Genomic DNA, 922,746 nt, shown 5'->3' with positions numbered 1-922,746 from the left:
AGACTGTTTCATGCCTTTTACATCTTCTTTTACATTTTTCACTGTCTTTTTGGCATTCTCAACCGTTTTTTTGGCGCCATCGATATTAATTCCGATCAAAGTTTTTTTCAATCCCTGCTCAATTCCTTTCCAGAAAAGATTGAAGAACGATTTGGTAGGATCCCTCTCTACATTTTCTATCTGCACATCTTCAGGAAGCTTTCCTGAATCTGTTTTTACCAGAAGATTGGCAACGGCAGTTAAAAAACCTTTCTTTTCACGGTTGTTTTTATCCAGAATGGCAATTTTAAGATCTTTATGTTTCAGATTAAAACTTCCGTTCAATCCTCTTGGATCTCCTCTGAAATTGAACAGCATTTCCTGAATAGTTCCCGTTGCCGTTACATGAAGATAAGGACGGATAAAAGGATTGATTCCCTGCGCCGGAAGATTGGTGGTTCTTCCTGAAATAGCAAACACATCACGCTGATCGGCAACATCGAAATTCCAGTTTACGGAAAGCGGCGCAAGTTTCATAAAAGAACAGTCTATTTTTATGTCCACTCTTGTCGGCTTTCCTTTCATTTTGGCAGAGTTGAGGTTTTTAACATTCATATTAAAGTTGCTGAATGTCAGTTTTCCCGGTCCCGCACTTTCAGGCGTATCTTCTTCATACACGAGAACAGAGTTTCTAAGATTCAGATTATTGATTACCATCGGAATTTTTATAGAGCGTAGCAATCTCGAATACAAAGGTTTTTCTTTAGGATCGTCTTTCGGGATTTTACTTCTGAAAATATTGGCATCCGCAGACTCAATGGTTACATTAGAAGCGTTAATCGATTTATTGTCAGAAAACAGATTCCATGTTCCGTTTGCTGTAATCTGATTTACTTTAATATCGTATAAATCTCTTTCCACGGGAATCATTTTGATAAACTGGGATCTCGAAACGATAGGCTTCATCGCAAACTGAGAAAGCCGGATGTTATTTTTATCCACCTTCAAAGCGCCGGAAGTCATATGATAAAACTCCGTTTTGTAAGCGAAATTGCCTGAAGTCAGCGTATAGTTTTTTACATCAACCGCTATTCCTGAGTTGTCCGGCTTTGAGGTAAGCTGAATATCATTAATGGCTGCATTCAGTTTACTAAAACTCAAGGGCTGATTGTTTTTCTCATAGGTAATATCCGAATTTCTCAATACTACTTTTCTGATGATTACCGGAAACTGAATTCCACTGAGATTGGCTGATTTTTTTGCTGCCTGTACTTCTCCTGCTTTGATGCTTCCTTTCACCTGATCTACTAAAACATCTTTTACATCAAGATTCAGTTTTTTATCAACGGATTCCCATTTATTGATGTTGAAACCAATATAGTTTGCGACAAGATTCATTGAGGTTTTTCCTGCTGCTGAACCATTCGGAACTACAGAAATATTTCGGATTTCTCCTTTTTTCGGATTTAAAGTAAAGCTTTTTAAGTTAAAATCCTGATGATCGGAGTACAAAATATCCTGCGCTGAAAACTGAAAATCTTTATAGCCTACCGGAATAAGCTCTTCTCTTGTTTCTTTATCAAACTTCAGTTTATTGATGTTAAGATTTGCCTTTTTGGTATAGAGAAGCTGATCTCCGTTAGGTTTCATCACCTGAACAGTGGCGTTGTTCAATTTTATATCTTCGAGATCAATATCAAAATTAACTGGTTTTTTAGGCTTTACCGGAGCTGCATCTGTAGTGTAAATCTTAAAATCAGGATTATAAAAATTTGCGTTTGCCAGAGAAATTTTATTCTTTTTCAGAACAATATCTTCGAATTCCATTTTTTCGATATTAAACTGAAAAAGCTGCGTCTTCTTAGGATAATATTTTTTAAACTGCTCAAAAGTAACGAGTGGAGTGAGTTGAAACTGATCAATCGACATCTGTCCGTTTTTTGTTTCTATTTTATTGATTTCCAAAGCATACACATTATCAGGACGGAAGAAAAAATTACTTCCTTTAATGGTATACTGATCGAAAACGACAGGCAATTTATCTTCTACAGCTTCTTCCGTCATCTGAAGGTTTTCCACATACAGATTCAGATCCTGAACCGAAAAGAATTTCTGCTTCGTAAATCTGAAAATGCTGACATTTCCTTCATTAATTCTAATGTTGTCAAAACGTACCGGATTTCTTTTCTTTCCCGTTTTTGTATCAACCGGTTTCGCAAGAATAATATTCAGATTGGGTTTTGACAGGAGTAAATCCGAAGAACTGATCTGCTTGTTAAAGATGGCATCATAAATCCCGAAACGGCTTATCTTCAGGGTATCAATTGTTCCCTGAAGTCCGATAACATTAAAGTTTTGCGGATTTTTGCTGTTTACGGTAATCCCTGTGGAAAGAATATTTCCCGACACCAGATCCACATCCAGACTTTTGTAGGAAACTTTATAATCTGTATTGTTTTTTATGTACTGCGGAAGCCTTGTTTTCAGCCATATATTCAGTCCAAGATTTGCCAGTAAGATAACTGCAAACAGAATTCCGAGAGCAAGAAATAATTTTTTTACCCATCCTTTCATTTTTTGTGATTTGGTTTTAATTCAATATTCTATTAATTTTTAACAGTCAATTCAATTACATACCCTTCATGTCCTCTTACGTTAATAAACTCACCTCCGTCGAAACCTAAATACTGCCCTTTAATTCCTGTTAATTTCCCTGTATATTCAGGTCTTTTATCAAGGGTAAAAGAAGTTACTTTTTCAGGTTTTTCAAACGGATAATCGAATCTCCACAGATTTTCTCCTTCACTGTAGAACTTCTGGAAATCTTCAGGAAAATATTCTTTTATCTTCTGCTGAAAATCGGCAAGATCTATCTCGTCTTCAAAATCATCCTGAAGCATTTTCTTCCAGCTTGTTTTATCGGCAACATGCTGCTTCAAAGCAACTTCTATCATTCCTGCTTCATATCGGTTTTCTGTTCTGGCAATCGGCAGCGCAAATGTGGCACCCTGATCGATCCATCGTGTAGGAATCTGTGTATTTCTTGTAACTCCTACTTTTACTTCTCCGGTGTACGCAAGATAAACGGTATGTGGCTGTAACTGAATTTCCTTTTCTACATCCAAATCCCGTTCCGCAATTCCAAGATGCGCTGTGGAAAGTTCGGGACGAATGATGGTGTCGCTTGCATAAGGACTTTCAAAGAAGCAGTTTTTGCAGAAACCCATTCTGTAAATCGGTTTATTTTCGCCACAGTTTACGCATTGGTAACCTGTATGTTTTATGGTAAGTTCTTTTCCGAAAAGTTCATTCATGTGAATCAGATCACCGGAAAGATTGAGATAATATTGGATCGGCTCGTCGTGGAAGCTCGTCATCTTTAAAATTTGCCCTTGAAACTGCATTGTATTAAGTTTAAGTAAATATAAAAAAATTAAAATTTATTTGATTTTGTTCTCAGATTTCAGCAGATTGATTTCTGATTTTAAAGCATCAATCTGATTCTGGAGTTTTCTTACGTCCGGATTATTCATATTTTCAGAATGTGGCGAATATTGCCAGATTAAATGAATGTCTTTTACCAGATCATTATGTTCATCCAGCCTTTTTTTGCTGAGGGAAACGCTGTCATTCAGCACCGTAATTCTCAGAAAATTGCTTTCACCTTCTTTAAAAGGTTCATAATTGATGATGGCGAGTTCCGGATGATTTTCTCTGATCTTTCTGATGTAATTTTCAGACCGTTCTTTCAGTGTTTCTTTTTCCCATTTCTTTTTTGTGAGTAAAACACTCGGAAGCAGAATAACAACAGAAGCCAGACTTATAATTAATGAATTCTTTCTGTTCGCAGCTTTTCCTTTTTCCATGTAGTACTTCTGATAACCGAGTACGAGACTCAGAATCCACGTGCCTACCGCAATAAAAAAACAATTGATGAGGTAAAAATAAAATCCGCCCCAGAAATATTCCCAGTTTCCGTTAGCAATCCCGAATCCTGCTGTACAAAGCGGCGGAATACAGGCGGTAGAAACCGCAACTCCGGCAATTACTTTTATGGCTTCTTTTCTTACAATTCCTAGAAACCAAGCAAAACCGCCCAGCAAAGCCAGAGAACAGTCGAAAATAGTCGCTGTTTTAAAACTTTCCAGTTGGGATGTCTCAGAATGAAAAGGAGAAACAAGGAAATACAGCGTGGAAGAACAAAGGGCAACAATAATCATCAGAAGCCAGTTGAAAACGCCCAGCTTTATCAGATGTCTGTTTCCGATAGAAAATCCGAATGCAATTCCTACAACAGGTCCCATTAAAGGAGAAATCAGCATCGCTCCGATTACTGCAGCAGAACTGTTGATATTTAAACCGATGCAGGCAATTCCCATCGAGATCACCAGAAGCCAGAGATTGTGTCCGCGAAAGTAAATTCCCTCTTCAATTTCCTGAAAGGTAAATTCTTCCTCTTCTTCTTTGGGCAGGGTGAATAATTTTTGAAAATTAATCATTTATGATATTTATAGCAAAAGTATAAAAAGAGCATCCAAGTATTTTAATAAATTTGTGGAATTAAAAACCAACAAATGAATTATCTTATAACCGGAGGAAGCGGTTTCATAGGTTCCCATCTTGCTGAGCAATTATTGAAAAAAGGACATTCTGTCATAAACATTGACAATTTTGATGATTTCTACAGCTATCAGATAAAAATTCAAAATACTTTAGACGCTATTCAATATTTTTCGGATTTTGAATACTCCGGAAAAGATAATGATATTAAAAAACTAATTTCTCTTTCGCAATCAGAAAATTATAGACTGTATTATCAGGATATCCGCGATAAAAAAGGACTGGAAGCAATATTTACCCATCATAAAATAGACGCTGTTATTCACCTTGCTGCACTTGCGGGAGTGCGTCCATCCATAGAAAGACCTCTGGAATACGAAGAAGTAAACATCCGAGGAACCATGAATCTTTGGGAACTCTGTAAAGATTTCAATATTAATAAATTTGTCTGCGCTTCCTCATCAAGCGTTTACGGGAATAACGAAAAAATTCCTTTTTCTGAAACCGACAATGTAGACAATCCTATTTCTCCGTATGCAGCAACAAAAAAATGCGGTGAAATTTTAGGACACGTTTATCACGATTTATACAAAATAGATATGATCCAGCTCAGGTTTTTCACGGTTTACGGGCCCAGACAAAGACCTGATCTTGCCATTCACAAATTCACAAAATTAATTTCCGAAGATCAGGAAATCCCCTTCTACGGAGACGGAACCACCGCAAGAGATTATACTTATATTGATGATGTTGTTGACGGTATTTTAAAATCAATCCGCTATCTGGAAAATCATTCAGATGTTTATGAAATTGTTAATCTGGGCGAAAGCGAAGTAATTAATTTAAACGAAATGCTTTCCACCATCGAAAAGACGTTGGGAAAATCTGCCATCCGCAAAAATCTGCCAATGCAGCCCGGAGATGTCCTGAAAACCAATGCCGATATTACCAAAGCAAGGACATTAATTGGCTACAAACCTGACACAAACTTCCAAAATGGCATAAAAAAATTTGTGGAATGGTTTTTGAGAAAATGACCTCAGTAAGCCCGGGAAAGTACCTCAAACACTTTCTGAAGGCACACGGTGAACAAAATTTAACAAAAAGAATTGAAAATCAAGTATAAAAAAGCATATAATATAAGCTAATTTTATACTTTTGCAAAAAATTAAAAAATTATGTACTGGACATTAGAATTAGCTTCATACTTAAGTGACGCACCTTGGCCAATGACTAAAGCAGAGCTTATCGACTATGCAATCAGAACTGGTGCACCAATGGAAGTAGTGGAAAATCTTCAGGCTATCGAAGATGAAGGAGAAATTTATGACGCGATCGACGAGATCTGGAGCGATTATCCTACGGACGAAGATTATCTTTGGAACGAAGACGAATATTAATGAAAAGCATTAAGCTTTAGGCACTGCTTAGAGCTTTTTTGCCCTTTTTTATATATTATTTTTACACAATAAGTGTTATTTAAAACGCTTAAAGGATATCCTTTTAAGCATAAAGCAAAAAATTTATGAGTTTTTTAAACAAAGTTCTAAAAGGGTTTTTGGGAGACAAAAAAGCGCAGGACCTAAAAGAAGTAAAAAAAGTTGTAACAAAAATCAAAGCTGTTGAACCCGCTATTCAGCAATTGTCTGATGACGGTTTAAGAGATAAAACTGCTGAGTTTAAAGAAAATATTAAATCTGCAACCAGCAAAATCACAGCACAGATAGAACAGATCCAGGAGCAGATCAAAAATTCGAAAAACGTAGACGAAAAAGAAGCGCTTTTCTCGAAGATTGAGTCTCTGAAAAAAGAATCATACGAAATTGAAGAAAAAGTTCTGAGCCAGATTCTTCCTGAAGTTTTCGCTTTGGTGAAAGAAACAGCAAGAAGATGGGCGCAAAACGGAGAAATCCGCGTAACGGCTTCAGACTGGGACAGACAATTGGCTGCCGCAGGAAAAGATTTCGTGGAAATTCAGGGCGATCAGGCAGTCTGGAAAAACTCATGGGACGCTGCAGGAACTCCAGTAAACTGGGATATGGTACACTATGATGTACAGTTCATCGGTGGGGTAATTCTTCACAGCGGAAAAATTGCTGAGATGGCTACCGGAGAAGGTAAAACTTTGGTAGGTACGCTTCCAATTTTCTTAAATGCACTTCCGGGAAGAGGAGTTCACGTAGTAACGGTGAATGACTATCTTGCGAAAAGAGACTCGGCGTGGATGGGACCATTATACCAATTCCACGGAATGAGCATTGACTGTATCGATAATCACCAGCCAAACTCAGACGGAAGAAGAAAAGCATACAATTCAGATATTACCTACGGAACGAATAATGAATTTGGTTTCGATTATCTGAGAGACAACATGGTAACTTCACCTTCAGAACTGGTACAAAGAGAACTGAACTTTGCGATCGTGGATGAGGTAGACTCTGTATTGGTAGATGATGCAAGAACACCGTTAATTATTTCAGGTCCGGTTCCGCAGGGAGACAGACAGGAATTTGATGTTCTTAAACCTTCTATCGACAGAATTGTTGAAGTTCAGAAAAAAACAGTTTCCACTATATTTAATGAAGCGAAAAAATTAATCGCTGCCGGAAATACAAAAGAAGGAGGATTTAAATTGCTTCAGGCTTACAGAGGTCTTCCTAAGAGCAGACAATTAATTAAATTCTTATCGGAAAGCGGAAACCGTGCATTGCTTCAGAAAGTAGAAGCGCAGTATATGCAGGACAACAACCGCGATATGCCGATTGTAGATAAAGATCTTTACTTCGTTATTGAAGAAAAAAACAATCAGGTTGATCTTACAGACAAAGGTGTTGAATACATGTCTCAGGGAAACTCTGATCCTAATTTCTTCGTTCTTCCGGACATCGGAACTGAAATCGCAGAACTGGAAGCTAAGAATTTATCTAAAGAAGAAGAATTTGAAGCGAAAGAAAGACTTTTCTCCGATTTTGCAGAAAAATCTGAAAGAGTCCACACGATGAGCCAGTTGCTGAAAGCATACACATTATTTGAAAAAGATGATGAATATGTGGTTATTGACGGTGAAGTAAAAATCGTTGATGAACAAACAGGTCGTATCATGGAAGGAAGACGTTATTCAGACGGTCTTCACCAGGCGATCGAAGCGAAAGAAAATGTAAAAATCGAAGCTGCAACGCAGACTTTTGCAACCATTACTCTTCAGAATTATTTCCGTATGTACAATAAACTTGCGGGGATGACGGGTACTGCGGAAACAGAAGCAGGCGAGCTTTGGGAGATTTATAAATTAGATGTAGTGGTAATTCCTACCAACCGTCCGATTTTAAGACATGACAAACAGGATTTGGTTTACAAAACCAACAGAGAAAAATACAATGCTGTAATTGAAGAGGTTGAAAAACTGACGGCAGCAGGAAGACCTGTTCTGGTAGGTACAACTTCTGTTGAAATTTCACAGTTATTATCAAAAGCCCTTCAGTTACGAAAAATTCCTCATCAGGTTCTGAACGCGAAGCTTCACAAAAAAGAAGCGGAAATTGTTGCCGGAGCAGGACAGCCGGGTGTTGTAACCATTGCAACTAACATGGCAGGTCGTGGTACGGATATCAAGCTTTCCAAAGAAGTAAAAGAAGCGGGAGGCTTGGCAATCATCGGTACAGAAAGACACGATTCAAGACGTGTTGACAGACAGTTGAGAGGTAGAGCAGGAAGACAGGGAGATCCGGGAAGTTCTCAGTTCTATGTTTCTCTGGAAGATAACTTAATGCGTTTATTCGGTTCTGAAAGAATTGCAAAAATGATGGACAGAATGGGACATAAGGAAGGTGAAGTAATTCAGCATTCTATGATCTCAAAATCCATTGAAAGAGCGCAGAAAAAAGTAGAGGAAAACAACTTCGGAACAAGAAAGAGACTTCTTGAGTACGATGATGTAATGAACAAGCAGCGTGACGTTATTTATAAAAGAAGAAAGAACGCTTTGTTTGGAGATCACCTGAAGTACGACATCACCAATATGATCTTTGACGTGGCAAATTCTATCGCAGCAAAAGGGAAAGCGACAGGAAGCTATAAAGATTTCGAATACGAGATCATCAAAACATTTACGATGGAATCTCCGGTTTCTGAGAACGATTTTAAGAATAAAACGGTTCAGGATTTAACGAACATCTTATTCAAAGCAGCTCAGGAAGATTATCAGATGAAACTGAACTTACTGAAAGAAAAATCTTTCCCGATTATCGAGAATGTTTATCAGAATCAGGGTTCAATGTTCAGAATGATTCAGGTTCCGTTTACAGACGGTCATAAAACAATGACGATTGTAACCGATCTTAAAGAAGCTTATGAAACGCAGTGCGACAGCTTAATCAACGATTTTGAAAAGAACATTACGTTATCCATCATCGATGAAAACTGGAAGCTTCACCTTCGTGAAATGGACGATTTAAGAAGATCTTCTCAGGGAGCTGTTTACGAGCAGAAAGATCCATTGGTAATTTACAAGCAGGAATCTTTCCACTTATTCAGCGAAATGATTGATAAATTAAACAAAGAGATTATCTCATTCTTATACAAAGGTGAAATTCCTGCATAAGAATTATTAACCATACTTTAAAAACCGTTACAATTCAGTTTGTAGCGGTTTTTTGTTGCTCTCTCCTTTTGCTTTTATGACAAAAATCAATTTTATTATTTATTTAGAATAATTAAAAACAATATATTTGCATAAAAATTTAGGGTTTCATGAAAAATGTACTGATCTTTGCTTCGCTGTTAGGTTCTATGCTAACGTTTGCTCAGGAAAAAGATTCCATTAAAGGAAATGATATTGAAGAGGTAATTGTAAACGGAAAGTATTACAAGAAATATGTTGAAAAGGAAGGTTCTTCTTCTATACGTCTGGACGAAGAGTTAATCAAGATTCCTCAGAATGTTTCTATCATTACAAACAGAGCATTGGAAGATCAGCAGGTTACCACTTTGGGAGACGGTGTTCTTAGAAACGTTGCGGGAGCTCAACGATTAGAACACTGGGGAGATATGTACACCAGAGTAAATATGAGAGGTTCCAGAGCCGCAGCTTTCATGAATGGAGTAAATGTAACTTCAAACTGGGGACCGCTTAGCGAAGATATGTCGTATGTAGACCACATTGAATTTGTAAAAGGCCCATCCGGATTTTTAATGTCTAACGGAGAACCGAGCGGAATTTACAATATCGTTACCAAAAAACCGACAGGACAGTCTTTAAACGGTTCTGCAAGAGTAACTCTCGGAAGCTTTAATATGTACAGAGGAGAAGCCGATGTAGATACTAAAATTACAGATAAAGTGGCTTTCAGATTAAATTTAATGGCTCAGAATAAAAACAGTTTCAGAGACTATGAATTTAATGACAGATACATCATTAATCCTTCCTTGAAGGTAAATCTTACCGATAAAACTACTTTAACAGCAGAATATATTTACCAAAAAGCAAAAATGTCTGAAGTAGGTTCTGCCTACGTTTTCAGCTATGAAGGTTATGCCACAAAACCGGTTGAATACACCATGACCGATCCCGGAATTGCACCCACCAAAGTGGATAATAATACCGTAAATGTAAATCTTCAGCATAAATTTAACAGCAACTGGAAACTGACTTCACAGCTTACTTATGTGAATGAATATACCTTGGGAAGCGACATCTGGCCTTCTCAATTTTTACCGAATGGAGACATGATCAGAACGCTTTATTTCTGGGAAGCCAGCAATGTGATGAAATTCGGACAGGTATTTCTGAACGGTTATTTCAAAACAGGAGCTGTTTCGCATAAAATCCTGACAGGGCTTGATCTCGGATCTAAAAAATATTTGGCAGACTGGAATCAAAAACATAATATGGACACAGCCGCCAAACCTTTTAACATCAATTCCACAACATACAGCCCGCCTTCCAACGGATATGCACAGTTTGATACAAGCACTTCTCTGGAAAGCAGAGCAACTCCTTACGGAACTATTGAACAAAACTATACCGGATTGTATATTCAGGATGAATTAGGATTTTTTAATGATGCTTTAAGATTAACCCTTGCGGCGCGTTATACGAATGTGAAAGAAAATTCTTACGGAACCAAAGCAGAAGCAGACAAAATTACGCCGCGAATCGGAATAAGCTATTCGATTGATGACAATACTTCTGTCTATGGTTTATACGATCAGTCTTTCGTTCCTCAGGCAGGATTTTTCAGAACCGGAGGAATTCCTAAACCTATTACCGGAAACAATATGGAAGTGGGGGTAAAAAGAGACTGGTTCGGCGGAAAATGGAACACTACATTGTCTTTATACAACATCATCAAAAGAAATTCTACGGTTGCAGATCCTGCAAACAGCGCTCTTGAAAACTTTATCATTGATTTGGGTAAAACAAGAGTTCAGGGAATTGAATTTGATCTGAAAGGTGAAATCACAAGAGGATTTAACGCCATCTTCAACTATGCTTTCACGGAAAACAAAATCACAGAATCCAATGATCCTGTAAGCAATCCTGTAGGAATGAGAATTCCGGGCTATGCGAAACACACGATGAACGGATGGCTGAACTATACCTTTACACAGGGAACTCTGGAAGGTTTCGGGTTATCTTTTGGGGGAACCTATCTTGCAGACCGAAGCAGCTGGAACTGGGCAAATAGCGGAACGCAGAAAGACATGGACGATTATGTAAAATTCGATGCAGGACTTTCGTGGGAAAACACAAAATTCAGAGTCGGACTTAATGTCTTCAATGTTTTCAACAGGTATCTTTATTCGGGATCGCCATACGGAGCCTACTATTATTATCAGGCAGAAGCCCCGAGAAACTTCAGACTTTCTGTCGGATATAAATTTTAATTATCAATCATAAAAGTTAGCCTTTCCGGAGGCTGACTTTTCTTTCATTAAAAGTTTAATAAAAAATGAGGAAAAAGCATCATCACAAAAAAAAGCCAGATGCCTTTAAAAAATGGACGGGAAAACTGCATTTGTGGCTCGGTCTTGGAGTTGGATTTTTGATCTTCATTATTTCGATAACAGGAGCATTGTACGTTTTCAAGGATGAAATTGAAAATGCAACAAGAAAAGAAGTGATCTATCATAACGAGCAGAACATCGATCAGAAACAGATTCTTCCGATAAGAACACTGGAAAAAGCAGTGGTGGCGCAGGTAAAAGAAAAATATCCTGTGCATTGGGTGAATATTCCGATTGATAAAAAGATGTCTTACCTCTTTTACTGGTACGAACATGATCCGAAAGGCTGGAATTATTTTGATGAATTTCCCATCTATAAAGTAGCTTATGTAAATCCTTACAGCGGAAAGGTTTTGGGAACGTACGACGAGAAAAACGGATTTTTCCAGATCGTTAAAATGATCCACTGGAGTTTTCTCTTAAAGCAATCCTGGGGAACCTATGTTGTGGGAATTCCTGTCCTGATCTTTGTATTCATGCTGATTTCCGGAATCATTCTCTGGTGGCCTAAAAATAAAGCGGCAAGAAAACAGCGTTTCTCATTCAAATGGAAAAATGTAAAAAACTGGAAAAGAAAAAACTATGATCTTCACAATGTTTTAGGTTTTTACGCTTCCGTTTTCGCGCTAATCTTCTCCATAACCGGATTATTTTACGCCTTTCTATTCGTTCAGTCATCAATATATTTCATCTTTTCAGGAGGAAAAACCGCTTATCCCGACTTTTCATCCATCACAACAAAAGCACCGATTGAATGGAGAACCGAAGGAACTTTAGACAAAATAAGCAATACCGTTAAAGCAAAATATCCCGATTCCTATAATTTCTCTATTGATCTCGGACACGAACATATGGATGACCACGAACATCCGAATTTTGAAGTCTATGTAAAACACCTCTCCTATTCCTATCACAAAAGCAGCAGTTTAATCTTTGATGAAAACTCTGGAGAACTGCTTCACACGCACGATATGAAAGACAAAAATTTCGGCGAAAAAACAGTCGGAGCCAACTACGATATCCATGTCGGATCTATATTGGGACTTCCCACAAAGATCATTGCTTTTATTGTAAGTCTGATATGTGCCTCATTACCCGTTACAGGTTTTATGATCTGGTGGGGAAGAAGAAAAAAGAAAACCCCGAAAACAACATAATATTTTTTTTAAATAAATCTTTGGTTAATCGTCTCAGAATACAATCTTTTTTATAATTTTAACCTTTTAGAATTTTAGAATAGAATGTCATTAGTAGATTTGTCAAAAAACGTTGCGCTCGGAATTGATATTGGCGGAACGAACACAAAATTTGGAGTGGTAAACCACAGAGGCGAAGTTTTGGAAAAAGGTAACATCCGTACAGAAGCCTATCCTACAGTAGAAGAATATATTGACGCTTTATACGAGGCGGTCTATCCTCTGATCGAAAGCCACGGAAAAGATAAAAACTTCGATGGGATCGGTGTCGGTGCTCCCAATGCCAACTACTATACAGGAACCATAGAACAGGCTCCCAATCTTCCGTGGAAAGGAATCATCCCTTTTGCTGAACTGATGTCGGCAAAATTCGGGCTTCCGTGTACCATTACTAATGACGCGAATGCCGCAGCCATCGGAGAAATGCTTTTCGGCGCTGCAAGAGGCATGAAAGATTTCATCATGATTACTCTGGGAACAGGCGTTGGAAGCGGAATTGTTGCAGGAGGAAAACTCATCTACGGACACGACGGATTTGCCGGAGAGCTGGGACACACCATCGTAAAACCGGGCGGAAGAAAACACTGGAGCACGGGTTCTGAAGGCTGTCTTGAAGCGTACGCATCGGCAACAGGAATTGCGATTACCGCAAAAAAAATGAGAGCCGAATTTCCTGAATCTTTACTCAATCAGTATCCTGAAGAATCCATTAATTCTAAAACTGTTCACGAATGCGCTTTACAGGGCGATCCGATTTCTATTGAAGTGTTCCGGTATACCGGACAGAAACTGGGGGAAGCTTTAGCTAATTTTGTAATGTTCTCTTCTCCGGAAGCCATTCTTTTATTTGGCGGCGTCATAAAAGCAGGAGATTTTATTTTAAAACCTACGAAACTTCATATGGAAAGAAACTTACTTCCTATCTTCAGAAACAAGGTAAAATTGGTTTTCAGTGAACTGGACGAAGCGGATGCTGCTATTTTAGGCGCAAGTGCTTTGGTTTGGGAAAAATAACCGGAACATTTTGATTATCTGCGTCTGATTTCCATTAAACTTTTTAACGCAAAGTCTGCAAAGATTTTTAAATAATACAGGCATCCTTTTTTAAGGGTGCTTTTTTTGTTTTTATTTCATCTTTAGAGATGCTTCGACAGGCTCAGCATGACATCGCTGATACTAATCTCTACGAGCAACAATTTGCAGCACTGCCATCCTGAGCGCGAAGCAGTCGAAGGATTTCTATACTATCTCAATATCTTTATTAAATTATCTCGCAGATTGTTCTGATAATGCAGATTTTGGATTTTTATTTGATGAAAATACTTTTGAGAATTGTGTTTGAAAATATTTGTCTCGGCGCGACATTGCCAATATCAAGGACTTTATAAGCAACAATTTGCAGCGCTATCATCCTGAGCGCGAAGCAGTCGAAGGATCTCTACTCTACCTCAATACTATTATTAAAATTTTCACGCAGATTGTGCAGATAACGCAGATTTTCGGGCTTTTATTTGTGAAAACATTTGTGATGATTGTGTTTGAAAAAATTTGTCTCATCTATCATGACAATTTGAATTTTGAACGCCTGATTGAAAAACTTTTCCTTATTTTTGATAGGTTTTTTCTCCATCTCTCACAGGAGAAAACAAGAAATTACAATAATTAATTTATGGATAACAACAATTTAGAACAGATTACTTTCGGGGGCGGATGTTTTTGGTGTGTGGAAAGCTGTTTCAATATGCTGAAAGGAGTACAGTCTGCGGTTTCCGGATACTCGGGAGGTCACAAAGACCATCCTACGTATGAAGAGGTATCCACCGGAGAAACCGGACACGCGGAAGTGGTACAGATCACTTACGATCCTGCTGTTATTTCTTACGAACAGTTAATGGATGTTTTCTTTTTCCTTCACGATCCTACTCAGCTTAACAGACAGGGAAATGATATCGGAACGCAATACCGTTCTGTTATTTATTACAAAGACGAAGCGGAAAAGGCAAAAGCTGAAGCGGCAATTGAAAAATCCAAAGAATCCGGAAGATGGCAGGGAACCTATGTAACGGAAGTAACGAAATTCGATAAATTCTGGGCAGCGGAGCAGTATCATCAGGGATATTATAACGAAAACCCGACTCAGCCGTATTGCAGCGCTGTGGTAGGACCGAAAATTCAGAAGTTTAAAAAGCATTTCGGCGAATTGGGAATGCTGAATGAACAATAATTTATTGTTTATCCGTGATCTGTCATCGCAGAAAATTTAGCACAGACGATTTTTAATATCGCTAAACAGATAGCGTTAATATCATAGAATTCGGGCGGTTTCCAAAGGAAACCGCCCGAATTTCTGTTAGCTATTTATAGATTTTTTACCTATTCTTCTTCCAGTATAGCGTTTTTTCCGGCATATGTTTCAAGGATGTGTTCTGTAACATCTTTTAAGGCTTTTTCATTTTCAGGATGTTTTCCAAAACTCGTAAAAAATTCCACATGGTTTTTGCTTTTATCATACCAGACTTTTCCCATTGCATTGTCTACAGTAAGTGTATCTGGTCTCATAATCTTTTTCATATTGATAAATACAAAATCACGCATCGGTACAACCTCAGCACGAGAATGGACAGAACTGCTGTCTGTTGCCATGTATCGGTCTTTATCCCAATACATATAAGGTTTGTCTGTTGCAGGAGAGCCCCATCCCGACATCCAGCTAAGAGGTTTTGGCATCTTATTATTGGAAAAAACGACACCTCCTGTTGCCATTAATAAAACGAACGTCATTTCTAAAATACCTAAACCATTTTTCTTGATAATGTCTGATAATATAACGGTTGGAGTTACGTTAACAATTACTTGAAGAATTTTTTCGGATAATTCATTAAAGCTTAGTGACAATGTTTTTGAAGCATCATTATTTAAATTTACCCTATTGCAAAAATCTTTAAAGTTATCATATCCGATATATTTACTTAAATTATCCAAAGCGACATCATCAATGTTATAGTCTGTATTTTCCTCAACTAAACTTTTATAATATCTTACATAAGCCCGTTCTTCTCTTTCAAAACCATATCGCTCCTCAAAAAGAGAACTAAGGTATGATGAAATAGAAGTTTTATTTCCACGAGGGATCTCATTCTTGGCTGTTTCAAACACTGTATTTACCAAAAATCTTTTCTTCTCATACATAATTTTCAGGTATTAATTATTTGCTGTCCAAATTAGACAAAAATTGGACAGCAAATTTACGGTAATCCGTAAAAATCAAACATTTATGCATTTATGTGCTGTCCATCGTCTGTCCGTAGATTTCAGCAAATCTATCAGATATTTGTAAAAGAAATCAGGGACAAAAAAATAATTAAAAAGAAAAACAAAAAAACCTGATTTCAAAAATTACCAGATAAAACGGAAGAAAACTCCGGGTTGGGAAGCAGATGTTTCTCTTCCGTTTTTGAAGGTTCACTTCCCAAAAAAAATTTAAGAAGCGCTTCGAAAATTTTAACAGTGTACAGCTCGGGATTAACCTCCTGAGAGGAAGAAAATTTTTCAAACCCTTATAAAATTTTTAGGAAATGATCCAGATTATATTAATGCTATTAGGCTTAGCATTCGGGCAAAATAATGCCAATACTTCAGGTAACAATAACAGCAATGATAACGGACAGTCAACAACGCAATTGGCAGATCCGGGAACGGGAACCAATCCGGGAGACGGAGTCGATCCGGATGGACCGGGAAGCGGTGGACCAGTAGGCGGAAATACAGGACAAACTCCTCCTCCTTTCACAAATCCATAAAAATTTTTAGATAGGACAGATTGCATAAATCTGTCCTTTTTGTTACATTGCATTTAAAACTTAACCATTATGAAAAGAATAATTATATTAATAATTTTGTTTCTCATAACTTCTTGTAAGAAAGAAAACAATATTCAACAAATAAATACTTCAGTACTTACAACAAATCCTTTTCTGGAAAAAGCAAAACAATTCAAAGAGGAAAATCTTATTGATTCTGCTTTTTATTACTTTAATTTATCCAAAAATTCATTCTTAGAAGAAAATGACTCTTTAGGTGTGGGCAGATCTTTAGTCAATATGGCGATCATTCAAACAGATGAAGGAGATTATTTTGGTGGTTTAGAAACTTCCTTTGAAGCAAATAAATTTATCAAGTATAAAAAGGACAGTAATGTGTTGAGAACTCTTGCTGCTAATTACAACAACATAGGTATTGCTTCTAACTATCTAAAAAACAATGATGACGCTTATAAATATTATCTAAAAGCAATAAGAAATGCTGTCGATAAAAATATATATGTTTATTACAATAATATTGGTGATAATCTCATAACTCAAAGAAAATTTAATGAAGCCAAATATTATTTGGAAAAGGCAATGAATACAAGAGATAGTAGTGTATTAGCTAAAGTAATTAACAATCTCGCAAAAGTAAAATATTTAAGCAATGATAAATACAATCCTTTACCTGAACTAAATAGAGCTTTAGAAATTAGAAAAAAGAAAAATGACAGTTTCGGACAGAATTCAAGTTACGAAACCTTATCCACTTATTATTTGTTAAAAGATAAAAATATTTCTTTAAGCTATGCAAAGATGATGTTACAAAAAGCTATCGAAAATAAAAGTCTTGGTGATCAAATTTTAGCATTACAAAGAATTATTTCACTAGATCCTAAAAATTATTTAACAAATTTTCAAAAATTAAATTCAATAGTTGATAGTCTCCAAACAAAAAGAAATAGAGATAAAAATCAATTTGCAACTATTCGATATGATCTAGAAGGAGAAAGAGCTAAAGGAGAAAAACTAAAAGCAGATAATGAAGTTCAGCAAATAAAAAACAATGCAAAATTAGTTTTTTTAGCATCACTCTTAATTCTTGGCTTTATCTGGTACATAAAAAGACAAAAACAATTAAAACAGGAAAAAGAGCTCGAAGTCAAAAACACACAGCTTAAAATGTCGAAAAAAGTGCATGATGTGGTTGCGAATGGGATTTATCAGGTAATGGCAAAGATTGAAAATCAGGAAGATTTTGATCGTGAAAAAACTTTGGATGAACTGGAATTTGTCTATGAAAAATCCAGAAATCTTTCTTATGAAAAAGCGGGTGAAGAAAAAGAGTTCAGTCAGGAAATTTCAGAACTTATCGCATCCTTTAATAACGCAAGTGTAAAAACTTTTACAGCAGGAAACAGTTCCTCTGTCTGGACAAATATTTCTGCACCGGTAAAAGAAGAAATTTATCAGGTACTCCGTGAACTGATGGTTAACATGAAAAAGCACAGTAAGGCAAGTCATGTAGCCGTAAAATTTGAAAAAGCGGATCAAAATATAGAGATTCAGTATAAAGACAACGGGGTGGGAATTTCCGGAGACCTTATTTATAAAAACGGACTGCGCAATACGGCTTCCCGCATAGAAGGAATCGGCGGGAACATTACTTTTGAAACAAAAATTGAAAAAGGACTGAAGGTAAATATTTCCTTCCCTTCTTCATAACCGTTTTGTTATGTTCAGAAAAACTTTAATTGTTGAAGACCAGGAAGTAGCAAATCTGGGAATCATGAGTACCTTAGAAGAATTATTAATTCCGCGTTTCGATTTTGTAACATATTGTGACGAAGCTCTTCAAAGACTGAAAACTGCAGCCGCAGAAAATGCACCTTATGATCTGCTGATTGCGGATCTCTCTTTTAAAAAAGACCATATTGCACAGAAACTGAAAAACGGGCAGGAATTGATTTATGAAGCCAGAAAAATTCAGCCCGATCTTAAAGTGGTGGTTTTTTCGGTAGAAAGCCGATCGAAAATAATTGATGATCTTTATAAAACGTACCACATTAACGGATTTGTAAGCAAAGCAAGAAATGACGGAAAAGAACTTAAGAATACCATTAGAAAGGTATTTAAAGGGGAAACCGTGATGTCTCAGGATATTTTAAATGCGATCCGGAAGATTCCCCGTGATCTTGATGAGTACGACCTTAAACTTCTTGAGCTTCTTTCCAAAGGATGCAAACAGAACGAAATTCAGACTTATCTGAAAGAACATCGGATGGAACCATACAGCATCCGATCGATTGAAAAGAGGCTGAATGAACTCCGCGAAATCTTCTGTGCGAAAAACAATATCGAGATGATTGTAATTTGTAAAGATATTGGTCTGATTTAATTTAAAAATGAAAATCGACTGTTTTTCGTTATTTTACGTGAATCCGTAATGGAAGAATTATAATTGCATCTATTTTTGAGGTCTTAAACCTTTATATTTAATTAAACCTTGTAACCATGTTTAAAAAAATTTTAATAGCCGAAGATCATGAAAGCATCAATATTTCCGTACAGAAAACACTCGAGGATCTGAATATTCCCATAGTAGATTATGTATATTACTGTGATGATGCTATAGGAAAAATCCAAAAAGCTCTGCGGGAAAAGCAACCTTACGATTTGCTTATTACAGATCTTTATTATGAGGAAGATCATCACACCCAGACTCTTAAAGACGGTAAAGACCTCATCAAAAAAGCAAAGGAATTGCAGCCGGACCTTAAAGTCATTGTATTTTCGGCGGAACGTAAAAGCGGAGTGATCGAAAATCTTTTCTCAGACTACCAGATCAACGGATATGTACAGAAAGCCAGAAACGATTCCAAAGACCTGAAAAAATCTATCGCATCCGTTTATATAGGAGAAAACTACCTTTCTTTTGATCTGAAGCAGGAGATGAAAAAATTCAATAATTATGAATTTTCAGCCTATGATATTGTTATTGTCTCTCTACTTTCCAAAGGAGTACTGCAAAAAAATATTCCAACCCATCTTAAGGAAAAAAACATCAACCCGTCAAGTTTAAGCAGTGTCGAAAAAAGATTAAACAGCCTGAAAGAAGACCTCAGTGTTAAAAGCAATGAGCAATTGGTCGCATTTTGTAAAGACATCGGAATCATCTAAAAATATCAATCAAACAATACAGCCTTTCAATTTTGTTGAAAGGTTTTTTATTTTTTGCCCGTTTTACGGAAAGCCGTAAAAATTACTCATCAAAGCGTGATACTTTTGGAACAGAAAAACAACCACAATAATTATTATGAAAAGATATTACGTACACACAAAAGCTCAGGAAAACGGAGACCATGAAGTACATTATGAAGACTGTATCTTTCTTCCGAATCCGAATAACAGGAAATATTTAGGCATGTTTTACAGTTGTGAAAGCGCAGTAAAAGAAGCAAAAAAAGACTATGCAAAAGCGAATGGATGCAAAACATGCTCTAAAGAATGTCATACCACATAAAAATCAACACCCATGGGAAAATTCGTCATCACGCAAAGAGTAAACAAAGAGTATCAGTTTAATCTGAAAGCCGCAAACGGTGAAATTATTTTAACAAGCGAAGGCTACGTTCAGAAAGCTTCGTGTTTAAAGGGAATCGGATCTGTAAAAATTAACTCTCAGTACGATTTCAGATACGACAGAAGAATCGCTGTAAACCAAAAAGATTATTTCGTTCTGAAAGCAAGAAACGGCGAAATCATTGGGAAAAGTCAGCTTTACAGCACAAAATCCGGAATGGAAAACGGCATTGCTTCCGTAAAACTGAATGCTCCGGAAGCAGAAATTACAGATGAAACTTTAAAAAAATAAAATCATGGATCTTAAAATTAAACTGGAACAGCTTCACCAGAAAGTAATCGGGCTAAAAGACCAGATCGGAACAGAAGAAGCCACAAAAAATGCTTTTGTGATGCCTTTTATTCAGATTTTAGGATATGATATTTTCAATCCTACAGAAGTGGTTCCCGAACACGTTTGCGACATCGGAACCAAGAAAGGCGAAAAAGTAGATTATGTCATCAAAAACAATGATGAGCCTATTTTCATCATCGAATGCAAACACTGGAAAGAAAGTGCAGATGCCCACAATTCTCAGCTTCACCGGTATTATCACGTTTCCAAAACACGATTCGGCGTTTTAACGAACGGGATTGTTTACAATTTTTACACGGATCTGGAAAAGCCCAATATTATGGATGAAAAGCCGTTTTTCACGATCAATATTGAAGATCTGAAAGACAGTTCCATCAAAATTCTGGAAAGCTTCACCAAAAAAGACTACAATCTGGAAAGTATTCTGGATTCTGCGGAAGCTTTAAAATACATCAAAGCCATCAGAAAAGAATTCGAAAAAGAAATTGAAAATCCGTCCGATGAACTGGTAAAACTTCTTGTGAACCGTTTCTTCGAAAAGCCGTTAACAGCAAACCGAATGATCTCGTTTAAAGAATACGCCAAAAAAGCATTAACGACTTCTATTAATGAATCCATCAGTTTCAGGTTAAAATCTGCTTTAAGCATTAATGAACAGATCGAACAGCGCGAAGATGATGTAAAAACTTCGCAGCCCATCCATGAAACCAGCGAGTCTAAAATTGTAACCACAGAAGAAGAACTGGAAGGTTTCCAGATCGTAAAAGCCATTCTGCGGGAGAAAATACCTTCTTCAAGAATTGCTTACAGAGACACGTTGTCTTACTTCGGAATTTTACTCGACGACAACAACCGAAAACCGCTTTGCAGACTGCATTTTAATACCGCTAATAAATATCTGGAGATTTTCCACAACGGAAAAGATGCCGGAGAAAAAGTTTTATTAAACAGTCTGGACGAAATCTACAACTACAGAAATCAGCTTCATCAGACATTAGAAAATTATAATTAACCATGAAAAAACTAATACCCTTCATCATAATCGCCTTCGGTTCTTTTCTTTTAAACTCTTGCTTTAAAGCAAACGACAATATAGGACACGAAGGAAGATGTACAGGCTCTGCCAATTGTACAGCGTGTTCCAACTGTTCACGGTGCGGACACTGCAGCAGCGGCGGAACCTGCGGCGTTTGCGGCGGCGGCTCTTCAGAAAGTTATTCATCCGGCAGAAGTTCAGCAAAGAAAAGAAAAACTAAAAAGCATAAAACTTCCGATTCTTATACTTCTTCAAAAACAAAATCCAATAAACCTCCAAAAGTTTTTATTGATGAGGTAAACGTAGACCTTAGTTCCAACCGATACATTACCGGAATAGCAACCACCAATATTTACGAAAAGCCATCTATGAAATCTCCCGTTCTAGTAAGAGTTTACAAAAACGAAAAGCTGATTCCACTTTCCAAAGAAGGTTCATGGTACAAAATAAAAGTAAAATCTTCCGGGAAGAAAGGTTATGTTTTTTATAAAGATGTAAAATAACTAAAAACAAAATATCATCATGAACTTAAAAAAATTTTTAAATGAAGAACAAGATCCAAAAGCCGTCGAAAAGCTTTTAGGGAGAATTAACAGTCTGCTCACCTCGCAGGAAACTATGGAATACATTGCCGTTCAGAAAAAACCGGTACTCAATTTATCTCCGGACTGCATCGCGCTTACCAACAGAAGAATTATTTTCTGCAGACCCAAAAACTTTGGTTTGTCTATGGATTTTCAGGATTACAGCTGGGTAGATGTTGCAGACTGCCATATTAAAGAAGGGATTGTAGGTTCAACTTTTATGGTAAAAACAACACAACATTTTACCAATATGATGGATTACCTGCCTAAAAACCAAGCCCGAAAGCTATACCAGTTTGCGCAGGAAGTGGAAGAAAGAATGCGGGGTGTAAGAAGAGAAAAAAATCTTGAGACCTTAAGAGCTTCCGCAGGAGGGGTTACCGTAAATAATGCAACGCCCATTATTACACAGCCTCAGATGTTTCAGGAGGAGAAGAAACCTTTATTGATTGAAAATGAAGATCCTTTTGCTTTATTACAGAAACTGAAAGGACTAAAAGAAAGCGGAGTTATTTCTCCGGAAGAGTTTGAAACAAAGAAAAACGAAATTCTATCCCGAGTTTAAAAAAATTATGAAATCAAAATCTACCGCCGCCTTACTTGCTTTTTTCCTTGGAGGAATAGGCATCCACAGATTTTATCTGGGGCAGAACATTATGGGAATTCTTTACCTGTTATTTTGCTGGACTTTTATTCCTGTCATTATTTCCGTTATCGATTTTTTTGCATTTCTGTTCATGTCTGAAAGCCGTTTTAATTACAAATATAACCTTCGGACAGGATTTTAATAGTACAGCATATGAAACCATTTCTCACCTTCTGTGCGTTATGCTGTTTCATCGGTATCTTCAGACTTCCTATAGAATATTATACTTTTCTCAGAATCCTTGTTTCCGCAGGAGCTTTATTGGTTTTGTACAATACATTAACCTTTAAGCAGCATTACTTCAGTATAATTTTCCTTATCATCCTTATTCTTTTCAATCCTGTGCTTCCCATTTATCTGTTAAGGAAAAGTGTGTGGATTCCGATTGATGTTGTTACAGGAATTTTATTTCTGCTGATAGGTTTCGTGGAAAAAACCGAGCAGAAAAAGGAAGAAGAAATTACCGGGGAAACTTCACAGCCTTCAGTTCCCATCCATCAAAGAGCTGTATCCAGAGACCGAATTATTAATCCTAAAAAACCAAAGGAAGAAGACAATCATGGAAAATAACAACATTACGGAACATCTTAAAGCGCATTTCTTAAGGCTGTATCAAATGGCGATCTGTGATGATGATTTCAGTGCCCTTGAACTGAAAATGCTTTATAACTGCGCCGAAGAAAGAGGCATTTCATCAAAAAATTTAGACGAGATCCTTCTGAACCCTCTCAATATGAAGTCGCTGATTCCGCAGACAATCGAAGAAAAAATAGATTATCTGTACGATCTTACCGTTATGATCTGGGCAGACGGAATTGTTTCCCCGAATGAATATACCACGATGCAAAAGTACGTTCTGATGTTCGGGTTTATGGAAGAAAATGTAACCGCCATCGTAGATTACCTCATTGAAGCGATACGAACAGGAAAGCCTAAAAGTGAAATTTTATATGAACTCAAAAACTAACCATCATGGATACCACCAGTATAAAAAATTTATTTAAACTAAAATCTGTTCCCGCAGAACCCAAAGAAGAGCAGCTTCCGAAAACTGAAGTAAATACTGAGGAAGAGTCTTCCGAGGAAACACGCAAAAGAACCTACCACGAATCCGGCTATCGGGACAGTTCCCGAACCAGCGGAAACCATTCTACCCTTTCCATCTGTCTGGATGCCGTTTACTCGAAATTTCAGAATGAAGAAAAAGAAATGGTGGAAAAACAGCAACAGCTGAAAGAGTCTTATGTGAATGAACAGAAGAACCGCGAAACAGAAATTAAAGCACTCATTGTTTCGCAGGAAACCAAGGAAGAACAGCTGAAAATCAAAAACAGGGAAGTAGAAAGCCATCAGCAAACCATTGAAACCTTAAACTCAGAAATCATTGATCTTCCCAGAAATCCCGAAAAATACAATGTAAAAGCCACAAAAGGAGCTTCAGCAAAATTTATCATTGGTTTACTTCTTTTAATCCCGATAACTTTATATTTAGGAGTATTTTATATTTCAACCTCCTATTCTGCATTCTTTAAAGGTTTTGACGCAAAAAGCACTGTGATACAAAGTGTTTTTGATCCACAGGCATTAGCTAAAGCCTGGAATGATGGTTCAACCGAAGCTGCTTTTGTTGTTTTAATTCCTTTTGTATTTCTTGGATTAGGTTTTTTGATCCATATGTTTGGAGAGAATAAAACTACAGCCAATTATATCAAACTCGGTTTATTACTTATGGTGACTTTTATTTTTGATGTCATTTTAGCGTATGAAATTGAAAAAAAAATATATGATGTAGAAAAAACTTTTGATTCTCTTCCATTCGATCTTAAAATTGCTTTTACCAAAAATCAGTTTTGGGAAATTATCTTCGCAGGATTCATCGTGTACATTATCTGGGGACTCGTTTTCGACTTTGTAATGAAAGAGCACCGCGAAAAGGATAAGATTAAAAACGAACAGGAAATCAGACAGAAAAGAGTAGAATTTTTTCAGGAAAAAATTAATGTTTTAAAGAAAGAAATTGAAGAAATTCTTGCGGCTATCGGAAATATAAAAGAATCCATCATTAAAATAAGAGGAAGAATTGAGGAACTTCAGAATATTATCGACGGCGTAATTATTCCGACCAAAGATTACAAGCTGTATGCTTCGGAATATGTTCAGGGCTGGATCACGTTTATCGGAGAGAAAATTGCCGTTTCCAGAACGGAAAAACAGACCATGATTGATGAATGCATTTCTACGTATAATACCAATCTGGAAACTGTAGGAGCCAATTCGGACAATCAGAACCTTGTTTATTTATCATCCTTATAAATTACAGAATATGAAAAAAATATTTTATTTATTAATGATTATTTCTTTAGCTTCATGTTGCAAAGATAAAACAGGCAAAACTGAAGAGGGAACAAAAAATCCTGTTGTAGTTGATTCAAACAATATTAATGTCAGTATTTTAATTGATTTATCCGACAGAATCGATCCTAAAACGAACCCGAATCCCACAATGGAATATTTCCAGAGAGATACCGAGTACATCAAAGCGATTGAAAAAGGATTTTTAAACCACATCAAATCTAAAAAAATCATTACCTACGAAGATCAGATGCAGGTTTTCTTCAATCCGGAACCTTTAGATCCGAAAATGAATGAACTTACCAAAGAGCTGAAAGTTTCCTTTGATAAAAACACTCCCAGAAACTATTTTGATCAGGTGGATAAAAAATATTCGGAATTACCGACAACGATCTATCAGTCAGCGATAAAAGACGGAAATTATGTAGGTTCTGACATTTGGGAATTTTTTAAAAATAAAGTAAAAGATTACTGCATTAAAAACGACCACAGAAACATATTATTTATTCTTACCGACGGATATATGTACCATGAAAACACAAAATTTTCGGAAGGAAGCAAAACCTCTTATCTTACCGGCAAACTCATAAAAGCCAATCATCTTACGACTTCCAACTTTAAAGAAGTTATAGAAAAAAATAAATTCGGCTTTGTAAAAGCAAATGATAATCTGAACAATCTCGAAGTCATCGTCTTAGGAATCAATCCGGAAAAAGGAAATCCTTTCGAAGAAGCCGTCATCAAAGAATACTGGGAAAACTGGTTCAAAGAAATGAAGATTAAAAATTATCAGATCAAATCTGCGGATCTTCCTTCCAATTTGGAACCTATTATCTTAAAAGCCATTTCCGGAAAATAAAAATATTAGAGGCTGCATCACAACTCGTGAAAACAGCCTTTTTTTTATGTTTTTCTCGACCTTCTGTCTGAGAATGGTTTTTTTTACATACGATTCTCAACCCACATCATTGAGTTATAAGACTTCCTCCAACCGTTTTATTATACTTCTTATACTTTTTATTCTAGTCCGCTATGCTTTTATTTCGGTTCTCGGCATTTTTGCTTTAGCACAGTGTATTTTTAGTTTAGCGCAGTGTATTTTTATCATTGCTCACTGTATTTTTGTCATTGCTTACTCCATTTTTGTTATTACTCACTATGTTTTTGTTGTTGCTCACTATATTTTTATTGTTGCTCACTGTATTTTTGTCATTACTCACTACATTTTAGTTGTTGCTCATTATATTTTTATTCATGCACTGCATATTTTAGTGTACTACAGTTGATTTAAATAGTAAACTTATCTAAAGGTGCAAAAGATGGTAATACTTTAGTGGTTTAAGTTTAAAGCTTAAATGAAAGAAAAGAACACATAAGTTAAAAAAATCAAAGATTTTTCAATCAATTTTATCAAAAAGTCTGTTTAAACTTTTATTTAACCGCAAAAGGAACAAAAGATCTATTAAATTTTTTATTTAAAGTTGATCATTACAAATTAAAAAGAAAACAATAGTTTTTAAAAATCTTTGATTTTTATTCTTTTGAGTGCTTTAATTATCTTGGAAATTCGCTTTAACATCATCTTTTGTCCCTTTTGCGGTTAATTCTGAAATTAGTTTAAAGATAAAATCTTTGCGCTTTTTATAAAATATATATTCAGCTTCTTGCGTCTTGACGAAAAATCCAACAACAAAAAAGCGAAGAATCAATTCCTCGCTTTTCTTTATTTTCTGAGCATTTCCGTATGCGGAATGTCGTCTTCCAGATATTTTTTTCCCGTATCTTCAAACCCGAAATCTCCATAAAATTTCAGCAGGTAATCCTGCGCAGAAATCCTGATTTCAGAAGTCCGGAAACGGTTTTCGATCGTTTCAACCGCATATTGGATCAATTGCCTGCCTAAGTTTTTTCCTCTCGCCTTCTCTGTGGTTAAAACCCTTCCTATTGAAGCTTCATTATATTTTATACCCTTGTCGAAAATCCTGCAGTTCGCCAAAACTTCGCCGTCTTCTTCTGCCCAGATGTGAATTGCTTTCTGATCATAACCGTCTAAATCCGGATAAGGACAGTTCTGCTCCACCACAAAAACATCAATTCGGGCTTTTAAAACCGCATACAGTTCAGGAACCGTAAATTCGTCGAAGGTTTTTACTTTCCAGATAATATTACTCATCAAAGCTTACATTGTTATTGATCAAAAATTCATTGGTTTTCTGGATGAAACTTAAAATTTCATCACCACCCTCCTTCTTTTCTGCTGAGGTTACATATAATTCCGGCAGATCTTCCCATGTTTTATGAAGCTCTGCTTTATAATCCTCCACATTTTTAATCACAACATTCGGCTTTAGCTTATCTGCTTTTGTAAACACGATGGAAAACGGAACTCCGCTTTCACCGCACCATTGGATGAATTCCAGATCAATATTCTGAGGTTTATGTCTGGAATCTACCAAAACGAAAAGATTAACCAGATTTCTTCGGTTCAGAATATAATTCGTGATGAGCTTTTCAAAATCCTTTCTGATCGATTTCGAAACTTTTGCATATCCGTAACCCGGCAAATCCGTGAGATACCAGTTTTCGTTCACTAAGAAATGGTTGATAAGCTGGGTTTTTCCCGGAGTCTGAGATGTTTTCGCCAGATCTTTATGATTCATCATTGCATTGATGAGCGAAGACTTTCCTACATTTGATCTTCCGATGAAAGCATACTCAGGAAGATTCGGTTCCGGGCAATCCTGCCATTTTCCGCTGCTCTTTACAAATGTTGCTGTTTTAATAACCATTTTGTTGAATATTTTTAGAAAAACAAACCATTAAGAAAAGCTCTTAATGGTCATTTATATTGTAATTAAACTTTATCTTTTACCCAGTTATAAAGAATTTCATTAAATTCATCCGGCTTTTCCATCATCGCTGCGTGACCACAGTGATCGATCCAGAACAGGTCTGAATTCGGAATAAATTTATGCATATCTTCCGCCACCTCAGGAGGAGTTACATTATCCTGTTTTCCCCAGATCAGACAGGTTGGTGTTTTAATCTTTGGCAGATCATGCAGCATGTTGTGTTTGATGGCACTTCTCGCCAGCATCACCGTTTTTATCCCCTTCATTCTGTCATTTACCACGGCAAAAACTTCATCTACCAGATCTTCTGTAGCAATAGAAGGATCATAAAAAACCTCTTCTGTTTTCTTTCTTATATAGGAACGGTCATTCTTTCTCGGGAAACTGTCCCCGAAAGTTCTTTCGTAAAGCCCTGAACTTCCCGTAAGCACAAGATTTTTAATAAGATCCGGTCTGGACAGGGTAAGGATAAGCCCTACATGCCCTCCCATAGAATTGCCTACAATCGTTACCGGAGCTTCAATATGGGTTTCTATAAATTTGGCAATATATTTTGCTAAAGTCGTAAGATTAGTATTGAGTACCGGCAAATCGTAGATCGGCAGCTGAGGAACATATACTTTGAATCCCCTGTCTGAAAAAAAATCTACCATCTTATCGAAATTACTCAAACCACCCATTAACCCGTGCAACAGCACCAATGGATGTCCTTCCCCCGCTTCTACGAAAGTATATTTCTTTTCTTTTTTTGTACTAAATATCATAAAATGCCTTAATAAAGCCTTGCAAAAATACAAATTAAACCTCAAAAATATTTTGATTACCCTAATTTAAAATAAAAATAATATATCAAACTCTTTTTTAACTGTTTTTTTGAAAATCTATTTATTATGGCGTAAATAAGAGGTTTATCAACGTCCAACATATCAACCCATTACACCATCAAAATTAAATCTTTAATAAAACTTATTAACATTAAGGGAAAAAGTGGGAAAAAGTGGGAGATTTTAGAAATTATTATATAAATTTGTCCCAAATGAACAGTTTCATTGGAACATATGAGTGTAAAATTGACGACAAAGGCCGGTTAAAAGTTCCTTCCTCTTTAATTAAACAGATGGAAAACTTCGACGACAAGGCGTTTGTAGTCAAAAGATCTGTGTTCCAACCCTGTCTGGAAGTTTACCCCATGAATGCATGGAATAAAGTGATGGGCAAAATTAATAAACTGAACAGATTCATTAAAAAGAATGCTGATTTCATTAGAATGTTTACGGCAGGTGTAAAAATTGCGGAGCTGGATAACGCCGGAAGGTTACAGATTTCTAAAGACCTTACTGTTTTTGCAAATCTTCAGAAAGAGATTGTGATTACCAGTGCAGGAGAATTATTTGAGATCTGGGATAAGGACGATTACGAAAAAGTAATCTCCATCAGTGAAGACGATTTTGCGAATCTTGCCGAAGATGTAATGGGCACATTCGAAGAAGAATAACTGCGTTGTAAAAACGTAAAAAAACACAACTAAAACATGTATCATAACCCCGTTTTGCTGAAGCAGAGTGTTGATGATTTGGTGACGAATCCAGACGGAATATATGTGGACTGTACTTTTGGTGGCGGCGGCCATTCAAGAGAGATATTGAGCAGACTTTCGGATAAAGGAAAACTGTTCAGTTTCGATCAGGACTTGGACGCACTTAAAAATACAATTGATGACCCGAGATTTACGCTCATCAATCAGAATTTCAGGTTTCTGGAAAACTCCCTGTTGATTTACGGAGTTTCTCAGGTAGACGGAATTCTGGCAGATCTGGGTGTTTCCTCACATCAGTTTGATGAAGCCGAAAGAGGTTTTTCTACACGAAGCAATGCTCCGTTAGACATGAGAATGAACGTCATGCAGGGTCTTGATGCCAAAAGAGTGATTAACGATTACGATGAAGAGCAGCTTGCCGACATTTTTTATTATTACGGTGAATTGAGAGAAGCAAGAAAACTGGCAAGAGATATCGTTCATCACAGAAAAACAAAAAGTATTGATACAACAGAAGATCTGAAAAAACTCTTCAGTTATCTTCCGCCGCATAAAGTGAATAAATTTTATGCACAGTTGTTTCAGGCAATACGTATTGAAGTCAATCAGGAGCTGGAAGTTTTAAAAGAAATGCTTGTTCAGGCATACAACGTATTAAAACCCGAAGGGAGACTGGTGGTTATCTCTTACCATTCTTTAGAAGACAGACTGGTAAAAAGATTTTTGAAAAACGGAATGTTTGAGGGAGAACCCGAAAGAGACATTTACGGAAATTATAAAAAAGCATTCGAGCTGGTAAAGAGCAAAGCCATCATTCCCGATGATAAGGAGATTGAAGAAAACTCAAGAGCCAGAAGTGCTAAAATGAGAACAGGAATAAAAGTATAAAAGTGAATATGTGAATTGTGAATCGTCAATTTTAGTTCAATTCAGAAAACCTGACGATTACCACAAAGTGAATTCACTGCAAAACAAATTGACATTTAAATTGGCAAAAAGAACAACAAATCGTCCTCAGAAGAAATTAACTTTTATAGACATTATAAAAGGAAATTTCCTGAACCGTGATGAGATTAAAATACATTATAAGTATTTTCTGCTGTTGTTTGTATTGATGATGGCAATGATCTACAGCAATCACCTCGTCAATAAGAAAATTAAAATTGTTAACGCACTCAAAGAAGAAACAGAAGAATATAAATCGCGAAACGCTTACGCACAAAGTAAGCTGATCAAAGTAAAAATGGAATCGGAGCTGGGGAAAGAGGTTGCACGGGATTCTTTAATGACCCTCGAAAACCATCCTCATAAATTGCTAATAAAACTGGACAGTACAGATGCAAAAGCAAAATGAATACGACAACAAACGTAAAAAAACGTTACGATGGGGCTACCTCTTTGCAGTGGTGGCTTTGTGCGTGTTTGTAATGTTCCTTGCGCGCATCGTTATTCTTCAGAATACGAACGTTCAGGAAATTAAAGACGATTACATCAACAAAAACTATCGCGAAGCCACCCTGAAAGCAGCAAGAGGAAATCTTTTTGCTTCGGACGGCTCTATTCTGGCAACAACCGTCATGCGTTACGACATCTATCTGGATTTCAAAACGATGAAAGACACCATTTATACGAACAATATTGGTGCTTTAACAGATTCTCTCAGCAAAATGTTCGGAAAGCCAAGAGCAGAATTCAGAAAGAAATTTGATGAGCAGAGAAAAAAGAAAAATCAGTACTACACTTTGGTTAAAGGACTAGATTTTGACCAGTACGACAGAATCCGCAAATTTCCGATATTCAAAAAAGGCAAAAACAAAGGAGGTTTTATCGTAGACCGAAACTATAAAAGAGAATTGGCTACCTCAGAAATTGGAGCCGGAACCATCGGAATGGACGACGGCGTTCACACAGCAGGTCTTGAAGGCGCTTTCTCTAAATATTTAAGAGGAACAGACGGAAAAAGACTGGAGCAGAGAATCAATTCCTCCCAGTGGAAGCCGATTGATTACTGGAAAGTGCAGGAACCTGTTGACGGAGAAGATGTTTATACCACATTAGACCTTAGAATTCAGGATATTGCACATTCCGCTTTACAGAAACAACTCGTGAACTTCGAAGCAAAACACGGAACCGTGATTGTAATGGAAACCGAAACAGGAAAAGTCCGCGCCATGGTTAATTTAAGAAGAACTGACGATGGAGATTATGTAGATTCTTATAATTATGCCCTGAAAGACAACATAGAACCGGGTTCTACCTTTAAAACCATTTCACTTTTAGCAGCAATGGATGACGGTTTTATCGATGAAAATACAACTGTAAATGTAGGAAACGGAATCTGGGTATACGCAAAACAAAGGATTTCGGACGGTCACGGCGGCGGAACGTATGACATCAGTGATGTTCTGGCTAAATCCAGCAACGTAGGTTCTGCAAAATTAATTACAAAATATTACGCCGAAAAACCTCAGATTTTCTTAGATCATTTAAGAAGATGGAAGCTATTTGATAAAATGAATATTGAACTTCCGGGAATCACAAAACCAAAAATTTTAACTCCCGAAAGCAAAAGATGGAATGCCGCAACTCTCGCATCCATTGCCTACGGATATTCTACAAACATAAACCTGTTGCAGTTAGCCACTTTCTATAACGGAGTCGCAAACAACGGTAAAATGCTGAAGCCTTTATTTATTGATAAAATTATGAAGGATGGGAAAGTAATGTACACGGCAAAACCGGAAGTAATGGTCAACAAAATGGCATCCGAAAAAGCCATTAAAATGATGACCAATGCTTTAACAAAAGCTGTTGAAAAAGGAACGGCAAAAAGTATTTTCACACCAAATTTAAAAATGGCAGGAAAAACAGGAACCGCAAGGTTTGAATACTGGCTTCCTGGTCCGATGAAATACCGCTCGTCATTTGCAGGCTTCTATCCTGCTGATAATCCGAAATATACCTGTTATGTGATGATCAGCGAGCCGAATACATCAAAAGGGTTTTATGGAGCTACCGTTGCAGCACCGGTGTTTAAAGAAATTGCAGGAAAAACTTTCCTGAAAACCCCGCAGAATATTGAAAGAGAAATGCTTGTCGACAAAAAGGTAAACCTGAACAAAATGGTAGAACCTAACGTAAAAGTCGCAGTAAATAATAAACAGATGCCGAATGTTGTAGGACTGATCGGTAAAAATGTGATTCCACAGTTGGAAAACTTAGGCTACCGTGTAGATTTTAAGGGGGTGGGAAGAATTAAAGAACAGTTCCCGACAGAAGGCACAACCATAAGCAGAAACCAGAGAATTTATCTGTCTCTGCAGAATTAAAAAAAGAAAAGAACCCGAAGGGTTCAATATGAATAACCGTAAGTGAAACTTATGGAACAAATAAAGAGAAATGCAGTTAAATGATTTATTAAAAAGAATTCCGGTATTAGAAATTCATGGTGACGACAGCCGTGAAATTTCAGAATTGGTATTCGACAGCAGAAAGGTTACGGAAAACTCCTTGTACATCGCAATGAGAGGAACAGTTGTGGACGGACATTCATTTATTGCATCTTCGGTGGAAAAAGGAGCAACAGCAGTTGTTTGCGAAGAATTCCCAGAACATCTTGATGAAAATGCTACCTATATTAAAGTAAAAGATTCATCTAAAACTTTAGGTCATTTAGCGTCCAATTTCTACGGTAATCCTTCAGAAAAACTAAAATTAATCGGAGTAACAGGAACCAACGGAAAAACTTCTGTTTCTACCCTGCTTTTTGATGTATTTAAAAATTTAGGATATGATTCCGCTTTGCTTTCGACAGTTGAAATCAGAATCGGAGAAAAGATCATTCCGGCAACACACACCACGCCTGATGTTATTACCATCAATAAAATTTTAGCTCAGGCGGTTGAAGAAGGTTGCGAATTCGCTTTTATGGAAGTAAGCTCCCACGGAATTGCCCAAAACAGAATCGAGGGACTTCACTTTAAAATTGCCGGATTTACCAATCTTACCCATGATCATTTAGATTATCATAAAACTTTTGACGAATATCTGAAAACGAAAAAGAGATTTTTCGATCAGTTGGAAGATTCTGCGGTTGCCATCACCAATGTGGATGATAAGAACGGAAATGTCATGCTTCAGAACACAAAAGCTACAAAAAGGTCTTATGCTTTGAAGACAATGGCAGATTTTCACGGAAGATTACTGGAAGTAGATTTCAACGGAATGCTGCTGAATTTCAACGGAAAAGAATTCTGGACAACACTCACCGGAAAATTCAATGTCTACAACCTCTTATTGGTTTTCGGAATTGCTTCCGAGCTGGGTTTTGAATCAGACGAAATTTTACAGGCAATCAGCAAACTAAAAAGAGTGTCCGGAAGATTTGAGACCTTTAAATCAGACGGCGGAATTTTCTTCATCGTAGATTATGCACACACTCCGGATGCATTGGAAAACATTCTGGACAGCATTAATGATATTAGAACAAAAAACGAACGACTGATCACCGTTTTCGGATGCGGAGGCGACAGAGATCATTCAAAAAGACCTGAAATGGGAAATATTGCCACGAAAAAATCAACGTTGGCAATCATCACCTCAGACAATCCGAGAACAGAAGATCCGGCATCAATCATCAAAGAAATCGAAGCCGGTGTTGAACCTCAGAATTTCAGCAAATACACTTCCATTCCGGACAGAAAAGAAGCCATCAAAATGGCGATAAAGTTTGCAGAACCGAAAGATATCGTTCTCGTAGCCGGAAAAGGACACGAAACCTATCAGGAAATAAACGGCGTGAAACATCATTTTGACGACAAGGAAACGATTAATGAGCTGTGGCAGCTTATGAGTAAATAATATAAATGATTATTGATAATTGATTAATGATGGAAAATAATTACAATCAGATTTTTGCTCAAAGAACAAAAACTTTAGCAATAAATATAATCAATAGTTTATCAGACTTGCCGTATTCTGATAAAGTATCCGTAATCAGAAAGCAGATTTTTCGTTCAGTAAGTTCTGTAGCAGCCAATTACAGAGCAATGTGCAGAGCCAGATCAGATAAAGAGAAATATGCTAAAATTTGTATTGTCGTAGAAGAGGCAGACGAAACAGTATTTTGGCTGAAGTAATTCAGGAAGTTAATATAGCTTCAAAAATAATGAGAGATGAGCTTATGAATGAATCTTTGGAGATTCTTAAAGTAACATCAACTTATAAGAACAAATTAAAGAGTAAGATTATTTAATATCGGTTAGATATCAATCATCAATTATCAAATATCAATAATTAAGAAATGCTATACTACCTATACGAATATTTAACCAGCATGGGAATCCACGTTCCCGGATTAGGACTGTTGAAATACATCTCCTTCCGTGCAGGAATGGCGGTTCTGTTTTCTTTAACCATCGCTTTGGTGTATGGAAAAAGAATCATCAACTATCTGAGAGCAAAACAGATGGGAGAACTGGTGCGTGATCTTGGTCTGGACGGGCAGAAACAAAAAGAAGGTACTCCTACAATGGGAGGTCTTATCATCATTTTGGCAACGTTAATTCCCGTTTTGCTATTTACCAGAATTACAAACGTTTACATTGTTCTTCTGATTGTTTCCGTGATATGGATGGGTGCAATAGGCTTTTTGGATGATTATTTAAAAAAGATCAAAAAAAACAAAGACGGTTTAAGTGGTAAATTTAAAATTGTTGGACAGGTCGGATTGGGTTTAATCGTAGGAGTTACCATGTATTTTCATCCCGATATTACCGTAAAAAGAAAATATGCAGACGCAAAAGTGGTAAACAGAAATAATGTAGAGCAAAACTTTATGCCTACCGAAAAAATAACTGTTTCCACCGTTCCCTTTGCTAAAAATAACGAGTTCGATTACAGTGGAATTCTGTTTTGGATGAACGATAAAGACGCCCACGAATGGGCTTGGATTGTTTTTATTCCTATTGTGATTTTCATCGTAACGGCTGTTTCAAACGGAGCCAATATTACCGACGGAATTGATGGTCTTGCCGCAGGAACCAGTACCGTTATTTTATTAACGCTCGGCTTGTTTGCCTATCTTTCTGGAAACATCATTTTTGCTGATTATCTGAATATTATGTTCCTTCCCAACATGGGAGAAACCACCATATTCGTAGTCGCAATGGTAGGAGCCGTAATCGGATTCTTCTGGTACAACACCTATCCTGCTCAGGTTTTCATGGGCGATACCGGAAGTTTGATGTTAGGCGGAGTTATTGCCGTTTTAGCGATTATTTTAAGAAAAGAACTCATGATTCCTGTACTTTGCGGAATTTTCCTGATCGAAAATATTTCCGTGATGCTTCAGGTTGTCGTATTTAAATACAGAAAAAGAAAATTCGGGTTGGAATATGCCCAAAACAATAGACTATTCAGAATGTCCCCTTTACATCACCATTATCAGAAGGGAGGCTTTCATGAAAGTAAAATAGTGAACAGAATGATCATCATCGGAGTAATGTTGGCAATTGTATGTCTGATCACATTAAAAATGAGATAAATTTTGTAAAAAGTAAAAAGTATTGATGTAAAAAGACACCAGATACATTGTACGTTTTACATTTTACATTTTACAAAAGAATAAATATGAAAATAGTTGTTTTAGGAGGAGGAGAAAGTGGTTGCGGAGCTGCCTATCTGGCAAAAAAGAAAGGAATGGAAGTTTTTCTTTCCGATAAAGGAGCCATCAAGGATAACTACAGACAGTTTCTGAACGAGAATGGAATTGAATTCGAAGAAGGAAGCCACGATGAAGAAAGAATTTTAAATGCCGACTGGATTGTAAAAAGTCCGGGAATTCCGAAAAAGGCAGAAATGATTCAGAAAATTAACGAGAAAGGAATAAGACTTTCTTCTGAAATTGAATTTGCTTCGGAATTTACAGATGCCAAAATCATCGCCATCACAGGAAGCAACGGAAAAACAACAACAACGTCTCTCATCTACTACATCCTGAAAAACGACGGATTAAATGTAGGTTTAGGCGGAAATATCGGGTACAGCTTCGCAAAGCAGGTTGCCGATGAAAACCATGAATATTATGTTCTGGAAGTAAGCTCTTTCCAGTTGGACGATATTCAGAATTTCAGACCATATATTTCTTTATTGTTGAATTTGTCACAGGATCATCTGGATCAGTACAATTACAACTATGAAGAATATGCACTGGCTAAATTCAGAATAACGGAGAATCAGGAAAATGATAACTTCTTCATCTACAATAAAGATGATGAGATGAGCAAAAATATTCTTGAAAAATTAGAAATTAAAGCGAAAATGATTCCTTTCTCCACCAAAGAAAAACTGGAAGAAGGAGGTTTCATTAACGGCGAAACCATTGAGGTAAAACTGAAGGATACTTTTTCAATGAAACTTGATGAATTATCTCTTCTGGGAACTCACAATGTTGCCAACAGCTTAGCTGCGTCAATTGCCGGTAAAATATTGGAAATCAACAATGAAAGCATAAGGAATTCATTAATGACTTTTCAGGCGGTTGAACACAGACTGGAGCTTGTAACTGAAATAGCGGGTGTAAAATACATCAACGACAGCAAGGCAACCAATGTTAATGCAACGTATTACGCTTTAGAAAGTATGAAAACTCCGACCGTTTGGATCGTTGGAGGTTTAGATAAAGGTAATGACTATACTGAAATTGAAGAATTAGTCAAAAGAAAAGTAAAAGCAATCGTCTGCTTAGGAATTGATAATGAAAAGATTATCAACTTCTTTAAAGACAAAAAAGAATTTATTTACGACACGTCGAGCATGGAAAAAGCAGTGGAAATCTCAAAATCTCTCGCTGAAAAAGGAGATACGGTTTTACTGTCTCCGTGCTGTGCAAGTTTTGATTTATTCAAAAACTATGAAGACAGAGGTCATCAGTTTAAAGAGCAGGTATTAAAAGCCAATGGCAATTAGCCAAAAAGCCAACAGCATTATATATGAACGAACAAGACACAGAAAACAGATTTGAATTCCTGAAGGGCGATAAAGTACTTTGGATGGTCATTCTTGTGATCTCCATTTTCTCTATTTTCCCGGTTTATTCTGCAAGTTCGAATCTGGAATATATCGTCAACAACGGGACCACAACCGGTCACGTTATCAAACATATGTTCTTCGTAGTCTTAGGTTTGGGAATCATGAGAGTAGTCGGAATGGTAAAATACGAATACATCGGAAAACTCAGCAGCATCATGCTTGGTTTAATGGTTATTCTATTGATTGTCACCATGTTCACAGGACAGACCATTGACGGAGCCAGTGCTTCACGATGGCTGAAAATTCCCGGAACACCAATTTCATTCCAGCCGTCTTCCTTTGCTTTTTTAATGCTGATTATTTATCTGTGCAGATATTTAACCAAGAAAATAACGCGGGAACGACTTCCGATTGAGAATATCATGTACATCTTCGGTCCGATTCTGCTGGTTTTTGTTCTGGTGGCAAAAGACAATGGTTCAACCGCATTGATGATTTTAATGGTTTCCGTGATTGTGCTCGTCATCGGACAGTTACACTGGAAATATATTGCAGGATTTATTTCTGCATCATTCATCGCAATTGTTCTGTTTTTACTGGTGGCTTTAAACACCAACTTAATTGGAGGAAACCGTGTTCACACGTGGATGAGCCGTATTGAAACCTTTACATCAAGCAAAGCAAAAACTGCAGACGTAGATGACGAAAGTGTAAAAGCTAAAAATTATCAGGTGATGATGGCAAAAGCTGCCATCGTACACGGCGGAGTTACAGGAATGGGACCCGGAAAAAGTGCTTTAAAACAAATGCTTCCGCAGTCTGCCTCCGACTTTATTTTCGCCGTGATTGTAGAAGAATACGGAGTGATCGGAGCTGTTTTTCTGGTAAGTTTATATTTAATTATGATAATCCGTATCGTCATGATAGCCAGTAAGATGCCCGCTTTTTTCGGCTCTTTGCTCGTTCTCAGCCTCGGAGTAATGATTTTTATACAACTGTCTGTAAATATTGCAGTTGCTGTTAATTTAATCCCTGTAACAGGGCAACCGCTGCCTTTAATAAGTTACGGAGGAACCTCAATGTTGGTAACATATTTGCAGTTGGGAATTATTTTAAACATAAGCTCCAGAATTCAGATTTACGATGAAGAAGGAATGGGCAAAAAACAAAGCATAGCGGAGATTAACGACATTGCTTAAGACAAAAAAATTTATAAAAAAGATTTAAACAGAAATGAATAAACCATCAGCAGATAGCCAAAAACCAAAATCCATCCGTGTATTATTATCGGGAGGAGGAACAGGAGGACACATCTTTCCTGCTATTGCTATTGCGGACGAAATCAGAAAAAGATTTCCCGATGCTGAATTTTTGTTCATTGGAGCCAACGGAAAAATGGAAATGGAAAAAGTTCCGCAGGCGGGTTATAAAATCGAAGGAATTGATATTGCCGGAATCAACAGAGGAAATCTTCTGTCGAATTTAGGATTGCCTTTTAAAATACTAAAAAGTTTATCCAAATCGAAGAAGATCATTAAAAGTTTTGCTCCGGATTTTGCCGTGGGAACAGGAGGTTTTGCAAGCGGACCGGCTTTGTACGAGGCAAGTAAACTGGGAATTCCTATTTTTATTCAGGAACAGAATGCTCATGCAGGAGTTACGAATAAAATTTTAAGTAAAAAAGCAAAAGCCGTGTTTACCGCTTATCCGAAAGTGGAAGGATTTCCGGCTGAAAAAATAAAATTTCTGGGGAATCCAATTCGTGAGAATATCATTTCCGGAATGCAGGAAACCATTCAGGCAAAAGAAAAAATGGGCTTGGATAAAGATAAACTGACAATTTTATCTGTCGGAGGATCTTTAGGCTCAAGAACATTAAATAACGGATGGAAAGACAATCTGGAAAACCTTAAAGAAAAAGGTTACCAGTTGATCTGGCAAACCGGAAAGTTAGACTACAGCGAGTTGTCTTCCGACCTCCAGCTTCCAGCTTCCATCCAGCTCAAAGAATTCATCAAAGATATGGAAACTGCCTATTCTGCCGCAGATGTCATTGTTTCCAGAGCGGGTGCAATTGCCATTTCAGAGCTGGCGGTTGCACAGAAGCCGGTTTTATTGGTTCCTTTCCCTTTTGCAGCGGAAGACCATCAAACCAAAAACGCAATGAATCTGGTTGAAAAAAATGCAGCCCGAATGGTAAAAGACTCTGAGATGAAGGACAAATTCTGGAATACCCTTTCAGAAATATGCGAAAATGAAAAAGTAAGAAAAGAAATGTCTGAAAATCTGAAATATTTTGCCAAACCAAATGCAGCAAAAGAGATTGTAGACGAGATTTTTAAAGTGATAAAATAATGCCACACGAGCTTTCTACATATAGAAAATTCATTTACGAAGATGATGCTTTAGAATTAATAAAAATTCTGGAAGAGAATCATATTGCTTATGAATTGGCAAATAATTCTTCACAATTAGACTCCAGTTTTGGAGGCGATATAAATACAAAACAGTTTGAATTAAAAATTCAAAAAGACGATTTTAGTCAGGTAGAGAAATTAGAAGAAGATTTGGTTAAAAAAGAAATTGAAAACGTAGATCAAGACTATTACCTTTTTGATTCTTCTGATGAAGAACTGATTGAAATTGTAACAAAAAAAGAAGAATGGAACAAATTTGATTATTTACTCGCTCAAAAAATATTAAAACAAAGAGGAAAGGAAATTAGCCCGGAACTTTTAAATGTGATAAATAAACAAAGAATTAAAGATCTTTCAACTCAGGAAGAAAGTCCGACTTGGTTAATAATAATCGGATACACTTCTGCCTTTTTTGCAGGATTTTTAGGCGTATTTGTTGGAGCTTATTTAATATATTATAAAAAAGCTTTACCAAATGGTGATAGAATTTATGGCTTTGCTAAAAAAGACAGAAGCCACGGACAAAACATTCTAATTATCTCTGCAATAGCTTTTTTTGTATGGATTGGAATAAACTTTTTAGTTAAATTATAATAAATGAACAATTTAGAAACATATCAAAATTTTTACTTCGTTGGAATCGGGGGGATCGGGATGAGTGCTTTGGCGCGTTATTTCCATGCTTCGGGCAAAAAAGTTTCAGGCTATGATAAAACCAACACGAAACTTACTCAGACTTTAATGAGCGAGGGAATTGATATTGTTTTTGAAGATGTCATTGATGAAAAAATTACGTCGCTTCACAAAGAAGATACGTTAGTTATCTACACTCCGGCGATTAAAAAACTGGACATATTAGATTATTTCAATACCAATCAGTTTGAAGTATTAAAACGTGCAAAAGTTTTAGGATTGATTACGGAAAACACAGATTGCATTGCTGTTGCCGGAACTCACGGAAAGACAACGACTTCTACCTTGGTTTCACACCTGTGCAAAGAAGCAGATTTGCCTTTTTCATGTTTTCTGGGAGGAATTTCTGAGAATTTTAAGTCAAATTTCCTCTACAACGGCTCACAATATTCAGTTGTGGAAGCAGATGAATACGACAGAAGCTTTCTAAACCTTTCTCCGGATTGGGCAGTTATTACTTCCATCGATGCGGATCATCTGGATATTTACGGAGATAAAAATACCATTGAAGAAGGATTCAGACAGTTTGCAGCTTTGGTTCCTGAAGACAAACAGCTTTTTGTAAGAAAAGGAATTGAAATCGGAAGACCTCATCAAACCTACGCTGTAAACGAAGTGGCTGATTATTATTCAGATAACCTGAGAATGGAGCATGATAAAATTTATTTTGATTTCCATACGCCCAACGAAACGGTAAAAGATTTTGTCTGGGAAATTCCGGGAATTCACAACGTAGAAAATGCTACGGTTGCGTTGGCTATTTTAAACAATTTAAGAGTAGATTTCGAAACTCTGAAAAAAGCAATTGCCAATTTCAAAGGAATTAAAAGAAGATATACAAAACATATTTACGAAAACGGTAAAATCTACATCGACGATTATGCGCATCATCCGACAGAAATTAATGCCGTGATGGGTTCAATCCGGACGTTTTATCCTGAAAAGAAGTTATTGGTCGTTTTCCAACCTCATCTTTTCAGCAGAACAAGAGATTTTGCAGACGGATTCGCAGAAAGTTTAAGTAAAGCTGATGAACTGATTTTGCTTGATATTTATCCGGCAAGAGAACTTCAGGAAAATTTTGAAGGAATCACTTCCGATTGGCTGCTAGAAAAAGTTAATTTAGATAAAAAAGAAGTTTCAACATTAAGCGAAGCTTTCAGCAAAATAAAAGAAAAAGATTTTGACATCCTTCTTACAGTAGGGGCAGGAAATATAGACACACTGTATGATCCTGTTTGTGATTGGATAGAGAAAATTTAATTATTAAATATAACGCAACGGACACAAAGAATTTTTTGAAAACAAGGAAATTTGTTCGCAAAGGCGTTTCACTCAGCAAATGATAGCTGAAAATATCATTTCAGAGTAAATAAAACACACAATGACAGAAAATGAAATTTCAAACATTGTTTTTGATGCAGGGATGAAAGTGCACCGAAAACTGGGAATCGGACTTTATGAAAATGTTTATGAGCAATGTTTAATTCAAGAGTTAAAAAATAGCAGATTGTACATTGAAAGTCAAAAAGATATTAGTGTCAATTATGAAGGTTTAATTATTGAGAAAGCATTCAAAGTTGATTTATTAATTGAAAATAAAGTAATTATAGAAATAAAAGCAGTTCCGAAAATTAATAAATATCATTTTTTCCAAATTCTTAATTATTTAAGAATCACAGAAATGAAATTAGGGATGATTTTAAATTTTCATTCTACCTTATTTAAAGACGGAGTAAAAAGAGCAGTAAACAAATTATAAAAAATATTTTCGGCTATCATTTGCTGAGTGAAACGCCTTTGCGAACATAAAAATAAAAAGCAAGAATTTAAAGAAAACCCTTGCGCCCGTAGCGTTAAAAAAGCTAAAAAACAAAAATGAAAAATAAATACAGAATATTAAAAATTGCCATCACAGTAATCATCCTTGGATTCCTGTTGAGTTTCTCCTTGAAAAAATTCAGCGGACAGAAGATTACGGACAATAAAATTTCTGTGAAAATGAATGAAAAAACACCGGTTTACTTCATTGATGAAAAAGATATCCGGGAAATTGTAAAAAAGGAAAACCCTTCTGGAAAAGTCGGGGATCTTAATATTCCCGCGCTGGAAAAAAAGATCAACAATCTTCCGGCGGTAGACAGCGCAAATGTTTATTTAAACCTGAACGGAAAACTGAATTTAGACATCAAACAGAGGGTTCCCGTTTTCAGATTAAACAAAGAAGGCAGAGATTTTTATGTAGATGAAAAAGGAATAGAATTTCCGATCTCCAAAACCTATTCTCATCCTTGTATGTTGGTGACAGGAAATGTAAAAAAAGAAGAGTATGAAAAACTTGCCGAACTGGTTGAAAAAATAGACAAAGACGATTTTAGTAAAAAATACTTCATCGGAATATCCAAGGACCGAAATGGCGACTATAATCTTCTTACCAGTGAAGGAAATTACAAAGTAGAGATCGGGGATTTAGATAATATCGATTTTAAGGTTAAAGGATTTAAGGCATTTGTGGAAAAATATCTTGTCTATCAGGATCCTGAGAAATACAGTATGGTTTCCATTAAATATCAGAACCAGATTGTAACCACTCTTAATCCCAATTACAAAGAAAACGACAGTATTTTAAAAGCGGCGAACATAGAACTGGCAAAAGCTCCGGTTGCCGTCACCAAAAGTACCGAACCAAAGCCGAAAGCTGAAGTTAAAAAAGAAATTAAGAAAACGGGGAATCCTTCAAAACCGAAGCCAGCCCAAGCAAAAAAAACTGATAAACCAACGGCGTCAAAACCGAAAACTAAAGCAAAAGTTAAGATCGAATAAAATAAAAAAACATCAATATACATAGGCAAAAACCTATGATCCTTATTAAAACAGGAACTGAAAAACAAAAAAATCAAATCGGTATAAAAATGGAAAATCAAGAGTATTCAGTAGGTCTGGACATCGGGACAACAAAGATTGTTGCGATTGTCGGAAGGAGGAATGCACACGGGAAAATAGAAGTTCTCGGTGTAGGAAAGGCGAAAAGTCTTGGGGTTCACAAAGGTATTGTGAATAATATTTCGCAGACCATTAATTCAATCAAAGCTGCTGTGTCTGAGGCACAGTCCAGCGCAGGAGTTCCGATCCGTAAAGTTACGGTAGGAATTGCAGGAAAACACATCCGTTCTCTGCAGCACTCCGATTATATTATGCGTGAACATCCGGATAAATTCATCACAGACGACGACATTGAAGCATTAAAAGATCAGGTAAAAAAACTGGTGATGCTTCCTGGAGAAGAAATCATTCACGTTTTACCGCAGGAATACAAAGTAGATTCCGAAGGTGAAATTCAGGAACCGGTCGGGATGCACGGTAAGCGTTTAGAGGCCAACTTCCATGTGGTTGTAGGACAAATGGGAAGCATTCGCAATATCGCGAGATGCGTGAGAGAAGCAGGGCTTGAAATGGAAGCACTTACGCTGGAGCCTTTGGCATCCTCTGAAGCGGTTCTTACAAAAGAAGAAAAAGAGGCAGGAGTTGCTATTGTAGATATCGGAGGCGGTACTACAGACATTGCAATTTTTAAAGATAACATCATCCGTCATACCTGTGTAATCCCTTACGGAGGAGGAATCATTACGGAAGACATCAAAGAAGGCTGTTCGATCATTGAGAAACACGCGGAACAACTGAAAGTAAAATTCGGCTCTGCGGTTCCTGAGCTTGAAAAAGACAGTACTTATGTTACCATTCCGGGACTTCACGGAAGACCGGATAAAGAAATTTCTCTGAAAACTTTGGCACAGATCATCAATGCGAGAGTAGAGGAAATTCTGGAAATGGTAAATACAGAATTAAAGGCGTACGGAGCCTTTGAACAAAAGAAAAAACTGATTGCTGGAATCGTATTAACGGGTGGTGGATCCAACCTGAAACACCTTCGTCAGCTCGCCAATTATACAACAGGATTCGACAGCAGAATCGGATTTGCAAATGAGTATGTGGCGAATGATAAAAATCAGTATCTTAAAGGTCCCGAATTTGCGACTTCCATTGGTTTATTAATGGAAAGTTTAAAAATAAGGGATAAAAAGCTGAACACGGTGGAAGACACTCCTGTTTTGGAAAAAGAGCAGCCGGAAAATGCTGCTGCACAAGCTGCGATTGAAACTTCACAACCCACTCCGCAGGAAGTTGCGCCGATACAGGAACAACAGCCTAAAGAAGAACAGCATGAGAATAAAAAGGCGGCAAAACTCACTTTCGGGCAGTCGCTGATGGAAAAAGTAAAAAAATTCTTTGAAGAAGTAGAATAAAATATAAATGATAAAAGATCAGTGATAATTGATGATTTATTTTTAATTAAAACAAAATCATTATTCATTTATCGCTTATCAATTATAATTATTAAAAGAAACTAATTATGGAAAACATAGGTACACAAGGATTTTCATTTGATTTGCCAAAAGGAAATTCATCAATCATAAAAGTAATCGGTGTTGGAGGCGGTGGAAACAATGCGCTGAAACACATGTACGAAAAAGGTATTCACGGAGTGGATTTCGTGATTTGCAATACAGATGCCCAGACTTTAGATAACAATCCGGTTGCCAACAAGGTACAGCTGGGAACTACCATTACGGAAGGTCTTGGCGCAGGAGCCGATCCTGAAGTGGGAGAAAAATCTGCCATCGAAAGCATCGAAGATATTAAAGCTGCAATGGGACAGAATACCAAAATGGTTTTCATCACTGCCGGAATGGGTGGCGGTACAGGAACCGGAGCCGCTCCCGTTATTGCTAAAGTAGCCAAAGATATGGGAATCTTAACGGTAGGAATTGTTACCGTACCTTTCAGTTTTGAAGGGAAAAGAAGACTGGAACAGGCTGAAAACGGTCTTGATAAATTAAGAAATAACGTTGACTCATTAATCGTCATCAACAACGATAAATTAAGACAGCAATTCGGAAACCTTGGATTCAAGCAGGGATTCTCAAAAGCCGATGAAGTTTTAACAAACGCTGCCAAAGGAATGGCGGAAGTTATTACGGGTTACTTTGATGTTAACATTGACTTTAGAGATGCTAAATCTGTGCTTCAGAATTCTGGGACGGCTTTGATGTCTACAGGAATTGCTTCCGGTGAAAATAAAGCTGAAGAAGCGGTTAAAAAGGCGCTTGATTCTCCACTATTGAATGACAACAAAATTACAGGCGCGAAAAACGTTCTGTTATTGATCAGAAGTGGTGTGGAAGAAGTGACCATGGACGAAATCGGAGTAATCATGGATCATATCCAGAAAGAAGCAGGAAACACCGCAGATATTATTTTCGGGGTGGGAGCAGACGAAGAACTGGGAGATTCTGTAAGCGTTCTTGTAATCGCAACAGGTTTTTCTAACGATAACAAAAAATTTGCAGGACCTACAGAGAAAATTAAAATCAGCCTGAACGACAGTTTCGATACTCCAAAAGAGTCTCCTTTCAAAACCAGAGAGGAAAGACATTCTCACGCAGAGCAGGATTATGATTTCGGAGGTAAAAACCTTTTCAGATTGGACGACGAAGACCACGACCATCCACAGTTTGGGGTTACGTCTACTGAAAAAAAAATGACTATTGGCAACGAAGAGACTAAAACTGAAATAAAATTCTTTGATAAAGAGGAAGATACGGTTAATAACACTCAGGATTGGAGAAATGATGATGAACAGGAAGAATCTTTCAGCTTATTTACTTTAGATGAAGAAGCAGAAGATCCGAATGATCTGGAAATAGAATCTTTTAAGTTCGATTTTGATCATAAAAAAGAAGAACCACAGTCTAATACTGCTTTCAATAACACTTTTTCTGAAGAAAAACCTGTTGAATTCAGCTTCTTCGTGAATGAGCCTGTAAAAAATGAGCCTAAATCTGATTTCGGACAGCCAAAAGCAGAACTTGCAGCAGTCAACGAAGTGAATCAGCTTACAGAAGAGCCGTTTCAGAAAGTGGAACATTTCTTTCAGCATCTGAAAGAAGAACCTGTTGTTGAAAATAAAACAGAAACAGAAGCTCCGAAACCAGCGGAAGAAGAATTCACCTTCGTGAATAAAACCGTAGATCAGGAAAGAGTAATGGAAAGAAGAAACAAACTGAAGGAGTTCAATTCCCGTTACCAGAGTTTCGACAGCTCCAGCGAGTTTGAATCTGTGCCTGCATTCAAGAGAAAAAATATTTCCATTGAAGGAACCAATGCATCAGACCAGAATATCAACACATATTTGTCTGATAACAACGGAAATATGCAGATAAGAGAAAACAGATTTTTAAATAAAGATGTAGACTGAATTTAATTTGAAAATGTGGTCATTTGAGAATTTGAAAATTATACATTCTCGATTCTAAAATAATTACATTTTCAAATTGTCTCATTTTTCAAATTATCAAATTAAAACCATGAGTTTAGAAAATACAATAAACGAAGCTATAAAAACAGCAATGAGAGCCAAAGACAAAGTGGCTTTGGATTCTCTTCGTGCTGTAAAATCTCAGATATTACTGCTTAAAACGGAAGCGAGAGGAGCAGAAGTAAGCGCAGAACAGGAAATTGCTATTCTTCAGAGAATGGTAAAACAGCGTAAGGATTCTGCCGAACAGTTTACTGCACAGGGAAGAAATGATCTTGCCGAAGTAGAGGAAGCTCAGATGAAAGTGATTGAGCAGTTTTTGCCGAAACAGCTTTCAGCAGAAGAACTGGAGGCAGAAATGAAAAACATTATCGCTGAAACAGGCGCTGAATCTATGAAAGATTTAGGAAAGGTAATGGGAATTGCTTCAAAATCTTTAGCCGGAAAATCGGACGGAAAAAGCATTTCCGAGATGGCGAAAAAACTGCTTTCATAATTGCTGATTGCGGGTAATTTTTAGTTGAGTGGTCTTCTATCCATCAACTGGCAACCAAAAACCATCAGCTATTTTATAAGGATATTCAACCTTTGCATATCGATTTGATTAAAGAAGCCCGAAATTTTTCAGTTTCGGGCTTCATTTATTTTTTTCTGAGTGACATCAATTATTGCTCAAAATAAAAGCAAAAACTGAAAGAAAATAAATTGAGAGGGATCAGTGTAAATATTTTTTCATGGTCAACTGTTTTCAGAATCATTTCAAATTTAGTAATTATTTTTGATAATTAACATATTTAATTTAAAATTTTATAATTATTATTAAACTATTAACATTCAATTCATTTTGTTTTCCAAAACTACCGATAGTTTTTATATATTGATGAAACGTAAAGAATTGCTTAAATTTGTACTTTACAAAAAACAAAAATATGTATCCACAAGATTTAGTAATGCCGATGAAGGCTGAACTTACAGATAAAGGTTTTGAAGACCTGACCACTCCGGCTCAGGTAGAAGAAGCATTAAAACAATCAGGAACTACCCTTTTGGTCATCAATTCCGTATGCGGATGTGCTGCAGGAGCTGCAAGACCAGGAGTTGTATATTCTTTAACAGGAGACAAAAAACCTGATCATTTAACTACTGTTTTCGCAGGTTTCGATACAGAAGCTGTTGTTGAAGCGAGAAAACATTTAGCACCGTTCCCTCCAAGCTCGCCTTGCGTAGCATTGTTTAAAGACGGAGAACTGGTTCATATGCTGGAAAGACACCACATTGAAGGAAATCCTGCAGGAGCAATTGCTGCGAACCTTCAGGCTGCTTACGACGAGTATTGCTAGTAAATGAGCATTTCAGATATAAACCGTTACAATTTGTAGCGGTTTTTTTTATTTTATCATCATAAAAAAATTCTCTGAAAAATCAATTATTGTTATATTTGTTGGAATGGCAACGAAAGCACTTTTCAATACTGTAGTCAATTGGTTTATCCGGCAGAGGATAGATCAGATTCAGAATTTCATGAATCATCCTATTGAAACACAGAAAGGTATCTTATTTTCCCAGTTATTTCATGCAGAAGATACGGAGTATGGCAGAAAATACGGTTTTAATTCCATTTCGAGTTATCAGGACTTTAAAAACAAAGTTCCGGTCGTTACCTACGAAGAAATGGAGCCTTATATTGAAAAAGCAAGACAGGGACAGAAGGACGTAAGCTGGCCCGGTTACATCAAACATTTTGCAAAATCTTCGGGAACCACGAATGCCAAAAGCAAATTCATCCCGATTTCTGCGGAAAGCCTTGAATACTGCCACATGAAAGCCGGAAAAGATATGGTTTCCATTTATGCCAATAATCATCCGGAAAATCAGCTTTTTAATTATAAAAATTTACGTCTGGGCGGAAGTTCTGAACTCTACGCGGATTTTAATACCAAATTTGGCGATTTATCCGCTATTCTGATTGATAATCTTCCTTTCTGGGTAGAAGTAACCACCACTCCGAGTAAAAAGGTTTCTTTGATGGGAGAATGGGAAAGCAAACTCAGAGCCATTACGTCCGAAGTTAAAAATGAAGATGTAGGAAGTATTCTTGGAGTTCCGAGCTGGATGATGGTTCTCTTACAAAGGGTTCTGAAGGAAACTGATGTTCAGAATATTTCAGAACTGTGGCCGAATCTTGAAGTGTTTTTCCACGGAGGAATCAGCTTTAAGCCTTACAGAGAACAGTACAAACAGATTATAGGAAAAAATATCAATTACTATGAGATCTATAATGCTTCTGAAGGATTTTTCGGAATTCAGGACAGATCGAATAGTGATGAAATGCTTCTGATGCTCGATTACGGTATTTTTTATGAGTTTATTCCGATGGATCAGTTTCATTTTTCCAATCCGAAAGTCGTGAGCCTGGAAGATGTGGAAATCGGGAAAAATTATGCAATGGTGATTACGACAAACGGCGGATTGTGGAGATATCTCATTGGCGATACCGTTATTTTTACCTCAACCAATCCGTTCAGAATAAAAATTACGGGAAGAACGAAACATTACATTAATGCTTTTGGGGAGGAGTTGATGATTACCAATGTAGAATCTGCCCTTTCTAAAGCCTGTGAAGAAACCAATGCATCCGTTTCCGACTTTACAGGAGCTCCTGTTTTCATGAAAGAGAACGAAGGCGGAGCTCATGAGTGGATTTTTGAATTCCGCGAAAAGCCGGACAATTTAGAGCGTTTTATAGATGCTTTTGATAATCATCTTAAATCCATTAATTCTGACTACGAAGCCAAACGTTACAACAATATGACGCTGAAAAGACCGATTGTTCATATTGCAAAGCCCAATCTTTTTTATTGCTGGCTGGAATCCAAAGGCAAACTGGGCGGACAAAATAAGGTTCCCAGACTGAGCAATGACCGAGAATATATTGATCCCTTACTTGAACTGAACAAATAAAAAAACCGCAGAAAAACTGCGGTTTCGTTTTTTATAAGAAGATGTTTATTTGCTTAAATCCTCTTTTAATTTTTTAGCGCCTTCTTCAACTTTGGAAGCTCCTTTTGCTGCGGCACTTTTCACATCTTTTCCTACTTTATCAGCCCCTTCTTTGATGTCCTGTCCTGCTTTCTGAAGATCCTGTTTCGTTTTGTCTGCTGTTGCATCTATTTTATTTTTTGCATCTTCGGCAGCATTATCAATCTATTGTCCGGCAGCATCAATTTTAGCCTGAGTATTTTCTTTCACTTCATTAATTTTTGCCGAATCTACTCCGATTCCGTTTTCTGAAACAGTAGTGGTGGTGGTAATTGTAGATCCGTCCGGATTTTCAACAGTTTCGGTTTTTGATGTAGACTTTGTACATGATACAACTACTGCTGCAATCATCAGTACAGATAAAATGCTTTTTTTCATACTTTATAATTTTTTTTAAAACGTTTTTTGTGATTTATATTATGCAGATTTTACTTCCGCAGAAGGTTCAGAACTTTTCTTTTTCTCCTCGTCTGTTTTTTTCTTTTCTTCATCTGCTTTCTTTTTATTTTCTTTCTCAAGCTCCTCTTTCAGCTTCTTTTCCTGCTCCTGAATTTTCAGTGCTTCTTTTAATGAATCCTGATACTGTTTTGAAGATATCCTGATCTGCCTTGCTACATCTACAGAAACCGCGCCATTCGAAAAAGAATCGATTGCGGTGGTATCATAATTTGCTTTCGGACTGTCTGGAGGATAAAAATCTGCCGGTTCTTTTTTTGAACAGGACATTACAATTGCCGAGAAAATAATAGCTGCAAAAGATAAATTTTTCATGGAACTAATTTAACAGAAATTCTGCAATTACAGGATAATGATCCGATAATCTTACTGAATTATCTACTTTATAGCTTAAAGGAATAATTGATTTTGAACTGAAGATATAATCGATTCTCAACGGAACCTTATAATCATGAAAACTTGAGGAGCTTCCGTTTCCCGCCGCCAAGAAAGCATCCTGAAGATCTTTTCCCAGATTATAGTATTCATAAGAATTGGGAACAGAGTTGAAATCACCCGCCAGAATTACAGGATAGGGTGAAAGATCCACCGCTTTTCTTATTTTTTTGATCTGGTCTTCGTGTGCTTTAAAAGTAGGAATCATATGCGAGAGCAGGGTATTGATTTTCCCGCTTTCTTTTTTCAGTCCGTCGAACTGAAGCATGGATTTATGCAACCGGAAAGGTTCAAGATAAACATTAACAATTCTTACAATTTTTCCGTTGATATCTACATCCGCATAAAATGAATTACCTCGCGATTTATCCGTAATCAATTCTTCCTGTCTTACAATTTTATGCTTAGTTTTTAAAATAACAGAAGGGTATTTTACCAGATCCTGCCTCAAGGCACGATTGGTATCTTTTTCCTGAACCAGAATGATATCTGCATTCTGATCCTGGATATATTTCTTTACTTTATCCCAGCCAAAATCGCCGTATTTTACATTAAAAGTAATCACTTTTATATCTCTTATTGATTTCTGACTTTCTGTTTTCGGGGTAAAGTTGATCCATCTTCGGATAGGATTATAAAATAAAAATGTTCCCAAAACAAATGCAATGGCAATTTTTTCTTTTCTGAAAATCCAGATCAGTGTGAAAATAATATGTAATGAAATAAGATAGGGAAAACCCAGAGAAAGAAGATTGAGATTCCCAAGCAGGTTAGGCGGAACCCATGCGTTCCCCAATGTACACAGGAGTAATATACCAACAATAATATGGAAAAATAACAATACTTGACGCGGCTTCATGAAAACAGTCTAAGGATATAGTGCTTTTCAGCAAAAATCCTACCATAAGAGAAACATTAACTGTTTTTATAATTTAGTTTTGCAGTTTAAATGTCGCAATAACAGGATAATGGTCTGAAAGTTTCGCAGAACGGTCGACTTTATAACTTAACGGTTTAATGGATTTTGAAGCAAAAATATAATCGATCCTGATCGGGAATTTATAATCATGAAAACTGGTGGCACTTCCGCTTCCGGCTTTCATAAATGCATCTTCAAGATCTTTTGATAATTCGTAATACTCATAAGAATTGGGAACCGAATTAAAATCGCCTGCCAAAATCACAGGATAAGGCGAAGATTCAATACTTTCTTTGATGGGAGTAATCTGTTCCTGATGCACTTTAAAGGTCGGAATCAGTTTTCTGACAATACCTCTCAGCTTCTGCTCATCTTCATCACTATCACCATTCAGCTTTACCATACTTTTATCAAACCTGAAAGGCTGAAGATAAACATTAATGATCCGGTAGGTTTTTCCATTGATCTCAATATCTGTCTGCGTTGCATTGCCGTTTTCATAATCTCCAAGCAAATTTTTCTCAGCAATGACTTTGTGTTTTGTAAAAACGCTTGTAAGAAGGGTTTTGCTGCTTTGCCTCAGATCTTTAAAATCATATTTTTTATTAACCATCTCCTGGAACAGAACAACATCTGCATCCTGACTGTTGACGAAATCTTTAATATTTTCTTTTCCTAAAACACCGTTTTTAACGTTGAACGTGACAATTTTTAAATCTGCTTTTTCATTTTTGGGCTGAGAAAAATTAATCCATCGCAAAACAGGATTGAAAAAGAGCAGACCCGCAAAAAAAAAGACAAAAGCTCTTTTCTTCCAACTGATGATCCAGAAAATGGTAAGTAGAACGTAAGCAATAATCAATAAAGGAAAACCTAAAGAAAGTAAATTCAGCCAAGGAAATATTTTGGGTGAAACATACGCATTCATTAACATTCCGGATAATAAAATAAATATTCCGGTATGAAGGATGAGAAAAATAAGACGAAGAATTTTCAAGAGGTTTAATTAAATCTGTACAAATGCTTTCTCCAAATTCTTGCCAAAATAAAACCTACGATCGCTCCTCCTACGTGAGCCAGATGCGCAATTCCGCCTCCGTTTCCGGAAACTCCCAGATAAATAGAGCCAATAACAACGACCGGCAATACATATTTTACTTTCATAGGGATCGGAATAAACATAATTCCGATTTTTGCATCGGGATAAAGTGTAGCAAATGCTGCCACAACACCAAATATCGCTCCGGAAGCTCCCACCATTGGAGTTCCCATAATGCCATTCAGCTCTCCAACCAATTCCTGTTGTCGAAGTACAGCCTGAGAAGAACCTGAATATTGTACAGAGGAACCTGAAAGATATTCATTCAGATTAAATCCTAACTGCTGCAATTCGCTGGAAATCTGCTGAACCTCAACAAAATTCCACAGATTGAACAGGAAAAAGGCTCCCAAACCACTTAAAAAGTAAAGAATTAAATATTTTTTTTCTCCTAAGCTGTTTTCCAGTATAGGTCCGAAACTAAATAAAGTAAACATATTGAAAAGGATATGCATGAAGCTTCCATGCATAAACATATGTGTAACTATCTGCCAGGATTTGAAAAATGGCGAGAAGGGATAAAAAGCAGCAAGATATCCTACAAATCTATCCTGAAACAGCAAATTGGCTATAACAAATACAGCAACATTGATGATGATTATATTTCTCGTTACGGGAGGTATACTGTTAAACATAGCTTCTAAAATTTGTTTTTAAAATCATTAAACGGAACTTCGTAGAAACATCTTTTTCCGTTGGGTAAAAATTCCGGAAAGCCCAAAGCGGTAAAATCCTTGATAAGCTGCTCCGCATCTTTTTTGTATATAAAATCGAATCTTGATTTCGACTGCAGCTTACTCCACTGGTTCTGATAATACTGCATGAATTCTTCCTCAGATTTATACTCCAGAATTTCAAAAAGGTTTTCAAGGAACTTCATGACCTGCGTTTCTTTCAGTCCTTCCGGAACCGCATCTATTCTCAACACACTTTCGTGGGCAATGCTCATTTCAAAACCAAGCTCAGGAAGATATTTTTTAATGGAATTATATTTCGCTTTTTCAATCTCATTCATATGATATTCGAGAGAAAAGAGCAGAGCATGACCGTTGGTTGTTCCTTTTTTTACAGGTTTTGTATTTTCAGAAACCACAAGTCTGTGCATTCTTCCCAGATCGAGCATTAGTGTTTCATCCCCTTTGTTGAAAAGCCAGTATCCGTTTGGCAACCTCATCAGATCTTCATCAAAATCTTCATCCTCAAACAGATTGATCTTGGAAGGTTCTGCGGTAATATTCTGATGGTACATTTCCGTAAGGTTCTGAATTTCCGCCTGTGCAACTTCACGTTCTTCAATAAAAGGATTGTAGTCTTTATCTACGATGATTTCCGGCATTTTAAGCGTTGTTCCACCTCCACTGTTTCCTTTACTCGGGAACGTTTTGTGCATAATTTCATCAAAGTGAGGATCTTTTTCAAAATCCAGACTTGGCGAAACGTTATAAATTCCCAGAGAACGTTTAATGGTGGAACGCAACAGAGCAAAGATCAGATGTTCGTCTTCAAACTTTACTTCTGTTTTCTGCGGATGGATATTAACGTCTATTTTTTCAGGATCAATATCTAAGAAAAGAAAAAACGTAGGTACATAACCCGGCAACAATAATCCTTCAAAAGCTTCCTGAACGGCTTTATTGAAGTATGGGCTTTTAAAATATCTTCCGTTGACAAATAAAAACTGTTCGCCTCTTGTTTTTTTCGCTCCTTCCGGTTTGGCAACATACCCGTGAAGTTTACACCAGATAATATCTTCTTTGATGGGAATAAGCTGCGGCTGCAGTTTTCTTCCGAAAACATCCACAATACGCTGCATCTGGCTTCCTTTTCTTAATCTGAAAATAGGCTCATCATCATGAAAAAGGGAAAACTCAAGCGTTTCGTGCGCTAAAGCAACTCTTTGAAATTCGTCGATAACATGTCTGAATTCTACGTTGTTGTTTTTCAGAAACTTTCTTCTTGCCGGAACGTTGTAGAACAGGTTTTTAACCAGAAAATTAGAACCTTCAGCCGTCTGAACAGGATCCTGAAACTGGAAAACCCCGCCTTCGATGTAAATATTCGTTCCGATGGTAGCGTCTTTCTGTTTGGTTTTTAATTCCACCTGAGAAACAGCAGCAATCGAAGCCAGCGCTTCGCCACGGAAACCTTTGGTAGAGATTTTAAAAATATCTTCTGTCCCGCGGATTTTTGATGTGGCGTGTCTTTCGAAAGCCATTCTCGCATCTGTTTCAGACATTCCTTTTCCGTCGTCTACAACCTGAATCAGATTTTTTCCGGCATCCCGGATAATCAACTCAATTTTTGTGGCATCTGCATCGATGGCGTTTTCCAAAAGTTCTTTCACAATGGAAGCCGGTCTCTGCACTACTTCTCCTGCCGCAATTTGGTTGGCTACATGATCGGGTAAAAGCTGAATAATATCTGACATAAAAAACGTAAATCAACTTACAAAAATAGTCATTCAAAATAAGAATTAAAACTATAAACTTCTGAATTAAAATTAATTTATCAACATATCAACATTCCAGCCATCATCCGGATTCAGACAAATTGTCTCGTTATCGGGGTTTTCCTAAAAACACAATCCCCCAATTGCGTTATACAATTAGAGGATTGATTCACAGCTAGTTTACACAAAATTAATACTGATATTTATATCTCTTATTTAACATTGTCTGTTTAATCCGGCAAAGCTTTACAAAAAGTATTCAGAATGTTATCAAGAATTTTGATCTTTTACGCTAAGCTTCTGCCCATTTTATTCATCAAATACAAGCTTTCTTTTCTTGTCTCTCTTCTGCTCTTTAATCACCGGAATTCCGTGGATTTTATCATAAAAATACGCCATCAGATTCGGTTTCTTATAAATTTTGCTGTACCGGTATTTCGTATTGAAATGTCTGATATGAATTTTGTAAGCATCATAACCAATTACCACCAGCAAACACAGACTGATTACATAAAACACCCTGAACTCAAGATAATAGTAGGTTAATCCTGAAAAAACCGCACCCAAAACATAGGAAATCATGATGCTCATCAACAGTTTCGCTCTTGCTACCAGTTCGCCGTTTTTTCTGAATTTTTTCTGCGTAAACATGGAGAATAAAATCCCGAGATCGGTGGTTGTTCCTGTAAGGTGAGTGGTTTTTACCGAGAAATTAGAAATACTTGCCGTTAAACCATTCTGCAAACCTGTTGCGAATAACATTAAAGCGACCAGATATTCCGTTTCTTCCAGTGTTTTCCGGTAATAAAACTGTCCGTAGATTCCCACAAACAGTAAACAGGCAATTTCAAGAACCAAAGGCATTGCATGGGCGAAATATTTACTTTTCTGATTGAATGTAATCACAATAAAATTCGACACAAATCCTCCGAAAAAGAACAGGAAGATCCACATTCCCACCACCGCAACCTGCGACCAGTTTGCCTTGCTGATTTCCGCTGCAAGAATAGCATAATGCCCCGTTACATTGGAGGTAAAAGAGAGAAATATCAACAGAGAAGCAATGTTTATAGTACCCGCCGTAAAAGCAGTCAGCGTTCCCAGTCTGATGTTGTCTCCCAACGTTCTGCTGTTACTATAATTCCTTAGCATTTTTCTAAATTTTTAAAGTTCTTCGGTATTAAGCTTCCACAAAGATTTCCGCCAGTCTTCCTTTTTCCGGAAGGCTTTTGCGAACTTCAACTGAAATTTCCTGAGATTTCAAATCTTTACACTTTTTGATGTAAGGAATAAGATCGAACTTACTATTGCCACTGCTTTTAATAGATGAAGAATAGTACGCTTCTTCTATATTTTCCGCTTTCACATAATTATTGAATGTTCTCTGGAAACTGCCGGTGAAAATATCGCACACAATTTTATTGATTAAATGAGGATATTTATTTTTGATAATTTCATAGGCATCACAAAATTCCTGCGGTCTGATTTTATTAAAAATGGTACTTTTCGTATTGAAGAGAAGATCTCTGATGGAATCTCCCATATCATACCCCGAAACCAAAAGAATGTTATATTGATTCTGGTCTTCTGAAGCCTCTTTTTCTCTCATTACTTTTTTCAGAATGTTCAAAGATTCAAGAGAATAATCGGTGGCTATTAAAATCGTCTTGTTCATATTAATGAGATTTAGGTTTATATTTATCTTTTTTGATAATACAAAACTAAAACGACCAAATTAGAACGTCTTTGGAACGGAATTAAAATGTGATTAAAGAGATTAAAATACGATTAGAATCTGTTAAAAAGAATTAACAGTTTAAATGAAAAAGAGTGAAATTAACGATGATTATATTAGATCTCTTTTCCGTCTGTCTGCATACTGTAGAAATTCGGGAAACGCAACTGAACGGTCGTTCCTTGATTTTCGTGCGAGCTTACGATTAGTTCTCCACGATGTATTCTCACGATATTTCTTGCCAATGGAAGTCCGATTCCGTAGCCTTCATAATTTTTGGTGTTGGAAGCCCTGAAAAAAGGATCGTAAATTTTATTCATTTCCTGTCCGGGAATTCCGATGCCGCTGTCTTTTACAATAATGTAGACATCCGAATCCGTTGCTCCCAAAGAGACTTTAACCTGCTGAAAATTAGAATATTTACAGCCATTCTGGATAATATTCGCAACCGCAAGATGCAGCAACTGTTCGTTGCCCTGAACTTTCAGTTTTTTAGGATTGTCGGGCAACATACTGATATCGAGATAGATATTATTTCTGGAATCTATTCTTCTGAGGGTTTCAATGACATCCCAAAGCAACTGATCGATCCGCACTTTATCCATTTTCTGGATTTTGCCGTCAAATCCGGTCTGTGCGATCATTAGCAAAGCCTTGATTTTTTTGTCTAATTTTTCGGCTTCGTTCAGAATGATTCCTAAAGTTTCTTTATACTCTTCATTGGTTCTGGAAATCGAAAGTGCCACATCTGCTTCACCCATAATCGACGTTAACGGCGTTCTCAGCTCATGTGAAACATTTCCGATCAGGTGATTCTGGGTTTCAAAAGAGGTTTCGATGCGGTTCAGCATTCCGTTGAAAGTGTCGATGAGTTCGTTCAGTTCTTTATTATCGGGTTGTGGTTCCAGACGCAAATGAAGATTTTCGGAACTGATTTCCTTTACTTTTCCTGTAATTTTAAGGATGGGCTTGAATAATGTTTTGGATAAATAAAAAGAAAAGATCATACTGAAGAACAGCGAAAGAACGATGCAGGTAATCAAAGTTCTTTTTAAAAAACCGAGATAGTAAACCACATAATGGTTTTTGGCGGATGCGATGGCAATATAATTTTTATCATCATGCTTAAAAGTCTGCCCGATATAGTAAAATTCTTTGTCATTAAAATTCGCCTCGCCTTTTTTTACAATGCTTTTAAAAAAATAGTCCGGAATATGAACCTCATCCGAAATTTTCTTAAAGTTTGAGTCAGACGGAATTGCAAAAACATAATCCCGCTCCATCGGAAGCTCCTCATCGTTTAATCCGTTTAGAATGTAATTTTCCGGAAGATCCAGATTATCTTTGCCTTTTTCGATCTGAATAATGGTGGTGGTACGGATTTTCAAAAGCTCGTAAAATCTCTGATGCGAAAAGTTGACAATCGAAAAATACACCAATCCACTGAACAGCAATATGATGGCGGTAAAAACCAACATCAGAAGCACCATCGTTTTGGTCTGATTTGTGACAACTTTATTAAACATCTTTAAGATTTTTTCAGCACATATCCCATTCCTATTACTGTATGAATCAGCTTATTATCTTCCTGATTGTCGAGCTTCTTTCGCAAGTAATTTACATAAACATCCACAACATTGGTTCCCAGTTCATAATTCACGCCCCAAACCGCTTCTAAAACTTCTGTTCTCGAAATGACTTTTTCAGGATTGTTTAAAAAATACAAAAGCAGCTTGTATTCTGTTGAAGTAAGTGAAATTTCTTCGCCCGCGCGCGTAACTTTCTTGGTATAATCATTTAAAACCAAATCTGAAAACTGATACACATATTCATTATCTTGTTCGGTTTCATCCGTTTCCTGATGGTTCCCGTTATTACTCCTTCTCAGTAAAGATTTAATCCTTGCCACCAGTTCTATGAATTTAAATGGCTTTACGAGATAATCGTCCCCTCCGCTTTCCAAGCCCAAAACAATGTTCTCTGAAGTTCCCAAAGCGGTTAAGAAGAGAATCGGAACATTCTGATTGGTTTTCCGGATTTCTCTGCAGACTTCCAGCCCATTCATTTCCGGCAGCATAATATCTAGTATGACCAGATCAAAATCATTCGACTGCACCAATTGAACGCCGGTTTTACCGTCAAAAGCCACAGAAACTTCGTATCCGCTTTCCTGCAGCCCTTTTTTGATAAATGATACCACACTGGTTTCGTCTTCGATGAGGATTATTCTTTTCATTTGAAATTTGGAATTAGACAAAAATAGGGAAAAGATGGGAAATGAAATTTTGGATGTTTGAAAAAAAAGCTGCCTCAATTTTAAGACAGCCTCTTCGTACTAATTTAATTTTTCATGATTTTCTTAACCTTTATTATGTTCCTATTCGTTATTATTTTTAACAGATATTCACCTTTAATTAAGTCATTCGTATTAATTGTTTTCTGCAATAAGTTTCCTTGTTTGAGGAGTTTACCAGAAATATCATACAGCTCATAAGATTTCAGATCTTCCCCTTTAACCGTAATAAAGCTGTTAAAAGGATTTGGATATACATCTATGGTAATATCTGCTTTTATATCTGGATTTTTTCCGGAAGTATTTTTTGCTGTGCGATTTGTTGTTGCTGCAATTCCCGTATTAGAAGCTACTCCTAACAATTGTCCGAATTTTGATTCCTCTTTCACACATCTCACATTCATCGCATTCATCGGATGATTGATAAATGAATCATTCATTGATACAAGCTTTGACGAGGTAAGACTGTTTGTCAGAAACGCCATATTATAGGCAGTTCCATAAGAGTTGGCAGATCTTAATGTTGCTGTCCACACTCCTGAAATACCTAATTTCATAGCCACAGAAATGGCATCATTATTACTAAAGCCTCTCAATCCTGTTACAGGATAGTTTCCGATTTTATATTTCAGGTTCGGATTACTTGTATTAGCAGAATTACCAAACTGATATCCATAGACCGTGCTAGTATTTTTAACCGTATTGCCTAAATAATAAGGAACACCACCATTATAAATATCTGTTGGATTTTTAATCTCAAAATCCACTTCCTGTACAATCCCCATACTGTGAATTCTAAACGGATCTACTGATGCATTCTTTTTATAAAACCCATTATACCATGGAGAACTTCCTTTATTATCATCTAAATGATTCGGGTCATTAGGATCATTGTCCACTACTCCAATTGATGTATCCGGAACTCTCCATCCTCCCGGACAAGGATCAAATACAGACTTAGATGCAGCATGCCCCCATCTGTCCATCATTTGGTTAGGAGTAGAATACAACCAGTCTTGACCATAAAAAGAATTGAGACTTGACCGGTTTGTATATTTTGTACCCGGAACCATAAAAGCCAGAGGATTTTCTGAAGCATATTTCAGATTATTCATTATTTTTTCTGCCTTAGTAATTCCTACATTACCATAATCTGTATCTCTTCGCCTGATGTAAGTATTTTCATAGGCATTTCCCGTAAGTTCAGAAAACGATGATGGATATACATTTCCACTGGCATCAGGTCCTGATGAAGTCCAAATACTGTAATTTCCTGTAGCAGCCATTCCATTGGAGACAATTAGACCTGGAGTAATAAAGCTGGGTATAGGATCTTTTCTACCCCACTGATACTGCATTCCGCCAGAATTATTAATCATTGTTAATTCTGCCGGTGTTACAGATTCTGGATTAATAACATTCGGAAAAGCATCTGTAGCACCAAGATTTCTATCCATAAAGATATTTTTCATTGGCTGAGCTCCGGAATTTGTAAAATTAACATAATTGGCATTAGCAGGCAATAATACATCTTCTGTCTGATATGCAACTTCATCCACATTGGTATTGGTTACCCAGATATGCCAACTCCAGTAAGCAGGAGCAGAAACACTTCCGTTATGTAATGAAACTACTGCATTTCCTGATTGATCCGGAGCTACTTTTACCGAGATGTAGGCATCCTTTATATTTTCCTTGCTAGTCGGAGCATTAATTACTTTGATATTAGAGATTAAAGATCTGTTATCTGCCCAATAAACATTTACTTTAAGGCTACTGAAATCACGCATTCCATGATCTGAAAGGTATTGATTATAAACAGAGAACGCTTTACTAATCGGGATTTTTATTTCCCTTTCTGTAGCTGCTCTAGTAACTAAATATGTATTCGGATCTTTAAGTCCTTCCGTATAATTTACATTCGCTACATTAGTAAAGAAACTGGTCGGGAAATCATATCCTTTCGCATATTTATCTTCTACACAACGACACGCCATAGCTCCTGACAAGCCCATAGATTCATATGCATGGGTATAATATTTACCAATCATATTAGGATATAATGTAGCATCAGGTTTTGACGTAAATTGTCCAGCATCTCCATAAGCATAAAAAAAGTATGAATAAGGAGTGGATGAAGCAGCAACTGTAGCAGACTGAACAATAATTTCGTGAGGATCCTGATGATAAAAATCACCGGTAGAGCCTACTACATATTTGCCATTACCCGGATAAATTCCCATATTTCTTGGAAAACTTCCTGAATAGGTGTTTGTAAAATCTATACCTAAGTTATGATAAATTTTTACTCCGTTTAAAGCCTGATTAATTGTGGTTGGCTTAGTATTAACAAAAGATGCTAAATCATTGGCCGGGTTGCCGGAATCTCTTCCCCACGGAGAAAAAGTATTGCTAACTGTTGTTGCAAATGTATTGTTTATGTAAGATGGTACTCTCCAGTTATTCGGACAAGGATCATAGGAAGTTTTTGGTTTGTAGGTATTGACAGTACTTCCCGCTGTATTGGTAGCAAGCTGAGAATTATCTCCCCAAAGATCAGATTTCTTTCTTGTGGCATTATCAGCACCTATGTTTTGAACAAACCACGCATGTCCGGCTACTACATTTGTAAAAATAAGGTCTAAAGGATTATTTACAGAATATTTAATATTGCTATTAATGTCATTATAAGGTCTCTGCATACTTGTTATCTTGTCCGTTGTACCATTTCCCGTATAATCATACAAATGTTTTTTCGTACCTATAGTTCCACTAACCTCATATTTTGAGTTATCTTTATATTCAAAGGCCGGAAAAGGATCTTTTCTTCCCCACTGATACATTAAACCACCTGATTTATCCCAGTTATACCCTGTAAAATCTTTATTTGTAGCACCAAGATTCCTGTCCATCCACTTTGGAATAAATTTCTTTACAACCCCATTTTCTAAATAACTTGCTGTCTCTACACCCGCTCTAACATTTCCATAGGTTACACCATTTGATGGATCGTCTGTAACCCAAACATGCCAGCTCCAAACAATTTTATTATTAATTTTAAATGCTACTACAGCATTTCCTTCACCTTTTGCTTTATTTATCTCTACCTTGATTTTTGCATCCTCACCGGATCCTTCCATTGAGAGGCTATAATTTGAAGAGCGGATAAGACCGGCAACATCTTCCCAGTAAACCTCTGCTGTTGGTGTACCATTAAGGATTGTGGCATCATTCAGCAATCCATTCTGATCTTTCCACATTGCGTAGGCTTTCTTCACAGGAATATAAAATCCGTCATTATTAAGATTAGGATCAAAAATATAACTGTTGGGAGCTAATCGCCAATCTCTTACTGCTGTAACATCTATTTTCCCGTTTAATGTTATCTGTCCACATCCTCCATTTGTAGCGACAGAATAATTAAATGTACCTACAGCCGTTGGTGTTCCGCTAATTGTAAGAGTATTGTTATTTACAACTCCTGTAACTCCTGAAGGCAAACCATTTACAACTACACTTGCAGCATTACTAAATGTATAAATAATTGGTAGAATTTGTGTATTTACATCTACTGTCTGTGTATTAGATCCAGATGATAATATTAAAGCCACAGGAGAGTTTACCACCACATCTATTTTTGCTCTTGCACTCTCACAGCCATTTGCTGTCTGGCTGACATAGTAAGGAACAGTACCGGAGTTAGCAGTTGACGGCGTAGGTGCGGTCGCACTTGCTGTTCCTCCTGTAGATGCTGTATACCATAACAAGCCTGTTCCGGTTGCTGAAAGCGGAGAAGCCACTGCATTCTGACAATAACTAACAGGAGAATTTACTATCGGAGAATCAGGAGCAGCATTTACTATGACATCTATTTTTGCTCTTTCACTCTCACAACCATTTACTGTCTGGCTGACATAGTAAGAAACAGTACCGGAATTAGCAGTTGACGGCGTAGGTGCGGTCGCACTTGCTGTCCCTCCTGTAGATGTTGTATACCATAACAGACCCGTTCCGGTAGCTGAAAGTGGAGACGCAACAGCATTCTGACAATAACCAACAGGAGAATTTACCTGTGGTGAAGGGTTTGTACAGGATTGCGGAGTATAACTTACTAATCCCTGAGCATTCAGGGCATTGGTTACATTTCCATTATTCGTATATATTTTTACTTTTATAACGTATGTTCCTGCAGAAAGTGGCTTATTCAAAACTTCGGGACTTCTAGAGTTCAGCCAGCCTTTAGCTCCATCACTCATCCATGTAGTCTGTGTGATTAATTCTTCTGTATTTGGCGAAACATCTGTTTTTACGAGGTATGTCCAGTTCCGCACAAAGCTTAATGACCTAAAGTTAAGTGTAGCATTAACCGCACCATCGGGTATTGTAAAACTCTTGCTATAATAATAGTAATAGCCATCTCCAACAGCAGCCCAACCATCTTTATCAGTAATCCATCTGCTTTGTAAAGCTCCGTTAGTTATCGTTAAAGCAGCAAAAGACCATCCTGTATAAGTGTGTCTTGTTTTAGTATTTACGGCAGATGTTTCTCCCGGTCTTACAACAGACCAATCCGGATCGGTTACTGAAACTCCGTCGGTAACATCCGGTGGTGGTGCGTTCATCAGTGTACCGTCATCATTTTTTCCGGTACTTAAATCTATTGTTACGGTCTGGGATAGTAGAAATCCCTGCCATAACAATAATGATAACAGAAATAATTTAATTTTCATTTGTTATTTTTTAATTTGTACTACTCTTTTGAAGGATTTTCGTTTACTCCTGATGCAATATGTATTTCTAAATTTTCGGTGTTTATGCAGACAATGATCAATTTATCTATTATTCATATTTAAAAGATTATTCTTTATAAAAAACAGAATATTAATTCTGACTATGGTGAAATTTATATTCAAACTTATTTAAAGATTTGATTTTGTAAAATAAAATGTTCATCATATTTATAAATTTGGTATTCAATCCCATTAACAAGACAATAATTAAAATACTGAAATACAACCAATTAAAATAAAATCATTGTGGATTTTCTTTTTTGTTGAAAAAACTTATACTTCTTTAAGGATTATTAATTTTTAAGTAAATTTGGATAGAAAAAAACACATATGCTCTTAAAAAAAATACTCGTTATATTTTTTTTTATTTCTGTAAAAATTTATTCTCAAAGCCTAACTGATCTAAAAGATTCTCATGAGATCGACAGTTTAATAAAAAAAGATCAATGGGATCTCGTACATCACAAACTGAGTAACGAAAACATCAACTTCAAAAGGCTTTCAAAATATAATACAAAATATGATTTGCTGATTAGAATTGATTCAGCCTCTTCTTTATATGGAAAGGGGAAGTTTTCTGAGGCAGAAAAATCTGTATTCTCTTTTTTGGATTTACTTCAGAAAAACAAGAATAAAATCGCTTTTTCTTATTATGAAGCATTAAAACACATTGCAGTAACAAGACTTTTTTATATTGAAAAAAGAAAAGGAAATATAGCACTGGGACTAAGATATCTTAACAATTTAACCATAGGAATGAGTCCAGTATATAAAAAGAAACAATTAATCTTTTTTGCTGTAGCGTATATAGAGCTAAGAAATTATAAAAAGGGGATTGATCTTCTCAGTATACATTTAAATGATATTTATAATGATCGTGAGAACAGACTTTACACAAAGTTTCTGAAGGCAAAAGAAATTGCGGCGGCTTATAATACGAAAAGTGATGCTTTTATCAATTGGTACAAAGATACGGGAGCAATAAAATTTCTGGATTCCGCGGAACAAAACTATGAGAAAGCTTATCAGCTAATGAAAAATTCCGGGAATTTTTCAGCATATTCTAAAGCTCTTCACAGAAGTAGAAAAGCTCAAATCGCTTTACTCAAAAAAGAATATAACCTTTCGTTATCTCTTTTTAACGATTGCGAAAAAGATTCTGTTTTAATGAAGAAAAGTTTTTCTAAAGAAATAGTCTGGATTTCTAAAGCTGAAATATATACCAATCTTAAAAAAAGTGATTTAGCATTCAAATATCTTAGAAAATTAACCACTGATATTCAGGACTCCAAATGCTCATATGAAAACAAGCTTAAAGTCTATTATTTATTAAGTATCAATTATGAACGTAATGGTAATAATGAAATGGCATATAAGTATGCAAAACTGAGCTTATCAGAAATAAACAAAGAAAACGCTCAAAAAAATACCGGAAATTTTTTCATGGGGATTTATGAAAAAGAAGAGATCAAAAATATTTCCGAAGAAACACTCAAAAAGAATAATAAGAATTTATTTATATTTTTTGCATCATTAATTCTGATATCTACTCTTTTTTATATAATATATTATCAAAAAAGGAAGAATAAAGATGAGATTATTAAAAATAAGAATCTCTACAAAATCGGACTCAATACACAAAACGATGATTATCAAAAACCTCATACTCCTATAGAAAATGACACGGTTTCTAATATTCTCTTAAAACTTGACTCTTTAGAATTAAAAAAGAAATTTTTATCCAACAGCTTCAAACTTGCCAACGTTGCTAAACAAATGAATACCAACACTACGTATTTATCACAAATAATAAACCAGTATAAGGGCGTATCATTTTCTGAATATGTAAACAATCTTCGAATAAATTATATTTTAACAGAATTGGAAAAAAATCCTGTAATCCGTAAATACAATATTGAAGTAATATCTAAAGAAATAGGATATAAAAGCTGCACTACTTTCATTAATGCTTTTAAAAAAAGGGTACACATGACCCCCTCTGAATATATTAAGAAACTGGATAAAAAAAATCTTTAACAAATAAGGGAATATTTATAATTCCTCATCTTAAACCAAAAGATCTTTATAGAATCTTGGAAAAGCTGAAACAAAAAAAGCCTTGAAATTTATTTAATTTGAAGGCTTTTAATCTCATGCAGCACTTAAACCCGCGCGATGGCGCGACGAGAGACACATGATGTTAAATAAAAGAATTTAAACGCATTACTCTATTTTTTTTCATCAGATAATGTTCTTAAAAAACTTATGATGTCCCGCTTTTCTTTTTCAGTTAATTTCAAATTTTCAAAAGGCAAAGTCTGATATTTCAGCTTCATTCCAATACCATTTCCGCCGCCTAATCTGTAAAATTCTATTACTTCTTCCAATGTTTTATATACTCCATTGTGCATGTAAGGTGACGTTTTTTCAACATTTCTTACAGTTGGAGTTTTAAAAGAAAATTGGAGTTGTTCAATTTTATTTAATCCATATCTGCCTTCGTCATCATCAATAGCCGCATTTTTCCATGCGATATTTTCCGGAACACCGATAACTTCAGATTCGGAGTTGTTAAACCAGGGTGGAACAGTTCCGTTATAAACAGGAATAAAATGACAGGTTGCACATTTGGCTTTACCGGCAAATAAATTAAATCCGTTTTCTTCGCTTTCCGTAAGTGCTGCTTTGCCTGAAAAATATCGATCTATTTTGGCACTAAAGGGCATTAAACTTCTCACATAAGAAGCAATAGCATTTCTAATTTCATAGGGCGTTATTTCTTTTTTATCGGGAAAGGCTTTTTTAAATAACTGAACTAAATTTTTGTCTGTTGTAATTTTATCTTTAATTTCTTTCGGAGAAAGATTAAACTCATCCGGGTTTTTCATGACACTTTCAATTTGGTTTTCCAAATCTTGCGAACGCATATCATAAAAAAATGATTTTTGAAATGATGAATACAGCAATGTTGGTGAATTCCGCCTGATGTTGTTGCTATGAATATTAACTACCGAAGTCTTTTTGCCGTCTGTAAAAGCATATTCTGCATTATGACAGGTTGCACAGCTCATTTTATTGTTTCGTGATAAATTCACATCATTAAACAATATTTTTCCCAATGCTGTTTTTTCTACAGTTGATTTTGATGCTGCATATGGGGAAAATGCATCAGGATTGAGTTTTTTTCCCTGCATTAAATCGGATAAATGCCCATAAAATACTTTATTGTCTTTGAAATGTGGAGTCTGTTCAATAATAGTTTTAAATTCATGTTCAAAAGCAACGCTCATCGGCATTAAATGATTTTTTATAAATTCCAGTCTGTTAAAAGTATTAAAATCGCTGTTTTTATTAATGTATTGTCCCGCTTTTTCAAAGGATTCAATTAAACGGGGATTTATTTCCTGTTTATTGGTTTCACAATACAAAGTATAAAACTCTTCTATTCCTTTAATGCCATCTTTGGCTTCATTCATAGAATTAAATGCTACGGGAGAATCAAAACCTGTGACTCCCAAGGTTGCAATTCTAATGATTTGATGTTGCATCAATTCGTAAAAATGATGATTCTGAATGGGTAAATCTTTAAAATTCTGATGAACAAATTTTAAATCTGTCTTTAAAATATTAATCTGCTTTTTTAGTTCGTTTCTGTTTGTGGGATCATTGAAAATTATCTCTTCTATTACCTGAAAACCCGCTGCATCGTTTACAATATTATCATCTGTTTTGATTTCTGGTAGAGCGGGACCGTTTATTCTTCTTGAAAGACCTTGAAAATAGTACTCTACAAAGGGTTCTATTTCTTTGTATTCTTTCCTTGCTTTTTTAAAGTTTAAAATGAGCTCTTTTTGACTTCTCGTGCCTTCCAATTCTGTTAAAGTATTACTTAGTGTATCTATCTTTTTTAAAACAGTTGTTCTTAATTTGTTCTCAAAAGTCTGGTGTCCTTTATCTGTACATGAAAAAACAGCAGCTAAAAATAGCAGTATAATTATTGTTCTAAGCATTGTTTTACTTTTGTTAGTATAAATAAAAAACTTTCGCTTATTTAAATTGAGCGAAAGTTTTTCTAAAAAATAAATGATATTTTATCTGGGTACATTTTTCAGGATAAGCGTTTGTCCTCCTGCTTTATAAGGCTGAACTGAAATCGCTTTACTAGGATTTAAAAATTTATCTCCTTCTACCCAAGAGTGTGCATGTACATTGATGGTAAACGTACCGGGAACTCCTACTACATCAGAAATATCAACCATGGCACCGTGTTCCCAAAGACCATATTTAGTATCACTTGCAGGATTATACTTAGTTCCTAACATATCCGCATCTCTGTGTCTCATATCCATGAATACTTTTTTGGTTCCTGTTGCAATGTTATACTGCCATATCAATGAATTATGCGTTGCTTCCGGCCAATAAGAATCTCCATCTTCCTGAATATATACATAATTCTCTGTAACACACAGGTTATCCGGATTAATAATATCAGTCCCTTTTACGTTAGCTCCGGAAGGTGAAACATCCCCGTCCGCAATAATTTTTAGCGTTCCTTTAAGTGGATCATTGGCATCCAGTTTTAACTGATAAACTCTTCCCATATATGTTTTCTCGGTAGAACCACTTACACCGGTAGCTGTGAAATAAATCTCTCTGTTGTTAGTAACTGAACCTTTTCGGTAATCCAAATCTTCCACACGGGCAAACTGTATCGATTTAAGACTTGAATTTAGGTTTTCAATTTCAGTCCCTGTTAAGTTTTTGGCATTGGGTACCTCTACAAACTCTACAGGGTAATTGTTATTCCATGTCATTGAAGTTTCAATCTGGTTCAAATCCGTTCTTCTTAAAACATATAACTTACCATTATCCAAGTCTCCGACTGTGTTGGAAACATATAAGTAAACCTGTGCGTTGGAAGCATCTTCGCCAACAATAACCACCGTTTTTCCGGGGTAAGCATTTTTTGTTAGAGGGACATAGTTCTCAGCACTCATTTTTCCCATAGCTGGCTTCGTTCTTGTATTGTTTGATGGCATTGCGGCAGCTAAAGGATCAATTGCATGGCACATTGCATTCACATTAGACTCACCTGCCGTTAAAAACATTGGACCAAAACCATGAATTTCCGGAGTAGCCATAGAAGCAGAACAAAGTCTGAATCCACCACCATCAGAATTTACAATATATTCACCTTTGGTAATGTTTAGTTTTTTGTCTAAATACAATCTGGATACCGCCCATGTATTTTCGTGATTAGTCACCATTATGTAACCACTTCCATCTGGATTTTTAATGAAACCCTGACCGTCAGGAGCTCCACCATAAACCATATTTCCGGAGTTTGGAATAACATCTTCACTACTTACCAAAGTGTAAACCCCTACTCCTGAAAAATCAGATCCCATTTTAACAAAGGACGGAGTAACCGACCGGTTTTTGAATTCTATTGTTTCGTCCGGAGATGTTGTATTATCATCATCTTTACAAGCAAAAAAAACAGAGGCTGCAACAGATGAAGCTAATAAAACCAATACTGTACTTTTTCTCATCATAATTTCAGTTTAATTATTTTTGACAAAAGTATTGCTCGGTTATAAATTGAATATTAAAGTAATATCAATATATTATTACTAATGCTCCGAAAAATTATTTCATAATCAAGGATCTGTTTAAACAGGTTTTATAATAAATGTCTCAATTGTTAAAAATCTGAGCAGAACAAAAACACTTTTTAAAATATCATTTTTACCGTTTTATAATTTGTAAACAAATCATTCCGAAATCATCACATTACTTCCTTTCGTATGCGCATTCATATGTGGCGCGTAATAATTCTGGATCGTGGTAATTCCGTTTGAGAATATTCCGGATGCATTGGCGACATAATCGTATTCGAAAACATACTTCCCTTTCGGCATCTGTTCAATATAAAAATTCGTGGATGCATCTTTGGTCGACTGATAATAGCCCAAACCATTTTTCCACTGATACCCTGAAAGTACATCCAAAGGCTCAAATCCTGCGGCTCTCATGTCTTTGATGTGAATGAATTCCATCGGTCGGTCTGTATTTAAGATCATTCGTACCGTCACTTTATCGCCTATTTTCAATGGAGTTTCCGGAGTGATTTTCTGTAATTCTTCCCCGTTCACGGTTTTTACTTTTCTGTACAGTTCTTTGGTGACGGACAGGTAATTCTCGGAAGATTTGATCTTATCCAGATCTTCGTAATATTGCCAGAACAAACCTCCCTGAACAATTCCTGCGCCTGGTTTTGTGACGGTAACGGTGGCTAAATTCTTATCTAAAACATCCGATTTCACGGTAGATTTCACATAACCTGTTGCCTGAGTCTGTGGCTGAAGCTCTTTTCCGCCCCAAATAATGGTTGCTTTATCACTTTCCGCAGTCGTCCATGATTTTCCTGAATTTAAAATCGTAAAAATCACCTCTGAAGTTCCTCTTGAGCTTCCCCAGGAATTCACTTCTTTCTGCGTAATCAGCCAGATTTTCATGTCTTCAATGAACTTCTGATCGTTGGTTTTCAATTTATTAAATGCTTCCAATGCTCCTGCATGATTCACCACTTTCGAGCTGAACCAGCCCCAGTCATCAAGATTCTGTTTCCAGTACACCCCCTGTGTTTTTGAATCTACCGAAGTTTCTTTTAAATAATTTAATAATTTATCTGAAACCTCTTTTAAACCATAATCATTCATCAGTAAAGCGGCACGATGCAGTCCGAAGAAGGTAAAATGTGTAATTTTCATCGTTTTTACGTTCTGTTTTACCATGGATTTTAAAGTGGCTCCTTTTCCTTTTAACGGATACTGTTTTTCCCAGTAATTTCGGGTGTCGAGATACTCTAAAGTCCAGTTATTGATTACATTTTCTTTTCCCGCACTGAGCGAAGTCGAAGTGTATTGTTCAATTTCATTATCTGCGTATTTGATCAGGTTCGCTACCAATTCATTTTCTTCGGGATTTTGGTAATCTTTTACGTTATCTTTCAGCCAGACATTGATTTTCCCTAAATTTTTCAGAATGTACAATGATGTGGAATACGAACTCGGATAACCTTTATACCACGAAAATCCTCCATCCGGATTCTGCAGTTTCTCTAAATCTTCCCAATCCTGCTGAATTGAATTTTTCATTGAATTGACATCGAACAGCAAAGCCAGTTTCGACATCTGTTCTTCTTCATTTTTGCTTTCCAGAACCCAAGGTGTTTCTTCCAGTAACAACTGTTTCAGTTCCTGATTTTTTTCAAGACTGGAATTCAATAATCCTTTATTCTGATATTCTTCGAAAACGGTTTTCAGTTTCGGATTGGCTTTAAAGATTTCTGATGCCAAAACATCGGCAAACCATTTATTAAATACAACATCCGCTGAATTGTTCCGGTCATTTTTCAGGCTCGGAAGCGCAAACATGATTTCCCAAATCGGGTTGGTCGTGAGTTCCAGCGTATTGGAGACATTGGAAATCGTGGTTGAAGTCGCATTTTTAAGGTTTTCCAGTTCAAATGTTTTGGTTTCGCCTTCTTTTACAAAAACCGGAACCGCATCGGTTACGAGCATTCTGTTCGGTAGAACTGCAATTGCTTTTTGTTCCCCATCGGAATATTGTCCTGCTTTTGCCACCACTTTTAAAATAATAGATGAAACATTGTTTGGCACTTTTATTTTCCATGTCAAGGCTGAGTTTCCGTTTTCATTTAATTCAAAGTTCTGAATGCTTGAATTTAAACCAAACTGAGACGAAATATCTTCATTGGTGAAGGCATCCAGAATCTGCAAATCTGCTGAACCGCTTAATTTTTTATTGGTTAAGTTCGATAGTTTGGATTGAAGATTCAGTTCATCCCCTTCTCTTAAAAATCTTGGATAGTTTGGCGTTACCGAAAATTCTTTCTGCGTTACGACTTCTTTTTCCAGCGTTCCTGCTTTTGCGTCTTTCGTATGCGCCAAAAACATCAGTTTCCATTTTGTAAGTGCTTCCGGAGAAGTAAATCCAAAGCTTACATTGCCTTCGGAATCGGTTCTCAGATCCGGGTAGAAAAATGCGGTTTCGTTTAGGTTTTGGCGAACGGGGATATTGGTTAAAGTGTTTTCGTTTTCTAAAACCGAAATTTCGTCACCTTTCGCAATTTTATGATGTATTCTTTCTCCTTCGAGTTCGTTCAAAACTATGTCTCCGGAATATCCACATGCTCCGCCCAAAAATGTTAACCCTTCAGGAATATCTCCCTCATACCAATTGAAATATGGCGGTTCTATTGAAAAAGATCTTACATAAGGAACCTCTTTTGAAGCAAATCTCGCACTAAGATTATATTTAACTTTGTAAGACATTACTGCATAATACGGAACATAATGCCTTTTCCATTCGAAAGTATTTATAGAAAACTGATCTAAAGATCTGTCATACATTGTTGCCAAGATTTCTGCTGTCAAGCTGAGCTCAGTTGAAGCCTTTTTATTATTTTCTGTGATTTTGACTGTCCATTTTTCTTTAGAGCCCGGTTCAATCTTATCTCTGAAAACTATTGTTTCGATAGTAAGAGGATTTTCGTTTTCTTTTATTTTAAGAGTAATCTCACTATGCTGTACTTCATTGTAAGCAATGATCTGAAACTGAACATTAATTTCTGAAATATTTTTATTTTTAGGAACTTCAACAATATAGTTTAATACGCCATTTTTTAATTGTTTTATTTCAACTGTAGTGTTTCCCAGACAGTCCTGTAAAAAGATATATACCAAAGCATCCGGAATTGCAGAATATACGTAGATATTGGCTTTTTCACCCCTTAAAAATTCCTTCTTTGGATCTACAACATTCAAAAATACCCTTTCTTCTTTTAAGGAATTTTTATCCCAAACATTAAAGCGCTGAGATGTTTTGATCAACTCTTTATTCTGACTATCATAAAGTTTCAACTCATATCTCCCGACTTCTAATTTTCCTAAATCTAAATTGGCTGCCAATTGTTGGTTATCTGTTTTTGGATCATAGATTTTATCGAGAATCACTTTTTCTATTTGTCCCTCTTCCTTATATTCGTCCTCATCAAAATAGTCATGCGGAAACTTGGCTATAAACTCTTCTTTAGAAAATTGTGATAAATTCTGAATTTTATCTTCAAACATCTTTCTAAAAATCCTGTCTGGCGACTTCAGTTTGGAAAGTTTTATATGATATGGCTTTTCAACATCCTGATTATTATAATTTTTTGTTTCAACATTAATTTTTATATTTTCGTCTGTAAAAGCATCTTTAATTTCTTCGGCTTTGATGTAATAAGGAACTGAAGCCACATTTATTTCAACAGAAGCCGACTGTGTTTCTCCATTGATATCCGTAACAGACGCTTCAATTTTAAAACAGTCTACCTGAAGACCTTTTAAATATGTATTTTCTTCAAAAGTTACAGAAATCGTGAATTCCCCGTTCTCATCGGTTTTCACCTTTCCCAGTATAGAGTTTCCATAGTAACCGTAACTTTTTTTATAATGGCTGAAGAATTTCCAGCGGATATCATTCTCTGTAATTTCATAGTTTACAACTATATTACGGAGGGGAACATCTGAAAATGATATTGCTCTCCCCTTAAGTTCTACCGTTTGCCCATATTGATATTCTCCTTTTACTGGCTCGAAAGTAATCTCAAATTTCGGTCTTTTATATTCCTCTACAAGAAAAGTATGAAAACAGTCTGCTCCGTCCTCAATCATTAAAGCAAAGGTTCCGTTTAGTTTTCCTTTAGGCAGAACAAAGCTTCCGTGATAAGAACCGAATTCATTGGTCGTAAATTCCTGTGAAGAAATTTCCTCTTCGTTTCCATCGGTTAAAACTATTTTTTGTTTTATTCCTTCGACAGCCGATTCCGTTTCGTTTTCTATTTTAGTATTAATTACCTTAAAATAAACGGTTTGTCCCGGTCGGTAAATCGCTCTGTCGGTAAAAATCTGCGGTATGGTTTTATTAAGGATATCTCTTGTTTGCTCTTCTGAAAATTTTCTTCCCCATATATCCAGAATTTGAAAATCATTAGTTTTTGGATGATGGACAAGATATTTTCTATATGAATTATTTACATCTGACGGAATTTTAAAGATACCTTCATCATCCGTTTTGGCATTCAGTTTTACCAAATCCTGATCTCGAAGATATTCGAAAAAAACAATTTCCTCGTTAGAAATCGGTTTTCCATTTTCACTGTTTACCAACCTGAATGATTCCGGAAAATCATTTCCATCTTTATGATGGTAAATTATTTTATAATCGGATACTGTGAAAAAATAGTTTCTGACTGAATCGCTTTCAGCTAAATCTTTTGAAGAAAATTCTGCAACATATAATCCCGGAGATAAAGGTTTAATCTCCAGAGAAGTTTTCATCTCTTCATAAATTTCACAGTGAGGAAGTGTATAATGTTCTTTTCTGACAAGTGTTTTTTCAATTTCATGGTAATATTTTCCTTCGGAATAATAATCTCTTGTATGCTCAATAAAAGATTTAAAACCGCCTTTCACTTTATAAATATTCAGAATAAAATCAGAAGTATTGCGATATTCTGCTACTATATGAATCGGTTTATTGCTTTGTACCTGTTCTTCAAAATTCAGTCCCAATTTAGGACTGGTCATTAAATCTTCTTTGTATTGAATTTCTTGTAAAAACGGGGATTTTGGAAACTGTTTTTTTGCCTGATCTGCAATTTCAAGAGCTTCTCTGGATTTATCATCATTCCTGTATATTGTCATGATGTCCCGCATCATTAAAACTTTGTAATCTCCGTCAATATCAGATTTCAGAATAGTCTGCAACTGTTGCATTTTATTCAATTCTTTATCTAACGAACTGAGATAGAGCAATTTTTCGTGCATAAAATACAACTTCGAATTGCCCTCATTTTCATTAATCAATACATCGTAGATTGTAAGAATCTTATTTTCATTTTCTTTCAGTTTGTTCTTCGTAAAAAAAACATCGTCTGAGAGAAAATTAATTTTTCTCATTAAATACCAGTCATGCAAAGTTTTATAATAAGCAATATCTTCCTCATAACCTCTGAAAAGCTGCCTGTACTTTTCAGTTGAAATCTTTTTAAGAGATTCTTTTTTCAGGTCGTTTTTTCTGAAACTTTCGGATATATAGTTTTTAAAGTCAAGTACAGTCCATGTTTCAATTTGAGACAAATCCTGAGAATCTATATTGGTAAGATCTTCTCCTGAAAAACTTGCGTTGAAATAATCAAGAGCAAAAGTACTGACGAGAATTTCGTACAGTATTTTTTCTTCTTCTTGTAAGGACTCTTCCGAATCATGCACTTTCTGCAGAAAATGGGAAATTCTATTATTTTCGTTATCTTCAAAATAGCGAGCATAATGTATGCCTGCAAATTCATTTCTAAGAGAAATTATAAGCTGTACCACGTTGGCTTCCATCATATTATGTTTTTAATATTTTTATCGTTATTTAAGAAATTAAAATTAATCTGAATAATGAAAATGGAGAATCGTTTTCTTTTTTAAATCCCAAATTCATCTTTCTCCCAAATCCATAAATTTACGCTTGGTAATCCACAGTAAATGGCAATTTCAGGACGATTCAATTGTGATTCAAGATTAAGTTCTTTGGAATTATTCACTAATAAATTGACTTCCCTTAAATTAGGCAAAGTATTCAGCACCTTTACGTCTGTAACTTTTGTTTGGTATAAATCCAAGCGCTCTAATTTTTTTAATGCTTCTAATCCTGAAATATCATTTACCTCATAGCTTTCCAATAATGTTAACCATTTCAAATTGGGAAATTTCCAGATTTCTTTCAGATCAATTTTATTCTGAAGAGAAGATAAATCTAGTTTTTCAAGGGATGGTAAAGTTTCAATGGAAGACAAATTCTTAATTGCACTATTTCTCAAATCCAAAACTTTCAGCTTTTTCAGGGTTTTTAATTGCAGCTTCTTTATGTGTTCAAGCTTCAGAAATTCCAAATTAGGAAACTGGCTCAGCCCTTTCACCGCACAATCTTCATGACTGTAAAAACTCAATCTTTTCAGTGATTTCATTTTTGGAAGCATATTAATGTCACATTTCCCGTCACTGCTTATCTCCAAAGATTTTAAACGTTTTAAATGTTCAAATCCCGTACAATATAAATTTGATTCACTGTAGATATTTAAAAACTCCAAGTTTTTCAGATTTTCCAAATCGATAATCTTCTTTGTTTTTTCTATCCTTATTTCTAATTTTTTTAATTTTTTAAAAGTAAGAATAGATTCCACAGTCTGTAACGAAATATTGTAACCTATTTTTAAAGATTCCAGTCCTGTAAATTTTTCGATGGGATAGTTTGTGGGTTTATCCTGAGATTCATAAAACTCCAGCTCTTTCAGCTGTTTTTTTAGAGGAAACAGTTTTGAAAAAATTCGGGTATCTTTACTATCTTTTCCAAAACCGTTTAATTCAAAACTTGTCAAATTAGGAAAATGCTTAAAATAACTATGTTTTTTAATCGCTGAATCTCTAACCTCTACGCTCTGGATTTGTTTTGCAATGGATAAAAATGCATCCACATAAAACTTAGATTTATCAAATGTGAGATGATGCAACCTTTCAAATTTTTCCAGATTATCAATTTTTTTTCCTTTAAAATTGGTAAAATGTATATGATTAATATAATTTCTGATCCCTAATACATTTTTTAGATCGAGCTGCTTTTTATCTTTCACGAAAACAAAACAGGTAATTTTTTTATTAAAAGGATTTTCCAATTTCCTTATGTCTTCAACTATCGTATCATTATCGAATCCAATTTCTTCAAGCTCCTTAAGCTCAGAAATTCCTTCAAAATTTCCTATACGGCAGTTTACAAAATCAATATCCCCCACCGATTTTTTAAAGGGTATAAAAGAAATATCTTTAAACTGCGAGTCGGAAATGCTAATCCTGTAAATTGATTTTTCTTTTATTTTTCTTGGATGATAGGTGAAGGTTATTTTATCAAGATATAATACAGAAATTCCTTCTATATTGCTTATCTCCTGAATGTTTTCAATATGACAGTTTTCAATAGAAAAGCTATGGTGTCCTTTACTAACTGATGTAGGAAAGCAATTCAGCCCGCTTGCATCAAAATTCATATTAGAAAAATGAATTTCACTTGGAAAGTCTCTCGTTACCTCACAGTCATTGTTTGTGAACGTCACATTATCCAAATGAAAAGAATAACAATTCTCCAACTTCAATAATTCTGAAAAATTGGAAATGGTAGAATCGCTGACATACAATCTTCCTACATTCCTGATCCACGGCAAGATGATAGAAAAATCGTCAATTGTTAAATTTTTGAGATCTATTCTTGATCTTGCATAATCTTCCCAAGGTTCTTCCCCTAAAATTTCTTTTAATCTTTTATAAGCTTCTGATGTTTTATCTGTTTGATGATTTTCTTTCATTTTGAGTGGTTATTCTGTTTAAATATTAATCTTACTTTGCTTCTTACGGATCATTTAAATTCCAAATTCATCTTCTTTCCAGATGAAAAACATAACACTCGGCAATGCATAATAAGCTGCTATTTCGGGACGATCCAATTGTGCTTTGAGATTTAGTTTGTAATTTTTTACTGCCAAATTCACTTCTTTTAAATTCGGTAAAGTGTTCAGAACTTTCACATCTGTAACGTTGGTTTGGAATAAATCCAGACGCTCCAGCTTTTTTAAAGGCTCCAAACCGGAAATATCATCCAGTTCTTCACTTTCTAAAAATCCCAGCCATTTCAAATTCGGGAACTTATACATTTCCTTCAAATCAATATTATTCTGAATACATGATAAATCTAATTTTTCCAGAAATGGCATATTTCCAAAGGAAGAAAAATCTGTGATGTTACTGTTATACAAATCCAGAACCTTTAGCTTTTTCAAAGGTTTTAAATTCACCTTACCGACTCCTTGAAGGCTAAGAAATTCCAAATTGGGGAAACGGCTAAACCCTTTCATTTTAGAGTCATTTCCATACAAATTCAGCCTTTTTAAAGATTCTATTTTGGGAAGTGTTCTGAGATCGAACTTTTTATCATTGATGATCTTGAGAGATTTTAAACGTTTTAAATTTTCAAATCCTATAAACTTTGTCCTCGAATTAAAAATTAAAAACTCCAGCTTTTTCAGATGTCCCAAATCGAAGATCTGTTTGGTTTTTACAGTGCTTATTTTTAGCTTTTTCAATTTTTTCAACTGCATAATAGATTTTCCCGTTTTCGCAGAAATATCATAACCTAACTCTAAAGTTTCGAGTGAAGTAAATTGTCCGATGGGATAATCTGGAGCTTTCTTATCTATTTCATCGTGTTCATAAAAATCCAGACTCGTCAGCTGATCTTTTAACGGAAGTAATTTTGAGAAATTTTTTATCTCTTTACTCTCTCTAGAGAAACAGAGTGATTCAAAACTTTTCAAATTAACGAATGACCTGAAATAGTTATGTTTTTTAATCTCAGAATCTCTCATCTTCACTTTTTGAATCTGATTGGCAATAGGCAGAAAAGCATCGACATAAAATTCAGATTTATCAAATGAAAGAGTTTTAACCATTTCAAAATTTTCAAGATTCTTTATTTTTTTCGCTTTAAAATCGGTAAAGCTTAATTCATTAATATAATTTCTGAGTGAGACTGCATTTTTTAAACGAAATGGTTTTTCCGCCTTAATGAATTGACAGGTAATTTCTTTATTGAAAGGGTTTTCTAATTCTTCCTTGTTCTCAACAACCGTATCAGTAGTCATTTCAATTTCTTCAAGTTTTTCAAACTCTGAAATTCCGTTAAAACTTCCGATTCTACAGTTTTTAAACTCAATGTCTGTTACTGATTTTTTAAATGGTATAAAAGAAATATCTTCAAACTTGGAGTTGAAAATATGGATCATGTAGATTGATTTTTCTTTTACCTTGGTAGGGTTACAAGTAAAAGTTATACTGTCGAGATGTAGTGAATAAAGCCCTTTTATATTATTGATTTCCTGAATATTATCAATATGACAATTATTAATAAAAAGATGCTTATATCCTTTACCGGATGACGATATATGGAAACTGTTAAAACAACCTGCATCAAAGGTCATATTTGAAAATCGGATTTCATAAGGAAATCCTCTGTTTACATTACACTCGTTGTTTCTGAAAGTCACATTATCCAGAGTGAAACTGGAGCAACTATCTATTTTTAACAATTCGGAAAAATTGGCAATGGTACAGTTGGTAAGTTTTACTTTTGTTACTTTAACGAGGTACGGTAAAAACTTTGAAAAATCCTCAATATCGACGTCATTGAGATGTAAATATTGAAGTAAGTTATATTTTAAGTAATCTTCCGGTTTTATTCCTAAGATCTCCTCAATTTTCTGCGTTTCTTCATCAAGAACCGTTGATCTATTTATTTGATTCTCTGTATTTTCAGTACTCATCGTTTACATGTTTTTATGGTTATTATTTAATGAAAATTATTTTATTCAGCCCTTAAAACGTTTTAATAATCGCCTGATACATCTGCTTCAGCAATTGTATCAATTTCAAATTTTAATAAAAGGATCACATTTAGACCTGATCTTTATAATTTTTTAGCTCAATAGAATTCTGCAAATAAAGAATAAAAGGAAATAACAACAAAGCGGAAAAAGAAAATTTAACAACTATGGTATTGGATATATTATATCAGAGATTTTTGGACATAAAAAAAGCCCTCTTAAAAAGAGAGCTAAATCGCTGAAAATCAGCTTGTACCCCAGGCGGGACTTGAACCCGCACGCCAAAAGAGGCACAGGATTTTAAGTCCTGCGTGTCTACCAGTTCCACCACCAGGGCAGGCGTGGAGCGAAAAACGGGATTCGAACCCGCGACCCCAACCTTGGCAAGGTTGTGCTCTACCAGCTGAGCTATTTTCGCATACTGTGCGGATGAAGGGACTCGAACCCCCACGCCTCTCGGCACCAGATCCTAAGTCTGGCGTGGCTACCAATTACACCACATCCGCGTTGTTTATTAAAGAAAACTTATTTTTAAAAGAACTTGTTTCGTTTTGTCGTTTTCAGTGGTGCAAAGATAGGATAAATTCTTTTACCTCCAAACTTTTCAGGAAAAAAAATTAAAATTTTTACATTTTTTTTTTCACGTAGCCTTTATTACGATTGATTTTCTTACTTTTACAACGTTAATTAATATGATATGGAATTACAAGGAACGGTAAAGAAAATATTTGATGCTCAGACTTTTGCGAGCGGTTTCCAAAAGAGAGAAATGGTGATTCTGACGCAGGAGCAGTATCCACAACCGATAAACATAGAATTTTTGTCTGACAAGATTAGTTTATTGGATAATTTAAGAGAAGGAGAGAATGTAAAAGTAGGAATCAACATCAGAGGAAGAGAATGGGTTTCTCCACAGGGCGAAACAAAATACTTCAATTCCATTACAGGATGGAGAGTAGAAAAAGTATTCGATAATGCTTCAGAACCTACACAGGCAGCACCATCGCAGTCTGCTTCCCCGGTTTCTAACGAGAATCCTTTCGCAGATGACGAGGATGACGATCTGCCTTTCTAATACAATAGATAACACTGAAAATACAAATCCTGCTTTATCAAGTGGGATTTTTTTTGAAAATGGTTCGATTAGACGAAAACGAAATTTCATTTCCCGATCCGCAGGTTTATGACGGACATGAGGGCGTTATTGCTTTTGGCGGTGATCTTTCGATCGACAGGGTGTGGTTTGCCTATCAGCTCGGAATTTTCCCATGGTATAATCCTGATGAGGAAATTCTCTGGTGGTGTCCCGATCCGAGATTTGTGCTGTTTCCGAAAGAGATCAGAGTCTCAAAGTCGATGCGAAAAATTCTCAACAGGAATATTTTTACTTTTTCGGAGAATAAAAACTTCAGAGAGGTTATCAGAAACTGTCAGGAAATTAGCCGGAAAGGACAAACCGGAACATGGCTTTCGGATGAATTAATGGATGTTTTCATCAGGCTTCATGATTACGGACTGGCAAAAAGCATTGAAGTGTGGCGGGATGAAGAATTAGTCGGTGGTTTTTATGGTTTACAGATCGGAAATGTTTTCTGCGGCGAAAGTATGTTTGCCAAAGTAAGCAATGCTTCTAAAGCCGGATTTATTTATTTCGCTGAAAAATACCAGAACAGCATCGAACTTATTGACTGCCAGTCTCACACAGATCACCTTGAAAGTTTGGGAGCCAGAATGATTCCTAAAAAAGAGTTTTTAAAAATTTTATACGAAAACAATGAACGCAGATAAAGAAAAATGGATCCTCCTGATTGTACTCAGTATTATCTGGGGATCGTCATTTATTCTGATCAAAAAATCTCTGGAGCATTTCAGTCCTTATCAGGTGGGCGCTTTACGAGTACTTATTGCAGGAATTATTCTGATGCCTGTTGCAATTTCAAAATACAAGCTTTTTCCCAAGAAGCATTTAAAATGGCTGATTTTAGCGGCTTTTACGGGGAATTTTTTCCCGATGTTTCTGTTTCCGATTGCAGAGACAGAAGTAAGCAGCAGTATTGCGGGAATTATCAATTCTATGATGCCGATTTTCGTGATCATTGTGGGCGCTCTGATCTGGAAGTTTGAAACAACAAAGAAACAGCTTATCGGGACTTTAATTAGTTTCAGCGGAGTCTGTTTACTGGCTTTTGGCGGAGACGGAGAAGGCGGAAAATTTAAACTGATTCCTATTGTACTGCTTCTTCTGGCTACTTTTTGCTATGCTTTAAGTACAACAACGGTAAAATCCAAACTTATGGAAGTTTCGTCAACAGTTTTATCAGCTTTTGTGTTTGGATTTGTTTTATTTTTTCCTTCGTTAATTGCTTTAACATTTACCGGATTTTTCTCGACATTCAGTTTTGATGAAAGTAATCTGACGGGACTGTTTTTTGTAAGTCTTCTATCTATTTTCGGAACCGGATTAGCTATGATGATGAATTACCGCCTGTTAAAAGTTTCAACGCCATTATTTGCATCAACGGTAACTTTACTGATGCCTATTGTTGCAATCATCTGGGGAATTCTGGATGGCGAAAAGCTTTCGGTTTTACAGTTTGTGGGGGCAAGTATTATTATTGCCGGACTCATCTTTTTAAGGACAAAAACAAATGTTATCAAAAAATAAATCCTGCAGAAATGCAGGATTTGTATTGTGTCATCAGAAAATCAAATGACTAATTTTTCTTTTTAACTTTTGCCTTCGCTTTTTTAACCTCATCTTTAATGAAAGGATACTTTTTCTGCATATCCGTTACTAAAGAAGGATCAAGCTCCAGTGCATTCTGAAGAGATTCAACGCCTTTTTCCTGATCTTTAAGGTTGAAATAACAGTTGCTGAGCTGATAATACAATTCGGCTCTGTTATGTGATTTTAAAGCTTCTTTTAAAACGATGATCGCTTCCTCATATTCTCCCAAAAGCATTAAAACTTCCGAGTAAGCGTACCAGTTGTAGAATCTTGAAGGTTCCACATCCACCAGCTTTTTAAGACAGGAAAGACTTTCCTCGAACTTACCTGAATCAATGAACAGAAATGCTAATCTTTTCTGATAATCAAGGTTATTTTCGTTAAGATAGGTTGCTTCTCTTGCAAAGTGCAACGCTTCCGTCATTCCGCCCATTTCCTCGTAAAGATACGACTGCTCCATCATGGAAAGGTAGAACTGCGGATCTTCTCTTAAAGATTTCTGGAAAAAGTTTAAGGCAACGATAGGCTGCTTCAAAGCTTTATAACACAGCCCGATTTTATAGAAGGTAAATGCTTTGGTATATTCCAGTTCCAGCATCTCTTCGTAAACTTCAATTGCTTTTTTATACTGCCCTAAAGCTTCATAACAGGCTGCTTTATTGGCATAAACTCCTACAGAATTGGAGTTGATCGCCAGCAAATAATCGTATCCTTTTATTGCTTCTTCGTAATTTTTTCTGTTGAAGTAGAATTGTCCGTACTCGAACCACGCTACTTCAGAATAGGCAAATTCATCCAGATATTCATTCAGAAAGGCTATAGCTTCCTCACTCTTATTAAGATCTGCAAAGCACACCATGCAGTTTTCCAGCGAATATTCATCCGTAGGATCTTCTTTCAGTGCTTTTCTGTAGTGTTTAAGAGCGTTAAAAGGGTCTCCTAAATTAACATATTCGTCCGCAATAAAGTTGTGGAGGAAATTTTCTTCTTCCTTCAGCTCCAGTGCTTTTTTACAAATTTCTATGGATTTTTTAGGATTTCCTAAATTCGAATAATACTTTGCGTAGCATACCAAAAAGTCTGTGTTTTCCATTGAAGAACCTTTCAGCTCATCGATAAGGTCTTTCGCCGCATTATAATCTTCCCATTCTAAAAGAACTTCAAGTTTTTTAATCTTAATGTCCAAAGAATTGGGATGAAGCTTCAAACCGTAATTCACCGCCATATCGGCGTAATTAAAGTCTCCCAGCTCCAGGTAGTAAACAATGATGTCTTCCAATTCTTCTGTATCAAAGTAGAATTCATCATTATTTTCCATCATTTCTTCGAACTTCTTCACAAGTTCATTTCCAAAATACTCTTCCAATACTCACATCCTTCGTCGGCCAATGTCTGAATATGCTTACAAACCTCGACAAACTTTTTTAAATTAATATTACTTCTGAAATTTATGATTCAAAATGTATGCAAAGTTGCGAAATTTTTTTGACATTTATTTTCGTAAATTTCTATCTGAAAGATAGTAAAAAGATCATTATCATCAAAGAATTGTGGATAAAAAAGGAGGAGTTATTGTTAATTTAACATAATGATGAACGCTTTTTGCGAAGATTCAAATCTTCAATAATTTTTGAAGTTTTCAACTTTTAAACAAAAAAACGGAGCTAAGAAAGCTCCGCTGTTATTTCAAATTAAATTAAACTTTTAATTTTTGCGATGATATCGTCTCCTAATTTATCGGCTTCTTCCTGAGATTTTGCCTCTGTATAAATTCTGATGATCGGCTCTGTATTTGATTTTCTGAGGTGAACCCAGTTGTTTTCAAAATCGATTTTCACACCATCAACGGTAGAAACTTCTTCATTCTGATATTCTTTTTCCATTTTGGATAAAATATCATCTACATTGATTTCAGGCGTTAATTCGATTTTCTTTTTGCCCATGAAATAGCTTGGATAGCCTGCTCTCAGTTCGGAAACCGTTTTATTTTCTTTTGCTAAATGGGTTAAAAATAAAGCAACTCCAACTAAAGAATCTCTTCCGTAGTGAAGATCTGGATAAATAATTCCTCCGTTTCCTTCTCCTCCAATCACGGCATTTTTTTCCTTCATTAAGGTTACTACATTCACCTCTCCTACGGCACTGGCAAAATATTCGGAATTGTGGGTGTTTGCCACATCCCTTAAAGCACGGCTTGATGAAAGGTTGGAAATTGCCACTCCGTTTTTATTTTTCAGCAAATAGTCTGCAACGGCAACCAAAGTATATTCTTCACCAAACATTTCGCCTTTTTCATCGATTAAAGCCAGTCTGTCTACATCCGGATCAACAACGATTCCGAAATCTGCGCCTTCTTTTTTTACCAGCTCACAAATGTCTCCCAAATGTTCTTTTAACGGTTCCGGATTGTGCGGAAAATGACCGGTCGGTTCACAGTATAATTTTACCGTTTCGCAACCCAATTTATCCAAAAGCATCGGAATTGCAATTCCTCCAGTAGAATTAACCGCATCCAAAACCACTTTGAAATTTTTAGCTTTAATGGCTTCTGCATCTACCATCGGCAAGTCTAAAATCTGCTGAATATGAATATCAAAAGCATCTTCTCGTATCTCATATTTTCCCAAATCGTCCACTTCTGCATAATTGAAATCTTCGCTTTCTGCCAAAGCCAAAACCTCAGCTCCATTCTCTCCGCTGATGAATTCTCCTTTATCATTCAGCAATTTCAAAGCGTTCCACTGTTTCGGATTGTGGGAAGCGGTGAGAATAATTCCTCCGTCTGCTTTCAGTTCGGGAACCATAATTTCAACGGTGGGTGTTGTGGAAAGACCTAAATCTACTACGTTAATTCCAAGCCCCTGTAAAGTTGCCGTTACCAGAGAAGACACCATTTGTCCGGAGATTCTTGCATCTCTACCGATAACCAGGGTTAAATCTTTTTTATTTTTATTGTTCTGAAGCCAAGTTCCGAATGCGGAAGCAAATTTTACCACATCAAGCGGTGTTAAATTATCGTTTACTTTTCCGCCAATGGTTCCACGGATTCCTGAAATGCTTTTTATTAGTGACATTAAGTATGTTTTTATTTATATTCTTCTGAAACCATTTTTCCGACGTGGTTGAAATGGAATCTTTCGCAAAAATACAAATAAAACCTGTGAGTTGATTCTGAAAAATATTCCTGAATTTTTAAATAATCATTAAAAGTCATCTTATTTCAATCAAATATAATGAGGACTTATTATCTGATGAAATTACGGTAGAATGGAGAAAAGCACAACATCTTGATATCGGTTGTTTATTGAGATTGCTTCGTCATTTCATTCCTCGCAATGACAGAAAGTAATGATTATGGTAAAAAAGCTAGCCCCGATTGCAGCATTTGTCTGAGCTCATTTTAGATTTTCGGCGGCGGCTTTGCCGCCGCCGAAAATCTAAAATAGCGAGTGCGAAAAGCGGGAAACAGCTCCTGAAAAATTTATTCAAGATCTACGAACACCCACAATCTTTATCGCATCCGTTTCTTTTGGAACTGAACTTTTTCGGTGCGAAATTCTTTTTCAATATTCTGAATAAAGAGTAGCACGCGAATGCAACGATCAGTAAAACAATGATATATTGTAAAAGTAAGGAAGTATCCATTATTTTAAAATCTGATATACTATCATCGACACAAAATATGCCAAACCGGTCATCATAGCCACCTGTAAGCCAGTCCATTTCCAGCTTTTGGTTTCTCTGTAGACTACTGCAAGTGTAGAAACACACTGCATTGCAAATGCGTAAAATAAGAGGACGGAAACTCCGGTTGCAAAGCTGAAGACTTTCTCACCGTTCGGTTTTACGTCGCGTCTCATTTTATCGATTACTTTTACTTCGGGAGCATCATCTTCAAGACTGTACAGGGTAGACATGGTTCCCACGAACACTTCTCTTGCCACGAAACTTGTCAGAATTCCGACGCCCATTTTCCAGTCGTAGCCTAAAGGAGCAATTACCGGCTCAATTCCTTTTCCCATTTTGGCAAGGTAAGAATGATCCAGTTCCACATTGGTTGCCACGAACTGATCCGGCTTCTGTTTGGGTCCGAAATAGCTTAAAAACCAGATGATGATGCTCACAATGAAGATAATCTTTCCGGCTCCTGTAATGAATTCCCATACTTTGCCTAAAACCATTTTGAAATCATATGCAAAAAGTGGTTTTTTATAGGTCGGTAAATCCATCACAAGATAGGTTTTCCCTTTATTTTTGATAAATCTTTTGAGAATGGATGCGGAAAATAATGCGACTAAAAATCCTAACAGATACATTCCCATCAAGACCAAAGCCTTGTATTTTATTCCTAAAAATGTTCCGTCTGAAATAATAAGCCCGATAATGATGCTGTACACCGGAAGTCTCGCAGAACACGTCATAAAAGGTGTTACTAAAATGGTAAGCAGCCTTTCTTTTAAATTTTCTATATTTCTTGTTGAAATAACTGCGGGAATTGCACATGCCGTTCCCGAAACCAAAGGAACAATACTTTTACCATTCAGTCCGAAAGGTCTTAAAATACGGTCCATCAGGAAAACGACTCTTGCCATATATCCTGAATCTTCCAAAAGATAAAGGAAATACAGTAAAATTCCGATTTGTGGCGCAAAAACCACAATCCCGCCGATTCCCGGGATAATTCCGTTTGAAATTAATGAATTAAGCGGTCCTTCCGGTAAATGTTCTGAGGTGAAAGCGGTTAGCCATGAGAAGAAACTGTCGATCCAGTTCATCGGATATTCCGCTAAGAAAAATACACTCTGGAAAATGATTAATAAAATCAAAAGAAAAACGACGTATCCCCAGAATTTATGAACCAGTATTCTGTCTAGTTTTTCTGTTAAAAGTTCTTTGAACTGCGGTTTTTTAGAAATAACATCAGACAGAATTTTATCTGCAAACTGATATCTTCTTACCGTTTCCTGCACCTGCAGTCTTTTGGGAACCAGACTTTTGGAGTCCGGCTCGTTGATGAGTCCTACAATAGATTCCAGCTTCTCCAGATCTGTTCCCAGAGAAAGGCTCATCCACGCTTTATATTCGTTTTCAAATCCTTTGTGAAGAGATAGTTTTCTGATGAAATCTTTGTGCTCGGAAGGGGTTTCAAAAGAGATCTTTTCGGATGTTACGAATTGATTGTTGTAAACGGCTTCTTTTATTTCCTCAATCCCGATCTGTTCTTTAGCATTGGTCTCAAAAACTTTTATCCCTAAAGACTCAGATAATTTTTCAATATTGATGGTAATTCCTCTTCTTTCAGCCTGATCAATCTGATTAACCACCAGAATCATCGGAATTCCCAAATCCTGAATCTGCTGAAACAAAAGCAGTCCCCTTTTTAAGCTTAACGCTTCGAGAATGTAGATAACTCCGGCATAATTTTGCTGTTCATCAATAAGAAATTTAGAAAAAATAGCCTCATCTTCCGAACTTGGATAAATGCTGTAAGAACCCGGCAGATCGATGATTTCTACCTCTTCATTTTTGTAACTGTATGTTCCGGAATGGCTTGCTACGGTAACTCCTGCATAGTTTCCGGTCTTTTGCTTTTTATTGCTCAAAGCATTGAAAACCGTGGATTTTCCGACATTTGGATTCCCGACTAAAAGGATCTGTTTTTTGTGAGCGCTCTGCATTAATTCAATTCTTCAACAATGATATAATCTCCTTCTTCTTCACGAAGAGCAATACGGCTTTTTTCATCTCCAAATTCTACGTACATCGGACCTCGGAACGGAGCCTGATACAAAATTTTGAAGAAAGTTTCCGGAAGAAGCCCCATTTCAATGATCTTATTGGGCATTTTCAGGCTGTCGTTATCATACCCTACAATTTTTCCCAGTCTGTTTTTGGGAAATCCGCTCAACTTATGTAAATCCTTATGTTTCAAAGCCGATATTTTTGTACGTGCAAATATACGCTATTTAAATTTAATCTAAATAACGTGTGCTATGAAAAAAATCAACCCAAATGCATGAAAACATTTGGGTTGATTCAAATATAATTTAGTAAATATGAATGTTACTTTTTCTTTTTGTCTGTAGAAGCAGACTGGGTAAGCTCGATAGGATTGTTGTTGGCATTGAAGAAATCCTTATACATTTTTTCCTGCTTTTTCATCATATCTCCGATTGTCCCATCCATTCCCGGAATTGTTTTGGACATGATCTCCTGCGTCATCATTGGTCTTGCAGTAGCGAAAGGATCTTTCTTGAACTCGTTAAAGGTTTTTTCGAATTTTTCTCTCGGCATGTCGGTTACTTTTAAGCTCATGTTGGAAATTTTTTCTGCATAAGAAAGTTCTTCCCAGTTTGGCAATTTTCTGTTTCCCTGAAGCACCCATGAATAGTTTTTTGCATCATCTTCCACTTTCACGATCAGACCGGGAAGTCCTGAAAACTTATAAGGACCATCCTGAAATGGCAGTTCTGTAGTGAACCAAGCCGTCCATTTTCTTCCTCCGAATTCAGCCGTTGCTTTTTGTGCATTATAGGCTCCGATTTTTTCTTTTTCGTTAGAAATTTTCCAGTCGAATTTCGGAGTTTCCGTATATGCAATTCCCATTGGTGAAAATCCGCTTGCAATTCTTTCGATATACTGAATTTTCATATCAGGATATGTTTTCACCACTTTTTCTGAGAATTTCGGCATTCTGATAGACTTGGACATATCTTTAAATACTCCCGATTTCTGCATTGCTTCAATCTGAACTTTCATGATAGAATCCTGAGCAAGCATCGTATAATCTCTGTAAATTGATCTGTCTTTTACGATATCTAAAACCGTCATTACCTTTTCCAGTTTTGCAGAATCACTTTTCGGCTTGAAAGTAAGTTCATAAAAAAACCGGTTGGCAGTTTCTTTAGAGTCTTTGTCCTGTGCACTTACCAATACAAAAAATGCAACCAGAAACATTGAAAATAGTTTTTTCATTTTAAATAGAATGTTTATACAATTAGTTATCGGTTTCAGATTTTTGTTACAGATTTTTTTAATTTGTTGCTGAAGTTTCTTTTATCAAATAAAAAACCAGCCTTTGAAGACTGGTTTCCATTTTATTTAAAGTTGAATTTTACGGTAAACATGACCTGACTTGGACGAAGCTGAATTCTTGTGTAATTGGTATTTGTTGCATTAATTTCATACGTTTCAAATACCCTCTTATTTGCGATATTCATCCATTTCAATTCGAAATCGATTTTCTTTTTAGCCCATGTGAACTGATAAGAAAGATCATAGAATCCATTATTATATTTTGCATTAGCTGCATTAGTATTCACCTGATCCCAATTAAATCCAATAGTGTGGTTTTCTATAGGATAGAAGAAGAGTCCTAAATTATGGGTAAAACCTCTTCTTGCTGCATTGGAAACTACATCTCCCGTACTTGTCTGCTTTGTTCTGGAGAAACTTGCATTATAATCAATGCTCATCCAACTGAAATAGGTGTTGTTAAATTTTACTCCAAAAGACTGGCTGTTGTTCTTGTTCGTATAGGAAGCATTATCCAGGAAAGCGTCAGATTTTGCTGTATTATTACTGTAGCTAACAGAAGCATTTGTTTTGAATTTCGGGAAATATTTTCCTACTTCTACATTATATCCATTATTCAGAACATGATTATCCTGTTCCTTATACTGCATAATAGTATATCCTGCTTCGTTGATTGTAGGATTGGATATTAAGTTCCTCTTTGCATCAGAAAATCTGTAGTTAATGTTAAAGAACAAATTATTCAACGGATTTCTGTATTCGATTCTCGTTCCTGCAGATTTATTATTATTCTGAGGAATCGGATTGTTAATATCCATCGCACTGATTCCCGCTGGAGAAGTCATTAAAAATCCTGAATAAGCAGTGTTTATTTCACCAAAATTATTATTAACATTAGCATTTACGGAAGCTTTCCAGAAAGATGCAAATGTATACTGTGCAAAAATACTTGGTTCAAATGTCACTTTATTCACTTCTTTGGAAACCAGTCTTATCGGATCATCTGCTTTAATATTATTCGAGTTTACCGGGAAATTAGCATACAACATCCACGAATCGCTCTTATAATTCACCCCTAAACTTCCATAAGGTGTCGCTGTAGTATATTTCAAATCATTATTGTACTGTGAAGCTGGTGTAGGATTTGGGCTGGTAAAAGGATTTGTTATAATATTTGACAAACTCGAAACTAAATTAGTCGATTTAAAATTAAATCCAACTTCCGGAGTAAACGTCCATCCTTTTGTAGAAAAACCAATATTTGCAGAATGATTGGCTTCAAAAGTTTTAAGTCTTAAATTCTGACTTACAAAAGATGTAGATGTAGGAAGAAAACCGGGAATTGCCAGATAGGAAGCCGGTGAAACATCCAAAGTCTGTCTGTCTGTCTGGTAGCTGATGTACGATAATACATTTACCATTTTTTCTTTCCACGGAATAATGGTACTCAATGAGTTTTGGAAAGAAGTTGTAGGCGATTCTACTGCTTCATCTCCATGCGCTGTATAACTGCTTGCAGAACCTTTTACTGTTCTGTCAACAATCCCTCTGTCGGCGTTCCAATACTGAGAAAAGCTTGTCGTGTTTTTAAAGAATCCTTTTTTAGCGTTTTTAGTAAAAATTAATTCTCCTTTTGCCTTGTCTGTATAGAAATTATTGCGGATATTCTGTAATATTGTGGACGCTGGTCTTTTAGGCGTTGCAAAAAGATCCTGTTCATTATAAGATTCTCGTTCCACCGCATTGTTGGTATAATTGGCATTCGCTTTCAGCTCCCATTCTTTTTTCTTATCGATATTGGTAAGATAATTTGCAGATACATAATGAACGCTGTTCATGAGATATCTTTTTACCGGAAGATTCGGCGTACTTGCATTTTCTACATTCAGCCAGTCGTTTTGGGTTGCGTTGATTCTTCTTCCTTCAAATCTGTTTCCGAAAGACAGAATATTTCCTTCGTTTTCTACCTGTTCGCCATTATTGTTGGATTTGTAATTAACCACCCACTGACTTTTCTGTCCGAAGAACATCGGTGTAAGTTTTACATTCCATAGAAGCGGGCTTCCTCCAACTCCTACTTCTCCTCTCCCCGTCATCGTCACAGAATTCTTCAGCTTGATATTAATGGCTGCCTGATCGGAAGGAACCTTATCCTGTAAGATTTTTACCGGCTGGTGATTTTCCAGTACCTCAACTTTCTGTACCGCATCTTTCGGAAGCGAGTTGTTGATGGTTCCGTAACCACCTTCCATTAAGTCTTTTCCGTTAACGTAGAATTTATTGATTGCGTTCCCCTGATAAAGAATCGTTCCGTCTGTATTGACTTCAATTCCCGGCATTTTTTTCAAAACATCGGCTAATGTTCTGTCGCTTTTGCTGTCGAATGCCTTGAGATCGTAGGAAATGGTATCTCCTCTTGCCGTAACCATTTTTGTTTTAAGCTTCACCTCTTTAATTTCCGTTGCTTCGCCTTCCATTTTGAAGTTGAGCGTCTGATCGCTGTTGCTGATCTGCTTCGTTAAAGGCCGCTGGTTGAAAGCCTTTACTTTAAGGTCTACATTAGATTCTCCGGAAGTGAAGGTGACTTTGTATTCTCCTTTTGAGTTGGTAATTCCGTAGGCAAGAATAGCATCTTTTCCCGGCTCTTCCACCGTTACACTAGCACTCGGGATTCCCACTCCGTCTTCATCCGTGATCTTCCCCGAAACTGTTTTCTGTCCAAAAGCAATCACAGAGAAAAAAATCATCAGGAATAAAGATATTCTCTTTTTCATAATTTATTATTTGCTTAATTAGTTAATGGTTAAAGCGTTTTGTTACACGAGTATAAAGATTGCATTTATAGCAAAAAGTTAAAATCTTTTTATCACTACAAACATAGTGATATTTTTTTGATGTGTTGAAATTTATTTTTTAAAGTAAAGTTCCTTTCCTGATGAAAAATTTTCTATGCATTATGCTCTCAAATAGTATTTAATGAAAAGACCGAATTTTTGAAGTGTTTTATTATTAATTCTTTGGCTAATTGTATACATTTGTAAAAAACAATTTCATCTATGGGAGTAGGAACTAATCTTAAAAAGCTGAGAAGCAAAACAAAACTTTCTCAACAGGAAATTGCCGATATGTTGGGATTAGACAGAAATACATATACCAATTGGGAAAATGAAGCAACGGATATTAAGTCTCAATACATTCCGAAACTGGCTGAAATTTTTCAGGTGAAAATTCAAGACCTTTTTGATGATCAAAAAGACACGACATACAATAATCTTGAAAATGCTGATTTGAAAGACAATTCGATTGGTCAAAAAGATTTTCAACAGGGAATCATTATCAATATTACAGATTCTGAAGCAGCAAAAGTAATCAGTTCTCAGATTCAAGAACTGATAAAAAGTCTGAAAAAATAAGTCGGTTTTTTATCTGACATTTGTGTTTTGAGCCTTAGATTTTAAGGCTCTTTTTTTATTATTCAAAAGGTTTTAGCTCCAAAGGATTGTTGTACATTTTTTTCTTTTTATCAAATATTTCCTGAGTTTGCTTCCTCATCTCCTCATCCATTTGTGGGAATCCTGCAAGGGTAAATTCCATGTTATATCTTGCCTGAAGATAATTTTTTTTGTTCATTAATTTATAAGGGGAAAGATTAAATGTAAATTCATCAGAATTTTTTTCGACTTTTATTGCTGTAAAATGATAATCATCCCTTGTATCATACAATTCAAATATTAATCCGGGTAAACCTACAAATTTGTACGGTCCTAAAGATTGAGGATAATCTTTAGAAAAATACGCAATCCATCTTCTCCCAAACTTGTTTGTTGCTGCCATTTGACATTTAATTCCATTGATTATTTTTGTATCACTGTACAAAACCCATTGCAAAGGCTCACCTTCCTCATAACGAAATTTAGATTCCATTGTATTAGTAAAAACTGTAGTTTTATTATTAACTCTAATAATTCTTTCCCGAAAATAGTCACTAATTGCCCTTGTATCTATTCCCTTAGTTTCATATTGTCCCGTATCATTTAAATAATTTTGTGCCGCACCAAAATAATAATCCTGAGAGTTTCCTACTAAAACAAATTTTTGATTATGTTGATATTTTTCTCCCAATTGAAGTTTAGAATCATAAGTTACTTTTATAGTAGGATCAAATGCTACTTTTTGAGAAAAAATAACTGAAAAAATTGGTATAGCAAAAAATAAAAAAAATTTCTTCATATTGATAATATAGATATTGAAGATAGGCGGAATAATTCCGCCTACCAAATTAATTTAAGGATTAATAGTCACATCTGGTCGTACTCCACATTCTACTTCATTAACTGAAGCAATATAGCTTGCCATTTGACTATATGTCCAATTATCTGGAAAAGACGTGTAATGTTTCACACCACAAGTTGAATTCCAAACCGCCTGAACTCTCGCAAACGCCATAACGGAAATTCCGAACATGGCGCAAAATAAAATTTTCTTTTTCATAGAATTTTTTCTTTTAATTGTTAATAATAATTTTTCCCTAGCTATACAATTTTATCTAGAATAAATGTATAGTTCGGATGATGCATCATTATGACTTTAAAGAAATACATTCTGCAATCGTATCACAAAATGTTTCGCGAATTTCCATTTGTGTCATATCACAAAACTATGAATAATAATGTAAAACTATTGCATAAGAAAATCGGCAAATTAAGCCTTATTTTTTAGGCATGACAAAAAAAAATTTTATTTCAAAAATTAATAAAATTCATTAAAATTTATTTTGCGTTTTATAATTGGATACCTTTCATTGCTTTTTTTAGAATGAGATAGAAAAAATTCTATCTTTTCCCTTATATTATTCTCTTCAGGGCAAAAACCAGTTATAAATATTTTTTTATTTTAGCGGGAAGAAATGAATTTTTATTCATCAAATTGTGTTTTTACCCTGCAATTCTTTTTTGCAGGGTGTTTTTTTTAAAAAATTGTGCTTATAGAAATATTTCGCATTACTTTATCTTAGTCTAAATAGTTAAAAATGATTTGAATCATAGATTAAAAAAAGCTTAAATCTGTTAACATATATTTTTATTTAATAATTTTGTAACATTAAATTTTAAGAAATGGGAATTAATTTAAAGCCTATAGATATTGTAGATGACATTACTCAGGAAGAATTCATTGAAAAGTATCTGAAGCCGAGAAAACCTGTTGTCATTAAGAACATGGCAAGAAAATGGCCAGCGTACCAGAAATGGACCATGGAATACATGAAAGAAGTAGTAGGCGATGTGGAAGTTCCGTTGTACGACAGTTCGAAGGCTGATCCTGCAGCTCCCATTAATGCTTCTGCAGCCAAAATGAAATTCGGAGATTACATCGATCTTATCCAGAGAGAACCTACCGATCTTAGAATTTTCCTTTTTGACCCGATAAAATTTGCCCCGAAACTTCTTGAAGATTATATTTCTCCTAAAGAATTAATGGGAGGATTTCTGGACAAATATCCCAATATGTTTTTCGGAGGTAAAGGCTCTGTAACGTTCCTGCATTTCGATATTGATATGGCGCATATTTTCCATACCCACTTTAACGGAAGAAAGCATATTCTCCTTTTCGATTACAAATGGAAAGAGAGACTTTACCAGATTCCTTATGCAACGTATGCGTTGGAAGATTATGATATTGAAAATCCTGATTTTACAAAATTCCCTGCCTTAGACGGTGTAGAAGGTATTGAATGTTATCTTGAACACGGAGATACTTTGTTTATGCCAACCGGATGGTGGCACTGGATGAAATATCTGGACGGAAGTTTTTCTATCTCCCTTAGAGCCTGGGATAAATCCTGGGCAGTGAAGGCACATTCTTTATGGAATCTTACGGTACAGCGTAAATTTGATGACATCATGAAGAAAAACTTCAAGAAAAAATACATGGACTGGAAGGAAAAAGTGGCTGTAAAAAGAGCAGAAATCGCCCTGAAAAGAGGCTTACCAAGATAAAAAAAAGACGTTTCGGCTGAAACGTCTTTTTTATTGATTAAAATTACCTGATTATTTTCTCAATATTTCCTTTTGCACAGTTAAAAGCTTCTTCTGCTTCTTCGTAAAATATCTTCATTGAGATCTCAAACCCGCTTGCCATAAAAAAGGTAACGTGACCTTCAATATTGTAGCTCAAAAAGCCAATATGGTTTACATTAATTACCAATGGCTGCCCCATAACCTTTGCTCCTTCCAGTGCATTGGGCTTTTTAACATGGATAACGCTCGACGCTTTAACATAGATCAAACCGTCTGATGTTGTTTTAATTATATAACCCACAACCTATTTTTTTTGTAAAGGTATCAAATAAAATCACATGAAAAAATCCCCGAAAGATTCGGGGATTTAGTCAAAAGTATTAATATTTATAGTGATTGGTGTTTTTCCTTTAAAAAGTGATAAAAAATATTCCCGAATTGCTCCGGGAAATATTTTATATCCCTTATTTGTTTATTTTTTAATAGTTGCGTTTTAGTATTCAACTACTATGCCAAGAATATCAAAGAAATTAAAAAAAATATTTTTTTTGTTTTTGATACCTCATTAGAAGATTTACCCTGAAAACGGCATATTTTTAGATTAGCTCACTGTAACACACCAAAAAATATACATATGAAAGCAACTGCACAATCTGAAAACATCAATTCTCATTTTAACAGGGAAGTTGAACGTCAAAAAGCGCTTAAAGCACTTGAAAAAGCTAAGAGTATCAAAAGAAAAGTTGTTTTTCTTCCACAGGGAGCAACAGGAAATCTAAACTACAGAGATTCATTCTAAGTTTACTATCAAAAAAATAAGCTGCAAAAATTTTGCAGCTTATTTTTTATACTAGTTTTGTAAGTTCTTCTGCCAAAAGCTTTACCTGAAGCGGTCTTTTCTTTTTATCAACATCCAGCCTGTTGTAAAATCCGGTTTTCACGATCACCAGCTTTTTCTCGGGAATCATGATAATAAACTGCCCTAAAAAGCCATAAAAAAATCTGTAATGATGATCACTTTCATCATCTGCCCAGATTGTGTAGCAAAATGCATCGTTCTCTTTCGTGGGCGATAAAAGTTTTTCACAATATTCTTTGCTGATGAGCTGTTTTCCTTCCCACTCTCCTTTCTGCATAATGAATTGTCCGAGTTTTGCAAAATCTCTTGCTACGGCATGAATACAGCAGAATGCTTTTTCAACGCCTTTTTCGTCTATGCTCCATTTTGCATGAGATTCCATTCCCAAAGGCTGCCATATTTTTTCTGAAAGATAGGCTGCAAGATCTTTTCCTGTAGCTTCTCTTAACGCAAGACCTAATAATTGTGCTGCAACACTCTGGTATTCGTATTTTTCGCCCGGCCTTTCTTTAAAATCTATCCCAAAAGCCTGCTCCGCAAGATCGTCTACGAAATACTGTCTGGAATTCTCTGCGAAAGGATGATGGTATTCTTCTTCCCAATCCAATCCTGCCTGCATCGTCATCAAATGTTTAAAGGTGAGATATTTTCCGAAACGATTGTTTTTATATTGTGGAAAAACGGTGGAAATCAACTGGTTTTCAGATTCAATATATCCGTCATCTATCGCACAACCCGTTAAAACAGAAAGAACGCCCTTCGCCATTGAAAAGGAATTCATTAAAGAAGAAGCATCATGATCTTTCCAGTATTCTTCGTGCAGGAGTTTTCCGTCGTGAATTACCAGAAGAGAAGAAGCCCTTGTCTTTTTCAGCTCTTCCAAAACTCGTGCTGAAAGTTCTTTTTTATTGTAACTTATGTGTTTCTTCCATCGTTTCGGATGTCTGTTGTGAATAACCCGTGAAGGAAATTTTTCCTCATCATCTATTGAAGGAGTAAAAGGTCCTTTTTTTAAATTGATCGCTATAGCTTTAAAAATATATCCGTATCCCGAAAGAAAAACCACAGCAACAAATGCTGAAATTCCGGCGATACCTGCGGTTAGAAGTTTCCTCATAGTAAGTTTGAAAAATTGATGTTCAGATAAAATCTTAATAATCAACTATTCAAAGTATATGCCGCCAATTTTATGATTGGATTTTTTATTGTGCTGCATTATTAACAAGTAATTCTTCCATATTTCGGGTGACTTCGTTGCAGGAAAAACAGGCTTCTTTGCCATCCTGAGAAAACCATCTGCATTGCGAACGGATCGGACAAAATGATAATTCAGTATTTTTTGGAAAATTCAGATCCTGAACTTTTTTAGACAGAGAACATCTGGACTCTTCATGGTTCCATTGTCCGCATCCTTTTTCCACACATTTTCCGGTGAAACGGAATCGCTGTTCCAGATTTTCATTCTGCTCAATAAAATCTTCTGTAACGGTAAGAGGGGTTATAAACTGAACTCTTCCGTCTTTATTGACGACTCCGAAAAGCTGCGCCCCAACTTTTCCAACGTAGCTGGGACACATCTTTTTTGAAGAGTTAAAACTAGCCTCCATAAGCTTTTATCTGATTATGGATGTCTGTAACCTGCTTGGTAATATCAATTCCCGGCTTGAAAATAATGATTCCCCAAGGAAACCAGTCTTTCACTTTTAAGGGTTTAGTCAGTTCTCTGAAATTTCTGTGCGCGCCGAAAGCCTGTGTGTTGTCTACTTTAGAAAGTTCGGAAAGCACTACATTCTGAATTCCCTTGTCAATGTTTTTTAATTGTTCGTCGGTAAGGTCTACGCCTTCAAGAGAAACGAAAAATTGTTTTTTGGTTGCCATAATTGTCGTTTTTATTGGTTTTGTTTACCAAATTTCGATTTATAAAAATGAAATCCAGTCCGTAAAAACAACAATTTTACATGGGAAAAATACGGAATTTAAACACTGATTATCAATAAATTAAATCAATTTTCAAAATTTATAAGATTCTGTAAATCGGAAATTGTCTAAATGTTTTTTCTTCGAAATAGGGAGAATTTCTGTAGATCCAGTCGAGCTGGGCAGTTCCGTCGTCCGCAAATTTTTTATCGGCTGCTTTTCTGGCTTCGAATTTCTGTTTTAAATCTTTATCTTTTTTCAGCAATTCTGCGGCGGTATCTTCGAAAATATAAGCTGAATAATATTCTTTCTGGGCTAAAATACCGTCGAAGAAATTCCAGTTGAAAAAGGAATCCAGCGCTTCCGGTTCAAGGGTTTCAATAATATATTTTACACCTTCCTGATCGGTCGGAACGATATAATCTCCTGCTAAAAAAGCCATTTTTTTATCCGTTTTATCTACCGTTGTTTCGAAATGCAGATAATGTCCTTCATATGGATTTTTAACGGTTTTAAAATCATTGATTCTGTAAGATTCCACCGCAATGGTACTGTCTTTCTGAAGGGTCTTCATCTGAATTCTATTTCTTTTAAATTCCTCAATAACACGATATTGTGACTGTGGAATGACATAATATTTCGGAATGGTGATATAACCTGTAGGAACTGCAGTTGTAAACAGCCTGATGTTTTTTGTGAAAGGTTTGTTTCTGTCGTAATAGAGTCTCGGTTTTCCGGAAATTTCACTGGGTTTGTATTTTCCCTCAAAACCTTTAAAATCCATGGTCGTGTATTTTGCAGAATCTATTTTCCAGCGGATTCCGTACTGTTTTCCGGCTTGGTACTGTTTTAGATTTTCAATTCTGAGTTGTTTTATTTTCTGATAATCCTGATCTAAATTCTGAAGGTTCACCAACATATATTTGTACGTTGCATTCACTCTTTTGTCGTAAGGTTTCAGCATATGCGTTTCAGGAACGGTTCCCAGAGAATTAAACAGCGAGGTATATCCTGTAGAGTATCTCGGAGAATCTTCAAAAGAAGCAAAGCCAACTTCCGGAATATCGCCATGAATATTAACGTAAGGCGTACTTTCGTAACCCAGTTTTTTTAAGTCGTTTAAATTTTTAGCCTGATAGCTGTTGTAAAAATATTCGCCCAAAATATTTCCCAGACGTTCTTTAAAGGTAGAAATATAAGTAAATGTATATTGATAATCTGCTCCGTTACTTACGTGATTATCAATGAAAACATCCGGTTTCAGCCACTGATAAATTTCCTGAAAACTTCTGGCGTTTTTGGTATCTGCTTTAATGAAATCTCTGTTCAGGTCATAATTTCTGGCATTTCCTCTGAAACCATACTGTTCCGGACCGTTCTGGTTGGCTCTGGAAAATGATCCGCGATTGAGCATTCCGCTTACATTATACGCTGAAACGGCAGCAATAATGAAATTCTGCGGTGTTTTGATTTTCTGAGTTGCCAGATTTTTCATCAGCATCATGGTCGCATCAATTCCGTCTGGTTCGCCGGGATGAATTCCGTTATTGATGAATAAAACGGCTTTGGTTTTTCTTAATTTATCAAGGTCTTTTTCGGGAAAAGGGTTGTAAATGACCACATAAATTGCTTTTCCGTTGTCGTCTTCTCCTTTTTTAAGGTACTGAATGGTGTTGAAATTTTTAGCTAAATTCTGATAATAGCTGTTCATTTCATCATAAGTAACCGTCTGATTTCCATTTCCTTTTTCAAAAGGGGTCTGAAATTGAGTCTGGGCAAAGATGAATGAAGAAGTAAGCAGCAGGAAAAGATATTTCAGTTTCATTGGGTGGTATTTTGGACTTTAAAATTACTTAAAGTTTGTGAAACCTATTATTTTTAACGCAGAGACCGCAAAGATTTTATTAAAAAAATTTGAAAATATTCTTCATTCGCAAAGGCGTTTACTAAGCAAAGGTGTTTGTTACTTTCCAGAATTGTCATTCACTTTGCTGAATCTCATGAAGAAAGAATCTATCTCTGAATAAGCCTTTTTACTACGCTCGTAAAAATGCGGTTTATATTGTTAATGACATTACCAATGTGTATTTTGCTCCCGCTGATTTTGCTGATTGCGCTGATTTTAAGTATAAAAAATATCTTCCCAATTTAGAGAAGATATTTAGCGGTTTTTGGGTTTAACAGTATAGTTATTTCTGCCTTTTTCATTCGGATAAAGCTCCGGAAGGGGATCGCTTTGCCAGAATTCTTTGGAATCGACATCCATGATTGTTAATGCTCCGGTGAATGCGGCTCCGGTATCTATATTCCAGACATTCGCTTTGTTGATGGGCTCTTTACTTCCCAAATGCAGTGTAGGTGTATGACCAATGAAAATTTCATGATATAAAAGCAGCCTTTTCGGATAGAATTCGGAGTCTTTCGCCATAGTTTTATCCATTGCAACGGCTGTTTCCCACAATGTTCTGTCCCAACGGTAATTGCTGGAATACACTTCTTTTTCGGGACCGTGCATGGACGAATATCCTGCGTGAATAAACAGTCGGTTTTTATCGTCGACATAATAGTTTTTCATCCGCTGGAAAAATTCAAGATGAACTTCAAGTTCTTCCAAAGAGAAATCTGAATAGCTTTCTACCGTACTTTTTCCGCCATTGAAAAGCCATACATCTTCACTTTTGCCGAAAGCAAGCCAGTCTTCCGTCCATGCATCATGATTTCCTTTGATAAAAATACATTCCTGCTTTTCGGCAAGTTCAATTAAAAACTGAATGATCTGCGAAGATTCACTCCAGCCATCAACATAATCTCCGAGAAAAATCAGGGTGTCGTTTTCTGTAACAGTGGCTCTGTCCAAAACCTGCGTCAATGCTTTGAATCCTCCGTGAATGTCGCCTATTGCTAATGTTCTTTTCATATTTTATCTCCAAACACTAAATTCATATCTTATAAAATTTCGAAAACAAAATTTTTTAACTTCTTCAATACAGTTTTCCCCAGAAAAATTTTTAATGAAGAATTCTTTCAATTCCTCAAAAGATTTTAAGCCTTTCATTAATTTCAACTGAATCAGATTTAATCTATTTATTGTTAAATAATACTCATAATCAAAATTGCCCGTAATTTCCCTTACAACATCTCCACTTTCACATCCATAAATTACAATTTTATCTTCTATTGAAAAGGTAATTATAATATTAAAATGTTCTGTTTTTAAGCTGTATAATTCAAATTGGCAATCTTTCATTTATTTAAATCTGTTGTGATAATTCGGGCAGGATTCCACAATTTCCATTGCTTCAACTAATCTGCAATTCTTATGTTCAACAATAAAGTATAAAATACGTACGGTTCCCGCTCCTTTTCCAAATAATTCATTAACTTTTTCTTTTAAATCCTCTTTTTCAGGAGAAAAGTCTTTTACGGCTTCGTCAAATTCTTTAGCTGTCATTTCGAAATATATTCTGCATCCACAAAATCCGTAAGCCAGACTTTGTTTTCGGAAAGGTAGAATACGATTCCGTCTTCGTGCATTTTTCCGGTTGCAATGGTTAAAATGACTGGTTTTCCGTGACGCATTCCGACTTTGGTTGCGGTTTCTTTATCCTGACTTAGATGAACGTGCTGTCTGTTTCTCTTTTCAATTCCTTTTTCAAAGATGGATGCAAGATTGGTTTCTGCGGTTCCGTGGTAAAGAAATTCCGGTGGCTGTTGTGGTTTCAGCGCCAGATCAATATCAATTGAATGTCCCTGATTTGCTCGGATTCTGGTTTTATCCTCGTTTAAAATAAAGCGTTTTTTATCGTTGGTTTCCACCACCTCATCCAATTCTTCCAGTGTGAAAGCACGATTTTGTTTTGCACATTTTTCCTGTAGTTCTTCCACATCTGCCCATCCGTTTTCGTCTAAATTCAACCCGATAACTTCGGGTTTGTGTCTAAGCACCAAGCTTAGGTATTTGCTTATTCTTTTTTTATGTTGTTCGTTCATTTTATAAATCGTTAATTATATGTTGTTCTTTTATTTTGTGGATAAAGGATCCTAGCTTTTTATTAATTGCGTGATATTGAAAATAATCTTATTTTAAGGACTCATACATTTTTTTATCGTTATCTTTCACACCAGCCAGAATAGCATATTTTTCATATTTGATTGCATAATAATCTCTATCATTATTGTCGTTTTCAAGAGCGATATAATCATTTATATCTTTATCAATAATATTATATGACTGGAGCTGAAGCCTTAAAATATACCCTTCTTTTCCTTTATTTCTATTTTTATAAATTTTCAATAAACCATCAAAATCTTCTTCGTTCAAATCATTTACATTTTCGGCACCTTTGCTTTTGCAATAATTTTGAGTTAAAAGCTCTATTTCTTCATAATCTTCTTTTAGTTTTTGCTGAATTTCAGAGTTTATTTCACAGTTATTTAACTTTCTCCAAAAAGCATCTTCCAAATATCCCTCTCCCAGCTCTCCACCACTTGCAAAACTAATTTTACCATACTCTCTGATTGCTTTTTTAAAATTTTCATTTTGATTTCCATGAAAAAATAAATTCCTGAGATACATATTACTTCCAAAATGATTTCTTTCCGTTCTAAACTGTGTTAAAATTGTTTCATCTTGAATTTTACTAATTTTTTCAGCTCCGTAATCCTGAATTAAAAATTCTATTGCTTCATCTAATGTATTAATCGATGATGTTCTTTCTTTAATTGTATTATACTTTTGTGTTTTGGATTTTATATAGTCTTCAGTATTTAAATGATTGTTTTTTTCTAAAAATACACTAAACTCTTCGTTTAATTTAATGAAATAATCATCGGGAATAATCTTTCGGGATTTGGTTTCTAAAAAATACTCGAGTTTCTTTTCGTAAAATCTTTCCTCATCCTCAATACAATCAATTATAGTTTCATCAGAGAAGTTTTTAAAATTTTTTCCAAAAAAAACATCATTTATTTTAATCTTTCCTTTTATTCTGTTGTCTTCCGTTGCAAAACTTACAATAAATCCTATATAATTGTACTGCGGATTATTAATGTAGTTTTGAAGTGCGATTTCTTTAGATTTTTCTTCCGTATTTACAGAGCCCGTTTCTAGATCTTGAAATGAAAATTTTTGGAAATTGTTTTGGCCAAGAAAAATAATTTCCTTTTCTGTAACAACCTTATAAAGTATTTTATTTTTCATAATATTCCTTATCTAATTTATCACACAATTTCTCAATATCATCCTTTCTCGCCAAAACATCAACCCACTCTTTCGGAATACTTTCAAAACCATAATATATTCCGGCAATTCCGCCTGTGATGGCTCCGGTTGTGTCGGTATCTTCTCCCAGATTGACGGCTTTTAAAACAGCTTCAGCATAATTTACTGAATTCAGGAAACACCATAATGTGGCTTCCAGACTGTGAAGAACGTAGCCTCCTGAACTGATGGAATCTTCATGATATTCTGAAATATCATTCTTTAAAATCCTGTCAAAAAGCTGTATCTCCTTCAGGTTAAAGCCCTGAATTTCTGCAAATTGCAATACCGCTTTTTGAGTGTGATGATACGCTTCTTTTTTATCTTTTCCTTTGATTAATTCAATGGCAAAAATTACATAAACAAAGCAGGCAAACACTGAGCGAAAATGTCCGTGTGTGATTGAAGAAACTTCTTTTACTGTCTGATAGAGTTTTTCAATATTTTCTTCGTCTTTAAGGTAGAAAGCCAACGGAAGTGTTCTCATTAAAGAACCGTTTCCGTTATCTTCTTCGAAAATATTTCCCGAAAATTTTGCGCTTTCTCCTTTTATTAATCTTGCAACAGAATGCCTTGTTGTTCCGCCAATATCGAACAATCTTCCGTGAGCCGTCCAGTGTCCGTATTTTACCCACTTCACAAAGCTTTGTCCTATTTTTTCCAGATTATATCCTTTTGTTAGGTTTTCGGCAATACAAAGCGTTAACGAACTGTCGTCGCTCCATGTTCCTTTCGGCTGGTTCCACGATCCGAATTCACGCATATTTTCAACAGGAAACGCTTTTAAAGTTTCTCTGGTTTTAAATTCCACCGGAACGCCTAAAGCATCACCCACACAAACTCCGAAAATTCCGGCTTTTACGATATTTTCCACTACGCAAGATTTACCAGTTTGTCAAAAAGCAGTTTCATTCCCTGCGTTGCGGTTTCTTTCATGACAACGGCTCTCTGTCCGTACCCGAAACCTGTTTCGTTTGGGTTGATCACGATTAAAAGACAGTCATCCTTGATATCATGTAGCAATCCCGCTGCAGGATACACCTGTAAAGAAGTTCCGATTACCAAAAATATATCGGCTTCTTTTGCCATTTTCGTAGCTTCTCTCATCAGCGGAACGTCTTCTCCAAACCAAACAATAAATGGTCTTAACTGCGCTCCGTCTTCTGCTTTATCGCCGATGTTGATGTCATCTTTCTGCTCGTAAATCAGGTTTTTATTGCTGCATGAACAGGATTTGAATAACTCGCCGTGTAAATGTAAAATATTGGTTGAACCTGCTCTTTCATGCAGATCATCGATATTCTGGGTAATGATCTGAACTTCAAAATATTTTTCCAGTTCTGCCAATAATCGATGTGCATCATTCGGCTCTACTTCGTGAAGCTGTCTTCGTCTCTGGTTGTAAAATTCAAGAACCAAAGCTCTGTCTTTTCGCCATCCTTCCGGACTTGCCACATCTGTGATGCTATGATTTTCCCAAAGACCATCTCCGTCTCTGAAGGTTTTTATTCCGCTTTCGGCACTGATTCCGGCGCCGGTTAATATGGTTAGTTTTTTCATTTGTTTTAGTTTTTATTGTTTTTGTATTATTTTTAACGCAAAGACCACAAAGTTTTTTTTTACTACTAAACGTTTTTAGTTCGCAAAGCCGTTTCACTTAGCGAAGCTCACAAAAACTATTATTCTGTATTATTCTTTTAACAGTGTTCTGTAAATTTCCTCATTTTCATCATCAAAACAGACGAAAATAACTTTTTCAATGATCTCCGATGTAAAGTTTCTCACCTCATCTATGGCAATTTTTGCCGCCAATTCTTTTGGGAAGCGATAAATTCCTGTGCTGATGTTGGGAAAAGCGATGGTTTTCACATCCAGACTTTCTGCCAATTTCAATGAATTTATATAACAATTTGCCAATAATTTTGATCCTTTTTCTTCATCTCCGTTCCAGACCGGACCAACGGTATGAATGACGTATTTCGCAGGGAGATTTCCGCCGGTTGTAACGACTGCTTCTCCTGTTCTGCATTTGCCTTGTCGGTTTCGGATTTCTAAACACTCATCAAGAATCTTTTTTCCTCCTGCCCGATGAATGGCTCCGTCTACTCCGCCACCGCCCAATAAGGAAGAGTTGGCTGCGTTAACGATAGCGTCTGCTTCTATTTTGGTGATGTCTCCTTTTATTAATTCAATGTTCATAAAATTTGCTTTTTTTCCAATCCTCAACATTCTTTGTCCAATCCGGAATTGATGCTTCATCGCAGCTTAAAATACTTATCCCTCCTGCCATTGCGCAGGTTGTATCTCTGTCGCCTAACACTGAAACTGTATTCCAAAGACATTCTTCAATATTGTTCCGGTATCTCGAAAGCATCCAGAGTACAATCGGAACGGTGTCCTGAGCGGTCATTTTTATTCCGTTTCCTAATGTTTTGACCAATAACTCAATGCTTGGATTTCCGCCTAAATATAAGACTTTGTTCAGTTTACTTTTCATATCAGAATCCTTCAATTCAGACTGAATTTTCTGAATAAATTCCTGTTGATTCAACTGTATCAATCCTAATTTTTCCTGAATGACAAAAGCTGCAGCTAATGCAATAGCTTTTGTGCCTTCCATCGCTTCTTTGTTGGCATGGGTAACTTCACAGGACAGTTCTGCATTTGTTTTAAGCTGATCCAGATCATCATAAAAATAAGCTCCGATTACAGAAGCTCTCATCGCTCCTCCGTTTCCCATAGAACCCTGTCCTCCAAATTTTGAATAAGAAGCTTCTTTCCAGTTTTCACCATCCTTTACAGCTCTGAAATATTGATGCATTGAAGGTCCGTAACCTCGGTTAATATCAAAATAATAATTTTGGGTAAACTCTTCCGCCAGAAAATCCTGATTGATTTGTCCGAATTCTTCCAATGATTTGAAAACAGCAATTGCCATAATGGTATCATCCGTAAAATCCAGAGTGCTTTCAGGAATGATTCTTTGATGGATGAACGTTCTGATCATACTTTTTTCACCAAAGAAACTTTCGCCAAAAGCATCACCAATGGAAATCCCCGTAAGTGATTTTGAAGCGAGTAAGAGTTTATCTTTCATTATTTTAACCTTAATTTCTTATTCAAATCCTCATCATCAAACAACAACGGTTTTTCTTCCGGAAGAACTAAATTGTCTAAATCGTCTTTCAAAACAAACTGATGCTGTTCTTTAACAAAATCTGAAATATCTTCAATGAAAAGGAGGTCTTCTTTTGCAAAAGTTTTGATGAAATCATTTCTCAAACCAATCTGAATCGCTCTTCTTTCCAGTTTGTTTCCGAAAGGATCGTGATCCGGATCCCATTGCAGTCTCACAGAAGATTCTTTCACCTGATTTTGCCATTCTTCCCTTGAAATTTTTAATTTTTCATTGTATGAAGAATAGACTGCATTTTTCAGATAATTTTTAAATGCATCCATCTTCAAATGAATGGCGAGAACAGATTCCTGTCCTTCTTTTGTTCCCCAGCCGTTTCGGAACATCATCCAAAGGAAGTTGGGTTTTATCCAGGTCATTCTTTCTAAACTGAATCCACCTCCGAAATATTGATTTTTAACGGCAAATCTGCCTATTTCTTTCCGATACGACTGGTAGACAATAATTTTATCTTCATCGTACTGAGCCATAATGTGATAGCCTTTTTCCGGCCAATCCTGTAGCTGTTCTTTATATTTTTTTAATTTAAAATCCATTTTCATAATAATCTTCCTGTTCCTTTTCCCAGATAGTCCTATAATCTTCTGTTGGAAAATTGTATTGATTAATTAAAATATCCATATCAAAAGCTTCTGTCTGAGGAAATAATAAATAACCAATTATTTTATTTAATCTTTCAACAACAGTATCAATGTCCTGTATGCTGTCAAATACAATTTTTTCAGAAATTCTTCGTTCAAGAGAGGGAGAACCCATAATTTGTACTCCTCCGAAAAAACCTCTTACCAAATTCAGATAAGCATTTCTAAAATATATTATGCTTTCCAAAATTTCTTTAAGACTTTCTGTTTTAATATCTTTAATCTCATAGCCTGCTCTTATCGAAGATTTTATCATATCTGAAATTCCGTGAGCAAAACGATAATCTTTAAATTCATTAATAAATTCTAACTCATAAAAGTGTTTCAGGTCTTTGATCTGGATATTCAGATATGCAAAAACAGAACATATTCTCCTGAATCTTATCTGCTGAGAAAGTAAGAGCTTTGTAGGATCATTAAAATAAATATCCGATTTTTGATGTTCTAAAACATATTGAAAATCATACAGCAATTCTAAAATTTCTACCGTTATTTCTTCTCTTGTAATTTTCATGATATTTCTTCAAACGGCTTTATCATTTCCTCTTTTTTCGAGAGAATGGCAAAGACCACTCTTTTAAATTTATTTTTATACTTCCCAAGAAGATGCTTTTTGAATAATTCGGCAATTTCTTTCGGATCATTTTTGAAAACTCCGCACCCCCAAGCTCCTAAAATTAAGGTTTCATTTCCTTTGTTTAGAGCTAAAGCGAGCATTTTATCGGTTCTTACATCCATTGCTCCGAAAATTTCATCCGCTCTTTCTGGTTCCTGACGTTTCACAACGCCTGCGTTCACTGCGGGAGAGGTGATGAAATTGCAGAAAACAGGCTGATCCAGCAATTCTCCTTTATCTTTCCTGAAAACGGGAACTTTCGGGCTGTAAATCATCATATCTGTGTAAAAACACGATTCCATGGCACGGTGGGTTTCGTAATATTCCCAACCCTGAAGCAGACTGTCGTGAAGTCCGGAAGTTCTTGCCAGACTTTCTTCCTGCGCTTCTGCTCCGTTAATGAAACCGCCACCTGGATTTTTCGCTGATGCAAAATTCAGGCACATGAGTTTCTCCTGATCTTCTTCTGCGGCTAACTGTAAAATGGCTTTCAGGGAACTGCATCTCCAGACTTCAAACTGAGTCTCGAAGTGGGTTTCCGGAAGTTCGTTTTTTGTCATTTCCGACAGTTCTTCCGAGGAATACAAAACGGTTTCTTCAATACAGTTCTGCATTTCATTTTCTATACTGATTTTTTCGTTGTTTTCGTTGATATAATATTTTTTAGCTAAGATTTCCAGTGTATCTTTCGCCATTCCTTTATTTGTCATGGTTAGTTTTTTAATGTTTGCCAATAGATTTTCCAGTTCTTCATTTGCTGCTTTTTTGAAGTCTTTTCCCATGAAAACTTTCGTCACTTCAATCTTTCCGACAATTGCCTGATTAAATTCTTCCAGTTCTTCGGAAGGAATCCAGAGTTCGTTATGATTTCTTGCTCCTACGTTTTGTGCGGGATATTTACAGACGGTTTCTTCTATAACTTCAAACTTCGTTACAAAACCTAAATAATTCCCGGCTTTGTCCCGCGTGTTCCACTTTTCGGCAATTTCTGAGGCATAGTCTTCGTTTAAAACAGGATAGAAAATCGGCTGCCAGTTTAGTCGTGGAGGGAATTTTCTGTAATTGCTTTCGATGATTAAGAGCATTTCTTTTTCTCCGACGGGCCTGTATAAAGTTGTTGTTTTCATGTTATTTTTATTTTTTAACGCAAAGTCCGCAGAGTTTTTTGTTACTACTAAATGTTTTTAAGTTCGCAAAGGCGTTCTACTTAGCTAAGATCTCAGAGTTCTATTAAATTTATTATTTTTGATAATGATCTGTTTCATTAAACTTGAGCATTTGTTGCGTCGCATTTTAAATATTTTATTGTTTTCATGGTTTGTTTTAATTTTTTTAAACGCAAAGTCCGCAGAGGTTTTATTTACTACTAAACGTTTTTAAGTTCGCAAAGGCGTCCTACTTAGCTAAGATCTCAAAGATTTTTTGCCAAATTTTAAATAGTCAATTATTCGAAATCATAAACAAAAAAAGCCACATTGTTTTTCAGCAGTGTTCTTTCGATAATTGGCTCGATTTCTTCCCATTTTCCGCCTGCCAAACCGCAACCGATTCTTGGCATATGAACTGTCGCATTTAATTTTTTTGCTCCATCAGAAAGCTTTTCAAGGCATTTTTCAACGGCTTCATAACGAATCGGGGAAATTCCTTTTGAATTGGTTTTTATTTTATGCTGACCAATCATGTTGCAAATCCAAATATCTTCTTCAACCTGAACGGTCTGGATTTCTCCGAGATTAAAATTTTCAGCATCCTGAAACCATTTTCTATACTCGTTTTCCGGCTTTTTCCAACGATTTGAAATGGCTAAGACAAAACCTTTTCCCCAACCTCCGATGTCGTTGCAGATGTGTGCGATAATTTTGTTTCCTTCAGCTTGAGGGTTTGTTGCGTCGCCTTTTAAATATTTTATTGTTTTCATGGTTTTTTTTTAACGCAAAGTCCGCAAAGTTTTTTGTTACTACTAAATGTTTTTAAGTTCGCAAAGGCGTTCTACTCAGCTAAGATCTCAGAGTTTTATAATATGGAAATGATCTACTCCTTCAACTTGAGGGTTTGCTGCGTTGCATTTTAAATATTTTATTGTTTTCATGTTGTTTTTATTTTTTAACGCAAAGTCCGCTAAGATTTTATTTATCACTAACTGTTTTTAAGTTTGCAAAGGCGTTCTACTTAGCTAAGCTCTCAAAGATTTTTTCTACATAAGATTTCAAATTTCTGATAATACCTGATTTGTTGCGTTATCTTTATCTTTCAAATATATTATTGTTTTCATAGTTATTATTTATTTAAAACTAAAACGGCTTCATCGTCAGAAAGCCTGATTTCTGCTGTTGCTCCGCTGTTGAACTGTAGAAAATCCTGCTCAATTCCGTCACTAAATATAAAACCATTATTCGGCATTAGTGATTCGATGATTAATTTGTTTCCTTTTTTCAGTTTTCCGCTGCAGATATCGGTCTGCGTTCGGATGCTTTTGAAAGGTTCTCTTACTGCAAAATACAAATCTTCTTCATTCAGCTGCGGATATTTTAAAGCTGTTTCGCCTAAAATTCCGAACGCCATATTGAAAATGGAACTCAGCCAGCCTGTACTTCCTGTTTTTGTGGAAATAATGATTCCGCTGGAAGAGTGCATCTCTTCTTTTCCGTTCAGCATGATTTTATATCGTGCGGAAGAATGGGAAGAAATTCCTACAAATAAATCATTCACTGCCCGTAATTTTTGTCCGTCATTCAGTACGGCTTCAGCAAACTTCATTTTTTTTGAACTAAAATTTCTGTTCATCACAGCTTGTACTCCTTTTAAAAAGTTTTTTGCTGTGAAGGGAAGTAAAACGCCGTCATACCTTTCGGGATCGGGATTCACCGCAATGATGGGAATGTGTTTGGAATATTTGGCAACATTGGCTACCAAACCGTCCTGTCCGACCACCACAATCAAATTGTTTTCGGAGAAAATGTAGGAGGGAACAAACTCTCTTTCAATCACTTTATTTTTAATGATTTTGGAAAGCTGGGTCTGAACTTCCAGAAACGACTGACCGAATTTTTCGTGTTCATCCACATATTCCTGAAAATTTCCTCCGGAACTTTCAATATAAAACTTCGCCTGAGCCTGCGTGTTGAATCTTTCCACCAGAGACTCAAGGCGGGTTTTATTTTTAATAATGATGGCGTATTCTACTTTCATTTTTTTAATTATTCAGAAGTTTTTTTTTAACGCAAAGTCCGCAAAGTTTTTATTTTACTACTAAACTTTTTTAAGGTTCGCAAAGGCGCTCTGCTCAGCAAAGACGATAACCTATTTTGTCATTTTTTTGGAGACTGTTAACTGCTTCCAACTTCGCTCTTCCTTCTTCCAGCCTTTTACTTTTTCAAAATAGTATCCAACAAATCAGGACTTATATTCAGGTTTCCTATTTTCCCGGCGTTTTCTGCCAATTCTCTGAACGCTAAAGCGATGTTATTTCTCGCATCCTGTCTTCCGCTCAAAGCAGTGAGGACTTTCCAGTCGATTTCTTTGTAAGGCTTTAAGGAAGTTTCCAGAATATAACCTTGAGTCTCTGCTTCTTTTCTGTCGTTTTCCGTTTTTTGCTCGATCAGTTTTTTTCTCTGGTTTTCTACAGAAATATCGGCGGCAATTTTCATTTCACGAAGAATTCTGTTGTTTTCTTCCTGCTGAACTTCGGTTTCCATCCTTTTTTCTTCAATCTGCTTTTGCTTTTCTTCAACCGCAATTTCCGTATTCAGTTCAGATTCCTTGATCTTTCTTTCCTGTTCCACTGCAAAATTTCTTCTTTCATAAATCGCTTCATCGGCTTGCTGCTGGAGTTTTTCCCTTGTTTCCGTTTCCAGCGCTCTTGCCATTTCGGGAGTGGTCTGAACCGCTAAAATATTGGCTCCCAAAATTTCAATTCCCATGCTTTTAATGGATTCGGAATCGATTAATCCTTTCAGAATATGATCTTCAATCTGTTTGGCAGAACGGATAGCATCTTTTAAATTGAGCTGATGAATGAATGATGAAGTCGCTGTCTGTGCGAGATTGATGATTCTCTGGTTCAGCTTTTCAATGTCATTCTTTTTGTAAACTCCTTCTCCATCCACGGTAAAATCCAGCGTGTTGGAAAGAGCTTTCGGATCGGTCACTTTATAGCTGATCTGTCCCTGAATTTTCACGGTCTGATAATCGTTCGTGTTTTCATTAAAGATAAACGGCAGATCGTTACTTCCCAACGGAATCGCTACAATAGACGAATTGGGAGCGAAATAAAAGAACGATAAGCCTCTTCCTTCTCTGGCGATCTTTCCATTTTTAAAATGAAGAACGTACGTCATAGAATCAAATTTGATGTGTGTAAATCCAAACATAGCTTTATGATTTTTAGTGAAACAATTTGTTAATTTTCGTGTATTTTTTACGCAAATTATGGGTAAAATTTTTTACACTTTTATTTTATTCAGAGCAAAACACTTTTCGATATTTTTTAATGTTCCGCTTTTTCTTTTTTCATCGGTATTGAAATCAACCGCCAGAAAATGAGTGCATAGATCAATTCCAAAGGTATCTCTTTCATAATTTGAAGTAAAACCTCCGATAACTTTCCATTTTTCAGCTTTTGTTTTAAAAGAATTGGCAAAATATCTCGGTCTTCTTCCAACATGAAGAATGGTTACGTTCTCTGTTTTATCTTTTAAAAATTCCATCATTAACGTATCGGTTCCTGAAAAATCACCAATGATAAATTCACAATCATCAAGGCTGAATTTCTTTAACGGTTCAATATAAAACTGCTGAAACTTTTCCCAGGATACATTTCCGTTTCCTGAGACATATATCTTTTTCATTTTTAAATCTTTAAATACATTACATCTGTTCTTAAAACATACTTTTGTCCGCAGATCAGTGTTTTTCCTTCGTGTCTCAAAGGATGATAGAAAACCAATGCCGAACCTTTCTTCGGAGCTACAGTGAACAGATTTTCAAACTCTGTTTCTCCGCCTTCAAAATCGTCATTCAGATAGATTAAAAAAGTGTAAAAGCTTTTTTCATTCTCATTTCTGATGTAGCTTCCATCGTGATGCATTTTAAACTGCTGTCCCGGAGAATATTTATAAATTCTGAACATTTCATTAAAACCCGAAACTTCATAATTGTCATGAATCTGAGGAAGAAATTCAACTGCTCTTTCATAAAGATTTTCGGCTAAATTATTATCAAAAATCATCAATCTGTCGTTGTTTCGGATTCCTTTGTTCATGACTTGACGTCCTCTCATATTGATTTTTGCTTCCTCAAAGACTTTATCCTTCGTCATTTCAATATAATGATCGCATTCCTGATCGGAAAGGAAATTTTCTATTAAAAATATCTGAGGATGGAGTTCTTTTTTTTTCATGATTTCTAATTGGTTTACGGTTATTGTGTTTTTACCCTCTTAATTCGTCTCTTACTTCCATCAAAGCAAATCCTAATAAATTTTCACCATTCCATTTTGAAGGATCTTTTGCTTTTGCATTGGTTTCCAGCATTCCGATTCCCCAGATTTTGTCGTACGGACTTGCCTCAACTAAAATTCTATCGGCTGTTGAAAGCAGAAATTCTTTAAATTTTTCGTTTTGAGAAAACTTTAATAGATTTCCTTGTTTTACAATTTCATATTTATGCTCATCCCAAACTTGAGGATCAAAATTTCTGACTTTTCTGCCTAAACTTTTTGCCTGATTCGGAGTTTCTGATTTTAAAATTTGCTCTAAAATTTCATGATCATTAAATAATCTCGCTTTTCCGGCCATCATATAATGTTCTGCTGTTTTGTACATGATTCCGTTTTCTTCAAACTCAAAAGGAAACCACTGACTGAAGCAGGCTTTTGTAATTTCATCTTTCACGGTGTGTCCCCAAAAGAAAAGAAATTCTGGATTTTCTTTTTGATGAAATTTTTCGATGGTATTATTTAATGTATATTTCATGATTGCGTTATTTTTACACAAATTTAAAGGAATATGATTTTATCTTCCAAATTTATTTGTGTTATTTTTACGCTAAATATTTTAATTGATTGATTTTCAATGTTAAAAATTTATTTTATTGAAACACGAATGGCGCAAATTTTATTTATGCTTTAGATTTTGGCTAAAGCCGGTTTGAAATTATTTTATTTAAACACAAGGGGCACAAATGTTTTTCACAAAGGACACAAGTATTTATTGGTTTTATGTTTAGGCTAAAGCCAATTAAGATTTCTGAATTGAAAAATTATTTTATTTAAACACGAATGGCGCAAATGTTTTTCACAATGGACACTAGTATTTATTGGTTTTTATGTTTAGGCTAAAGCCAATTGAAATTTTATTGAAAGAACGGACTAAGTCCGTTTCTATTGATATTGATATTGGAATCGTAATTGACTTGGTAAGCTGATTTTTTTTAAACACAAATGGCACAAATGTTTTCGCAAATGGCGCAAATTTTTAATCAATTAATATAGAGGGTAAAATATATACACACTGTGTCATTCTAACGAAGGAAGAATCTATTATTGAGTTTAAAAACTCTTCATTCCGCTTCGCTTCATTCTGAATGACAGCGAACACAGAAAAGAATTTTTCGTGAAAATTCGTGTAAATATTTGTGCTTTTTGTGTTTAAGAAAAACTATTTGATTTCGAAATAAAATCCCTGCTCTTCGAGTTCCCTGTATTTTTCCTGATTGAAGGTGAAGAGTTTTCCGGGTCTTCCGCTGCCTTCTTTTTTAAGATTATTGGTTTCGTTAAGCAATCCGTAGCTCATGATCTTTTTGCGGAAATTACGGCGGTCTATTTCTTTTCCGATGATGGTTTTGTATAGGTTTTCAAGATCAGAAAAGGCAAATTCATCGTTTAAAAGATTAAAACCGATCGGCTGATACTGGATTTTCGTGCGAAGTCTTTTTAAGGCAATATCAATAATGGATTGATGATCAAAAGCCAGTTTAGGGAGCTGATTCACGCTGAACCATTGTGCATCTTCCGCATCAGAATCAGCAAACAACTCATGATAAGATGGATTGACAAGTCCTAAATAAGCAATAGAAACAACGCGGTTTCGGGGATCGCGGCCGACGTTTCCAAAAGTGTAAAGCTGCTCCAAAAAATCGGGCTTTATTCCTGCTTCTTCGTGGAGTTCGCGTTTTACGGCATCATCAAGGTTTTCATCATCCAAAACCAGACCTCCGGGAAGCGCCCAACCTCCTTTGAAGGGCTCAATATTTCTTTTAATGAGAAGGATCTGCAGATCTTTTTTATCAAAATATCCGAAAATTACTGCATCTACAGCCACTTTTATATCCTGTAATTTTTTTGGAGACTCCATTGTTTTAATTTGCGTTATGAATACACAAATTTACGAATTCATATCTTAAAAACAAAAATCCGCAGAAATAATCTGCGGATTTACTTTTATCTTTTGCCTTTTTACTTGGCTCTTTCACTAATCATTCAGCTTCAAAACAGCCATGAACGCCGATTGCGGTACTTCTACTCTACCAATCTGCTTCATTTTTTTCTTACCTTCTTTCTGCTTTTCCAAAAGTTTACGCTTTCTGGAAATATCTCCTCCGTAACATTTTGCGGTAACGTCTTTTCTTAACGCTTTAATGGTTTCTCTTGCAATAACTTTCGTTCCTAACGCTGCCTGAACGGCAATATCAAACTGCTGTCTCGGAATCAGCTCACGAAGTTTTTCACACATTTTTTTACCAATGTGATAGGCGTTTGAATCGTGAATCAATGAAGATAAAGCATCTACCATATCTCCATTGATCAGGATGTCCATTTTTACAAGCTTGGAAGCTCTGAAACCGATCGGATGATAATCGAATGAAGCATACCCTTTAGAAATGGATTTCAGCCTGTCGTAGAAGTCGAAAACCACCTCAGCCAAAGGCATATTGAAGATTAATTCTACTCTGTCTGATGTCAGGTAACTCTGGTTAACAATTTCTCCTCTTTTTTCGATACAAAGTGTCATAACAGAACCTACAAAATCTGATTTTGTGATGATAGAAGCTTTAATATAAGGTTCTTCTACTCTGTCCATCGTGGTAGGATCCATCATTTCCGAAGGGTTATTAATCATAATCGGAACTTCAGGTTCTTTTTTGGTATACCCGAAGTAAGATACGTTGGGAACCGTTGTAATCACGTTCATGTTGAACTCTCTGTCCAGTCTTTCCTGAACAATTTCCATGTGAAGCATTCCTAAGAACCCGCAACGGAAACCAAAACCAAGTGCAGCAGAGCTTTCAGGTTCGAAAACCAGAGAGGCATCATTCAGTCTTAATTTTTCAAGAGAGAATCTTAATTCTTCAAAATCTTCAGAGTCAATCGGATAAATTCCGGCAAAAACCATTGGTTTCACTTCCTCGAAACCTTCAATCGGTCCTGCTGCAGGTTTTTCAAAAGAGGTGATTGTATCACCTACTTTTACTTCTCTAGCATCTTTAATTCCGGAAACCAGATATCCTACATCTCCACATTCTACCGATTTCTTAGGAACCTGTTTCAATTTCAGTGTTCCCACCTCATCGGCTCCGTATTCTTTTCCGGTTGCGAAGAATTTAATTTTTTCGTTCTTAGAAATACTTCCGTTTACCACTTTGAAGTAAGCCTCAATTCCTCTGAACGGGTTATAAACCGAATCAAAGATCAAAGCCTGAAGCGGCGCATCCGGATCTCCTACCGGAGCCGGAATTCTTTCTACAATCTGCTCAAGCAAATGGTGAACTCCTTCTCCTGTTTTTCCGGAAACTCTTAAAACATCTTCATAGTCGCAACCGATCAGGTTCATGATTTCATCGGTTACTTCTTCAGGGTTTGCGGAAGGAAGATCAATTTTATTCAGAATAGGTATGATGGTTAAATCGTTTTCCAGTGCCAGATATAAATTACTAATCGTCTGTGCCTGAATACTCTGTGCTGCATCTACAATTAGAAGCGCTCCTTCGCAGGCAGCAATGGAACGGGAAACTTCGTAAGAAAAATCTACGTGTCCCGGTGTATCAATAAGGTTTAAAATATATTTTTCTCCTTTATATTCATAATCCATCTGGATCGCGTGGGATTTAATGGTAATTCCACGTTCTTTCTCCAAATCCATATCATCCAGTGTCTGAGACTGCAGTTCTCTCTGAGTCACCGTATTGGTATATTCCAAAAGACGATCCGCCAAAGTACTTTTACCGTGGTCGATGTGGGCGATTATGCAAAAATTTCGTATGTTTTTCATTTAAGAATCTTGTAATTTGCAAAGATAACAAAATGCAGGATAATTCCTTAGTCTTAATTTTGAAGAACAAAAATTTAATTCTGCCCTTTTTTAATTTCCAAAATTTACGAAATGCGGGATATCTGTTGTAAAGCCGTTCATTGGCAAAAGATTGTTCCGGTTGCTGTTGAAATCAAACAATGAATTATTGTCAAAAGGAACTTTTGGGTAATAGGTGAAGGAAATCTGAATCCGGTTGAATACCAGAAAAGGATTATTAATGAGAACTCCGATTCCTATTTTTGTATTAACGTTTGTTTTTAACAATTTTTCATCCGGTCCCGCCAACCAGCCTGCTGCAGCTGTTAAGTAAGGACTGAAATGAAAGTTTTTCCATGTTTTGTTTACGAAAAGCTGAAGCTGATATCGCAGAACGAGTTTTTTTGTCCCTATATAATCTGCACTGTACACCGGAAACTCATCACTGGAAGAAAGATTGATGCGGTCTCTGTAGGAATAGTTTTGCTGTGGATTTCCCAAAGCTAATGTGGGAGAAAAAAAGTGTCTCGCACTGGCAAACTTCCAATCCATAAGATTGGTAAAATAGGTGGCATCCAATCGGAAAGATTCGCGGTTTTGTCTTTCCTCATTGAAAAATTTCCCGAACTGTGCTTTCACACTGAAATATCCTATATTGGTAAAATCTCCGTGTGCTAAAGAAATTCCGGCATACGGAATGATTCTGTTGTTTCTGGACAAGCCTCCCGCTGTAAGGCTCGCCGAAGTTCCGTACGCAATATCTTCCGGAAGATCGTACTGAAAGATATTTTTCTGAACAGAAAATTTTCGCTGTATAAATCCTACAGACGCCAGAAAACTGCTGTAAGAGGTAAAATAATCGTACTTGTCTATTGCCGGATTATCCTTGTACTGATAATTTTGAAATCTTCCGATTAAAGCAATATTGCTGGAAACCTTTTCTGAAGATCTTGAGGCTATAGGAATCTGGTAACCTCCCCACAAATTCTGACTGTACACTTTAATCTGAGCTTCGGGAAAAGCTGTTTCGGATTCTATAGGCAGCAAAACGCGGCGCATGAAGTATTCAAAATTAAATCCTCCCGCCCATTGGGTTAATGGGGAGAAAAAATCGCGCGTTGCACTGAGACTTATTCTTTCATTTTTAGCAAAATCCCGCTCTCCCAGAATCTGTGCATTAATGTAGGAACCCCATAAATTGTATGCGGTGTAACTTCCGAGTAAATAATTCTGTTTTTCTTTAGAATCGTTACGGTAAAGAAAGCTTAAGTCATGCCCCAGTCCAAGAAAATTTTCTTCGGTAACGCCTAATCCGATTTTACTTCCGGAATAGCTTGCTCTGGGTTTCAGACTCCATGAATCCAGCACTTTTACGATAACATCTATAGAATCTCTGGTGGAAGTACTGTCAGAAATACTGATGTTTACTCTGTTGATAAAAGGCATTGTTCTCAGCAGACGTTCAGACTCGTAGATTTTCTGGGCATTGTATTCTTCTCCCTTTTGGAAAAGTAAATAATTGTTAACCGTGGAAATTCTTGTATTGGAATGAAGATGATTGGTAAACCAGTCGTACCATCTGGATTTCTCTTTTTTATCCCGAGAACCGTATCCGAAAGGATCTATGGTTTCTATTGTAATATTTCTGATGTATTTTCCGTCATATGTTTCCTGCGCTACTTTTTCGGTGGTTGTTTTTACGGAAACGGAATCTGCTTCTCTACGAAATATAAAGCGGTGAAGGAATTTTGTAAATTTTCTCTTATCTGAAAATTTTTCAATTTTGTAATAGATTGAATCCTTTTTTTCCTGTGCCTGAAAAAAGAAGAAACAATTAAAAATAAGAGCTAAAATTACGATAGACTTGTTCATTTACCTTCTGAAGTTGCAGTATTTTTTAGTATCAATTTATAAGCCAATAAAATTAAAATTTAATTTCGTTTCTACTTTCATAAACATTAGGACAAATCCGGACTGTTTTCAAAATAATTTTACTTTTTGATGTAAAAACTACAAATACGGAACATTCTCTTTGATGAATGAAGTATCGTTTCTTATTCCTTTCATTTATAAAAAGAGAAAAAGAGACGCGTTGTCTCTTTTTTATAAGCAATCTATTTATTTTTATCAAAGTTTGCAGGTAAAATATATTCTCCTGTTAGCATGTCTATTCCAACTCTGTAATATTTTGCATTCTGCTTTCTGATTCTTGAAATAGCCAGATCTATAACTGAGACAGCCAAAGCTGTTATTAAGCCTCCTCCTGCTGCTCCTGCTGCATAGTAATTGGTTTGTTCTGGAAATAATTCTTCCGCAGCGGCAGTGATAAAATATCCTTCTTCATCCTTTTCGATTTCTATAAGGCTTGTTGGTGTCTTTTTATAAGCGATTCCGTTATCTATTACGGCAAAATAATCTTTGAAATTATCATACCCGTCAATCCTTTTAACCCCCTTTATTTTACCTTCATTATTTTTTCTGACAATAAGTTCCAAATCTTTTTTCTGATCTACAAATGATCTGAAGTCCATATAAACTCCGTTCGTAAGAGAATCAGCTTTATAAATCGGCATTTTTTCCGTTATATTCTTTTCATAGTCTTCCAGTTCATTTTCGGCTATAGGATAGTTTAGAGCCTTTACATCGTAAGAATCATTAATAATATTGGATAATTCAGCAGATATTCTGGCAGCAATAGCTCTAGTAATATAGGCATGATCTCTCTGCATAAAGTCTTTGGAAATATTAAACTTTTTTAAAAAATAATATTTATCATTTCTTTTAAGAAAAGTAACCATTTTCATTTGCAGATGCCCCATTTGTGATCTTTCGGTTGGAATATCTTTTACTGCAAGTTCTTCGAGAATAAGATAATAATCCGTTTTTCCTGTTTCTTTATTATTTTCCGCAAACCACTCAGTAAATAATTTTTCAAGATCATCTTTTTCAAATTTTACTTCATAAGGATCTTTCCTGTGCGATACAATTCCAATAGTTTTATCTTTTCTCTTATCTAATAGAGTAAAAGATTTAGCAATATGATTTTTGTCTTTGATATTATTTTTAAGTTCTATATACTGAATTTTCTGTGCCGTTAGAAAGCACGAAAACATCAAAAATAGAATTATTTTTTTCATAGTTAAAAATTTCATTAAAAATAAAGTTTTAATTTAAAATTAAACAACCCTCACAAATAAATTGCAAGGGTCGTCCAATATTAAAAGCAAGTTTCCGACATTGGTAACCTGTTTTGAATCTGTAAAGTTATTTATCTTCTAATGATTAGATATGACCAAAATTCTTTTTATGGTAATTGATCAAAAATATCATTAAAATCGTACTCACCTGTCATCGGATCAATGTAAATTTCCTGAGGATTATGGCTCAGCTTATTCGGATTAAAAAGTAATGCATCTGCAATTGCGCCTGCCAATCCAAACATGATCCCTAATTTAATATCATATTGAGGCGGAAATAAACTGCTGGGTTTTGCGACGATATAAAATCCTTTTTCATTTTTTAACAGTTCCTGAAATCCGGAATAGGTATTTTTAAACGCTTTTCCGTTTTCTACATAGATAAACATTTTACGGGAAGGAATTTTCATCTTCTTTCCGTTTTCAGTTTTTACAGCCCTGTCTAATGTTCCATTTTCCCATCGCTCCAAAGTGTAACCTTCTTCCGGAGTCTGCCTGAAAAACGAATTGTAATCCAGATAGATTCCTTCTTTCAGGGTTTCATTTTTAAATGCAGGATAATTATTTACATAGCTTTGATAATTGGAAATATCATCCAAGGTAAGATCATATTTTGAAGGTTTGGATTTATGTGTTTTTTCAAGATACAAAGAAAAAAGATGATGCATATTTCTTACCATCGCATCAGCAACATCTCTGTGGCTGAACATAAATGTGGTGTCTTTTTTATACAGAAAATGATATTTATCTCCTTCCTTCACAAAACTTTGCAGGGAAAATTTCATGGTTCCGATGTTTTTCCTTTCGTACGTTTCTTTTACAGATAATTTAAGATCATTAAGAACTAATACAAAATCCTGCTTCCCTCCCTTCAGATTACTTTTACGGTACCATTCGGAAAGATCGTCTTCAGGACTGTTCTGAAACGAAACTTCTCTCATTTCTTTGCCATCTCCAAAAGGCAGAACCCCGATGGTTTTATCTTTTCTGTTATCAATAACAATTAATGTGTTGTAATCTCCTTCTCCATTATTAGGAATATCCCCTTTCAATTTTATTATTTCTTTATTCTGGGCAAAAGAAATAATCATAAGACAAGTCGTCACAAGTTGCAAAAATTTTTTCATCATTAAATTTTTTAAATTAAAATTATTCGGTAAAAATATATTCTCCGGTAAGCGGATCAATATAAATGGCAGACAGATTTTCAGGTTTATCTATTTCTGTTTTTCTGGAATCGAGTGCTGTCTTCTGTTCGGTTAGAAAACACGAAAACATCAAAAACAGAATTATCTTCTTCATCGTTAAAAATTTTCGCAAAAATATAGTTTTAATTTAAAATTAAACGACCCTCACAAATAAATTGCAAGGGTCGTCCAACATTAAAAAAATAAACTATTATGGGTTTTGTCTTGGTCTTAGAGCACTACCGCTGCCACTATTCCCAAAAGGTTTTCTTTCATTCATTTTATCTCTCATCATTCCTTCAGACTGAAAAAGTTTCAAAACTTTTTGGCAAGGTATTACCTTCTGCATTTTATCTGCATATTTTTTTCTGTTATCAAGCAGCTTCTGCCCTACTTCGAAACTCTGCTGAAGCTTGGCTTTCGCTTCTTCATCGGATAGATCTTCAGGATTAAAATCTGAATTGAACTGACTTTTTATCTGCTTTTGGCTTTCCAGATATTCATTATAAATATCGGTAAATTCATCTTTATCGTTAGGATCAATATCCAGATTTTCCATCACCATATTGTTTCTGAATTTCATCAGAAGTGCCTTTCTTTCCTCAGGAGAAAGATTATTGATGATCTCCTTTCTTTGCTTAGGATCCATCTTTTTCCAGTCATAATCTGTCCTTTGGGCATTCAGACCAAAACTATAGATAATAAAAAGCGTAAATAATATCTTTTTCATTTTCTTTTAATTATATAAGTCCAGATAAACATCCTGTGTAGAATTGCTTGCCAACTCCGATATTTCGGAATTTGAGAAAGAATCCAGATACTCGTTTATCTGAGCCTCATTTTGTTTCGAAACAGATGGTGAAGATTTTGGTTTCACTTCATCTGCTGTCTTAGCCGATTTTTCTTCTTTCGCTAAAGACTTATTATTATCCTGACTGCTATCTGTCTGATTATTATTTTCAACAGAAGTTAAATCCGATTTTAAGGTTTCGTAAGCAATCTGGCTCTCCGTTTTCGGTTCCTGAAGGTTTACAGCAATCTGCTCCTTTGCCGGATCGGCGGGATCTCCGTTATTGAAAACAAATGTCGCTCCAAAAACCAAAGCAATAGACGCCGCTGCTGCATATGCCCAGTTCAGTTTAAAAATCGGTGCTTTTTTAGCAGGCAGAATACTTTTCACAACGTTATCCTGAACGGTTTCAAATATATTTTCCGGAACGTTATAAATATTCTTACGTTCCAGTTGCTCAAGATCAAAATCATTGATCCCGCTCAATACCTTACCCTGAATATTTTCAAACAAATTTTCAGGGACTTTGTATATATTTTTGCGTTCCAATTTTTCCAGATCAAAATCTTTCATGCTGTTGTTTCTCAAAAATTATCTTTCGTAATTCTCTTTGATATATTCTTCTATCTTCTGTTTGGCATAATGATAATTTGTTTTTAATGTTCCTACCGACATATCCACAATTTTGGATATTTCTTCGTAAGGCAAATCATCATAATACCGCATCATAAATACCAGTTTCTGCTTTTCGGGCAGGCTTTGTATGGCATTCTGCAGCAAAATCTGTATTTCTTCCGCATCACCGTCTGTATTGTCTGCAATAAGATTCTGCATATGGTACTCCGGATCTTCATCCGTTTTCTGCATTTTTTTCAGTTTGTTCACCTGCTGCAACGCCTCATTGGTGGCGATTCTGTACAGCCATGTGTACAACTGGCTGTCATTTTTAAACTGATGAAAATTCTGATAAGCTTTAATAAAAGTTTCCTGCAAAGTATCCTGAGCAAGATCTCCGTCCACAATAATTCTTCTTATGTGCCAATACAATCTACTCTGATAAGCATCCATTAAGGCACGAACTCCTTTTTCCTGAGTTCGCGGATCTTGCATCAACGAAATAATCTCCGTGTCTTTAATCTTCATAGGATGCTTTCATTGTTTTGGATTACAAAAATAATTGAAAGTTAAATTACTCCTTCAATTTTTAGTCCAAATATCATAATTAAATATATGAATTATTTGAAATCTTTACCGTGTATTGCTTACTATAAGAAACTATATATTGGCAGAAATGCTTTATCAAAGGACATTTATTATTAAAATATTGATCTTTATAGTAAAAAACTACAGAAAAATATTTATTTTAAATCCCGATTCTCGAACGTTAAAATTAATTAATTCTGCTTTTAAGAATGAAGTTTCGTGTTTCAAATCACCGTAAAAACTTATATTTGTTTTATGCAAATTGTAATTATCGGTTCAGGAAATGTCGCCTATCATCTGGCAAAAGCATTTGTTGAGAATAACATTCCTCTGGCTCAGATTTTCGGAAGGAATGAAGAGGAGTTAAAAAAAATTTCAGAAGAATTAGAAATACCCTATTCAACTAAAATTTTAGTCGATTCAGATTTATACATCATTAGTGTAAGTGACAATTCTGTTGAAGAAGTTTCGAAAATGGTTACTAAAAAAGATAGTCTTGTAGTGCATACTTCCGGATCTTTACCTAAAGAAAGCCTGAAAGGCGACTACCGAAAAGCAAGTTTTTACCCTTTGCAGACCTTCTCAAAACTGAAAGAACTGGATTATTCTAAAATTCCGTTTTTCATCGAAACAGAAAACGAACAGGATAAAAAGTTACTTTTTGAAATTGCGTCCAAAATTTCAAAGAACGTCATGGAAAGTACCCATGAAAAAAGAAAGTATATTCATCTTACTGCAGTTTTTGCCTGCAATTTTGTAAATCATTTGTTTACAAGGGCTAAAGAGATTTCGGATTCGCAGGAAATTCCTTTTGATTATTTTTTACCGCTGATTGATGAAACTGTACAGAAAATTTACGAAATTGAGCCGCGATCTGCCCAGACAGGACCCGCAGTAAGAAATGACAAAAGAATACTGGAGCTTCACGAACAATTACTGCATGGGGAAAGCCTGGAAATTTATAAAACAATGAATCACTCAATTCAGAAAATGTATGAGTTATAAGGAGAAACTAAAAAATATCAAAGCGTTTGTATTCGATGTAGATGGTGTTTTCACCGACGGAAGCGTATATCTTATGCCCGGCGGAAATATGTGCAGGGTAATGAATGTTCTGGACGGATATGCTGTTGTAAAAGCATTAAAAAACAATTATCTGATCGGAGTAATTACCGGCGGGAACGATGAAATGGTAAAACACAGAATCAATTACCTTGGTATTGAAGATTATTATGCCAAATCTCACAACAAGATGGCAGATTTTGAAGATTTCAGAAAAAAACATCACCTTAAATACGATGAAATTTTAACAATGGGAGATGATCTTCCTGATCTTCAGATTCTGAAGAATTCTGCCATTTCTGCCTGTCCGGAAAATGCAGTACCCGAAATAAAAGCCATTTCCGATTATATTTCGCCCATCAAAGGAGGAAGCGGTGCTGTACGTGATGTAATTGAACAGGTGATGAAAGTTCAGGGAAACTGGCACGATGACGACGATACACAATCTACTTAATTTACTGTAAATGAAATTATTATTAGCCTCACAATCTCCGAGAAGAAAAGAACTTCTGGCAAGTTTAGGATTTGAATTTGAAGTCGTGAAAATTGATTGTGAAGAAATTGTTCCTGAGCACATTAAAGTAGGGGAGTCTGCTGCTTATTTATCTGAATTGAAAGCAAATACATTTCGAAGTCTTGAAAAAAATGAAGTCTTACTGACGGCAGATACCGTTGTAGCCATTGATGATCAGTTTTTGGGAAAACCACAGAATGAAGAAGAAGCAGGACAAATGCTAAAACTACTTTCCGGAAAAACCCATCAGGTTTACACAGGAATTACCATAAAAACCTCAGATAAAACCATCACGAAGACTGATGTTGCGGATGTGGAATTTGATGAAATCACAGATGGTGAAACAGACTATTATTTCCGGAATTACAAACCTTTCGATAAAGCAGGGAGCTACGGCATTCAGGAATGGCTCGGAATGGCAAAAATCAGAAAAATAACCGGAAGCTATTATACGATTATGGGACTTCCTACTCATTTGGTTTACAAAATTTTGAAAGAAATAGAACAAGTTTCCCCGTAAAATTTTATTATTTTTACAAAATCATCAATTCTACTGATAATAAAAAGTAGATTAGCGAGTTATATTTAATAATGAAAAAGAATATTTTATTCCTTTTGATACTCTGTATCGTTGCTTCATGCGCCACTAAGGTGAAAAAGCCGGAGCAGCGGTCTAAGTTTATGAAAGGATTTACCACATATTACAACACATTATTTAATGCAAAAGATGCTTTAAATAATGAGTTTGAGACCCGCGATAAAGGACATAAAGATAATTTTTATGCGCCTTATATTCCCATTCTTACCTATGAAGATCAGCCTTTGGGAAGTGATCTGGGACAGTCTGCTGCATTTGCAGAAAACTCCATGAAAATGGGAGAGATCAACCGTCCTCAGCAAAACAGCGATTCCCGCGGCGGCCGTACTCCGGGAATACCTTCAGGAATGCCCGGAAATCCGATGTCAGGTGGGCCGGGTTCAGCTACAGGAGAGCCGAGCCAGCCCGAACAAAAAGGAGCAACGACTCTGGAAATTGCAGAAGCAAAAGCTTTGAAAGCAATCAACAAATATTCCGTACTGAGACATGGAGAAGAGCAAAACAAACAGATTTTTGATGCGTATATGATTCTTGCACAGGCGAGAATTTACAGGGGAAAATCTCTTGAAGCACTTGATGCGCTTAATTATGTTTTTACGCACATGAAGGATGATAAAAGGCTTCCTTTAGCCAGAATTTATCAGGGTTTAGCGTATGATCAGATCAAAAATTACCATAAAGCTCATGAGACTTTTGCCAAATTAAAAGGGGATAAAATTTCCAAGCAATACGAAAAATTATTAAGCATTTATTACGCTGAATCTCTTTTGGATGCCGGAAAAAAAGAAGAAGCAGTAAAAGAGCTGGATAATGCTTTTGAACTGAACAGCAACAGAAAACTAAAGAGCAGAATTGCTTATCTGAGAGGTCAGGTTCTGGAAGGGCTTAACCAGAATGAGAAAGCCAGAGAAAGCTTTATGGCTGCTTATAAATACGCCAATGATTTTGAATTTGAGGTAAAATCCCAGATCGAAATTGCCAAAACCTTCAACGGAAACGGAGATTACAGCGGAGCAAGAAAATACCTTGAAGACATCAGTAAAAAAGGAACTTACGGATCGCGAAAGAATGAATTTTATTATGCTTTGGGACTCATGGCAAATAAAGCCGGAAAAAAAGAGGAAGCTCAGGAATTTTTCAGAAAATCTCTGAAAGAAAAAGTTTCCGACGGGCAGATCCGAGGTCTTACATACTATGAAATCGGGAAGGGATATCTGGATAAAAACGACTACATCGGAGCCGGAGCCTATTATGATTCTGCATTGGCGGTAATGACGTATGAACCTTCCAAGGTTCTTCTTACGGATCAGTCAACCTACATCAAAAAGATTTCAAAAAACTATTATCTGATCAAAAAGAACGACAGTATTCTTAATCTGGCAAAAATGTCTACCGATCAGAAAACAGATTTTTTCAATAAATACATTGCTAAAATCAAGGCAAAAGAAGAAAGAGAAGAACTGGAAAGAAAACGTGCAGAAAGAAGCAAAGGATTTGATACGGGAGATTATAATGCAACTTCCATATTTGCCAACAGCTCAAATTCTTTTGAAGATTTCGGAGTGGCAACCAAAGGATTTTATTTCAGTAATACAGGAATCGTTTCTAAAGGAACACAGACCTTTAAACAGACCTGGGGCGACAGAGCTTTGGTAGATAACTGGCGTTTTTCCAAGAAAATGGCTACTATTGAAGATTTAAAGAATGATGCTTTGGGAACTACTGCAGCACCAAATCCGAGACGTTTTGAACCGGCTTTTTACATAGAGCAGATTCCGACGGATGTTGCAAAACTGGATCAGCTGAAAAAGGACAGAGATACCGCTTCTCTAGGTTTGGGAATCATGTATCAGAATTATTTTACCAATACCCCTTTAGCTACAAAAACCCTGTATGATCTGGTGGATGTAAAACCTGAAGAAAAAGTAATGCTGCAGGCTTTATACGAGATTTTTGCCATGAATTATGAAAAAAATCCACAAGCTTCGGAAAGAGCAAAACAAATTCTTTTAAAGGATTATCCTTATACATCATACGCTGAATTTGCAAGAAATCCTAAGAGCAATTCTTTCGTAAAATCTTCTGCAGATGTAGAAAACCAGTATAAACAGGCATTTGCCTTATATGAATCTGAAAAGTTCGGGGAAAGTAAAGATCTTATTGACCGTACGATACAGCAAAATCCGAAAGATGCTTTAGTTCCGAAATTATATTTGCTGAATGCATTTAACTCAGGAAAATCGAGTGGGAAAGAGGTAATGATTCTCCAACTGGAACAGATTGCCCTGAATTACGGTAAAACTCCGGAAGGCGAGAAAGCCAAAGAAATGCTTAATTATCTGAAAAGTGATCTTAGCTTTCAGGCTACTGACAACAGAGGAAATTCGATCCCTCAAAATCCGGGGAATTCTGGAAGCAATATTCCTCAGCAACCGATGCAGCAGAATAATGAGATTGGCAAAACTCAGAAAATGCAGGGAAATAATTCCCAGAGCCAGCAAATGAACAATAATGGAAACGGTCCTCCAAAAAAACCGAATAATATGCCCGCCAATACAGTACCGGCAAAACCACAGTAAAAATAAAAAGCGAAGAACTACTCTTCGCTTTTATTTTTTTTCTTTACTCCATGAAAATCTTTGAGATAGAAAGGCTCAAAATAAGCAATGTCCTCAAATTCTTTCTGCTCTATTTTTGCAAGTGCTTTTTTTACTAAATATTTTGCAGAAGGATAGGAATTTTCATCAAATACGGCATTTGGAAGCTGTAAAATCTCTTTTGCTTTCTTGGCTCCGTCTCCTGCAAACAGTATTTTTTTATCTTTGAATTCTTCAAAAGATGTTTCATCTAAAATCTTAGCCTCTGTTGCAAAAATTTCTTTGCCTGTTTTCCCGTCATAAACGGCCGTATAAACCTCCATTCGTCTTGCATCAACTAAAGGTATTATCAAATCGTAGTTTTGATCTAAAAAAGGCTCTATGATACTTTCCATAGAATTTACTGCAATCAATGGAATTTTCAGTCCGTAGCAAAAGCCTTTTGCAGAAGCCGCACCAATTCTCAATCCGGTATAAGAACCGGGTCCTTTCCCAAGACAAACCGCTTCAATCTCCTTCATGGAAATTCCGGCTCCTTCCAAAGCCCATTCTACAAAAGTATGCAGACTTTCGGACTGTTTGTAGTTTTCAGAAACTTCTTCCGTTACACACAACAGTTTTTCATTATCGGAAATGGCAACAGAACAGTTTTTTGACGAGGTTTCGAGATATAGAATTTTCATTTTTCAAATTTAAAATCAACAACAAAATCCAAATTGATTGTTTCAGTGCAAATTTATGGCTTTATTTCCACACTTTGCCTGCTCCAGAGTTTCCATACCGATTTCTCTTTTTCCAGATTTCCAGCAATGCAAGAATCATTTCGAATTTCTGGCTTTTGTAGGTTCCTGAAACTTTTATTTTTCTTCTCAGTGAGCAGATATTTTTATCTTTTTTAAGCTCTGAAATTTCAATCTGTTCAATCTTATCATAAATGACTTTTTTCGAACTGAAATCTCTTTTAAAATCCGAATAGTTCTGAATCCATCCATTGGAATGCCCGAAAGAAACATTATCTTTGAACAAATCTAAAACTTTGGAATCGTTATTCTGTATCAGAGAATCAAGTTTTCTTGTCTGAAAAAGCAGTTGTTTTTCGTCTTTAGAATATTTCTGGGCATATCCGAAAATACAATAGAAACAGAGTAAGAAGGGTAAAAGTTTCATTTTGAAAAAACTCAGATTAAAGCTTTCTGTGGATGGTTCTTGGTTCTGCCTGAGCAGAAGGGTAGATCGTCATATCCGAAATACAGACGTGTTTCGGAGCATTGACGCAGTAAGCGATTGAATCTGCAATATCTTCAGCTTTCAGAGGTTCATAACCGGCGTAAACCGTTGCTGCTCTTTCGCTGTCTCCTTTAAATCTTACCATTGAAAAGTCTGTTTCTACCGCTCCCGGCTGAATATTTGTTACTTTAATTCCGAATTCCGTAAGTTCGATACGCATTCCTTCGGAAATAACATCTACTGCTTTCTTTGTAGCACAATAAACTACACCATTTGCATAAGTCTGTCTCGCAGCAACGGAACTGATGTTGACGATATGTCCTGAATTTCGTTCTTTCATTCCGGGAATAATCATTTTAGAAACATACAGAAGTCCTTTCACATTTCCGTCGATCATAGAATCCCAATCATCTGTTTTTCCGGCAAACAAAGGATCTAATCCATGAGCATTTCCGGCATTGTTAACTAAAACATCGATATTTTTCCATTCCGAAGGAAGAGAACTGATCGCTGTTTCCACTTCTTCCAGATTTCTGACATCGAATTTTAAACTAAATATTTCGGTATATTGTGAAAGTTCTTTTTTTACATTTTCCAGAACTTCCGACCTTCTTCCGCAGATAATTATTCTGTTTTCCTGTTTTGCCAGAAGTTCGGCGGTAGATTTTCCGATTCCGGATGTTGCTCCGGTAATTAATATTGTTTTCATTTTTACTTTTTATTTTTGAATTGTATTATGGTCTTTTAATCTTTTCATCAGAAGTGTATAGATCCAAAATTCAAACCATGGAATACACATTAAAAGCACCCAGATCAATAAAATTCCTTTTAAAATGGTCTTAAACTGCGATTTTAAAATCATTAAGAAGAGATTCTGAATTTTCTGAACGATGGATTTTTCAATATTTTCAGGGTTAAGTACCACAAGTTTTTCTGATATCGTATTAAACTCTCCATAAGAAAGCTCATTCGTAATACCTCCATTGGGAACGGAATCCAAAATTCCATATATAATGAATGAATAGATTTTATCTCCATACCGATTCACAAACATGGAAGCCATCCAGTTTTTTGGAAGATCTATCATATCATTTTTAATGTGGTATGCTTTCGCGATATCAATGACTTTAATCTTTGTGTTGTTATTTTTCTGACTGAGATCTTTAACAACTTTTCTGAGGTCTTCAATAAAAACTTTTTTAAACCTGTTGTCTTTAAAGATATAGTATGTACTGGAATTATAGACCTGCTCGGAAATGGAATAACTGTCTTTCTTTAATGCAGAATACACTCCACAAAATAATCCAATTTTTAAAGAAAAAACGATGTTGACAATAAAAATGGCAGGAATATAAAGTTTAACAAACCAGTTGTAGTATTTCTGGCTGCGCGATAAAGCTTTGTATTTTTTTAGGATGATGACCAGAAATGAACTTATCAGCAAACCTAAAACAAGGAAAAGGAAGCAGAAAAGAACAATTTTTAAAGGATAATTCTTTAAAACGTATCCTACAGCGTTGTATATTGTTTCCCAATGTATATTCTGCATACTCAGTTGGCGTCAAATGCTTCAAAAGCATCAGTGATATGTTCGATCATCAGATTTTTATTTTCGTCGGGAAGAACGGAAATGATATCAAATCGCACTTCCTGATTTTTATTGTATTCTTCCATGAAATAATTGGCAGCCGAAACAATCAACTTAATCTTTCGTTTGTTTACGGCTTCCTGTGGAAGATTAAACACATCGGTTGAACGCGCCTTTACTTCAACGACCACAATTAAACTATCTTTTTCGGCAACCAAATCCAGTTCTGCTTTCTGATACCGAAAGTTTCTTACCAGAATTTTGTAGCCGTTTTTCTGTAAATATTCAGCGGCCAATTCTTCTGCTTTTTTACCAAAATCGTTGTGATCTGCCATTACTTAAAAGATAATTTCTGTTTTCTTGAAATCCAAACCTCTTTATTTTTGCAATCCCAGTAAAATTGTGTTGTAGAAAGGCTAGACTGTTCGAGATTTGAATATAACGAAATTGTATCATCCAATTTATTTGCATCAATATGAATTAATTTATCAATTGTAAAACCTAAATTATTCTCTAATTTAAAGGTTTTATAATGTGTAAAATCAAATTTACTATCATCAAATAATTTCCCTGTGTCTCTATATTGATATAAAGTATAGTGTTGGTTTTTACAAGGACATTTCTCTGTATACTCTAACTTCAAATTTCTTTTAAAAAAGATAAAATATACACTCAAAGTTATCAGAAATAATATAAAGAGAATGCCTTTAATTATATTTTTATCCAAAATATTCATTTAGATGCTCTCTTCATTTTGTCCGTTTTAAAACTCAATCTTAGCCTTATTCTTAACCTCCAATCTCACATTTCCACCAATAATCAACGGTCTGTTGTCTTTGATATGTCCATTCGGGAAACCGAAAACTGTTGGGAACTCATACTTTGAAATTCTGTCGGTAATTAACTTGTAGGCAAATTCATCAAAGCTTTCTTCGTATTGTTTATTTTCTTTTTCATCGCCCATATTGGTCATTCCACCGATAATCAAACCAGAAATTTTATTAAAAACTCCGGCTAATTCAAGGCTCATAATCATTCTGTCGAGAGCATAAAAATTTTCGCCGATATCTTCAATGAAAAGAATTTTATCTTTAAAATCAAAGGAATATTTCGTTCCTAAAAGCGCATAAATCAAGGCTAAATTTCCACCGACCAACTGTCCTTCACCGTTTCCTTTTTTGTTGAACTGATGAGAGGAGAGGGTATATGTAAGAGATTTTCCTTTTAAGACATTAAAAATAAGATCGTAGCTTTCTTCGGTAACACCAAAGCTCGATGTTTTTACTGTCTGTCCATGAATCGATGCAAAACCTCTTTTCAGCAGATAACTCTGGATCACCGTATTGTCTGAATAGCCAATGTACCATTTCGGATTTTTGGCAAAGTTTTTAAGATTAAGCTCCTGAATGAGATGCTGACAACCGTAACCGCCTCTTGAAGCCCATACTGCAGAAATTTCGCTGTCGTTGAGTGCCCAGTTCATGTCTTTTAATCTTTCCTGCTCCGTTCCTGCGTAATTGTATCCGTTTGCATATTTCGTGTAAAGATGTTCTCCCAAAACGGGTTCGAAACCTTTACTTTTAATCATTTCGATTCCCTTTTCAAGCTGGGAAGATTCTACGGATCCTGCGGGAGAAATAATGGCTATTTTATCGCCTTTTTTCAGGGATTTGGGAAAGATTATTTTATTCATTTGTCTTTTTGTATTTTACTTCAGTTTTCTCTGCTTCTTCCAGTCTTTTATCAAACTGATTAAATTTCTTAAAGCTCTGCAAGAAAATAAAGAAACTGAATATGATGAGAATTCCGCCAACAATTCTTCTGATTCTGTTGGCTAATTTTTGGGTAAGTCTGTCGTGAAACTGCTTCGCAAGGAATATTTTTACCAGATCGATAAAGAGATACGTTCCGATGACGATTCCGATGTATAAAATGAAATTACTGGTATCCGGATACTGATTTCTCACCGAAATAACGGTGACAAGCCAAAAAAGGATGACTCCGACATTCAGAAGATTAAAGAAAAAACCGTTGACGAATGTTTTAAAATAGTTCTGATTGATGAATTTTTCTTCTCCGGGAATATGCATCTTGGTTTTGGTAACCATCATCACAATTCCATACACAAAGATCAGAATGGCGGTAATCCTGTAAAATCCGGGATGTTTATCAATAAGTGTTACAATATCTGCACTCGCATAATAAGCAGCCAAAATACACAGAAGATCTGCAGAAATAACGCCTAAATCCAGTGCTAAAGCATGTTTCGGACCTCTCGAAAAGCTGGTTTCAATTAAAAGGAAAAAAATCGGTCCTATAAAAACCAGACTCAGCATGAATCCTAAAACGATGGCAGATAATATAAGTTCAAACATTCAGTGGTGTTTTCAATGAAATAATTTCATCTATTTATACAAAGTTAGTTTTTATGTTGTAAAAAGCAAATATGAAAATGATTTGATGTTATTAAAAACAAAAGCCACTGTTAATAGTGGCTTAATAATTTATCTTATATTTTTAATACGGATCATTTAAACAATTTTCATTGTATTTGAATTCATAATCTGTTCTGATCTTTAAACCAAAAATACCCCTTTCAAAAGTATAAGTAATTTGATTTTTAAATAACATCCTTTTATAATCAATAAAGAAACTTCTTGTCATGTAAGAGTATTCATAAGCATTGTCACTTAAATAAATATAAGTTGTCTTTCCTTTTTGATGACTGCCTCTTCCTCCAACTTCAGCGATCATATTCTTAAAGCAATATGTTTCTTTCTGAGGATTCATTCCGGTTATATAATTAATCAGAAAAAAGGCATTTATGATCATTGGAAATGTGACTCCAAAGAAATAATTTTTACCTAAAGCTCCTATTCTGATAATATTTTTACTGATCAAAATATTACTTATAATAACCAGAATAATAATAATTCCTGCAAACCAATAAAAATTAAATACCGTTTTAAATATTACAGTAAATACCAAAATGGCATTAAGAATACTAAAAACAATATATTTATCAATTTTAGTCATTAATCAACAATCTTGAAATCCAATTGTTTTTGAATCAGATTTGCCTTTACCACTTTAATCTGAACCTGATCTCCCAACTGGTATTTTTTACCATGCCTGTTTCCGTACACAGCGTGGGTTTTTGCATCATAAGAGTAAGAATCGTCGGTTAAATCTCTTAATTTGATTAATCCTTCCGCACCGTTTTCCGGAATTTCTACCCAGAAACCGAATTCCGCAACACCCGAAATAACCCCGTTGAAAGTTTCTCCCAAATGTTTCTCCATAAATTTCACCTGCATGAATTTTATCGAATCTCTTTCCGCATCTGCTGCCAGTCTTTCCATATAACTGCAGTGTTTTGCTTTTTCTTCAAGATCTGCCTTGTTCGGAGATTTTCCGCCATCAAGATAATGCTGCAATAATCTGTGCGCAATTAAATCCGGATAACGACGGATAGGAGAGGTGAAGTGGCTGTAATAATCGAATCCCAATCCGTAGTGACCGATAGGTTCTGTAGAATAAACCGCCTTGCTCATGCTTCGCATCGCCAGAGTTTCGATCATATTTTCTTCGCCTTTACCTTTTACATCATGCAGTAATTTGTTTAAAGATTCTGCTACTTTTTTGGTATTTGCTAAGTCCATTTTATATCCGAAAGTCGAAACAAAATCTCTCAAAGATTCCAGTTTTGCAGGATCCGGATCGTCGTGAACCCTGTAAATAAAGGTATTCTGTGAAATTTCCCCTCTCTTGTTCAGAGAAACAAATTCCGATACTTTTTTGTTCGCCAACAGCATAAATTCTTCGATCAAATGATTGGAATCTTTGCTTATTTTAAAGTAAACTCCAACAGGCTCGTTGTTTTCATCCAGATTGAACCGTACTTCACTTCTGTCAAAAGTAATCGCTCCGTCTTTGATTCTTTTCTGACGCATGATTTTTGCCAGTTGATCCAAAACGAGGATTTCTTCTTTGAAATCACCGTCTTTTCCTTCAATTCTTTCCTGCGCTTCTTCGTACGTAAATCGTCTGTCTGAATGTATTACCGTTCTTCCGAACCACTGTTTTTTGATTTCAGCTTTGTCATTCAGCTCAAAAACGGCTGAAAAAGTAAATTTATCTTCGTGCGGACGAAGCGAACAGACATCATTACTTAAAACTTCCGGAAGCATCGGTACAACACGGTCTACCAGATATACTGAAGTCGCTCTCTGGTAAGCTTCATCATCCAGAATTGTTCCCGGAACCACATAATGCGAAACATCGGCAATATGAACTCCGATTTCCCAGTTTCCGTTGTCTAATTTTCTGATGGATAACGCATCATCAAAATCTTTTGCATCTTTCGGGTCGATGGTGAAAGTTGTAATTCCACGCATATCCCATCGCTTTGCAACTTCTTCTTCGTTAATGCTTCTGTCGATTTTATCCGCATCTCTTTCCACTTCTTCAGGGAATTCGTACGGCAGTCCGTATTCGGCAAGAATAGAGTGGATCTCCGTTTCATGCTCACCGGGAGCTCCTAAAACCTGGATAATTTCTCCTTCCGGATTTTTATCTCCCGGTCTCCATTCCGTCATTTTTACGATCACTTTATTGCCGTCTTCCGCACCTCCGAATTTAGGTTTTGGAACAAAAATATCGGTATTAATGGTCTTTTTATCACAAACCACAAAACCAAAATCTTTATGAGGAACGATCTGCAAAGTTCCCACGAATTCCGTTCTCGTTCTTTCCAGAACTTCAAGAACAGAGCCTTCCAGCTTTTTACCTTTGTAAGTGTAGGTTACAATTAATACTTTATCTCCCTGTAAAGCATCTTTTACATTCTTTGAGTGTATAAAAATATCATCTTCAAGACCTTCCACATTTACATAAGCATTACCGGACTGGTTGAAATCGATAATTCCTGTTAATGTTCCTTTAATATTAAGGTTAAGAACGTATTTTCCTTTTTCGGCTTCTTTTATTCTTTCGGCAGCCTGCAATCTGTGCAATGCCTGAATCACAAGTTCTCTCTGTCTCGGATTCTTATAATCTATTCCGTCTGCAATCTGCTTATAGTTGTAGACTTTCGTCGAATTTTCATTCATAAATCTAAGGATCAGTCTTCCGATTTCCTTTAGTTTATGTTCGTTTTTCTGACTTATATATTTTCTTTTTTTTGCCATTTTAATTTGTAATTAGTTAATTTTAATTCCGATCATTTCAATCAGAATGATTTAAAAATACCGAATAATCGTAAGATTTTTAAATCTTAAAGTTTAGTTTATTGGTAAAAACCCATCAATTTTCCTTCCATTTATTCTACAACGGAAGTTTTAGTTTTGTATAAATTTAATACAAATATGGAGAAGAGTGGAGAAAAACCTTTTAATAATGTGTTTTTAAATTTTCTACAGGCTTGTATGGAAATAATAGATGGTAATTTCTATTGGACGCTGCAAATATACAAAATAAAAAATAAATAAGGCTTGCAAATTGATTTACAAGCCTTTATACTTTTAGCAGAATGCAATTTTATCAACTCTGTTCTGATGTCTGCCTCCTTCAAAGTCTGTAGAAAGGAATTTTTCAGCAATTTCAATAGCCAATTCCTTTGATATGAATCTTGCAGGGATCGAAATCATATTGGCATCGTTGTGCTGTCTTGCCAAGGAAGCAATCTCCGGCATCCAGCAAAGAGCACAGCGAATCTTCTGATGTTTGTTGGCGGTGATCTGAACTCCATTTCCGCTTCCGCACAGCAAAATTCCCAGTTCATTTTCTCCGTTTTCAACCGACGTAGCTGCCGGATGTACAAAGTCCGGATAATCCACACTGTCTGTGGAAAACGTACCAAAATCCTGAATTTCAAATCGTTCAGAAAGATAGTTCTTAACAATCTCCTTGTATTCATAGCCTGCGTGGTCTGCAGCAATTGCTATTTTTCTTTTCATAATACTTGTATTAAGCCTTTAATAGATTTATTCCACACAAAGTTAAGTATAATGTGGATAAGTCTTAAATTTTTGGGAGTTAATTGTGAAAACGCTTGTGGGTAACTGTTGAAAAAAGTTCTAAAACTAAAGTTTCGTAACATTGAAAAATTTTGTAATGGAATTTTACTTTCATAGATCCGACATTTTTTTTCACAAAGTTATTGGGGAGAATTCTCAGGATTTTCCATAAAATATTTATTAATAATAGTAAATTCTGAAAGTTACCCACAATTGTTAATAACGATGTGAAATACTCTAATATCAATGGATTACAATGTATATAAGTTGTGAATTGGCTTAAAATTAAATGTGGTAAAGTATTTCATTAAAATTTATCCCCTAAACTAACAATACTCAACAACAGTATCATTTTTCTTTTTTTAAGAGAAAAGAAATTATGTTGATTGACGAATGATGAGTCTGCGGGAAACTTTTTGAAAACTTTTCAAAGCTTGAATCGTTCTGAAAATTTTAAAATCTTACATTTGTGAAACAAAATTTGAACGAAATGAATGAACTCGACCTGCCGGAAAAAATGAAGCCAATGGATTCTCAAAGTCGGTTCACTTTACCCGAAAAAATATAAAATGTACATATGAAAACAATCAATGATTTCAATTTCAATGAAAAGAAGGCGCTTGTAAGAGTGGATTTCAATGTTCCGAAGGACGACCAGCTTAAAGTAACAGACAATACGAGAATTGTTGCGGTAAAACCAACCGTAGATAAAATCCTTAAAGATGGCGGTTCTGTAATTTTAATGGCTCACTTGGGAAGACCAAAAGGAGAGGTTAAAGACGAATTTTCACTGAAACATATCGTAGACGAGGTTTCTGAGGTTTTAGGACAGGAAGTTAAGTTTGTGGACGAATGTGTTGGAGAAAAGGCTGAAAAGGCTGCTTCTGAGCTTAAGCCGGGAGAAATTCTTTTGTTGGAGAATCTGCGTTTTCATAACGAAGAGGAAAAAGGCGATGAAGCTTTTGCAGAACAGCTTTCTAAATTAGCAGATGCGTATGTAAATGATGCATTCGGGACAGCTCACAGAGCGCACGCTTCAACAGCGGTTATTGCTAAATTTTTCCCATCAACTAAATTTTTCGGTTTATTGATGGCTAAAGAGCTTCATGCGATTGATAAAGTATTAAAAAGTGGTGAAAGACCTGTTACAGCTATTCTTGGTGGTTCTAAAGTTTCAACTAAAATTACCATTATAGAAAATATTTTACCGGCAGTTGATAATTTAATCATCGGAGGAGGAATGGCGTTTACTTTCATTAAGGCTTTAGGCGGAAAGATCGGAACTTCATTAGTGGAAGAAGATAAGTTACCTTTAGCACTGGAGATTTTAGAAAAAGCGAAGGAACATAAAGTGAAAGTTTATCTTCCGTCTGATACAATAATTGCTGAAAGTTTCAGTAATGATGCCGACAGAAAAGAAGTAGATATTTATGAAATTCCTGAAGGTTGGATGGGACTGGATGCAGGTCCGAAATCTAGAGATCAGTTCAATGACGTATTGTTAAATTCCAGAACGATTCTTTGGAACGGACCGATCGGAGTTTTCGAAATGTCGAATTTTGCGGCAGGAACTGTTGCGTTGGGAGACAGTATTGCCGAAGCTACAAAATTGGGAGCTTTCTCTTTAGTTGGAGGAGGAGACAGTGTTGCGTTTGTGAAGCAATTCGGTTACGGAGAAAAAGTAAGTTATGTTTCTACCGGTGGAGGAGCGATGTTGGAAAGTCTGGAAGGTTTGGAACTTCCGGGTGTTGCTGCCATTAACAATTAAGAAAATTAATTTATATATTTTAAGTCCGCTGATTTTTCGGCGGACTTTTTATTTTTGCTCAACTTGAAATTTTTTTATTTGATCATGTGTTATTAATTTTACTACTTTTTAACGCAAAGTATCGCAAAGATTTTTTATATACCAGCTGTTTTTAAGTTCGCAAAGGCGTTTCACTCAGCGAAGAACTCAAAGTTTTTTTAATTATTATGAAAAAGAATTTTTTATTTTCAAATTTCAGTTTAGAATACGAAGAACAAATTAAAAATTTTCATTTTTGATTTATCAAAGAATAATTTGTCAAATTTTGAAAATTACCAGTAAATTGAAATTTCTAGAACTGACCAAAATTTTTACTGATTCATTTTTACTTAGTACTCGAATGTGCGTTATTTTCAAAATTAGTAAAAAATTCAAAAAATATAATGATGGATTGTATTGATCAAAATTTTCAATATTCTCAAATAGCTAAAAATTGAAATTTTTAAAATATTTTTGATTTTTCTCATTTTACATAAAATTCAAATTTGCTTTATGCGAAATGTGTTGGGGTAAAAAAAATAGAGTCAAATCTTGAGTTACTAACTTTTTACTAACAGATTTTAGAATTCTGGAGTGATTTTTCAAAAAATTTAGTTTTGTGAAAAATATATTCTGAAAATTTGACTCGGGTAGGGGAGTCGATAAAAAATAAAATCCCGGACAATTTCCCGGGATTTTGATTTTCATGGCTCAAATTCTGAAAAAATGACCTTCAGAAATGGCTTAAATTTCGATTTTCTACTTTTTTTCGATAATGTATATCAAACTTGAAAATTCGTTCGAAAAAAGGGCTTTTACGTTAGAAATCGTTCCGAAGATCGTTGCTTTTAGCCAAAACAGGGTTGATTTTTTATATTTTTCGCTTAGCATAGAGATGTAATAAGAATCTAAAATCAACGGTTTGATTTTTCTCATTTTCCAGTTTGGTTTTTTGGCAATCAGATTTTCCATGCCTTTTTTTGAAAAATGATAGATGTGTCTCGGAACATCATAAGCCGCCCAATATTCTTTATAATGTTTCGCATCGTAAGAAGTAGGATTGGGAACGGCAATAATTAATAGCCCTTTGTCTTTTAATTTACGGTTGAAAATTTCGAGCATCTCGTCCTGATTTTCGATATGTTCAAAAACATGCCATAAAGTAATTGCGTCCAGACTTTTATCTTCAATGGAATGAATATTATCTAAAATAGCAGCTTTTGAAATTTTATTCTGCGCTGCTTTTCTTGCATCTGCATCCGGTTCAAAACCGAAAGTTTCGAAATCATTTTCTATAAACTTTACAAATTCTCCGGCTCCGCAACCATAATCCAATACTTTTGATCCTTTGCTGATTCGGTCTAAAAGTATATTTTTTTTGTACTGCAAATTAAAGGACTGTAAAAATTTATACAGTTTTTCTTTGAGACTTCCGGAATCCTGATGATGGGAAATATAATCTTCACTTTCATAATATTTTGAAATATTGGATGGAATAGGGGAGGTCTTGAAAACTCCTTTGGTATCTGTTTCAATAATTTCAAAAATTTCCTGCGATAGAAAATGATCTTTTATTTTCATTTGATTTTTCTTTAAAATTAAAAATTAAGATATTCAGACCTTTGTATAAGCTCATAAATACCTTAATTTTGATTGTATTTTTATGAATGTTTCACGTGAAACATTTTCGTTTTAGCGTCCTAAATAGACCAACAAAACGTTAATATCTGCAGGCGAAACTCCGCTGATTCTTCCAGCCTGTGCAATTGTTTTTGGTTTTACATTCGTCATCTTCTGCTTTGCTTCTGCAGAAAGACTTGAGATTTTTGTATAATCGAAATCTTCCGGAATTTTTATGTTTTCCAGACGGTTTAGTTTGGCAACATTTTCTTTTTCTTTCTCAATATAGCCTCTGTACTTAATATTCACTTCTGCCTGTTCTCTTACTTCGTCATCAAATTTAGAAGAAACTTCGTTGATAAAGTCGATCTGATCCAGTTTTTCTAACGTCATATTCGGTCTTGTAAGAATCTGCGCTGCTCTGTAAGCCTGATCAACAGGACTGCTTTCGATCGTTTCCAGAATAGGATTAATTACTCCCGGCTTTAAAGAGGTTTCCCGAAGAAAGCTTTCAAGTTCTTCGCTCTGAGCGACTTTCTCATTCACTCTTTTTAAGCGTTCTTCTTTGGCTAAACCTAAATCAAAAGCTTTTTGCGTTAATCTAATGTCTGCGTTATCCTGTCTTAAAAGAAGTCTGTATTCTGCTCTTGAGGTAAACATCCTGTACGGTTCTTCTGTTCCTTTTGTGATAAGATCATCAATTAAAACTCCGATGTAAGCTTCGTCTCGATTAAGGATAAATTCATCCTGTTCTTTTACTTTGTTGTGAGCGTTAATTCCGGCAATAAGACCTTGTCCGGCTGCTTCTTCGTATCCCGTTGTCCCGTTGATCTGTCCCGCGAAGTACAAGTTATCAATTAATTTTGTCTCCAAAGTATGCTTCAATTGGGTAGGAGGGAAGTAGTCATATTCAATGGCATAGCCCGGACGGAATACCTTTACGTTTTCGAATCCCGGAATATGTTTCATTGCTTTGATCTGCACATCTTCAGGAAGGGAAGAACTGAAGCCGTTTACATAGATCTCTACTGTTTTCCAACCTTCAGGTTCTACAAACAACTGATGTCTGTTTCTCTCTGCAAAACGGTTGATCTTATCTTCAATACTCGGACAATATCTTGGTCCTAAACTCTGAATCGTACCATTGAACATTGGGCTTCTGTCGAAACCTTCACGTAAAATATCATGTACGGTTTCGTTGGTATAAACGATGTGACAGCTTAATTGTTTGGTTAATTTAGGGGTATCTAAATAGCTGAATTTTTGAGGATTTTCATCTCCTTTCTGTTCTTCCATTTTAGAATAATCAAGACTTCTTCCGTCTACGCGGGGTGGGGTACCGGTCTTCATTCTTCCTGCTTCAAAGCCTAAAGAAACGAGTTGTTCTGTAATTCCAAAAGCTCTTGGTTCGCCCATTCTTCCGCCTCCTAATTGTTTATCTCCAACGTGGATCAAACCATTAAGGAAAGTTCCGTTGGTAAGAACTACAGAACGTCCTTTTATCTCTATTCCTAATGACGTAACCACTCCGGCAACTTTATTATTTTCGATAATAAGCTGCTTTACCATGTCCTGAAAGAAATCAAGATTGGGTGTATTTTCTAAAGCCAAACGCCATTCTTCTGCGAAAAGCATTCTGTCGTTTTGTGTTCTTGGTGACCACATGGCAGGACCTTTGGAAAGATTCAGCATCTTGAACTGGATCGCAGATTTATCTGCTACAATTCCGGAATATCCTCCCATCGCATCGATCTCTCTTACGATCTGTCCTTTTGCAATTCCACCCATTGCAGGGTTGCAGCTCATCTGTCCGATGGTCTGCATATTCATTGTAATAAGCAACGTTTTTGAACCTAAATTTGCTGCTGCAGCGGCGGCTTCACATCCTGCGTGACCGGCACCGACTACGATTACATCATATATTTCTGAAATCATTTTTTTTGCTTGTTTTAAGCCTTAATTTTTACTCTTTTTTACAAATGTTTCACGTGAAACATTTGTAAATTTTATTGTCTTAAATCTGTTCTGTTGCGCTTTATTTAGCCCCGATCGCAGCATTTGTCTGAGCTCATTTTCTTTTGAAAAAAGAAAATAGCGAGTGCGGAGAGCGGGATTAAGCTCCTAAAAAAACTTAATGGTATTTTGCTAAATAATGATCTTCTTTTCCTCGCATCTGCAGTTCTTCTTCTTCTGTTTTATCTTTATATCCGCAAAGGTGCAGAATGCCGTGAGCCAAAACTCTCCGTAATTCTTCTTCGTAATTTCTGGATAGGGTAGAAGCGTTGTCTGAAATGCGCTGCAAAGATACAAAAATCTCGCCGCTTATGGTCTTCCCTTTTACATAGTCAAATGTAATGATATCAGTATAGTAGTCGTGCTGTAAATAATCCTGGTTTACCTTGAGTAAATATTCGTCGTCACAGAAAATATAATTGATCTCGCCCAACTTTTTTTCTTCTGAAAGAATAAGGTCTTCCAGCCATTTTTTGTATTCTGTGTTTACCGATTCGGGTAAGTTTTCGTAAAAAAATTGTATCATTTCGTAATTAAAACCAGTGTCCTAAAATAACACTGAATATGCCTTTTTGATTGTTTTTAAGTGAATGGCTGAAGTTGATTTTGATCTGCCCGAAAGGAGATTTGTATCCAGCCGTTAATCCTACTGAGCTGAAATTTAGTTTTACCGCATCCTCAAAAGTTATATCATTGGAAAGGTTGGCAAAAGAGAAATTTCCGCTCAGGAAATAGTTTTTATTGAATTTAAACTGAAGGTCGTTTGAAATTAAAACCACATTATTGCTGTTCAGCTGAGCAAAATAAAATCCTGAGAAGCTTCTGTAGTTTACGATATTCTGTTCAAAGATTCCGCCCAGTCTGTATTTGTAAAAGTCGGGAAGGTTTTCGCCGATGGTAATTCCTCCGTAAAGATTGAGTCTGTATGCAAACTGTTTTGAAATCGGAAGATTAATCCTGATATCTGCTTTTACCTGAACGAGTCTTTTTTCTACTTCCGATTTTAGTAGATCGATTACTTTTCCTTCTGCGTTAATATAAATTCCGCGGGTAGGGAAGTCTCTGTCGTTTTGGGTATCGCTTTTCAGAAATACGTACGGATTGAGAAATCTGCTGTATCTTTTATTGTCTCCGTTGAATTCCGCTTCGAAATAATCGTGACTGATTCCGCCGCCAATGGCAAATTTATCTTTCCAGATCGACTGAATATAAGCTTCATTTCTCAGCCATATCCATTTGTCGACTTCATTGTTATTGACATCTTTCAAATTAAAGCTCATTCCCGAAGAATAAATTCCGAAGCCCGGAATATATCCGTTATCAATAAAATAGTTTAAATAATATCGGGGTTTATCTCCCACAACAATGTCCAGCGAAAGATTTGAATTTCGAGATAAAAGTCGTTTTGCTGAATAGTTTAAAAGAAGTCCGGTTTTGAAAATTTCGTCGTAATGCAATCCGAATTTTAGAAAATGTCTTGCATCGTCTTCGGTAACGTAGAGCTTAAGGTAATTTGAATTGTTTCCGGAAATTATATCGTAATTGATGAATTTGTAATTGTTGGTGGCGACCAATTTATCAATCTGTTTATTGATGCTTCCGTAGGTTTGGAGAGAAGGGAGCCGCAGTCCCATTTTCCCTAAAACATAATTTTTACCGTAAATTCTGCTTCCTTCAATTTCGAGACTGTCGATTTTGTAGACATTGGAGTAAATAGGGCTCATTTGCTGTCTTATTCTGTCGAAAGGTCTCTTGGGTAGCTGATCGAGAATATCGACGTATTTTAAGCCTTCTACGTAGCCGCTGTCGAGAATTTTTTTCTTATCATCGTAGCTTGTGGCTGTCATGCCTGTTAAATTAGGTTTAATGTTGATATCGGTATATTGATATTGTCTTTTGGTATCTTTTTTAATTCCGAAATCAATGACCTGATTTAAGATGGCGATAATGCTGTTCAGATCTTCACGTTTGGAAAGATCCTGATTGAGATCTACCCCGATAACGATATCAATTCCTTTATCTTTTAAAGGTTTGGAAGGGTAGTTCACCGTCATCGCTCCATCAATATAAATACTGTCGTTAATTTTTACAGGATCCATGAGTGATGGAAATGCAGAACTTGCCATAATCGACTGTACCAGATCTCCTTTTTCAAAAATCTGCATATTGCCGCTTTCCAGATTGGTGGCGACACACATAAAAGGAATCGGGAGTTTTGAGAAATCATCGATGTTGGAAACATTTTTGAAAAGTTCCTTCAGCAGATAGACATTTTTCTGTCCGGAACTGATGGAAGAGGGCAGTGTAATTTTTCCGTTTTTAAGAGGAATAGACAAAAGATATTTGTCAACAGATTTATTAAAGAAAGTTGTTTCCTGTCGTTTTGCTTTGGGATTAGTGATTAAAGAATAGAAATCGGTGTCCATTACAATCTTTTCTATCTCTTTTCCGGAATATCCTGAAGCGTACAGTCCGCCGACAATGGCTCCCATACTTGTTCCTGCGATGTAATCTACTTTTACCCCGAGAGAATCCAGTATTTTAAGAACACCAACATGAGAAAATCCTTTAGCTCCGCCACCTGCGAGAGAAAGTCCTATCTTAGGATTTTTCGGGATTACGAGATCTTTCTTTACTTGAGAATGAATCATAATCAATTGAAAGGCAAATAAAATCATCAGGAGCTTTCTCATAGGCTAATCTTTTACATAAATCCGTTTCACGCGGGGCGAAATGGAGGTTAAAACTTCATAGGTTATTGTTTTGCAGTAGTCTGCGAATTCTTTTAAACTGGGTTTTGCGTTAAAAATGGTAACAGTATCGCCTTCCTTTACATTGGGGATATGATCTACGTTAATCATCATCATGTCCATACAGATGCTTCCTACAATCGGAGCAAGGGTTTTTTGGATTCCTACATTACCGACGTGGTTTCCGATTAATCTTGGGATTCCGTCTGCGTATCCTACAGGAATAGTGGCTATTTTCGTCTGATGATCTGTTTTAAATCTGCGGCTGTAACCAACTGATTCTCCGTTTTCTACCAAAGAAATTTGAGAGATTACCGTTTTAAAGCTTACCACAGATCTCAGCTGTTTCTGTATTTCACTATTTGGTGATTCTCCTAACATTCCGATTCCGATTCTTACCATATCATATTGATGATTGGTGTAATTGGTTATTCCTGAAGAATTTAAAATATGTCGGATAGGAGTGTACCCCAATTTTTCTATCAAATAGGTTGAGTTTTTTTCAAAAGTTTCAAGCTGATGGAATGTAAATTCTTTTTCATCCGGCAAATCTGAAGAAGAAAGATGGCTGAAAATACTTTGAACTTTTACATTCATTGAATTTAAAGTCTCACTTAACTGATCCAGTTCATTGCCTTTAAAACCAAGACGATGCATTCCTGTTTCCAGTTTGATGTGAATCGGATATTTTTTATCATATCCCGATTTCTGAACGGCTTCATAGAATAATTCCAGAACTCTGAAACTGTAAATTTCCGGTTCCAGATTATAGGTGATCACGGTTTCATAACTATGCTGTTCAGGATTCATAACCACAATAGGAACTGTGATTCCTTTTTTTCTGAGTTCTACGCCTTCATCAACGAAAGCGACTCCAAGATAATCTATGTGATGATGCTGTAAAAATTCTGAAATTTCATAACTTCCTAAGCCATAAGAATTTGCCTTTACCATCGCCATCATTTTTGTGGCTGGTTTTAATAAAGATTTATGGTAATTGATGTTATGAAGAATGGCATTCAAATTAATTTCTAAAACCGTATCATGTTTTCTGAGCTCAAGTAGATCTTTAAGTCTTTCGATCTCAAATTTTCTTGCCCCTTTTAATAGAATGATCTGATTTTCAATTTCTGTAAGGTGTTTACTTTCAATTAATTCCTGAGCATTGATAAAAGTAAAAGTTTTAGCTTTAAATAATTCACTAAATTTTGATATTTCATCACCGATCAGGAAAACAGAATCGAATTTCTGATCGTTTACAAGTTCTGAGACTTCTTCATACAGTTCTTTCGAATTGGAATTTACCCCTACAATATCTGTAAGAACCAGAGATTTTTTCGGTTTGTTGTATTCATTGAGAAATTGAAGCGCTGTTTTCAGAGAATCAAGATCAAGGTTAAAAGAATCGTTGATGACAATATTGTTCTCAATTCCTTCAATCGCTTCAAGTCTCATTTCAACAGCCTTTAAAGCGTTGATTTTTTCGACGATCTTTTCGTTTTCAATACCAAGTTCCTTTAAAACCGTTACAAGCGCCAAAGCATTCGTTAAAGTGGCTTCATCTCTCTGATGAACCGGAAAAGAAATTTCTTCGTCGAAATAATGTACCGTTACATCTTCGTTTTTCGAATTATTGTTTTTGAAGTAAACTTCGTTGTCTTCCTTAAACCCGTAAGAAATTAATTTTTTACTTGAATATAATTCTTTTATTTTTTTGTCAACCAAAGGATTATCTCCGTTATAAATAACCGTATCAGAGTGTTTGAATAATTTGATCTTTTCATCAATCAGCTCCTCTTCCGATTGGAAATTGGCAAGATGAGCAGTTCCGATGTGAGTGAGCAGACCAATCTGCGGATGGAAAATATTTTCGAGCTTTTCCATTTCGTCTGGCTTTGAAATGCCTACTTCAAAAATTCCTAATTGATGAGAATTATTAATCTGCAGCAGAGAAAGCGGAAGTCCGATCTGGGAATTGAAACTTTTCGGGCTTTTTACCGTTGGAAATTCATTCCACAGACATTGATACAGCCACTCTTTTAAAATCGTTTTTCCGTTACTTCCTGTAATTCCGATTGATTTTAAATGAGCATTTTCAAAATGAAATTTAGCTAATTTCTGAAGAAATTCAACCGAATTTTCAACAATGATCCACGTAATATTTTCAAACTGCGGATGATGATGTTCGGAAATGATGACATTTATTCCACGGTCGATAGCAGATTCAATGAACTTTTCTCCGGAATTTTTTGGAGTATTGATCGCTATAAACGCAGTATTTTTAGTAGAATAAATAATTCTGCTGTCGAAAGCGATATTCCTGATTATTATATTTTTGTCTCCAATAATCTTCGCATTGGTGATTTCTGCGATATGGTTTGTCGTGTAGTTCATAAACTACTTTTCTGTAATTAGGTTATAATTAGAATCAGGATTTCGGAAGTTATTAATCATATTTAAAAGATTTATTTGATTTCCTGAAATTTCATAAATGATAGAGTTGTGTTTCGTAATTAGTAATTTGTGAAACGCTGTGTCTTCATATTTCTGATGAATAAGATTTCCATTTTCAAGCAAAGAAATTTTTCTTTCTAAAATTTCATAAAAATCTTCCAAAACATCGAACCCCCAGTTTTCAATAAGAAAATCTTCTAGAATTTCTAAATCCGATTTGGCTCTATTTGTCCAAAAAATATTCATTTTTCTTTTTTGCAATTCTTTCCTTTGCTTCATTCATCACTGCCATATGTTCAGTTATCCGTCCGTTTTTTACGTCGTCTAAACCTTCCTGAATAGCATTGAGAATATCATCATGCGAAATTTTTTCCGGCTCTATAATTTCCGCAATCTTCAGCAATTCTTCCGGAAGAAATTTTTTCTCTTTCATTTTTCTGAAAAACGTAGGCTCGGAAATTCCGCTTTTCTCGATGATGTATTTCATTTTGAAAGGCGAATTTTTCAGAATCTCGTCAATAGAATTGCTGATCTTGATGTAATTTTTAATTTCTAATATCATTTTCTGATAGTTTTCACTATTAAATTTTAAACAAAATTAATAATAAATTTGATATTAAATCTCTTTTTTATTCAAAACTTCATCCACAAAAACTCTTCTGCTTACCGCATCGTAAGATTCTGTTTCTCCGAGTTCTACAAGATCTTTTCCTTCGGAAGTTCTCATAGAATAGTTGGCTAGATTTCCCGTTCTTCTGCAGATTGCGTGTACTTTTGTAACATATTCTGCAGTTGCCATCAGATTCGGCATCGGTCCGAAAGGTCTCCCGAGAAAATCCATATCCAGACCTGCAATAACCACTCTTATTCCGCCGTTTGCCAGTTGATTGGCTATATCCACAATGCTTTCATCAAAAAACTGTGCTTCATCAATTCCTACTACATGACAATTGGAAGCCAGCAAAAGAATTTCGCTGGGATTTTCTACCGCCGTGCTTCGGATTTTATTCTGATTGTGCGAAACCACATCTTCATCCGAATAGCGCGTATCCAGTTTTGGTTTAAAAATCTCCACATTCTGCCCTGCCATTTCAGCCCTTCTAAGCCTTCTGATCAACTCTTCGGTTTTTCCGGAAAACATTGAGCCACAAATAACTTCCATCCAACCACTTTGTTTGGAATGATTAATTGTATTTTCTAAAAACATTTGTTAAATTAGCCGTATATTTTTAAGATCAAAAGTAAGCAATTTTAACAAGATTCTTCTATGCAGAACATCCAAGATTTAAAGGAAAAGATTTTTTTTGAATCCAAGAATATCATTGGTATTCTGGATAAAATAAGCAACGTAGACGAACTTTCGTCAAAGCAGGATCTTGTGGAAGAGCTTGCCAACAGGATTTCGTTTCTCCGGCTGCTGGAAAAAAATATCGAGTATTTCGGAAGTGAAAATTCTTCGCTGATTTCAGAAAATAAAGAAAAATTTTCTTCACCTGCTCCTTTGCAGGAATCCCATGATTTCAGCAGTGAAGTAACAGAGGAGGAAGCTATTTTCAATAATGAGCTTAATGAAATTGACGGAAGCGAATCCGGAAATTATTCAAGTGAAGTGACTGAAGAAGAGGCAATTTTTAACAATCAATTAAATGAGATTGTAGAAGGTGAACTTCACGAAACTTTAATTAATTTTGCAGAAGAAAATTCGCAGGATGAAATTCAGAATGATCTGAAAGAGAATGAAGATGTTTTCAATGCTCAGTTAAACGAACTTGATGAATATGAAACTTCTGAAAACAGCGGAGCGGATCTGAATTTTGTGGATGAAGAAAGAATTCTGGCAAATTCTGAACCCGAAAATGATGAAGAAATCTCGGAAGAAATTTTTAATGACAGCAAAACGGAAGAAGAAGTTATCTTTAATCATCAGTTAAATGAAATTGATGAATTTGAAAACGAAATTTCGGACAATCGTGGAGATATTCTGAATGATTTTGATGAAGAAGAAAAAATTCAAAACAATTATCAGTATAAAAATGAAGAAGAATCTGAAAAAATCCCGAGTATTTTCGATGGGGAAGTTTTAGATGAAAATGAAGAAATTTTAGTGGAAGAAAATGATAATCAGTATTCTTCTCACACAATGATGGAACAGGGCGAATTGGCGACCGATACTTCAAATGCTGAAAACATCGTTAACGAAATTAAAAATGAAGCTTCTGTAGAAGAAAAACAGGAATCTTCAGTTTTAGCGGAAATTAATGACAGAAGAAAAATTGTTGAGATCAACAAACCTGTTTCTGAAGAGAAAGAACATTTAAAATCTGATGAAAGCTTTGAAAATCTCGAAGCCTATCATCATGATAAAAAGATAAAACTGGCCAATATCAAAGGTCTGAAAGCGGTACAGTCGCTTTTTGATGATGATCATCTTGAAAGAGATATGCCGGAAAAAGCAATTCCTGTTGAGAAAAAAGAAGAGACAGGAAGTATTTTAAAGACCAATATTCCAACCGATTTTATGGAAGCGGAAAAGAAAAAGCCTGAGTTTAAGCTTGATTTGAATGACAGGATTGCTTTCACAAAAACACTGTTCGGAGGAAGCCAGACAGAACTGAATGAAGTGGTGAATAACCTGAACAGTTTCAGAACACTGGAAGAAGCTAAAGAATATCTGAGCGATCTTTATTATGCCAAAAAATGGAATAAAGTGGACGAGTACGCGCAGAGACTTTGGATATTGGTGGAAAATAAATTTTTATAAACTAAATTTTGAGCGGAATCCTATATTTTGTTCCTACACCGATCGGGAACCTCGAAGATATGACCTACAGAGCGGTAAATGTACTGAAAGAGGTTGATTATATTTTATGTGAAGACACGAGAACTTCCGGAATTCTTTTAAAGCATTTCGAGATTTCCAAGCCTCTAAAATCTTATCATTTACACAACGAACATCAGACAACGGAAAAAGTAATTACAGACCTTAAAAGCGGTCAGAATATTGCCATTATTACCGATGCAGGAACTCCCGGAATCTCAGATCCGGGTTATTTGCTGGCAAAAGCAGGTTCCGATCATCATATTGAAATGATCTGTTTACCGGGAGCAACCGCTTTTGTTCCGGCTTTGGTGGTTTCGGGATTACCGAATAACGAATTTCTTTTTGTAGGATTTCTTCCTCAGAAAAAAGGCAGACAAACGAAGCTTAAACAGCTTGCAGAAGAGAAAAAAACAATCGTTTTATACGAAAGTCCGCATAAAATTAATACCACACTGGAGCAGATTAAAGAATTTTTCGGCGAAGAAACCAAGGTTAGCTTAAGCCGTGAGATTTCCAAAAAGTTCGAAGAAACCAAACGAGGAACAATTCTTGAACTCATTGAGTTTTCCAAAAGCAAAACGTTAAAAGGTGAGATTGTTCTCATCGTAAATAATTCAATTTAATTGAAAAATTTAATTTTCGTACTGCTTTCGTCGGTCTGTTTCGGGCAGACGGATCAGTATAAACAGATACTTTTAACAAAAAAAACAGGCAAAGAAGTCCGTTTCTATTCCAAAGGATACGGAATGATTTCTGATGCCAAAACCGGAAAATCTGGAATTGTAGATTCTCTGGGCAATATCACTTTTGAGTATCCTGCAAAAAGTGAAATTTCACATTTATGGAAAAACAGGTTTATTCTGAGGGTAAAAGCGGGAAATTCCAATGGAAAAACGGCGATTATTGATGCGAACGGAAAGGAAGTTATTCCGATGGATCTTTTCAAATTCAGAACCTGGGAAAATAAAGACAGGCTGATTTATTCAAAGAAAGGAAAGGAATGTGTTTACGATTTTAACGGAAAAGAAATTATTCCGTTCTCAGAAAAAATAGTTTTTGGAAGTGAGAACAGATTCTTTGTTAAAAATAACGGAGTCTGGCTGATTTATGATTTTGACGGAAAACAAATTTCAGACCGTCCTTTTACCGATGATCTTCGTTTCTACAAAAGCAGAACTTATCTTTCGAAAGGTGAAAAATCCGGAGAGGTTATTGATAATAATGGTAAAACCTTAAGTACGATTTCGGATCATAACGTGGACAATATCAATGCGTTTCCTTATTTGGTAACTTTGGATGTTTCTAAAAATAAATATGGTATTATTGATGAAAAAGAAAGCACCATTGCCGATGAAATATACGATCAGGCTTTTGTGGGCAGAGAATATATTTACCTTACCAAAGAAGATAAAGTAAGCATTTTTTCTAAGAGAGAAGGGAAGGTGTATGATCTTGATTATCATTATGTAAACCCTCTTTTTAATGGGTTGTTTAAAACCTCTCAGGATCAGAAAAATCCTAAAACTGCCGTTGTGCGTCTAAACGGAGAAGTTGTTTTTCCGAAGGAATATGACAGGGTAGAAGGATTGAGCATTGCAGGAGAAAAATATCTCTATCTGAGAAAAGACGATGAAGAGAAAATTCTGGATAAAAATTTAAAAAATATCCTGAATGACGATTACCAGATCGAAAAAATATTCCCCAATACATTGATTGTCAATAAAAACGAAACCTATTATACATTTTCACCAAAAACAGGAAATTATAAAGAATTAAAAGGATTTAAGGAAGTAAAACCTTTTGAACTTTATCCCACATTAGTCGGGAAAAACATAGACAATTTCTACGGGATGATGGATGAAAGCGGAAATGAAATTGTTCCTTTCGTCTATGATGACATCACCACTTTTTTAGGTGTTAATGAATTTGTGGTGAAAAAAGATAATAAATTCGGTGTTACCAACGACAAAAATGAACCTTTAACGGAAATTGTCTATGATAAGTTTTTTCCGGATAAAAAAGGCATCAGACTTACCAAAGGAAAAGAAACAGAATTCATTTATTTTACAGAACAAAAAGACAGAAGTTTTATCGATTAACTTATTTAAAGTGGCTTTATGACAAAAAACAGTCATAAATTTTCGCTAAAAAAGTGATTTAAAATGCATTGAATAACATTTTGTAATATCTTTGCGCACTGTTTTATTTCTGTAAAATTAAATGCTGTATATTAGCCAACTTTCAAAAGGCTAATACGTTATAAAGAAAAATAATTGTCATATATGAAACTATTAGAAGGAAAAGTAGCGCTAATTACGGGAGCTACACGAGGAATCGGAAAAGGAATTGCCGAAATGTACGCCGAACAGGGTGCAAAAGTAGCATTTACTTACGCCGGATCTGTAGAAAAAGCGAAGGAATTGGAAGCAGCTTTAAGTTCTGTAACTCAAATTAAAGGATATCAGTCTGATGCATCAGATTTTGATGCCGCTCAAACTTTAGTGGACGAAGTAATGGCTGAGTTTGGAAAAATTGATATTTTGGTAAATAACGCAGGAATTACGAAAGACAATCTGCTTTTGAGAATGTCGAAAGATGACTGGGATAAAGTAATTAAAGTAAATTTAGATTCTGTATTTAACCTTACCAAAGCGGTAATTAAGCCCATGATGAAGGCAAAAGCAGGATCAATCATCAACATGACTTCTGTAGTAGGGATCAGCGGAAATGCAGGACAGGCAAACTATGCAGCTTCCAAAGCAGGAGTTATCGGTTTCACTAAATCTGTAGCATTAGAATTAGGTTCCAGAAACATCCGTTGCAACGCAATTGCTCCGGGATTCATACAAACTGAAATGACGGATGCTTTAGATGACAAAGCAAAAGAAAAATGGAACGAAGCTATCCCGATGAAAAAACTGGGACAGACCAGAGATATTGCAAATGCATGCGTATTTTTAGGAAGTGAAATGTCTTCTTACGTTACAGGACAGACGTTAAACGTTGATGGAGGTCTTTTGACATAAAATATATGAAAACGGTACAGAATATTACCTTATTCTTGTCGGTTTTACTACTAATCGGTCTGGTTTACTTTTCTTTTTTTAATGTATATCAGACCGATGATTATATCTATTCCTATGGAACAAAAAAATTAGGATTTCTGGGGAATGTCTGCGATTTTTATATGCATTGGGGAGGAAGATATTTTGGCTATACCATTAATATGCTGAATCCTGTTTCTAAAGATCCGTTCAATATACTCCCGAAAATTTATCCCATATTTTTACTCAATTCATTTCTTGCAGTCGTCATTTTAAATTTCAGACTATATTTTAATTATATCTTTACAGAAGCACTAAAAAAGAGCCTGTTATTTTTCTTTATTTATACGGTTGGATTAATCAGTTTACCGGAACATTATTTTTGGATTACAGGATCTAATGTCTACTTTTTACCAGTTATTTTATCGGGTCTTTTACTCTTTTTTTACGGAAAGTTTCAGCAGTCACAAAAAAAACTGTTCTTCTTTTTAAGTGCTGTTGTCATTTTTATTCTGATGGGTGCAAATGAAATCATTGCGCTGCTTTTGTTAGGAGCATTGAGTTTTATATGCTTTGAAAAACCATCAAAAGAAAATAAAATTCTTTTAGCCATCGGAATTATCGGATTTCTTATCAGCTTTTTAGCTCCCGGAAACTTCAACAGAATGGTAAAATCTGATGATGCTTTTTATTGGATGTGGACGAAAAGAACCGCTTTTTTCACTTTTAATTTTGGCTATATTTTTATAAAAACAGTATTTCTTATTCCTTTATTTACTGCTTTGTTTTTTGAAGAACTTACTGCCTTAAAAAGTAAAGTGAAATTTACCAAAGCTTTCGTAATTTGTATGATTTCATTGCTTCCTTTAATGCTTTTAGGCTATCTGATCAATATTGTGGGAAGACAAAACGATAATATTGTCATCTTCTTTTTAGCTACCCTTTCTTTTCTTTTACTATACAAAAAGGAGAATTTAAAAAGACTTTGGTGGATCAGTTTGTTTGTCATCTTTCTGCCGGAAACAGATTTTTTCAGTCAGAGTTATTCAGGGTTTAATATAGATTACAACATGAATAATTTCGTTAAAGAAATTTTTGTAACCGATTTAAAAGAATATGATAAGGAAATAAGAGACAGAATTACAGTCATTCAGAATTCTAAAGAAGATTCTTTAAAAATTGATAAAATAAAAGAAGTTCCCAAAATCCTGTACTTTGATGAATTATCTTCCGCAAAAGAAGAGAAAAAGTACGTTAATGATCAGTTGGAAAAATTTTTCAGCAAGAAAAGCATTGTTGTAAAATAAGCGCTATTTTTCCTGAAAAACTTTATCATAAATAAGCTTTACCTGCAAATCTCCGAATCCGAAAATTCCCAGCTTCTCACGGAACTTTTCAAACACCTCACTAAAATCTGTTATACCGTTCAGGATTAAATTTTGAATAAAAACTTCAGGATTAATGTTTTGATAAGTTGCGATCAATTCAGGTAAAAAATGAAAGCAATCAGATTGAATTTCAGAAAGTTGCTTTAATTTATTTTGATGATTACTTTGATAAGCTTCCCATAAATTCAGCCCCAATTCAAGATCCTTTTGTTTAAATAAAACTCTTGAGGTTAATGTTTCTTCCAAATCAAAACGGTCAGAATCCGAAAACCCTTTCCATTGGCTTTCTTTCGATGATTTTGGAAAAATCCTGTAGATGTTGATATTTTTATCCTTCGGAATCAGCGTTAAGCAAAACCACATATTAACCTGACAAAAAAGATCATCTTCAAACCAAAGATGTACCTCAGAATCTTCCGGAATCTGCATTATTTTATTGAATTCTGAAACCACTTTACGGTAATAATTTTCTTTTGTATCACCATAATTTTCAGCAATAAATTCTGATCTTACTTTCCAGAAAACATCCAGATTTTCAGCCTGTAAAGAACCTGTAACTAAAGCTTCTCTACAAATAATCATCTCGCCGGAAATTGTTGTTTCCTTCAATTGTTCAGCGAGACAATCACCGTTTGTAATGTTAAATATTTTGTTCAATTGTTACTCTTTAAATATCTGATTTTCCTGCTCCTGTACTCTGATGAACGTAGTTCTTTTCGACAGCTCTTTCAGTTTTGAAGCCCCCACATAAGTACAGGTAGAACGAACGCCGCCTAAAATATCTTTTACCGTTTCCAGAACCGGACCTTTGTAAGCTACTTTTACGGTTTTTCCCTCCGAAGCACGGTATTCTGCAACACCTCCCGAATGTTTATCCATGGCTGTTTTTGAGCTCATTCCGTAAAAAAGTCTGTATTTTTTACCGTTTTCTTCCACCATTTCGCCACCGCTTTCATCGTGTCCTGCAAACATTCCGCCCAGCATCACAAAATCTGCACCGCCGCCAAAAGCTTTCGCCACATCTCCCGGAACTTTACAGCCGCCATCCGCGATAATATGACCTCCTAAACCATGTGCTGCATCAGAACATTCTATAATTGCCGAAAGTTGAGGATATCCCACTCCGGTTTTCACTCTCGTTGTACAAACCGAACCGGGACCAATCCCGACTTTAATGATATCTGCGCCGACTAAAATAAGCTCTTCCACCATTTCTCCGGTTACAACATTTCCCGCAATGATAATTTTATCCGGGAAATTTGCCCTTGCCTTCTTCACAAATTCCACAAAATGCTCAGAATAACCATTGGCTACATCAATGCAGAGAAACTCGATTTTAGGATGCAGATCGAGGATGGTTTTTATCTTTTCTTCGTCTGCTTTTCCGGTTCCCGTGCTTAATGCGATATACTGATAAATGTTTTCCGGCTGAGAATTTAAAAAATCTGACCATTCTTCCACGGAATAATGCTTATGAACCGCTGTGATGATTTTTTCTTTTGCCAGTTCCACCGCCATTTCAAATGTTCCCACTGTATCCATATTGGCAGCAATCACAGGAACGCCTTTCCATTTTTTTCGGGTGTGTTTAAAGGTAAATTCTCTTTCCAGATCAACTTCAGAACGGGATTTCAGGGTAGAACGTTTCGGACGGAACATTACATCCTTAAAACCCAGTTTAATATCATATTCTATTCTCATAATTCGGATAATTATTTTAATTAAATTTATGAAAAAGATTGATTCTAATCTTTATTTAAAAGGATTTTATAAATTATTTAATACAATTTGAACCTTTATTTAAAAGCTAACTAAATCATAAATACGATCAGAAAAATCGACATATGAAGCTGAAGCGTTAAGAAAATTACAATTTATTTCGTTAAAAAATTCCCACTGTTTGAAGCGCGGGGCAAATTTTTAATCAAAAGACCCCAATTGAATTCGCGCAAGTTTTGGGAATTTTAGGAATGAATTTTAATTTTTAGCATTCAGATTCAAAGTCTTGAACTTTTCGTTCTTTTGTTTCAAGACAAAAGAACCACATATAAAATTTAAAGAAATTCGAATAAGTTTTAATTAAAAACAATACTTTTGAAACCATGGAATTTCCTGTGACCTTTCACCTATTTGGTAAAACTATTCTCGCTCATCCGCTGTTTGAAGCGGCAGGAATTTTTATCGGAATGCGGTTTTATTTTTATCTAAAACAAAAATCGAAAGAGAAAATGTCTTTCAATACTTCGGCAGCTGTATTAATTGGCGCAACTGCGGGAGCATTAATCGGATCAAAATTAATTGGAAATCTCGAAAACCCCATCAGACTTTTAGAGCATTTTGATCTGAAAACCATCTGGACAAATAATACAATTGTTGGAGGATTGGCTTTTGGCTTAATTGGCGTTGAATGGGCAAAAAAAATTGTCGGGCATAAAGAAAGTACCGGAGATTTGATTGTCTATCCACTGATCTTAGCAATGATTATTGGCAGAATCGGCTGCTTTCTTACCGGAATTCATGAAGAAACATACGGAATTCCTACTGATTTTATTTTCGGAATGCATCTGGGAGACCAATTTCTCAGACATCCTGTGGCATTATATGAAATAGCGTTTCTCATTCTTTTATGGATCGTTTTAAAAGTTATCCAGAATACAAAAAAATATCCTTCAGGTTTCGTTTTTCAGTTGTTTATGGTCAGTTATTTTAGCTTCCGGCTGTTGCTGGACTTCATCAAGCCGAGAGTAGAAATTTTAGGAAATTTAGGAACCATACAGCTTGTTTGTATAGCTGTAATTTTCTATTATTTCTTAAAATTGAGAAAAACAAAATTTGTAACTTCACTTTAAATATCAAATCATGAAATTACTCACATTTCTTGAAGTCGGAGATCTTGGTGGTCTTGTTGTAATAATTATCGGGATTATTGTCTTTGTATTATTGATGATATCGCTTGTTGTTGCTGTAATTACAAAAGTTATTTACGAATGGAATAATGAAAGAAAATTTTCAACCGGTCAGTTTTGGATGACTGTTCTGATTTCCATGCTTGTTGGCGGATTGATCAGTGGTTTTGTTTGTGGTGGAATGTAAAAACAGTTAAGAATGGATTTGTTGATTTCAATAATAACAGCACTTTTTATATTCGGAGGAATTATTTTTGGGATTTCATACCTAGTGGGAAAAATTACCGAAGCTATTTTTCATTGGAAGAATGAAAATTTTTCAAAGAAACAATTTTGGCAGACTGTCACTATTTCCATGCTTATCTGTTTGATAATTAGTGGAATTATTTGCGGAGGAGTTTTATAAATTAAAAATTATTATGCCAGTAAGAAATTATACGTATTACGATTATACCATAAGTCTTTGTCCCGAATGTCTGAAAAGAGTGGGAGCAAAGATCATTATTGAAGATGAAGCAGTTTTTATGACGAAAAGATGTCCGGATCACGGATTTTTCAAAACTAAAATTGCTTCAGATGTTCAGTATTATAAAAACATCAGAAATTACAATAAAGCTTCTGAAATGCCCCATCATTTTGGAACCGATGTAGAATTTGGCTGTCCTTACGATTGTGGTTTATGCGTTGATCATGAGCAACATAGCTGCCTTTCCATTGTGGAAGTAACAGATCGGTGCAATCTTACCTGTCCCACCTGTTACGCAATGTCTTCACCGCATTACGGAAGCCACAGAAGTCTGGAGGAGATTGAAGTGATGTTTGATGTGATCGTTAAAAATGAAGGCGAGCCGGATGTCGTTCAGATCAGTGGAGGAGAGCCGACAATTCATCCGGAATTTTTCAAAATCATGGATATTGCGAAGTCGAAACCCATTAAACATTTAATGCTGAATACGAACGGGGTAAGAATTGCCAATGATCCCGGTTTTGCCGAAAAACTGGCAACGTACGCTCCGGAATTTGAAATTTACCTTCAGTTTGATTCCTTTAAACCGGAAGTTCTGGAAGATTTCAGAGGAAAAGATTTAACAGACGTACGAATGAAAGCTTTAGAGAAATTGAATGCTTTAAATCTTTCGACTACCCTCGTCATTGTTCTTCAGAAAGATAAAAATATTGACGAAATCGGAAAAATCATTGATTTTGCACTGAAACAGAAATGCGTCCGCGGAATTACTTTTCAGCCAGTAGAAATTGCAGGAAGAAACCGCGAAGATTCTGCTCATGAAAAAATTACTTTAACCGAAGTAAGACAGGAAATTCTCAATCAGTTTCCGCTGCTGAATTCGGACGATATCATTCCGGTTCCATGCAATCCGGATGCTTTGGCAATGGGATATATTCTGAAACTGGAAGGCGAAACGATTCCTTTAACACGATACATTAATCCTGCTGATTTACTGAACAATGAAACCCGGAATACCATTGTTTACGAACAGGATACCGGATTGCAGATGCAGCTTCTGGATATTTTCAGCACCGGAATTTCTGTAGATAAAGTAAAACCTAAAGTTAATCAGTTATTGTGCTGTCTTCCTGACGTTTCCGCACCCAATCTGGATTATGATAACCTGTTCAGAATCATCATCATGAACTTTATGGATGCGCATGATTTTGATGTCCGTGCTGTGAAAAAATCCTGTGTTCACATCGTAAATAAAGACCTGAAAATGATTCCTTTCGAAACTATGAATTTATTTTACCGCGATGATAAAAGCAAATATCTGGAGGAATTGAGGAAAGAGGATAGAGTTTTATTTTAAGACATTAAAGAATGAGATCAAGGATTAATATCGAATCATTCATGATCGTATATTTTTTAACGTTTTTATCTACAATAGTCTTTACTTTCATTATTATAGATGATTTTAGAAGTTTTAAGATATTATATATTCTGAGAGATATTTTTTTTGTTTCAGCATTGATTTTATTTTGGAATTTTTTCTTTAAAATTCATACAAAAATTATAATAACTGATGGTATGATTATCTGTAAAAAATTTTTTAAAACTGAAACAATTAAGATAGATGATCTAGATTTTTGTTTTGAAAAAAGGGAAAGAGCCAAATATCAGTCGTACAATGTTTTATATCTTGTTAAAGATAATAGAGTGGTAGAAAGAATTTCAAGTTTTGATTATTCCAATTATATTGATCTTAAAAAAGAACTTAATCTAACAGAATATCAATACATAAGATTTTCCGTCTTTGATATGATTAGAATTTTATTCGGTGTAAGAGTTTCTATTGCAAAAAATAAGGCGTAAAAAAAATTTACGCCTCAATATTTATGTTTAATCAAACTTCATCACTTCATTCAGCGTATTCATATACTCGTAAGCTGTAAGATCGAATTTCACCGGAACAATAGAAATATATCCGTTTGCCAAAGCGGTTTCATCAGCATCTTCAGATTCGTCCATATTGTTGAAATATCCGGTCAGCCAGTAATATTTTTTTCCGTGAGGATTTACCCTTTCATCAAAGCTTTCTTCCCATTTTGCGTGTGCCTGTTTGCAGACTTTCACCCCTTTTATTTCCTCTTTCGGAAGTTTCGGAATATTTACATTTAATACAATTCCTTTCGGCATAGGGTTTTCCAGAGTTCTTTTCACAATATTCTGAATGTATTCTTTTGCCTGCGTAAAATCGGCTTCCCAACTGAAATCCAGCAAAGAAAATCCGATAGCAGGAAGACTTTCCACACCCGCTTCTACCGCAGCAGACATCGTTCCCGAATAAATCACATTAATGGATGAGTTCGCTCCGTGGTTGATTCCTGAAACCACAATGTCCGGTCTTCGCGGAAGAATTTTATCAAGAGCCATTTTTACACAGTCAACAGGAGTTCCGCTGCAAGAAAAATCCTTTTGCGGACCGTCGAGATGTACTTCTTCGTAACTTAAAGTAGAGTTTATGGTAATCGCATGACCTTTACCGCTTTGCGGAGAATTGGGTGCTACAACAACTACTTCTCCGATTTCGTTCATAAAACTGATAAGATTTCTGATTCCCGGTGCTGTAATTCCGTCGTCATTCGTAACCAGAATAAGTGGTCTTTCCATATAAATTTTTTAATTGTAACAAATATACTATAAAAGACTTTCTGCGGAAAAAACTTTGGGTTTAAATATTTTGGAGTGTGAAATAATGGTTTTTGAATTTTTGAGCTTTTAAACCCTACTTTCAACAGTAAAAATTAAGATAAATCCTGATCTTAATAAAATTCCTTAAAAGTAACAGATATTTAGAAATAAGGTATTAAATTTGATAGTTTGTAACGGAGAATAAAAAATAACTACTTATTACAATACTTTTTTAAAATTAATAAAATACATTACAGATTTATGTGGAAAAATTTTAAGCTAAATAAATTTTTACTCCTAATTCCATTAACAAGTCTAATGTTTTGTTTCAACTCGCCAAAGAATGATGACGAAAAGATGCAGACGATAATGGTGAGCGTGAAAAATACACTTTCTTATTTGCATTACAGCCCAAAACCCATCAACGATGCCTATTCTAAAGATGTTTATAAGCATTATTTTGAGATGGTAGATCCGGGAAAAAGATATTTCATTCAATCGGATATGGATGAATTCGGGAAGCATGAAACGAAACTGGATGATTACATCAACCAGGGAGATCTTACTTTCTACAAACTTACCATCGACAGATTATACCAGAGAGTAAACGAGATCGATAAAATCACGCAGGATATTTTCAGCAAGCCGATTAATCTGGAAGAAGATGAAACGCTTATTTTAGAACCGAAAATGAAAAAAGTTCCTGCAAACAAGCAGGAGCAGTATAACGAGTGGAAAAAATTCATCAAATATAATATCCTTCAGGAAATAGAATCGATGAACAGCAAAGAAGAAGCTCAGAAAGAGAAAAAAGATTCTGTACAGAAATACAACCTGAAAGATACCATAAAATATCAGCCTCTTGCGCCGGATCAGAAGCTCAAAAAAGCAACCGATGAGGTGAAAGATCTTGTGAAAGAAACCTTTACGAGATTCAAAAAGAGAAAGAAAATGGACTGGTTTACCGTGTATATGAATGCCTATACGGAGGTTTTCGATCCGCACACCAACTATTATTCTCCAAAGGATAAAGAAGATTTTGATACCAATTTCACAGGAAAAGTAATCGGAATCGGAGCGATCATTCAGGAAAAGAAAGGAAATCTTTATTTGGGCGCTTTAACGATAGGCGCTCCGGCATGGAAATCCAAACAGCTTTCTGAAGGGGATAAAATCTTGAAAGTAAAATCTAAACCGAAAGAAGATGCAGTAAATGTCGTAGGAATGCTTTCTGATGAAGCCGTAAGACTCATCAGAGGAGAAAAAGGAACTCCGGTTACTTTAACGGTTCAGAAAAAAGACGGAACGATAAAAGATGTAACCATGATCCGTGAAGAAGTTGCCATTGAAGATACTTTCGCGAGAAGTATTATCGTAAACTCTCCGAACGGTAAAAAATACGGTTTCATTAATTTACCAAGCTTCAACGCAGATTTTGAAAATCCTAACGGAAGAAATGCTTCAGATGATATTAAAAATGAGATCATTAAGCTTAAAGCTCAGGGAATTGAAGGGATTGTTCTGGATCTTAGAAACAATGGAGGAGGTTCTTTAACGGAAGTTGGAGACATCATGGGACTTTTCATGCAGGCGGGACCGTATGTACAGGTAAAAGACGGAAACGGAAAAATTCAGACCTTAAAAAATAAAAATGAAACTCCGATCTGGACAGGACCATTGGTAATCATGCAGAACGAACTTTCTGCTTCAGCTTCTGAGATCTTAGCAGGAGTAATGCAGGATTACGGAAGAGCAATGATTATCGGTTCTCCGCAGTCTTTCGGAAAAGGAACCGTACAGACTTTTGTGGATCTGAACAGATTCTTAAATACAGAAGACGATTTCGGATCCTTAAAACTTACCATCCAGAAATTCTACAGAATTACAGGAGAATCTACCCAGAGAAAAGGAATTGTTTCAGACATTCAGATGAAAGATTTCTTTACCTATGCGGAGATTGGAGAAAGATATGACGATTATGCTTTGGCTTGGGATAAAATTCCTTCCACAAGTTTCCAGAAGCTTAATTATTTCAACATTCAGGCATTGGAAAAAGCAAGCAACGACAGAATGGCTAAAAATGCAAAATATCAGTTGTTGTTAGAATCTGCTCAGTGGAGAGAAAAACTGGATAAAGAGGAAACCATTACTTTAAATATCAATAAATTCAATGACGTAATGAAGCAGAGAAAAGCGCAGATCGAAAAATTCAAATCATTAACGAAATTTGAAAACGGTCTTCAGTTTACGATGTATCAGAACGAAATTGAAAGAGAGAAAAAAGACGAAGCTTTTAAGAAAAAATCTGAAATCTGGATCAAAAATCTTAAGAAAGATCTTTACCTTCAGGAAGCAATGAATATTATTGCAGATATGAGTGTAAAATCTTAATATTCAGACAAAATATAAAAAATACCGCTAACAAAAAGTAGCGGTATTTTTTATTGATAGAAGCGAAAAATTATTTAATCTCCAAACAACCCACTCTTCCTCCTGCATTACCGGTTGGCTGCGTATGAAAATCGTCTGCCGCGGCGTGAATAATCATTCCCTTTCCGATAATATTTTTAGACTCATCAGAACATCCGAGACACCATTTGTTGGTTTTAAAAGTCAGCGTTGCCACACCATCCTGATTGGCAACAAGATTTCCGATATCTCCCATGTGGAAATGCTCTGCACCCCATTTTCCGTGATCGTTTTTAGATGGATTCCAGTGTCCTCCCGTTGAAGTTCCGTCTGCTGCGGAGCAGTCTCCTTTTTCATGGATGTGTACTGCATGAATTCCAGGAGTAAGATTCGTAACATCCAGTTTCATAATAACTTCGTCTCCTTTTTGGGTGAATTTTGCCGTTCCGCCTGTTTGAGTGTTGCTCTTAGACAGAACCTGATACGTCTTTGTTGTTCCGCATGAAACCGCAAAAAACGCACATCCTGCCAATAATGCTAATGTTGTACCTTTCATTTTTAAATGATTTAAAGTGATTGTCGGATAAAGTTAGACAACATTTTTCAAAGCACATTACAATTCCTTTCTTTTTTCATCAATAGCAATAAAAGACAAATCATTTTCATCCGATGTCGATACCTTTGCAGGAAATGCTTTTAAATTGGAAGAATACAGAAAAAGAATGGTGAAAGCTATTCAGTACATTGATAACAATCTCAATACCGAGCTTTCCTTAGAAAAAGTTGCGGAAGTTGCAGCGTATTCTCCCTTTCATTTTCACAGGATTTTCCGACTGATAACCTATGAAACCCTTCAAAGCTATATCATCCGCAAAAGAATTGAAAAAAGCGCCTTTTATTTAGCCGTAAAAAAGAATATAAGCGTAAAAGATATTTATCTTGAACTGGGATTCTCCAGTCATTCTGCTTTCAATAAATCCTTTAAAAAGCATTACGGCAAATCTCCCTCAGAATTCAGAAAATCGGCTCCTGAAAAGTTTCATAAAATTCAATTAAAACAAAGCAAGAACGGACAAACGGATGCAGTTTTCCAACAATACATTTGCAATATGGAAAACCTGTTAAAATGGACCGCAATGAATTTAAAAATTAAAGTTACCGAACTTCCGGAAATGAATCTGGCAGCAGTAATGAGCCTTGGAATTGCTAATGTTGAATCCTCTTACAATACCTTAATAGATTGGGCAACAGAGAAAAAACTATTTCCCCGAGAGAATCTAAAAATGATTTCCGTTTATCACGACAGCTTTAAAGTGACCCCTCCCGATAAAGTAAGAATCCACGCCTGTATGCTCCTGCAGGAAAAGCAGCAGCAGCAGGAAGACCAGATTTTCCCTGAAACCCTTGAAGCCGGAAAATTCATAGTCGGAAGTGGAGAAGTCACCTTAAATGACTTTGAACAATGCTGGGTTTCCCTTTTTCTATGGATGAATGAAAACCATTATTCTGTAAGAAAAGCCTTTCCTTTTGAAATCTACCACACCAACTATAAAGAACATCCCGAAGGAAAAATGCTCGTCGATTTCTGCATTCCCATCAATTAAATTCAACGCAGTTTAATAATGTAAATAACCTCAGTTTGGGATAAGGAATAAGTTTAAATAATTGATTTATAGTATTATATTAATTTATCGCAAAGAAAAACAAAAGATTTTTTTACTTATTGAAAGTTGGTAAGCTAAATAAAGGCACTTCGTTTATTTAAAAAAGGCAAAAATGGTATTACTTTGATAAGTTTTACGCCTTTGTATATCTAAAAATCTGAATTCCTGATAATTGAATCTCTTTGTCTAACCTTGCGTTTAAGAAGACTTATCCCAAACTCAGTTTAAATAGTAGTAACATTCCCCTCCTTTGGAGGGGTGGCGAAAATTCAAAGAATTTTTGACGGGGTGGTCAATATATTTTCCTAAAATAAATCTTATCATCATAAAATCAAAAACAACCATTCAGATTCCAAAAACGACCACTCAGCAACAAAAATTTAAAAACAACCAAAATTCGTCATACTTTTGAATCGAAATAAAACAGCTATGAAAACAAAATTATTATTTCTTATCACTTTTTTATCATTTGCACTAAATTTCGCCCAAACCAGAATTTCGGGAAAAGTTACGTACAAAAATAGAGGAGTAGGAGAAGTAAATGTTACCCTGAAAAATACTTACGACGGAGCCACAACCGATTCCAACGGAAATTTCTCTTTTGAAACTTCAGAAAAAGGCAGCCGTGTTTTAGTTTTTACCCATCCGAAATACATTGATGTTGAAAAACCGATTGTGATTGAAAATCAGGAAGTTTCTGTAAATGCGGAACTGAAAGAGCAAATTAATGAAATTGATGCAGTAGTGGTTTCGGCAGGTTCTATCGAAGCAAGTGACAAAAAAAGATCAACAACATTACTTACGCCGATTGATATTTACACAACAGCCGGAGCGGACGGACAGATTACATCGGCATTAACGTATCTTCCCGGAGTTCAGAAAGTAGGCGAAACAGAAGGTCTTTTCATCCGTGGAGGAACAGGAACAGAATCCAAAATTTTCATGGATGGAATTTTAATCAATAATTACTTTTCCAATTCGGTTCCGGGAATTGCAGGAAGAGACCGTTTCAATACCTCTCTTTTCAAAGGCAATGTGTTCTCAAGCGGCGGATATTCTGCATTGTACGGTCAAGCTCTTTCGGGTGCGCTTATGCTGGAAAGTGTAGATCTTCCGGATCAGAGTTCTTACGATTTCGGTGTTTCTCCGATCTTTTTAAACGCCGGATTTCAGAGATTGGGAGATAATAAAAACTATTCTTACGGAGCTAGTCTTGGCTATTCCAACTTAAAGCTAATGCAGGAAATCTTCAATTTCAACACCAATTTTTCCGAAGCTCCACAAAGTGTAAACAGCGATCTGAATTTCAGATTTAAAACAAAATCAGGCGGATTTTTCAAATATTACGGAAAATACGATTCCAACAGAATGGCAGTAGAAACGCCGAGTCTGGAACCGGAAAATTATGACCAGTCTCTCGTAAAACTGAAAGGAAAAAACACCTATCATAATCTTTCTTTCAAGCAGAAATTCGGAAAATATTTACTGAATGCAGGAGCATCTTATTCCTATAATCAGTCAGACCTTGATTTTTCAACCCAAAAAGATGAAATCCAAACCGGAAGCACGAAACTTCTGAATGACGGAAATTATATCAATTTCAAGACCGTTTTAGAAAGAAAAATAAATAAAATCAGTGCGTTACGAGGAGGTTTTGAACTGAACAGTACCGGTGAAAAATTAAACTTTAACGATTTTGTAACGAAAAACTACAAAGACCTGATCTCTTCAGCTTTTGCCGAAACAGATTTAGGATTCAGCAACCAGTTGTCAGCAAAAATAGGAGTGAGAGCAGAGCATTCTTCCTATCTTGGAAAAAGCAATATTGCGCCTAGACTGGCTTTAGCTTATCGTCTTGCCAAAGACTGGACAACCTCATTCGCTTATGGAATTTTTTATCAGAATCCTGAAAGCAGATATATCAACGGTCCTGCAAACTTAGACTTCCAGAAGTCGCAGCATTATATCTTTCAGGTGCAGAGAACAACGGAAGGAAGAAGTCTGAGATTTGAAGCTTTTTACAAAAAATATGATGATCTTCTGAAGGTAAAAAACCTACAGTATATTGACGGACAGAACCAGTTTGTGCAGACAGCGGATAACAACAGCGGTTTTGGCTATGCAAAAGGACTGGAATTATTCTGGAGAGATAAAAAAACATTCGACAATATCGATTACTGGATCAGTTATTCATTCTTGGATTCAAAAAGAGATTTTATGAATTATCCGATGAGTTTAAAACCGAATTTCGCTTCCGAACACACCCTTTCCGCAGTAGCCAAAAGATTTGTTACGGAATGGAAAACAGGCTTCAATATTTCATACACCTACGCAAAAGGTCGCCCATATTACGACATCGCAACACAGGATGTGAATGGTGAACAGAAATATTTCGTAAGACATGAAGGAAGATTAAAAGATTATAATGCTTTAAATTTCAGCTTGAATTATCTTCCGAATTTAGGAAAGAAAGGTTCAAAAACATTTACGGTTCTGGTACTGAGTGTAACCAATATTTTAGGATCTAAAAATGTGTACGGCTACAATTTCTCAATGGACGGATCAAGAAGTTCTGCAGTAGTTCCTCCGGTAAATACCTTTGTTTTTGTAGGAGCCTTCATCAGCTTCGGAGTCGACAAAACGCAGGATGCCATTAATAATAATCTGTAAAAGTTATTTCAATTCAATTAAAAATATATCTTTATTCAAAACAAAAATTAATTTAAAAAAATTAGAAAACATGAAAAAATATCTGTTAACCTTTGCTTTAAGTCTGATCAGTTTAACCGCTTTTGCTCAGACAGATTATGAAAAAGTAATGTCTGATAAAATTGCCAAAATTGAAAACTGTAAATCTCTTGACGAATTCCAGACTCTTGCCAATGATTTCGACAGAATCGGAAAAAAAGAAACCAAAGAGTGGCTTCCTGCTTATTACGCTGCATTTGCGTACATCCAGAAAGGAAGAATGCTCATGAGAGACGGTAAAATGTCTGAGCTTTCTGCACAGGCAAATATCGCAGAAAAATATCTTGATCAGGCAGAAAGTATTGCCGGAAAAGACAATGCTGAAATTCACCTGTTGAGAAAAATGTCGTATTCCCTTAAAATGATGGAAAATCCTACGGAAAGATATATGACAGACGGAATGAAAGCCATGGAAGAATTGAGAAAAGCAGAAAGTCTGGATCCCGGAAACCCTAGAATTGCTTTAATAAAAGCCGAAGATACTTACTTCACTCCGGAACAGTTTGGCGGAAGCAAAACAAAAGGGAGGGAACAGTTTAAAGATGCTTTAGCAAAATTTACGACATACAGTCCAAAATCTAAAATCGCTCCGAACTGGGGAAAAGCAGAAGCCGAATATTTTATAAACGGAGCCGCGAAATAATGTAAAGTTAAGCTAAATATACGAAGGTTCAAATAAAGGACTAATTTAATAGTCCTTTATTTGAATAAGTTATATAAGAAAAATGCAGTGACAATGGCTGTTGTAAGAATTGTAAACATTGAATAATTAGTTGTTTTATTTATTGCTTTGCCAAGTTTATCAACATTACTGAAATCATCTAAAATATTTGCTTCCATTCTACTTTTCTCCATCATTTTATATTCAATAAATATTATAATACCTAAATTAATAATTGGAACTAAAATTAGTTCCATTGGAACATCATCTTTAATTTTAGCTATTGCAAAAAAACCTGCAATCATAATGTTATTGAAATTAAACAATTTATCATGTATTCTATCGAAATATTTTAGAACATCTCGAGTACCATCGTATGATGTCTTTTCTAAAGAAGCCATTGATTTATCTATATCCTTAAATATTTCATCAAGGTTTTGTCTCCGTTTTTCAAAATCTTCCATAAGTATTTTTTTTTGGTTTAAAGTTTAAAAACATCTTCATATTCAAATCAAATTCCACTAATTTAAGCACATATTTGACAATAATATCAAAATGAAAATAAAACCTTCTTCGCGGAAGGTTTTTTTCTGCCCTTCAGTCACAAAAAATAACGGTTCGGCTAAAAATAATTTTTAATACTTTAATTAAAGCCTAATTTTGAACCAAGAAAGCTCACAATGAAATACAAAAGCATTATTATATTACTCTGGATATCGCTGGCAACAACATTTTTCTTCTTTTTCGTTTTTAATGACGAAAAAACACTGGAAAATTTTGCCATTACCCTTTTGGTGTCCACAATGTACTCATTCGTTCTGGGAATTGGAAACGGCATCATCAACGATTTTCTCAACAGGAAATTTCCATGGTCCGAAACCACAAGGACGAGAGCGATTATAAGCATAGTCTCTATTCTTATTGCCAATACGGTTTTGGTGTATTTCTGCAATTATATGAATTTTGTGGTGATCCAGAAGGCAACAACTACAGAAGAATTCTTTTCTGGCAAATACAACGTTTCCAACTGGTTCATGATTAATATTGCCCTGCTCATTTCAGCTTTTCTTCATGCAAAAGGTTTTGTGGAGGAACTGAGAAAAACTTCAAAGAAAGAAGTTGTCGAGCAGAAGTTAATTGCCAAATCTGCCAATGCACAGTTTGAAAGTCTTAAAAACCAGTTAGATCCACATTTTTTATTCAATTCTCTGAATGTTTTAAGCTCATTAATTGATGAAAACCCGAAACAGGCGCAGAAGTTTACTGCCTCAATGTCAAAGATTTACAGATACGTTTTGGAGCAGAAAGACAAAGAACTGGTTACCGTAGAAGATGAGCTGGAATTTGCCAAAACCTATTGCGAATTGCTGAAAACACGATTCGAGGACAGCGTAGATTTTGATTTTGATGTAAAAAAAGAAGATTACCGAAGATTTGTCGTTCCGCTGTCTTTACAGCTTCTTCTGGAGAACTGCATCAAGCATAATTTTGCCACTTCTTCAAAACCTCTCATCATTAAAATTTTCTCTGAAAATGATACGTTGTGCATTGAAAATAATTTACAGGTAAGAGAGCAGATCAAAGAAAGTTCAGGGATCGGTCTTGCAAATATTGTACAGCGCTATTCTTTACTCACCAAAAGAAATGTTTTTATAGAAAAATCTGAAGATTACTTTAAAGTAAAACTTCCGGTACTTTCTTCTAAACCGGATGTTGTAAGTGAAATAGCCGAAACTAAAAATGAATCTTACGAACGTGCGCACAAACGGGTGAAAGAAATAAAAAGCTTCTACGGAAATCTCATTTCTTACTGCATTATCATTCCTTTTTTAATTATTTTAAATCTCATCACCAGTCCGGATCGTCTGTGGTTTTACTGGCCGATGTTAGGTTGGGGAATCGGGCTTGTTGCTCACGGAATGAGTGTTTTCGCTATTGGTAAAAGCTGGGAAGAAAGAAAGATCAGGGAAATTTTAGAAAAACAAAACAGAACATTAAAATAAGCATCATGGAACCGATAAGCAAAGATGATTTCAGATATAAAGAAGCGGAAAGACAGGTAAAAAGAATCAAAAGATTTTACTTTTCCGTCTTCATTTATATTGCGGTTAATATTTTCATTTTATATCTGAATTACACAGAATTAAAACCCAATGAATCTATTTTTCAGTTAAAATTTTTTGCGCTTCCATTTTTCTGGGGAATCGGAGTTGCCATTTCGGCAATGAGAACGTTTATTCCGAGTTTTATGCTTGGAAATAAATGGGAAGAAAGAAAAATTAAAGAACTGATGGAAAAGGAAAAAAACGGCAGATAAATTGTTCATCACTTCCAAATACCGTTTGATATGAAAACTTTACAGATTCTTTTTGCCATTTCTATGGCCGCATGGTTTTTAAGCGAATTTCTCTACAAAAACATCCTGAAATCCGGTGAAAAAGACAATAAAAAGGATAAATCTACTCTAAACCTGTTATGGATTGCCATTCCGCTTTCAATTGTAAGTGCCGTTGCGGTTTCTTACGTTATACGGTTTCCCATTTCTGATGAGGTCTGGATCTATTATTCAGGAGCCGTTCTGATATGGATCGGAATTATTTTAAGGTTCATCATCATTCGTTCTTTGGGAAAATATTTTACTGTTGACGTTACAATTAAAGAAGATCATAAAATTAAGAAAGAAGGGTTTTACAAATATCTCAGACATCCGTCTTACGCTTTTTCATTGCTTACTTCGTTGGGTTTGGGGTTGTATTTAAACAACTGGCTCTCATTGGCTTTGGCTTTTTTAATTCCCTTTATTGCATTCAGCTACAGAATGAATGTCGAAGAAAAGGCTTTAATCGAGCAGTTCGGAGAAGAATATCTTGATTACCGGAGAAAAACGAAAAAGCTGATTCCTTTTGTTTATTAAGTTACTTATTTACTGATTTTTAATCAACAAAATCAGGAAAGTTGTTTAAAGTAAAATGGTAGAAAACTCTATAGAGTTTTATCTGTGTAAACAGCATATTCGCAAGGCGTTCTGCGTTCCGTAGGAACGCTATCTTTAGAAAATTTATCGTATTTAAGATACCAATCCTATGGATTGATTGACGGATTTATTCTTATTTCTACACAGATTCTGCTCCTAAAGGAGCAAACACTTAACTCCATAATTAAAAATCCTTGCACTGTCATTTCGACGAAGGAGAAATCTAGTCAGTTTAACAATCATTTGATATAGAAATTGATTACAAATTCTAGCTAAAAAACACACTATACTTTCGCGGTATTCCTAACCAAACAACTAAAAACATAAAATCAAAAAATCCCGATTCTCCGTTGAGTCGGGATTTTTACAATTCAGGATGCATATTCTACGGTTCGGTCATTTAAAATTGATTTGTGGCTGTTTTCCGACCTACATTTGTCTCAACAAAAACAAACAATTAATCTTTAAAAATAAAAAATATGGAAACTTACACCAACAAAGAAGAATTAGCATACGAAAAAGCATCAAGAAGAGTAAAAGAACTGAAAGGATTTTACGGGAACCTTACTTCGTATTGCCTTGTGATTTCATTTTTAGCTGTGTTGAATCTTTTAACATCGCCACAATATCTTTGGTTTTTCTGGCCAATGTTAGGATGGGGATTAGGTCTTGCAGCGCACGCAGCCGGGACTTTCGGGATCGGAAGAGACTGGGAAGAAAGAAAGATCAAACAACTGATGGACGAAGAAAGAAAAAATACGAAATCTTTATAATCAGCATTCAATTTTAACTTTAAAAATAGATTATTATGAACTACAATCAGGCACAGGAAAGAGTAAACGATCTTAAAAAATTCTATAAAAGCCTTTTATGGTTTGGGATCGTGGCAGTAATTATTTTCGGAGACGATATTTTAGAAAAAGGAATATTTAATTTTTCATTGTGGAACGGATCAATCATTCTTACCATCTGGGGAATTATTTTAACCGTAAAAGCCGTAAAACTGTTCCTTCTGGACTCTGAATGGGAAAGAGAAGTGATGGAAAAAGAAATGAAAAAATCAAAAGAGCCGCTGAAGTTTTAATATTGGCAATTTTTGATTACTTTTATTTCGAAATTATAAAACTAAAACAGGAACTCAATGATCAAGACTGTTATTATCGAAGACGAAAAACCCGCTTCAAGGAAACTGGAGAGAATGCTTAACGAATTTCCTGAAATAGAGATCGTTGCGAAAATAGAATCCGTAGAAGAAGGAGTACAGTGGTTTTCGGAAAATGAACATCCGCAGCTCATCTTTTCAGACATTGTTCTGGGAGACGGTCTGTCTTTCGATATCTTCGAAAAAGTTCCGACAAAAGGATTTATCATTTACACGACAGCTTTTGATCAATATACCTTAAAAGCATTCAAACTGAACAGCATCGATTATCTTCTGAAGCCGATTTTAGATGAAGATCTTGCCGGAGCAATTGAGAAATTCAAATCATTTATTCCTTCAGATAATTCCGTCAATTCACAGGAAATTAAAGAGTTAATTAAAAAAGAAAAAAGTACGCTTTCCAGAATTCTGGTGAAGATAGGCTATAATCTGAAAATTGTACAGACACATGAAGTAAGTTGCTTTTTCAGCGAAAATAAAATTGTTTATTTGCAGACTCAGGAAAGAACGTATCCTTCGGATTTCACACTGGACGAACTGGAAGAGGTGTTGGATGAAAAGAAATTTTTCCGCGTAAACCGACAGTTTATTATTAGTTCAGATTTTATTAAAAACATCCACACTTCACCCAATTACAAGGTTGAACTTGAATTTCAGCCACAGGAAGAAATTACTGTCAGCCGCGACCGCGTAAAAGATTTTAAAGACTGGTTGGTAAGTTAAAACCCAAAACAAAAAACTTTAAACCCAAAAACTCAGATCTATCAACCATCAACTATGATCAACTACCTGTAATCAATACGGTTAGATTCCGTGTCTTCAAGCTGTTTGATAATTGATTTCGGGATTTCATCGCTGTCGATCGGGAAACTGATGGAGTCTGAAATAAAAGTTTTGCGGTCTGCTTTCTGAAAGATTTCAAACAGGGCAATCGGTTCCTGATTAAAACTGATACATGTACTTATAAAATGCAACTCATGGAGCTTATACTCTGGATTTTTCAGCTTTTCCTTGATGTCTTTTATTCTTGAGATAAAATGACGCTGCCGGATGAACGTATTGCTGTTCATGATGATAAAAACATAATCGGAATAGGCTGTTATTTTTCCAAAATATTTATGACGGTCACCGCCGCTTCTTTCGACGAAATATTCTCCGGACGTTTCAGATTTGTAGATTTCTGTCGCAGAACGCCAAATCCGGTCTTCTTTTGCCTGTAAAGGATTTTCCGGAAGATTTCTGTTGTAGGAATACCAACAGCCGACAAGACGATCCAGCAAAGCGGTGTTTGGCTTTACATTATTCATATCAATCCTCAGATCGTTAAAATTGAATGATTCTGTATTGGAATTGATAAAATCGATATAACTGGAATATCCCAAAACTTTTACGATTGTGCTTAATTTAGCAAGATTAGGCTTACTTAATACTGCATTTTCATTTTGATAATATTTCTTTAATTTGTTGATAATCAAATGCTCATAAAGGTAATTTGAACCTAAAAGATCCGGGCTTTTTTTACTGTTTTTCTCTGAATTTTCCTGGATAATCAGATCATTAAGTTCTGCAACGATGTAAGACCATTCGGTTTTGGAGACATGTTCCCAATGATGTTTTTTCAGAAAATGCAGAGCCAGAAAATTCATCAGTTTTTCTATGTGTAATAGATCTTCTTTTTTCATTTTTAATTTATAAGACTAATATAAGATAATTTTAAAACCAAATGAGACTATTGCAAGACTTTTATATCTCAACATCCAACGATATTTGAGTAGAAATTAAAAGTTAAAACAATGGAAACAAAAATTGTATTACAAAATGATCCTCTCTGGAACAGGCTTCAGGAATTCTCATTGGATGAATCTGCTGCCGATTTTCCTTTCTCAAAGAAACTGGCAAAAGAAGAAAACTGGACAGAAATATTTACCCGAAAAGCAATTGATGAATACAAAAAATTCGTTTATCTCTGCTGCAAACTTCCAAATGGTGCTTCGCCGAGCGAAATTATAGACAAAGTATGGCATATGCATCTCATTTACACGCAAAACTACTGGGAAGAATTCTGTCCGGAAGTTTTGCAGCAGAAACTGCATCATCAACCATCACAAGGCGGAGAAAGCGAAAATGAAAAACATAAAAGCTGGTTTGCGGAAACTTTAGAAAATTATGAGAAAATATTTGAGCAGGAACCGCCGAAAGATATCTGGAATCCGGTTCAAATTCCTTCGAAAAAAAGAAAAATATCTCCTTTTCTTAAAATTTGTCTTCTTTTAAGCAGCGCTTTTGTAATTTATTCCTGCACGGAAAAAAGCAGTGAAGGTTTTAGTATCTTCTTGAGCTTAATTTTCTTCTTTATCATTATTGTGGTGATTATAAAAGCATTCAGCAAAAGTAACGGACCGAATAAAGATAATAAAGATAACGGAAGCGACGGCGGCTTTTTTTACACCTGCGGAAGCGACAGTTCTCACGGTGACGGAGGTTCCGGTTGCGGCAGTTCCTGCGGCAGCAGTTGTGGAAGCGGATGCGGTGGATGCGGAGGTGGAGGAGATTAACCGAAATACAAAACACATGAAAAAAATCCTTATCCACACAATTCCGGTGCTCATAAGTCTGATCTGGCTTATTGCAATCAACCATACTTTAGATCCGATTTCTTTGAAAGGACACTATTTTCTCAAATTCTATTTCATTCTCGTCCTTGGATTTTATGCCTCTGTTTTTGCGCTGAAATTTTTTGGAGAAACCATTTCGAGAACAACTTTTTACTTCCTGATTTCTATATTTCTATTGGGAGTGGTAAAATTCGCCAGAGGAATTTTCTTAGGAAAACCAATCGGTTATTTAATGATGATTTTAATATTGGAAATTATTGTATCTGTGTTTCTTAATTTGTTTTATGTAAACCATAAAATGAAATAGAAATTGATGTTTTTTCAAACAAAAAACCCGAAACTAAAACGCTTCGGGATTATTATTTAGATAAGATTTATTTTAGGAAATAACTCCGCTTCCGATCAGCTCTTCGCTGATGTACCACGATGCAAACTGTCCTTCTGCAATGGCAGACTGCGGTTCTTCAAATTCCACATAGAATCCTTCTTCAAACTGATATAAAGTTGCTTTCTGCAATGGCTGTCTGTATCTGAATCTTGCCATTACTTCCATCGATTCTCCGTTTTTCAGTCTCAGATCTTCACGAACCCAGTGCAGTTCAGAATTATCAATTTTTAAGGCTCTTTTAAGCAGTCCCGGAAACTGATGTCCTTCTCCCACGAAAAGAATATTGTTTTCCATGTCTCTGGAGATGATAAAACAGCTTTCTTTGTGTCCGCCGATTCCAAGTCCTTTGCTTTGTCCGATCGTGAAAAACTGAGCTCCCTGATGTTTTCCGATAACTTTACCGTCAGTCTTTTTGTAATTGATTTTTCGACTGAGGTATTCCAATTCTTCCTGTTTTGACGAAAATTCAGGCATTTCTTCAGCAAAGAGGGGAGAATCTTTGAAAATTTCCACGATTTCACCTTCTTTCGGAACCAATTGCTGCTGTAAAAACTGCGGTAAACTTACTTTTCCGATAAAGCACAATCCCTGAGAATCTTTTTTGTCGGCCGTTACCAAGCCGATTTCTTTGGCGATTTCTCTAACCTGAGGTTTTGTAAGTTCCCCAATCGGAAATAATGCTTTAGAAAGCTGATCCTGACTTAGCTGACATAAGAAGTAGGACTGATCTTTATTGTTATCTTTTCCGGCAAGAAGATGGAAAATTTCCTTTCCGTTTTCATCGATCGTTGAATCTACTCTTGCATAATGTCCGGTTGCGACTTTATCTGCGCCCAGAGACATTGCCGTTTTCATAAAAACATCGAATTTTACTTCTCTGTTGCACAGAACATCAGGATTCGGAGTTCTTCCTTTCTGATATTCGTCGAACATATAATCTACGATTCTTTCCTTGTACAGATCGCTCATATCAATCACCTGAAACGGAATTCCAAGCTTTTGAGCCACCATTAAGGCATCATTGCTGTCCTCGATCCACGGACATTCATCTTCCAGCGTTACCGAAGCATCGTTCCAGTTTCTCATAAACAAAGCCACTACTTCATGACCTTGCTGTTGCAGCAGATACGCTGTAACACTGGAATCCACTCCTCCGGATAATCCTACTACTACTTTCATGTTATTTCAATTTTACGAAACTCTTAACGGGAGTTCTTAGTTTGACGCTGCAAAAATACAATTAAAAAGATTCGCAAAAAAGTGATAATTTTAGACATCGATAAAAACAATTTAAATATGAAAAAACTGATTATTTCTTTATGTGCTTTATGTTCAGGGTTATTTTTTTCTCAGGTTGCTGTAAATGCTTCTCCTGAAAATAATAATCGCTGGACTTTCGGAGGCGGAATCGGCTTTGGTTTTGGAAGCAACAATTACTTTAATCTTTCAGCGGCTCCAAGAGTGGGTTACCGACTTACGGAGGATCTTGAAGGCGGAGTTTTGGGAAGTGTTTCCTGGCAGAAATCAAATGCTTACAGTTCTACCATGTTTGGAGTTGGTCCTTTTCTGAATTATTATATTGCAAGAACCTTTTTTGTAAGTGCCAATTATCAGCATTATTTCATCAACTATAAAGATAAGTTCTATGATTTTAAAGCCAATGCGGATGAAGATGCCCTTTATCTTGGAGGAGGTTATATGCAGAGAATCGGGAATAATTCTTATCTACAATTAGGTTTGATGTATAATGTTTTATGGAAAGAAAATTCGAGTATTTTCTCCAGTGGTTTGGTTCCGAATGTAGGATTTGTGGTGGGGCTTTAGGAATAAATTTTTTCCAGAAGATCAACCAGAGCAATACCGTCTTTTAACAGAATGGCATTGTTCTCTTTTCCCTGTAAGAATTTGAAAATTTCCTGATACATTTCTTTAAGATTCTCTTCATTAGAAGTGGATGGAATTTCAAATTTATCCGGACAATCTGCAATATGCTGGAAAGTAATTTCATTGAAATATTGCCCTGATATTTTAAGAGTGCCTTTTTCTGCGATAATATTGAGCGAAGTCTCCTGATTTTTTTCAAAAACTGAAGTGGTGAAATTGACGGAAACCTTTGTTCCTGTTTTACCCTGAAGAATAAGTAGGGCAGTATCTTCAATTTCTGAGATATTAAAGTTTCTAAAAGAGGTTAAATCTCTGAAAAGAATAGTGAAATCGTCTTTAAAAACGTAACACAAAAGATCCAGAAGGTGAGAAAATTGAGTATATAAGATGCCGCCGTCCATATTCTTTTTTCCCTTCCAGGAATCTTTAATGTAATATTGCTCACCTCTGTTCCAAAAAGCGTTAAGCTGAATATTATATATTTTTCCTAGTTTTTTAGAATCTACAATTTCGCTTAGGAATAAAGTTACGGGTGAAAATCTGTTCTGCATCACCAGAAAAACATGGCTGTTATTTTGATGTGCAGCTTCTCGAAGAGTGGATGCCTGCTCCATATTAAACACAAACGGCTTTTCAATCAGTACGTTATATCCGTTTTCTAATAATGTTTTTGCATGCTGAAAATGCAGATGGTTTGGTGTCGCCACTACAACCAGATCTGTATGTAATTTTTCTTCCAGAAAATGCTCCAGAGAATGAAAGTGTGTTTTGGAGTGAGATTCTGCATGCGAATCTATTTCTGCATTAATGTGGATGTTGGAAATCTGCTCAAGAACCGCCTTATGCTTTTTTCCCATAAATCCTGTTCCTAATATAGAAATATTCATATTCTTCAATTGAGTTGTAAAAATAGTAAAAACTTAAGATTTACAAATGCTAAGAGTATGTTTAAATAAATTAAAAAAAAGCATCAGGAACTTTCCCGATGCTTTTTTATTATGATTAAATTATTTGCTTACGATTGAGAAGACTTTTCTGCGGCAGATTTTTTTGGCTTAGAGCTTTTTCCTGCCAAACCATCTTTTGCTTCATTCAGATCAAGAACTACCGTTTCTCCTTCTGTCAATTGTTTGTTTACCAGCATTTCTGCCAATAAATCTTCAATATATTTCTGGATCGCACGTTTTAATGGTCTTGCTCCAAAATCTTTATCCCATCCTTTTTCAGAAATAAAGTCTTTTGCTTCTTCAGTCAATTCTACTTTATATCCTAATTTTTCTAATCTTGAATACAATTTGTTTAGTTCAAGATCAATGATTTTCTTGATATCTTCTTTTTCAAGAGAATTAAAGATCACGATATCATCAATTCTGTTCAGGAATTCAGGCGAGAACGCTTTTTTAAGTGCATTTTCAATTGTACTTCTTGCTCTGGAATCCGTTGTTGATTTTTTCGCAGAAGTTCCAAATCCGACTCCATCACCGAAATCTTTAAGATCTCTGGTTCCAATATTGGAAGTGAGAATAATGATCGTATTTCTGAAATCGATCTTTCTTCCTAAACTGTCGGTTACGTGTCCTTCATCTAAGATCTGCAACAGGATATTGAATACATCCGGATGCGCTTTTTCAATCTCATCCAAAAGAACTACAGCATAAGGTTTTCTTCTTACCGCTTCGGTTAACTGTCCGCCTTCCTCATATCCTACGTATCCCGGAGGCGCACCCACCAATCTTGAAACGGCAAATTTCTCCATGTATTCACTCATATCGATTCTGATTAAAGATTCATCAGATTCGAAGAGTTCTCTTGCCATTACTTTAGCCAACTCGGTTTTACCAACTCCGGTTGTTCCTAAGAAGATAAAGGTTCCGATTGGACGGTTTGGATCTTTAAGACCGGCTCTGTTTCTTTGAATTGCTTTCACAACCTTTTTCACCGCGTCTTCCTGACCAATAACTTTTCCGTTCAGGTTTCCATCCATTCCGGCAAGTTTATCAAGCTCGTTTTTACCAACTTTCGTTACAGGAACACCGCTCATCATAGAAACCACTTCTGCTACATTCTCTTCTGTTACGGTTTCTTTTTTCTCTTTTACATCTTTGTCCCATTTATCCTGAGCAGAATTCAGTTCCATCTGAAGCCTTTCTTCTTCGTCTTTCAGTTTTCTTGCTTCCAGATAATCCTGCGCTTTTACTGCTTTTTGTTTTAATTCCTTAATTTCTTCGATTTTCTTTTCAAAATCTATAATTTCTGTAGGAACTTTCATGTTTTTAATATACACTCGAGATCCAGCTTCGTCCATCGCATCAATCGCTTTGTCCGGTAGGAAACGGTCTGTGATATATCTTGATGTAAGATTTACACACGCAGCAATTGCTTCAGGTGTATAAATTACATTATGATGCTCTTCGTATTTATCTTTGATCTGGTTTAAAATCTGAACGGTTTCATCAATAGAAGTAGGTTCCACCATTACTTTCTGAAATCTTCTTTCTAATGCGCCATCTTTTTCAATATACTGACGGTATTCATCAAGCGTTGTCGCTCCGATGCACTGAATTTCACCTCTCGCCAAAGCCGGTTTGAACATATTGGAAGCATCTAAGCTTCCTGTTGAACTACCTGCACCTACAATGGTGTGAAGCTCATCAATGAATAAGATAACATCTCTGTTTTTCTCCAGCTCCGTCATGATTGCCTTCATTCTCTCTTCAAACTGACCACGGTATTTTGTTCCCGCAACTAAACTTGCAAGGTCTAAAGTGATCACGCGTTTTCCGTACAGAACTCTGGAAACTTTTTTCTGCTGAATTCTTAAAGCCAGACCTTCCGCGATGGCAGATTTTCCAACTCCCGGTTCACCGATCAGTAAAGGATTATTTTTCTTTCTTCTTGAAAGAATCTGAGAAACTCTCTCAATTTCTTTTTCACGACCGATAACAGGATCCAGCTTTCCGTCTCTCGCCAGAGAAGTTAAATCTCTGCCGAAGTTATCCAAAGTAGGCGTTTTGCTTTTTGCAGAACCTAAGTTTCCTGTAGGCTTTCTCATCTGCTCAAAGTCCTCTCTTTCGTCATCGTCGTCGTAAGCACTCATCTGTGGTGCCTGTCCGGAATTTTTTAACATAGTCTGATATTCTTTTGAAACTCCTTCGTAATCAATATCATAAGCTCCTAATATTGTAGAAGTAGGGTCCTCATATTTATAAAGAATGCCTAAAAGCAGATGAACGGTATTAATTTCATTGCTTTTGTATTGTCTGCATTCAAGCTCAGCACGTTTAATGGCATGATCTGCCATTTTCGTGAAAGAAATATTGGTAACCTCCTCAGAAATAGGATTAAGACTTGCTGTATTTAAAGTTTCAATTTTTCTTCTGATTTGTGTAAGATCCGCATTAAGGTTTTGAAGGATTTCTTTTGCAGAGTTTTCTGTTTTTATAATACCTAAAAGTAGATGTTCTGTATTAAGAAATTCACTCTTGAGCCTTTTCGCTTCGCTCTTGCTTTGTTTGAACACCTGGCTCAAACCTTGTGAAAACTTATAATCCATAATATATCTCATTAGAATAAAAGCAACATTGCCATTTATTCATTATCTAAATTACAAATATTTTACCAAAAAGCAATAAATGACTTTATGGCAGAAAAAATTTTATTATCTTATTGAAAATGATTAAGTTTGTCCTCCCGAAATTTTTATTCATGAATTCTGATTTTGCTAGCTATATAGGATATTCTGCATCTGTTTTTATTGTATTGAGTTTCATCTTGAAAGATGTAAGAAAAATCAGGCTCGTAAATATGTTCGGCTGTATATGTTTTGTCATTTACGGAATATTTAGCGGGATGCTCTGGCCGGTAATTATTCCGAATGGACTTATCTGTTTTATTCAGATGTATTATCTAATATTTGGTAAGAAAAATTAATGAAGAAGAAAATAATAACCTCGGCATTCAGCAATCTTTATACGGATCAGAGAATAGAGAAAGTATGCAAAACCCTTTTCGACAGCGGGTATAATATAGAACTTATAGGGAATGACTGGGGAGGAAACGAAAAAATGGAGCGCCCGTATCCGTTTGAAAGAATAAAAATAAAATCTAAGACTTTAAAAACGGCATATTTTGAGTTTAACTGGAAGCTTTATAAGGAATTAAAGAAAAAAGCTGACAAAAATACAATTCTTCATGCCAATGATATAGATGCGCTTCTGCCAAATTATCTTATTTCAAAAAAATTAAATATTCCTTTGGTTTTTGATAGTCATGAAATTTTTACGGAAATGCCTGCAATACAGAATAAGCTTTCACAAAAGGTTTGGAGGGTATTGGAAAAAAGCATTGTGCCCAAAATTAAATTCATGATGACAGAGAGTGAAAGCTATGCCGAATGGTTTAAGGAAAAATATAAAGTAAATCCTGTTGTTGTAAGAAATATTCCAAGAGAAATTATTTCTACTCCCGAAATTCCGGAAAATAATCCTAAAATAATTCTTTATCAGGGAGCGGTTAACCAATCCCGCGGAATTGATAAGGTAATCGTTGCTATGCATTCTATTGAGAATGCTGTTCTCAAAATTGCCGGAGATGGTCCTAAAAAAAAGGAGTATGAAAATCTTGTCATAAAGGAAAAGCTTCAGGATAAAGTTGTGTTTCTTGGAAAGCTAAAGCCGGAAAATCTTAGAGAAGTAACAAAAACAGCAGATACAGGATTCAGTCTGGAAGAAAATAATGGGGTGAGTTATTACTATTCTCTTCCCAATAAAGTCTGCGATTATATACAATCCAGAGTACCGTTGGTGATGATCAATTTCCCTGAAATGCTTCGTATAAAAAAGCAGTTTGATATAGGTGAAGTTGTTACAGATCATGATCCGGAGAAAATAGCTGCGGCTTTGAATAAAGTTCTTGAAAGGGGACGCCTAAACTATAAAACTGAGCTTGAAAAAGCGGCAAAGGTATTTTGTTGGGAAAACGAGGAAACCAAAATCTTACAGCTTTTTGAAAAAGCTTCTCTTTAGATAACTCTACTAAGTTTGTCATCCTACAAGGATCTAAGCTTGATTCTTTTGAGACGGTTTATTCATATTATTTTATGTTTTTTCAGAAAGACAAATTTAGCTATGTCAAATATTTGATATTGATGACTTTAATTTTAGCCCCGATTGCCGCGACATCCTTTTTTGCATGGGAAAAGAACGGACAAAAAAGATACAGCAGAAAGCGGGAAGAGCTCCAAATAAATGAAGCATATTTTAAATTTGGCTATCTTTGCAGAAAGAAATCGGTTTACAATGACTATTAAAGAAAAACAGCAGGAAATCATCGACGAATTTGCTTTTCTTGAAGACTGGGAGCAGAAATACGAATATATTATCGATCTTGGAAAAGAGCTGAAAGGTCTTTCTGATGACAAGAAAACAGAAGAAAATCTGATCAAGGGCTGTCAGAGTAAAGTCTGGATTGATGCCGAATTTAAGGATGGAAAGCTGTTTTTTGAGGCAGATTCGGACGGGATTTTGCCGAAAGGTATTGTTTCGCTTCTGGTAAGCATTTACAGCGGTCATTCTACACAGGAAATTCTGGATTCTGATTTTGAGTTTATTTCTGAAATTGGCTTGCAGGAGTTTCTTTCTCCTTCCAGAGCCAATGGTTTAATGGCTATGACGAAGCAGATTAAATTTTACGCAGTCGCATATCAGCTGAAGTCTTAATCTGTGACACGAATTTTAGCATACCGTTTTTCTGCTTTTGGAGATGTTGCGATGACAGCTCCCGTCTTCCGTGAGTTTTTAGAGCAAAATCCGGATGTGGAAATTGTAATGGTTTCCCGAAAGAATTTTGAAGCTTTATTTGCTGATATTCCGAATGTTATATTCAAAGGAGTGAATCTTGATGACTATAAAGGAATATTCGGATTGAGACGTCTTGCCAATGAATTGATTAAAGAGTTTCATCCGGATCTTATTGCTAATCTCCATGATGTAATCCGCACGAAGATTCTGGATAAAATTTACAGAAGAAAAGGACTTAAAGTATTCAAAATCAATAAAGGCAAAGAAGAAAAAGAAGACCTTACGAATGTATGGAATTTAAATAAAGTTCAGCTTAAGAAAACCGTAGAACGTTATGCGGATGTTTTTCGGGAAATGGGCTTTAAAGTTGAACTTTCTCATAAATTGAGACCTATCTCTATTGAAAAATCTGGAATTGGATTTGCGCCCTTTGCTCAGCATCGCGGAAAAATGCTTCCGCTTGAAAAATCTTTTGAGTTGGCTAAAATTTTAGCACAAAAACAGACAGTATATTTTTTCGGAGGAGGAAAATCTGAAACCGAAACGCTGGAGCAGTGGGAGAGAGAAATCCCGAATACCTTCAGTTTAGCCGGAAAGTTGAGCCTTGAAGAGGAATTGCATAAAATTTCTCAGTTAGAATTGATGGTTTCCATGGATTCTGCAAACATGCACCTCGCTAGTCTTATGGGTACAAGATGCGTTTCCGTTTGGGGACAAACTCATCCTTTTGCAGGTTTTTTAGGTTTCGGACAAAGGGAAGAAGATGTGGTTCAGGTGAAAGACCTTACCTGCAGACCTTGTTCTGTTTTTGGGGATAAAGAATGCTATCGCGGAGACTGGGCTTGTCTTGAGGAGTTACATGTGCAGAAAATAGTGGAAAAGATTTTATAAATAGGGCCTTCCGATTCTGTGGAGGCTTTTTTTAATCAGTCTTACACAGAAGATATAAAAACAAAAAAGTCTCCCTTAAAAAAGAGAGATTTCTGTGGGTCCTGAGGGATTCGAGTTCTTTTAGTTTACATATTGATATGTAATGTCTTACAAGCTTTTCTTAATGAGGGTATGCCTAAAAGTATGCCTTTTTACTCTATAAGTATTTTTAAATATGGAAATGTGTTAGAGAAGTAAATCAGTCTAATTTCTCTACTAGCTGGAAAATAGATATTCCAATAAACTACCTTTCTGGTTATAAACTTGTGTATAATCATGCCATCAGGTAGGATTTCAAGGTTTATTCTTGTTGCCCTATCTGATAAAGCCTTATTTATTCTGTTATAGTAATGTTCTGATTTCTTGTCAAATTCTAGTGTTACAACTTCCAATATATCCCAAAAGAATATTAATTCTGTTCTATGAGGTGTAAAGTTTAGAAACTTCTTTATTTCACTTCCTACCCATAAATAGCTACAATAAGCATTATCAGGTATGCTGTCTGCAATACTCATTAGGTTTAATTCCCAGTTGTCGTATTGATATCCAATTCTAAATGGTATTCTTGGTTTCATAGTTGGTAAATAAAAAACCACCTGAAACAGATGGCTTAATATAAAATGGTTTAAAATAGTTTGATATCACTGAGTTATATTTATGATTTTATATGACAGGTAAGAGCCCTCTATTTTTTTCTTATTTAACAGTATTAAAATCCCATTTTCCTTAATCTTATCAGAAACATAGTAGAAGTCTTCAGGCTTGTTCATATCTTGCATAAGTAAAGCTCCCTTCTCCATTGTTTTTATATATCTTACTCCAAATCCTGTAGAACCTTCTGGCATTTGAAACAGGATATAATAACTCTTATAAAAGTCATCATATTCAATTGAAAGAACTTTTCCATAAGGTCTTTCAAATAGCACTTTTTTAGTTTTTGCATCCTGAGCTACTAAATAGATGTCACCTTTCATATAGGTGATTTTATCTGTTTGAGCTTTAATAACAATTGCAAGGAAAAACAATAATAGTAATGTAGCTTTTTTCATGGTATATATTTTTATGGAAGTTCTATTTTAGGAATTTTATATGAGTTTAGAAATTCTATTATCTCATCTGCATTAGCTTCTGTAAGTCCTACTTTATCATCTATTTGAAAGAAGTGCTTCTCTTGGATATCCAGTATATCATCTTCATCATCTATGATAACATAGTTTTCTAAACCTCCTTTTAAAGTTTTGTGATAATCTCTAATCCATTTAAGAATTTCAAGACCTCTCGGAGCTAGTTCAAATGTGTCTTTATAATGAAGTGATTCTGTAAAACTGATTATCTCAACATTCAGATTAACTTCTTTAAATAACTCATTAATTTCCTCTAAGTTTCTTATAAGTCTCCATGCAGAAGACAGGACTACTTTAGCACCAGTACTACTTATTATTCTGTTTAGCGCAATAACATTTCTTGGGTCAAAGTGAGAATTCTCTTTATGATGGGAATGTAGGCTCTTATTTTTGTAATACTCTGCATTATTTAAGACACCATCTATGTCAACGAAGATAATTTTCATGCATGTTTCTTTTTAATAATCATTCTGAATAGGAGATACAATATTCCAATAGCTCCTAGAGCAATTAATCCCCATTTTAAATACTTCTTTCTTTCATATTCCTTCTGCATTTGTTGAAGAGTTATATCATCAGGCATTTCATAAGGACTAAGCCCATTAGCTTCTGCCATTTCCTCATACTTTTTTGGAAAAGTCTTGATACTTTGAGAGGCACTGCCATAAAGCCCAGATTTATCCTCTCCATAGGTGTTAGGAGCTTCTGGTTTGTGTATATCTTCCTGACTCTCAGGCTCAGAAAATAAACTTTTTAGTTTGTCTTCTGATCTAGTACTTGACTTATTTTGACTTATATCTCCAATTTTTAGTATTCCATCATAATTTCTAAACCCTTTTATCTTACCATTCTTAAAAGTAACAGTAGCTATGCCTTCTTCTCCATATCTCCAAATCTCCTCTCCAAATTCCTCATAGACCTCTATAGAGGTAGGCTCATCTTGCACTTTCTTTACTTCCTGTTTAGTAGAACCTATATTGATATATTGTGCATACAGAGTATTGAAACTTGATAACAGAAGAATAAATAAAGGTATGTTTAAGATCTTTTTCATTGTTGAGTTTTTTGGTTGTTAATTTATCTTTTAATATTCCTTATGCCTTACGGGAATCCATAATATAATATTGTCATATATGGCATTAAATCACAAACATAATAATCTTTTCTTGACTTGCCAAATATGTCAAGTATGGAGAAGTCAGAATTATTAAAATCTGTGGGCAAAAAAATACAGGAAATAAGGAATAATAAGGGTTTAACCCAAGTTGAGCTAGTAGGAAAAATTGAAGGTGAAATTGATACTACCAATATTTCAAGAATAGAAGCAGGAAGAACCAATCCAACTCTTTTTACTCTTTACAGAATAGCAGAAGCTTTGGAAGTAAAACTTTCTGATCTGGTAGATATTGTCTTAATAGAAGAGTAGTTCTTTCAAAATTTGGCTATTATACTATATCTTGAAAAATAAGAAGAATGATATTTCTATAATATTAGAAGGAATTACATCTGTGATGCATTTGCTCTTTTATACAGTGACAAAGTGATAAAATATTGAAAGACTTTTTTAAAAGATTTTATATAGAAACTCCTTATACAACAATAGAATATGTTAGAAAACTCTCTGTTAATATTGTCACTTTATCACTTAATTTTAAAATGTAAATATTTTAAGATTAATATTTATAGTAGTCCTTCATCAGCAAAGCTGTAATAAGATTCCTTATTGATAATTAAATGGTCAAGTAATTTAATATCTAAAAATCCACATGCTGCTTTTAATTTACTTGTAATATCCATATCAGCTTTGCTTGGTTTCAAACCTGTACTGGGATGATTGTGAATTAGGATGATATGAGTTGAAACAGACTTTAATGCAACAGATAGAATTAACCTTATATCTACTATACTAGAAGATATACCTCCTTTTGATAAGCTATAAATACCTATAATTTTAAGTGCATTATTAAGAAACATAATTTTAACTTCTTCAAACATTTCAATTGTATCTATATTCCAATTATTGAGAGCTACTTTGTATGATATTTCACTAGTAGAAACTATAGTATCTATTATGTTAGGAGAATAGGAAACCTGTATTTCTGATATTTGATGATGTTCCATAAATAAAAAGAATTAAGTGGGGAATTATAGAATAAAAACTTCCAATCTCGTATTTACACTGTATAGCATAGAATACGATACTGGAAGTTTTATGTGATAAAGTTCTATTTTGAACTCTAAGATTAATCTGCTAATACATGATCATATTTTCCATTAGTAGAAAAAGCTTTTAAATCTACTTCAAAGTTGTCAGATGAAACCTCATTAGACTTTATTGAGCTAGAAGGAACACTACTTTCCAGAACATACACGAACCTGTGTTGCATAATAATGGATTCTCCTGTTTCTTTAATAACATACTCATAAGGCTCACATTTTTCTTTCTGAACACTGCCCTGAAGCTCAGTCCCAATTAAAGCCTTACAGGTTTCTTCATCAAATGTAGATGAAATGAAAGTCTTTTTGGCTGTAGCATAATATTGGTTGGTCTTTTGGCTTAATACCATTTCAATTCCTCCTTGAACTTCTAAAGCACAAAATGTTGTACCATCCTCTCTTTGTCTTGCTTTGTAGTTGATAATTCTTACCATTGTTTTTAAGTTTTTGAGTTAGATTTTCACCTTTCCTAAGAGATATGTTCAGATTCAACTATTGTTCTAGAAGAAATTTATAGTTTGCCTGAAACTTTATTTTCTATTAGAAAAGGGACGGGAGAGATTCCCTCAAACATAAGTACGGGGGCTTAGTTTTCAGGAGGAATGAGCTTTCGAATGGCTTTTTAAAATTTGAAATGTAAAAAATTTCTGTAAAAAGTGTATTTTTGATAAAATAACCATATCAATACTTTCAAATGAGTCTATTAGATAAATTCAAAATTGTTAAACCACGTGAAAATTCAGGTTCAATGGCATCTAATAGATTTGATTTCCAGAAGAACTGGGCAATATGTAAACTTATTGAATTACTTTCTAATGGCGATTCTGATTTCTTGTTAGCATTTGAATATCATGAGGATATCATATTACTTGATTCAAGTTCAAATCCTAGCCAGATAGATTTTTTTCAGATTAAAACAAAAAATAAAGGTGCTTATACACTAAATGAAATTTTGAAAAGGAAAAAACTCAAAACAGAAGATTCCGGTTCAATATTAGGAAAGCTCTTTATCAACAGAACAAATTTTAATGACGAAACAAATAGTTTAAATATTGTTTCAAACACTTCGTTCAAACCTAGTGGGATATCAAGTGGTACATTCTGTTGTAATCAGCTTAACGATAATGAGAAAAAAGAGATTGAGAAAAGTTTAGAATCTGAACTAGGAATTAGGTGGCTTGAGGAATTTTTAGATATTATTTTCTTCCACACTTCAGATTTAACAGTTAATCATCATAATGAAATCACGAAAGATAAGTTAAATAAACTTATAGAAAATAATTATTCATCAGATGTAAAGTTCAATCCTTCACTTGCTTATAGAACAATTTTTGATGAGGTTAATAGAAGAAATAATATTGAAAAAGATATTAACAGTTTTGAAGAATTAATTAAGTATAAAGCTATATCAAGGGAGGATTTTGAAAAAATGTTAAATATTGTAGTTTCTGTACCAAATAAATTAGAAATGTTAAAAACAAGAGTTTTCAACTCTTTAGATGCACTTGGAATAAATGTATTTCTACGTAAGAAATTAGTTGAAGCATGGAAAGATGCTGAAATTCAATACTTAACAATCAATAATGTTTTTTTCTTTAAATGTATAGAAATAATTAAAAACTCAATAGATACTAATTTGGAAAGTCTACAAGGAGATACTTTTGAAAGCTTAGAAATTATTTATACAGATATAACTTCTAACAAAACAATAAAGGAACAAAAAATATTTAATGAATACTTTTTGAAAGCTATCATTTTAAAAGAATTTTATGATGAGTAACAATTTTCACAAACTAATAAGAAACCTAAGAACCAGTAAATATGAAAAGATTAGTCTTCGAGGAGATTCAGATATTGTCTCACAGAGAAAGAAAAGCAATAAAAATACAATTCAACCCAAAAAAGACAATAATAAAGGGAGCTAATCAAGTTGGTAAGTCAAGTTTAATTAAAAGTATTTATTACACTTTAGGTGCAACACCAGTAAAATTAAATACAAACTGGACTAAAGCAGAGCCTATAACATATCTAAAAATGAAAATTGACACATTGTCAATTTCTGTATTGAGATATGATAAATCAAGGTATGTAGTTGTTGATGAAAATGGAACTGTTGTTTCACATAGTTTTAAAAGCCTTTCAGCATATCTAAACTCACTCTTTGATTTCAATTTATTTATATCTAATAGAAATGGTGAACCAGAAAATCCTCCAACTCCATATCTATTCCTGCCATTTTATATTGACCAAGATAAAAATTGGAATGACAGTTGGAATGCTTTTAATGGTCTACAACAATTTAGTAATTGGAAAAAACCTCTTTTGGACTATCATTCGGGTATAAGAGGTAATAAATATTATGAGACAAAAACTGAATTAGATGCAACTAAAATAGAGTTGGATGAAACTAAAAATGAGATTGAAACTTTAAATAAGATTCTGCGAGGAATAAAGGAAAAACTACATAATGATGATTTTAGTATTACTGTTGATGACTTCAGTAATGAAATCACAGAGCTTTTAGCAGAGTGTGAACTTCTAAAATCAGAGCAAAATAAGCTGAAGCAAAAGTTAACAGATTTATATAATCATAAATCAGTAATTGAATCTAGGATTGCAATTGTTGAAAATTCAATTAAAGAAACTCAAGCTGATTATAAGTTTGCACTAAATTATGTGGATGAATCTATTGATTGTCCAATGTGTGGGGCTCATTATGAAAACAACTTTAATGAAAGGTTTTCAATTGCTGAAGACCAAGAAAAATTAGAAGAGCTTCTTATAGAGTTAAAAAATGAACTACTTAAAGTCGGTGAAAATATTTCTAAGTATGATAAATCTTTTATAGAGAAAAAGATAGATTTTGAAAAAATTGAAGAAGCTTTAAATTCTAAAAAGGAAGAAATTAAACTTGCTGATATTATTGAAAATGAAGGAAAGAAAAAAGTCAATGAGATTTTCAAGAATGAACAAAATTTAGTTTATCAAAAGATTGGAAATGCTAGAACTAGATATGAGCTTTTAGAAAAACAACTTAAAGATATTAATAAAGAAGGAGAAAATAAAAAGCATAAAGTAATGCTATCTTACAGATCTAATCTTAAAAAATTTCTTGAAGAGCTAAATATTGATACAGAAAAAACCAATCCAACAGTTTTTGAGAGAATGGATGCTAAAATGAACGAGCAAGGAAGTAATCTACCTAGAGCCTTATTAGCATATTACTTTTCAATATTAAAAGTTATGAATAGCTACTCTACATCAACTTTTTGTCCAATAGTAATTGATTCCCCTAATCAGCAAGAACAAGATGGAGAAAACAGAAAGGCTATAATGAATTTTATCTATAATAATCAGCCTGAAAACTCTCAGCTTATTTTAGGTTTAGTAGATGATATTGACACCTCACTATTTGATGGAGACATTGTTATGTTAGAAGATGAAAAATACTCTTTATTAAAAGAAAAATATTATAAAGAGGTAAGTGACGAGCTTTCTCCAATTATTTTAGATGGAGTATTTAATGATTTACTTTGATATGAAGATATATCCACTCCAATTTGGAGTGGATTATCAACTCAAAAACCAATGATAATCAGAACTACCATTGAGTGTTTTCTGAATACCTTTTGAAAATTCAAAAGCATTCAGATTCCTATCTAAGAAAGTGTCTATATAACTGCTCTTATTAGCCTGTGTAAAGAGATTATACACATCCCAAAGATTAATCCTTCCATCCTCTTGCCTACAGAAATTCTTATCCTCATAATAATCCTTAGCCATAGCATTAATATGGCTATCATTAAAATTCAGCAGAGGAATATTCTGCTTCTCTACTTTAGGCAAATGCTGATATAACCTACTTCTACCAATAAGTTGAGCAAACTGATGTTCTGAAAGATAATCTTGGGTAAGTTCTTTCATTTCCATAAGATGAAGCTCTGCATTATAATTCTGCATAGTTTCTAATGCCTTAGTATATAAATCTTGTGAACTTCCAACTCTCATATCTTCAACAAAGCCATCACTACTTACACAGAGATTCATACAAACCTGATTTTGAAAACCTATAAAGAACTTAAACTTTTCCAAAGACTTCTTATTGTAAAGGTTTTCCAAGTTATAACTGCGTACTCCTCCAATAGTAAGAGAAAGGTCATTGCCATTTACAATATCAGTAATAGTGGGAACTTTAATAATGAAAGCCATTCTTTCATAGTAAATAGTCTTTTCATGCTCTAAAAGTTCTTTTACAGGCTTGTGGATTGCACTTGGAATTCTGCCTTTGATTTGGTGGGAAACTCTTATTTCAGGTTCTGTAATACTGTGATGAGGAAATACTTTCTGCACAGCACTTAAGACAACTTCAATAAATTCCTGATGCGCAATAGTTTTCTCATTGTCTTTAGAAAATACAGGAATAATACAATCATTCTGTAAGTGATGTAATGTAGCTTCTGATGTATTGGCTAGTATAAAAGGACTTGGCTCATTTTCTTTTCTTGCTTCTACAGCAGAAGAGACTACAGGATTAGGCATTAAAAAAGCCTGAACTGGTTCTTTAGATTCAGGCTTGGTTTTAATATCTAATTCATACTTGTCAATTCTATTCATTCTACTTGGGTAGATTACTTCTGCATCTTCAAAATCATCATCTAAGAAAATATCTCTGATTGGCTTCTTGGCTACATTCCTTAATTCTAAACCACCATCATTTTTTCCTATTATGTTAGTAGAATTTGAAATATCAAAAGCTTCTTCTAATGTAGCGGGTTTAATGTTGTTTTGAATGTCCATTTTGTGAAAAGTTATTTGGGTTAGTTAAATGAATAAGTATTGATTTCCTTGCTTCAAAATCTGGTTTTAAAGAGATGTGATATTGAGGAAATTGCTTATACAAGGCTAAGAGTTCACCTACAGAATTACAATTTTGAATAGCATTATAAACCTCTACCTCTGTAGCTTCTATCAGGTTAGGGGATTGTTGCTGATTAGAGTTATTATTAGGGTTACTTCCTGAATTACACCACTCTAAAATCATTTTACCTGTTTCAGGGGTAATAAGAAATTCAGGTTTATTCATAAATAATCCTGTCCTGTCTTTAGAAGCCTTAGCAAGATGATTTTCATTAATAAGCTCGAAGTTTATAGTTAGCTCATACTCAAAACCTTCTCTTGTTATTTCCTTAGTTCCATGTTTCACAACTTGGGTTTTACCATTACTCCCTATATCAAGGGAATAATCTATTTTCCTTCTAGTAGTTGTAATTATATGGCAGCTTGACTGCAATATCTTATTGATAAAGGCTTGATGTCTTGGTGTCACATTTGCCCAGTCTGTAAATCTTCCACCTAATTTCTCGTGAATTTCTAAACATCCTCCTGTACCATTCCATTCATGAGATGCACTATCAATAATTACAACTGAAATTCCTGATTTCTCACATAATTCAATAGCTTGAATATATCTTTCAGGACTATAAGGTGCTTGTAAGTCTAATACATTGTAATTACCTAAGTCAGAATACAGAGAAGCAGAAGAGTTTTCAGTGTCTATGACAGCTATTTTGCTCCAGTCATTTGTAATTCCATAGGCTAATTGTAAGGCAGAATAAGTCTTTCCAAAGCCTGATGCTCCTGATAAACCAAGTCTTAACTTGACTTGTTGTCTTTGTGATTGTTTTAATTGCATAATAAATAGTTTGTAAAAAAAATAGAGTCAAAACACAATTTGGCTATTAGCTTCAATTGTGCATGAATAGGGCAAAAACCCTTGAAAATGTCAAAAAAAAGCCTTATCTTCGCGAGGCAAAGCTAAGTCCCTAGCGGGCTTCCTCCTCTGAATTCGTGCGTTGCTAAATCAAAGATTTTTAAGATGGGGGAGATTTAAAAAGAACCCCCTATGTCTTAACCTGTAAATTGTAAGTTCCTTCTGGAACTATAGAATATAGATGTAATGAAAATGTCCACTTTTCGTATTGTATAATATTACTACTACGAAAAGTGGACATTTTTTAGAATAAATCTTCTAGATTGGAATATACTTTTAAATTATCTAAGTTGATATAATTTTTAATTTCTAGTAGATTTAATCTAGCATTAAAAGGAATTAACTTTATGGATCTTACTGGCTTAACATTCCTCCTTCTACCAAGAAAGTTTATTTTGGGATCAGCAACTCTTTCTTCTATATCAAGAAAGTCCTCTCTTAAGATGAAATAAAATGTTTTTAATTTGCTCTTCAAGGATTTACTTTCCTCAAATCTCCTTTTGAATTCAAAAACTCCAATTTCTAAGAGTTTATCAGCCTTATACAAGTTGAGTAATTTTCTAATTTTTGCAATGTCTTCTGTTGTAAAGAATTCTTCATAATAACTTGAAGGAATAAAATGATAAGAATCACCACCTCTTCTATACTCATTAAGGGATGTTATCATCTTTTCTCTGAAATAATTGAGTGTTTGATAGAACTCAACTCTGTTTTTATAAGAAATATCATCTATAGAGTCAATATCTAAGTCTTTGGTATGAGCTATTGCATCACTAAAGTAATCACCTCTTGAGTAATCCTCATCATATAAAGATTTTAATTTACCTTCTTTTAGCTTATTAGTAAAAAGTAAAAGTTGTAGTTCAAACTTCTTTGCTGGTGGTGTTCCTTCAACAATATTTTCAAAAGAATCTCCTCCTGCTTTCTTATAGAGTAGCTGATAATCCTTAAATAAGGATGTTTTAAAGTCATTATAAAAAAGTGAGAAATTAGTAAATGGAGCTAATGATAATGCATAGTCTTCCCCATAAAAATGATTGAGTACTGTGTTTAGCATCTCTTGGACTCTACCTTCCTCAAATTTTATAACTGGTCTAAAACTTATTTCTTGTAGTCTACAATTAATAAATTGATTAGTTAATGCACTATAAGTTAAATATGAGCTTATATCCCCTCCAAAGAAAGGAATTTCATTAGCAAGGAAATCTTCACCTGTTTCCAATTTAAACTCCTGAAAGGATGGGAAAAGGAGCCTTGGCAAAGTGTTACTTCTAGATAAGGAATCTATTGTTATAATCTCATCTTTTACATTTCCTTTTAGCTTATTCTCATAGAACTCTCTTAAAAGAAAATCTTGTCTATTTAATTTGATATATTTTACCTTGCTATCAGGAGCTTTGTAATGCTGAACTAGATTATAATACTGTTTAAAAACTTCCTTCTGTTCTGTTGTCATGCCAGAATGATCCAAACTGTCATAGTGAAAATGGTCTGGCTTAGGTAAAACAATATGTATTTCCCCCTTAGTTCTTTGCCTTGCTAATGCTTGGATTACAGAGTTAACACCTCCTGAAAAGATGCCATACTTATTTCTAAAAGGTAATCTGGTACTTCTAGAAGGGAATATTATTACAAATGCGTGATTGTCTTTTTTTATACTAACACCTGTTTTGAAATTGGTTCCTACATTACATTTCTCATCATCATATTGATTAGTAGGTTCAGTATTTTCTTCTCTTTGATTAGTATTCAGTTCAGAAGTACAATCTTTTATCTTTCCATAAGTATCTAGAAGTAACTTTCCAATTTCATCCTTTGGATTGATTAAGCTTTTAGCTAGGTTTTTAGAATAACATAGTATGTCAACATTTTTCTTACGGGTTATCAAGCTTTTAATTAAACTATCTATCTCTATGGTTTTAGAAGTAAAATTGTAAGCAGAAGAGTAGTATAAATGTAAAGTACTTTGTTTATCAACAAATCTCACTCTTTCAGACTCAATAATCTGAATTTTATAGTTTGTAAGTTCAGCTAAATATTCTATTACAACCTTAGAGGCTTCATTGTAAGTAGCACTTAGTATAAAATTCTTTTGAATCACATTTCTCCATTTCCATAAGTTGAATATATATTCTTGTTGAAAGTTATGATAGGAGTCATGTATTTCATCATAAATGAAAACAACCTTTATTCCTTCCTTTTCACAATGGGTTACGAGGGTATTTATATACTCTCTTTTGATATCAGAGTTTTTAAATCCATCTTCTCCTGGATTTCCTAATAAAGTGTTTGCTGTAACAACCTGAATTTCTCTTTTAGTATAGTCAATACCAGTGCTTCTTCCCAAGTTATCATAACTATAAATCTGATCAGCAGGAACTCCTGATTCCTCAATATCATCACAATACTGTTTAACTAAACTTACAAAAGGAGAAACAACAAAAACTAAATATCTTTCATTTGAGTCAAAGTACCTTTTTACAGTTTGAATTATAGCATATGATTTACCTTGTCCAACAGGAGCATTGATTACTACAGTGTTTTTATGTGCAAGTTCTAAATGGGTTTGTAAGGTATCATTTATATAGCCATTAGTATCAGGAGATATTAATATTTTGTCCCCTCCATTTTCAATTTCAAAATCAGTTCTTGGAACTCTTGTTCCCGAAGCATCTAAAGTAAACATGAAATCTTCAGGATTAATCTCTTTAAATTCTATAGGGAATGAATCAAATTGATTCAGCTTAGCATCTAGTAACATAATTGAAAATTAACTCTCTGTAAAAATACAAAGAGTTAATAATACATAATACTTATTTCAGCTTAGAATTTAACTTACTCATCTGTTCACCAATCTTCTTTTTAACCACCTTAGCATAATGTTGTTGAGTAATCCCTATCTCTGAATGCCCTAAAAGCTCACTCACAATTTCCATAGGAACATCATTGTAAAGTAGAATAGTGGAAGCGAAGGTTTTTCTTGCCAGATGATGAGTTAGATTTTTTGCTATACCAACAATCTCAGCTATCTCCTTTAAATAGGAGTTGAACTTCTGATTCGTAATTACAGGAAGGAGCTGTGTCTCTGTTCTATACTTGTCTAAAATACTTTCAGCTTTGGATAGTAAAGGAATGTCATAATCTCTTTTAGTCTTTTGCCTGTGAATATGAATCCACTTGTTACTGTCATAGCCTGTCTGAATATTACATGCCTTAAGATTTGCCATCTCTGTATATGCTAATCCTGTATAACAGCAGAAAATAAACATATCAGCAACTTGCTGTAATCTTTCAGAAGCAAACTGATACTTTTCTAACGCTTCCAGTTCCTCTTTAGATAAGAATACAACTTGTTTCTTAGGTTTCCTGTTCTTGTAGAGTAGGAAAGGGTCTTTAGCTAAATAATCCAGTCCTACAGCTAACTTTACTATCTGCTTAAACCTCTGTATGGTCTTATGAACTGTATTCTGTTTAAACTGCTTTTCAGCCTTAAGATAGAATTCAAACTCAGTAATAAATGCCATTGTCATGTCTTTCAGAAGATAATCTGATTTGTTGTACTGATACTTTATGAAAGACTTCACATGAGCTTGTGTCTGGTAGAACTTAGCTACAGATACTTGTGTGGTAGAAATACCTATCAGTTTTTCCTGTTTAGTAATATGGAGGTGAAATACTTCCATAATAGATTTTTCCTGCTTGATATTCTCACCTTTGTACTGTCTGTAAATATCATCTACATCAAAGTCCTTTTCCTGAACCTGAAGGAATAAAAAAGCCTGATTAATGTCTTGTTTAATCAGGCTGAGTTGTGTGTTGATTTGGTTGTTATCTGAATTAGGTGGATGTGCTTTTTGTTTTGAAGCTATCCAGTTATTAGGGTTAATAAATAGTCCTGTTGCAAACTCATATCTTTTTTTCTCATAAGTTATTCTACATCTAATAGAACACTTACCTAATGAATTTATTCTACTTTTTGCAATCAAGAATAGAATACTAATCTTATTAATGTTCATTGGTGTATAATTTAAAAATGTTGATGAATAGGAGGTTTATAATGCACACCTCAAGAAAATAATGCACACCTTTATGTATACCTTTAGTATGGTTAAAGAGAAATTTTTGAGAAGATAACTTCTGCAAGTTCTTACTTAGAGAAAAAAAGGCATACTTCACATATAGAAATAAAAAACTCCCTATTAAAGGGAGTTTAAGTGGGTCCTAAGGGATTCGAACCCCTGACCCTCTGGGTGTAAACCAGATGCTCTGAACCAACTGAGCTAAGAACCCGAATTTTTTTAAAAGGTTTCGTTTCCTTTTCTGTGGGTCCTGAGGGATTCGAACCCCCGACCCTCTGGGTGTAAACCAGATGCTCTGAACCAACTGAGCTAAGAACCCTCTTTATCGTTGTTTCCTCGATTAGAGTGGTGCAAATATACGACTTATTTAGAAATCTCCAAATTTTTTTCTAAAAATTCTCCCACTACAAAATTGCTTCCGCCGATAAAAATCATTTCTTCATTTGTACATTCCTCTTTTGCAGAAAGATACGCCTGTTGTACAGAATCGAAAATTTTGTAAAAAATTTTCGCATCAACCAGTAAATTTTCATAATCTTCAGGGTGTCTTCCGCGATGGATGGCTGGTTTTGCAAAATAAAACTGAGAATTGTCAGGTAAAATTTTCATGACGTCGTCTATTTTTTTGTCATTCACGAAGCCTAAAATAATATGTTTGCGCTTATCGATGGAATTTAATTGTGAAAAAACATATTCCAGACCTGCCTGATTGTGTCCTGTGTCGCAAATCGTCAATGGATTTTCTGAAAACTGGAACCATCGACCGATAAATCCTGTGTTTTGGTGAACATGAAGAAGTCCTTTTTCAATATTTTCATCGGAAATGGTGTAATTTAATTTTCTTAATTCATCAATTAAACATAAAACGACCTTAATGTTTTTCTCTTGATAATTTCCTTTTAAATCAGATTTTAAACCTGTTCTTAGCAGGGAAGCATCAACAAAAGTCGCATTTTCTTCATCAGCTTTATTTTTAATAATATTTTTTACGGCTTCGTTTTCATCTCCGGAAATAACAGGAACTCCCGCTTTTACGATTCCTGCTTTTTCTCCTGCAATTTCTTCAATGGTATCTCCTAAAATATTCTGATGATCCAGCTGTACATTTGTAATGGCTGAAACCAATGGCTTAATGATATTGGTAGAATCCAGTCTGCCTCCTAAACCGACTTCTATAATCGCAAAATCTACATTTTGCTGATAAAAATATTCGAAAGCCATGATCGTGGTAAATTCGAAAAAGGAAGGACGAATATTGTCAGGAAGACTTTTCAGTTTCCGGATGAAATTAAATACAAATTCCTTGTCGCAGTTTTTTCCGTTCACTTTAATTCGCTCTGTAAAATCAATGAGATGGGGAGAATTATACAGACCTATTTTATATCCCGATTGCTGCAGAACAGAAGCAAGCATATTACTGGAAGAACCCTTGCCGTTCGTTCCGCCAATGTGAATGCATTTTATTTTTTCCTGAGGATTTCCAAAAAAATCGCAAAGTTTTATAATATTGTCCAATCCCGGCTTGTAAGCTTTCTGCCCGTCTGTCTGATAATTAGGAGCCTGAACGAAAAGCCATTCTACCGCTTCCTGATACTGTTCGTTTGTCATGATACAAAATTCTCAAAAGTTTTTTAAAAAGAAATATTAAAACTGTAACTTTTTTATATTTACTTCGTCTAATAGGGAAAAATATATAGAGTATGAAAAAGGTTTTGACTATTATTTTGGGATTATCTTGTCTGGCTGTAAATGCCCAGAAAAAATGGTCTTTGAGAGAATGTGTGGATTATGCAACCAAACATAATCTTCAGGTGATCCAAAATGAATATTCGAAACAGTCTCAGGATCTGAATCTTAAAATTGCAAAGAAAAATTATCTTCCCTCTGTTTCCGGTTCTGTGGGGAACACGGTGAGTTTCGGGCAGACTTCTTTTGGTACGGGAAGTTTAAGAAACGACAGATTCAGTAACAGCGCAAATCTTGGCGCAGATATTTTGGTTTACAATAACGGAAGGCTTGAAAAAACCATCAGGAAAACAGAATTTGATGTTGAAGCCAGCCAATATGATATCGAAACCATTAAAAACGATATTTCTCTTCAGATTGCACAGCAGTATTTAACAACATTACTGAATAAAGAAATTGTAAAAATTTCTCAGGCAGCTGTTGAAAACGCTCAGAAGCAGTACGACAGATCAAAAATTACCACGGAGATCGGAACAACAGCACAAACGGTTTTAGCAGAAGCAGAAGCCGGACTGGCAAGAGAAAAACAAAACCTGAAAACAGCCGAAATTAATGTAGGAAGAAGCTTGTTTGCTTTAGCACAGCTTTTACAGCTTCAGGAATATAAAGATTTCGATGTAGAAGATGTAAATGTTTCAGATCAACTGGCTCCTCAGCTAAAATCAGTAGATGAGGTTTTAACGACAGCTTATGAAACGCAGCCACAGGTAAAAGCTGCAGAAAGCAGAATAAAAGCCGCAGAAGCACAGACAGAAGTTTCTAAAACCGCTTTTTGGCCAACTGTTACAGCAAGTGCAGGAATAGGATCTTTCTACAATAACCTTTTAAATACAGATAATGTAGGTTCCGCTCTTTTCTATGTGAAAGAGCAGGGATTCTTTTCTCAATATAAAGACAATTTCGGACAGCAGGCAGCCCTTTCTGTTAATATCCCGATCTTCAATAAAGGAATTACAAAACTTCAGGTAGAACAGTCTAAACTGAATGAAAGTCTGGCCAAAGTAACTTTGGAACAGCAGAAACAGACAGTAAGACAGAACGTTCAGAAAGCACAGTTTGATGTGGATGCGAATTATGAAATATATCTTTCATCACTTCAGGCTGAAAAAAGTACAAAACTTGCGCTGGAATTTGCAGATAAAAGTTATGCAGCGGGAAGATCTACGATTTATGACGTGAATGTTGCAAGAAACAACTACGCCAATGCACAGGGTTCCGTAGCGCAGGCAAAATATAATTATGTTTTCAGTCTTAAATTGTTGAATTTCTATGCCGGAATTCCATTAAGTTTGTAACATGTCTATTCAGTCATTAGAAAAATATTTACCACAAAATACACTTCAATATTTAAAGATATGGTTTGCAGACTATTATATTCATATAAAAGTCACACGCAACAGGAATTCCAAACTGGGAGATTATCGTAAACTTCCGGATCAATCTCATGAGATTACGATTAATTCCACATTGGTTCCACAATTATTTTTCTTTGTGTTAACCCATGAATTAGCGCATCTTATTGCTTTTGAAAAATATGGCAGAAGAATTTCTCCGCACGGAAACGAATGGAAACACACGTTCAGGCAGATGCTTTTGCAGAGTCTTGAAGTATATGAAGAAGATTTAAGACCCGTCATTGTTAAATTTTCGAAATCTCCGAAAGCCAATTTTATGGCAAGTCCGGAGCTGGTAAAATATTTTCATGCTGAAAAACAGGATGATACGCTTGTGTTTATTGAAACGCTTCAAAAAGGGGATTTCTTTATCTACCGAAATGAAAAATACCTTTTAGAAGGTCTAATTAAAAAAAACTATCTTTGTAAGAACTTGGCTACAGGAAGAAAGTATTCTTTCAAGCCTTTGGCGAGAGTAGAAAAATACACATAAGAATGTCAAAATCAAACAGATATTGCGTCATTATGGCAGGTGGAATCGGAAGCAGATTCTGGCCTATGAGTACGCAGAAATTTCCGAAACAGTTTCAGGATATTTTAGGAGTGGGACGCACCATGATTCAGCAGACCTATGACAGGATCAGCAGAATTATTCCTAATGAAAATATATTTGTTATAACGAATAAAGAATATGTAGAGCTTTCGCATCAGCAATTGCCGGAAATTCCGCAGGAAAATATTGTGGGAGAACCTCTGCTTAAAAATACGGCTCCGTGTAATCTTTACATGGCGAATAAAATTGCAGAAGCAGATCCGGAGGCAACTATGATTGTGCTTCCTGCAGATCATTTAATTTTAAAAGAAGAAACTTTTCTGAAAAAAGCAGAACTGGCTTTTGAAATTGCTGCAAAGAACGAATATCTCGTTACGTTAGGAATTACCCCTACAAGACCTGATACGGGATACGGATACATTCAGTTTGTGGATAAGCATGATTCTGATTATTATAAAGTAAAAACCTTTACGGAAAAACCGATTCTTGAGATTGCCAAAAGCTTTCTGGAAAGCGGCGATTTCCTTTGGAATGCGGGGATTTTTATCTGGAGCGTAAAAAGTATTCATCATGCTTTTGGAATGTATCTTCCGGAAATGACACAGCATTTTATGGCTTGCGAATATAATGCAGACAGTGAAAAAAGCTGTATTGAACTGATTTATCCTAAAGTCCAGAAAATATCCATTGATAACGGAATTTTAGAAAAAGCACAGAATGTTTATGTAATTCCGGCAGATTTAGGCTGGAGCGATCTGGGAACATGGACCTCCGTTTATGAAAATGCGGATAAAGACGAGAATCTGAATGCAGTAACCTCTAAACTGCCGATTCTTACCTACAATGCGAAAGGAAATGTAATCCGTATGAAGAATAACAATAAAGCAGTGGTTATCGATGGACTGGAAAATTACATCATTGTAGATACCGATAAAGCTCTTTTAATCTGTCCCAGAGATCATGATCAGCTGATAAAAGATTATGTTTTAGACCTTAAAAACCTGAAGAAAGGAGACAAATTCATGTAAAATAATTCCATGTTTTCCTCGTTCTGTAATTATGATAAAATTGATAAGAAAATTCTGGGTATTCGGTTTTTTGTTTTTGGGAACATTTTCTTACGCGCAGGAAAAGAAGCATTTTTCGAACGTTTCCAATATTTTGCAGAATATTATTCCGAATGTTAAAGCAACTTCCTGGCTTTTGATTCACAGAAGTTATGGCAAAGATCAAATCCTGAAACAGTCCGGAGAGCCAATTGATTATGTTTCCCCAGCGTCAGGATTTAATATAGGAATTGCAGAAGAGGATGAATTTTACTACATTGTTTATGTTTCGGGTGGAAAAACAGAATACGTTACCACTCTCGAAGGGCTTAAAAACTTTGTGGGAAAACCCGATGATATTCAGGATGCTGCCATTTCTGCGGCTACAGACGGTTATATTATTGATGAGGAATTCAGAGATATTGCGGCGAATTATTACGAAGATAAATCCAATTATTATCTGAATTTAGGAAAACTCACTTCAACAGAATGTCCGTATCAGAAAAAACACTTTACTTTAACCATCAGTAAATCAACAGGAGCGATTACGGAAGCTAAAGATAACGGTTCGTACATTGAGCTTTATAATAAAAAATGCACCAATAACCCAAGATTGCTGAAGATCGAGAAAAAAGAAGAACCCAAAGATGAGCCTAAAAAGAAACCCACAAGATCCACAAAACGGAAATAATTTTTACGAAACAGAACGTCTGATTCTTCGTCCGATGGCTTTGGAAGATGCGGAATTTATTCTGGACCTTTACAACCGTCCGAAATTCATTCAGTTTATCGGGGACCGTAATCTGAAAACCATTTCCGATGCGGAAGATTATATCAGAAACCGCTTTCTTCCTCAGATGGCAAGATTAGGCTATGGAAATTATTTAATGCTTACCAAAGAGGGAAATCATAAAATCGGAGGGGTAGGAATTTTCGAAAGGGAAGGATTGGATGTGGTAGACATCGGCTTTTCACTTTTAGATGAATTTGAAGGAAAAGGGTACGCTTATGAAGCTGCTTTAAAGATAAAATCAGTCGGAATGGATGATTTCGGATTGAAAAAGATTTCTGCCATTACAACAAAGGACAACTTTTCTTCTCAGAAATTAATTGAAAAGCTGGGGTTAAAATTTCAAAAATTCGTCACCATTCCCAACGATCCGGAAGAACTGATGTATTACGAAACAGAATAGGATAGTTTACGGTAATGTACTGAAAAATAGTTGGTGAAATTCAGGATATATTTTAATAAATTATGGATGTTAATCCGAAGAGGACAAAAGCACTGGTGGAGATCAACTTTTCAGCAATAGGATTAATGTTCAAAACGATAGTTTTAAGGTGAGGTTTCCCTCACCTTTTCGTTTATTATCGGATGAACCTTATGGCTAAAAAAACTCTATTTTTCGTTAGAAAAATAAATATACCATTTGATGAAATTGATTCGGTTTTTCAATGTGAGACCTCTGTGCAGGTCGAGATGATTTTTTAAATGGCTGAAATATCCCTCAATACCATTGGTTGTTTTAGGAATATTGGGATTTTCCAGATAATGAAACATATTGGGCAATGCCCGTTTTATAGTAAAATACGATCGTCTGATAAGCTTGTGGGTATACCAGTATCTTTCGGTTTCAAGATTAATTGTTTTTTCATTAATATAATCCTGATGTCTCAAATACCAGTCGTTGAGTTCATTTTTCCACCAGATTTTATCGTTTTGTGTTTTAATTTTCAGTAATAATAAAACGTGTTTTCGAAGTTCCTGACCGGCAATGTGTTTAGGAAACTTTGTGAGCCAGATCAGGCACATTCTCTGAATATGAACCAGACATCTCTGAGTAATGATGTCTCCATCAGATTTATTTATGGCTTTCAAAACGCTTTTATGTCCATCTGTAGTAATGCTTTCCAGCTTTACGCCCAGCCGTAAAAGATTGTTTAAATCTTCCCTGATTTCTTCATAATGTTCTCCATCGGTAAAACGGATAAGCTGTGTATATCCATCAAAATCATCCTGATAAGCAATTAAACAGAACTGAGCAAAATAAGTTGCATCCATTCTTAAATTCACCTTTTCCCGTTTGATGATCTTTAAGGTAGGAGACTGCTCTAAAATGGTATAAAATGTTTTCTGCAAAGTATCTTTCGAATAACCGCTGTCTCTGCAAAGCGTTTTGTAGGTCTGCCTTTCCAATACCCATTTTTTGAACCAGATAAAACGATTTTTAATTCTCTGCTCCGTTCTGTTTTGAGTAAATAAAATCCCGCAATTTTTACATTTAAATCTTTGCTTTCCCCCTTGTTTTCCCCAACGAATTACCTCCAGGCTTGAACAAGACCAACAACGTTTTTTTGCCATTTTTCAGACAAAGAAAAAGTTTTATGAAACACGTTTCATAAAACTTCCTCCAAGCAGCCTAACAATGAGGTTTTGATAGGATTCTACCAACTATTTTTCAGTATTATGCCGTTTTTACTTTAATTTAATCGCAAAAGCCACAAAAAAGATTCAACAGTTTTTAAAGATCTCTGATTTTTATTCTTTTGAGCCTTTTGCGATTAAATTAAAGATATTATTTAAAAACTATTTCAAAATCTGTGCAGCGTGATCTTTCGTTTTTACCTTATCGATAACTTCTGTACAGATTCCGTTTTCATCAAAAACAAAAGTGGTTCTTACAATTCCCATAAATTCTTTTCCCATGAATTTTTTCAGCTGCCAAACCCCAAATTTTTCAATAATATCACGCGTTTCATCGGCAATGATATCAAAAGGAAATTCAAATTTCTCACTGAATTTTTTCTGATTTTTTACAGGATCTGCACTTACCCCCAACAATTCAAATCCCTGTTTCTTCAGTTCAGAATAATTGTCTCTCAAATTACATGCTTCAGCAGTACATCCCGGCGTGTTTGCTTTCGGATAGAAAAAAACAACAAGTTTTTTACCGATCAGATTTTCAGAATGTACCGTTTCACCATCCTGATTTGTTCCTTCAAATTGAGGTAATTTATCTCCGACTTTCAACATAATGATTTATTTTTGTTCAAATTTAATGCTTCCATGACAAAAAAGCAAAGAGCTGAACTCGTACAGACTGAATTAGAAAAATTATATCCTGAAGTTCCCATTCCGTTGGATCATACCGATCCTTATACTTTAATGGTTGCTGTTGCACTTTCTGCACAGACAACCGATAAAAAGGTGAATCAGGTAACGCCTGAGCTTTTCGCGGTGGCAGGAACCCCACAAAGAATGGCAAAGCTGGAGGAATGTCAGATTAAAGAATTAATCAAAGAAATAGGACTCGCCAACACCAAAGCCAAAAACCTTAAAAGAATGGCAGAACTGCTGCTGGAAAGACACAATGGAGTAGTGCCGCAAACCTACGAAGAACTGGAAGCCCTTCCCGGAGTTGGTCATAAAACCGCATCCGTTGTGATGAGTCAGGGTTTCGGATTTCCTGCTTTTCCGGTAGATACCCATATCCACAGATTAATGACGCAGTGGAAACTGACTTCCGGAAAAAACGTAGTAGAAACCGAAAAAGACGCCAAAAAACTCTGGAAAGAAGAAGTCTGGAATAAACTTCATCTTCAGATTATTTTCTATGGAAGAGAATATTCTCCCGCACGCGGAAACGGAGCCAAAGATTTCATCACCAAAATGCTGTTCGAAAAATAAACAGTCTTTTCCGAAGCCTGAATTCCCCTCCTTTGGAGGGGTGGCGAAAATTCGGAAGAATTTTTGACGGGGTGGTTAAATAGATGAAGAAGCAAATCAATCCAGCAATCTCCGGTGATAATTAATCTGTCCCAGATGATAACTCAGATGCCCGAAAAGATGGATCAGGAAATATTCCGTCGTCATTCCATAGCCCAAAGGTTCAAGCGGATATTGCTTCTGGAGGTCTTCATCAGACAGCCTTTCAAGCGTAATCGTCACCGTTTCGATCGTCTTTTCAATCTGTTGAACTAATTCCGTTCTCGGAACATCTTTTAATGAAAATTCAAGCTCCCTGTTTCTTGCATACCCGGAATTTCCCAAAACAGCGCCCACAAAATGGCTGAGATTTCCCACAATATGTAATGTTAAATTCCCTGCAGAATTCGATATCTTCTCCTCTGTTTTCCAGAGGTTTGCTTCATCATCATAAGATTCAATCTCCTGTTTCAGTTTATTTAAATCCCTTAGGAATAGAGATGTTAGACTTACTGTCATAATTTTTCTTATTTAATTTTTGTTCTAAAATATCCTTTGAAATTTTTTGCAACTAATGAATCTATAGTCGTCTTATAGTCTATAAATCCATAAATGCTGTCATTTTTTTGAAACGGGTACTTATTAAGAACCAATTTCTGATAAACCGGATGAGAATTGATAAATTTAATTTCTCCTTTTAATGTTTTTGGGTCAATATCTTGAATTAAAAACTGATCATTAAAAATCTTTACCAAAACTCCGTTTCCAAAATATCCGTTATAATTATTAAGCCAGATATTGATGGTGTCTCCTTTGTATTCAGTTTTGCATTTATAATCTTCAAAACTGACTGATCTTGTATGATAGTACCCATCAGAAAAACTAGATATCTGTGAAATATAAGCGGTTCTTGTTGCACTTTCAACTTTTTCACTGTTAAATAATTTAAGCTCAGGATATTTTGAGAGAATTCTGAATGTATCGTTTTTACTTAAATTTTTATCAACAGTAATCTTTTCAGACTGTATAATTTTATTATTTTCAGATTTACAGCTTAAAAAACACAATCCCAAAACTGAAACTATTAAAAAAAGAAATGCTTTTATCATGTTTTGTTTTTAAAACATAAAACTAAACAAAAAGCCACAAAAATTAATTTGTGACTTCAGTTTTTTAATGAGGAATTTCTTCTGTTAGGATTTTGTTTCCACTTTTGTCATAATAAATGCAGGAGTACTTTTCGAGATCCACGATCCATTTTTCAATACCGGTTTCTGCACAATCTTCACAGAATTTCATATAATCCGTCTCTCCTTTCTGATGACTTTTAAGCTGCTGAATAAACTTTTCTTTATCCACAGTATTTTCAATCGTAAGATCAGTGTATTTTGGCTGGGATTTTGTGGCGTAATCATGTTCTCCAAAATATTCGGTATGGCTGTCTTTTACCCATGTTTCAAAAGATTTCACGCCTAATTCCTTAATTTCTTTGATGTAATTTGGAAAATCTGCTCCTGTTTTTACTTTGCTGTGAGCAGATTCAATTTGTTCTACTGTAAACATCTTTTTTCGTTGTATTTTTTTATTATTCAATTTTAGTTGTTTGGGATCCCGGCAAAAATTATTTCTGTTTTTTCGCCCAAAGTTCCATTTTTCTGTTCAGAACATCTAAAGGAAGACAGCCCTGACTTAAAACTTCATCATGGAATTTGGCTAAATTAAATTTACTTCCCAGTTCTTTCTGGTATTTCTCTCTCAGCTCACGGATTCTCAACGAACCGATTTTGTAGCCTAAAGCCTGTCCCGGCATTGCCATATATCGTTCCACTTCTGCTGTTGCTCCCGCTTCGTCATAGGAAATATTACTTAAAAAATATTTAATCGCCTCTTCACGGGTCATTTTTCCGGTGTGGAGACCCGTGTCTACAACCAGTCTTACCGCTCTCAGCATTTGGTCGCTCAGATATCCCATCTTCTGATAAGGATCTGTATACAATCCGAATTCCGGTCCTAAAGTTTCGCAATAATGCGCCCATCCTTCACCATAAGCTCCGAACCAGCCGAATCTCATGAATTTTGGCAGTTTGGTATTTTCCTGCTGTAAAGAAACCTGATAATGATGTCCCGGAATGGCCTCGTGTAAGAACAAAGATTCCATTCCTGAGGTCACATTGAATTTTGAAGGATCTGGAAGCGGAACGTAAAATATTCCCGGTCTTTTTCCGTCAGGAGTTCCCTGTATATATTCTGCGCTTGCACTTGCTTCCCTGAATTTTTCTGTCTGTCTGATCTCAAATCCCGTTTTTGGCGTTACGGAGAACATGGTTTTCAGCTTTGGAGTGATCTTCGTTAAAATTCCGTTGAATGCAGCCAAAACTTCATTTGAAGTCTTGTAAGGCATTGCTTTCGGATCTGTTTTTACATAATTGATGAATTCTTCCAGTGTACCCGTAAAACCAACCTGCTGTTTTACTTTTTCCATTTCAGCGCGGAGCATGGCAACCTGCTGAAGTCCGGTCTTATTAATTTCTTCAGGTGTTTTATCCGTTGTGGTCCAGCTTTTTGCATAATATTGATAAATTTCCTTTCCGTTGGGTAAGCTGTTGTAGCCGTCTGTTAATCTTGCTTTTGGTAAATATTCTTTTTCTAAAAAGTCACCCATTTTTGTATATGCAGGAATAATTTTCTGTACAATGGCATCCTGATAAAGCTTTGAGAACTTTTCTTTCTGTTCGTTTGTGAAATTTTTCGGAAATTTTCTGATCGGTCCGTAGAAAATATTTTTATCAAGATCGGTTGTTGTAATTTCTTCTGCTCTCATCTGAGGAATCATCTTTACCACCAGTTTTTTAGGCAAAACCATTTTATTATTAATGCCTTCGCGGAAATTTTCAGTGGCGGCGTTCATCCATTCCGGAAATTTTTCCATTCTTTTCAGCCAGTCGGTGTAATCTTTTTCTGTTTTAAAAGGCTGGCTTCCTTCACCGCTTCCAAACAAAGGGAAATTTAGCGGAAGACCGCCAAACTGAGTAAAAGGAATGTATTCCGGATGATAATTGTAAGCTTCAATTTTGTCTTTTAGCGTAAAGTTGAGTACATCATACACAACCTTATCATCATCCGAAAGGTTTTTATAATCTACATTTTCCAGCTGCTTTTCCACAGAACGGTAAAAGGCAACCTCTCCGGATATAAAATCTTTATCAATATTAATCGGAAGCTGATCGTTGTACCGCAGGTCCCCCTGAGAAGTAGCGTCCAAAGGATAAAGTTTTAAATATTGCTCATAATAATTGGAAGCGATGGTGTCCAAATTAGATGGAGTGACTTTCGTTAAAGGAGAATCTGTTTTCTTACACGATGCCAGACTTAAAATTAAACCGGCTCCTACAATTGTTTTTGAGATGATGTTTTTCATTTCATAATCTTTAATGGACAAAAATAAATATTATATCAATGTAAAATTTCTCTGTGAGAAAATTAAGACTATAAAAATGAAATTAACCAACTAAACGGGTTTTAATGTAAAAAAGTAACATTATCGATTTTGAATTTTGAAATTTTAAATATAGATGTTAAATTATATGAATTATGTTTTGTTATTTTTCATGTAAAAAATATATTATATTGATTTTTTATTATGAAAATTGAATTATTTATGTTGTATTTCTTGTGTTATTAATTTTTTCTATATTGATAATTCATTAATGAATGATTAAAATTGTTGCAAAATATATTGATAATTGATTAATTTCATGGGAATAAATAATTCAAAGAGATATGAATAAAAAACTAATTAACCTCGTGATTGCTTTAACAGGAGTCTCAACAGTGTATGCCCAGATTGGTATAAATTCAGCTTCGCCCAATACAACTTTTGATATTATTGCAAAAACCAGCGGGACAAGACCTGAAGGTATTTTAATTCCAAGATTAACGGGAGACCAGATTAAAAACATGGAGAATCTTTTGGGAAGTGCCCAAAATTCTATGATCATTTATGCAACGAGCGCAGCATCCAGTCTTACGGCAAGTACCATTGATCTTACAGCTCCGGGATTTTATTATTATAATTTCGGATTAACAAAATGGGTGGCTCTTAACAATTTTGGTACAGCCGCAAAAGTGCCGATTTCCGGTCTTATTGACGGAACTGCAAATAATTCTATCGACAGTAAAAACTTTGCCCAGACGTGGGATTGGACTACAGCAACTACCCAGGTTCCTCTCACATTAAGAGCAAATGCTTTAACCACAGGAACTTTGCTGGATATAACTTCCGCAAGTACTTCGTTGAACTCAACCAATGGATTGGTAAGAATCATCAACAATGCGGCACCTTCTGCGGCGGGCGGTATTTTTGCGAGATTTCAGCCGAGTAATGTTGCCGGAAGCGGAATGTCTCTCCTTAATAACGGAAACTCAGGGTTCGGGACAGCAACTCCTTCGGCAAAAATTCATATTTCGGAATCAGGCACAACCAATCAGCCCGCGGCAATTATAAGTCAGTCCAGCAGTGCCGCAGATACGGGAAGCTTATCCGGCACAGGATCCAAAGGATTTTATATTGATATGAGTTCCGCTACTTTGGACAGGGCATTGGTAATTAATCAAAATGGAACAGCTGCGAATTCAAGAGGATTAAATATTACAATGGCTTCCGGTAATCCTGCAGTTGGAGGGTTTATTAATCAGACGGGAACAGGAGAAGGTTTCAGAGTTCAGAATAGTAATACAGCAAATAATAATACAGGTGTTTTTGTCTTGCATAGCGGCGCAGGAAGTGGAGTTTATGCCAGCGCTGATGCCGCCGGATCTGATGCTTCTACATCTGTTTCTACAAGAAGATCAATGGTTTGGGGGGATAGAATAATTGGAAGTGCGGCAGGAAATAATGCAGGGGGTGGCTATTCCGGACCAAGTTCTGCAGCGACTACTTTAGCACACGCAACGCTTTATGGTTCCATGGGTAATGCAACAACTACTGCAGCTACAGATACCTATATATTCGGTGTTTTAGGAGAAGTGCTTTCTGTTTCAAGTGCAGCAGCAGTTGACAGATCCGGTGGAGTATTGGGGAACTCGCAGGTTTCAGGTACTTTTGGAATATTGGGATACCGAACTTCAGCATCGGCTAATGCAGGAGTTTACGGAAATGCTGCCATGTCTACCGGAACCGGAAGATTTGCAGGTTCTGATGCTTCAGGATTCGGCGTAATGGGAGTTGGTGATCTCATGGGAGCAGCTTTCAGAGGAAATGTTTACGGGATTAATGCAAGCGGAAGCCGTTACGGAATGTATGTTGACGGAGCTACTTACACAAATAATATAATCGCTAACGTAAGCACAGTGGAAGGAAGTGCAGAAAGAGTTACTACCTATGTTCCGACATCTACAACAGCGGACATTTACACAAGAGGAACCGCAGCTGTTGATGCCAGTGGCAGAGTGAGTGTGTCATTCGACAAAAAATTCTCCGATCTGGTAGCCGAAAATTCTGTCGTGGTAACAATTACTCCGATCGGGAAAAGTTCTTCGATTTATCTTGAGCAGGAACCTTCAAAAACAGGATTCAGTGTTAAAACGGATGACAACAGTCAGGTAAAATTCTCCTATATTGCTGTAGGAACAAGAAAAGGTCTTGAAAATGTTCCGGTTCCAAAAGAAATTCTGGCGAAGGACTATGACGAAAATATGACCTCCGTACTTCACAATGAAGCTGATACTTCCTCGAAAGGAAAACCTGTCCACTGGAATGGTTCTGAACTGAAATTTGAAAGATCTGCAGGCTCATCAGGCAACACAAGGATGAATAAGCTTCAAAATAAAACCGAAAAAATTGAATAACCTTCTTCAATAATAATTTTTTACAGAAGTATCGTTATCAAAAGGCGGCACTTTTTTATAAACTTTAAATTTTAAAGTCTCTTTACATTAAATTTAAAACAGATTTTTAAAAAATACTTTTCAAAAAATTTTTCACGTTCAATCTATTTTTTATCTTTGTTGAAAACGTTTAACAATCATATTATTACCGCTCTTTTTTTTAAGAAATAATGAAAGGGATTTTAAAAATTTACCATCCGGACGAAACGCTAAAGTACAATATCAGAAATACTTATTGCAAGGCGGTCTACAGCAACCAACAACATTTCCTAGAGGTTGAAATTATTACGGATGACAGTCTGGATCATGTAGAGGATGATTCATTACAGTATAACTTTCCACAGCTTTCTCTTGAAGTGTTCGATTTTCCTATTGATTCTGCTGAAATAGAGGGAAAAACCATCACCATTAATGATTCTGATGAAGATACTTATACGGAAGTAGACCTTTTTGATGACGAAGAGGCTTTTATTTACGATAACGAGCTTCAGTTTGAGAAAAATGAAGAAGGAGAGCTTCAGGTAATCTGGAAAGGAACCATTGATGATTTCTACACCGGATCAGAAACGCCCATTCCTTTCAGGCTGAAATGTGAATTTAAGCAGGAAGAAATTGAGGTAGACGAAGATTAATTATCTTTCTTTATCCCCCGTTTTTATATCAGATTTCTTTTCAAATCATTTTTGGAAAGAAATTTGCTGTTTATGAAAATAATAAACTTTAAGTTGTTTTTAAGCAATTTTTAAGAGTTCAATTCATAATATTCCATTACTTTTGTCGTTACAACCTTTATAAAAATACACTTTAATGCTGTTAACGGAACTTACTCAGATTTTATTTGCCCAGGTTGCTGCACCTGCAGTTGCGGCAGACGATTTAGAATTCTCATTTTGGAAAATCATGTTTCACGGAGGAGCTTTCGCTAAAATAGTGATGGTAACCGTGTTGCTGCTCGGTGTTTTTTCCGTGTATCTTTTCTTTGAGCGTTTTTTCTTTATTAAAAGATTAACCTCAAAAACAGATGCCAATTTCATGGATAACATTGAAGATTTTATTAAAGAAGGTAAAATTGAATCTGCTGCGGATTATTGCAAGAGACAGAATTCTCCGGAAGGAAGGATTTTAGAAAAAGGAATTTCCAGACTGGGACGCCCTGTCTCTGATATCGTAAGTGCGATGGAATCTCAGGCTCAGGTTGAGGTTGCCAATATGGAAAAGAACCTGAATCTTTTGGCGGTAGTTCCAAGTATTGCTCCGATGTTGGGATTATTGGGAACGGTAATCGGGATGATCATCGCTTTCTTTAATTTATCTCATGCAACAGGATCTTTCTCTCCGAAAACTTTATCTGAAGGTATTTATACAGCATTGGGACAAACGGCAGTAGGTCTTGCCGTGGCAATTCCGGCAAACTTTTTTTACAATTTATTATTAACACGAATTGATAAATTTGTACTGAAAGCGCAAAACATGTCCGGCGAATTTTTAGATCTTATCAATAAACCGTTATAATTTTTTCTTATGAAACCGAAAGGTTCCATCTGACAAACATAAAATCAGAATCAACAGATGAAAATTCAGAGAAGAAATAAAGCAAACCCGGAATTCAGTTTAGCAGCAATGACAGATGTTATCTTGCTGATGCTGATCTTCTTTATGGTAACTTCTTCGGCAGCCAACCAAAGTGCGATCGATGTGAAATTGCCAAAAGCAGATACCGCAGCAGACAATATTCCGAATCCTTTGGTGGTGAGCGTAAAACCGGACGGGTCTTATTTTGTGGATGATAATCCTGTGAACAGAGGCGAATTGGAACAGACCATTGTCAATAAATTAACGGGTCAGGCGAATAAATCTTTCACCATAAGAGCGGACGAAAATACCCTTCATAAAGATGTGGTTTTTGTAATGGAAATTGCAGAGAAAAATAAATTCAATATTGCCATTGCAACCGTTAAAGATAAATAACTCTTCAGGAAGCAGGATCTTTTAAAATGAGAAGTCATAGTATCAATAAAAATGAGCAAAACAAAGACAGAATAAAAAGCGCCGTGCTTTCTATTCTCATCTGGTCTGCCATTCTCTTATTTGTTTTTCTGTATAAACTGAAACCGGAACTGGATGAACAGCCAGAAGTTATTACAACCATGCTGGTGAATTTTGGAGACAACAGAAACGGAAACGGGATAGAAGAACCGGCAGATCAGCCGGGAAGCCTTGCTGCTGCGACAGAAGAAGTCACTCCTGAACCCGCAGAAACCACTGTGCCTGAAACCAAGACCGTTATACAGCCTGATCCGCAGCCTGAAACCAAAAAAACAGAAGCGAAAGAAAAAGTCATAACCGGAAACAATACCAAAACTTCTGTTCCGAAAAAAGAGGAATCCAAAGCAGAAACTAAAAAGACTTCCACAGGTACCTCTGCAGCCAAAAACACTAAAAAATCCGGTGCCACAACCGCAAATTCCAAGATAGGAAATGGAGACGGCAAAGGAAACGCTGCTATTGGAAATCTAATCAGAGGACGCGGAACAAAAGCAGGAAGCCAAGGCGACGGAAACGGAATCGGAAATGCAGGAGATCCTTTAGGCGGAGACGGAAATGGTGACAGCAAAGTAGGAATCGACAGAAAACTGGTAGGATTCATCCCCGGAACGATGGGAAGAGGCGGATCGCAGCCTGCAAATAGCTGTACGGCAAGCGGAACGATTACCATTGCTTACACCGTAGATAAAGCAGGAAATGTAGTTTCGGCGAGAAGATCGGGCGGAACTTCGGATCCATGTATCAGTTCGAATGCGATATCGTGGGTTAAGAAATATGTAAAAGCAGAAAAAGCGAGTGTTTCTTCCACCGGAACGTATAAAATTACTTTTTAAAATACAGAAGCACTTTACTCAAGTGCTTTTTTTATTTCTGTAATTCTGTTAATAACCGGAAGTGCAAATATTCCGCTGGTTTGGAGATACAGTTCATAGAATGTTTTTGCTTTATCTAAAAAATCTTTGTTATCAGATTGTTTTCCGTTAAAATAGAAAAGGTTTCCTAACATTTCATAGTAATCTTTATGGTCTCTTTCCTGTCTTTCATTAACAATTTCTATGATTTCCTCTTTCGGTTTTGATGAAAGCGTTGTAAAATCAAACTTGAAAATATCTTTCATTAAAGATTCAAAATCAAGCTCTTTCTGCATTAAGCTTTCTTCAGGTTTATCCAAAATCAGCTTTTCTAATGCCTGAGTTAACTGGCGTATTAATCGTAGGGTGAATTCTTTATCTGTGATCATTTTTTTCTTTATTTAAAAAGTTATCAATTTCCGGGGTTGAGTCTGTTTTAGATATAAAATTGATCGTTCCTTCTTTACTTCGATAAATCTTAGTAGCTAATTTTATACCGATACCAGTGGCTAAAAGAAGAATTACAATCGCAATAACGAGGGTGAAATTATTAGGATTGGAAAAGTATATTATCGCCGAAATAGCTGCTCCAATCAAAAACGGAGACAAAAATATTTGTAATCCACCGATTAACTCAGTCGATTTTTCAAAAATATTTCGATTGTGATTACTCATAATTATGCAAAAAACAGATAAGCCAATATGATGGAAGTAATAATCCCCACCAAATCAGCTAGAAGCATAGCAATTACTGTGTATCTTGTATTTTTTACGGCTACTGCTCCAAAATAAACAGCAATGACATAAAACGTCGTATCTGAGCTTCCCTGAAGAACAGCTGCCAATTTTCCCTGAAAACTATCTGCGCCGAAAGTTGTCATGGTATCAACCATCATTCCTCTTGCTCCTGATCCGGACAAAGGTTTGATTAAAGCGGTTGGAAGTCCGTCTACAAATCTTGAATCTAAGTTTGCAGAATAGGCAACCCATTTCATCCCGTCGATAATCACGTCAAATACTCCGGAAGTTCGCAGCAATGAAATGGCAATAAGCATTCCGACCAAATAAGGAATAATCTTTACACACGTTGTAAAACCTTCTCTGGCACCTTCAATGAAAGCATCAAAAACATTAATTTTTTTATAAACAGCACCAAGAACAATGGCTAAAAATATGAAAAGAATTAAACCGTTGCTTAATACTTTGCTGAAATCATCCAGTTCATCCTTGCCTAATTGAGTAAGGTATAAAACCAGCAGTGCTATTATTGCAGAAATTCCGCCAACGTAGCCAAGAACTACAGGTTTTAAAAGGTTGATTTTCTGATATAAAGAAACGACGATCATTGCAGCTAAAGTTGCTGCAAATGTAGCAATCATGCACGGAAGAAAAATATCCGTTGGCGTTTTTGAGCCCATTGAAGCGCGGATTGCAATGATGGAAACCGGAATTAAAGTCATGCCTCCTGCATGAAGACAAAGGAACATGATCTGGGAGTTACTTGCCGTGTCTTTATTCGGATTTAAAGTCTGCAAACTTTCCATCGCTTTGAGACCAAAAGGAGTGGCTGCATTATCCAGACCAAGAAGATTGGCACTGAAATTCATCAGCATATGTCCGAAAGCGGGGTGATTTTTAGGAATGTCGGGGAATAATTTTGAGAAAAAAGGCTGAATTAACCGGCTTAAAAGATTGATTCCGCCTGCTTTTTCCGCAATGCTCATGAACCCCATAAATAAAGTCATAATTCCGATAAGTCCGAGACAGATCTTCACTGCTGTTTCAGAAGTTCCGATTACCCCATCCGATTCCTGAACACGGTACACTTTTACATCCTGCCTTAAAGAATCTGTTTTGTAGTGAATTCTACTGTCCGCAAAATCATTTTTTTTCATGAGATTGTCCCGCACAATAGGAGAGAGTGCATTCATTTTCTGAGTGGCAATCTGTACGGTATCACCGCCTTTACCTACAACCATATCATTGAAAATAGTTTTGTAGTTGCCTGATGAAACGTATTTTATACCTGCAATGGCAATGGCAATGATAATGAATGCCGACCAAATTCTGCTGAGAACCATTATTTAAGATTATTTTGGTTCTAAATGTAGTAATTTTTAAGCAAAAGTATTTATTCTGGCAATTAATTAAAAAAACAAAACTTTAGCTGCGAAATAGAGAGCAATAATACTTAAAAGTATTATTATAACTCCTAAAAGTGTAAAATGGGATGGAATTTTATCCATTAGATTTTTCTCATTTTTCATCTCTATAATCCTAACTCTAATTGATTTTGTATTAGTTCAAAATATTTTCCTCTTATCTGTATAAGTTGATCATGATTTCCTTGTTCAACAATTCTTCCACTATCTAGAACAATTATCTGATCCGCATTTTTTACAGTAGAAAGTCTATGCGCCACTACAATCATTGTTTTATGTTTGAAAAAATTATCAATATTCTGAACAATTATTCTCTCATTTTTAGCATCAAGAGAATTGGTGGCTTCATCAAAGAATAGATAATCGGGATTTTTATATATTGCTCTTGCAATAAGAATTCTTTGTTTTTGTCCCTGACTCAGACCGACTCCTTCTGAGCCTATTATAGTATCGATTTTTAAAGGTAGCATATCAATAAAATCCGAAATATTAGATAAAGCAACAGCTGTATTTAATTTGCTTTGATCAGGGTTTTTCTCCAAGGCAATATTATAAGCAACTGTATCTGAAAAAATATGACTATCCTGAAGAATAACCCCGCACTTTTCTCTCCATACTACATTTTCAATTTCTTTCAGAGAAATTTCTTCCAAGGATATTTTCCCCATTTGCGGAGTGTAAAACTTTAAAATCAGTTTTAAAAGTGAGGTTTTTCCGCTTCCGCTAGCTCCTACAATTGCTGTTGTTTTTCCCTTTGGAATAATTAAGTCAATATCATTTAAAATAAAATGAGAGTTGTCGTATGAAAAACTCACATTTTTTAGGGATATATCAAAAATTCGCTCTAAATAGCCTATCTGACTAATGTTTTCTTCATCTTCCTTATTATGAATTTCATTGAGTCTCTCAAAACTTATTTTCACTAAGTGATAGCGCAGAAAGAAAGTGATAAGTTGTGAAATAGGATTATTCATTCCTCCAATAATATAGACGATTGAAAGCATGGTTCCTACTGTCATTTGTCCGTTCATGACTGCTAAAGAAGATGTAAAAACAACCAATATATTCTGAAAGAAGTTAATAAATTTATAACTTTCATATTTTTGATTTACTTTAAGCTTCTCAATATTATTTAAATAGATATTAGATTGTATTAAACTCCATTCTTGGCGTTTATATTCTTCAAGGTTATTTAATTTAATCTCCTGCATCGAATTAATAATCTCATAGATTTTATTTTGATCGGTAGATTGTAGAGAGAACGTTTTCTGATCTAATATTTTTATTTTTTTAAAAAAATTAAAAATCCAAGTCAACTCTAGCGAAGTTCCTATCAATACAATAATAAATATTGTTGAATTAAAATAGAGTAATACTGCAGAGTAAATGATAATGCTGAAAAATGAAAAAACGGTCTGGATAAGATCCTGAGAAAGAAACTCTTCAATTCTTTTATGATCCTGTATTCTTTGTAAAAGATCTCCTGTGTTTTTACTATTGAAAAATTTCAAAGGGAGCCTCATTAGCTTTGCTAAAAAATCTGAGATAATCGATAAGCTTATTCTGCTACTAATATGAATGAATAACCAAGATCGATAATATTCTAACACTACTCTGCTTATAAAAAGCCCAATTTGTGCAGCCAAAATTAGATAGATTAGATTAACTTGTTTTAAAGCGACTCCTTTATCTAAAATTTTTTGTGTGAAAAATGGAAATATAAGCTCAATACATGATGAAACTAAAAGAGTAATGGCAATTAGTAAAAATTGAGTTTTATGCTTTTTAATATATTGAGTTATATACTGAAGATTTCTGGATGTATTTTTTTTGTGCTCATCGGATTTTTCATGCAGATTTTCTGTAGGTTCGAGAATTAATATAATTCCTTTTTCTTTTTCCTGAGTCCAGCCTTTTAAGAATTGTTCTTTGGTGTAAACAGTTTTTCCAAAGGCGGGATCTGCTACGTATACTTTTTTTGGAGTCATTTTATAAACAACAATAAAATGATTCTGATTCCAGAAAAAGACAGAAGGAACATTAATATTTGATAATGCTTCTTCATAACTTAACTTTACTGGTAAGGCATCGAAGCCTAATTCTTCGGAGGTATATTTGAGATCAGATATGGTAATCCCTCTTTTGGAAATGTTACTTTCTGAAAAAACAGAGTCAGATAGCAAAACACCATAATATTTGCTAACCATTTTAAGGCAAGCTAAACCACAATCCTGGCTATCTAGTTGTTTTATAAAAGGGAAACTTTTCATCAATTTTTTTATGATTTTTAAGCGAATTGATTGACTTCAACTAAAAATATATTTTTATTGTGAGGAAATATGATTAATTCATGGCAAAACTTTCCAGTTTTTTCACGTAAGATGGTTCCTGAATAGTAGGAAGTTTTTCATCGATTATTTTTAAGGCTTCTTCATAGGTAAGTTTCTGAATACCTGTTTCTTTTATAAGATCTTCAGGTAATGAATCTATAACTTTATTCTGAATATGTGTAATAAGCATTAGAAGATCATTACAATATATAGAAGGATTATTAAATCCGTTTTTAGAGCTGTAGCGATGAGGTAAATATCCTCCGCCACAAACTTCATGAATGGGGCAAGCCAAGCATTTTTTTGGTAACATCTGCTTACTATTATAATATACGTCAATAAGATCGCTTTGGAAAATATCGTCGAATTCGTTCGTGTGGAGGTTAAATTTATGTTTCGTAAAGCTTTCGCCACATATTTTTAATACATCTAAAGACTCTATATCTCCATTAGTTTCAATAACAGCCAATTTGTTATATCCCTTTCCTGAACTTTCAGTACCGTTTTCTGATCCGAAGATGTAATTAATATAATCTTCAAATTTTATTACAGAAACTTTGTTTTCATCATCTTTGAGGTTATACCAATAGTCAAATAATTCTATCAGCCATTCTGCATTTTTAAGTTTGGGAACCTGATCTATACTATCATAGTTTTCATCCAGTAAAAGAAGATTGATAATAGAAAAACCTAAATTTCTATATGTTTCATAAAGTTCAACTGGAGAAGACATGAAATTAATAACAGATAAACAGCCTAATTTGTAATCTAAATATTTATTGGCAACATCCATTCCCTTCTTCACTCTGTCAAATGTACCTTTTCCCTTTTTATCAATCCTGAATTTATCATTAACTTCTTTTCCTCCGTCTAAACTTACTCCAATCCCAACACGATATTTGCTAAATAACTCACAGTGTTCTTTGCTTAAAAGCATTCCATTAGTCTGCATAGCAAATAGGATTTCTATATCATCATTATGTAAAGAATGTAGCGTCTGAAGAAAAAAGGTAATATCCTTTATGTTCATTAATAGAGGCTCTCCGCCATGTAACACAACAAAGAATTTTTTTAATGAGTGCTTATGGCAATGATTTTTTATCTTTTCCTTGAGAGCCAGAATCGTTTCCTTAGACATAAATTTTGGCTGAAGTTTATAAGATTGGTCTGCGTGATTATACATATAGCAGTATGTACAGTTGATATTGCATCTTCCCGCTACTTTTACTACAAGTGCTTCTATATTCATTGGTTACTAGGTTTTTAAGAATAAAAAAGAAGAGAAGGATATACATAAGAAGCATATCCTTCTCATATCTATTAGAAGAAAGTTTTAATAGTTCTCTCGTGGATAATTCTATCATAAACCACTTCAGAATAACCGATTACTACCGGTCCTGCAGCTCCCATCCTGTTTTCAGAATCCAATTGTAAAACAGCTTTTTTTAGAACATTGTTCTTAATTAAACCAGAATTTTTTGCTAAGTTCTTAGTTTCTTTTTTGTTGAATGTAAACATGTTAAATAGTTTTTAGGTTAAACAGTAGAATCATAGTTTAAAGAGTATAATTCCTAGATTTTCACTCTTGCTTGCAAGCGGGATATTTATTTGTAGTTTTCATACATTGTACACTATATGAAGAACTACAATCAAATCTTTTTAATTGGCTCTCTTTTTCTCTTCTTCGTTACTTAGTTTTCTGGATTGTATTTTTAGTGTTTTTCCAAAATTCCAATTTACGGAGATTCTTATTTTTTGAGTATCACGATAATCAAAGTTTTCCTGTTTTATACCATTTACAACCTGTGTAAATGTCATTTTATAGGTTCGAAAAATATCCATTATGTTTAAAGCTATCTGCAGTTTTTTTTCCAGAAGTGACAATTTTAATCCAGTATTGAAATAATAAAAAGATGACATTTTATAGCTGTTCGCAATTGAAGGAGACTGGTAGTTAAAACCAAGTTCTGCTTTTAATGTTTTTGCGGAGTTCAAAGTGAAGCTGTTGTTAGAGCTTACTGATGCGCTCCATCCTGAAAGGTCTGTCAGGGTATTGGGAATATCTGACATTGTTTTTGTATAGAAAATATTTGCCTGATTATTACTTTCCCACCATTTCCATTTATTGAAAAGATAACTTTCCAGTATTCCCAGATTTATCTGCTTATAAAAGTTACTCGGTATGATCGCCTGAACGGGATTATCTGCCGAAACATATGTAACCTGATCAAAACCATTATTGATATAGCTTAAATATGCCGAAGCATAATTGTTTTTATAGCTGTATGATATTTCAAAGTTATCTGTAAAATAAGGTTGTAAAAAAGGATTTCCCTCTCCATAATTATATTTTGTAGTATAAAATCTGAAAGGATTCAGATCAGAATAAGTTGGGCGGTCAATCCTTCTGTTATAATTAAACCCAAATACACTATTTTCATTCATTAAATAATTAATATATAAAGTGGGAAACAGTTTAGTATAATTATTTTTATTTGTTTGGTCTAATGTTTCAGAATAGCCTTTTGTTTGTGTGTTTTCTAGTCTAAAACCAAGCTGCGTTTCCCATTTTTTTGATAGTTTTTTACTTCCAGATAAATATATTGCCTGCGTATTTTCCTTATAATCAAAAGTATTGCTTTTACCAAAGTCTAAAAAAGGATTTCCGTTTGTTGTATTAAAATATAAAACATCACTTTTATTATTAATAAATGAAACTTTCGCTCCAAAAGATAGAGTTGCCCATTTTAACGGAAATTCTATATCAGCTTTTGAAGAATAAATTTTAATATCTTGGCTACTTAAATTATTTGCCGAAAGAAATGTCTTAGCATTATAATCACCCGGTAAATACGACGATGTAGAAAACTGATTATCTGCATTAGAATTAAACGTAAAATAATCTACATCAAAAGATATCTTTTTGCCAATACTATCTAGTTTTGTAATAGTATGAAGATTAACTGCATGATTATTTTTTCTCACGCGTAAATCTGAAGGAGTAATTATCAGGGAGTCTAATCCTTTCTTAGAGCTTATTTGAGAAGAATTGTCCCCTTTTCTAATAGGATTATTTATACCTCCTAAATACTGTATCCCAATAGTCGTTTTTTTGCTTATCTCATAATCCAAGGAAAACCGGCCACTTAAATTATCTCTAAAACTTCTTGATTTATTAGTTTCAAACCATGTATAGTTCGGATAATAAAGTGTATACTCCTGATAAGGTGCTGTACTTCCGTTTTCATAATCAAAATTTGTAGTGAGGGTAACTTTTTTCTTTTGATAATTAAGTCCTGCGCCATAATTTCCTATAGAATAGGTAGCTTGGGTATAGCTGGTTTTAAGGTTTCCACTAAGATAATTCTCCTTTGCTTTTTTTAGTTTGATATTAATGAGACCACTGTTTCCTTCCGAATCATACTTTGATGGAGGATTTGTAATTACTTCAATATTTTTAATGTCTTCAGATTTAATACTTCTCAGAAAGCTCAGAAGATCATTTTCCGAAAGCTGGATAAGCCTGTCATTTACCATGATAGAAACCTTGCTTTTGCCAATAATGCCTATCTGGTCATTAACTACTTTTACACCAGGAATAATTCCCATAGTTTCCAAGGCGTCACCACCGCTTGCGGATATAGAATTTTCTACATTAAAAACCAATCTGTCTATTTTTCTTTCAATTAATTTCTTTTTACTAGCAATACTTACGCCCTGTATTTGCGATTCTTTTAGTTCTGAAATCAAATTTTCGGTTTTATTTTCTGTAATACTAATCTCTTTTTTTATAATTACTTCTCCGTCCTTTACTACTGATAATTTATAAGTGCCCTTCTCTGGAACAGATATTTCATAATTTCCGTTACTATTACTTATTGTATTCTTTTTTATATTTTCTTTTATTAAGGATATTTCTGCGTATGCAATTCCCTGATTTTGGGAATTGACAACTATGCCGCTAATTGTCTGGCTTTTTATAAAAATTCCGAAGAAAATAAATGTTAAAAAAAATAATATGTTTTTCATGGTTAATATCAAAGATAATGAGCCAATTTTTTTTATTAGCTACACAAAAGTGTAGTTTTTAATAGAGTCTGCAAATACTACACTTCTGTGTAGAATATCCAAGTCATAATTTTTTACTAGATAAATATTTTTTTTAAGAAAGTTCTTTAGACTTTCATGTTCTAAAATAATTGGAATGGTTTCAGAGCCTAAATAGTGAATAGAATTAGTAATAGGATGAGCATTTATACCTAAAATTTTTAAAATTTTTAAAAGTTTAGCATCACATTCAGCAATGGCTAATGTATTTTCTTCACTGCATACATCCTGAATGGCGAAAGTCATTAATGTTTTAAATAAATTGATTCCACCTTCTTTACGCCCCTTTTTAATTGCAAACCTTCCGATATGCCAAATATTGTACTGCTCACTATCGAGAAAACTGCTTAACTTAACAGAAAACATTTTTTCAATAGGCAATATATCTTTCATGTTCCATTTTAAAGTTCTTATGGACCCAATGATTTGATTATTATTTTGTGCAACAATTATTCTTGAATTGGAAAAACTTTTTTCTTCATTCAGAACATATTCAATTTCCTTTCTAATAAAACTTGGATCATGACAAAAATTTTCATTGTGGTGTGAGAAATTTTCCTGTACAACAAATTCTGCAAGCTTCCTCAATTCGGACTTTTCTAAGACTGAAAATTTAATAGTTTTCATGGTTTAGTGATTTTTGATTAAATTTATTTTGATTTTTATGGGACATTACTACACTTTTGTGTAGATTTGTTATCAAAAACATAAAACTACACTCGAGTGTAGTGTGCTTTGTATATAAAAATATTGTATGGATGAAATCAACCAGTTCTTTTCTGATAGAAATACTGTGAATAATCTTTCGCAGAATGAACTTCTACAGACTTTTGATTATCTGGAACCTGTAAAAGCATTTGCCCGAATTACCTATAAAAGTCTTTATATAATAGATTATCAGAAAAAAAGTTTTGATTATGTTTCGGATAACCCTCTTTTCTTATGCGGTCATACTCCTGACGAAGTAAAAGAGTTGGGTTATGCCTTTTATTTTAAGCATGTAAAAAAAGATGATCTCCAGTTGTTACTGAAAATTAATGAAGTAGGATTTAATTTTTATGAAAATATTCCTGTTGAAGAAAGAAAACTTTATACAATTTCTTATGATTTCCATCTGGTAAAAGATTCAGGAAAAAGTATACTGATTAATCATAAGCTTACACCTCTATTTCTTAATAAAGAAGGAAAGATATGGAAAGCAATGTGTATTGTCTCTCTTTCGCAAAATAATACGTCAGGAAATATTCAGATTTTTAAAGATGGAAGTGATGATATCTGGTTATTCCAGCTATCGTCAAATAAATGGGAAAAAAGTAAGAAGATAAAACTCTCAGACAGAGAAACAGAAATTTTGCTTCTTTATGCGCAGGGTCTTACCATTAATGAAATAGCAGAAAAAATGTATCTTACAGCAGATACAATAAAATTTCATCGCAGAAAGCTATTTGATAAAATTAATGTACAAAATATTACAGAAGCTTTGGCTTATGCAACCAATAACAAGCTTATTTAGCTAATCTGCAATAGTTTTAAAGTAAAATTCTGGAAAATACCTGCTTTTTTTCTCAGTTGCTATTTTATACAAAAGGGTAGTACACATCCCGGCAACGAGCCATGAACCTATTGATAGTTGAGGAGGAGGAAGAGTTTCTTGTTCATTTTTATAATCATTTACTATTTTAGCAAGCCATGATACTTCTTTTTCTTTTTGAGCTAATTCTTCCATAACAAAATCTACAACTTTTAATTCATTCAATTGTTTATTGTGACCCAAAATTTGAAAATTTTGTCCATTTGGGTGTATTGCGGTTACTAAGCCTGCCCAACCTAAATTATAAGGATGAATGACGGGAATTCCTTTTTTTTGTGCTATTTCATCAAAAACAATAGGAATGTCTGAAGTAAAGTCTAATGCATTAAAAGCAACCTTTATATTTTTTAGGATTTTATTAACGTTATTATGATCAATAAAGTCACTTATATATTTGATGTCCGCTTCCGGATTAATTTCTTTTAACCGTTTATCAAGAGTTTGTGCTTTATTTTGGTGTAAATTTTTTTCGGTGAAATTCTGTCGGTTAAGATTAGATCTTTCGACTATATCCCCGTCAATAAGGGTTATATTTTCAAAGCCAAAACGTAAAGCGCATTCTGCAATATTGCTCCCAATTCCGCATCCTGCGAGAAGAATAGGATAATTTTTAATAATACTTTGTTCGCTATTATTTACATAAAGTCGGTTTCTTGAGTATCTTTCGTTCATGGTGTATTAGTTTAAATTAATATTTAAAGACGAAATTATTTCGTTTTAAAAACTAATACAATATAATCATATCAATCCAGATAAACCAGAAACCCCTCAAAATCATCATCCAGATTTTTCAGAACTTTAGCATCTTTCATTTTCTTTTCTAAGCCTTCAATGAAAAAACTTTTCTCGAAAAACTGGCGGTGAACTCCCGGAAGCAGCTCTTTAAAGTAATCCATTCCGAATTTATTGTTGTGAAGATCCATTTTGGTTTCCAGAGGTTTGTTCGGGAATAATTCTTCGTGCATATCGGTGATTCTTTTACAGAATTTCAGCGCTTTCTGAGGCGAAGAGACTTTGGAGCAGTACATCGCAATAAAACAGCACCAAAGAGCGTGTCTGAATGCATTTCCCACACCATTGGTAGATGCAGTTTTAGGGAATTTTTTCTGAGCAATCGTATATGCCTGAACGGTGGCATGAAAACTGAGCAATGAGAAAACAGGATGAGGAAGAACAAGCGTTAAAAGACGGATAATCTTTTTAAAACTCATACTTCGGATGGTACTGAAAAATATCTTGAAAGTTCTCATAAATAAAAATCTCTCCCTAATTAGAGAGAGATTATGTTATTTTGTTACAATTATTATGCTTTTACAGCTAATAAATTCACTGTTTTAGCAACAGTATCTCGGATTTCTGTTCTTTTAACGATAAAATCTACAAAACCTTTTTCCTGAAGGAATTCTGAAGTCTGGAAACCTTCCGGCAAATCTCTTCCGATGGTTTCACGGATAACTCTTGGTCCTGCGAAACCGATTAAAGCTCCCGGTTCAGCCATAATAATATCTGCTGTCATTGCGAAAGAAGCTGTAATTCCGCCAAAAGTAGGATCACAAAGGTAAGCGATGTATAAAAGTCCCGCTTCTGAAAGCTGAGCCAGTTTAGCCTGTACCTTAGCCAACTGCATCAAAGAATACGTTGCTTCCTGCATTCTCGCGCCACCGGATTGGCAGATAATCATATAAGGAAGTTTTTTCTCGATACAGTAATCGATCGCTCTTCTGATTTTTTCTCCCATTACGGAACCTAAAGATCCACCGATGAAAGCAAAATCCATACAGGAAACCACCATTTCAGTACCTTTTACAGTTCCTACTGCGTTTCTGATGGAATCGGTAAGTTTAGTTTTAGCTTTTACTTCTTTCAGACGGTCTGTGTAAGATTTAGTATCTTTAAAGTTCAGAATGTCAATACTTTCAACATTGGCATCCAGTTCCGTGAATTTGCCTTCATCGAAAAGGATATCAAAAAATTCTGCACTTCCTATTCTTACATGGAAACCGTCTTCCGGAGAAACATAGTTATTTCTCTTCAATTCGTCATGCTCCACCACTTTTCCTGATGGAGTCTGATGCCAAAGACCTTTGGGAACGTCTTTTTTCTCATCAGTAGATGTCGTAATATTTTGTGCTTTTCTTTTAAACCACTCGAATGCCATATTGTTTATATAATTGATGAAAAATAAACGATAAATGATGAAAAAACTGTTTAATAGAAATCAATTATCAATCATCATTTATCATTAATGATTTTTATTTTAGCGTATTTACGTTATTTAAATCTTCAAATGCCTGAACCAGTCTCTTAGTGAAAGTTTCCTCACCTTTTCTTACCCAAACTCTTGGGTCATAGAATTTTTTGTTCGGTTTTTCTTCTCCTTCAGGGTTTCCGATCTGAGTTCTTAAATAATCGATATTGTTTACCATATAATCTCTGATTCCTTCTGTGTAAGCAAACTGAAGGTCAGTATCAATATTCATTTTAATTACCCCGTAATCAATCGCTTCTCTGATTTCTTCCAGAGTAGATCCGGAACCTCCGTGGAATACGAAATTAATAGGCTTTTCAGCAGTTCCGAATTTCTCCTGAACATATTTCTGAGAATTATCAAGGATTTTTGGTGTAAGAACCACATTTCCTGGCTTATACACTCCGTGTACATTTCCGAAAGCTGCTGCAATCGTGAAGTTGTCGGAAACAGCTTTTAACTTTTCATAAGTGTAAGCGATATCTTCCGGCTGTGTATATAATTTAGAATTGTCTACATCCGAATTATCTACACCGTCTTCTTCACCTCCTGTAACTCCGATTTCTACTTCTAAAGTCATTTGAAGTTTAGCCATTCTTTCGAAATACTGAGCGGAGATTTCTAGATTTTCTTCTAAAGATTCTTCAGAAAGATCCAACATGTGAGAAGAATACAGAGATTTTCCTGTCTGCTTGTAGAATTCTTCGTTAGCATCCATTAATCCGTCGATCCAAGGCAATAATTTTTTTGCAGCATGGTCTGTGTGAAGGATTACCGTTGCTCCGTAAGCTTCTGCAAGGGTATGGATATGTTTTGCTCCGGCTACAGCTCCTAAAATAGCTGCTTTCTGGCCGTCGTTGCTTAACCCTTTTCCTGCGTTATAAGCAGCACCTCCGTTAGAGAACTGAATGATAACAGGTGAGTTTAGTTTTGCTGCAGTTTCCAAAACCGCGTTTACGTTGCTGGAACCAATTACGTTTACTGCTGGTAATGCAAATTTGTTTTCTTTAGCATGCTGAAAAATATCAGTAACTAATTGACCTGTGGCAACTCCTGCCGGGAAAATTCTGCTCATGTTTTGCTTTTTAATATAAATTATTAGGGTGTTTTTAAATTCCTGTAAAGGTAATAATTTTTAAAATATTCTTAATTTCTTTTATCTCTTCCCCAAAGTAGCTTCTGGCGGATGGTTTCATAGAAACTTAAATTATTTGGCTGAACGAGTAATATCTGAAAATCCGCTTTTTTAATCACGATTTCCTGATCCGTTTCAATATGAATCAACCGGGAATCCAGAGAGAGAGAATATTGTGAAACGCGGCTTTCGACACCGAATTTAATTTCCACGCTGTCATTCACCACCAAAGGTCTTACATTAAGATTATGCGGTGCAATAGGAGTGATAACGAAGTTCTCGTTGTTCGGAGAAATAATCGGTCCTCCACAACTCAACGAATACGCTGTAGAACCGGTAGGGGTGGAAACGATAACACCGTCTCCCCAGAAAACATTCAGAAATTCATTATTAATATAAGAATCTACCGTAATCATGGAAGTGGTTTCCTTTCTGGATACCGTAACGTCATTTAAAGCGTACGGGAAAAAATCCTCCAGAACAGGCGAAACAACCTGAATTACAGAACGGCGGCTTGTTTTAACATCGCCTTTCAGAATAGAATCCAGTTCTTTAAATGCTTCTTCTTTGGTAAAACTTGCAAGAAATCCTAATCTTCCGGTATTTACCCCAACGATCGGGATTTCAAGATCTTCAATAAAGGTGAGAGAATTCACAATCGTTCCGTCTCCGCCAAAAGTGAAGAAAAGATCAACTTCTTTCTCCAGAAGGTCTTTTTTATTATTAAATGTTTCGAAAATCTTTGAAAACTGAAGCGCTTCAGCCATCTCATCGTACAAAACAGATTTTACACCTCTGCTTTCCAGCTCGGAAATAAATTTGCTTAAATATAAAAAAGTATCAAGATCTTTTTTCTGAGAATAAATGGCTGCCTTCATTAGTTTTTATATTTCTATGAATTTCTGGAAAAACCCGAATCTGTCCTGCAATAAGTCTGATTTTTCATCAGAATAGTACTTCTGTACGATGCGGTAATCATATCGGTCGAATGTTTCATCAATAGAACTCAGATTTTCATTGCTGATCTTTATCGTCACCTGAATCACTTCATCCGACATGAAGCTGATAAACGCGCCGTAAAATTTAGAATTATTGCTTTCTACAATATTGGCGATCTCCGTCATCGAATATTTTCTTGCCGGAGTTTCTACCGTAAGAATGGCTCCCGATTCGGAAAACAGCGGATATTTTGAAAAATCCTGGAAAATATCCTCACAGCTAATATATCCCAGATATTTCTCGGATTTATTAATAACAGGAATCACGTTGGAATTAAAGGTATAGAATATTCTAATGCTGTCCATAATATTGTTATCCTCCAGAATGGCAAAACGCTCGATCTGATGTTCGAGGTTTTTCAGCGTCCCTTCCTCTTCATACAGGAAATCCTGTGCAATCGCACCGTAAAAATGATGGGATTTTTTGATGAAAATATGAGAATATCCAAATGCTTCTAACATTTCCCTCGCTGATTCTATCGAGTCAGAAAGGCTGAAACACGGGAAGTCTTTTGAGATATAATCCTTGATAAACATTGTGCTAATTTATAAAAAATTAAACGAAACTTTTCTTCAAAATGATACTTTTTTTCAGGAAAATAAAAAAAAATAATTTTAAAATTTGTTGGTGTAAAAAAAAAGAGTACCTTTGTCGCCTTTCATTTTTACTTTTTATTAGATTTATTTCAAACTGCACTGTCTCTTAGACATATGCAGTTTTTTTATTTTAAAGCCTTTGCAAATTCCCACATCACAATTCCTCCGCAAACGCTTACATTTAAAGAATGTTTGGTTCCCAACTGAGGAATTTCAAGGAAAGAATCAATATTCGGCAACGCTTCATCGCTTATTCCTTCCACTTCATTTCCTAAAATCACCGCGTATTTTTTTGTTTTATCGATGGTGAAATCTGTGATCATCTGGCTGTTGGTCGTCTGCTCGATTCCCACCACTTCAAATCCCTGAGATTTTAAATCATTAATGGTTACATTTATATCATTTTCATGACTCCAGTCTACGCTTTCCGTAGCTCCCAAAGCGGCTTTGTGGATTTCACGGTGTGGCGGCTGCGGCGTGATTCCGCAAAGGATAATCTTCTGAATTAAAAATGCATCTGCCGTCCTGAACGTTGCACCCACATTGTGCATGCTTCTGATGTTGTCTAAAACTACTACCAAAGGAATTTTCTCAACCGATTTAAAGGTTTCCACATCAATTCTGTTGAGTTCTTCCAGTTTTAATTTCTGTACCAATTTTATTTTTTTGTCAAAATTAGGTATAAATATTTACGATTTTCAGATAAAAACGGATTTTGTTATTTTTTAGTACCCATGATCTGATGAACGTTTTTCTCAATATTCTGGGCAATGGTTTCCATCGGAATATCGTTTTCGTCATTATTAAAAGGATCTTCAATTTCTTCGGCAATCAGCTCAAGACTCATCAGAACATAATAAATGAATACCGTAAGCGGAATAATGTAATTTCCGATATTGATGACATAAGCAATCGGCAGTGCGAAAACATACAGAATGATAAACTTTTTGATGAACGATGAATAAGAATACGGAATCGGCGTATTTTTAATTCTCTCGCAACCGCCGCAAACATCCAGAAAACCGGAAAGCTGGGTGTCGAGATACAGCATTTCAATATCCGAGATTTTTCCTTCTTTCTTTAACTGATTTAATTTGTGACTCATCAGAATGATAATTTCACTTGGTCCATGATTTTTCAGCTCTTTTTCGATTTCGGAATAATCTTCATCCAAAGCCAGTCGGGTAGATTCTTTAGATAAATGTTTTGCTAAAAAGTGAGGAAAAAACTTTAAATATCTTGCAATTTGCTCAGCATTCTGTCTGTCGTCGCCCAAAATAGTATTCACTTTTATGGCAAAATTACGAGTGTCATTCACCAGTTTTCCCCACAGTTTTCTGCCTTCCCACCATCGGTCATAAGCCGTGTTTGTTCTGAAAACCAATAATAAAGAAAGTACAAAACCTAATAGAGAATGAATTAAACCCACGTTGCTGATCCCTGACTTTGAATTAAGCCGGAAATGTTCAATTTCAAGATATTCTACACCCCAAGAATACAATCCGACGAGGATCATGCTTGGAAATAATATTTTTAAAGTGTCGCTTTTATGAAGGCTGAAAAGGATTTTCAGGAAATGTTTGGTGTTGTAAACTCTCATAGATTCTCTTAGTCTTACAAATATAATTTTTTCATTTTATCCTGACTTTATCAATAACTAAAATCTTAAGACGCACAATTGTTGTTTTGCTATCATTTGCTGAACGAAGTGCCTTCGCGATCAAAAAAATATGGATGAAAAATTGAAATAAAATCTTTGCGAATGTCGCGTTGAAAAATAAAATCTTCATCATGCTAATTTCAAGCAGAATTAAATTAAAAAAAATCCTTGTAGCAATATATTGTCTTTAAATTTCCCCAAATTTCAGAAAAACACTATTTTTATTTCACATTAAAAAATACACACCAAATGATTCTCGAAAGTGTAGATATTGTTAACGACATCAGTAAAGACGATTTTCAGAAAAATTATTTCAAAAAGCATAAACCGCTTCTGATTAAAAATTTTGCGAGCCGATGGGATGCCTTCGATAAATGGAATTTTGATTTTATCCGTGAAAAAGCGGGTGAACAGGAAGTTCCTTTGTACGATAACAAGCCTGCCGACGCGAATAAAAGCAGCGATGCTCCGGTTACCAGAATGAAAATGAAGAATTATATTGATACGATAAAAAGTAAACCTTCCGATCTCAGGATTTTCTTTTATATCATTACAGACAGGCTTCCGGAACTGCTGAAAAACTTTACGTATCCAGATTTGGGAATGAAATTTTTCAAACGTCTTCCAACCTTATTTTTCGGAGGGAGTGAAGCGCATGTTCTGATGCATTATGATGTAGATTTGGGAGATTTTCTGCACATTCATTTTGAAGGGAAGAAAAGAATTCTGTTATTTGACCAAAAGCAGTCCGCTTTTTTATACAAAGTTCCCTTGTCGGTTCATACCATTTATGATATAGATTACGAAAATCCGGATTACGAAAAATTTCCCGCCCTGAAACATGCCAAAGGTTTTGAAATTTTCATGGAACATGGCGATGCGCTTTTTATTCCCGGCGCGTTCTGGCATTTTAACCGATATTTAGAACCCGGATTTTCAATGTCGCTTCGTGCATTACCCAATAAACCGAATGTTTTCGCGAATATGTTGTATCATGTTTTTGTCATGCGATATACCGATAAATTAATGCGGAAGCTTTTCAAAGCAAAGTGGGTGAATTACAAACAGAAGTGGGCATATAAGAAAAGTTCGGAAGCTTTGGCTAAACATTCTTAATGATAAAAGAAATTTCTTTTTTAAGTTGTAAGTTTCAGACTTTCCTTCTACTATTTTATTTCATATTTTTACCGACCCAAATTTAAGAACGATTGTAATGGCAAAGGCAGCGAAGAAAGAAACCCCGTTAATGACGCAGTACAATACCATCAAGGCGAAATATCCTGATGCGCTTTTGCTATTCAGAGTAGGGGATTTTTATGAAACTTTCGGGCAGGATGCCGTGAGAACGTCACAGATCTTAGGAATTGTTTTAACGAAAAGAGCCAATGGTGAAGGTCATATCGAACTGGCTGGTTTTCCGCACCATTCGGTAGATTCTTACCTGCCAAAACTCGTAAGAGCGGGAATGAGAGTTGCGATCTGCGACCAGTTGGAAGATCCGAAAATGGTGAAGGGAATCGTAAAAAGGGGAGTCACGGAACTGGTAACACCGGGAGTTACGTTCAACGATCAGGTTCTAAATTCAAAAAAGAACAATTTTCTTCTTTCCCTTCATAAAGAAAAGGAAAAATTCGGGATTGCTTTAGTGGATATTTCTACAGGGGAATTTCTGGTGAGTGAAGGAAATCTGGAAAAACTGCTTCATATTGTGAATACATTTGATCCGAGTGAGATCATTTACCAGAGAAGTGTGCAGATTCCGGAACAGATTAAAAATAAAAATGCCTTTAAACTTGAAGATTGGGCATATCAGTATAATTTTGCCTACGAAAAACTGACGAATCACTTTAAAACCAATTCGTTAAAAGGTTTTGGAGTGGAAAATCAGCCATTGGCAATTACCGCAGCAGGAGCGATTTTCGCTTATCTGGTGGAAGATACGCATCATAATTTACTGTCTCACATCACCAAAATTCAGATCATTCCGCAGGAAGACTTTCTGATGATGGATAATTTTACGCTGAGAAACCTTGAAATTGTGTATCCAAGCAATCCGCAGGGAAAATCATTATTAGATATTATCGATAAAACTTCTACTCCGATGGGAGGAAGATTGTTGAGACGAAGAATAATCTTACCGTTAAAATCAGTGGATGAAATCAACAGAAGATTGTCTTTAATTGATTTTTTAAATGAAAACGACCATCTTAAATATGAAATTTCCCAATTATTAAAATCAATTTCTGATCTGGATCGACTGATGGGAAAACTGGCAGCGGAAAAAATTTCACCGAAAGAACTGGGGTATCTTCGCCAGAGCTTAATCAATATCCATAAAATCAAAGCGTTGCTTCATCCTCATGCCGACATTTTGGCTTGGCTGGATCCGTTGTATGATCAGGATGAATTGATAAAATGCCTTCAAAATCATCTGAATGATGAACTTCCGGTGAATTTATCGAAAGGAAACGTCATTAAAGAAGGAATTTCCGAAGAACTGGATCGCTTAAGAGGACTGCAATCCAAAGGTCGCGGTTTTCTGGACGAAATGTGCCAAAGAGAAATCGAAAGAACAGGAATTTCGAGTCTGAAAATCGATTTTAATAACGTTTTCGGTTATTATATTGAGGTTCGAAATACCCATAAAGATAAAGTTCCAAATGACTGGCTGAGAAAACAGACGCTGGTAAATGCAGAACGCTACATTACAGAAGAACTGAAAGAATATGAAAATCAGATTCTTGGAGCTGAAGAGAAGATCGGCGTTTTAGAAAACGAACTGTACCGAAATGTATGTTCCGAAACGATGGTTCACATCGATCAGATTCAGGAAAATTCTAAAATTATTGCACAATTGGATGTTGCCGTTGGTTTATCCGAACTGGCTGTTTCTGAGAGTTATACCAAACCTGTTTTAAATGAAAGTTTTGCGATTGATTTAAAAGAAGCAAGGCATCCGATCATAGAAAATGCCCTTCCTTTAGGCGAAAAATACATTCCGAATGATATTTTCCTAGACAAAGACTCTCAGCAGATCATCATGGTAACCGGACCGAACATGGCGGGTAAATCGGCAATTCTTCGTCAGACTGCAATTGTTTGTTTATTGGCTCAGATCGGAAGTTTTGTTCCGGCAAAACATGCGGAAATCGGGGTTTTGGATAAAATTTTTACAAGAGTTGGCGCAACGGATAATATTTCTGCGGGTGAATCAACTTTCATGGTGGAAATGAACGAGGCAGCGAATATTCTGAATAATATTTCCGAAAGAAGTTTAATTTTACTCGACGAAATCGGGCGCGGAACTTCTACCTATGACGGAGTTTCCATTGCTTGGGCGATTGCGGAATATCTTCACCAACATCCGACTCAGGCAAAAACACTGTTTGCAACGCATTATCACGAGCTGAATGAAATGACCATAAGTTTCGAACGCGTGAAAAATTTCCACGTTTCCATTCAGGAGAATAAAGGAAATATCATCTTTTTAAGAAAGCTGGTTCCGGGAGGAAGCGAACACAGTTTCGGTATTCATGTGGCGAAACTGGCGGGAATGCCTTCCAAAGTCGTGAACAGAGCCAATGAAATTCTGAAAACGCTGGAAGCAAGCCGTTCCCAAAGCGGAGGTTCTTCTGAAAAGATCAAGCGCGTTACGGAAGAAAATATTCAACTGTCTTTTTTTCAGTTAGATGATCCCGTTCTGGAAAGCATCAAAGAAGAATTAACAAAAATCGACATCAATACATTAACGCCGATTGAAGCGTTGATGAAACTGAATGCGATTAAGAAAATGATTGGAGGATAGTTTCTGTTCTTCGTAAATTATTTGAGATTTATGCTTACAGGAATCTGAATCTTATTTCTTACGAGATAACCATTCTGTTGTGCCGGAATCCATTTTCCCTGAACATGTTTTACGGCTTCTTCCAGAGCAGCATTAAAGCTGTTGTTTGATCCTAAAGCTTGAATTTCTATAAGACTTCCATCCTTTTCAACAGTAAAATTAAGCATTGCAGTAAGCGTTTTTTCCCGCTTTTTTACTTTGACGGATTCGAGTGTAATAAGATTTTCAACTTTTTTAATAAATGCTTCTCTACCCTTTGGAAAATATGCTTCATGATCCGGAGGATAATAACATATTGTCGTAATTGGGATTTTTTCAATTTCTTTTGGTTGGAATGGAGCAGGAATATGGCTGCTTTGTGCGAAAAACAGGGCACCGAAATTAATCATCAGAAACAAAATCAGCCATCGTTTTAATCCGAAATTTTGTATGAAAATTTTCATATTAAAACTTAATCAAATTTCTTCAAAGTAAGCGGAAAAGTATAAAGAAATCTTACCGGTTCTCCTTTGATTGTTGCCGGTTTCCATTTTACAAAAAGTCTTCTTACTGCAATTTCTGCGGCTTTGGAGTGTTTCGGATCGTCTCCCATCGCGGTTACATATCTTACATAGCCTGTTTTTTCGACAATGAAATAAACTCGGGTATTGATTTTTTTTGATTTTACATCAATTACATCCATTTTCTCTGAAAACTGTTTTTTAAAAGTTTCCATTCCACCGGGAAATTCGGCAGGAGAGTCAGCTTTTGTAACGGCATCTTCCAGTTTCATTTTTGTTTTTAAAACGGCATAATCCGGAATGTCTGTTACCGAATTATATTGAGTCTGTGCAAATAGAAAGACGCTTACAAATAAGCCCAGAAAGATAATCAGCTTTTTCATATAATTGTGTTATGAGAAATAATATTTTTAAAGCATCAAAAATAAAGCCGAATGAAAATTGATTTTTAATAATAATCAGTGAAAATCATTGGTTTGATTCGGTGTAATGATCCATCTTATTAATAAAATCAATAAAGAAAGAAGAGCCATCACGATAAATCCTGAAAAAAATCTCAGAAAATGAGTCTTGGTGTCATGATCAATCTGCTTTATTTTTAATTTTGTAAGGGTTATAAAACCTACATAATACATAAAAAGCACTACAAGTGGAAGGAAAAGAATTGGCATTTCGGGTTACATTTAATTACACATATTTTCTGGCTACCGTTTTTATATTTCTGACTGAAGTTTTAATCGCCACCAAACTCAAAGATATTTTCTTTGTGAGAGCCTATCTCGGAGATGTGATTGTTGTGATGCTGATCTATACTTTCATCAAAACATTTTTCAGAATTGAAGATAATAAAAAATTGATTCTCGGTATCCTGATTTTTTCTTTTCTGGTGGAATTTGCCCAATATTTCAATATTGCTGAAAAATTAGGCTTCCGGAAAGGAAGCCTGATGTATATCGTGATCGGAAATTCGTTTTCGTGGATTGATATTCTGTGCTACGTTGCTGGATGTTTGTTACTTTTTGTTTTTGTAAAATTTCAGACAAATCCTCAAAAAACACATTAAACTATCTTCCGAAACTGTCGTATTTATCTTCAGCGTATTTGATGAAGCGGTTCAGTAAAGCTACGTTTTCCTTTTCAAGAGGAGAAAGTTCGCTGTCTACATTATTGGAAACCGGAATATACCAGTCGGTCTGCTCAAAGAAATTTCGATACGTTTGCTTTTTAAAAGCATAGCCGTGTCTCGCGAAAACTGCGTTTTTAATGATTTCCATATCCAGTTTTCGGAGGTTTTTAAGATCTTTTTCCGTTAGTTTCTGCTTGGAAGCATTGATTTTGAAAACAGCATCTGATGCAATTCTGTTTTTAGATTCTGTGTAGGTTTCCGTTTTCCCGGTTTCTTCATCGGTATATTTTTCTACGAAATCCTTCGGATTTTCCCAGTCGATGAGGTCGTTGTTTTCATTCAGCATGAAATTCGGGTTGTATACAAACTCTTTTTTCACAAGCTTTAAAGTTTTATTCGGAGCTTTTACGGCCGATTTATTAAAGGCATTCCAGCTTCCGGTAAGACTGTCGTTGTTTAATTTTACCTCAAATCGTCCGTCGGTCTTATCATTTCCGGGTTCATCCAGAATAAAAGATTTTGAAGTTTCGTTAAAAACGCCTCTGAATGGTCTTTGATTTCCATCAACAATACTTTGTCCGTAGACACTGTCTTTGGTAATCCTGTTGATTTTCAGGGCAATTCTTTTATAAATTTCACCTTCATACGTTTCGCCGTCTTCGGAGGTAATCATTCCTTTTCCTGCAAAATCGCCCATATAAATTCCGTAATATTCTTTGTAAACTTCGGGAACTGCTACAGAATCCTTCTTTGCTGTAAGACTGTCTTTTGAAGGATCTTTTGTTTTTACATCCTTTTTACAGGCGGTTAAACCAATTGTAAATAAGGAGATTAACGATAATTTTAAAATTTTCATATGTATTTTTTTGCAATTAAATATTCAATTAATAAGATGTTCGGAATCCAGCCCAGCCAGGCAATAATCTGATAAACATCCATCGGATTCGGGTGGAATAAATATACAATAATTACCTTCCACATTCTTAATGTTACCGCGGAAAGTGTCAGCGCAAAACTACGCCACATCCATTGTTGATGTTCTTTAAATTTTTTCTGTCGGGCAAACTGAAACGCTTTAAAAGTGAAAAACCACCACAAACAACCGAGAATGACAAAAGAAATTTTCGATAAAATTCCGCCATTTGCAAAAACCCCCATATAAATTCCCGAAGGAGCCGCGAAAAGCAAAATCAGAAAAATGTAGATCTTTCCGGTGTTTTTGTGGAAACTTTTTATGGCGAAATCTTGTCTGAGAATCGCTAAAAATCCACTCAGCAAAACAAAAATGCTTGTGTAGACGTGAGTGTAGAAAAAATAAAGATATTCCGGTCTGGTGGTAACTTCCGTCTGTTTGATCATTAAAAAACTCACATCAGAACGCATCGGAATATATTCTAACGTAATTTTCAGCATCAGCCAAAAGAAATATCCAAACCCAATAACTAAAAGGATTTTAAAGGTGTTCGAAATATTTTTTTTGACGGAAAGCATTTTTAATTATAGGGTTTCATGGCTGAAAGAATTACCGCTACTTTGTCATTCTGACGAAGGAAGAATCTAAGTTATAATAATTAAAGATTCTTCACTAAATTTCATTTCGTTCTTTATCTACTATTTTTCTTACTCAAAATTCATTGTAATAGGTAACTTAAATTTATACTTAACGGACTGTCCATTGATTTCTGCAGGTATCCATTTTGTTTTTGACATTGCTTTTATCGATCGCTCCATTTCCTTATTCATAGATTTATTGGCACCAATAATTACAATATCAGTAATAATTCCTTCTTTGGAAATTACAAATTGCGCTTCAGACTTTATCATGCCTTTGGCGTTTATTTTACTTCCATCAAAGGTTTTGCTGAAATTTGTTCTAAAAGCATTTATTCCTCCTGGATATTCAGGTATTTTATCTACCTTTTCATAAACAGTATCGTTCGAAGGATTTGTTTCTGGTTTCACAACAACAGTTTCTTGTGAAAAAATTTTTATAGAACTAATTAGTACAACAAGTACGAGTAATTTTTTCATGTTATATTTATAAAATTATTTACCTTCAAAAAAATCCATCACCAAAGAATTGAAAAGCTCCGGTTTTTCTGCAACAACCGAATGTGTCGAATTAGGAATAATTGCTAATTGACCTTTTGGAATAGATTCAGCAATTTTTACTGTATGCTCCGTTTTTATGACATCTTTATCTCCTGCCATGATCAAAGATGGACACTGAATTGCTTTTAGGTCTTCATATTTTAAGTTAGGATATTTTAAATCCAGATTATAAAGATCGATATAGACATCATTCTTACCATTTTTATTTTCTTTGATAAGTCGGGCAAGTGTTTCTTTAGAATCTTTGAATTCCTCATCTGTTACCCCTTCAGGAAATATATTGGCTCCTGAACAGGCAATTTTATCAACCAGATCAGGATGTTGTAAAGCCATTAAAATCGCAAGAATCCCGCCGTCGCTCCAACCTAGGATTTTTACTTTTTTGATGTTTTGCTGATCCAGAAACTGTTTCAGATCTTCCACCTGAATATCAAAAGTAAGCTCTTTTGTTTTATCATAAGTAGATTTTCCTCTTTCTCTGCAGTCAACGATAATTACCTTGTATTTCTTTGAAAAATCATCAACCTGATTCATGAATGCGCTGATCGACTGTCCGTTTCCGTGGAGCATTAAAAGAGGTTCTCCTTCACCATATGTTTCATAATACATTTTGATGCCGTTAACCTCTGCAAACTTTCCGTGAGGCATATTACCGATGATGTTGCGTGCTTTAATCAGTAAAGATTTTTTTCCGGTAAAAGGCTTATTATCGGAAGCAGTAATGCTGAAATTTTTTACATGGGTTATTTTATTTCTTCCGATTCCTTCTGCCCAGTTTTTTTCGAAAGCTATTTCTTCTTCAAATCCTGCATTTTTTAATGGAATATTCATCCATTTTGCATTTTTAGGATTAAGAACTTCAAGTTTAAAATCATCAAAATAAAAATCTCCGTTGTCTTCTGCAAATGCACCAATATTAAGAGTTTTTCCATCTGGATTTACAGTTCCTTTTATTTCATAAGAATTCCATTCCGAGGTAACTTTTATATCCGAATAAGCCTGATTTTCAAAGAATCCAGTACTATTATCCAATTTATCAATTCTAGCCCAAATAGCGCATTTGGCATTATTGTCGTTCTCTTTTCTGATTTTTGCGGATACCCGAAATTTCCAGTTTTGTTTATCCTGCACGTTTAAAGATTGTGTAATTGCCGTCCAGTAAGAAACTACAGGTTTATCCTGAGCCTGAATTCCTAAGGATAACCATAAAATGAGTAAGCTAATAATTTTTTTCATTGTATATGTTTTTTATGTTAATTAATATTATTCAAATCCTGCGCAATCAGCCAAGCCTCACTCCAGCAAGCCTGAAAATTAAATCCGCCGGTTACCGCATCAACATTTAATACTTCTCCGGCAACGTAAAAGTTAGGTAAAATTTTCGAAGACATATTTTTAAAGTTAATTTCCTTTAAATCAACGCCTCCTGCTGTTACGAATTCATCTTTAAACGTCGATTTTCCGGTGACATTAAATTTCTTTTTGGATAGATTTTCAAGAATGGTCTGTATTTCTTTTCCTGAAATCTGGGCAATCTGTTTATTCAGATCCACTTTTGAAACCTCCAGAATTCTCTGCCAGAATCGGTTGGTAATATCAAATATTTTCGATTGTCCGATGGTTTTCTTTGGATTGGATTGTTTGAAGTTTAAAAATAGTTCTTCCGCATCATCAATTGATTTTGAAATAAAATTGACTTCAATTTCAAAATTGTATTTTACTTTCGCCAGATTGATTGCTTCCCAAGCTGAAATTTTCAGAATGGCAGGTCCTGAAAGTCCCCAATGCGTAATAAGCAAAGGTCCGCTTTCTTCTGTTTTCAGCTTCGGAATGGAAGTTTCCGCCATTTCAAAGCTTGTTCCGGCTAAATCTTTCAGCAAATCATCTTTAATATTAAAAGTAAAAAGCGACGGAACCAGATCAATAATTTTATGACCTAAATTTTCAATCATTTTTAATGATTTTGGCGAGCTTCCGGTTGTATAAATGATAAAATCAGCTTCAAAATCACCTAAACTGGTCTTAACGATATATTTTTCTCCCGATTTTTCAATTTCTTTTACAGAACATTTGGTTTTCACTTCAACATTTTTCTGCTGAATTTCATGTAAAAAAGTATTGATGATCGTTTGTGAAGAATTGCTTTCCGGAAAAACCCGGTTATCATTTTCTATTTTTAACGGAACACTTCTTTGCTCAAACCAGTCCATCGTATCTCCCGGCTGAAATTTGGTGAAAACACTTAATAATTCCTTGTTTCCGCGGGGATAAAACTGTACCAGTTCTCTGGGGTCAAAACAGGCATGAGTCACATTGCAGCGTCCTCCTCCTGAAATTTTTACTTTCTGAAGAACATCCGAATTCTGCTCAAGAATGGTAATTTTATATTTTGTTTCGTCAAGATTCGAAGCTGCAAAAAAACCTGCCGCGCCACCTCCGATAATGATAATTTGTTTCATAATACTTTTAATAATCTTATGCTCAAGATTACTTTTGCAAAACTACAATTTTTATAAACCATCTTATTTGAGTAATTTTGAGGAATATAATTTTTCATTTTTACAGTGAAATTATTGACTGCCAAAAATGGTTTTTGTGATAAAAAATCATACAATTTATATTTAAAACAAAAAGTAAATGAAATTCTACCATACATTTGAAGTTCGCTGGAGCGATCTTGATGCCAACAAACATCTGGCAAATTCATCTTACGTACAGTATTGTGCGCAAACCAGAATGGCTTTTATGAAGCAGGAAAAAATGGGCGTTACCCAAATGAGCCGATGGGGAATCGGTCCGGTAATCATGCACGAAAGATTTTCTTTTTTTAAAGAAATTTATGCAGATCAGACGGTTATCGTAAGTCTTGAAATTGATGGCTGTGCAGAAGACTGTTCTATTTACCGTTTCGTACACAAGTTTTATACGACTGATGGCGAGCATTGTGCCACTGCAGAAGCAACCGGAGTCTGGATCGATATGATGCTGAGAAAAATGACAACACCGCCCGATGATGTGGTGGAAGCTATGAACAAATATAAATCTCCGGAGACCGTAGTTTTAACGAGGGAAGATTTTAAAAAACTTCCTTTCCGTCCTGAAAATGTTGATCCGGCAGTATTTGCTGTTTAAGATGTAAGGTTTTGAGTTTATTGTTTTAAGATTACTCATTACCCATTATTTATTACTTATAATTAAAAATATGTTTGAAGATAAAGATCCAGAATTAACGCCAATTTCCAAACTCGGAGAATTTGGTTTAATTAAACATTTAACGGAACATTTTCCTCTATCCAACGAATCTTCGGAGCTTGGAGTGGGAGATGATGCGGCAGTAATTAATCCCGGAAATAAGAAAGTGGTTCTTACAACAGATGTTTTGGCGGAAGGTGTTCATTTCAATCTGGGATATGTGCCTTTGAAACATTTAGGTTATAAAGCGGTTGTTGTAAATCTCAGTGATATTGCAGCGATGAATGCAACGCCAACTCAGATTTTGGTTTCTCTTGCTGTTTCCAATCGTTTTCCGGTGGAAGCTCTGGAAGAAATCTATTCCGGAATTCAGACCGCTTGCGCAAGATATAAAGTTGACTTAATTGGCGGAGATACAACAAGTTCCAATGCCGGTTTGGTAATGAGCATTACGGCAATCGGGATGGAGAATGATGAGCATATTGTGAAAAGAAATACGGCAAAACCAAACGATCTTTTGGTCGTAACCGGAGATTTAGGCGGCGCTTATATGGGACTTCAGATTCTTGAAAGAGAACACGCTGTTTTCTTAGCTGATCCGAATATGCAGCCGGAAATGGAAGGCTACGATTATATTCTGGAAAGACAGTTGAAGCCTGAAGCAAGAACCGATGTAAAAGGGATTTTAGAACAACTGGATATCAAGCCAACTTCTATGATTGATGTTTCTGACGGTCTGGCTTCTGAAATTCTTCATCTTTCAGATCAGTCGAAAGTAGGATTCAGATTGTATGAAGAAAAAATTCCGATGGATAATTTAACGATTACAACGGCGGATGAATTCAATTTAAATCCTGTGATGGCTGCTTTAAGCGGAGGTGAGGATTACGAATTATTATTCACGATTTCGCCAAATGATTTTGATAAAATTAAAAACCATCCGGATTTTACCATCATTGGTCATGCCGTTGAAAAAGAAGACGGAAATTTTATGGTGGCAAGAGGTTCTAATCAGTTGGTTGCTTTAACAGCGCAGGGTTGGGACGCTTTTCTGGGAAATCAGCAAGGATAGATAATTTTACTGTTTAGATATTAAAAAACCACTGCAATAGCGGTGGTTTTCTTAGTAATTAATCTTTCTTAATGTCTGCTTTTACATTCTGGTAGGATTTGTCTACTGCATCTGCACCTTTTTTAGCCGTTTTTTTGGTCCATTTTGCTGCATTTTTAACGCCTTTTTTGGTTGCATCATAACCTTTTTCTGCGGTTTTGCCGGTCCATTCTGCCCCGTCTTTGGCAGCCTTACCTACGGCTTTAGCATCTTTTTTTACCTCCTGCTTTACAGAATTTGTTTTTTGTGCAGATACTCCGATTCCGAATAAAAGAATCACTGCTGCTGAATATAATCTCTTTTTCATTTATAAAAATGTTTTTTTTGATTTTTCAACAAAAATCAGACCAATAATGTATAAAAATTTCAGAATAATTTAGTATCAGTGGATCATAGAAACATTATAAGCAAAAAAGTTGTATTGTGAAGGGAATTTAAATATCGTGCGACTACTGCTTTTGTAGTAGTTTTTTTGTTTAATTTGCAACAGTCAAATGATTTACAAATGAGATTCTTTATTGATGAGAAAAATTATTTTTTATCTAAAATTTTAGATGAATCAATCCTTTTCAACTATACAACCTCCTGGATTTTTTATGATCGGAATGAAGATCTGCATATTGATAATTATTTTGAAAAAGACAAAAAGATTTATTCGTTTCTATGGGCATATTCAGAGGATAATATTCTGTCTAAAATAGATGAATGGAAAAGAGCTTTCAAAAGATACGAAATAGAAATTCCGAAGGGAATGAAACAATATCAGAAGGATTATTATTTAAATTCCGGAAGAAAAGTGTATTTGGATGTCGTAGAGTCTGATATTAATTCTACAGAAAAAATGTTTAAGAGTTTTGCAGCTTTTAATAACGCAAAACATTTAGCCCAAATCATAGTTGATCATACGGTAATTTTTGATGATTTAGATTTAACATTTCTGGAGGATGAAAAAGCGGATAAGTTTAAAAAATATTTAAGTCTTTTGGATTCGGAATTCATTCATGCTATTGTTTTAAACGGGTATCATCATGCGGGAGAATTAATAAAAATTTTTGTTCATAAAAAGAACAATATAATTCTAAAAAATGCAGACAGTATTCCTTGGAATCTTTTTGAAAATACTTATGTTGAAAGAAATTTTAGTTGGTAAATGAAGGTAGAGAGAATTTTTCAAGATTTGGAGCATATAAGGAAAGATTTGCTAAAGATGTTATAAAAAATCCGGCTCAACAAAGCCGGATTAGTTATATAAATTAGAACTTTTTAAGCCTTCGCAATATTCAGAATCACTTCCATTGCTTTCTCCATACTTTCCAGAGCCACATATTCATATGGTCCGTGGAAATTGATTCCTCCCGCAAAAATATTCGGACAAGGAAGTCCCATGTAAGATAACTGCGCTCCATCGGTTCCTCCGCGGATTGCTTTAATCTTTGGTTCGATTCCTGCTTCTTTCATCGCTGCCGCGGCAAGATCTACGATGTGCATTTTTCCTTCAAACTGCTGCTTCATGTTTCTGTACTGCTCTTTAATTTCAATTTCGGCAGTCCCTTCGCCGTGTTTTTTGTTAAATTCAGCTACTTTTTCTTCCATGAATTTCTTTCTTGCCTCAAATTTATCAGCGTCGTGATCACGGATGATGTATTGCAATTTAGCCTCAGAAATATCTGCATTTAACTCCATTAAATGATAAAAACCGTCAAAACCTTTAGTCGTTGCAGGCGTTTCATTGGCAGGAAGCATCTGTGCAAATTCAAAAGCCAGTAAAGCGGCGTTAATCATTTTTCCGTACGCGTAACCCGGATGAACGCTCAATCCGTGGATTTTTACCACTGCTCCTGCAGCGTTGAAGTTTTCATATTCCAGTTCACCAACTTCTCCGCCGTCCATCGTGTAAGCAAATTCAGCCCCGAATTTTGCCACATCAAATTTATGTGCTCCTCTTCCGATTTCTTCATCAGGCGTAAATCCAACGGCAATTCTTCCGTGCTTGATTTCCGGATGAGCCATTAAATATTCCGCAGCCGTTACAATTTCTGCACAGCCTGCTTTGTCATCGGCTCCAAGAAGGGTATTTCCGTCTGTGGTAATTAAGGTCTGACCGATATATTTTTTTAAACTTTCAAATTTTGATGGCGATAAAGTAAATCCTGTTGTCTGATTCAAAACCAGATCTCCTCCGTCATAATTTTCCCAAACATGCGGTTTTACATTCTCTCCGCTGAAATCCGGTGAAGTATCGTAATGCGAAATAAATCCGATGGTCGGTTTGTCATTATTCTCAAGATTTGAAGGAACATATCCCATGATATAACCATTTTCATCGATCGATACATTTTCAAGACCTATCGTTTTCAGTTCTTCCGTGATGTAGTTGGCGATGTTCCACTGTCTTTCTGTAGAAGGAGTGGTTTCGCTTTCTGCGTCGCTGGTTGAATAGATTTTTACGTAATTAAGAAAACGGTTCAGTAGCTTTTCTTTCCACAAAGGGCTGAATTCTATTGCGCTCATTATATTGGTATAAATTTCCTGTAAAGTTAGCAAATTTGATGCTCAGAATATCTTATTTGTATTCCATAATAGTTTTGTGAAGTGTTTTTATTTGTGTAAAACAATGAAATTCAGTTGTTTATTGTGTTTTTGCATAACTCTTAAGAACTTGTTTAGTTTTATTATATTTGAGAAAATCTAAATGTAAAAAATGTTTCTTACAGAATGTCCGCGTGATGCAATGCAGGGGTGGGGAGAATTCATCCCGACTGATAAAAAAATAGATTACATCAATTCTCTTATGGATGTGGGTTTTGATGTTCTGGACTGTCTGAGTTTTGTTTCTCCGAAAGCAATTCCGCAAATGGCAGATTCTGATGAGGTGGCGGAAAACATCGATAAATCCCGATCCAATACCAAAGTTTCTGCAATTGTTGCCAATTACAGAGGAGCTGAAAAAGCATTAAAACATCAGTCGGTAGACATTATCGGCTTTCCGTTTTCCATTTCCGAAACTTTTCAGCATAGAAATACGAATAAAAATCAGGAAGAAGCTTTTCAGGAGATTATTAAAATGCTGGAACTGGTAAAAAATGAAAACAGGCAGCTAAATATTTATTTTTCAATGGCTTTTGGAAATCCTTACGGCGAAATGTGGAAGTGGGAAGATGTGGATTTCTGGGCTCAGCGATTTTCTGAAATCGGAGTTAAAGAGATTTTACTTTCTGATACTACGGGAGTTGCAACGCCGGAAACCATTTCTCTTTTGTTCGGAAAAATTCCTTCAAAATATCCTGAAATAAATTTCGGAGCACATTTTCATAACCGTTACGAAGATTCTTACGCTAAGCTGAAAGCCGCTTACGATCAGGGATGTACGAGATTCGACAGTGCCATCAAAGGAATCGGAGGCTGTCCGATGGCGAAAGATGATCTGGTGGGAAATATGCCGACCGAACAGGTAATTAATTTTATGAGCGTAGAAAAGGCAGACCATAAACTCAATCTGCTGAACTTCGAAAGTTCTTACAACAAAGCGAAAGATATTTTTCATTTTTGAGGTATGACTAAGCTTTTTGTTACCATACTGATTGTTTTTTCTTCTGCGGTTTTTGCCCAGAAAGTAGAAAAACTGTTCAACGAAGAAAAATTTAAGGAATTAACCGGGCTTGAAAATGAAAGTCCTTCTTTTACAGGAGAAGAGCTTTACTATTTGGGATTTGCTTTTTTCAGGGAGGAAAATGACGACAAAGCAATAGAATATTACAACAAAGCTTTAAAAAAAGGCTTTGATAATGCTCTCGTATATTATCACATCGGATTGTCCCAAATGTATCAGAAAAAGTATGATGAAGCTCTGAAAAATATAAATACAGGTTTGGAGTCTGATCCTTTGGCTGAGTTTTATTATGAAAAATTACGGATTTACAGTATCAGGGAAGATGCTGTTAATCAGGAAAAAACGTTTTTGGAAGCCCTTCAGAAATCTCGTCAGAAAGATAACTGGTATGTAAAAATAGTCCTATTTGCAGGCGGTTTCTATTATACACAGAAAGAGTATGCAAAATCTGAGAAAATCTATAAAGAAGCTTTGACATCATTACCAAAAGAATATGAACTGTATACCAAGCTGATAAAATCTTTAAATGTTCAGAATAAATTTTCAGAGGCAGATTCCTATTTTGAGAAAATGAGAACTTTCTATGAAAATAAAGAGCTTCCGGAGGATGAAATGAAGTTCAAAAATCTTAATGTGGATCAGTTCGACTGGAAAAACCAGGTTGTGAACATCCATAAATATTTTGAAAAGCCAAAAGAGATGCTTCAGCCTTTGTATGTCTTATATTTAATTAATGAAAAAGGAGACAAAGTAGAGCGTAAATTCAAAATTGAAAAAACGGTTCAGATAGAAAAAACAGATCCGCAATTCGTCATTTGTGAAGAAACGAAAAGCGGACATTCCACTTATCCAATCGGTTTTAAAGATGCCAGTTTTACTTTGGAAGATCTGAGAAAGGAAATTACGGACGTTCTTAATAATAAATACAGAGTTGCGGCTTCTTTCGAACATAATTAAAAAACAAATATGCAATCCATTATCTCACCTTCAGAACTAAAAAATCTTCCAACAGAAAATCTTATCATTCTTGATGCAAGAGCAGGAAAAGACGTTTATCAAAATTATCTGAATAAACATATTAAAGGAGCGAGATTTATTGATCTGGATAAAGATCTTGCTGAAATCGGTGAGAACGGTGCTTTTGGAGGAAGACACCCTCTTCCGGAAATTAAAAAATTTGCAGAGATAATTTCAAATCTGGGAATTTCAGAAAATAACCATATTGTTGTTTACGATGATAAAAACGGATCAAACGCTGCTGCAAGAGCTTGGTGGATGCTGAAAGCTTTCGGTTTTGAAAACGTTCAGGTTCTGGATGGCGGATTTCAGAATGCTGAAAAAGAAGGGCTTGAATTTTCTTCCGGCGAAGAAGCTTTCGAAAAAGCTGACCTGATTCATAAAGAAAACTGGCTACTTCCTGTTTCAGATCTGGAAACTGTTGAAAATGAATTAACAAAAGAATCATCGACGGTTGTAGATGTAAGAGATGCGTACCGTTACAGAGGTGAATCTGAGCCGATTGACCTCGTTGCAGGACATATTCCCGGAGCAATTAATATTCCTTTTTCTGAAAATCTTGATGAAAACGGAAACTTCCTTTCACCGGAAATTTTAAGAGAAAAATATTCAAAATTGCTTGAAGGAAAACCCGAAAATCTGATCATTCACTGTGGTTCCGGAGTAACGGCCTGTCATACCATTCTGGCTTTGGATTACGCAGGATTCAAAATCCCGAATCTATATGTAGGATCATGGAGCGAATGGAGCAGAAGAGAAGGGAAAGAAATTGCCACAGAATTATAAAAGCTTCCACAGACCGAAATCTGTGAAAGCTGAAGTGAAGGGTTGGTTAATAAAAAGGTGAATTTTTCTCTATTTTGTAACAGCTAAAGCTTCAAAATAATTTTTAAAGGAATTGATTTCCAGTGCGAAAACGCCGTCGTTTCCAATCATGTTAATCGGTCTCCAGAAACTTCCGTCGAAAAAGCTGATAAGTCCCTGATAAGAATTCAAACCATTCGGTTCAGTAACTCCCCACGGATTTCTCAGGATGATGTAGTTCTTTCCATTGAAAGTAGACCAGCCTAAAACCGTATAAGCGTGATTTCCAACGATATTAGAACCGGTATAATCTTTTCCTGATCCATAAGTCCATGCAACCATCGGATTAATGGTCTTGCAGCTCATTGAGTTTTCTCTTACTACCCCGAAAAGATCAAGCGCAGTTCTCGGTGAAGTGTAGTAATAATACGGTGTTTTATTCGTAAGTTGTGCAACAGCTTTTGCAGGATCTCCGAAAGCCGTTTTAGAAATATCCGGTTTATCGTCATTTACATTCGTGATCCATTTGGCAAATGCTTTTTCATAAACAGCCGGCCAGATTTCTCCCGCATCGTTGCTTCTGCAATATACAGGATTGTTATTGGAAGAGTTAATAATCGTATTATCAGTAACTTCCACAAGTCTTGTTGCCGCATCTTTTCCTCCGCCTTTCGTGAAAAACTGAATGGCATTGGTACGGTCGGTTTCTCCGGTTCCGGTGGCTCTCACTTTATGCTGAATAGTATAAGGATCTGCCCATGCAATAGCAGAAATAGCGGCAATAAAATAACAGTTGGCTACTGCACCCTGAATCGGGTCATTATACTCCGTCACGTCGTTGAAGAAATTTCCTCTGTCGCTCCACGAAGTTCCTGCAGGTGTCCATCCGTTGGCATTTCCCATCCCGAAAATGATATTTTTAATAGAAGGGGAGAGCACTTTATTGCTGATGGTGTTATTCAGCTTTGGGATATTCAGTACCACTTTTACATCGCCTTTGTCTAATCTGGCATTTTTTACAGCGATGCTGTTCAGGTCTTTTATTCCGGTACCTGAAAGATCATTGAGTGTTTTAATATTCGAAAGATTTACAGTTTCCAGCTTATCTGCAGCTCTTACTTTAATATCATCAGATTTCATAACTTTTACAGTGTTGTCGCTGTTAAGTTGCAGTCCGGCATACAAAGGAGAATTAAATTTAATGTCAAACAGTTCTGCGTAATTGGTTTCCAGTGTTTCTTCAAGAATCTGGTACGATTTTGCGTCTTTCCAGTCGAATGTTCTTCCGGTGATAGCTTCAGTTAGTGCATAAGGATTAATAACTCCTACAAACAGTTCTTTAGGTGCTTGGTCCATGATAATTGGTTTTAAAGGTTAAGGTTAGAATTAATTTGGTTGATGAAATCGGGATTGTACAGATATAAAAACCGGTTGAACAGAGAAATTCCGAAATCATCATCCGGATGGATCTCGATTTTTTTTGAATTCACCTCAATAATTCTCTGGCTTCCTCCCACCATTAAAGGATCTTTTACAGAATCTTTAATTTTGCTGATTAAAGAAAGAAGCTGAAGAAAAATTTCTGTGTTGAATTTTCTTTGCTCAGATACAATCATTTTTTCATCTGTTTCGTAACCTCTGAAGATTTTCAGCTCGGCATTTCCGTCCTGTTCGGAAAATATAATCTGATATCGGTAAGCATACTGTGGCGGAACACTTCCGTTATTGAACGATACGATGATGGTATTGGCTTTCATACTGTTGATTTCTGAAACCAAAATTATATCAGATTCATATTCTGTATGTTAGGGATTTCACGAAATGTATATGGGGAAAAAACGGAAAATAAAAAAAGCTGCTTCAAAATGAAACAGCTCATTATTTTTTAATGGAAAATTGCTTAAAGAAATAAAATTTTAAAGCATTCCAAGCTCAAATTTAGCTTCCTCACTCATCATATCTTTGTTCCAGCTTGGTTCAAAGGTAAGCTCTAAGTCTACACTTTTTACATTTTCCACTTCTGCAACCTTATCTTTTACCTCCTGCGGAAGCGTTTCTGCAACCGGACAGTTAGGCGTTGTTAATGTCATGATAATTTTTACGTCCGCTTCATCGGAGATCTGAACATCATAAACCAACCCAAGTTCGTAGATATCTACCGGAATTTCAGGGTCATACACGGTTTTTAAAACACCGATGATTTCCTCACCGATGTCAGCAATCTGATCGTCTGTAAATTTCATTTTTTAATCTAAATTGATGTACCTTTTCAACAAATCTTCCTGACGCATGCGCCGGAAAACATTCGCCAAAGTTAAGACATCTTTTTCACAATAGTCAACTATTCTTTGCAAGTCTTTCTCTATGTAGTAGATTGATGAAACCATTGAGCCGTCAATATCATCTTTTGGAGTGGGAATTCCGAAAACATGAGCCAGCAGTTCCAGAGACACAAAACTTTTGTAATCCCCGAACTTCCAAAGCTCCATTGTATCGATATGCGGAATTTCCCATGGTTTCTTTCCGAACATCTGAAACGGAGTAGGAGGCATCATCCCATTGATTAAATATCTTCTGGCAATCCAGGGGAAATCGAATTCCTTTCCGTTATGCGCACATAAAATGACATCTCGAAGTCTCGGGCTGTTAAAAATTTCTCCAAATTCCAGAAGCAGCTTCTTTTCATCATCACCCGCAAAGCTTTTGATCTTCAGCGTATCGTTTTTTTCGATCATTCCGATGGTAATGCAGATGATCTTCCCGAATTCTGCCATAATTCCGGCTCTTTCCACATAAAATTCCCCCGGAGAAACCTCATCTTTTCTCTGGAATCTCGTTTTTTTATCCCAAAGTTTCTGTTCGGTTTCAGAGAGTTCTTCCCACAATCCAAATCCCGGAACCGTTTCAATATCAAGAAATAAAACTCTTTCTAAAGGAATATGCTGTATCATTTTTATTCTTCGTAATGATTTGTTAGAAACTAAACCTCACAGGTTTCAAAAACCTGTGAGGTTTTTCTATATTCACAGATGTTTTTAAAAACTTATCCTACCTGCATTCCGTTCTTTGCCGGCAATGAAGGGGTTAAAAGGGTAACGTCTTTTTTATCATCTCCATAAACACCCAAAACCAGACATTCGCTGAAAAAATTGGCGATCTGTTTCTTAGGAAAATTTACCACTGCCAAAATCTGCTGACCGATCAGTTCTTCCTTCTGATATAATGAAGTAATTTGAGCGGATGATTTTTTAATGCCTAAATCTCCAAAATCTATTTCTAGCTGATAAGATGGATTTCTTGCTTTCTCAAAATCGTTCACAGAAATAATGGTTCCGCATCGGATGTCTATTTTTTTCGAAATCTTCCCACGAAATTTCGGGTTTTACAATCATGATAATGTGTTGATTAATTGTTCTACTTCAAGTTTCTGTTCAGCATACTTTTTCTGCAGTTCAGAACCTTCGCCCATTCTTTTATAATATTCAAGTGCTTTGCTGCCGAAATCTTTTTTATAAAAATCGGATACTTCAGGAATCTGAGGAAAAACCTTATGAAAAAGCATTTCGTAATATGCCTGAAATTCCCTTTCGCTTTTTTCTTCAATAACGTGTCCCGGAGCTTTCTGCCGTACATGCAGCATTTCGTGGGCAATTAAATTTAAAACCAGATTCAGATCAAAATCGAACAAATTTTTAGGGATCATTACTTTCTGGGGACCTCCTAAAACGCCTTCTGCTGTTAAGACAAGAGAGTTTGGAAAAACCTCATCGCGAAGACCAAATCCTTCGAAGTTGTCGTGTTTGAGATTGAAGGAGCGGATAATGTATTCTGCTGCATCAATGATCTGGTCGTGTTCCCTGTAAGCTTCTAAATGTAAAGCAACCTGTTCGAAATTCATCTTTTAAATATGTTTTAACAAATGTATTAAAATCCTGAAACTTAAGAATTATTTCATTCAATTTTCGTTAAAGATCATCATGTTTTATTTTTTTAACAACATCCTGAATGTATAACAAAAAACCTCCTAAAAAGAATAGAAGGTTGCTAAAAACACATAAATGATAATGAAAAATTTTATTTTTACTCGCCGAGTTAGTAGGAAAAAAGAAAAAATGTTACAGGAAATTTTCTGATTTTTCAGAAGTGATTTTACATCGAGAATTTTTTGTAACATTTTAAATTTTATGCTACAAACTGTGAAAAGATTCTGAATTTTAATTTAAACTATCCGGAATTTTTACACAGTTATAGTTCAATTTAAGTTTGCAAGGGCTCGGATCTTAGATCCGAGCTCTTTTTGATGTATGAATATGACGGTTACTTTTTAATCCACCATTGGCTGTCCTTTCTGTCGGAACGTTTCACGCCGTTGTTTAAAGTATAGGCAAAACCAACGCCCAATGTCTGTTTCAGCTGTGTTTTCTGAACCTGATTATGGTCGTACATTACATCTACAGTAATGTTGGACGATATAAATTTGTTAACCTTTAAATTTAAGATCATTCCATACGCAAGAACCAGTCTTTCCGGATGATCCAGATAATTGGAGAAAACGGATGCTGTATTGGTAATATTTACGTTCTCCATCAAATTGAATTTATAATAGGCTGTTCCCAGAAAACCATATTGTAAAATTGATGAATCGCCATCGGCTTTTAAACCGTAATTTCCTGCAAGCTGAAGATCTTTATCCAGCACAAAAGCCCATCTCGCGTTGCTCGGACGAAGGGTTACATTAATATTGTCATTGGGTCTGTAGGTAATCCCCATCCCGACATTCAGATAACCGGGAGCCATAAAATTGGATATTTTTTTTGCTTCCGGATTATTTCCGTCCTCATATCCTGCAGAAAACTGAGAAATTAGACCCGCTCCTACAGAAAGATACCAGCTTTTTGAAAACTTCCTTCCGTAATTTGTGGAAACATTAATAACATCCTGCGTTTTTCTTACACCAACACCTTTCGTATCATTTTGTCCGTAATTTAAAAGAATGATGTTTTCCCAAAGATCTTTATCTTTTTCATACGTAATATTGTAATCCAGTGCAGCAAGCCATCCTACATTGTTGGCTCCTCCGCCGACCCAGTTTGAGAAAGCGGCCTGATTAATCATCAGCGACTGTTTTCCTAAAACCGACCAGTGTTTAATGGTATCTGCTTTAATAGTTGCGGTGTCTGTAATGACAACCTGTGCGTTGCCGAAAATTCCCAGAGAAAGAGAGAGAATTAATAAAAACTTCTTCATGAGTTCAGGATTTCATTGTACAAAATTCCTTACAAAAATATTAAATATAATTTTTATGAATGTAAAACCAGCTTTAAGAAGTGAATGTGATCAGGCTTTTATCCGGTTTTTGAAGTTGTTTTTTGAAGTTTTCAATGACAAAATAAAAGGAATTCCTTCGAAAGCAGTGAAAATCATTACTTTTTGGCTGAAATAAATTTCTGAAGAGAGATTTCATCGCCAATTTTTCCGAAATTTATCGTTGGCTTTTCATTTGACGTAGAATCTTCATGTTAAAAAACAATATAATTTCCAAAAAGGCTCTTTTATATCCTTTGCTGATGCTTTCAGCGATGTGGCTGGGCTTTTTTCTGCAGATGCAAGGCTTTTTTCAGAGCTGTTTCGGGGCGATTATTCCATTGTTGCCGGAAGGCTTGCTGGGAATTATAACGTCACCTCTTCTACACGGAAACATGGAGCATATCGTAGGAAATTCTATCCCGATCGCGGTGCTTATGTTTTTACTATATCAGTTTTATCCTTTGGTTGCCAATAAAGTTTTTATCACGGGATGGCTTGCTACAGGATTTTTGGTTTGGCTTCTTCCGCCAATAGATATCATGACGGGAGATTATCTTTATACCTGTACCATCGGAGCAAGTGGAGTAGTCTATGTTCTTGCGTTTTTCCTTTTTTTCAGCGGGGTTTTTAAATGGAATATGAAACTGCTCACGATTTCTCTGTTGGTTGTTCTGTACTATGGAAGTCTGATTTGGGGAATGCTTCCCGAAGAACTTTTCTCCAATCTTCAAGAACCCAGTAAAATTTCATGGCAGGCGCATCTTGCAGGTGGAATTGTGGGAGTAATTCTGGCTCTCTTATTTAAGAAAGTAGGCGATAAAAAGAAAAAATTCATCTGGGAATTTCCAAACTATTACAGTGAAAAAGATGATAAACTCTGGCAGGAATACAAAGAAAACCATCCCGAAGATTTTATGGAGCTGCCTTACAAAAAGAAAGACGATATCTGGGAAAGACTGGATGAACTTAGAGGCAAATAATTTTAAAAATTTTCTACATTTGTGAAAACAACACAAATGTATTCTGAAGAACATCTTTATTCCATTGCTCTGCGCGAGTGTAATTTAATCGGAGATATCAACTTTTATAAGCTTGTGCGTATTTTCGGAAGTGCCAAAAATGCCTGGGAAAATACCAAAAAGGAATACAAAAAGCTGGACGGATTCGGCTCTAAAATAATTTCAGACATTGGAAATCCTGCTCATCTGAAGTTTGCTGAAAACGAACTGAAGTTTTGTGAGACCAATCAGATCAAAATTAATCTAAGACATCTCCATGATCTTCCTAAACTCTTAAACGAATGTGATGATGCTCCTGTAATTCTTTACCAAAAAGGACATTTTGATGATGCTAAACCAAAAATAAGCATGGTCGGAACTAGAAATATGACTTCCTACGGAAAACAATTTATTGAAGATTTTTTTAAGGAAACGTCATCCTGTAATTTTATTTCCGTGAGCGGTCTGGCTTTGGGAGTAGATAAAGAAGTTCATGAGCAGTCTCTTCATCATCAGGTTTCTACGGTTGCGGTTTTAGCGCATGGTTTCCACACATTGTATCCTTCAAAAAATAAAAAATTATCCGAAAAAATTCTTGAAGAAGAAGGAACTTTATTCACAGAATTCAATTCATCCAAGAAGCCGGACCGCGAAAATTTTATTCAGAGAAACAGAATTGTTGCCGGAATTTCTCCTGCGACAATTGTGGTAGAAACAGCTTTTGGAGGCGGTTCAATGAGTACAGCAACGTTTGCCAATCAATATAACCGCGAAGTATTTGCGCTTCCCGGAAAGATTACAGATAAACAGAGCCAAGGCTGTAATCATCTGATTTTTTACAACAAAGCTTCGGTCATTTCCACGGTAAAAGATCTGGTTGAAAATTTAGGATTTAATAATCCGGAAGGCAGAACGGGAGAATTATTTCCTCATAGTGAAATTTCAATCCAATTAACTGAAAATCAAAATGAAATATTTAAAATAATATCTGAAAATCCATACATTTCTCTGGATGATCTTGCTGATAAAACCGATCTCTCTTCACACAAAATTTTGCCTGTAATTTTAGAATTGGAGCTTTTGGGGAAGGTAAAATCACTTTCGGGGAGACAATTTTTAGCAACCTGACAATTAACGATTTCTTAATATTGCATTATTTTAAACATAACATTTAATTTTTAATAAAATTAATGATTGAATTGCTGATTTAATAATATTAAGTCATTATATTATTAAATTTTCAACAATTGTTATTTAGGGTGTTGTGAATCTTGAAAAAAAAATTAAATTTGTTGGCAATAATATTCAACCCTAATATATGGAACAATATAATATTGACCAGAAAATCCAAGAATTTATAGCAAAAATTGAGGCAAAAAACCCTAATGAGCCAGAATTTTTACAAGCAGTAAAAGAAGTTGCGGTAACTGTAATTCCGTTTATCTTAACGAAAAAGGAATATACGGGAATGAAGCTTCTTGAAAGAATGGCGGAAGCTGAAAGAATTATCATCTTCAGAGTTCCATGGGTTGACGATAAAGGAGAAATCCAGGTAAACAGAGGGTTCAGAATCCAGATGAATTCTGCGATCGGACCATACAAAGGAGGAATCCGTTTCCATCCTACCGTAAACCTTTCTGTTCTTAAATTTTTAGCGTTCGAGCAGGTATTTAAAAACTCTTTAACTACGCTTCCGATGGGAGGTGGAAAAGGAGGTTCAGACTTTGATCCGCAAGGGAAATCTGATATGGAAGTAATGCGTTTTTGCCAGGCTTTCATGACGGAAATGTGCAAACACATTGGTCCTGAAACAGACGTTCCTGCAGGAGACATCGGAGTAGGAGCAAGAGAGATCGGATATTTATTCGGGCAGTATAAGAAAATCAGAAACGAGTTTACGGGAGTTCTTACAGGAAAAGGTCTTGCGTACGGAGGTTCATTAATCCGTCCTGAAGCTACAGGATACGGAGTGGTTTACTTCGCTGAGCAGATGCTTAAGACAATTGGACAGACTTTCAAAGATAAAACGGTAACGGTTTCAGGTTTCGGAAACGTAGCTTGGGGAGTTATTAAAAAAATCTCTGAACTTGGTGGGAAAGTTGTAACGATTTCCGGACCGGACGGTTATGTATATGATAAAGACGGAATCGACGGCGATAAGATCGATTATCTGTTGGAATTAAGATCTTCCGGAAACAACAGAGCGGAAGATTATGTGAAGAAATATCCTTCTGCAGAATTCTTTGCAGGAAAACGTCCTTGGGAAGTGAAGTGTGATGTTGCTATCCCTTCTGCAACCCAAAACGAATTAGATCTTGACGATGCTAAATTATTGGTGGAAAACGGATGCGTTTGTGTAACAGAAGCAGCAAACATGCCTTCAACACTTGATGCAATTAACTATTTCTTAGACAATAAAGTATTGTTCTCTCCGGGGAAAGCTTCTAACGCAGGAGGTGTTGCGACTTCAGGTCTTGAAATGACGCAAAACTCAATCCGTCTGAACTGGACTTCTGAAGAGGTTGATGCAAGACTGAAAGAGATCATGATCGGAATTCACAAAGCGTGCAGAGACTACGGAAAAGAAGAAGACGGCTATGTAAACTACGTAAAAGGTGCCAATATCGCCGGATTCGTGAAAGTTGCTGAAGCAATGTTAGCTCAGGGAGTAGTATAAAATACAAAGGTTGGGAAAATTCCCGACCTTTTTTCATATAACCTGTTCCCGGGATTATAAATGGGAAAAAAGTAAAAAGTGAAAGGAGAAAGCGTTGATTATTCAGCGCTTTTTTTATTTTTAACGCTACGTTCGAAAGGTCTTGTTTTCGAATGATGCGGAATATTTTTCGATCGTAAAGGCATTTCATTCAGCTAATGATAATCATTTTAACTCAAATGAAATTAACATCTTCATGTCATTTCGACATAGGAGAAATCTATAACGTCTCAACCAAAGACAGATTCTTCACTTCGCTACGCTTCGTTCCGAATGACAATAAGAACTGCCAAAAAGTGAAAAATCAGTACATTTAATTCATGAAAAAGACATTTGAAAATATTGATGAATATATTGCTCTGTTTCCGGAGATTCGGGATAAATTAGAAAATCTCAGAAAACTGATTCTTTCACAAAGTTCTGAAATTGAAGAATATATTGGTTATCAGATGCCTGCTTTCAGATACAAAAATAAGCCGTTGGTCTATTTCGCAGGATATAAAAAACATATCGGATTTTATCCCGGAGCAGAAGGAATAAAAGAATTTGAGGCTGTATTTAAAAAAAGCAATTATAGATTTTCAAAAGGAGCGGTACAGTTTCCTGTAAATGAGGATCTTCCTGAAAATTTAATCAAGAAAATTGTTCAGTTCAGACTTGAGGAAATACATCACAAAAAATCCTGAAAAATGATTCAGGATTCTCTTTATTTGCATATCGATTATTTATTCAAAATTTTTATATTATGTTAAATACAGCTTTCATACAAAATTTCCTGTTTATATTTCTTTTAACTTGATTTATAATTATTTAAGATAAATTATAACGTTTGCTATTTACAAAAAAATCCTGAAACATTATATTTCAGGATCTTCTTTCTACTTCTTAAAAATTTAAATACTTACTTTTTCTTTTTGGATTTCTTCTCTTCTTTTATAGCGTCTGTGGATTTGATGGTGTCTGCTACAACTTCGGTATTGGCATTTACAGTGGTTTCGGCAGAGGCTGTTGTGGAAGGCGTTGCTGCTTCAACAGTGGCAGTGGTTCCTGTATTTTGGTTTTGACCGGATGCTCCGGAAGTTGTTCCCCAGTTTGTGGTTGCCTGTGAATTCTGCTGGGTCTGAGTAGTCGATGGATTATTAGAATTTGTGGACGGGTTTTGTTGTGATGTTCCCGTCTGAGCCGATACTGCGATTACTCCGACTAATGTAAACGCTGCTGTTAAAACTAACTTCTTCATAATATTAATATTTAAATGGTTGTTTAACTTAAACGCCGGCATTTTGTCTAATATTATGCGTGAAGTCTTTATTTAACGGACTTTATAATTATTTAAGACTGATTTTGAATTGGATATTATTTTCCTAAATTTTTCATAATTCGTTCTACAAATTCGTACGCAGCAGGGCAAATGACAGTATTTTTAATCATTAAATTATTGATCTGGTAGATCTTTTTTCTGTCGGTATGAGGATATTCTCTGCATGCTTTCGGGCGGACATCATAGATGGAGCATGTATTGTCTTCATTTAAAAAAAAGCAGGGTAAATTCTGAAGAACTTTATCATTGTCTTCATCTACACGAAGAAATTTTGCTTCAAAATCGGCAGGTTTCATGCGGAGATGCCTGGAAATTCTTTCAATATCCTTTTCGGTATAAAGCGGCCCCGTTGTTTTACAGCAGTTGGCGCACTGCAGACAGTCTATTTTTTCAAAAACCTCTTCATGTGTTTCCTGAACGATATAGTCCAGATTTTTTGGCGATTTCTTTTTCAGCCCCTCCAGAAATTTTTTATGTTCTTTCTGCTTTTGTAATGCCTGTTTTTTATAAAATTTTAAATCCATTTATTCTTTTTCTTCCATGAATACCGGAAGTTCTGCTTTTTGATAGTCACTTATTTTATCCAGATTCAGCACCGTGGAGAGATTATCTTTATCAGGATAATACATCGGGATAAATTTTGCACCGTATACGATTTCTTTGGTTACATAAGAGGTTCTCTGCACTACCGTATTTGAAAAAACCTCGTCAAAAGCGCGGATATGAACAATAATTTCAATTCCTGTATTTTTAAAATCGTCTTCTGAAAACCCGTAAAAAGGAGACTCTTCATCAATTTCATGTACAATTGTCCAGTTCAGAGCCAAAGTATTGATTTTGCTGAGCTGCGTTTTCAGCTGATAAAAATTAATTTTCGGAGAGCTGTTTTCCATCACCTCAATGGCGGTAGTAATAACAACATCTGCATCCGTTAATGCATTGTTTTTATAGGGAGCCAGCCTGAACATTAATGCTGAAGTTTCTTTAAAAGGTGCGACAACGGCAACATCAGAAAACTTCAGATACGCTCTCGGTCTTGAAAATCTTCCGTAAAAAAGTCCCGTGGCAATGGCAAAGGTAAGCAATCCTAAAAAAGCCTCAAAAGTAGCCACCAGACTTGCCATGAAACCTACCGGAGCAATTCTTCCGTATCCTACTGTGGTAAACGTCTGGGAGCTGAAGAAAAACACATCGATGAATTCATTTACCGGATTACTTTTATCGATTCCTGTTAAATGTTCTACACCAATGAGATAATAAATTAAAGCAAAAAATAAATTCACTAAAACATACGCAATCACCAGATAAGAAAGAAAATTGAATGTGGATAAATCCAGCATCGTATGATACCAACTGTATCTGTTGAAAATATTCACTCCTTTTCTGTTAACGTTCGGAAGACCGTCCTTATTAATGAATCTTCCCGAAACATTGCTGCCAAAACCACTGTTTTCGGTGTTTTTCTGCTGAATTTTTTTTCTGAATCCCCGTGCCATTTTTATATCATTTTTGTTTTTACTTTTTCTGTTGATTCTAAATTTGAAAAATAAGTTAATCTACCGATTTATCCAAAATCAACATACAAAGATAAAATATTGTTGTGATGAAATTTGCAAAAGCCTTTATGAAAATTTTTAGTTAAAATATGAAAATTTCAGCTTGATTTTAATGGCAAAAAGCAGCTCGTAGAATTCTTTCATTTCTTTCTGAAAAAGGTTAAAAAATAAAACAATTTTCTCTTCAAAATTTCCAAAAAATCTTTCGAAAATTTTTCTCATTGATTTTCAATTATCTATGAGTTTTTATCGAAAATAATTATAAATCAATTTAATACGACGAGTTTTGTCGCCATGCCGGACGATATTTGCAGTATAGAAAAACAGAGAAATGAAAAGAGACTTTGAAACTCAGGGTGGACATACTTTAGCCTGAAGACCACCTAAAAAAATAAGGCTAAAACCTGAAGTGACTCTACTAAAAAGAGGCTTCAAATCTTAACCTTTATAAAACCAAACAAATTTACAAAATGTCAGGAAAAAACAATGCGTCTCAGACGCTTTTCAGATTCGTGAGCTTAAGAAATCCACAGCTTACAGAAACCAAAGAAAGAAATTTAGGATTTATCCACAGACCAAAAGGAGTTACCGGAGCTTTCGATACTGCCGTTGCAGGAAAATCTTCAAGAGCATCAAAGCTCTCAGAAATGACAAATGCGGCAAGAACATTCAGCAATTCAGGATTCGAAACCGAAAAGAAAATTGAAGAAGGAGAATTCGGGAAACTTCTGATCATCGGGAGAAAGATTTCTAAAAGAGAAGAACTTAACGCTAATGAATTAAGCTATGTAAAAGATTATTATTTAAATCTTATCGATGCGAACAAAGAGCTTACAGCAGATGGAATCAAAATCTTTTCAACTCTTTGGAACAATTATATTTTCCAGATCGTTACTCAGGGAGATTTCTATGTGAAAGAAGCAATCAGCCATATTTTAATGGCAATCCATATTGGCTTTGCCCAAAGTATGAATTTAGCGGATCCTGAAATTATTAAGGTTAACGGATCAAAACCATTGGAAAAAGCCTTGGACGGAAAAATCGTTTTGCCTAAGTTTTTATTCTCTGAAGATGTCGTTACTGCTGGATCTGTTTCTTCAAGAGCCGCTTCCGGAACATCGGCTAATGTTTTGAGTGCAAGAACTTCGCAAAGATTAAAATCTGAAACACAGGCTTTATTGGCTGCCAACAAAGCACTTCATCAAAAAGAAACTTTGGAAAAGCTTAACGCAGAATTGGAAAAGCTTCAGAAGAAATATCATAAATCCTCATATCAGGCTTATCAGGATGAATATGCAAGATATCAGGAAGAAAACAGGGAAGCTCTGGAAGCCTATGAAAGAAAACTGGCAGAAATCGAAAGTAAGATCACTGAAGACACTCCGGAAGAAGAAAAAAATCGGATGTATGAGGAATTGAAGAGATATGAGGTCGCTCCTTTTCAGTTTTCTTATAAAAATGAGATCAATTTGCCGGATCTGAAGGAAAAACTTTCCCCCGAATCTTTTGATATCTTCATCAAGCTTTTTGCAGAGTTTGATCACCAGAAAGCCTCCGAAGAAGCTGTAAAAGACGGAGTCAGAATCCTTTCTGACAATACTTTAAGAATCGGTTCCCAAAACATCACGCTTGATGATGAATTAGAAAGTTATTCAGATGCCTTAAATATTGTTGGAAGTCATATTTCTTCTTCTATGCAGACGGCTCTGGAAAACTCACCACTTCAGCAGCAGCAGTATGTTAACCTTGCAGGAGCATCTGTTCCGGTGGTACAAAGTACGGCAAGAACACCGATGGCATATAGTTTTTATGCTCACAATACATTCGGATTTGCAGGAACAGGAGGATTTGTTAATTTCTCTTTTGAGGTCGCAGATTCTTCATGGAGTGTGGCTTCTGTAAAGATTATTGCTACAACCGATACCGCAGGAAGTTTTGAAGAAAATTTCAGCAATATTCCGGTAATTAATGATAAAATTACACTACCAACGTGTCTTATCAATAAATTCAGAGCAAATCTTGCTTTCAGAATCGAAATTATTTTTGATAATGGAAGTAAAGCATCCGCAGATCTTGGACAATTGTACCCAAAAGAAGATATCAGTCTAACCGGAATGCTTACTCTGACAAGAGGGGTAGCTGAAAATCCGGAAGAACCGGAGAATGTAAAAATCCAAAAACGCAGAAACTTCGGAATCAAAAGACTTGGTGTCGCTGATTATCTGAAAGTCGTGCAGAGTGTTCATGCGTATGTTCCGGGAGAAGTTTCCAATATTGAGAACGTGATGGCAAGTGAACTGAGACACAAATCTTCTGTAGCAAGGGATTATTCTGAAATTACGGATACGACTTCCAAGTCTCAGGAAACAGAAAAAATCTCAGATACGACCAAAACTTCCAGAACGGATATGCAGACGGAGGTGGCCAAAGAACTTGAAAAAGACCAGAGTATCACTGCTTATGCAAGATATAGTTATGGTGCAGGTAAAACAGTATTTGAGATGGGGGCAGACTATGCGAACAATACAGCTCAACATGACAGCACGAGACAGGCAGTTGCTAAATCTCAGGAAATCACGGAAAGAGCGATGGAAAGAGTTTTAACCAAAGTTTCTGAAGAAAGGATACAAAAGATCATTAAAGAATACACGGAAACCAATGTTCATGAATTTGACAACAGAGGAAGGGTAACCAAAACGGATAATGCCGATGCAGCGCAGCCTAAACATATTACAGGGGTTTACAGATGGATCGACAAGAAGATGAAAAACCAGATTTACAATTATGGGGTACGTACTATGTTTGAATTTATGGTTCCTGAACCTTCAAGACTGCACCGTCTGGCAGTTGCCGTTGCAAAAGCGCAGGTACTTACGGCTCCGGTAGATCCGAGAACCGCACCGGAAAGAGCATGGACAATGCCAAATCCAAAGTCTGCAACTATTGAGCAAATCCAGCACTGGGCACAGATTTATGGAGTTACCCTTACAAGTTTACCAGATTCCAATAAGTCAGTTTCCGATACTAAGGTTAGTGGAGGAGATACAGGAGTGATGGAATATGCTGTCCCACAAAATTATATTTGTGAAAGCTTAAGCGGAAGAGTGGAATATGTAAGAACAAAAGGCTGGCATAACGCAAAAGTATGGGTGTATCATCCAACCAACGGATCAGAAATAGCTTATACTTCAAATGGCGGAACTTCATTTGGAACATATGGGGGAGTCAATACGGAAGGAAGTGTAAAAGTACCTTACAAAGGAAAATACTTATCTACTGTAACATTAATGATCACTCTAAACTGTAGACTTTCAGATTCATTCATTCAAAACTGGAAAACAGAAAGTTTTAACGCTATCATTAAAGCCTATGAAGAAGCGTACAAAAAGTTTCAGGAAGAACAAAAACGTTTAGACGACGAGCAAAAAGCTAAAGAAACAGAAGCTAAAGAAAAACAGGGGAATTTCTACCGTTATATGGAGCATGCTACCCTGAAGCATAACTGTATCGCTTATCTGTTGCAGGATTACCTTAACTCAAATACATTAGGCTATGAATCAACAAACGCATTGAATGATAATACCAAAATGGATAACTTCCAAGTATACCTTAATGATAATCTTGATCAGTATGCTGCTTTGGCAAAGTTCATGGAACAGGCATTTGAGTGGGAAATCATGGATTATACCTTCTATCCGTACTATTGGGCGAACCGTAAAAGCTGGCAGGAATTCTACCTTACCGAAAGTATGGATCCTTTGTTCAGAAGTTTCCTTCAGGCAGGGATGGCGAGAATCATTGTAACTGTAAAACCGGGCTTTGAAGCCGCTGTACAGTTCTTTATGGAAACAGGAATTATCTGGAACGGAGGTGCTGTTCCTGTGATCGGAGACCCAATGTATATGTCTATTGTAGACGAGATGAGACAGCCTACAGGAGTTCCGCAAGGGAAATACTGGATCACAAGAGTTCCTACAACCCTTACGATTCTTCAGGCATCTTCTACAGGATTACCGGTTGATCCGCTGCATCCGCTTCCACTGTTCCGTGAAGATTATCCGGAAAATTGTGAAAACCGTGATGAACTGGAGTTTGAAACAAGCTTCAAATTGGATACAGAGGCGCAGTTGGCTCATAGTGATGGAGCGACAACGTTGCCAAAAGAGCTAACTACCATTTTCAATAAATAATAAATGTTTAACCTGCTTTCTCAACAAATTCCTCTTAAAAAAGGGGAGTTTGTGAGAAAGTTTTAAAAATTAATATTATGTATTATTATAGACCAATAGGGGTAAACTCTGCCAAAATAATGGCAGATGAAGAGAGAGAGGAGGGAGAAAATGAAAAGAAAGAAAATTTTGATACTATACTGCCAGGAAGAATTAAAACTTATACAGAAAATATTGTAGTTGTTGGAGCAGAAGTTCATGATAAGTTACCTGTAAACAAATTAATGTTCATGGCACAAGCAATAAGAACGGTAAAGCTTGAAAGTGTTCAAACTGTTTTGTATTTTAAACAGGGATATTCGAACACAATGATTGCAGAGTTCAAAAAGTCTTTGAAATATTTTAAACCAAATATAGCAATCATAGAAATTACAACAGTTAAAGAATTGATAAATTATCTTAATAGCGGCGGTATTACAGGAAAATCTAATCTAAGAATGAAACCATATAAGAATTCACTATTTAAAGTAAAAAATGTATACATTTTTTCCCATGGAATGCCAAGCAGAATAACATTCTTACTTGACTGGGATCTTTACAAAACTAATAATAAAATTATTTCTTCTGTAAAAGCTGAAGATAATGAATTAAATTTGAAAAACTACAAAACAATTAACCCTAATGCTTTTGTCAGAGAAGGTTACGTCTGGAGTTTTGCTTGCAGAACTGGGATAGGTCCGGAAGATACTTCTGATATTGAAATATTCACTTGGAACAAAGATGCTAGTTTAGCACAGAAGTTAGCAAACAGTCTGAACGTCCATACTGTTGCATTTTTACGAAGAAGTAATTATGAAGATACCTGGGGAAGTCGTTTTGATAGAGCTGGCTTAAAAATTAAAAAATATTTTGAGATTGCGGATGATGATGATTTTAAAAAATATAAAGATTCAGACAAAATGATTGACAACAAGTATCATTGGAATCCTTTAGGAGCTTTTAACGGAGTGAAAGCTGGGAGCACCCCTAAAGGTCCTCCTGAAGGGATGACAATTTTTTCTAAAAAAGAAGATAATTAATTGTATTTTTGTTAAAAATTCACCATGAGACAAAAACAGTTTTTATTTATTTTATTGATCTTATCAGCAGGCTTTACTGCTTATTTCGGATATATTTACTTTTATTCAAGTGACATTATAGATTACGGATTATATTGTGGCGATGGATTTACAGAATGTTATGAGGTGGTAAAAAGATGGATTAAAATCCATACAATAATCTTAGCCATTATTTATATTATTTTTTTCTTAGTGCAAAGAAAAAATCAGCATGTAGAACAAGAGATTGACTTTTGGACACTTTTGCTAATTGCTGGTATAAATATATTTCATTGGAATGATATTAACTCTTCTTGGGGGATTTTAGCATTACCTTTAAATAGTTTTTTACTTCTTTATTTTTTATTTTTTAGAAGCAGTGTAAAAAAATATATTTATGTAAGCATTCTTTTTTATTTCTTGATTTATTTAAACTTAGTACATAATATTTCTGAACTGTTTTACTACAACCAGAAATATAACAGCTATGAGAATTACTTATATATTTTTAATACCTTATTATTGCTTGTATTTTTAGTTCTTAGAATTAGAGATTTATTGAATCTAAAAAAATAAATAAGAACAAAATAGGTTGTCTCAGAAAGAGGCAATCTTTTTGCTTTTCGTAAATTAAAATCGTAAAAACTGGAAAACAACTTATGTTAACAGAACAGGAAATCAACCGGATTGCTGAAGATCATATTGATAAATCCAGTGAAAAATCCGGGATTAAGCTTTCTCTTTTCAAAGAAGCTACTATTAAAAAAATTATGGAATGATTTTTTTCTATGTGAGCAAAAAATTTTATGAGACAAGAGATGAAAAGTATAATACATTACTTGGAAATGTTCCATTTTAGTCAAAAATATTGATGGAGAAATTATAGAATTTGGCTCTGGCAATACGATCGAATATTACATTCAGGAATACGAAGCGGGAAGATATTGTTAGAATTAATTTATTAAAATGAAGAACTCTTTTACAGAATATTTAATAAAAAACGGATGGATAGAAGTTAGTTTTTTAACATATCAATTTCAAGAAAATAAATCTGTAGAATTGTTTTTTGATACTTCAAATCAGATCGAGTTATATATCAATAAAAAAAGAATATCTGGAAAATATCTTAAAAGCATTGAAGATTTAGTGAGTTTTTTATCTGACAACAAATTAATATAACCTGCAGATAATTGTGTACAATTCTAACGAATAAACAAAATCCCAAACCTGAAATGTATCAACCCAGCCACAAAACATTCCCACACAATTTTATGCTAACTTTGGTGTATGAAAAAATTAGAATCAAGAGAAGATATTGAATATCTGGTGAATTCGTTTTATGCCAAAGTCGTTAAAGATGAGATCATTGCATTTTTCTTTAATGATATTGCTAAAGTAAACTGGGACAGTCATTTGCCGAAGATGTATTCGTTTTGGGAATCCATTCTTTTCGGACAGATGTCGTACAAAGGAAATCCGATGGGCGTTCATTTTCCGATCAATGAAATTAAGGCGATAGAACAGCATCATTTCGATCGTTGGCTGAATCTCTGGAAAACAACGGTTGAAGAAAATTTTGTGGGCGAAAACGCAGATCTGGCAATTTACAAATCTGAAAATATTGCCAAATTAATGGCTTTCAAAATGGAACTCGCAAGAAGACTCTAATGGTTTAAAGTTCTGCGCTTTAGGTTTAATTTTTTTTAGATTTAAGGCACAATTACCGTGAAAATGTAGGCTGCAAGGTTTACCAATAAAACCGTTCCGTAGAGAATATTTGTTTTTCCGCGGCTTAAAGAAAGCATCACGATAAAAACAGAAAGAGAAAGCAGAATAATATCTTTCTTGTCCAGACCTAAAACCAGCGGAATATCATACAGGATACAAACCACAGAAACCGCAGGAATCGTAAGTCCGATACTTGCTAAAGCAGAACCCAGAGCAAGATTTAAACTCGACTGGATCTGGTTGCTTCGAGCCGCCCGAATCGCCGCAACACCTTCCGGAAGCAGAACTACCGCCGCGATAATGACTCCGACCAGAGATTTTGGAGCGCCCAAACTCTGCACCATATTTTCAATTGTGGCAGAAAGTCCTTTTGCCATCATCACAACAATCGCCAGACAAATCACCAGAAAAGTAAAACTGATTGCCGTTTTTGAAACCGAAGGAATATAATTTTCTTCTGATTGCTCTTCAGGAACAATAAAATAATTTCTGTGACGGATCGTCTGAACCATCAGAAAGACACCATAAATCACCAGACAGGCAATAGAAACAAAAATTAACTGTGCCTGATTATAAAAAGGCCCGTTTACGCTGGAAGTGAAATTCGGGAGAACCAAAGTCAACATGAGAATAGAAACAATACTAGCCAGATAAGTTGTAGCGGAAGTTCTTGCGAAAAACTGTTCGTAATATTTCACGCCGCCCACCAAAATACAGATTCCTAAAATTCCGTTGAGAATAAGCATTACCGCGGCGAAAACCGTATCTCTTGCAAGCGTAATCGCCTGATCTCCTCCCGCAACCATCAGCGAAATAATCAGCGCAACTTCAATGATTGTGATACACAGCGCAAGGATAATAGTTCCGAAAGGTTCACCTACTTTATGTGCGACAACTTCCGCGTGATGCACTGCAGATAAAACACTGCCCGTTAATAAAATTCCGGCAATTACATCAGACAGAACACCCGTCCCTATAAGTCCGGAAAAATAATAACCAACTGCGAGAATGGGAAAAATATACGTATAATGTAAAAATTCTTTCAATTTCATAACTGTTCCTAAAATACAAAAAATCGATGACTTTTGAAATGTCGAAAGAAAATATTAATGGTATTTTAATGGCTCCAGAAATAAAAATCCTGAAAATCCGTCAACATATGAAACAGTAGTCCAATGGCTATAATCCTTATATTTCCTTTAAAGAAAAGCATCAAAAAATATACTGCAATGGCGTAATAGGAATGTAAAAAATGAAAACCGATGCTTCCGCGGTTAGGATCAAAAATAGGATCTGCAAAAAGATGATCCAAATCTACCAGCATCGTTGCCAGAAGAATAAGGTACACTTTCTTCCAGTTTTCCCTGTAAAACAGTAAAGCAATAAACACCGGAAAAACGAAATGCAGGAAATAATGTGTAAGCGTTTTCAGTAAGGCAATATGCGAAGCATCCATTGATTTTTATTTTTTTACCACCTTAAAATCAAAGGAAGGTCATCTTTTTTAAACTGTACTTTCAGACAATAATCCTGATCTCTGTTTCCGTAAAAAATATAATCAATATCGGAAATCATTTTCTTTTCCTTAGGTGATAATGTTTTTAAAAAAGACAGCAATAACGGATTATTTTTTACAAAAATATAATTTTCATTCAGATTGAAAGACTGCTGAATTGGTTTTCTTGTAGATTTTATTTCAAAACCTTTGCTTTTCTGAGTGATGAGGTTAGGCTGAAAAGGAATTGCTGTGAACTGTTTCTGGGCATTGATCCATTTTTTATTCTGAAAATACAGTTCTGTCTTTTCAGGGTTTAAGCTTTGAAAATCAATGATATAATTCGGTTGAATGATCTTTTGAAATGTTTTCTTTTCAACTTCATTAAAATTGTCATCGTAGCTGTAGGTAATAATCGTGTCATTCACCTCTTCCAGATGTACAGAAGCTTTTAGCTTACTGATAGATGAAGAATCTGCAAAAGTTTTGTCAAAAAGAAAGGTGAAGTTTTTAATATTTTCAGCATTAAGTTCTGTCTCTAAAAAAGAATCGGTCTTCAATAGTCTTGAAATAGCAGGAGAGGGATCGTAATAATCAGACTGATTTCTGATTTCAATTTCATCGTGTCTTAATTCGACAGAAAGATTGTGGCTGCCTTTTTTTGTGTTCAGAATAATGCTTCCCAATCCATTGGTAACGAGCGCGTCTGCATCAAAAAGATTTGCCTGAGAACTGTGAAATAACTGGTTGTTAATTCGCTCAAAATCATCACTGGAACTTCCGATAATAAGGTTTCCTCCAAAAATTTTAATATAAACCTGATCTTTCCTGAATACCTGATTTCCCAGATCCGTAAACTTCTGCTGTTTCAGAAACAATAAAAAAGTCTTCGTGTCTTCCAGTTCAAAAACACTGTACCAGTTCGAAACTTTTGAATTTTTCAGATGAAAAGCCTGTAAAAAATCGGGAATTTTCACTCCCGATTCTTTAAAAGATATTGTATTTTTCTCTTTGCTTCGAAACCATAAAGAAGGATGCCCTGCAAGACTGTAAACATATTCTCTTGTCAGCTTTTTTGTATCAATCAGAATGATTGCATCTGCTTCCTGCGGAGAAAAAATCTTCGTATTTTGTTTATGGTAAAAAACGAAATACATCATCCCCGCAAAAAGTAAAAAAACGAAGGCAAAAAGTTTCTTTTTCATTATAAAATAGGCTGCTTTTTATCAGATTCTTTCATTTTATATACTTCATCAAAAACATCGAAGAAATACATTAAACTGTTTTCCGAAGCATTTTTAATATTGTAATTAACTTCTGTTTCTATTTTTTCTCCTTTGGCTTCTGTTTTAAAATACACTTCGCCCAGATTTTTCTTCAGAAGATCCAGCGTTTTTCTTTCCGACGGAGTTTTAAACTCTTTCTCAAGTCCAACCATTAGTTTTTGGATGTCAAACCTTCCCGACAAAGGATATTTCGCCGAATCTTTTGCCCATTTTTCAGAGATTTCCGACTGGTTTTTAGCTGAAATATTCTCTGTTGAGGTCGTTGTGTAGACAATTCCGTCCTTTACCGTAAAGAATAACTTGTCGAAATATCCGTCATTTTTTCCTTCACTGAAGGCATAGAAATCTCCGTTTTTAGAGAATTTCTTAGCCGTTACTTTATTCGTGGTCAGCATATCGAAAATACGGTTCCAGTACCCTTCATTTTCCGTAGCAAAAGCAAACGTGAAATTCGGAACAGCGATTTCTTTGGTTTTCTTCACTTCCTTTTCATTATAATCATCATCGTATTCATAATCCGTGTATTCTACGGTTTTGGATTTCAGTTCGTTAAGGACGAAAATTCCGTTTCCTGGTGCGATCTTGGTAATGGCCTTTTCATCCAGAACAATCTTCATGGTTTCCATTAAAAGTTCCATTTCTTTCTGATAATCGCCTTCTCCGGAATCTTTCAACAGGCTGTACATCAGATCAAAATACTTATTTCCGTCTACATTAATGGCATAATATCCGATGCTTTTATCGTTGATGAGAGCCGTCAGCTTTTTATTCTTTTTCCCTCTGTAAACAGAATTGATGCTCTTCTGAACCGCCTCATTTTTATGCTGATAACTGTTCACCAGTCTTACTTTATCGTTATCAAAATACAGATTATAAGAAGAATTGGAATTGTATGCTTTCCCCATAAGATTTCCGAAAGGGTAGTGGCTCATAATTTTACCGTATGCTCCGTTATTTACGATTCTTCCATAATCCGTATACACAAAAACATCAGAATCCGCATCCCGGAAAGACAATATTTCTTTGGAAACATCGAGCTCCGGCGCAGAGCTGAAATAATCATCAAAATCCTTTTCCGCCAGTTTCTTGGTAATTTTAAACTTTTCGATCTTCAGAGAGTCCATTTTCTTCTGATAAGTGCTGTCTTCTTCCGTTTCCTCACTCATTTCTTCCTCCATATGCGGAAGAGTGTATTCGCTTTCTTTTTCAGAATAATTTTTGTCACTGGAATCTTTTTCTTCTTCCGGATATTTGTGATGCTTTTCCAGATATTTAATGTCTTTTTCTTTCTTGGCAATTTCGGCCTTGTATTCTTTAATGTCTTCCTTTAGATACTGAATGTCATCTTTCAGATATTTGATCTCTTCCTTGTAATCGAATGCTTTTTCTGCGTATGCGCTGTCAACCGCAACGGCTGCGCTGTCCATAACAATTGCCGCACTGTCAATTGTTGCAGCGGCACTGTCTGTCATTGTTGCTTCATCATTCCAGTCGATTTTATAAGGTTTTTCATAGCTGATTAATTTCAGAACCGCTTGCTTATCATTCCATGCAACAAACAATTCATCATCGAGATTAACGTAAGAGTAATTTTTTCGTTTCGAAATTTCCAGTCCTTTTTTCTTGGATGAATTAATGAATTCCTGAAATTTTTCTTTGTTATCCAGCAGAAAATGAGCGGTATATGTCTTTACGGAATCGTTGAAATTGGCGTAATGATATTGTGTGGCATCATATTTTATCCCAGTTTTGGAATAATCGTTCCACGAAGCCTGTTTTTCTTTATCTTCTTTGGCTACTTCAAGCAGAAAAGGATTCAGTTTCTGCCAGTTGATTTTCTGGTTAAGTTGCTTTCCGTTAATTTCCATATAAAAAAGAACGTCCTTCGGAAGCTTCATTTTCTGTTGCGAAAAGATGGAGCTGAAAGCAAAAAGTAAAAGTAAAATTTGTGTTTTTTGTAAAATAGATTTCATGGTTGTCGATTGAAATTATTGAAAGAGAATGGTATTTTGTAATTGTTTTTTCTGAAGGATAAAATCCAGAACGTTGGCCTCCAGTTTTACCGCTTTTTTGTTCGGAGAAAGCAGGTAAGAATTATTGGTCTGAGCTTTTATGGTATTCTCAAACTGCATTACGGAAGTATATTTCGCATCGTTAAAGACTTCCTTATCCGCTTTGTTCATCTTGTCGTAATCGTTTTTAAAACTGCTCACTTTATTTCTGGTGAATGTTTTTTTCTCCGGACTCTGACTGTAAAGCTGTACCGGAACCATTTTTCCAACGATGTTTTTCGCTTTCAGCTGTTCCAGTCCGGCATTGATGTTTTCAATTTTCTTGAAGTTACAGCTTAGTTTGATAATGTAGTTATCAAAATCCATTGAAGTCTTCACATTCGAAATTCCGGGAGTTGCTTTAAAAATTCTTGCCGCTTCATTAATTTTAGCTTCAATTTCAGACCTTTTGGGAACTTTTTTACCGTTAATTGTTTCCATTTTCGAGATGGAAGCCAACCGTGTCTTGCTTTTACTGGCGTTCAGAATAAGTGAATATTCTCCGCTGCCATCTGCTTTTACGTTGATTTTATCTAAAATATCAAAACAGCTTGTAAGAAGAAACAGTGGCAATAATAAGAACATCTTTTTAATAATGTTTTTCATATTTGAGTTTTTTGCGGTTAAATAAAGTTGTTGTTTTAAATTCTGCCTTTCAGATAATCCTGCCGGAGATCTTCGTCCAGTTTTTCTATAGCGTACCGAAGACTCGTTCTGGGCATTTCTTTGTAATGTGTATTCAGGAAATTAATTAATTCCGCTTCGTTTTTTTCTCCCATTTCGCGAAGCAGCCATCCGTTGGCTTTGTGCATCAGATCATGGGTGTGTTTAAGATTTTTGGTAACAAATTCTTTGGTAAGATCAAACGATCCTTTTTTCACATAATGCATCGTTCCTACAACAGCTATTCTTTTGTGCCACATTTCTTCAGAATCTGAAAGCGTTCTCAGTAATTCATCTTTCTGATTTTCAAAAGCATAGCGTCCCAGAATTTTATAACAGCTTGAATCTACCAGATCCCAGTTATTAATGTGCTGTAAGTGATTCAGACAAAATTCCACAATGTCATCTTTTGCCGCTTTATCCTTTGTTTTTTCAAATTTAGAAATTAACATGAATAAAGCCGTCAATCTGTGTTCATGATATTGGGAAGACAGTAATTTGCTGAGTTCCTCCATCGAAATTCTGGCATAGAATTCTTTTGCAACAGAACGCTGATCCGGAACTTTTACTCCTAAAAACAGATCGCCTTCTCCATATTCTCCTTTTCCGTTTTTGAAAAATTTAGCAGAAGAATCTGCTTTTTCCGGAATTGAAAGCTCATTTAAAGCTTCTTTTATTTCTTTTAAAATTATACTCATTTGATAATTAATGGTTTAGTCAACATTATGTAAAGCAACACCTTCCTGTTCCTCTTCTTCTTTTGCAATCTTCTTTGGATTGGCAACTTTGGCAATCGTAAGTCCCTGAACAATAATCGAAAATACAACTACACAGTAAGTAATGCTTAAAACAATCGTACTGTTTTCATTTTTCGGAATAGAAAGAGCCAGAGCAATCGAAACTCCGCCGCGAATTCCTCCCCAAACCAAAACTTTTACCGTTTGCGGACTGAATCTTGTTCTGAAAGACATAAATTTGGTAGGTCCCCAAATTGAAATAAACCTTGCCAGTAAAACTACGGCAATCGCTACTAATCCCGGAATCATATAATGGCTTAAGTCTTTGATCATCAGTAACTCAAATCCGATAAAAAGAAATAGAACAGCATTCAGGATTTCGTCGATAAGTTCCCAGAATTTGATCAGATAATCCTGTGTTACAGATTTCATTTTGAATTTTACATTAAAATTACCCATGAACAATCCGGCGGCAACCATGGTTAAAGGTCCCGAAATATGCATCTGTCTTGCAATAAGATAACCTCCCATGACTACAGAAAGCGTCACCAGTACGGAAATAATATAATCGTCCACTTCACGCATCAGTCGGGAAGTAATCCACCCCAGAACAACGCCGAGTAAAAGTCCGCCGCCTGCTTCTTTCAGCAATAACAGACCGATGCTTTCCATATTCAGCGTTACTTTGTTTCCTATCGCAAGCTGAAGAACAACTGTGAAAACCACAACCGCCATCCCGTCATTAAAAAGCGATTCTCCGGCAACTTTGGTTTCCAGAGATTTTGAAACATTTGCCTGTTTTAAGATACTGAGAACAGCAACCGGATCGGTAGGAGAGATCAGTGCGCCAAAAAGCAGACAGTAGATGAAAGGGAGAGAAATCCCGACAAGAGGCAACAGATAATACATGCCGAAACCCACCACAAAGGTAGAAATCACGACTCCTGCCGTTGAAAAAATCACGACAGGAACAAACTGCTCTTTGAGATCGTCGATATTAATATGAATTCCTCCCGCAAACAGAAGGAAATTTAGCATGGCTCCCATCAGAACTTCTGTAAAGTCGATCCCGGTCATTAAATTGTGAAGATGTCCGAAAGTTATCGGCAAAACCGTTTCTCCGAAGGAAACTAAAAATATGGAAACCACAATGGCGATCACCATAATTCCGATGGTACTCGGAAGCTTCAGAAATCTGTAATTAAGGTATGAAAATATGGATGCTAAAACAATTAAGGCTGAAAATGAATAGTATAATTCCACTAATTTGGTGTTTAAATTTTTTTGTGATTAATAATCGATATATAATACTTTGATGTAAACTTTATTACCGTCTTTTTCCCAGATATCAAGAATTCCGTCTTTTGCGGATTTTGATCCTCTTGTATATTCTTTTCCGAGATTCAGGATGTTCAGCAGAATATATTCGTCGCCTACTGAATTCACAAGATACGGTGTTTTTTCTGTTTTTCCGTCTCCGGAAGACTTCATTCCGTCGGTTAACGCGCGGAACTGACTGAGATGATACAGGAAATTTTCACCGTCTTTAATGCTGTCATATGCTTTCAGAAGAATCAGCAGAATATCCAGATTGGTAGGATCTTTATCATACAACGCTTTTCCCTGTTTAATGCAGTCCTCAAAATTATTATTTTTGTAAACATCGGCTAAGCTTTTAAACGCTTCATCCGTTGTAAAGAGCAGATTTTCCCTGAAATTTCTTCCGTAGTAAAGATGCTGTGCTTCAAGCGTATCTAAAGATTTCGGATAGGCTTTGTATTTAAAAATCAGCTTGTTGTAGTTGTATTGAGACTTTTCGCTTTTAAGGTCTTTCTCTATCGCTTTGAAATCTATTTTTGATTTCTGAGCAAAACCATTAAGCGAAATCAGAAGAAACAGGAGAAAAAAGGAATGTTTCATCGGTTCTTTTCTATTTTGTATTTGTTGTATAACACGAGCATGACAAATCCTAAAACCAGCCGGAACAAAGCGGGCATGAAATAGGTTCCGGAAACATATCGGTCGTTGGATATTTTTTCGTAAAGAAAATAAGTCAATAAACAGAAAGGAGAAAGCAGACCTTTGCCGTAGAGATAGATTTTAAAGAAAAGATGATTAAATTTAAGATCTGTAAAGAATGATAACAGTGCCAACAGGCAAACTGCGACTGTTATCATTCCTAAAATCTTTACTATCAGAATATCCGTTTCTTTGCTGATTCCTCCGATGCTTCCCAAGAAATTAATTCCTACCACGATCAGAAAAAAGTAATAGAATGTATTGTTGGAAAACAGTCTGTTCATGAATTATTGTTCTTCATGATCTTTTTCTGCACTTTCTTCCTCATCGTTATCGAAATATTCGAAAAGGAAATCGTTGTACGGGAATCTGGAAATATGGATCTTCATCACTTCGTCATAGATCAGCTTTTTCATTTCCGGGAAATTTTCTTTCGTAATGGCAGAGATGAAAACCGTCGGATATTTGGATTTTGCCATCCATGTTTTTTTCCATTCTTCCAGAGAAATATTCTTTTTCGTAGATGGTGTTAAATCATCCTCGTCTTTCTTCTCATAGCTGAAATCATCAATCTTATTGAAAACCATAATCATAGGTTTTTGATGGGCATTGATCTCCATTAAAATCTGATTGACAGAATCAATATGATCTTCAAAGCTTTCATGAGAAATATCCACTACGTGAATCAGCAGATCCGCTTCACGAACCTCATCCAATGTAGATTTGAACGATTCAACCAATTGGGTAGGTAGTTTTCTGATGAATCCAACCGTATCCGTTAAAAGGAATGGTAAATTTCCGATCACAACTTTTCTTACCGTCGTGTCCAATGTGGCGAAAAGTTTATTTTCTGCAAAAACTTCAGATTTAGACAAAGCATTCATCAATGTAGATTTCCCGACGTTGGTGTATCCTACCAAAGCGACACGAACTACTTTTCCGCGGTTATTTCTCTGGGTTGCCATCTGTTTATCGATGGTTTTCAGCTTGTCTTTTAACAATGAAATTCTGTCGCGAATGATACGTCTGTCGGTTTCAATTTCTGTTTCTCCGGGACCTCTCATCCCGATTCCCCCTTTCTGGCGTTCAAGGTGGGTCCACATTCTCGTTAGTCGGGGTAAAAGATATTGATATTGAGCGAGTTCTACCTGTGTTCTTGCGTAGGATGTGGTGGCTCTCTGGGCAAAAATATCAAGAATAAGATTGGTTCGGTCTAAGATTTTGACTTCCATTTCTTTCTCTAGGTTTTTAAGCTGCGAAGGAGATAATTCGTCGTCAAAAATAACGGTTCCTATATTGTTTTCTTTTACATATTCTTTAATTTCCTGCGCTTTACCGCTTCCGATGAATGTTTTGGAGTCCGGCTGCGTAAGCTTTTGTGTAAAACGCTTATCTGCCGTTGCGCCGGCTGTAAAGGCTAAAAACTCCAGCTCATCCATATATTCCTGAAGTTTATCCTCATCCTGATGCTGTGTAACAACACCTACCAAAACTGCCTTTTCGTAATTATGTTCTTTCTTTTCTAGCATTAAATTCTGTCTGTATTTGTGAGATTTACAAGATACTATTTTTCATGAAAAAATCCAAGACGAATTTTTTGTGGTAGGTATGGCGGGCTTTCTGGCAGAATTCTGAAAAAGCGGATTTTGATGCCTTTGAACGATGCTAAGAAGGGGGAGAGTTATAAATTTAAAAGATACTTAAAAGAAAGATTTATAGATTTTTATGAAAATGTAGTTGAGTTATGTCGGTGCTATCTAAACTCTATTAAATTAATAAAGTTCTTATTGTAAGTCTCCCCGAACGTTGGAAAGAATTATACCCTCATTTTGTTTTGTAAAACTATAAAATATTTCATTGCGGTGATGTTGGTGTTGAATGATTTTGTTGGAAAGGAGAAAACTCGGAGATGGAATTCTGTTTAGACGAGTTTTCCTTTTTCAACAAATATTGCATTGGAGAAAGATTCTGTAAACTTTCGTGTGGTCTTTTGTTATTATAATGTTCCACCCATTCCGTGGTAATTTCTCGTACTTCTACTAAATTGTTGAAAATTCTGGCATCCAAAACTTCGGTGCGGTAGCTACGATTGAATCTCTCAATAAAAGCATTCTGTGTAGGTTTTCCAGGTTGAATATATCGGATTTCAATCCTATGCCTGTGGCACCAATTTGTGAAAACACTACTCGTAAACTCTGGACCATTATCAGTTCGAATTGCTTTGGGTTTTCCTCTTTCTTTCACAATCCATTCCAACAAATCCGTCATATGAATCGCTCCGATGGAAAGCCCAATCTCAATCCAAATTGATTCGCGGTTGTAATCATCAATGATATTCAATGTTCTAAATCTTCTCGAATTGAAAAGCGCATCACTCATAAAATCGATACTCCAAACTTCATTGTAGTTTCTTGGAACTTCCAGATTTTTTCGTTCTCTCGAAGCCAATCTTCTCTTGCGTTTCCTTAAAAGATTCAATCCTAATTTTTTGTAAATACGATACACCTTCTTGTGATTACAGGAAAAACCTTGATTCCTCAGACTATGAAATATTTTCTTGAATCCATAGCTAGGATGTTTCTCTGAAAGTTCATTCAGCCAACCAATGAGTTCTGTGTCTTCCTTTCTTTGGGGCTGATAATAATAACTGCTCCTTTCCAAATTAAGAGATTTACACGCCTGCCGGATGTTTATAGGATATTCTGACACAAGGTAATTCACAACTTCTCGTTTCGTAGCAGGCTTTACCACTTTTTTGACAAAACGTCCTTCAATGCTTCATGTTCCAAGCTCAAATTGGCAAACATCTTCTTCAAACGATTGTTCTCAGATTCCAGTTCCTTGATTTTCTGTAGTTCTTTGGTAGAAGTTATCCCACCAAATTTCTTTTTCCAATCGTGCAAGGTTTGGTAGTGGAAACCGTATTTTCGAGACAATTCTTTTGCGGTCTGCCCTGATTCATACTCTTTCAAAATTGCCAAAATTTGGCTGTCTGTAAATTTACTTGTTCTCATATCCTAAAATTAATTGTTTTTTCTCGTTAATCTTAGGGGTATAAATTGTCCAGTTTTTAGGGAGACTTACATTATTATCAAGAGGAATACTTCTTTTCTATACATAAAAAAATGCCCCTGAAAAGTGTTTAACTTTTAGGGGCAATCCAAAAACTGTGGATTTTTTATTGTTGCTCACGGATTATAAATCCGCGAGATTGGGTATAGCTTACATTATTAATCTTCTGTAATATTTTTCTATTCAGGGATTAAGTTTTTATAAAACTTTACTTTTTCATAATTACTCAGGAGCCGGAAGACACACTTCCATATTAACTGCTAATATCCATAGCTTCATTATAAGATATTTTAACTCTAGATTCTTGTAAATCAATCCCATAATTTTCGTTGTCTATCTCCTCTACTATATAAAATTGGTTATTACTTACCAAAATCCATTGATAAGGATCATCACCTTGATTACTTACTAAAATATCTTCATTTAAATATTTAGATACTTCAAAACCAAATAAAAAATTATTAAAAAAAACTATACTATTTGTATTATTATCAACGTATACATTTAGTTCAGTGCAGAATTCAGATACGTTATCTAATAATCTGTTTTCAAATTTTATCTTAAAATTGTATGTATTTAATAAATTTCCTATCAACTCTTCTTCACACTGAAAGATATTACTTAACATTTGAATTAGATGAATATCTTTTTTATTTTCTCTTAAATAACAAATATAGTTTTCCATTAATGTTTTTTAATAAATTCTCTAGCAAAATTAATATCTTCGGAAGAAACACCAGCACCCTTTAGCGCTTGCTCTACTCTTTCTGCTGGTACTTTTTTAATTAATTGAATAGCTTTAATTTGTCCTTGTGATAAATCAATAAACTCAGGAATATTCATCTGTAACAATTGTATTTCCTTCTCTTTTAAACATTCCTCCCACATAATTTCCTTTCTTATTTAATGAAAGAACTAACTTTTGGTGTGGAGAAGCTGCACCATACCTACCATGAGGCTTTCCTACTAAAAAAGTATTTGAATCAGCATCAAATACAAACTCTATCATAGTACCTTCTTTGGTATTTTACTCAAGACTTTGAGCTTCGTTCTCAACAACTTTGGTAATACCTGCTGTAGTAGGACTTAATAATTTATTTTGTATCACCGCTTCAATTACGGCAGAAATCATTTTTCCTGCATTCGCCTCCTGAGAGTGGTGAACTGCGTAACTAAAAGCTCCATTATTCGAGTGGCAAGATAAGCATCCTTTCCAAATTAATCCATCTGATCCCGTATTATCTTGAGTATGCCCCTTAAATATTCTATTCGTATGAGCCTCTGGCTGACGAAAATCCTATTATAATTTCCAAAAGATATTCTAAATAATTAAAGTCATTCAATCCTTTCCATTTTTGTTCTTCTAAAAATATATATACAAGATTCTTAAATACATGCAAATCTTTCCATTCTAATAGCTCTTGCTTTGAAAATATATTATAATTATATTTAAATAGTTGTTCATTTTCATTTGAAGTAAGCAAACCAAATCCTATTATATCAGATTTATTATTATCTATTGTCATTGATCTAATTCTATTTGAATATTGATAATACAAATCAATATGTTTAAATAGTTTCCCTTTTGCAGAACACTTATCAAGACAATCTAAGTGAACTCCGGCATCACTAAAAATAAATAGATTATCTAACTGGTTACTTATCAGTGGAGGAATTAATATATACTCTCTTGATTTATTCAGGACATCATTACATAATGGACATCTTGATTGGTTTTCAAATATAATAGCCATAAATTAAGGTTTTTCAATAGGTTTTCGAATCATTAGTGGTTTAGGATTAAATCCTTCAAAAATATATTGCTTACTCTGATTTAAACTTCTTAACGCATTAAAGTCACCTACACTTGGTCCTGTTACATAAGGATGTGTATGTCCATAAATCAAAGATACTTCCCCTAATTTGAATTGTATACCATGTGGTCCTCCACTTACTATAACCTTTTCTCCAGGAGCAATACTATTTGGACCAAGTTTTACAACAGCATGTTCAACACCCGTAGTCAAAGTCCTATTTTGACAAAAACTTATTAAGTCAGCAATGCTTTCATTTTCTCTAACTTCTCTAACAATATTCATAGGTGAAACATATTCTCCCCCATTCCCTATAATAATAGCTTCATCATTTATACCCGCATTTAGCGGAGTAAATAAATATGTCTGTAAAATAAATTGTGTTACTAACCCTACACTTTTCCCAATACCCGCTGTAGAAGAATTTTTCACTGCGTAAGTAAATGCTCCATTATCTGCGTGACAAGATAAACATCCTTTATAAATTAAGCCATCGGAAGCAGTGTTGTCTTGGCTCCATCCTCCAATATTTTGTGGTAGAATAAATTCATATTTCCCTCTTTCATGCCAACCACCTATTTTGGAAGTTAATAAAGTATTCTGACTAACCTGTTGGTAATGTGTATTTCCTTCATCCCAAGAAGTATTCTGATAATCCTGTTCAGACATTTTGGTAGGAATGCCAACTTCCAACCTATTATTTACTTGCAACCGGGTATTGGATTTATATCCCTTATCAACTCCTCTTCCAAACAATCCAGTAAAAAAGTCCCATGCTCTTCTCACAAAACTTCTTTTCTTTGGATCTCCGGGACCTTCACCCCCAATTCTTTCCCCCATCATCCCTGTAGGATCGGCATAGTTTACAGGATCGTTCCAGACATAAGCATACGGTGAACCCGTGATATCTACCAGCGGATCTACAGAAAGCCAGAAGCTTCGTTTAGGATCGTAATATCTTGCACCATAATAGTAATATCCTGTTGCAGCATCAAATTCTTTACCATTAAATCGATAAGGGTTATCGTAATCCTGATTGGATGTTCCCATCAGCAGTTCTCCGTACGGCATATACTCGTACCAGTTGGTTACTTTTCCTGCGCTGTTTACCAAAACCGAAGCACTGCCCAAATGATCAGGATGAATCCAGTACATTTCAAAGTCTGTTGGCTCCGGAGGAGTATAGGTACTCATACATTCAGATTGTAAAAACTCGCTCCACATATCACAGATATTCTGTCCGCCAGCAAGGGCGTTGGAATACATTTCCACGAGTTTCTTATGGCATTCTTCATTATGGTCTTCCTCAAAGATCATGATCTGCTGTTCCACAATATAAGAACATACCGTAGGATCACTGGTCACTGAAACGGGTGGGGTATAGGTTCCCTGAGAATCTTCATTGGTTACCCAAACTCCCTGCGGAAGCCCTGCCTGTATAATAATATCGTTCACCTCTTCCGAAAGCGCAACGGCAAGATCGTCATATTCTCCTGCTAAATTAATCTTGAACCTGTGGGTCGGAATACGGCTTACTCTGGTTGCTATTTTTTGGCTTCCCATGTAGTAATGCTTACTCATGGTTTTTTCACTCAGAACAAGATAACCATTGGGGTAATAGATAAAGGATCCCATCTGGGTCGTTTCATCCGGATTGTTTCCGTTCACATAAAGCTTTTTGGAAACGGCATCGTTTTTAAGGATTCTTTCTCCTGCAGCATCATACACGTAGTAGTTTAGATTCTGCTTTTGTGTAACTACCGCTTTTAGTCTGTTCTGTTCGTCCCAGAATAAGCTTCTGTAAGGACCTGCAATTACTCCGGGAATGTTCTCGGTAATAGAGGTGAGATTCCCATTAAGGTCATAGGTGAAGTTTTCTTCACTGTATACTGCCGGCAAATTAGAAAACGACGATCCACAGTCTAACGGGGAATTAAAGTTTTCAAACTTCGCATATCTAATAGATGATACGGCATTTGGGTGATTGGGATTATCATACTTGTATTCTGTTTTTTCACCTAAGTTCGGAGGATACTGGCACGTATTATTACTTATATAGGTTTTCAGTCCATGGTCTTTAGCCATGATATTTCCTACAGCATTATACCCCATATCCAGTTTATAGTACTTGGTGTTTGCCTTTCCTTTAGCCGTAATTTCTGCATTACTTAACCTTCCGAACAGATCATAGTTATATGTTTTTTGTGTAGCAATAGCAATATCCATAGATGGATAATTGCCCGCCATAGGAGTCGTTCCATTAATTTTCGATACATTTCCGTTGCCATCGAAAGTATACAGGCTTCTCAGGATATCCGGCCCGTTGTTATACAGAAGTGCCAGATCTTTTGTCCTTCCCCAGGGATCATACTTATAGTCTGTTCTCGTTCCGTTACCCGCAAGATAAGAGGTCATCTGATCCCTGTTATTGTAAGTCATGGAATAAGCAATACCATGAAGCTTTATTTCTCCCGGCAGCTTGCTCTGGATATTATCCAGAAGACCTGCCATATTATAATTATAGGTAACTTCTTCGGTATCCGGATAGGTAATCTTATTAATTCTTCCCAGTGGATCATATACAAAGGATGTTTTAAACATCTTTGGAACATTATTAGGAGCCACCACCACGCGGGTGTTCTCTTTCACCTGACCTGTGATATTATATTTAAACACCTGGGTTCCTGTACGGTCAGTCTGTTTTATAAGCCTTCCTGCTGCAAAATCTGCTGCTCCAGGCGCACCATATTCGAAAGACACTGTATGGGTTGGATACACTATTTCTTTAAGCTGGTCGTAATAATAGTGGTAATTTACCTGCTGTCCCAAAGAATTGAGGACTAAATTATTAGAAGAAATCATTTTTCCGCTTAAATCATACTTGAAAGTAGATTTACCTGCATCAGGCTGTATAACAGAAGTCTGCCTTCCCAGCATATCGTATGTATAATTGGTATCATTGTTACCGGCATCTTTCATTCTCACCAACTGCCCCAATAAATCATACTCATAGCTTGTCCAGATATCCTGTCCTCCTCCGGTTTGTTTGCTTGAAGTCGTTCTTCCCTTTTCATCAGTATAAGATACGCCGGTATTTCCTAACGGACTCTGCGATCTTGTTGCAAACTGGGTTATCCCGTTTCTGTCTGCTCCAAACTCGTAGAAAATCTTTGTCTCCAGATTTTGCGATCCGTTATTGGTAACCACATTATTCTGTATAATACTCACAGGACGATCAAGATCATCATACGAAGTAGTTGTATACGTCTGCGCTGCCTGATCTTCAGAAGTCAGATAATCATCAAATTTCCTTAGAGAAGCCATGATATTAGTTCCTGTAGTAACTTTATCTCTGATAATGGTCTTCATCGGTCTTCCCAAACGGTCTTTGATCTGATAGATATTATTGGCAAAATAATAGGTTCCGTTCTCTTTTTTAAAGAGCTTTTTCATCATTAGTCCCGCTCCCCATCCATCACTGAAAAGGCTGCTGAAATAATTATCTGTAGGAGTATTCCCGTTAACAGAAGGTGCTTTTCTCTCAGTAACTGCTACCGGCATTACATCCAATGGATAATAATACATTTTTACTGTCCAGTCTCCATCCATTGGTGAACGGTACTGAGTGAGTCTTCCGAAGCTGTCATACTTATACTCCGAAGTTACTCCGTTAATATCCGTTACGACAGTCGGAACCCCAAACAGATAATTATTATCATATTGTGTGGAAGATGTATAGCCATAGGCATCAGTGGTCTGCAGCAGATAGGTGTGATAAACCGGATCGTATGAATAAGTGTAAAACATTCGCTGCGTATTTATTGACGCCGGCTGGGTAACCTTGGTGAGATTACCATAGCTATCATACTCCATATCATAGTCTGCGGTTTCCGTTCCCAGATACTTCTTAATCTTTTTAATATTTTGAGCAGCATCCAGTTCCGTCGTGTTTTTTCTTGCCACCTGTCCTCCTATAGTGATGGTCTGTTCCGAAGGAACCCCTACAATATTCTTTACTCCGGGAGCATGATAAGTAACATTCATCTTCACATCATCTGAAGTATTACTCATGGATATGCCTCTGTCTGTAGATTGAGTTACATTTCCGTATTTATCATAGGAATCGATGGTCTTAATCGTTGTCTTGCTATGGCTATTACTTCCCGAATATTCGGTAAAAGAAGACTCTGTTTTGTACAATAAAGGAATAATTCTTCCTATATCTTTATACTGCGGTTGTGCCTGATTCTCCGTAAGCTGGTAACCGGAAGTTGAGCTTTGACCAAAATATCGGTAGGTATTTTTTGTTTCTGAACGTTTTCTGTTCTGGCTGTCCAAAAGATAAGTAGAACGAACCAGCCCTTTTTTATAGAAGTACTGTCTTACTTTTGTATCGTCATAATTAACATAGAAATCACTTTCGTTTCCATAATAATTCGTTTCATATTCGGTAACGTGGGTCTGATGAAGTGCCAGATCATTGAATACTTTAGTCTTTATAATTCCAAATCCTAAAAACTCTCTTTCCCTTCTGTCATGAACACCTGCCTCGTATTCAAACCCAAATTTTTCTCTTGGTTTTACTTTCTGAGGATCATTAACTCCGGCCGGAGCAGGTAACGTTGTATCTAATGGTCTGAAATTCCAGATACTTACACCCGTCATTACCGTCTTGGAAAAAGGCATCTGATAGGTACCCCCTACCATAGTATTCAGGCTGTTGCTTTCATTTGTATAGTCGTAATTTATTTCTACTGCTCCCTGAAGAGGATTGTCAATACGAACCAATAAATTGGCTTTTGCTAAATTGTTATGATAATAGGTTAAGTTTGTATCTGCATCAGAAATAAGCAAATCCGGATAACCATCCCCGTCAAAATCCCGTAAATCCACTTCCTGCTTATTGACGGATTTATCTTTACTGAAGCCTCCTGATAAACATATTTTTAGTCCAAGACACGCACATAACGTTCCGAAAAAGTTGGATCCTGAAGAATTCTGTTTATTACTAAGACTGAAGTCCTTATTAAAATTCTCCGGTGAAATAAATGACGTTCCGTTATTTATCCAAATTTCGTACGTATTGCCATTTTTTACAATTTTATCGGCAAGTCCGTCACCATTAACATCAATGATTCCTATTTTAGCGGTTGAACTGGATTTCGAAAGACCTATACCCCCTGCCCAGCTTCCGTTAGCCATACTAAATCCGCCTCCTCCGGAAACGGCAAATGAATCTCCTTTGGAAACATCAGCAACATTCCATCCATAAGGATCATACGAAAAACCATTGCCATTGTTAAGATAAACATTACCTCCTGAAATATAATCGATCAGGCTGTCTCCATTCATATCCGCCCAGACTCCGTTACCTTGTCCCCAGGCTCTTCCTATGGTTAGATTTGCGCCTACACCCAAAGCGAAAGAGGAGGAACCGGTATGCATATCTTTTTCACCGCCTACGTAGAAAAAGACATCAGTTGTATTACTGAATTTACCAACAGAAGGCGAAGCCGAAAGTCCTGCCCCCAAAATATATCCTTTATTTTTAATTTCTTTTTTATCAATACCTGACACGGCAGACAACTGTCCCAGATTATTGGTTTTCTGGAAAAAGCCTCCTGAAATAACATCAGGATACTGGTCTCCATTAAAATCCTGGAAATAATCTGCTGTCTTTTCTGTGGAATATCCTGCATGTCCGCTAATCCCCAGCCACGGAACAATAGATCCTGCAACATAGGCATGGAAGGCATCTGATTTTGAACGGAGAATAATTCCTCGAGGATTAGGAACGGCATATACCGGATTATGAATAATTGATGTGCTGTCCGCAATCAGTCCTAATGAATAAGGCTGTTGAATATCTCCCGTAAGTTCTACCGACTCAAGAGGAGAAACATAAGCATATTTATCCGCATCCAGCTGCAATGGCGTAAAATATCGGTTGTTATTCTGCTGAATAATATAATTAGTCATACAGGTATAATAATCCGCTGCCGATGGGTTACATGGAGAAGATCCTCCCGGTTGTGGCATAGAGCCATAAGGATTGGTATTGAATTCACTTTCCCGAATAGGGCTGTCCGGATATCTTGAACCATTATAAGAAAAACCACCCCATCCCTGATACACCAATCCCGTATTCATATTATAATGGGTATTATCTGACCGGTATGCAAAATAATCCGCTTTATGCTCTGTATCAGCATAAATTGAAGACTGAGAAGGCGGATCAAAATTCGAATTATAGATATTGGGATTTAATTCTGCTAATTTCTTAGCAACCTGATAATCCGGGGAACTGATTTCAAAATAAAACGATCGGGAATATATACTTGAAAAATCTGTTATAAATCCTCCTAAGGCATCACAAAGATTAACAGAAGGAATCTGCATTACGTTATTAACAACATCCACCGTATTTTTTGTTGTAAGAATGTTTCCGTAATAATTAATCTTTAGCGAAAAAGTAACTTTCGTATTATGCATATCCGGAAGATTAATCGTAAGAGGCTGATTGATGCCACCAGTAAACTTCGGATACAAAATAAATCTACAGTTAGAAAAGATGTTATACTTTGAAAAATTTTTCGGAAGATTATTCGTCAGTCTTTCAGAGTAAGGATTATATTGTACCAATGCCTTTACATCAATCGTGTCAGTATCAGATGTTATATTCATCTTCGGTTTCCACTTGATCTTTTCCCACGAAACATTGGTATCTGCTGAAACATCAAAGCGCAGCATGGTCATGGTAGAATCTGACGGATTCTGGTTGACCATAAGATTCGCAATATCATACCCTGCAATCTGGTTATTGGCAGGAGTAATTGTATTTAGGCTGTTTCCTTTTGGCAATCTTTGGTGATAAATCAATGTGGAGGGTGGAATAACCCCTGTTGTATCTGAAATAGACTGCACCGATTTATAAATTTTAAAATCTACATCATCTGTGAAAGTCTCATTAGCAAGGGTTCCCCAGGTAATTTTTACTTTGCTTTTATCCCCAATAACATTATCTTTTTTAGAAGAAGCCAGATAGTGACCTGAAGAATTAAAATTAAAATAAAGATTTCCATTTGCGTCTTTCTTCGTCAGATCTGAGGTAGAAACTCCCGGCACGGATGTATACTCGATTCCGGTAACCGATTGTATTCTGTCTCCTGTTGGATCTACCCTGGAAGAGGCTATTAAAAAAATCCGTTGTCCCTTTTCCACGTGGGTAGATGCCGTAAGATATTGTGGCTGTCCCGGGCTATACAGGGTAACGACAGAAGAAAGAGAAGCTGAAGGAGAAGGAATAAATGCTGAGTTATCTTCATTTGCCTTTGTCAGCGAGCCTTTTTCGATCCAGACATCCACTCCATCCGGAGACTGCTGAAGCAGAGACACATACTGGGTAATATCTATTTCTCCTGTTACCGGCGCTTCCCACATTCTTACAATATTAGCCTGTGATGCAGGAAGTCCGGGACTGCTGATGGTATCCATAACCGCAGGACTTCCTTCCAGAATGGCATTAGGTGTTTCTTCTGTCACATTGATAGTACTGGAGGCAGGCTGGGATTTAAACTGAGGAGCATCGTTTCTTATTTTACCAAAGAAAACTTCCCCATAGTTGACCATATCAACCAGTCCGTCTCCGTTGACATCTGAAAAGTAGGTTGGAGAATTAGTTTTTCCAAATGAATAATTTAACCCGACAGCTCCTTTTTTGAAAGAATACTCCAAGCCCAATGTTGTATTATATGAATTATGCCGGATGATTGGGGTTTCATTTGGAAGCCCTATCGATGAATATACACTGCCAAAAGATGATTTCGTATTTCTTCTGAATTTTATTGTACCGTCAGCAGCATAAAACGCTTGATCCAGCAATCCGTCTCCGTTCAGATCGATAAGTTGGTTTTTACCGTAGGATCTATTGTCGTCATAACTTCCCGTTATTCCGATCGTTCCTTTTTTATTCGTTCCAGCACCAATACAAAATCCCCATCCAAAGCTTAAAGATCCCCTGATGTTTTTATTTTTCGCATAACTCCCGCCGATAAAACTGGTGTTCCCTCCTGAAAAAGAACCCACATTACTATTATCTTTTGGAGTATTATAAACTCTTGTAGGAAATTTATCAAATACAGGAACTCTCGTATCATAAGTCAGAAAGTGCCTGTTGAATAAATTTCCATTGCCATCCTTTTGAACGATCTCAGTTAAAAGTCTTTTGGAGAACTGACCTAATAGAACGTTATCTAACTGATACTCTCTAATTAACGTATTCGCTCTTTTTACCGTAATTTTTCTTAGTATTTTGGAATCGGATAACTTTACTCCCAGCTTATTATTGATAATCATATCAGGTCTTATCCCAGGCTCATTTTCAAAATCAATAAAAGTATTATTGCTGTAAGCAATTCGGGAAAGATATTTGTTCTTTCCTCCTCCTTCATACGTATCGATATAAGTATATGTTATGGTATTCCCGAATCGGTCGGTAACTTTGGTTAAATACCATTTAACAATATTTCCTGAGGTATTATTTCCCGGGTTATTGGTTAATATATCCTGATATTCCTTTTTGGTTCCGCTGCCGTCAAGGATTTCCCAGGTGTATGCTCCGGGAGAATTTCCTTTACGGATAATTTTATAGCCTTCTTTTATCCCATTCCGATAATAAAAAGATCTGTCAGTTGCTCTTGCTTCTGCATAGGGTATCTTGTTGGGCAGATAATCATCTTTAAACACCAGCTGCTCACCGGCAATGGTATAAATTTCAGATTCATTGGTGCTGCTGAATGTAGGAACTCCCCAACGTGTATCAAGATCAATGGTTTCCACGGGGATATCCCATCCCGTTCCGGCCCATCCAAATTTATTATCACTGTTGTACACCAGAGATACGCTTGGCTGGAATCCTCCGATTCCTGCAGGAATTTCTATAGGATACTGTACATTGGCACTTCCCTGCTGATTAGGGGTAGGCGGAGAAATAAGGTTAATCTTCGATCCCGGATTGGCAATAGGCATATCATCAAATCCTGTAGGCGCTGAAGCACCAGTTTCCGGGCTTTCCGGTTGTCTGGATACTCCTGCTATATAACGAGCCTGTTTCAGCAAAGTATGCAGAACGATATATTTTTTAGCCGTATTGACACTGTCTATATTTGCCTGAAGCCATCTTTTCTGTTTATAATCAAACGTAAAGGCAGCAATATCTTCTTCCTTATATCCTTTGGGAAGCTTATCCTTATCATAAGGAAGATGAACCGTTACAGACCGGGACGTTTTGTTGGTGAGAAAAAAACCGGCATATCCGGAACTTACATTCACTGTTGAAAGATCCAAAGGCGGAAGATCAATGGTTCTTAATCCCGTCACAATACTGGACGCATCTTTATAAATAAGATTAACTCCTGAATCACGGTAAGAGTCTACGGAAGAAATATGATCCTCTCCTGATATATCTTTAACAATGTTTTCTTCTAAAACCGAAGCCTTATTCTGTATAAAAGCAACAGGAATTGAAAGATTCTCTTTTTTACCGAGAGACAGATATTCAAATTCATTACCTTTCAGGGCAATCTTTTCTCCCTGAACTTCAACAGCCGAAATTCCTGCAGAAGGATTGACATATCCTCTGATATAGCATACTTTATCATTGTATACTTTTGAAACAATTTCATATGCCTTGTGCGAAGCCGTTTTGTTTTCTACAATTCTTACATTTTTAATATGATAGTAGTCTCCTTTTCCTAAAGAATTAAACAATACTGTATTATTCCCTTTTTTCAGAAGACCGGCATCTATATTCTCAGAAACCTCACTCCATCCGGATTTTTTGTATTTTATATATCCCCCGACTGCAAAGCTCCCGTTGATACTTCTTGTGACTGAATTAATGTCTGAATAGCCGTCTACCTCATACTTTAATGCGTAGGACTTACCCGGAAGTATATTTCCCAGATACACATCAAAGATATTATCGGAAGCATCTTCATCTCTTTCACCATCCTTATTTCCGATCTCACCGATAAAGCCAGATTTCACAAGATTTGAATTGGTAAACGGAACTGCCGGATATCCCGCAGGGGTTATGAGTCGACCGGCATTAACCGTAAAGCCTTCTGACCATGCAGAATCTTTTTTATTTCCGGATAAAGAAGTAAGATCTGGAGTTTTGCCTGCCTTTAAATTCTCTCCTTTCAGGGAAGGCTTTAAGAAGCCGCAATCTATTTTGAAGGAATTTGCATATTCCTTATGGTTCTTTACATTTCTTTCGCTCTCTGTATTTCTGTGGGAAACGGTATAAAAAGTCCAGCTGCACAACGACAGAACAATGGGTATGAAAACCGGAAGCATTTCAAGTTTTTTGTTCCCGGAAAATAATTTTTTTAAAGGATGATTCATGGTATTCGTGTTTTTTAATTAATAAGGAAATTAACGCCTTTTCCTTCCTCAGGAATAAATATTTTAATATTATAATAACCAACAACAGGAGGAATATTCATTGGAATGGTAAAGTCTGCTGAAGGAGGATATTGCCCCTGTTTAATCAGAACACCCAAGCTGTTGAATATTTTTATGGTAAGTGGTTTAATGGATTTTAACTCCACCTTTACGGTGAGGTTTCCGTCATGGGACGGATTAGGAGACACGCTGATTTTCTTAAATAAGGAAGTACTCTGTAAGGCATTATAATCTGCCTGAGTTAATACAGAAAGCGGTTTATTAACTTCACAGCCCAGTTTGTTTTTTATTTTAAGCTGATAGGTTCCCGTTCCGTTTAACAGGAAAGGAGCGGTACCGGTCGTCTGACCTGCCGGTGAAGTCAGAACATATTGATAGGAATCTGTATTTAGATCCAATTCTATAGGATTTCCCTGCCACACATAATGATCGTCAATATTCTGGTTAACAATACCTTCCAGATCAAATGTTCTTATAATATCGTTTTGTCCGGATTTCTGTATAATCAGCTTATAATTGTCCGGCAACAGATTATTAAAGACAATAGGATTGGTCGTTCCGGAAGTTGGAGCTACAATAACCTGATTACTGTTCAGGCTTTTTAGAGAATAGCTGAAAGGGAAAAGATCTGAAGGAACGGAAACCTTTACAATTCCACTACCCAAATCATTACAGGTACTCACCATCTGAATATTCTGCTCGCTCTGGGAATCTTTAAGATTGAAAGTAAAATACTCGGTGCCATCATGGTCAATGTCCCACATGATATCTTTAAATATATACTTATCTCCGATTTTCTCTCCTAAAATGTCGGTAGAAATATCATTCTGATAATTGCTTTCATTGGCAAATAGTCTTAATATAACCTTATCACTTGGAGAAAGCCCGGAAAGAGTAAGATAGAGATATGTTTTTACAGTCTGAGTTCCTGAATTTTTTATCTGTGCTTTCCACATTCTGAACATGTCCCGTTTGGGATGTGCGGAAAGGAGATCGGCTTCTTTGAAGCTGAAAGACTGGTTGTTATCTCCCCACAAAACGAAAGTCCCCTGATTTAAAGTTTCCGGATTCTGATAATTCGTAGCTTTTAAGGTATTTAAAGACATAATAATATGTTCATCTTCAGAATTTTTTGACTGCTTTTGATAAAGACCAAAAGCATCATCTCTTCCAATGCCTGTAATCCTGAAATTGTAATTCTTATTTTTTTTGGAATCCCACAGGATATCGCCTGCATAAGAAACATAATTTTTTTCTGAAATATCGTTTATAGTGATACCATACTTCACAGAAAGATAGGTTTCTATTTTTTGTTTGTCAATTGGGGAAAGATTATTATCGAACACTAAGATCTCAGGAATAAGAAGGGTAGGATCTGTTTTTTTATTCAAAAGAACAATCGGGTTAATTTTCTTGCCGGTATCGGTTTTGGTAAAAGTCAGGATTTTAGAACTTAACTGAGGGCTGTTTATCCTTAATGTATCTGAAAAATCATCAATCCCCAGACTGCTGATCACGGAACTTCCTATTTTTCCGTAGACCTTTTTATCCGTTCCTCCAAACTTATTGCTTACAAAAAATAAAGAGGGCTGGTTCAGGTTTCCGTCCAGTTTCTTAAAAAATGATCCATGAACAGGATCTTTTACCAGATGATAATTCATTAGCCTGCCGGTTAAGGTGTCTGTAGGAGCAATACTATCCTTTACATTGTTTTTGCGGAAAGAAAGTCCTGCAACGCCTCCAAAAACGGTGGTTTGGGAAAACAGGAAACAAGATACAAATAAGGTTATTAGTGTTAATATTTTACTCATGATTCTGAAGTTTACAGGTTAATACATAGAAATTAGTTCAAAGTTTGCAATTCTCTTGGGCGCGTGCAAAGACCTAACTGGTCAAATGCTTATTACAACTAGTCAAATTCTTTTTGAGAAAAAAGACTGGTTGAGTGCAGAAGCTGTTTCCAAGGAATTTTTTGTTGTGTATTTGAGAAACTACCCGAAGGGAAGCACAGAAAAGGGACCTCTGTATAATTTTTTTTCATATTTAATGTTAGTTTTAAAGTAGCTAATATACTGTTTTTGATTATTTTAAAGTCATCTTAAATAATTTTTTTTTCTCCAGATCGATTTTATTTGTATGTTAAACATTGTTATTTTGTTTCGTCATATTTATTTTTTGGGTTAAAGCGCATATTCGGAAATATCATTTTTTCTTTCTTTCACAAAGCTAATCTCCCGAAACGACAAAACTTGACGTATTGTATAAAAGATACATTTTTTTGAAAAATGTTGAAAGAATCATAAAGAAATCATTACAACGAAATTTTAAAATACTTTTCCATTCAATTGTAACTAGTTCTGATGACCTTATTTTTTTCTTTTAAAAAAATTCCGTCATAGGCTGTAGTGATCATCTGCAGATTCGGAAATATAGGAGTCTGTATTTTTAGATTGAGGAACAATATCTTTTGGGATAAAAGATAGGTAATTAATATGGAATTTCTTTTCTACTGTATGTGATCAAAAAGTACCAATGCTACTGAATCTTTTAATTAGAATGGAGCTTGGGGAGTAAAAAGCAGAATATTTTTTCTATTCAGATTAGCTAACTTTTTGCATAGTCCCGAGATTTTGATACTGATCCGAAATAATTGTAAAAACCTTTGATGAACCGAAAAAAAAAGACCTACATTTCTGTAAGTCTTTTTGCTCCTCCTGCTGGGCTCGAACCAGCGACCCTCTGATTAACAGTCAGATGCTCTAACCAACTGAGCTAAGGAGGAATGTCCTATTGTTTTAGTAGTGCAAATATAAATGGAATATTAATATCAAGCAAATTTTTATTTTAAAAATAATTAAAAAATTCCTTTGTTGATGGGTGGTTTGAGGGTTATTTAATTATATGTCAGTTAATTAAAATAGAGGGTTGAGGTAAAACTTCTGTCGTGAAATTCAGTAAAAAAGAAGCTGTATTTCTGCAAATTTTTTTTGCTTCCCCTCTTTATAATATTTGGGGTTTGTTTATTTTGAATTTCATATATTGGATTGAATGACAATTATTTGTGAGGCTGAAATATTATTGTTTTCTACGAGTATTCGAAATGGTTTTAAGGAATATTTGCCTTTATAAAATGTATAGCAGAAGATACAAAAAGTTTGATAAGAATTTTATGCCTGCAGTGTTTTAGGAATCTCAAATGAAATTCTGTCTGAAAATTCATCAATAAAGCCTTGTATACTTTCTGTTTTCGTCATTGGGAAGACCTTCCGATAATGATTGATTTAAAAATTTTTAGAAGGTTTTGCTGTAAGTATACCACACTGAGCGGAGCCAAAGCGTACAATGAAGCAAAAATACTTTCATAAAATTCTCCCGAAATCCTTCGACTGTTGTTCGGTGTTCCTTCGGAAAAAATCCCATTTTTCCGAAGCCGATCCGAAGAAGACCCGAACATGATCCGAAGAAATGGGTTTTCAAACCGGTCAAAACCGGTCAAAAGCAGTCAAAACCCGTCAATATTTTTTTATAATCGTGAAAACACAACGGAATGCTGTAATTTTAGTTCGTTAACCGGAAAAATTTAGAAAAGAATGAATGAAATTATAATAACTGAAAAGCGGAAAGCTTTAAAGTCAGTAAGGGTAATAGAAAATAAATTTAAATCAGTCCCAGTCTGCGGCAATGAATTTCATGCTGCTTCCCTGATCATTTTTTAAAGTCAGAAAATGTCCTTCCACTTTGTAATGATTCATTGTTTTAATATTCCGGGAGAAATCATTTTCCAGTTTCATATTCGGGCACGCCATTTCTGTGGAGGCAACTTGCGAAATTTTTAATTGACTCTCCTTTTTAAATTCAGATGTAAAAAACAGTTTATTGCATCCCATAAAGGCGGAAGTTTTTATTTTTCCGTTTTCAAGAGGAGAGGTAAGATCAATTTTAGCATTGCTTTTTATTAATTCTTCTTTAGAGTAACTGCCAAAAGAAACCAGCATCCATTCTCTCTGGATCTGTGGATTTTTTACGGCTGCGGAAGAGCAGTTTAAAACAAAACTCAGGCACAAAACTGTTAAAATTGCAGTGAATATCTTTTTCATAAGCCACCGGAATCCATTTTCATACCATTCTCAGACATCAGACAGTAAAAAAATTACTAAATTAGCGACACAAAAATTATTTTATAAAATGAAAAGAATATTACTACTATTCACTTTCCTTTTAAGTTTTGTCCAGATGAGGGCAGACGAGGGAATGTGGCTGTTAATGCTCGTGAAAAGACTGAATGGGGTAGACATGCAAAAAGAAGGATTGCATCTTACACCGGAAGAAATTTATTCTGTCAACAATTCGAGCTTAAAAGATGCAATTGTAAGCTTTGGAGGATTCTGTACAGGAGAGATTGTTTCTAATCAGGGTCTTATTTTCACCAACCACCACTGTGGATACGGTGCTGTAGCAGCAGCTTCTACACCGGAGAAAGATTATCTGAAAAACGGTTTCTGGGCAATGAAGCAGAAAGACGAATTCAATGCTAAAGATCTTTACGTGAGATTTTTGGTAAGAATGGATGATGCTACGCAAAGAATCAATTCTAAATTAAACAACAATATGTCCGCTGCAGAGAGAAAAGCTGTGATCGACGCTGAAACAAAAGCGATCCAGTCTGAAAACTCTGAGAACGGAAAATATACAGTAGTTGTAAGAGACTTTTTTAACGGAAACGAATTCTACTATTTCGTTTATCAGGATTATAAAGACATCAGATTGGTGGGAGCTCCGCCTTCTGCACTGGGAAAATTTGGAGGTGATACCGATAACTGGGAGTGGCCAAGACATACGGCAGACTTTACAGTTTTCAGAGTATATGCTGATGCAGCGGGAAATCCGGCGGAATATTCTCCAGGCAACGTTCCTTTAAAACCAAAACATTTCTTACCGGTTTCTCTGAAAGGTGTAAAGCCCGGAGATTTCTCTATGATCTTGGGATATCCGGGAAGAACCAACCGTTACCTGACTTCTTACGGAATTCAGCAGATGGTAAACAAAGACTATCCGGCTTGGGTTGAAGCGTCTAAATTAGCCATGGATGTAATGAAGAAGTACATGGATAAAGACAAAGGAACTCAGCTGAACTATGCTTCCCAATATGCTTCTGTAGCGAACTACTGGAAAAACAGACAGGGTACTATTGATGCCGTTATTAAAAACGGAACCATCACAGACAAGCAAAAGATTGAAGAAAGATTTAAAACATGGGCGGTACAGCCTGAAAACGTGGTTGAGTATGAAACAGTTTTAGAAGATATCGGACTTTATTACAAGCAGACTTCAGACAGAAATGTGGAGAGAATGTACATGACGCAGCTTTCCAGAAATTCTAAATATTTCGCACTTGCACTGCAGGTAGGAAATGTTCTTCAGGCGTATGCAAAACAGGATATGGCAGGAAGACTGGCAATGAAGCCGAAAGTAGAGGCTGCATTGAAATCAGCCTACGAAAACATCAATATCAAGCTTGAAGGCGAAATGATGAACTCTATGGTAAACCTTTACCAGACAAGAGTAAACAAAGATGTAGCTTCTGAAACCATAATGGGACTGGATGCTAAAAATCTTTCGAATGTAGCGTATTCTTCAATCTTCGCCAACAAAACTTCTGCAACAAACTTTATGCTGAATCCTGATCCTTTGAAACTGGATGCAGATCCGCTTTGGAAAATTGCAAACGGAATTATGGCGGATCAAAAAGCTTCTGCTGAAAGATTTGTAAAAATTGATGATAATTTTGCTAAAAACAACAGATTATTCTTAGCAGGATTAATGAAGGCAATGCCTGAGAAAAAATTCTATCCGGATGCAAACTCTACCATGAGATTAACGTATGGAACGGTAGATAAATTGCCGATCAGATCAGACAGAAACTACTTCGGAATTACCGATAACTATTATACTGATATGACAGGTCTTGTAGGAAAATACAAGAAAGGAGATGAGGAGTTTGATCTTCCGCAGAGAGTGATCGATCTTTATAACCTTAAAGATTTCGGTCAGTATGCAGATGCAAAAGGTTATATGCCGGTAAATTTCCTTTCCAACAATGATATTACAGGAGGAAACTCCGGTTCTCCGGTAATCGATGCAGACGGAAACTTAATTGGTATTGCATTCGACGGAAACAGCGAGGCTTTAAGCGGAGATATCGTTTTCGAACAGGAATGGCAGAAAACCATCAACGTAGACGTTCGTTTCGTTCTTTGGACGATCGATAAATACGCAGGTGCAAGAAGACTTATCGACGAATTACAATTGGTAAGAGACGGTAATACTCCTGCAGATACCAAAACAAAAATGCCAAAAGAAGCTCCTGCAAAAGCAAAGAAAAAATAATCTTTAAACAGATATTAAAGCCGCGAAACTTTACTTTCGCGGTTTTTTTTGCTGAATTTTTATTACTTTAACCCGATCAAAAAATACATTATTAAAAAATGAAAAGTAAAATTTTCGGGGGCTTGCTGATATTTTTAGCATTATGGAGCTGTCAGAAAAAAGAGAAGGAAGATTTGAAATCTTTACAGGACAAGGATTCTTTACAAACGATTATTAAACAAGACAGTTTACATAAAGAAAAACAATCAGAAAAAGAATCATCTAAAGTATTTACAGACGATTTCCTGAAAATTGAGAATGCTCAGGTGAATGGAAATGATATTGTTCTGTCTCAGGAACAGTTCCAAAAGCTTTATTCAAAACACGATTCCATTAAAAGTGAAGTGTGGGACTGCGGAAGCCCTTTTGAATGGCTTGATAAAGCGTGGATGGAAAAGATATACGGAAAGGATCTTTTGAGCTTTGACGGTAAAATAACAACTTTCTACACCGGCAATGCTGAGTTTATTTCAAACAATCATAAGGTTATTTTCAGCAGTGCGAAATCCGGAAACAACCGTTTTGAAATCAGATCGCATCATATCATTCTTACTAATAATACAACCGTTGCCGAATTTCAAAAGCTATTTCCCAAACTGAAAATAGAAGATACGGATCGGAAGAATATTCAGAGCTTCAGTATTCCGGTTGGAAAAGAAACAGAAGATTCATTTATGTTCTATTTCAAAGACGGAAAACTGGATAATTTTAATCTATGGTGGTTATTGTGCTAAATTTTAAGCTATGAAAACAGATGATATACAATTTAAGGCGGTTATTAAGCAAAATGGCAAAATGAATGCGGCTTTTGTGGAATTTCCTTTTTCTACAGAGGAGCTATTCGGCAAAAAAGGACAGGTAAAAATCAAAGCGGTTTTTGACGAAAAAGTTGAATACCGGGGAAGCCTCGCCAAAATGAAATCGGAGTGCCATATTTTAGGCTTAACTCAGGAAATAAGAAATAAACTCAATAAGACTTTCGGCGATGAGGTTTTCGTTTCTCTAACGGAAGACAAAGAAGAAAGGATAGTAGAGATTGCGGAAGATATTGTATTGCTGTTTAATGAAAATCCTGAAGCGAAAATATTATTCGACAAAATGAGCTATACCCACAGAAAGGAATATATCTGCTGGATTGAAGAAGCAAAGAAAACGGAAACCAGAGAAAACAGAAAGCTGAAAATGATTCAGATGATTCTTGAAGGAAAAAAAGGAATTTAAAAAGTTCCGTTATCCATTGAACAGGTCTTATCATAGATGAAAAAGTCCGCTCATTATTTTGATTCAGACTTTTTTATTTAGGCTGGCTTTTTTTAATTAAACCATAAAATGAATAGTCAGAAATTGTTTCACGCCACCATTAATCACCGTAATCGAATCTCCATTATGATGAACAGTTACGCCCAGATCATTCATTATCTCTTTAAAATATCCACTTTCCGTATTGGAAGAAACGATATTTTTCTGCCATGAAAACTGAGCCGTCTGATCCTGATTATTTTTAATAATTAAAATACCGAAATCATTTCTGAGAATGGCAGTGTCTATTTCCTCCACCGAACTCTCATGCGGAGCAAAATCTTTTGAGAGAAGAATAATGGATTTAAAATGATGTTCTTTAGTCTCTTTTTCCGAAATTTCTACAGCAGTTTTCATTATATTATTTTGAGTTTTATTCTGATCTTTTTTGCAAACATGAATCTTCATAACGACAAAACTTGTCGTATTTAAAAAGAATTGATAAAAAATTTCGGGGCAGCAAAGCTGCCCCGAAACCATAAAAAATAATAATTAAAATATAATTTGATCATTGGTGTCCGTTATTATCCGTTCCAGAATTCTCGGTCTAAACTTCTGTATTGGATGGCTTCTGAAACATGATGAGAAAGAATATTCTCAGATTCCTCCAGATCGGCGATGGTTCGTGCTACTTTTAAAATCCTGTCATATGCACGGGCGGAAAGGTTTAGTTTTTCCATTGCTGTTTTAATAAGGCTGAAAGAAGCCGTGTCAAGTTCACAGAACTTTTCAATTTCTTTCGGTCCTATTTGAGCATTATAGCTGATTTTTAAATCTTTATAACGTTCTCTCTGTGCTTCGCGGGCAATGAGAACTCTTTTTCGGATATCTTCGCTTTTTTCACCTTTTCTGCGTTCTGCCAACTGTTCAAATTCCACTTTCTGCACTTCAATGTGAATGTCTATTCTGTCCAGAAGCGGTCCGGAAAGCTTATTCATGTATCGCTGCATTTCGTAGGTAGAGGAAGTGTTGTTGGGATCATCCGGAAAAAAACCGCTTGGGCTCGGATTCATCGAAGCAACGAGCATAAAGCTGGCAGGATAATTTACCGTAAATCGGGCTCTTGAAATGGTAACTTCACGATCTTCCAAAGGCTGTCTCATTACTTCAAGAACCGTTCTTTTAAATTCCGGCATTTCATCCAGAAACAAAACCCCGTTGTGAGCCAGTGAAATTTCCCCAGGCTGCGGATAACTTCCTCCGCCAACTAATGCAACATCCGATATCGTATGATGGGGAGATCGAAAAGGACGAACCGTCATGAGTGATGTTTCCGTTCCCATTTTTCCGGCTACGGAATGTATTTTTGTTGTTTCCAGCGCTTCTTTTAAAGTTAAAGGCGGTAAAATACTCGGAACTCTTTTAGCGAGCATTGTTTTTCCGCTTCCGGGAGGTCCGATCAGGATGATATTGTGTCCTCCTGCTGCTGCAACTTCCATCGCTCTTTTTGCTGCTTCCTGTCCTTTCACTTCAGAAAAATCAAACGGAAAATCATTAATTTTTTCCTGAAATTCTTTCCGCGTATCTACTTCGATTTTTGGGAGTGGTTTACCTTCATTAAAAAAGTCAATAACTTCTCTGATATTTTCCGCGGCAAAAACATCAAGACTATTCACAATGGCTGCTTCGCGGGTGTTTTGTCTGGGCAGGATAATTCCTTTAAAACCTTCTTCGCGTGCCTGAATTGCTATGGGGAGAACGCCTTTAATGGGCTGTAAAGTTCCGTCCAGAGAAAGCTCCCCCATAATTACGTAATCCTGAATATTTTCGGCAGTAATCTGATCTGAAGCGGCAAGAATTCCGATGGCAATACTCAGATCATAAGCAGCACCTTCCTTTCGGAGATCTGCAGGAGCCATATTGATGGTAATTTTCTTTCCGGGAATTTTAAAGCCTACGTTTTTCAGCGCGGCAGAAATTCTGTAACTGCTTTCTTTAATGGCGTTGTCCGGAAGCCCTACAAGATGATAGCCAACTCCGCCTGTATCTACATTTACTTCTATCGTAATGGTTTGTGCAGCCACACCGTGAATGGCGCTTCCATAGACTTTAATCAGCATTTTTCTGTGTTTTTGTAAATGTAGAAAAATTTTTAAATAATGATTTTCTTAAAACAATTTGCCTAAACTTTTAAAAATAAAAATGTAATTCCCTTAATATTCAGTTTTTAATCGGAATTTTCTTTCAATTGATCAATCAGCCGAAAAAAATATTCTTTACGGTTAAAATTTTTAAGAATGAAAAAAAATAAGGGCTGATCCCAGACTATTGAATTAATGATTTCAGGATTTAGGTTTTTAATGAAGTTTTAATAATCAATATAAATAGCTACAAAAAAAATCAGATGAGAGGTAGCTTATATGCTTTAAATAACACAAGTTGAGTTTACTTTAAAGTTTAAAAGATTCTTTCTCAACCTTTCCAAAAACATTCTGCAAATCTTTCTTACTGATTATCAGAAAACTGTAAAAAAATAACAAAAATATCTGAAAATGAATTTAATACGTCAAGTTTTGTCGCTTCCCCGATGGATATTTGCAGTATAGAAACAACACAGAAAATGAAAAGAGACTTTAAAACTCAAGGTGGACATAATTTAGCCTGAAGACCACCTAAAAAAATAAGGCTAAAACCTGAAGTGACTCTACTAAAAAGAGGCTTCAAATCTTAACCTTTATAAAAACAAAACAAATTTACAGAAAAAATGTCAACAAACAATTTAAATACCAATATAATGCATCGCAGACGCTTTTTAGATTCGCGACCAGCAGAAACGCGGAATTATCTGATCCTAAAAATTTGGAAAGAAGATTTATCTTTAGGAAAGATACTCAGAAAGGAGTATTTGACCAAAAGCTGAACGCATCTACTTCCTTGCAAAAACTTTGTGAAGATCCAACTGCACTTCCATTAACAATAGAAACAGAACAAACCTTAAAAGCAAAAGATGCTGTATTTTATGATCAGGCAGTACGGATAGCGAGAATAAAGCAACTGCATCTAAGGCAGAATTTGATGCTAAAATCAAGGAATACAAAGATTATTTGGTAACAACTAATACATCAATGCTTGCAATAGACTCAGGTCTTTGGGATAATTTAGTTTATCAGGCGGTTACTCAGAAAGATTTCTATTCAAAAGAAACACTAATGCAGTTTTTGCATCTTAATCAAATTCTCTCAGTTTATACTGATGGAGCCGAAGATGTATATAATGATGTCATCAAAGCAAAAAATAAAAGCTGTTCCAAAAATGAAACAGCCTTCTTATTAATCAATTATATATTGTTAAAACTCTATATCAACCTGAAGCTTCTCTGCCAGAAGCTTTGAAATCTTTTCTTTTAATGGCTCGATGTCAATGTTCTGCATGGCATCGTTCGCAAAAGCGTATAACAATAACGCCTGAGCTTCCTTTTTAGAAATCCCTCTTGCTCTCAGATAAAATAACGCATCTTCATTCAATTGTCCTACTGTACAGCCGTGAGAACATTTTACATCATCTGCAAAAATTTCAAGCTGAGGTTTGGTATCAATTGTTGCTCCTTCGCTGAGTAAAACATTGTTGTTTTGCTGATAAGCATTCGTTTTCTGGGCAATTTTATCAACGAAAACCTTCCCGTTGAAAACCCCGTGAGATTTTCCGTCGAAAATACCTTTATAATTCTGGTAACTTTCGCAATTCGGTTGATTGTGGTGAACCGCCGTGTGATGATCTACCAACTGATCTTTTCCGATAATGGTAATTCCGTTCATGAATGAATTGATATTCGATCCGTTCTGGATGAAATCCAGGTTGTTTCTCACAAGTTTACCTCCGAAAGAGAATGTATTTACAGTCGTTAAGCTGTCTTTTTCCTGTTTTGCGAAAGTATTGTCAATTAAATAAGAAGTATCGTTGTCGTTCTGTAATTTATGCCAGTCCGCTTTTGCATTCGGATAAGTAAAAATTTCCGTTACAGAATTTGTCAACACATAAGTGCTGTCAAAATTGTGATGACTTTCAATAATTTCCACTTTGGCACCTTCTTCTACGATTAATAAATTTCTCGTATTGTAGAATGTGTTTTCTTCCTGATTCTGAGAAATATAGAAAACATGAATCGGCTTTTCAATCACTACATTTTTGGGAACTTTAAGAAAGAATCCGTATTTGCAGTATGCCTGATTCAAATTCGTGAAAGCAGATTGATCTTCAGCAATCCTATTGAAATATTTCTCGAAAACATCTCTGTGTTTCTCATCATTCAATGCATAATTGAATGAAAGAAACTCAACATTTTCAATGGAAACTTTAGATAATTCTTTATGAAGTTTACCGTTCACGAAAGTAATCCAGTCGAAATTCTCTTCACCTAAGTGCAGATGGTCCAACTGTTCTTTGGTGATGTTGTGACTTTCTTTCGGGAAAAAGTTATAAGCTTTCTCAGTAATTTCCTTTAAGTTGGTATATTTATATTCTTCGTCCTTTTTTGTAGGAAAACCAGCTTTTTCGAACCTCTGAAGAGCTGCTTTACGATCTTCATCCAGAAATCTGTGACGAAGGCTCTCCAAAAATTCATTATGGTTTTGTATGATCTGTTCTTTTAATGCCATTACTGGTATATCTGTGGTTTGCACCATTTTTTCTTTTTTTGTTTGGCTGAAATTGTTAAACTAAGAGATCAGATAAAATCTCCGAATTTTTTAATCTTTTAATTAATTTAAAAGCCAGTCGTACCCTTTTTCTTCAAGCTCTAACGCAAGAGATTTATCACCAGTTTTGATGATTTTCCCGTTCGCTAAAACATGAACAAAATCAGGCTGAATATAGTTCAGCAATCTCTGATAGTGAGTAATCAGGAGAACTGCATTTCCTTCATTTTTGAAAGCATTTACACCGTCTGCAACAATTCTTAACGCATCAATGTCCAATCCTGAATCAGTTTCATCCAGAATAGCCAGTTTCGGATCAAGCATCATCATCTGGAAAATTTCATTTCTTTTCTTCTCACCTCCGGAAAATCCTTCGTTTAAAGATCTTGAAAGGAAATCTTTTTTAATACCTAATTTTTCAGATTTCTCACGAATCATTGCCAACATCTCTTTTGCCGGCATTTCTCCCAATCCGTTAGCTTTTCTGTTTTCGTTCATTGCTGCTTTGATGAAGTTGGTTACAGAAACTCCCGGAATTTCTACCGGATACTGGAAAGAAAGAAAAATTCCCTTGTGGGCTCTTTCTTCAGGAGCATCTTCGATGATGTTTTCACCTCCGAAAATAATTTCTCCGTCTGTAACTTCATAATCTTCTTTTCCTGCGATTACAGAAGAAAGGGTAGATTTTCCGGCTCCGTTCGGTCCCATAATGGCGTGAACTTCACCCGGCTTTATTTCAAGATTAATTCCTTTTAAAATTTCTTTGTCGCCGTCTTCAATTTTGGCGTGCAAGTTTTTTATCTCTAACATATTTTCAAATTTATCGCAAGGGCAGACTAACATTTATCTTTTATAATCCTAAACCATTGATTACAAAAGTACTTACACTTGCAAATGAAATACTATTTTTATTTATTTTGAACATTAAGAATTTAAACAAATCTTTAATGCGTTGTTTTGTCATTTCGACGAAGGAGAAATCTATTTTAACTTAGATTCTTCACTCCGCTTTGCTTTGTTCAGAATGACAAACAATGTGTCAAACTTAAGGATAAACATTACCCCACAGAACCTTCCAAAGAAATCTCAAGCAATTTCTGAGCTTCAATGGCAAATTCCATTGGCAGTTTATTTAAAACTTCTTTGCTGAAACCATTTACAATCAGAGCAATAGCTCTTTCTGTATCAATTCCTCTCTGGTTACAGTAGAAAATTTGATCTTCCCCGATTTTTGAAGTCGTTGCTTCGTGCTCCAGTTGTGCAGTCGGATCTTTAATTTCAATATACGGGAAAGTATGAGCTCCACATTCATTCCCCATCAGTAAAGAATCGCACTGAGAGAAATTTCTTGCTCCTTTTGCAGAAGGCATTACTTTTACCAGACCTCTGTATGAATTATTGGATTTTCCTGCAGAAATACCTTTGGAAATGATGGTAGATTTGGTATTCTTGCCAATGTGGATCATCTTGGTCCCTGTATCCGCATACTGATGATTGTTCGTCACTGCGATAGAGTAGAACTCACCGATGGATCCGTCGCCCTTTAAGATACATGAAGGATATTTCCACGTTACCGCAGAACCTGTTTCAACCTGAGTCCATGAGATTTTTGCATTTCTTTCGCAAAGTCCTCTTTTCGTTACGAAATTGAAAACCCCTCCTTTTCCTTCTTCATTTCCCGGATACCAGTTTTGTACGGTGGAATATTTAATTTCGGCATCATCCATTGCGATCAGCTCAACAACCGCTGCGTGAAGCTGGTTTTCATCTCTTGACGGAGCTGTGCAGCCTTCAAGGTAAGAAACATAACTTCCTTCATCTGCAATCACAAGTGTTCTTTCAAACTGACCTGTTCCTGCCTGATTGATTCTGAAATACGTAGACAATTCCATCGGACATCTTACGCCTTTCGGAATGTAGCAGAAACTTCCGTCAGAAAATACTGCGGAATTAAGAGCTGCATAGAAATTATCTCCTCTCGGAACTACTTTTCCAAGATATTTTCTTACTAAATCAGGATGGTTTTTTATTGCTTCGGAAATGGAGCAGAAAATAATTCCTTTTTCCATTAACGTATCCTGAAACGTTGTTTTTACAGAAACGGAATCCATTACAATATCTACGGCAACACCTGAAAGTCTTTTCTGTTCTTCGATATTGATTCCTAATTTTTCGAATGTCTTCAGCAATTCAGGATCTACTTCGTCCAGACTTTCCAGTTCAGGTTTTACTTTTGGCGCAGCATAATATTTAATCGCTTGAAAATCAGGCTTTTCATATTTAATATTTGCCCAGTCCGGTTCAGTCATTTTCTGCCAGATTCTGAACGATTCCAGACGCCATTCCGTCATCCATTCCGGCTCTTCTTTTTTAGCAGAAATTGCACGGACGATGTCTTCATTTAAACCCGTTGGGAAATCTTCGTAATCGATTTTTGTTTCCCATCCGAATTCGTATTTTTTATTTTCCAGATCGACTCTTAGATCGTCTTCAGTATATTTATTCATTATTTTTTTTTAAGATTTTAGAAGACAGATTTCAGATCTGATTTTTTATGTACATCTGAAATCTGCATCCAATGTCTTTTTACAAAGAAAAACTCTCACCGCATCCGCAGGTTCTGGATGCATTCGGATTGTTAAAAACAAATCCTTTTCCGTTTAAACCTCCTGAATATTCAAGAGTGGTTCCAGCCAAATAGAGGATTGATTTTTTATCTACAATAATTTTAATATCATTGTCTTCAAAAATCTGGTCGGCATCTGTTTTTTCGTTATCAAACTTCAGAACATATTCTAAACCAGAGCATCCTCCGCTTTTTACCCCTACTCTTATATAGTCTTCAAAAGGCTTAAAACCATCTTCTGTCATCAGCTGAATGGCTTTTGCTTTTGCTTGATCTGATACTTTTATCATTGTATTTATTTAGAATGATTTAATAATGCAAAAATACGAACTAATTTCCGCAATCTCAAATCGAAGATATCTATTTTAATGATTCTGTTCTTAATAGATGTGTTTCGCGGATGAATTTATTGTTAAAAAAGTTTAAAGTTTCCACAATAGAAACGCTTTAGGTAGTTTTTGATTTAACTTTGATCTGGATTTTAAATCTATAAATAAAACAAAGATTTCACGTTTTTTTTGTGTAGTCTTTAAAATTACGGTTTACAAAAAATATACTATAAATGAAAAAATTAGGCATTCTTGCTTTGGCTCTGTTCATGCAGACCGCTTTTGCACAAACCAACAGATTTGTATATCAGGTGACGATGAAACCCGATGCATCCAATAAAAATGATACCAAAACAGAAAATGCGTATCTGGATATTTCTCCGGAAAAATCTGTTTTTTATTCCGAAAACAGAATTAAAAGAGATTCTGTCATTCAGGCAGCCATACAAAGTGGAGGAGCAAGAGGTTTTAACAGAGATCAGATGGAAGCTTTACGGTCAAACATCAATTATTCTGTTGAAAAAGATAAGAAAAGCCAGAAAATAACCTTCAAAGACAGAATCGGAAGAGATATTTATACTTACGAGGAAGACCGCCCGATCAACTGGAAAATTGCTTCAGAAACCACAAAAATCGGAGATTATAAAGTTCAGAAAGCAGAAACAGATTTTGGAGGAAGAAAATGGACGGCGTGGTTTACCACAGATCTGCCTTATCAGGACGGACCATACAAATTCGGCGGACTTCCCGGACTTATCGTGAAAGTAGAGGACGATAAAGGAGAATATTCTTTCGATTTGATGAAAAATTACAAAATCGCAGACTTTCCGACAATGAGCCAGTTCGGAAATACCATTAAAGTGAAAAGAGACGATTATGTAAAACAGCAGAAAAAATTCATGGCAGATCCGATGTCATTTATGACACAAGGCGGCGGAATGGGTGCGCCGATGAGGATTGACGGTGGTGGAGGAAACCGTGGCGGCGGTGGATTCGGTGGAGGAAATTCCGGGGATTTCAGAAAACGTATGGAAGAAAGAGTAAAAGAGGAAGCAAAAAGAAACAGCAACCCGATAGAATTACAATAAAAATTAACCCTGAAGATTGGTTCTTCAGGGTTTTTATTTGACTGATTTAAATAATTATTTCAAAAGCTGATTGAAAGTATCTCCCTGTCGGATGTCTCCGGTGTTGTATCCTTTCATAAACCATTCTTTACGTTGCGCAGATGATCCATGCGTAAAGCTTTCCTGATTAACGTATCCCTGTGATCTTCTCTGGATATTATCATCACCTACCGCTTCAGCAGCTTCAATAGCCGACTGAATATCTCCGGGTTCCAAAATGTGCTTTTCAGCATCCGTCCTTTTTGCCCATACTCCGGCGTAAAAATCTGCCTGAAGTTCTGTGGCAACAGAAACTCTGTTCATTTCTGCTTCAGAATACTGTCCGCTTCTTCGTAGCTGATCTACTTTTTGCGTTGTTCCTAAAAGCGTCTGAACATGATGTCCAACTTCATGTGCCAAAACATAGGCTACCGTAAATTCCGTTACTTTAGCGCCGAATCTTTGTTGAAGTTCATTGAAAAAGCTCATGTCCATATAAACAGACTGATCTGCAGGACAGTAAAAAGGTCCCATTGCAGACTGTGCCACTCCGCAGCCGGACTGTGTAGTCTCCGAAAAGAGGATAATTTTCGGTGGAGTATACTGCATTCCGTTTTCCTGAAAAACCTGATCCCATGTCGTGATGTTCCATTTTCCCATCATGTCTATCATTTCTCCGATTTTTTTGTCTTCCGCAGTCAGTTCTCTCTGCTCTGTTCTCGGAGATCCGGAACCTGCTCCCGAAGAAAGAATTGAGGAAGGATCTCCTCCCAGAAAGAATATAATTGCAGCAATAATAAGCGTTCCCAGTCCGCCTCCTACAACGGCTCCGCCGCCAAGTCCGCGTCTGTCTTCCACATTACCGCCTCTGTCGTCCGTCCATCTCATAGTTTGTATTTTTTATTTGTTGGTAAATTTAAAAATTTAAACCATACAATTTTTGTGCGGATTATGATATTTTCAAAATATTTATCGATTCAGCTGATTTTTTTTCAGCCAGAAAGAAGTCGACTGATACGCTGAAATCGCTGCATCCACCATCGGCTTATTCTGTTCCTTTTCTTTTAAAGGATTTTCATCAAAATAAATATTAAATTCCGGAGCAAGATTGTTTTTCTGCTGAACCAGAGCGTATTGCTTAACCTTTCTTACCGGAGAAATAACCGTTAAATAATTGTCCTTCACAAATCCTAAATCCTGATAGGTTGCAACATAAGCTTTCGGCTGAAATTCTTTGCTGAAAACGTCCTGTCCTAAAAATTTCGACTGATAACTGAAGTTCAGCAAACCGAAAACAGTAGGCATCACATCAATCTGAGACATGGTCTGAGTAAATTTCTGCGGCTGGATAAATCCTTCTGAAAAAACCATTGCTGGAATTCTGTATTTATCCATCGGAAGTTCTGTGTCTCCTGCGCTGGAAGCACAATGATCTGCAATGATAACGAAGACCGTATTTTTATACCAGTCCTGTTTTTTAGCCATTTCGAAGAATTTTTTCAAAGCATAATCTGTGTATTTTACACCGCCTTCACGGGATTTTGCATTTCCGGGGATATCAATTTTTCCTTCAGGATAGGTAAAAGGTCTGTGGTTGGAAACCGTCATCCAGTGATTGAAGAACGGCTTTCCGGATTTTGCTTCGGCATTCATGGTTTGGATGGCTTTTTTTGCCATGTCTTCATCGGCAACACCCCAAACGTTTGCAAACGTAATTTCTTCCGGCTTGAAATTATTTCTGTCGACAATATCATATCCGTTTCCGGCGTAGAAATCCTGCATATTATCGAAATAGCTGTATCCTCCGTACAAAAATTTCACATCATATCCTTTTGATTTGAAAACACTTCCTGTGGTAAATTTATTTTTGTTGTTCTCTCTTTTAATAATGCTTTCTCCGGCAGTAGGAGGAATGCAGAGCGTTAACGCTTCAAGACCGCGGACGGTTCTGTTTCCGGTAGCGTAAAGATTGGTAAACATTAATGATTTATCGGCCAGACTGTCTAAAAAAGGAGTGATTTTCTGTGTATTTCCATAATGTGCTAAAAAATCTGCGGATAAACTTTCAATAGAAATTAAGACAACATTTTTTTTCAGTTCCGGTTCTGCAGAAACAATATTTCTTTTCAGGACAGGTGGAGCAAACTGGCTTAAAAAGTTTTTTTCTGCCTGATTCTGATTGATTTCGGGATAAAACTGAAAATAATCCAGCTCATTGTGGGTAAATGCCCAATAGAATTTCGGAAGACCGTTTGCCTGAATTTCTTCTTCAAAAACACTGCTTCCTTTCATTTTTGTAGTGAAATTTAATCCAAATAAGCTTACTCCAATCAAAAGAATAAACGATCCCAGTAAAATAAATTTCTGCTTCACATCCGGAAGATCCAAAAGCTCTTTTTTAGTTCTTTTAAAAATGAAAAATGTGATCGAGAGTGTTACCAGAAAAATTACTGAGAAAAGAGGAACCACAGGGTAGCTTTCCATGATGTTTCCTATTACTTCATTGGTGTAAATGAGATAATCTACCGCGATGAAATTATATCTCAGTCCGAATTCGTTATAGAAGAAATATTCGCTTACTGCGTTGAATACGATGAGTAAAACGTACAGAAAAAGCGTTATGAAATAAAGTACATTCCGTATTTTCAAACGTTGTTTCGGAAGGAAAAGCATTAATGCGAAGCAGATAATTTTTAAGCCGATAAAAGCCAGCGCGATTTCTGCAACCGAGCCGCCGTATTGTTTGAAAATATTGTTCGGAATCAGAAGGATGTACAGAAAAAACAGGACTAAAATCCCCAAAATGATCTGTCCGTAAGGTTTCTGATATTTTGAATTGGATAAAAATAAAAAATAGAGGGCTAAAAAGGTGCTGGCTAAAATAAAAACCAAAGCATCATTGAGAACACCTACCAAAATTATTTTTAACACTTCAAACACCCCAAAACTGGCTGTGGTAATGGGATGGAAGAAAAATACAATCCTTATGATTAAAGAAATGATAAGGTAAAAGACTCCTAAATAAAGGAATGGTTTTGTTTTCTGAACAAACATTGTTATGATTTGAATATGAATTCTTACAAAAATAAGTATTGAATATTATTTGAGCGCATAATTTTTAAAAATACCACAATATAATATTCGGGAGATAACTTTCTGGGACAAAAAAAGAACTATTGAAGAATAGTCCTTTTTAATATTTTTCAGTTCGGAAAATTACGAATTCCCAAATCCGATGTTCCCTTTTCTGCCCGAAAGATTCTTTTTAAAATCAATCATCTGCAAAGCCGTAACTGCTGCTTCAACCCCTTTGTTTCCAAGATCGCCGCCGCTTCTTGCAATCGACTGCTCTTTTGTATCGTCCGTTAAAACACAGAAAATAGTCGGAGTATCTGTGAGAACATTACAATCTTTAATTCCCTGTGCAACCGCCGAACAAACGTAATCGAAATGAGGCGTTTCTCCACGGATCACACATCCGATTGCAATTACTGCGTCAAATTTTCGCTCTTTACAAAGCTGCATACTTGCATAGCTTAACTCAAAAGCTCCCGGAACCGGAAAAAGAGAGATTTTTTCAGATTTTACTCCTTCTTTTTGAAGGATTTCCAGAGCTGCATCACGAAGATTGTAGGTTACAAAATCATTCCACTCAGAAAAAACAATGCCGATAGAAAAATCATCGGCATTGGTTATGTTAAGTGGCTTGTAATCAGAAAGATTAACTGTTGCCATTGTTTAGTAATATTTAGTCATTTCAATATAAGAATCAGACATTCCGTTGTCGTAGTCCTGATATTTTTCGTCAATTGTTGCAAAATACTTTTTAGCTTCTGCATTTTTCTTTAATCCTAAAGCTAAGATACCGGCTTTTCTCGTAAAATAATACGTTGTGTAAGGATCGTCTGAAGCTGATGCCGCTTTGTCTAATAACTGAAGTGCTTCATCATTTTTGTTAAGACCGGATTTTGCATCTGCCATTGCTCCATATTTCATTGCCATCAATGTTTTGTTGTCAGATGAAAAACTATCTAAAAGATCATAAGCTTCCTGAAATTTACCTTCTTTGAATTTCACCAAACCTGCGTTGTAAGCAGAAAGCTTTCCTACGTTGGTTGCAGAATATTCGTTATAAGTTCCTAAGAAACCCGGATTTGCAGCAGATTTTCCGCCTAAAGCCTCTTTATCTTTACCGTCAGCAAGATTTTTCTGAGCAGCCAGGAAACTTTTTACAGCTTCTGCATTTTTAGGAGTTACAACAAATTGCTTGTAACCGAAGAAGCCAAGAACTCCTAAAATAAGTAGTCCGAAAACAATTCCCAAAGGTTTTGAATATTTTTCAAGGAACCTTTCTGTGTTTAAAGCCTCTCTGTCAAGATCTTTAAAAAACTCAACAGTTTCTTTACCTTCCTGCTCGTTTGTAATTTTTGCCATAAATTATTAAAAATTGAAATGCAAATTTAATTGTTTCTGAATGATTTACAAAATACTTTATGTGTATTGTTGATTTTATTTGAATAATTAAAGGAAATTATTACAAGTGAATGAGTGAATTATGAATAGTTAATCATGAAAAATGCTCCGGAAAACGAATTTCAGAGCATTTTATATTATTTTTTAAAATTTAATATTCTAAGATATGATAGATTTCTGCATTAAACTTTTTCAGTTTTTCTTCGCCTTTTAAATCTTTCAATCCAATTAAAAAACTGAACTGAGAAACGGTTGCGCCTTGTTTTTTAACCAATTTTGCAGCGGCTTCAGTTGTTCCTCCGGTTGCTAAAAGATCATCATGAATCAAAACTCTTTGTCCGGATTTTAACTGTCCTTCTCGGGTTTCGATAACAGCATTTCCGTATTCGAGATCATATTTTTCCGAAATCACGGGTGGTGGAAGTTTTCCTGCTTTTCGGATTAAAATAAAAGGAACTTCCAGTGCAACAGCGATGGCAATCCCAAAAAGATAACCTCTGCTTTCAATTCCGCATACTGCATCAACTTTTCCTTTGCTGAATTGTACCAGATCTGCAATCACCTCTTCATACAGTTTCGGGTTTAGGAAAATGGGAGAGATGTCCTTAAACTGAATTCCCGGAATCGGAAAATCAGGTATATTTTCGATGGTTTCTTCCAGTTTTGTGATCAGCTGCTGCGATGCCATTTTTTACGGATTGATTTTGTAGCTGGAAATTTTCCAGTCTCCGTTTACATTTTTAAGTCCGAAAGTTGCTTTCAGAGATGTTGTTTTTCCACTTTTATCCGTTACATCATACGTTGCACTTACGCTTGCAGAAGTTGCATTGGAAGCATTGGTGGTGATGTTTTTTACGCTTACATTTTTCACCGAGCCAAATCCTGAAGTCGGATTTGAGAACGACTCATAACTTCCCCAATTCGGGTTGCTTGCAGAGTTGTAAGCTGCTTTTAAGTTTTGAGCGCTTACGTTATTTAAAAATCCTGAAACAGTGCTTTTTGGATCTGCAGCCGGTTGTTTAGGTGCGGCAGGAGTTGTTGGAGCTGTTGCGTTCGGATCTGTTGCAGAAGGAACGCTTGCATTCGGGTTGTTCGGATCGATTACGGCAGGATCCTGAATAACCGCTGTTGAATCTACTTTCGGAGCAGCCGGAACTTTCAGTAAAAGAGGATTAACATCCAGTCCGATTTTTGTCATTTTGAAAGTTTTCGCAGTTGTTTTTACAGAAACCGTGATATCGATTTTATTATCAACAACCTTAGCTGCAGGAAGTGAAGAGAATTTTAAATTAAATCCTTTGAAATTGTTATCCTGCATTAAATTTTTAGCCGTGGAAAGCTTTACTCCATTGCTGAATACTTCCAGCGTTGCTTCCAGACCAGCTCCTGTAAAGGATACAGGATTTCCGGCGTTATCAACTAATCTCGGAACAATCTGAAGCGCAGTAGGAGCTCCGGTTCCATCATCTCCTGTCGGTCTTGTGGTAATGCTCAATGAATTGGCTTTTACGTCATTCGAATCGCTTTCTTTAGCCTTGTCATTTCCGAAGATATTCATTTCTCCTAATGAAGGCGGTGCTGTACTTGCCCATTCGATTCCGTTTTTTTGTGCTACCTGATCTGCCATTGCCATAATTTCCGGCACTTTTTTACCGTCAATCAACTGTCCTAAAGCTTTCAGTTCGGCAACATCTCCATCAGCTTCCACTCCAAAAGTTTTTAGGATGTAGAGCGCTTCGTTAAATTTAATTTGCTTAATAGTAGGTAAACTTGCCGTCATATCATTGATACTCGACTGCAAAGTTTTAGTATTGGTAGCATCTACATGATCTTTCTTGCATGCTGTGAAAAGCAACAGGCTGAAAATTAGTAGAAAAGAAAACTTTTTCATTTTTTTTTCGGTTTACCACAAAAATAATAAAACCATTATTAATAGAGGATTTTATTTTTTATTTTGTTGTTCTTTTAGCTGATCTCTGAAAAACGAACTGAAAACAGTCTGCATATTCGGAAAAGACGGATCTTCCCAATATTTTGTTGTGTAACTGCTTTTATTGGTATTCAAATTTACACTTTCGATATCTTTATCATTTCTGAATTCTATTTCCACAGGATAAAAATTGCTGTATAAGATCAACTGGTTGTAGTCTGGCTCACTTTTGTGCTTTAATTTGACAAATCGAATGTCGTTAAATTCCAGAAGATCTCTTAAGGTTTTATTGCTTTCTTTCTCGTAAGAAGCATTTGAGATTACTCTTATATCGTAAAAACGGTATCCTAAAATGTTTAGTTCTTTTTCCTGTAAAGCACTGTGGGCAATTTCGATCTGATCTTTCCGGTCACCTTTCAGTTCTTTAATGACGGCATTTCTTTTTTTATATTCCTGAATATTTCCAAGGTCTTTCATCTCAGGTACATTCATCATTCTGCCATAATCAAAGGATGCTGTCGATTTTTTATCGATATTTTTTTCTTCAATCCTGAATGCTCTGTACTGTTCTACATTGACGCTTTTCAGTTTTTTTGTTTCATTATCAAAAATGTAAGTAATGATTCCGTCTGTGTAGCAGTTTAACTTATTGTTTACAGTAACGTAAGAGTTAAAGTTTCCTTTTACAAAAATATATTTTGCGGGTTTATTATTTTTTATGATCACACGTTCGATATCTTTTACCCTGTCATCTACTTTAATGATTTCTTTGTCAAAATCTGCATAGGACAAAGTAGCGATAGACATATTATCGTAGATCAGCTGAAACTTTTCCTGATCCGGTTTTATGGATTGTTTGTCTATTTTTCCATCAATATCGGAGTAGGCTACAATACTTCCGTCTTTCCCAAACACCGAAATCTTAGGAAGTGGTTTATTGGTTTTTTCCGAAATGAAAGTGATGCTTTGTGCATTGACGAAATTTACAACGATTGTTAAAAATAATAACAGTAGATTTTTCTTCATGATTGATACAATTAATGTTTTTTTAGTTAAATCATTCTTAGTTTAAGACAATTAAAATTCAGAAAGGCTGCAGGACAGTTTTAATTTTTAGTGCATAAAAAAAGACTGATCATTACAATCAGTCTTTTTTCTTTTTATGTTGTTACAAATTCCTTAGAAAGGATATTCATAAATTTCAGATTCGTGTAGGTAAGGGTTACCTGTAGGGATCAGTTTAAGTTTAGATAGTGCTGAAAGCACAGTGAACATAAATAATCCAACTACGAATAAGATTGCTCCTAAGATCAGGATAAATACTTCAGGAGTTTTCCAGTATGGTCCTACTGTTCCCGGCATTACCATATTGAAGTAATCTAAGATGTGACCACAAATTACCACTACTGCCATTGTTGTAACCACTTTGTAGTTTCTCTTGATGCTGCTGCTCACCAATACCAATAATGGTAATAAGAAGTTTACAATAAGCATTGGTAAGAAAGTAGGAGAGTAGTGCTGGAATCTTCCGAAGAAATAGTTAACCTCTTCCGGAATGTTTGCGTACCAGTATAACATGAACTGTGCAAACCATGTATACGTCCAAAGCATACTGGTTGCAAATAGGAATACTCCTAAATCATGTAAGTGGTTATCGTTGAATTGAGGAAGGAATCCGTTTTTCTTTAAATAAACACTTAGAAGAATGATTACCGCAATACCACTTGAAAGGCAGCTCACCATTGAATACCAGATATACATGGTAGAATACCAGTGTGGGTCAATAGACATCAACCAGTCCCAAGCCCAAGCTGCAGAAGCAAAACCGAAGAATGCAATATATCCTACTGCCCATCTGTAAAGCATTTGATATTCTACTCTTGATTTTGTTTCGTCTACTTTTTTAGACTGAGCTTTCAGTTTCCAAGCGAAGAAAGAAGCTCCTAATACGTAGATGAAAGTTCTTACTGCATAGAAAGGAATATTTAAGAAAATTCTTTTTTCAAATAAGATCACATCGAAATGAGCAGAATTTGGGTCTGTTAATTCCGGATCCATCCAATGGAAAAGGTGACCTTGGTGTGTGATGTTTAAAATCATTAAAATGATTAAAATAGCACCACCGTAAGGAATATAAGAAGCAATAGCTTCCATTACTCTTGTAATGATAATTGGCCAACCTGCGTGTGCAGCATGCTGAATAGAATAGAAGAATAATACGCAGCAGCTTACTCCAAAGAAAAATACAGCTACAAAATGTATTGCCGCTAAAGGCTGGTTATGAACCTGAAGAGTAGCATGCTCAAGGTGAGCTGCGTGATCCTGAGGTCCTACCATTTCACTAGAATGCGTAGGAGCTGTATGACCAGAAGCATGAACCGCTTCCATCATGTGTTCTATTTTCTCAGTAGTAATTCCTTTATTCATAAAGAAACCAACCGCAAAAAGAACTAAACCTACAACAAGAAGGATTATAGAAGTTGATTTTAATTTTGGTGAAAAACTATACATTTCTTTTCTTATTTTTTAGTTTCGGTAGTCATCGTTTCAGATTTCGCAGGGGCAGCCGCTGTCGTGGCTGTTGCTGTAGCCGCCGCAGGTGCTGCAGCTCCTTTTTTGAAAGCATCCATTACATACATGGCAACTCTCCATCTGTCTCCAGCGTTAAGTTGTCCTGCATAAGATCCCATTGCGTTTCTACCGTTGGTTATTACATAATGAACAGATCCTACAGTAATATCTCTGTCTGCATAGTTTGGTACACCAGAGAATGCTCCGGACTGAACGATTGGTCCCTGTCCGTCTCCTCCGACACCGTGACAAGCTGCACAGGTTTTCTCAAAAAGACCTTTTCCTCTTTCGAGATCTTTTGCTGCGTTTGCAGGGTTTAAAGGAGAAGCTGTTACTGTTTTAGAAGCATCATAACCAGCATTGTATTCATCCGGTGTTTTTGGAAGTAATCCTTCTTCGAAGACACCATCTTTATTTTGAGCTACTGATCCTTCTACAGGAGAAAGACCTGTTGCAAAATTATTTTTAACAAAAGCAGGAATTTCATTTTCATGATCTGAATAAGCATCCTGAGCTTTCATCAATGGATCGTAAGCTACCGGAAAATACATATCCGGGAAATAGACCAGCGGAGTATTCTCTTTTGGTCCGCAAGAGTTAAGTAAAACTGTTGTTAAACCTAAAACTGCTGTAATTTTTAATACATTCTTTTTCATTTTAAGCATCTTTAACAGTTATTTCTTCAACTCCAGTTTCAATAAGCAACTGCTTTACAGATTCCACATCTTCAGTTACAAATTCCATTAAGAATTTATCATCCGTTGTTCTTGGATCCGGGTTTTGTGCAGGAGCTCCTGGATACATTTTGTTTCTTACCAAGAAAGTTAATGACATCATATGCGCTGCGCAGAATACCATAAGCTCAAACATAGGTACTACGAAAGCCGGCATATTGTGAGCCCAGTCGAAAGCTGGTTTACCTCCAATGTTCTGAGGCCAGTCGTGGTTCATTACATACCATGTAAGAGTAGCACCGATCGTAACTCCATAACAAGCGTAGATAAAAGCGGCATCAGAAATTCTTGTTTTCTTTAACCCTAAAGCTTTATCTAGTCCGTGAACCGGAAACGGAGTATAGACTTCGTTTATTTTGATTCCTTTATCGTTGAATGCTTTAACGCCGTTCATTAAATCGTCGTCGTCAGCATAAAGTCCGTATACAATTTTAGTGGTGCTCATCTCCTTCTTTTGCTTTATAAGTTTCACCTGAGATTTTCAAAATCGATTTTAATTCAGCCTGTGCAATTACAGGGAATGTTCTTGCGTATAATAAGAATAATACAGAGAAGAACCCGATTGTTCCTAAATATACACCCACATCAATGATTGTTGGCTTAAACATCGTCCAAGAACCAGGCAAGTAATCTCTTGAAAGGTTGATAACGATAATGTCGAAACGCTCAAACCACATACCGATGTTGATAATTAATGCAACAATGAATGTCCAGATAATGTTCGTTCTAAGTCTCTTGAACCAGAAAGAAGCAGGAACAACAAGGTTACAGATAATTAGTGACCAGAAAGCCCACCAGTAAGGTCCAACAGCAGCACCAGGAGAAAGATATGTAAAATCTTCAAATCTTGATCCTGAATACCATCCGATGAAATATTCAGTTGCGTAAGCTACAGTTACCATACCACCTGTTAGGATGATTACGATGTTCATAATTTCGATATGATACATAGTGATGTAATCTTCAAGGTGACATACTTTTCTGGCAACTAACAATAGCGTCTGTACCATTGCGAATCCTGAGAAAATCGCACCGGCAACGAAGTAAGGAGGGTAGATCGTAGAGTGCCATCCTTTAATAACCGAAGTTGCGAAGTCAAAAGATACGGTAGTGTGTACTGAGAATACAAGCGGAGTTGCCAAACCTGCAAGAACCAAAGATAGTTCTTCGAATCTTTGCCAGTGTTTTGCTTTACCACCCCAACCGAATGCAAGGAAAGTATAAATTTTCTTAGTCCAAGGCGTTTTCGCTCTGTCTCTGATCATTGCAAAGTCAGGGATCAATCCCATGAACCAGAATACTGTTGATACCGAGAAATACGTAGAGATCGCAAATACGTCCCAAAGTAGAGGAGAGTTGAAGTTCCCCCAAAGAGAACCGAACTGGTTTGGTAAAGGGAATACCCAATATCCTACCCAAACTCTACCCATGTGGATAACCGGGAAGATTGCCGCCTGCACAACCGCAAAGATCGTCATCGCCTCTGCAGATCTGTTTACAGACATTCTCCATCTCTGTCTAAATAATAATAATACCGCTGAGATTAGGGTTCCGGCGTGACCGATACCAACCCACCATACGAAGTTAGTAATATCCCATCCCCAGTTAATAGTTCTGTTTAGTCCCCATGCTCCAATACCTGTTCCGATAGTGTAAGCGATACATCCGAATCCATAGATGAATAGAACTAAGGCTGCATATAATGAAATCCACCATAATTTACCTGCTCTTTCTTCGATAGGTCGTGCAATATCTTCCGTGATATCGTGATAAGTTTTGTGACCAATAATTAGAGGTTCCCTTATCGGAGCTTCGTAATGTCCTGACATTTTTTACCTATTTATTATTTAAACTTTATTTTTCTACTCTGTTTCTTACTTTAGTGTGATAGAACACATTTGGTTTTGTTCCGATCTCTTCCAGTAAATAATATCTTCTGTTTGAAGCATATTGCTTTCTCACTTCAGATTCTTTGTCATTCATATCTCCGAACTTGATTGAACCTGTAGAACAAGCTTTAGAACAAGCTGTCTGGAACTCTCCGTCCTTCACGATTCTATTCTCTTTTTTAGCTTCAAGAATAGTAGTCTGAGTCATCTGGATACACATAGAACATTTCTCCATAACCCCTCTCGTTCTTACCACAACATCCGGGTTCAGAACCATTCTTCCAAGATCGTTATTCATATTGAAGTCGAACTTGTCATTCAGGTTATAAGTAAACCAGTTGAAACGTCTTACTTTATAAGGACAGTTGTTTGCACAATATCTTGTACCGATACATCTGTTATAAGCCATGTGGTTTTGTCCCTGCTTACCATGTGAAGTTGCCGCTACCGGACATACAGTTTCACAAGGAGCGTGGTTACAGTGCTGACACATTACCGGTTGGAAGATTACATCAGGATTATCAGCAGGGTGATTCAATGCACCACCTTCTTTGTTGAAAGCTGTTCCGTATAATTCAGGAACTGCCATTCCTTCTTTTAATCCTTCATAAACTTCTACCTTCTGTCTTGCAGAATAGTAACGGTCAATTCTTAACCAGTACATATCTCTCGACATTCTGATCTCTTCCTTACCTACAACCGGAACGTTGTTTTCTGCCTGACAAGCAATGATACATGCTCCACAACCAGTACAAGAGTTCAGGTCAATCGATAAGTTAAAGTGAGGACCATCCGTGTCATCAAATGCATCCCAAAGATCGATTTTTCTTGCAGGAAGTGCTCCACTGATGGTGTGGTATTCCAAAGGCTTATTCCATCCTTTGTGTTCATCATCAAATGCTACGTTTAAGAACTCAGCCAAAGGAACTTCTTTAGCAATTTCGTAACGTCCCATTAATGTATTCTGAAGCTGAATCCCCGCAAATTCGTGATCTTCTCCTGTTTTTTCGATTTTAACATTAGAAACAACTAAGTTAGAACCGTCAAATAAAGGATAAGCATTTACACCGGTATCTGCTGTCGCTCCTGAGTTTTTCTTACCGTATCCAAGCGCAAGACCTACTGATCCGTCTGCCTGTCCCGGTTGTACGAATACAGGAACATCTTTTATTGTTACTCCGTTTACAGTAAGGTTTACAAGAGAACCGTCTAACTGCATTCTCGCGTTAAGATCGTTATCAATACCCAATCTTTCTGCGTCTTTCGGAGACATTGTTAAGTAGTTATCCCAAGACATTCTTGTAATTGGATCCGGTAATTCCTGCAACCAAGGGTTGTTTGCTTGAGTTCCGTCTCCCATTGCTGTCTTAGTATACAATACCAATTCTAAATCTGAAGGTTTGAAACCTCCTAATTCAGCAACAGCCTGTGCACCGTTTCCTCCTGCGTAAGATAATGTTGTCGCATTTGAAGAAGCATTGATACCGTTATATAAAGCTTTGTTGAAAGAAGTTGCTCCTAAGATAGAAGTGGCATTTGCCTTTAAATAATCATAATAATTATTAGCAGCATTGTTTTTACCATTTTTCCAAACCAATAAAGATTCTTCAATCTGTCTTGATTTGTAAATTTTCTGGATCGTAGGCTGCATTAATGAATATACTCCTGTTTGAGGTTCAAGATCTCCCCAAGATTCAAGCCAGTTGGCTACAGGAATTACAGCTTTCGCTGCTTTATACATTTCATTTTTCTTATCTGCAACTGCAATTACATAAGGAACTTTAGATAATGATTTTTTGAAATCTTCTCCTTTGTGGTAAGAGTAAATAGGATCTACATTGTTTGCGATTAATACGCCAACCTGTCCTCCGTTTACCCATCCAAGGAATTCCTCGAATCTTGCTTTATCAAAATCTTTTAAGAAGTTGGCTTTCCCGGTGAAAGCTACAGATCCTAATTTTTGGTTGATTAAGTGAGCTAAAACCTGAGCTCCTTTAGAACCATCAGCGAAAACAACTGCTTTGCTTCCTTTTGCCAATAATTCTTTTGCGATTTCAGATGCAGCTTTATCAGAGGTACCACCGCCAACGATTGCGTTGTAAACTTCAACTAAAGTCTTGTTTACCTGGCTTGGTTTTAGTCTGATTCTTGAATCTGCGTTTGCTCCTGTTAAAGACATATTGGATTCAACCTGAATGTGTCTCAACATATTTTTTCCCGGAGTTCTTGCCACTGCGTAAGAAGATTCTAAGCCTCCTGCGTTGTAATCTCCTAAGAAATCAGCCTGGAATGCAACCACCAATTCCGTTCCTTTAAGGTCGTAAACAGGCAATGCTCTTGTTCCGAAAACTTCCTGAGCTGCGTCTAATGCTGCAGCATAAGGATAAGCATCATAGGTTACTAATTCCGCTGTAGGATATTTAGCTTTAAAATCTGCAAATAATTTTTTGAAAGTAGGAGAAGCAAAAGAATGGGATAATAAAACGATTCTTTTACCTGCAGCTTTAGCTTCTTCAAGTCCTTTGATAACGAAGCTGTCTACTTTGTCGAAAGTTTCGTCTTTTCCTTCAAATTTAGGCTGTTTTACTTTATCATTATCATAAAGAGAAAGTACACTTGCCTGAGCTCTTGCATTGGTTTTACCTAAATCTCCTGCTGCCGGGTTTGGTTCAATTTTGATAGGTCTTCCTTCTCTTGTTTTTACTAAAACACTTGCGAAATCGAAACCATCGAAATACGTCGAAGCGTAATAGTTAGGAATCCCCGGAATGATTTCATGCGGCTTTACCACATAAGGAATCGTTTTGATTACCGGAGCTTCACAGGCAGCCAATGTTACCGCTGCAGTAGAGAAACCTAATAGTTTTAAGAAATCTCTTCTTGAAGTAGCAGAACCGTTCTTTTCCGCATCATCAAGGAAATCTTCTACCGGAATTTCTTCCTGGAACTCTTTCTGAGCCAGCTTATTGTTTAAAGCCGGATCTTTAAGTTCGTGAATACTTCTGAATTGTATTTTGTTTGAAGCCATTTGATACTTCTAATTTTTAGTTATTAATAATGACATTTACCACACTCAAGACCTCCAATAGCATCTACCGTAATCTTACCACCATCTTTAGGGTACTGTTTTTTCAACTTGTCGTGTAGATTCTTGAAGTATTCTTTATTATAACCGTTGTTCATGTCAACTTCTGTAGTTCTATGACACTCGATACACCATCCCATTGTAAAGTCGTTAGCCATTTGCACAACATTCATAGTGTCGATTTTTCCGTGACAAGCTTTACACACAACATCAATTTTGTTGTCAGGGTTCTTTTTGTTGAAAGAATTGATGATCGCCTGTTCACCTGCTACAACGTGCTGTGCGTGGTTGAAGTATACGAAGTCCGGCATGTTGTGGATTCTTGTCCATTCAACCGGCTGTGTTTTTCCTGTGTACTGTTGTTTTGCAGGATCCCAGCCTGTAGCGGCATAGATTTTCTGGATTTCTCCGTCATAGAAAGCCTTGTCTTTACCAGGCTCCATATAGTGCTGTGCGTTATATTCAGAAATTGTTCTGTGGCAGTTCATACAAACGTTCATAGAAGGAATTTCAGATACTTTACCGTATTTTGCACTGGAGTGACATAACTGACAGTTGATTTTCTGTTCTCCCGCGTGGATTTTATGTGAGAAATAGATAGGCTGTTCCGGCTTATATCCTTTGTAAACCCCGATCCACATGATCCAGTTCCAGATTCCATAGGTTGCCAGAAGCGCAAGGATTGCAATTAATCCTTTTCCTACATAATGATATTTTGCATAGATTTCGCTGAAGGATTTAACTCTTGTTTCGTTAAGACCAGCTAAGTCTTCAGATTGCCCCAGTTTTACTAATTGTCTTAATTTTAATAAGATCCAAACTAATAAAGCAGCGATTGCTAAAAGAGAAATGATTACTACGTTTGTAGTTGTAGAGTTTTGAGGTGCAGCCTGTGCTTCACTTCCTGCTTTAGCATCTTTTCCTGTTGTAGCAGCTGGTTCTGGAGCAGGAGGATTAGTAGTGTACGCTAAGATATCGTTGATATCCTTTTCTGAAAGTTTCCCTTCAAAAACCTGCATCGCCGCTTTTCCATTTGCTTCGTATACTTCATTGGCATACTTGTCTCCGGAAGCTCTAAGTTTCTCATTGTTTGTTATCCATTTTTGAAACCAGTCAATGTCTAGATTTTGATCTTTTTTCAGTCTTGCAACTACTCCTCCCAGAGCAGGACCTACAAGTTTTTTGTCTAGTGCGTGACATGCAGTACAATTCGCTTTGAAAAGCTTTTCACCATTCTTAGGATCACCGTCCTGCCCGTAAATTGAAGCACTGGTCGATAGCAATAAGCCTATTGCGATCAACGTCTGTCTATAATGCTTTCTCCAACTAATCATTTAAATTATCTTATGTTAGTAAATATTGAACATTCAATCAATCCCGCAAAAATAATATATTTAACAGGAATTTAACGGTATATGGAAAGGGGAAAATGTCATTTCCTTTTAATTTGTAATTATTCTAAATAACCACGTTTGGTATAATTTTTTAATTTGTATAAATTTGCGGAAACAAGTTTAAATGAAAAATTTAATCAAAATAATTTCGGTGGTTTCTGTGCTTGCATTTTATGGTGTTGATGCACAACAGGTTGTAAAAAAAGATACTTTGTCTGGGACAGAGCTCACCATAACGATGGATGCTAAGGTAAATACTGCTTTGGAAAGTATCGAAGATAAGTGCTCCAAAACAGCTTCGTCAGTTTCTTTACGAAGTGATGATGAGGATTATACTCCATCAAAACCTACTAAAATTTATGTTCCTAACAGAGAGCTTACCAACGCTGAAATATGCAGAAAAAACCCCAGAATTTTAGGTTTTAAGATTCAGATAACAACAGTGAAAAGTAATGAGGAAGCCAATGAGGTAAAAGCTTATTTCAGAAAGAGATTCCCTAACCTGAAGGTGGAAACAGATGCTTCTCTAAGACCGAATTATAAAATTCTGGCAGGAAGTTATTTCACAAAACAAAGTGCAGCTTCTGATCTTTCAAAGGTAAAAGAATATTTTAAATCGGCGGTTGCGGTGCAGTACAGAATTTTCTGTGCGGAAGCAAAATAATTTAAAATTATTCATACAAAATAAAAGCTGGGAAAAAATTATTTCTCAGTTTTTTTGTTATGTTTATAAAATTTAATTTTTCAGAAGAAGAAGTTAATTTTTAATAAAATTTATTTAAAAACCAAAAGAATTCTGTCATTCTTAAATAGTTATTCGTGATAAGATAAGCAAACAGAATGATGAAAACAGCTGTTAAAAACGATAATACTTTTGGCGATTCTTTATAAGCAAAAAACAGCCATCCAATTAATAGAGGATAAATAAAAACGAAATGACCTCCGTAGATGTAAGAAGTGTGAAGTCCGAAACGCATAACGCAGTGAATGATAACATCCAACAGAAATGAAATCATTAAAACCTGAACGAGTTTATTTCTGAAATTTTTAAAATAACTCCAACAAATCAATGTCAGTAAAACAGCAATAAAAATATAGGGGATCCATGATGAATAAACGGTCATTATCATCCCTTTGTAATGATAGCCGCTCATATTGTGTTTGTCGCGGATAAGGAAATTTGAAAACAGAATATTTCCGCCAAAAAAGTACGAAAGAATCATATCCCAGGTCGGCGTGGAATTTACATTGGAGAATTTTTCATACTGTTCATTGGTTTTGCTGAAGATGTTTTCGTAGTTGAAATTAATTCTGTTCAGATAAAGCAAAATGAAACATATGCAGGTAAAAACTCCTCTTAAAACTGCATTTCCGAATTTTTTCCAGTCTTTAAAAAGGTTCTTTTCAAAAGCTACGGGTATGAAAACTTTTACAATATTTGTTACCGTTAAACCTCCTATGGTAATTCCTGAAAAAGCCAGTGCCAAAGCCGGAATTCTCTCTTCTTTTTTTAGTTTTATAGCGGAATAATGATTAAATAACGTTAGAAAAAACAAGGTGTAAGTAAAATTTTCCGGCGTAAAAGAAAGGAGAATATTCGTGGAAAATGCTCCGAAAAACAAAATTAGTAAGATGCTTAAAGCTAAAGGAAGTCGGATAATATTCTTGAGATATTTAAACACCTGAAGAACGCTTAGGCTTACCGCGAGATTACTCATCCAGGCTAAAGCAAAACGAAAATTTCCATCCATTTTGCCATTAGAGAAAAGCAGAGCCAGTTCTCTAATCCAGTTAAAAAAATAATAGGAGAGGGGATGTCTCTCAAAACTTCCGCCCGTCATTATAATCGATTTATTATCAAAACTGAAATAGGCATCCCACGGAATTCTTGCATCAAAAATAATTTTATGATGAATCGCAATGTATGATCCCATATATCCGTACGCAACGAGAAAAAACAGAAAAACAATAAGCTCAACTCCGGTAGACGGAAAAAGCAATTTAAAAAAACCGATAAATTTTGTTTTGAATTTTGACACCTGCAAAAACTTTCTGCAAAAGTAAAATAAAAAACCCACCAATTCTGATGAGTTTTTGTATTGATTTTATGATTTTAAAATTAAGAACTGCAGGACAGCATCGAGCATCCCGAAACGCCATCATAGCCGGAAGGTCTTTTCACTGAAAATTCAGGATAAATGGTGTGGTAAGGATTTTCTAAAGCGTGAGTCAGTTTAGTAAGCAAATCGGTTTTACCGTTATTAATTTCTTCAATGCATTGATACAGCAGATAATTCCTAAGAATAAATTTCGGGTTGGTTTTATGCATTATTTCCAAAGATTTTTCTCTTGAAATAATATTTTTTTCTAACCTTGACTGATATGTTTTAATAAAATCCTCCAGTTTCGAAAGTTTTTCTTCATTTAAAAATGTATAAGAGACATTTTCAAATTGCTGTCTGAGATCTTTTTGGTCATCATATTTTTCAAGCTCATTGAAAAATAAGGTGTAATCTAGCTGAAGATCCTGCATCAGACTTTGCCAAGCCGTGAAAAACTTTTCGTCGCTTGTTAGCAACTGATCAAAACCAAATTTTCTGCAAAGCATCCTGTCGTGCGATTCCCAGAAATAACTTCCGTAATCATTTAAAACATCTTCCAGAAATTTTTCATCTTTAATTAAAGGATGAAGTGCGTTTGCCAGTTGCCATAAGTTCCATTGGGAAATCTGTCCCTGTTTTCCGAAAGCATATCTTCTTCCGGGAAGGTCGGTGGTGTTTGGAGTGAAATTTAAATCGTATTCATCCATCATCGAATAAGGTCCATAATCGATCGTTAAACCTAAAATTGACATATTGTCGGTATTCATCACCCCATGAACAAATCCCACACGATACCATTCCACCATAAGATCTGCCGTTCTCCTGCACACATTTTCGAAGAAATCTTTGTACTTCTGAATCCCTTCCGAAGAAATTTCTTTAAAGTAATGATGAATGGTGTCATCTGCAAGTTCCTGTAATGTTTTATATTCCTGCTGAGCAGATAACAATTCAAAATGACCGAAACGGAGGAAGCTTTCCGCGATTCTTATGATTACCGCTCCTTTTTCCAGTTCCGGATTTCCACTGTACATGATATCTCTTACGACATCCTCTCCGGTAAATACCAGACTCAATGCTCTGGTTGTCGGAACTCCTAAGTGAAACATTGCTTCACTCATTAAATATTCTCGAACAGATGATCTTAAAACGGCTCTTCCATCTGCGTGTCTGGAATAAGGCGTTGCGCCGGCTCCTTTCCACTGTATTTCGTTTCTCTTTCCTGAATTGTTTTCAATTTCTCCTGCAAGAATGGCTCTTCCGTCTCCTAATTGTCCTGCCCAGTTTCCGAACTGATGTCCTGCATAAGCGGTGGAGTAGGTTTTGATATTTTCGGGTAGATGAGTTGCTGCAAGAAAATTAAGATCTTTATCCTCAAATTTTCCAAGTCCTATTGCTTCTGAAAGTTTTTCGTTGAAAGCAATTAATTCAGGGTTGTTAAAACCTACTGGCTCAACGGTGGAGAATAAGACTTTGGGCGTGTTTCTCTGTAGGGTATTACCTGAGAAGTCTCCTGGAAATTTTTTTATAAAGGGTTGCTGTATATTTTCGATATTCATCCTTCAAAGGTATAAATTAAAAAGAAAAGACCTTTCAAATGATTGAAAGGTCTTGTGTATTTCTAAAAAAGAATTTATTTATTATTGAAGTCTATGTCTTCCCCCGTATTCAGGTTTTCGTTTACATTTTCTTCTTTTTTACCGGATGTTTTTGGTCCGCTTGGATCTGCCGGTTTCGGATTTTTAATCTCATCAAGCGTCTGTAATCCGCCATCATCTCCATAACCTGCTCCTAATCCTTTAAGGTTTGAACAGCCGTCTTTCCACTCCGAAGGTTTTACGAATTTATCATCCGGAGAGATTTTTAAGCTTTTATCTGCCCATACTTTCTTCATGTAGATCGCCCAGATCGGCAATGCCATTTTAGCTCCCTGTCCTTCTCCGGTTCCGTAGAAGTGGGTGGCTCTGTCTTCCCATCCAACCCATGCTCCGGTTGCCAGTTTCGGTACGATCCCCATAAACCAACCGTCTGAGTTGTTCTGGGTTGTTCCTGTTTTACCGGCGATTTCAATATCTTTTGAAATTCCTTTTCTTCCTAACTCTCCTGAAGCGGTTCCGTACTGTGCCACACCTTTCATTAATTCAATCATGGTATAAGCGTACAGCGGATTCATCACTTCTTTAGGTTCTACATTTACTTCTTTAATTACTCTGCTGTTGGCATCTTCAATTCTCCAGATCATTTCCGGTTTGTTGTAGTTTCCGTAGTTAGCAAAAGTACTGTAAGCTCCAACCATTTCGTAGATGGTAATATCCGAAGCTCCAAGAGCCATTGGTAAACTTGTGGAGATTTCTTCCGTTACTCCCAAATCTCTGGCCGTCTGAATTACGCTTTGTGTTCCCGTCATTTCGGCAAGACGAAGCGCAACAGGGTTTTGCGAGTGTGCCAATGCATCTTTTAAAGTAAGCATTCCACCTCTTCCCGGAACGTGATAAGTTCCTTTGTTAAAGCTTGCATTAGATATCGTAGAACAAGGGGTTAAACCTAATTTCATAATTGCAGTTGCGTAAACGAAAGGTTTAAAGGTTGAACCTACCTGTCTTTTACCCTGTTTAATGTGGTCATATTGGAAATGCTGCCAATCGATTCCTCCAACCCATGCTTTAATTTCTCCTGTTCCTGGAATTACAGACATCAATCCGGCCTGCGCCACTTTCTTGTGCCATCTGATAGAATCCCAAGGAGACATTTCTACCTCTTCTTCTCCAGCCCACGTAAATCTTGATGTTTTAACAGGTTTTTTAAATTCCATTAGAATGGAATCTTCCGGCATTCCGTCTGCTTTAAGAAGTTTGTAGCGTCCTGTTCTTCTCATTGCCTGAAGCATCAGATCATTCACCTGCTTATCATTCAGGTAATAGAATGGCCAGTTTTTTCTTCCTCTCTGTTCAGCGTCAAATCTTTTCTGAAGATCCGTTAAATGCTCTCGGATTGCCTCTTCTGCGTATTTCTGCATCTTGGAATCCAGAGTGACGTATATTTTTAACCCGTCTTTATAAAGATTTAATTTCTTGCCGGTTTCTTTTTCGTAATCGTCAAGATATTGGTCTATTTCCTTTTTCAGATAAAACTTATAATAGGCTGAATAATCATCATTAATATTTTTAATTGGATGATAATCTATACTTATAGGTGTTGCTACTGCTTTATTAAAAGTTTCCTGATCTAAATATCCTGTTTTAAGCATCTGATCCAAAACAACATCCCTTCTTGCTTTTGCTCTTTCGGGATTTCTCATGGGGTTGTTTTTTACAGGATTTTCTAGCATGGCAACAAACATTGCGGCTTCTGGTAACGTAAGCTCAGACGTTTTCTTATTAAAATAGATCTTCGATGCCATTTCAATTCCGTTGGCATTATATAGGAAGTCAAATTTGTTAAAGTACAGCGTAACAATTTCTTCCTTGGTATATCTTTTTTCAAGACTTACGGCAACAACCCATTCTTTCAGTTTTTGAAAAACAGCTTTTATTTTATTATCAGCTCTTTTTCCTGTGAACAGCAATTTTGCCAGCTGTTGTGTAATGGTAGAACCTCCACCACGACCTCCACCAAAAACTACAGCTCTTGCAACTGACTGTAAATCAATTCCGGAGTGTTCTTTGAAGCGCTCATCTTCTTTAGCCTGTAAAGCATAGATTAAATAAGGCGGGAGATCTTTATAAATAATAGGCTGCGTTTTCTCTTTTTCAAATTTACCCAAAAGAACCCCGTCTGAAGAGTAGATTTGTGAGGCAACATAAATGTCGGGATTTTCAAGTTCCTTTACATCCGGCATTTCTCCAAGAAACCCCTGCGATACAGCAAAGAAAAGCCCTGAAATTCCTAAAACCAAAGCAAAGAATCCGATCCAGATAAATTTTACCCACCTTTTCCAGGTAGTATCTTTCTTTTTAGGAGGAAGAGGGAAGGTTTTCCCTTTGTTCCCCGTATTTTGTTTGTTCACTTCCATTGATGATTACGGTTTAGCCGTTTCTATTTTTACTCCAATGTCTTCAATTCCCGGAAGGTTGTCGTTTCTCATTGCCTGAGTAAGACCGATTTCATATTTTCCCTTTGCCGGAAATTTATAATTCAGTTTATATTGAAACAAAGTTTCCTTTGTGTCCCCAAAACCTGTCCCGAGCCATTCTCCGTTAGGTTTTGCCAATACATAATTCAACGTATCGGTTTGCTTTTTCTTACTTTGAAGGTCGGTGAAATTAACGATGAACCTTATATTGCTGTAAGGATAATTGTCGTTATTTCTTACAACAAATATAATATTTTTCGGATTTTGAGGATCTGAAATTTCAAGATTAAATTTTTGTTCACTTTTCTTGTTCCATTTGTTATCAACGGAATTCATAAAAACTTCTCCTTCGGTGGAAGAATTACAGCTAAAGAAAAGAATAAGTGTAAATAATCCTAAAATTTTACGCATTGTTATCTTTTTTTGGAGGAAACTTCTTTTTAAATTTCTTTTTATTCGGGTTTGGTTTTTTCTCAATTTCAGCACCTGTAGTAGCAGCTTCTGCTTTTTCCAACTGAGCTTTCGGCTGTTGAGGCTTTTGCTGTCTCTGTTGGTTATTGTTAGAATTTGCTTTTGGATTTTGCTGCTGTTTTTCCTGTCTCGGAAGCTTTTCAGCAGATTTTTCACTTCTTTCAGGACGTTCCTGTCTTTCAGGTCGATTGTTGTTTTTCTTCTGACCCTGCTGATTTTGGTTATTCTGATTGTTGTTATTCAGTCTGTTCTGATTTTTATTCCTGTTTCCTCTATTTTTCTTTTCGAAACGGTCTACATTATTTTCCTGAATCAAATCAATGCTTGCAAAAGGCGTTTCCGGCTGCTTAAGATCTTCCAGCGGAAGTGTTTTCTCGCCACGTTTATTTTTAGAAATCAGTTTTTTAACCAGATCGATATCAAAATCGTACCATGCAATTGAATTTTCTACATAGGCAAACCACATTTTCTTTTTGAAAACGTCGATTTTAATGCAGAAAGCTCTTCCTTTTTCGGTATCCAGAGTGGTAGAAGAAGAAGGGAAATTACTTAAAGCATCCAGATAACTGTCTAATTCATAATTAAGACAGCATTTTAGCTTACCGCACTGTCCGGCAAGCTTCTGAGGATTGATGCTAAGCTGCTGATATCTCGCCACATTGGTATTTACGGATCTGAAATCTGTTAACCATGTGGAACAGCAAAGCTCTCTTCCGCAAGATCCGATTCCGCCTACTTTTGCGGCTTCCTGTCTGAAACCGATCTGTTTCATATCGATTTTTGTACGGAAAGCTCCGGCATATTCTTTAATCAGTTGCCTGAAGTCCACACGGTTATCCGCCGTATAATAAAAAGTAACTTTAGAGGCATCGCCCTGATATTCCACATCGGTGATCTTCATTTCAAGACCCAGTCTGTGTGCAATTTTTCGGGCTTCTATTTTTACGTTATCTTCTTTTTTTCTTGCTTCCTGCCAGACTTCCAGATCTTTCTGATTGGCCTGTCTGTATATTTTTAGTGCCGATTCTTCAGAACATTTCTTCTTTTTCATCTGAATCTTTACCAATTCTCCGGTGAGACTTACCACACCTACATCGTGTCCGGGACTCGATTCTACTGTTACTACACTACCTATATGTAACGGAATATTATTTACATTTTTATAAAACGATTTTCTGTCATTTTTAAATCTAACTTCTACAAAATCACATCGGTTCGGTGCGGGATTGTTGATGTTAGAAAGCCAGTCAAAAACACTTAATTTATAACTATTACCACAGGTATTTACATTTTCACAGCCATTCGCGGTTTTCTTGGGTCCGCAAGAATGTGCAGAATCGCCGGATGTCTTACATCCACAACTCATATATTATATATTTAATTTGCAAATTTATGATTTTTATCTTTATGAGGTCTAAAATAATCAAATATTCGGGAATCCCTTTGTTTAAAACTAAACAAAATGAAATGCAGATGAAATAAATCTGCTTAATCGTTTAATAATGATAATTTTAGATGTGATCTTACTTAAAGTATTATTTTAAACATAATTTTCTTTTGCATTGACGTTTAAAATTTTATGATTTATTAACAGATGTAACCAAAATAATTTTATATTTGGGTTATATAATAATAGTCTATGAAAAAAATAGTAATATCAACAGCTTTATTGGCAGGCGTATTATCTTATGCAGGAGGCTTCAGAGTTTCTCTTCAGGGGGTAAAACAGTTGGCAATGGCTCATACCAGTGCACACGCTGAAGATGCAAGTGTAACGTTCTTCAACCCTGCAGGTATGTCATTTATTCCTTCAAAACTAAGTGTTGCAGCAGGAGGGTTCGGTATCAATTCTAAAGTAACGTACCAGAATCTTTCGACACTGGAATCTTATTCTACAGACAATCCTATGGGAACACCTATTTACGCTGCTGTAGCTTATAAGGTTTTAGATAACCTTTCTTTAGGGTTTAACTTTTCAACACCATACGGTAGTTCTGTAAAGTGGCCGGATAACTGGGCCGGAAAGGAAATCGTGCAGAATATTGAGTTGAAGGCATTCTATTTTCAGCCAATGGTTTCCGTGAAATTATCTCCTTGGGTATCCGTAGGAGCAAGTTATATTTATGCTAAAGGAACTGTAGACTGGACTAAGGCAGTTACGCAGTTAGGCGGTAATTTAAATCTAAAGGATGATAAGGCTTCTGGACATGGTTTTGGACTAGGCTTCTATTTCAGACCTGAAGAAAAACTTGATGTAAGTATTGCTTACAGATCACCGGTTTACATGAATGCAGATAAAGGAAAGGCTACATTTAATATTTCTCAGGCGTTGTACTCCTCAGTAAAGCTAGATGCTAACGGACAGGACAATTTTAAAGCAGTTCTTCCTTTGGTTGACGAATATACGATCGGGGTAACTTATAAAATAACTCCAAAATGGCAGGTTTCCGGAGATTTCAATTATTACGGCTGGGAAAAATACAATAAACTTACATTGGATTTTGAAAACGCATTGGCAGGAAATCAGGCAGATGATCCTACAAAAAACATAACACCTAAAAACTTCCATAATTCAAAAGCTTTCAGAATCGGTACTCAATATATGATAACGGATAAAATTGCTGGAAGACTTGGATATTACCATGACGAATCACCTTATGATAACGCTCATTTCAGTCCAGAAACGCCGTCTTTCGATGCTAATGTGATGACAGGCGGGGTTGGATTTAAATTCAATAAGCTGGGTGTAGATGTTTCTGGAGCTTACAGTTTCCAAAAATCGAGAGATATAAGCAATGCATTTTATAATTTTTACGGACAGGCTAAAGCAAGAGCATTTTACTTTGGTTTAGGTTTGTCTTATAACGCATTTTAATTTTTAATCAAGAATTATGAAAAAAATATTAATTTCTACGTTCGCTGTCTCAGCTTTATTACTAAATGTAAGTTGTGATACCGACTTTGATACTGATGTAAAGGACGTGGTGGTAACTTCCGGAGAAGCCAATTTTTCTAAATATGTATCTTTAGGTAATTCTCTTACATCGGGTTATAGAGACGGAGCGCTTTATTCGGACGGACAAAACGAATCTTATCCATCAATGATTGCAATGCAGATGAAGCTTGCAGGAGGAGGTGATTTCAAACAGCCTTTAATGCCGAATAATATCGGAGGGTTTAATAATATTCCGGGATTTTCAGGGAAATTGGTTCTGACTGTTGTGAATGGCTCTTTAACACCAGTTGCTTCTGCTCCTGCAGCGGCACTTGATAATATTTCTTCGGGAGCACCTTATCAGAATTTAGGGGTTCCGGGTGCAAAATCATTCCATTTAGGTCTTTCTAATTACGGTATGCTTAATCCTTTTTATGCAAGATTTTCTACCGGGGTAAGTCCTGTGGCAGCTGCGGTAGCTCAAAATCCTACATTCTTCTCTTTATGGATTGGAAATAACGATATTTTAAGCTATGCTACAAGTGGAGGAACGAACTCTACGACAACAGGAGGTGTTACAACATATACACCTGCAGTATTTCAGAATGGGAATCTTAATCCGGCAACTTACGGATCTAATGATATTTCTGATCCAAATGTAGTTGCATCCAGTATCAACTCTTATGTAACGGCTCTTACGGCAAACGGTGCAAAAGGGGTAGTTGCCAATATACCAAGTGTAACAGCGATTCCTTTCTTTACAACGGTTCCTTACAATCCGCTAACTCCTGCTGCTTTAGGATCTAATCTTACTACGCTTAACACAAACTTATACGGTCCGCTTAAGCAGGCGCTTACCGCTTTCGGTGCAGGAGACCGAATTAATCTATTATCGTCTACTTCATCAAACCCGGTTTTGATCAGAGATGTTTCTTTAACGAATTTATCGGCCCAGCTTACTGCAGCACTTACGCCATCTTTAGGAGCTCCTACAGCTGCGGCTTTCGGACAGATCTACGGACAGGCGAGACAGGCAACCGCAGAAGATTATATCCTTCTTACAACGAGAGCAGTAATTGGCTCTACTAATCCAAATGCTCCGGCTTCAATTAATGTATATGGTATTTCTTATCCTTTAGAAAATCAGCATGTACTTTCAAAAGCAGAAGCAGCAAACGTAGTAACAGCTATGACAGCCTATAATACTGCGATTAAGTCTATTGCGGATACTAAAGGACTTGCTTTTGTAGATGCCAATGCTAAAATGGTAGAGCTTAATTCCCAGTCCGGAATTTTGTATGACGGAATAAGATATACAGCAAAATTCGTAACAGGAGGAGCTTTCTCTCTTGATGGGGTTCACCTTACAGGAAGAGGGTATGCGATTATTGCGAATGAATTTATTAAAGCAATTAATGCTAAATATAAATCTACATTACCACAGGTAAATCCAAACAATTATTCAGGAGTAAAATTCCCATAATAAAAGGATAAATAAAAACTTAGAAACCACAGGAGCAATTCTTGTGGTTTTTTTTTAAATTTGCAAATCTTTAAAAAGTAAAAATGGCCGATCAGTTAAGTTATCTATTTTCTACAAGGACGAGTAAGGACTTGGCAGAGAAAATTGCCCAAAATTATGGGAAAGAATTAGGAAAAATCAACTTTCAGACATTCAGCGACGGAGAATTCGAACCTGTTTTAGACGAATCCGTAAGAGGGGGAAGAGTTTTCCTTATTGGATCTACATTCCCGCCGGCAGACAATTTATTAGAACTTCTTCTGATGATTGATGCTGCTAAAAGAGCTTCTGCTAAAAGTATTACCGTGGTGCTTCCATATTTCGGGCTTGCAAGACAGGACAGAAAAGACCAGCCAAGAGCTCCAATTGGTGCTAAATTGGTGGCAAACCTTTTAACCGCTGCGGGAGCTACAAGAATTATGACGATGGATCTTCACGCAGATCAGATTCAGGGTTTCTTTGAAATTCCGGTAGATCATCTGTATGCTTCTACTATTTTCGTAGATTACATAAGAGATCTTAATTTAGCAAATCTTACCATCGCTTCTCCGGATATGGGAGGTGCAAAAAGAGCCAAAAACTATGCAGGTCACCTTGGTGCGGATGTAGTAATTGCTTATAAGGAAAGAAAAAAAGCAAATGTGGTGGAAGAAATGTTCCTTATCGGGGATGTGGACGGAAAGAATGTTATCCTTATTGATGACATGATTGATACTGCCGGAACGCTTTGCAAAGCTGCAGACATCTTAATGGAAAAAGGGGCAAAATCTGTAAGAGCAATGGCAACGCACGGAGTGCTTTCAGGAAAGGCTTACGAAAATATTGAGAACTCAAAATTATTGGAAGTTATTGTAACTGACTCAATTCCTGTGAAAAATAATTTGTCATCTAAAATAAAAGTGCTATCTTGCGCCCCATTATTTGCGGACGTTATGAAGATGGTTCACGAGCATCAGTCGATTAGCAGTAAATTTGTTATTTAACTGATTTTTAGAAGTTTGCAAATTTAATTTGAAACAATTTTTTAAATTTTTTATAAATGAAATCTATTACAATTCAAGGTACAAAAAGAGAAAGCGTGGGCAAAAAGTCTACAAAAGCTTTACGTGATGCTGAATTAGTTCCTTGTGTTGTTTACGGAGGTGAAGCTCCTTTGAATTTCTCTGCTACTGAGAAATCTTTCAAAGGTTTGGTATACACTCCTGAGGCACACACGGTATCTATTGAGGTTGATGGTCAAACAATTCCGGCTGTTCTTCAGGATATTCAGTTTCACCCGATTACAGACAAAATTCTTCACGCAGATTTCTATCAGTTAGCTGACGATAAGCCAGTTATCATGGAAGTTCCAGTAAGAATTACAGGTCGTTCTAAAGGTGTTGTAGCTGGTGGTGTTCTTCGTCAGTCTTTCAGAAAACTGAAAGTAAAAGCTATCCCTGCAAACTTACCGGATGAGATCGTTGTAGACGTTACTCCGTTAAGAATTGGTAACAAACTTTATGTTGGAGGTATCAAAACTGAAGGATACTCTTTCATGCACCCGGACAACGCAGTTGTAGTAGCTGTTAAGATGTCTAGAAATGCAATGAAAGGAGGTGCGGCAGCTATGGATGATGACGATGATGAAGAAGTTGCAACTGAAGAAGGAGCAGCTCCTGAAGCTACAGAAGCAGCAGCAGAATAAGAATTTCTTATTGAGATATAGAAAACCTGTCAATTTTTTGACAGGTTTTTTTTATGACTAAAAGATAAATATGATGAGTTCAAGTCTTGGTTAATCTTTTATACGTGAAACGTCTTTGTGAAACTAAAAAGTATCAATTAACAAAAAACTTAGTGATCATTGTGTTCAAAATAACAAATTTATTTAAATCATTTTCATAGCTATCACTCGCTGAGTGAACGCCCTTGCGAACCAAAATGTCTACAATAAAATGAAAATTCTCAGCGATGTTAGCGTTAAAAGCAAAAAAGAATATTTCACATCGAATTTTTCTATCAAACAACAACAATCAACTCTCAGCTACAATCCGAAAAAAAGCCGTAAATTTGAAGAGTTCTAAATAAGAACAATTTAATTAAAAAGTTAATAAATGTTTGACATTCAGGAAATCAGAAGTCAGTTTTCTATATTAGATCAGAAAGTGAACGGTAAACCATTGGTTTATTTGGATAATGCGGCAACCTCTCAAAAGCCGGATTCCGTTTTGGAAATCTGGAATAAATATTACACAGAAATCAATGCGAATGTACATCGTGGAATTCATACATTAAGCCAGTTAGCGACTGAAGAAATGGAGCTTTCAAGAAGAAAAATCCAGAAATTCATCAATGCTGAACACGATTTTGAGGTAATTTTTACCAAAGGAACGACAGAAGGAATCAATTTGATCGCCTATATTTTAACCCAGAAATTAAAAAAAGACGATGAAATTATCATCTCTTATCTGGAACATCACTCCAATATTGTTCCGTGGCAGATGCTTTGTGAAAGAACCGGAGCGAAGCTAAGAGTAATTCCTATGGATGAAAACGGAATTCTTCAGCTTGATGTATTTGAAACATTTCTGAGTGAAAAAACAAAAGTAGTTTCTGTTAATCAGGTATCCAATGCTTTAGGAATTATCAATCCGATTGAAGAAATCATTGCCAAAACAAGAAAGAATACCAATGCTTACATCGTTATCGACGGAGCTCAGTCTGCGCCTCATTTTACTCTCGATGTTCAGAAAATGGATTGCGACTTTTTTGTTTTTTCAGGACACAAAATGTATGCTCCAATGGGAACCGGGATTCTGTACGGAAAACAGGAGATTCTTGAAGATCTGCCTCCATTTCACGGAGGAGGAGAAATGATTGCCACGTGTTCTTTTGACGGAACTACTTACGCAGGTCTTCCTTTTAAATATGAAGCAGGGACACCCAATGTAGGTGGGAACATTGCTTTGGGAGCTGCCGTAGATTTTATTCTGAAAGTAGGGCAGGAAAATATTCAGAATCATGAAAATGCTTTGCTGGAATATGCCCAAAAACAGCTTTTGGAACTGGAAGGAATTAAAATTTATGGGGAAAAAGCCAACAGAACGGGAGTGGTTTCTTTCAATCTTGAAGGAGTCGGAATTGCTTCGGATGTAGGAATGATTCTGGATAAACTGGGAATCGCCGTAAGAACGGGACATCACTGTACACAGCCAATTATGAATTTCTTCAATATCGCGGGAACCGTAAGAGCGAGTTTCGCGGTATACAATACATTCAATGAAATTGATGCTTTGGTAGAAGGCGTGAAAAAAGCACAGAAAATGTTAAGTTAGACTTAGATTTTTTTAATACAAAACGGCCAGATAAATTTCTGACCGTTTTCTTTTTGTATGCAGTCTTAATTGACTTCCGAATCGCACATTTCCATCGGAACAAGACATTTTGTGGAAAGACACGGATTTCCGCTTGGGATCTGAAGACAGCACGCATGATATCCGTTATACGTAATGTGGTACGTGTTTGCCGGACAGGTATGACCCCCTAAAACCTGCTTTAAATTTTCTCTCTGAACTTTTTTTAGATTTTTCATAATACTTTGTTTTATAGTTGTTTATGATAAGTCACTAAGATATGAAAAATTATTTAAATGATATTTTTAATTAATTTTAAAAAATAATTTCCTATAGTGTAACCTTTTTCGTTTTTAATTGTCTTACTAATAGAAACAAATAATTATGAAGCTTTTGTTCGGAAATAAAAAAGATGATTTGCTGAGCCGCCTCAAGAGGCAGGAACCGGCTGCGCAGAAAGTTTTTTATGATCAGAATGTAAAGAAATTTCTGAGCATCAGCAGAAGTTACGTTACAGATTTGTATCAGGCAGAAGACTGCGTTATCAAAGCGTTCTGTAAAATTTTTAAAAGTATTGAAACCTTTAGAAATGACGGAAGTTTTGAAGGCTGGGCGAGAAGAATTGTCGTGAATGAATGTCTGAATTTTATAAAAAGCCACAAAACCGTTTTTTATCTGGACGACATCAGTCAGTCTTATCTGGAAGAAATTTATGAAGAAGATGTCACTTTTGATTTCAATGCGCAGGAACTTCTGGATCAGCTTCCGGATGCGTACAGAATGGTCTTTAACCTCTATGTTCTTGAAGATTATTCGCATCAGGAAATTGCAGATACTTTGCAGATTTCAGTTGCGGTAAGCAAAACGCAATTATTTCGGGCAAAAGAAAAGATGAGAAAAATTTATTTTCAACAACAAAAAGCACTGAAAAATGAACACTACTAAAAATAATATAGAACATCATATCAAAAAGCAGATTTCTGAAAGAGAAATTACTCCTTCGAGAAATTTATGGTCCGAAATTGAAGCCCAGTCGGAACGAAAAAGCTCAAAAACAAAAATGAATTGGTATTTGGTGGCGGCTTGTCTGGTTTTAACGTTCAGCTTGGGAGCAGTTCTGTTTTTTAATAAAGAAAATAAAGAAGTTGGAAAATCTGAAATGGCTGCTGAGATTAAAAATTCAGATATTCAGAATAAAACTCAGGAACAAACAGTACAGTCTCCTAAAAATTTAGATCAGAAACAGAAAGAATCTTTTATAGCAGAAAATATTCAGGCTGAAAAAAAGAATGAAGCTGTAAAGTCACAAATTATTGTAGAGCAAAAACAAATGCCTTTAACAAAAGAAAATGCTCCTGAAATTATTGCCAATATTTCTAAAACCGAGCCTGAAGAAATTATAGCAAAGTCAGATTCGGTAAAAACTCAAGGGAAAAGAAAAAGATATGTTGATCCTTCCACATTACTTTTCTCGGTAGAACATAAAGACGTTATCGAAAAAACCAAAGAAAGCAATGTAGCAACCATTGATCTGAACGGAAAATAATACTTCAAATTTTTAACAACTAAAAAAATAATACTATGATTAAAAAAATGATCATGATGGGACTATTGTGCCTTTTATCTGGTACAGCCTATTCTCAGAAAAATCTTACCTTAAATCTTCAGCCTAAAGAAGATACGGAAGTAAGCCCGATAGTAAAAGAAAAAGTAGATGAATACGCCCGAAAAATTGATTCAATTATTCAGGAAGAAAAAAAGCTGATGGAAGCAGAACTGCTGATTCTTCAGGCTAAAAATCTGGATAAAGCTGAATTCGACAAACAAAAAGCAATTATCGCCGATCGTTTTTCGGAAAAAATTGATCAGCGAATTGAAGAACTCGGTTTTGATCTGGATTCTGTGATTCAGAAGCAGGTAAGATATTCTCTTCTGAATTCTGATGTAACTTCCAACGAAGAAATTAAAGAAAAACTTCTAAAGAAATTCCGTCCGACTAAGAACTTCACCGCCTATTTTTCTTACGGAGCCATGATTCTCACCAACAATAAATCAGATAATGATCTGGATAAAAACTTAGGATACGCGGGAAATCTTGAATTTGGGCTGAAATTCAATTATCAGTTCAGCAGAACCAGTCATTGGGGATTAATTTCCGGGCTTGGATTTTCATGGAGAACCTTAAACATTGATAATAACAGGTTTTTTGCCAAAGACATGAATTCGGATGTTTATCTTTCGGCCTATGATAAAAATTTAAGCAAAAGCAAATTGCGGACAGGCTACGTCATTGTTCCTTTGGGGTTGCAGTATAATTTTTCTAAACTGAAAAGCGCAGGAATGGATGTTCAGTACAGAGATTATCAGAAAGGTTTTAAAGTAGGTGCAAATGTTTATGGAGGAGTAAGAATGTCTACCAATAACATTATTAAAGGCGAAGAAATCAGCCAGAGAGAAAGAGGGAATTATCAGGTGAATCCTTTCATTTACGGAGCGCAGTTTACCGTTTCGTACAGCGATTTCAGCATTTTTGTAAAAAAAGATTTTGGTAATTTTTTTAAGGATAATCAATTTGAAAATGACAAAGCTCTGGTTATCGGTCTTGCTTACAAATGGTAAAAACACGTAACATTCATATATAACAGAAAACCACAGGACAAATTTGTCCTGCGGTTTTGCAATATTTAATAATTTAATTCTTAGTTTATTTCAGGCTTCTTACCATATCTTCAGGTTTTACCCACTCATCAAACTGTTCTGCGGTTAAAAGTCCCAGATTTACAGCTTCTTCTTTTAAGGTAGTACCGTTTTTATGGGCGGTTTTAGCAATTTTTGCAGCATTTTCATAACCGATGTGTGTGTTCAGAGCTGTTACCAGCATCAGAGATTTATCAACCAGTTCTTTAATTCTCTCACGATTGGGTTCAATTCCGACTGCACAATGATCGTTAAAAGAAATACAGGCATCGGCAATCAGTTGAGCAGACTGTAAAAAGTTATAAGCCATCACAGGTTTGAAGACATTCAGTTCGTAATTTCCCTGTGTTCCCGCAAAAGAAATGGTCGTATCATTTCCTAAAACCTGAGCACAAACCATTGTCATTGCCTCATTTTGCGTAGGATTTACTTTTCCCGGCATAATGGATGATCCCGGCTCATTTTCCGGAATATGAATTTCTCCAATTCCTGAACGAGGTCCGGAAGCTAATAATCGGATATCCTGAGCAATTTTAAATAAAGAAACAGCTAATTGTTTTAAAGCTCCGTGAGATTCTACAATCGCGTCATGAGCTGCCAAAGCCTCAAATTTATTTTCTGCGGTTACAAAAGGAAGATTCGTAAATTTAGAAATATATTCCGCCACTTTTACATCGTAACCTTGAGGAGTGTTTAATCCTGTTCCCACCGCAGTTCCGCCTAAAGCCAGTTCAGAAAGATGAGGTAACGTATTTTTTAATGCTTTTAAACCGTAATTTAACTGAGCGACATACCCTGAAAATTCCTGACCTAAAGTTAAAGGCGTTGCGTCCATTAAATGCGTTCTCCCTATTTTTACAATATCTTTAAACGCTTCCGATTTTTCTTTTAAAGTATCTCTTAATTTTTCTACAGCCGGAATGGTGGTTTCCACTACTTTTTTATACGCTGCGATGTGCATTGCTGTTGGATAAGTATCGTTGGAAGATTGCGACTTATTCACGTCATCATTTGCATGGATTTCAGATTTTTCGCCTAAATTTCCACCGTTGTTAACGTGTGCTTTATTGGAAATTACCTCATTTACATTCATGTTGGACTGCGTTCCCGAACCGGTCTGCCAGATCACCAAAGGAAACTGATCGTTAAGTTTTCCTTCTAAAATTTCGTCACAGACTTTCGCGATCATATCTCTTTTTTCGGCGGGAAGAACTCCCAGATCAGTATTGGTAAAAGCGGCTGCTTTTTTTAGATAAGCAAAAGCTTCGATGATTTCATGTGGCATGGAACCTTCCGGACCAATCTTAAAATTATTTCTTGAACGTTCCGTTTGGGCTCCCCAAAACTTATCTGCAGGAACCTGCACTTCTCCCATCGTGTCTTTTTCTATTCTGTAATTCATGTGATTGAAATTTGTTTAGTTTTGATTTAACCCCAAAAGCACAAAGAATTATTAATTTTAAAAAGTCAAATTTCACAAAATGAAAATCGAAGATTTTTAAAACTAATGTGTTCTTCTAAAGCATTATTTGTTAAACTTAAAATAACTAAAGTGCTTAAAAGCTTTTGCGTCTTTTGTGTTTAAAATATCTTCGTATAAAGTTAATGAGAAAAGAAAACCCTCGCAATTTATAATCATTATAAATATCAATCTAAGTTACTGATTTTACTCATGCTTTTTTGAGTAAGCCGTATTTTTGCACCCAAAGAAAAAAGTAAATGGATTTCAGATATCAGGATCCGTATCCGATTCTAAAGGATGATACGGTATACAAAAAATTGACTTCAGACTACGTAAAAGTTGAAAAATTAGGAGACAGAGAAATTTTAACCATTGATCCGAAAGGTCTTGAGCTTTTAGCAGAGGAAGCAATGGCAGACGTTTCTTTCATGCTCCGTTCTTCCCACCTTGAAAGTTTAAGAAGAATTATCGACGATCCTGAAGCTACGGACAACGACAGATTTGTAGCTTACAATTTATTACAGAATGCAGCGGTTGCTGTGGAAGGAGCTTTACCTTCGTGTCAGGATACCGGAACTGCAATTGTAATGGGTAAAAAGGGAGAAAACGTTTACACAGGCGTTGATGACGGAGAATATTTAAGCAAAGGAATCTACAATACGTACCAGAAAAGAAATTTAAGATATTCTCAGGTGGTTCCTTTAACGATGTTTGATGAGAAAAATTCGGGTTCCAATCTTCCGGCGCAGATCGATATTTATGCTAAAAAGGGGGATTATTACGAATTCTTATTTTTAACAAAAGGAGGAGGTTCAGCAAACAAGACCTTCTTGTATCAAAAAACAAAGTCTTTACTGAACGAAAAATCTTTGGAAGAATTCATTAAAGAGAAAATTTCAGATTTAGGAACGGCTGCTTGTCCGCCTTATCATTTGGCTTTGGTAATTGGCGGAACTTCTGCGGAAGCTAATTTGGCGGCGGTTAAAAAAGCATCAGCAAAATATTACGACAATCTTCCGACAGAAGGAAATGAAGCAGGACAGGCGTTCAGAGACTTGGAGTGGGAAGCGAAAGTTCAGAAAATCTGTCAGGAAAGTGCAATCGGAGCACAGTTTGGCGGAAAATATTTAACACACGACGTCAGAGTAATCAGATTGCCGCGTCACGCCGCTTCCTGTCCGGTCGGAATGGGAGTTTCCTGTTCAGCAGACCGAAATATCAAAGGAAAAATTACGAAAGACGGAATTTTCTTAGAGCAATTGGAGCAGGATCCGAAGAGATTTTTACCGGCAACACCGCCGCATCTGGAAGAAGCCGTAGAAATCAACCTGAATCAGCCGATGTCTGATATTTTAGCAGAACTTTCAAAATATCCGATCAAAACAAGACTGAAACTGAACGGTACTTTAATTGTAGCCAGAGATATTGCCCATGCAAAGATCAAAGAATTACTGGATGCCGGACAGCCAATGCCTGAATACTTCAAAAATCACCCGATTTATTACGCGGGACCAGCAAAAACTCCGGAAGGAATGGCTTCAGGAAGTTTCGGACCGACTACTGCGGGAAGAATGGACGTTTACGTAGATGAATTCCAGAGCCACGGCGGAAGTATGATTATGTTGGCAAAAGGAAACAGAACAAAAGATGTTACCAATGCGTGCAGCAAATATGGAGGTTTTTATTTAGGTTCCATCGGAGGTCCGGCTGCTATTTTAGCAAAAGATAACATTCTTTCTGTTGAGGTGGTAGATTTTCCGGAATTAGGAATGGAAGCCGTAAGGAAAATCGAAGTGAAAGATTTCCCGGCGTTCATCATTACGGATGATAAAGGCAATGATTTCTTTGCAGATCTTGCGCACTAATTAGTTTAAAATCAAAATAAATAATAAAATAGGACGTATATCTTTTGTGTAAAAAAATAAAAAGTCCTATTTTTGCCTAAAATCTTTAAGAAAATGATAACGATTTTATCAGCATTTTGGCCGTTTTACCAGTTCCTTTGGACAATTTTCTTCATTACAATGTTCCTTGTAGGATTTTGGTGTATCTTCATGTTCTTCGGGTTGGTAATTCCAATGTGGCTAACAGAAGGTTTAAAAGAGTACTTCGGAAAAGTAAAACCTTTTAATCCGGAAGATATCAGAAGCAAGCAGCTGAATGAGCAGGATGGTGTAGAAGTAATCTACAGCAATCCTAAAGGAAACGGACCTTTCTTACACGATAGTCACGGACACGGACATCATTAATTGATTGTCATTGTTTTCTCACCTGAATTCTGAGAAAGCAATATCAAAGCAAAACAACATATATAAAACCACTTAAATTTTTTAAGTGGTTTTTTTATGCATATAATTCATCTGTCAGGTATTATTCTAAGCATAATATTTAATTGGCTTAAAGTTTTGTTTTTTTATGAAAAGGTGAAAATTTTTCAAAAAATAAATTACTTTAGTATTAAATTAAACTTAAAAGGACGAATTATATGAAAAAATTCTATTCCGGTATATTGTTGTTTATCTTAGCCAATGTCTTTGGGCAGATCAGCTATACAATTACCCCGAATCCGTTTAATGAAACGGATGCAATAACATTAACCGTACCCGGAAATCAGATTGATGAATCGGCGTGGGGAGTTTCAAACAATGCTATTTATATCTGGACATGGTCTTTGGATACCAATTATCAGAACAGTCAGGATTGCCCTACAAACGGGAGTTGGAACAATTCCAATGAACTTAATCGATTAAGTTATAACGCTGCGACAGACACTTATTCATTGTCTTTTACACCCACAACTTTTTACGCAAGAACAGGAATCGGAAGATTTGGTTTTTTACTGAAAGATAAAACCGGTGCACATCAGACAAGTCCGGATATTTTTGTCAACGTCGGAGTTTTGAATTTAACCATGACAAATCCTGCGGCTAACAGCTTAACGTCTGTACCTACAGGAAATTCTATTAACATTACAGCGACAACCAGTGTAAACGCAACTTTTCAGCTTAAAGCTAACGGAACCGTTGTAAATTCTACTTCTACAGCATCAACTTCATATTCTTACAACTACACTGTAACAGGAGATGCTAATATGGAATTAATTGCTACTGATGCCAATTCAAATTCCAAAAATGCCACATTTATTTTACAGGTTCCGAGAAATGTGGTTTCTGAAGCGATTCCGACGTGGATAAGACAGGGAATCAATTATCATCCAACCGATAACACGAAAGTAGGACTGGCTTTGTATGCTCCGTCTAAAAATTTCGTTCATGTGATCGGAAGTTTTAATAACTGGACAGTGAATGATGCTTATTTGATGAAAAGAGACACAACAAATCCGGATCTATACTGGATTGAACTAAGCGGATTAACACCTCAGCAATTGTATACTTTCCAGTACAGAACCAATGATTTGAGAAAAGTGGCAGATCCGTATTCTCCACAGATCCTGTCTTCTTACGATGACCAATATATCTCTTCTACAACTTATCCTAACTTACCTGCGTTTCCGGCTGGGCAGGGTTTTGAGGTTTCTATGTTTAAAACAGGACAGACTCCTTATAACTGGCAGGTTACGAATTTCCAGCGTCCGGCAAAAGAAAATCTTGTGGTGTATGAATTATTGTTAAGAGACTTTACGCAGGAAAAAAACTGGCAGTCTTTAATTAATAAGATTTCATACCTGAAAAATCTGAACATTAATGCGATTGAATTGCTTCCTATCATGGAGTTCGAAGGAAATCTTTCATGGGGTTATAATACTTCTTTCCATTATGCATTGGATAAAGCGTACGGAACACCGGAAAAATTCAAAGAATTTATTGATCTGTGCCACCAGAATGGAATCGCAGTAATTCTGGATATTGCTTTCAATCATGCAACCGGACGCTCTCCGCTCGCAAGACTCTGGAATATTGATCCGGATGGAGACGGTTATGGAGACATCGCTGCCAATAATCCTTACTTCAATCAGGTTCCTAAACACTCTTATAATGTGTTTAATGATTTTAACCATACAAGTTCTTCAACTAAATATTACGTTGAAAGATGTCTTCAGCAATGGTTGACGGAATATCATGTAGATGGTTTCCGTTGGGATTTAACCAAAGGATTTACACAAAGCTGTTCTGAAAACGACGAAACCTGTACAAACGCTTATCAGCAGGACAGAGTTGATATCCTGAAATATTATGCAGACAAGCAATGGGCTCTTGATCCGAATTCTTACATGATTTTTGAACATCTGGGAACCGATGCGGAAGAGCAGCAATGGGCAAACTACAGAGTTGCAGAAGGAAAAGGAGTGATGATGTGGAATAACCAGAATGGATCTTATAACCAAAATACAATGGGGTATAAAGAAAACAGTAATTTCGACAGAATGAATCATACGCTGCATGGATTCTCTGAAATGAGAGCGGTAGGTTATGGAGAAAGTCATGATGAAGAAAGGTTAATGTTTAAAAATCTTGCTTATGGTGCGGTAAACGGAAGCTATGATGTTAAAAATCTTAATACTGCTTTAGACAGAATGAAAGCCTTCGGAGCGACGTTCTTCACTATTCCTGGTCCTAAAATGATCTGGCAGTTCGGAGAGCTTGGTTATGAATTCAGTATCAACAGATGTGCAAACGGAACCATTAATAGTGGTTGCAGAACCGATGAAAAGCCGATTGCATTTACTTTAGGATATGATACGGATGTGAACAGAAAAGCGGTTTACGATACCTGGGCGAAGATCATCAATTTAAGAAATGTATATCCTGTTTTCAAATCAAAAACATATACTGTAGAATCAAATAATCTGGCAAATGATCCGAATGGATTAATTACAAGAATTTATGTGTACGACAACGCAATTACTAACGGAGTGAAAAACGTGGTCGTATTGGCAAATTATACAACGGCTGTCCAGAGTGTAGTTCCGTATTTCCCATATGTTGGGCAATGGCAGAACTTAATGGATAATTCTTTATCTAGTATAACGTCTACAACAGTTCCGATTACTTTACAGCCGGGAGAATTCAGGATTTTCGGAAATTATGTGGGAAGTTTATCTGCAATGGATGTGAATGTCGAAAATAAGCTTTCTTTACAGATTGCGGATAACCCTGTGAAAAATGGTCTGGCTAAATTAATTTACCACAAAGCGAAGAACGGAGAGATTTTTATCTACGATATGAGCGGTAAAAAAATGGATTCATTTAAATTGAATAATGAAAACGGCACCTATGAATTAAAAACAAATTATCCGGCAGGAACGTATTTGGTTCATTTGAAATCAGATACAGGAATTTCAATCCAGAAAATGATTGTGAAATAACCTGTGGATAACTTCAAAAGTTTATAATAAGAGATCGCGAAAGCGGTCTCTTTTTTTGTTTATTCATATTTTATCCGCAGTAAAAATAGAGGTTGTTAATATGATACTAACGGCTTTTCAATACCTTATTCACAATTTTTTCCACATTAAAAAAGAAGGTTTTCCATATCTTATTCATACCTTACTCATAGGTTATTCATATTTTACTCACAATTGAAAAATTATTTATCGACAATTAATTTTTCTATACTAACATCCAATTCACGCATTGCTAATAGGTAATTCACGCGTTATCCACATCTTATTCACAATTTTTATAACTCTGAAAAATTCAAATTTCAAATTTTTTTGCAGATTAAAATTATTAGTCTACCTTTGCGGTAGATTTATCGAGAAAGGTGGAGGGATTTGGCCCTGAGAAACCTTAGCAACCGACATTTTCTGATGAAAAGGTGCTAATTCCAACCCGATTGGGGGAAGATAAGTGAGTCAGTATTCCGTATGAATTCCAGCTTCTTGAAGGTCTTTATGTTTGTTTCGGCAAACCATTTAAATTAATTTTTTAAAGCACTGAATAGAATGAAAAAACTCAGCGTAAGCGTACTCCTTTTGGCAATAGGATTTTTATCCGCACAGGAAAAAGAACAGCAGATAGAAGATGTCGTAATTGTAGGAAACCGAAATGCAAAACGTACAAAACTGGAAACTCCGGTTCCCGTAGACATCATCAACATCGAAAAAATACAGCAGTCTTCACCGCAAACTACCGTTCAGGATTTACTGAATTATGTTATCCCGTCTTTCAACTCAGTCCGGCAGTCGGCTTCAGACGGTACAGAACATATCGATCCTGTTACTTTGAGAGGAATGGGACCCGATCAGGTTCTGGTTCTCGTTAACGGAAAAAGAAGACATACTACTTCTTTAGTTAATTATCAGAATACAGTCGGAAACGGTTCGGTAGGAACAGACTTAAGTACTATTCCGGTAATCGCAATCGACAGAATTGAGGTTCTGAGAGACGGCGCAGCGGCGCAATACGGCTCTGATGCCATTGCAGGAGTTATTAATATTATCCTTAAAAAGAATCTCGGCGGAACTGCCAGTCTTAATTACGGAATTTCCGGAAGAAATGATGGTGAAACGTATCAGGCAGCAGCGAACTACGGAACTTCTTTAGGGAAAAAAGACGGTTATATCAGTTTGTCCCTGCAATTAAACCAAAGAGGAAAAACAACAAGAACGCAGAATCATAATCTCGATATTTACGGAGATAATTTCGCATATGATTTTGCTCCGGATTTTAATGCTGCAAAAGCGCTGGACGATCAGAAAATTCTTGCCAATGGTTTAACCCGGGATGATTTTAATTTCCAGATCGGTGATGCAAAAATAAAGCAGGCACAGTTATTTTTTAATTCCGAATATCCTTTGAACGATCAGTTTAAAATATATTCCTTCGGGGGCTTCAGTATCAAAGAAGGGCAGGGCTACGGTTTCAGAAGATTGCCGAGCGAAACTTCAAACAATGTCTATTCTATTTATCCGAACGGTTTTCAGCCGACTTTAGGCTCAAAAATCTATGACATTTCCTATGCAATCGGAGCAAAATATAATAAAAACGACTGGTTTTTTGACCTTAGCAATACATTCGGAAACAATACGTTCAATTATGATGTAAGCAACACCGTCAATGCATCTTTAGGAGCTAAGTCACCAACAGATTTTTATGCGGGAGCACACAGTTTTCTTCAGAATACAATTAATCTTGACGTTTCAAAAAATATCAGAAACTTCAATGTTGCATTCGGTGGAGAATTCAGGTTTGAGCAATACGACATTAAAGCAGGAGATCAGGCTTCTTATATGAGATATGATATTTTCGGAAATCCTGTGACGGCGACTACCAATCCGGATAATATCTCCGGAGCAGGAGGAGCGCAGTCGTTTATTGGATTTTCACCACAAAACGCACTTTCAAAATCCAGACATTCAACTGCAGTTTATGCGGATGTTTCTTATGATCTGGATAAGAAGTTAAATGTAGACCTTGCCGGAAGGTTCGAAAACTATTCAGATTTTGGAAGTACACTGAACGGAAAATTAGCGGTAAGATATGAGTTCGCAAAAAATTATGCAATTCGTGCTGCGGTGGGAACAGGTTTCAGAGCACCATCTCTTCAGCAGCAGTATTTTAACAATTCTTATGCAGATATTTCCACCACAGGAAATTCAATTGTTACCAAAGGAATTTTTAATAACGACAGTGAAGCTGCAAAAGCACTTGGCTTCGACAAATTAAAACAGGAAACTTCGGTGAACGGAAGCGTAGGATTTACTTTAAAGCCGATCAATAAGCTGTCAATCACTTTAGACGGATATTTAATTAAAGTAAAAGACCGGATCGTGATTACAAGTAATATTACAGACGATCGACTGGCGGTGTATGGGGTGGAAAGCGGAAGATTTTTTGCCAATGCCGTGGATACGGAAACCAAAGGAGTAGATCTTGTAGTTGCCTACGACTGGAAAATAGGTAGCGGAAATTTAAATATCAATCTTGCCGGAAATTATACCGAAACAAAAATTACAGATTTTCATTTCCCGGCTAATCTTCAGACACCGCAGAATGAATTTTTTGGGCCGGATCAGATCAATATCATCGAAAGTTTATCGCCTAAAACCAAAGCTTCTTTAGGATTGAATTATGGAGTCGGAAAATTTAATTTTCTGGTGAGAAATACTTACTTTGGGAAAGTGATCCGCGACGGATATCCGTTTGGAGGAGTTCAGGAGTTTAATCCCAAAGTAGTCACCGATGTGAGTGTAGGATATGATTTCACAAAAAATATTAACTTAACCGTCGGAGCCAATAATGTGTTTGATGTCTTTCCGGATCTTCAGATTTATGAAAATTCGTATTTTGGAGTTTTCAAATATGCTCCGGTGCAGATGGGAACTCTCGGAAACTATTTCTTCGGAAGGCTTAATTTTACATTTTAATTAATGAATTCAACTTCACATCAGATCGGCTGGAAAACCGCAGTGGCAATTGTCGTTTCGAATATGATCGGAACCGGAATTTTTACAACACTCGGTTTTCAGCTTACCGACATTACGAATACCTACAGCATATTCCTCCTTTGGTTCATTGGAGGAATTCTTGCTTTGTTTGGAGCCTTTTGTTATGCCGAATTAGGTTCGCATTTCAAAGGGAACGGCGGAGATTTTATTTATTTGAAAGAAACCTATCATCCGCTTTTAGGCTATCTGGTAAGCTGGATTTCTCTCATCATCGGTTTCTCATCTCCCGTTGCACTGGCTGCTTTGGCGATGTCGAAATACCTTTCTGCTTTCGATGTTTCTTTTGGAAACAGCTTTGCCATCGGAATCATCTTTCTGGTTTCCGTTTTTTTGTCATTCAGCTTAAAAGCTTCAAGCAGATTTCATAATTTTTTTACACTGATAAAAATTGCGTTCATCATTGTTCTCATCATTATAGGAATCGGAATTTCAGACTCGGAAGCTATCGGAAACAGCCTGAAGTTTGATGATTCATGGCAGAAAGAAATCATGCTTCCTGCTTTTGCCACGTCTTTGGTTTTTGTAACGTATTCTTACACGGGTTGGAATTCTGCTTCCTACATTGCGGGAGAAATAAAAGATGTTCAGAAAAACCTACCGAAATCACTCATTGTAGGAACTGTTTTCGTAACTGTTTGTTATCTCTTGGTTAATTTTATCATGCTGAAACATACTCCGGTAAATCAATTGGCGGGAAAAGAAGATGTGATGGGGGAAGCTGCCAATAATATGCTGGGAAATACTTTCGGTAAAATAGTTAATATTTTTATTGCTTTACAGTTAGTCGCTACAATCAGCGGTTATTTGTGGGTAGGTTCCCGTTTGACGCAGGCTTTTGCAAAAGAAAACAGACTCTGGAAATCTCTATCGGTCGGAAATAAAAAGGGAATTCCTGTCCGTGCGATTTTTGCCCATGCCGTAATTGCAACGTTGATTATTTTAACGGGAAGTTTTAAGGAGATCTTTGTTTATACCGCTTTTATTCTGCAGTTATTTGCCACTCTGGCAATTTCTACGGCGTATTTCATTAAAAAAGAAGACCGGAAGATATTCAAATCCAATCTGTTTTATATTTTTCCGACGGTTTTTTTGTTATTCAGCATCTACATTCTGTATTTCACGTTGATCCATAATCCTAAAGAAAGCATTATCGGATTAGGAATTGTTGCTGTGGGAATTGTTTTGTATTTAATTGATAAGAAATTATCCGTTGATTTAGATTAATTGTAAAACAATTACAAATTGTTTTTAACGCAGAGTTCGCAAGGATAATTGAACTGGCTTTGAAAAAAAATGTTCGCAAGGGCGTTTCACTCAGCAAATGATAGCAGAATATATTTTTAAAATCATTTTGAGACGTCTTAATTTAAAGAAGGTATCATTCGCAAAGAATCATTTAAACGTTCTCATCACTTGCTGAGTGAAACGCCGTTGCGACCGAAAAGTAATTACAATCATTTAAAAGAAAATCTTTGCGAACATTGCGCTAAAAAATTGAACCATTAAGATTATTTAAGAAGTTAAGTTTGTGAAGATTATTTGAACTTTTGATTTGTAAATCTTAGCGTTAAATCATTACAATTAAGTATTGTTTTTAACGCAGAGTTCGCAAGAATAATTAGACTAGCTTTGAAAAGAATCCGTTCGCAAGGGCGTTTCACTCAGCAAATGATAGCAGAATTATATTTGCAATCATTTAAAAAGAAAGCTTCTGCAGACATTGCGCTTGAAAAAGCGGTTAATTCAAAAACTGTTGCGAACATTTCGTTAAAAAAGATTCTTCAATACGCATACGCTTCATTCAGAACAACAAACTATTAGTTTTAAAATTGAATTAATAATCCGTATCTTTGCACCCACAAAATTTTCATAATGTCTAAATCATTAATTCCAAAATTAGAAGCTATAAAACAGAGATATAATGAGGTGGCAGACCTTATTATACAGCCTGATGTTATTTCAGACCAAAAAAGATATTCTTCTTTGAACAAAGAATATAGCGATTTGGGGAAAATTGTAAAAGTTTACGATCAATATAAAGGAGCGTTGGATACCATTGAAGAGTCCGACGAAATTATTGCTGACGGATCTGATAAAGATTTCGTGGAACTGGCAAAAATCGAAAAAAACGAAGCGCTGGAAAAAATTCCGGGACTGGAGGAAGAATTAAAAGTTTTATTAATTCCTAAAGATCCTGCAGATGATAAAAACGTTATCGTGGAACTTCGTGCCGGAACAGGAGGTGATGAAGCAGCCATCTTCGTGGAAGACATTTACAGAATGTATTCCATGTATTTCAAGACGAAAGGATGGAGACACGAAATCACAGATTCTAACGAAGCGGCGAAAGGATACAAAGAACTTATCATGAAAGTGGAAGGGGAAGGCGTGTACGGAATCATGAAATTCGAATCCGGAGTTCACCGTGTACAGCGTGTTCCTGAGACAGAATCTCAGGGAAGAGTTCACACTTCTGCCATTACCATTGCGGTTCTTCCGGAAGCTGAAGAAGTGGATGTGGAAATTAATCCGGCAGATATCGAAATGCAGACTTCACGTTCAGGTGGAGCAGGAGGACAGAACGTTAACAAGGTGGAAACTAAAGTTCAGCTTACGCATAAACCTTCAGGATTGGTGGTGGTTTGTCAGCAGGCACGTTCCCAGTTAGCCAACCGTGAACTGGCGATGGAAATGCTTCGTGCAAAATTGTACGACATCAAATTGCAGGAAGTTCAGGGAGATATTGCGGCGCAGAGAAAGACCATGGTTTCTACGGGAGACCGTTCTGCGAAGATTAAAACGTATAATTATCCTCAGGGGAGAGTTACCGATCACAGAATCAACAAATCGATGTATAACTTAGATGCATACATGAACGGAGATATTTCTGAGATGATCGATGCCGTCATCATGGCAGAAAACGCCGAAAAAATGAAAGGCGAAGAAGAAAGTTTATAAAATCTTTACCATAAAATCTTTTTTAAGTCTCCGGAGTATTTCGGAGACTTTTATTTTGAGCTTAACTGAATGTTTAAAATATTGACGGCTTAAATTTCTTTTAATCAGTATTTTACATCTTGTCTGTAATGCTTGTTTAAAAATAATTCTGTGAAAATCTGTTTACATGGTATAAATAATGTATTTTTATATTAACTCTTGATGGTTCAGGAGTTTTTTTATACACTAAAACTGAAAATGTACCGTACTTATGAAAATGCTTAACATTGCCTGTCTGGCAATATTTCTCTTCTCTTTTGGGAGCTTAAAATCCCAAAATATTCTAAAGCCTGAGAATGTTTTTAATCTTTATTTTAATTCTTTTGTAAAATATGATGATGAGTCTGTAAAAGAACTGAACAGCTATCTTATTAATTTTCTTGGGAAAGAAAGTACCCACAAAATGAAACTTAAGGACACCTACAACGAAAAGATTGATGAGTATACGAAACTTTTTCTTGCGGGTCTTCCTGTAAACGTAGCATCTGAATGTTCGGTTGAGGTTAAAAATTATTTCAGTGCTTTGATGCAGAATTTTGCCAATGCAAAATACAGGGTAAAAGAAATTAAAATCATAAATGATGAACGATTGAAAGGAAACGGATTTTCTGAGGTGACCTATGAAGTGAGTTTTAATGTGCCTTCTCATAACCTGATGCTCAATATGGGAGATATTAAAAATATTGGCGCAGGAGAAATGAAGAAATACCTTATTGATGTTACCAACGAAATAAAAAAAGCGGACAAATTGGTTTCTACAGAACAGAAATTCAATTTATATCAGGTGAAAGTTGGAGAAAATATTTATTACTGGAACGGCGGACCGCAGGAACTGAACTGGAAAATGAATGAATTTTATCTGAGAAATCTCAATTAATCATATAAAGCTGTCTTTAGACGGCTTTTTTTATTCGAAACAGATTCCTTATTTTTGGGAAAATAGCTTAATATGAAATTCACACCCATTTTACTAACAGCCGGAGTTCTTTTCTCGGCGACATTTTATGCACAAAAAATGAATTACCCAAAAGCAGTTAAAGGAACACAAACCGATACCTATTTCGGAACTGCCGTTGCAGATCCGTACCGAGATTTGGAGAACGATTCTGAAGCCACGAAAAAGTGGGTAGATGATGAGGTAAAACACAGTCAGGATTATCTTTCGAAAATTCCTTTCAGAGACGAAATCAGGAATCAGTTAAGAGACATCTGGAATTATGAAAAGATTTCGGCTCCTTTCAAAGAAGGAGAGTATACCTATTATTATAAAAATGACGGATTACAGGCGCAGTCGGTTTTATACAGAACCAACAATAAAACCAAAGCTACCGAAGTTTTTCTGGATCCCAATAAATTTTCTGAAAAAGGAACCACATCGCTTTCACAGCTTTCTTTCAACAAAAAAGGAAATCTGGCTGCGTATTCTATTTCGGAAGGAGGAAGCGACTGGAACAAAATCATCATTATTGATGCAATTACAAAAAAGCAGATTGATGAAACTTTGGCTGATGTAAAATTCAGCGGAATTTCATGGCAGGGTGATGAAGGTTTCTATTATTCAAGCTATGATAAGCCAAAAGAAGGAACGGTACTTTCCGGAATGACGGATAAACACAAAGTATATTTTCATAAACTGGGAACCAAACAATCTGAAGATCAGTTAATTTTTGGCGGAGACAAAACACCGAGAAGATATTTAGGGGCGGGAGTTTCCGAAGATCAAAGATATCTGATTATTTCCGCAGCCAACGCAACCAACGGAAATGAACTTTACATTAAAGATCTTAAAAAAGGCGGCGATTTTATTCAGATTAATAAAGGTTTTGATATCAATGTAAGCATTGTTGATACGCAGGGTGATGATCTGTATATTTTTACGGATAAAGATGCTCCGAATATGCGTCTGGTAAAAACAACCATTAAGAATCCGGCTCCTGAAACATGGAAAGATGTTATCCCCCAGACCGAAAATGTTTTAGGAATTACAACAGGAGGAGGATATTTCTTCGCAACCTACATGATTGATGCGATTGATCAGGTAAAACAATATGACAGAACCGGAAAACTGATCCGTGAAATTTCTCTTCCCGGAAAAGGAAACGTATCCGGATTTGGAGGGAAGGAAATTGAGAAAGAGCTGTATTTCTCTTTTACGAATTACATCACTCCCGGAACAACATATAAATTTAATGCAGATTCAGGGAAATCGGAAGTGTATCAGAAGCCAAAAGTGAAATTCAATCCTGAAGATTATGTTTCTGAACAGGTTTTCTACACTTCAAAAGACGGAACCAAAATTCCGATGATGATTAACTATAAGAAAGGAACAAAGCTGAATGGTAAAAATCCTACGATTCTTTATTCTTACGGCGGATTCAACATCAGCTTACAGCCTGCCTTTTCTGTAGTAAATGCGATCTGGATGGAAAATGGCGGAATCTATGCCGTTCCGAACATTCGCGGTGGCGGAGAATACGGTAAAAAATGGCATGATGCAGGAACGAAGATGCAGAAAAAAAATGTTTTTGAAGATTTCATCGCTGCAGGAGAATATTTACAGAGCAAAGGCTATACTTCCAAACAGTTTATGGCACTTTCAGGAAGATCAAACGGCGGTTTGCTGGTAGGAGCTACTATGACGATGCGTCCGGATTTAGCCAGAGTTGCCTTTCCGGGAGTGGGCGTTCTGGATATGTTGAGGTATAATAAATTCACTGCAGGAGCAGGCTGGTCTTATGATTACGGAACTGCGGAAGACAACAAAGAAATGTTTGACTATTTAAAATCTTATTCTCCGGTTCATAATGTAAAAGCAGGAACGTGTTATCCATCAACCATGATTATTACCAGTGATCATGATGACAGGGTAGTTCCGGCACATTCTTTTAAGTTTGGTGCAGAATTACAGGAAAAACAGGCTTGTAACAACCCGATTTTACTAAGAATTGAGAAAAATGCAGGACATGGAGCCGGAAGATCTACAGAACAGGTGATCGGAGAAAATGCAGATCTGATTTCTTTTGCGCTGTATGAAATGGGGATTAAAAAACTACAGAAATAAAAATTCTCTGCTTAATATTCTAAATAAGGCATGAGAACAGCTACTGAATTAATGTATTATTCATTACTACGTTGATTCAGTAGTATTGTACAGATCTTCATTCAAGACAAAAGAAATAAACCTGCTGGTGCAAGAATATTAAATACGGGTGCAAGAATCTAACTTATTGATGCAAGAATATAAAATACTGGTGTAAGAATCTAACTTACTGGTGCAAGAATATTAAATACGGGTGCAAGAATCTAACTTATTGATGCAAGAATATAAAATACTGGTGTAAGAATCTAACTTACTGGTGCAAGAATATTAAATACGGGTGCAAGAATCTAACTTATTGATGCAAGAATCTAACTTACTGGTGCAAGAATATTAAATACGGGTGCGAGAATATAACTTACCGGTGCGAGAATATAACTTACTGACGCAAGAATATAACGTACAGATATGAAAACCGCCATTACAGGAGGGAAATGTTTTTCCTCTTCATTAAATTTCAGAAGAAGGTTATAGCAGTTGTTTGTAGTTTTGACTTATTTCTTTAATTGATATTGGAAAATGACGATTAATGAGTACATAAAAAGCGATTTTGCAGTTTTGCAGTTTCGCTTTTTTTATTTAAAAAATATTCCCTCAAAAATGTGTAATTTTAGCCATCTATTAAATCTGAAATTATGAGAAGGGCAGTTCAGAATAAAACTCCTCAATTCACTATTACCGAAAAGAAAACAGAGGTCTATCCTTTTGAGAAAGACGGCTTACAGTTAAAATCTTCTTATACGGCAGAAGACGTTAAAAATCAGGAATTAACGCAGACTTCTCCGGGAATTGCACCTTATTTAAGAGGTCCGTATTCTACAATGTATGTTCAGAAGCCATGGACAATCCGTCAGTATGCAGGTTTTTCCACAGCAGAAGAATCCAATGCTTTTTACAGAAGAAATCTGGCGGCGGGACAAAAAGGGCTTTCGGTAGCCTTCGATCTGGCGACACACAGAGGATATGATTCCGATCACGCGAGAGTTGTGGGCGATGTTGGAAAAGCGGGAGTAGCAATTGATTCTGTGGAGGATATGAAAATTTTATTCAATGAAATTCCTTTGGATCAGATTTCGGTTTCCATGACGATGAACGGAGCGGTTCTGCCAATTCTTTCATTCTATATTGTGGCGGCAGAAGAGCAGGGCGTTTCTCAGGATTTGCTTTCAGGAACCATTCAGAATGATATTCTGAAGGAATTCATGGTGAGAAATACCTACATTTATCCGCCTGCACCTTCGATGAAGATCATCGCCGATATTTTTGAATATACTTCTCAGAATATTCCGAAATTCAATTCCATCTCAATTTCCGGTTATCATATGCAGGAAGCAGGAGCCACTCCGGTTCTGGAAATGGCTTACACGCTTGCCGATGGATTGGAATATGTAAGAACAGGAATAAAAGCGGGAATGAATGTCGATGATTTTGCACCGAGACTCTCCTTTTTCTGGGCAATCGGGATGAATCATTTTATGGAAATTGCCAAAATGAGGGCAGCAAGATATATCTGGGCTGAATTATTAAAGCAGTTTAATCCTCAGAATCCGAAATCTTTAGCTTTAAGAACACACTCACAGACTTCAGGCTGGTCTTTAACGGAACAGGAACCATTTAATAATATTACGAGAACAGCAATTGAAGCATTGTCTTCTGCACTGGGCGGAACACAGTCTCTTCACACGAATGCTTTAGATGAAGCGATTGCGCTTCCTACAGATTATTCAGCAAAAATTGCAAGAAATACACAGATTATTCTTCAGCAGGAAAGCGGAATCTGCGATGTCGTAGATCCGATGGGCGGAAGTAATTTGGTTGAATCTCTGACTCAGCAAATGATTGAAGAAGCCATGAAATACATTGATGAGGTGGAACAAGAGGGTGGAATGACAAAAGCCATTGAAGCCGGAATTCCGAAGATGAGGATTGAAGAAGCGGCAGCGAGAAAACAGGCGAAAATTGACAGTGGTGAAGAATTTATCATCGGGGTTAATTCTTTCAAATCAGAACTGAAGCAGGATGCCATTGAAATCCTGGATATCGACAACACGGAAGTCCGCAGAAAGCAAATCGAAAGATTAAATAAAATAAAGGCAGAAAGAAATTCTGACGCGGTGAATGAGATTTTAAATGAGATCCGTGAAAGTGCCAAATCAGGAAAAGGAAATCTTTTAGCCTTATGTATTGAAGCCGCAAGAAGAAGAGTAACGCTGGGAGAAATGAGCGATGCGATGGAAGAAAGTTTCGGGAGATACAAAGCCAATATCAGAACAATTTCAGGAGTTTACGCCATGAACGCAGGGAAAAACGAATATTTTGAAAAAGCCTTACACCTTACTCAGAAATTTGAGGAGGAAGAAGGGCGCCGTCCACGATTAATGGTCGCCAAAATGGGACAGGACGGTCACGACAGGGGAGCAAAAGTAGTCGCAACCGCATTTGCAGATATGGGATTCGATGTGGATGTGGCACCATTATTCCAGACTCCGGAAGAAGTGGCAAAACAGGCGGTAGAAAATGATATTCATATTCTGGGAGTTTCTTCTTTGGCAGCAGGTCATAAAACTTTGGTTCCGCAGGTTGTTGAGGAGCTTAAAAAACTCGGAGCAGACGATATTACCATTGTGGTGGGAGGGGTAATCCCTCAGCAGGATTATGAATTCCTGTATGCGAACGGAGCAGATTTTATTTTCGGTCCGGGAACCAATCTTCCAAAGTGCGCAGTAGATATTCTGGATAAATTTTTAAATTAAATTAACCTTTTCACCAGATAAATTGCACAGCTTTTGTACTGTACCCCATAATCAAAAAACAAAATATTATGGCTTATACAGTAGTTTCGGTATTTCCTGTAACAGTAGATACAGAAGAGATTAAAAAAGATTTAAAAAACAACGGTTTTGACGATGCAAATATCATTATTTCCAGATCAAACCTTGAAAGCGGACTGTCAACCGACAATTATCAGGAAGATGAGCAGACCAAAGGATTTTTCGAATATACTTTTGCCCACGACGACGAAATGCTTAATGCTTACAGAAAGCACAGCATCGGAAAAAACAATGTGATTGTATATGCGGATAATCTGGAAGAGGCGGTTTCTGCAAATTCAATCCTGAATAAAAACGGAGCTTTGCAGGTATACAGAAAACCAGCGGAAGAAAAAACAGATATTCCTGAAGGAATGACGGAAGAGGAATATAACGGAATTATTGCAAAGGCAAGACATAATATTTACTTCTTAGGATCAGAAAGAGTTTACCATTCTAACATCATTAAAGGAATGGATGATCCGATGGATGATCTGGGATCGAAAGATTAAATATAAAAATTAAAAAATAAGATAGGCTGCTTCAGAAATGAGGCAGCCTATTTTGCTAAATATTATATGAAAAAAAAACAATTAGGGTAGCAAAACTTTATCAATTGCATGGATAATTCCGTTGCTGCATTGTACGTCGGTTACAATAATATTAGAAACTCTGTTGTTGTTATCTGTAATCTTAGCACCGCCTGTTGTGGTAATCTTAAAACTTCCACCCTGGAAAGTTGGAACCATCATATTGTTTGTAAGATTATTAGATCCTACATTGGCTCCGGTAACGACGTGATATTTCAAGGTATTTTCCAAAGTCGTTTTTGGAATGGCTGCTAAATTAGCCGCTCCGATTTCTGTTAGCAAAGAAGAAAATGCTGTGTTGGTAGGTGCGAAAACCGTAAACGGAGAATTGGCAGTTCCGCTTAAAATTCCAACAAAATTAGGCATATCACTTCTTGTAAGAGCAGAAACCAAAGACGTAAACTGAGGATTTGCCGTTGCATGAGTAACAATAGTTGGCAAACCGATTACCGCATCTACTTTGTGGATCACTCCGTTGTTGGCATCAATGTCTGTAGCAACAACATTCGATACGCCATTAATTTTTACACCGCCATTCGTATTGATAAACATACTGATCGGTCTTGTGGAAGAAGCAGATCCCATAGCAAGAGTAGAAACATAGCCGGTAGAAATTGCTGCTGCTTTTACTTCAGAATTCAAAACGTGGTTCATCAGCAAAGTTTTTAATGCCGCCGTAGGAACGTCATTAAGACTTGCATATCCGTTTGCCTGTAAAAAAGTTGCAAAAGCTGCATTTGTTGGGGCGAATAATGTAAAAGTTCCGCTTTGGTTAAGAGTTGCAGAAAGACCTGCTTTGTCGATGGCAGCTTTTAAACTGCTTAAGTTACTGTCTGAAGAAACCAGTTCATAAGTTGTTTTCTCAGTCATCATGTTGTCATCATTGTCATCGCAGGAGATAATACTAAGCATAGCAACTCCTGAAAAGAGTAGAGGTTTAATGAAATTTCTCATAATATTATTTGTTAAGATGTAAAAACACATAGACAAATATTATACCTTTTTATTTGTTTTAGTAAAATAAATTTAATGTTTTTTGTCAGTTTATCTTTTAATTCATAAAAAGAGATGGATGAAAAAAGGAGTTTCGATTAAAAAAGAATTATAGATTTAATAAAAAAACTAAAAAATAATTTTGATATTCAGAAAATTGTATATATTTGCAACGTAAAATAAAGTTTAACCATTTAAAAACAACGAAGTAATGTTCATATCCAATCAGCTTTCAACAGTAGGATTGCCTTTTGCAAAGGCGAGGCTTCGTGGTTTGGTACACTCTTAGAATAACAGTACAATGAAATATCACCCGAAGTCGTAGAGATTTCGGGTTTTTTATTGCGCAATATTTCAAACTCAAAAACAGTTTTCCCGAAAAATCTTTTTAGTATTTAGGATTTCTTTCGAATTAGCAGATGATTTTTATCTGAAGCTATTTCCAGCTTTCCGCTGTATCTTTTTTGTGGCGACCGGAGCGAAGCGCAGGTCGCCACAAAAAAGGATGCCGCTGCAATCTGGGCTAGAAAGAGATGCCATTGAAGAAACCTCATAGGTTTTTAAAACCTATGAGGTTTAGATAAAGTCAGCCAATATTTTGCCTGGCAAGATGTAATATGAAGTTTAGAAAATAACATTTCTGAGCCTCACTTCTAATGCTGAATTAATGGAAAAAGATAACCTTCTGTATTCCCGGATAAAAACTCTTAGGAGCAGAAAAAGAATTATAAAAAAAGATGTAGAAAAACAGATCAGGAAAAAATATAAACGTCATAGAGAAGTCTGGAAATTAAGAAGGAATATTCCGCTCATTCCGCTGGAAAAACCTTATCAGAAAGGATTTGTAAGATTTTTTGTTGTGAGAGATGATGTAAAACGTTCTAAAGATGGCGATTTCTTCGAAAATCTTTTAAAGAAAATCAATACGGAAATGTACTCTGACACCCGAAAATTTCTAAAAAAGAAAAGAAAATACGGACGAAGAATTTACGTGGAAAAAGAACAGAAAACTGTAAACGTTCTTCCCTGGGAATGGGATAATCCAAAGTTTGGTTTAACGGAACGCGAAAGGCAGTATTTTGTAAAAAGAGAATATTACGCTTATAACAAAAAACTGATTAAAGAATATTATGAATTCATCGAGCCGTGGAGATTTGTATTGAGAGTAAGACCGAATATCATTACGCACTATAAACCTTTAGATGAGGATTTAGAAAGAGAATATAATGCGTTAGACTCCTATTTAAATCAGCACAAAGTAATAGGGATTATTCAAAAAAACATTTATGGAAAACCGGATAAATGGAGGGATAAATACAAAAGGAAAACTAACGTGAGAAAATATTTTAATTATAGGATCTCCGCAGAAGAGCTTGTAGAAATATTTACAGACGGAGAATTTTAGTTTTTCGGAGAAATCATCAAAAAAAACATTAAACGATGACCTGGAAAGTTGCAGAAAGAAAAATAGGAAAAGCAGGAAATACAAAACAACAGCTGAAACGGCAGCAGGAGTGGAACCGTAAATATGGCGAAAACTGGCAGATCGGATATTTTATAAATAATGAATTTGTAGCGCAGGAAGATGCTTTGGAAATCATCTATTATAAAAGCTATGAAGAACATTTTGAAAATCATCCACAAGATTTATCAGAGCTTATTCATACAGCCAAAGCCTTACGGAATCCACATGCGGAAATGACGGGAGGAACAGATTTACAGGTTCCTGCTATTTATAAATATTTAAAAACTAAAAAACTTACACTCTTGGGTAATGAGATGGTAGACATAGGAACGTATGGAAGCAGATCTCATAAACTCAGTGTAAGACTTAGTCCTCTTACCATTAAAGTAACAGGAAATCCCAATATGACATTAGAAAAATTCTGGCAGGATAAGAAATGCCTTGTCGTTTGGGAAGACAATTAAAACAAAAACAATGGGAAATTTAAAACTTAAAGGAAAAGATATATTAAAATTAGGCTATCCGAATAACCAGAGTGTCAACATCGCTTTGGAAGTGATGAAAAGGAACTTTGCCACAAAAAACATCCATCACGTCAAATCTATTCTAAAAGATATTCTGGTGAATCCCGAAAATTTTGAAAAAGATTTAACCTTCGGACAGATTGCGGAAGCTTTGCTTTCATCCAGGAAAACCGAGAAAAGAATGCTCAATACCCATCGGGCGACATTTAATATTTTCGGAAACAATATTTCAGATGAAGCAAAAAATCAATTATACACCGCGCTCAAACTTCCAATTTCAACACAGGGAGCTTTGATGCCCGATGCGCACAGCGGATACGGGCTTCCGATCGGAGGCGTTCTTGCGGTAGAAAATGCCGTAATTCCTTACGGAGTCGGGATGGATATTGGCTGCAGAATGAGTCTCAGTATTTTGGATACGCCGATTTCATATCTTGAAGGAGCAAGAGATAAATATGAAAAAGCCCTTGCCGAACATACCAAATTCGGAATGTACGAAATACACAAATCTCACGTCGACCATGAAATTTTCGACAGAGATACCTTCGATATGATTCCGATTTTAAGAAGATTAAAAGGAAAAGCCATCAAACAAATGGGAACTTCGGGCGGCGGAAACCACTTTGTGGAATTCGGAGAAGTTGAAATTACGGAAGAAGATGAACAGATCGGACTTCCGAAAGGAAAATACCTCGGAATCCTTTCGCACAGCGGTTCGCGTGGGTTGGGAGCAGAAATCGCTCAGTATTATTCCAGAGTTGCGGCAGAACAGTGTCCGTTGCCGAAAGAAGCTCAACAATTTGCGTGGCTGGATCTGAATACTCATCTCGGATTAGAATATTGGACCGCAATGAATCTGGCGGGAGATTACGCTTCAGCCTGTCATGACGATATTCACAGAAGACTTGTAAAAGCGGTAGGAGGAAGAGTAAAAGCAAAGATCGAAAACCATCACAATTTTGCATGGAAAGAAATCCACAACGGAAAAGAAGTAATCGTTCACCGAAAAGGAGCAACTCCGGCAAATGAAAACGAATTGGGAATGATTCCCGGTTCCATGACGGCAAAAGGATTTATCGTCCGTGGAAAAGGAAATCCGGATTCTCTGAATTCCGCTTCTCACGGAGCCGGAAGAGCCCATTCAAGAGGTGAATGCAGAAGCCTTTTTACTCAAAATGATATTAAAAAAGAATTAAAATTAAAGAATGTCACCTTAATGGGCGGAAATGCAGAAGAAGCACCGATGGCATACAAAGACATCAACGAAGTGATGAATGCACAAAGTGAACTGGTCGATATTCTGGGAACTTTCCAGCCGAGAATGGTAAGAATGGATAAGTAAAATGGTTGTTAGTTTTTGGTTGATGGTTCTTAGAATTTTTAACGCCATCAACTGACAACCATCAACCGCCAACAAAAAACAAAAAAAATGGGAGCACCACATAATATAAAAAGATACGGTGAAGTCTGGCCGGAATTTAGGATTCAAAGCGGACTCGAAATTTTAGAAAAATTAAAAGATAAAATTATTATTTCAGGAGGTTGGGCGTGGCATTTTATGTCTGAACCCGGACATACGGAATACAAGCACGCGCACGACCATAAGGATATTGATGTTTTTGTGAAAAAAGAAAACGTCGCAGAAGTTGTCATCATCCTACAGCAGGAAGGTTTCCAAAAGGTCTGGACAAGATACGATCATCTTCAGAGCGAAGAGAATTTCCGAAGATATGAGAAAACAGTTGAGCTGGAAAACGGAAAATTCCACAGGATCACAATCGATTTCTTTGAAAGAAATGATCTTGAAACTGTTGAAGCTAACGGATTTACCGTCGTAAAGCCTGAAGTTTTGCTCACGTTCTACAGAAACATTCATTCCAGCGATAAATGTTGGGCAGTTATGGCTGCAAAAGATTTACTGGAAAAAAGGATTGATCCTATCGGTCATCCGAAATTAAGTGAAATGCCGAAATAGATTGAAATGAAAAAAATATACAAACAGGAACATTTCAGATATTACGAAAACTTTCTCGTAGTCTGTCCGGATTGCGGTGAAGATGCTGTCGTGGAAAATGAACACAATTATAAACAGGCAGTTCTGAAATGCAGACATTGCGATTTACAGAAGAATGCATTAGATCTTGTGGTGTACAAAGCTTTTGTCAATCTTTACTGCCCGATTTGTGCACATCCCATTCGTTATGAGCAAGGCAACTTAAAAGAAAAGCCTAAAATAAGTAATGTAAAATGCGATGAATGTGATTCTCAATTTCAAATTCAGCCAAAAACTGAAAAGTATTTGAATTCTTTTCCCAAAGAAGAAGGTTTAATTCACGATCCTGTTTTCGGTTGTCCGTATTATTTTCAGACAGATTTTAAAGGGAAATTATTCTGGGCGAGAAACAGAGAGCATCTGTTGGAAATGGAGAATTATGTTTCATCAGATTTAAGAACAAGATTACCTTACAGAATGCGAATGGTAGAAAGATTACCGACATTTATTAAAGAAGCCAAAAACAGAGAGGCAATTTTAAAAATTTTACAAAAATGGAAAAACTCATACAAATAACCTCAGGAAGAGGACCTTTAGAATGCCAATGGGTGGTGGCAAAAGTTCTGAAACACTTTCTTCAAGAGGCAAAAGATAACAATATAGATTACGAAATTATTCACCGTGAAAATGGCGATGAAAACCTCACGTTAAAATCGGTGACTTTGCTTTTACAGTCAAAAAATCTTAATGGATTTTTAGATAGCTGGTTAGGAAGCATTTGCTGGATCGGGAAAAGTACATTCCGGAAATTGCATAAAAGAAGCAATTGGTTTATTGGCGTTTTTGAACTGGAAGGATTGGAGAAAATCAATTTTAATGAAAAGGACATTCAGTTTCAGACAACCAGAAGTCAGGGAAGCGGCGGACAAAACGTAAATAAGGTAAATACCGCAGTTCGGGCAACGCACATTCCGACAGGACAAAGTGTTTTCGTTCAGGATTCGCGTTCACAGTTGGAAAATAAAAAACTTTCGATTGAAAGACTTAAAGCAAAAGTCCTGGAACAGAATATCATCCAGCTTCAAAAGAGAATGCAGGAAACTTGGAATAACAATCTGAATGTTCAGCGTGGAAATCCGATTCGTACATTTTCCGGAACCGACTTTAAAAAGAGTTATGAAGACAAATCATTCAAAAAACAGAGAAGTCAACTGAAAAACGAATTAAAAAACTACAAAAATGACCTTAACTAAAAATAAATACTATTTTGAGGCTTTAGACAATTACCCGTACAGTTTGCCGGAGTGTCTGGAAGCATTAAACTATGCGTTGTCTTATGATCCTGAAGATGCAGACAGTCTGTGTCTGATGGGAAGAATATACAGCGAAATGTTATTCGATTATGAAAAGGCAAAGCTGTACTTTGAAGAAGCCATGCAGTGTGACGTGACGAATCTTAATACACCGCAATATTATATTAAATGTCTTCTGGACAACGAAGATTATCAGGAAGCAGAAAAATTGATCGATTTTTCATTGAAAATCAAGGGAATTGACAAAGCAACCTTATGGTTTTACAGAGCTTTACTTTCCGAAAAAAGAGGAAGTTTTGCCAATGCTTTGAAATTTTTAGATGAATCTGCAAAATACTGTTTTACAGAATACAGTTTGAATGTGGTGAAAGACCGCAAGAAATTCGTCAAATCAAAAATGCCGAGAAAAAAGAAAACTAAAAAAGAGAAGGAGACAAAATAAGTCTCCTTTTTCGTATTTTTAATAATGGAATTAAGATTCGAACGCAGACTGTTATATTTAAAAGAAACATTTTCAATTGCTTATGGAAACTATGATAAGAGGGAAGCCTTGCTCATAGAATTATCTCATCAGAATTGCAAAGGTTACGGAGAATGTGTAACCATCGATTATTACAGGATTGATCTTCAAAGTTTTGTTTTAAAATTAAAAGAAATTCAGATTCTCATTGAAAGTCAGGAGATAATTCATCCAAAACATTTTTTTACATTTTTATCGAATTTAAATCTGCCTCCGTTTTTACTTTCTGCATTGGATTGTGCGTATTGGGATCTTTTCGGTAAGCTGGAAAACAAAAGTTTTATTGAATTAAATCATCTTCCGTCAGATAAATTAGTTGAAAGTTCCATTACCATTTCTGTTGGTGAAATCGATCATCAGATTGAAAAAATCGAAAAAAGCTCATGGAATAAATTCAAAGTAAAATGTAAAGGCTTAAATAAAAATGATGTTGAAAAACTATTACAGTTAAACCGAAATATTGCTTTAGATTCCAATGCAAGTTTTACGGATGAAGATTGCATTTGGCTTCAGAATAATCCTGAAGTTCAAAAATTTTCTTATCTCGAGCAGCCAAGACCAATCAATAATTATAAAATTTTAGAAAAAGAAGGTTTTGCAAACTGGATGGCAGATGAAGATTGTCAGAATTTAGAATCATTAGACAAATTAACTCCCTATTATAAAAGCATCAATATCAAATTAATGAAATGTGGCGGGCTTACTCCTGCATTGGAAATGACCAGAAAAGCCAGAAAATTAGACTACAAAGTCATGATTGGCTGCATGACGGAATCTACCGTCGGAATTTCTGCTGCCTGCAATCTAACCGCACTTGTTGATTATGCCGATCTGGACGGCGCGAATTTAATCTCAAATGACTATGCGACAGGAAGTTTCGTTAAAAACGGAAAAATTATTTTATCTACAAAATCAGGTTTAGGAATTGAAATTAAATAAGTGAACAATAAATCGTCAATCCGCTTTGCTTATCAATTTTTTCTCTCAGTGCTTTCATTCGCTGAGTGAAACGCCTTTGCGAACGAAAAATAAACAGATTAGAAATCAAAAAAACTTCGCGCTTTTTGTGTTAAAAATATAAAGAAGAATCCAAAATAAAAATAGACTTCATGTGAAGCCTATTTTTTGTTTGCTGAAATTAGATAATCATAAACCATTTGATGCTGGTCGTCACTCAGTTTAGCTTTAGGAGCCATTCTGCTGAGCGTATTGATCCAGCCCTGATCGTCGTGTTTTGCAGGATCAGGCAATTTATGACATCTGTTGCAGGAGTTTTCAAAAATTGTTTTCCCCTGTGCCAATTGTTCGGATGAAGTATATTTCGGTCCTGTTACCGCTGTACTTTTTGGTCCGCAGGAAATTAACATTCCCGCAACGCTTAAAACAATACCTAAAATCAGTTTCTTCATAAAAATATTTTGTTGTGATTTACTTTTTAGCAGATACGATATAATCGTAAACCCACTGATGCTGTTCATCTGTAAGCTTCGCTTTCGGCGCCATCGAATTCATAATTCCTACCCACTGAACCGAAGTATGAGAAGCCGGACTTGGTAATTTGTGGCATCTTCCGCAAGAGTTTTCGAAAATTGTTTTTCCTTGTGCAATTTGTTCTGCTGTAGAAGTGGAAGCTACGGGAGTGGCTGCTGTGGAAGCTTTTGGAGTACAGGAAGCCAGTAAAACGGCAGCAAATGATGCTACAGCGATAAGTTTTTTCATGTTTTTTAACTGTTTATTCAAACAAATGTAGGAAATTCCCGTTTCCATTGATGAAATTGCACATAATTTAGAAGAAATAAAAATTACAAAACCAACTATAAAGAAATTCCCCTCCTCTGGAGGGGTGTCAAAAATTCTTCCGAATTTTTGACGGGGTGGTTAGAGTAAATTAGATTCTAAATATTTTATTTGAAGCTTTTTCCCGCTTTCCGTACTCGCTATTTTATGAATTCGGCGGCAGCGAAGCTGCCGCCGAATTCATAAAATGAGCTCAGACAAAACTCCAATCGGGGCTAGGTCAGAGTTTACTTACAATATTTCTGATCATTGTAATGAAAACCAAATCTAAAAAAACTCAACTTAAAAAATTCCGCAATCAAATACATTCCCTCTTGACCGTTCCCGTTTAATTGTCTATTTTTGAAACAATGAAATTTTCTACAGAAGAGCTAATAGAAGGAATAAGATCGGGTAATAAACGCCTGGTCGCAAAAGCCATAACATTAGTTGAAAGTAAAAAAGCCGAGCACAGAACACAGGCAGAAGAACTCCTTAAACAAATTATGCCTTTCACGGGAAATTCGGTTAGAGTAGGAGTAACAGGTGTTCCGGGAGCCGGAAAATCTACATTCATTGAAAATTTTGGGAGACTTGCCATTGCCAATGGTAAAAAAGTAGCGGTTTTGGCTATAGATCCGAGTTCAGCCATCAATAAAGGAAGCATCTTGGGCGATAAAACCCGAATGGAAGAACTTGCCAAAGAAGAGAATGCATTTATACGACCTTCTCCAAGTTCAGGATTTTTAGGCGGAGTTGCCAATACCACTTTTGAAACCATGATGATCTGCGAAGCAGCAGGTTACGATTATATTCTCATCGAAACCGTTGGAGTAGGGCAGTCTGAAGTTTTGGTTGCCGATATTACGGATGTCTTTTTATTCTTAAAAATAATTGGCGGCGGAGATGAACTTCAGGGCATCAAGCGCGGAATTATGGAAATGGTAGATGTTATTTTCATCAATAAAGTCGATCAGGATAATCTTCAGAAAGCCAAAAATACCAAACTGGAATTAAAAAGAGCCTTAGATTTTATTCCGCCAAAAGAAAAAGACTGGAAAGTGCCTGTTTTACTGGGATCCGCTTTAAGCAATGAAGGTCTGAATGATGTTTTCGAAAAGATCAATGATTTTATAGATCTTAAAAAGAAAACCAACCGCTTCGAAGAAGTAAGAATTCAACAGGCAGAAAAGCGTTTTGAGTATTGGGTTCAGGAATATATTTTAACAATGATGAAAAAAAATAATTCTATTGAAGAAGCCTACATTCAGCACAAAAAAAATGCTTCAGCCATGATTTCTAATCCCAGTACCGAAGCAAAATTATTTGTTGAAAAATTTTTATCTGAGCAGTAAAATTAAAGCTTTTCTTTCTGCACTTCATTTTTTGTAATGTATCCGTCGTAAGAAATCGGCTGTCTGTCGTTGCTTCTGATGGATGTAAATGCTTTTCCGTTTTTGAAAACCTCAATATTAATTTCATCTACCGAGCTCTGGTCATTTACTTTAATTTTGATGAGCGATTTTCCTCTCTTTCCTTGAGATTTAGTCACTGTAAAATCTTTTGAAGTAAATCTGTAACTGTTTTGGGTGGTGTTTCCATAAGTAGGGTTAAAAACTCTTCCGAAATAAGGAAGCGTTACTTCAAGCTTATCCTTTCTCAGATCAATAGAATAATTACTTCCCGAAAGATCCAGAATTCTGGTTGCCGTAGCATTCGGCATAGAGCTCATAATGTTGATAACGTCATAATTGGTAGGTGTTGCTCTTTCTGCACGGAAAGAAAAATCATCAGAATTAATAAGAGCTGTTACACTCTGAGAATCGGTAGCGGTTTGGGAAGAACAGTTCTGGAAGATCATCAGAAATCCAAAAATACATATGATTGAAATATACTTTTTCATGTTACTAAAATAATTGTTAAATTTAGATAGCAAATTATATGCAAATATATTCTTTAAAATTATTTTGGAACAAAAATTGTAAAGGTTGAACTTATACACTCGCACTATGAAAATAAAACACATTTTTGGAATCGGAGCCGTAGCTCTGTCGGTCGCTGCCTGTACTACAAACCCTATTACGGGAAGATCTTCTCTGCAGTTGGCAAATAACTCGGAAATTATGACCATGTCTGCTCAGGAATACAAAACAACACTAGGAAAATCCAAAGTGATTTCCGGAACTGCAGATGCAAAAAGAGTGGTAAGTGTAGGTTCCAGAATAAAGTCTGCTGCCGAAAGATATTATCAGCAAATTGGGCGTTCTGCAGATCTTGCGAACTACAAATGGGAATTTAATCTTCTTCAGAGTAACGAACTGAACGCATGGTGTATGCCGGGCGGAAAAGTTGCCGTTTATACAGGGATTTTACCGGTTACAAAGAATGAAAACGGACTGGCTGTCGTAATGGGACATGAAGTTTCTCACGCTTTGGCAGGACATGGAAATGAGAGAATTTCTCAGGCTATGATTGCACAGTACGGCGGACAGATTTTGGGAGGATCTATCTCAAATTCTCAGTGGGCAAGTGTTTTTCAGCAGGTTTACCCTATCGGTTCTCAGGTAGCCTTATTAAAATACGGAAGAAATCAGGAGTCTGAGGCAGATCAGATGGGATTATATCTGATGGCAATGGCTGGTTACGATCCTAGAGAAGCAATCCCGTTCTGGAACAGGATGGAAGCTGCATCTACCGGAGCCAGACAACCGGAATTCCTTTCTACTCACCCTAATCCTGAGACAAGAATTTCAGATATTAATAAAAACCTGCCTAAAGCTTTGGAATATTACAGGGCTGCAGGAGGTAAAATGTAAATTATACAAAATTTTAATCTTGAGTAAAGCCTTGTTGAATTTTAATAAATTTGATAGGGCTTTTTAATTTAAACCACTTAAACACAACACTATGAAAAATTTAACCATTATCGGACTTGTGCTGTTAGCTTTGTCTATACTGCTGTTTTATTTAACATCTAACAATTTTACAATAAATGATCTTCAGATGTCTCATATCATGGGAATTCTGGGGGGAATCGGAATTGGTTTGATTATCGGAGGAATGGTAGGCTATGTAAGTAAAGGAAGTGCGATAAAAGCTGAGCAGAAAAGAAAAGAATTTAAGCAATTGCAAAAAGATAAAGAAGATCTGGAAAAACAGGCGGCAGAAATTGCAAGACGAGAAGCAGAACTTCGCAGTCGTGAAAATCAAAATCCTCAAATCTAATGATCTGAGGATTTTTTATTAAGTTATTATTTTCGTCAGTTAAAATTTATATCCGACACCTACCATAAATAAATTCGGTCTGTTATCATATCGGATTTCCTGTCCGGAAACTTTGTTGATAAAATTTCTGGAATCTTTACTGAAAGCGCCTTCATATCTTGCATTCACAAGAAATTTTTTAATTTCCAGCTGAGCTCCAAACTGGTAACCTACTGTAAAATTGTCTTTTGCGTTTTCCTGAAAATCGTTATAAGTATTTTCTTTACTCAAATTATAGCTCGCTACCGGACCTGCATACACTCCCAGAAAATCACCTAAAACTTTATGCCCGATTAATACGGGTAAGTCCAGACGGTTATTTTTAATATCGAAAGTGGTATTTGATGCAGGATCTGTAAAATCACTTTTAAAAGTAGTGTAATACAATTCCGGCATTAGAAAGAACGAGGCAGGAAGATTTGCCTTTAAAGAAAGACCAATATTGAAACCTACATTATTTTTGCCTTCTCCTTCAATTGCCTGATTTACGGTTCCTTTAATATTTTTCCACGAAGGAGAACCTGTAGGAAAAATCAAATTTGCTTTTCCTGCAAGAGAAATCTGCGCGGAAGCCAACATAGAAAAACCTATTAACGCTATACTAAATGCCTTTTTCATTATCTTCTATTTTTGTAATTGTGTTATCAATCGTTTTATTATTCTCAAGCAGATATTCTCTCAGTTCTTTAAATAACTCTGATGAATAAACGAAATCAATGAGATTTTTATTGCCTGCCGTAATCAGAACATCCTTATTTCCTTCCCATTCTTTGATACCAAGCCTCAGATAAACAATTTTCTCGCCAATTGTCATTACAGAATTCATATCGTGGGTATTGATAATCGTTGTCGTGTTATATTCTTTGGTAATTTCGAGCAGAAGATCATCAATTACATTAGACGTATAAGGATCAAGGCCCGAATTGGGCTCGTCACAGAAAAGATATTTCGGATTATTTACAATAGCTCTTGCAATCGCCACACGCTTCTGCATTCCTCCGGAAATTTCAGATGGAAATTTTCGGTTGGCTTTATCCAAATGCACTCTTCCGATAACATCAAACACCCTTTTTTTCTTTTCTCTGAATGTTAAATTTGTAAACATATCCAGCGGAAACATAATATTTTCTTCCACCGTTAAAGAATCAAATAGGGCACTTCCCTGAAATACGGTTCCGATTTCTGAACGAAGATGTTGTTTTTCCTCACGCGTCATTACGTTAATATCTTTTCCGTCGAAAAGAATTTCTCCCGATGTTGGCTGATAAACATTCAATAAACTTTTAAGGAAAACCGTTTTACCGGAGCCACTCTGTCCGATGATTAAGTTTACTTTTCCTTTATCAAAAGTGGTTGAAATTCCTTTAAGTACTTCAACTTCATCAAAACTCTTTTTAAGATCTTTTACCTCAATCATCAGCTTAAAATTAATTGGGTTAATAACAATTCCGAAAGGATAATAAATACCATTGTCCAGACTACAGCCTGTGTACTTGCTCTACCAACTTCCAGCGATCCTCCTTTCACATTATATCCGAAATAAGAAGGAACTGTTGCAATGATAAAGGCAAAAACAATAGTTTTGGTAAATGCATAATAAATAAACAGATTAGGCATATACATTTGGATACCCACAACATAATCGTTTGTCGTCCAGTTTCCCGTTAAAATTCCTGCAATATATCCTCCTACAATACCAAAAACAATACTAATGGCAATTAATAAAGGATTAAAAATTACACAGGCAATAATTTTAGGGAAAATCAGAAAGTTGGGAGAATTTACTCCCATAATATCCAAAGCATCAATCTGTTCGGAAACTCTCATTGTTCCGATACTGGAAGCAATGTAAGAGCCTACTTTTCCGGCTAATATCAGGCTGATAATAGTCGGGGAAAATTCCAGAACCAAAACCGCTTTCGTGGCATATCCTACGAAAGAAGGAGGAATCGGGAAAGATGAAGCATCGAAGTTATTGAACATCTGGATCGCAACAACTGCTCCCACAAATATTGAAGTGAAGATCACCAACCCAAAAGAGTTGACTCCCAAATCGTTTATTTCTCTCATAAACAGCTTCCAGAAAACCCTCATTTTCTGAGGCTTCTGAATAGATTTACCAAGAAGAAGGATGTATTCTCCTACAGCTGTAAAAAACTTTTTTAACATTCTGCTAAATTAGACTTTTTTTATTGAATTAGATTGAAGTTGAGACCCGAACGAAGCCTCACTTTCAACATTAAATTTTAGTATATCACAATGTAGACCAAAAACATTATTTTGCATTTTTATCTCCTGTAAGAACCAGCAAAACTGTTTTTAAAATAATCACAAGATCCAGCACAAAACTCCAGTTTCTTACATAGAAGGCATCTGCTAAAACCCTTTTGTTCATTTCCACTTCCACATCTCCGGCATCTCCACGAAGTCCGTTTACCTGAGCAAGACCGGTAATTCCGGGACTTACAAGGCTTCTTAAACTGTATCTTCCGATTTTAGGTTTGTAATAATCGTCTACAGCCAACATATGCGGCCGCGGTCCTACAATCGACATTTCACCTTTCAGAACATTTATAAACTGTGGCATTTCATCCAGACTTGTTTTTCTTAAAAATTTCCCGATCGTTGTAATCCTTGAATCATTCTCTGAAGTGGTTTTCGTGGAAGATTCATCATTCACAACCATGGTTCTGAATTTAATACATTTAAAAACTTCTTCATGAAAACCATATCTTTCCTGAATAAAAAAGACGGGACCTTTCGATGAAGACCGTATTAAAATGGCGATAATCGGAAAAAGCCACGAACAGACTCCCACCAAAATTATTACCGAAAAAATAACATCAAAGGTTCTTTTCAGTAAAAAATTGGAGTAGTAATCGAGAGGATATTTTGCCTGATTGAGAATCGGCTGTGTCTGAATATAGCCAATATCATACAGAAAAAAATTATTCTGAATAATACTCGGAATCAGAGAAATATGCACTTTGTTGGCTTCAGCCAATTTAAAAATTTCCCTTTCCTGCTTTTCATCATATCTGTTTTCAGTCGGAATAAATAAAGTATGAATTCCGTTTGTCTTCCAGAAATCAATCAGTTCCTCAGCATTTATTTCTGCATTTTGATAGTCGAAAATTTTATAACCGTAATCTCGCCTATCCTTTAAAATATTCTTTAAAACTTCCGTAGAGCTGTTTTCACTCAGGAACATAACATTTCTGTGATTGATTCCGAGACTTCTGAAGTATTTAATTCCAAAATAAATCAAAGATTTCGCAAGGAAAATAAAGAAAAACAGATAAAACGAAAGCCAGTAAATATCCGAATTAAAAAATACATTGTAACTCACCTTTCCGATAAGAAAAACTCCCAGAATGAAAAGTAAAAAATGGATTAAAAGTCTTTCTAAAAATAAAGTATAGGTAAGATTTCTCGGGATATTATAAATCTTTGTCCTGCCGCTGAGAAGCATCCAGAACAGAAATAACAATGCCAGAGAAAATAAATTCTGATACCATGTTTCCTGATTGTATTTTAAACTTTCATTTCTGCTCAGAAAAAAGAATATAAAAATAGATGCAATAACCATAAGGTCAAGCAAAACGATGATCGATTTCAGGTATCTGGAGTATCGAATTCTCTGCATCTATAGGCAATTACGGATACGAAAGGCTAAGTTACATATTTTTTATGGGATATTCAGATACTTATGGGTCTGAACTGATGCTCTCCACTTCGGATTTTCCAAAATAAAGTCTGTAATTTTAGGATACATTTCATCCCTTTTGCTCCATTCGCTCTGAAGATACAATGTGCAGTTTTCCGATACCTTTGCAGCCTGTTCCTGAGCGAATTTAAAATCATTATTGTTGAAAACAATGACTTTCAGCTCATGTGCTTTGGTATAAATTTCTTCCTTCGGAAGTCCGGTTTTCTTTGGAGAAAGGGTAATCCAGTCGATTTGTCCGCTCATCGGATAAGCTCCCGAAGTTTCGATATGGATGGAACAGCCTAATTCTTTTAACTTTCCGGTTAAAATATCAAGATTCCACATCAGAGGTTCTCCTCCTGTTAAAACGATTGTTTTACAATGTTTAGCTGCGGTTTCTGCAATGTCTGCCGCATTCATTAAAGGATGGAGATTCGGATCCCAGCTTTCTTTTACATCACACCAATGGCAACCGACATCGCAACCACCTAATCTGATGAAATAGGCTGCTTTTCCGGTATGCGCTCCTTCTCCCTGAAGAGTGTAAAAATGCTCCATTACAGGGAGCATTTTACCTTCTTTTAATAATATTTCTTCTGTTAAATTCATTTTAAATTAGTCGTTATAGACCGAAGTTTTATAAGCAATGATGGTGTTTTTCATCAGCATCGCTCTCGTCATAGGTCCTACTCCTCCCGGAACCGGCGTGATCCAGCTTGCTTTCGCAGCACAACTGTCGAAATCTACATCACCCGCCAAATAATATCCTTTTGGAGAATCGTCGTCTACTCTTGTAATACCAACGTCCACAATTACAGCTCCGTCTTTAATCATTTCACCTTTTAAAAAATGAGGATCGCCTAAAGCCGTGATTACGATGTCTGCTTTTTTAGTATATTCTTCGATGTCTTTTGTATAAGAGTGCGTTAAAGTTACCGTAGAATTTCCCGGGAAATCTTTTCTTCCCATTAAAATACTCATCGGTCTTCCTACAATTTTACTTCTTCCGATGATAACACAGTCTTTACCTTTTGTTTCAATATTGTATCTTTCCAACAGCGTTAAAATTCCAAACGGTGTTGCAGGTAAAAAAGTATCCATTTCCAAAGCCATTTTTCCAAAATTTTCAGGATGGAAACCGTCAACATCTTTTCTCGGATCGATTGCGTTGATAATTTTTTCCTGATCGATCTGTTTTGGCAAAGGCAACTGAACGATAAATCCGTCTACTGCTTTCGACTTATTTAATTCATCGATCTTTTCCAATAATTCAGATTCTGAAACGGTGCTTGGAAATTTAATTAAGCTCGATTGAAATCCAACTTCTTCACAATCTTTTACTTTTGCATTTACATAAGCCTTACTTGCTCCGTTGTTTCCCACAAGAATGGCTACCAAATGCGGCGCTCTTCTCTTGTTGGCAAGAATTTTTTCTACTTCAGCTTTGATTTCCTGTTTTATTTCTTTGGATACTTTTAATCCGTCAAGAATTTCTGCCATTTTTACTTTTATTACTTTTTATTAGATTTTTATGGATATTTTTCCGGATTCTGGTGTGTGCAGAAGACGGAGAGGATATAAATCATTTTTTCATCTTCACTAATTTCATAGAAAATAATGTAAGGAAATTTCTTTACAGTGAAAGCTCTTACATTTCTGTGCTTTTTCTGAAAATACGGATTTGTAATTATTCTATCAATTGCCAGATCTAATTGTTTATTGAAGTTTTTTAAAACTTTTACCGAGATATCAGCATAATACTTTGTTGCTTCTTCAATATCTTTTTCGGCAGTGGGCAAGAATTTATAACTAAAGTCCATATTTAGCTCTGATTCTTTTTAAAGATTCTTTGCCATCTATTGCTTTTGATCGGTCTTGTTTTAAAGCTTCATCAATTACCCTTTTCATTTCATCCGTCAGCTCAAAATCATCCTCATTTTTTTCAAAGCTGATTTTCATTTTTTTCAAAAGATTTTCCATTAAAGTTTCTTCTTCTTTATTTTTAAGATGGATGGTAATGGTACTCATATCTTTGTATTTTTAATCAAAATTAATGAAAATCAGCAATAATTTATTTGTTTGCTTTATAATAATTAATCAATCCGTTGGTTGACGAATCGTGAGAATTAATCGTCTCATTATTTTCAAGTTCCGGTAAAATTTTATTCGCTAAAACTTTTCCTAATTCCACACCGAACTGGTCGAAACTGAAAATATTCCAGATCACCCCCTGAACAAAAATTTTATGCTCATACAATGCAATTAACTGTCCTAATGAAAAAGGAGTTAATTCATTGATTAGTATTGAGTTAGTTGGTGTATTTCCGTGGAAGATTTTATAATTTAATAAGAATTCAATTTCTTCTTCAGATTTTCCTGAAGCTTTTAATTCTGCTTCTACTTCTTCTTCCGTTTTCCCGAATGCAAGAGCTTCAGTCTGAGCAAAAAAGTTCGCCAGTAATTTATCCTGATGATCAGAAACTTTATTCGGGCTTTTTGCATACGCAATAAAATCTGCCGGAATCAATTCTGTTCCTTGGTGAATCAACTGATAGAAAGCGTGCTGTCCGTTTGTTCCCGGTTCTCCCCAAATAATTGGTCCTGTCTCATATTCTACAAATTCCCCGTTTCTGTCCACACATTTTCCGTTACTTTCCATATCACCCTGCTGGAAATAAGCAGGAAAACGGTCTAAATATTGCGAGTAAGGAAGGATTGCATGAGTGGTTGCTGCATAGAAGTTTCTGTACCAGATTCCGATCAGTCCCATTAAAACAGGAATATTTTCCCCGAAATCAGCCGTCTGGAAATGTTGGTCTGTATCGTAAGCTCCTCTTAATAATTGTTCGAAATTTTCATAACCCACTGCAAGAACGATACTTAAGCCGATTGCACTCCAAAGCGAGTATCTTCCGCCAACCCAATCCCAGAATTCGAAAATATTTTCCTCTGCAATTCCGAAGTCTTTAACTGCTTGTACGTTAGTGGATAAAGCGACAAAGTGTTTTGCTACATCTTCCTGTTTTCCGGCTTTTAAGAACCAGTCTTTCGCAGAATTGGCATTCGTCATTGTTTCTTGAGTGGTAAATGTTTTGGAAGCAATGATGAATAATGTGGTTTCAGGATTTAAAGTTTTCACAGTTTCCGCCAGATGATTTCCGTCTACATTGGAAACAAAATGAACGTTTAACCTTGTTTTAAAATGCTTCAGAGCTGAAACTACCATCACAGGTCCCAAGTCTGAACCTCCGATTCCGATGTTCACCACATCTGTAATTTCTTTTCCGGTAAAACCTTTGTGATCTCCCGAAATAATGCTTTCGGAAAAAGATTTCATATGATCCAGTACTTTTTTGATCTGAGGCTTGATATTCTCGCCGTCAACCAGAATTTCTTTATCTGAAAAATCCCTCAAAGCAGTATGAAGAACAGCTCTTCCTTCCGTTTCGTTAATTTTATCTCCCGAAAACATTTTAGAAATCGCATCTTTCAGCTCGCATTCTTCTGCAAGATTTAAAAGTAGATTTTTTGTTTTGGAATCAATTAAATTTTTAGAATAATCAAACAAAAAATTAGGTCTTTTGATTGAAAATTCATTAAAACGGTTCGGATTGTATTGGAAAAGGCTTCTTAAATCGAAATCATTGTTGGCAAATTGTTCGTCAAGCGCTTTCCAGCTATTGGTTTGAGTAGGATTTATTTTTGATAGCATATCTTTAGAAATTAAGGTTTTGTGACTTCGGATTCAGGATTATTGAATACCAAATCCTCGTGCAAAATTATTGATTTGCAAATTTACGGAATTTTAGTTCAATCGTATTAATGGATGATTAAAAATCAAGTATATGAGCTTAATTTGTAATTTCAATTTCCATTGACAGATTATGAGCATTAGCAAATTTATAATGTTGATTATTGGAAGACTGAATGTTATCCGAAGTCCTCCCAAAAGTATTTCCTGATGAAGAGCTATAACCAAAGAACCATGGATTTACGCGGTCAACAATTTTGTTCCTTTCTTTTGTTCCGTCAGAATGAATAACAGTTATTTTATCCTGATAATGATTTTGTTCATTCATAATCCATTCAACACCAATGAATAAACCTTCTTTTGGAAATGTAACAGGATTCTTAGAAAAATCTATCTCTGTAATGTTTTTTCCTTTTTTGCAGGTTACAACAATATTTTTAAGTTTTTCAGTTCCTGTATGGCCTTCCACATTTTCATACATAACCAGATTGAAAACCGCATCCTGTTTTGTTTTTTTTACATCTGTAAGTATTTTAATCTTTTTGATAAATTTTTTTTCTGTTTTATCTTTATTGGCAAAAAAATTAAGAACTTCCCACGTTCTTAGTCCGGACATAAACCCAAAATTATCTTCTTTAAGGCTTCCGATAATATAGCTTTGCGTAAACTTAGGTTTGGAAATTTCTACTCCTTCTATATCTTTGAATTTTGGTTTGAGAAAATAAATATTATCTTTTTGGGAAATATAATAGTTTTCATACCCAAACGATTCAATGTGATCAATTTCTTCATCTTTTTCCAAGGTTACATCTCCATTTTGTTCTGTATTTTTATAATAATCTTTTCCTTTTAAAATAATTTTAGCGTAAGGAACATTGGTTTTATTTTCGGCATCTAAAACTTTAATTTGAGTTTGGGAAAAGACTGTTGTTGAAAGTAAAACAAATACAGAAAAATTAATTTTTTTTAACATGAGCGGTTATTATTTTCTTCTTAACGGAATCTTATCAGATTTATTGAGATTTCATAATGTTTCTTCGATAAAAATTAGTTTAACACTTTATTCAAATCGTAAAATCACTACTTTTAATAAAATTTTCATCAGACTATGGTTAACAGAAGAGAATTCATAAAAAAATCAGGAGCAGGAATTGGTTTCTTTGCGATTCCCAATTCTGTACGATTTATATTTTCAGACGAATATATTTCCAAAAGACCTCCAATGAGCGAGAGAAAATTTACTTCAGTAGCTGTTGAAAAAACCATTAAAGCCATCAAAAAGTCAATTGCAGATGAAGAATTGGCGTGGATGTTTGAAAACTGTTTCCCAAATACACTTGATACAACCGTAAAATTTTACCGGAAAAATAATAAACCTTATACCTATGTTATCACGGGAGATATTGATGCGATGTGGCTTCGTGATTCTTCGGCGCAGGTTTATCCGTATTTAAGTCTTGCCAATGAAGATGAAAAACTGAAAAATCTTCTTAAAGGCGTCATTAATAAGCAGGTTGAATGCGTTCTTCTTGATCCTTATGCGAACGCGTTTTTCGATAATTCAGACAAAATAAGCGAATGGAAAGACGATTCAACGCAAATGAGACCCGGAATTCATGAAAGAAAATGGGAGATCGATTCACTTTGCTATGTCATGAGATTATCTTACAATTACTGGAAAATAACAGGAGATTCTTCCATTTTTGATTCCGACTGGAAAAAAGCGATGCTTTTAATTTTACAGACTTTTAAAGAACAGCAGCGAAAAGATTCAAAAGGTCGGTACAAATTTCAAAGATCCAATGGAAATCCTTTGGATACACAATTTGCAGGAGGCTATGGAAATCCTACAAAGAAAGTGGGGCTGATTCATTCAATGTTCAGACCTTCGGATGATGCGACTTTTTATCCGTTTTTAATTTCTTCTAATATGTTTGCGGTCGTTTCTTTGAGGGAAACTGCGGAAATTTTTTCTGAAATTTTTAAAGATGAAAATACCGCCGCTCAGTTTAAAAATTTAGCTGAAGAAGTGGATGAAGCCATTCAGAAATATGCAGTTTTAAATCATCCGACTGCCGGAAAAATTTACGCCTTGGAAATCGACGGTTTTGGAAATGCTCTTTTTATGGATGATGCCAATGTCCCGAATTTATTATCCATTCCGTATTTGGGTTACAGATCCAAAGAAGACGAGATCTATAAAAATACCCGAAAATTTTCTTTAAGTAAAGCAAATCCTTGGTTCAGTGAAGGTAAATTTGTCAAAGGAATTGGCGGACCGCACATCGGAGAGCATAAAATCTGGCCTTTAGGTTTGATTATGCAGGCTTTGACAACGGATGATAACGAAGAAATTGTATCCTGCCTTAAAATGCTGAAAGCCACACATGCCGGAACCGGATTTATCCACGAATCTTTTGATGTAGATAATCCGAAAGATTTTACAAGATCATGGTTTGCGTGGGCAAATACATTGTTTGGAGAATTGATTTTATATCTCCATAAAACAAAACCTGATATCCTGAAAAGAAAGTTTTAAACATAAAAACCTCCGGATTTACCGAAGGTTTATTGTAAAATTTAAAATATATATAGATAACCGAAGTTAGGATCGCTAAATTTCTGTACTAGGCTGTTTTTTTGCAGGTTTTCTTTTTCTTACAAAATAAACAGCGGCAATTCCGATTAATACAATTGGCCAGACTGTGATGAGTCCTACTACAATTTTCTGGATCAGATAATATCCTTCCACAAAAGCTGATTTTGCACTGTACAGAAAATCAAATTTGTACTTGTCGTCTATGCTTTGTGTATTGGTAACAGCGATTTCTGCTATTCGTATTTTGGGTTCTTTAATGTAAATGTCAACAGTGCTGTATTTCAGCATATCGGTCATATTCATGCTTTCCAGTTGCTGGCTGTTTCCTTCCTTCATATTTTCATCGCTCATGGTTACTTTGTCTTTATTTACTTTCATCTGAGCAATATTGTCGGTTGTTTTTTTGTTTCGCTGAGCTTCCAGAGCAGAATATTTAATATTTGCCGTTACATCTTCCGCATGAATCGATCTTGCATTCAGGAACAGTTTTTTATTGTTAATTAAAGTCAGCAGTTCGCCCAGTTTTTCTGTGGGAACTCTTACCTGCATGGCATTTTCGGACTGGTATTTTTTTATCAGCATTGCCTGTTCGTCTGATGTGTTGTAAGTTTCTTCAGAAACCACGTTGCTTTTTAGGTCGCTGTGTGTTACAAATCCACCCAATTCCTGAACCGATTTTTCGATTGAAATTGTTGCTTCGTACACATCTTTCACTTCCATATTTACATCTGCTGTTTTAATGAACTGTTTGTCTTCTACCTTCATCGTTGCAACAGAAGAAACGCTGTCTGAAGTTATTGCTGCTGCGGAATCTGCGGTTGCATATTTTTCCAGTTCTGAAGAAGAAACTTCTCCTTTTTTACATGAATAAAACCCTAATAAAATTGCTGTTGCGATGGTGAGTCTGATGTACTTCGTTTTCATAGATATAGATTTTTAATGTTTTGCTTATTCCAAAGTTCAGACAGAATCATTTGTAATATTTGAAAATGAAACGTAAAAATTCTGTAAAGAAAAATTCCATTTTAATTATTTGAAATTCAGTATTTTGTAAATTATTAACGATTTGGATACCCTATTTTCGGAGTAATTTTTGCTGTTCTTTTACAAATCAAACACAACAAATTATTATGTCAAATACTTTTTCCAAAATCCGAAACGCCATAGAATTATTCAGATCCATAGATTTTGATCAGTTAAGTTCAATTTCTCAAAAGGTAAATCTTCCCAAGCTGATGGAAAATTTCTCCAAATTAGATGATAAACAGCTTAACGGAATGATGAAAATGCTCGATCCTCACAAAAAGAAAAAGGAGCTTCCCGAAATTGACGGCGATTTTTACGATATATATCACACATTAAGCCCTGAACAGCGTGAAATTCAGTTAAAAGTGAGAGCATTCATGGAAAAAGAAGTTAAACCACTTGTTAATCATTATTGGCTGAGAGATGAATTCCCGCATGAATTAATCCCAAAATTTCAGAAACTGAATATCTGCGGAGTTACTTACGAGGGTTACGGCTGTCCCGGAATGCCTTTTTTAATGGAGGGTGTTATTGCGATGGAAATGGCTAGAATTGATGCTTCCATTGCTACCTTTTTCGGAGTGCAGTCCGGTTTGTCAATGGGTTCCATTTATATCTGCGGTTCAGAAGAGCAAAAACAGAAATGGCTTCCTCAGATGCAGAGATTTGAAAAAATCGGAGCTTTTGGATTAACAGAACCCGAAGTTGGCTCCGGAGCTGCAGGAGGATTAACGGTTACCTGTAAAAAAACGCCAGAAGGCTGGATCCTGAACGGACAGAAGAAATGGATCGGAAATGCAACATTTGCAGATTTAATTATTATCTGGGCAAGAGATTTAGATGACGGCGAAGTGAAGGGGTTTATCGTAGAAAAAGACAATCCCGGATATTCCGTTGAAAAAATCAAAGGAAAAATGGCGTTGAGAATTGTTCAGAATGGGTTGATTACGCTGAAAGATTGTTTGGTAACAGAAGAAAACAGACTTCAGAATGCCAATTCTTTTAAAGATACCGCAAAAGTACTGCGAATGACGAGAGCCGGAGTTGCATGGATGGCAACAGGATGTGCAAGAGGAGCGTACGAAAGTGCGTTGGATTACACAAGAAAAAGAGAACAGTTTGGAAAACCGATTGCTTCTTTCCAGATGATTCAGGGACATTTGGTAGAGATGCTTTCCAATCTTACAGCAATGCAGACCATGGTTTTCAGGCTTTCCGAAATGCAGGATGAAGGAATTTTAAAAGATGAGCACGCTTCTTTAGCCAAAGTTTTCTGTACTATGAGAACCAGAGATATTGTTTCCAGAGCACGTGAAGTGATGGGCGGAAACGGAATTCTGCTCGAATATGATGTCGCAAGATTTGTAGCCGATGCGGAAGCTATTTATTCATATGAAGGAACAAAGGAAATTAACTCCCTTATCGTAGGAAGATCAATTACAGGTTTCAGTGCATTTGTATGATATTAAAAATGAATGGTCAATAATCAATTCGCTTTGCTTGTCAATTTAAAAATTCACTTGCGAAGCATAATTCACAAGTGACCCTTCAATCTTTTATTTCACTAAGGTTTTATATTTTTCTTTATTATCAATAATCATCCAAAGATTGATAAGGAAAAGAACTCCGACAATTGACATTCCCATCGGAGATTTGTCTAAAGTAAAGATATGGCAGACAATTCCGATCATTACCGGAAGAATAATAATGGCGCCTAAAGCTCTCGTTTTAGGAAAAATAAAAAGCAGACCGCCTATAACTTCGACTATTCCTGTAAGCGGCATCAGCCAACTGATTTCTCCAAATGCGGCAAAAAGTTTCATTTGTTCGGGAGTCGGCTTTTCCATTGGCATATAATTGAAAAATTTATTTAATCCGGCATTAATAAACATTAATCCGAAAAGAAGAGACAGGATAAATTTTACGATTTTCATGTTTTCATTTTTTATTAAAGTTAAATAAAAATACAATTGGCTGATTAAAAAGAAAATAAAATTTAAATAAATTCTCTGTTTTGAGAAATATTTAGTGAACTATATGGATTGATTTAATATATTTGTTGCACAATACAAATAAAACTAAATATTATGCTGAAAAATCTTAAAAAACTAAATCGTGCAGATTTAAGAGAAATTAAAGGAGGCGGTGGCGCAGAAAAATGCGATATCGGACCTGTTGGATGTCCTTGTAAAATTCCGCCGGGCGATCCTTGTTTAGGTGGAGGAGGAGATCCCGGAAATCCTGGAGACCCTGTAGGATATTGTCCGGACAGTGGACAGTATATCTACTGTACGGAAGTTTGTCCAAACGGATTACAGCCGCTTTGCGCATTGTAACAATAAAAAAGAAAGCCTTCAAAATTCGAAGGCTTTCTTTTGTTTTAATCCATTTCTTTTAATGTGATATTTTTGGAAATTTTATATGTCTTTTTCTTTTTATTGGGTTTTTCTTCTTCACCCAGCAATTTTCCCCAAGGCTGAAGTCCCTGAACTCTTTCAAAAATAATCTTAATAATAGCAATTGCCGGAATACATAAAAACATGCCTGCAATTCCCCACAAATGTTCTCCGATAAGAATTCCTATAAAAGAAAATAATGCGTTGATCTTTACTTTTGAGCCTACCACAAACGGAAGGACAATATTTCCGTCCACAACATGAACCGCAATATATCCTATCGCTACATAAATACAGGTAGAAGGAGTAGAAGTTGCGAAAGCGATAAAGCAGGAGATCAGTAAACTTATGCAGATTCCGAGATAAGGAATTACATTTAATAAACCTGTGAGAACACCCAGAAGAATCGCATATTTAACGCCTAAAATTGTAAGGACAATAGAGGTAAGAGTAGAAACAATCAGAATCTGAAGACAAAGTCCGATGATGTATTTTTTGGTCATAACTCTCACTTCGCTTACCACTTCCTGAACACTCGTTTTGTGTTTCTCGCTAAAAACCGTGATAATAAAGTTGTTTAAAATTCTTCTGTAATTTAGAATGAAAATGAAAAACAGAATAAAAAATACAAAGAAACCTAAACTTGAAGAAAATACTCCAAAAGTGAATCCCAGAATAACTCCAGAGGAAGATAAAAGCTTATTTAAGCCCTGATCAAGATAGTTCAGCTGTTCATCTATTTTCACATGAAAAGTTCTGGAAACCCAATGCTGGATATCTGCAGCCACGGAGGTAAACTGCTGTTTGAGATGCGGAATATCTTTACTGAAATCGGAAAGCTGTGATCCGAAAAAATAAATCAGACCTGTTAAGATAAGCAGCATCATTAGAACTGAAGCAATGGTAGACATTGATCTTGAAAATCTCAATCTTCTCTCCAGAAAATTGGCAACAGGCAAAAAAAGCATAGCCATTAAAAATGCCAGAAAAAACGGAGCTAAAATACTCTTTCCCAATGAAATGAGGTAGCCTAATCCGATGATGGAAATAACGACCAGCGTAAGTTTTACAAGAAAAGGAAGTCGAAGTAAATTCATGGTGTGAAAATCTGTTCTATAAAAATAATAAAAACCGTTCGAGTTAAGTGCTTTAACCTTTAAATCTTTTTCAACTCATTAGAAAAATGTATGCCATTTAATAAGGCTGTTTACCTTTAGTAAAAAAACAATAAAAAACACATCTCAAATCTGAGACGTGTTTTTTATTTAAATGATAAGTCTGAATTATTTTTCCAGTGCAATTTCGATTACCTCTTCCATTCTGCTAACGTAATGTACATTCAGATTTTTCAGGTAATCTTTTTTAATTTCTTCCACATCTTTTCTGTTGGCTTCACAAAGAATCACCTCTTTAATTCCGGCTCTTGTTGCTGCCAGAAGTTTTTCTTTAATTCCACCCACCGGAAGAACTTTTCCTCTTAAAGTAATCTCTCCGGTCATGGCAAGATGAGGTTTTACCTTTTTATTTTTAAAAGAAGAAACCATTGAAGTCAGCATGGCAATTCCTGCTGAAGGTCCGTCTTTTGGTGTTGCACCTTCAGGAACGTGAACGTGGATGTTTTTCTTTTCAATATCATCCTGAGAAATTCCAAGTTCATCATGTTTCGCTTTAATATATTCCAGCGCAATGGTTGCAGATTCTTTCATCACCGTTCCTAAGTTTCCGGTCATGGATAATGAACCTTTTCCGTTACTTAAAATACTTTCAATGAATAAAATATCTCCTCCTACACTTGTCCATGCAAGACCCGTCACAACGCCCGGAACTCCGGTAATTTCCGATAAGCTTTTCGGTCTCGGAACGCCTAAAATTTCATCTACTTTTTCAATGGAGATTTTAGGATCGTAATCTTTCACCAAAGCAGTCTGCAAAGCTACCCAGCGAGCAATTCCTGCAATTCTTTTTTCAAGAGATCTTACCCCGCTTTCCGAAGTATGTGCTTCAATAATATGTTTTAATTCAGCATTGCCAAGCTTGAACGATTTAGAATCCAAGCCGTTTTCTTCCTGCTGCTTTTTAATTAAATGTCTTTTTGCAATTTCAATCTTTTCCTCTAAAGTATAGCCTGCAATCTGAATGATTTCAGTTCTGTCTAACAATGGAGTCTGAATGGTTGATAATGAATTTGCCGTTGCAATAAACATCACTTTAGACAAATCATAACCCATCTCTAAGAAATTATCATAGAATGAATTATTCTGTTCAGGATCAAGAACTTCTAAAAGTGCCGAACTTGGATCTCCATGCAGTCCCTGTCCGATTTTATCCATTTCATCCAAAACAATAACAGGATTGGAGGTTCCGGATTTTTTGATAGACTGAAGAATTCTTCCCGCCATCGCGCCAATATATGTTTTTCTGTGGCCACGGATCTCGCTTTCATCATGAAGCCCACCCAAAGAAAGTCTTACATATTTTCTTCCCAATGCATCCGCAATAGATTTTCCCAATGAAGTTTTACCAACTCCCGGAGGTCCTACAAGCAAAAGGATAGGGGATTTCATGTTGTTTTTAAGCTTTAAAACCGCCATGTGCTCCAGAATTCTTTTCTTGATATCCTCTAAACCGAAATGGGCTTTATCTAAAATTTTCTCCGCTTTGGCAATATCAAAAACATCTTTGGTGTACGTTTCCCAAGGAAGGTCTGTGAAAAAATCCAGATAATTTCTCTGAACATTATAATCCGGTGAATTCGGGTTCTGACGCTGTAGCCTGTTGATTTCCTTTTGGAAATGTTCCTCTACTTCATCGCTCCACTTTTTGGATTTTGCTTTATTAATCAAATCTTCCACATCGCCTTCCGGTCCACCTCCCAACTCTTCCTGAATCGTTCTGATCTGCTGGTTCAGGAAATATTCTCTCTGCTGTTTATCAAGATCCTTTGATGTTTTCTGATGAATCTGGTTTCGCAGTTCCAGCTTTCTGAAATCTTCATGCATCATTTCATAGCACTTATTGGCCCTTTCCATCAGATTTTTTTCTTCCAGAAGTTTCTGTTTGTCTGAAGACGGGAAGTTAGCATTGGTGCAGATGAAATTCAGGAGATCATCATTGTTGTTGATGTTTTTTATGGCAAAATTCGCAGCATTCGGAATGTTGGGATCCAGCTCAATAATTTTAAGGGCAAGATCTTTTACGTTTTCCAGCAATGCTTCGTATTCTTCCTTGTTTTTAGGCTTAGAATCCTTTAATTTTGATATTTCTGCTTTAAAATAAGGCTGTTTTTCAACAACTTTCTTTATTTTAAAACGGTGAAAGCCTTTGGTAATAGCCGTGATATTCCCTTCCGGAAGTTTAATGATTTTGATGATCTTTGCCAAAGTTCCGGTCTGGAACAAGTCTTTTTCGGCAGGCTGTTCAAGATCTGAATTTTTCTGGCTTACGATTCCGATAAAATCGCCGTTTTTCTGCGCTTCTTCCAATAACTGAATAGATGCTTTTCTTCCGGCAGTAATCGGGATTACAACATTCGGGAACATCACCATATTTCTTACAGGAAGGATCGGGAATATCTTTTGCTCAGAATTTTTTTCTGTTTCCGCAAGATCATCAATGTTGATTTCCTGAGCTACAATATCAAATCCGTCGCTTATCATTTCTTCTAAACTTATATCTTCAAATTCTGTCATAGTAAATCGAATGACAAATTGTCATTATCGTTTTAATTCGTTAACGTGAAATTTCATAATATGTTTTAAAAAGGCAACTCATATTATGTGTGCTTAAATTCCACAAGACTTATGCCATTTGTTTTTTGCTAAAAAATACGGTCAAAATTTCCTTTTTCATAAAAATTAAATTTTAAAAATTAAAATAAAGGTCTTGTATTTCCGTAATTTCTTAAAAATGTGTATTTTCGCAAACTGATAAAAAACTATAATTTATATAATGGCAATTTTAGGACAAATTAGGAGTAGACCTTGGCTTTTGATGGGAGTAATTGCACTGGCGCTTTTGGCGTTCCTTGTAAACCCCGACAGTATTGATAAGGTTTTTGGTAAAAATCCTGATGTTTTAGGAAAAGTGAATGGTGAGAAAATTACCCGTGAAGAGTTTAACGATCAACTTTTCGTGCTGCAACAACAGGCTGAACAGCAAGGTCAACCAAAAAATGGTCTTGAAGAGCAGGCATGGCAATTGCTTGTACAGTCGAAACTGATCAAACAGCAATTCGAGAAAATGGGCTTCGAAATGACGGATGATTATTTCTGGAACCAGATCCAGTACGATCAGATGTTTGCACAGCAGAAGCAGTTTTTTGATGAAAAAGGTAATTTTAAGACACAGGAACTTAAAAAACAAATCGAAGATATGAAGGCTGCTTCGCTGGAAAGTTACAACCAGTGGTTGAAAACCAGAAAATCAATCGAGTACAGATTGATGGCGAGACAGGTATTTGCAAATGTTTCTACCGGGATCACGACAGGGAAAAAAGAAGCGGAAGAGCTGATGAGAGAAAGAGATCAGTTAGCGGATATCGATTTCGTGAAAGTAGATTATGCAACCTATCTTCAAAAAAATAACATCAAAGTTACGACTGAAGATTTAGCTAATTATATTAAGCAGCATCCGGTAATGTTTAAGGCTGAAGAAAGCAGAAACATAGGAATTGTATATTTTCCTTCTAAGCCAAGTCCTGCAGATGATGCAGCCGCTCAGAAAGAAATAAATAAATTATTCTCTGTAGGAAGCGATGCGAGCGGAGGTTCTGAAAACTTCCAGAATACAAAGAATGACTCTATGTTCATTATGGCAAATTCTGATATGCCTTTCAATCCGCAATATCTTAAACCTAACCAATTGCCTCAGGCTATTCAGGCTCAGCTTCCAACTGCAGCAATCGGTCAGACTTTTGGTCCTTACAAAGAGCAGAACTTTTATGTAGTTTCTAAACTTTTAGATAAAAAGACTTCAGATTCTACATTATCAAGACATATTCTAATTGCGTTCAAAGGAAGTCCTGCGGGAGAAGGCGTTACAAGATCTAAAGAACAGGCTAAAAAATTAGCAGATTCTATCGGAGCGATTGTAAAAGCTAATCCCGGGAAATTCACAGAATTCCTTAAATTGTCAAACGATCCGAATTCTGCCGCTCAAGGCGGTAGTTTAGGATGGACAACTCCTGAAACGCCTTTCGTTCCTGAGTTCTTAAAATATCTGTCTGAAAATCCTAAAGGTGCGACAGGTGTTGTAGAAACGCAATTCGGTTATCACATCATCAATATTGAAGATAAAAAACCGGGAGCTATGGCTTACAAAGTGGCAAACCTTGTAAAAGCGATTAAACCTTCTGATGCTACAGAAGCAGAAGTAAATAAGAATGCGAGCAGATTTGTTCAGCAGGTTCAGGGGAAGTCTTTCAACGATTTCGTGAATATTGCTAAGAAAGCAAACTATCAGTTCTCTAATCCTAAGCAGGCGAAGAGATTCGACGGTCAGCTTCAGGGATTGGGAACAGACAAAGATTCGGAAATTCTGGCATGGGCTTTCGACAAGAAAAGAGAAAAAGGAGATACTGAATTATTCACAGTAGACGGAACAGGAGATAAAATTGTAGTTTACTTAAACGGTAAGCAGGAAAAAGGAACTGCAGATCCGGAATCTGTAAGAGATCAGATTGAAGTTGTAGTTAAAAATAAACTGGCTGCAAAACAGATTTCAGAGAAAATCGGGAAAGCAGGAAATTTAGATCAGATTGCTAAACAATTCGGAACGACAAAACAGTCTGCACAGGTTAACCTGTTAAATCCTTCTGTAGCAGGTTCTATGGAGCCTAAAGTTGCAGGAGCAGCATTCGGAGTGAAGAAAGGACAGCTTTCTAAGCCGGTTGAAGGGGGAACAGGAGTTTACGTTCTTATTAAAAAGAATGAGATCACAAACAAACAGCCCGGAGATCTTAAACAGTTTACAGAATCTGTTACCCAAAGAAATGGAGGAATGTTCGGACAGGCTTGGTTAAAGAGCTTACAGGACAATGCAGATATCGAAGACTACAGAATCGAGATCTGGAACAAGCTGGGTTCTCAGCAACAATAAAAATAATTTTTAAGATAGATAAAAAGCGGCAAAGTTTTTGCCGCTTTTTTTGTGTGTAACGCAGAGCAATAAAGAAAAACATTCAGTTAAATGTAGTATATTTGCTCATTAGAAAAAATTTAGCAAGTGAAGTTCAGTAAAGAATTAAAAGCTGGTGTGATCGCACTATTAGCCATTGTTGGTTTTGTGGTGCTTTTTCAGTTTATGAAGGGCAGAAGCCTTTTTACTACCGACAATATATTTTACGCAAGATATGATAACGTAGAAGGTCTGGCTCAGTCTTCGCCGGTTTCCATTAACGGGTTAAAGGTTGGTCAGGTAGATAAAATTATTCCTAATACATCCAAAGACGGCAAGATTGATTTTATTGTAAAAATTACAGTAGATAACAATTTTGAGTTTTCAAAAAATTCAACATTAGAGATTTTTGAACCAAGTTTAATGGGAGGAAAAGAGATGAGGATTAATCTCATGTATGGAGGACAGACGGCAAAAGACGGTGATACTTTAAGGGGTGCTTTTAAATTGGGAACTTTAGGAAGCCTGTCTTCTCAGGTAGGTCCTGTAAAAGATCAGTTACAGGTTGTATTACACAGAGTAGATTCTTTGATGACCAACGCAAACCAGCTTGTTGATGCCCAAAACAGACAGGAGATTAAATTACTACTGGCGAATCTTAATAAAACGGTTGCCGCTTTACAGACTACTGCAGGAAGCGTAAACTCATTAGTAGGGCACAATGATCCTAAACTTCAGAAAGTATTGGATGATGCAAGTCTTACCATGCAGAGCGGAAAAGTAACTTTAGATAAATACGGGAATTTAGCAGAAAGTATTGATACTAAGAAACTAAATGCTACCATTGCTAATTTAGACGCGACAGTCGGGCAGTTAAATAATGTAGTTTCAGGAATCGACAGAGGTGAAGGAAGTTTGGGTAAAATTATGAAAGATGATCAGCTTTACAATAACCTGAATGCCGCTTCCAATAATCTGAATGCTTTAATTGAAGATCTGAAAGCACATCCCAAAAAATATGTTAACTTCTCCGTTTTCGGAAAAAATAATAAAGACTAATTTTTTTAAACCATGCATTATATCCCTAATATTATTTTTCTGATTTTATTAATTGCAGGTTTTGGACTTTTTGTAAAAAGTCTGCAAAAGATATATAGAAACATCAGATTAGGACGTGAGATCAATCGCAGCGACAGAAGAGGAGAGAGATGGGCAACGATGGCAAATGTTGCGATGGGTCAGAGTAAGATGACAAAACGTCCTGTAGCCGGAATTTTACACCTTTTTGTGTATGTAGGTTTCATCATCATCAATATCGAGCTTATTGAGATTGTGGTGGACGGAATCTTCGGAACGCACAGATTTTTATCAACCATTTTAGGAAGCACAGTTTATGGTTTCTTCACCGCCACTTTAGAGATACTGGCTCTTTTAGTGGTAATCGGGGTGGTACTCTTTTTTATCCGTAGAAATTTTTACGGGGTGAAAAGATTAACCATGAAAGAACTTTTAGGATGGCCAAAAGAAGATGCAAACTGGATTCTGATTATCGAATTTGCTTTAATGATGGCTTTCTTTACGATGAATGCTTCAGATTTTATTCTGCAGTCGAATGGTTACGGTCATTTTGTGAAGGTTGGCTCTTTCCCGATCAGCGAGATGACGTTCGTTCCGTTTCTTGAGGTTTTCAGTTTCAGCGACGGATTTTTATTCGGAGTAGAACGTGCAGCGTGGTGGTTCCACTTTGTAGGGATCTTATTCTTTATGAACTACCTTTATTATTCAAAACATTTACACATCATCCTTGCTTTTCCGAGTACATGGTATGCAAATCTGAATGAAAAAGGAAAATTCAACAATCTTGAGTCTGTAACGAAAGAAATTAAACTGATGATGGATCCGAATGCAGATCCTTACGCAGCTCCGGCAGAAGGAGAAGCGGAAACACCTTCAAAATTCGGAGCTGAGGATATTTTTGATCTTAATCAGGTGCAGCTTCTAAATGCCTATTCCTGCACGGAATGCGGTCGTTGTACTGCGGTTTGTCCGGCAAATATTACAGGCAAAAAATTGTCTCCGAGAGCTATCTTAATGAAGACAAGAGACCGTCTGGAAGAGGTAGGAAAGAATATCGATAAGAACGGAAAATTTGTAGACGACGGTAAAAAACTGTTGAACGATTACATCACCAAAGAAGAATTATGGGCTTGTACAACCTGTAACGCATGTACAGAAGCTTGTCCGGTTTTACTGGATCCGCTTTCCATTATCTTTGAAATGAGACGATTCCTTGTTATGGAGCAGTCTGCTGCACCGCAAGAACTGAATCTAATGATGACGAATGTAGAAAACAACGCTGCACCTTGGCAATACAATCAGGCAGACCGTCTGAACTGGGCAAAAGACTAATTAATGTAACAATCTAAAATGTAACGATGTAGCAATCATTTCATGAATAAACTGTTACAATGTTATTTTGGTAAACTGAATTAAAATGGATTTCAATATAAAAACAATGGCAGAATATGCTGCCGAAGGAAAATCGCCTGAAGTTTTATTTTGGGTAGGTTGTGCGGGAAGTTTCGACGACCGCGCTAAAAAAATTACGAAAGCATTTTGCAAAATTTTAAATAAAATAGGCGTGGAATTCGCTGTACTTGGGCAGGAAGAAAGCTGTACAGGAGATCCCGCAAAACGTGCAGGAAACGAATTTGTTTTCCAGATGATGGCTCTAACGAATATTGAAATTCTGAACGCTTATGAAGTAAAAAGAATTGTTACCGCTTGTCCGCACTGCTTCAATACGCTGAAAAATGAATATCCGAATTTAGGCGGAAATTATGAAGTGATGCATCACACTCAATTCCTTAAAAAATTAATGGAAGAAGGACGTCTGAAAATTGAAGGCGGCGCATTCAGCGGTAAAAAAATTACATTCCATGATCCTTGTTATCTGGGAAGAGCCAATGATGAATATGAAGCACCGAGACTTTTATTGGAAAAACTGGATGCCGAACTGGTGGAAATGAAGCGTTGTAAAACCAACGGGCTTTGTTGTGGAGCAGGAGGAGCACAGATGTTCAAAGAACCCGAAAAAGGGAAGAAAGACATTAATATCGAGAGAACCGAGGAAGCGTTGTCATTCGAACCGAAAGTAATAGCAACCGGATGTCCTTTCTGTAATACAATGATGACGGATGGTGTAAAACACTTCAATAAGAATGATGAAGTTGCCGTAAAAGATATTGTAGAACTTCTTGCTGAAGCAGAAGATTTATAAAAACTCAATAAAACATAAGCTCAGGATTTTCCTGAGTTTTTTGTTTGGTGATAATTCCCTCTATCCCGGATTACGGTATGAAGAAAAAATTGTAATTTTACCTTTTAAATTGATTAAAATGAAGATTGAAGAATCTAATATTGTAGAAGCAAACGACTACAGAGTAATAATATATCCTGCATCCAGACCTTTTGAAACAAAAGAAGCAAAGCAGATTACAGAGAAACTTTTTGATTTTCTGGCGACTTGGGCGGCTCACGGAAAACCGCTTTCTTCCTCTTTTAAAATTGAGAAAAATCAGTTTATTATCATCTGTGTAGATGAGGAAAAAGAAATGGCTTCAGGGTGCAGCATCGATGCATTGGGAAAGGTAATGAGAGAAATTGATGAAGAATATCAACTGGGATTATTCGACAGAATGAAAGCGAGCTTTATAGAAAACGGAGAAGTAAAAACTTTAAAACTGAACGATTTTAAATCAAAAATAAGAAACGGAGAAATCTCTAAAGATATTCAGGTTTTTGATTTTTCTAAAAATACCTATTTAGAATTTATAGGGAATTTTCTTTTGCCATTCGACAGAAGTTGGGCGGCGGGAGTTAAATAAAGCTCATAAGGCATTAATAAAATAGAAAGTGGAAGAGTTCCACTTTTTTTGCTTTGTGTATATTTGAAAACTTTTATAATCTGATCGAAGAGGATGCAGAAAATACTTTTTTTAACTACTGTTCACCGATATGACGATGACAGAATATTCCACCATCAGGCAAAAACGTTGCGGGATGCCGGAAATGTTGTTAAAATTTGCAGTCTTTCTTCAGAATTCAAGGGTAATGTCGATGGCGTTGAAATAGAGTCTTTTTCGATCTTGGGAAAAAGCAGAGAAGAAAAAATCAAAACTTTCGAAAGGATATGCAATTCTTTTCAGCCCGATTGTATTATTTGTTCTGAGCCGTTGGCGGTAATTGCTGCCGGAAAGGTTAAAAAACAGAAAAAAATCAGTATTGTATATGATATTACGGAATGGTACCCATCGATGAGAATGGTAGAAAATTTTTCCTTTCCTTTAAATATCGCCCATGCTTTTAAATTTTTTCTTTTTCAGCTATATGCTGGATTTGTGAGTACTCATTTTATTTTTGGTGAGAATACCAAAAAATTTCCGCTGGCTTATTTTTTTCCTTTTAAGAAGTCAATAACCCTGCCTTATTATCCTGATGACAGTTACATTCATCAGAATATTAAAAAACTTGAAGAAAATAAAATCTGCCTTTGTTATACAGGTCAGTTTTCAGAAGAAAAAGGGATCGGAAATTTTTTTGCCGCTGTGGATTGTTTAAGAAAGAGAAAGCCTGAGCTCAAGATCTCAATTCTTATAATTGGCGCTTCAAGAAAAAAAAAAGATGAACAGTACTTTTCTGATCAGCTTAATAAATATCAGTTTAGTCATATTACAATTGAAAAGTCTGCCTCATTCAAAGCTTTTTCCAAAGCCTATTCTGAAGCCGATATTTGTTTTGATCTTAGGGCTATGAATTATGAAAATCATCATTGTCTGCCGATTAAAATATTTTATTACATGGCTTCCGGAAAGCCTGTGATTTATACAGATCTTAAAGCGATACGTCAACATCTTGATGTTTCGGAATTTGGTTTTCTGGTAAACCCCAAAGATTCTGAAGGTATTGCAAATAATATTCTTACCTATATTCAAAATCCTGAATTATATTCGCTTCATGCGAAAAATGCGAGATGGATTTATGAAAAAAAATACAACTGGAATATTATTAAAAATTCATTCTTAAACTTCATCAATAATTCAACGAAATAAGATGAAGCAAAATACTATTGTTAAGACCTTTCTTTCCCGATTTTTAATTCTGATATTAAATTTCGGACTTGTGATTTATTCTACAAATAAATGGGGAAGTGAGGGTAAAGGGATTATTTCACTTGTGATTGCGGATCTTACCCTGATCAGTTTTTTTGCTAATGTTTTTGTGGGAAGCAGCATGAGCTATTTTGCCAAAAGATATAGGACAGAAGCTATTTTACCTTTTGCTTACATTTGGGCTGTTTTAATGGGGATTTTAATACCGCTCATTTTTAGTTTCAATCATGCCTCAGAATATTTAATTTATCTTATTGGGCTTTCTGTCTCATCATCCTTGTTAGCGGCGAACGTAAATTTATTTGTTGGCCAGCAGAATATTAAAATGTTCAATTTATATACAGCTTTACAGCAAATTGTTCATATTATTTTTATTTTAATTATTGTTTATCTTGTTAAAGTAAATTCTGTAACGGTTTATTTTGTAGCACAAATAGCCAGTTTGGGAGTTCTGTTTATAGCGAGCGGCTTACAGATTTTTAAACATTGTAATATAAGACGAATTTCATTCTCCGGAAAAGTTGGCGGGAAATTATTGGATTATGGATGGAAGACTCAGCTGAGTGCTTTTTTACAGTTTTTAAATAACAGGCTATCATTTTATTTTCTTGAATATTTTAAAGGAATTGTAAGTGTGGGGATTTTTTCGGTAGGTATCGCTTTTTCAGAAGCAATTTGGACGGTTAGCCGAAGCCTTTCCGTTATACTTTATTCAGATGTCGTGAACAATAAAAACTCCAACGATGCTATCGAAAAGACAAAAGTTTCGTTAAGAATCAGTTTTTTAATTACATTGGTTTTTATAACCATAATGTTGCTCATTCCGGGGCAGATATATTCCATGATTTTCGGAAGAGATTTTAGTAAAACCAAAGAGATTATCCTTTTTCTTTCTCCCGGAATTCTGGCAATCGCGGTAAGTAATATTATTGGTTACTATTTTGCAGGGATTAACAAATTAAGAATCTTAAATGTAAAATCTTTAATAGGACTTATTTTTACAATAGTATCTTCATTTTACATCATTCCTAGATGGGGAATTCGCGGTGCATGTATTATTACCTCTGTATCATACTGCATTTCTTCCGGCATTCTGTTTTGGAGATTTTACCAGATGACGGAATTTCGTTTTCAGGATTTCATTCTTTCTAAAGCAGAAATTAATTTACTTTTAAATAAAGTCCTGAAGAAAAATAGAACTCTCAAATAAAAATAAGTTTTATCTTTGTTGGAAATGAGGAATATTGTTTTTGGATTTCTGGTGATTTTTTGTGCCTTTCTGAGCTGCAGAACGGATGACGATGATTTGCAGAAAATCGATCAGATTTTGAATGTTTATATGAAAAACGGAGCGGGACGCGATCTTTTTCATGCTAAAAAAAACCAGACCTATTTTACCTATTCGTTAAATGATGTAAACGGAACAAAAGATGTTTCGCCTGTAAGCAGTACTCTGCGCGCTACTGCAGATTCCACTCTTTTTATTGAATATATTGCAGGAGCCAAAAGAGTAGGGCTGGATACGCTGGATCCGAACAACAAAACCTATCAGTCGGTAATTACGGTTTCACTGGTGAAGAGACTTAACAGTACAATTCTTGATACCATTAATGAAACCCTCAGAATTCAGTATCACATGACTCCTTCGGTTTTTGAGGTCTCAAAAGTTTATTATAACGATACTTTAAGGTTTACTAAAACACCGGGTTCCCCGAATGTTGTTACAATCGTAAAATAATAATTTATACATTTGCAAAACTGTTGACATTTAATGTTCAACATCCTAATAACTAACATCTAAATAAAATGTTACAAGTCAATTTTTTGCGCGACAATAAAGAGCGCGTTTTAGAAGGTCTTAAGAAAAGACAATTCAAGAATCTTGAGTTGGTAGACGAGGCTATTGCTACCGACGAAGAAAGAAAAAAAATTCAGTTTGAATTGGATTCCCAACTTTCCGAAATCAATAAAATCTCCAAAGAAATCGGACTTTTAATGAAAGAAGGAAAAAAAGAAGAAGCAGAATCCGCAAAATCTAAAACAGCGCAATACAAAGAGTCGACGTCGGAATTGAAAGCTAAGTTAGATGTAAAGGAAAAAGAATTAATCAATATTCTGTACCAATTACCGAACATTCCGAATGAAAAGGTAAAAAATGGGGCTTCTGCGGATGATAACGAAATTATATATCAGTCTCACGATGTGGAAGGTCTTGGCGAAGGAGCAATTCCTCACTGGGAACTGGCAAAGAAATATAACCTTATTGATTTTGAATTGGGTGTAAAGATTGCAGGAGCAGGTTTTCCGGTATATTTAGGAAAAGGGGCAAGATTGCAGAGAGCTTTGGTTCAGTATTTTTTAGATAAAAATGTTGAGAAAGGATATATGGAAGTAAATCCTCCTCACGTTGTAAACGAAGCTTCAGGATACGGAACGGGACAGTTGCCGGATAAAGAAGGGCAGATGTATTACATTCAGGCAGATGATTTATATCTGATTCCTACCGCAGAAGTTCCGGTAACGAATCTCTATCGCGATGTATTGTTTGAAGAAAAAGATCTTCCGGTTAAAAATACAGCCTTTTCTCAATGCTACAGAAGAGAAGCGGGAAGTTACGGAGCGCATGTAAGAGGTTTGAACCGTCTTCACCAGTTTGAAAAAGTTGAAATCGTAAGAATTGAAAAACCGGAAAATTCTTATGCCGTATTGGAAGAAATGGTAGAACACATTAAAGAAATTTTAAGTGATCTTGAATTACCATATCGTGTTTTAAGACTTTGCGGAGGAGACACAGGTTTTGCTTCTGCCATGACGTATGATTTCGAAGTATGGAGTGCAGCTCAGGAAAAATGGCTTGAGGTAAGTTCTGTTTCCAATTTTGAAACTTTTCAGGCAAACAGACTGAAATGCCGTTATAAAGCAGACGGAAAATCTCAGTTGGTGCATACCCTGAATGGTTCTGCAATGGCATTGCCAAGAATTATGGCTGCTTTACTGGAAAATAACCAGACCGCAGAAGGAATTAAACTTCCGAAGAAAATAGCGGAATATGCGAGATTTGATGTTATCAATTAATAATAGTAATGCCCTCTCACTGAGGGCTTTTTTTTAATATTTTTTATAATAGATTAATGAAGAAAATTTCTGAAAGTATTTTACTTTTCTGTCTTGTTTTATTTTCATTGGCAAAGAGTTCAGGATTTAAACATCGTTTTACTGAATCAAAATTTATAGAAATAGCAGGTATCGTAATAGATTCTGATAGCCTTACCCCGCTAGAAAATGCGAAGCTTTATGATGAAAAAGGAAAGCTTGTATCGACTACGGATTCTAAAGGTTACTTTAGCGGAAAAGTAAATTATTCTGAGAAAGGAGGAATACATTTTAAGATCAGAGTTGAACACAATGGCTATTTTTCCTTTACTCAGAAGGAAAATTGGGCAAATTTAGGAAATGTACGATGTATTTATTATTTCGGACTTGAGATAGCATCCGGAAAATCAATGAAGAATTCTTTTTCTGAAATGAAATTGAACAAAGACCTTACATATGAATCTGTTTTAGCAGGATTCGAATCTGTTAAAAATAATCGTAGATTTTATCATAAACTTGCATTGGCAGGAAGCAATAATGAGAATGTTTTTTTACGATCGATCAGAAGCATTATATCATGAACAATACAGGATGGCTGCTTATTACTTCTCCAGATGATAAAGTCTCGGTCAATAAGAAGAAAATAATTAAAGCTTCTGAATTGAATGCATCAATTAAAAGAAAAGATATTAAAAAGATGAGTTCTTCGGAATCAAAGGATTACTTATACGAGATATTTACAAAATAATGATAATAAAAAAGGAAACCTATTGAGATTTCCTTTTTTTATTTTCTATTAATGACAATTTACTTTACTATGATCGTGAGTGTTGTGATCTCCCGGCAAATGACAGTCTCCCTGATTATCTTTTGAAATGGTCATCGCTTCTGCCCTCGGAGAAATGTAGGGAATTCCCAGTTCCATTCCCCGGACAATAAAAAGTCCGCCCAAAATAATCATGACAATCGGAATCACTTTTAAAACTTTCACCCTGAAAGCCTGATTCATGAGATTTCCGACCAAAACTACCGCGAACATAAACGGAAGTGTTCCCAAACCAAATAAAGCCATATACAAAGCGCCCTGCCATATTCCTCCGCTTGCTAAGCTTGCCGTTAAAGCCATATAAACCATTCCGCAGGGTAAAAAGCCATTCAGAAGACCTGTAGTGAATCTTGAACGGTAATCTGCCTTTTGAAGCAGTCTTCCCAAATTCGATTTTACTTTGAATAAAAATTTTGAAAAAAACGGAACTTTAGAAGCAAAATCTTTTCCTCCGAATGAAAAAACAGCCATTACAATAAGCAGAATTCCTACAGCAATCGTAAGATATCTCTGAAAACCCGCCATTTCAAAGCCTTCTCCAATAATTCCAAGAATTGCTCCTAAAAGGGAATAGGTGAAAATCCTGCCGAACTGGTACGTAAGATTCTGAAGGTAGAAATTGGTTGCTTGTTTTTTTGTTAATCCCATCGACAATGCAATAGGTCCGCACATTCCGATACAGTGGAATCCAGATGCGAAACCCAACCCGATTGCCGATATTATAAGTGCTATTTCCATATCACATCATAATCCATTCTGTAGTCTGTTTTATCTTTTGTCCAGCTCAAACGAAGGGTATAGTTCCCCAGTTTCAGAACCTGTGCAGGAATTAAAAAAGACTGATTGGTATCCAACTGTACGGTTTTATGAACGTCCAGATTCTGATCGTCGGTTCTGTTCAGTACAAATTTCACTTTGGTATTAGAGTTATTGTAGTCTTTCGGAAAAGTAATCTTAATTCCTGAAGTATTTTGGCTGTAAACAGGTTTTTCCTTCAGTTCGTCTGCTCTTTTCTTGGCATCAATTACATCCTGATATTTCAGTTCTTCTTCATAGTAATTATCGGTTACCATTTCAGAGTTCTTCTGTCCGTTTGGAAAAAGGAACATCATGGATAATATAAAGATCATAAATGATGCTAAAGCGATAATTACACCGTGTCCCCAATTAAAGTTTTTCATTTCTAAAAATTAAAATTGTAATTTGAATGGTCCTTCAAAATATGTTTTGTATGAATCTACCAGTTTCCCCTTCATATCATAAACCCCGATCGTGATGTTCTGCTTGGAAAGCGTCATTTCATTTTCCGGGAAGCTGATGTTGATGGTTCCTTTGGTAATTTTATCTCTGTCTACCGGAATCTTGCTTGATGCACTGTAGATCACCTCTCCATGTTTCGGCTCAATTACTTTAATGGTTACAACTTTTTTTTCGTTGGTTTTATTTAAAAATGTATAATTGTAAGTATTGGTAATTTTTCCGTCTCTCACGAAGAACGTACTTCCTGCCGGTTTAATGAATTTAGCTTCCATTTCGGCTCTGCTGGTAAGAAGATATCCTAAAAACCCTGTAAGCAGTAAAAGAACGACTGCAAAACCTTTCATTCTTCCCGTGAATTTAAACTCGGTCTGCTTTTCGATTTCGTTCTCGGTGGCATATCTTATCAGTCCTTTCGGAAGACCTACTTTTTCCATAACTTCATCACAGGCATCTATACAGGCTGTACAGTTTACACACTCCAGCTGTTGTCCGTCTCTGATGTCTATTCCGGTAGGACAAACCACCACACACTGATGACAGTCTATACAATCACCTTTTCCAGCTGCTTTTCTGTCTTCTCCTTTTCTCCATTTCGCTCTGTTTTCACCTCTTTTAAAATCGTAGAAAACATTAACGGTATCTTTATCAATCAAAACGCCCTGTAACCTTCCGTAAGGGCAAACCAATGTACAGACCTGTTCTCTGAACCATGCAAACACAAAATAAAATGCTGCGGTTAAAAGGATCATAACGATAAAGTTGGTAGGATTGGCAAAAGGTCCTTCAGAAACAATTCTGAATACTTCTTCATACCCAACAATATACATGAACATGAAATGTGTAATGATTAAGGAAATAACAAGAAAAATCGTCCATTTAAGGCTTCTTTTCCAGATCTTTTCGGTGTTCCATTCCTGTCTGTCCAGCTTCATCTGCTTGTTCCTGTCTCCTTCGATAAGATAATCTATTTTACGGAAAATAAATTCTAAAAAAATTGTCTGAGGACAGATCCATCCGCAGAAAATTCTTCCGAAAGCCATCGTAAAAATAATGATGAATATTAACGAAGTAATTGCTCCAAGCGTAAGGATGAAAAAATCCTGAGGGTAAAAGGGCTGTCCGAAAATAAAGAACTCCCTGTCAATTACATTAAATAAAATAAGAGGATTACCATTAATTTTAATAAATGGCACTGCAAAATAAATGAGCAGTAAAACATAACTTACAATGTTTCGGTAGTTGGTATATTTTCCTTTTGGTTTTCTGGGAAATACCCACTTCCTCTTACCGGATTGTTCCATTGTCCCGATAGAATCTCTGTAAGTTTCAGGGTCCAGAACTTGTCCCTGTCCGCCGCGTACTTCTGTTTCTTCTATATCTGACATGTATGATAGTTTTTAAAAAAAGAAAAACATAATTCGTTACTATTTTTATTTAATAACAAACTATGTTTTTCATATGTTTTAATTTATTTAAGTTAAATTATTCTTTTTCCCAATGTGCTTCTGTTCCCTGAGGAGCTGCACCACCCTGAGCCTGTGTTACCGGAGGTAATTCCTGGTTGATGTGATATACATACGCTGCAATCTTTTCAATTTCAGCACCCGAAACCTCTCCGTTTTTACCAAATGCTCTCATCGCAGGATTGTTAGGAGAACCATTCCAGTCCATGTGGAAAACGTTTTTGAATAACGTTTTCTCTGGCTGATTGATCCAGTAGTTATCAGTAAGGTTTGGACCAATACCTCCGCCACCGTCTTCCTTATGACAAGATGCACAGTTTGTTTTAAACAATTCTTTTCCTTCTGCAATATTATCAGCCGAATATTTAGCTGTTTCTATTGTTACAGGAGGCTGCTCACTGTTGTATTTCTCAATTGCTGCCAATTGTTCTTTGTATTCTTTTTCATATTCGCTTAATGGATGTGCAAAATCTGTGAAAGAGAATGCTGCTACATATACAATACAAAAAGCAGTCCCAAAATAGAATAAACCTACCCACCATTTTGGCAATTGGTTATCTAACTCCATGATTCCGTCGAAACCGTGGTCGATAAGGATATCCTTTTCTTCTGCTGCAGATTGCTTTTTGAATGCTGCATTATATAATCTTGTAAAGTAAGGTACTTTCTTTTCAGCCAAATAAGCTGCCTTTTCTTCTGGAGATAGTTTTTTGAATTTATTATTCTCAATTAAATCTCCGATTGCACTGTGGATATAAGCTAAAATTCCTCCGATAATTACGGTTCCCCAGAAATAAGGAGAGGTAAGGAAATCGTAGCTCTGTACAAAAAGATAATAAAAAACTATTAAAAGTCCAATTATTATTACAATGTTTATAACAACCGGTGTTCTTTGTTTCATAATAAGTAGTTTAATTTTTTAAATTAAAATCGTCATCATTGTCATCCTGCAGAGGAGCTTCCTCTTCTTCCTTGTAATATTTTTTAGGCTTGCTAAAAACATAAATTACAAGAGCGATGAAGAACAGCATAAAGAAAATCAGAGCCAAAGTCTGGTAAAAACCAGCATTTTCTGTATTGGATAAGATGTCTTTAAAATTCTGAGGTATCATGATGTGAACCTTTTAATATATTAGTTATTACTTGCTGTTTTGATTTCAGTGGTCTTAATGTCCGTTCCTAATCTTTGAAGATAGGAGATTAGTGCTACCACTTCTTTTTTCTCCAGTTCTCCTTTAGGTTTTTGTGCATATGCCTTTTTCAAATCTGGTGCTTCAGACATGATGTCTCTTACGATTTTTGAAGCCTGGTTGTTTGCCCAAGAGTTTGCAGAATCTATTTCAGCTTTTGTATAAGGGACTTCGAAAGCACTCTTCATCAGCTTCATTTTGTCAACCATTTTAGATCTGTCTAAATCTGTTGCAATCAGCCAAGGGTAACGAGGCATGATAGAACCTGCAGAAGTTGATCTCGGGTTATACATATGTTTGTAATGCCAAGAACTTGGGTTTTTACCCCCTTCTCTGTGCAAATCCGGTCCTGTTCTCTTAGATCCCCAAAGGAAAGGTCTGTCGTATACGAATTCACCTGCCTTAGAGTACTGACCGTTTTTACCGTTAAATCTTACGATCTCATCTCTGAATGGTCTTACCATCTGAGAGTGACAGGCGTTACATCCTTCTCTGATATAAATATCTCTACCTTCTAATTCCAGTGGAGAATATGGTTTTACAGCTGAAATAGTAGGTACACTTTTCTTAAGAGACAGGGTAGGGATAATTTCTACCATACTACCGATTGAAATCGTTAATAAAGATAAAATACCTAATAATACAGGAGTTCTCTCTAACCAAAGGTGAGTTCCTTCTCCTTCTTTACGTTTTCCGCTGATATTTGCTAATGCTGGTGCTTCAGCAGGTACATCTTTCTGGAATGATCCTTTTCTTACAGTAGCCACTAAGTTTACCACCATTAAGATTGCTCCCGAAAGATAAAATAATCCTCCTACGAATCTCATTTTGAAGTAAGGAATAATAGCTGTTACAGTATCCAGCCAGTTTTTCCACACTAGAGTTCCGTCCGGGTTGAACTGCTTCCACATTAATCCCTGAGTAAACCCTGAAATATACATTGGCACCGCATAGAAAATGATACCTAATGTCCCTAACCAGAAATGCCAGTTAGCTAATCTTGTAGAATATAATTTCGTTCTCCATAAGATAGGGATCAGGTAATAGATAACACCGAATGCCATGAAACCATTCCATCCTAATGCACCTAAGTGTACGTGACCAATAACCCAGTCTGTAAAGTGACCGATTTTGTTAATGTTTTTTGTTGCTAAAAGTGGTCCTTCAAAAGTTGCCATACCGTAGCACGTTACTGCTACAACAAAGAATTTAAGAATAGGATTTTCTCTTACTTTATCCCAAGCTCCTCTTAATGTAAGAAGACCATTAAGCATACCTCCCCAAGACGGAGCAATAAGCATGATAGAGAAACCTGTTCCTACCGCCTGTGCCCAAGCCGGTAAAGCGGTATACTGAAGGTGGTGAGGACCAGCCCAGATATAAACGAAAATTAAAGACCAGAAGTGAATGATAGACAGTTTATACGAGAAAACCGGTCTGTCTGCCGCTTTTGGTAAGAAATAATACATTAAACCAAGAACCGGAGTCGTTAATACGAATGCAACCGCATTGTGACCATACCACCATTGTACGATGGCATCTTTTACCCCTGCATAAGCTGAATAAGATTTCCATCCTGTGAAAGACAAAGGTACTTCAAGGTTATTGAAGATGTGCAGCATTGCTACTGCGATCCATGTACCGATATAGAACCAGATCGCTACATAAAGGTGTCTTACTCTTCTTTTAGCAATCGTTAAGAACATATTGGCTCCGAAAATCACCCAAGAGAATGTAATCAGAATATCAATCGGCCATTCGTGTTCCGCATATTCCTTAGAAGTGTTGATTCCCATAAAGAACGTAACGTAGGTTACAAGAATCATAATCTGCCATGTCCAGAAATGGATCCAGGACAATGTATCACTGTACATCCTTGTTTTCAGTAATCGCTGTAAAGAGTAGTAAACTCCCACATAAACGATATTCATTACGAATGCAAAGATTACAGTGGTTGTGTGCAGCATTCTGATTCTTCCGAATCCGAACGCTCCATGAGTATTAATCAATCCCTCAATACTTCCACCTAAACTCTTAATGGTTGTATCGTCTGTTCCAAAAAAGAATTCCGGAAGCTCAGGATAGAAAAGCATTAATGCCGCCGTAAGTCCGAACAGAAATCCTATGATCCCGAAACCAACGGTCGCATAGAGGAATGCCCGAACAATACTGTTGTCATAACTAAACTTTTGTGTTTCCATATCAACTATTCACTTTTTTCTTCAATTTTTCTTTTCTCCTTTTCATCATCGCCTTCTTTGTTGCCAGATTCTTCTTTTTCCTTTATCTCATCGGAGTCGAAGAGTATTCGTACAGCCGGAGACTCATCATCTTCAAACTGTCCTTTTCTGGCATACACTATAAACACGACCAGGAAAACTGCAGCCAAAGAAACGCTGCACAGGATCATTAAATATAGAATATCCATTAGACAACAAAATTAACGTATTTTCGGGTTTCAAATTTAGTGAAAAATAATGACTTTCATCACGAAATACGGCTTTTGGCTAATTTAAAACGAATCTAAATAAGTTGTTTTAAGCCCCTTTTTTGAAGTATTTTCTTCCCAGAATCCAAGTCGAAAGTGTAGTGAATGAAACCACCGTAATTGAACTTGCAGGCATAATTAAAGCAGCAAAAAGCGGATGCATATGTCCTGTAACTGCGTAACTTAAACCAACAATATTGTAAAGAAAACTGATTATAAATGTGATTTTCACAATCGTGATAGATCCTTTACAGACATTCAGGTATTTATCAAGGCTTACCACTTTTTCACCGTTCATAATAACATCGGAAGAAGGGGTAAAACTGTTGGAATCATCTGCAATCGCAATACCTACATTGCTTTGTTTTAAAGCTCCGGCATCATTCAGTCCGTCTCCAAGCATCGCAACTTTCATATTCTGATTCTGAAGGTTTTGAATATAATTCAGCTTGTCTTCAGGGTTTTGATTGAAAGCCATTCCTTTGTAATTCGGAATTAATTGCTTTAATTGATTTTCCTCTGAAGAATTGTCACCACTCAGAATGAAAACTTTATAATGGGTAAGTTTTTTAAACAAATCTTTTAAATTCTCGCGGTATTCATTCTTAAAGATAAATTTCCCTAAAAATTCATTGTTTTTACTGATATAAACGGCGGTTTCAAGGTTTTTTGATTCCTGATTATTGTACCTCGCAGAACCGATTTTGTAAACACTTCCCCTTACACTTGCTTCATAACCCTTTCCTGAAATTTCCTGAAAATTTTCAACCGGGAAATATTCATCTTTTGTCTCTATGAATTCATATAATGATTTTGAAAGCGGGTGATTGGAATTTTTTAGTAACGTTTTGATATTCAGTAAATCAAATTCTTTTATCTCAGTGCCTTCAAATTTTATATTTGATTTTTTTCTGTGCGTAATAGTTCCGGTTTTATCAAAAACAATCGTATCTAATTTGGCAATTTTCTCAATTGTTAAAGTATCTTTTACGTAAAATTTATTTCTTCCTAAAATCCTCATAATGTGCCCGAATGTAAACGGAGCAGACAACGCTAGCGCACAAGGACACGCGATGATAAGAATCGCAGAAATTACCTGAAACATTTTCTCCAGATCTACAGTGTACCAATAGATTGCTGAAAGTAAGGCGATTCCTAAAATGATAAATGTGAAATATTTACTGATGTTGTTCGTTAACGTATCAAGTCCGGTTTCATGTTTTTTAAACGCTTCCTTATTCCAAAGCTGCGTAAGATAACTTTGATCCACATTCTTAATCACTTCAAGCTCCAGTGATGATCCGATCTGTTTTCCTCCGGCGAAAATTTTATCTCCCGGCTGTTTGCTGATGCTTTCGCTTTCTCCGGTAATGAAACTGTTGTCAATATTACCTTCACCATTAATTAAAATTGCGTCCACAGGAATAATCTCCTGATTTCTTACCAGAATCCGGTCGCCCACTTTAACTTCAGAAAGCAGTATGTTTTCCTGTTTACCTTCGAAATCAACTTTTGTAACCGCAATAGGATAGAAAGATTTGTAATCTCTGTCGTATGAAAGCGCATTGTACGTTCTTTTCTGAAAGATTTTACCCAAAAGCATGAAGAACAGAAGTCCGCATAAAGTATCAAAATATCCGGGACCGTAATTCGTGGCAACTTCATACAAACTTCGCCCGAAGAGAACAATAATTCCCAAAACAATCGGAACATCAATATTCACGATTTTATTTTTCAGACCGTACCAGGCTGATTTGTAATAATCTGAAGCAGAATATACCACGACAGGAATTGCCAAAAGACACATCAAAGCCCTGAAAAGCCCTTTGTAATGCTCCATCCAATAATCTTCTCCGCCAACATATTCCGGAAAAGCAAGGAACATCCCGTTTCCGAAGGCAAAAGCCGCAATAGCAAACTTTACCAGTAGGGATTTATCTAAATTTTCAACGTTTTTATCGGCGGTTTCCAGACTGATAACCGGTTTGTAGCCTAAATTCGTTAAAAAATTAGCTAATTCGCTTAATTTTAAATCGTTATGGTTGAAAGAAATCTGTAAGGTCTTTCTGGTGAAGTTAACCTGAGAATATTTGATGTTTTTATTTAATGTATGAAGACTTTCCAAAAGCCATATACAGGAAGAACAATGGATTACAGGAATTTTAAAAGTGACTAAACTTGTGCTTCCTTCAGAAAAATCCGTTACCTTTTCAAAGATTTCAGGAGTGTCGAGATATTCAAACTGTGAGGAACTTTCGTCCGGACGGATTCCTGCACGTTTATTTAATTCATAAAAATTACTTAAGTTGTTCGTATTCAGAATTTCATAAACAGATTTGCAACCGTTGCAGCAGAAAGTCTTTTCATCAAACAAAATTCTTTCCTTTTCGATCCCTTGACCACAATGAAAACAGTTCTCGCTCACCTTCATAAATTATTGAACTACAAAATTATAACAATTTTTTTTGTTTATCGAGTTAAAAAGTTCTATTTTTGTGATAAATGTCATATAAAATGTCGCAGGAACAACAAATTGCAATCGAGGAGAGGTTCGCAAGAGTTTTTAATGATAAATCATTCAAGGAAAGGCTTTCCAGTGCTGATTTTGAAAAATACATTAACGCTAAAAAGAAACTGAGTTTTCAGAAACACGAAACTATTTTCGAAGACGGGGAAACGCCAAAAGGCGTGTTCGTTTTGGAAAAAGGAGCAGCGAAGTTATCAAAATCGGGAGCTTTCGGGAAAGATCAGATCCTGAGATTCATTAAAGAAGGCGACATCATCGGTTACCGTTCTTTGCTTTGCGGAGAAAATTTTCAGGCGAAAGCAGAAGCTATGACGGATATTGAAGCTACTTTTTTACCGGCGGATATTTTTATGTATCTGTTAGAAGTAGATTCCCAGCTTTCCTTTGTGATGCTTCAGAAAATAGCTTATGAACTGGGAGAATCTTCCAATACCATTACTTTCCTTGCTCAGAAAACCGTAAGAGAAAGACTCGCGGAAATTCTACTGTTATTAGAACAGAAATTAGGAGTTGATCCCGAAGGATTTATCAAAATTTCTTTAACAAGAGAAGAAATCGCCAATATTATCGGAACCGCAACCGAAAGTGCAATCCGTCTGATCTCCGAATTCAAAGGAGACCATCTCATCGAAGTAGACGGAAGAAACATCAAAATTCTCAACCACGACAAATTAATGAAACTAGGTCACGTAGTTTTATAAATCATACAAACTTGAAGTCGGCTAAATGCCGACTTTTAACTTTTAAAAAATAGATACATTATGTCTGTTCATTCTGAAATTAAAAAAGTTACAACTGAAACCTTGCGTAAAATGAAATTCGACAAGGAAAAAATAACGATGCTTACGGCATACGATTATACCACTGCGAAAATGGTGGATGCGGGAGGAATTGATGCGGTTTTGATCGGAGATTCTGCGGCAAACGTAATGGCAGGTTTTGAAACCACACTGCCAATTACTTTGGATCAGATGATTTACCATTCTCAAAGTGTAGTCAGAGGAACCGACAGAGCTTTGGTGGTTGCCGATTTACCTTTCGGAACGTATCAGAGTAATCCCGAAAAAGCTTTGGAATCTGCCGTAAGAATGATGAAAGAAGGAGGAGCTCATGCAGTAAAAATTGAAGGCGGGAAAGAAATTTCAAAATCAATTAAAAAAATTATCAATGCAGGAATTCCTGTAATGGGACATTTGGGATTAACACCACAATCGATCTACAAATTCGGAACATATAAAGTAAGAGCCAAAGAAGAAGCAGAAGCAGAAAAATTAATTGCAGATGCACAGCTTTTGGAAGAATTAGGATGTTTTGCGGTGGTTTTAGAAAAAATACCGGCAGATTTGGCCAAAAAAGTAACGGAATCTATTTCTATCCCAACCATCGGAATCGGAGCCGGTGCGCATTGCGACGGACAGGTTTTGGTATATCATGATATGGTGGGAATGAACAAAGGATTCAGCCCGAAATTTTTAAGAAGATATCTGGATTTGTATACAGAAATCACCGGAGCCGTTGCGCAATACGTGAAAGATGTGAAAACTCAGGAATTTCCTAACCAAAACGAAAGTTATTAATGGATCATCAGAAACTTCAGACCATTCAGGGTGTTATTTCTATTCTTGCCGTAGTTTGTCTTGCGGTGGGATGGTTTAAGCTATTTTCTCCGGATATTAATGAACTTCTTTCCAAGAAGATATTTTATATCATTGTAGGAGTGAGCTTCATTTTACAGGCACCTTTATTGCTTAACAGGAAATTTGTTTATCCGATGTACGCCGCTGCAGCACTTTGCATTATCGGTGCATTTTTACCTTACGAATCGAATCTTACAGGAATGAAAACCATCGGTCTTTTGGCAGGGGTAATTATTTCTTTTGCCAACAGATCCAATTACCGTCAGTAGAACATGGAGGAACAGATTGTTTATGAAGACAACCATCTTCTCGTAATCAATAAAAAAGTCGGACAGCTTGTACAGGGAGACAAAACCGGCGATGATTCTTTATTGGAATTAATTAAAGATTTTATAAAAAAAAGAGATGACAAACCGGGAAATGTATTTCTCGGTTTGGTTCATCGTATAGACAGACCGACTTCAGGTCTTGTGATTTATGCTAAAACTTCCAAAGCACTGTCCCGTCTCACGCAGATGGTGAAAAACCGTGAAGTGAAAAAAACATATTGGGCAGTTGTCGCAAAAGAGATGATTCCCAAAACCCAAAGACTGGTTCATTATTTAAAGAAAAACGAAAAAAATAACAAAGCCATTGTTTTTCCAAAAGCAACTGAAGGCGCAAAAGAAGCCATTCTTACGTACAACGTTATCAAAACTTTGGATAATTATCTTTTATTAGAAATTGATCTTGAAACAGGAAGACATCATCAGATCAGAGCACAGTTGTCAAAAACAGGAGTTCCCATTAAAGGCGATCTGAAATACGGTTCGCCGCGTTCCAATCCCGATGGTGGAATTAATCTTCACGCCAGAAAACTGGAATTCATCCATCCTGTTACCAAAGAAAATATTCAGATTATTGCTCAGGTTCCTCAAAATGATGCCGTTTGGAGAGCTTGCGAAGAGTAAATTTCCGTAAAAACACTTACCCAAAAACAGGGATTTTACTGTAATGATTATTGTTTTTTAGAAATAGTTTTACACTATCAATCTAAAGAACAATAATCATGCTTACATTGGGACAACTTAAAGAAGCTACCTGCTCAAAAACGGCATATGCTTCGCAATTCTTACCGTACGTTATAGCAACATGTGATAAATTTTCCATTAACACGCCTTCACGAATGCTTAACTTTCTTGCACAGGTCGGTCACGAAAGCGGTGGATTGTTTTACACCGAAGAACTCGCGAGCGGAAGCGCTTATGAAGGGAGAGCAGATTTAGGAAACACTCAGAAAGGAGATGGTGTAAAATTTAAAGGAAGAGGGCTCATTCAGATTACGGGAAGAGCAAATTACAAAGCCGTTTCACAGGCTTTAGGAACTGATTTTGTGACAAATCCTACGCTCTTGGGAGGTAAAAATGTTACGAAATGCAATGCTGCTCAGCTCAAAAACGCAGCAGAAAGCGCGGGCTGGTTCTGGAACACCCGAAACCTGAATGCTTTGGCAGATCAGATTGATATTACCAAAAGTATTGATGCCGGAAATAATCTGGTTGCTTTTAAAAAGATCACAAAAGCCATTAACGGAGGATACAATGGCTTGCCCGACAGACTGAACCGTTATAAAGCCGGATTAAGTTATTTTCTTTAATTAAAACAATTGCCATGAAAAATCTATTATTCTTAGTCATTTTTCTTTTAATCAATAACTTTTCTGCCCAAAAACCTGTTCTTCATGATCTGAAAGATCCCAAAATGCATGCAGGCTGTTATATCGATGGGAAGAATAATCCGGTTGCTAATTTATCTGAAGACGAAGGAGCATTATTTAATTTTAACGGAAAAGATGAAATTTTTCCTTCCATCAAAGGGACAAAAGAATATCCTGAAGCATTCGGAAACAAAACCTATAAAATTTACATCCGCGAAACCAAGTCGGTAAAAGACGGAGAATCCTGCATTGAAAATAAAATCTATTCAATAAAAATCATATATAAGAAAAAGGGCTATTACTATTCCAGGAAAGGAATGTGTGGCTGTTAATTCTCTAAATGCGATCACTTAAAGGCTATCCTCATCATATGAGATAGTCTTTTTTATTTTTAGAAGCTGTTTCCCGCTTTCGCTACTCGCTTTTTCGTTTTTTTCGGCGCGGCAGCGAAGCTGCCGCGCCGAAAAAAACGAAAAGAGCTCAGACACGCCGCTCAATCGCGGCTAGATTGCCGTGCCTGTTTTCAGCATTTGAATTAAGATCAAAGCCTCTGCACAATCCGCAAAATCCGCGAGACATAAAAGAAAATCTTCACGCTTCGCGCAGCAAATATATTTGCCTTTGCTTACTAAACTAAGACTCCTAAATAAGAACTCTTTGCGTTAAAACCAAAACCTCTGCACTATCCACAAAATCAGTCAGCTAAAATTAAAAAATCAATCCAAAAAAGAATATTTTCCAAGCTTCGCGCCGCAAATTTATTTGCCTTTGCTTACTAAACTAAGAAGTCTTAGTAAGAATTCTTTGCGTTAAAATTAAAGCATCTTTGTCATTAGCAAAATCAAAGACTTCCGACTTCCTTCCCTCATAAAATTTTGCCCATTTCAAAAAAATGTCTAACTTCGTCCCATACTTTAGGGGTGTCCGTTGAATAGACGGGCTGAGAATTTACCCTTTGAACCTGATTTCTAGATCATACTAGCGTAGGGAAAAGTGAGATGACTTTGCTGTACATTCTACTGTACAATCATGGGCATTCCTAAAGTGTTTTTAAAAATTTAGGAATGGAGCTCACAATCAATCACACGACAAAAAAGTTCGAAAAACTTCCCGAAAATCTGGAAGAGCTTCTTGCTATGGAATTACCTGAAAAGAAAAAAGGAATTGCTGTAGCACTCAACAACCGTATTATTCCGCGGTCATTCTGGGCGGAAACATTCCTCAACGATAAAGATTCAGTTTTAATTATCACAGCCACTCAGGGTGGTTAAAAAAATATTTTTATGGCTCATAACATCACACGTTCACCGTTTCCGAACTCAAAAAAAATCTATGTTGAAGGGAAAATTCACCCGATCCATGTAGCGATGCGCGAAATACAGCTCAGTCCGACAAAACTCAGCAACGGAAAAATGGATGAAAATCCTCCTGTTACCATTTATGATACATCAGGACCTTATACCGACGAAAATTTTGAAATTAATATCGAAAAAGGACTCCCAAGAATCCGCGAACAGTGGATTTTAAACAGGAATGACGTAGAAATTCTGGACGGAATCACTTCTGAATACGGAAAAGCCAGACTTTCGGATTCAAAATTAGATCAACTGCGATTTTCATATAATCATAAACCTAAAGTAGCCAAAGAAGGAAAAGAAGTTACCCAATTATACTACGCAAAACAGGGCATCATCACTCCCGAAATGGAATACATTGCCATCAGGGAAAATCAAAGAATTGAGCAGTTGGATTCTGTTTCAAAAGACATGGCTTTCCAGCATCCGGGAAACAGTTTTGGTGCAAAAACGCCGAAAAATAAAATCACACCTGAATTTGTAAGAGACGAAATTGCAGCGGGAAGAGCCATCATTCCCAACAACATTAATCACCCCGAAAGCGAACCGATGATTATCGGACGGAATTTTTTAGTTAAAATTAATGCGAATATTGGAAACAGTGCTGTTTCATCAAGCATTGAAGAAGAAGTGGAAAAAGCAGTCTGGGCTTGTCGATGGGGCGCAGACACCATCATGGATTTATCAACTGGAAAAAACATCCACGAAACCAGAGAGTGGATCATCAGAAACAGTCCGGTTCCCATTGGTACCGTTCCGATTTATCAGGCATTGGAAAAAGTAAAAGGCGTTGCAGAAGATTTAACGTGGGAGATTTTTAAAGATACCTTGATCGAACAGGCAGAACAGGGTGTTTCTTACTTCACGATCCACGCCGGAGTTTTACTGAGATATATTCATTTAACAGCAAAACGGGTGACAGGAATTGTTTCCAGAGGAGGTTCAATTATGGCAAAATGGTGTCTGTTTCATCACAAAGAAAACTTCTTATACACACATTTCGAGGAAATCTGCGAAATCATGAAAAAATATGACGTTGCCTTTTCTTTGGGTGATGGTCTTCGTCCCGGTTCAATTGCCGATGCCAATGACGAAGCGCAGTTTGCAGAACTGGAAACTTTAGGCGAATTAACGAAAATTGCCTGGAAACACAATGTTCAGGTGATGATCGAAGGTCCCGGTCACGTCCCGATGCATATGATTAAAGAAAATATGGAGAAGCAGTTGGAAGTGTGTGATGAAGCTCCGTTTTACACTTTGGGACCTTTAACAACAGATATTGCACCGGGTTACGACCACATCACTTCAGGAATTGGAGCGGCAATGATCGGTTGGTTTGGTTGTGCCATGTTGTGTTACGTTACACCGAAAGAACATTTGGGACTTCCGAACAAAGAAGATGTAAAAGTGGGAGTGATTACGTATAAATTGGCGGCTCATGCTGCAGATTTGGCAAAAGGACATCCCGGAGCACAATACAGAGACAATGCGTTGAGTAAAGCGAGATTCGAATTCCGGTGGGAAGATCAGTTCAATCTTTCTTTAGATCCTGAAACCGCGAGATCTTATCACGATGAAACGCTTCCGGCAGACGGAGCAAAAGTAGCTCATTTCTGTTCGATGTGCGGACCTAAATTCTGTTCCATGAAAATTACCCAGGAAATTCGGGAATCTGCCGAACAGGGAATGCTGGATAAATCGCAAGAATTCATCGAAAAAGGAAAAGAAATTTATATATGATCGTTGTAATCACTCCTGAAGAACTGGTTCAGAATGAAACTGAAATCATCAATGCATTATTTGAAGAAGGATTGGATTTGCTTCATATCAGAAAACCCTCCATCAATTCGGAAGAAATGAAAGATTTTATTCAACACATACATTCTGAATTTCATCACCAATTGGTTTTGCACAGTCATCACGATTTAGCTAAACGTTTTAATATTTCAAGATTTCATTTCAGAGAAATTGACAGACGGAATGATTTGTTTAAATCTTTCGCAGATCAAACGATTTCCACTTCTGTTCATAATATTAAAACTTTTAATGAATTATCTGAAGATTGGGAATATGCTTTTATCAGTCCGGTTTTTCCGAGTATTTCAAAAAAAGGATACGGAGAAAATTCGAATATTTTGAATGAGATAAAAAAACGGAACAATTCAAATGTAAAACTGATTGCTTTGGGAGGAATTCATGAAAAAAATATCAATGAATTTTTCAACAGCAGAATAGACGGAGTGGCTTTGTTGGGAGCAATTTGGGAAAGTAATGAACCTTTAGATATTTTCAGAAAATGCAGAAAGAGCGTCCTTTCGTAATGAGCATTGCCGGTTTCGATCCAAGCGGTGGAGCCGGTGTATTGGCGGATATTAAAACATTTGAACAGTTAAAAGTTCAGGGATTGGCTGTCTGTACAGCAATGACTTTACAAACAGAGTCCGAATTTTATACTCTTCAATGGCAGCCGATAGATGAAATTGTATCAGCAATAGGTGTTTTAATGAAAAAGTATAAAGTTGAAGCGGTGAAAATCGGAGTGGTAAAAGATGCGGAATTTTTAGCTCAGATTGTAAAAAAGCTTAAATCGATTAATCCTGAAGTAAAAATCGTCTGGGATCCGGTTTTAAAAAGCACATCGGAATTTTCCTTTTTTGATTTGAATACCATTTCAGATGTAAAAAATGTTTTAGACCAAATTGATTTAATCACACCTAACTATTATGAATACAACGTTTTGAAAGAACATCGTCTTTTTCAACCATCAGAAAATGGATGTTCCGTATTAATAAAAGGCGGACATCGTGAAGATAAAATCGGAACAGATATTTTAATTCAAAACGGAAAAGAAATATTTATTGAACTGAGTGAGACGTTTTCTGTATTTTACCCGAAACACGGTTCAGGCTGTGTGCTTTCATCCGCAATTGTAAGTCATTTAGCAAACGGAGAAAATTTGCAAAATGCCTGCAGAAAAGGAAAATTATACATCGAAAAATTTTTAGCAAGCAATCCAACTTTACTAGGTTTTCATTCTTAAAATGTATCATTAAAAATCTCTATCATTTGCTGAATGAAATGCCGTTGCGAACGAAAAATATGCAGAAGATTTTTAAAACTAACCTTGCGTCTTCTTCGCGTTAAAAGAAAATTATATTAAATAAATAATGGAGAAATTACAATACATCTCTCAAGGTTCAAAATTAGAAGATCAGGAAAAGAACATCCGGAAAGCTCTAGATTATGGCGCAAAATGGATTCAGGTTCGCTGGAAAAATACACCCGAAAAAGATTTCATAAGACTCTGTGAAATTTCAAAAAAGTTATGTTCAGATTATCAGGTTGTTTGTATCATTAACGATCATGTTCAGATCGCAAAAGACGTTGATGCGGATGGAGTTCATCTGGGACTGAAAGATATGTCAGTAGAAAAGGCGAGATACATTTTGGGAGAAAATAAAATCATCGGAGGAACAGCCAATACTTTTTCAGATATTCTTCAGAGAATGGTCGAACGCTGCGATTACATCGGATTAGGTCCGTTGAGATTTACTTCTACCAAAGAACAATTAAGTCCGATATTAGGATTTGAAGGTTATGGTGAAATCATCAATAGTTTAAAAGAAAAATCAATTGAGATTCCAAAAATTTTTGCCATTGGTGGAGTGGTTTTGGAGGATATCAGACAGTTACAGGAAATCGGAATTTATGGTGTTGCTGTTTCCGGACAGATTACCAGTCAGCCTTTTGTAATTAGAGAATTCAGAAACATTTTAGAATTCAAATAACTCTTATAAACATCTAAATTAAAAAGTAAATATGAAAAATCAACCTTTAAAAATAGCCGACAGAATATTTGAATCGAGATTATTCTTAGGAACAGGAAAATTCGGAAGCCTGTCGGAAATGACTAATTCTATCATCGCTTCTGAAAGCGAATTGGTAACCATGGCTTTGAAAAGAATCGATGCTCATTCTTCGGAAGACGATATTTTAAGCGCATTAAAACCTACAAAATCTCACCTTTTACCCAATACTTCAGGAGCGAGGGCTGCCAAAGAAGCTGTTTTAGCGGCACAGTTGGCAAGAGAAGCACTGGAAACCAACTGGGTGAAACTGGAAATTCATCCCGATCCGAAATATCTGTTACCCGATCCTGTTGAAACATTGTACGCTACAGAGGAACTGGCAAAATTAGGATTTGTTGTGATGCCATACATTCATGCAGATCCTGTTCTGTGCAAACGTCTCGAAGATGCAGGAACAGCCGTTGTCATGCCTTTAGGAGCCCCGATAGGAACCAATAAAGGATTAAAAACACTGGATTTTCTGGAAATTATTATCGCTCAAAGCAATGTTCCGGTTGTGGTAGATGCGGGAATTGGTGCACCTTCCGACGCGGCAAAAGCAATGGAAATGGGAGCCGATGCGGTTTTGGTAAACACAGCCATTGCGGTGGCGAAGAATCCTGTAAATATGGCATTGGCTTTTAAAGAAGGAGTGATTTCAGGAAGAAGAGCTTTTGAATCCGGTTTGGGGGCAATTTCACATCATGCAGAAGCTTCAAGTCCACTGACTTCTTTTTTGTTTGATTAAAATTAAATGAAATGAAGAGTTTTAAAGATTTTTTTGAAAAATACCAATGGGATGAGGTGAAAACGAAACTTGAAAAAGTAACGTTAACCGATGTTGAAAAAAGTCTTCAGAAAAAGAATAAAACCATCGAGGATTTTTTGAATTTTCTGTCGCCTGTTGCTTCTCAAAAACTGGAAGTGATGGCAAAAATGACTCAACAGCTTACCCAAAAGCGTTTCGGGAAAACCATTCAGTTGTATGCGCCGTTGTATCTTAGTAATGAATGTCAGAATATCTGTACTTACTGCGGTTTCAGTCTGGATAATTCCATTAAAAGAAAAACACTTTCTGATACTGAAATTCTGATTGAAGCCTCCGTTTTAAAATCAATGGGCGTGAATCATGTTTTGCTGGTAAGCGGTGAAGCCAATAAAACGGTCGGAATAGATTATTTTCTAAATGCCATTCAGCTTTTAAAGCCTCATTTTGCGAATATCTCGATTGAAGTTCAGCCTTTATCGGAAGAAGAATACCGACGGCTTCATGAAGCAGGAGTACATGCGGTTTTGGTTTATCAGGAAACCTATCATCAGGATGTTTATAGAGAATATCATCCGAAAGGAAAAAAGTCGAATTTCGACTTCCGACTGGAAACACCCGACAGAATTGGAAAAACCGGAATTCATAAAATAGGGCTCGGTGTTTTATTGGGGCTGGAAGATTGGCGTGTTGACAGTTTTTTCAATGCCTTACACATCGATTATCTCCAAAAGCAATACTGGAAAAGCAGATATTCAGTTTCATTTCCGCGCCTCCGACCTGCGGAAGGAATTATTGAACCGAATTTCATTATGTCCGACAGAGATTTATTACAGCTCATCTGCGCTTACCGAATCTGGAATGAAGATTTGGAGATTTCTATTTCCACAAGGGAAAATGAAAAGTTTAGAAATAACATTATTTCATTAGGTGCAACAGCGATGAGTGCTGCTTCCAAGACCAATCCAGGAGGTTATGCTGTGGATAAAGAGTCGTTGGAGCAATTCGAAACCAGCGACGAAAGAAGTATGGATGAAATCAAAAATATAATTAAAAAATCAGGCTACGATCCGGTAATGAAAGACTGGGATGTGGTTTATAGCGGAACTTAAATTAGAAATTTGAACCATTAAGATTTTATTAAGGAGTTAAGTTTAATTAAGAAAATATTTAAAAATATTTTTTTAGTAATTCAACTTATTTTTATTTGCTTGCAAATACTTAATCTTTCTAAACTCCTTAATAAAATCTTAATGGTTCAAATAAAAATAATCAATGAAAAAAGAAGACATTTTTGCACGATACAGCCGACAGATTTTCATAGAAGAAATCGGATTGGAAGGTCAAAGAAAAATAATGAATTCTAAAGTTTTGGTAATCGGAGCAGGAGGTTTGGGAAGTCCCGTTATTCAATATTTGGCTGCTGCAGGTGTCGGAACTTTGGGTGTCGTGGATTTTGATGAGGTGGAACCCCATAATTTAAACCGACAAATTATTCACAATGAAAAAACGGTCGGAATTTCTAAAGTAAAAAGCGCCGAAATGTTTGTCATAAATCTAAATCATCAAATTAAATTCATCGGAATTGAACAAAAAATAGATGAATCAAACGCAGAAGAATTGATTTTCGGATTTGATATCATTGTTGATGGTTCTGATAATTTTAAAACGAGATATTTAGTTAATGATGTTTGTGTACAACTAAAAAAGCCTTTGGTGTATGGAAGTATTCTCGGCTTTTCGGGGCAGGTCGCGATTTTTAATTATAATGGCAGTAAAAATTTAAGAGATATTTTTCCGGAACCGCCTTTTGATGAACAGCTTCCGGATTGTGACGGTTTGGGCGTTTTAGGTGCTTTACCCGGAATTGTAGGAAGCATGATGGCGAATTTAGCTTTGAAAATTATTACAGATTTACCATTGCCGTTGAATCAGTTAACATTGATTGATACGTTGAACTGGCGTTTTCAGACTGTTGATTTTTAACTTGAACACAAATTGCACAAATGTTTTGCACAAATCGCACAAATATTCTAAGTTTTGGCTAAAGCCTTTCTTTGGAGCGTAAAAAAGCGGACTTTAGTCCGCTCGTATTGAATAAACACTAATGGCACGAATGTTTTTACACAGATCACACAAATTTTCTAAGTTTTGGCTGAAGCTTTTCTTTAGGGCGTAAAAAAGCGGACTAAAGTCCGCTCCTATTGATAAAATAAATACTTATCAGTTTCAATTTTGCTTAATCATTATAAATCAAAATTATTCGTGAAATTTGTGCAAAACATTCGTGCAATTAGTGTTTAGAAAAAAAACTACTGTCCCTGCTGCATCACACCGCCATTTTCATCTTTCTTCGTCTGATTCAGGATGTTTGCATCTTCTTTTGCCAATTTGTTCTTCGTCGGGATTTTGTAATTAACAGACAATCCGAAATTTCTTGAGTCGTATTTCGTTCTCAGCATGACCGTTTCTCCTGAAGGTGGATTGGAGCGAACCTGCATCAATTGTCCGTTGAAAATATCATTGGCAAAAACAGAAACCGTCAAACGATTGTTCATAAATTTCTTCGTCAGCGTAAGATCCACAGAATTGTTGAATGGCTTTTCCGCGGTGAAATAAAAATACCCTGCTTTTGGAGTCAGATAACTGTAATTGGCGGTTAATTTGATCTCCTTCGGTAAAATGATCTGCGTCATCAGATTCAGAATCCAGAATCCTTTATTATTCAGATTGTCAATATCATGCTTCTGATAACCGGCATAAATATACATGAAGTTGATCTTATCCGGATTGAAATTAAACTTCATAATTTCGCTCAATGGTTTGCTGAAAATCATGAAAGGAACCGGTAATCCGACATTGAAATTGTGGATTTTCATTTCAGAAATATTAATCTGCTCGTTGAACAGGTTTTTTCCGTCTTTTCTGATGATCTGTGCAACCTGATTTTTTGCTGAACTTACACTGTATCCGATAAATGCATAATCGAAAGCCGAAATTTTTATTTCATAATTATCAAATATCGTTGGCTGAAGATTCGGGTTTCCCGTTACCTGTGTATTCGGTCCCTGAAATGTGGTGTTGTTCGGGTTTAAGGCGGAAATACTCGGCAAATTTATCTTTTTATTATAATTTGCTGCTACATACACCTGATTCATCAGATTGTACTGAACACTTGCGTTCGGGAACAATTTAAACTTGTTAAAAGGAAGAAGATCTGCCTCAATAAGATTTTTGTTGTTGTAATATCTTGTAACACCGGAAATATCATAATTTTCAGCACGCGTTCCCAAAATAAAATCGAACTTTTTCAGCTTAGCCTGAAACTCCAGATAAGTTGCTGTTGTTTGTCTGGTATATTCTAAATTTGTGATTCCTTTGCTTTCCGTATCAAATTTCTGATGCTCGTACAATCCTCCCAAACTTACTTTTCCACCGTCCAGAATCTTTAAAGGCTGAGAATAATCTACCTTAAAATTGGCGATTTCCATATCCGATTTGTTGTTCAGTTTATTTGAAAAAGGAATTCTTGGACTGTTTTCAACAGGGTTGGTATAAACCACATCTGTAAAAATATTATCCTGAATAAATTTACTGTCGGATTTTGTAAAACCAAACTGGAAGTCCAGCTTCTGAGATTTTTCCGTGAAACGTTTCTGATACGTTACCACAGCTTCCTGTCTCAAATTGTCGGTGTGAGCTGCATCAAAACTGGAAAATTTTCCTTCTCTGATAATATTCGGATTCAGATAATAAGGAAGATCTGCAAGTCCGTTGCTGGAAGTATAATTATCATTGTTATTATGATAAATATCATAATTTAAAAGCAATCTGTCCTGTCCGAGATCAAAAGTAAGCCCGGATTTTGCAAAATATCCTCTTCCCACTCTGTCCGTATTGCTTAACATTAAATTATCCTGATTGCTGTTCAGCATGCTTTCACGGTAATTCTGACCAACATTCAGTTGCCATCCGAAAATTTTATTTCTCGCATTCAGATTCAGAGAGTTGCTTGTTCTGCTTCTGAATTTATCATAATTAGTAAACGAATAATTTCCGGAATACGTTGCCGTTAAATATTTATTCGCATTCTTATTCGTAATAATATTCATGATCGCGCCTCCGGAAGTGGCAGGAAATTCCGCACCGGGCTGTGTGATCACTTCAATTCGGTCTACAGAATTGGCAGGCATTCCTTCAAGAAAAGAATTAAGCTCATTGGAAGTAATGTTCAAAGGTCTTCCATTTAAATAGACATCCAGAACTTTTCCCTGATACATCATTCCTGCTATATCGGTAGAAACCAGTCCGGGAAGTTTTTTGATGCCTTCCAGAACGTTTCCATTATTAAGCTGCGGCTGTTCCGAAAAATCGAAAATCGTACGGTCTGCTTTCTGTTCAACGGCTTTTTTAGTTTTGGTAATGGTTACCCCTTCAATTTGTTTTTCTTTGGTTGTCTGGTTATTCGTTTTTTCCTGGGCAAAAGAAAAGATACTGCCCAAAATTGATAACGCAATAATCGCTTTTTTCATAATGTCTTTCTGGTATTCTATTAGACATCGAAAAAAGTACTTTTGTTACATTTTTATTCTCTTAAATTTAAAATCTATACCCTGCTGAAATAAAGAGGCGGAATAATCCGCCGTACTGATCTCTGTCTGAAGCAGATAAATTTTTAACAATTCCGGCTTCCAGACCAGCTTCCACAAAGATATTTGATAGAAATACATATTTTTCTCCAACTCCGGCTCCGATTCCTAAAGATGATCCCCATTTCTCATTATTTAAAGTCTGACCATTGTCGTCAAGCGGAGAATATTTGTTTCTGTTGTAAATAGCTAATGCTTCAATAAAAAAATCTTTTGCAATACCTTCATTATCCGTGTAAAATCTATAATATGGCATAACCGCATATTTTTCTTTCCATTGATATATAAAGTAACTTCCTATTCCGGCATTGTAATTAATAATTCGCTCATATCCGATATCAATTCTTGATTTAAATATTCCATAGGCATTAATTTTCACTTCGTTGTTTTCCTGAGCGAAAGAGAGTACAGGAAGAAACGATAAAAGCAGTAAAAGTTTTTTCATAGATCAGTTTTACAGTTATTTTTTAAAGCCTAAAAATAAACTAAATCAATATAAAATAAAAAGCAACTTCAATCTGAAGTTGCTTTTTTAATGATTAATTAGATCTAACAATTAATTTTTCTCCTGTTGTTTTATCAGATTTAAAGCAGAACCTGCCTTAAACCAGTCAATTTGCTGATCGTTGTAGGTATGGTTTGCCATCACAATGTCCTTCGTTCCATCTGAATGGATGAATTCTAAAGTCAGTTGTTTTCCCGGAGCAAACTGATCAAGATCTAGGAAATTGATCACATCATCTTCCAGAATTTTATCATAATCTGCTTCATTGGCAAAAGTAATTCCCAACATTCCCTGTTTTTTAAGGTTGGTTTCATGAATTCTCGCAAACGATTTTACCAAAACAGCTTTTACGCCCAAATGTCTTGGTTCCATCGCTGCGTGTTCTCTTGAAGAACCTTCCCCATAGTTTTGGTCTCCCACGACGATGGATGGAATTCCTGCAGCTTTATAATCTCTCTGTACAGCAGGAACTTCTCCGTATTCTCCTGTCAGCTGATTTTTAACTTTATTGGTTTCCATGTTGAATGCATTAACTGCTCCGATCAACATATTATTTGAAATATTATCAAGGTGACCTCTATATTTCAGCCATGGTCCAGCCATAGAAATGTGGTCGGTGGTACATTTTCCGAAAGCCTTTATTAAAAGTCTTGCCCCTGTAATATTTTTGCCGTCCCAAGCCGGAAATTCTTCCAATAACTGAAGTCTGTCTGAAGTTGGGCTTACATTTACCTGAACAGAAGATCCGTCTTCAGAAGGCGCCTGATAACCATTGTCATCTACCGCGAATCCTTTTTCCGGTAATTCAAAACCTTTTGGCTCGTCTAATTTAATCTGCTCTCCCGCTTCGTTGGTTAAAGTATCGGTAATTGGATTAAAATCCAGTCTGCCCGAAATTGCCACAGCCGCTACCATTTCCGGAGAAGCTACGAAAGCATGCGTATTTGGATTTCCGTCTGCTCTTTTCGCAAAGTTTCTGTTGAATGAATGGATGATTGAATTCTTTTCACCTTTTTCAGCACCTTCTCTGTCCCATTGTCCGATACAAGGACCGCAGGCGTTCGTAAAGATTCTTGCATTCTCAAACTTTCTGAACGAATCTAAATATCCGTCTCTTTCTGCGGTAAATTTCACCTGCTCAGAACCCGGATTAATTCCCAGAATTGCTTTCGGTTTTACTCCTTTTTCTACTGCGTCTTCCACGATAGAAGCTGCTCTTGATAAATCTTCGTAGGACGAATTGGTACAGGAGCCAATCAGTGCCCATTCTACTTCTAAAGGCCATCCGTTGGCTTCTGCTTTTGCTCTGAATTCAGAAACAGGCGTTGCCAGATCAGGAGTGAAAGGTCCGTTTAAGTGAGGAGTCAGTTCAGAAAGATTAATTTCAATTAACTGATCAAAATATTGCTCAGGATTTGCATATACTTCAGGATCTCCTGTTAAATGTTCTGCAATCTGATCTGCAGCATCTACAACATCCTGTCTTCCGGTAGACGAAAGATATCTTCTCATGGAATCATCATATCCGAAAGTAGAAGTCGTTGCTCCGATTTCCGCTCCCATATTACAGATCGTTCCTTTTCCTGTCGCAGAAAGAGATTCAGCTCCTTCTCCAAAGTATTCTACGATGCAGCCTGTTCCTCCTTTTACGGTAAGAATTCCTGCTACTTTTAAGATCACGTCTTTTGCGGAAGTCCAGCCGGACATTTTACCGGTTAGTTTTACCCCGATTAATTTCGGCATTTTAAGTTCCCAAGCCATTCCTGCCATTACGTCAACTGCATCTGCACCACCAACTCCGATGGCAACCATTCCTAAACCTCCTGCGTTTACGGTATGGGAGTCTGTTCCGATCATCATTCCTCCAGGGAAAGCGTAGTTTTCCAGTACAACCTGATGGATGATTCCGGCTCCCGGCTTCCAGAAACCGATTCCGTACTTATCACAAACTGAACTCAGGAAATTGAAAACTTCAGAGTTTTTGTTAATTCCCTCCTGCAAATCTTTGTCAGCACCTACTTTTGCCTGAATAAGGTGATCGGCGTGAGCCGTTGAAGGAACAGCCACTTTTGCTTTTCCTGCCTGCATAAACTGGAGCAGCGCCATTTGTGCCGTTGCATCCTGCATTGCCACTCTGTCCGGTGCGAAATCTACGTAAGAATTTCCTCTTTCGTGTGCCTGTGTTGCGTTTCCTTCCCAAAGGTGGGTATAAAGGATTTTTTCTGAAAGGGTAAGAGGTTTTCCCACTACTTTTCTTGCCGCAGCAATTCTTTCCGGGTAACGCTCGTACACTTTTTTGATCATATCAATATCAAAAGTCATATCTGAATTTATTTTTCTTCTGTTTTAATTATTTGCTCTTTGCTATTAAATAAATTAACATCATTAAATTATCAAATTCTATTCCTGTATGCTTTTAAAAAGGATAAAAAATGATAAATAATTCTGAAAATTTCCAACCTTCAAGTTAAGAAAAAATAAAATTTTTGGGATTGATCTAAGTTAAAATAATTTTTGCAAATCTTTAAATGGAAAGATTCTAAATAAAAAATTGAAAGATTCTACATCTTTACGAGTAAAATCTTTCAATTCTATAAATTGTTAAAACAGCCTTTACGGCTTACTTGTAAGCTTTTTAGTGAGCGCTTGTACTTGTAAGTTCTTTAATCGAAGGAACAAAAGTAGTAAGATCAATGCCTTCAACCGCTGTTTTATACTCATCGATGCTTGGAATTCTTCCCATGATCGCAGAAAGTACAACTACCGGAGTTGAAGCTAATAGAGATTCTCCTTTTTTACGTTCAGAATCTTCAACCACTCTTCCCTGGAAAAGACGGGTAGAAGTGGCTAAAACCGTATCTCCTTTTGCTGCTTTTTCCTGATTCCCCATACAAAGGTTACATCCCGGTCTTTCTAGATACATCATGTTTTTATATTCAACACGAGCTTCGCCTTTAGGAGCATTATCGTCAAACTCAAAACCTGAATATTTCTCTAAAAATTCCCAGTCGCCTTCAGCTTTTAATTCATCAATGATGTTATAGGTAGGAGCAGCCACCACAAGCGGAGCTTTAAATTCTACCGTACCGTTTTGTTTTTCAATGTTTTTAAGCATCTGAGAAACAATCTTTAAATCTCCTTTGTGAACCATACAAGATCCGACGAAACCAAGATCTACTTTTTTCTCACCACCGTAATACGTTAAATCTCTGATGGTATCGTGCGTATATCTTTTAGAAACATCTTCGTTGTTTACATCCGGATCGGCGATCATTGGTTCTACAATCGCATCAAGATCTACAACAACTTCAGCGTAATATTTAGCATTGGAATCCGGAGTCAGAGCAGGTTTTTCACCAGATCTGATTTCCTCAATTCTTTTATTAGCCTTGTCAATTAATCCCTGAAGAACCTGATTGTGGTTATCCATTCCTTTATCAATCATGATCTGGATTCTGCTTTTTGCAATTTCCAGAGACTCGATTAAAGTAGCATCTTCAGAAATATTAATGGAAGCTTTTGCTTTCATTTCAGCCGTCCAGTCTGTGAAGGTAAATGCCTGATCGGCAGGAAGTGTTCCGATGTGAACCTCAATAATTCTTCCCTGGAACACGTTTTCTCCTCCGAACTGTTTCAACATCTGAGCCTGAGTTGCATGAACCACATCACGGAAATCCATGTGTTCTTTCATTGTTCCTTTGAATGTTACTTTTACAGATTCCGGAATTGGCATTGATGCTTCTCCTGTCGCCAAAGCAAGGGCAACAGTTCCTGAATCTGCTCCGAAAGCAACTCCTTTAGACATTCTCGTGTGAGAATCTCCTCCGATGATGATTGCCCATTCGTCTACAGTAATATCGTTAAGAACTTTGTGGATAACGTCTGTCATCGCATGATATTCACCTTTCGGGTCACGTGCAGTGATCAAACCGAATTCGTTCATGAATTTCATTAATTTAGGAATATTAGCCTGTGCTTTTTTATCCCAAACTGAAGCGGTGTGACATCCGGACTGGTAAGCTCCGTCTACTACCGGAGAAATTACCGTTGCAGCCATAGATTCCAGTTCCTGAGCCGTCATTAAACCTGTAGTATCCTGAGAACCTACGATGTTTACTTTCACACGTACATCGGATCCTGCGTGTAAGATTTTACCTGGAGTTTTTCCTACTGCATTTCTGTTGAAGATTTTTTCAACCGCAGTAAGCCCCTGTCCTTCGTGAGAAATTTCTTTAGAAGGTGCAAAAACTACCGGAGCTTCGATGCCTAAAACTTCAGCAGCGAATGTCTGTAATTTTTTACCGAACACGATGGCGTAAGATCCACCCGCTTTAATGAATTCCATTTTCTGCGGTGTGAAAGATTTTGTAAGATCAATAAGTTCCTGATCTCCGTTGTATAATTTTTTCTCTTTGGTATTGATGGTTAAAACCGTTCCTGTTGCAACAGAATAAGTCTGCTCAAGAATAGGTTCGCCTTCTTCGTTAAGAACAGCGTTTCCGTTTTCGTCTACTTTCTTTACCCAGTTTTTAAGATCGATTCCGATACCTCCGGTTACGTCTACTGTTGTAAGGAAGATAGGAGAGATGCCGTTTGTTCCTCCAACAATAGGAGCAATATTTACGAAAGGAATATAAGGACTTGCCTGTTTTCCTGTCCAGAGTGCAACGTTGTTTACACCGGACATACGCGAAGAACCAACTCCCATTGTTCCTTTTTCTGCGATAAGCATTACGCTAGCATCCGGATGTTTTGCCTGTAACGCTTTGATTTCTTCCTGCGCCTGAGGCGTAATCATGCATTTACCGTGTAATTCGCGGTCTGATCTTGAGTGTGCCTGATTACCCGGAGAAAGTAAATCGGTAGAAATATCTCCTTCCCCTGCGATGAAAGTAACTACTTTAATTTCTTCAGCAACTTCAGGAAGTTTTGTGAAGAATTCTGCTTTTGCATAGCTTTCCAGAATTTCTTTTGCAATTTCGTTCCCGATATTGAAGGCTTCCTTCAGACGGGTAGTATCTGCTTCATAAAGGAAAACCTGCGTTTTCAATACTTCTGCAGCCTGTCTTGCGATATTTTCGTTGTTTCCTAAAGCCAGATCCAGCAATACTTCGATAGATTTTCCACCTTTCATGTGGGATAACAATTCGAAAGCAAAAACCGGAGAGATTTCTTCTACTACAGATTCACCAAGAATAATTTCTTTTAAAAATTTAGCTTTTACACCGGCTGCACTCGTGGTTCCGGGTAAGGTGTTGTAAATAAAAAATTTAAGAGAATCAGCCCTGTATTCGTTTGCTGTATCTTTAATCTGCGCGATGATCTCGCTTAATAATTCTGCACTGTCAATCGGCTTTGGATGAAGCCCCTGAGTTTTTCTTTCTTCAATCTCTTGGATGTAATCCTGATAAATATTCATAATAATAGAAATCTTTTCAATCTTAATCGGATGATAATCAATCTTAATCAAAGGAAGATTATCATCGTGTGTTTTCCGGCAGAATTATTATTTTTTGTTTATTTGATCTAAGCAAGAAGCTGAAATTTTTAGATAGTATATTAAAAATGACTTCTTTAAGACGTCTGTCATAATAAACGCCTGAAAACGTGCCCAAATTTACGGAATTTTACAATTTTTTCAAGTTTAAATTATTTAGATTCTTTATAAATATGTATTTTATATTTTCTATTTTTGGCGATATTTTTGCAAACAATTGATGATTATGAAAAATGTAGCTTCGGTTTTATTCCTTTTTATTTCGGTTTTTGTTTTTTCTCAGGCTAAAACAGTGAAGAAATTGCCTTCGAAGACAGGTTCTAAAACTGCGGTTAAAAAATCATCAGAAAAGGCAAAGCTTAATAGTGATCTTCCAATCATCACCGAAGAGCTTCCGCTGTTAATTCCGAAAAAACAGGACGGCAAATTCGGATATGTGAACCAGAAAGGAAAATTTATCATTCAGCCGGAATATCACATTGCGGTATTTTTCTACGAAGACTGTAATCTTCTGAACTCTCCTAATGTAAAACTCAGAAAATTCGGGACTGCGGATTATGCGACAGTAGAGAAAGATGAAATTTCTTACCGGGTAGACAGAACAGGCAAAAGGGTGTATCAGTATAAACAGTCCGATTTGGCAAAATGTCCTCACAAAGAATATGTTCAGCAGCTTTTTCAGGTGTATACGATGAATGGTTTTTTCGGAATCATCGAAAAAGCGACGTTTGAAAATCCATATGACTACAAACAGTTTAAAATTTATCCTCAATACGACTATCTTTTTATTTTAGAAGGTGATGATGTTGCCAATCCCATGATTATTGCTTCAAAAAATAATATTTTCGGAGTCGTGGATGTGAATGGTAAGGTGATTATTCCGTTTGAATATTCTGATATTAAACGAAATTTTAGCTGGAAGCTTGGTAAAATGTTCGAGGTTTCAAAAGACAGTAAGAATTATTATTATGTAGATTCGCAGAACAGGACCTATTAGATTTAAACATGAATTTCAAGAATCTTTCTCCAATAGCGCAAGTTTCTAATTAAATGATTTTAGTGAGTAAAAATAGACTGAAAAACGTAATTTTCCAGAGTTGGTAAATTTTTCGTAATTTCGCGGCTGAAATAAAGGGGTGCTGTAGCAAGCTGAGATTATACCCAATGAACCTGGAACGGGTAATGCCGTTTAGGGAAATTAAAAATGAGCAATAGGTAATGAGCGATGAGTAATCTTCATCATATTACTTATTACCGATTACTAATTACTCATCATAATCCGCCCCTTTTATTCATTAAATTTTAAAGATTTATAGAATGAAAGGATTATTTTTTTTAGGGCTTACCGTTGGCTCTTTCGCTTTTTTACAGGCGCAGAATTCCGATTCCCTGAAAGTAAGGGAAATTGAAGCCGTTAATTTTACCAAAAGACTTCCTGTTGCCAAAGAAATCATCAATGTTCAGAAAGATTTGGACAGCAGGAATTTAGGACAGGATCTCCCGATTTTACTGAAAAATCAGACTTCCATCATTTCAACTTCAGATGCCGGAAACGGAGTGGGGTATACAGGATTCCGGATTCGTGGTGTTGCGGGAAGCGCCATCAATGTCATGATGAACGGCGTTCCGTACAACGATTCCGAAAGTCAGGGGACATTTTTCGTGAATGTTCCGGATCTTACGAGTTCGGCGTCACAGATTTTAATTCAGAGAGGGGTGGGAACTTCCAATAATGGTTCTGCGGCTTTTGGAGCAAGCATCAATGTACTTTCCAAAGATCCTGAAGAGAAGTTTTATTTTAAAACAGACGACAGTTACGGATCTTTCAACACCTATAAATACTCTGCGGAAATAGGTTCCGGAAAATTCTTGGGAAACCGTCTTTCTGTAATGGGAAGATATACCCACATCAATTCTGACGGATATATAGACCGTGCTTTTTCAAAATTAAATTCTTACAATCTGACCGCTTTGTATGAGGAAGGAAATACAAGAATTCGTTTGATGGCTTTCGGAGGAAAAGAAAAAACGTATCAGGCGTGGAACGGAATCGATAGGAAAACATGGGAAACCGATCCTAAATTTAATTATTCGGGAGCGATTTACGACTCAAATTGGGAAAATATTGTCGGATTTTATGATAATGAAACGGATAATTACAGACAGAACCATTATCAGTTGCTTTGGGAACAGAAATTCAATGAAAGATGGAATCTGGAAACAACGGTACATTACACCAAAGGAAAAGGATATTATGAAAACTATAAGCAGGACGCTAAATTTTCGAAATATAATCTTCCTAACTTCATCAACGGTTCTCAAACCTTGACGAGAACAGATTTTATCAGAAAAAAATGGCTGGATAACGATTTCTACGGAGTTGTTTCTACGCTTTACGGAAAATTGGGAACAGTTGATGTGAACTTCGGAGCCGTTGCCAATCAATACTACGGAAGACATTTCGGCAATGTAACGGGCGTTTTTCTTCCCCAGATTGATGAGCATGAATATTACAGAAACCGCTCTGTGAAAAACGAAGTTTCAGGTTTTGCCAAAGCACTGGTAAGAATGAATGATTTTGAATTTTTCGGAGACCTGCAATTGAGAAATGTAGATTATGATACAAAAATCATCACGGCAGGAGATGGAGAAGGCGCTGATTTAAATAAAAACTGGCTGTTCTTTAATCCAAAAGCGGGGATCAATTATAAAATTTCAGCAGGAAAAATTTTCGTTTCCTATGCACATGCGCACCGCGAACCGAACAGAGATGATCTGTTGGCAAATAATGAAGTAAAGGCTGAAAAGCTTCACGATTTCGAAGCCGGAGTAGAAAAGCAGTTCGGGAAAGTGTCTTTTACCGCAAACTTATATTATATGTATTACGTGAATCAGTTGGTTTTAAATGGCGAACTGAATAATGTGGGTGCTTTCATCAGAACGAATTCCGGAAAAAGCTACCGAAGCGGAATTGAGCTTGGAGCTTTGGCAAAGCTTTCCAAACAGTGGGAACTTTCCGGAAATGTGAGTTTCAGCAACAACAGGAATTTAGATTTTAAAGTAGAAACAGAAACAGGCGTTAAAGATCTCGGAAATACACATATTTCTTTTTCTCCGGATGTGATTGCCAATTTAGGTTTGAAATTCAATCCGACACAGAATTTCCAGTTTGCATTAATAAATCAGTATGTCGGAAAACAATATCTGGATAATTCGCAAGATGAAAATTTACAGCTTAAAGATTATTTTTTAACCGATTTTAATGCGCAGTACCAGTTTAAAATTAAAAATAACGAGATTGCCCTGAAGCTTTTGGTGAATAATTTATTCAATAAAAAGTATGTGAACAACGGAGCAGTTTATGACGGCTCTCCATATTATTTTTCTCAGGCAGGAACGAATTTTATGTTTGGGATCAGCTGGAAAATTCAGTAAATATTCAGGCTATATTTAAGATTAACTATAGAATGTAAAGTTAGATTTAAGACTGCTTCGGCAGTCTTTTTTGTTGTTTTTCAGTTTTAAAATCAATAGGAACGGAATTTGGCGTGTTTTCAAAATTAAATTCTGTAAAATTGGTTTCATCCCAAAATATAATTCATATATCTAATAATTTTAAACATAAATTCATCATCAATAAATCTCTCAAAAAGTCGTGAAAAAGTCATAAATTTGCTGCCAAATGAATATTTCAGCTTACATTTTAGAATATTTGAAACAATTCGGGACCGTTATTGTTCCGGATTTTGGCGTTTTTTCTTTGGAAAATTCCAAAGCCATTATCAATTCCGAAAATGGGAGCATTCTTCCTCCTGCAAGCAAAATCGTTTACAGTTCCGATTATGAGGCGAAATCTGATGATTTGGCATCTTTTATTGCGGGGCAGAAACAGATGACTTTGGAAGCTTCAAAAACAGATCTTCAGATTCAGACCGATTTTTGGAAGAAAAAACTGCAGGCAGATCAGACACTTGAAATTCAGGGTTTAGGAGTCCTTTTTGTAGAAGACGGCAAAACACATTTTAAAGGAAACAGACTGCAATCGGATCATCCGGATTTTTATGGTCTTGAAGAAATTAAGATTTCCGATATTAGCAATAAAAACATTCCGTTAGCAACTTCTCTGAATACTGAGAAAGATTATCAGTTTAATAAATCTATTCTTTGGGCTTTTCTGGTTATCATCCCGATTTTAGGAATCGTATACGTAGCATACACGCAGCAGGAACTTCTTTTCGGAGAGAAATCTTTTGACAAAGCCAATATCTCTGTACAGACAAAAACACACAGAATTCAGGATACTGTAAAAGCTCAGCCAAAAATAACTCCGGTTCCGGTTGCAGATTCTTTAAAGAAAGATTCTGTAGCACCGAAAACCATTCAGCCCGCAGTGAAAAATGCGGCAAAAGTTCCGGCAACTCAAAACAACACTAAGACAACGAAATGGCAAAAATAAAAAAGGCGTCAGAATCTCTGACGGTGATGACGAATATTGTACTTCCGAATGACACCAACCAATTGAGAAACCTTTTCGGAGGAGAATTATTGGCAAGAATGGATCGATGTGCTTCGATTTCCGCAACAAGACATTGCGAAAGAAGAGTCGTAACGGCATCCGTAAATCACGTTTCATTCGATCATCCGATTCCGGAAGGAGGAATTGTTGTGATGGAATCCAAAGTTTCCAGAGCTTTTTCCACCTCAATGGAAATCTATGTAGATGTTTGGCTGGATGATCCGATCAATCATAAAAAAATTCAGACCAACAAAGGAATTTATACCTTCGTTGCGGTAGATGAGTTCAACAGACCGATCCCGATTCCAGATATGGAACCTGAAACAGATCTTGAAAAAGAACGATATGCAGCAGCACTGAGAAGAAAAGAACTTTCCCTGATTCTTTCCGGAAGAATGAAACCTTCTGAATCTATTGAACTTAAAAAGCTTTTTCAGGAGCCGAGCTGATTAAACACAAATAACACAAATGTTTACACAAATTTCCGCAAGTAATTTTATTTTGTAATTACATTTAAAAAGAAATTTGTGTTTTAGATTATTATAACACAAGATGAAAAATGATATTTCTGAAAATGAAATCTCGAAAATAGTTTATGAGTCCGGTTATTTAGTTCATAAAGTTTTAGGACCCGGATTGCTGGAGAGTGCTTATGAGGAATGTATGCTCTATGAACTTCAAAAGCAGGGACTTTTTGTTGAAAAACAAAAACCAATGCCTTTGATTTATGAAGATGTGAAATTAGATGTAGGTTACAGGCTCGATTTATTTATTGAAAATAAATTTATAATAGAAATAAAATCCGTTGAGTTACTGAATGATGTGCATTTAGCTCAGATTCTTACCTATCTTCGATTGAGCAATTCCAAACTTGGAATGTTGATTAATTTTAATACCCATCAGTTTAAAGATGGTGTAAAAAGAGTAATTAACGGCAAATTATAGTTTAGTGCCATTTGTGCAACAATATTAGTGTCATTAGTGTTAAAAAAATGAGAATTTTACTCCTCGATAAAAACCATCCCTTAATTACCGAACAGCTTTTAGCTAAAAACTTTATTCTGGAAGAAGATTTCAGCTCTTCTTATGATGAGGTTTGTGCTAAAATTGAACAATATGACGGAATTATCATCCGAAGCAGAATTCCTTTGGATAAGAATTTTTTAGAAAAAGCTAAAAATCTGAAATTCATTGCAAGAGTAGGAGCAGGAATGGAAAATATAGACATTCCGATGGCTGAAAAACTGGGAATTCAACTAATCAATTCTCCGGAAGGAAACAGGGATTCTGTGGCAGAACACGTTGTCGGGATGTTGCTGATTTTAATGAACCGGCTTTTTATCGCTTCTCAGGAAGTGAAAAACGGCATCTGGCTTCGTGAAGAAAACAGAGGCGACGAACTGTTGGGAAAAACAGTGGGACTTATCGGTTATGGAAATATGGGAAAAGCCACAGCAAAAAGACTTTCAGGTTTTGGCTGCACCGTGATTTTTCATGATATTCTTCCTGATCTTTCGGATGAATTTGCAACACAGGTTTCTTTGGAAGAATTAAAGGAAAGAGCCGAAGTTGTAAGCTTACACATTCCATTAACAGAACAGACGTATTATCTGGTGGACGGTTTGTTTATCTCTGAGATGAAAAACAATTTCTATTTTGTAAACACAGCAAGAGGAAAGAATATTGAAACGAAAAGTTTAGTTGAGGCATTAAAAGCGGGTAAAATAAAAGGTGCCTGTCTTGATGTTCTGGAATACGAAAAATCTTCTTTCGAAAATCTGGAAACAAAAAATGAAGACCTTCAATACCTTCTGGAATCCGACAAAGTAATTGTTACTCCGCATATTGCAGGATGGACGGTTCAGAGCAAGGAAAAACTGGCGCAGGTGATTGTCGATAAAATTGTGGCACAGTTTGCTTAGCCTTGAAATTCAGTAAGATTAGAAATAAATTTTGACGATACTATTTTATGAATTATTTTTCATTTTTATTTATGTTAAATAATTCATAATTTCCATTCAGGAGATACGAATTATTTCGAGTTTTATTAAATTGCCGCTCATTTTCGAAACTCATGACGAAGCGTAATTTTATCCTTGTACTATCTGCCTTTTTATTTCTTTTTTCCTGCAAAAAAAAATCTGAAAATCAGGACAGTGTCACTGAAAGCACGACCAATCTTCCCAATTACGGAAATGTAGATGTAAACAAAGTTTTTACGCCCGCGGAAAATCAGGTTGCCAATAAGGCTTCACTGGCAAATTATATCAACAGCTATTATCAGAAAGTTTGGGAAAACGGTGATCTGAGCGGGGGAATTTTAGTCGCGAAAGGAGATAATATTATTTACGAAAATTACAGAGGCTTTGCCAGAGAAGGAAATCAGAACCCGATTGATAAAAATACACCGCTTCATGTGGCTTCCGTTTCAAAAACGTTGACCGCAATGGCAATGCTGAAGCTCGTTGAAGCAGGAAAAGTGAACTTATCCGATCATCTTACCCAATATTTTCCGGGTTTTCCTTATCCGAATGTTACCGTTAAAACGTTACTCGACCAAAGAAGCGGACTTCCGAAATACGAATACTTCATCACTAAAATTCAGCCGGCTCCCGCAGAACTTTCAAAAACGTTCCTTACCAATGAGGATATTTTGAATATGATCATTAAATATAAACCGGATCTGGCAAGAGAAACAGATACCGGATTTATGTACTGCAACACGAATTTTGCCATGTTGGCTTTAATTATTGAAAAAGTAACGAAAGTTCCTTTTCCTCAGGCGATGAAAGAAATGGTTTTTGATCCTCTGAAAATGAAAAACTCCTATATTTTTCAGGAAAAAGATATTCCTACGGCGTCACAGTCTTTTTATTACGGAGGAAATAAACTGTATCCTTTAGACAGGCTGGATTTAATTTACGGAGATAAAAATGTATATACCACACCGCGAGATTTATACAGTTTTTCAAAAGCAATGTTTTCGAAGGATTTTTTAAAGCCTGAATTGATGCAGCAGGTTTTCACGCCTTACAGCAATGAAAAATTCGGAATGAATAATTACGGTTTCGGCTTCAGGATGAAAATTTTTGATAACGGAGAAAAACTGACGTATCACAACGGTTGGTGGCACGGAACGAATTCCGTTTTTGCGCATCTTCTGAAATCTAAAGTTACCATTATTGCTATCGGTAATAAATATTCCAACAGAGTGTATACCGCTTTGGCTTTGTCTGGATTGTTTGAAGATTTTCCGCCTCAGAAAGATAAGCTTCACAGCGTAATGAGCGATGATCGCGATACATTGAAAGGTCATAGTGAAGTTTATGGAGAATAATGTTTATTTTTGCGTAAACATCTTCATGAAAAGAATTCTTTTTTTATTGGTTTTCGCTTTTCTTTTGCAGTCTTGTGCAAGAGTAGGTTCTCCTGTCGGGGGCGCAAAAGATTCCTTGGCTCCGAAATTTTTAAGCTCAAATATAGATTCTTCAAGAGTAAATGTGCCGAGAGATATAAAGCAGCTAAGAATAGATTTTGACGAATACATTACGTTAAAAGACATCAACAAAAACCTGAATATTTCTCCGCCGATTAAAAATATCACCAGAATTGTTCCTTCCAATATTGCCAACAAGTTTATCCTGATCCAGTGGAAAGACACTTTACAGGCGAATACAACGTACAATTTTAATTTCGGAAATTCTATTGCAGATAATAATGAAGCCAATATTCTGAGATATTACAATTTCGCGTTTTCTACCGGAGACAAGCTTGATGATCTTTATGTAAGCGGGGATGTAAGAGATGCTTTATCCATTAAAAAAGCCAGTGAAAATAAATTTGTTGTAGGATTGTATCAGGTAAAAGACACTATCAATTACAGACAGAAACCTTACTACATTACGAAAGTTGATGATGATGGCTATTTTGAGCTGAATTATCTTGCTGCCGGAAAATATAAAATCATCGCGTTTGAAGATGAAAACGGAAATTCCATGTACGATCCGGGGAAAGAAAAAGTAGGCTTTCAGAAAGATCCTGTTGTCGTAGAAAAATCGGTTTCAGGATTAAATCTGAAATTATATCCGTCTAAAAAGCCGGTGAAATACCTTGAAATGAAAGAGGCTCCGGGAGGAGTTGTGATGACTTTTGAAGGAAAACCGAATGAAGTTACCGTAAAACCTTTAAACGAAAAAATAAAGGATTACAAAGTAACCCACGCTCCGAAGTCCGATTCCGTAAGAATCTGGTTTGATGCCGTAAAAAGTGAGGTAGGACAGACTACAAACGAGAATTTAAAGTTCGGGTACAATGCAGGAATAGGAAAGAAAGACAGCCTTTACAACGCCTCGTTGTTTTACAGATACAATGCGAAAAACGCAATGGATATCAACAGTGATAACGGCGGTGCCTTGCTTCCTCCGAAAGAAGACTTTAAAATCCTTTCCAATTATTATGTAGATAAAATAAACACCGATAAATGGATTTTCAGAGTTGCAGGAGATTCGCTGAACACTGTTCCTTTTACCGCAAAAATTTCAGAGAAAAATCCGTATCAGATTTTGGTGAAAGCAGATTTTATTTCAGGTAAAAAATATCAGCTTACCATTCCGAAAGAAACCGTTTCATCATTTTTTGCTAAAAATTATCAGTCGAAACGTTTCGATTTTGAAGCTGATAAAGTCGAGAATTTCGGAAGCTTAAAATTTATTCTTCAGAATGCTCCGAAATCAAGCTACTGGCTGCAGCTCTTGGACAGTTCAGATAAAGTGTTGTTTCAGAAATATACCAAAGGAAGCGAGGTTAAATTTGATATCCTAAAACCCGGAGAATACATTGTAAGGATTTTAGTGGATAACAACGGAAACGGCTTTTGGGACGAAGCAGATTTCCAGAACGAAACTTTTGCAGAAGATTCCTACATTTACTACAAAACAGCCATCGTAAGACCGCTTTGGGACAGCAACGAAAACTGGGATCTTAAAGATACAAGAGTTCTGGATCCGTCAAAAATCAGTACACCGAAAGCAGAGCCGAAATCTCAGCCTAAAGATGCTAATAAGCTTGATCTGAAAGGAAATGATGCTTTGGTAACGCCTTCAAGATAAATATGAAAACATTTAAGAAAATATTTTTCTGGACTTTGCTGGGATTTGCTTTAATTCAGTTTATTTCAACAGATAAAGTAAATCCTCCGGTGGATCACAAAGTTAATTTTGTGGATGTTAAAAAAACGCCTGCAAAAATTCAGGGATTGCTGAAAGGAGCGTGTTACGATTGTCATTCCAACGAAACGGTTTATCCTAAATATGCTTATATTGCGCCAATTTCATGGTCTGTGAAAAGTCACATCAACGAAGGACGTGAACATCTTAATTTTTCAATTTGGGATACATATAATAAAGATTTAAAGCAGAGCATGCTGAGTAAGTCGATCCAGACTATTCAGAATAAAACCATGCCGATGCCGGGTTATATTGTTTATCACAAGGAAGCTAATCTCTCCGATGCAGAAAGAGCTTTACTCATTCAGTATTTTGATCAGATGCTGAAATCCAAAACCTATTAATCATCTTAAGTTTGATATAAGAATTTAAAAAGATGAACAGTTTAACTATTTGATTTTCAAAGTTCTTGCCTATTCATGCGATCAATCGTTTTTGTATTGCTTGGATAAGCGAAGCAGCATTGTTTATCTTAAAAGCATTTCAGAGAATACTTCTCCGTTTTCCTTTGCGATAAAATAATCAGATTTTGAAAATCAACTTAAGAATCTTTAATTTAACCTGAGTTTGGGATAAGTCTTATTAAACGCAAGGTTAAACAAAGAGATTCAATTATCAAGAATTCAGTTTTAAGATATACAAAGGCGTAAACCTTATCAAAGTAATGCCATTTTTGTATTTTTTAGGTAAACGCAGTGTCTTTGCTTAGCTTACCAATTTTCAATAAGTAAAAAAATCTTTTCTTTTTCTTTGCGATAAGTTAATATAATGTTATAAATCAATTATTTAAATTTATTTCTTATTCCTAACTGAGGTTAATTTATGTTGATCATGTAAAGCAAGGGCATAAAAAAACTCCCGCAAATTTTACATATTCAGATACATCTGTAAAATCTGCGGGAGAATATATTTCAGGAATATTAAATATTCTTCAGATACTCTTCAAAAAACTTTTTCTGAGAATCAAAAGCAATGTCCTCGAGATTCATTTCTTTTAAAGGAATCCAGACTGCTTCTGAAATTTCAGACAGTTCAAGGTTCACTTCAAATTTTTCCGGAACGCGGTATTCATAAAAAAGATCAATGGTATTATAATCAATCTCTTTGTACTGATAGACGTTTGGAAGGCTCGTTAAGTATTTTAAATTTGAAATATCAACATCCAGCTGCAGCTCTTCAAAAAGTTCTCTTTTACAGGTTTCTTCTGCACTTTCCTTCGGATCTACAAAACCTCCTGCAAGATCGAGTTTTCCCTTCTTAGGATCTCTGTTTCTTCTTGTAAGATAAATTTCATCATTATATCTTATTACCACAGCTACCGCTCCGGCAACGTTGTTATATAATGTGAAACCACAGTTTTGGCAGCTCCATTTTCTTTCTCCATCCCACTGTAAAGATTCTTTGCCGCATTTGGGGCAATATTTCAATATTTTCATTGAGTTACATTAATATTTCTCGGGTGATAAGACAAGATCACATCACGCAGCTCCTCTGTTTTCAGGTGGGTGTAGATCTCTGTCGTTGTAATGCTGGAATGTCCGAGCATTTCCTGAATATAACGAAGATCTGCACCATTCTGAAGCAAATGGGTTGCAAAAGAATGCCTGAATGTATGTGGTGATATTTTTTTGCTTACACCCGCCTTGTCTGTTAATTCTTTTATAATTAAAAATACGATTACTCTGGACATCGATGTTCCGCGGCTGTTCAGGAATAAAGTGTCCTCATATTTTTTATTGATTTTACTTTTGGAACGTACTTCCTGAATATAATTTTCCAAAAGATCTGCCGTATAATCTGCCAAAGGGACGAAACGTGTTTTGTTTCCCTTTCCGTTTACCTTGATGTACTGCTCTTTAAAATTGATATTGGAAATTTTCAGATCAATAAGTTCCGAAACGCGAAGTCCGCATCCGTACAGAACTTCGATGATACACTGGTTTCTCTTTCCAAGATCAGAGTTTACTTCAATCGCACTGATGATCCTGTTGATATCGGGCAGACTTAAAGTATCCGGTAAGTAAAGTCCAAGTTTCGGACCTTCAAGCAGAGAGGCCGGATTGTCTTCACGGTATTCATCCTCCAGTAAAAATTTGAAGAATGCTTTAATGGAAGAGATCCATCTCGCCTGAGATCTTTCGCTGAATTTTTGTTTGGAAAGATTGAAAATGTATTCCTGCAGATTTTCGTAGCCTATAGTATCGGGCCCGACGTTGCCCAGATCTTCTTCTGCGTATTCTTTTAGTTTTCTGATGTCTCGAATATAGGCGTCGAGAGTGTTTTCTGAAAAGTTTCTCTCGAATCGAAGAAAGATTTCAAAATCCTTAATTTTTTCATCCCAAGTCATGTTGTGTTATTTTTTTAGTTCACTTTCCGAAATTTGCTCTATTTCAATATTGTGGTTTCTTAAAAATGATATCCCGTCGTCATCCGAATATTCATTGATGTAGACAAGTCTGGTAATTCCCGCCTGCAGAATCAGCTTACTGCATTCTTTACATGGCGAAAGCGTTAAATACAATGTTGCACCTTTTGCAGACTGCGTGGAAGCTGCTAATTTTAAAATAGCATTCGCTTCTGCATGAAGTACATACCAGTGTGTTTTCCCCTCACTGTCCTCACAGCAGTTTTCAAATCCTGAAGGAGTACCATTATAACCATCTGAAATAATCATCCTATCTTTTACGATAAGAGCTCCTACTTGTTTTCGTTTACAGTAGGAAAGTTTTGCCCATTCCTGAGCCATTTTTAGATAAGCTTTGTCAAACTTATTCATACCGCAGCATTGTTTGTTTCGAAATAATTTGTATTAAGGGTAAAAAGTTTAGAAGCTTGGCTTTCTTTTTTCAAGAAAAGCAGAAACTCCTTCTTTTTTGTCGTCCATTTCAAAAAGCTCTCCGAAATATTTAATCTCAGTTTCAAAACCTTTATCCGTGTCCGATAAGTTTACAGCATGAATTGCTTTCGAAATTGCCATTGGTGAATTGTGGGCAATAATGTTGGCTAATTCTTTTGTCTTATTTAATAATTCTTCTATTGGATACACTTCATTTACCAGTCCGATTTCTTTTGCTTTTGCTGCAGGAACCATTTTGGCAGAGAAGATCATTTCATTGGCAATACCTTTTCCTACAAGCTTCGGCAGTCTCTGGGTTCCTCCGTAACCGGGAATTAATCCTAATGTTACTTCCGGAAGCCCCAGTTTTGCATTTTCCGATGCGTATCTGATGTGGCATGCCATGGCAAGCTCAAGACCTCCGCCTAATGCAAAACCGTTTACGGCTGCAATTACAGGCTTGGTCATATTTTCAATTTTATTGAATAAAGTATTGTGTCCGTTTTTGGCAAGTTCTTCTGCCTTTTCCTGTCCAAAATCACTGAATTCTTTAATATCTGCTCCGGCAACGAAAGATTTTTCACCGCTTCCCGTAAGAATAACTACTCTGCAGGATTGGTCTGAATCTAATTCGTTCAACGCTGAACTTAATTCGCTGATCGTTTTAGCATTGAGTGCATTTAAACTCTCAGGTCGGTTTATTGTAATAATAGATATTTTATCTTCCTTATTTAATAATATATTTTCGTAACCCATTTTCCACTTTAAAATATTATTCTGTGCAAATTATGAATTTTTTATAAAAAAAAGGAAAAAATATTGATTTTTTTTCCTTCTGATTGAAATTATTGTTTAAGATACTTATTTCGTGTGGTTCATCATATTTGCATCAATAATCACATTCAATTGAGAAGCTACCTTCATGCCCAATTCAATATTGGCTCTGAAAAAATGACATAACTGTCTGTTAATGATCTCGTCTCTTTTAGGTCCTGTAATTCCTTTCATGCTTCCAACGATGTTATTTACAAGGTTTTGTCTGTCTTCGGTATTCATTGCCTTGGTATATAATAATCCGGGTTGGGTATAATGATCGTCATCATTTTCGTTTCTGTTGTAGCTTGCTACATGTGCACTGTCCAGTTCATATTCGAAACTTTTATAAGCAGGATCCGGTTTAATATCATCAAAACTGTTCGGATGATAATTCGGTTTGTCCTGATAATGGCTTGAATCTGCCATAAATCCGTCTCTCTGATAATTATTAACCGCAAAAGGGCATCTGTTAACTTCCAGCAGATGAGCATTTACGCCCACTCTGTATCGGTGCGCATCCGGATAAGAAAATAATCTTCCCTGAAGCATTTTATCCGGCGAAAAACTGATACCGTCGATTAAATTGCTTGGCGAAAAAACAGATTGTTCCACGTGTGCAAAATAATTGACAGGAACTTCGTTCAATTCCATTTCTCCGACTTCAATTAACGGGAAATCACTTTGGAACCATACTTTGGTAATGTCAAAAGGATTCCATCTGAAGTCTCTTGCCTGTTCTTCCGTCATCACCTGAATGTACATCGTCCATTTCGGGAAATTTCCTTCCTCGATGGCATTGCAAAGGTCTTCCTGAGCGAAATCCGGATTTTCCCCAGCCATTTTTACCGCTTCATCATTCGTGAAATTTTTAATTCCCTGTTTGGATTTTAAATGAAACTTAACCCAGACTCTTTCGTTCTGAGCATTGATCATAGAGAATGTGTGAGAACCGAAACCGTGCATGTGTCTGTGTCCGTAAGGTGTACCTCTGTCCGACATTAAGATCAAAACCTGATGAAGAGATTCAGGATTCAGGCTCCAGAAATCCCACATCATAGTTGCGCTTTTCAGATTGGTTTTCGGAACTCTTTTCTGGGTATGGATGAAATCCGGGAATTTTTTCGCATCCTTGATGAAAAAAACCGGCGTGTTGTTTCCAACAAGATCCCAGTTTCCGTCTTCTGTGTAGAATTTTAAAGCAAAACCTCTTGGATCTCTCGCGGTATCTGCACTTCCTTTCTCTCCGCCTACTGTGGAAAAGCGGGCAAACATTCTGCATGAATTGCCAACTTTAGAAAATAATTTTGCTTTTGTATATTGGGTAATATCGTGGGTAACCGTAAAAGTTCCGTAAGCTCCCGTTCCTTTTGCATGAACAATTCTTTCCGGGATTCTTTCTCTTACAAAATGAGCAAGATTTTCCTGCAAAATGAAGTCCTGCAGCAGTACCGGACCTCTTGGACCGACTGTCTGGGAATCCTGATGTTCGTAATAGGGAGCGCCGTTACTTAAGGTTAATTTTTTAGAATCCATAGATTTATGATTTTTGTGAATGATTTTTTAACTGCTTTTGTTTATGTAAAGGTACTAAATATCAAATTTACTTGAATTTTTAATTGCAAATGGCAAAAACATTTTATCTTTGTCATAGATAATATTAATCAGATGAACATTCAGCAACTCGAGTATCTTATCGCGGTTGATAAGTACAAACATTTTGGGAAAGCGGCTCAAGCATGCTTCATTACGCAACCTACACTAAGTGCAATGATACAGAAATTTGAGGACGAACTGGATGTGAAGGTTTTCGACAGGACAACGCACCCGATCCGTACCACAGATGTGGGGCTTCAGATCATTGATCAGGCGAAGGTGATTATAGAATCTGTCAATGAACTTAAAAATAAAGCCAATCTTTTAAACAATATTTTAGGAGGAACCATCAATATCGGAATCATTCCTACCGTTTCTTCTTTCATCCTGCCTACGGAAATTTTCAAATTTTTGGAAGAAAATCCGAAAATCCAAATGAATGTAAAAGAAATGACAACGGACAACATCATCAAAGCTTTGAAAGCTGGGGAATTGGATGCCGGAATTATTTCAACACCATATGATGCGGCAGATGAATTTTATCAGGATTTCTTATTTAATGAAGAATTAATGATCTACAGTTCTGAGAAAGAAGCCAACAAGAAAAACTCTTATGTCGTTCCTGAAGAACTGAATGTAGAAAAAGTGTGGCTTCTTGAAGAAGGAAACTGTCTGAGAAACCAATTCGAAAATATCTGTCACTTAAAAGAAAATACATTAAAGCCCAAAAACTTAGATTTTCTCGCTTCTAATATCCAGACTTTGGTTCATATGGTGGATAAAGTGGGAGGAATCAGTATTTTGCCTGAGTTGGCTCTTAACCAGCTTTCAGATGTACAGAAGGAGAATGTTTTCAGATTTAAGAAGCCTTTCCCGTACAGAGAAATCAGCATTATTTACTACAAACCAACCTTTAAGCAGAAAATTATTGATGAATTGTCGCATTCTATCAGAAATTCTTTAGAGAAAAAACTGAATTATCACGAGAATCCGAAAGAATTTGTAAGCATAAAACCGCAATAGTGTTTTATGTTAAATATCATCAAATCATCAATTTAAAGAAAAGATAATAAGTAGACAAAAATTTTGAGTATTAAAAAATAGTACTTAAATTTGCCAACGTTTACGAACGAGGAAAAATTTGACCTGATTGCAACCTCTATAAAAATATGCTAAAACAGTATTCTTTTTTAGACCTTCATTAGACAATTTATTCTTATTTTTCTTCGTATATTTTTTTAATCTAAAAACAAATAGAATAATATGTCTTATTTATTTACATCTGAATCTGTTTCAGAAGGACATCCGGACAAAATTGCCGATCAGATTTCCGACGCATTAATTGATCATTTTTTAGCATACGACAAAAACTCAAAAGTAGCTTGTGAAACTCTTGTAACAACAGGACAGGTGGTTTTAGCCGGTGAAGTAAAATCTGATGCTTATCTTGATGTTCAGACGATCGCGAGAGAGGTAATCAACGGGATTGGTTATACAAAAGGAGAATATATGTTCAACGGAGATTCTTGTGGGGTTATTTCTGCGATCCACGAACAGTCTCCGGATATCAATCAGGGAGTAGACAGAGTGGTAACGGATGAGTCTTTCGAAGCTAAAGCGAATGCACAGGGAGCGGGAGATCAGGGAATGATGTTCGGATACGCAACCAACGAAACGGCGAATTACATGCCTTTGGCTCTGGATCTTGCACATACTATTCTTAAGGAACTTTCTGCGATCAGAAGAGAAGATTCAGAAATTAAATATCTTCGTCCTGATGCAAAATCCCAGGTTACTATTGAATATTCTGACGATCATAAACCAATCAGAATCGACTCTATCGTAGTTTCTACACAACATGACGATTTCGGATCTGAAGAAGAAATGCTGAACAAAATCAGAGAAGACATCAAAAATATTCTGATTCCTAGAGTAGTTGCTTTACAGACAGAAGAAATTAAAGCGTTATTCAACGATCAGATCAAATATCATATCAATCCGACAGGTAAATTCGTAATCGGTGGTCCTCACGGAGATACAGGTCTTACAGGAAGAAAGATTATCGTAGATACGTACGGAGGAAAAGGAGCTCACGGTGGAGGTGCATTCTCAGGAAAAGATCCTTCAAAAGTAGACAGAAGTGCTGCTTATGCAACAAGACACATTGCTAAAAATCTGGTGGCTGCAGGAGTTGCTGACGAAGTTTTGGTACAGGTTTCTTACGCAATCGGGGTTGCTGAACCTTGCGGATTGTACATTAACACGTACGGAACAGCAAAAGTAGATCTTAACGATGGAGAAATTGCTAAAAAAGTTTCTACCATCTTCGATTTGAGACCTTACGCAATCGAGCAGAACTTAAAGCTAAGAAACCCGATCTATCAGGAAACAGCTTCTTACGGGCACATGGGAAAAGAGCATTATGTTGCCAGCAAAACTTTCAATAAAGGTCATAAAAATGAGCTTACTCTGGAAAACCTTGAGTTCTTTACATGGGAAAAATTAGACAAAGTAGAAGAAATTAAAGCTTCTTTCGGAATTTAATTTAAACTTATACAATATAAATAGCTGCTTTATCTTTTGATAAGGCAGTTTTTTTTATTTTTACATTAAATAAATTTGAAGATGATAAACGCCAGATTTGCAATCGCAATCCTTTCCGTATTTTTCCTGAGTACATTTGCTAAAGCCCAGTTAACCGTACATAAAATGATAAGCGTAGGATATACGTACCAAAACCAGAGTTTCGGGGAAATAGGAGGGAAGCTGCTTTTCTTAAAAAATGATGATGTTATTTACCGTTTGGGAGCTTCCGCATTAATGGGTTCTGCGCATTCCCAATTTGCTGTCATGCCTAAAATTTCAGCCGATGTTCTGTTAAATTTTGAAAAAAATGTAGATTTCAACCATTCTTACTATTTTCTGATGGGAGCGGAAGGAACCAACAAATATATTGCTCCGAAGGTAGGTGTTACGCTTTTCGGGATTCTTGATCTTACGGGAGGATATGCTTTCCCGATCGGAAACAGCGGAATAAATGGTAAGGAACTGAAGGGGATAAATGTTAATTTTACATTAAATATCCCTACTGTATTCATTCACGATATGTTTAAGTAGATTTTTTTAAATTTTTCTCGTAAAAAGTTAATAAATGGTTAACAGTTATTAAAAATTTATTATATTTACACCATAGAAAAATTGTATCCGCCTATTGATTCGACTTTACTCTGAAGAATTGTTTTGTATTTACAGCTGAAGCCAGATAAAATATCTGGAATTACAGTCAGCAATATTTATTGAGAAGAAGTTATGAAATCAAAATCGGATAGTTTACTAATTTCCCTTTACCAAAAAGGAGACGAAGAGGCGTTGTCTACCCTTATACACCGCCATCAGAGAGAGTTGTTTACATTTATTTTTTACAAAATTAATGATGAAGATTTAGCAAATGATGTGTTTCAGGATACCTTCATGAAAATTATCATTATGCTGAAGGAAGGACGCTATAACGAAGAAGGAAAATTCATTCTTTGGGCGAAAAGAATTGCCCATAATCTTATTATCGATCATTTCAGGTTAAAATCTAAAAATATGAAAGTTTCAGAAACTACTTTTGAAACGGACGAATATTCTGTTTTTGATCTTTTGAGAGAGCCTTCCGAAAATATCGAGGATCAGCTTGTAACCAATCAGATTCAGGAAGATCTTTTAAAAATGCTTCAGTTTTTGCCTGAAAATCAGCAGGAAGTAATTAAACTAAGATTTTTTGACGGGTTAAGTTTTAAAGAAATTGCGGATCATACCGACATGAGTATCAATACTACACTGGGAAGAGTGCGCTATGCTTTAATCAACCTGAGAAAAATCATGGATGAAAATAATATTATCTTAACTAGATAAATAATAATTTCTGAAAATTCCCGTTTTTAAGGAAAAACATTTTCGCCTATGAAAAAAAATGATTCCTTAAAAGTGAAAGCTTTGAAACCTAAGAAACAAACCATTGAGTTTTTACTCAACTTTTCAAAGAGCGTCGAGGTAGTGAAAGCCAAAGGCAAGAATTATCCTGTATCCAAAAATTAAAATTATTAATTTTGTGCTGTATGAAAATTCAGCACATTTTTTTTGATCTTGATAATACACTTTGGGATCATCGCCGCAATGCGTATTTAACGATAAAAGATCTTTTTGAGAAGGAAGAAATCGGGTTAAAGTACAATATCATGTTTGAAGAATTCCATTCTGTTTATCATGAAATTAATGAAAAACTCTGGGAAGATATCCGCGATGGAATTATCGATAAAGAATATCTCAGGAAACACCGTTTTTACGATACCTTTAACCATTTTGGGGTTGATGATCCGGAATTGTCGATGTATTTTGAAGAACATTTTTTAGATAAAATTCTCAATTATAATGAGCTGGTAGAAGGAGCAGAATATATTCTGGAATATCTTAAAGTAAAAAGTTACACACTGCATATTATTTCAAATGGGTTCAAAGAAGTTACGGAGAGAAAATGTATTTTATCCGGCATTGATAAATATTTTCAGACCATCACAAGCGCAGATACAGTTGGTGTAAGAAAGCCACGTCCCGAAATTTTTGAATATTCTCTGAACCTTTCAGATGCCACAAAAGAAAACAGTATTTTAATTGGCGATGACTGGGTTGCAGACGTTGTCGGTGCTCAGAATTTTGGTATGGATGTTATTTTCTTTGATGTTTTTAAGGAAAACAAAACCGAAGAAGGCTTGAAAGTAATTACTCATCTTTTGCAGATTAAAGAGTATTTATAAGAGTTTCGGCGGCACCGAAGGTGCCGCCGAAACTATATCTTAAAGCTTGGAACATTAAATTCCCAGACTTTCTCTCACTCTTTTCATCGTTTGCGTAGCAATCACTCGCGTTTTTGCTGCACCTTCCTGAAGTTTTGCTTCCAGTTCCTCAAGATTGTTCATATAATAAGAAAAAAGTTCTCTTTCTTTTTCAAATCTTGTTAAAATAAGATCCAGAAGCTCTTTTTTCGCATGACCGTAACCAAAGTTTCCGGCTAAATATTTCGCTCTTAATTCTTCAGTTTGTTCCAGAGTAGCAATTAGTTGATAGATGGCAAAAGTTTTATCGTTTTCCGGATCTTTAGGTTCTTCTAAAGTTTTAGAATCCGATTCGATGCTCATTACTTGCTTTTTCAGTTCCTTTTCAGGCAGGAAAATATTGATGATGTTTCCTCGCGATTTAGACATTTTGTGTCCGTCAACTCCGGGAACGTACTTTGTATTTTCCTGAAGTTCAGATTGAGGCAAAACAAAAACTTCACCCATCTGATTATTAAATCTGGAAGCGACATCACGCGCAATTTCCAAATGCTGAAGCTGGTCTTTTCCTACCGGAACAATTTCCGCATCATATAATAAAATATCTGCAGCCATTAAAATCGGATATGTAAACAAACCTGCATTCACATCCTGCAAACGGTCTGCTTTATCCTTGAATGAATGCGCCAAAGTTAATCTCTGATAAGGAAAAAAACATGATAAATGCCAAGAAAGTTCACAGGTTTCAGGGATGTCGCTCTGTCTGTAAAAAAATGTTTTTTCGGTATCTAATCCACAAGCAAGCCAAGCCGCAGCAATCTCGTAGGTATTCTGTTTCAGTTCTTTCGCGTCTTTAATCTGCGTTAAAGAATGCAGATTCGCGATGAATAAAAATGATTCGTTTCCTTCCTGTTTCGATAATTCTATCGCAGGAATAATTGCACCCAACAAGTTTCCCAAGTGAGGTGTTCCGGTGGCTTGAATGCCGGTAAGAATTCTTGACATTGTTTAAAATTTATATTTAAAAATTAATGAACTGCAAATTTAATTAATTCTCCCTCAGATTCCATGAATTTACAGAGATGTTTATGTTTTATTGTTTGTGGTATTCGTGAAAACATTAGTGTTATTTTGTGTTTGGAAAATTTAAACGCAAAGATTTTATTCAAAAGCTATTATTTTTAGTAGGCAAAGGCAAATAAATTTGCTGCACGAAGCTTGAAAACGGAGCTTCATCAAATCAACTTGTTGATGCTTCTTTGCATATTTAGAGAAGTAATTATTATCAAATTAAAAACTTTGCGTTAAAAATCTGCAAGAAAAAAATATTAAGGAATTAAAACCTTATCCCCGCCAAATTTCGGTTCAACTCCTAAAAGAAGATCCAGATACGCTTTTGCTTTCGCCAGATATTCTCTCAGATTCGTCTTCAGACCTGCGTATTTATTCACGTCGGGAGCATTGTATCCGAAAGCTTCCATGCCGTTTTGTTGGGCTAAAAATACCGCCCTTTCATTATGAAATTTCTGTGAAACAATAATTAATTGATTTTGCCCGAAAATCTCCTTCGCGCGTACAACAGAATCCAGTGTTCTGAAACCGGCAAAATCCAGAAAAATATTATCCTTTGGAACTCCGTATTCCATCAATGCCATTTGCATATCTTCAGGTTCATTATAGTTTTTCTGGCTGTTATCACCGCTTACAATAATGTATTTCGCCTTTCCGCTTTTATACAAATCGGCTGCCGCTTGAATTCTGTTATAAAAATAGGCATTCGGTTTTCCGTTGCTCAGTGTTTTTCCTGTTCCCAGAAGCAATGCCGTTTTCATTTTAGGAACTTCTGAGATATTGTATGATATATGGGCTTCGCTGTCTTTTTTAATGCTGTAATTCGCCCAGGCAATAAAAATAATTCCTGCAACAAAAAGAAGCAGGAAAATTTTAAAAATGTTTTTAATTAATTTTTTCATCAACAGTATATTCTTTTAAAATTCCAGACCGTTCGGAAATGCTTTTTTTCTGAAAATCAATAGTAAAGCAGCTCCCACTGTAATCGCCGAATCGGCTACATTGAAAATGTATTTAAAAAATTCTATATGTTTCCCTCCGATTAAGGGCCAGTTTTCAGGAACATTCCAGTCTACCAGCGGAAAATGCAGCATATCAACTACACAGCCTTTCATAAAAGTAGAATATCCTTCCCCGAAACTGGTGAATTTCGAAATTCCTCCATACCCGATCCATCTGTTGATGCTCTCATCATAAACTGTTCCGCTGTCAAAAATAAGTCCGTAAAACATTCCGTCAATCAGATTTCCGATTGCTCCGGCAAAAATCATTGCCATCGGAATCAGAAGATAATTGGATTCTCCCCGCTGTAACCATTTTTTAAACAAATAGATCATTCCGCCGATCAGGATAATTCTTACCAGAACCAGAAAATATTTTCCGATAATGCCTCCGAAATGAAGTCCGTAAGCCATTCCCGGGTTTTCCACAAACGTTAATTTAAATCCCGGAAATACAGAAATACTGTCATCAAGATTAAAATGCGTTTTTACATAAATTTTTGAAGCCTGATCTATTAATAAAATAAGCAAGGTTACAAATGCTATCTTCTTCATTATAATCCTTTTGGTTTGTAAGGTTTTCCTATCTTTTCGTTTCTTTTGTCAACGATCTTCTTTACCGTTTTCTCGTTGTGATGGGTATTCTTGGTATGGAATTTTTCGAACTTAATGTTCATTTCTTTCAAAACACTTTTCAGGGCAGTAAGCTCCATTGCGTTTTTGGTGTGGACTATTATGGATTCCATTTTTTTTTAATTTAAATTTTACTTTTTAGACAATTCGTCAAGTCTTTTTCTGTCTTTTGCCGACAGATCATTCACTCCGTTTTTTCCCATCTTGCTCAGAAGACGGTCGATCTCTTTTTCCCTTTCCCGTTTATCAGAATTAAACTGATCGTCAATCGTATAATTACGCTTTTCATCCGGAAAGAACCTGTTTTTAATCCGGTCTCTGTTGAAAAATGCCAATACAACGGCAACGATAATTCCTAAAATTAATAATTCGCTCATGGGTAGATATTAAAAATTAGGTTTATAAAGTATTCCTCGAAATACGATATAAACCCAAATTTATTGTAGCTAACCTTGTGGTTATTTCTGCATATTTTTCGCTTCAATGCTCAGCGTAGCATGAGGAACCGCCAACAGTCTTTCCTTCGGAATAAGTTTACCCGTTACTCTGCATACACCGTAAGTTTTGTTTTCAATTCTTATCAAAGCGTTCTTCAGGTCACGTACGAATTTCTCCTGTCTTCCGGCCAAAATAGAATTCTGTTCTTTACTCAACGTTTCAGCGCCTTCCTCAAATGCTTTGAAAGTAGGGGAAGTATCATCCGTACCGTTATTCTGGTCGTTGATAAAGCTCTCTCTGATCAGTTGTAAATCCTTTTCAGCCTTTTCTATTTTTTCCTTAATGATTGCTTTAAACTCTTGTAAATCAGCATCACTGTATCTTACTCTTTCGTCTGACATGTTCGTTTCTCTTTTTTAATAAAATTATGAAATGGAATTTGAAAAACAATAACTATAAGTTAATTTTTTTCAACATTTATCTTAAAATTAACCTCATCTATTTCGATTTCGTTAAAATTTGAAAGTGAAGATACAATTTCTATTTTATTTGACAAGACTTCGGATGAAATATATTCTTCATTTTTCTTGATGTCATCAATGAAAGGAGCGTTTTCTTCCAAAGAGATCGTAATTCTGTCCGTCAAATCGAAATCCTTCTCTTTTCGCAGGTTCTGAACTCTGTTGATGAATTCTCTTGCGATACCTTCAGATTTTAATTCATCTGTTAGCGTCAAATCTAATGCCACAGTGGTTTTTCCGTCGGAAGTTACCGTCCATCCCGGAATATCTTTTGTGGAAATTTCCACATCTTCCGGTGTGATTTCGTAACCCTGCACATCAATTTTTCCTTCTTTTTCCAAAGTGGAGATATGTTCTGCGGTGAAATTGGTAATTTCTCCACCCACCGTTTTCATGTCTTTTCCTAATTTTGGACCTAAAGCTTTGAAGTTCGGTTTGATCTGTTTTACAATTAAATGCGACGCTTCTTCAGCATTAATTAACTGTAATTCTTTAACGTTTACTTCCTGCTTAATTAAATCTGCAACCGCAGAAATCTGCTCTTCCGTTTTCTTATCCAAAACAGGAATCAACACTCTTTGAAGAGGTTGTCTTACTTTCAAACTTTCTGCACGTCTGATGGAAAGAACTAAACTTGTTATCGTCTGTGCTAAATGTGTTTTTTCAACCAGATCTGCATCAATTAAACTTTCATCAGCAACAGGGAAATCCGTTAAGTGGATCGATTCCGCAGTTTCTTTTCCGGTTACTTTATTTAAATCCTGATACAACTGATCCATAAAGAACGGAGCGATTGGCGCAGATAATTTAGCAACCGTTTCAAGACACGTATATAAAGTCTGGTAAGCTGAGATTTTATCTTCAGAATAATCTCCTTTCCAGAAACGTCTTCTGCAAAGTCTTACGTACCAGTTGGATAAATTGTCATTCACAAAAGTATTGATCGCTCTCGCTACTCTTGTCGGTTCGTAATCTTCGTAGAATGCTTTAACTTCTTTAATTAACAAATTCAGCTCAGAAAGAATCCATCGGTCGATTTCCGGTCTGTTCTCAACTTCTTTTTCAGAATAATTAAATCCGTCCACATTCGCATACAACGCAAAGAATGAATACGTATTGTACAATGTTCCGAAGAATTTTCTTCTCACTTCATCAATTCCTTCGATGTCGAATTTCAGGTTTTCCCACGGATTTGCATTGGAAATCATATACCAACGTGTTGCATCCGGACCGTAAACCGCTAAAGTTTCAAACGGATCTACCGCGTTTCCTTTGGATTTTGACATTTTCAGCCCGTTTTTGTCTAAAACAAGCCCGTTACTCATTACATTTTTATAAGCAACAGAATCAAAAACCGCTGTTCCGATCGCATGAAGCGTATAGAACCAACCACGAGTCTGGTCAACACCTTCCGCAATGAAATCTGCAGGGAACGCTTTATTATTATCAATTAATTCTTTGTTTTCAAAAGGATAATGCAACTGCGCATAAGGCATTGAACCGGAATCGAACCAAACGTCGATCAGGTCGCTCTCACGCTTCATTGCTTTTCCTGAATCTGAAACCAGAACGATTTTGTCTACAATGTTTTTATGCAGATCCACAGACGCATAATTATTCTCAGACATATCTCCGATGATGAAATCCTTAAACGGATTTTCAGTCATCAATCCTGCTTCTACAGATTTTTCAATCTCGTTGTATAATTCTTCTACAGATCCGATGATCTTTTCTTCCTTCAGGTCTTCTGTTCTCCAGATTGGCAAAGGAATTCCCCAATATCTTGAACGGGAAAGATTCCAGTCGTTTACATTCTCAATCCAGTTCGCAAAACGTCCTTCTCCTGTAGATTTCGGCTTCCAGTTGATTTCTTTGTTTAAATCTACCAAACGGTCTTTTACAGCCGTCATTTTCACAAACCATGAATCCAGAGGATAGTATAATACAGGCTTGTCTGTTCTCCAGCAATGCGGATAGCTGTGAACATATTTTTCTACTTTAAAGGCTTTATTTTCAGTTTTCAGCAAAATTGCCAGTTCCACATCCCATGATTTTTCGGGTGCAGTTCCTTCATCGTAATATTCGTTCTTGATGTATTTTCCTGAGAATAATTCAGGAACATTTTCTCCCTTGATAAATCTTCCCTGTAAATCTACCAGAGGAACAAGATTATCATTTTCATCTTTTACCAACATGGGCGGAACTCCGGCTTCTTTTGCCGCTTTCGCATCATCTGCACCAAAAGTAGGCGCAATGTGAACAATACCTGTTCCGTCTTCAGTTGTTACAAAATCTCCTAAAATTACTCTGAAAGCTTTTTCAGATGTGTCGTTTGGCGTAAACCATGGAACCAACTGTTCGTATTGCGTTCCGGTTAATTTTTCTCCGGTAAATTCTTTTAAAATCTGGTAAGGAATGGTCTTGCTCTCCGAAGTATAATTTGCGAAGTCTTCATCAGTTCCTTCCGCATATTTTTTTCCGAAATTTTTATTCAGAAGAACTTTTGCCAGAACTACAGTTACCGGCTGAAAAGTATACTGGTTAAAAGTTTTAACCACAACATATTCAATATCTCTTCCTACAGCCAAAGCTGTATTGGAAGGCAAAGTCCATGGTGTTGTCGTCCATGCAAGAATATTTACATCTCCTTCAACATCATTAAACAGATCGGTAGATTCTTTTTTTACTTTAAACTGTGCAACAATCGTAGTATCCGAAACATCGTGATACGTTCCCGGCATATTTAACTCCGCAGAAGAAAGTCCGGTTCCTGCTTTTGGAGAATACGGCTGAATCGTGTAACCTTTATACAGCAAATCTTTGTTGTACAATTGTTTCAGAAGCCACCAAACCGTTTCCATGTATTTTGATTTGTACGTGATGTACGGATCATCAAGATCTACCCAATATCCGATTTTTTCAGTAAGGTTATTCCATACATCTGTATAACGCATTACCGCTTCACGACACGCTTTGTTGTAATCCTCAATCGAAATTTTTCTGCCAATATCTTCTTTAGTGATTCCTAATTCTTTTTCCACACCAAGCTCTACCGGAAGTCCGTGCGTATCCCAACCCGCTTTACGGAAAACCTGCTTTCCGTTCTGGGTCTGATAACGACAGAAAATATCCTTCAACGCTCTGGCCATTACGTGGTGAATTCCGGGCATACCGTTTGCTGAAGGCGGACCTTCATAAAACACAAACTCAGGTTGCCCCTCACGAATCTCAACACTCTTATTGAAAGTTTTATTCTGCTTCCAGAATTCTGCGATGTTCTCGGCTACGTCAATAAGGTTGAGGTTTTTGTACTCTTTAAATTGGCTCATTGTAATATATCAATATCGTTGATTAATTAAGTTGGCAAATTTACTAAAATTTGTCGGTTTATAATATATGTTTTATTTTGATATTTCCTATTAAAAACTTCTGTTTCAGAAAAATAAATGAAAAGATTAATTTTTTGTGAACAATCAGGGGTTGATTATAAACTTTTGAAGAGTTTTTTAAACACAGATAGCACGAATGTTTTCACAAATACTGCGGATTTCTTATGGGTGTTTATCGATAGGGGCGGGCTTTAGCCCGCTTCAATAGTAGTATTTCAAATTGGTTTTAACCGAAACTTACATTTTTGTTTATAAATTAAACGCAAAATTTATTTAATAAGCGATATTTCCAGGCTTCGCGAAGCAAATTATTTGCCTTTACCTTCTAAAATAAAAAAAATACAGAACAGGAACTTTGCGTTAACACTTATCGCAAAATGCTTTTCAAGAATAATAAAAACAAGTCATCATCGAAATCTGCAGGAAAATAAATCTGCATAATCGGCAAAACCTGCGACAAATTAAAATAAACTAATAAATTTGTCCTTTAAAAATAAAAACCATTGGACTTTTATCCATCCATCGAAAGATCAGACATTCAGGAAATAAAAAAGTTTCAGGAGCAAAAACTTCAGGAGCTTTTGGCTTATCTTGAAACTTACTCGCCATTTTATCAAAGATTATTCAAAGACAGCAATATCAATATTGCTGATATTCAGACTTTGGAAGATTTGCAGAAAATTCCGAACACGACGAAGAACGATATTCAGCAGCATAATGATGATTTTTTCTGTGTGACTCCCGATAAAATTGTGGATTACAGTACGACTTCAGGAACACTGGGAGATCCTGTAACATTCGGATTGTCAGATAACGATCTTGAAAGATTAGCGTACAACGAAGCTATTTCCTTTGCGTGTGCAGGAATCAAAAAAGGAGATGTAGTACAGATGATTACCACGATCGATAAAAGATTTATGGCGGGACTTGCCTACTTTTTAGGGCTTAGAAAAATGGGAGCAAGCGTAGTAAGAATGGGACCGGGAATTCCCGAACTTCAATGGGATTCTATTTTCAGATACAAGCCGAAATATTTAATCACCGTTCCGTCTTTTTTGCTAAAAATGATCGATTATGCCGAAAAACACGGAATTGATTATAAAAATTCAAGTGTTCATGGAGCTGTGTGCATCGGAGAAAGTATCAAAAATCAGGATTTTACCGATAATATTCTTTCACAGAAAATTAAAGAAAAGTGGGATATTAAACTTTTCTCAACCTATGCTTCGACGGAAATGAGCACCGCTTTTACAGAGTGTGAAGAACAAGTTGGCGGACATCACCATCCGGAATTAATTATCACCGAAATTCTTGATGATGAAGGAAATCCCACGAAAGAAGGCGAAAGCGGAGAATTAACGATCACTACGTTGGGCGTTGAAGCGATTCCGTTGCTGAGATTTAAAACAGGAGATATTGTAAAAGCACATTATGAGCCGTGTAAATGCGGAAGAAATACGATGAGGTTGGGTCCTGTAATCGGACGAAAACAGCAGATGATCAAATACAAAGGAACCACATTATATCCGCCTGCGATGAATGATATTTTAAATGATTTCAATAAAATTCTCTGTTATCAGATTGTTATTCAGTCGAATGAAATCGGGTTGGATGAAATCATCATTAAAGTAAGCACAGACAGCGATTCCGAGAGTTTTGTAAATGAAGTAAGAGATCATTTCAGAGCAAAATTAAGAGTGAGTCCGAAAATTGAACTGGTAGATTTTGATGTTTTATCTAAAACGGTATTTAACCCGAACAGCAGAAAGCCGATTGTCTTTTTAGATTTACGAAACTAAAAATAACGGAGATTACGGGATGGCGTAAGGTTATCGCTTTCTTAGAAATTAAATTTGGGAAAAATTTTAAACATGAAAAAAATAATCTCAATTTTAATCTTTCTTTTTACATTGATCTGTCATGCTCAACATGAACCAAAGTTCGAAAATGATACTTTAACGACTTCAACAGGATTTAAAGTCTATGAAGGGCTTAGTATAAAAATAGGAACAGGCTCAATGAATGACGGGGATTTTAAGTTTATCAGGACAAATGCATCGTCACTTTTCAATTATTATTCAACAACAGGATATCAGGGATTGGCAAATCAGGCGAATTCATTTCGAAGAAGCAATTCAGGTCTTACTTTTAAAGTTAAAAAAATAATGACCAGAGGAAATAAGAAGAACGGATATGTGTATTATGCGAAAATCGGTCAAAGTTTAATTAACTATGAAATGGATGTTGAAAATGCAATTAAATCGGGTGAAATTGTTGTTCCCGAAGAATTTTTACCTAAAACAAAAAATCAGATTCAGGAAATTATAAAAGAATCAAAATACGATAAACTTAAAAAAATTAAAGAGCTGAAAGATTCAGGAGTTCTTTCCGAAGAAGAATTTCAAAAGGAGAAAGAAAGAATCATGAGCGAAAACTGATTTAGAAATCAATTATTCAAATAAACAAAAACGGTCTGAAAATCTCAGACCATTTTTTATGCTTGTTGTTTTTCTGTCTTAATAAATTCCGCCAGATTTTTAATTGCCGTATCATGAATTCTCACAAAAGTATTCTTCTTGTTCCAGACATAACCCGCCAAAACTGCACAGATTTTTCTCTTCACATCAGGATTTTCCGGCTGGTGAAAAAATAATTCCTGAAGATTTCCGGTGTACCATTCTTTTACATACGTTGTGAAAACATCAACTCCGTATAAAATATAGTCTGCAAATTCCTTTTGCCAGTCTACTTGTTCGCCGTTCAGTTGTCTTAAGGCTAATTTTGCAGCGGTCATTCCGCCTTCTGTGGCAAAAGCCATTCCTGAAGAGAAAACCGGATCTAAGAATTCCGAAGCATTTCCTGTTAAGGCAAATCCGTCTCCGAATAATTTTTTTACCGAGCACGAATAATCTTTCAGATGTTGAGGTTCAAAAAGAAAATCTACATCCCCGAAACGTTTTACATAATAATCCGAAAGGGAAATGGCTTTTCTCAGAGCTTCTGCTGTATTGCCGTTTTCAGAAAGTTTATCAATAAAATCGGTTGGTCCTACAATTCCTACACTTGTGTTTCCGTTGGAGAACGGAATTACCCAAAGCCAGACTTCCGTTTCGATAATATCAAAAGAAATTAAAGTTCCTTCCGTACCTTCTTCCCGGTTAATATCTTTTACATGAGAAAAAATCGCAGAATGAGGAGAAAGTTTTGAAGGTTTTTCTAAATCTAAAAGTCTCGGTAAAACTCTTCCGTAACCGCTGGAATCGATCACAAATTTTGCATGAATTTCTTTTATTTCGCCGTTCTTATTTTTTACAGTCGTTACAGAATCTGTTCCGTTGAACTCAATGCCGATCACTTCCGTTTCAAATTCAAGGTCAATTCCTTTATTAATGACTTCCTGAGCCAAAACATTATCAAAATCCGCTCTCGGAACCTGCCATGTCCAGTCCCATCCTTCCCCGAATTTATTGCTGAAATCAAAAATGCAGACTTCGTTGCCTCTTAAAAAACGTGCTCCCAGTTTCTTCTCAAAGCCCATTTTATCCAGAGCAGGAAACAGTCCGGCTTCATCAAAATGATCCATCACACGAGGAATCAGGCTTTCTCCAACAACCAGTCTTGGAAATTTTGTTTTTTCAACAACTTTCACGTTGACGTTGTTCTTCTTTAAGTATGAAGAAGATACGCAGCCAGACGGTCCGGCGCCGATTACAAGAACGTCAACAAATTCTTTGCTCATCTTTGATTTTTTATTTTAATAATAACTTCTATCTTTGCCGCAAAATTAATGACAATTAATTAATAATTACAAAATTATCTATTTATTACTTTTTAATTAATGAAAATAAATAACTTTTTAGAACTGAGTGACTTTAAGAAAGTCATCATCAACAATGAGAAAATAGAACTGGATGATACACTTCTTGCCAGAGTGGATGAGAGTTTTCAGTTTTTAAAAGAATTTTCAAAAAATAAAGTAATATATGGGGTGAACACGGGTTTCGGACCCATGGCGCAGTTCAAGATCAGCGATGAAGATACCCATCAGCTTCAGTATAATCTTATCAGAAGTCATTCTTCGGGGATTGGAAATCCGCTTCCGGCAGACGAAGCAAAAGCCTGTATGCTGGCAAGACTGAATACCTTATCATTAGGAAAATCGGGCGTTCATCATTCTGTAGTAAATTTACTTAAAGAATTAATAAACAGAGATATTACGCCGCTTATTTTTGAACATGGAGGCGTTGGCGCAAGCGGAGATCTGGTTCAGTTGGCGCATCTTGCGTTGGTACTAATCGGGGAAGGAGAAGTTTTCTACAAAAGAGAAAGAAAATCAACGAAAGAAGTTTTTGAAATCGAAAACTTACAGCCGATTCAGGTAGAAATCCGTGAAGGTTTGGCTTTGATGAACGGAACTTCCGTGATGTCCGGAATTGGAGTCGTTAATGCGCATAAAGCGAATCAGTTAACTGATATTTCAATCAAATTATCTTGTGCGATTAACGAAATTGTTCAGGCTTATGATGATCATTTATCTGAAGTGCTGAACGGAACCAAACTTCACGAAGGACAGCAGAAAATTGCAGAAAAAATGCGTGCTCATTTGTTTGACAGTCAATTAATCAGAAAAAGAGCCGATCATTTATATACTCACTTTGAAGAGCAGGAAAAAGTTTTCAAGGAAAAAGTTCAGGAATACTATTCTTTACGATGTGTTCCTCAGATTTTGGGACCAGTTCTGGATACGTTGGAATATACGGAAAAAGTATTGGAAAACGAGATCAATTCGGCGAACGATAATCCGATCATCAATGTGGAAGATCAGCACGTTTACCACGGCGGAAATTTCCACGGCGATTACATTTCCCTTGAAATGGACAAGCTGAAAATTGTGGTCACCAAATTAACAATGTTGGCAGAAAGACAATTGAATTATTTACTGAATTCTAAAATCAACGAAATTTTGCCTCCTTTTGTCAATTTAGGTAAATTAGGATTCAATTTCGGAATGCAGGGTGTTCAGTTTACGGCTACTTCCACAACCGCAGAAAGCCAGATGTTATCAAACCCGATGTATGTTCACAGTATACCTAATAATAATGACAATCAGGATATTGTAAGCATGGGAACCAATGCAGCGGTCATCTGCAGAAAAGTAATCGAAAATGCATTCGAGGTATTGACGATTGAAGCCATTACCATTGTTCAGGCAATAGAATATCTTGGTTTTCAGAATAAAATTTCATCAGCAACCAAAGAACTGTACGATGAAATAAGAAAAATAATTCCGGCTTTTTCTGATGATATGGTAATGTATCCTTATCTGGAAGAAGTGAAGAAATATTTAAAGGCAATGTAATTTTTTAAGGAAATTAATTGTCATACTTAAGGAAAGAAAATATACATAAAAAAACTAAAACTACATAAGCAACACATGAAATGTGCAATCGTCACAGGAGGCTCAAGAGGAATCGGAAGAGCCATCTGTATAAAACTGGCTGAAGAAAAAAACTATCATATCTTAATCAACTACACTTCAAACGAAGCGGCAGCTAAAGAAACGCTGGCTAAAGTGGAAGAACTGGGATCTACCGGAGAAATTTTGAAATTTGATGTAGGAAATGCCGAAGAAACCCAAAAAGTTTTAACAGAATGGCAGGAAAATAATCCTAAATCCGTTGTTGAGGTGATCGTAAACAATGCCGGAATTACAAGAGACGGATTGTTCATGTGGATGCCGAGTGAAGACTGGAACGCGGTGATTAACACCAGTTTAAACGGGTTTTTCAACGTGACGAATTTCTTTATCCAGAAACTGTTGCGCAATAAATACGGCAGAATCATCAATATGGTTTCTGTTTCCGGAGTGAAAGGAACGGCAGGACAGACCAATTATTCTGCGGCGAAAGGAGCTTTGGTAGGAGCTACAAAAGCGCTGGCTCAGGAAGTGGCGAAAAGAAACATCACCGTAAACGCGGTTGCACCGGGATTCATAAAAACGGATATGACGCAGGAATTTAATGAAGACGAATTAAAAGCAATGATCCCTGCAAACCGATTCGGAGAAGCAGAAGAAGTGGCAGATTTAGTCGCATTTTTAGCGTCTAAAAAGTCATCGTACATTACAGGCGAAGTCATCAATATTAACGGAGGAATCTACTCATAAAATCAGGTGGCAGATAAAAGGAAGCAGTTGTGAGCTGCAACCTAAAACCTAAAACCTAAAACCTTGAACATTACATGGAAAATAGGGTTGTCATTACCGGAATGGGAATTTATTCCTGCATCGGAACTTCTTTGGAAGAAGTGAAAGAATCTTTATTTCAGGGAAAATCCGGAATTCATTTAGTAGACGAAAGAAAAGAATTTGGTTTCAGATCGGGATTAACGGGCGTGGTTCCGAAGCCGGATCTCAAAAATCTTCTCAGCCGCAGACAGCGCGTAAGCATGGGCGAAGAAAGCGAATATGCTTACATCGCAACGCTTGATGCTTTACAACAGGCAAATATAGATCAGGATTTTCTAGACAATAACGAAGTCGGAATTTTATACGGAAACGACAGTGTTTCCAAGGCGGTAGTAGAATCGATCGATATTGCGAGAGAGAAAAAAGATACAACGTTAATGGGTTCAGGAGCTATTTTTAAATCCATGAACTCTACCGTTACCATGAACCTTTCGACCATTTTTAAACTGAGAGGGATCAATTTAACCATCAGTGCAGCCTGTGCAAGCGGTTCTCACTCTTTGGGACTGGCTTTTATGATGATTAAAAACGGTTTTCAGGACATGATTATTTGCGGAGGAGCACAGGAAACCAATAAATATTCGATGGCGAGCTTTGACGGTTTGGGTGTTTTTTCAGTACGCGAAAATGAGCCCACAAAAGCATCAAGACCTTTTGATAAAGACAGAGACGGATTAATTCCGAGTGGAGGAGCAGCAACTTTAATTGTTGAAAGTTTAGAATCTGCCCAAAAAAGAGGAGCCAATATCATTGCGGAAATTGTCGGGTATGGATTTTCTTCCAACGGAGGACACATTTCCACTCCAAATGTAGACGGACCTGCTTTAGCAATGGATCGGGCTTTGAAACAATCCGGATTATCGGCAAAAGATATTGATTATATTAATGCTCATGCGACATCCACACCAATTGGTGATGCCAATGAAGCAAAAGCCATTTACGAAATTTTCGGAAGCGAAGTTCCCGTGAGTTCCACGAAATCAATGACCGGTCATGAATGCTGGATGGCAGGTGCGAGTGAAGTAATTTACTCTATCCTGATGATGCAGAACGATTTTGTAGCCCCGAATATTAATCTGGAAAACCCTGATGATGAGGCGAAAAGGATAAATTTGGTTGCTGAAACAAAAAGTCAAAAAATTGATGTATTTTTGTCGAATTCTTTCGGATTTGGGGGAACCAACTCCGCATTAATTGTTAAAAAATTTAATTAAAAACATGGAAAGGGAAAAAATTGTTGCTGTTGCCAACGACTTTTTAATCAACGAATTTGAAGTAGACGGCGATGAAATAAGCAATGATGCAAACTTTAAAAAAACGCTGGGTTTAGACAGCTTAGATTATATTGATCTTGTGGTAGTTATCGAATCTAATTTCGGAGTGAAATTAGGCGAAGCAGACTTCAAAAATATAGTGACTTTTAACGACTTTTATACCGTGATCGAAAATAAGATTACTGAAAAAAGTGTATAATTGATTTAGCTTCTTTGCGTTAAGAACAAAAAATATGAACAAATGGAAAGGTAAATCTAAAGGGACGATTCTGGGCTATAAAATTTTCGTCTGGTGCATTAGAAATATCGGGATCAGAAGTTCATATGTGGTGCTTTACTTTGTTGCATTCTACTATTTTTTGTTCGAAAAAAACAGCAACAAGTACTACCGTTATTATTTTTCAGAAAGACTGAAGTATGGCTTCTGGAAAACAAAAATTTCTTTATTCAAAAGCTATTTCACTTTCGGAACCGTGCTTATTGATAAAACTGCTATTTCAGCAGGATTGCGCGATAAATATACCTACGAATTTGATGGCATCGAAAACCTCAGAAATCTTTTAGCCGAAAAAAAAGGAGGAGTTCTCATCAGTGCGCACATCGGAAATTTTGAAATTGCCGAACATTTTTTTGCCGATATCGATTTCGACTGTCAGATCAACTTAGTGACAACAGATCAGGAAGTTACAGTCATCAAAGAATATCTTGAAAGTGTTTCCGTAAAAGCGAGCAGCATTAAATTTATTTACGTGAAAGAAGATATGTCCCATATTTTCGACATCAATGAAGCCTTGTCTAAAAACGAGCTCATTTGCTTTACCGGAGACCGTTATTTTGAAGGTTCTAAATTTTTAGAGGGCGAATTGCTAGGTAAAACAGCAAAATTTCCTGCAGGACCTTTTCTCATTGCTTCCAGATTAGGCGTTCCCGTTGTATATGTGTATGTGATGAAAGAAAAAAATCTGCATTACCACTTATACGCAAGAGTTGCCCAAAACGTCAAAAAACGAGATGCACAGGGACTTTTGAATTCCTATACCCAAAATCTCGAATCCATGATCCGAAAATATCCGCTTCAATGGTTCAATTATTTTGATTTTTGGGACGATATTAATTAAATTTCCTACTTTTACCTTCAGAAAACTAATATTTAACTCAAACATTAAATGATTTAGAGATTTAAAATAAAGTCCTGAGTTTCCTTTTATCTTTGCTGAGTGTTAACGCCTTTGCCTCAATTTTATGATTGATTCATTGGATTCGGCGAAACTTCGTTTTGCGAACCTAAAAACAGGAAGCGATTAAGAAAAATCTTTGTGGGCTTTGCGTTTTAAAATTCAAAATCATTAAAGACACTTTCCTCCTTGAAAAAAACGTTCGACATACTCGTAATCGGCAGCGGATTGGGCGGTCTTGTTTCTGCGCTTGTTCTGGCGAAGGAAGGCTTAAAGGTATGTGTTCTGGAGAAAAACAACCAGTACGGCGGAAATTTACAGACCTTTTCCCGCGACAAACTCATTTTCGATACCGGAGTTCATTATCTCGGCGGACTTTCCGAAGGGCAGAACCTTCATCAGTATTTTTCCTATCTGGAAATTATGAACGAACTCCAGCTTCATAAGATGGATGAGAACGGCTACGACAAAATTACTTTCGGAGACGATGAAACCGAATATCCTCACGCACAAGGCTACAGGAATTTTGTTGAACAGTTATCAAAATACTTTCCTGAAGAAAAAGACAATTTAGAAGACTATTGTGAAGAAATTCAGAGAGTTTGCAGTCAGTTTCCCAGATATAATCTTGTGGGAAAAGACAATTATAACGAGGAAATTCTTCACTTAAATACCAAAAGATTTATTGAATCTTTAACCTCGAATAAACAGCTCCAGTCCGTTTTATTGGGTTCTAATTTTTTATACGCAGGAGATTCTGAAAACGTTCCGTTTTACGTTCATGCACTTACTGTAAATTCTTATATTCAAAGTGCTTACAAATGCATAAAAGGAGGAAGCCAGATTTCAAAACTTCTGATTCGCAGGCTTCGTGAATATGGAGCGGAAGTACACAAACATGCTGAAGTTTCCGAATTTATTTTTAATGAAAACAATATTTTATCAGGAGTAAAAACTTCAGGAGGAAAAGGATATTTTGCAAAAAAATTCATTTCAAATATTGAAATTCGTACAACCCTGAAACTTCTTGGTGAAGAAAGGCTTAAAAAATCATTCATCAACAGAATTATAAGCTGGGAACCGGTTCCGTCATGTTTCAGTGTTTATCTCGTGATGAAACCGCAATCTTTTAAGAATTTTAATTATAATATTTACCATTTTACCAATGAGGAAATGGTCTGGAATGCCCATCGTTATCAAAAAGAAAAATGGCCTGAAACGTATATGCTTTCTTCCACAGAATCAAGAAATAATCCCGGTTTCGCAGAAAGTCTTACTGCTATTTCCTACATGGATTTTCAGGAAGTGGAAGCATGGAAAGAAACCTTTAACACTGTTGCAGACGAAAACGAAAGAGGAGCATTGTATGAAAAATTTAAGCTGGAAAAAGCTGAAAAAATGATCGACGCTTTAGAAAAGAAATTCCCTGATTTAAGAAAATCGGTTAAGCGTTTTTATACGTCTTCACCATTATCTTATCGCGATTATATCGGAAGTTTTAACGGAAATATGTACGGCTACATGAAAAGTTCCGAAAATCCTCTGAAAACAATGGTTTCTCCACGCACGAAAATCGACAATCTCTTTCTTACGGGACAATCCGTCAATATGCACGGAATTTTGGGCTGTACGATCGGCGCATTCAATACCTGCGCAGAAATTCTCGGAAAAGAGCTTATTGATGAAAGATTAACACAACTGATTAATAAAAATAAAGGTGAAAAATAGCGAAAATGATATACCGTTTGTTGTCATCCGGAACGAAATGAAATGGAGTGAAAAATCTAAATTGTTTTTTTTGAGATTCTTGCTTCGTCAGAATGACAAGATTCAATGTTTTCGAAGTAGCGGATCTCTAATCTTAATTTTTCTCAGTCTAAACCTTATCCTTTTCCTCAACTCTTGCGGAATAAGAAAATCCATCAAACATATTCCCGATGTAAAACAATATTCGCTTGATGTTCCGAAGGTTAACAAAATAAACGATTCCACTTTTAGTTTTAATCAGAATTATTTAACAAAAAATAAGCAGCAGATCTGGGAACTGTATATTCAGGGAAATCCTCTGCAATTAGGTTACAATAACGGAGCTTTAACCCAAAATCTGATGCAGAAACAGGAAGAAATTTTCTTTTCCAAAATTGAAGGATTTGTCCCGTCAAAGTTTAAACAAAATTTACTGAGAGGTTTCCTGAAATGGTATAACCGTAAAATGTATCTCAATGTAAGGGAGAATTTTCAGGCAGAAATCTACGGAATGTCTCAATATTCTTCGGACAAATATAATTTTATCGCACCAAAGTTTCTGCGAAGTATGTATCTCCACGGTGCGCACGACATTGGTCATGCCATGCAGGATTTAATGATGGTGGGCTGTACTTCTCTTGCGGTCTGGAATGAAAATACAGAAGACGGAGATCTGCTTATTGGAAGAAATTTCGACTTTTACGTGGGAGACGATTTTGCTAAAAATAAAATCATTGAATTCGTTCAGCCCGAAGACGGAATCCCTTATCTTTCTGTGACTTGGGCAGGAATGATCGGTGTAGTTTCAGGGATGAACAAAGAAGGGATTACCGTTACCATTAATGCCGGAAAATCTAAAATTCCATTGACCGCAAAAACACCGATTTCTCTGGTGACAAGAGAAATTTTACAATATGCCAGAACCATTGATGAAGCAATTGCCATTGCCAAAAAGAGAAAAGTCTTCGTCTCGGAATCTATTCTGGTCGGAAGCGCGAATGATAAGAATGCAGTAATTATTGAGGTTTCTCCGGATAATTTTGGTGTTTACAAAGTGAAAAATACGAGCCGTGTTTTATGTACCAATCATTTTCAATCAGAGGCTTATAAAAATGATAAAAGAAATCTGGAACATATTGCGGAAAGTCATTCAGAATACCGCTACGAAAAGCTGCAGGAATTTTTAGCAGAAAATAAAAAGCTGAATCCCGAAAAAATGGCTGTGATTTTAAGAGACAAATCCGGCTTGAAAGGAGAGAAGATAGGGTTTGGAAACGAAAAAGCCATCAATCAGCTTATTGCGCATCATGCTGTAATTTTTTCACCACAGAAAAAATTAGTCTGGGTTTCTGCGAATCCTTATCAGTTAGGAGAATTTGTCTGTTATGATCTGAATGAAATTTTTTCGGATAAAAGATTAAAAAGTGGTGCGTTTGCAAAATCTGAACTGAATATTGCAAAAGATCCTTTTCTCGACTCTCCGGAATTTAAAAATTACGAACAGTACAAAATGATGAGTGGAGAAGTAGAAAAGGGAATTGAAGGAGATGTTTTGCTTACCGACGATTTTCTGCCCCATTATCAATCTTTAAATCCTGATTTCTGGCTCGTTTATTTTCAGGCAGGAAAATATTATTTTAGCAAGAAAGAATATGCCAAAGCAAAAACAGAATTTGAAAAGGCTTTAACCAAAGAAATTACCACCGTTCCGGATAGAAAAAATGTGGAAAAATATCTGAGAAAAACAGTGAAAAAACTGAAATAAGGAGTTTAATCTGTATCAGGACTTACTTTATTCAGGAAAAGAAAAGTTGCTACCCCTAAAATTGCAGAGGCTGAAGTTGCCAGAATAAAACTTCCGATAACGTACTGCAAAAGATTATTTTTTACCAGATCGAAGTTCAGTTCCTGACTGAAAATATTGCTGTCTCCATGTACAAAAGGAGAACCTAAAAACAGGGATGCCGCAATGATAAACGGTATAAAAGGAGGTAAACTTACATTGGATGCAAAAAAGGCAAGTACTTTATTTAGTTTGAATAATACAGCCAGAGAAATTACAATCAGCGTATGAAATCCCCAGAACGGAGAAAAGCCCACAAAAACGCCCAGAGCAATCGAAAAGGCTTTAATCCTGTTGCTTCCGTCACTTTCCAGAACATCTTCTTTTATGAATCTTTTAATGCTTTTTTTTTTGAAATTATTCACGAAGTTTCGCGGAATAATATAAAGTAAAGTGATGGTAACCAGAATAGTATTCAGAATACTGATCCTCGTAAAATCTTTAAAAGGTCTGAAATGAGAAACTCTTTCCGCGGGATCGTAAAGCACCTTCACCGGAACATTTTTTACCGGAACGTGTCTCCACGCAGTTCTTACAATAATTTCAATTTCAAATTCAAATTTTGGTGTAAAATATTTCTTGGGAATTTTGTGTAAAGGATATAATCGATAACCAGATTGGGTGTCTTCAAGCTTGATTCCGGTTTCAAACCAGAACCAGAAATTAGAAAAACGGTTTCCGAAACTGCTTTTCTTCGGAATTCCGTCCTGAGACATATTTCGGTTCCCAATCAATAAAACATCTTCCTTTTCATTCAGCAAAGCCTCCACAAAAACAGGAATGTCATCCGGATAATGCTGTCCGTCGGAATCAATCGTAATGGCGTAATGATAACCGAGTTCTTTAGCCTTTCTAAAGCCAATTTTTAAACCATTTCCTTTTCCTTTATTCTCCGGTAAATCAATGACTTCGATCTGCGAATAACTTCTTAAAATTTCTCTCGTAGAATCCGTAGAACCGTCATTTACAATAATAATGTCTTCCGTATAATCCAGAACACCATCGATTACCCTTTTCAGAGTTTTTTCATTGTTATAAGTAGGAATTAAAACACAAATTTTCTTTTCAGAGATTGCATTTCGTACTTCGGAAAGGTTCATGTAAATAGTTGGTTAATAGTGTTTTATTTAAAATTTAACTTTTCAGTCTCCGTCATGGTTTTAGACTGTGCTGCAAATTTTTTAATATAACTTTTTAAAGCTGAATTCTGTTTGCTGTAATTATTGATTAGAAATACCTTATCATCTTTAAGACTTCCTCTGTATCCGACGATTTTCGGAATGTTTTCCTGAACGCTTATGCGGATCAGTCTTAATTCAGCATTATTCGGATTGCTTTTAATAACCGCTTCAAGATTGGTTGCTCCCGATTTTACCAAAGCTTTCCTGTTGTTTTTGGAAATTTTTGCCTCCATAATCTGCGCCGCTGCTTTGTATCCCTGAATGGCTGCATCCGATCCTGAAGTTTTTTCAGCTAAACTGATGAATGCTTCTGTGTTTGCATTGGAACTGCTGGCTTTGGCGTAGCTTTCTCTCAAAGATTCAAGACCCGACTGAAAAACAAGCATAAAAGCGGTGATGAACGAAAAAATTAATTTCATTTTGTCAATTTTTGATAATTTACCGACATTTTTAATGCAATAGTCTCGCCAAAAGAAGTCGTGTTCTTTACTTTTACATCTTGTTCATTTTCAGTGATATCAAGCTGAATTTTAAGATCAGGCGTTTCAAAAGGATTGATGATTGCCATGAACTTTACATTCGATGCCGTTTTTAAGAATAATGAAGATCCTGTGAATTCTTCCGTAAGTTCCTTCACGATCTGCATCATACAAACTCCCGGTGTTACAGGATTTCCCGGAAAATGTCCCTTAAAAATATCGTGATCTTTATTCAGGGAAATCTGAGCGGTAAAGCTTCCGTTTTCCGTCTTTTCGTAGGATTGTAACGTATAAAAGTCTGTAAGTATTGTCTGCATGATGTATTCTGTTTCAGTTGTTTGAAATCTTTTTCTGAATTTTAAAATTTCAAAAAATTTAGTATTTAAACCTTCGCGAAGATATGTTTTTTTGAAAGGAAAAGAAAATGGTTTTGGTCATCAACATCAATTCTATTTCTTAAAATGGAACGTGTAATAACCGCCAATCTGAAAAACCATATTTGAATTGGAAAACAGGAAGGAGGAATTTTCGTGATCCAGCATCGACGCAAAACCTTTTTTAATTCTTACTTCAATCCCCAGATTTTTAAAAATATCATAACCAAGACCCCCTGAAAAACCAAGATCGAGTCCGGAATTGTTTTCGCCGACAGCCAAATCCAGAAACGGACCGGCAAAAACACTGAAATTTTTGATATAAATTTTGTTTGTAAGCTGTACTCCGATAAAATTGTAATGCAGTCTTTTTTCCGGAAGAACTCCGTTTTCTGTAGTGTACTGTAAATTGGTTCCCTGTCTGGAATAGTTAACTTCCGGTTGCAAAGCATAACGTTCTGTAAATCTAATGTTTCCCTGTAATCCAATATAAAAATCGGTTATCGTTTTCAGGCTTGTATGAATTACTTTTTCCGGATTTTCATCTTCATGGAGATAAAAGGTTTCATTGCTTCGGTTCGTAAGATTGGCAAAATTTACTCCCGCTCTTATTCCGGGATTGAAAGTAACCAGGGCTGATAAAAATCCGGAGATCAGAATCAGCAAGGCAAAAATCTTTGTTTTCATGTAAGGTTATTGGTTTTCGGTGATCTGGAATAGTTTTATATTGATTTTAAAATCTTTATGTTGTAAATTAAGACTGTCTGCAAACGTATTTTTCTTTGCATCAAATGTAAAATCGATCTTTTCCTTCTTGTTTTTCGTATAAACGATTTGTTTTAACAGATTATTTTCTTTGTTGAAGAACAAATAATACCCCTTCTTATCCATTTTAGAAAGGTAAATCTTAGAATTTTCGTTTTCAAAACTTTCTGTTACCGGATATTTCTGCTTCAGAAGCTGCTGAAAATCATTCCTTAAAAAATTAATCACGATTTTCTTATCCAGATCCGGAAGAACATAATTCAGCTTAAAATCATCCTCAGAAATCTCAAAATCAATCAGTTTATTCCCAAAATCAGAAGTCAGAACCACACGATGGGTCGTTTCGCTGATTTTTTTGATAATTAAAATTCCGCTCACATGATTTTTATAAATATCCATCTGACATTTATACACATAATCTTCTTTGGATGAAAAATATAAATTTTCCACCGTTTTTTCAGAAGACGGAATCGGTTTTACAGCAGTTAGCGTGTACGTTTTACACGATGTAAACAGAATGAAAATCAGGCTATAAGCTAAATTCCGAAGCTGCAACAGGCGCATTGATCTTGGTGTTTTTGAAAACAATATTCGTGGTGTCTCCCGAAGCTTCCGTCATATTAACCTGTGAAACCGTGGATTTATTTTTCGGAAAATGAAGCTCGATCTGCTTGATATATTTCAGAAGCTGAGCCGATTTTGGAGTGAATTTAGCAATGTTTGAAGTCGCATTCTTCAGGTAAGAAACAGAGAATTCCGGATCATTGAACATCTGTCCGTTTGAACTTCCGACAATAAGTTTGTTGATTTTTTCAAATGTTTTGCTTTTTGCATCCACTGAAGATTTTTTACCCTGATCATTAATCAATATTTTGTTGTCTTTAAAAACAATACTGTATTGATAGGGTTTTGTGTACTTCCAACTCAACATATTCGGTGTTTTCAGAGACATTCTTCCGTAGGTGACAATGTTCTTATCCAAAAAATCCATCTTTTTGGTCTGGATAAAATCTGCCTGTAACGTTTTTATTTCTTTGGTTTCCGATGAAACTTTAGTTACAAATGCTTTCGCTTCCGCTCCCGACATTGCCGTGTTTTGAGCAAAGACAAAAGTCGAAATTAATAAAAGAGTGCTTAAAGCTATATTTTTAATCATTGTTTAACGTCTTTTAAATTTAACCACAAGGATGACAGGGGTTTCACAACGAACACTATTAAAGAATATTTATTAATAATTCTTGTGTTCTAGGTGAAATCCTTGTGGACTTAGTGGTTTTCAAATTTATCAATTGTAAAAGTTGAATAATTTTTCTGCTTCAAAAATACTAATAAATCCTCCAAAACATTGTACGTTTTTTGTGAAGTATCGTGAAGAAGTACAATGCTTCCTTTTTTTAAATTTTTCGTTACTTTCTGGTAGATTTTTTTCTCATCTTCTGTCATCGTATCAAGAGAACGGACGTTCCATCCGATGCTTTTTTTGCCGGTTTTTTTGATGGCTTTGGCAATATTCGGATTGGTGACACCGAAAGGCGGTCTGTACAAATTGGTTTTTAAATTTCCAGTTTTAAGCATCACTTCATCACATTTCTCAATTTCCTCAACCATCTTTGAAGTCGATAAAAATCCGGTATTGTTAGAATGTGAAAGAGTATGATTTCCAACGGTATGACCTTCCGCAATGATCCGTTGAAAAGTTTCAGGATATTTTTCAATCTGTTTTCCGATACAGAAAAAGGTTGCTTTTACCTCGTTTTCTTTTAAAAGATCTAAAAATTTTGGGGTGAATTCAGTCGGACCATCATCAAAAGTCAGCGCCACTTCTCTGATTTTCGTTCTTTTATGCGTAATGCTGTTGACAAAATATCCCAGTTCAATATCAAAAGAACCCCAAATTACAAGCGCAGAAAACAGCAAAAAACAGAACAGATACACCCAAAAACTTCCGTGAAACGCAAAAATAAAAACGTTGCAGAAAAGATAAAATAGGATAAATAGATAATGCTTCATCTTTATTGTCTTTAAATTTTTGGTTTAAATATTCACAATCTGTATCCATGCTGTCATTCTGATTGGAGCTAAGCGGAATGAAGAATCTCAAATTAATATTCTTAATGTTTACGCTAAAATAAACCATTAAGTTTTAGTTTAGAAGTTAAGATTATTAAGAGATTTCTCCTTCGTCGAAATGATAATTATGCTGTTTTTCTTTGCTAAATAGAATACTCCTGCGAACTGAGCCTATTTTCAATCAAACCTCACAGGTTTTAAAAACCTGTGAGGTTTTAATTTTATGCTTTTCCAACAAAACCAAGCTGTGTTTATTTCCTCTTCAATACTTGTAAAGCAATATGTCTCTTTATTTTTTAAGTTTCAAACCTCACAGGTTTTTAAAACCTGTGAGGTTTTAATTTTAAGCTTTCCCCAACAAAACCAGACTGTGATCATTTCCTCCTAAATGATTGTAAAGCAGAATATTTTTAATTTCTTCTTTTTTAAGATCGTTAATCATCATCACTTCCGGAATCTCCTGATTTTTAAGAATATGACAAGCAATAAACGTAGAAAAACCACTTGCAGTATTAAATTCTCCGCTTAAATGTTTGTAATACAGCAAAGCCGAATTTTCAAACAAACCCATTGCATTTTTATAATAAACATCCGATTTTGAATCTCCGCTGAAACCTAAAATAACCGCATCGATATCTTTATTCGTTAAATTATTTTTAGCTAGAAAATTTTCAATAAACTGCTGAGTTTCTTCTAAATCTAGTTTGTTAGTGATCTGAATATCTCTTAATAGAGCGTAAGAGCTTTCTGTTTTTTCCTTTCCTAAGACAAAAAAACTTGCGCCTTCTCCCCAAATAACACCTTCAGTTTCAGAATTCAGAAAATCAACGGGAAGATTTTCTTCTTTTTTAATGGTTTTATTTAATTTGTACAGTTCCATCACTCTTTCCGTCTGTTCATCGGTGGAACCAACCAGAACGTTTTCAGCTTCACCGTCATTGATTTGTAATTTTCCGTCTAAAAACGAAAATTCCAAAGATGAAGAAGAATTTACATAGGTGAAATTGTACGCATGACATTGCAAACCCAAAGCGATTTGTCCTGCAACCGTATTGTGAGTAGACTGAATAAAATAAGTCGGAGTCAGAAACTCTTCATGATTATCCAGCACATTTTTCAGAAACTTTTCCGAATCCTGAGAACAGCCCATTCCTGTTCCTGTGATGATCGCATCTGGATTTTCAATTCCTGCTTCTTTTAAAGCATATTGAGAAGCTACGGAACTCATTTTTACCGTTTTAGACATTCTTCGGATCATTGCCGGAGGAATGAATTCTTTGTAAATAGGTTCAATCGCTTTTAAAACCTGAACTGAATTTTCAGGTTTGAGATTCCGGAAAAAATCTTCATTTAAAGTGTCCTGAACAGAAATACAGGCTGCACTGTTGATGTAAACGGCACTCATGATTTTGAGAAAATTAAAGTGGAACAATTTCCTCCAAAACCAAACGAATTGGAAAGGACGTGGTTGATGTTTTTCTCTTTAAGTTCCGTTACCGGTGTTAAATCAAATTCTGCCATTTTTGTTTTAAAGTTCAGATTCGGGAAAATGATATTATTTTGAATCGCCAAAAGAGAATAGACGGCTTCAATTCCAGCCGCAGCAGCCAGCGTATGACCTGTAAATGCTTTTGTAGAACTAAATTCGGGAACATTGTTTTCCCCGAAAATCCGGATCATTGCAATTCCTTCCGATAAATCGTTATTTGGTGTTGCCGTTCCGTGAACGTTGATGTAATCGATATTTTTTTTATCTAATCCCGAAACTTTTAATGCTTTTTCCATCGCTAAATAAGCTCCCTGTCCGTTTTCCGAAGAAGCAGTTTGGTGATGCGCATCATTGGCATTTCCGTATCCCGAAAGATAACCCAGAACTTTTTTATTTTCTTTTTTTACGACTTCATCCGATTCAAGAACGATGAAAGCGGCAGCTTCACCCAGATTCAGACCTTTTCTGTCGTTGTCGAAAGGCGTATTGTAAGAATCTGTAAGAATCATCAACGTATTGAAACCGTTCAAAGTAAATTTTGAAAGAGAATCTGTTCCGCCGACAATTACCCGGTCTAAAATACCGTTTTTAATGAGTTTTGCGCCCATCATAATCGCATTTGCTGCCGATGAGCAGGCTGTACTGATGGTGGAAACCATACCTTTTAATCCAAGATAATCTGCAATTAGTAAGGATGAATTTCCTGCGTCGTGTGAGTCAATGTATTTTTGCTTTTCAGGAAAGTCTTCGTAGGAATAGAAATATTTTTCGGTAACATCCATTCCTCCAACACTGGTTGAAGAAATCAGTCCCGTTTTATATTCATTGATATTTGAAATTCCGGCACTTTCTACCGCTTCTTTCGCAGCCGTCATTCCCAGCAGAGCAGTTCTCGTTGCATGATGATCTTCCTGAAGCTGAAGTTTTGCGGCAAGTTCTTCATTAGACAATTTGATTTCGCCTGTTTTGATATTTCCTTTATGGCGCGTTTCAAACAAAGTAATGTCTGAAATACCGTGCTTTCCGGAAGTCAGCGAACTCAGATTTTCCTCCACATTGTTTCCAATGGCGGAAATGATGCCCATTCCTGTTATGGCAATTTTTTGACCCATCTTTACAAAATGTATCAATGTATCAATGTAACTGTTGACCAATTGCTAGACTGTTGCATTGATACATTGTTAGATTGAATTATTTTGTTCTGTTTTCTTCGATGAATTTTGCCATGGTTTCGATGGACGTAAAAATCTCCTTTCCTTTTTTCGGATCTGCTAATTTTATTCCGTATTCTTTATCCAAAAGCACGATCAGTTCCAACGCATCAATAGAATCCAAACCAAGACCTCCACCGAATAAAGGATCTGTATCTTTGATTTCTTCTACTGCAACGTCTTCTAAATTAAGAACTTCGATGATTTTGTGCTTTAATTCTTCTCTTAAGTTTTCCATAAAATTAATTTGAAAATATGTTAATGAGACAATTTGAAAATGTATTAAATGTTATGCCTTATTGATATGATTTTACATGTTCAAATCAGCGCATTTTCAAATTGTCAAATTTATAATGTCAGCAAATATACAAAAGCTTTGTAACTTTCCTGATATAGTTCTACCCAGCCGCACAATACTTTATCTGCCTTTCCGGACTGTAAAAGCTGTGCTGAATAATTGTTTAAAAATTCTTCATCCAATTCATCCAAAACAAAAAACGCATTTTCGGTCTGCATTTTGTGTCTGATGCTGATTTCGCCCACGCAGATATTCGGTAAAGTATACACAAAAACCGCGGGACTCGGAAAGTAGTTTTCCTGAGAATTGATGCTTTCCTGATATTTGAAATCCGTGTCTAAACTTGATGATCTGTTCGCAAAAACCAAAGCCGTTCTGCTGTGATCTTCATCTTTTAAAATCATTTCAGAAACAAGAAATGCGAGTTTGCTTAAGTTATCCATTTTATGAAATTTAGGATAATTCAGCGCTAAACTTTTATAAGCTTCTTTCGCAAAGTCTGAAAAATTTTCAGTTTGGATTTCAAAAATAATGTCATTATTGAGTACTATTTTTGAATTTTCTATGGTGCAGATGTCTGTTTTCTTCATGAATAAAGTTTAAGGCTTTTTTGTTGGATTTTGATGGGTGTTGAAAACAGCAAAAACAATAATATGATCTCCTATAATTTGATAAATGATCACATAAGGAAACTTCTGAATGTAAGCCTCACGTAAGTTTCCTTTTTTTAAGGGAAAGTGAAATGGATGATTTTGAATTCTTAAAAAATAGGATTCAACTTTTTGTATAAATTTTTCACCAAGTCCGGTCTGTTGATTTTCGTACCAAAGAGCTGCTTCTAACAAATCATTTTCAGCATTCGGAGATAAAGAAAAGTGGTAAATCATAATTTTTTCATCAATCTTTCTTTCACCTCTTCCCAGCTCGATGTTTTTACTTCTCCTTTCATATATTTTTCACATTCTTCTTCAATCCGATCATAAACATAATCAGGAACTTGCGGATAATCTAAAGATTCTAATTCTTGATCTCCCTCTTCAGCATCAATAATTCCTTTGAAAATGCGCAAAATTCTTTCATCTGCACTATCAATGAATTCGTGAATTCTTTTTCTGATGTCTACTGTAGATTCCATTTCCTAAAACTTTAATTTTATAAAATTACAAAATTATTTCTAGCATTTTTCCAAAACAATCGCGGCATTGCATCCTCCAAAACCGGAAGCTGTTTTCAGAATATATTTAATTTCTGTGGATTGGTTTTCTCTGATAATATTCAAAGGTTGAGAAGTTCCGGTTTCTTCAAAATTTTTGGATGGGATTAAAGTTTTATTCAAGGCACTTTCCATGGAAATGATACTTTCCAGCAATCCCGATGCGCCTAAACAGTGTCCGTAATAGGCTTTTAAACTGTTTAGAGGGATATTTTGTAAATTCATTCTGTTGAAAGCGATCGCTTCCATTTCGTCATTATAAATGGTTGCCGTTCCGTGTGCGGAGATAAAGTTTATTTTTTCTGCTGAAACCTGAGCTTCTGTCATGGCGTTTTTAATGCTTGCAAACAATCCGTCTCCCGTTCTCGAAGGTCCGGAAATATGGTTTGCATCGTTAATAGCAGAGTCTCCCAGAATTTTAAAACTAAAATTTTCGTTTTCATCTCGTTTTGAAGTGATGTAAACCGCGGCTGCCGCTTCGCCAATATTAATTCCGTCACGGTTTTTATCATAAGGTTTGCAAATACCGGTTCCGATTGCCTGAAAAGAATTGAAGCCTGAAATCACAAATTCTGAGATTTCGTCTCCGGCAATAACAAAAGCATTTTTATATTTTCCTGCCTGAATCATATTTTTGGCAACACTTATTGCCATTACTCCCGAAACACAGGCGTTAGAAACCACAATCGGTTTTGTTTGAAATCCGAAAAAATCAGCTATTTTTTGTGCTAGATTGGAAAGAAAAACGCTTTCGGGTAATGTTTCCTGATTTTTTAACAAGCTGATATTTCCTTTGGTGGTAGATAAAATAAAAGCGGTTTCTTCTGAAATCGGGTGTTTTTCAACCAAAGGTTTTAAACTCAGCAAAAACATTTTTTCAAGCCTTGTAAAGCTCACGTTGTCACTGGCTAAACTCTGACTCTCCGATTTCTGTGCGGAGTTGAAGAACCTGTTAAATTCTTCATCTAATTTTTCAGAATCAATCATCGAAGCATAAAAAGGCTCTTGATTTTCGATGATTTTATGTAAACCTACACCAGATTTTCCTTCAACAAGAGCATTCCAGTTTGAAGAAACATCAAAACCCAAAGGTGTGATGCAGTTGTAGTCTGTAATGTAAACTTCTTTCTTCATCAGAGTCCCATTTTATCTTTCCATTCCTGAAAAAAATCAGGATTATACAAGCATAAATTGTTGTCGGAATCCAGAAAAACCTGAATGGTTTCACCTGAACAGACCAATTTATTTTCTTCGTTGAAAAGCTCGTATTTATAAATCAATTTTGCAGAATTTGAATTGACGAAAGTTGTGACAATCCTGAACGTTTCGCCATATTTTAAAGGCAGAAAATGTTCGCAGGTGCTTTTTACAATCGGCGTTACAAATCCCGCTTTCTGAATATCAAGATACGTTAAACCGTGCTGTCTTCCGAAAGCTTCTCTTCCGTCTTCAAAATAAGCGATATAATGTCCGTGCCATACAATTCCCAACGGATCTGTTTCGTTGAATCTTACTCGGACTTGTTCTGTACAAGTTAAATTTTCTTTAGACTGCATTTTGTTTTCTTTTTTTACCACAAAGGGCACAAAGGTTTTCACAAGGTTCACAAAATAAATTTTTCACATTTTCTTTTTCTGTGTTAAAAAACTTGTGTTTTTCGTGGTGAATAAACCCCTAAGTTCACAAAGTTATACACAATGTTCACAATAAATATTCTAAATTTTATATCGTTCCGTTGATTAATCTTTTAATCCCATTTTTAAATAAAACTGAGTTAAAATTAATCAATAAACCCAATTTACAATTGCTTAATTTTAAATACGTTAAAACTTGAGCAATATGAATTTCATTTAATGATTCTACGGATTTTATTTCAACAACAACTTTTCTCTCAACCAATAAATCAATCCTATAGCCAATGTCAAGTTTTATGTCATCATAAATTAATGGCATTGGTTTCTGTTTTTCTATCAGTAATCCGGATTTCTGTAACTCATAGTACAGACATTCTTAGTATGCGCTTTCTAAAAGTCCGGCTCCAAGTTGGCGATGAACTTTTAATCCTGCATCAAAGATAACTTTTGAAACTTCATTTTCATTCATATCATTTTGTGTTTTATAATTATTTTTACCACAAAGGTCACAATAGGTTTCACAAGGGACATACAATAAATGCTTGAGCCCTTTGTGAAAACTTTGTGCTCTTAGTGGTTAATCCTAAACAGCATTTTGTTTTCTTTCATAAAATAATGAAATAGCGACCATTGCTATATAAAATAAAAACAGGAAAATGATTTCTTTCGCAATTCCTCCAATTCCGCTGTTTCTTAAAATAATGTCGTAATAAGCATTTAATCCCCAATTCATAGGAGAAAATTTGGCGATGGTCTGCATAAATTCAGGCATTAAAAATACGGGAACCCAGATTCCGCCGACCGCTGCCAAAACCACCACAGAAGTCGCACCAAACGGAGCCGACTGTTCCTGCGTATTGGCTACCGTTCCTAAAAGTACACCAAATCCGATGGCTGCCAAACCTGCAAAAATAGTCACGACAATAAGCGGAAACATTTTTCCGGTAACGTCAAATTGCGGAAGATCCATGTATGGGAAAAGATAAATTCCCACAGCAACCATCAGTAAAAACTGGATGACACAGATGATGAGATACGTAAATGTTTTTCCTAAAATATGAACGAAATAGGGAGTCGGGCTGATTCTTGCTCTTACGCTTGTTCCCTGGCTTTTTTCTTTTACAAGGTTAATAGATAAAGGAACGACAATGAAAAATATCGCAAACAACGCCCAAGCCGGAACATTGTGCTGAACGGAATTCGGCATGATGTCTGTTTTTCCTTTTTTCGGAGTGATTTCTTTAAAATTGATTAAATTTTTAGTTTTTCCGAGATCTTCCGTAGTTCCCAACTGATCCTGAAAGGCTTTGTAAATTTTTTTGTTCTCAATCTCAAAAACCATTTTGTTCACAGCAGTCATCACATTGTTTTTGAACCCGATGTTGGTTGCCGGATCAAAATATAAATGAATATCATCAGATTTAACGGGACTTTCTTTCACAGATGTCGGGTCATTTTCAAGCCCAAACGAACTGACAATGGTCTGAACTTTAGATTCTACATTGGAATTGATGTTCTTCGTTAAATTTTTCGGAATAACAATCGCCATCTGATAATCTCCTCCGAAAACGGCTTTTTCGGCAGATTTTTCCGTAAAATTGGTAAGAAGTTCGAACGTTTTACCATTTTCGAATTCTTTTTTGATGTTTTGTGAAATCTCAGATTTGTCGTTATCAATAAAAATGATCGGAATTTTCGTGCCTTCCAGATTTTTAAAGGTAGAATCCTGAATTAAAGTAATGGTAATAATCAACAGCAAAGGCATCACAAAAATGATGACAATTCCTCCGATATCTCTTTTCAGCAAAAGAATCTCCTTGATGAAACTCCGCCACAATTTATACAACAACATCTCGTAATTCTTTTCCGGTTAATGATATAAAAACGTCTTCTAAATTTTCCGCATTGGAAACCTTACTGATTAATTCTTCAGGTGTTCCGACAGCATGGATTTTACCATGATCGATGATGGCAATTTTGGTACAGAATTCTTCCGCTTCGGAAAGGTGATGGGAAGTGTAGATGATGCACGTTCCTTTTTTATTTAAATCCAAAAGATAATCGATAATCGCTTTTTTAGACTGAACATCCACACCAACGGTCGGTTCATCCAGAAACAAAACTTTCGGGTTATGAAGAGTTCCTGCAATCAGATTACAGCGGCGCTTCATTCCTCCGGAAAATTGTTCCACTTTTTTGTCTGCAAATTTCGACAAACCCATGATTTCCAGAGATTCAGTGATCGAATTCTTTAAATTTTTGTGACTCAATCCGTAAAGACTTCCGAAAAACATTAAATTTTCTCTTGCCGTTAAAGTCGGGTACAAAGCATACTCTTGTGGAACAATCCCAATGATTTGTCTCAGCCTAAAACCGTTTTTCTGTGGCGAAAGTCCGTCAATTGTAAAATGTCCGGAAGTCGGTTTTATCAATCCTGAAAGCATGGAAATCAATGTTGTCTTTCCTGCGCCGTTGGGTCCGAGAATTCCGTAGATTTCGTTTTTGGCAATACTCAGCGAAATATTGTTTACAGAAAAGTCTTCTGCATTTTTATATTTTTTGTAGAGATTTTTTATTTCTATGAAATGTTCCACGTTATATTGCTTTTCTCAGTTTTTTATAAAAAGCTTCTTCCAGATCGGCAATGTGAAGCATTGATTTTGATAATTGGTTATAAATATCGCTTTTGGAGTTCCTGTTTTTGTACACTCTTGCAATATCCACCGCAAAATCTCTCCAAAGATCACCAATTGCCGTAATTTCTTTAGAAAGTTCTCTTAATTCATCGTTTTTAAGAATAACGGCTGCTTCCTGCAAAAATGCACCGTAAATAAACCTGAATCCGCCGCCGCCGGTTCCGATTTCTTCCTGCATTCTGATCAGTTGTCCCAGATAATGATTGGTAGTTTTCGTACCTTTTTTGGCTGCCCATTTCGGAATGCTTCTTGCTACCCATCTCATGGCTTTCACCCCGATAATAGGAACCGGAGCCAGCATATTTTTACAGGTGTCTTTGATTCCTTTTTTTATGGCTTCTTCCAGATTTACATGATCCGGAATGTAAGTAGGGTAGTACATATGACCTTTCGGCGGAAGTGCTCCTTTGGCGTATCTCACTTTTTCCAGCTCGGCTTCAGTAAGGGTTGTGGTGTAATCCATCACAGGATCGCTGATCAGGAATTTTCCGTTTTCTTTTCCGTAAACCACGAGATTGTGAGCGTTAAAATGGAATTTATATTCTTCTGGAAAATAAGTAAGGTTAAAAACACCCACCTGTAAACCTGTCGGAATATTATTATTGAGGTTTCTTTCCAAAGCTTTTTGTGCTTCAGCAGGATTGGAGAATTTTTCTCTTTTGATTTTAATTCCCAGTCTTTTTGCGGCTTTGCTGAAAATGGCTCCCGGCATCGGACGATAGCTGAAACCCGGAGCAAAATTAACTTTCAGGAAAGGTAAATACACAAAAAATAATCCGGAACCGATTCCGAAGATCATAGGCTCACTGAGCTTCAGTCCTTTATTCAATAATAAATTGGAGGCAACACCGTTTTCGCAATGTGCAGTCTGGTGATGTTCAAAATTAAGTTCCATTCGTCTCTTCTCTTTTTATCGCGGGAAATACTTGGTTTTCATATTGTAGAGGTTCTTTCTTCGTCAGAATGACAAGCGAAGCAGCTCTCTACTTTTAAACTAATTATTTAACCCTTGAAGTTTTTTAGTTCATCCACCGAAATACCGAAAGCATCGGCATATTTTTTCAGTACGGAATCGCTTAGTGTTTTAAATATTTTTGGTTTTCCGTGTCTTTTTACACGCCACTGCCACATTCCGACATAGGCTGCAAGAACCTGCAGATCCATTTTATTCAGCTCCATGAAATAGACAATCGGGCTTGCTGCATTGTTAGCAACATTTTGTCTTGCTTCTTCAATTCTTTCATTAATTAAAGCCAAAGATTCGTCCAAAGCAGCTTTTTTAGCTTCCCAGCCGGTGCTGTTTGCGGTCGTGTAGTTGTTATTTTCATCTGTAACATACAAAACCTCAGTCATATTCGCTGACTTTAAGTTGCTTTCGTCTTGTGGAAGGTCTTGTTTTTTCATTGCTTAATTTTTTACTTCCTGAATAAATAGAGTAATTTCTGCTCTTATCAGCAATTCATCATCATTGAATGTCTCACAAAAAATCTGACAGATATTTTCAAACTGCGAAACCAATGATGCTTTTGAAATAATTTTATCGCCGACTTTGGGCAAAGTAAATATTTCAATTTTTTTTATGTTGGTAATGAAGCCAATTACTTTTGTTTCTGTTTCCGGATTTTCAAAAAAGCTCTGCCCTAAAATTGAGGAGCAGGTTTGTGCAGCATTCTCTATGAGTCCTGCTTCAACGAATACATTATCGTGAACAAAAATGTTGTCTTCTTTTATTTCGAAGGAAGTAATTACTTTTTCTTTCGTCAATTCCAAAATATAGTCCGTCATTAACATCGGTTCGCGATGCGGGAGAAAGTTGTGGATATTGATGATGTTTTCTTCCTTGATTTTCATTGAAATTTCTATTTTATTTTACCAGACCTCATAGGTTTCAAAAACCTATGAGGTCTATCTAAGTATACATTACATTACAACCGTTTTCATTTGAGATTTTGCAATAACCTCATCGTTCAGCTTTGTTACAATATCTACTAAAGTTACGCCCATCATTTCATTGATAATAGAAACTTCGGAAGTTAAGGTATCGCTCAATTTAGGTAAAATATACGCTTCAAAGGTTTTAATGGCTCCGATATATCCTGTAGGAGCTTCTTTTCCTAAGAGGTAAAATTTATAGCCGGTGTGTAAAGCCACACTCTGCGCCTGATGTTCTATCAAACCTGAAGCCTGAAAAATGCCGTTCTGAACAAAAATATTGTCTTCTTTAATTTCAAAACCTGAAATCAGATGGCTTTCTGAATATTCTAAAATGCTGTTGACCATCACAAAAGGAAATCGCTGCGGAATTAAGCTTTCCACAAAGTCCTGATCGGAGGTTGGTAATTTGTTTTCCATTAGCAAACCGTTAGCAAAGCACAGGAATAAGCAAATCTTCCGCTTTCAGGAACACAAAGCAATACTTTTTCTCCTTTTTTCAGCTTTCCGGAATTCATTATTTCTTCCAAAGCTACAAAAATAGAACCTGCACCGATATTTCCTACTTCGGAAAGATTGTAATACCATTTTTCCCAAGGGAAATCCAGTCCTACATTGGCAAATTCTTCTTTAAGCCCTTCTTTAAAATATCCTGAAGAAATATGAGCCAAAACATGGTCGACTGATTCCGGATCAAGTTCATGCTTATCGAAAGATGATCTTAAACTTTCAGCACCTTTTACCAGAATATATTTATCTAAAATTTTCGTGTCCTGTTTCAATGCAAAAATAGACTGTTTCAGCCATTCGTCGGACGGATAATCTGCCCACGATTTCAGGCTTCCGTCTTCCTGCTTTTCGCAACCTGCATACATACAGGCTTCGATCTCGTGTGCATAAGAATAGAAATCAATCCATTCTACTTTAAGATTTATTGCGTTTTCTCTCGGTTTATTTTCAAGTAAAAAAGCTCCGGCTCCGTCGGAAAGCATCCATCTTAAAAATTCTCTTTTGAAAGCGATGATGGGTCTTTCTTCCAGTAAAGCGAGGTTTTCTGCTTCATGGTTGAATTTATCCGCCGTCATCCAAGCCGACATTCTTTCGGAACCTGCGCAGACTGCTTTATCCTGAACTCCAGCTTTTACAGAAAGAAATCCGTAATTCAAAGCATTCATTCCAGAGTTACACAATCCGGTTGCGGTATTTATTTCAATAGATTTCCCGATGTTCAGTTCACCGTGCACCATGGATGCGTGAGAAGGCTGAATCTGATCCGGAGAAGTTGTTCCTACGGATAATAATTTCATGTCTTCCTTTTTGAAATTTTCGTCAAAAAGTCCTTCAATTGCTTTGGCTGTGATCTGAGCATTGGTATGTGTAGGATTTCCTTCTTTATCTAAAGCATAATATCTTGTCGTAATTTTATTATTTCTTAAGATCAGAGCTTTTGCTTTAGATTTTGCACCGTTTATATAACCAAGATACGTTTCCATTTCATCATTAGAAACCGGCTCATTGGGTAGGTATTTTGATGCTTTTGTTATAAATACGTCGTACATTCTATTTTATATTAATTCCTTGTAAATATTCTCTTTGTTTCTTTCTTTTAAACCAGAAAACAGGTGTTGTTAATAAGTGTAAAACCAATACGATAGGAGAAATAATCCATATCGCCGCCATCAAATATACCTTAAAGAATTTAATAAGCAATGGTCGTTTTTCTTTTTTCTTCATGATAAGTCTGGACCAGATGGTGAAAATTTTGTTTCCCACTTTTTCCACTCTTACCAGAAAAGCGCGGATTTCCACGGCTCCGTTTTTCACAAGATCAGGCTGTAAAGTATCCAGATCATTTCTGCTGAAATGTTTTTCAATAATTTCCCCGTATTTTACAGAACCTTTTATTTCTTCATCCGAAACTCCTGCGGCAGGAAGAATTCCCGATTTTTCTTTTTTTCCGGTAGTCAGCCAGCGAAGAATCGTAAGAACACTGGTGTAATTGTCGTGTCGGTCTACCAAAGCGATATTTCCTACTAATTTCGCATTCATATTTTTTAAATATACCTTCAGCTTTTCCTGAGAATACATCCACATATTTCTCGTTGCCGAAACGGTAACAACCGGAGTGTCTTTCAGGATGTTTTCTGCAAAACCGCTTTTCAGGAATGAAATGATCGGGATGGAAGGTGTTAAATACCAAACCTGATAACCAAAGATAATCAAATCAAATTTTTTGCTGACCACGTCTTCCGGCGGCGGCAGAATTTCACTCGGGATCTGAAGATAAGATTCCGGAAAGGTATTGAAGAATACATCATTCGGCCACGGAAAAGGGAAGTCTTTTTTCAGCGTAATGTTGTAGTACGTTACACGGTACTCTTCCTTTTTGGCTTCAAAAGGGCGGGCAATATTTTTTACAATATCGGTAAGCTGTCCGGTTTGTGAATAATATATAACGAGTATATCTTTTTGCATGGGTTCTCCTTAATCGTTTACAAAAATATGCTTTTCATATTTATTTTTCAGAACGAAATACTTTTAAAGCTTCTGAACTGAATTTCAGTGTATAATTATTATTTTCCGGTAACGTATTTTTCACATTCATAAAAATGATGGTTTCAGGAAGATTTTCCATTCGGTCTGCTTTGAAGTTTTTATCCGAAACCAGAAGAACGTCTATCTTTTTATCAATTTCCGTACTGTTTTTTATGTATTTAATTTTCCTTCTTTTTACCAAATAAATCTGTTCGGCGATTTGCCTTTTTTCTTCATCTTTCATTAAGCTGAAGATTCTTCGGCTCGCCTGCTGAAGTGTAAGTAAAACGTCTTTCTGTCCGAAATCATCTGCAATATGCAGGATGTTTGCATCTTTCGGAATATGTTTATTCAGTTCAAAATAAACCGATTTATTTTTGTTAAAATCTTCTTTTACTTCCTGTACCACTTCATTATCTTTATACAGATAGCTCAGGAATAGTTTTTTTTTAAAATAATTTTCATCTTCCAGCTCACTTCGGAACTTCGCAAACTGTTCCCTGAAAAAAGTGTTGATCTTTTTTGTTCTTTCGGAATAATTTTTCCCGAAGCGTTCGTCATTTTTATCAATTCTGTCGCCCACTTTTACGGTAATTGAACCGTCGTAAATGATAAAGTCTCCTTTTGGCTGTACTTCAGAATTTCCGTGAATGTAAACCGGAACCACATCCAGCCCGAATTCTTCCGCGATATAAAACGCTCCTTTGTGGAATCTTTTGATATCGTTGGTATAAGAACGCTCTGCTTCAGGAAAGACAACCAGAGAATATCCCTGATCTACTTTTTCTTTCAGTTTTTCCATTCCGTTTTCAATACCCTGAGAAACGGGATAAAATCCTAACGCTCTTACCATCTTTCCGAAAATAGGAGAGTTGTACACCCAGTCATTCACCAGATAAATGATTTTATGCGTTGTCATGGCTAGAGCCAATGTATCCAGAAACGAAGTGTGATTAGCGATAATGACTGCAGGTGTGCTGAAATCTTCATTCGGGTTTTTAATGAGCTTTTTCTTTACAAATGGATTCGTATAAAGAACAGAAGTTAAAAATTTGGCTAAAATTAATTTAATAAAGTTTAATGTTTTGCCTTTCGACCGTTTTACAAACAGGCTTCCGATGGCAGAAAAAAGCAATCCGCCTAATCCGTAATACAGAAAAGACAATACTGCATTGAAAAATAATCTGAAGGTAACCGGAGAAAGTCCTTTTTTAGCCCTGTTTGTAATCAGCAAACGGAACCAGAACGGATATAAGGTTGAGGTGATGATGATTACGGAGAACATCCCGATTAAAGCAACCAAAGCTAATGAATGCAAAGCAGGATGTTTGGCGAAAATTAATGAACCGATGGATAAAATCGTCGTGAAAACCGCCAGAATAATGGAGGTTCTGTACGTTGGAAGTTCGTTTTTTCCTGTCGTATGCTCTTTCTGCATTGCCTGTGTAAGGAAAATACTGAAATCGTCGCCGACTCCAAAAACCAGAGTGCAGACAACGGTGCTGAAAATATTCAGTTCCAGACCTAAAAAGTAAAGAATTCCCGCTGTAACCACTCCTGTTAAAACAATCGGAAACATCGTAAGAACCGTTAATTCAAAGTTTCGGAAGAACACAATGATGGTTAAAATAATCGCTAAAAGGGAATAATTGATTAACGTGTTAAAATCATTTTTCAGCAAGCCTAGAAAGTTTTCGTTCATTTGCTGACGGTCGATTGCCAAAGCATCATGCTTTTTTTCAACGTCTTTAATGAAGGCATCTCTTTTCTTTTCGTCTACTTTTACCACATTGGAAACTGTGTAAAAATTGTTTTCCTGACTCAGAAATTCAGAAATCTGAAGGGCTTTTACCTTTTCGTAATCTTTTAAAGTTAACGTAGAGTAGCTTTTATTTAAATTTTCATTGAACTGATCGAAAGCGGAACTGTTAAATCCGAATTGATTTCCGTTTTTAATTAATTCAGAAACTGTCTGGTTCTTTTTATTTTCGTCCCAGAATTTTTTCCAGTTTTCAATTCTTTTTTGCTGGTCTTTTTCAGAAATAACCACATTCCCAAGGGAATTATAGCTTAAAATTTTACCTTCTTTTTTTTCTTTTTCTAAAAACTGGCTCAGCTCAGAATTTCTGGATAAAGCCTGTTCTTCAGAATCACCGTAAGAAATCGTGTAGATGGATTTTGAAGTAATATCGGAAAGTTTCTCCAGTTTCGCTTCGCTTATTTTTAAATCTTTCGGAATATAATTCAGATCGCCGATGTCTTCATTAAAACCTACTTTTCTGAATCCGAAAAGACACGCAATAATAATGACTGAACAGATAATAATTAAAGGTTTGTTTTTTTCGTACGGATACGAACCGATTTTGTCGATAAAGTTTGTATTGACTGCTTTTTCTTTTTTCTTCGGATGGTACAGTTGCGGAATGATAATTAAAGCCGTAACGGAAGATAAAATAACCGTTATCGCGGCGAAAAGTCCCAGATCTTTCAACGCTTCCGAACGTACAAAAACAAGGCATAAAAAAGAAACCGCCGTTGTTGCGCTGCTTAAAACAATAGGCTGGGTAATTTCTTTGTAAAGCTCTTCAATATTGTTGTTGTGCTTGTAATGCGTCAAAATATGAAGGGCGTAATCAATCGTAATTCCTATCAAAATGGCTCCCACGCTCAGAGAAATTGCCGAAATTTTATCTTTAACAAAGTATAAAATCAAAAGAGCAAGCAAAACTGAGAAAACCGTCGGAAGAAATACAATAATCGGTGTAAAAACATTCCTGAAATAATAAATAAGGATCAGCAGAAGAACCGTCATCGAAATGATAACCGTATTCTGAATGTCTTTTTTGATCTGTTGTGCATTCGCAACCGCAATAACAGGCGAGCCGAAATAGCTGATTTCTGTTTTTCCTCTGAATTTTGTGTTGAGGTTTTCTTTGATGGTGTTTAACTGATTAACAAATGTTTCGTTGTTTTTGGTGTCGTTGCTTTTGTTTTTGGGATCAATAAAAAGCAGCAGGTTTTTTCCGTCTTTGGTTACGATGTAATTGTCTTCCAGCTTAAAATCTTTGCTGATGTTTAAAGCGTTGAGTTTTTTGATTCCCAGAAAAGTAATTCCGAGCGGATCTTTTTTAATGAATTCTTTGGTAACAAGACTTGTTGGCGAAACCAGAGAAACGTAGTTGTTTTCTACCTGTTTGGCAATACTGTCTTTCTGAAGTTTTCTCTCAATTTCTTTGTAATCGTTTTCATTCAGAAATAATGGCAGATTCTGATTGACGAAATCAAAGGTTTCCGAAATTTCACTGTCATTTACTTTTCCCTGAACCGAACCGATGTATTTTTCCAGAGGTTCAATTTGATGTAAAAAAGAATCCGCAGTCTCCGAAAGCTGAAAATTTTCTTCTTTGGATCTGTTTTCGATAATCACGATGATCTTGTCTGAAAAATTGAGCTGTTTCAGAACTTTTGCGGTAAGATCGGATTTTTCGTTTTTAGGAATAATCTGATTGATGTCTTCCTCAAAATTGATCTTCGATGCGAAAAACAAACACAAAACGGCAATTCCGACCGAAAAAAATACGGACAGAAGTTTGTTTTTAGAGATCAGATAATATAAAAATATGAAAAAACGATGCATTACATTATAAAAATCAGGTTTGCAAATTTAAATTTTTCGGGGGGAGTTCAAAATTTTTTATCACAAGTTTTATCTGAAAATCAATAAAATATTTAGTAAAAATGAAAAAAAAATATACTTTTGCAAAAGTTCCCAATTGATGAAGCGTGTTTTAAAACAAAAATTGACTAAGTCTGAACTTAGGTTTTGATATGTTTAAACTATTTGATGAAAAAATAAACGGATTTTTATTTATTATAATCTTTCCTTTCCTTCTCTTTTTCATGTCCTATTACGGATTTGAGACTTCTTACGTTGTAGGAATTAAGTCTTGGGAAAAAGCGCCGGATTTTATGTTTTCGTCGGTGTATGCATACCGTGTAATCCCGAATTACCTGAGTGTACACGTTACAGAAGCGATAACTTCCATTGTAAATAATGATCTTCCTTTTGCAAAAAGTTTTCTTTTGAAGCAGGGTTCATTGTTTTACCACAGTACATTTTTAATCAATGTTTTCTTTTTTCTTCTGACTTCAGTAATTTTAGATAAAATTCTTGAACTGAAGCCCGTAGAAATTCTTTCAAACCAGAAAATCAGAAGAATGGTTCATCTTATTGCTGTATTTTTTATCGTTATTCTTCAGTATGTTCCGACCAATTGCGACTGTATCGCGATCTTTTTTTATGTTTTTGGGATATTTTTAACGTTAAAATATTTACAGCATAAAAAACCTACAGATTTATTGGGATTAAGTATTGTGATATTTATTTCAACTTTTGTGCGGGAAACCGCCTGTCTCAATATCGCTTTTTTTGCAGCGGTTTTTATTGATCCTGAAAATCTGAAGAACAAGAATTTCGCTTTCATAAAAGAAACTTTTTTGCTGGTGATTGCGTTTGTGCTTCCTTATATTGCTTTAAGGCTGGTTATTCCGCAGAAAGCTTCTTTTGTGGAGGGAATTTATTTAATTAAAAATTTCACAAGTCCTTATAATCTTACAGGACTTTTATTCGGAATTTTAGGTGTCTATTTCAGTTACAGTTTTTCTGATGAGACCGGAAAGATGATGATGAAAAAATATTTGTTTTTTGCGCTGCCGTATCTTTTAATGATTACTTTAGTAGGGCTTTTCTGGGAAACCAGATTGTTTATGCCTTTGCTGATTACGGGAATCGTAACGGCTTCTTATCAGTTTAAAAATAGTTTACCGGAAAGATGAGTTTACTGCATCCATATTATATTATTGCCATTCTCTATATGCTGTTTTTCAGCTATCAGGAAGTTTTTCATGGTAAGGTTGAAAAAAAATGGCTTTGGTTCTTGGGAATATATCTCATGATTATTGCAGGACTTCGCGATCAGGTAGGGCCGGATTACGGTAGTTATCGTGGGATTTACGTGTATTCGGATACCAAAGATTACATCTCGCTCATTATGAAGGGTTTGGGAATGAAGGGGCCTCAGCCGATTGAAGTAGAGTGGCTGTATGTATTCATCAATAAAATTTTGCTGAATGTCTTCGATGCGCCGTTTTATATTCTAACCTTGGTTATTGCCATTCTCGCCGTTTACTTTAAAGTAGAATATACGGATGATAATACGTTTTATCCGTTTACCTTTATGCTTTTCATGTTCATTCCCGGCTTCTTTATCGGGGAAAGCGGTCAGATCCGGCAAAATCTTGCTTCATTTATTGCTTATTTTGGAATAAGATACATTAAAGAAAGAAAACTGATTGCTTATCTTCTCTGTATCTATCTTGCAGCGGGGGTGCATACGGTTTGTTATATCCTAATACCGATGTACTGGTTGGTAAGAATACCGCTGAACAGATTTGTAATGCTTTTTATGATTATTACCTCTGTTTTCCTGTCTCCGTTTGAGGTGTATCGTGTCTTTGGGGATTTTATGACGAGTATTGCTTCAGACAGTACCGTTTCCATAGGTTTTAACGGTTATGTAGATGAAACGGTGGAAAGGCTTAACGGGGCGATCGGTATTCCTGAAGTGATGATGGCAATTCTCACCTTTTTCCTTTTTGTTTTTGATGAAAAGATGAAAGAGAAATTTCCTTATTATGAATACCATCGTGCTTATGTTGTAATCGGGGTTTGTTTTTATTTCATTTTCAGAGATAATCCTATTTTCTCTTCAAGACTTGCAGGAGTATTCATCGGTTTTGCGTATATTATCATTCCCAATGCAATGTACGTGGTTTCGGAAAATACAAAAAAGTTGATCTATGCTTTTATAATCGCTCTTACAGTGTTCAACTTTGTCGTTTTCTCCAGCTTTAAGAATATTGTAAACGGAAACTTCACATGGGATCTTTATAAGAATCATATTTTACCATAAAATGGCTTCAGACCTTTGTAAATAAAAAAGACAACGCAAAACAGCATTGTCTTTTTTTATTTAATCATCTGCCGAATTATCAGAGTATTAAAATTAATTCAACTTTATAACTAATATGTAAAAATTTGACGAAAATGCCTTAATTTCGTATAACCTAAGTTTGAAATGAGATATTAGCATCTATAATTATAAATTGTAGATGATTGTTTTGCAAATTTATTTTATTATAATGTACTTTTATAAAATAATCTGATTTTTTTAATAAGGGTTTAAATGTTGTACTAGGTTGATAACATCACAAATTCAAGGATATGAAAAAGTCATTTACAAATCTTGCGGCACTTATAAGTTGCCTGTTTGCATATGAAGCTTATGCAAAAGTAAGTCCTGAAACAAAGAACTCTGGTTGGACAGTATCAAAAAAAATATATTCCTCATATTCAGATTCTTTAGTGAAATCTTCACAGAAAGAAGATCATCTTGTTTCCATTAATGGAAAATTATTAGCTGCGGACTGGACAAAAGCGCCCAACAGTTATATTTTTGACCCAACACAAAGCAGCAGTGGTATTTACATTCCAGTAAAAAAAGCTTATGCAATGTGGGGACAGGATAAATTACTGGGCGGAACAGGAATTCCTTCCGGTAAAATAACGGCAGATGTTCTCTGGGAGGATGTTCATGGCTTAATAAAATCGGATCCTGTTTATCAGCTTGAGATAATAGATTCCGGAGAATATGCTAAAATTAAAGTTCCGGTAAATAAATCTAAAAAGGGAAATGCTGTCATTGCCTTCAGGGTAGATGGAGAAATCTATTGGTCGTGGCACGTTTGGGTTACAGATGACCCTTCCAACGGATCTGCCTATAAAAGTTATCCCGAGGTGAAAAGACAAAAAGCAGACGGAACCATCGAAACGATTCCCGATGAGGAATGGAAATGGATGGACAGGAATCTTGGAGCGATAAGCAGTTCTATCACTGCAAACGACTGGAACAGGAACGGAGGACTGTTGTATCAGTGGGGAAGAAAAGATCCCATTCCGCCATTGGTTTACCGAGGGAATGATTTCTACGAAGTTTCAGGATCAATAGGAAGGGTTAGACATAGGGGAGCCAAAAACTTTACAGGAGCTGCCAATTTTGATAATTTAAGAAAATTTGTACTGCTTTCCAATGCAACGGTTTCCAATAATCTGAAGCTGTCGGTAAAAAATCCTTTGAGTTTAATCTACGTCAATAAAGATGATAACTCAGGAATTGCTTATTATAACAACAATGCAAATCTGATGGTCAATTGGTTTGGCAGAATGCCGGGCTTAAATGACAGCCAGCTACCGGAACTCAATCTTTGGTCAGATAATTCTCTGGGAAAAGTTACTTCAGGATATAATAAAGATATTGGTGCGCAGCCTTACCGGAGCAAATCTCCTTACGATCCCTGTCCGAACGGATGGCGGATTCCTTCGGTATTGGTAGCCAATTTAGCTTCACCTGCTTATGTTGATGATATCCGGGTAGATTTTTCTCCGTTCGGCGTAAGAACAAATATGTCCAAAAATGTTTTTGAAAGCAATAATTACCATAAAATAAAGCCTACGGATTCGGGAACGCCAAGTTTTATGACCAATTTTAAGCTGTATCCAAATTTCGGTTTTGATCTTTCAAATGCAGGAGGTTTGGATATGGGAATTTTTCCCGGAACGGGAGCAATTGTTTGGAATGCGCATCAGGGGCAGTTTACGGATCAGCATCAGACCACCTTATGGACGGCAACGATGGCAAGACATTTTGATGCTACGCCTTCGGTAGGAGCAAGAACACTGTTTTTAATTCCTGATAAAATGCAGTCGGATATTCCGGATCCTAATTATCCTGATGTAAAAGGTCGGTACTGGTATTTTCCGCTTGCCGGAAATTCTACAACGGATGCCGCAGGCTGCAGATGTATAAAAGATCCTTTATATGTCGTAAACGAATATGATTTCCCTACAGAATATATCGTTCCTGAAACTGAATATCGGGAAGGAATCAACAATCCGAATACGTATCAGGTTGTAAAAAATACTTCAGCTTTTACCGTGGAGATTCCTGTTAGCAAAGCCTTTTCTGTACAAAGTCAGCTTCTGAATAACAAAGATATTTTAAACTCAGTTAACTTTAATAATCTTAAAGCCAATGTTCTGTGGACAACCAATACAGGTTTAGTGAATAGTGTTACCATTGTTAATCCTTCACCGGCTTCTCTGGGGGCAATTTCTTCCTCCAAAATTGCAGTTACCATTAATCCTAACCAAAGCGGAAATGCGGTCGTTACCTTGCATAACGGAAGCATCACAAATCCTGTATACTGGTCATGGCATATCTGGGTAACAGACACGGCAGTAGGTTCTTATAATTATACGACCGAACTGCCTGTAACTTCAGTGACGAACTATGTAAATTATGTTCCGAAAGCAGATAATGTATTTCAGACGGAATTCATGGACAGAAATCTTGGTGCGACCGATGCTTTCCCTGTTGTAGCCAATCCGTTAACGCCAACTGCAGCAGAACTGGCAAAAATTAAAGCTTCCACAGGACTGCATTATCAGTGGGGAAGAAAAGATCCGTTGCCGATCTTCCAGTATGCAGACGACAGAACGTCTCATCCTGTTTATCTTGGAAATACTGCAAACGGAGTTTTAACCTACACAACACTTTCAGCGGCTTCCTACAATGATTTAGCAGGAAATTATATTGTGCCCTACAATACCTACAGCAATTCGGCAAATGCCAGTGTTTCGGCTGCGGATAAAATTTCAGATAAAGTTTCAAAAGTATTGTCGTACTCTGTGAAAAATCCATTGGTTTATATGATTCCGAGTGCGTTTGCTCCGTATAATTCATCAAATCCTTTGTACACCAACGGAACCGACTGGCTTGCCAATGAACCGAATCTTGCACCAGAACGATGGGGAAGAGGAGGCAAAAAATCTCCGTTTGATCCTTGTCCGGAAGGATGGAGAATTCCTGATCTTACCGGAGTTATGGTATCAACGGGACAGGATTTCGGATTCACTCCATGGTATAAAAAAGATAAAAATGCAGCCACTTCATACAGCATCATTACAGATTATCTGGGACAGAGAGTTAGAAGAAGTGCTTCTGCGAGTTATACCATCGGATATATGTTTAACGATTCGTCTTACAAAACAGGAAACTATCCGAATTCCGGATCGCGTGGTTTCAGAAGTGTAACGGCAAACCAAACGGCAACAGGAACGTATAATTTCATCAATTATCAGTATCCCGGAGTGTGGACTGCCGCTCTGAATTCAAATTATATCGGAAGACCGGTTAATATTTTATTTGATGCCGCTTCTACCGCCAACCGAATGATCGCTTTTCATGATAACAATGATCCGTATTTCGGAATGAGCTGCCGTTGCGTAAAAATTAAATATGATACGGAAGGAAATGAAGAAGGGGTAATTCCTAAGCTTCAGATCACTTCTTTGCCAGCTTCAAAGCCTTCTGCGGCTCTAAGTAAAAATGATGTTCAGGCGATCAGAGAAGATAAGATTTCATTCTTTCCGAATCCTGTGAAAGATGAACTTCACATCAAAACGCAGGATAACAGAGAAGGATATTATTATCAAATTTACAATATGTCCGGACAACTGGTGAAATCCGGAAAATTTGAAAACGGAAAAACCAGTCTTTCGTCATTAATGACCGGAACCTATTTGCTGAGAATTAACGATTCAAAAGAGATAGTAAAAATCATTAAGGAATAATTGATATAAAATAGCAACCCGAAGAGAAATAAAACGGTAATTAAGTTAAAATCATTATTTTTGAGTCTTAAATAATGAAAACAAACTGAAAGCTGTTTTTGTTTCTCTTTTTTTGTTCCAAATTTTTCAAAACACATTATGAGGCTAGAAAAAGTCGTATCGAATTTCAATATTAAAATTGGTATCTATTTTTTAATTGCCGTTACGGCTGTTTATACGCTTGTATTCACTTATTATTACAATTTTAAGGACGACGGATATATTCTTGGAGACTGGCTCATTAATTATCAGGATGGCGGTTTCAAGAGAAGGGGTCTTTCCGGAAGTTTCTTTTTTCTGTTGCAGGATCTTACAGGATTACGGCTGAATTATCTGGTTTATTTTGTTCAGTTTTTAATTATTTCAGGGTTTTTCTGGCTGTATACCAAACTCATCCGATATAAAGTTACCGATCTGCTTTATTTTTCACTTTTACTGTCTTCTATTGGTTTTGTGGGACTTTTAAATACAGTAACCTATGTCGGAAAAAAAGAATTTATTGTTTTTCTTTTATTTGCATGGTTTACCTACTTATTAGATAACGATAAACTATCGAAGAATAAAGAATATTTTTTCTGTATCGCACTTTTCATCACCACATTTCTGCACGAAGTTGTTTTGTTTTATGTCCCTTACTTTGCGATTGCTTTATATCTGAAAACAGGAAAGTTTGAATTTAAAAGATATGTCAAATATTTTCTTTCTGTCGGAATTCCTACAATTCTGATTCTCGCTTTTGGTAAAAACGTAAATGAAGGAATGTCTCTTCATATTCTCGCTGAGCGTGGAGTGCATCCCACCTACGGAATTTTTTACTGGAACATTAATGAAAGAGATTACATCAGACAGCACAGCAGTGAATATATTCTCTATTTTTTAAGTTTAGCGATAAGTATTTTTCATATAGGCTATTATTTAAAATTTCTAAACAACCGAAAGGTTTTATCTATATTGTTAATCGGAGCCTTTTTGTTTTCATTTCCCCTGTTTTATCTCGCCATCGATTGGGGAAGATGGATGTATATTCATATGATGATGATGATTGTTCTTTTTGCTTTGCTGTTAAGGAAGGAACGCAGTATTTATGCTTTCGAACCGATTGTTATTAACCGTAAATTTTACATCACCCTTTTCATCATTATTTTCTCATTATTATATAGAGTAGAGATGTCCGGAAAGGGCTTTACCTTCGAAGGAATTATCTACAGAGTCTTCGTTGCGCCGCTTGAATTATTAAATAAAATGTAATTCAAAAAAACTATCTAATAAAAAAACTTTACTTTTGCAAAAATTTCTGGAATGTCGAAAAATTTAGTAATCGTTGAGTCACCGGCAAAAGCAAAAACTATTCAAAAGTATTTAGGTAAGGATTTCGAGGTAAAATCAAGCTTCGGACACATCCGGGATTTGCCTAAAAAAGGAATGGGGATTGATCTGTCGACCTTCAGTCCGGATTACGAAGTTTCTGCTGACAAAAAGAAATTGGTAACCGAACTGAAAGCTGCCGTGAAAAAAGCCGATATGGTCTGGCTGGCTTCCGATGAGGACCGTGAAGGAGAAGCTATTGCGTGGCACTTGGCGGAAGAACTGAAACTGAAGCCCGAAAACAGAAAAAGAATTGTTTTCCACGAGATTACCAAAAATGCCATTCTGAAATCTATTGAAAATCCCAGAGATATCGATCAGAATCTCGTAAACGCTCAGCAGGCAAGAAGAGTTCTCGACAGGATCGTTGGTTTTGAAATGTCTCCGGTTCTATGGAAAAAAGTAAAACCAGGATTATCTGCCGGGAGAGTACAGTCCGTTGCCGTAAGATTAATTGTGGAGCGAGAAAAAGAAATCCGTGAATTTGTACCTAAAGCAAGTTTCAAACTGGACGGAATTTTCTTAAATAAAACACAGCAGGAAATTTCTGCAAAGCTTAAAAAGGATTTCGACAAAGAAGAAGAGGCTGAAAAATTCCTTGAACAGGCAAAAACTACCGAGTTTAAAGTTTTAAATGTTGAAACAAAACCCGGAACACGTTCAGCTTCTGCACCTTTTACCACTTCTACATTACAGCAGGAAGCTTCTTCGAGATTAGGATATAATGTAACCAACACCATGCGTCTTGCGCAGAGATTATATGAAGAAGGATACATTACCTATATGAGAACCGACTCGGTAAACCTTTCTCAGGAAGCGATTGAAGGCGCAAAAAAACAAATTGTCTCAGAATACGGAGCGGAATATTCTGCACCGAGAAATTATACCACAAAATCGGCTTCTGCACAGGAAGCGCACGAAGCGATCCGTCCTACAGATTTTGCTGTGAAAACAGTGGGAGATGCCCAATTGAACAGATTATACCAGTTAATCTACAGAAGAACACTCGCTTCTCAGATGGCAAATGCTAAAATTGAGAAAACGGTGATTGAAATCGGGAATGCAAAACTTCCGCAGCATTTCGAAGCACAGGGGGAAGTCATTATTTTTGACGGTTTCCTGAAAGCTTACGGAATTGTAAAAGCAGAGGAGGATGACGAAGAAAACAACGAAAAATTGCTTCCTAAAGTAACCGTAGGAGAAACTTTAGACTATAAAAAAATAACGGCAACCGAAAAATTCACAAGACCGAGCGCAAGATATACCGAAGCAGGTCTGGTAAAAAAACTGGAAGAATTGGGAATCGGTCGTCCATCGACGTATGCACCGACCATTCAGACCATCCAGAATCGTGAATATGTGGATAAAAGAGAAATTGAACCGCAGACGAGAGAAGTGGTGAAAATTTCTTTGGCAAATGATACCATTAAAAAAGAAGTCCTTGACGAAAAATTCGGAGGGGATAAAAATAAATTCGTTCCAACGGACACAGGTGAAGTGGTAAGTGATTTCTTAACCGATAATTTTAAGGAAATCTTAGATTACGGTTTCACGGCAAGAGTAGAAGAGAGCTTCGACGAAATTGCAAATGGTGACCAGAAATGGAAAGAAATGATGACGAATTTCTACTCGAAATTCCATCCGAGAATTGAAGATGTAGAAGAGAATGCAGACCGGGCAACCGGAGACCGACTTTTGGGAGTAGATCCGAAAACCGGAAAAAATGTTCATGCAAGAATCGGAAGATTCGGAGCAATGATCCAGATCGGAGAAACAGACGATGAAGAAAAACCGATTTTCGCTTCGTTAATGGCAGGACAGAATATCGCAACCATTACTTTTGAAGAAGCACTCGAACTGTTCAAGCTTCCATTCGATTTAAATGAAGTGGATGGACAGCCGGTTTCTGTGGGAGTTGGAAGATTCGGACCTTATGTGAAGTGGGGCGAAACGTTCATCAGCATTCCAAAAGGGGAAGATCCACTTTCTGTAGATCAGAAACGTGCCGAAGAGATTATCAACGAAAAGAAAATTGCCGATGCGCCGATTGCCACTTACAAAGGGGAACCGGTAACGAAAGGAACGGGAAGATTCGGACCTTTCATCAAGTACAAAGACATTTTCGTAAACGTTCCGAAGCGATACGATTTTGAAAACCTTTCTCAAAGCGACATCAATGAATTAATTGATGCCAAACTGGAAAAAGAAGCGAACCGATACATTCAGCAATGGGAAAAAGAAAAGATCTCCATTGAAAACGGAAGATGGGGACCGTTTGTTAAATTCGGAAAGGCAATGTTCAAGATTCCGAAAAAAGCGGACGATACCAAATATGAAGGAGAGGAATTAAAAGAAATTTCTCTTGATGAGGTTAAAAAATGGATTACTGATCAGGATCCGAAAGCTTTTGCAGAGAAAAAGAAACCTGCGGCAAAGAAAGCAACAACCGCTAAGAAAACAACCACTACCAAAAAGGCAACTTCAACAAAGAAGCCTGCCGCAAAAAAGTAGATAGATTGTAAAAAATAGAAAGCACAGATTTTGGTCTGTGCTTTTTGTTTTTCTATGAATTCATGTTCAAATTAAAGCAATAATTCATTCGCTTTTAATCGAATACAGGTTTATTTATCAAATGATTTTATAAATTTGAGAAAACAAAAAAATGAAGGAAGCCCCAAATATATATCAGCCGATTATAGATTATTTTGAACGTGTTGCCGCTTTAGATGAAACCGAAAAAGATCTTGTTAAAGAGTTATTTACCTATCATAGCTTTAAAAGAAAGGAATTTTTATTGCGAGAGGGAGAAATCTGTAATAAGTTCTGTTTTATTGTAAAAGGCTGTATGCGGATGTATATGATCGATGAAAAAGGGACCACTCACATTCTTCAGTTCGCTGCTGAGAACTGGATTATTGTTGATGCTTTGAGCTTTAGACAGCGTACTGCTTCAAACCTCAGTATTGATACCCTGGAAGCTTCCGAAGTTCTGTACATTACACCGGAAAACTTAAAGTTGTTATACGAAAAAGCGCCGATATTCAATTATATTATTCGTGATCTGCTGGAGAAACATTTAACAACGATCCAGAGAAGGCTTTTGCAATACATGAGTTCTACGGGCGAGGAAAGATATCTGGCTTTCCTGAAAACATATGCCCAGTTTGCCAACAGGCTTCCGCAAACCCAGATTGCAGCTTATTTGGGCATTACTCCGGAACATTTAAGTAAAATACGCAAAGACATTACCAAACCCAGACATTTTATTTCTTAAGATACATTAAGGGTAAGAGGCACTGTGCCGTTCTACATTTGCATTATCAAATTAAAATAAATGGAAATGCAAAATGTACTGGTTGTCTCAGGACACCCCGATTCAGAAAATTCTTATGCCAATACAGCCGTTTTAGAAAATATTTTAAAACTGTTTCCCGATGCCGGAATAAGCCGTTTAGACCAGCTTTACCCCGATTTTCAGATTGACGTAAAATCTGAGCAGGAAAAACTTGTAAATGCGGATGTCATTATCTGGCAGTTTCCCCTGCACTGGTATTCTTTTCCGGCTTTGATGAAAAAGTATATTGATGATGTGTATGCTTTCGGTTTTGCACACGGCGCAGGCGGAGATAAGCTGAAAGGTAAAAAGCTGATTCTGTCATTCACTACAGGCGCATCAGAGGATTTGTATGATTATGGAAAAGCGATGAATTATCCGGTTGATGATTTTTTACCTCCGCTTATTCAGACCGCCAAACTTTGCCAGATGGAAGTTCAGGAGCCTGTTTATTCCATGGGAATGCAATATATTCCGGGCGTTTATCCCTTTGAAACTTTAGAAATTATAAAAGCCAAGGCTAAAGATCATGCCCACAGATTAGCTACCCTGGTGAGTGAAATGCTAATGACTAAGAAAGATTAAACACAAATTTCATTCATAGAATTATATAACAAACTAAAAATAAATTCAAACAAAACAAAAAGATGAATACAGTATTAAAACCCGTTCTTTGCGTTGTTACAAGCAATAATGTAAAAGGATCTACAGGTATTCCGACAGGATTCTGGCTGAGCGAATTAACGCACGTTTTAGAACAATTGGAAAGATTAGGTGTACCCTATGAATTAGCTTCTGTTAAAGGTGGGGAACCTCCCGTTGATAAAGACAGCTTAGATGCGTCTGATCCCGTAAATGAACATTATCTGAATGATGCGGAATTTCAGCATCAGTTAAAAAATACCATTAAGATCGATGATGCAGATGCTTCCGGATATTCCGCAGTATTTTTTGCAGGCGGTCACGGTACCATGTGGGATTTTGCAGACAGCGAAGGCATACAGAAAGTGACGAAAGAAATTTATGAAAACGGAGGCGTTGTTTCTGCGGTTTGTCACGGTCCTGCAGCATTAGTGAACGTTACGCTAAGTGACGATACGTATCTGGTAGACGGTAAAAAATTAGCTGCTTTTACCAATGACGAAGAAGCGGAAGTTCAGGCTACGGATATCGTTCCTTTTCTTCTGGAAACCGCTTTGATTAATCACGGAGCATTGCATCATGCAGCATCGAACTGGACGAAAAATGTAATTGCAGACGGACGTCTTATTACAGGACAGAATCCGGCTTCCGCAGCAGGTGTGGGAGAAGAACTTGCAAAACAGCTTACCAATAACAGCAAATAAAATTCAGCGATGAAAAATTTACCAAAAATAGCATTAGGAACATGGTCTTGGGGAGCAGGTTTTGCAGGAAGCGATCAGGTTTTCGGAAACCATTTAACCACCGGTGAGTTAAAACCCGTTTTTGATACGGCCGTGAAATCCGGACTGAACTTATGGGACACCGCATTGGTTTACGGCATGGGATCTTCAGAAAAAGTACTGGGAGAATTTATAAAAGATTATCCGCGTGAAGATCTGTTCATATCGACCAAGTTTACTCCTCAGTTTGCAAAAGAATCGGCGAATCCTGTGGAAGAAATGCTTCATCAAAGCTTTGAAAACTTAGGAACAGAGTATGTCGATTTTTATTGGATTCACAATCCCGTAGGAGCGCCCAAATGGGTTTCCCACCTTATCCCTTTATTGAAAAGCGGAAAGGTGAAGAATGTAGGAGTTTCCAATCATAATCTGGAGCAAATACAACAGGCGAATGATATTCTGGCAAAAGAAGGCTTTAAAATTTCTGCCGTTCAGAATCATTACAGTTTATTGTACCGTTCTTCGGAAGATGCCGGAATTTTAGATTACTGCAATCGCAACGATATCACGTTTTTCGCGTACATGGTTCTTGAACAGGGAGCTTTGTCTGGAAAATACAATACGCAGAATCCTTTGCCTGAAGGAAGCGGAAGAGGTAATACATACAATAAGATACTTCCTCAGTTGGAAGAGTTGACGAATGCAATGTGCATTATTGGAGAGCATAAGAATGCTTCAGTTGCACAAATTGCTGTGGCTTGGGCGATCGCGAAAAGAACTTTGCCTATTATCGGAGTTACTAAAATCGATCAGGTAGAGGAAATGGTAAAGGCATCCGTTATAGAATTGTCTCAGGATGAAATGGATACCCTCGAAACACTCGCCGCAAAAGCAGGTGTAGATACCAAAGGTTCGTGGGAAGAATCTATGGTGTAGTTTTTTGCTTACCCTGTAAAATATAAATGTATTTCTTAAGATAGATTAAGGGTAAGAAGCCGATACGCAGCCTAAATTTGCAGTATTAAAACAGTTGATAACAATTTAAAATGATAAAAAAATGAAAACAGTAATCGCAAACGTAATTAACGATTTAGCTAAAATTCCAAATCTGGACGAATTAATGCCTAAAGAAATGGCAAGAGCAACAGAATTGGTAGAACAGGGAATTTTAAAACATCTTTTTATAAAAGATGACCACACGGGAGCCGTATTGGTTTTAGCAAATGTAAATGCAGAAGAAGCTAAAAAAGTAATGGAGTCTTTCCCGATGTTTCCCCAATTTCAGGAAGTGATCTATACAGAAACAGAACAGTCGTTTTAAGCCTGAAACAATAGAAAGCCAGTAGTATTGCTGACTTTCTATTTTTACTAAATCGAGTTTTTTGTTCTGAATATTTCTGCAGGCAAACCATTCATTTAAAATAGGATAGGCACAAAGATCAAAAATAAAATACGGAAAAAATGAATCTTAAGATCACAATAAACAGCAAAGTATTTAAGGTTAATTTACAGGATAACGCCACTGCTAAAGCCTTTAAGGAATTATTGCCTCTTACGCTTGATATGAAGGAGCTTAACAGCAATGAAAAGTATGCGGAATTGCCTGAATCTTTGCCTGTTAAAGCATACAGTCCAGGTAAGATTCAGAATGGAGATCTCATGCTTTATGGAAACAATGTTGTCGTGTTGTTTTATAAAACGTTCTCAACTTCTTACGCTTATACCAAAATTGGAAATGTAGATCATGCAGATGATTTGGCGGATGCTTTAGGCTCAGACAATGTACTTGTAAAATTTGAATCAGACTCACCATATGAAACCGTTTATAATGAAAAATAGAGTCAAAATATTTATCATGACCTTATTCGCTTTAGGAATCTCCTTCAGCCAGGCTCAGCAGTCAAAAACTAAAAAATTAAACACAATGGAACATTCAGACCAATATACTTTCCTTTTGCATGAAAATGTACTTCGCAAAAAAGTAAGCTTCAAAAACCGTTACGGAATTACCCTTGTGGGAGATCTCTATACTCCAGAAAATGCGGGCAACAAAAAACTTCCTGCATTGGTGGTGAGCGGACCTTTCGGAGCTGTGAAAGAACAGTCGTCAGGATTATATGCAAATGAACTGGCTTCCCGGGGTTTTATCACCTTAGCTTTTGATAATTCTTTCACAGGAGAAAGCGGAGGTGAAGTCCGTAATGTCGCTTCGCCTGATATTTTTACGGAAGATTTTTCGGCGGGGGTAGATTATTTAGGATTATTGCCGAATGTAGACCGTGAAAAAATTGGGGTTATGGCAATCTGCGGATTAAGCGGAATGGCATTAACTGCCGCGACAAGCGACAGCCGGATAAAAGCTGTAGCAACGGCTTCTATGTACGATATGTCCAGAAGCATTTCAAAAGGATATGCCGATTCTTATACTGATGAACAGCGTCACAAAATTATCGATTATCTGAGTGAGCAACGCTGGGCAGACGCGAAAAACGGTACATATGATGTGGCTTTGCATGAAATTCCGTTTGATGATAAAGGAAACTTAATCATTATAAAAAGCGGATTGCCGGATCAGCTTCCTCCCGATTCCAATCCTGTTTTAGCGGCATTTTACGATTATTATAAAACGCCGAGAGGATTTCATCCGAGATCTGTTAATTCTACAACAGCCTGGACGGCTACAACGCCGGTTGCGTTTTTCAATTTTCCCATGGCAGCCAATATAAAAATGATTTCACCGCGTCCGATCTTGTTGATTGCAGGAGAAAAAGCGCATTCCCGTTACTATTCTGAAGATGTCTATACATCAGCTTCCGAACCAAAGGAATTGTATATTGTTCCCAACGCTAATCATGTTGATTTGTACGATAGAATGGATAAAATTCCATTTGATAAAATTGAGGCTTTTTTCAAAATGAATTTGAAATAGAACTAAAAGTCTGTCTAAAAAATACCAAGGGAATCCGCATCAGTTCTGATGCGGATTCATCTGTTTAGAAACCATATTCGGAAGTCCGGCGTTCCGTAGGAACGCTATCTTGTTAAAATTTTTTTCAGAAGAAAATTTATGATGGCATTTTTATTATTCCTCATTGAAATAGATTTTAAATAAAAGATGTTCCGAGATTTCCGCGTCGGCAGATATGAATTCAATTATAATAAATCCTTCTGATGGTGGGTTGGTGTTAATTTATATTTCAAAGTATATCTAAGTAGCATCATTGAGTATAGATGAGTATATTTCCTTAAGGTTTCCTTTGTGCATTTTCTTTTTATTTGCAAAAAAATGCAATGAAAAAATTAATATTTTACTTCCGATTTCTCATAAACGGACTTACGGGAACAAATTCCGATGATATTTCTGATAATTTTTTTACGATAACCGGATTCGGCAAGGCTGTATTGTCTATCAATACATCTCTACTGTGTAAGGAATATCCTCTCTAAAAAAAATCGTGGTTCATCGAAATGAAAATAGTATCAAATTTTAAAGAAATCCATATAGGCTCATATGTTAAAATGAGAGTGGATGAATTGGATATAGATTTAGTACGGATATGCAATTTTCTGAAATGCTCAGAAGCTGAGGTTGCAGAGATGTATAGAAAAGAAAGCATAGATTGCAATGTACTTTTAAAATGGAGCAAATTACTGAATTACGATTTTTTCAGATTGTATTCCCAGCACATTATATTGTATGCTCCACCTGTTAAAGCATCCGATTCCACAAAGATATCGTCTCTTCCGAAATTCAGGAAAAACATATACACTAAGAATCTTATAGAATACATTTTGGAACTTATGAGATCCGGAGAGAAAAGTGCAGACTCTATTATGCGGGAATACGGAATACCCAAGACAACATTATACAAATGGAAAGCCAAGCATGATGAGAACAATTCCTGATTATAAGAAAATTTATCATGACATTATTTTAAAAATATGTCCTGAAAGGGAAACGGAGTTTAAGTATTTTTTAGATAAAGAGACTTTGTTATCCTGGGATATAGTGAAACTTGATAATTTAATTTTTAATAAGAAAGATCAGGACTCTGTAGTATTTAATCAGAGACACCGATCATATGATGATGAGACGATTCTGTACATCATAAAATATCAGAAAGAGCATAAGATGAATAATTTTCATACTTCAAAGTATTTTAGAATCAGCAGAAACACTTTAACGAAATGGAAAAAAATATATAAAATTTAATTATATCAGAAAAAATATAGGTACTGTTTAGAATATTTAAATCATTCATTTCTAAGTTAAATTTTTTATTAGGTACAATCATCCGTCTCACAAACATTTGTGAAACGGATTTTTTATGAACAAAACGATAATTTGTATTGATAAATCAGGGAGTAATATCCATTCTGAGCTCATAAGTATACGTACGCAATTCCGGTCTGATTTTGTCACTCACCGGATATCATTCCGTATTTGGTATTCGAATTCTTTAGGGAAACTTCTCTATATTGGTTTTTACAAATTCATAAAGACGTTCTTCAAGGAGCGGTTTCAGGAGGATAAACTTCTCTTCTGCTGCAATAAATTCTTTATTGTTGCGCAGCTCATTGGTTGCTTTTACGTAATTATTATGGTCTTTTGAAGTTTCGTATTTTTCGTAAAAAGAATTTGAAATATTCTGAGCTTTTTCCAGATAATCTGCAAGTTGAGTCAGATTCAGCTTTGTTCTCATTTGTTCAGTTACCATGTCGAGATGATGAAATAAAGCACTCTCAAAATCTTCCCAGTTTTCAAAATAGAGCCATTCCATTACAGTTACAAAACTGTATAATTCGATTGGAAAATCTTTTATTTTGTTGGGAGCATTCAGAAAATTTCTTTTCCAGTCATATTTTTTTACAATTGCTGAAAAGATTTTATCCAAAGCTTCCTCCTTATCATGATCTTTCTTTAAAATAAGTTCCGTTGTGGTAAAATATTTAGTTTCAATTATTTTGATGGTCTGCTTAATATCAAAATTATTTTCCCGAAGATGATGAAGAGCAATTTTAGCTTGTATTCCGGTCTTATTCACAATGATCGAAATACGTTCTTCTGTAAAATATTTTTCAGCTTTATCTGTATTTCCTTCGGCTTTTTCTAACAAAGCCAAACCCTGTCTTTCTCCGATCGGGATTCGCTGCTGTAATATTTCAAGCTTGTCTTTATACATTTTATTCATGCGGAAAGGATTTTAGGATCAATCAGCCAACCAGAGTGCTGTCGGTAATTTCCCAGTTGTTTATCTCTAAGATTACCTGTGTAGAACCAAACCTAAGCCTTCCAATCGCTATTTTCCAGGATACAGGATCACTGAAACTCTCCGGAAGATCAATTTCATGAATGTTTACAGGCATTTTATAATTTACCAGACCTTTAATATCTTCTGCATGAAAATCTTCAAGATCAGCTCTTGCAAAATCCTTGTATTTTTCTAAATGAACATTGAGCAATTCCAACAGAAAATCAATATGTTCCTCTTTTAATTTTGTGAGTTTAATTTTATTCTCATTTCCACCGTGTGTTCTTAATTCTTTATTAATGGGGGCTAAAAGTTTTTTTAATTCGTCTCTTTTCGTGCTGCTCATGTATTTTTGTTTTAACGGTTAATTTAGAATCTGAAATTTAAGATTAAAATTTTTATCAGTTTTAAAGAATAAACGATTTTGATTTTTAAAGTGCTTTAGTATTTAAAATGAGATAAATAAGAGTTCTAATATTTTTGTAAGTTTGCGAAAACAATGGAGACTACAAATGAATTTTGAAGATTTTATCATTTCCCCAAGAAATTTCAGGACAGAAAACTGGCATATCGGGGCAGGAATCACGAAGGAAATAAAAGAAGACAGTATCGTACTTCTTTTTGTTTCGGATTACAGAGGCGCAAATGGGGATGCAGAAGTTCAGGATTTTACAGGGATCAGGAATGAATTCTATAAACTCTCACAGCTCGATTTTGAAATTCCGATAGTTGATCTTGGAGACCTTGTTTCCGGAAAATCTGTTCAGGATTCTCATTATATTCTGCAGGAAGTATTGTCTGCCTGTCATTACAAAAGAGCCATTCCGGTGATTGTGGGCGGTTCCAATGATTTTGCTTTTTCGCTTTTTTCGGCGCTTAATTTCCATACCAAAAGCATCAATTATACCCAGATCAGCAATATTATTTCCCTGAAACAGGGCGAAATGATTAATGAACATACCTTTTTAAGCAAGATTTTCGGAGCTAAAACTTTTTCTATTAAAAATTACCATCATTTAGGCTATCAGAAACATCTGAATGAAGCAGATTCAGTAAGATTAATCAAAGAAGTTGAATTTGATATTATCCGCCTTGCTGAAATGATGAATTCTACCGAAAAAACAGAACCCTTCTTCAGAAAAGCGGATCTGGTGACAGTAAATTGTGATGCCATCGAAAGTTTCAGCGAACCTTTTTCCATGAATCCGCAGGTAAACGGACTGAACCGGAGAGAAGTCTGCGCATACATGAAGGAAATCGGTTTAAGTGAAAATTTAAAGTCTGTCGGGATTTTCAACTATAATATTTACTCCGAAAACCAGCTGAATCAACAGCTTCTCGCACAAATGATCTGGTATCTGATCGAAGGAATCAATATTCAGAGATCACACCCGAAAGAAAGACATTATGAAGTGTTTTATGTTTTGGTAGACGACAGACAATATGCCTTCAAACGGGATACTTTCAGTAATCTCTGGTATTTCGGGGACGATGAAAATATAGAAAACTGCGTTCCCTGTTCCCGAAAAGATTTTGATGATGCCAAAAAAGGCTGGCTGAATGCACGACTGACGAAAATATAATGTATGAAAAATGTTCCCTCAAAAGTTTCTGTTATTGTTCCCGTCTATAATGTCCAAAATTATCTCGCAAAATGTCTGGATTCATTAGTCCGTCAAACCTATCAGAATATTGAGATTCTTGTCGTAAATGACGGAAGCAAAGATGATTCTGAACACATTATTCAGGAGTATGCGCAGAAATATCCCGAAAAAATTAAGCCTTTTATAAAAGAAAACGGCGGTTTGAGTGATGCGCGGAATTTCGGCATCGATCAAGCAACAGGAGATTATCTCGGATTTGTAGACAGTGATGATTATGTTGCGCCTTCCATGTTTGAAGAAATGGTACATCTTGCTGAAAAACATCAGTCGAAGATCGTAATCTGCAATATTCAGAAAGTAGATGAAAACGGAAAAGTAACGCAAAAACTTACACAGATTCCCAATATGCCGGAAAAAATTGATCTCGGAAATAATTTTTCCGTTTTTTCCGATCTCAGCTACTTTGCATGCAACAAATTGTTTAAAAAAGAACTTTTTAGGGACAAAAGATTTAAAAAAGGGGCGCATTTTGAGGATATTCAGTTAATCCCCCAGCTTTTGCTGGAATGCGACACCATTTCTCAAACGCAGAATTTCCATTATCAGTATCTTGAACGTACCGATTCCATTACCAAAACCCATACGGAAAAAGGACTGGATATTCTGAAAGCGGTAATAGATGTAGAAGAGGTTTTTGAAAAGTCCGGATATTCCGGCAGAAAGAAAGAACTTAAAAATTTTCAGATTTTTGAAGGAGTGTATTCTTTTCTGGCTTATCTTGCTTTTGTAAAAGACGAAAGAACTTTTTATGATATGTCGGCAAAATTAGAGATATTTATCAAAGATAGAGAACTGAAATTGAAAGATATATTGAATTATAATCGTTTTGATAAGAATTATCTGCTATCTTTGCCACTGAAAAAAAAGATATACTATCTGTTGTTTTTTGCAGGGCAGAAAAAACTGATAAGAAAATTAGTGTAAACACAAATGTAAGTACTGTGTTACTTAGCTCATAAGCCAGACACAAGGTTTTTAGTCGTTAAGCCTTCAAAGTACTTGAATAGAAAAAAAATGAAGAATTTTGAATTGTTCTTAAACCAGTCAGGGATTCCTATTTTTTATGTAAAAGTAGGCTTTGGTTTTTTATTTTCTTTTTTAATCACCTATTTTTCCGTTCCCACGATCATTAAAATTTCCCGCAGGAAAAATTTAATGGACGAACCTGGGGTAAGAAGTTCCCATCTCCGAAAAATCCCTAATCTTGGCGGGATCGCGATTTTCTATTCTATCGGAATCTGTGCTTCTATTTTCGCTTACGAACTGTTTGATCTCTATAAATTTCTATTCGCTTCCCTCGTTATTTTGCTTTACATTGGAGTAATGGATGATATCGTTGTAATGAGAGCCTACAAAAAACTGGTAGCACAGATTGTGGTATCTGCGTTTATAGTTATTGGCTCAGATATAAGGATCAGAAGCCTTTTCGGAATTTTCGGGATCTATGAAATGGAGTATGTTATAAGTGTTATTTTCAGTATTTTGACTTTTATAATCCTTATCAATGCATTCAATCTCATAGACGGAATTGATGGGCTTGCCGGAGGGTATTCTGTTATCTGCAGCGCGCTTTTCGGGATCAGTTATTACAGATTGGGAGAATATAATTATCCTCTGGTTGTTTTATCTACAATTATAATAGGAGCAGTTCTGGCATTTTTGTATTATAATTTATCCAACTACAGAACCAATAAAATATTTATGGGAGATACGGGTTCCATGCTTCTGGGATTCCTTCTTGCTTTTACTTCCATTTGTTTTATAGACATTTTTATAGATAAAAAACTTCCCGGAATTCCAAGATATCACCTCCAGTCTGCACCTGTGGTAGCGGTAGCAATATTAATTTTGCCCATTGTAGACACTCTTAATGTTATTATGGTAAGATTAATTAACAAAAAATCTCCCTTTGATGCAGACAAGAATCATATCCATCATAAACTGTTAAAACTTAATCTTACACACAGAAGATCAAGCTTTTATATTGTTGTATATTATCTCTTTATTGTAACGGTAGCCTATTATCTCCGACATATAAATGTAAATCTTTTATTATTGATTGTACTTTTTCTGGGTTTTTTGGGAGCTTATATTCCGGATTTTATTTATCTTTTGAAGAAGAATAATAAAAAGACTATCAATTAAATCTTTACTTTTGCAAACAACTTGAAAAATATGATGAAGAATTGTAAGCATTTATTACTTTTAGCCCTGCCACTTTTAATCACCACATCTTGTATTACTACAAAAGATGTAAGATATATGCAGCCCAGCGAAAGCCTTGTAATTAATGAGGAAGGTTTGATCCCCTATAATATTCCTGTCTACAGAATTACAAAGAACGATATTTTGAACCTGAACATTGTGACTACGCCTAAAGGGGACGCCGCACAGTTCTATTCTTCCCTGAATACTTCAGGATCTGGAGCCGCTACCAATTCCATTGCTAATGGAGGAGGTGCTTCTTCGGGAGGGACAGGTGGAAATAGTACTTTTTACTTTAACGGATTGAAGGTTGATAACAACGGAGATATTAATGTTTTCGGAATAGGGTTTATCAAAGCGGAAGGAAGGACCATTGCGGAGGTGAGTAGTGAAATTCAGGATAAGGTTAATGAAAACTTTCAGGAAGGCAAGTCTGAAGTACGCTTAAATACCAACGGAATTACATTTTATGTCTTGGGAGATGTTGAAACCACAGGCGTTACCGGCGAGAAAGTTGTTCACAAAAATACACTTACTATTACAGAAGCAATTGCAATGAGTGGTGGATTAAACAGAACTGTTGACCGAAAAAACATTGTCATTCACCGGAAATTACCTGAAGGAATTAAAAAAGCAATTATTGATCTCACCCGTGAAGATGTAATGAATTCTCCATATTTTTACGTTCAGAACGGAGACGAAATTTACCTGAATACAAGAGCGAAAAGTCTGAACGGATTAGGAAAAGATCCTATCCAGACTTTAACAACAGGAGTTTCTGTGATTACAACAGCCTTATCTATCTACCTACTTTTAAAAAACCTTTAATACTATGATTCCGGGAAAAGAAACAAAGGTAGAGAAAGCAGATTCTCACAAAGAAAAGCACGGCAGTTTTGCCTTATTTGATGTTGAGCACTTTTTACGCAGAATACTGAGAAATTGGTATTGGTTTGTTTTAATGCTTTTTATCGGGTATGGAATTTCGTGGATGTACAGTAAATACTACGCTCAGAATATTTATGCATCGACCTTGTCTTTAAGTATTTCCAATAATACTTCAAGTTATTTCACGCCCAGCCAGTCTATTAATTTTATCTGGGGACAGGGAGGAAATCAGGACGGGGTATATCTGAAAAAAATGCTTTTATCCAGAACCCACAATGAGTTTCTGATAAAGGAGCTGGATCTTTTTGTAAATTATTCCACAAAAGGACTTATTAAATCAACTTATCTGGATAAAGATGATTCTCCCGTTTTTTTACAGGTAGACAGAAAGCATGGGCAACAGGTAAATTATCCTATTACATTAATTCCTAAAGGAGGGGATTCTTACGAAGTCGTATTACCTGAAGAAGGACAATCTCAGAATTTATATAGTTTTGAATCTGAAAGTTATACAACCATTGATCCTTATGGAAGACCTGCGAATAAAATTATTCGGGTAGGAGAGTGGTATACTTCTCCTAATTTGAGATTCAGACTGTTAAAAAATCCTGTGAATCCAAAAATTAAATTAACCAATATAATTGTAAATTTAAATACGGTTAATCAGACGGTTAATGATATTGTTTCCACAATCGGAGTGGAGTTTGATAAGGAGATTAATACCATCATGATTATCACCAAGAAAGGTTATAACCTTAACAGTACGGTGAATTTCCTTAATATGTCCGTAAAACAGCTTCAAAAGAAAAGACAGGCTGATAAAGTTTTGGTGGATCAGAATACCAATGTATATTTAAAGCAAAATCTGGATAATATCAGAAAAAAGTTAGATTCCAGTGCCAATGTTCTTAATTACATGAAGACAACCGAAAAGCTTTATGATATTAAAGACAGAGATGAAAAATCATTAACAGAAATTAAAGATCTTGAAGCCAAAAAAGCTGATATTGAAAGCAAAATAAGCTCCCTGAATCAGATTAAAAACAGTCTGGAAACCCAGAATTTCGAAAAAATGATCAGCACTAATGCTGCAGGTTTCCAGGACGGACTTTTCAGTGCTTCTGTAGCAGAACTGAAGGCTTTATATCTTAAGAGAAGAGAAATGGCTTTAATTTACAAGCCAAATTCTGAGCCGATGAAAGAGATCAACAGATTGATTGATGAGGCCAGAATCAGTTCAAATGGTGCTTTACGAAATTATTATACTGCTTATTACACAGAAATTAATAAAATTAACCAAAAAGTCGGGAATGCAAATTCCGAATTGGCAACATATCCTGAAAAGCAGAGAAAATATCTAGATGCAGAAAGAGGATATAATATGATTGAGGCTACCTACAACAGCTTGCTTACGAGACAGAACGATACAGAGCTGAGAATGGCGGGAAACCAGTCGGATATCAGTGTAATAGATCCTGCTAAAAATGTAAGCCAGCCACCAATTGGCCCGAATGTAAAAGCTACAAAAGCCGCAATTATAGGAGGGCTTCTTGCTTTGCCATTACTGTTTATTTTTATTGGAGAAATATTAGATAGTAAAATTCGGAATATTAAAGAATTGCTTAATGCAACTAAAATTCCGCTTCTTGGAGTTATCGGAAATAACAATCATGAAAATATGCTTACCGTTCTGGATCAGCCAAAGTCTTCTGTTTCGGAAGCGTTCAGAGGGGTTAGGGCAAATGTAAGATTCTTATCCGGAGAAAATGATGGCAGCAAAGTAATTCTTGTTACTTCTTCAATTGGGGGGGAAGGTAAAACCTATGTTTCTATCAATTTGGCTTCCGTTTTGGGATTAAGCGACAAAAAGACCATTCTTTTGGGGATGGATTTAAGAAAGCCTAAGATATTTGGTGATTTTAAAATTGATAATAAATATGGTATCTCAAATTACCTTACAGGTGAAGTGGGAATAGATCAGATTATCAATAAAACAAGAATTCCAAATTTGGATGTGGCAACCTCCGGTCCTATTCCTCCGAATCCGTCTGAGTTGCTGATGAGTGAAAAAAACATCAAATTTATCGAAGACCTTAAAAAAATATATGATTTCATCATCATCGATTCTCCTCCGGTAGGTCTGGTCGCGGATTCTTATGAGCTGATGAAACACTCGGATGCTAATATTTATGTAGTCCGCCATGAATACACAGAGAAGTATATGCTGAAAATGATTACAGAGAAATACCATACCGGAGAAATCGGACATTTAGGTCTTGTTTATAATGATTATAATACAAAACAGGGCTATGGATATGGTTACGGCTACGGTTATGGCTACGGATATGGTTACGGATATGGTTACGGTTATGGCTATTTTGATGAAGATAAAAATTACAGAGAACCAATGCTGATAAGAATTAGAAATAAAGTTCAGTCAATATTCAATAAAAAATAATACATTTAAGCCCTCATCTAATGGGGGTTTATTATATCGTGATAATTTTGATTCTATTAAAAAAAGAATAATTTTGCTACTTTATCGTTTACTTTATAACAAATTATGTTTTTTTGTTTATTTTTAACTAAACATTAAGATTATCATTAATATAAAAAAGTTTTATATTTGCAAAAATTAAATTTTAAAATAACCATAAATCCATATTCTTTTATGAATAGAAAATTATTGTTTAGCTTCCTTGCCGCTCTAGGAACTGTGGTAAGTGTTAAAGCACAAAGAAACGAACTTGGAGTTCGTCTAGGTATGAGTAACCTAGTTGGGGATATAGGGAGAACGAATTATATTTTACAAAAGCCATTGGATTTAAGTAAAGTTTCAGATTGGGGTGTTCCTTTTTATGGTGGAATTTTATATAGATTTAATTTTAATCCTCACCAGACTGTAAGATTGGATCTTGGATATAATCAGATCCAGTTTAATGACAAGGTGGCGAAAGAAGAATATAGAAAAAACAGAAACTCATTCGGGAAAAACAATGTATATGAGGCAAGTTTGGTCTTCGAATACAATTTCTTTCCGGTAAACAACGAGCAGAAAAGTATGGTGAGCCCATATATTTTCGGAGGGGTAGGAGCATTAATGTTCGACGCTCCCAAAGCTACGATGATTAATGATTTCAGAAGAGATGCAGATGGGGTGGCTCAGGCTCCTATTAATGAACTGGATTTTACAACAACTCCGGTGTATTCTACAGGAACCAAAACTACAATGCATATTCCTTTTGGAGTAGGTTTAAAATATAAATTTAATTATAACTGGGCGCTTTTTGCAGAAGCTACATTCAGATATACGCTTACAGATCAGCTGGATTACAGCAAAATCCAAAGCAAAGATGTGGTTGCTACATATAACGGAGATATTCTCAGCCCCGTTACAGGCGGATCTCTTCTACAGACAGATGCTTATTATGTAGTATCTAAAGAAAGAGAAGCTGCGATTATAGGAGAAAGAAACGTAGGAGATTTTAAGTCTAAAGACTGGATGAATACCATTAGTTTAGGACTTACCTATTCGTTCGGAAGACCTCCATGTTATTGTGATTAATATGTCGTTGATAAAAGATAAAATAGATCCTGAGAATTTACCACAGCATGTGGCTATCATCATGGATGGTAACGGAAGATGGGCAAAATCTCGTGGCGAAGAAAGAACTTTCGGCCACAGAAATGCCATTAATGCTGTTAGGAATGCCATAAATGCGTGTAATGAAATACACATTCCGTATTTAACTCTTTATACCTTTTCTTCGGAAAACTGGAACCGTCCGGCAGAGGAAGTAAATACTTTAATGAATTTACTTGTAGAAACCTTATTGCTTGAAGCGGAAGAAATTTTCAGCAAAGGATTAAGAATGCACGTTATTGGAAATCTCGAAAAACTTCCCTCACTGGTAAAAGATCAGCTTTTACGCGTGGTGGAACTTACAAAAGAAAACACAAAAGGCAATTTGGTATTAGCAATCAGTTATGGTTCGCAGCATGAAATACTAAACGCCGTTAAAAGCATTAGCGAAGACGTAAAGGAAGGAAAGGTAGACATTGAAGATATTGATGAAAAATTATTCGAAAGTCACCTTTACACAAAAGATTTTCCGCCGGTGGATCTTTTAATAAGAACCAGCGGAGAAATCAGAATCAGTAATTTTCTCCTTTGGCAGATTGCTTATGCAGAGCTGCAGTTTTTAAACGTTCTGTGGCCGGACTTTACAAAAGATATTTTCTTTCAGTGTATTGTGGATTATCAAAACAAAGAAAGAAGATTCGGAATGACCGGAGAACAGATAAAAATTCAGTAAAATTTAAGAAAAGAAAGACTACGATAAAATGAAGTTTAGACTATTACCCATCATTATGTTTGTTGCTTCTGCACATTTTTATGGACAGGTAACTCCACAGGACAGCACACAGGTGAGCAATTCTGTACACGCAGAAAACCAAGCAGGGACGTACACCTTAAAAGACATCGTTGTAGATGGGGTTAAAAAATATACGCCGGCTCAGATCCTGAGATTTACAGGTTTGGTGAAAGGAGAATCGGTAGATATTCCGGGGCAAAAAATCAGCAATGCGGTAAAAAAACTTTGGGACACCCAATCTTTTTCTGAAGTAGAGGTTTATGTACAAAGCATTGAAGGCGAAACCGTTATTCTGAAGTTTTATCTGCAGGATCTTAAAGATCTTGGAGAAGTAAAATTTACAGGTAAAGGAATCGGAAAATCCAAAAATGAAAAAATGGCTAAAGATAATAATCTGAAGCCGGGAACAAAAATTACACAGAACTTGGTGTCAAGCCTTAAAACAAACGTTCCGAAAGATTTCATTAAAAAAGGATATGCCGATGCTAAAATTTCGATCCAGGAAAAAGTAAATGCAGGAGATCCTAATTTAGTAGACTGGACGATTAATGTAGATAAAGGCAAAAGAATCAAAATCGATCATATCGAATTCGAGGGAAATCAGTATGTATCCGACAGAAAACTTAGAAAAAAAGCCTTTAAAGAAACAAAACAAAAAAGATTCGGAATTGGAGGAATCCTGAAATCTTCAAAATTCATTGAAGACAAATATCAGGAAGACAAACAAAACCTGATCAATTATTATAACTCTTTAGGATACAGAGATGCTGCCATTGTTTCAGACTCAGTTTGGAGAAACAAGAGAAACAATTATGAGATTAATGTAAAACTTAAAGAAGGTAAACAGTATTACATCGGGGATATTACATTTACCGGAAATACCGTTTATTCTACAGACTATTTACAAAGACTTTTAGGATATAAAAAAGGAGAAATTTACGATGCGGTAGGTTTCAATAAAAAAGTAGGTGAAGACGGAGGTAAAGAAGACGATTCTGATCTCAAATCTCTTTATATGAATAGTGGATATCTTTTTTCTAATGTAACACCAGTAGAAAAATCGGTAGATGGAGATAAAATCAACCTTGAAATTCGTATTAATGAAGGAGAAAGAGCAACATGGAATAAAGTGACTTGGCAAGGTAATACAACTACTCATGATCATGTTATTCTACGTGCTCTTAGGACAAAGCCTGGTGAGCTCTTTAAAAAATCTGATATTAAAAGGACTTATTTCGATTTGGCAGGGATGTCATTCTTTGATCCTCAACAGGTTGGACAGGATATCCAGCCAAATCAGCAGGACAATACGGTAGATATCAACTGGAAGTTAGTAGAGAAAGGTTCTTCACAGGTTCAGTTACAGGCAGGTTACGGAGGTAACAGCTTTATCGGAACTTTAGGTTTAACGTTCAATAACTTCTCGTTAAAGAATTTCCTTAAATTCAAAGACTTTAAGCCGGTTCCTCAAGGTGATGGACAGACGTTATCTCTTCAGGCACAGGCTGGACAATATTTCCAGAATTACGGAGTTTCATTTACAGAACCTTGGTTGTTCGGAACAAGACCGACTGCGCTTTCTGTAAGCTTAAATAACTCACGAGTAAAATATTCTGATGTTTACGGAAACGCACAGAAACTTAACATCTTCTCCGCTTCCGTTGGTTTAAACAGGTTGCTGAAATGGCCGGATGATTATTTCTCATTGTATACAGGTCTTCAGTACCAGAAGTACGACTTTAAGAACTATCCGTTCCAGTTTGGAGATGCCACAGAATATTATGGTTCTGCCAACAACTTAAGCATCAACTTAGGATTAAGCAGAAACTCGGCAGGTATCGACCCGATTTTCCCGACAGTAGGTTCCAACATAGACCTTTCGGTGAAATTCACATTGCCGTACTCTGCATTCAACAATAAAGATTATTCTACTTTAAGTCCTACGGAAAAATACAAGTGGATGGAATTCTATAAAGTGAAGTTCAAAGCAGATGTTTACAATGAAATTATTGGAAAACTGGTTTTGAGATCTTCTGCTGAAATGGGCTTCATGGATGGATATAACTCTAAATTGGGAGCTCCGCCGTTTGAAAGATTCTATGTAGGGGGAACCGGTTTATTCGGAGGTAGATATGACGGTAGAGAATTAATTCCGTTAAGAGGTTATGAAAATGCTTCTACTTACGGAGGAACTTCTCAGGACATTACTCCGACGGGGGGAGGTACTATTTATAACAGATTTACGTTAGAATTAAGATACCCGATTTCATTGAACCAGACAGCAAAAATTTATGCATTAACGTTCGCGGAAGGAGGTAACGTTTGGAATTCTTGGGGAAATTATAATCCTTTCCAGTTGAAAAGATCAGTGGGTGTTGGTGTGAGAGTTTATATGGGAGCATTTGGTTTAATTGGATTTGATTTCGCTTACGGATTCGACAAAACAGTTTCGGGAACTGAGCCTTCCGGATGGAAGACGCACTTCTTGATGAACCAATCATTATAATCCACCTTATGAAAAATTTTAGAATTGTTTTATCATTTGTTTTATTCTTGCTTTTCGGTCTAAGCAACGCACAGAAAGTGGGTGTTGTGGATACGGAATACATTCTGAATAAAATGCCTCAATATAAAGAAGCTGAAGCAAGACTGAATGCACAAATTGATACTTGGCAGTCCGAACTTCAGAACCTTCAGTCTGAATACGAAAGAAAAAGATCTGCTTTTGAAAGTGAAAAAGTTCTTTTGATCGGAGATCAGCTTAAACTGAGAGAAAAAGAAGTAATGGACCTGGAAAAAAATATCAAAACAACAACCAGTTTACGTTTTGGTGCTACCGGAGAAATTAAGAAACTGAGAACGAATCTGGTTCAGCCTTTTCAGGATCAGATTTGGGAAGCTATCAAAACAATGTCTGAAAAGAACGGTTTGGCGATAGTTTTAGATAAAACAAGCAATAATGTTATTTTTCTTCAGAAAAGATCCGATTATTCTGATAAAGTTTTAGCAATCTTATTGAAAGATGCTGAACCAAAAGAAAAAGGCAAAACAAAAAAATAAAAGTTTAACTTTTATTACATTTACAAATCTAAAAACAAAATTAAATTATTTATTTACCAGTTATGAAAAAATTAAGTGTATTATTTGCAGCGGTAATGATGGTTGTATCGGTAGGTATGGCAAAAGCTCAAAAAATTGCAACTTTAGATGTTATAGGAATTCTTAACGCAATGCCTGAAAAGAAAAAAGCAGATGCTGATCTTAAAACTTTCTTAGATACAAAACAGGCTGAAATTAAGAAAAAAGCAGATGCAGGACAGGCTAAACTAAAGCAGTACTCTGAAGAAGCTCCAAAGAAAACAGCTGAAGAAAACAAAGCCAGAGAAGCAGAATTGGCAAAAATGCAGGAAGAAATCCAGCAGATGAACGATAAAGCTCAGAAAGATTTTGTTGCTAAACAGGATCTTGCTTACGAACCAATCGAGAAAAAACTGAATGAAGCAGTTTCTAAAGTAGCAAAAGCTAACGGTTATGATTATATTATGGATGCAAATTCTTCTGCATTCGTATTCAAAGGAGGACCGGATGCTACAGCTGCAGTGAAAAAAGAATTGAATATTCAGTAATTTTTTAGAAATTAATAAATATTTATAAAAATGAACCATCTCACTTCGAGGTGGTTTTTTTATTTTTGCGGAATGGAAAAAGAAGTATCAACCACGGTAAAGGTCAGATTCAGCGACTGCGATCCCATTGGTCATTTAAACAACGTGAAATATCTGGACTATATGTTCAATGCCAGAGAAGATCATGTGGAAACATTTTATGGTTTCACCTATGAAGAATACACCAAAATGACGGGATGCACGTGGATTGCAATTCAGAATGAAATAGCCTATTTAAAGGAAGTACGATATAATACCTCCGTTATTATCAGCAGCAAGACCATTGAAGTGGCAGACAGAACAGCAAAAGTAGAGATCCTGATGAAAAGTTTAGATGAGAAAACAATTCATGCAGTATTATGGGTTACGGTAATCTACTTCAATGTTAAAACCAGAAAATCGGAAGTACATCCCGAAGAAATTAAAGAAACATTCAATAAGTTTTATGTAGATTTGGAACAGAAAGACTTCCAGTCGAGAGTTAAATATTTAAGATCACAAAACGCGAGAAACTCATGATGAAAAAAATTTTAGTAGTAGGAGGAAACGGGCAGCTAGGAAACTGCATCAGAAAAATAGCTCCGGATTTTGAACTGGATTATGAATTCATTTTTACAGATTCGCAGACTTTAGACATCACCAACGAAGATCAGATCAATACTGTTTTTACAGAAAATAAACCAGATTACTGTATCAATGCTTCAGCTTATACAGCGGTAGATCTTGCAGAAACTGAAAAAGAAAAGGCTTTTGCTGTAAATGCAGATGGAGTGGCTTCCCTTGCACAGGCGTGTAAAGATGCTAAAACAACTTTTATCCACGTTTCTACAGATTATGTCTTTGATGGAGAAACCAATTTAAGTTATTCCGAAGACGATTTCACAAGTCCGATCGGAGTTTACGGAGAATCCAAGTTGAAAGGGGAAGAGCTTGCATTGGAAATTAATCCGAAAACAATCATCCTAAGAACTTCATGGCTGTATTCCGAGTTCAATAAAAACTTTGTGAAAACAATGCTCAATCTTTTTTCTCAGAAAGACGAGTTGGGAATTGTAGCAGATCAGTTCGGGCAGCCTACCAATGCAAATGATCTGGCAGAAGCCATCATGAACATTATCGAAGCAAAAGAAAAAATATACGGTGTTTTCCACTTTTCAAACTATCCGGAAACCACATGGTTTGAGTTTGCAAAAAAAATAGCTGAATTTTCTAAATCTTCAGTTAAATTAAATGAACTAACCACCGAGCAATATCCTACACCGGCAAAAAGACCCAAAAGAAGTACAATGTGTCTGGATAAAATTGAAGAAACGTATAAAATAGAACCTAAATATTGGGAAAACAGTCTTGAAGAATGCATTACTGTTCTTACAAAATAACCTATAATAAAGAATGAAAAATTTCATCATAATCATTTTCGCCTTTTTTATCCAACTTTACAGCGCACAAAATGTATATCTTACAAAAGTTGTAAAAACCAAAGATAATACCGACAGATTTCTATATACAATTAATGAAGAAACAAAAGATGCTGAATATTTGGGCGAAATTGAAGTTCAGGGGTTCTGGAAGTACGATGATGAAGTCTTTTCATTAGTCTATAAAAAGGCAAAAGAAATCGGAGCCAATGCATTTTCATGGAAACCTTTTGAAAATATCGATGGCACTCCTCAGAATTTTAATCCTTCCAATTACAGATTAAATCTTTATTTTCTTCCGAAAGAACAATTTAAAGATCAGACGGGATATATGTATATCTTTGCTTCTTCTGAAAAAGATCAGAAAATAGCCATCAATAAAGCAGATTATATTATTCCTCCCAGATCATTTTTAAAATTGAAAACGATCCCGGGTGAAGTCTACACAATCTCGACAAAAAAATTATTAGGCTCCACCATTAAAATCCAGCCTAAAGAAAATAGTTCCAATCAGTATTTCCAAATTTCGTCCGCAAAAATAAAATCGGACGAAAGTGGAGTAGGAGGGCTTAATCTGAAAAGCGGGGACATCATCGGTCTCGAAAAATCCTACGGAGAATTTTTAAGCACTATATATAATAAAGAAAAGCAGAGTAATTAAACTCTGCTTTTTTGATTTTTTCAATAAACCTTTCCTCTTTAACTCCTTTTTTCACCCGCAAATTTCCTCCTTTCCATACTTGCATCCTCAAATCCATCCATTTTCCCCTCAATCCAACAAAATCTTCCCGCAGAACGCAATATTTCCTTCTTTTTTCCATGATTTCATTGTTCGTCCAACGGTTTTTCAAAATCAAAAATATCAAATCGTTTAATGTGGAAAACTATGGATATCCTTATAAAGATAAATAAACCAGTGTTTTATCGCCTGAAGTTACCCACAATCGTGTGTATGGCTTAAATATTATGTTAAATATATTTGGAAGCGGAGGGTTAAAGTCTCTATCTTTGCCCCACTGAAAAACGATAGAGAATCAGTAAGCGCAGAAGAGCTTTTAGCTAAGCAATATTACTTAATGAATCCTGAGGGAAGACGGTAAAAGTCTTTTTAAAGCTACAGATTGAAGCGGCTTTTATTTTAAACTTTTTTTTAAAAAATATAAAATAAGATTTGCGGGAATGAAAAAGATTTGTATCTTTGCAGTCCCTAAACGGGGGAGCGCAGGAGAGTATAGATTGAGTGTTTAGAGAGGGGTTAAGGTTACAGAAAAAACTTTAAAATTTTCTTGAAAAACATTTGGTCAAATCAAAATAAGTTATTACTTTTGCACTCGCAAATACGAAACGAAAACGACAGATACTGAGTTTTGTAGGAAGCGGAAGAAATGAAGATCATTGACATACAATATAACAACCAAGTAAGGAAAAACTAAAGCGTCAAAACTTTGAGTGAGTCAGACAAACATACAATGGAGAGTTTGATCCTGGCTCAGGATGAACGCTAGCGGGAGGCCTAACACATGCAAGCCGAGCGGTAGAGATTCTTCGGAATCTTGAGAGCGGCGCACGGGTGCGGAACACGTGTGCAACCTGCCTTTATCTGGGGGATAGCCTTTCGAAAGGGAGATTAATACCCCATAATATAATGAGTGGCATCACTTGTTATTGAAAACTCCGGTGGATAGAGATGGGCACGCGCAAGATTAGATAGTTGGTGAGGTAACGGCTCACCAAGTCAATGATCTTTAGGGGGCCTGAGAGGGTGATCCCCCACACTGGTACTGAGACACGGACCAGACTCCTACGGGAGGCAGCAGTGAGGAATATTGGACAATGGGTGAGAGCCTGATCCAGCCATCCCGCGTGAAGGACGACGGCCCTATGGGTTGTAAACTTCTTTTGTACAGGGATAAACCTTTCCACGTGTGGAAAGCTGAAGGTACTGTACGAATAAGCACCGGCTAACTCCGTGCCAGCAGCCGCGGTAATACGGAGGGTGCAAGCGTTATCCGGATTTATTGGGTTTAAAGGGTCCGTAGGCGGATCTGTAAGTCAGTGGTGAAATCTCATAGCTTAACTATGAAACTGCCATTGATACTGCAGGTCTTGAGTAAGGTAGAAGTAGCTGGAATAAGTAGTGTAGCGGTGAAATGCATAGATATTACTTAGAACACCAATTGCGAAGGCAGGTTACTATGTCTTAACTGACGCTGATGGACGAAAGCGTGGGGAGCGAACAGGATTAGATACCCTGGTAGTCCACGCTGTAAACGATGCTAACTCGTTTTTGGGTTTTCGGATTCAGAGACTAAGCGAAAGTGATAAGTTAGCCACCTGGGGAGTACGAACGCAAGTTTGAAACTCAAAGGAATTGACGGGGGCCCGCACAAGCGGTGGATTATGTGGTTTAATTCGATGATACGCGAGGAACCTTACCAAGACTTAAATGGGAATTGACAGATTTAGAAATAGATCCTCCTTCGGGCAATTTTCAAGGTGCTGCATGGTTGTCGTCAGCTCGTGCCGTGAGGTGTTAGGTTAAGTCCTGCAACGAGCGCAACCCCTGTCACTAGTTGCCATCATTCAGTTGGGGACTCTAGTGAGACTGCCTACGCAAGTAGAGAGGAAGGTGGGGATGACGTCAAATCATCACGGCCCTTACGTCTTGGGCCACACACGTAATACAATGGCCGGTACAGAGGGCAGCTACACAGCGATGTGATGCAAATCTCGAAAGCCGGTCTCAGTTCGGATTGGAGTCTGCAACTCGACTCTATGAAGCTGGAATCGCTAGTAATCGCGCATCAGCCATGGCGCGGTGAATACGTTCCCGGGCCTTGTACACACCGCCCGTCAAGCCATGGAAGTCTGGGGTACCTGAAGTCGGTGACCGTAACAGGAGCTGCCTAGGGTAAAACAGGTAACTAGGGCTAAGTCGTAACAAGGTAGCCGTACCGGAAGGTGCGGCTGGAACATCTCATTTTAGAGCGTCTTAAAGACGAAAAACAAAATTAGTACGCAAGTACAAAGTACTTACTTAAAGTAAAGCTTTAGTTTTTTATTTGGTTGATATATCATAATACACACCCACTAGAAATTAGTAAAAGGGAAAGAGATTGAGAAATGAAGAATGGGAAAAAGTATATTACTTATAACTCATCACCCATTACTCATACAAAGTCTCGTAGCTCAGCTGGTTAGAGCGCTACACTGATAATGTAGAGGTCGGCAGTTCGAGCCTGCCCGAGACTACTAATTAAGGCGGCTGGCAAATCGCTTATGGCTGATGGCAAAAAAGTCAACAGCAATTAGCAAGAAGCCAACAGCACCTAGAGGGGGAATTAGCTCAGCTGGCTAGAGCGCCTGCCTTGCACGCAGGAGGTCAAGGGTTCGACTCCCTTATTCTCCACCATCATAGATGGTTTAATTTTAAAAAAGCAGATAGAGCCAAAAACAATATTTGCGAATTAGATCAGAAGTAGAATTAAGATCATTGACATTAACGGTAAAGACATCACAAAGAGAAAACCGAGCACTTATAAGTGCTTGAGTAACCTAAAAATAGGAAAGAAATCGTTAAGGGCGTATGGCGGATGCCTAGGCTTTCAGAGGCGACGAAGGACGTGGTAAGCTGCGAAAAGCTGCGGGGATTGGCACACACGAATTGATCCGCAGATGTCCGAATGGGGCAACCCAATACATTGAAGATGTATTACCTCGTAAGAGGAGCAAACCCGGAGAACTGAAACATCTAAGTACCCGGAGGAAAAGAAATCGAAGAGATTCCGTAAGTAGTGGCGAGCGAAAGCGGATTAGCCCAAAAGTCTTTATATGTTTAATAGAATGTTCTGGAAAGAACAGCCATAGAGGGTGATAGCCCCGTATATGAAAGGCATACATAGATGATAAATGAGTAGGGCGGGACACGTGAAATCCTGTCTGAATATGGGGGGACCATCCTCCAAGGCTAAATACTCCTGAAAGACCGATAGTGAACAAGTACTGTGAAGGAAAGGTGAAAAGCACTTCGAATAGAAGGGTGAAATAGAACCTGAAACCGTACGCCTACAAGCGGTCGGAGCAGATTAATTCTGTGACGGCGTGCCTTTTGCATAATGAGCCTACGAGTTAATTTTACTAGCGAGGTTAAGTAATTAAGTTACGGAGCCGGAGCGAAAGCGAGTCTGAATAGGGCGCATAGTTAGTAGGATTAGACGCGAAACCTTGTGATCTACCCATGGGCAGGTTGAAGCTTTGGTAACACAAAGTGGAGGACCGAACCGGTTGACGTTGAAAAGTCTTCGGATGACCTGTGGGTAGGGGTGAAAGGCCAATCAAACTGGGAGATAGCTCGTACTCTCCGAAATGCATTTAGGTGCAGCGTCGTATATAAGTTTATTAGAGGTAGAGCTACTGATTGGATGCGGGGGTTTCACCGCCTACCAATTCCTGACAAACTCCGAATGCTAATAAATGTTCTACGGCAGTGAGGGCATGGGTGCTAAGGTCCATGTCCGAGAGGGAAAGAACCCAGACCAACAGCTAAGGTCCCCAAATTTCTGTTAAGTTGAAGCAACGCGGTTGGACTGCATTGACAGCTAGGATGTTGGCTTGGAAGCAGCCATTCATTTAAAGAGTGCGTAACAGCTCACTAGTCGAGCGGTCCGGCATGGATAATAATCGGGCATAAACAGAATACCGAAGCTATGGATTTATAATTAATTATATCTGGTAGGAGAGCATTCTATCGGCGCCGAAGCAGTATCGTGAGGTATTGTGGAGCTTATAGAAAAGAAAATGTAGGCATAAGTAACGATAAAGGGGGCGAGAAACCCCCTCACCGAAAGACTAAGGTTTCCTCAGCCATGCTAATCAGCTGAGGGTTAGTCGGGACCTAACGCGAACCCGAAAGGGGTAGTGGATGGACAATGGGTTAATATTCCCATACTTGCTCACACTAAAAAGGGGACGGTTCGATGTAGCTATAGAAGACGGACGGAAGTGTCAAGGCCTAGCCTTCGGGCGAAGCTGTTATAGTGTAATCGGATCCAAGAAAAGCCGAAGTGAAGCAACCCGTACCAAAACCGACACAGGTAGTCGAGGAGAGAATCCTAAGGTGCTCGAGTGAGTCGTGGCTAAGGAACTAGGCAAAATAGTCTCGTAACTTCGGAAGAAGAGACGCCAGCAGCAATGCTGGCCGCAGTGAAGAGGCCCAGGCGACTGTTTATCAAAAACACAGGACTCTGCTAAATCGAAAGATGCTGTATAGGGTCTGACACCTGCCCGGTGCTGGAAGGTTAAGGAAGGGCGTTAGCGTAAGCGAAGCGTTTGACTGAAGCCCCAGTAAACGGCGGCCGTAACTATAACGGTCCTAAGGTAGCGAAATTCCTTGTCGGGTAAGTTCCGACCTGCACGAATGGTGTAACGATCTGGGCACTGTCTCAGCCACGAGCTCGGTGAAATTGTAGTATCGGTGAAGATGCCGATTACCCGCAATGGGACGAAAAGACCCTGTGAACCTTTACTATAACTTCGTATTGACTTTGAGTAAGTAATGTGTAGGATAGGTGGGAGGCTTTGAAGCAGGCACGCTAGTGTTTGTGGAGCCGACGTTGAAATACCACCCTTTACTTACTTGGAGCCTAACTTCTTTAGGGAAGGACATTGCGTGGTGGGTAGTTTGACTGGGGTGGTCGCCTCCAAAAGAGTAACGGAGGCTTTCAAAGGTACCCTCAGCACGCTTGGTAACCGTGCGTAGAGTGTAATGGCATAAGGGTGCTTGACTGTGAGACCAACAAGTCGATCAGGTGCGAAAGCAGGACATAGTGATCCGGTGGTTCCGTATGGAAGGGCCATCGCTCATAGGATAAAAGGTACTCCGGGGATAACAGGCTAGTCTCCCCCAAGAGCTCACATCGACGGGGAGGTTCGGCACCTCGATGTCGGCTCGTCACATCCTGGGGCTGGAGAAGGTCCCAAGGGTTGGGCTGTTCGCCCATTAAAGTGGCACGCGAGCTGGGTTCAGAACGTCGTGAGACAGTTCGGTCTCTATCTATTGCGGGCGTTAGATGTTTGAGAGGGCTTGATTCTAGTACGAGAGGACCGAATTGAACAAACCTCTGGTGTATCAGTTGTACCGCCAGGTGCACCGCTGAGTAGCTATGTTTGGAAGAGATAAGCACTGAAAGCATATAAGTGCGAAACTCGCCTCAAGATGAGACATCTTTTAAGGGTCGTGGGAGATGACCACGTTGATAGGCTACAGGTGTAAAGTTGGTAACAGCATAGCCGAGTAGTACTAATTACCCGTAGATTTATAGCCTATTCATAAGTAATGAGTAATAGGTAATGAGCAATCATGCTTATCATAACTTAGCTTAAGTATTTATAAGTGCAACACTGGTTTTGCCTTTGTGATGAAATTTACCGATAAAAAGCGAATGGCCAATGGCAATAAGCCAATAGCCAACAGCTATATACAACCTTTAGGGTGGTTTTAGCGGTGGGGCTCACCTGTTCCCATTCCGAACACAGAAGTTAAGCCCACCAGCGCCGATGGTACTGCGAAAGCGGGAGAGTAGGTCGCCGCCAGTTTTTATTTAAAAGTCTCATAGAATTTATTCTATGAGACTTTTTTTATGCCCATACCCCAGATAATACCCCTAAGTAAGAGTCAGGGAAAAAAGAATAAAGTTAAAAGGAAAAAGGAAGAAGTAAAAAGTAATAAGGAAAGAAACCCCAGGATATAGTCAATCATCATTCATCAATTATCAATTATCTTTCATTACTCATTACTCATTACTCATTACTCAGCCACGATAGAAACACAATCCTTTTGGGTTGCGGGCGGAGCTAAGCGGAGTCCGCAACCCAAAAGATACAGTGGATAGCGGGAAAAGTTCATGAATAGAAAGAACTTCACCTATAGGTATTCATCATGGCTTTTTTATATTTTCAGTTTTTGATTAATTATTTTTATTCTTAACATTTATACGTTTTACCATATTTGTTATAATGTTTAAACTAATTCAGAATTAACACAAAAGATATAAAAGATAATAATACAGCAAATTTCCAGAATGATCTTAGCCGTCCAAAGAATAAAAATCAAAGATTTTAAAACTATTGTGATCTTTTCATTCATAGTACCAACTTTCAATAAAAGTACAGACAGACATATATTCTAAAATTTGAATAAAAGTATTTATTTAAAAATATTCTGGATCAGGTAACATTATTTAAAGCAATTTGTATAACTCTTTAATAATTTTAGACTGCCAATTTTTTGGATTTACATTTTTCTTTTAAGTATGATTTTGCCGGATAATAATATTATCGAACTAATCAATATGATGGTCTGAACTTAGACATTGTATTTTGTACCATTCGGAATTATTTTGTTAAGAAAAACTTCAAAAATAAATGACATTATTATTCTTAACTTCATAATAACTCAAAAATTTTATTCTACGGCAAGACGGAGCAAGTTGCTGTATCCGGTTTCAATAAGAAATACGCTAAACCTTCCTTTTTCCCAATATTCCTATGTTTCCTTATTAAAATTCTTCTTCTTATCAAATGAGTTACTTAAAAAGTTTATGTAACTGCGTTTCTTATATCTGTTTGATACTATGTAAAATGATGATATGAATGATTTTATATAGGAATGCTTCTTAAAATAAAACTACATACATAACTTTAAAAACTGAATTAGCTCAATTATTCTTTATTTAATAAACTTTTTTTAAATAAAAAAGACGCTGTTGTTGCTGAGCAGAACGACATGATCTTTTCAGGAATTGAATTTTTCCTCTTCAATAATCCAATTGCTTTGTTGAAAAAGACTTTTTTTACTTCTCTTCTTCCGCTTTTTCCATCGGCAAACCAAACAATGGTTTAAAATTACAGAAATTATTCTCCCAGTCACTCAGTGCTTTAGGATTAAATATGAATTAAAGATGAAATTTATGTTAACAAAAGTTGGATTGTAAGGAATAAAGCCCCTATCTTTGCCCCACTGAAAAACGATAGAGAATCAGTAAGCGCAGAAGAGCTTTTAGCTAAGCAATATTACTTAATGAATCCTGAGGGAAGACGGTAAAAGTCTTTTTAAAGCTACAGATTGAAGCGGCTTTTATTTTAAACTTTTTTTTAAAAAATATAAAATAAGATTTGCGGGAATGAAAAAGATTTGTATCTTTGCAGTCCCTAAACGGGGGAGCGCAGGAGAGTATAGATTGAGTGTTTAGAGAGGGGTTAAGGTTACAGAAAAAACTTTAAAATTTTCTTGAAAAACATTTGGTCAAATCAAAATAAGTTATTACTTTTGCACTCGCAAATACGAAACGAAAACGACAGATACTGAGTTTTGTAGGAAGCGGAAGAAATGAAGATCATTGACATACAATATAACAACCAAGTAAGGAAAAACTAAAGCGTCAAAACTTTGAGTGAGTCAGACAAACATACAATGGAGAGTTTGATCCTGGCTCAGGATGAACGCTAGCGGGAGGCCTAACACATGCAAGCCGAGCGGTAGAGATTCTTCGGAATCTTGAGAGCGGCGCACGGGTGCGGAACACGTGTGCAACCTGCCTTTATCTGGGGGATAGCCTTTCGAAAGGGAGATTAATACCCCATAATATAATGAGTGGCATCACTTGTTATTGAAAACTCCGGTGGATAGAGATGGGCACGCGCAAGATTAGATAGTTGGTGAGGTAACGGCTCACCAAGTCAATGATCTTTAGGGGGCCTGAGAGGGTGATCCCCCACACTGGTACTGAGACACGGACCAGACTCCTACGGGAGGCAGCAGTGAGGAATATTGGACAATGGGTGAGAGCCTGATCCAGCCATCCCGCGTGAAGGACGACGGCCCTATGGGTTGTAAACTTCTTTTGTACAGGGATAAACCTTTCCACGTGTGGAAAGCTGAAGGTACTGTACGAATAAGCACCGGCTAACTCCGTGCCAGCAGCCGCGGTAATACGGAGGGTGCAAGCGTTATCCGGATTTATTGGGTTTAAAGGGTCCGTAGGCGGATCTGTAAGTCAGTGGTGAAATCTCATAGCTTAACTATGAAACTGCCATTGATACTGCAGGTCTTGAGTAAGGTAGAAGTAGCTGGAATAAGTAGTGTAGCGGTGAAATGCATAGATATTACTTAGAACACCAATTGCGAAGGCAGGTTACTATGTCTTAACTGACGCTGATGGACGAAAGCGTGGGGAGCGAACAGGATTAGATACCCTGGTAGTCCACGCTGTAAACGATGCTAACTCGTTTTTGGGTTTTCGGATTCAGAGACTAAGCGAAAGTGATAAGTTAGCCACCTGGGGAGTACGAACGCAAGTTTGAAACTCAAAGGAATTGACGGGGGCCCGCACAAGCGGTGGATTATGTGGTTTAATTCGATGATACGCGAGGAACCTTACCAAGACTTAAATGGGAATTGACAGATTTAGAAATAGATCCTCCTTCGGGCAATTTTCAAGGTGCTGCATGGTTGTCGTCAGCTCGTGCCGTGAGGTGTTAGGTTAAGTCCTGCAACGAGCGCAACCCCTGTCACTAGTTGCCATCATTCAGTTGGGGACTCTAGTGAGACTGCCTACGCAAGTAGAGAGGAAGGTGGGGATGACGTCAAATCATCACGGCCCTTACGTCTTGGGCCACACACGTAATACAATGGCCGGTACAGAGGGCAGCTACACAGCGATGTGATGCAAATCTCGAAAGCCGGTCTCAGTTCGGATTGGAGTCTGCAACTCGACTCTATGAAGCTGGAATCGCTAGTAATCGCGCATCAGCCATGGCGCGGTGAATACGTTCCCGGGCCTTGTACACACCGCCCGTCAAGCCATGGAAGTCTGGGGTACCTGAAGTCGGTGACCGTAACAGGAGCTGCCTAGGGTAAAACAGGTAACTAGGGCTAAGTCGTAACAAGGTAGCCGTACCGGAAGGTGCGGCTGGAACATCTCATTTTAGAGCGTCTTAAAGACGAAAAACAAAATTAGTACGCAAGTACAAAGTACTTACTTAAAGTAAAGCTTTAGTTTTTTATTTGGTTGATATATCATAATACACACCCACTAGAAATTAGTAAAAGGGAAAGAGATTGAGAAATGAAGAATGGGAAAAAGTATATTACTTATAACTCATCACCCATTACTCATACAAAGTCTCGTAGCTCAGCTGGTTAGAGCGCTACACTGATAATGTAGAGGTCGGCAGTTCGAGCCTGCCCGAGACTACTAATTAAGGCGGCTGGCAAATCGCTTATGGCTGATGGCAAAAAAGTCAACAGCAATTAGCAAGAAGCCAACAGCACCTAGAGGGGGAATTAGCTCAGCTGGCTAGAGCGCCTGCCTTGCACGCAGGAGGTCAAGGGTTCGACTCCCTTATTCTCCACCATCATAGATGGTTTAATTTTAAAAAAGCAGATAGAGCCAAAAACAATATTTGCGAATTAGATCAGAAGTAGAATTAAGATCATTGACATTAACGGTAAAGACATCACAAAGAGAAAACCGAGCACTTATAAGTGCTTGAGTAACCTAAAAATAGGAAAGAAATCGTTAAGGGCGTATGGCGGATGCCTAGGCTTTCAGAGGCGACGAAGGACGTGGTAAGCTGCGAAAAGCTGCGGGGATTGGCACACACGAATTGATCCGCAGATGTCCGAATGGGGCAACCCAATACATTGAAGATGTATTACCTCGTAAGAGGAGCAAACCCGGAGAACTGAAACATCTAAGTACCCGGAGGAAAAGAAATCGAAGAGATTCCGTAAGTAGTGGCGAGCGAAAGCGGATTAGCCCAAAAGTCTTTATATGTTTAATAGAATGTTCTGGAAAGAACAGCCATAGAGGGTGATAGCCCCGTATATGAAAGGCATACATAGATGATAAATGAGTAGGGCGGGACACGTGAAATCCTGTCTGAATATGGGGGGACCATCCTCCAAGGCTAAATACTCCTGAAAGACCGATAGTGAACAAGTACTGTGAAGGAAAGGTGAAAAGCACTTCGAATAGAAGGGTGAAATAGAACCTGAAACCGTACGCCTACAAGCGGTCGGAGCAGATTAATTCTGTGACGGCGTGCCTTTTGCATAATGAGCCTACGAGTTAATTTTACTAGCGAGGTTAAGTAATTAAGTTACGGAGCCGGAGCGAAAGCGAGTCTGAATAGGGCGCATAGTTAGTAGGATTAGACGCGAAACCTTGTGATCTACCCATGGGCAGGTTGAAGCTTTGGTAACACAAAGTGGAGGACCGAACCGGTTGACGTTGAAAAGTCTTCGGATGACCTGTGGGTAGGGGTGAAAGGCCAATCAAACTGGGAGATAGCTCGTACTCTCCGAAATGCATTTAGGTGCAGCGTCGTATATAAGTTTATTAGAGGTAGAGCTACTGATTGGATGCGGGGGTTTCACCGCCTACCAATTCCTGACAAACTCCGAATGCTAATAAATGTTCTACGGCAGTGAGGGCATGGGTGCTAAGGTCCATGTCCGAGAGGGAAAGAACCCAGACCAACAGCTAAGGTCCCCAAATTTCTGTTAAGTTGAAGCAACGCGGTTGGACTGCATTGACAGCTAGGATGTTGGCTTGGAAGCAGCCATTCATTTAAAGAGTGCGTAACAGCTCACTAGTCGAGCGGTCCGGCATGGATAATAATCGGGCATAAACAGAATACCGAAGCTATGGATTTATAATTAATTATATCTGGTAGGAGAGCATTCTATCGGCGCCGAAGCAGTATCGTGAGGTATTGTGGAGCTTATAGAAAAGAAAATGTAGGCATAAGTAACGATAAAGGGGGCGAGAAACCCCCTCACCGAAAGACTAAGGTTTCCTCAGCCATGCTAATCAGCTGAGGGTTAGTCGGGACCTAACGCGAACCCGAAAGGGGTAGTGGATGGACAATGGGTTAATATTCCCATACTTGCTCACACTAAAAAGGGGACGGTTCGATGTAGCTATAGAAGACGGACGGAAGTGTCAAGGCCTAGCCTTCGGGCGAAGCTGTTATAGTGTAATCGGATCCAAGAAAAGCCGAAGTGAAGCAACCCGTACCAAAACCGACACAGGTAGTCGAGGAGAGAATCCTAAGGTGCTCGAGTGAGTCGTGGCTAAGGAACTAGGCAAAATAGTCTCGTAACTTCGGAAGAAGAGACGCCAGCAGCAATGCTGGCCGCAGTGAAGAGGCCCAGGCGACTGTTTATCAAAAACACAGGACTCTGCTAAATCGAAAGATGCTGTATAGGGTCTGACACCTGCCCGGTGCTGGAAGGTTAAGGAAGGGCGTTAGCGTAAGCGAAGCGTTTGACTGAAGCCCCAGTAAACGGCGGCCGTAACTATAACGGTCCTAAGGTAGCGAAATTCCTTGTCGGGTAAGTTCCGACCTGCACGAATGGTGTAACGATCTGGGCACTGTCTCAGCCACGAGCTCGGTGAAATTGTAGTATCGGTGAAGATGCCGATTACCCGCAATGGGACGAAAAGACCCTGTGAACCTTTACTATAACTTCGTATTGACTTTGAGTAAGTAATGTGTAGGATAGGTGGGAGGCTTTGAAGCAGGCACGCTAGTGTTTGTGGAGCCGACGTTGAAATACCACCCTTTACTTACTTGGAGCCTAACTTCTTTAGGGAAGGACATTGCGTGGTGGGTAGTTTGACTGGGGTGGTCGCCTCCAAAAGAGTAACGGAGGCTTTCAAAGGTACCCTCAGCACGCTTGGTAACCGTGCGTAGAGTGTAATGGCATAAGGGTGCTTGACTGTGAGACCAACAAGTCGATCAGGTGCGAAAGCAGGACATAGTGATCCGGTGGTTCCGTATGGAAGGGCCATCGCTCATAGGATAAAAGGTACTCCGGGGATAACAGGCTAGTCTCCCCCAAGAGCTCACATCGACGGGGAGGTTCGGCACCTCGATGTCGGCTCGTCACATCCTGGGGCTGGAGAAGGTCCCAAGGGTTGGGCTGTTCGCCCATTAAAGTGGCACGCGAGCTGGGTTCAGAACGTCGTGAGACAGTTCGGTCTCTATCTATTGCGGGCGTTAGATGTTTGAGAGGGCTTGATTCTAGTACGAGAGGACCGAATTGAACAAACCTCTGGTGTATCAGTTGTACCGCCAGGTGCACCGCTGAGTAGCTATGTTTGGAAGAGATAAGCACTGAAAGCATATAAGTGCGAAACTCGCCTCAAGATGAGACATCTTTTAAGGGTCGTGGGAGATGACCACGTTGATAGGCTACAGGTGTAAAGTTGGTAACAGCATAGCCGAGTAGTACTAATTACCCGTAGATTTATAGCCTATTCATAAGTAATGAGTAATAGGTAATGAGCAATCATGCTTATCATAACTTAGCTTAAGTATTTATAAGTGCAACACTGGTTTTGCCTTTGTGATGAAATTTACCGATAAAAAGCGAATGGCCAATGGCAATAAGCCAATAGCCAACAGCTATATACAACCTTTAGGGTGGTTTTAGCGGTGGGGCTCACCTGTTCCCATTCCGAACACAGAAGTTAAGCCCACCAGCGCCGATGGTACTGCGAAAGCGGGAGAGTAGGTCGCCGCCAGTTTTTATTTAAAAGTCTCATAGAATTTATTCTATGAGACTTTTTTTATGCCCATAACTCAAAGAATAACTTCAGGGAAGAACCAAAGAGCCAAGTGAAAAGGAAAAAGTAAAAAGGGAAAAGAGCCAAGTAAAAAAACAAGAACAAGTGAAAGTAAAAAGTAAACGTAAAAAGTAAAGAAGCCCCAGGATATAGTCAATCATCATTCATCAATTATCAATTATCTTTCATTACTCATTACTCATTACTCAGCCACGATAGAAACACAATCCTTTTGGGTTGCGGGCGGAGCTAAGCGGAGTCCGCAACTCGAAAGATACAGTGGATAACGGGATAAAGCTCATGAAAATAAAATTATTTTATTGAAATTATAAGTCGCTTATTGTAAAGATAATCTGGCTGTTATAGCTTGTAGCAGGAAGTGTAACAGATACTCCGGAAAGCTGTAATTGTACTGGAATATTGGAATAGGAGGCTAACGACAGTACAGCTGTAATTCTAAATAGTTCTATATCCGCCGTTGGTGGAATGATGGTATAGGTTGTACCGCCGGAAATTGAGCATGCAACGCAGGTTGTAGTTCCGTCTCCGGTTCGTTTTGCGCTTAAAATAAGATTAGAATTCCATATAGGATTGGCAATATAGTGCATGCTTACTTTACCATTGGTTAACAATAAGGGAACGCTTGCAGCCAGAATAATTTGGCTTGTAGAACTTTCGTAAGTTCCGGCGTAATTATCTCCTGCTTCAGTTATAGATGGAATTGTAACCGTCCAATTTGTTCCGCCTACAGTTAATGTACGTTGTGATTGTAACTGAGAAAATACAATCATAATCACAATGAAAATATTTTTAATAATAAATTTCTGTAAATACATCATTTTTTCTTTATTCTGTTATCGTATAAGTAATGATGACCGGTGTGTTTGATCTGGCATCTAAGTTAGAATAGTTGTTAATTCCAAGGGTTATGATCAGCTGATGCCCGTTATTTGCTCCGTTTCCTGTAAATGCACCGCCGATTCCGCTTATTATGGTTTGAGCTGATGTTGTAAGTGTAATCTGAGGAGAAGGTACTCCCAGCGTTCCTCCGCCTGATCCTGTTGCAACGGCTGCCATAATTTTAATGTCGATACCGGGAATAGTTTGGTTAACAGATGCCGTAATTCTGCGTGCTAATCCAGAAGGAGCAATTGCAGATGTATAATTGATCCATTTTGAAGAATTACTTGCAGGTGCTGTTACAGCATTTCCGGCTTCGGAAGGTGCGGTGTAGTTTAAACTAATTGCTCCGGAAGGTTCAATATCCATAAGTGTTACTACAGGCAGACTAATGGCAACACTTCGGTTTCCTGATGTTTGAGAAAATATCTTGCAGGATAATGTAAGAAAAATTAAAAATATAGATACTGAATGCTTCATTTCTTTTTTCTGAATTCGTTATAAGTTACTTTAATTGGCTCCTGCTGAAATTTTATTTCCGATTGCTGTTTTATAACATTGATGATTAATGTTTTTATTTCTGAAGGTTTCAGGACAAAATCAAAATGATCTACCGGAATTTTATACTTTTTGTCCAGTCCGTTTCTGTAAACTTTTACTTTCCATTCTCCCGGCCGCAAATAGGTGAAATCAAAATTTTCTCCGACATCAATTATTTTGCGGTAAATCTGATTTCCGTTTGATATTTCAAGCATAATGCTTTCTCTTTTCTTATTAGACAGATGAACAAAGTCTGGTTTCGGACTTTCAGAATATTCGATTTTTCCCTGAATCTGTGAAGCACTTGTTAAGCCAAAATTAAAGATATTTTCTCTGTTGGATATTGTTACTGAGGCGGGAAGATCAATATCCGGAATGTCATTGATATCGCCTGTAGAACGGTCGATCTCTAAAACATAGTTTCCCGGAATTACATTTTTAAATACAAAATTTCCGCTTTTATCAGTTACTGATAAATAATGCCCTAGTAAAATTCTAATTCCGTCTACTTTTTTTACTCCCAAATTGTTAATTGTTCCGTAAAGCGCAGCGTAATCTGCTGTTTTTTGAGTCGGAATATCCAGTCTTGCGGTATAACGAAGAGAGAAGATAAAATCTTTATTGCCCAGTTCTCCACGCTGTAAAGTATATCTTCCGGAAAGATCAAATTCATGTCCCGGAAAGATCTGCTGATGAAATATTAATTCAAAAAGATTTCTGTCTGCAAAATATTCTTCTGGCATATAATTGTTCTGATAAGATAAACTGAAGTTTGTTTTTTGTGAGAAACGGCTCAGAATTCTAACTCCGTAATACATCTGCTTCTGATTTTGCATCTGATATCTTGAAGTAACAGCATAACTTCCATAAATATTAAAGGAGGTTCTGAATTTTTCAAATCCTACATTGGCGGTGTAAAAACTTGAATTGCCAGAAAAGTTCAGAAGATAGTTGTTGGTTTTGCCAAACTGACTTTCAAAATTAAGTTGAAAAATTCCCAGCTGCTGTTCCATGCTGATTCTGAAAAACTGTTCCTTATAATCAAATTCCTTTGGAATCAGACGGTCTTCGTATCTCTGAAATCCATTGAAGATCGTTATAGAACCTTTTTTGGTGTATCTGTACTGAATTCCATACTGTAGATATTTTCGGTATGGCGCGGCGAGAAGCAGCGTGTCGCGCTGAAAGTTTTTTGCATCCTGAACATAATTGGCAAGTATATTCACTTTATTAAAAATCTGAAATTGAATATTTCCGTTAAATGTATTTGTATTGTTAAAGTACCCTGCATATTCTGGAGAGGAATGCATATACATAAGATTTCCGCTGATTTTATTAAAATTGGCGACTGTTTGCAGCATAAAAGCACTTCCTTCAGTTTTTCCGGTTTTGCTGTAAGACGTTTCACCGGAGATTTCAATGCTTTTATTTAATTTGAATTTTCCCGCTAAATAAGGCAGCTGCGCGTCCGAATGAAATCTGAAGCCGGAGAAGCTTAATAAAGAATTATCTTTACGGGGAATTTTGTATAAATAGCCGGCTGTAATTTCCGACTCTTTAGCAATTTTAATTTTTGAGTATATATTAAATTCATCCTGAATATCCCGGAAAAATCTGGGATGATTGTAAAAGCCTCCGAAACTTAATTTTTCTGTATCATAAAGAACTTCTGCGCCACGACCGTACCTTGCATATTCCGTTAAAAATGAAGAGAAATAATTTTTATCTCCGAGATGAATAAAGAAATTTTCTCTTTTGTAATTCACAAAATATTCCTCATATTTCGTGAAAGAATTAAATGCCACAGGATTTTTTGTCACCGCATGAAATTCAATAATATTTCTGTTTTCTTTATCCAGACTGCCTTTTCCGTAAATTTCTCCCTGAAATCCGTTTTGAAATTCGCCTCGGTTCTGCATTCCGGTAAATGCCAGAGAAAAGGCTGCAGGAAGTCTGTGGAATATATCTTCTTCTGATGGTTTTACGGAAATAATTTTTACGCTTGTATAAGCAGACTGATTTTCTTTCGGGTTATCTGCAGAATAAACAGAGAGCATAATATTCTGCATTTCGTTTTTACCTAATTCCGGGTTTGTTTTTTTTAAAACTGTAATTATTTTTTGTTCACTGGCTGATAAAATCAGTGATGTATTTTGATCAATTATTGCATTTTTGCTCTCAAGAATCAGGTTTTCTGTAAAGTTTCCATTGTTTTTTAAAAGAAAAGTAGAAATAATAGTTTCTCCCGCCTTCACAAATTCCGGAGCATTTAATGAAGTGAGTGAAAGTTTTCGGCTTTCTGAAATTATAAATTCAAAATGCTTTGAAAATCTTTCGCCGGTGCTTTTTTCGGAGCCGTACAAAGTGATTCCGTATTTTCCGTGAGGAGTTTCAGATGCTATTTTTACAGGAACAAGATAGATGGTTTTCTCTGCTGGTGAAATTTCAATTTCTCCTTTCGTAAGGATAGGAATAATATTCGGATCGGAAGTTTCGACGGTAAGATTATATGATGTACGAACAGAAAATTTATTTTCTACAGTAAAAGGAATAGAAGTAATACTTCCCGGCAGCAGACTGTCCTTTTTTTCAATAAAATTTTTTGTCTGAGAAAAAAGGAATGCCGGAAATAGCGTAAAAATATATAATGCACGTATTTTAATCATTTTTTACGTCGAGTTCTACATTGAGAGCAAAAGAATTTTCATCTTCATCTGTAGCGATAAGAACGGCTTTATACTGAGCCGGAGGAGTTTTTTCCAGATCAATGTAAAAAGATTTTGATGTTTGGGGCAGCAGACCCATTGCCTGACTGGAGAAAGTCCCTGCCTTTTGTCCGCTCTTTTTATCATACATTTCAATTACCACGATAGGTTTGCAGTAAAGATTTCCTTTATTGGCAATGGCAACTTTCAGAAGCTGTCTGCCATTTTCTTTTTCAATTTTTACCCCTTCGAATTTAAGATCAGGTCTTGCCTTTTCCGTATTCAGATCAGTAATTACCTGAATGGCATACCGGATAACAGAAGTTATATTTACTCCCTGTTTATTATCGTTTGGGGTTATTTCTTCTATAGGTTCCACAATAATAACGCTCCAATAACTTCCGGGTTCAGTAATTCTATCCGGAACCATAATTTCATAATAAACCTCTGTCGTTTCCTTTGCTTTCAGAACAATCATATTGGTGTTCATCTTAATCCAGTCTGCATTGGTTTTTAGATTTGTATGAGGAGCAGAATATTGAATAGACCCATCCGACTGATAACTGAAATCCTGAAGAAATAATTTTACACTTTGCGGCAGGTTGCTTGTGTTTTCAATAGCTATTTTGCCTTTATAGATTTTTCCGTTTTCAACTTTATAGGTATGGGAAAGTCCGTTCAGAACTACAATACCCGCTTTCAGGAAAGTAAACTGAATCAGGAAAACAGAAAACAGAAGGATACTCTTTATCATAAACTATGTAAAGTTTTAAGTTTGAAAAACGACTATACAAAACAGAGAAGAAATTGGCACAACTTCTTCCTGTCTGTATATATGGGAAATGTAATAGTTAGTTGTCCGAAATCGTATATGTAACGGTGGCAACAGTATTGGCGGCTGCCGTTAAATCTGCATAGGCAGCAACACCACCCGGAGTACTTCCGGGAACTAAAGCGTAAGTAAGATTATGCCCGTTATTGGCTCCGTTACCGGTATATGCACTTCCGATTCCTGAAATGATGGTTTGGTCTGCAGTACTTAATGTAAGCTGTGCAGAAGGAGTTCCTAAAGTTCCTGCTCCGGATCCTGTTGCAGCTGCTGCGGTTACATTAATATCGACGCCGGGAATTACGGCATTTAATTTCACAGAAACATTACGGGTAGGATCTGCTACAGATTTTATGGAAGAATAATTAAGCCATAGGGTGGTATTGGCTGCGTTTGCTACGATTGGGTTTCCGGCTTCAACTGGAGCTGTAAATCCTAAAGTAATGTTTTTACTGGCAGCAGGTTCAATGTCTACCAATGCTACTTCCGGAACGGAAATCGTTAAAGTGTGATTGTCTGTGTTGGTGTCCTGTGCGCTTAAATTACCGGATACAGCAATGGCGGCTAAAGACAAAGCTAAAGTGAATTTAAATCTTTTCATGGTGAAATATTTAGTACAATGAAGTTAATAAGTTTTAAATTAATATGCAATATTTTTAACAATAAATTTTTATTGTTATCATTTATTTATCAATAACTTATAATTTTAATTGTTTATTCAAATTAATGATAAGGGTAGTGGAATTTTATAATTTTTGCCCTGTACAAAAGGAAAGTCTTATAAAACTTTAGCTGTTTTTATTGCAGAAAGATGGGAAAGAAATGGTGAAAAAAGTTAAAATTAAAATCTGCTCAGGATTCCCCAATGGATTTTAATATCATTGAATTTAAAAGGATTTCCGAACTCGTTACCATTGGAAAGCTGGAAGCTCATTAGCCCGATCGGAATAAAGAAATTAAAACCCAGCCCCACACTGTAGAGTTTAGGCTTTACATTCAGAGATTTATTATTGAGCTGTCCGTACTGCCCGAAAACATCAAAAAAGGCCTGACTTCCGATGAGATAACGGTACTCTAAACTGCCGTAATAAAAGAAATCTGCGGCAAGAGAATTTTCATTAAAACCACGCATGGAATTCCAGCCTCCGAAGCGGTACAATTCGTTGGCAGAAAAGTCAATTTTAGAATCCATCATAGCCCCTTCTGCCTTGAGGTTGAGGAAATGATTTCCGTTAATATGATAATTATGCTCTCCAAAGAAGTAAAACTGATTCTGTGGAGATTGTATATTTTCTTTGGTATAAGTGGTCGTTAAATAATCGTATCCGGCGTTTATTTTGGTCTTGTAAAGGAAAAGATCAATATCGGTAGGCTCTACCATTTCAAACCAGATTCCGATTCCCTTTTTGCTGTAATCTTTACCCTGAACATACAACGTATCGATGATGCTGGAACTTTCGAAAGTTCCTCTCAGTCCCAGTTTGTTTCGGGAGTTCAGATGATAATAAAATGCGGGAAGAGCCTTCACATTGGCAAAAGTAGAATCCTGACGGAAAATATTCACCTTCATATTGAGACCAACGTTGGATTTGAAAAGATAGGGGATATCAGTCTGTAAATCAAAAGTCTGTCCTTTATCCGGATTTCTCTGCCAGTAAAGATTGATAAGCTCGAAGCTGTTGAAAATATTTCTGAAATTTACATTCAGGGTTCCGTTCAGCGTAAATTTGTCTGTTTTATCATTTCCGAAACCAATGACCCCGTCAAAACTGTTGGTTTTTTTCTTTTCCATGAAAAGGTAGATGCTCGTGGAATCTTTAGTGAATAACGTTTGCGGAGGACGCTCCAGAGCAACAAACTGATGACTCTGAAATGATTTATTAATGGCAATCAGGTTTTTATCGTCGTAGGTTTTCCCTTTAAATTCTTTCTCAAGATTTTTAATGAATCTTTTGGGAACGCTTGTGTAGCCTTTTACCACGAAATTATCGATGGTTCTTTTATTGTTTTTGTTAATATCTATTTCAACAACAGGATAACCGTTTTTCTGACCTTTGTATTTCGATTTTATTCTGCTGAATGCAAAACCTTCATCAATATACTTTTTGTTGATGCTTTTTTTGGTTGAATCTAAATTTTTGGTAAAAAACTCTTTCTGGAGCTTCGTTTTATCTGAAATAGAATCTGAAATATTAACGTAAGTCTGATTAAAATTTTTCCCTTTATCGTAAAATATTTCTGTGCTGTCACCTTTTTTTCTGACTTCTTTAAGCTGAGTAAAAAAGTAATTGGTCTGAGCCAGGGAATCCAGAAACTTCACTGCTGAAGCGGAATCTTTTACCTTTTTCTTCACCTTGGTTTCAGAGTCGATCAGGAAATAATGCTTCTTCTGCGCCTGTACAAAAACGCAAAACAGTACAAAAAATATTTTTAGAATTAATTTCAATGTTACATTTTTAAACCATTAAGATTTTATTTAAGAAGTTAAGAATAGTAAGCTAAACTTAAATTTTATACATTTAGAATAATAGAATAAGTTTTCTTAGGAATGATCTTAACTTTTAATGATTGTCCGTAATTTGTCATCATTGAAAAACCTTTGAGTTCTTTGCTGAGTGAATAGTTTATGCTGAGCTTGTCGAAGCACCTTTGCGAACTTAAAACAGTTGGTATATAAAAAGAATCTTAGCGATCTTTGCGTTAAAATTAAGCATTATGATCAATGACGGATAATCAAACAACTTTTTAAATATTCATTAGATTAATTTTTTTTAAAATAACTGAAACTAAGCCAGTTTATTGTATTTCTTCATCAAATTTTCGTAAGTTCCCTGCGGAAGAATCCATTTTAACGGAACTCCGATTTTCTGTCCGAATTTACCAAAATAATAATGTGCTTTCCATTTATTTTTGCTTAAAAGCTGATCTATATATTCTGCCACTTCCAGAGGTTCTGTTCCGTCACCCACGTGAGAATTCATTAAAGCGTATACTTTCTCGAAAACATTTTTATAAGGTTCTGAAACTTTTGTTCTCACTCTGTTTTCTGCGATATTGGTTTTAATATCTCCTAAATGAAGCGAGCAGACATTTACATTCCAAGGATAAACTTCGTATCTCATCGCTTCCGTTACTTTATCCAAAGCCGATTTTGAAGCCGAATAAAATCCGCGGAAAGGAAGTCCCATTTCACTTCCTATACTGGAAACATTGATGATCTGCCCGAATTTGTTTTCACGCATTTTCGGCATTACAGCGCTCATCATTTGTACAGCTCCGACCAAATTCAGATTAAACAGTTTCAAAATATCTTCTTTTGAAGAATCTTCCACAGCTCCTACCATTCCCATTCCGGCATTGTTGATGAGAACGTCAATTATGTTTTCTGTTTTCAAAACTTCAGCAATCGCATTTTGTACGGCTTCATTATCCGTAACATCAGTGGGAATTGATTTAAAATACTGACTTTCGGTGTGTTTTCTGCTTAAGCCATAAACTTTATGACCCTTCTTCCCGAAATATTCTGCTAACACGAAACCAATTCCTGAGGAAGTTCCGGTGATGATGATGGTTTTATGTTGTGACATCTGATTGTATGTAAATTTAAACTCTGTTGTCATTCTGAATGAAACTCAGTGGAATGAAGAATCTGTTTTTAGATTTCTCTTTCGTCAAAATGACAACTATAAATTGATATTATGTGTAAATATTATTCTTTAATTAATAAATTTTCCAAATCCTCCCAAAACATCGGATACGATTTCTCCACAACATCTTCCTCTTCAATATTTAATTCTTTGATCAGGCAAAATGGAGCAAAGCTCATCGCCATTCTGTGATCCTGATACGTTGCAATGGAAATATTTTCCTGAGGTTCGTTGAAGCTAATGGATTTAATCGTCAAATCTGTAAATTCTGTTTCCGTACCCAGCTTTTTCAGTTCATTATGTAAAGCTAAAAGACGATCGGTTTCTTTTACACGCAAAGTTTCCAATCCTGAAATTTCAAAAGGAATTTTCAGGGCTGCTGCAGTTACACAAAGCGTTTGGGCAATGTCCGGACAATTATTCATATCCAGAACGATCTTTTCGGGAAACTGAAAACCTTCAATTGGCTTAAGCGTGAGTTTATGCTCCTGTTCCGTGAAAGTCGTTTTAATTCCGAAAAATTCTTCATAAATCTTTACAATTGCCGAGTCTCCCTGTGTAGATTCTTTGTAAAAGCTTTTCAGATGAATGGTTGTTCTTCCCAACGCAGCAAAAGAGTAGAAGTAAGATGCCGAACTCCAGTCGCTTTCGACTTCATAATTGATAATTGACGATTGACTATTCACATCAAATTTTTCAACTTTGATCGTATTTCCGATGAAGCTGCTTTTAATTCCGAATCGGGTTAAAATGTTGAGCGTCATTTCAATATAAGACCGTGAAGTCACTTTACCGACTAAATTTATTTCCAGTCCGTTTTCCAGTTTTCCGGCAATCAGAAGAAGAGAGGTGATGAACTGGCTGGAAATATCCGCCGGAACATCCACTTTGGTCTCCGTAATTTTTCTTCCGTGAATTTTAAGAGGCGGAAATCCTTCATTTTCCAGATACTCAATTTCTACACCCAGATTTTGCAGAGCAGTAACCAGATTTTTGATCGGTCTTTCTTTCATTCTCTTGGAACCCGTAAGAATTGTTGTCTTTCCTTCCTGAATAGAATAATAGGACGTAAGAAAACGCATCGCCGTTCCCGCATGATGAATATCCACAATTTCCGAATCTTCAGACAGAGCTTTTTTCAGAAGTTGTGTGTCCTGAGAATTCGATAAATTCCCGATTTCTATATTTTTAAACAGACTTTCTAAAATCAACAAACGATTCGAAATACTTTTCGAACCGCTGATCTGTATGGTTTTGTTTTCCTGTAATTTTGATTTTTCTAGCTTCTTCATTATTCTTCTAAGTTGAAAGCCCGAAGCTGGAAGATGGAGGTGAAAAGTTTAGTTTAAAAACTTCCGGCTTCCAACTTCCGGCATCCGGCTATTTTAATTTTTCATTATTCTGATGGCGGTCCTTGTCGCGATCCGTCTTGATCTTCATTTTTCTATCAAAAGCTTCCTGCAGATTAACTCCGGTCTGATTGGCCAGACATAACGTTACAAACAAAACATCTGCCAGTTCCTCGCCCAAATCTTTACTTTTGTCGCTTTCCTTCTCGCTTTGTTCTCCATATCTTCTGGCGATGATTCTCGCCACTTCGCCTACTTCTTCCGTCAACATTGCCATATTGGTCAATTCATTGAAATAACGAACGCCAATGGTCTTAATCCATTCGTCAACTTGCTGCTGCAGATGTGTAATTTCCATTTATGGTTTGTTATTGATCTTTTCTTCTAATGCAACTATTTTTTCTTCCAGTGTTTTTATTTCTTCTTCATGATAGGCAGAATCTCCGATGTTCGCAGTAAAATCTGCAAATCTTTTCAGAAGCTTTCTTACCGTGAGATACACAATAATTAAAACGGCAAAAGCCCCGATTTTTACAATATCAAAATCCATTTTTTAAAAGTATTGATAAGCTCCCACTGTAGGATTTGAAGTTCTTGAAACATTGGCTATATCTGTTGGAACAGTTGCCGCAACAGCTGTACTTCCTTTTCCGATTGCCGGAGAATTCTGTTTTACCCTCAGGTTCATCTTGGCTGCGAAATAATTAACAAACAGCGGATCCAAATTTTTAAGAGACTGAATAACTCCCGGACTTGTATTAAAATCAAAACCGGCTTCCGAAGTTCCGGAATATTTAATGAGACAGTTCTGAATGGTAAAATTAAATAAATTCGGCGGAGTCTGTTCAAAATTAACAGAATTGTCACGGTCGGAATACACGATGCTGTTTCTTAAATTAAAGATCAGTGCTCCGTATTCTTTCACTCCGGATGTATTCGTCCATTCATTAGCGGCTAAGATTCCGTTTCGGTTATAAGAATGCAGAAGATCCGAATAATTGGCAATCGTACAGTGGGTAAAGTTATGCGTTCCTCCCTTGAAGATTCCTACCGCAGATTCTCCGCAATTATTCATCACAAGATTTTTTGCAGTAATTGTAGAAGCAACGGCATAAATTCCATATTCCTGAAAGGTGTGGATAAAAGAATTGCTGATATTGGCACTGGTCTGTTTCATGTCAAGACCTTTTGTTCCTCCGAAGAGCCTTGCATAATTCATATTAAGGGTGGAACCTGCTTCCATTTTAATAGAATTCCAGTTTTTAGGAATTGTATCGTAGGCAGGATCATTTCTGTCTCCGCGAAGTGTAACATTGTTGGCTAAAGTACCGTTAATATTCAGTGTGGCTCCCGAAAGTACTTTCATTCCGCTGTTTTTGTGAAAATAGACTTTTGTTCCCTGTTGAATATTCAGAATAACATTCTGGTCAATCGTCAAATCTCCGTAGATAATTTTAGCTTTATTGTTATTCCATGTTGCATCGGAAGTAATAATATTCGGATTCGTAGGTGTTTTTATAAAAAATTCCGCATCCTGAACCACAGAGAACAATACAACCTGTTGTTGTCCTACAGGACTCTGGAATAATATCTTATCTTCGGCAATCGCTTCAGGACCGCTCGCTTCCGGTGCAATTTCAACGAAAATATACAGACTGTCTTTTTTTCTTAACGGGACATCCTTAAAATCATATCCCGGTTTTCCGTCCACATTGATCTTATACAGAGAAGTAGCCCCTTTTTGAAGGTGAATTCGAGGGATCAGAATATCTTTGTCTTCATTATTATATACTTTTACCGCATATGTTTCTGAACGAACCTGATGATAAACCGTATCGCAGAAAACCGTGTCTTTGGAAAAGCTTAGTTCCTGAGAAGGAGCGTCGAAACTGATGTCGTCCTTATTACAAGATACAGCCATAACAAGCATCCAGAAAGAAAAAGCCAGTAATAATTTGAATTTCATCGAAATTAAAGTTTAAATAGATTTCAAATTTAACGAAAATACTTTGAATTTCTTATGAAGAAAAAAATATTGATTGTCTATTTGTAATTTTAAAAAATTATTGTATTTTTGCACCCTAAAATTAGCAGAGAAATATCCATTACTATTTCGAAAGCAAACTTTAATTTTTTAAAAATTGTATTATGAAAAACGGAATCCACCCAGAAAATTATAGACTTGTTGTTTTCAAAGATATGAGTAACGACGAGGTGTTTCTTTGCAAGTCTACTGCAGAAACAAAAGATACTATCGAGTACGAAGGACAAGAATACCCATTGATCAAAATGGAGATCTCTTCAACTTCTCACCCTTTCTACACTGGTAAAGTGAAGTTAGTTGACACTGCAGGTAGAGTTGATAAGTTCATGAACAAATACAAAAAATTCGCTAAGTAATTTTTTTGTGATCATAATATTTAAAAGTCTTTCGGTTTCCGGAGGACTTTTTTATTGTATTTTTGTTTAGACGTTAAACATTCATTTTAAACTAAAAACTGAACGATGCAATTAGTATTTTCAGATGCACAATATTGGGAAGATTTTCTTCCGCTTACTTTTACACGTCCCGTTGCAGAAATGCGATGCGGAATCCTTACTTTCTCTGAAAGATGGCAGAAAATTTTAGAAAACACCGAGATTTCTTTCTTCACGGAAATGTATCTGCAGGGAAAATTTCCAGAACCAGCAAAAAAAGAAAGTCTTTTTCTGGTAACGAATTTTTTACCGACAGAAAATGTGATTCAGCAGATCAAAGATCTGAAACAGGGAGAAGCATTGGTTTATGAAGACGAATTGGTCGCTGCAAAAATCAATATGGATGGTTTTTCTCTGCACCAGATCGAAAAAATGACGGACATTAAGGAAGAACTTATTTTCTTTAAAAAACCTACAGATCTTTTTACTTATAATAAAGAAGCTATAGATTTCGATTTTGCATTGCTTACGAAAGGCAGAGTTTCTCAGGAACTTTCTTCAACCAATGGATTTTTAGGGAATAAAGAAGATCTGTTTATAGAAGAAGGAGCACAAATTGAATTTTCAACCATCAATACAAAAACAGGCAAGATCTATATCGGGCAAAATGCTGAGGTGATGGAAGGCTGTAATCTTCGGGGCCCGATTGCGCTTTGTGAAGAGTCTAAGTTTAATTTAGGTGCAAAAATTTATGGGGCAACGACAATTGGTCCTCATTGTAAAGTTGGCGGAGAAGTCAGCAATATTATTATTTTTGGATATTCCAATAAAGGTCATGATGGTTTTGTCGGAAATTCAGTGATCGGAGAATGGTGTAATCTGGGAGCAGATACCAATTCTTCCAATCTTAAAAATAATTACGCTCCTGTAAAATTGTGGAACTACAGAACAAAATCTTTTGAAGATACAGGATTGCAGTTTGCCGGTTTAATTATGGGAGATCATTCTAAAACAGCGATCAATACACAACTAAATACAGGAACTGTAGTTGGAGTTGCTTCCAATATTTTCAAAGAGGGTTTCCCGCCGAATCTGGTGGAAAGTTTTTCGTGGGGCGGTTTTAAAGGCGATGAGAAATTTAAATTAGACAAAGCCTACGAAGTAGCAGAACGGGCAATGGCAAGAAGAAAAGTGCCTTTAACCGATGAAGATAAGGCTATTTTTAAACATATTTTTGATGCGTATTAATACGATCAATAAAGGAAACTTCAAATTTTTTTGAAGTTTTTTTATTTTTAATGTAATAAAATGTAAAATCCGGTTGTCTTACTTATAGAAACAAAACTTATGACTCAAGAAACTTTCAGAAGTACGGTATTCATTCTCAAAGATGAGATGTATCGCTTTGCGAAAAGGTTTGTCATGAGCAGTGATGAAGCAGAAGACGTGGTGCAGGATCTTATGATTAAATTCTGGCAGAAGAAAGATGAGCTGGAGCAGTTTGGGAATTTAAAATCATATGCCCTGAAATCGGTCCGGAATGAATGCCTTAACAGACTGAAGCATCACGATGTAAAGTTAGGATTTGCAGATATGCAGCTACACCGTTCCGAGCTTTACAGTATGGAAGTCAATAATTTAAAGGAACACATTATCGGTTTCATTAATCAGCTTCCGGAGAAACAGAAAATGGTAATTCATTTGAAAGATGTAGAAGAATATGAAGTCTCGGAAATCGGCGAAATGCTGGAAATGGAGGAAAATGCAGTAAGAGTGAATCTTATGCGGGCAAGACAAAAAGTAAAAGAACAAATTTCACAATTGACGAGCTATGAGCAACGAAAAATTTCAAGATAAATACGAAGAAATCTTCCATAATTTAAAGGAAGAAAAAATAAACTGGGATTTTGATGACTTTCTGAAAAAAGCACAAGGAAAAGAAGAGGATAATCAGGAAAATGAAACACCGGTTATCCCGATTGATACGAAAACAAAACCATCGTTCCCGAAATGGTTCTGGATGGCTGCAAGTGTAGTTTTGCTTTTGAGTGTTGGTTTGATATTTAAATATACTCAAAATTCAGATGTAGAAAATCAGGCTCAGATAGTTGAAAATCAGATAAAAAAGCAAAAAGATAATTTTATCAAGGAAAATAGTGAACATACGGAACAGGTCGCGGTAAATCTGCCGAATGATTCAGTTTCCGGAGCAAAAAAAGATTCTGTACTTCAGGAAAATCCGGTTGCCGACAAAGATTATCTGGATGAAATTTTACCCAAAAGAGGAAGGCTGAAGAAAGAAAGAAAACCGAAGTATGTCTATAATTCCTCTAAAGCTTCAGATTCTACAGGATATAAAGATTCTTATGTTATCGTCAACGGAAAAAGAATCGAAAATGTAGAAGAAGCAATCAACGTGACTAAGTATTCATTTCAAATATTTGCAAATAACGTTAGTGAAAAATTAGCAAAACCAGCCGTCGTAGACGACGATTATTAATTAACCTTAAAGATTATGCACCTGATCAGGCAATAATAATCAAAAATAAAAATTGACTCATGAAAAAGATATTCATAATATTTGCACTCGCTTTTTCCCATTTCTTTAATATTTACGGGCAGGAAAAAGATAAATTAGATCAGCTTTTTGATAAATATCAGGAAGTGGAAGGAGTAACCTCCATTAAAATTGCCAAACCGATGTTCGGAATGTTAAGCAGTCTGGATCTTGGAGATGCTGAACTGGATCAGATCAAACCGTTATTATCCAAAATTAACGGACTGAAAGTTTTCATTGCCGAAAAGCCACAGGACGGAAGCTCTTCCAAAGGACAGAAGCTGTCGCAAATCAACAAAGACATTTCTTCTTATTTAAGCAATCTGAAGTACAGTGAAATTATGACAATGAACAGTAACGGTGCTAAGATTAAATTTCTTTCGGCGGAAGAGAAAAACGGAATTTTGGATGATCTTTTGCTGAGCATCGATAGCGGAGGAGAAGAAAACATTCTGGTAAAACTGGACGGAAAACTTTCGATGAATGATATCAATAAAATCATCAATTCTACAGAAACAAAAACAAATCCGGTTACCAATACCAGAAATAACCTCACTTCGGAAAATACTTCTTCCTATCTGAATGGCGAATCCAGAAATGTGGGCGAATTCTCAGGAATTCAGGTGAGTACAGGTGTAAATTTGGTGTTCAAACAGGAAAGTCCTACCAATGTAAAGGTAATTGCCGATGCCGATAAGCTTCAGTATATTGTAACAAAAGTAGATAATGGTGTTCTGAGAGTTTATGTGGATAACAAAGGGCAGAAAAATTTAAAGTTTAAAAACATCAGTGTCAATGTTTCTTCGCCAAGAATGGATAATATTAAAGCGTCTTCGGGAGCAACTTTTACCACTATTAATTCTGTAAAAGAAGATAATCTTACCATTGATGCATCTTCTGGTTCTGTAGTGAAAGGGAAGTTTAATATCTCAAATAATGCTTTAGTGGAAGCGTCTTCAGGAACAAGCGTAAAAGTTGAGGTAAATTCCAGAAGTTTAGTATTTAAAGGATCAAGCGGTTCTGATACAAGTCTTGAGGGAGAAGCCGGAACAGCAACTTTCGATATCAGCAGCGGTGCAGTATGTAAAGGTGAAGATTTTCAGGTAAAACAGGTGGAAGCAGAATCAACTTCAGGATCCAGCCTTTCTGTAAACGTTACCGATAAATTAAAAGCGAAGGCTTCATCAGGCGGAACCATCCGATACAGAGGAAATCCGGAAATTACTTCAGACATCAGCAAAATGTCAGGAGGAAGTTTAAAACCCATCAACTAAAAATTTAATTTAAATCCAAATTGCCATGAAAATATTAAAAAACCTTTTTTTTGTTGCTTGTGCAATGTTCATGTTACAGTCTTGTATTGTTTCTTCGGGAACGGGTAAGATGGCTTACTTTTCAGATTCGGGAAACGATTTTAAAGGAGCAAAATTTACTACCATCAATGTTCCGATGTTTTTAGCAAAACCTGTTATTAAAAAAGCATTAAGGGAAGATGGTGAAGATAACGAAGAGATGATCCGCCTGATCAGAAAAGTTTCAAAAATTAAAGTTTTGACTGTTGAAAACGGAGATAAATCGATGCTGAATGATTTTGCAAAGTATTTAAACAACAATAATTATGAAGAATGGGCAACCATAAAACATAATGGAGAAAATGTAAATATCCGCGTGAAACAGAAAGATGATGTTATTAAAAATATGCTGATTACTGTAAATTCAGACAAAGAGCTTGTTTTTTTAGATGTTCGCGGAAATTTTACAGCCAATGATATTTCAAAAATGATTGCTTCGGCATCCGATAAATAGCATTTCATATTTATATTATATACCCAAATTGTCTTTGTACAAAAAAACGTTTCATAAAAAGGAACGTTTTTTTTTGATTTAATGTATTGATTATTAAGTTTTATTTAAACTATTAAAATCGATTTTCGTATTTCGGTAAAATACCTTAATTTTGCAAGAAAGTAAAGATGTCTATTCATAACAAAATTGTAGAGACAGCCATCACTTTCGATGACGTGCTTCTAGTCCCTTCTTATTCAGAAGTTTTACCTAATCAGGTTTCTTTAAAATCAAGACTTACCGACAAAATTACGCTTAATGTTCCGATTGTTTCCGCTGCAATGGATACCGTTACAGAAGCTGAACTGGCAATTGCACTGGCAAGAGTTGGCGGTTTAGGATTTATTCATAAAAACATGACGATCGCTGAACAGGCTGCACAGGTTAATCGTGTAAAGCGTTCGGAAAACGGAATGATTTCAGATCCTGTTACGCTTTCAAAAGATCATACTTTGGCTCAGGCTAAAGAAACAATGGCGAAATATAAAATTTCAGGACTTCCTGTAGTAGATGCCGAAAATACTTTAATCGGGATCATTACCAACAGAGACGTAAAATATCAGGAAAATCTTGAGATGAAGGTAGAAGAGATCATGACGAAAGAAAAGCTGATTACTTCTGATAAAAATACCAATCTGGAGAAAGCGAAAGAAATTCTTCTTAAAAACAGAGTGGAAAAGCTTCCGATCGTAGATGCTGAAAATAAACTGGTAGGATTAATTACCATTAAAGATATTGACAATCAGTTAGAATATCCAAATGCTAACAAAGATCAGAGCGGAAGATTAATCGTTGGAGCAGGAGTTGGAGTAGGAGAAGATACACTGGAGAGAATTGAAGCACTTGTAAAAGCTGGTGTTGATATCATCGGTATCGATTCTGCTCACGGACATTCCATCGGAGTTTTAAATAAAATTAAAGAAATAAGACAGGCATATCCTGATCTGGATATCGTTGGAGGAAATATAGTAACGGCTGAAGCGGCTAAAGATTTAATCGAAGCCGGAGCCAATGTTCTGAAAGTAGGAGTTGGTCCCGGTTCAATCTGTACAACGAGAGTGGTTGCAGGAGTAGGAGTTCCTCAGTTATCCGCAATTTACAATGTTTACGAATACGCAAAAACGAAGAACGTAGCAGTAATTGCAGACGGTGGAATCAAGCTTTCTGGAGATATCGTAAAAGCGATTGCAAGTGGAGCAGGAGCAGTAATGCTAGGTTCGCTTTTGGCAGGAACGGATGAAGCTCCGGGTGAAGAAATCATTTTCCAGGGTAGAAAATTCAAGACTTATCAGGGAATGGGAAGTCTTTCTGCGATGAAGAGAGGAGGAAAAGAGAGATATTTCCAGAGTGAGGCTAAGAAATTCGTTCCGGAAGGAATCGAAGGAAGGGTTCCAAGTAAAGGATCTTTGGAAGAAGTGATTTTCCAGTTAACAGGAGGTCTGAGAGCCGGAATGGGATATTGTGGTGCTAAAGATATTGAAGCTTTACAGAACGATACAAAAATGGTGATGATTACAGGAAGCGGATTAAAAGAATCTCATCCACACGATGTCATCATCACGCAGGAAGCCCCTAATTATTCTTTATAACAGAGTATAATAAGCAAAAAATAATATTAAGGCTATCTCAATTTTGTTGAGGTAGCTTTTATTTTATCTTTTTAAAACTGAATTTTGGCTTGATTACGTAGTTCAGAAACCGACCTTTTGATTGAACGGAACGAAATCTCTCGAATATATCAGCAGGAACTTCAAGATAATCATAAACGGAACCTGACTGATAGATAATTCTTAAGATTTCAGTTTCAGGAAAGTAAACGTAATTAAGAATAACAGAAGAAGGCATATTAATTTTATTGTATAATTAATAAAAAAGCCACTGCAATAGCAATGGCTTCCAATCTTATTAGAACGGAGAGACAATACAAGATCCCGGTGGAAGATCAGCAATTCTTCTGCATCCTCCGGGCCCGCAACAAAAAATTGTTGCATCACCGCATCCGAAGTTTTCCTGATTTGCATCACACATTTTGAATCCTCCTTTGATGCTTTTTAAGCTTTGTCTTGAAATTTTTTTAAGATTTTTCATAATAGATTGATTTTGATTTGTATTCGGCTCAAATATATAAAAAATATCTTCTTATTCTTTAAAAATCTAGAAATTGTGAATTATTTATTTTTAATAAAAAAACCTCCGCTTTTGGCGAAGGCTCAATAATTTTAAGGGTAAAATTTATTTCTTTACAAACTTAAATTCGTGAGTCTGAAAGTTTTTAGTATTGATCTTCAGAAGATAGATTCCTGCACTCAGTTCAGAAACATTTACTTTCTCATTAAATTCTTCAGATTTCACAATTTGTCCTGCCATATTGTAGATCTGGACAGATTTGCCATCTTTTATACCGGAAATTCTGATAATTTCTGCAACCGGATTAGGAAAGATCTGAATGGCAGAAGCACCGTTTCTCACATCAGAAGTTGCAAGAGATGTACTGTGCAGATCACCCGTCATTGTTGCATTGGAAGTCGTAAGATTTCCTCCGCAGGCTCCGTTTGTAACGGCTGTATTTTCAACCCAGGTTCCAAAAGTTATCGCTGGTGGATTAGATACAAAGTTATTGTTTCCTGTAGAATTATAATAGATCAGATTCGGATTTGTGAATGTCCCGTTTCCCTCATCTGCAAGAAATTCCCATCTTGATAGTGCATTATTCCACTGAATTTTAAATTCGCAGGTTCCCAATCCTCCGCAATCCTGATCTCCTGTTACCGGAGTGGTAATATAAATTCCTTTATTATAAGCATCAAGACCGGTTTTTGTAAAAACAAAAGTATTACTGGCATCAAACAAAGTATGGCAGCCATTAAAGGTAATTGTCTGCGCAAAAACCGAACTTCCTAAAGCAAGGCATAATAGGTAAAAAGTTTTCATGCTGATATTTTAGAATTGGGTAGGGAAAATACCTTGTAGAGCAATAATACACTTCAAAGTCACAAAAGGTGGTCTGTTTTCGTGTGGTTGTCCTCCTCCTGTCTGATTAATCATGGTAGACTTCATAGTAGTGTTTGCGCTTGCATCAGAATATTCTTTGTCCAGCGTTTTTGTGTCTGCAGGAAGATTATTCGTAGGAGAATTTTGGTTTCCGTCTGCCGTTACAGCATTTACTGTGTGTGAGTGAGGCGGCATTTGTGTCACCTGAAGTGTTACAGATTCTGTTCCTCCGCTTTGTCCCATCGTGTAGTTGGTAGGTCCTCCCGGAGCCTGTCCTTCGTGTACCAAAACTCTTCCTCTCATATCAGGTAATGCGAATGTAGTAGTCCCGTTACCTCCGTAAGTTGTTCCCAAAAGAGCAAACAGAGCCTGATTTTGCGAAATCGATAAAAGTTGTCCGTTACAGGCAGCCCAGTTTTTCGGAACGAAATTGTAAGGTACGAATGCGATTTGTCCTAAGAAAGGTTCTGTAGCCTGTGCTTTTAGAATAGAAGTAGATGCAATGCTCAATAGCAGAGTGCATCCGAATACAAGTTTCTTCATGATGAATAGATTAGTTTTAATTAGGTCCTGTAAAGGTAGATATTATTCTACATATTTTTATTATATTAATAAAAAACCTTTCAGAACTTGCTGAAAGGTTTCGTTTTTAATAATAGTAACGGGTTATTTTTGAAGATTGTCTTTAAAGTCGTCGATCCTGAAATCTGTTAACGCATTGCCTTTTTCCACTTTTTCCTTAGCGTACAGCCTGAAATCGTTTTCTGTTTTTTCTAAAAGATAATCGTAAGGTCCGACGTGGGAAATTAATTTAACCAAAACCGGAGAAATTTCAAGACAGATAAAAAGCCCCATAATGAACGTGGCAGCGAGACCAATGATGGCAGAGTTTTTTCCTAATTCGTCCAAAGCCTGAAGTCTTGCCGCAAACCCGTTGAATTTATCTTCAAAGGTTTCTGTGGATTTTCTTTCGGTTTCCAGATTGGTGTACACTTTAGAAATTTCTTTATCTAAATATTCCAGTCTTGGAGCAGCTTGTTTCTGGTAATTTTCCAGATCAAGTCTTCTCTGTTCTTTCAGTTCCTGTTTACGTTTTGCATTAGGACCGAAGCCTTCTTTTCCGCTCGTTAATCCGGACTGTTTTCCTAAAATTTCTTTTTCGAGCTCTACAGAAGCAGAATCATACGATTTTTGATAGCTGGCGATTTTATCGGAGATTTGTTTCTTTTCAGTTTCGAAAGGTCCGCTTTGCTGAAGAATTCTTCCGTTCATTTCGCCCTGAAGCTGTTTTTTATTTCTCTGAATAATCGTATTCAGTTGTTTGTTTACCTCCTTTTCAAAAATTTTAAGTTCCAGAGGTTTTGAGATGATAATTCCTAAAAAAGTTGCAAGAATTAATCTTGGAATTGCCATTAACATCTGATTCCACCATGTTCCTGTTTTTTTGATGGAAGAAACAATGTATCGATCCAGATTAAAGATCATCAATCCCCATAAAATACCAAAGCCAATCGCTGTCCAAATGTCGTCAAACACCGTATACATAGCGTATCCTGCGGAAAGCGTTGCAAATACAGCGGTAAAAAGTACAATTCCTCCGATCCCTGCGAACTTGTTCCATTCGCTCGGTGTTTTTCTCAGAATATGAATGTTTCCTCCGGAGCAGACCATCAGAAACTTTTGGAACCAATTGATCTTATGATTCACCTGATTTATAGTTTGTTGGTTATTTTTCATGATAGAAAATTTATACAAATGTACTACTAAAAATCATACCAATGTAAAAGATAGTATTATGTTTTACCAAGTATATTTAGTTTTTGATTTAATTATATGTAAATCAATTGTTTAAAATCATTAAATATAAATTTCTTATCTTTATGTATAATCACTAAATATCTTAATATGAAAAATGTAATCTGCCTTTCTCTGGTATTGGCTTCTTTTGCGCTTATTTCCTGTACAAAAGAAAAATCAATAGATGATGATCTGAAAGAAGTTGCCGCAAATATTAACAAAACAACACCTCAGAATCTTACTGATGGAGTTCGTCTCGACAGCGTTTCTGTACAGCCCGGAAAAATTTTTAAGTACAATTACACGCTTACCGATGATGTAAAAGAGAGTGTAAGTCCTCAAGAGATCGAAAGTTTCAAAGTCAATGCGAAAGAGGGAGCTCTGAAAGTCATAAAAACATCACCGGACATTAAAGAATTCAGAGATAATGATGTAACAATGGTATATATGTATTACGATAAGAACGGAAAACCCACCGCAGATTTCAAAATTACTCCAGAAGAATATAAATCAAAATAAGCAAAACAGTCACTCACAAAAACTATTTATTTGTGAGTGATTTTATTTCAGCCGATCCGGATTCTGTTTTAAGAAACTTTCCCAACCGGTGTAAGATTTTGTATCTGCAATCGTCCCTGAATTAAAATGATGACATACCGCAACAGCCAATCCATCGGAGGCATCGAGGTATTTTGTGGGAAATTCTTTCAGATTTAAAAGATTTTGCAGCATTCCTGCAACCTGCTCTTTACTGGCATTTCCGTTTCCGGTGATCGCCATTTTTATTTTTTTCGGAGAATATTCTGTAATCGGGATATTTCTGTGAAGACTTGCTGCCATCGCAACGCCTTGCGCACGACCTAATTTCAGCATACTCTGAACGTTTTTCCCATAAAAAGGAGCTTCGAGAGCAACTTCATCAGGATGAAATTCGTCAATCAGTGCCAAAGTTTTATCAAAAATATATTTAAGTTTGGTTTCGTGGTTCGGATACTTTTTCAGCAATAATTCATGGATGGAAATCATTTCCATTTTTCCTTTTTTTATGGAAATAATTCCAAAACCCATCACGGTTGTTCCCGGGTCGATTCCTAAAATAATCTTCTCTGCAATCATTGCTTCAAAGATATGAACTTTCAGACTTTTAAGAATGAAATTTTTTGAATCATATTTTACAGCAGTTCCAGTGTCTTTTCTGCAATAGGAATCCAGTTTTCATCATGTCGAAGCAAAGTGATTTTGTCAACTAAGAATTTAGTTTTGTATTCTTTTTCTTGATATTTCTCCCATGCTTTCAGATAGTTTTCCCACGTCAGATTTCGAAAACCCACCGTTACATGAGGGTGGAAAGAATAATTCATAAAGTTGAATATCTCTTTCACCCGAAGATAAAGATCATTGAGTTGTTCGTTGGTTTCAGGTTTCACAAAGACTACGGGATTTTTAGGATGGGCAAAACTTCCGAAACCATTCAGTTCAATTTCAAAAGGAGAAACAGCAGTATCAATCTTCTGGAAAGCTTCCAGAATGTCATTTTCTAAAGTAACCTTTCTGGAAAACGGCGGAAACAAAGTAATGTGTGCTTCATTTTTCAGAGCTTTGGAATTGTCAAAATTTAATGCAAAGTCTTGTTTGAAGATTTTAACCTCTTCGATAATATTTTGTGGCGGATAAATGGCGATGAAATAAAGCTTTTTCATTCATTGAAATTAAGAATTTTAAAATTAATTATGATACATAAGAAAATTATGTATAGATTTGCTAGGTATAAAAGATGAGATATTGAAAAAGAACAGTCTTTATAAAGGAACCCTTCAAAACATTATCCTGAAACTTCTTGCCAAGGAAGTGAAAATGTATGGTTACCAGATTACACAGCGTGCAAAAGAGCTTACACAGGGTGAGCTTGAAATGACGGAAGGTGCTTTATATCCGCTTCTGCATAAGCTTGAGGCGAAAGGAATGATTTTATCTGAAATCCAGAAGATCAACGGAAGAGACCGGAAATATTATCTCCTGACTGAAAAAGGAAAAAAACAACAGGCAGAGCAGGAAACGGAAATGAAAAATTATTTGTTTAACCTCAATACGATTTTTAATATATGATAACCAAAGAACAGGAACATCAAATAGAAGTATATTTAAATTCAAAAAAGCTGACTGCCCAGATTTTAGCTGAAGTGAAAGATCATTTTATTTCTCAGATCAGTCATCTGATGCTGTTTGAAAACTTAAGTTTTTCCGAAGCTTTTCTGAAAGCTAAAGTCAGTTGGAAGAATGAGTTGGAAATGGTAAACGCAGATTTTCTTTCGTTCAAAAAAATAGCCAGAATCGAAAGAGTTATTTTACAGCAGAGGTTTAGAAAGATTGCCGTTCTTTCTTTCATTCTTGCAACAGCAGCAACATGCATGATGTTTTTAAATACGGATGTTTTTTTTACAGTTCAGATTGTATTATTGGGGAGCTTAGCAATTCTTTTGGCATATAGTTTCATTACTAAAAAGATGAAATTTTCCAATTATATCGCCATGAGCTTTCATCCTTTACTGCTTAGAAATCTATTTTTCGGAGTGCTGATATTTGCTTTTGGATCTTTTATAACAGCGGAAAACTGGAAAATAATGGATATGAATGTTTCAAAATTTCTGTCGGTGTATTCTTTGGCGGTTCAGCTTCAGTTATTGTATTTCAACTCAAAGAAAATTAATGTTTTGATTTAAATTTTTAAAATGATGACTAAAGAACAGGAAAAGGAGATTACAGATTATCTTATTTTTCACAGACTTCCTCTTGATATTTTAGTGGAAGTGAAAGATCATATGATTTCTCAGGTTACTGATATTCAGATAGAAGAAAATTTAAATTTTCAGGAAGCTTTTCATAAAACCCAGAAATTGTGGGAAAGTGAATTTAAAATGACGAAATATTCTGTTTTCTACAGTGAAGAAATTCCGGTTATTGTAAAAAAAATAGCGAAAGCCAGATACAATAATATTCTTAAACGATCATTGTTATTGGGATTGATTTCTTTTGCTGTCAATATTCTTTTAATTTTTTTAGCCAATAATGAGGAAGTTTACAGTAGTCTTTTCAAAATACAAAATGGATTGTTCGTTCTGTTTACTTTTGGAGTCTGGTTTTTTAATCGTAAAATCTGGAAATATGTAAAACAGGATTTTAAATACAGAGGCAGACTTTTTTATTCTATGTATCAGCAAAATACTGGCTTACTGGTTGTTTCTATGACTTCAATGGCACAGATCATTTCCAAGAAAGGTATTTATCCGTATCTGTTTTTCAGAACTAACGATCACAGCGAAATTATTTTTGTTCTGGCAACGTTAGTTCTTCCTTACTGTATACAGGTAATGATTATTTTCGGTCTTATGAATTTTTTCGAACATAAAAAATCATTAGAAAAAATGAAAAACTTTCTGAATCTTTCTTCTGAATAATCTACATTTTCATTGCATTTCCTTTTGAAGAATTCATCTCCGAAATGGTACTTTCCAGAGCATCTGTGATTTTTTTGATCTCAACGTGAGGTTTAAAAGTAAATCCTTTTCCCTGTTCTTCATCCGAAATATTGGAAAGAATAATAACCGAAGTTTTTGTTTCCGGATAAAAGATATTTAATGAAGGAGAACCTTTAACATAACCGCTGTGAAAAAATGCCAACGGTTTCCCGATGTTGCTCATAATTCCGTAGCCGTAACCCATTTTCCCGAAAATCGCATGATGTCTTTCTGCGCTTTTAGATTCAAACTTTTTCAGTGTTTCAGGACGGAGGATTTTTCCGCTGTATAAAGCATTATTCCACGCATGAAGATCGTTAATGGTGGATAAAATTCCGCCTGCAGGAACTCCGATGTCTTTACCGGCAAGTCTTTTCGGCATATTCTGGATTTTTTCGAAGTTTTTTTGGTTGCCTAAAAAAGCTCCGGCAAAGTTTTCGCCTTCAAAAGAGGTTGCGGTTGAAGAATGATTCATTCCAGCTTCTTTGAATAAATCCAGAATATTTTCGTCATACGATTTACCCGAAACTTTCTCCACAATTTTTCCCAGAGTATTAAAACCGTCATTGGAATAAAAAAAATCTGTTCCGCTTTTAAACTGGAGCTTTCCGCCTAAAGTATTCAGTCCCGAAGTATGATTCAGAAGCTGATGAATGGTAATATTTTCGTAATTTTTGTTTTGAAACTCCTTTAAATAAGTTGAAACTTTATCGTCTACATTCAGTTTTCCCTGTTCCATCTGAAGCAGAATTAAAGCAGCGGTAAATTGCTTGCTTACAGAACCGATGGCAAAAACAGTACTGTCATTAATCTTTAACTGATCTTTGAAATCTGCAAAACCCTGATTTTTTCGGTACAACTCAACAGAATCTTTAAAAACAGCGACACTCCCGTTAAACTGATATTTTTTGAAAACAGAATCGATCTGGTTTTTCAGAAGACTTTTTTCGAAAGCAATCATGGTGCTGTCTGCAATTGCCTGTCGGTCAGTTATTTTTGCAGAGGGGATGAATTTTATTTCCTTTTCACATGAAATTAGACCGATAAAAAGAAAAGCAGAAAGAGTAGAAAAGAGAAAATTTTTAATCATTTATTGTTTTTCTTTTGGGAAGCAATTTTTATGCCTTGTGAAGAAAAATTACAGAAATAATTATTTTACAAAAACAATAAAAATATCTTTTACCAGATCGCTTTCTGTGAAAAATTTAGTAAAAGGTTTTGGAATGTAATAAATGGAGTATTTGCTGCTGTACAAAGAATAGCTTTTGTTGAAAAGTTTATAATCCAATCGCTTTCCGTGCAGAAAAATGACAGAATTTTCTTCTGCATAAGGCGGTCCGAAACTTACTTCACCTAATTCTTTATAAATTCCGTTATCCGGAAGTTTTATGACGGACTTTTGTGTGATTTCATTTCTGCTGAAAACTTTCAGTTTTTGATCGAAATTATAAGAAAAAGGGCTGAATTCCAAAAGATAATTCTCTTCCTGAGCTAACTCCTGAGGAATTTCCAGTGAATAAAAACCGTCTTCGTTAGTTTCGGTGGAATATACTTTATTAATGGTGATTAAATTTACATACGCTTTAATTGGCTTTCCTTCTTCGCTGGTTACAATTCTTCCGGAGGCTGTTAATTTTTCGCCACCTTCTGTGTTTTTTCTTTGAATTTTTTCTGCGGATAAATTTTTTCCGGTAAGAATGACCTGAGTTTTTGCAACATCTTTGGTCTGCGCAGCAAGCGTATTCATTACGCTTGCCGTTAAAGCGATTCCTGCTGCAACTTTTGTAAAAGTATTTTTTCTGTGTGAAATGTGTTCAGGAATTGAAAAAGTTTCTTCCCGTTTTTGTTCAGGCTCTTTGTTAATGAGTATTCCGCAGAACTTTTTGCCATGATTTTGCTCTGCGATACATGAAATTTCAGAATGAGTAAGCTTGGTAAGATCGTATACTTTTTTCGAACACAAATCGCAGAATTTTCCTTCCGGAATCGTGTGCATGTTTTTCAAAGATTCTTCACAGGGTTTTTCAATTCTAAGATAAGGTCTCATTGTTTAGTTTACACAAAAACGGAAAAACACAGGAATTATTTTAAAATCAAATCACAAAACCAGAAAACGTATTCTCCAGTCTCGGTTTCGTCAGATTTCGGTTTTGGATATGTTTTTTTAACGATTTCCCCGATCTCGAATTCAACAGGACTTTTAAAAAGAGGTCCGTCAAAAGTAAAAGTGTGAAATTCTCCATTTTCTCCGCAGGGATCTACATTTTTCGGTAAATCTTTAATAAAGTCTTTATCAATAATTCTTCCTGCAAAACTTTTGTCGAGATAAGTCTCGTTCACGCAGGTAACAATCGTTTTGAAACCCAGATCTAAAAATTCGTGGATGAGGTTAGTGGTATTGATTTTCCACAATGGAAAAACAGCTTCCATCCCGATCGATTGCAGTTGCTCTTCTCGGTATTTTTTTAAATCTTCCAGAAAAATATCTCCGAAAATAGAATGCGTAACGCCTTGAGATTGTATTTCCGTCATGGTTCTGCCCATAATTTCGCGATATTCTTCCATAGAAGGTTCTTTGGGAAGTTCCATTTTAATTAAAGAAAAGCCTAAACTTTCTGCCTGTTTTTCCAGTAACAAAACATGAACGCCGTGCATGGAAATTCTCTGATATTCTTTATTAATGCTTGTCAGCAAAGAAATAACATCAAATTTTTCTTCTTTTAAAGTTTTATACAGAGCTAAGGCAGAGTCTTTTCCGCTGCTCCAGTTAAAGATGGCTTTCGGTTTCATTGTTGAGGTAATATTTTTCAAAAATAATCAGATTGATTCAAAATTCACTTTTCATTTTTATATTTATTGGATTTGTTATTTTTCATTAATTATTGTTTTATTTTAATTAAATATTAATAAAAATTCATATATAATTTTATTTTAGTCAGTTATAAGAATTTATGGTGTTTAATAATGTTATATATTTGCAGTTGCTAATTTTTGTGCCGTGAAAAAGTTTTTTTTATTTCTATCGATTGTATTTCTGAGTCGGGCGAATGCTCAGAATGTGGGAATCAATTCGCTTACACCGCAAATGACTCTGGATGTAAATGGTGTGGCTTCTACCGTTACCAAAGCAGACGGAATGAGAGCGCCCAGAATAACGTTGGCTCAGCTGAATGCAAAGACAGGGTATAACTCCAGTCATGTAGGTGCTTTACTTTATGTTACAGATATTACAGGAGGTTCCACGGTATCTGCAACAGCACAGATCGCGACGGTTGGATATTACTATTTTGATGGTACCGCATGGCAATCTGTAGTTGCTAAAACAGGAACAGCGGTTTTTATTGCTTCACTGGGAAGCGGAAATGGTTCTGCAACAGCGGCTAGTATCAATTCCGGTGGTTTTACAACGGTTCCTCTTTCAACCGTAACTAAAAATGTAGGCGGAGGAATCTGGAGTCCTGCAACCAGCACATATACTGTTCCAAGTTCGGGAACATATCTCATCAAATCGAGTATCAGACTTGTAGATGGAAGCCCAAGTAGAAATGTGTTTCAGGCGGTGCATACTGATAATTCAGATATTCCGGAGGGAATCTGGAATACCAACTCGGGAAACCGCTGGACAATGCTTTATACAAGAATTGCCTATTTTAACAAAAACGATCAGTTAAGACTTTATATGTATTCTGACGGAGCAGTAGCTAATATTTCTGACGCTTCGTTAAATATTGTTTTGCTAAGCCAGAACTAAAGTTCTTTTGAAATATAATAAACCCCTTCATAGAATTTCTGTGAGGGGTTTGTTGTTACTTTATTTCTTCAGGTGTTAGCCATTTAACGGGACAATCCTTAAAATATTCATTAATCGCAGGAACTGCAATTTCAGCTTTAGGATGAACATCGTGAAACAAGATAATTCCCTTTCTCCATAAAAGCATCAGCGTAATAACTCTTGAAGAGACCTGTTGTGAAGATATTTTTTCACTCCAGTCCTGCGAATCGATATTCCACAAAAGAACAGGCTGCTTGTTTTTTATTAGATATTGTATCATCTCCTTGCTTCTTTGTCCATAAGGCGGACGAAAATAAAACGTCTTATGATTAAAATCAAAAACATCTTTAACAATACCATTGCTTTCGTCAATCTGTAATTTCCAGTCGGGAAGATACTGATGCGATTTATGAACCATACTGTGAGAGCCGATCCAGTTTTCTCCGTACATAGATGAAACACTGTTTTTGCTGTTTGCAGCAATTCTCTGTTGTAACTTATCTCCCGATAAAAAGAAAATACCTGTTAAGTTTTGCTCTTTTAAAACGTGAATCAACTGATCTGTATGACCGTTTTTTAGAGTCGGACCATCATCGAACGTGAGAAGATAATTTTTGTCATTTAGTTCAAAACCATTTTTCTCGCTTGGATCTAATGTGTTGATTTCGCTTGTCCTTTTATTGGATTTTGCAGCCAGCCGCAGGCACTCTAAAATATATGTTTTATAAAAACTTTTAGAATTCTGATACCAGTTTTTTAGATTTTCAGGTAATCCGCCTGAAAGCTTTTTTGTTACCAAAACCAGTTCCGGATAAGTGGGATTTGTCTTTACAGAAACTACCTCCGAAAGCGCATTTGCCTCTAAGCTTTTAAAATTTTGAACCAGACGATCCTGAGTCTGTTTTTTCCAGATTTTTACCCCTTCGGAAGTTCCGTCTTTTACGGCTAAAGTTTTGAATAATTCCGTTTCGTTGGAAGCATTAATTTCAGTGAATGTTTCCAGAAACACCAGCATTTCCATTTTGGAAGCAACATCAAAATCTTTACTGCTTTTCATGGGTAAATTCCAAAGATCACGATTGGCGGTCGCAATGTTGGATGGACCTTGTGAGAAGATAAAATCTGAAATCAGAATGAACAATAAAAGTAATTTTTTCATTATCTCATTTTTGATTTTACTCTCAGAATAGCTTTATCGTAGACCTGATTTTCCTTATTTTCTTTCGCTAAGCCATAATAATAAAGGGCTTCAGAAAATTGTCCGCTGTTTTCGTAAATTTTCGCAATATTATAATAAGAATTTGCTTTAATCGTATTGTCGGCTGCAAATTTAATGGCTTCACGATTTGCCCATATCGCTTCTGCGTTTCTTCCGATTTTGCTGAACGCAAGTCCGAGATTACTGTAGATCTGCCCGTCGAAAGGATTATATTCCAACGCTAGTTGATAATAATTAACCGCCTGTTCTATTCTGCCGGAATGATAAAAATTTTCGCCCTGTTTATTAATGTCGAACGCTGTCTGTCTGTAGTTTTCGGTGATAGAATTACTTGGTGTTGAAGAAGACCGGTAGTTACTTAATAAGCTTCTCACGCCTTCCCATGAAGCAGAATTTTCAAAATTATTGATATCAATAATGTTTCCGGATTCATCAATCATAAAAACAACCCAAACTGTCCCTTTTTTATATTTTGGCACATCATAACTTTTAATCAGGGTGTTTCCTATATAAACATAAACTTTTGCATTGCTTATATTGGAAAGGTTATCATTATCCATTCTGTTTTTATCGGAATAATCATGAACCGCATAAATATATTTCTTGTTTTGAGCTCTTTTTTCAATCGTAATAGTTTCAGGACCAAAACTGTCTGTATCGTCTACATCAAGATTGGCGTTTGTTCCTTCTTTGTGATAATAGCAAATATGATTGTTCGGATAGGAAAGATGCGAGTCCAGATCAGAAGGAGATTTTCCCCAGCTTAAAACAATTCTCATTCCGTCCAGATCTTCCATAACAGGGCTTAAAGCATACGTCAGACCGCCAAAAGGACCTTTTGTAACCAGTGTGGAATAGCCTTCTTTTTTGATGATTAAAGTGATCTCATTGTTGGCATCAACAAACTGTGGAGGAATAACGGCTTTTCCTGAAGCATCCGTATTGACCGTTTCTGAAGTTTCTCCGTTTTTCTGGAAGATAATTTGTGCATTGGGAATAACCTTGTCTTTAACGACTGCACTTAAAACCAATAACTCATTGTTCTTTTGAGCAAAAATAAAGGATTGCCAAAAAACGAACAGCAAAAGAATTTTTTTCATGGAATGTTTTTATTTAATTGGCATCAAATATAAAAAATCCTCCAAGATTTTGAAGGATAATATTTCATATAGATTTAAGATTATAATTTACCAGAATTTCTTTACTGTTAATATTTTTTCGACTGAATTTCTTTAACGGGAATAAATGCTCCGTTAAGATAATCTATTTTCTGTTCAAAAGGATAAGCAGGATTTGATGTCATTAAGACTCCTACAACGCCGAAAAACATTCCGATACTCAAATTTCCGATATTGGGACTTCCGGATCTTAATTTTCCGACGAAATAATAATCGTTGTCTTTTTTTTCTGCCTTCGTGAAAAGATTTTCGATAGGAAGATAAACATACAATTCCCCTTTGTAAATAAGGGCATACACTTCATCTTTCTTTATTTCTTTTTCTTTTCCGTCTGCTGTTTCAAATATTCTGTGAATTTTGGGTTGGTTTCCGTAAAATTTAACGCTGCTGATTTCCTGTTGAGGCTGCTGGTTTTTCAGAGAAGTATAATCTTTGTACAGTCCGTCTTTCAATTCAGAAGAATTGAAGAGGCTGATTGATTGTTTATAGACATCATCAAAATTTTTAAGCTGTTCCCATGTGTAACGCTCTGTTGTATTAGGTTTTTTCGCTGCATTTTCGGTAATGAATTCTCCCAGCATTTCGCTGCCTTTTCTTAGGATTTCTTTCGTTACATCGGCTGATTTATGCTCTGTCACAGTATCTGTTTTTTCAAGTAAAGAATAGGTTCCGTCATCATTTTTTGCAAAAAGGAAACCCTGGAAATAACAATACCCAAATTCTGTAAATGCTTTTGATACTTCAGCAAAATACAATTGTTTAAGATATAAAACCAGACTTCCGTTTTCTGCATTTTCTCCGTTTATGCTGTTTAGAACATTTTGAAACTGATCAGAAAGGGGAGACGTAGGAACTACTCTGGCTTTTGCATTCAATGCGCCCTGCTGCACAATTCCAACGGCTGTTGTATCAATTCTGGCATCAATAATTGTAATGGTTTTATAATAGCTTTTCTCTGCTTTTTGAAAAGGCGGGGTAATCGTAAAATCTTCCGTTCGCTTCTGGGCAAATAAAATGGCAGATAAACATAGGAATACAAATAGTACATTTTTTCTTAAAAATATTTTCATGATGGTTGTTTATTTTATTTTACTAACGGTTTAAATGGATGATTAGTCTATAAAAGTATAAAAACCTCAAAGAAAATTCTCTGAGGTTTGATTTATAAATCGTAAAAAGGCAGCTGAGCAAAGTCGAAGCTACATATTTCTTCTGTACTTTCCACCCACTTCAAACAAAGCATTGGTAATTTGCCCAAGAGAGCAGTATTTCACGGCATCCATCATCACTTCGAATAAGTTTTGCTGATTGATTGCGGCGTGTTGCAGGGTTTTCAAAGCGGCTTCCGATTTGTCTTCATTGGATTTCTGGAAATTATGAAGCATTTCAATCTGGAACTGCTTTTCTTCCTCTGTTGAACGGATGACTTCTCCCGGACGAACTGTTGGCGAACCGTCTTTTCCTAAGAACGTGTTCACTCCGATGATCGGATATTCTCCGGTGTGTTTCAGCCATTCGTAATGCATCGATTCTTCCTGAATTTTTGAACGTTGGTACATCGTTTCCATTGCACCCAAAACGCCGCCTCTTTCTGTAATTCTGTCGAATTCTGCGTAAACAGCTTCTTCCACCAGATCCGTTAATTCTTCAATAATAAATGAACCTTGTAGTGGATTTTCGTTTTTCGCCAATCCTAATTCTTTATTGATAATCAACTGAATTGCCATCGCTCTTCTTACCGATTGCTCAGTAGGAGTCGTAATTGCCTCGTCATAAGCATTCGTGTGCAATGAATTACAGTTGTCGTAAATTGCATACAACGCCTGTAAAGTTGTTCTGATATCGTTGAAGTCAATTTCCTGCGCGTGAAGCGAACGTCCCGAAGTCTGGATGTGGTATTTCAGCATCTGGCTTCTTTCGTCTGCTCCGTATTTCAGTTTCATTGCTTTTGCCCAGATTCTTCTTGCCACACGTCCGATTACCGAATATTCAGGGTCGATACCATTCGAGAAGAAGAACGATAAATTTGGTGCAAAATCGTTGATATCCATTCCTCTTGACAGATAATATTCAACATACGTGAAACCATTTGCCAAAGTAAATGCCAACTGAGAAACCGGATTGGCTCCTGCTTCCGCAATGTGATACCCTGAAATGGAAACGGAGTAGAAGTTTCTTACTTTTTCTTTGATGAAATATTCCTGAACATCGCCCATTAATCTCAAAGCAAATTCAGTAGAGAAAATACAAGTATTCTGAGCCTGATCTTCCTTTAAAATATCTGCCTGAACGGTTCCACGAACAGTTGCAATGGTTTTTGCTTTAATTTCTGCATACACATCGGCAGGAATTACTTCATCTCCTGTAATTCCCAGTAGTTTTAAACCTAAACCGTTATTGGAAGGAGGCAATTCTCCGTTGTATTTTGGTCTTTCTAAACCTTTATCGTCGAATTTTGCTTTTAAAACTTCCTCAACCTTTGCTTCAAGCTTATGCTCAACAATATATTTCTCCACATTTTGATCGATGGCTGCATTCATAAAGAAAGCCAACAACATCGGTGCAGGTCCGTTAATTGTCATTGAAACCGAAGTTAATGCATTCACCAGATCAAAACCTGAATATAGTTTTTTAGCATCGTCCAAAGTAGCAATAGAAACGCCCGCATTTCCGATTTTACCATAAATATCCGGCGGTAAAGCAGGATCCTGTCCGTAAAGAGTTACCGAGTCAAAAGCCGTAGATAAACGTTTTGCAGGCATTTCTGCAGAAACGTAGTGGAATCTTCTGTTGGTTCTTTCAGGACCTCCTTCTCCGGCAAACATTCTCGTTGGATCTTCTCCGGTTCTTTTGAAAGGATAAATTCCTGCAGTGTATGGGAAACTTCCCGGAAGATTTTCCTGACCTTTCCATTTGATGAGATCGCCCCAGTCATTGTATTTCGGTAAAGAAATTTTCGGAATTCTTAGGTGAGATAAAGATTCTGTTGAGGTTTCCACTTTAATTTCTTTTCCACGAACGAAATAGGAATAAAATTCAGCTTTGAAAGCTTCTTTCGTATCGTCCCATGTTTTAAGGAAGTCGATGTTTTCCTGTTGAAGTTCTTTTTCAGCTTTCTGATATTCAGCATCTAAAGTTTCATTGGAAAGAAAATTTTTAACCCCTTCAATATGATACATTTTTCTTGCTAACTCAGCCTGTTTTTCAACATTCGCATCGTATTGTCTGTTGTTTTCAACGATTTCGGAAAGATAACGGACTCTCTTTGGTGGAATAATCGTTACTTCGTCGGTAACTTCCTGTTCAACAAATGTTTTTAAATTTAAATCAGCAAATTTATCATTGACTTTAGAAACCAGTCTGTTGTATAATTCCGTCGTTCCGTGATCGTTAAACTGAGATGCTTTTGTAGCATAAACCGGCATTTCATCCAATGACTGTTCCCACAGCAAATGGTTTCTCTGGAACTGTTTTCTTACGGCTTGAAGGGCGTCAAGAGCGCCACGTTTGTCAGATTTATTTAAAGCAACCAAATCTGCATAATCCAACATATCGATTTTTTCCAGCTGTGTGGAAGCTCCGTATTCCGGAGTCATTACGTACATCGAAACATCCGCAAAATCAGACACTTCCGATCCGGATTGCCCAATTCCTGAAGTTTCAAGGATAATAACATCAGGATGTGCCAGTTTCAAAACATTTAATGCAGAATGAATGAACGGAGAAACAGAAACGTTGTTTTCTCTAGTTGCCATCGAACGCATATAAACTCTTGGATCATTGATTGCATTCATACGGATTCTGTCCCCCAAAAGTGCACCTCCTGTTTTCTTTTTCGAAGGGTCAATTGAGATAATCGCAATTTTTTTATCGGTGTTTGAACGCAGGAAACGTCTTACCAATTCGTCTGTTAAAGAAGATTTTCCGGCTCCTCCGGTTCCTGTGATCCCGATAATCGGAATATGTAAGTCTTTTGATTTTTCGTCGATCGCTTTTACCAGCTCAGGTTTTTCTTCTGAAAAATTTTCAACTGCTGAAATGATTTTCGCAATACTTGTCGAATTTTCAAAACTGATGGAATCCAGATCTTTTACATCAACATCTTTTCCTGTTGCGAAGTCTGATTTTTGAACCAAATCATCAATCATTCCCTGCAAACCAAGTTCACGGCCGTCGTCCGGAGAATAAATTCGGTCGATTCCGTAAGACATGATATCTTCGATTTCTTCCGGTAGAATTACACCGCCGCCACCACCGAAAATTTTGATCTGCGGAGAGTTTTTCTCTCTTAAAAGGTCATAGATATATTTGAAATATTCATTGTGACCACCCTGATAAGAGGTTAATGCAATGGCATTTGCATCTTCCTGAATCGCAGTATTTACTACTTCTTCAGCCGATTTGTCGTGTCCAAGGTGGATAACTTCACATCCTGTTCCCTGAATGACACGGCGCATAATATTAATGGCAGCATCATGACCGTCGAATAGCGACGCAGCCGTCACGATTCTGACTTTATTTTTTGGAGTATATTTTTGGGTTTCCATAAAAGATTTAGAAAATTTCTGAATTTCCAAATATAATAATAAAATAGAAACCCGATGTTTAATGTTAATGTATTGTAAATTATTAAGTTAATTTGGTTTGATTAATTATTTTGAACTTCATTTAAACTAACATTTGTTAGAAATGATAACTGCTTAGAAGTTACGCCGCTGATTTCTCAGAAAATCTTTCACAGAATGATATCATTAATTTCTATAATTTTGCATCACATTAAATAAGGTATGAAAAAGGCATTGCTGTATTTCGCACTCGGAACGATTCTGAGTTTTTTAATCAATTATTTCTTTTACAGTTCAGAAAATATCGGACTCGACATTTATTATGCCATTGCCTTTGGTTTTGCATGGGGAGTTGCCTATTATCTGGATACGCCCAATTTTACTTTGCCCCAAAAGCTGGGATTGTCTTTTGTTGCCATGGGAATTTTAGTTCTTGTGGGAGCTTTAATTTTTAATATTGAACTGGCTATTCCTTCCGTCCTGAAATTTTCGACGGTTTTTGTGGCGTATTATTTAATTGCAAGTTTCAGAGCCAGTAAAACACTGCGCGATTAATGCATTGTTATAAAACTTACATACATCAATATTAGGAACATACAGAAAAGCCCGAATAAATTTACAATAAATAAAAGTATTCCTTTTACAACACTTATGCTTCGGGCATTTTCATAAACTCTGTGATGTGCTGCAAAAAAATATACCAGCATATAAATAATTGCTGCTGAATAGAAGAAAAATCCCAGAATACTGAAGAAATTATTATCCGGCAGAAATGATGCGAGATGTGAAATGAATATCATAATCAGGATGCTCAACAATAAAAAGGAAAAATAATGAAGCGTAAAAATACCATGATCAAAATACCACCATTTCTTTTTATTGTGAAACACCCAAAGAAAAAAGGCAAAAATAGGAAGATAGACAAATAATGCTTTTGGAAGTGTGTGTACCATGGTTTCCTTGAATTTGTCGAAAATCTCATCTTTTTTTAATCCCCGTTCCTGAAAATGAAATATTTTTTTCGCAAAAGGTTTCATAAACACATATACAGGCTTTTTATCCTGATTTATGATGCTTAAAGAGTCATACTGATTCATCGTAGTCGCTCCTAAAATGCTCATTTTGCCGTTTTCTGTCATTCCTAATGCATCCGTTTCAATGCTGTTTCCATTGATTTGAGTGATTTTTATATCTTTATTTTGTTCAAAAGGTTTCTCTTCTTTCAGCTGATTTTTTTGGATTGAATATTTCAGACTGTCCGTAAACTTTGTAATCTTATCATCCTGTTCTTTTTCTTTTAAAATCTGTTCCTTTTTGTCCTGTTCTGAAAGTTCTTCTTCTGAACCAGAAAATAGAGTAGGAAGGAAAAAAGTAATAAAACTGATGAAGATATATAGTTTTACGGGAGCCACATACAGTTGTCGCTTTCCTGCAAGATATTCTTTAGTTAATCTCCCGGGACGCGTGAGCAGATATTTTATGGTTTTCCAGAACTGCCCGTCATAATGGGTAAAGTCTTCAATGAAATGAGTGAAAAGATAATGGAACGGTTGTTTGGGCTCCGTGTTTTCCTGTCCGCAATGAGGGCAGAATCTTTCTTCAACATGGTGTCCGCAGTTAAGACACGTTTTATCTTCTCTAATTTTTCCGTGGCTCATGATATAATTATGGATTTCAGCAAATATAATTATTTAAAGAAATTAAATAATCAAATCGATATGTTTTTGAGGAAAATATTAAATTTAATTAATATTTATCTTTAAATAAATTTGAAATTTAGGGTTATTGCTGAATTTATCATGTTATTTATTAATTCTTTATTCTTTAGCGAAAGAGTCAATTTACAGCTGTTAACTTTATCATTCTGTTAGCGTTGAACAGATAATCAGCCTATTAAAATAAAATATGTTTTTGCATTCTAAAAATAATTTGTACCTTTGCACACCCTTTTAGGGGAAAATTATGTTTAATCTTTAACTAAAACGTGTGAATACATTAAGTTACAAAACTGTTTCAGCGAACAAAGCTACTGCTAATAAAGAATGGGTTGTGGTAGACGCTGAAGGACAACCGTTGGGAAGACTAGCTTCTACGGTTGCAAAGATTTTGAGAGGTAAGCACAAAACGAACTACACACCTCACGTAGATTGTGGTGATAACGTAATCGTTTTGAACGCTGGGAAAGTAACTCTTTCCGGAAACAAGTGGAACGACAAGACTTATATCTGGCATACAGGTTACCCTGGAGGACAGAAGTCTATGACTGCGGCTGAACTTCAAAAGAAAGATTCTTTAAAAGTATTGGAAAAATCAGTAAAAGGAATGTTGCCTAAAAACAGACTTGGAGCTGCGATCCTTAAGAATCTTTACTTATATGAAGGAACTGAGCACAAACATGAAGCTCAACAGCCTAAAACAATTAATGTTAACGAATTTAAATAATTAATATGTCTACAGTTCACAAAATCGGAAGAAGAAAAACTTCTGTAGCAAGAGTTTATGTAAAGCCAGGAACTGGTAACATTACAGTAAACGGTAAAGATGCTAAAGAATACTTCTCTACAGATGTAATGGTTTACAAATTAAACCAACCATTTATCCTTTCTGAAACTGTTGGTCAGTATGACGTTACCGTAAACGTATTCGGTGGTGGAAATACAGGTCAGGCAGAAGCTATCAGATTAGGTATTTCAAGAGCTTTATGCGAAATCAACGCTGAGTTCAGATTAGCATTGAAGCCTGCTGGTTTACTTACAAGAGACGCAAGAATGGTGGAAAGAAAGAAGCCAGGTCAGAAAAAAGCAAGAAAGAGATTCCAATTCTCAAAACGTTAAGATTTGCTGTTGGCGAATGGCTTATGGTTGTTTGCTACAGAAATGTATTAATTTTTATTTAAACTTAATCTCGGCGAAAAGCCAATTGCCACAAGCAAAAAGCAAAACGCCAATTGCCCGTTACGTTTAGCATCCAAACGCTTCTCCCATCTAAAGAAGTTGTTGATTGTTTAAAAGACGGAAAGTAAACTAACAAAAACAAAAAACATGGCAAAAGCAAATGTAAAAGACCTTCTAGAGGCTGGTGTACACTTCGGTCACATGACTAGAAAGTGGAATCCAAATATGGCTCCATACATTTTTATGGAGAAAAATGGTATTCACATTGTAGACTTACATAAAACAGCTGTTAAATTGGATGAAGCTTGTAACGCTTTAGAAAAATTAACTTCTGCAGGCAAAAAAGTTCTTTTCGTAGCTACTAAGAAGCAGGCGAAAGAAGTTGTTGCAAAACACGCTTCTGAACTTAATATGCCTTATATTACAGAAAGATGGCCGGGAGGTATGTTAACAAACTTTGTTACTATCAGAAAGGCTGTTAAAAAAATGAACTCTATCGACAAAATGAAAAAAGATGGAACGTTCGAAACTTTATCTAAAAAAGAAAGATTACAGGTAGACAGACAAAGAGCTAACCTTGAGAAGAACTTAGGTTCTATCGCAGACATGGTGAGACTTCCATCTGCTGTATTCGTAGTAGATATCATGAGAGAACACATCGCGGTAACTGAAGCTAAGAAATTAGGTATTCCGGTTTTCGGTATTGTTGATACCAACTCTGACCCAAGAAAAGTAGATTTCGTTATCCCAGGAAACGATGATGCTTCTAAATCTATCGATATGATTCTTAGCGTAGTTTCTGAATCTATCAAAGAAGGTCAGTCTCAGAGAAAAGCTGATAAAGAAAAATCTAAAGAAGAAGGAGAAGTAGTATCTGCTGATAAAGATGCTGACTTTGATGCTGAATAATTAAAGGTTTTCTTTACTATAGAAAAACGTCGAATCTTAGATTCGACGTTTTTTTGTTTATGTCTATTAAGGGCAAACAAGCATTCCTGGGAAATTTGGATTATCTACACCTATTCTGCATACTCCTGCACAGCATATTTCAGTTTCTTCATTACAGCCGTCACTACATTTTCTATAACCTCCTTTAATTGTTCTCAATTCTTTTCTTGAAACTTTTTTCAAATTTTTCATAGTTCTTAATTTGTAATTTTCCTACTCTGTATGCTTTTCGGATTCCGCAATGATCTTTTTCAAATGTAATGAATAATTTAATATGTCACTATTTTTTTGATAAAATATTTTTTGCTAATTAGAAACCTTCACATTATAAGATGAACTGATGAACTTTGTTTTATTGTAAACTGAATTACAAACCATTCCAGAAATATTGTAGTTTTGGTTTTTCGGAACCATTGCAGAACCTATTTTATTGGCGCCAATCGGAATTTTCTTGAAATAATTGTTACCGCTGATCGTAAGAACCATATTACAGCGCGAATTATTTTCAACTGTAATCGAAGTATTCGGGCTGTCTTCCGAACCATTTAGAAGATCTGTTAGAACGGCTGCTGTTTCCGATTTATATGTTTTTATTAAAGTCTGATATTCTAATTCAGTCTGATTAGCAGATGGATTCCGCACACCTGCAGAAGTAGGCGGCGTACTCTTCACAGAATTGTTTGTCGTTCTGTAATGGGTGGCTTCACAACTGCTTAAAACAAGAATAATAAAAACTGAAGGGAAAAATTTTTTCATACGAAATTTTCTTAGTGTAAATTTAAAAATTACTTGCTTCCCAACATTGCTTTATTTTCAGTTTGTACCGGATTATTAATGGTTAAAAAAATACTTTTCCTGATGTCTTTCTGAGAAGAATATAAAACATCACAAACATGACTTGTAAGTGTATAATTTCCTTTATTGATAACAATGGAGTTTTCACCTTTCGCCGGAACTGCCAAATTATAAAAATCCTTTCCCTGAATTCTTAAAACAATATTGCAGTCTGAATTATTTTTAAACAAAAGAATAACTTCTTTGCTGCTGATATCTTCATTAAACATCGCATTAAGCAGTTTTACGGTTTTATCTTTATGTTCAGCCGGGGTCGAGGCAATCAGACGTTTAAATTCTTCTGTTTCCGCTGCATTAGAGTTTCTCATTAAGTTATTAGAAATCTCGGAAATAATAGGTCTTGCAGTCATTGGTTTGGCATCTTTCTTTCCTTTAGTCCATTCCGAGTTTTTTAAAGCAATCAGTTTGGATTTTAGTACGCTCCTTTTGGGATCATCGGGATGAGCTGTTTTCAGGTAGTTTTCAATTTCAGCAATATTTTTACTTTCTAATATATTTTGCGAATGGTTTTGTACGCTTGCTGAATTGCAGCACACGAGAAGTGTTGTTGAAATTACCAACAGAATTTTTTTCATGATTTATCTTATTCTTTTTGAATAATTTTTGTGTTTTTATACAGTGGTAAAAGGATGCAGAAGTCTGCAGCCTTAATAATTTTCAAGTAATTTATTTACGTAAAAATGTAAAGATAAATCAGATTTTATAAAGTGTTTTTCGAAATAATAATGTCTTTTTTCATCATCTTTTTTGTTTAATTAATCCTGAATTTAATATATGTTATTGTTTTTCCTTTTGCTGAGAAAAGTTCCTCGTAATAGGTTTTTATATCTCTCAAATGCGGAGTATTCGGATCATATTCCAAGGCTCCGTATATATCGTGATGAGCAGTAATGATTTCATAACCTGCTCCCTGCAAAAATCCTAAAGTATATCCGTGAAGAAATTCCGAATCTGTTTTCAGATGAACAATGCCGCCGGGTTTCAGAAACTTTTTATATCTGTCTAAAAAATCGGGGTGAGTTAACCTATGTTTGGTTCTTTTGTACTTAATCTGCGGATCAGGGAAAGTAATCCAGATTTCATCAACCTCATTTTCTGCAAAAAAATAGTCTACAAGCTCAATTTGTGTTCTTAAGAATGCTACATTCTTCATGCCGTTTTCTACGGCTTCTTTAGCGCCGAACCAGAATCTTGCCCCTTTAATATCAACTCCGATAAAATTCTTCTCTGGAAATGTTTTTGCAAGCCCCACCGAATATTCACCTTTTCCACAACCCAATTCCAAAACGATAGGATTGTCGTTTTTAAAGAAATCCGTTCTCCATTTTCCTTTAAGATCGAACCCGTTTAAAGCATCTTCTCTTGTTGGCTGAATAACGTTTGGTAATATTTTGTTTTCTGCGAATCTTGCTAATTTATTTTTACCCATGAGAAATTTATAAAATCCTGCAAAAATAGCGAATTTTAAGCAAATGCTTCATTTTTAAATCTGAAAAAGATTATTTTCTGGCAGAACTTCCCAAAGCCACCATTAAAGGTTTCTGAATCGTTTTCTGGGATGCATACTGGGCTCCGCATACTATACTTGTAAAAAGATAATCGCCTTTCTGTATCACAATCGAATTGTCTCCGTGCGAAGGCACAGGAAGTCTGTATTTTGTAGTGCCGATTCCTTCCATACGTACAATAATATTACAGTCGGATTTATTCTCTATCATCACGATACATTCTTTCGCATTGGGATCGTTATCAAAAAGAGAATTCAGGATCTTTACGGTCTTATTTTTATGCTCTGCCGGATTTTCTGCCATAAGCATATTAAATTCTGAAGCTTCCGTATCAGGAATTGCTTCAGCAGGTTTCGGGTTTACAGATGGTGTAGCAGAAAAAGCAGGAGCGATATAAACGTTTTTTGGATTGCTTGGTGTATAAACTACAGCAGATTGTCCAACCTGCAGTTCTTTCTGATATTTTGCAATCTGTTTTTGTTTGATGATGGCATTCATCTCATCGAAAGATATTTTGGTAGAAGGTCTTCTCTTCAGCATGGCAAGCCAGTCCTGCATTTGCTTTACTTTCTGGTCTCCGGGCTGTGCGTTTTTTATGTATTCTTTCATCATTTCCATCACGCGGGGTTTCAGGACAGATCTCCGCGGATCATCAGGATGGGCATCCCTCAGGAAAGCATTAATTTCGTAAATATTTTTACTTTTTAAAATTTCACTGTAATCTTTCCCTTTCGACTGAGCAGAAAGAATGATGCACAGAGTCATACTAAAAAAAATAAATAGCTTTTTCATTCACTGGTATTAAAGTGTAAAAGTAAATATTTTTCTCGTTTAATTGATTTATTTTTAGGGTATTAGTATTCAAAATTGCAGGGCAAATTACTTCAATCGTAATGAACATTCAATTTTTTCTAAATTTAAAAATAATTTTAAGTAAAACAAAAAAATGTACATCCCGGTTGGAAAATGTACATATTTTTTGTTTGTATGATATGAAATTTTATTTCAGGACATCCTGAAGATGAGAATTTCTTAATCGTCTTTGGTAAATCGGAAGATATTTTTCTATCGGGATTTTTATTGCATCAAAATTTCCGGCAATAACGTAAGGTTCTATATTTTCTGAACTATAGACAAACTGCAGGAAATTATCTATTAGGTTTTCAGGAATTTTGAATTTTGTGAAGTAATCTTTCCCTAAATAATTTTTAATCTGCGTTACAGAATTATTCATTCTTTCATAGGCTACATAACGCTGCTTTTTCTTTCTTTCTCCGGATAAAATATCATAAATACTTTCCAGGCTGAAGGTAAGTCCGCCGTCCCGCAGACCAGCAACAGGAAGTTGTGGCGGAGTTCCGTCTCCTTTAGGCTCCGGAAGACCAATTACTTTTTTAATCGCTAAGGCCTTATCTTCTTTTCTTATAGAATTAACATCATACCGTAAATTTCCGGTAGGCTTAAAACGGCTGATTACAACCTCCTGAATATCATGGTACGCCACCTTCAGCTCAACCAGATTTTTCTGATCCATCATTTCAGGAGTAAGTTTAATATCTTTTCGCTCAGTAATAATGGAAGTGAAGCGGATGACATCGCCCGGATTGGCAGAAATAGAAAAATCACCATTATAATCACTTAAAACAGTTTTCAGTGTGGTAAGATTCGTAACATACATCTGGTTTAGATATAAAACTGAATTATCTCTTAGAAAAACTTCTCCGGAGTATGTTTGTGCATTAATTTTTGCCAGAAAAACTAAAAGCAGCAGAGTGAATAGCTTCTTCATATATACCGCAAAATTACGCAGAAAACCAACAGGCTATACCTATTTTAGTAGTGAAAACAGGTTAAAGTTATATTAAACTTTAATTCGGAATTGTTAATGAATGTTAGAAGTATGCTTATAAATTTAAAATGTGTGAAAACTCTTACGGATTCTTCGACTAATTTAATAATTCTTTACCAAAAGCCAGCTCGTATATTTTACGGTTGTGGTACCCCCAAATTCTGTCCAGCTGATGAAATACCAATATGTAGCTGTATTTACATGTCTTCCTCCGATTTTTCCGTCCCATGTAAACTTATTGGACGGTGCTCCACGAAATACTTCTGCACCATATCGGTCGAAAATTCGGAAAATTACATTGTCATAATTCATCAGGTCAGAATAATTTATCGCATCATTGTAGCCGTCAAGGTTGGGTGTAATCGTATTGATAAGATTTATAATAACAAAAGGTCTTGTGACTTCTTCACATCGATTTGTATCCCGAATGTGGAGAATATGATTTCCTCTCGGCACATTCATGAAAACATTTGAACTCTGCCAGTTTACACCGTCCAGAGAATATTCATAAGGCGGAGTTCCGCCACTTGCTCCTATTGTAACTGTACTTCCATTAATTTCAATCATTGTGATAACAGGAAGGGAAGATTCTGCAACGGTTACGCTTTGTCTGTAAGTACAGCCTTCTGCAGTAAGGTCTACCCAATAATTTCCAGGTGCAACATTGCTTATAGATGATGTTGTAGCTCCTGTACTCCATAAGTAACTGTCGAATCCCGGTCCTGCATCTAAAGTGGTAAATGTTTTAGGACAGATTATTTTATCTTTCAGAATCAGTGAAGATTTCGGAGTTTTTACCGTTACAGTGATTGAAGCAATATTAGGGCATACTCCGGATTTCTCAAATCTTATAAAAATCGTCTGAGTTCCTGATAAATTCATTGGATTTACGATCTGTGCCGTATTATTTTGAGCATCCGGAAGCGTAGGATGAAAAGTTACTGTAATAGACGGATCTGTTGTAAACTGACTGATATATGGCATCAGGTCAATAATTTTAGTTCCGTCCAGATTATCATCACACATCGTAACAGCATGCGTGGTTTTAATTAAAGGAATTTTATTTCCAATAACGAAAACAAGCGGCTTCACAACAGGAGGACAGCCGTCCGGAGAATCCACTCTTATATAAATTGTAGTGGTTGTTGTATAAGACCAGTTATTGGGTAAAGTATTCGTGTTTCCGGCGTTGGCATCCGTTAGGTTGGCGTAATATCTTACATTCGTAAAATAAGTCGGATTGTTTAAAACAAGAGGGGTGATGTTAGGCAGAATTACATTTACTACGCCGTCCAGATTATCATCACAAAAAGTCCCTGTATAATTGTTAACAACGTTTGCGAAAGGATAAAGATTAAGTGTAATCTGAGCTATTGCTTTACATCCAAGATTATTTTTTACCACAGCATAAACAATAGTTCCGTTTGCGGCAGTGTAAGAAGTCGTATTGGTAATTGCTGTTCCCGGGGTTTCGTTCTGGGCATCCAACAGATTCGTATAATAGGTAATCGTTACCGGAGAATTACTGGTAATATTTGCTGTTGTTAAATTAAATACTCCCTGTCCGGAACCGTTATCACAGACTTTTAATGTTACATTATTAACCGTTAAAGCCTGAATGTTGATAGTAACAGTTACCGTTTCACAGTCTGGAAAGTCAGGATTGTTTCCACAAAATGTATAAGTAAATGTATCTGTTCCTGCAGTTCCGGGATTAGTAACGGTATACGTGATGATTCCTGTGGTTGCATTTACTGTCGCCGTTCCTAAGGTTGGAGCCGTAAGCACAGCAACCGTGGAAGGAACCGGAGTCTGGGTAGAACTGGTAAATGCGGGAGTAATTGTTTTTGTTGTACAAACATCGTAAACCGCGTTAGACAATTTTGTACAGTTCTGTACTTTGTATTGTGCAGTAATTAAAGGGGCGCAGCTTCCCATTGTTACCGAGCAGGTATAATAACCGGACTGAGTGGGCGAGTAAGAAGCTCCTGTAGCTCCCGGAATTAAAACTCCGCCGACATACCATTGATAGGTGTCATAAATTACAGGATCTACCGTAAGTACAATTCCCGGAGCACAGTCTCCACCGGATTTTAAAATTACAGGCTGCGTGGGAAATCCAGCAAAAAAACCGCCATATCCTACTGCATCACTTCCCGCATTAATTCCCGCTGTTATCGCTTTAGACGAAACAACGGTTACTGTTCCTGCGGTATTCGGAATGCCGTAAGTTACCCAGTTAAGAGTTCCCGTCATATTGAAAGGACCTGTTGAAATCGGGGGTGTAACTCCATTTACGGTAACTACTGCACCTCTTTCTGTGATGAGATTTAATTTTGTGGGAACATTTAAAATACCATTCGGATTCCCGTTGGAATACACAAAGTTTTCATCAATTAATCCAAGTTCGTTAATCTGTTTCGGTAAGTAACAGTTCAGAGCAGGAATAAAATTGAATCCGCCTGTTGCCACTTCATTTCCTGCGGTACTCGCACCCGCAAGAACCTGATAAATATAGACGTTCTTGGTTGTTTTAATGTATAAATTATAATGTCCGCTCCCCTGAAGCTGATATTTGGAATCAGGAATCATAAAATATTGCCCTGTGTTTAAAGTAGCAACAGGAACAACTTCGTTATTCACACGGATTTCCGTATTGTCTTCGGTGGCAATTACCAAAGCACCTTCCATGTTTGATCCTATACTTCCGTTGCCTTTTACCAAAGCGAATTCATTTCCTAAGCGGTCTACCGGAACTGACTGATCCATGAGAATATCAGAACTCTGAGGATAATTTCCTGCATATTGTCCATTGAAATTTCCATTGGTGACGTTGATGTTTTTATTGGCTGTAATTTTGGCACCGATAAATCCGTCAAAGTTTCCTGTAATATTTCCGATTCCGTCGATGATGTAAGATTGTCCTTTATTTAAATTGAAAGTAATCGTAGGGTTTGTTGCTCCGGTGGTTCCGTTTGAAAACTGTACGGTGGGTTTGTACCCTGTTATGGTAACCGTAGTATTGTCTTCAGTTGCCAGAACACTCGTCATAAAATTCAGGATTGAATTACTCACGGAGATTGGTGCATTGGCTGCATAAAAAGTTTTTCCGGTGGAAGGAATTCCTTTTGAAGTAATAATTTCAGCATGATTAAATACCGAAAATCTTAGGTTGGCGTAGAAAGGAAATTCTGCTTTTACATAAAGTCCTTTGGTTGTTGGGGTAAAAAGATCTGTCTGCTGGGATGTAATAATATAATCTCTTAAAATATCAACTTTTTGAGGATTTCCTTTGCTGATTGTTGCCGTGGCAATTAAAGTATTGTTGTTATAAATTTCTACCGGAAAAGGCGTAGTACGGTTAGTAGAAAGATATAATTTCTGATTGGGATTTGAATTTCCTGTACGGTCTACCATGGGCGCAAACCAGTGTTCTCTATCCAATTGTGCAAGTGTAGAGGTGAAAAACAGAATTAAAAATAGAAAAGATAGAATTTTCTTCATTCAGGTATAGCCTTTAACACAAATTTAATAATAAAAAGCTTTCTGAACTAAAAAAAATAAAAAAACCATGATATCAAATCATGGTTTTTTCGGAGAATATTTTTTAAAGAATATTTAAAATTAATTTCTGTTTTTCACTAGAATCCATCCGGAATATTTAATCGGAGTCTGCTTACCGTTTGGCTCGTTCCAGCTTACATCGTACCAATAGTTTCCTGTAGGTACTTTTTTGCCGCCCACTGCGCCATCCCATTTATATCCGTTTTCTTTATTTCCCTGATGCATTTTTGCTCCGTATCTGTCGTAAATATTGAACACAAGGTTTTTCTTGTTTCCTAACGCGGAATAATCAATCATATCGTTTACACCATCTCCGTTTGGCGTAATTACGTTAATAAGATTAGGTACGGTAACCTCTACCTGCATTGGAGAACAGTTATAAGAATCCTTTACGTAGAACGTATTATTTCCTCTCGGAACATTTGTAAGTACATTAGAATCCTGCCAGTGAATATTATCTATTGAATATTGGTAAGGAGCAGTTCCTCCCAATACATTTACCGTAACGGTATTGTTTGAAATATCAATGTTTGAAATAACAGGCTGTTCTGAGGCGTATACTTTTACCGTCTGTCTTGTTACGCAATTTCCGGTTTTAAGATCTACCCAGTAAGTTCCTGTAGTGACATTGCTGATCGACTGTGTAGTTGCTCCTGTACTCCATAAATAGGCAGTAAATCCGGGACCTGCATCTAGCGTTGTTTTATTTTCAATACAGATAATTTTATCCTGCAAAATACTGGAGTAAACCGGAGGGAGAACAATTAATGTAACTTTGGCAATTCTGAAACATCCGTTTGCGTTGCTTACTTTTACGAAAACGACTCCGTTTGGTGCAATATAGTTCGCCGGATTAATGATTTCATTGGTTCCGAGCTGTGCATCCGTTAAAGAAGGATAATATTTTTTTGTAATTCCTGTAGTGGTAGATACAAGAGCCGTTGTAAGGTCAAATAATGCCGTAGCAGGATTAGACGGAATAAAACATGATCTCAGTGTTGCATCCGTTACTGTAGGACTTGCAGAAACAGTTAACGTTAAAGTTACCTGCTCACAATCTGTAAAATCAGGATCATTTCCACAGAATTTATAAACAATAGTATCTATACCCGTAAAACCGAAATTAGGTGTATAAATGATGACTCCGTTCGGATCAATAACCGCAGAACCATTTGTTGGAGGAGTAACAATTGTTACGGTGCTCGGGACGTAAGTCTGAGTAGAATTTGTAAAAGACGGAACCACTGCCTGGAAGCCTTCGCAAACTGTAAGAGCTTTTGTGGATTTCTGAAGACATGTATACACTTTATAAACCGGAGTGATGGCAGGAACGCATGATCCCACAGTAATTCTTACCGTATAATTTCCCGCTACTGTCGGAGTATAGCTATTCGAATTGGCTCCGGGAATAGGATTCCCGTTTAGGAACCATTGGTAGGTTTCATAACTGTCGTCCACTTCAAGAACAAGTCCGGGAATACAGTCTCCCGTCTGTTTTGTAATTAAAGGGATAGAAGAGAATCCGGCGAAATATCCTCCGTAACCTGCCGTACTGTATCCTCCGTTTACTCCGGCTGTTACAGCTTTTGTTGAGGTTACCGTCACATTTCCTGTAATTCCTGTAATAGCATAAGTTACCCAGTTCGTATTTCCTGTTAACGGATAAGGTCCCTGAGCAGCAGTTGGAGTGGCTCCATTCACCGTAACAGCAGCTCCGGCTTCTGTAAGAATATTAAGCTTTAAGGTTACTCCGGAAACACTAGGCATTTCGTTGATCTTTCCGATCTCATCAATTTTTCTCGGAAGGAAACAGTTTAACGGCGGGATATAATTGTATCCTCCAGTATTATTTTCCGTTCCTACACCCACCAATTGATATAAATATACATTTTTGGAAGTAGAAATAAACATATTAAAGTGTCCGCTTGCACCTCCTTGCTGGATGTAGTTTGTTTCATTAATTCTGTACCATTCTCCTGCATTGATTGTGGCAATAGGAGCGGTAGCTCCGTTAATGAAAATCTGTGTATTGTCTTCTGTCGCAATTACAATTCCACCCTCCATGTTTTCTGCCGGAGCGGTAGACCTTGTCTTTACCATGGCAAAGGTATTCCCGAGTCTTTCCACAGGAACAGACTGGTCCATAATTAAATCTGAACCGCTTGAACTTAATGCTCCGAAATTTCCGTTTGCACTTCCGTTGGTTAATGTGATGGGTTTGTTCGAAACTACTTTTGCCCCGATGAATCCGGTAAAGTTTGCCGAGGTACCATTGTTTCCGGCCATAATGTAAGACTGACCTTTGTTCAGTGTGAATGACTGTGAGTTGGCTCCGGAAGGAGTTCCCCCTAAAAATACCAGTCCGGAAGTATTCCATGTAACAGTAACCTGAGTATTGTCTTCCGTTGCTAAAATACCTGCCGTGAAATTATTAGAAGTACCCGTCCCTGCGTTTGTATTGGGAGGATTAGCTACAAAGAATAGTTTCCCGATTCCGGCCTTCCCTTTAGAAGTAATAATTTCTCCGTGAGAAGTCTGGGCGGATCTTAAAGTACAGTAAAAAGGTTTGTCGCCTTTTAAGTACAATCCTTTTGTAATGACCTGAAGGGCTTCCGATGGAGTTGTTGCGGAAATAAGATTTGCGGTCACTGTATACGTTTGAGGATTTCCTTTGCTGATGGTCACAGTAGTAAGCAGTGCATTGTTGCTGTAGATTTTCACATCAAACGGGGTGGTAGAGTCAGTAGAAAGATATACGGCATTGGTATATCCTGTTGTGGATGCATAATAAGGCGCAATCCAGTGCTCAGTATCCCTCTGTGCAAATATGGTACTAATGCTGAAAAACATTAATACAAAAGACAGTAGAATTTTATTCATAATTATAGAATTAGGATTCGTGCAAAAATAACGGAATTTTCTGTTATACCTTCAAATTATATTTGTTAAATGATAACATTATGTCATAAAAAAGCCACGATTTAGATTCGTGGCTTTAATAATTCTTTTTTTTAGTCTTTTAGTCAATATTTTTTACAAGGATCCATCCTGAATATTTGATTGGTGTTTTTTCCTTGTTGGGTTCATTCCAGTTGATGTGGTACCAGTAGGTTCCCGTCACAATTTTCTTGTCAAAATGTTTACCGTCCCACTTGTAATTATTGAATTTATTTCCTGTAAAGATTTTATTTCCGTATCTGTCATAGACCACGAAACTTAAATTTTCTTTGTAAGCAAGCTCGCTGTAATCGATGAAATCATTTTTATTATCACCGTTCGGCGTGATGGCATTTAATAAATTCGGTACGGTTACTTCTACAAAGATCGGGGTACAGTTGTATGCATCTTTCACATAAAAAGTATGCTGTCCTCTTGAAAGCCCTGTGAATACGTTGGAATCCTGCCAGTTTGCTGGAGAATCGACAGCGTATTTGTAAGGCGCCTGTCCTCCTGTCACCTTTACCGTTGCGGTATTGTTTGAAATTTCGATTTCTGAAATCACAGGATCCACCGCTTTTTTCACGCTTACAAACTGTTTTACAGAACATCCGTTGTCTTTAAGGATAACCCAGTAATCTCCAACAGGAACTCCCGATAAAACCTGAGTGGTTGCTCCCGTGCTCCACAGATAGGACTGATAACCCGGTCCTGCATCAAGATTTGTTCTGCCATCGATACAGATGATTTTATCCACAAGAACAGCTGATCTTTTCGGAGGAATCACCACGAGGTTCACTTTGGCAATAGCATAACATCCGTTTGAGTTGTAAACCCTGATGTAAACCGAAGCATTCCCTGAAACATATGCCAAAGGATTTAATATTTCATTGGTTCCGTTGCTTGCATCTACAAAAGTAGGATAATACTTTTTGGTAATCGGCGATTCGGCTGAAACATTGGCAAGCGAAAGATTAAATGCAGCTTTTGTTTCATTATTTTCAAGGTAACATTCGCTGATGGTAGCTTCCATTACCACCGGAGTCGGAAGATAGGCTAAAGTAATTTTAGCATTTCCTGTACATCCTTCGTTGGTGGTTACTTTTACATAAACATTTCCTGCTGCCGAAAGATAACTGGCAGGGTTTGTGATTTCGTTGGTTGCTGCATTCAGATCGGCAAGGGTAGGATAGAACTTCTTCACAACCGGAGTGTAAGTTGTTACATTGGCTGAAGTAAGATCAAAGAACCCTTTACCGTTGTACTGGCATGCTTTGATAGTAGTATCTGTTAAAATAAACGGTACTACGGTAAGATTTAACGTTACCTTTTCACAGTCTATAAATTCGGGAGCATTTCCGCAGAATTGGTAAACGATGGTGTCGGGACCTAAATATCCGGGATTCGGAATGTAGGTAATCTGCCCAGAAGAGTTTACGGTTGCTGTACCGTTTGCAGGATAGGTAAGAATAGTCACCGTACTTGCCACGGGAGTCTGTGTTGTGGTGAACGAGAAAGCAGGAGTAATGACTTTCGTAGCACATGCATTAAGAGCAGCAGTTGTGTTTTTTACGCATGAAAAAACTTTATAGATCGGTGTTGTTACCGGCGGGCATGTTCCCATGGTTACTTTCACGGTATAATTTCCGGCTACGGTAGGCGTGTAGACGTTTTGTGTAGCTCCGGGAATCGGGTTTCCGTTCAGATACCACTGATAAGTTTCATAGCTGTCGTCCACTTCAAGGATAATCCCCGGAATACAGTCTCCTGTCTGTTTTGCAATTAAAGGAATTGAAGAGAATCCTGCAAAATACCCACCGTAACCTGCGGTACTGTATCCTCCGTTTACTCCGGCTGTTACAGCTTTTGTTGAGGTTACCGTCACATTTCCTGTAGGGTTATCAATAGCATAGGTTACCCAGTTTGTATTTCCTGTTAACGGATAAGGTCCCTGAGCGGCAGTTGGAGTGGTTGCGGGTCCGCCATCAATACTGTACGTAACTGCGGCTCCTGTCTCTGTTAAAATATTTAATTTTAAAGTGATGCCTGAAATACCAGGCATTTCGTTGATCTTTCCGATCTCATCAATTTTTCTCGGAAGGAAACAGTTTAGCGGCGGAATATAATTGTATCCTCCTGTATTATTTGCTGTACCTACCCCTACCAATTGATAAAGATATACATTTTTAGAAGTGGAAACCAGCATATTGAAATGTCCGCTTGTTCCCTGCTGAACATAATTAGTTTCATTGATTCGATACCATTCTCCAGCATTGATTGTCGCTAACGGAGTGGTTCCGCCATTTACAAATATCTGTGTGTTGTCTTCTGTCGCAATTACAATTCCGCCCTCCATATTTTCTGCCGGAGCAGTAGACCTTGTTTTTACCATGGCAAAAGTATTCCCTAGTCTTTCCACAGGAACAGACTGGTCCATAATTAAATCTGAACCGCCAGAAGTTCCTGCACCGAAATTTCCGTTTGCACTACCATTGGTTAAACTAATGGGTTTATCCGAAACAACTTTTGCCCCGATGAATCCGGTAAGGTTTGCCGAGGTACCATTGTTTCCTGCTAATATATAAGACTGTCCTTTATTTAAAGTAAAAGTTTGAGAATTTCCAGTAAAAGTTGAAGGAGCCCCTATGAACTGAATTCCTGAAGTTGTCCATGTAACAGTAACCTGAGTATTGTCTTCCGTTGCTAAAATACCTGCCGTGAAATTATTAGAAGTGCCTGTTCCTGCGCTGGTATTAGGCGCATTGGCTGCGAAGAACAGTTTCCCGATTCCGGCCTTCCCTTTTGAAGTAATAATTTCACCATGAGCGGTCTGAGCAGATCTTAGAGTACAGTAAAATGGCTTATCACCTTTCAGATAAAGCCCTTTATTGATTACAGTAAAAGCATCTGTTGTAGCTGTAGCTGTTATATTTACAAGAGGAACCGAATACGTTTGAGGATTTCCTTTGCTGATAGTCACAGTAGTAAGCAGTGCATTGTTGCTGTAGATTTTCACATCAAACGGGGTGGTAGAGTCAGTAGAAAGATATACGGCATTGGTATATCCTGTTGTGGATGCATAATAAGGTGCAATCCAGTGCTCTGTATCCCTCTGTGCAAATATGGTACTAATGCTGAAAAACATTAATACAAAAGACAGTAGAATTTTATTCATAATTATAGAATTAGGATTCTTGCAAAAATAATAGAATATTTAATATGTTCTTAATAATATTCTCAAAAAAAAACTTATAAATACATAAAAAAGCCACGATTTAGATTCGTGGCTTTAATAATTCTTCTTTTTAGTCTTTTAGTCAATATTTTTAACAAGGATCCATCCTGAATATTTGATTGGTGTTTTTTCCTTGTTGGGTTCATTCCAGTTGATGTGGTACCAGTAGGTTCCCGTCACAATTTTCTTGTCAAAATGTTTACCGTCCCATTTGTAATTATTGAATTTATTCCCTGTAAAGATTTTATTTCCGTATCTGTCATAGACCACAAAGCTTAAATTTTCTTTGTAAGCCAGCTCGCTGTAATCGATGAAATCATTTTTATTATCACCGTTCGGCGTGATGGCATTTAATAAATTCGGTACGGTTACTTCTACAAAGATCGGGGTACAGTTGTATGCATCTTTCACATAAAAAGTATGCTGCCCTCTTGAAAGCCCTGTGAATACATTGGAATCCTGCCAGTTTGCCGGAGAATCCACAGCGTATTTGTAAGGCGCCTGTCCTCCGGTTACTTTTACCGTTGCGGTATTGTTTGAAATTTCAATTTCTGAAATCACAGGATCTACCGCTTTTTTCACACTTACGAACTGTTTTACAGAGCATCCGTTGTCTTTAAGAATTACCCAGTAATCTCCAACAGGAACTCCCGATAAAACCTGAGTGGTTGCTCCCGTGCTCCACAGATAGGACTGATAACCCGGTCCTGCATCAAGATTTGTTCTGCCATCGATACAGATGATTTTATCCACAAGAACAGCTGATCTTTTCGGAGGAATCACCACGAGGTTCACTTTGGCAATAGCATAACATCCGTTTGAGTTGTAAACCCTGATGTAAACCGAAGTATTCCCTGAAACATACGCCAAAGGATTTAATATTTCATTGGTTCCGTTGCTTGCATCTACAAAAGTAGGATAGTACTTTTTGGTAATCGGCGATTCGGCTGAAACATTGGCAAGCGAAAGATTAAATGCAGCCTTTGTTTCATTATTTTCAAGGTAACATTCGCTGATGGTAGCTTCCATCACCACCGGAGTCGGAAGATAGGCTAAAGTAATTTTAGCATTTCCTGTACAACCTTCATTGGTGGTTACTTTTACATAAACATTTCCTGCTGCCGAAAGATAACTGGCAGGGTTTGTAATTTCATTGGTTGCTGCATTCAGATCGGCAAGGGTAGGATAGAACTTCTTCACAACCGGAGTGTAAGTTGTTACATTGGCTGAAGTAAGATCAAAGAACCCTTTACCGTTGTACTGGCATGCTTTAATAGTAGTATCTGTTAAAATGAACGGTACTACGGTAAGATTTAACGTTACCTTTTCACAGTCTATAAATTCGGGAGCATTTCCGCAGAACTGGTAAACAATAGTATCGGGACCTAAATATCCGGGATTCGGAATGTAGGTAATCTGCCCCGAAGAGTTTACGGTTGCTGTACCATTTGCAGGATAGGTAAGAATAGTTACCGTACTTGCCACGGGAGTCTGTGTTGTGGTGAACGAGAAAGCAGGAGTAATGACTTTCGTAGCACATGCATTAAGAGCAGCAGTTGTGTTTTTTACGCATGAAAAAACTTTATAGATCGGTGTTGTTACCGGCAGGCATGTTCCCATGGTTACTTTCACGGTATAATTTCCGGCTACGGTAGGCGTGTACACATTTTGTGTAGCTCCGGGAATCGGGTTTCCGTTCAGATACCACTGATAAGTTTCATAGCTGTCGTCCACTTCAAGGATAATTCCGGGTACGCATTCCCCGGTTTTTTTCGCAATGATCGGAATAGAAGAGAATCCTGCGAAATAGCCTCCGTAACCCGCTGTTCCATATCCTCCGTTAATCCCTGCCGTTACAGCTTTTGTTGAATTAATGGTTAAGTTTCCTGTCGGATTTTCAATGGCATAGGTTACCCAGTTTGTGTTTCCTGTTAAAGGATAAGGTCCCTGAGCAGCAGTTGGAGTGGTTGCCGGTCCGCCATCTATGCTGTATGTAACAGCAGCTCCAGCTTCTGTAAGAATATTAAGCTTTAAAAAAGTAATATTGCTTGTTGCGATGCCGGGCATTTCATTAATTTTTCCCACCTCATCAATTTTTCTCGGAAGGAAACAGTTTAGCGGTGGAATGTAATTGTATCCTCCATTGTAAGAGAATCCCTGAATGCCTATGAACTGATATAAATATACATTTTTAGAAGTGGAAATGAACATATTAAAATGTCCGCTTCCCGGATTTTGTTCTACATAGCTGGTTTCATTGATTCTGTACCATTGCCCTTCATTAATTGTGGCAACAGCAGTAGTGGAACCGTTGATATATATTTCAGTATTGTCTTCTGTCGCAATTATGATTCCTCCTTCCATATTCAAAGTAGGATTGGTTGCTTTGGTTTTTACCATGGCAAAAGTATTTCCGAGTCTTTCCACCGGAACAGACTGATCCATAATTAAATCGGAACCATCAGAAGTGTTTGTTGCAAAATTTCCGTTCGCATTTCCGTTGGTAAGGGTTACAGGTTTGTCTGAAACCACTTTGGCGCCGATAAATCCATTTAAATTGGCTGAAGTTAAATGATTTCCTGCCAAAATATAAGACTGCCCTTTATTCAGAGTAAATGTCTGTGAGTTTCCTCCGGGGGTACCTCCGATAAAAACTAAACCTGCGGTATTCCATGATACGGTAACCGACGTATTATCTTCTGTGGCAAGAATTCCTGCAGTGAAATTATTACTGGAGCTGTTTGCCGTACTGGGAGTTGCCGCTACATAGAATTTTTTCCCGATCCCTGCTTTGCCTTTCGAGGTTATGATTTCACCATGAGCGGTCTGAGCAGATCGTAAAGTGCAGTAAAAAGGCTTGTCGCCTTTTAAATATAATCCTTTTGTCCCCACTGTAAAAGCATCTGTGCTTGTTGTTCCGTTAATAAGACTGGCGGGAACAGTATAAGAAACAGGTGCTCCTTTTGCAACTGAAACGGTCTGGATCAGGTTATTATTGTTGTATATTCTTACATCAAACGGAGTGGTAGAATCCGTGGAAAGATACACTGCATTAGTGTACCCGGTAACGGATGTGTAAAACGGAGCGATCCAGTGATCTGTGTCTCTTTGGGCAAAAAGCGCGTTAATCGTACAAAATATTAATACGAAAGACAGTAGAAATCTTCTCATATACAATTAATTATGATTTCTACAAATTTAAAATAATATTTAATAAATGTTAACGAAAAATAAAAGAAAGTTTGAAATTTATTAATGATTCTTAATTAAAATCCATCCTGAGTATGAAACAGGTAATTTTGTATCGGGTTCAATCCATTTTAGCAGATACCAGTATGTTCCTGTAGACAGAGGTCTTCCGTTAATCTTGCCGTCCCATCTGTAATTTTTATCCGAAGATCTGTATACAGGAGCTCCGTAACGGTCTACAACTTCTATTGAAACATTTTGCTTAATTCTTAAATCTGAATAATCCAACACATCATTTAGCCCGTCTCCGTTTGGAGTAATTGCATTGATAAGATTTAATACTAAAAATTCTTTAATAACCGGTGAACATCCGTCTGCACTTACAACATAAACAGTATGCATTCCTCTGGATAAACCCGTGAAAATATTAGAGGTCTGATAATCAATTCCGTTTAATGAATATTTATATGGAGGAGTGCCCCCTGTAACGGTAACGGTAGCATTATACCCTGAAACCTCAATTTTAGAAATAGAAGGAGATTCAGCTGTGGTAATCTTTACATACTGTCTGTATACACATCCGTTAAATCCAAGATCCACATAATAATTTCCCGCTCCGGCAATGATGGATTGTGTAGTTGCTCCGGTACTCCATAAATAAGAAGTAAATCCGGCACCAGCGTCTAATGTTGTTGTATCATTAGGACATATGACTTTATCAGCAAGTCTTGTAGATTTTTTTGGTGATTTTAAATTGATTGTTAAAACTCCCGTACTCGGACATTCTGTAGCGGAAGTAAATCTGATGTAAAAGGTATTTGTTGCAGAAATATTCTGGTTTGGTGAAATCGCATTGGTTCCCGCCTGTGCATTGGCCAATGTAGAGTAGAACGTAAGGCTTACTCCTGCATTCGCCGTAAAAAGGTTTTTGTAATCATTTAAATTTACTGCTTCAGAACCACTAAGATCACTATCACAAACATCTGTTGCTGCATTTGCTGTAATTAAAGTAATTCTGTTTCCGATAGTAAAGTTAATCTGACCAAAAACCTGAGGGCAGCTTCCTGTAAGTGCATCCACTCTTACATAAACAGTAGTGTTAGCTGTATATGTCCAGTTTGCTGGAAGTGTATTGTTATTACCCGCATTTGCATCAGCCTGAAGTAAATAATATCTTACATTAAAGTTTGCAGAATTGGTCACAATAACAGGAGTGATGCTTGGGAAATTCACGTTAACGATACCGTCAAAATTATCATCACAAAGGGTCGCATTATAATTACCTGTGTTAATATTTGGAGACGGAGTCGTAGTTAATGTAATTTGTGCGACTTTTGTGCAGCCGTATGATGATGTTACATTTGCATAAATGGTTCCTGCCGGTCCCGAATAATTTCCCGGTGCTGCAATGGGAGTTCCTGTTAATGCAGCATTGGTGAAATACTGTACTGTAGTTCCCGAATCCGGTGTTACACTGGCTGAGTTTAAATTGAAAGTCCCGTTTCCGTTGGTATCTGCGCATGAAGTTAAGGATGCATTTGTGGTCTGCAAAACATCCGTATTGATGATGATTTTAAAATATTCAAAACTTGCAGGGCTTCCGTTTCCTTCTATGTAATAAATGAAACTGTCCGTTGTATCTGCTGTAAGTCCTGCATTGGGAGTATAGGTGATTTGCCCCGTTGCAGAATTCACAGTTGCAGTTCCGGAAGTAGGAGCCAAAATAATGCTTGTATTACCCGGAACAATAGCCTGTGTAGAATTAGTAAAAACAGGCGAAATCACTTTTGTATTGCATGATCCTATATTATAAGTCGTCGTTGTGATCGGAGGACATAATGTATAGGAATACGGATCTGTAAGCAGAGAACCACAATTATTTTTAGAAACCATACAGGTATAGTTTCCCGCGCCGTATAATTCAGGATTGATGGAATATGAAGTGGCTCCCGGAATAGAATTTCCATTCAGATACCATTGGTAATTGTCGTATGTGTTATCTACCTGTAATAAAATCCCGAGATAGCAATCTCCGGTTTTTGAAATCACAGGGACAGAAGAAAATCCTGCAAAATAGCCTCCATAACCCACTGCGCCACTCCCTGCAGCAATTCCTGCGGTAACAGATTTGGTAGAATTTACGGTAACAGTTCCTGTAATATTAGGAACAGTGTAGGTAACCCAGTTAGGATTTCCGTTGACAGGATAAGGTCCGTTAGCGGTAGCAATCGGATTTCCGTTTAAAGTTACGGTTGCTCCAGTCTGGGTGATAATATTGAGGCGGGTATTAAATGTCTGACTTCCGATTTGATTGATAAATCCTATTTCGTCTACTTTATTGGGCATAAAGCAGCTTAACGGAGGAATAAAGTTCATCCCTCCTGTAGCGTATTCATTGCCACCTGTTGTAGAAGAAACTCCTGCTAATAACTGATAAACATAGATGTTATTATTGGCAGAAATGCTCATGTTATAATTGTCTCCGGTTCCGTGCTGTATATAATTATTACTTGGAACCATATAATACTGTCCCTCATTCAGTGTAATGCCTGTAGCAATACCGTTAATTGTAATTTGGGTATTGTTTTGTGTTGCCACAATCAGGGCTGTTTCCATTTCGGAAACTACGGTTCCGTTTCCTTTTACCACAACAAATTCTTTTCCCAGTCTGTCTGTAGGGGCTGCCTGATCCATAAGGATATCGTTGTTGGTAAAATTTAAATTGGTATAAATTCCGTTAAAATTTCCGTTGGTTACAGAAATAGGTTTCGTAGATTGTATTTTCGCCCCGATTAACCCATCAAGATTCACTGCCGAATCTGTACTTAAAGCATCTACGATATAGGATTCTCCTTTATTTAAGGTAAATGTTTTTGTAGGGCTTGAGGAGCCATCAGAGAAAACAACATTCGGATTATATCCTGATATCACAACCGAAGTATTGTCTTCCGTAGCAGTAACTCCTATGGTAGAGTTTACATAAGTTGCAGCACCGGTAATAGGTGCCATTCCTACGTAGAACGTTTTTCCTAATCCGGCTAAACCTTTAGAGGTAATAATTTCAGCGTGATTGGGAACCGAAAATCTATAATTGGCAAAGAATTTTTTCGTTCCTTTCAGGTAAACTCCCATTGAATTCGGACTAAATAAATCCGATGGATTAGTAGTGATTAAAAAACTGTTTGGAATACTTACCTGAGCGGGATTTCCTTTACTAACCTGTACTGTGGTATAAAGAGCATTGCTATTATAAATTTGTACGCTGAAGGGAGTGGTTTCATTGGTGGATAAATATAAATATCCCTGAAGATTCCCTGTTCCAGACTTTGAAGCCATCGGAGCAAACCAATGATCGGTGTCAAGCTGTGCATTGAATAATAGACAAAGAAATGTACAAATGGTTAGTAAAAGTTTTTTCATATTTCTCAATAAGGGATGCAAATGTAAGTATTAAAAGTCAATTTTTTATATAAATTTTAATTAGTAATTTCTATAATTATGAATATTGTTGAATATTTAATATTTTTTTAATAATTGAAAAGATATTTAAATATTAATAAAAAATCCTGATGATTTTAATTCATCAGGATCAGTGGTATAGTGTAAAGTAAAAAAGTTATTCTCTGTTTTTTATTAAAATCCATCCGGAGTAAGAAACCGGAAGTTTTGTATCGGGTTCAATCCATTTTAAAATATACCAGTAAGTCCCTGTCGGAAGAGGTCGTCCTCCTGATTTTCCGTCCCAGATATAGCTTTTATCTGTAGATTTATAAACAGCAGCTCCATATCTGTCTGAAATTTCAATCGACACGTTTTGCTTTATTTTCAGATCAGAATAATTGAGAACATCATTGATGCCGTCTCCGTTCGGGGTAATTGCATTGATAATATTTACAATTAAAAACTCCTTAACCACAGGTAAACAACCGTCTTTTCCTAAAACATAAACGGTATGAATTCCCCTTGAAAGCCCCATAAATGTATTGGAAGTCTGATAGTCTATTCCGTTTAACGAGTACTGATAAGGAGGAGTTCCGCCTGTAACATTTATTGTTGCATTAGAAGCTGTTACGTTGATGCTGGTGATTGTCGGAGCCTGCGAAGTCGTCACATTTACATACTGACGGTAAAAACATCCGTTAAAACCTAAATCTACATAATACGTTCCCGCACCGGCAAGAATAGTCTGAGTAGTTGCTCCTGTACTCCAAGTATAAGAACTGAATTCCGCACCCGGATCCAATACCACTTTTTCTGTAGAACAAACCACTTTGTCAGTAAGCTGACTGGATTTTTTAGGCGATTTAAGTGTTACATTAATTATTCCTGTATTCGGACATTCGGTTCCGCTTACAAATCTTACATAGAAAGTTTTTGGAGAAGTAATCGTCTGGTTTGCAGGAATTGTATTAGTGCCATTCTGAGCATCCGCTAAAGTGGCATGAAAAGTTAAAGTAATGGCAGGATTAGTGGTAAATAAATTTTTATAGTCATTAAGATTTACGTTTTCAGAACCGTTAAGATCATTATCGCAAACATCCATATTCACAACGTTGGTAAGCAGCGTAATTTTATTTCCTATTTTAAAATTAATCTGTCCGAAAGCCGGAGGACAACTTCCTCCCGCTGAGTCTACTCTTACATAAACGGTAGTATTTGCTGTATACGTCCAGTTTACAGGCAGAGTGTTACCATTTCCGGCATTTGCATCTGCCTGACTTAAATAATATCTTACCGTAAAATTCGCAGCATTGGTCACAATCTGAGGAGTAACGGTTGAAAAATTCACGTTAACAATACCGTCAAAATTATCATCACAAAGACTCGCATTATAATTTGCGGTGTTAATATTAGGCGATGGAGTGCTTGTTAAAGTAATCTGTGCCTGTCTGGAACATCCATTCGCAGAGGTAATATTTGCATAAATAATTCCTGCAGGTCCTGAATAATTCGCAGGGTTAGCAATCTGTCCGGTTAAATTAGAATTGGTAAAATAAGTTACCGTCACTCCCGGATCAGAAGAAACATTGGCTGTGGTTAAATTATAAGTTCCGTTTCCATTGGTTACTGCGCACGAAGATAAAGTGGCATTCGTAACGTTAGGCAAAGGATTTACCGTTAAAGTAATCTGAGCTGTTTTTGAACAGCCTGCTGCGGAAGTTACATTGGCATAAATAATTCCTGAAGCTCCCGAATAATTCGCAGGGTTTGTAATCTGTCCTGTTAAATTTGAATTGGTAAAATAAGTTACTGTAACTCCCGGATCAGAAGAAACGTTAGCTGAAGTTAAATTAAAAGTTCCGTTTCCGTTGTTTCCGGCACAAGATGTTAAAGTCGCGTTATTCGTGTTGGGTAAAGAATTTACCGTTAAAGTGATCTGAGCGGTTTTCGAACATCCGTTGGCAGAAGTCACATTCGCATAAATAATTCCTGATGGACCTGAATAGGTTGCAGGATTGGTAATTTGCCCCGTCAAATTTGAATTCGTAAAATACGTTACCGTAATTCCCGGATCAGAAGAAACATTGGCTGCCGTTAAATTGAACGTTCCGTTTCCGTTGGTTCCTGCACAGGAAGATAAAGTGGCATTCGTAACATTAAGCAAAGGATTTACCGTTAAAGTAATCTGAGCTGCTTTTGAACAGCCTGCTGCGGAAGTTACATTGGCATAAATAATTCCGGAAGCTCCCGAATAATTCGCAGGGTTTGTAATCTGTCCTGTTAAATTAGAATTGGTAAAATAGGTTACCGTAACTCCCGGATCGGAAGAAACGTTAGCTGTGGTTAAATTATAAGTTCCGTTTCCGTTGGCTCCTGCGCACGAAGATAAAGTGGCGTTCGTAACATTAGGCAAAGAATTTACCGTTAAAGTAATCTGAGCTGCTTTTGAACAGCCTGCTGCGGAAGTTACATTGGCATAAATAATTCCTGAAGCTCCCGAATAGTTCGCAGGGTTTGTAATCTGTCCTGTTAAATTTGAATTGGTAAAATAAGTTACTGTAACTCCCGGATCAGAAGAAACGTTAGCTGAAGTTAAATTGAAAGTTCCGTTTCCATTAGTTCCGGCGCAAGACGTTAAAGTCGCGTTATTCGTGTTGGGTAAAGAATTTACCGTTAAAGTGATCTGAGCAGTTTTCGAACATCCGTTTGCAGAAGTCACATTCGCATAAATAATTCCTGCCGGACCTGAATAGGTTGCAGGGTTGGTAATTTGCCCTGTTAAATTAGAATTCGTAAAATACGTCACCGTAATTCCCGGATCAGAAGAAACATTGGCTGCCGTTAAATTGAACGTTCCGTTTCCGCCTGTTCCTGTACATGAAGCCAGAGAAACATTATTAACATTCGGTAAAGCATTTAAAGCTAATGTAATCTGAGCAGTTTTTGAACAGCCGTACTGTGAAGTCACATTGGCGTAAACAGTTCCTGCCGGTCCGGAATAGTTCGCAGGATTGGTAATCTGTCCGGTTAAATTAGAATTGGTAAAATAGGTTATCGTAGTTCCCGGATCAGAAGAAACATTTACAGAAGTCAGATTATAAGTTCCGTTTCCGTTGGTTCCTGCACAGGATGCTAAAGAACCGTTATTTACCTGTAAAACATTTGTATTAATAATGATTTTAAAATATTCAAAATCAAAAGGATTTCCATTCCCCTGAACGTAATAAATGAAATTATCGGTACTGTTCGTTGCAGAAGGATTGGGGGTATAAGTAATTTGCCCTGTTGTTGGATTTACCGTAGCAGTTCCCGATGTTGGCGGTGAAATGATACTGGTAAGCGATGGAACGATAGTCTGCGTAGAGTTTGTAAACGCCGGAGTAATCACTTTTGTGTTACAAGACCCGATATTGTAAGTTGTAGTGGAAATCGGAGGGCATAAAGTATAGCTGTAAACTCCTGTTAATCTGGTTTCGCAGTTGTTTTTTGTAATTAAACAGGTATAATCCCCTGCTCCGTACAATTCTGGATTGATTGAGAAAGAGGTTGCTCCCGAAATTGGATTTCCATTTAAAAACCACTGATAAGAATCGTAATTATTATCAACCTGTAAAAGAATTCCTGCGTAGCAGTCGCCGGTTTTTGTAATCGCCGGAACAGATGAAAACCCTGCAAAATACCCGCCGTAACCTACTGCACCGTTTCCGGCTGCAATTCCTGCCGTAACAGGAAGGGTAGAATTTACTGTAATATTTCCGTTAACTCCCTGAAGAGAATAGGTTACCCAACCCGGATTTCCCGTTACTGGATAAGGTCCGCTGATCGCGCCGATGGCACTTCCGTTAAACGTTACATTGGCTCCTGTCTGGGTAATGATGTTAAGTTTGGTATCAAAAGAATTACTTCCTATTTTATTGATAAAGCCGATTTCGTTAATTTCTTTTGGTAAAAAACAGCTTAAAGGAGGGATGAAATTCATTCCGCCGGTTGCATATACCGTACTTCCTGAAGTTCCTGCAAGAAGCTGATAAACATACACATTATTATTGGCAGAAATACTCATATTGTAATGTCCGTTCCCCTGATTGATATAGCTGGTTCCCTGAACAATGTAATATTGTCCTGCATTCAGTGTGACATTTCCTAAAAGAGTACCGTTTACGGTAAGTTTGGTGTTATTTTCCGTGGCAATAACCAAAGCAGCTTCCATTCCGGAATCGGCAGGTCCGTTTCCTTTTACCAAAGCAAATGTTTTTCCTAATCTTTCTACAGGAACAGCCTGATCCATCAGAATATCCACATTGCTGTTGTTCTGTGTGGTATAGATACTGTTGAAATTACCGTTGGTTACCGAAATAGGTTTATTCGCCGTAATTTTTGCACCAACCAATCCTGTTAAATTGCTTGAGGACAGATCACTCTGCGCTTCAATGATATATGATTTCCCTTTATTGATGGTAAAAGTTCTTGAGGGTGATGAAGTACCGTCAGAGAAAATAACGTTCGGATTGTAACCGGATAATGTTACGGTTGTATTGTCTTCCGTTGCAATAAATCCAATGGTTGAATTAACGTAAGGTTTTGCGGTTGTATTCGGGGCAACGCCTACGAAAAAGTTTTTCCCGATTCCTGCCAAACCTTTAGAAGTGATGATTTCTGCCTGATTGGGAACTGCAAATCTGAAGTTGGCAAAGAATTTTTTAGGACCTTTCACCTGTAATCCCATTGATCTCTGTGTAAAAAGATTGGATGGAGTAGAGGCAATCATATAATTGTTCGGAATGGTAACTTGTACCGGATTGTTTTTACTCACCTGAACAGTAGAAAACACCGTATTGTTGTTGTAAATCTGAACAGAAAACGGAGTCGTTTCATTGGTGGATAAATACAGATAGCATTCCGGAGTACCCTGAAGAGAACTTGCCGACATTGGCGCAAACCAGTGTTCCGTATCCAGTTGGGCATTAAGAATTAAATAAAAAAAAGAGCAAAAGATTAGTAGAAATTTTTTCATGTCTAATAATAAGGGCTGCAAATCTAAGCATTAATAATCAATTTTTTATGATGATTTTTATCTAAATAACTCCATTTAATGTAATTTTTAAATATTTAATAATGCGTTAATATTTAGACGGTTCGCTATTTTTGGCATAAAAAAATCCCGATGAAAAAAATCATCGGGATTAATATTTTTAATCTTAAAAAGATTATAAGCTGATTCTGATAAATCCTGTTACTTTAAGATCTGCATTTACAGACTTCACATAGTCAGCAACTGACATAGAGCTGTCTTTAATGAAATCTTGGTGTACCAAAGTATTGTCTTTGTAGAATCTCTGCATTTTACCTTTAAGGATATTATCGATAATGTTTGCCGGTTTACCTTCTTCTACAAGTTTGTGTCTTTCGATTTCTAATTCTTTATCGATGGTTTCCTGAGAAACAGAAGTTTCGTCTAGAGCGATTGGGTTCATCGCAGCAGCCTGCATAGAAACAGATTTTGCAACTTCGTCTGCTCCGTCTACTTTTGCAGAAAGAGAAGTGATGGCAGCGATTTTGTTTCCAGCGTGGATGTAAGCTCCTAAGTAAGGACCTGTAATTCTTTCGAATGCACCGATCTCGATTTTTTCACCGATAACACCTGTTTGCTCGATTAATTTTTCAGCAACAGTGATTCCGTGGAAATCTGTAGCCAATAATTCTTCTTTAGAAGCAGCAAAAATTGCCATTTCAGCCAATTCATAAGCTAGTTCGATGAAAGCTTCGTTTTTACCTACGAAGTCAGTCTCACAATTTAAAGAGATAATAGCACCTAACGTGTTATCTTCGTTTACTCTAGCGATTACTGCCCCTTCAGTAGACTCTCTGTCAGCTCTGTTAGCAGCAACTTTCTGTCCTTTTTTTCTAAGGATATCTACCGCTTTTTCGAAATCTCCTTCAGCTTCAACTAAAGCTTTTTTGCAGTCCATCATACCTGCACCTGTTTGGTTTCTCAATTTTGCTACGTCTGCAGCAGCTGGTGTATAAGACATAATATCTATTATTTTTTTTATTTAAGATTAGTATTAATTTTTAGCTTAATTTTAAAGCGATGCAAAGATAATGATTTTAATGATAAACTAAAAAATGACTTTTTGCGTTATTTGTATATTTAATAAATTTTTAAATGTTTACTTAATGAAAAAAATATTTCTCCTCATATTTCTATGCATTTTCACTCTCGGGTTTTCGCAAAAAAAGAAAAAAACGAAATCCAAAGGCATCGTAGAAAAGGAAACTGCCATCATCTATACAGAAAGTGATGCGGAAACCACTGCGGAAGCAAGAGTGATTGCAGGATTTCTGAAACAAAATCCCGGACATGCCAAAACAGATTATTTCAAAAGAAAACTGATTGCCATCATCACGGCAGGAAATTCTCCTGAAGCCAAGCCAACCATTAAACCCTTAAGTGAAGATAAAATAAAACAGATGGTTTTGGATAACAACAGCCTGAACAATTCTAAAACCATTGCAGCCAATGCTTCTAAAGCGGAAAGAACGGTAAACTACGCGAGTGTTTCCGGATCGAATAAAAAATCTTCCGGAGCAAGTGAACAGAATAAAAAGACAGCAGCCATGTTAACCCATCTTTTTAATAATGATCCGATGGATAAGGAAGCGTATATCAATATTAAAAACAGGTCTAAATGTAATCTGATTGTAAAGATCAATGGGAAAAAATATTATAATCTGGGTGTTCCGGCAAACGGACAAAACTTTTTATTGGTAGAAAAAGGAGAATATATTTTAACCACAATGGTGTGTGATGCCAAATATTCGTCCCTGAAAAAGATAAACAAAGATATTGAGATCGAGCTGAATCTGAGTGAATAATTGAATAGAGAAAAGAGCTAAAAAAAACCGGTTAAGAAAATTTTTCTTAACCGGTTTTTTAATTTACAGGATTGTTGGAGTTTCCAGCCTGATCTTTCCAGAATTCTACCTGCTCCTTTAATTCTTTTATACGTTCTTCGTAGAGTTCAATTACCTTTTCTGATAAGGAATTTATAGTATTAATAGTGCCTACAAATTGAAATGCCATTCCTCCTTTTTGATCTGTATTTTCTTGTTCAAGATTATTGGCTTCATCCGTAAGAAAGTTCTCAGGTTTTATTTCAAAAATTTCACTTAATTTTTCAATATGATGTACCCATGAATTGCTTTCCCCGCTTTCTATGCGTGCATAGGCAGACTGGGAAATGTGTAGTTTATCTGCCATATCATCCTGAGAAAACCCTTTGGATTTTCTTAATCTTTTTATTTTCTCAGCTACGGTATTTGTCATCGGTATAAATATTTAAAACAAATATAGAAAATTATTTCAAATCACAGGCTTTACCCGATAATCGGGTAATTTTATGCAAATATAGGTTTTTGGGGAAGTGTTATTTTTCACATATTTGTAGAGTAATTTAAAAAAACAGTATATTTAACCCATTAAAAAAACAACAAATAACTATGACGAAAAAAATGATTTCGTGGCTGTCCTTCATGGCAGTGTTTCTTTTTCTTCTGCACTCCTGTGTGCACGATGAGATTTATTCTTCTTCCGATCCTGCATCTGCAGAGTACCATTCTAAAAGTCTTTGGAAAGAAGATGAAAAGTACATTAAAAATGTAATGAAAATTTACTCCGAACATGAGGACAACATCAAGAAATTTTCCGGAACTCCAGACTGGGATTATGCCATGAGTATGGGAAGATATGATGAATCTTTTATGGTGGTTCCCATCATAGAGAATGGTAAAGTAGTAAATACATTGGCTTGCGCAAGGTTCGATAAAAAAGTTTACTTCCGTTACGAAAATTCTGAAACCAATGAGGCTTTTTTCCAGAACATCATCTACGGAAAATATACCCGGTACAAAACAGAAGCGGATAACACCAAAACAAACACACAGAAAGGGATAGTTTGTATAACCAAAACGATATCCATGTGGTATCCTGATAACGAGTCTAATCCTAATGCGGGAGGTTATTGGGAAACCAACTACTATACCAATTGTTATAACTTTCTAGATTATTCCGGTCCGGGATGGGAAGATAACGGTGGCGGAGGCTACGACTACGGCGGTGGTGGAGGAAGTGGAAATAATGACCCGAATAATCCTAATAACCAGACGCCCTGCGAGAAAACGAAAAATATTATAAATAATACGGCAATTAAGGCGAAAATTGATGATCTGAAGACAAAATCTACCGGAAGTTTAGAAAATGCGTATAAATTTAAAGCAGACGGTACAACATCTAACCTTATTGTAGGAGGAAAACATGAAGTAGATTTTGGTGATAAAACAGGATTTCAGGGAGGATATCATAATCATACTACAGGGACTGAAATGTTTTCTCCAGCTGATATAGAACAATTGCTTCAATTTGCATTGGCACAAGGAAATTATGGAGATCCTTCAAATGCATTTCTAGGAATGGTAGCTCCAAATGGCTTTCATTATGTAATGTACTTCAATGGAAATTATCAGGATGCCTTAACAAGTTTTTCACAAAATGAAATAGATGAAATTAAAAAGGACTTTCAAACAAGATATGGTTTATACAACTCGCTCGGACAAACAGGTTTAGAAAAATTATTTTTCAGTGCTTTGAAAGATATGAATCTTGAAGGAAAAGTTACTTTGCAAAGAATTGATAATAATGGAATGATAAATACTATAATAAAAAATAATGATGGAACAAGATCAGATATTCCTTGTTCATAAAAATGATAGACAATGAAAAAAATATTGCAAAAAAAATCAACAGTAATATGTTTTGTATTACTTTTTGTTTTCTCGTGTAAAGCACAACAAATTTATCCTCTTAAAACTGACTATACAGAGATACCTCAAAACTCTTATTTAAAGGACATAAACCATGAATTGGATTCATATGTGGGAACTTGGAAAACAAATTTTAATGGCAAAATAGTTACAATCTTTATTACTAAAGAAGATCACAAGTTCTTTAATGGAAGTAAGTATAAATACTATAGAGACATACTTACTGTAAAATATATTATAAAAAATAGTTCGTATGTAATTGAACAAGATACGCAAAATATGAACATTTCACCAGAACAAATAAGACACACTATTAATAGTTTATGGGGAGAAGATAACGGCAATAAAATTTTATTTTATTATGGAGGAACTAATTGTGGAGTCGGTTGGGGGAGTATTTATTTAAAAAAAATAAACTCTACACAACTTTCATGGGAATATATTCCTAATAGCACAATCATAGATAGTAGTAAATGTCCGCCGGCAACAGATACAACTATTTATCTACCAGAAACAAAAGATTTAATCTTTACAAAACAATAATATAAGCCTCTCCAGAGGCTTTTTCAAAAGATGATATATGAGACCAATATTATTAAAATTCTGTCTGATTCTATTAGTTTTAATAATGAATTTTTATAATTCTCAAACGGTAACTTTTAAAGGTGTTGTTAAAGATTCATTAGGGACAAATGGTATTGCCATTAGTGTTAATGATACCGTAAGGAAGTTTAGGGACAGAGCTTTTAAAGACTCAATATTTAAAGAAAAACATTGGGATAAATATGACGAATTGATTCATAATCAAAATCTCTTTACATATCCTGATTCTATTGGAAACTATACAATAACAGCAAAGCTTACAGATACGTTATATTTTTATAAGAGAAAATATACCACCCAAAAATATAAAATTGAAGATATTGTAAAAAATAAAATTAAGGTGAATTTAAAGCGTTCACCTTGTATACCCAATAAAGAATGTAATCAGGATAAACCATCAAAACTATATATTTTCATTGGAAAAAAAATAAATGTTTCTTCTGTAGATACTTCTAAATATTGTGGAGAAATGATGGACAGTGAATATAAGGCTGAATATAAAATCGAACAGGAGTTTGAAGATCATTATCCTGAGAAAGAAATTATTTTTACGGCATATGATCATAATAGTAAATATGAATACATGTTTCAACATTATGAAAATGTTTTAATCTTTATTGGGGAATATTGTGGAGATTTAATTCAGCTTAAATATCAATTTTTTCCAGTGTATAAAACAAAAAACGGAAGATGGGCAAGTCCTGTAGACACTTACATGGAACCATATTATAAATCTGATCAATTTACTCCTGTAAATATTCTTTTCGATAAATCCGTAACTTTTGATGTATTAAAGACGACTAAAAATCCATCTGATGAGCAAATTGAACAGTTGAAAAAATTCAAATTCCCTGAAAAATACTTTAAAATAGAAAACGGAAAGGCAATACCTATTATGGGAAGATATGCGGAAGATTTAGTAAAACTCTGGAAAGAGATTTCTGAAAAGAATAAATAACAAAATTTATTAAGTTGATACTACTACTAATCTTTCCCCTGATTTGCCTACCAGAAACAAAAGATTTAATCTTTACCAAGCAATAGTGAAAGTTAATCTTTGTTTTGTACAATAAAAATAAAAACCGGTTAAGAAAAATTTTCTTAACCGGTTTTATATTTTATCCTTTAAATTGCCCCATCGCGATGAATTTCTCCTGTCTCTGGGTTTCAAGTTCTTTTCCAGTGAATTTTGAAAAGGCTTTAATGTTCTGCAATATTGAATTTTTAAGGTTCAGATACGTTGTTTCCGGATCGTAATGCGCGCCTCCGAGAGGTTCTTCCACAATTCCGTCGATGAATTTTTCTCTTAAAGCATCTTTCGGAGTCAGGTTCAGAGCGTTTGCCGCATCTTCTTTATGATCCCAGTTTCTCCAAAGGATGGATGAACAGCTTTCCGGTGCAATTACCGTATACCAAGTGTTTTCCAACATATATACTTTGTTTCCTACACCAATTCCTAATGCTCCGCCACTCGCTCCTTCCCCAATAATGTAGGTGAAAATAGGAGTCTTAAGCATCGTCATTTCAAAAATATTTCTTGCAATAGCTTCTCCCTGTCCTCTTTCTTCTGCTTCAAGACCAGGATAAGCTCCCGGTGTATCTACCAAAGTGATTACAGGAATTCTGAATTTTTCTGCAAGCTTCATCAGTCTTAAAGCTTTTCTGTATCCTTCAGGATTCGGCATTCCGAATCTTCTGTGCTGTCTTTCTTTTGTAGTTCTTCCTTTCTGAGTTCCGATGATCATTACTTTCTGACCGTCCAGGGTTGCTAAACCACCGATCATGGCAGGATCATCTGCGAAATTTCTGTCTCCGTGAAGTTCTAAGAAACTGCCTTTATCCACCATTCCGTGGATGTAGTCCAGTGTATAAGGACGATCCGGATGACGGGAAAGTTGTACTCTTTGCCAAGGGGTAAGATTTCCATAGATTTCTTTTTTCTTTTCTATGATTTTATCCTCGATCTGGCTACATGCTAATTTTACATCAACACCACTTTCTTCTCCTACTAAAGAACAGGTTTGGTATTGGTCCATTAATTCTTTTATAGGAAGTTCGAAACTTAAATATTCCATTCTTGAAGTAAATTAAATCTTTCAAATTTATGAAAAATTATCAAAAACTATTTAAAATTATTTACTGCATTGTTTATTCTGGAGATAGTCTCCTCTTTTCCAAGAAGTTCCATAATGTCCGGAACATCTGGTCCTTTCAGTTCTCCTACCAACGATAAACGTAAAGGCATCATCACTTTACCCATTCCCAGACCTTTATTTTCCGCGAAATCATGAACCGTTTGCTTAAGATTTTCAGCATTAAAAGCAGCTCCTTCAAGATTTGAAGCCAATTCCCCTAAAATTGCCGAAGTTTCATCATTCCAGGCTTTTTTAGATGCTTTTTCGTCATAAGAAGTGGGGGCTTCGAAGAAAAACTTTCCGTTTTCATAGATGTCTTTCGGGAAAGTAGCTCTTTCCTTCATCAGCTTAATCACTTTTAACAGTTTGTCGTCTGACAATGTTAAATTTAAATCTGAATTTTTAAGAATATTCAATAATTCATCATCCGAAGTTTTCTGGATGTACTGATGATTGAACCATTCTGCTTTTTCTTTGCTGAATCTTGCCCCGGCTTTATGAACTTTATTCAGATCAAATTCTTTTGCCATTTCATCCAGAGATAAAATTTCTTTATCGTCTGCAGGAGACCAGCCTAAAAGCGCAACCATATTGATAAATGCTTCAGGAAGATATCCGCTTTCTCTGTATCCTTTGGAAACATTTCCTGTTGCAGGATCTGTAAAATTCAAAGGAAAGACAGGAAACCCGAATTTATCGCCATCTCTTTTGCTTAATTTTCCTTTTCCTTCAGGCTTTAAAATCAAAGAAAGATGGGCAAACTGAGGCGCTTCCCAACCCATTGCTTCATATAATAAAGTATGCAGTCCCAGAGAAGGCAGCCATTCTTCACCACGGATAACGTGAGAAATTTTCATTTCGTGGTCATCGATGATGTTGGCGAAATGATAAGTCGGCATTCCGTCGTTTTTTACCAAAACTTTGTCATCTAAAGTATTGGTGTTCACAGATGAATTTCCTCTGATGATGTCTACAAGATTTAATGTCCTGTCGATTGGCATTTTGAATCTCACTACATACGGCGTTTTTTCATCCAGCAATTTCTGAACTTCCTCTTCAGAAAGTGCAATGCTGTTTCTCAAACGGTTTCTGGATTTATTGTCATAAGAAAAAACTTCTCCTCTTGCCTCATATTCAGCACGGATCTCGTCCAATTCTTCAGCGGTATCAAAAGCGATATAAGCATAATCTGTTTTTAAGATCTGCTCTGTATATCTGTCATAAATGTCTCTTCTTTCAGATTGTCTGTAAGGTGCAAATTTACCTCCTTTTTTCGGGCTTTCGTCGGCAATAATTCCACACCATTCAAGGGCTTCTTCAATGTATTCTTCTGCTCCTTCAACGTATCTTGCGGTATCTGTATCTTCAATTCTCAATACAAATTCACCTCCTTGGTTTTTAGCAAAAAGATAATCGTATAATGCGGTTCTTACGCCTCCTAAATGTAAAGGTCCCGTAGGACTTGGAGCAAAACGTACTCTTACTTTGTCCATTTTAAATAAAAATTTTTGCAAATTTACTTAAACTAATATAAAAAGGTACATTTATTTGCGATAAAGTAATTTTAATCATGTATTTGAATGATTTAATTTTAGGATAATAAAAATCAATTAAAATAATTTCCTTTTCGAAAAATAACAGATATAATGCTGTATTTTTGTGGAGTTTTAAATTCACCATGGCACAAGTTAAAAAACAGAATAAGTTATCTTTTTATATTAAGGGATTTGCACGAGGATTATTTCCTGTACAATCTTTTGAAAAAAAAATTGATGATCTCCATAAAACAGTCTCCAAAGAACAGCTTAAAACTGTTGAAAAAAGAGTAGACTATTACAATAAAATTTCCGTTGAAACTCTGGTAAATCATTCCGGAACTACGATTGCAGATCTTTTGAAGCCCAAAACTCCGAAAGCCTATTATTTTGATACCTATGAGTATGCAAGATATTTTCCGAAAGATTTAAAGATTGATTTTGCATTTGGTGATGTCAATACCATCCTTGATTTTCCCAAAATAACGAAAAGCCGTCCTATTCACGGAAATAATGAAAACAATATTTTACTGAATCTGGACAAAGCAAGACATTTCGTATCAGTAAAGGATAATCTTAATTTTTCTGAAAAGAAAAATATCATGATCGGAAGAGCGGCAGTTCATCAGGAACACCGAAAAAGATTTTATGAAAAATATTTTCACAATCCGCTTTGTGATCTGGGACAGGTAAACAAAAACGGAAATCAGGAATGGATAAAACCTAAGATTTCGATCGGGGAACATCTGAAGAATAAATTTATTCTGAGTCTTGAAGGAAATGATGTTGCGACAAATTTAAAGTGGATCATGTCTTCGAATTCCATTGCTGTTTCTCCTCCTTTAAAAATGGAAACATGGTATATGGAAGGAACTTTAAAACCGGATGTACATTTTATCGGGATAGATGAGAATTATGAAAATTTTGAGGAAAAGCTCCAATATTATATCGATCATGAAAATGAAGCTTTGGAAATAATACGAAATGCCAAAGAATACAGAGCGCAGTTTAATGATAAAAATGTTGAAAATTTAATATCACTTTTGGTATTGAAAAAATATTTTAACTACATTCGCTAAAAATTATTAGAAAGATATGCTAGAAATCGGAGAAAGACCTTGGGGAAAATATTATGTTTTAGCGGATGAGCCACATTATAAGCTGAAAAGAATAGAAGTAAATCCGGGACAGAAATTATCTTACCAGTATCATCACAAAAGACAGGAACAATGGACAATCATTGAAGGTGATGCTACCATCGTTCTGGATGATAAGGAGATCAGTTTATCTTACGGTGAAAGTATTTTTATACCTCTTGGCGCCAAACACAGAATAATGAACCTTTCGGATAAGCCGGTTGTATTTATTGAGGTACAGACCGGAACGTATTTCGGCGAGGACGATATTGTGAGGCTTGAGGATGAATATCACAGAGACTAAACTTGCCGAATGAAAAAAGAAGTATCTTTCTTAATTGGCCTGAAAAATAATCTGAAGTATACCATTTTTTTTTACGAAAACGTAAGGAAAATATATCCAAATGTGGAAATAGTTTTTGTTAGCTTTGGAAGCACAGACGGAACGCACGAATGGTTAGATCAACTTCAAGACCAAAATCTAAAATATTTTTACTCTGATGAAAGTAAGACATTGTCTGATACTTATAATAAAGCGACCAAGCTTTCAACTGGAGAATATGTTTGTTTTTTGCATAATGATATGGTTTTAGGAAAGTATTTTCTAAATAATCTTGAGAAAGGCTTATTAGAAAATGAAATAAATTTTTATAAAGTCATAGAGCCACCAATTTTTACAGGAGATTTCCGTGATTGGAAATTAAATCAGGATTTTGGGGAAGCTATTGAAACATTTGATGCGCAAAAATTTTTCGATTTTGAAGAAAGTTATCTCACTGCTTCGAATAATTTAACTACTCCTACAAACCATATTTCTTTCTTTTTATGTGCTAAAAGATCAACATTGTTAGAAATCGGAGGATTAGATAACCTCTTTAATCCGATGTTCTGTGAAGATGATGATTTAATTATACGTTTAAAATTATTGGGTTTAAGAACTGTTCAGTTACACAATGCTTTGGTTTATCATTTTGTAAGTAAAACTTCAAGATTTTCTGAAGAGTACAAAAGTAAAACAGAAGCAATTGAACAAAGATCTAAAAGAAATTTTATCAGAAAATGGGGCAGTAAAAGCAGTTCAGAAATTTCTACGAAATATGACATAGGTATAATTTTAAAAAAAGGGAATTTCGCACAATTGTATGAATTAGAACCTTATGCAAATACTATTTATGTGGATTTTTCTTATGACGAATATATTGAAAAAGAGCAAAATTTAACAAAATTTGATCTGAAAGAGAGAGTAAAACCGCACACAAAAATTCAACATCATGATGTTATGATTTTTGTTGATGGGCAGTCTTTTAATGGCAAAACACTCAACACAATTTTAGATCTTTCTTCTATTATCAAAGAAAATAAGAAAAATTATCTAAACCCCAGTATTTTTATTAAATCGTTTTTGAAAATTATAAAACCCTATCGTCCTTTAATATTCTTTAACAAACCACAAGGTATAGAAAAATCGATGATCTTTAAAAACCTTGAAATTTAATGAAACTGCTAAGAAAAATATTACCCCTGCCTGCTATCTCCTATGCGATTACTGTAAATAATGAAGCTGAAGAGATTACAAGACTATTGGATATTTTACTCCCTCTGATTGATAAAAAAGACGAGGTCATAGTTTTGCAGGATATTACAAGAAAAGATGAAAAGGTTACCGCTATTTTAGATAAATACGGAGAAAAAATTATAAGAATTGAAGCTTGTCTTGATGGCGATTTCGCTTCATTTAAAAATAACCTTATAAAGGCTGCCAAAAAGAAATATTTATTTCAAATAGATGCAGATGAGTATCCTACGGAATATCTTATAAAAAATCTTAAAGATTATTTACGTAATAAAAGCAATATAGATTGTTTCTATGTGCCGAGAATAAATATTGTGGACGGTATTACAGCGGATTATATCCAAAAAATGAAATGGGATATAAATAATAAAGGATATATTAATTTTCCAGATTATCAATCGAGAATTTTAAAAAATAATAAGAAGATATTCTGGAAGAACAAAGTTCATGAAGTTTTTTACGGATATAAAAAGATCGCAGAGATGCCTAAGGATTATAATTTTTGTCTAATTCATTATAAGAGTTTTGAAAAACAGAAAACGCAGAATGAATTTTACAATAATTTAGAATTGGATTAATTTAGTCCTCCCAAAAATATTTTTTATTTTTTCCACTTATTTTATTTTGAAAATTTTTAAACTTAATTTTTAGTTGTACACATTTCAGGCTCCTTATTTTATCAAGTTTTTCTTTTAATGATTTGTTTTCCTGTCTTAAAAGTATTTTCTCCTTTGTTTCTTCATTAGTCGAATTTATCATCATAAGATTATTTTGGATGATTTCAACTCGATGTTTTATTTTATCGCCAATAGCTTTTGGTGATAAAAATTCCTTTACATAATTTTGACCGTTTTGTGCAATACTTAGGGCTAATTCTCTGTTATTAAATACAATTGACATTTGTTGAGAGGCATCATCAATATCTGCATCTGCCCAAAAATCTTTATCGGAACTGAAATAATATTCATTTCCAGTTTTTATTAAATTATATTTTACAGGAAAATAATTATTGATATTCATAAATTCTATATTAGCAGAATAGGCAGTTGCAATAACGGGTTTTCCCAAGTACATAGCTTCTGCCATTGTTAGCCCAAATCCCTCGGAACGATGTAAAGAAACGAAACAATCGCAACAATTAATAAGACTATAAAGCTTTTCATTTTCAAAAATTTCTTCGATTAAGATAATACTTTTATTATCTATAATTCTATCAGTAATCAATTTTTTATCTTCAGGGAATTCTTTGCTTATTGACGTTTTAATTATCAATAATGTTTTATGATCATTTAGCCCAAAAGCTTTTTCATAAGCATCTATAGTTGCTATCGGATTTTTTCTTTTGATAGAACTATGATAATCAAACATTGTCATAAATATGAATTTATTGTCAGGTAGAGCAAAGTCTTTTCTTTTATAAGGAGTATCTTTAATTTCTATAGAATGCATAATTTTAATGACAGGGCAAGGCGAAACTTTTGCTATAGCTTCTGCACAAAAGTTACTCGGAACCCAAATTTCATTAAATAAGTCAAAATAAGTTATAAACTCCTCAGGGAAATTTTCTAATTCCCATGCCCAGAAAGCAATATTGTATTTATTCTTAAAATAGTTTGGACTTACCGTTTTTAAAGTATTGGAAAGATTATCTGGATTTATCTGGATCAGATTTATCTCAAAAGGATTTTCTTCAGAAATAATTTGGTGAAAATTGATCTCACGAGTTGTCTCCGGCATGATCAAATTAAAATCATTTACTACAAAAGGAATTTTTGCAGATTTTATAGCGTTTATGTTTGCTCTTACAGCTGTTCCGAGTCCTAAAACTTTGTTTATGTATCCAGAAATATTTATACCAATATTTTTACTCATTTTAGTTGATTTTTCTTTTTTGAGTTAAAGAATCAAGAGAATTCAAAATTGAGTAACTGATGGGATAATCCTTTCTAAATTCTTCTTTATAGCGTGTGTACTCTAATTCAATTTTTTTGGTGTTTTCTTCAAAAATTTCTTTTAAAAATGTTGGTTGTTTGGAAAGATATAAATTTTTTACATGAGCTTCTGCCAATCTTTTTAAAATTTTTTTGTAAGCTGAAAAAGATTTTTTTCCAATTAATACTTCATAAGGCTTTAGTAGCATTTTCTTTTTTTTCTCGGACTTTTCTATGAAAACATTTCCAACTTGTTGATTGACATGTATTCTGTAATAAAAAAGTTTTTCATGTAAGATTACAAAAGAGTTTTCATATGCAGCACAAGTTGCTAACCACTCATCATGATGATAATTTTCTATGACAGGAAAAGGTACACATCTTTGAAAAAACTCTCTTTTTAAAGCCATTGTTGCACCAGTCGCAATATTAGAAATTTTTGTTATAATGTCAAAATAACTTATTAGAATGTTATGCTCCTGTAAAAAATAAGGAATATCCCATAAAGAATAGGCGTCAATCTTTTTTCCATATTCATCAATCCCAAAACCATTAGAAGCAATGACTTCTATTTCAGGATGAGTTTCAAAATAGTTCAGATATTTTTCGACTTTATTCTCAACCCAGATATCGTCCTGATCGCTAAGAAAGATAATTTCATGGGTGCACAAAGAAATTGCTTTTTCAAAGTTTTTTACACTTCTTAAATTTTTTTCGTTGATATGAATTTGAAATAGTTCGGGATATTTTTCTTTGTAAGAATTTAGTATTTCTACTGTAGCATCAGCCGATCCGTCATCGCATACGATGATTTCATCGACAGGATGAGTCTGATTCAGAATAGAATCAATTTGTTGTTGTAAAAATTTTTCACCGTTATAGGTACAAACCGCTACAGAAGTTTTCAAATAAATCTTTTTTAATTACTATTCAGAATATGCTTTATCCACTCAGTGAAAGAATATTTTTCTCTTATTTCACTGGGAAGTTCCACGAAATCCTGTTTTAAAAAATGTTCTGCCTCATGAATGTTTTCATTCGAGAATACAAAGATATTATTAGGATTATAAAAATCATAATTTTTCACCAAAGGATTGTTGGTAATCAGTTTTTTCTGATAACCGACCGCTTCAAAAACCCTGAATGAAACTCCGTTGTGCATGGAATTCTGAAAATCTAATATCACGTTGGATTGCTGCGTGTTCAGGATACTGTCTTTAAAATCCATCCCTGATTTTGTGAAATGGACAGGAAAGTCACTATACTTTTTATAATACTTTGATTTGCTGCATATGATATTAATGCTGCTTTTAAGACCAATCTTTTTAAAAATTAAAGATAGCTGCAGTAATTCATTAATACGGTCTTTCATAAAAGTTCCTACAAAAAAGATATCCTGTTTAATTTCTTTTTTCGGATGCAGGTAATCGAAGTAAAAATTATTAATAGGTTGTACATTAGGATACTTTTTTACATCGTTACTGTCAAAAACAAAAAAACGATTAAAATAAGGAATCATATTTTCAGCCAACGGAAATCGCTTCATTCCATCCCATTGATAACCAACGGTATGATTGCTTTTAGATTTGATTTTTTGAAGCACATTTTCACTGAAAAGATCAGGTCTTACTACCAAAGCATAATCTGCAGATTCAATTCCGTCAAGAAAAGTAATTTGTGGACTTTCTTTTTCCAGTGCGGTGATTATGGCTTTATGAGTTTTATTCTTACTAAACGTTTTTTTATAAAGATGAATAAGAGAATCTTTGGTTTTAAGTTTGATCTTGGAATTATCGTGCTTCACCAGATAGACTGTAAAGCCCAAAAACTCAAGATTTTCTTTAAAAACCTGAGGAAGTCCGAAATGATCCGGAACTGCTAATATGATGCTTTTATCATTGAAGTTATTCATGCTTTATATAGAATATCCTGCTTTAGAGAAGTAAGGTTTCCAGAATTCTCGTTCTTTATTCCATCGGTGGCAGCCAAAAGGAAGCCTGCCGTTATTGATCTTCAGTGCTTTCTGCTGCTTGTTTTCAATAGAAAATCCACACGCTTCTTTATAGTCTGGTTTAGAAAAATTAATTCCATTTCTTTCCGGCTCTATGCTGAAAAAACCATCTTCAGCATAAAATTCACATGAATTTTCTTCCCTCAGATATACTTCTTTAGCTTCAGAAAGCTTTTGTAAAGTTTCGATAAATTTTTCTCTCTTTCTTAAAGATAATCCACCGTTTCCTACCTTATTGTACAACAGAGATTTATCTTTCTGCCATTTTGAGTTGCCTTTAAAATTGATGAAAGCTTTTAATTTTGCCAAACCTCTGTCCGAAATAAGCTTAAGCAATGGTATCTTCTCAGAACTTCTGATCCAGGGAGCACCGATATAATCAAAGTCTTTCCTGCACCAATCCAGAAGCTCGTCTTTAAACACGAAACAGTCAGTCTGGTAAATCAGTAAATATTTTTCCGAAAAGCTGTTGTAGAAATCTACACTCAGCATAAGACGGTTGTAGCCATGGATGTTTTTAAAATAAACATCGTCAAACGCCAAAAATCTGGAAGTGAACATTTCATAATTGCTCACATCCAAACTTTTGGGATGAATAAAGGTAATTTTGTGATTTTTTAAAACATGAAATGCCTGATTTATCGAAATCAGATCGTCTGCATCAGGTGTTTTTTTGTATATCGGAATAATAATTTCTACCAAAATAGGTCTATTCTAAAATAGTTTTTTCAATAATTTTCACACAATCCAGCAATTGCTCTTCTGTGATCACCAAAGGCGGTGCCAAACGGATGATATTTCCGTGAGTTGGTTTTGCAAGAAGTCCGTTTTCTTTTAGCTTCAGACAAAGATTCCATGCCGTGGAACTTTCCGGAGTATCGTTAATTAAAATGGCATTCAGCAACCCTTTTCCTCTAATCTTTGTAATGAGGTCTGTTTTTTCAATAATCTTTTCAACTTCGGAACGGAATAATTTTCCCAGTTCTTCCGCTCTTTCAGAAAGCTTTTCTTCTTCAACAACATCTAAAGCGGCAACAGCAACTGCACAAGCAATTGGGTTTCCTCCAAACGTAGAGCCGTGCTGTCCCGGTTTAATCACATTCATGATCTCATTATCTGCTAAAACTGCTGAAACAGGATACATTCCGCCGGAAAGAGCTTTTCCTAAAATTAAAATATCAGGTTGTACATCTTCGTGATGACATGCGATTAACCTCCCTGTTCTTGCAATTCCTGTCTGAACTTCATCGGCAATAAAAAGAACATTATGCTTTTTACACAATTCAGAAGCATTCTTTAAAAATCCGTCATTCGGAACATATACTCCTGCTTCACCCTGAATAGGCTCTACCAAAAATGCAGCAATATTTCCTGCTTCTCTGTTCAAAACTTCTTCTAAAGCTTCAAGGTCGTTGTAAGGAATTTTAATAAATCCTGGAGTAAACGGGCCGTAATTCTGGTTCGCATCAGGATCATTAGAGAACGAAACAATCGTTGTGGTTCTTCCATGAAAATTATTTTCACAAACTACAATTTTTGCAGCATTTTCAGAAATCCCTTTTACTTCATAACTCCATTTTCTGGCTAATTTTACCGCCGTTTCCACTGCTTCAGCACCGGAATTCATCGGTAAAACTTTATCAAAACCAAATAGGGTAGTAATCTTTTTTTCGTATTCCCCCAATTTCGAATTGTAAAAAGCTCTTGACGTTAAAGCCAGTTTCTGAGCCTGCTCAACTAAAGCTCCTACAATTTTCGGATGAGAATGACCTTGGTTCACAGCAGAATAGGCAGAAAGGAAATCGTAGTATTTCTTTCCTTCCACATCCCAGACAAAAACACCTTCTCCCTTATCTAAAACAACCGGAAGAGGGTGGTAGTTATGGGCTCCGTGTCGGTCTTCAAGATCAATGAAATATTGTGAGTCTTTTACTGTTTCTACTGTTGACATAAATTTAGGTTTTGTACAAATTTAAACATTATAATTGATATGAATAAACAGAAATCTTCTACTGAAAAATTTCGTGGGAAAAGTACATTTTAATGACAGAACAGATTGTTTTGGAAATTATTATTCCAATCACTTGTCAATTACAGTTTAAATATCTTTTCGTTTTGATTTTAATAAAAAACCGCCCCAAAAATGAGGCGGTTCAAATATTTTAAATAATCAATCTTAGTGATTATCATATTTTCTGTCCATCACAAAATCCTCCATGAATTTTGTAGTATAGTTTCCTGAAAGGTAATCCTCATTATCCATCAGTTGTCTGTGGAAAGGAATTGTTGTTTTTACACCCTCAATATAAAATTCCTCCAGTGCTCTTCTCATTTTTGCAATAGCTTCTTCACGCGTCTGAGCCGTTGTGATTAGTTTTGCAATCATAGAATCATAGTTAGAAGGAATTGTATATCCTGAATAAACGTGCGTATCCACTCTTACTCCGTGTCCTCCAGGAATATTTAATCCTGTGATTTTCCCCGGAGAAGGTCTGAAATCCATGTAAGGATCTTCCGCATTAATTCTGCACTCAATTGAGTGTAATTTCGGATAATAATTGATTCCTGAAATCGGAGTTCCTGCAGCCAGAAGAATCTGTTCTCTGATCAGGTCATAATCGATAACCTGTTCAGTGATAGGGTGCTCTACCTGAATTCTTGTATTCATTTCCATGAAATAGAAATTTCTGTGCTTGTCTACAAGGAATTCTATAGTTCCTACACCTTCATATCCAATGAATTCTGCAGCTTTTACAGCAGCTTCTCCCATTTTTTCACGAAGTTCGTCCGTCATGAAAGGAGAAGGAGTTTCTTCCGTAAGTTTCTGATTTCTTCTCTGAACCGAACAGTCTCTTTCAGAAAGGTGACAAGCTTTACCAAACTGGTCTCCCGCAACCTGAATTTCGATATGTCTTGGCTCTTCGATCAGTTTTTCCATGTACATTCCTCCGTTTCCGAATGCCGCTACAGCTTCCTGAATCGCAGATTCCCAGTGGTCTTTAAGGTCTTCCGCTTTCCAAACGGCTCTCATCCCTTTTCCGCCACCACCTGCAGTTGCTTTGATCATCACCGGATAACCAATTTCCTCAGCAGTTTTAGCAGCGATTTCATAAGACTCGATCAAACCGTCAGAACCCGGTACGCAAGGTACCCCTGCAGCTTTCATGGTTGCCTTAGCGTTTGCTTTGTCTCCCATTTTTTCAATTTGTTCAGGAGTCGCACCGATGAATTTAATACCGTTCTTTTGACAGATTCTGGAGAAGTTAGCGTTTTCAGATAAGAAACCGTAACCTGGGTGAATTGCGTCTGCATTGGTAATTTCCGCAGCAGCAATAATGTTAGGGATTTTAAGATAGGAATCTTTGCTCATTGCAGGACCAATACAAACCGCTTCATCAGCAAATCTTACGTGAAGACTGTCTTTATCTGCAGTAGAATATACCGCAACGGTCTTGATTCCCATTTCTTTACAAGTACGTAAAATACGCATTGCAATTTCGCCACGATTGGCTATTAATATTTTTTTGAACATCTCTCCGAAATTTTAAATTATAAATTTTGAATTTTAAATTATTTTAAATGAAAAGGATTCATCTAAAATTTATAATCTGTAATCTAAAATTCCTTAAGATGGATCTACTAAGAATAAAGGTTGGTCGTATTCTACAGGAGTTGCATCGTCTACTAAAATTTTAACGATTTTTCCGCTTACCTCAGATTCGATCTGGTTGAATAACTTCATTGCCTCGATAACGCAAACAACTTTTCCGTTAGAAACCTCATCACCAACATTTACGAACACGTCTTTGTCCGGAGATGGCTTTCTGTAGAAAGTTCCGATCATTGGAGACTTAATGGTCACGTATTTGCTGTCATCAGATGCAGCTTCTGTACTTGCAGCAGGTGCAGCAGCAGGAGTTGCAGCAGGTGCAGGAGCAGCCGCTACTTGTTGAGGAGCTGTGTGGTAAACCGCAGGTTGAGCATAAGCAACTTCGCTTCCAGCCAATGGAGTTTTAATAGTGATTTCGAAATCTTTAGTTTTGTATTTTACTTCAGAAACTTCTGCCTTAGATACAAACTTGATAAGATTTTGGATGTCTTTAATGTCCATAAAATTGATATTTGATTTTGTTCCAAAGATACCAAAAAAACATAAAAAACAACAAAAAACCGCCAAATTTTATCAAAATTGGGCGGTTTTTGTATTAAAATGAGTGTTTTTCGAGGAAAAGCGACTCTTAGTTTTCTTCAGTAGATGCTACTTCTTTTTCCAATACTACTTTACCTCTGTAGTAAAGTTTTCCTTCATGCCAGTGAGCTCTGTGGTATAGGTGAAGCTCTCCTGTTGTTGCATCTTTAGCTAATTGAGGAACTACAGCTTTGTAGTGAGTTCTTCTCTTATCTCTTCTTGTAGACGACTGTCTTCTCTTTGGATGTGCCATTTTGTAATAACTTTTTTAATTGATGAGCGATGAGATTCATCATCTCATCATTAAACTATTTAATTTTTATTCTTCAAATTTTTCAGTGCGTCCCATCTCGGATCGCTTTCATGTTCTTCCTCTTCCTGACTTTCTTTTGGACTGAACTTTTCCAGAATGGCAAGATCATCATCACTTACATTCGGAGAAATCTTTTTCATCGGAATAGAAAGGGCTACGTTTTCGTAAATCAGTTGTGCGATGTTAAATGCATGATCTGAAGTCGGAATGGTGATTACGTCTTCTTCACTGTCATCATACTCTTCGCCAAACTTTACCAAAACTTTGATCTGGTTTTCGATAGGATGATCGAAATTTTCATTCGAAATATCACAAACCAGTTCTACTGTTCCCTTTACCTTGATCTCAAATTCTAAAAAAGTAGAATGCTTGTCTAATAAAACATCCACTGTAATTTTAGGATCTGTAAATTCCTGTTCAGTGTCAAATAATTGAAAGAACTCTTTATCTATCTCAAACCTGAACTCGTGCTTGCCGGTTTTTAACCCGGAAAAGCTTACGTCATAGTTTCTTAACTTGTCCATAAAATGGAGTGTGCAAAAATATGCAATTTTTTTATAATAACAAATAAAATTTCTAACAAATTAATTTAAAATCTTTATTAAAGATTTATCCTTCAGTTTCATCCGGTAGATCTTCATCTATTCCGTTGTCTACTGCTATTTTTCTTGGCTGCAGACGATTGCCCATCAGTTCATTGTATTCCGTTCTGTTTCTGAAAATTTTAATGGCAGTGAAAATAGCTTCCGTAAAACTTTGTGCATCAGCAACATTTTTTCCTGCAATATCATAAGCTGTTCCATGATCCGGAGAGGTTCTGATGAACGGGAGTCCTGCGGTATAATTTACCCCTTCTTCATAAGCCAGAGTTTTAAACGGAGCTAGTCCTTGATCATGATACATCGCTAGTACAGCATCGAAACTTTTATATTTTCCGGGCTGGAAAAAACTGTCTGCCGGAAAAGGCCCGAAAGCAAGAATTCCGTTGTCTGAAAGTTCCTTAATTGCCGGAGCAATAACTTCAATTTCTTCTTTTCCGATCACTCCGCCGTCTCCAGCGTGAGGATTTAAGCCCAGAACGGCAATTTTAGGTCTGGTAATATTAAAATCTTCAATTAAAGTCTGGTTTAAAACTCTGATCTGTTTTTTAATTTTTTCCTTGGAAATATTCTCCGCAACCTGTGCAATCGGAATATGATGCGTTGAAACTGCCACCTTCAGATCTTCCGTTACCAGAAACATCAATCCTTTTTTATTGAATTTCTCTTCAAAATATCCTGTGTGACCAGCGTGTTTAAAGCCCATTTTCACCATTTCATCTTTATTGATGGGTGCTGTAACCAAAACATCGATTTCCCCTTTCAGTAAAGCTTCGGTAGCCGCTTCCAGAGAATCGATCGCCATTTTGGTAGATTCTTCCGTAGGTGTTCCCAGTTCTACCATCGAATTTTCCTTCACCAGATTTACCATATTCAGTTTTCCTGCATGTGCCTGTGAAGCTTCGTTGATGTAGTTAAAATTTAAATTTAACTTAAAAATATTTTTCTGATAGGTAAATAATTTTCCCGAACCAAAAATTACAGGAGTGAAAAAATCCGTAATGGTTTTGTCTGAAAGAGATTTCATGATGATTTCGGGACCGATGCCGTTGAAATCTCCGATTGAAATTCCTACTCGTACTTTATGGTTTTTTGGGCTCATTTTGATTATCTTTGAACATTATAATTTTACAAATTTAGCAAAAAATAATATGTTCACAGGAATTATTGAAGCAGTTGGAGTAATTGAGAAGATCGAAGAAAACGGAAGCAATATAGATTTTACCTTAACATGCCCGTTTACCAACGAATTGAAAATAGACCAGAGTCTTGCACACAACGGATGTTGTCTTACGGTTGTGAAAATCGATGGAGACCGATATGTTGTAACCGCCATCAATGAAACTTTAGAAAAAACAAATCTTGGAAAATGGCAGGAAGGAACCGTAGTGAACCTTGAACGCTGCATGAAAATGGACGGAAGACTGGACGGGCATATTGTTCAGGGACACGTAGATAAAACCGGAGAAGTGGTGAATATTGAGAATAAAGACGGAAGTTATTTTATCACGATGAAGTATGAAGATAATGGTAGTTTTGTAACTGTTCCGCAGGGCTCAATTACAGTAAACGGAATAAGTTTAACCGTGGCAAAAAGTGAAGATAAGGAGTTTTCTGTAGCGATCATTCCGTATACATGGGAATTCACAAATATGAAATATTTAAAAATTGGAGATAAAGTTAATCTGGAATTTGATATAATTGGTAAGTATATTGCTAGGTTAATTAAAAAATAGCGGATGTCAATTAATGTGTATAAAGGATATAGCTTAAGGAACCGGGTTTTTTTCGGTTTCCTGTTGGTTTGCCTTTTAAGTGTTGTCGCTTCTTCGCTGGTGCCTTACTTTGTTTTGAAAGAAAATTATGAGAAACAGAGTGAGATTGATATGCAGAACAAGACAGGTACTGTAATGAGTTATCTGGATTATGAACTGAGCAGAGTACGTGTAAAAACCGATGATCTGAAGAAAGTTCTGGGAACTAAAATTTATGAGATTGGTGATATTAATCATCATGATATCTATATATATGATCTCAAAGGAAATTATATTTTGTCTAATCGGGAAGGTAACCATATTGAACAAAAAATGGTTCCTATTAACATCATCAACAAGATTTTAGCCACAAAAGCACGAGTTGATACCAAAGGTTATGATGCTAAAAAAGATGCAGTACTCACTTCCTCGTATTTATTGTTGAAAAATAATGATTTAGAACCTATAGGTATAGTTTACATTCCGCTTTATCATGATGAAGCGGCTTATTTTGATGTCTTAAACGTTTATGTAAAGTATATTGTTCTTGTAGATGTTTTATTGATTTTGTTCAGTGTGTGGTTTAGTTGGGTGATGTCTAACAGTTTAGCAAAAAATATTACGAAATTCTCGGATATGATTACCCGCATTACATTGTTTGAAAATGAAATGCGTCCGATCCGTTACTATAAAAACGATGAACTGAATGCTTTGGCAAGAGCATATAACAGAATGATTCTCCAGATTCAGGATCAGAAAGAGAGGCTTCGTTTTAAAGCTTCGGAAGAAGCATGGAGAGAAATGGCAAAACAGGTTGCGCATGAGGTGAAAAATCCTTTAACTCCAATGAAATTGACCATTCAGAATTTTGAAAGAAAATTTGATCCCGAGGATCCGAATATCAGAGAAAGAGTAAAACAGATGAGCAAAACCATGGTCGATCAGATCGATTTGATTGCAACCGTAGCTTCTGCATTCTCGGAATTTGCCAAACTTCCTGAAAAAAACAATGAAATCATCAATCTGAACACTGAGGTGGAAGATATTCTCCGTGTTTTTAATGATGATAGTATTTTCATGCATTCCAATAAAAGCAATATCATGATTAATATGGACAGAATCTATTTGTCCAGAATCATTACCAATCTTGTAACGAATGCAAGACAGGCGGAAAGTGAAGAGCGAAAATTAATCATCAATGTAGATCTGGAACAACATCAAAGGCGTGTAATGATCTCTGTTCAGGACAACGGAATCGGAATTCCGGAAAATATTTACGAAAGGATTTTTGAGCCGAATTTCACCTCAAAAAACAGCGGAATGGGACTTGGTCTTTCCATGGTAAGAAAAATGGTGGAAGATTATAAAGGAGAAATTACCGTAAAATCCGAAGTCGGAAAAGGATCGACATTTACCATCACATTACCGACTAATTTATAGTGAAACCTTTTACATTCAGACAATTTGAAATTCAGCAGTCTAAAAATGTCTTTCGCGTAGGAACAGACGGCGTTTTGCTGGGGGCTTTAGCGGATGTTGAGAATGCTTCCAAAGTGTTGGAAGTCGGAACAGGAACCGGATTAATTTCGATGATGTTAGCGCAAAGAAATAAAGATACCAGATTTTTAGGAATTGAAATCAATGAAGAAGCGGCGCATCTCACCAAGCTTAATTTTGAAAATTCACCTTTTGCTTTAAGATTAGAAAATATTCATCAGGATTTTAAATATTTTGAATCCGAAGAAAAATTTGATCTCATTGTTTCCAATCCGCCGTATTTTGAAGTTTCCGACTCAGAAAAGGATAAAATCGCAAGGCAGACCGTTGAATTGAATTTCCGACAGCTCATTTCAAAATCGTCTTCTTTGCTAACGGAAAAAGGAATATTTTCAGTCGTTATTCCTGTTGAAGCCGGAAACGCTTTTATTCAGATTGCGAATGAAAATCAGCTTTTTTTAATTAAAAAAATCAACATTAAAGGCATTGAGAACTCAAAAACAAAAAGACTGATTCTTGAATTTTCTTTAAACGAGCAATCGTTCGAAGAACTCGAATTTACTATAGAAAAAAGTCCGAGACAATACTCGGACCAATATCTTGAACTCACTAAAGAGTTTCATGTTTTTAGAAAATAAAACCTATTTTTAACCATTAAGCCGTTTGTTAAGGAGTTAAGAATATTAAGTAATCCTTATTTTGAAATCAATAATTTAAATTTAATCGATTTTTTAAATAAGCTTAACTTCTTAAATGTCCTTAATGGTTAAATTTTACTCAAATAACTCTGCTGTATCAAGTACGGAAACTTTTCCGTCTTCACATCTTATGGCTTCACCCGGAAAATTCTGGATCATATGATAATCGTGTGTTGCCATAACAACAGCCGCTCCGTTTTCAAGCGCAACCTGCTTCAGTAAAGTCATGATTTCATTGGACGTTTCCGGGTCAAGGTTTCCTGTAGGCTCATCCGCAAGAATAAGATCCGGATGATTCAGAAGCGCTCTTGCGATGGCAATACGCTGTTGTTCCCCTCCTGAAAGTTCGTGCGGCATTTTGTGCTTCTTGCTTTTCATATTTACGCTGCCAAGAACTTCGTTAATTCGGTCTTCCATTTTTGTCTTATCGCTCCATCCTGTTGCTTCCAGTACGAATTTCAGGTTTTTTTCAACCGTTCTGTCAGAAAGCAATTGGAAATCCTGAAAAACAATTCCTAATTTTCTTCTCAGGTTCGGAACATCGGAAGCTCTCAGTTTGGCAAGATCGAAACCTACCACTGCGCCGTGTCCGGAAGCTAAAGGAATATGCCCGTACAAAGTTTTCAGCAGGGAACTTTTTCCGGAACCTGTTTTTCCGATAAGGTAGCAGAATCTTCCTTTTTTGATGTTCAGATTCACATCAGAAAGAACCGTGAAGTTTTTTTGGGCAATCTTCGCGTGCTGTAAGCTGATGATATTGTCTCCGGCGATATTTGTATGTGGCATAATTCAGTTTTAAAGTACTTTTTCTTAAAATTTTTTCAGATTTTAAAAATAGGAAAAAGAAGAATAAATAACCTAAATTTTGGGAAAATTTAACAACAAAAAATGCCTGAAAAACTACTTTTCAAGCATGATTTGTATATGATAATAAAAAGATTATCTCTTAGCGCGTGAAGCACTTACAGTTAAACTCTTTCTGCCTTTAGCTCTTCTCGCAGCCAAAACTCTTCTTCCATTTGGCGTAGACATTCTTTCTCTGAAACCGTGTTTGTTTCTTCTTTTTCTTTCTGATGGCTGGAATGTTCTTTTACTCATTACTATATGTTTAAATCGTAATTATCTATTAATTTTCAGGTTGCAAAGATATGGAATTTTTTAAAAGTTGCAAACTTTACAAATCTTTTTTTTTAAAAATTACACTGTTTTTTCATGCATTCTTTGCAAATGCCGACGGGATGCCTACTTTCCCGATATTATAAAATAATGCACAATGATTTGTTTAAAAGCTCTATCTTTGGAAACTCAAATTTAAAGAAAAAATAAACATCATGATGTTTACACCAGCAGAACTTTTAGAAATCAACAAGTTACTTACTCCGGAGCATAAAATTGTAATTCTTACCCATTATAATCCGGATGGCGATGCTATTGGTTCCAGCCTTGGTTTAAAACATTATCTGAAAGCAAAAGGAATTCATGCAGAGGTTATCGTTCCGAACGATTTTCCTAAGTTTCTGAAATGGATGCCGGAAGCAAAAAAAGTGCTGATTGCAGACTACAAAAGAAAAGTAGCTTCTGATCTTATTTATGAAGCAGATGTTATTTTCTGTCTGGATTTCAATGCACCTTCCAGAATCGGGATTTTGGGAGACTGGCTTACGAATTCCAGAGCAAAAAAGATTCTTATCGACCATCATCAGCAGCCTGAGAAATTTGATTTTGTTTATTCCGATACCGTAATTCCTGCGACCTGTCAGATGGTTTATCATTTCATAGAAGCGATGAATGATGAAAATCTGGTGAATAACGATATTGCAGAATGTCTTTATACCGGAATTATGACGGATACAGGAGGTTTCAGATTCCGTTCTACCAGTGCAACCACACACAGGATTATTGCCAATCTCATCGAACACGGAGCAGATCCCGCTATGATTACTTCCAATACATGGGATACGAATACTGTTTCCCGTCTTCATTTATTAGCCCTGATTTTAGGAAGAATAGAAGTGGTAAAAGACGGAAAAGTAGCTGTTCTTTATTTAACAAGGGAAGAACTGAAGGAATATGGCTTCCAGAAAGGCGATACGGAAGGTTTTGTTAATTACGGACTGAGTATTTTAGGTGTGAAAATGGCAGCATTCTTTATGGAAGATCTGTATGAAGATTTTATTAAAATTTCTTTCAGAAGTAAGGATGATATGGATGTGAATCAATTCTCAAGAAAATATTTCAATGGAGGAGGTCACATCAATGCAGCCGGAGGAAAATCTTACGAATCTTTGCAGGGAACTATTGAAACATTTAAAGTGAAAATAGAAGGAGAGGAGAGTTTGTAAGTTTGATTTAGGTTTAGGCTGAGATTGAGGTTAAGTTTAAGGTTTAGGCTGAGAAAGCTGCATATATTTTTTATTCAGAAAGAAATAAAGTCGGGTAAAGAATCTGGATTTTATTGATTTTAAATTCCTGAAAAATAATCAACGCACAATTTAAATCTTCTTCTGAAGAGATGGATTCTTCGCTCCTGAACTACGTTTTTGCAGACATTCATTCTGTTCGCAATAAAACTCATTCACATTCTAAAAACTCTCAACGCTATAACTCTAAGACTCTAAAACCCTCAACTCTAACCTCTCGAATATCCTTTTTCCTCAAGTTCTTTACAAGTGTATTCATAAACTTCCTGAAACATAATATCTAAAAATTTTTTGTTGAAAAGACTGAATTTCGTCATTTTCGGAGGATCAAGAAAAATATCACAGGTCTTAGCTTTGGAATACACGGATTTTGCGATCGCCAAGTGTAAAATCCGGTCAAATTCTTTCATTAAGCTCATTCTTTCAAGACTGTCATAACTGATAGAATTAACGTGCGAAGCAATCAGAAAATCGCATTTGTCTACAATGGGTTCAATCGGAAGATTGTCTAAAACACCACCGTCTACATAAATTTTTTCGCCAATTTTCACCGGAGGCAAAACAAAAGGAACGCTCGAAGAAGCTAATAACGGGATGAAAAGTTTACCTTCCGAGAAAAAATCTACAATTCCGTGCGTCATTTCAGTGGCGGCAACATACAGAGGAATTTTTAAAATGTTAAAATCATCTTCCGGAAAATGATCGGTGAAGAGTTTCAGAATAAATTTCAAGCTGAAAATTCCGTTTTTGGAAAGTTTAAGATAAGACCTCGAAAAAAAAGTTGTCTGTTTTACGATTTCCATCATTTCATCCGGAGATTTCCCGAAAGAATAAAACGCTCCTACAATTGATCCTGCACTGGTTCCTGAAATAATGTCCGGTTTCAGATCATACTCTTCCAAAGCCTTTAAAACCGCAATGTGAGCAATTCCGCGCATTCCTCCGCCTGAAAGAGTCAGACCGATGACGGGTTTCTTTTTTTTGAAAGAGAAAAAATCCAGCATATTAAAAGACCAAATGTTTCGGCATATTGTGAAGAAGCTCCGTATTGATGATCTCTGCACAGATTTTTGGCTTTTCCCAATGTCCGTTGTGTCCGCAATCAAGAATGTAGGATTTAATGTTGGTGCGGTCGGGAAGATGTTTAATCATGGTTTCGGTTTTCACTGCATTATCGTGCTTTCCGGCAAGAACCAAAATTTTTGCCTCAAGATTTTCCATAATATGCTTTTTGTCCGTTCGTTCCACCATTCCTTTTACGGAAGCCAATGCTCCGAGATTATTCGTAGAAAGGGCAACTTCCAGAGCGGTTTCTATTTTTCCTTCCAGAATGTCTTTCTCGTTCGGATTGAACAGATTCGGAACTCCCGCTCTTGCGTAATGTGCGAAAGCATCTTTAATGATGCGGTAACTTTTGATGCGTTGTTCTTTCTTCTCAGCATCATCAGGAAAATACGTGGAGAAAAATAAAGTTAAACTTTTCAGGTATTCAGGATATTTTTCTGCGAAAGCCAGAGAAATGTAACCTCCCATCGAATGTCCGAGTAAGTGAATTTTGGTTATATTTTCATGATCCAAAACTTTTTTTACCTCTTCCGCCATCAGTTCCATCGTCTGAACTTCCGCAATGATTTCAGATTGTCCATGACCGGGAAGATCTATTTTTAACAATGAAAAATTGTCGGAAAGATGAGGCTCCATATCGCTCCAGATAGAAAGATTTTCCATAAAGCCGTGAAGCAGAACCAAAGTTTCTTTTCCGTTTCCTTTTCTCTCGAAGTTCAACATATTTCAGTAATTAAAAGTGGATGTCAATATATTCAACAAATCCCGAACCATTTACCATATCCTGAAGTCGGTATGTTTTTCCGCCGTCCTTTGACATGAAAGTTTTTGTTCCTTTTCTGGTATAAGGTTTTCCGTTGTCGTTTGCCGAAATACTTTCTGTAATTTCTCCTGTAAAATTCATGTGTTTGTCTGAAACAACTGCCATAAATCCTTTTATTTCTACGGTGTTTTTTCCGGAGCTGATATTTCCTGAAACGTCGTAATGGTCTCTTTCGCCATCAATTTTTTTGAAATTTACAGAACCTGAATTTTTAATTGAATTATGGGTGAATTTATGAGATCCGCTGAAATCTTTAAAATGATTTTTGGATTTTATGCTGTCGTTGATTTTTGTTCTCGCCGCGTTAATGGAATCGATGATTTTTATACTATCAGTCTTATCGGAAGTAGAAGTTGCTTCTTTTTTGGAGCATGAAACAGCAAAAGCGGCTAAAACAACTGCGGTTAAAAAGTTTTTCATTAATGAATAAATTATACTCAAAAGTAAATAAAAAATACAAGACTAAGTTTAAAATCGATTCAGTGTATTGACTAATTAAAGCATTTTTCCATTTTCATCAAAAGAAGTCCATTTACCTGTCTTTTTATCGTCTTTGTATTGACCTTTTGTTTTTATTTTTCCATTCTTATAATATTCACAATATTCTCCATTTTTCTTTTCAAGCATATCTTCATCATTAAAAATAAAACTAATGGAATATTTCTTTTTAATCAGGCTCGTATTGTTTTCATAAAATTCATGTACTGTCAATTTGTTTTGATTTTTTAAAGGATATTCTCTGCGGATGATTTTATTATTAAGATCCCGAATGTCGCGGTACACTAATCTGTTATGGAAATAATAATTAAATATTTTATAAGATTCTTCATTTTCGTACCATCCCCAACCATTAAACTCTTTATTGTTCTGTGTGTTTATAACTTTATAAAGATCATTGTGTTTATTAAAGTGTAAAGAAAGATTATGATGCTCTATAGTATCTTTTATTTGAGCATTTAAAAATAAGGTAGAGCAGAGAATTATGAATATTGCTTTTTTAATCATTTTTAAAAGAAATTTATAAATAAAAAAGAGCATTTTAAAAATGCCCTTCTTATTTTATCTGATTAATTCTTCGTAAACTTTCTTTTCCCAAGGTTTAATGTCGGTAACTCCGTATCGTTCTTTCTTCGAAATGGCAATGTTATCCAGAACATCTACAAAGTTTTTATAGTTTGCGTCGTCTGTAGGTTCAACGATAATGGTGAATTTTCCCTTGTTTGGAGCGTTATTGTAGGCTTCAGAAATAATTTTAGTGATATTAATTCCGCTAAAATTTGTTTCTTTTAGATTGTTTTTATTTAATTCTTCCTTATAACTTTGATGATAGAAAACTCGATTATCTTTTCCTAAAATAAAGGTGATTTGATTTTTCTGGTCAATTACAACATCACTAATTGTTGGTGGATGTGGATCCTTCGCAGGCAGTCCTAAATCCATCACATTAGGTTTTGTAAAATTCGTGGTAAACATGAAAAAGGTGATGAGTAAAAATCCTAAATCTACCATTGGAGTCATGTCAACTCGGATCAGTTTTTTTCTTTGTTTGCTTCCTCCCTGCTTCTCTTGTGCAATAACTTTAGCCATAATTAATAGTTTTTAAAATATTAAACAATTTTCAATAAAGGGTGTTGTATCTCTATTTTTATTTTTGAATCAATGCAAAGTTTATACCTAAAATTTAAAAATGGTATTAATTTGACATTTTTACTGTGTGTTTTTATTTAAATCTTTTAAAATCAATATATTAAAAAAATAACGGTTTCTAAAGCCTAAGAATTTATTAAGCAAAGTTTCTGCTATCATTTGCTGAACGAAGTGCCTTTGCGAACAGAAAATATTTTCAACATATATCAATAAACTTTGCGTATATAGCGTTTAAAATCAATTCATAAAAAAAGCCTTACCAAAAAATTGATAAGGCTTTGTGTATTTTAAATTAAAATTATTTATTTTTCTTGTAGTAATTTACCCCACATTCAAGGAATTTTTTGAATTTTTCTTTCTCCATATATCCTGAAACCGGCATGTTGATTACTTTTCCGTCCGGCGTTAATAAAACATAATGCGGCTGGGAATTATTATTGAAATTCACCTGCTGGAAAAGACTCCATCGGTCACCGATTGTTTTTACTTTTTTCACCTGTCCGTCACCAAGATCAATTTTTGTTTTCTGATCTTCAGGAAGCTCTTCTTTATCATCCACATAAAGAGAAGCCAGAACAACGTCGTTTTGAAGAATTGGTAAAATATCCGGTTCGCTCCACACAAATTCTTCCATTTTTCGGCAGTTTTCACATCCGTACCCCGTGAAGTCAATTAAGATCGGCTTGCCTTCTTTTTTCGCTAATTCAATAGCGGTAAAGAAATCGTGTTCAGGATGCATTCCCAGAATTCCGTCTTTTTCGTCATGGAAATAACTTACATTTAACGGAGGTAAAATTCCGCTTAACAGTTGCAGTTTTGGTCTGTCAGAAGGAATTAATCCCTGAACCAGATATACCACAAAACCAATTCCTAAAATCCCTAAAATTTTTCTGGTAACAGAAATTTTCGGTTTCTTGTCGTCATGCGGAAATTTGATTAATCCGAATAAATAAATGGCTAAACCAATGGCTACGACAATCCAGATTCCGATAAAAAGCTCTCTTTTAATGAAGAATGTTTTAGAAACCAAATCTGCTTTGGATAAGAATTTTAAAGCAAGAGCCAGTTCCACGAATCCTAAGACAACTTTCACCGTATTCATCCAGCCTCCTGATTTCGGAAGACTTTGCAGCGCCTGCGGAAATAAGGCCAGCAAACCGAAAACAATCGCCCAAGCCAATCCGAATCCTGCCAAAGCAAAAGTAAGCAGCATCGGAACATTCGCCGAACCTGTAATCGCACTTCCCAATAAACTTCCCAAAATAGGACCTGTACACGAGAAAGAAACGATAACCAGCGTTAAAGCCATGAAGAAAATTCCGATAATTCCTCCCGCTTCTTCCGCTTTTGAAGATTTATTGGCAATAGAACTTGGCAAAGTAATATCATAGTAGCCGAAGAAACTTCCCGCGAAAAAAATGAATATGATGAAGAACGCAATATTCAGCCATACATTGGTTGAAATTTCGTTGAAGATATTTCCTGCAATTCCATCAATTAAATGGAAAGGAACGCTCAGTAAAACAAAGATTAAAAGAATGAAAAATCCATAGATTAAAGCATCTCTTTTTCCTTTTGCCGGATTTTTATTTCCTTTGGTAAAAAACGAAACCGTTAAAGGAATCATCGGGAAAACGCACGGTGTTAACAAGGCAATTAAACCTCCGATAAATCCTAACAGCAGATAAGTCCAGTAGTTTTCGCTGATTTTTGATGATCCTGTTCCGCAGTCCGTTAATGGTTTCTGGAAATTAATGGATTCTATTTTTAAATTTTTAGGATCAAGTTTTTGGGTTTCCGCACTTGGAACAGCAGGTTGAACAACATTGCCCAACGTATCCACAACTGGCTGCAAAGAATCTTTTGCCGTTGTTTTTTCATCGGTTTTTACTTCCTCAGTCGCACCTTTTGGCGTAACCTGTTTGTTGAATTCTAATGTGTTCGGAGCAAGACAGACTCTGTCGTCACAAGTCTGATACGTAATTTCAGCAACAACATCTCCCGGTTTTGTTCCGTCTTTCAGCTTAAATTTCTGTTTGAAACCTGCGGTATTGGAATAGAAAATGATTTTTCCGCCGAAAGCCTCAGAAAATTCTTCATGCTTTTTACCCACTTCGGTAAATTTCCCGATCAGTTCTATGTTTTTCCCTGAAACTTTATAATCAGTAGGAATTCCCGTATCTTCAGGAATATCTTTGGAGTAAATATGCCAACCGCTTTCCATGGTAGCATTAAGGACGGCTTCATATTGATTGTCGCCTAGTTCGTTGATGGTAAATTTAAATTTTACAGGATTTTTGATTTGTCCCGAAACTGCAAGGGTAATAAAAAAGAAAAGCAGCAACGGGATTTTATAAATCGAAGAGAATTTCATATTGTAATTTTATGTAAATACTTTACTACAAAAGTAACTGTTTTTTGCAGATTAATCAACCGAAGAAATCTTCCTCAGCCTTTTTTCTATGGCAAGATTGTTTTTCAGCGCAGAAAATCCCTCTTTTACATCCAGATAAGGAAATCCGGTTTCGTGGTTTTTTCTGCTGATTTCTGCCATGATGTTCCAGTGTTTTGCAATTTCTTTCCATGCAAAAAATAAGGAGTGTTTCGGATCGTACATATGCGTTGGTTCGCTTTTAGCACCGTTTATTTCGATGATTTTTAAATTCTTTCCCTCTTTTAGAAGTTCCAAATTTTCAAACATCACATCCAGTCTTCCGAAATAAAAGCCATTCACTTTGGTACAGATTTCATCTATTTTTTGTTCTAATTTTTCGGTAACTTCACTTGAAATATCAATAAATTTCGCGCCTCTCGTATGGCTTCCGAACGGGATCAGAATTATTTCTTCGTTTTCAGGAACTGTTTTCTGCATTTCGCTTCCCATTTTCTGTTCTATGGCTTTGATCTGGAACGCACTTCTGGGATTTTCCATCACCAGTTCTCTCAACGTTTTTCTGCCGTTTCCTTTTACGGAAAGAAATTCTTTTTTCACCATTCCTGTAATCTTTCCTTTTTTTTCGTCCGGAAAACGGTGGTAAAAAATCCCGACTTCATGCTGATAATTTATTTTTTCCTGAATTAAAAAATCACAGGCATTATTTTTTTGATAATCTTCCAGTTCGTTTAAATTTTCAACCTGAACAACGCCCAAACCTTTCAATCCGATATTGGGTTTTACAATAACGGGGAAATTGATGGTTTGTGATTTTAATTCAGATAAAATTTCGTTAAATGAAATTTCTGAAGACACAAAAACCGTTTTCGGGATCCAGTTTTCGGGAATCAGATCGTAGATTTCTTTTTTGCTTTCCATTGCCATTCCTCCGTATCTTATAGAAGGATTTGCACCGTGGAAGAACAACAGTGTTCTTGCTTTATATGCACAGTATAGCCAAACCGGAAAAAGCGGCAGGTAAATGGAAAAAGTAGACCAGTATTCCCAATGTGCAATTTTATGAAGGCGATGTTTGAGTTTCATTTTTGAGGGAAATTTTTTCGGGTTTAGAATCTGGGTTCAGTCGGTCGTAATGTTTCAGTGTCGTTTCATCGGAAATAACGAGCTGTGTCGTACTGATGGTTTGTATCGTATTTTGTCTTTTGATGGTAATTCCGTTTTCCAGATCATCGGTTTTCTGATGATGGAAATCTAAAATATCTTCTTCGGAAATCGGCTCGATTTGCAGAAATTCTTTGAAAATTTCCCTTCTTTTTTCCTGTGCTTTTGCATCGTACAAAGTTGCGGAAGACCAGATGCACGGAAGATGAACGTCTAATGTTTTAAAATGTTTTTCGGTTCCGTTCCAGCGAAATTCCGCCAATTGTTTTTCCTGAAAAATCACCAACGTAAAAGGTTCAATGTTTTCTAAATCAATAAATTGTAAAACGTTGAAAATGTTTTCTTCATTCATTAAATCCAAAACAATCAGTCCACGGCTTTTCCGGTAATTTGTTTTTACCGGATGATTTTCAAAAGCACCGTTTAATAAAATGAGGACATTTCCGTTTTCTGAAACCGCAAACCAAGTTCCGTTTTTGGTGGCATCTTTCGGATAAAAGATACCTTTTTCACGATGAATTTCCTGTGCAGAACGATTGGGTTTCTCGTCCCTGTTGGAAGTCAGAACAATTTTATTTTTAAGCGGAAAATACGTTACAGTACACATTTAGTTTAAATTTTGGGTTTCTCTGTATTGAATTGTTGAAGGGGCAATTCCAAAATTTTTGTTGAGAAGATGGCTCATTTTAATTTCGTTAAAAGCTACTTTTATCAAAGCCTGATGATGAATGCAATGCTCAATATTGTACAAAAGTTCCCGAAAGAAATTGGTCGGAATTTCTAAAGAAATAGTTCCCACGGTTTGATGCATTGTCAAATTTTTGTTGGGCAAATTAATGCTGAAAAGTATTTCGGAAATAATTTCTATTGCCTTTTCAGGATTCTTTTCCAGTTCCGGATTTCTCTGTCTTTCGTCATAATTAATCTGATTCGTGTGGTAAGAATTCCGTAAAATTTCCAGAAACTCAATAATATGTCTTGTGTGACCGCCAATGGTAGAACCGTCCAGAGAAGGAATACTCTGAGTGTACATTTTTGCCGAAACTTTTCTCAGTAAATTCTGTTGTTCGGTAAGGATCTCGTGTAAGATCGCATAAACCGATTGGTCTTTATTCATACTTTCCTTTTTTAAATTTAATTAAAAGAATCACACAGAAAACAAAAACGGTAAGCGCAAGGTAAAACAATTTTCCGCCATCGTTATTGGTATCGATTCCCAGAATGAAAATGTGTGAGGCAATTGCTCCAATCATCGTTACCAGTCCCAGAACGGCACCCCAAAAAGTGGTTTTAGGGTTCAGAATTAAAACTGCTGTGATGAGTTCCAATACTCCTGAAAAAATCCTTCCGAAAGGTTCTGCGTGAAGTTGGGAAAAAATGGCGACAGAATCCGGATGAGCCGTAAATTTGAAGAATAAAGTCTGCAGTAAAATTAGGGCGGGAATTAATCGTAATGCCCAATTGATATAGTTTTTCATATGTATATTTTATTGTTTTTAAAGGTCATATGTTATCGCTACATCTTCATCGGTGTTTGCTTCCAAATTCGTTAATGGCGATTTCATATTTGTAATGTTATTTTTTCTCCAGTAAAGCGTAAGAAAACAGATGATTGTATTGTTGACAATGAACGACTGCGTATTTGTACTCATCGAAATTTACTGAACCCGTAAAAGTGTAGGTTTGTCCGCCGTTCACAGATTTCAGCTTACCTAAAGAAACAAATTGCGATGGCTGCTGTTCTTTGCTTACATACACGTAAAGATCCGGACCGTTGCTGATGGTGAAGTTTTCATTTAAAACCAATGTGAAGACTCCGTTTTTTTCATAGATTTCTGCTTTTCCGTTAACGTTATTTCCGTAAGGTCCCTGCATAAAATCTCCGGAATATTTTAAGACCGAATTTTCAGGAGCCATTTCCATTAAATCTTCTGTTGCAGTGCTTTCTCTGAGGCAGGAAACCAAGAGAAAGGACGCAAAAATAAAGGTGATCATTGTTTTCATAATTTCTGATGTTTTTATTTGTTGTAAATTTTCTGATTAAAGAATTTAAAATTTCACTCTGTATTCAACATTGGCAATGAAGCTTCTCGTCAGTCCATCGGGTCTGGATGTTCTCACGACAAAAGGAATACCCACATTAAGCTGAAGTCCATTTCTTCGGTTGATTTCGTAATCCAGATAGACATTTCCGTTCAGTGTAAGTCCTTTCGAATTGTTAATTTCCAGTTCTACATTGTTTTGGTTGGTAAAACGGTCGTTCTTCAGGTGATAAATAGGCAAAATACTTGGCGTAAGTCTTATTTTCGGATGAATCATTAAAGGATAAGAAACTCTCAGCAAAACATCGCCGCTTCTCTGGAATTTATTGGTGGACAAAAATCCTCTCAGTGCTGAACTTGCGGGATACTGTGATGCCAGAAACTGATTCTCGTTCTGCGTTAGAGGCTGTTGAAGAGCGGCAACTAACTGGATTTTTTTGATTTCGTAACCCACACCTACAATTAAATCCAGCGTTCCTAAACTGGACTGATAATCCATTGGCAACGGGATATTATTCTTAGATTTCCCTGCATCTGACAAAGGGATTTTCGCACCTAATGTAAATTTTAGTTTTTCGTTAGCTTTATAATTGGCATTCAGAAACAAATCAGAAAGCCCAAAAGTGGAAATATTATTACCGTTTTGCGCCAAAGTCGTCAGTTTTGCATCAACTCCAAATTTATCATTGATTTGTCTGTTGTATTCCACATAATTCCCGAAAACAGAAATCGAATTATCTGCTTTACCAAAGAAAATTCCGGTTTTAATCTGATTATGATAAGTTTTGATGCTGTCATTGTTATTCGGCTGAAAACTGTTAACCGTACAGAATCCGGCGTCACTGCATCCCTGTGCAACTAAATGATTGCTTTGCAAAAGCAGTAAAAAAGCAGTTCCCAAGAAAATTTTAAAGGTTTTCATATGTAGATATTTATTTTTTTTGTGAGGATTAATTGGTCAGTTTTTTCCAGTTTTGGTCTGCACTTTTTTTCAGTTTTGCCTCGTTCTTGTTCCATGAAGTCAGGGTATTGTTGAAAAATTTATTGTAGAACAGGTGTGTTTTTCCGTCAATGATTTTAAAAGTCGTGGGATTGATTTCTACTTTCTCACCATCATCTCCCATTGCAAAAGCGCACCAACCGCCGTAAACAGGTTCGTATTTTGCGGGATCTTTTTTCAGGAGTTCTTTATTTTTTTCCGAAGAAGTATAATAAATGGCTCCGTTTACATTGACCGCAAATTCTTTTTTCCCTTTTACCGCTTTTTTCTGTTCGATGTAAGAAACGGGATCATAGCACTGAATTGCCAGTTTGTTTTCTAAATTTCTATGTTCTGCTTTTTGGGAAAATGCCAAAAAAGGAAGCAGAAATACGAGAATAAGGGTGATTGTATTTTTCATGATTTTTTAATTAAAGTTGTTTATATAAAATGTTTTAACCGCAAAAGAATCAAAGGTTTGCATCGGATTTTAGATTTTCAAAAGTTTTCAAAATATGCGTTTTTGCTTTCTTTTATGTTTCTTTTTATTAGTCATTTCTTTTGCCACTTTTGCGGTGAAAATTTTTAATTAAAGTTGTTTTAAAATATCCTCCAGTGAAGCTCTTTCTTTGTAATCGGGATTGAAATGTCTCCAGATGATTTTTTGATTTTCATCTAAAATATAGGTCGCAGAAATGGGTAATCTTCCAGACTCATCGGAACGGCTTTTCTTGAAATCGTCTCCAAGATATTTTTCGTAGAAGTCGAGCGTTTTTTTCTCGGGTGTGTACAGAACATCAAAAAGTTCTGCGATTTTGTAGTTTTCATCATACAAAACGGAATACGCGGTTTTGGTTTTGCTGATGGTTTTTGCGATAAACTCAGGTTTTTCGGGAGAAATGATGACCAGTCTTGTGTTTTTCGACTGTAATTCGGGAGCAAGATTTTGTAGATTTTCAACATATTTATTACAATACGGACACCATTGTCCACGAATGAAAACCACCACGGTTTTCTTTTTTTCCTGAGACAGAGAAAATGTTTTTTCAAACTGATCTTTTGCTGTAAAGTTGGGAATCGTTTCACCCACCATTTTGCCCTTCACTTCGCTGATTGTCGGTGTTTTTTTGTCTGAATTTCTTTTCTCTGTAACCGACTTTCCGATATTTAAAAATTGTGCAGCGTTGTAATATCCATATTCGTACTGCACCAATTCGCCGTCCTGGTCTAAGAAAAGAAAGGACGGATAATTAACGATTTTAAATTTTTTGGCAAGCTCTGTTCCTTCTTTTTCGGCATCAATATAAAGGCTGATGAAATTTTTATTGAAAAATTCTCCCAGTTCAGGATTCGGGAACGTATTCTTTTTCATCAGTTTACAGGGACCACACCAAGTGGTGTACAGATCGATGAAGATGAGTTTGTTTTCCTGTTGTGCCAATTTTTTGGCTTCTTCTAAATTTTTAGTCTGAAATTGAATTCCGGTTTTGCTTTGTGCATTGAACGAAATGGCAACTAAGAAAAAAAACGTATAAATTATTTTGGTGAACATAAGATAAAGTATTTACTATGAAGTTCCCAAAAGCAGAAAAAATCACCCGATGAAAAGGTGATTTTTTAATTATTTTATTTAAAGTACTGATAATCAGTTTTAAAAATTATCGTCTTTTTTTATTTTCCGGATTTGTTCTACACATTTATGCTTTTGATTTTGCGCATTATGCTTGGTAGAATACTTGTATTTTTCCTGTATTTCTTCCATATTTTTATTCTTCATAAAAATATCGTGGATGAGGTTTTGGCAGTGCGAAGAAATTTTATTGATGTAATCATTAAGTTTATCATAATAATTCCTTTCGTTTTCTATTGCCTGGTTGATCTCTTCTTTGTTTTCAAAATAATAGCTTTCGTGCATTTCCACAAAAAAGTTTCGGTTGCGCAATTTTTTCAGCCAAAGGTTTTTGGAAATTCCGGTAACGTAGTTCGCAAGACAAGTGTACGCTTTGAAATCGTCATCGTACAGTTTTTCGTACAGAATAATCAAAGCATCCTGAAAAACATCTTCAGCATCTTCCATATTTCCTTTATTTCCCAAAACAAATTTCCGGGTATAAACGAAATATTTTTGATAAAGAACGCCAAAAGCAACATTGTTGTCTTCTTGGAAATCTTCGATGGCTAAAGCATTTGTTTTTCTTTTATTCATCGTATCTTCAGTGTTTTTTTTGTGTCTTTGGTCGCCATGAAATTTCTGTCCTGCCGGAAAGGAATAATTCCGAGTACGGAATCTTCGCCATCGGTAAGAAGCCAGATTTTTTGCCTTGCTAAAATAGATATTTTTTCGTCCCTAAAAAACTTAGAAACTTTCTTTTTTCCTGAGAATCCCGCGGGAAAAAATTCATCACCGTCTTTCTGTTTTCTTAAACGCAGTGGGAAACGAATTTTCTGAGCATCAAATTCCCACTCAAAACTTTTATTGATTTGCTCAATTTCAATTATACTTTCGAGATTAAAGGTAATTTGGTTTTCAGAAAAATCAAAATTTTCCATCAGAAGAATTTCATCATTACTTTGCTCTTCAGGTTTCCATTTTCCGTTTTCCATTTTTTTGCTTACAACCAGTTCGTCATAATTGACGATTAGCCGATAGTCTTTTGAAAAAAAAGTGCTTCCGTTTTCAGCTTTAAAAATTTTCGGTATTTCTTCTTCCTGATTGAAACCATATTTTTTTAAAATCTCAAATTTTACAAAATCACTTTCTTGATTCAGCTTGTTTTTAGATAAAACTTTATATTCTTTGTTAAAAACGGAAATCCTGTTTTCGATCTCCTGAATCTGCTGCTGAACAAAATCTTTGGTCTGGTTTAAATAAGAAGAGCTTTTTTTGAAATTTTCCAGAAAATGATCGTTGGTTTCCAGAAGTTTCGGAATAATTTCGTTTCGGATTTTATTTCTTAAATAATCATTTTTCTTATTAGACAGATCTTCACGATATTCAATATTATTTTCTTCTGCGAATTCGTAGATTTCTCCTTTTGTGAAATTTAAAAGAGGTCTTAAAATATGATTGTCGTTTGCCGGAATTCCGCTCAATCCGTTAATTCCGGCTGCTTTTGAAAGATTGATGATGAAAGTTTCCAGTTGATCGTTCAGATGATGCGCCGTAACAAGAAATTCAAGATTTTCTTCTTTTTGAACCTTTCTGAAAAATTGATACCGCAGTTCTCTTGCCCAAAGCTGAATAGAATTTTCCGGCTTCTGATCTTTTTCTGAAACTTTGTATAAATGAAATTTAATATCGTTTTTCTCACAAAAATCCTCCACCGTTTTCTGATCCAGATCCGAGTCTTCTCCCCGAAGTTTATAATTGATATGAGCAACCTGAAAACGAACGTCTAAGTCCTTAAAACAGTGTGCTAAAACCATAGAATCTGCACCTCCGCTCACCGCAAGAAGATAGCTTCGGTTTTCGGGGGAATCAACAATATTTTTGAGCTGATTTTTAAAGTGGTCTAGGTTCAGCATGGATCTCCGGAATTTCTTTTATGCAAAGATAATTCATATAATTAAAATGAATTTCGTTACCTTTGGTTCGTCTAAAAATGATTATTTATGAAAATTTTTAAAATTTTAGCAGTATCTGCAATGGTGTTGGGAATGACATCTTGTATCAGCAAAAAGCAGTATGATGCATTAAGCTCAAATTACAAGCAATGTATTGAAAACGTAGGTGAAAGACAGAGAGAAATTCAGGAACTGAAGTCTCAGAATTCAGCTTTGGCAAGTGAAAATAATTTATTGAAAAGTCAGCATGATGCTTTGAAATCTTCATTAGATGCGTGTCTTTCGAACTCAGGGAAAAGCTCTGCGAATATCGACAAGCTGGTTGGAGAAATCAATGCGTCAAACTCTTATATCAAACAGCTGATCTCAAGCAATGCAAAAAACGACAGTTTGAATTTGGCATTATCAAACAAACTGAAAAGATCGTTGGATAACGTAGCAGACAGCGATGTTCAGGTGAAAGTTCTGAAAGGGGTGGTAATGATATCGCTTTCAGACAAAATGTTGTACAAAACAGGAGATTACAACGTTTTACCTGCCGCTCAGGAAGTGTTAGGAAAAGTAGCTAAAGTAATCAACGATTACGATAAATATTCTGTCCTTATCGAAGGAAATACAGATAACGCTCCTTTAAGCTCTCCGAATTTACCAAAAGACAACTGGGATCTTTCTGCTTTAAGAGGAACGGCAGTTGCAAAAGTTCTTCAGACTCAGTTTGGAGTAGATCCTGCAAGAATTACTGCTGGTGGACGTTCCGAATACAATCCTAAAGCGACTAACATGAGCGTTTCGGGAAGAGCGGAAAACAGAAGAACAGAGATCATCATTATGCCTAAGCTTGATGAATTTATGAAACTTATGGATATTGCTCCTAAGAAATAATTTAAGATCAACATTCAGTTATAAAAAAATCCCGAAGCAATTCGGGATTTGTTTTTTTGAGATAAATCAAATTAGTTCTTCTTTTTTCAGCAAAGAAATAATTTTTTGAAAAAATGAATTGGATATTTCCGGTTTAGTTTTTTTAGAAAAAGAATCCACAGTGCTTTTAGGCACTGTAGTCTTCTGATTTCTCTGGTTAATTTGTTTTTTCCCTGCAAGCATTATACCGTGTGTTTTTACCCTTCAATGCAAAGTTAGGCTTATTCGCAGACGAGACCATCCGTATTTTTACGGTAATTGCCATGGGGATTTTCCCATGTCTTCAGAATCTTCAGGATTGTTCCTGCTTTTTTGTTATATTTAAGTAAATTTGACGGAACTAAAATTTGCAGCATGAGCTTTTTTGAAGAAAAACTTCCTGAAATGGACAGGTATCTGGAAACACACGCTTCATCGGAACCTGAAATTCTGAGAAAACTGAGAAGGGAAACATATCAGAAAACTACACAGCCACACATGATTTCCGGTTATCAGCAGGGAAGATTGCTAACCATTATTTCGCAGATGATGCAGCCGAAAAATATTCTGGAAATAGGGACTTTTACCGGTTATGCAACGCTTTGTCTGGCAACGGGAATGGCGAAAGACGGAAAAATTACTACTTTGGATGTGAATGAAGATTTAGCGTACCTTCCAAAAAAATATTTCGCGGAAAGCGAGTATGCTTCTCAGATTCATTTTAAGCTTCAGGATGCAAAAGAATTTTTAAGAGAAACCGATGAGGTTTTTGATCTGGTTTTTATTGATGCTGATAAAGAAAACTATGCAGAATATTTCAGATTAATAAAGCCAAGAACAAAATCGAGCTCGGTGGTGATGTTTGATAATGTTCTCTGGTATGGAAAAGTTCTGGAAGAAAACCCGAAACAGAAATCTACGCAGGTCATTAAGGAACTGAATGATTTGATCGCAAAAGATGATGATTTTGAAAATCTTATTTTACCTTTGCGTGACGGGCTGAACTTTTTACGCAGAAAGTAATTTGAGGTTGAGTGAAGGTGAAGATTTTACAGCGTATTTTCTCAACCTGAACTAAGTCTTAACCTTTTAATCGAAAAAATAAATGGATAAAGGAATTTGTGTTGTTACAGTAGCTCCCGTTCGTGCAGAAGGTTCGGACAGAGCAGAAATTGTTACGGAAATATTGTTTGGGGAAAGTGCAGATATTCTGGAAGTGAATAAAAATTGGACCAGAATAAAAATGCATTATGACGGCTATGAAGGATGGATGGATACGAAACAGCTGAAACCTGTAACAGACGAATATCTGGCTAAAAGAAAAGTAACCGTTGTGACTGAAGATTTCTCTTCTGTTTTAATGAACGACGGCAAAACGCTTCTTTCCATGGGTTCTGAAGTGGAATTTCCTGCTGTAGCATCGAGAAGAAGCCACGACGTGCGCGAAAGTATTGCTTTAACGGCAAAAGAATTTCTGAACGTTCCGTATTTGTGGGGTGGTAAAAGTTTTTTTGCGGTAGACTGTTCAGGTTTTACTCAGTTGGTTTACAAAATTCATGAGATAAAATTACCGAGAGACGCTTCGCAACAGGTTGAAGCAGGGGAGTCATTAAGCTTTGTTGAAGAAAGTCAGCCGGGAGATCTGGCATTTTTCGAAAATCCGGAGGGAAAGATTATCCACGTCGGAATTATGCTGGATAACCAGAGAATTATTCATGCTTCCGGAAAAGTAAGAATTGATACTTTGGATTCTACAGGGATTTTCAATAAAGAAATGAACAAACATACACATAAACTGAGAGTAATAAAAAGTTTGCTTTAATTTAAAAATCTGTCTGAAATGGAAAATATTCTCTTTACGGTTTTTGATATTTTTAATTTCGGACTGCTCGTTTTTTTGTGGTGGTTTACAGTAAAACATTATAAATCACTGCCTCAGATTATACCCATTCATTTTGATTTTGACGGAAAAGCGGATAATTTCGGAAGTAAGAAATATGCCTTTTTAATGCCTGTCGTTTTAACCGGACTTTACTTCTTATTTGCTTTTATTGTGAGAGATCCGGAATCTGCTAACTATCCGGTTAAAATTACTGAAGAAAATCAGGATGCCCAGTTCATGATCATGGAAATTTTTATCAGATGGCTGTTCATGATGATCACATTGCTATTTTTAAACAGTCAGGATTATATGTTCCGGTATTCTGTTGATGAAAACGTAAAACCGAGAGTTCCGATGTCTTCGGCAATCTTTTCGGTGATTGGAAGTTTAATTATTTTGTTCGTTTTTGTAGGTATTTTCAAATGATAAAATCTAAAAATAATTCCGAACATTATATCTGGGGAGATAGCTGTGATAGCTGGATTCTGAAAAACGATGTCCATTTATCCGTAAAACAGGAAATTATGCCTTCCGGAACTTCAGAAAAGCTGCATTTTCATCATTTTGCAGAACAGTTTTTTTATATTTTAAAAGGCAGAGCCGTCTTCTTTATTGATGGTGAAAAGTTATCCGTAAAAAGTGGCGAAAGCATCAACATCACACCAAAATCTAAACATTATATTGCTAATGAATCTGACGAAGATCTGGAATTTTTAGTTATTTCCAGTCCTTCGACTGATGATGATAGAATAAACATTAAATAACTCATGAATAAAACTCTATTAGAGATTACACAGACGAAAAATACGGGTCTGTCCGAAGTTTTGGTCAATTGGAAAAATTATGATCAGAAGACTTTTATTTTGTCTTTGGCGGAACTGAAAAAAAGAAATGTTCCTGTTAATGAGCAAATAGAATCTCTTATTTCCGACTTTTCACAAAACGCAGGAAAGCCTTATGAAGAAATAGAAAAGGAATTTTTTGAAACCAATGGGGCGAAAGATTATGCTGAATATGTTTCTGAAAATACAAAGGTTCCTGAAAAGACGGATGACGAAAAATTATATCTTGAACAATTAAGGAGACTGAGAATAGCACAGATTGAACAACAAGAGCAAAAACAGGCGAAGAATGATGTCTTATACGGCGGTCTTTGGTTTGCCGGAGGATTAATCGTTACCATTGTTTCGCTTAGTAATGGAAACGGAGGGATTATTGCTTACGGAGCGGTAATTTTTGGAGGGATTCAATTTTTTAGAGGTTTAAGCAAAAGCTTGTAATAATGTCTTTCTTTTACAACATATTTATCCATCTGCTCATCTTCGGAATGAAGGTTTTTTCTTTATTTAATGATAAAACTAAAAAAGGCGTTGAAGGCAGAAAGCAGTCTTTAGAAAAGGTAAAATCCGGCTTTAAAAAATCCGATAAAGTGATCTGGATGCACGCTTCAAGTCTTGGAGAATATGAGCAGGGACTGCCTGTTTTGGAGCAACTGAAAGAAAGGTTTACCGATCATAAAATTTTAGTCACTTTCTTTTCTCCATCCGGTTATGAAAATGTGGTTAAAAAGAAACCTATTGCGGATGTGATCTGTTATCTTCCTTTTGATAAAAAATCTGCTGTAAAAGAATTTACAGATCAGTTTGATGTTCAACTATTTTTTACGGTGAAGTATGATTATTGGTATAACCTTCTTTCTGAACTGAAAAATAAAGGAGCAAAAACGTACGTGATTTCAGCTTTGTTCTATGATCGGCAATCATTTTTTACATCTTATGGGAAATGGTTTGTAAAGCAGCTTCAGGAAAATATCGACTGGTTTTTTCATCAGACGCAAATGTCCTTTGCTTTGGCTAAAAGCATAGGATTAACGAAATCTTCGGTAACAGGAGATACGAGATTCGACCGTGTAAAACAACTGCGGCATCGTAACAATCATGTAGATTTTATTAAAGATTTTGTTGGCGAAGATAAAACCGTGGTTTTCGGAAGTTCGTGGCAGGCGGAAGAAAAGATTGCACTGGAAGTTTCGCAGGGAAGTCCTTACGCAAAATTAATTATTGCTCCGCATGATCTGAAGAGAGTTTCCCATTTGAAACAGCTTTTTCCGGAAGCCATTTTATACAGTGAGATTAATTCTGGAGAAAATTTTAACTCGAATATTTTAATTATCGACAGCATTGGTCTGCTTTCAAAGCTCTATTCTTACGCGGATATTGCAGTTGTGGGCGGAGGTTTTCATGAGGCGGGACTTCACAATATTCTTGAGGCGGCAACTTTCGGTGTTCCTGTAATTTTTGGTAATCATTACAGGAAAAATCCTGAAGCAGACGGTCTCATTTCAGCCGATGGCGGAAGATCTTTTGAAAATGCAGGTCTGGCTGCAGATTTTGTTCTGTTTTTAATTAATAATGAAGATTCCCTTCAGACAATGTCTGAAAATGCTGAAAAATTTGTCTCTGAAAAGCCTGATTCTACAGAACTGATTCTACAGAAAATTTTATCGTAAAAATCCCTGATTTTTAATGTCTTTGATGATCTGGTCAAAATTTTCCGGAATCTTATCGCTTGTCAGCCAGTTAAAGTCGATTCCATTGTTAATGAAAAGCTTAGAGAGGTATTTGTTCTCAAGGATTTTATCTTTTAAATTATCCAGATGCTCATCAATTTCCATCCAGTAATCTACATCCAGTTTTTTTGTTAAAAGTAAGGCTTTCACTACTTTATTAATGATGTAGAGATATAATTTGTAAACATTATCAAATCTCTGGCGGCTCAGCTCTTCGTTATATTCTAAAATCTTATTAATCAACAATAAATTAAGAGAAACTTCCCCAAACTTATCGGTTGTTATTTTTACGTGCTCTGTGATTTCAGCGCTTATTTTACGGATAATTCCAAGGAAATATTTCTGATTGCTGATGTATTTTGATGCCAGTACAACTTTTTCAGAAACAATTTCTTCCATTGCGTCCCTTTTGTTATCTGTAGTTTCAGGATCAATAAGTTCGAAGTATAGTTTTTTAGATAAAAGTTTGTCTTTTTTTAATAATCTGAAAATCAGGCGGTCTTTTTCTACAGAAGAAAAATTGCTCAGGGCAGCCTTGAACTCTTTTGAATATTCCATTCAATAAATTTAATTAAAAATTTTCGAATATTTTAAAAATCCGTTGAATGCCCAGTTTGCCGTATAATACAAAGACTTTGTAACGGAAAATCCCATGAAATCTTTATACACCAGATATTGATCTCTGATGATGTTTTTCTTCTTTCTGGAAACGCTGTTTTCGCGCATCCTGTATTTAGCGAGTGTTTTATTCAGGGGATAGCCTTTCGGGATTTTTTTCAGAAGATTCAGCCACATTACATGATCTTCGCGTTTGCTTTTTACAGGAAAGAAAAATTTTCCCACTCTTTTCGTGTCGTACATGGTAGAAACCGGAGCCAGTCTGCAGGTTTTAAGCAGGTTGGAAAAGGTGACGATTTTGTCGGCTTCAAAATCTTTTAAAATCGGTTCCATCGTATGTTCATCACATCTGGAATAATTGCAATATACCAATTCTGCATTGTTTTTATCCATAAACCCGATCATCTCCTCAAGATATTCGGGATACCAGAAATCATCGGAATCCAGAAATGCGATATAGCGTCCTTCTGCTCTTTCGAGGCTTTTATTTCGGGCGTTTCCTGCGCCGCCGTTTTTTTCAAGAACGTGTAATTTTATTCTGGGATCATTGTACTTTCGGATCAGATCAACGGTGTCATCTTTAGAACGGTCGTCCGAGATCAGCCATTCCCAGTTTTCATACGTCTGATTGAGTACAGACTGTATGGTTTCCTCTATAAATTCCGCCGAATTGTAGGAGGGGGTAATTATTGAAACTAAATCTTTCATCCTGTGTTTTTATAAAAATTTTTTCTCGTAAAAATGCCATGAGCTTACCCCAACAGCAATAACAACCATCATACAAACAACAGCCATCACGTAAGGATTGTAATCTTTAAATAATCCCAGTGTGGTAAAAGTTCTGATGATCGGGAAGTGGAAGATATAAATTCCGTAGGTAAAATCGCCGTACTTTCCGAAATTATTTAAAAATTTAAAAGAATACGCGATATACAGAACGATAACCCCGATCATCATCGGAGAAAAAAGCTGAATCTCTGTAAATAAATCAATCCACACTGTTGCTATGGCGATAATAAAAAGCGTGTTTTTGTATTTAATAAATTTATCGAAATTAAAATAAATCAGCATTCCCGGTATAAAATAGGAGAGGGTTCCCGGAAGCTGTTTTGCCATTGAAATTTTTCCCTGATGTTCAAAATAATTAAGATAAACAAGGGACAGGAAATACAGGATAATTAAACTGATGTTTCTGTATTTATTGTTTTTTCCGAACAGTAAAAATATAAGCGGTACTGCAAAATAATAGCACATTTCTATTTTCAGTGTCCAGAGTGCTCCGTTCACTGCCTGATTTCCGAACACTCCGGGAAGCCACGGTGCTTTAAAATTTAAAAAGATGGAATTCCAGAAAAGATATTTGTAAACCTGCGTATTGGTAAAATATTCTCTGAAAGAATAACTGCTTACAAGGCTGAGTAAAATGGCACAAAGAAAAACAACCAGTAAATAAGCGGGAACAATCCTCCTGATTCTTTTGCTTGTGTAGCTTTTGAGACTGGAAGAACGCTCATAACTTCTTGCAATTAAAAAACCGCTCACTACGAAAAATCCGAAAACAGCAACTTCGATAGGACTGTGCTCCAGAAATTTCAGCTCCGGAGAAACGCTTAAAGCTCCGAGATGTCCCAAAAAAACGATAAAAGCGAGGAGAACACGGATAAAATCAAAATTGTTTTTCGTAATGTCTTGCATTTGCATTTGTTTGCTACAAAAATAGTTTTTTTCGCAGAAACATAATATTGAAGACGATGAATGTTTGCCAAATCAGGGAAAAACATCCGTTTTAAAATATCAATACACAGAAAATAATAAAATTTAATAATATTTCTTTAAAAAAATTGTATAATAATGTAAATAAATCATAATTTTAGCGCTTGAAAAATTTGATATATGAAGAAATTAGCATTATTATTTGCAGGTTTATCATTATTTGTAGCGACAGGATGTAATAACAACGACGAAACGGTACTCGAGGCTCCGTTGGTAGGAGTCTGGCAGCCGGTGAAAAAAGTTGTAACTGTGGTTGCAACAGGGCAGGTTCCTGTTTCCGACGGTATTTCTTTTGACACAACTTGCCAGAAAACTTCAAGATGGACGTTCGCTTCCGGAAATGCAGGGAAGAGAACGGATATGGGAGACAGCGCAACACCGGGAACCTGCACGCCGACTTTCGACAGAACATTCACTTATACTTACGATAAAGACAGCAAAGCTATTCAGATAAAATATCAGGGTATCGTTCAGCCGGATCAGGGAAAAATCATCAGCATCAGCGATACTGCATTAAATATCATGTTTGAAGATAAAACAGATCCTACAAAATTCCATTCTGAAACCTATACATTCAAGAGAGTCACTCAGTAATAGTCTGATTTATCAATATAAAATACAAATCTCATCCACGGATGGGATTTTTTTGTACATTATTTAATCAAATTTAAATTTCCATTTCTTTTAAAATCATTATTTTTGTGCATCTTGATTTTGGAATTAATAATGAAAATTAAATCTGATCTCTAAAGTCTAACATCTAACATCTATTATAAAAAGTGTTTTACGATCATCAGCAGATAGAAAAAAAGTGGCAGAAGTACTGGGAAGAAAATCAGACCTATAAAACTTCCGATAACACAGACAAACCTAAATTTTATGTTCTCGATATGTTTCCGTATCCATCCGGAGCGGGACTCCATGTAGGACATCCTCTTGGATATATTGCTTCCGACATTTATGCGAGATACAAAAGACATCAGGGTTTCAATGTACTTCACCCTGTTGGTTACGACAGTTTCGGGCTTCCTGCTGAACAGTACGCTATTCAGACAGGGCAGCATCCTGCGATTACGACTGAGCAAAACATTACAAGATACGAAGAGCAGCTTAGAAAAATTGGTTTCTCGTTCGACTGGAGCAGGGAAGTGAGAACATCCGATGCTTCTTATTATAAATGGACACAGTGGATTTTTATTGAACTGTTCCATTCATGGTATAATAAAGATACCGATAAAGCGGAACCTATTTTATCTTTAATTAAACGTTTTGAAGAAAAAGGAACGGAAGGATTAAATGCCAATCAGAACGATGAATTAAATTTCACGGCTGAAGAGTGGAAAGAAGCTTCGGAAATTGATAAAGAAGACATCTTATTAAATTACCGTTTGGCTTACAGAGCGGAAACCACCGTGAACTGGTGTCCTGCTTTGGGAACCGTTCTGGCAAATGATGAGGTAAAAGACGGAAAATCCGAAAGAGGAGGTTTCCCGGTTTTCCAAAAGAAAATGATGCAGTGGAGCATGAGAATTTCTGCGTACTCTGAAAGATTATTGCAGGGATTAAAAACTCTGGACTGGCCACAGCCTTTGAAAGATTCTCAGGAATACTGGATCGGAAAATCGCAGGGGGCGCAGGTGAGATTCAATGTGGAAGGACATGACGAAATCGTTGAAGTATTTACAACAAGACCGGATACGATTTTCGGAGCAACTTTTATGGTTCTGGCTCCGGAAAACCCTTTGGTGGAAACCATCACAACTGCAGAGCAAAAAGCTGAGGTAGATTCTTATATTGAAGAAACTTCTAAGAAAACGGAACGTGACAGAATGGCGGACGTGAAAAATGTTTCGGGGGCTTTCACGGGAAGTTATGCTTTAAATCCTTTCAGTGGAGAAAGAATGCCGATCTATATTTCAGATTATGTTTTGATGGGTTACGGAACAGGTGCTGTAATGGCGGTTCCTGCACATGACGAGCGCGATCACAGATTTGCAAAGAAATTTAATTTAGAAATAAAGAAAGTAGTGGAAACGGACGAAGATGTTCAGGAAGCTTCTTTCGATTCTAAAGATTCTGTTTGCGTAAATTCTGACTTCTTAAATGGATTAAATTATAACGATGCAAAAGCATTGATTATTTCAGCTATTGAGAAAAAAGGAATCGGACACGGAACAACGAACTACAGACAGCGTGATGCGATTTTCTCAAGACAAAGATATTGGGGAGAACCGGTTCCTATCTATTATAAGGATGGAATGCCTTATACATTGCCGACTTCCGCTTTGCCTTTGGAACTTCCGGAAGTTGAAAAATATCTGCCGACTGAAGACGGAGATCCGCCATTGGGAAATGCAAAAACATTTGCATGGGATGAAGCCAACCAAAAAGTAGTCGACACCAATTTAATTGATGAAAAAACGGTTTTCCCTTTGGAATTATCTACAATGCCGGGTTGGGCAGGAAGCTCATGGTATTTCTTAAGATACATGGATCCGAAAAATGAAAAAATGTTTGCCTCACCAGAGGCTTCAGATTATTGGGGACAGGTGGATTTGTATATCGGAGGAAGTGAACACGCAACAGGACATTTATTATATTCCCGTTTCTGGAATATGTTCTTAAAAGACAGAGGATATATTAATCAGGATGAGCCTTTCCAGAAGTTGATTAACCAAGGAATGATTTTGGGGATGAGTGCTTTTGTTTATAGAGTTGACGGAACTAATCAATATGTTTCTAAAAATTTAGCAAAAGATTATACAACTCAGGCAATCCACGTTGATGTATCATTATTAAAAGGAACTTCTGATGAATTAGATACTGAAGCTTTTAAAGCCTGGAGACCGGATTACGCAGATGCGGAATTTATTTTGGAAGATGGAAAATACATTACAGGTCGTGAAGTAGAAAAAATGTCTAAATCAAAATACAATGTAGTAAATCCTGACGATATTTGTAATGAATACGGAGCAGACGGTTTAAGATTGTATGAAATGTTCTTAGGACCGCTGGAGCAATCCAAGCCTTGGAACACGCAGGGTCTGAGTGGAGTTTACGGTTTCCTTAAAAAGTTCTGGAATTTATATTTTGACGGAGATACGTTCTCGGTTTCCGATGAAGAACCAACCAAAGCAGAATACAAAGTTTTACATACCTTAATAAAGAAGGTGGTTTATGATATTGAAAACTTCTCTTTCAATACGTCTGTCTCTTCTTTTATGATCGCTGTAAACGAACTGCAAAAAATAAAATGCAACAAACGCAATATTTTAGAACCTTTAGCCGTTATCATTTCTCCGTATGCACCTCACATCTGTGAAGAGCTTTGGAACTTATTAGGGCATCAGGATTCTATTGAATTTGAAAAATTCCCTGTCCTGAACGAGGATTACTTAGTGGAAGACGAAATTTTGTATCCGGTAAGTGTAAACGGAAGAATGAAGTTTAAAATTTCAATTTCTGCACAGCTTTCTCCGAAAGAAGTAGAGGAAATTGTACTTAAAGACGAAAAAATGCTGCAGATTCTGGAAGGTAAAACCCCGACGAAAATCATTGTAGTTCCTCACAGAATTGTGAATATAGTAATTTAAAAAAAAATTAACATTGGCAAATTAAAAAAAATGAAGGCTTAAATTTTTTGATTTTTTAACGTAAATGCTAAAATTGAAAAATATTACCAAAAAAAGAGAAAATAATTATAATATCGAAAGTGTATTAAAATTTCTTTATCAAAAAAATGGCAAATGTTTATTTAAGACTCTTGCATTTTAATTATTTTTGCCTTTAATTTACACCTTGTAAAATTTTAAAACAATATAATTTAGTTAAATATGGAAATGAATGTTTCAAAAAATGATGAGCAAGTAATTGCTAGAAAGTCGGGAGGTTTAAACCCAGCTGTAATTATTCCTATTATCTTTGCGATAGGAATTTGTATTTATTTATTCGTTTTGGGAAGTCCAGGTAACTTTAAGGATGCCGATAAGTTAGGTGCAGGGTCTGTTGCTTTCTCTGATGTTGAAGGAAAAGACATTCACCCGGAATCGTTCTTAGGGATTATCTACAAAGGAGGGGTTATTGTACCTATCTTGATTACTTTCATGCTTACCGTTATTGTTTTTTCAATTGAAAGAGCTTTAGTTTTAGGTAGAGCAGCAGGAAAAGGTAACCTAGATAACTTCGTTGTACAGGTAAGAAGCTTACTAAACCAGAACAAAATTGATGAAGCTTTAGAAGAGTGCGACAGACAGCAGGGTTCTGTTGGTAATGTTGTAAAAGAAGGTCTTACGACTTACAAAGCTTTATCTCACGATACTACTTTAAACAAAGAGCAAAAAATGGTAGCGCTTAACAAAGCAATTGAAGAAGCGACAACTCTTGAAATGCCAATGCTTGAGAAAAACATGATGATCCTTTCTACTTTAGGTACTGTTGCAACGTTAGTAGCACTTTTAGGTACGGTAATCGGGATGATCAAGGCGTTCTTCGCATTAGGTTCAGGAGGTGGTACTCCGGATGCTGCTGCACTTTCTACTGGTATCTCTGAAGCTTTGATTAATACAGCTTTAGGTATTGGTACTTCAGCAATCGCTATTATCCTTTATAACTTCTTTACTTCTAAAATCGACGGATTAACTTATAAGATCGACGAGATCGCAATGAGTATCCAACAGTCTTTTGCTGAATTCAACTAAGAATTTTTAGCAAGGAATTTGCAGTAAGTAAAACGAAGTTTAATTAAAAATCATTAATAATAATGGCGAGAGTCAAACCAAAAAGACATGGAGTAGTGACGGATATGACGGCAATGTGTGACGTTGCGTTCCTGCTGCTTACGTTCTTTATCTTGACCACTCAGTTTAAAAAACCTGATGTGGAGCAGATTAAACCGCCATCTTCAATATCAGAGAAGTTACTTCCTGATGCAAGTTTGATGACCATCAACGCTACTCCGGACGGAAAATTTTATTTTCAGCCAGTAGAAAATGCATCTGAGAGAATACAGCTTTTAGACAATATGGGAAGAAAGTATGGAATTACTTTTGACAATAACGAAAAAGCTGCATTCCAGAAAGTACAAGCAATTGGGGTTCCTATGAACCAGCTTAAAAGCTATCTTGATTTGCCAGATGACGAGCAGAAAAATTTCAAGAGTCCTACAGGGATTCCTATGGATAGTACAAATAAGCAGTTAGTAGACTGGGTAAAAGAAAGTTTGAACGTAAATCCTGATTACAAATTAGCAATTAAAGGAGACGTTACAACAGAATACCCAAAAGTGAAAAGCTTATTTGAGGGTTTAAGAGATATCGATTTTCTTAAATTTTGGTTGATTACATCACAAGAAGGTAAACCTAATGAATAATATCATTTAGAAATGGCAGAAGTACAAGTACAGGAAAAGGGCGCCAAAGGCGGCAAGGTACGTTCCAAGAAACAGAGTACCAGAGTCGATATGACTCCGATGGTGGACTTGGGTTTTCTATTGATTACCTTCTTTATGTTCACAACCACATTCTCTAAACCGAATGTAATGGATTTGGGTCTTCCGGCAAAACCGAAGGATGAAACAAAAAAACCACCTCCAACAGAAATTAAACTTTCTAACTCTATATCTTTATTATTAGGTAAAGACAATAAGATATTCTGGCATCAGCAGGACAACACGTCTTTAACAGATCAGAATCTTAACGAAACTACTTTTGATAGAGAAGGAATCAGAAAAGTAATTGAGCAGGCAAAAGCAAACGCGGCAGATAAAACTAAATTTACGGTTATTATTAAGCCAACTGACGATGCTGTATATAAAAACTTCGTAGATATCCTTGACGAAATGGCAATTACAAAAAGCGAGCAGTACGGTGTTACTGATCTTAAACCTTGGGAAAAAGCTATTTACGATAAAAAAGTGGGTAATTCTGGAGCTGCAGCAGCAACTCCGGCTACTAAGTAATTTAAACCATAAAATTGTAAATCTATGGCAAATGAAAATGTATACGATCCGAATCTTACTTTAGATGAGATTGTATTTGAAAATAGAAACAAGGAATATGGTGCATACGATTTAAGACATCAGTACCCAAAACTTCTGACAAAATCTTTCATCGTTGGAACAGCATTATTCCTTATTGCTGCTTTGTCTCCATTTATCTATCTTACCATTAAGAGACTTACTGCTCCGCCTAAACAGGAAGTTAAGGCTGATCTGGTAGATGTTCTTCAGGAAGATAAAATTATTGAGCAGCCAAAAGAAGAAGAACCACCACCACCACCTCCGCCAAAAGAGGAAGAGAAAATTGAAATTATTCAAAACGTGGTTCCAGAGCCTGTAAAAGCTCCAAAAATTGAAACACCGCCGCCACCAATTTCTAAGCAATTAGAAACAACAACTGGTCTGGTAAATCAGGAAGGGGTAAAAGCTCCGGCTTACACTCCGCCGCCACCGCCGCCATCAACAGGTACAAAGGCGTCTACCGCTGAAGTAAAACCACAGGTAAGCGATACTCAGGTTTATACTGAAGTTGAGCAGACTGCTGAATTCCCTGGAGGTATTAATGCTTTCAGAAATAAAGTATCCAGTAACTTTGATGGTTCAGCAATGAACGGAGATGAAGGTACTGTAAAAACTGAAATTACCTTTGTAGTAGAGAGGGACGGAAGTATTACTGACGTTAAAGCAAGTGGTGGAAATTCTGACTTCAATGCTGAAGCAATCAGAACCATTAAGTCTATTAAAAATAAATGGACTCCTGCTAAGATTAACGGTCAGTCTGTACGTTACAGATTCAGATTACCTTTAACAATGAATTTTGAAGGATAAGATTTATCTTTAAAATAATAATTAAAAAAGAGAAGCATTTGCTTCTCTTTTTATTTTTTTTGGTATTTTTGTTATATGATGTTCAATTGGTTATCTCTGGTTACGGGATTATTTTATATCGTTCTGGGAATTGTAGTGATATTCTACAAATTTTTCTTTACAGTTTTGGATCCGGGAGTTGCCTACGCGCTAGGTGGACTTCTTATTTTATATGGAATTTTCAGAATTTACAGAGCAATTACTAGAATTAAAAATTCAGGAAATGAAGAATAGTATTAAACTTATAATGCTGTTTTTCGTTAGCATTGTAGCAGTAGGTTGTAAAAAAGAAGATAAATCTGCGTCATACCATAAAGGTGAAATGACAATTCTCACCGATGAATCTTTTAAAAGTGTAACAGAGGCTTTAGCAGAAGGCTATATGATCAATTATCCTGAAACAAAAATAAAAGTAACTACCAAAAAAGAAGATCTCGGATTTATTGATTTACTTAACAATAAAGTAAGAATCGCTGTAATGTCGAGAGATCTTACTCCTGAAGAGATTAAAGAATATGAAAAACAGATTGAACTGAAATTTCTGCCCGCAAAATTTGCAGCAGATGCTGTTATTTTTGTTGTTCCCAAAGATTCTCCCAAAGAAAAGATTACAATTGATGAGATTCAGAAAGGATTACAGTCTGACGATAAAGAATTTATTTTTGACGGAGCAAATTCCAGCAATCTGAATTTTGTTGCGCAAAAGCTTAAAAAACTCCCAAAAGATTTAAAATTTTCAGTCATTCCGGGAAGCAAGAATATTATTGAAGAACTCAATAAATATCCTGATAAAATAGGGGTTATCGGTCTTAATACTTTCAGCCGTCCTTATGATAAGGAATCTGAACAGCTGAGAAGTATGGTGAAAATTCTTCCTGTTGAAGACAAGGGAAAACTTTACAATACAGATTTTGAAAACCTGCGTAAAATGAATTATCCATTTACAAGAGTCCTATATTTTTTAACAAACGAAGGAAACTTCAATCTTGCCAATGGTTTTATAAGGTATTCGTGCACACAACTTGGACAGATGATTGTTCAGAAAGAAGGCTTGCAACCTTATAATCTTTACAGAAGAGAAGTTCAGATGCGTTAAAAAGTATTAAATTAATCCTTTAACCAAAATAAATGTATTATTTTGGTCTGAAAATTGTGTATTACTTAAATTGAATTTTGATTAGAAAATATAAAATGAAAGATATAATGAATATGAATGTAAAGAAGCTTGCTTTTGGAGCAGCTGTAATGTTTTTTACCAACTTTGCCGTTGCACAAACTGTACAGGATGGTATCAACAGTATCGATAGTGATAAATATGCTCAGGCAAAAACTAATTTTACGAACATGATCGCTTCAGCACCTACTGCAGAAAACTATTTCTATTTAGGGAATACGTATCTGAAGCAGGGAGAACCTGATTATGTGGCTGCAACTGAGAATTTTAATAAAGGTCTTGCAGCAGACAGTAAAAGTTATTTAAATAAATTAGGTTTAGCAACTGTAAAACTTGGAAAAGGAGATAAAAATGCTATTGCTGAAATTCAAAAAATTGTAACAGATTCAAAAGAGAAAGATGCAGAAGTTCTTTTCAGAGCAGCAGAAGCATTGACTTTATTTGAAAAAAATAACTCTCCTGATCTTGCAATTCAGTATTTGAATAAAGCGATTGAAAGAGCTGAGAAAAAAGGAGTTCCGGCTCATTACTATTATACTTTAGGAGATGCTTACAGACTAAAAAGAATGCCCGGAGATGCAATGTCTGCTTATGACAAAGCTCTTCCTCTGGCTAAAAATAAAGCGTCGGTTTATACAAGAATTGGTACTTTATGGATGGCTGCACAACAATGGCAGCAAGCTAAAACAAGCATAGATAAAGCAATCGCGACAGATCCTTCTTATGCTCCTGCGTATAAAGCTCTTGCTGCTTATGATATCAGATATCAGCAAAATGCAAAAGCAACTCAGGATCTTATCAACTATACAAAATATGCTGATGAAGATCCATATACTCAATTAGAAATTGCAAAGCTTTATTTTACCAATGAAGACTATGCAAATTCCAAGCAGGTTTTAGATAAGATTTTTGATAAGATCAATGATCCTATTAAATTTAAATTAAGAGCGTATCAATTATATGCTGACGGAAAATATGCAGAAGCAAAACAGAATATGGATAATTTTGTTTCCCAGGCTGATAAATCAAGAGTACAACCTGCAGATCAGGGGCTGCAAGGGCTTATCGCAGCAGGTTTAGCAAAAACTGAAAAAGATACCGCTAAGAAAGCTGCATTAACATCTGAAGCACAACAAAAAATAGCTATTGCAAAAGCTGCAAAAGATGAAACATTAAAGTGGGATATGGAATTGGTGAAAATAGCAGGAGGAGGCGCTTCTCAGGCTGACATTGATGCAGGACCAACAAACCCTACAATCGAAGGATTGAAGCAGAAAGTTGCAGCGAATGCCCAGGATTCAGACTCTCTATTTAAGTTGGCAACAGCCTATCAGGATGCAAAAAACTGGAACGGTGCAATCGCGACATGGCAAAAAATGAATGCTTTATTGCCTGATTGGGCACCTGGTTATTACAGTTTAGGTTACTCTTATCAACAAGCCGGAAATAGTGATGCAGCGAAAATGGCATACGAAAAATTCATTAGCACTGTGAAACCTACAGAACAGGATGCCAATAAGCAAACTCTTGCTTACGCTTATTTTGCTGTAGCATATATGTCTAAAGATTCAGACTTGGCAAAAGCAAAAGATTATGTTGCAAAATCTGTACAGTTGGATCCAACTTATCAGGACGCAGTAAAATTAAATGCAGAAATTAATAAATAATTTAATACAATTATAAATAATGAAACTTCCCATTCTTAATGTTTGGGAAGTTTTTAATTTAACCCTATCTTTGATAGTATGAAAACAGATATACTAGCTTTTGGTGCGCATCCTGATGATGTAGAATTAGGATGTGGAGGAACGATAGCCAAAATGGTTTCAGAAGGAAAAACCTGCGTTATTGTTGATCTTACGAGAGGAGAGCTCGGAACGAGAGGAACTGAGGAAACCAGAAAAAATGAAGCATTAGATGCTGCAAAAATTCTCGGTGTTTCTATCAGAGAAAATTTAAATATGAAAGATGGGTTTTTGGAAAATAACGAGGAGTATCAGATGAGGATTATAAAAATGGTTCGTAAATACAGACCGGAAATCGTCTTTTCTAATACAACTGATGACAGACATCCAGATCATGCAAAAGGATCGAAATTAGTTTCGGATGCGTGCTTTTTAGCCGGTTTAAGAAAAATCGAAACAGTTTTGGAAGGCGAAATTCAGGAAGCATGGAGACCAAAACATATTTTTAACTATATGCAATGGAAAAATGTGGAACCTGAATTCGTTATTGATATTTCAGAATTTCTGGATGCGAAAATTGAAGCTTGTAAGGCTTTTAAGACTCAGTTTTATGATCCGGATTCTAAAGAACCGGAAACTCCGATTACTTCAAAAAACTTTTTGGACAGCTTAACCTACCGAGCGATGGATTTAGGAAGATTATCGGGAGTGGCTTATGCTGAGGGATTTACGTCTGAGAAGCTAATTGCATTGAAAAATTTTGACGGAATTGTTTGGTAATTAAAAAATCTTTCCTATATTTGCACTCACAAAACGGTGATTGTAGCTCAGTTGGTTAGAGCGTCGGATTGTGGTTCCGAAGGTCGTGGGTTCGAGACCCATCATTCACCCAATAAAAGTACACTTTTTAAAAGTGTACTTTTTTACTTTACAACAGATTTTAATTTCAACAAATTAAATTAAAAGTTTATTCCTGAGATTTTCTTGCGTATATTTTTTTTGATCAAGTGCAAAAGTTGGGGGCTATGCAAAAAGTTTAGTCAACCTGAATAGAAAGAAAGTTTTGTCTTTTACTCCCCGGAGTTGTATTCTGAAGTTTTTTATTTTCGCATTAAAAGATTCCGCAGCTGCATTGGTGCTTCTTGCTTCAAAATACAGGTGAAGCAGACTTTCTTTTCTTCAATTTTACAGCATTATAATATTCCGCTAAGTATTATGGAAGCAAAAAATTGGTAATTCTTGTTTGCTGAACATATAACAATGTTGTAAAGAAAAACATACAGGATATTATATCTTTTTGTAATATTGAGAAGTTAAATTTTACCTATTTTCTATATAATTAAAGAAAATCAAAAAAAATATGTAAAGTAAGTTCTGGTAATTAGTTTTGCAGATTACAAATAATATGATACATTCGTTAAAAAAACCATGAAAAAAACATTGAAATTTTTAAAAAAAACGATATCATACTTTATTATTTTTTGGTTTATAATATTCGCAATATTATATTTAACAGGAAATAAATATTTTTTTAGGGCAGTTAGATTAACTTATTTACAAGGCAATACAACATCCAATATATCTGATGCAAAAGACTTTGATGTTAATACTATTAAATCTTCAAAACCCCAAGATTGGGAACTACATCCAAATTACAATAAAGCAAAATTGTCAAATGAGTTTGTAAAAGAATTAGAAAAATATAAGACTGCTGTTTTTTTGGTAATTAAGGATGGTAAAATACTTCAGGAACATTATTGGAGGCCATACTCCGAAAAATCCCTGACCAATTCTTTTTCAATGGCAAAATCTTTGGTGACGCTTTTAGCTCAAAAAGCAATTGAAGATGGGTATATTAACAGTTGGGAACAACCTATTACAGATTATTTACCAGAATATAAAAATGATCCCAATGCTCAAAAATGTACCATAGCTGATTTATCTAAAATGACTTCGGGTTTTAATTGGAAAGAGGATTATTATTTTCCATTAAATCCAACTTCGAAGGCGTATTATGGAAAGAATATGGACGAAGTAATTCTGAACAGAAAATTTATACAAGCCCTAGATACAAAATGGAAATATCTTAGTGGAAACACCCAATTATTGGGATATATAATTAGTAGAGCTACAAAAAAAACTTTGTCTGAATATTTATCCGAAAAATTTTGGAAGCCTTTGGGAATGAGTCAAGATGCAACATGGACAGTGGACCATACAGGAGGTATTGAAAAAGCTTATTGTTGTGTTAGTAGTTGTGCGAGGGATTTTGCAAAATTTGGACAGTTGTACTTACAAAAGGGAAATTGGAATGGAAAGCAATTAATAGATAGCACGTTTTTAGAAAAAGCAACCCATCCTAATTCTCTATCTCCCGGAGTATATGGTTATGGTTTTTGGATGGATTATACACATAAATATCCATTTTATATGATGAAAGGACATTTGGGACAATATGTGATTTGCTTACCCAAACAAAATGCCATTATTGTCCGTTTAGGAGAAAGTAGAACAAAAGAGCTTGGTGAAAAAAATAAGTTTTTAACGAAAGATATTTATCTGTATATTAATGAAATAGAAAAATATTGAATTAATTTTTTGTTAAATTCATACTTTAGTGATATTTTTAAACGTTTTTTTAATACTTTAGCCAAAAAAGAAAAACCAATGATTAAAAAAACACAAGAAAAGTAATATTTATTATTTAGACTTAAAACTTCTTTTAATTATTTTCTTTTGTCTTTTTATCTCTCTTTATCTCTTTTGCGCATATTGATATGTGACTTAAGGGGCGAAGCCATAAACAACCATGATCTCTTACTCAAATGAATTTTATTGAAGGATGGTATGTTATTTATACCAAGTCTCGTTACGAAAAAAAAATTGCTCAAAAATTGACAGAAGAGAACTTTAAAGTTTTCTTACCACTTAATTCAACGATATCTCAATGGAGCGATCGTAAAAAGAGGATAGAAAAGCCTCTTTTTAGTTCTTATGTTTTTGTTTATCTAGAAACAATTAAAGATTATCTGAAAGCTCTAACTGTAGATGGGGTTGTATTATTCATAAAGTTTGGAGGTAGATTAGTTAGAGTTCTTGACGAAGAAATTAACAGTATTAAAATATTTTTGAACCAATTTTCTCAGGTTGAACTTAAGAATTCTTTAGCTATACAAGTCGGAGAAAAGAAGAGGATAATATCCGGTCCTTTTGAAAGTTACGAATGCGAAATTATAAAAATAGATAATAAGCAAAAGATTTGTGTAAGGATAGGTTCATTAGAACAAAGCCTTATTGCTGAAATACATTCTTACCATTTAATTTGAAGAATCTTCACAGATTATTTTCATCAATTTTATGAAATGAACTCTGAAAATTAAGTATCTGAACTGATTTTTAAGTTTAAATAGAATGTTAATAGACTACTGATTTAATGATTTTAGTCTATATTTTTCATGATTCAAATGTAGATTAATTCGAATAGATCATTTCAAAATTCAAGAAATAGTGCATGATTTCATTAACTAAATGAAGCGTTATAAATACAAAAAAAGATAAAAATAAGTGACAAGTACACAGGATAAACAGTATTAAAAATATCTATTTATTCTGTATAATTAAAGCAAACTCAATACTGAGATTAATTTCTATGATTTCAAGAAAGATAAAAATGGTCTCACACCGAATAAATCCTAGTTGTTAAAAGGTTTGCAATAAAGAATCTAATATAAAGATAATAACGCAAAACTTTAAATACATTTTAAATTCTTAAAGAATACTTCCTTTTCTAAAAATAGATAATGATAAATTATTAGATAAGTATTCATATAAATTTGAATTTAATTCATCCTTATAATTCAAAATATTTTTTAAACCAGCATAAAATAAGTGTAATAATGGGAGATAATCAGTTTTTATCCAATAATTTTTGGAGTAAAAAAATTAGATATAAAGACAGAGCTGTTTTTTCAAAGAAAGAGATAAATAATCTTAAAATAGAAATATCTAAAAATGATTTGAAAGATTTCATTAAGATATCAAAGAACAATCATCTTTCAAAGTTCACAATAATTTCGTCCATCTTTTCTTTTTTGATAAAAAAATATTTTTCAAGCTTTCAAAATATTGTAAAAATATATCCTTCCAATCTTCTTAATTTAGAAAAGCTTGTGCTGCTGGAAATTAAAGACAATGATATTGTAACATTTAAAGAATTATTGCAGTCTACGGCTAATGAAATTAAGGAAACATTTTCTTACAAAGATTATAATTCTACAGAATTAGAGCTGGATTCATTTTCAAATTATTCAATCAAATTCGGTTCAGAAGTTCATGATGTAAATGATATAAAAGATAATGTTTCTTTGTTATACGAAGAAACTGATGATAAAATAATTCTAAGCATTTATCATCAGGAAACTAATCAAGAATATCTTCTAGAAAGCTTGCTTAATAATTTTGAAGATATTCTTTCTGATTATGAATCATTTCTAAATCGAGAAATAAATTCTTATTCTCTTACTGATTCTAAAGCAAGAGAACAGATTCTTTTAAATTTTAATGCTACAGAAGTTACATATCCATCTGATAAAAATGTTCTAGATTTATTAGAGTCTCAGGTTATTTCTAGACGCAATTATACAGCTGTTGTATACAAAGACAGAGAACTCAGCTATGAGGAATTAAATGAATTGTCCAATCAATTAGGTCATTATCTCATAGATAATTATAACATTCATGGTGATGATTTAATTTGTATAAAACTTCCTCGAAGTGAGAAAGTGATCATCGCAATATTGGGAATTTTAAAGTCTGGAGGTGCTTATGTTCCAATAGATCCGGAGTATCCCAATGAAAGAATAGATTATCTTTTGAAGGATACAGGGTGTAAAGTCTTAATAGATGAATCTTTTTTATCAGAGTTTGAAAATCAAAGAAAGAATTACTCAATTAAAAATCCTGAAATAACCATACAATTGGATCATTTGGCTTATGTAATTTATACCTCTGGTACTACAGGTAATCCAAAAGGTGTAATGATTGAGCATAGGAATTTATTTCATTCGACAATAAATAGAATTAATTTCTATTCCATTGAAAGCATGTTACTGGTTCCTTCTTTTTCCTTTGATTCTTCAGTAGCTGTTATTTTTGGCGTTTTATGTAGCGGTGGAAGGCTGTTGCTTGAAGATAATAATAAAATAAAGGATTTAGAATATATATCCAATCAGATTATAAAATATAATATTGATGGGGTTTTATGCGTTCCAAACTATTATTCTAATTTAATTCCATATCTTAATGAAAATGGTGCTGGGAAAAATAATTTAAAACATATTATTGTAGCAGGAGAAGAATTAGTAAAAAACTTAGTATTAGATCATCAGAAACACAGTAAGGCTACATTGTATAATGAGTATGGTCCTACCGAATGTGCGGTTTGGTCATCTGTTTCTGTTGTAGAAAATACTAATGTAAATATTGGACGATCCATTCCAAATACTGAAATTTATATTCTCGATGAAAACAGGCATTTGTTACCGATTGGAGTTGCCGGAGAATTGTATATATCGGGTGCAGGTCTGGCTCGTGGATATTTGAATCTTCCAGATCTGAGTTCTGAAAAATTTGTTGCTAATCCTTTTGTTGATGGAAGGAAGATGTACCGAACGGGAGATTTGGGACGCTGGTTACCAGACGGGAATATTGAGTATCTGGGGAGAATCGACCATCAGGTAAAGATTCGGGGACATAGAATAGAACTTGGAGAAATTGAGAACCAGGTATTTTCTTATAATACTTCAATTAAATTTACTATAGCTGATGTTAAAGAACATGAGGGGGAAAAGAGTTTGGTTGTTTATTATGTAAGTGATACTATTATAGACAAGCAGAAATTATCTGAATATTTAGAAAGCAAATTACCTCAATATATGCTTCCAAGTTTTTATGTAGCCTTGGAAAGCATGCCCTTAACCAGTAATGGTAAAATCGATAGAAAAATGCTTCCTGAGGTAAGTTCAATAGATTTAATAAAGACAGAGTATATTGCTCCAAGAAGCTCAGAAGAACACGCTTTAGTATCTGTTTTTGAACAAGTATTGAAGTATAATCCTATTAGTATCCGTGATAATTATTATAATCTGGGAGGAGATTCAATAAAATCAATTCAGATTGTATCAAGATTACGTCAGCTCGGTTATAACCTTAAGGTAGAACATATTTTACGCTATCCTGTATTAGAAGAGCTAGCTCGTTACATTACAATAGATGTTTCCGAGATTAACCAATCAGCAGTTACGGGAGATAGTGTTCTTACCCCTATCCAAAGATATTTCTTCGGGAATGAAAATATAGTTAATAAAAACCATTATAACCAAGCTGTTATTTTAAAGAGCAGCGAAAGACTTTCATATTCTGTATTGGAATCTTCAATCCAGTCTTTAGTTAATCATCATGACGCTTTAAGGATGTTGTATCGTGAGGAGAATGGAAAATGGAGTCAGTATAACTCAGGAACAGAAGGGAATCATTACCATTTTGAATATTTTGATGTAAGAGAAGAGGGTTCTCTCGAAGCAGAACTTGCTTCTTTAGAAAAAATAGGCGAGCATCTCCAGAGTAATATAGATATAGAATCGGGTATTCTATTCCATATAGGCCATGTTTCGATGAGCGATATGGATAGAATAATATTAGTTATCCATCACTTGGTTGTAGATGGAGTTTCCTGGAGGATTTTGCTGGAAGATTTAGGAAACTTATATGACTCTGGAATTAAAGGAGTATCTTATGAACTTCCATCCAAGACAGATTCTTTTCAGAGTTGGGGCACCACTTTGGAAGCTTACAGTAAGAGTCCTATTCTTTCCAAAGAGTATTTGTATTGGGATAGTATAGAATCAGATGTTTATCCTGCTATAGCCACTGATTATACTTTGAACGGCAAACATATTTTAGATACCAGCATAAACTTTTCGTTGAATGAAGAGTCTACGAAATTATTACAAACCCATGTAGGTAAAGAGTACAGTGCAGAAATTAATGATGTATTATTAACGGGTCTGGCATTGTCACTACAAGAGGAGTTTGGAATTAATAAGACTAAAATCTTAATGGAAGGTCATGGCAGAGAGGCTATGAGTACAGGTCTTGATATCAGCAGAACAGTAGGATGGTTTACCACTTTATATCCTTTTAGCCTTGATATCAGCAATAATAACCAACCGGCTTTAGTTAGTGTAAAGGATGGCTTACGGGGAATTCCAAACAAAGGAATCGGTTACGGAATCTTAAATTATCTGGGAGATTCATTTTCATCAACAAATAACCCATCTATTCAATTCAACTACCTAGGAGATTTTGATGATGCTATAGGACATCAGTTTTATTATAGCTCAGAGTCTATCGGCATTTCGGTATCTGAAGAAAACCTTGGAACGGACATTTTATTAGATGTTTCGGGAATTACGATTAGTGGTAAAATGAATCTCACGATCCGTTATTCTAGTAGTGTCTTTCATGCAGCAACAGTTCAGAAATTGATGGACAATTATCAGAGTCATTTAGAAAAAATGATTCATAAGGAGAAAGAATCAGAAGTAATTTTAACCCCATCGGATCTTACTTATAAAGAGTTGCCATTCAATACTATTCAGGAGATTAATAAGAGTTTTGATATTGAAGATATTTATGAACTTTCTCCGATGCAACAGGGATTGTATTATCATTGGATGGCGGCTCCGAAAGGATCTGCATATTTTATGCAGACCTCCTACAGATCTAAATTCGAGGGTTTTGAAGTATTAGAAGTAGAAAGAGCCTTTGGAATTCTTGTCAATCGTTATACGGTTTTACGAACTTCATTTGACAATCGTTTTGGAGAAGTTCCTTTGCAGATTGTTCATAAGAAAGCACAAGTTGATTTTGAATACCTTACCATAGCATCTGAAGATTCTTTAGAAATCGATCTGGAGAGTATTAAGCAAAATGATATTACCCGTGGTTTTGACCTGAGTAAACCTACTCAAATGCGTCTAATAATAGTTAAATTACCAAACGATACATATGAGTTTATATGGAGCTATCACCATATTGTAATGGATGGCTGGTGCTTAAGTATTCTAATCAATGATTTCTCTGCAATACTAGATTCGGTTAAGCAAGGTCTGGAAATCAATTTACCGGAGCCTCAGAAATATTCTGCTTATCTTAAATGGCTTGGAGGAATTGATAAAGACTCTTCAATGCTTCACTGGAAAAACTATTTAGAAGGAATTAGCGCTCCAACCCTCATCCCTTTTGAGAAAAGAACCAAAGATGAGTTGCCTCATTTCGTTACCGAGAAATTTAATGTAACGGGAGATGAATTTAAAGAAATTAGCCAGCTGTGCCAAAATTTGGGAGTCACTCTCAATACTTATATACAAGCTATTTGGTCTTATCTTTTAAGTAAATACAATTCTTCAGAAGAAATTATATTCGGAGCTGTTGTGTCGGGAAGACCAGCTGAGATTGATAACATAGAGCATATGGTAGGGTTGTTCATCAATACCATTCCTGTAAGGATTTCGGTTAAAAATGATGACACACCGTATAGCTTATTGAAGAAAGTACATCAGGATTCTATACAAAACACAGAGTATCATTTTAACAGCTTGGCTGAAGTACAATCTTTATCTCCTTTAGGTAAAGATTTGTTGAGCAACATTATTATATTCGAAAACTATGTGAAGCAAGATGTCAGTAATACGTCTAACTTGGGTTTGATTGATGAAAATGTAGATACTTTTGAACAAACAAATTATGATTTTAATATTGTCGTAGTTCCTGGAAGGAATAATTTGTCCGTATATTTTAAATACAATGCATCTGTATTCTATGAATCTTTAGTAAAATCTTTAGTTAGCCACTTTAAACATTTATTAGGACAATTTGTAGCTTGTCCTGATCAGCAGATAAATAACTTCAGCTATTTAAGTACTTCGGAAGTAAAAGAATTATTGGATGATTTCAATGAAACAGAGATTTCTTATCCTTCAGAAGAAACTATTGTAAGCTTATTTGAATCCCAAGTTGCAAATACTCCTGATAATATAGCTGTTGTTTTTGGAGATATAAACCTGAGTTACCAGGAATTAAATAAACAATCTAATCAATTGGCTCATTATCTTAGTGAGAAGTATGATATAAAATGCGATGATCTAATTTGTATTCAGTTACCACGTAGCGAGAAGATGATAATTTCAATTCTTGGGGTTTTGAAATCAGGAGGAGCGTACGTGCCTATTGATAATGATTATCCTCAGAATCGGATTGACTATATAGTAGAAGATACAAAGTCGAAAGTAATTATTGATGAAAAATTTTGGTTAGAGTTTAATCTTTTAAAGGATGATTATTCGGTTGATAAACAGGATGTTGCTGTTAAGTCTTCGGATCTAGCTTATGTAATTTATACCTCTGGTACTACAGGTAATCCAAAAGGTGTAATGATTGAACACAAAAACGTAGTAAGATTATTTTTCAACGATAATGCTCTTTATGATTTTAATAGCAATGATTCATGGACATTATTTCATTCCTATAATTTCGACTTTTCAGTATGGGAATGTTATGGTGCACTCCTTTTCGGAGGTTGCTTGCATGTTATTCCAAAAAGAGTTGCTCAGGACGTAGGAATGTTTTTAAATTATCTAATAACCAATAAGATTACAATATTGAATCAGACACCTGCCGCATTTTATAACTTAGCAGGGTATGATCGGGCGTTTAATCATCAAGAGTTGGCATTACGTTATATAATTTTTGGAGGTGAAGCGTTGAATCCTTATTTGCTTAAAGACTGGCAAAGTAAATATCCAGATATAAAATTAATTAATATGTATGGAATTACTGAAACTACTGTGCATGTTACTTATAAAGAACTTAGTGTAAAAGATACTAATTCTGTTCTGTCAAATATTGGAAAGCCTATCCCAACACTTAATTGCTATATTCTCGATGAAAACAGGCATTTGTTACCGATTGGAGTTGCCGGAGAATTGTATATATCGGGTGCAGGTCTGGCTCGTGGATATTTGAATCTTCCAGATCTGAGTTCTGAAAAATTTGTTGCTAATCCTTTTGTTGATGGAAGGAAGATGTACCGAACGGGAGATTTGGGACGCTGGTTACCAGACGGGAATATTGAGTATCTGGGGAGAATCGACCATCAGGTAAAGATTCGGGGACATAGAATAGAACTTGGAGAAATTGAGAACCAGGTATTTTCTTATAATACTTCAATTAAATTTACTATAGCTGATGTTAAAGAACATGAGGGGGAAAAGAGTTTGGTTGTTTATTATGTAAGTGATACTATTATAGACAAGCAGAAATTATCTGAATATTTAGAAAGCAAATTACCTCAATATATGCTTCCAAGTTTTTATGTAGCCTTGGAAAGCATGCCCTTAACCAGTAATGGTAAAATCGATAGAAAAATGCTTCCTGAGGTAAGTTCAATAGATTTAATAAAGACAGAGTATATTGCTCCAAGAAGCTCAGAAGAACACGCTTTAGTATCTGTTTTTGAACAAGTATTGAAGTATAATCCTATTAGTATCCGTGATAATTATTATAATCTGGGAGGAGATTCAATAAAATCAATTCAGATTGTATCAAGATTACGTCAGCTCGGTTATAACCTTAAGGTAGAACATATTTTACGCTATCCTGTATTAGAAGAGCTAGCTCGTTACATTACAATAGATGTTTCCGAGATTAACCAATCAGCAGTTACGGGAGATAGTGTTCTTACCCCTATCCAAAGATATTTCTTCGGGAATGAAAATATAGTTAATAAAAACCATTATAACCAAGCTGTTATTTTAAAGAGCAGCGAAAGACTTTCATATTCTGTATTGGAATCTTCAATCCAGTCTTTAGTTAATCATCATGACGCTTTAAGGATGTTGTATCGTGAGGAGAATGGAAAATGGAGTCAGTATAACTCAGGAACAGAAGGGAATCATTACCATTTTGAATATTTTGATGTAAGAGAAGAGGGTTCTCTCGAAGCAGAACTTGCTTCTTTAGAAAAAATAGGCGAGCATCTCCAGAGTAATATAGATATAGAATCGGGTATTCTATTCCATATAGGCCATGTTTCGATGAGCGATATGGATAGAATAATATTAGTTATCCATCACTTGGTTGTAGATGGAGTTTCCTGGAGGATTTTGCTGGAAGATTTAGGAAACTTATATGACTCTGGAATTAAAGGAGTATCTTATGAACTTCCATCCAAGACAGATTCTTTTCAGAGTTGGGGCACCACTTTGGAAGCTTACAGTAAGAGTCCTATTCTTTCCAAAGAGTATTTGTATTGGGATAGTATAGAATCAGATGTTTATCCTGCTATAGCCACTGATTATACTTTGAACGGCAAACATATTTTAGATACCAGCATAAACTTTTCGTTGAATGAAGAGTCTACGAAATTATTACAAACCCATGTAGGTAAAGAGTACAGTGCAGAAATTAATGATGTATTATTAACGGGTCTGGCATTGTCACTACAAGAGGAGTTTGGAATTAATAAGACTAAAATCTTAATGGAAGGTCATGGCAGAGAGGCTATGAGTACAGGTCTTGATATCAGCAGAACAGTAGGATGGTTTACCACTTTATATCCTTTTAGCCTTGATATCAGCAATAATAACCAACCGGCTTTAGTTAGTGTAAAGGATGGCTTACGGGGAATTCCAAACAAAGGAATCGGTTACGGAATCTTAAATTATCTGGGAGATTCATTTTCATCAACAAATAACCCATCTATTCAATTCAACTACCTAGGAGATTTTGATGATGCTATAGGACATCAGTTTTATTATAGCTCAGAGTCTATCGGCATTTCGGTATCTGAAGAAAACCTTGGAACGGACATTTTATTAGATGTTTCGGGAATTACGATTAGTGGTAAAATGAATCTCACGATCCGTTATTCTAGTAGTGTCTTTCATGCAGCAACAGTTCAGAAATTGATGGACAATTATCAGAGTCATTTAGAAAAAATGATTCATAAGGAGAAAGAATCAGAAGTAATTTTAACCCCATCGGATCTTACTTATAAAGAGTTGCCATTCAATACTATTCAGGAGATTAATAAGAGTTTTGATATTGAAGATATTTATGAACTTTCTCCGATGCAACAGGGATTGTATTATCATTGGATGGCGGCTCCGAAAGGATCTGCATATTTTATGCAGACCTCCTACAGATCTAAATTCGAGGGTTTTGAAGTATTAGAAGTAGAAAGAGCCTTTGGAATTCTTGTCAATCGTTATACGGTTTTACGAACTTCATTTGACAATCGTTTTGGAGAAGTTCCTTTGCAGATTGTTCATAAGAAAGCACAAGTTGATTTTGAATACCTTACCATAGCATCTGAAGATTCTTTAGAAATCGATCTGGAGAGTATTAAGCAAAATGATATTACCCGTGGTTTTGACCTGAGTAAACCTACTCAAATGCGTCTAATAATAGTTAAATTACCAAACGATACATATGAGTTTATATGGAGCTATCACCATATTGTAATGGATGGCTGGTGCTTAAGTATTCTAATCAATGATTTCTCTGCAATACTAGATTCGGTTAAGCAAGGTCTGGAAATCAATTTACCGGAGCCTCAGAAATATTCTGCTTATCTTAAATGGCTTGGAGGAATTGATAAAGACTCTTCAATGCTTCACTGGAAAAACTATTTAGAAGGAATTAGCGCTCCAACCCTCATCCCTTTTGAGAAAAGAACCAAAGATGAGTTGCCTCATTTCGTTACCGAGAAATTTAATGTAACGGGAGATGAATTTAAAGAAATTAGCCAGCTGTGCCAAAATTTGGGAGTCACTCTCAATACTTATATACAAGCTATTTGGTCTTATCTTTTAAGTAAATACAATTCTTCAGAAGAAATTATATTCGGAGCTGTTGTGTCGGGAAGACCAGCTGAGATTGATAACATAGAGCATATGGTAGGGTTGTTCATCAATACCATTCCTGTAAGGATTTCGGTTAAAAATGATGACACACCGTATAGCTTATTGAAGAAAGTACATCAGGATTCTATACAAAACACAGAGTATCATTTTAACAGCTTGGCTGAAGTACAATCTTTATCTCCTTTAGGTAAAGATTTGTTGAGCAACATTATTATATTCGAAAACTATGTGAAGAATGAACCTAATGAAAATTTTGAAAATATAAAAGTTTTTGACCAGTCCAATTATAACTTTACATTAGTAGTAGAACCTTACGAAGATTATTTACATATAGATTTTGAATACAACGCATCTGTATATTCTTCTTATATCAAGGTTTTAGTTTCTCATTTTAAAAATACACTTAACCAATTTAAAACTCATATTAATACCCCACTTTCAGAAATTGATTATTTAACTTTTGAAGCTCGTGAAGAATTATTAAAACACTTTAATTCCACCTTGGTTTTATATCCCGAAGATAAAACTATTGTAAGTTTATTTGAAGATCAGATAAGTCTTACCCCAGACAGTACTGCTGTTGTTTTTGAGGATATTAGATTGAGCTATGCAGAATTGAATGCCAAGGCATCTTGCCTTGCCCATCAGCTAAAAGATACTTATGGGATTAAGAAAGGCGATCAGGTAGGAGTGATGCTTAATCGAGGTGAGAATCAGATTATTTCTATACTGGGGATACTAAAATTAGGAGCAATTTATGTACCTATTGATGCTAACCTTCCTAAATCGAGAAAAGAGGTGATGACATCTGGTTTATCTTTACTAATCACTGAATCTTACTATTTCTTTGATCTGGATTTCTATTCTGGTAATTCATTTTCAATAGATTTAGAGTTTACAGATGAAGATGCTTCAGATTTCAAGTCCGAAGTTTTAGGAAAAGATGATATTGCCTATATCATTTATACCTCCGGTTCCACCGGAGAGCCCAAAGGAGTTTTGAATACCCATCGAGGTATTTTGAATACGATGCTTTTCCAGAAAGACTTCTTTGAAGTACCCTCGTGTGAAAATGTAGCTCAGTTTGCTTCTTTTTCATTTGATGCATCTATTTCAGAGATATTTATGACACTGCTTTGTGGCAAGTCTCTTCATATTCTTAGTGATTCAGTGAGAAAAGATGCGTATGCTTTTGAGGAATATGTAGAAAAACACTCGATCGATTTAGTGACCTTGCCTCCTGCCTTTTTCAGTTTATTAAATGTCAATAAGCTTCAGAAATTAAAGGGATTAATTACAGCAGGGGAATCGGCCGTTATCGTTAAAACAAAAGAATACCTAAAGTATGGTACTTTCTACAATGCTTATGGACCAACCGAGACAAGTATTTGTGCTACTGTATATAAAATAGAAAAAGGGAGTGAGCTGAAATCATCTGCCATACCGATTGGCAAGCCTATTGCCAATACTCAAATTTACATTCTTGATTCACACGGTCATTTAGTACCTATAGGTGTTGTTGGTGAGCTTTACATTTCGGGTTCAGGACTGGCCCGAGGCTATCTTAATCTTGAAGAATTGACAGAAGATAAGTTTTTAGACAATCCATTTGTTCCAGGAACAAAGATGTACCGTACGGGAGATTTGGGACGCTGGTTGCCAGATGGTAATATTGAGTATTTAGGCAGAATTGACCATCAGGTAAAGATACGTGGGCATCGGATAGAGCTGGGAGAGATCGACAGTTATGTTTTAACTTACAATGCAGATATAAAGAGCGTAGTTACTGAAGTTAAGGAACATGGAGGAGATAAGATTCTGGTGGTATATTATGTTTCCGGCTCCCCGATAGATAAGCATGATTTATCACAATATCTTGCAGGAAAGCTTCCCCAGTATATGCTTCCGGGTTTTTATGTAGAATTGGATCATATTCCTTTAACGAGCAACGGGAAGGTTGACCGAAAGAGTTTACCTGAGGTAAGCAGTACGGATATGATTAAAAATGAATATGTAGCGGCGAGAAATGAAGAAGAACAAGTGCTGGTTTCTATTTGTGAGCAGGTCTTAAAGTATAGACCTATCAGTATTCGAGACAATTATTATAACCTTGGAGGAGATTCCATAAAATCAATTCAGATCGTTTCCAGGCTTCGTCAGCAAGGGTATAGCCTTAAGGTAGAACATATTCTTCAGTATCCGATTTTAGAAGAGCTGGCAGGTTATATCACGACAGATATTGTTGAGATTGATCAGTCTGTTGTTATAGGAGAAAGTATACTTACTCCTATCCAAAGATATTTCTTTGAGAGTGAGGATATTGTTAACAAGAATCATTATAACCAGTCTGTTATCCTAAAGAGTACAGAAAAGCTTTCGGTAGCTGCATTAGAAACTTCTATAAAACGTCTTGTCGAGCATCATGATGCCTTGAGAATGGTTTATAGCGAGAAAGCTGGATTTTGGGTTCAATATAATTCAGGAATAGAAAATAATCACTATCATTTGCAATCTTTTGATCTAAAAGATAGCGGAAGTAACTCAGAAGAATTATCCCGATTACAAGAGATAGGCGAGGAGCTTCAAAGCTCCATAGATATAACTTCAGGAGTTCTATTTCATGTAGGCCATGTATCAATGAGTGATGGCGAGCGTCTTATATTAGTGGTTCATCACTTGGTAGTTGATGGTGTATCATGGCGTATCTTGTTGGAAGATTTAGGAAAGTTATACAAATCGGAAGTTCAGGGGCTATCTTATGAGCTTCCCTCCAAGACAGATTCTTTCCAGCGTTGGGGTAACGCATTGGAGGATTATAGCAAAAGCTCAGCATTATCTAAAGAGCGTTTGTATTGGGAAGGAATAGAATCCGAAACATATGCTTCCATTACTACGGATTATCCGGTGAAAGGCAAACAGATCTTAGAAAACAGCTTAGGTTTTGACCTGAATACCGATACTACAAAATTACTACAAACACTTGCGGGTAGGAAGTATAATGCAGAGATCAATGATGTTTTATTAACCGGCTTAGCATTGTCTCTAAAGGATCAGTTTGGAGTATGCAAGACGAAAGTTTTGATGGAAGGCCATGGTCGTGAGACTATGGGTACAGGTTTAGATATCAGCCGTACGGTGGGTTGGTTTACCAGTGTGTATCCTTTTAATCTTGATATCAGTGATGATAGCCAACCCGTCATGGTAAGTGTAAAGGAGGGTATGCGAGAGATTCCGAATAAAGGAATCGGTTATGGTATTCTGAATTATCTGAATGAGCCATTTACTCCAAAGAGTTTGGCTTGGTTACAGTTTAACTACCTTGGCGACTTTGATGATGCAGGAAATTATGATACAGGAGAATCTCAATCATTATTCAGTTATAGTTCTGAAAATATAGGTCCTTCCGTTTCCTTGGATAATTTATTTACAGATATCTTACTGGATGTTTCCGGGATGACGGTTAATGGAGTAATGAATATCAATATTCGTTTCTCGAATAAAGTATTTACAGCAAATACGATAGAGTCTCTTTTATCAGCATATCAGTCTCATTTAGAATCTATGATCAGAGAAAGCGAAGATTCATCAGTGGCTTTAACCCCATCAGACCTTACTTACAAATACAAAGGCTTATCATTCAGTATCATTGAAGAAATCAGTAAAGATGCTGAAATAGAAGATATTTACGAACTTTCTCCGATGCAGCAAGGATTGTATTACCATTGGTTAGTAAATCCTAAAGGTTTGTCATATTTTATGCAGACCTCCTATCGTGTTAAGGCTTCTGACCTAGATTTATCTCTGATAGAAAAGGCATTTGGAGCATTGGTTAACCGTTATACCATTCTTCGTACTTCCTTTGAGAACCGTTATGGAGAAGTTCCTTTACAGATTGTTCATAAAGAGGCTCGAGTTGACTTTAAGCATTTGATCCTGGCATCCGAACTTGAATTAGATAATATTAAACAAGGCGATATAGACCGAGGTTTTATTCTGAGTGAGCCTACGCAGATGCGTTTACTTGTGGTTGAATTACCGGATGGATATTATGAGTTTATTTGGAGTCATCACCATATCATTATGGACGGTTGGTGCCTGAGTATTTTAATTAATGATTTTTCCACAATATTAGGGAGCCTTCAAAATGGTATTTCGATTCCGTTACCTGATACAGAGAAATACTCATCCTATATTAAGTGGCTTGAAAGTGTGGATAAAGAAGAAGCTTTAGCATATTGGAAAAACTATCTTCAGGGCATTGATTCCCCTACATTGATTCCTTTTGTTAATACAGATGAAGCATCCTCTTCCCATTACCTTACCGAAACCCTTAGCATAAGAGATCATGATTTTGGTGCTATTGAAAATTTCTGCCAAGATTTAGGGATTACATTGAACACTTACGTTCAAGGAGCATGGTCTTATCTTTTAAGTTCATATAATTCCTCAGAAGAAGTAGTCTTTGGCAGCGTAGTATCCGGAAGACCTGCAGAGATTCCAGGTATTGAGAATATGGTGGGCCTTTTTATCAATACGATCCCCGTATGTGCACGAATTGGGGAAGAGGATACTCCACGAAGTTTATTAAATCAGATTCATCAGGATTCTATTCAGAGTAGCCGTTATCACTTTAATAGTTTGGCAGAGATCCAGTCTTTATCCTCTTTAGGAAAAGAACTGATAAATCATATTATTGTTTTTGAGAACTATGTAAAGAATGATAAAGGTAATGTAGAAACAAGTTCATATGCGGGCTTATCGTCTGAGTCAGTAGGTTCTTTTGAACAGACAAATTACCCCCTTACGATTGTAGCAGTTCCTGACCATGGCGGTCTGCATATTGAGTTCCGTTATGATGCTTCATTGCTTTCGACATCCTCAATGAAGTTTTTGGTATCTCACTTTAAAGAAGTACTTCATCAGTTTGTTTTTTCTTCTGAAATTCCGTTAAAATCTCTGGATTACATAAGTTCTGAAGAAAAGGCAATTTTGGAGTCATTTAATTCTACGGAAGTTAACTACCCTAGTGATGAAACCATTATAAGTTTATTTGAAAAACAGGTATTAATAACGCCTGATCATATAGCGGTTGTCTATGAAGATATTTCATTGACTTATTTTGAACTGAATGCAAGATCGAATCAGCTGGCTCATTATTTACGTGAGAAATATTCCATAAATGGAGATGATTTGATCTGTATTGAACTTCCTCGAAGTGATAAGATGATTGAGGGTATTTTAGGGATATTGAAGTCGGGAGGAGCTTACGTTCCAATTGATGTAGATTACCCGCAGGATAGAAAGGATTATATTTTGGCTGATACCAATTCTAAGGTAACAATAGACGAATCTTTTCTTTTGGATTTTGAATTGGTAAGAAATTACTATTCGACAGAGAATGTAGATATATTTATCAGGCCGGATCATTTGGCTTATATCATCTATACTTCGGGAACGACAGGAAATCCTAAAGGGGTAATGATTGAACATAAAAATGTGGTTCGTTTATTGTTTAATGATCATTCGCTTTATGATTTTAATAGTAATGATTCCTGGACATTATTCCATTCCTATAATTTTGATTTTTCGGTATGGGAGTGTTATGGCGCTTTACTCTACGGAGGAAGTCTTCATGTAATCACCAGAAAGACAGCTCAGGATCCTGGCTCCTTTTTAAGCTATCTTATCAAGAACAATATAACTATATTAAACCAGACCCCAGCTGCTTTTTATAACCTGTCGGAATATGATAAATTATTTAATCAAGGGCAGTTGGCTTTGCGATACATAATCTTTGGAGGAGAGGCCCTTAATCCTCTTATGCTACAGGATTTTCATCGTAAATATCCGGAAATCCGTATGATTAATATGTACGGAATCACAGAAACTACCGTCCATGTTACCTATAAAGAACTTAGCGCTGCAGATATGACACGCTCTTTATCTAATATAGGCAAACCTATTGCGACATTGGGCTGTTACATACTAGATAAATATCATCACATTGTACCTATAGGTGTTGTTGGTGAGCTTTACATTTCGGGTTCAGGACTGGCCCGAGGCTATCTTAATCTTGAAGAATTGACAGAAGATAAGTTTTTAGACAATCCATTTGTTCCAGGAACAAAGATGTACCGTACGGGAGATTTGGGACGCTGGTTGCCAGATGGTAATATTGAGTATTTAGGCAGAATTGACCATCAGGTAAAGATACGTGGGCATCGGATAGAGCTGGGAGAGATCGACAGTTATGTTTTAACTTACAATGCAGATATAAAGAGCGTAGTTACTGAAGTTAAGGAACATGGAGGAGATAAGATTCTGGTGGTATATTATGTTTCCGGCTCCCCGATAGATAAGCATGATTTATCACAATATCTTGCAGGAAAGCTTCCCCAGTATATGCTTCCGGGTTTTTATGTAGAATTGGATCATATTCCTTTAACGAGCAACGGGAAGGTTGACCGAAAGAGTTTACCTGAGGTAAGCAGTACGGATATGATTAAAAATGAATATGTAGCCCCAAGTACAGAAACTGAACTGCTATTGGTTGAGCTGCTATCAAAAATTTTAAATTATCAGAAAGAAGATATCAGTATCCAGACCAATTTCTTCGATATGGGATTAAATTCATTATCCATTGTAAAGTTCTCTCAGCTTTTACGCAAAAATTTTGGTTTAGAGATAGACATAGCCAAATTCTTTTCTTATCCAAACGTATCAGAGTTAGCCCAGTTTATACAAAACATGAGTTCATATACTGAAGAAACCACAGTCGAAGATCAAAACCTGTCGGATCATGTAGATAACCTTATTGATAACCTTTTCGAATAAATTTTACCATGCAAAGAGAATCTTTAAAAAGAGATATAGCAATAATAGGTGTTTCATGTATATTTTCCGGTTGCGATAATCCCCTTACATTTTGGGAAGAACTCGCCAATGGAAATGAACTGATTGAATTTTATACAGATCAGGAATTATTGGAAAGCGGAGTAGAAGCCAAGACCATTCAAGATCCTGGGTATGTAAAAGTAAAAACATTTATAGATCACTCTGATAGCTTTGATTATTCATTTTTTGGTTACACCAAGGATGAAGCTAACAGTATGGATCCGCAAACCAGAATTTTACATCAATTGGTATGGAATGCATTTGAAGATTCATGCTATGATCCATCAAAAATTCAGGACAAAGTAGGTTTATATCTTACTGCTCCGGATAATTTCAATTGGATCGCTCATACAACTATTAATAAAAAAGATACAGTTGATCCTTTTTATTTGTCACAAATCAACAATAAAAATTTTTGCAGTTCTTTAATTTCATATAACCTGAATTTAAAGGGACCAAGTATTTTTATGGATACTGCATGCTCAAGCTCACTGGTGGCTATACATACTGCATGTAGGGCTTTGTTACTAAGAGAGTGTTCCATGTCGGTTGTAGGAGGAATTGCCTTAAATACCAAAGATGAAAAAGGGTATATGTATGAAGAAGGTATGATCTCTTCTAAAGATGGGCATTGCAGGGCGTTTGATGAAAATTCTAGTGGAACAGTAGGTACAGAAGGTGGTGGTGTGGTTGTATTGAAGAGATTAGAAGATGCTCTTAATGATAACGATCAGATCTATGCGATTATAAGAGCAACTGCCGTTAACAATGACGGAAAAAGAAAAGTAGGATACACAGCACCCAGCATATCAGGCCAAGTTGATTGTATAAAACAAGCTCATAATTTTGCTAAGGTTTCCCTTAATGAGATTTCTTATATAGAGACTCATGGTACCGGGACAAAACTGGGGGATCCTATTGAAATAGAGGCTCTTAATAAGTCATTTAATTATGATCAAACTTTAACGTGCGCCATAGGAACTGTAAAGTCTAACTTAGGACATACTGGTAATGCAGCAGGGATTGCTGGAATTATTAAAACAGCCTTATCTTTAAAAAATAGGATAATACCACCATCTTTACATTATGTAAAAGCAAATTCAGAAATAAGTTTTAATAAGGGGCCATTTTATGTTAATACTCAAGCAAAACTATGGGAAACGAAAGATAATGGTCCATTAATTGCGGGAGTAAGCAGTTTCGGAATTGGGGGAACCAATGCTCACGCAATTTTAGAAAATTTTGTACCTGATCATACAAACAATCATAAGGATAAACAGGTAAGTAATGTCATAGCCTACTCTGCCAAAAGACCTGAAGCTTTAAGGCAATATTTTACAAAGCTAAAAAAAATTATCACCAAAAATCATGAAATTAACCTTTCAGACCTTTCCTATTCTTTAAACACAGGAAGGGCTCAATTTGATTATAGAAATACTGTCGTTTTCAAAGACAGAGAAGATTTATTAAATAAACTAGAAACTAAAAAAGATCTCTACCAAAAAGCAAAATCTTCTCAGCCTATTGTTTTTATATTTCCCGGGCAGGGAGCACAATATTTTAAAATGGGAGAACAGCTTTATCAACAAGAAGAGGGTTTTAAGCAGTATATAGATCAAGGGCTTTTAATTCTGAAAAATAAATTTAATACAGATTATTCTCACATCCTAGGATATGGTGGCACTGATATTTTCGATCCTTTAAAAATTAACGAAACAAAATATACCCAACCTTTATTATTTCTTATTGAGTATGCATTGGCAAAATTTTTTATTGAAATAGGTATAAAACCTTCATTAATGATAGGTCATAGTCTGGGAGAATATGCTGCTGCATGTATTTCTGGAGTACTTTCTTTTGAAGACGGATTATTGTTGGTGGCAGAAAGAGCTTTGCTGATGAGTAAATTACCAACCGGGAAAATGATGGCCGTAAATGCTTCTTTTGAACAAGTAAAAAATGAAATAACGAATAATGTTTCAATCGCAGCGATCAATTCAGGTCATACAACAGTTTTATCAGGAACAGAAGAAGATATTCAGGAGTGTATCAATATATTTAATAAAAAAAATATTACAACCACACTTTTAAAAACCTCACACGCTTTCCATTCTCATATGATGGATGATATTTCTTCAGATTTTGAAAATTTATTTTCTGAAATTAATTTATTGGAACCAGAAATTCCATATATATCTAATCTTACTGCCAATTTTATTTCAAATGATGAAGCGAAATCATCTCAATATTGGAAAGAACAAATGCTGAATACAGTTCTTTTTGAAAAAGGGATTAAAAATATTCTGAGGGAGTCAAAGGAGTATATATTCATTGAATTAGGGCCTTCTACATTAACAAATGCAATTAAACAAAACGAGTGTTATAAAGATAATGCCATTATTAGAGTATTGCCAAAGTTCAATGAAAATGAAGAACAGAAGTTTTTGCACAAAGCTTTGGGAGAATTGTGGCAATCTGGTATTAATATAGATTGGAGTAAATATTATCAAAATAAAAGGAAAAAGAAAATTTCATTACCCACTTATCCATTTGAAAAAAATAAACTGGATTTTCATGTCAATCCTTTTAAGCAATTTAACATTGATAATAACTCTTTGTTTTTAGACCTTTTATATCAGAAAAAGTGGAAGAATAGTCAATTGTTTAAAGATGCAAAAGAGGAGAAGGCAACCTACATTATTTTTTCGGAAAACAGTGATTTATCGCAAAGTATAATTCTTGAACTGGCAAGCAGGAAAATTGACTTTATAGAGTTAGAAAGGAATGATTTTTTTAATGAAAATGAGGAAATAAATCTAGCAAATGTTAAGGATTATTTGGATAGAATTATTAATACTGATAGTACTAATTATCAAATTGTTTTCACTTGGAACATACAGGATAATCTATTAAGTGCAATGGTTTCTGTTTTCAAATTATTTAATATCATCGGAAAATTTTTAATCTCTAAGGATTCAATGTCAACCCATAAGATTACTTTATTGGGTCATTATAATAACATGGAAATTAATGAAAATAGCAATATAACATTACTATCTTCTTTTAGTCAGCTATATGTATGCGCACAGGAAAATAAAAATATATTCAGTTTTCTTTTAGATGTTCCGTCAGGAAATGATATTTCTTATCAAAAATTAATTGATGAAATAAAATACAACTTTTCAGATCCTGTTGTAACTTATAAAGGAGATCAAAGATATATTCCTTTTTACGAAAGACGGAGTGAGGAAAATTATAATGTTCAGCTCGATTCCAAAGTTATTCTTGTAATTGGAGGTTTTGGCAAAATCGGGACAATTTTGATTAGTTACCTGTTAAAAAGCAACGCTAAAGTTGTTGTTGTTGGCAGAAAATCAGTTGATAAGTTGGATGAAATATTCAAAAGTAGAATAGGGAACGAGGTGTCTTATTTTACTTCTGATATTTCTAACCTTGAGGCTTTTGGATCAACAGTTACTCTTATAGAACAGGAATGTGGAAAAATTAATGGAGTATTAAACTTAACTGGAAGCCCTTCGGACGACTCTTTAAAACTTATAGAGCATATTGATGTGGAAACGATTCAGGATCAGCTGTCTTCAAAAGTTCAGGGAATTATCAACTTATATGAAATTTTCTCCAGCAGAAACCTTGATTTTGTATGGATTAGTTCCAGTTTATCAGCGGTACTTGGTGGTCAGACCTTTGGAGCTTATTCCGTAGCCAATTCTTATATGGATTATTTTATAGGTAAATCTAAGCCTGAAAATTGGACCAGCATCAATCTGGACGGGTACAGTGAGGGAGCAATAAATGATATTAAGCTCATTGAAATATTTAAAACCACAGTGTTTTCCAATGCACAAAATCATCACATCGTTGCATCTATTAAAAATCCCAATCAGTACCTGACTTATGATTATAAAATACAAGATAGTCCGGCAGATTTTATTTCCTCAGCCAATCTATATAGCACCGATTATGTAGAGCCTGTTTCAACTACAGAAATTAAACTTTGTAGATTATTTAATACCTTTTTTGAGCCTAAAAAAGTTGGAACTAAAGATAATTTCTTCGAATTAGGTGGAGATTCATTAAAAGCAATGACCGTTTTGAAAAGTGTAAATAAAGAATTCAATCTGGAACTAACTCCCCAAGATCTTTATGCTGCCCCTACAATAAAAGATCTTGCCCTTCATATAGAAATGATATTATTTGTTTCAAAAACAGTAGTCAGCAATGAGCCGGACCGAAAGACTATCATCATATAAATCCTATTCTTTACCATTATATGTTAAATTTATTAGAAGAATTAAAAGATAAAAATATTTACATTTCTGTAAAAGATAATAACCTTGTTATTGACACCACAGAAGATATTGAAGAAAGTCTTATCAAACGAATTAGGCTTTATAAAGAGGAGATCATATCCTATATCCTAAAGCATAATTCTAATAGCATTACCAAACATACCGCTACCGGAAAAGATCATCCTGTTTCAGATGCTCAGAAAAGGTTGTGGTTACAAAGTCTTACTGAGGAAGGATCTAAATCTTATCATATCAATTATCCTATTGAGCTTCCTTCAACTTATAATCTGGAAATAGTCAGACTTGCTGTTTTACAATTGATCAAAAACTTTGAGATTTTCAGAACGGTATTTAATCTTAACAACAAAGGAGAAATAAAGCAAAGCGTTTTAGAGGAAGATAATACAGGATTTGATGTTGAAATTATTGATCTTAAGGATGAATCAGATGCTATAAAAGTAATAGAAAATGCTGTTCAAGACTTGAATTCATTGGCATTCGATCTGACTAAAGGATCCTTGCTTAGATGTAAAATTTTTGAGCTTAAAGATAAGATTGTTGTATATTTTATCTTCCATCATATTATTATTGATGGAGTGTCTTTGAATATTATAAAGCAAAATATTTTGAACTATTATTTTGCAATATTGCATTCAGAAGAAATAAGTACTCCAAAGTTACAGTATCTGGATTATACATATTGGAAACTTGAGGCAGTTAATAATGGAAGTTATAATGTTGCGCAACGATATTGGGTAGAGCTTTTGTCTAAAAAAATTCCAACAATCGATTTACCTTCTTATGTTAAAAGACCATCCGTTAAAACATTTAACAGCTACTCATTAAAGACAGTTATTTCTTCAGGACTTACCCAAAAGTTGGAAGCATTTGCTAAAGATAACAAAGGAACTTTAAATGTAAGTTTACTGAGCGCTATTTATGTCATATTAAATAAATATACTTCAGAAAATGACATTACATTAGGGACTTTTACTTCCGGAAGAAATCATCCAAGCCTTAATGAAATGCCTGGGCTTTTTGTGAATACCATCGTACTAAATACCGTATTGGAACCTCAAAAAGATACTTCAACAGATATATTCAGAAAGGTAAAGGAGTCTTTTACAAAAGCTTTTACATATCAGGATTACCCTTTTGATTTGTTAATTGAAGATTTACAATTATCCCCAGATGTTTCGAGAAATTCCTTATTTGATATCACTGTGGTTTTTCAGGATTATCTGGATAATGAACTCAATGAAATATACAATGATGAAATCGTAGAAATAGGATTTACTAAGAGAGCTTTTGATATTAACTTTGAGTTTATAAATAAAGGATCTTTTTTAGAAATGATTACAACATTTAATGTAGACATTTATAACAAAGAAACAATTATTGGATTTATATCTCACTTTAAAGAAGTACTTCATCAGTTTGTTTTTTCTTCTGAAATTCCGTTAAAATCTCTGGATTACATAAGTTCTGAAGAAAAGGCAATTTTGGAGTCATTTAATTCTACGGAAGTTAACTACCCTAGTGATGAAACCATTATAAGTTTATTTGAAAAACAGGTATTAATAACGCCTGATCATATAGCGGTTGTCTATGAAGATATTTCATTGACTTATTTTGAACTGAATGCAAGATCGAATCAGCTGGCTCATTATTTACGTGAGAAATATTCCATAAATGGAGATGATTTGATCTGTATTGAACTTCCTCGAAGTGATAAGATGATTGAGGGTATTTTAGGGATATTGAAGTCGGGAGGAGCTTACGTTCCAATTGATGTAGATTACCCGCAGGATAGAAAGGATTATATTTTGGCTGATACCAATTCTAAGGTAACAATAGACGAATCTTTTCTTTTGGATTTTGAATTGGTAAGAAATTACTATTCGACAGAGAATGTAGATATATTTATCAGGCCGGATCATTTGGCTTATATCATCTATACTTCGGGAACGACAGGAAATCCTAAAGGGGTAATGATTGAACATAAAAATGTGGTTCGTTTATTGTTTAATGATCATTCGCTTTATGATTTTAATAGTAATGATTCCTGGACATTATTCCATTCCTATAATTTTGATTTTTCGGTATGGGAGTGTTATGGCGCTTTACTCTACGGAGGAAGTCTTCATGTAATCACCAGAAAGACAGCTCAGGATCCTGGCTCCTTTTTAAGCTATCTTATCAAGAACAATATAACTATATTAAACCAGACCCCAGCTGCTTTTTATAACCTGTCGGAATATGATAAATTATTTAATCAAGGGCAGTTGGCTTTGCGATACATAATCTTTGGAGGAGAGGCCCTTAATCCTCTTATGCTACAGGATTTTCATCGTAAATATCCGGAAATCCGTATGATTAATATGTACGGAATCACAGAAACTACCGTCCATGTTACCTATAAAGAACTTAGCGCTGCAGATATGACACGCTCTTTATCTAATATAGGCAAACCTATTGCGACATTGGGCTGTTACATACTAGATAAATATCATCACATTGTACCTATAGGTGTTGTTGGTGAGCTTTACATTTCGGGTTCAGGACTGGCCCGAGGCTATCTTAATCTTGAAGAATTGACAGAAGATAAGTTTTTAGACAATCCATTTGTTCCAGGAACAAAGATGTACCGTACGGGAGATTTGGGACGCTGGTTGCCAGATGGTAATATTGAGTATTTAGGCAGAATTGACCATCAGGTAAAGATACGTGGGCATCGGATAGAGCTGGGAGAGATCGACAGTTATGTTTTAACTTACAATGCAGATATAAAGAGCGTAGTTACTGAAGTTAAGGAACATGGAGGAGATAAGATTCTGGTGGTATATTATGTTTCCGGCTCCCCGATAGATAAGCATGATTTATCACAATATCTTGCAGGAAAGCTTCCCCAGTATATGCTTCCGGGTTTTTATGTAGAATTGGATCATATTCCTTTAACGAGCAACGGGAAGGTTGACCGAAAGAGTTTACCTGAGGTAAGCAGTACGGATATGATTAAAAATGAATATGTAGCGGCGAGAAATGAAGAAGAACAAGTGCTGGTTTCTATTTGTGAGCAGGTCTTAAAGTATAGACCTATCAGTATTCGAGACAATTATTATAACCTTGGAGGAGATTCCATAAAATCAATTCAGATCGTTTCCAGGCTTCGTCAGCAAGGGTATAGCCTTAAGGTAGAACATATTCTTCAGTATCCGATTTTAGAAGAGCTGGCAGGTTATATCACGACAGATATTGTTGAGATTGATCAGTCTGTTGTTATAGGAGAAAGTATACTTACTCCTATCCAAAGATATTTCTTTGAGAGTGAGGATATTGTTAACAAGAATCATTATAACCAGTCTGTTATCCTAAAGAGTACAGAAAAGCTTTCGGTAGCTGCATTAGAAACTTCTATAAAACGTCTTGTCGAGCATCATGATGCCTTGAGAATGGTTTATAGCGAGAAAGCTGGATTTTGGGTTCAATATAATTCAGGAATAGAAAATAATCACTATCATTTGCAATCTTTTGATCTAAAAGATAGCGGAAGTAACTCAGAAGAATTATCCCGATTACAAGAGATAGGCGAGGAGCTTCAAAGCTCCATAGATATAACTTCAGGAGTTCTATTTCATGTAGGCCATGTATCAATGAGTGATGGCGAGCGTCTTATATTAGTGGTTCATCACTTGGTAGTTGATGGTGTATCATGGCGTATCTTGTTGGAAGATTTAGGAAAGTTATACAAATCGGAAGTTCAGGGGCTATCTTATGAGCTTCCCTCCAAGACAGATTCTTTCCAGCGTTGGGGTAACGCATTGGAGGATTATAGCAAAAGCTCAGCATTATCTAAAGAGCGTTTGTATTGGGAAGGAATAGAATCCGAAACATATGCTTCCATTACTACGGATTATCCGGTGAAAGGCAAACAGATCTTAGAAAACAGCTTAGGTTTTGACCTGAATACCGATACTACAAAATTACTACAAACACTTGCGGGTAGGAAGTATAATGCAGAGATCAATGATGTTTTATTAACCGGCTTAGCATTGTCTCTAAAGGATCAGTTTGGAGTATGCAAGACGAAAGTTTTGATGGAAGGCCATGGTCGTGAGACTATGGGTACAGGTTTAGATATCAGCCGTACGGTGGGTTGGTTTACCAGTGTGTATCCTTTTAATCTTGATATCAGTGATGATAGCCAACCCGTCATGGTAAGTGTAAAGGAGGGTATGCGAGAGATTCCGAATAAAGGAATCGGTTATGGTATTCTGAATTATCTGAATGAGCCATTTACTCCAAAGAGTTTGGCTTGGTTACAGTTTAACTACCTTGGCGACTTTGATGATGCAGGAAATTATGATACAGGAGAATCTCAATCATTATTCAGTTATAGTTCTGAAAATATAGGTCCTTCCGTTTCCTTGGATAATTTATTTACAGATATCTTACTGGATGTTTCCGGGATGACGGTTAATGGAGTAATGAATATCAATATTCGTTTCTCGAATAAAGTATTTACAGCAAATACGATAGAGTCTCTTTTATCAGCATATCAGTCTCATTTAGAATCTATGATCAGAGAAAGCGAAGATTCATCAGTGGCTTTAACCCCATCAGACCTTACTTACAAATACAAAGGCTTATCATTCAGTATCATTGAAGAAATCAGTAAAGATGCTGAAATAGAAGATATTTACGAACTTTCTCCGATGCAGCAAGGATTGTATTACCATTGGTTAGTAAATCCTAAAGGTTTGTCATATTTTATGCAGACCTCCTATCGTGTTAAGGCTTCTGACCTAGATTTATCTCTGATAGAAAAGGCATTTGGAGCATTGGTTAACCGTTATACCATTCTTCGTACTTCCTTTGAGAACCGTTATGGAGAAGTTCCTTTACAGATTGTTCATAAAGAGGCTCGAGTTGACTTTAAGCATTTGATCCTGGCATCCGAACTTGAATTAGATAATATTAAACAAGGCGATATAGACCGAGGTTTTATTCTGAGTGAGCCTACGCAGATGCGTTTACTTGTGGTTGAATTACCGGATGGATATTATGAGTTTATTTGGAGTCATCACCATATCATTATGGACGGTTGGTGCCTGAGTATTTTAATTAATGATTTTTCCACAATATTAGGGAGCCTTCAAAATGGTATTTCGATTCCGTTACCTGATACAGAGAAATACTCATCCTATATTAAGTGGCTTGAAAGTGTGGATAAAGAAGAAGCTTTAGCATATTGGAAAAACTATCTTCAGGGCATTGATTCCCCTACATTGATTCCTTTTGTTAATACAGATGAAGCATCCTCTTCCCATTACCTTACCGAAACCCTTAGCATAAGAGATCATGATTTTGGTGCTATTGAAAATTTCTGCCAAGATTTAGGGATTACATTGAACACTTACGTTCAAGGAGCATGGTCTTATCTTTTAAGTTCATATAATTCCTCAGAAGAAGTAGTCTTTGGCAGCGTAGTATCCGGAAGACCTGCAGAGATTCCAGGTATTGAGAATATGGTGGGCCTTTTTATCAATACGATCCCCGTATGTGCACGAATTGGGGAAGAGGATACTCCACGAAGTTTATTAAATCAGATTCATCAGGATTCTATTCAGAGTAGCCGTTATCACTTTAATAGTTTGGCAGAGATCCAGTCTTTATCCTCTTTAGGAAAAGAACTGATAAATCATATTATTGTTTTTGAGAACTATGTAAAGAATGATAAAGGTAATGTAGAAACAAGTTCATATGCGGGCTTATCGTCTGAGTCAGTAGGTTCTTTTGAACAGACAAATTACCCCCTTACGATTGTAGCAGTTCCTGACCATGGCGGTCTGCATATTGAGTTCCGTTATGATGCTTCATTGCTTTCGACATCCTCAATGAAGTTTTTGGTATCTCACTTTAAAGAAGTACTTCATCAGTTTGTTTTTTCTTCTGAAATTCCGTTAAAATCTCTGGATTACATAAGTTCTGAAGAAAAGGCAATTTTGGAGTCATTTAATTCTACGGAAGTTAACTACCCTAGTGATGAAACCATTATAAGTTTATTTGAAAAACAGGTATTAATAACGCCTGATCATATAGCGGTTGTCTATGAAGATATTTCATTGACTTATTTTGAACTGAATGCAAGATCGAATCAGCTGGCTCATTATTTACGTGAGAAATATTCCATAAATGGAGATGATTTGATCTGTATTGAACTTCCTCGAAGTGATAAGATGATTGAGGGTATTTTAGGGATATTGAAGTCGGGAGGAGCTTACGTTCCAATTGATGTAGATTACCCGCAGGATAGAAAGGATTATATTTTGGCTGATACCAATTCTAAGGTAACAATAGACGAATCTTTTCTTTTGGATTTTGAATTGGTAAGAAATTACTATTCGACAGAGAATGTAGATATATTTATCAGGCCGGATCATTTGGCTTATATCATCTATACTTCGGGAACGACAGGAAATCCTAAAGGGGTAATGATTGAACATAAAAATGTGGTTACACTAATCTATTGGTCACAAACAGTATTTCCGAAAGAAGATTTTGATATTATATATGCTGCGACTTCTTATTGTTTTGATATTTCTGTATATGAAATGTTTTTAGCTCTTTCTTGTGGTAAGAAGCTAAGAATCTTACAAAATGCTTTTAAAATTAGCGATTATGCAAAAGTAGATAAGAATATTTTAATTAATACGGTACCTTCAGTTTTATTGAGCATTTCTTCAGAAGAATTATTTGAAAATGTAAAAATTCTGAACTTAGCAGGCGAGGCGTTAACTTATAAGCATATTCGCCATGTTCCTTTAGAATCTTTAAAATTATATAATATTTATGGACCATCAGAAGACACTGTTTATAGTACCTTTTTTAAAGTTAAAAGAAAAGCTGTTACAGTTCCAATCGGCAAGCCTATATCAAATACTCAGGTTTACATACTAGATAAATATCATCACATTGTACCTATAGGTGTCGTTGGTGAGCTTTACATTTCAGGTTCAGGACTGGCCCGAGGTTATCTTAATCTTGAAGAATTGACAGAAGATAAGTTTTTAAATAATCCATTTGTTCCAGGAACAAAGATGTATCGTACGGGAGATTTGGGACGCTGGTTGCCAGATGGTAATATTGAGTATTTAGGCAGAATCGACCATCAGGTAAAGATACGTGGGCATCGGATAGAGCTGGGAGAGATCGACAGTTATGTTTTAACTTACAGTGCAGATATAAAGAGCGTAGTTACGGAAGTTAAGGAACATGGAGGAGATAAGATTCTGGTGGTATATTATGTTTCCGGCTCCCCGATAGATAAGCATGATTTATCACAATATCTTGCAGGAAAGCTTCCCCAGTATATGCTTCCGGGTTTTTATGTAGAGCTAGAGAGTATTCCATTGACAAATAATGGTAAGATTGATCGTAATAATCTTCCTGCAGTATTGTCAAAAGATTTAATTAAGAATGAATATGTAGCCCCGGTTACAGTACATCAGCGTATTTTGGTAGAAGTCTGCGCACAGGTGCTTAAGTATGAATCAATAAGTATCAAGGACAATTTTTATAATCTAGGGGGAGATTCAATAAAATCAATTCAAATTGTATCAAGACTACGCCAGCAAGGCTATAGCCTTAAGGTAGAACACATTCTACAATATCCTGTATTAGAGGATCTGTCTCGTTATATAACGAGTGAAGTGGTTTTGATTGATCAGTCAGCCGTCACAGGCACCTCTATTTTAACCCCTATCCAAAGATATTTCTTTGAGAGTGAAGACATAGTTAACAAAAGCCATTATAACCAATCTGTTATTTTAAAAAGTATACAGCGGCTTTCATTCTCTTCTTTGGAAGCTTCTATAAAACGTCTTGTTGAACATCATGATGCATTGAGAATGGTCTATAACAATGTGGAAGGTATCTGGACCCAATTTAATGCAGATGCTACTTCTAAACATTATAGTTTTGAGTATTTTGACTTAAGAACAAGCGCATCAAGCAAATCAGAAGAACTTGAAAGTCTACAAAAGATAGGAGAAAATCTTCAAAGCAATATTGATATAAGTTCGGGTATTTTATTTAATGTTGGACATGTTTCCATGAAAGATGGAGATCGTATTATATTAGTGGTTCATCACTTGGTAATTGATGGAGTATCATGGCGTATCTTGTTGGAAGATTTAGGAAGATTGTACGAGTCCGTAGTTCTGGGCTTATCATTTGATCTTCCGACCAAAACAGATTCTTTCCAAAATTGGGGAAAAGCTTTAGATGAATACAGCAGGAGCTTAGAACTCTCTAAAGAACGTTTATATTGGGAAGGAGTAGAGTCTAAACAGTATGATACTATTGTGACGGATTATCCGGTATTAGGGAAGACTATTTTAGAAAATACGCTTGGCTTTACTTTAACATCAGAAACTACAAAATTATTACAGACCCGTGCGGGAAGGAAATATAATGCGGATATTAATGATGTTTTACTGACTGGTTTAGGATTAGCGTTACAAGACTATTTTGGTGTAAGAACTACTAAAGTTCTAATGGAAGGTCATGGTAGAGAAGTAATGAAGACTGGTCTTGATCTCAGCCGAACAATAGGTTGGTTTACCAGTGTATATCCTTTTAGTCTTGATATCAGTGATGAGAGCCAGCCATCTTTGGTAAGTGTAAAAGAAAGTTTACGCCGTATTCCCAATAAAGGAATTGGTTATGGTGTGCTCCATTATCTACAGCAAGAGATTCTTTCTGTGTCCAAAGCGAGTGTTTTATTTAATTATTTAGGAGACTTTAATGATATAGGAGCTGGTGATTCAGGTACAGAAGCTATAACTTCTTCTATATTGAGCTATTCATCAGAATACATTGGCTCACCGGTTTCCCGCGATAACCTTTTAACCGATATTTTACTAGATGTTTCCGGCATGACGGTAAACGGCGAGATGAGTATTCATATCCGTTTCTCAGGTAAAGTATTTAAAGAAAGTACAATAGAAAGGTTATTATCTTATTATCGTACCCATTTAGAAACTATGATTAAAGAAAGTGAAGCTTCATCAGTGGTGCTTACTCCCTCAGATCTTACCTATAACAGATTGCCATTTACTACTCTTGCAGAAATGAGTAAAGATTCAGAAGTAGAAGATATTTATGAGCTTTCACCGATGCAGCAGGGATTGTATTACCATTGGCTGTTAGATACTAATAGTTCTGCATACTTTATGCAGACTTCATATAGAATTAAGTCTGTAGATCTGGATTTATCCCATGTAGAAGAAGCGTTTCGTATATTGGTTAACCGTTATACAATTCTACGAACCTCTTTTGAGAACCGTTATTGGGAGGTACCTTTACAGATTGTTCATAAGAATGCTCGTGTCGAGTTCATGCATTTACAGTTAGAATCGGGATATCAATTAGCTTCAATTAAAAATGACGATATACACCGTGGTTTTAATTTGGGAGAACCGACGCAGATGCGTTTAATGGTTGTGGAATTACTGGATGATTACTATGAGTTTATTTGGAGCCATCACCATATCATTATGGATGGTTGGTGCCTGAGCATTTTAATCAATGATTTTTCAACCATTTTACAGAGCCTTCAGCAGGAAAACACTTTGTCCCTACCAGAACCTGAAAAATACTCTTCGTATATTAAGTGGCTAAGTACTGTAAACAGGGATTCTACTTTGGAGTACTGGAGAAGATATCTTGATGGTTTAAGTTCAACAAATCTTATTCCATTTGAGAAACCAAAAGAAAACATTGGATATGATCTAGCATCTCATGTCTCTTTTATAAACCGTGCGACATACAAAGAACTTGTTAAGTTCTGTCAGGATTTAGGAGTGACCCTGAATACATATGTGCAAGCAGCATGGTCTTATTTGTTGAGTTCTTATAATCATTCTGAAGATATAATATTCGGAGCCGTAGTCTCAGGAAGACCTCCGGAAGTATCAGGAATTGAAAGTATGGTAGGTTTGTTTATTAATACCATTCCTATTCGTGTTATTTTTAACAGTAATGATACTCCACGAAGTATTTTAAATAAAGTTCACGAGGATTCTATAAAAAGTACAGATCACCATTACCTCAGTCTTGCAGAGATACAGTTGAAAAGAAATCTAATCAATCACATTCTCATATTCGAAAATTTTTTAATGAGCAATGATATAGCAAATAACAGCGGATCTAATAAAATGACAGTAGAAAAGTCTAATCTACATTTACAGACTACCTATGATTTTAATTTTGAAATTTTACCTACAGGACAGGACATGCGGATTTTGGTTGATTATAACAAAAATGTTTTTGATGATTATTCAGTTGCCAATATTGTAAAGACATTCGAAGATATTTTAGTGTTTTTTAAAGATAATATTGATCTTCCACTACATGAAGCCAAAGAAAAGTTAGAAAAGCAGAGTATATATTTTAAAGCAGTTGTTCAACAAAACATAAAAGAAATCATAACCTCTATGGATGCTGATTTTATCAAACAAAAAAATTCAAAAAAGCTAAGTGCATTTATAAAAAAATAACAATTATGGACAGATTAAGCAAATTAAAAAACCAGAACAATACTCCAGTATCTTCAGACGATAATATTTTAAAAGATTTTATAAATGAAGAAAAATATCCTTTTGTAGTTCAGGCATCGGATTCTAATATTAATTTAAAAGATTGGCTTAAAGAAAACAGCGAATATTTCGATAAACATTTATTAGAGTATGGAGCCATATTATGTAGAGGATTTAATATTGATACTGCAGAAAAATTTCAAGATTTGGTTTCAGTTTTTGAAAAGCCAGCTTTAGAATATAAGTTCCGCTCTTCACCTAGGTATTCAATAATGAATAACGTATATGTTTCAACAACTTATCCTAATAGTTACAGTATCAATATGCATAGCGAGCATTCATATGCACCATCACCGCCAGATAAGATTATATTTTGCTGTATTCAGCCTGCATCATTAAAAGGGGAAACACCTATAGCAGATAACAGAAGAGTACTGGGGAATATAAGTGAAGAAATTAAAAATAAGTTTATGGAAAAAGGAATTCTTTATAAAAGAAGAATGAATGGCTTGTTAGGTTTGCCATGGCAAGAAGTTTTTCAAACAACAGATAAAAATGAAGTAGAAAGAGAGTGTGAAAAGAATGGTATTTCTTATAATTGGCTGGATGAAGATGATTTGGTGGTTACTTGGAAAAAGAAAGCTATTATTGAGCATCCTGTCAGTAAAGAATTAATATGGTTTAATCACGGAATGTTTTTCAACAGATACAGTTACGACGAAATATTATTGTCAGCTATAGATTCTGATGATGAACTCCCCAATAATACTTATTTTGGAGATGGACAGGAGTTTACAAAAGAAGAATATACTGAGCTGTATGAAGCTTATAAGAAAGGAACAGTATATTTCCCGTGGGAAAAAGGAGATGTACTGTTTCTGGATAATTATCTATCTTCTCACGGAAGAAATTCATACGAAGGAGAAAGAAAAATCATTGTTTCTATGTGCTAATTTCATATGAAAATATATTAAATAAATGGAGAAAGTTAAAGGATATAAATTGTCCGAAAATCAGATCAATTTGCTGTCAGTAGGATCAAATAATTTAGACCAGTTCTATAATCAGGTTATTATAAAGATAGAAGATAAATATTCCAGGGAAGACATTATTACCCAAATTTATCAATCCATAAAAGAGCACGAAGTATTATCATATAAAATATTTTCAAGAAATGATCTAACAAGCACTATTCAGTTTGAAGAGGATGGAGAAATTGAAATAAAAGACTGGCACTACGATTATGATGTTGATTACGAGAGCTTTATGCGGGATGTTCAGACGGGTTTCGGACATCGTTATAAATATTCGGAGGATAAAGCGCTTAGAGTGGGGCTGGGATTAGTTTCAGGATATGTTAAATATATCGTTATTCGTCTATATTCATTGTTTGGTGATTTATATAGTGGCTTATATTTGTTGAAAGAAATTAGGGAAAGGATGACGGACCAATATCAACACCAGAATAAAATAGAATTTTATAATTTTTCTTCCTGGCAAAATGAACTTTTGGAGGAGCCTGAAGAGGATGCTAAGTTGTTTTGGGAAATTTATAACGCAACGCCGGAAAATAAGGTTATCCCATTTGGAGGGAAAGCTGAAGTTTTTACTCCGGAAAGAAAAAATATAATTTCTGTCAATAAAGAAAACTACTCTGATCTAATAAAAAGACTGGATAACTTTAACTTACGCGTAGAGACTTATTTAGTATTATGTTTAAATAATTATCTTTCTGTTTATAAAACTGATGATAAAGAAATTACTATCGGCTATGTAAATCAAAACCGGCAATATGATGAGCTTATTCATACCATAGGATACGTGAATTCTATGTCAGCATTAAATCTTAAAGCCCATTCCTCTGGTTTTACTGTATCGGAAAATGCGGTAAGAATTGAAAAAGATATTGAAAATGTAAAAAGTTGGGCAGATTATTTTACTTTAAACAGGAAAAAACAAAACAAAGTATATTTTAAATACGGTTTTGAATATATCGACACCAGAAAAGTTTTGAATCATACGAATATTGACATCGTTAATATATACTCTGTACAGGATATTTTTGACTGTAAGTTTACTGTTATCGATTCAGGTGAAGATTTAACGGTAGATCTGTATTATAATAGTGCTGTTTTTTCACCACTGGAAAAAGAACTTATTGAGGAGCAATTCAAAAAGATTTACCATCAATTACTACACGAACAAAAAGCAGTTGTAACTCAGGTCGATGAAAAAATCACTGCCTTGGCTAACAATACTTCTGTAGCGTTTCCTTCTGGAGATACCGTTGTAAGTTTATTTGAATCACAGGTTTTGAAAACTCCTTCAGCGGTTGCTTTAGAATTTGAAGGGCTTGAGCTTAGTTATGAGGTGTTGAATGAGCGATCCAATCAGTTGGCTCACTACCTTAGGGCTCATTATCATATCGTGTCTGAGGATTTCATCTGTCTGCATCTTTCCCGTAGTGAGAATATGATTATTTCGATTCTGGGGATATTAAAATCAGGAGCAGCTTATGTTCCTGTCGATGTAGATTATCCTGCAGAAAGAATAGAATATATCATCAGTGACAGCAATGCAAAAGTCGTAATAGATGAAAAATTTTTATTGGAATTCAATCATTGCAGAGAAGATTATTCCAAAGAAAATCCATCTGAAGTAAATACAGGTGATAATTCGGCTTATGTAATTTACACTTCCGGAACCACAGGTCATCCTAAAGGAGTTTGTGTAAGCCATATCAATCTTCTCAATTATGTTTTATGGAGTAACAATTTTTATTTCAATGCTGATGAACGGGGAAATTGGGGTATGTTTACCTCTGTTTCGTTTGATTTGTCTGGAACTGCAATTTTCTGCTCTTTAACAAGAGGGAGCAAGCTTTTCCTTGGAAGCCCTGATGATGACAGTTTACAGTGTCTTCTTACCATGCTTGAGCATAAAGAAGTAGATATTCTTAAACTTACTCCATCTCATATTTCCTTATTGAAGACTGCGGAAATTAAATCATCTCAAATCCGAAAAGTCATTTTAGGAGGAGAGAAGCTTCATAATGATCATATCCGTACTCTGTATTCCCTCCGTGAAGACATTGAAATATACGACGAATATGGACCTACAGAAACCACCATAGGATGTATTGCCTCTCGGATCGTAGATTCAGCCGTAAGCATAGGTAAACCCATATCCAATACTCAGGTTCATATCCTTGATGCTGACGGGCATTTAGTTCCGGTTGGAGTTCCCGGAGAACTTTATATATCAGGATTAGGAGTTTCTAAAGGGTATTTAAATCTTCCAGAGCTAACATTAGAGAAGTTTGTTGCTGATCCATATGGATCAGGGGGTAATATGTATCGTACGGGAGATCTTGGCCGGTGGCTTTCAGACGGTAGTATAGAATATCTGGGCAGAGCGGACGAGCAGGTTAAGATAAGGGGTTACCGTATAGAGCTTGGGGAGATTGATAGCCATGTTCTTTCTTACAGCCATGCTATAAAAGCAGCGGTAACAGCAGTTAAGGATCATGAAGGAGATCAGAGCCTTGTGGTGTATTATGTTGTGGATGGCGATATGGATAAGAAAGCGCTGTCTGCTTATCTGGAAAATAAACTTCCTTCCTATATGCTTCCCAACTTTTATGTTGAGCTTGAAAGTATTCCTTTAACGGGTAATGGAAAGACAGACCGTGATAAGCTTCGTGATGTTACATCATCAGATTTGATTAAGCATGAATATGTAGCTCCTAGTAATGATGTTGAGAGACAGCTGAAAGAAATATGGGAAGAGATGCTGGGACTTGATAAAATTAGTGTTACAGATAATTTCTTTGAACTGGGTGGGCATAGTTTGGTTTTGATAAGAATTATCAATAAAATTAAAACCACCTTCAATAAGACCATTTCCATAAAAGACTTTATGGAAAATCCTGTAATTCAGCTGCTGTCGAAATATTTATCAAGACAGAAAAATTCTGAGGGTTTTATATCAATTCCTAAAGTTGAAGAATCACAATATTATCCTGTAAGTCCTACCCAATACAGACTTTGGGTGATACAGCAAAATGAAGAATCTTCAAAAGCATATAACATAAGCCAGGCATATAAATTAAAAGGTGATCTGGAAGCATCAAAACTTGAAGAGTCATTTAAATATTTAATTAACAGATACGAGATCTTAAGGACAGTTTTTGTTAATATAGATGATACCGTCTATCAGCAGATTTTACCTTTTGAAACCGTTAATTTTACCATAGATACTGTTGATTTGTCATCTTCTCAGGATAAAAAGATGGAGCTTACTGCATTTTTAAATGCAAAAGAAATTGAATTTAAATTAAATGAGTTTCCCCTGTTTAAAATTCATCTGATTAAGATGAATAGTAATGAACATATTTTATGGTTTAATATTCATCATATTATTTGTGACGGCTGGTCAAATAACTTATTTGCATCAGAAATCATAAAAGTATACAATTCTTTATTTAAAAATGAAGAAATCAATATGACAGCCCTGAATATTCAATATAAAGACTATGCTGACTGGATAAATAAAAAGAATATTGAGGGATTCAAAGAATATTGGCAAAAATCCCTTTCCGGAAATATTCAAAAAATTGAAATGCCATTTTCAAAAAAAAGAAATAAACAGCAGACGTATAATGGAGATACAGCTCAATTCCTTATTGGGGGTGATGATATGGCAGATATCAGAGAGCTGTTGAACAAAAACAATATTTCACTGTTTACTTATCTTGTGGCTTGCGTCAAAGCATTACTATATAAATACACGAAACAGAGTGATATTATTGTTGGAACCAGCTTTTCAGGAAGAAACCATCCGGATCTTGAAAACCAATTAGGTCTATTTTTAAATACCCTTCCTCTGAGGTCAGTAATTTCCAAAGAAGATACTTTTGATTCTTTTATAAAAAAAGAAAAAAAGATAATTACTGAAGCATTTGATAATGGGGATTATCCATTTGAACAGATGTTGTCAGATATAAATTATCAGAGAGATATAAGCAGATCTGCACTGTTTGATGTTGCGGTTGTTCTTAATAATTACAATAGCATTTTCCTCTCTGAAAAGTCAGATACAATTGATGGATTAATGATTGAAAGTTATCAGATTGAGTATGGAATTGCCAAAACAGATATTGAATTTAGTTTTTCAGAGTCTGATAGCGGACTGTCAGCTGTAATATTATACAATGTTGATTTATACGATAAGGAAGCTATTGGAAAAACGATGAACCATCTTAAGAATATCATACAGAATAGTATTAAATATCCCGATCTTCCTCTTCAGGAGTTAGAATATTTAAGTCCTGAAGAAAAGAAACAGCTGATAACAGATTTTAACAATACTTCTGTAGCGTTTCCTTCTGGAGATACCGTTGTAAGTTTATTTGAATCACAGGTTTTAAAAACTCCTTCAGCGGTTGCTTTAGAATTTGAAGGGCTTGAGCTTAGTTATGAGGTGTTGAATGAGCGATCCAATCAGTTGGCTCACTACCTTAGGGCTCATTATCATATCGTGTCTGAGGATTTCATCTGTCTGCATCTTTCCCGTAGTGAGAATATGATTATTTCGATTCTGGGGATATTAAAATCAGGAGCAGCTTATGTTCCTGTCGATGTAGATTATCCTGCAGAAAGAATAGAATATATCATCAGTGACAGCAATGCAAAAGTCGTAATAGATGAAAAATTTTTATTGGAATTCAATCATTGCAGAGAAGATTATTCCAAAGAAAATCCATCTGAAGTAAATACAGGTGATAATTCGGCTTATGTAATTTACACTTCCGGAACCACAGGTCATCCTAAAGGAGTTTGTGTAAGCCATATCAATCTTCTCAATTATGTTTTATGGAGTAACAATTTTTATTTCAATGCTGATGAACGGGGAAATTGGGGTATGTTTACCTCTGTTTCGTTTGATTTGTCTGGAACTGCAATTTTCTGCTCTTTAACAAGAGGGAGCAAGCTTTTCCTTGGAAGCCCTGATGATGACAGTTTACAGTGTCTTCTTACCATGCTTGAGCATAAAGAAGTAGATATTCTTAAACTTACTCCATCTCATATTTCCTTATTGAAGACTGCGGAAATTAAATCATCTCAAATCCGAAAAGTCATTTTAGGAGGAGAGAAGCTTCATAATGATCATATCCGTACTCTGTATTCCCTCCGTGAAGACATTGAAATATACGACGAATATGGACCTACAGAAACCACCATAGGATGTATTGCCTCTCGGATCGTAGATTCAGCCGTAAGCATAGGTAAACCCATATCCAATACTCAGGTTCATATCCTTGATGCTGACGGGCATTTAGTTCCGGTTGGAGTTCCCGGAGAACTTTATATATCAGGATTAGGAGTTTCTAAAGGGTATTTAAATCTTCCAGAGCTAACATTAGAGAAGTTTGTTGCTGATCCATATGGATCAGGGGGTAATATGTATCGTACGGGAGATCTTGGCCGGTGGCTTTCAGACGGTAGTATAGAATATCTGGGCAGAGCGGACGAGCAGGTTAAGATAAGGGGTTACCGTATAGAGCTTGGGGAGATTGATAGCCATGTTCTTTCTTACAGCCATGCTATAAAAGCAGCGGTAACAGCAGTTAAGGATCATGAAGGAGATCAGAGCCTTGTGGTGTATTATGTTGTGGATGGCGATATGGATAAGAAAGCGCTGTCTGCTTATCTGGAAAATAAACTTCCTTCCTATATGCTTCCCAACTTTTATGTTGAGCTTGAAAGTATTCCTTTAACGGGTAATGGAAAGACAGACCGTGATAAGCTTCGTGATGTTACATCATCAGATTTGATTAAGCATGAATATGTAGCTCCTAGTAATGATGTTGAGAGACAGCTGAAAGAAATATGGGAAGAGATGTTGGGACTTGATAACATTAGTGTTACAGATAATTTCTTTGAACTGGGTGGGAACAGCATGAATGCCATAAGAATTATCGGAGAAATACAGAAAAGATTAAACAAACTACTGAAAATAAATGTCTTTCTTGAGAAACCAACTATAAGTGAGCTGGCTTTAATAATCAGCGAGATGGAAGATAAAGAAGAGGATGTTTTCAGAACCATTATTTAAAGTAAAAATACAACAGAATATATAGTATATGGAAGAATTGGATAATAAGTATTATTTGAAACTTAATGTGATCATTGAGCCTCTGATCGATTTTTGGTACGCCTGGTCACACCTTATATCTCCGGCTACTGCAGCAATGAATATTAAAAAGCGCCATCTCAGAATTATGGACTCTTATATTAAAAATTCTAAAACCCACAGTATAGCTGTTAAAAATCCTAAAATGCTAGGAGGTCCGTTTATGGATTATCAGGATGAAAGAGTAGAGGAAATCACAAAATTATATGATGACACCATTCAAAAAAGAAAGCATTTATTAGAACTGGATGAGGCATTAAGAGAGCTAAACCAGATTTTACAGGTAGAAATGAAAGGATTTTCTCTGAACAAGATGTATGATAAAGTCCCTGAAATTCTGAAAGGGTATGTAGAACTTTATTATGACCTGAATAATAATGTTAATTACAGACTCATCGAGCCGTTATTATACCAGAGTAAATATTATGATGAATCTTGTCAGTCTATTGCATTACAGCTTATTGATGCAGATGATTCAAGATCATTTGTATTAAGTACACCCAGATTACCTGAAGATCATGTTATTCAATTGGAAATTCCTTTCAAATCAGAAGTGATTGACGAATTGTTCAGAATGAAAAAAATTCCAGGAAGCTATGAAAGCATTAAGAATCTTTTAAATATCCCTGCTGAAAAAGAAGAGCATTTCAAACAGTTTTTTACAACAGAAAAACCATCTGAATTCAAGGCATACGACGGACCTGGCGTCAGAACCAGATATTTTGGTCATGCCTGCGTTTTGGTAGAAACAAAAAAGATATCAATACTGGTAGATCCGGTAATAAGCTACGATGGCTATGAAACCGATGTAAACAGATATACCATTAATGATCTTCCTGAGGAGATTGATTACGTTTTGATTACACATAACCATCAGGATCATATTCTTTTGGAAACCCTATTGCAGCTTCGCCACCGGATAAAAACAATTATTGTTCCAAGCAGCAGCAAAGGAAATTTACAGGATCCGGACCTTAAACTAATGTTTAAAAAAATCGGATTCAATCAGGTTATTGAGCTTCACGAGCTTGAAAGTATTGAAATGGAAAACTGTACGATCACAGGGCTTCCTTTCTTAGGAGAGCATGCTGATCTAGATGTGAGAAGTAAACTGTGTTATCATTTCTCTTTGCATAATGGAATCAGGCTTTTATTTGCAGCAGATTCATGTAATATAGAACCGAGAATTTATGAAAAGGTAAAAGAAGTTGTAGGCGAAGTGGATGTATTGTTTTTAGGAATGGAATGCGAAGGAGCTCCTTTATCTTGGTTGTATGGACCGTTGATGTATGAAAAGCTGGATCGGGATAAAGACCTTTCCCGACGCCTGGCGGGCTCAGATTATAATCAGGGTATGGCTTTTATCGATATTTTTAATCCTAAAGATGTGTTTGTATATGCTATGGGAATGGAACCTTGGCTGGTTTTCATAAGTTCTATAAAATATACTGATGAATCCAAAGCAATTGTAGAGTCTAATAAGCTTTTGGAAGAATGTATAGCGAGAGGAATTGGTGCCGAAAGACTTTTTGGAGAAAAAACGATAGAATATCTGTAAGGATACATATGGTAATAATTATTACTGTTTTATACTTATCATCTTTTACACTAATGTAATTATCCGTCCGTACTGCTGAAGTATAATGTCTGATGATTATTAACATAACAAAAAATTATATGAAGAGTTTCATTGAAAAATTAAAAGAAAATAATATTGAAGTTTTATTAAGAAGTGATAGCCTTGAAATAGTTTCTTATAAAGAAAGTATTTCAGAAGAACTGTTGGAAGAAATAAGAACCCATAAAGATTCTATCGTTCAGTTTTTAAAAAGTAATTCTTCTGACCATATTTTCAAAGATATTAATGGTAATATTCATTATAAGGCATCTTATCCACAAATAGAAATATGGGCTGCGTGCCAAGATTCAAAGTCTTCTGCAGCGTATCACCTGCCTTCATTTATTCAGGTTGAACATACTTTGGATATTGAAACTCTAAGAAAAGCTCTGCAATTTGTTGTTAATAAATATGAGATATTGAGAACGAATTTTACTTTGAGTATCTCCGGTGATTTGCTTCAGGTCATTCATCCTGAAAGCAGTATCAATGTGGATGTAATAGATTACAGACATGCAAACTATGAAAAAGGCATAGCATTTATCAATCAGGATAATCTTATCCGGTTTGATCTGGAAAAAGATCCGCTATTAAGATGTTTTTTAATTAAGCTGCCGGGTAATCAAAGTTTATTTTACTATAATATACATCACATTATATCAGACGAATGGTCCGGTAAAATATTTGAAAATGAAGTGTTTATTGCTTATGATGCTTTCTTAAATGAGAGCGAGAGCAAACTGGAAAATACACCCTACAGATACAGAGACTATATAGACTGGTATCAGACACAGTTGAATAAAACGGATCATCATAAACAGTATTGGAAAGATATCTTATCACCGTTACCTGATGTTCTTCAGCTTCCTACGAGCAAGCCATATCCTTCATTCAGGACTTATGACAGTATTTCTGCACGGATGTTCTTATCAGAATATGAAACCAACCTGCTCCAAAAACTTTCACAAAAGCTTCAGGGAAGTTTATTTACAGGGGTACTTACAATTTTAAAAGTACTTATTTATAAGTATACCAATAATGATGACCTCATCATTGGATCTCATATGGCCACCAGAGAAAGAGCCGAATTTGATAAACAGATAGGTTATTTTCTTAAAACTCTGATTCTGAGAAATACAGTTTCCGAAACAGATAGTTTTAACAGTCTGTTTAACAGGATTAAGAAAAATCTGATACCGGCATATGAACATTCTATATATCCGCTAAGTGAGATCTTAAAAGATATTAATTTCAAAAGAGATCAAAGCAGAAGCTCCGTTTTTAATATTTCAATAACTTTTCATGACGAAAGAAAAGATCCACATCTTACACAGGAAATTTATACCAACATCATTGAGGAAGCGGAAAGCACCTGTAAATATGATATAGAATTCCATTTTGGAGTAGTTAATAGTCAGTTATACATACGGGCAAACTATAATACAGAAATATATGAACCTCATATCATTCATAGCTTTATCAGGCATTACAGAGAACTCATATTAAAATTCAGCCAGGCTCCGGATATTTCTATCAGCGAGATAGATTATCTGGTTGACGGAGAGAGGAAAAAAATTCTGAAATTGTTCAATAGAACAAGTGCCTCTTATCCTGAAGAAAAAACACTGGTAAATCTGTTTGAAGAACAAGTAGAAAAAACTCCGGATAATGTCGCTGTTTTTTATGAGGGTAGAGAGCTGAACTATTCAGAGCTGAACTCCGTATCCAATCAGCTGGGGCACTACCTTCGGGATCAGTATGCGATTCAGGCAGATGATCTGATCTGTATCAAGCTTCCCCGAAGTGAAAGAATGATCATCTCAATTCTGGGAATCTTGAAATCCGGAGGAGCCTATGTTCCTATTGATATTGATTATCCGCAGGAACGTATTGATTATATTCTGAAGGATACGGGAGCAAAAGTCGTTATAGACGAATCGTTTTTATCAGATTTTGAAAAGGTAAAAGATGATTATTCAGCCATCAATCCTGACTGTGCTGCAAAACCCGATAATTTGGCTTATATCATCTACACTTCAGGAACTACAGGAAATCCTAAAGGCGTAATGATCACGCATTCCAATCTGATGAATTATGTTTGCTGGAGCAATGGTTTTTATTTTAAAGAAAATGACCGGGGTAACTGGGGATTATTTACCTCTATATCTTTTGACCTTTCCGGGACTGCTGTTTTTTGTTCTCTTTCAAGAGGAAGCAAATTATGGCTGGGAAGTTCACAGGACAATAGTCTGCAGTCCCTTTTAAATGCATTGGGGAATGAGGAAATAGATATTCTTAAGCTGACCCCGTCCCATATTTCTTTACTTAGACATGCTGCAATCAGTAGCACAGGGATCCGTAAAATTATTTTAGGAGGTGAAAAGCTTTATAAAGAACATATCAACATCATTCAGTCAATCAGTGATAATATAGAAATCTATGACGAATACGGACCTACAGAAGCAACTATCGGATGTATAGCCCATAAAACAGATGGGTCAGCAGCCTCCATAGGTAAACCCATTTCCAATACTCAGGTTTATATTTTAGATGACCATCATCAGTTGGTACCTGAAGCAGTAATTGGTGAATTATATATTGCGGGAGCAGGTTTGGCCCGTGGATATTTGAACCGTTCTGATCTTACTGAGGAAAAATTTATACCGAATCCATTTGTTGCCGGAACTAAGATGTATCGTACAGGAGACCTTGGACGATGGCTTCCTGATGGAAGAATAGAATACATGGGAAGAATTGACCACCAGGTAAAAATAAGGGGGCATAGAGTTGAGCTGGGCGAAATTGAGAGTCATGCACTGTCTTACAGTAACTCGATCCGGAGTGTCGTGGCGGAAGTAAAAGAGCATCAGGGAGACAAAAGCCTTGTGGTCTATTATGTAAGCGATTCGTTGATAGATAAACAGAAATTATCTCAATATTTAGAAACCAAGCTGCCCCAGTACATGCTTCCCGGTTTTTACGTTGAACTGGAAAGTATCCCATTAACAGGTAACGGAAAAGTTGACCGTAAGAACTTACCTGAAGTATCGTTAGCAGACTTGATAAAGAATGAATATGTAGCTCCGGTTACAGAAGAACAGCGTATTTTGGTGGAAGTCTGTGAGCAGGTACTTAAGCATAGCCCTATAAGCATTCGTGACAACTATTATAACTTGGGTGGAGATTCAATTAAGTCAATTCAAATCGTATCCAGATTACGCTTATATGGATATTCTTTAAAGGTAGAATATATATTACAGTATCCTTTATTGGAGGAATTAGCCCGGCATATGACTACTGATGTTGTAGAAATCGACCAGTCGGTAGTCACAGGGGATTCTATTCTTACTCCGATTCAAAAGTCATTTTTTGAAAACGAGGATATTCATAACAAGAATTATTATAATCAGTCTGTTATTCTCAAAAGTCAGGAAAGGCTTTCAGGAGCAGCATTAGAATTATCCCTGCAAAAGCTTGTCGATCATCATGATGCATTGAGAATGGTATACACAAATAAAGAAGGAATGTGGAGACAGTTTAATTCTGATACTTCACGAAAACATTATCGTCTTGAGTATTTCGACCTGAGAACAAGCACATCTGAATCCGAAGAACTTGAAAGTTTACAGAAGATAGGAGATGCACTGCAGAGCAGTATTGATATCACTTCAGGAATTATATTCCATGTTGGTCATGTTTCCTTGAGAGATGGTGACAGACTGATTCTGATTCTTCATCATTTGGTAGTAGACGGAGTTTCATGGCGTATATTACTGGAGGACCTGGGAAATCTGTATGGATCAGAAATCAAAGGAGAACCATATTCTCTGCCAGCGAAAACGGATTCATTTCAGACGTGGGGCAGAACATTGGAAGAATATAGTAAAAGTCAGGCTCTTTTGAAGGAACGCAGATATTGGGAGAGCATAGAATCGGGGGACTACTCTGTGCCGGAACCAGATTACTTAGTAAATGGTAAACAAATACCGGATAAAAACATAAGGTTTACTCTTACAGCAGAAGAGACCCGGTTATTAAAAACACGTGCAGGCAGAAAATATGGAGCAGAAATTAATGATCTGCTGCTTACAGGTCTGGCGCTGTCATTACGGGAACAGTTTGGAATCAGTAAGACCAGGGTGATGATGGAAGGGCACGGAAGAGAGGCTGTCTCCCCCAATATAAATATCAGCCGTACCGTAGGCTGGTTTACCTCTGTTTTTCCATTCTCACTGGATATCAGTAATGCAGAACAGCCGGAATTAGTGAGTATTAAAGAAGGACTTCGCCGTATTCCGGACAAAGGAATAGGCTATGGGGTATTACATTATTTGGATAAAAGAATCTCCTCCGCAGAGATCCCTCCTATACAGTTTAATTATCTGGGAGATTTTGATGATATTGGTAATGGTACGATAGAGAATAATGCTTCAGCGTTTCAATATTCTTCTGAAAATATAGGAGCAGCCGTACCCGCTGAAAATATGTCATCAAACATTTTGCTAGATGTATCCGGGATGACCGTACATGGAACAATGAATATAGATATCCGTTACTCAGATAAAATATTTACAGAATCTACTCTTAAAAAATTAACAGAGTCTTATCAGCGTCATCTTCGTATCCTGATCATGGAACATGGAGAAGAAAGAATACTAACTCCTTCTGATCTTACCTATAAAGGACTGTCTTTTAAAACCATCAGTGATCTTAACAGGGGAAATACAGTAGAAGATATCTATGAGCTTTCACCAATGCAGCAGGGATTGTATTACCACTGGTTTGTTGATCCGAAAGGGTCTGCCTATTTTATGCAGGCTTCCTACAGGATCAAGTCTCCTAATCTGGATCTATCATTGGTAGAAAAAGCTTTCGGTATTTTGGTCAATCGCTATACAATTCTTCGTACATCGTTTGACAATCGGTATGGTAATGTTCCGCTTCAGATAGTTCATAAAAAAGCCCGGGTAGACTTTAAGCATTTTATTTTGGAATCAGCAGCGGATTTAGATGATATTAGACAGGGTGATATTATGCGCGGCTTTAATCTTAATGAGCCTACCCAGATGCGTCTTATGGTCGTTGAGCTGCCTGATGGGGCATTTGAGTTTATCTGGAGTCATCACCATATTATTATGGACGGATGGTGTTTGGCAATTCTGATTAATGATTTTTCTATAATTTTAAGTTCACTGCAGCAGAGAATAGAAATTAATTTGCCGGAACCGCATAGATACTCATCCTATATAAAATGGTTAGCAAGAATTGATAAAGAAGAAGCAATGGCTTATTGGGAGAATTATCTTAAAGGAATCAATGCTCCAAGTCCGTTACCTTTCGAAAAACAGGTAAAAGAGGAAACGCCCCGTTTCATTGCAGAAAAATTCATTATAGGAAAAGAAGAATTCCTTTCTGTTAATCAGTTTTGCAAGCATTTAGGAATTACACTGAACACTTATGCTCAAGCCATATGGTCATACCTGTTAAGCTCTTATAACGGAACGGAAGATGTTGTATTTGGAGCAGTAGTATCTGGAAGACCGCCAGAGATAGAAGGTATTGAGAATATGGTAGGATTGTTTATCAATACAATTCCGGTGCATATTAAAGTGAGTAAAGAAGATACCCCTCGCAGTCTTTTGGAAAAAGTTCACCAAGACTCTATTCAGAGTACAGGTTATCATTTTAACAGTTTGGCACAGATTCAGTTATTATCGCCTTTGGGCAAAGATCTCATTAAAAATATTATTGTTTTTGAGAATTATTTAAAGAATGAAGAAGCAAATGCTGAATCTTCATCCACTGCAGGGCTTGCTTCAGAAAATGTAGAATCATTTGACCATTCCAATTATGATTTCAATTTTGTTGTTACTCCGGATAAAGACTGTCTACATATAGAGTTCAGATACAATTCATCGGTATTTTATTCTGAAGGGGTTACCAATCTGGTTTCCCATTTTAAGAAGGTGCTGAGCCATTTTATAACCTCAGCAGATATATCATTGTCAGAAATAAATTATCTAGTTGACGGAGAAAGAGAAAAAATTCTGAAATCGTTCAATAATACAAGTACCTCTTATCCTGAAGAAAAAACACTGGTGAATCTGTTTGAAGAACAGGTAGAAAAGACTCCGGACAATGCCGCTGTTTTTTATGAGGGTACAGAGCTTAACTATGCTGAGCTGAACGCCTTATCCAATCAGCTGGGGCATTACCTTCGGGATCAGTATGCCATTCAGTCAGATGATCTGATTTGTATCAAGCTTCCTCGAAGTGAAAGAATGATCATCTCAATTCTGGGGATCTTAAAATCCGGAGGAGCGTATGTTCCTATTGATATTGATTATCCGCAGGAACGTATTGATTATATTCTTAAGGATACGGGCGCAAAAGTCGTTATAGACGAATCGTTGTTCTCAGATTTTGAAAAGGTAAAAGATAATTATTCAGCCATCAATCTTGACTGTGTTACAAAACCTGATAATTTGGCTTATATTATCTATACTTCAGGAACTACAGGAAATCCTAAAGGAGTCATGATTGAAAACAGAAGCGTAATCAATCTTATAAGCGCTCAGTCTCATCAGTTTCAAATTGATGACAAAGAAAGAATTCTTCAGTTTTCCAATTATGCCTTTGATGCATCTGTGGAACAGATATTCCTTGCTCTTCTAAACGGAGCAGCGCTTTATCTTATTTCAAAAGTACAGCTTATTGATTATCATTCTTTAACCGTATTTTTAAAAGAAAATAAGATTACCCATTTTCATGCGGTTCCTGCTGTAATAAGAGAGGTAAAGCCTGATGAAGGATTTTCTTTAAAAAGAGTAATTGCAGGAGGAGACGTCTGTAGCAGGGAGTTAGCGGAATCCTGGAGTTCCATATGCCGTTTCTATAATGAATACGGCCCTACTGAAACAACGGTGACTTCGGTTGAGCTAAGGTTTGATAAAGAATGCCATTTTTCTATTGGTAGGCCTATTTCCAATACTCAGGTTTATATTTTAGATGATCATCATCAGCCGATACCTGAAGGAGTAATTGGTGAGTTATATATTGCGGGAGCAGGTTTGGCTCGCGGATATTTGAATCTTTCTGATCTTACTGAGGAAAAATTTATATCGAATCCATTTGTTGCCGGAACTAAGATGTATCGTACAGGAGACCTTGGACGATGGCTTCCTGATGGAAGTATAGAATACCTGGGAAGAATTGACCATCAGGTAAAAATAAGGGGATATAGAATTGAGCTGGGTGAGATTGAGAGTCATATACTGTCTTACAGTAACTCGATCCGAAGTGTCGTGGTGGAAGTAAAAGAATATGAGGGTGAGAAGAACCTTGTAGCTTATTATGTAAGTGATTCGATGATAGATAAGCAGAAATTATCTCAATATTTAGAAACCAAGCTGCCCCAGTATATGCTTCCCGGTTTTTACGTTGAATTGGAAAGTATTCCTTTAACACATAACGGAAAAGTTGACCGCAAGAATCTTCCTGATGTACTGTCAAAAGATCTGATAAAGAACGAATATGTAGCTCCGGTTACAGAAGAACAGCGTATTTTGGTAGAGGTATGTGAACAGGTGCTGAATCAAAAATCGATAAGTATCAAGGATAATTTTTATAATCTGGGTGGAGACTCTATCAAATCGATTCAGATCGTATCAAAGTTACGTAAGTACGGATACACCCTTAAGGTAATGCATATACTGCAACATCCGGTTTTAGAGGAATTATCCGATTTTATAACAGCTCATGTTATCCCTGTTGATCAGTCTGCTGTAGCAGGAAACGTTGTTCTGACCCCTATTCAGAAGCATTTTTTTGAAAATAATGAAATTGTCAATAAGAACTATTACAATCAGTCCATACTGTTAAAAAGCGATGACAGACTTTCCGGGTCTGTTATCAATAGTTCTGTAGAACGTTTGGTAAATCATCATGATGCACTGAGAATGGTATACACTAATGAAGAAGGAAAATGGAGCCAGTTCAATGCTGATACCTCAGCTAAACATTATCGATATGAATATTTTGATTTAAGAACAGGCATGTCCGAATCTGAAGAACTTGAAGGTTTGCAGAAGATAGGAGAAGAGCTACAGAGCAGCATTGATATCACTTCAGGAATTTTGTTCCATGTTGGGCATGTTTCCATGAGAGATGGTGACAGACTGATTTTGATTCTTCATCATTTGGTAGTTGACGGAGTTTCATGGCGTATCTTGCTGGAAGATCTTAATAATCTGTATCATTCAGGTATTTCCGGGACTCATTATAACTTTCCCGCTAAAACACATTCTTTCCAGAAATGGGGTCATGTTTTGCAAGAATATTCAACGAGTAAATCTCTTTCGGAAGAAAATGAGTATTGGAACAGTATAGAATCGGAAATGTATCCAGCTATTTCTACAGATTATAATTATAGTGGAGAAGGAAAGTATACACTGAACAGGAATGCAGGTTTTAGCTTAAATGAAGAGTCAACAAAGCTTTTGTATACAAAAGCAGGTAAAAAATACGGAGCAGAAATCAATGATCTTCTGCTTGCCGGGCTGGCTTTATCATTAAAGGTACAGTTTGGAATTACTAAAACCAAGATTCTGATGGAAGGGCACGGAAGAGAAGAGATTTCTTCAGGCACAGATATCAGCCGTACAATAGGATGGTTTACCAGTATGTACCCTTTTTCACTGGATATTAGCAATGAAAGCCGCCCTGTGATAGAAAGCGTAAAAGAAAGTTTACGCCGTATTCCTAAAAAAGGGATTGGTTATGGAGTTCTTTATTATCTTACAAAAAGTATTATTTCTGGTTCAAAAGCCTTGATACAGTTTAATTATCTTGGAGATTTTAATGATATCAAAGCAAATGATGCCGAAAAAAATATTTCTCATTTTCAGCTTTCGTCAGAAAATATTGGTCAGGCTGTCCCTTCGGAAAATTTATCTACAGATATTTTGATAGATATTTCCGGGATGACTGTGAATGGAGTTATGAATATAAATTTTCGTTATTCTGATGAGGTATTTACACCGGAATCAATTGAAAAATTATGTGCTCTATTTGAAAGAAATATTAAAAATATAGTGAATGAAAGTGAAAATAAAGACTGGGCATATGGGGATGCTATACCTGTATCGCCTAATCAGTATTATTTGTTTAGAAACCCATATTCATCAGTTAGTTTTAATATAAAAATAGATCAATTTAATGATAAGCATTTTGAAAATAAGCTTAGAAAATCAATTTCCAGTTTTCCTTTTTTAATGACAAAATATGAAAAAGAAGGAGATTTTTATATTCAGCGCTATTTATCTGAAAAAGAAATTGTAATAAAAATTCGAACGGAAAATATACAGAAGAAATCTGAAAAAGAAATTGAGAGAATTGGTAAGGAAATGATGCTCAGTCCATACAACGTACTGGACGGAGAACTTATCAGGGTGTTTATTATTAAAACTGAGGATAAAGACCCATGCATAGCTTCAGTATTTTTTGGTTTACATCATTCATTATCAGATGATTACACGGCGAAATATCTTAAAAAAGCATTAGAGAATTATTTCAATACCGGAAATGATATTGCGGTACATCCTCATCATTTTAATTTTATTGATTCTCAGGAAAGCTTTCTGAAATCACACGAAGGATTAACATTAAAAGATAAACAGATTCAAGAAATATTAAAAACACCATTATATCATCATAGTACGAAAGAGGGGTCGGATATTGTTTATTATCAGAATTTCACGATTAAGGAGTTTTTTATTACGGGCGAAGATTTTGCAATTTTTCAAAAAATATCTCAAAAAACATTACTGCCGTTCAATGCATTTTGCTTATCCATCTTTTTGAAACTCATTAACAGCTATAATGATCAAAGCAGAAGATTTTATGGGGTTACAAGCAATAACAGAGAAAATTCAGAATATGAAAAAATACTGGGGGTTTTAACTAATTTAATCATTTTATCATATCCTGATTTTAATACTTATTCAATTCCGGAAATACTGAAAAATTATGGAGGAATGATAGAGGCTAGAACAACACAAAAAATTCCTTACGAAGTAATCAGGAAAGAGATACAAGTAATGAAAAATAAAGAACTCGAAAGCAATATTTTAGCAATATATAATTATTTTAATCAAAGCGGCGAAGCAAAGGAGCATAAAGGCTTTATTGAATATGAAATGCCAATAACCGATTTTGATGGGCTTAACTTCAAAGTCTTTGAATATTCTAATGGAGTTCTGCTTCACCTATCATATCCTATATCTGGGAAAGCAATCAATTTCTCAAAATATATTCAGGAATTCTTAAATTTTATAAAAACACAATAGTCACTTACACTATGTATATGAAAAATTCTAAACTGTTATATCTCTTAACTCTTTGTATGCCATTATTTTTTTATTCTCAATACAAAATAGAAGGTAGAGTTTTAAATAAAGAAAAAGAGCCGATAAAAAACATAGAAATTTTTTTTTCGAACAAAAGTCATGATAAAGATAAAAAAGTAATTACTAATGAGAATGGCAGCTTTGTTACCGAACTTGTAAAAGGTACTTATAATATGGTTATACGTGATTCTGAATATAAGTATTTTGAAAAAGTAATTAATGTTGATTCTAATATGAAAACAGCAGATATAGAATTACAGTCTTTATCTAAAATGATTGAAGAAGTAAGACTGACATCCTCTCCAAAAATGGCGGTTCAGAAAATTGACAGAGTGGTATTTAATATCGAAAATAATGCGCTTGCGAATAAAGGAAATATTTTTGAATCTTTAAAAATGGTTCCAGGACTGGTTTTGAAAAATGACCAGATTGCTATGTTAGGAAGAGATGCTGTAAAAGTAATGATTGATGGCAGAATGATTAATCTGAGTGGAGATGATATAAAAAATTTCCTTAAATCAATCCCCAGCGAAAACATCAAATCGGTAGAGGTTATTAGCAATCCCTCTGCACGTTACGAAGCAGAAGGAAACAGTGGAATAATTAATTTAGTTCTTAAGAAAGCAAAAAATAATTCTTGGAGTAATAATATGACACTTTCCCAAGATGTTGCAAAAGCAAAATATGTCCTTAGAGCAGCAAGCAACAGTTTTACTTATCAGAAAAATAAAATTAGTTTTTTATTCAATTTACGGTATGATTACGGGGATATATTTGTAAATCAACGTTTAGACACATATTTCTCGGAACCATATCTTACTGATTCTGGACAAAAATGGAACTATAATCAGCTTTCGGGAAGGTTTTTAATCGATTATGAGCTTAGTTCAAAAACCAAATTTGGAGTACAGTATTTAGGAGCTGTAAACAATAATTATGTTGATGATCATTTAAATACAACAGTCGCCAACAGCAATTTAATACCTAAATATTTTTTAAACGGAGATGGTCATACTCATGATGAAAATAATAATCATCTATTAAATTTCCATTTGGACCAGAAACTAGATACTATTGGTAGAAAGCTTAATATAGATCTAGATTATCTGAGTTACAATACTGATAAAGGAAATATAATACTTTCTAATAAATATGATACAGGGAATAATTTTGAAGGAGTGAATTTCTTCAACCGGGCCATTTCTGACCAGATTATCAATAATTATAGTGTAAAGTTTGATATTGACCATCCAGGAAGGGCAGTCAACTTTTCCTATGGAGGGAAGCTCACTTTTACCAATACAAGATATCAGCTTAATAATTATGATTTGTTAGCCAATGCAGCCCTTCAGTCAAATCAGTTCAAATTTAACGAGGATATTCAGGCTTTATATATCAGTGGGACAAGAAAACTGTCCGATAAGTGGGAGTTACAGGCAGGTTTAAGAGCAGAATATACCCAGACAAAAGGGTATTCTGTTTTGATTAATCAAACTGATTACAATAAGTATTTTCAGCTTTTTCCTTCCTTATTCGTTAAATACGATATAAATAATAAAAACAACTTGGTGCTGAGTTATGCACGAAGAATACAAAGACCATCATATGGACAGCTTAATCCTTCACGTTTCTACATGAACAGTCAGGCTTCCTCAATGGGAAATCCTTATTTAAAACCTTCTTATGTTGATAATGTGGAATTATCCCACACTTACAGAAATCTTACTTCAAAAATGACATTTAATATAAACTCCAATGCTTTTGATGTAATTTTTAAGTCAAATGAAGCTACTAAAGAACTTATTTCCACATATGATAATTATTATCGCAGTTATGGATATTCTCTTACAGAATCATATGAATTCAAAACATTTTCCTGGTGGAAAACGTATGTAACTCTTTTCATGAACTATTCTTATTCGCATAATATTAAAGACTATAATCTGCTGATGAGAAACGGATTGGAGTTTTTTGGATCGCTTAACAATTCTTTTAATTTGAACCATTCAAAAACGTTGACTGCAGATCTGAATTTTTGGTATGGTTCGCCATACAACAGGAATGCCTATCATTATTCGAAAGGGAACTCACTTGATGCTGCCATCTCTTATAAAACGCCATATAAAGGATTAAATCTAAGCTTTGCGGTTTATGATATATTTAATTCCAGTCCGCGCATGATGACCTCAGAACTGAACGGGATTGTACAAACTTATGTATCTTATAGCAATAACAGATTTTTCAGACTTTCTGTAAACTACACATTCGGAAATGATAAAATTTCCAAAGAAGAAAGAGGGTTTGGTAATGAAGATGAAATAGGACGAAGCAGATAATCTTAAAAAATAACTGATACGCTTTATGAAAAAAGTACTGGTCTATACTGATCCATTCAGAGGAAATATAATTCCTACCCTAGGAATCAGTGAAAAACTTCGCCAAAAGGGAATTCATGTTCATTATATCGGTGTACCGGATGTAACAGAAATAATATCTGGAACATCATTTCCGTTTACCACTGTTTTTGAAGACTATTATCCGAAAAATAGTACCTATCTCTCAGGTAAAATTAATGCAGATGTTATCCGGACCATTATTAATGGGGAACTTAATGGGTTAATCAGTAAGCTTAATCCATCAGCTATTATTTTTACAGCTTATAATCCGATAGAAGCAGCCACTTTCTATTTAAAATACAAGATAAAGACATTTCTGTTATATTGTCATTTTCCAGTAGATAATGACCTCAGTAAAAAATCATTAACAGACAAGATTAAAGAATGGAGTATCAATATGCTGATGGATGATAGTAATCTTGAAGCCACTAATCTTCTAATTGATCTTATCATTAGCCAAGGATACACCATGAATTCTTTGAATGATATGCTGTCTGTTTTTGAAAACTTCTATAATGTAGTTCCAGCTTCAGAAGACTTTTTAATAGAAGATGCAAGCATAAAAGAAAATGATTTTTATATAGGAGCCTGTATACCTGAGCAGAATATATTTCACTCAGATTATGATATTCAAAAGCTAGAGAATGAACTTTTTGAACAAAGGAAATCAAAAAAAACGATAGTTTATTGTTCCTTAGGTTCTTGGGCAGAGCAAATAGATAAAGAAAAAACTCAAAAAATTTTGCAAATGGTTATTGGCTCTTTTCAGCAGGAAGCAATGAAAAATCATATTCTTAATATATCTGTCGGAAATCTTTTTGAAGACTATAAATCTCATGAATCGGATACCATAAGGATTCATAAATGGCTTCCTCAAATGACCATGCTTGAATATTCTGATCTGGCTATTATACATGGAGGGATGGGAGGCGTTAAAGAATGTATAATGAATGAAATTCCTATGATTGTTATTCCATTAGGCCTTGATCAATTTGAAAATGCAGACCGGATAGTTATCCATAAACTAGGAATTAAAATGGATGTTTCTGCTTTAAATAATCACGAAATTATTTTCACAATTAAGCAGCTTCAGAATGATACTGAGATAAAAGACGGCTTATCTAAAATGAAATCTAGTTTTGAAAAAGCATCGGAAAATGATATGTGGATCAACCTTAACAACGAAAAATTAACAACGAAATAATGAATAAACAACTTTTTTTGTTACACTTTGCAGGTGGCAATAAATATTCTTATAATTTCTTACAGAGCAAACTAAAATCAGATATTGAGTTTATCCCGATTGAGCTACCGGGCAGAGGAGCTCGGTTTGAAGAAAACCTTATTAGAGATAAAGAAGAAGCAATACAGGATCTGTTTTTACAGATAAAGGACAAAAGAAATGGTAAGCCTTATGTAATTTATGGGCATAGTATGGGGGCAATATTAGGATTCTCAGTAACCGAAATGTTGGAGAAAGAAAATGATGCACCAAATTATCTGATCGTGTCTGGAAACCCGGGACCTTTAGAAGACCATAGTTTTTCTCTTCGGTATAATTTGGATGATGAAACCTTTAAAAAAAGAATTGCAGAGTTAGGAGGAGTTCCCGATGAAATTATTGAAAATCAGGAGACATTTGCATTTTTTTCCACTATCATGAGAGCTGATTTTGAATGTGTTGAAAAAGATCGGCAGTATGAAAAGAATAAGATTATTCAAACACCTATTTATGCAATAATGGGAAGTGAAGAAAACTTATCTGCAAGGATCAGGAATTGGGAAAATTTTACAAATTCTTCTTTTAATTATTTGATCTTTGAAGGAAATCATTTTTTTATACATCATCATAGTAGAGAAATCGGAAAGTTAATTAATTATTGTTTCGTTTAGTTCATAAAATTTAGTTATGCTAAAAATAAAATCAAAACATATCGCTCTGATATCTGTATATGCTTTAATAAGCAGTTTATTGAGCTTTGGTATTATCTATATAATCAATAATACGCTGTCAAATAAATTTTCAGTAAACGGGTATATTTATATTGCATTCTTTTCTTTTGTAATTTATGCCTATTTATTGAATATTTTCTTTCAAAAGCAATTGAACAAAATAACGTTTGATTTGCTAACTAGAATGGAAAAACAGCTGTTTCAGAAAATTTTGGAAACCCCTTTGGTAAAAATTGAACAATGGGGTACTCAGAGATTCTATACTGCAGTAGAAGACATAAGAACCTTTTACGCATTACCAGGAGTAATTACTTCAGCATTTTCTTCTCTACTGATGGTTATACTCTGTATAGGATATCTCATAAGCCTGTCCTGGATATCGGCACTAATTATTATCTTATGTATTATCATTATTGCAGGGATGTACTATCTTGTAATGAACCTTTTGTCAAAATCCATAGAAAAAATTAGAAAATATAATGAGTCTTATTTTGGATATGTGCAGGATGTAGTGAACGGATTTAAAGAATTAATGATAAGTGATAGAAGAAAAGAAAGATTGCGTGAAGACTATGTTTACAAAAATAGAAATGAGGCGTATAAATTGGATTTTAAAATAAGTTTTTCCTTCCTTTCAATAGGGCTTATTAGTCAGTATGGGATGTATCTTATTATAGGAACGATTCTCTTTATTTTACCAGAACTCGGCTGGCTTAAAAAAGAATTTGTAATTCCGTATGTTCTTGTTTTACTATTTATTGGTGGCCCAATAAACGCTATTATCAATCTTCAAGACATCGTTACCAGATTATTTGTTGCCAACAAACGGATGAACAGTTTTTATGAAGATTTTAAAAATGATAATGCTAATAAGAAACTGAATGTAGAACTTGCTGTTGATTTTTCAAAATTAAACTTTAAAAATATCCATTTTAATTATAAAAATAACAATGCGGATGCCAATTTTGAGTTGGGACCTGTGAATCTGGAAATCAATAAAGGAGAGGTTATTTTTATCGTTGGCGGAAACGGAAGTGGAAAAAGTACCTTCATTAATATTCTTACAGGTTTATATGTGCCTGATCAAGGGGATATATTTTTTAATGAGAAAAAAATTGATTCAGAAAAAGAAATTCAGAATCTTATTTCAGCTGTATTTACAAGTAATCACCTCTTTTCTCAAAACTATGATGATTATGAGCTGAAAGATAATGCTAATTACAAAAGATTACTTGAAATCTTTAAACTTGAAAATATAGTAAAAGATGATTCTGAAGAATCTGCAAGAAGACAGTTTTCTAAAGGACAAAGTAAGAGAATGGCTTTGATTTTTGCATTATTGGAAGATAAGCCAATTTTGGTACTTGATGAATGGGCTGCAGATCAGGATCCCTATTTTAGGAAATACTTTTATGAACAATTAATCCCGAAATTGAAATCAGAAGGTAAAACAATTATTGCTGTAACACATGATGATAGATACTTCCAATATTGTGATAAGTTGCTGAAGTTTGATTACGGTAAAATCGTAAAAGAAGATATTCCTGAGAATTTTCAAAACGCATATTTTTAATATTTACATTTTATGAAGTTAACTCTTCCTCAACAGGATATCTTTTTTGAACAGTTATTATATCCAAATGCACCCATTTATAATATAGGAGCCAAAATAGAAATAAAGGGCGAAATATATCTTAATACTCTTCAAAAAGCTTATCATGAAATGATTTGTCAACATGATGCCTATAGAAGTTTTTTAAGAGAGAAAGATGGTATTGCTATTATAAACATATCTGAAACCCCCAGAAACCTAGAGTTTGTTGATTTTTCAGATAGCATAGATTCCGTGTCTAGAGCTGATGAATATATGCAGAAAGAATTTTTATTGCCTTTTGATTTATTAAAAGATTCCTTTCTGTATCGGTTTGTTTTGGTAAAATGTCATGAGAATTTATATTATCTTTTTTCAGTATATCATCATATTATCACTGACGGTTGGGGTACGTCCCTGATGTTCCAGAGATTAATTAAAAATTATAATGACCTGCTGAATTTTGATAAACTACAAGAACAGTATCCTTATGAATATAAAAAATTTATTACAGACGATCATGCGTATCAGAATTCTGAGGAGTATCGAAAAGACAAACAGTATTGGAATGAAAGATATCGGGATTTACCACAGATTATTTTTAACAAAAAAGAGACTGCAGAAAAGAATCTTACAGAAAGTGAGCGCAAAGAGCTTATTGTTAAAAGAAAAGATTATAATAGACTTATAGAAATAGGTAAAAAACATAATTTTTCTACATTTCACAGCTTCTTGGGACTACTTTTCTTTTATTTCGGACGAATTAATCACAGTGAAGATTTTGCGATCGGGATTCCAGTACTTAACAGAAACAGTAAAGTATTTAAAAAAACAGTAGGACTGTTTATGGGAGTTTCTCCTTTAAGAATTAAGCTGAATTACCAGAACAGCCTGATAGATCTTATAGAAGATGTGAAAAAGCAGTTAATGTCAGACTATAGGCATCAAAGATACCCTCTCGGGAAAATAGTGCAGGATTTAAAACTATATGGCGAAAAAGATAAACTGTTTAATCTCACATTTTCCTATGAAAAACATAATTATGCTGACCATTTTGCAGGGACGGTAACTACAGTACTTCCTCTTACCAATAAATCTGAGAGAGTAGCATTAGCCATTTATGTGAGAGAATTTGATGATGAAGAAAACATAAAGATAGATTTCGATTATAATAAGGCATATTTTGATGAATATTCCATCATACAATGTACGGAGCACATCAATCATATGATTTTAAATATAGAAACGCTGGCACATCAATCATTGAAAAATATTTCATTCATGTCTGTGGGAGAGGAAGAAAAACTTTTTTCATTTAATGAAAATGCGATTAAAATAAAATATGATGATAATGAGCAAACATTAATTGACTTGTTCAGCAGAAGGGTTCTGGAGTTTCCTTGTAAAGAAGCCATAGCAGATGGTACATTATCATTATCTTATACAGAAGTTGACAGTATTTCATCTCAGGTAGCCCACTTTATCCTAAATAATTACGCTTCCGAAAATGCAATTGCTGTTTTACTGAATCGTTCAGCCTATATGGTATGCACCTTGTTGGGGATAATGAAGGCCGGAAAAGCTTATATTCCACTTGATCCTGAATTTCCTGAAAGCAGGCTGCAATATATTGTAGAAAACAGTAAAGTCAGTCTCCTCATATCTGATGAAAAAATTCAGGTTGAACTTACAGATATCAACAGAATTTTTTTGCGTAATATTCTTGAACACAGCCATGAAACCTCTGAAAAGAGAGTTAGATCTGAAGATACGGCCTATATTATCTATACTTCCGGCTCTACCGGATACCCTAAGGGAGTTGAAATAGGACATGCTTCCCTGCTGAATCTGTTAAAAAGCATCAGCATCCAACCGGGAATAAATGCCGTAGATAAATTATTCTCAGTCACAACATATTCCTTTGATATTTCTATTCTGGAGTTTTTTACCCCTTTAATTAACGGAGCAACACTGTATATAGCTGATGAAAATATCCTAAAATACCCCACAGCCACAATACATGAGATAGCCCAAGTAAATCCTTCCGTCATCCAAGCAACACCAAGCTTTTTCAAGAGGCTCATCAGCTTTGGGTGGATACCAGATTCAGGATTAAAAATATTATGTGGTGGAGACCTGCTGAGTAAGGGACTGATCGAAGAGCTCATCCCGCACTGTCATGAAATGTGGAATATGTATGGACCTACGGAAACAACAATATGGTCCTCAACTAAAAAAATAGAAAAAAATACTTCCCCTCAGAATATAGGAAGTCCAATTGCCGAAACGTCTTTTTATATTTTGGATGCAGATCTTAACCTTTTACCCATAAATTCCATTGGAGATATTTATATCGGAGGAAAAGGCCTTGCGAAAGGATATTACAATAATGAGCAGCTTACCTCGGAAAGGTTTATAAAAAGCCCTTTTAGACAGGGAGATCTGATGTATAAAACCGGAGATGTCGGGAAATGGAATGAAGCCGGCGAAATCATTTTCTTCGGAAGGAGTGATCATCAGGTTAAAATAAATGGCTACAGAATTGAACTGGGAGACATTGAAAACCATATGAACACCATTGAAAATATTGAGGATTCTATAGTAGTGGTTAAAGACCATGATGGCGAAAAAAATTTGGTAGCTTACGTAAAGGCCCGTTCAGAAGTGAGCATTTCGAAAATTTATGATATACTGAGTTCAGACCTGCCCTATTATATGGTTCCTCAGTTTATTTTTTCCGTAGAAGACTTTCCGCTTACTCCTAATAAAAAAATAGACCGGCAGTTGCTGTCGGCTAAAGAGCTTCCTTCTTTGCAAGAAGGGGGTAGCAAAAAGAAAATTGATAATGATTTGCTGATTCAGGAATTAAAAGTAATCTGGAAAGAAGTATTACATCTTCAGAATGATCTTAAGCCGGAAGATAATTTTTTTGAATTGGGAGGACATTCTATTTTGGTTACCAAATTAACGAATCTGGTCAATAAAAATTTCTCAGTTCAGATATTAATGAAAGACGTTTTTGAAAACCCGGATCTTTATTCTTTATACCATTTCATTCTGAAGAAAAAAAATAAACTTGGAGTGATCCCGGCTGCGCCGGTGCAGGATTTTTATAAAGTAACTCCCACACAAAAAAATATATGGTTGGCTTGTCAGAGAAAAGAGGTTTCACCAGCATTCAATATGTTTATGGAGTTTGATGTGGTAGGCGTTATTGATATTGTTTTACTGGAAAAATCTATACAGAGCATGATATCGGAAAATGAAATATTAAGAACCAACTTTGCATTGCATGAAGACACCATCTGCCAGAAAATCAATGCTTTTGAAAATGTTCATTTTTCCTTAGAGATGAATGAAGTAGATAATGAAGCAGACTATAAACATATTGTCAACCAGTATACTGGTTTTTGTTTTGATCTTGAGAAAGAAATACTCTTAAAATTAATGATTCTAAAGCTTGGGGAAAGATATAAGATTCTTTTTCTGACCCATCATATTATTTTTGACGGAATTTCTACGGAATTATTCATTAAACAGCTGATTTCCGTTTATAACAATCCCTCCTTTGTCATAATTCCGGCTCATACTGAAATACAGTTTAAAGACTATAGCCACTGGTATTATCAAAATACAGATATTGAAAAAAATAATCTTTTCTGGGAAAAATATGTTGAGGGGTATCAGTATGAACCTTTTCTGAAGAAAGAAGCTTCAGTACCTGAGAGCTATACAGGGAATATATTTACTGTTTCTTTAGATAATTCCTTGTCAGCTCGCTTAAATAATCTGGCAAAAGAAAAAAAAACAACTCCTTATGTTTTAATGCTGACTTCCTTGTTGGTATTGTTAAATAAAATTTCAGGACAGTCGGATATTTGTATAGCAACTGTTGACTCCGGAAGGTCAGTTCCTCAGGTAGACTCCCTTCTCGGGGTTTTCATAAAAAGTCTTTTATTAAGAGTGAAGCTCGGAGAAGAACAGTTTACTGAAATACTTGAGAAAGTGACCCATGAATTTTTAGAAGTCAATAAGTATGAAGAAGTTTCAAATAATACTTTTTTGAAGCATCATGTTGATATTATGTTTGTAGTCCAGAATCCTGATTTTAGTTATCATACGATTGATGGGTTTTCAGATTTTTCAATACAGACTGTGGAACAGGATTCGGTTTTTAATAAATTTCCTGTTATAATGAATGTTATTAATGATACAGACCAGATCCATATGGATGTCAGCTATAACAAAAGCCTTTATAAAGAACATATAATCAGAGATTTTTCCCAAACCTATATTAACTTCTTGAAACATATTTTATCACTAAACTCTGAGCTGGATTCCGGGTATAAGGACTTTTTTTATGTTAAAAATTCCTTTGATATTGATTTTGATTTTTAACTATGCTTACAATATATTATTCCTTTATTAGAAAGGAAGTTCATGAGTTTTTGATGTCAAATTACAGATACGAGCTGAGTAGTGATTTTCAAAACAGGATTTTGAGGTATAAGAATTGGTCGGATGCACAATTATCACTTTTAGGCAGGATGATGCTGTTTGATATCCTGAAAAAAAAATATCGCTTACATATGACAGATAATGACATAAGATTCACTAAAAATAAAAAACCATTCTTTGAAGACGCTCCTATTAATTTTAATATTTCACATGCTCACCATATTTCTATTTGTGGAGTAACAGAAGACGGGGAAATAGGAATTGATATTGAAAAAATTCAGCCTGTAAAAATCGAAGATCTTGGCTTTTGCCTTACTCCAAATGAAAAGAAGAAAATCAACGAAAGTATGAATAAAGATCAGTTGATTATTGATATATGGACAAGAAAAGAATCCCTGATAAAATTGATAGGTAAAGGCCTTACAATTCCGCTGAGTGAAATTGAAACCCAGTCTGCGGAAGATAATGATACACTGCTCTATAACGGGCAGAATTTTAATATCAAAAAGATATATATCGCAGATGATTACTGTTGTTATGTGTGCTCAGAATTACCCATTAAAGATATATCTATAAATGAATTTAAAAATTAATTACTCAATATGAAGACCTCGAAAGTATTTTTTTTACTATTTATCATGATATCCTCATTTTTGTTGGCACAAAAAGAAGGATATACTATTACCAAGACAAAACCTTTTTTCGATGAAGAACACCTGAAAACAGATAAAACAATAGAATGGGGATATCTTTCTGTTCCTGAAAACTGGACAGCTCCAACAGGTAAAATAAAAATTGCATTTACTGTTCTCAAAAAGAAGAAAAAATCATCTCAGAAACCCTTATTGTATATAGAAGGTGGTCCCGGGCAATCAGGAATTGGAACATTCGGATATTTTCGTGATCACCCACTGAGAGATTACTCCGATATTATATTGGTAGACGCAAGGGGGGTAGGAAATTCTTTACCTAAACTATGCCCGGAACTGGGAACAGAAATATTTAAAATTTTATCCTCGAATGAATCAGCCACCGCTGATGAGAAAAATAGATTATTTGCAGCAATGAACTGTAAAAATGAGCTGATAAGAAAAGGGATTAATCCTGCTAATTATAACAGTATGAATATAGCCAATGATCTGCATGCGCTTAAAACAGCATTGCATTATGACAAATGGAATGTTCTTGGAGTTTCATACGGAACCTATATTTCACAGGTATATGCCAATTCATTTCCTGATGACTTCAATAAAATGATTTTAGATTCATCTATTAATAATATTTCTGAATATTATGATAAGATCAATGATCATTATGTGAAGGAATTAAATATCTTATTCTCAAAATGTAAACAGGATCCAGTCTCAAATAAAAAATTCACGAATCTCGAAAAGACCTATTATGACGTGATTGCAGATCTGGATAAAAGACCATTGACGGTGAATATTCCCAAAGATCTTCTGGAAAAAGGAAGTTTTACATTCAATAGTGAAGACTTTAAACTCGTTATTCATCAGGCTTTATATAATAAACAGATGACGGAAGTACTACCAGTGATTATTACTTTGTTTCATGAAAGAAATGCAGCCGCATTAAGTTCGGTAGTCGGTGCATTTTCCGGGGTTTTCCGGGCTCTGGATTTTGGAACCTATTACAGTATGTTGCTGAATGATGCATTACCATACAGTTCATTAAAATACTATGATGAAGATGCTGCAAAATATCCGGGATTAAAAGGTGGTTTGTCATTTTACAGAAGTGATTTTCTTATCAATAGTCAGTGGAATACTAAAAGTATTCCGCAGAATATTTTAGATTATAAGAAAATATCTAAAATTCCAACGATGATTCTGGCTGGAGAATTTGATCCTATTACCCCAGTTTCAAATGCTCAGTCATTAGCCGGATTGCTGAATGCAGAGCTAATCATATTTAAAAATGAAAACCATGCCCTTTTATTCAATCAGGAAGGAAGCGGATTAATTAACAACTTTATTAAAGATTCCTATCAGCAAAAGCCGTCAGTTAAAATCATGAGTACCTATAAAACAAATTTTGTGACGGATATTCATGTGAATCCCGGAGTTCCAAAGCTGGCAATGTTTATTGGGAATTTTGATCTTCTGAATTTTGCTCCTTTAATTTTGGCCTATATTCTTATGATTATCGGAATCGTTTACTTTTCAATGCAGATGATTAGGAAAAGAAAAGAAGAGGGCTTATTCAGCAAATTTTTTTACGGGCTGCTTATCCTGTCATGCTTACTGGCCATTATAATAATGGGTGGGTTTATTTATGCTATCCAGGATGCGGCAAGCTCTAACTTCTTTATATGTGCGTTCGGAATAAAAGAAAAGTTTAGAAGTTTGTTTACCCTTCTTACGGTATATGCTGCGACTGTATTTTTGTTGGCTATATTCCTCATAAGAATCAGTAAATACCAACACAAAGTTATCATAATATCCCTTGTTTTTTCCTTAATATTAATCCTTTTTTACTTCTATTACTGGGGATTTTTTAATTAATATCATATGAAAATAATTCAGAGTTTTTGGTCGAAACCAAGCTATAAAAAGAAAAATGTAAAACTCCATGATCGGAATAATGGAGGGTGGACTGACAAAAAATATAACTATTTCAGCTGGGCATTGAGCTGTTTACAATTTAGAAAATATTATGATGATGTAGAATTAATTACTGATGAAATAGGATATAATATTTTAATTGAAAAATTGAAACTGCCTTATACGAAAGTAGATGTATGTTTGGATAAAATCAATCATTATCATGAAGATTTGTGGGCATTGGGAAAAATATATGCCTATAGTATCCAGAATACTCCTTTTATTCACGCCGATGGAGATGTGTTTATATTCGAAAAATTTGAAGAACACTTTGAACATGCACCTATTGTGTGCCAGAATAGCGAAATTGGCTATACCTTATATAAAGAAATTTTCGAGGCAATTCAGAATCATTTTGCATATATACCTGAAGATATTTTAAATTATTATAATACTTTCGGGGAGGTGAATGGTGTTAATAATGGTATTGTAGGGGGCAATGCAATACTGTTTTTTAAACAATATACAGATAAAGCATTTGAATTTATCGATAAAAACGCAGATTATTTGTCCAAAATTAATATTGGACTGTTTAATATTATTTTTGAACAGGCTCTTTTATATTCAATGGCTCATAAAGAAAAAATTCCTGTAGAATTTTATTTTGATAATATTAATCAGGGATTTGACGGAATTTGCGACGTATTGGGAAGTTCTTTTGAACGTTCTTATCTCCATGCTTTGGGACCATATAAAACTGTGAACACAGTTCCCGTGCAGATTGAAGATTTACTCAGAAAATCATATCCTGATTATTATCATAACATTATCAGACTTCTTAAAACGTATCAAATATGAGATTGAATGTAACAACAGATGAATATATATCTGCTATATTGGGATTAAGTTTTACGGATCTCCAGAATATAGCCAAAAATAATAAGCAGAAACTTGAAGAACAATACCTTATATCAGATAATATTGAAAATATAGAATACGGAATTACTGGGTATTTGTTTTTTCTGTTAGAATACCATAAAATATATAATAAACCAGAGTTGCTTGATATTATAGAAACGCATAGTCTCAGTTTGATCTCTTACTGTGATCATTCAGCAACGGCAAATTACTCATTATATACTGGAAGAGGCGGAGTTGCTTATTTTTTATTAGAGCTTTATAAAACCTCTCCTCAGAATATTTATTTAGACAATTGTCTGAAAATTTTAAAAGAGTCTGAAAAGGAGTTTTTCCATTCTGAATATACTTCCGATTATTTACTGGATGGAAGAGCGGGAGTCCTATTTATTCTTATTAATCTGTTTACTAAAAATGAATCGAAGGAAACAGAAGAGATGATAAATAATTATTTACAGAAAATAATAAACAACAGTATATTTACACCTAATGGTCTTTCATGGATTTCAAAAGAAGAAATCAATATAGAAAATTCCTGTGACTTCGCACGTGGATCTTTGGGGATTCTATTTGTATTGAGATATATACATGCGATTTCAAAAAATGAAAATATTAAATTCTATAGTGCACAAGCTGAAAAGTATATTAAAAATTTTATTAATAAAGAAAAGGAAGAGATTAACTTAGAAAACTATCTTTTTATTTCTGATATAGAAAAGAGGTTTATTCTTAAGATTAATTCAAATAAAGAAAATTATATCAGGATTCTTGATGGATTATTAGAGATGAATGAAAAAGAGGAATTTGAGAAGAATCTTGCTTTTCTGATGACACTTTCGCCTTCTCTCTGTAATGATTTTTCAGAATTTTTTTATCACAGAGATAATTTCAAAGAAGAATTGGCACAATATGAGACTATGTTGCAAGATTTGGATGAATATGTAGATTTAGAATTCGGACTCATTAATGGAAAAATAGGTCAGTTATATCTAATTATGAAATATAATGTTTCCATTGTTAAAAATATTGTTGAAAATAAAAATTATAACTTATGTTTGGATATTCAGCTGAAAGAAGATTTTATATTTCAAAAGCAATATCCTAAATTTTATTATTTCACAAAAATAAATTTTTCCAATGTCTACAATACAATCTTGAATAATATTGATGAAGTTAGTAGTAATCTAATTAATGACATTGTTCCTGTAATAGATCAGAATTCTTCTTCAGAATTATTAAAAGATCTTCTGTTTTTTGAACAAAGTAAAAACCAAATTTATGATGGAATAAGACAGAAAAATAACCTGACAAAATTTTCAAAGATCATATCTTATAGAAATTATGTTTTTGATCATATTGAATCTTTAGGCAGCTCAATTTTATATGTCCCAATCATACATGGTTCTATGGGAACTGTAGTAAATACGAAATGGGACTGGTCTTCAAATGACATTTATATACATACACTAAACATTATACAACCTCCTGCTTCATATATCTCCGTCTTTATTCCTGCTCTTGATAAAAGAACGAATTTTTTTGAGGAGATACCCCTTAAAATAGAATATTTATTATTACAGGCTTTCAGTACCCCCAAAACAATTAAAATGGTAAGTGAAGAATTTAAATATTTTTGCTTATCTCAGCCGGAAGAAGTACTTGATACTATCATTTCCTATACTTACTCAAAAGATAAGGAAGAACTTATTGGAAGATTGGATTATTTGGTAAAAAGCACGGTAAAGAATTTTATCTATAATGGATTTTTAGAATTTGCCTAATGATACTGAAATCTTTTGATTTAATTTCTATGAAGAAAATATGTTTATTGTAATTAATTTTGGAAAAATTACTTGATATTTCCCTCTTTTTCATACTTCCTGTATGAATAATAAAAGTGTACATACTTAAAAGAGGTTTTTCGGGAAGACGGAATTTTTATGTTTGATGAATGTGGCGGATGTTATGTGGGAGTAATTGTAGGAGAAAACATCCTTAATATAATTTCTGAAACAGACTCTATACATCCCCTGTTGTAAAGAAACAAGAATAGAATTAGAAGTTTGTTCTAATATTATTCAATAGAAAGAATTCCGGGGAATATGTTATAAAGGAGGAATTAAAATGAATTAGAAGTTTTGGTTTATCATTTATATGATTATAAAAGAAATTTATTAACGGATATCCTTATTAATGATAATGAACTAGAATAATTGTTTTTTACTATAGATATTTGGAAATCAATTTTAAAAAAGAGTTTAAAGCGTAAGCTGAAAGGCTAAAGAGTAGGAATTAATAAATAATATTATTGTTATGAAAAGAATTAATTTGGTAACAGTTAAGGAAAGTCTGTCAAGAAATGGGCGGAGAAATATTAAAGGAAGTAGTGGACATATTGTTCCATATGTTGGATCTACAATACCATACTGCTTGGATAGAGCTTGTTGATTTGAGATAGTGTTCCAAATTTAGTGATATTCAATTGTAGAGTTATAATTGTTTGATTTTCAATGTTGATTGAATTTAATTTATAAAAATGAGAGTAAGATAATCTTGCTCTCGTTTATTTTGCGGAAATACCTATCGCAAATGAATGAGAATCATAACAGGTATCCAAAGTTAGTGACAACAAAATTGGTCCCAATTGTTACTCACCAAAAATTATTAAAAATGTGAAAACAACAATATTTTTGTAAAAATTGTAACAGAAGTTTTTTAGATTTTATACTTATCCCTTTTCATTTAAAGAGATAAAAAACGGATAATATTGGAGAATAAAGAATGTGAATTTTACTATTAAATCAAAATTCCTTATTCTGTATACTATCAAGGATTTACAAACAAAAAAAATAATAAAAATTATTAAGGATAATAATTAATTACGAATGATAAAATGTAAATAAATTAGGGTTATGATTTAAAATTTGATTTAAGTATTTAAATATGTAATTCTAATAAATTTTATTACCATTTGATGTTAATTTATGCAAATTTTTTTGAGTGAAAAAAATATATATATTTGCGAAAAAAAATACAGGAATGAAAAAAATATTACTCACGATAAGTTCTCTGATCGCTGTATTCTCTTCAGCACAAATCTGGAATACGACAGGTAACAACGGAACAAATCCATCTACAAATTTCTTAGGTACTATAGATGCTCAGCCTTTAATATTTAGAACAAACAATTCTGAAAAGGTAAGAATAACACTTAATGGAAGTGTAGGAGTAGGGACTGATAACCCAACCCAAAAATTAGATGTTAATGGTTCTGTTACTGCTAACGAAAGATACAATAATGGTAATGATGGCTCTTATTATATTAAACTAAATTCTAACGGATACAACGTTCCTGTTATTAGCTATTCAGAAAGTTCCGGTAATATATTATCTTTTGGTAATCTTGGAGGACAGTATCATAGTAAAACAATTATCCGGGGAGGAAATGGAGATGTAGTAATAGAGCCTAACTCTACTAGTGGAGCTTTTGTAGTTAAGGCACAGTCGGGTAATGTAGGAATAGGAACAACATCACCAGCTGGAAAATTGACAATTCATAATGCTGATAATTTAGGAGTTAAGATTGAAGGAAATACAAGTTCTTATATAGGTAACGATTTAGAAATATATCGTCAGAATTCTACGAGTGATATTGGTCAAGCTGCAGCGATCCAGATGGGCGATGTACAGAATAATGTTCATACCATGATGCAAAGTTCAAAAGATGGATTTCAATTTTTTAACATGAGTAATGTTGCAAATAACAATTGGTGGACTGAAAGATTAAGAATTGCCAACAACGGAAATGTAGGGATAGGCTCGGTAAATCCAGATTCGAAACTTACAGTAAAAGGAAAAATTCATGCAGAGGAAGTGAAAATCGATTTGCAGGTACCTGCAGATTATGTTTTTCAAAAGTATTATAACGGGGCTTCTGATTTAAAGAATGATTATAAAATGTTATCTTTAGATGAAGTAGAAGAGTTTACCAAAAAATATCACCATTTACCTAATTTTTCATCCTCAAAAGAAATTATTGAGAATGGATTAGAACTAGGAATAACAACCAATAAGCTTCTTGAAAAAATTGAAGAACTAACTTTATATTCCATTGATCTGAATAAGAAAAATAAAGAACAAGAGAACTTAATCAAAAGTCAGGCAGATATTCTTAAATCTTTGAATGAAAGATTAGAAAAATTAGAAAAGGCAAAGCAGAAATAATCCTAAAAATATTTTCCGATGTATAAAATATACCAAAAGTCAGTTTTGGGAATTTCTGTATTCTTTTTCATGTCGGTATTTTCACAAGAAAAGCAAGATGCCAATAATCGATTAATAGAAGATCAAAAGAATTTCCAGTTACAGATTATAAATAAAGAGAATAAACAGAAACAGGAAGTAGAGCGTTTAAAATCTTTAGGATTTCCGGAATTTATTGAAAAAGATGGAAATAATAAGCAATTAGTTGGTTCTGATGAAAATGGCAGACCATTATACTATACGACATTGAATGCCGGAGCGGCACAAATGACAAAAGCTAATACATTATATGCTGGAGGAAGTGCTGGATTAGACATTTCAGGACAAAATATGATAATAGGCCAATGGGATTATTCAAAGCCAAGAGTTACACATGAATTGCTTTCCGGAAAGATTACTTATGATTCTTCTCAAAATCAAACTATAACAAGGCACAGTACGAACATTGCAGGAACAATGGTTGGAAGTAATGGAGACGCAAATGCAAGAGGAATTGCATTTAATGCTAAACTTCATGCATATGATTGGGTAAATGATGTATCTGAAATGCTTAATGAAGCTTATTCCCCAAATAATCCAACGGGTATTTTAGTTGCCAATAATAGTTATGGTTTCGATCCTTTATATCTTCAAACCTATCAATTTGGAAAATATAATTCTACAGCACAGAACTGGGATAACCTAATGTATTTAAAACCATATTTACAAATTGTTAAGGCTGCGGGAAATTCCAGAGAAATAGATCCTGCTCTTGTTCCTCAGGTAACTGCGAAGGGAGGATATGATTTACTTGAAGGAGCGGGAATTGCTAAAAATGTTTTGGTTGTGGCTTCTGCTAAAAAAAATCTTAATATGAATTCTGATGAAGATTTTGATATTTCTTCATTCAGCAGTTATGGTCCAACTGACGACGGAAGGATAAAGCCAGATCTATGCGCACCTGGAGAGACTATATATTCATCTATTGAGACTTATGACTCCGCATACGGAACTTATAAAGGAACTTCATCAGCGACTGCTGTAGTTTCTGGTATTATAACGTTATTACAGCAATATTATAAATCTGTGAGTCCTTCTCAAAGCTATATGCAATCTTCTACAGTTCGTGCTCTGTTGGCTCATACAGCCAATGATAAGGGAACAGAAGGACCAGATTATATTTACGGATGGGGAATGGCAGATGCGAAAAGAGCAGTTGCTGCTATACATGATAATATTGAAGGAATTATTGGGGATTATAAAAAATCTACATTAATCAAAGAGATTTCTCTTAATCAGGGAAATAAATATACTTTGTATGTAGTTCCTCTGGATGTTAGCCAGCCTTTATCCGCCACTATATCATGGACTGATCCTCAAGGAAATCTTGTGAGCAATACTGTAGATCTTTCTACCCCTAATTTAGTTAATGATCTTGATCTTAAAATTGTTAAAGTAAATTCAAATGGTACAGAGACTGTTTATTACCCTTGGAAATTAGGAGGAATGAATAATCTTACGGCAGCAGCGACTAAAAATTCCACGAATAATGTAGATACAATTGAGAGAGTAGATATTAAAAATCCTACTAAGGACACTTACAAAATTATTGTGTCTCCAAAAACAAACACAACACCATTACTTCCAAATGGTGTTCAGAATTTTTCTATTGTTGTTTCTAATGTAGATTTTTGTTATAAAGAAGATTTAAAAATACTTACAAGTCCGGTTGATGACATTACAACTCCACAAACTATCTGGGCAAAGCAGATCGTAGCAAGTAATAAAATTATTGCTCCTGTACAAAATGTTGAATATCTGGCTTCAAAAGATATTACATTGAAAGTTGGTTTTCATGCAGAAAATGCTTCAGGCTTTCATGCACTCATTACTCCTTGTTTTGATATGATTTCAGCATTCAGATATGTTGCACAAAAAAGAGTTTCGGATCAGAATATTCTTCCTGAAACTATAAAAAGCGAAAGTAATTTTACAATCTTTCCGAATCCTACAAAGGATGAAGCTCATATAAAATTCAGATTGGAAAACTCATCAGCAGTAAAAATATCCATATATGATGCTTCCGGAAAAATTATTCTAAATAACCAAAGTAGTGAAGCGTTTCCAAAAGGCGAATATTTACGAACAATTGATGTGAGTGATTATCCTTCCGGGATTTATACGGTTAGTTTAGAATGTAGTGACTTTAAAGAAACTAAAAAGCTTATTAAAAAATAAATCTTTGAGAATCGGATGTGCCGTTATTTAGTGCGATAAAAATATTTTAGACGATTCTCAGCGATTACAAATTTTCAAAATTTGAGATAAACACTTATGATGAAAAAAATACTTTTCTTTTTTCATATCCTTTTGCTGGATATGTGTTTTGCCCAGTCTCCTGGCGGTGTTTCGGGAGTGAGTGTTTGGTTTAAAGCTAATTCTGCACAAACTCCTGCATTAACTTATCAGGATTATAGTGGGAATCAGAATGAAATTAAAGCGATATCTACTCAGAACCAACCTAATTATACATTATTTAATTATAATGAAAGTTTGGATTTTGACGGGGTAGATGATTATCTGAAATTTCCATATTTGATGGAGACTATGGATAAGACTACTTTCTTTACAGCGTATCAAAATCAAAATACATCCACGGAAACAGCTATGTTTTCTTCAGAAAAGTCTTACGAGAAGGAAATATATTTCAGCACAAAAAATATTTTCCGGTATAACAATGAACAGATTAACTATATCAATACCAGTACTATTGATGATCTTCCTTCATTCAGTATGTATACAAGATTCGGAATTCCCTCAGAAAAGATTCATTCTGTTATAGGTACGACGGGAATATCTTCTATGTACGTAGGAAAAGATATAAGAAGTACCGGCTGGCAAAATTTTAAAGGTAAACTTCCTGAATTTTTCATATACCGTAAAATTCTTACTCAAAATGAAAGAAATCGTGTAAATTCTTATCTGGCTGTAAAATATGCAGTTACAATGCCTTATACTGAATATTATAGTTCAAAAAGTAAAAAGATATGGAAGCAGGATGACTTTACTAATTACTCTGCAAACATTGCAGGAATTGCCAGAGATAAGTATTCAGGTTTATATCAGAAACAGGCAACGAGTTCTTCAGAAAATAAGCGGCTTATTATTGCGGCTAAAAAATTAGCTGTAGATAACAAGAGCAATGATGCAGATTTTCCAGATCAAAGTTTTCTTATATGGGGAGATAATAAAGAGCAATTATTGTTAGATACTCCTACTTCCGGATATCAGTTGTTTAAAAGAAAATGGAAAACCAGATTTTCTACAGAGACTTCTCAGACCATTCCGACTGAAGTGGTTTTTTCTGTTAAAAATATACTTACTATACCTGCAGATAAAAAGTTATGGTTATTTATTGATAAAACCGGACAGGGAAATTTTAATTCTGCCAACGTAGAAGTATTTCCTATGGATTATGTAGATGCAGATCAAAATGTTCATTTTAATAATATCACCTTTGATCAGGATTTATCAGGAACAGATGTTTTCACTTTTGCTTTAGGAAATAAAATATTATCAATTAATGAACTTCAGCAGCCTACTTGTACACAGAAGAAGGGAACATTAAATATAAATATTAAAGGAGGTAAAGCTCCATACCATATTCAATTAACGGGTAACGGTATTAATCAGAATTTTAATGTTTCTACATCCCAGTTATCTTTCCCCGACTTGGTAATCGGAAACTATCATCTTATCATTACGGATGCGGATGGGAATATAATTAATGAAGATTTTACAGTCAATGATTTTAACTCGATCAATTTAGATTTAGGACCTGATGTGATAATAAGTTCCGGAGGATCTGCTCATTTCGATGCAAGTACCCAGATCTCGAATCCGAATGCTACTTATCAATGGACATCAGATAATGGATTTAGCAGCTCTTCCGCTAATATTACAGTGTATGAACCTGGAGTTTATACGGTAACAGTGAATACACCAGATGGCTGTACAAAAAAAGATACAGTAAAAGTAACTCGTAAAAGAGAAAACGGAATTGTATTATACCCAAATCCAGTGCCTAAAGGTCAGGTGTTTACCATAAGAATTATATCAGATATAAAAGAGAATGTAGATATCAAAATCTATGATGCTTCGGGAAGGCTTGTAAAGACCATACAGGATAATGGAAAAGACTATTATGAAATTAAAGATACGCTTTTAGTAGAGGGAGCTTATGTAATTGTTGTGAAAACGACTTCTGAATTAAAAGTATTTAAGCTCATCGTCACCAATTAGCCGCTAATAAACAATCTCTTATAGATAAAAAAGGAATTAAACAAAAACTAATTGCCTGAAATTCTTTCAACAGTTTACAGGTAATCATTTTGTAGTAGAAAAGCATATACACAAATGAGAAATTCGATATTAAGTAGATTAAGAGAAAATCCTAAAATTGTAAAAGTTCTGGTTTTTCTTACTTCATGGACACAAGTTCATGCTTACGCAAATACAGCGTACTTAAATAAGCCCAAAGAAACTTTACCGGGTGCAGATTTTCATTATTCAACTGTTGTTCAAAATGACGGCAGCTTTTTGAAGAATACTGAAAAAACTTCAGCAACCGATAAGACTTTAGAAAATACTATTTCTTATCCAAATGAGAAAAATATTGATTCTGAAGATATCCTTAATCGATCAGGAAATGGAAATAAAAAGTTGATTAGCGGACAAAAAGCTTTTATTAATCAGCCGGTATCAGGGTTGTATATTTCTGATATAAAAGAAGGAATTATAGGAAAAGATTCCGAACATCCGATAGATCAGATATATGATAACATATTTAATGTTACAGTAAATGAAAAAATCAGATCTGAAAAACAATATAGCTTGGAATATGATCTTTATGGATTAAAAGATTATAAGCAGGTAAGCAAAGTTATCAATGATGAATTGGCTGTAGGAGGTCAAAACTTGGAAAAAACAACATTTTGGACACACCAAACAGAGCCGGTAAAAGCAACGGCTGTTAAAGAAGGCAAAAATATTATTGTATTTACAATTCCTAATTCTTCCGATTACAGCTACAAAATCAGAAATCTTCGTATAGTTGCTTCGGATAAAAAGAGTACTCCTTCAGAATTTGCGAATTCATATGTGGGGCAAACCAATTCTAAATATATAAATGCTCAAAGCCAGACAGAAGAATTAAGTTTAAATTCAGCTACCTTAAAAATAGAAGGAAGTTCTGTGAAAAATACTGCAGTATATTCCATTACTGCTCTCAGAGATATTGATATGCCTGCTCTTACTCCTGAAATGGTAAATGTAACGGCAGATCATTTCGGATATAGATTTTTACCTCACGGAGAGAATTTTTCGGTGCCGGCAAAAGTATCCATTGGATATGATAAATCTAAAATACCGGCAGGATATACCGAACAGGATATCAAAACCTTTTATTTTGATCTTACTCAGAAAAAATGGATTCCTTTAGAGAAAGCCGAAAGAGATTCTCTTCAAAAAAGTGGCAATGTTATTGTATCTAAAACAACCCATTTTACGGATATGGTAAACGGGATCATTAAAGTTCCCGAATCTCCGGAAACAGGAAGCTATGCTCCTAATTCCATAAAAGACATTAAAGCTGCTAATCCAACAGAAGGAATAGTTTCTATTGCACCACCTACCGCGAACAATATGGGAGCTGTTAATACAAGTTTTCCAATTAAACTACCAGCAGGAAGAGGCGGAATGCAGCCATCGTTATCCGTAAATTACAGCAGCGAAGGCGGTAATGGCTGGTTAGGATTAGGCTGGGATCTTTCTATTCCATCGATTTCCATTGATACACGATGGGGAGTTCCTACTTATGACCAAAACTTTGAAACTGAGATTTATACTTTGGGGGGAGAGCAATTAACCTTTAAAGTAGGAGATAATTATGTTTTGCCTAACAGAAATGAGGGTTTTGAGAAAAGCAGGTCTGCAAACTTGGAGCCGGATAATACAAAAAGATTTTATCCGAGAATAGAAGGTGGATACAGTAAAATCATACGTCACGGAAACTCTCCTAAAGAATATTGGTGGGAGGTAATTTCCAAAAATGGAACGAGAAGTATTTTTGGAAATGATGGAACTGCCAATAACCCGCAACAGTATTATTTAAAAGATGCACAAGAAAATATAGGACATTGGGCATTGTATAAAACCATAGATACCAATGGAAATTACGTGGTGTATACATATGATAAATTTCCATATACTTCTACCGAAAATGTAATAGGTAAAGGAGGTATAGAGTATTATATAAAAAATATAGAATATACTAAAAATGATTCTAACCCTTCACTAAAAAAATATTTCATAAATTTTGAATATGATTCCCAGAGACAGGATGTACAAGTGAATGCTCGTTTAGGATTTGTGCAGGTTATGTCTAAAAAGCTAAAAAATATTGTAATTCTTTATGGTACAGATAAGGTAAGAAGTTATGATTTTGGTTACAAAGAAGGAGCTTTTAAAAAATCTCTGTTAGAAACTATTACGGAGAAAGATGCAAATGATCAGGTTTTTTATGCTAATAGATTGGAGTATTTTAATAATATTGAAACTTCGCAGTATTATAGTGAAACAATTATCGATGCGGTTACTAATGATGCAGGAATAAATAGTTCATCTCTACTAGGACATGGCGACTCTAAAAATACAACGATTGGAGGTGCTCTTACATTTGGAATTGCATTAGCTGGAGATAAAACAGGATATAATCCACTAATCAAAAATGCAACTGTGGGTGGGGATTACCAATATAGTGAGGGAGAAGGAGGAGGAAGACTTTCTATGACAGATATTGACGGTGACGGACTCCCTGATAAGATTTTAAAAACGGATTGGAATTATCCAGATACTGTATTTAAATATAGAAAGAAGGGACCGGATATGAGCTCTTTTGGTAGTACTCTTTTTACACCGGAAAATTCCAAATCATTTTCTTATTCAAAAAACTTTACTAATAGTTTTGGGATTCAAGCAACAGCAAGTGATATGGTTTTCGCATCAGCATCATCTGGAACCTCTAAAACTAAAGATTTTACATATAATTATTTTACAGATACTAATAATGATGGTATTCAGGATATAGTTAGTAATGGTCAGGTCTATTTTGGTAGAATAGACAATGGAGTTTTAAAATATACAACAGATGTTTCACTTACACCAAATCCTATTAATAAGGGAGCTGCTATAAGTGCTCCAAGTATCGATTGTAATGATATTTTGGAAGATTATAAAAATTCCCCCCTTCATGATGTTGTGAAAGTGTGGAAAGCTCCATATGATGGATACATTAAAATTATTGGATCTTTTAAATTAAAGAATTTATCAAGTACTGATGGTGTTAAAATAAGTCTGCAGCATTACAAGCTTCAAGCTAATAATTCTTCTTTTATTGTTCCGATGACAGTACTAAATTCAGCGAATAGTGTTTACACAATTAATCAACCGTCAATAGAAGTTAAGCAAGGAGATTATTTTTATTTTAGAGTAAATTCAATAGATAATGGAAACAATGATATAGTTGAATTGCCAGTAAATATGGAGTATATATATGCACCTTTGGCTAATATATATTATTTATACAATGATTCTTCCGAAACGCCATTGCGTCAGTTTAATAATACAAACCTTGTAAGTAATAAAAATGGAATTGGGATTCCTTTCAATGTAAATACAGGCTCAATTACAGGAACTTTTGTTAAACCAATAACCGTAAGAGATATTAATATTGACATCCTGAGAAAACAGACCAATGGAACCGTGAACGTAATTGGAAACTTGCAATATCCTTATAATAATAGTGGAAATAATTCTATTCTTTTTAATACAGGAGCGCTAACAGAAGGAGATATTATATATTTTCAGGTAAAATCGAATGTTAATGAACAATGGGAAAATTTAATTTTTAATAATCTAAAACTTACGATAAATTATAATGGGGATAACATCGAATTTCCAATCATTCCAGATTATCAGTTCTATAATTTAAAGACAAATAATCCTACCACTTTTAAACCTCATTTTGCTCCCCCAACAAATAGCACAAATTACGGACTTTATGCAAAATTATATAACAAGCCGTCAGGAAAGTATACTTTTATAGTAAGATCAAGAACTACAGGAACAGGCAATTTTAGCTCGCCACAGATTACAACAATAAATTGGACGGGTACTATGAGTTCAATTCAAGCCCTTGCAATTCACCAATCGATTACGCAAGGTAATGAATATTATGTAGAATGCTATTCAGATGTAACCTCAGATGAGGGATTAGATAGTAGTGCACCCAATATAGAAGTCGAATTGCGAGAGCCAGTATATTTTAATACTTCTGCTCCTACAGTATTTGCAACTTACGGGATTAATGTATACGGAAAAGATAAGGATAATATTTATCAAACAGGTTCTTCAACCAATCTTTCAAAAGATGATGGAAGGTTTGGAGCTATGTATAGAAACTGGGGACAATTTATTTATCATGGAGGATATGGCAATTTGCCAACTTCTTGTAGTCAGTTACAAAATCAATTGATCGATTATGGAAGTCTGTCAATTGATCCTATGAAATTAATCCCACCAATTAATCCCAATGATTCTACTCCTTTGAACGAAAGGGTATTCATAATGATGAATGCTTATAATGGAAAAGATGTAAACGATCAGGCAAATCAAGACTATATCCAAAAGCATATCGGATTGAGTAAAACTACATATGTTAAAGGTTTAGATATCTCTACTTCAAGACTTGGAATGAATGATATGAGTATTCTTACACAAGGATCTCCAATTAATACCTCAGGAGTTTTCAATGCACCTATTAAACAATCAAAAACTACAAATTCTAATGGGGGAGTAGGTGCAGGAGTGGGTCCATTGGTATTAAATACAACAACATCTAGTGGTAAAACTATTAATATATTGGATTATTTTGATATGAATGGAGATGGTTATCCAGATGTATTAAATGGGAATTCTGTACAGTTTACCAATATGATTGGTATGCTGTCTGCAACATCTTTACAAGGATCTAATGATAATCCCCATAGAACAGATCATGAAAATAATGGATTTGGAATGGGACAAAACTATCCGTTATCAGGAAAATCAAATGAATCAAATAATAAAAAAGCAGAGAAAGCAGCAGAAGCTGGAATAAATTTTTCTGCGGGACAATCTTCAGGCAATGATACTTCAACATACAGCTATATTGATGTAAATGGAGATGGCTTATTAGATAAGGTGAATAAAGGAGGTCAAGTTCAGCTTAATTTAGGGTATTCTTTTGCCGCGCCTGAAAACGTCTCTTTTAATGATTTTAGAAATGGTGATACCAACTCTTCCAATATAGGAGTAGGAGCATCTATTGGTGGTACTATAACCAGTAATTTACCTAAAGGCATAAGCCTGTTTAATGCAAGTATATCTTTTGGAGCTGGAAAATCAGAAACTATAAATAACCAAAAAACATCATTGTTGGATATAAACAATGATGGATTAGCTGATCTTGTAAGTAGTTCAGGAGGGAATATAAGTGTTTTACTTAATACAGGGAATAAATTTATTTCTATACCATGGAATGCTTCTTCTGCCATTTCAAAAGATATTTCACGAGGATTTAATTTTAATATTGGATTTACGGCATCTGTTTTGATCCCTATTGGTACAACGGGAAACTCTCTTAAAATTTCTATTAATCCAAGTACTAGTTTCGGTGAAGGAGATAGTAATGTACAACATCAAATAGCAGACATTAATGGCGACGGGTTTCCAGATTTACTAAAGTCACAAATAGATAACAATGGTAACTTCAACAATGATGCAGCTATTGTGAAATATTCTAGTATCGGCACCACCAACCTCCTTCGCAAAGTAACTACACCATCCGGAGGAAGCTGGGAAGTGGAATATGAGAGAGTTGGTAATACGTACGATATGCCACAAAGCAAATATGTATTAAAAACGGTTACTACCAATGATGGATTTACCGGAGATAATGCATTCAGCCCTGATGTTTCAAAAGTTACCATTCAGTATGCAAATCCTTATCACAGCAGAAGAGAACGTACTTTCTATGGTTTTGAAAAAGTTACGGTTAATCAGATTGACACAAAACAGGGAGGAATTTCCTCAAATGTGATTTACAGAAAAACCATCCAGACTTTTAATAACTCGAATTACTATCTAAAAGGAAACTTACTGAATGAAAAACTTTTAGATGCTGGTGACAAGATCTGGACTGAGAAAAATAATAATTACAGTATCAGAAGTATTCATGAATATACAGAAAATGTAAATGGTAACCCTGTTTTACATGGATTTAATATTGATGAAACTGTTCTGACAAAAGAAAATGAAAAAACAGCTAATAAATATGCTTATTTTGTTGCGCTTAAGAATACAGATTCTAAATTTTATGAAGGAACAGGGGTTGCAAAAAAATCAACAAAAACAATAATAGATGAATATGATCAATGGGGAAATATCAAATTAGTTTCCGATTTTGGGGATTTCGATATCAGTGGATCAACACAGGTGTTAGGATCGGATGGGATCATATCTGAAGTTACTTACGAAGAAGTTGCTCCTGGGAAATATGTCATTGCTCCTAGAACAGTAAAAAATACTGCAACTGGCGTTACACGTGAAAAAAGAGCAGATTACAACTATTTAACAGGTGATCTGAAGAAAATGGTGATCAAAAATCAAGGAGTAGATTACTCTGTGTATGAGTTTGAATATGATGTATATGGAAATATCACAAAATCTACAGGTCCTGCAAACAGTGCAAACCAAAGATTTTTCCATCTGTATACGTATGACGACAATGTGAAGACCTATCCTGTAAAAGTTCAGGACGCATTTGGATACACCAGCAAAACGCAGTACGATTTCCGTTTTGGTGTACCTACGCTTACGGAAGACATGAATTTGCAGCCAATGAAGTTTGCGTATGATGCAAAAGCAAGAACTACCGAAATTACAGGACCGTATGAAATGTTCAATAATATTCCTTGGACAATAAAGTTTGAATATAACCCTATTACCGATGCTCCGCTTAATGCTACCAATGCACAGTCTTACGCCATAACAAAACATTATGATCCGGAATATACTGACAGTACCATTAATACCATCACCATTGCGGACGGTTTTGGTAAAGCTATTCAGGTGAAGAAAACGGGTGATATTTATAATGATGGAGTTAAATATATTGTTGCCGGAAAAGTAGAATCAGACGCTTTCGGAAGAGCGTTAAAAACATACTATCCTACAACAGAAAACCTAGGAAGTGGAAACACCTTGTACAATGCTTCTGTGGACACTACTGAGCCAACAATTAATCAGTATGATGTATTGGATAGAGTAGTGTATACAAAACTACCGGGAGAAAACCTGTTTTCAACCATAGAATATGGCTTTGCTGATGATGTACAGGGAAGACAGATGTTTGCAACCACCTTTAAAGATGAACTGGGAAGCATTAAAAAGTCTTATACAGATATCAAAGGCAGAACAACTTCTGTCTGGGAAGTTTCGAACACCGGAGATATTAAAACAAAATTCACGCATGATGCGATCGGACAGATTCTTCAGGTGGAAGATGTGGCAGGAAATATCACGACGTCACAATATGACGATTTAGGAAGAAGAATTTCATACAAGCATCCTGATAGTGGCATTACCACTTATAAGTATGATCCGGCAGGAAATATGAATTCAAAAACCAATGCTGCCAATGAAATTGTTAATTACAAGTATGATTATACAAGGCTGAAAGAAGTAAACTATCCTGTTTATCCTGAAAATAATGTAAAATATTATTACGGAGCTGCAATGGATGCATCTGCCATGGATAATAATGCAGTGGGAAGACTTTGGTATCAGACAGATGCTACAGGAACGCAATATCTGAAATACGGAAGACTGGGAGAACTTACCTACCAACGCCGTTCTGTTGCCGTTCCGGATGCCGGAGTATATTGGTTTGGAACATCTTGGGAATATGACACATGGAACCGTGTGAAAAAAATCACCTATCCGGATGGAGAAGAAGTGAAATACACCTACAATAAGGCAGGTAATCTTTTCAAGATGAACTCTGTAAAAGATGGTTTCAGCAGAGACATTATAAAGAATCTGGGGTATGATAAATTTGAGCAGAGAGTTTATCTTCAGTATGGAAATGGTACGGAAACAACCTATGAATACGAAACCAACCGTAGAAGACTGCTTAAAATGTATGCTAAAAACAGCAACAGATACTTTATGCAGAACATTTACCAATATGATGTGGTATCTAATGTAATGCAGGTACACAACAATGCACCTGTGGTACAGGGATTATTAGGAGGAGGAACCAACTATGCCTATGGATATGATGATCTGTACCGTCTTACGTCTTCATCAGGGAACTGGAGAGGGATTAAAATGAAGGAAACTTATGATTCTCAGGGTAATATTATTTACGTTCCTACAGAAGAGAGACACCGTTTCACCGTAGGGATGACGTATGATAATATGCATAATATCATGAGCAAAACGCAAAAGCATGAGTGGGTAGAAGGTACTACTTCTAACAACTGGGCTACTGTTGAACCGACTTCCTACCGTCTGAACTATAAATATCAGGATCCTTCGCATCCGCATGCGCCATCCAGAATTATAGATGAACCGAATGTTGTCCCGAATGCTACATGCTGTAATCCGGACGATCCGGGAGTAAAATTCCAGGATTATCAATATGATCCTAAAGGAAACCCTACGAAGATCCTGCAGCAGACGTGTACCAATCAGGAAGAAAAAGCGGTGTATCTGTGGGACGAAGAAAACCGTTTACGATTTGTAGATACCAATCCTACAACACCGGAAGCAGATGGGGCGGCAATTTATACCTATGATGCAGGAGGAGAGCGTATTATAAAAGATGTTCTGTTTAAAGGAAAAATAGGAAAATACAATAGCGACCATATAGAAGTAAGTGGCGAAACCATTCATGAAGCATCGATATATCCAAGCGGATTGATTACACTTAAGCTTACCTATGATCTTCAGAACGGAATGTTACAGGAGCCAAGCTACACCAAGCATTATTTTGCAGGAAGCCAGAGAATACAGTCTAAAAACGGAAACAGCGGAAATGTAGGAGCATTTGACTGTGCATGGCTTATCATCCCGTTTGGAGGAACAACACCGCCAATTAATCCTGTGAATGTTTCTAACCAGATCTTGCAGACGGCTACCCAAAGCAATCTGGTGATTATGCAGACCAATAACCTTACTCCGCCAGTAAATTATGGGCAGAATGGAGGATATACCGGAAATTGCGTATCTTCGTATGCAAGTAATGTTGAGGAGAAGGAAATCTATTGGTTCCATCCCGATCATTTGGGCAGCAGTTCTTTCATTACCGGATTAGATGGCGAAGTAACCCAGAATATGGAGTATTTCCCAAGTGGAGAAATCTTCGTGGAAAACCATTATAAGGATGACTTAAACAGCCAATACAAGTTTAATGGTAAGGAAATGGATGGCGAAACAGGATATTATTACTATGGAGCAAGATATTATAATCCGAGAGTTTCTCTTTGGTTGAATGTGGATCCGCTAGCAGAGAAGTATCCTTACATTTCACCATATAATTATTGTAATAGTAATCCTGTTAAATATGTTGATCCAAACGGAAAAGATTGGTATGTGAATTCTGAAACAGGTCATTTTAAATGGTTTGATGGTAGTGAAAATGTACCGGGGTATTCACATTTAGATGGGAGTGGAGAAAGCAATATTCCTATTTTACAAAAGACGACAGATGGGCATCCATCTTGGGGTGTTATATTAAACCCTGATGGAACTGTTACAGATTGGATAAATCGTGACAATATAGCGATGGATGGGCGGACATTCAAAACTCCAGATGGAATATATTATACTTCAGGAAGCAGAGAAACTAGAATAGAGTATGAACACAAAACTTGGAGAACAGTAGCAGATGTATTGGAATGGACGAGTATTGCTTTAGATGTTGCAGGAGCAACTACGGCAATACCAACAGCTGGAGCGGGTGGAACACTCTTGTTGGCTGGAGAAGTTATTGGGTATGTCTCTACGGGAATGAATGTAGTAATGGATATAAGGGAGGAAAAATATGGTTCCGCCACAGCGAGAACTGCGCTTTTTGTTCTTACATTTGGTTTAGGAAATGGTATAAATAAACTAACAACAAAACCTAGTGAGAAAACGGCGGGGGTTATAGCAAAAACGGCAAATGATAAAGCACTTGATACTGCGAGAGGTTTAGAGGTTGAACGAGTGAGACAAGAAGAAGCAAAAAAGCAACGAGCTTTAGAAGTGGCAAGGTTAAAAGAATCGATCAGATTAGAAAACTCAAAATAATTTAAAATGGATGATTATTTAAGAGAACATTTTTTTGTTAAATTTCTTGTGTTTTTATTACTGGGAATCGGGGTATTTGTATTCTCATATCGGATATTAAAATCTTATAAAAAAGAAGAGTTAGAGCCTATAAAAGAGAATACTTATAGTAGGATGATTTATTGGCGCTCAATAGGCGGCATGTGCCTAGGATTACTTATTATATTAATGTCTTTTTATATGATATTTGAAGATTTAACACAGGTTAAAGAGAATAATGATGTAATTATGAATGTTCAAGTTAGGAAATAGTTTACTAAAAACCCGATAGCGCGGATTTGTAATCCGTGCCTGTAATCGCAACAAAAACTTTGCAATCTGCAAAGTTTTTGTTGTAAATAGATGTTTTAAGAGGGATTTTATAAAAAATGTAATTACAGAATCTCTATTATTATAATGCACACAAAGGATTTACTATTTTTGCTTAATGTCTTATGCATAGTCATTAACATTTAGAAAACTCAAAATAAATTTTATAATGGATGAATATTTAAAGGAACATTTTGTAATCAAATTTTTTTTAATCCTTGTTTCAGGTTTTGTATTGTTTGTATTTTCGTATATTATATTTAAATCATATGACAAAGAAAAGTTAGTAACCATAAAAGCTAATGCATTTAGCATAAAGGTATATTGGAGGTCAATAGGCGGTATGTGCCTAGGGATATTTACCATGCTATTTTCTTTTTATATGCTATTTGAAGATTTAACACAGGATAAAGAGAATAATAATCTAATTATGAATGTTCAAGTTAGGAAATAGTTTACTAAAAGCCCGATAGCGCGGATTTGTAATCCGTGCCTGTAATAGAATCTATCACAATTATTTGTATGACAGATTTTAGATTTGGATAATTAATTTTCCTCAGTAAAAAGAAAAATATGCTCTGCTAAGAAATACAGGCATAAAAAAAGCATCCTTTTTCAGATGCTTGTGTTTTTAGAATTATTCTTTTTTAAACTTCGTCGTCAGAATCGATGGTGTAAGATCTGCTTTTGAAGTCTTTGTCGTGTTTTTCTGATATTACATCCTCACCCTTCTCGTTAATGATGAAATCTGTGGACTCATTAAACATCTCCTGAAAACTCTTAAAATCTTCCTTGTAAAGGTAAATTTTATGCTTCTCGAATGTAGCTTCTCCATTCTCTCCGAAATTCTTTTTGCTTTCGGTAATCGTAAGATAATAATCTCCTGCTTTCGTCTCGCGCACATCAAAGAAATAAGTTCTTCTCCCTGCTTTTAACACCTTCGTGAAAATTTCATTTTCATGGCGTTCCTTGTATTCACTCATTGTTAGATATTTTTTAATCTTGTTAAGAACAAATATAAAAGTTTTCTTTTAATCACAAAATTTTTTTTATGATTTATTTAACATTTGTGAACGATTCTGCTATGCTGTTACGGAATTGTTAATTTCGGTTAAGTTGAGGATTTTGTCGGCTCTCTGTGCGCTAGACTCTCTGTGTGTGATGATTATAGAAGTTGCATTACGGATTTTTCGGTCTATATTTTCTAGAATGTTCTGTTCTGTTTCAGTGTCCAGAGCAGAGAGAGAATCGTCAAAAATAATAATGTTCGGATCTTTAATCAGCGCTCTGGCAATACAGATTCGCTGTTTCTGACCTCCGGAAAGCATAACGCCACGCTCTCCAACCATGGTTTGGTACTGTTCCTTAAATTCAACGATATTTTTATCAACATCAGCAATTTTAGCGTATTCCACCACTTTTTCATGAGAAGGTCTGTCGATCGCAAAACCGATGTTGTTTTCAATAGAATCTGAGAACAGATAACTTTCCTGAGGAATATATCCGATGACATTTCTGTAGTTTTCTAAATTATGTTCCTTTAAATTCTTACCGTCAATTAAAATTTCACCTTCCGTAGGATCAATCAAACGGCAGAGAAGCAAGGCAATCGTAGATTTTCCGCTTCCTGTTTTTCCCATGATTGCTAGAGATTCTCCGGCTTTAAGAGTAAAACTTAAATTATCCAGAGCTCTGATTCCCGTATTCGGATAAACATAAGAAACATTTCGGAACTCAATATCACCTTTAATTTCATAATTGTCGAAGTTCTTATTAACGATTTCAGATTTTTTATCCATGAATTCGTTAATTCTCTGCATGGAAGCTTCTGCTCTCTGATTCACGGAGGTAACCCAGCCAACCATTGAGAAAGGAAAAATAAGCGTATTGATATACATGAAAAAGTCGGCAATTTTACCGATGCTTAATTCTCCGGCAATGTATTTCTGTCCGCCGATCCAGATAATGGCAACATTCAGCAAACCGATAACAAATAAAATAATCGTAAAGAAATAGGCTTCCGTTTTTGCCAGATCCAAAGCTTTGTTCTGATAGTCGGTTACCTTCGTACCATAATTTTTTTTGATATAATTTTCCCTTGCAAAAAATTTCACCACGCGGATTCCCGAAAAACTATCCTGTACAAAAGTGGAAATCGCCGACTGGCTTTTCTGCATGATCTTCGATTTCTGATTGATAATTGAACTTACTTTATAAATCGCAAAAGATAAAATCGGAAGTGGAAGCAAAGTCCAGAGTGTCATCGAGACATCCGTAGTAAGCATATAAATTGCTGTGATTACCACAAGAACAATTAAATTGGCAACATACATCACGCCCGGACCGAGATACATCCTTACTGCAACCACATCTTCACTCAAACGGTTCATTAAATCTCCGATCGTGGTTTGTTTATAATCTGTTAAAGATAAATCCTGATAATGTCTGTAGATTTTATTTTTAAGCTCATATTCTATTCTTCTTGAAGCCACAATAATCGTCTGCCGCATCATAAAGGTGAAAAATCCGGTGAGTAAAGAACAGCCGACGATAATGGCAACATAGACTAAAACCTGTCTGTTGAAACCTAAATTCCCGTTTTTCGTAAGCTCGTCTACAGATTTTCCTACAAACTGAACCTTATATATATTGAAAAAATTACTTGCAATGATGAATAATACTCCCCAGAATAACAATATTTTGTGCTTCCAGAAATAGGGGTTTAATGTTTTTAGCGCTTTCATAAAGTTTCACAAAATTACAAAAATCACCTCAGACTACGAATTTCATAAATTTTAAATTTCGTATCTTTGCACCCATAAAAAAGCTCTTTGAATGTTAGGAAGACGACAAATCCGTGAAAAAGTAGTACAGACTGTGTATTCTTATTACCAGAATCCTGTAAAGTTTGATGTATTAGAGAAAAATATGTTTGCCGGAATAGAGAAAATCTATTATCTCTACATCTATCAGTTAAACTTTTTGGTTGCGCTGAAAGAACTGGCTGAAAATCAGATTGAGATCGGTAAAAACAAATACATCAAAACCGATGCTGACATTAATCCTAACCAAAAATTCATCAACAATCAAGTTTTAATTAAATTGGAAGAAAATCCTGAGAGATTATTTTTCACAGGACAGCACAAGCAATTGAAATGGGACCTGCATGATGATCTTTTGGTAAAAACTTTCCAGAGAATGTCTGCCGGAAAGCGTTATCAGGATTTTATGAAAGAAGAAGGATATTCTTTTGAGGAAGATCAGAAGTTTATCGGGAAATTATTCTTAAGATATATTGCCGAAAACGATGATTTTCATGATTATCTTGGTGATAAAGAACTTTCATGGTATGATGATATCCACATCGCGAATTCAATGGTGCAGAAGACCATCGGTTTCCTGAAAGAAAATGAAGAAAGCCGTACTTTAATTAAAATGATTAAAGACGAAGACGATAAAACTTTCGCAATGAAGCTTCTTAGAAATACTTTGGACAGTTGGGAAAACAACGAAAAGAAACTGGAAGAAAGACTGGAAAACTGGGATCTTGAAAGAGTTTCTCTCATGGATAAAGTCATTTTATCGACGGCAATGGCGGAACTGGACAATTTTCCTTTCACCCCTTCAAGAGTCATCATTAATGAATATATCGAGATCGCAAAAGTTTTCGCAACAGACCGCTCCAATATTTTCATTAACGGAATTTTAGATAAATATTGTAAAGATTTAAACAGAATATAAATTATCTTCATATGAAAAAGACATTATCCATCATTGCTTTGTCTGTCATAGGCTTTGGATTTGTTTCCTGCAAAAAAGAAAATAAAGAGGTTACAGGAACAGAAACTGCTGCAACAGATTCTACTGCAGCTTCAATGCCTGCAACAACGGGAGACTCTGTTGCTGCAGCTCCGGTTTCTGGAGAAACAACTGCGGCTCCGGCTGCCAATCAGCCTTTAACTACGGTTGCACTTTCTGAAAACAATTTTGATTTCGGAAAAATTAAAAAAGGTGATAAAGTAGAGCACGTTTACGAAATTACCAATACCGGAACAAATCCTTTGGTTATCTCTGAAGTAAAGCCCGGATGCGGATGTACAGCTCCTGATTTTACTAAAGACCCGATTATGCCGGGTAAAAAAGGAAAGATTACTTTGCATTTCGATTCTACAAACTTCGACGGAAATGTTAACAAATTTGCAGATGTTTTTGCAAACGTAGAAAAAGCTCCGATCCGAATCAATTTCACTGCTAATATTCAACCATAAGATCATGAACATGTTATCCATATTTTTACAGGCACAGCCACAAGGCGGCGGAGGAATGATGATGATCATGATGGGGGTGATGGTGGTAGGTTTCTACTTCCTGATGATCAGACCTCAGATGAGAAAGCAGAAGCAGGAGAAGAACTTCCAGGAAACTCTTAAAGTGGGAACAAGAGTGGTTCTTACTTCCGGACTTCATGGAAGAATTGCTCAGGTTCAGGACGATGGTTTCGTTATCGAAACATTATCCGGAAAGCTGAAATTCGAAAAAGCTGCCGTTTCCAGAGAATTTACGGAAGCGCGTTTTGGAGATAAATCCAAGACTTCTGATAAAGCAGAAGACAAAAAAGAAATCGAAACTGAGAAAAAGTAATTTTTCAGTTTTTAAAATATTTCGTTTCGGCGGGGTGAGCTTTGCTCACCCCGCCGAAACTTTTTATATGAATATTTTTCTATTTTAATATCCGGAAAGGTTATCCTTCGTAGAAATTTAACCTACAATTATTTTTAACGTAGGATTGTCATTCTGACCGCAGCGAAGCGGAGAGAAGAATCTACTTCAATCATCTTAACTCCTCAACTAAAATCTTAATGGTAAAAATTAGATTTCTCCTTCGTCGAAATGACAGGAGAGCATTTAGCAATTGTGTTTATTCGTGAAAAAACATTTGTGAAATTCGTGTTAAAAAAACTCTGAAAAAATCAAAAGCGAAGCTCCAGCCTTAATAATCTTAACTCCTCAACTAAATCTTAACGGTTAAAAAATAGATTTCTCCTTCGTCGAAATGACAGGAGAGCATTTAGCAATTGTGTTTATTTGTGAAAAAACATTCGTGAAATTTGTGTTTTACAAAAACTCTGAAATATTAAAAGCGAAGCTCCTACCTTAATAATCTTAACTTCTCAACTAAAATCTTAACGGTTTAAAAAATAGATTTCTCCTCCGTCGAAATGACAAAAATGGCGGTAAATCTTTGTGCCATTAGTGAAAATATTTGTGTTATTTGTGGTTTAAGTTATCTTTGCCCCATGAATCAAAACACAAACAATACCGTTCTCATTTTAGGCGCGAATTCCGATGTCGCGAAACAGGCAGCGAAACAATACGTGCACAAAGGATTTTCCATTATTGCCGCTTCCCGAAATACAAAATCTTTAGAACAATTTGTTTCAGAACATAATCTGAATTCCAAAGTGAAGGTTTTATCTTTTGATGCTGTTGATTTTGATTCTCACCAGAAATTTTATAATGAGCTTCCTGTAAAACCTCATATTGTGGTCTATGCAGCAGGTTTTTTAGTGGATAATGAAACCGCTTTGATAGACTTCAAAGGCGCTCAGCAAATGATGTTGGTCAATTATATGGGAGCCGTTTCTATTCTGAATATTATTGCAACGGATAAGAACAATAAAAATCTCAAAAGAATTATCGGATTGTCTTCGCTTTCGGGAGTTCGCGGTAGAAAAAGCAATTTTGTTTACGGCAGTACAAAAGCTGCTTTTACGACGTATTTGGCTGGTTTAAGGCAGGAATTGGCTTCAAGAAATATAAAAGTCAATACTTTGGTGATTGGCTACATTCGTACAAAAATCAATGAAGGCTTACAATTGAATGAATCTTTAATGATGGAGCCTGATTATGTGGCAAAACATATCGTAAACGCAGGAAATTCTTTCACCATTGTTCCGAATTTTAAATGGAAAATCATTTATCTGATTTTGAAAATGTTGCCTGAAAGTTTGGTGGCGAAACTTCCTTAACTCATACTATGAATGATCAGTTTTTAGAAATTAAAACTTATATTGACAATATAAGCTCTTATGACAGTTCGGAAAATTTTGAATATGATCATTTTCCGTATCTTAAAAATATTTTAGATCATTTTACAGCAAAACAGCATGATGATTTTATAGAAGAAGTTTTTACATGGGAAGATCATCAATTATATTTTATTGCAGATTTTTTAGATTTTACACAATTTATATTAAAAGGAAAATATAATTCATCCTACGTTTTCTGCGAGTGTTTTTCAAAAATTAATAATGTTGAATATCTGAGATATATTTATATTAATTTGGAAATGTACTTAATGCGGAGAAAATTTTTTAACGATGATTTAATTTTATCTGTTGATGATATTGTTAACAATTTATACCTACTCATCAATCATTTAAGAGATGAAAACAGCATCGATTTTTGCTTAAAAATGATTGAAAATTTAAATGAATTTTTTAATTAAACTTTAGGCGAAATTCGTTAGGTGTAACATTCATTTTATTTTTAAATAATTTACTAAACGATTGCGGATACTCAAATCCTAATTTGAAAGCTATTTCACTAACGCTTAAATTGGTAGAAGTAAGCATATCTTTAGCCAATTCGATTATTTTCTCATGAATATGTTGTTGAGTGTTTTGACCTGTACTATTTCTTAACATGTCACTCAGATAATTTGGAGAAATATTTAAACTGTCTGCTAAATATTGTACTGTGGGAAGACCTTTTTCCAAAACAAGGTTTTCACGAAAATAGTGATCTAATAAATCTTTGAGCCGAATCAGTAAATCATTATTACTGTTTTTTCTTGTAATAAATTGCCTATTATAGAATCTATTAGAATAATTTAGTAATAATTCTAATTGGGAAATCATAACATCCTGACTAAAGCTATCAATAGATGTATTATATTCTTCTTCTATATTTTTGAAGATAAGTTCAATCATATTCTCTTCCTTTTCAGAAAGATGCAGTGCTTCATTAACTGAGTAAGAGAAAAAGCCATATTCCTTTATTTGCTTTGCCAATGGATATTGCCTTATAAAGTCTGGATGAAAGATTAACCACCATCCTTCCGCTTTATTATCTTTGTCTGTTGTTGAGATAACCTGACCCGGCTCTAAGAATGCCATTACCCCTTCGTCAAAATCATAGTCTTTTTGTCCGTACTTTATTTTGTTAGAAATACATTTTTTCAGTGAAATGGTGTAAAAGTCAAGTATAATAGACATTGGACTTTCGAAATCCTGTGCAACAACTTCATTTAAATTTATTAAACTGATTAAAGGATGTTTCGGCTTAGATAAATTTGAAAGTTGATGAAATTTTGAAATAGAACTAATTCTTATAAACTTATTTTCCATATTATTCTTTATTTTCCGTACGAAGAGTTCTCAATGTCCAGATTGCTCCTAATAAATCAACTACGCCAAACATTATTAGTTTTAAAGGGGCTAAGTCAAAAAGCACAAAACCTATAAAAAATAAAATAACGGTTAATCTTCCATAGGATGCAGCATAAAAAAATGATTTAACTTCATTCTTTGCCATTACTCCATAATAGCTACCAAGCAGAATGGTCATCATTCCGACAGCTCTTACCCAAATATCAGAGGAAGCAGGAAGTCCTACCAAATTTAGAACAATATTTGGTATAAATACGAAACCTAAACCCGATATTATCATATAAATAAAAAACACATATATTGTTTTAGCACTTTTACTCATAGTAATTTAAATTTTAGCCATTATTAAATTGATAAACGAAACCTGTAAGTTTTTCTGAGATATCCCATAATTTCTCCGATAATTTCTTATCATAAGATTTTTCGCTGGATTTTACTACTTCAGGATATCCTTTAAGTTCACCCATTTTAGTCGGACCAATAAATTCTCCACCTTTAAGATGGGGATCTGTAGCAGCTCGTAATATTTGCAAACTACCTTGTTGAACATTCATAGCAAAAAGATTATTCATCAATACCGATACAAAAAAACCATAATTTTTTTGAAGATTCGTATTGGTATATCCGGGATGTGCTGCTGTCACAATCACTTTGCTGTTTACAGATTTCAATCTTCTATCCAATTCATAAGCAAAGAGAAGGTTAGCCAATTTACTTTGTCCGTAAGCATAGTCCTTATTATATGAATTCTCCCAATTTAAATCATCAAAGAATATATCTGCTCCTCCGTAAGTTTTTTGTTTGTGTACCAAACTGCTTTGTACTGCTATTCGGGAATTGGGAGTCTTATTTAAAATGTCTACTAATAAACCCGTTAAAAGAAAATGTCCGAGATGATTTGCTCCAAATTGTACTTCAAATCCCTGTTTTGTAATTTCTCTTTTTTTAGGAGCCATAACTCCTGCATTATTAATCAGGATATCTAACTGATTGTACTTTTTATGAAAATTTGCAGAAAATTTTTTAATAGAGGCAAAATCAGCTAAATCCAATTCCATTACATCAAGATCAGCATGAGGATTGTTTATTTTTATCAATGTAGCTGCTGCTTCTCCTTTATCTAAATTACGGACAGCCATAATTACTTTTGCTCCTTTGGCAGCCATAACTCGGGAAGATTCCAATCCTATTCCGCTATTGGCTCCTGTTATTATTACTAACTTATTTTTCTGAGATGGAATATCGCCATCATTCCAATGTATTGTTGCCATATTATTATTTGTATTTATGAAATGTAATCGTTTTACCTAAAATTGAGATACCTAAATATCCTCTCAGATAGAGTTTATTATTTTCTATCCATGCTTTACAAGTGTAGGTTTTTCCATCTTGTGGATTATACATATTTCCATTAATAAACTCGTCATTCTTCCAAATAAGTCCTTTCAAACTTACAACTCCAACCAAATTTCTTGATCTTAATTGAGGATTGGGATTTTTAGTATCCTTTTTTGAAGTTCTGCCGTCACTTTCTACAATTTTGGAGCCTGCTAACATTCGGGCTTCATATGAATTTCCTACTTTAAAAAATTCAAGTCTGAATCGGTCATCATTATCCGATTCCCATTGACCAGTAATATCTGTTTTATTTTGCGCATTAAGAAATGAAGCGAAGACTACCAGAAATAGGGTCAGAAATTTTAAATAAAATGTTTTTGCTTTCATTATGATGAAATGTTTCAATTATGTTTTGCAAAATTGTCACATTTACGTAGATAAAAAATAGCTGAATCCCTGATATGTGTATCCAAATCAAGGAAATATTACATTTAGAAAAGTCTTAGGATAGATAAAGTCTGAAAATGAGGTATAACTTCATTTGAAATATGGAAAACAGTTAATTACACTACAATTATATACAATTGTAAGGGATGTGATAAACTTAATTTGCCCTCTCACATAGTTATAATTTTGCCAAATAATTATGAGAAAGAATTAAATATTTTGATTTTTGATAGAAATTGATTGAAAATTTAAAGTATTAATTTCATTCCGCATCTTGCAACAATTCCAGCGCCTTCATCATATCAATTCCTTTTCCCAGAACAGGTTTAAACAAATCTCCCTTTTCTTTAATTCTGTCTAAAGCATTGTGAATGTTGAAATCTGTCGGTTGTAAGCCTTTTTTCAGTTCTTTCCATTCCAGAGGCATTGAAACGGAAGCTCCTTCTTTTGGACGCAAACTGTAAGCACTTGCTAAAGTCTGCCCGGTTCTGTTTTGAAGATAATCGAGGTAGATTTTCTTGTTGTCACGCTTCTGTAAACTTCTTTCCAGTGTCGTGAGTTTCGGCAATTTTTTATTGACTTGTTTCATTAAAAGGTGCGCAAAATCTTTCACCTGATCAAAATCGTATTTTCCGCCCATCGGAATATAGATGTGAATTCCCGTGCTTCCGGAAGTTTTGCAGTATCCGTCGATTTTTACAGATTCTAAAACGTCATTCACCTGCAAAGCTGTTTCAATAACCTCATCAAACGTATTCTTTTTCGAAGGATCGAGATCTAACACGAGGAAATCAGGATGATCGAGATCAGGAAGTGAAGAATTCCACGGATTCATATCGATACAGCCTAAATTGTTTAAATAAGCTAAAGTAGCTTTGTCGTTGCAGTAAATATAATCGATGTCTTTATCGTTCGATTCCGAGTAAACCTTCGTTGTTTTAACCCAGTCCGGAATGTTGTCACCTGCATCTTTCTGATAAAAATTCTGTTCTTCAATTCCGTTCGGAAAGCGGTTTAGCGAAAGCGGACGGTTTTTAAGATGAGGTAAAATATAGTCTGCAACCGACTGGTAATATTCGATGACATCGCCTTTTGTAATACCATCTTTCGGAAAATAGATTTTGTCCTGATTGGTCAGTTTTACCTTATGTCGGTTTAGGGTAATTTCTTGCTCGTTTTCAGACGATTTTATTTTTTTTTGGATTGCCATTGTCGTTGTTTTTGATTGGGAAATAGTTTCTGTTTCTTCAGAAGAATTTCTAACCTCTTCAGGTTCTTTATCTTCTCTCAATGTCACAAAAACAGGGTGACGAAAAATTCCGTCTTTTGTAATTTCAGAATATTTGATTTCGCACACCAGTTCAGGTTTTGTCCATGTTACAGGCATATTGGTTTTGGGTTTGATCTCGAAAGGTGATTTTGCGACAGTAATTTTTTCTAGCTTCTGAAGAATTTCATGGATTAATTCACGGTTAAATCCCGTTCCCGTATGTCCGCTGTACGTGAGCTTTCCGTCAATATATTTTCCTAAAATCAATGCTCCGAAACCTTCTCTTGAACCGCGAGGTTCTGTAAAACCACAAATAATGGCTTCTTCAGTATTGGTGAATTTTATTTTCAGCCAGTCGGAACTCCGGTGATTTTCTACATAAATGCTGTTGGCTTTTTTAGCGATCATCCCTTCAAGTTTCATCTTTTTCATCTGACTGAAAAATGCAGTCCCTTTTTCCGGAACGTGATCACAGTATTTGATGACGTCGGTTTCAATGAGTGCTTCTTTTAACAGTTCTTTCCGCTGAATCAAAGGAAGTTCTTCCGTAGAATGACCATTCAGCCACAAAATATCAAAAACCTGATAAGTGAGAGCCAGATCCGGATTGTCTCCAATCTGCTGAAGCCATTGGAAATTAGGTTTTCCGTTTTCATCGTAGGCAACAATTTCACCGTCAAGAATCATATGATGAATCTGATTTTCAAAATCCCGCGATATTTTTTCAAATTTTGAAAGGAAAGAAATTCCGTTTCGGGAGTAGAAGAAAGGTTGATCGGTGCTTAAATCGGCAACAGCTCGATAACCGTCCCATTTGATTTCAAAAATCCAGTCTTCATCATCAAAAGCCTCATCGTGAGGTTTTGCCAGCATGGGTTTGATGAAGTTTTCAATTTTCTTTTCGTCAACTAAAGAATTGTATCGTTTGAATTTGGGCTTTATTTCTGAGGTTATGACTTTTTTTTGCTTCTTTTGAGGCTTTTTTTTTCCTCTAAAAATTTTGTGACCTGAGAATTTTTTGCGGTGTTTTCCTCTGCATCATAATCACTTTCGGCGAAGTCATCTTTATGTTTGATTAAGAGCCATGAATTTTCTTCCGTATTTTTCATTTTAACCAAAGCAAATTCACCTTTCAGTTTTTTTCCGTGAAGGATAAATTTTAACGATCCGGCGTGAAGCTCTTTTAGCAGCTCTTTTTCATCTGAAAGTTTGGAATGGTTGTCGAGAGGTTCATAAGTTCCGCTGTCCCAGATTTCAACCTGTCCGGCTCCGTAATTTCCTTCCGGAATATTTCCTTCAAAATCTTTGTAATCGTAGGGATGATCTTCCACCATCATCGCAAGACGTTTGTCTTTGGGATCTAATGAAGGTCCTTTCGGAACTGCCCAGCTTTTCAGCACACCATCCATTTCGAGACGAAAATCATAATGCAGTCGTGATGCGGCGTGTCGCTGAATCACAAAAATAAGCTGATCGTTGCTCTTTTTTGTTTTTCCTTTCGGTTCGCTGGTTTCGTCGAATTTCCGCTTTTCGTTGTAATCTTTCAGAGCCATTATGATGCGTTTTTAGATTTGGTATTCTGTAAACTGGCTTTTAGCTGCGCCATCAGATCAATTACTTTTCCTTCTTTTGCAGGTTCCGCTTTTTTCGTTTTGATGTTTTTCCCTTTTGCTTTCTGCTTAATGATCTTCATTAAAGCTTCAGAATAGGTGTCTTTGTACATTTCGGGATCGAATTCCTGTGAAAGCTGTTCGATAAGGTTTACTGCCATTTTTAATTCAGCAGGTTTCGGAGCTTTCGCTGCCGGAATTTTAAGATCTCCGTAATCCCTGATTTCCTGTGCGAATCTCAATCGGTTTAAAACCAGAACTTCATTGTTATAAGGGCGGATCATTCCGATGGCTTCACTTTCGCGCAGAACAAATGTTCCTACTCCCACCATTTCTGTTTTTGCCAGAGCTTTAAGCAAAAGGCGATAGGCATTTTCCCCATTTTTCTGCGGTTCGAGATAGTACGGATTTTCAAAATAGACAGAATCTACTTCACTTTCTTTTACAAACTGATCGATGGAAAGGATTTTGGACTTTTCAGGACTTGCGGCTTCATAATCTTCTTCATCCAGAATAATGTATTTGTCGTCCATGAGATATCCTTTTACAATATTTTCCCATTTCACTTCCTTGCCTGTATTTTCGTTCACTCTTTTAAATCTGATATTCGAAAAATCAGACTTATCCAGCATATCCAAATCCAGTTTGGTGGTTTCGGTAGCAGAATATATTTTGACAGGAATATTGACTAATCCAAAGCCAATGGCGCCGTTCCAGATTGCTTTCATCGTACTTTATTTTCAGTAAAACGTACAATGATTGTGCCGTGTAATTATTTTGTGGTATCTTAAATAATTACAATTGAGTTATTTATGTTTTTTTAGGAACAGGTTATGTAAGAAATACTCCGTAAGAATCCGGAAGTATAATATTACCTTTACCGTAACATTTATTTAATCACAGCAAGATATATCGGTAAAATTCTATGAAATTTAAAATTATCACAGTATTTTTTTTATTCTTATTTCAGACGTTGCTTTTAGCGCAGAACGAAAAAGCAATTGATATTTTTAACAACAGAAACGAAGATTTAAACAAAGCGGTAAAAGATTTATCTGTATTAAAAAAATCTGCGAAATCTAGTGAGAGCCAACTGCTTCTGAATTCTTTACTGGCATTAACCTACATTACCAAGAAAGATTATGAATCTGCGAAAAAGTATATTACGGAAGCTGAAAAATTTTCCGGTAAGAATGGAAGTTCTCCGGCAGAAGCCTATTACAATTTCGCAATTGGAAAGCTATACATGATTCTGGAGATTAATGACCAGTCAATTAATTATTTTTTAAAGAGTTTCAGGCTTTTCAAGCTGAACGAAAATTTTGCAATGGCAAGTGATGCTGGAGTCTCTGTTTTCTATATTTCCAATTATAATGATGTGAAAATTTTGACTGAATCTCTGGAACTGGCGGACCGAAGCAAAGATATGGGAGCAATTATTAATGCCAGATGCGGATTTGGCAATTATATGAAGAATGATTTTAATACTAACCGAGCTTCAAAATACAATTCGGAGCAGCTGTTAAAATATCTAAAGGAAACGGTAGATCTGGTAAAGAATGAAAATGAAACCACGCAGAAATTTGCTTTGGCTTCATTATATTTTAATTACGGATATAATTTGCTTTTTTATAAGAAAAATCCGGAAGGAGATGTTTATCTCAATAAAGCATTAAAGCTTGCTAAAAAGTATAACTATCTGTCCATATACAGGAATTATTATGGTGCAAAAGGAGATATTCTTCTGGAAGATAAGAGAATAGATGAAGCTAAAGCTTTTTTCCATCGTGGATTGAAGGAGGCACAGGCAATGCCTTATCCGGATGCTGTCACAGAACTTTTATTTTATGAAGACCTGAAGAAAATCGCAGCGACGCAAAAAGATTGGGAAGAATTCTACAGGATCGACCAGCTTTTTCAGTCTGCCGGTAAAAAAGTAAACGATGAAAATATAAACAAAGCGATACAAAACAGCATTATAAAATATGAAATGAAAGAAAAGGAAGAAAAAATAGAAACGCTGTTGTCTAAAAATTTTAACCAGAGAATCTATATCCTGATCATGATTGTTGTGATGGTATTAATGCTGATCATCTGGTATCAGTATCAGAAGAATAATAAACTGAGAATGCATCTTATTTCGGAGAAAAATAAGCAATTAGAGATTGAAAAAAATCAGGTTCGTAAAGAATTGATCGGAAGTGTGCTTCATCTTGAAAAGAAAAATGAAATTTTGAATAATCTGAAAGAAAAACTGATGGAAAAAAAATCCGCCGCGCCTTCCGTCATAGATCATCAGATTTTTAAAGCAATAGATGAGGGGATTCTGGTAGATGATGATTTTGAAAAGTTCAGATCTAATTTCAATACCATTTATCCTGAATTTTTCAATAAACTACTTGATAAAGCGAACCAGAATCTTACACAGCTGGATTTAAAATATTGTGGTTTTATTTTGATGAAACTTTCCACTAAAGAAATTGCATCCCAAATGAATGTAGAGCCAAAAAGTATAAGAATGGCGCGTTACAGAATAAAACAGAAGCTTAATCTGGGGAAAGACGAAGATCTGGATCAATTTATACAGCAGCTTTCTTAGTTGTAAATGGTTTAAAATAAGCAATTTAAATTTGGTGTAGACGTTTTGTAGACGTTTTTAATTTCCGCATAGACACTTTATAGACACCCAAAATTGCTGTTGCTGATTTGCCGCTAATATCTTTGCCGGGTTGAAAATAATCTTATTCAGAAATTTAAAAACTCAAAACATGAACAACAAAGTTTTAGCAATTATTTCGTATATCACGCTTGTCGGATGGCTTATCGCATTTTTTTTAAGAGACAAATCGCAAAAAGACAGGCTGGTTAATTTTCATCTCAGCCAGAGTTTGGGATTGGCAATTGTTTCCACGTTATTTAATATTGTGCTGACGATAGTCGCTGCTATTGTTCCGTCATTACACTTTTTAGGATACATTGGCTATTTATTCTTTATTTTAATGATTTTGGGCATAATAAACGCCGCAAATGAAAAAGAAACTCCACTACCGCTTATCGGTAATATGTTTGTAAATAAATTTTCTTTTATCAATTAAAAATTCATTTCTTCACAAAGACTGACAAATCTTTTTATTCTCTATAAAAAGATTTTCAGTTTTTGCAAAAGCTTTCTTATCACGGTTTAAGATACACCCAATACATCAACATAAAAATCATCCTCATAAATGAGCTGAGAAAAAACGAATAGAGGTCAGAAGAAATTCAGACCTTTTTTTTTACAGATCAGCAGTAATGTTGAAGGATCTACAGTTACTCCGTTTTATATTGGTTTAGTTTTCAGTAAGTTCTATAAGGATTTTGTTATATGATGAATATTTGATGGTTTATTTTGAGTTTATTTCTCTATAAAGAAGAACTTTATCGATATAGTAGCCATAATTGAATGAAACAATCTTGGAATGCTCTTCTTTAAGTAGTTTTTTATCTTTTAAATATTTTCTCCATTCCCAAGCGCGGTCGGAAGGCGGACAAATGTACATTCCTGCAGAATTACAAAGTTTATCAGGATAACCCAGTGTAGTATTTTGATCTAATTCTAAAAGTTTAACAATAGCGCCAACTTCATTTTCAAGTTCCTGACTGCCAGTGAAAGGTGTCACAATATTGAATTTCAGAATTTCATAAATTTTATCGTAATCTAAACTTTCATCCTGATTTTTATAATCAATTCCGGCAAGATCAAGATAATATTTATAAAGCTCTTTTTCCGTATGCGATTGATAAACGGATATAAATCCGTCTCTTACTTTTTTATCTTTCCAGTTTTCAATTACAAAAAAACCGAAATCTCTTTCAAACATTGAATATTTGTTATTGTAGCTATTTTCTTTGAAATTTAATTTTTCTAAAATCTGTAGTGCTTCAGGAATCTGTGAATACCCCACTTTTGAAAAAAGTTTTAAAATTTTATATTCAAAATCATCACTGTCTTTTGCTGTAACTTTTATTTTTTCAGTCTCATCTTTCAGATCAACTTTTTCACTGTTAAAGTTTCCACCGGATATTTTTTGAGGTGAAATGGGATAGTCAAAACTTTTCAGACACATTTTTTTCGCATTTTCTATTTGAAAAACAATATCGGGATCTTCTGATTTAATTTTATCTAAAAGTTTTATCACATCATTTCCGTTTCCTGTGAATTTAAAAAGATAATAATTAACATTTCCGTTAATGCCAATTCTTCCGTATAATAAAGATTTTTTTAGATACAATTCTAACAGCTTTTCATCATTGAGAATTGTATCCCAGTTTTTCGTATAATAAATGTCTAAAATTCGTGAAACAGATTCTGATAATTTTGGTCTTTTTTCATAAATCAATGACCAATATTCTAATGGAGTGAGATCCTGTAAAGTAAGATGGTCTATTAAATAGTTTTCGTACTCTCTTCTTTCTTTTAAAGAAATCTTCGAACTTAATTTTTCAATATACGTATGAAGATCTTTTGTTCCCTGAAAATCGATATGGTTTTGTCTATAATACAATGTAAGAAGTGATAGCTGGCTAAGAAATCTATAGGGAAACATTGGAATAATAGGATTAGTACTGCTAAGAATGTTTCTTTCCTTTTCTGCACTAATTTCGTTTACTCTTTTAGTGTCGCTTTGCGAAAGCTTAATGAATGTATTTAAAGCAATGGAGTCATTATCATTGGAGAGTTCTTCAAAAAGATTCGCGACATCGTCTATTTGTTTAGATTTCAAAGACTTATTAATGAAACAATGTGATGAATTGTCCCAAACAAAATTTTTGTAGTTTTTTGAGAAATAAATAAGCAAATTAAGGATTGCATTGTTATCAAAATTAGAATCATCAGTATCCCATACTCTGTAATCATTTCTTCCGACAGAACCAATATCTTTATGAATCAGCAATTTTAAAAGCTCCGGAAAATCTTCCTGATCTCTATTGAAAAAGTTGAATTTATCTCTTAAACGATAAAATTCTTCACAAATTTTTACAAGAGATTCGGGATTGTTCTGGCGTATTAAAACATCAATTCCTCTTGCTTTTATCCAATCTTTAGTGATGATTTCAGAGCGTCTTTTAATAAGTTTCTGTAGTTTTGCAATCGGCAGCTCCCGAAATTCTATGAAATCTTTTCTGTCTTTGAGAGGGGTAATATAAAATGTTTCTAATTCTGGAGAATAGTTTATTTTATTGATGGTTTTAGTTAAAAAATCAGAGTAGGTTTCAGAATTTTTTATTTCTTCAAGATTAATTGCCTGCTCAGGAAAAATGAAATTTTCTTCAATAACTCTTTTTGCAAGATAGAATTCTTCAGTTTCATGATAATGATGCCCAAGATATTCTGCCAGCTTTTTTGAGCTGTCAAAATAAGGTGTTAGTTCATAGAGAGCTTTTTTGTCACCTTTCTCAATTCTTAATTTTAGTTTATAAATTTCACTTTCATAATATTGTCCTTCTGCATATTGACAATTGAATAAATGGATAAAAAATAAAAAGAATAGTGGTATTAGTTTTTTCATGACAAAAAGAAATGGTTCTTTTATTAACGAGATGTATATTTAAAAATTATTGAATACTATCAATATTCTTTTTTAGATAATCAAACTTGTCTGTTCTGATGTCTCCAATGGTAGATTCTACGCTGTATTGTTTAGAAACAATAATATATCTGTTCTTTTCATAGCAATGCTTTATAATTTCAACAGAAATCGATTCGTTGTTATCCAGATTAATAATTCCGCTAAAGCTTTCGCACCTGTAACGTCCTTCATCATTTTCGAAATGATCAAAAATACCTTTCATATCCTCCTGACTGAAAAATATGTTTTCAATATCTGCTGAAACAATAGTGTGTTTTCTCAACGTTCTTTTAAAATCATATTCTACAATTTCTTTAGCTACCCCAAAGCAGGTTGAGCTAAATACAAGCAATAATCCTGAAATGTAAGAGAGCTTCATTATTTCTTCATAAACTTTTTCTTTTACGTTCGGAGGGTAATAAAGTATTTTCTTTATAAATATGATTATGAAATAAACTGCACAGGCTATTGCAGAAATATATCCTAAAGTGGCTATTAGAGAAATTAGTGTTTTCATAAAAAAAGCGGAGAAAAAATCCCCGCTTCTAATTTATGCTTTTAAATTTAATTTCAGTTCCAGTTCATCGAGCTGTTCCTCAGCAATCGAAGAAGGCGCATCGATCATTACATCACGTCCTGAGTTATTTTTAGGGAAAGCGATATAGTCTCTGATCACTTCGTTTCCGTCCAGAATTGCTACCAAACGGTCAAACCCGAAAGCTAATCCACCGTGAGGCGGCGCTCCGTATTTGAAGGCATTCATTAAGAAACCAAACTGTGCTTCTGCTTCTTCTTTTGAAAATCCTAAAAGATCGAACATTTTAGACTGAAGATCTTTATCGAAAATTCTGATGGAACCTCCGCCGATTTCATTTCCGTTCAATACCATATCGTAAGCGTTTGCTCTGGCTTTTCCCGGATCTGTTTCCAGCAAATGAATATCTTCCGGTTTTGGAGACGTGAAAGGGTGGTGCATCGCGTGATAACGCCCGCTTTCTTCATCAAATTCCAAAAGAGGGAAATCAACTACCCAAAGTGGTGCGAATTCGTTTCCTTTTCTTAATCCCAAACGGTTTCCAAGCTCCATTCTTAAAGCCGAAAGCTGCGTTCTTACCTTATTTTCGTTTCCGGAAAGAATCAACATTAAGTCTCCTTCTTTAGCTCCGAATTTCTCAATAATTTTTGCTAAATCTTCCTCGCTGTAGAATTTATTTACTGAAGACGTTTTTACCCCGTCATTCTGGAATTTCACCCAAACCATTCCCGAAGCTCCGATTTGTGGTCTTTTTACCCAATCCACAAGTTCGTCGATCTGTTTTCTTGTATAGTCTGCACAACCTTCAACATTGATTCCCACAACCAGTTCTGCTTCATCAAATATTTTGAAATCTTTTCCTTGTACCAGTTCATTCAGTTCCACGAATTCCATTCCGAAACGGATGTCCGGTTTGTCGTTTCCATATTTCTGCATCGCATCAGCGAAAGTCATTCTCGGGAAATCTCCGAATTCCTGACCGGTGATATCTTTCAATAAAGTTTTCGTCATTCCTTCGAAAACATTCATCACATCTTCCTGCTCTACGAAAGCCATTTCGCAGTCGATTTGTGTAAATTCCGGCTGTCTGTCGGCTCTTAAATCCTCGTCACGGAAACATTTTACGATCTGGAAATATTTATCCATTCCGCCGACCATCAATAATTGCTTGAAAGTCTGCGGAGATTGCGGCAAAGCATAAAACTGTCCCGGATTCATTCTGCTCGGAACCACGAAATCTCTCGCACCTTCCGGAGTAGATTTAATTAAAACCGGAGTTTCAACTTCGATAAATCCGTTGTCTGAAAGATAGTTTCTTACTTTCTGCGCCATTTTATGACGGAAAATCAATTTATCTTTTACAGGATTTCTTCTGATATCAAGGTAACGGTATTTCATTCTCAATTCTTCGCCACCGTCTGTTTCGTCCTCAATGGTGAAAGGCGGAAGCTGAGATTCATTAAGAACCGTTAAATTCTCCACTAAAATCTCAATTTCTCCTGTCGGAATATTGGGGTTTTTGCTTACTCTTTCGATAACTTTTCCGGTAACCTGAATCACAAATTCACGTCCCAGTTTTTTTGCATTTTCCATCAGTTCCGCTGTAGAACGGTCCTGGTCGAAAACAAGCTGCGTAATTCCGTAACGATCCCGAAGATCTATCCAAATCATAAATCCTTTATCACGGATAGTCTGTACCCATCCTGAAAGTGTAACTTCTTCATTAAGATTTTTAAGAGATAATTCTCCGTTTGTGTGCGATCGAAACATAATTATTTGTTTAAAGTTCAATGTATAAGGCTCTGATCCGAACCTTGAATTTTCCGTTGGCAAAGATAAGATTTTTGCAGGTTTTAAAAACAAAAAAACTTCCCGAAGGAAGTTTTAAATTATTTATCTCTAAAAAAATTAAAGAACCATTGCCATTGCAGACTGTTTATTTTTAACAGCGTAGTCTTTTGCCGTTTTGCCTTTGCTGTCTTTTGCCTCTTTTTTAGCCCCGAATTTCATCAGCATTTTTGCGGCATCCATATTTCCTGAAGCTGCTGCGCTCATTAGAGGAGTAACATCGCTGCAGGATTTATTTACGTCAGTTTTACTTACCAGATAATTGAAGACATTCTTTTTGTTTTCTTTTACACTCAAAGAAAGTAAATCTGTTTTTGTACCATTTACGGTATAGCATTTTGAAAAATCTTCCTGACTGAAAGCTTTCTGGAAACTTTCCAGATTATCGGTGCGGAAGGTTTTCAACTGGTCTGCTGATAATTCCTGTGCAAATAATCCGTTGGCAAAAACAGAAAGTCCGAATAGCAAAGTTGCTGTAATTATTTTTTTCATAAAACTTGATTTATCTAAAGAATATACAAAGCTAAATAAAATTTTCGATCAGTGTTGCTAATTATTAATCCATTTTGTTGCTTTTTCCAAAACTTCGTCCTTATTGTTTTTTATTCCGTCTATTGTAGGTTTTACTTCCACATCGGGAACAATTCCTATTCTCTGGGTTTCTTTTCCGTCGGGATAATAAATACCGATTCCGCTGATCATGGTCGAAATATTTCCCGGGAGTTTTATATCAGAAACATTTCCATCGGCTCCTGCCGTTGTAGAACCGAAAACTTTCGCATTGGGTGCGGTTCTGAAAGCCATGGTGTGATATTCTGCACTGCTTTGTGTTGTTTCATTAATTAAGATGGCAATTTTACCCTGATAATATTTTTTTCCGGTTCCCTGTGTTTTTAAGCTTGGTGTAAAAGTGAAAAGTCCCGGCTGACTGTTGTTTGTATTCGTGAATTTTACGAAATCCAAGGGTTCTGGTTTTAACAGTTTTCCCATTTTAAAAACCACAAAATCTGAAGGATAGCTTCTGAAATCGATAACCAAACCTTTCGTGTTTTTAATTTTTTCAAAAACTTCAGGAAGAAGATCGGCATTTACACTTCCCATATAAACATAAGCAATGTTGCCATCGAGCATTTTAAAAAACTCTTTTGGCTCTTTTTTTATTTTAATATCTGAATAAGCATAGGTTTTTATAGTTTTTTCTTCCGTTTTTCCGTCTCTTAAAATGGTAAGACTAATGGTTTCTGCATTGCTTCGCAATAATTTTCTTGAAATGTCCCGAAGTTGGGTAGGGTAATTGGAAGCAGGAAGATATTTCAGACTTCTTTTAATGATGGCATCTACATTTTCTCCGTTAATTTCTGTAATAACATCTCCCTTTTTCAGTCCGGTCTGTGTTCCTAACTTTTCATCATAGAAATCTTCAACCACAGGTTTATTTTCTGCAAAAGTTAATTGTACCGGAGAATACCTTTCGCCAAAATATTTTTCAAGCGATTTGCTGTTTCCCCAAATGTTGGCATGAGTGTCGTGAATTCTTCCGATCAGTTCCAGAGAAGCGAGATTGTATTCCGTTTCGTCTTTTGCGTTGATGAATTTTGGTATAAATTCTTTGAGCACGCCTTTCCAGTCTTCTTCGATGAGGTTTTTGTAAGGAAAATAATACTGAATCATGTTCCAGTATCTGTAAAGAGAAAGCAGCCTGAAACCTTCATCGGGATACTTCATCTCTCTGTAAGGATTTTCATGCCTGAAATCAGGATTGTCTACATTCGGAAAGAAATCGACGTAATAATTGACTTTTGGTCTTTTAGCATCTTTCAGTTGTAAAAGCAGCTCTGTAAGTTCTTTCGAGAAGCCGGAATTGGTGATCCAGTCGAGATCCGGTTTGATTTTTACATTCTTCGGCTCAGAATTTTTTGCTGTCTGAAATTTGCCTAAACCTTTGATCCAGTCTGTTAAAATCTGGTCTCTCTCTTCAGCAGCAGCATTTTCAGTTTTTTTATAAATTCTGAAAAGTTCGTAATCCCAGTTGTAATTTCCTTCGGCTACGCCTGGATGATAATATTTCAGATACCCCCAGATTAATCCCAGTTTTTTAAGGTTTTCAATATTATTCTGATTGAGGCTGATGTTGGATATTTTAGAGCCTTTATCAAATTCTTTATCAAGCTCAACTTTCGTTAATTTTTTCTCGAAAATTTTAGCATGATCAATGTCTTTTCCGTCGATGGAAACTTTTAAGTTGTCTACCCAGATTTTTCCTTTTCCGGAAAGCAAAGCTCCTATAACAATTTGCTGCGTGTTTTCGGGAGACATATTAAGCGTAACTTCGTACTTTTTCCAGTCGTTTGTACCTTTCAGACCAATGTTTTGCATATTGTTAAAAGCAACGTCGGGATCTATTCTCATCCATAATCCTGCAAATCCATCCGTTACATTTTCTGTTTTAAGATATCCGGAAAGCGTAATTTTTCTTCCTGCATAATTGTTGGGAAGTGTGTACATGATTGCTCTGAAGCCTTCTGTACCTTCAGATTCTATCACGGCAGATGCTTTTCCCTGTTGTTTTTCATTAAAATCCGAAAATACTTTTGCGGAATTATTTCCCATTAATTTCCATAAGGCGGGAGAATTGTTTTCTGTGGTTTCAAAATCGAGATTCTCAATTTTTTGTTGGGCAAAAGAAGCCATTCCCCATAGAAGAAATGGGATGATGAAATATTTTTTCATAGTGATTAAATTTTTTGTCAAATCTAAAAAGTCAGATCTGATATTATTGTGAGTGAATAATGGTTTTAAGGAAGTTTGTGAGGTTTGGGAATACTTTTAACGGATTTTTTAGTTTTAAAATCTTAAAGAATATTAATCTTTTACATATTCCAGGATGTCTCCGGGTTGGCAATCCAGTGCTTTGCAGATGGCTTCCAGTGTTGAAAGCTTTACCGCTTTGGCTTTACCGGTTTTAAGAATGGAAAGATTAGCCTGCGTAATGCCAATTTTTTCGGCAAGTTCCTGAGACTGCATTTTTCTTTTCGCCAACATGACGTCTACGTTGATGATTATTGGCATAAATTAAATTGTTAAATCATTTTCAGTTTTAATATCAACAGCTTGTTTGTAAACCTGAGAAACAACATATATAATTGCAGATACCAAAAATAGCTGAAAATTTTGATTGTCAATGCTAAAATTAAAAGTAACTTTATTTAGTAAAGCTTCTGTAATTGTATCACTTATAATAGAAAAACATCCTAAAGCTAAAGTGTAATTAGCAATTTTTGAAATTATCTTGTAAATTTCTAATGAAAATGGACTCTTCATCTGAATTTTATTTGCCAGTTTTAAAACATTTGAAAAAAGTATAGTTTGTAATATTCCTAATATCATTGTCATAAAAAGAATCACTATTGAAACTTCTTTTTTTAATGACTGAATATCCTGCACGTTTAATCTTTTACTATCTATTTTTATTTTGCTTAAAACACCAACATCAATACCGACTATTTTTGTAATCAGTAAAATAGCAAGAAGAAATATAATTATATAGGAGATGATTAAATAAAGCCATAAAAGAGTAGTGAGAATGCTCAAAATCGTGGATGAATAATTTTTCATAGTATTTTTTTATTGCAAATGTATAATTATTTATTGTTTTACGATAATTATTTATTGAAATTTTTATTTTTTATTTTTCTGAGTTGGTAATTGCGCTTCGACTGATCTGTTCAGAATCTTTTTCAGAAAACTTTTCATAAGCCAAGTTATAATCATTTTCGAATCTATATTTTTGCGGAATATAAAACCGAATCAACAATGTCAAAATATTTCAATTTTCTGAAGAAAGCTTTAAGCGGTGAAGAAGTAGATTACACCAAAGCAACGATACGAAGTGCGGTTCTTCTTCTCGCCATTCCCATGATGCTGGAAATGGCAATGGAATCTGTATTCGCATTGGTAGATCTGTATTTTGTAGGTCATCTTAAAGAAAGCGGATTTGCAATACAGACAGTGGGATTAACAGAATCTGTACTTTCCGTGATGTATTCTATCGCAATCGGGATGAGTATGGCGGCAACAGCGATGGTAGCAAGAAGAGTGGGAGAAAAAAATCCCGAACAGGCTTCCAGAAGCGCAGCGCAGGTTTTACTCGTCTCTTTTGTCATTACTTTTCTATTGAGTCTGCTTGGAGTGATCTACGCTGAGGAAATTTTAATTCTGATGGGTTCAAAGCCCGAAGCAGCAGCATACGGAAAAGAATTCACGAGAATTATGATGGGAAGCAGTGTCATCATTATGCTTTTATTCTTAATCAACGGAATTTTTCGCGGAGCGGGAAATGCTGCTATTGCAATGAAATCTCTCTGGATTGCTAATATTGCGAATATAATTTTATGCCCGCTTTTAATCAAAGGTTTTGGCCCGGTTCCGGCAATGGGATTAACGGGAGCGGCTTTGGCTACTACCATCGGAAGAAGTATTGGAGTGATCTATCAATTATATCATCTTTTGATTGCAGATACGCAGATCAGAATTCAGTCAAAATATTTTAAACCCGACTTTGAAATCATTAAATCCGTGATAAAAATTGCAACTCCCGGAATTTTTCAGTTTGTAATTGCTTCATGCAGCTGGATTTTTCTGGCTCAGCTGGTCGCAACAACCGGCGGCGAAAATGCTTCCGCAGGTTATCAGACAGCTTTACGTTTAATGATGTTCTTTTTGCTTCCGGCTTGGGGATTAAGCAATGCGGCATCAACGTTAGTCGGACAAAATATGGGAGGCAACGAAATGCTGAGAGCGGAACAGTCTGTTATGAAAACCGTGAAATATAATGTGATCTTTATGGTGACTGTAAGTATTATTTTCTTTTTTCTGGGTGATTTTTTAGTAGGATTTTTTACCAATGAAATTGAAATTAAAACTATTGCCACGAATGCTTTACATATTATGGCTGTAGGATTTATTTTCTACGGAATAGGAATGGTGATGATTAATGCTTTTAACGGAGCAGGAGATACCTGGACTCCGACTTGGGTGAATTTGTGCGGATTCTGGCTGTTCCAGATTCCTTTAGCCTATTTTTTGTCCAAATATTTCGGAATGGGACCAAAAGGGGTCTTTATATCGATTCCCGTAACCGAAACTTTAATTACTATTGTTGCTTTTATTTTGTTTAAAAAAGGAAAATGGAAAACGGTAAAAGTGTAAAAGTATGGATGATGGAAGATGGAGGCTAAAGGTTTTTAGCATAGGTCGATTTGCATTTCAATAAAAAAACTTTCAACACCTGTATCTCAACTTCTCGCTACAGAATTATAAAAATTTTAACAGCTTCAATCTTTGATTTTTACAGGGTATTTTTTAATTTCGTCATCAATCAACTAAAATTTATTTCTATGGGAAAAGGAGACAAAAAATCTAGAAGAGGTAAGATCAACAATGGAAGCTATGGAAAAAGAAGACCGAGAAAAGCTTCGAAAACAGTTGTTGCCTCAGAAGAAAAAGCTAAAAATTAAAATAAAAAGACCGGAGATTATTGTTCTCCGGTCTTTTTTATGATAACAAAATTAAATTATTTTCCGAAAAATCCGCCAAGGATATCTCCCAAACCGCCTCCGCCTTGCTGCTTCTGCTGATTGCCTCCTCCAAGAACGCTTCCCAGAATGTCATTCAAAGGGTTTCCGGACTGAGAATTTCCGCCGCCCAAAACGCTTCCTAAAATATCATTCAATGGATTAGACTGCTGTTGCTGTGCCTGATTGGATGCATTCCCAAGAATTCCCCCCAAAAGATCTCCTAAACCTCCTGCTCCTACATTATTCTGCTGCTTTTCTCTGCCGATATAGCCCATAATTACCGGAGCCAGCATGGCTAAAACAGGACCCACTTTGTCAATGGAAATTCCTGTATTCTGTGAAAGCTGATTTTCTACATTCGATTTATCTCCACCAAAAATATGGCTTAATATAGAACCCCCTTCAGCCTGTCTCGCATCTGCCTGAGAAACATCATCCAGAATGCTTCCGTCATGATCTTTATCCAAAGCATTGTTCAAAGCTTCAGCTTCTTTTGCGTCCTGAGATTTGTTTCTAAGGTAAGAAATAATTAATGGTGCAGCGACTGCCAGTAAAGCAATAACCTGCGTTTTGCTGATCCCGAATTTGTTTTCAGCCTGTTCGGCAACCTGGTTGCCGGTGTTCCCTGTAAGTAGGTCGATTAAACTCATAGTTTGTGTTTATTTTATTATTAAGTAAACCAAAGTTATCAAAAAATATTCCCCAAAGATTTTTTTTAATTAAAATTTGAGATTAATTTTTATAATTTGTTTTAAGTTGTTGATTATTAGAGTTTAATTTTTTAAAATCGGAACATTGGAACACGCTTCCCCAAACATCAGCGACTTCACAATCGGCTGTAACTGTTCAACCAGTTCGATGTACGCGTTTTCAGGAATTTCCTTATCTGAACATCCTTTTACCAGCACTCTCTTTCCTCGCATTTCATCAAAATCATGGCTTTGAATAGCGTTGTGCATCAGAATAACTTCCAAATCTTCACGGTTTCCGAAAACTATTTTTTTGGTTACCCCTGTAAGCTTTGCCGTGATTAAAAAATACGCCCAAAGCGGAACGATCGCATCCGCAGAATTGTAAACGTACACATACGCATCACGATATTCTTCAACATCAATGGCTGCCACTTTTTCGCGGAAGTCTTTTTCCTTTAAGATCATTTCCATGAAAAGAAAATCTTTAAGATCAATTCCTTTTCTGGCTCCCTTCGGAACAAGATCCGTAAGATCAAAATTGATTAAACCGCTTTCCGCAACTTTATTCCGTATTTCAAATTCTTCTGACATTTTTTATCATTATCTTTGAACAAATTTACAAATTAAGATCGTACAACGTCTTATTTGTTCTCTATTCTGATTATAGAAATGAAATATTACATCATCGCAGGAGAGGCTTCCGGAGATTTGCACGGAAGCAATTTAATGAAAGCTTTGAAGCAGAAAGATTCCACTGCCGAATTCAGATTCTGGGGTGGCGATTTAATGGCGCAACAGGGCGGAACTTTGGTGAAACATTACCGCGATCTTGCTTTCATGGGATTTCTGGAAGTAGCCATGAATCTGCGGACCATTCTGAATAATATTAAATTCTGCAAAGAAGATATTAAAAAAAACAGACCGGATGTTTTAATTTTAGTGGATTATCCAGGATTCAATTTGAGGATTGCAAAATTTGCCAAAGAATTAGGCATTAAAGTCGTTTACTATATTTCTCCACAGCTTTGGGCATGGAAAGAGGGCAGAGTAGAGATCATTAAAAAATATGTGGATGAAATGATGGTCATCCTTCCGTTTGAAGAAGATTTCTACAAAAAACATGGGGTGCATTCGCATTTTGTAGGTCATCCGTTGCTTGATGCGATTTCAACGCTGCAAAATATTGATGTTGAAGTATTTAAAAAAGAAAATAATTTAAACGAAAAAGAAATTATTGCGCTTTTGCCGGGTTCCAGAAAACAGGAAGTGGAAAAAATGCTGGAAATGATGCTTTCCGTAAGACCTTACTTTAAAGAATATCAGTTTGTTATCGCAGGAGCGCCGAGTTTGCCGAAAGAATTTTATCAGAATTATGTAGACGAGAATGTACATTTTGTTTCCAATAAAACGTATGATTTGCTGAGGTGTTCGAAAGCAGCTTTGGTAACATCGGGAACTGCCACGTTAGAAACTGCTTTACTGAATGTTCCGGAAGTGGTTTGCTACCGGGGAAGCAAAATTTCTTATGCGATTGCGAAAAGACTCGTTAAAAACATCAAATATATTTCTCTGGTGAATTTAATTATGGATCGTGAAGTCGTTAAAGAACTGATTCAGAATGATCTTAACACAAATAATCTGGTGGAAGAACTGAAAAAGATTTTAGAAACCGAGAAAAGAACACCGCTTTTAAGAGATTACGATTTGTTGAGAGAAAAATTAGGCGGAAAAGGAGCCAGTGAAAATGCGGCGGATGTCATTTTAAAGGTTTAAAAAATCAAATAAACTATAAAAAATTGTAGAAAATTTTTCTGCGATTTTTCTTTTATATCATGAATTTAAGTCAAAATTTAAGATTTTAAAATTTTGATTTGCCGATTGTTATTCAATTAAATATTTTTGATAAGCACAAATTTTGAAATTGAATAAACAGCCCCTTTTTATTCTTGCCCTTTCTTTTATTTTTGGAGTTTTTTTTCAGGACTTCTTTTTCCTGGATGAAATTACAGTTTATTTCTTTATCATTATTTGTGCTTTAATTTTAGCCTTTACTTTTCTTAAAAATTACTACCTTCATAAAGCGAAACCATATTTACTCGGCTTTATGTTTTTCGGAGTTGGAATTATTCTGCATTTTTTCAATGCTTTTGCATCCGGAAATAGTTCGGTTTCTAAAAATGAAACCATTGTTTTTAAAATAGCTAAAAAACTGAATTCCAGTAATAAAAATCGAAAGTATGAAGGCGTAATACAAGCAGGAAATCAAACTTTCAATGCAGTTATTTACATCCCGAAAAGCGAAAAGGAACTTGATTTCTTACATTATTATCAGGCGCAGGCTTACATTTCAAAGCCGAAGCCGCCACAATATGATTTTCAGTTTGATTATTCGAAATATCTTTTAAGGAAAAATATTGAATACCAGTGTTATATCAATGATGAAATTGCGAAAGCGGAAAGGAAAGACCTCAGCTTCACGGAGAAATTTTCCCAGAAAAGACTGGAAGTTTTGCAAAGAATTGATGAAACAAGAATATCTTCAAAGTCTAAAGAATTTTTAAAAGGAATTATTCTTGCCGACCGAACGGAAATGGATGGGCAGACGGTTCAGGATTTTAACCGTTCCGGACTGGTGCATTTTCTTGCGATTTCGGGAACTCATATTGTTGTCATCTTCGGATTGTTCTATTTTTTGCTGATTAAGATTTTACCTTTAAGTTTTAGAAAACATGCGGTTGTTTTCAGTTTAATTTTTATCTGGTTGTTTATAATTTTTATCGGGTTTGGAAGCTCCGTCTTGCGTTCAGGTTTAATGCTGAGCATTTATTTTATTTATGTTTTACTTCAGAGAAAACCCGATCTGCTGCATTCACTTTCCCTGTCTGCTTTTATTATTTTAATATTTGATACTCAGCAGCTTTTTGATGTCGGTTTTCAGTTGAGCTTTTGTGCGGTTCTGGGAATTTACTGGCTGAATCAGCCGATTTTAAATTATTTTCCGATACAGGATAACTGGTTGAAAAAGTTAATTTTTAATACCGTTTCCATTTCTGTTTCTGCCCAGTTGGCAACGCTTCCTTTGGTTCTGTATTATTTTCATCAGTTTTCGTTTATTTCAATTGCTGCGAACTTTTTTATTGTTCCGTTTTCTGAAGCAATTATTGTTTTTTCTTTTTTAATGACCGCTTTAATTGCTTTTAATCTTGATTTTAATCTGATGAATGTTGCGTATGATTTCATCATTCAGCTATTATTAAAAGTTATTCATTGGTTTGCCAATTTTAATGATTTGTTCCTTGAAAATATTCCCATGAATCTGATCGAGGTTATTGCATTATTTCTGATCGTTTATTTTCTGAGATTTTTTATTCTGAAACCGAAATTGAAAAATCTTACAATCGTAATGACAGCAGTTTTTGCTTTTTATATTTTAAGAATTGGTTTTAATTCTTATGAAAACCAGCGTGAGGAAGTTCTGTTTCATGATTTTTCCAAAACTAGAATGATGTCTGTAAAAAAGGGAAGCAACGCCTGTTTCTGGATTGAAGAAGTTTCCGACAAAAGAAAAATTATTCAGTTTGTTATTAATCCTTACTGCTCTGCAAGACGCATCCGTAATTACCAGATTAAAACCTTCCCTAAAGAAGTAACAAAAGTAGTTTATAGTGGCAAAATTTATAACTTTAATTAATCATTACATTTTCTGTTTTTCCTTTATTTATAATATTTTAACTCTTATTTAGAAAGATTACAAACTGGGTTTTTGTGAGATTTCTCACTTTTTGATGTTGTTAACATTTCTTAATTTTGTGGAAAATCAAATTTAAACTTATATGGCAGGTTTAACGAGTTCTACGATAGGTAGAAAATATGCTATGGCATTATCAGCTCTGTTTTTGCTGATTTTTCTTATACTGCATTTGACGACCAATTTGTTATCAGTCCTTAATAACCATGATGTATTTAATAAAGCATCGGAATTTATGGGCTATAATCCTTTTGTGCAGTTCTTAATGCAGCCTATTCTTGGTTTTGCAGTCTTTTTCCATTTCATTATGGGATTTGTTCTTGAAATTAAGAATAACAAAGCACGTCCTGTGAAGTATGAAGCAAATAACGCTTCTGCAAATTCTTCATGGATGTCCAGAAATATGATTATTTCCGGATCTGTAGTGTTGGCTTTTTTAGCGCTTCACTTTTATGATTTCTGGTTACACGAAATCAACTACAAGTATGTTGAGCAAATTGCTCCTGATGCTGAACGTTTCTGGCCGGAACTTCACGAGAAGTTTGCAGATATCTGGAGAGTGGCTTTGTATGTAATCTCTTTCGTTTTATTAGGATTACACCTTGCTCACGGATTCCAGTCTTCATTCCAGTCAATCGGGGCGAGACATCCAAAATATACGCCGGTAATTAAGGCTTTCGGAAAATGGTATTCTATCCTGATTCCGGCAGGTTTTATCTTTATCGCAATTTTTCACTTTGTAACTCAATAATATCAATATACTAATATGAGTAAATTAGATTCAAAAATTCCAGCGGGTCCTCTTAAGGATAAATGGAAAAATCATAAAGACCATATGAACCTTGTTGCACCAAACAACAGAGACAAGATTGATATTATTGTTGTAGGTACAGGTTTGGCAGGTGGTTCTGCTGCGGCTACTTTAGCTGAGCAGGGATATAACGTAAAAGCATTCTGCTATCAGGATTCTCCGAGAAGAGCGCACTCTATCGCAGCTCAGGGAGGTATCAACGCAGCTAAAAACTATCAGGGAGACGGTGACTCTACGTACAGATTGTTCTATGATACCATTAAAGGGGGAGACTACAGGGCAAGAGAGGCAAACGTTTACAGATTGGCTGAAGTTTCTGCAAATATTATCGACCAGTGCGTTGCTCAGGGAGTTCCTTTCGGACGTGAGTACGGAGGTCAGTTAGATAACCGTTCATTTGGCGGGGTTCAGGTAAAAAGAACCTTCTACGCAAAAGGACAGACAGGTCAACAGTTATTATTAGGTGCCTATTCTGCAATGAGCCGTCAGATCGGTAAAGGCAGAATTAAAATGTACAACCGTCATGAAATGATGGATCTTGTGATCGTAGACGGAAAAGCAAGAGGAATCATCGCAAGAAATCTTGTGACAGGTGAAATCGAAAGACATTCTGCACACGCAGTGGTTATTGCTTCGGGAGGGTACGGAAACGTATATTTCCTTTCTACAAACGCAATGGGTTCCAACGTTTCTGCAGCATGGAAGATTCACAAAAAAGGAGCGTATTTCGCAAACCCTTGCTACGTACAGATTCACCCGACGTGTATTCCGGTTCACGGAACACAGCAGTCTAAGCTTACTTTGATGTCTGAATCTTTAAGAAACTCCGGAAGAATCTGGGTTCCTAAAAAGATTGAAGATGCAGAAGCAATCAGAGCAGGAAAATTAAGACCTGAAAACATCAAAGAAGAAGACAGAGATTATTATCTGGAAAGAAGATATCCTGCATTCGGTAACCTGGTTCCTAGAGACGTTGCTTCAAGAGCAGCTAAGGAAAGATGTGATGCCGGATATGGAATCGAAAATAACGATACTCAGGAAGGTGTTTACCTTGATTTCTCTACAGAGATCATGAAAAAAGGTAGAGAAGCCGCTATTGAGAAACACATCAGCAATCCTACAGATCAGCAGATTTATGATTTGGGTAAAAAGTGGGTTGAGGAGAAATACGGTAACCTTTTCGTAATGTACGAAAAAATTACAGCAGATGATCCTTACAAAACTCCGATGAAGATTTATCCTGCGGTTCACTATACCATGGGTGGAGTTTGGGTAGATTACAACTTACAGTCTACTATTCCGGGATGTTTCGTTATCGGGGAAGCGAACTTCTCAGATCACGGAGCCAACAGATTGGGAGCTTCCGCTTTGATGCAGGGACTTGCAGACGGATACTTCGTACTTCCTTACACTATTGCAGATTATCTTTCTGCAGATATCAGAACAGGAGCTATTCCTACAGATTCTTCTGCTTTTGCGGAGGCTGAAAAAGGAATTAAAGAGAAAATTGATTTCTTCTTAAATAATAAAGGAACGCATTCAGTAGATTATTTCCACAAGCAGTTAGGAAACATTATGTGGAATAAAGTAGGGATGGGAAGAACTCCTGAAGGATTAAGAGAAGCCATCAGAGAAATTGAAGAAGTAAGAAACAATTTCTGGAAAGACGTAAAAGTTCCGGGAGATAACGACGGAATGAATACTGAGCTTGAAAAAGCGTTCAGAGTTGCCGATTTCTTAGAACTTGGACAGTTAATGGCTATCGATGCATTGCACAGAAACGAATCTTGTGGAGGACATTTCCGTGAAGACCACTCAACTCCGGACGGAGAGGCTGAAAGAGATGACGAAAATTACAAATATGTAGGAGCTTGGGAATATCAGGGAAGCGATATCAACGCGGAAGTGTTGCATAAAGAAGAACTGATCTACGACAACATCGAAGTTAAAACAAGAAGTTACAAATAATCTCCAATCTTTTAAATATACAATTATGAGTGCAAAAAAAGGCTTACATCTTACGCTGAAAATTTGGAGACAAAAAAATAATAAATCTAAAGGTCAGTTTGAGACTTATAAAATATCGGATGTTTCTACAGATTCTTCATTTCTGGAGATGTTGGACATCCTTAACGAGAGTTTAATTAACGAAGGAAAAGAGCCGGTAGCTTTCGATCACGACTGTCGTGAAGGAATCTGCGGAATGTGTTCTCTTTACATCAACGGTAGAGCACACGGTCCGGATACAGGAATTACAACCTGTCAGCTTCACATGAGAATGTTCAAAGACGGTGAAACCATCGTTATTGAACCATGGAGAAGTGCTGCTTTCCCGGTTATTAAAGACTTAATGGTAGACAGAAGCGCATTCGACAGAGTAATGGCTGCAGGTGGTTTCATTTCAGTGAACACTTCAGGAAATACTTTGGACGCCAATGCAATTCCGGTTCCTAAAGAAGATGCAGACAAAGCAATGGACGCTGCTGCCTGTATCGGATGCGGAGCTTGTGTGGCTACCTGTAAAAACGGATCTGCAATGCTATTCGTTGGGGCTAAAGTTTCTCAGTACGCACTTTTACCGCAGGGTAGAGTAGAAGCGAAGAGAAGAGTGCTTAACATGGTAAAAGCCATGGACGAAGAAGGATTCGGAAACTGTTCAAACACAGGAGCTTGTGAAGTGGAATGTCCGAAAGGGATTTCTCTTGAAAACATTGCAAGAATGAACAGAGAATTCATCACAGCTTTTGCTGACAGAGGATAAAATCTATCGGGATAACATAAAAAATCGTCTCCTCACCGGATGGCGATTTTTTTTAGTTAAATCTTTCATAAAAGTAACATTTAATTGCTTTTAGTTTATTGAAAAAACTATTTTTGCGTAATTATAAAATTCAAAATGAAAAAATATCTTTTATTGTTTATCATCGCGGTTTTTGCGATGTCTTGCTCTAAAAAAGTAGAAGTAAAAGGAAAAATCACGGGAGGTTCTCCGTTGGAGAGAATCGAATTAATAGAAGCTTCGGGAGTAGCTACTTTACCATTAATGAATATCGGGGTAAATAAAGACGGAACTTTCACAGGAAATTTCGACGCTCCAAAAAGCGGAATGTATCTTCTTTCTTACGGAGGAAAAAGAAATTTAATCTACCTTAAAGGAGGTCAGAAACTTGAAATTTCAGGAAATGCAATGACTTTCCCGACTGAATATGTGATTACGGGAGATGCAAAGAATAACAACGATTTCTTTATGGCTACCCAGAAATATCTTGCAACATACGCTCAGACGGTTAATATGAATGAGCTGATGTCTAAAGACGAAAAAACCTTCCTTAAAGGAATGGAAAAAGTTCAGGCAGATATTAACAAAAATATTGATGAAAACGTTAAGAAGTTCAGTCCGGATAACGAAGTTGTTACCTGGAAGAAAAATGATCTTTCAACGACTTTGCTTACCATCCTGAACCAGTATGAAATGGGTCACAAGCAAATGGGGAATCCTTCATTTAAAGTGACTAAAGCCTTCACGGACTTTGCCGGAAAACTGGAAGAGAACAAAGATGTACTGGTAAAAGAACATCCTTTGTACAGAGAATATCTTTTAACCAAAATGAGTCCAGATTTCCAGAAATATGCTCAGGCAAAAACTGCCGGAAAAACAGATGTTACTACTTCAGAACTATTCACAGAATATCTAAAGAAAAATCAGAAAGATCTTTCACAGACCGCTAAAGATTATTTACTGGCATTTGTAATGGCGCAGTCGGATATTCATCCGGGTTCACCTGAGAAAACGGTTGAGAAGATCAAAAAAATTATCGATGAAGATATTAAAGATGCTACCATTAAAGAAGATCTAAAGAAAATTCAGTTTGCCATCAATGGATTCAAAATTGGAGAGCAGGCTCCTGAAGCTTCTCTGGTAAAAGCAGACGGAAAATCTTACAATCTTTCTGAAAATAAAGGAAAACCATACTTATTGGCGTTCTACGCTTCATGGAATCCATACATCGGAGAAGCTACAACTCCTGTATTGAAAGAAGTAGTGAATTTTTACAAATCTAAAATGAACTTTGTTTTTGTAAATGTTGACGATACAAAAGATCAGTTTGTAAAAACAAGCAGCTCTTTATTAAAAGGAATTACAGGAACAAATGTATATGGCGAAAACGGGTTAAATTCTGATATTGCTAAAAAATACGGAGTTTATGCATTTAAGTTACCTTGCTTTATCGTAGTAGATAAAGACGGTAAAATTGCAAGCAAGCCGTTCTTTAACTTAGGAGATCCTGAATTGGTGACCGTTTTAGACAAGCAAACAGGTCTTTCTGCTCCAAAGGTAAATCCTAACGTTCAGTTACAACCGGGATTAGGAATGGATCCTGCAGTGGTTGCTGCTCAGCAGCAGGCAGCAGCGCAACAGGCTCCTCAGCAACAGGCAAATCCTCAGCCGGCTCAGACAAAATAATTTAAATTGAGTACAGATATAAACCTTATCTTCGGATAAGGTTTTTTTTATTGTATTTTTGCAGACTGAAGCGTAAAGTTTCTTTAGGAAAATAGAAAATAGATAATGAGCAGAAAGAATAAGAAAAATTTAATTCTTGAAAATATAAAACTCTTAAATGCAGGAGCTAAAGGAGTGGCAATAGGAAGAACAGAAGAAGGGAAAACCGTTATGGTTTCCGGTGCAATTCCGGGTGATGTGGTGAATGTAAGAGTGAAAAAAGCAAAGTCCAAATACTTTGAAGGTGAAGCTTTAGATGTTTTGGAAAAATCGCCTTACAGAGTAGAACCGAAATGTGCGCACTTTGGAGTTTGCGGAGGCTGTAAATGGCAGAATATGAGCTATGAGAAACAGCTTGCTTTCAAACAGGAGGAAGTGTACAATAATATTAAAAGAATCGGAGGGATTGAAAATTTTGAGACCGTTCCGATCTTAGGTTCGGAAGAGCAGTATTTTTACCGAAACAAAATGGAGTTTTCTTTCTCCAATTCCCGTTGGCTTACCCAATATGAGATCAGTTCCGAAGAAAATTTCGGCAGCAGAGATGCTTTAGGGTTTCATATTCCGGGGATGTGGAGCAAAATTCTTGATCTTAAAGAATGTTTCCTTCAGGAAGATCCTTCGAATGCGATCCGATTGGCAGTAAAACAATATGCTGTAAATGAAGGCTTAGACTTCTTTGATGTCCGCAATCACGAAGGTTTTTTAAGAACTTTAATGATGAGACAGAACTCGAAAGGCGAATGGATGGTTCTTTTTCAGCTTTTCAGAGAAGAAAAAGAAAACAGAGAAAAACTATTCGGCTTTTTGCTTGAAAAATTCCCGCAGATCAAGACTTTGGTCTACGCGATTAATCAGAAAGCCAACGATTCTATTTATGATCTGGATATCAATGTATATTTCGGGGAAGGTTATTTAATGGAAGAAATGGATGGTCTGAAGTTTAAAATCGGTCCGAAATCATTCTTTCAGACCAACTACAAACAGGCTTTGGAATTATACAGAAAAACGCTTGAATTTGCAGATTTAAAAGGAGATGAAGTAGTATATGATCTTTATACGGGAACAGGAACAATTGCGCAGTATGTCGCAAGAAATGCAAAGCAGGTGATCGGGATAGAATCTGTACAGGAAGCCATAGATGCAGCGATTGAACACGCGCAACTGAACGGTCTTACGAATACAACATTCTATTGCGGAGATATGAAAGATATTTTCAATGATGATTTCCTCGCAAATCATCCTAAAGCAGATGTTTTGATCACGGATCCGCCAAGAGACGGAATGCACCAGAAAGTGGTTGAACAGATTTTAAAACTTTCTCCGGAAAAAGTGGTTTATGTAAGCTGTAATTCTGCTACCCAGGCAAGAGATTTAGCCTTAATGAAAGAACAATATAATGTCGTGAAGATTTTGCCTGTGGATATGTTCCCGCAGACCCATCACGTAGAAAATATTGCGTTGCTGATTAAGAAATAATTTAATTACTTTTGAAGGAATCAAATCTTAATATGAAATGCCGGATTTGCCCGGTAAAGTAAAACAAAATGTTCAGATGAAATATTTTAAATTTTTAATTGCCATTTCCTTTATCAGTCTGCTGTTTTCGTGTGGAGGAGATAACGATATCTGCGAAAGCGGGGAAGGAACCCCACGAATGAGAGTTTCTTTCAAAACACAGGCAACCGATAAGGAAAAAACGCTGGATTCTCTTTATGTAGCGGTAGATTACGGTTCCGGAAAAGTGCAGTTGGGAGGACAGGCTAAAATTACGTCAAGGGTTATTCCTTTAAGAGTAGACAATTCTGCGTATACAGATATTTATTTCAGAATTACCAACAAAGGTGCGGAATCTAAAGTAAGAGTAAATTACACTACGAAATCTGCATATGTTTCTCCGGGATGCGGAATAAAGCTTACCTACGAAAATTTAAATTCTGTATTAGATCCAAACACAACGACTCCGGTAAAGGAAATCCAGGCCGGACAAAATTTTATAGAGAATGAAGACAAGACTAATCTTTTCCTTCTTTTTTAGTGTAATCAGTCTTTTGGGTTTTGCTCAGGAGAAAAAAGAAAAGGAAACTGCAAAGGAAAAATGGAAATATGAACCGAATTTCATGATCGGTTTTGATGTTCTGAATACGGGAGTTTCTTTCTTTTCAGACAGAAAGCTGTATCAGGGATTTGTGTCTTCAAAGCTGAAAGATAATCTTCATGCCATCGCAGAAGCCGGTTTCGAATCTAACGTTTATCAAAAGAATGGGTATGACGGAAAAGCAAACGGACCTTTCGTAAAGATCGGAGCCTTTTATATGTTGGCTAAAGATCTTGAAAATGAATTCAATGGTTTCTATGCCGGAGGAAAAGTAGCCGGTTCATTTTACAAACAGGAATATATGGCAGTTCCGGTTCGTGGTTACGGTGGAAGCAGCTCTGCAATATCTTTTCCTTCCTCTACACAGTCATCTTATTGGCTGGAAGGAACACTGGGAGGAAGAGTACAGCTTTTTGAAACTAATTTCTACATTGATGTCAATCTTCAGCCGAGATATCTGGTATATACCACAAAGCAGGATGAAATCCAGCCCATGATCGTACCGGGATTCGGAAGAAGCTCTTCTAAATTCGGAATGGGCTTCGCGTGGAATCTGGCGTATAAATTTTAAATCAGCACATTAAAGCAAGGTATGCTTTTGAATTTTTAAAGGATTATAGTTTAAATAAAATTTTTAATCTATTATATGATAATTGTTAAAATTAATATATAAATACGATTTTTATACTGTTTTTTAATTAAATTTGTATTTTTTCATGTTTTTTCTTTGATTTTTAAGTAATGTATGAGTATTTTTGAAATATTAAAAATATTCTTAGTATGAAAAAACTCATTACTACCTTTTTATGTAGTTTAATTGGAAGTACAGCTATTGCTCAATGGACTCCAACTACATTCGCAGGTAGATCGGAAAAATCTTCTAATATTAGAAGTTACTATAAGTTAGATCTTGCGAAAATAAGAAGCCAACTTAAAGATGCACAAGAATCAGGAAAAAATGCTAGACCCGTAGAAATTTCACTGCCAACGATGGATGGTAAGATCGAAAAATTTTCAGTGTATAGCTTTCCGGTTGTAGTAAAAGAATTAGCAGATCAGTATCAATTGGGATCATATGTTGGTGTAGGAATTGATGATCCTTCCAAATATTTGAGATTTTCAGTTGCTCCAAATGATTTCCAGTCAATGGTTATTAAAGATGGAGTTTATGAATTTATTGAACCTCAAAATGCTGATAAAACAATTTACGGAGTACATCCTAAAACGAATAAGGCTCAAGGAGGTTTTGTTTGTAGTATGAATGAAAGTGTATTATCAAAAAAACAAATAGACGCTTTATATTCAAGAGGAAAAACATTCGATAAAAACCCTACTAACTTTGCTAAATCTTCTGCTCAGAAATACAGAACCATGAGATTAGCAATGTCTGTAACAGGGGAGTATACACAGTTTTTTGGTGGAACGGTAGCAGGAGCTCTTACTGCAATTAACGCCACAATGACGAGAGTAAACGGTGTTTTTGAAAAAGATTTTGCATTGCACTTAATTCTACAAAATTTCCCGGGAGTTATTTACACCAATGCTTCCACGGATCCATACTCTGCGGCGTCTGCCGGTGCAGGAGGTGCTTGGAATCTTGAATTGCAAAATACTTTAACAGCAAATGTAGGAAATGCGAATTATGACATTGGTCATTTATTTGGTGCTTCCGGAGGTGGGGGAAATGCAGGATGTATTGGTTGTGTATGTACAGATCCTACTACTGCTGAACCAGAAGGTAAAGGATCTGGATTTACCTCTCCTGCAAACGGAATTCCTCAGGGAGACAATTTTGATATAGATTATGTAGCTCACGAGATGGGGCATCAATTAGGAGCTAACCACACATTCTCTATGAATGTAGAAGGAACAGGGGTTAATATGGAACCAGGATCAGGTTCTACTATTATGGGATATGCAGGTATTACTGGGGCTACAGATGTACAAGCACACTCAGATCCTTATTTCCATGTTGCAAGTATTTTACAGGTTGAAGATAATCTTACTACCACAACCTGTGATATTGAAACTTCTGTTACGAATAATCCTCCGGTAATAGGAGCCCTTTCAGATTATACTATTCCGAAAGGAACTGCATTTGTTCTTACGGGAACAGCTACAGATCCCGAAAATGATCCAATGACTTATACTTGGGAACAATTTGATGATACGGATATTCCGGTAACAAGTGTAACAGGAAATAACACAACAGGAGCATTGTTTAGATCTTTGTCTCCAACAGCTACAGGAAATACAAGATATTTTCCAAAATTATCTTCAGTATTAGCCGGAAACCTTACAGTTCCTGCAGACTGGGAAACTGTTTCGAATGTTGCAAGACCTACCAATTTTGTATTAACGGTAAGAGATAATAACCCAACCACAACATCTCAGCAAACACAAAGTGATATTTTAACGGTTACGGTAAGTAATGACGGACCATTTAAAATCAACACTACTCAGGTTTATCATAATGCTCCATCAATAGTATCATGGGATGTAGCAAATACTGCTGCAGCTCCGTATAATTCTGCAAACGTAAAAATTGATTATACAACAAATAACGGAACAACCTGGACTGTTCTTTCTGCTTCTACAGCTAATGATGGATCGGAAACTTATACTTTTCCGGTTGCATTAAATGGACAGAATATTAAATTGAGAATTTCTTCAATAGGAAATGTTTTCTATGCAGTTAAACAAATGTTAGTAACAAGTGCTGCGGCATGTAATGGTAGTGCTCCTACTGGTATTGCAATTTCCAATGTTACAGCTTCTTCTGCTGTAATAAGCTGGAATTCAATTTTAAATGCTACTTACCAGATAAGATATAAAAAAGTTACTGAAACAGCATGGCAACAAACAACTTCCTCTACCAATACTGTTACTTTAAATAATCTGGAAGAAGGTGTTAAATATGATGTACAAGTTGCAGCAGTTTGCTCAGGAACTTTAGGTACATTCTCTGCGAATAATCAATTCGTTACTCAATCATCAGTTTCATATTGTGCATTATCATCAGCTGATCCATCAGAAGAATACATTTCTAATGTTACATTGGCAAATCTTAATAACACTTCAGGAGCAAGTACCTATACAGATTACGGAACTGACCCTACAAAAACTATAAATCTAATAAGCGGATCTAATAATAATACAGTTTCCGTAACCAAGACTTGGCCGGTTGATATATATTCTGAGGCAGTAAGAGTATGGATTGATTTTAATAGAGATGGAACATTTGATACAAGTGAACTGGTAATGAATGCAGCAGCAAATTCTACTCCAACAGTAAGTGCTACGTTTACAGTGCCATCTACAGCAGTTCAAAATAAAATGCTTAAAATGAGAGTTGCATTACGTTATAATACATCACCAGAAGCATGTACATCTTATACTTATGGCGAAGTTGAAGACTACAACGTATTCGTTACATCTACTATTTTATCAACAAGCGATATTAGTAATCCGGAAAGTAATATTGAAGTATATCCAAACCCAGCTTCGGATGTTCTAAATATTACAAAAGTTTCTGGTAAAGCTAAATATGAAATTTATAATGCAGTAGGGCAATTAGTGAAAGCAGGAAATATTGATAATAATCAGGTGAGAGTTTCTGAATTGGTTAAAGGAACTTATATTATCACTGTAAAAGAGGGTAATATCTCTGAAAACATTAAGTTTATTAAAAAGTAAATAAACAATATACACTTATAAAAGCTCTGGAATTTTATTTCAGAGCTTTTTTTATAATGTAGTAATGGTTTTTTTAATTTTTGTTGTTGAATATTTTTAATTTAACTTTTATTTTATTCAAAACAATTATATTTTTGAATATTAATACATTATATGCGAAAATCTACTACTTTTAAAGCTGTACTTTTTTTATCTTCTTTTATTGCTGCAGACTTGGCAGCTCAGAATTTTACTAAAAGAAAAGCTGATTTTAATGTTGAAAAATCTCCTTCTGAACTAGCACAATCCTTCGGGTTCAACAGATGTTCAACAACCGAGTATGAAGAGTTTTTACAAAAAACATTTCCGGGAAGAATGACTGCCGAGCAGTTTGAATCCTGGCTGGCTCCCTTAGTGGAGAAGGCGAAAGCAAATAAATCCCAAAACGGAAATATTATTACCATTCCAGTCGTAGTACACGTTATTCATAGTGGCCAGAATTTAGGGGTAGCTCCAAATATTGTTGATGAACAGGTAATGTCTCAGATAACAGTAATGAATAATGATTTCAGAAGACTGGCAGGAACTCCCGGATTTAATACTAACGCAGTAGGAGCAGATACCATGATTCAGTTTGCCTTAGCCAAAGTAGATCCCAATGGAAATCCCACCAATGGAATTGATCGCGTAAACCTTTGCCAGGCTACATGGTCTCAGGCGGAGATTAACTCTTTTGTAAAGCCGGAAACAATTTGGGATCCTACCCAATATATGAATATGTGGAGTGTAAGTTTCACAAGTTCTAGCTTATTAGGATATGCGCAGTTTCCGTCCAATTCTAATTTGGGAGGTTTAAATACTATTGGAGGTGAAGCGTATACCGATGGTGTAGTCGCCAATTATGCAACTTTCGGAAGCAGTGATTACAATGTGAATAATTCTTTCCTGCTTGCCGCGCCTTATGATAAAGGGAGAACGATGACCCACGAAGTAGGTCACTTTTTAGGATTGAGACATATCTGGGGAGATAATTCTTCCTGCGTTGTAAATGCTGCCGACAGTAATAAAGATTATTGTCCGGATACCCCTGCTGCAAGCGCTCCTAATTACAACTGTGTAACGGTAGATTCATGTCCTTCCGCTCCTGGAAACGATATGATCCAAAATTACATGGATTATACAACAGATACGTGTATGAATGTCTTTACTGTAAATCAAAAAGACAGAATAACCGCCGTAATGAATAATTCTCCCAGAAGAGTTGAACTGAAAACATCCACAAAAGATATTGCAATACCTTTATTTGCAAATGATGCTGAGGTGAAACTTGAAAGAGAATGCTCCACAGTGAATTGTTCAAGCACAACACAGGCTCCGAAAATTTCTCTTTACAACAGGGGAACAGCTACGATGACTTCTGCAGTAATAACTTATACACTAAATGGGAATGTTCAGATCTACAACTGGAGCGGAAGCTTAGCTCAGGATAAATATGCAATTATTACGCTTCCTATGAGTTCCACAGCTCTGGGAGGTCAGTTAAATATTAACGTAACATCCGTAAACGGAGTTGCAGACCAAAGGACGTCGAACAGCAATATAACCGTAAATTATCTTGGAGCTCCCGCGAGAGTGAATACCAACGTAGTATTTAATCTTCAGTTGGATAACTATGGAAGCGAGACTTCATGGGCGCTGACCAACAGCGCGGGAACCGTAGTTTACAGCAGCCCTGCAAGTGGATACATCGACTCAGGAGCAACACTTCCTGCACTCATTACTGAGAACTGGTCATTAAACCCAGATGAATGCTATACCTTTACCATTAACGATTCTTACGGTGACGGGCTTTATCCTTACGGCGGATATTATAATATCAAAACTCAGGGAGGGGTAACTTTACTTTCAGGATCGCACTTCAGTTCTACGCAGAGCAGATTCTTAAAGGCACAGGTTTTATCAGCCAGCGATCTGGCTAATCCTGAAAATAATATTCAGATATATCCAAACCCAGCTTCGGATGTTCTAAATATTACAAAAGTTTCAGGTAAAGCTAAATATGAAATTTATAATGCAGTAGGGCAATTAGTGAAAGCAGGAAATATTGATAATAATCAGGTGAGAGTTTCTGAACTAATTAAAGGAACTTACATTATTACTGTAAAAGAGGGTAGTCTCTCTGAAAACATTAAGTTTATTAAAAAGTAAATAAACAATATACACTTATAAAAGCTCTGGAATTTTATTTCAGAGCTTTTTTTATGATCTAATAGCTGTTTTCACATTAGATACATATTTATTTAGTGTAAATCTTAATCGAAAAACAGATATGCTTCACGCCGGAAATATTATTACGATTTTATGGTAATAGACAAACAATATAATAATGAATAAGTTGTTGTTTTGTCATTAATTAAATATGGAATTTGTGATCATTACTAATGGAAAAGCAGGAAACGATTGGCAATTAAGTTCATTAAAAAGTAATAAATAATTAATCAAATTGTTAATGATAAAATAATCTCCGGAAAAGTCCTAAGATTATTTACTTTTTTGTGAAATAATGCTAGTATAAAATATTTTTTTAGTTAAAATAGTTATTAATATGATATTATTAGCTGAAATGGCTATATTTGGTGTGTAAATTTAATTTAAAAAGCTATGAAGAAATTTTTTACTTCTTTCTTTTCTCTTTTTATGATTGGTGCAGCAACCGCACAATGGTCACCAACGTCATTTAAAGGAGAGAAAGTAAGAAAAGAGGCTGATATAAAAGCCTATTATTCATTGGATATTTCAGCTTTAAGATCTAAGTTGGCACTCGCTCAGGAAGCGGGTTCAAATGCTAAAGCAGTTGAAATTTCTTTACCTACTCAAAATGGCAAAATCGAAAAATTTGCAGTCTACAGTTTTCCTGTTATGGCAAAGGATCTTGCTGATAAGTATCAGCTAGGTTCGTATGTAGGTGTGGGAATTGATGATCCTTCAAAGTATCTTAGATTTTCACTCGCTCCAAATGATTTTCAGTCGATGATTATTAAAGGAGGAGAATATGAATTTATAGAGCCGGCTAATTCCGAAAAAACAGTTTACGGTATACATCCCAAATCCAAAAAGAATGAAAACGGTTTCCTGTGTTCTACTCAGGAGGATCCGGCTGCAGTAAAACAGGTTGATTTGTTATTGAAACGTGGACAATCTATTGCAAACCAGCCTACAAACTTTGCTAAAAGTTACGATAAAAAGTATAGAACATTAAGATTAGTAATGTCAACTACCGGAGAATATACTCAGTTTTTCGGTGGAGTTGCTGGAGCGCTGACTCAAATTAATGCTACAATCACAAGAGTGAATGGCGTTTTTGAGAAAGATTTTGCGGTTCATATGAATTTATTAAGCTATCCGGGGTTAATTTATCCGGATCCTGCATCGGATCCTTATGATTCGGTTACAAGTGCTTCTTCTCCTCCGGCAACATGGAATACTACGCTTAGAGACGTTTTGGCGGCTAATGTGGGACAGGCTAACTATGATATCGGGCATTTATTTGGTGCATCCGGCGGCGGAGGTAATGCAGGTTGTATCGGATGTGTTTGTTTAAGTCCTGTTGGTACCGGATATGATTCTGTAGCAGGTTACGGTAAAGGTTCAGGAATTACTTCTCCTGCAACAGGAAGTACTTTACCGAGTGCAGCAAATCCTCCGTCAGGTGATAATTTCGATATTGATTATGTAGCTCACGAAATGGGACACCAATTAGGAGCGAACCATACTTTTGCTCACACAATGCAGGGGAATCCTGTACAGATGGAGCCGGGATCAGGCTCTACTATTATGGGATACGCAGGTATTACCGGAGCTACAACAGATGTTCAGCCTCATTCAGATCCGTATTTTCATATAGGAAGTATTGAACAGGTACAGGCTAATTTAGTTGCAAAAACTTGTGATGTTGAAACCAGTATTACAAACAACCCTCCTGTAATTGCTGATTTGCCAACGTACAACATTCCTAAAGGGACTGCTTTCGTACTTACGGCTAATGTAACAGATGCTGAAAATGATCCGATGACTTTTACATGGGAAGAAATTGATAATGCAAGTGTGGTTATCAACAAAACCAATTTAGGAACTACAACTACAGGTGCTTCTTTTAGATCTGTGGCTCCTAGTACAACTCCTACGCGCTATTTTCCTAAACTATCATCAGTGTTAAATGGGGTTTTAGATAACAGCGGAAATACTTGGGAATCTGTTTCTCAGGTAGCAAGAACTACAAACTTTGCTATAACTGCAAGAGATAATAATGCTGCGGCTAACCAGCAACAAACTGACTATAATGTTCAGACAATTATTGTAGGAAACGACGGACCATTTAAAGTAACTACTCTGTATGCAAATGTGAGCATTCCTACTGCAATCAATTGGGATGTTGCAAATACTGCATCTGCTCCTTATAATGTTACTAATGTAAAAGTGGATTACACAACGGATAACGGGGTAACCTGGAATGTATTATCCGCTTCGACTCCTAATGATGGTACGGAAAATTTCACATTTCCTTCAACATTGAACGGACAAATTATTAAACTGAGAATTTCTTCCATTGGAAACGTATTCTATGCTATCGGGAAAATTAATGTTGCTGCTTTTGCTGCGTGTGACGGATCTGCTGTTACGGGTGTTACCACTAGTAATATTACTGCCAATAGTGCTACTGTAAGCTGGAACCCGGTTCTTAATGCTACTTACGTTATTCGTTATAGAGTAGTAGGAACAACAACTTGGCAACAGACGACTTCCGCAAATCCAACTCTTACATTGTCTGGATTAAGCGATGCAACTAATTATGAAGTTCAGGTAGCGGCTGTTTGTTCAGGAACTCCTGGAGCTTATTCGGCTACAACTACGTTCTCAACAATTGGAATTCCATATTGTACAGCTGCGTCTACAACTGCTGCTAATCTTTATATTTCTAAAGTACAGGTAGCTAATATCAACAATACTTCTGCTGGAGCTACTTATTCAAACTTTACAACCAATCCTTCTCTTCAGGTTAATCTTGTAAAAGGAACTGCTTATCCTATGACAATCAATAGCAATATTGCAGCATATGATTTTGCAATGGTGTTTATTGATTATAATAGAAATGGAACATTTGAATCAACAGAAAGAGTATTAAATTTCCCTGTAGCTGCAGTATCTTCATTCTCTGGTACATTTACGGTTCCTACAACAGGTGTTGTAGAAGGGCAGACTTTAAGAATGAGAGTGATACTTGGGTACGCAGGATCTACGAATGTGGGATTAAATGCGCCTGCGACGTGGGTATGTGGAAATAACTTTAATGATGGAGAAGTTGAAGATTATAATGTTGTTGTTACTGCAACGCCATTATCAACAAATGATGTAAACGGACCAAAAACAAATATTCAATTATATCCAAACCCGGCATCAGATATTTTAAATATTACAAAAGTGTCAGATAAAGCTTCTTATAAAATTTACGGAGCAACAGGGCAGTTGGTAAAACAAGGAAATATTACTGCCGGACAAATTAATGTTTCAGAATTAATTAAAGGCGGATATGTAATTACGATTGAAGAAAAAGGAAAAGATTCTTTCACTTCTAAATTCATCAAAAAATAATTTAAGCCTTATTTAAATAATAAAATCCTCAGATTTTCTGGGGATTTTTTTTGCTTATTACTGTATGCCCAATTTGTATTCCGGATATTTTGTTTTTAATAATATCCAATGAATTAAAATAAGATCAGATTTTCAATTTCGTATATATTGTTTGTTTGGTTAGTTATTCCCAATGCTTTGAATTGAATTGTTGAAAAGTCTGTATAAAAAAAATGGAAATATTTTTAATTTAATAATTAAATTTGTTTAGATTTGTGTAATTAATATATTGAGAAAGTTATGAAGAAAAATTTTACTTCTTTCTTTTTCCTCTTTTTGTTTGCGATTACCAGTGCACAATGGAGTCCCACGACATTTCGAGGGGAAAAGACGAGAGCTAGTTCTGAGATTAAGAACTACTACTCTTTGGACATTTCTCTACTAAAGTCTCAATTGGCGAAAGCTCAGGAAACGGGAAAAAATGCAAAACCCGTCACGATCTCTTTGCCAACTTTAGATGGGAAAATTGAAAAATTTGCCGTTTACAGCTTCCCTGTGGTAGTGAAAGAACTGGCAGACCAGTATCAGTTAGGCTCTTATGTAGGAGTCGGGATAGATGATCCCGGCAAATACCTGAGATTCAGTTTAGCACCGGATGATTTTCAGTCGATGATCGTCAAGGATGGTAAATATGAATTCATAGAACCTGCTGATAAAAACAAAACAGTTTATGGTGTGCATCCAAAAACTGATAAAAGTAATGAAGGTTTTCTTTGTTCTATGAACGAAGATAAGCTGTCTAAGCAAGAGATAGCAAATCTTTATTCAGCAGGGAAGTCATTTGCCAACCAGACAACAAACTTTGCCAAGTCATCCGACAAAAAGTACAGAACCATGAGACTGGCAATGTCTGTAACGGGTGAATATACTCAGTACTTCGGAGGTACAGTTGCTAATGCTTTAACAGCAATCAATGCTACATTAACAAGAGTAAATGGTGTATTTGAAAAAGATTTTGCGCTACACCTTAATTTACAAAATTATCCGAACATAATTTATACCAATGCTTCTACCGATCCATATTCGCCTGCAGCGCAGATGAATAACTGGAATTTGGAACTTCAGCAGACTCTTACAGCCAATGTTGGTAATGCCAACTACGATATCGGACACTTATTCGGAGCTTCCGGAGGGGGTGGTAATGCGGGTTGTATCGGGTGTGTCTGTATAGATCCTACAAGTTCCACTTCTCAACAGAAAGGATCCGGATATACTTCTCCGGCGGATGGTATTCCTCAGGGAGATAATTTTGATATAGATTATGTTGCTCATGAAATGGGACATCAGCTGGGAGCAAACCACACCTTTTCTCACGGTCTGGAAAGTGCTGGTGTAAATGTTGAGCCGGGTTCTGGGTCAACAATTATGGGTTATGCAGGGATTACTGGAGCAAATACGGATGTTCAGGCTCATTCTGATCCTTATTTCCATGCCGTAAGTATTACACAGGTACAAAATAACCTTACCAGCAAAACCTGTGATGTTGAAACACCGGTTACAAACAACCCTCCTGTAATTGCGCCATTATCAACATTTAATATTCCTAAAGGTACAGCATTCGTTTTAACGGCTTCTGCAACAGATCCAGAAAACGATCCTATGACGTATTGCTGGGAAGAAGTTGATAATGCAAGTGTTACTATTAATAAGAATAACTTAGGAACTACTGCAAGCGGAGCCTCATTTAGATCATTTAACCCTACAACAAGTCCAACAAGATATTTTCCTAAATTATCTTCTGTATTGGCGGGAGTATTAAATAACTCTAACAATGGATGGGAATCTGTTTCTACCGTTGCAAGAACAACAAACTTCAGAGTTACGGTAAGAGATAATAATCCGGTGCCAACTCAGCAGCAGACTCAGTTTGCCAATCAGCAGATCATTGTTGGAAACGACGGGCCGTTCAAAGTAACTACGACCACAGCATATAATAACGGTGCAACGAACGTAACATGGGATGTGGTAAATACTACCGCTGCTCCTTATAGTGTAGCGAATGTAAAAATTGATTATACTACAGACAACGGAGTAACATGGACGGTAGCTGCAGCTTCCACACCAAATGACGGAAGTGAGTCTCTTAACCTAACGGGTCTTACTCTTGGAGGAACAGTTAAGATCAGAGTAAGCTCTATCGGAAATGTTTTCTATGCAATCGGAAGTTCAACAGTAGCTTCTTTGCTAAACTGTACCGGAGCTGCTCCTACAGGTATTGTAGTTTCCGCTATTACACAGACTACTGCTACAGTAACATGGACAGCAACTGCTAACTCTACTTATATTGTTAGATATCGTCCGGTAGGAAGTACAACATGGATTACTGTGAATGCGGCATCAAACTCTGTAAACCTTACAGGTCTTAGTGACAGCATCCAGTACGAAGTACAGGTTTCTACAGTTTGTAGCGGTGTTCAGGGACCTTTCTCTGCTTCTACGAACTTTACAACTTTAGGACTTACTTATTGTACAATGACATCAAGTAACCCTACAGAAGAATATATTTCTAACGTTACGGTAACTCCTGTAGGAGCTTCTGTAATGAGTAATAACTCTGCAGGTGCTACTTACACAGATTACTCTACTACAGCAAGTGCTTTGGTAAATTTAGTAATCGGTTCTACTGGTAATACAGTTTCAGTTAGCAAGGCTTGGACAGGTACAGTATATAGTGAAGCTGTAGGAGTATGGATCGACTTCAACAGAAACGGAGTTTTTGAAGCTACAGAACAGGTAATGAACTCTGCAGCAAGTACAACTACTCCTGTATCTGCCACTTTCAATGTTCCGACAACTGCTTATAACGGACCAGCAACTACTAAGATGAGAGTTGCATTACAATTCAGCTCTTCTCCGGTAATGTGTACAAGTTATACATATGGTGAGGTTGAAGATTACGCAGTAAAATTAATTCAGCCAATTGCTTGTACAAATAATGCTCCGTTAAACTTATCGGTTACAAATATTACAGCAACTTCTGCATATGTAACATGGGATCCTGCAACGGGGGCAACTTATGTTTTACAATACAGACAGGTAGGTTCTCCGACTTGGATTACAGTTCCTTTAACAACGAATGCTTATACACTGAGCAACCTTCTTGAACAGACTCAATATGAGGTTCAGGTAGCTTATGTTTGTTCGGGAACTACGGGAACATTTACTGCTCCTTTGCAATTCACTACTCCGGCGGTTACATATTGTAATATTACTTCTACGAATAATACCAATGGATATATTTCTAACGTAATGGTAGCTCCAGTGAGTTCTTACGTAATGAGTAACAATTCAGGAGCGAATTCATATACGAATTATTCTCCTGATCCTACCAAATTGATAACATTGGTTCGTAATACTGCCAATAACTCAATTTCTGTTTCTAAATCTTGGTTAACAACTACTCAGTCTTCACTGGCAGTCGGAGCTTGGATTGATTTCAACAGAAACGGTATCTTTGAAGCTGCAGAAAGAGTAATTAATACTACTGCAAGTACAACCACTCCTATTACAGCTACATTTACAGTTCCTACAACTTCTTACAATGGTCCGTTAACACTTAGAATGAGAGTTATTTTCTCTACTTCTACAATTACAGATCCTTGTGCAACGGTTGCGAACGGAGAAATCGAAGATTATGCGGTGAAGATTATTGATCTTGCGGCTTGTACAACGGCTCCTCCAACACCGATAGTGGTTTCAAACGTTACAGCTTCTACAGCTTTGGTTTCTTGGATCAATACAACCGGAGCAACTTATACATTAAGATACAGAACAGGTACTGGTGCTTGGACGGTAATTGCTGCTCCGGTAACCAACCCGTACACTATTATAAACTTAAATGCTTCCACTACTTACGAAGTACAGGTTGCAACTATTTGTGGTGGTGTTACAGGGGCTTGGTCTGCTTCTACTTATTTTACTACACCTGCAATTTCATATTGTAATTCAGGGACTGCGACAGTAACTGACGGATACATTAATAATATTACTGTTACAGGTACGAATACACCGATGATGTCTAACAACTCCGGAGCTAGTACTTACACAGATTATTCTAATGATCCTACTAAGATCATTACTTTGGCTCGTAACTCTACAGGTAACGTACTTTCTGTAGGAAGAACGATCTTATCAAGCACATATTCTACTTATGCTTGGATTGATTTTAACGGAGATGGAATTTTTAATAACAATCCTACTACAGTTGCTGGTGGAGAAAGAATAATGAACTTAGGTTATTCTTCCACAACACCTGTTACTGCTAATTTCGCTGTTCCTGCCGGAGCTTACTCTGGTACGAATAAAGTAAAAATGCGTGTGATTGTTTACTTCTTAACTCCTACCGATGCTTGTTCACCTCTTACAAGTAATGGCGAGGTAGAAGACTATCAGGTTCAGTTTGTAGATATCCAGCCATGTACTACGGCTGCACCTACAGGGATTACAATATCAAATATTGCAGCTACTACAGCTACAGTATCTTGGATCTCTTCTACTGGGGCAACTTATTTGGTAAGATGGAGAACTACCAACCCTGTGGGAGCTTGGAATACATCTCCTGTAGTTACAGGAAACCTTTATAATATTACAGGGCTTACTGAACAAACTGCTTATGAAGTACAGGTAGCTACAATTTGTGGTGGAGTTCAGGGACCTTGGTCTAACTCTGTACTTTTCACAACTACTCCGATTACTTATTGTAATATGACGGGTACAGGAACGACTGACTTTATTTCAAATGTGACAATAACTTCAGTGAATCCGGGTATTCCTCCAATGAGCAATACTTCTGTACAGACAAACTACATCAGCTATACCACTCCGGCAACATTGGTAAATCTGGAAATAGGTTCTACAAATAACCAGATTTCAGTAGCTAAAGGCGGGGCACAAAATGATGCAGTTTCAGCTTGGATCGATTTTAACAGAAACGGAGTATTTGAAACTACAGAGCAGATTATGGCGTCTGCGGCAAGTACTACAACTCCTGTTACAGCATTATTCAGCGTTCCTTCAACAGCATATAACGGGCCTTTGACAACTACAATGAGAGTTGTTCTTAAACGTACAAGTGCACCAGTTATGTGTCAGAATGCAGTGAATGGTGAAGTCGAAGATTATGCGGTGAAATTGAGACCTTGTTCTACAACAGCACCTACTAATTTAGCATTTAACACAATTACTCATACTTCTGCGAATGTTACATGGACTGTGCCTGTAGGCGGTCTTACATTTATTGTAAGATACAGAGTGGCAGGAACAAGTACATGGACTCAGGTTGTGGTATCAACTTTAACAGGTAACCCACCATTGGCTTTAACCGGTTTAACACCTGCTACAACTTATGAAGTACAGATAGCAGGAAGTTGTGGAACAACTCCGGGTACATTTACACCTACACAGACATTCACTACAAGATGTGATCCTACACCTCCGAATGTTACAATAGGAACTGTAACTACCAACTCAGCCGTAGTAACATGGGCTCCTGTTGTACCAAGTGCAACGTATGTAATCAGATACAGAATTGTAGGTACAGCAACATGGTCTACAATAAACGTTACTGCAGCACCATTAAATACATATACACTTACAGGTTTAAGCCCGTATACAACTTATGAAGTACAGGTGGCGAATATCTGTAATGGAGAAACTACTGTAAATCCATGGTCTAATCCTAAAGTGTTTACTACGGAAAGAACTTGTCAGTTACCTCCTCCGGGACTTACCATTACAGCGATTACTCCGACTACGGCGCAGGTAACATGGGATCCTTTCCCGGGTGCTACTTATATCCTGAGATACAGAAAAGTAGGTATTCCGAGCTGGACAATGGTACCATCGAATACCAATACGATTACTCTTACAGGTTTATTAGAGTTAACACAGTATGAAATGCAGGTAGCAAACGTTTGTAGCGGAACTCCGGGTACATATACACTGCCTTATTTCTTCACGACACCAACAATTGTTTACTGTCAGATGGCATCTACCGGAACAACAACTTCAGAGTACATCTCTAAAGTAACGGTAACGCCAAATGGTAAGCCTCAGATGACGAATACTTCCGTAGGATCTAATTATACAGATTATACAGGAGTTCCGGCTAAATTTATTGAACTGATTCAGGGGTCTTCCGACAATAAAATCATAATTGATAAAAAGCTGTCAGGAAACAATAAAGCAGGAGTTGCAGTATGGATCGATTTCAACAGAAACGGATACTTCGATATTAATGAAAGAATCCTTGCTGACGGACCAAACAGTAATCCAACTGCGAGCACCACATTTACGGTACCTGCAGATGCGTTCATCAGTCTGGTAGACTACAAATATGTAGTGATGAGAGTAGCAATGGGCAAAGATGTTATTCCTGTAAATTGTACCAACTTCCCGAATGGCGAAGTAGAAGATTACACGGTAAGAATTTCTAAGCTTCCTGTTGCTAATTCAATTAATCAAACAGATGTCATGATTTATCCGAATCCGGTGAGTTCTGTACTGTATGTGAAAAATATCAGCAAAAAAGCGAATTATAAGATCTACAGTTCAGCAGGACAATTGGTATCAAGCGGTATTATCCTGAATAATAAGATTGATGTACACAATTTAATAAATGGACTTTATGTGATAGATATTTTGGATGGAAATACTATTTCTGTTCAGAAGAAATTTGTCAAAGAATAATACATTTAATCATTAATCAACTAAGCAGGCTCTCAGAAATGAGAGCCTGTTTTTTATGTGAGAAAACACAAGCACTAAAAAACTCGTTAGAAATACATCCAACGAGCTTAATTTTATTCAATATCAAAAACAACTTTTTCGGTTTGTTCCTTGAGGTCTTCAAGATTTGTGTTGTTATAGATAATGCAGTCGGCAATTTTTATTTTCTCTTTTTCCGGCATTTGTTTTTCCATAACAGACTGAACTTCGCGGTAGGTTTTTCCGTCCCGGTCCATCACTCTTTTTATTCTGATATTATCTTCCGCAGTTACCAGTATAGACTTGTAGCATTGCAGGTTTAATTTTAACTCAAACAATAAAGCTGTTTCTTTAAAAACCAGATATTTCGTTTGTCTTTTTACCCAATCCTCAAAATCTGTTCTTACAGCAGGATGAATAATTTTATTTAATCCCTGAAGTAAATCTTTATCGTTAAAAACTTTTTCAGCAACATATTTACGGTTGTAGACTCCGTTTTCATCATAGGCATTATCTCCTAAAAGTTCTTTGATCTTCTGTTTTAAATCATCATTGTCATTCACAATATCTTTTGCCCTGTCATCCGAATAATAAATCGGAAATCCGAATTCTTCAATGAATTTGGCAACCGTAGTTTTTCCGGATCCGATTCCGCCAGTTAAGCCAATGATTTTGGGTGCAGATAAGGGATCAGGTTCTGCTTTCTGAGTTTCTGAATGTAATTTCTCCATAGTTAAAAATTAATATCCAAAAACATCATTAAAACTAAACGTCTCATCTAATCTTACCCCTTTTTCAGTCATTTTCAGACTTGCCAGTTCGTTGTGTGCGTCATGCTCAAAGAACAACAGATATTCATTATCCACACACTGCTTAAGAAATTTACCCTTTTCTTCTAAAGTTAAAAGAGGTCGGGTATCATAACCCATCACATAAACCTGAGGAATATGTCCCGCTGTCGGAATTAAATCGGCTGCAAAAACAATCGTTTTTTCCTGATACTGAATGACAGGAAGCATTTGTTTTTCGGTATGACCATCAACGAAAATCACATCCATTTTCAAGTCAGGTGCAAAACCGTAATTTCCCGTTGCCGGAAGAGGTAAAAAGTTAAGTTGTCCACTTTCCTGAATCGGGATAATATTCTCTTTCAGAAAACTCGCTTTTTCTCTTGCATTAGGTTCCGTTGCCCATTTCCAGTGGTTTTCATTCGTCCAGAACTGTGCATTTTTGAATGCAGGTCTGTAACCTGTTTTATCGTCATTCCATTCAATTGCGCCACCGCAGTGATCGAAGTGAAGGTGAGTAAGAAAAACATCCGTAATGTCTTCTCTTACAAAACCATATTTTTTTAAGTTTTTGTCTAAATTATCGTCTCCCCAAAGCGAATAATGACCGAAAAATTTATCGTCCTGCTTATTTCCTAAACCGCAGTCAATTAAAATTAATTTTTTTCCGTCTTCCACAAGAAGAGAACGTGTTCCCAGCTCAATTAAGTTTCTTTCGTCTGCAGGATTGGTTTTTTCCCACAAACTCTTTGGGACGACTCCGAACATCGCTCCGCCGTCGAGCTTAAATTTTCCGCATTGTATTGGATATAGCTTCATATAATATTGAGTTTTTTATAATGTTATTTATTTTTTATTTAAGTCAAAAATCAGAAAAGTTCTCCTGGGTTTTTAGGCATTGAAATGTTGAGGTGTTTATAAGCTTTTTCCGTTACTTCACGACCTCTCGGTGTTCTGATGATAAATCCTTCCTGAATTAAAAAAGGCTCATAAACTTCCTCCAGAGTTTCCGGATTTTCTGCAATAGATGTTGCCAAAGCCGAAATTCCCACGGGTTTTCCTTTAAAATTTTCGATCATTACGCGCATGATTTTGTTATCCATTTCGTCCAGACCATATTCGTCCACATTTAATGAATCCAAAGCATATTTTGTAATGTTAATTTCGATTTCTCCGTTTCCTTTTATTTCTGCAAAATCACGGACTCTTCTTAAAAGTGCATTGGCAATTCTCGGTGTTCCACGGCTTCTTCTGGCAATTTCAATTGCGGCATCTTCATAGATTTTTACGCCCAGAACTCTTGCACTTCGGATAATAATCATCGACAAAAGTTCAATCGTATAATATTCAAGTCTGCTTTGGATACCGAATCTTGCCAGCATCGGTTTGGTAAGCATTCCGCTTCGTGTTGTTGCTCCCACCAAAGTAAACGGATTCAAGCCGATCTGTACACTTCGTGCATTCGGACCGGTTTCCAGCATGATGTCGATTTTATAATCTTCCATCGCAGAATACAGATATTCTTCCACAACAGGAGAAAGACGGTGGATTTCATCAATGAAAAGCACATCATTTTCTTCCAGATTGGTTAATAAACCGGCTAAACTTCCGGGTTTATCCAAAACAGGTCCCGAAGTTATTTTGCAGTTTACCCCAAGTTCATTTGCGATAATATTGGCCAAAGTGGTCTTTCCCAAACCGGGAGGACCATGCAAAAGAACGTGATCCAAAGCTCCGCCACGCCTTTTGGCAGCCGTCACGAAAACTTCAAGATTTTCCAATGTTTTTCTTTGTCCGGCAAAATCTTTAAAACTCTGGGGACGAATCTGTTCTTCCTGCGCAAGTTCTTCGCGGGAATAATTGTCTTTATCTGGATGTAAAAAATCGGGCATTAATTCAATTTCATTTACCGTAAAGATAGGAAAATTGAGATTAAGAGTAAGGTTGATTTCATGAAAAATTAAGATTTGAGAACAACAGATATTTTAAGTATTTTTGAGAGAGAAAAAACAAGTTAAAATTTTTTTTAACCATTCTAAGCTGAGATTCCTACGGAATGACAAACTTTATGCAGATTTTTTGTCATGCTGAAAGCATCTGAGTAAAGTAATCAAACTAATGATCCAAACTTTAGCTTTAAACTAAATAAATGAAACTAATTGGTCCTTTCAAGCAGGTTGTAACGCTTGCAAACCTTCCTTTAAGAGGAAAACTTTCAGACGAACAACTTGAGATCATTCCCGATGGAGGAATTTTAATCGATAATAAAATCAAAAAGGTCGGAAATTTTGATACATTAAAATCTGAAAACCAGAATATAGAAATTGAAGCAGTGGAAGAAGAGCAGATCGCTCTTCCGGCTTTCGTAGATTCTCATACACATATTTGTTTTGGCGGAAACAGAGCAAATGATTTCGCCATGCGTAATGCAGGAAAAACGTACCTCGAAATTGCCGAAAGCGGAGGAGGAATCTGGAGTTCGGTACAGCATACGAGAAGTGCTTCAGAGGAGGAATTGTTAAAAACTTTGCTGGAAAGAATTGACTTTTTAATTTCACTTGGAATTACCACCATTGAAGTGAAAAGCGGGTATGGTTTAGACGTAGAAAACGAACTGAAAATGCTTCGCATCATCAAAAAAGCGCAGGAACAGACGAAAGCCACTTTGGTTTCGACCTGTCTTTCCGCACATCTGAAGCCAAGAGATTTTGAAGGAAGCAATGAAGACTATTTACACTATATTGTAAATAAAATTTTACCGAAAGTAAAAGAAGAGGATTTGGCAAAGCGCGTAGATATTTTCATTGAAAAATCTGCATTTCAGCCCGAAGAAAGCAAAATTTTTTTGTTAAAAGCTAAAGAATTAGGTTTTGAAATTACAGTTCATGCCGATCAGTTTACTCCGGGAAGTTCAAGAATTGCAGTTGAAGTGGGGGCAAAATCTGCCGATCATCTGGAAGCTACTATTGATGACGATATTGAATTTTTAGCAAAATCTGATACGGTGGCAACCGCTTTACCCGGTGCAAGTTTAGGATTGGGAGAAAAGTTTACGCCGGCGAGAAAATTATTAAACGCAGGAGCAATTGTAGCGATCGCAAGTGACTGGAATCCAGGTTCTGCGCCGATGGGAAATTTAATTACACAGGCTTCTATTTTAGCAACATTTGAAAAATTAACGACAGCAGAAGTGTTAGCGGGAATTACTTTCCGATCGGCTTTTGCGCTTGGTCTGGAAGACAGAGGAAGATTAACCGAAGGACAAAAAGCAGATTTTGTGACTTTCAAAACCAATAATTTCCAGAATGTCCTTTATAATCAGGGGAGCTTAGAAGCGGAGAATGTTTATATTGATGGAATTAAAATTTAAAAATATATTACAGATTAATTTAGATGCTTTCAGCATGACAAATATTACGCTATATTAAGACGTTCGAATTGTCATGCTGAAAGCATCTAAATATACTTTAATACAAATGATAAAAAATGTTCGAATTAAATGAAGGAATTTATAAATTTTATGTTTACATCTTAACTAATAAAAACAGAACAGTTTTATATACGGGAGTTACCGGAAACTTGCATCAGAGATTATCTCAGCATATAAATAAATTAAATCCTGATAGTTTTACCGCAAAATATAATGTCTGTTTTCTGATTTACTATCAAAGCTTTGGCTGGATACATCAGGCGATAGAAAGAGAAAAAGAAATAAAATTATTAAAAAGAGACAAAAAACTTGAATTAATAAGAGCAATAAATCCCAATTTAGAATTTCTTAATTATCTTTTTGAATAAATTGCAGAGAGGCTTCCGGGATAATAATTATAAACACACACAAATTAAACTTATTAATGATGAACACGATTTGGCAGGGAAGATTAGACGGAGAAGAACTTCTTTTCCACAGAATATTTCAGAGGGTGAAAGAAGAAAATAATTATGATCTTGTTTCACCTAAAGATTTCGTTTTACATGGATTTGCTGTAGATGAAGGTGTTAGACGGAATAAAGGAAGACAGGGCGCAAAAGATGCTCCGGATATTATCCGCAGAAATATGTCGAATTTTCCTGTAATCCGTCCAGATTTTTCTTTGCTGGATTTTGGAAATATTACCTGTGAAGACGGAAATTTAGAAAATACCCAAAACAGTCTTGCCAAAAATGTTTCCAAAGTGTTGCTGAAAGGAGGAAGGTCTGTGGTTTTAGCCGGAGGTCATGAAGTCACTTACGCACATTATTTAGGACTAAAAACAGCTTTTCCTGAACAGAAAATAGGAATTATTAATATTGATGCTCATTTTGATAACAGACAGCCTGAAAATGGAGTAGGAGCGAGTTCGGGAACCGGATTCTGGCAAATTGCTCAGGAAGGCGAAATTCATTCGCTGCATATCGGGATTCAGAGGAATTCTAATACTCTGAAATTATTTGATACCGCTCATCAGTACGGGATGAAATATATTCTTGCCGATGAACTTTTCTTTGAAAATTTACCTTCTGTTTACCAGAGAATAAATGATCTTCTCGACAGTGTAGATTATCTGTATCTTACGATTTGTATGGATGTTTTTAACGCTTCCATTGCTCCGGGAGTTTCTGCTTCTGCATACAACGGTATTTTTGCCGATGCGACATTTATGCATTTTTACAGACATATTCTGAAAAGTGAAAAGCTTTTGGCACTTGATGTGGCAGAAGTAAATCCGCAGTTTGATATTCATGAAAGGACGGCGAGACTGGCGGCAACGCTTGTGAATGAATGGTTTATGATTTAACATAAAATTTAACAATATTCCGATAGAAAAAATCATTATTTTATATAACCCGAAGGAACAGGATTTGTTGCTTCCAAAACGCTTGAAGAAAGCATGAATTAAATTCGGCACAGATTCGGATTTAAAAACAGAAATTATAGTATGGAACAATTAATTGAAAATAAACTTATCAAAGCAGATAAGGCATTTTCAGAATGGAGAAAAGTACCATTCGAAGACAGACAGAAACTCATTGCTAAAGCAGCGGAAATCTTAAAAAACAATTCTGAAAAATTTGGAACGATCATTACTCAGGAAATGAACAAACCTATTTCAGAATCTATTGCTGAAGTGGAAAAGTGTGCTTTAATGATGAATTATTATGCAGATGCCGAAAATATTTTAAAACCAGAGAAAATCGATTCTGAATTTTCTTATTCTGAAGTTCATTATGTTCCAAAAGGGGTAATTTTAGGAGTAATGCCATGGAATTTTCCTTTCTGGCAGGTCTTGAGATTTGCTGTTCCAGCGATTTTAGCAGGAAATACCGTTGTATTAAAACATGCTTCAATTTGTTTTGGAAGCGGAAACGCTATAGAAGAAGTACTTTTGGAAGCCGGATTTCCGGAAGGAATTTTCCAGAATCTTGAGGTAAGTCATAAAGAAGTAAAAGGAATTCTCGAACATGATGCGGTAAAAGGAGTTAGTCTCACAGGAAGTGGAAAAGCCGGAGGAGAAGTCGCTTCTATTGCAGGACTAAATATCAAAAAATCATTACTTGAACTTGGTGGAAGTGATGCATTTATTGTATTGGACGACGGAGATCTGGATGAAGCGGCAAAAGCAGGGGTAAAATCAAGACTTCAGAATTGCGGGCAAACCTGTACTGCGGCAAAAAGATTCATTATTGATGAAAAAATTGAAGACGCTTTTCTTCCTAAATTTATTGAAGAATATAAAACATATGAAGTTGGAGATCCGATGAATAAAGAAACCAAAATTGCCGGAATGGCAAGACCGGATCTGGCGGATGAACTGGAAAAACAGTTTCAGAAAGCACTGGAACACGGAGCTGAAATCATTCTTCCGTTGGAAAGAATTTCTGAAAATGAATTCAGACCTGGTTTAATTCGTGTGCAGGAAGGAAATCCTATTTTGCAGGAAGAGCTTTTCGGACCTTTGGGAATGGTGATGATTGCTAAAAATGACGAAGAAGCTTTAAAAATGGCGAATGATATTCCTTTCGGGCTTTCTAATTCCGTATGGACAAAAGATCAGTCACGACAGTTATTTTTTATTGAAAACCTTGAATCCGGAACCGTTAATATCAATAGAATGACCAGTTCTGATCCGCGTTTTCCATTCGGAGGATCAAAGGCTTCAGGTTACGGAACAGAACTTTCTTTATTGGCTTTACGCGAATTCGTAACAGCAAGAACTGTGGTGGGAAATTATGAGTAAAGAAGGAAGTTGGAAGAGGGGAGATGGAAGTTTATAATAGTGCTGCTTAATGCGCTTTCAACATTTATTCTTTCCGCTTTTGGCTCATAAAAAAAACTCACGAAGATCTTTCGTGAGTTTTTTTGTTTATAATGACTTCGTTTGAATTAAACTGTCGTTAATCTTAAGGTATTTGTTTTTCCGCCTTCGTAAGATGGAGTTGCATTGATGTTGATTACAAAGTCTCCAGCCTCGATATATCCGTAGTTATGTGTCAGCATATTTACTTGGATAATCGTTTCATCAGTAGATTTCTTCATATCGTAATAATAGGCGTGAACTCCCCAAAGAAGGTTCAGCATGGTAATAACCCTCTTGTTTCCACTATATACGATGATGTGTGAATTGGGTCTGTGTGCAGAAAGCTGAAACGCTGTATATCCTGAACTTGTTAAGGTAACAATCGCAGAAACGTTGGTAGTTTTCGCGATTCTTACTGCCGCAAGACAAACTCTGTTGGTGATAAATCGATCATCAATACAGTTGAAATCCTTTTCGATAGGCTCGTTTTTGTGCTGGTAAAAATGCGTAGTTTCAATATTCTTTACAATTTTAGCCATATTTTCCACCACCTGAACCGGATATCTTCCTACAGAAGTTTCTCCTGAAAGCATTACCGCATCCGCTCCGTCCAATACAGAGTTTGCAACGTCATTTACTTCCGCTCTTGTTGGTGTTAAACTGTTAATCATCGTTTCCATCATCTGAGTAGCGATAATTACCGGCTTGGAATAGAATCTTGCCTTTTCCACAAGAGTTTTCTGGATGGCAGGAACTTCTTCCATCGGAACTTCCACTCCTAAATCTCCACGTGCAACCATTAAACCGTCGCATTCCAATAAAATTTCTTCTATATTTTTTACACCTTCCGGCTTCTCAATTTTCGCAATGATCGGCGTTTTGAATTTTCCGTTCGGATGTTTAGAAATCAATTCTTTAAGATCTATAATATCCTGTGCATGACGAACGAATGAGAGCGCGATCCAGTCTACCTCCTGATCCAGCATAAAATTCGCATCCTGAATATCTTTTTCTGTTAATGCAGGAAGAGAAACGTTTGTATTGGGAAGGTTTACTCCTTTTTTGGAACTTAATGGTCCCCCCTGAATGGTTTTCGCTTTTACGGTATCTGTAAGGTTGGTTTCAGTTACTTCTAAAACTAATTTACCGTCATCAATAAGAATTCTTTCCCCAACTTTCACATCCTGTGGAAACTGTTGGTACGTCATGTACACTTTTGTAGAATCTCCTTCAATTTTTTCATTGGTGAAAGTAAGGATGTCTCCCGGATTAAGGTAAGAACCTTCTTTTACAACTCCTACTCTTAGTTTAGGACCCTGTAAATCTCCTAAAATACCAACCGAGAAACCGTATTCTTTATTGAGTTCTCTGATGATTTCGATATTTGAACGAACTAAGTCGTAATCAGCGTGTGAAAAATTGATTCTGAAAATATCAACACCTGCTTTCATTAACCCTAACATTACTTCCTTTGACGATGAAGCCGGACCAAGCGTTGCAATAATTTTTGTTTTCTTTAAATACTTATTCATAATACTGGATAATTTGATAAAGTTCTTCTTCAGAACCTAGTGTATAATCTTGAATTGGAAACACAAGATTTTCAGGGAGCAAAATTACGGAAAAATCAGGAAACTGTTCCGAACTGTGCAAAATATATTGCACTTCTACCTGATTATTTAATAAAAATTTAATGTTTTCTTCTTCCGAGAAGAGCTCTGTCTGTAATTTTTTTTGTTTACTTTCCGAAGATCTGTTCGAAATAAAAGTAAAACAGGTCTTTGTAAACTTATGGTAAGCCTCAAATCTTGAAAAAAAATAATCATAAAACGACCCGTGAAGAATAACATCTTCAATCCTTTTGAATGTAAGATCGTTGTTTTGATTCACCTTGTAGAAAAACTCATGATCGGGTATATTTTTTGCTAATCTTACCAATCCGATGGTAATATCTTCAAATTCTATATCATCAATGTCATAAAGTTTTTGGATTTCCAAGTATATTTTCTTTTTTGTTTAAAATATAAAATGCTCTTTGTGCTGCCTTTTCTTCGGCTTTTTTCTTAGAAGTTTCTGTGGCATTCGCGATTTTTTCTTCTCCCAGCCATACATGACAGCGGAAAACAATCGATTTATTTACCTGAATTTCTTCGCAGGTTTCGTACTTTATATTCAGTTTCTTCTTTTGGCTCCATTCGAGCAGAAGACCTTTGTAGCTTACAATTTTATTTTCCAGCTTGTTAATTTCCGTTGGCGTCAGTAATCTTTCCAGAATGATCTTTTTACAGGTTTCATACTGGAAGTCGAGATAAACAGCACCAATTAAAGCTTCAAATAAATTTCCGGAGATGTTTTCACCTAAAGCCACCACAGAGTTTTGTTTCTGCAGAAGATTGGTAAGTTTTAAATCTTCTCCTAATTTATTAAGATTCTTCCTATTAACAATCTTAGATTTCATCTGCGTCAGATATCCTTCATTGGCTTGAGGATAGGTGTGAAACAAATGACAAGAAATAATTGTACCCAAAACAGAATCTCCTAAAAATTCCAGCCTTTCGTAATTGCTGTCTTTATTTTTAGAAGAATTTTTTAAAGAAAAAGCTTCGCGGTAGAGGGCAACATTCTGTACCTCAGTTCCAAGCATTTTGCTGAGTTCAGTAATGAGAAAATAATCTCTCTCCGTTAATTGTCTTTTTCTTTTTTTGAGAAGGAATTTAGAAAAGTATTTCTGTAACTCCATTCAGTAGATTTAGATTTTCTTAAATAGAACGCAGGCATTGTGCCCACCAAACCCAAAAGTATTACTCATGGCTACTTTTACATCTTTCTTAGCAGCTTCGTTGAATGTGAAATTCAGTCTGCTATCGATATTTTCATCATCAGTAAAATGGTTGATGGTAGGAGGAACAATACCATGAATAATAGTTCCCAACGCAGCAATAGCCTCAATAACTCCTGCAGCACCCAAAAGGTGACCGGTCATTGATTTTGTAGAATTAATCTGAATGTCGAAAGCATGTTCTCCCAATAATTTTGAAATAGCATTGGATTCTGCAATATCTCCTAATGGAGTAGATGTACCATGCATATTGATGTGATCTACTTCATCAGCAGTTAATCCTGCATCTTCCAGACAGTTCTTCATTACGAGATAAGCTCCTAAACCTTCAGGGTGAGGTGCAGTCATGTGATGTGCATCTGCACTCAGACCGCCGCCTTTTAATTCTGCGTAAATTGTAGCCCCACGTTTTACTGCGTGCTCATATTCTTCAAGAATGATACATCCTGCTCCTTCACCAAGAACAAATCCATCTCTGTCTTTGTCGAAAGGTCTTGAAGCCGTTTTAGGATCATCATTTCTTGTAGAAAGTGCCATCATTGCATTGAATCCACCGACACCACTTGCTGTAACGGCTGCTTCAGAGCCTCCACATACAATTACATCTGCTTTTCCAAGCTGGATCAGCATTTTGGAATCAATTAAAGCGTTTGCAGAAGATGCGCATGCAGAAACAGTAGTATAATTCGGACCATGGAAACCATATTCAATAGAAATATGCCCTGGTGTAATATCCGCAATCATTTTAGGGATAAAGAACGGGTTGAATCTCGGGATTTCCGTGTTTGCCCATCCTAAAACTTCAGTTTCAAAAGTCTCTAAACCTCCGATTCCTGAACCCCAGATTACGCCGACTCTGTTTTTGTCTACATTGTCTTCAATAATTCTTGAGTGCGTTACTGCTTCTCTTGCAGCAACAAGCCCAAGCTGTGTATTCCTATCCATTTTTTTAGCCTCTTTCTTATCGAAATGGTCTAAAGGATTGAAATTTTTAACTTCGCAAGCGAACTTAGTTTTAAAGTTTGTGGCATCAAAAAGAGTAATAGGAGCAGCACCGCTCTCACCTTTTACAAGATTTTCCCAGTATTCTTTTGCATTATTTCCAATTGGTGTTATTGCTCCAAAACCGGTTACAACTACTCTTTTTAATTCCATAAACTTTGTTTAATTTCTTTTTTGTTGAAGAATATTATTTATTTACTACTTCTTCGATATAAGCGATAGCGTGTCCTACAGTAGTAATTTTTTCTGCTTGATCATCAGGGATTTGAATATTGAATTCTTTTTCAAATTCCATGATAAGTTCAACTGTATCCAATGAATCAGCTCCTAGATCGTTTGTGAAGCTAGCTTCTGGAGTTACTTCTGTTTCTTCAACGTCAAGCTTATCAGCGATGATAGCTTTTACTCTTGATGCAATGTCTGACATAGTAAATTTTTTTTTAATTGTTAGATGGTGCAAATATATAAAATTCTTTACGATAAAACATTTTTTTAGTCTTTTTTGTGGTTTACATAAGAGTATTTTGTAGTTTGTGAGTTTAGTCTTTTAGTTTTCAGGGGTTTATATTTTAACATTTCATTGTCTTATTTAAGTTTATCATTCACAATTTTTTGGACTCAATATAGAATCTGTCTGATTGAGCTTTTTAAAAGTTATTTTTTACCTCAGAGCTTTATAATTACTACTTTTGCAGCCTGTTTTAAAATTCGAAATATTATTTGTTATTGATGAAAAAAAATCTGCTCATTCTTTTTGTATTGTTTTCAGTTCTTATTTCTTCACAAACGGCAGGAAAGGTAATTAAAGTGAAAGATGGTGATACGGTGGTTGTGCTGTTATCCGACAGCACACAGGAAACTTTACGGCTCGCGGAAGTAGATTGTCCCGAAAAAGGCCAGGCTTTTGGTAAAAATGCCAAACAGTTTACCAGTGATGCCGTATTTGGCAAAACAGTTACATTTTACAGAACCGCAAAAGACCGATACCAAAGAACTGTTGCTAAAATTTTTTACGATCATAATAAATATCTTTCTGAGGAAATCATTAAAGCAGGTTTCGGATGGTGGTATTTTAAAGCATCGAAGAATCTTGATCTGCAAAAACTACAGAACAGCGCGAAAGAGAATCGTTTGGGTTTATGGACGGATAAAAATGCAGTTTCGCCTTGGGAATACCGAAAGAGCAGAAGGAAGAAAAACATGGACAATAAAAGTAAAGCCCTTTAATATCTGAAAAAGAAAAAAGAGACTGCTGAAAACAATCTCTTTTGTGGAGTTGGAGGGATTCGAACCCTCGTCCAAACAAGCAATACATAAGCTTTCTACATGCTTATTCTGCTATTGATTTTCGACGGGAGGCAGAGAGCAGACACCCAACTTCCGGCTTATCTTCTGAGGTTTTCGAGCTTTAGCCGAAGCGTCCAAAGCCTTATTTCCGCATTCCTATATCCCAGAATCAAACGCCGCAGAACAGAGCATTTGTGGAATATCTTGCTTCCCTACTAACATCTTCGGGAAAACGCTTGATCTACTATACTTCGATATTAAGCTGCAAGAGCGAACTCTTCGTTGCCAGTTAAAATTTTGTAGCAAGGGATTATAGAGATCGCGCTACGGTTCTCTGCATGCTTACTTACCCATTGGTCTTGCTGTCGAAACCAGTCAACCCCATGAATAAAGTGAATGCAAAGATAACACTTTTATTCAAATTCAGTTCATATTCTTTCAGTCATTTTAAAAATGGAATTTCAAGGTGTTTTTTATTTGGAGCTTTATCCTGCTTTCCGTTACAATTCCTCATTGCGCGGCTCCGCTTTGCTCCGCCGCTCCAGTCCGGGATTTTCTCTGCAATCAGGGCTAGGATAGAAGTGGGTAGTATAAATGATAGTCAGAAAAAAACTTTCAGCAAAGAACAAAAGTCTGAACAGCAAAAAACAAAAAGTGCCGGAAAAAACTCCGACACTTATATAATTTATCTAATTCCTTTCCTCAATCTTAACTTCAACCTCAATCTCAATCTCAGTCTTAACTTCAACCTCATCAATCCCTGTTTTTCAGTAAAATCCATCCCGAAAGCTGAACAGGCTTTTTAATGATTTTATCTTCCCATTGTAATTTATACCAATAAGTTCCGGTTGGGAGAGGTCTTCCGATGTATTTTCCGTCCCAGATCGGTGTTTTGGTGGTCGGTCGGAAAACTTCTTTTCCGTATCTGTCAAAAATCCCGCCCTCAAAATTACCATATTTGCTGATCTCGCTGAAGTCAATTACATCGTTGCTTCCGTCGCTGTTCGGAGTGATAACGTTTGCCATAAAGAAAGTATAATATTCTGCGGTGGTATCGCAGGTTGCCCCTCTGTTTCTTACCCTTATCGAATATTTCGTATTTTTTAGCACCTGAAAAGTGTTGGAAGCCTGCCAAGTTACGCCTCCGTCTATGGAATACTCTATAGGTACATTGCCATTATTTTGTACAACAATCGTTAAAAAAGGATCTTTGTAAGTGATTTCTTTAATTTGAGGAGTAACAATATATCCTACAGTTGCGGTGAATGTTTTAGAGCAGACTCCGTTACTGATGGTTACAGAATAGGTTCCTGATGTGTCCACATTGATGGTTTGAGAAGATGCTCCGGTATTCCACGAATAAGAATAATTCGGTCCGCTTCCTGCATCCAGAATACCTTTGTCACCTTTACAGATTTCGATATTTTTCAGAGTAGAAATAATTTCCGGAACAACCGTGATGGTAATCGTAGCAGGAGTCGTTGCAGAACAGCCGTTTGTTCCGATTCCTGTTACCGTATAAGTTGTAGTGGTTGTCGGGGAAACAATCTGTGTGTTGCCATTTCCTGTTAATCCCGTCCATGTGTACGTTGCGGCACCCATCGCCGTAAGAGCAATAGACTCACCTTTACAAATTGATAGTTTAGGAGCTGAAACGCTTATGATCGGCGGTGTGATATTCTTAATGACCGTTACTGAATCTTGTTTCACACATCCGTTGGAAGTCGGGCTCGTAATCGTTAAAGTATAAGTTCCCGCATTATTCACTACCGGAGTTAAGGTATTGGCTCCGGAAACAATATTTCCACCTCCTGTAGCGGTCCATAAAAACGTTGATCCCGGTTGGTATACAGACGCTGTAGCATTTAAAGTAACCTGAGAATTTGTACAGTTAATTTCTGCCGGAGTATTAATATTTACTATAATAGCCGGATCCATCGTAACGGTTGCCGATTTTGTGTACTGACAGCCGTTGGGAGTGGTCACGGTCACGGTATAAGTTCCTGATGCGGTTACCGCTGTGCTAGCCGTTGTTGATCCGTTAGACCATGAAAATGTATTTCCTGTTCCGTTTGCAGTAGCCGTTAAAGTGGTTGATGTTCCTTCGCAGAAATTTAAATTCCCGGAAATCTGAACATTCGGATCAGTTCCCTGAGTTATTATCACCGAAACAGGATCGCTTGTGCAGGTTCCGTTATTATAGGTTAAAGTGTAGGTTCCCGGAGTTGATACGGTAATTGACGGTGTCGTTGCGCCGTTAGACCATGTATTTCCTGTTGCTGAACTTGAGGTTAAAGTAACAGCATTATTGTTACAGATGACATTCGATGAAGCAGTAATCGTCGGAACAGGTTTTACATTAACAATTAACTGTAATTCTGCTATTTTCGAACAAGAACCGGATTTCACCAAAACATAAATCACAGCGTTTCCTGAAGTATATGCCGAAGGATTTGCAATGGTATTGCTGTTTCCTGCCAATGCATCCGCCTGATTCAGGTAGTAGCTGAAAGTTACCCCTATAGTTGTACTGATATTGGGCTGTGCCGATATTAAATTAAAAGTTGCCGTACTATTATTTGAACATAAGCTCAATGACGAATTTTGTACAACAGGTACAGCCCCTTGAACTACTGTCACGGATTTTGTGTACTGGCAGTTCCCAGGAGTTTGTACTGTAACCGTATAAGTTCCCGGCGCAGAAACTGAAATTGAATTTCCTATGGCACCTGTAGACCATGAATAGGTGTTTCCTGTTCCGGTTGAGGTTGCTGTAAGTGTTGTCGGAGATCCACATACAATTAAATTTCCTGTAATCTGAGGATTAGGATCACTTTCTGCGGTTAATGTTACTGAAACCGGTGCGCTTGTACATGTTCCGTTGGTGTTGGTTAAGGAATAAGTTCCTCCGGATGTAACCGTAATAGATTGCGTTGTCGCTCCGGTAGACCATGTATTTCCGTTCGGAACACTTGATGTGAGTGTTACATTTCCACCGAAACAGATCGTTGAAGATGAGCTGGTGATTGTAGGAGATGCAAGCTGAGTTACATTGAGCTGAAGCGAAACGACTTTTGAACACGTTGCAGTTTTTACTCTTACATAAATTGTTGCATTTCCTGATGTGTAAGCGGTCGGAGTTGCGATGGTATTTGTATTTCCGGCAATGGCATCTGCCTGATTTACATAATAATCAAAAGTAACTCCCGAAGTCGTGCTGATGTTAGGCTGAGCTGTTGTTAAATTAAAAACTGCTGTGCTTGTACTGGAGCAGTTGGTTAAAGTGGCATTCTGAGCAACGGGAACAGTTCCCTGTACGAAGGTTACAGATTTAGGATATTGGCAGTTTGCCGGAGTTTTCACTGTTACGGTGTATGTTCCCGGTGTGGTTACAGTAATTGTAGGAGTGGTAGCTCCTGTAGACCATAAATAGGTGTTTCCTATTCCGGTTGAGGTTGCGGTAAGTGTCGTGGAAGTATTTTCACACAATGTCAGATTTCCTGTGATCTGCACATTCGGATCTGTGTCCTGAGTGATGGTAACCGAAGCTTGTGGGCTTGTGCAAACTCCGTTGCTGCTGGTTAGGGTGTAGGTCCCTGGTGTATTTACCGTGATAGACTGGGTTGTAGCTCCTGTAGACCATGTGTTTCCGGTAGCGTTACTTGATGTTAGCGTAATATTTCCGCCTGGGCAGAGTTTTGTTGCAGATGCAGTAATAGATGCAGTTAAACTTTTGTCTTTAAAAACTATGGCATTTGTCTGTTTGCAGGAATTGATGGAATTGTTAGGATTGTTAGGATCCTGATAGCTTATATTATAATAATAGGTATTACCTGTATTTATAGTAATAGGTGCTGTGATCGGGTTGCTTCCTGTTGCGGCATTGTTTGCTGTGCTATAATATGAAACGAAAAAATTAGAATTTCCGTTTAGTATCCCGGGAGATAATGTACTGAAATTAAAAGTTGCAGAACTTCCGCAGATATTTATTTCTCTCGGAGAGCCTGGAGTAGGTCCGGGGTTTCCGGGAGGAACAAAAGGGTTGGGTGCAAGTGTTGAATTGGTAAAAGGTGAAACAAAAGTTGCAGTTCCGCCCCAGGTTAGATTAAAAGTGTAAACCGACGGAGACCAGTTATCTATATACAAGTAATACGTCTGTCCTGCCAAAACATCCATGTATTTACAATAAGGATCTGTATTTCCGGCACCGGATGAAGTGTTGGTATTGGTCATGTTCATTCCGGTATTAACGTAATATCCTGAAGCATTACATCTTACCGGAGTTCCTCTGGTGGAACAGGTTACATTCGGTCCGTAAATCGCCCAGTCATAATCTACCGGTCCTGTGGGAACCAGATCAAAAGTAAGGGTTCCGCTGGTAGCTATTGTAAATTTATACCAAACTGAATGATTTTCGTATGAGAGACATCCTCCCAGAGTTTCATTGATGTTTCCTATTCCTACGGGAGTATAATTTATACCTGAATTTCCGCAGACTGTAATGGCGGAAATACAATCTTCCTGTGAAAACACGAAACCGGAAAAGAATATAAAAATAGAAAAGAGTAATTTTTTAAGCATTGTGAAGGGAATATGAATATGGTTTTACTCAGAATAAAATCAGGATCCGGAATTTGCCAGAGATAAAGCAAAATCTACTACAATTAAGAGTTATGGAAATGTGGGCATAGCTGTTTGGTTTTAAACAATTTAATATTATTTACAAAAATAAATAAATAAGTACGTAAAAGTATATAATTTATTAAATAATTATTTATAAATAAACATAAATTATTATAAAATTATTGTTAAATGTCAGTTTTGTTAAGCTTTTTCAAAATTTGAATTCATTTACTTTGAATGTTTTATTTAATAAAGTTTTGTGGTTTAATAAATAATGTTTATTTTTGCAATCCAAAATGAGATGTAATATATGTTAATAATTCCAGTAAAAGACGGAGAGTCTATCGATAGAGCATTAAAAAAATATAAAAGAAAATTTGATAAAACTGGTACAGTTCGTCAGTTAAGAGCTAGACAACAGTTTATCAAGCCTTCTGTAACTTTAAGACAAGCTAGATTAAAAGCTGCTCACAAGCAAAGAAATCTTAGCAAAGAAGAACAGGCTTAAGAATTTTCTTACCCACATACTAAATTCACTCTTTAAATGTTTATATTTGAAGAGTGAATTTTTTGTTTTTATATACTAAATGATGCTGGACAAATTCCTGGAATATTTACAATTCGAGAAGAGATATTCTCCTCACACCATTACAAGCTACAGAAAAGATCTTGAAGATTTCTCCCGTTTTTACATGAAAACAGAATCTTCAGAAGATATTTCAAAAGCGGACAAAAAAATTATCAGAAATTTTATCGTTGAATTAAGCGAAAATGATATTTCCAAACGAAGTATCAACAGAAAATTGTCTTCTCTTCGCAGCTTTTATTTATTTCTGCTAAAAATCGGCGAAATAAAAGTTTCTCCCACAGAAAGTATTTCTTCATTAAAATTTTATCCCGAAAAACAGATCCCGATGTCAAAAGAAGAAATGCAAAAACTTAGTGATCAGGTTTTTGAAGAAATTCAGGATGTTTTGCATAAATGCATTGTGGAAGTTCTTTACCAGACAGGAATCCGGAAAGCAGAGCTTTGTGGTATGACTTTTGAAAATGTAAATCTCAGCGGAAACGAACTGAAAATAATAGGAAAGGGAAACAAAGAAAGATATATTCCCATCTCCGGAGAGCTTTCGGATCTGCTGAATCGTTATTTGAAAATAAGGAAACCGCTGCCTGAACATGATTTATATTTTTTTGTCAATACCAAAGGCAAAAAACTCACTGAAAAATTTGTTTATGTGGTCGTTAATAAGTACCTTAGTCTTATAACAACAAAAGAAAAAAGAAGTCCTCACATCCTTCGTCACAGCTTTGCTACACACGTTTTGGATAATGGGGCAGAGATCTCTAAAGTAAAAAAAATATTAGGACATTCCAGTCTTGCAAGTACTCAAGTCTATACGAATGCTAATATTGAACAATTGAAAAAAGTGTTTAATCGGGCTCATCCAAGAGCTTCAAAAAATGACGAATTATGAAGATCACAGTACAATCAATTGGTTTAACTCCACACGAACCACTAGAATCACACATTGAAAAAAAAGTAAGCAAACTGGATACTTTTTATGACAAAATTCAGGAGTGTAAAATATTCTTAAAAGTAGAAAACAACTCGGATAAAGCAAACAAAACGGCCGAGATTATTCTGGCGGTTCCGGGAGACGATATCGTAGTAAAGAAAACCTCTACAACTTTTGAAGAAAGTTTAGACCTATGCGTTGATACTGCTAAAAAGCTATTAATCAAGAAAAAAGAAATGGCTTAGGAAAAAAAGTTAAAAAAAGTTATTAAAAAATTTGAGAATTCAAAAAATCCGTTCTATATTTGCACTCGCAAAAAGGGAACAGCGATCTTTTGAATTCTTTTTTAATAATGCTTCCATAGCTCAGTTGGCCAGAGCACGTGATTTGTAATCTCGGGGTCGTGGGTTCGAATCCCTCTGGAAGCTCAATTTAATATAAAATATCTGGGGAGATTCCAGAGTGGCTAAATGGGACTGACTGTAACTCAGTTGCTTCGGCTTCGTAGGTTCGAATCCTGCTCTCCCCACATTTTATATTAGAAAAAAGTTGTATAAATAAAGGATTTTCCTTAAGTTTGCACAGCGTTACCAATAATTTTGGAAACAAAATTGCGGAAGTAGCTCAGTTGGTAGAGCGTCAGCCTTCCAAGCTGAATGTCGCGGGTTCGACCCCCGTCTTCCGCTCAAATATCACACTCTTAAAAAGCGTGATTTTTTTTACTACTGAAATGATGTAGAGTAGAGTTTCTCACAGCGTTCAGTCCATGTATTAAAATGCTTCCATAGCTCAGTTGGCCAGAGCACGTGATTTGTAATCTCGGGGTCGTGGGTTCGAATCCCTCTGGAAGCTCAATTTAATATAAAATATCTGGGGAGATTCCAGAGTGGCTAAATGGGACTGACTGTAACTCAGTTGCTTCGGCTTCGTAGGTTCGAATCCTGCTCTCCCCACATTTTATATTAGAAAAAAGTTGCATAAATAAAGGATTTTCCTTAAGTTTGCACAGCGTTACCAATAATTTTGGAAACAAGATTGCGGAAGTAGCTCAGTTGGTAGAGCGTCAGCCTTCCAAGCTGAATGTCGCGGGTTCGACCCCCGTCTTCCGCTCAATAAAAATCACGCTTTCCGGTGTGATTTTTTAGTTTAAGCCGACTTAGCTCAGCGGTAGAGTGCTTCCTTGGTAAGGAAGAGGTCACGGGTTCAAGTCCCGTAGTTGGCTCTCATTTCATCCCGATTTCTTCGGGATTTTTTTATGTCTTTATTTCATGTCTGAATCTCGTTTGAAATTTTAAAAACTTTCGGGAAAATGAAAAATAGTGATCCTTACCTTATAGATTCTGTTAAACACTCTGCATAAAAAGCAATTCGAATTTATTTTATTTTCAGGATAAAAATTTCCAGAAGCATTCAATACAAATCTTAAAATTCAATTAAAAGTAATTCCTGCACTTTTGAATTCCTTTACAATCACCAAAAATTTCGTTACATTCGTATAAAATAATTTTCGATGAATATTCTTTTATTGGAAGACGATTTAATTCTTTCGGCGGAACTTTGCAAATTTCTGGAGTCAAATAATTTTACCTGCGACAAGATTTATGATGGGGAAACATTTCTTCGCCAGATCAGGAACAATTCCTACGATTTGTATCTTCTGGACATCAATGTTCCGAAAATTAACGGACTGGACGTTTGTCAGACCATCCGCTCTTTCGATAAAAATACACCCATTATCATTATTTCTGCTTACGGAGACCTTTCCGATAAAAAAGATGCCTTTACACGTTTGGCGGATGATTATCTGGTAAAACCGTTTCAGTTTGAGGAATTATTGCTGCGTATCAATTCTCTGCTGAGAAGAAAAACACCTTCTGAAAATATGGATCAGGAAATTATCAGGATTGATGATCTCATTGTGAACAAAACTGAACAGAAAGTCTATCGTGGCGGAAATGAAATCAGTCTTACCCTGAAGGAATTTCAACTGTTGGTTTATCTTGCGGAAGCGCAGGGAAGAACAGTTTCCAAACAGCAGATTACAGAACATGTGTGGGAACATAACTTTAATACCAATACCAATACTGTAGAAGTCTACATCAATTTTTTGCGTAAAAAGATCGATAAAGATTTTAAAGTAAAACTTATCCACACCCGATCGGGTTTCGGATATTATTTAAGCCCGTTATAGAATGTCTCTAAAAAGGAAGATCGCACTTAATCTCAGTATTGCCTTTTCATTGCTTTTCGGTATTGTGATGGTGGTGATTTATATGTCTTTTAATGATTTCCGAAGAGAAGAATTCAAAGAAAGATTCAGGCAGAGACTGGAGTTCACTTCTCATTTCATTGCCAAGTCTAAAGATTTTGAAGAAGAAGCACCTATTTTTTTTAATGAAAATTCAGATAACATTCTTTTAAACGAAACCATATTAATTTTCAACGGGCAGAAAGAACTTATCTACAGCACCATTAAAGACCGTAATGTGACCTGGGATAATGATCTTCTTAAAGAGCTTGACGAAAAAAAAGTAATCTATTCCGAAAAAACAGTTCCCGAAATTTATGCGGCATTAAGAACCATCAACGGAGAAAATTACTATATTTTAACAAGTGCTTTAGATACCAATGGAAAATCCAAACTGGAATATCTCAAATATCTTTTAATAACGGCTTATGTGATGAGTGCCCTTCTCATTGGCTTCTTCAGTTATTATTTCATGGGACAGTTTTTAAAGCCTCTGGAAGATCTTAATCAGGAAATTTCTGAAGTTACGGCTCATAAATTAACAACCCAGATCCCGGTTCGTAATTCTAACGATGAGATTGATGTTCTTGCCAAATCCTTCAATACGATGATCGGAAGATTAGACGATGTATTTCAGTCGCAGAAAGATTTTACAGCAAGTGCTTCCCACGAAATACGGACACCGATCACAAGAATGGCTTTTCAGCTTGAAAATTTAATAAAATTCGGGCAGCATTCTCCTGAAACTTTATCATCTTTGCAGCAGATTCAGAGGGATGTGTATCAGCTTTCAGATCTTACCAATTCACTTTTGCTGCTTACCAAATTCGACAGGGAAAACATCCAGAGCATTTATGAAGAAGTGAGAATTGATGAAGTTATTTTTGAATCCTTTGAGGCAGTTGAAAAAAGCTACCCCAAATTAAAACTGGATTTTCTGATCTCCGAGGATACTTCTGAAGATGCTCTTTTAACCATTAAAGGAATTCAGTCTTTACTCGATATTGTTTTCATCAACTTATTTAAAAATGCAGCCATCTATTCCGATGATGTGGAAGTGGATGTACTGATTAAAGAAAATGACGAATATCTGATTGTTGACGTTATTTCCCACGGAAATACCATTCCGAAAGAAGAACAGGCAAAACTTTTTGAAGCCTTTAAAAGAGGAAAAAATTCTCAGAATATTTCAGGTTCCGGGTTGGGTTTAAGAATTGTTAAAAGAATTCTAGAATATCACGGAGCACAAATTATTTATACTTCTCCTGCAGATCTCCTCAATAAGTTCAGTGTGATTTTTGTGAAATAATTTTTTAAGTTAATCTAAAAATATTTACGCAGTTCAGCCCTTGCAAAAGAAAATATTCTCAAAAATTTTAAATAAATCTTTGCAGACTTAGTGTTACATGAATTCAATTAATACTGTAATGAACTCGTAACTTTATTTAAATGAGATGATTATATGTTGCAGCTTAACAAATTTAATTTTTTTTTAAGCATTCTTTAAGAGCATTTTAATAGCAGAAAGGCATTTTTGTATCATAAAATCAATAAAATGAACAAATTTGCAGGGCTGTTCATCGTCATTTCTTCATTCATGACGGCACAACAGCAAATGTCGCTTCGGGATTGCGAAGAAGCTTTCCAGAAGAACAATTTACAACTGCTCGCCGAACAGTACAACATTAATATGGCTGATGCAGATATTTTGCAGGCTAAAATCTGGGAACTTCCGCAGTTGAGCGGACAAATAAACGCATACAACCCCGAAGACAGAAAAGTTTTCGATTTCGGACACGCAAAAGGAGCGCAGGTCACTCAATTAATTTACATGGGGGGCAAAAAGAAGAATGAAATTGCCTTCGCAAAATCCAATAAGGAATTGGCGCAGCTTCAGTTTGCCCAGCTTTTGGTTGATCTCAAATCCCAGCTCCGTTCCACTTATTTTGATCTTTACTACGAAAAACTAAAACTCAACAATACCAATAAACAGCTTGGTTATATGAACGATCTTCTGGCTGCCTACAAAATACAGTCTGCCAAAGGAAATGTTTCGCTGAAAGATGAAGTTCGATTACAGAGTATTGTCATTCAGTTAAATAATGACAAAGTCGGAATCAATAAAAATATTCTTGAATTTGAACAGACTCTGAAACTTCTTACAGGAGTCACCGAAGAAATAGAACCACAGCTTTCCGATTCTGAAGCGAAAGAAATTCTTGCCGCTCAGCCTTTCGGCGACGAAACGGAACTTCAGAAAAAAGCACTCGAAAACAATGCCGATTATCAATATAATTTAAAATTAATCGACAACAGTAAGCTGTATGCGCAATGGCAGAAATCTTTAAACGTTCCCGATCTTAATCTCGGGGCAGGGTGGGACCAGAATGGCGGAACCTTCAAAAATGAAGTCAATCTGATGGTCGGAATTCCTCTTCCGCTTTGGAAATCCAATAAAGGAAATGTGGATAAAGCCAATTTTGCCATTCAGCAGAATCAGAAAAATGCAGAATTTCAGAAGCTGAACCTTGAAACAAAAGTACAGTCGGCTTACAAAATCTGGAAAACACAATACGATCAGCTCACTCAGATTAAATCTACCGATCTTAATAATATGGAACTGGTCTATAACGGGATGCTGAATAATTTCAGAAAAGGCAACATCAGTCTTATTGAATTTACAGACTTTATGGACAGTTACCGCGAAACGGCACTTCAGATTTACGATATGAAAAACGGGATCATGCAGTCTGCAGAACAATTGAATCAACTAGTACAAACGAAAATCTTCTATTAAACATGAAAAATTATATAATTCCGGTAATGATTGCCCTGTCTGTTTTATCCTGCTCCAAAAAAGAGGAAGAAACAAAACCGCAGGCAAAAAAAGGTTTTGAACTGAGCAACACCATGCTGAATTCAATCGATTTAGCAAAAGTTGAAAAAAAATATATAGAAGACGATTACAATTTCTATGGAAAGATTTCAGCAGACAAAAACAGTTACATCGATGTCTATCCTTTGGTCGGCGGAAATGTTTTAAGCGTTAATGTTGAACTGGGCGATCATGTAACAAAAGGGCAGGTTCTCGCCACCATACGAAGTACAGAATTGGCGGAAGTGCAGAAAGATGTGAGCGATGCAAAAACAGATTTGGTTGTTGCCCAAAATAATCTTCGCGTTGCCAAAGAAATGTACGAAGGAAAACTGAATACCGAAAGAGACGTTCTGGAAGCCAAAAGCCAGCTTCAGAAAGCACAGGATCAGTTGCAGCGGGCAAGTGCAGTGAGTACGGTATATAATGTAAAAAAAGGAAATATCTACAGTGTGGTTGCACCAATCAGCGGATATATTGTTCAGAAAAATATCAATAAAGATATGCAGCTCAGAAGCGACCGAAGCGATAATATTTTTGATGTTGCCAATACCACCAACGTTTGGGCAATCATGAACGTTAACGAATCTGATATTGATAAAATCAGTCTCGGAATGAAAGCGCAGGTTTCCACATTATCGTATCCGGATAAGGTTTTTGACGGAAAAATTGATAAAATTTTCAAAATCATTGATCCTCAAACCAATGCGATGCAGGCAAGAGTAGTACTTGATAATCAGAATGGATTATTGATTCCGGAAAGCAAAGCAACGATAAAAGTAACAAGTTCGGAGAATAAAACTGCACTTACAGTTCCTTCCAAAGCCGTGATTTTTGATGACAACAGAAGTTTTGTGGTGATCTATAAATCCAGAACCGATGTAAAAGTGAAAGAAATAAAAGTTCTGAAACAGGTAGGAGACATTACCTATGTTTCCGAAGGGTTATCCGAAGGAGAACAGGTAATCACAAACAATCAGTTGTTGATTTATCGCTCTTTGAATAGCTGATTTTATTTAAAACATTAAGATTTTAATTGAGAAGTTAAGTTGAATGAAGAAAATATCTAAAAATAGTATTTGTGCTTATCAATCTGCTTGCAAAACACTTAATAATTCTTAACTCCTTACATATCCTTAATGGTTAAAATCAAAAGATCTTCGCTGAGTGAATAGTTTATGCTGAGCTTGTCGAAGCACCTTTGCAAACTTAAAAACATATGGTTTGTCAAAAAAGCTTCGCGCTCCTTGCGTTAAAAACAAAAGAAAATAAATTCAACGACTTTTTTAGGTCAAAAAAAATCCATTATGAACAAATTCATTAAAAATATCATTGCTTTTTCGTTAAAAAATAAGGCATTCACCTTTATTTGGGTAGCGATTCTGGCGGTTTCGGGATTCATAAGTTTCAAGAACATGCCCATTGAAGCCTTTCCCGATGTTACCAATACCCAAATTGTCATCATCACCCAATGGAACGGGAGAAGTGCCGAAGAAGTAGAACGTTTCGTTACCACGCCTATTGAACTGGCAATGAGTCCGGTTCAGAAGAAAACCAGTGTAAGAAGTACCACGATGTTCGGACTTTCCATTGTTAAGATTCTGTTTGACGATGGAGTAGACGATATTTTTGCCAGAAATCAGGTTAATAATCAGCTTCGGACCGTTAGTCTTCCCGATGAAGTGGATCCCGAAGTTCAGCCGCCTTACGGACCAACCGGAGAAATTTTCAGATACACTTTACAAAGCAAAACCAAAGATTCCAGAGAACTGTTAACCTTACAAAACTGGGTAATCGACCGTGCTTTGAGAGGAGTTCCCGGTGTTGCAGACATCAACGTTTTCGGAGGTCAGGACAAAGTGTTCGAATTAAGCATCGATCCGAGAGCTTTAGATAAATACAATCTTACGCCGCTTCAGGTCTATGATGCCGTCACAAAAAGTAATTTGAATGTCGGCGGTGATGTTATAGAAAAAAATGGACAGGCTTATGTGGTGCGTGGAATCGGTTTGGTGAAATCTGTTACCGATATCGGAAATATTACCATCCAGAACGACAGCGGAAACCCTGTTCTTGTTAAAAATGTTGCTGAAGTACACGAAAGTTCTATGCCTAGAGTAGGACAGGCGGGACTTAATCATCAGGAAGATACTGTTGAAGGAATTGTCGTGATGCGGAAAGGAGAAAATCCGCGTGAAGTTTTGGTCGGTGTAAAAGCAAAAATTAAAGAACTCAACGAAAAAGTGCTTCCGAAAGATGTAAAAATGGTCACTTTTTATGACCGTGATAATCTCATGGATTTCACCACGCACACCGTAATGCACAACCTTATTGAAGGAATTGTTCTGGTTACGGTAATTGTTTTGATTTTCATGGCAGATTGGAGAACAACGCTTATCGTTTCCATCATCATTCCTTTATCCTTATTGTTTGCATTTTTATGTTTGAAACTTGCGGGAATGAGCGCAAATTTACTTTCACTCGGCGCGGTAGATTTCGGAATTATCATTGACGGAGCCGTCGTCATGGTAGAAGGACTTTTTGTGATGCTCGACCATAAAGCCCACAAATACGGTGATGAAAAATTCAATAAACTGGCAAAAGCAGGCTGGATCAAACAGACGGGAACAGGTCTTGGAAAAGCAATCTTCTTTTCAAAATTAATCATCATTACTTCCCTGATCCCGATTTTCTCATTCCAGAAAGTGGAAGGAAAAATGTTTTCGCCATTGGCTTTTACGTTAGGTTTTGCTTTAATGGGCGCTTTAATTTTCACTTTAACCCTCGTTCCGGTGCTTTCGCACATCCTTTTAAATAAAAATGTAAAGGAGAAAAATAATCCGTTCGTTAATTTCTGGGACAGAATTGTTTTAAAAGGATTCAATTTTACCTTTAAACATAAAAAGCTCAGCTTAATTGTTTCTCTGTCATTTTTAGCCGTGACTTTATTTTCAGGGAAATTTCTAGGAACCGAATTTTTACCGCAGCTAAACGAAGGCTCATTGTGGATCACCGCCGAAATGCCGATGAGTTCATCATTAAAAGAATCTTTAAATACAGCCGATCTTCTCAAGAAAGACATCATGAGTTTTCCGGAAGTTACAGATGTTCTCGCTCAGACGGGAAGAAGTAATGACGGAACCGACCCGAATGGTTTTGGATTCGTACAGTTTGCCGTGAATCTTAAACCCAAAGAAGAATGGAAACGGAACATCACCTATGAAGAACTGATTGAAGAAATCGATAAAAAATTAAGAAATTATCAGGGAATTACATTCAATTATTCCCAGCCGATTTCAGACAATGTGGCTGAAGCAGTTGCCGGTTTCAAGGCAGAAAACGGAATTAAAATCTACGGAGATAATCTTCAGACTTTGGATGTACTTGCCGAAAAAGTTTTAAAGGAAGTAAAAGATATTAAAGGTGTAAAAGATGCCGGAATTATCAAAAATATTGGTCAGCCGGAAGTAAGTGTGGTGCTCGACAGAGATAAAATGGCAGCGTATGGAGTAATGCCCGATGATGCACAGTCTGTTCTGGAAATGGCTTTCGGAGGAAAGACCGCTTCAGAAATGTTTGATGGCGAAAGAAAATTCCCGATCCGTCTCCGTTATTCGCAGGAGTACAGAAAGGATGAAAATGATATTGCAGCCTTGATGGTTCCTACACAGGACGGTGCTAAAATTCCGTTAAAAGAAATCAGCACGATTGAAAAAGACAACGGAGCCGCATTTATTTACAGAGATGATATTAAAAGATACATCGGAATTAAATTTTCCATCCGTGACCGTGATTTGGGAAGTACGATTGCCGATGCGCAGAAAGCGGTTGCTAAAATTGATCTTCCGGACGGATATTCCGTAGGCTGGACCGGTCAGTTTGAAAATCAGCAGAGAGCTTCAAAACGATTGGCGCAGGTTGTTCCCATCAGTATTTTAGGAATTTTCTTCCTTTTATTTATTCTTTTCGGAAACATAAAAGATTCTTTACTGGTTTTGGCAAATGTTCCTTTTGCACTAATCGGCGGAATTATCGCACTGCACGTTACCGGAATTAATTTCGGAATTTCAGCCGGAGTAGGAATGATTGCTCTTTTGGGAATCTGTATTCAGAACGGGGTTATCCTCATTACGGAATTTCATCAGAATGTTAAAAACGGAATGGATTTAGACAGCTCACTTCTGAATGGGGTGAAATCCAGAACGCGTCCTGTGATCATGACGGCTTTAATGGCATCCATCGGATTAATGCCCGCAGCTTTATCCACAGGAATCGGATCAGAGTCCCAAAAACCTTTGGCTATTGTCATTATCGGAGGATTAATTACGGCAACTGTTTTAACCCTGCTGATTTTCCCGATTATTTTCTGGATTTTCAACCGAACTAAAAAATCTCAACAGATCTGATCATTCTTTCATTCATATTTTAAACTCATTTTAAATTTAACCGCAGAAGACAAAAGACTTTGTTTGATTTTTTTAAACTTATCTGCTCTTTTTTCCATTTAAGTATTAAACTAAACAACTAAAGTGTTACAATCTTTTGCATCTTTTGCGGTAAAAAAATTTAGACAAGTTTTACTTTAACCTTTTATTTAACCACAGGTGGCAAAAGATATTTAAATTCGATAACTAAAACTTTAAAGAAAGAGTTTATGTTTTCTTTTCTTCACCTTAATAATAAACTATCAATATATTTTCGAAATCTTTTGCCTTTGCGGCTAATAAACATTCGGTTAAAAAAGAATCGCGGAAAACGAAGTTTTCCGCGATTCTCGCTATTGAAATAATTATTATGAGTTTAGAATCCTAATCCCACGGCAAAACCTCTTACTGCATTGGGGAAATCTGAAACCGCAGTTGCAGCTCCCGTTGAAGTATTAATGCTGTATACTTTTGTTGCCGTTCCTACTGTTGCCAGTAAATATGCTTTTTGGCTCATGCTGCCAATGTCAAAACCGTTCGCACTGGTAATATTGATTCCTAAAGAACCCGTCTCTACCAAAGTTCCGTTGTTCGGTGGATTTTGTTGATACAATTTGTCTGTATTATGATCGATAACGAACAAAGTCGTTGAAGTAGCTCCTGCAAAATTATTGGTATAAGCAGCCGCTCCGATCATCGGAGTTCCCGGATTCAGCATTCCGTCTGCTGCCGTTATTCCGCCTGTTACAGGATCAAGACGAAGATTTTGTCCCGTGTTGCTCACGACTCTGATTTTATCAACCGTCGGATTAAAATCAAACCCAAAATCTGTTCCCGCAAGTAACGTAGCAAAAGGAGAAGTTCCCACTGCAGTTGCAGCTCCTGTTCCTAAGTTTATAGTATACAGTCTGCTTGAACTTCCCAAAGCATAAAGCTGTCCGTTCAACGGTCTGAAATCTATTCCTAAAATACTTTCACCTGTCTGGAGACCTGTAATCGCTTTTGAAACAGGCATCGGACTGTTCGGATTGAAAATCTGAAGGTTGTTTGAATTATCTACCGCGTAAGCAACAGGTTCTGTTGGAATTGCAAGATCAATGATCTGCTGCTGAAGCATCCCGATGTTGGTTGCTTTACCAGTATTCAGATCCAATAAATGCAGGTTGTTATTTAAAGCTAATAACGCTGCACCGTTATCATATTTAATATCAAAAGCAGCCTGTCCTGTAAAAGTAGTTCCCAGACTTCCGACTTCTACCAATGTTCCGTTGTTAGGCGGATCCTGCTTAAATAACTTTCCGGAAGTCATATCAATATCATACAACACTGTGCTTGTAGCTCCGGATTTGCTGTTGGTATAAGCAACCCCTGTTACAGCAGGAGTTCCGCCTCCGTTAATGTTCATATCGGTTGCCGCCACTGCTCCCGTTTCCGGATGAAGTCTTAAATTTTGCCCCGTATTGCTTACTAAACGAATTCTGTCTACGGTAGGATTAAAGTCAATCGAAGCGATAGTTCCAGAGACAGCAGGTGAAAATGCGGTTGTATTTACTGCTCTTGCAGAAGCATTGGAAGTGTTGATGATGTAAAGTTTACTTGCATTGGATAAAGCGTAAAGTTCTCCTGTTGCAGGTCTGAAATCAATGCTCATCAGTTTTTCGCCTGAAATGACTCCTGTAACAGCGGTTTTAGAAGTAAACATTTTGGGATTGTTGGCATTGAAGGCAACAAGTTCGTTATTTGCTGTAAGTCCGTAAGCCATAAGATCGGGCCCCTGAACAGGCATATTCATGTCTGTAGACATCATATCATCGGAATCGTCACATGAAAAAAGGATTATGGTGCTGAACAGTACGGTACATAAATGTAATAATTTTCTCATAATATATTATTTTTAATGGTTCATACTTTCATCTACGATAAAAGATAAATTATGGTTTTGCCGTACTGTAATTTTTTCTCAAGATTCTTTTTCTCCTATTTTATTGTATTCATAATTAAAGAGATAGTTTATATTTTGGCTAAAAGGTCTATTCCTGATTTTCTAAATTGAGAAATTTGTGTAAATTTGCAATCTCAATACATTGAAATATAAGGTTTGTGCTTCATTGGATTCGAATATTGAAACTTTTTTTAATAAAAAGGCTTTGGTATTTAAAAATTCATTATATTTGCACACCGAAAATTTGAAAAACAATAAATAAATAATTTTAAATCATGGCAAAGGAAACGTTTAATCGTAACAAACCACACTTGAACATTGGTACTATTGGTCACGTTGACCATGGTAAAACTACTCTTACAGCTGCTATTTCTGCTGTATTAGCTAGCAAAGGTCTTGCTGAGAAAAAAGACTTCTCTGCAATTGACTCTGCTCCAGAAGAAAAAGAAAGAGGTATTACTATCAATACAGCTCACATCGAATACGAAACTGAAAAAAGACACTATGCTCACGTTGACTGTCCAGGTCACGCGGATTACGTAAAGAACATGGTAACTGGTGCTGCTCAGATGGACGGAGCTATCGTGGTATGTGCTGCGACTGACGGACCAATGCCTCAAACAAGAGAACACATTCTACTTTGCCGTCAGGTAAACGTACCAAGAATCGTTGTTTTCATGAATAAAGTTGACATGGTAGATGATGCTGAGTTATTAGAGCTTGTTGAAATGGAGCTTAGAGACTTATTATCTACTTATGAATTCGACGGAGATAACTCTCCAGTTATCCAAGGTTCTGCATTAGGAGCTCTTACTGCTGCTACTGAAGGTAACTCTGATGACAAGTGGTTCAAAACTGTTGAGCAGTTAATGGATGCTGTTGACGAGTGGATCGAAGAGCCAACAAGAGATACAGATAAGCCATTCTTGATGCCAATCGAAGACGTATTCTCTATTACAGGTAGAGGTACTGTAGCAACTGGTAGAATCGAGGCTGGTATCATCAACACTGGTGATCCCGTAGATATCGTAGGTATGGGTGATGAAAAATTAACTTCTACAATTACAGGGGTTGAGATGTTCAGAAAAATTCTAGACAGAGGTGAAGCTGGTGATAACGTAGGTCTATTGTTGAGAGGTATTGAAAAAACTGACATCAAGAGAGGTATGGTTATCGCTAAGAAAGACTCTGTGAAGCCACACAAAAAATTCAAAGCATCTGTTTATATCCTTTCTAAAGAAGAAGGTGGACGTCACACTCCATTCCACAACAAATACCGTCCTCAGTTCTACGTAAGAACTACTGACGTTACAGGTGAGATCTTCTTACCAGAAGGTGTAGAAATGGTAATGCCTGGTGATAACTTAGAGATCACTGTAGAATTGTTACAACCAATCGCTCTTAACGAGGGTCTTAGATTCGCGATCAGAGAAGGTGGTAGAACAGTTGGTTCAGGTCAGGTAACTGAAATCTTAGACTAATCATCTAACACAATATAAAAGCTTCCGTAAGGAACTTCTTTACGGAGGCTTTTTTTTAACTACGGGCATCGTCCAATGGTAGGATACCGGTCTCCAAAACCGTTGATCAGGGTTCGAATCCTTGTGCCCGTGCAAATAACAATTATGAGTTCATTTGTCGATTTTTTAAAAGGTTCTTATAACGAGTTCAGACATAAAGTTGAATGGCCAAAGTGGTCTGATCTGCAATCGTCTACAATTGTAGTAACTGTTGCAACAGTGATCTTGGCGTTATTTACTTTTGGAGTTGATGAATTGTTTTCTAAAGCAATCAGCAACATCATTGGAATGCTAATCAACTTGTTCAATTAATAATAAAAGTATTTTCCCAATAATGAGCGAATTGAAATGGTATGTGCTGAAAGCGATCAGCGGACAGGAAAATAAAGTGAAAAACTACATTGAGACGGAAATCAAGCGTTTAGGCTTTGAGCAGTACGTTACTCAGGTAGTTATTCCTATGGAAAAGGTTATTCAGATCAGAAACGGTAAAAAAGTTCCTAAAGAAAGACCTTACTATCCTGGATACTTAATGATTGAAGCTGATTTGATGGGGGAAATTCCTCACGTTATCAAAAACATTCCGGGAGTTATTTCTTTCTTAAGCTTAACAAAAGGAGGAGATCCTGTTCCGATGAGAAAATCTGAAGTAAACAGAATGCTTGGAAGAATGGATGAACTTTCTGAGTTTGCAAGCGATGTTGAAATCCCTTATGTAGTGGGTGAAAACGTTAAAGTAATTGACGGACCATTCAACGGATTCAACGGAACTGTTGAAAAAATTCTTGAAGATAAAAAGAAAATTGAAGTTTCTGTTCTTATCTTCGGTAGAAAAACTCCAATGGAGCTTAGCTATATGCAAGTAGAAAAAGTGTAAAAACTTTAAAAATAATTTAAAAAGACTATTCGAAAGGATGGTCTTTTCTTTTTTAATATATTTGATGATGATTCGAACTATTTCATTATATGTATTCTTAACATTGCTTCTTTTGTCTGCAATAAACTGTAAAAAGGAAACTTCTTCGCCGCCATCGGTCAATTCTCCGTTACCTCAAAAGCAAAATGTTGTAATGGCTGTAGATACAACTTTAACTTCGGGAATTATAGATAATCTTTTAAAACCTGTCTATGATACGATGAATATGAAACCTCTAGAAGAAATGGATGAGGAAATACAGCTTTCAAGATCAGATATCAAACGTTTTGTAATAGGAAGAAAAAAATTTGCTGCTTTAGTAATAGAAAATCAATATCCTTTTGCAGGCGCATCTACAGGACATTGCGATCTGTTCATATTCCGATTCAATGGGAAGAATTGGGAAACTGCTGATTTTATGATCGAAGCAGGAAGTGGTGGAATGTATGGAAATTCCGGTTCGTTGCATAGATTTACTGTGATTGGTAAAGAAACAGTATGCTTCGCTTTATCAGGCGGACAAACTCATATGGGAACTTTATATTATGATGATTTGGTTATTTTCAGCCAAAATAAATTAAGAAAGGCTTGCACTGTTACTACAAAATATTCTTACGGAGACTGGGATGATAATTCAGATGGAACCAGATTTTGTTATGATGTTCAGTATGCGTTTCTTCCATCAGAGAAGGCGGTGTACGATTTGCAACTTGTAAAGAGAAGTTGCTTAAAAGAAGATAAGGATAAAATTCTGGATAAAATTGTTGTGCCATTCGATAATAGGGACAGTATGTTTAAAATTCCACAGGCGTTTGACGAAAGTTTACCTTAATTTATTTAAAAATCAATCTATTCCGTTTGCTATTTCAAAAATATTTCATAATTTTGCAGTCCGAAAAGTAGGATTATCTAATGTGAGAATGGATAACCTGCTGAATAATAAATGCTTCCAAACTCATTAATTATTCAAATTTAAAAAACAAACAATGGCTAAAAAAGTCTTTAAAATGGTAAAGCTTCAGGTGAAAGGTGGCGCAGCTAACCCTTCTCCACCAGTAGGTCCAGCTTTGGGTTCTGCAGGTGTGAACATCATGGAGTTTTGTAAGCAATTTAACGGAAGAACTCAAGATAAGCCGGGACAAGTTTTACCTGTAGTAATTACAGTATACGAAGACAAATCTTTTGAATTCGTAATCAAAACTCCTCCTGCAGCGATCCAGTTAATGGATGCGGCTAAGATCAAAGGTGGTTCCGGAGAACCGAACAGAAACAAAGTAGGTGCTGTAACTTGGGCTCAGGTTCAAAAGATTGCTGAAGATAAAATGGCAGACCTTAACTGCTTTACAATGGATTCAGCTGTTTCTATGGTTGCAGGTACTGCAAGATCTATGGGATTAAGAGTAACAGGAACTAAACCAACTTTTAACGCTTAAAACTTAAAGAAATGGCAAAATTAACAAAGAAGCAAAAGGAAGCTTTAAGCAAAGTAGAAAAAGGAAGAATCTATAACCTTGAAGAAGGTGCAGCTCTTGTAAAAGAAGTAAATACTGCAAAGTTTGATGCTTCTGTAGACATCGCTGTAAGATTAGGGGTAGATCCAAGAAAAGCAAACCAAATGGTAAGAGGTGTTGTATCTCTTCCTCACGGAACTGGTAAAGATGTTAAAGTTTTGGCTTTAGTAACTCCAGATAAAGAAGCAGAAGCTAAAGAAGCGGGTGCTGATTATGTAGGTCTTGATGAATATTTACAAAAAATCAAAGAAGGTTGGACAGACGTTGACGTTATCGTTACGATGCCGGCTGTAATGGGTAAATTAGGACCATTGGGTAGAGTATTAGGACCAAGAGGTTTAATGCCAAACCCTAAATCAGGTACTGTAACAATGGAAATTGGTAAAGCAGTAACTGAAGTGAAAGCTGGTAAAATTGATTTCAAAGTTGATAAATACGGTATTATCCACGCTGGTATTGGTAAAGTGTCTTTCGATGCTGCTAAAATCAAGGAAAATGCTCAGGAATTGATCTCTACTTTGATCAAAATGAAGCCAACTGCTGCTAAAGGTACTTATGTGAAGTCGATCTATCTTTCTTCTACAATGAGTCCTGGTATTGCAATCGATACTAAATCTGTTAACTAATTATAAATCCTAAGACAATGACAAAAGACCAAAAAGTTGTAGCAATACAAGAGATCAAAGATTTGCTTCAGGATGCTAAAGTAGTTTATGTTGCAGATCTGGAAGGTTTGAACGCTGGAAAATCTTCTGACTTCAGAAGACAGGCTTTCAAGCAAAATATCAAAGTAAAAGTTGTTAAAAATACACTTTTACAAAAAGCAATGGAGCAAATTGAAGGAGTAGATTACTCTGAGATGTTCCAGTCTTTCAAAGGAAATTCAGCAATTATGATTTCTGAGACTGCAAGTGCTCCTGCAAAATTAATCAGAGACTTCAGAAAGAAAGAAGAAAAGCCGGCTTTGAAGTCTGCTTTCGTTCAGGAAACTTTCTATGTGGGTGACAATAACCTAGAGATGTTAGCTAACATCAAGTCTAGAGAAGAAATGATCGGTGAAATCATCGGATTACTTCAGTCTCCAATCCAGAGAGTTGTTTCTGCTCTTCAAAACAAACCTGAGACAGTAGAAGCTAAAGCTGAAGAAGCTGCACCTGCAGTAGAAGAAGCTCCTGCTACTGAAACTCCGGAAACTCCGGCTGCTGAAGGAGAAGCTCCAGCTGCTGAATAATTTACACTCAAAAAATAATCAATAATCAACAAAAACATTACAACAATGTCAGATTTAAAAAATTTAGCTGAAACGCTAGTAAACTTAACAGTAAAAGACGTAAACGAATTAGCTGCTATCCTTAAGGATGAGTACGGAATTGAGCCAGCTGCTGCTGCAGTAGTAGTTGCTGCAGGTGGTGCAGGTGAAGCTGCTGAAGAAAAAACTGAATTCGACGTAATTCTTAAGTCTGCAGGTGCTTCTAAATTAGCTATCGTTAAATTAGTAAAAGATTTAACTGGTGCTGGTCTTAAAGAAGCTAAAGACATCGTAGACGGTGCTCCAGCTCCATTGAAGCAAGGTGTATCTAAAGACGAAGCTGAAGCTCTTAAGAAGCAATTAGAAGAAGCTGGTGCTGAAGTAGAATTGAAATAATTTCACTTTACTCAAAAATATCGGGCCTGAACAATTTGTTCAGGCCTTTTTTTGTTTATTACTTATTTAATATTCTTATTGTAATAATGACTTATCTATTTAAAATATGTATTTATAAATTTTTATTTTTATTTATTTCATAATTTTTATTATTTTTAATTAATTATTATGTGTTAAATTGTATTTTTATTTAAATTATTTAACAATAAATATTATTTTGATTGAAAATATATTATATTTGTATTCTCAAAAACACACAGCTTTGGATACAAATTATTTTCTTTCGGAGAATCTTCTTCTGATTATTCTTTATTGCACTTTTCTATTTCTAATTAATAAAAATAGGCATTTTACTACGGTCCTGTTTCTGAAATCTGCAGCTTTAAATAAAGTTAAAACAACAGCTAATACGCAATAAATAATATTTATTTTGTAGCTTATATTTTAATGTTCATTGTTAATGAACCCACTTTACATATTTTTTTCTAAAAACTACAAAAATCACTAAAATGAAAAGCAAATTATTCGGATTATCTATCCTAACATTTTTGGGATGTATTGTTAATGCTCAAGTAGGTATCAATACTACTCAAGGTCAGGCGACACTTGATGTCACGGGCTTTCCTTCAAATCCAGCGAAATTTGATGGGATTATCGCGCCCAGATTAACAGGAGATCAGTTAAGAGCTAAAAGTTATACCACGGCTCAAACGGGTGCGATAGTTTATGTAACAGCAGCCGATACAACACCTTCAGGACAGACTGTTAATGTGACGAATGCAGGGTATTATTATTTTGATGGCTCTGTCTGGACTCAGATGAATCAGCCTCAGTCTTCAAACTGGAAAATTACCGGAAATTCCGGTACTACTGCCACGTCTTCAGCTTTAGGAACTGCTGTTTCTTCCGGAAATTTCCTGGGAACAACAGATAGCCAGAATTTAGTTTTAGCAACAAATAATTCCGTAAAAGCAATTCTTGATGTAAACGGAAATTTTAGAGGAGGAAATTCAAATACATCCGCACCTTATGCTTCAGTTTCATGGGGGTCAAATAATACTTTATCAAACAATACTTCTTCAAATGTAGCTTTAGGAAGAGAAAATACGGTTGCCGCACAGGCTGCTAATTTTCCGGGAGTGGCGATTGGAGCTACCAATAGTTCTTTGAGTGGCGCAAAAACAATAGGTAACAACAATTTTGCGACAGGTGCAAATACGATTGTTCTGGGAAATAACAACGGAACTTCCGGAACGAACGTAAGCGGAATTAATGTAGGAAATTCTAACGTCAATTCAGGAGGTTTTGCTTTTGGTACAGGAAATACTGTAACGAGTAATAATTATGCATTTGGAAATGCCAATGTTGCCAGCGGAGCTGCTGGAGCTATTGCCTTCGGAACTAATGCGAGTGCAACCATTGCCAATCAGACCGTTTATGCAAATACTTCTCATGCTTTCTCAGGACAGGGTGCAATAGGCACGGCGGTTACGGATGTGGGAATTAATATGACCCCGAGCGGAACCAATATTCCGGATCTGGAAATCAGCAAAGGAATTTTAATTAAAGCAACCGGTGTTCCAGTACCTTCAGACTGTAATGCGAGTAATGAAGGAACCATTGTTTACGGAAAATCCGCCACTGCAGGAAATTTTTACGGATGTAAACTAACTTCTACTGGTGTTTATGCATGGCAACAATTTTAAAAAAATACACAAACTTTAAACCAATTTAAAATGACAAAAAAATTATTCGGGAAAACTACAGCTTTTCTGATGCTGTTACTGTTGTCCGTAAAGATTTTCGGACAAGGCTACACACCGATCCGCGGAATGGGTGTGGAGGCAAAACCATTAAATGCTAATGGTATATGTATTGCCTGTTACAGCGGAAGCATGAATCCTCTTATTGATGCCAATTTAGATAACAGTGTCAGTATGGGAAGCTTTGCCACTTTGGTAAGCGGAAACGGAGTATCTGTAAAAAATACAAATGTTACCTATCCTGCAGGCTATATTACAGGATTTAATGTAGATCTTGGTACCAGTATTTTTACAGCAAGTTTTTTAAGTAATTTAAGAATAAGTACTTATAAAGCGGGAGTTCTTCAGGAATGTTCCAATAGTGCTACTTTGTTGTCTGTACCTGCATTTGGAGGTACAAAAACAAGAGTTTTCCTGCATTTTAAAACGTCTAAAAGTTTTGATGAAGTAAGACTATATCAGGTTAATGCTCTCTCAGTATTCAGCGCGCTGAATGTTTATTATGCATTTGCTTTCGATCCGAACAAAGTTCCTGTAGACAATAACGGGATTTGCGATGATATTATTGCCGGAAACGGAGTGGATGGGAATGTTTCAGGAAGCAGTAACTTTTTAGCACCTCTTTCTTTCGTAATTGACAGAGATAAAATTGGAGACGGAGACAAAAATTCTTATGGTTCTGTTGTTTTACCTGCTGGTTTGTTAGGTTCTTACTCTGTGGGTGTTTTAGATAAAAATCAGGTTTATCCTGCAGGAAATAAAGCGGGCTTTGTAATCGAACCTGATGATCAGGGCAAGTTATTGAGTGCTGAATTTTTGAAAAACATAACAATTGAAACTTATTTATTCGGACAGTTACAGGATTCTAAAAACTTATTTGATGGAGGAGGGCTTATTAATATTAAAGTTTTAAGATTCGGTTCCAACAAACAGAAGATTTCCCTCAATACAACAAAACCTTTCAATGAAGTGAGATTAAAGATCACTCAGACTGTAGGGGTAAATTTTGGTGCGATGAAAGTATTTTATGCCTTTGAAGAACCTCAGGATTGCGATTGTAATGAGTACATTCAGACTTCGGGAACTTCAAGATTAGGAGATGTTGTACAGGGGGCTTCTTGGACAGGTGCTTCCGGAACGATTTTCGGATTAACCAACATTACCAACACAGGAAACGTTGTAGATACCAACACCACAAATTTTGCTACAGTAAATTTATCTCCTATAAATTTGTTAATTCCTACCGTTAGACTAACGGTTAAAAGCAATACGGGAGAATATCCTGCGGGAACTTTTGGCGGATTTACATTAACGAAAAGTGCTAATTTATTAACTGTAAATGCTTTAGATTATATTACCATTACTTTTTATAAAGGAACAACGGTAACGGAATCCAGAACTTCAGGCGGATTGTTCAGCGGACAGTTCTTTACTTCTGCAACCAATCAGTTTTATGTAGGCTTTACTGCAACAAAATCGTTTGACAGGATGAAAATTGAAATCAATCCGGGAATCGGAATCACTCTGGCTCAGCAATATTATATTTATAATGCTTTTGTCCAGCTTGATGATGATCAGGATGGTGTTCCGAACTGTAATGATAAGTGTCCGAACGGAAACGACAGTATTGATAATAACGGAAATGGTATTCCGGATTGTGCGGAAGGATGTTCTGCGGTGAACGATAAGTCTTCGGCTGTAGACAGTGATGGAGACGGAATTGCTGATGCTTGTGATAAAGATTCTGATAACGACGGTATTCCGGATGCGCTGGAAGATCTTAACGGAAACGGAAAATTTGAAGATGATGATGTGGATGGAAATAAACTGGTAATTTCAGAATTGGGAGACGGAATTTCAAGTTACCTTGATCTGGATTCGGATAATGATGGTATTTTAGATTTATTTGAATCAGGAATCCCGGCTTCGGTTATTGATCAGATTGATGCAGACCATAATGGAGTAATTGATAGTGGAGTTGCGGTAGGAAATAACGGAATTGCAGATGTTCTTGAAACAGCACCGGATTCCGGAGTGATGAAATATCCTTTAAAAAATACAGATGGAGATGATAAACCAGACTTTGTGGATCTTAAATCCAATAACGTGGATTTCGATCTTTATACCATCGGTAAGGATAATCTTGATGATCTTGGAGAAGGATTTATTTCAAGAATAGATGATGCAGATGCAGATGGAATTCAGGCGGTTGTGGATACGGATCTTGTTAAAAAAGGTTCTCCGAATTCTCCTCTTTCTCCATATTCTTCTGTAGCTAAAAACAGCGGTCTGACAGCAAAAGCATCTCTTGGAGAAGTAAAAACTGCTGCAAATGATGTTAAAGTATATCCTAATCCTGTAAAAGCAGGTGAAAATTTAAATGTAAAATCTAACGAAGAGGGTGTTTATACTTTGTTTTCAGCTCAGGGACAATTAATTAAATCAGGTAAATTCTCCGGAAATGCTGAAATCGGTACTTCTTCTTTACCTGCAGGAATGTATGTTATAAAAGTAGAAACAAAAACGACTGTAAAATCATATAAGGTCATCGTGAGGTAATTTCAATAAGCAAATAGTTTCTACACACAAGTCATCCGAAGGGGTGACTTGTGTTTTTGAGATTTAATTATCTGAAAATTAATATTTTAATTTTTTTTTTATTAATTTTATATATTGACAGATTAAAGTTTAAAATATTTTTAGTTTTGAAAAATATATATTGTAATAGAATTAATTATTCTGTTCAGTATTTAAAATACAGCTAAATCTTAGGTTATAATAATTAATTTTAAGATTAAGTTTTTTTTATTAAGGGCGGGTCATCCATATTTTGGATGACCTTTTTATTTTTCAGCGAAATAATTAACATCTTCAAAATGAAGTTGTTTTATTTGTATATAAAAATAAAATGTTGTAAATTTGCAGTCTCTTTTGGCGCGAATAATTGTTTGTAAATCTATAAAATATTGAATATCACCTCTTTCATGGAAATGAAGAGGATTTCGTGTGTATAGATACTGCGGCTGTTCTGCCTCAAAAGTAATAAAAATATTTTGCATTACGCTGTGAAAAGATATACCAGTGTTGCAGTTAGGAATAAGATTCTGAGAATCAAGAGAAAAAAATATAAGACTATTTCTAATAGCGCCAACATTATAAGGTCTTTTGGAACTTTTCTCTTCTCAAACTCTTTTTTCTGATATTTTTTAATGAATCAAAATATTTTTTAACCTTTCTTAAAAGTTTTATGAGTAAAACAACACCTACAACTAGGGGAAATCAGAGAGTGAATTTCTCTTCAGCGAAAGGAAAAATCATTACTCCGGACTTTCTGGATATCCAGATTGAGTCTTTTAGTGAATTTTTCCAGCTTGATACGCTTCCTGAAGACAGAAAAAATGAAGGTCTTTACAAGACTTTTCAGGAAAATTTCCCGATTACCGATTCCAGAAACCAATTCGTATTGGAATTTTTGGATTATTTGGTAGATTCTCCACGTTATTCAATCGATGAGTGTGTGGAAAGAGGTTTAACGTATTCCGTTCCTCTTAAAGCAAGACTTAAATTGTATTGTACAGATCCTGAACACGAGGATTTCCAGACTGTGGTTCAGGATGTATACTTAGGTCCGGTTCCTTACATGACGCCGTCTGGTTCATTCATTATCAATGGAGCAGAGCGTGTAATTGTAACTCAGTTACACAGATCTCCGGGTGTATTCTTCGGACAGACTTATCACGCAAACGGAACCAAATTGTACTATTCAAGAATTATCCCTTTCAAAGGATCTTGGATGGAATTTACGACCGATATCAACAGCGTAATGTACGCGTATATCGACCGTAAGAAAAAATTACCATTAACCACTTTATTAAGAGCGATCGGGTATGAGTCTGATAAGGATATCCTTCAGATCTTCGACCTTGCTGAAGAAGTGAAAGTTTCTAAAGCTGCCCTTAAAAAAGTAGAAGGAAGAACATTGGCTGCGAGAGTATTGAACACTTGGTTCGAAGATTTCGTAGACGAAGATACCGGTGAGGTTGTTTCTATCGAAAGAAACGAAATCATCTTAGACAGAGAAACGATTCTTGAAAAAGAACATTTAGATCTTATTCTTGATGCGGGTGTGAAATCAATCCTGATTCACAAAGAAAATAGCAACGAATTCTCTATCATCCAGAATACACTACAGAAAGACCCTACAAACTCTGAAAAAGAAGCAGTAGAGTATATCTATCGTCAGTTAAGAAATGCAGATCCGCCAGATGAGGAAACCGCAAGAGGAATCATTGAAAAATTATTCTTCTCTGAGCAAAGATACTCACTTGGTGAAGTGGGACGTTACAGACTAAACAAAAAATTAGGGCTGAACATTCCTACGACAACTGAGGTTCTTACAAAAGAAGATATTATCGCGATCGTAAGACATTTGATCGAGCTTGTGAACTCTAAAGCTGAGGTTGATGATATCGACCACTTATCAAACAGAAGAATTAAAACTGTTGGTGAGCAATTAGCAGGACAGTTCGGGGTAGGTCTTTCAAGAATTGCAAGAACAATCAAGGAAAGAATGAACGTTAGAGATAACGAAATCTTTACTCCGCTTGATCTTGTTAACGCGAAAACATTAACATCAGTAATCAACTCGTTCTTTGGTACCAACCAGCTTTCTCAGTTCATGGACCAGACCAACCCACTATCAGAAATCACGCACAAGCGTAGACTTTCTGCATTAGGACCTGGAGGTTTATCAAGAGAAAGAGCAGGTTTCGAGGTTCGAGACGTTCACCATACCCACTACGGAAGAATTTGTCCGATTGAAACTCCGGAAGGACCAAACATCGGTTTGATTTCATCTTTAGGTATTTATGCGAAAATCAACAGACTTGGTTTCATCGAAACTCCGTACAGAAAAGTAGCAGACAGCAAGATTGATCTTAATGCAGATCCTATCTACTTAAATGCAGAAGACGAGGAATCTAAAGTAATTGCTCAGGCAAACGTTGAATTGAGCGATAACGGTGAATTCGAAACAGACAGAATTATTGCAAGATTAGATGGTGACTATCCTGTAGTTGAGCCATCTCAGGTAGACCTTATCGACGTTGCACCAAACCAGATCTCTGGTATCTCCGCTTCATTAATTCCTTTCTTGGAGCATGATGATGCGAACCGTGCGTTGATGGGATCGAACATGATGCGTCAGGCAGTTCCTCTATTGAAGCCGCAGGCTCCGATTGTAGGTACAGGGCTTGAGCAGCAGGTTGCAAGAGATTCAAGAATCTTAATTAACGCTGAAGGTACAGGTACTGTAGAGTATGTGGATGCCGACAGAATCGTTATTAAATATGAAAGAAGCGAAGACGAAGATTTAGTACAATTCGAATCTGCTACTAAAACATATAACTTAACTAAGTTCAGAAAAACCAACCAGAGTACTACCATTACTCTAAGACCTAACGTAAGAGTAGGTGATGTAGTGGAAAAAGGACAGGTACTTTGCGACGGTTATGCTACTGAAAAAGGAGAATTGGCTCTTGGTAGAAACTTAGTGGTTGCGTTCATGCCTTGGAAAGGATACAACTTCGAGGATGCGATCGTAATCAACGAAAAAGTAGTTCGTGAAGACTGGTTTACTTCAATCCACGTAGATGAATATTCTCTTGAAGTTCGTGATACCAAATTAGGTATGGAAGAATTGACAGCAGATATTCCAAACGTTTCTGAAGAAGCTACTAAAGATCTTGACGAAAACGGTATGATCAGAATCGGTGCTGAAGTGAAGCCTGGAGATATTATGATTGGTAAAATCACTCCAAAAGGTGAATCTGATCCGACTCCTGAAGAAAAACTTTTGAGAGCGATCTTCGGTGACAAAGCTGGTGATGTAAAAGATGCTTCATTGAAAGCAGATTCTTCATTAAGAGGTGTTGTTATTGACAAAAAATTGTTCTCAAGAAACATCAAAGATAAAAAGAAGAGAACTGAAGAAAAACTTAAGCTTGAAGAAATTGAAAACACTTACAAGGCTAAGTTTGATGATTTGAGAAATACTTTAATTGAAAAATTAAATACCCTTGTAAGCGGTAAAACTTCTCAGGGCGTGAAAAACGACCTTGATGAAGAAATCATCGGTAAAGGGGTGAAGTTCACTCATAAATTATTAACTTCAGTTGAAGATTATGTAAACGTTAGCGGTTCAGACTGGACAGTTGATAACGATAAAAATGAATTAATCAAACAGTTAATTCACAACTACAAAATCAAGTACAACGATATTCAGGGAGTTAAAAACCGTGAGAAATTTGCAATTTCAATCGGAGACGAATTACCTGCAGGGATCATGAAGTTGGCTAAAGTGTATATCGCTAAGAAACGTAAACTGAATGTAGGAGATAAAATGGCGGGTCGTCACGGTAACAAAGGTATCGTTTCGAGAATCGTTCGTGAAGAAGATATGCCATTCCTTGAAGACGGAACACCGGTAGATATCGTATTGAATCCACTTGGGGTACCTTCGCGTATGAACATCGGTCAGATCTATGAAACAGTTCTTGGATGGGCTGGTCAGAAATTAGGATTGAAGTTCGCGACACCAATCTTCGACGGAGCTAGCTTAGACCAGATTACAGAATACACTGAGAAAGCAGGTCTTCCTAAATTCGGTCACACTCACCTTTATGATGGGGGTACCGGAGAAAGATTTACTCAGGCTGCAACAGTAGGGGTAATCTATATGTTGAAACTTGGGCACATGGTTGATGATAAAATGCACGCACGTTCTATTGGTCCATACTCATTGATTACTCAGCAGCCGTTAGGAGGTAAAGCTCAGTTCGGAGGTCAGAGATTCGGAGAGATGGAGGTTTGGGCACTTGAAGCATTCGGTGCATCAAATATCCTGAGAGAGATCCTTACCGTGAAGTCGGATGACGTTATTGGTAGAGCGAAAACTTACGAAGCCATTGCAAAAGGTGAATCAATGCCTGAACCAGGTATTCCGGAATCCTTCAATGTACTGCTTCACGAGTTACAAGGTCTTGGATTAGACGTAAGACTAGAGGAATAATTTTAAATTTTAAATTATAAATGCTGAATGGAAACATTCGGAAATTAATCTAAAATCTAAAATCTAAAATTTAAAATCTAACAAATGTCAAATAAAAATAAATCAAGTAGATTTAATAAAATAACCATCGGTTTAGCTTCACCCGAATCTATTCTTCAGGAATCGAGAGGGGAGGTTCTTAAGCCGGAAACTATTAACTACAGAACGCATAAGCCTGAAAGAGACGGTTTGTTCTGTGAAAAAATCTTCGGTCCTGTAAAGGATTACGAATGTGCTTGTGGTAAATACAAGAGAATTCGTTACAAAGGGATCGTTTGTGACCGTTGTGGAGTAGAAGTTACGGAGAAAAAAGTACGTAGAGAGAGAATCGGACATATCAATCTGGTAGTTCCAATTGCGCACATCTGGTATTTCCGTTCTTTACCAAACAAAATCGGTTACCTTTTAGGAATTCCTTCCAAGAAATTGGATATGATCATCTACTACGAAAGATATGTAGTGATCCAGCAGGGTATTGCTAAAAAATTAGACGGTTCTGATTTCGAAAATATGGAGTTCTTAACTGAAGAAGAGTACCTTGATATCATGGAAACTCTTCCGATTGAGAACCAGTATCTTGATGATTCTGATCCGAACAAATTCATCGCTAAGATGGGTGCGGAAGCGGTTGAAGAATTATTAAAAAGAATCGATCTTGATGCATTGTCTTTCGACCTGAGACACAAAGCACACAACGAAGGTTCAAAACAAAGAAGAACTGAGGCTTTAAAAAGATTGAACGTTGTAGAAGCATTAAGAGGTGCTAATACAAGAATGATCAACAAGCCTGAGTGGATGATTATGCGTGTGCTTCCGGTTATCCCGCCAGAACTAAGACCATTGGTTCCGTTGGATGGTGGACGTTTCGCGACTTCCGATTTGAATGACCTTTACAGAAGAGTTATTATCAGAAATAACCGTTTGAAGAGATTGTTGGAGATCAAAGCTCCGGAAGTAATCTTAAGAAACGAGAAGCGTATGCTTCAGGAATCTGTAGATTCATTATTCGATAATACAAGAAAATCTTCAGCAGTAAAATCTGAATCGAACAGACCGTTGAAATCACTTTCAGATTCATTGAAAGGGAAGCAGGGGCGTTTCCGTCAGAACTTATTAGGAAAAAGGGTAGATTACTCTGCGCGTTCCGTAATTGTTGTAGGTCCGAACTTACAGCTTCACGAGTGTGGTATTCCTAAAGATATGGCTGCGGAACTTTACAAACCGTTCATCATTAGAAAACTAATTGAAAGAGGAATTGTAAAAACAGTAAAATCTGCAAAGAGAATTATCGATAGAAAAGAGCCGGTAGTTTATGATATCCTTGAAAACGTGATGAAAGGTCACCCTGTTCTACTGAACAGAGCACCTACGCTTCACAGACTGGGTATTCAGGCTTTCCAGCCTAAGATGATCGAAGGTAAAGCAATCCAGCTGCACCCGTTGGTAACAACAGCATTCAACGCCGATTTTGACGGTGACCAGATGGCGGTACACTTACCGTTAGGTCCTGAAGCGATCCTTGAAGCGCAGTTATTAATGCTAGGTTCTCAAAACATCTTAAACCCTGCAAACGGTTCTCCAATTACAGTACCTTCTCAGGACATGGTTCTTGGTCTTTATTTCATGACTAAAGAATTGAGTTCTACAGAAGATATGAAAGTAAAAGGTGAAGGTCTTGCATTCTATTCTCCTGAAGAAGCGGAAATCGCTTATGCTGAAGGAAGAGTATCTTTAAATGCTAAAGTAAGATGTAGACTTCCTGTAAAAGAAGACGGACAAATCGTTACAAGATTGATCGAAACTTCTGTGGGTAGAATTTTATTCAACCAGATTGTACCGAAGCAGGTAGGTTATATTAATGAACTTCTTACGAAGAAATCATTAAGAAACGTTATCGGTAAGATCCTTGCAGATACAGATTTCCCTACAACTGTGAAGTTCCTGGATGCAATGAAAGACTTAGGATACTCAAACGCATTCAAAGGAGGTCTTTCTTTCTCATTAGGAGACATCGTGGTTCCTGTTGAGAAAAAGCAAATGATTGCACAATCAATCGAAACTGTAGACGAAATTAGAGCTAACTATAACATGGGTCTAATTACAGATACAGAACGTTATAATCAGGTAATTGACGTTTGGACAAATACCAACGCAGGATTAACGGAAATGATCATGAGCAGAATGAAAACTGACCAAGGTGGTTTCAACTCTGTATACATGATGCTTGATTCTGGAGCGAGGGGTTCTAAAGAACAGATCCGTCAGTTATCAGGGATGAGAGGTTTGATGGCAAAACCGCAGAAAGCTGGTTCTACCGGTGCGGAGATCATCGAAAACCCGATTCTTGCAAACTTTAAAGAAGGTCTTTCAATTCTAGAATACTTTATCTCTACCCACGGTGCCCGTAAAGGTCTTGCGGATACCGCTCTTAAGACTGCCGATGCAGGATACTTAACGAGAAGATTGGTAGACGTTGCACAGGATGTTATCGTTACAGAAGACGACTGTGGAACGCTGAGAGGTACAGAAGTTACCGCACTTAAGAAAAATGACGAGATTGTTGAAAGAATTTCAGAAAGAATCTTAGGTAGAGTATCATTACATAATATTTATGATCCTGAAACTGACGAATTAATTGCAGAAGCAGATCAGGTAATCACTGAATCATTCGCGAAGAGAATTGAAGAAGCTGGGTTAGAAGCAGTTGAAGTTCGTTCGCCACTTACTTGTGAGGCTAAAAAAGGGATCTGTGCAAAATGCTACGGTAGAAACCTAGCAACAGGTAAAATGATTCACATGGGTGAAGCGGTAGGTGTAATTGCAGCACAATCCATCGGGGAACCGGGAACTCAGCTTACGTTGAGAACTTTCCACCAGGGGGGTACTGCAGGAAACGTATCAGAAAACCCGTCAATTGTTGCAAGAAGAGACGGTATCGTTGAAATGGATGAGGTAAGAACAATTACTTCTGAAGATGAAAACGGTAATACTGCTGAAGTGGTAGTTTCTCGTTCAACAGAATTCAGATTAGTTGCTGATAACGAGTCCAGAACTCCGCTAATGGTGGCTAACGTACCTTACGGTTCCATATTATCTGTGAAGCCGGGTGATAAAGTGAAGAAAGGAGATGTTATCTGTAAGTGGGATCCGTATAACGCGGTTATCATTGCAGAAACTGCAGGTAAGGTAGAATATGAAGACATTATCCAAGGGGTATCATTCCAGTTGGAGATTGACGAACAGACAGGATTTGAAGAGAAAGTAATCTCTGAATCCAGAAATAAGAAAGCCGTACCAACCTTGAAGGTGGTAGATTCTAAAGGGGTTGAGCAGAAAGCATACAACTTACCGGTAGGAGCCCACTTAATGGTAAACGATGGTGAAAAAATTAAGGCTGGTAAAGTCTTAATCAAAATCCCGAGAAAATCTGCAAAAGCAGGGGATATCACCGGAGGTCTTCCGAGAGTTACCGAATTATTCGAAGCAAGAAACCCTTCGAACCCGGCGGTTGTTACAGAAATCGACGGGGTAGTTTCTTACGGAAAAATCAAGAGAGGTAACCGAGAATTGATCGTTGAAGCTAAAACAGGAGAGAGAAAAATTTATTTAGTTAAATTATCCAACCAGATTTTAGTACAGGAGAATGACTTCGTAAGAGCTGGTTCACCACTTTCTGACGGTTCTATTACTCCGGACGATATCTTAAGAATCAAAGGTCCAACTGCGGTTCAGGAATATTTAGTAAACGAAATTCAGGAAGTTTACCGTTTACAAGGGGTAAAAATCGACGACAAGCACTTCGAAATTATCGTAAGACAGATGATGACGAAAGTATCTATCGTTGATGGAGGTGATACTCAGTTCCTTGAAGGTGCTCTTGAACACAAGTATGATTTCTTGGAAGAGAATAACAGAGTATTCGGTCTTAAAGTAGTAGTTGATGCCGGAGATTCTAAAGTATTCCTGCCGGGACAGATGATTACTGCAAGAGAATTAAGAGACGAAAACTCCAAACTGAAGCGTGAAGATTTAGCTTTAGTAGAAGTAAGAGAAGCTTTACCGGCTACAGCAACGCCTGTATTGCAGGGGATCACAAGAGCAGCTCTTCAGACGAAATCCTTCATGTCTGCAGCATCGTTCCAGGAAACGACTAAAGTTCTTAACGAAGCAGCAGTTGCAGGTAAAGTAGATGATCTTAACGGTCTTAAAGAAAATGTAATTGTAGGACACAGAATTCCTGCAGGTACAGGTCTTAAAGAATACCAAAATGTGATCGTAGGTTCTAAAAAAGAATTCGAAGATCTTAACTAAAAATAATGATTCGGAAATTTGAGGTTTGAATTTATTTTTATATTTTCACAACCTCAAAATTTCGAATAAAAAAATATTTTATAACAATGGACAACAATCAAAATCCACAAGACGGAAACATCAACATCGAATTAAACGAAATGGTAGCAGCTGGAATCTATGCTAATTTAGCTTTAGTAAACCACTCTCCATCTGAGTTTGTAGTAGATTTCATCCAGTTAATGCCGGGAGTACAGCAGGCGAAAGTAAGATCAAGAGTTATTCTTGCTCCGCTTCACGCAAAAAGAGTACTTTCTGCTCTTCAGCAAAATATTGCTAATTATGAGCAGCAATTTGGAGAAATTAAAGAAGTTGAACCTTTCGTATTAGGAGGAAACAACGTAAACGCTTAAGATTTACTCTAAAAAATAAAAGAATGCCTCAATTTTTAGTGAGGCATTTTTTTATAACCCTATTTAACATAATAATTGATTTTGCTTTTTTTATTGGATTATTTTACATAATTTATAAAGTTTTATAATATTATTTGTGTATATGATTTATATTTGTAAAAAATCTAAAAATGAAACGATATACTATTCTTGGTATTATGTTATGCATAACCGGAAATATATATGCACAAGATAAAACGCTTCAGGCAAATCAAAAGCATCTTCAGGAATTATACTCCAAATATCAGAAAAACTTAAAAAAGCAGCATAAATTATCGAAGTCTGCGGGAATTCCACCTAATCCTTATAACGAAGAAGATTTCAAGAGAACGATGGATCCTGTAACGGGTGAAAATAATTTTGGTTCTCTTGCAAAGCTGAGTGAAGAAATTGCTCAGGGGAAATATGCACCAACTGGTCCTATGTCTTTTATTAACAGTGGAGGATCTTCTACCAATAAAATCGTTAACGAACCATGGATTGAAAGAGGACCGTACAGTGTAGGCGGAAGAACGCGTGCTATTATGTATGATCCGAATGATCCTACAGGAAAGAGAGTTTTTGCGGGAGGTGTTTCAGGAGGACTTTGGGTAAATCAGGATCCTTCGGTAAGTACAAACGAATGGACTCCAATAAGCACATTCTGGGCGAATACTTCTATATCATCCATTGCTTATGATCCAAATAATCCACAGATAATATACGTGGGAACAGGAGAGTCCTGTACTGCGGATGCAATAGGTTCAGGAATATGGAAATCTACTAACGGGGGAAGTACATGGACACAGATTTTCACCATTACTCCAACCTATTCCGGTAACGTAAGAAGCGGAAATTTTTACATCAATGATATCAAAGTAAGAAACAATGGAGGAGTTTCGGAAGTTTATGCCGGAGTAAGCGGTAATTATAACGACGGAGCATTTCAGGGTTTAAGTCAGGCAGGATTGTATAAATCTACCGACGGAGGTGCTACCTTTACAAAAAATACAAGTTTACTGGCACTTAATACCACTACCAATACAACCAGTACAACGGGCTATTCTATTCAGCAGATAGAAATTGGAGCAGACAATTCAGTTTGGGTATCTACAAGATCTTCAAGGTATTCTAATATAGATTCAGGAGGAAGAATTTTAAAATCTGCGGATGGAAATACTTTCAGTGTAGTTTACAATGTCGGAAATTCCGGCGCGAGAGTTAATTTTACACTTTCCAGAACAGATGCCAACAAAGTTTACGCACTTATGCAGGGAGCGAACAGTACTTCTGAACCTGTTCGTATTGCTAGATCTACGGATGGAGGAACAACATGGCAGGCAACAAATGATGCCACTCCGGTTATCACGCTTCCGACAGCAACAGACACAGGAATTCCGGCAAACGATTTTACAAGAGGACAGTCTTTCTATGATCTTATTATTGCTACCGATCCTCTGGATGATAATACAGTTTATATAGGAGGAGTTGATCTGTACAAATCTACAAACGGAGCAGCAAACTGGACGCAGATTTCAAAATGGTCCAACAACAATAACATGGCTGCGTTACAGGTTTCGCAGGTACACGCAGATCAGCATGAAATAGTTTTTAACCCTTTTAATAACTATTCTACCAATCAGATGATGTTTGGAAATGATGGGGGAATTTATTTTGCGGCAAATAAAAACACTATTGCAACCACATCAGGTTTTGCTGCAAGAAACACAAGATACAACGTTACCCAGTTTTATACTGCTATGCTGAATCCTATTAAAACACCTTCTAATGAAGAACTTTTAGCAGGAGCTCAGGATAATGGTTCCTGGTGGTTATATGGTGCTCCACAGGCGAATAATTTCTTAACAAGTCAGGCAGCAACATCAGGAGATGGAATGTATACCGAATATGACGATCAGGATAATTATGAAATTGCAAGTTATGTGTACAATAATCACTATCTGTTAACGAGCAGTACTTATTATCTTATCTCTAGTGCCAACAGAAATGCTTATGGTCATTTCGTGAACGAAATTGCTTTGGACAGAATTAATAATGTGTTCTATTCTTACCGTTCAGGGCTAACTATATTCAGAACAGGCGGATTGTCTGCAACATCAACTACATTTACTAATGATATAGTGACTGTGGGAACAGCACAGACAAACGAGCAAATTTCATGGATGAAGGTTTCTCCTTATACAACAGCTTCTACAACACTATTTGTAGGAACTAATTTAGGAAGAATTATCAAGGTTACAAATGCAAATACGACATCGTATGCGTCTACTGTACTTACAACACCCGCTGCAGGAACTATTTCTGATATCGAATTCGGGAAAAATGAAAATGAGATTATGGTAACATTATCCAACTATAATCTTACAAGTGTATTCTTTTCTACAGACGGAGGAACAACTTGGCAAAACAAAGAAGGAAATCTTCCTGACATGCCGGTAAGAACAATTCTTGGAAATCCGGATGATGCTAATGAAGTAATCCTGGGAACAGAAATGGGAGTATGGGGAACTACCAATTTCCTTTCTGCATCGCCAACCTGGTCTTCTATCAGTGGAAATATCGGAAATGTAAGAGTTACAAATTTAGATTACAGACCTACAACCAGAACCGTTTTGGTTTCTACCTATGGAAGAGGAGCATGGACTACTCAGAATACAACCGTTACTTTAGCCACTGGCGATGTAAAAAGTAAAAACAACGAAACAAGAATATACCCTAACCCTTCAAAAGGGATTTCACACATAAGATTTGATTCTGCTAAATACAATACAGTAGATATCAGTATCTTTGATGCTTCAGGAAGACTGGTTTACAGCAAAAAGAATGTGAAATCTGATGAAGAATTCGGTCAGAGATTAACTCCGGGGAATTACATACTGAAAGCAGAATCCAAAGGAACAGTTGTATACAGCGGAAACTATCTGGTTTTAGGGAAAGTAAATGATGACGGAGATGACGATTAAAAAATGAACAATCAGCTATTGATAATTATATTTTGGATACTGGCGTTTTCCTGTAAAGCGCCGGTTTCCTCATTTTATCAGGGTAATGTAACTTTAGTTTCTGCGGAAAAAACAGAATGGTCGGGCGGAAGACCTGGTGTAAGAGGAATTTTATACACTGTAGCTTTAAAATTAAAAAACAGTAAAGATCGTATTACTGTAAAATCTTTCAAAGCTGAAGGCAATGTGTTGAAGTTTGCACAGTCTGTTTCAGGAAATACAATAACTGTAAAAGGTAACTTTCAAAAACCGGACGAGATCAATAATCTGGAATATTCACCTTCCGGATCTGCAGCTGTAAAATCTGAAAAAACGATTTCTTCAGACCCAAAAGAAAACTGGATAGAATACACCGTAAAAGATTCTGATAAAAGTTACAAAATCAATATCCCAAAATTCACTTTGGTAGAACCAGAGGGAGAACTCATCCCCCGAAGACAATAAATTTTTTTGCACAAAAAACTGTTTTTCATATTTCTGTTTATTCCTTTAATGATCGTATTGATGAATATGATCTATCCTTTTGTTTCCTACATTAAAACCAAAATTTATGAAACAACACAATATCATATTTTAAATCATAAATTGGATGCAGCAGAAACCATTTATTTTTCTGAGAAAGAAATTGTAAATGCTGAATGGAAGGAAGAAAAAGAATTTACATTAAACGGATTTTCTTACGATATCATTAAAGTTGATCTTAAAAACGGTGAAAAATACTATCACTGCTATTTTGATAAAAAAGATATTGTTATTCATTCAATTCTAAAATTTTCAGAATTTTTTGCGGCAAAAAAAATAGGGGCATGGCGGCATTTTAATTCGCCTTTTCAGCATAAGAAAATCATAAAGACATCCAGCTTTTTTACTTTTTTCGAAGCAGAAAAACTTCATTTTTTTACCTTTTATTTCAGACCGAAATCAGATTATCTTAAAAGATTAAAAAATACATATTATCTGTCAGTTATTATTCCGCCTCCGGAAAAAAGTTTTATCTCATCATAAACTTTTAAACGACAAATAATTAATTTTTAAAATCAATGAAAAAATATATATGCATTGCAGCTTTATTAGGCTGCACAATTGCAAGTGCCCAACAATCATCAGAAATCGAAGAAGTTGCAATCCAGGGAAGAAAAAAAATAAAACAGGAACGGGCAGAGTTCAAAAGACATGCACAGTCCGTGGAAACCCTTTCGGAAGAAGAACTTAGCAGAAATAATCCGGCAGCAATAGACCAGACTTTATCTACAATGCCCGGAGTTCAGGTCGATAAAAGAACGAATTTCGGAGGACAGAGACTGGTTGTCCGCGGATACGGAAACGATCAGAAGTTTAATAACTGGGGAGTAAAAGCCTACTGGAACAATATGCCTTTAACCAATGCCGAAGGAATTACCATTCTGGATGACATCGATTTTGCTTATGTAAACAATGTTGAGGTGATCAAAGGACCTGCGGCAACCATGTATGGCGGCGGAGTAGGAGGAGCGGTTCGCTTTTATACCCGTCCGGATTTTACCAAAGGTATTACTGTTTCAGAAAACGCTTTAGTTGGTGCTTTTAAAACATTTCAGTCCCGCACTCAGCTCAATGTTGCGGATGAAAACTATTCTGTGAACGCTGCATACGGTCACCTTGAAACCGATGGTTACAGACCTAACGGAAGCGGTCTGAAAAACTTTTTTAACGTAAACGGAACAGTTAAACTCGGAAAAAATGATCAGTTAAGCTTCTTTGGAAGTCAGGCTTACTCTTACGAACATACTTCAGGACAGATTTCTTATGATGATTATTATGCAGGAATCGACAATGGAAATCCGGCTTACATCAGAAAAAATTCAGGAACAAAAATAAAATCCACACGAGTAGGATTAAGCAATTCTGTAAATATTCTTCCGAATCTTAGAAATTACACCACGCTTTTTTATTATAATGGAAATACGGAGAGTGTTTCTGCAGGGGCTTTCGGTGTAACCAGTTCTCCCAATGTAGGATTACGTTCCACATTTACCCTGAAAAATGAATTCAAAGATTTCGAAAACAGATTGGATTTCGGAACGGAGATTCAGAATTCAATGTCTACGACTTCAAGTTACCGTTTTACAGGATCAATTACAAATCCATTAGAAACTACAGGCATTTCAGGAGCTTCTTATTTTAAATACAACAACAATCAGGCAACCTATTTTGCAATAGATTATCTAACGTACAAACCTTGGGGATTGACATTTCTTGCGGGATTAAGTGCGAACAGAACCAATTACGACAGAAAAGACTTGTTTGCAGTTCCGGGTTTAATTACGGGGAAGAAAGACCAGTCATTTACCAAGCAGTACGAAACAGCTTACACTCCGCACTTTGCACTACAGAAAGAGTGGAAAAATCAGATTTTTAATCTAAGCTACAGTGAAGGATACAACGCTCCGACAGCTACGGCTTCTTTTATTAATTTTACGAATACCGCAAATAACGATTTGCAGCCTGAACGTGCTAAAATGCTAGATTTCAGTGTACACGGATTATTATTGGATACCAAGCTTGATTATCAGGTTTCTGTGTTCAGAATTGATTATTCTAATAAATTGACACAATTAGTAATCCCAAATTCGGGAAACCAAACATATTGGTCAAATACAGGAAGCCAGAAAAATAATGGTCTGGAAGTGAGCATAGGATATCAGTATAAAAACGATAATTCTTTCATCAACAGAATCGTTCCTTTTGTTAATATGTCTTATTATGATGCTAAATATAAAGATTTTAAAACAAGATTGCTGGGAGCGGATCAAACTTATGACCACAAAACTGTAGTTGGCGTTCCAAGAAATAAATACGCAATTGGTCTGGATTTATATACAAAACCCGGTTTTTATCTCGTAAACACATACAATTATTTAGGAAATGTCTACACAGATTTTGCCAATACCAATCTGGTAAAAGGATTTGGATTGCTTAATTCCAAACTGGGGTATAAAAAATCTTTCGGAAGATTCGATCTTGATGCTTATGTGATGGGAAATAATCTCACCAATCAGATTAATTATACATTTCTGTTCTTAGGAAACAGCATTAATGATTCAGATACAGGAAGTGGTTATCCGAAAGGAGTAGCAACGGATCTTAATCCGGGACCAAGCAAATCCTATTTCTTTTATGGTTTGAACCTTAAATACAGGCTGTAAATTAAAGAAAGCTGTTTCACAAAAGTGGAGCAGCTTTTTTTTATAATATTCTTCAATAATTCTCTGCATTAATATGCTGATATTTTTTAAATTTGTTTTTTAGTTAGGGATATAAAGATGATCAATAATCCGTTTATTATTAACAAGTTTGGCTTTTTAGGGAATGACTTTTTAAAAGAGCTGGATAAGCATGCTGTTGTTACTGAAATTAAAGCCAAAACCGAAATTGTAAGAGAAGGGCAGAAAAATAAATTTGTTCCCTTTCTTATTAAAGGATCTATACGAGTGTTCAGCCTGAATGACGGGCGTGAACTGATTTATTATTATATTCGTGCCAACGACAGCTGTCTGATGACATTTTCTTCAATTTTTACAGACTACACAAGCCGGATCTATGCCGTTACGGAAGAAGATTCTGAAGTCTTATTATTTCCTGTATCCGTTGTTCACAGATGGCTGATTAAGTTCCCTGAAATCAACAGGCTTTTCTACTCAGAATACGATAAAAGATTTATCGATTTAATGAATATGGTTAATGATGCAGTCTTTCACAGGCTAGACAAGAGAGTTTTAAATTATATAAAACAGCAGATTTCAGTTACCGGAAATAATCCGATAAAACTTACCCATAGAGAAATTGCAAACAGTTTGGGTACCTCGAGAGAGGTGGTAAGCCGTGTTTTGAAAAAAATTGAGAATGAGGGAGAGATCATCCAGACAAAAGAAGGCATAAAAATATCTGTAAATGAAAATGTTAGTCAGGGCTAATACATTACATTTAATTAATTTAACATTTTGATTGATAAAAACAATTCAGTCGGTGACTTTTATCACACAATTGTAACTCGATAAGTCGATAAGTTTGTTATACTAATTTAAATATACTTGTATGACAAAAGCTCTCTTATTTTTGTCAATGTTCGCATCAGTTTTTTCCTTTGCACAGGAAGATCTGCTGAAAGATATTGATACCATTCAGACAAAAAACACCGATGTTTCCCAACCCGCTTTTAAAGCATTACAAATTGTTACAGGGCAATCTACCAAACTTCCTGCAAAGAACGAGTGGTATATTGTTGTAGCGCACCGTTTTGGTGATGTAAGCAAAGGCTTTAAAGAATTCTTCGGGCTGGATGATGCTTCTACAAAACTGGGTGCAATTTATGGTGTTACAGATAAAATTTCATTAAGTCTTTCCAGAGAAACCAACCTGAAAACTTTCGAAGGCGGAGTAAAGTACAAGCTAGTACAGCAGAATGAAAATTTTCCTGTAGACATTGTAGGGTATAATGTTTTGGCAGTAAATACAGATCTCAGCAAAGATAATTATCCGCATCTTCAGTTCGGAGACAGGCTTTCTTATCTTACACAGGCATTAATTTCCAGAAGATTCAGCGATAAATTTTCCCTTCAATTGTCGCCATCGTATGTTCATAAAAATCTATATGAGCCTACCATTGAAGACAAAAACCAGTTTCTTGCAGGTTTGGGAGGACGTTACAAAATCTCTAAAAGAGTTTCTATTAATGCAGAGTATTTTGTGAATTTCGACAATCACAGTTTTTATAAAAATCCACTTTCTTTAGGGATGGATATAGAAACCGGGGGACACGTGTTCCAGCTATTATTCACCAACTCCCAGCTTAATTCGGATATCGGTTATTTAACCAATGCTGCAGGAAAATGGGAAAAAGGGCAGATTTTCTTTGGGTTTAATCTTTATAGAGTATTTTAAAGTATGAAAAAGTTTATGTACATCATTTCATCAGCAGTTGTATTAACCGCTTGTGAAAGCAGAACGTATGAGGAAATCTCGGATAATACTCCGATTACCGGAGTTGTAACCTATAATAAAGATGTAAAACCCATTATTGATGCCAATTGTGTAAGCTGCCATTCTCCGGGACCTGAAGATCTTAGAACGTATTCTCAGGTGAAAGGCGATATAGATGGAATTATCGACAGGATAAGCCGCGCGAACGGCGATCCTTTAAAGATGCCTCAAGGCGGAAGCTTATCACCTGCACAGATTAATATCATTACAAAATGGAAAGCCGACGGGCTTCTTGAAAATTAAAGATCAATATGAAAAAGCTAATTTTAATTATATCAGCATTATTTTTTACTAATCTTGCGTTTGCACAGAAATATATGTCTAAAACCGGAAAAGTTTCTTTTGAAGCCTCGGTTCCTTTATTTGAAGATGTTTTTGCGCAGGACGACAATAATGTGGCAGTTATCAATGCCGATACCGGAGAGTTTGCGTCGGTTTCAGTGGTTAAAAATTACCATTTCAAAACAAAATTAATGGAAGAGCATTTCAATGAAAGCTATGCTGAAACTGCTAAATATCCAAAAGCAACCTTCACCGGAAAAATACTGAATTTTGATAAGTCTAAATTATCGGCATCTCCTCAGAAATATACAGTTCAGGGGAAATTGAATTTTCATGGAGTAGATAAAGCGTATAATTCCACTGCTGCTATTTATTCCAAAGACGGAAAAATTTATATGTCAGGCGGATTTATAGTAAAAACGGCAGATCATAAAGTAACCATCCCTAAAATGGTGTCTAAAAAAATTGCTGAAAGTGTAAATGTTCAATACAATTATGTTCTTACAAAACAATGAGAAAATTAATTTTATTGATGGGAATTTTCCTGAGCTTTACTTTTGTAACAGCTCAGGATAAGACTAAATCTATATTTGATCTTGCGAGAAGCGGTACAGTCGCTGAAGTTAAGGATATGATGAAGCAGAACCCTGATATTATTAATCAGACCAATGAAAGCGGTTTTTCTCCTTTAATTCTGGCTTGCTACAGAGGAAATGTTGAGGTTGCCAAATTTCTGATAGACAATGTGAAAGACGTGAACTATAAAAGTCAGGAAGGAACTGCATTATCAGGGCTTTCTGTGAAATATAACAAAGATCTCGTAACCTATCTCCTCAATAAGAAAGCAGATCCTAATATTGCAGATGCTACAGGATCTACCCCTTTATTTTGGGCGGTGAAATTTGGTAATAAAGAACTGATAGAATTGTTACTCAGATATAAAGCAGATAAAACCTTAAAAGATGCACAGGGAATGACTCCTTTTGAGTATGCTTTACAGACAAACAATAAAGAAATAATCAACCTACTTAAAAATTAAAAGATGAAAAAAATTCTACTTATTATTTCAATGGCCATTGCTAATCTGGCTTGGTCACAATTTACGACAAGTACAGTAAGTTTGGGATCTACAGGAATGACTGTGAAAATAGATACCGATGCTACAACAGCTACAATTACGTTAACAGGTTCCAGTACTACATGGTTAGCTATAGGTTTTGGAGGAACGTCTATGAGCGCGATTACAGATTATTTTATCTGGAATTCTACCACAAGCAGAGACTATACAGGTTTAAGCTGTCAGTGTCAGCCAACTGCTGACGCTTCTCAAAGCTGGACGGTAACATCCGATACTACTTCGGGAACTGTAAGAACTGTTGTTGCAACACGACCGTTAACATCATCAGGAGATTATACTTTTTTGAATAATACATCCTCAATTCCTATTATTTATGCCAAAGGTTCTTCAACTACTTTAAGCCAGCACTCATCTACCAACAGAGGTTCCACAACTCTAACGAGAACGGCTCTTCTGGCAACCAACGAAGCAGCAGCTCAAAGCAAAAAAGTAGTTCTTTACCCAAATCCTGCAAAAGAAACCGTTAATTTTAAAAACGCAGATAAAATAAAAAATATCGATGTTTTTGAATCTACAGGAAGAAAGGTAAAAACCATAAAAGCAGATGCGAAGGAAATAAATATTTCTGATCTAAAATCCGGAAATTATTATCTGGAAATTACTTTGAAAGATGGAACAACTTCTTTTGAAAAGTTAATCAAAGAATAAAACAGAGACCACTGAAAAGTGGTCTTTTTTATGAAAAATATAAAATGATAATTGTGGCAGAAACGATTAATATAATTCCTGCTAAAGTATTTTTTAATCCCTCAGATTTAGGATGGGAACGGTATTTCTCGTTCATTCTTTCAGAATCGCAGTGGTAAATAAATATCCAGCGAATAAAATTTCCTAAAAGATCCAGTAAAAATTCCAATATTTGATATTTTATCCAAATATAAAATATTCTTTATTTACACTCATTCTAAAAAATGCTTTTAATCTTTTTTTAACCGAAGAATCTTTTCTTTCAGGATTCTAGACCCTAATTTTGCAGAAAATATAAATCATGAAGAAAAGCCTTCAATTCTTACTGTTATTTTTTTCACTGACAGTTTTTGCCCAAAAAGATAATGTTGATACAGAAAAAGTTGTAGTTCCTGATCGTTACAATACGGCTGAAGCTCAGACAAAACCTTATGTCATCATGATTTCTACAGATGGGTTTCGGTATGATTATGCTAAAAAATACAACGCAGAAAATCTGTTGAAATATTCCAATGAAGGAGTTCAGGCAAAAGCGATGATTCCCAGTTATCCAAGCATTACATTTCCCAATCACTGGACATTGATTACCGGATTGTATCCTTCTCATCACGGACTCATCGATAATTATTTCTACGATTATCAAAAGAAGGAAAGTTACGCCATGAGCGATAAAAAAAATGCTGAAGACGGAAACTGGTACGGCGGAACGCCGCTTTGGGGACTCTCTGAAAAACAGGGAATGCTTTCCGCTTCGTTAATGTGGGTAGGTTCTGCAAGCAATGCAGGAGGAAACAGACCCACTTATTATTACCATTACCACGAAAAATTCTCACCATCGGAAAAAGTGGACAAAGTAATCGAATGGCTAAAGCTGCCAATGGAAAAAAGACCACATTTCATTTCATTGTATTTTCCTGAAGTTGATGCGAGCGGGCATCATTTCGGTCCGGATTCCAGAGAAACCGAAGATGCGGTTCATCTGGTGGATGGAGCTATTGGCGAACTGGTTCAGAAAGTTCATGATTTAGGCTTACAAAATGTAAACTTCGTCTTTGTTTCGGATCACGGAATGATAAAAGTGGATGGAGGAAGTCCGTTAGAAATTCCCGCAATGCTTTTTAATAAAGAAAGATTTGATTTTTACAATTCACAGACTTTATTGAGGGTATACGTTAAAAATTCTGATGAGGTTAAAAGGGTTTATAAAGAATTAAAAGCCAATAAGACAGAAGATTACGAAGTTTATCTGGATAAAAAGCTTCCCAAATATCTTCATTTCTCAGCAAAAGATGACCGATATAAAAGAATCGGACAGATTTTATTAATTCCGAATGCTCCTAAAATTTTCTTGGAAAAAGGAAAAAAATCATCGGTTGGAAAGCACGGCTATAATCCGCAGATAGTTCCTGAAATGAAAGCCACATTCTTTGCTTGGGGACCGGAATTCAGAAATAATATGGTAATCGATGAATTTCAGAACATCAACGTTTATCCTTTGGTTGCAGAAATTTTAGGCTTGAAAATCGATCAGCCGATTGATGGAAAACTGAAGGTTTTAAAAGGAATTTTGAAAGAAAAGGAATAAATCAAGGTTGAGGTAAAGATTAAATTTAAATAATCCATTGATAAAAGTTTCGGCGAGCCAAAGGCTCGCCGAAACTGATTTGAATGTAATGATTAAATGACATATGAAAATGGAGCGTTAAGAAAATTTAAATTTAGTCCGTTAAGAAATTCCCATTGTTTGAAGTGAGAAGCAAAAATTAAATCAAAATACAAATCTTTAATTCGCGCAAGTTTTAGGAATTTTAGGATTAAATTTTAATTTTTAGCGGAAGTTTCCGAGTCTTGAGTTTTTGTTTCAAGACAAAAGAAAAAGTTATAAAACAACATTAAGCATTAAATTTATCCGCAAACTCTTTCGCAAACTCCTCCAATTTAATTTCTCCCTCCACTACAGAACCATGTTCAATAAAATCCTTCTGAACAATTCCGGTACGGATTCCTCTTCCCATTTCTGTATACAATTCTGCCATTTCCTGCGGAACTCCTGCCTGAAGCATCCCGTGTAAAGAATCTTCATCTTTAAATTCTACCCACGGAAGTTCCGGTTTTCCGATGGCATTTCCGAAAATATTTGCAAAATCCTGAGCTTTGCGAACATCGCTTACAATATATTTTACATGTTTGCCTTCAGAATTTTTTAACAGTTCTTCAGCAGCAGCTTTTGCAATATCTCTGGGATGAACCAATGGAACTTCCGTGTGATCCGGATAATTCGCGCCAAGAATTCCTGCGTTTTTAATCAGCGGAATATCATTAAAGAAGTTGATGTAGAAATATCCTGCTCTTAAAAAAGTAACGGATGTATTTTCCAGTTCATTATAGAATTTCTCAATAGCATGAAGACCTTTTATTGGTCCGTTTTCCACAGGAGATTCTGCTCCGATGCTGCTCAGCATTACGATTCTTTTAACTCCGGTTTGTTGAACGGCTTCAGCATAATTCTTTCCGGCGTTCGTCGTATTTTCAACAAGATTTTCAAACCCCATATTGGGTGGAGTCATCAGAAAGGCGGCATCATTTCCTTTAAAAGTTTCAACCAAAAAGTTCAGGTCTGTAATAGAACCGATAGCAGCTTTGGCTCCCAGATTTTCAATTTCACTTTTTTTAGATTCGCTGCTGCTGATAACGGTAATATCATGTCCTTCTGCAATTAATTCTTCTGCAAGAGGTTTCGCTACATTTCCCAATGAACCGGTGATGATGATTTTCATAATTTTTATTTTTTTTGTTGATAATTATTTTTTTATTTCCTGATACAAAGGTATATTTGTACTTACTTTTATACAAGTACTTACCCTAAAGTATGTATTCATTATGACAGCCATAAAAGAAACATCAACCATTCAGCAGAATAAAAAATACGCACTCGATTCCTGTCCCGTAACGTATGTCATGGAAAAAATCGGCGGATTCTGGAAACCGATTATTTTATATCATCTTTCCAATGGAGACAAAAGGTACAGCGAACTTAAACGCGCCATTCCTGCGGTAACCGAAAAGATGCTGATTCAGCATTTAAAGCAACTGGAAAATGACGGACTGATCATCAGAACCGCAAAACCGGTTGTTCCGCCACACGTAACCTACGAATTGAGTGAGGCAGGAAAAGGTTTAATTCCGGTTATCAGTTCCATGGCAGAATGGGCATTTAAACACATGGAAGGAAAATATGACCATTTAAGAAAGGTAGCATTGTAAAAATTTAACCATCAGAAAAATTTAACCATCAGAAAGCTTAATTTCCATAAACCATAAACCATAAACCATAAACCATAAACCATAAACCACCAACCGTCAACAAAAAAGCCCTCCGAAGAGAGCCTTAGTTAGCAATATACAAAGAATTACAAAGATTGCATATCAATCACGAAACGGTATTTCACGTCGCTTTTCAGCATTCTGTCATACGCTTCATTAATATCCTGCATTTTGATTAATTCAATATCCGATACAATATTATGTTTTCCGCAGAAATCCAAAAGTTCCTGAGTTTCGGCAATTCCTCCGATTAAAGATCCGGCAACAGAACGGCGCTGGAAAATAAGCGGTCTTGTACTTGGAGCCTCATTCTCGAATTCCCCTACAAATCCTACCATAACCAGAGTTCCGTTTAAAGCAACAGTCTGCATGTAAGGATTAATGTCGTGTTCATAAGGAACAGTATCAATAATCACATCAAATTTTCCTTTTACAGCATCCATCTGATCCTGTTCTGTGGAAATCACCACATGATCTGCTCCCAGTTTTTTAGCATCTTCCGTTTTTCCCGGAGTTCGTGAGAATAATGTTACTTCAGCGCCCAAACCTTTTGCCAGTTTAATCGCCATGTGTCCCAAACCTCCCAAACCTACAACAGCAACTTTAGAATCAGGACCTACATTCCAGTGTCTTAACGGAGACCATGTTGTAATTCCTGCACAAAGAAGAGGAGCAACAGCCGCTAAATCTAAGTTTTCAGGAACGCTTAATACGAAATGTTCATCTACAACTACTTTCTGAGAATATCCGCCGAAAGTATGACCTCCCAAATGTTTGTCCGGCCCGTTGTAAGTTCCTGTGAAACCATTCTGGCAATATTGCTCAAGATCGTGTTTGCAGCTTTCGCACTCGCCGCAAGAATCTACCATACAGCCGACTGCCGCAAGATCTCCGACCTTAAATTTAGAAACTTCATTTCCTACATTTGTAATTCTCCCTACAATTTCATGTCCCGGAACTACAGGATACATTGATCCGCCCCAGTCGTTTCTTGCGGTGTGAAGATCGGAGTGGCAAACGCCGCAGTATAGAATTTCAATTTCTACGTCTTTTGCTGTTACTTCTCTTCTTGCAATATTTAATTCCTGTAAATCGGCAGTCTTGGATTCTGCTCCGTAAGCTTTTACTGTGAATGTACTCATTTTGTTTAGTATTAATTATTTTGATTAGTTTATTCTTTGATTCAGAATAGGGAATTCGTTATTTTCCTAGCTGCAAAATTCGAACCTTTTAGAACAAATCATCTTATATAAATTACGGAAAGATGTACCAATTTTACAGACGAAATAAAATGTCTCTTTAAAAGTGGTAATTTTGAATGGCAATTAAAATTTACTTCATGAAAAATCAGGAGGTTGAAATCTACAATACGGTTTCAGAATACAATAAAATGCTGAATCACGAGACGTTACATCCTTTGGTAAGTGTAATCGATTTTTCCAAATCCGATCCCATTTGTCAGCATTTGAGACAGTTCGGTTTTTACACGGTCTTTTTAAAAGATGTGATGTGTGGCGATATGCAGTACGGAAAACACAGCTACGATTATCAGGAAGGAACACTGGTTTTTATTGCTCCCGGACAGACGTACGGAATTTCTAATGCAGGTACCTACATTCAGCCAGCCGGTTTTGCTCTTATTTTTCATCCTGATTTATTAAAAGGAACCAACCTTGGAAAAAATATCAAAGACTATAATTTTTTCTCCTATGAAGTTCATGAAGCACTGCATCTTTCAGAAAAAGAAAGAGAAATTATTCTTGAATGTTTTAAAAATATCAAGCACGAACTGGAACAGACAATTGATAAACACAGTAAATCTTTAATTGTAAATAATATCGAGCTTTTCCTGAATTACTGTATGCGGTTTTACGACCGACAGTTTATCACCAGAGATCATATCAATCAGGGAGTCATCGGAAAATTTGAAACTCTTCTGAACGATTATCTCACCTCCGAAAAGCCTAAAAATATAGGCTTTCCTATGGTAAATTACTTTGCAGAACAGCTTAATCTTTCAGCGAATTATTTTGGAGATTTAATTAAAAAAGAACTGGGTGTTTCCGCTCAGGAATTCATCCACAATAAACTGATTGATGTGGCAAAAGACCAGATTTTCGATTCCGCCAAATCCATCAGTGAAATTTCGTACAATCTGGGATTCAAATATCCGCAGCATTTTACAAGGCTTTTTAAAAGCAAAGTAGGCGTTTCCCCAAGTGAATATAAATCTTTAAACTGATTGGTTGAAGTAAAAACCAGAACAATATTTCATTGCTTACTTAAGTGATTTTAAGAATTTATTTGTGAAAAATTGTCTAAAACAGGGACATTGATGTTTCATTAAATTAAGAAAATTACTACATTTAAAAAGCAGAAAAATTTTGTTTCATCATGACGCTACAGCAAAATACAGGAATTCATACTTTTCATACTTCTATCGGTAAAATACCTGCTATAAAAACAAACGGGGTGATCAAAGCGAAAAGCATCCGTTACGCGAGATCAGAAAGATATAAAAAGCCCGTTCCTGTAGAAGATATTCAGACTCACGAAATTCCGGATAAAACACCGGTCTGTCCTCAACACATCAGTCCACTGCTGGAAAGATTGATCCAGAAAACGAATGTGGAGCATTTCGAACCCGATGAATCTCCTCAGTTTTTAACAATTACCCGTCCGGAAAATTTTGAGGCAAATGAAAAACTTCCGGTGGTAGTGTGGATTCACGGAGGTTCCTATGAAATTGGCTGTGGAGATCTGCCCACTTCCGATCCTTCGGTTTGGGTAAAAGAGCAGAATCTTATCGTTGTTTCCATTACATATCGTCTCGGACTTTTCGGATTTTTGGGAGGAAACGAAGAAAGACCTGCCAATTTAGGCTTGTTTGATATCATGGAATCTCTGAAATGGATTCAGAAAAATATTCATAGTTTTGGCGGAAATCCGGAAAATATTACCCTTTTCGGGCAGTCTTCCGGAGGCGATGCGATTGCACATCTGATGATTTCCGAAGGAATTGATGGATTGTTTAAAAGAGCCATTATCCAAAGCGCACCGCTTGGTTTCAGGATGAAAAGAAGTAAAATGTCTTTAGAATTTTTCAGGAAGACCGATTTTCTGAAAGATGAAAAAGATCCCCTGAAAATGGTGGATGAATACGTGAAATTTTTACCCTCATTCAGAAAATATGGTTTAAAAACGGCGATGCCTTTCTGTACGCAATATGGTTTTGCCCCTTTGTGCACGGAAGAAGAAAGTCTGCCGAAATGGAAAGAGAATGCAAAAAAATATGATGTATTGATCGGTTCCAGTCATGACGAAACTGCTTTTTATGTAAAAACGGCTCAGGAAGGACTTTATACTTATCTCCACGAAAAAATTCTCAACAAAATCGTTCGTAAAACAACGGAATCCATTTATGAAAAACCAGCAGAGATTTTTGCTGAAAATTATGCTTCAGGCGGCGGAAATATTTACCGGTTTAAAATTAAGTCCGTTCTGAAAAATAATTATATCGGAGCTTCCCACTGTGTAGATCTTCCTTTGATTTTCGAAAATCAGGAAGCATGGAAATCGGCAGAACTTTTAAAAGATGTTCCGTGGAAACACATTCAGGAAAACGGAAAAAAACTTCGCGCATTGTGGGCGGAATTTGCAAGAACAGGAAAAATTTCCGATCACTCTGAGCGACCGGAAATTCTTGAACTCCGAAAAGTTTAGTTTTATTTTTTAAACACGAATACCACGAATTTTCTACATTTTTTAAACACAAATGTCACAAATATTTTCACGAATATTCACAAAGTAATTTTAGATAGATTCATTTAAAATTGTGCTATTTGCAAAAGTATTCGTGTCATTTGTGAAAGCCATTTGTGATATTCGTGTTCAAATTATTCAGCAAGCCAGACACTCACATTTCCTGCCGGAACCGGGAAATTTCCCCAACCGTTTTCATCGATGGTAATTTTATCTTCAAATCTTCCCAATGCATCATAAAACGTTTGTCCGATATATCTTTCGCCCATTTCCATTGGTTTTTCGTACGCGTCTTTATTGCTTAAAACAACTGCACATCCGGAATGTTCCTCATCGCCTTCACGAACCCAGCCCAGACAATTGGCATCCTCAAAATAATCTCTCTGTTCGCCGTAAGCATTGTTTTTTCTTGCTTTCAGAAGTTCTTCAATACCGTCCACTTTATTTAAAAATATTTCCTGATCATTGCCTTCCTTATCTTTATCCACATAATGCGCTCCGTAGAGATCCGGATAAAACACACACGGATAACCGTCTTTTCTCAGCAGAATCAGTGCATACGCCAAAGGTTTGAACCATTCTTCAACTGGAGCTTCAAGATCCTGTAAAGGCTGCGTGTCATGATTATCCACAAGACTTACCGAGTGAAGCGGATCTGCCTGAGTAAGGCTTTCGTCAAAAATTCTCCGCAAATCGTAAGAATTTCCTTCGTTGGAAGCGGTATGGAAACTATTCTGTAGAGAACTGTCGAACAGACTCATGCATCCTTCGGTAACTTCTATGTATTTCTGCAAGAGATTCAGATATCCGGGAGCCCAGTATTCGCCGACCGCAAAAATATTTTTTCCGGTATTGGAACGAAGCAAAGTAAGCCATTCTTTATAAAAATCAAATGAAATATGCTTTAAGGCATCCAGTCGAACTCCGTCGAAATCGGTTTCATCAAAGTACCATTTTGCCCAGTTGTTCAGTTCCTCGCGCACGAAAGGATTTCTGTGCTCTACATCATTGTACATCAGATAATCGTAATTTCCTTTCTCATCGTCGATCATTTCTTCCCAGTCGGTTCCGTATTCATTTTTAATTTTAAAAATCTGCGAATCCATTCCTTCTGCATAATCTACACCGCTAAAGCAGGTGAAGTTCCATTCAAATTCAGAATATTTTTTATTTCTTCCGGGAAAGGTGAATTTAGTATAAGACTGTATTTCTATTTCATCCGAGATTATTTTTTCTCTGTTTTCTTCGTCTACTTTTAATGCTTTAAAGGTTTCCAGTTCATCGCCGCCGCCTTTATGTCCAAGTACAATATCTACAATTACTTTAATATTGTTTTCTTTAAGCGCTTTTATCGCTTTAATATAATCTTCTTTCGTGCCGTATTTGGTGGGAATCGTTCCTTTCTGATCAAATTCTCCGAGATCATAGAGATCGTAAGCGTCGTAGCCAATAGAGTGACCTCCTGTTGCGCCTTTGTAAGCGGGCGGAAACCAGACGGATGTAATGCCGAGTCCGGCTAAATATTTTGCGTTTTGTTCTGCTTCTTTCCACAGTTTGCTGTCTCCTTCTGTATACCAGTGGAAATACTGAATCATCGTTTCATTCATAAATTGTAAAATTTGGTTACTACAATTTAGTGAAAAAATCCGGATTATCAGTCTTCGAATTCTTTAAACGGAATTTTTAGTTGAACGGAAACCTGTTTTTTTTCTTCGGTATTGAGGTGGGAGAGAGATAATCCCAACAGTCTCACCGGTTTATCGAAAGGTCTCAGTTCCCAAAGTTTTTTTCCGGTATTGAAATATTGTTCGGCAGAGGAAAAATATTCTTCTTTGGTAATGCTTCTTGTATACAGTGAGAAATCTTTGTATTTAATTTTTAAAGTTAAAGACCTTCCGAGAATATTATTTTTCTGTAAGCGTGTGTGAAGCTCTTCACTCAGGCTTTCCAGTTTTTCATTGACCTGCTGTTCATCAAAAAGATCTTCAAAAAAAGTTCTTTCTACTGCCACACTTTTCTGGATGCGGTGCGGTTTTACTTCCGAATGATGAATTCCGCGAACCACGTTGTAATAATAAGCTCCGGATTTTCCGAACAGTCTTGTTAAATCTTCAATGGATCTTTTCTTTAAATCTTTCCCTTTGTAAATGCCTAAGCTGAACATTTTATTAGCCGTTACTTTTCCGACTCCGTAAAATTTTTCTACCGGAAGTTCTTCCAGAAAACCTTCGATTTTGTCGGGATGAATGGTTTTTTGTCCGTTAGGTTTGTTGATATCTGAAGCAACTTTGGCTAAAAATTTATTCACAGAAATTCCGGCGGAAGCAGTAAGTCCGGTTTCGGCAAAAATTTTCTGACGGATCTCTTTGGCGATCTGATTGGCAGATTCCATTCCTTTTTTATTTTCTGTAACATCGAGATAGGCTTCATCCAAAGAAAGCGGTTCCACCAGATCGGTATATTCATAAAAGATTTCACGGATCTTTTTAGAAATTTCTTTATAACGCGCAAAACGCGGAGGTACAAAAATAAGGTGCGGACATTTTTCTTTTGCTGTTTTGCTGGGCATTGCAGAACGGACTCCGAATTTTCTGGCTTCGTAACTTGCCGCCGAAACCACACCACGATGTCCGCCTCCGACTGCAATTGCTTTTCCTTTCAATGCAGGATTGTCATGCTGCTCCACAGAAGCATAGAATGCGTCCATATCGACGTGAATTATTTTGCGCATGGGAAAAGAAGAATCCATACCGCAAAGATATGGATTCCTGTATTTTTAATTATTTTCTTTTGTCCTGAATTTATTTAATCGCAAGGATAGACAAAGATTTATAGAAATGAAATATTTTTAAGATAAAACAAAGCCGTTTCACTTATTTTCGAAATACAATTGAATAAATTTTGTTTTACTTTGTGGTAAAAATAAGAATTACTTCAAAAGTTGATCAATGGTAGCCTGAATTTCAGGATCTTCCGGAGTAATGGCGTAATATTTTGCAATGGCAGATTTCTGATCGATCACCATATATCTCGGAATCCAGTTCAGATCAACATAATTATTGAAATCGTTTTTCCAGCCGGAAGAAAACCAGTAGTTTTCTTTGTCTTTCATTTCAAATTTTTCCAGACTTCTGTCAAAGCCTTCTTTGGAACGGTCTAACGATAGAAATACAAAATCTATGTTTTTATTTTTTTCTTCCAGTTCTCTGGCTTTCGGAAGCGCATTTAAACAGTCTCTGCACCATCCTGCCCAAAAATCAATAACCAGAACTTTACCTTTATGCTGATCCAGAATCTGCTGAATGGTAACCGTTTTTCCGTCTTCATCTTCCAGTTTCTGTGCCAAAGCTTCTTTGGAGAAACCCTTTTTCAGAACTTTCGGTGTCTGCTGAGAACAGCCTAATCCGAAAATTCCCATCATTAATAGTAACAACAGTTTTTTCATGTTCAAAAAAATTATGTATGCAAATCTAGACAATGCTGCCCAATCTGTACTGATTTTTTGATGACTTTATAAGAATTGATTGGATTGAAGATTTCTATTGAATTTACAATTAAAAAATTCACAAATTTTATCGTTCTGAAAACATCGACAAATATTAAGTCTGTTTAAACTTTTATTTAACCGCAAAAGTCACAAAAGATCTACTAAATTTTTTATTTAAAGTTGATTATTATCAATGAAAAAGAACACAATAGTTTTTAAAAATCTTTGATTTTTATTCTTTTGAGCGCTTTGATTATTCTGAAAATTCGCTTTAATATTATCTTTTGTCCCTTTTGCGGTTAATTCTGAAATTAGTTTATCACAAGTTTATTGTTAATAATCTTAGGTTTATGAATAATTTTTCACCAAACCTTTTACCACTGCAATTACATTCGGCATGGCTGTATTGGCAGCGTTCAGAACTTCTTCGTGAGAAACGGAGTGGGCAATATCGGGACCGCCTAAATCGGTCACGACAGAAATACCGAAAACATCCATTCCCATATGTTTAGCAACGATTACTTCCGGAACGGTACTCATTCCTACAAGATCTCCGCCAATGGCTTTAATCATTCCGTATTCTGCGGGAGTTTCGAAAGTGGGTCCCTGTAAAGCTACATACACACTTTGGTGGACAGCAATATTCTGTTCAGAAGCAGTATTTTGTGCAACGGAGATCATTTTTCTGCTGTACGGTTCGCTCATATCCACAAATCGGGGACCGAAGGAATCGATGTTTCTGCCACGAAGAGGATGTTCAGGCATCATATTGATGTGATCCCGAATGATTGCAATATCGCCGATCTTATAGTCTGGATTAATTCCGCCTGAAGCATTGGAAAGAATGAGATTTTTAATTCCCAACAGATAAAAAACACGGATCGGAAAGACCACCGTTTCTATGGAATGCCCTTCGTAGTAATGAAAACGACCGCTCATCATCAGAACTTTTTTTCCTTCCAGAATTCCGTAGATCAGTTTTCCGCCGTGTCCTGCAACAGTAGTCTGCGGAAAGTTGGGGATTTCAGTGTATTCTAAAGTATGAATGGCTTCCACTTCATCCTGCAGCTTGCCTAAGCCGGAGCCTAAAACAATGGCAAAATCGGGAGTTTCTTTAATGATGTTTTTAACGAAATCTGCGGTCTGCTTAATTTTTTCTAACATAATCTAAGATGATTTGATTGAATTCTTCCTTTTTATCAATAATTACATTGATCGGCCAGTAGTACACAATATCTCTAAGATAGTCAAAACTTTTCAGACGCACATAGTCTTTTTCAGTGGTTAAGATCAATTTATATTCTCCTAATTTTTTATATTCCGCTATAATATTTTTAATATCGGCTTCCGTGAAATTATGATGATCTCTGAATTTTAAATGTTTCACTCTCTGCGAAAATTTCGCAAGATGGGTAAGGAGAGGTTTCGGATTGGCAATTCCTGTAATTAAAAGAATGTCGTAATAATTCAGGTTGTTGTCGGGAAGCATTTTTTCTCTTCCGTATACATTTTCGTCGTATCCGATAGATGAAAAGAATACTTTTTGGGTACGGTCCGGTCTTATTCTGGAAATGTAATACTGTTTGGTTTCCTCGGTAAGTTCATCGGGACATTTGCTCACCATGATGATATCTGCTCTTTTGGATCCTGCTCTGGATTCTCTTAAATCTCCCGCCGGTAGAAGATGATCTTTAAAATAAGGATCATTAAAATCGGTCATCATAATATTGAATCCTGCTTTTATCGCTCTGTGCTGCATTGCATCGTCCAGAACCAGAACGTCAAGATCCATATCGCTGATTACTTTTTTGGCTCCGGGAACTCTTTCTTCGGAAACGGCGATTACAAAACGGTTTTTAAAACGTTCAAACAACTGCATGGCTTCATCGCCTACTGTTTTGTAATTGCTTTCATAATTCGTAACAGCATATCCTTTCGTAAGTCTTCCGTATCCTCTGGAAAGCACACCGGTTCTGTAATGTTTGGACAGGAAATGTGCAAGATACATCACCATCGGCGATTTTCCGCTTCCGCCCACAGAAAGGTTTCCGACACAGATTATCGGCGTTTTGAATTTCACAGATTTAAAGATTCCCAGATCATACATTGTGTTTCGGATACCCGTTACCATGTGATAACCGAGGGAAAAAGGATAGAGGTACCATCTTTTCATACGTTTGCAAAAATAGGAAATTTCACATGGATTTGGATGATTATGGTAGCTACTTTTCGATATTTATTTTAAAAAATCTGTTATTGATTATCATCAAATTAAAGTATTTTTGTAGAGTTATAATCTGCTGTGCATTTTAACTTGTCTTTCTATAGTAATTGAAATGCCTTTGTTTATCTTTAAAATATTTGGGAATTGTAGATAAATAAAAATCTTTGTATGCCTTTGCGTTTAAGTTCTCGCAAGGTTAAACAAAGTTTTATTAAAACAAATCTTTTTTTAAGCTAAACAAAGCCACTTCGTTTATGGAAGAAATACAAACTGATATTGATTCAAATTAAGTTATATATCGAAATAAACAACAGATATTTATTTTATTTACCTTGAGATATTTTATAGAATTTTCCTACAACGGCAAGAATTATTTCGGTTACCAGATTCAGCCGAATGCTATTTCTGTGCAGGAAGAGCTGGAAAAAGCACTTTCCACGATTTTACGAGAAGAGATTAAGACAACGGGAGCGGGGAGAACGGATACGGGCGTTCATGCGAAGAAGATTTTTGCTCATTTTGATACGGAGAAAATTCTGGATCAGGAACTGGTGAGAAGACTGAACAGTTTTCTTCCGGCAGATATTTCCATTAAAAGGATTTTTCCTGTAAAAGATGATTTCCATGCGCGTTTTGATGCTACTTACCGAACGTACGAATACTATATTTCCCTTGAAAAAAATCCGTTCACGGAAGAATCGGCGTGGCAGCACTGGAGAAAACCTTTGGATGTCGAAAAAATGAATGAAGCCTGTAAAATTTTATTTGAATATGAGGATTTTACGAGTTTTGCAAAATTACACACCGACAATAAAACCAATCTCTGCAAAATCTACAAAGCAGAATGGGAGCAGCATGGAAGCGAACTGAAATTTACCGTTTCTGCGAACCGCTTTCTGAGAAATATGGTGAGAGCTATTGTGGGAACAATGGTAGAAGTAGGTTCAGGAAAATTACAGCCTGAAGATGTAAGAAAAGTTATTGAAGACAAACACCGGAATTCTGCGGGAACTTCTGCACCGGCGCATGGATTGTATCTCGTGGATGTTGGATATGATTTTGAGTGATATTTAAACACAAATTCCACAAATAATTCCACGAATATTCACAAATAATTTTAGATTTTCTTTATTAGATTTGAGTCATTTGTGAAAAAATATTAGTGTAATTTGTGTTTAAAAGAAAATAAAAAAACGAAAATCATGAACGAAATCGAAAAACTTGCCTGTGCATTACAACATCTCGCGGGACTTGAGGAGTATGATTTTCAGCCGTCATTGGTAGTTTGCCTCGTCGGACGTTCACATTTGCTTCCCTGAATATTGGTTTGCGCTGTCGGAAGTTCATTTTTGCCTGCCCCAAAATTGGTTTGCCCTGTCGGACATTCACACTTGCTTTCCTGAATATGGGTTTGCCCCGTCGGAACTTCCGACGATAAGAACCTGTAAAATCTTGCCGCCGGAGATCTCCGATGATCTGTGTTTTTTGCTCTGATTATTTTTAAATTGAGCATTTTTATTGTTTTTCATCTATACCATAAATAACACCTATCTGAATTTTTCATGAGTATTTCACAATCTTGTAAACGCAGACAAATTTGAAAGTCTTATTTTTGCATAGAATTTTATATAATTCTTTTCTTCAATTCGTACAATGAAAAAACAAGATACCTGGGGAATTGTAAAGAGGCTGTTCTTTATCGGAATGAAGTTCCGTTCTTGGTTCATCCTTACTTTAGTGATTTCCATTTTTCTGGCAATAGTTTCTACTTACCGTCCTTATCTTACCATGGAAGTGGTGGATAATGATATTACCAAGCTGAAAGATAAAGCGCTGATGTTAAAGCATATTTATCTTTTGGTCGGTCTGGTTTTCACAGAAACCATTTTAAACTTTTTTCTGGTTTATTTCTCCAATTTCATTTCGCAGAATGTAATCCGAGACATAAGAGAGAGGCTGTATAATAAGCTGATTTATTTTAAAACATCTTTCTTCGATAAAACTCCGATCGGACAGTTGGTGACGAGAGCGGTAGGTGATGTGGAAACCATTGCAACGGTTTATACGGATGGTTTTTTAATGGTTTTCGGGGATGTGCTGAGAATTATTTTTGTACTGGTAATGATGTTCAGTACCAATGTTCATCTCAGTTATATTACACTGGCGATTTTACCTTTAATGGTCGTGATTACAAGATTTTTCCAGAAAAGGCTGAAAAAAGCATTCGGAGATGAAAGAAACTGGACTTCCAACCAGAATTCCTTTGTTCAGGAAAGACTGGCGGGAATGCCGATCATTCAGGTTTTCAACAGGCAGGAAGCGGAATTTAAGAAGTTTGATGATATCAATATTACTTTAAAGAGTGCTTTGCTGAGAACGGTTTTTATCTTCTCGCTGTTTTTTCCTGTGGTGGAATTAATTTCTTCTCTTTTCATCGGGTTTATCCTTTTTTACGGAGGATATATTACAATCAGTGCAGGAGTTGTGATTGCATTTATCCAGTATATTTCGATGCTGATCCGTCCTTTACGGCAGATTGCCGACCGTTTCAACAATATTCAGCGAGGAATTGTAGGCGCAGAAAGGGTTTTAGGATTAATGGATGAAGACAATGCCATGCCGAACAACGGTAGAGTGGAAAAAGACCATTTTGACGGAAAAATTGAATTTAAAAATGTACATTTTGCGTATGACGAAAAGCAGGAAGTATTAAAAGGAATTGATTTTAAAGTAAATCCGGGTGAAACTGTGGCAATTGTAGGCGCAACCGGAGCCGGAAAATCTACGATCATCAGTTTAATTACAAGATTGTATGATATTAATTCCGGAAATATTTTAATTGATGATGTGGATCTGAAAGATTACGAACTGTATAATTTAAGAAGCCACATCGGAGTCGTTCTGCAGGATGTTTTCCTGTTCCACGGAAGTATTTATGAAAATCTTTCTTTCGGGGATGAAAGCATTACACTGGATAAAATAAAGGCAGGAGCAAAAGAAATTGAAGTTGATGAATTTATCGAACAGCTTCCGGGAGGATATGATTATGTGGTAAGCGAAAGAGGTTCGTCCATTTCTCTGGGACAGAGACAATTGCTGTCTTTCTTAAGAGCCTATCTGTCTGATCCTAAGATTCTGATTTTAGATGAAGCTACCTCTTCCATCGACCACGAAAGTGAAAAACTGATTCAGAGAGCCACGGAAAAAATTACGAAAAACAGAACATCAATCATTATTGCACACCGACTTTCTACCATTGAAAAAGCCGATAAAATTATCGTGATGGAACATGGAAAAATTGTTGAAGAAGGCAAACATCTCGAACTTCTGGACAAAAACGGATATTACTCCACCCTTTACAAAGCTCAGCTGAGACATGAAGTGGAACTGGAAGAAGAAACTAAGAAGTAAATTTATTATCTATAGAAAAGGTTAAAATCGATTGGTTTTAACCTTTTTTTATTTGATTTCGTATTCTTTCTGTAAAATTTTCAAAAATTCATCTTTGGAGATTCCTTTTTCTGATTTGAAATGAATATTCATCAGGCCTTCATCCGTTGTCAATTTATCTTTTCCGTAAAGATGATCCAATAAACTCTGAAGTGAATATTGTCTGGTTTCAACGCTGTGTATTCTGTCATCAACAATTTTCGTTTCAGATAATACAGGTTCGTTGGCATTTATAAAAGCTTTCTGCTCAATTCTTATATCGTAATCCTGTGTTTTTTCAGCAAAAGGAGACGTAAAAAGCAACATGATGCAAGGAATAGAAATTCCGAACAGAAGATTCCATAACGCATGATAAAGCATGCTGTAAAAAATATTCAGTCTTACACGGATGTAGCTTAAAATAAGTCCACCCGACAATTGAGAAGCCACAATGAAGGGAGACAATGCATAAAAAGTCCACGAATCATTCACGTAATTATCCAGATGTACCAATCCGAAGATGATTGAAGAAATATAAACGAGAAACGGAAAAATTCTGTTCCATTTTTCCCTGCTGATAAAGTGTGAAAAAAGCTTTTTGTAACGAAGAACATACCGGAAAATAAATTCTTCCGAAAGCGGAGCAAAAATTACCATTAAAAAGACCGCCTGAAGCCATGTTAAGTTTTCAAAAGCATCGGATGGTTTTAGAGTGATGCATTTTTCCGCCAGATAGTTTAGAGGAAGTACGACAATCAAAAAGAAAACGATCTCAATAATCAGAAGATTGGAGATGAGCTGAAGTTTTCTTTTGGAAGAAAGTGCTGTCTGCACATCATCAGGCTTTTTCATAAACTGTAAAAAAGCGGAGATATCATGTTTAAATCTCAGAAAGTAATTCACGGATTGTTTTTAGGAATAAGTTTTAAGAATTATAAATTGGTTACGGTTTTTATTTCTTTTTAAAGGTACAGAAAATAAAGTTTTGGACAGTGCTGAAAGGAGTAATGTGATCTTCTGTGATACAATCTGTTTTTTCAAAGCTGTTTTCAAAAATAGAATTCATCGATTCTTCATCATATTGCGAGATTTCAAGTCCGCTGCATTTTTTCGGACCGTTTTTAGAAAAAGTTCCTACAATAAGGTTTTTCGAAACCGCTTTTTCTGCAATTCTTACATATTTTGAAATATCTTCCGAACGGGTAAAGAAATGAAAAGCTGCTCTGTCATGCCAAATGTCATACGTTTCTTCAGGAGTAAAGGCAATGATGTCTGCAACAATCCATTGTATTTTTTCTGCGTCTTTCCCTAACCTTCGTTTTGCTCTTTCCAAAGCTTTTTCAGAAATATCAAGAACGGTTATGTTTTCGTAGCCCTCTTCCAGAAGAAAATCTGCGAGATTGCTGTCTCCGCCGCCAATATCGATAATTTTTACACTTTTATCCGATCCTAAAGATCTGATGAGTTCCAGTGAGGTCTGCGGTTTTTTCTGCGTCCAGCTTACTTCTTCAGGGGTTTTGGTTTCATAGACATTTTCCCAGTGGCTTTTATTAGTCATTTCGAAATACTTTTAGAAATGCTAAATTAAAATTTTAACATCAAAGTTGTTTAAAGTAAAATGGTAGAAAACTCTATAGAGTTTTATCTGTGTAGACACCATATTCGCAAGGCGTTCTGCGTTCCGTAGGAACGCTATCTTTAGAAAATTTATCGTATTTAAGATATCAATCCATAGGATTGATTGACGGATTTATTCTTATTTCTACACAGATTCTGCTCCTAAAGGAGCAAACTCTTTTACTTTAAACAACTTCATCAAACTTGTTTAATCAAACTTAGACTCTCACTGCAAATGTCGCTAAACCTACTGATAAATAATAGGATAGTATATTGACTTTCTTAAAGAAATAAAACTCATCATTTGTACCTTTTACAGTTGCATAAGACGTAAACAAATCTATCTTTTGAAGGACATTTTCCCGTAAAGTTTACTCACATTAAAGTATAATCCGGCAATTTTATATTTGCCTTTTTCAAACTCCTGATAATCGCACACTCCGTCATAACTCTGCGATTGGGCTTCCATTTCAAACATATTCATGAGTACATATTCATGAGATATGGAAATTACATGAAAGCCTGTTCCACACGTCATTCCGTCTCCGCTGGAAAGAAATGCTTCCAGTAATCCGTGAAAATTACGTGAAATCTTTTTTGCTGTCACCTCGTCTTTGGTGAGATGGTACAGATAAGCGAGATAATTCATTGCCCTTAAATCCAGAGGATTTTTTTCCAGAGTTTGTCTGAACAGTTTAATTCCTTTTGGCAGATCTTTATCAGATATTTCTCCACGGTAGAATTTCGTCATTTCTTCAAGATTATCGTCGATCTTATACGGTTCATAATCTGGCTGAAAAGTATATCCGTAATAGAGATGACGGTATTGTTCCTGTGTAATGAGTGTATCGTTCTGCTTTAGTTTTTTCAGGAGATCGGGATAGTAAAACTCCGACTTTTTATCTTCTATGTTCTTCTGAATGGAAGCATAATCGGGAGCTTTGAATTCCGGCTTCTGGGTTCTGAAAAAATTAAACAGTAATAAAAGTGCTACGGTAAAAGCGGTTTTAAGCGTCATTGTTATTAAGTTTTTAAATTATTTATTTAAACGTTAAATCTGTTAAAAATGTATATATATTATAAAATAATTTAGATTGTCGTAAATTTTTTATTAAAATATTGTCTAAATCTTATGTTTGTATGGAATATTTCATTAACTTTATTCAGAATTTAAACACGACCCCCTTGTTTTGGTAGGGTGTTTGATGTAAAGAGATAGTTTTAATTAAATCCAAAAATATAGATGAAGAATATACAAGATGAATTTCAGGTTTTTAAAGACGAATTAAGAAAGTTGAATATCGAAGTACAGAAAGTGGTAAAAGTAGGAAACGGCAGTATGGATTTCCACGAAGTTTTTTATAAATCGCCGAGGTATGAAGAGGTGAAGAGTGTTTATGTTCAGAGGCATAATCTGGACAATATTTTAGAGAAATTTAAGCAGGCTTATCATTAAAATAAAAAAGTTCGGCTCAGGGAACCTGAGCCGAATTTTTTTATCATCAATTAATCTTTATCCAGCGTTGAGGTTTTCTTTGTATCCTTCATTGTGGCGTACACTACAAAAGAAAAGAAAATACAGGCAGTAATGTACCAGTAAAAATAATGTTCCACATTCGCCTGTTTAAACCAAAGTGCGATATATTCTGCAGTTCCGCCGAAAACAGCAACCGTTAAAGCGTAAGGTAATCCTACACCCAAAGCTCTTACTTCAGAAGGAAAAAGTTCTGCTTTTACAACCGCATTAATAGAAGTATAGCCGCTTACAATAATTAAAGCAGACATAATCAGAAAAAATGCACCCCACATAGAGGTTGTATGGCTTAAAGCATTCAGAAGAGGGTAGGTGAAGACGGTTCCCAAAACTCCGAAAGCTAATAGTAATGGTCTTCTTCCGATCTTATCCGACAAAGCTCCGAAAACAGGCTGTAAGCAAGCAAAAATAAAGAGAGAGATGAAGGAAACCAGTGTGGATTCTTCCTTGCTGAGATGAACCGTGTTCACCAGAAATTTCTGCATATACGTTGTGTAGGTGTAGAAAGCCAGTGTTCCTCCCAACGTTAATCCGACAACCGTAATTAAGGCTTTCGGATGTTTAAGCAGTTCCTTTAAAGTTCCTTTTTTTTGTTCACCCATATCTTTTTTATTTTCAAAAGCTTCGGTTTCATGGAGATTGGTTCTCAGGTATAAAGCAATAACAGAGAGCAAGGCTCCGATTACGAAAGGAATTCTCCATCCCCAATCTTCCAGTTGGGTTTCCGTTAAAAGTAATTTCTGTAAGATCAGCTGAATTCCCAATGCAATTAACTGTCCGCCAATTAAAGTCACATACTGGAAGCTGGAATAAAATCCTCTGCGATCGGCAGTTGCCATTTCGCTGAGGTAGGTTGCCGAAACACCGTATTCTCCGCCAACACTCAGTCCCTGAAGCAATCTTGCGATCAGCAAAAGGAGAGGAGCTAAAACGCCGATGGTTTTATAAGTAGGCGTTAAAGCAATCAGTAAAGATCCGAAAGACATCAGCAAAACGGAAAGTGTCATTGCTTTTTTTCTTCCGATTCTGTCGGCAATACTTCCGAAAAGCCATCCTCCGACAGGTCGCATCAGAAAACCAACGGCAAAAATTCCGGCTGTATTTAAAAGCTGCGCCGTCATATCCGAATCCGGGAAAAAAGAATTTGAAAAATAAATGGCAAAAGCAGCATAAGCGTACCAGTCGTACCATTCTACCAGATTTCCGATTGATCCGCCTACAATCGCTTTGATTCTTTGGGCAGTGGTGATTTGTGATGAATTCATGGGTTTTTGATGTAGTTAAATTACATCTTTGTATGATTGTTCTATGATATTAAATACATAATCCATTGATTCCTCATTTTTTAAATATATTCTTCTATCCATTGTCCATTGATATTTATCAGAAATTTTTTCTACTAGATTTTCCGGATCATTATAATCAATTGGTCTTAAATGTATTTTTAAATGGTTTTTAGCAATGTGAATTTCCACAAAGTTTTTTGCTAAGCGATAAGCTACATACAGAGTTGTGATTTTTTCAATGATATTTTCATCTAATTCAAAAATCTTACTCCTCAAGTCCTTAAACAAATCTTTTATGTTTTCATTTGCTTTGATCAAATGAGAATCAAGGTTCAGGTTCAATAATTCAGCTTCCGCATTTGTTGTCAAATCATTATTAGATTTTTGAATCTGTTCATTAACATTGATAGGTTCAAGGCTAAATATACCATTGTCGTAATATCTATATTTAAATAATTCAATTCTCATTGGGATAACCTCAACAGTGTCAATATCAAATTTGTTATAGGATTCAGCTATACAAATAACTCTAGGATTTTTCCAATCAATTATGAATGATTTTGAAAATTCATCTCCAAATTTTTTCAGAATTAACATCTGAAAAAATTCTATTTTTTGGGCCTGTAACCACCTCAAATAAGAAAGACCCTGATTTATTATATTGTCATTTTTATTTCTTTTATATTCAATTATAACAGGGGCGCCATTTCTGTCAACTGCTAGGGTATCAATTCTGCCACCATTTGTGGTGTACTCAGTCGCAAGAAAATGCATATCTAAAACTTCTAATAAATTTCTTTCAACAAGATTTTGAATTTCTTTTTCTTTTGTTGCAGTATAAGAATGAAGCTTTTTTAATTTTCCATCCTTTTTATCTTCAATAAATATTGCCATTAGTTTTAACCTTTAAGAGTTGAAATTTACTCTTTTTATTGAAACGTTACAATTATATTTAATATAAAACCGCTCTCCGGAAAGAACGGTTTAAAATAGCTAAATAAAATTTTTTAAAACCGATATCCCAGAGACAATCCGCTTCTGAAACCAAGCCATGGTCCGTCTACATTTACTTTAGCGCCGTTTGCATTGGTTTCCACCGTGTAATTCACATAAGGGATATCCAGATCTTCAATTTCCTTTTTCAGCTGAGCCTGCATATCGGGGGTTAAGATCACATCACTCGTCATGGTAAAATCGCCCTGTCCTTTTCCGTAATGCGCTCCCGCGATCCAGAAATCCAGTATCAGATTTTTACTTGGTGTAAGGAAAAACTGTACACCTACCATTACGCCGCCGCTGTTTCCGTGTGCGCTTCCGTTTCCTTTCAATGGAATCTGGTAGGTTGTTCCGCTGAATGTATAATCATAGTAAAAATCAAACGTATTGGAAGTTATTTTAGAGTATCTGTAATAAGGCGCTACATAAAATCCTTTTCCATAGCCTGCTCCCAGATAAAAGCGGGGTTCTATTGTAAAATTGAATGATTTTACTTCAAGGTTCTGAAATCTTTTTTCATCTTTATCGCTGAGAAATGCATTGATGAATGGAACTTTTCCTTCAGGCATGGTCCCAAATCCCATATTTAAGGAAAACCGTTTACTAAAGGCTCTTTCGTAAGACAGATTGATGTTTCTTAAAACATATGCTGTAACATTTGTCTTGATAATGTTCATTTTATCTGGGGTTTCAGGTGCTCTCATTTTAATGACATCCTTTTTAGCCGGAGTTTCAGGAATAGTAGTTTCCTGTGCCGAAAATCCTGAAAAGATAAAAGAGGGAAGGAGAAAGATAAATTTTTTCATGATCTAATATTTAGTGGTTGATATTTTTCAAAAAGCAAAAAGCGGGCAAAAATTGAAATGATAGATTTTTGTGTGAAAAACAAAATGTTCTTTTAATAATTTATTTTTTATTTAAAAATTTTAAACTTATAATTGTTTATTATTGTATTTGGTGAATTTATTCGCTGCCTATAAAATTAATAAAACCTCTTGTGAAACACAAGAGGCAGATGAACATAATAAAATAAAAAGTAAATCTACTTAATACCGTCAAACATTATATGAATTTACAGATTATCATGTAAAATTATGTTAGAAAATTTTTTCATCAGATGATGGGATTAAACTAACTTAACGTTAACTGCGTTCAATCCTTTTTCGCTTTTCTGTACATCAAAGCTTACTTTATCGTTTTCACGGATTTCTCTGGTGCTTAATCCTGAAGAATGTACAAAAATGTCTTTACTCCCGTCTGCAGGAGAAATAAATCCGAAGCCTTTTGCTTCGTTAAAAAATTTTACTGTGCCTTGTTGCATGGTAATGGGTATTAAAATTATGGTATTATAAATCTGTCGACTTCACAGATTTTATTTTTGAAACGAAATGACAGGCATTGTAAATCCTATCAGTTTCTGAATGTTTTTTAAATCGTTACGTTCCTGATCGTCACAAAATGAAACTGCCGTTCCTTCAGATCCCGCTCTTCCGGTTCTTCCGATCCGGTGTACGTAGGTTTCAGGTACATTGGGAAGCTCATAGTTAATCACGTTAGGAAGTTCATCAATATCTATTCCTCGTGCTGCAATATCGGTCGCAATCAAAACATTTATCCTGCTGTTCTTAAAATCATTGAGAGCAGTTTGTCTTGCCGTCTGAGATTTGTTTCCGTGGATTGCCATAGCAAAGATTCCTGCGCTTTCCAGCTGTTCAACAAGTCTGTTGGCGATATGTTTCGTTTTGGTAAAAACAAGAGAACGCTCTTGTCCTTTATCTTGAAGAATATTAATGAGTAACCCTGTTTTATCTTTTTTCTCTACAAAGTAGACAGACTGCTGTACACTTTTTGCTGTAGAAGATACCGGATTTACCGTTACTTTTTCAGGATTATTCAGGATTGTTTCCGAAAGATTTTTAATACTTTCCGGCATGGTTGCAGAAAAGAATAAAGTCTGTCTTTTTTTAGGAAGCATCTGAATAACTTTTTTTACATCATTTACGAATCCCATATCAAGCATCCGGTCTGCTTCATCCAAAACGAATATTTCAATTTTGGAAAGATCAATATATCGCTGGTTTACAAGATCCAGTAATCTTCCGGGAGTTGCAACCAGAATGTCCACCCTTTTTCTGAGGGCTGAAAGCTGTGCTCCGGCCGATACACCTCCGTAAATAGAGAGTTGCGAAAGAGGTAAATATTTACTGTATATTTTAAAGTTTTCTTCTATCTGTATGGCAAGCTCGCGTGTTGGCGTAAGAATCAATGCCCTGATTGATTTATGTTCCGGTGTCTGTCTTTTCAGAAGCTGAAGGATAGGCATCGCAAAAGCGGCTGTTTTTCCAGTTCCCGTTTGTGCGCACCCTAAAATATCACTTCCTGCTAAAATATGTGGAATTGCAGAAGCCTGTATTTCGGTTGGCTTTGAATATCCGGCTTCTGTAACAGCTCTTACAATAGGATTGATTAAATTTAAATTTTTAAAACTGATCATATTAATTTCGGTTTCCCGTTATGGTAAGCAAATTCATTTTAAGAATTTGAATAGGTTATGGCTGAGAAACAGTGTTTTATATTGCTGTTATCTCAATGTTCTATTGTATTGCGTTGATATTATTTTAGTAAAATAATGTGAACAGCAAACAATGACATATCATCTTTCAAATAAAAAAATGCTGAATTCTACTTGAAATCGCTCTGATAATCGGGTGGCTGAAAAAGCAAACTGAAAGAAAAATTGTGATCTTAAACTATTACAGAATAGCGAAGGCAGAAACCTGTTTTATTAATGCTTCTGCAAATATAAGATAAAATAAGCGAATACTCTTTAATTTAATTAATTGATTATCAAAATTTTATTCTTATCTTTCACGCACAACAGAATTGTTTGCATAATGCCGATAATTTTAATCTAATCTTTATGCAAAAATACGCAGATGCAATTCTGGCATACCCACAGAAATCTCCTTCCGGATCTTTAAAGCAGGTAAGAATCGCATATTTTATTATGATCCATCATAAGCAGGATGTCTTTAAAGAAATGTTTGAAAAGATTTATACCAGAGATCAGTTCTATCTTATACATATAGACCGGAAGGCAAAAGCAGAATTAACGGAGGAAATACAGAATTACCTCGTCCGGTTCCCCAATGTATATATCTTAGAAAGCGTAAACATTGTTTCCGGAGGTTTCAGCATGATCCAGACAGAACTTAATGCGATGGAATATCTTCTTAATGCAAGCATTGAGTGGGACTACTTTATTAATTTAAGCGGTGAAGATTCTCCTTTGAAATCGCAAAATATTATCCGGCAGTTTCTTACTGCTAATAAAGGCAGAAATTATATTTTTTATTACGACCAAAAGTTTTACAGACCAGATACACTTCAGAGAATACAAAATCATTTTACGGAACTTACCCACAAAATTTCTTCCTATGTCTATAAAAGAGAGTTTATGAAAGGCGTTGTGCCATACATTGGCGGGAAATGGTTTATGTTTACAAGGGAAACCTGTGTTTTTTTAACCAATAATAAAAGGGTTATGGATTTTGAAGATTATTATCTGCATACGCTGCTTCCGGCAGAATCTTTTTTTCAGACAGTTTTAATGAATACGGACTTTTCGGATATTATTGTGAATGACGACAAAAGAGCCGTTATTGAAAAGACTTTTTTCAGCAAAGACCTTCATGCAGAACATTTTATAGAATCTCTGAAGTCGGGAAACCACCTTTTCATCAGAAAGATGAACAGGCATACCCATCAAAATCTTATCGATTACATTGAAGACAGCTACCTTCTTCCGCTCACAGAAGTTAATGAGATTGAAAGAGAATTACAAAAACATAACCGCCAGAATAATTAATAATCTTTTATTTTAAAATTTATAAACAAAAGCATTAATGTTCATTCCTGCTCCTACAGAAGCAAACAAAACAATATCTCCCTGCTGGATCTGATGCTGTTCCAGTTCTCCTTTTAAGATCATCGTAAGTAAAGATGGTATGGTTGCCACGCTGCTGTTTCCCAATTTTTGGATTACCATAGGCATGATGTTTTCGGGCATTTTTAATCCGTACAATTTGTAAAATCTTTCCACAATGGCTTCGTCCATCTTTTCATTTGCCTGATGGATGATGATTTTATTAACCTGATCGATGGTATATTTACTTTCATCAAGACATTTTTTCATGGCATCCGGAACATGTACAAGCGCAAATTCATAGATTTTTCTGCCCTCCATTTTTATATATTTTGTATCCTGACAGGCTTCATTATCATATGATTTGCCAAAAAACAGATAGTCTTTTTCTTTAAGTGTATAAGAAGCTGAAAGATGAGACTGGATGCCTGAATTATCCTCATTGTTATATTCCAATACAACTGCTCCCGCTCCGTCTGCATAGATCATACTGTCCCTGTCATGAATGTCTACCACTCTGGATAATGCCTCGGCTCCAATAATAAGACATCTTTTTGCCATTCCTGCTCTGATGAAGGCATTTGCCTGAATAACTCCTTCAATCCAGCCGGGACATCCGAAAAGAACGTCATAAGCAACACAGAAGTTATTTTCAATTTTAAGCAGATGCTTTACTCTTGCTGCAAGACTCGGAACCATATCCGACTGCACGGTTCCGTAGCGTACATCACCAAAATTATGGGCAAAAATAATATAATCGAGAGTTTCCGGATCTATTCCTGAGTCTTCTATGGCGGCTTTTGCAGCAATTAATCCAAGATCTGAAGTCACCTGATCGTGAGATGCGTATCTTCTCTCTTCAATACCTGTAATTTTCTTTAATTTTTCGGTAAGTGAGAAATTATCATCTTTTAAGAGAACACCTTTATCGTCTAAAAAAATATGATTGTTAAAAAATAAATTATCAATAGTTTCGGAAGGGATACAGTTACCGATTCCAATAATTTTACCTGTCATTTGAAAAATTTTATTTGTGATCTATAAACAAAATATTTAATACTTTTTTATCTTTCGTGTAAACTTTATGAATAAAATACTCAGTCCTGCTGTTCCTGACAGATGTATGTTTCTTATGAATTTTTTTCAATAAAAAACGTCATTTAAAAGTGATAATATACTTATTTTCTAGAATGAATTTATAACTCTAAAGGTAGCGGATTAAAAATAAATAATACCATATTTTTAAATCTTTATCTGCAAACCTATATGAGTTGCATCATATATAGTAGTTAAGGAAATATTTCCTTCTAAGTTTAGAAAATACCATATTATACTGTCCGAAAAGCGAGCAGATTAGAGTGAATAACAACGATGATACATTATTACTTGCCGGTTTTAATATCTAATTATTGTAAAGCCGCCCGAAAAATTTTTCGGGCGGCTTTTGTTTTTTATCTAAAAGTTTTTATTTCTTAATGAATTTCGCTGCCTCAGGTTTACTGTTTTTTCCAGAAACTTCAATAAAATAGGAAGCTGGCGGAAGATCAGAAACCGGCACTTTTCCGGATTTCAGATCCGATTGTTTTATGAGTAAACTGTAAATTTTTGCTGTTGCGTAATTTTCAGTATCTCCTTTAAGATTAATAAAATCATCTGCAGGATTCGGATAAATTTTTAATCCTTTTGCTTTGGCAGACGAATCTCCGGCTGCCAATACTATTGTACTTAAAGCCTGAGCAGAGCTTGTGGTCTGGTTATTAATTCCCGCTACCGGAATATTTACCACCGTCTCATTGGTTGTAAGGAGAGGGAATTTATAGGTGCTTCCATAATATGAATACGAAGTATTAACAATAGAGCCTATAGGAAATACAAAAGAAGTATCATTCGGAAGATAAAGATTGAAATTCTGAACAGATTTTACTCTTAAAACATTGGTAAAGGAGGATGACGCCAAAAGTAAAGTTCCCCATGCATCGGCTGCAAGCGTTATAGTTCCCTTGCAAAGACCGTTGGCGGTTGTTGAGGTGAATGTTCCCTGTGCCTGATCAGTCTCGTTATATCCGTAAGCCGCAGGATAAGAAATAAACGTTCCGTTATTGGTAGATAAATTAAGCGTGGCATCTGTTGTTATAAGACCCGTAATTTCAAGTTTTGAAGCCGATTGTTTATAATAGACTGTATTGGGACTTCCGGTTAGTTTCAAAGTAGAAGAAGGGAAGGTAGAAATTTCAGAAGCTGAAGGAGTAGAATAAACTCCGGGTGCAGAACTGCCTAACACCAAAGAAGAATTATTAAAAGTTATATTCGCACCTGTTCCGGAATTATTTGGAGTTCCGGTGGCCGTAAGATAATTGGCATTATCTCCGGAAACAGGATCGTTAAAGGATTTTGTGACGGTTGTCTGAGCGTCACATAAGCTATAAATTGATAATACAAATGGTAAAAGTTTTTTCATTCTGTTTTTTTACTAAAGATAATCAAAATGTTACGTTCAAAATAATTTTTTAGTCTAAAATTTTCAATAAAATGTATGCATCGAATTTTTAACTTTTAAAAACTTAATTTATAAAGAAATTTGGCATAAATACTTAATATTGCCGGCTTCGAATATCAAAAAGACTGCTCAAAAAAGAACAGCTATGCTGTGCATTAACTGATATGATTTTATTTATTTTTTTATTAATGCACAGATGAAAAATTTCGTAATTTTTTCAGAATTGAAAATAAAACGCAAATGGATTTTTTAGTAATTACAAACACTTAATCAATTCAAAAATTAGTGAATAATTATAAGATCTACATATTTTTAATGGGAAACTATATTTATTGCAAATTTTACTCTTCAGAGAATTTTTTTTAGGTGAATTGTATTTTAAGATACTTTTACTCGCTGGATTTACAAAATAGCTTATTTAAACAACTGTTTATCAGTTGTTTATTTTAATTTAAGCTAAATTGAAAAATATTGTGATTTTTACTATTTAATTTATATCAGAATCTATATTTGTACAAAACAAGCAAGGATTGTAAAAATAAAATAATGCAAAAATTTCATGTTGTCTTATAAAATGACTTTGATGAAAAAACAAGAAGGTAAATAACACAAATAGCAGATTTAAAAAATTATGTCTTTAGATATAAAAAACATTCATATAGGAAAAATTATTCGCGAGGTGGTGAATGAAAAAGGGATAGAAATGTACAGAATAGAAAAATTCATGAAATGCACCGAGAAAGAAATTTGTTCTATGTACGAAAAGAAAAGCATAGATACCCATGTTCTTTTGAGATGGAGCAAATTGCTTAAGTATGATTTTTTCAGGATATATGTACAGCATATTATTCTTTTTTCTCCTTCCGGAAAAAGTAAAGCAGGCACAAGCGAAAAGCAGAAGCTGCCCGCTTACCGGAAAAATATTTATACTAAAGAAATTATCAGTTTTGTTCTCGAATTACTGAATAAGAATTTAAAAACAAAGGCCGAAATCATAGAAGAGTATAAAATTCCTAAAACAACCTTATACAGATGGATAGAGAAGTACAACATCCCGAGTTCCGAATAAATTCACCTGATTACAAGAGAATATATACTGATATTCTGGAAATGCGTTATCGTAATAAAAAAGATAAATGCGAAGCGTTGCTTAATAAACCGAGGCTTTCGGTAATGGATATTCTTGAACTGGAAAAGAGAATCTTTGATGAAAAGGAAATTACTGATGAAAAAGAAAACAAGAAATTCCGGGCGTACGATGATGAAGCTATCCTGCAGATTCTTCGGTATCAGAAAAACAATAATATGAATAATAATGATACTGCGGCTTATTTCAAAGTAAGCAGAAACTCTGTTGCAAAGTGGAAAAGGCTGTTTCCCAAAATCTGAAAAAGCTTCATATAAGAATTACAGAAATTAACAATTAAAAAAAAGTACTGTAATAATAGGAAATGTTCTTAGGTGAATAATGAAAATTTATTTACAGATGACAAGGTAAGAAGATCATATTTTAAGAAATTAATTCTTCATGTTTTGTAAACATCCAAACGGGAATTTTTTCTAAAGGTTATTTCAGTATGACACAAATGTTTATTATAATTATTAATGAAAAGGCTGTTGTAACGACAGCTTTTATTTTTAAATTGAATCAATCAGTTATTCGTAAATTCTTCCCATTTCAAGCAAATCTCCTAGAGTTAGCCAGCTTACTTCAAACTCTTCATCATTACTTTCATCATCACCGTGGTCTAAGTAACATCTCATGCCACATTCCAAAATAGAATCCGGTTCAAAATTATACCATCGGTTGCCAGTTTCAGAATCGATTCCAAAATGACGCCATTCATCTTCCAGCTGTTTTCCTTTCATTTTATGCAGCTCTGCAATCTGAAATTTTATAACGGCAATTGTATAATCATATTCGCCGGATGAAGAACCTGTCTTTGAATTGATGAATTTTTTTTCGTCCGGCGCTTTTATAATCTTTAACCATTCTGTATCAAATTGTTTCGGCTCCGAAGTAAATGCATCCATTAGAATTTTCGATAATAAATCGGCTGTCAAAGGTTGTTCTTTTAGGTGTTCTACTATCTTCAATAAAGCCAGAAGATAAGTTTCCATATCTCTTTTTTCGATATTGTTGTTAAGGTTGATGCGGTTGTAAAATTCGTTGTATGTCATAATTTAATAAAATGAATTTGCATTAATTTAAGAAGGCTAATACATAAAAACATCTAAATAATCCTTTAATGTTGTGCTATGACCAATTACCTCGTTTATAAGCTCTTTAATTTTCTGTATCAGTTCAGATTCGTTTGTGTTTTCATCGATGTCTATCAGTTTTAATGTAATTTGAGATTCATCATCTTTTAAATTGATTTTGATAGATCTTCCGTCAAGAATCGTTATTCTTTTGGGAACAGAAGGGTTTCTGTAACATTCTTTTATAAGATTTGTGATCTCAAAAAGCTTTTCTGTTTCGATAATTTTTCCACTCCAGACTTTACCATTGTGATCTTTGAAATATTGTGATTTGGATGCAATAATTAAAAGGGTATAAAAATTTTCGTTTTTCTTGATTTCAATATCAAATTGTCCTGCAAGAGTATGTGTTTCAATCTTAATCATTTATTTTTATAAGCCTCTATTTTTTCGTATAATCTTTTAGCCAAGTATTCATTACCTTCTTTCAGATGCTCATAGATAACTTTGGCTTCTTCAAGGTATTTCTTTTTCTTTGATTCGTTCCAGAAATAGGGTGGAGCATATAAATTACAAATTCTGTCTGCCATTTTAACGGCCCAGACTTCTTTGGGCTGTTGCTTTATTCGGTTTAAGCTGTCGATCATTTGATGTTCCTTTGCTAGTTCCGTATTTTTTGTGAGAGCAAGAACACCTTCTTTCACTTGTTTGCCATATTCTTTTTCGAGATCTTCGACTGGGAAATCTGTATCTTCTATGGTGTCATGCAAAAACGCACATTTGATGGCAAGATCAAAATTAAAATCAGGAGTATTTTTAGAAGCATTGATGATTTCAAATACCACACTTCCGATGTGATTGATGTATTCTATTTTTTGGTTTTTGTTTTGTCCGCCGTATGTTTGTCCGTTGTGCAGAATGCTTACTTTCTGCCATATATCCTGTAAATCGTCTATTGTAAAGTTTTTGTTCATTTTTTGTGATTGTTTATATGTAGATTTTATTTAGATAGAGCTGATTTTTCCAATTAAATTTTATTCTATCACCAGTTTTAAATAAGTAATTCCGTCTTTTCCGATATATTCGGAATTATATACTCTCTTTCCGATAATTGATTGAATGGCGTTCTGAACATCTGCTAATTCTCCTGCTAATTCAAGACTGATATTTTTTGAGCTGTAAAAAGCATCTTCATCAAGAAAATCAGAAACGTGCAGGTAAAATTTATCTAAAACATCTTCAAGCGGATATTGAGAATCTTCCTCTTCTTCCAGTTCGAAATTGATTGCAAAAACATAGATGTCCTCTTCTGTGTTTTTATAGATTTTATCTTCAATAAGTTCATATTGAGAATTTCTGTGCTTCTCCAGATCAATTAGTTGTATGTTTTTCATTTATGATTTAATATTGTGGTTTTTTAAAAATATCTTCAGGCTTAATATTTTCATCAGCAAAAAAATCTATGATTTTATTATAATCTTTTGTTGCTGATTCTTCAAATTCTTTTAAAAATTCATGCAGTGTTTCTGTTCGATTATTTGGTAATTTCAACTCAGAGCTTCTGTGTTCAACCGAAAAAAATGTAGCCAGTAGAAATTCCATGTAAATAACAAAGTCACAATAGGTAAGATCATTATAAGATGCACTGTGGTCTTCACCTAAAATAATGCTGAGATTGGGATCATCTTTTGATAAAACAACAGCTGTATCGTTATAATAATTGAAATAGTCTAAAAAGCACATTTGTAAACCTTCCTCCTTATTTAGCCCTTCATTATATCCTGCATAATCAAAATCAGATTCAATAGAGTATTTATAAGGATCTATAAATGCCTGAAGAGGAATCAGAGCACAGAAACCTTCAAAATCGGCTCTAGCATCTTCTCCAGGGGTTGCCGAAAAGAAAGATTCAATATTTTTATCTTTTGTGTGGATGTTTTCCAAACCGGAAGAATGCAGATTGGAATGCCATATGATATTCAGTCCGTTACTGATTTTGTAAAATGCTCTAATATAGCTGTTAAATTTAAATTTTTTATCAAAATCGTATTTTATTTCATTGATGGCTTCATGATTATCTTCAAATTCATAATCATCAATAACAGTTTGTACAACATTGTTTAACATTGACGTAATTTCCTCTTCAATTTGATCTATTTCGGAATCATTTAATCCTTTATACTGAATGCTTACGACCTTATCCACCGAAGAATGTACATTAAGAATTTTAAGTTTTTCTTCTAATGTTAAGAAATAATTATTTGCCCATTCTGTTGCGTTCATTTTTATAATTTGTTTAATTATGGGGTTTGGGTTTGATTAGATTTCTATTTCAATTTCAGCTTCATTCATCACAGCTTCTGTACTGTTTGAAAATCTTTCCATTTTGTTTTAATTGAACTAATTTTTATACTCTTTTACTGAGACTTCCAGTTAAATTTTGTCATTTTATTTGTCAGCTTCTGATCAACAACTTCAATGCTTAATTCTTCTTTTTCTTTTGTGAGAATAATCATACAGCCGTTTTCTAATATTCCGTCTTCGTTGAATTCCAGTTCCTTTATTTTAATAGACTGTGTGATGCAGTTGGAATCTATTTCCTCTTTAAAAGGCTCTCCCGTATGTCCGTAAAAATGATATTGGAAAATTACATTGTCCAGCACTTGTCTTATTTCAGTCATTCCGTAACCGCTTTGGCTGTCGTCTTTGTCGTGAGTAATCAGGACATCAAAAGTATTTTTAGTTTTTAACAGTTTTCTGATTTCCTTTCTTTCGTAATCCTGAATAAAGCGCTTTTCGGATCTGTCTTTTCGGTCTCCGATTCTTCCGATTCCAACAAACTGTAAAACTTCATCTTCCGATTCCAATGTTTGTTCTAAACCAGATTTGCAGACGAAAACTCTTCCGTAGATATCGATAGGAAATATGCTTTTGTCAGGATTTTCTTTTTCAAGTTCATCTAAAAAATCGTGGTCTTCATGATTTCCGCGAACGCAGATCATGTTAATATTAAGCTCATTCAAAAATGCCCTGATCTCGGGATTTTCTTTTTTGAAATCATCATGAAAACCGAGTTCGTCTCTGTCGTATTGTGCGTGGTTTATCGTTGCTTTATCAAGGTTTTCGATGTTTGGATAGGCTCCCATGTCTCCGCACTGTAAGATAAAATCAATTTTGCAGCCCGTTTCTTTCTGGTAAAGATCAACAAGTTTGAAAGGTAACAGAATTTTACCGTGAATGTCTGAGAAAAGAGCAATTTTCATATTTGAGTTTGGTTATTTTATTTTCGGATATCAGTTTTTTAGCATTTTAGAAACTAATATGGAAAACAAATATATCGAAAACAATTAAAGGAAAAACAGTTTTTGCGATTTCCATTTATTCTGATATAAAAAATCCCGAACCTAAAGTCCGGGATTCTGTATTGTTTACTCTGAAACTTTCACAGAACTAAGAGCTGATGAAAATACTCTTTTTAGAACTTTTATAATTATTTTGCTACCGTTGCTTTTGCAGCTTCATACATTACTCTTATATCTTCATCGGTATACTTTGTAAATTTATCGGGTGATATATCATAAGTAATACCATCAGAGATCATAATGGCATTATCTCCGGCTTTTACTCCATAAGTAAATGATAGACCGCCTACTGTACTTCTGTTCAGGAAACCGTTTTTATCTTCTGCTTCAAATTTTACAAAGCCAGGATTCATTTCTTTATCACTTGCTAATGTTTTAATATCTGCTACTTTCTCGGCAATATTGCTGTATTTTTCATCTTCATTAAATGGATTTGAAAAATCTTGTTTAGAAAAGGTCATTTTGAAAAATTTTCCTCCATAAACAGCAATATCTTTTCCATCCTGAATTATTCTGGCTCCTTTTGGAGCTTTGGTAATTACATTATACCCTTTGCTGCTTAAGTCAAGATCTACAAGATCTGATGTTTTGAAATGATTTTCATTAATGCTTTTTTTAGAAGTTTGTGCCTGAAACATCGTAAAGGAGAATCCGAAAATCAGTAAAAGTAAATTAATTTTTTTCATTGTATAAGTTTTATAGAATTTCAACAAAATCTTGTTAAAAACTTTATCATTTAAATTTTAAAGAGGTTCATGGAAATGATAAATCCTACAACTCCTGCAACCAGCCAAGCTATTTTGTGACTTTTCGGAGCTTCATTTATCCATACTTTTGGATCTTTAGTCTTATTCCTGCTTTCAGCTGTTGTAATGTCCCCACCGGGAAAAAATAACATGGCAATTCCAATTAAAACAAAAACCGGCGCTGCTATTACAAACTTAAAAACCGATCCTGTGGTTTGCATCATTTCATATCCCATGTAAGTAACATAACCTCCTCCCAGAATAGCAAGAATTCCAAATAATCTTCCTAATTTCATACTCTATTTTTTATTAATATCTGCTTTATTATCTGTAATGAGGCTTTACTACAATGCTTGTAATTTTCCCATTTTCCCAGGTTGTATACACTTTTGCTATGTTTTTAATAATATCGGTTACTTTAAAGATATATAGCTTTCCATCCGGGGAAAAGTAATTTACTTCAGCTTTCATGCTCAAACGGTTAACAGGCAAATCTCCCTCGTCTTTCGTGATCGAAAGAACGTCTTTACCATCTTTTACATATGGAGCAAAAGCATTTAAAAGATTTATTTCTTTAGCAAAAGAGTCTACTATTTTCTGAGCTTCGGGAGAAATTGCAGTAGTAGATTTTGTAATTTTTGGATTCGTCAAAACAAATTGCGATTCTGATGGATCTGTAATCACTAATTTATCAATCGAGCTGTTGTCATCAATCAGGAAGTAATCATCGGTAAATCCTTTGTCGATATCATGTTCGTAATCTGACAAAGATAAATCGTCATCATATTTTACCTCCACATCTTTATTGAAAGCTTTTATGAAGATCATTTCATTTTTAGGATTTTTCACTTCTGCATAAACATACTTTTTTCCATTGGGAGCAAAAAGCAGGGTAGAATCTTTGTCGTTTCTGAGAATTTTGCTTTCTTCTACTTTTAAAACGGTAATGGGATTTTCATACACTTTGAATTCTTTTCCCATTTCTATGTTTTGAGGTTTTTCTCCACAAGAGATAAGCATTAAGGAAACAGCAAAAAAAGATGCTGCTAAAATTGATTTATTTTTCATGTTATTAATTTTAAGAATATTTGTTTATGATATTTTAAAAGGCTTCTCCTTCTTCTTTCTTTGATCCGTTGTATTCAATTAAAGTCGTAACCGCTTTTTTTAATCTTTCTACCAAAATCTGATCCGGGGTAAAATTGAACGGAGCTGAATAGTCATTATAGTTAGGACCGCTTATGGAAAATACCTGATTCTGTGTAGCATTCTTTTCACCATCACAAATAACTGATAGGCAGCCTTTTCCTGTTACATAGAAATCGTCTGAATATTCAGAATTCATTCCTGTAATTTTATTAAGGTCAATCGTTGTTGTGCAGAAGTTGTTTTCTCTTTCATATGGCTTTTTATAGACAAATTTTCCGTCGGAATAAGAAACAAATGTTCTGTATGATCCTAGGTTTTCCTTCATTTTTCCGGCTATCCAATCCATTGTTTCCTGCTTGCTTGGTTTTGAAGATTTGCTTTCTGTAGAAGGCTTTGTAGCTTTTGCAGGTGCTTTTTTCTGAGCATTTGCATTCATGCTTGCAACTGTTAGTAATAATACAACTGCAAACTTTAATTGTTTGGTCATTATGTTTTATTTAAATGTTGGTCTTTTTAAGAATTTAAAATTCTGACTTTGTGTTTTTTAATCTTTTAACGGATCTTTTTTATAAAGGATATGACTGACTGTAAGCGGTAGATTTTAAATGAAATTTTTCTTGTGTCTTTAAGTGTTAAAATATAGAATAACACTTTTACAAATAAAAAGTAATTTTTGTGGTATAATTTAAATATTTCAACGGTTTTTAGTTTTTGATTTCGGCAAATATAGAATTTACTTTACAAATCCGCAAATTGAATAAGTGGAAATCAGGTTAATTTCCAACGTTAAATTCAGCTATTTATAATTTTAAATAATGCTTATTTATTCATTTTCAATTCTATAAGTTCTTGGGTGTGGTAGGTTTTATTTTCCAGATTAAATCTTATAATTAATCCATATTCCTCAAAATTCTTTAGAAAAACCATTCTGTATCATTGCAATCGCCAAATCTTCTTTGTTTAAAATCATTGAATACCAAAAACCTTTTCCCCAGATTTTGTTTCCGGAAAATTCTTCGGTATATTTTGAACTTAACAGGACAGAAGAGGTTTTGCTTTTCAGTCTTGAAATTTTCTGATTGAGTACTTTTATATTCGAAAGCACGACTATTTCAACTTTTGATTCATTAATATGAAGCGCTTTAATTTCAAGTCCGTCAATTACTCTGTCGCTGTTTTCTCTGCAAAGTTCATGAATATCAAGCCGCAATTGGTTTATAGATTTTTCCTGTAAAAGAATCCTGTTGTTTTGTGGTGTTTTATTGATATATTCATCGGGTAAATTGTGGGATAATGTGCAGCTTATATTCTGGTGGCGTAATTTCGAGTAAGTATCAGTAAGTTTTTTCCAACAGCCGTTTCTATCCCAAACAGGATATTCATTATAAGTTGTCCAGATAATGTGGAAGAGTTGATTGTTATTCGTCATTTACTCTTCAAAATATCATTAATTATTTCCACATGATGATTCGTGTGTATTTCCAGAAATTTAATTGCCTTTTTCAGTTTTAAATCTCCGAAAAAAGGATGATTAAAATATTTATCAGGATTAAGATTTTCCAGTTGCCTGATTTTCGTTTTGGTGAATTGCAAATGCTGCTCCAAAGTCTGCTCATCATAATGTCCCGGAGTCACTACTTTTGGGGATTTTGCGCGACCTCGCGGAATTTTATTCAAAGCAAAAACCATAATTTTCGAAAGCTTAAAGCTCCATTTATAATTTTTGGGATCAGATTTTTCTATGTTTTCAATGATGGCATTAATTGTCAGCAGAATATGTTCGATTTGCCATCCTACAGTTGATTTCGAAATTTCAGGATTTGAAACAGCGTGTTTTGAGATTTTTTCTTCGAGATCATTTAAATATTTCGGCAGTTTATTCATCATTCAACCTTATATTTTTTTAGTTATAAATTCTGATGACTTCGCCGTTTCCTTTTCCGTTTACGCTTCTTACGTAACCATTGATGACTTTTTTCATGGGAATAGGGTTGTGTCCCGGAAAATAATCTCTGTATTTTTCATAAGCGTCTTCCACCATTCCGGAAGAGACAACGTTCAGTCTGATTCCGTTTTCCAGTTCCAGCGCTGCCGCCTGTACAAAGCTGTGAATTCCGCCGTTCACCATTGCTGCACTTGCAGTCTGAACAACCGGATCATCCGCTAAAATTCCTGTAGATAAGGTGATAGAACCATTGGAATTCAGATAATCTTTTCCGATACGGACGAGATTAACCTGTCCCATCAGTTTGTTTTTCAGTCCGATATAATAATCTTCTTCGGTAAGGTCTTTGAAATCAGCCCATTTTGCTTCACCGGCGATACAGATGATGGCATCCAGTTTTCCTGTTTTTTCGAACATTTCTTTAATGGAATCGCTGTCTGCAATATCCACCGTTACATCTCCGGAATTTCTTCCAGCAATTACAACTTCGTTGTTCTCTTTAAAATGTGCTGCTACTGTTTTTCCGATGGTTCCGTTACCGCCAATGATGAGTATTTTCATGCTGTGATGTTTATTGATGATGAATAATTTCCTGAAATTTCAGATATAATCAAAGGTACGGAAAGTATTTAACCAAAAAGAGTGCAAAATTTGAGTTTTTTATGATTGAATTTTATAATTAAATGTTGCGAATAACAAATACATCATATCATATTTATAACTCATCAACGGTAATAATCAGTTTATTTTTCTTTTGCTGAATATTCACCATTTTTCCTTTTCAGAAGCCTATTTTATCGAGCCATTTTCCTCTGATGCGGATTTCGGGATAATTTTTTTAATGCATATCTGAAGATATAATCTGTTATCAAATATAAAAAAACCGCTCTACCTTTTGTAGAGCGGGTATCTATTAAGTTTGATAATCAATTATCTTCTGATTAATGTTCTTCCTGAAATGTTTTCATCGTAATTGCTGATGAAAATATCAATTTTCGATTCATCAAGTTTTCCGTTTACAATAACTTCATTTTTAAGTAATAATTTTAAAGCTTTCCTGATATCTCCACCGGAAATTTCAAGATTTTTCCCCACGGTTAAAAATCTTATGATAACGTAATCATCAGATAGTTCCATATGAGTTCCGCCATTATTGGATATTAGGGAAAGGAAAGGCTTAGTTGAATCTAAAGGAGATATATCGTAACCCGCAGCACCAAACGTTCCGGCTCTTTCGGTATTAAAAGCCTCTTTGCCGTCGATTAGTACTTTGTCTTTCTTGAATTTAATATCCTGTGCAAAGGAAACTATCGGGAACAAAAGGAGGTAAAGAAAAATGTAATGTTTTTTCATGGCTGAATAATATAAGGGTTTTTAATAATTTAAGGATTCAAATATATGTATTCCTTTGAATAAAAGAAAGACATTTTTAAAGGCAAAGTGCTCCAAAGTTTATTAAAATGATAATGATCTAAGAATTTATGCATGCTCAATTATCCACCGTAATAATCAGTTTATTTTTCTTTTGCTGAATATTCACCATTTTTCCTTTTCCGAAGCCCAGTTCATCAAGCCATTTTCCTCTGAGGCGGATTTCCGGAACGATGATCAGTCGGTTGCTGCTTTTCTGAAATCTTGAGTGTATTTTAAGTTTTCTTGAATTCATCATTGTCGTATTTTTATATGACAAAAATATAAAAAAAATCAATTTGTCAACTTTTTGTATGACAATTTTGTAAGCGAATTAGCTGACATTTGAATTATGACCAGAGAACAGCTAAAGACAGAATTGGGTAAAAGAATTATTAGACTTCGCGAACAAAAGGGTTGGAGCCAGTCGGATTTTGCCCGTGCCTGTAATAAAGACCGACAGGCAATTGAAAAATTGGAAAACGGAAAAGTAAATCCTACACTTTATACTTTGCTGGAATTGGCTATTGCTTTGGAAGTTTCTTTGTCTGAACTGGTGGATTTAAAATGATATATTATTTCACCCGATGTCGCGGATTTCAAATCCGCGACATCGGGTTATCAGGATTTAGATCTCTGATATTTTTGTTTCAGTATTTCTATACTTTTCTTTTAAGGTGTTAATTCTCTGTTCAAAGTACTTATGATTTTCTTCAATTTCTCCGGGGTAAAAATTCAGCCAGCGATTGTGCTCTCTATACGCTTTCTGTCCATCAATAAGTTGTTGTTTTCTTTTGGATTCGTTGGGTACTAAAATATTGTCGATGATTAATTCGTACGGCTTTAACATTTCAGACAAGGTATCAAAATCTTCCAGATTCGATCTTGTGTTGTAAATTACAATATTATCTTCCGAGCTGATAATCATTTTAGAAAGGTATTCAAGTTTATTCAGCTCTGAATCTTTTAAAGGATCATAATTATTTTTTTGAAGAACGTCGGAAAAATCCACAATTTTAAAATGTGCAAATTCAGAATTTCTTATATCAGATTCGTCAATCCTATACGTTAAAATTACTTTTATTTTCTTTTCTGGTTTTGATAAAATTTGTCTGAAATTCATAGTCCTGTTTTTTTGTTTTACTAAAAATATAAAGCAATTTTCACAAATGTTTCATTTCAACCCGTTATTACTTCCAAAATTCCCACCATTTCTTTGGAGTTCTGATTTCAGATTCTGGTTTTGTTGTATTTTCAGCCTTATTTACAGAAGAAATTTCCACTGCCTTCAGATAAATACTTTTATACTCTTCATCCGTTAATTCATCCACCACATATTGTTTCTCATCTACTAAATGAAATTTTTCAGTTGCCAGTAATTTTATTTTATCATACGGAATTTTAATTCTGGATTCTCCGTCTGATAAAACTACTTCATCTGCTTTGCTTAAAAACTGATTTCCATTTTGGTATAAAAGAACAAGCTCCTTATCTTCACCCGTATCTTTATCTGTAAATCTTATAATACTTGGAATGTGGTATTTTTCTCTGTCCCAAAATTGTGTGCTGCTGATATAGCTTACTAACCCTTCGTAATAAGATTTCTCGTAACCTGCATCCAGCTTTTTATGAATATCGGGACCAACCAGATAACTCATATAACAGCATGCTATTTCTAACGTATCTCCATCATTACCGATTTTGTCTAAGAAAATACTTACTCCCAGATATTTTTCTTCTTCTATCCAGTTCTTATCATAATGGTTTCTAAAGGTAACTATGTCAATAGGAGTTTCTCTGTCTTCTGGTAATATTTCAGCCTCTGTAAGTTTGGAAAGGGCTTCAACAATAAGTAATGCAATTTCAAAATCGGTTTCACTGGCAATTACATTCAGGCTTACGGAATAGTTTTGTTCGCGATGGCTTAAATTTACGCCGCGTGTAGATTTGTTTTTAATAAAAGCTTTGTAATTATTTTCCCCAATATAATCATCAATGTCTTCTAAGTGACCAAATTCTATATTTTCAAGAGGTAACTCGTTGATTAATTGTCTATACGTGATTTCTTTTTCTGATTGGATAGTGAAATAAAAACTCATGGATCTGTAATTTTATTAGTTTTTTAAAAGATTGTGGAAGCAAAATTTTCTTTAGGAAAAATTAGCAATTGAGAATCTGATTCTTTTCAGCAGTCTTTGGGAGTTGATGTTAATTTTCTCTCTTCCATGTAGCAACAGATCATTTCTGAATAAGATTAAATCACCTTTTTCCAGTTTAATGCTAAAGGAAAAACGTTTGAAAAGTGCATCCAGTTTATTTAATTCTTCAATTTCGTCAGGATTTAATTTCGAAAAGGATTCCATAGTAATTCTGTCATAACAGATTGTATACCTTCCATTTTCTATTTGCAAAATACTTCTCTGCCGATTTCTGAATTTCCATTTTTTTTCTGAAAGTTTCTGTACTTCATCTTGCGGTAAATGATCCAGTAACGTATGAAGAAACATAAACTTACTGGTGCCTTCATTATGATCTGCAGGTTCTGCACACAGCAAACCTATAACGTTCGGAATTACATCAAAATCGGCACAATCTGTATGTAAAGGAAATTCTAAGTTAGAATTTGCAATGGATGTGAAGAAATTATTAAGACGGGCTATTTTTACATCAAAAACCGCTTTACCATTATTATTTCGTCTTTCATTTATGGCAATTCCCAATCTGCTGATGAATGTTTCCAGTTCTTCATCATCTAACGGAAAGTCTTTTATTATAACTAAATTTCTTCCTTGCTGTAAATTTTTCTTGATTTCCTGATCATTGAGAAGGTCTTCTCTCCATCTGTAATTAATTAACAAGTTTTGTGCTTCCATCTATAAATAAATGTAATGCTCCGTCCTGCCCGTGTTTAGGGAAACCAGAAATCTTTTCTTCCAGATCCGTAATCATAGTGTACTCGTTAAATTCTTTTTTTTCAATGAAATAATATGTACACGATATTTTCTCTGTCAGATGCTCCCACTTTAGTTCAAAATTAGTAGGAATGTGTAAAAGTTCGTGAATTTTTGAAATGAGTTCGCCAATGGAGGAGGAATTTTCATCAATATCTATGTCCAGAATTTTGGGAAATTTTTCATGTTCAAATGAAAGTAGGGTTTCTAATTCGATTTTCATCCGTATTTAGTTTTTTAATATAAGGAGCCAAATATAAGAATTTTAATTTTCAAAAAGCAAAAGTTAGCTCCAAAAAGTATAAAGATTACAGTTTTTCAAATTGAATTTTATTGATAATTCATCCACCGTAATGATGATCTTGTTTTTCTTCTGCTGAATATTCACCGATATAGCAGATTTGCAGTCCGTGACTTTAATTTCCATATTGTAAAATCAAGGATTACAAATCCGCGCTATCGTCATCTCCGTTAGTTCCAAACAAGGTTGTTTTAGATTTCCGGAGTACTCCGGAGGTCTTGCGCAACTTGCGGGAAACCAAACACGGTCGCAGGAGATTACAAACAAGGTTGTTTTAAACTTCCGGAGTACTCCGGAGATCTTGCGCAACTTGCGGGAAACCAAACACGGTCGCAGGAGATTACAAACAAGGTTGTTTTAAACTTCCGGAGTACTCCGGAGGTCTTGCACAATCTGCGGGAAATCAAATGCAGTTGCAGGAGTTTACAAACAGGGCTGTTTTACATTTCCTGCAAACGCAGGAAGTCTCGCGCAGTCTGCGGGAAACGAAATGCATTTTTCAGATTTTGCTAGTTCGCAACAGTAATGGTGAGTTTCTTTTTCTTTTGCTGGATGTGTATAGTTTTTCCTTTTCCGACACCCAGTTCATCAAGCCATTTTCCTCTGAGCCTTATTTCCGGAACGATGATGCGTTTGTTGCTGCTTTTCTGAAATCTTGAATGGATTTTAAGTTTTCTTGAATTCATCATGGTGTTTTTGTTATCTGATAAATTTGTTTTTGGTTATTTGTTTTTACATTTTTCTGGCTGTACAGGAGGAAGCTGTAAAAATACCTGAACTTCCTGCCTATACAAACCAAGGGTATATGATAAATTGTGTTTTATCTCTAAATAAGCAATTTATTACGGCATTTAATGATTTTATATTTCATCAAACGTAATAAACTTCTTCTAATCAATTAATTGTTCGGCAAATGTAATAAAAATACTTTTGTATTACCGAATTCAGTAATGGTAATTTATACTAATAATTTCAATTTGCACAAAAGAGTGCAGTTATGAATGAATTTAAGACCGATGAAATCAAAAAACTGGTTTCAGAAAAAATAAAAGAAATAAAAGGAGAGATTCCATATTCTAAGATTTCTGAAAAGTGCAATGTTACAGCGGCAAGAATTAGTGATGTTGCCAATAACAAAATCGATTGTCAGCTCAGTACTTTCATTGAAATTGCTACCGGATTAAGAATACATCCAAAAGAATTATTTGATATTGTTTTTGATTTTGAAGAGTATTATTCCGAATTGGATAAATAATCCCGATGTCGCGGATTTATAATCCATGCTTTTACAATATGGAAATTAAAATCACGGATTGCAAATCCGCGCTATCGGGTTGTCTTGTCCATATACCATCCCAGTCAATGTCAACAGGGTGGCAATAAGCGTTATTTTGATGTTTGACATAATTATCTGATTTTTTTTGGTGTTCTTATTCTTAAGCATTGAGCATAACGTTTCGGTGACTTTACGAAGGTGGAGAATTTTTTTGTAGTAAAGTTTAATAGAACTACTGAGATTGAGCTCTGCTCAAATTTTTCTCAGAAGTACGTCAGTCACCATATTACCTAAGCGTCGTAATTTTTTGTCAAGTGAAGTGATTAGCCATTCACGCCAATTAGGCATGAACCATTCTTTTTAAGCCAAATCCCAATTTGGCAACCCAAAAATGTATTTCCAGACATAAATATTCCTCCAATTTTCAATTCATTTCCAGTCGTGTCAATAAGGTTTGGAGATGGTGAAGCTGAACATTTTACGAAATAGCCATCAGGTGTATAGAGTTCCGCATTCGTTTTAAAAGCATCACCTGTTTGTTGTTGTATCTCAAACAAGATTTGTTTGTCCATTGTACATACCCACAAATTGTGATGCTTTTCAATTTTTAAACCTGCTTTTTCACCGTCTTTGGTTAAGTACATTCTAGTTCCTTTTACTTTAGCTAAATAAGTCCCGTCTTGATGGTATATTGGAATTTGTGTTGTAAATCCAATACCTTCTTCCTTAATAACTTCAATCATATTGGTGTCTTCGTATTTTAAAATAACAGGAACATTTATAAACTTGTTAGTTGCTATTGTTACTTGTGGTGAATTTTGAAAGATTAATGAGTTTTCCATATTGTTTTATTTTAATGTTTGTCTTAGTATAATCGCTGACATTTAAATTTACGCATTGCGCAAATACAAGATTTATAACATGCGTCCATTCATTTTATAATCAATACAATAATATTGGTTAAATTGCTGATTTAAAAGCTTGTAAAGTGTATTTTTCTGAGGTTTTATTTTTTTTGTATGGGTGAAGTTTTATATATTTGATGAAAACTTAACCATGGAAATTATTTCGCTTGTAAATTCTTACAAAGAGAAATTAATTATTCAAAGATACAGTTCATCGTCTGTAAAAAACTATTCAAGTGCTCTTCAGAATTTTTTGAGTATGGCTTCTCAAAAGTATACAGATCCGCTTGATATTTCTTTAGAAGATGTTGAAAAATTTATCTTTTGGAAAATTAATAAACATCATATTTCTGCATCGCATCAAAGCATTATTCTTTCGAGTATTGCTAAATTTTACAAATTATTATTTGGTAAGGATATCAATCTTAAACATCTGTATCCTAAAAGAAGAGAAACAAAGTTGCCTAAATTTCTTACCCGCAACGAAGTAAAAAAGATCCTTGAATGTACCGAGAATATAAAGCATAAAGCTCTCCTTACTACAATCTATTCGTGTGGTCTGAGATTAAGTGAAGTTCTGGAACTGAAAATATCGGATATAAAATCTCAGGAATCTGTTCTTTTAATCAGACAGGGAAAAGGGAAGAAGGACAGATTCGTAAACCTCTCTCCCAAATTGCTCGAATTATTGAGAGTTTATTTTAAAATCTATCAGCCGAAAACGTATTTGTTTGAAGGTCAAAATACAGAACAATACTCAAAAAGAAGTGTGCAGCAGGTATTTAAAAACTCATTGAAAAAGGCAAACATCAGTTCTCCCGCAACTGTTCATACACTGCGCCATTCTTACGCAATGCATCTTTTGGAAAACGGTACAGATATCAGAATAATTAAAGAACTTTTAGGGCATAATGATATTAAAACCACAGAAATTTACACCCATATTACAGATATTTCCAAAAGTAAAGTCAAAAGTCCTTTAGATTATTTGTAAAAAAACTTCACAAAATCAGTGTAATTCTCGCGATGTCACGGATTTGTAATTTTCATATTGTAAATCACGGATTGCAAATCCGCGCTATCGAGTTTAATAAGTTGATTTATACTCTTCTCTGGGGGGAATTTCTTTCCATTTTTTATTTTTATATTGATAGACTTTATATTTATTATCTTGAAATTCTCCCGATTCGTCTTGATTATACTTGAATCTAACAATAACAATTTTATCTTTTATATTTTTAAAAGAAATAAATATGGATTGATAATTTTCTGCTTTCCCCTGAATTTTTCTTAAGATTAACTCACTTTTTTCTTCTTTGTTAGAAAAGTAATAAAATGGTAAGATATCTTCAGTTTTACTTCCATTTGGGTTTTTATATTTTTCAATAAACAATCCTTTAGATTCTTTCTTTGCTGTTAGTATTATATCTTTAGAATTGTCATAATAATACGGTTTAATTTTTTCTTCAAAAGTCTGGTAAGGTTTATCGTCAGTTATAAAACTATCCACGTAACCCAAATAAGGAATCAAATTAATATTGTATTTGCTCAGGATGTATTTTATTGTTTTCTCTGTCCAAAAATGAGTTTGGTTATATGCGGGGCATATGGTCTTGTAAGCACAAAAATGAATGGAGAACAGGTCGTCATCGATATAATGATCACAATAGCCATTATAATAGAAAATTATATTTTTACTTTTTAAATTTTTAAACCCTATATCTTTAATGATTTTCTTATTGAGTTTTGAATAGTCTAAATTTTTAAAATTTGTAATTAACTCATTACTCAATTTCATTTTATTATCATATACAGCTGTTGCTAAAGAATCTCTAATTTTAACTCTATTAATGTCTTGAGATTTAAAATTAGATAAAAAAAGCAATAAAAATATTAAATATATTTTTTTCATTCTTTCATTTAAACATTTTCTCCCGATGTCGCAGATTTGCAATCTGTAACTTTAATTTCCATATTGTAAAATCGCGAAACCGGGCTATAAATTGTCTGCGATAAACTGTTGGCAATAGTCTTTTATTTGTTGTCTTACTTTTCTAAACTCCTCTTTAATTTCTTCTTCTTTTCCGGTAACCTTTGCCGGATCTGGAAAGTTTTGATGAAATTTTTTTGCCTTGCTCGGAAAATAGGGACAACGTTCTTTTGCGTTGTCACAAACTGTAATTACAAAATCAAACTCAATGTCGGAATATTCTTTAATGTTGTTTGAAGTGTGTTTTGAAATATCAATGTTATCTTCCTGCATTGTGGCAATAGCTTTGGGGTTTACCCCGTGTGTTTCAACCCCCGCACTGTAAATATCTGCTTTATTATTTGCAAAATATCTGAGATATCCTTCTGCAATTTGGCTTCTGCAACTATTGCCCGTGCAAAGCACCAGAATTTTCTTTTTATATGTCATACGAATAACCAAATGATGTTTATGATGAAAAATTTCGGATCAAAACCGAATATGAGCTGTAACACAATAACCGAAGTTGTTATAATAATTGGTTTTTTGTGTTTTATGAAAAAAGATTTCATCAGCAGCAAACATTTTTGTCGGAACTTACAGTTTCATCAACATTGGCGTTACAGCCGCAATTATTTTTAACGTTTTCCGATGAAACGGTACAGCAAGCCGATTGCGTTGTAAGATCAGATAAATTTACTTTTTGTTTTTCCTGCGGAATACCACATTTGTCATTTGCCAGACAAGCCGTTGTTTTGTTTTGCAAAATAAAATTTACCCCGTCAAAAGCCAGCCCGTATTTTCCGATTGTATTGCTTTGATATTCAACTTCAATTTCAGTATCTTCAATGTTCAATTGCTTTTCCGAAAGCTCGATGATGTTTAAAAGCTTTATGGGTTTCAAACGATGTTCGAGGTCGTTTGCATTCCACAACTGAAAGTTTACCATTTTTTCTTGGCGTATTGTTCCGCCGCAATCGATGAAGTTTTTAGTAACCATTCCGATTTCGGTAACGTGAAAATGTTCAGGAACGAAAGCTCCGTTTTCCAATTTAAACGTAACATTGTCTAATGTAGGCAAAAGTGCTTTTACTTGTGATAATTTCATTTTTATTTGTTTTTAGTTCAACAGCAGTTGTTTTTCTTGTTAGAAAGTTTTATTGAAATGTTGGCGAAATAATTTTGCAACTTCTCGATAGCTTCTTCTTCAATGCAATAACAGATTGAATTTCCCTCAATGCTACCTTTTATCAGCCCTGCATTTTTGAGTTCTTTCAGATGTTGTGAAACAGTAGGCTGTGCAAGTGGCAGTTCGTTTACAATATCACCACAAATACAAGTATCAACTTTCATTAAATATTCTATAATTGCCACCCTTGCAGGATGCCCCAACGCTTTTAAAAGTGTTGCAACCGTATTTTGTTGGTCTGTAAAATGGTCTGTTTTAGTTGCTCCCATTTTTTTTCTTTAATTTTATATTGCAATATTACGATATAGATTTTAAACTTACAAACTTTTATTTTTTTTCTTGTAAGAATAAAAACAACCGATGTCACAATCTGTAACTTTAATTTCTATATTGTAAAATCAAGGATTACAAATCCGCGCTATCGTCATCTCCGTTAGTTTCAAACAAGGTTGTTTTACATTTCCGGAGTACTCCGGAGATCTTGCGCAACTTGCGGGAAACCAAATACGGTTGCAGGAGATTCCAAACAGGGTTGTTTTACATTTCCGGAGTACTCCGGAAGTCTTGCGCAACTTGCGGGAAAGCAAATGCAGTTGCAGGAGATTACAAACAGGGTTGTTTTACATTTCCTGCAAACGCAGGAAGTCTCACGCAGTCTGCGGGAAACGAAATGCATTTTCAGATTATACTAGTTCGCAACAGTAATGGTGAGCTTCTTTTTCTTTTGCTGGATGTGTATAGTTTTTCCTTTTCCGAAACCCAGTTCATCAAGCCATTTTCCTCTGAGGCGGATTTCCGGAACGATAATAAGTTGATTGCTGCTTTTCTGAAATCTTGAATGGATTTTAAGTTTTCTTGAATTCATCATTTTTATTTCAAAGATATAAAAAATATTTTTAAAAGACACTAATATGATCCATCTTTTTAATGGTAACATAAATGGTGGTTATTTATAAGATTTGTAAAAATTATTAATTATACAATTTACAAATATGGCAAATGGGTTTTCTAAAGAGGCTGTGTTAAAAAATCTAGGTAAAAGAATTAAAGAGATAAGAATAGCTAAGGGATACACAAGCTATGAGTATTTTGCTTACGAACATAATATTTCACGCGCTCAGTTTGGAAGATATGAAAGAGGAGAAGATTTAAGATTTAGCACACTGGCAAAAATAGTTCAGGCTTTTAATATGAGTTTAGAAGAATTTTTTGCTGAAGGATTTGATGATAAATTTTAAAAAGTTTAAAATTTATCCAGATGGGGATGAGTTGGCTGTATTTTTCTAAAATCTCAAATGTGTGTAAACTTTTACAAATGGACGTTTTACAAGATGAAATACTAAAAAAATTTGGAGAACACGTTAAAAATTTAAGGCTCAAATCTGGACTTACCCAAGATGATGTTGTTCTTAACAGCTCCAAAATTACTAAGGCTACAATAAGTGATATAGAAAATGGAAAAAGAAACTTTGCATTTACTACATTAATTGATCTGGCGAAAGGTCTGAATGTATCGCCTAAAGATTTATTAGATATTAATTTTGATTAAAAAAGTTGGAAACTTTATGGATAGCTATGTCAACATTTATGCATGATTCTTTAGACGAAATAGAACGATATATAATTTCAAAGGTGAAAGAAATAAGAGAACAACGAGGGATTAGTCAAACTTCTCTTTCTTTGGCTATCGGCAAGAGTACGAGTTATATTTCAGACATTGAAGCCCACTCCAAAACCGCTAAATATAATATTAAAAGTTTAAATTTAATATCAAAAGCTTTGGGTTGCTCTCCCAAAGACTTTTGGCCTGATCAGCCAATTTTAGATAATAAATATGAATTTGTAAAAGAAATCGAAATAAAGAGAAAATCTTAACAACAGCTTTAAATTTCAAAATTGCTGTTAATTCTAAAAATAATGGATAGTAAAGACGTTTTAAAATTGTATATGGAGAGTTTTTCTGAACATCTCAAGGAGATTAGGAATGAGAAATACAATTCTATGGACGCTGTTGCTCAAAATTCCGTTTTCGATTCCAGTAATTATAATAAGTTTGAAAACGGTAAAGGAAATCCAACCATTGAAACTATTCTTAAAATGGCTTCAGCCTTTAAAATTCCGCCAAAAGAATTATTCGATTTTGACTTCGATATAGAAAAATATAAAATTGATGAATAAATTCTGAGAACAGTTGGAAACTTTCTAAATCACAACGTTAACATTTACAATGGAATGGATAGAATTGAATTTCGGATAGCTTTTGGGAAAAGAATTGAAAAATTTAGAAAAAAATTGGGATTAAGCTATCGGGAATTAGCTCAAAAATGCGATGTCGACCATAGTAATATTAGCAAAATTGAAAAAGGAGAAGTTGATGTTAGAATTTCTACCATACAGGAATTAGCGAAAGGCTTAGAAGTACATCCGCAAGAATTGTTTGATTTTGAAGTAGGGTAGAGGTTTTTAGCTAATAGAATAACGTTTTTGGGTTTGTCGAAGGTGGAGGCTAGAAGGGACTAAAGCTCAAATTTAGTACAAATACTAATAAAAATACAAATGTTCAGTCTATCACTAAAGCCCGCTTTTGGCAATACCCTTGTTGGGCGTTCGTTCATTTATTCTCTTCAATTAGTTTTATTACATAATCCATTTGTCTGTCAAATTTTGTTTTTAAGTCATTTGGTTTTATTTGTATTTCAATATCTGGTTTTATTCCTTTTGGGTCATATTGAAAATTGGGTGTCTTCATTTTGTATTGAAAAGTAGGTATCCAAACTAATGTTTTTGAATAAGGCAAAACAAAGGCTTGCCCACCTGAATTACTATAATTACTTCCTTGCGAATATTCACCGTAAAATTTTCCAATTTTATATTCTCTCATTAGTGCTAATAAATGTCCTGTGGTTGAAAAACATCCACCATTAATTAGAACACTTATTTTACCTTTATAATAATTTGGTTTGTTCTGCTGTTGTTCAAACCACCAATAATCCGCAGCATCTGTTGCTGTATAGCAATTCAGTTCGTATTTTTGTTTTGTTTCGTTCAAATTTATTTCCTCAATATTTTCAGGATATTGAGCAAAGTGTTTCCATTCTTTTACCGTATTATATTTTGCTCCCACATAGTCAAAATAGTAAAATGTTTTATCTGTCAGGTATGAAAAAAGGTAGTTTGCCATTTCTGCTGCTCCACCACTATTATCTCGTAAATCAATTATTAAATTTCCAGTTTTTAAACTTTCTAACTGTGTAAAAAAATCATCTAATTGTTTTTCTGCAATTTTTCTATCTTTTTCATTATAGCCATTTTCAAATGAATGAAGTTTTAGAATTGCCAAATTATTAGTTCTAAATTCAGTTGTTAAAGGTTCAATTTTTTCAGAAATGTTTTGGGTATGGGTTTCAAAAGTTATTCCGTTGAGTTTTTGTTTTTTCTTATGATTATTTTGGTCTAAATATTCTATTTCAAATTGGTTGGTTTGATTTAAAACAAAATAGTAAAAAGGGAAGTTTTTGAATCGAGTATTCAATCCTGTTTCATTTCTGCCTTCAAGGTGAATAAATTTTTCAATCTCTTTCACTACAGATTTTATCTCTTTTCCATTTATTTTTAACACTTGCAAACCAATAAAATCTTTGTTGGTATCTGTGGTTTTACCTAAATAATAATTGTCATTAATCTTATAAATACTGAATGGAAATACTAATCTTTCTTTAAGCAAAGAAATAATTTGAGCTCTATCAACTGCTGTATGTCCGTCTTTAATTTTTGCCATTAAAGTTGCTGTCAATTTGTAATATTCAATAATAGATAAATCTGTTTTGATGCTCTTTTTTAATGATAAATAAGTTTTGTTAAATTCATTTTTTGTACAGAACATAAACTGTCCTGGATGGATAGTATTTGTCAAATTATAAAGTTCAGAAAATTCAACAAGGATGCTGTCTTTTTTCAATGTTTTATCAAACAATAGATTTTCTGTCTTTGTGTTTTGTGCAAAAACAGAATTAATTATAAAAAATAGTAAAGGCAGTAATAATTTTAAATTCATCGTTTTTTTTCTTTATAATACGGTCTTTTTTGAATGACATCCGATGTCGCGGATTTGTAATCAGTGATTTTAATTTTTATATTGTGAAAGTATAGATTGCAAATCCGCGACATCTGGTTTTTTATTTTCCCCATTCTACTGGGTCAAATGGTTCAAAATCTCTTTCCACAAAAGGTTCTGTCAAAATGCCTGTCGAACATAGCCAAGTTATCATTTCGTCTAATGTTTTTCCAATTTTGTAAATTTTTTCGCTATGTCTTGGTAAAATATAATAGTAGCTTTTATAAAGTATGAGTTCATCCCCGTCAAATGTATCGCCAACCCGTACTGAATTTAATACTTCATCTTTTGTCAAAATGTCTTTCCCCTCGTCCCAAAACCAATACTCCGTTATTCTGTTTTTCCATTTTGATAATGTATTCATAATCCTTTTTGGTAAGTACATTCTTATATAGGTTCCACCAAGAATTCCATTACCAAATGTCAAAACATAATCTTTATAATCGTCATCAAATTCGATAGCTAAAGTTTTTTCACATAGTTCGATTTCTTGTTCTGTAGCTAAGAACAGGTCTGTTTTATTGGTATTATAATTTGGTATAATTCTGTAATTTTCAAAATTCATATTTGTCAGCTATATTTTTATTTGTTTACTTTGTTAAATTCTGTAACATAGTCAAAACCAAGACCGATGTCCGATGTCGCGGATTTGTAATCCTTGATTTTAATTTTTATATTGTGAAAGTATAGTTTGCAAATTTTTACGAAAGATATTCTTGGTAGGTAAATGTCACGGATTGCAAATCCGCGACATCTGATAACTTTTCATTCCTCAATTTATACCTCTCGGTAGTACAATTGTCTCAAGTAATTTCAATGCATCTTCAATAATGAGTGGGCTTGTACTTTCTTTAGGTTTCCAATCTTTTTGAAGAAAATATCTGGTGAGTTCTTCTATAACAGCAGGACGATTTAAATTGATGTCAATCGTTTGTTGCTGATCATGTAAATACGGCTCATTTTTAGATAACCAAATCACTCCATCATCAGGATAACCTACACACCATTTTTCTTTTTCAATATCCGTTTTGATAGTTAAATTATCTTCTTCTCTAAATAATAGTTGAAGAGGTGAGTCTTTGTATCCTTCAAGATAAATTACAACTTTTTCAACGCATTTAGAATGCTTGAATTCTGTCAAATGAAGATGATTCCTCTTCCATAAATAGATCTCATTCTCTATTTTTATTTTTCTTAATTTATTTTTTGCCATTCGATGAATCGGCTTTGTTTCGGATTAAATTTTAGTCTCAGAGCTTCAATTGTTGCAAGGCTCTCATCTTCAACAAAAAAATTCTAGCTCCCATAGTTTTCCTTCAGCTTTCTCATTAAAAGTCTCACGCCCTGTTGTGTATCCGGATTAAAAGAGTTGGTTAAAATAATATATGCTTTGTGCTTTAGTCTGTCGATATGAACAAGGCTGTAATACGTTCCTGCTGTACCGGAATGGGTAGAAAGTTCCTTTCCGTTCTCGTAAATATTAAACCATCCGATCGAATAATTCGGAATTCCTTTGTGGATAAAAGTATACGTTTTGGCTTTCAGGTAATTGTTTTTTCCTTCAAGCCCCTGAATATTAAGCTGAATGAATTTGATGTAATCTTTCAGTTTTATATTGATATCTCCCGAAGGTTCTGTATAATCCAGATGATAATCAAATGTGGAAGGAACAGGCTGTAGTTTGCCATCTTCCGTAAAATGTCCCCAAGTGTCTTTCTGCTTCTGATTTTCCGGCCATGATAATTGTACGTTTAGCTTTAAATCTTTATTGAAGACCAGATCAACAAGCTGTTCCCAACTTTTGCCCGTTACTTTTTCTGCCATTAATGTTGCCAGAGTATATCCTGCATTGGAATAGATAAACGGATGCTGTTCGTCTGTTTTCAAAGGTTCCAGCGTCAGTACAAACTCTCCGAACTGTTTTCTTTTTTCCTGATGCGTTCCTTTAAAATTCGGAATTTTGGGATCGTCTTCTCCCTGAAACGGCTGAATTCCTGCTTTATGAGAAAGGAGATCCTGCAAGGTAATATTGGCGTATTCGGGTTTGCTTTTCGGCTTCCATTCGGGAAACAGATCGAAAAATTTAGTCGTCCATTTTAATTTTCCGTTTTCCACATATTTGGCAATCATAAATGCAGTCATTGCTTTGGTGTTGGAACCAATGTGGAATCTGTCGTTTAAAGTTGCCGTGTCCGGAAGATCAACTGAATGTTTTCCTAATGCCGCGATTTCCAGTGTAGATTTGCTGTCGATGACTGCGTAGCTTATTTCCGGAATGTGATAAGCTTTCCGGATTGAATCCGCAAAATGAACGGTTTTCTGACCAAAACAGATTGCACACAGCGCCATCAATAAGATTGTCATTAATTTTCTCATATGTTTTTTTGATCGTTTTTTGATGATTTATTAAAGTTTTGCTGAGGTTTCATTCTTTAAACTTATTAATTTTTAATTTAAGTTTAGACTTATCTGGATATTTATTAATGTCCGTTGGTAGTTTTATAAATTCAACTAAAATTCCAATATCACCATAGTATTTTACACTGTAATCATCAAGAATCTGTAAAAGCCCACGGTCAAATGCTATTTCGTGATTAACACATAAACAAATACCATTATTGATTTCATCATTTCCGCCATCCCTGACATCAACAATGTGAGCTGCTCTAAGTAATCTCTCATCTTTTATGTTACAAACGGCACAATTATTATTATATGCTTGAAGTACATTTTTTCTAAATTTTGCTTGTTTTCTAACTGGCTTTAAAACTTCTGTTTCTTGCCATTCGCGATGATTAGGATAAGGTCTATCATTTATTTTTATATCGAAAGTGTCATTATCAAAGAATATTATTGAAGGAAGTGATTCGTATCTGGTTATACTGACGTCAAGTAGTAAGATTTCATTACTTGGTGTTTTAATAAATAATCTTAATTCGTTTTTTTTGTGATAATGAAATCTTGTTACATAATAAATAAAATCTAAAGGAAATTTCTCTAAAAGTTCAGGATCAATACAATAATCTCTTTTTTCCCGATGAGCAGCAATGTTTGCTTCGCGAAGTAATCCTTTTGAAAGGAACTTTATTTCTGTAATAATTTCTGGCATATTAAATTTTATACTAACTTCAAATGAAAAGGTTTCACGATATATCAAGCTTTATACATCTTGTCGCGATTTTTGATCAATATTAACAATGGTTATGTTTCTATTTTATTCTTTAAGCTTTGCTTTAATACTGCTTTTTACTTATGTACTAAAGATGATAAATATAAAAAATAATCCGGCTCGGTTGGGAGACGGATTTATATCATTTAAAAAAACTCGTTTTTTAGTGTTCGCTGAAAAACTCCAGCATTGTTTCGAGAGCTTCCTGGCTGTGCATTCTTTCTCCGTTTTCAAGCGATTCTTTTGCTGCGTCAGAGGCTCTTTCGCGCATATTTTTTTCATAGGCAGCAATTGCTTCCTGCAAAGTGGAATATTTGTCGGATGTAAGACAGCCGCTTAGTTCCAATGCATCACGCATTGCCATATTTACACCTTCACCTGCAAATGGCGGCATTACATGGGCTGCATCACCAAGCATGGTAAGATTGGGCTGTGCTTCCCAATCCTGATCTAATGGCATACAGTAAATTGGACGCGGAATAAAAGGGGTTTCTGTATTTTCGAAAAGTTCGTACCAAATATTGTCCCATTCAGAATAAGCAGTTTTAAACCAATCCAGCAGCTGCGATTTGTCATTAAAATTTAAACCACTGTTCGCAGCCCAGTTTTCCTCTGCTTTAAAGCTTAAATAAAATCCCGCTTCACCATTCCCTTTTTGCCCCATTAAAATATCTTTTTTATTTCCGAAGGCCATTATTTTTCCGCCATTAAGAAGTTCCGCCATTTTAGGCGCTGCGTTTTTTACATCATATATATTGCCTTCAAGCATAATGATGCCCGAATAAAAAGCTTTAATATCTGTAATGTAAGGACGGATTTTGGAGTTTGCTCCGTCTGCTGCAATAACAATATCTGCGTAAACGGATTCTCTGTTTTTGAAGTGCATCAGCCAGCCTTCATTCTGCTTATCCATAGAAATAAAATGGCTGTTCCAGACAACTGTTTCGGGTTCTAAAGACTCCAGCAAAATTTTCCGTAATGCGCCACGGTCTATTTCCGGACGAAAATAAGGATTACCGAAATTTTCTTCTACTTTGGTTTCGTGGTCACTTAAAAATACTTCCGCTTTTTCGTTCATTATTTTCTTTCTGTCCGCTTTGGGAAGAAAGTTGTTTTTGAATTCTTCAAGCAGACCTGCTTTAATAATTGCTGCCAAACCGGAATCATCATGTAAATCCAGTGGAGAACCCTGTACCCGCGCATTCTTATTTACATCACGTTCATATATTTTTACATCGGCTCCTTTAAGCTGTAATAGTTTTGCTAACGTAAGTCCTCCCGGTCCTCCGCCTACAATAGCAATTTTTTTGTTGTGTAATTTCATACCGTATAACTTTTTTTACAGCACAAAATTATTTCAATGTAATTGTTGAAAATTGTATAAATCGGTCGTTTTGATTTTGTCTAAGTTCTTTTGGTGAAACACCGGAAAACTTTTTAACGGTTTTAATAAAATGTGACTGATCGGCAAAATCTTCCTGCGGGAACAACCTGCCTTCTTTTATATGACTAAATGAAGCCCGAAACCGAAGAATATTACAGTAGGCTTTTAATGAAATCCCGAATTGCTGATTGAAATAACGGTTGATCTGCCTGCTGCTCCAAGATACTTTTTCTGAAAGTTCATGTACAGACAGTGATCCGTTGGAAGAATAAATAAGATCAAAAAGTTTTCTTTTTCTGCTATCTGTTTCTTCAGGCAGAAGTGACTGAATTTTTTGTGTTGCTTTTTCGCAGAAGAGTTCAAAACTATTCAGGTCATCTTCACCAAAACTCCAAAAATCTACAGCTAAATGTTTTGCGTTATCCAATACGTCTGAAACCGGATCCCGAAAAATATATTCTATGGCAAGAAGTTTAAAACTAATGGCAAACATCACCGTCTTAGTAGATAATATCGCAGTATCCGGTTTCGTTTCAAGTCCGGAAAGTGTAGTGTGAAAAGGCTCAGATGCGGATCTGGAAAAAAACAGATCTACTCTTCCGTCGGGTAAAATAACAATGTTTTTTTCTTGCTCGGAATGATTTTGAAGCATCCAAAAACTCTCTACAAAATCGTCCAGCGATTTGTCGGGCTTGATGAGTTTGAAGTCAAAATCATTGTTCATTTTTTTTCTGTGTTGGGTTGCGCGGTCTTTTGTCTTTCTGATATGTTTGTTTCAGTGAATACAGAAATCTGAAAACCTAAATCAAATGTAGACAAATATTTACAGAGGGACAAGCTTCAATAATTTCCATAGATGCATTATTTTGATTTCAGGTTCTCCTTTATTTCTTTTACGCTGAGACCTCCCACAGCAATGTCTTCATCCGGTTTTTCATTGATGGTGATAAAGAATAAATGTTTCGGAATTCCCGTAATCTTTACAGAAATGTCTGTAAGTTCTTTTATCAGTTGTTTTTTAACTTCCGGGGATAATTGTCCCGCTGTGAATTCGATGATTGGCATGATTTTATAGAAAATGGTTTTATATCGGAATAACAAACAGATGTGTTGTTTTATTTCAGGGCAGCCATCAAATTATATTACACTTTTCTGTCTGATTCGAGGTTAATTTAGCATTTTTTTCTGAATATTTTCAGATTAATAATTACACCGCATTTTTCTTGAAAGCCAAGCATGAGTAAAAATCGATACCGGTTTCATTCAAAATTAGCTTTCGTTTTTATTTTCGAGCAATATCAGAAGCTGTTTATTGAAAGATCCTGTTGTATCGCCGAGCTTTGCAAAAAAAGTTCTGTCGAATTCTTCAACTATCTTTACAGCCTGCTGGATTATTTTTTCTCCGCTATCGGTAAGTCCCACTGTTTTTGCCCTCGTATCTGTTAAATGTTCCCTTCTTTCTAAAAGCCCTTTTGTTTGTAAAGTTCTCAGGACAGTAGAGGTTGTCATAGGATCAATTTTTGTATGCGATGAAAGCGCAATCTGAGTTACTTCCTGTTGATGCAGGGTAAGCCAGTGAATGCTCGCCATTAAAACAAACTGCGAATGCGTTATGCCATAAGGTTCTAATGCTTTTTTAATTTCCCGCTGCCAAAGATTAGTCACCTGCCACAATAAAAAACCGGAGCTGTCTTCTGCTTTTTCTACACTGAAGGTATTGTCTTTATTTTTCATAGAGATTTTGCTGCTTTAATCTGGGTTTGCATATCTTCCGGTAGCGCATCAACAATTTTTTGAGCTACAATTTTACGCCATAAAAATCCTAAAACTCCTTTTACGGTGATGGTGTTTGTGATTTTTAAACCTTCCTGCGTTTCTTCGAAAGTGTGTTTGTCGTACATTTTGGCAAGCGGAAATTTTGTAACATCCAGAAACATTTTATTTTCTTCTGTTTCTAAGAGTTCTACTTTTACATCGGGACCGCCTTTCGGTCTCAACATAAAAAAGTTTCCTTTCTCAAATTTACCTTCCAGTTTGGCAAATTCAATACCTTCATCCCAGGTTTGCCAGTTATTTACGTCAGCAAAGAGTTTCCACATTTGCTCTTTTGTAACTTCTCTCGTTACGATTGAATGACTTCTTGTCCACATATCTTTAAATATTAAATGAATTAATTTTATAAGTGCAAATATAATAAGCGTACTTATAATATGCAAATTTATTTTCATTTAATTAATTTATCACCTTAGTGGAATAGTATTCTTCACTTTTACTCGATAGCGATTTAAGTATAATGATCTGGAAAATAAAGGATTAAATATTTTAAATCAGAAGGTTTTGCCACAGGATGTTTTGTTTATTTTATAGCATCATCCACTGTTTTGCTGTCTACAAACTGCTCAAAGCTGATAATTTTTCCGTTTTTCAGTTTCCAGATGTGGGCTACTCTGGCTTCAAAATACTTGTTGGTACGTTTATAAGTTCCAGAATAAGTACCGTAAGCAACCACTTTATCATCACTTGCCACATAACCTTCCGGAGTAAATTTATAATCTGTCCATTCAGTTCCTAATCTGCTGAAAACATTTTTTGTAATGCTTTCTAATCCCACATACGTTCCGTTATAGGGAAAGCCTTTTGCTTCTGTCCAGTGAATATCTTCAGCTACATATCTGGCAAGATTTCTTCCGTTTTCTTCCGATGTTTTTCCTTCGTAAGTACTTTTTATTATTTCAAGATTTGTCATTGCTTTATTGTTTAAAGAACAGCCTGACAGTGCAAGAAGCATAGCCAGGCTGAAGATATATTGTTTTACCATTTCATTTCTCCCGTATTTACTTTTGCGCCAATTTGCAGGGCAATGTCAAAAGTTAATGTTGGATATTTTGCTTTGATCGCTTTAATAAGTTCGTCTGAGGTTTTGTTTGTTTTCAGTGCTTCTTCATAAAACTGGATGTAATTTCGCGTATGTTTTACTGCCGAAATATCAAAAGCTGAATTATTGCTCGCGTGCGCAGGAACTACGACTTCAGGATGCAGACTTTCAATTTTATCCAATACGGAAATCCATTGTTTGCGTGCTTCTGTAGTTTGTGCATCTGCCATCCAAAGGTTGAAGCTGGTTCCAAAAATATTAATACCGCCCACAACTGTTTTTTCTGAAGGAATCCATACAAAAGTCTTATTGGCAAACTCTTCCAGACCAATGATTTCAAGATTTTCGCCTTCCAGCTGTATAGAGTTTCCTTTTAAAACCTGTGGCAAAATTACATTGGAAGTAATATTTTTACCCAGTCTTTCGCCCCACACTTCCAGTTTTTTCTGTGCTGTAGCTTTAATGTGTTCCACCGTTGCAGGAGAAGCATAAGCGGTAACTTCCGGAAAATATTTTTTGAAAACCTCTAATCCGAAGTAAAAATCCGGATCACCATGAGAAACATAGATTGTGGTCAGCTTTTTGCCGCTCTGTTTAATTTCCTGAGCTACTTTTTCGGCATCTGCCAATGTAAACTGTGCATCGATCAATACGGCATCCGTTTTGCCCGAAATAATTACCGAGGCAACGCCAAAGCTGTTTTCGGATGCATTGTATACTTTTAGGTTTAAATTTTTTGTTTCGATAGTTCTGAAACTTTGTGCTGTTGCTTCCATTGCTGTAAAAATTGATGTTGTAATTAAAATAGATTTAAAAAAATTCCTGATTTTCATTTTTTTGGAATGATTTGTTATTAAAATTTGTTCATTTATTCCTTTATTTAATATTGAAGAGTAACACTCTGAAGTGTCTTTTCGTAGGCGATCCTTCAAAAAATTCAACCTGACATTTCGAAAACTAACTGTAATATTATTATGATTGTCAGGCTGAAATCTTTATTATTAAAAAGAATAGGTTTATATATTTTTTATGCTACCGTTATTGTTTTTAACAAGGTATAGCCATCGGTATTATTACCCGTTACACTGTCTGCCATATTCTGGTTCAAACTATCTGAAAAAATTGAATCCTGCGTATTCGATCTGTCCGGCGCTCCATGATATCCTGCAGTTGCATAAACAGCGGAGTATATTGCAGCCGGAAAAGCAATTTGGGTAACCAGAAGCGAAACTCCGGCACTATCATAAATATGTACATGAATGTGTGGCGCTCTTCCCGGATACCAGCCCGGGAAAATACTGATGAAGGATACTTTTCCGTTGGCGTCGGTAGCCTGTCTTCCCCGAAGGAAATTTTGACCTGTATAATCTGTGGTCTGCAGTTGGTTTCCTCCGTACTGCGAATAGTTTCCGTCTTTATCGCATTGCCATACATCTACAAATACACCGGCTAAAGGAGTACAGCCATTACTCTGGTCTTGTATGGTGAGCGTCATTAGAAGGGGAATTCCGGTTCGGTCTCCGATGATGCTTGCCCGAACATATTGTGCAGGTGTAATAATAGGAAAGGGACCAATTGTTTCTGTAGGCGATACGGAACAGTTACCATTGGCAGAACCTGAAGTACCGGTTTCGTCATCTTTTGAGCAGGAGGCTAAAACGTTGGGTAGTGCTACAATAGAACCTAAGCCTAAAATTCCTTTGGTTAAAAATTTCTTTCTGTCCATCATTTCTCATTTTTTTATTAAAACATCGGATGCGTATTGGCAGACGATGAAGGTGCAGCCTGTATAACATCCCAATGTTCTGTGATTTTGTTATTCTCTACGCGGAAGAATTCTGAAATTGCCTGATAGCTTCCGTCAGGTGTAGGAGCTTTTATATGAAGAGCCACAATATTTCCTTCAGAAACCGTTTTGCGGAAATCGACTGTAGATTTTGGTGTACCTGCAATCCATTGGGTTGCCATTGCTTTCAGTGGTGCTTTTCCATCGGCAACCTGCGGATTGTGCTGTATGTAGTTATCTGCAATATAATCGTCAATAGCCGAAGTATCTTTATCGCCAAAAAGTCTTTGGTAGAATGCAACCACTAATTTTTTGTTGGCATCCTCCTGTATAATATTTCTTGCAGCTGTAGTATTTGCATCGTTACCAAACATCGGATGCGTGTTGGCAGAAGTTGCAGGCGCATCCTGAATGACATCCCAATGTTCTGTGATTTTGTTATTCTCTACGCGGAAAAACTCTGTAATCGCCTGATAAGTGCTGCCGTCGGGAGACGGATTTCTTACGTGCAGAATAACCAGATCGCCTTCTGCCAGTATTTTTCGGAAATCTACCGTGGTTTGTGGTGTACCGGCGAGCCATTGGGAAGCTACTGTTTTTAATGATGCTCTTCCATCGGCAACCTGCGGATTGTGCTGGATGTAATTTTCAACAATATAATCATCAATAGCTGTAATATCCTTGTCTCCGAATAAACGCTGGTAAAAAGTTTTTACTAAAAGTTTGTTTGCTTCTTCCTGCTGAGTGTTTCTTGATGACGTTACTCCATTGTCATCATTGTCTGAGCAACTTGTGGCAAAAAAAGCAATACTTAAAATCATGAAGACTGCTAAAATTCTTTTTTTCATTTTCTGAAGTTTTTAAATTAATGATGCAAAGTTGCTTCACTTCAGGTTTAAAAACATTGAACAAGTTCAATAAATTGAAAAAGCATCAGGCTGAAGTGAAAACTTCAGCCTGATGCTTTTATTTGGTTATCCGAGAGTTGTTTTGAAAAATTTTTAAACAGTTTTTAGGCGAACAGATTTTATCTACGATAAAATTAAGAATGAATCTTTATTGAAAATCTTTGATTTTCCTGCAGCTTAAAAATTTAGGACAAATACAAATCCTGCGACCTTTGCCTTTTCCAGTAAGAATATTTTTATTTTAAAAAGTTTTTTTATAGTCCATTTTTCATAATTCTGTCGGCAAGTTTCGGAGAAAAGCGGTTAATAAGTCTCAGCAACTTTGTTTTGCCAATATAGCTTTCGTATTGGTCAGCTTTAAAATTATGAATAAATTCATCAGTTAATTGTTCGGTTGTTATTTTTGATTTTCCGCGCCCTTCCGTCATGGGAGTGTCGATTAAAGCGGGTATGATTTCAAAAACCTTGGTATCTGTATCTTCAAGCTGATAGCGCAATGTTTTGCTGAAACTGTGAATGGCACTTTTTGTGGCACAATACACGGAAGCCGATTTTTTGGGTGCTATAAAAAGTCCGCTGCTTACATTCACTACTGCGCTATTTTTGTTTTTCAAAATAAATGGCAATAGGAGGGAAGTTAGTTTTACGGGAGCCGTTAAATTTGCCGAAATTTCATACTCTATTTTATCCGTGAGATTAGTTTTATCTGTAAAATTATAATTGTACTGAACTGCAGCGTTGTTAATTAAAATATTTACGTCTGAATGTTGTCGTTCAATAAACAAAACTAATTCGTCTAAAGAAGTGTTGTCGGTTAAATCGCCTGCAAATATTATTAATTCCGGAAATTCATTTTTTATTTGTTCCAGCTTTACTTTGTCCCGTCCTGTAATAATAACTTTGTTTTTGAGCAGCAAAAACCGCTTGGCTAATGACAAACCAATGCCGGAAGAGCCACCGGTAATTAAAACGGTATTTCCTGTTTCAGTCATTTCTTCTCTTTTTTAAACTGTTCGTTAAAATCTTCGAATAAATTTTCCTGCCCTGTTATGATGTCTTTTATTTCGAAATAGGGAACACCATAAACTTTAGTATCACGAAGTAATTCAATCATCAGTTTATAATCGTCCAGTTTTGTTGTTGTTACTATCATAAAGTCCGAAACAGAAGCATGAAAGTATTCGCTGTCAAATAACTGAACGGTTACTGTCTGGCTTACTCGTACAAAAATGGGAGTTAATTCTTTTTCAACGAATTGGCTTCTTTCGTCTCTTGATAATGAAAGCCATTTCGGAGTTGCATTCATCAACACTAAAATGGTGTAAGGTTTTTTGTTTTCCATATCACTTCGCTTTGTTTGTGCATTGCCCGATAAACATAATGCGGTGAATAAAATGAGTATCAGCTTATTCATTTTGCTTATTTAATATCTATTGCAAAATTGAAGAAGCTGATGGTAAATTCAATTTACATAGGTTGATAAATGCTATCTGCCTGAAAGTTTTTTTCTGATCCGGCTTAATTGTGTGGGAGTGATGCCTAAATAGGAAGCAATATGATATTGAGGAATTTGCTGTTCCAGTTGTGGAAAATCTTTTTGGAAAATCTCATACCTTTTATCGGCATCCAGCAAAACAATTTCAATCTCTCTCTGCTCTTTCTGTACAAAAAAGAGTTCAGCTAAGATTCGGGCTGCGCGTTCGATATCGGGACAGGTTTTGTAAAGCGATTGTATGTCTGCATATTTTGCCGTGAGGATCTTACATTCGGTAAGAGCTTGCTGATTGATCTGATTGGGTGTTCCTGTTATCAGAGAAGAGTAGCCACCAATGAAACACGGGTTAACGAAAAAATGTTTGTTGTATTCTGTACCTTCGTTGTTTATGTAAAATGCACGGACAACACCAGTTTCTAGAAAACCGATTTCCTTTGCAGTCTGTCCGCTTGTAATAAAATAGTCGCCTTTTTTCAGAATTTTTGGTGTAAATAATGCAGAAAATTGTTCCCAACTTTCATTGGAAATAGGGGATAGGCTGTTGAAGAATGTTTGTATGTCACTTACTGTTTTTTCCTGCTGCACACTTTTCTGTTTTTCTTTTTCAATAATGGGATGCGGGTTTCAATTTTAATAAAAGTTATTCTCTTTTTCTGCTAATGATTTCTTCAAGTCCGGGTTTACAGGTTAATAAATGCCATCCGCCAAAAACAATAAATATTCTGTCGTTGCTGTCTAATAATTTATCAACGGTACTTAGTAAAAACTGGTCGCGTATTTCTTTGGATTTTCTTCCGATTTCCTGAAATTTCCCCACTGGTTCAAAGGGATTTGTAGGTTCAAGCTCCAAAATGTCGAAAGGACGTTTCAACAGCTGCTCATAACCGGATTTATAGAAACTGAACTTTTGTTCGGACTTGGATAATGCTACACCGCCTTTTTTAATGATATAGTTTTCTATAAATGTATTGTATCTTTTTTCTATTTCGCGGAGGTCTGTAATGTGCTGTCCTTTAAGTCCCCACATAAGGCGTTCTGTAATGATGTACGCCAAGAATTCTTTTTTAGAATAGCTTTTAAGTAATTCTTTAAACTCGAAAGAAACTGGCGGATCTCCGTCAACTGTTTTTATTTTTAAACTGTCACTCAGTATTTTAGTTAATCCAATTTCGCCATCTTTTAATAAGGCATCCTGTTTGGAAGTATAAATTTTCTTTGAGATGTCGCCTCCTTCATTAATGGCAATATTGGGTATGAAGGCAAAAAATTTCTGCTCAATTTTTGTAAACATTGGATTTTCAATATCCGAATCGTCTGTGAGATGAGCGACACCGCAAAACA

General features: G+C 35.8%; 795 protein-coding genes, 19 tRNA genes, 6 rRNA genes, 1 other RNA gene, 2 pseudogenes and 3 riboswitches (2 of these 826 running past the window's edge). Of the genes and pseudogenes, 388 read left to right on the top strand and 435 right to left on the bottom strand.

Translation table 11 applies throughout. The features are described from left to right. The 3 genes in view from KKI44_RS14385 to KKI44_RS14375 are tightly spaced (at most 36 nt apart) and all read right to left on the bottom strand, a layout consistent with a single transcriptional unit that may run on beyond the window. Nucleotides 1-2,553, bottom strand: the 5' portion of a protein-coding gene (locus KKI44_RS14385; RefSeq protein ID WP_214587944.1) for a hypothetical protein. The gene continues 132 nt to the left of window position 1, outside the view; 2,553 of the gene's 2,685 nt are visible here — the first part of the coding sequence; its start codon is at nt 2,551-2,553; the stop codon falls past the left edge of the window. 32 nt (nt 2,554-2,585) lie between these two features. Further along, nucleotides 2,586-3,383 (bottom strand): DUF2797 domain-containing protein, encoded by a 798-nt coding sequence (locus KKI44_RS14380; RefSeq protein WP_214587943.1) that lies wholly within the window; start codon nt 3,381-3,383, stop codon nt 2,586-2,588. 36 nt (nt 3,384-3,419) lie between these two features. Next, nucleotides 3,420-4,478, bottom strand: a complete 1,059-nt coding sequence (locus tag KKI44_RS14375; protein WP_214587942.1) for a DUF389 domain-containing protein — start codon at nt 4,476-4,478, stop codon at nt 3,420-3,422. Nucleotides 4,479-4,553: 75 nt separating this feature from the next. On the opposite strand from KKI44_RS14375, the gene KKI44_RS14370 reads away from it, so the two are divergent. The 7 genes from KKI44_RS14370 to msrA all read left to right on the top strand — a co-directional run bounded on the left by KKI44_RS14370 (nt 4,554) and on the right by msrA (nt 14,964). Then, on the top strand, nt 4,554-5,576 hold the full coding sequence (locus tag KKI44_RS14370) for a GDP-mannose 4,6-dehydratase (protein WP_214587941.1): 1,023 nt from the start codon (nt 4,554-4,556) through the stop codon (nt 5,574-5,576). A gap of 141 nt (nt 5,577-5,717) precedes the next feature. Next, a complete protein-coding gene (locus KKI44_RS14365) occupies nt 5,718-5,939 on the top strand; it encodes a DUF2795 domain-containing protein (RefSeq protein ID WP_027382805.1) in 222 nt (73 codons plus the stop codon). Between the two features lie 125 nt (nt 5,940-6,064). Beyond that, nucleotides 6,065-9,139, top strand: a complete 3,075-nt coding sequence (gene secA / locus KKI44_RS14360) for a preprotein translocase subunit SecA (RefSeq protein ID WP_214587940.1) — start codon at nt 6,065-6,067, stop codon at nt 9,137-9,139. A 149-nt stretch (nt 9,140-9,288) separates the two neighbouring features. After that, nucleotides 9,289-11,424, top strand: a complete 2,136-nt coding sequence (locus KKI44_RS14355) for a TonB-dependent siderophore receptor (RefSeq protein WP_214587938.1) — start codon at nt 9,289-9,291, stop codon at nt 11,422-11,424. A gap of 65 nt (nt 11,425-11,489) precedes the next feature. Further along, nucleotides 11,490-12,701: a PepSY-associated TM helix domain-containing protein gene (locus KKI44_RS14350; RefSeq protein ID WP_214587936.1), complete on the top strand. Its 1,212-nt coding sequence runs from the start codon at nt 11,490-11,492 to the stop codon at nt 12,699-12,701. Between the two features lie 84 nt (nt 12,702-12,785). Further along, nucleotides 12,786-13,754 carry an ROK family protein gene (locus tag KKI44_RS14345; RefSeq protein WP_214587934.1) on the top strand — a complete coding sequence of 323 codons (969 nt, stop codon included), beginning with the start codon at nt 12,786-12,788 and terminating at the stop codon, nt 13,752-13,754. A 655-nt stretch (nt 13,755-14,409) separates the two neighbouring features. Next, nucleotides 14,410-14,964, top strand: a complete 555-nt coding sequence (gene msrA, locus KKI44_RS14340; protein ID WP_214587933.1) for a peptide-methionine (S)-S-oxide reductase MsrA — start codon at nt 14,410-14,412, stop codon at nt 14,962-14,964. A gap of 149 nt (nt 14,965-15,113) precedes the next feature. On the opposite strand, the gene KKI44_RS14335 is transcribed toward msrA, so the two are convergent. Further along, entirely contained in the window at nt 15,114-15,929 is an 816-nt protein-coding gene (locus KKI44_RS14335; RefSeq protein ID WP_214587930.1) for a hypothetical protein, read from the bottom strand. A gap of 386 nt (nt 15,930-16,315) precedes the next feature. Here KKI44_RS14335 and KKI44_RS14330 point away from each other — a divergent pair, with 386 nt between their 5' ends. The 14 genes from KKI44_RS14330 to KKI44_RS14265 all read left to right on the top strand — a co-directional run bounded on the left by KKI44_RS14330 (nt 16,316) and on the right by KKI44_RS14265 (nt 25,957). Beyond that, complete coding sequence (locus KKI44_RS14330) at nt 16,316-16,540, top strand: hypothetical protein (RefSeq protein ID WP_214587929.1); 225 nt, start codon at nt 16,316-16,318, stop codon at nt 16,538-16,540. 69 nt (nt 16,541-16,609) lie between these two features. Next, nucleotides 16,610-18,268 (top strand): tetratricopeptide repeat-containing sensor histidine kinase, encoded by a 1,659-nt coding sequence (locus tag KKI44_RS14325; RefSeq protein ID WP_214587927.1) that lies wholly within the window; start codon nt 16,610-16,612, stop codon nt 18,266-18,268. Nucleotides 18,269-18,278: 10 nt separating this feature from the next. Next, nucleotides 18,279-18,941 carry a DNA-binding response regulator gene (locus tag KKI44_RS14320; protein ID WP_214587925.1) on the top strand — a complete coding sequence of 221 codons (663 nt, stop codon included), beginning with the start codon at nt 18,279-18,281 and terminating at the stop codon, nt 18,939-18,941. A 116-nt stretch (nt 18,942-19,057) separates the two neighbouring features. After that, entirely contained in the window at nt 19,058-19,723 is a 666-nt protein-coding gene (locus KKI44_RS14315; RefSeq protein WP_214587923.1) for a response regulator, read from the top strand. A gap of 136 nt (nt 19,724-19,859) precedes the next feature. Then, nucleotides 19,860-20,066: a hypothetical protein gene (locus tag KKI44_RS14310; protein WP_214587922.1), complete on the top strand. Its 207-nt coding sequence runs from the start codon at nt 19,860-19,862 to the stop codon at nt 20,064-20,066. A gap of 12 nt (nt 20,067-20,078) precedes the next feature. Continuing rightward, nucleotides 20,079-20,417 (top strand): YegP family protein, encoded by a 339-nt coding sequence (locus KKI44_RS14305; RefSeq protein WP_214587921.1) that lies wholly within the window; start codon nt 20,079-20,081, stop codon nt 20,415-20,417. Nucleotides 20,418-20,421: 4 nt separating this feature from the next. Beyond that, nucleotides 20,422-21,492, top strand: a complete 1,071-nt coding sequence (locus KKI44_RS14300) for a type I restriction endonuclease (protein WP_214587920.1) — start codon at nt 20,422-20,424, stop codon at nt 21,490-21,492. Nucleotides 21,493-21,494: 2 nt separating this feature from the next. Continuing rightward, nucleotides 21,495-22,019: an SH3 domain-containing protein gene (locus KKI44_RS14295; RefSeq protein ID WP_214587919.1), complete on the top strand. Its 525-nt coding sequence runs from the start codon at nt 21,495-21,497 to the stop codon at nt 22,017-22,019. Nucleotides 22,020-22,038: 19 nt separating this feature from the next. Then, nucleotides 22,039-22,665: a PH domain-containing protein gene (locus KKI44_RS14290; protein WP_214587917.1), complete on the top strand. Its 627-nt coding sequence runs from the start codon at nt 22,039-22,041 to the stop codon at nt 22,663-22,665. Between the two features lie 7 nt (nt 22,666-22,672). Beyond that, nucleotides 22,673-22,888 carry a TM2 domain-containing protein gene (locus KKI44_RS14285; RefSeq protein WP_076391204.1) on the top strand — a complete coding sequence of 72 codons (216 nt, stop codon included), beginning with the start codon at nt 22,673-22,675 and terminating at the stop codon, nt 22,886-22,888. 11 nt (nt 22,889-22,899) lie between these two features. After that, a complete protein-coding gene (locus tag KKI44_RS14280; protein ID WP_214587915.1) occupies nt 22,900-23,316 on the top strand; it encodes a DUF6804 family protein in 417 nt (138 codons plus the stop codon). Then, on the top strand, nt 23,306-23,713 hold the full coding sequence (locus KKI44_RS14275) for a hypothetical protein (protein ID WP_076391200.1): 408 nt from the start codon (nt 23,306-23,308) through the stop codon (nt 23,711-23,713). The genes KKI44_RS14280 and KKI44_RS14275 overlap by 11 nt, the downstream gene beginning before the upstream one ends. A 5-nt stretch (nt 23,714-23,718) precedes the next feature. After that, entirely contained in the window at nt 23,719-25,059 is a 1,341-nt protein-coding gene (locus KKI44_RS14270; RefSeq protein WP_214587908.1) for a beta-carotene 15,15'-monooxygenase, read from the top strand. A gap of 10 nt (nt 25,060-25,069) precedes the next feature. Beyond that, nucleotides 25,070-25,957: a hypothetical protein gene (locus KKI44_RS14265; protein WP_214587907.1), complete on the top strand. Its 888-nt coding sequence runs from the start codon at nt 25,070-25,072 to the stop codon at nt 25,955-25,957. Nucleotides 25,958-26,821: 864 nt separating this feature from the next. On the opposite strand, the gene KKI44_RS14260 is transcribed toward KKI44_RS14265, so the two are convergent. The 3 genes from KKI44_RS14260 to KKI44_RS14250 form a co-directional block, all read right to left on the bottom strand. After that, nucleotides 26,822-27,271 (bottom strand): GNAT family N-acetyltransferase, encoded by a 450-nt coding sequence (locus tag KKI44_RS14260; protein ID WP_214587905.1) that lies wholly within the window; start codon nt 27,269-27,271, stop codon nt 26,822-26,824. Next, complete coding sequence (gene yihA / locus KKI44_RS14255; RefSeq protein ID WP_087706970.1) at nt 27,264-27,887, bottom strand: ribosome biogenesis GTP-binding protein YihA/YsxC; 624 nt, start codon at nt 27,885-27,887, stop codon at nt 27,264-27,266. Before yihA ends, KKI44_RS14260 begins: the two co-directional genes overlap by 8 nt. 65 nt (nt 27,888-27,952) lie before the next feature. Beyond that, the gene (locus KKI44_RS14250; RefSeq protein WP_214587903.1) at nt 27,953-28,714 is read right to left on the bottom strand and encodes an alpha/beta fold hydrolase; all 762 of its coding nucleotides are present in this window, start codon (nt 28,712-28,714) and stop codon (nt 27,953-27,955) included. A 272-nt stretch (nt 28,715-28,986) separates the two neighbouring features. Here KKI44_RS14250 and mraZ point away from each other — a divergent pair, with 272 nt between their 5' ends. The 19 genes from mraZ (at nt 28,987) to KKI44_RS14155 (ending at nt 49,965) form a co-directional block, all read left to right on the top strand. Continuing rightward, nucleotides 28,987-29,445: a division/cell wall cluster transcriptional repressor MraZ gene (gene mraZ, locus KKI44_RS14245; RefSeq protein WP_214587901.1), complete on the top strand. Its 459-nt coding sequence runs from the start codon at nt 28,987-28,989 to the stop codon at nt 29,443-29,445. A 36-nt stretch (nt 29,446-29,481) separates the two neighbouring features. Further along, the gene (gene rsmH, locus KKI44_RS14240; protein ID WP_214587899.1) at nt 29,482-30,375 is read left to right on the top strand and encodes a 16S rRNA (cytosine(1402)-N(4))-methyltransferase RsmH; all 894 of its coding nucleotides are present in this window, start codon (nt 29,482-29,484) and stop codon (nt 30,373-30,375) included. A 100-nt stretch (nt 30,376-30,475) separates the two neighbouring features. After that, nucleotides 30,476-30,841, top strand: coding sequence for an FtsL-like putative cell division protein (locus KKI44_RS14235; protein WP_100377881.1), 366 nt, complete (start codon nt 30,476-30,478; stop codon nt 30,839-30,841). After that, nucleotides 30,825-32,816 carry a penicillin-binding transpeptidase domain-containing protein gene (locus tag KKI44_RS14230; protein ID WP_214587889.1) on the top strand — a complete coding sequence of 664 codons (1,992 nt, stop codon included), beginning with the start codon at nt 30,825-30,827 and terminating at the stop codon, nt 32,814-32,816. The genes KKI44_RS14235 and KKI44_RS14230 overlap by 17 nt, the downstream gene beginning before the upstream one ends. Before the next feature lie 70 nt (nt 32,817-32,886). After that, a complete protein-coding gene (locus tag KKI44_RS14225; RefSeq protein ID WP_214587887.1) occupies nt 32,887-34,347 on the top strand; it encodes a UDP-N-acetylmuramoyl-L-alanyl-D-glutamate--2,6-diaminopimelate ligase in 1,461 nt (486 codons plus the stop codon). 26 nt (nt 34,348-34,373) lie between these two features. Continuing rightward, entirely contained in the window at nt 34,374-34,625 is a 252-nt protein-coding gene (locus KKI44_RS14220) for a four helix bundle protein (protein WP_250902071.1), read from the top strand. A 164-nt stretch (nt 34,626-34,789) separates the two neighbouring features. After that, nucleotides 34,790-36,031 carry a phospho-N-acetylmuramoyl-pentapeptide-transferase gene (gene mraY / locus KKI44_RS14215; protein WP_076391180.1) on the top strand — a complete coding sequence of 414 codons (1,242 nt, stop codon included), beginning with the start codon at nt 34,790-34,792 and terminating at the stop codon, nt 36,029-36,031. Between the two features lie 86 nt (nt 36,032-36,117). Further along, the gene (gene murD / locus KKI44_RS14210; RefSeq protein WP_214587885.1) at nt 36,118-37,455 is read left to right on the top strand and encodes a UDP-N-acetylmuramoyl-L-alanine--D-glutamate ligase; all 1,338 of its coding nucleotides are present in this window, start codon (nt 36,118-36,120) and stop codon (nt 37,453-37,455) included. Between the two features lie 23 nt (nt 37,456-37,478). Continuing rightward, complete coding sequence (locus tag KKI44_RS14205; RefSeq protein WP_076391176.1) at nt 37,479-38,717, top strand: FtsW/RodA/SpoVE family cell cycle protein; 1,239 nt, start codon at nt 37,479-37,481, stop codon at nt 38,715-38,717. A 34-nt stretch (nt 38,718-38,751) separates the two neighbouring features. Then, complete coding sequence (gene murG / locus KKI44_RS14200; protein WP_214587883.1) at nt 38,752-39,873, top strand: undecaprenyldiphospho-muramoylpentapeptide beta-N-acetylglucosaminyltransferase; 1,122 nt, start codon at nt 38,752-38,754, stop codon at nt 39,871-39,873. Next, nucleotides 39,873-40,529 carry a hypothetical protein gene (locus KKI44_RS14195; RefSeq protein ID WP_214587881.1) on the top strand — a complete coding sequence of 219 codons (657 nt, stop codon included), beginning with the start codon at nt 39,873-39,875 and terminating at the stop codon, nt 40,527-40,529. The genes murG and KKI44_RS14195 overlap by 1 nt, the downstream gene beginning before the upstream one ends. A 3-nt stretch (nt 40,530-40,532) precedes the next feature. Further along, complete coding sequence (murC, locus tag KKI44_RS14190; RefSeq protein ID WP_214587879.1) at nt 40,533-41,891, top strand: UDP-N-acetylmuramate--L-alanine ligase; 1,359 nt, start codon at nt 40,533-40,535, stop codon at nt 41,889-41,891. A 121-nt stretch (nt 41,892-42,012) separates the two neighbouring features. Next, nucleotides 42,013-42,390: a GxxExxY protein gene (locus tag KKI44_RS14185; RefSeq protein ID WP_214587876.1), complete on the top strand. Its 378-nt coding sequence runs from the start codon at nt 42,013-42,015 to the stop codon at nt 42,388-42,390. Nucleotides 42,391-42,506: 116 nt separating this feature from the next. Further along, complete coding sequence (locus KKI44_RS14180; RefSeq protein ID WP_214587874.1) at nt 42,507-43,451, top strand: cell division protein FtsQ; 945 nt, start codon at nt 42,507-42,509, stop codon at nt 43,449-43,451. Between the two features lie 89 nt (nt 43,452-43,540). Beyond that, nucleotides 43,541-44,932: a cell division protein FtsA gene (ftsA, locus tag KKI44_RS14175; RefSeq protein ID WP_214587873.1), complete on the top strand. Its 1,392-nt coding sequence runs from the start codon at nt 43,541-43,543 to the stop codon at nt 44,930-44,932. 107 nt (nt 44,933-45,039) lie between these two features. Beyond that, on the top strand, nt 45,040-46,944 hold the full coding sequence (ftsZ, locus tag KKI44_RS14170; RefSeq protein ID WP_214587872.1) for a cell division protein FtsZ: 1,905 nt from the start codon (nt 45,040-45,042) through the stop codon (nt 46,942-46,944). 109 nt (nt 46,945-47,053) lie between these two features. Then, nucleotides 47,054-47,500 carry a GatB/YqeY domain-containing protein gene (locus KKI44_RS14165; RefSeq protein WP_076391162.1) on the top strand — a complete coding sequence of 149 codons (447 nt, stop codon included), beginning with the start codon at nt 47,054-47,056 and terminating at the stop codon, nt 47,498-47,500. Between the two features lie 433 nt (nt 47,501-47,933). After that, the gene (locus tag KKI44_RS14160) at nt 47,934-48,344 is read left to right on the top strand and encodes a BrxA/BrxB family bacilliredoxin (protein ID WP_076391160.1); all 411 of its coding nucleotides are present in this window, start codon (nt 47,934-47,936) and stop codon (nt 48,342-48,344) included. A gap of 106 nt (nt 48,345-48,450) precedes the next feature. Further along, the gene (locus KKI44_RS14155; protein WP_214587871.1) at nt 48,451-49,965 is read left to right on the top strand and encodes a GH3 auxin-responsive promoter family protein; all 1,515 of its coding nucleotides are present in this window, start codon (nt 48,451-48,453) and stop codon (nt 49,963-49,965) included. A 243-nt stretch (nt 49,966-50,208) separates the two neighbouring features. Here the strand turns inward: KKI44_RS14155 and KKI44_RS22720 are convergent, their stop codons facing one another. The 11 genes from KKI44_RS22720 to KKI44_RS14100 form a co-directional block, all read right to left on the bottom strand. Continuing rightward, nucleotides 50,209-50,421 carry a hypothetical protein gene (locus KKI44_RS22720; protein WP_250902070.1) on the bottom strand — a complete coding sequence of 71 codons (213 nt, stop codon included), beginning with the start codon at nt 50,419-50,421 and terminating at the stop codon, nt 50,209-50,211. Nucleotides 50,422-50,460: 39 nt separating this feature from the next. After that, entirely contained in the window at nt 50,461-50,814 is a 354-nt protein-coding gene (locus tag KKI44_RS14145; protein ID WP_214587870.1) for a hypothetical protein, read from the bottom strand. Between the two features lie 4 nt (nt 50,815-50,818). Beyond that, a complete protein-coding gene (locus KKI44_RS14140) occupies nt 50,819-51,793 on the bottom strand; it encodes an endonuclease/exonuclease/phosphatase family protein (RefSeq protein ID WP_214587869.1) in 975 nt (324 codons plus the stop codon). A gap of 73 nt (nt 51,794-51,866) precedes the next feature. Then, entirely contained in the window at nt 51,867-52,850 is a 984-nt protein-coding gene (locus KKI44_RS14135; RefSeq protein ID WP_214587868.1) for an endonuclease/exonuclease/phosphatase family protein, read from the bottom strand. A 5-nt stretch (nt 52,851-52,855) separates the two neighbouring features. Then, the gene (locus KKI44_RS14130) at nt 52,856-53,587 is read right to left on the bottom strand and encodes a rhomboid family intramembrane serine protease (protein WP_214587866.1); all 732 of its coding nucleotides are present in this window, start codon (nt 53,585-53,587) and stop codon (nt 52,856-52,858) included. Nucleotides 53,588-53,592: 5 nt separating this feature from the next. Beyond that, nucleotides 53,593-55,380: a DNA mismatch repair endonuclease MutL gene (gene mutL, locus KKI44_RS14125; protein ID WP_087707024.1), complete on the bottom strand. Its 1,788-nt coding sequence runs from the start codon at nt 55,378-55,380 to the stop codon at nt 53,593-53,595. A gap of 330 nt (nt 55,381-55,710) precedes the next feature. Next, nucleotides 55,711-56,553, bottom strand: a complete 843-nt coding sequence (locus tag KKI44_RS14120; RefSeq protein WP_214587864.1) for a YoaK family protein — start codon at nt 56,551-56,553, stop codon at nt 55,711-55,713. 28 nt (nt 56,554-56,581) lie between these two features. Continuing rightward, a complete protein-coding gene (locus KKI44_RS14115; protein ID WP_214587862.1) occupies nt 56,582-57,076 on the bottom strand; it encodes a hypothetical protein in 495 nt (164 codons plus the stop codon). A 176-nt stretch (nt 57,077-57,252) separates the two neighbouring features. Next, the gene (locus tag KKI44_RS14110; protein ID WP_214587861.1) at nt 57,253-58,662 is read right to left on the bottom strand and encodes a sensor histidine kinase; all 1,410 of its coding nucleotides are present in this window, start codon (nt 58,660-58,662) and stop codon (nt 57,253-57,255) included. A gap of 2 nt (nt 58,663-58,664) precedes the next feature. Beyond that, the gene (locus KKI44_RS14105; protein WP_214587859.1) at nt 58,665-59,372 is read right to left on the bottom strand and encodes a response regulator transcription factor; all 708 of its coding nucleotides are present in this window, start codon (nt 59,370-59,372) and stop codon (nt 58,665-58,667) included. 104 nt (nt 59,373-59,476) lie between these two features. Next, the gene (locus KKI44_RS14100) at nt 59,477-64,159 is read right to left on the bottom strand and encodes a T9SS type A sorting domain-containing protein (RefSeq protein ID WP_214587858.1); all 4,683 of its coding nucleotides are present in this window, start codon (nt 64,157-64,159) and stop codon (nt 59,477-59,479) included. 390 nt (nt 64,160-64,549) lie between these two features. Between KKI44_RS14100 and KKI44_RS14095 the strand changes: the two genes are divergently transcribed. Next, nucleotides 64,550-66,256, top strand: a complete 1,707-nt coding sequence (locus KKI44_RS14095; RefSeq protein WP_214587857.1) for a helix-turn-helix domain-containing protein — start codon at nt 64,550-64,552, stop codon at nt 66,254-66,256. Nucleotides 66,257-66,447: 191 nt separating this feature from the next. Here the strand turns inward: KKI44_RS14095 and KKI44_RS14090 are convergent, their stop codons facing one another. The 8 genes from KKI44_RS14090 to KKI44_RS14055 all read right to left on the bottom strand — a co-directional run bounded on the left by KKI44_RS14090 (nt 66,448) and on the right by KKI44_RS14055 (nt 80,269). Continuing rightward, nucleotides 66,448-68,229 (bottom strand): cytochrome-c peroxidase, encoded by a 1,782-nt coding sequence (locus tag KKI44_RS14090; protein WP_214587856.1) that lies wholly within the window; start codon nt 68,227-68,229, stop codon nt 66,448-66,450. An 81-nt stretch (nt 68,230-68,310) separates the two neighbouring features. Next, a complete protein-coding gene (locus KKI44_RS14085; RefSeq protein ID WP_214587855.1) occupies nt 68,311-69,774 on the bottom strand; it encodes an alkaline phosphatase PhoX in 1,464 nt (487 codons plus the stop codon). 219 nt (nt 69,775-69,993) lie between these two features. Beyond that, nucleotides 69,994-75,681, bottom strand: coding sequence for an alpha-2-macroglobulin family protein (locus KKI44_RS14080; protein WP_214587848.1), 5,688 nt, complete (start codon nt 75,679-75,681; stop codon nt 69,994-69,996). A gap of 80 nt (nt 75,682-75,761) precedes the next feature. Further along, a complete protein-coding gene (locus KKI44_RS14075; RefSeq protein ID WP_214587847.1) occupies nt 75,762-77,693 on the bottom strand; it encodes a leucine-rich repeat domain-containing protein in 1,932 nt (643 codons plus the stop codon). A gap of 54 nt (nt 77,694-77,747) precedes the next feature. Then, entirely contained in the window at nt 77,748-79,703 is a 1,956-nt protein-coding gene (locus tag KKI44_RS14070; protein WP_214587846.1) for a hypothetical protein, read from the bottom strand. A gap of 313 nt (nt 79,704-80,016) precedes the next feature. Beyond that, nucleotides 80,017-80,100: transfer RNA gene (locus KKI44_RS14065), tRNA-Leu, on the bottom strand. 5 nt (nt 80,101-80,105) lie between these two features. Then, nucleotides 80,106-80,181, bottom strand: a tRNA-Gly gene (locus KKI44_RS14060). 6 nt (nt 80,182-80,187) lie between these two features. Then, a tRNA-Leu gene (locus KKI44_RS14055) sits at nt 80,188-80,269 on the bottom strand. Nucleotides 80,270-80,460: 191 nt separating this feature from the next. Between KKI44_RS14055 and KKI44_RS14050 the strand changes: the two genes are divergently transcribed. The 3 genes from KKI44_RS14050 to KKI44_RS14040 are packed head-to-tail and all read left to right on the top strand — an operon-like array spanning nt 80,461 to nt 82,428. Continuing rightward, on the top strand, nt 80,461-80,838 hold the full coding sequence (locus KKI44_RS14050) for a DUF3127 domain-containing protein (RefSeq protein WP_076391131.1): 378 nt from the start codon (nt 80,461-80,463) through the stop codon (nt 80,836-80,838). Nucleotides 80,839-80,897: 59 nt separating this feature from the next. After that, nucleotides 80,898-81,551, top strand: a complete 654-nt coding sequence (gene aat, locus KKI44_RS14045; protein ID WP_214587845.1) for a leucyl/phenylalanyl-tRNA--protein transferase — start codon at nt 80,898-80,900, stop codon at nt 81,549-81,551. Beyond that, a complete protein-coding gene (locus KKI44_RS14040; protein WP_214587844.1) occupies nt 81,538-82,428 on the top strand; it encodes a DMT family transporter in 891 nt (296 codons plus the stop codon). The genes aat and KKI44_RS14040 overlap by 14 nt, the downstream gene beginning before the upstream one ends. A 49-nt stretch (nt 82,429-82,477) precedes the next feature. On the opposite strand, the gene KKI44_RS14035 is transcribed toward KKI44_RS14040, so the two are convergent. From KKI44_RS14035 to KKI44_RS14010, 6 genes are all read right to left on the bottom strand, one after another. Further along, nucleotides 82,478-83,857, bottom strand: coding sequence for a tetratricopeptide repeat protein (locus KKI44_RS14035; RefSeq protein ID WP_214587843.1), 1,380 nt, complete (start codon nt 83,855-83,857; stop codon nt 82,478-82,480). A gap of 325 nt (nt 83,858-84,182) precedes the next feature. Further along, a complete protein-coding gene (gene glmM / locus KKI44_RS14030; protein ID WP_214587842.1) occupies nt 84,183-85,565 on the bottom strand; it encodes a phosphoglucosamine mutase in 1,383 nt (460 codons plus the stop codon). Nucleotides 85,566-86,135: 570 nt separating this feature from the next. After that, nucleotides 86,136-88,169, bottom strand: a complete 2,034-nt coding sequence (gene feoB, locus KKI44_RS14025) for a ferrous iron transport protein B (protein ID WP_214587841.1) — start codon at nt 88,167-88,169, stop codon at nt 86,136-86,138. Continuing rightward, nucleotides 88,169-88,423 carry a ferrous iron transport protein A gene (locus KKI44_RS14020; protein ID WP_214587840.1) on the bottom strand — a complete coding sequence of 85 codons (255 nt, stop codon included), beginning with the start codon at nt 88,421-88,423 and terminating at the stop codon, nt 88,169-88,171. Before KKI44_RS14020 ends, feoB begins: the two co-directional genes overlap by 1 nt. A gap of 131 nt (nt 88,424-88,554) precedes the next feature. After that, complete coding sequence (locus tag KKI44_RS14015; protein WP_214587839.1) at nt 88,555-89,466, bottom strand: GLPGLI family protein; 912 nt, start codon at nt 89,464-89,466, stop codon at nt 88,555-88,557. A 122-nt stretch (nt 89,467-89,588) separates the two neighbouring features. After that, nucleotides 89,589-92,300: a TonB-dependent receptor gene (locus KKI44_RS14010; protein ID WP_214587838.1), complete on the bottom strand. Its 2,712-nt coding sequence runs from the start codon at nt 92,298-92,300 to the stop codon at nt 89,589-89,591. Between the two features lie 282 nt (nt 92,301-92,582). Here KKI44_RS14010 and KKI44_RS14005 point away from each other — a divergent pair, with 282 nt between their 5' ends. Beyond that, nucleotides 92,583-92,939, top strand: coding sequence for a helix-turn-helix domain-containing protein (locus KKI44_RS14005; protein WP_214587837.1), 357 nt, complete (start codon nt 92,583-92,585; stop codon nt 92,937-92,939). A gap of 58 nt (nt 92,940-92,997) precedes the next feature. On the opposite strand, the gene KKI44_RS14000 is transcribed toward KKI44_RS14005, so the two are convergent. Together KKI44_RS14000 and KKI44_RS13995 are read right to left on the bottom strand one after the other, a co-directional pair. After that, nucleotides 92,998-93,756: a GLPGLI family protein gene (locus KKI44_RS14000; protein WP_214587836.1), complete on the bottom strand. Its 759-nt coding sequence runs from the start codon at nt 93,754-93,756 to the stop codon at nt 92,998-93,000. A 54-nt stretch (nt 93,757-93,810) separates the two neighbouring features. Further along, nucleotides 93,811-94,017 (bottom strand): hypothetical protein, encoded by a 207-nt coding sequence (locus KKI44_RS13995; RefSeq protein WP_214587835.1) that lies wholly within the window; start codon nt 94,015-94,017, stop codon nt 93,811-93,813. A gap of 623 nt (nt 94,018-94,640) precedes the next feature. On the opposite strand from KKI44_RS13995, the gene KKI44_RS13990 reads away from it, so the two are divergent. Continuing rightward, on the top strand, nt 94,641-95,522 hold the full coding sequence (locus KKI44_RS13990) for a cupin-like domain-containing protein (protein ID WP_087706597.1): 882 nt from the start codon (nt 94,641-94,643) through the stop codon (nt 95,520-95,522). A 43-nt stretch (nt 95,523-95,565) separates the two neighbouring features. On the opposite strand, the gene KKI44_RS13985 is transcribed toward KKI44_RS13990, so the two are convergent. After that, entirely contained in the window at nt 95,566-95,844 is a 279-nt protein-coding gene (locus KKI44_RS13985; protein WP_214587834.1) for a hypothetical protein, read from the bottom strand. 333 nt (nt 95,845-96,177) lie between these two features. On the opposite strand from KKI44_RS13985, the gene KKI44_RS13980 reads away from it, so the two are divergent. Continuing rightward, complete coding sequence (locus tag KKI44_RS13980) at nt 96,178-96,342, top strand: hypothetical protein (protein WP_157967254.1); 165 nt, start codon at nt 96,178-96,180, stop codon at nt 96,340-96,342. Between the two features lie 46 nt (nt 96,343-96,388). On the opposite strand, the gene KKI44_RS13975 is transcribed toward KKI44_RS13980, so the two are convergent. From KKI44_RS13975 to KKI44_RS13825, 31 genes are all read right to left on the bottom strand, one after another. Further along, nucleotides 96,389-97,519 carry a serine hydrolase domain-containing protein gene (locus KKI44_RS13975; RefSeq protein WP_214587833.1) on the bottom strand — a complete coding sequence of 377 codons (1,131 nt, stop codon included), beginning with the start codon at nt 97,517-97,519 and terminating at the stop codon, nt 96,389-96,391. A gap of 85 nt (nt 97,520-97,604) precedes the next feature. Further along, entirely contained in the window at nt 97,605-97,979 is a 375-nt protein-coding gene (locus tag KKI44_RS13970) for a hypothetical protein (protein ID WP_214587832.1), read from the bottom strand. A 19-nt stretch (nt 97,980-97,998) separates the two neighbouring features. Then, entirely contained in the window at nt 97,999-98,280 is a 282-nt protein-coding gene (locus tag KKI44_RS13965) for a hypothetical protein (protein WP_123891980.1), read from the bottom strand. A 139-nt stretch (nt 98,281-98,419) separates the two neighbouring features. Beyond that, a complete protein-coding gene (locus KKI44_RS13960; protein WP_214587831.1) occupies nt 98,420-100,144 on the bottom strand; it encodes a hypothetical protein in 1,725 nt (574 codons plus the stop codon). A 336-nt stretch (nt 100,145-100,480) separates the two neighbouring features. Further along, entirely contained in the window at nt 100,481-101,236 is a 756-nt protein-coding gene (locus tag KKI44_RS13955; RefSeq protein WP_214587830.1) for a metallophosphoesterase family protein, read from the bottom strand. Nucleotides 101,237-101,239: 3 nt separating this feature from the next. Further along, nucleotides 101,240-101,566 carry a hypothetical protein gene (locus tag KKI44_RS13950; protein ID WP_214587829.1) on the bottom strand — a complete coding sequence of 109 codons (327 nt, stop codon included), beginning with the start codon at nt 101,564-101,566 and terminating at the stop codon, nt 101,240-101,242. Continuing rightward, nucleotides 101,567-101,770, bottom strand: a complete 204-nt coding sequence (locus KKI44_RS13945; RefSeq protein WP_214587828.1) for a hypothetical protein — start codon at nt 101,768-101,770, stop codon at nt 101,567-101,569. Next, the gene (locus KKI44_RS13940) at nt 101,767-102,309 is read right to left on the bottom strand and encodes an RNA 2'-phosphotransferase (RefSeq protein WP_214587827.1); all 543 of its coding nucleotides are present in this window, start codon (nt 102,307-102,309) and stop codon (nt 101,767-101,769) included. The genes KKI44_RS13945 and KKI44_RS13940 overlap by 4 nt, the downstream gene beginning before the upstream one ends. 88 nt (nt 102,310-102,397) lie before the next feature. Next, nucleotides 102,398-103,519: a hypothetical protein gene (locus KKI44_RS13935; protein ID WP_214587826.1), complete on the bottom strand. Its 1,122-nt coding sequence runs from the start codon at nt 103,517-103,519 to the stop codon at nt 102,398-102,400. Then, nucleotides 103,509-104,453, bottom strand: a complete 945-nt coding sequence (locus KKI44_RS13930) for an ADP-ribosylglycohydrolase family protein (RefSeq protein WP_214587825.1) — start codon at nt 104,451-104,453, stop codon at nt 103,509-103,511. The genes KKI44_RS13935 and KKI44_RS13930 overlap by 11 nt, the downstream gene beginning before the upstream one ends. Next, nucleotides 104,453-105,139 carry an SIR2 family NAD-dependent protein deacylase gene (locus KKI44_RS13925; protein ID WP_214587824.1) on the bottom strand — a complete coding sequence of 229 codons (687 nt, stop codon included), beginning with the start codon at nt 105,137-105,139 and terminating at the stop codon, nt 104,453-104,455. The genes KKI44_RS13930 and KKI44_RS13925 overlap by 1 nt, the downstream gene beginning before the upstream one ends. 129 nt (nt 105,140-105,268) lie before the next feature. Beyond that, nucleotides 105,269-105,778, bottom strand: a complete 510-nt coding sequence (locus KKI44_RS13920) for an O-acetyl-ADP-ribose deacetylase (protein ID WP_214587823.1) — start codon at nt 105,776-105,778, stop codon at nt 105,269-105,271. Continuing rightward, nucleotides 105,768-106,676 (bottom strand): ADP-ribosylglycohydrolase family protein, encoded by a 909-nt coding sequence (locus tag KKI44_RS13915; RefSeq protein ID WP_214587822.1) that lies wholly within the window; start codon nt 106,674-106,676, stop codon nt 105,768-105,770. The genes KKI44_RS13920 and KKI44_RS13915 overlap by 11 nt, the downstream gene beginning before the upstream one ends. Continuing rightward, complete coding sequence (locus KKI44_RS13910; protein ID WP_214587821.1) at nt 106,676-107,311, bottom strand: DUF4291 domain-containing protein; 636 nt, start codon at nt 107,309-107,311, stop codon at nt 106,676-106,678. The genes KKI44_RS13915 and KKI44_RS13910 overlap by 1 nt, the downstream gene beginning before the upstream one ends. Next, nucleotides 107,301-107,930, bottom strand: coding sequence for a hypothetical protein (locus KKI44_RS13905; RefSeq protein ID WP_214587820.1), 630 nt, complete (start codon nt 107,928-107,930; stop codon nt 107,301-107,303). The genes KKI44_RS13910 and KKI44_RS13905 overlap by 11 nt, the downstream gene beginning before the upstream one ends. Further along, nucleotides 107,927-109,159 (bottom strand): TIGR02452 family protein, encoded by a 1,233-nt coding sequence (locus tag KKI44_RS13900; RefSeq protein WP_250902069.1) that lies wholly within the window; start codon nt 109,157-109,159, stop codon nt 107,927-107,929. The genes KKI44_RS13905 and KKI44_RS13900 overlap by 4 nt, the downstream gene beginning before the upstream one ends. A 317-nt stretch (nt 109,160-109,476) precedes the next feature. Further along, nucleotides 109,477-109,950, bottom strand: coding sequence for a macro domain-containing protein (locus KKI44_RS13895; protein WP_214587819.1), 474 nt, complete (start codon nt 109,948-109,950; stop codon nt 109,477-109,479). 359 nt (nt 109,951-110,309) lie between these two features. Further along, nucleotides 110,310-111,221, bottom strand: a complete 912-nt coding sequence (locus tag KKI44_RS13890; protein WP_214587818.1) for an NAD(+)/NADH kinase — start codon at nt 111,219-111,221, stop codon at nt 110,310-110,312. Between the two features lie 176 nt (nt 111,222-111,397). Further along, nucleotides 111,398-112,402, bottom strand: coding sequence for an SPFH domain-containing protein (locus KKI44_RS13885; RefSeq protein WP_214587817.1), 1,005 nt, complete (start codon nt 112,400-112,402; stop codon nt 111,398-111,400). 72 nt (nt 112,403-112,474) lie between these two features. Beyond that, the gene (locus tag KKI44_RS13880; RefSeq protein WP_214587816.1) at nt 112,475-112,879 is read right to left on the bottom strand and encodes a hypothetical protein; all 405 of its coding nucleotides are present in this window, start codon (nt 112,877-112,879) and stop codon (nt 112,475-112,477) included. A gap of 2 nt (nt 112,880-112,881) precedes the next feature. Further along, on the bottom strand, nt 112,882-113,430 hold the full coding sequence (locus tag KKI44_RS13875; RefSeq protein WP_214587815.1) for a prolyl hydroxylase family protein: 549 nt from the start codon (nt 113,428-113,430) through the stop codon (nt 112,882-112,884). Nucleotides 113,431-113,461: 31 nt separating this feature from the next. Continuing rightward, nucleotides 113,462-114,004: an NADAR family protein gene (locus KKI44_RS13870; RefSeq protein ID WP_214587814.1), complete on the bottom strand. Its 543-nt coding sequence runs from the start codon at nt 114,002-114,004 to the stop codon at nt 113,462-113,464. A 684-nt stretch (nt 114,005-114,688) separates the two neighbouring features. Continuing rightward, the gene (locus KKI44_RS13865) at nt 114,689-115,384 is read right to left on the bottom strand and encodes an NUDIX hydrolase (RefSeq protein ID WP_214587813.1); all 696 of its coding nucleotides are present in this window, start codon (nt 115,382-115,384) and stop codon (nt 114,689-114,691) included. Nucleotides 115,385-115,501: 117 nt separating this feature from the next. Continuing rightward, a complete protein-coding gene (gene lepA, locus KKI44_RS13860; protein ID WP_087706645.1) occupies nt 115,502-117,298 on the bottom strand; it encodes a translation elongation factor 4 in 1,797 nt (598 codons plus the stop codon). A gap of 90 nt (nt 117,299-117,388) precedes the next feature. Next, nucleotides 117,389-119,188: a hypothetical protein gene (locus KKI44_RS13855; RefSeq protein ID WP_214587812.1), complete on the bottom strand. Its 1,800-nt coding sequence runs from the start codon at nt 119,186-119,188 to the stop codon at nt 117,389-117,391. A gap of 242 nt (nt 119,189-119,430) precedes the next feature. Beyond that, complete coding sequence (locus KKI44_RS13850; protein ID WP_214587811.1) at nt 119,431-120,453, bottom strand: hypothetical protein; 1,023 nt, start codon at nt 120,451-120,453, stop codon at nt 119,431-119,433. 167 nt (nt 120,454-120,620) lie between these two features. After that, entirely contained in the window at nt 120,621-121,640 is a 1,020-nt protein-coding gene (locus KKI44_RS13845) for a hypothetical protein (RefSeq protein WP_214587810.1), read from the bottom strand. A 22-nt stretch (nt 121,641-121,662) separates the two neighbouring features. After that, entirely contained in the window at nt 121,663-121,815 is a 153-nt protein-coding gene (locus KKI44_RS13840) for a hypothetical protein (RefSeq protein WP_214587809.1), read from the bottom strand. A gap of 96 nt (nt 121,816-121,911) precedes the next feature. Next, the gene (locus KKI44_RS13835) at nt 121,912-122,430 is read right to left on the bottom strand and encodes a hypothetical protein (protein ID WP_214587808.1); all 519 of its coding nucleotides are present in this window, start codon (nt 122,428-122,430) and stop codon (nt 121,912-121,914) included. A gap of 6 nt (nt 122,431-122,436) precedes the next feature. Then, the gene (locus KKI44_RS13830) at nt 122,437-123,063 is read right to left on the bottom strand and encodes a hypothetical protein (protein WP_250902068.1); all 627 of its coding nucleotides are present in this window, start codon (nt 123,061-123,063) and stop codon (nt 122,437-122,439) included. An 18-nt stretch (nt 123,064-123,081) separates the two neighbouring features. Beyond that, nucleotides 123,082-123,633, bottom strand: a complete 552-nt coding sequence (locus KKI44_RS13825) for an RNA polymerase sigma factor (protein ID WP_214587807.1) — start codon at nt 123,631-123,633, stop codon at nt 123,082-123,084. Nucleotides 123,634-123,948: 315 nt separating this feature from the next. On the opposite strand from KKI44_RS13825, the gene KKI44_RS13820 reads away from it, so the two are divergent. The 4 genes from KKI44_RS13820 to KKI44_RS13805 all read left to right on the top strand — a co-directional run bounded on the left by KKI44_RS13820 (nt 123,949) and on the right by KKI44_RS13805 (nt 128,446). Then, nucleotides 123,949-124,698: a Rossmann-like and DUF2520 domain-containing protein gene (locus KKI44_RS13820; RefSeq protein ID WP_214587806.1), complete on the top strand. Its 750-nt coding sequence runs from the start codon at nt 123,949-123,951 to the stop codon at nt 124,696-124,698. After that, nucleotides 124,688-125,209, top strand: coding sequence for a KdsC family phosphatase (locus KKI44_RS13815; RefSeq protein ID WP_214587805.1), 522 nt, complete (start codon nt 124,688-124,690; stop codon nt 125,207-125,209). The genes KKI44_RS13820 and KKI44_RS13815 overlap by 11 nt, the downstream gene beginning before the upstream one ends. A 10-nt stretch (nt 125,210-125,219) precedes the next feature. Further along, the gene (locus tag KKI44_RS13810) at nt 125,220-125,789 is read left to right on the top strand and encodes a Maf family nucleotide pyrophosphatase (protein WP_214587804.1); all 570 of its coding nucleotides are present in this window, start codon (nt 125,220-125,222) and stop codon (nt 125,787-125,789) included. A gap of 71 nt (nt 125,790-125,860) precedes the next feature. Further along, nucleotides 125,861-128,446 carry a tetratricopeptide repeat protein gene (locus KKI44_RS13805; RefSeq protein WP_214587803.1) on the top strand — a complete coding sequence of 862 codons (2,586 nt, stop codon included), beginning with the start codon at nt 125,861-125,863 and terminating at the stop codon, nt 128,444-128,446. Nucleotides 128,447-128,463: 17 nt separating this feature from the next. Here KKI44_RS13805 and tsaB read toward each other — a convergent pair whose 3' ends face one another. The 11 genes from tsaB to rpiB all read right to left on the bottom strand — a co-directional run bounded on the left by tsaB (nt 128,464) and on the right by rpiB (nt 137,236). Next, entirely contained in the window at nt 128,464-129,147 is a 684-nt protein-coding gene (gene tsaB, locus KKI44_RS13800; protein WP_214587802.1) for a tRNA (adenosine(37)-N6)-threonylcarbamoyltransferase complex dimerization subunit type 1 TsaB, read from the bottom strand. A gap of 61 nt (nt 129,148-129,208) precedes the next feature. Beyond that, nucleotides 129,209-129,631: a hypothetical protein gene (locus KKI44_RS13795; protein WP_214587801.1), complete on the bottom strand. Its 423-nt coding sequence runs from the start codon at nt 129,629-129,631 to the stop codon at nt 129,209-129,211. A gap of 16 nt (nt 129,632-129,647) precedes the next feature. Further along, nucleotides 129,648-130,400, bottom strand: coding sequence for an SDR family NAD(P)-dependent oxidoreductase (locus tag KKI44_RS13790; protein WP_214587800.1), 753 nt, complete (start codon nt 130,398-130,400; stop codon nt 129,648-129,650). Nucleotides 130,401-130,409: 9 nt separating this feature from the next. Continuing rightward, a complete protein-coding gene (locus tag KKI44_RS13785; protein WP_214587799.1) occupies nt 130,410-131,240 on the bottom strand; it encodes a hypothetical protein in 831 nt (276 codons plus the stop codon). A gap of 2 nt (nt 131,241-131,242) precedes the next feature. Then, a complete protein-coding gene (locus KKI44_RS13780; RefSeq protein WP_214587798.1) occupies nt 131,243-131,614 on the bottom strand; it encodes a YraN family protein in 372 nt (123 codons plus the stop codon). Further along, nucleotides 131,614-132,015, bottom strand: coding sequence for a hypothetical protein (locus tag KKI44_RS13775; protein ID WP_214587797.1), 402 nt, complete (start codon nt 132,013-132,015; stop codon nt 131,614-131,616). Before KKI44_RS13775 ends, KKI44_RS13780 begins: the two co-directional genes overlap by 1 nt. Nucleotides 132,016-132,042: 27 nt before the next feature. After that, nucleotides 132,043-132,972 carry an LD-carboxypeptidase gene (locus tag KKI44_RS13770; protein WP_214587796.1) on the bottom strand — a complete coding sequence of 310 codons (930 nt, stop codon included), beginning with the start codon at nt 132,970-132,972 and terminating at the stop codon, nt 132,043-132,045. After that, a complete protein-coding gene (locus KKI44_RS13765) occupies nt 132,965-133,654 on the bottom strand; it encodes a LysE family translocator (RefSeq protein WP_076391058.1) in 690 nt (229 codons plus the stop codon). The genes KKI44_RS13770 and KKI44_RS13765 overlap by 8 nt, the downstream gene beginning before the upstream one ends. 142 nt (nt 133,655-133,796) lie before the next feature. Beyond that, nucleotides 133,797-134,315, bottom strand: coding sequence for a hypothetical protein (locus KKI44_RS13760; protein ID WP_214587795.1), 519 nt, complete (start codon nt 134,313-134,315; stop codon nt 133,797-133,799). Next, on the bottom strand, nt 134,315-136,468 hold the full coding sequence (rnr, locus tag KKI44_RS13755; protein ID WP_214587794.1) for a ribonuclease R: 2,154 nt from the start codon (nt 136,466-136,468) through the stop codon (nt 134,315-134,317). Before rnr ends, KKI44_RS13760 begins: the two co-directional genes overlap by 1 nt. A gap of 333 nt (nt 136,469-136,801) precedes the next feature. Then, the gene (gene rpiB, locus KKI44_RS13750; RefSeq protein ID WP_116098708.1) at nt 136,802-137,236 is read right to left on the bottom strand and encodes a ribose 5-phosphate isomerase B; all 435 of its coding nucleotides are present in this window, start codon (nt 137,234-137,236) and stop codon (nt 136,802-136,804) included. A gap of 637 nt (nt 137,237-137,873) precedes the next feature. Between rpiB and KKI44_RS13745 the strand changes: the two genes are divergently transcribed. Further along, nucleotides 137,874-139,064 (top strand): phosphoglycerate kinase, encoded by a 1,191-nt coding sequence (locus tag KKI44_RS13745; protein ID WP_214587793.1) that lies wholly within the window; start codon nt 137,874-137,876, stop codon nt 139,062-139,064. Between the two features lie 777 nt (nt 139,065-139,841). On the opposite strand, the gene KKI44_RS13740 is transcribed toward KKI44_RS13745, so the two are convergent. The 8 genes from KKI44_RS13740 to KKI44_RS13705 all read right to left on the bottom strand — a co-directional run bounded on the left by KKI44_RS13740 (nt 139,842) and on the right by KKI44_RS13705 (nt 149,126). Next, a complete protein-coding gene (locus KKI44_RS13740) occupies nt 139,842-140,663 on the bottom strand; it encodes a class I SAM-dependent methyltransferase (RefSeq protein ID WP_214587792.1) in 822 nt (273 codons plus the stop codon). A gap of 111 nt (nt 140,664-140,774) precedes the next feature. After that, nucleotides 140,775-142,637 carry a tRNA uridine-5-carboxymethylaminomethyl(34) synthesis enzyme MnmG gene (gene mnmG, locus KKI44_RS13735; protein ID WP_214587791.1) on the bottom strand — a complete coding sequence of 621 codons (1,863 nt, stop codon included), beginning with the start codon at nt 142,635-142,637 and terminating at the stop codon, nt 140,775-140,777. Nucleotides 142,638-142,833: 196 nt separating this feature from the next. Further along, the gene (gene ybeY, locus KKI44_RS13730) at nt 142,834-143,241 is read right to left on the bottom strand and encodes an rRNA maturation RNase YbeY (protein ID WP_076391051.1); all 408 of its coding nucleotides are present in this window, start codon (nt 143,239-143,241) and stop codon (nt 142,834-142,836) included. A 7-nt stretch (nt 143,242-143,248) separates the two neighbouring features. Then, nucleotides 143,249-145,408 carry a patatin-like phospholipase family protein gene (locus KKI44_RS13725; RefSeq protein WP_214587790.1) on the bottom strand — a complete coding sequence of 720 codons (2,160 nt, stop codon included), beginning with the start codon at nt 145,406-145,408 and terminating at the stop codon, nt 143,249-143,251. 3 nt (nt 145,409-145,411) lie between these two features. Then, complete coding sequence (locus tag KKI44_RS13720) at nt 145,412-147,859, bottom strand: bifunctional UDP-N-acetylmuramoyl-tripeptide:D-alanyl-D-alanine ligase/alanine racemase (protein WP_214587789.1); 2,448 nt, start codon at nt 147,857-147,859, stop codon at nt 145,412-145,414. Nucleotides 147,860-147,862: 3 nt separating this feature from the next. Beyond that, nucleotides 147,863-148,165 (bottom strand): type II toxin-antitoxin system RelE/ParE family toxin, encoded by a 303-nt coding sequence (locus tag KKI44_RS13715; protein ID WP_108408670.1) that lies wholly within the window; start codon nt 148,163-148,165, stop codon nt 147,863-147,865. Further along, a complete protein-coding gene (locus KKI44_RS13710; RefSeq protein WP_076391047.1) occupies nt 148,143-148,481 on the bottom strand; it encodes a hypothetical protein in 339 nt (112 codons plus the stop codon). The genes KKI44_RS13715 and KKI44_RS13710 overlap by 23 nt, the downstream gene beginning before the upstream one ends. A gap of 54 nt (nt 148,482-148,535) precedes the next feature. Beyond that, nucleotides 148,536-149,126, bottom strand: a complete 591-nt coding sequence (locus KKI44_RS13705) for a thymidine kinase (protein ID WP_214587788.1) — start codon at nt 149,124-149,126, stop codon at nt 148,536-148,538. 60 nt (nt 149,127-149,186) lie between these two features. On the opposite strand from KKI44_RS13705, the gene KKI44_RS13700 reads away from it, so the two are divergent. From KKI44_RS13700 to KKI44_RS13680, 5 genes are all read left to right on the top strand, one after another. Beyond that, on the top strand, nt 149,187-150,680 hold the full coding sequence (locus KKI44_RS13700) for a hypothetical protein (protein WP_214587787.1): 1,494 nt from the start codon (nt 149,187-149,189) through the stop codon (nt 150,678-150,680). Nucleotides 150,681-150,688: 8 nt separating this feature from the next. Then, nucleotides 150,689-151,363, top strand: a complete 675-nt coding sequence (gene rsmI / locus KKI44_RS13695) for a 16S rRNA (cytidine(1402)-2'-O)-methyltransferase (RefSeq protein ID WP_214587786.1) — start codon at nt 150,689-150,691, stop codon at nt 151,361-151,363. Then, complete coding sequence (locus KKI44_RS13690) at nt 151,364-152,839, top strand: WG repeat-containing protein (protein ID WP_214587785.1); 1,476 nt, start codon at nt 151,364-151,366, stop codon at nt 152,837-152,839. A 183-nt stretch (nt 152,840-153,022) separates the two neighbouring features. Further along, nucleotides 153,023-153,766, top strand: coding sequence for a 3-oxoacyl-[acyl-carrier-protein] reductase (gene fabG / locus KKI44_RS13685; RefSeq protein ID WP_214587784.1), 744 nt, complete (start codon nt 153,023-153,025; stop codon nt 153,764-153,766). A 5-nt stretch (nt 153,767-153,771) separates the two neighbouring features. Continuing rightward, complete coding sequence (locus KKI44_RS13680; RefSeq protein ID WP_214587783.1) at nt 153,772-155,091, top strand: DUF6056 family protein; 1,320 nt, start codon at nt 153,772-153,774, stop codon at nt 155,089-155,091. Nucleotides 155,092-155,094: 3 nt separating this feature from the next. On the opposite strand, the gene KKI44_RS13675 is transcribed toward KKI44_RS13680, so the two are convergent. Next, on the bottom strand, nt 155,095-155,829 hold the full coding sequence (locus KKI44_RS13675; RefSeq protein ID WP_214587782.1) for a DUF1835 domain-containing protein: 735 nt from the start codon (nt 155,827-155,829) through the stop codon (nt 155,095-155,097). Nucleotides 155,830-155,832: 3 nt separating this feature from the next. Beyond that, nucleotides 155,833-156,873: a GMP reductase gene (locus KKI44_RS13670; RefSeq protein ID WP_214587781.1), complete on the bottom strand. Its 1,041-nt coding sequence runs from the start codon at nt 156,871-156,873 to the stop codon at nt 155,833-155,835. Nucleotides 156,874-157,274: 401 nt separating this feature from the next. Between KKI44_RS13670 and KKI44_RS13665 the strand changes: the two genes are divergently transcribed. The 5 genes from KKI44_RS13665 to KKI44_RS13645 are packed head-to-tail and all read left to right on the top strand — an operon-like array spanning nt 157,275 to nt 160,404. Continuing rightward, nucleotides 157,275-158,021: a prolipoprotein diacylglyceryl transferase gene (locus tag KKI44_RS13665; RefSeq protein WP_214587780.1), complete on the top strand. Its 747-nt coding sequence runs from the start codon at nt 157,275-157,277 to the stop codon at nt 158,019-158,021. 10 nt (nt 158,022-158,031) lie between these two features. Beyond that, a complete protein-coding gene (locus KKI44_RS13660; protein ID WP_214587779.1) occupies nt 158,032-158,265 on the top strand; it encodes a hypothetical protein in 234 nt (77 codons plus the stop codon). Nucleotides 158,266-158,277: 12 nt separating this feature from the next. Then, a complete protein-coding gene (locus KKI44_RS13655; protein WP_214587778.1) occupies nt 158,278-158,484 on the top strand; it encodes a hypothetical protein in 207 nt (68 codons plus the stop codon). Nucleotides 158,485-158,497: 13 nt separating this feature from the next. Then, the gene (locus KKI44_RS13650) at nt 158,498-159,901 is read left to right on the top strand and encodes a radical SAM protein (protein ID WP_214587777.1); all 1,404 of its coding nucleotides are present in this window, start codon (nt 158,498-158,500) and stop codon (nt 159,899-159,901) included. A 41-nt stretch (nt 159,902-159,942) separates the two neighbouring features. Beyond that, nucleotides 159,943-160,404, top strand: coding sequence for a hypothetical protein (locus tag KKI44_RS13645; RefSeq protein WP_214587776.1), 462 nt, complete (start codon nt 159,943-159,945; stop codon nt 160,402-160,404). Nucleotides 160,405-160,431: 27 nt separating this feature from the next. Here the strand turns inward: KKI44_RS13645 and surE are convergent, their stop codons facing one another. Next, nucleotides 160,432-161,202 (bottom strand): 5'/3'-nucleotidase SurE, encoded by a 771-nt coding sequence (gene surE, locus KKI44_RS13640; RefSeq protein WP_214587775.1) that lies wholly within the window; start codon nt 161,200-161,202, stop codon nt 160,432-160,434. A gap of 282 nt (nt 161,203-161,484) precedes the next feature. On the opposite strand from surE, the gene KKI44_RS13635 reads away from it, so the two are divergent. Then, the gene (locus KKI44_RS13635) at nt 161,485-163,614 is read left to right on the top strand and encodes a carboxy terminal-processing peptidase (protein ID WP_214587774.1); all 2,130 of its coding nucleotides are present in this window, start codon (nt 161,485-161,487) and stop codon (nt 163,612-163,614) included. Between the two features lie 70 nt (nt 163,615-163,684). Here KKI44_RS13635 and KKI44_RS13630 read toward each other — a convergent pair whose 3' ends face one another. Further along, nucleotides 163,685-164,188, bottom strand: a complete 504-nt coding sequence (locus KKI44_RS13630; protein WP_214587773.1) for a superoxide dismutase family protein — start codon at nt 164,186-164,188, stop codon at nt 163,685-163,687. Nucleotides 164,189-164,333: 145 nt separating this feature from the next. On the opposite strand from KKI44_RS13630, the gene KKI44_RS13625 reads away from it, so the two are divergent. From KKI44_RS13625 to KKI44_RS13615, 3 genes are all read left to right on the top strand, one after another. After that, entirely contained in the window at nt 164,334-165,236 is a 903-nt protein-coding gene (locus KKI44_RS13625; RefSeq protein ID WP_214587772.1) for a GyrI-like domain-containing protein, read from the top strand. 489 nt (nt 165,237-165,725) lie between these two features. Then, nucleotides 165,726-167,966, top strand: coding sequence for a TonB-dependent receptor (locus KKI44_RS13620; protein ID WP_214587771.1), 2,241 nt, complete (start codon nt 165,726-165,728; stop codon nt 167,964-167,966). A 70-nt stretch (nt 167,967-168,036) separates the two neighbouring features. After that, nucleotides 168,037-168,687 carry a hypothetical protein gene (locus tag KKI44_RS13615; RefSeq protein WP_214587770.1) on the top strand — a complete coding sequence of 217 codons (651 nt, stop codon included), beginning with the start codon at nt 168,037-168,039 and terminating at the stop codon, nt 168,685-168,687. Nucleotides 168,688-168,743: 56 nt separating this feature from the next. Here the strand turns inward: KKI44_RS13615 and KKI44_RS13610 are convergent, their stop codons facing one another. Continuing rightward, nucleotides 168,744-169,169, bottom strand: a complete 426-nt coding sequence (locus KKI44_RS13610; RefSeq protein ID WP_214587769.1) for a hypothetical protein — start codon at nt 169,167-169,169, stop codon at nt 168,744-168,746. A 216-nt stretch (nt 169,170-169,385) separates the two neighbouring features. On the opposite strand from KKI44_RS13610, the gene KKI44_RS13605 reads away from it, so the two are divergent. From KKI44_RS13605 to KKI44_RS13580, 6 genes are all read left to right on the top strand, one after another. Continuing rightward, entirely contained in the window at nt 169,386-170,708 is a 1,323-nt protein-coding gene (locus tag KKI44_RS13605) for a 2TM domain-containing protein (protein WP_214587768.1), read from the top strand. Between the two features lie 5 nt (nt 170,709-170,713). Beyond that, nucleotides 170,714-171,022: a 2TM domain-containing protein gene (locus tag KKI44_RS13600; protein ID WP_214587767.1), complete on the top strand. Its 309-nt coding sequence runs from the start codon at nt 170,714-170,716 to the stop codon at nt 171,020-171,022. 30 nt (nt 171,023-171,052) lie between these two features. Next, nucleotides 171,053-171,619: a methyltransferase family protein gene (locus KKI44_RS13595; RefSeq protein WP_214587766.1), complete on the top strand. Its 567-nt coding sequence runs from the start codon at nt 171,053-171,055 to the stop codon at nt 171,617-171,619. A gap of 539 nt (nt 171,620-172,158) precedes the next feature. Further along, entirely contained in the window at nt 172,159-172,452 is a 294-nt protein-coding gene (locus KKI44_RS13590) for a 2TM domain-containing protein (protein WP_076391027.1), read from the top strand. A 35-nt stretch (nt 172,453-172,487) separates the two neighbouring features. Further along, nucleotides 172,488-172,763 carry a 2TM domain-containing protein gene (locus KKI44_RS13585; protein ID WP_087706730.1) on the top strand — a complete coding sequence of 92 codons (276 nt, stop codon included), beginning with the start codon at nt 172,488-172,490 and terminating at the stop codon, nt 172,761-172,763. A 57-nt stretch (nt 172,764-172,820) separates the two neighbouring features. After that, nucleotides 172,821-173,564 (top strand): LytR/AlgR family response regulator transcription factor, encoded by a 744-nt coding sequence (locus tag KKI44_RS13580; RefSeq protein ID WP_214587765.1) that lies wholly within the window; start codon nt 172,821-172,823, stop codon nt 173,562-173,564. Between the two features lie 62 nt (nt 173,565-173,626). On the opposite strand, the gene KKI44_RS13575 is transcribed toward KKI44_RS13580, so the two are convergent. Continuing rightward, nucleotides 173,627-174,523, bottom strand: coding sequence for a hypothetical protein (locus KKI44_RS13575; protein WP_214587764.1), 897 nt, complete (start codon nt 174,521-174,523; stop codon nt 173,627-173,629). Nucleotides 174,524-174,634: 111 nt separating this feature from the next. Here KKI44_RS13575 and KKI44_RS13570 point away from each other — a divergent pair, with 111 nt between their 5' ends. Then, nucleotides 174,635-175,396, top strand: coding sequence for a glycine-rich domain-containing protein (locus tag KKI44_RS13570; protein ID WP_214587763.1), 762 nt, complete (start codon nt 174,635-174,637; stop codon nt 175,394-175,396). Between the two features lie 16 nt (nt 175,397-175,412). Beyond that, entirely contained in the window at nt 175,413-175,763 is a 351-nt protein-coding gene (locus tag KKI44_RS13565) for a hypothetical protein (protein WP_214587762.1), read from the top strand. A gap of 72 nt (nt 175,764-175,835) precedes the next feature. Here KKI44_RS13565 and mnmA read toward each other — a convergent pair whose 3' ends face one another. Then, nucleotides 175,836-177,023 carry a tRNA 2-thiouridine(34) synthase MnmA gene (gene mnmA, locus KKI44_RS13560; RefSeq protein WP_214587761.1) on the bottom strand — a complete coding sequence of 396 codons (1,188 nt, stop codon included), beginning with the start codon at nt 177,021-177,023 and terminating at the stop codon, nt 175,836-175,838. 117 nt (nt 177,024-177,140) lie between these two features. Between mnmA and KKI44_RS13555 the strand changes: the two genes are divergently transcribed. Further along, complete coding sequence (locus KKI44_RS13555) at nt 177,141-177,668, top strand: hypothetical protein (RefSeq protein ID WP_214587760.1); 528 nt, start codon at nt 177,141-177,143, stop codon at nt 177,666-177,668. On the opposite strand, the gene KKI44_RS13550 is transcribed toward KKI44_RS13555, so the two are convergent. Both KKI44_RS13550 and KKI44_RS13545 read right to left on the bottom strand, forming a co-directional pair. After that, nucleotides 177,665-178,615 carry a Gfo/Idh/MocA family protein gene (locus tag KKI44_RS13550; RefSeq protein WP_214587759.1) on the bottom strand — a complete coding sequence of 317 codons (951 nt, stop codon included), beginning with the start codon at nt 178,613-178,615 and terminating at the stop codon, nt 177,665-177,667. The two genes, KKI44_RS13555 and KKI44_RS13550, sit on opposite strands and share 4 nt — an antisense overlap. 128 nt (nt 178,616-178,743) lie before the next feature. Next, nucleotides 178,744-181,281 (bottom strand): ATP-dependent Clp protease ATP-binding subunit, encoded by a 2,538-nt coding sequence (locus KKI44_RS13545; protein WP_214587758.1) that lies wholly within the window; start codon nt 181,279-181,281, stop codon nt 178,744-178,746. 152 nt (nt 181,282-181,433) lie between these two features. Between KKI44_RS13545 and KKI44_RS22715 the strand changes: the two genes are divergently transcribed. The 4 genes from KKI44_RS22715 (at nt 181,434) to KKI44_RS13530 (ending at nt 184,417) form a co-directional block, all read left to right on the top strand. Then, nucleotides 181,434-181,658 (top strand): uroporphyrinogen decarboxylase, encoded by a 225-nt coding sequence (locus KKI44_RS22715; RefSeq protein WP_235132165.1) that lies wholly within the window; start codon nt 181,434-181,436, stop codon nt 181,656-181,658. After that, a complete protein-coding gene (locus KKI44_RS13540) occupies nt 181,658-182,752 on the top strand; it encodes a glycosyltransferase (protein WP_214587757.1) in 1,095 nt (364 codons plus the stop codon). Before KKI44_RS22715 ends, KKI44_RS13540 begins: the two co-directional genes overlap by 1 nt. 273 nt (nt 182,753-183,025) lie before the next feature. Continuing rightward, a complete protein-coding gene (locus KKI44_RS13535) occupies nt 183,026-183,445 on the top strand; it encodes a SufE family protein (protein WP_087706747.1) in 420 nt (139 codons plus the stop codon). 3 nt (nt 183,446-183,448) lie between these two features. Further along, a complete protein-coding gene (locus KKI44_RS13530) occupies nt 183,449-184,417 on the top strand; it encodes a glycosyltransferase family 9 protein (RefSeq protein WP_250902067.1) in 969 nt (322 codons plus the stop codon). Between the two features lie 191 nt (nt 184,418-184,608). Here KKI44_RS13530 and KKI44_RS13525 read toward each other — a convergent pair whose 3' ends face one another. The 4 genes from KKI44_RS13525 to KKI44_RS13510 all read right to left on the bottom strand — a co-directional run bounded on the left by KKI44_RS13525 (nt 184,609) and on the right by KKI44_RS13510 (nt 186,634). Beyond that, nucleotides 184,609-185,031 carry a hypothetical protein gene (locus KKI44_RS13525; RefSeq protein ID WP_214587756.1) on the bottom strand — a complete coding sequence of 141 codons (423 nt, stop codon included), beginning with the start codon at nt 185,029-185,031 and terminating at the stop codon, nt 184,609-184,611. A gap of 66 nt (nt 185,032-185,097) precedes the next feature. Beyond that, entirely contained in the window at nt 185,098-185,505 is a 408-nt protein-coding gene (locus KKI44_RS13520) for a hypothetical protein (RefSeq protein ID WP_214587755.1), read from the bottom strand. A gap of 11 nt (nt 185,506-185,516) precedes the next feature. Further along, entirely contained in the window at nt 185,517-186,026 is a 510-nt protein-coding gene (locus tag KKI44_RS13515; RefSeq protein ID WP_214587754.1) for an HAD domain-containing protein, read from the bottom strand. Next, a complete protein-coding gene (locus KKI44_RS13510) occupies nt 186,023-186,634 on the bottom strand; it encodes a hypothetical protein (protein WP_214587753.1) in 612 nt (203 codons plus the stop codon). The genes KKI44_RS13515 and KKI44_RS13510 overlap by 4 nt, the downstream gene beginning before the upstream one ends. A gap of 135 nt (nt 186,635-186,769) precedes the next feature. Between KKI44_RS13510 and KKI44_RS13505 the strand changes: the two genes are divergently transcribed. Then, nucleotides 186,770-187,006 (top strand): helix-turn-helix domain-containing protein, encoded by a 237-nt coding sequence (locus KKI44_RS13505; protein WP_214587752.1) that lies wholly within the window; start codon nt 186,770-186,772, stop codon nt 187,004-187,006. A 254-nt stretch (nt 187,007-187,260) separates the two neighbouring features. Here the strand turns inward: KKI44_RS13505 and KKI44_RS13500 are convergent, their stop codons facing one another. Continuing rightward, the gene (locus KKI44_RS13500; RefSeq protein WP_214587751.1) at nt 187,261-187,701 is read right to left on the bottom strand and encodes a JAB domain-containing protein; all 441 of its coding nucleotides are present in this window, start codon (nt 187,699-187,701) and stop codon (nt 187,261-187,263) included. A gap of 122 nt (nt 187,702-187,823) precedes the next feature. After that, nucleotides 187,824-188,231: a hypothetical protein gene (locus tag KKI44_RS13495; RefSeq protein ID WP_214587750.1), complete on the bottom strand. Its 408-nt coding sequence runs from the start codon at nt 188,229-188,231 to the stop codon at nt 187,824-187,826. Nucleotides 188,232-188,491: 260 nt separating this feature from the next. Between KKI44_RS13495 and KKI44_RS13490 the strand changes: the two genes are divergently transcribed. Then, on the top strand, nt 188,492-189,577 hold the full coding sequence (locus KKI44_RS13490; RefSeq protein ID WP_214587749.1) for a dsDNA nuclease domain-containing protein: 1,086 nt from the start codon (nt 188,492-188,494) through the stop codon (nt 189,575-189,577). A gap of 41 nt (nt 189,578-189,618) precedes the next feature. Beyond that, a complete protein-coding gene (locus KKI44_RS13485; protein WP_214587748.1) occupies nt 189,619-191,334 on the top strand; it encodes a hypothetical protein in 1,716 nt (571 codons plus the stop codon). A 36-nt stretch (nt 191,335-191,370) separates the two neighbouring features. Here the strand turns inward: KKI44_RS13485 and KKI44_RS13480 are convergent, their stop codons facing one another. The 7 genes from KKI44_RS13480 to KKI44_RS13450 form a co-directional block, all read right to left on the bottom strand. Beyond that, nucleotides 191,371-192,594 carry a DUF3871 family protein gene (locus KKI44_RS13480; protein WP_214587747.1) on the bottom strand — a complete coding sequence of 408 codons (1,224 nt, stop codon included), beginning with the start codon at nt 192,592-192,594 and terminating at the stop codon, nt 191,371-191,373. After that, nucleotides 192,572-193,489, bottom strand: coding sequence for an AAA family ATPase (locus KKI44_RS13475; protein WP_214587746.1), 918 nt, complete (start codon nt 193,487-193,489; stop codon nt 192,572-192,574). The genes KKI44_RS13480 and KKI44_RS13475 overlap by 23 nt, the downstream gene beginning before the upstream one ends. Before the next feature lie 322 nt (nt 193,490-193,811). Next, the gene (locus KKI44_RS13470; protein ID WP_214587745.1) at nt 193,812-196,328 is read right to left on the bottom strand and encodes a DEAD/DEAH box helicase family protein; all 2,517 of its coding nucleotides are present in this window, start codon (nt 196,326-196,328) and stop codon (nt 193,812-193,814) included. A gap of 52 nt (nt 196,329-196,380) precedes the next feature. Further along, nucleotides 196,381-197,583, bottom strand: a complete 1,203-nt coding sequence (locus KKI44_RS13465) for a site-specific integrase (RefSeq protein ID WP_214587744.1) — start codon at nt 197,581-197,583, stop codon at nt 196,381-196,383. A gap of 199 nt (nt 197,584-197,782) precedes the next feature. Next, a tRNA-Val gene (locus KKI44_RS13460) sits at nt 197,783-197,857 on the bottom strand. Between the two features lie 33 nt (nt 197,858-197,890). Continuing rightward, a tRNA-Val gene (locus KKI44_RS13455) sits at nt 197,891-197,965 on the bottom strand. A gap of 44 nt (nt 197,966-198,009) precedes the next feature. After that, on the bottom strand, nt 198,010-199,254 hold the full coding sequence (locus KKI44_RS13450) for a bifunctional folylpolyglutamate synthase/dihydrofolate synthase (protein WP_214587743.1): 1,245 nt from the start codon (nt 199,252-199,254) through the stop codon (nt 198,010-198,012). 92 nt (nt 199,255-199,346) lie between these two features. On the opposite strand from KKI44_RS13450, the gene KKI44_RS13445 reads away from it, so the two are divergent. Genes KKI44_RS13445 through KKI44_RS13425 form a run of 5 tightly spaced genes read left to right on the top strand, consistent with a single transcriptional unit; the run spans nt 199,347 to nt 203,578 of the window. Further along, complete coding sequence (locus KKI44_RS13445) at nt 199,347-200,687, top strand: TolC family protein (protein WP_214587742.1); 1,341 nt, start codon at nt 199,347-199,349, stop codon at nt 200,685-200,687. Nucleotide 200,688: 1 nt separating this feature from the next. Further along, a complete protein-coding gene (locus KKI44_RS13440; RefSeq protein ID WP_214587741.1) occupies nt 200,689-201,279 on the top strand; it encodes a SprT-like domain-containing protein in 591 nt (196 codons plus the stop codon). 2 nt (nt 201,280-201,281) lie between these two features. Beyond that, nucleotides 201,282-202,367: a mannose-1-phosphate guanylyltransferase gene (locus tag KKI44_RS13435; RefSeq protein ID WP_250902066.1), complete on the top strand. Its 1,086-nt coding sequence runs from the start codon at nt 201,282-201,284 to the stop codon at nt 202,365-202,367. Between the two features lie 31 nt (nt 202,368-202,398). After that, entirely contained in the window at nt 202,399-203,076 is a 678-nt protein-coding gene (locus KKI44_RS13430) for a hypothetical protein (protein ID WP_214587740.1), read from the top strand. Then, entirely contained in the window at nt 203,033-203,578 is a 546-nt protein-coding gene (locus KKI44_RS13425; RefSeq protein ID WP_214587739.1) for a GNAT family N-acetyltransferase, read from the top strand. The genes KKI44_RS13430 and KKI44_RS13425 overlap by 44 nt, the downstream gene beginning before the upstream one ends. Nucleotides 203,579-203,784: 206 nt before the next feature. On the opposite strand, the gene KKI44_RS13420 is transcribed toward KKI44_RS13425, so the two are convergent. After that, the gene (locus tag KKI44_RS13420; protein ID WP_250902065.1) at nt 203,785-204,747 is read right to left on the bottom strand and encodes a transposase; all 963 of its coding nucleotides are present in this window, start codon (nt 204,745-204,747) and stop codon (nt 203,785-203,787) included. A 225-nt stretch (nt 204,748-204,972) separates the two neighbouring features. Then, entirely contained in the window at nt 204,973-205,419 is a 447-nt protein-coding gene (bcp, locus tag KKI44_RS13415; RefSeq protein WP_214587738.1) for a thioredoxin-dependent thiol peroxidase, read from the bottom strand. A 33-nt stretch (nt 205,420-205,452) separates the two neighbouring features. Here bcp and KKI44_RS13410 point away from each other — a divergent pair, with 33 nt between their 5' ends. Continuing rightward, nucleotides 205,453-206,073, top strand: coding sequence for an endonuclease III domain-containing protein (locus KKI44_RS13410; protein ID WP_214587737.1), 621 nt, complete (start codon nt 205,453-205,455; stop codon nt 206,071-206,073). Nucleotides 206,074-206,169: 96 nt separating this feature from the next. Here KKI44_RS13410 and KKI44_RS13405 read toward each other — a convergent pair whose 3' ends face one another. The 4 genes from KKI44_RS13405 to KKI44_RS13390 all read right to left on the bottom strand — a co-directional run bounded on the left by KKI44_RS13405 (nt 206,170) and on the right by KKI44_RS13390 (nt 209,509). Next, nucleotides 206,170-206,610: a DinB family protein gene (locus tag KKI44_RS13405; RefSeq protein WP_214587736.1), complete on the bottom strand. Its 441-nt coding sequence runs from the start codon at nt 206,608-206,610 to the stop codon at nt 206,170-206,172. 8 nt (nt 206,611-206,618) lie between these two features. Continuing rightward, entirely contained in the window at nt 206,619-207,200 is a 582-nt protein-coding gene (locus tag KKI44_RS13400) for a hypothetical protein (RefSeq protein WP_214587735.1), read from the bottom strand. A 64-nt stretch (nt 207,201-207,264) separates the two neighbouring features. Further along, nucleotides 207,265-207,654: a DUF1398 domain-containing protein gene (locus KKI44_RS13395; RefSeq protein ID WP_214587734.1), complete on the bottom strand. Its 390-nt coding sequence runs from the start codon at nt 207,652-207,654 to the stop codon at nt 207,265-207,267. A gap of 58 nt (nt 207,655-207,712) precedes the next feature. Then, entirely contained in the window at nt 207,713-209,509 is a 1,797-nt protein-coding gene (locus KKI44_RS13390) for a DUF885 domain-containing protein (protein WP_214587733.1), read from the bottom strand. 362 nt (nt 209,510-209,871) lie between these two features. On the opposite strand from KKI44_RS13390, the gene KKI44_RS13385 reads away from it, so the two are divergent. From KKI44_RS13385 to KKI44_RS13365, 5 genes are all read left to right on the top strand, one after another. Continuing rightward, a complete protein-coding gene (locus tag KKI44_RS13385) occupies nt 209,872-211,938 on the top strand; it encodes a hypothetical protein (protein WP_214587732.1) in 2,067 nt (688 codons plus the stop codon). A 209-nt stretch (nt 211,939-212,147) separates the two neighbouring features. Next, nucleotides 212,148-212,609, top strand: coding sequence for a hypothetical protein (locus KKI44_RS13380; RefSeq protein ID WP_214587731.1), 462 nt, complete (start codon nt 212,148-212,150; stop codon nt 212,607-212,609). 175 nt (nt 212,610-212,784) lie between these two features. Continuing rightward, nucleotides 212,785-213,489 (top strand): MotA/TolQ/ExbB proton channel family protein, encoded by a 705-nt coding sequence (locus tag KKI44_RS13375; RefSeq protein ID WP_214587730.1) that lies wholly within the window; start codon nt 212,785-212,787, stop codon nt 213,487-213,489. Between the two features lie 57 nt (nt 213,490-213,546). Beyond that, the gene (locus tag KKI44_RS13370; protein WP_214587729.1) at nt 213,547-213,945 is read left to right on the top strand and encodes an ExbD/TolR family protein; all 399 of its coding nucleotides are present in this window, start codon (nt 213,547-213,549) and stop codon (nt 213,943-213,945) included. Between the two features lie 26 nt (nt 213,946-213,971). Beyond that, nucleotides 213,972-214,856, top strand: a complete 885-nt coding sequence (locus tag KKI44_RS13365; protein ID WP_214587728.1) for a ferric siderophore ABC transporter substrate-binding protein — start codon at nt 213,972-213,974, stop codon at nt 214,854-214,856. Between the two features lie 14 nt (nt 214,857-214,870). Here KKI44_RS13365 and KKI44_RS13360 read toward each other — a convergent pair whose 3' ends face one another. The 8 genes from KKI44_RS13360 to KKI44_RS13325 all read right to left on the bottom strand — a co-directional run bounded on the left by KKI44_RS13360 (nt 214,871) and on the right by KKI44_RS13325 (nt 224,100). Continuing rightward, nucleotides 214,871-215,263, bottom strand: a complete 393-nt coding sequence (locus KKI44_RS13360; protein ID WP_214587727.1) for a hypothetical protein — start codon at nt 215,261-215,263, stop codon at nt 214,871-214,873. After that, nucleotides 215,250-215,549, bottom strand: a complete 300-nt coding sequence (locus KKI44_RS13355) for a hypothetical protein (protein ID WP_214587726.1) — start codon at nt 215,547-215,549, stop codon at nt 215,250-215,252. Before KKI44_RS13355 ends, KKI44_RS13360 begins: the two co-directional genes overlap by 14 nt. Nucleotides 215,550-215,551: 2 nt before the next feature. Beyond that, a complete protein-coding gene (locus tag KKI44_RS13350) occupies nt 215,552-216,955 on the bottom strand; it encodes a nucleoside recognition domain-containing protein (protein WP_214587725.1) in 1,404 nt (467 codons plus the stop codon). Between the two features lie 188 nt (nt 216,956-217,143). Continuing rightward, a complete protein-coding gene (locus KKI44_RS13345; RefSeq protein WP_214587724.1) occupies nt 217,144-219,306 on the bottom strand; it encodes a peptidase domain-containing ABC transporter in 2,163 nt (720 codons plus the stop codon). Between the two features lie 73 nt (nt 219,307-219,379). Next, entirely contained in the window at nt 219,380-220,615 is a 1,236-nt protein-coding gene (locus KKI44_RS13340; RefSeq protein ID WP_214587723.1) for a radical SAM protein, read from the bottom strand. A 71-nt stretch (nt 220,616-220,686) separates the two neighbouring features. Beyond that, nucleotides 220,687-220,884 (bottom strand): hypothetical protein, encoded by a 198-nt coding sequence (locus tag KKI44_RS13335; RefSeq protein ID WP_116099260.1) that lies wholly within the window; start codon nt 220,882-220,884, stop codon nt 220,687-220,689. A 141-nt stretch (nt 220,885-221,025) separates the two neighbouring features. Next, on the bottom strand, nt 221,026-223,395 hold the full coding sequence (locus KKI44_RS13330; RefSeq protein ID WP_214587722.1) for an outer membrane beta-barrel family protein: 2,370 nt from the start codon (nt 223,393-223,395) through the stop codon (nt 221,026-221,028). A gap of 39 nt (nt 223,396-223,434) precedes the next feature. Next, a complete protein-coding gene (locus KKI44_RS13325) occupies nt 223,435-224,100 on the bottom strand; it encodes an N-acyl amino acid synthase FeeM domain-containing protein (protein ID WP_214587721.1) in 666 nt (221 codons plus the stop codon). A 127-nt stretch (nt 224,101-224,227) separates the two neighbouring features. Between KKI44_RS13325 and KKI44_RS13320 the strand changes: the two genes are divergently transcribed. After that, entirely contained in the window at nt 224,228-224,986 is a 759-nt protein-coding gene (locus KKI44_RS13320) for a response regulator transcription factor (RefSeq protein WP_214587720.1), read from the top strand. On the opposite strand, the gene KKI44_RS13315 is transcribed toward KKI44_RS13320, so the two are convergent. The 8 genes from KKI44_RS13315 to KKI44_RS13280 all read right to left on the bottom strand — a co-directional run bounded on the left by KKI44_RS13315 (nt 224,987) and on the right by KKI44_RS13280 (nt 231,642). Then, on the bottom strand, nt 224,987-225,736 hold the full coding sequence (locus KKI44_RS13315) for a ThiF family adenylyltransferase (RefSeq protein WP_214587719.1): 750 nt from the start codon (nt 225,734-225,736) through the stop codon (nt 224,987-224,989). Nucleotides 225,737-225,807: 71 nt separating this feature from the next. Next, a complete protein-coding gene (locus KKI44_RS13310) occupies nt 225,808-226,314 on the bottom strand; it encodes a DUF6973 domain-containing protein (protein WP_214587718.1) in 507 nt (168 codons plus the stop codon). Between the two features lie 53 nt (nt 226,315-226,367). Continuing rightward, the gene (gene accD, locus KKI44_RS13305; protein WP_116099254.1) at nt 226,368-227,222 is read right to left on the bottom strand and encodes an acetyl-CoA carboxylase, carboxyltransferase subunit beta; all 855 of its coding nucleotides are present in this window, start codon (nt 227,220-227,222) and stop codon (nt 226,368-226,370) included. A 94-nt stretch (nt 227,223-227,316) separates the two neighbouring features. Continuing rightward, nucleotides 227,317-228,387: a class II fructose-bisphosphate aldolase gene (gene fbaA, locus KKI44_RS13300; protein ID WP_214587717.1), complete on the bottom strand. Its 1,071-nt coding sequence runs from the start codon at nt 228,385-228,387 to the stop codon at nt 227,317-227,319. A gap of 71 nt (nt 228,388-228,458) precedes the next feature. After that, nucleotides 228,459-229,325, bottom strand: coding sequence for an NAD kinase (locus KKI44_RS13295; RefSeq protein ID WP_087711954.1), 867 nt, complete (start codon nt 229,323-229,325; stop codon nt 228,459-228,461). Nucleotides 229,326-229,331: 6 nt separating this feature from the next. Further along, complete coding sequence (locus tag KKI44_RS13290; protein ID WP_228408181.1) at nt 229,332-229,907, bottom strand: CBS domain-containing protein; 576 nt, start codon at nt 229,905-229,907, stop codon at nt 229,332-229,334. 260 nt (nt 229,908-230,167) lie between these two features. Continuing rightward, nucleotides 230,168-230,698, bottom strand: coding sequence for an RNA methyltransferase (locus KKI44_RS13285; protein ID WP_214587716.1), 531 nt, complete (start codon nt 230,696-230,698; stop codon nt 230,168-230,170). 62 nt (nt 230,699-230,760) lie between these two features. Then, nucleotides 230,761-231,642, bottom strand: coding sequence for a bestrophin family protein (locus KKI44_RS13280; RefSeq protein WP_087711950.1), 882 nt, complete (start codon nt 231,640-231,642; stop codon nt 230,761-230,763). Nucleotides 231,643-231,951: 309 nt separating this feature from the next. On the opposite strand from KKI44_RS13280, the gene KKI44_RS13275 reads away from it, so the two are divergent. Together KKI44_RS13275 and mutS are read left to right on the top strand one after the other, a co-directional pair. Beyond that, nucleotides 231,952-232,818 carry a cupin-like domain-containing protein gene (locus KKI44_RS13275; protein WP_214587715.1) on the top strand — a complete coding sequence of 289 codons (867 nt, stop codon included), beginning with the start codon at nt 231,952-231,954 and terminating at the stop codon, nt 232,816-232,818. 97 nt (nt 232,819-232,915) lie between these two features. Further along, the gene (mutS, locus tag KKI44_RS13270) at nt 232,916-235,507 is read left to right on the top strand and encodes a DNA mismatch repair protein MutS (protein WP_214587714.1); all 2,592 of its coding nucleotides are present in this window, start codon (nt 232,916-232,918) and stop codon (nt 235,505-235,507) included. Nucleotides 235,508-235,524: 17 nt separating this feature from the next. Here mutS and KKI44_RS13265 read toward each other — a convergent pair whose 3' ends face one another. Then, complete coding sequence (locus KKI44_RS13265) at nt 235,525-235,989, bottom strand: energy transducer TonB (protein ID WP_214587713.1); 465 nt, start codon at nt 235,987-235,989, stop codon at nt 235,525-235,527. Between the two features lie 8 nt (nt 235,990-235,997). Further along, entirely contained in the window at nt 235,998-236,429 is a 432-nt protein-coding gene (locus KKI44_RS13260; protein WP_214587712.1) for an energy transducer TonB, read from the bottom strand. A gap of 266 nt (nt 236,430-236,695) precedes the next feature. Between KKI44_RS13260 and KKI44_RS13255 the strand changes: the two genes are divergently transcribed. Then, on the top strand, nt 236,696-237,109 hold the full coding sequence (locus tag KKI44_RS13255; protein ID WP_250902064.1) for a DUF2809 domain-containing protein: 414 nt from the start codon (nt 236,696-236,698) through the stop codon (nt 237,107-237,109). 1 nt (nt 237,110) lies between these two features. Here KKI44_RS13255 and KKI44_RS13250 read toward each other — a convergent pair whose 3' ends face one another. From KKI44_RS13250 to KKI44_RS13230, 5 genes are all read right to left on the bottom strand, one after another. Further along, nucleotides 237,111-238,028, bottom strand: coding sequence for a YARHG domain-containing protein (locus KKI44_RS13250; protein WP_214587711.1), 918 nt, complete (start codon nt 238,026-238,028; stop codon nt 237,111-237,113). Beyond that, complete coding sequence (locus tag KKI44_RS13245) at nt 238,025-238,663, bottom strand: DUF2306 domain-containing protein (protein WP_214587710.1); 639 nt, start codon at nt 238,661-238,663, stop codon at nt 238,025-238,027. Before KKI44_RS13245 ends, KKI44_RS13250 begins: the two co-directional genes overlap by 4 nt. Before the next feature lie 129 nt (nt 238,664-238,792). After that, nucleotides 238,793-239,203, bottom strand: coding sequence for an energy transducer TonB (locus tag KKI44_RS13240; protein ID WP_214587709.1), 411 nt, complete (start codon nt 239,201-239,203; stop codon nt 238,793-238,795). 15 nt (nt 239,204-239,218) lie between these two features. Then, the gene (locus KKI44_RS13235; RefSeq protein WP_214587708.1) at nt 239,219-240,520 is read right to left on the bottom strand and encodes an alpha/beta fold hydrolase; all 1,302 of its coding nucleotides are present in this window, start codon (nt 240,518-240,520) and stop codon (nt 239,219-239,221) included. 17 nt (nt 240,521-240,537) lie between these two features. Further along, nucleotides 240,538-241,743, bottom strand: coding sequence for an NAD(P)/FAD-dependent oxidoreductase (locus KKI44_RS13230; protein ID WP_214587707.1), 1,206 nt, complete (start codon nt 241,741-241,743; stop codon nt 240,538-240,540). 178 nt (nt 241,744-241,921) lie between these two features. Here KKI44_RS13230 and KKI44_RS13225 point away from each other — a divergent pair, with 178 nt between their 5' ends. Then, entirely contained in the window at nt 241,922-242,416 is a 495-nt protein-coding gene (locus KKI44_RS13225; protein ID WP_214587706.1) for an acyl-CoA thioesterase, read from the top strand. Between the two features lie 70 nt (nt 242,417-242,486). Then, the gene (gene thiL / locus KKI44_RS13220; protein ID WP_214587705.1) at nt 242,487-243,548 is read left to right on the top strand and encodes a thiamine-phosphate kinase; all 1,062 of its coding nucleotides are present in this window, start codon (nt 242,487-242,489) and stop codon (nt 243,546-243,548) included. A 58-nt stretch (nt 243,549-243,606) separates the two neighbouring features. On the opposite strand, the gene KKI44_RS13215 is transcribed toward thiL, so the two are convergent. Next, complete coding sequence (locus tag KKI44_RS13215; protein WP_214587704.1) at nt 243,607-243,894, bottom strand: hypothetical protein; 288 nt, start codon at nt 243,892-243,894, stop codon at nt 243,607-243,609. Nucleotides 243,895-244,092: 198 nt separating this feature from the next. Between KKI44_RS13215 and KKI44_RS13210 the strand changes: the two genes are divergently transcribed. Beyond that, nucleotides 244,093-244,737 carry a hypothetical protein gene (locus KKI44_RS13210; RefSeq protein ID WP_214587703.1) on the top strand — a complete coding sequence of 215 codons (645 nt, stop codon included), beginning with the start codon at nt 244,093-244,095 and terminating at the stop codon, nt 244,735-244,737. Nucleotides 244,738-244,850: 113 nt separating this feature from the next. Here the strand turns inward: KKI44_RS13210 and pepT are convergent, their stop codons facing one another. Next, nucleotides 244,851-246,098, bottom strand: coding sequence for a peptidase T (gene pepT, locus KKI44_RS13205; RefSeq protein WP_214587702.1), 1,248 nt, complete (start codon nt 246,096-246,098; stop codon nt 244,851-244,853). A 190-nt stretch (nt 246,099-246,288) separates the two neighbouring features. On the opposite strand from pepT, the gene KKI44_RS13200 reads away from it, so the two are divergent. The 3 genes from KKI44_RS13200 to KKI44_RS13190 are packed head-to-tail and all read left to right on the top strand — an operon-like array spanning nt 246,289 to nt 249,000. Continuing rightward, nucleotides 246,289-247,137, top strand: a complete 849-nt coding sequence (locus KKI44_RS13200; RefSeq protein WP_214587701.1) for a hydroxymethylglutaryl-CoA lyase — start codon at nt 246,289-246,291, stop codon at nt 247,135-247,137. A 3-nt stretch (nt 247,138-247,140) separates the two neighbouring features. Continuing rightward, nucleotides 247,141-248,154, top strand: coding sequence for a tetratricopeptide repeat protein (locus tag KKI44_RS13195; protein WP_214587700.1), 1,014 nt, complete (start codon nt 247,141-247,143; stop codon nt 248,152-248,154). A gap of 9 nt (nt 248,155-248,163) precedes the next feature. Then, nucleotides 248,164-249,000: a sulfurtransferase gene (locus tag KKI44_RS13190; RefSeq protein WP_214587699.1), complete on the top strand. Its 837-nt coding sequence runs from the start codon at nt 248,164-248,166 to the stop codon at nt 248,998-249,000. Nucleotides 249,001-249,069: 69 nt separating this feature from the next. Here KKI44_RS13190 and KKI44_RS13185 read toward each other — a convergent pair whose 3' ends face one another. The 7 genes and pseudogenes from KKI44_RS13185 to KKI44_RS13155 all read right to left on the bottom strand — a co-directional run bounded on the left by KKI44_RS13185 (nt 249,070) and on the right by KKI44_RS13155 (nt 254,265). Further along, a complete protein-coding gene (locus KKI44_RS13185; RefSeq protein ID WP_214587698.1) occupies nt 249,070-250,374 on the bottom strand; it encodes a C2 family cysteine protease in 1,305 nt (434 codons plus the stop codon). 11 nt (nt 250,375-250,385) lie between these two features. Beyond that, on the bottom strand, nt 250,386-250,775 hold the full coding sequence (locus KKI44_RS13180; RefSeq protein ID WP_214587697.1) for a hypothetical protein: 390 nt from the start codon (nt 250,773-250,775) through the stop codon (nt 250,386-250,388). 159 nt (nt 250,776-250,934) lie between these two features. Next, nucleotides 250,935-251,261 (bottom strand): SUF system Fe-S cluster assembly protein, encoded by a 327-nt coding sequence (locus tag KKI44_RS13175; protein WP_087711919.1) that lies wholly within the window; start codon nt 251,259-251,261, stop codon nt 250,935-250,937. Between the two features lie 3 nt (nt 251,262-251,264). Then, nucleotides 251,265-251,969, bottom strand: a complete 705-nt coding sequence (locus tag KKI44_RS13170) for a 3'-5' exonuclease (RefSeq protein WP_214587696.1) — start codon at nt 251,967-251,969, stop codon at nt 251,265-251,267. A gap of 92 nt (nt 251,970-252,061) precedes the next feature. Next, nucleotides 252,062-252,410 (bottom strand): annotated as a pseudogene (locus tag KKI44_RS13165) (tRNA-binding protein). Beyond that, the gene (locus tag KKI44_RS13160; protein WP_214587695.1) at nt 252,407-252,916 is read right to left on the bottom strand and encodes a hypothetical protein; all 510 of its coding nucleotides are present in this window, start codon (nt 252,914-252,916) and stop codon (nt 252,407-252,409) included. Before KKI44_RS13160 ends, KKI44_RS13165 begins: the two are co-directional and overlap by 4 nt. A 419-nt stretch (nt 252,917-253,335) precedes the next feature. Beyond that, nucleotides 253,336-254,265, bottom strand: a complete 930-nt coding sequence (locus KKI44_RS13155; protein ID WP_214587694.1) for a DUF3078 domain-containing protein — start codon at nt 254,263-254,265, stop codon at nt 253,336-253,338. 55 nt (nt 254,266-254,320) lie between these two features. Between KKI44_RS13155 and KKI44_RS13150 the strand changes: the two genes are divergently transcribed. From KKI44_RS13150 to KKI44_RS13125, 6 genes are all read left to right on the top strand, one after another. Then, nucleotides 254,321-254,461: a hypothetical protein gene (locus KKI44_RS13150; RefSeq protein ID WP_214587693.1), complete on the top strand. Its 141-nt coding sequence runs from the start codon at nt 254,321-254,323 to the stop codon at nt 254,459-254,461. Between the two features lie 73 nt (nt 254,462-254,534). Continuing rightward, complete coding sequence (locus KKI44_RS13145) at nt 254,535-255,305, top strand: rhomboid family intramembrane serine protease (protein WP_214587692.1); 771 nt, start codon at nt 254,535-254,537, stop codon at nt 255,303-255,305. A gap of 36 nt (nt 255,306-255,341) precedes the next feature. Next, entirely contained in the window at nt 255,342-256,451 is a 1,110-nt protein-coding gene (dprA, locus tag KKI44_RS13140) for a DNA-processing protein DprA (RefSeq protein ID WP_214591156.1), read from the top strand. 190 nt (nt 256,452-256,641) lie between these two features. Continuing rightward, the gene (gene gdhA / locus KKI44_RS13135) at nt 256,642-258,000 is read left to right on the top strand and encodes an NADP-specific glutamate dehydrogenase (protein WP_214587691.1); all 1,359 of its coding nucleotides are present in this window, start codon (nt 256,642-256,644) and stop codon (nt 257,998-258,000) included. 218 nt (nt 258,001-258,218) lie between these two features. Beyond that, nucleotides 258,219-258,356 carry a hypothetical protein gene (locus KKI44_RS13130; RefSeq protein ID WP_214587690.1) on the top strand — a complete coding sequence of 46 codons (138 nt, stop codon included), beginning with the start codon at nt 258,219-258,221 and terminating at the stop codon, nt 258,354-258,356. 3 nt (nt 258,357-258,359) lie between these two features. Continuing rightward, the gene (locus tag KKI44_RS13125) at nt 258,360-258,725 is read left to right on the top strand and encodes an iron chaperone (protein WP_214587689.1); all 366 of its coding nucleotides are present in this window, start codon (nt 258,360-258,362) and stop codon (nt 258,723-258,725) included. A gap of 215 nt (nt 258,726-258,940) precedes the next feature. Here KKI44_RS13125 and KKI44_RS13120 read toward each other — a convergent pair whose 3' ends face one another. The 4 genes from KKI44_RS13120 to KKI44_RS13105 form a co-directional block, all read right to left on the bottom strand. Beyond that, a complete protein-coding gene (locus tag KKI44_RS13120) occupies nt 258,941-259,279 on the bottom strand; it encodes a hypothetical protein (RefSeq protein ID WP_214587688.1) in 339 nt (112 codons plus the stop codon). Nucleotides 259,280-259,395: 116 nt separating this feature from the next. Further along, on the bottom strand, nt 259,396-259,884 hold the full coding sequence (locus tag KKI44_RS13115; RefSeq protein WP_214587687.1) for a YkgJ family cysteine cluster protein: 489 nt from the start codon (nt 259,882-259,884) through the stop codon (nt 259,396-259,398). Next, nucleotides 259,885-260,856 (bottom strand): ion channel, encoded by a 972-nt coding sequence (locus tag KKI44_RS13110; RefSeq protein WP_214587686.1) that lies wholly within the window; start codon nt 260,854-260,856, stop codon nt 259,885-259,887. Nucleotides 260,857-260,994: 138 nt separating this feature from the next. Continuing rightward, nucleotides 260,995-261,138 carry a hypothetical protein gene (locus KKI44_RS13105; protein WP_214587685.1) on the bottom strand — a complete coding sequence of 48 codons (144 nt, stop codon included), beginning with the start codon at nt 261,136-261,138 and terminating at the stop codon, nt 260,995-260,997. 248 nt (nt 261,139-261,386) lie between these two features. Here KKI44_RS13105 and KKI44_RS13100 point away from each other — a divergent pair, with 248 nt between their 5' ends. The 4 genes from KKI44_RS13100 to KKI44_RS13085 all read left to right on the top strand — a co-directional run bounded on the left by KKI44_RS13100 (nt 261,387) and on the right by KKI44_RS13085 (nt 267,850). Next, the gene (locus KKI44_RS13100) at nt 261,387-265,106 is read left to right on the top strand and encodes a hypothetical protein (RefSeq protein WP_214587684.1); all 3,720 of its coding nucleotides are present in this window, start codon (nt 261,387-261,389) and stop codon (nt 265,104-265,106) included. A 119-nt stretch (nt 265,107-265,225) separates the two neighbouring features. After that, the gene (locus KKI44_RS13095) at nt 265,226-266,164 is read left to right on the top strand and encodes a hypothetical protein (RefSeq protein WP_214587683.1); all 939 of its coding nucleotides are present in this window, start codon (nt 265,226-265,228) and stop codon (nt 266,162-266,164) included. Nucleotides 266,165-266,188: 24 nt separating this feature from the next. Beyond that, nucleotides 266,189-266,758: a hypothetical protein gene (locus tag KKI44_RS13090; RefSeq protein ID WP_214587682.1), complete on the top strand. Its 570-nt coding sequence runs from the start codon at nt 266,189-266,191 to the stop codon at nt 266,756-266,758. Nucleotides 266,759-267,469: 711 nt separating this feature from the next. Then, nucleotides 267,470-267,850, top strand: coding sequence for a group III truncated hemoglobin (locus tag KKI44_RS13085; protein ID WP_214587681.1), 381 nt, complete (start codon nt 267,470-267,472; stop codon nt 267,848-267,850). Between the two features lie 41 nt (nt 267,851-267,891). Here KKI44_RS13085 and KKI44_RS13080 read toward each other — a convergent pair whose 3' ends face one another. From KKI44_RS13080 to KKI44_RS12990, 20 genes are all read right to left on the bottom strand, one after another. Beyond that, the gene (locus KKI44_RS13080; RefSeq protein ID WP_214587680.1) at nt 267,892-268,962 is read right to left on the bottom strand and encodes a calcium:proton antiporter; all 1,071 of its coding nucleotides are present in this window, start codon (nt 268,960-268,962) and stop codon (nt 267,892-267,894) included. Nucleotides 268,963-269,027: 65 nt separating this feature from the next. Further along, entirely contained in the window at nt 269,028-269,366 is a 339-nt protein-coding gene (locus tag KKI44_RS13075; RefSeq protein WP_214587679.1) for a DUF6122 family protein, read from the bottom strand. A gap of 14 nt (nt 269,367-269,380) precedes the next feature. Further along, the gene (locus KKI44_RS13070; protein ID WP_214587678.1) at nt 269,381-270,610 is read right to left on the bottom strand and encodes a hypothetical protein; all 1,230 of its coding nucleotides are present in this window, start codon (nt 270,608-270,610) and stop codon (nt 269,381-269,383) included. Continuing rightward, nucleotides 270,610-272,664 carry a hypothetical protein gene (locus KKI44_RS13065; protein ID WP_214587677.1) on the bottom strand — a complete coding sequence of 685 codons (2,055 nt, stop codon included), beginning with the start codon at nt 272,662-272,664 and terminating at the stop codon, nt 270,610-270,612. The genes KKI44_RS13070 and KKI44_RS13065 overlap by 1 nt, the downstream gene beginning before the upstream one ends. A 15-nt stretch (nt 272,665-272,679) precedes the next feature. Beyond that, nucleotides 272,680-273,348 (bottom strand): hypothetical protein, encoded by a 669-nt coding sequence (locus KKI44_RS13060; protein ID WP_214587676.1) that lies wholly within the window; start codon nt 273,346-273,348, stop codon nt 272,680-272,682. 35 nt (nt 273,349-273,383) lie between these two features. After that, nucleotides 273,384-274,103 (bottom strand): DNA alkylation repair protein, encoded by a 720-nt coding sequence (locus KKI44_RS13055; RefSeq protein WP_214587675.1) that lies wholly within the window; start codon nt 274,101-274,103, stop codon nt 273,384-273,386. Between the two features lie 15 nt (nt 274,104-274,118). After that, the gene (locus tag KKI44_RS13050) at nt 274,119-275,405 is read right to left on the bottom strand and encodes a cation:proton antiporter (protein ID WP_214587674.1); all 1,287 of its coding nucleotides are present in this window, start codon (nt 275,403-275,405) and stop codon (nt 274,119-274,121) included. 27 nt (nt 275,406-275,432) lie between these two features. Continuing rightward, nucleotides 275,433-276,062: a DUF4919 domain-containing protein gene (locus KKI44_RS13045; protein ID WP_214587673.1), complete on the bottom strand. Its 630-nt coding sequence runs from the start codon at nt 276,060-276,062 to the stop codon at nt 275,433-275,435. Beyond that, nucleotides 276,059-276,445 (bottom strand): hypothetical protein, encoded by a 387-nt coding sequence (locus tag KKI44_RS13040; protein WP_214587672.1) that lies wholly within the window; start codon nt 276,443-276,445, stop codon nt 276,059-276,061. Before KKI44_RS13040 ends, KKI44_RS13045 begins: the two co-directional genes overlap by 4 nt. Nucleotides 276,446-276,448: 3 nt before the next feature. Then, nucleotides 276,449-277,690: a GTPase HflX gene (gene hflX, locus KKI44_RS13035; RefSeq protein ID WP_214587671.1), complete on the bottom strand. Its 1,242-nt coding sequence runs from the start codon at nt 277,688-277,690 to the stop codon at nt 276,449-276,451. A 325-nt stretch (nt 277,691-278,015) separates the two neighbouring features. Continuing rightward, nucleotides 278,016-278,882: an IS3 family transposase gene (locus tag KKI44_RS13030; protein WP_375181860.1), complete on the bottom strand. Its 867-nt coding sequence runs from the start codon at nt 278,880-278,882 to the stop codon at nt 278,016-278,018. Between the two features lie 23 nt (nt 278,883-278,905). Further along, nucleotides 278,906-279,175, bottom strand: a complete 270-nt coding sequence (locus tag KKI44_RS22865; RefSeq protein ID WP_336734695.1) for a transposase — start codon at nt 279,173-279,175, stop codon at nt 278,906-278,908. A gap of 311 nt (nt 279,176-279,486) precedes the next feature. Continuing rightward, nucleotides 279,487-279,918: a hypothetical protein gene (locus KKI44_RS13025; RefSeq protein WP_214587670.1), complete on the bottom strand. Its 432-nt coding sequence runs from the start codon at nt 279,916-279,918 to the stop codon at nt 279,487-279,489. Next, nucleotides 279,918-280,076, bottom strand: a complete 159-nt coding sequence (locus KKI44_RS13020; protein WP_214587669.1) for a hypothetical protein — start codon at nt 280,074-280,076, stop codon at nt 279,918-279,920. Before KKI44_RS13020 ends, KKI44_RS13025 begins: the two co-directional genes overlap by 1 nt. Further along, nucleotides 280,063-280,242 carry a hypothetical protein gene (locus tag KKI44_RS13015; RefSeq protein ID WP_214587668.1) on the bottom strand — a complete coding sequence of 60 codons (180 nt, stop codon included), beginning with the start codon at nt 280,240-280,242 and terminating at the stop codon, nt 280,063-280,065. The genes KKI44_RS13020 and KKI44_RS13015 overlap by 14 nt, the downstream gene beginning before the upstream one ends. A 256-nt stretch (nt 280,243-280,498) precedes the next feature. Further along, nucleotides 280,499-280,987 carry a hypothetical protein gene (locus tag KKI44_RS13010; protein ID WP_214587667.1) on the bottom strand — a complete coding sequence of 163 codons (489 nt, stop codon included), beginning with the start codon at nt 280,985-280,987 and terminating at the stop codon, nt 280,499-280,501. Between the two features lie 3 nt (nt 280,988-280,990). Next, a complete protein-coding gene (locus KKI44_RS13005) occupies nt 280,991-291,454 on the bottom strand; it encodes an RHS repeat-associated core domain-containing protein (protein ID WP_214587666.1) in 10,464 nt (3,487 codons plus the stop codon). Nucleotides 291,455-291,468: 14 nt separating this feature from the next. Next, nucleotides 291,469-293,325, bottom strand: coding sequence for a hypothetical protein (locus tag KKI44_RS13000; RefSeq protein ID WP_214587665.1), 1,857 nt, complete (start codon nt 293,323-293,325; stop codon nt 291,469-291,471). An 897-nt stretch (nt 293,326-294,222) separates the two neighbouring features. Continuing rightward, nucleotides 294,223-294,296 (bottom strand) — tRNA-Asn (locus tag KKI44_RS12995). A gap of 880 nt (nt 294,297-295,176) precedes the next feature. Further along, entirely contained in the window at nt 295,177-295,611 is a 435-nt protein-coding gene (locus KKI44_RS12990) for an META domain-containing protein (RefSeq protein WP_214587664.1), read from the bottom strand. 88 nt (nt 295,612-295,699) lie between these two features. On the opposite strand from KKI44_RS12990, the gene KKI44_RS12985 reads away from it, so the two are divergent. The 3 genes from KKI44_RS12985 (at nt 295,700) to KKI44_RS12975 (ending at nt 299,161) form a co-directional block, all read left to right on the top strand. Next, entirely contained in the window at nt 295,700-297,901 is a 2,202-nt protein-coding gene (locus KKI44_RS12985; RefSeq protein WP_214587663.1) for a S46 family peptidase, read from the top strand. Nucleotides 297,902-297,999: 98 nt separating this feature from the next. After that, entirely contained in the window at nt 298,000-298,674 is a 675-nt protein-coding gene (locus KKI44_RS12980; protein ID WP_214587662.1) for a hypothetical protein, read from the top strand. 10 nt (nt 298,675-298,684) lie between these two features. Next, nucleotides 298,685-299,161 (top strand): YdeI/OmpD-associated family protein, encoded by a 477-nt coding sequence (locus KKI44_RS12975; RefSeq protein WP_214587661.1) that lies wholly within the window; start codon nt 298,685-298,687, stop codon nt 299,159-299,161. Between the two features lie 96 nt (nt 299,162-299,257). Here KKI44_RS12975 and KKI44_RS12970 read toward each other — a convergent pair whose 3' ends face one another. Both KKI44_RS12970 and KKI44_RS12965 read right to left on the bottom strand, forming a co-directional pair. Further along, on the bottom strand, nt 299,258-299,596 hold the full coding sequence (locus KKI44_RS12970) for a hypothetical protein (protein WP_214587660.1): 339 nt from the start codon (nt 299,594-299,596) through the stop codon (nt 299,258-299,260). A gap of 167 nt (nt 299,597-299,763) precedes the next feature. Continuing rightward, nucleotides 299,764-301,299 (bottom strand): YifB family Mg chelatase-like AAA ATPase, encoded by a 1,536-nt coding sequence (locus KKI44_RS12965; RefSeq protein WP_214587659.1) that lies wholly within the window; start codon nt 301,297-301,299, stop codon nt 299,764-299,766. A gap of 739 nt (nt 301,300-302,038) precedes the next feature. Here KKI44_RS12965 and KKI44_RS12960 point away from each other — a divergent pair. Continuing rightward, the gene (locus tag KKI44_RS12960; protein ID WP_214587658.1) at nt 302,039-302,290 is read left to right on the top strand and encodes a hypothetical protein; all 252 of its coding nucleotides are present in this window, start codon (nt 302,039-302,041) and stop codon (nt 302,288-302,290) included. A 236-nt stretch (nt 302,291-302,526) separates the two neighbouring features. Here KKI44_RS12960 and sufD read toward each other — a convergent pair whose 3' ends face one another. The 4 genes from sufD to KKI44_RS12940 form a co-directional block, all read right to left on the bottom strand. Further along, nucleotides 302,527-303,834, bottom strand: a complete 1,308-nt coding sequence (gene sufD / locus KKI44_RS12955) for a Fe-S cluster assembly protein SufD (RefSeq protein WP_214591155.1) — start codon at nt 303,832-303,834, stop codon at nt 302,527-302,529. A 102-nt stretch (nt 303,835-303,936) separates the two neighbouring features. Next, nucleotides 303,937-304,683: a Fe-S cluster assembly ATPase SufC gene (gene sufC / locus KKI44_RS12950; protein WP_087711759.1), complete on the bottom strand. Its 747-nt coding sequence runs from the start codon at nt 304,681-304,683 to the stop codon at nt 303,937-303,939. Between the two features lie 248 nt (nt 304,684-304,931). Beyond that, nucleotides 304,932-306,380 (bottom strand): Fe-S cluster assembly protein SufB, encoded by a 1,449-nt coding sequence (gene sufB / locus KKI44_RS12945; RefSeq protein WP_214587657.1) that lies wholly within the window; start codon nt 306,378-306,380, stop codon nt 304,932-304,934. Between the two features lie 79 nt (nt 306,381-306,459). After that, nucleotides 306,460-306,789 (bottom strand): HesB/IscA family protein, encoded by a 330-nt coding sequence (locus tag KKI44_RS12940; RefSeq protein ID WP_214587656.1) that lies wholly within the window; start codon nt 306,787-306,789, stop codon nt 306,460-306,462. Nucleotides 306,790-307,061: 272 nt separating this feature from the next. On the opposite strand from KKI44_RS12940, the gene KKI44_RS12935 reads away from it, so the two are divergent. Then, nucleotides 307,062-307,916, top strand: coding sequence for a GLPGLI family protein (locus tag KKI44_RS12935; protein ID WP_214587655.1), 855 nt, complete (start codon nt 307,062-307,064; stop codon nt 307,914-307,916). A 54-nt stretch (nt 307,917-307,970) separates the two neighbouring features. On the opposite strand, the gene KKI44_RS12930 is transcribed toward KKI44_RS12935, so the two are convergent. The 13 genes from KKI44_RS12930 to KKI44_RS12870 form a co-directional block, all read right to left on the bottom strand. Next, nucleotides 307,971-308,822 (bottom strand): neutral zinc metallopeptidase, encoded by an 852-nt coding sequence (locus KKI44_RS12930; protein WP_214587654.1) that lies wholly within the window; start codon nt 308,820-308,822, stop codon nt 307,971-307,973. Between the two features lie 81 nt (nt 308,823-308,903). Further along, nucleotides 308,904-310,988 (bottom strand): LTA synthase family protein, encoded by a 2,085-nt coding sequence (locus KKI44_RS12925; RefSeq protein WP_214587653.1) that lies wholly within the window; start codon nt 310,986-310,988, stop codon nt 308,904-308,906. Between the two features lie 162 nt (nt 310,989-311,150). Beyond that, nucleotides 311,151-311,669, bottom strand: a complete 519-nt coding sequence (ribH, locus tag KKI44_RS12920) for a 6,7-dimethyl-8-ribityllumazine synthase (protein ID WP_214587652.1) — start codon at nt 311,667-311,669, stop codon at nt 311,151-311,153. Between the two features lie 3 nt (nt 311,670-311,672). Then, nucleotides 311,673-312,368 carry a tetratricopeptide repeat protein gene (locus KKI44_RS12915; RefSeq protein WP_214587651.1) on the bottom strand — a complete coding sequence of 232 codons (696 nt, stop codon included), beginning with the start codon at nt 312,366-312,368 and terminating at the stop codon, nt 311,673-311,675. A 190-nt stretch (nt 312,369-312,558) separates the two neighbouring features. Beyond that, nucleotides 312,559-313,095: an adenine phosphoribosyltransferase gene (locus KKI44_RS12910; RefSeq protein WP_214587650.1), complete on the bottom strand. Its 537-nt coding sequence runs from the start codon at nt 313,093-313,095 to the stop codon at nt 312,559-312,561. A gap of 3 nt (nt 313,096-313,098) precedes the next feature. Beyond that, on the bottom strand, nt 313,099-314,298 hold the full coding sequence (locus KKI44_RS12905) for a hypothetical protein (RefSeq protein WP_214587649.1): 1,200 nt from the start codon (nt 314,296-314,298) through the stop codon (nt 313,099-313,101). 51 nt (nt 314,299-314,349) lie between these two features. Further along, complete coding sequence (locus KKI44_RS12900) at nt 314,350-315,363, bottom strand: hypothetical protein (RefSeq protein ID WP_214587648.1); 1,014 nt, start codon at nt 315,361-315,363, stop codon at nt 314,350-314,352. Between the two features lie 153 nt (nt 315,364-315,516). Then, entirely contained in the window at nt 315,517-316,848 is a 1,332-nt protein-coding gene (locus KKI44_RS12895; RefSeq protein ID WP_076393902.1) for a quinol:cytochrome C oxidoreductase, read from the bottom strand. An 8-nt stretch (nt 316,849-316,856) separates the two neighbouring features. Next, nucleotides 316,857-317,573 (bottom strand): c-type cytochrome, encoded by a 717-nt coding sequence (locus tag KKI44_RS12890; protein ID WP_214587647.1) that lies wholly within the window; start codon nt 317,571-317,573, stop codon nt 316,857-316,859. Next, nucleotides 317,566-318,087: a DUF3341 domain-containing protein gene (locus KKI44_RS12885; RefSeq protein ID WP_076393898.1), complete on the bottom strand. Its 522-nt coding sequence runs from the start codon at nt 318,085-318,087 to the stop codon at nt 317,566-317,568. The genes KKI44_RS12890 and KKI44_RS12885 overlap by 8 nt, the downstream gene beginning before the upstream one ends. After that, nucleotides 318,074-319,471 carry an NrfD/PsrC family molybdoenzyme membrane anchor subunit gene (nrfD, locus tag KKI44_RS12880; protein ID WP_027381049.1) on the bottom strand — a complete coding sequence of 466 codons (1,398 nt, stop codon included), beginning with the start codon at nt 319,469-319,471 and terminating at the stop codon, nt 318,074-318,076. Before nrfD ends, KKI44_RS12885 begins: the two co-directional genes overlap by 14 nt. 25 nt (nt 319,472-319,496) lie before the next feature. Further along, nucleotides 319,497-322,559: a TAT-variant-translocated molybdopterin oxidoreductase gene (locus KKI44_RS12875; protein WP_214587646.1), complete on the bottom strand. Its 3,063-nt coding sequence runs from the start codon at nt 322,557-322,559 to the stop codon at nt 319,497-319,499. A 23-nt stretch (nt 322,560-322,582) separates the two neighbouring features. After that, on the bottom strand, nt 322,583-323,950 hold the full coding sequence (locus KKI44_RS12870) for a c-type cytochrome (RefSeq protein WP_214587645.1): 1,368 nt from the start codon (nt 323,948-323,950) through the stop codon (nt 322,583-322,585). Between the two features lie 184 nt (nt 323,951-324,134). Here KKI44_RS12870 and KKI44_RS12865 point away from each other — a divergent pair, with 184 nt between their 5' ends. Then, nucleotides 324,135-324,674, top strand: coding sequence for an SPOR domain-containing protein (locus tag KKI44_RS12865; protein ID WP_214587644.1), 540 nt, complete (start codon nt 324,135-324,137; stop codon nt 324,672-324,674). A gap of 100 nt (nt 324,675-324,774) precedes the next feature. Here the strand turns inward: KKI44_RS12865 and KKI44_RS12860 are convergent, their stop codons facing one another. The 5 genes from KKI44_RS12860 to KKI44_RS12840 form a co-directional block, all read right to left on the bottom strand. Further along, nucleotides 324,775-326,049, bottom strand: coding sequence for a DUF6080 domain-containing protein (locus KKI44_RS12860; protein ID WP_214587643.1), 1,275 nt, complete (start codon nt 326,047-326,049; stop codon nt 324,775-324,777). An 80-nt stretch (nt 326,050-326,129) separates the two neighbouring features. Beyond that, the gene (locus KKI44_RS12855; protein WP_214587642.1) at nt 326,130-327,671 is read right to left on the bottom strand and encodes a protein adenylyltransferase SelO; all 1,542 of its coding nucleotides are present in this window, start codon (nt 327,669-327,671) and stop codon (nt 326,130-326,132) included. A gap of 74 nt (nt 327,672-327,745) precedes the next feature. After that, complete coding sequence (locus KKI44_RS12850; RefSeq protein ID WP_214587641.1) at nt 327,746-330,124, bottom strand: transglycosylase domain-containing protein; 2,379 nt, start codon at nt 330,122-330,124, stop codon at nt 327,746-327,748. Nucleotides 330,125-330,130: 6 nt separating this feature from the next. After that, nucleotides 330,131-330,595, bottom strand: coding sequence for a gliding motility lipoprotein GldH (locus KKI44_RS12845; protein ID WP_214587640.1), 465 nt, complete (start codon nt 330,593-330,595; stop codon nt 330,131-330,133). Further along, nucleotides 330,588-332,021, bottom strand: coding sequence for a stage 0 sporulation family protein (locus KKI44_RS12840; RefSeq protein ID WP_214587639.1), 1,434 nt, complete (start codon nt 332,019-332,021; stop codon nt 330,588-330,590). Before KKI44_RS12840 ends, KKI44_RS12845 begins: the two co-directional genes overlap by 8 nt. A gap of 273 nt (nt 332,022-332,294) precedes the next feature. Here KKI44_RS12840 and KKI44_RS12835 point away from each other — a divergent pair, with 273 nt between their 5' ends. The 5 genes from KKI44_RS12835 to KKI44_RS12815 all read left to right on the top strand — a co-directional run bounded on the left by KKI44_RS12835 (nt 332,295) and on the right by KKI44_RS12815 (nt 338,426). Further along, nucleotides 332,295-333,530 (top strand): OmpP1/FadL family transporter, encoded by a 1,236-nt coding sequence (locus tag KKI44_RS12835; RefSeq protein ID WP_214587638.1) that lies wholly within the window; start codon nt 332,295-332,297, stop codon nt 333,528-333,530. A 16-nt stretch (nt 333,531-333,546) separates the two neighbouring features. Then, nucleotides 333,547-335,073, top strand: a complete 1,527-nt coding sequence (locus KKI44_RS12830) for a G-D-S-L family lipolytic protein (RefSeq protein WP_214587637.1) — start codon at nt 333,547-333,549, stop codon at nt 335,071-335,073. Nucleotides 335,074-335,156: 83 nt separating this feature from the next. Continuing rightward, a complete protein-coding gene (locus tag KKI44_RS12825; protein WP_214587636.1) occupies nt 335,157-336,095 on the top strand; it encodes a ribose-phosphate pyrophosphokinase in 939 nt (312 codons plus the stop codon). A gap of 56 nt (nt 336,096-336,151) precedes the next feature. Further along, nucleotides 336,152-336,796: a 50S ribosomal protein L25/general stress protein Ctc gene (locus KKI44_RS12820; RefSeq protein WP_214587635.1), complete on the top strand. Its 645-nt coding sequence runs from the start codon at nt 336,152-336,154 to the stop codon at nt 336,794-336,796. Nucleotides 336,797-337,205: 409 nt separating this feature from the next. Further along, the gene (locus KKI44_RS12815) at nt 337,206-338,426 is read left to right on the top strand and encodes an aminotransferase class V-fold PLP-dependent enzyme (protein WP_214587634.1); all 1,221 of its coding nucleotides are present in this window, start codon (nt 337,206-337,208) and stop codon (nt 338,424-338,426) included. 65 nt (nt 338,427-338,491) lie between these two features. Here KKI44_RS12815 and KKI44_RS12810 read toward each other — a convergent pair whose 3' ends face one another. After that, nucleotides 338,492-338,683 (bottom strand): bacteriocin-like protein, encoded by a 192-nt coding sequence (locus tag KKI44_RS12810; protein WP_214587633.1) that lies wholly within the window; start codon nt 338,681-338,683, stop codon nt 338,492-338,494. 145 nt (nt 338,684-338,828) lie between these two features. On the opposite strand from KKI44_RS12810, the gene KKI44_RS12805 reads away from it, so the two are divergent. From KKI44_RS12805 to KKI44_RS12795, 3 genes are read left to right on the top strand one after another with little or no spacing between them, the layout of a single operon-like run. Continuing rightward, nucleotides 338,829-339,389, top strand: coding sequence for an RNA polymerase sigma factor (locus tag KKI44_RS12805; RefSeq protein ID WP_214587632.1), 561 nt, complete (start codon nt 338,829-338,831; stop codon nt 339,387-339,389). After that, nucleotides 339,376-339,990, top strand: coding sequence for a hypothetical protein (locus KKI44_RS12800; RefSeq protein WP_214587631.1), 615 nt, complete (start codon nt 339,376-339,378; stop codon nt 339,988-339,990). Before KKI44_RS12805 ends, KKI44_RS12800 begins: the two co-directional genes overlap by 14 nt. Before the next feature lie 35 nt (nt 339,991-340,025). Beyond that, nucleotides 340,026-341,063, top strand: coding sequence for an outer membrane beta-barrel protein (locus KKI44_RS12795; RefSeq protein WP_214587630.1), 1,038 nt, complete (start codon nt 340,026-340,028; stop codon nt 341,061-341,063). Between the two features lie 85 nt (nt 341,064-341,148). Here KKI44_RS12795 and fumC read toward each other — a convergent pair whose 3' ends face one another. Next, nucleotides 341,149-342,543: a class II fumarate hydratase gene (gene fumC, locus KKI44_RS12790; RefSeq protein WP_214587629.1), complete on the bottom strand. Its 1,395-nt coding sequence runs from the start codon at nt 342,541-342,543 to the stop codon at nt 341,149-341,151. Between the two features lie 317 nt (nt 342,544-342,860). On the opposite strand from fumC, the gene KKI44_RS12785 reads away from it, so the two are divergent. The 10 genes from KKI44_RS12785 (at nt 342,861) to KKI44_RS12740 (ending at nt 360,429) form a co-directional block, all read left to right on the top strand. Then, nucleotides 342,861-344,468: a fumarate hydratase gene (locus KKI44_RS12785; RefSeq protein ID WP_214587628.1), complete on the top strand. Its 1,608-nt coding sequence runs from the start codon at nt 342,861-342,863 to the stop codon at nt 344,466-344,468. 93 nt (nt 344,469-344,561) lie between these two features. Beyond that, complete coding sequence (locus KKI44_RS12780) at nt 344,562-344,852, top strand: hypothetical protein (RefSeq protein WP_214587627.1); 291 nt, start codon at nt 344,562-344,564, stop codon at nt 344,850-344,852. Nucleotides 344,853-345,088: 236 nt separating this feature from the next. Further along, the gene (locus KKI44_RS12775; RefSeq protein ID WP_214587626.1) at nt 345,089-347,929 is read left to right on the top strand and encodes an alpha-amylase family glycosyl hydrolase; all 2,841 of its coding nucleotides are present in this window, start codon (nt 345,089-345,091) and stop codon (nt 347,927-347,929) included. A 383-nt stretch (nt 347,930-348,312) separates the two neighbouring features. Continuing rightward, nucleotides 348,313-348,416: riboswitch (SAM riboswitch) on the top strand. 92 nt (nt 348,417-348,508) lie between these two features. Next, on the top strand, nt 348,509-350,932 hold the full coding sequence (locus KKI44_RS12770) for a TonB-dependent receptor plug domain-containing protein (RefSeq protein WP_214587625.1): 2,424 nt from the start codon (nt 348,509-348,511) through the stop codon (nt 350,930-350,932). Between the two features lie 3 nt (nt 350,933-350,935). Further along, nucleotides 350,936-352,237 carry an APC family permease gene (locus tag KKI44_RS12765; RefSeq protein WP_214587624.1) on the top strand — a complete coding sequence of 434 codons (1,302 nt, stop codon included), beginning with the start codon at nt 350,936-350,938 and terminating at the stop codon, nt 352,235-352,237. A 648-nt stretch (nt 352,238-352,885) separates the two neighbouring features. After that, entirely contained in the window at nt 352,886-353,971 is a 1,086-nt protein-coding gene (gene prfA / locus KKI44_RS12760; protein ID WP_214587623.1) for a peptide chain release factor 1, read from the top strand. 250 nt (nt 353,972-354,221) lie between these two features. Continuing rightward, on the top strand, nt 354,222-354,887 hold the full coding sequence (locus KKI44_RS12755) for a hypothetical protein (protein WP_214587622.1): 666 nt from the start codon (nt 354,222-354,224) through the stop codon (nt 354,885-354,887). Nucleotides 354,888-354,959: 72 nt separating this feature from the next. Next, a complete protein-coding gene (locus KKI44_RS12750; RefSeq protein ID WP_214587621.1) occupies nt 354,960-357,071 on the top strand; it encodes a prolyl oligopeptidase family serine peptidase in 2,112 nt (703 codons plus the stop codon). A 671-nt stretch (nt 357,072-357,742) separates the two neighbouring features. After that, nucleotides 357,743-359,860, top strand: a complete 2,118-nt coding sequence (gene scpA / locus KKI44_RS12745) for a methylmalonyl-CoA mutase (RefSeq protein ID WP_214587620.1) — start codon at nt 357,743-357,745, stop codon at nt 359,858-359,860. A gap of 68 nt (nt 359,861-359,928) precedes the next feature. Continuing rightward, a complete protein-coding gene (locus KKI44_RS12740; RefSeq protein WP_214587619.1) occupies nt 359,929-360,429 on the top strand; it encodes a hypothetical protein in 501 nt (166 codons plus the stop codon). A gap of 81 nt (nt 360,430-360,510) precedes the next feature. Here KKI44_RS12740 and KKI44_RS12735 read toward each other — a convergent pair whose 3' ends face one another. Beyond that, nucleotides 360,511-361,461, bottom strand: coding sequence for a fasciclin domain-containing protein (locus KKI44_RS12735; protein ID WP_250902062.1), 951 nt, complete (start codon nt 361,459-361,461; stop codon nt 360,511-360,513). A gap of 706 nt (nt 361,462-362,167) precedes the next feature. Here KKI44_RS12735 and KKI44_RS12730 point away from each other — a divergent pair. The 8 genes from KKI44_RS12730 (at nt 362,168) to KKI44_RS12695 (ending at nt 368,254) form a co-directional block, all read left to right on the top strand. Then, on the top strand, nt 362,168-362,905 hold the full coding sequence (locus tag KKI44_RS12730) for a hypothetical protein (protein ID WP_214587617.1): 738 nt from the start codon (nt 362,168-362,170) through the stop codon (nt 362,903-362,905). 35 nt (nt 362,906-362,940) lie between these two features. Then, nucleotides 362,941-363,429: a hypothetical protein gene (locus tag KKI44_RS12725; protein WP_214587616.1), complete on the top strand. Its 489-nt coding sequence runs from the start codon at nt 362,941-362,943 to the stop codon at nt 363,427-363,429. 10 nt (nt 363,430-363,439) lie between these two features. Next, on the top strand, nt 363,440-364,831 hold the full coding sequence (locus KKI44_RS12720) for an RtcB family protein (RefSeq protein WP_214587615.1): 1,392 nt from the start codon (nt 363,440-363,442) through the stop codon (nt 364,829-364,831). Nucleotides 364,832-364,918: 87 nt separating this feature from the next. Then, complete coding sequence (locus KKI44_RS12715; RefSeq protein ID WP_076394118.1) at nt 364,919-365,464, top strand: hypothetical protein; 546 nt, start codon at nt 364,919-364,921, stop codon at nt 365,462-365,464. 6 nt (nt 365,465-365,470) lie between these two features. Continuing rightward, nucleotides 365,471-366,058, top strand: a complete 588-nt coding sequence (locus tag KKI44_RS12710; protein ID WP_214587614.1) for a hypothetical protein — start codon at nt 365,471-365,473, stop codon at nt 366,056-366,058. Then, complete coding sequence (prfH, locus tag KKI44_RS12705; protein WP_214587613.1) at nt 366,037-366,735, top strand: peptide chain release factor H; 699 nt, start codon at nt 366,037-366,039, stop codon at nt 366,733-366,735. Before KKI44_RS12710 ends, prfH begins: the two co-directional genes overlap by 22 nt. Next, nucleotides 366,722-367,237 carry a tetratricopeptide repeat protein gene (locus KKI44_RS12700; protein WP_214587612.1) on the top strand — a complete coding sequence of 172 codons (516 nt, stop codon included), beginning with the start codon at nt 366,722-366,724 and terminating at the stop codon, nt 367,235-367,237. The genes prfH and KKI44_RS12700 overlap by 14 nt, the downstream gene beginning before the upstream one ends. Nucleotides 367,238-367,261: 24 nt before the next feature. After that, nucleotides 367,262-368,254 carry an enolase C-terminal domain-like protein gene (locus KKI44_RS12695; RefSeq protein WP_214587611.1) on the top strand — a complete coding sequence of 331 codons (993 nt, stop codon included), beginning with the start codon at nt 367,262-367,264 and terminating at the stop codon, nt 368,252-368,254. A gap of 179 nt (nt 368,255-368,433) precedes the next feature. Here the strand turns inward: KKI44_RS12695 and KKI44_RS12690 are convergent, their stop codons facing one another. Continuing rightward, entirely contained in the window at nt 368,434-368,724 is a 291-nt protein-coding gene (locus KKI44_RS12690) for a cytochrome C (RefSeq protein WP_214587610.1), read from the bottom strand. A 19-nt stretch (nt 368,725-368,743) separates the two neighbouring features. After that, a complete protein-coding gene (locus KKI44_RS12685) occupies nt 368,744-369,034 on the bottom strand; it encodes a c-type cytochrome (RefSeq protein ID WP_214587609.1) in 291 nt (96 codons plus the stop codon). Between the two features lie 428 nt (nt 369,035-369,462). Between KKI44_RS12685 and meaB the strand changes: the two genes are divergently transcribed. Further along, nucleotides 369,463-370,446 carry a methylmalonyl Co-A mutase-associated GTPase MeaB gene (gene meaB, locus KKI44_RS12680; protein ID WP_214587608.1) on the top strand — a complete coding sequence of 328 codons (984 nt, stop codon included), beginning with the start codon at nt 369,463-369,465 and terminating at the stop codon, nt 370,444-370,446. 2 nt (nt 370,447-370,448) lie between these two features. Here the strand turns inward: meaB and KKI44_RS12675 are convergent, their stop codons facing one another. Then, nucleotides 370,449-370,994 carry a DUF4251 domain-containing protein gene (locus tag KKI44_RS12675; RefSeq protein WP_214587607.1) on the bottom strand — a complete coding sequence of 182 codons (546 nt, stop codon included), beginning with the start codon at nt 370,992-370,994 and terminating at the stop codon, nt 370,449-370,451. A gap of 106 nt (nt 370,995-371,100) precedes the next feature. On the opposite strand from KKI44_RS12675, the gene KKI44_RS12670 reads away from it, so the two are divergent. Continuing rightward, nucleotides 371,101-371,907 (top strand): M48 family metallopeptidase, encoded by an 807-nt coding sequence (locus tag KKI44_RS12670; RefSeq protein WP_214587606.1) that lies wholly within the window; start codon nt 371,101-371,103, stop codon nt 371,905-371,907. Nucleotides 371,908-371,998: 91 nt separating this feature from the next. Continuing rightward, nucleotides 371,999-372,316, top strand: coding sequence for a hypothetical protein (locus KKI44_RS12665; RefSeq protein WP_214587605.1), 318 nt, complete (start codon nt 371,999-372,001; stop codon nt 372,314-372,316). 39 nt (nt 372,317-372,355) lie between these two features. Here the strand turns inward: KKI44_RS12665 and KKI44_RS12660 are convergent, their stop codons facing one another. From KKI44_RS12660 to KKI44_RS12615, 10 genes are all read right to left on the bottom strand, one after another. Beyond that, nucleotides 372,356-372,973 carry an outer membrane beta-barrel protein gene (locus KKI44_RS12660; RefSeq protein WP_214587604.1) on the bottom strand — a complete coding sequence of 206 codons (618 nt, stop codon included), beginning with the start codon at nt 372,971-372,973 and terminating at the stop codon, nt 372,356-372,358. Continuing rightward, complete coding sequence (locus KKI44_RS12655; protein ID WP_214587603.1) at nt 372,957-373,772, bottom strand: ABC transporter ATP-binding protein; 816 nt, start codon at nt 373,770-373,772, stop codon at nt 372,957-372,959. The genes KKI44_RS12660 and KKI44_RS12655 overlap by 17 nt, the downstream gene beginning before the upstream one ends. Then, complete coding sequence (locus KKI44_RS12650; RefSeq protein WP_214587602.1) at nt 373,772-374,524, bottom strand: MlaE family ABC transporter permease; 753 nt, start codon at nt 374,522-374,524, stop codon at nt 373,772-373,774. The genes KKI44_RS12655 and KKI44_RS12650 overlap by 1 nt, the downstream gene beginning before the upstream one ends. 106 nt (nt 374,525-374,630) lie before the next feature. Next, on the bottom strand, nt 374,631-376,001 hold the full coding sequence (locus KKI44_RS12645) for an exopolysaccharide biosynthesis polyprenyl glycosylphosphotransferase (protein WP_214587601.1): 1,371 nt from the start codon (nt 375,999-376,001) through the stop codon (nt 374,631-374,633). A 42-nt stretch (nt 376,002-376,043) separates the two neighbouring features. After that, nucleotides 376,044-376,673 carry a 7-carboxy-7-deazaguanine synthase QueE gene (locus tag KKI44_RS12640; protein WP_214587600.1) on the bottom strand — a complete coding sequence of 210 codons (630 nt, stop codon included), beginning with the start codon at nt 376,671-376,673 and terminating at the stop codon, nt 376,044-376,046. A 6-nt stretch (nt 376,674-376,679) separates the two neighbouring features. Then, nucleotides 376,680-377,564: a bifunctional 5,10-methylenetetrahydrofolate dehydrogenase/5,10-methenyltetrahydrofolate cyclohydrolase gene (locus KKI44_RS12635; RefSeq protein WP_214587599.1), complete on the bottom strand. Its 885-nt coding sequence runs from the start codon at nt 377,562-377,564 to the stop codon at nt 376,680-376,682. Nucleotides 377,565-377,593: 29 nt separating this feature from the next. Continuing rightward, a complete protein-coding gene (locus tag KKI44_RS12630; protein WP_214587598.1) occupies nt 377,594-377,884 on the bottom strand; it encodes a type II toxin-antitoxin system RelE/ParE family toxin in 291 nt (96 codons plus the stop codon). Beyond that, nucleotides 377,874-378,092: a hypothetical protein gene (locus KKI44_RS12625; RefSeq protein WP_056010943.1), complete on the bottom strand. Its 219-nt coding sequence runs from the start codon at nt 378,090-378,092 to the stop codon at nt 377,874-377,876. The genes KKI44_RS12630 and KKI44_RS12625 overlap by 11 nt, the downstream gene beginning before the upstream one ends. 43 nt (nt 378,093-378,135) lie before the next feature. Continuing rightward, complete coding sequence (gene pgi / locus KKI44_RS12620; RefSeq protein WP_214587597.1) at nt 378,136-379,776, bottom strand: glucose-6-phosphate isomerase; 1,641 nt, start codon at nt 379,774-379,776, stop codon at nt 378,136-378,138. Nucleotides 379,777-379,915: 139 nt separating this feature from the next. Further along, the gene (locus KKI44_RS12615) at nt 379,916-380,788 is read right to left on the bottom strand and encodes a hypothetical protein (RefSeq protein ID WP_214587596.1); all 873 of its coding nucleotides are present in this window, start codon (nt 380,786-380,788) and stop codon (nt 379,916-379,918) included. 135 nt (nt 380,789-380,923) lie between these two features. Here KKI44_RS12615 and KKI44_RS12610 point away from each other — a divergent pair, with 135 nt between their 5' ends. After that, nucleotides 380,924-382,354, top strand: coding sequence for a glycoside hydrolase family 125 protein (locus KKI44_RS12610; RefSeq protein ID WP_214587595.1), 1,431 nt, complete (start codon nt 380,924-380,926; stop codon nt 382,352-382,354). A gap of 75 nt (nt 382,355-382,429) precedes the next feature. Here the strand turns inward: KKI44_RS12610 and KKI44_RS12605 are convergent, their stop codons facing one another. Then, entirely contained in the window at nt 382,430-383,338 is a 909-nt protein-coding gene (locus KKI44_RS12605) for a DUF4349 domain-containing protein (RefSeq protein ID WP_214587594.1), read from the bottom strand. A 206-nt stretch (nt 383,339-383,544) separates the two neighbouring features. On the opposite strand from KKI44_RS12605, the gene KKI44_RS12600 reads away from it, so the two are divergent. Then, nucleotides 383,545-384,903, top strand: coding sequence for an acyl-CoA dehydrogenase family protein (locus KKI44_RS12600; RefSeq protein ID WP_214587593.1), 1,359 nt, complete (start codon nt 383,545-383,547; stop codon nt 384,901-384,903). 93 nt (nt 384,904-384,996) lie between these two features. Here the strand turns inward: KKI44_RS12600 and KKI44_RS12595 are convergent, their stop codons facing one another. Further along, nucleotides 384,997-385,374, bottom strand: coding sequence for a DoxX family protein (locus tag KKI44_RS12595; RefSeq protein WP_214587592.1), 378 nt, complete (start codon nt 385,372-385,374; stop codon nt 384,997-384,999). A gap of 153 nt (nt 385,375-385,527) precedes the next feature. On the opposite strand from KKI44_RS12595, the gene KKI44_RS12590 reads away from it, so the two are divergent. Further along, on the top strand, nt 385,528-385,776 hold the full coding sequence (locus KKI44_RS12590; protein ID WP_214587591.1) for a bacteriocin-like protein: 249 nt from the start codon (nt 385,528-385,530) through the stop codon (nt 385,774-385,776). A 44-nt stretch (nt 385,777-385,820) separates the two neighbouring features. Here KKI44_RS12590 and KKI44_RS12585 read toward each other — a convergent pair whose 3' ends face one another. Both KKI44_RS12585 and lon read right to left on the bottom strand, forming a co-directional pair. Further along, nucleotides 385,821-386,933, bottom strand: a complete 1,113-nt coding sequence (locus KKI44_RS12585) for an AI-2E family transporter (RefSeq protein ID WP_214587590.1) — start codon at nt 386,931-386,933, stop codon at nt 385,821-385,823. A 186-nt stretch (nt 386,934-387,119) separates the two neighbouring features. Further along, entirely contained in the window at nt 387,120-389,525 is a 2,406-nt protein-coding gene (gene lon, locus KKI44_RS12580) for an endopeptidase La (RefSeq protein ID WP_214587589.1), read from the bottom strand. 259 nt (nt 389,526-389,784) lie between these two features. Between lon and KKI44_RS12575 the strand changes: the two genes are divergently transcribed. The 10 genes from KKI44_RS12575 to KKI44_RS12530 all read left to right on the top strand — a co-directional run bounded on the left by KKI44_RS12575 (nt 389,785) and on the right by KKI44_RS12530 (nt 400,795). Beyond that, nucleotides 389,785-391,932, top strand: coding sequence for a peptidylprolyl isomerase (locus KKI44_RS12575; protein WP_214587588.1), 2,148 nt, complete (start codon nt 389,785-389,787; stop codon nt 391,930-391,932). Nucleotides 391,933-392,058: 126 nt separating this feature from the next. Then, nucleotides 392,059-393,009: an MlaD family protein gene (locus KKI44_RS12570; RefSeq protein WP_214587587.1), complete on the top strand. Its 951-nt coding sequence runs from the start codon at nt 392,059-392,061 to the stop codon at nt 393,007-393,009. Nucleotides 393,010-393,021: 12 nt separating this feature from the next. Then, entirely contained in the window at nt 393,022-394,359 is a 1,338-nt protein-coding gene (locus KKI44_RS12565; RefSeq protein WP_214587586.1) for a 4Fe-4S dicluster domain-containing protein, read from the top strand. 85 nt (nt 394,360-394,444) lie between these two features. Continuing rightward, nucleotides 394,445-395,230: a (Fe-S)-binding protein gene (locus KKI44_RS12560; RefSeq protein WP_214587585.1), complete on the top strand. Its 786-nt coding sequence runs from the start codon at nt 394,445-394,447 to the stop codon at nt 395,228-395,230. 118 nt (nt 395,231-395,348) lie between these two features. Further along, nucleotides 395,349-395,837, top strand: coding sequence for a hypothetical protein (locus KKI44_RS12555; protein WP_214587584.1), 489 nt, complete (start codon nt 395,349-395,351; stop codon nt 395,835-395,837). Nucleotides 395,838-395,930: 93 nt separating this feature from the next. Further along, on the top strand, nt 395,931-397,061 hold the full coding sequence (locus KKI44_RS12550) for a glycosyltransferase (protein ID WP_214587583.1): 1,131 nt from the start codon (nt 395,931-395,933) through the stop codon (nt 397,059-397,061). 70 nt (nt 397,062-397,131) lie between these two features. Further along, a complete protein-coding gene (locus KKI44_RS12545; protein WP_250902061.1) occupies nt 397,132-398,331 on the top strand; it encodes a polysaccharide biosynthesis C-terminal domain-containing protein in 1,200 nt (399 codons plus the stop codon). A gap of 24 nt (nt 398,332-398,355) precedes the next feature. Further along, nucleotides 398,356-398,859 (top strand): hypothetical protein, encoded by a 504-nt coding sequence (locus tag KKI44_RS12540; protein ID WP_214587581.1) that lies wholly within the window; start codon nt 398,356-398,358, stop codon nt 398,857-398,859. Between the two features lie 68 nt (nt 398,860-398,927). Next, a complete protein-coding gene (gene serS, locus KKI44_RS12535; RefSeq protein WP_214587580.1) occupies nt 398,928-400,196 on the top strand; it encodes a serine--tRNA ligase in 1,269 nt (422 codons plus the stop codon). Between the two features lie 56 nt (nt 400,197-400,252). Further along, nucleotides 400,253-400,795, top strand: coding sequence for a carboxypeptidase-like regulatory domain-containing protein (locus KKI44_RS12530; RefSeq protein ID WP_214587579.1), 543 nt, complete (start codon nt 400,253-400,255; stop codon nt 400,793-400,795). Nucleotides 400,796-401,010: 215 nt separating this feature from the next. Here the strand turns inward: KKI44_RS12530 and KKI44_RS12525 are convergent, their stop codons facing one another. The 8 genes from KKI44_RS12525 to KKI44_RS12490 form a co-directional block, all read right to left on the bottom strand. Continuing rightward, the gene (locus KKI44_RS12525; protein WP_214587578.1) at nt 401,011-401,778 is read right to left on the bottom strand and encodes a sulfite exporter TauE/SafE family protein; all 768 of its coding nucleotides are present in this window, start codon (nt 401,776-401,778) and stop codon (nt 401,011-401,013) included. Beyond that, nucleotides 401,769-402,221 (bottom strand): FixH family protein, encoded by a 453-nt coding sequence (locus tag KKI44_RS12520; protein ID WP_214587577.1) that lies wholly within the window; start codon nt 402,219-402,221, stop codon nt 401,769-401,771. The genes KKI44_RS12525 and KKI44_RS12520 overlap by 10 nt, the downstream gene beginning before the upstream one ends. A 9-nt stretch (nt 402,222-402,230) precedes the next feature. Beyond that, nucleotides 402,231-403,685: a cytochrome c oxidase accessory protein CcoG gene (ccoG, locus tag KKI44_RS12515; protein WP_214587576.1), complete on the bottom strand. Its 1,455-nt coding sequence runs from the start codon at nt 403,683-403,685 to the stop codon at nt 402,231-402,233. A 97-nt stretch (nt 403,686-403,782) separates the two neighbouring features. Then, on the bottom strand, nt 403,783-404,664 hold the full coding sequence (locus tag KKI44_RS12510; protein ID WP_214587575.1) for a cbb3-type cytochrome c oxidase N-terminal domain-containing protein: 882 nt from the start codon (nt 404,662-404,664) through the stop codon (nt 403,783-403,785). Nucleotides 404,665-404,674: 10 nt separating this feature from the next. Further along, nucleotides 404,675-404,875 carry a cbb3-type cytochrome oxidase subunit 3 gene (locus KKI44_RS12505; protein ID WP_076393748.1) on the bottom strand — a complete coding sequence of 67 codons (201 nt, stop codon included), beginning with the start codon at nt 404,873-404,875 and terminating at the stop codon, nt 404,675-404,677. A 20-nt stretch (nt 404,876-404,895) separates the two neighbouring features. Continuing rightward, complete coding sequence (gene ccoN / locus KKI44_RS12500; protein WP_214587574.1) at nt 404,896-407,154, bottom strand: cytochrome-c oxidase, cbb3-type subunit I; 2,259 nt, start codon at nt 407,152-407,154, stop codon at nt 404,896-404,898. A gap of 5 nt (nt 407,155-407,159) precedes the next feature. Further along, the gene (gene ccoS / locus KKI44_RS12495) at nt 407,160-407,381 is read right to left on the bottom strand and encodes a cbb3-type cytochrome oxidase assembly protein CcoS (protein WP_214587573.1); all 222 of its coding nucleotides are present in this window, start codon (nt 407,379-407,381) and stop codon (nt 407,160-407,162) included. Nucleotides 407,382-407,490: 109 nt separating this feature from the next. Next, on the bottom strand, nt 407,491-409,866 hold the full coding sequence (locus tag KKI44_RS12490) for a heavy metal translocating P-type ATPase (protein ID WP_214591154.1): 2,376 nt from the start codon (nt 409,864-409,866) through the stop codon (nt 407,491-407,493). A gap of 89 nt (nt 409,867-409,955) precedes the next feature. Here KKI44_RS12490 and KKI44_RS12485 point away from each other — a divergent pair, with 89 nt between their 5' ends. The 14 genes from KKI44_RS12485 (at nt 409,956) to KKI44_RS12420 (ending at nt 421,256) form a co-directional block, all read left to right on the top strand. Further along, nucleotides 409,956-410,669, top strand: coding sequence for a Crp/Fnr family transcriptional regulator (locus KKI44_RS12485; protein ID WP_076393740.1), 714 nt, complete (start codon nt 409,956-409,958; stop codon nt 410,667-410,669). A 60-nt stretch (nt 410,670-410,729) separates the two neighbouring features. Further along, the gene (gene panB / locus KKI44_RS12480) at nt 410,730-411,545 is read left to right on the top strand and encodes a 3-methyl-2-oxobutanoate hydroxymethyltransferase (protein WP_076393737.1); all 816 of its coding nucleotides are present in this window, start codon (nt 410,730-410,732) and stop codon (nt 411,543-411,545) included. Next, nucleotides 411,545-411,874 carry a hypothetical protein gene (locus KKI44_RS12475; RefSeq protein ID WP_214587572.1) on the top strand — a complete coding sequence of 110 codons (330 nt, stop codon included), beginning with the start codon at nt 411,545-411,547 and terminating at the stop codon, nt 411,872-411,874. The genes panB and KKI44_RS12475 overlap by 1 nt, the downstream gene beginning before the upstream one ends. 3 nt (nt 411,875-411,877) lie before the next feature. After that, the gene (locus tag KKI44_RS12470) at nt 411,878-412,555 is read left to right on the top strand and encodes an RluA family pseudouridine synthase (RefSeq protein WP_214587571.1); all 678 of its coding nucleotides are present in this window, start codon (nt 411,878-411,880) and stop codon (nt 412,553-412,555) included. A 98-nt stretch (nt 412,556-412,653) separates the two neighbouring features. Then, entirely contained in the window at nt 412,654-413,241 is a 588-nt protein-coding gene (locus tag KKI44_RS12465; protein ID WP_214587570.1) for a glycoside hydrolase family 19 protein, read from the top strand. 14 nt (nt 413,242-413,255) lie between these two features. Further along, complete coding sequence (locus KKI44_RS12460) at nt 413,256-413,633, top strand: hypothetical protein (protein ID WP_214587569.1); 378 nt, start codon at nt 413,256-413,258, stop codon at nt 413,631-413,633. A gap of 574 nt (nt 413,634-414,207) precedes the next feature. After that, nucleotides 414,208-414,308, top strand: a riboswitch (TPP riboswitch). A gap of 57 nt (nt 414,309-414,365) precedes the next feature. Continuing rightward, a complete protein-coding gene (thiS, locus tag KKI44_RS12455; RefSeq protein WP_214587568.1) occupies nt 414,366-414,572 on the top strand; it encodes a sulfur carrier protein ThiS in 207 nt (68 codons plus the stop codon). Between the two features lie 12 nt (nt 414,573-414,584). Then, complete coding sequence (gene thiC, locus KKI44_RS12450; RefSeq protein ID WP_214587567.1) at nt 414,585-416,396, top strand: phosphomethylpyrimidine synthase ThiC; 1,812 nt, start codon at nt 414,585-414,587, stop codon at nt 416,394-416,396. Further along, complete coding sequence (locus KKI44_RS12445) at nt 416,393-416,977, top strand: thiamine phosphate synthase (protein WP_214587566.1); 585 nt, start codon at nt 416,393-416,395, stop codon at nt 416,975-416,977. Before thiC ends, KKI44_RS12445 begins: the two co-directional genes overlap by 4 nt. Then, complete coding sequence (locus KKI44_RS12440) at nt 416,953-417,696, top strand: hydroxymethylpyrimidine/phosphomethylpyrimidine kinase (RefSeq protein ID WP_214587565.1); 744 nt, start codon at nt 416,953-416,955, stop codon at nt 417,694-417,696. Before KKI44_RS12445 ends, KKI44_RS12440 begins: the two co-directional genes overlap by 25 nt. A 127-nt stretch (nt 417,697-417,823) precedes the next feature. Continuing rightward, entirely contained in the window at nt 417,824-418,444 is a 621-nt protein-coding gene (locus KKI44_RS12435; protein WP_214587564.1) for a thiamine phosphate synthase, read from the top strand. 31 nt (nt 418,445-418,475) lie between these two features. After that, nucleotides 418,476-419,252, top strand: coding sequence for a thiazole synthase (locus KKI44_RS12430; RefSeq protein ID WP_214587563.1), 777 nt, complete (start codon nt 418,476-418,478; stop codon nt 419,250-419,252). Nucleotides 419,253-419,263: 11 nt separating this feature from the next. Next, complete coding sequence (thiH, locus tag KKI44_RS12425) at nt 419,264-420,382, top strand: 2-iminoacetate synthase ThiH (protein WP_214587562.1); 1,119 nt, start codon at nt 419,264-419,266, stop codon at nt 420,380-420,382. Between the two features lie 163 nt (nt 420,383-420,545). Further along, nucleotides 420,546-421,256 carry a HesA/MoeB/ThiF family protein gene (locus KKI44_RS12420; RefSeq protein ID WP_214587561.1) on the top strand — a complete coding sequence of 237 codons (711 nt, stop codon included), beginning with the start codon at nt 420,546-420,548 and terminating at the stop codon, nt 421,254-421,256. A 326-nt stretch (nt 421,257-421,582) separates the two neighbouring features. On the opposite strand, the gene KKI44_RS12415 is transcribed toward KKI44_RS12420, so the two are convergent. The 4 genes from KKI44_RS12415 to KKI44_RS12400 all read right to left on the bottom strand — a co-directional run bounded on the left by KKI44_RS12415 (nt 421,583) and on the right by KKI44_RS12400 (nt 429,843). Then, on the bottom strand, nt 421,583-423,802 hold the full coding sequence (locus KKI44_RS12415; RefSeq protein WP_214587560.1) for an outer membrane beta-barrel protein: 2,220 nt from the start codon (nt 423,800-423,802) through the stop codon (nt 421,583-421,585). 67 nt (nt 423,803-423,869) lie between these two features. Beyond that, nucleotides 423,870-424,364: a hypothetical protein gene (locus tag KKI44_RS12410; RefSeq protein WP_214587559.1), complete on the bottom strand. Its 495-nt coding sequence runs from the start codon at nt 424,362-424,364 to the stop codon at nt 423,870-423,872. A 111-nt stretch (nt 424,365-424,475) separates the two neighbouring features. Further along, the gene (locus KKI44_RS12405) at nt 424,476-426,746 is read right to left on the bottom strand and encodes an aconitate hydratase (RefSeq protein ID WP_214587558.1); all 2,271 of its coding nucleotides are present in this window, start codon (nt 426,744-426,746) and stop codon (nt 424,476-424,478) included. A 313-nt stretch (nt 426,747-427,059) separates the two neighbouring features. Next, nucleotides 427,060-429,843 carry a bifunctional aconitate hydratase 2/2-methylisocitrate dehydratase gene (locus KKI44_RS12400; protein WP_214587557.1) on the bottom strand — a complete coding sequence of 928 codons (2,784 nt, stop codon included), beginning with the start codon at nt 429,841-429,843 and terminating at the stop codon, nt 427,060-427,062. 304 nt (nt 429,844-430,147) lie between these two features. Between KKI44_RS12400 and KKI44_RS12395 the strand changes: the two genes are divergently transcribed. From KKI44_RS12395 to KKI44_RS12355, 9 genes are all read left to right on the top strand, one after another. Then, nucleotides 430,148-430,918, top strand: a complete 771-nt coding sequence (locus tag KKI44_RS12395) for a WG repeat-containing protein (protein ID WP_214587556.1) — start codon at nt 430,148-430,150, stop codon at nt 430,916-430,918. A gap of 127 nt (nt 430,919-431,045) precedes the next feature. Next, nucleotides 431,046-431,134, top strand: a riboswitch (TPP riboswitch). Nucleotides 431,135-431,238: 104 nt separating this feature from the next. Next, nucleotides 431,239-433,356 (top strand): TonB-dependent receptor, encoded by a 2,118-nt coding sequence (locus KKI44_RS12390; RefSeq protein WP_214587555.1) that lies wholly within the window; start codon nt 431,239-431,241, stop codon nt 433,354-433,356. A gap of 247 nt (nt 433,357-433,603) precedes the next feature. Further along, nucleotides 433,604-434,377 (top strand): hypothetical protein, encoded by a 774-nt coding sequence (locus KKI44_RS12385; RefSeq protein ID WP_214587554.1) that lies wholly within the window; start codon nt 433,604-433,606, stop codon nt 434,375-434,377. Then, nucleotides 434,365-434,886: an acyl-CoA thioesterase gene (locus KKI44_RS12380; protein ID WP_214587553.1), complete on the top strand. Its 522-nt coding sequence runs from the start codon at nt 434,365-434,367 to the stop codon at nt 434,884-434,886. Before KKI44_RS12385 ends, KKI44_RS12380 begins: the two co-directional genes overlap by 13 nt. Before the next feature lie 103 nt (nt 434,887-434,989). After that, the gene (locus tag KKI44_RS12375) at nt 434,990-435,382 is read left to right on the top strand and encodes a GxxExxY protein (protein ID WP_317195181.1); all 393 of its coding nucleotides are present in this window, start codon (nt 434,990-434,992) and stop codon (nt 435,380-435,382) included. Between the two features lie 47 nt (nt 435,383-435,429). After that, on the top strand, nt 435,430-436,359 hold the full coding sequence (locus tag KKI44_RS12370) for a 2-hydroxyacid dehydrogenase (protein ID WP_214587552.1): 930 nt from the start codon (nt 435,430-435,432) through the stop codon (nt 436,357-436,359). A 152-nt stretch (nt 436,360-436,511) separates the two neighbouring features. Further along, on the top strand, nt 436,512-437,774 hold the full coding sequence (locus KKI44_RS12365) for a serine hydrolase domain-containing protein (protein WP_214587551.1): 1,263 nt from the start codon (nt 436,512-436,514) through the stop codon (nt 437,772-437,774). Nucleotides 437,775-437,799: 25 nt separating this feature from the next. Then, on the top strand, nt 437,800-439,545 hold the full coding sequence (locus tag KKI44_RS12360; protein WP_214587550.1) for an Ig-like domain-containing domain: 1,746 nt from the start codon (nt 437,800-437,802) through the stop codon (nt 439,543-439,545). A 2-nt stretch (nt 439,546-439,547) separates the two neighbouring features. Next, complete coding sequence (locus KKI44_RS12355) at nt 439,548-440,006, top strand: heme-binding domain-containing protein (protein WP_214587549.1); 459 nt, start codon at nt 439,548-439,550, stop codon at nt 440,004-440,006. 576 nt (nt 440,007-440,582) lie between these two features. On the opposite strand, the gene KKI44_RS12350 is transcribed toward KKI44_RS12355, so the two are convergent. The 5 genes from KKI44_RS12350 to KKI44_RS12330 all read right to left on the bottom strand — a co-directional run bounded on the left by KKI44_RS12350 (nt 440,583) and on the right by KKI44_RS12330 (nt 444,847). Then, nucleotides 440,583-441,098, bottom strand: coding sequence for an NUDIX hydrolase (locus tag KKI44_RS12350; RefSeq protein ID WP_214587548.1), 516 nt, complete (start codon nt 441,096-441,098; stop codon nt 440,583-440,585). After that, nucleotides 441,095-442,009, bottom strand: a complete 915-nt coding sequence (gene xerD, locus KKI44_RS12345; RefSeq protein WP_214587547.1) for a site-specific tyrosine recombinase XerD — start codon at nt 442,007-442,009, stop codon at nt 441,095-441,097. Before xerD ends, KKI44_RS12350 begins: the two co-directional genes overlap by 4 nt. A 6-nt stretch (nt 442,010-442,015) precedes the next feature. Beyond that, on the bottom strand, nt 442,016-442,438 hold the full coding sequence (locus tag KKI44_RS12340) for a deoxycytidylate deaminase (protein ID WP_214587546.1): 423 nt from the start codon (nt 442,436-442,438) through the stop codon (nt 442,016-442,018). Nucleotides 442,439-442,486: 48 nt separating this feature from the next. Then, nucleotides 442,487-443,254: an enoyl-CoA hydratase-related protein gene (locus KKI44_RS12335; RefSeq protein ID WP_214587545.1), complete on the bottom strand. Its 768-nt coding sequence runs from the start codon at nt 443,252-443,254 to the stop codon at nt 442,487-442,489. Nucleotides 443,255-443,359: 105 nt separating this feature from the next. Continuing rightward, nucleotides 443,360-444,847 carry a catalase gene (locus tag KKI44_RS12330; RefSeq protein WP_214587544.1) on the bottom strand — a complete coding sequence of 496 codons (1,488 nt, stop codon included), beginning with the start codon at nt 444,845-444,847 and terminating at the stop codon, nt 443,360-443,362. Between the two features lie 132 nt (nt 444,848-444,979). Here KKI44_RS12330 and KKI44_RS12325 point away from each other — a divergent pair, with 132 nt between their 5' ends. From KKI44_RS12325 to KKI44_RS12305, 5 genes are all read left to right on the top strand, one after another. Next, nucleotides 444,980-445,930, top strand: coding sequence for a LysR substrate-binding domain-containing protein (locus KKI44_RS12325; protein WP_076396233.1), 951 nt, complete (start codon nt 444,980-444,982; stop codon nt 445,928-445,930). Nucleotides 445,931-446,170: 240 nt separating this feature from the next. Continuing rightward, entirely contained in the window at nt 446,171-447,451 is a 1,281-nt protein-coding gene (gene metK / locus KKI44_RS12320; protein ID WP_214587543.1) for a methionine adenosyltransferase, read from the top strand. Nucleotides 447,452-447,532: 81 nt separating this feature from the next. After that, nucleotides 447,533-448,024, top strand: coding sequence for a hypothetical protein (locus tag KKI44_RS12315; protein WP_214587542.1), 492 nt, complete (start codon nt 447,533-447,535; stop codon nt 448,022-448,024). Nucleotides 448,025-448,216: 192 nt separating this feature from the next. Next, complete coding sequence (locus tag KKI44_RS12310; RefSeq protein ID WP_214587541.1) at nt 448,217-448,807, top strand: RNA polymerase sigma factor; 591 nt, start codon at nt 448,217-448,219, stop codon at nt 448,805-448,807. A 203-nt stretch (nt 448,808-449,010) separates the two neighbouring features. After that, on the top strand, nt 449,011-449,706 hold the full coding sequence (locus KKI44_RS12305; RefSeq protein ID WP_214587540.1) for a YjjG family noncanonical pyrimidine nucleotidase: 696 nt from the start codon (nt 449,011-449,013) through the stop codon (nt 449,704-449,706). 54 nt (nt 449,707-449,760) lie between these two features. Here the strand turns inward: KKI44_RS12305 and trpS are convergent, their stop codons facing one another. From trpS to ileS, 7 genes are all read right to left on the bottom strand, one after another. After that, complete coding sequence (gene trpS, locus KKI44_RS12300; RefSeq protein ID WP_214587539.1) at nt 449,761-450,729, bottom strand: tryptophan--tRNA ligase; 969 nt, start codon at nt 450,727-450,729, stop codon at nt 449,761-449,763. Between the two features lie 323 nt (nt 450,730-451,052). Then, nucleotides 451,053-451,697: a vancomycin high temperature exclusion protein gene (locus KKI44_RS12295; protein ID WP_214587538.1), complete on the bottom strand. Its 645-nt coding sequence runs from the start codon at nt 451,695-451,697 to the stop codon at nt 451,053-451,055. Nucleotides 451,698-451,712: 15 nt separating this feature from the next. After that, nucleotides 451,713-452,351: a lipoprotein signal peptidase gene (locus KKI44_RS12290; protein ID WP_214587537.1), complete on the bottom strand. Its 639-nt coding sequence runs from the start codon at nt 452,349-452,351 to the stop codon at nt 451,713-451,715. Then, nucleotides 452,351-452,542: a DUF2683 family protein gene (locus tag KKI44_RS12285; protein WP_076396253.1), complete on the bottom strand. Its 192-nt coding sequence runs from the start codon at nt 452,540-452,542 to the stop codon at nt 452,351-452,353. Before KKI44_RS12285 ends, KKI44_RS12290 begins: the two co-directional genes overlap by 1 nt. 18 nt (nt 452,543-452,560) lie before the next feature. After that, nucleotides 452,561-452,806 carry a DUF6576 domain-containing protein gene (locus tag KKI44_RS12280; protein ID WP_087708319.1) on the bottom strand — a complete coding sequence of 82 codons (246 nt, stop codon included), beginning with the start codon at nt 452,804-452,806 and terminating at the stop codon, nt 452,561-452,563. 81 nt (nt 452,807-452,887) lie between these two features. Further along, entirely contained in the window at nt 452,888-453,268 is a 381-nt protein-coding gene (locus KKI44_RS12275; RefSeq protein ID WP_002983772.1) for a TraR/DksA family transcriptional regulator, read from the bottom strand. Between the two features lie 59 nt (nt 453,269-453,327). Then, complete coding sequence (gene ileS / locus KKI44_RS12270) at nt 453,328-456,717, bottom strand: isoleucine--tRNA ligase (RefSeq protein WP_214587536.1); 3,390 nt, start codon at nt 456,715-456,717, stop codon at nt 453,328-453,330. A gap of 563 nt (nt 456,718-457,280) precedes the next feature. On the opposite strand from ileS, the gene KKI44_RS12265 reads away from it, so the two are divergent. Then, nucleotides 457,281-458,576: a phenylacetate--CoA ligase family protein gene (locus KKI44_RS12265; protein ID WP_214587535.1), complete on the top strand. Its 1,296-nt coding sequence runs from the start codon at nt 457,281-457,283 to the stop codon at nt 458,574-458,576. 72 nt (nt 458,577-458,648) lie between these two features. Continuing rightward, the gene (locus KKI44_RS12260) at nt 458,649-459,215 is read left to right on the top strand and encodes an SHOCT domain-containing protein (protein WP_214587534.1); all 567 of its coding nucleotides are present in this window, start codon (nt 458,649-458,651) and stop codon (nt 459,213-459,215) included. Between the two features lie 56 nt (nt 459,216-459,271). On the opposite strand, the gene KKI44_RS12255 is transcribed toward KKI44_RS12260, so the two are convergent. Then, on the bottom strand, nt 459,272-460,516 hold the full coding sequence (locus KKI44_RS12255; RefSeq protein WP_214587533.1) for an NAD(P)/FAD-dependent oxidoreductase: 1,245 nt from the start codon (nt 460,514-460,516) through the stop codon (nt 459,272-459,274). 99 nt (nt 460,517-460,615) lie between these two features. On the opposite strand from KKI44_RS12255, the gene hutH reads away from it, so the two are divergent. From hutH to KKI44_RS12220, 7 genes are all read left to right on the top strand, one after another. After that, entirely contained in the window at nt 460,616-462,136 is a 1,521-nt protein-coding gene (gene hutH, locus KKI44_RS12250; RefSeq protein WP_214587532.1) for a histidine ammonia-lyase, read from the top strand. A gap of 75 nt (nt 462,137-462,211) precedes the next feature. Continuing rightward, the gene (gene fabG, locus KKI44_RS12245) at nt 462,212-462,943 is read left to right on the top strand and encodes a 3-oxoacyl-ACP reductase FabG (RefSeq protein ID WP_076396267.1); all 732 of its coding nucleotides are present in this window, start codon (nt 462,212-462,214) and stop codon (nt 462,941-462,943) included. A 74-nt stretch (nt 462,944-463,017) separates the two neighbouring features. Further along, nucleotides 463,018-464,238, top strand: coding sequence for a beta-ketoacyl-[acyl-carrier-protein] synthase family protein (locus tag KKI44_RS12240; RefSeq protein WP_214587531.1), 1,221 nt, complete (start codon nt 463,018-463,020; stop codon nt 464,236-464,238). Nucleotides 464,239-464,242: 4 nt separating this feature from the next. After that, nucleotides 464,243-464,497, top strand: a complete 255-nt coding sequence (locus KKI44_RS12235) for an acyl carrier protein (RefSeq protein ID WP_214587530.1) — start codon at nt 464,243-464,245, stop codon at nt 464,495-464,497. Nucleotides 464,498-464,531: 34 nt separating this feature from the next. Next, nucleotides 464,532-465,416 carry a lipid A biosynthesis acyltransferase gene (locus KKI44_RS12230; RefSeq protein ID WP_214587529.1) on the top strand — a complete coding sequence of 295 codons (885 nt, stop codon included), beginning with the start codon at nt 464,532-464,534 and terminating at the stop codon, nt 465,414-465,416. A gap of 246 nt (nt 465,417-465,662) precedes the next feature. Then, nucleotides 465,663-467,201 (top strand): phytoene desaturase family protein, encoded by a 1,539-nt coding sequence (locus KKI44_RS12225; RefSeq protein WP_214587528.1) that lies wholly within the window; start codon nt 465,663-465,665, stop codon nt 467,199-467,201. Beyond that, the gene (locus KKI44_RS12220) at nt 467,191-468,984 is read left to right on the top strand and encodes a C45 family autoproteolytic acyltransferase/hydolase (RefSeq protein WP_250902060.1); all 1,794 of its coding nucleotides are present in this window, start codon (nt 467,191-467,193) and stop codon (nt 468,982-468,984) included. The genes KKI44_RS12225 and KKI44_RS12220 overlap by 11 nt, the downstream gene beginning before the upstream one ends. Nucleotides 468,985-468,989: 5 nt before the next feature. Here the strand turns inward: KKI44_RS12220 and KKI44_RS12215 are convergent, their stop codons facing one another. The 26 genes from KKI44_RS12215 to KKI44_RS12095 all read right to left on the bottom strand — a co-directional run bounded on the left by KKI44_RS12215 (nt 468,990) and on the right by KKI44_RS12095 (nt 490,576). Further along, on the bottom strand, nt 468,990-470,162 hold the full coding sequence (locus KKI44_RS12215; protein ID WP_214587527.1) for a DUF2062 domain-containing protein: 1,173 nt from the start codon (nt 470,160-470,162) through the stop codon (nt 468,990-468,992). A 23-nt stretch (nt 470,163-470,185) separates the two neighbouring features. Next, nucleotides 470,186-470,662 carry a hypothetical protein gene (locus KKI44_RS12210; RefSeq protein ID WP_214587526.1) on the bottom strand — a complete coding sequence of 159 codons (477 nt, stop codon included), beginning with the start codon at nt 470,660-470,662 and terminating at the stop codon, nt 470,186-470,188. Then, nucleotides 470,659-471,039, bottom strand: a complete 381-nt coding sequence (locus tag KKI44_RS12205; protein ID WP_214587525.1) for a 3-hydroxyacyl-ACP dehydratase — start codon at nt 471,037-471,039, stop codon at nt 470,659-470,661. Before KKI44_RS12205 ends, KKI44_RS12210 begins: the two co-directional genes overlap by 4 nt. Before the next feature lie 132 nt (nt 471,040-471,171). After that, nucleotides 471,172-471,783 (bottom strand): outer membrane beta-barrel protein, encoded by a 612-nt coding sequence (locus tag KKI44_RS12200; RefSeq protein WP_214587524.1) that lies wholly within the window; start codon nt 471,781-471,783, stop codon nt 471,172-471,174. A gap of 6 nt (nt 471,784-471,789) precedes the next feature. Next, entirely contained in the window at nt 471,790-472,425 is a 636-nt protein-coding gene (locus tag KKI44_RS12195) for a hypothetical protein (protein WP_214587523.1), read from the bottom strand. Continuing rightward, nucleotides 472,391-473,017, bottom strand: a complete 627-nt coding sequence (locus tag KKI44_RS12190; RefSeq protein ID WP_214587522.1) for a LolA family protein — start codon at nt 473,015-473,017, stop codon at nt 472,391-472,393. Before KKI44_RS12190 ends, KKI44_RS12195 begins: the two co-directional genes overlap by 35 nt. A 110-nt stretch (nt 473,018-473,127) precedes the next feature. Further along, on the bottom strand, nt 473,128-473,871 hold the full coding sequence (locus tag KKI44_RS12185; RefSeq protein ID WP_214587521.1) for a polysaccharide deacetylase family protein: 744 nt from the start codon (nt 473,869-473,871) through the stop codon (nt 473,128-473,130). Nucleotides 473,872-474,274: 403 nt separating this feature from the next. Next, complete coding sequence (locus KKI44_RS12180; protein ID WP_214587520.1) at nt 474,275-475,336, bottom strand: beta-ketoacyl synthase N-terminal-like domain-containing protein; 1,062 nt, start codon at nt 475,334-475,336, stop codon at nt 474,275-474,277. Further along, nucleotides 475,333-476,532 carry a beta-ketoacyl-[acyl-carrier-protein] synthase family protein gene (locus tag KKI44_RS12175; protein ID WP_214587519.1) on the bottom strand — a complete coding sequence of 400 codons (1,200 nt, stop codon included), beginning with the start codon at nt 476,530-476,532 and terminating at the stop codon, nt 475,333-475,335. The genes KKI44_RS12180 and KKI44_RS12175 overlap by 4 nt, the downstream gene beginning before the upstream one ends. A 79-nt stretch (nt 476,533-476,611) precedes the next feature. After that, nucleotides 476,612-476,869, bottom strand: coding sequence for a phosphopantetheine-binding protein (locus tag KKI44_RS12170; protein ID WP_076396292.1), 258 nt, complete (start codon nt 476,867-476,869; stop codon nt 476,612-476,614). Between the two features lie 110 nt (nt 476,870-476,979). Continuing rightward, nucleotides 476,980-477,519, bottom strand: coding sequence for a 3-oxoacyl-ACP synthase (locus tag KKI44_RS12165; RefSeq protein WP_214587518.1), 540 nt, complete (start codon nt 477,517-477,519; stop codon nt 476,980-476,982). Nucleotides 477,520-477,528: 9 nt separating this feature from the next. Beyond that, complete coding sequence (locus KKI44_RS12160) at nt 477,529-477,816, bottom strand: type II toxin-antitoxin system RelE/ParE family toxin (RefSeq protein WP_214587517.1); 288 nt, start codon at nt 477,814-477,816, stop codon at nt 477,529-477,531. Next, entirely contained in the window at nt 477,813-478,064 is a 252-nt protein-coding gene (locus KKI44_RS12155; protein WP_214587516.1) for a hypothetical protein, read from the bottom strand. The genes KKI44_RS12160 and KKI44_RS12155 overlap by 4 nt, the downstream gene beginning before the upstream one ends. Nucleotides 478,065-478,103: 39 nt before the next feature. Beyond that, entirely contained in the window at nt 478,104-479,276 is a 1,173-nt protein-coding gene (locus KKI44_RS12150; protein WP_214587515.1) for a beta-ketoacyl synthase N-terminal-like domain-containing protein, read from the bottom strand. Further along, the gene (locus tag KKI44_RS12145; RefSeq protein ID WP_214587514.1) at nt 479,276-479,698 is read right to left on the bottom strand and encodes an acyl-CoA thioesterase; all 423 of its coding nucleotides are present in this window, start codon (nt 479,696-479,698) and stop codon (nt 479,276-479,278) included. Before KKI44_RS12145 ends, KKI44_RS12150 begins: the two co-directional genes overlap by 1 nt. Before the next feature lie 166 nt (nt 479,699-479,864). Then, the gene (locus tag KKI44_RS22860; RefSeq protein ID WP_410492746.1) at nt 479,865-480,095 is read right to left on the bottom strand and encodes a GxxExxY protein; all 231 of its coding nucleotides are present in this window, start codon (nt 480,093-480,095) and stop codon (nt 479,865-479,867) included. A gap of 57 nt (nt 480,096-480,152) precedes the next feature. Continuing rightward, nucleotides 480,153-480,245 carry a GxxExxY protein gene (locus KKI44_RS22855; RefSeq protein WP_250902059.1) on the bottom strand — a complete coding sequence of 31 codons (93 nt, stop codon included), beginning with the start codon at nt 480,243-480,245 and terminating at the stop codon, nt 480,153-480,155. 114 nt (nt 480,246-480,359) lie between these two features. Continuing rightward, nucleotides 480,360-481,628, bottom strand: coding sequence for an ABC transporter permease (locus KKI44_RS12135; protein ID WP_214587513.1), 1,269 nt, complete (start codon nt 481,626-481,628; stop codon nt 480,360-480,362). Then, nucleotides 481,615-482,370, bottom strand: coding sequence for an ABC transporter ATP-binding protein (locus KKI44_RS12130; protein WP_214587512.1), 756 nt, complete (start codon nt 482,368-482,370; stop codon nt 481,615-481,617). Before KKI44_RS12130 ends, KKI44_RS12135 begins: the two co-directional genes overlap by 14 nt. A 1-nt stretch (nt 482,371) precedes the next feature. Continuing rightward, nucleotides 482,372-483,367: a BtrH N-terminal domain-containing protein gene (locus tag KKI44_RS12125; protein WP_214587511.1), complete on the bottom strand. Its 996-nt coding sequence runs from the start codon at nt 483,365-483,367 to the stop codon at nt 482,372-482,374. Nucleotides 483,368-483,474: 107 nt separating this feature from the next. Further along, a complete protein-coding gene (locus KKI44_RS12120; protein WP_214587510.1) occupies nt 483,475-483,876 on the bottom strand; it encodes a hypothetical protein in 402 nt (133 codons plus the stop codon). Nucleotides 483,877-483,879: 3 nt separating this feature from the next. Continuing rightward, nucleotides 483,880-484,323 carry an ABC transporter permease gene (locus tag KKI44_RS12115; RefSeq protein ID WP_214587509.1) on the bottom strand — a complete coding sequence of 148 codons (444 nt, stop codon included), beginning with the start codon at nt 484,321-484,323 and terminating at the stop codon, nt 483,880-483,882. 69 nt (nt 484,324-484,392) lie between these two features. Further along, nucleotides 484,393-484,824 carry a hypothetical protein gene (locus KKI44_RS12110; RefSeq protein ID WP_214587508.1) on the bottom strand — a complete coding sequence of 144 codons (432 nt, stop codon included), beginning with the start codon at nt 484,822-484,824 and terminating at the stop codon, nt 484,393-484,395. Continuing rightward, nucleotides 484,824-485,963, bottom strand: a complete 1,140-nt coding sequence (locus tag KKI44_RS12105) for a beta-ketoacyl-ACP synthase III (protein WP_214587507.1) — start codon at nt 485,961-485,963, stop codon at nt 484,824-484,826. Before KKI44_RS12105 ends, KKI44_RS12110 begins: the two co-directional genes overlap by 1 nt. A gap of 1 nt (nt 485,964) precedes the next feature. Continuing rightward, nucleotides 485,965-486,879 carry a dialkylrecorsinol condensing enzyme DarA gene (locus KKI44_RS12100; RefSeq protein ID WP_214587506.1) on the bottom strand — a complete coding sequence of 305 codons (915 nt, stop codon included), beginning with the start codon at nt 486,877-486,879 and terminating at the stop codon, nt 485,965-485,967. A gap of 40 nt (nt 486,880-486,919) precedes the next feature. Further along, the gene (locus KKI44_RS12095) at nt 486,920-490,576 is read right to left on the bottom strand and encodes an MMPL family transporter (protein WP_214587505.1); all 3,657 of its coding nucleotides are present in this window, start codon (nt 490,574-490,576) and stop codon (nt 486,920-486,922) included. A 191-nt stretch (nt 490,577-490,767) separates the two neighbouring features. Here KKI44_RS12095 and KKI44_RS12090 point away from each other — a divergent pair, with 191 nt between their 5' ends. From KKI44_RS12090 to KKI44_RS12025, 14 genes are all read left to right on the top strand, one after another. Beyond that, the gene (locus tag KKI44_RS12090) at nt 490,768-491,775 is read left to right on the top strand and encodes a hypothetical protein (RefSeq protein ID WP_214587504.1); all 1,008 of its coding nucleotides are present in this window, start codon (nt 490,768-490,770) and stop codon (nt 491,773-491,775) included. Continuing rightward, nucleotides 491,772-492,911 carry an EpsG family protein gene (locus KKI44_RS12085; protein ID WP_214587503.1) on the top strand — a complete coding sequence of 380 codons (1,140 nt, stop codon included), beginning with the start codon at nt 491,772-491,774 and terminating at the stop codon, nt 492,909-492,911. The genes KKI44_RS12090 and KKI44_RS12085 overlap by 4 nt, the downstream gene beginning before the upstream one ends. Nucleotides 492,912-493,222: 311 nt before the next feature. Then, complete coding sequence (locus KKI44_RS12080) at nt 493,223-496,690, top strand: T9SS type A sorting domain-containing protein (protein ID WP_214587502.1); 3,468 nt, start codon at nt 493,223-493,225, stop codon at nt 496,688-496,690. Nucleotides 496,691-496,828: 138 nt separating this feature from the next. Next, nucleotides 496,829-497,977, top strand: a complete 1,149-nt coding sequence (locus KKI44_RS12075; RefSeq protein ID WP_214587501.1) for a hypothetical protein — start codon at nt 496,829-496,831, stop codon at nt 497,975-497,977. Between the two features lie 51 nt (nt 497,978-498,028). After that, nucleotides 498,029-500,605, top strand: coding sequence for a type I DNA topoisomerase (gene topA, locus KKI44_RS12070; RefSeq protein WP_214587500.1), 2,577 nt, complete (start codon nt 498,029-498,031; stop codon nt 500,603-500,605). Nucleotides 500,606-500,756: 151 nt separating this feature from the next. After that, nucleotides 500,757-501,368: a Crp/Fnr family transcriptional regulator gene (locus tag KKI44_RS12065; RefSeq protein ID WP_214587499.1), complete on the top strand. Its 612-nt coding sequence runs from the start codon at nt 500,757-500,759 to the stop codon at nt 501,366-501,368. Nucleotides 501,369-501,434: 66 nt separating this feature from the next. After that, nucleotides 501,435-502,013 (top strand): NAD(P)H-dependent oxidoreductase, encoded by a 579-nt coding sequence (locus KKI44_RS12060; protein WP_214587498.1) that lies wholly within the window; start codon nt 501,435-501,437, stop codon nt 502,011-502,013. Nucleotides 502,014-502,075: 62 nt separating this feature from the next. Continuing rightward, a complete protein-coding gene (locus KKI44_RS12055) occupies nt 502,076-502,774 on the top strand; it encodes a type 1 glutamine amidotransferase domain-containing protein (protein WP_214587497.1) in 699 nt (232 codons plus the stop codon). 9 nt (nt 502,775-502,783) lie between these two features. Further along, nucleotides 502,784-503,728, top strand: a complete 945-nt coding sequence (locus KKI44_RS12050) for an aldo/keto reductase (RefSeq protein WP_214587496.1) — start codon at nt 502,784-502,786, stop codon at nt 503,726-503,728. Nucleotides 503,729-503,849: 121 nt separating this feature from the next. Then, a complete protein-coding gene (locus KKI44_RS12045) occupies nt 503,850-504,113 on the top strand; it encodes a muconolactone Delta-isomerase family protein (protein ID WP_214587495.1) in 264 nt (87 codons plus the stop codon). A 140-nt stretch (nt 504,114-504,253) separates the two neighbouring features. Next, a complete protein-coding gene (locus tag KKI44_RS12040; protein ID WP_214587494.1) occupies nt 504,254-504,631 on the top strand; it encodes a cyclophilin-like fold protein in 378 nt (125 codons plus the stop codon). Then, nucleotides 504,621-505,721: an alpha/beta hydrolase gene (locus KKI44_RS12035; protein WP_214587493.1), complete on the top strand. Its 1,101-nt coding sequence runs from the start codon at nt 504,621-504,623 to the stop codon at nt 505,719-505,721. The genes KKI44_RS12040 and KKI44_RS12035 overlap by 11 nt, the downstream gene beginning before the upstream one ends. A 539-nt stretch (nt 505,722-506,260) precedes the next feature. Further along, nucleotides 506,261-506,698: a helix-turn-helix domain-containing protein gene (locus KKI44_RS12030; protein ID WP_076396623.1), complete on the top strand. Its 438-nt coding sequence runs from the start codon at nt 506,261-506,263 to the stop codon at nt 506,696-506,698. Beyond that, nucleotides 506,679-507,005: a helix-turn-helix domain-containing protein gene (locus KKI44_RS12025; protein ID WP_214587492.1), complete on the top strand. Its 327-nt coding sequence runs from the start codon at nt 506,679-506,681 to the stop codon at nt 507,003-507,005. Before KKI44_RS12030 ends, KKI44_RS12025 begins: the two co-directional genes overlap by 20 nt. 247 nt (nt 507,006-507,252) lie before the next feature. Here the strand turns inward: KKI44_RS12025 and KKI44_RS12020 are convergent, their stop codons facing one another. Together KKI44_RS12020 and KKI44_RS12015 are read right to left on the bottom strand one after the other, a co-directional pair. Then, on the bottom strand, nt 507,253-507,984 hold the full coding sequence (locus KKI44_RS12020; protein WP_214587491.1) for a hypothetical protein: 732 nt from the start codon (nt 507,982-507,984) through the stop codon (nt 507,253-507,255). Nucleotides 507,985-508,006: 22 nt separating this feature from the next. After that, nucleotides 508,007-508,390: a hypothetical protein gene (locus tag KKI44_RS12015; RefSeq protein WP_214587490.1), complete on the bottom strand. Its 384-nt coding sequence runs from the start codon at nt 508,388-508,390 to the stop codon at nt 508,007-508,009. A gap of 166 nt (nt 508,391-508,556) precedes the next feature. Here KKI44_RS12015 and KKI44_RS12010 point away from each other — a divergent pair, with 166 nt between their 5' ends. The 13 genes from KKI44_RS12010 (at nt 508,557) to KKI44_RS11950 (ending at nt 522,921) form a co-directional block, all read left to right on the top strand. Next, nucleotides 508,557-509,627, top strand: coding sequence for a formimidoylglutamase (locus tag KKI44_RS12010; protein ID WP_214587489.1), 1,071 nt, complete (start codon nt 508,557-508,559; stop codon nt 509,625-509,627). A 3-nt stretch (nt 509,628-509,630) separates the two neighbouring features. Beyond that, nucleotides 509,631-510,632, top strand: a complete 1,002-nt coding sequence (locus KKI44_RS12005) for a glycosyltransferase family 2 protein (protein WP_214587488.1) — start codon at nt 509,631-509,633, stop codon at nt 510,630-510,632. Nucleotides 510,633-510,722: 90 nt separating this feature from the next. Next, nucleotides 510,723-511,853 carry a glycosyltransferase family 4 protein gene (locus tag KKI44_RS12000; protein ID WP_214587487.1) on the top strand — a complete coding sequence of 377 codons (1,131 nt, stop codon included), beginning with the start codon at nt 510,723-510,725 and terminating at the stop codon, nt 511,851-511,853. Nucleotides 511,854-511,886: 33 nt separating this feature from the next. Beyond that, complete coding sequence (locus KKI44_RS11995; RefSeq protein WP_214591151.1) at nt 511,887-512,741, top strand: polysaccharide biosynthesis/export family protein; 855 nt, start codon at nt 511,887-511,889, stop codon at nt 512,739-512,741. A gap of 4 nt (nt 512,742-512,745) precedes the next feature. Then, nucleotides 512,746-515,259: an exopolysaccharide transport family protein gene (locus KKI44_RS11990; RefSeq protein ID WP_214587486.1), complete on the top strand. Its 2,514-nt coding sequence runs from the start codon at nt 512,746-512,748 to the stop codon at nt 515,257-515,259. A 213-nt stretch (nt 515,260-515,472) separates the two neighbouring features. Beyond that, nucleotides 515,473-516,366 carry a DUF6089 family protein gene (locus KKI44_RS11985; RefSeq protein ID WP_214587485.1) on the top strand — a complete coding sequence of 298 codons (894 nt, stop codon included), beginning with the start codon at nt 515,473-515,475 and terminating at the stop codon, nt 516,364-516,366. Between the two features lies 1 nt (nt 516,367). Beyond that, nucleotides 516,368-517,117, top strand: coding sequence for an isoprenyl transferase (locus KKI44_RS11980; RefSeq protein WP_214587484.1), 750 nt, complete (start codon nt 516,368-516,370; stop codon nt 517,115-517,117). Nucleotides 517,118-517,145: 28 nt separating this feature from the next. After that, complete coding sequence (gene bamA / locus KKI44_RS11975; RefSeq protein ID WP_214587483.1) at nt 517,146-519,683, top strand: outer membrane protein assembly factor BamA; 2,538 nt, start codon at nt 517,146-517,148, stop codon at nt 519,681-519,683. A gap of 8 nt (nt 519,684-519,691) precedes the next feature. Then, nucleotides 519,692-520,237: an OmpH family outer membrane protein gene (locus tag KKI44_RS11970; protein ID WP_087708479.1), complete on the top strand. Its 546-nt coding sequence runs from the start codon at nt 519,692-519,694 to the stop codon at nt 520,235-520,237. A 62-nt stretch (nt 520,238-520,299) separates the two neighbouring features. Next, nucleotides 520,300-520,803 carry an OmpH family outer membrane protein gene (locus tag KKI44_RS11965; RefSeq protein WP_087708419.1) on the top strand — a complete coding sequence of 168 codons (504 nt, stop codon included), beginning with the start codon at nt 520,300-520,302 and terminating at the stop codon, nt 520,801-520,803. A 72-nt stretch (nt 520,804-520,875) separates the two neighbouring features. Then, a complete protein-coding gene (locus KKI44_RS11960; protein WP_214587482.1) occupies nt 520,876-521,361 on the top strand; it encodes an acyl-CoA thioesterase in 486 nt (161 codons plus the stop codon). Continuing rightward, nucleotides 521,361-522,221 (top strand): dTDP-4-dehydrorhamnose reductase, encoded by an 861-nt coding sequence (gene rfbD / locus KKI44_RS11955; RefSeq protein ID WP_214591150.1) that lies wholly within the window; start codon nt 521,361-521,363, stop codon nt 522,219-522,221. Before KKI44_RS11960 ends, rfbD begins: the two co-directional genes overlap by 1 nt. A gap of 13 nt (nt 522,222-522,234) precedes the next feature. Then, a complete protein-coding gene (locus tag KKI44_RS11950; RefSeq protein ID WP_214587481.1) occupies nt 522,235-522,921 on the top strand; it encodes a hypothetical protein in 687 nt (228 codons plus the stop codon). Here KKI44_RS11950 and KKI44_RS11945 read toward each other — a convergent pair. Next, complete coding sequence (locus KKI44_RS11945) at nt 522,890-523,081, bottom strand: hypothetical protein (protein ID WP_214587480.1); 192 nt, start codon at nt 523,079-523,081, stop codon at nt 522,890-522,892. The genes KKI44_RS11950 and KKI44_RS11945 overlap by 32 nt on opposite strands. A gap of 645 nt (nt 523,082-523,726) precedes the next feature. Between KKI44_RS11945 and KKI44_RS11940 the strand changes: the two genes are divergently transcribed. The 10 genes from KKI44_RS11940 (at nt 523,727) to rrf (KKI44_RS11895) (ending at nt 535,855) form a co-directional block, all read left to right on the top strand. Next, a 16S ribosomal RNA gene (locus KKI44_RS11940) occupies nt 523,727-525,243 on the top strand. 195 nt (nt 525,244-525,438) lie between these two features. Further along, nucleotides 525,439-525,512 (top strand) — tRNA-Ile (locus tag KKI44_RS11935). A gap of 83 nt (nt 525,513-525,595) precedes the next feature. Continuing rightward, nucleotides 525,596-525,672 (top strand) — tRNA-Ala (locus KKI44_RS11930). 154 nt (nt 525,673-525,826) lie between these two features. Further along, nucleotides 525,827-528,582: ribosomal RNA gene (locus tag KKI44_RS11925) — 23S ribosomal RNA — on the top strand. A gap of 164 nt (nt 528,583-528,746) precedes the next feature. Next, nucleotides 528,747-528,854 (top strand): 5S ribosomal RNA (gene rrf / locus KKI44_RS11920). A 1,873-nt stretch (nt 528,855-530,727) separates the two neighbouring features. Next, nucleotides 530,728-532,244 (top strand): 16S ribosomal RNA (locus KKI44_RS11915). Nucleotides 532,245-532,439: 195 nt separating this feature from the next. Beyond that, nucleotides 532,440-532,513 (top strand) — tRNA-Ile (locus tag KKI44_RS11910). 83 nt (nt 532,514-532,596) lie between these two features. Then, a tRNA-Ala gene (locus KKI44_RS11905) sits at nt 532,597-532,673 on the top strand. Between the two features lie 154 nt (nt 532,674-532,827). Further along, a 23S ribosomal RNA gene (locus KKI44_RS11900) occupies nt 532,828-535,583 on the top strand. Nucleotides 535,584-535,747: 164 nt separating this feature from the next. After that, nucleotides 535,748-535,855, top strand: a 5S ribosomal RNA gene (gene rrf / locus KKI44_RS11895). The 16S, 23S and 5S rRNA genes sit together here with 4 tRNA genes alongside, the layout of an rRNA operon. A 365-nt stretch (nt 535,856-536,220) precedes the next feature. On the opposite strand, the gene KKI44_RS11890 is transcribed toward rrf (KKI44_RS11895), so the two are convergent. The 11 genes from KKI44_RS11890 to KKI44_RS11840 all read right to left on the bottom strand — a co-directional run bounded on the left by KKI44_RS11890 (nt 536,221) and on the right by KKI44_RS11840 (nt 547,830). After that, nucleotides 536,221-536,733 carry a hypothetical protein gene (locus tag KKI44_RS11890; protein WP_214587479.1) on the bottom strand — a complete coding sequence of 171 codons (513 nt, stop codon included), beginning with the start codon at nt 536,731-536,733 and terminating at the stop codon, nt 536,221-536,223. 7 nt (nt 536,734-536,740) lie between these two features. Next, complete coding sequence (locus KKI44_RS11885; protein ID WP_214587478.1) at nt 536,741-537,274, bottom strand: hypothetical protein; 534 nt, start codon at nt 537,272-537,274, stop codon at nt 536,741-536,743. Continuing rightward, on the bottom strand, nt 537,271-540,000 hold the full coding sequence (locus tag KKI44_RS11880; RefSeq protein WP_214587477.1) for a hypothetical protein: 2,730 nt from the start codon (nt 539,998-540,000) through the stop codon (nt 537,271-537,273). The genes KKI44_RS11885 and KKI44_RS11880 overlap by 4 nt, the downstream gene beginning before the upstream one ends. Beyond that, nucleotides 539,993-540,793 carry a WxL protein host-binding domain-containing protein gene (locus KKI44_RS11875; protein ID WP_214587476.1) on the bottom strand — a complete coding sequence of 267 codons (801 nt, stop codon included), beginning with the start codon at nt 540,791-540,793 and terminating at the stop codon, nt 539,993-539,995. Before KKI44_RS11875 ends, KKI44_RS11880 begins: the two co-directional genes overlap by 8 nt. 97 nt (nt 540,794-540,890) lie before the next feature. Then, nucleotides 540,891-541,469: a hypothetical protein gene (locus tag KKI44_RS11870; RefSeq protein ID WP_214587475.1), complete on the bottom strand. Its 579-nt coding sequence runs from the start codon at nt 541,467-541,469 to the stop codon at nt 540,891-540,893. Nucleotides 541,470-541,709: 240 nt separating this feature from the next. Then, entirely contained in the window at nt 541,710-543,314 is a 1,605-nt protein-coding gene (locus tag KKI44_RS11865; RefSeq protein WP_214587474.1) for a hypothetical protein, read from the bottom strand. A 340-nt stretch (nt 543,315-543,654) separates the two neighbouring features. After that, nucleotides 543,655-544,455, bottom strand: a complete 801-nt coding sequence (locus tag KKI44_RS11860; RefSeq protein WP_214587473.1) for an SDR family oxidoreductase — start codon at nt 544,453-544,455, stop codon at nt 543,655-543,657. 122 nt (nt 544,456-544,577) lie between these two features. After that, the gene (locus KKI44_RS11855) at nt 544,578-545,807 is read right to left on the bottom strand and encodes a 3-phosphoshikimate 1-carboxyvinyltransferase (RefSeq protein ID WP_214587472.1); all 1,230 of its coding nucleotides are present in this window, start codon (nt 545,805-545,807) and stop codon (nt 544,578-544,580) included. A gap of 88 nt (nt 545,808-545,895) precedes the next feature. Continuing rightward, a complete protein-coding gene (locus KKI44_RS11850; protein ID WP_076396420.1) occupies nt 545,896-546,222 on the bottom strand; it encodes a nucleotide pyrophosphohydrolase in 327 nt (108 codons plus the stop codon). After that, a complete protein-coding gene (locus tag KKI44_RS11845) occupies nt 546,223-546,414 on the bottom strand; it encodes a hypothetical protein (protein ID WP_214587471.1) in 192 nt (63 codons plus the stop codon). 3 nt (nt 546,415-546,417) lie between these two features. Beyond that, the gene (locus KKI44_RS11840) at nt 546,418-547,830 is read right to left on the bottom strand and encodes a hypothetical protein (RefSeq protein WP_214587470.1); all 1,413 of its coding nucleotides are present in this window, start codon (nt 547,828-547,830) and stop codon (nt 546,418-546,420) included. Between the two features lie 182 nt (nt 547,831-548,012). On the opposite strand from KKI44_RS11840, the gene KKI44_RS11835 reads away from it, so the two are divergent. From KKI44_RS11835 to guaB, 7 genes are all read left to right on the top strand, one after another. Beyond that, nucleotides 548,013-548,264, top strand: coding sequence for a type B 50S ribosomal protein L31 (locus tag KKI44_RS11835; protein WP_002976190.1), 252 nt, complete (start codon nt 548,013-548,015; stop codon nt 548,262-548,264). Nucleotides 548,265-548,369: 105 nt separating this feature from the next. Then, nucleotides 548,370-549,530: a GlmU family protein gene (locus tag KKI44_RS11830; protein WP_214587469.1), complete on the top strand. Its 1,161-nt coding sequence runs from the start codon at nt 548,370-548,372 to the stop codon at nt 549,528-549,530. Between the two features lie 99 nt (nt 549,531-549,629). Beyond that, complete coding sequence (locus tag KKI44_RS11825; RefSeq protein ID WP_214587468.1) at nt 549,630-550,139, top strand: RNA polymerase sigma factor; 510 nt, start codon at nt 549,630-549,632, stop codon at nt 550,137-550,139. Then, complete coding sequence (locus KKI44_RS11820; protein WP_214587467.1) at nt 550,114-550,782, top strand: hypothetical protein; 669 nt, start codon at nt 550,114-550,116, stop codon at nt 550,780-550,782. The genes KKI44_RS11825 and KKI44_RS11820 overlap by 26 nt, the downstream gene beginning before the upstream one ends. A gap of 59 nt (nt 550,783-550,841) precedes the next feature. Then, entirely contained in the window at nt 550,842-552,113 is a 1,272-nt protein-coding gene (locus KKI44_RS11815) for a DUF4252 domain-containing protein (protein WP_214587466.1), read from the top strand. A gap of 25 nt (nt 552,114-552,138) precedes the next feature. Further along, nucleotides 552,139-552,645, top strand: a complete 507-nt coding sequence (locus KKI44_RS11810; RefSeq protein WP_214587465.1) for a DUF4252 domain-containing protein — start codon at nt 552,139-552,141, stop codon at nt 552,643-552,645. Between the two features lie 167 nt (nt 552,646-552,812). Continuing rightward, nucleotides 552,813-554,273, top strand: coding sequence for an IMP dehydrogenase (gene guaB, locus KKI44_RS11805; RefSeq protein ID WP_076396406.1), 1,461 nt, complete (start codon nt 552,813-552,815; stop codon nt 554,271-554,273). Between the two features lie 58 nt (nt 554,274-554,331). On the opposite strand, the gene KKI44_RS11800 is transcribed toward guaB, so the two are convergent. The 5 genes from KKI44_RS11800 to KKI44_RS11780 form a co-directional block, all read right to left on the bottom strand. After that, complete coding sequence (locus KKI44_RS11800; RefSeq protein ID WP_214587464.1) at nt 554,332-554,529, bottom strand: KTSC domain-containing protein; 198 nt, start codon at nt 554,527-554,529, stop codon at nt 554,332-554,334. A gap of 60 nt (nt 554,530-554,589) precedes the next feature. After that, nucleotides 554,590-554,772 (bottom strand): bacteriocin-like protein, encoded by a 183-nt coding sequence (locus tag KKI44_RS11795; RefSeq protein ID WP_214587463.1) that lies wholly within the window; start codon nt 554,770-554,772, stop codon nt 554,590-554,592. Nucleotides 554,773-554,916: 144 nt separating this feature from the next. Beyond that, complete coding sequence (locus KKI44_RS11790) at nt 554,917-555,615, bottom strand: T9SS type A sorting domain-containing protein (RefSeq protein ID WP_214587462.1); 699 nt, start codon at nt 555,613-555,615, stop codon at nt 554,917-554,919. 9 nt (nt 555,616-555,624) lie between these two features. Further along, the gene (locus KKI44_RS11785; protein ID WP_214587461.1) at nt 555,625-556,218 is read right to left on the bottom strand and encodes a phage tail protein; all 594 of its coding nucleotides are present in this window, start codon (nt 556,216-556,218) and stop codon (nt 555,625-555,627) included. Between the two features lie 123 nt (nt 556,219-556,341). Then, nucleotides 556,342-557,412, bottom strand: coding sequence for a DUF4407 domain-containing protein (locus tag KKI44_RS11780; protein ID WP_214587460.1), 1,071 nt, complete (start codon nt 557,410-557,412; stop codon nt 556,342-556,344). A gap of 168 nt (nt 557,413-557,580) precedes the next feature. On the opposite strand from KKI44_RS11780, the gene KKI44_RS11775 reads away from it, so the two are divergent. Then, the gene (locus KKI44_RS11775; protein ID WP_214587459.1) at nt 557,581-557,991 is read left to right on the top strand and encodes a hypothetical protein; all 411 of its coding nucleotides are present in this window, start codon (nt 557,581-557,583) and stop codon (nt 557,989-557,991) included. A gap of 42 nt (nt 557,992-558,033) precedes the next feature. Here the strand turns inward: KKI44_RS11775 and ruvC are convergent, their stop codons facing one another. Both ruvC and KKI44_RS11765 read right to left on the bottom strand, forming a co-directional pair. Beyond that, nucleotides 558,034-558,588, bottom strand: a complete 555-nt coding sequence (gene ruvC, locus KKI44_RS11770) for a crossover junction endodeoxyribonuclease RuvC (RefSeq protein WP_214587458.1) — start codon at nt 558,586-558,588, stop codon at nt 558,034-558,036. 56 nt (nt 558,589-558,644) lie between these two features. After that, nucleotides 558,645-559,172: a 2'-5' RNA ligase family protein gene (locus KKI44_RS11765; RefSeq protein WP_214587457.1), complete on the bottom strand. Its 528-nt coding sequence runs from the start codon at nt 559,170-559,172 to the stop codon at nt 558,645-558,647. A gap of 82 nt (nt 559,173-559,254) precedes the next feature. Between KKI44_RS11765 and KKI44_RS11760 the strand changes: the two genes are divergently transcribed. The 3 genes from KKI44_RS11760 to KKI44_RS11750 are packed head-to-tail and all read left to right on the top strand — an operon-like array spanning nt 559,255 to nt 560,927. Beyond that, nucleotides 559,255-559,578: a PadR family transcriptional regulator gene (locus tag KKI44_RS11760; RefSeq protein ID WP_214587456.1), complete on the top strand. Its 324-nt coding sequence runs from the start codon at nt 559,255-559,257 to the stop codon at nt 559,576-559,578. Beyond that, the gene (locus tag KKI44_RS11755; protein ID WP_214587455.1) at nt 559,575-560,192 is read left to right on the top strand and encodes a hypothetical protein; all 618 of its coding nucleotides are present in this window, start codon (nt 559,575-559,577) and stop codon (nt 560,190-560,192) included. Before KKI44_RS11760 ends, KKI44_RS11755 begins: the two co-directional genes overlap by 4 nt. Nucleotides 560,193-560,201: 9 nt before the next feature. After that, nucleotides 560,202-560,927, top strand: a complete 726-nt coding sequence (locus KKI44_RS11750; protein WP_214587454.1) for a hypothetical protein — start codon at nt 560,202-560,204, stop codon at nt 560,925-560,927. Between the two features lies 1 nt (nt 560,928). Here KKI44_RS11750 and KKI44_RS11745 read toward each other — a convergent pair whose 3' ends face one another. Genes KKI44_RS11745 through KKI44_RS11735 form a run of 3 tightly spaced genes read right to left on the bottom strand, consistent with a single transcriptional unit; the run spans nt 560,929 to nt 563,777 of the window. Then, entirely contained in the window at nt 560,929-562,077 is a 1,149-nt protein-coding gene (locus KKI44_RS11745; RefSeq protein WP_214587453.1) for a serine hydrolase domain-containing protein, read from the bottom strand. 60 nt (nt 562,078-562,137) lie between these two features. Continuing rightward, the gene (locus KKI44_RS11740; RefSeq protein WP_214587452.1) at nt 562,138-563,034 is read right to left on the bottom strand and encodes a hypothetical protein; all 897 of its coding nucleotides are present in this window, start codon (nt 563,032-563,034) and stop codon (nt 562,138-562,140) included. Nucleotides 563,035-563,069: 35 nt separating this feature from the next. Next, nucleotides 563,070-563,777 carry a diphthine--ammonia ligase gene (locus KKI44_RS11735; RefSeq protein ID WP_214587451.1) on the bottom strand — a complete coding sequence of 236 codons (708 nt, stop codon included), beginning with the start codon at nt 563,775-563,777 and terminating at the stop codon, nt 563,070-563,072. Nucleotides 563,778-563,985: 208 nt separating this feature from the next. Between KKI44_RS11735 and KKI44_RS11730 the strand changes: the two genes are divergently transcribed. Further along, nucleotides 563,986-564,738, top strand: a complete 753-nt coding sequence (locus KKI44_RS11730) for a hypothetical protein (protein ID WP_214587450.1) — start codon at nt 563,986-563,988, stop codon at nt 564,736-564,738. A 55-nt stretch (nt 564,739-564,793) separates the two neighbouring features. Here KKI44_RS11730 and KKI44_RS11725 read toward each other — a convergent pair whose 3' ends face one another. The 4 genes from KKI44_RS11725 to KKI44_RS11710 all read right to left on the bottom strand — a co-directional run bounded on the left by KKI44_RS11725 (nt 564,794) and on the right by KKI44_RS11710 (nt 571,703). Beyond that, nucleotides 564,794-565,918 carry a polysaccharide deacetylase family protein gene (locus KKI44_RS11725; RefSeq protein WP_214587449.1) on the bottom strand — a complete coding sequence of 375 codons (1,125 nt, stop codon included), beginning with the start codon at nt 565,916-565,918 and terminating at the stop codon, nt 564,794-564,796. Further along, nucleotides 565,918-567,078: a tetratricopeptide repeat protein gene (locus KKI44_RS11720; RefSeq protein WP_214587448.1), complete on the bottom strand. Its 1,161-nt coding sequence runs from the start codon at nt 567,076-567,078 to the stop codon at nt 565,918-565,920. The genes KKI44_RS11725 and KKI44_RS11720 overlap by 1 nt, the downstream gene beginning before the upstream one ends. A gap of 107 nt (nt 567,079-567,185) precedes the next feature. Further along, a complete protein-coding gene (locus KKI44_RS11715; protein WP_214587447.1) occupies nt 567,186-568,226 on the bottom strand; it encodes a hypothetical protein in 1,041 nt (346 codons plus the stop codon). A 129-nt stretch (nt 568,227-568,355) separates the two neighbouring features. Beyond that, complete coding sequence (locus tag KKI44_RS11710; protein WP_214587446.1) at nt 568,356-571,703, bottom strand: methylmalonyl-CoA mutase family protein; 3,348 nt, start codon at nt 571,701-571,703, stop codon at nt 568,356-568,358. A gap of 240 nt (nt 571,704-571,943) precedes the next feature. On the opposite strand from KKI44_RS11710, the gene KKI44_RS11705 reads away from it, so the two are divergent. Then, on the top strand, nt 571,944-572,276 hold the full coding sequence (locus KKI44_RS11705) for a hypothetical protein (RefSeq protein ID WP_214587445.1): 333 nt from the start codon (nt 571,944-571,946) through the stop codon (nt 572,274-572,276). On the opposite strand, the gene KKI44_RS11700 is transcribed toward KKI44_RS11705, so the two are convergent. Beyond that, the gene (locus KKI44_RS11700; protein ID WP_214587444.1) at nt 572,273-573,379 is read right to left on the bottom strand and encodes a DUF3667 domain-containing protein; all 1,107 of its coding nucleotides are present in this window, start codon (nt 573,377-573,379) and stop codon (nt 572,273-572,275) included. The genes KKI44_RS11705 and KKI44_RS11700 overlap by 4 nt on opposite strands. A gap of 328 nt (nt 573,380-573,707) precedes the next feature. Between KKI44_RS11700 and rplM the strand changes: the two genes are divergently transcribed. From rplM to rpsB, 3 genes are all read left to right on the top strand, one after another. Next, on the top strand, nt 573,708-574,163 hold the full coding sequence (gene rplM, locus KKI44_RS11695) for a 50S ribosomal protein L13 (RefSeq protein ID WP_027381190.1): 456 nt from the start codon (nt 573,708-573,710) through the stop codon (nt 574,161-574,163). 5 nt (nt 574,164-574,168) lie between these two features. After that, nucleotides 574,169-574,555 (top strand): 30S ribosomal protein S9, encoded by a 387-nt coding sequence (rpsI, locus tag KKI44_RS11690; RefSeq protein WP_072883409.1) that lies wholly within the window; start codon nt 574,169-574,171, stop codon nt 574,553-574,555. A 207-nt stretch (nt 574,556-574,762) separates the two neighbouring features. Beyond that, nucleotides 574,763-575,524, top strand: coding sequence for a 30S ribosomal protein S2 (rpsB, locus tag KKI44_RS11685; protein WP_076396348.1), 762 nt, complete (start codon nt 574,763-574,765; stop codon nt 575,522-575,524). A gap of 66 nt (nt 575,525-575,590) precedes the next feature. Here the strand turns inward: rpsB and KKI44_RS11680 are convergent, their stop codons facing one another. The 13 genes from KKI44_RS11680 to tsf form a co-directional block, all read right to left on the bottom strand. After that, nucleotides 575,591-575,755, bottom strand: coding sequence for a bacteriocin-like protein (locus tag KKI44_RS11680; RefSeq protein WP_214587443.1), 165 nt, complete (start codon nt 575,753-575,755; stop codon nt 575,591-575,593). Between the two features lie 114 nt (nt 575,756-575,869). Then, the gene (locus tag KKI44_RS11675; RefSeq protein WP_214587442.1) at nt 575,870-576,319 is read right to left on the bottom strand and encodes a DUF6759 domain-containing protein; all 450 of its coding nucleotides are present in this window, start codon (nt 576,317-576,319) and stop codon (nt 575,870-575,872) included. A gap of 29 nt (nt 576,320-576,348) precedes the next feature. Next, on the bottom strand, nt 576,349-576,993 hold the full coding sequence (locus KKI44_RS11670; RefSeq protein ID WP_214587441.1) for a DUF6759 domain-containing protein: 645 nt from the start codon (nt 576,991-576,993) through the stop codon (nt 576,349-576,351). Between the two features lie 176 nt (nt 576,994-577,169). Then, nucleotides 577,170-577,847, bottom strand: coding sequence for a tRNA (guanosine(46)-N7)-methyltransferase TrmB (gene trmB / locus KKI44_RS11665; RefSeq protein WP_214587440.1), 678 nt, complete (start codon nt 577,845-577,847; stop codon nt 577,170-577,172). Between the two features lie 70 nt (nt 577,848-577,917). Continuing rightward, on the bottom strand, nt 577,918-578,718 hold the full coding sequence (locus KKI44_RS11660; RefSeq protein ID WP_214587439.1) for a DUF6759 domain-containing protein: 801 nt from the start codon (nt 578,716-578,718) through the stop codon (nt 577,918-577,920). Nucleotides 578,719-578,926: 208 nt separating this feature from the next. After that, nucleotides 578,927-579,715, bottom strand: coding sequence for a hypothetical protein (locus KKI44_RS11655; RefSeq protein ID WP_214587438.1), 789 nt, complete (start codon nt 579,713-579,715; stop codon nt 578,927-578,929). Between the two features lie 162 nt (nt 579,716-579,877). Beyond that, entirely contained in the window at nt 579,878-583,279 is a 3,402-nt protein-coding gene (locus KKI44_RS11650) for a T9SS type B sorting domain-containing protein (protein ID WP_214587437.1), read from the bottom strand. A 120-nt stretch (nt 583,280-583,399) separates the two neighbouring features. Then, the gene (locus KKI44_RS11645; RefSeq protein ID WP_214587436.1) at nt 583,400-586,219 is read right to left on the bottom strand and encodes a T9SS type B sorting domain-containing protein; all 2,820 of its coding nucleotides are present in this window, start codon (nt 586,217-586,219) and stop codon (nt 583,400-583,402) included. Nucleotides 586,220-586,358: 139 nt separating this feature from the next. Next, nucleotides 586,359-589,451 (bottom strand): gliding motility-associated C-terminal domain-containing protein, encoded by a 3,093-nt coding sequence (locus KKI44_RS11640; RefSeq protein ID WP_214587435.1) that lies wholly within the window; start codon nt 589,449-589,451, stop codon nt 586,359-586,361. 138 nt (nt 589,452-589,589) lie between these two features. Next, nucleotides 589,590-592,682 (bottom strand): gliding motility-associated C-terminal domain-containing protein, encoded by a 3,093-nt coding sequence (locus KKI44_RS11635; protein WP_214587434.1) that lies wholly within the window; start codon nt 592,680-592,682, stop codon nt 589,590-589,592. 81 nt (nt 592,683-592,763) lie between these two features. After that, nucleotides 592,764-596,120 carry a T9SS type B sorting domain-containing protein gene (locus tag KKI44_RS11630; RefSeq protein WP_250902058.1) on the bottom strand — a complete coding sequence of 1,119 codons (3,357 nt, stop codon included), beginning with the start codon at nt 596,118-596,120 and terminating at the stop codon, nt 592,764-592,766. A 196-nt stretch (nt 596,121-596,316) separates the two neighbouring features. Next, nucleotides 596,317-601,155 (bottom strand): gliding motility-associated C-terminal domain-containing protein, encoded by a 4,839-nt coding sequence (locus KKI44_RS11625; RefSeq protein WP_214587433.1) that lies wholly within the window; start codon nt 601,153-601,155, stop codon nt 596,317-596,319. A gap of 193 nt (nt 601,156-601,348) precedes the next feature. Beyond that, complete coding sequence (gene tsf / locus KKI44_RS11620; protein ID WP_116100114.1) at nt 601,349-602,173, bottom strand: translation elongation factor Ts; 825 nt, start codon at nt 602,171-602,173, stop codon at nt 601,349-601,351. Nucleotides 602,174-602,318: 145 nt separating this feature from the next. Here tsf and KKI44_RS11615 point away from each other — a divergent pair, with 145 nt between their 5' ends. Then, nucleotides 602,319-603,017, top strand: coding sequence for a DUF6759 domain-containing protein (locus KKI44_RS11615; protein WP_214587432.1), 699 nt, complete (start codon nt 602,319-602,321; stop codon nt 603,015-603,017). 58 nt (nt 603,018-603,075) lie between these two features. Here KKI44_RS11615 and KKI44_RS11610 read toward each other — a convergent pair whose 3' ends face one another. Then, nucleotides 603,076-603,468 (bottom strand): helix-turn-helix domain-containing protein, encoded by a 393-nt coding sequence (locus KKI44_RS11610; protein ID WP_214587431.1) that lies wholly within the window; start codon nt 603,466-603,468, stop codon nt 603,076-603,078. 173 nt (nt 603,469-603,641) lie between these two features. Between KKI44_RS11610 and KKI44_RS11605 the strand changes: the two genes are divergently transcribed. Genes KKI44_RS11605 through KKI44_RS11595 form a run of 3 tightly spaced genes read left to right on the top strand, consistent with a single transcriptional unit; the run spans nt 603,642 to nt 606,522 of the window. After that, nucleotides 603,642-604,901 carry a hypothetical protein gene (locus KKI44_RS11605; RefSeq protein ID WP_214587430.1) on the top strand — a complete coding sequence of 420 codons (1,260 nt, stop codon included), beginning with the start codon at nt 603,642-603,644 and terminating at the stop codon, nt 604,899-604,901. A gap of 12 nt (nt 604,902-604,913) precedes the next feature. Then, on the top strand, nt 604,914-605,504 hold the full coding sequence (locus KKI44_RS11600; protein ID WP_214587429.1) for a DUF6705 family protein: 591 nt from the start codon (nt 604,914-604,916) through the stop codon (nt 605,502-605,504). Nucleotides 605,505-605,541: 37 nt separating this feature from the next. Beyond that, on the top strand, nt 605,542-606,522 hold the full coding sequence (locus KKI44_RS11595; protein ID WP_214587428.1) for a hypothetical protein: 981 nt from the start codon (nt 605,542-605,544) through the stop codon (nt 606,520-606,522). A gap of 160 nt (nt 606,523-606,682) precedes the next feature. Here KKI44_RS11595 and KKI44_RS11590 read toward each other — a convergent pair whose 3' ends face one another. Next, entirely contained in the window at nt 606,683-607,639 is a 957-nt protein-coding gene (locus KKI44_RS11590) for an acetyl-CoA carboxylase carboxyltransferase subunit alpha (RefSeq protein WP_076390571.1), read from the bottom strand. Nucleotides 607,640-607,686: 47 nt separating this feature from the next. Then, nucleotides 607,687-609,192 (bottom strand): glutamate--tRNA ligase, encoded by a 1,506-nt coding sequence (gltX, locus tag KKI44_RS11585; protein ID WP_214587427.1) that lies wholly within the window; start codon nt 609,190-609,192, stop codon nt 607,687-607,689. Between the two features lie 185 nt (nt 609,193-609,377). Here gltX and KKI44_RS11580 point away from each other — a divergent pair, with 185 nt between their 5' ends. Genes KKI44_RS11580 through KKI44_RS11565 form a run of 4 tightly spaced genes read left to right on the top strand, consistent with a single transcriptional unit; the run spans nt 609,378 to nt 612,521 of the window. Next, nucleotides 609,378-610,313 (top strand): glycosyl transferase family 90, encoded by a 936-nt coding sequence (locus tag KKI44_RS11580; protein WP_214587426.1) that lies wholly within the window; start codon nt 609,378-609,380, stop codon nt 610,311-610,313. 16 nt (nt 610,314-610,329) lie between these two features. Further along, complete coding sequence (locus KKI44_RS11575; protein ID WP_214587425.1) at nt 610,330-610,674, top strand: phosphomannose isomerase type II C-terminal cupin domain; 345 nt, start codon at nt 610,330-610,332, stop codon at nt 610,672-610,674. Nucleotides 610,675-610,683: 9 nt separating this feature from the next. Then, nucleotides 610,684-611,865, top strand: a complete 1,182-nt coding sequence (locus KKI44_RS11570) for a glycosyltransferase family 2 protein (protein WP_214587424.1) — start codon at nt 610,684-610,686, stop codon at nt 611,863-611,865. Then, nucleotides 611,865-612,521 carry a glycosyltransferase gene (locus tag KKI44_RS11565; protein WP_214587423.1) on the top strand — a complete coding sequence of 219 codons (657 nt, stop codon included), beginning with the start codon at nt 611,865-611,867 and terminating at the stop codon, nt 612,519-612,521. The genes KKI44_RS11570 and KKI44_RS11565 overlap by 1 nt, the downstream gene beginning before the upstream one ends. Before the next feature lies 1 nt (nt 612,522). On the opposite strand, the gene KKI44_RS11560 is transcribed toward KKI44_RS11565, so the two are convergent. From KKI44_RS11560 to pdxA, 10 genes are all read right to left on the bottom strand, one after another. Then, nucleotides 612,523-613,815 carry a glycosyltransferase gene (locus tag KKI44_RS11560; protein WP_214587422.1) on the bottom strand — a complete coding sequence of 431 codons (1,293 nt, stop codon included), beginning with the start codon at nt 613,813-613,815 and terminating at the stop codon, nt 612,523-612,525. A 1-nt stretch (nt 613,816) separates the two neighbouring features. Further along, entirely contained in the window at nt 613,817-614,782 is a 966-nt protein-coding gene (locus tag KKI44_RS11555) for a glycosyltransferase family 2 protein (protein WP_214587421.1), read from the bottom strand. 11 nt (nt 614,783-614,793) lie between these two features. Then, the gene (locus KKI44_RS11550) at nt 614,794-615,786 is read right to left on the bottom strand and encodes a hypothetical protein (protein WP_214587420.1); all 993 of its coding nucleotides are present in this window, start codon (nt 615,784-615,786) and stop codon (nt 614,794-614,796) included. A 3-nt stretch (nt 615,787-615,789) separates the two neighbouring features. Continuing rightward, entirely contained in the window at nt 615,790-616,587 is a 798-nt protein-coding gene (locus tag KKI44_RS11545) for a DUF5672 family protein (RefSeq protein ID WP_214587419.1), read from the bottom strand. A 7-nt stretch (nt 616,588-616,594) separates the two neighbouring features. Beyond that, entirely contained in the window at nt 616,595-617,836 is a 1,242-nt protein-coding gene (rocD, locus tag KKI44_RS11540) for an ornithine--oxo-acid transaminase (RefSeq protein WP_214587418.1), read from the bottom strand. 225 nt (nt 617,837-618,061) lie between these two features. Beyond that, nucleotides 618,062-619,417, bottom strand: a complete 1,356-nt coding sequence (gene accC / locus KKI44_RS11535) for an acetyl-CoA carboxylase biotin carboxylase subunit (protein WP_214587417.1) — start codon at nt 619,415-619,417, stop codon at nt 618,062-618,064. 93 nt (nt 619,418-619,510) lie between these two features. Further along, nucleotides 619,511-619,996, bottom strand: a complete 486-nt coding sequence (accB, locus tag KKI44_RS11530; RefSeq protein ID WP_116098646.1) for an acetyl-CoA carboxylase biotin carboxyl carrier protein — start codon at nt 619,994-619,996, stop codon at nt 619,511-619,513. A 127-nt stretch (nt 619,997-620,123) separates the two neighbouring features. Then, nucleotides 620,124-620,327, bottom strand: a complete 204-nt coding sequence (gene rpmF / locus KKI44_RS11525) for a 50S ribosomal protein L32 (RefSeq protein WP_076390581.1) — start codon at nt 620,325-620,327, stop codon at nt 620,124-620,126. A gap of 59 nt (nt 620,328-620,386) precedes the next feature. Further along, complete coding sequence (locus tag KKI44_RS11520) at nt 620,387-620,911, bottom strand: YceD family protein (RefSeq protein WP_214587416.1); 525 nt, start codon at nt 620,909-620,911, stop codon at nt 620,387-620,389. 85 nt (nt 620,912-620,996) lie between these two features. Further along, nucleotides 620,997-622,088, bottom strand: coding sequence for a 4-hydroxythreonine-4-phosphate dehydrogenase PdxA (gene pdxA / locus KKI44_RS11515; RefSeq protein ID WP_214587415.1), 1,092 nt, complete (start codon nt 622,086-622,088; stop codon nt 620,997-620,999). Nucleotides 622,089-622,137: 49 nt separating this feature from the next. Between pdxA and KKI44_RS11510 the strand changes: the two genes are divergently transcribed. The 3 genes from KKI44_RS11510 to KKI44_RS11500 are packed head-to-tail and all read left to right on the top strand — an operon-like array spanning nt 622,138 to nt 624,875. Next, nucleotides 622,138-622,722, top strand: coding sequence for a riboflavin synthase (locus KKI44_RS11510; protein ID WP_214587414.1), 585 nt, complete (start codon nt 622,138-622,140; stop codon nt 622,720-622,722). 3 nt (nt 622,723-622,725) lie between these two features. Then, a complete protein-coding gene (locus KKI44_RS11505; protein WP_214587413.1) occupies nt 622,726-624,180 on the top strand; it encodes a sensor histidine kinase in 1,455 nt (484 codons plus the stop codon). Beyond that, nucleotides 624,180-624,875, top strand: a complete 696-nt coding sequence (locus tag KKI44_RS11500; RefSeq protein ID WP_214587412.1) for a tRNA1(Val) (adenine(37)-N6)-methyltransferase — start codon at nt 624,180-624,182, stop codon at nt 624,873-624,875. Before KKI44_RS11505 ends, KKI44_RS11500 begins: the two co-directional genes overlap by 1 nt. Before the next feature lie 135 nt (nt 624,876-625,010). Here the strand turns inward: KKI44_RS11500 and KKI44_RS11495 are convergent, their stop codons facing one another. Together KKI44_RS11495 and rpmH are read right to left on the bottom strand one after the other, a co-directional pair. Continuing rightward, nucleotides 625,011-625,721 carry a cell division ATP-binding protein FtsE gene (locus KKI44_RS11495; protein WP_214587411.1) on the bottom strand — a complete coding sequence of 237 codons (711 nt, stop codon included), beginning with the start codon at nt 625,719-625,721 and terminating at the stop codon, nt 625,011-625,013. Nucleotides 625,722-625,874: 153 nt separating this feature from the next. Further along, nucleotides 625,875-626,033 (bottom strand): 50S ribosomal protein L34, encoded by a 159-nt coding sequence (gene rpmH / locus KKI44_RS11490; RefSeq protein ID WP_007843334.1) that lies wholly within the window; start codon nt 626,031-626,033, stop codon nt 625,875-625,877. A gap of 236 nt (nt 626,034-626,269) precedes the next feature. Between rpmH and KKI44_RS11485 the strand changes: the two genes are divergently transcribed. Further along, nucleotides 626,270-627,277, top strand: a complete 1,008-nt coding sequence (locus KKI44_RS11485; RefSeq protein ID WP_214591148.1) for a DHH family phosphoesterase — start codon at nt 626,270-626,272, stop codon at nt 627,275-627,277. A gap of 287 nt (nt 627,278-627,564) precedes the next feature. On the opposite strand, the gene KKI44_RS11480 is transcribed toward KKI44_RS11485, so the two are convergent. The 16 genes from KKI44_RS11480 to tilS all read right to left on the bottom strand — a co-directional run bounded on the left by KKI44_RS11480 (nt 627,565) and on the right by tilS (nt 640,992). Next, nucleotides 627,565-628,359 (bottom strand): patatin-like phospholipase family protein, encoded by a 795-nt coding sequence (locus KKI44_RS11480; RefSeq protein WP_250902057.1) that lies wholly within the window; start codon nt 628,357-628,359, stop codon nt 627,565-627,567. 1 nt (nt 628,360) lies between these two features. Continuing rightward, nucleotides 628,361-629,143, bottom strand: coding sequence for an alpha/beta fold hydrolase (locus KKI44_RS11475; protein WP_214587410.1), 783 nt, complete (start codon nt 629,141-629,143; stop codon nt 628,361-628,363). A gap of 10 nt (nt 629,144-629,153) precedes the next feature. After that, entirely contained in the window at nt 629,154-629,663 is a 510-nt protein-coding gene (locus tag KKI44_RS11470; protein ID WP_214587409.1) for a hypothetical protein, read from the bottom strand. 75 nt (nt 629,664-629,738) lie between these two features. Then, nucleotides 629,739-630,248 (bottom strand): hypothetical protein, encoded by a 510-nt coding sequence (locus KKI44_RS11465; protein WP_214587408.1) that lies wholly within the window; start codon nt 630,246-630,248, stop codon nt 629,739-629,741. A gap of 54 nt (nt 630,249-630,302) precedes the next feature. After that, nucleotides 630,303-630,830: a biopolymer transporter ExbD gene (locus KKI44_RS11460; RefSeq protein ID WP_214587407.1), complete on the bottom strand. Its 528-nt coding sequence runs from the start codon at nt 630,828-630,830 to the stop codon at nt 630,303-630,305. A gap of 358 nt (nt 630,831-631,188) precedes the next feature. Next, nucleotides 631,189-633,264, bottom strand: a complete 2,076-nt coding sequence (locus KKI44_RS11455; RefSeq protein ID WP_214587406.1) for a protein-disulfide reductase DsbD family protein — start codon at nt 633,262-633,264, stop codon at nt 631,189-631,191. A 51-nt stretch (nt 633,265-633,315) separates the two neighbouring features. After that, on the bottom strand, nt 633,316-634,368 hold the full coding sequence (locus KKI44_RS11450) for a D-alanine--D-alanine ligase (RefSeq protein ID WP_214587405.1): 1,053 nt from the start codon (nt 634,366-634,368) through the stop codon (nt 633,316-633,318). Then, nucleotides 634,343-635,053 (bottom strand): NRDE family protein, encoded by a 711-nt coding sequence (locus KKI44_RS11445; protein WP_214587404.1) that lies wholly within the window; start codon nt 635,051-635,053, stop codon nt 634,343-634,345. Before KKI44_RS11445 ends, KKI44_RS11450 begins: the two co-directional genes overlap by 26 nt. Next, nucleotides 635,054-635,563, bottom strand: a complete 510-nt coding sequence (locus tag KKI44_RS11440) for a DinB family protein (RefSeq protein WP_214587403.1) — start codon at nt 635,561-635,563, stop codon at nt 635,054-635,056. Continuing rightward, the gene (locus KKI44_RS11435; protein WP_059136181.1) at nt 635,556-635,924 is read right to left on the bottom strand and encodes a DoxX family protein; all 369 of its coding nucleotides are present in this window, start codon (nt 635,922-635,924) and stop codon (nt 635,556-635,558) included. The genes KKI44_RS11440 and KKI44_RS11435 overlap by 8 nt, the downstream gene beginning before the upstream one ends. A gap of 97 nt (nt 635,925-636,021) precedes the next feature. Beyond that, entirely contained in the window at nt 636,022-636,450 is a 429-nt protein-coding gene (locus tag KKI44_RS11430) for a DM13 domain-containing protein (RefSeq protein WP_214587402.1), read from the bottom strand. A 45-nt stretch (nt 636,451-636,495) separates the two neighbouring features. Then, on the bottom strand, nt 636,496-637,410 hold the full coding sequence (locus KKI44_RS11425) for a hypothetical protein (RefSeq protein WP_214587401.1): 915 nt from the start codon (nt 637,408-637,410) through the stop codon (nt 636,496-636,498). A gap of 28 nt (nt 637,411-637,438) precedes the next feature. Continuing rightward, on the bottom strand, nt 637,439-637,888 hold the full coding sequence (locus tag KKI44_RS11420; protein WP_214587400.1) for a YHS domain-containing (seleno)protein: 450 nt from the start codon (nt 637,886-637,888) through the stop codon (nt 637,439-637,441). A gap of 168 nt (nt 637,889-638,056) precedes the next feature. After that, on the bottom strand, nt 638,057-639,019 hold the full coding sequence (locus KKI44_RS11415) for a redoxin domain-containing protein (protein WP_214587399.1): 963 nt from the start codon (nt 639,017-639,019) through the stop codon (nt 638,057-638,059). 99 nt (nt 639,020-639,118) lie between these two features. Further along, nucleotides 639,119-639,673 carry an RNA polymerase sigma factor gene (locus tag KKI44_RS11410; protein WP_214587398.1) on the bottom strand — a complete coding sequence of 185 codons (555 nt, stop codon included), beginning with the start codon at nt 639,671-639,673 and terminating at the stop codon, nt 639,119-639,121. After that, on the bottom strand, nt 639,670-640,992 hold the full coding sequence (gene tilS / locus KKI44_RS11405) for a tRNA lysidine(34) synthetase TilS (protein ID WP_214587397.1): 1,323 nt from the start codon (nt 640,990-640,992) through the stop codon (nt 639,670-639,672). The genes KKI44_RS11410 and tilS overlap by 4 nt, the downstream gene beginning before the upstream one ends. Nucleotides 640,993-641,079: 87 nt before the next feature. Here tilS and KKI44_RS11400 point away from each other — a divergent pair, with 87 nt between their 5' ends. After that, entirely contained in the window at nt 641,080-641,913 is an 834-nt protein-coding gene (locus KKI44_RS11400) for an OmpA family protein (protein WP_214587396.1), read from the top strand. Between the two features lie 260 nt (nt 641,914-642,173). On the opposite strand, the gene KKI44_RS22800 is transcribed toward KKI44_RS11400, so the two are convergent. Further along, entirely contained in the window at nt 642,174-642,308 is a 135-nt protein-coding gene (locus KKI44_RS22800; RefSeq protein WP_262899422.1) for a hypothetical protein, read from the bottom strand. Here KKI44_RS22800 and KKI44_RS11395 point away from each other — a divergent pair. The 6 genes from KKI44_RS11395 (at nt 642,307) to KKI44_RS11370 (ending at nt 646,322) form a co-directional block, all read left to right on the top strand. Next, a complete protein-coding gene (locus tag KKI44_RS11395; protein ID WP_214587395.1) occupies nt 642,307-642,954 on the top strand; it encodes an O-methyltransferase in 648 nt (215 codons plus the stop codon). The genes KKI44_RS22800 and KKI44_RS11395 overlap by 2 nt on opposite strands. Before the next feature lie 82 nt (nt 642,955-643,036). After that, nucleotides 643,037-643,753, top strand: a complete 717-nt coding sequence (locus tag KKI44_RS11390) for a C40 family peptidase (protein WP_214587394.1) — start codon at nt 643,037-643,039, stop codon at nt 643,751-643,753. Nucleotides 643,754-643,771: 18 nt separating this feature from the next. Beyond that, a complete protein-coding gene (locus tag KKI44_RS11385) occupies nt 643,772-644,239 on the top strand; it encodes a DUF1648 domain-containing protein (protein ID WP_214587393.1) in 468 nt (155 codons plus the stop codon). Further along, complete coding sequence (locus KKI44_RS11380) at nt 644,236-644,577, top strand: cupin domain-containing protein (protein ID WP_214587392.1); 342 nt, start codon at nt 644,236-644,238, stop codon at nt 644,575-644,577. Before KKI44_RS11385 ends, KKI44_RS11380 begins: the two co-directional genes overlap by 4 nt. A 3-nt stretch (nt 644,578-644,580) precedes the next feature. Then, complete coding sequence (locus tag KKI44_RS11375; protein WP_214587391.1) at nt 644,581-645,093, top strand: hypothetical protein; 513 nt, start codon at nt 644,581-644,583, stop codon at nt 645,091-645,093. Nucleotides 645,094-645,095: 2 nt separating this feature from the next. Further along, complete coding sequence (locus KKI44_RS11370) at nt 645,096-646,322, top strand: 3-deoxy-D-manno-octulosonic acid transferase (protein ID WP_214587390.1); 1,227 nt, start codon at nt 645,096-645,098, stop codon at nt 646,320-646,322. On the opposite strand, the gene KKI44_RS11365 is transcribed toward KKI44_RS11370, so the two are convergent. From KKI44_RS11365 to KKI44_RS11355, 3 genes are read right to left on the bottom strand one after another with little or no spacing between them, the layout of a single operon-like run. Beyond that, the gene (locus tag KKI44_RS11365; RefSeq protein WP_214587389.1) at nt 646,314-646,940 is read right to left on the bottom strand and encodes a deoxyuridine 5'-triphosphate nucleotidohydrolase; all 627 of its coding nucleotides are present in this window, start codon (nt 646,938-646,940) and stop codon (nt 646,314-646,316) included. The genes KKI44_RS11370 and KKI44_RS11365 overlap by 9 nt on opposite strands. 9 nt (nt 646,941-646,949) lie before the next feature. Then, entirely contained in the window at nt 646,950-647,708 is a 759-nt protein-coding gene (locus KKI44_RS11360) for a glycosyltransferase family 2 protein (protein WP_214587388.1), read from the bottom strand. A 9-nt stretch (nt 647,709-647,717) separates the two neighbouring features. Then, the gene (locus tag KKI44_RS11355) at nt 647,718-648,695 is read right to left on the bottom strand and encodes an acyltransferase family protein (RefSeq protein ID WP_214587387.1); all 978 of its coding nucleotides are present in this window, start codon (nt 648,693-648,695) and stop codon (nt 647,718-647,720) included. Nucleotides 648,696-648,893: 198 nt separating this feature from the next. Here KKI44_RS11355 and KKI44_RS11350 point away from each other — a divergent pair, with 198 nt between their 5' ends. The 11 genes from KKI44_RS11350 (at nt 648,894) to KKI44_RS11300 (ending at nt 659,385) form a co-directional block, all read left to right on the top strand. Next, entirely contained in the window at nt 648,894-649,367 is a 474-nt protein-coding gene (locus KKI44_RS11350) for a lipocalin family protein (protein WP_214587386.1), read from the top strand. A 185-nt stretch (nt 649,368-649,552) separates the two neighbouring features. Further along, on the top strand, nt 649,553-652,366 hold the full coding sequence (leuS, locus tag KKI44_RS11345) for a leucine--tRNA ligase (RefSeq protein ID WP_214587385.1): 2,814 nt from the start codon (nt 649,553-649,555) through the stop codon (nt 652,364-652,366). Nucleotides 652,367-652,606: 240 nt separating this feature from the next. Further along, entirely contained in the window at nt 652,607-653,470 is an 864-nt protein-coding gene (locus KKI44_RS11340; RefSeq protein ID WP_214587384.1) for a MotA/TolQ/ExbB proton channel family protein, read from the top strand. A 62-nt stretch (nt 653,471-653,532) separates the two neighbouring features. Then, entirely contained in the window at nt 653,533-654,141 is a 609-nt protein-coding gene (locus KKI44_RS11335; RefSeq protein ID WP_214587383.1) for an ExbD/TolR family protein, read from the top strand. 12 nt (nt 654,142-654,153) lie between these two features. Continuing rightward, complete coding sequence (locus KKI44_RS11330) at nt 654,154-654,729, top strand: ExbD/TolR family protein (RefSeq protein WP_214587382.1); 576 nt, start codon at nt 654,154-654,156, stop codon at nt 654,727-654,729. A 24-nt stretch (nt 654,730-654,753) separates the two neighbouring features. Continuing rightward, on the top strand, nt 654,754-655,596 hold the full coding sequence (locus KKI44_RS11325) for an energy transducer TonB (RefSeq protein WP_214587381.1): 843 nt from the start codon (nt 654,754-654,756) through the stop codon (nt 655,594-655,596). 75 nt (nt 655,597-655,671) lie between these two features. After that, nucleotides 655,672-655,869, top strand: a complete 198-nt coding sequence (locus KKI44_RS11320; RefSeq protein WP_250902056.1) for a DUF308 domain-containing protein — start codon at nt 655,672-655,674, stop codon at nt 655,867-655,869. Then, nucleotides 655,859-656,731, top strand: coding sequence for a PstS family phosphate ABC transporter substrate-binding protein (locus tag KKI44_RS11315; RefSeq protein ID WP_214587380.1), 873 nt, complete (start codon nt 655,859-655,861; stop codon nt 656,729-656,731). Before KKI44_RS11320 ends, KKI44_RS11315 begins: the two co-directional genes overlap by 11 nt. Before the next feature lie 95 nt (nt 656,732-656,826). Further along, a complete protein-coding gene (locus tag KKI44_RS11310; protein WP_214587379.1) occupies nt 656,827-658,476 on the top strand; it encodes a tetratricopeptide repeat protein in 1,650 nt (549 codons plus the stop codon). Between the two features lie 78 nt (nt 658,477-658,554). After that, nucleotides 658,555-659,274: a bacillithiol biosynthesis deacetylase BshB1 gene (gene bshB1, locus KKI44_RS11305; protein WP_214587378.1), complete on the top strand. Its 720-nt coding sequence runs from the start codon at nt 658,555-658,557 to the stop codon at nt 659,272-659,274. 35 nt (nt 659,275-659,309) lie between these two features. Beyond that, nucleotides 659,310-659,385 (top strand) — tRNA-His (locus tag KKI44_RS11300). A gap of 132 nt (nt 659,386-659,517) precedes the next feature. Here KKI44_RS11300 and KKI44_RS11295 read toward each other — a convergent pair. Then, nucleotides 659,518-659,649, bottom strand: a pseudogene (locus KKI44_RS11295) (transposase); the annotation flags it as partial. A gap of 273 nt (nt 659,650-659,922) precedes the next feature. On the opposite strand from KKI44_RS11295, the gene KKI44_RS11290 reads away from it, so the two are divergent. The 23 genes from KKI44_RS11290 (at nt 659,923) to KKI44_RS11180 (ending at nt 745,367) form a co-directional block, all read left to right on the top strand. After that, entirely contained in the window at nt 659,923-661,083 is a 1,161-nt protein-coding gene (locus KKI44_RS11290; protein WP_214587377.1) for a serine hydrolase domain-containing protein, read from the top strand. Between the two features lie 236 nt (nt 661,084-661,319). Beyond that, complete coding sequence (locus tag KKI44_RS11285) at nt 661,320-661,820, top strand: UpxY family transcription antiterminator (protein WP_214587376.1); 501 nt, start codon at nt 661,320-661,322, stop codon at nt 661,818-661,820. 570 nt (nt 661,821-662,390) lie between these two features. After that, nucleotides 662,391-678,311 carry a non-ribosomal peptide synthetase gene (locus KKI44_RS11280; protein WP_214587375.1) on the top strand — a complete coding sequence of 5,307 codons (15,921 nt, stop codon included), beginning with the start codon at nt 662,391-662,393 and terminating at the stop codon, nt 678,309-678,311. Between the two features lie 8 nt (nt 678,312-678,319). Continuing rightward, on the top strand, nt 678,320-682,642 hold the full coding sequence (locus KKI44_RS11275; protein WP_214587374.1) for a type I polyketide synthase: 4,323 nt from the start codon (nt 678,320-678,322) through the stop codon (nt 682,640-682,642). A 20-nt stretch (nt 682,643-682,662) separates the two neighbouring features. Next, nucleotides 682,663-693,243: a non-ribosomal peptide synthetase gene (locus KKI44_RS11270; RefSeq protein WP_214587373.1), complete on the top strand. Its 10,581-nt coding sequence runs from the start codon at nt 682,663-682,665 to the stop codon at nt 693,241-693,243. Between the two features lie 5 nt (nt 693,244-693,248). Further along, nucleotides 693,249-694,235, top strand: a complete 987-nt coding sequence (locus KKI44_RS11265) for a TauD/TfdA family dioxygenase (RefSeq protein WP_214587372.1) — start codon at nt 693,249-693,251, stop codon at nt 694,233-694,235. A 25-nt stretch (nt 694,236-694,260) separates the two neighbouring features. Then, on the top strand, nt 694,261-700,398 hold the full coding sequence (locus tag KKI44_RS11260; protein WP_214587371.1) for a non-ribosomal peptide synthetase: 6,138 nt from the start codon (nt 694,261-694,263) through the stop codon (nt 700,396-700,398). A 28-nt stretch (nt 700,399-700,426) separates the two neighbouring features. Beyond that, nucleotides 700,427-702,034 (top strand): MBL fold metallo-hydrolase, encoded by a 1,608-nt coding sequence (locus tag KKI44_RS11255; protein ID WP_214587370.1) that lies wholly within the window; start codon nt 700,427-700,429, stop codon nt 702,032-702,034. A 119-nt stretch (nt 702,035-702,153) separates the two neighbouring features. Further along, on the top strand, nt 702,154-712,440 hold the full coding sequence (locus KKI44_RS11250) for a non-ribosomal peptide synthetase (protein ID WP_214587369.1): 10,287 nt from the start codon (nt 702,154-702,156) through the stop codon (nt 712,438-712,440). A gap of 56 nt (nt 712,441-712,496) precedes the next feature. Next, nucleotides 712,497-714,836, top strand: coding sequence for an outer membrane beta-barrel family protein (locus tag KKI44_RS11245; RefSeq protein WP_214591059.1), 2,340 nt, complete (start codon nt 712,497-712,499; stop codon nt 714,834-714,836). 25 nt (nt 714,837-714,861) lie between these two features. Further along, complete coding sequence (locus KKI44_RS11240; RefSeq protein ID WP_214591058.1) at nt 714,862-716,100, top strand: glycosyltransferase; 1,239 nt, start codon at nt 714,862-714,864, stop codon at nt 716,098-716,100. After that, on the top strand, nt 716,100-716,789 hold the full coding sequence (locus KKI44_RS11235) for a thioesterase II family protein (RefSeq protein WP_214591057.1): 690 nt from the start codon (nt 716,100-716,102) through the stop codon (nt 716,787-716,789). The genes KKI44_RS11240 and KKI44_RS11235 overlap by 1 nt, the downstream gene beginning before the upstream one ends. 16 nt (nt 716,790-716,805) lie before the next feature. Then, complete coding sequence (locus KKI44_RS11230; protein ID WP_214591056.1) at nt 716,806-718,422, top strand: cyclic peptide export ABC transporter; 1,617 nt, start codon at nt 716,806-716,808, stop codon at nt 718,420-718,422. 12 nt (nt 718,423-718,434) lie between these two features. Further along, a complete protein-coding gene (locus KKI44_RS11225) occupies nt 718,435-722,838 on the top strand; it encodes a non-ribosomal peptide synthetase (RefSeq protein ID WP_214591055.1) in 4,404 nt (1,467 codons plus the stop codon). A gap of 2 nt (nt 722,839-722,840) precedes the next feature. Beyond that, nucleotides 722,841-723,491, top strand: coding sequence for a 4'-phosphopantetheinyl transferase family protein (locus KKI44_RS11220; protein WP_214591054.1), 651 nt, complete (start codon nt 722,841-722,843; stop codon nt 723,489-723,491). Nucleotides 723,492-723,500: 9 nt separating this feature from the next. Next, nucleotides 723,501-725,423: an alpha/beta hydrolase gene (locus tag KKI44_RS11215; protein WP_214591053.1), complete on the top strand. Its 1,923-nt coding sequence runs from the start codon at nt 723,501-723,503 to the stop codon at nt 725,421-725,423. A 6-nt stretch (nt 725,424-725,429) separates the two neighbouring features. After that, on the top strand, nt 725,430-726,320 hold the full coding sequence (locus KKI44_RS11210) for a DUF6734 family protein (protein WP_214591052.1): 891 nt from the start codon (nt 725,430-725,432) through the stop codon (nt 726,318-726,320). Then, nucleotides 726,317-728,161 (top strand): lanthionine synthetase LanC family protein, encoded by a 1,845-nt coding sequence (locus KKI44_RS11205; RefSeq protein ID WP_214591051.1) that lies wholly within the window; start codon nt 726,317-726,319, stop codon nt 728,159-728,161. The genes KKI44_RS11210 and KKI44_RS11205 overlap by 4 nt, the downstream gene beginning before the upstream one ends. Before the next feature lie 1,219 nt (nt 728,162-729,380). Beyond that, the gene (locus tag KKI44_RS11200) at nt 729,381-730,604 is read left to right on the top strand and encodes a hypothetical protein (protein WP_214591050.1); all 1,224 of its coding nucleotides are present in this window, start codon (nt 729,381-729,383) and stop codon (nt 730,602-730,604) included. Nucleotides 730,605-730,622: 18 nt separating this feature from the next. After that, on the top strand, nt 730,623-732,860 hold the full coding sequence (locus KKI44_RS11195) for a S8 family serine peptidase (protein ID WP_214591049.1): 2,238 nt from the start codon (nt 730,623-730,625) through the stop codon (nt 732,858-732,860). 99 nt (nt 732,861-732,959) lie between these two features. Continuing rightward, entirely contained in the window at nt 732,960-734,924 is a 1,965-nt protein-coding gene (locus KKI44_RS11190; protein ID WP_214591048.1) for a T9SS type A sorting domain-containing protein, read from the top strand. 114 nt (nt 734,925-735,038) lie between these two features. Beyond that, a complete protein-coding gene (locus tag KKI44_RS11185) occupies nt 735,039-745,076 on the top strand; it encodes a SpvB/TcaC N-terminal domain-containing protein (RefSeq protein WP_214591047.1) in 10,038 nt (3,345 codons plus the stop codon). 6 nt (nt 745,077-745,082) lie between these two features. Beyond that, nucleotides 745,083-745,367 carry a hypothetical protein gene (locus KKI44_RS11180; protein WP_214591046.1) on the top strand — a complete coding sequence of 95 codons (285 nt, stop codon included), beginning with the start codon at nt 745,083-745,085 and terminating at the stop codon, nt 745,365-745,367. Nucleotides 745,368-746,071: 704 nt separating this feature from the next. On the opposite strand, the gene KKI44_RS11175 is transcribed toward KKI44_RS11180, so the two are convergent. Continuing rightward, nucleotides 746,072-746,407, bottom strand: coding sequence for a DUF3276 family protein (locus tag KKI44_RS11175; RefSeq protein ID WP_002976288.1), 336 nt, complete (start codon nt 746,405-746,407; stop codon nt 746,072-746,074). Nucleotides 746,408-746,506: 99 nt separating this feature from the next. Continuing rightward, complete coding sequence (locus KKI44_RS11170; protein WP_214591045.1) at nt 746,507-748,168, bottom strand: ABC transporter ATP-binding protein; 1,662 nt, start codon at nt 748,166-748,168, stop codon at nt 746,507-746,509. Nucleotides 748,169-748,259: 91 nt separating this feature from the next. Between KKI44_RS11170 and KKI44_RS11165 the strand changes: the two genes are divergently transcribed. From KKI44_RS11165 to KKI44_RS11145, 5 genes are all read left to right on the top strand, one after another. Next, nucleotides 748,260-749,165: a transcription antitermination protein NusB gene (locus tag KKI44_RS11165; protein ID WP_214591044.1), complete on the top strand. Its 906-nt coding sequence runs from the start codon at nt 748,260-748,262 to the stop codon at nt 749,163-749,165. A gap of 11 nt (nt 749,166-749,176) precedes the next feature. Then, nucleotides 749,177-749,692 (top strand): DUF1573 domain-containing protein, encoded by a 516-nt coding sequence (locus KKI44_RS11160; RefSeq protein WP_214591043.1) that lies wholly within the window; start codon nt 749,177-749,179, stop codon nt 749,690-749,692. A 10-nt stretch (nt 749,693-749,702) separates the two neighbouring features. Then, the gene (gene yajC, locus KKI44_RS11155) at nt 749,703-750,065 is read left to right on the top strand and encodes a preprotein translocase subunit YajC (protein WP_214591145.1); all 363 of its coding nucleotides are present in this window, start codon (nt 749,703-749,705) and stop codon (nt 750,063-750,065) included. A 656-nt stretch (nt 750,066-750,721) separates the two neighbouring features. Further along, nucleotides 750,722-751,453 carry an SDR family NAD(P)-dependent oxidoreductase gene (locus tag KKI44_RS11150; protein WP_214591042.1) on the top strand — a complete coding sequence of 244 codons (732 nt, stop codon included), beginning with the start codon at nt 750,722-750,724 and terminating at the stop codon, nt 751,451-751,453. Nucleotides 751,454-751,461: 8 nt separating this feature from the next. Continuing rightward, nucleotides 751,462-751,932, top strand: a complete 471-nt coding sequence (locus KKI44_RS11145) for a hypothetical protein (protein WP_214591041.1) — start codon at nt 751,462-751,464, stop codon at nt 751,930-751,932. Here the strand turns inward: KKI44_RS11145 and KKI44_RS11140 are convergent. The 7 genes from KKI44_RS11140 to KKI44_RS11110 all read right to left on the bottom strand — a co-directional run bounded on the left by KKI44_RS11140 (nt 751,925) and on the right by KKI44_RS11110 (nt 758,268). Beyond that, a complete protein-coding gene (locus KKI44_RS11140; protein WP_214591040.1) occupies nt 751,925-752,833 on the bottom strand; it encodes a helix-turn-helix domain-containing protein in 909 nt (302 codons plus the stop codon). The genes KKI44_RS11145 and KKI44_RS11140 overlap by 8 nt on opposite strands. A 1-nt stretch (nt 752,834) precedes the next feature. Beyond that, complete coding sequence (locus KKI44_RS11135; RefSeq protein ID WP_214591039.1) at nt 752,835-753,197, bottom strand: hypothetical protein; 363 nt, start codon at nt 753,195-753,197, stop codon at nt 752,835-752,837. A 13-nt stretch (nt 753,198-753,210) separates the two neighbouring features. Then, nucleotides 753,211-754,146 carry an oxidoreductase gene (locus tag KKI44_RS11130; RefSeq protein ID WP_214591038.1) on the bottom strand — a complete coding sequence of 312 codons (936 nt, stop codon included), beginning with the start codon at nt 754,144-754,146 and terminating at the stop codon, nt 753,211-753,213. A 4-nt stretch (nt 754,147-754,150) separates the two neighbouring features. Then, nucleotides 754,151-754,600 carry a DUF2147 domain-containing protein gene (locus tag KKI44_RS11125; protein ID WP_214591037.1) on the bottom strand — a complete coding sequence of 150 codons (450 nt, stop codon included), beginning with the start codon at nt 754,598-754,600 and terminating at the stop codon, nt 754,151-754,153. Between the two features lie 322 nt (nt 754,601-754,922). Then, entirely contained in the window at nt 754,923-756,803 is a 1,881-nt protein-coding gene (ligD, locus tag KKI44_RS11120; RefSeq protein ID WP_214591036.1) for a DNA ligase D, read from the bottom strand. Between the two features lie 77 nt (nt 756,804-756,880). After that, nucleotides 756,881-757,483 (bottom strand): DNA polymerase ligase N-terminal domain-containing protein, encoded by a 603-nt coding sequence (locus KKI44_RS11115; RefSeq protein ID WP_214591035.1) that lies wholly within the window; start codon nt 757,481-757,483, stop codon nt 756,881-756,883. Next, nucleotides 757,483-758,268: a Ku protein gene (locus tag KKI44_RS11110; RefSeq protein ID WP_185208849.1), complete on the bottom strand. Its 786-nt coding sequence runs from the start codon at nt 758,266-758,268 to the stop codon at nt 757,483-757,485. The genes KKI44_RS11115 and KKI44_RS11110 overlap by 1 nt, the downstream gene beginning before the upstream one ends. A gap of 197 nt (nt 758,269-758,465) precedes the next feature. Here KKI44_RS11110 and KKI44_RS11105 point away from each other — a divergent pair, with 197 nt between their 5' ends. Continuing rightward, on the top strand, nt 758,466-760,139 hold the full coding sequence (locus tag KKI44_RS11105) for a helix-turn-helix transcriptional regulator (RefSeq protein ID WP_214591034.1): 1,674 nt from the start codon (nt 758,466-758,468) through the stop codon (nt 760,137-760,139). A gap of 169 nt (nt 760,140-760,308) precedes the next feature. Beyond that, nucleotides 760,309-760,635: a DUF4870 domain-containing protein gene (locus KKI44_RS11100; protein WP_214591033.1), complete on the top strand. Its 327-nt coding sequence runs from the start codon at nt 760,309-760,311 to the stop codon at nt 760,633-760,635. Between the two features lie 288 nt (nt 760,636-760,923). On the opposite strand, the gene KKI44_RS11095 is transcribed toward KKI44_RS11100, so the two are convergent. The 7 genes from KKI44_RS11095 to KKI44_RS11065 all read right to left on the bottom strand — a co-directional run bounded on the left by KKI44_RS11095 (nt 760,924) and on the right by KKI44_RS11065 (nt 769,147). Next, nucleotides 760,924-763,089, bottom strand: coding sequence for a hypothetical protein (locus KKI44_RS11095; protein WP_214591032.1), 2,166 nt, complete (start codon nt 763,087-763,089; stop codon nt 760,924-760,926). A 46-nt stretch (nt 763,090-763,135) separates the two neighbouring features. Next, nucleotides 763,136-763,666, bottom strand: a complete 531-nt coding sequence (locus KKI44_RS11090) for a hypothetical protein (RefSeq protein ID WP_214591031.1) — start codon at nt 763,664-763,666, stop codon at nt 763,136-763,138. A gap of 33 nt (nt 763,667-763,699) precedes the next feature. Further along, entirely contained in the window at nt 763,700-765,454 is a 1,755-nt protein-coding gene (gene aspS / locus KKI44_RS11085) for an aspartate--tRNA ligase (protein ID WP_214591030.1), read from the bottom strand. A 138-nt stretch (nt 765,455-765,592) separates the two neighbouring features. After that, a complete protein-coding gene (locus KKI44_RS11080) occupies nt 765,593-766,024 on the bottom strand; it encodes an ankyrin repeat domain-containing protein (protein ID WP_214591029.1) in 432 nt (143 codons plus the stop codon). A gap of 57 nt (nt 766,025-766,081) precedes the next feature. Next, on the bottom strand, nt 766,082-768,262 hold the full coding sequence (locus KKI44_RS11075) for a S41 family peptidase (protein ID WP_214591028.1): 2,181 nt from the start codon (nt 768,260-768,262) through the stop codon (nt 766,082-766,084). Between the two features lie 132 nt (nt 768,263-768,394). Further along, complete coding sequence (locus KKI44_RS11070; RefSeq protein WP_039365153.1) at nt 768,395-768,601, bottom strand: helix-turn-helix domain-containing protein; 207 nt, start codon at nt 768,599-768,601, stop codon at nt 768,395-768,397. Nucleotides 768,602-768,604: 3 nt separating this feature from the next. Then, the gene (locus KKI44_RS11065; RefSeq protein WP_214591027.1) at nt 768,605-769,147 is read right to left on the bottom strand and encodes a DUF2975 domain-containing protein; all 543 of its coding nucleotides are present in this window, start codon (nt 769,145-769,147) and stop codon (nt 768,605-768,607) included. Between the two features lie 198 nt (nt 769,148-769,345). Between KKI44_RS11065 and KKI44_RS11060 the strand changes: the two genes are divergently transcribed. Beyond that, the gene (locus KKI44_RS11060; RefSeq protein WP_214591026.1) at nt 769,346-770,740 is read left to right on the top strand and encodes an MATE family efflux transporter; all 1,395 of its coding nucleotides are present in this window, start codon (nt 769,346-769,348) and stop codon (nt 770,738-770,740) included. 188 nt (nt 770,741-770,928) lie between these two features. Further along, the gene (locus KKI44_RS11055; protein WP_214591025.1) at nt 770,929-771,048 is read left to right on the top strand and encodes a 30S ribosomal protein THX; all 120 of its coding nucleotides are present in this window, start codon (nt 770,929-770,931) and stop codon (nt 771,046-771,048) included. Between the two features lie 56 nt (nt 771,049-771,104). On the opposite strand, the gene KKI44_RS11050 is transcribed toward KKI44_RS11055, so the two are convergent. After that, nucleotides 771,105-771,758 (bottom strand): DUF937 domain-containing protein, encoded by a 654-nt coding sequence (locus KKI44_RS11050; RefSeq protein ID WP_214591024.1) that lies wholly within the window; start codon nt 771,756-771,758, stop codon nt 771,105-771,107. Nucleotides 771,759-771,881: 123 nt separating this feature from the next. Next, the gene (locus KKI44_RS11045; RefSeq protein ID WP_214591023.1) at nt 771,882-772,391 is read right to left on the bottom strand and encodes a DUF2480 family protein; all 510 of its coding nucleotides are present in this window, start codon (nt 772,389-772,391) and stop codon (nt 771,882-771,884) included. Nucleotides 772,392-772,469: 78 nt separating this feature from the next. On the opposite strand from KKI44_RS11045, the gene lpxB reads away from it, so the two are divergent. From lpxB to KKI44_RS22705, 13 genes are all read left to right on the top strand, one after another. Then, the gene (gene lpxB / locus KKI44_RS11040) at nt 772,470-773,573 is read left to right on the top strand and encodes a lipid-A-disaccharide synthase (protein ID WP_214591022.1); all 1,104 of its coding nucleotides are present in this window, start codon (nt 772,470-772,472) and stop codon (nt 773,571-773,573) included. A 148-nt stretch (nt 773,574-773,721) separates the two neighbouring features. Then, entirely contained in the window at nt 773,722-775,491 is a 1,770-nt protein-coding gene (locus tag KKI44_RS11035; protein WP_214591021.1) for a ComEC/Rec2 family competence protein, read from the top strand. A 142-nt stretch (nt 775,492-775,633) separates the two neighbouring features. Then, nucleotides 775,634-776,299 (top strand): succinate dehydrogenase cytochrome b subunit, encoded by a 666-nt coding sequence (locus KKI44_RS11030; protein WP_214591020.1) that lies wholly within the window; start codon nt 775,634-775,636, stop codon nt 776,297-776,299. Nucleotides 776,300-776,314: 15 nt separating this feature from the next. Continuing rightward, a complete protein-coding gene (locus tag KKI44_RS11025; RefSeq protein WP_214591019.1) occupies nt 776,315-778,327 on the top strand; it encodes a fumarate reductase/succinate dehydrogenase flavoprotein subunit in 2,013 nt (670 codons plus the stop codon). Nucleotides 778,328-778,352: 25 nt separating this feature from the next. After that, the gene (locus KKI44_RS11020) at nt 778,353-779,120 is read left to right on the top strand and encodes a succinate dehydrogenase/fumarate reductase iron-sulfur subunit (protein WP_076390676.1); all 768 of its coding nucleotides are present in this window, start codon (nt 778,353-778,355) and stop codon (nt 779,118-779,120) included. 135 nt (nt 779,121-779,255) lie between these two features. Next, the gene (locus tag KKI44_RS11015; protein WP_214591018.1) at nt 779,256-780,824 is read left to right on the top strand and encodes a TlpA family protein disulfide reductase; all 1,569 of its coding nucleotides are present in this window, start codon (nt 779,256-779,258) and stop codon (nt 780,822-780,824) included. A 105-nt stretch (nt 780,825-780,929) separates the two neighbouring features. Beyond that, a complete protein-coding gene (gene rlmD / locus KKI44_RS11010) occupies nt 780,930-782,342 on the top strand; it encodes a 23S rRNA (uracil(1939)-C(5))-methyltransferase RlmD (RefSeq protein WP_214591017.1) in 1,413 nt (470 codons plus the stop codon). Between the two features lie 76 nt (nt 782,343-782,418). After that, nucleotides 782,419-782,901: a DUF6452 family protein gene (locus KKI44_RS11005; protein ID WP_214591016.1), complete on the top strand. Its 483-nt coding sequence runs from the start codon at nt 782,419-782,421 to the stop codon at nt 782,899-782,901. Next, nucleotides 782,867-783,532, top strand: a complete 666-nt coding sequence (locus KKI44_RS11000; RefSeq protein ID WP_214591015.1) for a DUF6048 family protein — start codon at nt 782,867-782,869, stop codon at nt 783,530-783,532. The genes KKI44_RS11005 and KKI44_RS11000 overlap by 35 nt, the downstream gene beginning before the upstream one ends. A 209-nt stretch (nt 783,533-783,741) precedes the next feature. Continuing rightward, complete coding sequence (locus tag KKI44_RS10995) at nt 783,742-786,657, top strand: reprolysin-like metallopeptidase (protein ID WP_214591014.1); 2,916 nt, start codon at nt 783,742-783,744, stop codon at nt 786,655-786,657. A 153-nt stretch (nt 786,658-786,810) separates the two neighbouring features. Next, entirely contained in the window at nt 786,811-788,844 is a 2,034-nt protein-coding gene (locus KKI44_RS10990; protein ID WP_214591013.1) for a M43 family zinc metalloprotease, read from the top strand. Nucleotides 788,845-789,297: 453 nt separating this feature from the next. Beyond that, complete coding sequence (locus KKI44_RS10985) at nt 789,298-792,285, top strand: reprolysin-like metallopeptidase (RefSeq protein WP_214591012.1); 2,988 nt, start codon at nt 789,298-789,300, stop codon at nt 792,283-792,285. 279 nt (nt 792,286-792,564) lie between these two features. Further along, entirely contained in the window at nt 792,565-799,011 is a 6,447-nt protein-coding gene (locus KKI44_RS22705; RefSeq protein ID WP_250902198.1) for a GEVED domain-containing protein, read from the top strand. A 113-nt stretch (nt 799,012-799,124) separates the two neighbouring features. On the opposite strand, the gene coaE is transcribed toward KKI44_RS22705, so the two are convergent. Genes coaE through ruvB form a run of 3 tightly spaced genes read right to left on the bottom strand, consistent with a single transcriptional unit; the run spans nt 799,125 to nt 801,709 of the window. Further along, a complete protein-coding gene (coaE, locus tag KKI44_RS10955) occupies nt 799,125-799,760 on the bottom strand; it encodes a dephospho-CoA kinase (RefSeq protein WP_214591011.1) in 636 nt (211 codons plus the stop codon). A 9-nt stretch (nt 799,761-799,769) separates the two neighbouring features. Further along, on the bottom strand, nt 799,770-800,636 hold the full coding sequence (locus tag KKI44_RS10950) for an MBL fold metallo-hydrolase (protein WP_076390684.1): 867 nt from the start codon (nt 800,634-800,636) through the stop codon (nt 799,770-799,772). A gap of 50 nt (nt 800,637-800,686) precedes the next feature. Continuing rightward, nucleotides 800,687-801,709, bottom strand: coding sequence for a Holliday junction branch migration DNA helicase RuvB (ruvB, locus tag KKI44_RS10945; RefSeq protein WP_214591010.1), 1,023 nt, complete (start codon nt 801,707-801,709; stop codon nt 800,687-800,689). Between the two features lie 257 nt (nt 801,710-801,966). Here ruvB and hutI point away from each other — a divergent pair, with 257 nt between their 5' ends. The 4 genes from hutI (at nt 801,967) to KKI44_RS10925 (ending at nt 806,035) form a co-directional block, all read left to right on the top strand. Continuing rightward, nucleotides 801,967-803,187 (top strand): imidazolonepropionase, encoded by a 1,221-nt coding sequence (gene hutI, locus KKI44_RS10940; RefSeq protein WP_214591009.1) that lies wholly within the window; start codon nt 801,967-801,969, stop codon nt 803,185-803,187. A gap of 116 nt (nt 803,188-803,303) precedes the next feature. Beyond that, entirely contained in the window at nt 803,304-803,615 is a 312-nt protein-coding gene (locus tag KKI44_RS10935) for a GIY-YIG nuclease family protein (RefSeq protein ID WP_076390687.1), read from the top strand. 59 nt (nt 803,616-803,674) lie between these two features. Beyond that, complete coding sequence (hutG, locus tag KKI44_RS10930) at nt 803,675-804,595, top strand: formimidoylglutamase (protein WP_214591143.1); 921 nt, start codon at nt 803,675-803,677, stop codon at nt 804,593-804,595. A gap of 141 nt (nt 804,596-804,736) precedes the next feature. Then, the gene (locus KKI44_RS10925; RefSeq protein ID WP_214591008.1) at nt 804,737-806,035 is read left to right on the top strand and encodes an aldehyde dehydrogenase family protein; all 1,299 of its coding nucleotides are present in this window, start codon (nt 804,737-804,739) and stop codon (nt 806,033-806,035) included. Between the two features lie 146 nt (nt 806,036-806,181). Here KKI44_RS10925 and pyk read toward each other — a convergent pair whose 3' ends face one another. Genes pyk through KKI44_RS10900 form a run of 5 tightly spaced genes read right to left on the bottom strand, consistent with a single transcriptional unit; the run spans nt 806,182 to nt 810,363 of the window. Next, nucleotides 806,182-807,627 carry a pyruvate kinase gene (gene pyk, locus KKI44_RS10920; protein ID WP_214591007.1) on the bottom strand — a complete coding sequence of 482 codons (1,446 nt, stop codon included), beginning with the start codon at nt 807,625-807,627 and terminating at the stop codon, nt 806,182-806,184. Beyond that, on the bottom strand, nt 807,620-808,093 hold the full coding sequence (locus tag KKI44_RS10915; RefSeq protein ID WP_214591006.1) for an IPExxxVDY family protein: 474 nt from the start codon (nt 808,091-808,093) through the stop codon (nt 807,620-807,622). The genes pyk and KKI44_RS10915 overlap by 8 nt, the downstream gene beginning before the upstream one ends. Next, entirely contained in the window at nt 808,071-808,835 is a 765-nt protein-coding gene (gene rnc, locus KKI44_RS10910; protein ID WP_076390691.1) for a ribonuclease III, read from the bottom strand. Before rnc ends, KKI44_RS10915 begins: the two co-directional genes overlap by 23 nt. 9 nt (nt 808,836-808,844) lie before the next feature. Beyond that, on the bottom strand, nt 808,845-810,089 hold the full coding sequence (fabF, locus tag KKI44_RS10905) for a beta-ketoacyl-ACP synthase II (protein WP_076390692.1): 1,245 nt from the start codon (nt 810,087-810,089) through the stop codon (nt 808,845-808,847). A gap of 34 nt (nt 810,090-810,123) precedes the next feature. After that, nucleotides 810,124-810,363, bottom strand: coding sequence for an acyl carrier protein (locus KKI44_RS10900; protein WP_002976354.1), 240 nt, complete (start codon nt 810,361-810,363; stop codon nt 810,124-810,126). 302 nt (nt 810,364-810,665) lie between these two features. Between KKI44_RS10900 and KKI44_RS10895 the strand changes: the two genes are divergently transcribed. Further along, a complete protein-coding gene (locus KKI44_RS10895; protein WP_214591005.1) occupies nt 810,666-811,163 on the top strand; it encodes a thermonuclease family protein in 498 nt (165 codons plus the stop codon). Between the two features lie 41 nt (nt 811,164-811,204). Here KKI44_RS10895 and ssrA read toward each other — a convergent pair. Further along, nucleotides 811,205-811,606, bottom strand: a transfer-messenger RNA (tmRNA) gene (ssrA, locus tag KKI44_RS10890). A gap of 370 nt (nt 811,607-811,976) precedes the next feature. After that, complete coding sequence (locus KKI44_RS10885; protein ID WP_214591004.1) at nt 811,977-815,804, bottom strand: T9SS type B sorting domain-containing protein; 3,828 nt, start codon at nt 815,802-815,804, stop codon at nt 811,977-811,979. Nucleotides 815,805-816,156: 352 nt separating this feature from the next. On the opposite strand from KKI44_RS10885, the gene rpsU reads away from it, so the two are divergent. The 15 genes from rpsU (at nt 816,157) to KKI44_RS10810 (ending at nt 826,895) form a co-directional block, all read left to right on the top strand. Further along, the gene (gene rpsU, locus KKI44_RS10880; protein ID WP_062697349.1) at nt 816,157-816,354 is read left to right on the top strand and encodes a 30S ribosomal protein S21; all 198 of its coding nucleotides are present in this window, start codon (nt 816,157-816,159) and stop codon (nt 816,352-816,354) included. A gap of 82 nt (nt 816,355-816,436) precedes the next feature. After that, a complete protein-coding gene (locus KKI44_RS10875; protein WP_214591003.1) occupies nt 816,437-817,324 on the top strand; it encodes a tyrosine-type recombinase/integrase in 888 nt (295 codons plus the stop codon). Beyond that, nucleotides 817,321-817,611, top strand: coding sequence for an HPF/RaiA family ribosome-associated protein (locus KKI44_RS10870; RefSeq protein ID WP_214591002.1), 291 nt, complete (start codon nt 817,321-817,323; stop codon nt 817,609-817,611). The genes KKI44_RS10875 and KKI44_RS10870 overlap by 4 nt, the downstream gene beginning before the upstream one ends. A gap of 109 nt (nt 817,612-817,720) precedes the next feature. Beyond that, nucleotides 817,721-817,794, top strand: a tRNA-Thr gene (locus KKI44_RS10865). A 20-nt stretch (nt 817,795-817,814) separates the two neighbouring features. Next, nucleotides 817,815-817,895, top strand: a tRNA-Tyr gene (locus tag KKI44_RS10860). An 84-nt stretch (nt 817,896-817,979) separates the two neighbouring features. Next, nucleotides 817,980-818,052: transfer RNA gene (locus tag KKI44_RS10855), tRNA-Gly, on the top strand. Between the two features lie 92 nt (nt 818,053-818,144). Continuing rightward, nucleotides 818,145-818,218 (top strand) — tRNA-Thr (locus KKI44_RS10850). A gap of 20 nt (nt 818,219-818,238) precedes the next feature. Continuing rightward, nucleotides 818,239-818,319: transfer RNA gene (locus KKI44_RS10845), tRNA-Tyr, on the top strand. 84 nt (nt 818,320-818,403) lie between these two features. Continuing rightward, nucleotides 818,404-818,476: transfer RNA gene (locus KKI44_RS10840), tRNA-Gly, on the top strand. A gap of 40 nt (nt 818,477-818,516) precedes the next feature. Continuing rightward, nucleotides 818,517-818,588: transfer RNA gene (locus KKI44_RS10835), tRNA-Thr, on the top strand. A gap of 288 nt (nt 818,589-818,876) precedes the next feature. Continuing rightward, a complete protein-coding gene (locus KKI44_RS10830; protein ID WP_214591001.1) occupies nt 818,877-819,557 on the top strand; it encodes a response regulator transcription factor in 681 nt (226 codons plus the stop codon). A gap of 1 nt (nt 819,558) precedes the next feature. Beyond that, nucleotides 819,559-820,923, top strand: a complete 1,365-nt coding sequence (locus KKI44_RS10825; RefSeq protein ID WP_214591000.1) for an ATP-binding protein — start codon at nt 819,559-819,561, stop codon at nt 820,921-820,923. Between the two features lie 246 nt (nt 820,924-821,169). Continuing rightward, nucleotides 821,170-822,411, top strand: coding sequence for a TolC family protein (locus KKI44_RS10820; protein WP_214590999.1), 1,242 nt, complete (start codon nt 821,170-821,172; stop codon nt 822,409-822,411). A 2-nt stretch (nt 822,412-822,413) separates the two neighbouring features. After that, entirely contained in the window at nt 822,414-823,499 is a 1,086-nt protein-coding gene (locus KKI44_RS10815; RefSeq protein ID WP_214590998.1) for an efflux RND transporter periplasmic adaptor subunit, read from the top strand. A gap of 297 nt (nt 823,500-823,796) precedes the next feature. Next, nucleotides 823,797-826,895 carry an efflux RND transporter permease subunit gene (locus KKI44_RS10810; protein WP_214590997.1) on the top strand — a complete coding sequence of 1,033 codons (3,099 nt, stop codon included), beginning with the start codon at nt 823,797-823,799 and terminating at the stop codon, nt 826,893-826,895. 394 nt (nt 826,896-827,289) lie between these two features. On the opposite strand, the gene KKI44_RS10805 is transcribed toward KKI44_RS10810, so the two are convergent. Then, nucleotides 827,290-828,795, bottom strand: coding sequence for a DUF4394 domain-containing protein (locus KKI44_RS10805; protein ID WP_214590996.1), 1,506 nt, complete (start codon nt 828,793-828,795; stop codon nt 827,290-827,292). A gap of 335 nt (nt 828,796-829,130) precedes the next feature. Between KKI44_RS10805 and tuf the strand changes: the two genes are divergently transcribed. The 24 genes from tuf to KKI44_RS10685 all read left to right on the top strand — a co-directional run bounded on the left by tuf (nt 829,131) and on the right by KKI44_RS10685 (nt 858,149). After that, nucleotides 829,131-830,336, top strand: a complete 1,206-nt coding sequence (gene tuf / locus KKI44_RS10800; protein ID WP_072955499.1) for an elongation factor Tu — start codon at nt 829,131-829,133, stop codon at nt 830,334-830,336. Between the two features lie 61 nt (nt 830,337-830,397). Then, nucleotides 830,398-830,468 (top strand) — tRNA-Trp (locus KKI44_RS10795). A 12-nt stretch (nt 830,469-830,480) separates the two neighbouring features. Continuing rightward, complete coding sequence (gene secE / locus KKI44_RS10790) at nt 830,481-830,687, top strand: preprotein translocase subunit SecE (RefSeq protein WP_076390705.1); 207 nt, start codon at nt 830,481-830,483, stop codon at nt 830,685-830,687. A gap of 22 nt (nt 830,688-830,709) precedes the next feature. Beyond that, nucleotides 830,710-831,252, top strand: a complete 543-nt coding sequence (nusG, locus tag KKI44_RS10785; RefSeq protein ID WP_002976412.1) for a transcription termination/antitermination protein NusG — start codon at nt 830,710-830,712, stop codon at nt 831,250-831,252. A gap of 112 nt (nt 831,253-831,364) precedes the next feature. Further along, a complete protein-coding gene (locus tag KKI44_RS10780; RefSeq protein WP_214590995.1) occupies nt 831,365-832,123 on the top strand; it encodes a hypothetical protein in 759 nt (252 codons plus the stop codon). A 154-nt stretch (nt 832,124-832,277) separates the two neighbouring features. Next, entirely contained in the window at nt 832,278-832,724 is a 447-nt protein-coding gene (rplK, locus tag KKI44_RS10775; RefSeq protein ID WP_076390708.1) for a 50S ribosomal protein L11, read from the top strand. Between the two features lie 11 nt (nt 832,725-832,735). Beyond that, nucleotides 832,736-833,428 (top strand): 50S ribosomal protein L1, encoded by a 693-nt coding sequence (gene rplA, locus KKI44_RS10770; protein WP_029295585.1) that lies wholly within the window; start codon nt 832,736-832,738, stop codon nt 833,426-833,428. Nucleotides 833,429-833,445: 17 nt separating this feature from the next. Continuing rightward, entirely contained in the window at nt 833,446-834,033 is a 588-nt protein-coding gene (gene rplJ, locus KKI44_RS10765) for a 50S ribosomal protein L10 (protein ID WP_214590994.1), read from the top strand. Between the two features lie 45 nt (nt 834,034-834,078). Further along, nucleotides 834,079-834,447, top strand: a complete 369-nt coding sequence (gene rplL, locus KKI44_RS10760; protein WP_076390710.1) for a 50S ribosomal protein L7/L12 — start codon at nt 834,079-834,081, stop codon at nt 834,445-834,447. A 509-nt stretch (nt 834,448-834,956) separates the two neighbouring features. Continuing rightward, nucleotides 834,957-836,153, top strand: a complete 1,197-nt coding sequence (locus KKI44_RS10755; RefSeq protein ID WP_214590993.1) for a hypothetical protein — start codon at nt 834,957-834,959, stop codon at nt 836,151-836,153. Nucleotides 836,154-836,183: 30 nt separating this feature from the next. Then, nucleotides 836,184-838,769: a T9SS type A sorting domain-containing protein gene (locus KKI44_RS10750; protein WP_214590992.1), complete on the top strand. Its 2,586-nt coding sequence runs from the start codon at nt 836,184-836,186 to the stop codon at nt 838,767-838,769. A 688-nt stretch (nt 838,770-839,457) separates the two neighbouring features. Further along, on the top strand, nt 839,458-843,279 hold the full coding sequence (gene rpoB, locus KKI44_RS10745; protein ID WP_116547782.1) for a DNA-directed RNA polymerase subunit beta: 3,822 nt from the start codon (nt 839,458-839,460) through the stop codon (nt 843,277-843,279). 84 nt (nt 843,280-843,363) lie between these two features. Further along, nucleotides 843,364-847,629, top strand: a complete 4,266-nt coding sequence (rpoC, locus tag KKI44_RS10740; RefSeq protein ID WP_214590991.1) for a DNA-directed RNA polymerase subunit beta' — start codon at nt 843,364-843,366, stop codon at nt 847,627-847,629. A gap of 86 nt (nt 847,630-847,715) precedes the next feature. Next, entirely contained in the window at nt 847,716-848,021 is a 306-nt protein-coding gene (locus tag KKI44_RS10735) for a DUF3467 domain-containing protein (protein ID WP_029295596.1), read from the top strand. A 170-nt stretch (nt 848,022-848,191) separates the two neighbouring features. Beyond that, nucleotides 848,192-851,023, top strand: a complete 2,832-nt coding sequence (locus KKI44_RS10730) for a T9SS type A sorting domain-containing protein (protein WP_214590990.1) — start codon at nt 848,192-848,194, stop codon at nt 851,021-851,023. Nucleotides 851,024-851,026: 3 nt separating this feature from the next. After that, a complete protein-coding gene (locus tag KKI44_RS10725; RefSeq protein WP_214590989.1) occupies nt 851,027-851,506 on the top strand; it encodes a hypothetical protein in 480 nt (159 codons plus the stop codon). Between the two features lie 60 nt (nt 851,507-851,566). Next, the gene (locus KKI44_RS10720) at nt 851,567-852,067 is read left to right on the top strand and encodes a hypothetical protein (protein WP_214590988.1); all 501 of its coding nucleotides are present in this window, start codon (nt 851,567-851,569) and stop codon (nt 852,065-852,067) included. A 35-nt stretch (nt 852,068-852,102) separates the two neighbouring features. Continuing rightward, nucleotides 852,103-854,247, top strand: a complete 2,145-nt coding sequence (locus KKI44_RS10715) for a TonB-dependent receptor (RefSeq protein ID WP_214590987.1) — start codon at nt 852,103-852,105, stop codon at nt 854,245-854,247. Nucleotides 854,248-854,364: 117 nt separating this feature from the next. Beyond that, the gene (locus tag KKI44_RS10710) at nt 854,365-855,015 is read left to right on the top strand and encodes a Crp/Fnr family transcriptional regulator (protein ID WP_214590986.1); all 651 of its coding nucleotides are present in this window, start codon (nt 854,365-854,367) and stop codon (nt 855,013-855,015) included. 121 nt (nt 855,016-855,136) lie between these two features. Beyond that, nucleotides 855,137-855,982 (top strand): DUF5777 family beta-barrel protein, encoded by an 846-nt coding sequence (locus tag KKI44_RS10705; RefSeq protein WP_214590985.1) that lies wholly within the window; start codon nt 855,137-855,139, stop codon nt 855,980-855,982. Nucleotides 855,983-855,985: 3 nt separating this feature from the next. Then, entirely contained in the window at nt 855,986-856,324 is a 339-nt protein-coding gene (locus KKI44_RS10700) for a c-type cytochrome (RefSeq protein ID WP_235131857.1), read from the top strand. An 8-nt stretch (nt 856,325-856,332) separates the two neighbouring features. Continuing rightward, nucleotides 856,333-856,878, top strand: a complete 546-nt coding sequence (locus KKI44_RS10695; protein WP_214590984.1) for a YceI family protein — start codon at nt 856,333-856,335, stop codon at nt 856,876-856,878. After that, nucleotides 856,875-857,402 carry an ankyrin repeat domain-containing protein gene (locus KKI44_RS10690; protein WP_214590983.1) on the top strand — a complete coding sequence of 176 codons (528 nt, stop codon included), beginning with the start codon at nt 856,875-856,877 and terminating at the stop codon, nt 857,400-857,402. The genes KKI44_RS10695 and KKI44_RS10690 overlap by 4 nt, the downstream gene beginning before the upstream one ends. A gap of 3 nt (nt 857,403-857,405) precedes the next feature. Further along, nucleotides 857,406-858,149 carry a T9SS type A sorting domain-containing protein gene (locus tag KKI44_RS10685; RefSeq protein WP_214590982.1) on the top strand — a complete coding sequence of 248 codons (744 nt, stop codon included), beginning with the start codon at nt 857,406-857,408 and terminating at the stop codon, nt 858,147-858,149. A 28-nt stretch (nt 858,150-858,177) separates the two neighbouring features. On the opposite strand, the gene KKI44_RS10680 is transcribed toward KKI44_RS10685, so the two are convergent. Beyond that, nucleotides 858,178-858,357 (bottom strand): hypothetical protein, encoded by a 180-nt coding sequence (locus KKI44_RS10680; protein WP_214590981.1) that lies wholly within the window; start codon nt 858,355-858,357, stop codon nt 858,178-858,180. 132 nt (nt 858,358-858,489) lie between these two features. Between KKI44_RS10680 and KKI44_RS10675 the strand changes: the two genes are divergently transcribed. Further along, a complete protein-coding gene (locus tag KKI44_RS10675) occupies nt 858,490-859,773 on the top strand; it encodes an ectonucleotide pyrophosphatase/phosphodiesterase (protein WP_214590980.1) in 1,284 nt (427 codons plus the stop codon). 307 nt (nt 859,774-860,080) lie between these two features. On the opposite strand, the gene KKI44_RS10670 is transcribed toward KKI44_RS10675, so the two are convergent. Continuing rightward, nucleotides 860,081-860,965: an NAD(P)H-binding protein gene (locus KKI44_RS10670; RefSeq protein WP_214590979.1), complete on the bottom strand. Its 885-nt coding sequence runs from the start codon at nt 860,963-860,965 to the stop codon at nt 860,081-860,083. A 103-nt stretch (nt 860,966-861,068) separates the two neighbouring features. On the opposite strand from KKI44_RS10670, the gene KKI44_RS10665 reads away from it, so the two are divergent. Further along, complete coding sequence (locus KKI44_RS10665) at nt 861,069-861,452, top strand: winged helix-turn-helix transcriptional regulator (RefSeq protein WP_116097654.1); 384 nt, start codon at nt 861,069-861,071, stop codon at nt 861,450-861,452. Between the two features lie 146 nt (nt 861,453-861,598). On the opposite strand, the gene KKI44_RS10660 is transcribed toward KKI44_RS10665, so the two are convergent. Continuing rightward, nucleotides 861,599-862,654, bottom strand: a complete 1,056-nt coding sequence (locus KKI44_RS10660; RefSeq protein WP_076390724.1) for an NAD(P)-dependent alcohol dehydrogenase — start codon at nt 862,652-862,654, stop codon at nt 861,599-861,601. A 197-nt stretch (nt 862,655-862,851) separates the two neighbouring features. Between KKI44_RS10660 and KKI44_RS10655 the strand changes: the two genes are divergently transcribed. Together KKI44_RS10655 and KKI44_RS10650 are read left to right on the top strand one after the other, a co-directional pair. Beyond that, the gene (locus KKI44_RS10655; RefSeq protein ID WP_087707451.1) at nt 862,852-863,754 is read left to right on the top strand and encodes a helix-turn-helix domain-containing protein; all 903 of its coding nucleotides are present in this window, start codon (nt 862,852-862,854) and stop codon (nt 863,752-863,754) included. Between the two features lie 152 nt (nt 863,755-863,906). After that, nucleotides 863,907-865,235 carry a carboxylesterase family protein gene (locus KKI44_RS10650; RefSeq protein ID WP_214590978.1) on the top strand — a complete coding sequence of 443 codons (1,329 nt, stop codon included), beginning with the start codon at nt 863,907-863,909 and terminating at the stop codon, nt 865,233-865,235. 173 nt (nt 865,236-865,408) lie between these two features. On the opposite strand, the gene KKI44_RS10645 is transcribed toward KKI44_RS10650, so the two are convergent. From KKI44_RS10645 to lpxK, 5 genes are all read right to left on the bottom strand, one after another. Next, nucleotides 865,409-866,881 carry an alpha-amylase gene (locus KKI44_RS10645; RefSeq protein ID WP_214590977.1) on the bottom strand — a complete coding sequence of 491 codons (1,473 nt, stop codon included), beginning with the start codon at nt 866,879-866,881 and terminating at the stop codon, nt 865,409-865,411. 47 nt (nt 866,882-866,928) lie between these two features. Next, nucleotides 866,929-868,023: a DNA polymerase IV gene (gene dinB, locus KKI44_RS10640; protein ID WP_214590976.1), complete on the bottom strand. Its 1,095-nt coding sequence runs from the start codon at nt 868,021-868,023 to the stop codon at nt 866,929-866,931. Nucleotides 868,024-868,203: 180 nt separating this feature from the next. Continuing rightward, a complete protein-coding gene (locus KKI44_RS10635) occupies nt 868,204-868,719 on the bottom strand; it encodes a TlpA family protein disulfide reductase (protein ID WP_214590975.1) in 516 nt (171 codons plus the stop codon). A gap of 390 nt (nt 868,720-869,109) precedes the next feature. Continuing rightward, nucleotides 869,110-869,925, bottom strand: coding sequence for a purine-nucleoside phosphorylase (locus tag KKI44_RS10630; RefSeq protein ID WP_214590974.1), 816 nt, complete (start codon nt 869,923-869,925; stop codon nt 869,110-869,112). Continuing rightward, nucleotides 869,909-870,934, bottom strand: a complete 1,026-nt coding sequence (gene lpxK, locus KKI44_RS10625; RefSeq protein WP_076390731.1) for a tetraacyldisaccharide 4'-kinase — start codon at nt 870,932-870,934, stop codon at nt 869,909-869,911. Before lpxK ends, KKI44_RS10630 begins: the two co-directional genes overlap by 17 nt. A gap of 383 nt (nt 870,935-871,317) precedes the next feature. On the opposite strand from lpxK, the gene truA reads away from it, so the two are divergent. Next, nucleotides 871,318-872,052 carry a tRNA pseudouridine(38-40) synthase TruA gene (gene truA / locus KKI44_RS10620; RefSeq protein ID WP_214590973.1) on the top strand — a complete coding sequence of 245 codons (735 nt, stop codon included), beginning with the start codon at nt 871,318-871,320 and terminating at the stop codon, nt 872,050-872,052. Between the two features lie 200 nt (nt 872,053-872,252). On the opposite strand, the gene KKI44_RS10615 is transcribed toward truA, so the two are convergent. Beyond that, on the bottom strand, nt 872,253-872,498 hold the full coding sequence (locus tag KKI44_RS10615; RefSeq protein WP_214590972.1) for a hypothetical protein: 246 nt from the start codon (nt 872,496-872,498) through the stop codon (nt 872,253-872,255). Nucleotides 872,499-872,638: 140 nt separating this feature from the next. Here KKI44_RS10615 and KKI44_RS10610 point away from each other — a divergent pair, with 140 nt between their 5' ends. Next, a complete protein-coding gene (locus tag KKI44_RS10610) occupies nt 872,639-874,396 on the top strand; it encodes an ABC transporter ATP-binding protein (protein ID WP_214590971.1) in 1,758 nt (585 codons plus the stop codon). 48 nt (nt 874,397-874,444) lie between these two features. Here KKI44_RS10610 and KKI44_RS10605 read toward each other — a convergent pair whose 3' ends face one another. The 3 genes from KKI44_RS10605 to KKI44_RS10595 all read right to left on the bottom strand — a co-directional run bounded on the left by KKI44_RS10605 (nt 874,445) and on the right by KKI44_RS10595 (nt 877,049). Beyond that, nucleotides 874,445-875,317 carry a CPBP family intramembrane glutamic endopeptidase gene (locus tag KKI44_RS10605; RefSeq protein WP_214590970.1) on the bottom strand — a complete coding sequence of 291 codons (873 nt, stop codon included), beginning with the start codon at nt 875,315-875,317 and terminating at the stop codon, nt 874,445-874,447. A 49-nt stretch (nt 875,318-875,366) separates the two neighbouring features. Continuing rightward, nucleotides 875,367-875,972: a class I SAM-dependent methyltransferase gene (locus KKI44_RS10600; protein ID WP_214590969.1), complete on the bottom strand. Its 606-nt coding sequence runs from the start codon at nt 875,970-875,972 to the stop codon at nt 875,367-875,369. Between the two features lie 399 nt (nt 875,973-876,371). Continuing rightward, nucleotides 876,372-877,049 (bottom strand): DUF4919 domain-containing protein, encoded by a 678-nt coding sequence (locus KKI44_RS10595; RefSeq protein WP_214590968.1) that lies wholly within the window; start codon nt 877,047-877,049, stop codon nt 876,372-876,374. Between the two features lie 225 nt (nt 877,050-877,274). Here KKI44_RS10595 and KKI44_RS10590 point away from each other — a divergent pair, with 225 nt between their 5' ends. Further along, a complete protein-coding gene (locus KKI44_RS10590) occupies nt 877,275-877,487 on the top strand; it encodes a hypothetical protein (protein ID WP_214590967.1) in 213 nt (70 codons plus the stop codon). Between the two features lie 50 nt (nt 877,488-877,537). Here KKI44_RS10590 and KKI44_RS10585 read toward each other — a convergent pair whose 3' ends face one another. From KKI44_RS10585 to KKI44_RS10565, 5 genes are all read right to left on the bottom strand, one after another. After that, nucleotides 877,538-878,830 (bottom strand): MFS transporter, encoded by a 1,293-nt coding sequence (locus KKI44_RS10585; protein ID WP_214590966.1) that lies wholly within the window; start codon nt 878,828-878,830, stop codon nt 877,538-877,540. 15 nt (nt 878,831-878,845) lie between these two features. Beyond that, nucleotides 878,846-879,745 carry a DUF5655 domain-containing protein gene (locus tag KKI44_RS10580; RefSeq protein ID WP_214590965.1) on the bottom strand — a complete coding sequence of 300 codons (900 nt, stop codon included), beginning with the start codon at nt 879,743-879,745 and terminating at the stop codon, nt 878,846-878,848. Between the two features lie 113 nt (nt 879,746-879,858). Then, complete coding sequence (locus KKI44_RS10575; protein ID WP_214590964.1) at nt 879,859-880,653, bottom strand: DUF3575 domain-containing protein; 795 nt, start codon at nt 880,651-880,653, stop codon at nt 879,859-879,861. A 320-nt stretch (nt 880,654-880,973) separates the two neighbouring features. Continuing rightward, complete coding sequence (locus KKI44_RS10570) at nt 880,974-881,168, bottom strand: cold-shock protein (RefSeq protein ID WP_214590963.1); 195 nt, start codon at nt 881,166-881,168, stop codon at nt 880,974-880,976. A gap of 51 nt (nt 881,169-881,219) precedes the next feature. Beyond that, complete coding sequence (locus tag KKI44_RS10565) at nt 881,220-882,338, bottom strand: DEAD/DEAH box helicase (RefSeq protein ID WP_214591141.1); 1,119 nt, start codon at nt 882,336-882,338, stop codon at nt 881,220-881,222. A 429-nt stretch (nt 882,339-882,767) separates the two neighbouring features. Between KKI44_RS10565 and KKI44_RS10560 the strand changes: the two genes are divergently transcribed. Further along, the gene (locus tag KKI44_RS10560) at nt 882,768-883,715 is read left to right on the top strand and encodes a beta-1,6-N-acetylglucosaminyltransferase (RefSeq protein WP_214590962.1); all 948 of its coding nucleotides are present in this window, start codon (nt 882,768-882,770) and stop codon (nt 883,713-883,715) included. Nucleotides 883,716-883,727: 12 nt separating this feature from the next. Here KKI44_RS10560 and KKI44_RS10555 read toward each other — a convergent pair whose 3' ends face one another. Both KKI44_RS10555 and KKI44_RS10550 read right to left on the bottom strand, forming a co-directional pair. After that, a complete protein-coding gene (locus tag KKI44_RS10555) occupies nt 883,728-884,789 on the bottom strand; it encodes a 3-oxoacyl-ACP synthase III family protein (protein WP_214590961.1) in 1,062 nt (353 codons plus the stop codon). 448 nt (nt 884,790-885,237) lie between these two features. Continuing rightward, nucleotides 885,238-886,230, bottom strand: a complete 993-nt coding sequence (locus KKI44_RS10550) for a T9SS type A sorting domain-containing protein (RefSeq protein WP_214590960.1) — start codon at nt 886,228-886,230, stop codon at nt 885,238-885,240. 670 nt (nt 886,231-886,900) lie between these two features. Here KKI44_RS10550 and KKI44_RS10545 point away from each other — a divergent pair. After that, nucleotides 886,901-887,338 (top strand): transposase, encoded by a 438-nt coding sequence (locus KKI44_RS10545; RefSeq protein ID WP_214590959.1) that lies wholly within the window; start codon nt 886,901-886,903, stop codon nt 887,336-887,338. Beyond that, nucleotides 887,302-887,658, top strand: a complete 357-nt coding sequence (locus tag KKI44_RS10540; RefSeq protein ID WP_214590958.1) for a helix-turn-helix domain-containing protein — start codon at nt 887,302-887,304, stop codon at nt 887,656-887,658. The genes KKI44_RS10545 and KKI44_RS10540 overlap by 37 nt, the downstream gene beginning before the upstream one ends. A gap of 267 nt (nt 887,659-887,925) precedes the next feature. Here the strand turns inward: KKI44_RS10540 and KKI44_RS10535 are convergent, their stop codons facing one another. The 15 genes from KKI44_RS10535 to KKI44_RS10465 all read right to left on the bottom strand — a co-directional run bounded on the left by KKI44_RS10535 (nt 887,926) and on the right by KKI44_RS10465 (nt 897,342). Continuing rightward, nucleotides 887,926-888,450: a hypothetical protein gene (locus tag KKI44_RS10535; RefSeq protein WP_214590957.1), complete on the bottom strand. Its 525-nt coding sequence runs from the start codon at nt 888,448-888,450 to the stop codon at nt 887,926-887,928. 36 nt (nt 888,451-888,486) lie between these two features. Then, nucleotides 888,487-888,897 (bottom strand): hypothetical protein, encoded by a 411-nt coding sequence (locus KKI44_RS10530; RefSeq protein ID WP_214590956.1) that lies wholly within the window; start codon nt 888,895-888,897, stop codon nt 888,487-888,489. Further along, nucleotides 888,894-889,445 (bottom strand): bifunctional (p)ppGpp synthetase/guanosine-3',5'-bis(diphosphate) 3'-pyrophosphohydrolase, encoded by a 552-nt coding sequence (locus KKI44_RS10525; RefSeq protein WP_214590955.1) that lies wholly within the window; start codon nt 889,443-889,445, stop codon nt 888,894-888,896. Before KKI44_RS10525 ends, KKI44_RS10530 begins: the two co-directional genes overlap by 4 nt. 60 nt (nt 889,446-889,505) lie before the next feature. Beyond that, a complete protein-coding gene (locus KKI44_RS10520; protein WP_214590954.1) occupies nt 889,506-889,865 on the bottom strand; it encodes a hypothetical protein in 360 nt (119 codons plus the stop codon). A 7-nt stretch (nt 889,866-889,872) separates the two neighbouring features. Then, on the bottom strand, nt 889,873-890,754 hold the full coding sequence (locus KKI44_RS10515) for a hypothetical protein (protein ID WP_214590953.1): 882 nt from the start codon (nt 890,752-890,754) through the stop codon (nt 889,873-889,875). A 134-nt stretch (nt 890,755-890,888) separates the two neighbouring features. Continuing rightward, complete coding sequence (locus KKI44_RS10510) at nt 890,889-891,734, bottom strand: metallophosphoesterase (RefSeq protein ID WP_214590952.1); 846 nt, start codon at nt 891,732-891,734, stop codon at nt 890,889-890,891. Nucleotides 891,735-891,961: 227 nt separating this feature from the next. Continuing rightward, the gene (locus KKI44_RS10505; protein WP_214590951.1) at nt 891,962-892,519 is read right to left on the bottom strand and encodes a hypothetical protein; all 558 of its coding nucleotides are present in this window, start codon (nt 892,517-892,519) and stop codon (nt 891,962-891,964) included. 50 nt (nt 892,520-892,569) lie between these two features. Beyond that, nucleotides 892,570-892,875, bottom strand: coding sequence for a hypothetical protein (locus tag KKI44_RS10500; RefSeq protein WP_214590950.1), 306 nt, complete (start codon nt 892,873-892,875; stop codon nt 892,570-892,572). Between the two features lie 28 nt (nt 892,876-892,903). Continuing rightward, a complete protein-coding gene (locus KKI44_RS10495) occupies nt 892,904-893,647 on the bottom strand; it encodes a hypothetical protein (protein WP_214590949.1) in 744 nt (247 codons plus the stop codon). A gap of 34 nt (nt 893,648-893,681) precedes the next feature. Beyond that, the gene (locus KKI44_RS10490) at nt 893,682-894,215 is read right to left on the bottom strand and encodes a hypothetical protein (protein ID WP_214590948.1); all 534 of its coding nucleotides are present in this window, start codon (nt 894,213-894,215) and stop codon (nt 893,682-893,684) included. A 417-nt stretch (nt 894,216-894,632) separates the two neighbouring features. Then, entirely contained in the window at nt 894,633-895,157 is a 525-nt protein-coding gene (locus tag KKI44_RS10485; RefSeq protein WP_214590947.1) for a hypothetical protein, read from the bottom strand. After that, entirely contained in the window at nt 895,154-895,615 is a 462-nt protein-coding gene (locus KKI44_RS10480) for a DinB family protein (RefSeq protein ID WP_214590946.1), read from the bottom strand. The genes KKI44_RS10485 and KKI44_RS10480 overlap by 4 nt, the downstream gene beginning before the upstream one ends. A 16-nt stretch (nt 895,616-895,631) precedes the next feature. Beyond that, on the bottom strand, nt 895,632-896,234 hold the full coding sequence (locus tag KKI44_RS10475) for a short chain dehydrogenase (protein ID WP_214590945.1): 603 nt from the start codon (nt 896,232-896,234) through the stop codon (nt 895,632-895,634). Between the two features lie 369 nt (nt 896,235-896,603). After that, nucleotides 896,604-897,026: a hypothetical protein gene (locus KKI44_RS10470; RefSeq protein WP_214590944.1), complete on the bottom strand. Its 423-nt coding sequence runs from the start codon at nt 897,024-897,026 to the stop codon at nt 896,604-896,606. Between the two features lie 136 nt (nt 897,027-897,162). After that, nucleotides 897,163-897,342: a SymE family type I addiction module toxin gene (locus KKI44_RS10465; RefSeq protein WP_214590943.1), complete on the bottom strand. Its 180-nt coding sequence runs from the start codon at nt 897,340-897,342 to the stop codon at nt 897,163-897,165. 93 nt (nt 897,343-897,435) lie between these two features. On the opposite strand from KKI44_RS10465, the gene KKI44_RS10460 reads away from it, so the two are divergent. Further along, nucleotides 897,436-897,654 (top strand): helix-turn-helix domain-containing protein, encoded by a 219-nt coding sequence (locus KKI44_RS10460; RefSeq protein ID WP_076390764.1) that lies wholly within the window; start codon nt 897,436-897,438, stop codon nt 897,652-897,654. Nucleotides 897,655-897,711: 57 nt separating this feature from the next. Here the strand turns inward: KKI44_RS10460 and KKI44_RS10455 are convergent, their stop codons facing one another. From KKI44_RS10455 to KKI44_RS10430, 6 genes are all read right to left on the bottom strand, one after another. Further along, entirely contained in the window at nt 897,712-898,206 is a 495-nt protein-coding gene (locus tag KKI44_RS10455; protein WP_214590942.1) for a hypothetical protein, read from the bottom strand. A gap of 67 nt (nt 898,207-898,273) precedes the next feature. Then, entirely contained in the window at nt 898,274-899,182 is a 909-nt protein-coding gene (locus tag KKI44_RS10450) for a hypothetical protein (RefSeq protein WP_214590941.1), read from the bottom strand. Between the two features lie 51 nt (nt 899,183-899,233). Next, a complete protein-coding gene (locus tag KKI44_RS10445; RefSeq protein ID WP_214590940.1) occupies nt 899,234-899,956 on the bottom strand; it encodes a TauD/TfdA family dioxygenase in 723 nt (240 codons plus the stop codon). Then, on the bottom strand, nt 899,931-900,257 hold the full coding sequence (locus KKI44_RS10440; RefSeq protein ID WP_214590939.1) for a hypothetical protein: 327 nt from the start codon (nt 900,255-900,257) through the stop codon (nt 899,931-899,933). The genes KKI44_RS10445 and KKI44_RS10440 overlap by 26 nt, the downstream gene beginning before the upstream one ends. A 63-nt stretch (nt 900,258-900,320) precedes the next feature. Next, nucleotides 900,321-900,461, bottom strand: coding sequence for a hypothetical protein (locus KKI44_RS10435; RefSeq protein WP_214590938.1), 141 nt, complete (start codon nt 900,459-900,461; stop codon nt 900,321-900,323). A 383-nt stretch (nt 900,462-900,844) separates the two neighbouring features. Continuing rightward, complete coding sequence (locus KKI44_RS10430; protein WP_214590937.1) at nt 900,845-901,024, bottom strand: SymE family type I addiction module toxin; 180 nt, start codon at nt 901,022-901,024, stop codon at nt 900,845-900,847. A gap of 308 nt (nt 901,025-901,332) precedes the next feature. Here KKI44_RS10430 and KKI44_RS10425 point away from each other — a divergent pair, with 308 nt between their 5' ends. Beyond that, nucleotides 901,333-901,590 (top strand): hypothetical protein, encoded by a 258-nt coding sequence (locus KKI44_RS10425; RefSeq protein WP_214590936.1) that lies wholly within the window; start codon nt 901,333-901,335, stop codon nt 901,588-901,590. Nucleotides 901,591-901,934: 344 nt separating this feature from the next. Here the strand turns inward: KKI44_RS10425 and KKI44_RS10420 are convergent, their stop codons facing one another. Further along, entirely contained in the window at nt 901,935-902,453 is a 519-nt protein-coding gene (locus KKI44_RS10420; protein ID WP_214590935.1) for a hypothetical protein, read from the bottom strand. 214 nt (nt 902,454-902,667) lie between these two features. On the opposite strand from KKI44_RS10420, the gene KKI44_RS10415 reads away from it, so the two are divergent. Continuing rightward, nucleotides 902,668-903,510: a tyrosine-type recombinase/integrase gene (locus tag KKI44_RS10415; protein ID WP_214590934.1), complete on the top strand. Its 843-nt coding sequence runs from the start codon at nt 902,668-902,670 to the stop codon at nt 903,508-903,510. A 93-nt stretch (nt 903,511-903,603) separates the two neighbouring features. Here the strand turns inward: KKI44_RS10415 and KKI44_RS10410 are convergent, their stop codons facing one another. From KKI44_RS10410 to KKI44_RS10390, 5 genes are all read right to left on the bottom strand, one after another. Beyond that, nucleotides 903,604-904,428, bottom strand: a complete 825-nt coding sequence (locus KKI44_RS10410) for a hypothetical protein (RefSeq protein ID WP_214590933.1) — start codon at nt 904,426-904,428, stop codon at nt 903,604-903,606. 84 nt (nt 904,429-904,512) lie between these two features. After that, the gene (locus KKI44_RS10405) at nt 904,513-904,935 is read right to left on the bottom strand and encodes an arsenate reductase ArsC (RefSeq protein ID WP_214590932.1); all 423 of its coding nucleotides are present in this window, start codon (nt 904,933-904,935) and stop codon (nt 904,513-904,515) included. Nucleotides 904,936-905,056: 121 nt separating this feature from the next. After that, nucleotides 905,057-905,593, bottom strand: coding sequence for a DUF6428 family protein (locus tag KKI44_RS10400; protein WP_250902197.1), 537 nt, complete (start codon nt 905,591-905,593; stop codon nt 905,057-905,059). 17 nt (nt 905,594-905,610) lie between these two features. After that, nucleotides 905,611-905,943: an ArsR/SmtB family transcription factor gene (locus KKI44_RS10395; RefSeq protein ID WP_214590931.1), complete on the bottom strand. Its 333-nt coding sequence runs from the start codon at nt 905,941-905,943 to the stop codon at nt 905,611-905,613. Nucleotides 905,944-906,362: 419 nt separating this feature from the next. After that, nucleotides 906,363-906,542 (bottom strand): SymE family type I addiction module toxin, encoded by a 180-nt coding sequence (locus tag KKI44_RS10390; protein ID WP_214590930.1) that lies wholly within the window; start codon nt 906,540-906,542, stop codon nt 906,363-906,365. Nucleotides 906,543-906,666: 124 nt separating this feature from the next. On the opposite strand from KKI44_RS10390, the gene KKI44_RS10385 reads away from it, so the two are divergent. The 5 genes from KKI44_RS10385 to KKI44_RS10365 all read left to right on the top strand — a co-directional run bounded on the left by KKI44_RS10385 (nt 906,667) and on the right by KKI44_RS10365 (nt 908,131). Next, on the top strand, nt 906,667-906,912 hold the full coding sequence (locus tag KKI44_RS10385; protein WP_214590929.1) for a helix-turn-helix domain-containing protein: 246 nt from the start codon (nt 906,667-906,669) through the stop codon (nt 906,910-906,912). 77 nt (nt 906,913-906,989) lie between these two features. Beyond that, entirely contained in the window at nt 906,990-907,223 is a 234-nt protein-coding gene (locus KKI44_RS10380; RefSeq protein WP_214590928.1) for a helix-turn-helix domain-containing protein, read from the top strand. 5 nt (nt 907,224-907,228) lie between these two features. Then, a complete protein-coding gene (locus KKI44_RS10375; protein ID WP_250902196.1) occupies nt 907,229-907,549 on the top strand; it encodes a helix-turn-helix domain-containing protein in 321 nt (106 codons plus the stop codon). 42 nt (nt 907,550-907,591) lie between these two features. Then, nucleotides 907,592-907,852, top strand: coding sequence for a helix-turn-helix domain-containing protein (locus tag KKI44_RS10370; protein WP_214590927.1), 261 nt, complete (start codon nt 907,592-907,594; stop codon nt 907,850-907,852). Between the two features lie 54 nt (nt 907,853-907,906). Then, the gene (locus KKI44_RS10365) at nt 907,907-908,131 is read left to right on the top strand and encodes a helix-turn-helix domain-containing protein (RefSeq protein ID WP_214590926.1); all 225 of its coding nucleotides are present in this window, start codon (nt 907,907-907,909) and stop codon (nt 908,129-908,131) included. A 154-nt stretch (nt 908,132-908,285) separates the two neighbouring features. Here KKI44_RS10365 and KKI44_RS10360 read toward each other — a convergent pair whose 3' ends face one another. The 18 genes from KKI44_RS10360 to KKI44_RS10270 all read right to left on the bottom strand — a co-directional run. Then, nucleotides 908,286-909,728: a S41 family peptidase gene (locus tag KKI44_RS10360; protein ID WP_214590925.1), complete on the bottom strand. Its 1,443-nt coding sequence runs from the start codon at nt 909,726-909,728 to the stop codon at nt 908,286-908,288. 121 nt (nt 909,729-909,849) lie between these two features. Next, nucleotides 909,850-910,353: an SMI1/KNR4 family protein gene (locus KKI44_RS10355; RefSeq protein ID WP_214590924.1), complete on the bottom strand. Its 504-nt coding sequence runs from the start codon at nt 910,351-910,353 to the stop codon at nt 909,850-909,852. 207 nt (nt 910,354-910,560) lie between these two features. Then, nucleotides 910,561-911,001, bottom strand: a complete 441-nt coding sequence (locus KKI44_RS10350; protein ID WP_214590923.1) for a hypothetical protein — start codon at nt 910,999-911,001, stop codon at nt 910,561-910,563. Nucleotides 911,002-911,084: 83 nt separating this feature from the next. Beyond that, the gene (locus KKI44_RS10345; protein WP_214590922.1) at nt 911,085-912,152 is read right to left on the bottom strand and encodes a serine hydrolase domain-containing protein; all 1,068 of its coding nucleotides are present in this window, start codon (nt 912,150-912,152) and stop codon (nt 911,085-911,087) included. A 61-nt stretch (nt 912,153-912,213) separates the two neighbouring features. Next, the gene (locus tag KKI44_RS10340; protein ID WP_214590921.1) at nt 912,214-912,897 is read right to left on the bottom strand and encodes an HNH endonuclease; all 684 of its coding nucleotides are present in this window, start codon (nt 912,895-912,897) and stop codon (nt 912,214-912,216) included. A 223-nt stretch (nt 912,898-913,120) separates the two neighbouring features. Next, the gene (locus KKI44_RS10335) at nt 913,121-914,281 is read right to left on the bottom strand and encodes an FAD-dependent oxidoreductase (protein WP_214590920.1); all 1,161 of its coding nucleotides are present in this window, start codon (nt 914,279-914,281) and stop codon (nt 913,121-913,123) included. Nucleotides 914,282-914,309: 28 nt separating this feature from the next. Continuing rightward, nucleotides 914,310-915,065: a helix-turn-helix domain-containing protein gene (locus KKI44_RS10330; RefSeq protein ID WP_214590919.1), complete on the bottom strand. Its 756-nt coding sequence runs from the start codon at nt 915,063-915,065 to the stop codon at nt 914,310-914,312. Between the two features lie 137 nt (nt 915,066-915,202). Beyond that, entirely contained in the window at nt 915,203-915,406 is a 204-nt protein-coding gene (locus KKI44_RS10325) for a tautomerase family protein (RefSeq protein WP_214590918.1), read from the bottom strand. Between the two features lie 204 nt (nt 915,407-915,610). Next, nucleotides 915,611-916,075, bottom strand: coding sequence for a MarR family winged helix-turn-helix transcriptional regulator (locus KKI44_RS10320; RefSeq protein ID WP_214590917.1), 465 nt, complete (start codon nt 916,073-916,075; stop codon nt 915,611-915,613). Further along, complete coding sequence (locus tag KKI44_RS10315; RefSeq protein WP_214590916.1) at nt 916,072-916,491, bottom strand: SRPBCC family protein; 420 nt, start codon at nt 916,489-916,491, stop codon at nt 916,072-916,074. The genes KKI44_RS10320 and KKI44_RS10315 overlap by 4 nt, the downstream gene beginning before the upstream one ends. A 206-nt stretch (nt 916,492-916,697) precedes the next feature. Beyond that, a complete protein-coding gene (locus KKI44_RS10310) occupies nt 916,698-917,159 on the bottom strand; it encodes a nuclear transport factor 2 family protein (protein WP_250902195.1) in 462 nt (153 codons plus the stop codon). Next, a complete protein-coding gene (locus tag KKI44_RS10305; RefSeq protein ID WP_250902194.1) occupies nt 917,153-918,049 on the bottom strand; it encodes an MBL fold metallo-hydrolase in 897 nt (298 codons plus the stop codon). Before KKI44_RS10305 ends, KKI44_RS10310 begins: the two co-directional genes overlap by 7 nt. A 194-nt stretch (nt 918,050-918,243) precedes the next feature. After that, on the bottom strand, nt 918,244-918,945 hold the full coding sequence (locus KKI44_RS10300; RefSeq protein WP_250902193.1) for an intradiol ring-cleavage dioxygenase: 702 nt from the start codon (nt 918,943-918,945) through the stop codon (nt 918,244-918,246). A 14-nt stretch (nt 918,946-918,959) separates the two neighbouring features. Continuing rightward, entirely contained in the window at nt 918,960-919,850 is an 891-nt protein-coding gene (locus KKI44_RS22700; RefSeq protein ID WP_250902192.1) for an ester cyclase, read from the bottom strand. Nucleotides 919,851-920,164: 314 nt separating this feature from the next. After that, the gene (locus KKI44_RS10285; protein WP_214590915.1) at nt 920,165-920,902 is read right to left on the bottom strand and encodes an SDR family oxidoreductase; all 738 of its coding nucleotides are present in this window, start codon (nt 920,900-920,902) and stop codon (nt 920,165-920,167) included. After that, complete coding sequence (locus KKI44_RS10280) at nt 920,899-921,324, bottom strand: darcynin family protein (RefSeq protein ID WP_214590914.1); 426 nt, start codon at nt 921,322-921,324, stop codon at nt 920,899-920,901. The genes KKI44_RS10285 and KKI44_RS10280 overlap by 4 nt, the downstream gene beginning before the upstream one ends. A 72-nt stretch (nt 921,325-921,396) precedes the next feature. Continuing rightward, nucleotides 921,397-921,990: a Crp/Fnr family transcriptional regulator gene (locus KKI44_RS10275; RefSeq protein ID WP_214590913.1), complete on the bottom strand. Its 594-nt coding sequence runs from the start codon at nt 921,988-921,990 to the stop codon at nt 921,397-921,399. A gap of 55 nt (nt 921,991-922,045) precedes the next feature. Next, nucleotides 922,046-922,746, bottom strand: the 3' portion of a protein-coding gene (locus tag KKI44_RS10270) for a hypothetical protein (RefSeq protein WP_214590912.1). The gene runs 199 nt beyond the window's last position; the window shows 701 of its 900 coding nt (coding positions 200-900); the start codon falls outside the window, past its right edge; it ends in the stop codon at nt 922,046-922,048.

This window comes from Chryseobacterium sp. ZHDP1, assembly GCF_018603435.1.
Lineage (GTDB): Bacteria > Bacteroidota > Bacteroidia > Flavobacteriales > Weeksellaceae > Chryseobacterium > Chryseobacterium indicum.
The sequence above is the reverse complement of the archived record's forward strand: the minus strand, read 5'-3'. Positions and strand labels throughout refer to the sequence as shown.

What these genes read in the sequence shown, in the direction of transcription:
- KKI44_RS14380 (WP_214587943.1), bottom strand. Translation starts at nt 3,383, where the DNA reads ATGCAGTTTCAAGGGCAAATTTTAAAGATGACGAGCTTCCACGACGAG.
- KKI44_RS14375 (WP_214587942.1), bottom strand. Translation starts at nt 4,478, where the DNA reads ATGATTAATTTTCAAAAATTATTCACCCTGCCCAAAGAAGAAGAGGAA.
- KKI44_RS14370 (WP_214587941.1), top strand. Translation starts at nt 4,554, where the DNA reads ATGAATTATCTTATAACCGGAGGAAGCGGTTTCATAGGTTCCCATCTT.
- KKI44_RS14365 (WP_027382805.1), top strand. Translation starts at nt 5,718, where the DNA reads ATGTACTGGACATTAGAATTAGCTTCATACTTAAGTGACGCACCTTGG.
- secA (WP_214587940.1), top strand. Translation starts at nt 6,065, where the DNA reads ATGAGTTTTTTAAACAAAGTTCTAAAAGGGTTTTTGGGAGACAAAAAA.
- KKI44_RS14355 (WP_214587938.1), top strand. Translation starts at nt 9,289, where the DNA reads ATGAAAAATGTACTGATCTTTGCTTCGCTGTTAGGTTCTATGCTAACG.
- KKI44_RS14350 (WP_214587936.1), top strand. Translation starts at nt 11,490, where the DNA reads ATGAGGAAAAAGCATCATCACAAAAAAAAGCCAGATGCCTTTAAAAAA.
- KKI44_RS14345 (WP_214587934.1), top strand. Translation starts at nt 12,786, where the DNA reads ATGTCATTAGTAGATTTGTCAAAAAACGTTGCGCTCGGAATTGATATT.
- msrA (WP_214587933.1), top strand. Translation starts at nt 14,410, where the DNA reads ATGGATAACAACAATTTAGAACAGATTACTTTCGGGGGCGGATGTTTT.
- KKI44_RS14335 (WP_214587930.1), bottom strand. Translation starts at nt 15,929, where the DNA reads ATGTATGAGAAGAAAAGATTTTTGGTAAATACAGTGTTTGAAACAGCC.
- KKI44_RS14330 (WP_214587929.1), top strand. Translation starts at nt 16,316, where the DNA reads ATGATCCAGATTATATTAATGCTATTAGGCTTAGCATTCGGGCAAAAT.
- KKI44_RS14325 (WP_214587927.1), top strand. Translation starts at nt 16,610, where the DNA reads ATGAAAAGAATAATTATATTAATAATTTTGTTTCTCATAACTTCTTGT.
- KKI44_RS14320 (WP_214587925.1), top strand. Translation starts at nt 18,279, where the DNA reads ATGTTCAGAAAAACTTTAATTGTTGAAGACCAGGAAGTAGCAAATCTG.
- KKI44_RS14315 (WP_214587923.1), top strand. Translation starts at nt 19,058, where the DNA reads ATGTTTAAAAAAATTTTAATAGCCGAAGATCATGAAAGCATCAATATT.
- KKI44_RS14310 (WP_214587922.1), top strand. Translation starts at nt 19,860, where the DNA reads ATGAAAAGATATTACGTACACACAAAAGCTCAGGAAAACGGAGACCAT.
- KKI44_RS14305 (WP_214587921.1), top strand. Translation starts at nt 20,079, where the DNA reads ATGGGAAAATTCGTCATCACGCAAAGAGTAAACAAAGAGTATCAGTTT.
- KKI44_RS14300 (WP_214587920.1), top strand. Translation starts at nt 20,422, where the DNA reads ATGGATCTTAAAATTAAACTGGAACAGCTTCACCAGAAAGTAATCGGG.
- KKI44_RS14295 (WP_214587919.1), top strand. Translation starts at nt 21,495, where the DNA reads ATGAAAAAACTAATACCCTTCATCATAATCGCCTTCGGTTCTTTTCTT.
- KKI44_RS14290 (WP_214587917.1), top strand. Translation starts at nt 22,039, where the DNA reads ATGAACTTAAAAAAATTTTTAAATGAAGAACAAGATCCAAAAGCCGTC.
- KKI44_RS14285 (WP_076391204.1), top strand. Translation starts at nt 22,673, where the DNA reads ATGAAATCAAAATCTACCGCCGCCTTACTTGCTTTTTTCCTTGGAGGA.
- KKI44_RS14280 (WP_214587915.1), top strand. Translation starts at nt 22,900, where the DNA reads ATGAAACCATTTCTCACCTTCTGTGCGTTATGCTGTTTCATCGGTATC.
- KKI44_RS14275 (WP_076391200.1), top strand. Translation starts at nt 23,306, where the DNA reads ATGGAAAATAACAACATTACGGAACATCTTAAAGCGCATTTCTTAAGG.
- KKI44_RS14270 (WP_214587908.1), top strand. Translation starts at nt 23,719, where the DNA reads ATGGATACCACCAGTATAAAAAATTTATTTAAACTAAAATCTGTTCCC.
- KKI44_RS14265 (WP_214587907.1), top strand. Translation starts at nt 25,070, where the DNA reads ATGAAAAAAATATTTTATTTATTAATGATTATTTCTTTAGCTTCATGT.
- KKI44_RS14260 (WP_214587905.1), bottom strand. Translation starts at nt 27,271, where the DNA reads ATGAGTAATATTATCTGGAAAGTAAAAACCTTCGACGAATTTACGGTT.
- yihA (WP_087706970.1), bottom strand. Translation starts at nt 27,887, where the DNA reads ATGGTTATTAAAACAGCAACATTTGTAAAGAGCAGCGGAAAATGGCAG.
- KKI44_RS14250 (WP_214587903.1), bottom strand. Translation starts at nt 28,714, where the DNA reads ATGATATTTAGTACAAAAAAAGAAAAGAAATATACTTTCGTAGAAGCG.
- mraZ (WP_214587901.1), top strand. Translation starts at nt 28,987, where the DNA reads ATGAACAGTTTCATTGGAACATATGAGTGTAAAATTGACGACAAAGGC.
- rsmH (WP_214587899.1), top strand. Translation starts at nt 29,482, where the DNA reads ATGTATCATAACCCCGTTTTGCTGAAGCAGAGTGTTGATGATTTGGTG.
- KKI44_RS14230 (WP_214587889.1), top strand. Translation starts at nt 30,825, where the DNA reads ATGCAAAAGCAAAATGAATACGACAACAAACGTAAAAAAACGTTACGA.
- KKI44_RS14225 (WP_214587887.1), top strand. Translation starts at nt 32,887, where the DNA reads ATGCAGTTAAATGATTTATTAAAAAGAATTCCGGTATTAGAAATTCAT.
- KKI44_RS14220 (WP_250902071.1), top strand. Translation starts at nt 34,374, where the DNA reads ATGATGGAAAATAATTACAATCAGATTTTTGCTCAAAGAACAAAAACT.
- mraY (WP_076391180.1), top strand. Translation starts at nt 34,790, where the DNA reads ATGCTATACTACCTATACGAATATTTAACCAGCATGGGAATCCACGTT.
- murD (WP_214587885.1), top strand. Translation starts at nt 36,118, where the DNA reads ATGAAAATAGTTGTTTTAGGAGGAGGAGAAAGTGGTTGCGGAGCTGCC.
- KKI44_RS14205 (WP_076391176.1), top strand. Translation starts at nt 37,479, where the DNA reads ATGAACGAACAAGACACAGAAAACAGATTTGAATTCCTGAAGGGCGAT.
- murG (WP_214587883.1), top strand. Translation starts at nt 38,752, where the DNA reads ATGAATAAACCATCAGCAGATAGCCAAAAACCAAAATCCATCCGTGTA.
- KKI44_RS14195 (WP_214587881.1), top strand. Translation starts at nt 39,873, where the DNA reads ATGCCACACGAGCTTTCTACATATAGAAAATTCATTTACGAAGATGAT.
- murC (WP_214587879.1), top strand. Translation starts at nt 40,533, where the DNA reads ATGAACAATTTAGAAACATATCAAAATTTTTACTTCGTTGGAATCGGG.
- KKI44_RS14185 (WP_214587876.1), top strand. Translation starts at nt 42,013, where the DNA reads ATGACAGAAAATGAAATTTCAAACATTGTTTTTGATGCAGGGATGAAA.
- KKI44_RS14180 (WP_214587874.1), top strand. Translation starts at nt 42,507, where the DNA reads ATGAAAAATAAATACAGAATATTAAAAATTGCCATCACAGTAATCATC.
- ftsA (WP_214587873.1), top strand. Translation starts at nt 43,541, where the DNA reads ATGGAAAATCAAGAGTATTCAGTAGGTCTGGACATCGGGACAACAAAG.
- ftsZ (WP_214587872.1), top strand. Translation starts at nt 45,040, where the DNA reads ATGGAAAACATAGGTACACAAGGATTTTCATTTGATTTGCCAAAAGGA.
- KKI44_RS14165 (WP_076391162.1), top strand. Translation starts at nt 47,054, where the DNA reads ATGAGTTTAGAAAATACAATAAACGAAGCTATAAAAACAGCAATGAGA.
- KKI44_RS14160 (WP_076391160.1), top strand. Translation starts at nt 47,934, where the DNA reads ATGTATCCACAAGATTTAGTAATGCCGATGAAGGCTGAACTTACAGAT.
- KKI44_RS14155 (WP_214587871.1), top strand. Translation starts at nt 48,451, where the DNA reads ATGGCAACGAAAGCACTTTTCAATACTGTAGTCAATTGGTTTATCCGG.
- KKI44_RS22720 (WP_250902070.1), bottom strand. Translation starts at nt 50,421, where the DNA reads ATGAAAAAAAGCATTTTATCTGTACTGATGATTGCAGCAGTAGTTGTA.
- KKI44_RS14145 (WP_214587870.1), bottom strand. Translation starts at nt 50,814, where the DNA reads ATGAAAAATTTATCTTTTGCAGCTATTATTTTCTCGGCAATTGTAATG.
- KKI44_RS14140 (WP_214587869.1), bottom strand. Translation starts at nt 51,793, where the DNA reads ATGAAGCCGCGTCAAGTATTGTTATTTTTCCATATTATTGTTGGTATA.
- KKI44_RS14130 (WP_214587866.1), bottom strand. Translation starts at nt 53,587, where the DNA reads ATGTTTAACAGTATACCTCCCGTAACGAGAAATATAATCATCATCAAT.
- mutL (WP_087707024.1), bottom strand. Translation starts at nt 55,380, where the DNA reads ATGTCAGATATTATTCAGCTTTTACCCGATCATGTAGCCAACCAAATT.
- KKI44_RS14120 (WP_214587864.1), bottom strand. Translation starts at nt 56,553, where the DNA reads ATGCTAAGGAATTATAGTAACAGCAGAACGTTGGGAGACAACATCAGA.
- KKI44_RS14115 (WP_214587862.1), bottom strand. Translation starts at nt 57,076, where the DNA reads ATGAACAAGACGATTTTAATAGCCACCGATTATTCTCTTGAATCTTTG.
- KKI44_RS14110 (WP_214587861.1), bottom strand. Translation starts at nt 58,662, where the DNA reads ATGTTTAATAAAGTTGTCACAAATCAGACCAAAACGATGGTGCTTCTG.
- KKI44_RS14105 (WP_214587859.1), bottom strand. Translation starts at nt 59,372, where the DNA reads ATGAAAAGAATAATCCTCATCGAAGACGAAACCAGTGTGGTATCATTT.
- KKI44_RS14100 (WP_214587858.1), bottom strand. Translation starts at nt 64,159, where the DNA reads ATGAAAATTAAATTATTTCTGTTATCATTATTGTTATGGCAGGGATTT.
- KKI44_RS14095 (WP_214587857.1), top strand. Translation starts at nt 64,550, where the DNA reads ATGCTCTTAAAAAAAATACTCGTTATATTTTTTTTTATTTCTGTAAAA.
- KKI44_RS14090 (WP_214587856.1), bottom strand. Translation starts at nt 68,229, where the DNA reads ATGCTTAGAACAATAATTATACTGCTATTTTTAGCTGCTGTTTTTTCA.
- KKI44_RS14085 (WP_214587855.1), bottom strand. Translation starts at nt 69,774, where the DNA reads ATGATGAGAAAAAGTACAGTATTGGTTTTATTAGCTTCATCTGTTGCA.
- KKI44_RS14080 (WP_214587848.1), bottom strand. Translation starts at nt 75,681, where the DNA reads ATGATGGAAGCCAACGTGGTACAGCTTATAATTTCTCTTAGAAATGAA.
- KKI44_RS14075 (WP_214587847.1), bottom strand. Translation starts at nt 77,693, where the DNA reads ATGAAAGAAAATCATCAAACAGATAAAACATCAGAAGCTTATAAAAGA.
- KKI44_RS14070 (WP_214587846.1), bottom strand. Translation starts at nt 79,703, where the DNA reads ATGAGTACTGAAAATACAGAGAATCAAATAAATAGATCAACGGTTCTT.
- KKI44_RS14050 (WP_076391131.1), top strand. Translation starts at nt 80,461, where the DNA reads ATGGAATTACAAGGAACGGTAAAGAAAATATTTGATGCTCAGACTTTT.
- aat (WP_214587845.1), top strand. Translation starts at nt 80,898, where the DNA reads ATGGTTCGATTAGACGAAAACGAAATTTCATTTCCCGATCCGCAGGTT.
- KKI44_RS14040 (WP_214587844.1), top strand. Translation starts at nt 81,538, where the DNA reads ATGAACGCAGATAAAGAAAAATGGATCCTCCTGATTGTACTCAGTATT.
- glmM (WP_214587842.1), bottom strand. Translation starts at nt 85,565, where the DNA reads ATGTCACTAATAAAAAGCATTTCAGGAATCCGTGGAACCATTGGCGGA.
- feoB (WP_214587841.1), bottom strand. Translation starts at nt 88,169, where the DNA reads ATGCAGAGCGCTCACAAAAAACAGATCCTTTTAGTCGGGAATCCAAAT.
- KKI44_RS14015 (WP_214587839.1), bottom strand. Translation starts at nt 89,466, where the DNA reads ATGAAAAAACTATTTTCAATGTTTCTGGTTGCATTTTTTGTATTGGTA.
- KKI44_RS14010 (WP_214587838.1), bottom strand. Translation starts at nt 92,300, where the DNA reads ATGAAAAAGAGAATATCTTTATTCCTGATGATTTTTTTCTCTGTGATT.
- KKI44_RS14005 (WP_214587837.1), top strand. Translation starts at nt 92,583, where the DNA reads ATGGGAGTAGGAACTAATCTTAAAAAGCTGAGAAGCAAAACAAAACTT.
- KKI44_RS14000 (WP_214587836.1), bottom strand. Translation starts at nt 93,756, where the DNA reads ATGAAGAAATTTTTTTTATTTTTTGCTATACCAATTTTTTCAGTTATT.
- KKI44_RS13995 (WP_214587835.1), bottom strand. Translation starts at nt 94,017, where the DNA reads ATGAAAAAGAAAATTTTATTTTGCGCCATGTTCGGAATTTCCGTTATG.
- KKI44_RS13990 (WP_087706597.1), top strand. Translation starts at nt 94,641, where the DNA reads ATGGGAATTAATTTAAAGCCTATAGATATTGTAGATGACATTACTCAG.
- KKI44_RS13980 (WP_157967254.1), top strand. Translation starts at nt 96,178, where the DNA reads ATGAAAGCAACTGCACAATCTGAAAACATCAATTCTCATTTTAACAGG.
- KKI44_RS13975 (WP_214587833.1), bottom strand. Translation starts at nt 97,519, where the DNA reads ATGAGGAAACTTCTAACCGCAGGTATCGCCGGAATTTCAGCATTTGTT.
- KKI44_RS13970 (WP_214587832.1), bottom strand. Translation starts at nt 97,979, where the DNA reads ATGTGTCCCAGCTACGTTGGAAAAGTTGGGGCGCAGCTTTTCGGAGTC.
- KKI44_RS13965 (WP_123891980.1), bottom strand. Translation starts at nt 98,280, where the DNA reads ATGGCAACCAAAAAACAATTTTTCGTTTCTCTTGAAGGCGTAGACCTT.
- KKI44_RS13960 (WP_214587831.1), bottom strand. Translation starts at nt 100,144, where the DNA reads ATGAAACTGAAATATCTTTTCCTGCTGCTTACTTCTTCATTCATCTTT.
- KKI44_RS13955 (WP_214587830.1), bottom strand. Translation starts at nt 101,236, where the DNA reads ATGAAAAGAACATTAGCAATAGGCGACATTCACGGAGGATTCAAAGCA.
- KKI44_RS13950 (WP_214587829.1), bottom strand. Translation starts at nt 101,566, where the DNA reads ATGAAAGATTGCCAATTTGAATTATACAGCTTAAAAACAGAACATTTT.
- KKI44_RS13945 (WP_214587828.1), bottom strand. Translation starts at nt 101,770, where the DNA reads ATGACAGCTAAAGAATTTGACGAAGCCGTAAAAGACTTTTCTCCTGAA.
- KKI44_RS13940 (WP_214587827.1), bottom strand. Translation starts at nt 102,309, where the DNA reads ATGAACGAACAACATAAAAAAAGAATAAGCAAATACCTAAGCTTGGTG.
- KKI44_RS13935 (WP_214587826.1), bottom strand. Translation starts at nt 103,519, where the DNA reads ATGAAAAATAAAATACTTTATAAGGTTGTTACAGAAAAGGAAATTATT.
- KKI44_RS13925 (WP_214587824.1), bottom strand. Translation starts at nt 105,139, where the DNA reads ATGAAAAAACTAACCATATTAACCGGCGCCGGAATCAGTGCCGAAAGC.
- KKI44_RS13920 (WP_214587823.1), bottom strand. Translation starts at nt 105,778, where the DNA reads ATGAACATTGAATTAATAAAAGGAGACATCACCAAAATAGAAGCAGAC.
- KKI44_RS13915 (WP_214587822.1), bottom strand. Translation starts at nt 106,676, where the DNA reads ATGAAAGATAAACTCTTACTCGCTTCAAAATCACTTACGGGGATTTCC.
- KKI44_RS13910 (WP_214587821.1), bottom strand. Translation starts at nt 107,311, where the DNA reads ATGGATTTTAAATTAAAAAAATATAAAGAACAGCTACAGGATTGGCCG.
- KKI44_RS13905 (WP_214587820.1), bottom strand. Translation starts at nt 107,930, where the DNA reads ATGAAAATTACAAGAGAAGAAATAACGGTAGAAATTTTAGAATTGCTG.
- KKI44_RS13900 (WP_250902069.1), bottom strand. Translation starts at nt 109,159, where the DNA reads ATGAAAACAACAACTTTATACAGGCCCGTCGGAGAAAAAGAAATGCTC.
- KKI44_RS13895 (WP_214587819.1), bottom strand. Translation starts at nt 109,950, where the DNA reads ATGAAAACAATAAAATATTTAAAAGGCGACGCAACAAACCCTCAAGCT.
- KKI44_RS13890 (WP_214587818.1), bottom strand. Translation starts at nt 111,221, where the DNA reads ATGAAAGTAGAATACGCCATCATTATTAAAAATAAAACCCGCCTTGAG.
- KKI44_RS13885 (WP_214587817.1), bottom strand. Translation starts at nt 112,402, where the DNA reads ATGTTTGGATTTACACACATCAAATTTGATTCTATGACGTACGTTCTT.
- KKI44_RS13880 (WP_214587816.1), bottom strand. Translation starts at nt 112,879, where the DNA reads ATGAAAAAGATATATGTCTCAGGAAACGGAAATGTATCCTGGGAAAAG.
- KKI44_RS13875 (WP_214587815.1), bottom strand. Translation starts at nt 113,430, where the DNA reads ATGAAAAAAAAAGAACTCCATCCTCAGATATTTTTAATAGAAAATTTC.
- KKI44_RS13870 (WP_214587814.1), bottom strand. Translation starts at nt 114,004, where the DNA reads ATGAAATATACATTAAATAATACCATCGAAAAATTTCATCAAAAAGAA.
- KKI44_RS13865 (WP_214587813.1), bottom strand. Translation starts at nt 115,384, where the DNA reads ATGGAGTCTCCAAAAAAATTACAGGATATAAAAGTGGCTGTAGATGCA.
- lepA (WP_087706645.1), bottom strand. Translation starts at nt 117,298, where the DNA reads ATGAAAAACATACGAAATTTTTGCATAATCGCCCACATCGACCACGGT.
- KKI44_RS13855 (WP_214587812.1), bottom strand. Translation starts at nt 119,188, where the DNA reads ATGAACAAGTCTATCGTAATTTTAGCTCTTATTTTTAATTGTTTCTTC.
- KKI44_RS13850 (WP_214587811.1), bottom strand. Translation starts at nt 120,453, where the DNA reads ATGAAAAAAATAATTCTATTTTTGATGTTTTCGTGCTTTCTAACGGCA.
- KKI44_RS13845 (WP_214587810.1), bottom strand. Translation starts at nt 121,640, where the DNA reads ATGAAAAAATTTTTGCAACTTGTGACGACTTGTCTTATGATTATTTCT.
- KKI44_RS13840 (WP_214587809.1), bottom strand. Translation starts at nt 121,815, where the DNA reads ATGAAGAAGATAATTCTGTTTTTGATGTTTTCGTGTTTTCTAACCGAA.
- KKI44_RS13835 (WP_214587808.1), bottom strand. Translation starts at nt 122,430, where the DNA reads ATGAAAAAGATATTATTTACGCTTTTTATTATCTATAGTTTTGGTCTG.
- KKI44_RS13830 (WP_250902068.1), bottom strand. Translation starts at nt 123,063, where the DNA reads ATGAAAGATTTTGATCTGGAAAAATTGGAACGCAAAAATATATACAAA.
- KKI44_RS13825 (WP_214587807.1), bottom strand. Translation starts at nt 123,633, where the DNA reads ATGAAGATTAAAGACACGGAGATTATTTCGTTGATGCAAGATCCGCGA.
- KKI44_RS13820 (WP_214587806.1), top strand. Translation starts at nt 123,949, where the DNA reads ATGCAAATTGTAATTATCGGTTCAGGAAATGTCGCCTATCATCTGGCA.
- KKI44_RS13815 (WP_214587805.1), top strand. Translation starts at nt 124,688, where the DNA reads ATGAGTTATAAGGAGAAACTAAAAAATATCAAAGCGTTTGTATTCGAT.
- KKI44_RS13810 (WP_214587804.1), top strand. Translation starts at nt 125,220, where the DNA reads ATGAAATTATTATTAGCCTCACAATCTCCGAGAAGAAAAGAACTTCTG.
- KKI44_RS13805 (WP_214587803.1), top strand. Translation starts at nt 125,861, where the DNA reads ATGAAAAAGAATATTTTATTCCTTTTGATACTCTGTATCGTTGCTTCA.
- tsaB (WP_214587802.1), bottom strand. Translation starts at nt 129,147, where the DNA reads ATGAAAATTCTATATCTCGAAACCTCGTCAAAAAACTGTTCTGTTGCC.
- KKI44_RS13795 (WP_214587801.1), bottom strand. Translation starts at nt 129,631, where the DNA reads ATGAAACTTTTACCCTTCTTACTCTGTTTCTATTGTATTTTCGGATAT.
- KKI44_RS13790 (WP_214587800.1), bottom strand. Translation starts at nt 130,400, where the DNA reads ATGAAAACAATATTAATTACCGGAGCAACATCCGGAATCGGAAAATCT.
- KKI44_RS13785 (WP_214587799.1), bottom strand. Translation starts at nt 131,240, where the DNA reads ATGCAGAATATACATTGGGAAACAATATACAACGCTGTAGGATACGTT.
- KKI44_RS13780 (WP_214587798.1), bottom strand. Translation starts at nt 131,614, where the DNA reads ATGGCAGATCACAACGATTTTGGTAAAAAAGCAGAAGAATTGGCCGCT.
- KKI44_RS13775 (WP_214587797.1), bottom strand. Translation starts at nt 132,015, where the DNA reads ATGAATATTTTGGATAAAAATATAATTAAAGGCATTCTCTTTATATTA.
- KKI44_RS13770 (WP_214587796.1), bottom strand. Translation starts at nt 132,972, where the DNA reads ATGAATAAAATAATCTTTCCCAAATCCCTGAAAAAAGGCGATAAAATA.
- KKI44_RS13765 (WP_076391058.1), bottom strand. Translation starts at nt 133,654, where the DNA reads ATGTTTGAACTTATATTATCTGCCATCGTTTTAGGATTCATGCTGAGT.
- KKI44_RS13760 (WP_214587795.1), bottom strand. Translation starts at nt 134,315, where the DNA reads ATGACTAAAATTGATAAATATATTGTTTTTAGTATTCTTAATGCCATT.
- rnr (WP_214587794.1), bottom strand. Translation starts at nt 136,468, where the DNA reads ATGGCAAAAAAAAGAAAATATATAAGTCAGAAAAACGAACATAAACTA.
- rpiB (WP_116098708.1), bottom strand. Translation starts at nt 137,236, where the DNA reads ATGAAAAGAAAAATAGCAATTGCTGCAGACCACGCAGGCTATGAATAC.
- KKI44_RS13745 (WP_214587793.1), top strand. Translation starts at nt 137,874, where the DNA reads ATGAAAACAATCAATGATTTCAATTTCAATGAAAAGAAGGCGCTTGTA.
- KKI44_RS13740 (WP_214587792.1), bottom strand. Translation starts at nt 140,663, where the DNA reads ATGAAAATAAAAGATCATTTTCTATCGCAGGAAATTTTTGAAATTATT.
- mnmG (WP_214587791.1), bottom strand. Translation starts at nt 142,637, where the DNA reads ATGATTTCAGAAATATATGATGTAATCGTAGTCGGTGCCGGTCACGCA.
- ybeY (WP_076391051.1), bottom strand. Translation starts at nt 143,241, where the DNA reads ATGATACAATTTTTTTACGAAAACTTACCCGAATCGGTAAACACAGAA.
- KKI44_RS13725 (WP_214587790.1), bottom strand. Translation starts at nt 145,408, where the DNA reads ATGAGAAAGCTCCTGATGATTTTATTTGCCTTTCAATTGATTATGATT.
- KKI44_RS13720 (WP_214587789.1), bottom strand. Translation starts at nt 147,859, where the DNA reads ATGAACTACACGACAAACCATATCGCAGAAATCACCAATGCGAAGATT.
- KKI44_RS13715 (WP_108408670.1), bottom strand. Translation starts at nt 148,165, where the DNA reads ATGAATATTTTTTGGACAAATAGAGCCAAATCGGATTTAGAAATTCTA.
- KKI44_RS13710 (WP_076391047.1), bottom strand. Translation starts at nt 148,481, where the DNA reads ATGATATTAGAAATTAAAAATTACATCAAGATCAGCAATTCTATTGAC.
- KKI44_RS13705 (WP_214587788.1), bottom strand. Translation starts at nt 149,126, where the DNA reads ATGTTTTTAGAAAATACAATTAATCATTCCAAACAAAGTGGTTGGATG.
- KKI44_RS13700 (WP_214587787.1), top strand. Translation starts at nt 149,187, where the DNA reads ATGCAGAACATCCAAGATTTAAAGGAAAAGATTTTTTTTGAATCCAAG.
- fabG (WP_214587784.1), top strand. Translation starts at nt 153,023, where the DNA reads ATGAAACTATTAGAAGGAAAAGTAGCGCTAATTACGGGAGCTACACGA.
- KKI44_RS13680 (WP_214587783.1), top strand. Translation starts at nt 153,772, where the DNA reads ATGAAAACGGTACAGAATATTACCTTATTCTTGTCGGTTTTACTACTA.
- KKI44_RS13670 (WP_214587781.1), bottom strand. Translation starts at nt 156,873, where the DNA reads ATGAGAATAGAATATGATATTAAACTGGGTTTTAAGGATGTAATGTTC.
- KKI44_RS13665 (WP_214587780.1), top strand. Translation starts at nt 157,275, where the DNA reads ATGGAATTTCCTGTGACCTTTCACCTATTTGGTAAAACTATTCTCGCT.
- KKI44_RS13660 (WP_214587779.1), top strand. Translation starts at nt 158,032, where the DNA reads ATGAAATTACTCACATTTCTTGAAGTCGGAGATCTTGGTGGTCTTGTT.
- KKI44_RS13655 (WP_214587778.1), top strand. Translation starts at nt 158,278, where the DNA reads ATGGATTTGTTGATTTCAATAATAACAGCACTTTTTATATTCGGAGGA.
- KKI44_RS13650 (WP_214587777.1), top strand. Translation starts at nt 158,498, where the DNA reads ATGCCAGTAAGAAATTATACGTATTACGATTATACCATAAGTCTTTGT.
- KKI44_RS13645 (WP_214587776.1), top strand. Translation starts at nt 159,943, where the DNA reads ATGATCGTATATTTTTTAACGTTTTTATCTACAATAGTCTTTACTTTC.
- surE (WP_214587775.1), bottom strand. Translation starts at nt 161,202, where the DNA reads ATGGAAAGACCACTTATTCTGGTTACGAATGACGACGGAATTACAGCA.
- KKI44_RS13635 (WP_214587774.1), top strand. Translation starts at nt 161,485, where the DNA reads ATGTGGAAAAATTTTAAGCTAAATAAATTTTTACTCCTAATTCCATTA.
- KKI44_RS13630 (WP_214587773.1), bottom strand. Translation starts at nt 164,188, where the DNA reads ATGAAAGGTACAACATTAGCATTATTGGCAGGATGTGCGTTTTTTGCG.
- KKI44_RS13620 (WP_214587771.1), top strand. Translation starts at nt 165,726, where the DNA reads ATGAAAACAAAATTATTATTTCTTATCACTTTTTTATCATTTGCACTA.
- KKI44_RS13615 (WP_214587770.1), top strand. Translation starts at nt 168,037, where the DNA reads ATGAAAAAATATCTGTTAACCTTTGCTTTAAGTCTGATCAGTTTAACC.
- KKI44_RS13610 (WP_214587769.1), bottom strand. Translation starts at nt 169,169, where the DNA reads ATGGAAGATTTTGAAAAACGGAGACAAAACCTTGATGAAATATTTAAG.
- KKI44_RS13605 (WP_214587768.1), top strand. Translation starts at nt 169,386, where the DNA reads ATGAAATACAAAAGCATTATTATATTACTCTGGATATCGCTGGCAACA.
- KKI44_RS13600 (WP_214587767.1), top strand. Translation starts at nt 170,714, where the DNA reads ATGGAACCGATAAGCAAAGATGATTTCAGATATAAAGAAGCGGAAAGA.
- KKI44_RS13595 (WP_214587766.1), top strand. Translation starts at nt 171,053, where the DNA reads ATGAAAACTTTACAGATTCTTTTTGCCATTTCTATGGCCGCATGGTTT.
- KKI44_RS13590 (WP_076391027.1), top strand. Translation starts at nt 172,159, where the DNA reads ATGGAAACTTACACCAACAAAGAAGAATTAGCATACGAAAAAGCATCA.
- KKI44_RS13585 (WP_087706730.1), top strand. Translation starts at nt 172,488, where the DNA reads ATGAACTACAATCAGGCACAGGAAAGAGTAAACGATCTTAAAAAATTC.
- KKI44_RS13580 (WP_214587765.1), top strand. Translation starts at nt 172,821, where the DNA reads ATGATCAAGACTGTTATTATCGAAGACGAAAAACCCGCTTCAAGGAAA.
- KKI44_RS13575 (WP_214587764.1), bottom strand. Translation starts at nt 174,523, where the DNA reads ATGAAAAAAGAAGATCTATTACACATAGAAAAACTGATGAATTTTCTG.
- KKI44_RS13570 (WP_214587763.1), top strand. Translation starts at nt 174,635, where the DNA reads ATGGAAACAAAAATTGTATTACAAAATGATCCTCTCTGGAACAGGCTT.
- KKI44_RS13565 (WP_214587762.1), top strand. Translation starts at nt 175,413, where the DNA reads ATGAAAAAAATCCTTATCCACACAATTCCGGTGCTCATAAGTCTGATC.
- mnmA (WP_214587761.1), bottom strand. Translation starts at nt 177,023, where the DNA reads ATGAAAGTAGTAGTAGGATTATCCGGAGGAGTGGATTCCAGTGTTACA.
- KKI44_RS13555 (WP_214587760.1), top strand. Translation starts at nt 177,141, where the DNA reads ATGAAAAAACTGATTATTTCTTTATGTGCTTTATGTTCAGGGTTATTT.
- KKI44_RS13550 (WP_214587759.1), bottom strand. Translation starts at nt 178,615, where the DNA reads ATGAATATTTCTATATTAGGAACAGGATTTATGGGAAAAAAGCATAAG.
- KKI44_RS13545 (WP_214587758.1), bottom strand. Translation starts at nt 181,281, where the DNA reads ATGGATTATAAGTTTTCACAAGGTTTGAGCCAGGTGTTCAAACAAAGC.
- KKI44_RS22715 (WP_235132165.1), top strand. Translation starts at nt 181,434, where the DNA reads ATGAATTCTGATTTTGCTAGCTATATAGGATATTCTGCATCTGTTTTT.
- KKI44_RS13540 (WP_214587757.1), top strand. Translation starts at nt 181,658, where the DNA reads ATGAAGAAGAAAATAATAACCTCGGCATTCAGCAATCTTTATACGGAT.
- KKI44_RS13535 (WP_087706747.1), top strand. Translation starts at nt 183,026, where the DNA reads ATGACTATTAAAGAAAAACAGCAGGAAATCATCGACGAATTTGCTTTT.
- KKI44_RS13525 (WP_214587756.1), bottom strand. Translation starts at nt 185,031, where the DNA reads ATGAAACCAAGAATACCATTTAGAATTGGATATCAATACGACAACTGG.
- KKI44_RS13520 (WP_214587755.1), bottom strand. Translation starts at nt 185,505, where the DNA reads ATGAAAAAAGCTACATTACTATTATTGTTTTTCCTTGCAATTGTTATT.
- KKI44_RS13515 (WP_214587754.1), bottom strand. Translation starts at nt 186,026, where the DNA reads ATGAAAATTATCTTCGTTGACATAGATGGTGTCTTAAATAATGCAGAG.
- KKI44_RS13510 (WP_214587753.1), bottom strand. Translation starts at nt 186,634, where the DNA reads ATGAAAAAGATCTTAAACATACCTTTATTTATTCTTCTGTTATCAAGT.
- KKI44_RS13505 (WP_214587752.1), top strand. Translation starts at nt 186,770, where the DNA reads ATGGAGAAGTCAGAATTATTAAAATCTGTGGGCAAAAAAATACAGGAA.
- KKI44_RS13500 (WP_214587751.1), bottom strand. Translation starts at nt 187,701, where the DNA reads ATGGAACATCATCAAATATCAGAAATACAGGTTTCCTATTCTCCTAAC.
- KKI44_RS13495 (WP_214587750.1), bottom strand. Translation starts at nt 188,231, where the DNA reads ATGGTAAGAATTATCAACTACAAAGCAAGACAAAGAGAGGATGGTACA.
- KKI44_RS13490 (WP_214587749.1), top strand. Translation starts at nt 188,492, where the DNA reads ATGAGTCTATTAGATAAATTCAAAATTGTTAAACCACGTGAAAATTCA.
- KKI44_RS13485 (WP_214587748.1), top strand. Translation starts at nt 189,619, where the DNA reads ATGAAAAGATTAGTCTTCGAGGAGATTCAGATATTGTCTCACAGAGAA.
- KKI44_RS13480 (WP_214587747.1), bottom strand. Translation starts at nt 192,594, where the DNA reads ATGGACATTCAAAACAACATTAAACCCGCTACATTAGAAGAAGCTTTT.
- KKI44_RS13475 (WP_214587746.1), bottom strand. Translation starts at nt 193,489, where the DNA reads ATGCAATTAAAACAATCACAAAGACAACAAGTCAAGTTAAGACTTGGT.
- KKI44_RS13470 (WP_214587745.1), bottom strand. Translation starts at nt 196,328, where the DNA reads ATGTTACTAGATGCTAAGCTGAATCAATTTGATTCATTCCCTATAGAA.
- KKI44_RS13465 (WP_214587744.1), bottom strand. Translation starts at nt 197,583, where the DNA reads ATGAACATTAATAAGATTAGTATTCTATTCTTGATTGCAAAAAGTAGA.
- KKI44_RS13450 (WP_214587743.1), bottom strand. Translation starts at nt 199,254, where the DNA reads ATGACAAACGAACAGTATCAGGAAGCGGTAGAATGGCTTTTCGTTCAG.
- KKI44_RS13445 (WP_214587742.1), top strand. Translation starts at nt 199,347, where the DNA reads ATGAAAAAGGTTTTGACTATTATTTTGGGATTATCTTGTCTGGCTGTA.
- KKI44_RS13440 (WP_214587741.1), top strand. Translation starts at nt 200,689, where the DNA reads ATGTCTATTCAGTCATTAGAAAAATATTTACCACAAAATACACTTCAA.
- KKI44_RS13435 (WP_250902066.1), top strand. Translation starts at nt 201,282, where the DNA reads ATGTCAAAATCAAACAGATATTGCGTCATTATGGCAGGTGGAATCGGA.
- KKI44_RS13430 (WP_214587740.1), top strand. Translation starts at nt 202,399, where the DNA reads ATGATAAAATTGATAAGAAAATTCTGGGTATTCGGTTTTTTGTTTTTG.
- KKI44_RS13425 (WP_214587739.1), top strand. Translation starts at nt 203,033, where the DNA reads ATGAGCCTAAAAAGAAACCCACAAGATCCACAAAACGGAAATAATTTT.
- KKI44_RS13420 (WP_250902065.1), bottom strand. Translation starts at nt 204,747, where the DNA reads ATGGCAAAAAAACGTTGTTGGTCTTGTTCAAGCCTGGAGGTAATTCGT.
- bcp (WP_214587738.1), bottom strand. Translation starts at nt 205,419, where the DNA reads ATGTTGAAAGTCGGAGATAAATTACCTCAATTTGAAGGAACAAATCAG.
- KKI44_RS13410 (WP_214587737.1), top strand. Translation starts at nt 205,453, where the DNA reads ATGACAAAAAAGCAAAGAGCTGAACTCGTACAGACTGAATTAGAAAAA.
- KKI44_RS13405 (WP_214587736.1), bottom strand. Translation starts at nt 206,610, where the DNA reads ATGACAGTAAGTCTAACATCTCTATTCCTAAGGGATTTAAATAAACTG.
- KKI44_RS13400 (WP_214587735.1), bottom strand. Translation starts at nt 207,200, where the DNA reads ATGATAAAAGCATTTCTTTTTTTAATAGTTTCAGTTTTGGGATTGTGT.
- KKI44_RS13395 (WP_214587734.1), bottom strand. Translation starts at nt 207,654, where the DNA reads ATGTTTACAGTAGAACAAATTGAATCTGCTCACAGCAAAGTAAAAACA.
- KKI44_RS13390 (WP_214587733.1), bottom strand. Translation starts at nt 209,509, where the DNA reads ATGAAAAACATCATCTCAAAAACAATTGTAGGAGCCGGTTTAATTTTA.
- KKI44_RS13385 (WP_214587732.1), top strand. Translation starts at nt 209,872, where the DNA reads ATGAATAAAAAACTAATTAACCTCGTGATTGCTTTAACAGGAGTCTCA.
- KKI44_RS13380 (WP_214587731.1), top strand. Translation starts at nt 212,148, where the DNA reads ATGAAAGGGATTTTAAAAATTTACCATCCGGACGAAACGCTAAAGTAC.
- KKI44_RS13375 (WP_214587730.1), top strand. Translation starts at nt 212,785, where the DNA reads ATGCTGTTAACGGAACTTACTCAGATTTTATTTGCCCAGGTTGCTGCA.
- KKI44_RS13370 (WP_214587729.1), top strand. Translation starts at nt 213,547, where the DNA reads ATGAAAATTCAGAGAAGAAATAAAGCAAACCCGGAATTCAGTTTAGCA.
- KKI44_RS13365 (WP_214587728.1), top strand. Translation starts at nt 213,972, where the DNA reads ATGAGAAGTCATAGTATCAATAAAAATGAGCAAAACAAAGACAGAATA.
- KKI44_RS13360 (WP_214587727.1), bottom strand. Translation starts at nt 215,263, where the DNA reads ATGATCACAGATAAAGAATTCACCCTACGATTAATACGCCAGTTAACT.
- KKI44_RS13355 (WP_214587726.1), bottom strand. Translation starts at nt 215,549, where the DNA reads ATGAGTAATCACAATCGAAATATTTTTGAAAAATCGACTGAGTTAATC.
- KKI44_RS13350 (WP_214587725.1), bottom strand. Translation starts at nt 216,955, where the DNA reads ATGGTTCTCAGCAGAATTTGGTCGGCATTCATTATCATTGCCATTGCC.
- KKI44_RS13345 (WP_214587724.1), bottom strand. Translation starts at nt 219,306, where the DNA reads ATGAAAAGTTTCCCTTTTATAAAACAACTAGATAGCCAGGATTGTGGT.
- KKI44_RS13340 (WP_214587723.1), bottom strand. Translation starts at nt 220,615, where the DNA reads ATGAATATAGAAGCACTTGTAGTAAAAGTAGCGGGAAGATGCAATATC.
- KKI44_RS13335 (WP_116099260.1), bottom strand. Translation starts at nt 220,884, where the DNA reads ATGTTTACATTCAACAAAAAAGAAACTAAGAACTTAGCAAAAAATTCT.
- KKI44_RS13330 (WP_214587722.1), bottom strand. Translation starts at nt 223,395, where the DNA reads ATGAAAAACATATTATTTTTTTTAACATTTATTTTCTTCGGAATTTTT.
- KKI44_RS13325 (WP_214587721.1), bottom strand. Translation starts at nt 224,100, where the DNA reads ATGAAAACTATTAAATTTTCAGTCTTAGAAAAGTCCGAATTGAGGAAG.
- KKI44_RS13320 (WP_214587720.1), top strand. Translation starts at nt 224,228, where the DNA reads ATGGATGAAATCAACCAGTTCTTTTCTGATAGAAATACTGTGAATAAT.
- KKI44_RS13315 (WP_214587719.1), bottom strand. Translation starts at nt 225,736, where the DNA reads ATGAACGAAAGATACTCAAGAAACCGACTTTATGTAAATAATAGCGAA.
- KKI44_RS13310 (WP_214587718.1), bottom strand. Translation starts at nt 226,314, where the DNA reads ATGAGAACTTTCAAGATATTTTTCAGTACCATCCGAAGTATGAGTTTT.
- accD (WP_116099254.1), bottom strand. Translation starts at nt 227,222, where the DNA reads ATGGCATTCGAGTGGTTTAAAAGAAAAGCACAAAATATTACGACATCT.
- fbaA (WP_214587717.1), bottom strand. Translation starts at nt 228,387, where the DNA reads ATGAGCAGAATTTTCCCGGCAGGAGTTGCCACAGGTCAATTAGTTACT.
- KKI44_RS13295 (WP_087711954.1), bottom strand. Translation starts at nt 229,325, where the DNA reads ATGAAGGCAGCCATTTATTCTCAGAAAAAAGATCTTGATACTTTTTTA.
- KKI44_RS13290 (WP_228408181.1), bottom strand. Translation starts at nt 229,907, where the DNA reads ATGTTAGAAGCATTTGGATATTCTCATATTTTCATCAAAAAATCCCAT.
- KKI44_RS13280 (WP_087711950.1), bottom strand. Translation starts at nt 231,642, where the DNA reads ATGAGAGTTTACAACACCAAACATTTCCTGAAAATCCTTTTCAGCCTT.
- KKI44_RS13275 (WP_214587715.1), top strand. Translation starts at nt 231,952, where the DNA reads ATGATTCTCGAAAGTGTAGATATTGTTAACGACATCAGTAAAGACGAT.
- mutS (WP_214587714.1), top strand. Translation starts at nt 232,916, where the DNA reads ATGGCAAAGGCAGCGAAGAAAGAAACCCCGTTAATGACGCAGTACAAT.
- KKI44_RS13265 (WP_214587713.1), bottom strand. Translation starts at nt 235,989, where the DNA reads ATGAAAATTTTCATACAAAATTTCGGATTAAAACGATGGCTGATTTTG.
- KKI44_RS13260 (WP_214587712.1), bottom strand. Translation starts at nt 236,429, where the DNA reads ATGAAAAAGCTGATTATCTTTCTGGGCTTATTTGTAAGCGTCTTTCTA.
- KKI44_RS13250 (WP_214587711.1), bottom strand. Translation starts at nt 238,028, where the DNA reads ATGAAAATTTTAAAATTATCGTTAATCTCCTTATTTACAATTGGTTTA.
- KKI44_RS13245 (WP_214587710.1), bottom strand. Translation starts at nt 238,663, where the DNA reads ATGCTTTCCGTCAAAAAAAATATTTCGAACACCTTTAAAATCCTTTTA.
- KKI44_RS13240 (WP_214587709.1), bottom strand. Translation starts at nt 239,203, where the DNA reads ATGAAAAAATTACTCGTACTTGTTGTACTAATTAGTTCTATAAAAATT.
- KKI44_RS13235 (WP_214587708.1), bottom strand. Translation starts at nt 240,520, where the DNA reads ATGAAAAAAATTATTAGCTTACTCATTTTATGGTTATCCTTAGGAATT.
- KKI44_RS13230 (WP_214587707.1), bottom strand. Translation starts at nt 241,743, where the DNA reads ATGAAACAAATTATCATTATCGGAGGTGGCGCGGCAGGTTTTTTTGCA.
- KKI44_RS13225 (WP_214587706.1), top strand. Translation starts at nt 241,922, where the DNA reads ATGAAATTCTACCATACATTTGAAGTTCGCTGGAGCGATCTTGATGCC.
- thiL (WP_214587705.1), top strand. Translation starts at nt 242,487, where the DNA reads ATGTTTGAAGATAAAGATCCAGAATTAACGCCAATTTCCAAACTCGGA.
- KKI44_RS13215 (WP_214587704.1), bottom strand. Translation starts at nt 243,894, where the DNA reads ATGAAAAAGAGATTATATTCAGCAGCAGTGATTCTTTTATTCGGAATC.
- KKI44_RS13210 (WP_214587703.1), top strand. Translation starts at nt 244,093, where the DNA reads ATGAGATTCTTTATTGATGAGAAAAATTATTTTTTATCTAAAATTTTA.
- pepT (WP_214587702.1), bottom strand. Translation starts at nt 246,098, where the DNA reads ATGAGCGCAATAGAATTCAGCCCTTTGTGGAAAGAAAAGCTACTGAAC.
- KKI44_RS13200 (WP_214587701.1), top strand. Translation starts at nt 246,289, where the DNA reads ATGTTTCTTACAGAATGTCCGCGTGATGCAATGCAGGGGTGGGGAGAA.
- KKI44_RS13195 (WP_214587700.1), top strand. Translation starts at nt 247,141, where the DNA reads ATGACTAAGCTTTTTGTTACCATACTGATTGTTTTTTCTTCTGCGGTT.
- KKI44_RS13190 (WP_214587699.1), top strand. Translation starts at nt 248,164, where the DNA reads ATGCAATCCATTATCTCACCTTCAGAACTAAAAAATCTTCCAACAGAA.
- KKI44_RS13185 (WP_214587698.1), bottom strand. Translation starts at nt 250,374, where the DNA reads ATGGACCAAGCACCTAAAGAACTGTTTGTAGGAGTTATTAATCCTTAT.
- KKI44_RS13180 (WP_214587697.1), bottom strand. Translation starts at nt 250,775, where the DNA reads ATGAAAGCCAATACCATCATCGTATCGTTCAATAACGGAAGTGTTCCG.
- KKI44_RS13175 (WP_087711919.1), bottom strand. Translation starts at nt 251,261, where the DNA reads ATGAAATTTACAGACGATCAGATTGCTGACATCGGTGAGGAAATCATC.
- KKI44_RS13170 (WP_214587696.1), bottom strand. Translation starts at nt 251,969, where the DNA reads ATGATACAGCATATTCCTTTAGAAAGAGTTTTATTTCTTGATATTGAA.
- KKI44_RS13160 (WP_214587695.1), bottom strand. Translation starts at nt 252,916, where the DNA reads ATGAATTTCGAACAGGTTGCTTTACATTTAGAAGCTTACAGGGAACAC.
- KKI44_RS13155 (WP_214587694.1), bottom strand. Translation starts at nt 254,265, where the DNA reads ATGAAGAAGTTTTTATTAATTCTCTCTCTTTCTCTGGGAATTTTCGGC.
- KKI44_RS13150 (WP_214587693.1), top strand. Translation starts at nt 254,321, where the DNA reads ATGAATGTAAAACCAGCTTTAAGAAGTGAATGTGATCAGGCTTTTATC.
- KKI44_RS13145 (WP_214587692.1), top strand. Translation starts at nt 254,535, where the DNA reads ATGTTAAAAAACAATATAATTTCCAAAAAGGCTCTTTTATATCCTTTG.
- dprA (WP_214591156.1), top strand. Translation starts at nt 255,342, where the DNA reads ATGTATTCTGAAGAACATCTTTATTCCATTGCTCTGCGCGAGTGTAAT.
- gdhA (WP_214587691.1), top strand. Translation starts at nt 256,642, where the DNA reads ATGGAACAATATAATATTGACCAGAAAATCCAAGAATTTATAGCAAAA.
- KKI44_RS13130 (WP_214587690.1), top strand. Translation starts at nt 258,219, where the DNA reads ATGAAATTAACATCTTCATGTCATTTCGACATAGGAGAAATCTATAAC.
- KKI44_RS13125 (WP_214587689.1), top strand. Translation starts at nt 258,360, where the DNA reads ATGAAAAAGACATTTGAAAATATTGATGAATATATTGCTCTGTTTCCG.
- KKI44_RS13120 (WP_214587688.1), bottom strand. Translation starts at nt 259,279, where the DNA reads ATGAAGAAGTTAGTTTTAACAGCAGCGTTTACATTAGTCGGAGTAATC.
- KKI44_RS13115 (WP_214587687.1), bottom strand. Translation starts at nt 259,884, where the DNA reads ATGGATTTAAAATTTTATAAAAAACAGGCATTACAAAAGCAGAAAGAA.
- KKI44_RS13110 (WP_214587686.1), bottom strand. Translation starts at nt 260,856, where the DNA reads ATGGCACGGGGATTCAGAAAAAAAATTCAGCAGAAAAACACCGAAAAC.
- KKI44_RS13105 (WP_214587685.1), bottom strand. Translation starts at nt 261,138, where the DNA reads ATGAGAAAAATTTTCGAAAGATTTTTTGGAAATTTTGAAGAGAAAATT.
- KKI44_RS13100 (WP_214587684.1), top strand. Translation starts at nt 261,387, where the DNA reads ATGTCAGGAAAAAACAATGCGTCTCAGACGCTTTTCAGATTCGTGAGC.
- KKI44_RS13095 (WP_214587683.1), top strand. Translation starts at nt 265,226, where the DNA reads ATGGCAGATGAAGAGAGAGAGGAGGGAGAAAATGAAAAGAAAGAAAAT.
- KKI44_RS13090 (WP_214587682.1), top strand. Translation starts at nt 266,189, where the DNA reads ATGAGACAAAAACAGTTTTTATTTATTTTATTGATCTTATCAGCAGGC.
- KKI44_RS13085 (WP_214587681.1), top strand. Translation starts at nt 267,470, where the DNA reads ATGAAAAAATTAGAATCAAGAGAAGATATTGAATATCTGGTGAATTCG.
- KKI44_RS13080 (WP_214587680.1), bottom strand. Translation starts at nt 268,962, where the DNA reads ATGAAATTGAAAGAATTTTTACATTATACGTATATTTTTCCCATTCTC.
- KKI44_RS13075 (WP_214587679.1), bottom strand. Translation starts at nt 269,366, where the DNA reads ATGGATGCTTCGCATATTGCCTTACTGAAAACGCTTACACATTATTTC.
- KKI44_RS13070 (WP_214587678.1), bottom strand. Translation starts at nt 270,610, where the DNA reads ATGAAAAAGAAACTTTTTGCCTTCGTTTTTTTACTTTTTGCGGGGATG.
- KKI44_RS13065 (WP_214587677.1), bottom strand. Translation starts at nt 272,664, where the DNA reads ATGAAATCTATTTTACAAAAAACACAAATTTTACTTTTACTTTTTGCT.
- KKI44_RS13060 (WP_214587676.1), bottom strand. Translation starts at nt 273,348, where the DNA reads ATGAAAAACATTATTAAAAAGATGTTCTTATTATTGCCACTGTTTCTT.
- KKI44_RS13055 (WP_214587675.1), bottom strand. Translation starts at nt 274,103, where the DNA reads ATGAGTATAATTTTAAAAGAAATAAAAGAAGCTTTAAATGAGCTTTCA.
- KKI44_RS13045 (WP_214587673.1), bottom strand. Translation starts at nt 276,062, where the DNA reads ATGAAACATTCCTTTTTTCTCCTGTTTCTTCTGATTTCGCTTAATGGT.
- KKI44_RS13040 (WP_214587672.1), bottom strand. Translation starts at nt 276,445, where the DNA reads ATGAACAGACTGTTTTCCAACAATACATTCTATTACTTTTTTCTGATC.
- hflX (WP_214587671.1), bottom strand. Translation starts at nt 277,690, where the DNA reads ATGCTAGAAAAGAAAGAACATAATTACGAAAAGGCAGTTTTGGTAGGT.
- KKI44_RS22865 (WP_336734695.1), bottom strand. Translation starts at nt 279,175, where the DNA reads ATGAGAACAAGTAAATTTACAGACAGCCAAATTTTGGCAATTTTGAAA.
- KKI44_RS13025 (WP_214587670.1), bottom strand. Translation starts at nt 279,918, where the DNA reads ATGGAAAACTATATTTGTTATTTAAGAGAAAATAAAAAAGATATTCAT.
- KKI44_RS13020 (WP_214587669.1), bottom strand. Translation starts at nt 280,076, where the DNA reads ATGAATATTCCTGAGTTTATTGATTTATCACAAGGACAAATTAAAGCT.
- KKI44_RS13015 (WP_214587668.1), bottom strand. Translation starts at nt 280,242, where the DNA reads ATGATAGAGTTTGTATTTGATGCTGATTCAAATACTTTTTTAGTAGGA.
- KKI44_RS13010 (WP_214587667.1), bottom strand. Translation starts at nt 280,987, where the DNA reads ATGGCTATTATATTTGAAAACCAATCAAGATGTCCATTATGTAATGAT.
- KKI44_RS13005 (WP_214587666.1), bottom strand. Translation starts at nt 291,454, where the DNA reads ATGAATCATCCTTTAAAAAAATTATTTTCCGGGAACAAAAAACTTGAA.
- KKI44_RS13000 (WP_214587665.1), bottom strand. Translation starts at nt 293,325, where the DNA reads ATGAGTAAAATATTAACACTAATAACCTTATTTGTATCTTGTTTCCTG.
- KKI44_RS12990 (WP_214587664.1), bottom strand. Translation starts at nt 295,611, where the DNA reads ATGAAAAAGATATTCACTGCAATTTTAACAGTTTTGTGCCTGAGTTTT.
- KKI44_RS12985 (WP_214587663.1), top strand. Translation starts at nt 295,700, where the DNA reads ATGAAAAGAATATTACTACTATTCACTTTCCTTTTAAGTTTTGTCCAG.
- KKI44_RS12980 (WP_214587662.1), top strand. Translation starts at nt 298,000, where the DNA reads ATGAAAAGTAAAATTTTCGGGGGCTTGCTGATATTTTTAGCATTATGG.
- KKI44_RS12975 (WP_214587661.1), top strand. Translation starts at nt 298,685, where the DNA reads ATGAAAACAGATGATATACAATTTAAGGCGGTTATTAAGCAAAATGGC.
- KKI44_RS12970 (WP_214587660.1), bottom strand. Translation starts at nt 299,596, where the DNA reads ATGAAAACTGCTGTAGAAATTTCGGAAAAAGAGACTAAAGAACATCAT.
- KKI44_RS12965 (WP_214587659.1), bottom strand. Translation starts at nt 301,299, where the DNA reads ATGCTGATTAAAGTCTATGGAAGCGCCATTCACGGTGTGGCTGCACAA.
- sufD (WP_214591155.1), bottom strand. Translation starts at nt 303,834, where the DNA reads ATGGCATTAAAAGAACAGATCATACAAAACCATAATGAATTTTTGGAG.
- sufC (WP_087711759.1), bottom strand. Translation starts at nt 304,683, where the DNA reads ATGTTAGAGATAAAAAACTTGCACGCCAAAATTGAAGACGGCGACAAA.
- sufB (WP_214587657.1), bottom strand. Translation starts at nt 306,380, where the DNA reads ATGAATAAATATACTGAAGACGATCTAAGAGTCGATCTGGAAAATAAA.
- KKI44_RS12940 (WP_214587656.1), bottom strand. Translation starts at nt 306,789, where the DNA reads ATGATAAAAGTATCAGATCAAGCAAAAGCAAAAGCCATTCAGCTGATG.
- KKI44_RS12935 (WP_214587655.1), top strand. Translation starts at nt 307,062, where the DNA reads ATGAAAAAATTAGGCATTCTTGCTTTGGCTCTGTTCATGCAGACCGCT.
- KKI44_RS12930 (WP_214587654.1), bottom strand. Translation starts at nt 308,822, where the DNA reads ATGAGATGGACGGACGACAGAGGCGGTAATGTGGAAGACAGACGCGGA.
- KKI44_RS12925 (WP_214587653.1), bottom strand. Translation starts at nt 310,988, where the DNA reads ATGTTTGTTCAGAAAACAAAACCATTCCTTTATTTAGGAGTCTTTTAC.
- ribH (WP_214587652.1), bottom strand. Translation starts at nt 311,669, where the DNA reads ATGGCAACAGTTAATCTTTCTGATTACAAGCCACTTAACATAACCAAT.
- KKI44_RS12915 (WP_214587651.1), bottom strand. Translation starts at nt 312,368, where the DNA reads ATGGCAAAAATTACAAACGAGCAGGAAGGTAAAGAAACTGTTGAGTTT.
- KKI44_RS12910 (WP_214587650.1), bottom strand. Translation starts at nt 313,095, where the DNA reads ATGGCATCGCAGCAGCTGATCACAAAACTGGAAGAAACCATCGAAAAT.
- KKI44_RS12905 (WP_214587649.1), bottom strand. Translation starts at nt 314,298, where the DNA reads ATGAAAAAGTTTTCTTTTCTACTAATTTTCAGCCTGTTGCTTTTCACA.
- KKI44_RS12900 (WP_214587648.1), bottom strand. Translation starts at nt 315,363, where the DNA reads ATGAAGAAAAATCTACTGTTATTATTTTTAACAATCGTTGTAAATTTC.
- KKI44_RS12895 (WP_076393902.1), bottom strand. Translation starts at nt 316,848, where the DNA reads ATGTATAGTTTTTCACCAAAATTAAAATCAACTTCTATAATCCTTCTT.
- KKI44_RS12890 (WP_214587647.1), bottom strand. Translation starts at nt 317,573, where the DNA reads ATGCTTAAAATGAAAAAGAATGTATTAAAAATTACAGCAGTTTTAGGT.
- KKI44_RS12885 (WP_076393898.1), bottom strand. Translation starts at nt 318,087, where the DNA reads ATGAGCACCACTAAAATTGTATACGGACTTTATGCTGACGACGACGAT.
- nrfD (WP_027381049.1), bottom strand. Translation starts at nt 319,471, where the DNA reads ATGTCAGGACATTACGAAGCTCCGATAAGGGAACCTCTAATTATTGGT.
- KKI44_RS12875 (WP_214587646.1), bottom strand. Translation starts at nt 322,559, where the DNA reads ATGGCTTCAAACAAAATACAATTCAGAAGTATTCACGAACTTAAAGAT.
- KKI44_RS12870 (WP_214587645.1), bottom strand. Translation starts at nt 323,950, where the DNA reads ATGATTAGTTGGAGAAAGCATTATAGACAGACGTTGATCGCAATAGGC.
- KKI44_RS12865 (WP_214587644.1), top strand. Translation starts at nt 324,135, where the DNA reads ATGAAAAATTTAATCAAAATAATTTCGGTGGTTTCTGTGCTTGCATTT.
- KKI44_RS12855 (WP_214587642.1), bottom strand. Translation starts at nt 327,671, where the DNA reads ATGAATATCGAAAATATACAGCAACCCTTTATAAAAAAATTTCCAGGA.
- KKI44_RS12850 (WP_214587641.1), bottom strand. Translation starts at nt 330,124, where the DNA reads ATGGAAGTGAACAAACAAAATACGGGGAACAAAGGGAAAACCTTCCCT.
- KKI44_RS12845 (WP_214587640.1), bottom strand. Translation starts at nt 330,595, where the DNA reads ATGCGTAAAATTTTAGGATTATTTACACTTATTCTTTTCTTTAGCTGT.
- KKI44_RS12840 (WP_214587639.1), bottom strand. Translation starts at nt 332,021, where the DNA reads ATGAGTTGTGGATGTAAGACATCCGGCGATTCTGCACATTCTTGCGGA.
- KKI44_RS12835 (WP_214587638.1), top strand. Translation starts at nt 332,295, where the DNA reads ATGAAAAAAATAGTAATATCAACAGCTTTATTGGCAGGCGTATTATCT.
- KKI44_RS12830 (WP_214587637.1), top strand. Translation starts at nt 333,547, where the DNA reads ATGAAAAAAATATTAATTTCTACGTTCGCTGTCTCAGCTTTATTACTA.
- KKI44_RS12825 (WP_214587636.1), top strand. Translation starts at nt 335,157, where the DNA reads ATGGCCGATCAGTTAAGTTATCTATTTTCTACAAGGACGAGTAAGGAC.
- KKI44_RS12820 (WP_214587635.1), top strand. Translation starts at nt 336,152, where the DNA reads ATGAAATCTATTACAATTCAAGGTACAAAAAGAGAAAGCGTGGGCAAA.
- KKI44_RS12815 (WP_214587634.1), top strand. Translation starts at nt 337,206, where the DNA reads ATGTTTGACATTCAGGAAATCAGAAGTCAGTTTTCTATATTAGATCAG.
- KKI44_RS12810 (WP_214587633.1), bottom strand. Translation starts at nt 338,683, where the DNA reads ATGAAAAATCTAAAAAAAGTTCAGAGAGAAAATTTAAAGCAGGTTTTA.
- KKI44_RS12805 (WP_214587632.1), top strand. Translation starts at nt 338,829, where the DNA reads ATGAAGCTTTTGTTCGGAAATAAAAAAGATGATTTGCTGAGCCGCCTC.
- KKI44_RS12800 (WP_214587631.1), top strand. Translation starts at nt 339,376, where the DNA reads ATGAACACTACTAAAAATAATATAGAACATCATATCAAAAAGCAGATT.
- KKI44_RS12795 (WP_214587630.1), top strand. Translation starts at nt 340,026, where the DNA reads ATGATTAAAAAAATGATCATGATGGGACTATTGTGCCTTTTATCTGGT.
- fumC (WP_214587629.1), bottom strand. Translation starts at nt 342,543, where the DNA reads ATGAATTACAGAATAGAAAAAGACACGATGGGAGAAGTGCAGGTTCCT.
- KKI44_RS12785 (WP_214587628.1), top strand. Translation starts at nt 342,861, where the DNA reads ATGGATTTCAGATATCAGGATCCGTATCCGATTCTAAAGGATGATACG.
- KKI44_RS12780 (WP_214587627.1), top strand. Translation starts at nt 344,562, where the DNA reads ATGATAACGATTTTATCAGCATTTTGGCCGTTTTACCAGTTCCTTTGG.
- KKI44_RS12775 (WP_214587626.1), top strand. Translation starts at nt 345,089, where the DNA reads ATGAAAAAATTCTATTCCGGTATATTGTTGTTTATCTTAGCCAATGTC.
- KKI44_RS12770 (WP_214587625.1), top strand. Translation starts at nt 348,509, where the DNA reads ATGAAAAAACTCAGCGTAAGCGTACTCCTTTTGGCAATAGGATTTTTA.
- KKI44_RS12765 (WP_214587624.1), top strand. Translation starts at nt 350,936, where the DNA reads ATGAATTCAACTTCACATCAGATCGGCTGGAAAACCGCAGTGGCAATT.
- prfA (WP_214587623.1), top strand. Translation starts at nt 352,886, where the DNA reads ATGTCTAAATCATTAATTCCAAAATTAGAAGCTATAAAACAGAGATAT.
- KKI44_RS12755 (WP_214587622.1), top strand. Translation starts at nt 354,222, where the DNA reads ATGAAAATGCTTAACATTGCCTGTCTGGCAATATTTCTCTTCTCTTTT.
- KKI44_RS12750 (WP_214587621.1), top strand. Translation starts at nt 354,960, where the DNA reads ATGAAATTCACACCCATTTTACTAACAGCCGGAGTTCTTTTCTCGGCG.
- scpA (WP_214587620.1), top strand. Translation starts at nt 357,743, where the DNA reads ATGAGAAGGGCAGTTCAGAATAAAACTCCTCAATTCACTATTACCGAA.
- KKI44_RS12740 (WP_214587619.1), top strand. Translation starts at nt 359,929, where the DNA reads ATGGCTTATACAGTAGTTTCGGTATTTCCTGTAACAGTAGATACAGAA.
- KKI44_RS12735 (WP_250902062.1), bottom strand. Translation starts at nt 361,461, where the DNA reads ATGAGAAATTTCATTAAACCTCTACTCTTTTCAGGAGTTGCTATGCTT.
- KKI44_RS12730 (WP_214587617.1), top strand. Translation starts at nt 362,168, where the DNA reads ATGGAAAAAGATAACCTTCTGTATTCCCGGATAAAAACTCTTAGGAGC.
- KKI44_RS12725 (WP_214587616.1), top strand. Translation starts at nt 362,941, where the DNA reads ATGACCTGGAAAGTTGCAGAAAGAAAAATAGGAAAAGCAGGAAATACA.
- KKI44_RS12720 (WP_214587615.1), top strand. Translation starts at nt 363,440, where the DNA reads ATGGGAAATTTAAAACTTAAAGGAAAAGATATATTAAAATTAGGCTAT.
- KKI44_RS12715 (WP_076394118.1), top strand. Translation starts at nt 364,919, where the DNA reads ATGGGAGCACCACATAATATAAAAAGATACGGTGAAGTCTGGCCGGAA.
- KKI44_RS12710 (WP_214587614.1), top strand. Translation starts at nt 365,471, where the DNA reads ATGAAAAAAATATACAAACAGGAACATTTCAGATATTACGAAAACTTT.
- prfH (WP_214587613.1), top strand. Translation starts at nt 366,037, where the DNA reads ATGGAAAAACTCATACAAATAACCTCAGGAAGAGGACCTTTAGAATGC.
- KKI44_RS12700 (WP_214587612.1), top strand. Translation starts at nt 366,722, where the DNA reads ATGACCTTAACTAAAAATAAATACTATTTTGAGGCTTTAGACAATTAC.
- KKI44_RS12695 (WP_214587611.1), top strand. Translation starts at nt 367,262, where the DNA reads ATGGAATTAAGATTCGAACGCAGACTGTTATATTTAAAAGAAACATTT.
- KKI44_RS12690 (WP_214587610.1), bottom strand. Translation starts at nt 368,724, where the DNA reads ATGAAGAAACTGATTTTAGGTATTGTTTTAAGCGTTGCGGGAATGTTA.
- KKI44_RS12685 (WP_214587609.1), bottom strand. Translation starts at nt 369,034, where the DNA reads ATGAAAAAACTTATCGCTGTAGCATCATTTGCTGCCGTTTTACTGGCT.
- meaB (WP_214587608.1), top strand. Translation starts at nt 369,463, where the DNA reads ATGAAATTTTCTACAGAAGAGCTAATAGAAGGAATAAGATCGGGTAAT.
- KKI44_RS12675 (WP_214587607.1), bottom strand. Translation starts at nt 370,994, where the DNA reads ATGAAAAAGTATATTTCAATCATATGTATTTTTGGATTTCTGATGATC.
- KKI44_RS12670 (WP_214587606.1), top strand. Translation starts at nt 371,101, where the DNA reads ATGAAAATAAAACACATTTTTGGAATCGGAGCCGTAGCTCTGTCGGTC.
- KKI44_RS12665 (WP_214587605.1), top strand. Translation starts at nt 371,999, where the DNA reads ATGAAAAATTTAACCATTATCGGACTTGTGCTGTTAGCTTTGTCTATA.
- KKI44_RS12660 (WP_214587604.1), bottom strand. Translation starts at nt 372,973, where the DNA reads ATGAAAAAGGCATTTAGTATAGCGTTAATAGGTTTTTCTATGTTGGCT.
- KKI44_RS12655 (WP_214587603.1), bottom strand. Translation starts at nt 373,772, where the DNA reads ATGATTGAGGTAAAAGATCTTAAAAAGAGTTTTGATGAAGTTGAAGTA.
- KKI44_RS12650 (WP_214587602.1), bottom strand. Translation starts at nt 374,524, where the DNA reads ATGTTAAAAAAGTTTTTTACAGCTGTAGGAGAATACATCCTTCTTCTT.
- KKI44_RS12645 (WP_214587601.1), bottom strand. Translation starts at nt 376,001, where the DNA reads ATGCAGAGAATTCGATACTCCAGATACCTGAAATCGATCATCGTTTTG.
- KKI44_RS12640 (WP_214587600.1), bottom strand. Translation starts at nt 376,673, where the DNA reads ATGAATTTAACAGAAGAAATATTATTAAAAGAAGGTAAAATGCTCCCT.
- KKI44_RS12635 (WP_214587599.1), bottom strand. Translation starts at nt 377,564, where the DNA reads ATGGCAGAAATTCTTGACGGATTAAAAGTATCCAAAGAAATAAAACAG.
- KKI44_RS12630 (WP_214587598.1), bottom strand. Translation starts at nt 377,884, where the DNA reads ATGGACTTTAGTTATAAATTCTTGCCCACTGCCGAAAAAGATATTGAA.
- KKI44_RS12625 (WP_056010943.1), bottom strand. Translation starts at nt 378,092, where the DNA reads ATGAGTACCATTACCATCCATCTTAAAAATAAAGAAGAAGAAACTTTA.
- pgi (WP_214587597.1), bottom strand. Translation starts at nt 379,776, where the DNA reads ATGCTATCAAAAATAAATCCTACTCAAACCAATAGCTGGAAAGCGCTT.
- KKI44_RS12615 (WP_214587596.1), bottom strand. Translation starts at nt 380,788, where the DNA reads ATGTTAAAAAAAATTAATTTTTCTGTATTTGTTTTACTTTCAACAACA.
- KKI44_RS12610 (WP_214587595.1), top strand. Translation starts at nt 380,924, where the DNA reads ATGGTTAACAGAAGAGAATTCATAAAAAAATCAGGAGCAGGAATTGGT.
- KKI44_RS12605 (WP_214587594.1), bottom strand. Translation starts at nt 383,338, where the DNA reads ATGAAAACGAAGTACATCAGACTCACCATCGCAACAGCAATTTTATTA.
- KKI44_RS12600 (WP_214587593.1), top strand. Translation starts at nt 383,545, where the DNA reads ATGTCAAATACTTTTTCCAAAATCCGAAACGCCATAGAATTATTCAGA.
- KKI44_RS12595 (WP_214587592.1), bottom strand. Translation starts at nt 385,374, where the DNA reads ATGAAAATCGTAAAATTTATCCTGTCTCTTCTTTTCGGATTAATGTTT.
- KKI44_RS12590 (WP_214587591.1), top strand. Translation starts at nt 385,528, where the DNA reads ATGCTGAAAAATCTTAAAAAACTAAATCGTGCAGATTTAAGAGAAATT.
- KKI44_RS12585 (WP_214587590.1), bottom strand. Translation starts at nt 386,933, where the DNA reads ATGAATTTACTTCGACTTCCTTTTCTTGTAAAACTTACGCTGGTCGTT.
- lon (WP_214587589.1), bottom strand. Translation starts at nt 389,525, where the DNA reads ATGACAGAATTTGAAGATATAAGTTTAGAAGAAATGATAAGCGACGGA.
- KKI44_RS12575 (WP_214587588.1), top strand. Translation starts at nt 389,785, where the DNA reads ATGGCAATTTTAGGACAAATTAGGAGTAGACCTTGGCTTTTGATGGGA.
- KKI44_RS12565 (WP_214587586.1), top strand. Translation starts at nt 393,022, where the DNA reads ATGCATTATATCCCTAATATTATTTTTCTGATTTTATTAATTGCAGGT.
- KKI44_RS12560 (WP_214587585.1), top strand. Translation starts at nt 394,445, where the DNA reads ATGGATTTCAATATAAAAACAATGGCAGAATATGCTGCCGAAGGAAAA.
- KKI44_RS12555 (WP_214587584.1), top strand. Translation starts at nt 395,349, where the DNA reads ATGAAGATTGAAGAATCTAATATTGTAGAAGCAAACGACTACAGAGTA.
- KKI44_RS12550 (WP_214587583.1), top strand. Translation starts at nt 395,931, where the DNA reads ATGCAGAAAATACTTTTTTTAACTACTGTTCACCGATATGACGATGAC.
- KKI44_RS12540 (WP_214587581.1), top strand. Translation starts at nt 398,356, where the DNA reads ATGAGGAATATTGTTTTTGGATTTCTGGTGATTTTTTGTGCCTTTCTG.
- serS (WP_214587580.1), top strand. Translation starts at nt 398,928, where the DNA reads ATGTTACAAGTCAATTTTTTGCGCGACAATAAAGAGCGCGTTTTAGAA.
- KKI44_RS12530 (WP_214587579.1), top strand. Translation starts at nt 400,253, where the DNA reads ATGAAGAAAATTTCTGAAAGTATTTTACTTTTCTGTCTTGTTTTATTT.
- KKI44_RS12525 (WP_214587578.1), bottom strand. Translation starts at nt 401,778, where the DNA reads ATGGAAATAGCACTTATAATATCGGCAATCGGGTTGGGTTTCGCATCT.
- KKI44_RS12520 (WP_214587577.1), bottom strand. Translation starts at nt 402,221, where the DNA reads ATGAAAAACTTTAATTGGGGACACGGTGTAATTATCGCTTTAGCATCA.
- ccoG (WP_214587576.1), bottom strand. Translation starts at nt 403,685, where the DNA reads ATGTCAGATATAGAAGAAACAGAAGTACGCGGCGGACAGGGACAAGTT.
- KKI44_RS12510 (WP_214587575.1), bottom strand. Translation starts at nt 404,664, where the DNA reads ATGAAACAAAGAACACCGGTTGTTATAAACATTGTAATAATAATTGGA.
- KKI44_RS12505 (WP_076393748.1), bottom strand. Translation starts at nt 404,875, where the DNA reads ATGATACCTCAGAATTTTAAAGACATCTTATCCAATACAGAAAATGCT.
- ccoN (WP_214587574.1), bottom strand. Translation starts at nt 407,154, where the DNA reads ATGGAAACACAAAAGTTTAGTTATGACAACAGTATTGTTCGGGCATTC.
- ccoS (WP_214587573.1), bottom strand. Translation starts at nt 407,381, where the DNA reads ATGGATATTCTATATTTAATGATCCTGTGCAGCGTTTCTTTGGCTGCA.
- KKI44_RS12485 (WP_076393740.1), top strand. Translation starts at nt 409,956, where the DNA reads ATGTCGCAGGAACAACAAATTGCAATCGAGGAGAGGTTCGCAAGAGTT.
- panB (WP_076393737.1), top strand. Translation starts at nt 410,730, where the DNA reads ATGTCTGTTCATTCTGAAATTAAAAAAGTTACAACTGAAACCTTGCGT.
- KKI44_RS12475 (WP_214587572.1), top strand. Translation starts at nt 411,545, where the DNA reads ATGGATCATCAGAAACTTCAGACCATTCAGGGTGTTATTTCTATTCTT.
- KKI44_RS12470 (WP_214587571.1), top strand. Translation starts at nt 411,878, where the DNA reads ATGGAGGAACAGATTGTTTATGAAGACAACCATCTTCTCGTAATCAAT.
- KKI44_RS12465 (WP_214587570.1), top strand. Translation starts at nt 412,654, where the DNA reads ATGCTTACATTGGGACAACTTAAAGAAGCTACCTGCTCAAAAACGGCA.
- KKI44_RS12460 (WP_214587569.1), top strand. Translation starts at nt 413,256, where the DNA reads ATGAAAAATCTATTATTCTTAGTCATTTTTCTTTTAATCAATAACTTT.
- thiS (WP_214587568.1), top strand. Translation starts at nt 414,366, where the DNA reads ATGGAGCTCACAATCAATCACACGACAAAAAAGTTCGAAAAACTTCCC.
- thiC (WP_214587567.1), top strand. Translation starts at nt 414,585, where the DNA reads ATGGCTCATAACATCACACGTTCACCGTTTCCGAACTCAAAAAAAATC.
- KKI44_RS12445 (WP_214587566.1), top strand. Translation starts at nt 416,393, where the DNA reads ATGATCGTTGTAATCACTCCTGAAGAACTGGTTCAGAATGAAACTGAA.
- KKI44_RS12440 (WP_214587565.1), top strand. Translation starts at nt 416,953, where the DNA reads ATGCAGAAAGAGCGTCCTTTCGTAATGAGCATTGCCGGTTTCGATCCA.
- KKI44_RS12435 (WP_214587564.1), top strand. Translation starts at nt 417,824, where the DNA reads ATGGAGAAATTACAATACATCTCTCAAGGTTCAAAATTAGAAGATCAG.
- KKI44_RS12430 (WP_214587563.1), top strand. Translation starts at nt 418,476, where the DNA reads ATGAAAAATCAACCTTTAAAAATAGCCGACAGAATATTTGAATCGAGA.
- thiH (WP_214587562.1), top strand. Translation starts at nt 419,264, where the DNA reads ATGAAGAGTTTTAAAGATTTTTTTGAAAAATACCAATGGGATGAGGTG.
- KKI44_RS12420 (WP_214587561.1), top strand. Translation starts at nt 420,546, where the DNA reads ATGAAAAAAGAAGACATTTTTGCACGATACAGCCGACAGATTTTCATA.
- KKI44_RS12415 (WP_214587560.1), bottom strand. Translation starts at nt 423,802, where the DNA reads ATGAAAAAAGCGATTATTGCGTTATCAATTTTGGGCAGTATCTTTTCT.
- KKI44_RS12410 (WP_214587559.1), bottom strand. Translation starts at nt 424,364, where the DNA reads ATGAAAAAACTTTTACTGCTTTTATCGTTTCTTCCTGTACTCTCTTTC.
- KKI44_RS12405 (WP_214587558.1), bottom strand. Translation starts at nt 426,746, where the DNA reads ATGACTTTTGATATTGATATGATCAAAAAAGTGTACGAGCGTTACCCG.
- KKI44_RS12400 (WP_214587557.1), bottom strand. Translation starts at nt 429,843, where the DNA reads ATGAATATTTATCAGGATTACATCCAAGAGATTGAAGAAAGAAAAACT.
- KKI44_RS12395 (WP_214587556.1), top strand. Translation starts at nt 430,148, where the DNA reads ATGAAAAATGTAGCTTCGGTTTTATTCCTTTTTATTTCGGTTTTTGTT.
- KKI44_RS12390 (WP_214587555.1), top strand. Translation starts at nt 431,239, where the DNA reads ATGAAAGGATTATTTTTTTTAGGGCTTACCGTTGGCTCTTTCGCTTTT.
- KKI44_RS12385 (WP_214587554.1), top strand. Translation starts at nt 433,604, where the DNA reads ATGAATATTTCAGCTTACATTTTAGAATATTTGAAACAATTCGGGACC.
- KKI44_RS12380 (WP_214587553.1), top strand. Translation starts at nt 434,365, where the DNA reads ATGGCAAAAATAAAAAAGGCGTCAGAATCTCTGACGGTGATGACGAAT.
- KKI44_RS12375 (WP_317195181.1), top strand. Translation starts at nt 434,990, where the DNA reads ATGAAAAATGATATTTCTGAAAATGAAATCTCGAAAATAGTTTATGAG.
- KKI44_RS12370 (WP_214587552.1), top strand. Translation starts at nt 435,430, where the DNA reads ATGAGAATTTTACTCCTCGATAAAAACCATCCCTTAATTACCGAACAG.
- KKI44_RS12365 (WP_214587551.1), top strand. Translation starts at nt 436,512, where the DNA reads ATGACGAAGCGTAATTTTATCCTTGTACTATCTGCCTTTTTATTTCTT.
- KKI44_RS12360 (WP_214587550.1), top strand. Translation starts at nt 437,800, where the DNA reads ATGAAAAGAATTCTTTTTTTATTGGTTTTCGCTTTTCTTTTGCAGTCT.
- KKI44_RS12355 (WP_214587549.1), top strand. Translation starts at nt 439,548, where the DNA reads ATGAAAACATTTAAGAAAATATTTTTCTGGACTTTGCTGGGATTTGCT.
- KKI44_RS12350 (WP_214587548.1), bottom strand. Translation starts at nt 441,098, where the DNA reads ATGAAAATATTGAAATATTGCCCCAAATGCGGCAAAGAATCTTTACAG.
- xerD (WP_214587547.1), bottom strand. Translation starts at nt 442,009, where the DNA reads ATGACTTGGGATGAAAAAATTAAGGATTTTGAAATCTTTCTTCGATTC.
- KKI44_RS12340 (WP_214587546.1), bottom strand. Translation starts at nt 442,438, where the DNA reads ATGAATAAGTTTGACAAAGCTTATCTAAAAATGGCTCAGGAATGGGCA.
- KKI44_RS12335 (WP_214587545.1), bottom strand. Translation starts at nt 443,254, where the DNA reads ATGGGTTACGAAAATATATTATTAAATAAGGAAGATAAAATATCTATT.
- KKI44_RS12330 (WP_214587544.1), bottom strand. Translation starts at nt 444,847, where the DNA reads ATGGATTCTAAAAAATTAACCTTAAGTAACGGCGCTCCCTATTACGAA.
- KKI44_RS12325 (WP_076396233.1), top strand. Translation starts at nt 444,980, where the DNA reads ATGAACATTCAGCAACTCGAGTATCTTATCGCGGTTGATAAGTACAAA.
- metK (WP_214587543.1), top strand. Translation starts at nt 446,171, where the DNA reads ATGTCTTATTTATTTACATCTGAATCTGTTTCAGAAGGACATCCGGAC.
- KKI44_RS12315 (WP_214587542.1), top strand. Translation starts at nt 447,533, where the DNA reads ATGATAAACGCCAGATTTGCAATCGCAATCCTTTCCGTATTTTTCCTG.
- KKI44_RS12310 (WP_214587541.1), top strand. Translation starts at nt 448,217, where the DNA reads ATGAAATCAAAATCGGATAGTTTACTAATTTCCCTTTACCAAAAAGGA.
- KKI44_RS12305 (WP_214587540.1), top strand. Translation starts at nt 449,011, where the DNA reads ATGAAAATTCAGCACATTTTTTTTGATCTTGATAATACACTTTGGGAT.
- trpS (WP_214587539.1), bottom strand. Translation starts at nt 450,729, where the DNA reads ATGTCAAGAATTCTTACCGGCATTCAAGCCACCGGAACACCTCACTTG.
- KKI44_RS12295 (WP_214587538.1), bottom strand. Translation starts at nt 451,697, where the DNA reads ATGAAAAAATTAATTAAAAACATTTTTAAAATTTTCCTGCTTCTTTTT.
- KKI44_RS12290 (WP_214587537.1), bottom strand. Translation starts at nt 452,351, where the DNA reads ATGAAGAAGATAGCATTTGTAACCTTGCTTATTTTATTAATAGATCAG.
- KKI44_RS12285 (WP_076396253.1), bottom strand. Translation starts at nt 452,542, where the DNA reads ATGGAATCCATAATAGTCCACACCAAAAACGCAATGGAGCTTACTGCC.
- KKI44_RS12280 (WP_087708319.1), bottom strand. Translation starts at nt 452,806, where the DNA reads ATGAGCGAATTATTAATTTTAGGAATTATCGTTGCCGTTGTATTGGCA.
- KKI44_RS12275 (WP_002983772.1), bottom strand. Translation starts at nt 453,268, where the DNA reads ATGTCAGACGAAAGAGTAAGATACAGTGATGCTGATTTACAAGAGTTT.
- ileS (WP_214587536.1), bottom strand. Translation starts at nt 456,717, where the DNA reads ATGAGCCAATTTAAAGAGTACAAAAACCTCAACCTTATTGACGTAGCC.
- KKI44_RS12260 (WP_214587534.1), top strand. Translation starts at nt 458,649, where the DNA reads ATGAAAAAAATAATCTCAATTTTAATCTTTCTTTTTACATTGATCTGT.
- KKI44_RS12255 (WP_214587533.1), bottom strand. Translation starts at nt 460,516, where the DNA reads ATGAGCAAAGAATTTGTTGACGTTCTTGTAATCGGCGCCGGACCGTCT.
- hutH (WP_214587532.1), top strand. Translation starts at nt 460,616, where the DNA reads ATGAAAATAAATAACTTTTTAGAACTGAGTGACTTTAAGAAAGTCATC.
- fabG (WP_076396267.1), top strand. Translation starts at nt 462,212, where the DNA reads ATGAAATGTGCAATCGTCACAGGAGGCTCAAGAGGAATCGGAAGAGCC.
- KKI44_RS12240 (WP_214587531.1), top strand. Translation starts at nt 463,018, where the DNA reads ATGGAAAATAGGGTTGTCATTACCGGAATGGGAATTTATTCCTGCATC.
- KKI44_RS12235 (WP_214587530.1), top strand. Translation starts at nt 464,243, where the DNA reads ATGGAAAGGGAAAAAATTGTTGCTGTTGCCAACGACTTTTTAATCAAC.
- KKI44_RS12230 (WP_214587529.1), top strand. Translation starts at nt 464,532, where the DNA reads ATGAACAAATGGAAAGGTAAATCTAAAGGGACGATTCTGGGCTATAAA.
- KKI44_RS12215 (WP_214587527.1), bottom strand. Translation starts at nt 470,162, where the DNA reads ATGAACCTTTCCGAAGTACGAAATGCAATCTCTGAAAAGAAAATTTGT.
- KKI44_RS12210 (WP_214587526.1), bottom strand. Translation starts at nt 470,662, where the DNA reads ATGAAATTAATTTTTTCGTTCATCACCGCTTTTATGCTTGTTTTTCAG.
- KKI44_RS12205 (WP_214587525.1), bottom strand. Translation starts at nt 471,039, where the DNA reads ATGCAGACAATACTTACAGACTTTTATACGTTACAATCCTACGAAAAG.
- KKI44_RS12200 (WP_214587524.1), bottom strand. Translation starts at nt 471,783, where the DNA reads ATGAAAACAAAGATTTTTGCCTTGCTGATTCTGATCTCCGGATTTTTA.
- KKI44_RS12195 (WP_214587523.1), bottom strand. Translation starts at nt 472,425, where the DNA reads ATGCGCCTGTTGCAGCTTCGGAATTTAGCTTATAGCCTGATTTTCATT.
- KKI44_RS12190 (WP_214587522.1), bottom strand. Translation starts at nt 473,017, where the DNA reads ATGATTAAAAATATAGCTTTAAGCACTCTTTTATTAATTTCGACTTTT.
- KKI44_RS12185 (WP_214587521.1), bottom strand. Translation starts at nt 473,871, where the DNA reads ATGAAGCATTATCTATTTATCCTATTTTATCTTTTCTGCAACGTTTTT.
- KKI44_RS12180 (WP_214587520.1), bottom strand. Translation starts at nt 475,336, where the DNA reads ATGAGTGCCGTTTACATCAACAGTGCAGCCTGTATTTCTGTTCAGGAC.
- KKI44_RS12175 (WP_214587519.1), bottom strand. Translation starts at nt 476,532, where the DNA reads ATGGGTCAAAAAATTGCCATAACAGGAATGGGCATCATTTCCGCCATT.
- KKI44_RS12170 (WP_076396292.1), bottom strand. Translation starts at nt 476,869, where the DNA reads ATGGAAAACTTAAGAGAAGAATTAAAGCACAAAATCATCGAAGTTCTT.
- KKI44_RS12165 (WP_214587518.1), bottom strand. Translation starts at nt 477,519, where the DNA reads ATGAAGAAAACAGACATCTGCACCATAGAAAATTCAAAAATAGTACTC.
- KKI44_RS12160 (WP_214587517.1), bottom strand. Translation starts at nt 477,816, where the DNA reads ATGATTTACCACTTTTCTTTATCTCCGAATGCTGAAAATGATTTGTTA.
- KKI44_RS12155 (WP_214587516.1), bottom strand. Translation starts at nt 478,064, where the DNA reads ATGGAATCTACAGTAGACATCAGAAAAAGAATTCACGAATTCATTGAT.
- KKI44_RS12150 (WP_214587515.1), bottom strand. Translation starts at nt 479,276, where the DNA reads ATGAAGAAAGAAGTTTACATTACAGACTACAACTGCATCACACCTTTG.
- KKI44_RS12145 (WP_214587514.1), bottom strand. Translation starts at nt 479,698, where the DNA reads ATGCAGTCTAAAGAAAATTTAACTTGTACAGAACAAGTCCGAGTAAGA.
- KKI44_RS22860 (WP_410492746.1), bottom strand. Translation starts at nt 480,095, where the DNA reads ATGCCATTAATTTATGATGACATAAAACTTGACATTGGCTATAGGATT.
- KKI44_RS22855 (WP_250902059.1), bottom strand. Translation starts at nt 480,245, where the DNA reads ATGAATGAAAATGAAGTTTCAAAAGTTATCTTTGATGCAGGATTAAAA.
- KKI44_RS12135 (WP_214587513.1), bottom strand. Translation starts at nt 481,628, where the DNA reads ATGTTGTTGTATAAATTGTGGCGGAGTTTCATCAAGGAGATTCTTTTG.
- KKI44_RS12125 (WP_214587511.1), bottom strand. Translation starts at nt 483,367, where the DNA reads ATGGAACTTAATTTTGAACATCACCAGACTGCACATTGCGAAAACGGT.
- KKI44_RS12120 (WP_214587510.1), bottom strand. Translation starts at nt 483,876, where the DNA reads ATGAAAAAACAAGACCTTCCACAAGACGAAAGCAACTTAAAGTCAGCG.
- KKI44_RS12115 (WP_214587509.1), bottom strand. Translation starts at nt 484,323, where the DNA reads ATGAAAATCAAGGAAGAAAACATCATCAATATCCACAACTTTCTCCCG.
- KKI44_RS12110 (WP_214587508.1), bottom strand. Translation starts at nt 484,824, where the DNA reads ATGGAAAACAAATTACCAACCTCCGATCAGGACTTTGTGGAAAGCTTA.
- KKI44_RS12105 (WP_214587507.1), bottom strand. Translation starts at nt 485,963, where the DNA reads ATGTACGACGTATTTATAACAAAAGCATCAAAATACCTACCCAATGAG.
- KKI44_RS12100 (WP_214587506.1), bottom strand. Translation starts at nt 486,879, where the DNA reads ATGCAAAAAGATATACTCGTTATATATTATTCACAAACCGGACAGCTT.
- KKI44_RS12095 (WP_214587505.1), bottom strand. Translation starts at nt 490,576, where the DNA reads ATGCATCGTTTTTTCATATTTTTATATTATCTGATCTCTAAAAACAAA.
- KKI44_RS12090 (WP_214587504.1), top strand. Translation starts at nt 490,768, where the DNA reads ATGTTTAAACTATTTGATGAAAAAATAAACGGATTTTTATTTATTATA.
- KKI44_RS12085 (WP_214587503.1), top strand. Translation starts at nt 491,772, where the DNA reads ATGAGTTTACTGCATCCATATTATATTATTGCCATTCTCTATATGCTG.
- KKI44_RS12080 (WP_214587502.1), top strand. Translation starts at nt 493,223, where the DNA reads ATGAAAAAGTCATTTACAAATCTTGCGGCACTTATAAGTTGCCTGTTT.
- KKI44_RS12075 (WP_214587501.1), top strand. Translation starts at nt 496,829, where the DNA reads ATGAGGCTAGAAAAAGTCGTATCGAATTTCAATATTAAAATTGGTATC.
- topA (WP_214587500.1), top strand. Translation starts at nt 498,029, where the DNA reads ATGTCGAAAAATTTAGTAATCGTTGAGTCACCGGCAAAAGCAAAAACT.
- KKI44_RS12065 (WP_214587499.1), top strand. Translation starts at nt 500,757, where the DNA reads ATGAAGGAAGCCCCAAATATATATCAGCCGATTATAGATTATTTTGAA.
- KKI44_RS12060 (WP_214587498.1), top strand. Translation starts at nt 501,435, where the DNA reads ATGCAAAATGTACTGGTTGTCTCAGGACACCCCGATTCAGAAAATTCT.
- KKI44_RS12055 (WP_214587497.1), top strand. Translation starts at nt 502,076, where the DNA reads ATGAATACAGTATTAAAACCCGTTCTTTGCGTTGTTACAAGCAATAAT.
- KKI44_RS12050 (WP_214587496.1), top strand. Translation starts at nt 502,784, where the DNA reads ATGAAAAATTTACCAAAAATAGCATTAGGAACATGGTCTTGGGGAGCA.
- KKI44_RS12045 (WP_214587495.1), top strand. Translation starts at nt 503,850, where the DNA reads ATGAAAACAGTAATCGCAAACGTAATTAACGATTTAGCTAAAATTCCA.
- KKI44_RS12040 (WP_214587494.1), top strand. Translation starts at nt 504,254, where the DNA reads ATGAATCTTAAGATCACAATAAACAGCAAAGTATTTAAGGTTAATTTA.
- KKI44_RS12035 (WP_214587493.1), top strand. Translation starts at nt 504,621, where the DNA reads ATGAAAAATAGAGTCAAAATATTTATCATGACCTTATTCGCTTTAGGA.
- KKI44_RS12030 (WP_076396623.1), top strand. Translation starts at nt 506,261, where the DNA reads ATGAAAATAGTATCAAATTTTAAAGAAATCCATATAGGCTCATATGTT.
- KKI44_RS12025 (WP_214587492.1), top strand. Translation starts at nt 506,679, where the DNA reads ATGATGAGAACAATTCCTGATTATAAGAAAATTTATCATGACATTATT.
- KKI44_RS12020 (WP_214587491.1), bottom strand. Translation starts at nt 507,984, where the DNA reads ATGAATAAAATGTATAAAGACAAGCTTGAAATATTACAGCAGCGAATC.
- KKI44_RS12015 (WP_214587490.1), bottom strand. Translation starts at nt 508,390, where the DNA reads ATGAGCAGCACGAAAAGAGACGAATTAAAAAAACTTTTAGCCCCCATT.
- KKI44_RS12010 (WP_214587489.1), top strand. Translation starts at nt 508,557, where the DNA reads ATGAATTTTGAAGATTTTATCATTTCCCCAAGAAATTTCAGGACAGAA.
- KKI44_RS12005 (WP_214587488.1), top strand. Translation starts at nt 509,631, where the DNA reads ATGAAAAATGTTCCCTCAAAAGTTTCTGTTATTGTTCCCGTCTATAAT.
- KKI44_RS12000 (WP_214587487.1), top strand. Translation starts at nt 510,723, where the DNA reads ATGAAGAATTTTGAATTGTTCTTAAACCAGTCAGGGATTCCTATTTTT.
- KKI44_RS11995 (WP_214591151.1), top strand. Translation starts at nt 511,887, where the DNA reads ATGAAGAATTGTAAGCATTTATTACTTTTAGCCCTGCCACTTTTAATC.
- KKI44_RS11990 (WP_214587486.1), top strand. Translation starts at nt 512,746, where the DNA reads ATGATTCCGGGAAAAGAAACAAAGGTAGAGAAAGCAGATTCTCACAAA.
- KKI44_RS11985 (WP_214587485.1), top strand. Translation starts at nt 515,473, where the DNA reads ATGAATAGAAAATTATTGTTTAGCTTCCTTGCCGCTCTAGGAACTGTG.
- KKI44_RS11980 (WP_214587484.1), top strand. Translation starts at nt 516,368, where the DNA reads ATGTCGTTGATAAAAGATAAAATAGATCCTGAGAATTTACCACAGCAT.
- bamA (WP_214587483.1), top strand. Translation starts at nt 517,146, where the DNA reads ATGAAGTTTAGACTATTACCCATCATTATGTTTGTTGCTTCTGCACAT.
- KKI44_RS11970 (WP_087708479.1), top strand. Translation starts at nt 519,692, where the DNA reads ATGAAAAATTTTAGAATTGTTTTATCATTTGTTTTATTCTTGCTTTTC.
- KKI44_RS11965 (WP_087708419.1), top strand. Translation starts at nt 520,300, where the DNA reads ATGAAAAAATTAAGTGTATTATTTGCAGCGGTAATGATGGTTGTATCG.
- KKI44_RS11960 (WP_214587482.1), top strand. Translation starts at nt 520,876, where the DNA reads ATGGAAAAAGAAGTATCAACCACGGTAAAGGTCAGATTCAGCGACTGC.
- rfbD (WP_214591150.1), top strand. Translation starts at nt 521,361, where the DNA reads ATGAAAAAAATTTTAGTAGTAGGAGGAAACGGGCAGCTAGGAAACTGC.
- KKI44_RS11950 (WP_214587481.1), top strand. Translation starts at nt 522,235, where the DNA reads ATGAAAAATTTCATCATAATCATTTTCGCCTTTTTTATCCAACTTTAC.
- KKI44_RS11945 (WP_214587480.1), bottom strand. Translation starts at nt 523,081, where the DNA reads ATGGAAAAAAGAAGGAAATATTGCGTTCTGCGGGAAGATTTTGTTGGA.
- KKI44_RS11890 (WP_214587479.1), bottom strand. Translation starts at nt 536,733, where the DNA reads ATGATGTATTTACAGAAATTTATTATTAAAAATATTTTCATTGTGATT.
- KKI44_RS11885 (WP_214587478.1), bottom strand. Translation starts at nt 537,274, where the DNA reads ATGAAGCATTCAGTATCTATATTTTTAATTTTTCTTACATTATCCTGC.
- KKI44_RS11880 (WP_214587477.1), bottom strand. Translation starts at nt 540,000, where the DNA reads ATGATTAAAATACGTGCATTATATATTTTTACGCTATTTCCGGCATTC.
- KKI44_RS11875 (WP_214587476.1), bottom strand. Translation starts at nt 540,793, where the DNA reads ATGATAAAGAGTATCCTTCTGTTTTCTGTTTTCCTGATTCAGTTTACT.
- KKI44_RS11870 (WP_214587475.1), bottom strand. Translation starts at nt 541,469, where the DNA reads ATGAAAAGATTTAAATTCACTTTAGCTTTGTCTTTAGCCGCCATTGCT.
- KKI44_RS11860 (WP_214587473.1), bottom strand. Translation starts at nt 544,455, where the DNA reads ATGTCACAACATAAAACCATCATCATCACCGGAACTTCCTCAGGAATT.
- KKI44_RS11855 (WP_214587472.1), bottom strand. Translation starts at nt 545,807, where the DNA reads ATGAAGAAGCTAGAAAAATCAAAATTACAGGAAAACAAAACCATACAG.
- KKI44_RS11850 (WP_076396420.1), bottom strand. Translation starts at nt 546,222, where the DNA reads ATGGAAATTACACATCTGCAGCAGCAAGTTGACGAATGGATTAAGACC.
- KKI44_RS11845 (WP_214587471.1), bottom strand. Translation starts at nt 546,414, where the DNA reads ATGGATTTTGATATTGTAAAAATCGGGGCTTTTGCCGTTTTAATTATT.
- KKI44_RS11840 (WP_214587470.1), bottom strand. Translation starts at nt 547,830, where the DNA reads ATGAAATTCAAATTATTACTGGCTTTTTCTTTCTGGATGCTTGTTATG.
- KKI44_RS11835 (WP_002976190.1), top strand. Translation starts at nt 548,013, where the DNA reads ATGAAAAACGGAATCCACCCAGAAAATTATAGACTTGTTGTTTTCAAA.
- KKI44_RS11830 (WP_214587469.1), top strand. Translation starts at nt 548,370, where the DNA reads ATGCAATTAGTATTTTCAGATGCACAATATTGGGAAGATTTTCTTCCG.
- KKI44_RS11825 (WP_214587468.1), top strand. Translation starts at nt 549,630, where the DNA reads ATGACTCAAGAAACTTTCAGAAGTACGGTATTCATTCTCAAAGATGAG.
- KKI44_RS11820 (WP_214587467.1), top strand. Translation starts at nt 550,114, where the DNA reads ATGAGCAACGAAAAATTTCAAGATAAATACGAAGAAATCTTCCATAAT.
- KKI44_RS11815 (WP_214587466.1), top strand. Translation starts at nt 550,842, where the DNA reads ATGAAAAAGATATTCATAATATTTGCACTCGCTTTTTCCCATTTCTTT.
- KKI44_RS11810 (WP_214587465.1), top strand. Translation starts at nt 552,139, where the DNA reads ATGAAAATATTAAAAAACCTTTTTTTTGTTGCTTGTGCAATGTTCATG.
- guaB (WP_076396406.1), top strand. Translation starts at nt 552,813, where the DNA reads ATGTCTATTCATAACAAAATTGTAGAGACAGCCATCACTTTCGATGAC.
- KKI44_RS11800 (WP_214587464.1), bottom strand. Translation starts at nt 554,529, where the DNA reads ATGCCTTCTTCTGTTATTCTTAATTACGTTTACTTTCCTGAAACTGAA.
- KKI44_RS11795 (WP_214587463.1), bottom strand. Translation starts at nt 554,772, where the DNA reads ATGAAAAATCTTAAAAAAATTTCAAGACAAAGCTTAAAAAGCATCAAA.
- KKI44_RS11790 (WP_214587462.1), bottom strand. Translation starts at nt 555,615, where the DNA reads ATGAAAACTTTTTACCTATTATGCCTTGCTTTAGGAAGTTCGGTTTTT.
- KKI44_RS11785 (WP_214587461.1), bottom strand. Translation starts at nt 556,218, where the DNA reads ATGAAGAAACTTGTATTCGGATGCACTCTGCTATTGAGCATTGCATCT.
- KKI44_RS11780 (WP_214587460.1), bottom strand. Translation starts at nt 557,412, where the DNA reads ATGAAAAATAACCAACAAACTATAAATCAGGTGAATCATAAGATCAAT.
- KKI44_RS11775 (WP_214587459.1), top strand. Translation starts at nt 557,581, where the DNA reads ATGAAAAATGTAATCTGCCTTTCTCTGGTATTGGCTTCTTTTGCGCTT.
- ruvC (WP_214587458.1), bottom strand. Translation starts at nt 558,588, where the DNA reads ATGATTGCAGAGAAGATTATTTTAGGAATCGACCCGGGAACAACCGTG.
- KKI44_RS11765 (WP_214587457.1), bottom strand. Translation starts at nt 559,172, where the DNA reads ATGAAAAAGCTTTATTTCATCGCCATTTATCCGCCACAAAATATTATC.
- KKI44_RS11755 (WP_214587455.1), top strand. Translation starts at nt 559,575, where the DNA reads ATGATAACCAAAGAACAGGAACATCAAATAGAAGTATATTTAAATTCA.
- KKI44_RS11750 (WP_214587454.1), top strand. Translation starts at nt 560,202, where the DNA reads ATGATGACTAAAGAACAGGAAAAGGAGATTACAGATTATCTTATTTTT.
- KKI44_RS11745 (WP_214587453.1), bottom strand. Translation starts at nt 562,077, where the DNA reads ATGATTAAAAATTTTCTCTTTTCTACTCTTTCTGCTTTTCTTTTTATC.
- KKI44_RS11740 (WP_214587452.1), bottom strand. Translation starts at nt 563,034, where the DNA reads ATGAGACCTTATCTTAGAATTGAAAAACCCTGTGAAGAATCTTTGAAA.
- KKI44_RS11735 (WP_214587451.1), bottom strand. Translation starts at nt 563,777, where the DNA reads ATGAAACCGAAAGCCATCTTTAACTGGAGCAGCGGAAAAGACTCTGCC.
- KKI44_RS11725 (WP_214587449.1), bottom strand. Translation starts at nt 565,918, where the DNA reads ATGAAAAAATTACTTTTATTGTTCATTCTGATTTCAGATTTTATCTTC.
- KKI44_RS11720 (WP_214587448.1), bottom strand. Translation starts at nt 567,078, where the DNA reads ATGAAAAAAATTCTTTTGCTGTTCGTTTTTTGGCAATCCTTTATTTTT.
- KKI44_RS11715 (WP_214587447.1), bottom strand. Translation starts at nt 568,226, where the DNA reads ATGAAAATATTTTTAAGAAAAAATGTACTATTTGTATTCCTATGTTTA.
- KKI44_RS11710 (WP_214587446.1), bottom strand. Translation starts at nt 571,703, where the DNA reads ATGGAAACCCAAAAATATACTCCAAAAAATAAAGTCAGAATCGTGACG.
- KKI44_RS11705 (WP_214587445.1), top strand. Translation starts at nt 571,944, where the DNA reads ATGAAAAAGGCATTGCTGTATTTCGCACTCGGAACGATTCTGAGTTTT.
- KKI44_RS11700 (WP_214587444.1), bottom strand. Translation starts at nt 573,379, where the DNA reads ATGAGCCACGGAAAAATTAGAGAAGATAAAACGTGTCTTAACTGCGGA.
- rpsI (WP_072883409.1), top strand. Translation starts at nt 574,169, where the DNA reads ATGTCTACAGTTCACAAAATCGGAAGAAGAAAAACTTCTGTAGCAAGA.
- rpsB (WP_076396348.1), top strand. Translation starts at nt 574,763, where the DNA reads ATGGCAAAAGCAAATGTAAAAGACCTTCTAGAGGCTGGTGTACACTTC.
- KKI44_RS11680 (WP_214587443.1), bottom strand. Translation starts at nt 575,755, where the DNA reads ATGAAAAATTTGAAAAAAGTTTCAAGAAAAGAATTGAGAACAATTAAA.
- KKI44_RS11675 (WP_214587442.1), bottom strand. Translation starts at nt 576,319, where the DNA reads ATGAAAAAATTTTTCCCTTCAGTTTTTATTATTCTTGTTTTAAGCAGT.
- KKI44_RS11670 (WP_214587441.1), bottom strand. Translation starts at nt 576,993, where the DNA reads ATGAAAAAAATTCTGTTGGTAATTTCAACAACACTTCTCGTGTGCTGC.
- trmB (WP_214587440.1), bottom strand. Translation starts at nt 577,847, where the DNA reads ATGGGTAAAAATAAATTAGCAAGATTCGCAGAAAACAAAATATTACCA.
- KKI44_RS11660 (WP_214587439.1), bottom strand. Translation starts at nt 578,718, where the DNA reads ATGAAAAAGCTATTTATTTTTTTTAGTATGACTCTGTGCATCATTCTT.
- KKI44_RS11655 (WP_214587438.1), bottom strand. Translation starts at nt 579,715, where the DNA reads ATGAAGAAGCTATTCACTCTGCTGCTTTTAGTTTTTCTGGCAAAAATT.
- KKI44_RS11650 (WP_214587437.1), bottom strand. Translation starts at nt 583,279, where the DNA reads ATGAAGAAAATTCTATCTTTTCTATTTTTAATTCTGTTTTTCACCTCT.
- KKI44_RS11645 (WP_214587436.1), bottom strand. Translation starts at nt 586,219, where the DNA reads ATGAATAAAATTCTACTGTCTTTTGTATTAATGTTTTTCAGCATTAGT.
- KKI44_RS11640 (WP_214587435.1), bottom strand. Translation starts at nt 589,451, where the DNA reads ATGAATAAAATTCTACTGTCTTTTGTATTAATGTTTTTCAGCATTAGT.
- KKI44_RS11635 (WP_214587434.1), bottom strand. Translation starts at nt 592,682, where the DNA reads ATGAGAAGATTTCTACTGTCTTTCGTATTAATATTTTGTACGATTAAC.
- KKI44_RS11630 (WP_250902058.1), bottom strand. Translation starts at nt 596,120, where the DNA reads ATGAAAAAACTTTTACTAACCATTTGTACATTTCTTTGTCTATTATTC.
- KKI44_RS11625 (WP_214587433.1), bottom strand. Translation starts at nt 601,155, where the DNA reads ATGAAAAAATTTCTACTAATCTTTTGCTCTTTTTTTTATTTAATTCTT.
- tsf (WP_116100114.1), bottom strand. Translation starts at nt 602,173, where the DNA reads ATGTCTTATACACCAGCTGCTGCAGACGTAGCAAAATTGAGAAACCAA.
- KKI44_RS11615 (WP_214587432.1), top strand. Translation starts at nt 602,319, where the DNA reads ATGAAAAAAATATTTCTCCTCATATTTCTATGCATTTTCACTCTCGGG.
- KKI44_RS11610 (WP_214587431.1), bottom strand. Translation starts at nt 603,468, where the DNA reads ATGACAAATACCGTAGCTGAGAAAATAAAAAGATTAAGAAAATCCAAA.
- KKI44_RS11605 (WP_214587430.1), top strand. Translation starts at nt 603,642, where the DNA reads ATGACGAAAAAAATGATTTCGTGGCTGTCCTTCATGGCAGTGTTTCTT.
- KKI44_RS11600 (WP_214587429.1), top strand. Translation starts at nt 604,914, where the DNA reads ATGAAAAAAATATTGCAAAAAAAATCAACAGTAATATGTTTTGTATTA.
- KKI44_RS11595 (WP_214587428.1), top strand. Translation starts at nt 605,542, where the DNA reads ATGAGACCAATATTATTAAAATTCTGTCTGATTCTATTAGTTTTAATA.
- KKI44_RS11590 (WP_076390571.1), bottom strand. Translation starts at nt 607,639, where the DNA reads ATGGAATATTTAAGTTTCGAACTTCCTATAAAAGAATTAATGGACCAA.
- gltX (WP_214587427.1), bottom strand. Translation starts at nt 609,192, where the DNA reads ATGGACAAAGTAAGAGTACGTTTTGCTCCAAGTCCTACGGGACCTTTA.
- KKI44_RS11580 (WP_214587426.1), top strand. Translation starts at nt 609,378, where the DNA reads ATGGCACAAGTTAAAAAACAGAATAAGTTATCTTTTTATATTAAGGGA.
- KKI44_RS11575 (WP_214587425.1), top strand. Translation starts at nt 610,330, where the DNA reads ATGCTAGAAATCGGAGAAAGACCTTGGGGAAAATATTATGTTTTAGCG.
- KKI44_RS11570 (WP_214587424.1), top strand. Translation starts at nt 610,684, where the DNA reads ATGAAAAAAGAAGTATCTTTCTTAATTGGCCTGAAAAATAATCTGAAG.
- KKI44_RS11565 (WP_214587423.1), top strand. Translation starts at nt 611,865, where the DNA reads ATGAAACTGCTAAGAAAAATATTACCCCTGCCTGCTATCTCCTATGCG.
- KKI44_RS11560 (WP_214587422.1), bottom strand. Translation starts at nt 613,815, where the DNA reads ATGAGTAAAAATATTGGTATAAATATTTCTGGATACATAAACAAAGTT.
- KKI44_RS11550 (WP_214587420.1), bottom strand. Translation starts at nt 615,786, where the DNA reads ATGAATAACTTCAATGATAAAAGCATCATATTAGCAGTTCCGGATCAT.
- rocD (WP_214587418.1), bottom strand. Translation starts at nt 617,836, where the DNA reads ATGTCAACAGTAGAAACAGTAAAAGACTCACAATATTTCATTGATCTT.
- accC (WP_214587417.1), bottom strand. Translation starts at nt 619,417, where the DNA reads ATGTTCAAAAAAATATTAATAGCCAATCGTGGCGAAATTGCAATGCGT.
- accB (WP_116098646.1), bottom strand. Translation starts at nt 619,996, where the DNA reads ATGGACATTAAAGACATCCAAAATCTTATCAAGTTTGTATCTAAGGCA.
- rpmF (WP_076390581.1), bottom strand. Translation starts at nt 620,327, where the DNA reads ATGGCACATCCAAAGAGAAGACAGTCGTCTACAAGAAGAGATAAGAGA.
- KKI44_RS11520 (WP_214587416.1), bottom strand. Translation starts at nt 620,911, where the DNA reads ATGGACAAGTTAAGAAACTATGACGTAAGCTTTTCCGGGTTAAAAACC.
- pdxA (WP_214587415.1), bottom strand. Translation starts at nt 622,088, where the DNA reads ATGAGCCCAAAAAACCATAAAGTACGAGTAGGAATTTCAATCGGAGAT.
- KKI44_RS11510 (WP_214587414.1), top strand. Translation starts at nt 622,138, where the DNA reads ATGTTCACAGGAATTATTGAAGCAGTTGGAGTAATTGAGAAGATCGAA.
- KKI44_RS11505 (WP_214587413.1), top strand. Translation starts at nt 622,726, where the DNA reads ATGTCAATTAATGTGTATAAAGGATATAGCTTAAGGAACCGGGTTTTT.
- KKI44_RS11495 (WP_214587411.1), bottom strand. Translation starts at nt 625,721, where the DNA reads ATGCCACATACAAATATCGCCGGAGACAATATCATCAGCTTACAGCAC.
- rpmH (WP_007843334.1), bottom strand. Translation starts at nt 626,033, where the DNA reads ATGAGTAAAAGAACATTCCAGCCATCAGAAAGAAAAAGAAGAAACAAA.
- KKI44_RS11485 (WP_214591148.1), top strand. Translation starts at nt 626,270, where the DNA reads ATGTTTACACCAGCAGAACTTTTAGAAATCAACAAGTTACTTACTCCG.
- KKI44_RS11480 (WP_250902057.1), bottom strand. Translation starts at nt 628,359, where the DNA reads ATGCTGGATTTTTTCTCTTTCAAAAAAAAGAAACCCGTCATCGGTCTG.
- KKI44_RS11475 (WP_214587410.1), bottom strand. Translation starts at nt 629,143, where the DNA reads ATGTTGAACTTCGAGAGAAAAGGAAACGGAAAAGAAACTTTGGTTCTG.
- KKI44_RS11470 (WP_214587409.1), bottom strand. Translation starts at nt 629,663, where the DNA reads ATGAAAAACTTTTTAACCGCAGTTGTTTTAGCCGCTTTTGCTGTTTCA.
- KKI44_RS11465 (WP_214587408.1), bottom strand. Translation starts at nt 630,248, where the DNA reads ATGATTAAAAAAGCAATATTCATAATTCTCTGCTCTACCTTATTTTTA.
- KKI44_RS11460 (WP_214587407.1), bottom strand. Translation starts at nt 630,830, where the DNA reads ATGGCTAAAGTTATTGCACAAGAGAAGCAGGGAGGAAGCAAACAAAGA.
- KKI44_RS11455 (WP_214587406.1), bottom strand. Translation starts at nt 633,264, where the DNA reads ATGAAATTCTCTTCGATTTATAAAATCCCGTTGCTGCTTTTCTTTTTT.
- KKI44_RS11450 (WP_214587405.1), bottom strand. Translation starts at nt 634,368, where the DNA reads ATGAAACTCAAACATCGCCTTCATAAAATTGCACATTGGGAATACTGG.
- KKI44_RS11445 (WP_214587404.1), bottom strand. Translation starts at nt 635,053, where the DNA reads ATGTGTACTGTAACGTATTTTCCGCTTAAAAATAAAATTGTTCTGACT.
- KKI44_RS11440 (WP_214587403.1), bottom strand. Translation starts at nt 635,563, where the DNA reads ATGAATAAAGACCAATCGGTTTATGCGATCTTACACGAGATCCTTACC.
- KKI44_RS11435 (WP_059136181.1), bottom strand. Translation starts at nt 635,924, where the DNA reads ATGAAAAACTATATCAATTGGGCATTACGATTAATTCCCGCCCTAATT.
- KKI44_RS11430 (WP_214587402.1), bottom strand. Translation starts at nt 636,450, where the DNA reads ATGAAAACAATGATCACCTTTATTTTTGCGTCCTTTCTCTTGGTTTCC.
- KKI44_RS11425 (WP_214587401.1), bottom strand. Translation starts at nt 637,410, where the DNA reads ATGAAAACCTTTAAAATTTTCTTGGGAACTGCTTTTTTACTGCTTTTG.
- KKI44_RS11420 (WP_214587400.1), bottom strand. Translation starts at nt 637,888, where the DNA reads ATGAAAAATACAATCACCCTTATTCTCGTATTTCTGCTTCCTTTTTTG.
- KKI44_RS11415 (WP_214587399.1), bottom strand. Translation starts at nt 639,019, where the DNA reads ATGTTCACCAAAATAATTTATACGTTTTTTTTCTTAGTTGCCATTTCG.
- KKI44_RS11410 (WP_214587398.1), bottom strand. Translation starts at nt 639,673, where the DNA reads ATGAATAAAAGAAAAACAAATGCTTTAGCCATCGAAGATTTCCAAGAA.
- tilS (WP_214587397.1), bottom strand. Translation starts at nt 640,992, where the DNA reads ATGCTGAACCTAGACCACTTTAAAAATCAGCTCAAAAATATTGTTGAT.
- KKI44_RS11400 (WP_214587396.1), top strand. Translation starts at nt 641,080, where the DNA reads ATGAAAATTTTTAAAATTTTAGCAGTATCTGCAATGGTGTTGGGAATG.
- KKI44_RS11395 (WP_214587395.1), top strand. Translation starts at nt 642,307, where the DNA reads ATGAGCTTTTTTGAAGAAAAACTTCCTGAAATGGACAGGTATCTGGAA.
- KKI44_RS22800 (WP_262899422.1), bottom strand. Translation starts at nt 642,308, where the DNA reads ATGCTGCAAATTTTAGTTCCGTCAAATTTACTTAAATATAACAAAAAA.
- KKI44_RS11390 (WP_214587394.1), top strand. Translation starts at nt 643,037, where the DNA reads ATGGATAAAGGAATTTGTGTTGTTACAGTAGCTCCCGTTCGTGCAGAA.
- KKI44_RS11385 (WP_214587393.1), top strand. Translation starts at nt 643,772, where the DNA reads ATGGAAAATATTCTCTTTACGGTTTTTGATATTTTTAATTTCGGACTG.
- KKI44_RS11380 (WP_214587392.1), top strand. Translation starts at nt 644,236, where the DNA reads ATGATAAAATCTAAAAATAATTCCGAACATTATATCTGGGGAGATAGC.
- KKI44_RS11375 (WP_214587391.1), top strand. Translation starts at nt 644,581, where the DNA reads ATGAATAAAACTCTATTAGAGATTACACAGACGAAAAATACGGGTCTG.
- KKI44_RS11370 (WP_214587390.1), top strand. Translation starts at nt 645,096, where the DNA reads ATGTCTTTCTTTTACAACATATTTATCCATCTGCTCATCTTCGGAATG.
- KKI44_RS11365 (WP_214587389.1), bottom strand. Translation starts at nt 646,940, where the DNA reads ATGGAATATTCAAAAGAGTTCAAGGCTGCCCTGAGCAATTTTTCTTCT.
- KKI44_RS11360 (WP_214587388.1), bottom strand. Translation starts at nt 647,708, where the DNA reads ATGAAAGATTTAGTTTCAATAATTACCCCCTCCTACAATTCGGCGGAA.
- KKI44_RS11355 (WP_214587387.1), bottom strand. Translation starts at nt 648,695, where the DNA reads ATGCAAGACATTACGAAAAACAATTTTGATTTTATCCGTGTTCTCCTC.
- KKI44_RS11350 (WP_214587386.1), top strand. Translation starts at nt 648,894, where the DNA reads ATGAAGAAATTAGCATTATTATTTGCAGGTTTATCATTATTTGTAGCG.
- KKI44_RS11340 (WP_214587384.1), top strand. Translation starts at nt 652,607, where the DNA reads ATGGAAATGAATGTTTCAAAAAATGATGAGCAAGTAATTGCTAGAAAG.
- KKI44_RS11335 (WP_214587383.1), top strand. Translation starts at nt 653,533, where the DNA reads ATGGCGAGAGTCAAACCAAAAAGACATGGAGTAGTGACGGATATGACG.
- KKI44_RS11330 (WP_214587382.1), top strand. Translation starts at nt 654,154, where the DNA reads ATGGCAGAAGTACAAGTACAGGAAAAGGGCGCCAAAGGCGGCAAGGTA.
- KKI44_RS11325 (WP_214587381.1), top strand. Translation starts at nt 654,754, where the DNA reads ATGGCAAATGAAAATGTATACGATCCGAATCTTACTTTAGATGAGATT.
- KKI44_RS11320 (WP_250902056.1), top strand. Translation starts at nt 655,672, where the DNA reads ATGATGTTCAATTGGTTATCTCTGGTTACGGGATTATTTTATATCGTT.
- KKI44_RS11315 (WP_214587380.1), top strand. Translation starts at nt 655,859, where the DNA reads ATGAAGAATAGTATTAAACTTATAATGCTGTTTTTCGTTAGCATTGTA.
- KKI44_RS11310 (WP_214587379.1), top strand. Translation starts at nt 656,827, where the DNA reads ATGAAAGATATAATGAATATGAATGTAAAGAAGCTTGCTTTTGGAGCA.
- bshB1 (WP_214587378.1), top strand. Translation starts at nt 658,555, where the DNA reads ATGAAAACAGATATACTAGCTTTTGGTGCGCATCCTGATGATGTAGAA.
- KKI44_RS11290 (WP_214587377.1), top strand. Translation starts at nt 659,923, where the DNA reads ATGAAAAAAACATTGAAATTTTTAAAAAAAACGATATCATACTTTATT.
- KKI44_RS11285 (WP_214587376.1), top strand. Translation starts at nt 661,320, where the DNA reads ATGAATTTTATTGAAGGATGGTATGTTATTTATACCAAGTCTCGTTAC.
- KKI44_RS11280 (WP_214587375.1), top strand. Translation starts at nt 662,391, where the DNA reads ATGGGAGATAATCAGTTTTTATCCAATAATTTTTGGAGTAAAAAAATT.
- KKI44_RS11275 (WP_214587374.1), top strand. Translation starts at nt 678,320, where the DNA reads ATGCAAAGAGAATCTTTAAAAAGAGATATAGCAATAATAGGTGTTTCA.
- KKI44_RS11270 (WP_214587373.1), top strand. Translation starts at nt 682,663, where the DNA reads ATGTTAAATTTATTAGAAGAATTAAAAGATAAAAATATTTACATTTCT.
- KKI44_RS11265 (WP_214587372.1), top strand. Translation starts at nt 693,249, where the DNA reads ATGGACAGATTAAGCAAATTAAAAAACCAGAACAATACTCCAGTATCT.
- KKI44_RS11260 (WP_214587371.1), top strand. Translation starts at nt 694,261, where the DNA reads ATGGAGAAAGTTAAAGGATATAAATTGTCCGAAAATCAGATCAATTTG.
- KKI44_RS11255 (WP_214587370.1), top strand. Translation starts at nt 700,427, where the DNA reads ATGGAAGAATTGGATAATAAGTATTATTTGAAACTTAATGTGATCATT.
- KKI44_RS11250 (WP_214587369.1), top strand. Translation starts at nt 702,154, where the DNA reads ATGAAGAGTTTCATTGAAAAATTAAAAGAAAATAATATTGAAGTTTTA.
- KKI44_RS11245 (WP_214591059.1), top strand. Translation starts at nt 712,497, where the DNA reads ATGCCATTATTTTTTTATTCTCAATACAAAATAGAAGGTAGAGTTTTA.
- KKI44_RS11240 (WP_214591058.1), top strand. Translation starts at nt 714,862, where the DNA reads ATGAAAAAAGTACTGGTCTATACTGATCCATTCAGAGGAAATATAATT.
- KKI44_RS11235 (WP_214591057.1), top strand. Translation starts at nt 716,100, where the DNA reads ATGAATAAACAACTTTTTTTGTTACACTTTGCAGGTGGCAATAAATAT.
- KKI44_RS11230 (WP_214591056.1), top strand. Translation starts at nt 716,806, where the DNA reads ATGCTAAAAATAAAATCAAAACATATCGCTCTGATATCTGTATATGCT.
- KKI44_RS11225 (WP_214591055.1), top strand. Translation starts at nt 718,435, where the DNA reads ATGAAGTTAACTCTTCCTCAACAGGATATCTTTTTTGAACAGTTATTA.
- KKI44_RS11220 (WP_214591054.1), top strand. Translation starts at nt 722,841, where the DNA reads ATGCTTACAATATATTATTCCTTTATTAGAAAGGAAGTTCATGAGTTT.
- KKI44_RS11215 (WP_214591053.1), top strand. Translation starts at nt 723,501, where the DNA reads ATGAAGACCTCGAAAGTATTTTTTTTACTATTTATCATGATATCCTCA.
- KKI44_RS11210 (WP_214591052.1), top strand. Translation starts at nt 725,430, where the DNA reads ATGAAAATAATTCAGAGTTTTTGGTCGAAACCAAGCTATAAAAAGAAA.
- KKI44_RS11205 (WP_214591051.1), top strand. Translation starts at nt 726,317, where the DNA reads ATGAGATTGAATGTAACAACAGATGAATATATATCTGCTATATTGGGA.
- KKI44_RS11195 (WP_214591049.1), top strand. Translation starts at nt 730,623, where the DNA reads ATGTATAAAATATACCAAAAGTCAGTTTTGGGAATTTCTGTATTCTTT.
- KKI44_RS11190 (WP_214591048.1), top strand. Translation starts at nt 732,960, where the DNA reads ATGAAAAAAATACTTTTCTTTTTTCATATCCTTTTGCTGGATATGTGT.
- KKI44_RS11185 (WP_214591047.1), top strand. Translation starts at nt 735,039, where the DNA reads ATGAGAAATTCGATATTAAGTAGATTAAGAGAAAATCCTAAAATTGTA.
- KKI44_RS11180 (WP_214591046.1), top strand. Translation starts at nt 745,083, where the DNA reads ATGGATGATTATTTAAGAGAACATTTTTTTGTTAAATTTCTTGTGTTT.
- KKI44_RS11175 (WP_002976288.1), bottom strand. Translation starts at nt 746,407, where the DNA reads ATGAGTGAATACAAGGAACGCCATGAAAATGAAATTTTCACGAAGGTG.
- KKI44_RS11170 (WP_214591045.1), bottom strand. Translation starts at nt 748,168, where the DNA reads ATGAAAGCGCTAAAAACATTAAACCCCTATTTCTGGAAGCACAAAATA.
- KKI44_RS11165 (WP_214591044.1), top strand. Translation starts at nt 748,260, where the DNA reads ATGTTAGGAAGACGACAAATCCGTGAAAAAGTAGTACAGACTGTGTAT.
- KKI44_RS11160 (WP_214591043.1), top strand. Translation starts at nt 749,177, where the DNA reads ATGAAAAAGACATTATCCATCATTGCTTTGTCTGTCATAGGCTTTGGA.
- yajC (WP_214591145.1), top strand. Translation starts at nt 749,703, where the DNA reads ATGTTATCCATATTTTTACAGGCACAGCCACAAGGCGGCGGAGGAATG.
- KKI44_RS11150 (WP_214591042.1), top strand. Translation starts at nt 750,722, where the DNA reads ATGAATCAAAACACAAACAATACCGTTCTCATTTTAGGCGCGAATTCC.
- KKI44_RS11145 (WP_214591041.1), top strand. Translation starts at nt 751,462, where the DNA reads ATGAATGATCAGTTTTTAGAAATTAAAACTTATATTGACAATATAAGC.
- KKI44_RS11140 (WP_214591040.1), bottom strand. Translation starts at nt 752,833, where the DNA reads ATGGAAAATAAGTTTATAAGAATTAGTTCTATTTCAAAATTTCATCAA.
- KKI44_RS11135 (WP_214591039.1), bottom strand. Translation starts at nt 753,197, where the DNA reads ATGAGTAAAAGTGCTAAAACAATATATGTGTTTTTTATTTATATGATA.
- KKI44_RS11130 (WP_214591038.1), bottom strand. Translation starts at nt 754,146, where the DNA reads ATGGCAACAATACATTGGAATGATGGCGATATTCCATCTCAGAAAAAT.
- KKI44_RS11125 (WP_214591037.1), bottom strand. Translation starts at nt 754,600, where the DNA reads ATGAAAGCAAAAACATTTTATTTAAAATTTCTGACCCTATTTCTGGTA.
- ligD (WP_214591036.1), bottom strand. Translation starts at nt 756,803, where the DNA reads ATGCTGGCAAAACCTCACGATGAGGCTTTTGATGATGAAGACTGGATT.
- KKI44_RS11115 (WP_214591035.1), bottom strand. Translation starts at nt 757,483, where the DNA reads ATGGCTCTGAAAGATTACAACGAAAAGCGGAAATTCGACGAAACCAGC.
- KKI44_RS11110 (WP_185208849.1), bottom strand. Translation starts at nt 758,268, where the DNA reads ATGAAAGCAATCTGGAACGGCGCCATTGGCTTTGGATTAGTCAATATT.
- KKI44_RS11105 (WP_214591034.1), top strand. Translation starts at nt 758,466, where the DNA reads ATGAAATTTAAAATTATCACAGTATTTTTTTTATTCTTATTTCAGACG.
- KKI44_RS11100 (WP_214591033.1), top strand. Translation starts at nt 760,309, where the DNA reads ATGAACAACAAAGTTTTAGCAATTATTTCGTATATCACGCTTGTCGGA.
- KKI44_RS11095 (WP_214591032.1), bottom strand. Translation starts at nt 763,089, where the DNA reads ATGAAAAAACTAATACCACTATTCTTTTTATTTTTTATCCATTTATTC.
- KKI44_RS11090 (WP_214591031.1), bottom strand. Translation starts at nt 763,666, where the DNA reads ATGAAAACACTAATTTCTCTAATAGCCACTTTAGGATATATTTCTGCA.
- aspS (WP_214591030.1), bottom strand. Translation starts at nt 765,454, where the DNA reads ATGTTTCGATCGCACACAAACGGAGAATTATCTCTTAAAAATCTTAAT.
- KKI44_RS11080 (WP_214591029.1), bottom strand. Translation starts at nt 766,024, where the DNA reads ATGAAAAAAATAATTACAGCAACTTTGCTATTCGGACTTTCTGTTTTT.
- KKI44_RS11075 (WP_214591028.1), bottom strand. Translation starts at nt 768,262, where the DNA reads ATGAAAAAATATTTCATCATCCCATTTCTTCTATGGGGAATGGCTTCT.
- KKI44_RS11070 (WP_039365153.1), bottom strand. Translation starts at nt 768,601, where the DNA reads ATGCCAATAATCATCAACGTAGACGTCATGTTGGCGAAAAGAAAAATG.
- KKI44_RS11065 (WP_214591027.1), bottom strand. Translation starts at nt 769,147, where the DNA reads ATGAAAAATTATTCATCCACGATTTTGAGCATTCTCACTACTCTTTTA.
- KKI44_RS11060 (WP_214591026.1), top strand. Translation starts at nt 769,346, where the DNA reads ATGTCAAAATATTTCAATTTTCTGAAGAAAGCTTTAAGCGGTGAAGAA.
- KKI44_RS11055 (WP_214591025.1), top strand. Translation starts at nt 770,929, where the DNA reads ATGGGAAAAGGAGACAAAAAATCTAGAAGAGGTAAGATCAACAATGGA.
- KKI44_RS11050 (WP_214591024.1), bottom strand. Translation starts at nt 771,758, where the DNA reads ATGAGTTTAATCGACCTACTTACAGGGAACACCGGCAACCAGGTTGCC.
- KKI44_RS11045 (WP_214591023.1), bottom strand. Translation starts at nt 772,391, where the DNA reads ATGTCAGAAGAATTTGAAATACGGAATAAAGTTGCGGAAAGCGGTTTA.
- lpxB (WP_214591022.1), top strand. Translation starts at nt 772,470, where the DNA reads ATGAAATATTACATCATCGCAGGAGAGGCTTCCGGAGATTTGCACGGA.
- KKI44_RS11030 (WP_214591020.1), top strand. Translation starts at nt 775,634, where the DNA reads ATGGCAGGTTTAACGAGTTCTACGATAGGTAGAAAATATGCTATGGCA.
- KKI44_RS11025 (WP_214591019.1), top strand. Translation starts at nt 776,315, where the DNA reads ATGAGTAAATTAGATTCAAAAATTCCAGCGGGTCCTCTTAAGGATAAA.
- KKI44_RS11020 (WP_076390676.1), top strand. Translation starts at nt 778,353, where the DNA reads ATGAGTGCAAAAAAAGGCTTACATCTTACGCTGAAAATTTGGAGACAA.
- KKI44_RS11015 (WP_214591018.1), top strand. Translation starts at nt 779,256, where the DNA reads ATGAAAAAATATCTTTTATTGTTTATCATCGCGGTTTTTGCGATGTCT.
- rlmD (WP_214591017.1), top strand. Translation starts at nt 780,930, where the DNA reads ATGAGCAGAAAGAATAAGAAAAATTTAATTCTTGAAAATATAAAACTC.
- KKI44_RS11005 (WP_214591016.1), top strand. Translation starts at nt 782,419, where the DNA reads ATGAAATATTTTAAATTTTTAATTGCCATTTCCTTTATCAGTCTGCTG.
- KKI44_RS11000 (WP_214591015.1), top strand. Translation starts at nt 782,867, where the DNA reads ATGAAGACAAGACTAATCTTTTCCTTCTTTTTTAGTGTAATCAGTCTT.
- KKI44_RS10995 (WP_214591014.1), top strand. Translation starts at nt 783,742, where the DNA reads ATGAAAAAACTCATTACTACCTTTTTATGTAGTTTAATTGGAAGTACA.
- KKI44_RS10990 (WP_214591013.1), top strand. Translation starts at nt 786,811, where the DNA reads ATGCGAAAATCTACTACTTTTAAAGCTGTACTTTTTTTATCTTCTTTT.
- KKI44_RS10985 (WP_214591012.1), top strand. Translation starts at nt 789,298, where the DNA reads ATGAAGAAATTTTTTACTTCTTTCTTTTCTCTTTTTATGATTGGTGCA.
- KKI44_RS22705 (WP_250902198.1), top strand. Translation starts at nt 792,565, where the DNA reads ATGAAGAAAAATTTTACTTCTTTCTTTTTCCTCTTTTTGTTTGCGATT.
- coaE (WP_214591011.1), bottom strand. Translation starts at nt 799,760, where the DNA reads ATGGAGAAATTACATTCAGAAACTCAGAAAGCAGAACCTGATCCCTTA.
- KKI44_RS10950 (WP_076390684.1), bottom strand. Translation starts at nt 800,636, where the DNA reads ATGAAGCTATATCCAATACAATGCGGAAAATTTAAGCTCGACGGCGGA.
- ruvB (WP_214591010.1), bottom strand. Translation starts at nt 801,709, where the DNA reads ATGCCCGATTTTTTACATCCAGATAAAGACAATTATTCCCGCGAAGAA.
- hutI (WP_214591009.1), top strand. Translation starts at nt 801,967, where the DNA reads ATGAAACTAATTGGTCCTTTCAAGCAGGTTGTAACGCTTGCAAACCTT.
- KKI44_RS10935 (WP_076390687.1), top strand. Translation starts at nt 803,304, where the DNA reads ATGTTCGAATTAAATGAAGGAATTTATAAATTTTATGTTTACATCTTA.
- hutG (WP_214591143.1), top strand. Translation starts at nt 803,675, where the DNA reads ATGAACACGATTTGGCAGGGAAGATTAGACGGAGAAGAACTTCTTTTC.
- KKI44_RS10925 (WP_214591008.1), top strand. Translation starts at nt 804,737, where the DNA reads ATGGAACAATTAATTGAAAATAAACTTATCAAAGCAGATAAGGCATTT.
- pyk (WP_214591007.1), bottom strand. Translation starts at nt 807,627, where the DNA reads ATGAATAAGTATTTAAAGAAAACAAAAATTATTGCAACGCTTGGTCCG.
- rnc (WP_076390691.1), bottom strand. Translation starts at nt 808,835, where the DNA reads ATGGAGTTACAGAAATACTTTTCTAAATTCCTTCTCAAAAAAAGAAAA.
- fabF (WP_076390692.1), bottom strand. Translation starts at nt 810,089, where the DNA reads ATGGAATTAAAAAGAGTAGTTGTAACCGGTTTTGGAGCAATAACACCA.
- KKI44_RS10900 (WP_002976354.1), bottom strand. Translation starts at nt 810,363, where the DNA reads ATGTCAGACATTGCATCAAGAGTAAAAGCTATCATCGCTGATAAGCTT.
- KKI44_RS10895 (WP_214591005.1), top strand. Translation starts at nt 810,666, where the DNA reads ATGAAAAAAAATCTGCTCATTCTTTTTGTATTGTTTTCAGTTCTTATT.
- KKI44_RS10885 (WP_214591004.1), bottom strand. Translation starts at nt 815,804, where the DNA reads ATGCTTAAAAAATTACTCTTTTCTATTTTTATATTCTTTTCCGGTTTC.
- rpsU (WP_062697349.1), top strand. Translation starts at nt 816,157, where the DNA reads ATGTTAATAATTCCAGTAAAAGACGGAGAGTCTATCGATAGAGCATTA.
- KKI44_RS10875 (WP_214591003.1), top strand. Translation starts at nt 816,437, where the DNA reads ATGCTGGACAAATTCCTGGAATATTTACAATTCGAGAAGAGATATTCT.
- KKI44_RS10870 (WP_214591002.1), top strand. Translation starts at nt 817,321, where the DNA reads ATGAAGATCACAGTACAATCAATTGGTTTAACTCCACACGAACCACTA.
- KKI44_RS10830 (WP_214591001.1), top strand. Translation starts at nt 818,877, where the DNA reads ATGAATATTCTTTTATTGGAAGACGATTTAATTCTTTCGGCGGAACTT.
- KKI44_RS10825 (WP_214591000.1), top strand. Translation starts at nt 819,559, where the DNA reads ATGTCTCTAAAAAGGAAGATCGCACTTAATCTCAGTATTGCCTTTTCA.
- KKI44_RS10820 (WP_214590999.1), top strand. Translation starts at nt 821,170, where the DNA reads ATGAACAAATTTGCAGGGCTGTTCATCGTCATTTCTTCATTCATGACG.
- KKI44_RS10815 (WP_214590998.1), top strand. Translation starts at nt 822,414, where the DNA reads ATGAAAAATTATATAATTCCGGTAATGATTGCCCTGTCTGTTTTATCC.
- KKI44_RS10810 (WP_214590997.1), top strand. Translation starts at nt 823,797, where the DNA reads ATGAACAAATTCATTAAAAATATCATTGCTTTTTCGTTAAAAAATAAG.
- KKI44_RS10805 (WP_214590996.1), bottom strand. Translation starts at nt 828,795, where the DNA reads ATGAGAAAATTATTACATTTATGTACCGTACTGTTCAGCACCATAATC.
- tuf (WP_072955499.1), top strand. Translation starts at nt 829,131, where the DNA reads ATGGCAAAGGAAACGTTTAATCGTAACAAACCACACTTGAACATTGGT.
- secE (WP_076390705.1), top strand. Translation starts at nt 830,481, where the DNA reads ATGAGTTCATTTGTCGATTTTTTAAAAGGTTCTTATAACGAGTTCAGA.
- nusG (WP_002976412.1), top strand. Translation starts at nt 830,710, where the DNA reads ATGAGCGAATTGAAATGGTATGTGCTGAAAGCGATCAGCGGACAGGAA.
- rplK (WP_076390708.1), top strand. Translation starts at nt 832,278, where the DNA reads ATGGCTAAAAAAGTCTTTAAAATGGTAAAGCTTCAGGTGAAAGGTGGC.
- rplA (WP_029295585.1), top strand. Translation starts at nt 832,736, where the DNA reads ATGGCAAAATTAACAAAGAAGCAAAAGGAAGCTTTAAGCAAAGTAGAA.
- rplJ (WP_214590994.1), top strand. Translation starts at nt 833,446, where the DNA reads ATGACAAAAGACCAAAAAGTTGTAGCAATACAAGAGATCAAAGATTTG.
- rplL (WP_076390710.1), top strand. Translation starts at nt 834,079, where the DNA reads ATGTCAGATTTAAAAAATTTAGCTGAAACGCTAGTAAACTTAACAGTA.
- KKI44_RS10755 (WP_214590993.1), top strand. Translation starts at nt 834,957, where the DNA reads ATGAAAAGCAAATTATTCGGATTATCTATCCTAACATTTTTGGGATGT.
- KKI44_RS10750 (WP_214590992.1), top strand. Translation starts at nt 836,184, where the DNA reads ATGACAAAAAAATTATTCGGGAAAACTACAGCTTTTCTGATGCTGTTA.
- rpoB (WP_116547782.1), top strand. Translation starts at nt 839,458, where the DNA reads ATGAGTAAAACAACACCTACAACTAGGGGAAATCAGAGAGTGAATTTC.
- rpoC (WP_214590991.1), top strand. Translation starts at nt 843,364, where the DNA reads ATGTCAAATAAAAATAAATCAAGTAGATTTAATAAAATAACCATCGGT.
- KKI44_RS10735 (WP_029295596.1), top strand. Translation starts at nt 847,716, where the DNA reads ATGGACAACAATCAAAATCCACAAGACGGAAACATCAACATCGAATTA.
- KKI44_RS10730 (WP_214590990.1), top strand. Translation starts at nt 848,192, where the DNA reads ATGAAACGATATACTATTCTTGGTATTATGTTATGCATAACCGGAAAT.
- KKI44_RS10725 (WP_214590989.1), top strand. Translation starts at nt 851,027, where the DNA reads ATGAACAATCAGCTATTGATAATTATATTTTGGATACTGGCGTTTTCC.
- KKI44_RS10720 (WP_214590988.1), top strand. Translation starts at nt 851,567, where the DNA reads ATGAATATGATCTATCCTTTTGTTTCCTACATTAAAACCAAAATTTAT.
- KKI44_RS10715 (WP_214590987.1), top strand. Translation starts at nt 852,103, where the DNA reads ATGAAAAAATATATATGCATTGCAGCTTTATTAGGCTGCACAATTGCA.
- KKI44_RS10710 (WP_214590986.1), top strand. Translation starts at nt 854,365, where the DNA reads ATGATCAATAATCCGTTTATTATTAACAAGTTTGGCTTTTTAGGGAAT.
- KKI44_RS10705 (WP_214590985.1), top strand. Translation starts at nt 855,137, where the DNA reads ATGACAAAAGCTCTCTTATTTTTGTCAATGTTCGCATCAGTTTTTTCC.
- KKI44_RS10700 (WP_235131857.1), top strand. Translation starts at nt 855,986, where the DNA reads ATGAAAAAGTTTATGTACATCATTTCATCAGCAGTTGTATTAACCGCT.
- KKI44_RS10695 (WP_214590984.1), top strand. Translation starts at nt 856,333, where the DNA reads ATGAAAAAGCTAATTTTAATTATATCAGCATTATTTTTTACTAATCTT.
- KKI44_RS10690 (WP_214590983.1), top strand. Translation starts at nt 856,875, where the DNA reads ATGAGAAAATTAATTTTATTGATGGGAATTTTCCTGAGCTTTACTTTT.
- KKI44_RS10685 (WP_214590982.1), top strand. Translation starts at nt 857,406, where the DNA reads ATGAAAAAAATTCTACTTATTATTTCAATGGCCATTGCTAATCTGGCT.
- KKI44_RS10675 (WP_214590980.1), top strand. Translation starts at nt 858,490, where the DNA reads ATGAAGAAAAGCCTTCAATTCTTACTGTTATTTTTTTCACTGACAGTT.
- KKI44_RS10670 (WP_214590979.1), bottom strand. Translation starts at nt 860,965, where the DNA reads ATGAAAATCATCATCACCGGTTCATTGGGAAATGTAGCGAAACCTCTT.
- KKI44_RS10665 (WP_116097654.1), top strand. Translation starts at nt 861,069, where the DNA reads ATGACAGCCATAAAAGAAACATCAACCATTCAGCAGAATAAAAAATAC.
- KKI44_RS10660 (WP_076390724.1), bottom strand. Translation starts at nt 862,654, where the DNA reads ATGAGTACATTCACAGTAAAAGCTTACGGAGCAGAATCCAAGACTGCC.
- KKI44_RS10655 (WP_087707451.1), top strand. Translation starts at nt 862,852, where the DNA reads ATGAAAAATCAGGAGGTTGAAATCTACAATACGGTTTCAGAATACAAT.
- KKI44_RS10650 (WP_214590978.1), top strand. Translation starts at nt 863,907, where the DNA reads ATGACGCTACAGCAAAATACAGGAATTCATACTTTTCATACTTCTATC.
- KKI44_RS10645 (WP_214590977.1), bottom strand. Translation starts at nt 866,881, where the DNA reads ATGAATGAAACGATGATTCAGTATTTCCACTGGTATACAGAAGGAGAC.
- dinB (WP_214590976.1), bottom strand. Translation starts at nt 868,023, where the DNA reads ATGGATTCTTCTTTTCCCATGCGCAAAATAATTCACGTCGATATGGAC.
- KKI44_RS10635 (WP_214590975.1), bottom strand. Translation starts at nt 868,719, where the DNA reads ATGAAAAAACTGTTGTTACTATTAATGATGGGAATTTTCGGATTAGGC.
- KKI44_RS10630 (WP_214590974.1), bottom strand. Translation starts at nt 869,925, where the DNA reads ATGTTAGAAAAAATTAAGCAGACCGCAGATTTCGTTAAAAACATCATT.
- lpxK (WP_076390731.1), bottom strand. Translation starts at nt 870,934, where the DNA reads ATGAAAAGATGGTACCTCTATCCTTTTTCCCTCGGTTATCACATGGTA.
- KKI44_RS10615 (WP_214590972.1), bottom strand. Translation starts at nt 872,498, where the DNA reads ATGCTCAATTTAAAAATAATCAGAGCAAAAAACACAGATCATCGGAGA.
- KKI44_RS10610 (WP_214590971.1), top strand. Translation starts at nt 872,639, where the DNA reads ATGAAAAAACAAGATACCTGGGGAATTGTAAAGAGGCTGTTCTTTATC.
- KKI44_RS10600 (WP_214590969.1), bottom strand. Translation starts at nt 875,972, where the DNA reads ATGACTAATAAAAGCCACTGGGAAAATGTCTATGAAACCAAAACCCCT.
- KKI44_RS10595 (WP_214590968.1), bottom strand. Translation starts at nt 877,049, where the DNA reads ATGACGCTTAAAACCGCTTTTACCGTAGCACTTTTATTACTGTTTAAT.
- KKI44_RS10590 (WP_214590967.1), top strand. Translation starts at nt 877,275, where the DNA reads ATGAAGAATATACAAGATGAATTTCAGGTTTTTAAAGACGAATTAAGA.
- KKI44_RS10585 (WP_214590966.1), bottom strand. Translation starts at nt 878,830, where the DNA reads ATGAATTCATCACAAATCACCACTGCCCAAAGAATCAAAGCGATTGTA.
- KKI44_RS10580 (WP_214590965.1), bottom strand. Translation starts at nt 879,745, where the DNA reads ATGGCAATATTTATTGAAGATAAAAAGGATGGAAAATTAAAAAAGCTT.
- KKI44_RS10575 (WP_214590964.1), bottom strand. Translation starts at nt 880,653, where the DNA reads ATGAAAAAATTTATCTTTCTCCTTCCCTCTTTTATCTTTTCAGGATTT.
- KKI44_RS10570 (WP_214590963.1), bottom strand. Translation starts at nt 881,168, where the DNA reads ATGCAACAAGGCACAGTAAAATTTTTTAACGAAGCAAAAGGCTTCGGA.
- KKI44_RS10560 (WP_214590962.1), top strand. Translation starts at nt 882,768, where the DNA reads ATGCAAAAATACGCAGATGCAATTCTGGCATACCCACAGAAATCTCCT.
- KKI44_RS10555 (WP_214590961.1), bottom strand. Translation starts at nt 884,789, where the DNA reads ATGACAGGTAAAATTATTGGAATCGGTAACTGTATCCCTTCCGAAACT.
- KKI44_RS10550 (WP_214590960.1), bottom strand. Translation starts at nt 886,230, where the DNA reads ATGAAAAAACTTTTACCATTTGTATTATCAATTTATAGCTTATGTGAC.
- KKI44_RS10545 (WP_214590959.1), top strand. Translation starts at nt 886,901, where the DNA reads ATGTCTTTAGATATAAAAAACATTCATATAGGAAAAATTATTCGCGAG.
- KKI44_RS10540 (WP_214590958.1), top strand. Translation starts at nt 887,302, where the DNA reads ATGGATAGAGAAGTACAACATCCCGAGTTCCGAATAAATTCACCTGAT.
- KKI44_RS10535 (WP_214590957.1), bottom strand. Translation starts at nt 888,450, where the DNA reads ATGACATACAACGAATTTTACAACCGCATCAACCTTAACAACAATATC.
- KKI44_RS10530 (WP_214590956.1), bottom strand. Translation starts at nt 888,897, where the DNA reads ATGATTAAGATTGAAACACATACTCTTGCAGGACAATTTGATATTGAA.
- KKI44_RS10525 (WP_214590955.1), bottom strand. Translation starts at nt 889,445, where the DNA reads ATGAACAAAAACTTTACAATAGACGATTTACAGGATATATGGCAGAAA.
- KKI44_RS10520 (WP_214590954.1), bottom strand. Translation starts at nt 889,865, where the DNA reads ATGAAAAACATACAACTAATTGATCTGGAGAAGCACAGAAATTCTCAA.
- KKI44_RS10515 (WP_214590953.1), bottom strand. Translation starts at nt 890,754, where the DNA reads ATGAACGCAACAGAATGGGCAAATAATTATTTCTTAACATTAGAAGAA.
- KKI44_RS10510 (WP_214590952.1), bottom strand. Translation starts at nt 891,734, where the DNA reads ATGAAAATTGCTCTTTTCTCAGACATTCACGGTAAAATTCTGTTACCT.
- KKI44_RS10505 (WP_214590951.1), bottom strand. Translation starts at nt 892,519, where the DNA reads ATGAAAAAAATTAATTTACTTTTACTGATTTTCGGATTCTCCTTTACG.
- KKI44_RS10500 (WP_214590950.1), bottom strand. Translation starts at nt 892,875, where the DNA reads ATGAAATTAGGAAGATTATTTGGAATTCTTGCTATTCTGGGAGGAGGT.
- KKI44_RS10495 (WP_214590949.1), bottom strand. Translation starts at nt 893,647, where the DNA reads ATGAAAAATAAATCAATTTTAGCAGCATCTTTTTTTGCTGTTTCCTTA.
- KKI44_RS10490 (WP_214590948.1), bottom strand. Translation starts at nt 894,215, where the DNA reads ATGACCAAACAATTAAAGTTTGCAGTTGTATTATTACTAACAGTTGCA.
- KKI44_RS10485 (WP_214590947.1), bottom strand. Translation starts at nt 895,157, where the DNA reads ATGACGAATAACAATCAACTCTTCCACATTATCTGGACAACTTATAAT.
- KKI44_RS10480 (WP_214590946.1), bottom strand. Translation starts at nt 895,615, where the DNA reads ATGATGAATAAACTGCCGAAATATTTAAATGATCTCGAAGAAAAAATC.
- KKI44_RS10475 (WP_214590945.1), bottom strand. Translation starts at nt 896,234, where the DNA reads ATGAAAATACTCATCATTGGCGGTAACGGAACCATCGGAAAAACAGTA.
- KKI44_RS10470 (WP_214590944.1), bottom strand. Translation starts at nt 897,026, where the DNA reads ATGAAAAAACATTACATTTTTCTTTACCTCCTTTTGTTCCCGATAGTT.
- KKI44_RS10465 (WP_214590943.1), bottom strand. Translation starts at nt 897,342, where the DNA reads ATGATGAATTCAAGAAAACTTAAAATACACTCAAGATTTCAGAAAAGC.
- KKI44_RS10460 (WP_076390764.1), top strand. Translation starts at nt 897,436, where the DNA reads ATGACCAGAGAACAGCTAAAGACAGAATTGGGTAAAAGAATTATTAGA.
- KKI44_RS10455 (WP_214590942.1), bottom strand. Translation starts at nt 898,206, where the DNA reads ATGAATTTCAGACAAATTTTATCAAAACCAGAAAAGAAAATAAAAGTA.
- KKI44_RS10450 (WP_214590941.1), bottom strand. Translation starts at nt 899,182, where the DNA reads ATGAGTTTTTATTTCACTATCCAATCAGAAAAAGAAATCACGTATAGA.
- KKI44_RS10445 (WP_214590940.1), bottom strand. Translation starts at nt 899,956, where the DNA reads ATGGAAGCACAAAACTTGTTAATTAATTACAGATGGAGAGAAGACCTT.
- KKI44_RS10440 (WP_214590939.1), bottom strand. Translation starts at nt 900,257, where the DNA reads ATGAAAATCGAATTAGAAACCCTACTTTCATTTGAACATGAAAAATTT.
- KKI44_RS10435 (WP_214590938.1), bottom strand. Translation starts at nt 900,461, where the DNA reads ATGGAAATTAAAGTCACGGACTGCAAATCTGCTATATCGGTGAATATT.
- KKI44_RS10430 (WP_214590937.1), bottom strand. Translation starts at nt 901,024, where the DNA reads ATGATGAATTCAAGAAAACTTAAAATCCATTCAAGATTTCAGAAAAGC.
- KKI44_RS10425 (WP_214590936.1), top strand. Translation starts at nt 901,333, where the DNA reads ATGAATGAATTTAAGACCGATGAAATCAAAAAACTGGTTTCAGAAAAA.
- KKI44_RS10420 (WP_214590935.1), bottom strand. Translation starts at nt 902,453, where the DNA reads ATGGAAAACTCATTAATCTTTCAAAATTCACCACAAGTAACAATAGCA.
- KKI44_RS10415 (WP_214590934.1), top strand. Translation starts at nt 902,668, where the DNA reads ATGGAAATTATTTCGCTTGTAAATTCTTACAAAGAGAAATTAATTATT.
- KKI44_RS10410 (WP_214590933.1), bottom strand. Translation starts at nt 904,428, where the DNA reads ATGAAAAAAATATATTTAATATTTTTATTGCTTTTTTTATCTAATTTT.
- KKI44_RS10405 (WP_214590932.1), bottom strand. Translation starts at nt 904,935, where the DNA reads ATGACATATAAAAAGAAAATTCTGGTGCTTTGCACGGGCAATAGTTGC.
- KKI44_RS10400 (WP_250902197.1), bottom strand. Translation starts at nt 905,593, where the DNA reads ATGAAATTATCACAAGTAAAAGCACTTTTGCCTACATTAGACAATGTT.
- KKI44_RS10395 (WP_214590931.1), bottom strand. Translation starts at nt 905,943, where the DNA reads ATGGGAGCAACTAAAACAGACCATTTTACAGACCAACAAAATACGGTT.
- KKI44_RS10390 (WP_214590930.1), bottom strand. Translation starts at nt 906,542, where the DNA reads ATGATGAATTCAAGAAAACTTAAAATCCATTCAAGATTTCAGAAAAGC.
- KKI44_RS10385 (WP_214590929.1), top strand. Translation starts at nt 906,667, where the DNA reads ATGGCAAATGGGTTTTCTAAAGAGGCTGTGTTAAAAAATCTAGGTAAA.
- KKI44_RS10380 (WP_214590928.1), top strand. Translation starts at nt 906,990, where the DNA reads ATGGACGTTTTACAAGATGAAATACTAAAAAAATTTGGAGAACACGTT.
- KKI44_RS10370 (WP_214590927.1), top strand. Translation starts at nt 907,592, where the DNA reads ATGGATAGTAAAGACGTTTTAAAATTGTATATGGAGAGTTTTTCTGAA.
- KKI44_RS10365 (WP_214590926.1), top strand. Translation starts at nt 907,907, where the DNA reads ATGGATAGAATTGAATTTCGGATAGCTTTTGGGAAAAGAATTGAAAAA.
- KKI44_RS10360 (WP_214590925.1), bottom strand. Translation starts at nt 909,728, where the DNA reads ATGAATTTAAAATTATTACTGCCTTTACTATTTTTTATAATTAATTCT.
- KKI44_RS10355 (WP_214590924.1), bottom strand. Translation starts at nt 910,353, where the DNA reads ATGAATTTTGAAAATTACAGAATTATACCAAATTATAATACCAATAAA.
- KKI44_RS10350 (WP_214590923.1), bottom strand. Translation starts at nt 911,001, where the DNA reads ATGGCAAAAAATAAATTAAGAAAAATAAAAATAGAGAATGAGATCTAT.
- KKI44_RS10345 (WP_214590922.1), bottom strand. Translation starts at nt 912,152, where the DNA reads ATGACAATCTTATTGATGGCGCTGTGTGCAATCTGTTTTGGTCAGAAA.
- KKI44_RS10340 (WP_214590921.1), bottom strand. Translation starts at nt 912,897, where the DNA reads ATGCCAGAAATTATTACAGAAATAAAGTTCCTTTCAAAAGGATTACTT.
- KKI44_RS10335 (WP_214590920.1), bottom strand. Translation starts at nt 914,281, where the DNA reads ATGAAATTACACAACAAAAAAATTGCTATTGTAGGCGGAGGACCGGGA.
- KKI44_RS10330 (WP_214590919.1), bottom strand. Translation starts at nt 915,065, where the DNA reads ATGAACAATGATTTTGACTTCAAACTCATCAAGCCCGACAAATCGCTG.
- KKI44_RS10325 (WP_214590918.1), bottom strand. Translation starts at nt 915,406, where the DNA reads ATGCCAATCATCGAATTCACAGCGGGACAATTATCCCCGGAAGTTAAA.
- KKI44_RS10320 (WP_214590917.1), bottom strand. Translation starts at nt 916,075, where the DNA reads ATGAAAAATAAAGACAATACCTTCAGTGTAGAAAAAGCAGAAGACAGC.
- KKI44_RS10315 (WP_214590916.1), bottom strand. Translation starts at nt 916,491, where the DNA reads ATGTGGACAAGAAGTCATTCAATCGTAACGAGAGAAGTTACAAAAGAG.
- KKI44_RS10310 (WP_250902195.1), bottom strand. Translation starts at nt 917,159, where the DNA reads ATGGTAAAACAATATATCTTCAGCCTGGCTATGCTTCTTGCACTGTCA.
- KKI44_RS10305 (WP_250902194.1), bottom strand. Translation starts at nt 918,049, where the DNA reads ATGAAAATCAGGAATTTTTTTAAATCTATTTTAATTACAACATCAATT.
- KKI44_RS10300 (WP_250902193.1), bottom strand. Translation starts at nt 918,945, where the DNA reads ATGATGGACAGAAAGAAATTTTTAACCAAAGGAATTTTAGGCTTAGGT.
- KKI44_RS22700 (WP_250902192.1), bottom strand. Translation starts at nt 919,850, where the DNA reads ATGAAAAAAAGAATTTTAGCAGTCTTCATGATTTTAAGTATTGCTTTT.
- KKI44_RS10285 (WP_214590915.1), bottom strand. Translation starts at nt 920,902, where the DNA reads ATGACTGAAACAGGAAATACCGTTTTAATTACCGGTGGCTCTTCCGGC.
- KKI44_RS10280 (WP_214590914.1), bottom strand. Translation starts at nt 921,324, where the DNA reads ATGAATAAGCTGATACTCATTTTATTCACCGCATTATGTTTATCGGGC.